This is a genomic window from Variovorax sp. TLI9-5A (assembly GCF_056867935.1).
Map to the genome: position 1 here is coordinate 5082396 of NZ_CP200310.1, position 890852 is coordinate 5973247.

Sequence of the window (890852 nt, forward strand, 5' to 3'; positions counted from 1 at the left end):
CACGATGGTGGGCCCAGTGCCGGCTTCCAGATAGCTCAGTTTGACGTCACCGTCCGCAGCGACGGTCTTGCGCACGATGCTTGTCCTTGTCTCCATATTTTCTTTCTCCTTGGGTTGATGATGCTGGGAACTTCAGAGGAATCCGATGGACAGCCACCAAATGGCCGCCACCCCAAAGCCGACCAACAGGGCCAGTCTGGGCCTGATGCGTGCATCGGGCCAAACGCATCCGATGGTGCTGGCCGCGTCGTAACCCACGCCTACGCACGATGGCCGGCATGCCCTCGAGCACCGAGCCCGGCACCACGAAGGCGGCGAGCGACACGCCGAATTGCCGGTACAGCGCCACCACCGCACCCAGCATCGTGAGCTTGCCGAAGCGTGTACGGCCCCAGCCGATGATGGACTGCAGCTTCGTCGTCGTCGGTTCCTTGGAGGTCCGGGCGGTGTGGGCAGTGCCGGCTCATGCCGTCGCTTTGGCGGCCTCGGCCTTGCGTCGGCGCAAGGTCGGCAGGCCCACGCCCGCCGCATCGAAGCCGCCGTCGACCGCCACGACCTGACCGTTGACGAAGCTCGCTTCCGGGCTGCACAAGAAGCCGACGATGTTGGCCATCTCCTCCGTGGTGCCGTAACGGCCCAGGGGAATCGCGTCGTGGTAGTCGGAGCGGATCGCAACACTGTGCACGAGCGTGGCCATGTCGGTTTCGACCGGTCCCGGCGCGATGACGTTCACGCGCACGCCGGCATCGCCGAGCTCGACGGCGTGCTGTTTGGTCATGTGGATGAGCGCAGCCTTGCTGGTGCCATAGGCCACGCGCAGCGTGCTGGCGCGAAGCCCGGAGATCGACGCAACATTGACGATGGCGCCGCCGTCGTTGCCGGCCATCACGGCGCCGAACGCCTGGGTGCAGAGAAAAGCCCCGTCGAGGTTGGTGGCCATCACCTTGCGCCATTCCTGAAAGGAGGTTTCCAGGGCCGGCTTGAAGACGGCAATGCCGGCATTGTTGACCAGCGCATCCACGCGGCCAAACGCCGCCACGACGGCGCCTACAGCCCGGTCGACCTGTGTCGCGTCGGACACATCGCAATGGATGCCGAGCAGGTCGCCGGAACGATCGATCTCCGCGATCGCGGCGTCGAGCGTCGCGCTGTCGCAGTCGAGCAGGGCGACCTTGTGGCCGTGGCGCAGGAACCATTCGCCGATGGCGCGGCCGATGCCGCGTGCACCTCCGGTGACGACGGCGACGTGAACGGGTGACGTGATGCTCATGATGTGTTGCGTTGATTGAGGGGAAACAAGAAGGGTCGGTCTGCGCGGGCCGGCAGCCATTCGTCGAGCGTCACTTCGAAGGTCACGCGCACGGAGCTGGCACCGGACACGACGGCGCCGCGCGCCAAGGCATTGCGAAATGCCTTGCGCCAGGCAGAACTTTTCTACGCTCTGCGCCAGATCCTCATTGGGGGCGATGCAGCCACAGGCCACGCGACCGATCCAGCCCGTTGCGGCCATCCGGATGCCAGGCATGCTCGACCTGCGGCCGAGGTCGCATGAGCGGCATGCAGGTTTCCTCGTCCTGGCCAATGCGCAGTTCGAAGTCACCGAGCGACGTTGCGAGGACCATGACAAGTTGCGCACCGATGTCTCGATACGCACGGCGCCAAAGGGCTCGGGCTGGACGAGGGTGCGAGGCCGGGGTGGACCCAGCATGCGATCGAGCATCTGTATTGTCTCCTGCCGCTACTTGTTGAAGCTGGCCCCGTCTACGTGCTTGGCGTCCCGGGATGCGCTGCAGTCTAGGCAGGCAGTTCGATCCAGGGAAATTTAGAATCTGGATCCATTGATACAAAGGGCATATCAATGGACATGCGTCACCTGCGTTGTTTTGTCGCCGTCTCCGAGGAATTGCATTTCGGTCGCGCCGCCGAGCGGCTGCACCTCACCCAGCCGCCTGTGAGCTTGGCGATCAAGGAATTGGAAGAAGAACTAGGCGTCACTCTTCTTGAGAGAACCTCCCGGCGCATCACGCTCACCCGCGCCGGTGAGGATGCGTTGCGCGACGCACGCGCCGTGCTGGCCGCCGCGGACACCATGCGCAAGCGTGCCCGAGAGGCTGCGCAGGGTTTGATGGGTTCCGTTTCGCTCGGCTTCATCAGCCTGCCTGCCTATTCGTTCCTGCCCGCCACGCTGCGCAGCTTCACGGAGGACTACCTGCATGTGAATGTCTCTCTCCTGGAAGGCACGACCGACCAGATCATCCGCGACGTCGAGAGCGGCCGGCTCGATATCGGCCTCGTGTTCAGGACGCCGGACCTTCCCTCGGCGCTAGACGCGAGGCTGGTGCATACGGAGCCGCTGCTCGTGGCATTGCCTACGTCGCACAGGCTGGCCGGCTGCACGCGCATCGCGCTGGACAAGCTGTCGAACGAGCGCTTCCTCGGATTCGAGCGTCATCAAGGGCCGATGATGTTCGATGCGATCGTCGCCACCTGCATGCGAAACGGCTTCAGTCCCAGGCTGTTTCCGGCTCGGCAGATGCACACCATCGTGAGCCTCGTGTCCGGCGGCATCGGCGTGGCGCTGGTGCCAGGCAGCGTGCAGGCCCTGCATCGCGAGGGGGTCGTCTACCGGAACATAAAAGGCGGAAATACCGTTGTCGAGACGGTCGCCGTCTGGCGCAAGTCCGACGATGCGCCGCAAGTGAAGGCACTACTGTCGCACCTACCTAAGCGCAGCGGTGCTGCTGCCGCGAAGGGGCCGAAGCCAGCCCACCGCGGCACGTCCTGATCGCTGCTATGCAGGGGCGGCGCCTCTGATGCCATGTCTGCATGCCCCCGGGTCGGGGAGGTTTCCGATGTGTGACGATGACCCCTTCACGTGTATGAATGCAGCCAGCCTCAGGCGGAAATCAAGGGTGCCAAGCCTGTTGAGCAACAACAGGGGCAGCCTCTCTGCCGCTTCCGGCAATGGCGTAGGAGAGTTTCTTGCCCGCCTCGATCACGTCGGGCACGAAGCTTTGAAGAATTGGGCCAGTCAACCGCGAAATCGGCCCCGAAACGCACAGCGCACCCAAGAACTTCCAGTTAACGCCAAACACCGGGGCGGACACGCTGGAAATTTCCGCATCACGCTCGCCTAGCGCAATCCGGTAGCCGTCTCGCCGGATGGTCTCGAAGGGTTCCCCTTGCTCGCCGGTAAAGGCCAAGATCACAAAGCCGGGCCCGCCGATATGCAGCGGCAGCGATGCCCCCATTCGGACATGGTGCCGAACGGCACGCGGCCCTTCGACCCGCACCACGCACGTCCGCTCCTCGCCTTCACGCACATAGAACGTCGCGCTCTCGCCCATCTTGATTGACAGCTCGCGCAGCACCGGCTCGATGACGTCGTGAACGCTGAACGTGGCTTGGTAGCAGGCGCCCAGCCATCCTGAGGCACGTCCCAGGCGCCAGCCTCCGTCGTCTTTCTGAACGAGGTAGTCGTCCATGGCCAGCGTGCGGGCCAGGCGCAACACGGTGGACCGGTGGTAGCCAGTCCTCCGGCTGAGTTCCGCAAGCGACAGGCTCACGTCGCCCACGCCGAACGCTTCCAGCACCTTCATTGCGCGCCGAACAGCGGCAACCCCGTCCGCTCCCGTGGCAGCGTTGTCGATGTCCACCTTCATCGTCCATCCTCTAGTTGTTCCGCACTTCGGAACATGTCGCGTCACGCGGAACTGCATTGTATTGGGCGGAACAGGCACGAACAATTGCGCCATCAAAAGCATGGAGACAACGATGCACCTGATCCAACGCAGCATGGCGCTCGCCGCTGCTTCACTTGCGCTTTCCGCACTTGCGCAGGACTACCCCAACAAGCCCATCCGCATCGTCGTGCCGTTCCCGGCCGGCGGAGGAACGGATGTGATCGCCCGGGACGTTACGAACCAGCTCACGACCGCCTTGGGCTGGACTTTTGTCGTCGAAAACAGGCCGGGATCCGGCGGGAACCTGGGCGTAGACGCTGTCGCCAAGTCGAAAGCCGACGGCTACACGCTGGCCCTTGGCCAGAGCAGCAACCTCGCCGTGAACCCGACCCTGTACAGCAAGATGCCCTACGACGTCATGAAGGACATCGCGCCGGTCGCGTTGGTCGCAAGCGCACCCATCCTGCTCGTCGTTGCAGCCGACTCGCCGTACAAGACGCTCGGCGAGCTCGTGGCCGCTGTGAAGGCGAAGCCCGGCTCACTGAACTTCGCTTCGCCTGGCAATGGGACCGTCACGCACCTCACTGGCGAGCTGTTCCAGCGCCGTGCTGGCGTCAAGTTCACGCACGTTCCCTACAAAGGGGCCTCGCAGGCCGTCACCGACCTGATCGGTGGTCAGGTCCAGCTCTACGGTTCGACCGTACCGACATTGCTGGGGCAAATCCGGAACGGAAGGATCCGCGCATTGGCCATCACGTCCAAGACGCGGTCTGCCGATCTGCCGGACGTGCCGACCGTCGCGGAGTCTGGCTACAAGGACTTCGAGTCGGTGACCTGGTTCGGCTTCGTCGGCCCGGCCGGCATACCCAAGCCAGTGGTGGCCAAACTCAACACCGAAATCAACAAGGCCCTCCAGTCGCCGGAGCTGAAGAAGCGCCTCAACGAGCAGGGTGCCACCGTCCTGGGTGGCTCGGCCGACGAGTTTGCCGAGCTCATCAAGACCGACATCGGCGTCTGGGCGCCCATCATCAAGCAGTCCGGCGCCAAGCTGGACTGACCCGAACCTTTTTCTCTCACCTCCCAACGACACAAGCAGGTAGCAACATGAGTAAGCCCAACATCATCAAAGACTTCGAGCGCGTTTCCCCGGAGCTCGTCAAGAAGGCCGCGGAGTTCCAGCCCGCCATCCTGTCCGACGTCAACGGTCGCCGCGGCGCCCTGCACGGGCGCATTAGGGCGCTCTCGCCGAAGATGAAGCTGGCCGGCCCCGCCTTCACCGTCGAGGTGCGTCCCGGCGACAACCTCATGATCCATGCGGCGCTGTCCCTGGCCAAGCCCGGCGACGTGCTGGTCATCGACGGCAAGGGCGACCAGACCTGCGCGCTGATGGGCACGATCATGATGCACGCCGCGCGCAAGCGCGGCCTGGTCGGCGTCGTGATGGACGCCGCCGTGCGCGATGCGGAAGACATCGAGGAGATGGACTTTCCGGTGTTCTCGGTGGGCACGAACCCCAACGGCCCCACGAAGGAAGTCGGCGGCCGCATCGGACATCCCATCTCCTGCGGCGGCGTGACCATCCACCCCGGCGACTTCATCACAGCCGACCGCGATGGCGTGATGTGCGTCGAGCGCGAGAAGCTCGAGTCGCTGCTCGGCAAAGCCGCGGGCAAGGTCGAAAGCGAAGCCAAGCGCATCGCCGGCATCAAGGAAGGCAAGCTCGCGGCGCCCTGGCTCAACCAGTCGCTCATCACTGCAGGAGTGCTCAAGGAAGGGGAGGAACTGTGAGCAGCAAGCCCGCCGTCCTGGTCACGGGCGCGGACCTGGCGCCCCAGGCACTGGCGCTGCTGGGCGACTACGAGGTCGTCTACGCCGGCAAGACGCCGCAGCCCGACGATCTCGCCACCCTGGCCAGGCAGCACAACCCGGTTGCGATCATCGTGCGCTACGGCGGCGTGACGCCGCAGATCATGGACGCGGCACCGGCGCTCAAGGTCATCTCCAAGCATGGCAGCGGCACCGACACCATCGACAAGGCCGCCGCCGCGGAGCGCAAGATCCAGGTGACCGCAGCTGTCGGTGCGAACGCGGCGGCCGTTGCCGAGCAGTCGCTGGCGCTGACGCTCGCGTGCGCCAAGTCGCTGGTCAAGCTCAACGAGCGGATGCACGCCGGTCATTGGGACAAGGCCACGCACAAGAGCATCGAGCTGAGCGGCCGCACCATCGGCCTGATCGGCCTGGGTGCCATCGGCCGCAAATTCGCACGCATGGTGGATGCGCTCGACATGCGCGTGCTGGGCTTCGATCCTTTTGCCAAAGACCTGCCGGGCTGCATCACGCCCGCGGACCTGGACACCATCTGGCGCGAGGCGGACGTCATTTCCTTGCACTGCCCGCTGACCGCGGACAACCGCAACCTGCTGAACGCGGAGACGCTTGCCAAATGCAAGAAGGGCGTCATCGTCGTCAACACTGCGCGCGGTGGCCTGATCGACGAGCCGGCTCTGCTGGCCGCGATCCAGTCCGGGCAGGTGGCGATGGCGGGTCTGGACAGTTTTGCCGTCGAGCCCTTCGTCGTGCCTCACATCTTCCAAGGCGAGCCGCGCATCGTCCTGAGCCCGCACATCGGCGGTGTGACCAGCGATGCCTACGTCAACATGGGTGTGGCCGCTGTTAGGAACACCCTGGCCGTGTTGAACGGCTGATCCGATGGGCAAGCCGCGCTGGATTCAGGCGCCAAACGGAACCAGTGGGGGCGAGTTCGGCCAGCCTGGTTGGGGTTGTTAGAGCCTGAGTCCGTACTTCGTCCGCCGCGTCGGCCTAGCAATGGTGCGCGATTGCGCATGCGGGCCTGCTGAGCCTCCGGGACCTCCGGGACCTCCGGCAGACGCTGCTCCAGCGGAGATACGCGCACGATGTATTGGCGCACTCTGGCAATGAGAAAAGAAACTCTCGATCTCAGACTGCTGCCAATTGTCGATAGACCAGGGTCGCTGCAGCGAGGTCCTCCAGTGCCGTTCCGACTGCCTTGAAGACGGTACGTTGTGAAGTATCCGTACGCCCGACAATCCGGCCCTGGCACAACCCGGCCAGGTCACCAGCGACACCGGCGCGCGTCAGGCAACCGTCGGCGATGGCGTTGAGCAGGTCGCCCGATTTGGCGAGCGCCTCCTCGGTATCGATCCACACGCCCGCGCCGGCAAAACAAGCGGGCTGCGCTTCAGTCATTCGAGGCGTGAAACTGCCGATCAGATCGAGGTGACTGCCCGGGGCGAGCCATTCGGCTTGCACAACCGGTGTGGTCGCCAACGTGGCGCAGCTCACTATGTCGGCCTTGCGCACCGCCGCCTCCAGGTTCGACACGGCCTGCGCGGGCAGGCCCTGCTGCTGCAGTGCGGCGGCACAGCGTTGCGCAACGTCAGAATCAATGTCCCAGATGGCCACCTCCGATAGCTGACGCACAGTGGCCATGGCCGGCGCCGTCAAGCTTCCCACGCGACCGGCTCCGACGACCAGGAGAATCGAGGCGTCATCTCGCGCCAGGAAAGAGGCCGCCAGCGCCGCAGCCGCAGCGGTGCGGCGCGAGGTGATCTCGTCACCGTCGAGCAATGCCAGCGGCACACCCGTACGCGCATCGTGCAGCACATAGGTCGAATGCAGGCCAGGGAGCCCCTTGGCGCGGTTCCCGGGAAAGATGTTGACGATCTTCACGCCGTAGAAGCCGTCGTCGTTCCACGCAGGCATCAGCAGCGAGGTGCCGGCTTCGTCGCCAGTGCCAACCTCATGGGTATGCCGCAGCGGCACGGTCGCGCCCGCCACGAAGGCCTCGTGCAAAGCCGGCACGAGACGGTCGAAACCGAGCAGTTCGCGCACACGGGATACAGGAGGCTGAAGCATGGGGGTCTCCGAAGGATGAATGGAACTGCGCCAAGAGGCGACGTGTCGCCCGACAAGGCCTGATTTTGTGACTTGCACCGAGGCTTGCGTTGATCGGAGCCATCGTCGTTCGCGCTGCTCGAATGGCGAACGACGCATGTACAGCCGGCTGCGCTGCCGCGAGCATCGCTGCCACGCTGTGAACATTCCCATGCCCGATATCCCCCTCTTTCCTGCCAATGCCCAGGCGCGGCCCACGACGCTTTTCGAAAAGATCTGGTCCTCGCATGCCGTGACCGTGCGAGACGACGGCCAGACCCTTCTCTACATCGATCGCCACTATCTCAGCGACGACCTGCCGACCGAGTCGTACCACGTGCTCGAGCGTCGAAGCCTGCCGGTGCGACGACCCGAGGCGACCTTCGCGATGCCCGACCACTATGTCTCCACGCAAGGCTCCTCGCTCGCCGATGTCGTGGATGACGAGCGCAGGGTCATGGTGCAGGAACTCGCGCGGCAGGCACGCGACCACGGCGTGGTCCATTTCGGCCTTGGCGATTCGCGACAGGGCATCGTCCATGTGGTCGGACCCGAACAGGGCTTGAGCCTGCCGGGCATGACGGTGGTCTGCGGCGACAGCCACACATCCACCCATGGCGCGCTGGGCGCGCTCGGCTTCGGCATCGGCGCCACCGAGGTCAGCCACGTGCTGGCGACGCAGACCCTGTGGCAACTGCGCCCTCGCACCATGGAAGTTCAGGTGAACGGCCGCACCGGCGCCGGGGTCACCGCGAAGGACATCGCCCTGGCCATCATCCGCGCCATCGGCGTGGCTGGCGCGGCGGGCCACGTCATAGAGTACCGGGGCGACGCGGTACGAGAGCTGTCGATGGAAGGCCGCATGACGCTGTGCAACCTGTCGATCGAGGCCGGCGCAAGAGCCGGCATGGTGGCCCCAGACGCAACCACGCTGGCTTACCTGCGCGGCCGGCCCCATACCCCCAGGGGCCTCGAATGGGACGACAGCAGCGCCGGGTGGCTGCGCCTGCGCACGGACCCCGGCGCGGCATTTGATCGCGTGGCGTTGCTGCGCGGCGATACCATCGCGCCGATGGTGAGTTGGGGCACGGATCCTTCGCAGTCATGTGCCATCGACGAGTGCATCCCTTTTCCGGAGGCCATCGGCAATGCTTCGCAGCAGGAGGGGTTGCGCCGCGCGCTTGACTACATGGGCCTCACATCTGGCCAGCCGTTGCAGGGCCTGCCAGTGGACCGGGTCTTCATCGGCTCTTGTACCAACGGCCGCATCGAGGACTTGCGGTTGGCCGCCAGCGCAGTGCAGGGACGCCGGGCTCGCATACCGACATTGGTCGTGCCCGGTTCGGGCACGGTCAAGGCGCAGGCCGAGGCCGAAGGACTGGACCGCATCTTCCGCGACGCCGGCATGACGTGGGGGGAGCCAGGATGCTCGATGTGTCTCGCGATCAACGGTGACCAGGGCCGGCCAGGGGAACGCTGCGTGTCCACAACCAACCGCAACTTCGTGGGCCGCCAGGGCCCGGGGGTACGCACCCACCTGGTCAACCCCGGCATGGCGGCGGCCGCCGCGGTGCACGGCCGGCTGGTGGACTACCGCGAGGAGTTGCGCCATGCAGCCGCTTGAGCGTATTCGCGCAGTTGCCGTGCCGATGCCCGAGTCGGACATCAACACGGACCAGATCGTGCCCGGTCGCTTCATGCACAAGCCGCGCGAAGACTACGGGCGCTACTGCTTCCATGACTTGCGCTTCGATCCGCAGGGCAAGCCGCGCCCGGCCTTTGTGCTCAACCGCCCCGCCTATGCAGGCGCACGCATCCTGGTCGCGGGCCCCAACTTCGGCTGCGGCTCCTCGCGCGAGCATGCCGTGTTCACGCTCAACGACTACGGATTCCGCGTGGTGCTCGCCCCTTCCTTTGGCGACATCTTCTTCAACAACTGCTTCCAGAACGGCGTCCTGCCGGCCGTCCTGCCTGCCGAATTCGCAGCCGCGTTGCAGGCACAGCTGCGGGCAACACCCGGCGCGGAGGTTGAAGTCGACCTGGCGGGCCAGGCGGTCGTCGCACCGGATGGCACCCGCTGCAGCTTTCCGATCGACACCTTCCGCAAGGAACGCCTGCTGCAGGGCCACGACGAACTTGACCTGACCCTGTCGCTGCGCCCCTATATCGACGCCTTCGAGGCTCGGCAGCGCCCTCTCCTTCCATCTACGGACACTCCTCGACACCCATGAAAATTGCAGTTCTCGCCGGTGACGGCATCGGCCCCGAAGTCACAGCCCAGTCGGTTCGAATCCTGCGCGCGCTGGAAAAAGAAGGCTTGCACTTCGAGTTGGCCGAAGGATTGGTCGGCGGCTGCGCCTATGACGCAACCGGCCATCCGCTGCCATCGGCGACCTTGGCGCTGGCGCGCCAAGCCGACGCGATCCTGTTCGGTGCAGAAGGCGGTTTCCAATACGAAGCATTGCCGCGCGGACTGCGCCCGGGCGACGCGCTGCTGTCGCTGCGAAAGGAGCTCGATCTTTTCGCCAATTACCGTCCCATCCTCGTGTTCGAGGAACTGGCAGGCGCCTCGCCGTTTCGTCCCGAGGCCATCGCCGGGATCGACCTGCTGATCGTGCGAGAACTGACCTCGGACCTGTATTTTGGCGAGCCTCGAGGCATCGCCATGGAGAACGGACGTCGCGTTGGCACCAACACCATGCGCTACACCGAGGATGAGATCGCCCGCGTGGTGCGAGCCGGCTTCGAAGCCGCGCGCGCTCGTCGCGGCCGCCTGTGCTCAGTGGACAAGGCCAACGTGCTGGAAGCGATGGAGCTGTGGCGCACCGTCGCCGACGAGGTAGCCGTGGGCTACCCCGACGTGGAATTCAGTCACCTCTATGTCGATGCGGCGGCGATGGCACTGGTGCGCGATCCGCGCCAGTTCGACGTGATCGTCACGGGCAACCTGTTCGGCGATATCCTCTCCGACGAGGCTTCCATGCTGACGGGCTCGATCGGCATGTTGCCTTCGTCTTCGCTCAACAGCCACGGTCAAGGCCTGTTCGAACCGGTTCATGGATGTGCACCTGACATTGCCGGCAAGGACGTTGCCAATCCCCTGGCGTCCATCCTCTCGGTCGCAATGCTGTTGCGACAGGGCTTCGGCCTGGCCGAAGCGGCAACGCGCGTGGAAGAGGCCGTACGCCGCGTGCTGGCTGAAGGCCTCCGAACCGCGGATATCCGCGAGCCGGGTTGTACCGTGGTCGGCACCGTTGCCATGGGCGATGCCGTGCTAGCGGCCTTGCGCGCCTGAATGCCGCCCATGTCTGCACGCTCTTCGCGCGAACAGACCACATGGTCAACGCGGGCGCCCGTGGCATCGCGACTCACGAATCGGCCATGCCCATCGGCGTCTGTACCGGAGCCGCCTGCAGGAACACCATAGGCAACCGCGCCATACCTTCCCTTCCATCCACCAGCCCATCGCACACGCCATGAAAAAGCCTCGTTCCCGCCCTTTGCGCCATCTTTGCGGCATGGCCGCCGGCATGCTTGCCGCCCTGGCGAGCCTGCTGGCTTCGCCCGCAGCGCTCGCACAGACCAAGGTCACCACCCTGACCGTGTACACCACGCTCGAGAAAGAGCAGCTCGCGCCGTACAAGCAGGCTTTCGAGAAGGACCATCCAGACATCAGGATTTCATGGCTGCGCGACAGCCCCGGCATCATCCTGGCCCGGCTGATCGCCGAGAAGGACGCGCCAAAAGCTGACCTGCTCTGGGGCGTACCCGCCATGCATATCCTGGCCCTCAACAAGCTGGGCGTGATCCAGCCCTACCAGCCTCAAGGCTACGCACAGCTCAAGCCCCGCTTTCGCGACAGCGCCAACAACCCGCCGGTCTACACCGGCAACGAAGCCTGGATGACCGTGATCTGCTTCAACACAGTCGAAGCCAAAAAGCGCAACCTGCCCGCTCCGACCAGTTGGGCCGACCTTGCCAAACCGGTCTACAAGGGCCAGATCACGATGCCCAATCCGATTTCCAGCCAGACCGGCTACCTCGGCGTGAATCGCTGGGTCCAGGGCATGGGCGAGGAGGCCGCCTGGAAATACATGGACAGCCTGCACGCCAACATCGCGCTCTACACGCACAGTGGCTCCAAGCCTTGCAAGATGGCGGCGACCGGCGAATACGCGGTCGGCATCTCCACCGACATCACCGGTCCTCAGCTCAAGACGAAGGGTGCCCCGATCGACATCATCTTGCCCACCGACAAGCTTGGCTGGGACCTGGAGTCCACTGCCATCATGAAGGGAACCCCGAATCTGGCGGCGGCCAAGGTGGTTGCCGACTGGACCACCACGCGCGCGGCCAACGAGCAGTTCAACAAGTTCACCGCCGTCGTTTCGCATCCGGAGGTCCATGCCGTACCGCCGAACTACCCCGAGAACGCCGAGGCCATGATGGCCGACGACGACGCGCGCAAGGCGGTCGACAACCAGGCCCGGCTCTCCGCCGAATGGGCACGTCGCTACGACGCCAAGTCCGAACCCAAGCCCAACTGAACCCAGCGCGCTCCCACCGCATCCGTCCCAATGAACAGTTCCCCGTCACAGGCATTCCTAGAGCTCGAGGGCATCTCCAAGCGCTTCGGCAAGACCGAGGTCTTGCGCAACATCGACCTTGCCGTGGCCGACGGCGAATTCATTTGCTTTCTCGGCCCCTCAGGCTGCGGCAAATCGACGCTGCTGCGCGTCATCGCAGGCCTGGAGGCGCAGAGCTCCGGCCGGATCTTGCATCGAGGCTCGGACATCTCGCATGCACCGCCGGCGCTGCGCGACGCGGGCATCCTGTTCCAGTCGTATGCGCTCTTTCCCAACCTGAGCGTGCACGACAACGTTGCGTATGGCCTGGTCAACCGCGGGATGGCGCGCGTGGACATCGCACGCCGGGTCGAGAGCCTGCTGGCGCTGGTCGGCCTGCCCGGCACCGGCATGCGGCTACCGGGCCAGTTGTCGGGTGGACAGCAGCAGCGCGTCGCGCTCGCACGCGCACTGGCGCCTTCGCCGGGCCTGCTGCTGCTCGACGAGCCGCTGTCCGCGCTCGACGCCAAGGTGCGCATCCACCTGCGCCAGCAGATTCGCGAGCTCCAAACCACGCTGCGCCTGACGACCATCATGGTCACGCACGACCAGGAAGAAGCGCTCACCATGGCCGACCGCATCGTGGTGATGAACCAGGGCGTGATCGAGCAGGTTGGCACGCCGCAGGAGATCTACCACCGCCCGGCATCGCTCTTCGTTGCGGACTTCGTCGGCAAGATGAACTTCTTTCCGGCGCGGGCACGCCCGGACGGCTCCCTTGCCGTCGGTCTTGCGGCCTTGCAGCGGATGCACGGCGCTTGCGCCCTGCCCGACGGGCCTCTGACGGTGTGCTTTCGTCCTGAGGAAGTCTGTTCAGTTCCCACCGGGCAGCAGGCGTTCAACGCGTTTCCCGCACAGGTTCGTGGCATCGAGTTCCTGGGGGCGGCCTGGCGCGCGCTGCTCGACTGCCCGTTGCTCGGCGAGCGGCCGGTGGTGGCCGATTTCTCCAGCGAAGATGCCCGCCGCATCGGTCTTCAATTGGGCTGCGCGCTGCAGGTCAGCATCGCCCCGGCGCATTTGCACGTCTTTCCCGCCCCCGAGCGGTCAGGAGCAGCCTGATGCAGGCCGCGTTCCCAGCCATCGGGCCACTCCCGCCGGTTCGTGCGCGCGCCCGGCGCTTTCCGGAGCGGACTGTCGCCGCATGCGTTCTCGCCCTGCTCTGCGCGATCGCTCTCCTGCTGATCGGGCTGCCGCTTTATGCCGTGCTTTCCAAAAGCATGCAAGACGCGGGGGGGCGCTTCATCGGCCTGGCCAACTTTCTGCAATATGCGCAGAACCCCGGCTTGCGCCAATCGGTGCTCCACAGCCTGGTGGTGTGCGCATTGACCACCGCCTGCACCGTGCCGCTGGCCTTTCTCTACGCGATGGCACTGGTTCGCAGCCGGCTTCCGTTCAAGGCGCTCTTCAAGGGCATCGCACTGCTGCCGATCCTTGCGCCCTCGCTGCTGTCGGCGATTGCGCTGACCTATATGTTCGGCAATCAGGGCTATCTGAAGTCGTGGACGGGAGACCAGCCGATCTACGGTCTTCGCGGCATCGTCATGGCACAGGTGTTCTATTGCTTCCCACATGCGGTGATGGTGCTGTCGACCGCGCTGGCGCTGTCGGATGCCCGGATGTACGAGGTCGCTCGCACCCTGGGTACGCGGCCGCTGCGCGCTTTTTTTACCATCACCTTGCCATCGGCACGCTACGGATTGATCAGCGCGGCATTCGTCGTCGTGACGCTCTCGATCACCGACTTCGGCATCGCCAAGGTGATCGGCGGGCAATACGGCGTGCTGGCCATCGACATCTACAAACAGATCATCGGCCAGCAGAACTTCCAGATGGGCGCCGTCGTCGGCGTGGTGCTCCTGATGCCGGCGCTGTTGTCCTTCGGCGTGGACCTTCTGGTGCGCCGCCGCCAGGCCTCGCTTCTGAACGCCCGGTCGGTGCTCTACAGGCCACGGCGCGAGCCGCTGTTCGATGCGGCGATGACCGGGTTCGCCGCGCTGGTCGCCGGCGTCATTCTGGTCATAGTTGGCACGGCGGTCTTCGCGTCGCTGGTCAAGCTATGGCCCTACGACCTGAGCCTGGCATGGGGCAGCTACGATTTCGCGGCCTACGACGCGCTGGGCTGGGGGGCTTACCGCAACAGCATCGTTCTGTCGCTCTGGGTGGCCGCGGCAGGTACGGTGCTCGTCTTCTGCGGAGCCTACCTGGTGGAGAAAATGCGGGGTCTGCGAGTCATGCGCGCGCTGTTGCATTTCCTGGCGATGTTGCCTCTGGCGGTGCCGGGTCTGGTGCTGGGGTTGGGCTACGTGTTCTTCTTCAATCATCCGTCCAATCCGCTGTCGGGCCTGTCCGGCAGCATCGCACTGATGGCCATGTGCTGCGTGGCGCATTACTACACGGTGCCCCACCTCACGGCGCTCACCGCGCTGCAGCAAATCGACAGCGAATTCGAGGCGGCCTCCGCATCGCTGGGCGTGCCATTCTGGCGTACGTTTCGCCGCGTGACCGTGCCCATTTGCCTCCCCGCCATCCTGGACATCGCGACATACTTCTTCGTCAACGCGATGACCACCGTTGCTGCGGTGATTTTTCTCTACGAACCGCTGACGATGGTGGCTTCGGTCGCTGTCGTGGCCATGGATGACACCGGCGACACCGCCGCCGCCTGCGCGATGGCGGTGATGGTGCTCCTGACTTCCGCTGCTGCAAAGCTGCTTCAGTCCATACTCTCGCGCTGGCTCGGAAGCGGCTCGCAGGCTTGGCGCCGCGCCACGTCCGAGTAGGAGGAAACGCGAGACGGGCCAGCGGTCAACCGCTCACGTCCTGCGAATGCGGCACCAAATGCTCGAACAGCAGTTGCGTGGCAACCAGCTGTTGTTCGAGACCGCGCACACACACCTTGTAGTGGCGATCCACCCAGTCCTCCTGCAGCGCCACCGCGGCGACGTTCATGGCGGAAGACAACCGTGCAGCGTAGCTGTGCGGCACGATGCCGATACCCATGCCGGCTTCCACCATGCGGCAGACCGCGTCGTAGCCAGCCACCCGGATGCGCGTCCTGGGCACAGCGCCCAACAGGGCGGCCTGTCGCGCAAGCAAGGCCTGGATCGCGCTGCCGGCCTCCTGCTCGATCAGTTCGTGCGCCAGCACCTCCGCAAAGCGCACGCTCTCACGCATGCCCAGAGGATGGGAACGCGCCGCCACGACCACCAGCCGATCCGAGTAACAGGGTTCGACGCGCAACGGCCCGGTCGGCACATCGCCCCAGAAAATCCCGATGTCGGTAGTGCCCTCGAGCACCGCCTGGACAACTGCCTGGCTCGTTTGCGCTGCAAGGTCGATGCGGATGTCGGGGTAGGTCCGCGCAAATGTGCTGAGAGCCTCCGGAAAATAACCGAACAACGCCGACTCGCTGGCCAAGAGTCGCACTTGCCCGCGCACGCCATCCGCATAGTCGACGATCTCGCTCTCCAGTTGAGCGAGGTTGCGCAAGATGATCCGCGCGTGATGCAGCAGCGCCTGCCCGGCCGGCGTAGGCTCCACCCCCTTCCGGTGCCGATGCAGCAACTGCGTCTGCGTCGCGTGCTCGAGGTCGGCAATGCGCTTGCTGACTGCAGAAGGCGCAATGAATTCGCGCTCGGCGGCCTTGGTGATGCTTTGCTCCTCGACGATGGCAACGAACAGGCGCAATGTGACCAGGTCGAGGCGCGACGCGAGCTGAACATGCAGGCGTCCCTGGCGCACGAATTGGCGTCGATCGATAGGCGGCAAGGATTCGGAGACGGGTGGCATCATCAGCTCAGAGGGGCAAACAGCGGCCAGACAGGGCAACGCTGCAATGATCGTGCCGACCGTCTCTCGCCGCCAAAGGGTTTTCTCTCCTTGATCTCGCCGCTCGCTCGCATCGTTGTTGCCGAGTCTCATTGCCGGCTTTCGGGCGGAGCACCCGGAGATTCGAGTCGACGCCATCGATGTGGCGCCGGAGCATTTCGTGATGACGCTCGCTTCGGGCACCGCACGGCGGTCCGAATGCCCCAGCTCCTCACTCAGATGCGCCATGTAGCGCTCGAATTCCTGCAAGTCTTCCATCAAGGTTCGCCCTTCACGCGTACTGCGCCAGCGCGCATGCAGGCCAAGACTTGCCCGCACCGGGTCGGGCCTGTGATCAACACACTGTGGCCCGAATCGATCCATCAGCCCAGCGCAAGGCTCGTCACAACCTCATGATCAACGCCGCCACCGGCACGAGAATTCATGTTTTCGATGGCCGCTTGCGGGTATCTCGGCCGAGCCTCCTTCAAGGGCCGTTCGCGTCGCTCGTCGCCGCGCCACTGCACTTCGCGCTCGACCAGCACGGCCGTGCGCTCCTCGAAGTTCAGCCACGCCCTGGCGCAGCTTTTCATCAAGGGGGTGTCTATTGCCAAGTCCGCGCTCACAAGCGCTCGACGTCGGCCGCTACTTCCTCCAGACATTTCAGCAGCGACGCCAACGCAGGATTCGAGGCCGGTCCCTTTGGCCACATGACCCCAACGGAGCGCATCAGACGTGTAAGCCTCAACGGCAACCTAGCTATCAGCCCCGCGTTGGCGAATCGCGCCGCTGCACTGCCAGGCATAGCGGCAAGGGAATCCGTCGAGCGCACATAGTGCAGCGAGATGTTCAACGACAAGGTTTCGATGTAGTTTTGCGGAGGATCGATCCCGTGTGCGTTGAAGGCCACGAGCAGCGGCTGGCGCAACAGGGAATCCGTAGGCGGCAGCACCCAAGGATAGGGAGCAACGTCAAGCCATGAAATGGCGCTCAGTTTGGCCAAGGGGTGGTCACAGCGTGCCACCAGCACGGTATCGTCTTCGAAAAGCGGGTGCTCTTCGAACTCCGGCTGGCTTCCTCGCCGGGCCGGCAATGTACCGACGATGGCATCCAGATTGCCCAGGCGCATCTCATTGCTCAGAAGGTCCATGGTGGCCTCGCGCACAAACACAGCGGCGTTCGGTTCCCGCTGCTTCAGGCGGACCAGGGCTTCGGGCAGCAGCCAGCTCGCGGACGCCGGCAAGGTCCCGATTCGGATGCGGCGCGAGATACCCGTGGCCACGGAATGCAGCTCATCGCCGGCCTCCGAGAGGTCCTGCAGCATCTTTCGTGCATGCCGAATGAGCACCAAGCCGACTTCGGTGGGCCGCAAGCCGCGGCCCGTGCGCTCGAAAAGCTTGGCGTCCAGACCGCCCTGCAGCTCAGCCAAGGTCTTGGACAGCGCCGGCTGGGTCACGTGCATCAGCGAGGCCACCTTCCCGAGGTGGCGATAGTCGTCGAGGGCAACCAGCAACTGCAGGTGACGCAGCTTGAGGTTGGCGCGTACATACCAGTCCAGTCTTGCCATGTGCTTTTCCTCAGGCCTCAGGATTCAATACGCAGATGTGCCCGAATGCCCATCAGAACGCATGTGTCATGCCGAGCGCTATGCCCGTCGCTCTGGTGCGGCCGTCGTCGTCGACGAACTTCCATCTCTCGCGCGCGACGGACGCGTTCACGGTAGTGCGCTTGGACAGCGGGTAGCTGTAGCCCAGGCTGTAGAAGTTGGTCGCTCCCGAATAGTTCGTGCCCGCCTTGATGAAACTGCTTCCGATGTAGTTGAAGTTGTTGGTGGCACCTTGGAAATCGCGGCCGAAACCCACCCGCACGGTCCCCGGGCCGACCGGATAAGTGGCGCCCAGCGTGAGGCTGGAGCGTTTGGTGGTCGGGTCGCTCGCGGCAGCCCAGTTGGTCCAGCCCGCGCCATAGACGCTTCCGTTCGGGTTGAGCTTAGTGTGGTTGTACGAGCCCATGATGCCCAGATCACCCAATTTGTACGAAGCCGCAACGAACACCAGTTTGTCGCGCTGGCTGTTCTGCTCGAAGTCCACGATGGCGCCGAAATCGCCTTGGTTGTACTTGAGCGCAACAGCACGTCCCTTCTGCAAATCACCCACGCCCTTCTCGATCGAACCGTTCAGCACGAATTGGAAGCCAGAGAACACGGGCGATTCGTAGAACACGGCGTTGGACAGCCGGGTGTAGTCCAGGTCTGCACCGGTGGGCGATGCGACATTTCCCGGGGAGATCAGAAAGTCGGGTCCGGTCATGCGGAACATGGGCGAGGCCACACGGTCGAACGCATACCAGGGATCGTAGAGCCAGTTGTTGTTGTTGAGCGGCGCGAGCGCTCGACCCAAGCGCACAGAGCCGAAGCTGCCTTTGAGCCCCACGGTGGATTCGTCCTGCCAGAACTGGCGCTGGCCCACTGGTGCAGTCTCCAGCTGGCCGGTGTCCATCTCAAAGCGCGTGCTCAAGCGGAAGGTTGCTTTCAGGCCCCCGCCCAGATCCTCTTCGCCCGCGAAAGCGATGTTGTTGCGGCCCAGCGACCCCAGCTTAGTGCTCTGACCACTCTTGCTGGAGACTGCAAGGTCCAGGAACCCGCTGATGCTGACGTTGGACTGCGCGTGCACGGCGCCGCTTGTCGCCAGGAGGGCGGCCACGGACGATGAAGCGATGATGTGTGTTTTCATGAAGTCTCCGTAAGTTGGGTTTCAAAAGGACAGGCAAAAGCAGGCCCGGCAAGGCTCCTCGGAAGAGGCCTCGTCAAGCGGTTGGGGAACAGGAGATGAAGGTTGTCGGGCGTGCAGGTACGCTGGCAATGGCCAACCTTCTCAGGCCGGCCGTCGGTCGGCGCAATCGGTCAAGCCGATCAGAGATGCGGGGCGATCAGGCCCAGGATGCCCCCGATCAGGGCCACGTGTTCGAAGAGGAAGAACTTGTGGATCACCTGTTCGTGAGGATCCGAATAGGTCCAGAAGCGGTGGAAGAGCAGATCGGCTCCTGCGGTGAAGCCGATCAACAGCACGCCGCCGAGCACGACGTGCCCGGGCCAAAGAAGCAGCGCGCTTCCGGCCAATTGCACCACCAATCCAACGGTGAGCGCGGCCGCCCCCTGCGAGATACCGATGCGGTTGAACTCCGCCACATGGTGGTTCCATGCCTTGTAGTTGAACCACGTCGCCCAGATGAAGTACGCTGCCACGAAGACGCGGCCAATGAGGTTGAGGTTCTCTGCGGTCATGAGGGGCTCCTGTTTCAGAACATGGTGTTGTTGTTAGCGGGGTCTTGCGGAATCGGCTGCATCACATCCCAGTGCTCAACGATGCGGCCGTTCTCCAAGCGGAAGATGTCCATCACCGCGCTGCCTCGGTCGCCCGGGTATTCGAACCACTGCAGATGTACGGTCACGAAGGTGCCCTCGCAGAACATGCGCTTGACCTCCAGCGACCCCTGGGGTCGGTCCAGGAAGGCCTGCTTGAAATGCCGACGAAAGCCCTCGACACCGTCGGGCACGCCGGGGTTGTGTTGGCGGTAGGTGGGACCCACGCACCGAGCCAAGCCCTCGTCCACTTCATGGCGATTGAAGACGGTGTGCAGGAAATCCATCACAACGACCTTGGGATCGCGCATGGGTGGATTGCTCGGGTTCATGGGGTACCCTGTAATCAGGTCAGCCACTTGAGGCGAAGTTGATCGGCCACCAGCGAGACGATGAGCACCGCGCCAAGCACGATCTGCTGTACGTACGACTCCACGCGCACGAGGTTCATGCCGTTGGTGAGAATCGTGATGAACAGCGCACCCAGCAACACGTCGCGCACGCGGCCCATGCCACCGAAGAGCGAGACCCCGCCGATCACACAGGCCGCGATCGCCTGCAGCGTGTAGGGCTGGCCGTTCATGGCCTCGGCCGAGCCGGTGCGGGCCACGAAGAGCACGCCGGCCACGGCCGCGAGCAGGCCCGCGAAAAGGTAGGCCAGGAACACGTGCTTGCGCGTGGAGATGCCGGAGAGTTGGGCCGCGCGGGCGTTGGAGCCGACGGCGTAGAAGTAGCGCCCGGTCGTAGTGCGGTTGAGCAGCACGAAGACCAGCACGAAGAGCCCGATGGTGATGAGGATGGGCGGCGTCATGCCCAGCACGCGGCCGTAGCCCAGCAGACGCATGAACTCGTCGGGCACGCCGGTCACCGGCAGCCCGTTGGTCAGGCTCAGGGTCACGCCTATCAGGCTGGTCATGGTGCCCAGTGTCATCATGAAAGGCGGCACGCCCAGCACCGACACCCCGAACCCGTTGATGGCTCCCACCAGCAGGCCCGCGCACAGGCCAGCGCCCACGGCCGCGGCAATGGACAGCCAAATGGCTTCGGGCGAGGTCCCGAGCACTTGGTTGAGCGCAAGCGCCGCCACCACGCCCGAGAAGCCGATGATGGAGCCGGCCGACAGGTCCAGGCCCGCCGTGACGATCACGATCATCTGGCCCATGGCGACGATGATCAGAAAGGTCGACTGGCGCGCAACGTTGAACAGGTTGTCGCCCGAGAGGAAACGCGGTTCGCTGCCCGCGAAGTAGAGAATGGATGCGGCCAGCAGGAAGGGCAGGATGCCCAACTTGACGAACCACGACTTGGCCGAGAAGGCGGCCGCCGGCGTGCTGGAGAGAGAGCTCAGTGGGGTGCTCATAGTGTTGCTCATGGGTGGTCTTGATACGAAAGGATGGGGTCACCGAAGAAGCCCAGCAGGGCGCGCGACTCTTCGACCTCGTCGCCCACCATGTGGTCGACGATGCGGCCGTCGCGCACCACGTAAAGGCGGTGGCTGAGGTTGAGCACCTCGGGGAGGTCGGAGCTGATCACGAGCACGGCATTGCCCGCATCTACCAGTTCCTTGATGAAGGCGTAGACCTCGCCCCGGGCCGAGACGTCAATGCCTACGGTGGGCTCATCGAAGATGAAGACGTTCGCGGGCCGAGCGAGCGACTTGGAGATCAGCACCTTCTGCTGGTTGCCGCCCGAGTACTTGCCCACGGCCTTGTCCTGGTCCAGGGGATGCACACGCAGCCGCGTGCCCAGTTGCTGGGCCATGGACCGTTCGCGCGCACGGCGCACCAGGCCCAGGCGCGACAGCGCCGCCGAGCCCAGGGCCGAGAGCGTGATGTTCTCCTGCGTAGAGCGCAGCATCATCAGCCCCTCGTTGCGGCGGTCGGAGGTGATGTAGCTCAGGCCCGCGGCCAGCATCCCGGCCGGCGTTGGTCTGGCGATGGTCTGATCCTTCACGCGTACCGTGCCCTCGGCGATCTCCTCGAGACCGAACGCGGCGCGGCCGATCTCCGACTTGCCGCAGCCCACCAGGCCTGCCAGGCCCACCACCTCGCCTGCGCGCACCTCGATGCTCGCGCCTTCGAGGCCAACGCGGCGCACACTCAGGCCGTCGATGCGCAGCAGCGGCTCACCTGCGCGGTGTTCGATGCGCGGGTACAGGTCCTGGAAGGTGCGGCCAGTCATAAGCTCCACCAGACGCTGGTGGTTGACCTCGCGCACCGGCACGGTCGCGATGTACTTTCCGTCGCGCAACACTGTCACCGTGTCGCCGATGGTCTCGATTTCCTTGATGCGGTGGGTGATGTAGATGATGCCCACGCCCTGCTCGCGCAGCTTGCGCACCAGATCGAACAGCGCCAAGGTTTCTTTCTCCGACAAGGAAGCTGTGGGCTCATCGAGGATCAGCACCTTGGGCTGGGTGAGCAAGGCCTTGGCCATTTCCACCATTTGCTGCTGGGCGCGGGACAGCGTGGCCACCATGGCCTGGGGGTCCAGCGAAAAGCCGCAGCGCTTCAGCACGCCGGCCACGCGTTCGCGGCGGGCCTTGCCGTCGATGAAGCCGTTTCTGCGCGGCTCGGCTCCGAGCATGACGTTCTCTTCCACGCTCAGGTGGGGCGCAAGACTGAACTCCTGGAACATCGCGGCGATGCCGAGTTTCCGCGCCTCGTGCACGTTGCGCAGCCGTACCGGATGGCCATGCATGTAGAGCTCGCCGCTGTCGGGCTGCACGGCGCCTGCGATGGTGCTGATCAGCGTGGATTTGCCGGCCCCGTTCTCGCCGAAGAGCACGTGCACCTCCCCCTCCTGGAGTTCGAAGCCCATGTCGGACAGCGCGTGCACATTACCGTAGCGCTTGCAAATGCTCCGGGCGCGCAGCAGCGGTTCGCCCGGCACGGCTTGCAGAGCCTGCTGCGCGGCGGGGCGTCGCAAGTTGTCGAAAGTGATGTAGGTCGCGTCCATGTGGGTGCCTTCTTGTGGGGAACCTTGGTCATTGATGGGCTTGGCCGTGCCAGCCGCAGCCGGCCAGGCACGCTTGGGCAAAGGCGCGTGGCTTGTCTTCCAGCCGCGTGTCCCAGATGCCGTTCCAGGTATTGAGGAAGGCATGCCAGGCGATCAGGCCGACGATGTGCACCAGTTGCTCATCGTCGAACCACGTGCGCAGGGCTGCCAGGTGGCCGTCCTTCACTTCGCTCGGGCAGCGCGCCGCCGCGCGGCACAGACGCAGCAGCGCGCGTTGCTGCTCGCTGTAGACCGGCGAGGTCTCGGCGTGGTGCACCTCGCGCAGCGCAGCCAGTGGCAGGGGCGTATCCGCCCCCGGCGCCGCGGTGTGCGCGGCGCTGTACATGGCGCCGTTGTAGAGGCTGAAGCCGAAGGCCACGAGCTGGCGCACCTCGGGGGCGATGCGCTGGCCATACCAGAGCGCCCGGGCGAGCGCGTGTTGGGCATTCAACAGCGCCGGGTCGCGCGCCAGCGTGAGAAAGCTGTTGGGCACATAGCCGTGGTCCTGCTCGATCTGGTCAAGCACCTCGGCCAACTCAGGCAGGTCGACGCGGTTCAAAGGGGCAAGGCGGGCCATGGCAGCAACAACTCCAGCGGCTTCTGCGGACTTCAGTCCGCCGGGCGCCAGCCCACGGGCTGCAGGTGCTCACGGGCCCAGGCGTCGGGCACGGGCTCCAGCTTGCTGCCGACGATGTCATTCCACTTGTTGAGGAAGGCCATGTAGCAGATGAGTGTCACGATGAACATCAGCTGCGGCGTGTCGAAGTGCTGCTTGAGCGCATTCACGTCGGCGTCCGTCACCTCGGACGGGATGCGCGCCGCATGGCGGCACAGGCGCAGGATGGCGCGCTCGGCCTCGTCATACACGGGCGATGCCTCGTAGTCGTGAATCGCGAGGATCTTTTCCATCGACAGGCCTAGCTCAGGCGCGCCGCAGGCGCAGTGAGCCGCGCTGTAGCCCACGCCAGAGAACTGGCTGAAGGCGAAGGTGACCAGCCGGCGCACCGGTTCGCTCACCGTCTTGGGGTACCAGGCGGCATCGCTGAGCGCACCTGCGGCCTTGATCAGCAACGGATCGCGAGCCATGGTGAGGAAACTGTTGGGCACGTAGCCGATGGAGTCGACCATGCCGTTGAAGATGTCTTCGTACTGGGGCAAGGCGCTGCGCGGGAGGGGGTCGATGCGGGGCATGCTAGGGTTCCTTGAATCAATAAGGAGTCGGGGCGGCGCACGCACTCGCGGCGCCGCCGATGTGGAATCAATCCACTTTCATTTGCGATTTCCAGTTTTGCGGGGCGAAGTTGTTCCCGCCGATCGTCCCGGCGTTCTCTTTCGTCACCAGCGTCACGTCCGGCACTGCGTCCCTGACGGTCAGCTTGTTCTCGAGCGAGCGCACGGCCATGTCCACGGCGAGGCGGTTGATCACTACGGAGTTTTCGACCACCGCACCGAGCACGTCGCCGTTTCGCAGCGGGGACATGAGGTCATTCGTGACGAAGCTCGCATACAGGCCCACCTGCCCTTGCTTGCCGCGCTCACGCAGCGTGTTCAGCGCCGCCTCCACCGAAGTTCCCATGCCCACCAGGTACTTGAGTTGTGGGTAGGTGACCAGGGCATCCTCTACCAGCGGCTGCTGGTCAAGACGGCCGGACTGCCCATAGATGACCTTCTCGAGCACGACATCGGATTCACTCAGGGCCTTCTTGAAGCCGATCACGGTGTCCTCGGCCCAAGGGATGCCGGCCGGACCGGGCATCAGCACGACCGAGACCTTGCCCGAGCCGTTGGGGTGCTTTTGCGCCAGGGTGCGGCCCAGCAACTGCCCCACGCTCTGGTAAGTGACCACGACGCGAGCATCGGCCTGTGCGCCCACGCCCACGTTGAGGTCGATCACCTTCACGCCCTTCGCTCGTGCTTCGCTGATCTTGGGGTTCAGGCCGTTGCTGGACACGGCGAACAGCAGGATGGCGTCGGCGCCCAGGGTCATGCAGTCGTCGAACTGCGCGAGTTGCTTGTCCACCTTGCCATAGCCACCGGCGTCGAGGATGGTGAGTTTCGCGCCCAGGCGTTTCACCTCTTCCACCGTGCCGTAGAGATAGGCGCGCACGATGTCATTGGTGGTGTGCGGAAACAGCGCGCAGATGTTCCATTTCTTGCTCACGTCCTTTCGGCTGAGCGCGGTATAGGTTTGCCGCTTGCCGTCGAAGGGCTCGATGCCGGTCTTGCGCGGCGGGTCCATCACCATCACCGGGAACTGCCAGGGATCACCCGCAGTTTGCGCGGAGACGCTGGTCAGAGCCGAGAAGGCCAGGCAGGCGAAAGCTGCCAAGCGCGTGGCGCGGCGTGTGAAAGTGGTTGCGTGGGTCATGGTCAGGTCCTCAACGAACAGGGAAGGAACAAGGGGGAACAGGCTGGCGTGCGGGAACGGGAATCTCAGGGAACAGGGGTCGACGCGCGCCCGGGCTCGAACACCAGGAACACGAAATCGGCGGCCTGCTGGCGCACGGCCCAGACGCCTCGATAGGCCTCGCTTGAGTACCAGGCCTTGCAGGCCGCGATGTCCGGGAATTCGAACAATGCGGTGCGTCCATGCGGGTGTTCGCCAAGCAGCACATGCGTGTCGTCGCTGGCGCCCATGAAGCGGCCACCGAAGGCCTCGACGATGGGCGAGGACGCCTCGATGTAGTGCGCAAGCAGTTCAGCGTTCTTGACGGTGCCGAAGGCGACGAAGTAGGCGGTCATGGTGTGATTCCTCTGGGCTCAACGGCCCAGGATGGCGTCGGCCGTCATGAGGGCGGCGGCCACGGTTGTGAAAGTCGGGTTGGCGCCGCTGGGCGTGCCCAGCACCGCATTGCCCGCAACGTAGACGTTGTCGCTGCGCCAGAGCCGGCCGCTTTGGTTGACCACGCTCTCGCCGTCGTCCTTGGGACCCATGCGGCAGGAGCCCATCAGGTGAGCCGAGCCGCCGGGCTTGTACATGACCGGGCTCCAGCCATGGCTCAGGTCGGCCACGGCCGCACTGATCAGGTAGTTCTCGGCCGTGGCATCGGCAATGCGGCGGTGGTCGGCCTCGCTGTGCGTCAGCGTGACCTTGACGCGCGGCAGGCCGAAGTTGTCGGTGGCGCCCGCGTCGAAAGCCAGGCGGTTGTCGGGGTTCAAGTCCATGGAGACGAAGGTGGTCACATCGGCGCCGTCTTCGTCGCGGGTGCCCGCGGGCGGGGTCTGCGGGAAACGGAAGACTTCGTTCTGCCAGGGATGGCTGGCCGAGTGCGGCACCCAAACCGAGAACAGCGGATCGCCCGCTGGCACGTCCATCAGAATCTCGGCCTTGAGCAGCACCCGCGTGGACACGATCGGGTGGTCGAGCAGATAGCGGCCGAGCGCAGGGCCTGCGTCCAGGCCCGAAGCCTGGATGATCTGGGCCGAGGCCAGGGTGCCGGCCGCGATCACCACGGTACCCGCTTCGATGCGCAGCTCCGCCCCACCCTGCCGCGGCACGGCGATGACGGCGCTCGCGCGCCCGTCGCGGTGTTCGATGCGGCGCACGATGTGGTCGGCCAGCACGCGCGGCGGGGTCTGCCCCTCGCTCACGGCCAGTAGGTCGTCGCTTCCGCTGTACTTCAGGCCGCCATTCACTCGGCGAACTGCGATCGGCATGGGCTGCACCTCGCGACCGGCCTCGAGCGGACCGACGGCTCGCGCTGTCGCCGCCTGGATGCGCGCGGCACGCACACCACCCTCGGCGATGTCGCGGTGAATGTGCATGACGCTTTCCGCGCGGCCCAGGTAGGTGTCCCACACGGAGGCGGGCATCCAGTCGGGCAGTTCACTGCGGTCGGGACGCGGGCAGTTGGAACACCAGATGCCGAGCATGCCGCCCACCCCATGCGAGACAGCCAAACCCGGCAGGCCTTCGATGGGCGCGCTCGCATTCGCGGGCAACACCCACTCCTGCAGGATTCGGCGGCCGAACTCGTGCAGCGCCGCCTCCGAAGTGTCCAGGTTGCGGGCGTGCAGGCCCGGCGTGCCGAAGCGCACCGGCCCAGCCTCCAGCACCAGCACTTCACGACCTGCGCGGGCCAGTTCACCCGCCACAGCGGCGCCACCGGCGCCGGAACCGATCACAACAACATCCACTTGCATTTTTTTTCCTCAGAATTCGAATCAGTGGGCGGGCATGAGCGCGACCGAGGCGAAGCGGCCGTCCACGTAGAGCAACGCATCACGGTCCTCACCGTTCGCGATGTGGCGGATCTCGCCGATCACCACCGCGTGAGTACGGGTGACGAACATCTCGGCCACTTCGCAGTCGAAGGCCACCAGCGCATCGGTGAGCAGGGGGGCGCCGGTCGCGGCGCGGGTCCACTCGCCTTCGCCGAAGGGATCGGCCTCTGGGCTTGCGAATCGCTTCGCCAAGCTCTCGTGGCGCGTGCCCAGCACGTTGATCGCCATACAGCGGCTTTCGGCAATGGCGCGGTAGCTGCGGCCCTGCACGTTCACGCAGGCCAGGATGCGCGGCGGGCTGGCCGACATCGAGCACACCGCGGTGGCCGTGAGGCCGAAGCGCTCATCGGCCAGGCGCGTGGTGACCAGGGTGACGGCGCCAGCCAGTGCCCGCATGCCGGTGCGGAAGGCCTGCAGGGCCTGCTCGGCGTTGAGGTAGGAAGACACCGGTGCGGCATCCTCGCCGCGCGGCATCCATGTCACTTGTGTGTTCATGGCGCGACTCAGGCCTTGGGCAGGGCAACACTGTCGAGAATGCCGTCCACCATCGCGGTCGAGGCGTTCCAGTCGTAGTTGCCGAAGCAGCGCATGTGCTGCACAAAGGGCGGACCCGAATAGAACATCTCGTACTGTGTGTGCCGCGAGGCGAACTCGGAGCCCAGCGCGTCCCAGGCCAGCTTCATGAGCTTCACGCGGCCCACGGGCGAGGTGGCGCCCGAGCGCTGGGTGGCCTCGATCATTCCCGCCATTTCGGGGTTGGCGAAGTCCTCCACCGAGGAGGGCAGCATGATTACGCCGCCGCCCACCAGGCCACGAATCTCTTGCACGAAGCTGGGGTAAAGCTCCTGGCCGATCGAAGTGGCGGAATAGACGCGCGAAGCGCGCGGCACGTAGACGCCGTTGCGCACCACTGGGTCGCCGGCGAGCGAGCGGAAAGCGCCCTCCACTGCCATTGCCTGCGCAGCCAGCTTGCCCAGCGTGTCCTGGATCGGCGGAAAGTTGATGACGCCGGTAGTCTCGGTGACGCGGCGCGCTACGCCCAGCAGGAACTGCAGTTTGACAGTGAGGCGGGCCTGGCTTTGCAGGTTCATCATCGCCTCGGCGGGCGTCTTGTGAAACAGCGCATTCACCAGCTCTGGGCGCTTGTAGATGAACACGCGGTCCCACGGCACCTTCACGTCGTCGAAATACACCAGGGCGTCGTTCTCGTCAAAGCGCGTGGCCAGCGGGTAGTCGAAGGCCGAACTCGCGGCCTGCTCGTACGAGCGGCGCGAAAGGGTGCGCACGCCCTTGGCGCCCATGGGAATGGCGAAAGAAAGCGCGTAGTCCTGGTCCTCGGGCTTGAGCGGGTTCTGCACGCCCACGAAACACTCCTGCGCCAGCGTCGCCGAAGTGCCCAGCATCTTGGCACCGCGCACCGTGATGCCTTGCGCGTCTTCATCGATCACGCACAGCGAATGGTATTTATTGCCCTGCGCGCCCACGTCCTTGGAACGGTCGCCCTGCGGATTCACGATGGTGTAGGTCATCGCGACGTCGTTGTCGCGAGCCCATTCGTAGTAGCCCTTGAGCGCGGCGGCGCGCTCGGCGTCGTACTCTTCGAGCACCTCGATACCCGCCATCATTCCGACCAGGGCCGAGGGTACGTGGTCGGGTGAGCGGCCGAGCCAGCCGCCGGTGTGGCGCGCGATGGCCAGGTGGCCTTCGGCCCGCTTCTTGAGCAGCTCGGGCGTGGTCGGTATCTCCCAGGCAAAGCTCACCTGGCGGCCATTGCCCGGCGAACGATAGCCCAGGGTTCCGGGATTGGCGGCTTGCAGGTCGTAGAGGCCGGCCACCGTGCGGATGGCGTTGTGGAACGCCGGGTGATCCACGTGGTTGTCCACGAGCCCGCCGTTGATGTAGACGGCGCGGCCGTCGCGCAAGCTGTTGATGTAGTCGGCGCCGGTTCTGCTTGTCATGTCGAAGTCTCCAATCGGATGTGGGTGGGATGGGGTTCGGGGTGAAATCAGTTCTGGAAGGCGTGCGTCATCGAACCGGTGTCGAAGAAATCGACGAGTTCGGCGATGCGCCCATCGCGCACGCGCCAAACCTGCACCCACGGCACGTCGAAGCGCTTGCCCGTGGACTTGACAGAAGAGCGCTCGTGACCGACCACGGCCACGGTGGCGCCGCCGTCGATGAACTCGAGGGCCTCGAACAGCTCCACCTGCACGTTCGCGGCCACGATGCCGAAGAAGCGCTGGATGCCGGCATGGCCCTCGTACACGCCGGAGAGCGGAATCTCGCGCGGCCCGTTGAACTGCACGCGTGCGTCCTCTGCGAACAAGCCCAGGGCTTCGTCGAAGCGGCCGCTGCCGGCCAGACCGTAGAACTGTTGAATCAAAGCAAGAGACATGGCTTCGCCTCGACCCCGGTGTTGACGGGGCCTGAAAAATTGAAGGAAATCGACGGTAGGGTGCGTTCAGCTCAATCGAGCTGAATCCGCTGATCCCAGGGAGACTCGCGGCTCCAGTTGATGCAGACACTTTGGCGGCGCATATAGCCTTGCCACGCGCTCGATCCAGCCGTGCGCCCGCCGCCCGTTTCTTTCTCCCCCCAAAAGCCGCGCCCACGTCGGCCCCGGTGGTGCCCATGTTCACCTTGGCGATCCCGCAGTCGCTGCCGGCGGCGGACAGGAAAAGTTCGATGTTCGAAATATCCTGGCTGTGGATGCCCGAGGCCAGGCCTTGCACCACACCGTTGTGCATCGCGATGGCTTCGTCGAGCTGGTCGTACTCGACGATGTACACGATGGGCGCGAAGGTCTCGTGCTGCACGCAAGGCCACTCGTTTTTCACGCCACTGATGATCGTGGGCTCGACGTAGTAACCGGGCCTGTCCATGCGCTTGCCCCCGAACACCAGCTTGCCGCCCAAGGCCACGGCCTGGGCCACGGCTTCTTCGAAATGGCCCACCGCGGCCTTGTCGATCAGCGGGCCGACCACAGCGTCTTTCTCACGCGGGTCGCCAACCTTGATCTGTGCGAAGGAAGCCGCCAGCAACTCGATGAGTCGCTGGGCGACGCCTTTCTGCACGATCACGCGGCGCGTGCTGGTGCAGCGTTGGCCGGTCGTTCCCACTACGCCGAAGGTGATGCTGCGTGCGGCAAGCTTGAGGTCCGCTGTTTCATCGACGATGCAGCCGTTGTTGCCAGAACATTCGAGCATGTAGCGACGCCCCAGCTGCTGGCCCACGAAATGCGCCACCTTGCGGCCCACGTTGCTCGAGCCGGTGAAGGACACCAGGGCGATGCGCGGGTCGGTCAGAAGCTGCTCGGCGAGCGCATTGTCTTCGGGCATGAAAAGCGAGAACACGCCTTCGTGGCCGAGTTCGGCCATCGCCTGGTTGCTCAGGTGCTGCAGTGCGATGGCCGTCAGAGGCACCTTGGGGCTGGGCTTCCAGATCACCGTGTTGCCCGCGATGGCCGAAAGGAAACCGTTCTGCGCCCAGACCGCAGCGGGAAAGTTGTAGGCACTGATCAGGCCGACCACGCCCAGCGGCAGCCACTGGTCGTACATGCGGTGCTTCGCACGCTGCGACTGCTGGGTGAACCCGTAGAGCATGCGTGACTGGCCGGCCGCGAGCGTTGCCATGTCGATCACTTCCTTGATCTCGCTCATGCCCTCCATGACCGATTTTCCGGTGTCGATGGACACGATCTGGCCCAGCAGCTTGTGGTGCTGCTTGACGAGTTCGCCGATGCGCAGCACCAACTCTCCACGCACCGGCGCGGGCACCATGCGCCAGCGCTGCTGCGCCGCCACGGCGACCCCGGCGATGCGCTCGTAGTCCGCGAGGGTGGACGCGCTCACTTGGGCGTTGGCCTCTCCGGTGGCAGGGTTGACCGCGGTAAAGGTCTTCTGCCCGTCGACGGGTGTCCAGCCGTTCTGGCTGCCCGCACAGGCACCCGCGTTCAAGGGCCCCAGGCCCAGAGCTTTCAAGACAGTTTCGATCTCAAACATTTTTTGTGCCTTCCGTGGACAGGAACTCGCCGATGGTTTCTTCAGTGTGGAAAACCGGCTTCTCGTAGTAATGCGGGCCGTCGTAGATCTCGATCAGCACGCTGCGCGCATGGGCCAGGGTGGGCCCGTGCGGATGGTCCTTGGGGTTCATGTAGAACGAACCCGGCTTCAGGCGCAAGCCGGTGTCCGTGTACTCGTAGTCGCCTTCCAGGCAATACATGAACTGGTTGGATGCATGCGTGTGCTTGACCGGGATGCGGCCGCCCTTTTCGTACTCGAGCAAGGCGATGCTGGCGCCAGTTTCCGGATGCTTCCAGAGAAAGTACTGGCGGAAACCGTACTCGGGAAAGTCCAGCCAGGCCGCAGGGTCCAGTTCGGTGGTCTGCAACAGAACTTCCAGCGTGGCGGGCAGTGAAGAGGTGTTCATGGTGTCTCTCGGGTTGGATCAGAGCGCGAAGTCGTCGGGTCGGCCCGCGGCCACCCAGCGCTCGAAATCTGCCTGGCTCTTTTCAGTGCCGGGGAACAGACCAAAGATCGGGCGGTTGCGCGGAATCTGTGTTTCCACGAACTGCTCATAGAGCATCTGTGCGTGCGCGGCTTTGGCCACGTCGGCGGCCAGGTGCGATGGAATGACGACCACGCCCTCGTCATCGCCCACGACGATGTCGCCGGGATACACCGCCACGCCCGCGCAACCCACGGGCTCGTTGAGGCTCAGCGGATGCAGTGCGATCGGCGTCGCCGGTGGCGCGTTCTCGCGCTGGAAGGCCGGCAGGCCGATGCGTGCGATCGAAGGCGTGTCGCGGAAACCGCCGTCGGTGACGATGCCTTTCACGCCGCGCTGCAACAGGCGCGCGACCATGATGTCGCCCGCCGACGAAGCGCGCACACTGCCGCCTGAGTCGATGACCAGCACCGCGCCGCTGGGGCACTCCTCGATCGCGCGGCGGTGCGGGTTGTCGTCACGCTGGTAGTTCAGCATGGTGTCGATGTCTTCGCGTGCCGGGATGAAGCGCAGCGTGTAGGCCTCGCCCACCATGCGGTCGCTGCCGGGCGTGACGCGACGGAGACCGAGAAGGAACACGTTGCGCAGGCCATGGCGCGAGAGCAGTGCGTTGGCGATCGTGGAGGTGCTGGTCTGCAGCAGCAAGGCGCGGGTCGCCTCGCTCAATGGCACGCGGTTGGGGTGATTCATGCGGCCGCCCCTTCGGCTTCGGACACCCGGACCCGCAGAGTCGCCAGGGTGCCGATACTGGCTTCCATGGTGTCGCCAGGAACTACCGGGCCAACACCTTCGGGCGTTCCGGTGAAGATCAGGTCACCTGCGCGCAGGGTGTACAGATTCGACAGGTCGGCGATGATTTCCGACACCGACCAGATGAGCTTGGACAGATTGCTCTTCTGACGCGGCTGTCCTTGGACGCGGAGTTCGATCTCACCGCTCTCGATGCGGCCGCACAGGTAGAGGGGACAGATTGCGCTCATCGGTGCGCAGCGCTCAAAGGTCTTGCCGATCTCCCAGGGTTTGCCGGTCTTGCGCATTGCGAGTTGCAGATCGCGCCGCGTCATGTCGATTCCCACGGCGTAGCCAAAGATATGTTCATGCGCTCGGCCCACCTCGATGTCGCGGCCGCCGTCGCCAATGGCCACCACCAGTTCCACTTCATGGTGCAGGTTTTCCGTGCGCGGCGGATACGGAACCACCAGCACTTCATCCTTGTCCTCGGGCGCAAACACAGTGTCGGCCGGCTTGCAGAAAAAGAACGGCGGATCGTCGCGCGGGTCGACCCCCATCTCGATGGCGTGGTCGGCATAGTTGCGGCCCACGCAGTAGACGCGGCGCACCGGGTAGCGCTCAGTCTGGCCCACGACGGGTACGGTGGTCACCGAGGGCAGATGTGTGTAACGTATCGCGCCCATGGTCATGCTCCTGCGATCTCAGCAGGTCTTCCACCATGGCCGACGTGGGCCGTCGCCTCGATCTCCACCAGTACGCCAGGCTGGAGCGAGCTGACCTCAACCAGGGTGGCCGCGGGGAAGCAACGCGAATCATCTGCGGCGTCGAAGAACTCGCGGCGCGCTTTCCAGACCTGCTCGCGCTGGTCGATGCGCGTCAGGAAAAGGTTCAAGCGCACCACATCGTTGGGATGGGCACCGGCAGCAACAAGAAGGTGGCCGATGCGCTCGAAAATGAGCTTTGCCTGCTCGTACTCGCTGTTGCCGACCACCTGGCCGGCGCTGTTGCGCGCGGTCAGGCCGGAGAGGTACAGCGCGTCACCCACCCGTAGTGCGTTTGACCACATGCCGGGTGCCGGCTCGGTAATCGCTTCGCTGATGATTCTTTCAATTGTCATGTTCTGCTCAAAGGAAGTGGGAGGCCGACGACTGATATCAGCCGAAAAATTCTTTGGAAGGGGCCATGCCCCACTGCGTCGTCTCGTCGGCGGTGCCGCAGAACACGCTGGGCTGATGCATCTGGTTCACGACGTCTCCGTCGGTGTAGTGCTCAACCCGAAAGCCTGCGGGATCCTTCCAGTAGTCATAGATCTGGCTGCCCAGCAGATGCCGGCCGACGCCGCAGTCGAGCTTGTGCTTTCGCGCCACGAGGAAGTCATGCGCTGCCATCACGTGATCCAGGTCCTGCATTTCGAAGGAGATGTGGTGCACGCCCACCGCCTCTGCTTGCAATACGAGCATGCAGTGATGGTCGACCAGTTCGGCCCCGCGATCGACGCGCAGGAACGTGCCGTAGGCCTCATCGATTTTTCCCGGCGGCGGACCAAAGTAGTCGGAGGGAACAAGGCCCAGGCGATCGCGCAACCAAGTCACGGATGCCGCGTGGTCACTGACGTGCAGAACGACATGGCCCAGCCGAAGCACCGGAGCGGGTTCGGCCCGTTGACGCACGCTTGCGTTGAAGCGACGCTTCAGCTGGCCGGCGTTGAAGGGGTTTGGGGCGCGCACGCCGAAGGCGTCGGGCATCTCGGTGCCCCAGACGGCGTCGATCTCGAATCCGTCCAACATCTGCATGCGCACGAACAGCCCCGAACCACCGTCGCATTCTTGAATCGCAGAGGAATCCGGCATGTCTGCCAGACGGTCCAACGCAGATCTGGAGCTTACGGAGAAGCCCAAACCCAGGAACCGATCCCGACTGCCCGCCGTAGCCTCGTACAAGAATGGGGAAGGCTGGACGCCGCGCATGCGAAGGCGCTGTTCGCTACGCGATACCGTCGCCAGACCAAAGTCCGACATGAAGGACTCGGCAGAGCCAAGATCCTTGAGTTGGTATCGGGCATAGAGGATGTCGTTAGCTGATGTCACGATATGCGTTAGTGGCGTTGTGTGACAGCAGTATGTTCAGAACAAACTTGCCTATCCAGTGACATTATTAGAATATGAGTTAACCAAATACTCATATCGTCTTCATGGCCCGCCTCGACTGGTTTGTCCGTGCGAACCTGAAGTTTCGGCACTTGCAACTTCTTGTCGCCATCGATGACTACCGTCATTTGGGGAAGGTCGCGTCGTTGCTCAATGTGACGGCGCCCGCGCTGTCAAAGGCTCTCTCCGAACTACAGGAGGGGCTGGGTGCCAAAGTTTTTGAACGCACGGGCAGAGGCCTGCGTCCCACGGAATTCGGTCAGGCACTGATTCGGCACGCTCGACGGATGCTCCACGATTTGGAAGAGGCTGGTGATGAGCTTCGGTCCATCACGAGCGGGGTGTCTCGTCGATTGCGCATCGGCGCACTACCCGCTTCGGCGTCGTGGCTGTTGCCCAATGCGCTGGCGCGCATGAAGTCGAAGACGCCAGCGGCCACCGTTTTCGTTCGTGAGGGCACCATGGACATGCTCATCAACGAGTTGAGCCTTGGAAACCTGGATGTGATCGTAGGCACGCTGCCACCAAGCCGCAGCATCAGGCCCGATGTCGAGCAACTGGCACTGTTTGACGACGACACCGTGCTGGTGTGTCGGACGGGTCATCCTTTGGCCCTCCAGCGTGTGGTGACCTGGGCTGATGTCGCTCCCTTTCCATGGGTATTGCCGCCGACGGACTCGTTGCTTCGGCAGCCCCTGATCGCCGCATTTCACGCCTACGGACTGGAAACTCCCACTGATCACATTGAGACGCTCTCGCTGAATGTGACGGCAACCTATGTACGGATCACTGACGCCATTGCGTCAATGCCGGACAGCTCCGCCACCCGCTTGGCAGCCGAAGATGTTCTTGCCAAACTGCCGCTTCGGCTTTCCAAGTTGATGCGCCCGGTTGGCGTGCTTTGGATACGCGAGAAAGCCCTCGGTGCCGTGTTTGAACAATTGATGGAATGTCTTCGTGAGAGCGCGGCAGAAATCACCTCGCAGCAATTCCGAGGTCGGGCTGCGGAAGACCAATGACCCGAGTGCATCGCTTCCTGTTCCAGGCAGGCCTCGATAGCCATCCGTCTTGGATGGCGAGATGCCTGAACCGTATGGACGCATGGGTGCGTCACTGCAGCCTCATGCCGTGTGGTCGAAGACGCCCTGAAGGCGGGCGAAGCGGGACGGCTGCGTCCGGGCCAGGCGGATCGCGTACAGCCAGCCCCATGCCGCTGCGGCCGCCAGAACCCAGGGCAGCGCGTAGATGGCGGACGACTCGGATCCGCTCAGGACGTTGAGGTTCTTGACCACCATGGCCAGCGCCGCGCACATGCCCACTGCGGCGATGGCCGGGGCGATCAGCCGGCTCCAGACCGAAGCATCCGCGCGAGGATTGCGTTTGAAGAAGGCCGCCACCGCCACCGACACGGTGGCTTGCAGCAGCAGGATGCCCATGGTGGCCAGCGCCGAGCACCAGGAGAAGACCACGGCCATCGGGTCTTGCCGCAGCAGCGCCACGATGGCGACAATGCACACCATCCCGAAGGCCTGCGCGATGCTGGCCACGTAGGGGGTGCGGTAGGTCGGGTGCACCTTGGAAAACGACTTCATGAGAAAGCCATCCCGGCTGATCGCGAACATGTACCGCGACATCGTGTTGTGAAACGCTTGGGCAGCGGCAAAAAGGCTGGTGATCAGCAGCACCGACATCAGCAGCAAGGCCTTGGGCCCCAGGGCCTGGGAGGCGATGTTGAACACGAAGTTGCCGGGGTCCTTGGCCGCCGCGGCCGCCACACCGTCCGCGCCGTGGAACTGCACGAAACACCAACTGGTGAGGCCGAAGAACAATGTGATCAGCGTTACCGAAACGAAGGTGGCCCGCGGAATCGTTCGCTTGGGATCGCGACACTCTTCCGAGTAGATCGCCGTGGCCTCGAAGCCGATGAAGGAACTGATGGCAAACACCATGGCAATGCCGACCGCCCCGCTCAACGCAACCGAGGGCTCGAAGGAACTCCACGCCCATGCATTGCCGGCGCTTGCGTGATGCATCAGAACGCCCGCATCGACGGCGAGGATGATGCCCACCTCCGCCAGCATCAGCAGGCCGAGCACCATGCCGCCGAGCTCCACCTTCAGGATCCCCAGCAGCAGCACGAGGAACTGCATCGCGATGCCGCAGGCCCACCAGGGAACGCTCAAACCGAAGTTTTCGGCGAGGAACATCTGCAAGAAGAAGCCGAACATGGCGATCACCGAGATCTGGATGGCGGTGTAGGTCAGCAGGGCGACATTGAGCCCCGCCATGCCCAGCCGGGGGCCCAGGCCAACCGCCACATACGAATAGAAAGCGCCTGCGTTGACCACATGGCGGCTCATGGCGACGAAGCCGAACGAGAAGATCCACAGCAGCAGGCCCGCAAGAACATAGACGCCGGGCAGGCCTGCGCCGTTGCCGTACATGAAGGCGATGGGCATGGCGCCGATCACGCCCGTGATCGGCGACGCGGCTGCCACTACGAAGAACACGATGGACCACAGGCCCAGGGTGTCTTTCTTGAGTTGTGTTTGAGTCATGCGATGTTCTTCCTGGTGAAATCGGCGTGCGTCAGAACATCTTTGTGGCCGACACGAAGACACGATGCTTTCCAACGTCCTTGGTATCGGACGAGTCACGATTCGACGGCGTGCCGTTGAAGAACGCCGTGTTGCTGTTCCACGCCATGCCCAGCGATACCGATAGCCCCTCGGGGAAGTTGCGGGTCACGCCGATGCGGTAGTCCTGGAAGTTCGGGTTGCGCGATCCGTTGGCGGTGGGCGCGACGAGCCTGGCGGTCACGTTCTGATGACCGGCGTGCAGATTCAGAACGTAGTTGTCGGAAATCGGAATATCGGCGCTCAGGTCGATGTAGCTGGAACCCCGTGTGCCGCCCGTGTAGCCGGTCTTCTCGTTGAATCCGAGCAAATCCGTGAGCGTGCGTGAGTACTTGAGACTGAGCCACTTGTACGAGACGAACAGATTGGCCTCTGCGAAGTCATAGCGCTGGGAGGGCAGACTGGTATATCGCACCTTGTTGTAGTTGCCGCTGGGGTAGTAGACCCACAGCAGGCCAGTGCCGACGGTCCAGTCGTCGCTCAGAGATTTCTTGTAGCCCACTGAAAGATCGATCTCGGTGCTGGCTCCGGCGTAGACCTTTGAGCTCACGTTGGATGCCCAGATGCTGGCGCTGAAGCCCATGTCCGTGGTCAGGTCGATGCTGCCTTGTGCGGCGGGCTTGCTCCAGGTCTGCGTCATGCCCTTGAACAGGTAGTCCGAGACCAAGGTCGCGGAGCCCGAGATACGAAACGGCGGTGCAGGTACGGCTTCCTCTGCGGCCAGGGCAGACGTGCTCAAGGCAGCAAGTGCAGTCATGGCTGTAATCGTGGCTTTCATGAGAGCTCTCCGGGGTGGTGAGGCACAACGGCGGTCCACTTGGGATGCTGGCCGTGCCGGTTACTTGGAAGGTTCGCAGTATCTGAACGGCCCCGGAAAACGCGTTATCGAGATTCGGCACATCTGGATGCGAGTCCGGCGTCGGGCCCGCGCTTGCCGTCAACTGTGCCGAATCTCGATAACGCCGGGATGCAAGTGCCCCGGATACTGCGGCCACCTTGGTGCAGCACAGGTGATTCATGTCTGCGCTGCCTGGACTGACCCTGACGACATCGGAGGTGCACGGTTGCGTGCATGACGTTCAAATGATTCACGTGGAAGCTGCGACCTACTACACCGCGACGAAGAAGTACGAACTCGGCTTTCCTAGCCTTGAACAGGACATCGACGTTGATGTCGTGGTCATAGGCGCGGGCTTCAGTGGCATCAACACCGCGTTGGAGCTTGCCGAAAAAGGCATCCGGAACGTTGCTGTGCTGGAAGCCAAGTACCTCGGATTCGGGGGTACCGGCCGCAATGGCGGCCAGATCATGGCCGGCATCGGACACGACCTGAGCAAGATCCGCAAGGATGTGGGCGAGGAAGGATTGCGTGCGATCTTCGAGATCAGCGATCTGGGCGCGGAGATCATTCAGGCCCGCGTGGACCGCTACGGCATCCAAGCCGACCTCTGCCGCGGCTACGGCTACCTAGGCTACAACGAACGTCAGGCCGCCACGCTGCGTCAGTGGGAGCGCGAGTTCAAGTCCCTCAACCCGCCGCACGAGATTCGCTATCTGGAAGGTTCCGAGGTCCGCGAGATCATAGGCTCGGAGGTCTATCGCAGCGCCCTGCTCCATATGGGAGGTGGCCACGTCCACTCACTGAACCTGCTGTTGGGCGAGGCACAAGCACTGGCCGGACATGGCGCGCGCATCTTCGAATTTTCGCCCGCGGTAGAGGTGACGTATGGCGAGACAGTCAAGGTGCGCACCCCGAAAGGTTCGGTCACCGCACGCAAGCTGCTCTGGGCTTGCGACAGCTTCCTCAACGGGCTCGAGCCCGAGTTGCATCGCTCGACCATCAACACCTATGCCTTCCAGTGCGTGACGGAACCGCTGCCTGACGCGCTGATTGAACGCATCAGCCCTATACGGGGCGCCTACAGCGACATCCGGCCGGTCATCGACTACTTTCGCGTCACACGCGAGAACAGGTTGCTGTTCGGCTCGGCCACGCCCTACATCGAGCACATTCCGAGCGACCTCAAGGCGTGGAACCGTGCGCTCATGCTCAAGGTGTTTCCGTACCTCCAGGACGTGAAGATCGACCTGGCCTGGGGCGGCCCCATGGCCTGCAGTCCCAACCTGTTTCCGCAGATCGGATCACTGCCGGGTCATGGCAACGTGTACTTCGTGCAGGGCTACACCGGCTTCGGTGTGACGCCCAGCCACATCATCTGCAAGATCCTGGCGGAGGGCATGGCCGAGGGCTCACCGCGCTACGACCTGATCAGTTCCATCCGCCGTTCTACCGTGATCGGCAAAGACCACGCTCGCCCATTGATCGTCAGCGCCGGGAAGATCTGGCACCAGGCATCCGGCTTTGCGAACGGGCGGCGCTGATTCCACTTTCGACCCTCCCTACTTCAAGGACCGACACCATGAGCCTGATCTCCATTGCCCCGCCCCGTTCCATCGACGACATGCACGCCATCGGGCCCGTAACCCAATTGGGATCCGAGATCCTGTCGGGTGAATGCTCGGCCTACGCCCTGAGCACGTTCGGCGGCCCCACGGACCCGATCTCGGCAGGGTACTTTGCCGTGACGCCCGGAAGCTTTCGCATGATCTACCCGTTCAACGAACAGGCAGTAGTTGTTCAAGGCAACGTGACGCTGACCGATGTGCAGACCGGTACTGCCACCCACTACGGCGTGGGCGACAGTTGGTTCGTCACCAAGGGCACCGAGGTGCTGTGGGAAGTGAGCGGCAGTGTGTTTATCAAGCACTTCTTCGCCGTCGTCGATTGAAGCTGATGGCGCGTTCCTGGACTTCCCGGAACGCAGCTACCTCGCCCGAGGCAGTGCAGGTCGGAGAGCGTCAGGACAGCTTGCGGTATCGCGCGTACTGGACAGTGTCCGATGGCGACTCACCGAACAGCCGTTTGTAGTCTACCGAGAACTGAGAGACATGCCAGAAACCCCAGTCGATGGCGATGTCGCCGATCATCCGGCCTGCCGGCGCATTAAGGATATCGCGCCGCACGCCGTTGAGTCGCTGGGCTTTCAGAAACTGGGCGGGACTTTCGCCGGTCACCTTCACAAAGGATTTCTGCAGATTGCGCCGTGAGGTGTAAGTAGCGCTGCACAGGCTGTCAATGGAGACCATTTCCCCCCGGCGCTCGTGCATGTAGTCCATTGCACGGTGGACTACTTGGATGGCGCGGCCGCGGCAGGCGTCCAATGGCGCCCCGCTTGCAACACGCAAGCAGTCGTCGGCCAAGTTTTGCATGTCCGCACAAAACAAGCGTCGCGCGCTCTCGCGACTGAAACGCAGGGGTTGCGTGAGCAGTTGGCCCAAGGCTTGGCCGATCTGCCGCCGCAGCACTTGCGCCAGTGCAGGGTGATGCACGAAATGGTGAAGTTCGCGACGCTCGGTCGATTCCGTGAATCGGGGATGGGGCAAACACAGCACCAGCAGGGTGCTGTGTTTGGGCGTGGACAACAGCAACTCTCCACCACTGTCGAGAAATATCACGTCGTCAATGGTGACGGGCTTTCCAAACCAGCGGGCCTCGCCGGAGAGGGATGCGAACACCCCCAAGCTGATGCACCCTTGGCGCATGGCACCCGTCTGAAAAACAGACTGGGCCAGTGTCTCCTGATAAAGGTGGACACCCTCGATCCATGCCTCGTTGAGGCTGCCCTGAAAGCGCCCGCGTGAGAGCTGCTCGTAGGTCAAGCCCCAGCCGTCGAGCAGCCTGGTGTGATCGGAGGCCTCCTGGATACCGGATGACTGCCGGATGCAGTACTGAGCCTCGGCGGTAGAACGGGGTGAAGCGGAGGTCATGGGGTGATCGTCCAGAAACGCATAAACGATGCCAAAGGCGGTTTACCGCCTGCCCACACATTAAGCAATGCGTATGCCAGAAAGCCATCCGTGAAAGCACCGGAGCATTCGGCCGAGGGGTGGGCTGGTCGCCGTCATGCGCTGGCCGACCGCGCTCGCGGCCCCTTTTACTTCCTGGTGCTGATCACCTGCTGGGTCGTGACCGACTTGAGGCCACCCAGGTCGAGGCGGTTTGCGCTGGCGATCGCCTCTGCCACCTTGCCGTAGCGGATGACGGGCAGCACGGGCCCGAATTGTTCCTCGTCCACGATGGCATCTCCGTCGCGCACGCCAGTGAGCGATTTGCTCGGAGTTCCAACTTATGTCCGTTCGTCAGTCCGAGACCTTGCGCTGCAGCCACCGGTCGATCAGCGCCGCCACTTCGTCGCTGTTCTTTTCGCTCATGACCATGTGTCCATTGCCGTGGATGCCGTGGTCCTCCAAGCGCAGCAGTTCGGCTGCCACGCCGGCCTGTGTCAGGAAGTCGACCGCACCGTGCTCGAACGGCGCCATGAACGAGGCCTCGCCGACCAGCACCGCCACGGGGATGCCCGCCAGGCGAGGCAGCTTGCGCGCCGGCTCGACCTGCACATTGCAATCGAGCAGCCCCGGTGCCGGTGCCTTCCGGCGCTCGACCCGGATATCGGACGCCTGCGCCGCCGCGGGTTCGAAGTGCAGGGGGATCGCCGTGAGCCCCCAGTCCAGCTTGCCCATGTTCGGCCCGATGGGGTCGAAGGCCGGACCCACCGGTTCGATGGCTACGATTCCCTTGACCAGATCAGGCCGTTCGTCCGCGACGATCCAGCCGAACGGGCCGCCCATCGAATGCGTCATCAGGATGGCCGGACCGATGCGGTCGAGCAGCGCGACGCCGCACTGCTTCATGCGCTCGTGGGTCTGAGCCAGATCGGGAATCATGGGGCCCAGCGCAGCCATGAGCTGGTCGAGCGCGGGGTCGCCCGGCTGGCCGCTCCCCGGCCACTGGGTGTGCAGGCGGGCCTGCGGCCAGTGCGCGGTCTCGGGGCTGGGCGCCGAGAACATCGCGCTGATCATCTCGTAGGGCGGCGGTGGACTCATCGGGCCGAGCGCATCGGGATGGAAGGGAGCGCGGCCGTGGCCGGGACGATCGACCACGTAGACCGCGTAGCCCTGGCGAAGGAACCAGGTCGCCCAGCCCGGCCGGCCGTCGGGTGTACCCAGGTAGTCGGTGCCTTGGCCGCCACCGCCGTGCACCATCACGATCGGGTAAGGGTGGCGCTTCTCCGCGGGAATCTGGTATTGGACGAACATCTGGCCCGAGGCCAGCGTACCCTGCGGCGTGGGCTTGCGCTCCACGTTGACCCAGAAGCAGCCCTGGTCGGCAATGGACAGCGGCGCATGGTGGTGAGTGGGCATGTGCGTTCTTTCCTATCAGACGTCGAGAAACCCAGAGGGCAGGCCCAGGCGCGCCCGGCCCACCATCGACGCGAAGTTCTGGTATTGCGAGGACATGTGTCCGCGGTACATCTGGGCGTCGCCGAAGTACCGCAGCATGCGCGAACCGCTGCGCGCCGCGGTCGACCCTGAACTGCGGAACAGCATCTCGATCGCTTCGCAGGCCAGCTTGCCGGCTTGTTGCTGCATGGTCCACAGGCGCAGCATCTCTTCGCCGGAGGGCGCAATCTTCTGCTCGGCCCAGCGCCGGCACAGCGCCATGTGCTGGTGCATCGCCTGCATCACGATGCCTTCGGCTGCATCGGTCATGGCGAGCGCGGCACCAAAGGGGCGCTGGAAGTCCGGACTCTCAAGGCGCTTCACGAAGGGAGGTACTTGCGTGTTCTGCGTCCGCAGGGTGTCCTGGAACTCGTCCAGTGCGGCGCGCGCGGCGCCGATCACCGGCGAAACCAGCGCCGCATGGTAGGGCGCCATCGTCAGGCCCAGGTACATCGGGTTGCCGTGCAGTCGCGTACCGTGAGTGCCGGCGTCCGGATCCTGCAGCCGGTATTGGTGATGGGCGTCCGCGGTCATGTGCTGCGGAACGAACAGCTTCTCGAGGCGCACGCTGTTGGAGCCGCTGGCGCGCATGCCCAGCGTGCGGTCGCCGCCCCAGTCGTCCAGCACCGTGTATTGGCCGGCAGGAACGGCGAAATTGAGCAGGCGGGGCGGACCGTCCGGGCCGGGTATCAATGTGGCGGCGACCAGATGGGTGCTGTGCGGGATGCCGGAGCAGTAGGGCCACACGCCGTCCAGGATGTAGCCGCCTTCGACGGGTTCGCAACGCCCGCCTGGCACCGCGCGATGCGGCGCGGCGAAGTGGCCGTCACCGAACAGCTCCGCCTGCGCGTCTTCGGACCAGTGCGCCGCGACCAACGGGCCATGCGAGGCCGCCAGGCCGAGGCACCAGCCGGTGGCTGGATGGCCGCTGGCGATCTCGATGATGACCTTGAAGTAAGTCGCATAGTCGAACTCGTAGCCGCCGAACATCCTGGGCTGCAGCAGGCGATAGAACCCCGCCTTGGTGAACTCGTCGTGCAAGGCTTGTGAATAGTGCCCGCGAGCGTCGGCCTCGTCCTGCTGGGCGCGCAGCAGAGGCTTCAGCGCGGTGGCGCGCGCGATGACGGTTTCAGGGGTCAGCCCCGGCTCGGGCGCCGCGATGCGCGGGCGTGACAGCGGCTCGGCGGTGGTTTGAAAAACTTGTTCGTCGCGTTTCATTGCGGTCGCTCCTGTTGGGCCTGTTTCCATGGCGACGGAGTGTGTCGGGTAACGCCGAATCGCCGCACCTATCTTTGTGCAGGTCTGCTGGCGTGCCGGGCCTTGGCAGTGCTCATCGATCTTCGGCGGCAGCGCCGTTGCCGCCACATACCTTTCGATAGGTGCGCGCCGCGCGCCGGCTGGCCACCATGCCTTGGCGACGACCTCCGTTGGACATCGAGGACGCCGTACCAACAAACAAGGAGACCGTTGTGATCAAACGCTGGCTGACCTATGAAAACGCCGTGCTGGGCATGCTGTCACTGACCTTCGGGCTGGTGTTCTTCGACCGCATGGCCCTCACGTTCCTGCTGCCGCAGGTGGTGCCCGAACTGGGCCTTTCCGACACCCAGGTGGGTCTTCTCGGTGCCGCGGTCGGACTGTGCTGGGCCATCTCGGGCTACGGCTTCGGCGCACTGGCCGACCGCTCCGGCGCCCGGAAACGCATCCTCGTGGCGATGGTGATCGGCTTCTCGCTGTGTACCTTTTTCACCGGTGCGGCCGCGGGCTTCCTGGCGCTGCTGCTCGTGCGTGCGCTGATGGGCCTGACCGAGGGGCCGGTGCTGCCCATCGCGCAATCCATCATGGCCGAAGAGTCCTCGCCCAAGCGCCTGGGCTTCAACATGGGCGTGCTGCAGAACGCCTCGGGCACGCTGCTGGCGGGCCTTGTCGCACCGGTGCTGATGGTGGCGCTGGCGGAGCGCTTCGGTTGGCGCCAGTCGATGTACATCGTCGCGGTGCCAGGCCTCGTCATGGCGCTCGTGCTCGCCCTTTTCCTGCGCGCGCGCCGCGCCCCGGGCCCGCAGGCATCGGCCGCCGCAGCGACACCGCCCGCCCGGCTGACCGTGCGCCAGTTGCTCGGCTACCGCAACATCTGGCTGGGCGTCCTGATCGCCAGCACGCAGATGGCGTGGCTGATGATGGTGCTGCTCTTCGCGCCGCTGTACCTGGTGCGCAACCGCGGCATGGCGCCGCCCGACATGGGTTTCGTGATGGCGATGCTCGGGCTCGGTGCGCTGCTGTGGGGGCTGGTCGTGCCCGCGTTGTCGGACCGCTTCGGACGCAAGCCCGTGTACGTGGCCTTCACGTTCCTGGCGGCCGGCCTGCCGCTGGTGCTGGTTCACTTCAACGGGCCGGTGGGCTGGTTCGCCGCCGCGGTGTTCTGCACCCATCTGGCCGCGGGCTCGGCCGCGATCCCGATCTCCATCGTTCCGGCGGAATCGGTGCCCCGGCATGCGGTGGCATCGGCGGTGGGCTTGATCATGGGCATTGCCGAAATCATCGGCGGCGTCATCGCACCGGTGCTGGCTGGCGCGGCGGCCGACCACTGGGGGCCGGCCATGCCTTTCTACATCGGGGCTGGCGCGGCGGCTCTGTCGGCGGCGCTGGCGCTGTTCCTCATCGAAACCGCGCCGTCGCGGCGGGGCCGGACAGCCGGCGCCGCGGTTGCGCTGAATCCGGCGATCGCAAACGAGAAAGCCCTGTGAAAGTCGAAGACCTGTTCAGTGTGAAGGACCAGGTGGCCGTGGTCACCGGCGCGGCCAGCGGCCTGGGCCTGGCCTTTACCGAAGCGCTGGCCGAGAACGGCGCGACAGTGGTGATGATGGACCGCGACACGGCCGCGCTCGAGGCCGAGTCGGCCCGGCTGCTGGCCCTGGGCTGGCGGGTCGAGCGCGTGCCGCTCGACGTGACCGACCGGCCGGGGATGGACCGCGCCTTCGACGGCGTGATGGCGCGCCACGGAAAGATCGACACGGTGTTCGCCAACGCCGGCATCGACCCGGGACCCGGCTACGTCGCCCCCGACCGCAGCCACCGGCCGCCCGAAAACGCGCTCGAAAACTACGAGGACGCGCGGTGGGACAAAGTCATCGACATCAATCTCAATGGCGTCTTCACCACGCTGAAGGCGGCGGCCCGGCACATGAAGGTGCGCCAGCGCGGGCAGATCGTCATCACCACCTCGATTGCCGCGATCGCCGTCGAAGGCGGTATCGGCATGGCCTACATGGCGGCCAAGGCCGGCGCGGCGCACCTGATGCGCTGCGCCGCGCTGGAGCTGGCGCGCTACAACATCCGCGTCAATGCCATCGCCCCCGGCATGTTCGTCACCAACATCGGCGGCGGCTGGATGCGCGACCCGCAGGCGCAGGCGGCAATGGGCCGCCATGTTCCGCTGGGCCGCGTGGCGCATCCCGATGAACTCAAAGGTCTGGCGCTGTTCCTGGCCTCGCAGGCCTCCACTTATGCGACAGGCGCCCAGTTCGTGATCGACGGCGCGCAGAGCATCGGCACTGCCGACTGACGGGCATTCACAGACAAACGACAGGAGAACACTCGATGAGTGCAGACACCAATGTGCTGGTGGTGGGAGCGGGACCGACAGGCTTGCTGGCCGCCCTGGGGCTGGCCCGCATGGGCATCGCGGTGACGGTGGTCGACCAGGAACCGTCGCCGTCGAAGGCACCGCGCGCCACCAACTACATGCCGCCCGTCGTGAAGGTGCTCGACAGCTTCGGGGTGCTGGATGACCTCTTGATGGTGGCACTGAAGAACGACACCTTCTGGCAGTACTACAAGCTGGAGGACCAGCGCGTACCGGTTTGCTTCGACGTGGTCAAAGACCTGACGCCGTACCACTACGGCGTGCAATGCGGCCAGCACACGCTGGCCAGCGTGATCCTCCAGCATCTGGCGAAGCTGCCCCATGTCAAGGTGCTGTGGGGCCATCAGGTGCTCGGAATCCAGCAGGACGCAACCGGCGTCACCACCACGCTACAGACCCCGCAGGGCACCGAGACGCTGCGCAGCGACTGGGTGCTGGGCGCGGACGGCGCGCGCTCCGCGGTGCGCCGGTCCATCGGCGCGACGTTCGAGGGCCACACCTGGCCGGAGCGCTTCGTCGCCACCAACGTCTGGCTCGACCTGGAGGAACACGGCTTCGGCAAGACCACGCTCGTTCACCATCCGGTCGACTGGGCCATCACTGTGAAGATCAACAAGGAAGGCCTGTGGCGCGTGACCTTCGGCGAAGACGCGAGCCTGCCCGAGGACGAAGTCCTGCGGCGCATTCCCGAGCGGTACGGACGTATCCTGCCGGCCAGCGCGCAGCGGGCGGCGTACGACGTCGAATCGGCCGCACCGTACCGGGTGCACCAGCGCTGCGCTGACCGCTTGCGCGTCGGCCGCGTGCTGCTGGCTGGCGACGCCGCGCACATCACCAACCCAGCGGGTGGCATGGGGCTGAACACCGGCGCGCTGGATGCTGCTCACGTCGTCACGGCTCTGGGCGCGGTGATCCAGGGCCGTTGCGACGACAAGGTGCTCGACTTCTACGACGCCGACCGTCGCCGTGTGTACTGGGAGGTGACCAATTCCACCTCCACGGAACACAAGCGTCGCCTGCGCGAGCCCAGCCCCGCGCGGCGCGCGCAGGACTTCGGGATGCTCGTCGCAGCCCGCGAGAACCCGCACATTGCACGGGCCATCGTCATGTCCTTCTTCGACGCGGAAGGACATCCCATGCCGGTGTGATGGCGGATTTGTCCTTGATGCAATGCAGGAAACAACCGGAAGCGCGTGCGTCGTTTCGAACCTGTCTTTCTATAGGTGCGCCGGCCCTCCGTCCTGACGAGGATTGCGATGTTCGCCCGAGCAAGTCGGGCTCACGCCCCTCCCCGTACAACCCAGGAGAAGACGCCGACATGACTGCCCGACCCGACACCCTGACCATGCGCCCCCGGCCAGCCGGCCGCTTCGGTCCACCTGCGGCCAGGCTTTTGAACCACAGGGAAATCTGATGAACACGCAAAGTATCGAAGGCCGCGTGAGCGCGGACGAATGGCGCATGCGGTGCGACCTGGCCGCGGCCTACCGGTTGGCCGCGCTGTATGGCTGGACCGACCTGGTGTTCACGCACATGAGCGCGCGCCTGCCTGGCCCGGAGCACCATTTCCTGATCAACCCCTACGGCCTGATGTTCGACGAGATCACCGCTTCGTCGCTGGTCAAGGTGGACCTGCAATGCAACAAGCTCGATGACTCGCCCTTCCCGGTCAACCCGGCAGGGTTCGTGATCCACAGCGCGGTACACGAGGTGCGCGAAGACGCGCAATGTGTCATTCACACGCATACACGCGCGGGCGTGGCCGTGGCGGCGCAGAAAAATGGCCTGTTGCCGATCTCGCAGCAGAGCAGCGTAGTGCTGGGGTCTCTGGCGTACCACGATTACGAAGGCATCGCCTTCCGGCCGGCCGAGAAGCCGCGCCTGCAGGCGGATCTCGGTGACAAGCGGCACCTGTGCCTGCGCAACCATGGGCTGCTGACGGCGGCTCCCACCATTGCCGATGCATTTCTGGACATGTACATCTTCGAGAGTGCCTGCCAGATCCAGATTGCCGCCCAATCGGGCGGCGCCGAGTTGATCCCGGTCGAGGCTTCGATCATTGAGGTGAATGCAGAGGCAACCCGGGTGCAGACGAGCGGCAAGGGCGGCGGTTTTGTCTGGCCGGCGCTGCTGCGCAAGCTCGAGCGCATCGACCCCGGCTATCGCAGCTGACCTGACCCAAGCCGCGCGGGCTAAGGCGATGTCAGGCCTCTTCGTCGCTCCAGGCCTCGGCCAGCAAGGCCTTGAGCTGTGCCACCTTTGCTGCCCCGAGTTTCGCGGCGATCGCGGCCTCGATGGAATCCAGGTCCCGCGCCGCTCTCGCGGACATCGCCCAGCCCGCTTCGGTGAAGCGCAGCATCACCACCCTCGCATCCTCGGTCGAGGCCACGAACTCGACCAGCCCGTGGCGCGCCGCCTCGCTCGCCAGCTTGTGCACCGCCTGCCGCGAGATGCCCAGTCGCCGCGAGAGCTCCGACAAGCCCACGGGCTGCCCCCACATGTGGGCGAACAGCCGATTCATCGCGGGCGTGATGAAGCCGTAGCCGCTCACCACGGCGTGCTCCAGCACGCGCTCTTCCATCCAGTCGAAACGCTGCAGCAGCAGGTTTCTCAGGTAAGTCTTTCTCGAAGCCATGGAGATATTTTCATTCATCGCCTGTTGCCAGTTACTTCTGCATCGCCGGGTAAACCCGGGATCGCAGCCTAACCCGGCAACAGAATAATCATCAACCATGGTTGACGTTATTTTTCTCCCGGTCGCTCCGGCAGCCTCCGCACCAACGCCAAGGCGCGCGCCATGACCGGCCCCGTTTCGTACGCTCGCCGCGGCGAGGTTGCCGTGCTGACGCTGAACCTTCCCCCGTCAACGTGCTGGCCATGCCGCTGCGCATCGCGTTGTCGGCTTGCCTGGAACAGGCATCGCGCGACCCTGCCGTGCGCGCGGTGGTGCTGATCGGCGCCGGCAAGGTCTTCTGCGCAGGCGCCGAGCTGGCGGACTTCGACACCGACGGCCTGGACGAGCCGTCGCTCCACGCCACGATCAGCGAGCAGATCGAATCGATGGACAAGCCTGTGGTCGCGGCCGTCCACGGCAGCGCCCTGGGCGGCGGGCTGGAACTGGCGCTGTCATGCCACTACCGCCTCTGCACGCCCGATGCGAAGCTCGGGCTGCCCGAGATCACGCTCGGCTTCTTTCCCGGCGCAGGCGGCACGCAGAAGCTGCCGCGCGCCATCGGGCTCGAAGCGGCCCTGGACCTCATCCTCAGCGGACGCACGGTGCCCGCTTCGGCCTGGGCTGGCACCGCGCTGGTGAGCGCACTCGCCGAGGGTGACCTGCTCGAATGCGCCGTGGCTTTCGCCCTCGAGCATGCCGAGGCGCGGCCGCTGCCGCGCCTGCGCGACCGCCGCGTCGAGCATCCGTCGGCGCAGGCGCTGCTGCAGCTCGCCCGCCGCAGCGCGGCCGCGGACCGGCGTGCCTGGCCCGGCACCGCATTGGCGATCGACGCCATCGAACACAGCCTCGCGGACTTCGAGGCCGGCATGCGCTTCGAGATCGAGCACTTCCGCGCCCAGGCCGCCACCGAGCCGGCGCGCGCACTGCGCTACGGTTTCCTCGCCCGCACACAGGCGCGCAAGCTGGCCGGCCTCGCTCCCGATGCCGCGGCGCGACCGATCAAGCGTGCGCTGGTCATCGGTGCCGGCCTGATGGGCACCGGCATCGCGATCTGCTTCGCGCAGGCAGGCATTCCGGTCACGCTCACCGACCGCGACGAGGCCGGCCTGGCCCGTGGCCGGGCCACCATCGACAGCTATTGCAGCGCGCAGGCCCGGCGCATCGGCGAGGCCGAAGCCATGGCCCTGCGCGAGCGCTTTGCCTTCACGCTCGACGAGCGCCCGTGGCGCGAAGCCGATGTGCTTGTCGAGGCCGCGTTCGAAGACTTCGATCTGAAACAGGCCCTGCTGCAACGCATGGCCGCGCTGGCGCATCCGGCAGCGCTGATCGCGAGCAACACTTCCACGCTCGACCTCGATGCCCTGGCTGCCGGCACCGCGCGCCCCGCCGACGTGGTGGGCCTGCATTTCTTCAGCCCCGCGCAGGCCATGCCGCTGCTGGAGGTCGTGCGCACGGCCCACACTGGCGACGCCGCATTGGCCACGGCGATGGCGCTTGCATCGCGCCTGCGCAAGACGCCGGTGGTAGCCGGCGTGTGCGATGGCTTCATCGGCAACCGCATCCTCGATGCCTACATCGCCCAGGCCTGCCGCCTCGTCGAGGAAGGCGCCTGGCCTGAGCAGGTCGATGCCGCGCTCGAGGCCTGGGGCTTTGCGATGGGTCCCTTCCGCATGCTCGACCTGGTAGGCAACGACGTGCCCTGGGCCGCACGCCGCCACCGCCGCGCACGCGGCGTGGCCGAGCGCCACGGCATTGCCGACGCCTTGTGCGAGCAGGGCTGGTTCGGCCAGAAGACGGGCCAGGGCTGGTACCTTCATGGCGAAGGCGCGAGACGCCCGCAGCCCGCGCCGCAAGTGCACGCGCTGATCGAGACCTTCGCGGCGGAGCGGGGCATCGTGCGCCGCAGCGTGGCTGCGCAGCAGATCGTCCAGCGCTGCCTGCTCGCGCTGATCAACGAAGGCGCGCGCGTGCTCGGCGAAGGCATCGCACAGCGCGGATCCGACATCGATGTCGTCTACGTGGCCGGCTACGGCTTCCCGGCCGCCAAAGGCGGCCCGATGTTCCAGGCCGACGAGATGGGCTTGGTGAACGTGCTGCGGCTGCTGAGCGAGCAGGCCAGCCAGGCGGGCGGCGATGCCTCGCAGGCCGGCTTCTGGCGCCCTGCTCCACTGATCGGCATCCTGGCCGCTTCCGGCCGCAGCCTGCGCGACACGCAGTCCCTTGATACGCAGGCCCTCGACACGCAGGAGATGGCCGCATGAGCGAGGTCGTGATCCTGTCCACGGCGCGGCCACCCCTGTGGCTGCTCACGCACGCGCATGGCCGGGCATGCGCTGCTCGATGGGTGGCGCTGCTGGAAATTGCCTGAGCCATGCCCATGGACATGCTGACGATCGCCACCCAGGACGACATCGCGCGCATCGAGCACGTGCCGCTGGCGCAACGGCTGCCCTGGCGCAGCGTGGGCGCGCTGCTGGAAGCCGCGGCCTCGGCCCATCCCGACGCGACCGCCTGGATCTACCTGCCACATCCGGGCCAGCCCAGCTTCGAACCGGCAAGCCGCCAGAGCCATGCCGAGTTCAACGCGACGCTGCGACGCGCCGCCGCGCTGTGGCGCCGGCTGGCCGCGCAGCACGGCAGGGCCACGCCCGTCGTGGCCTGCCTGCTGCACCATGGGCCACAAGCGCACCATGCAACCTGGAGCGCCGAATGCGCCGGCGTTGCGCTGCCGGTCAACCCGATGCTGGAGACCGAGCACATCGCCAGCCTGCTGCGCGCGGCGGATGCCCATGTGCTGGTGGCAAGCCGTGCCGATGCGCAGATCTGGGCGAAGGTGCCCGGGCTGCTCGAACTGGTGCCCGGGCTGCGTGCGGTGGTGGCGGTCCGCGACGAGCCCTGGGCGCCTGCGCAGCCGGCCGGCCCGATGCGCGTGCCCCTGCTCGACTGGGACGAGGCGCTGGCCCGTGAAGACGCGGACGTTCCCCTAGACGCCACGGCGCCGGACGACCCGCGGCAACTCTGCGCATGGTTCCACACCGGCGGAACCACCGGCCAGCCCAAGCTCGCCGCGCAGCACCATCTGGGGCAGGTCTTCGACAACGCGGTCTCGGCGGCGATGTACGGCCTGCGGCCGGGCCACCTCGTGCTGGGCGCGATGCCGCTGTTCCACGTTGCCGGCCTCACGCTCACCGGGCTGGCGCCGCTGTCGGCGGGTGCAGCCGTGCTGCTGGTGGGCGGCGGCTGGCGCAACAAGGCGCTGTACCCGCGCATCTGGCAGTTGCTGGCGCAGCACCGCGTGACGCACGTCTCGACGGTGCCGACCGTTCTGAGCTCGCTGCTGGACGTGCCCGTCGATGCCGACATCTCATCGCTCGAACTCGTGTGGTGCGGGGCGGCACCGCTGCCGCGCGCAACGCTCACGCGCTTCGAGGCCCACGCCGGCGTGCCGGTGATCGAGGGCTACGGCTGCACCGAGCTGCATTGCGTGGCAACGCAGAACCCGTTGCATGGCAGCCGCAAGCCGGGTTCCATCGGCCTGCGGCTGCCCTACACCCGGCTGCGCGTGGCGCTGCCCGGCACGCCGACGCGCGATTGCCCACCGGGCGAGGTCGGTCATCTGCTGTTCCAGGGGCCGAACGTCTTCGGCGGCTACCTCGGGATCCCATCCGGGCAGCAGCCCCTCGACGCCGAAGGCTGGTACGACAGCGGCGACCTCGGCTGGCAAGACGCCGACGGCTTCGTCTGGCTGATCGGACGGGCACGCGACCTGATCATCCGCGGCGGCCACAACATCGACCCGGCGCCGGTGGAGGAAGCCCTGCTGCGCCATCCGGCGGTCGAAGCGGCCGCCGTCGTCGCACGGCCCGACGCCCATGCCGGCGAGATCCCGGTGGCCTACGTCAAGCTGCGCCGAGGCGAAGCCTTCGACGCCGAAGCGCTGCAGGCGCACCTGCGGCGGCAGACGATCGAGCGGGCGGCCGTTCCCGATTGGATCGAGCCGCTGCCCGAACTGCCGGTCACGGCGGTCGGCAAGCTCGCCCGCAACCGGCTTCGCGCGCGCGCAGCCGACCGCGCCGTGCGCGCGTTGCTCGGCGCGGCCGGCATCGCGGTGCGCGATGTCAGTGCCCGCGACGAAGGCCGCGGCGTGCAGGTGGAGGTCGAGCTGGAGAGCCCGCAGGACCAGGCGGATGTCCAGGCCCTGCTGGGACGCCTGTCGCTGCAGGTGCGAGTGCACTGAACAGCCGCCGCGCATTCCGATGAACTGAAAAGCCCGGCGCTGCAACACAAGGAACATTCGAATGAAGGACGTGCAAGGGAAAGTGGCTTTCATCACCGGCGCGGCCAGCGGCATCGGCCTGGGGCTGGCGCAGGCCTTTCTGGAAGCCGGCATGAAAGTGGTGCTGGCCGACGTGCGCCGCGCAGCGCTGGAGGCCGCCGCAGCCGGCCTCGGTCCGGCCGCGGGGCGCTACCACCTGATGGAGGTGGACGTCACCGACCGGGCGCGGATGGCCCGTGCCGCCGATGAGGTCGTCGAGGTGTTCGGCAAGGTGCACGTGCTGTGCAACAACGCCGGCGTCAGCGGCGTCTCGCCCATGCACGAGGCCGGGTACGAAGAGTGGGACTGGGTTCTGGGCGTCAACCTGTTCGGCCTGATCAACGGCGTGAAGAGTTTCCTGCCGAAGCTGCGCGCGCATGGCGAGTGGGCGCACATCCTCAACACCTCGTCGATGGCCGGGCTGATTCCGATGCCCGCCCCCGGCGGCATCTATGCGACGAGCAAGTTCGCCGCGCGCGGCTTCAGCGAATCGTTGCGCATTGCGCTGGCCGGCAGCGGCGTGGGCGTGTCGGTGCTGTGCCCCGGCCTGGTGAAGACCGGCATGATGCAGACCGGCACCGAGCTGTCGCCGGTGCCGGCTGACGCGGACGGTCCTTCGCCGTTCGGGGCCGGAGTCAACATGCTCGACGCCGGGGTCGAGCCGATCGTGATCGGCCGGCGCGCCCTGCAAGGCATTGCCGCGAACGAGGCCTACATACTGACCCACGGCGAGTTCCGCGATGAACTCGCCGAAGTGTTCGAGGAGATCCTTGACGCATTCCCGCCCGCCCCCGGTCCCGAGGCTGCGGACCGGTTGGCCATGGAGAACGGCCGGCGCCAGGCCGTGGCGGCGGCAAAGGCCAGCCTGAAGCAGGCCGGCTGAGCCGGGCCCGCACTCATCGCCCATGAACTGCACGGCGAAGCGCATCGACCTGCTGGGTCCTGCATCGGCGCGTGGGGGCGGGATTACGCGCATGTGAGCTTGAGACAGGTACCCACAATAATTAGTCCAAATTGACGTCATCGCCGATGCGATAGACGTCACCGGCGACTCGCGACGCCTCTGGAGACAAATATGGATGTGCTGGAAACGCGACTTTTTCCGCCACGCCGCGAAGGCGAGTTGATCTCCCGAAGCGCCAGCCAGACGGTGCTGCGGGACATCGAGGCGCGGCGGCTGGTGCTGATCAAGGCGCCGGCGGGCTATGGCAAGTCCACGCTGATGGGCGAGTGCTATTGGAGCCTGAGACACCGTTCACGCACGGCGGTATGGCTCAGCCTGAACGAGTTCGACGGATCGGTCGCCGAATTGGTGGTTCACCTGCGCGCAGCCCTGATCGCCCGCGGCGTGGCCGTACCGGAATGGACCGGCTCCGGCGCCAAATCGATCGAAAGCCGTTGGTTGGGTCGTGTGGCAGCCATGTTCGACCATGCCTTGCTCGCGCAGGACGAACCGGTCTATGTCTTCCTCGACGATCTGCACGCCATTCACGGCTCGGCCGCCGAACGCCTGCTCGCGATGCTGGTGAAAGAGGCGCCCGACAACGTCCGCTGGATCGTCGGCAGCCGCGGCGCGCCGGGGTTCCCGCTGGCGCGGCTGAGAGCCCTGGGGCGGGTCTCGGAAGTCGACGTCAATACCATGCGTTTCACCCTGGAAGACGCGCGCAGGCTGCTCTCGCAGGACAGTGGCCGCGTGGTCTCGCAGCGCCTGGCCCAATTGACGCATGAGCGTACCGAAGGCTGGGCGGCGGGCCTGCAGATGGCGTCGATCGCGCTCCAGCGCGCGGCGGATGAGAACAGCTTCGCCGACCGGCTCACCGGCGATCAGCGCGACGTCGCCGCGTTCCTGTCCGAAGACGTGTTCAGCCGTCTTGAGCCGGCAGTGCAATCCTTCCTGCTGCGCATCTGCGTGCTCACCCGCTTCTGCCCGGCATTGTGCGATGCGCTGACGCAAGGCGACGATGGCCGCGCGATGGTCGATGAGCTGGAAGCGTCCAGCCTGTTCATCTTCTCGCTCGATGAAGAACGGCACTGGTACCGTTTTCATCACCTGTTCGCAGAATTCCTGCAGCGCCAGTTGCGCGAGCGCGAGCCGGGGCTCGAACGCGAGCTCCATCGGCGCGCCAGTATCTGGTATTCGGACAACGGACTGGTCGTCGAGGCCATCCGGCATGCGCTGAGCAGCGAGGACCACCATCTGGCGGCCGGCATGCTCGATCGCTGGTGGAGCACGATCGACCGCCGCGGTATCTACTCGGCAAGCGTGGCCTGGGCGGAGGAGTTGCCGGCCCAGGTGCTGAACGAATACCCGGGGCTGCAGCTTTGGCGCTCGCTCTATCTGCTGTGCGAGCGCCGTCTGGATGAGGCCCGGCTGCTGCTCGAAGGCGTGACGGCGCGGCTGTCGCGCATGGCGCAGGATCCGTCGGTCGAACCGCTGCGGCTGCGCCAGTGGCAGTACCTGTGTCTGCATCGCCAACTGATCCTGGCGAAATTCAGCGATGACATCGCGGGCGTCGAGAGGCTGGCCGCCGAGTTGCATCAGCGTGCGACCGAATCGGTGGACTACTACCTGGAAGGCACTGTGCAAATGGCCTTGCTCCTGGCCAGGCGGGAGCAATACCGCCTGGGCGACTGCGAGGCATTGAGCGTCAAGTCGCGCGCGATGTTCTTGCGTTCGGCGAACGAACCGACGCTGATCTGGCTCGGCTGCATCGTCGGCCCCGCGCTGCTCCAGCGCGGCGAGATCGACGCCGCTATCGAGCAGTATCGTGCTTCCCTCGCACTGGTCGCGCGCGTCACTGCGATGGGAGATCAGGATATGGCCGCCATGCCCTTGGCTCTGCTGGCGGAGGCGCTGATCGAGCGCTACGACCTGCCCGAGGCACGCGATTGCTATGAGCGGGCCGAGCCCATGGGCCATGGCGTGGGCTTGATCGACGACCTGGTGGCCGCGTATGTGAGCCGGGCGCGCCTGTGTGCCCACGATGGCGAGCATGCCAAGGCGCAGGCGCTGCTGCGCGAGGGCCTGGGGCAGGCACAGGCGGGCGGATACGAGCGCCTGCGCTGGCACGTCGTCCACGAGCGCATTCGCCAGGCCGTGCTGGCAGGCGACGTACTGGGCGCGCAGCGGGTCGCTTCGGATACGGGCCTGCCGCAAGACGACGCGCTGCTGCGTCCGGGCACAGCGGTGACCACAAAGCAGGAAGTAATGGCGATGGCGTGGGCACGGCTTGCCATGGCCTGCGGGCGCCACGCCGAGGCGCTGCGGCTCATGCGCGCCTGGCTGGGCTTCGCGGAATCGCGCGGCGCAGTGGCATCGCAAGTACGGCTGGGCATCCTGGCTGCGCGGGCCCAATACGCCGGCGGTGACGGGCGAGGGGCATTGCGCACCATCCGGCAGGCCCTGGGCCAGGCGGCCATCGGCGGCATGGTGTTCGCCTTCGTCATCGAAGGCGAACCGGTCCGCTCCCTGGTGCTGAAAGCGCTTGAAGTCGAGGACGAGCCTGATGCGGCCATCGGCATCTTGCGCCGTCGCCTGTGCGTGGCCCTGGGCGCGCCGCTGCCAAGTTCGCAGCCCAACCCGAAGTCGCTTGCCGCTTCGGCGAACGAGCTGTCGGGCCGAGACATCCGGGACAGCGCGGCACCGATCGAGCCGTTGACGGCACGCGAGGTGGACATCCTGCGCTTTGTCTCGCGCAACATGCTCAACAAGGAAATCGGAGACCGCATCGGACTGACCGAAGGCTCGGTCAAGTGGTACATGCAGCAGATCTACGACAAGCTCGGCGTGCGACGCCGCCTGGGCGCTCTGGAGAAGGCGCGGGCGCTGGGCTACGTCAACTGAGTCATGCCTGAGGCTCGGCTTCCTCCGCGTCCCAGGGGTGCGGCAGGCCGGGATTGGTCTGCACAATGAACTGCTTGAGCAGATTCTTCAGCGACACGCTTTCCCAGGGGCCCAACTGGCCGAGGCATTCCGACTCGATCGCTTTGGTCATCGCAAGGACCTGAAGAATCTCGTCGTGACCGGTTGGGGTGAGAAACAGCCGGCGAGTATCAGGCTCGATGCGAATCAGCCCGCGGGCAGCCAGGCGGTCGATGGCGGACGTTGCCGCGCCGAGTCCGAGGTCGGCCAGCGTTGAACAGAATGCGGCCGCGCCGCGGCCATCGTTGTGAAAGAGCGGCATCAGCACGAAAAATTCCTCTTGCGTCAACTCGCGGGCCGCCAGGGTGCGCTGCACGCGCAGATGAAACTGCTGGCTGGCGCGCCACAGGAGGTAGCCCAGGAACTCATCATCGAAGCGGCTGTCGATGGGCGCGCCTTCCGGGGGCGCCAGCGTGAGCGGCGGCGTCTTGCGGGTCGCCACCGCGTACTTGCCGCCATGAAAGACCAGCGGTGCCCGGTCGGAGCGATCGAAGGCGACGACCTGGCCGACGAAGATGATGTGGTCACCGCCTTCGTAGCGGAAGCTGGTGCGACACTGCAGCCGCGTCGTGCAGCGCGGAAGCAGAGGCATGTCCTGGATGCCGGACTCGAGTTCGATGCCCTCGAACTTGTTCTCGCCGGCCCGGGCAAAGCGCGTCGACAGCGCATCCTGCTCGGTAGACAGGATGTGCACGGCCCAGTGCTCGGCGCGCTGGAAGGCCTCAAGACTGCGCGATGTCTTGGCCAGGCTCCATAGCACCAGTGGCGGCTCGAGCGAGACGGAGTTGAAGCTGTTCACGGTCACGCCGAATGGCGCACCTTCGGCGTCGCGGGTGGTCACGATCGTGACGCCGGTGGTGAAGGTGGCGAGGGCATCGCGCAGGGCGCGCGGATCGCTCGTGGCGCGGACTTCGGTTGGCGATTCGGTATTCATCGGGCCACTATGGGCCCCCGCCTTGCCTGCGACAACTATCTTTGGGCAGGTTCCTCGGGTCGGTCGGCCGTGCCGAGCGTGGCGGCGCGGAATACCCGTGGCGCCGTTTCTTCATTCCGAGGTGCCGCCCTGCGCAGCGGGATCTGCCGCTCGCGCGGAACCCGGTACGTGCGATGGCAAGGGAACTCGCTCGCCCGTGGCGAGCATGCGTCGCACCATCGTCGAATAGCTTGCCGCGATCTGCTCGCCCTCGAGCGCACCTCCGGCCTCGTACCAATTGGTGATCCAGTTCTGGGCGCCGACGATGAAGAAGCTGACCATTTTCGGGTCGCATGGAACGATGCTGCCGTCCTCGACGCCGCTGCGGATCAACTCGCGCAAGTCGTACGCCAGCCAACGCCGCGCGGCGATGATCGGTTCGGAGTGCGCCTCGTCGAGGGTTCCGGGCTCCAAAAACGTAAAAGTCGAAGTGACCGACGAAGTCATTGCGATGACGACGTTGTGAACCAGACGCGTGATGCGGTCCAGACCATCCACGCCGTCGCGCACGGCGTCGTCCCGGGCCTGCCGCGCGGCCATCAGGGAGCGCACGTGCAGCTCGTAGAGCAGCTCCATCTTGTTTTTCGCGTAGTGGTAGATGGCGGGCTTGGTCACGCCGAGCTCGGAAGCAATGTCCGCAAGCGAGGCACCGTGGAATCCGTGCCTGTGAAACCAGCGCGCGGCGCATTCGAGCAGTGCCTCCTTCTTGAGGTCTCGCTGCTTCTGGACTGAAACCTGCGTGAGGCCCCACTTGGGCAACTCTTCAGGCGGTACTTCAAAGGTCATGCAAAAGACTCCGGATCACCCCTGTTGCGGGCGATTTGAATGAGCGTATACTGAATTTAACGATCGTTAAAATTCAACGCGAATGAACCAGATTGATCTGAAAGGGCAACGTGCCATTGTCACGGGCGGATCCCGGGGCATGGGCCATGCTATCGCACGACGCCTGCTCCAGTCGGGGGCCACCGTGACGGTGTGGGCACTCGACGATGCCGCACTTCGAGAGAGCGAGCATGAACTTTCTGCATTTGGCTCGATCCGCGCGAATGCGGTCGACGTGAGCGACGAGGCCGCAGTCGTCGACGCCATGAAGTCTGCAATGGCCACCATGCATGGCGTGGACATCCTGGTGAACAGCGCAGGCATCAGCGGGCCGCACCAGCACGCGTGGGAAATGGATCTGAAGGACTGGCGTCGGGTGATGGACGTGAACCTGACCAGCGCGTTCCTCTGCTGTCGCGCCGTCATTCCACACATGCTGGCCGCGCGATACGGGCGCATCGTCAACGTCGCATCCGTGGCGGGCAAGGAAGGTTCGCCGCTGCTCGGCGCCTACTCGGCTTCGAAGGCCGGGATGATCGGACTGACCAAGGTGTTGGGCAAGGAGCTCGCAACGTCCGGCATCCTGGTGAACGCCATCGCGCCCGGACCTACCCGCACCGAGATGACGGCCCACACGCCGCCCGAGCAGGTCAAGGCGATGATCTCGCGCGTTCCCATGCAGCGGATGATGGAGCCCGACGAGGTTGGCGCCGCCGTGGCCTGGCTCTCGAGCCGTGAATGCAGCTTCAGCACGGGGTCGGTGCTGGACCTGTCCGGCGGCCGGTCCGGGCACTGACATGACACAGCACCAAGCACTGCAGGGCCAGGTGGTCGTGGTCACGGGCGCAGCCTCCGGCATCGGTTTTGCCTGCGCATCGGAATTCGCCAGGTCCGGCGCAACGGTCGTCCTGCTGGACCGGGACGCACAGGCGCTCTCCTGCGCAGCCGCCAGCCTCGGCGGTCCTGCGCCGGCGCAGGCGTGGCCCTGCGACGTGACAGACAGCGATGCGCTGGCGCTCGGCATTGCCGCCCTCGAGAAAGCGCATGGCCGGATCGACGTGCTGGTGAACTGCGCCGGCATCAACTCACCGAACCGGCACTTCGCGCGAACCTCTGCAGCCGAATGGGACCGTGTCGTCGCCGTCAATCTCTCCGGCATGTTCTACGCGTGCCACGCGGTGCTCGCGGGCATGCGAAGTCGCGGCGGCGGCACGATCATCAACTTCGCCTCCTGGGCCGGACGGCACGCCGCCTTCTTTCCGGGCGTGGCCTACAGCGCCAGCAAGCGGGCGGTGCTCGCACTCACTGAGTCCATCAACATCGAAGAGGGACTCAACGGCATTCGCGCCACGGCCATCGTGCCTGAGGAGGTCGCCACGGCCATCGTCGACCAGCGCCCCGTTCCACCGACGCCCGAGGAGCGCGCCCGGATGCTCACTCCCGAGGACGTCGCATCTTGCGTGGTGTTCGCAGCGTGCATGCCGCCGCGCGCCTGCATCAACGAACTCGTCGTAAGCCCGACCTGGAACCGGGACTACCTCGGGTTGCACCGTACCGCCCTCTCGGCGCGGACGTGAGCCCGCTTCTCAGATCAACACAACACGGCCATGCCGAACTGGAGACGCAAATGACAAAAATCAACCGCCGACAAGTCCTCGCAGTCGCTGCTGCATCGGGCGCCGGCCTGATGGGATTCCGTGCGAGTGCTTCCGGGCAAATGCTCGACCAGGCACGCTTCGTCACGGGTTTCGCGGCGGGCGGCACCACCGATGCGATCGCGCGCCGCGTTGGAGAAGCGGTCACCGGCAGCTATGCGAAGGTGATCATCATCGAGAACAAGACGGGCGCGGCCACGCGCATCGGCATCGAATACGTGAAGCACGCCGCCCCTGACGGGGCCACGGCGCTCGTCTCGCCGGCGGGCATGATGTTCATGTATCCGCACATCTACGAGAAGCTCTCGTACGACCCGTTCAAGGACTTCGTTCCCGTCTCCGCGATTGCCACGACCGGCTTCGGTCTTGCCGTGGGCCCGGCGGTGCCGCCATCCGTGACCAACCTGGCCCAGTTCGTGGAATGGTGCAAGGCCAACCCGAAGCAGGCGAACTTCGGCTCGCCGGCCTCCGGTTCGATGCCCCACCTGATGATCGAGGCATGGAAGCGCAGGATCGACCTCGACCTCGTGCACACGGGATACCGGGGCGCCGGTCCCGCGGTGCTCGACCTCGTCGGCGGCCAGATTTCGGCCGTCACCTCGGGCCTCGGTGACTTCCTTCCTTATCTGCCGTCCGGCCGGATTCGCGTCCTGGCGACCGGCGGCACGCGCCGCACCAAGTACACGCCCAACGTTGCGACCTTCATCGAGCAAGGCGTGAAGGACTTCGTCTTCCAGGAAGACTACGCCGTGTTCATGCCTGCGCGCACCCCGGCGGAGCACGTCAATCGCCTGGCGGCCGACATCAAGACGGCCCTGCAGAAGCCGGCCGTGCTGGAGATGCTCGACAAGTTCGGCCTCGAGCCGCACGCCACGACGCCCGCCGAGCTCGGCCAGATCGTCAAGACCGAATACGACCGCTTCGGGCCCATCGTGAAGACGATCGGCTTCAAGGCGGACTGAAGCAACCCAATCAAAGGAGCAGTTCGATGGGGCAGATGAGCGCTGGACGCGCGATCGTGGAAGTACTGAAGGCCGAGGGCGTGCGCGCCGTCTTCGGAATGCCGGGCGGTCATACCCTGAGCATCTACGATGCGCTGTACGACACACCCGAGATCAGGCACGTGCTGGTTCGGCACGAGCAGGTGGCCGCCAGCATGGCGGCCGGGTACGCGCAGTTGACGGGGGAACCAGGGGTTTGCTGCGTGACCGCCGGGCCGGGCGCCACCAATCTGGTGACCGGCATTGCCGAAGCCTTCATCGGCGCGCTGCCGATCGTGATCCTGGCAGGACGGGCGGCCACATCGACCACCCACCGTGGTGCCAGCCAGGAGATTGCCCAGGATCAGGTGTTCCGTCCGATCACGAAATGGGCGGTGCGCGTGGACCGGCCGGATTCCATCATCGAGATCCTGCGCCAGGCCTTCGTGATCGCGCGCTCCGGAAAGCCGGGGCCGGTGCTCGTCGACCTTCCCCGAGACCTGCTCTCGCAGATGGTGGAATTCGATCGGTACCGTCCGGCCGGTCGCCCCGCACGGGTCCGGCCGGAGCGCGATCCCGTCCAGCGCGCTGCCAGCGCCTTGGTCGCGGCCGAGCGACCTCTCCTGGTCGCCGGTGGCGGCGTGATCGCCTCTGACGCCAGCGCGGTGCTCCGGCAACTGGCCGAACACCTGTCGATTCCGGTCCTCTCGACGCTGTCCGGCCGCGGCAGCCTCCCCGACGACCATCCCCTCGCTGCGGGCGGCATCGGCCACCATCGCACTTCACTCACCCGCGACCTCCTGCCCGGGGCAGATGTCGTGCTGGGAGTCGGCTGCCGCTTCGAAGAACAGGAAACGAATTGGCAGGAAAGCTATCTTCCCTCGTGCGAAGCCTGCTATATCCAGGTCGACATCGACGGCGCGGAACTCGGCCGCAGCGTGCAGCCGGAGATCGGGATCGTGGGGGATGCGAGGGAGGTTCTGCAGGATCTCCTCGACGCAGTGAAGGCGATGCAGCCTGCGCCTGCGGCCGCCCCTTCGACGCGGGACCGTCTGGCAACGATCGACGCCGAACGCGCGAAGTTGCGCGCCGACTCCATGGCAGCGGCCGCGTCCGAGCAGAAGCCCCTCCACCCGTTGCGCCCCATTCGCATGGCACGCGAAGTGTTTCCGCGCGACAGCGCCGTCGCCATCGACGTCGGCGTGCTGGCCCAGGGAATGGCCGGCGCGTTCCCCAACTTCGACCTCTACGAGCCGCGCACGACCATCGTGCCATCGAGCTTCTACGGCATGGGCTTCGCCGCGGCGGCGCTTCCGGTGGCAAAGCTCGTGTATCCCGACCGCCCTGCCCTGGGTTTCGTGGGTGACGGCTCCTTCCAGATGATCATGAACGTGCTGCCCACTGCGGCCGAGCACGGCCTCCCCGTCACCTGGTGCGTCCTGAACGACCAGGCCCTGGGGTCGATCTGGGATGGGCAGCGCAACGTGTTCAAGAGCCGGTTCATCGGGACCACCTTCGACGTCCAGCCGGACTTTGCCCAAGTGGCACGCGCGTGCGGCTGCCACGGCGAGCGGGTCGAGAACCCGGCTGACGTCGAGCCGGCGCTGCGCCGGGCCCTCGAAGCGAACCGAAGGGGGCAGCCGGCCGTCATCGATTTCCTCGTCGCGAAGGAACGCCTCGAGGCCAGCACCGAATTCTTCACCCGCAAGTAATCCGCTCCTCTTCTCCCAGGTCCTCACATGTCCCTCATCGATCTCTCTCGCTTCGAAGGCTGTCTCTTCGACGGAACGTGGACGCCAGCTGTAGAGCGTCAGCCCGTGCCGGAGCCGGCAACCGGCCATACCCTCTTCAACGTCGGCTCGGCCACGCCCAAGGAAGTCGCCACGGCGGCCGCAACCGCACGCGCGGCACAGCCCGCATGGGCGAAGAAGCCCCACAAGGAGCGGGCGGCCATCTTCCGCAAGGCCGCCGACCTGTTGGACGCGCATGCCGATGCGATCACGCCGACGCTGATGCGCGAATCCGGTTCCATCGCGCCGAAGATCGGCGTCGAACTGCAGATGGCCGCCGGTATCTGTCGCGAAGCCGCGGCGATGTGCAGCCAGCCGGCCGGCCTCATGCTGCCCGCCGACGACGGCCGTATCTCGCTTGCACGCCGGGTGCCGCACGGTGTGGTGGGTGTCATCTCCCCGTTCAACTTTCCGCTGATTCTCTCCATCCGCGCAGTCGCGCCGGCGCTCGCCGCAGGTAATGCGGTGGTTTTGAAGCCGGATCTCCGTACGCCAATCCTGGGCGGTTTCCTGATCGCGCGCATCTTCGAGGAAGCCGGCTTGCCGGCAGGCTGCCTGCACGTGCTCCCCGGGGGCGCGGGAGCGGGCGAGGCAATGTGCATCGACAGGAACATCGCCATGATCTCGTTCACCGGCTCGACTGCGGTCGGCAGCCGCGTCGGCGAGCTGGCCGGCAAGCACCTGAAGAAGGTGACCCTGGAGCTGGGCGGAAAGAATTCCCTGGTTGTCCTGGACGATGCCGACGTTGCAGTCGCGGCCTCGAACGCGGCCTGGGGCTGCTACCTGCACCAGGGCCAGATCTGCATGACCACGGGCCTGGTGTTCGTGCACGAAAAGGTCTACGAACCCTTCCTGCAGGCTCTGATTGCAAAGGCGAAGCACCTGCCTGTTGGCGATCCGGCGTCCGGACAGGTCGCTCTCGGACCCATCATCGACCAGCGTCAGGTCACGCGCATCGACGGCATCGTGCGCGATACCGTCGCCGCCGGAGCGGTGCTCGAGGCGGGCGGCACGCACGACGGGCCGTTCTTCCAGCCGACGGTCTTGACGGGTGTGAAGCCGGGCATGCGCAGCTTCGAGGAGGAAGTATTCGGCCCGGTGGCTTCGGTGGTCCGTTTCCATGACGAGGATGAACTCGTGGCCCTTGCGACGCGTACCGAATACGGCCTCACCCTTGGGGTCATTACAGCCAACGTCGCCCGCGGCCTGGCGCTCGCAGAGCGCATTCCCACGGGCATCGTGCACATCAACGACCAGACGGTGGGTGACGACCCCAGCGTGCCGTTCGGGGGGCGTGGCGCCTCCGGCAATGGCGGCCGCCACGGCGGCCCCGCCAACTGGGAAGAATTTGCCCAGTGGCAGTGGGTCACGATCGACGCCTCGGCGCACGCCTATCCCTTCTGATCCCGACTTCACCACCATAAAACCGAAGGAGACAGCAATGCAATTGACCCGCCGTCAGGTGCTGCAAGGCGCCGCAAGTTCCACGGTACTGGCCGTAGCGGGACCGGCCTTCGCCCAAGGCAGCGACATCGCCCGCGTGATCGTGGGCTTCCCGGCCGGTGGCACGGCTGACACCATGTGCCGCCGTCTGGCTGAGCGGCTGCAACCCGGCTATGCGAAGTCGGTCGTCGTGGACAACAAGCCGGGTGCGGGAGGCAAGATCGCCGTCCAGTCGATGAAGTCCCTGCCGGCGGACGGCAGCGTGATGTTGCTGACGCCGATGTCCATGCTCGGCATCTATCCGCATACGTACAAGAACGTCGGCTACAACCCTTTCACCGACCTCACACCCGTTTCGCTGTCGACGACTTTCGAGTTCGGCTTCTGCATCGGGCCGGCCGTGCCCGAATCCGTGCGTACGTTGAGCGATTTTCTGGCTTGGGCGAAAACCAATCCGGGCAAGGCGAACTTCGGCTCGCCTGCGCCAGGTTCCATCCCGCATTTCATCGGCGTGCTGCTGGGCCAGGCAGGCGGCGCACAGCTCACGCACATCGCCTACCGCGGTACCGGACCGGCGCTGCTCGATCTCATCGGCGGTCAAGTGGCGGCGGTGTCCGGCCTGATCGGTGACATCAACGCCCAGATGGCGAGCGGGAAGGTGCGCCTTCTCGGCGTATCGGGTGAGAAACGCAGCAAGTTCGCTCCGCAGGTGCCGACCTATGCCGAGCAGGGCTTCAAGGACCTGGTGTTCAGCGAGTGGTATGGCATCTATCTGCCTCCAGGGGCCAAACCCGACGTGGTGCAACGCCTCCATGCGGCGCTGGTGCCGGCGCTCGCGTCCCCTGAGCTGGCTCAAGGCATCGCGGCGATGGGGCTCGAGCCGGCATCTTCGACGCCTGCAGAACTCGAGGCCCGGCTGAAGGCGGACACCCAGCGCTGGGGGCCCATCGTGCGCTCCATCGGCTTCACGGCTGACAGCTGATCGCCAGAAAAGGAAGATTCGAATGATCGAAGAGATCGAAGGCGTCGTCGTCGCCGGAGCAGGGCCCGTGGGCCTCGTCACTGCGTTGATCCTGGCACGGTCCGGCATCCCGGTGACGCTGCTGGAGGCCGAGGCCGACATCATCCGCTCCCCGCGAGCGATCGTTTACCACTCACCGACCGTGGAGGCATTGGATCGGCTGGGATTGCTGGACGACGCGCGCAAGCAGGGCATGCTGAAGCAGGACTACCAGTTCCGGCAGGCCGACGGAACCGTGCTGGCCCGGTTCGACATGTCCGTGATCGCGCGGGACACGAAGTATCCGTACAACCTCCACCTGGGACAGGACCTCCTCGCGGACATCGCGCTGCGCCACCTCATGAGCACCGGTCAGGCGCAGGTGCGCTGGAACCACCGCGTGGTTGCGATCCGCCAGGAAGCAGACAAGGCAGATGTCGACGTGGAAACTCCCGCGGGTCGCTCCACGCTGCGCGCCCGCTGGGTCATCGGCGCCGATGGCGGCCGCAGCGGGGTGCGCGAAGCGCTGGGCCTGGAGTGCAAGGGGTTCACCTGGCCGGAGCGTTTTGTCGCCGTGAACCTGCACTACGACTTCGAGCAGCACGGTTATGCCCGTGCCAACTTCGTCCTGGACCCGGTGGACTGGTCGATCATCCCCATCCTGGACAAACGCAGCGGCTGGCGAGTCACTTACGGCGAAGACGCGGCGCTGTCGGAAGAAGAGGTCAGGAAGCGCGCGCCCGAGCGGCTTGCGCGGCTGTTGCCAGGTGACGGGAACTGCCGCATCGACCGCATCGCGCCGTATCGCGTCCACCAGCGGGTCATCGACCGATTCCGCGTGGGCCGCGTCCTTTTCGCAGGTGACGCGGCCCACATCACCAATCCTTGCGGAGGGCTGGGCCTCACCTCCGGCCTGCTCGACGCCGTGCACCTCGGGCACGCGTTGGCCGCGGTCGTCCACGGCCGGGCCCAGGAGAGCGTGCTGGATGCGTATGCGCAGGAGCGGCGCGACGTCTTCGTGAACGTGACCTCTCCCGCGGCGTCCGAGAACAAGCGCCGGCTGACGGAGTCCGACCCCAACCGCCGCGCGGCCGACATCTCCCGCCTGCGGCAGCTGAACCAAAGTCCGGCGATGCAGCGCGAGGCGCTATTGCTCGCGACGCGCCTTGTGACCGCGCCCGCCGGTGTCAAGACGCAGTGAGCAGCACGCACCGTATCGCTTGCTTCGCGACTTCTGAAAATGAAAATCAGCCGCTCATTTTCAGAGGCGCTCCAGCGCTCGCTTTCGCCTTTGCATAAGCCACACTCATCAGGTCCGCGTCGATGTGCACGCCCGCACGTCGGCGTGCATCTCGATGCCGCAGGATGTTCTTGTCGAGCACCGCAGGCCCTTCGCAGTACCTCGTGCAGCGCGCGGCTTCGCCGAACGGTCCGTTCATGACCCTCGCGCCTGTCACCGAACCGCGCACCCACACCGACGATCCCGGCCAGGGCACTTGGTACTACCGGATCGACGCGGTTACCGATGCCGGAGAGATGACCGGTGCGGATACCTTGCGCGCGGCGGTCCCCGGCGAGCTGTGGCTGCACCTGCTGCTCAGCGGTGATGCCAACGACGCCAGCAGCCGCGGGCTGCATGCGCAGTTGCTCGCCTTCGAAAGTCACGCGAATTCCCTCCTTCGTCGCTTCGGTGGCGAGCATGCCGATGCGTCGGCGCTCTTCGAGCGCCAGGATGGCGGCGACGTCACTCACCGATCATTCGTCGCGGATGCCGTTGCGCAGCACGCCGATGGCATCCACCTCGATCTCGCACACGTCGCCCGGCTTCATGAACACCTGGGGCGTGCGCTTGTTGCCCACGCCACCCGGTGTGCCGGTGACGATCACGTCGCCGGGCTCCAGCGGGACGAAGGCCGAGATGTAGGCGATCTGGCGCGGGATGCTGTGCACCATCATGTCGGTGGTGGCGCGCTGCATCTCCTGGCCGTTCAGGCGGGTGATCAGCGTCATCTTCTGGTCGGGCGCGATCTCGTCGGCCGTCACCATCCAGGGGCCGAAGGCGCCCGTCTTCCAGAAGTTCTTGCCGGGCGCCCATTGCGAGGTGTGCAGCTGCCAGTCGCGCACGCTGCCGTCGTTGTAGCAGCTGTAGCCGGCGATGTGCGACCACGATTCCGCCTCGCCGATGTGCCGGCCGCCCTTGCCGATGACGATGGCGATCTCGCCCTCGTAGTCCAGCCGCTCGGAGACGCGGGGGCGCACGATGTCCTCGCCGTGGGCCAGCTGCGAATCGGCCACGCGCAGGAAGATCACGGGCTTCTCGGTCACCTCCTTGCCGGTCTCGCGGATGTGCTCGCCGTAGTTCAGGCCGATGCAGAAGATCTTGCCGGGGTTGGGAATGACCGGCAGCAGACGCACCTCCGACAGCGGCAAGGTGGCATGCGCGGCATCGACATGCGCGGCCGCCGTGGCGGCCAGGCCCGCGGCGATGAAGGCCTTGAGGTCCGGCGCCTGCGCGCCGAAGGCTTCGCGCAGGTCGACCACGCGGTCGCCCACGACGGCACCGTAGCTGTCCTGGCCGTTGTACTGGTAGCTGATGAGTTTCATGGTGGTTCCTTTGGGATAGAGAAGGTGGAAGGTTGCAGGCCGGCCGACCCGGGCGCCGCGTCGCGGCCACCGTGGTCGGGCGGACTTTTTTCGGGGTCGAGGCTCGCCCGGCGCGAAAGATCGAACGCAAGGAAGACGGACCGGGCGGATCACGGCGGCGTGGATCGTCATGGCGCCACCGGCAGGTGCTGGGAGATGCGGTCGAGCTCGGCCTGTGTGCGCGCCACGCCGACGATGTAGCGGTCGGGCCGCAGGATCACGGCCTGCGCCTCGTGGCTGCGCAGCCACGCGTCGAGTTGGGCGTCGGGCCGGTCGATGACGAGGGCCTCGCTGCGGGCCCAGCGCTCGGCGGTGGCCGGGGCCGCGCGCGCGAGCAGCTCGCGCCGGCCGATGACGGCGCTTCGGCGGCCGAGCAGCTCGTCCAGCAGGCGGCCGTCGTCCAGGCGCGGCTGGGGAAAGGGGCGGCCGGCCAGTTCCTGCTGCTGCGCGTCGAAGGCGCCCTGGCCCAGCAGCTGCGGCGGCAGTTCGAAGACCTCGGGCTCGCCCTCGGCGAAGCGCGCATCGCGCTCGGCCGCTGCGGCCGGGTCGGTGGTCTGGATGATGCCGCCCAGGCGCACGGCCAGTTCGATCAGTGCGCGCACATGCGGCTTGCGCTCGGATTCGTAGGTGTCGAGCAGCGATTCGGGAGCGCGGCCGGCGATCACCGCGTCCAGCTTCCAGGCCAGGTTGGAGGCATCGCGGATGCCCGCGCACATGCCCTGGCCCAGGAAGGGCGGCGTCTGGTGGCAGGCATCGCCCGCCAGGAACAGCCGGCCCTGGCGCCAGCCGTCGGCGATCACCGAATGGAAGGTGTAGATGGCCGCGCGCTCCAGCCGCGCCTGCGCGGGGCTGACCCATGGGGCCACCAGCTTCCAGAGACTGTCGGGCTGCACCAGCGCCTCGCGGTCGTCGTCGGGCAGCACCATGATTTCCCAGCGGCGGCGATCGCCCACCACGTTGCAGTAGGTCATGGGCCGATGCGGATCGCAGTGCTGCACCGTGTGCAGCGGCAGGTCGAGCGCCTCGTTCAGCACCACGTCGAACACCAGCCAGGGCTGGCGCAGGCCGAGGTCGACCATCGGGCTGCCGATGTGCTCGCGCACCGGCGAGCGGGCGCCGTCGCAGCCGACCACCCAGCGCGCGCGGGCCTCGAACGCCGGGCCGCCATTGCCGTAGCTGTCGCCCTCGCGGCAGTGCAGCGTCGCGCCGTCGCCGTCCACTTCGATGGCGCTCAGCGTGGTCCGCAGCCGGACGTCCACCTGTGGAAAACGAGCCAGGCCTTCGCGCAGCACGGCTTCCAGCTCGGGCTGGTGGAAGTAGTAGTTGTTGGCGCAGCCGTGCGGCCCCAGCGCCGCGGTCCCGCCGCGGATCAGCAGGGTCTGCCCCGCGCCGTTGACGAAATGCATGCCCTGCGTGCCCGGCCGCGAGATCGCCAGCACCTGCTCGCGCAGTCCCGCCGCCTGGAAGATGCGCAGCACCTCGCCGTCGTAATGGATGGCCCGCGGCAGCGGAAAGATGCCGGCCTCCTTCTCGATCACCAGCACCGAGCGACCGGCCGCACCCAGCAGGTTGGCCAGCGTGGCGCCGGTGGGCCCCAGGCCCACGATGGCCACGTCGTACACGGGCGGCCGCTCAGACATGCTGGTCTTCCTGCATGCGGCGTGCGACCTCGGCCTGCCAGTCGGCACGGCTCATGAACCTGGGGAAGCGCTTCGCGATGGCTTCGGCCCGCGCCAGGATGGCCTCGTCGGACTGGGCCAGGTCGATCGGCTCGCGCAGTGGCTGGTCGCAGTACCAGGGCGTATCCATGAACAGCTCCAGGCGGTTGCCCTCCGGGTCGCGGCAGTAGACCGAGACCGCGTTGCCGTGCGTCACGGGTTGCATGTCCGTGACGCCTTCGTCCAGCAGCCGGCCATGGAAGGCACGCAGCGTCGCGAGGTCGGGCACCCGGAAGGACAGCTGGTTGACCACGTTGAAGGCCATGTCCGCGGGCCGGCCGGTGGCCAGCACCAGCTGGTGGTGCTCGTTCGGGTCGCGGCTGAGGAAGACCAGCTGCACCGGGCCCAGGTCGCCCGCGTCGGTCTGGGTGAATCGCAGGGCGCGCTTGTAGAAGCCGGCCATGCGGTCCAGGTCGGTGACATACAGGCCGATATGGCTGAACTGCAGCTGGAGGGGGGAGTTGGGTGGCATGGATTGTCGTCCTTCGATAACTGAGCGCAGCTTGTCTGGCTTCGAAGAACAAATAATATCTTAATTATCTTATTTTGATAATTTGAATGTTTTTCGTATGATCCGCCCGCGTGCAGCCTGCCCGCATTCGCAAACGGAGACATTCATGACCCCCATCCAAAAGATCGTCGCGGCGGCCGCGGCCTTCCCGCTGGCGGCAGCGCTGGCGCTGTCGGGCACCGCCGCCAGTGCCCAGCCCGACTACCCCACCAAGCCCGTGCGCATCATTGCCCCCTTCCCCGCGGGCAGCGGCCCCGACGCCAACGCCCGCGAGCTGGCGGCGGAGCTGACGAAGATCCTGGGCCAGTCCTTCTATGTGGAGAACCGTCCGGGCGCCTCGAACATCATCGGCACCGAGGTGGCGGCCAAGGCGCCCAACGACGGCTACTCGCTCTACATCGGCACCACGAGTTCGCTGTCGGTGGTGCCGCATCTCTACGGCAAGCTGCCCTTCAATGCCGAGCGCGACTTCGCGCCCATCAGCCTGCTGGGTGTGCTCAACACCGGACTGATCGCCACGCCCTCGGTGCAGGCCAAGGACGCGCGCGAGCTGATCGCGCAGCTCAAGGCCAAGCCCGAATCGATCAACGTGGCCACGCAGGGCATCGGCAGCTATTCGCACCTGTCGGCAGCGTGGTTCAACAGGGAGGCCGGCGTGAAGTCGAACCTGGTGCCCTACAACAGCAACAGCCCATATGCCGACCTGCTGGCCGGCCAGATCCAGCTCATGTTCGACGGCCTGCCAGCCGCAGCCACCAACGTGCAGGCAGGCAAGCTCAAGCTGCTGGCCATCACCGGCCGCGAGCGGCACCCGAGCTTCCCCAGCGTGCCCACCTTTGCAGAGCAGGGCCTGCCCGACTACACGCCCATTGCCTGGCAGGGCCTGCTGGCACCGGCCGGCACGGCACCGGCCATCCTGGAAAAGCTGAGCGCCGCGATGGCCAAGGTGTGCCAGTCGCCCGAGCTGGCAAAGAAGTGGCGCGATTACGGCGGCGAGCTGCGCTGCAACACGCCAGCAGAGTTCACCGCCTTCATCCAGGCCGACCGCGCCATGTGGGGCAAGGTGATCCGTGCCGCAGGCGTCAGGCTGGACTGAGAGGCCCGAGATGCCCGTGCCTCTCGGTATTTCCATCGGAGTCTGATGGATGGCATATCTCTCGACCAGCGACCTGCGGGCCGACGCCATCGTGATCACCGCACCTGGCGGGCCGGAGGTTCTGCAGTGGACCGAGGGCCTCCCTCTGGCCGAGCCGGCGCCAGACGAGGTGCTGATCGACGTCGCCTTCGCCGGGGTCAACCGGCACGACTGCAACCAGCGCCGGCGGGGGCCAACGCCCGCGCACAGCGATGTGCCCGGGCTGGAAGTGAGCGGCACCGTGCGCTGGGCCGGCGCGCGCGCCGAGGGTCTGTGCGTGGGCGATTCGGTATGCGCGCTCATCGACGGCGGCGGTTACGCCACACGGGTGGTGGCACATTCCGCGCTCACCTTCGCAGTACCGGCCGGACTCGATCTGCAGGCCGCCGCCGCGCTGCCCGAGGCACTCTTCACCGTGTGGCACAACTTCTTCGGCGTCGCCGCCCTGGGGCCGGACGAAACGGTGCTGATCCACGGCGGCACCAGCGGCGTGGGCAGTCTGGCCATCCAGCTGCTGCGCTGCCTGGGCCATCGCGTGGCCGTGACCTGCGGCACCGACGCCAAGGCGGCCGAAGCGCGGGCCCTGGGCGCAGAGGCCGCCTTCAACTACCGCACACAGGACTGGGCACAGGCCGCGATCGACTGGACCCAGCGCCGGGGCGTGGACGTTGTGTTGGACATGGCCGGCGCGGCGCATTCCGCGCGCAATGTGCAGGTGCTGGCACGCCGGGGCCGGCTGGTGCATCTGTCGCCCGGCGACGGCGCTGACTTTGTCGCACCGCTGCGCCCCATCCTCGCCAAGGAGTTGCGCATCACCGGATCGCTGTTGCGACCCTTGCCGCTGGCGGAAAAGGCGCTGCTCGCCGAGCGCCTGCGGGCGGTGGTGCTGCCCCTCGTTGCGGCCGGCCGGGTGCGCCCTTGGGTGAGCGAAGTCTTCGGTCTGGCGCAGGCGGCCCGAGCCCATGCGCACCTCGAATCGGGGCAGGCGATGGGCAAGCTGGTGCTGGCGGTGATGGCGCCCTGACGTCCGGCCGTCACAGGCCTGTGCCTGCCATCGTGCGCCAACGGGGCAACGCATGGCTCGCAACGCGACTCGGCATCCGTTGACACGGGTTGAACACTCGCGTTCAATTCTGGGCATTTCGCCCATTGAAGAGAACGTGAACCCTGCTCAAGAACGTATTCACCGCGCCGCACTGCAACTGTTCGCGGAAAAAGGTGACACCCGAATCACGGTGAGTGAACTCGCGCAAGCTGCGGGTATTGCCCGAGGCACGATCTACAACAACCTCGAGTCTCCGGACACTCTGTTCGAAAGCGTGGCCACGCAACTCACTGCCGAAATGCATCAGCGCGTGGCACTCAGCTCTGCCGGTATCTCGGACCCCGTGCTGCGGATGGCGTGTGGCTTGCGTTTTTTCGTGAGGAGGGCTCATGAAGAGCCGAGCTGGGGGCGTTTCCTCACGCGCTTTTCGTTCAGCCATGCATCGCTCAAGGGGATGTGGGGTGGACAACCCATGACGGATGTCATGGACGCGATGACGCGGGGCCGATATTCGATTCGGCCGGAACAAATCACATCCGCTATCGCGCTGCTCGCCGGCGCCGGCCTGGCGGCCATGTTCCTGGTGCAAGACGGCCACCGAACCTGGCGCGAAGCGGGTACGGATGCTGCCGAACTCGTCTTGCGGGCACTGGGCATTCCGCCAGATGAAGCGAGAAAACTCGCTGCCGCGGAGCTGCCTCCGCTGCTGCCGTTGCCGTAGCACCGGTCGACGAGCCCTCTTGCGCCACAAGGCGCCCCTTCCTGAAGCCTCTCGTGCGTCCTTTGTCCGCTGAGCGGACTTGGCGCGATGCGGGATCGGACGCCGCTGAACTGGTGCTGCGCGCACTCGGCGTTCCGCCCGACGAAGCGCGCCGACTCGCCACCATTGAGTTAGCTCCGTCGCAGCCATTGCCGTCGGAGTAGCGCGCCCTCCGCGCGGCGCATCCCCCCTGGGCCCCGCTTGCCTGCCTCGCTCGGTGCGGCATCGCCGCATTTATCCGACAGGCGATCAATCGCCAATCGATTGAACCCTATTGACTCAAATTGAACATTACTGTTCAATTGAGGCAGAGACAACCTCATCGCCTGCAGAACCAGCCATGTCGTCCATCGCTTCCCTTGCCGATGTGCTGCACATCGAATCCGTGCCACTGGCACAGCGTTCAGTGCCGCAAACACCGTACGAAATGCTTCGCCAAGGCGCGTTGAGTGCACCTGGGCAGCCCGCGCTTTCGTTCTTCTTCGATGCCGAGCACTTTGATCGGCCACACGTCTGGAATCATGAAGACCTCTTGCGCAGGATCACCCAGGCGGCCAACCTGTTTCGCAGCATCGGCATCGGGCGCGAGGATGTCCTGGCCTTCGTACTACCCAATCTGCCGGAAACTCATTTCGTCATCTGGGGCGGCGAAGCCGCAGGCATCGTCTTTGCCATCAACCCGCTCCTGGAGTCGGAGCAGATCGCGGAGTTGCTGAACGCAGCTCGGGCACGCTGGCTGGTCACACTGGAGCCCACACCAGGTACAGATCTTTGGGAGAAAGCCTCCTCGGCGGCCCGGAAGGTGAATGGCCTGCGCGGCATCCTCACCATCAGCATGGGCCCGTACGTGAGTGGCGGCCGCGGCCTTGCCCTGAGGGCGATGTCCCGGGTGCGGAGGCCGCGTGTACCGGGGCTCGATATACCGATCCTCGACTTCAAAAGCGCCCTGCGTACCGTCAGGGACGATCGGCTCGAATTCGAGCCTCCACGCCCCGATCAGATTGCCTCCTACTTCTGTACCGGTGGCACGACCGGCCTGCCGAAGATCGCCACGCGCACGCATTTCTCAGAAGCCTTCGACGCATGGGCGATGTCGATCTTCGTGGAAGGAGGCTTCGCTCCCGGACGCACCATCTTCTGCGGCCTTCCTCTCTTTCACGTCAACGGCCAGCTCGTCACCGGCCTGGCACCGCTGGGCAATGGCGCGCATGTCGTGATGGGCACGCCACAGGGCTATCGTGGGCCAGGCGTGCTCGCAAGGTTCTGGGCGATCGTCGCCCACTACAGGGTCAACGCCTTCTCGGGTGTCCCTACCGTGTTCTCTGCACTGCTGCAAACGCCGATCGAATCGCACGACGTGTCGAGCCTCGACTTCGCACTGTGCGGCGCAGCGCCGATGCCGCAGGCACTGTTCAGCACCTTCGTCGCACAAACCGGGACTCGCATCCTCGAGGCGTACGGGCTGACCGAAGGTGCCTGCGCTTCCAGTGCCAATCCACCTTTCGGCTCACCTCGCATCGGTTCGATCGGATTGCGTTTTCCATACCAGGACATGCGCGTGCTGATCGTCGACGACAACGGCACGTACCTGCGCGATGCGGCGTTCGATGAAGTGGGTGTCCTCGCGATCCACGGGCCCAACGTTTTCGCAGGCTATCTGGACCCTCGCCACAACCAAGGTATCTGGATCGAGCGGGATGGCGCGCGCTGGCTCCATACAGGAGACATGGCGCGTCAGGATTCGGACGGCTACTTCTGGCTCACCGGACGCAAGAAGGAACTGATCATCCGCGGCGGTCACAACATCGATCCCGCGCTGATCGAGGCACCGCTGCACACTCACCCCGCGGTTGCGCTCGCGGCGGCCATCGGTCGGCCGGATGCCCACGCAGGCGAAGTGCCGGTGGTCTACGTGCAGCTCAAACCCGGCGCAAGTGCCACTTCCGAGGAACTGATGGCGTTTGCCATGGAGAACGTTCGCGAGCGCGCAGCATGGCCGCGACACGTTCGAGTGCTCGAAGCGCTGCCGGTCACCGCCGTGGGCAAGATCTTCAAGCCTGCATTGTCGATGCGCGAGATCGAGGACGTGGTGCGCGGCCATGCCACTGACACGGACGCGGAACTGATCGCGCTCGACGTTTTCCAGCATCCGCAACGCGGGCTGCTCGCGAAGATCCAGGCCGGCCGAAATGCCGGCGCGCTCAAGCAGGCATTGGCGGCCTATGCCTTTGCCACGGAGCTCGCGTCATGACCGTATTCCAGCCGCGTGCCGAGAGGCCGGTGATCAAGGTCGAGGATATTGCGTGGCTGCGCTTCGGGCGTAGCGACCTGGATCAGGCCGAGCGCTACTTTGTCGACTTCGGACTGCAGGTGTCAGCGCGCACGGCCGATGCCATCTATTTGCGCGGGGTCCTGGCTGCTCACCACGTCGTGATCATCGAGCGCACCGGGCACGACGGCTTTCTGTCGCTGGGCCTGCGCGCCTCGAGTGCCGCCGATCTGGCCACGCTCGCGCAAACCCACGGTGAACAGGTCTGTGCGTCGACGGAGCCGGGCGGCGGCCAGATCGTAAGACTTGAAGATCCCTCGGGCATGCGAGTCGAAGTCGTGCACGGCCTGGCCGAACTGCCAGTGCTGCCCCATCGGCCGCCGCGCGCGTGGAACATGCCTGGTGACAAGCGACGCGTCAACGCGCCACAGCCTTGCATCGCGGCCCCGGCGGAAGTCTTCCGCCTTGGTCACCTCGTGATGCAGCGCCAGGAATTCGCACGCAACGCCAACTGGTACGTGCAGAACTTCGGACTGATCGCGAGCGACGTCGAAGTGCTTCCAGCAACCCGCGAAGCCGTCATTGCCTTTCTGCGCTGCGACCGCGGGAGCATTCCGAGCGACCACCACTCCCTGGTGATCGCCAGCGGTCCGCGCGATCAATACGATCACGCGGCATTCGAAACGCTGGACCTCGATGCTGTGGCACTGGGAGGCCAATGGCTGCAGCAGAAGGGTTGGGTACACAACTGGGGCATCGGACGCCATGTTCTCGGCTCCCAGGTTTTCAACTACCACTACGACCCCTCCGGCTTTCCCGTGGAGCACTACGCGGACGGCGATGTTTTCGACAGCCACTATCCCACCCGGTACCACGAGACAGGCAAGGGCTCCATGTACCAGTGGGGGCCGGACATGCCCGGTCATTTCATCGAGGCTCGTCCGTCGCTGTCGATGCTGGCCGATGTGATTCGCGGCCTGCGCACTCGCCCCGATTTCCGGCTTTCCCGGCTCGCCGCCATCAAGAAGGTCTTCTCCCTGCCTCCCCGTTCCTGGGCCGGTCGGCGTTTCCGCAAACCCCGCCCGCGCTGAGCAACTTTTTCCGGAACCGACTCTATGGCCATCAATCTCGTCCACTACCTGCATGACGACCAAGCCTGCTGGGGCGTGGCACATGTCCACGGCATTTCGCCCATGACAGGTTCATACGCCAGCACGGCCGAACTCATCGCATCGGGCGAAGCCGACTGGCGCGCCGCGCATGGGAAGTCCCCATCGCTGCCTTACGCCGACGTGCGGCTCCTGTCGCCCGTGACCGCGCCAGCAAGGCTCTTGTGTCAAGGGGCGAACTATCGCCAGCACATGATCGAATCGGGTCTGAACCCGGACGAGAAGAGCTTCAACATGTTCTTCGAGAAGTCCGATTGCTCGCTCAATGCGCCGACTGGCAAAGTACGTCGCCCCGCCCACGTTTCACTGCTCGACTACGAGATCGAGCTCGGCCTGGTGTTCAAGACCGCCATCACCGGGCCGGTGACTGTCACTGACGGCGACTTGCACAAATACGTGTTCGGCCTGGTCATCGCCAACGACATCTCCGCGCGCGATGTCCAGCTGCCACAGATGCAGTTCTTCAAGGGCAAGAGCTATCGCGGCTTCTGCCCGGTCGGGCCATATCTTGCGGTGCTGGAGCCCTCCGACTTCCGATACCTGGATCAACTGACGCTGACATTGACGGTCAACGGCGAGGTGCGCCAGCAGGACAGCACGGCGAACCTGGTCTACAAGCCCGCCGAAACCATCACGGAGCTCTCGACCTTCAGCGACGTGGCCCCGGGCGATCTGCTGCTGACCGGAACCCCCTCCGGCTGCGCGCTGCGCGTGCCTCCACCGTTCCTGCGTCGGGTGATGCAGCTGCTGTTGAACGAAAAGAAGCTCTGGGCAGTCTTCAAGCGGACGCAGGGCCGACGTCCTCAATACCTGAAGCCGGGCGACACCGTGGCCGCGACCATCGCGAGTGCCGACCGCGTCATCGACCTTGGGGAGCAGCGCGTTGGCATCGACGGATAAAGCCCCCTCTGCTTCACTGCCCGATGTGGACGTGCTGATTGTCGGCTACGGTCCCGTCGGCGCAGCACTTGCCTGCCTGCTTGGACGCTATGGCGTGCGCGCGCTGGCAATCGACAAAGCCGGCGAGATCTATCTCGCGCCTCGCGCCATCGCACTCGACAACGAAGCGCTTCGCATCCTGCAGCTCACCGGCCTCGAGGAAGGCGCGTTCCCGACGATCGCCATTCCGCACGTGCGCATGCACTGTCCGTACGTCGGCGAGTTTGCACGCGTCAATACCAGCGGCAGTGTCAATGGCCATCCCAAGCTGGTGACCTTCTACCAGCCCGATCTGGAGCGCGCCCTGCGCGACAAGGCCGCGGAATTCGCTCATGTGAAGTTCATGCCGGCAACGGAGCTGACCTCCTTCCATGAAACACAGAACGGGGTCGAAGCCACGCTCTCGTGTTCCGACGGAAGCACCGCCAGCGTACACGCTCGCTACCTCGTGGGCGCCGACGGTGCCGGATCGATCGTGCGCAGAGCCATCGCCCAGGACTTCGGCGGAAAAACCTACGCGCAGGACTGGCTCATCGTGGATGCGCTCGATGTGCCTCGGCCTATCGACCATGTCGAGTTTCTCTGCGACCATCGCCGGCCCACGCCGCACATGGTGGCACCGGGCGGTCGTGAACGTTGGGAGTTCATGCTGCGCCCAGGCGAAACGCGCGCGCAGATCGAAAGCCCCGAGTCCATTCGCGCCCTGCTCGCTCCCTGGAGCAAGGGCCGGGAGATGCGGATCGAGCGCCAGGCGGTGTATCGCTTCCATGCAAGGTCTTGCGAGCGCTTCTCGAAAGGTCGCGTGTTCCTGGCGGGAGATGCCGCACATATCACCCCACCTTTTGCAGGCCAAGGACTGGTTGCCGGCTTGCGCGATGCAGCCAACCTTTCCTGGAAGCTGGCGTGGGTCGTACGAGGCCATGCATCGCCAGCCATCCTGGAAAGCTACGACCAGGAACGCCGGCCCCACGCACGGGAAATGATCGGCCTCGCCAAATTCATGGGCCGTCTGGTGATGCCGCGCAACGCGCTCATGGCCATCGCGGTGCACGGCACCTCTCGCCTTTTGCGCTTCATCCCCGGCTTGCGCGGCTACCTCGAGGAACTGGAGATAAAGCCGCAGAACCGCTTCGCCAAAGGGCTCTTCGTACCAGCAAGAGGTACGAAGCTGGCCCATGGCGACCTGCTGCCGCAAGGCGTGGTGCGCAAGGCTGACGGCAAATACCTTTTGAGCGACGACGCCCTGGGCCAAGACCTCACGCTCGTCGGATTCGGGCTCGATCCCGCCGCCCATCTCGACGAAGGCGCACGTCGCAGATGGGTCGCTCGCGGCGGCAACATCGTCCACTTCTGCCTGCGCGGCGAAGCTCTGCACCGCGGCGAACACAGCTACGAGGACTTCAGCAACGCACTGATCCCGGACGCCGCCCCCTATGGGTGGGCCGCGGTAGTGCGTCCGGACAGGACGGTGCTGCACGACGGACCGGTGAATGAATCGCTTCGCCTTGTCGACGAAACACTCGCCCTGCTCGACGCCGCGACTTCTTGAACCTGAATGAGATAGCACTGTGCTGGCCTACGCAATTGCCGATCGCGCGCATTCCCGTCTCTCCGCCGTGCAGATTTTCCCGGCGTCCACGCTGGCGCCCACGGAAATCCGGGTGGAGATGGCAGCGAGCTCGATCAATCCGATCGACCGCCTTCTTGTCAAAGGCTACGGATCGGCGCTCGTGAATCCCCGCGGACACTTTCCGCGGATCCTGGGTCGCGACGGGGTCGGCATGATCACGGCGATCGGCTCCGCAGTACGGCATCTGCACGTGGGCCAGCGTGTTGTTCTTGCCGTCTCACCTCGCCGCGACGGCACCTACGCAGAACAGGTCACGATTCCGAGCTCTTGCGCCTGTGCCATCAGCGACGCCCTGGCGAACGATGCCGCGGCCGTCATCGGCTATGCGGGTTCGACCGCCGTACAGGCGCTGTGGGCCGCAGATCTGGACCCTGCAGGGTCGCAGGGGCGGCGACTCATGATCCACGGGGCCAGTGGAGGACTCGGAACAATCGCGGTGCAGATTGCCGCCCGCTGGGGCGCCCAGGTGACTGCAGTGTGTTCCAGACGCAATCACGCCTGGCTGAAGGAACTCGGTGCATCACAGACGATGGACTACGAGGAAGCGTTTGGCCTGCGGGTGTTGCCGGCCGACAGCGTGGTCAATTTCGCCACGCCGGACTCGGAAGGAAGCGACCGGCGAGCGGATCCATTGCTGGCGGCATTGCAACGCACTGATGGCCGACGCGCGTACGCCACGGTGATCACACCCACATTGGGCCTCGTCACACAGCATGGTGTCGTTCCGGGTTTGCTGCGTGCCGGTGTAGATCTCGCTCGGCGAAAGGCTGGCGCGTTGCTCAACAACGTCCGCTATAGCCAAGTGCTGTTTCGCGAGGACCCGAAGGCACTGGCGACGGTGGTCGATTTCTTTTCGACTCCTGGAGCGCAATCGGTTGTGCAACGCGCACTCCTTGCCGCAGCACTTCCCGCCGAGTTTTCGGACAACGCCGAGTTGCGCACTCCAGGCAAGACGCTGGTCCATCTTTTCCCCCGCAGTCCCGCCCCCCGGTAGGAACACCGAGCCGTCCGAAGACCCGTCGGACGGAACGATCCTGCCCTTCCTCAAAAAGCCAATCATCAGGAGACAAGACAATGAAGATGCAAAGAAAGAGCACCGTGGCACTCACGATGCTTTTGTGTTCGATGGGCTGGGCCCACGCCCAGTCCGCCGGACAGTGGAAGATTGGAACCGGCTGGTTCCATGTCGCGCCCCAGTCTTCGGGCAGCCCGTTGACAGTCACGGCGCTCGGGCAGTCGACGACGGTGCAAGGAAGCTCATCGAAAGTGGGCAATGCCGACACATTCGGCATCACGGCAACCTACTTCCTGACCGACAACTTCGCCCTCGAAACCGCAATCGCCAAGCCGCCTCGTCTTCGTCTGATCGGCAAAGGCACGCTGGAGCGACTGGGTGAAGTCGGCAGCGCGGAGATCGTCAGTCCATCACTGCTGTTGCAGTACCATTTTCTCGACTCATCGGCCAAACTCCGCCCGTTTGTCGGGGCCGGCCTTTCATACGTGAAACTGAGCAAGGTCGAGCTCGCGAACTCGATCTCCAGTGGGGCCTTTCTGCGCGATCCGACACGCGGATCGCTGCTCGAAGGACCGACCAGTGCATCGTTCACCAACTCGATCGCACCAGTGGTGAGTCTGGGCGTCAACTACAACATCGACGAACACTGGTCACTGGGCTTGTCTGTCTCGTACACCCGGCTGAGCACACGGGCAACCCTTACGACGAGGTCGAACGTGGGGGATGTGATTTCGACAACCAAGGCGAAGATCAACCCGATCGTGAGTTTTCTCTCCGTCGGGTACCGGTTCTAGTGAGTTGATGTTCCCTGGCCGAGTCCTGGACCAGGTCTCAGCCAGAGTTCGTCGTGCCGGTTTCGAAGAGACTGCGCAGGCCGACAACAGGTCGGCTGAACGCTGCGCCGTAGCTGATCTACGCCAGCCGGCCTCCGATACGCGACGCGCCCTCGGTGATCAGGTGAACGATCTTTTCGAGATCGACGATGGCCAGGCGCGAGGTGTCGAAAACCAGCGAGATCGCAGCCCATGCGCCACCGTCGGTTTTCAATATCGGCGCGGCCACCGCCGCAAGCTGCGGCTCGAGTTCACCGATCGATACGTAGTGGCCTGCCTTGCGGATCGCCGCAAAGCCACGCCGGAATTCGCTCCAATCCGCGGGCAATCCACTGCGAACGATCTCGTCGTGGCGAGCGTCGAAGACCTTGCGCAATTGAGCCGGCGTGAAATTGGCCAGCAAGACCTTTGGTGCCGCGCCTTGAAACAACGGACGGGGCCGTCCACGCCCATAGGCGAGGGTGGCCGGAGCCCCGCCCATCTCGCGATGCGTGTCGAGTACTTGCATCCCGAAGAGGCCGGAGATGACGCAGTCGAACCCGGTCGCTGCGACCAGTTCGCGCATCACCGGAATGCCCTCGCGCAACACCGGGTCCGCCTTGCGGATGTAGTGGTCGAGCAGGATGATGCGAGGTCCCAGTGCGTAGTGCGAATCCTCGACACGTTGCAGAAGACCGGCTTCGAGCAGCATCCGCACATAGCGATAGCCCGTTGGCAGCGACACGTCCAGTGCCGCCGAAATATCGTCCGCAGTGCGCGTCAGGTGCGTGTCGTCGAAAAGATCGAGAACTCCCAACATGCGTCCCAAGCTGGACATGGATTTTTCCGGCACGCAAATTTCTCCAGGATGTCATGGCGCGGCAGGGAGGTATTGCGAGATGCGATCCGGATCGTGCCCCATGCGCGCGCCGCCGACAATATGTCGGCCTAACCTGAGTATCGCCGCCTGCGCGTTGTCGGCACCTGGAAGACGCAATGGACGAGCTGAGAATGGCCGAACTCGGCAATAGCAGTCACCGAACCGCGCGGTTCGACTGACATTACCCGCTGCGAAGCAGTCGACCGAAGCTAGCATGCGCGGACTGGCTGGAAGCATTCTCAGCAGACGGCCCCTGCGGCAGCGTGAATCTGCGTAACGTGATGCACTTCTCGTCCGCATTGAACTCCACCTTGATGACTTCTTTCATTGCTGATTCACATCGTGCGGCCGAGAAGCGACCAGGGCATGCTGCCGACGATGGAGACGAGAGCGAACACTCCTGCTGCGATGACCAGGATCAGCAGCACGACACAGACTCGCTCGCCGGCACCCCCATGCTTCATGCCGGGTCGCCCACCTTCAATATGAGCTTGCCCGGCTTCTTGCCCGTGAAGACCGACATCAGGAGGGCTGGCGCTTTCTCGAAGCCTTCGTGCACGTCCTCCTCGACGCGCAGCTTGCCCTGTTGCACCCATTCGGCGAGCTGCTTCGCGCCCTGGTCCAGCCGGTCGGCGAAGTAGAACAGGTGCACGCCTTCGACACGCAGCAACTGCGTGACGATCCTGCCGTAGTTCTTCGGCCCCTGGAAATTCAGGTCCGCATAGCCCTGCGACATCGCACCGCAGACCACGATGCGCCCGCGTTGCTTCATGTGCAGGAACATTTCGTCGAGGATGTCGCCACCGACGTTGTCGTAGTAGGCATCGACGCCGTCCGGGCACACCTCGCGCAGCCGCGCGGGGATGTCGTCCGTCCTGTAGTTGATCGCTGCGTCGTAGTGGCCGCTCTCCACGATCCAGCGGCACTTGTCGGCATCGCCGGCAAAGCCGATCACCTTCTTCGCGCCCAAGGCCTTGGCGATGCCTCCCACCACGTGCCCGGTGGCCCCGGTGGCGGCCGAGACCACCACCGTGTCCCCCGGCTGCACGCGCAGTTGATCCACCGTGCCGAAGTAGGCCGTCAGGCCACCCACGCCAAACATGCCCAGATTCCACGACAGCGGGTAGTTCGCCTTGGGCAGCACCCGCAGCGGCATCGGGCCGCCCGGCCGCACCACGAAGTAATCCTCCCAGGTCATGAAGCCGTCGACCAGGTCGCCTTCCTTGTAGTCGGGGTGGCGCGATCTGACGACCTGGCCGATGCCCATCGTGCGCACCGGCGTGCCGGGGGCCTGCGGCGGCATGTAGCCGCCGTCCTCGGTCATCCAGAGCCGCTGGGTCGCGTCGAAGCCGAAGTACAGCGTGCGCAGCAGCACTTCGTCTTCGCCCGGTTCGGGCACCGGGCCTTCCTTGTACTGGAAGTCGTCCGGGGTCAGGTCGCCGACGGGGCGTCGGCTCATGAGCCATTGGCGGTTGATGGGTTGGGTCACGTCTATCTCCTTGGTGGTTGTCAGTGTCTGCTCGCCGTCACTCGGCATTCACGCCGGGCATCTTGAAAAGGGCCTTGTCGAAGGCGTCATCGGGCATCCAGCGCCCTATGTGCCACGCCTTGTCGAGCGGATAACGGACGCGCGGCCGTGCCGACTCAAGGGCGTGCCGCACGGCCTCCAGCACGACGGACATCGGCGCTTCGGCCCGGTGCCGCCGCGACGCGCGCCCAGCGCTGGCGGGAAGGCGCGGGTCACCGCCAGCAGCCCGAAGACGTTGACATCGAAGACCTTGCCCGCGTCGACCTGCGTCACCGCCTGGTTCAGCGCGTCCCGGTCGGTCATGTCGAACACCAGCGGCACGAAGGCCTCGCCCCAGCACCTCGCCAGCCCGTCGGCATCGGCGAGCCGGCGCACGGCCCCGCGGACGAGGTAGCCGCGCTGCATCAGGTCTTCGGCAATGGCAAGGCCGATGCCGGAGGAAACGCCCGTGATGACGACGACGGGACGCGTTTCTCGGGTCTTGTTCGTCCTCATACTTGTCGTCTGTTGGGGATCCGCCTGCCTCAGGAGCCGTGTGTCAACTCGATGCCGCCGTCCACCACGAGCCGTGTGCCGGTCAAGTAGCGCGCCTCATCGCTGGACAGGTACAGCACCGCGTGAGCGACGTCGTCGGCGGTGCCGAACTCGCGCATCGGGATGCGCGACAGGAAGGCCTCGCGCAGGGCTTCCGGCGGGGCCCCGACCTGGGGCGACAGCGTCGAGAACAGCCCGTCGAGCAGCCGCGTCTGCACCAGCCCGGGATGCACGGAGTTGCAGCGGATGCGGTAGCCCGACTGCAGGCAGTACGAAGCCACCGAACGCGTGTACTGCGCGACGCCGGCCTTCGAGAAGCCATACGGCGCCAGCTGCGGCACCGGCGTGAGCGCCGCGATCGAGGACATGTTGACGATCGCACCGCCGTGGGCCTTCATCGCCTCGATGCCGTAGCGGCAACCCAGGAACACCCCTTCGCCGTTGATGCGCAGCATCTCGCGCCATTCCGCGAGCGAGGTGTGCTCGGGATCGGCAAATCCGTTCAGGAAGCCGATGCCGGCGTTGTTGACGAGGATGTGCAGCGGCCCGGCAGCACCGATGGTGGCCATGACCTGCGCCCAGTCGCTCTCCTTCGTCACGTCATGATGGCAATAGCGGGCACCGGTGTCGCGCGCCAGCTGCTCGCCGCGGGCATCGTCGATGTCGGTGATGAACACCGACGCGCTCTGCGCGCACATCATGCGCACGATCGCTTCGCCGATGCCCGAAGCGCCGCCGGTGATGAGCGCCGTCTTCCCGACCACGCGGCCTGTATTTTCCGGGGTCTTTTTCATGTTCATCTCGTGAAGATCAAAAGTGAGTGGGAAGTCGGGCGGTGTGCCCGCCATCGACGATCAGCTCGGTGCCGGTGACCATTGCGCTGTCGTCGCTCGCGAGGAACACGACGGCGCGAGCGACGTCATCGGGCGTTGCCACGCGTCCCAGCGGGATGTCCTGTGCGAACGCGTTGAGCATGGTCTCGCGATCGCCGAACAGCGGCAGGGCCGGATCGAACATCGCGGTGTCGACATACGACGGATGGACGGCGTTGCAGCGGATCGGGTAGCCCTTCTGGGCGCAGTGCATGGCCACGGCCTGCGTCAGCGTCCTGACGCCGCCCTTGGTCGCGCAGTAGCCCGCCGTGCTCGGCACGCCGCGCAGCCCCGACACCGAGCCCAGGTTGACGATGGCGCCCGCCTGGGCACTGCGCCGGATGGCTCGCACGCCGTGCTGGCAGCCGAGGAACACGCCGGTGAGGTTTACCGCCAGCTCGCGGTTCCACTTCTCCAGCAACAGCTCCTCGAAGTCGACCGGCGACGTGATGCCGGCGATGTTGCAGACGATGTGGATCGCACCGAAGGCCTGCTCCGAACGCTCGATCGCACCGGCCCAGCCGGCGTCCTGGGCCACGTCGAACACTTCGACGCTGGCGCGCCCGCCCTGCTCGCGCAGCAATGCCGCGGTCTGCTCGGCGCTGCTGCGTTGCACGTCGGCGACGATGACGCTTGCGCCTTCGGCCGCCAGGCGCAGTGCCGTGGCGCGGCCGATGCCTGAGCCGGCACCGGTGACCAGTGCTACCTTGTTGTTCAACTTCACGCTTGTCTCCTTTCTGTCCGTCATCGAAATCTTCTTCACGCGTTCCTGAGAGGACTGCTATCTGCCGGATCAGCAGACCTCGAACAACCCCGCGGCGCCCACTGAGCTCACGGAGCTCACGACGCCTTGCTCAGGATGTTGACGGCCACGACGGCTTCTTCCACCCCCGCCAGGCCGCCGCCGTTTTCCTGCAGCGCGATGCGGGCGCCTTCCACCTGGCGTGCGCCGGCCTCGCCGCGCAGCTGCGTCACCAGTTCAAAGAGCTGGCCGATGCCGGTGGCACTGAGCGGGTGGCCCTTGGACTCGAGGCCGCCCGAGACGTTGACCGGCAGGCGGCCACCGTGCGTGAACTCGCCGCGTTCGGCCGCCGGACCGCCTTCGCCGGGGGCCACGAACTGCAGGTTTTCGACCTGGATGATTTCGCCCATCGCCGAGGCGTCGTGCACTTCGGCCACGTCGATGTCGTCAGGGCCGACGCCGGCGATCTCATAGGCCTGCTGCGCTGCCAGGCGCCCCGCGGCCAGTTCGACCTGGTCAATGCGGCGGTGCGTGAAGCTGCGCATCACGCTGGCGGCCACCTTGATGCAGCGGCTGCGGTCGGCACCGATGCGCTTGAGGCCTTCTCCGGTGCAGACGATGGCGGCCGAGGCGCCATCGGACACCGGCGCGCACATCGGCAGCGTCAGCGGGTAGGTGATCGGCGGCGCGGCCAGCACCTCGTCGATCGTGTAGGGCTTGCGGATCTGCGAGAACGGGTTGTGCACCGAATGGTTGTGGTTCTTCGCGCAGACGGCGGCCACCTGGCGCTGCGTGATGCCGTACGTCTTCATGTAGTAGCGGCACATCGATGCGTAGACCTGCATCACTTCGCTGTACGGCTTGTCCGACTCGGAGCCCGGCGGCACTTCCACGCCGGCGCCCAGCGACAGCATGTCGGCCAGGTTCTGCTCGGCGCGGCTCACGTCCCAGCCGCCCTGGAAGACGCTGAACATCTTGGCCTTGTCGGGGATGTTCAGCTTCTCGACGCCGAGCGCCAGCGCCACGTCGGTGCTGCCGGCGCGCAGCGATTGGATCGCCAAGTGGAAGGCCGAGCTGCCGGAGGCGCAGGCGGCCTCGACGTTGAAGGTCGGGATCCCCGTGATGCCGATCTTGCCGAACACGACCTGCCCGGGCACCAGGATCTGTCCCTGCAGATAACCGTTGGTCGCACCCGCGTAGAAGGCGGTGCCGATGTCGCTGGCCTGGCAGCCCGCGTCCTTCAGCGCGCCGTCCAGCGCCTCCTGGGCGAGGTTGTCCAGCGGACGTTCCAGGTGTCGCCCGAAGACGGTCATTGCGATGCCAGCGATGTAGATGTCGTTCATGTCGAGAGTTCCTTTGAATTTCAGGTCTTGCGTTGGGCCTGCTGCCAGAACTGCTGGGCGCAGCTCCTTCTCGAGCACCCCGGATCAGGGATTGCTCCAGCCCTCCGCATAGAGCTGCTGGCAAAGAAGCCCAAGGCGCATGGTCACCGTGTAGCTCTCGCCATCCCCGATAAGGGAGGGGCGTGCGTCGCGGAACAGCTTCTCGATGGGATATTCGCGTGTCGTGCCCACCCCGCCGAAAAGCTGGAGCGCCTCGTGGGCCACTTTCATCGCCTCTTCGGTGACCGTCACTTTGTTGGCTGCGGTGACGTAAGGGTGGGGCCGCTCCGAAAGGCGTGCAAACGCGAGTGAGCGCCGCGCCGTCGCGCGGGCCAGTTCAATCCGGCGCAGCATGTCGCCGAGACGATATCGGGTCAGCTGATGATCGATCAGCAGCCTTCCGCCCTGTTTACGTTCATGGCAGTACTGCAGCGCCATCTCGAACGCCGCGCGGGCGAGGCCCACGAATATCGGCGACGTGTGTGCTCCGGCGTAAGCCCACACCGAAGCAAAGTTGCCGCAGTACTCGTCTTTCAATGCGACGGCGAAGCGTTTCGGCACACGAACGTTGTCGAAATAGATTTCCCCTTGAGGAAGCGCGCGCAGGCCGATTTTCTCAAGCGGCTTGCCGCGCGACACGCCGGGAAGGTCGAGAGGGATGATCACCGCGACACCGTGCGGCCGGCCTTGCTTGTCGTGGCGCCCGTCGCCATAGTCAGCGCTCATGTAGGCGACGGCCACCTGCGCCACCGCGCCGTTGGAGACCCAGGCGGAGCTTTGGCCGTTGATGACGATCTCGTCCTCGCCGACCTTGCCCCACAGATTGCCCGTGTTGCCCGGCACGCCTGCAGGCCAGTCACGCTGCATGTCGAAGATCTGGAAGTCGCTGCCGAAGTCGGGCTTGGTGCCGATCCAGCACCCGATGCGGCCGGCACACAGCTCGGCGAGTTCCTGCTTTCCGGCGGCAAGCGCCAGTTGCATCGGGAAGTTGGCGATGCCCAGCGAAAGAGCGAGCCCGCTGTCGCCCCACCCCATCTCCTCGGCGATCATCGATTCCATGCGCAACGCCGTCTCTTGGGGGAGCGAAGCGAACTGTGCGGGATCTACGCCGAGCTTCGCGAACTCTGCAAAGACCGAGTAATAAGGCGATCCTGGGGCGATGGCCTGCTCCGCGGTCATCTTGTCCAGCGCCGTGCCCGTCGGGCGGAGGACTTCCTTGGCAAACCGATGAAGCACCTCCTGAACCGCGCGCTCCTCTTCGGACAGCGGCGTTTCGAAACCGGAGAGGCAAACGTCCGGCAAATTCAGTTCAGTTTTCAGTTCCAGCACGTTCGTCTCCTTTGGATTCAGATCTTGCGTTGGGCCTGCTGCCAGAACTGCTGGCGCAGGTCTTTCTTGAGCACCTTGCCGGCAAGACTGCGGGGCAACGATGCGATGAAGTCCACCGACTTCGGCGCCATCACGCTGCCCAGGCGCTCCTTGCAAAGCGCGATCAGTTCGTCGGCACTGGCGCTCTGGCCGGGGTTCAGCTCGACGACCGCCTTGACGGCCTCGCCCCACTTCTCGTCGGGCACGCCGATCACGGCGCAGTCCTGCACCGCGGGGTGCGACCACAGCACCTGCTCGACCTGGCTCGGGTAGACGTTGAAGCCGCCCGTGATGATCATGTCCTTCTTGCGGTCGGTGATGTGCAGCCGGTGCTCGCCATCGAAGTGGCCGATGTCGCCTGTGTGCAACCAGCCGTCGACGATGGTCTCGGCGGTCTTCTCGGGATCCTTGTAATAACCCTTCATCACGATGTCGCCGCGCACGCAGATCTCGCCTGTCTCGCCGTCAGGCAGGATCCGGCCATCGTCATCCATGATCTCGACCCGCACCAGCGGGTTGGTGTGACCCACCGACGACAGGCGCTCGTCGGACGCCAACTCCCCGCCCACCATGTGCTCGTCGGGCCGCAGGATGGAAATGCCGGCCGGCGCTTCGGTCTGGCCGTAGCCGCCCATCATGATCGGCCCGAAGATCTCGATGGCCTTCTTGAGTTTTTCCACCGACATCGGCGCCGCGCCATACATCAGGTACTTCATCGACGAGAAGTCGGCTTCGGCAATGCCGGGCATCTCCAGCAGCCGGTAGATCACCGTGGGGGGCAGGAAGAACTCCGTCACCCGGTGCCGGGCCACGTTCTCGATCAGCGCGGCGGGATCGGGCTTGGTGAGCACCACCACCGTGCCGCCTTGCGCGGTGCAGGGCACCGACAACATGCCGGCCGCATGCGTCATCGGCGCCATCGTCAGGTTCACCGGCCGCGTGCCGTCCCGGTAGGGGCACATGATCAGCGAGAAGCCGACGAAGGTCTGCAGGCTGCGGTGCGTGTTCATCACGCCCTTGGGCGTGCCGGTCGTGCCACCGGTCGGCGTCAGCATGACCACGTCGTCCATCTCGTAAGGGACGACCGGCATGGCCGCCGAGGCGTGCGCGAGCCATGAATCCAATGACGGCGCCCAAGGGAGATCGGCGTCGATGCAAACCCAGTGCTTGACCTTCTTCAGGACGCCGCGCAACGAGTCCACCATGGGCGCATAGGCGTTCTGAAAGAACAGGATCTCGCAGTCGAAGGTGTCGATGACGTAGCGGTTCTCCTCTGCCGAGCTGCGCGGATTCACCGGCAGCCACGCCTTGTTGGCGCGCCACAGGCCCAGCGTGCAGGTCCATGCGATGACGTCGTTGCCCGACCAGACCGCTCCCTTGGCTTCCTTCGGCAGGCCCAGTGCCAGGAGCTTGTTGGCTATGCGGCAGGACAGCGCGCCCACCTCGTTGTACGTGAAGACCCGCTCGCCCTGGATGTAGGCGGCGCCGGCCGGGTTCAGGCGCCAGCCGCGGTCGAAGAAGTCGATGACTGCCATGATGTTGATTCGTTCGAGTTCGGAAATGGGTGTCAGGGGTTGGACCAGCCCTCGGCGTACAGCTGCTGGGCCAGCAGGCCCAGGCGCATGGTCAAGGTGTAGTTCTCGCCGTCCTCGATGAGCGCCGATCGCGCGTCGCGGAACAGCTTCTCGATCGGGTATTCGCGCGTTGTGCCGACACCGCCGAAAAGCTGGAAGGCCTCGTGCACCACCTTCATCGCTTCCTCGGTCACCGTCACCTTGCCTGAGGCAGTGACGTAGGGATGACTGCGGGGCGACAGGCGCGCGAACGCCTGCACCCGCCGCGCCGTGGCACGCGACAGCTCGATGCGGCGCAGCATGTCGCCCAGGCGATAGCGAGTCAGCTGGTGGTCGATCAGCAGCCGACCCCCTTGCCTGCGTTCATGGCAGTACTGCAGCGCATGCTCGAACGCCGCGCGCGCGACGCCGGTGAAGATGTGCGCCATGTGCGTGCCGGCATTCGACCAGGCCGACGCGAAGTTGCCGTCGTAGTCGTCCTTCAGCGCGATCGCGAAGCGCTTGGGGATGCGCACGTTGTCGAAGTAGATCTCGCCCTGCGGCAGCGCGCGCTGGCCGATCTTCTCCAGGGGCTTGCCGCGCGACACGCCGGGCAGGTCGAGCGGAACGATCGCGGCCACGCCGTACGGCCGGCCTTGCTTGTCGTGCCGCCCGTCGCCATAGTCAGCGCTCATGTAGGCGACGGCCACCTGCGCCACCGCACCGTTGGAGACCCAGGCGGAGCTTTGGCCGTTGATGACGATCTCGTCCTCGCCGACCTTGCCCCACAGATTGCCCGTGTTGCCCGGCACGCCTGCCGGCCAGTCACGCTGCATGTCGAAGATCTGGAAGTCGCTGCCGAAGTCGGGCTTGGTGCCGATCCAGCACCCGATGCGACCGAGGGTCAGACCGAGCAACTCCTGGTTGCCCAAGGCGGACGCCACCTCGAGGGCCATGCTCCCGGCCCCGATCGAGACGGCCAGGCCGCTGTCTCCCCAGCCGAGCTCCTCGCTGATCATCGATTCGACGCGCAACGCCATCTCCGGGGGCAGCGAAGCCATCGCAGCGGAATCGAGGCCCAGCTTCGCGAACTCCGGCCAGAGCGAGTAGTACGGCGAGCCGGGCGCCACCACCTGTTCGGCCGTCATCTTGTCAAGCTCGGTGCCCAGCGGACGCAACACGTCCTTCGCGAAACGATGCATCGTCTGCTGGATGGCGCTCTCCTCTTCGGACAGCGGGGTCTCGAAGCCGGTCAAGCTGACAGCCGGGAGCGTCAGGTCTTTCTTCAGGTTCAGCATGTCGGTTCCTTCGTTCAGGTGTTCGGCGGACCCGCGGGGATGCCCTCGTCGAACTTGGCGAGGCGGTCGTCCAGCACGACCCACGGCTGGGCACGGCTGGTGAAGAGGTCCAGGGCGGGCGGATACAGGCTGGCGTCATCCAGCGTGCCGGCCGAGATCAGCGCGATCTCGGGCTTCTCGGCGATCCTGCCGAGCACCTGCGAGCCGCAGTTGGGGCAGAAGCCGCGCGACACGGCATGACCGGCGTTGCTGGTGGACGTGTGATAGCGCAGCTCGCCACGCACGAAGCGGAACGCCGCGGCGGGCACGATGCGCACCGACGAATACGCGGTGCCGGTGTAGCGCTGGCAGACGCTGCAATGGCAGTTCAGCGACACGACGGGCTCGGCCGTGCACTCGTAGCGCACGTCGCCACAGGCACAGCCGCCTTGCAGCTTCACAGGGCTTGATGGGTTGTTCATTTCGCGGTGGCCTCCAGTGATGAAACGAGTTCCGGCACGGCGGTGAACAGGTCGTCGACCAATCCGTAGTCGGCCACGCCGAAGATCGGCGCCTCCGCATCCTTGTTGATCGCGACGATCACCTTGGAGTCCTTCATGCCCGCCAGGTGCTGGATGGCGCCGGAAATGCCGCACGCCACATAGAGCTGGGGCGCGACGATCTTGCCGGTCTGGCCCACCTGCAGGTCGTTGGGCGCATAGCCCGCATCGACCGCCGCGCGGCTGGCGCCGATCGCAGCGCCCAGCTTGTCGGCCAGCGGCGTCATCACGTCGTGGAACTTCTCGCTCGAGCCGAGCGCGCGGCCGCCAGAGACGATGATCTTCGCGGCGGTCAGTTCGGGGCGGTCGCTCTTGGCGATCTCGCAGCTTTCGAACTTGCTCTTGCCCGTGTCGCCCACCGCGCCAGCCGTTTCGACACCAGCGCTGCCGCCGGTGGCAGCAGCCGGATCGAACGCGGTCGTGCGCACGGTGATCACCTTCACCGCATCGCTGCTCTGCACGGTGGCGATGGCGTTGCCGGCATAGATCGGGCGCTCGAACGTGTCGGCGCTGTCAACCTTCGTGATGTCGGAGATCTGAGCCACGTCCAGCTTCGCGGCCACGCGCGGCGCCACGTTCTTGCCGCTCGCGGTGGCGGGGAACAGGATGTGGCCGTAGTTGCCGGCGATGGCCAGCACCTGCGCCGCGACGTTCTCGGCCAGACCGTGCGCGAACTGCTCGCCGTCGGCGTGGATCACCTTCGCCACACCGGCGATCTGGCTCGCGGCCTTGGCGGCCTCACCGGCATTCGCGCCAGCAACCAGCACGTGAACGTCACCGCCGCAAGCAGCGGCGGCAGTCACGGTGTTCAGGGTCGCAGCCTTGATGGACGCGTTGTCGTGTTCTGCAATCACCAGGGCGGCCATATCAGATCACCTTCGCTTCGGTCTTGAGCTTTTGCAGCAACGTCGCGGCGTCCGGCACCTTGATGCCCGCGCTGCGCTTAGTCGGCTCGGTCACTTTCAGCGTCTTGAGGCGCGGCTTCACGTCCACGCCCAGGTCTTCAGGCTTCACCGTGTCCAGCTGCTTCTTCTTCGCTTTCATGATGTTGGGCAGCGTCACGTAGCGCGGCTCGTTCAGGCGCAGGTCGGTGGTGACCACCGCGGGCAGCGGCATGCTGATCGTCTCGAGGCCGCCGTCGACTTCGCGCGTGACCTTGGCCTTGCCGTCGGCCACTTCCAGCTTCGATGCGAAGGTGGCCTGTGGCAGGTCGGCCAGCGCGGCCAGCATCTGGCCCGTCTGGTTGGCGTCGTCGTCGATCGCCTGCTTGCCAAGGACCACCAGACCCGGCTGCTCCTTGTCGACCAGCGCCTTCAGCAGCCTGGCCACGGCCAGCGGCTGCAGCTCTTCATCCGTCTGCACGAGGATGGCGCGATCAGCGCCGATGGCCATCGCTGTGCGCAGGGTCTCCTGGCACTGCTGCACGCCGCAGGAGACGGCGATGACTTCCGTTGCCACGCCCTTCTCTTTCAGGCGCACGGCCTCTTCGACGGCGATCTCGTCAAAAGGGTTCATCGACATCTTCGCGTTCGCGATGTCCACGCCCGAGCCGTCGGACTTCACGCGCACCTTCACGTTGTGGTCCACGACCCGCTTGACTGAAACAAGAATCTTCATTCGTTGACTCCGATTGATCCGTCACGCCTGCAGCGCCCACTCGTCCAGCGTTGCGTCGCTGCCGTTCATCGCCGTCACGGCCAGCGCGCCGGCCTGCGGCAGCACATGCGTGGCATAGAAGCGGGCTGAGGCCAGCTTGGCCCGCAGGAAGGATTCGCTCTCGCCGGCGTCGCCCGCATCCAGCAGACGGCTCGCCGCCAGCGCAGCGCGGGTCATCAGCCATCCGCCGGCGACGATGCCCGCGAGCTTGAGGAACGGCACGGCCACGGCGAGCACATCGAGCGGTCGCTCGCGCTGCGCCTGGGCGATCCATTGCGCGACCATCCGCACGGAGGCGACGCCTTCCCCGAGCCGCGATGCGAGGTCCGCCAGTGTCGGCTGGGCCGTCGTCTCGGCCAGCGTGCGGTCCACTTGCGCCAGCCAGCGGTTCAGTGATGCCCCGCCGTCGCGCAAGACCTTGCGGGCGATCAGGTCGTTGGCCTGGATGCCGGTGGTGCCTTCGTAGATCGGGGCGATCAGCACGTCACGCAGCGGCTGCGACGCGCCGCTCTCGGTGACATACCCCATGCCGCCGTGGATCTGCACGGACGTGCGGGTCACCTCCACGGCCGTCTCCGTCGCCCAGCCCTTGAAGATCGGAATCATCAGGTCGACGAAGTCCTGGCGCTCCTGGCGCACCATCGGATCCGAATGGCCATCGGCCAGGTCCAGCGCCCCCGCGAGCATGTAGCCCAGCGCGCGCATCGCCTCGGTCTGGCTGCGCATCGACAACAGCATGCGCCGCACGTCGGGGTGGCGAATGATCGGCACGGGCAGTGCACTGCCTTCGGCAGCACGTCCCTGCACGCGCTCGCGGGCGTACGCCAGGGCCTGGCGATAGGCCCGCTCGCTGAGCGCCACCCCTTCCATGCCGACGAGGATCCGCGCCTGGTTCATCATCACGAACATGGTCTGCAAACCCATGTTCTCCCCGCCGAGGAGCCATGCCACCGCACCCTCGCCGGCGTCCCCGTAGACCATCGTGCAGGTCGGACTGCCATGGTTACCGACCTTGTGCTCGATGCCGGCGCACTGCACGTCGTTGCGCGCGCCCTGCCAGCCCTCCTGCGGCAGGAACTTCGGCACCACGAACAGCGAAATGCCCTTGGAGCCTTCCGGCGCACCGGCCACGCGAGCGAGCACGAGGTGGACGATGTTGTCCGTCAGGTCGTGGTCGCCGAAACTGATGAAGATCTTCTGGCCGAAAATGCGGTAGGTCCCGTCGCCGGCCGGCACCGCCCGCGTGCGCAGCGCGCCCACGTCCGAGCCCGCTTGCGGCTCGGTGAGGTTCATCGTCGCCGTCCACTCGCCGCTGACGAGCCGGGGCAGGTAGTACGCCTTCAGCGCGTCGTCGGCCCCCACCATCAGCGCGTGCACCGCGGCATCGGTCAGGCCGGGACACATGCAGAAGGCCTTGTTGGCCCCGATGAAAATCTCGCGCACTGCGGCAGACAGCAGCGTGGGCATGCCCTGGCCGCCGTATTCGATGGGCATCGCCAGGCGGTTCCAGCCGCCCTCGACGTACTGCCGGTACGCGTCCTTGAAACCCGGAGTCGCCTTCACGCCTTCGGCGCTCCAGCGTGCGCCATCGCGGTCCCCGGTCGCGTTCAGCGGCTCCAGCACGCCTTCGGCCAGACGCGACGCTTCGATCAGGATCGAGCCGGTGAGTTCGTCGTCGGCCAGGACCTCGGCGTTCGGCAGTTGCGCGACGCGGTCGAGGTCCGCCAGTTCGCGCAGCACGAAGCGCGACTCCTCAAGGGGTACGAGGTACGAGGTCACTGGGTCTGCATCGAAGCGAGGATGCGATCGATCGTGGCGGGCAGATCAATTTCGTTTTCACGCGTCTGGCCGGCCTGGATCAACGCCTCGTTCGCGCGCGGCATGAAACCCTGCCGGACCGCGGCGCGCATCGCGTCGTTCTCGGCCGCGAAGCCTTCGAACAGCGAATCGGCCATCGACGCGAACGTGCGCTTGATGACGTCGCGGTTGGACGCGATCGCGTGCGCCGGGCGCAGCGCGATGCGGCGCGCAAGCGTGTCGACATAGGCGCGCAGCTCGTCGTCCACCAGCGCGCGGTTGACGATGCCGTACTGCTGCGCCTCTTCGCCGCTGAAGTCGCGGCCACTCAGCGTCACCTCCAGCGCGCGCGCCGGGCCGCACATCATCGCCAGCCGCGTCATGCCGCCGCCGCAGGGCAGGAAGCCCAGGCTGGTCTCGGGAATGCAGAAGCGTGCCGACCGGCTGGCGAAGCGCATCGTCATGCCCAGGATCATCTCGAGGCCGCCACCGCGGCATACGCCGTTGACCTCGGCGATGGTGATCTGCGGCAGGTTGCCAATGCAGGTGGTCAGCGACTGCAGGATGTTGATCTCGTCGTAGCGGCCCTTCGCCGCCGGGTCGGTCGACGAAGTCGCGAACTCGGTGGCATCGAAGTGCGCGATGAAGAAATCGGGCACGGCGCTGTCGAACACCACCACCTTGATCGACGGGTCGACCGTCAGGCGCCCGACCAGGCCAAACAGTTCTCTGACCATGCCGACGTTCAGCAGGTTCACCGGGGGGTTCTTGATCGACACGCGCATCACCGCGCCATCGACACGGGTGGCAAGCAATGGGTCACTCATGTTCATCTCCTTCTGTTTCGGATGGCTGCGGCGTTCAGACGATGCGCTCGACCTTCAGGTTCGAGAGTCCGTGGGTGCGCAACGCGGCGTGCAGCTCGCGATGGCCGAACGCCTGGCAGGGCGAGCGGAAGCCGGCGACGTCGATGTGGCCGCGCGCCAGCCGCGTGGCCGCATAGGCCTGCAGGCAAGCCGTCTGCAAGTAGCCTCCGACACCGTAGATCGTGCATTTGGCGGCCACGTTGGTGCCGCGGCCGTGCGTCCAGTCCATCGTGCGATGCACGTGGCGCGACTCGCGCGGAGGCATGGCGGGCGTCATGTTCGCAGCCAGCTTGTCCATCAAGGGCACGAGCTGTTCTTCCGGAATCCATTGCAGCTGCACCTTGTAGGCCCGCTCCAGCTCCTGGACCCGCTTGTACAGCTGGGGGTTGGACATCGCCACGGTCATCTTGCAGTTGCGCACTCTCGGGTCGCCATGGAACCAGATCGGGTTCGACGTGCCGCCCCAATGCGTGCCGGTCACCACCGCACCGCTGGGCAGGAGGACGTTCTGCACGTCCAGGTCCTGGTACTCGACCAGCTCGTTGTCCACGAGGTAGCGCGCCTTGTCGCGCATCAGCGAATCGAAGATGCTCTCGGCAGAGTTCTGAGTCGGCACCGCCACGCCGTACATGAACATGTCGAGCGAATCGATCCCCTCGGTCTCCATGACGTAGCGCGCGGAGATTTCGCTGACGGAATACATGCACGCCATCGACGGCACGACCAGCAGGCCGGCCTTGCGGAAGTCGGCGTCCCAGCGCTCTCGCACCTTGGCGACGTGGATCTGTTCGCCCGCCGTGTCGAGGTAGTGGATGCCGGCCTTCAGTGCCGCCTCGATGACGGTGTTGGCGCGGCGCGCGAACGGCCCCACCGTGTTGCAGACCACGCGGCGGCCGCGGAACAGCTTGGCCAGCGCCTCGACATCGTGCTCGACCTCGACGATCTCGTACTGGCAATCCTCGATGCCCGGCACGGCCTTCATAGCCTCTTCAAGCCGGGCGCGGCTGCGACCGGCCGCGATGAAGGGAACTCGGTAGTCGCGCAGATACTCGGCGACCTGGCGGCCGGTGTACCCGCTTGCGCCGTAGATGACCACAGGGTAGTTGTTGCTCATGCTTTGTTCTCCATGAAACGGTGTTGAAGGCCGCATGCGGCGGGTCACAGATCGACGCGCGGAAAAGCGTCCAGGGGGTTGAAGCGGCCACGCAGCGGCATGTCGGTGCGCAACGGGTCGTGCGCGAGCCCCTGGGCCGCAAAGAGGCGATCAAGAGGCTGTTTGACGCGCGTGTCCGATGCCTCTTGCGGCGGTGACACGTTCGCAGCGTGCACTGCGGGGAAAGTGGCCAGGAGGCTGGCCGTGTCGATGGCCTGCGGCGCAGCCACAGGCTTCGTCGAAGTGAATAGCCCCATTGTTGTCTCCGTTTTGTGATTAATGGCTTATCGGGCAACGAATCCTCCCGCTTGCACCGAATGGCGTCACCAGTCGTTCGGTCAACAGTTTCGAAATAAATTGACCAAATGGCGTAATATCAAGCCATGTCGCAAACCACCGAACGCTCGATCCGGACGGCTGTGCGGCACGTGGCTATCGCGCTGTTGCCCGAACTGCACTCGATCGGCGAGGGCATGGTGGTTCACCTGGGCGAGGAGATGCCGGAGATGTCGCATCCGGGGACCTTGGGCCTTGCTCGCACCGCATGCCATGCCAACTCCAAGCTCTTGCTGGAAGCGCTGTCCTGTGGCGTCCCACCGGAGGAACTGACGCCATCGACGGAGGTGGTGCTAGCCACCCGCGCCAGCGTTCAATACGGGGTCAATCACGACAACGTCATGCGCGGATACCGCCTGGGAACCGCCTACTGGTGTAAACGGTGGGCGCAAGCCGTGGAGAAACATTGCACCGACGCATCGCTGGCGGTCCCGGTCACCAGCTATGGCATCACCTTCCTTTTCGCTTGGCTGGAAGTGGCCTCGACCCGCCTTGGCGCCGAGTTCCGTGACGAGACGGAGCGGCAAGCCCGCGAAGGCTCGCTCGCATGGGCGGCATACGTTCGAAGTGCTCTGACCAGCGAAGATCTCGATGCTCGCGAGGCAAGCCTGCGTCTTGGCTACGACCTTGGCGGTCACCATGTCGCGCTGGTGCTGAGCCATTACCGAAGCGGTGATCACACGGCGTTGGACTCGACCGCTTTCGAGATCGCCGCCGCGGCGTCGAGACTGAAGCCTCTGGTCGTTCGCGTGGACGTCGATACCACCTGGTGCTGGATACCTTCCCGGGCCGCCCTGGACTTGCCGGAATCGCGCGCAGCCATCCTGATCGGCCAAGGCCGTCCGGGCAGCGGCCTGTCTGGGTTCCGGCGCAGCCACCGCGAAGCGGTGGAGGCCCTTCGCGTGGCGCGCCTGGCAGGATCTCCAGTTGGAAGCGTCAGCCGCTTCGACCAGATCGAACTGGCCGCCCTGTGCAGCAATGACCCTGACTATTGCCGCGTCTTCATTGCCGAAACGCTTGGGCCCCTTGCAGCACAGACAAAAGAGGTGCGCCGATTGCGAGCCACGCTGGATGCGTACTTCAAGGCCAACTGCAGCCTTCGCGGGACAGCAGCTGAAATGGGTTTGCATCACAACACAGTCCGCTACCGGCTGGACCGGGCCACAGACTTGCTGGGGCGCTCACCCGATGAGGAGCGCTTGCAACTGGAACTCGCCTTGCATCTGGCGAGCAGGCTCGGCATTGGCAATTAGGTCGAGCGTTCGGAGAAGCAAGCGCGCGGCGCGGGTTAAAGAGAGAACGAGGATCGCGCCGGCCACGTCCTCACTTGCCGCAGGCCAGGGCGGGTCGCGCACGAAGCCACGAAGCCACGAAGCCGGCCTGGGAAAACGTCAATCTGACTTGACGGATTTTGATGCACCCTGAGGTTTGACCCTGTCTGTTGGATTCCACCGACCTCTGACCCTCCATTCAACAGTGGGGCAGTCCGAAGATCATGGCAACCGGGGAACAAATACCCCGAAAGTCTCAAATTCCGCCCTATGTTCCCCGGTCTGTTCCCCGCTTTTGGCTTCGCTGCCAATGGACCTTGTCGGATTTCATCGGACCACCAATAGGCGATCTCCCAATGAAAAAGGGCGTTCACCGGACTTCAGTGAACGCCCTCGGACGTTATGTTGGTGGGCTGGGGTCTATTGAAAGTTCAGATCTATTCGTTATGAATCCTAGATAGTAGACTCCCTCAGAGGGAATTTATACCCCCGTTTGTACCCCCACTTCCGGATCGATGCACATGCATCAAGAATTTCAGCCAGTGGCTCACCCAGAAAAAGAGCGACGAAATAACTGGCCAATCTGAAGCTTGGTGTGACCGACGGCTGTGCAGCGGATGCCGACATTCGACGGACTCGCGCGAATAGGTACTATCGGCCAGAACCAGACATTCAAAAGCAAGGCTCAGAAATCATGGATTCCGATGGTGCTATCCGGGACGCGGTCGAGCTTGGCGAGCGACATGGCCTTGCGTCGTTGGCCGGTGTTCAGAAGCTGGTGTTCGCAATCTCTGAGGCGGAGGTCTACTGTGACAAGGATGGCATCGACGGGTTGATTCATCGCTACGGAAGACCTGCCATGGGCACATTTGCCGAAGCCTTCGAAGCAGTCGGCGCGACCGAAATCGCGAGTGCCCTACTTGCCTTGACGAAAAATGGACCGATACCTGAGGCCCTGCTTGCGCGTGCGAACACGCTTATCACCGAGCGCCGGGGGTACGCCTACGAAAATCTCCAGGCCCTCGTCAGCCGTTCGGCCTGAGGTGCTCACCGGCCAATTGCGGCCAAGAGCAGCCCTTCAAACCCCAATCAGCACGCGTCCATAACCAGACCTTCCAGATGACGATGTCACCGCATGACCAGCTCCGACTGCGTAGGGAATATCTCCACGAGGTTTGGATCGATGAAGAAGGCCTTGAGACTTGTATCGCGCTCGGACCTGCCGGCGATGCAGCTAGACGCCTGCTCGGAAAGAGCACGTGTGTATGGGTGTTCTGGGCGAGATGTCACCTCGACGCGATGAACGTCTACTACGGATTTCTTGGCAGAGGAACGTACGAGAGCGACGAACCATGGGATCGAGAGGACTATCCGTCGGCGTGGTATGTCGAACAGCAAGCGCATCTCGCCACAATCTGCATGCTGCCAAGTGGCAAAGCCGACTAGCGATGTCGCGGCGAATTGTGCCGGGTGGCGCGCCGATATAGGTGTGGCAGGATCCGGCCACAACCAGACCTTCGCCATGACGCCAGAAAATTGCCCATTACCTTCGACAGTGGACTACGTCAAAGTCGGGCGTGAGTCGCACGAACTAGAGCTTCGCCACGGGCGGGATGCACACAGGTATGCACTGCGCCTGTTTGAGCGAGCCAGGGACGCGGGCGATGCCGAGGCAGCCGCTTTCTGGCATGAAGTCCATATGGCGCTGGTGCCGAGGGCATAGGGGACGCTTGCAAGACACGCTCTCGGGCCCTTCCGGACGGCAGTGCGACCAACTACAGTCGGCCAAGAGCGGAAGTCCGCCACAATCCTTCGGCGTGTTCTGCGGTACCGATTCGAAGCGTGTGGGCACTACCGTCTAGCCCAGCAAAGATCAGCAGATATTCAAGGGAAGTAGCGTGCTCGCCATGAAGACCAAGATTCCAAGCTCATTCCTTGCGTTGATTTCTCTGTTGGTTCTAGCTACTCTGGTTCGCGGGGCATTGGGCTCCATCGGAGCAGCCCTTCTCATCGCTTTGGTTGTGGTGGGAACGGCCTTCGCGGCACTTTCGAAGTCAAGAAAGTTCATGAATGGCTTCGCTATCGGCCTCGGAATCTACGGTGCAGCGTTCTTCCTTCAAGCACTACTCCTTCCCAGCTACGTGGGATCGAAGACTGTCGATGCAGTTTGGGGGGCAATTGTTGTTGTTGTCAGCGTCCTGCTGTTCCTGAGCAAGGGCTTGGACCGCTACTACGCGATACAAAATGCCGCCCCGAAGAACTCAGTTGAGCTGACAACTGGTGATTCCTAGAATTCGGCAGTTGACGGCCAACTTCGGACATTCAACGGCGGCGCCTAGTTTCGAGCTTTGAGGACGCGGCCAAGGCCAAAGGAGTCAGAATGCTGACGCCAACAGATCGGAGGACGGCACTTGCGACAAGACATCACTCTGAATATCCCGTACGACCTGTCCAAGCAAGAGTGGTTGAAGGTTTCGGCTGTATATGAGTCGTTGGATGGTTGGCTAGGCGATAAGGATGGGCCAGCTTGGTACGGTCAGGAGGGCGATGCACGATACATCTGGGCCTCAGTCGAACCCAGCGGTATCCAGTTCTGCGGCGAAGTCGAGACGCCCATTTGGATAGCTTGGCTCACGGTACTGTGCGCCAGGATGAGCCTGGCTCTCGGGCGTGAAGTTCGCGACGCCAGTGCTTGATCGAGGCATGACTCGTAGCGCAGCCTCCGGCCAGAAGCGTCCGGTCGGGCTCGCTGTCAAATTCATCCCATAGCGGTCATTCAGGGAAGCAAACTTCATGAACGCAATAACGCCGTGGCCTTTTGGAGACGCACCGAACGTCATGTGCTTCACCGTACGCTCCATCATCAGTGCAGCGAAACCGCTGCTCATGGTGCACCACGACGCAGAAGACGGGACTTGGTCATTTCTAACCGGGGAACCGATCGATATGTCCGAAGCGATGCTTGTTTCGCTGAAAAGCATGGTGGAGCGCGACGAGACTCTGCGAGAACTGGCTGATTTACCTCTGGGGTGGACTGCAGTGCGTCTGGCCACCGAGGCAAGTTGGATGCGAGCACCAGATGAACCTTCCGCTGATACGCAAGAAGGCTGAAGTCGGCCAAGAGCGGACGTTGAGCTGCATCCTCCAACCTTCCCGCAAACATGAACCCACGCATGCTTAGAACTCTCGCGTTTATCGCGGCCGCACTTTTTGTGGTCTCGTCAGTTTCAAGCGCTCAAACTCCGAATGCCGATGTGTCATTTTATGTTCGCGTCGCTGATGTGGAGGCGGCTAGTTTTTTGACCTCGGTGGCGGTACGCCGTGAAAGCAATCTTGTAGTTGGTCCTGCGCTGCACGGCATACGATTGAACATCGACCGTAGCTACTCATCGACGAACGAGCTTTTTGAAGACATTGCAAAGCGAGTCGACGGCGTGGTCGTGCAGCGCGGTGAAGTCACCGTGGTTAAAGGCAAATGCATTGCAGGCGGCGGTGGAAGCATCGAAAAGGATCTAGGAGCTCAGAAGGTTTCGCTGAACTTCCAGCACATCGAAGTACCCACTCTCCTCGCTGTGTTGCGCGACTTTCTTTCTAATAACTTCAAGGGGGACTCGAAAGTAGCCCGCGCCCCAACAGCCAATCTTGGAGTCGCCGTCAGAGATGTGCCCATCGCATCGCTTTTGGATGCCATTGCAATGGCCAGCGGTTCTGACCTGATCCGAGGTTCGAGTGGCGATATTGCAGTGAATGCGCGTCAACCAGCGGGAGACTGTTTGCCGCGGGCTTCACAGTTCGCAGCACGATCCAACGTACAGTCCTTTGCCCCTCGTTTAGAGAACGCTCAACCGGCTGGCGCTCCCTTGCGGCGAGTTGAGAAACTTGAGGGATACGCTCTGCAGTCCCTCGTGGCGAGGGGGTTCATGGACAGCCCGAGCGGCCGCACAGGCTTTGTGGAATCACCTGATGATCTCTTATTCACCGTGCTGAAGGGAAACTACGTAGGGCGCCAATTTGGGCGAATCGATCGCATTTCGGACGAAGGAATTGCACTGCGTGAGATCGTTCAAGACGATCACGGGGTGTGGCGGGAAAGCCAGAACTCGCTGGCATTCGTGCCGGTGAAGAGCACGGCCGAGCGGTGATCGTCGGAAGCATCCAACGCCCGCTCTATGGAAGTCTCAATGTCTCAATTGGGCCCGAAGCAGAAGTAGCCGTTTAGCGAAAGCCGACTTTCAGCTTGGGCGGGCTGAAAACGACCGAATCGACACCGACCTTGACTAAGGCCGTCGGGCGGTCACTCCGATTCCCCTCCAGTACGACCTATTGACTCAAGGATGTTGACGGTCTGCTGAAGTGCGCTCCACTCGGTTGGAAGCTCCGCAAACCACGAGAAGCTGCAAGAAAAAAATACCGAGGAAACCTCTAATTCAAACTTGGTGGCATGGATGTAGCCGTGCATTTCCTCGACAGCGGGACCTATCCTTGTCGCGCGAATCGAAGCCAAGATGGAAGCTGCAACATCTTCCGACAGCTGCCGACGAGGTTCAGCCCAGATTGCCGGGTCAGCCCTGTCCTCCACCCACCCCATGGGGTATGTGGTTCTTCTTCGATAGGTAGCGGACTTACATCCCGATTCGTCGAAAGAAATTTCGACGCGCACAGCAAACCCCTGCTCGTTGAGATGCTCGTCTGCGGGCGTAGTGGTCAGTTCGACGATGCAGATATTCATAGGCTCCCAGACGGGACGCAATACTTGGTCGATTCGTACGTCGGCTTCTGGCCGAATGTAGCTGGACAGGTCGCCTGTGCAAAGGGCCCGAAGGAGTCGGTCGACGGCTCCGGAAGGAGTCATTGAACGGGTGCACTCCAGATGCCCAGGCGGTCTCTCAAATGTCGGCAATGCGCGCGCTGCGAAAGCTGCCGCCCGAGCGGACGACTAGGTCAGCCAATAGCCCATTTCAACCATGTTCGCCTGTTCGCATGACGGGCAGACCAGTACAACTGGCACGGCTTGGACCATCGTTCCTGAGCTGCGGCACACCATGCAGCACATCGCTGAAACTTCCGCGGGCGCCGGTTCGTTCGCCTCAAGCCAAGGAAGCAGAGCATCCCCATGCTGGGGCTGAGCGTAATACTCGATCCTGTCGGGCTGTGACAGACCAAAGAATGGGTTTGGCGCCTGACCTGTGGTCTCTCGGTGCGCGCAAATATCGAGTAGTTCGAGTTCCTCCACGAGCCTCGAAGCGCCGTCGGGAGTAAGGGATTCGAGCAGTGTGAACGGCGCGGTTCTTGCGATTGCTAGCGCGTCGGGTAGTGTCGGCCTTGGCTTGTGGAACTTCTGAATGCGAACCACGACTCTATTCAACGCACTTGGGTCGAAAGAGTCAATAACGACCTTCTGAATGTCGAAGTGTTCGGGTCCGCTATCACGTATGCCATGCTTGATTAGATGTTGTGTGCCACATGCTCCACATGGCACAAGCGTCGCCCCAATGAACCCCTTACGTGGCTCGATGAAATATCCGCCAATCGATACCCGCAAGTCGCAATGAGGACACTTTAGGTCAGTTGGCATTTTGATGAGGGTTGTCTAGATCTGCTGTTGGCCGTCTGCGGTCTAGCCTGGACCGGCCCGAAAGAAATGCGGCGCGATTTCGACCTCGAACAATTTGCCGAACTCCACGATCTTTTTCTTCTTCAGAAAGCCCTCCGAAGTGATTCGGTATGGCAGATAGACGAAGCGCGAGAACCCTTCTGCCTCCAGATGCACACGTAGTCCGTCGGGGAACATTGGTGAATACTCGGCCGGAATGTTGACGTTCGCTGCCAGCGCCGCCGCAGACAGTTCCCTGGCGGCTGCGCCGGCAGCGAAGCTGCTGCCAAGTAGCGCATATATCTCCTGCGGATTTGGCCGCTCTTCTCCGTTATGGCCACCGACGGCACCGAGCGTTCCGTCCTTCGCGAGCGTCGCGCCGAACGGATAGAAGTCCCCGGCGTCCTCCAGCATGGTTCGAGCGAAGCCGGTGCAGTAAGTGACCAGTGCGCCTAGTTGTTCGGGAGATACTGTCATGCCCACTCCATCTCATTCGGGGTTGAATTCTGCACGAGGCTGCACTCACCGGCGTGTGCACGCCGCGAGCGTCCGCTATCAAGCGAATTTCGCGTCGGAGTTGACCGGCCGGTTCTGGCCGACTGTTGTCCTTTATGCCGAAGGCTCGAAAGGACCGAATCCCGAGGTGACCTCCCCTGCCCGAAGCGTACGCATCCACGTATCAAACATGTCTTCGCCAACGCCTCGCGCAAAAAATGTGACGCTCGAGAACGCTCGGGAGATCTCCCGAAGCATCTCGACCAAGGCTTCCGCCTCTATTCGGTTATACCCTTGATGCTCCAGGCCCTCGCCTGCAGCAGAAGCGCGCAAATCATCCAGTACATCCCGTCCCCATTCGTTCCGGGTGACGAAATCCACAGCCGCACTGGAGACCATCTCAGGCGTGATGGTCCCTAGCGTGTAGTCGGCGTCGTCCCACTCGAGTTCAAGGCGGGTGTAGTAGCTCATCTGTTTCGGTGCAGTACTTGTGCTGTATCGCCGATGACAACAGCGGGTTCTAGATGTCGGCTCCTGGCCGAATTTTGCCGGACATGCCGAATGGCTGTTGTTGCCTGTGATACCGCTCCGAACCTAGCGAAGCTTTGCCCCTGCGATCCTGGCTCGGCTTTCGTCGGACAGCATCGGCGCGATATTCATCAGTGCGTGCCACTCGCCCTCACCGAAATTCTCGACGCTCTCGGATGGTGACATGTTCATCTCACGGCACGCCTGTAGAGCTATCAGGCCAATCACCAGAAAAGCGGCGGTCATCGCGCGGCCCGCATCGCTGTTGGCCTCATATAGGGTCGACCGGAAGGGCAAGTTCGCCTCGCCATCGATGTATTCGCAAAGCAGACGAGGGTCAACGTCGCGCCCCTTCACCCATTCCCAAGAGAGTTTTAACCCCTGCACCAAAAGCACTCTGTCTTCGCCTGTCAGGTCGCTAGCGTCAAGGAGACGGTCTGCGATCAAAAGTCCAAGAGCCAGATTTTTTGGAAGGGTGAAATCGCAATCCATGGATTAATTCTTCTACGAACCAAGATTGAACGTCGGCTCTGGGGCGCATTGTCCCAACATGTCGAATAGCCGCTTGTGGCCGACTAGAGCCGCTCGATGGAGCGGGCCAGCACTTCGGCAGGGAACGCCGAAAAATGGCCGCACCCTCCGAGCGTTTCGTCGGGACCGAGCAAGGTGCCGAGCACCGTGACCCGTTTGCCATGCCATCGGCGAAGCTGCGCCTCGTTGAATTGCAAAGCACCTGAGCCAACGCTCAGCCACACGCTTGATGCCTCCAGCGGACCTTCATCTTGCGCGTTGCGACGCTCTGCCTTGGGGAAGTGGTCCAAAGCCGTTCCTTCGAACTCGAAGCGCAGGATGCCCTCCAAGGCGACGTCCTGACCTGCCAGGGTCGCTAGTTCATCAAGTGCGGCGTTGACGGAAAGCGCAGGTTTCATCGAATTCAGAGGCTTGGGTCGAATGTCTGGTTTTGGCCGCATTTTGCCGTAGACGCGCCGCCGTCAGTGGGCCCACAACAGATACTCCACCCGCTCTTAAGCGGGCTTACTGCTGACGGTCCTCTCATCTATATCGGCAAGGATGTCCTTCGCCAACTCCGCTATTTCCTGATTGGGGCCGGCGGTGTACCCGAACAGTCGCGGGCGCTGCGCGATGACCATACGCCGCAGTTCTTGAAAAGTTGCCGTCTCATCTGGTCGGTCGAAGTGAACGCAGCGCCAGACAAGCTCGAGGATTTCAGTCGTCAGTTCTTCATCGGCTTGAGGCAAGACGTCGAGAACAAACGGGAGCGCATAAATCGCTACTGACGGAGGGCCGATACCACTCGAAACCAAATCGCACCAGAGTTCGCGGCTTGCGGCGAGTGCGGCGGCCGAATCCGTACTTGCGAGGCGTTCCAGTACTTCCCCCATCTTGTCCGCTGGGCCGAGGCAGGTCTTGAAATCGCTCCAAGGAATCGCATCCAGTCGCGCCCGAAGCGAGGTTTGTGTGGGTTGGGTCATGGTTCAATCTCCACATCTCTCTAGCAGGTAAGCCAGAGATAGAGATAGCTTCAAAGTAACTGGCAAAAGGCCAAATGACTGGTTCTGGCCGAGTACAGCCTACCAGTACAAGGCCAGAACTGTGGCTTCCCCGATGAATCTTCCTTCCCAAATTCGCAACTCTTGACCCTCGGCGATGCGGGTCCTCACAAGATCCGGACTGAGGAATTTCACGGGCACGACACGCGAGTCTCCCGACCGCAGCGGCTCCATTTCGGAAAGGTCAAACCTTCCGTCAAAGAAATCACCATCGATGCTCAGCGGGCAGCCCCACGAGTCGGAGGAAGTCGGCCCCGCTCGGCCGCCTGCGTCCGAAGGGAACAACCGTAGCTCGACGAGGGCTTCAGGAGCCCAAAGCGCCATCACATTCCTTTCAAAGTGCGATCACTAGTCAAAGCGAATGACCGGAGCGAAGCAGGTTCAGCACATCTGGCGAACGTCTGCTGCTGAGCCGGATTCTGTCGATGCTCAGATCCTGCTTGATCTGCTCAGCGGATCGAACTCAGGTACGCATCCATCGCGCCCCCCCACAGGTGCTGCACGGCATAGGTGCCGTGTCCGTCCACCCCCTTGGGTGGCATGAGGACGTCGAAGGTCCCTTTTCCGCCGGCTGCCTTGAACACTTGGAAGTTCGTCCTGCTGCGCGAGATCGGGTAGTACGGGTCATCCTCGCCATACAGCCATAGCATTTGTCCTGGAAAGGCCGCTGCGCGCGTGAACAGCTCGCCGTTCACCTTGGCCGCGTCGGGGCATGCCGCGCCCAGCCAGCCGCCCACGAAGTTGATGACGCCCTTCATTTCTTTCGGATGCAGACCCGCGTAGGCGGCCGAGAGAATACCGCCGCGCGAAACACCGCCGATCACGATGTGTTTCGCGTCCACGTCGGCGCGCTTGAGCACGTGTGCCATCGCCACTTCGAGGTCGACGAGCGCGTGCTCCGCGCCGGGCAGCGAGAGCGAGGCATTGCAGGAATAGCGTGAGCGATCGGTCTCAAAGCCTTCGTCGTACAGACCGTCGGAGCGACCGCGCCCGCGGCGCTGCGGATAGATGACCTGCCAGCCGCGCGCGACGAAGAATGCGCTCAGCTCGGGGCTGACCCATGTCAGTTTGAACCACTCGGGGCGATTGCCCGTGCCGGTCGATCCGTGGTTCATGACGAGCGTGGGGAACGGCCCCTTGCCCTCGGGTCGGTGGATGACCATTTCGAGGTGCACGAGCTTGCCGTTCTCGATAAAGGGCGTGTCCAGCCATTCGACGTGCCGCGTGTAGGCGGGTGGGTGCCGCGACAACACGCCCGCGGACACGAATTGGTTCTGCGACCGCCAGAGGCCCAATTCCATGTCGCCGTCTTTGCGTAGGCGCAGAACTAGGCTGGCGCCGGTCTTCAGCGGAACATGGAGTTCGCCGTTCTCGAAACGGCCACGCGCCTCGTCGCTCACCGTCTGCTGCTGACTCGCGCCTACGTAGGTCACGGTCGCGCCGGCATCGGAGAGATCACGGATCGCGATCTTAATGTCGCAGCCCGCCGCGCGGCATGCCCATCCGTTCCAGATTCCCCCCCAAGCCGCCAAGTTGGCCGGCGCGGCTGGGCTTCCCTCAAGTGCAGCCACCTGTGGCGGCAACACGGCCGGCACGGGGCTTTCGGAAATCGCCCTCGGAAGATCGCCTATGTAGCTAGGCCATGCAGTCTGCGCTGAGGAGGCCACCCAGGCGCTGCACAGGAACGCACCAATCCAGATTTTCTTCAAGAGAACTCCCTTCTTTTTGTCAGCCGTTCTTATTAGCCAATATCGAGCATCGACGGAAACGACTTTGCATGAATGAGCGGTCTCGTGAGTATCAGCTCAAGATATCTCTACGGGCTGTCTCGCTTATCTATGGCGTTCAGCAAGCATCGATGACGCATGATGAGCAATGACCGGGTCACCCGATTGCTTGAGCTGCTGCAACTCGGACAACAGGCTGGCTGGGATGGCTACACGGAGTGGTCGTTCTAACATTCTGGCTTTTACGAAAGTGCATGTTTGGGCGACGCGATGAACGGCCGGTTCTGGCCGGTTTCTGTCCTAGCCATCGCTGGCCTTGCTGCGAAGCGCTCGGCCAACCAGCACCAACAGCATGCCGAGTCCAATCAACAATGCTTCCGTGAACCAACTGTGATCGGTCGAGACCACGCGGTAGTAATGATGTGTACCGCCAAACAGATCGACGGGCAGAAAATCGCCAAGCGGCAACAACAGGAGAATGCCTAGGACAATGAAGGCGTATCCCGTTCTCACAAGCCAGGTTAGACGTGTCTGCTTCATGTTCATGTTCATGGTCTTGGAGATCTGCTTCTGGTCGAATGTAGCTGGCTAGGTCATCGGCGCAGACGGCCCGAAACAGTCGTCGAAAGAGGAGCACCACAGCGGAATTTTCTGGCACGACGAGGTTGCCTGGTCGATCAACTGGTCGAATGAGTCAGCGCGGTCACGAGTTGACCGTCTCGAAGTATGGCCCACCCCAGCGAATAGCACCATCGCGGTCCGATCTTTTCGCGCCAGTTGAACTTCCATAGCTCATCACCCACGTGCATGCCGTCTACAAGGCGCTGGAACTGCCGTCGTAGCTGCTTTCCAGATCCCGCCAATGCGGCACCATAGGCAACAGGATCGTCTATGCGGGCAGTCAGACTGCGCAGAAGACGCTGCGTCCCTAGTTCTTCATCCATATAGCATCGCTTTCGTCGATTGCATCTGGCCGGACTTCGCAGGGGCGGCTAAAGACCGATCCTGGCCGTCTGCAGGCGATCAAGGCGTTTTGGGCAAGTATCCCTGCATAGTGGCGTTGAAGACGGCGCTTGCTGCTTGTCGGTCGGGCTTGGTCACCATCAAAGCGCTCTGAATTTTTCGTGGCGTGACGTGGCCGACGTACAGGAACATCGCTTCTCCCTGGACCTCGGCGACGTAGGACGTCTCCAGTGAGTTGCCTGCCGAATGCATTTGAACGGTCCGACGTAGTGTCTCAACCCGACCGGGATACTGCTTCTCATGAGCGGCGATTCGAGCATCCAAGTTGTTCGCCGCGACAGCCTCGGCCTTGTCATGGGAGATCACCAGAAACTGCACGCTGACGATGAGTGACGCGTCCAGTTCCTCGGAATGAAAGGCGACTGCAGCGGGGTCAGGGTTCTCATACTGCCTCCAATGATCCGCCAGTTGGAGCATGAACTCGTTATACGGATAGCGGTGAATCTGGCTCATGGTTTTTGTGTGAATGTGGCCACCGGGCGGACGCGCATGCCGGCTATGGGAAACAAAACTGGAAGGCCGTGGTGTACTTCCGCTTTTGGCCGGCTGTAGCCTTAGGGAGGCCGGCGCCAACGGGCCCCAAGCTGCTGTGCGGATTTCTCCGAAGCGGTCGTGCCAGATGCTATCTAACCACAAGGCTCCAGCTAGGCTATGAAACGCCGAGGCAGTCAACCCCCACATAGACTGCGCCAGGTAAAGCGGTGCGCGGCGCGAAGTCATCCCATTTGTTGAATCGGCGCTCTGGATGCATTGGGGTAGAGGAATAGAGCGTCGCATACTTTGGAACTCGTTCGGCGAGGTATGCGCGGACTTTGTAGCTTCTCGCAAGCGCAGCACTAACCTCCGCATCTGTCTCGCTCTCTTTTACATAGCCAGCAACACCGACCACTGCTGCATATGCCCTTGAACAATGCCGTTCTTCCATGAAGTTTAAAAGCGACTGAATGGCTTCGGCGTTCTCTCCATCAATGGGCACTACTGGAGATGGCAAGAGAAGGACGATGCTCTTCGATACGCCCTGTACATCGGCATGGGTAGGAAGAAAAAAGGTCGTCAAAAGTAGAGCCAACAACCGGTTCATGGCATTGATCGGCAAGATGGGAAGTCATGGAGCTTCATGATGGCTTTGAATGTCTGGTCATGGCCGAATTTTGCCGTAGCGACTTGTGGCCATACTTGGCCGGATCGGGCTTGAGATCACGGCGGTCTTTGAAACAGAAGTGCGCGCTTCACCTGCCGGTCACCGACGGTTGCACGAACAATCTCTACGGCGTTTCGGAGGCGACGGCGATTCCGTTCCTGCTGTTCATCACTCATGTCGCTCCCAATCCAGAAGATGGATCGCCATCCTTCTTCGGAGATCGGAGCGCTGTTTATGACAGACCAGAAAGCAAGATTTAGCGCCTTGTCCTGGCTCATCAGTTCTAGCACCCTTTGCACATTGAGCTCAGTCACATTTCCGAGCACAAATATGTCTACGAAGTAATGCTCTTCCCCGGAAGGAGGATGAGCAACCAGTGCCCTTTCGATTGCAGCCAACTCGGCATCCACTGTTTACTCCCCGTTAAGGTGAACTCCAATCGGCTCAACGACGTCAAAACACTCACCTTTTGAATCTCATCTTCGGCGCGAACGTCTATTGTTGGATGAATTTTGCGCCATGATCGATCGACCGGTCCTGGCCGATTCTGCGCAGTGAACGACACCGGCCGGGCCTTGAATGGGCATCAATGGAGCTCTCCGCCCTCCACCAAATGCGGGAAATTCTGTCCAACGAAGGAAACGACGAAATCGAAGGGCGAGGCCGGCCCCCCCTGTGCTTCGGCGGCTTTGATGTAGCCGAGCCAAAACGCTCGGACCTTGGCAGGAACAGTTGGCTGAAAGCCCATTTGCTCTTCAACCATCTTCCTCCATGTTCCTTCTGACTTCCAGGCCCTCTGCAACATCGGCTCCAGCCTGACAAGAGTCAGTAGCTGATCCTGACCCAACTCGCCTATCAAGTCCATCAGATAGCAGTCGAGAAGACGCAGCAGCGGATTGTTTTGGTATCTATCCATTCGCTCACCTTATCTCAGTGACCGCTTCTGACCGCATTGTGCCGACTCGGCGAACGGCCGGTTCTGGCCGACTGTAGCTGGTCGCAACACCCTCACGAAGGGCACTGAGACGACCCCGTGAACGTCAACAAATGGCCAACTCCTGCGCTTGATCGTGTAGCCGGACGCCGGATCGCTGGCCCTTGCGCACTACGTTCCATAGCCGTACGCCGTTTTGGCGTCTAGAAGCTTGGCGAGGATGGAGGACTTGATGTCGGAGTTCGGATTGATTTCACTCCAGGTTGCCGAAACTGTCGATCCGAAAACGCTGTCGACGAATCTACGCGGGCCGAGAATCATGGTGTACTGACCATTCACGTCGAGCAGAGAATAGTTTAGGCAGGGCGAAAAGAGGAAATGACTGCCGCTGTAGAGTCCAATCTGCCCGCCCCGCACTTTGGAGAAGTCGTCAATTGTGGGGTTGATGGCGCCGAGCAGAGGTGGTTCGAAATCGAGAATCTCCATGGCCGCATCGGGATCACGCACATATTCATAGCCGGTAGGAATCGCGTACAGCTTTTCAACGCGGGCCAGTGTCAGTTGTCTGAAAAATGATTCCAGCACGGAGTCATCCCACTCAGCTACATGCGCACTGTGATAAAGAAGACCAACTACGGCCCCCAACCGCATGACAGTACTCTCATCGAATCGCGCGCCATAGTTGCAATCAAAAAGACGGCGTGCGTTCATCACAAGGGTTGCGACGGAAGGCGACGCTCTGTAGATGTCTGAGTCGCCAGGGATGGTGGAGGGGTGTGCTTTGATCATTTGAGGATGGCCCTCCGGCAATTGAACCTCGGCGGCTTTGAGGCGAACTGGGAGTTGCGGGCGAACGACGGGTTGTGGCCGATTGCTGACGCCCTGGCCCAGCATCCTGATGTTCACCGCCGCGGTCTATCCAGACTACTGAAACCCGCGCACGGGCAGCAATTCCATACCGATACGTTGAAATTAGAGCAGCAATCTACAGCTCGCGGCAACCGAGCTGCGCAATCTTCTGCTCCAACTCGTAAGTCGCCGCTGCCAGAACCTGCTCGGCAACCTCAACTGTTGAAGCTCCGCTGATGGCTTGGACAAACGGGTGCGTACCCAACGCATCAATTGTGCTCAGGGACGCTTCAGCTGGGCGATCGCCGCCATGAGTTGCTTGTCCGTCGTGATCTCCCCAAGCTCTCCCTTCTCATACTGACCGGCACTCACCAGGACGTCCGGGACGATCCCTCGGCCTTGCCACGACATCCCGTTCGGGGAGGACATGCCCCCCATTGTGAGTTTCAATGCAGTATCGAATTCAAGGGGAATGATCGTCTCGATCGAAGCCAGCCCAGAAGTTGGCTGTCCCACCACCATGGCGTTGCGCGACTCCTGAAGCGCTTTGGCCAACGCCTCGGCGCCAGCACCCGTCTTGCCATTGACCAGCACAACCAGGCGCAGCGACTGCAGCGAGGAATGTGCTGGCGCGTCGATCTGTGCTGAGGTGTTGCCCGCGTAGTCCTCCGGCACTGCCCTGTAGATTCGGTTCATGCCAACATTCCGCCCAGACACCTGAACGACCACTGCGCCTGGCTTGACGAACAGTGCGGCGAGGCCCACCGTTGCCGTCAAAAGGCCACCAGGGGAATTGCGCAGATCGAGCACGAGACTGTTCAAGGGGCCACTGTTGTCTGCTTCCAGCTTCGAGACATCGGCAAGCACCTCGCTGCGCGTGCGATCCTGAAACTGGAGCAGCCGAAAATATCCGATGCCAGGCGAGAGCAGCTTTGCCGATGCGACGGTCATCATCTTTACTGGCTCTCGTGCCACCACGAACTTGAGCAGCCCAGTCACACCCGGCCTGCGAACCTGCAAGGTCGTCTTCGTCCCAGCTTCGCCCCGCAATGCCTTGACCGACTGGGCCAGCGAGAGAGAGCTGGTCGACGTACCGTCAATCGACACGATCAGGTCTCCCGCTCTCAGGTTTGCCCTGTCGGCAGGCGCACCCTTGATGGGTGAAACGACTTCGACAAGACCGTCGCCGCCGGCGTGAGTTTTCATTTCGAGGCCGATGCCGGCCAGCTTGTTCGGGGTGTCTCCTCGTAGAACGCTCCATTCGGCCGCATTGAAGTAGTGGGAGGTCGAGTCCAGGCCTGTGAGGGCTGCCTGGAAGCAGCGCTCGATCTTGCTCGCGTGATCCTGGCCGGATTGACTGGACACAGAGGCCTTGCAACTCGCTTCGAGTTCTCCTGCCTTGATCGGCCTGACATAGTTCTCCGAGACGATCCGGGAGAACGATCGCCATGAAGGTGACGCGACCACACGCTCATACGCGTCTTCGTCGCCATTTGCAGGCGCAGCGCTCACAAGGCCTGCCGTCGCCGGAAGGATGGCCACCCCCATCAACAGCGAGGCTCGCCATCTTTTCTGCGAACCAGGATTGCGCGAGACATCCATTGCTTTGACTTTCATCTCTACGTTGAAGGGAGCGCTGCGGCCCGCAGGCCGCTGGGGTTCCGGCGACTTTACGGAGTCTCGCCTTTGGGAGGGCATGGATAAAGCTCACGCATGTGCAGACGAAATGCCTTGTCCATCGACATCGAGCGCTGCTCGGGCGGCAGGCGCAGCAGGAAGGGAACCAGCGTATCGGTGGTCATCTTCACGCCACCGACTGGGCAGCTGTCGAGCGTCTTGCCCGCATTCTTGGCGTTCTCGTAGTCCACCCGATAGGATTCACCGATACGGGTCAAGCCGTGAAGGGCCGAGACATAGTCCGGGTCTTGCTCCGCACGCACGGGCCCGATCTTGCTCAGCACCTCCATGCCGCGCAGGAAATCCGCCACTGTCAGGGTCGCGCTCTTGTCCGGCGCGATGGCCAGGGGCAGGTCCCGCGAAGCGGCAAGAACAGGTGCGGTCGCGAGCACAGCGCCAAGAAACGCCGATCCGATGACGGGCCGAAGCAGGACCCGCCTCACGATTGCGATCCTCGTCAGAACCGCCACCACCGGCGCTGCGCTGCCGCACGCAGATCGAGCGGGCGCAGGTCTAGGATGTCGTAGTTCGTGCTGGGAGCACCGTAGCGCCGACGCATCTCCCTTTCCAGCTCGTGCGCGATACCGCGCGCGTGGAGCTCACCTTGCAGCGCTCTCGTGCGCCATTGATTCGCCTGGGCCTCCAGTTCCTCGTCGGACAACATCTCCTCCATGGTCATGCGAGTGATTGTGCCGTGTTCAGTGCGCCGTTCTCGACAGCAGTGACGACCGTCTCTCGATCGACCCTGGCAGTAGTCCTTGACAGAGAATCCGCTCATGAGCATCAAACATCAATTTGCCGCAGCCATCTTCGCCGCCGCCGTCCTCGCGACCTCGACGGCGGCGAACGCGATCAATCCTGGAGACGAGGTCGTGGTGGGCGTCGGGACGTATGACGATAGCTGCGAATCGTGGATCGCCGCGAGAGCCGCGTCTCAAGGCAACTCGCGCAAGGCCGATCAATATCTGCTCACCAGCTGGGTTCAGGGCTACCTGTCAGGCGCGAACCTGACAAGCATGCTCGTTGACCGGAAGCTGGTGACAGCGTTGCCATCGGTGGCCGGGATCTCTGCCTGGCTGGACAAGGCGTGCCAGAGTGAACCTCACATGCCGATCGTTTTGCTCATGGAAAAATTGCTGGAAGACGTGCGGAGCTCTTCTGTCCGGTGACTTATGCTCCGTGATTCTCATGGCGCACTTCTCGCCTTCGACCGATAGTAATCAAGGCAAGGTTCAAGTTGCGAGAAGTTCGCCGCGGTGATTTCTGCAACGCCTCTTGAAAGCAGATCGAATATGAGCCGCTGCCCACGGGTGCTCGTTTCTTGCACAGCTTTGGTGATCGCTTCTTCTCGAGGGACACCAGCATCAGAGTCTTGCTGCACCGCCCGCTGGATGAACCACATCGCCCCTGGGCCCATCCGATCAATCTGACTTCGTGTTGATTTCCATCCAGAAGTGACCCAGTGGGGGTGCGGATAAAAACTTGGACTGGTTTTACGCCGTAAGTCCAAGACTCTCTCGGTATTCGATGGGACTGAGAGAGCCCAGGGAGATCTTGATCCGCTGTTCGTTGTACCAACGGATGTAGGAGTCCACTGCCTGTATGAACTGCTCGATGGTTGTGGACTGCCAATTGCGAGGATAGAACAGCTCGTTCTTGAGCCGACCGAAGAAGCCTTCGCAAGCTGCGTTGTCAGGTGAGCATGCCTTGCGAGACATCGAGCGGGTGACCACGCCATCCTGCCGCGGGTAGAGCACCAAGGCATCGTCCGCAGCTGCGCTCATGGCGTGTTCCCTTTCGCGAACTACGGTAAGTGCAGGCGCACGACCTCGCCGTCGGTGCGCAGACCATGGCACCCACCCACGGGCGTGCCGCCGGATGCGGCGCCCGGCCCCGTGGCATCCAGCTCGGCCCAGAGCACCTGGAAGGCGGTGGTGGCCATGGCCGGTAGCAGCTCGGTGAGGTGGGTGCAGCCGGCTTCGCCGCGGAACAGGCGCTTGACCGTCTGCGTGAAACCCGCCTCGATACGCAGGCCGATGAGCTGGCGATAGGCGCCTTCGACCGCCGTGCATTCCCGGTAGGGCTGTGCTTCGCTGAAGGCCTGGGCGTCGACGATCCAGCGCTCCCGGTCCAGGGTCAGGCGCACGCGCATCTGGTGGATGGGTTCACCGGGCGCCACCTCGCGGCCGGTGAGCAGCGGCGTCGGCATGGGCCGCGTGTCGATGAGCACGGCTTCGATGTCGATCAGGCCATCCTCGCGCTCGAAGGCCTCGCAGCTGATACGGCGCAGGTGCACCGGACGGCGCGCCGCGTTGGATGAGGAGGAAGAGGTCGGCGGCGGCGCTTCGCGGGACGGCCCCATCCCTTCGCGTTTCATGCGTCGCCGGCCTCGAAGGCCACCCGGCCGGACAGAAGCGTGTCGATCTCCGCCGCCGCATAACCGGCCACTTCAAGCAGAGCACGCGTGTGAGCGCCAGCCCTCGGTGCACACGACGGTAGGGCCGAGGGCGTACGGTCGAAGCGCGGCGCCGGGGCAGGCTGCAGCACGCCGTCCGGCTGCACGAAGGTGCCACGCGCCGCATTGTGCGGATGTGCGGCCGCCTCCTCCAACGACAGCACGGGTGCGAAGCAGGCATCGCTGCCCTCGAACACCGCGCACCAGTCGTCGCGCGTGCGGGTGCGAAACACGGCTGCCAGCTTCTCGCGCAGCGACGTCCATTCGGCGCGCGCCCATTGGCGCTGGAATGCGGGGTCGGAGATTCCACAGAGTTCGAGCAGTTGCCGGTAAAAGGCCGGCTCGATGGCGCCGATGGCCACGTGCCGCATATCGCTGCATTCGTACGTGCCGTAGAAATGGGCCGCGCCGTCCAGAAAGTTGGATTGGCGCGCGTCTTCCCAGAAGCCCTTCGCCTTCATCCCGTAGATGGCCGCCATCAACAGCGCGGCGCCGTCGGTCATCGCGGCATCCACCACCTGGCCCTGGCCACTGGCCTGCACCTGGGCGTGTGCGGCCAGCAGGCCCAGCGCCAGGAGCATGCCGCCCCCGCCATAGTCGCCCACCAGGTTGAGCGGTGGCAACGGCTGCGGCCCGGTGCCGATGGCATGCAGCGCACCGGAAAGCGCCACATAGTTGATGTCGTGCCCGGCCGTCTGCGCCAGCGGGCCGGTCTGGCCCCAGCCGGTCATGCGGCCATAGACCAGCCGCGGGTTGCGCGCATGGCAGGTCGCCGGACCCAGGCCCAGGCGCTCGGCCACGCCGGGTCGGTAGCCCTCGACCAGGACGTCGGCCTGCGCCACCAGGCGCAGCACGGCCTCGACGGCGCGCGGATCCTTCATGTCCAGGGCCAGCGATTCGCGGCCGCGGTCGACCACGCTGTCGTTGCGCATCAACGCATCGAGATCGCTGCGCGCCGGTGTCGGCGGCCGGTCGATGCGGATGACGCGCGCCCCCATGTCCGCCAGCAGCATGCAGGCGAAGGGCCCCGGGCCGATGCCGGCGAGTTCGATGACGGTGAGATGGGCGAGCGGTCCGGGCATGGCCGTCCTTACATCCGCTTGGCGACTTCTTCCAGCATCACCTCGGTGGCGCCGCCGCCGATGGTCAGGATGCGGGCATCGCGCACCATGCGCTCGACCGGCGTGCCGGTGATGTAGCCGGTGCCGCCATGCAGCTGCAGGCAGGTATGGACCACCTCCTGCAGCGTTTCTGCGCCGAAGGCCTTAAGCATGGAGACCTCGCGCACGGTGTCCTTGCCCTGGTCGATCATCAGGGCGCACTGGTAGGTCAGCGCGCGCACGGCCGCCGCCTGCGAGGCTACCCAGGCCAACTTGTTGCGCACCACCTGCTGGTCCCACAGAGGCTTGCCGAAGGCCTGGCGCTGGCGCACGTAGTCGACCGTGAGCTCGATGGCGCGGGCGCAGGTGCCCGAGACCAAAGCACCGACCACTAGGCGCTCGTTCTGGAAGGTGCTCATGATGTAGTAGAAGCCCTTGCCCTCCTCACCCAGCAGTGCATCGGGTGCCAGGGCCAGGTCGTCGAAGAACAGCTCGGCTGTGTCCGACGAGCGCCAGCCGTGCTTGTCGAACTTGCGCGTGACCTTGAGGCCGGGGTTGTCCTTCTCGACGATGAACAGCGAGATGCCGCGGCTGCCCTTCGCCTCGGGGTCTGTGCGCGCGGCGACGATGTAGATGTCGCCGTGCACGCCGTTGGTGATGAAGGTCTTGGAGCCGTTCAGTACCCACCCTTCGGCCGTGCGCACGGCCCGCGTGCGCAGGCCGGCGACGTCGGAGCCGGCCCCCGGCTCAGTCACGCAGATGGCGCCCACCTTGCGGCCGGCACAGGCCTCAGGCAGGTAGCGCTGCTTCTGCGCCGCACTGCCGCGATGCGCAATGTGGCTGATCGACATGTCGCTGTGCACCGTCAGCGCCGTAGCCACACCGCCGAAGCCCGAGCGCGACAGCTCCTCCCCAAGCACAACGGAAGCCAGCGCGCCCATGCCGCCGCCGCCGTACTCCACCGGGTGGCGCATGCCGAGAAAGCCCATCTCTCCCAGCTCCAGAAACACCGAGCGCGGGATCTCGCCGGCCGCCTCCCATCCGTCGGCGAAAGGCACGATGCGCTCCTTGGAAAAGCGCCGCACCTGGTCGCGCACCATGCGCAGGTCCTCGTCCAGAAGGTCGGGCTCAAGGAATTCGAATTCGGTCATGGGTGAAAGATGATGCAGATCAAGAGCAACAGACCCGGACTCATTGATAGTCCGGCTTGTCGGTTTATTTTACTGATGCCGCCAGAGGTGCGCAACACCGCTTGATAAACTCGCGCCGCTCTTTTTCATCTCCGTTCCGCCCCGGGATGAAAGGCGCGCCCGCGGGGGCAGCAACCACACGGAGTGGGGAGCGTGGGGGCCATCCTTCAAGGAACGACATGCCGCGAATTCGCTCGGACGACTACGAAACCAAGGCCCAGGCGATCATGGATTCGGCAGCCGCCATGTTTGCCAAGGAAGGCTATCCGGCGGCCAAGATGCAGGACGTGGCCAAAGCCTGCGGCGCGACCAAGTCGATGCTCTACCACTACTTCCCGACCAAGGATGACCTGCTCTTCGCCATGCTGCAGGAGCACCTGCAGCGCCTGATCAGCGCGCTCGAAGAGGCGGTGGCAAGCCCGGCCGGCGCCCGCGCCAAGCTGCAGATGGTGGTGGAGGCCTACACGCAGAAGTCCGCCCAGTCACGGCGCCGACACATGGTGGCGATGAACGACGTGAAGTTTCTGCCCAAGCCCAAGCAGACGCCGCTGATAGCGCTGCAGCGGCAGCTGACCGAGCTGTTCGCGCAGTTGCTACGCGAGGTCAACAAAGGCCTGCCCGATGAGCTCTACAAGCCTTACGCCATGATGCTGGTGGGCATGCTGAACTGGACCGACTTCTGGTACAAGCCGAGCGGCGCCGTCAAGCCGCAGGAGCTGTGCGAGCGGCTGACGCGGCTCTTCCTGGACGGCTTCGTCGCGGTCAAGAAGTAGGGTCGACTGCAGAACAGCAAAAGGGGCACTCGCAGCGTTCCCCTTGTCATTGGCGACGACCCTATCCGTTCAGGGCACCGGCTTGGACGGGCTGCTAGCCGGATCGGCCTTGAGCAGGAAGAGCTTGGGCGTGGCCAGGTGGTTGGTGGCCGTGAAGCCGATGGGGGTCATGGCGCCGGTGTGCAGGTTGCTCAACTTGGCCAGTTCGGCGTTGGCGCAGTCCCGCCTCAGGGCTGGCCTTGCCGCAGTCCATGGCAGCGAACAGGGCACGGGCCGAGGCGTAACCGGTGAAGGTATAGCGGTTGACGCGGGCCCTCTCTTCGGCCGACAGGTACTTCGCCATCTTGTCCATGAAGCCCTTGCCCTCGGGCGCGCTCTCCAAGTAGGCGTAATCGACCGTGTACACGTTCAATGTGCAGCATCAGCATCTCGTTGCGATGAGCCCGGGCGCAGCGCTTGCGGGCTCGCGCAGCAGCGCCGCATGTCGTCGATCTGCCGACGGGGCGCCCTGCAAGACCTTGCAGGGCGGCTGGACCCCGAAGGCATCGCGATGTTTGTCGATGAAGTCCCTCAGCACTTGAGTCGGCGGTCGAACGCCGCTGGGCAAAAAACGCGCTGGCCAGCACGCCCTTAAGCTGCCCCGTGGTGCCGCTGGTGTAGATGGTGTCAGTGGAACCGAGCCAGGCACAGGGCACTTCGGAATGCGCGTACCTTTCCGCCAGCGTGCCCCAGTCGTGGTCGCGCTCAGGCTCCTTCTCCATGGGTGCGAAGCTGCGATCCACCATCAGCACCGCCCGCAGCTGTGGCTTGAAAGCCGGATTGCCTCGTCCAGTAAAGGCTTGTAGGGCATGACCTTCTCGCCGCGCGGGCCGACGTCGGCGCTGACGATCACCTTCGGCTCCGCGTCCTCGATGCAGCTGGCCAGTGAAACCGACGTAAGCCCGCAAACACCACCGAATGGATGGCGCCAATGCGCGCGCAGGCCAGCATGGCGAACACGGCCTCCGGGATCATCGGCATGTAGATCAGCACGCGATCACCCCGTCCGGCGCCGAGCGAAGTCAGTACGGCGGCCATCGTCTGAACCGCGCGTTGCAGTTCGCGGAAGCTGTAGACGCGTTCCCGATTGGTCTCCGTAGAGACATAGATCAAAGCCGACTGCTCCGCCCACTCCTTCAGGTGGTGGTCCATCGCGTTGTGGCACAGGTTGGTCTTGCCGCCCGGGAACCAGCGCACGAACGACGGCTTGCTAGCATCGCACACCTACGCCGGCGGCACCTCCCAGTCGATCAGGCAGGCCTGCTTGGCCAAGAACTCTCCTGGTCCTGGAGAGAGCGGCGGTAGAAATCGGCGTATGACATGGTGCTTGCTCTCGATTCTTCATTCCGCTTCCAGGAAGCGTTGGGCGTCTAAGGCGGCCATGCAGCCACTGCCCGCGCTCGTGATCGCCTGGCGGTACACGTGGTCCTGCACATCGCCGGCGGCGAACACGCCCGGAACGCTGGTCATGGTGGCGAAGCCGTTCAACCCGCCTTTGGTGATGATGTAGCCGTCCTTCATCTCCAGCTGGCTCCGAAAAATGTCGGAGTTGGGCTTGTGGCCGATTGCAATAAAGCACCCTTTCAGCGTCACGTCCTCGGTCTCGCCGCTCTTGGTGTCCTTCAGGCGAACGCCGGTGACACCGCTCTGGTCGCCCAGCACCTCATCCAGCACCTTGAACAGCTTCAACTCGATCTTGCCTTGCTGGACCTTTTCCATCAGCTTGTCCACCAGGATCGGCTCGGCGCGGAACTTGTCGCGACGGTGCACAAGGTAGATCTTGCTGGCGATTTTGGAAAGATACAGCGCCTCCTCGACGGCGGTGTTGCCGCCGCCGATGACGCAGGTGACATGGTCGCGGTAGAAGAAGCCGTCACAGGTGGCGCAGGCGCTCACGCCCTTGCCGGCGAACTCGGACTCTGAAGGCAGGCCCAGGTACTGCGCGGCCGCGCCAGTGGCCACGATCAATGCATCGGCGGTGTAAGTTCCGCTGTCGCCTGTCAACGTGAAGGGCCGCTTTGACAGATCCACCTTGTTGATATGGTCGAACACGATCTCGGTCTTGAAGCGCTCGGCGTGCTCCAAGAAACGCTCCATCAGCTCGGGCCCCTGCACGCCGTGCACGTCGGCCGGCCAATTGTCGACTTCCGTGGTCGTCATAAGCTGCCCGCCCTGGGCCAGGCCCGTTATCAGCAGCGGCTTCAGGTTGGCGCGGGCTGCGTAGACGGCGGCGGTATAACCCGCGGGACCAGAGCCGAGGATCAGGACTTTCGCGTGCCTCGTCCTCACGCTGCTTGCCGCCTTCCCTGCGTGCCAGACAGGCCTGCCAAGGCGCCCCCACCAACCGCGTCGAGGTAGGCCGGATGGGTGGCAGGCTCCACGTAACGCCGGAGGTAGCCTGAGAACGTGTCCGCATCACGGCTCGCCTTCACGTAGCTGCGAAGGTGCTCGTCGTCGCTACGGTAGAAGGCTGGCGACGCTGTCGGGTGCGCGCCGTATGGCAACTCCACTACCGCATCCACCATCACACGCGGCAACTTGGTCAGGTGGTTCGCACGCTGCAGCGTCGCGCTGGAAACGATGCGATCGACAGACACGACCACCTTGCGCGAGGCCTGCGCCAGCATCACGTCGAAAAACGGCGGCCCGAGGAACTGCACGTTGCCCAGTTCATCCGCCTGCTGCGCGTGCAGAAGGCACACATCGGGTCGGATTGCGGGCACGCCGTACAGCTTGCGTTCGCCGGGCAGCGCGGGCAGTTCCCGGTAAAAGTCGGGCGCGTGCCGCGGCAGGTCGGTGCCCAGATCGGGAATCGGCACGAAAGGCAAGTCACAGCTCGCGGCGCGCAGGCCGGCCGCGAAGGCAGGGCCGTCGAGGTCATGGACCTTCAGCGTCCCGGCCTCGGCCTGGCGGCGGAAGTGCGGCGCCAGCCCGAACTGCTCGAAGCTAATGAACACGCAGGTGGTGCTGCGCACGCAGCCTGCCCCGATCAGCAGGTCCGGCGCGATCGAGCCCGGCGCGGGCACAAGATCCAGGTCCTTTACACCCTTGCGCGCCAGTTCGCGCACCAGCCCCATAGGTTGCGAATTGAAGATCCAGCCGCCGATGGCAACGCGTGCACCATCGTGCACGCCCTGCAGCGCTTGGTCCAGCGACATCACCTTACTCATGCCCACGCTTTCTTCCTTCCGATTCATGTGATCCCCTTGCGCAACTTGCCTTCACGGTCCACGCGAGTGCGCAGCAAGGACAGCTCCTCCTCGCTGGGCATGGGTGTCGTGGGCGGAGTGCCTTCGACCACGAGTTCGAAGCCTGTCGCTTCCCGGACCTGCTGCACGGTGACTCCCGGGTGCAGGGACTGGATCCGCATCGCGCGGGATTGAGGATGGAAGTCGAAGACTCCCAGGGGCGACACCAGCAGCCGCGGGCCGCCAGCGGGCAAGCCGTGCCGTTCGCGCGAATCCCCGCCGTCCAGGTGGCCCGCGCCCGAGATGAAGTCGACCTTGCCGACGAAGGACTGGGGCGTGTGGTTGGCCATCGCGATATTGAAGCGCCGCGACAAGCCGCACAGCGCACTCAGGCCCACTGTGCCGGGTCCGCGCAGCTTCGGCTTCCTGGGGTCGCCAACCAGCGTGGTGTTGATGTTGCCAAAGCGGTCGACTTGCACGGCCGACAGGATGGCGAAGTCGAAGAAGTGGATGCGCCAGTCGATGAATTCGATCATGTCCGGCAGGTCCATCCACGCCTCGGCGGTGTCGATGTTGTCGTGGTCGGCGGTGGAGGCGAGATGGTCCCGGGTCGGGTTCACCATGCCTCCGGGGCCGGACACCCACCACAGGCGCGGTGCCTGGCGGAGTCGGGCAAGGTTGCATGCAGCCAGCTGCAAGTCCGAATTCGTGCCGATGATGGCCTTCTCGCCATCTGCGATGTCGCGCGCAAGCAGGACCGCCATGGTCTCCTGCGTACTCGGTGGAGCTGTTGTCGTCATTGATTTCCTTCAGGACCGGAGGGCGGCCGGCCGCGGCAAGCCCAGGCCTCGCTGGGCAATGAGGTTGCGCTGGATTTCATTGGTGCCGATGCTGATCACCCACATCAGCGAGTGGCGCAGGCTCTGCTCGATGCGGCCGTTCAGTAGGCTGGCCGGGCTACCCTGGCTCAATGTCCCCTGCAGCCCGAGGAGCTCGATGGCGCTTTCCAGGAAGCGTTCCATCAACTCGCCCGCATACACCTTGCCGACCGCTGCCTCCGCGAGGTCGAGGCGCCCTTCGTCAAGCGCCCGCGCGCAGGAAAGCATCATCAGTCGCGCGGCCTCCAACTGCGCCGCCAACTCGCCCAGTTTCTGCCGCACGACAGGGTCGGTGCGTGCGGTGCCTCGACGCAATTCGCCACAAACCAGCTCGAACAAGCGCACCACCTTCAAGGCAATGCCGCCGCCGACCAGGCCGCGCTCGGTGGCAAGGGCACCGGTCAGCACCTTCCAGCCTTCGCCCTCGGCGCCCAGCATCGCCTGCGCGGGCACCCGCACGTCGTCATAGAAGACGTTGGCGAATCTGCCGCCGTACATCGTGATCGACGGGCGCACCGTGATGCCCGGCGTCTCCATAGGCACGATGAACATGCTGATGCCGGCATGCGGCGGCTGGGCTGGCTCACGCGTGCGTGTGGCCAGCAGCATGTACTTGCCCCAATACGTCGTGGTCCAGATCTTCTGGCCGTTGATCACGTAGTGGTCGCCGTCGCGCACAGCACGGGTGCGCAGGGCCGCCAGGTCGGAGCCTGCCTGCGGCTCGCTGTAGCCCATGCCCATCATCGCTTCGCCGCGCAGGATCTCGGGAAGGTACCTCTCCTGCTGCTCCCTGGTGCCGAAGGCCTGGAGCATCGCTGCCTGAACGGGCGCGCCCACGCGCGGCGCGTCGGCGCGCTCCATCTCCTCGAGGAAGGCAACCTGCTCCAGAGCAGATCGTTGTTGCCCCCCGTGTTGACGCGGCCAAGCCAGCCCGATCCATCCGGTGGCACCCAAGTCCGCGGCGAAGCTACCATCGTATTCGCGCGCGTGGAAGGGCAGCGCATCGTTCGCACTCTTGCGCTCCCCGGACCAGTGGGTGGCCAGCCACTCGCGCACTTCCTCGCGGAAAGCGTTGCCAGCCGCACCCAGGTCATAGCGCGGAAAATCGAGCCCGCCGTCGAGGAAGCGGGAAGCGACCTGCTCGTTCCCCCACCGTGAACCGCCCAGCATCAGCGCATCGACGTGGATGCGCTTGAAATGACGCGGCGCCTCGTGTTCCTCGCTGTAGCCGATGGCCCCGAATGCATGGTGGATTTCGAGCGCCACCTGCCGCAGCGAGCTGGCGGCGAGCGCGGAGGCGGCGTCCGCGGACCAGCGCCAGTCCGCCGCCTGCAAGTCGAACTGCTCCGCCGCGTGATGCACCGAGAGTTCCACCGCATGCAGCGCGATGTGGCAATTCGCGAGCTTGTGCTGGATGGCCTGGAAGCTGCCGACCGCCTGTCCGAACTGGACCCGCTCCTTGACGTACTCGACCACCAATTCGAACGCGCGGCGGGCGGCACCGAGGGCGCGTGCGGAGCATGCCAGCCGCCCGAGTGCCACGAAGTCTTCCAGCCCGCGTCCCTCGCCATCAAGCAAGAGCAAGGGAGCGGCTTCGCAACGGACCTGGTCCAGTCCAGGCAAGTCCATGGCGGCCATAGACCGCAGCGTGACGGCTGGATCATCGAGTTGCAGCAGCGCGCAGCCTGCGCCCGGCAAGGGAAGCAGCAGATGGCTGGCTGCCGAGGCGCTTTCGACGAAGTTCAGGGTACCGCCGACTTTTCCTTCCGCGAGCATCGCTGTTCCTGCCTGCGCGCCCGGATCCAGGGCGCCGAAGGCGATGGCAGGGATGATCTCCCCCGCCTGCCAGGCCTCGGACCAGCGAGACCAGACCTGCTGCAACGGCGTCTCGCGCGCAAGATGCATATTCATCAGCATCGATGCGAGGACTGGCGCGGGGCAGGCGGCCCGCCCGAGCTCCTCCATCACCACGACGATTTCGGCCATGCCGCCCAGGCTCGGGTCGGCGCCGAGCGCCAGGACACCTTGCCCCGCCAAGCCACCGGAGATCCGGCGCAGCTGCGCGGCATCCGCCGCCCACGTCACGGCGGACTCCACGGGCCACTGGGAGGTCAGGAAGCCGCGCAATGCTTCCCTGAACTGTGCGCGGTCTTCCGCTGTCGGTCGTTCGATCATGTTCATGAAGCGGGTTCCACGACCGTGCCTTGCACGGCCTCGAGCAATCCGCGCGACTCCAGTTCTTCCAGACGCGCCGCGCCAAACCATGCCTCCAGCGATTCCAGCGCCTCTGCCCGACCGACCGTCCGCGGCAAGGCGCCCACGGCCCCCGGCGTCCCACTGAACCGGGGCGCAACGTTCGGCTGAATCACGCCAGCGTCTTCCACCAGGGCCCTGCGAGCGGCGATGTGCGGGTGACGCGCGCTCTCCGTCATGGATAGGACAGGGGCGAAGCAGCAGTCGGTGCCCTCGAGCAGGCGGCACCATTCTTCGCGGCCGCGCGAGCGAAAGCGATCCGCGAGCGTGGCACGCATGCGCGGCCAGCACGAACGATCGCGGCGGTCCGCAAAGGCGAGGCGTGGGATTTCCAGGCGGGCGAGCAGCTCGTCGAAGAAGCGGCTCTCGATGGCGCCGACCGCAACCCACTGGCCATCGGCGCACTCGTAGACGTCGTAGAAGGGCGCTCCCGAATCGATCACGTTGCTGGCGCGTTCCATGTTCCACAAGCCGGCCGCCGCCGAGCCGAAATGCATGGCCATGAGCGACAGCGTCCCGTCGAGGACCGATGCATCGACGACCTGCCCCTTGCCACTGCTTCGCGCATGCAGCAGGGCGCTCACCACGCCGAGTGCCAGGTAGAGCGCACCGCCGCCGAAGTCGCCGACGATGTTCAGCGGCACTGCGGGTGGCTCACCTGCGCGCCCGATGGCATGCAAGGCTCCTGTCAATGCGATGTAGTTGATGTCGTGTCCGGCCGCCTGTGCAAGCGGGCCGGCCTGGCCCCACCCGGTCATGCGCCCATACACCAGGCGCGGATTGCGCGCATGACAGTCCGACGGGCCGAGGCCGAGGCGCTCCATCACGCCGGGACGAAAGCCTTCGATCAGGGCGTCGCCCTCCGAGATTATCTCCAGTGCAGCCGCCTTTCCGGCTGCCGTCCTCAGGTCGAGGGCCAGCCGCTCGCGTCCCCGCAGCAATACCTCGTAGCGCAGCGGCCTGCCGCTGCCTAGCTCCACCTTCTCGACGCGCTCGATCCGCAGCACCGTGGCACCGAGATCCGCCATCAACATGCCGCACATGGGAGCGGGGCCGACGGCCTCGAACTCGACGACCTTCAGGCCGCGCAGCGGACCTTGACGTTCCATTCCCGCCGCCGTCATGCTGCCGCGGCCGCCTTGGCATCACGTTCGCGCGCGACCTGCGTCGCAAGCGCGGCGAGGGAGCGCTTGTCGACCTTACCGCCGGCATTGCGGGGCAGTTCCTGCACCTGCACCAGGAGTTCCGGCTGGTGCCACGCGGCCATCCCCCTGGCCAGCACCAATGACCTGAGCGATTCCAGAGCCAAGCCTTCGTCACTACTCACGACGCACGCGGCGATCCGTTCCCCGAACACCTCGTCTTCAAAGGGGACCACCGCCACCTCTATCACGGAGGGGTGGTCGAGCAGCACCTCCTCGATGGCGCCGGGATTGATGTTCTGGCCGCCGCGGATGATCATGTCCTTCTTGCGGCCGACGATCTGGAGGTAACCCTCCGGATCGATGCACCCCAGATCTCCGCTGTGCAGCCAACCTTCGGCGTCCCAGACTTTTGCGGTGGACTGCGCGTCGTGCAGAAAGCCATAGCTCTTGTTGGCACCGCGCCAGCAGACCTCACCCGGCTGGCCGTCAGTCATGACAGAGCCGTCCCCGGCCAGAATCCGCACTTCCTGCCCGAGGAGCGGCCGGCCCACGGTGGTCCGGCGCTTCACGTCCGAGTCGTGGATGCTGGTCATGCTGGTGGCGCCCGCTTCCGAGGTGCCGTAGACGCTCTGCACCTTGCAGCCGAAGATCTTCTCCGCCGCCTCGGCCACGCTCGGTGGCAACTTGGCGCCGGCGTTGGTGAACACGCGCAGTTGCGGTGCCGGCTGCCTGCTTTCCCTGGCGACGTTCACGAGCTTCGCCAGTTGCGTCGGAACAGCAACCGCGGTGGTGCAGCGGTGCTCCCGCATCAGCTGCAGCACCTGTTCGATCCGGCCGCCGTGCCAGTGCTCGAGGAGCACGGAGGTTGCGCCATGAAGCAGCATGGCCAGGATCGGATAGTTGTACCCCGTGGAGCCGGTGCCGGCCGGAGCGATCGCCGCCGCAATGTCATCGGCGGAGATGTCGGCGGCCAGGGCGTATTGCTGGACCAGCTTCACCGCGGTGTTGTTGTCGCTGAACAGGCTGCACCGCGGCATCCCCGAAGTGCCCGAGGACACCATGACGTGGGACGGATCGTCCGCCGTGCCGCGGGCAGCGGCCAAGCGTTCCTCGCCATCGGCGGTGCGCCAGCTTTCGTAGGAAGCCAGATTCTCGAAACTATAGGCCTGCGCACCGCCACGAACTGCAATCAGCTCCCGCAGCTCGGGGAGCTGCGGCCTCAGCGCCTCCACGAGCGCGAGGTGGTCCTCGCCATGCACGGTCGGGGCGCAGAAGAGAACGCGCACCCGCGCCTGCTGCAGGAGGTGTTGGAGTTCGGCCTTCCGAAAGCCCTCCGACAGGGGCACGAAGATGGCCCCGATGCGGTCGGTGGCCAGATGCACGACGGGCAGTTCCGCCCAATTCGGCAATTGCGCGGCAACGACGTCCCCCTTGCCGACGCCTAGGCGCAACAGCGAGGCAGCAACGTTGCGCGAAGCACGCTGCACCTCCTCATAGCTCCAGGTGCGATGCGCCTCGACGATCGCCGCCTTCTGCGGAGCAGCCGCCGCGTGCTGATCGAAGTAGTCCACCAGCAGGCAAGGAGACCAGAGACCGTTGTCGTAGTAACTACGGCCGACTTCCGGTCCGTACAGGCGAGGTTGGTTCATGTTTCAAAGTCGGATGTGGGAGAGCTTTGCGGCTCAATTGACGTCCTGAATCTGCGCGGCCTTGACCACGTTGCGCCAGCGTGCAGCCTCGGAATCGATCAGCTTCTGGAATTCGGCCGGAGTCGCATAACCAACTTCGTTGCCGAGCGCGAGGAATTTGCGCGCCAGGGCCGGATCCGCAAGCACCTTCTTCATCGCCGCGTCGATGCGTGCCACGGCAGCGTCGCTGACCTTTGCGGGGGCTACGATGCCGAACCAGTATTGCGATTCGAAGCCGGGGATCACCTGGGAGATGGGGGGCGCCCCAGGCACCAGGTCGGAAGCGTCCCTGGCAGAGACGCCCAGAAGGTGGACCTTGCCTTCGCGCACCAGGTCGAACATCTGGGCGGACGGCGAGGTCAGCGCCATCTTCACCTGCCCGGACAGAAGTGCCAAGGTCGCCGGCGCTTGTCCCTGATATGGGACATGCAGCAGGTGGATGCCCGCCGCTTGCGCGAAGAGCTCGGTGGAGAGGTGGCCGAACGAGCCGATGCCTGCCGACGAATACTCGATGGCGCCCGGCGTGGCCTTCGCAGCCGCGATTAGCTCCCGGATATCCTTGATGCCAGTATCGCTGCGCGCCACGAGCATCAGCGGCGCCCGCGATACCAGTGCCACGGCCCGGAAGTCCTTCACTGGATCGTAGCTGGGCGCCTTCGCCATCGCGGGCGCGATCGCACTCGGGCCCACGTTGGTGAAAAGCAGGGTTCTCCCATCCGGTTCCGCGTTCTTGACCAGCGCGGATCCGAGCGCGCCGGCTCCGCCTGGCTTGTTGTCGATGATGATGGGCTGCCCCAGCGATTCGCCGAGGGGCACGGCTACCTCACGGGCAAGCGTGTCGGCGATCCCACCGGGCGGATAGGGAACGACCAGGCGAATGGGTTTTTCCGAGCCCTGCGCCATAAGGGGCACGGCACATAGCGCAAGCAGCGCCGGGACCACGATTCTTGCGAGCCTCACGGTTTGTCTCCTGTGTGTTTTTTTGGGGCCGGGGCGGGTCAGGCGCGACGCAGGTCGAGCGGGTAGACAATTTGGAGTTCCGGCGCGGGCAGGCCTGCCTGCTGAATCTCGTCGGCGGCCATGCGGCGGAACAGCGACTTGGGAACGAGGCAGTCCTCGCACGCACCCTCCCGTGCACGCACCATCATGCGCAGCTTGCCGTCTGCGTCCTCCAGGTCGAGGTCGAAACCGGCGGCATCCAGTCCCTTGCGGGTCGGCTCCAGTGCGTTCGCGAAGGCAGGAACGTCTATGGTCATGCCCGCTCCTTGAGCTTCGCCGGGTCAGTCAGCAGCAGTTCGACCACTTGCGGCGCGATCTTTTCCGCGCGCTCCTGCAGCAGGTCGTCCGGCAGATTGGCGATGGGGTGTTCCATGATGAGGAATGGGTACCTCGGGTCACCCCACTGCTTGGCCATGGCCTTGCCGGTGTTCTCGAACAGATGCGTGATGATGCTGGCGGAGGGGATGTTGCGCATCTCCAGGAGAATTCCGTCGAGGACGGAGCCAGAGGAGCAGGAGCCGCAGTCGCCGATGCCCGCGATCATCACGTCGCAGTTCTTCGGGATGTCCACCAGGATCTCCTCGTGGGCCGGCACGCTGGAGTAGCGTTTCCGGTAGATCTTGTAGGAGGCAGCACCGTGGTCGCGGATCAGAATCTCGCCGATGCGCTTGAGGATATTGTCCGAGTTGAACTTGGTGTTCTCGATCAGTCCGATACGCAGGCCTTTCAACGATTTCGGGCGCTCGGCATAGGTCGGCTGGGCGCCTTCGGCTTCGCGGGTAGGGTCGAGCAGTTCGATCATTGCTTGATTTCCTTGGTGACGGCGCGGGACCAGCCGGCCTTGGCCCAGCCCGGGATGAAGGCGGAGAAGGCGCCGACGGCGCCCCCGGCGGGCAGGATAAAGAGCATCTCGGGTGACGAGACAAGGGGGCGCATGCGGTATTCATCCCCCGGCTTGATCGGCATCGGAAAGCGCTGCGTGCGGCGCAGGTGGGCGTAGTTGTTGTAGGTGTGCTCGAATAGGAATTTCTGAATCTTCCTGCGCGTCCACCCGTGGTCCGCCATGATCTTCATGTGCTCGCCCGCGAGGATCACCACGTAGTAGGTTTGTCCCACGACACCGCCGGAGATGCGCATGTTGTCGGCCATGGTCAGCAACATCTCTTCCGGCGTACTGGACAGCTGGTTGAAGATCTGGCACGGCCCGTCCGCGGCCATGACGGTGACGGCGCTTGTGCCGGCCTTGCAGCCACGCTGCTCCACGTGGAAGGGCTGCCAGGGGCTGTCCTCCTCGTTTTCGGCGATGACGTACGACAGCTTGCCCGGGTTGCCGATCGTCGACATGTCCAGCGTGCCGGGCAGCGTTCCGCACACGTTGCGCATGATGAGGCGGAGGGCGCGGCCGATGGTGAGATTGGCGCGCCAGCCTGGGCCGAACAGGTTCTCCCTGGAGTTGACGTTCAGCTTGCGAGCGATCGGGCCGTTCACGATCAGCAGTACTGCGGGCCCGGAGGTCGTGGTGCTGGGGCCGTGGAAAGCCCACTCGGGATCGCAGATGCCTTCGACCGCGGCCATCACCACCGGCATGTATTCCGGCTTGCACCCCGCCAACACCGCATTGATGGCCACCTTTTCCGCGGAGATGCTGATCTTGCGCTCGGGGATGTAGCCGATCTGCGTCTTGGGATCAAGCCGGGCGGCGTCGAGCATCGCCCGCACCCGGCCTTCGGTCGGTGGAACGACGGGCAATCCGTCAGTCCATCCCTGCTCGAAGCAATAGTCCATCGCGTCGGGGTCGGTCTCCACTTGGTGCCGGAGCGCCTGCAACTCTGTCATCGATCTCTCCAATGGGCCGTTCGGCCTAGCTATCGAAGGCCTTGGCCCTCTGGTTGACTGGTAGACTGGTTGAACCACGCAAATGGTAGGCTCGGGGCGTCGCGGCGTCAAGCGCCACCAACCAATCTATTTATTGCGAAGGTCCATGAACAAGTTGAATCCCGAAGAGATCGCCCTCATGCGCAACCAGACCCGCAAGCTGGTCGATGACCTGCTGGCACAGGAGCCCGGGTTTTCGCGCAGCAACAAGGTGCCGCCCGCTGTGCACAGCGCGTTCCAGGAACTCGGGTACTACGGCATGCGCATTCCCGAAGAATTCGGCGGCATGGGCCTGGGCATGCTGCCCACCGTAAATGTGGTGCGCGAGCTTGGCCGACTGCCGCCGCAGTTCTGGCCGCTCCTGAGAGTGGGACTCGGCCCCAGCAGCAAGACCATCGTGCGCCATGGCACGTCCGAACAGCAGAAAAGTTGGTTGCCGGCCATGGCACTCGGCGAGTGTGGGGTGGCTTTCGTGCTGACGGAATCGGAGGCGGGCTCCAACCTTGCCGCCATGCGCACGCGTGCCATGAAGACCCGTGATGGGTATGTCATCAACGGCGCCAAGACGTACATCTCCAACGCCGACAAGGCAAGCCTCTTCGTCGTATTCGCGAGAACCGCGCCCCATGCCAGCCTGAAGGAGGCAATCTCAGCCTTCCTCGTGCCGGCCGGCCAACGTGGCATGAAGGTGGGGCCGCCCATGCCGACCATGGGGACCACGATCGACGGCCTGTTCGAGGTAGCGTTCGAGGACTGCCTGGTGCCGGCCCACGCGCTACTTGGCAAGGAGGGCGGCGGTTTCAGGTATGCGATGGAGAGCCTGGACGAAGGTCGCCTCAACGTAGGCGCACTCGCAGTGGGAATGGGCAGCTTTGCGCTGGAACTTGCGCTGGAGCACGCTCGCACCCGCAAGGTCGCCGGCGGACAGCTCCTGGGCTCGCAACAGGCAGTGCAGCACATGCTGGCGAATGCCGCCACGGAACTGCATGCCGGCTGGACGATGGTCCTCGACGCGGCCTGCCGTCATGATGCCGGCGAGGACGCGTCGGCAGTCAGTGCGATGGTGAAGGTGTTCTGCTCGGAGGCGGCTGGCCGCGCCGCAGATATGGCCGTGCAGCTGCTGGGCGCCTCCGGCTACACACGCGGGTTCCAGGTTGAACGCATCTACAGGGACGTGCGCGTGCTGCGCATCTACGAGGGTGCCTCCGAGGTCCTGCGCAACGCAATCGCAAAGAAGCTGCTGGTCGACGGCACCGAGGCGTCGTGAACATGGCGCCAGCCGCTATCATCCCCCGATGGCCGCTGTCCCCGATTTCCACCGCGTCAAGGTACCGCGCGTCTCTGACGACATCGCTGCGCAGATCCGCGCGCAGATCGCCGCGGGCAAGCTGCAGGTTGACTCCCGGCTGCCTTCCGAGCGCGCATTGGCCGAACAGTTCGGCGTCTCGCGCAACACCTTGCGCGAAGCATTGCGATCGCTGGAGCACGCGGGACTGATTCGCCTCCAGGCCGGGGGCCAGGGCGGCGCCGTCATCCAGAACGGCGGCGGCAGCGCCATCGGTTCATCGCTCATGGACATGTACCATCTCGGTGGCATCAAGCCGCAGGACCTGACGCAGGCGCGCATTTTGATCGAGTCTGCGATCATCCGGCTCGCCTGCGAAAAGGCAACCCCTCAGGACATCGAGGCGCTGGCTGCCAACATCGATGCGGCCGACAGGGCTCGCAAGGAAGGCGATTTTGGGGCGCGAATCGAACTACATCTGGAGTTTCATCGAATGCTCGCCCGCATCGCGGGGAACCCCATCACAACTGCGATGATGAACGGGGTACTGGACATCATGGCGAAGTTCATCGCCAGTATCCCGCCTTACGACAACGGCTTTGTGACGCCTTCGCGCCGACGTTTTCTGAAGCACTTCGCAGCGCACGACGCGGGCGCTGCGGTAGCCGAGATGGAAACACTGCTGAAGCGGCTGGAAAAGACATATCTTTCGCAGACTCCTCTTTTGCGGTAGGGCGTTGTCATAGGAATCGCCTTTGCTGCCGACTGATGGCTCAATGCCAGCCTCGCCCAGTCGTTCCGTGTACCGGATGTTGACGTATTGCGAGCCGCGATCGGAGTGACATCCGCTGGGCCTCGCTGGTCGTCACGCCTTCACGCACGCCGTGTCGACCTCGTCACGCTTGACCCATTCGTTCAGCGTCTGCGGCACACACCCGATCTTCGGTGCAATCGATTCGATCGCAGCCCACAGCGACGGGTACTCCCCACGGTGCTCTTGCACCATCCTCACCGCGCGCTCACGCACCTCAGGTGAGAACTTGTTCGAATTCTTCATGGCTCAATCCTCTCAGAGTGCTGAGCCTCCACAATATCCGGGGCGATTCAACATGCTGGCGACCTTCCGTAGCCGCCTAGACAGGCCCATCACGCCGGTCATGCTGAGCGCAAGGGCGCGGCTGAGTGACGGCTTACCGAAGAACCTCAGGGCCTACTCGGCCGCAGTACTTTGAGTATTGGCATGCAGCTCGAAGAACTTACGTCGTGCGTTAGTAGCACAGCCCACCTCCGTCACGCCCTGCGCGAGGCTGGCCATGTAGCCGCTGAAGTCATCGCACCCCAGCTTGCCGCGTAATAGTCCGGCGAAGGCCCTCATTGCCGAGCGAGGTCGGCTTGCGCAGCATGTAACCTGAAGAGTGCCGCCCTGATGGTGTGCACCAACAGGAAATGGTGCACCATGAAGGATCAAGAGAGCAACGGACGACGCCCGCGCCGCAATCACGACCAAGCGTTGAAGGCGGAGTTGGTGGAGCGAAGCCTACGGCCTGGTGCGTCGGTGTCGGCCATCGCATTGGAGGCTGGCATCAACGCCAACCTGCTGTTCAAGTGGCGCCGTAACACGCGGCGCAGGCAGGTCACGGTGCAACTCCGGCCGTGCTGCTGCCGATGCACATCGTGTCGGACGCTGTTGGTCCGCGCTGCGATTCGTCGTACACAGCGGCGGCCACGACAACAGTGACGGCGCCTGCGACCCGCACCTCGCGCCCAGGCGTCATCGAGTTGGAGATTGCCGGCGCCCAACTGCGGCTGCGCGGCGCCGTCGACGAGAGCAGCCTGTGCAGTGTGCTGCGCGCGCTGCGCAACAGCGCATGATCGGGCCCGGCGAAGGGACGAAGGTCTGACTGGCCGCCGACGTGACGGACATGCGCTGCGGCATGGACACGCTGGCGGTGAAAGTGCAGGCCGCACTCACCGAGAACCCGTACTCGGGCCAGGTCTTCGTCTTCCGCAGTCGCCGCGGCGACCTCGTCAAGCTGCTGTGGAGCGACGGCGACGGCATGTCTATCCAAACGCCTGGAGCGCGGCCGCTTCGTCTGGCCGCAGGCAGACTCGGGCTCGATCTCGCTGAGCGCGGCGCAGCTGTCGATGCTGCTGGAAGGTATCGACTGGCGCCGGCCGGTACGCACCTAGCGGCCGCGCGCAGCGGTATAGGTAGACGCTTGGCGTTGACAGGAGAACTCCCGCTGTAGGAACGGCTGGCGGCAGGCACAGTCGCGCCCATGACCTCCGAGGAATTGCTCGTCGCCAACGCCGCTCTCAGTGGCGAGGTGCAGCGATCGCAAGAGGCATTGAAGATCGCGCTGCTGCTCGTCGAGAAGCTCAAGGTCGAGGTGGCCCACCTGCGGCGCATGAAGTTCGGCCGCTCGAGCAAGCAACTCGAGCACGCGCAGCTTGACCTGGTGGGCGGCCAGCTTGCGCAGCCAGCAGTGCACGCACAGACCACCGACGATGGCAGCGAGCAGCATTCCAACGTCGCGTCCCTCGATCAGGCCCGCAAGAAGCGCCAAGCAAAAGAACGCGCCGGCACCGGCGTGCGGGATCTGCCGGCGCACCTGCCAGGGCGCATCGTGGAGCACCTGCCGCAGGGCGACTGCGACTGCGAAGCCTGCGGTTGCAACGATCAAGCGCCTCAACCAGCGCACCGCCACCGTCCATTGCGACGGCCGCGCTTGGCGGGTTGGCTTCGGCCTGCTTCAGCACGTCGCAGACGTCACGCCTTAAACCGCCGGGCCCACAACGACGGCTTCGAGCGGACTATTACGGTTTGTCGCGAACTTAAGGCTGCACAGGTCTTCGGACGCACAGTGCAGAGGCACCGACTAAGCCCTGCTTCGCCAAAACGCGACGAGGTGCCCTGCGGGCCCATTCGATCATCAATAGGTCGTCCAAACCCGCATGGTTAAAGGACCTGGCTGTGATCGACATGGGTCTTTACCTTCGCTTTGACTGTCATGAGCGCAGATCTTTTGCTGCCGCGGGAGATGGAGCGATTTGCGGAGGAGCGACGTTTTCGACATCATCATCAATCAGGCCCAAGGATACCGAATTGCCCTCTGGAGATCAGCTAGCCGATCCACGGATCCACTGGTCTTTCCCCAGGCCCCCAAGACGAGCGCAGGTCGGGGTATCCCTTAGGAACGCGGTTCGACGCGCGATAGGTCTGAATCCAGCCTGGATACGACGCCTGAGACCGCGAGACGTCGTCCAGCTGCATCAGGTCGTCCTCGTCGAGTCGCAAATCGATCGCGGCGCGGGAACTGTCGAAATGGTCTGGCTTCGAGATGCCGCATATCACGCTGGTGACGCCGGTACGCGACAGCAGCCAGGCGAGCGCGACTGCAGGCACCGTCGTCTCGTGTTTCGCGGCGACGGCCTTGAGCACATCGATGGCATCGAGCGCCTTCGCCTCGTTCACGGGAGGAAACGACACGCGGCCCCGCCTCGTATCGGCAGCCGGTGCCGAGTTGCGATCCACCTTTCCCGACAGCAAGCCGCCGGCCAACGGGCTCCAGCACAGCATGCCTACTTTTTCCGAATGCGCCGCGGGCAGCAATTCCCGCTCCACATCCCGGCCGGCGATCGAGTAGAACGACTGCACGGTAGCGAAGCGATTAAGCCCGTGGCGCTCGGAGCAGCCGAGTGCCTTCACCAGTTGCCAGGCGGCGTAGTTCGAACATCCGATGTAGCGCACCTTCCCTGCCCGCACCACGTCGTCGAGCGCTCGTAAAGTCTCTTCCACCGGCGTGATCGGATCGAAGTTGTGCACCTGGTACAGATCGATGTGGTCGGTCCGAAGGCGGCGCAGGCTCGCGTTCAGGGCGCGGTGGAGGTTGAGCCGCGACTGGCCGGCGTCGTTGGCGCCAGGCCCCATGCGCCCGTTGAACTTCGTGGCGAGCACGATCTGCTCGCGACGCGCGCCAAGCACCTGTCCCAGCAGCGTCTCCGATGCCCCGCTACCGTAGACGTCGGCGGTGTCGATGAAGTTGATGCCGTCGTCCATCGCGCGGCCCAGGATGCGATCGGCGGCGTCGCGGTCCACACCGCCGATGGGTTGCGTCCGCGACACTTCGACCCCGAACGTCATGGTGCCCAGGCAAAGCCGCGAGACGATGGCTCCGGTATGGCCGAGGGTCGTGTATTGCATGCTCCCTCCTCAGGCCGCTGCAGGCTGGTAGTACTCGGCCACCAGGCCATCCGGGTTGCGCACGGTCGCATTGCGGCCCCCTGGCGCATCCTGCGGACCGTGCAACACCTCGGCGCCACGGTCGCGCGCCCAGGCAATCGTGGCGTCCAGGTCGTCCACCACGAGCAGCGCGCTGGCGGACCGGAAAGGCTGGAGCGCCTTATCCGTCCCCGCCAGCACAATGAACGCACCGCACACGGCCACTTCGATGCCAAGGTCCGGAAAGGGAATGCGACGCTCGCATGGCCTGCCCTGCAATTGCTCGTAGAAGGCGACCGACGCCTCGAGGCCGTCCGGCTCGACATAGAGGCGAAAGGCATGGTGAAGCAGCTTCACGGGCCGATCTCCGTATGGTCGACGACGATGCATTCGAGGCTGCCCGCAGTGCGCGCCGCGCGCATCGCGTCGCGAAGCTCGGACAAGGGATAGACGCGCGGCTCGATGGCGGAGGGATCCAGCAGCCCGGCACGGAAGAGGTCCAGAAGCCGGCGGTACGCATCGCGCGGATACATGAAATTGCCGATGATCTCCCAGCTGTGCAGCATCGTCTCGGTATAGGGGATGGGAAGGGGCACGGTCATGCTGCCCATCAATACCAGGCGGCCACCATCCACGAGGCTTCGCAGCGCGGCAAGCGTCATGTTCGGGTCCGACGCGCCGCCCACCATGTCGAACGCCAGGTCGACGCCGCCTCCAAGGGTGGCGCGGACACGCGCCGCGTCCTTGGCCGGGTCGCCCGTGACCGCCACCGGCGTCACGCGATCCCCGCCCAGCGAGCTCAACGCCGCCAGCTTGTCCGGATCGCGGCCGAGGACGGCGACCTGCGCCGCACCCATCGCCAGCGCGACGAACACGGCGGCCGACCCATACGCGCCCGTGGCACCGGAGATCACGACGTTCTCCCCCGCGGCCAGGCGGCCCCGCAGCAGGCCACCATACGGGACGAGGTAGCGCATGGAGACCGCGAGCACCGTGGCGCCGACCTCGTCCAGACCGTCGATGGGTGTGACCAGACTGGCCGGTAGCACCGCGTATTCCGCGAGCGTGCCATCGGCCCAGACGTCTTGCATCTGGGCAGCGATCGGCCCCTGCCCTGTCACCCCGAGAAGAATCTGTGCGGGGCCGCGAACGTTCTCCTGCGCCACCAGGTGCGACGAGATCGCAACCCGTTGGTCAGGCTGGAGATGCCACACGCCTTCCCCGATCGCATGGATCGTGCCGACACCGTTGCCTCCGGGAACGAAGGGTCGGCGCGGCGCCTGATAGATGGACAGCTTTCCGTCCACGTAGTCCTGCATGTACGACATCAGCGACGATGCCTCGACGCGCACGACGACACTGCCGGGCCGCGCTTCGGGGATCGGCAAATCGGTGTAGCGGAACGGACCGCCCAGTCCATCCAGTTGCCAGGCTTTCATTGGTTACTCCTGTCAGGTCGAAAGATCCACCGGTTCAAGCGGACAGGACGATCCTCGCGCCAATTGCCGTGTTTTTGTATAACCATACGGACTTAAATTCTTATGGATCGTACAAATGGACGCCCTGTCGGAAGCACTGTCGATGCTGCGGGTCAGTTCCGCCTTGTCCTCCCGGTTCGAAGGACGCGGGCGCTGGGCATTCCGCTTCCCTGCCTACCAACACATCAAGTTCGGCGGCGTTCTTCGCGGACGGTTTCACCTGTGGCTGGAGGGCTCGGACGAGGTTCTGACGCTCGAGGAGGGGGACTTCTACATGTTGACGACGGGCCGGCCGTTCTGCTCCGCGAGCGATCCCTCCTGCCCGCCGATCGAAGGCCCTGCGGCGTATCGCGCGATACGCGGCGCGGACGGTGTTGTTCGCTACAGTGGCGAGGCCAGCCCGATCGCTGAGGTCAGTCTGGCCAGCGGGCGCTTCGTCTTCGAGAACGACGTGAGCGAGCTCCTTCTTCGCCATCTGCCGCCACTGATTCACCTCAAGGCCAGCGACAGCGGCACGTCTTCCTTCTCGCACTTGCTTGCACTTCTCAACGGGGAGACCGGACGCGCCATGCCGGGCACGGACGTCGCGAGGAGCAGTCTCGCCGCCCTGGTGCTGGTGAGTGTGCTGCGCGCCTACGTCGACAGCACGCCCGCGCCCAGCGGGTGGCTCGGCGCGCTTTCAGACCCGCGGATAGGGCACGCGTTGACGCTCATGCATGGTCAGCCGCAAGAGCGCTGGACACTGGATAGCCTCGCGCACGCGGTGAACATGTCACGTACCGCGTTTGCGGCGCACTTCCGCCGCCTGGTGGGCGGCGCTCCCATGGACTATCTCAACCGTTGGCGAATGGCGGTCGCACGCACCGCATTGCGCAGCTCGGACGATCCGCTTGCGGACATTGCCGAGCGCATCGGGTACCTTTCGGACACGGCGTTCAGTATCGCCTTCAAGCGAGCCAACGGCCTCAGCCCCGGACGCTTCCGCAGCGAGAACAGGACGCGCTCCGCCGCAAGGTGACTTTACAATATGGTCTACTTCTGTATAGTCTGACCATGGAAAACGAACCCGCGAAAGCCGATCCTGTCCTTGACGCGGCAGCCGCCACCTTTGCCCGACTGGGCTATCGCCGCACGTCGATGGATGCCGTTGCGCACGCCGCGGGCTGCTCGCGGCAGTTGCTCTACCTCCGGTACGACTCGAAGGACCGCCTGTTCCAGGCCACGGTAAGCCACGCCCTCGCAAGCCAGCTTGCTGACGCATCGGTGGCGCTCAAGGCCCGAGGCAGCCAGGCGGCGCGCCTTGCGGGCGCCCTTGTAGCGTGGCTCGGCGCCCATGCCATCGCCAGCGCCCAGGACGCTGGTGAACTTACCCAGGTGACGAGGCAACTTGCAGCCGCCGTTGCCATGGAACTGGAAGACGAGTTCATCGCCTTGCTGGCAGCGGCCATCGGTTCGGAGAATCCAGCGCGGGCAAGAGCCCAGGCCCGGCTACTCCTTTATGCGAGCCACGAGGCCAAGCGTCGCAGCGCGTCCCTGCAGCAGATGCAAAGCCAGGTCCGAGCCTCCGTCCGCGCACTGCTCCCGACAACGCAGACCCATCATGAGTAAACGCACTGACACCGCCTCTTCCGTGCTGGAGGGCGAGTCGCTCGACGGGCAGCGCATGGTCATCACCGGCTGCGCTGGCGGCATCGGCCTTGCTGCGGCTCGAGCCCTTGCAGCGAAAGGCGCCCACATCATCGCGCTCGCCCGGAACGCAGATGCAGCCAGCCAGGCAGCCGCGGCGATCGGCCACGAGGCCTCCGGCGTACCGTGCGACCTTGCGGACCTGGCGTCAGTGGGTCGTGCCGCACGAGCGATTGCCAATAATGGCCATGGCCCTATCGATGTCGTCATTGCCAATGCCGGTATCGGCAATCTGCGCGAGCGCCAGGTGCGGCATGGCGTCGAAATGCAGTTCCTCGTGAATCACCTGGCCCACTTCCTTCTTGTCGACAGGCTGTCCCCTGCCCTTCGGGATGGCACGGGGCGCGTTGTCGTCACCAGCAGCAGTGCCAGTGTGGGCCAGGCGCCGCGGGAAGGCATCGAGTTCGAGAATCTCGACGGCGCCCACGGTTATCGCGCATCCGCTTTTTATGGACAGTCGAAGCTCGCCAACGCCCTGTTCGCGCGCTCGTTGGCAGGAAAGTTCGCGGCGAGAGGCATCGTGGCCAACTCGCTCCACCCTGGTGCCGTCGCCCATACCGGCTTCAACAAGTCGCTGAAGTTTCCCTTGAGCATGATCCTGCGTCTCGCGACGCCTTTCATGAAGACACCCGAACAAGGCGCGGCGACGATCGCCCTGCTTGCGGGCAGCAGCCGCGTGAAAGGCCAGACGGGCCTTTATTGGGTCGACGGCATGCCGGCGGAGGGAAGCCGATTCCTCAAGGACGACGCGCTCGCGCAGCGGCTCTGGGCAACCTCGCGAACTATTCTGGAACGCGAGGGCTTTGCGACGACGCTTTAGGCGGGATCGCAGCATCGACATGCCACACGGATATGCATGTTCGGTGAGATAGTTCGCCGGCGCGGCGTCTTCTTGTTAGGCCCGCAGAAGCAGCTTTCCTGTCGTCCTTCTCGACTCGATCGCCTCGTGAGCGACGGCGGCACCCGCCATGGCGTGACACGCCGAAACCTGGACGCGAAGCTGCCCTTCGCGCATCCATGAAAAAAGCTCTGCCGACGCCTCGCGGAGTTCCTCCACCGTGCGTAGCGAATCCGAGTAGATCGGAAAGCCGATCTTCACACTCCTGGGAAGTGTCGCGACGTTGATCGGCGCAGGGGCGCCCAGCACGGGACCGAAGTAAGCAAGCGTTCCGAGAGGAGCCAGCGACGCCAGGGAGTCCGCGAAGGTGACGGCCCCCGATCCGTCGAAGACAACATCGACGCCGCGGCCCTGCGTCAGTTCGAGAACCTGGGAAGCGAAGCCACCGTCGGAGGCGACCAGCACATGGTCCGCTCCGGCCGCTTCGGCGGCCGGCACCTTGCTGTCGCTGGACACCCGGGCGATGACGGTTCCGCCCCGCATCTTGACCAACTGCGTGATCAAGCTACCCACGCCGCCGGCGGCCGCGTGAACCAGCGCTACGTCACCTTGACGCGTGTGGTGGAAACGCAATGCGATGTGCCGAGCGGTCAACCCTTGAAGCATGGCTGCTGCCGCAGCTTCATTGGTGATGTCGTCCGGCACAGGAACCAATGCGTCCGCGTTTGCGACGAGGCGTTGCGTATAGCTTCCAGGCACGTAGGGCCACGCAACTCGCTGTCCTTCACGGAAGGAACTCACACCGGCGCCCACCTCGCTGACGACACCCACGCCTTCCACCCCGGGGACGAGCGGCAATGACTGCTCTCGCCAGAGCATGCCCTTCCTAACGCCGATGTCCATGAAATTGACACCGGCATACACGACGTCGACGGCTACCTGAGCGGCTCCAGGCATGGCAACCCTGGCCGGTTCCCATCGGAGTTCTGCGGGACCGCCATGGCGGTGAAGGGTGATTGCGTTCATCAAGCGTCCTTTTATATGGAACGATCGTTCCAGAAATGAGAAAAATAAAGCTACCTGAGCGCGCGCAAGGCCAGCGTGGCGATGCCACGCATCGAACGAATCGAGGCGCCGCCGCGCGCCGCCAGTCGGATGCTGGAGAGTGCTCCGACGAGATGGTGAGCGGCTTCCACAGGATCGATATCCCCTGCGAACTCTCCATCTCGCTGGCCGATCTCGACGACGCCCGCCAGACCCTTGACGAGCCTGGCAGCGGCGGACGCGTTGATGGCTAATACCTCAGCGTCCCGACATCCGAACTCCACAGTGGCTGCGACGCCCATGCAAGCACGGGCATCGGAAGCTTCCTGCACAAACTGCGTAAAGAGCTCCATCAACGCCTTCGTTGCGCGCTTCTGTGCTCTCAGAACGGCCAGATGGCGCGTCACGTTGGCGTCGGTGTATCGGCTCAGTGCAGCCAAGTAGAGGCCTCGCTTGTCGCCAAAGGTGTCATAGAGACTTTGACGACCGATACCCAATGCCTTGGTCAACATTTGTGCCGACGTGCCTTCATACCCATGCTCCGCAAAGGCGCGGATCGCCGCATCAAGAGCTGTGTCGGTGTCGAATGATCTGGGCCGTCCCATACGAGAATCGTAGCCGTTTTGGATCGATCGTTCAAGTTTCGTCTGAGGAGTGAAAAAATCCAGCGGATCACTTTGTCAAAAGCAAGAAGATGATTCAATGCCAATGAAGTCGCACAGCGCTTGGCTGCGGACGACAGGCCGAGGTAGAACTCGCGCACATCGGCATTGCGGCGCAGTTGCTCGCCGGTGCCGTAGAGCACCACGAGGCCGTTTTCCATGATGCAGGCGTAATCGCAGATCGCGAGGGCGCGGCTGTCCTTGTCGATCTCGCCATCCTCCGCGTCGAGCACGCCAGACACGGCCTTGAGCACCGTCGATTTGCCGGCGCCGTTGGAGCCCAGCAGTGCCACGATCTGGCCCGGCGCACTTCCATCGACACGTCGCGCACCGCCTTGATGGCGCCGCCGTAGACGACCTGCAGGCTGCTGATCGCCAGCGCGGGCGGCGCCGCGGTCGCCTGGTTGGGGTTGTTGGGGCCTGAGTCCGTACTTCGTCCGCCGCGTCGGCCTATCAATGGTGCACGATTGCGCATGTGGGCCTGCTGCACCACTTGGGGCGTACAACTAAGTCAAGGCTGCAGCAGCACCTTCAGTGGCTGCGACTCGTCGGCCAGGCGGGCCGCGTCCAAATGCAGCGGCTGGGCCATGGAGCGGCGCACGAGCATGAAATCGGCGGGCCGGTTCACGGCATCGATGGCCAGCACCTGGTCTCCTCGAAGGTAGAAGGCGCAGAAGCTGCGCGTGGTCGGATCGCCGCGCAGAACGCACTGATCATGCCCTTGCGAGAGGCCAGCCATCTGCAGCTTGAGGTCGTACTGGTCCGACCAGAACCAGGGGATGGCCGTGTACGGCTTGGGCTTGCCGCCCAGCCAGCCGGCGACGGCGCGGGCCTGCTCGAGGGCATTGGGCACCGACTCGATGCGCACGTCCCGGTCGTACGCCGGATGCACGTACCGCGTGCAGTCGCCGGCCGCGAACACGTCGAAGTCGGCTGTCTGGCCATGCGCGTCGACCGGGATCCCGTCGACACCGCTCAGGCCGGCCTCGAAGGCCAGGCTCACCTCGGGCTCCATGCCAATGCCGGCCACCACCACATCGGCTTCGATGCGCCCGCCATTGGCGCAGTCGAGCGTGGTGATGGCACTGTTCACGCACTGCACGGCCTTCACCTGCGTGGCAGTGCGGATGTCCACGCCGTGGCGGCGATGCTCGTCCTCGTAGAACTGCGACAACCGCGGACCGGCCACACGCGCCAGCACGCGCGGCTGCGATTCGAGCACCGTCACCTGCATGCCGGCCTTCGTGGCCGAGGCCGCCACCTCCAGCCCCACATAACCGCCGCCCACCACCACCAGCCGCGCGCCGGGCTTGACGAAGGCGCGCAGCCGGTCCGCGTCGGCGGCAGTGCGCAGGTACAGCAGGTTGGACGGCGGATGCGCCGGATCGATGCCCTCGCAGCGGTACAGGCGCGGCCGACCACCGGTGCACAGCGCCAACTTGCCGTAGCGCAGCCGTTCGCCGGTGCCGGCCAGCACCAGTTCGTGCCGGGCCCGGTCGATGGCAGCGACGCGCACGCCGCTGCGGCGCACCACGCCCGCCCGCTCGTAGGCCGCCTCGGGCCGCAACGCGAGGGCTTCGGCGTCCATCTCGCCGCTCAGGTAGGCCTTGGACAGCGGCGGCCGGTGGTAGGGCAGCCCGGGTTCGTCGCCGAGCAGCAGGATGCTGCCCGCCCAGCCCGCCTGGCGCGTGGCCACGGCCAGCTCGCTGCCGGCATGGCCGGCGCCGATCACGATCAGGTCCCAGTGCGCTTGTGCTGCTGTCTCCATGTTCATCCTGTGTGCCGCCTCGAACCGGACACATTATAGTCCGTCTTGACGGTCTAATATATCGACTGTGTCAACAAGTGGCAAGACAACCGGCGAAGGACACGCAACGTGACACGCACTCGGGCAGACGACTATGAGGACAAGAAGCGCGCCATCCTGGAGAAGGCGGCCGCGCTGATCGCACGCAAGGGCTTCGACCAAGCCACGATGATGGACGTGGCCAAGGCCTGCAATGCCTCCAAGTCCCACCTCTACCACTACTTTCCCAGCAAGGAGGACCTGCTCTTCGCCGTCGTGCACGAGCACATCGCGCAGCAGACCGCCGAGCTGCGCGCCATCGTGGCCATGCCGCTGCCGGCCGAAGAGCGCTTTGCGCGCTTCGTCGACAGCTTCGTGCAGGGCGCGGCCCGTTCGCGCAGCGAGCACCTCATCCTGATGGCCGACCTCAAGTTCCTGCCTCGCGCCGAGCGCGAGCAGATCCGCGTGATGGAGGTGGAGCTGGCCGACCTCCTGGAGCAACTTCTCGGTGAGATGAACCCCACCGTCATGCGCGATCCCAAGGCGCGCAAACCCTATTCGCTGCTGCTCTTTGGCATGATGATCTGGACCTTCACCTGGTACCGCAAGAGCGGCCAGATTCCGCCGCGCGAACTGGCCGCGCGGGTCTCGGCGCTATGGACGGCGGGCTTCGTTCAGCTCGACGTGGACGGACGGCCCGTCGGCGCCTGACGCACCACGCCCCGGTCGTGCAGGCGGCCGAAGCTGGCGGCATCGATACCCAGCAGCTCGGCCAGCACCGCTTCGGTATGGGCGCCCAACTGCGGTGCCGGCCGGGCCGACTGGCGCGGTGCGGCGCCGAAGTCCAACGGCAGGCCGGCCAGCAGCATCTCGCCGACGCCGGGCTGCTCGGCCCGGGTGAAGAGCGGATTGGCCGGCGAGCATTCGGGATCACGCGTCAAGGAGGCAACGTCCTGGTAGCGGCTCCAGCACACGCCATGCTGCTGGAAGGCCGCGGCCACCTCGGCCAAGGGCCGCGCCGCGATCCAAGGGCCGATCAAAGCGGCCAGTTCCTCGCGGGCGCGGAAGCGCTCGCCCTCGCGGTCCAGGTCCACGCCGCGTTGCTGCGCGAGCGCCGCCACCCCCTCGGCGCAGCCGGTGGCCTCGACCAGCGCACGCCACTGCTTGAGCGTAAGGCCGACCACCATCACCCGCTCGCCGTCGGCGGTCGCGAAGTCGCGGCCGAAAGCGCCGAACAACGCATTGCCGTGCCGTTCGCGCGGCTGGCCCTGCTGCGCCTCGGCGATGAAGCCCAGGTGCTGCATCACGGCCAGCGCGACGTCCTCCAGCGCCAGCTTCACATGCTGGCCATCGCCGGTGCGGCGGCGGTGGCGCTCGGCCGCCAGCAGGCCCACGGCCACCATCTGGCCGGTGATCAGGTCCCAGGCGGGCAGCACATGGTTGACCGCGCCCTCGGCGTCGACGGGTCCCGTCATGGAGGGCAGGCCCAGCCGGGCATTGACGGTGTAGTCCACCGCGGAGCCGCCGTGCCGGTCGCCGGTCAACGTGAGCTGGATCAGGTCGGGCCGGCGCGCGCGCAGCGCCTCGTGCGCCAGCCAGCCGCGGGCCGGGAAGTTGGTAAGGAAGAGCCCCGCGTCCTCGCCGGGCGCACAGGCCAGCGCCATCGCGATCTCGCGGCCCTCGGCCGAGGCCAGGTCCAGCGCCACCGAGCGCTTGGCCTTGTTCAGGCCGCACCAGAAGAGGCTGGTGTCGTCGGCCGTGACCGGCCAGCGGCGATGGTCCAGGCCGCCCCGCAGCGGATCGATGCGGATCACGTCGGCGCCCATCTGCGCCAGGGTCATGCCGCCCAGCGGCGCGGCCACGAAGGCCGCGGCCTCCACCACGCGCAGGCCGGCGAGGATGCCGTTGCTCATGTCAGCCCCCGGATGATCCGAGGCCCAGCGCGCGCTCCATCAGGCTGCGCGCCACCACCTTGAGCGCCAGGGTCTCTTCGGCGCCCTCGAAGATCGATAGCACGCGGGCGTCGACGAAGTAGCGGCTGACCGGCGTCTCCTCGGCATAGCCCATGCCGCCGTGCAGTTGCAGCGCCTCACGCGTGACCAGCTCGGCCGAGCGGCAGGCCAGCAGCTTGACCAGGCTGGCCTCCATGCGGCCTTCGCCCGTGTCCACGATGCGGGCGACCGCGTAGGCCAGGCGCCGGCAGGCGGCTAGCCGCGCGGCCATCCGCGCCAGCTTGGCCTGCGTGAGGGCCAGGTCGGCCAGCGGGGCACCGAAAACCTTGCGGTCCTGCGTATAGCGCACGGCCGCGCGCAGGGCGGCGCGCATCACGCCGCAGGCGCGGGCCGAGGTCTGCATGCGGCCACCGACCATGCCCGACAGCGTGTAGTAGAAGCCCTTGCCCAGGCCCGCCTCCCCGCCCACCACGTTGGCGTCGGGCACGAAGTAGTCCTCGAAGGCGAGATCGAAGGAATGCATGCCGCGGTAGCCGATGGTCGGGATCGCCCGGCCGCTGAGCTTGCCGCCGCCCGGCTGACGCACCTCGAAGCTGTGGCCATCGAAGGCCGGCTTTTCGGCCAGCAGCACCGACAGGCCCTTGTGCCCCAGGCTGCGGTCGGGGTCGGTGCGCGTGACGACCATCAGCACGCCGGCCTTGCCGGCGAAGGTGCACCAGGTCTTGGCACCGCTCAGCAGCCAGCCGCCATCGGTGCGCGTGCCCTTGAGCTGGCAGGCCGCCAGGTCCGAGCCGCAGTCGGGCTCGGTCATGGCGATGGCGCACAGCGGGTCGCCCGCCGCCAGCCGCGGCAGCCAGTGCGCCTTCTGCGCCTCGGTGCCGCCGGCCACGAGCGCGCGGGTCAGGATCTCGGGCCGGGTGATCAGGCTGCCGGCCGCGGCCAGCGAGCCTTCGGACAGCGCTTCGGTCACCACCACCATGAGCAGCGTGTCCTCGCGGTCATCCGGCGCGCTGCCGCCGTGCGACTCGGGAATGGCCAGGCCGAAGACGCCCATATCGCGCATCGGCTGCAGCAGCGATTCGGGCACCGTGAGGTCATGGCGGTGGATGGCCTCGGCCTGCGGCGCCACTACCTCGGCGGCGAAGCGGCGGAAGGCGTCCTGTGCCAGGGCATGCGGCTCGTCGAGGGTGATCTCGCCGACCAGGCCCTGGGCCTCGATCACGCCACGGCCAGCTGTGCGCAGGGCGGGGGCGCTGCCGGTGGCCGCGCGCAGGGCGCGCCAGGCGGGCAGGCTGCGCAGGGTGTCGACGGCCGTCGCGTCCATGCCGGTCTCGGCGGCGATCACGTCCAGCCGGTCCAGCAGGGCGACGATGGCATCGGTCGTGAAAACCAGCGCCAGTTGGGCTTCCAGCGGATCGGCCTGCGCGTGGAGCGAGGCGATGGCGGTTTCGGCGGCCAGGAGTTCAGCCCCGGCCCAGGCCATATCGAAGGCAGCAATCTGGTGGGCGTCGACGCGGGCGGCGCTCAGGCGGCCGGATTCCAGGCACTGCTCGGCGACGCTGCGGACGGACTGGTCGAAGACCTCGCGCAGGCGGGCGAGCATGGCGCGGGCTTGCGCCGCGTGCGGGTGCGGGGGCTGCGCGCCGGTCATGCGGACACGCCCACGCCCAGCACCGCAAGCGCCTTGTGCGCGGCCTCGCGGCCGGTTTCGACGCAGGCCTGGGTGCCGCCGCCGCCGTAGTCCTTCACGGCATCGCCCACGTTCCACAGATTGGGCACCGGCGTCTCCTGCGGCAAGTCGTAGCCGGCGCATGAACGCTGGGCCGGCCACTCGCCGCGCATCACGCGGATCGACAGCATCCTGGCGTCCTTGAAGCCCGGGAATTCATTGTGCAGGTCCTGCAGGCCCAGTTCGGTCTCGGCCTTCTCGTCGAAGTCGCCCAGCGCCGGCTTGGGCACCACGTAGGCCACGTACAGGTGCCAGCCCGGCGGCGCCATCTCGGGGCACATGGCCGTCAACTCGCCCATGTTGCACAGCCGCTCGGTGTTGGCAAAGGTGACCAGGCCGGGCTGGTCGATCAACCGCTCGCGGGTGGCGAAGTTGACGACGATGTTGGCGGCCGGACGCAGCACGCGGCGCACCTTGGCCACGTAGTCCGCGCCCAACGCATCTTCGCCGGCCAGCGGCACCGTGGCTGCGGGGCCGATGTTGCTGATGACGACCCGGGCGTCGATGCGCTGGGCCTGGCCATTGCGCAGCACGTCCACGCCGGTGGCGCGGCCGCCCTCGACATGGATGCGCGTGACCGGTGTGTCGAGCCAGATCTCGCCGCCCCGCGCACGGATGGCGTCGCCCAGGTCGTTCCACAGGCCGATCGTGCCGCGCGGGCAGAAGCCGAAGCGCTTGAAGGCGCCCTTGAAGGAAAAGTAGGTGAGGAAGGCACGGGCCGGCAGTTCGTCGGCGTTGGCGGCCCAGATGGCCGCGCACAGGTTGCGGAACAGCCGGTGCACCGTCTGGTTCTTGGTGAACTTGCGCAGCCATTCCTCGGTGCTCATCGCCTCTTCGGGCAACTCGGTGTTGCCCTTTCGGACGTCGCCGAAGGTGGCGCCGATCTTGGCGGCGGCCTTGGTCAGCCCGCCGATGATCAGGTTCCAGCCGCCGCCCTTGCTCGGGTCGATGATCTTGCCGTCGATGCGAAAGACGGTCGCCGGCTGAGGCTCGCGCACGTCCAGCGGCACGCCCAGGAGTTCGAAGGTCTGCTCGAAGCCGCTGCCGCGCTCGATGGCGATGGCACCGCGGTTGACGATGAAGCCGTCGATCTCTTCGCTGGAGGCGCGGCCGCCCAGGCGGTCCTGCGACTCCACGATCAGCACCTTGCGGCCGGCCGCCACCAGATGGGCCGCGGCGCTCATGCCGCCGGCGCCTGCGCCGATGACGATGGCGTCGAATTGGGGTTGGGTCATGGTCTCGTCTCCTCTGGATATTCGTTGGGAATAGGCGGGTGCCGCTTCGCGGATCGGTCAGCGATGCGCCTCGGGCGTGGGCAGGGGCAGACCCAGCGCGACACGGCGCTGCAGCCAGGCGCTGGGGCGGTAGCGCGGATCGCCCGTGGCCGCCAGCTGCGCCTGCAGCACCTGCAGCAGCCGGGCCGCGCCCAGGTCGTCGCCCCAGCCCAGCGGACCGCGCGGATAGCCCAGGCCCAGGCGCACCGCGTCCTCCAGGTCGGCCACGCTGGCGATGCCGCGCTGCGCGATGTTGGCCGCGATATTGACGATGGTCGCCATCACCCGCTGGGCGATGAAGCCGGGGCTGTCGTTGATCAGCGTGACGGCCGTGCCGTCCGCCGCCAGCAGTGCATGGGCGGCATCGCGCATCGCCGGCGCGGTGACGGCCGTGAGCATCAGCGTGCGGCGCAGGGCCAGCGGCGGCAGCGGGTCCACGGCCACGCAGCGCTCGGAATCCAGGCCCAGGCGCAGTGCGGCGGAGGTGGCGTCCTCGCCCCAGGGCTGCAGGAGCAGCAGGTCGGCGTCGGCCGCCTGCGCCAGCACGCGCGCGCCCGCGGCCGCGGCCAGTGCGCGCAGTCCTTCGGCACCGCTCGCCTGCGGGTCCACCCACACTGCCAGCCCGGCAGGCAAAGCGGGCACGGGGGGCGCCGCGGGCCGCTGCTGCTGCCCACCTTCGTAGCGGTACCAGCCCTCCCCGCTCTTGCGTCCGAACAGCCCGGCCGCCACGCGCGGCGGCACCAGCGACGACGGACGAAAGCGCGGCTCCTGCTGGAACTGCTCGTAGATCGAGGCCATGACCCGCGCCGACACGTCCAGGCCGGTGAGGTCCAGCAGCTCGAAGGGCCCCATGCGAAAGCCCAGCGCCTCGCGCAGCACGTCATCCACGTCGGCAGGGCTGGCGACCTGCTCTTCCACGATGCGCAGGCCCTCGGTGTAGAGGCCGCGGCCGGCATGGTTGATGAGGAAGCCCGGCTGGTCGGCCGTGACCACCGCACGGTGGCCGGCCGCTTCGGTGAGCGCGCACAGCCGCTGCACCACCGCCGGTGCCGTGCGCACCGCGGCGATGACCTCGGCCACCTTCATCAGCGGCACCGGGTTGAAGAAATGCAGGCCCGCCACGCGCTCGGGCCGGGCACAGGCGGCGGCGATCTCGGCCACGGTCAGCGAGGAGGTGTTGCTGGCCAGGATGGCGTCGTCGGCCACCTGCGCCTCCAGCTGGCGGAACAGGCTGCGCTTGGCCTCCAGGTCCTCGACGATGGCCTCGATGACCAGCGTGCAGTCGGCGAGTTCGTCGAGGGCGTTGCAGGCATGCAGCCGGCCGCGCGCGGCCTGGTGGTCGGCCGTCGTCATGCGGCCCTTCTCGACGGCACGGGCGAGCATGCTGTCGACGTATTCGACCGCCTTGGCGGCCGCGCCCGGCTGGGCGTCGTGGCAACGCACGGTGTGGCCGGCCTGCAGGAAGAGCTGCACGATGCCGCGGCCCATGGTGCCGGCGCCGACGACGCCGAGGGTGGTGGGAGTTGACGGAGTGGCCATTGGAGAGATGAACGCCGTGGGGTGATGTCCGCCGCTTTCAGCGGCCGTTGAACTGCGGCTTGCGCTTGTCGAGGAAGGCGCGCATGCCCTCGGTCTTGTCCTGGGTGTCGAAGAGCAGCAGGAACTCGCGGTTCTCCAGCGCCAGTGCGGCCTCCAGCGGCAGGTCGGCGCCCTGGCGCAGCACGCGCCGGGTGGCCTCCACCGCCTTGGGCGGCAGGCGCGAGGCCTTGCGCGCGAGTTCCATCGCCCGCGCCAGCGCCTGGCCCTCGGGGGCCAGCTCGGCCACCAGGCCCAGCTGGAAGGCGCGCTCGCCGCTCAAAGGCTCGGCTGTCAGCAGCATCAGGCTGGCGACCTGCTTGCCCACGCTTCGCATCAGCCGCTGCGTGCCGCCCGCGCCGGGCATGATGCCCACCGCCAGCTCGGGCTGGCCCAGCCGGGCCGTGGAATCGGCCACGATGAAGTCGCACATCAGCGCCAGCTCGCAGCCCGCGCCCAGCGCGAAGCCGCTGACGGCCGCGATCACCGGCTTGCGCGACTGCGCCACGGGCGCCCAGTACTGGCCCAGGTCCAGCCCGGCGACGTCCTGCGCGCCCTTGTCCACCAGCAGATTGAGGTCGGCGCCGGCAGCAAACACCTGCTCGCCGCCGGTGATGACGATGGCGCGCACCTCGGCATCGGCCTCCAGGGCGCGCATGGCCTCGGCGATCGCGGCGCGCATGGCCAGGTCCAGCGCATTGCGCTTGCCGGGCCGGTTGAGCACGAGCAGGCCCACGGAGCCTTCGCGACTGTGCAGGACCAGCTCGGCGCCGGCATCCACGGCGTTGGCATCGGTGCTCATCGGGCGGCTCCCGGGCGGCCGATGAAGTCGGCGCTGCGTTTGGTCATGAAGGCGTCGTAGCCCTCGCGGAAGTCCACGCCGGTCAGGCAGACGGCCTGGTCGGCCTCTTCGCGCTGCAGTTCATCGTCGAGGGTGGCGCAGGGATGGTGCAGCCGCTGCTTCATGCGGGCGAAGGCCTCGCCGGGCAGACGGGCCAGCGCCGCGGCCAGAGCCACGGCCTGGGCCATGACCTCGGCGTCGTCGTGCACCGCATCCGCCAGGCCCAGGCGCACGGCCTCTTCGCCGTCCACAGCCTGGCCGTCGCTGAGCAGGCGGCGGGCCACGGGAAGACCTACGCGGCGCGGCAGCGTCAGCAGTTGGCCCCAGTCGGGCGCCAAGCCCAGCTTGAGGAAGGGAAAGAGCACCCGCGCCTCGCGGCCGATGACGATGCGGTCGCCCAGCAGTGCCAGGCCGACGGCCGCGCCGGCCGTCACGCCTTCCATGGCGCTCACCACCGGGATGCGCGCATGGGCGACCAGGCGGCACAGGTCGTGGATGTGCTGCATGCGCTCGCGCGCCTGCGCTTCCGAGAGGCCCACCATGCTGGGGATGTCGCCGCCGGCGGAGAACACGCCCTCCACGCCGCCCAGCACCAGCGAACGCACCTGCGCATCGGCCAGCAGCACCGTGAGGTGGTCGATGAAGCCCTGGCGCACGGCATGGTCGATGGCGTTGCGCTTGTCGGGCCGGTTGATGCGCAGCCGCGCTACGTGCGGCGCTGGATGGTCGAGCAGGACGACCGACGTGCTCGCGTTGGCTTCCACGGTCACTGCGAACCTCCGGCTTCGCCTGCGGTGCGAGCCCCCTTCGGGACGGTCGGGCGGGCGCTCATACTCCTTCCAGCCCCACGATGGACACCGCGCAGACGTTCTGCGAAGGCTGCCCACCCAGGTTGTGGATCAGCCCGGTCTTGGGATCGGGCAGCTGGCGCGGTCCGGCCCGGCCCTGCAACTGGAGGTAGATCTCGTAGAGCATGCGGATGCCGCTGGCGCCCACCGGATGGCCGAAGCACTTGAGCCCGCCATCGATCTGGCAAGGCACGCGGCCGTCGGCATCGAAGGCGCCGTCGAGCACGTCGTAGACCGCGCGGCCTTCGTCCGACAGGCCCAGGTCCTCCATGGTCACCAGTTCGGTGATGGAGAAGCAGTCGTGCACCTCCGTCATGCTGATGCCGGTGCGCGGATCGGCGATGCCCGCCTCAGAATAGGCGCGGCGGGCCGCGATGCGGGCCGTGTGCACATAGCTGCCGTCCCACTCGCTGGACTGCAGCTCCCAGCCGTTGGAGGTGGCGATCTGCAGGGCCTTGAAGGTGACGAGGTCCGTCTTGCCCAGGCTGCGCGCCATCTCCGGCGTGGTCACGATCACGGCCGCGGCACCGTCCGAAACGCCGCAGCAGTCGAACAGCCCCAGCGGCGCCGCGATGGTCGGCGCCTTGAGGCACTGCTCCTCGGTGATCGGCTTCTGCAGGTGGGCCTTGGGGTTCTTGGCGCCGTTGGCATGGCTCTTGACCGACACATGCGAGATGGCGCGCTTGAGCAGCGCGGCATCCACGCCATGCTTGGCGCGGTAGGCGCTGGCCAGCTGCGCGAAGTTGGCCGGCGCCACCGCGTTGGGATACCACTGCGGGATATAGGTGCCGACGGTGGCCATGGGCAGGCCGCCGTAGCCCGTGTCCTTGAGCTTCTCGACGCCCAGGGCCAGAGCGATGTCGCAGGCCCCGGCCGCCACGGCATACACTGCCGCGCGCACCGCCTCGGAGCCGCCGGCGCAGAAGTTCTCCACGCGGGTGACGCCGATGTTGGGCAGGCGCAGCGCGATGCCCATGGGCGTGCCGCCGCGGCCGGTGCCCACATCGTCCATGTGGGTCGAGAACCAACCCGCGCCCAGCTGCTCGGGCGCGATGCCGGCGTCGGCCATGGCCTCGTTGTAGGCCTCCAGCATGAGGTCCTCCGGGCTGGCGTCCCAGCGCTCGCCGAACTTGCTGCAGCCCATGCCGAGAATGGCGACCTTGTCCTTGATGCCTTGTGCCATGGTGCCGTGCTCCTCAGTTACTTGTCTCGCCACGCACCGGCGTGGCCTTCCAGAAATACCGCGTGAAGCCGCGGCGCTCGTCGATGTCCTTGACGCGGAACACCATCTCCATCGCAGTGCCGGCATCGACCTCGCCCACCTCCAGGTCGGTGAAGTCCATCAGGATGCGGCCGCCGCCTTCGAAGTCGATCTGGCCGTAGTGGTGGGGCGGCGCCGGATGCCACGACAGGTACTCGGCCGACCAGCTCAGGATGCGCGCGGGCCGGTCCGCCAGCGGATGGGGCTTCTGCGTGTCCTGCCGCGGCGTGGCGTCGTAGCTCAGGCGCGAGGGGGAAAGTGCACGCTGCCCGTCATCTCGCAGCGGCCCGCCACCAGGGCCTGCAATGCCTGATGGTGGCGCCAGGCGGTGGACAGGGCCGTCTTGCGATCGGCCTCGCCGCGCATGCCGCGCTCCAGTTGCAGTTGGCCCTTGAACGAGAGAAAGCGCGTGTAGTGCCGCTCTTCCACGCCGCGCGCCAGCCAGCGCGAGACGCCGCGGGTCGGCGCGAAGCGGCGGATGGCCTCGGTCACGCGGAAGACCAGCGCCTGCGCGCCGCTGCCGAACTGCGCCAGCACGATGCACTGGCCGGGCGTGGCCTGCTCCAGCACGCGGGCCAGCAGCAGCAGGCCGTGCGGCACACCGCTGTCGCCAACGCTGTCGGCCAGGTTGTCGGCCACTGCCTCGGCACGGATGCCGCAGGCCTTGGCGAGCTGCTGGTCCATCTTGGCGAAGGTGGTGGGAAAGAGGAAGTGGTCCACCTCGGCCGCGGCCACGCCGGCCTGCGCCAGCGCGGCTTTTACGGCCGCGGGCACCAGCTTGGCGATGCCTTCGTCGCGCACCCAGCGCTCTTCCCAGTGGTAGTCCACTTCCTCGCCGCTGGCGCGGAAGTGGTCCACGAAGTCGGCCGTGACGGTGCCGGCGCCCAGGTACTCGGCCAGCACGTCCTCGGTGCCCACGAGCACCGCGGCGGCGGCGTCGCCGTAGTCCAGCTCCTGCGCGCTGGCGGCGCGGGTGCGGCGGTTGTCGGCGGCCAGCACCAGCGTGTCGCCGCCGCCCGCGCGCACCCGGGCCACGGCCTGGGTGAAGGCCGAGAGCGCGGCGCGCTGCGTACCGCCCAAGTCCAGGGCCTCGATGTTCTCACCCAGCGCCAACGCGCCCGCCACCACGCCGGCATTGAGCCGCTCGGCGAAGGGCAGCGTGTCCGACGCCAGCAGCAGCGCGCGCACGCGGCCGCGGTCGCGCTGCGTGGCGGGGCCCAGCGCATCGCGCGCGGCGGCCACGGCCAGCGTGATGCTGTCCTCGTCCCAGTTGGCAAAGGCGCGCGTGCCCTTGCGGCCGGCGAATTGTGGCGCGTACCAGGCATTGGCCTGGGCCGCGGCCTGGCGCGACAGGCGCAGCCGGGGGATGTAGCCGCCGTAGGCGGTGATTCCGATCATGGTCTTTCTCCTTTTTGGGGAACTCGGCGTGGCGTCTGGCCGCAGGGCGGCCGTGTCAGGTCAACCGGATGCCCGCTTCGCGGATGGCCCTCTCCCAGACCACCGCGTCGCTCGCCAGCGTCTTGGCGAAGTCTTCCGCGCTGCTGCCGATGGGGAAGAGGTCGCGGCTCTCGAACCACGCGACCACCTCGGGCCGGCGCATCGCCTCGACGAAATCGGCCGACAGCTTCTGCACGATGGGCGCCGGCGTGCCCGAACGCACGAACACGCCCCACCATCCATAGGGTTCGAAGCCCGCAAAGCCCAGCTCCTTGAGCGTCTGCACGCGGGGCAGGCTCTTCACACGGCGGGTTCCAGTCAGGGCCAGCGCCTTGAAGCGGCCGGATTCGAGCAGGGGCTTGGCCGTTCCGACATCGATGAAGGCCATGCTCACCTGCGCACCGAGGACGGCGTTCATCAGCGGCGTGGAGCCGTTGTAGGGCACGTGCACCATGTCCAGCCCGTTCTGGCGGCGGAAGGCCTCGCCCTGGATGTGCGAGGTCGAGCCGTTGCCGAAGGAGCCGTAGCTGAAGATGCGGGGCTGGGCGCGGACCATGTCGATGAAAGCCCGCACGGAATCGCCCTTCACGCTCGAAGGCACGACCAGCAGGTTGCTCGCCGCACCCAGCTGCGAGACGGGCACGAAGTCCTTCTTCAGGTCGTAGGACAGGCTGTCGTAGAGAAAGGGCCACTGCACCATGCTCGTGATGCCCAGCAGCAGCGTGTAGCCGTTGGCGGGGGCCTTGGCGACGAACTCGTTGCCGATCAGGCCGCCGGCGCCGGTGCGGTTGTCGATCACCACCGGCTGCTTCCACTGCGCGGACAGCGGCACCGACACCGTGCGCGCCGCCACGTCAGAGCCGCCACCGGGCGGATAGGGCACGACGAACTTGAGCGCATGCTCCGGAAAGGCATCGGTCGCCGCCGCGGCCCGGCCGAAGGGCAGGCCGGCCACCATCGCGGCACCGCCGAGGCCCAGCAGGCAAGTGCGGCGGCCGGATTGCACAGGGTTCATGCGTGTCGTCTCCAAGGGCTCGTGCTGCGCCGGAATGCCGCAGCCGTTGTGCTGACCCGTAGCGTGCCGCAGCCCCCCGCCCGCGTGCAATGGCGCATCTCGCCACGCCGTTGGCGAAATCTGCCACACGGCCCCGGCTGCGGTTTTCCGCCAGTGCAACGGCAATAAATGCCATCGCACCTGGCAGGACCCGGCGCTACGCTGGGTGCTTTCGTCCGTACCGACCGCCCCGCATGAACGCCTCCCTGCTGTATGGCACCGCCACGCTGGCCGAACTCCTGATTGTCGCCATGCGCCGGCATGCCCAGAGGATCGCCTTTCTCGACGAGCGCGGCGACCTCACCTACCAGGAGCTGGCAGCCCGGGTGTCGCAGACTGTCGCGCTGTTCGAGCAGTTGGGCCTGCGGCGCGGCGACGCGGTGGTGCAGCTGGCCGGCAACCGCGTCGAGACTTTCGTGGTGATGATGGCCTGCTATGTCTTCGGCGCGCGTTCGGTCGCATTGCATCCGCTGGGCGGCGACGACGACCACGTCTTCGTGCTCAACGACTCGCAGGCCCGGCTGGCCGTGGTGGACGGTGCCCACGTCAAGCGCCTGGCCGGGCTGCGCGAGCAGTGCCCGGGCGTGACGCACTGGTTCAGCCACGATGCGGACCAGCCCTTCGACGACTTCTGGGCGCGGGTCGGCCGCTTGCCGGTGGGCGAGCTGCAGGCACGAGGCGAGGCCGAGGACATCATCCGGCTTGCCTATACCGGCGGCACCACGGGGCGGCCCAAGGGCGTGATGCTTTCCAACCGGGCGCTGGTCAGCTACCTCATGCTCGCCCTCGGCGGGCTGGGCTGGCCGGACGACGTGCGCCTCCTGTGCACCACGCCGATCACCCACGCGGCGGGTTCGCTGATCCTGCCGACGCTGGTGCGGGGCGGCTCGGTACTGATGCACTCCGGCTTCGACCCGATCCGCTTCGGCGAGGCCATCGAGCGGCAGCGCTGCAACGTGACCTTCCTCGTGCCGACCCAGATCTATGCCCTGCTCGACCACCCGGACAGCCGTCGCATCGACTGGGGCGAACTGCAGGCGCTGGTCTATGGCGCCGCACCCATGGCCCCCGCGCGCATCCGCGAGGCGCTGCAGCTCTTCGGCCCCTGCCTGGTCCAGATCTATGGCCAGACCGAGTCGCCCAACCTGGTCCTCACGCTGACGCAGCGCGACCATCTGCTCGCCAACGACCAGCGCCTGGCGGCGGCCGGGCGACCCTCCCCCGGCCTGCGCGTGGCCCTGATCGATGAAGAAGGACGCGAACTGCACGCGGCCGGCGAGGTCGGCGAGCTGTGCGTGCGCGGGCCGCTGCTGATGTCCGGCTACTGGCAGCAGCCGGCGCTCACGGCCCAGGCCCTGGCCGGCGACTGGCTGCACACCGGCGACATGGCCTACCGCGACGAGCAGGGCTATTACTACCTGGTCGACCGCAAGAAGGACCTGATCATCTCGGGCGGCTTCAACGTCTACCCGACCGAGGTCGAGAGCATCCTCGGCACCCATCCCGAAGTGGCCGCCGTGGCGGTGGTGGGCGTGCCCGATCCGAAGTGGGGCGAAGCGGTGAAGGCCTTCGTGGTGCGCCGCGCCGGGGCCACGGTGGATGCGGCCGCGCTGATGGCCATGGTGCGCAAGTCGCGCGGTGTCGTGCACACGCCCAAGTCGGTCGAATTTACCGACCGCCTCCCCCTGACCAGCCTCGGCAAGGTCGACAAGAAGCGGCTGCGGGCGCCCTACTGGGCCGAAGTGCCGCGTGCCGTCCATTGACCCCCATGCCGCGGGCGGCGCCCGCTGTCGCCGCCCAGGTCGAAGGCGGTGCGACGGTACTCGCCCGGGGCCACGCCGGTCCAGCCCTTGAACGAGCGATGGAAGGTGCTGGCCTCGGAAAAGCCGAGGCGGTTGGCGATTTCCATCAGGCTGAGGTCGGAGCGCGTGAGGTAGTCGATGGCCACATCGCGCCGCAGGTCGTTCTTCAGCGCCTGGTAGGCACTGCCTTCGAGGCTCAGCCGGCGGTTGAGCGTCTGCGCGGAAACGCCGAGCTCGCGGGCCACCTCGACCAGGCTGGGCAGTTGCGCATGCAGCCGCGCGCGCAGAAGGCTGCGCACCCGGTCGGCCATCCGTACGGCCCCGCGGTAGTGGACGAGCAGCGGAAGCGGGGCCTCGTACAGGAAGGCCTGCAGCATGCCGGCCGTCGCCATGACCGGCAGGTCCAGCCAGCGGGCGTCGAAGCTGAAGCCCGCATGGGCGGCGCCGTATGCCAGCGGTGCGTGGAACATGCGCCCGATGTCCGCCCCACTGCGGGAGGGATCGTCGATGAAGCGCACGCCCTGCAGATCGATGCGCCGCGCGGCCAGCCAGCACATCAGGCCATAGCCCAGGAAGGTGAAGGTGCGCAGGGCGTAGCGCAGCGCGTCGTCGGGCTCGGCCCGGGTCGGCAGGACCACGTGGGCCATTCCCCCGCCGATGCGCAGGTGCGGGCAGAAGTCCTTGAGGACCAGACGGTAGACGCCGAAGCCGGCCTGGATCGCCTCGCCCAGGGTGGGTGCGGCCAGCGCGGCACGGCAGACTGCGGCGAAGGTGCCGATGGGCACGGGATGGGGGCACAGGCCCCACAGCTCGTCGCGCATGGCGTGCCGCAGCACGGCCAGCAGCGATGCGTACTGCGGCAGGGTCACGCGTGCATGACCCGACTGCAGCAGTGCGGCTGGGATGCGTGCGCGGCCCAGCAGCCGCTCCACGTCCAGGCCCCGGGCACGTGCGCCGAGCAGCGCCTGTCTCACCTGGAAGACCTCGATGGTGTGCCGCGTCGGAAAGTCGTCCATCGCGCCGGACGCCGCTGCGGGGCCTACATGCGTGTGGGGATTCGGGTTGCCGTCGAACATGGCCTGCGGCGCTCCCGGCTCAGTGCGGGCCCAGGTCCAGGTGCCCGGCCAGGAAGCGGCCGCCGCGCTCGACGGCCTCCCGGGCCTGCGGCAGCAGGTCAGGGAACTGCTGGAAGACATGAATCATCCCCGGCCAGACCTCGCACTTCGCGCTGCCGCCGGCGGCCTCGACCTTGCGGGCGAAGTCCTCGGAGTCGCTCAGCACGGTCTCGCGGTCGCCCACCTGCAGCAGCAGGGGCGGCAGCAGGGTGAGTTGCTCGGGCTGCGCATGCAACGGCGAGGCCAGGGGATGGCGCGCATCGCCATCGGGCCCGAGGGCATTGCGCGCCATGGCCTGGATCATGGCGCGCTGGTGGATCGGATCGCTGGCCGCACGGCTCTCGTAGCTGGCGCCCGCAGCCGTCAGGTCGGTCCAAGCCGACAGGGTGAAAGCCGCTGCGGGCACGCCCTGGCCCTGCAGGGCCAGCAGGGCCGTGATGGCCAGGCCGCCGCCTGCGGAGTCGCCGGCCAGCGCGATGTGGTGCGGGGCCAGGCCCTGCGTGCCCAGCCAGCGCATCACGGCGAGCGCATCCTCCAGCGGCGCGGGATAGCGATGTTCCGGCGCGAGCCGGTAGTCCACGCCCAGCACCCGCACGCCCGCGGCAGCGGAGAGTCGGCCCATCAGTTCGCGATGCGACTGCAGCGAGCCGACCTGGAAGCCGCCGCCATGGAAGTAGACGATCGCGCGGTCCTCGCGCACGCCGGGCGCAGCGATCCAGGCGCAGGGCACGCCGTCAGCCTGCATGGGCGTGAAGCTGGCCTCGCCGGTGGCACCGAAGAGCTGGTCCCAGTCCGCGCGCATCTGCGCCACGGGCGTGTCGCGGCGCCAGCGGCCATAGACGGCGCGGACCTTGGCGATGACGGCATCGACGGCGCTGTCGTCGGCGGTCGTGGGCGGATCGCCGCTCATGCCCCGCACCCCATACCGCCGGACACGCCCAACACCTCGCCAGTCACGTAGCTGGCCTGCTCCGACGCCAGGAAGGCCACGGCCGCCGCCACCTCCTCGGCGCTGCCCAGGCGGCCCAGCAGCGTGGCCTGCGTCATGGCGTCCCTCAGCTGGTCGCCGCCCGATGCCACGGCCTGCCTCAGCAAGGGCGTGTCGATGGGGCCCGGCGCCACCACGTTGGCGGTGATGCCCTTGCGGCCGTTCTCACGCGCGATCGAGCGGGTGAAGGCGATCACCCCGCCCTTGGCCGCCGCATAGACCGAGCCGCCGCGCGAGCCGAGGCGGCCGGCCTCGGAGGCCACGTTGACGATGCGGCCGTGGCCGCGGGCCTGCATGCCCGGCAGCACGGCATGCGTGGTGTTGAGCACGGCCTCCAGGTTCACGGCCAGCAGACGGCGCCAGTCGGCGGGCGTGGTCTGCGTGAAGAAGGCATGCTGGTCTACACCCGCGTTGTTGACCAGCACGTCGAGCGGGCCGATCCCGGCCAACGCGGCATGCACGCGGTCGAAGTCGCAGACGTCGAGGGCGCAGGCCGTGGCGCCGGTTTCATCGGCCAGGGCCTGGGCCGCCTCCGCATCCAGGTCCGCGCACCACACGTCGAGCCCATCGGCCGCCAGGCGCCGCACGATGGCCGCGCCGATGCCACGGGCACCGCCGGTCACCAGCGCGCGTCGCCGCGGCGCGGTTGCGCCTGGCATTCAGCGCCCCGTGAAGCGCGGGGCGCGCTTCTCGATCACGGCCGCCAGGCCCTCGCGCGCATCGGCCATGCCCGAGAGGAAGGACTGCGCATGGTTCTCTTCGGGCATGGCCGCCTCCACGCCCTGGCCGATGCCGTTCCACAGCAGGCGCTTGGTATTGGCGAGCGCGGCCGGCGCGCCAGCCGCCAGTTCGCGGGCCAGCGCCCAGGCGGCGTCCTGCAATTCGGCATCGGGCACCACGCGAGTGACGAGGCCGATCTCCTTCGCCTCTGCAGCACTGAGCGTCGGGTTGAGCATGAGGATCTCCATGGCGCGGCGAAAGCCCACCAGCTGCGTGAGCGTCACCGACACGCCGGCATCGGGCACCATGGCCACACGCGTGGCGCCGGCCAGGAACTTGGCCGACTCGGCTGCCAGCACGAAGTCGCTGGAACAGACCAGGCCCATGCCGCCACCGCCCGCCGCGAAGCCATGCACCGCGGCGACCACCGGCGGGTTGAGCCGCATGAGCGCAGCGGTGGCCAGCTGCAGCAGTGCGGTCGCCACGCGGATGTAGTCCGGCAGGGCCTCGCCCTTGGAGAGGAAGGTGTGGACATCACCGCCGGCGCAGAAGTGCTTGCCCTCGCCGGTCAGCAGCACGGCACGCACGCGGCCATCGCCATGGATGCGCAGCACGGCGTCATGCAGCGCACGCAGCAACTCCACGTTCAGGCCATTGGCCGCATCGGGCCGGTTCAGGTGCAGATGGGCCACGCCATCCGCATGCAGGCTCAGCAGCACCGGGCCGTCGGCCACCAATCGCTCGAGGCCGGGTTGGGTCGGGGTGTTCATGGGCTTGTCTCCGTGTGGGCCGTCGAGGCGCGGTTAGACCAGGAAGGCCATGGAATAGAGGGCGTCCTGGTTGTTCACCAGGTTCACCTTCTTGCGCACCATGCGCAGCGCGCCGTCCACGCGGCGCAGCCGGTATTCGGTGCGCGCGGCCCACAGCACGTCGCCGCGGGTCTGGTTCTCGAAGATCAGCATGTTGCAGCCCACCGACAGCTCCTGGCCGTCGTCTTCATTGACCTCGATGTTGGACACCAGGCGGCGCAGGCGCGACTGCGGCGTCTGGCTGAATCGCTTGCCGGTGTGGTACTGACGGATGCGCAGCGCGATGCGCGAGCGGTTGTCATAGATGATGGACATGACCTGCTCCGGATCGCCGCCGTCGCCGTTGGCCGGCACCCAGTACACGCCGTCGTCGGTCCACAGCGCCTCCCAGTCGTCATAGCGGTGCTCGTCCTGCAGGCGCGCCTCGCGGTAGATGAAGCGGGTGGCGTCTTCGAGCGCGGCACGCTCTTCGGGGCTCATCGGCATCACGCGGCCTCCATCATCTGCCGGTAGTGGCGCCAGATGCCGCGGCTGGGCACCTCGTCGGTGTTGTCGCCGATCAGGAAGCCGTCCTCGTCACGGCGCTCGCGATGCTTTCCGCGGCCCAGGAACAGCCACTCGGGCTTGCGCATCTGCACGCCCATCTGCGTGCGCTCGTACATCTCGGCATCGTCGGCCAGCAGGAAGCCCGCGGGCCCCACCGAGCCCATGGTCTGCTGGCGCATGCGGCGATTGAGGTCGGGCGCGCCCTTGAACTGCAATGCGGTCACGTGCTGCACGGTCTCGTTCACCGACAGCGGCTGCAGCACGAAGATCTGGATCTCCGCGATGAACAGGTTCGGGAAGATCATGATGTGCGGCGTGCCGTCGATCATGATCCGGCGTGCCCTCTCCTCGCCGTACGCGGCGTTCATCTTCGCGGTGTAGTCGGGCAGCCGGTCGGCCGTGGCGCCGAACCACGACATGGGCACGTCGCGCTTGCGGAACTCGGGCCGCAGGTCGTTCTCGGTGTGGCCGTTGCCGAAATCGCGCGACACGGCGGTGGACTCGGCGCTGTAGAGCGTGCCGATGCCGCTTTGCGCCACCTCGAAGATCGAGGCATGCACGAAGGACGGGTGGTAGCCGTCGGTCTCGTTCTCGACCAGGAACTTCCAGTTGGCCTTGACCTTGTGCTTGAGGAAGCCGGCCGTCACCTGCACCTCGCCCTCGGGCGAGGTCTCGCACAGCGCGTCGATGGACTTCATGGCCGCGCCCAGATGTTCCTCCAGGCTGGGGCCTTCGGCCGCCATGGAGCCGAAGACGAAGCCGCGGTAGCTGGCCACGCGCGCCACCTTGCCCAGACCGTGGTCCTTGCGGTCCACGCCCTCGTAGCCCGAGGGAAAGGGCCAGCCCTTGAGTGCGCCGTCGTTGGCGAAGGTCCAACCGTGATAAGGGCAGGTGAAGGAGCGCGCATTGCCCTGCTCCGTCATGCACACGCGGTTGCCGCGGTGCGGGCAGCGGTTGTGCAGCAGGTGGATCTGCCCGGTGCGGTCGCGCGTCATGAGCACCGGCTCGGGGCCGATGGACTTCATGACGTAGTCGTTGGCGTCGGGGATCTCGCTCTCGTGGCCGACGTAGACCCAGGTGCGGAACCAGATCTTCTCCAGCTCGGCCTGGTAAATGGCCGGGTTGGTGTAGAGCGAGCCGTGCACGTGGCCGTCGCCGACGAGTTGGTCCCAGCGCGGCGCTGCGGCAGCAGCGGTCGCGGGGGTGATGGGGATCACGTGGGCGCAGGGGTCCATGTCAGGGTCCTCCGTTCGATGTCAATGTGTGTTGTCTGGCGAGTGCGTTGATGGAATAATAGTCCGACGAGACGGACTATGTCAAACCCTATTTTTGCGACTTTCACGAAGGACGAAACTCCCATGCCCACCGTTGTTTTCATCGACCCCCAAGGTGCCGAACATGCCGTCGCGGCGCCGGTGGGACGCAGCCTGATGCAGTTGGCCGTCGACCACGGCGTGCCGGGCATCCTGGGCGACTGCGGCGGGGCCTGCAGCTGCGCCACCTGCCACGGCTACGTGGACCCGGCCTTCCTGCCCCTGCTGCCCGCGCGCTCCGAGACCGAGGCCTTCATGCTGGAGGGCGTGCCCGACCTGCGCGACACCAGCCGGCTCTGCTGCCAGATCCGGATGCAGGCCGAGCTGGAGGGCCTGCGGGTGCAGCTGCCCGACGAGCAGGTCTGACTCAGCGCCCCGCGAAGGCCATCAGGCAGCGCTTGGGGACGTCGATGGCGACAGCGCAGCCGCAGCCATAGCCGCCCCCATCCGGGCCAAGACCTCGCGAGTGGTGATGGGCACGTCGTCCAGCGTGGGCAGCGATGCCGGCTGCTCGCTCGGCGGCGCGGTGCCGGCTCCGGCGGCGCGCAGCCGGAGCCGGCCGGCGAGGTGGGGCGCGGTCGGGCCTGCGCTCATCGGCCCTGCCCCGCTGCGGGCCCAGATCCGGCGCGGCGATGGCCCGCCGTGCGCGGCTCGACCTCGGGCTTTAGCCGCCAATCGGGACCGAAGTCCGAGAGGGGATGCGTGGGCATGGGGCTTTCATGCTCGATGCCGCGAAGACGCCTTGCCCACGCCTCGAGGTGGGCCGCGCGCTGGGCCTCGTCGCTGTACTGGATGGCCCAGCCCACGAAGGGCGGCAGCACCTGCAGGCCGCTGTAGCCGAAGACGCCATGCTGAAGATGCCACAGGATCACGTCGCGCTCGCCCAATAGGCCGTCGCTGTCCATCATGGCCGGGAAGCAACCCGTGGTGAACGACAGCATGGCCCGCCGGCCCCGCAGCCCGCCCTGGTCGAAGCGCTTGCCGCCCGCGCCATAGACCAAGCCGTTGACGAAGACCCGGTCGATCCAGCCCTTGAGGATGGCGGGCACCGAGAACCACCAGAGCGGGAACTGCAGAATTAGCAGGTCGCAGGCGAGCAACTTGTCGATCTCCCGCTGGATGTCGGGCGCGAAGCTGCCGCGCTGCGACGCCTGCTTCTGCTCGCGGTCGTACTGCAAGGCATCGGGGAAGCGGCGCTCGCTGAAGTCCTCGGGTCCGGCCGCCGCGTTAAAGCCCATGGCATAGAGGTCGGACACCACGACATGGTGGCCCTGCTCACTTAGCGTGCGCACGGCGGTATCCAGCAATGCGCGGTTGAAGGAGCGCGGCTCAGGGTGGGCATGGATGATCAGCACATTCATGGAATGGGTCCTAGATTGGGATGCGGCGACGAGTGCAAACAGGCGCCAATGCGCGGCACTGGACGGCAACCTGCGGGATCGCGCGGCCCCGCCAGAGGCTTCGTCATTTATAACCCAACGCGTCGGTTTATCAAAGTGACGGGCCGAGCCTCCGGCTCACGACCGGTGGAACGAACCATAAACGTGCGACGGGATGGAATATCGTCGCATCAACGATCTCCGGGTTCTGAAGGTGTCGCGCCTTCCTGGCCGCCGGGGCGGAGGTCAGCCGGTGCCGGCCGCTTGATGCCTTACGCCTGCCTTGCAGGTCGGCGCACGCGCGCCAGCAGTCGGCGGGCCTGGAGCACCACGGGAAGATCGATCCTTCTACCGTCCACCTGCACGGCGGCGCCGCCCGATGCCGCGTCTGCAGCCACCACGCGGTGGCCCAGTCGACCTCGTTTTCGGTCGGCGCGAGGACCTCATGGACCACTGGCATCTGCCGCGGATGGATGCGCAGCTTGCCGCTGAAGCCGAGGCGCAATGCGCGTCGCGTGTCATGTCGCACGCGCTTGTCGTCTTGGAAAGCGGCGGTCACTCCGTCGACTGCCGGTGCCAGACGGTGCAGGCGCGTCGCCATTGCCGCCGCGAAGCGCAACAGCATCAGTTCGGCCTCGTCCTCACCGCATTGCATGTCGCGCAACCGGCGCTTGTACTGCAGATGTCGGCGCTCATGGAGGCCTACAGCGGCTTCGTGCTCGAGCGGCTGCAGTCCGGCCGGGTGGACATTGCGCTGCTCTACGGGGAAGAGCCCGAGACCGACGCGTGCAAGGAACTGCTGCTGGAGGACCGCCTGGCGCCGCTCGCGAGCATCGAGAACACTCGGGTCTCCAAGAGGCTTTCGACGGCATCGCTCGGGCGATGGCCCCTGGTGCTGCCGGGACGCGCGCACGGATTGCGCCGGCTGATCGACCAGGCCTGCGCGCCGCTGGGCATCCAGTTGGACGTCGTCGCCGAGATCGAGTCGCTCGGCGGCGTCAGGCGGGCAGCAGAAGCGGGCCTCGGCAGCACCATCCTTCCGCAGGGCGCGGTGGCGGAGGAGATCGCCGCTGGACACCTGCGCACGGCGCTGATCGACGACGCCAGCCTGAGGAGACGGGTGGTGCTCGCCACCCACGCGACAAGGCCCCAGCCGTTGGCGACACATGCGGTGCAGGCCCTCGTCCGGGACGTGCTAAGGCAGATGACCCGGGACGGGATCTGGCCGGCCCACGACGAAAACGACGACTCGCTCGACGGCACCTGCTGGATCGAGACCTGCCCGGGCGAGCCAATGGCGCGCCGCATCGCACGGGGGACTTCGAGCCGCACGGCAAGCGCTTCCATCCGCTAGCGCATCCAGCAAGCCCGACGACTTTCTCCCCAAAAAGCCCGATGCCAAGCTCTTCGAACAGAGGCTGAACATCGGATGCCAACGGCGGCGCCAACTCGCAATCGTGGCAATCGCGCACGAGTGTGTGAGTGGCCCCATGATTCACCGCAATCATGCCTCTTTTGGGCAGGGTGGACATTCATCGAACGGCATGGGCGCGAGCACGCATGAACGTCGGGTTGTTGTGCGCCGCCGCCATGCTCTGCGCGGCCTGTCCGCGCCTGAAATCGCTCTTGCCGATGGCGGCTGCTTCGCCCCGCGCGGTCTGAACCTCGGCTGCGGCATGCCGAACAGTCTGAGAGTCCTTATCGAGCACACGCCCGCGCACCGCCGTGGCGAGGTCCTGGGCCAGCGGCTGACGGTGATCATCAGCTCGAATACTTTGATGCCGGCCGTGGTAAGCACGGCTGGCGGCCAGTGTCGGTACGACCCCACTCTTCTGAGTCGCGGCTGGCGCTGCACGCTGGTGGTCCGCACACTCTGGCGCTTTCGAGGCACGCATCCACCCTTCAGTGGCGTGGACCAGGCCCCCGTCGGACTTGGGGCAGCAATGGGACGTCAAGTTTGCCGCCTACGTGCGGGGTGTTCGGAGATCTCACCGCGGCGCTGATCGTCGAACCTCGCGGCGCGCTCTGCAGGTCCCCACTCTCGCCCAAAGCGGTTGTCGCGAGGGCGGGTAAACCCCGTATCCTAAAAACTATTGGTCGTTAGAATCCCTCATAAATAGACCGACGAGACGGCCTATTTATGCTTCATATCCATCATTTTTTGAACCCACGGATCATGTTGTCCATCCGAAACTTGCAAGTCGTCTACGGCGGCGCGATTCAAGCGGTCCGTGACCTTTCACTGGAAGTCCGCAAAGGTCAGGTTGTCGCGCTCCTTGGGCCCAACGGAGCGGGAAAGAGCACCGTGCTGAAGGCAGTCTCCGGCGTGCTGGATGCGGAGGACGGTGAAATCGAAAAAGGATCGGTCCGGCTGGGCGGCGTGCCCGTCGAGCGCGAAGCCGCTAACGCCATCGTAGGGCGCGGGCTGGTTCAAGTGCCCGAAGGCCGGCGCCTTTTCCAGACATTGACGGTCGAGGAAAACCTTTTGGCCGGCGCGCATCTCCAGGGTCGCGCTGCAGTGAACCAGTCGCGCGAGTTCGTGTTCAATCTCTTTCCCCGCTTGGTCGATTTGAGGCGGACGGTGGCGGGATACCTGTCCGGCGGCGAGCAGCAAATGGTGGCAATCGGTCGTGCGTTGATGGCACGGCCGACGCTTCTCGCGCTCGATGAGCCCTCTCTGGGCCTCTCGCCAAAAATCGTCACGGAAATCTTCGGTGCCATCCAAAGGCTGCGAGATGCGGCGGGCCTGACCATTCTCCTGGTCGAGCAGAACGCCACGCGTGCACTTGCGATCGCGGACTACGCGTACATCATGGAAAACGGCCGGGTCGTGCTGGATGGCACGAGCGAGAAGCTGAGGGACAACGCCGACATCCGCGAGTTCTACCTGGGCATCAATGCTCATCAGGGCCGCACCAGCATGAGGGACGTCAAGCACTACAAGCGGCGCAAGAGGTGGCTCTCGTGAATGCGAACGCAACCCCGATTCTCGAGGCGCGTGGGATCTCCAAACGTTTCGGTGGCGTGAAGGCCGTCAACGAAGTCAGTCTGAAGGTCATGCCGCGGGAGATTGTGAGCCTCATCGGCCCCAACGGCGCCGGCAAGACCACCACCTTCAACCTGGTGAGCGGAGTGCTTCCACCGACCACTGGACAAATCCTATTCGAAGGGGATGACACGGCGGGATTGAGGTCGTATGACTTCGCGCGCCTCGGCATCGGCAGGACGTTCCAGAATCTGGCGCTGTTCCGCCAAGGCACGGTGGTGGAGAACCTTTTGGTGGGACGCCATATCCACTTCCGCAGCAACGTGCTGCAGTCACTCCTTTTCTGGGGTAGCAGCCGGCGCGAGGAAATTGAGGGCCGCGAGCGCGTGGAGGAAATCATCGAGTTCTTGGAAATCGAGGACCTGCGCGACAAGCCGGTGAGTCAACTTGCCTATGGGCAGCAGAAGCGAGTCGAGCTCGGACGCGCGCTCGCTTGCAATCCGAAAATTCTCCTGCTCGACGAGATTGTTGCGGGCATGAACCGCGAGGAGAAGGAAGATGTCGCACGGTTCACGCTGGACATTCGAGACGAATTCGGCGTGGCCATCCTCATGATCGAGCACGACATGCAGATTGTCATGGACCTGTCGGACCGGATCTACGTGCTGGATTTCGGCAGCCTGATCGCGCAGGGAACTCCCGACGAAGTTGCGGTGCATCCCGCAGTGGTTGCGGCGTACTTGGGTGAAGAGGGGCACGAATGAGCGAGCACAAACTGAACGATGGCAATGCGACGCTGCCTGGGCTCTTGCGTGCCCACGCCAAAGCGCATCCGAATGCGACAGCGCTCCGCGAGAAAGAGCACGGCATCTGGAAGACGGTCTCTTGGGCTCAGTACGAGAAGCGGGCGCAGATGGTGGCGCTTGGCCTGCGGCGACTGGGGCTGCGCCGAGGTGACCGCATCATTGTCGCCAGCGAGAACACACCCGAATGGGTTTGCGCCGACCTCGGCGCTCAGATGATCGGTGTCGAGGTGGTGGGCATCTACCCGACCAACCCTTGGCCGGAACTGCAGTACATCGCACGGCACTGTGGTGCGCGCGTGGCCATTTGCGGCGACCAGGAGCAGACCGACAAAGTCATCGACGCGCGCGACAACGGCGAAGGATTGCCTGCGCTGGAGCGCATCTTCTGCGTCGACATGAAGGGCATGCGCGGCTATCAGCAGGGCGAACCGGAGTCATTCGCGATGCTGCTGGACATGGGGCGCGCTCTGCAGGAGACCGAGCCGTCGGCACTGCAACAGCTCGAACAGGAGGTGGAGGCCCTGTCGCCAGACGACATCCCGGTCCTTGTGTACACGTCCGGAACCACCGGCCCCCCCAAGGGCGCCAGGCTATCCCATCGCAACCTGATCTATGCAGCGCATGGATTCGCGACTCGCTGCGCGATGCTTGGACATCCATACCACGCTGTTTCGTACCTGCCGCTTTGCCACGCAGCGGAGCGCGGCTTTGGCATGGCGCTCCATCTGGTCGTCGGCGGGACGATGAATTTCGCGGAGTCGATTGACACAGTAGCCGGAAACATCCGGGAGATTGCACCGACCTACTTTCTCGGTGTCCCTCGCATCTGGGAAAAACTCCAGCAAGGCTTCACGGTCCGGATCCGTGATGCGAAGTGGTGGAAACGCAAGGTTTTCGAATGGGGCATGACGAGAGGGCGGGCACTGTCCGACCGTCGCGCCGCCCGCCAAGGAGTGGCGACGCCCTTGGACAAGCTGGCGTTCGGCTTCCTCTACCTGCTGCTGTTCCGGAGCATGCAGATGCACATGGGTCTTGATCGAAGCCGTGTTCGACTATGCGCGGGGGCTGCGATCTCGCCCGAAACGCTGCGCTTCTTCGAAGTCATCGGCATCCCAGTGAGCCAGGGATACGGTCTGACTGAATCCGCCGGCCTGGCCTTTGTGCAACCCCCTGAGGCTGCCTGGAAAGTTGGTGGCTGCGGCCGCGCCTTCGATGGCACCGAATGGAAGCTCGGCACGGACGGCGAGTTGTTCCTGCGCTCCAAGGGCGTTTTCAGAGGCTACCTGAACGACGAAAAAGCCACGGCCGCAACGATCGACACCGATGGTTGGCTGGCGACCGGCGACATCGTCGCGGACGATGGCTCCGGTCAGATCTCGGTGGTCGACCGCAAGAAGGCCATCATCATCACGAGCGGCGGCAAGAACGTCGCTCCGTCGGAGCTCGAGAACGCCTTACGCGACAGCTTGTATGTTCACGAGGCGATCGTCGTGGGCGAGGGAAAGCCATTCGTCGGCGCCTTGATCCAGATCGATCTGGAGAACGTCGGGCGTTGGGCCAGCGATCGCGACATCCCGTATACGACCTTCAAATCGCTCGCCGCGCTTCCCGCCGTGCGGGAATTGATCGGCACCGTGGTCGACGAGGCGAACTCGCGCTTCTCCCGCGCTGAAAGTATCCGCAAGTTCGTCCTGCTGGAGAAGGAGCTCGACCACGATGACGGTGAGCTCACGGCGACGCAGAAGGTTCGCCGTTCGATCATTGACAAGAAGTTCGGCAACGAAATGAAGCAGATCTACGGGGGAGGCTGACCCATGCGCTACTTTTTTGAACTGGTCCTCTCGGGACTTTCCATCGGCGCCATCTACGGTCTGATTGCCATGGCCTATGCAGTCGTCTACCGGGCCACAGGTCTGGTGAACTTCGCGCAAGGCGAGATCGGCATGCTGACGGCCTACATCTCCTGGTCGATCGCAACGACGCTTGATCTCGGCACCTGGTCCACGCTTGTGATCGCCATGGGTGTCGGAGCCCTCGTTGGCCTGGTGGTGGAACGCTTCGTCATGCGGCCGATGCTCGGCGAGCCATTGTTCTCCGGAGTCCTTGTCACGGTTGGCGTGGCCGTAATGCTGCGTTCCCTCGTACTCCTGTTCTGGGACGCGACGCCGCACGAGCTGCAACACGGTGCCGACGACATGCTTTCGCTGGGCGGAATCAATGTTCGCGCGCCACAACTGGCCGTCATCGGCTTCCTGCTCGCCGCAGCGGCCGGATTCTGGGCATTTTTCACGTACAGCCGGTTCGGCATTGCGATGCGAGCCGCAGCTGCGGACGAGCGGACGGCCCGACTGATGGGAATTTCCACTGCACGGATGCAGACGGTCGCATGGGCCACGTCGTCCGCGCTCGCGGGGCTGGCCGGCATCTTCTTCGCCGCCATCTACAACTTGTCGCCAACGTTGTTCGCATTGGGGCTGAAGGCGTTTCCCGCGACGGTACTGGGTGGTTTTGACTCGGTCATCGGGTCCGGCATCAGCGGATTGCTGATCGGCGTGTACGAGAACTTGATCGGCGGTTATGTCTCATCGACGTTCAAGGACATCGCCGGCTTCATGCTGATCATCGTGGTGCTGATGGTCCGCCCTTTCGGTCTGTTCGGCGAGAAAAAAATCGAGCGAGTCTAAAAAATGCGAAGTGGCTTCTACAAAGAACGGTTCTCGGAACTCGTCGCGCTGACGGACTCCCGGGTGGTGAAGTGCTGGCTGGTCGTGTTGGCTGGCGGGATGCTGGCCGCGCCCTATGTACTCAGTCCCTACCTGCTATCTCACCTGACGATCATCCTGTTCACCTTGGTGGGCGCGCTGGGGCTCACGGTGCTAACAGGCTTCACAGGGCTGATCTCCTTGGGGCATGTCGCCTTCCTGCTTTTGGGGGCGTATGCGTACGGCATCGCGGTAACCAATTTCGGCTGGCATCCGCTCGTCGCGATCGTGCTCGCAGGCGCAACGCCAGCACTTGGAGGGCTGATCGTCGGGATTCCTTCGCTGCGGCTGAAGGATCTGTATCTCGCCATCACGACGCTGGCCTTCGCGTTCATCGCCAATCGCCTGGTGCTCGCTGGCGGGTCGTTCACCGGCGGCGGCCGTGGATTGTCCGTTCCCCGGCCCAAGGTGCTTGGATTCGATGCTTCCAGCGATGTCGGCTTCTACTGGCTATGTCTCGGCTTCACGGTCGTGGTGGCGGTAGCTTGCCTCAACTTGCGCCGCACAGCGCTTGGGCGAGCGTTCATGGCGATTCGTGACAACGACATCGCGGCGCAGACAATGGGAATCAACCTCGTGCGCTACAAGCTGATGGCGTTCGTCATCAGCGCCTTCATCACCGGCATCGCGGGTGCGCTGATGGCGATGTACTTGAGTTTCATCACGGTCGAGGCTTTTCCTTTCCTTCTGAGCATCGAAGCACTCGCCATCTTGGTCGTCGGCGGTCCCGGCTCCATCCTGGGTGCGGTGCTAGGCACGGTCTTCATCGTCTCCCTGCCGGAAGTGACCACGCTGGCCTTCTCGTTCTTCGGCACCCGGATAACCGACTTGTTCAGTTCACGAGCCCTTGAGATCAAGAGCGTGCTTTACGGGTTCGCGGTGGTCGCGTTCCTCCGATTCGATCCGCGCGGGCTTCGCGGGATGTGGCAGGACTTCCGCCACTCCTGGACTCATTGGCCCCTGGAGTATTGAGTCCGCTTTCATTCCATTCGCTTGATCCAAAGACAGGAGACAACATGCTTCGATTCCTTCGCAGTGCGGTGATCCCGCTCGCCGCCGCCGTCCTCGCCGGCCCTGCCTTTGCCCAACAGCAAGGGATCACCGACACCGAGATTGTCCTTGGCGAGGTGCTGCCTTTCACTGGCCCGCCCGCTCTGGTCGGCAGTGGCCACACGATCGGGACGCGAACCGCAATTGCCGAGGTGAATGCCGCGGGCGGCATCAATGGCCGCAAAGTCCGCCTCGTGTCCGAGGACGATGGCTACCAGCCCACCCGGACGATCCAGGCCATGCGCAAGCTGATCACGTCCGACAAGGTCTTCGGCATCGTCGCTACTTCCGGGGCGAGCCAAGGTCTCGCGGCCCTTCCGCTCATCGAGCAGTCGGGCATTGTGACTATCAGCGCTGCTGGATACGGAAAGCAGCTGTTCACGCCGGTGAAGAAGAACATATTCGTCCTGGGTCAGACGTACGACGTCCTGATCTATGAGCTTGTCAAGCAGATGGACGCTAAGAATCCCGGGAAGAAGTGGGGGATCGTGTCGCAGGACGACGAGTCCGGAGAACTGGTCCGGGAAGGCTTCGAGCGAGCGGCGAAGGAGTTCAAGCTGAACGTTGTTTCCAAGCAGATGTACACGCGTGGGCAGCAGGACTTTTCCTCGGAGATGGCGCGCTTCACCAAGGCTGGTGGAGAGGCGCTCATCGCAGGTGGCATCCTGAACGAGAACGTGGTGATGGTGAAGGAGCTGCAGCGGCTGGGCGCGAGGGTCCCGACGGGAATTTTCTTCATCGGCCGCTTCCCGACGACGTTGCAGCTGATGGGGCCCGCCGGTGACGGCATCTACGTGTCGGACTATGTTGAACCTGAGGAGGGCGCCCGCGGCGTGTCCTTCATAGAGAAGGTCAAGAAGTTCAACTCGGCCGACGAAGTCAAGAAGGTCAATCGCTTCACGCCAATTGGCTACGCGGCCACGGTGACGATGCTCGAGGCGATCCGTCGGTGTGGCAAGGCCGTCACTTGGGCATGTGCGAACGGTGAACTCGAGAAGATGAAGAACTTCGAGACGGGTGTCATGGGTCCGATCACGTTCTCCGCGGATTCCCATTTCTCGCAGATGAAGCCCATCATCATGCAAGGCAGTTACGCCTCGCAGAGCTACAAGCCAGTCGAGTAATCAGGTGGTTCCAGATAACTCTGTCGAGCGCCAGTGCGAGCTGGCATACGAGTGGTGGACCGGCATCTGCTCAGCGTTGGTGTTCACCACGCTGCGCAGGCATGGGCAGGAGACCATCGTCGAACTCGAGCGCCGTAGCGTCAATCGTCACCAGGCCAGCCATTTCCTTCAGGGAATGAAAAAGCTTGGCCTGGATGGCGAATTGCACGACGTCGTGCGGTGCGCCCGCTACCACTACTTCTCCAACACGTTGGGCGCATTGCCGATGCACTACGTGGAGGAATCCCCGACGAAGGTCTGGATTCGTTATCTAGCGCCATTCTGGATGGGCGACAGCCCGCTTCATCCCAGTGCCGGCCCAGCCGCGCTCGGTTCTGCATTCGGGCGCGCGCCTTATCTCGGCTGGCACGCAAACAACGGCGCGTTCCTTGGCAACGACCGCTTGGTGTTCGTGCAGACTCAAAGCCTTTGTGACGGCGACCCTTGGGACGCTGGCTATTTCACGCTGCACGACGAAGCAGTCCCTCCCGGTAAGGGCTATTTCCGCCGGATAGGGGAGTGGGGGCCACCATTCGTGCCGAGCGAAGCGCCGGCTTTGCCGCATGCGGTGTGGCCGGCTGAGCGTCGCGCTCGCGCTCTGCGCAACTACATCATCGACTTCACTGCGAGCAGGTGCGCCACGTTGTTTGAAATGGTCGGCGCTACCGAGACCGCCTCGATCATGGAGAGCGCTGTCCGGACCGTGCTGATTCAGAGATCGCATGCCATGGCGCGCGAGTTGCTCGGATCGCCGATCGGGTCGGTCAGTGACGCGGCGCGCTTCGTCGCAGCCGTCGCTCAGCTTTCCGGCGACTCCGTGCAGGTGGACGACTCGCCGGGCCGTACCGAACTGAGAATCTCAACCAACCGCTTCTGGCGAACCATAGAGACCTATGAGGCTGCCGTGGACGACGGCTTCGCGCGTGCTTGGTCAGATGCCTTGATGCTGCACACGTTCGGCATCGGGTGCCGCATCGAGCCCGGTGCCGGCCCCGACGGAAGGACATGGATCATCAAGGGGCGTCAACGTGGTTGAAATGAACTCCGCAAAAGTCAGCGCAGTGCTCTGGTCTTCAGTTTCAGCGGCCCTGGTGCTGTCGACCCTGCGGACGCACGGGCAGCAGGCTGCGGCTGAAGCCGAAATCCAGGCGCTGAAGCGCATGCACCGGCAACAGTTGGCTGTGTTCGAACCTGCACCTTCCGACGGCGCCCTCGCGCGCTGCATCGCCGCCCAGGCTTTCGCCGATCGACGCCAGGGATTCAACCCTCTTGTCATGGAAGTTGGTGGCAGGGCCTGGTTCGCATACGGTCCGCCGCATTGGATCGGTGATGGCCCCCTCTGCGCATCGACTGCCGTGGCAGCGTTGGGATCGGAGCTGGGCACAGCGAGGTTGCGGGCATCGCACGCCGGAACGGCAGTGGCGTTCGGCGAGCTGTGCTTTGTCCAGACACACGCCGTTTCGGACGGTGATCCTGTCGACGCCGGCTACTTCCGCGAAGCGGATGTCGGGGACGCAGCGTATCGCTATGACCGCAACGGCAGCCCGCTGCCGGAAGTCCTGCTCGACGCGATCGGCCCGCATCTTTTGAAGCCTAGCGACATTGAGCCTGAAACCCTGTCGTCAACTGCCATCGAGGCGGTCATGGAGAGAATGCTGGTGCTCGGCGAGCTTTTCGGGCCTGTGGCCGCTGCAGCCTTGATCGAGCACGCGTTCCGCATAGCGCTGACTGCGCGTTGGGGACAGCTGCCAGCTTCCTTGTCGCTTCCGGCAATCCAAACACCGCATGATGCCGCCGCGTTCTTCATCGATGTCGCGACACTGGCTGGGCAAAATTCCGAGCGGCAGGATTCGGGATCGACGGTCCGCGTTGCGCTGCTAGGCGACGGCCTGTTTGCCGGTCGCGCCGGAATGCCGATAGCATTTCAAGATGCGATCGTCCGGGCGTGGTCGGCGTCGATGACTCACCATGCGTTCCATCTGCGCGCGGTCGCGCAGCGAGGTGGTGTTCCCCATCGCCTCGCGGCGATCGTGTTCGACGAATCCGGACCAGAGTAGCCTGTACGCATGAACGCACCCCCGACGCAAGAAGTTCCCGCCGCCAGCAAGTCCGCCCAGACCCGCCAGCGGATCCTTGATGCGGCGGCGAACGTCTTCGTCGAACGCGGCTACAAGGCGGCGAGCCTCGCGGAGATCGCACAGGCCGCCTCCATAAAGGCGGGCAGCCTGTACTTCCATTTCGGCTCCAAGGACGAGTTGATCAGTGAAGTGCTCAAGGAAGGCGTGGTCCGCACGATGAAGGAAGTGGTTGACGCCGTCGATGCGCTGGCGCCAGAGGCGACGGCGGCTGAACGCCTGCGCACGGCGATGGACGCACACATCTCGGCACTGCGTGGCCACGAGAGTTACGGGTCTGCCATTATCCGCATCGTCGAGGAGGTTTCCCCGGCAGTTAAGGGCCAGTTTCTTAGCCAGAACAAGGCGTACACGGACTATTGGAACGGTTTGATTCGGGAAGCGCAGCGGGACGGTTTCATGGCGGCGAACTCGCAGGCTCGGGTCGTTCGTCGGATCCTGTTCGGTGCGCTGAATAGTTTCGACGTCCGAAGCATGTCGCCGGCCACTGCGACAGCCGCCAGAAGTGCCCTGTTCGCGGTGTTTGGCCTGGAATGAACGCTGGGGCCAGTGGGTAGAAGGCAGTCAGCGCACGACTCGACGAAAAACGAAATCTTGCGCCACGCCGCGGCGCATCTAGCGTCCGTGGGATTCGCGGCGTCGGCGCTCGAGGGCATCGCCTGGCAGTGCGGTGTCTCCAAACAGAAGGTGCTCTACTCCTTCGGCAGCAAGGAGGGCGTTTCAACGGCGGCACACGTCGTCGAATGACGGGCACTCCGAAGCCTGCGATGGATGGCGCTGGAGTACGCCCACACCCGACGCCGCCAGGGCGGCTTGCGGCACCCGATCGGGCATTAATCAAAGCGAAGCTGCAACAGCGCGATGCTAGAGAGGCGGGGGGTTTGAGCGATAACGGATCGGGTCAATCGCATTGCCTTTCGCATCGGATGGGCCACCGCAAACACAAGGTGTCGACCACCGTCAGAAGGTCGCGGCGTCAGGAAGGTCGCGCAGACAGGACCGCGGCCGCAGCCCCGTAAGGCGAGAAAGACCCGCTAGTCGATAGCCCGGCGGTAGGCACCGGGTGGAACGCCCATCCAGTTCTTGAAAGCTCGCTGGAAGGATGCCGCATCGGCAAAGCCCAACTCATCGGCTAGTTTGACGATGGAGACGTCACTACCGCGAAGGCGTTTCACCGCGATATCCCGCCGGAGATGGTCCTTGATAACTTTAAAAGATGCTCCCTCGAGGGCCAACCGGCGCTGTAGCGTACTTGCGGACATGCATAGCATCCTGGCCGTGACTTCGAGATCAGGCCATAGCGGCTGCGGTGTCATCAGCAGGTCAAGCACCCGGCGGCCGATGCGCTCGCTACCACCCTCGCGGCCTCGGTAGAGTGGCCCATCCGCAACAAACGACTGCAGCGCATCTCCGTCGCGGCAGACCGGCATGCGCAGCCCTTCAGAGTTGAAACGGATGGCGCTGGACGGCATACCAAAGCGCAGATCACCAGCGAACATGGGCGCTAGTCCTGCGCGTTCCGCCTGTGGTTCAAAGCTGAATTCGAAGGAAAGCTGCGGGAGACGCCCGCCGACCAGCCAGGCAAACAACTGTGAATAGGCACACAAGGTGTGCACATGAACATGAGGAATCGGCCGCAATTCCTCATTGATGAAATCCAGCCTAATGCCGACGGTGGATCCGTTGTTCTCAACTACGAAGCGCAGATCGTCATGCAACATGCCGAAGGCCTGCACAACATAGCGCAATGCTTCTTCGAGTGTCTTGGTAGTTACGGCCACCCGAGCCTGCAACGCAAAGGCACCGGGCTTCAAGGGGCGAGCCAGCAAGCACAAGGCTTCATCATTCAACTCGCGAATCAGCCCACGCAAGAGCTCCGTGTAGTCCTTTAAAGAAATCTGGCCACCTTCATGGCGCCAAGCCCCTTCGTCGACACGCACCTTGCGCATCAGCTCCGTCGAATTCAGGCCCCTCAGCGACAACCCAAGAGCCATCCACTGCACCAGCGCCGTGCTTACCATCGGTTCTGGGCTACCGGTTCTGGGCATGTTCGGTAGGCCCGACGCACCGGGCATCTGCCCCAAGGCGCCTAGAAAAAGACCGTTTTCCATGTGAGCAATACCGATTGCGTTGGATTCAGGCCCGGTAACGGAGCAGTGGACCGGCAGGCGGTTCACCGCATCGGCCTGTGCCCTTGGAGGGCGTTGTCCTCACGATTCACGGGCATGTGAGCAGACCTAAAAGCCCACCTTGTCGGACGTTTACCTTACCAGAACTCGATCGGGTCGAGAACGAGGTCAATCACGGTGTGGAACACACCCCTCATCGGCTGAGGGGTCGGTGGCACCCGTTGCGGGCCCTAGCCGAGAATCAGCAGCGCCGAGGTCGCCGAGGCCATCGGGCACTCCATGTCGCCCGTGGCGAGCAGGCGTGCACGCGCGTAGGCCACCGGGCGGCCCCGGCGTTCGGTTTCACCGAAGGCGACATGGGGCCCCGGCAGCGCCGCACGTAGGAAATTGACGTTCAGGTTGACCGTGGTGCACGACTGGCCCTGCGGCAGCGCAACCGGCACGCAGAAGGCCATCTGGAAGTCCACCATGACCGTCACCGCCCCACCCTGCAGCACACCGGCGCCCTGCAGGAACATGTCGCCGCGCTGGTACAGCAACTCGACCATGCCGGCCTGGGCGTCGGCGCGCCCAATCCGGGTGTTGAGCGCCCGGCCCATCGGGTTGTTGCTCACAGGGAGGGTGCTGCCGCCCTCGCGGGCATGCATGCCAGCCCAGGTACGGTGCGCGCCCGAAGGCCGCGCATCGCACGGCAGGCCCGGCCACGGGATGCGACGGGCTGTCGCCCATCCAGTACGACGCCAAGTAGCGGATCCACACCTTGGTGGGCGACTCCTCGACGTAGTGCATCGGCAGCGCGCCGAGCGTGTTCGAGAAGTAATGGTACTTGGCGCAGCGGCGCACCTCGTTGGCCTCGTCGTCCAGGCCGAGCTTGGTGATGCCCTGGCGGAAGTGCGCGGCCTGGCGGCGGTTCACGTAGCGCCGCTCCAGGTCGACGATCAGGTCCTGTTCGTGGCTGCGCAGGCAGGAGAGCACCAGCACCGAGCACAGGCCTGACCACAGCTTGTACGGCTCAATCACGTCCGGCCCCGCACTGTGCGGCCCGTTTCTCAGTTGATTTGGCGCTGCTTGTCCTTCCAATACGGTGCCCGCATGTCCTTCTTCAGGACCTTGCCGGTGGCGCTGCGTGGCAGGGCCTCGACGAAGTCGACGCTGGTTGGGCACTTGAAGCTGGCCAGCACCTGGCGGGCATGCTGCTGGATGGCCGCAGCATCCACCGTCGACCCGGGCTTGCGCACCACCACGGCCTTGACGGTCTCGCCCCACTTCTCGCTCGGCACGCCGATGACGGCCACATCGGCCACGTCGGGATGCGAGGAGATCGCCCGCTCCACCTCGACCGGGTAGACGTTCTCGCCGCCGGAGATGATCATGTCCTTAATGCGGTCGGTCAGGAAGATGAAGCCGTCCTGGTCGAAGTAGCCGGCATCGCCGGTACGCAACCAGCCGTCGGGCCCGTACAGCTTGGCCGTTTCGGCGTCGTTGCGCCAGTAGCCCGGACACGACTGTGCGGAGCGCGACCAGATCTCGCCAACCTCGCCCCTCGCGCATTCCTCGCCGCTGGCTGCATCGACGATCTTCACCTCGACCCACGCATACGGCTTGCCGGCCGACAACAGCCGGTACGAACGCTCGCCCTCGAGCACATGATCCTCTGGCTCCAGCTGCGAGAACGCCCCGGTGGTTTCGGACAGGCCATAGACCTGCACGAAGTCGCAACGGAAAGCGGCCATCGAGCGGACCAGGTTCTCGCGCGCGATCGGTGCACCCGCATAGAGGACGCGGCGCAGCGAGAACCGGCGGTCGGCCGCGCCGGGCACGGCACTCATCACCTGCAGCATCGCCGGGACGAAGAACGCGAAGGTGATCTTCTCCTTCTCGAGCAAGCCCACCACGGTGGCGGGATCGAACTCGCGCACGATAACGGAGCGGCAACCCGCTTCCATGCCCACCAACGCATAACCGATGCCGCCCATGTGGAACAGCGGCATGCACACCAAGCTGGTGTCATCGGCACGGTGCGACCAGGCCCCCAGCACCTTGTCGAATAGGCACGAGACATTGCGCTGGTCCACCAGCACGCCCTTTGGCGAGCCGGTGGTGCCGCTGGTGTACAGCTGCAACACCGTGGGGTTGTCGCCAGCATCGATCATCGGGTCGCCGGACGGGCCCTGGGCCCAGGTGCGCCATTGCGGCCAAGGCGATGCCTCGCTCTCATCCGCAAGCGAAACGAACACCGGCCGCTTCGGCAGCTCGCCGTCGAGCTGGCTGCAGACCTCGAGGAAATCGGGGCCGACGAAGATGACCTTGGCTTCGCTGTCGGCCAGCGTGGCCGAAAGCTCCGCGGCCGACAGCCGCCAGCTGATCGGTACCGGCACCGCGGCACTCAGCGCGCAGCCGAACAGCACCTCAAAGAACACACAGCCATTCTTGTCGATGATGGCTACCCGGTCGCCCGGCCCCACGCCGGCAGCGATCAGCGCCTTGGCCACCACACACGATCGCTCGTACAGGTGCGCCCAGGTCATGCTGGTGTCGGCTTCGACCAGCGCGATGTTGGACGGCTGGGCAACGGCTTGTCGCCGAACGATGTCAGCAACGCGGTTCGGCACACGAACTCCTCGAGGCTGCGTTCATCACTTCGTCGCGCCCTGGTACACGCCGATCTGCTTCATCAAGCCCAGCAGATCGTAGGACGCACGCAGCTCGGTAGCCAGCCCGTCGCGGAAGTCGAAGACCTCGACGCCGAAGAACTCGAAACTGCGGCCCGTGCCCTTGATGCCCGGTGGGTTCAGCACGCCGGAGAAGGTACCCCAGCCGCGCCAGGGGAAGCACACCGTCGGCTGATGTTTGGCGAACATCGGCTCACCGTGCGCTTCCCATCCCAAAACAGGGTACGCATCCATCACGTATTTCAAGTAGGCAACGGCGGCGTCCCGACCTTGGACGAACCAGCCGGTGTGGGCGGTGGTCGGGCTGCGGAGGATGAAGTCCTCGGAAATGATCGGCGCCAATGTCCGGGAATCATTCGAACTCCAGGCGTCAAGCCACGACTGGTACCACTTCTTGGCAAAAACCTCGTCAACCATATTCAAGCTCCTGTGCAACGCGCCGAGCCCTCCCGGGCCTTTCAGCATCACTTTGAAAAAACAAACCGACTTCTAAGTACCCTCTGACTCACAAGGTCAGCAGGTCCATCGGCAGTGTCATTCGCGCCGCAAACATAGGCAATGATCGAACGCGGCAACGCACTTGCATTCGGCCCCAAAGGCCGAATGTCTCCCAGGCACCCTTCTGCTTGAGATTCCCTGAGGTAAGCGTCCCGTGAACCCGTCTTCAATCGGCGTTAGGAGCAAAGGATGCTCGTGTCCACTAAGACTTGGTGGAAACGTGAACACTATCTCTCCTCAGCACACAGGCGATCGGCGGCGCCCCCTGCACGGCGGCGAGTTCAAGGCCAACGCCGTTGCGTTGGCTGCGCAGCCCGGCATGTCGATGGCGGCTGTGGCGATGTCTTTCGGTATCAATGCGAACTTGTTGCGTCGCTGGGTGCGTGACGCGGAGATCCAGCCGCGTAGGCCCGAGCCAATCGATGCACCGAAGGCACTGCCTAATGCCGCACCAAGCCTGGCAGTCAGCAGATTCGTGCCCGTGCAGCTGCCGATCAGGTTGACCGTGACGGCCTCGCCGAAGGCGGCCAGTGCGTGCGGGTCGTTCTTGCCCATGGTCTTCTCGGCCGGGGCGATGCCGGCAGAGCTGACGAGGCCGACCAGCTTGCCGAGCTTGAGGGCGGCCGCCACGGCGACCTGACCGTCGGCTTCCTGGCTCACGCCGCACTTGACGAACACGCCGCCGATTTCCTTGGCCCGCCTCTAGAATCTTTCTAATCGCAGATGCATACGAGTATGTGGTGAGACATCCCTTCCAATGAACGCTCCTAGCTTGTCGCCCCCTACTGACCAACAATCTGACGCGCCTAGTCGCTCCGGGCTGCAGGCTCGGATCGTCGATTTGCCCGACAAGGACTTCCTAACCTGCAGCGAGCTGACGTTTTCGATCGCCGATGCGCTGGTCGGTCGCATCGATGAGATGTTGCCTTCATCCGAGACGCGAGTAGCCTGGACAGATGAGTTCGTTTCCAGGCGTTTGTACCCACGCTCATATTCGGCGCGGCAAATGATCATGCAGCGTAGGCGAGAGGAAGTTGCAGCCCTCTCAAGTGAAGCTCTCAAGCCATTGATATCGCCCGAAAGAGAACGCTGGCTAGACGCATGTGCGCACCGTCTAAAGGACCTGCAGACCTGGGTGGCCCGGGAGAAGCTCCAGATCTTTACTGCGGCCCGGACACAAGCGCTCTCCCCCGCGCCAGGGACATATCTGCGCCGCGTGGATGCCGTCCGGTATTGCCTGGAATCCGGTTTCGAGATCAAAGAACGCGCGATCGCCAACAGCAACGCATCGCATGGCGCTCCTGCGGCAGCAGTGGTGGTGGCGCCGAGATCGCACTCAGAAACGCCGACTCCAGCAAAGTCCAGTTCGAGGCTCCTACGCGGCAAGGAAGCCATTTCCCGCACCGGCCTTTCCCGCTCGACCTTCTATGAACGACAAAACCCGAAGAGTCAGTATTTCGATGCGACTTTTCCGAAACCCGTGCAGATCGGCCCAAGTTCCATAGCCTATCGAGAAGACGAACTCGACGCGTGGATCGCCACTCGCCCTCCGAAGCAACGCTGACTGCTTTTCACGACGACCAGCAGACTTGCTTAACTCCGCGCCAGACCGGGCGACGCGTGCCAGCGTTTGGCAAGCTTGCGTTCGCCACCGGTCTCACCCCGCCCCTCGTCTCGCTTCCTGCTGCACACGGCGATCCGCAGTTCACCCGGTTCGCACTGCCTTCGGCTGTCCTTAGCTGATTGCCCGACCACTCCCAATGAAATCCAGATCGTGACTACCTCTGATTTTGATGACTACCCCCTCGACGGTTTAACCCCGACGATCAAAGTACTCGCGAAGTACATCCACGAAACGAACAAGTCCCCACTTCCAATGTGTGCGGTCTCGGCGCTGGCGGGCTGTACGTTGGCCACTCAGGGCTTGATCAAGGTCAAGTGGCGCGATGCCCCACCTTCGCCTGTGGGGATGATCTTCATCGTGGAGGCTCTCAGTGGGGAGCGCAAGACAGCGAACGATCAAATTGCCTTGCGTGAGCATCGTGTTTTCGACAAGCAGCAATTCAGATTTGAGGCAGGCGATGCCAAAGAGCACGCTCGCGAAAAATCGATATGGGACGCAAAAAGAAGATCTCTGCTGCGCTCAATTGGCCAAGGCGCGGTCAAAAATGTCGACACGAAAGAGCTAGAGGATCGACTTGAAGATCACGATAAGCTGCAACCAGTCCAGCGCAGGCGACCTCGGATGCTGATTTCCGATATCACGGCGCCTGCAGTTGCCAGGCATCTCCGAGAAACGTACCGATATGCGGGGCTGGTCTCGGACGAAGGCGGTGTAATCCTGAGTTCCGGGGCATTGAGCAATCCCGCGATGATCAACTCGATTTGGGATTCAGGAGACGGTGTCACTGATCGAATGGGGCGAGGGCGCACAGAAGTGTATGGAGCCAGCCTGACTGTTTACCTTCAGGTGCAGCCCGGCGTGTTAGAGCAATTCCTGAACCGGCAAGGTCAACTTACCCATGCCAGTGGAAATTCAAGCAGGTGGCTCTATACCAACCCTCCATCAAAACAGGGAACGCGCTTTATTAGCCAATTTGTCAACGCCTATCTGGACACCGCCGAATCCTATCACCTACGCATCCGGCAGCTGCTCGCAAAATATGTTAGCGATGAATATCCATCTCAAAAGATCAAAGAATTCTCATCTTCGGCACAGCAGCATCTCGATTGGTTTTCAAATGCGGTCGAAAAGGAATTGGCTGAGGGAGGCTGGTTTTATTTCATGCGGGGAGCCGCGGCTAAAGCGCCAGAGAACTGTGCGCGGCTGGCCGCCATCATGCATGAGTTCGAAGGTGACTCGGGGAAGATCGACGCATCAGTCGTCATGGGTGCCATAAAGATTGTTGCTTGGCACCTGAACCAGTACCGCATGCGCTTCGCGCCGTTGACTCAGATGGAGCGCGACATCCTGGATCTAGAGGAAAGCATCTTCAAGCACCACCACCGCTGGATGCAGACCAACGGTCAAGTGAAAGGCGCTGAGCTGGCCAGGTATGCGCCCAAACGCCTTCGGCAAGTCGACAAGCTTCTCAACATCGTCTTGGAGCTGGCGATCTTGGGAAGGCTACAAGTTTGGGATGAAAGCGGCGGCAGCTGGTACGTCAACCTGCATTACTGGATTCCCAATCACACTCCCGCTCCTCGGCCGGAAGAACTGGAGTCAGGTGTTCGTTTTCTATACCACCCGCAACGGGATCGGATGCTACGTCGGGTAGAGCAAGCCAAGGCCGCTAAAGGCCACCCTCAAGACGCGCGCGGCAAGTCTTGGCTCTGGCCTGGACGCGAACTGCCACGCTCGTGAGATCCTGCTATTTGGCTATTAAATAGCCAAATAGCAGGCCTCCACCCACATATGTCTCCTTGGTTCGGCCATCTCAAGTCAATTTCGCTCGAGAATGACCGGAGATGCACGGCGACCCATGCATCTCTTGCAAGGAACCGGGGTTGGAATCAGAGGCTGAGATCAGGACGGCGGTCTGGGGCTCTACAACGCGAACGGGGCTCCCATCGCGGGCGCCGTTCGCCCTGACTTGGTCGGCGACGCGCCTGACATTGGAGCCAACGCGTCTATGACAGACGCTGCCTAGACTGCTTGACCCCGGCGCGGTCGCCCCTGGACCTTTTTCTCTTCGGGTTTACTCAAGGCGAAGGACCGGTATTTGGGCCCGCTCTTGCGCGTCAGGTACTGATCGGCCTTGGCCATGTATCTCAGGATCTTGCGCAGCCCGGTCCGTGCCGCCAAGTCATCGTGATCGATCTTGCCCGTTCCCAACCCAGCACCGGCCTCTTTGGAACGCCGGATCCAGCCATCCCGATTTCCGTTCCAGTACTTGCCCATGCCATCGGTTGCATGGATCTTCCAATACTCACCTACTTCACGCGCTACCGCGATGCCGTTGTTGCGCTCGGTGTCATAGGAAAGCAGAAGGTGGGCATGCAACCCTGTACGCCTGCCCTCCTCGATCCTCCATGCATAGTCCCGAATGCCCTCAAGCACCGGATGTGAAGGCGCATCCAGCATGCGATCCAAATGAGTCTGGATCAGGCCCGGCGTCACTTGCTGGCGGTGTCGACGGTGATATCCGAGGTGCACCAAAATCATCAGATGGCGCGACCGACTGCGGAACAATTCGGCTTCCCACATGAGGAAACGCCCCTCAGGACGTTTGCAGTTGTGCCGGTGCTTTCTCAGGCGCGCACGGTACTTACTTGTTCCGCAATGCGCTCGAATGGCCTCGAGCAGCGCGTTAAAGAGGTCTGCGTAACGCCACCCCGACGCCGGACAGATCTGCAGAGGGAGACCCAGGTCAAACGTCCTTGGATCGATGGCCAGCGACGAAAAAGAATCAAAGAAGGCCTGCATCCTCGGGCTATAGAAATACGACTCATCGTGCACCTCCAAGACCGTCTTGGCATCGTAGTAATACCTCGAAAATGCTTTGTTCTCCAATGTCAAATTGCCTCGTTTCGTCAGCATGATGTTGAATGCCAGTTCGTCGGACAGCTGTAGCTCCTCCACCATTTTTTCGATTCGAGCGAAGGAGGTCAGCTTCTCATAGTCTTCATGGATCAGCAGTTTGGTCTTCTGATCCTTTTCTTCGAACTCAACATGATGAGTGAGATCCAGGGTGCTGTAGATTTCGTGCAACTCTGAATCATCAGAGCTCAAATGGCCCGATGAATGCTCTCGAAAAGGAAGTTGTTTGGACAACTTCTCCTGCCTCCAGTTCGACAGGGATGGATAGATTATTTTGGATTCCATAGGAAGCAATAGTCGATGCGTGATGTTCATTGAAATCCCACCTCGATACCGAAAGAATTCTTGAAATTTCAGCGGGGACTTTCATAGGAGTTATGAGTCGCATAAAAATTACTCCATCGACTTCGCTCACAGACTAAAATTTAACGCAACTCGTCGGTTTTCCTGGAATTTGCAATTGCTTGCCAATTTGTCGGAAGATGATCAGAGTCCTTGACACGTCCGGGCGGCGAGCGGGCGCCGGAAGAAAGTAGGCGCGTGCCATCGGAGTAGCGGGCCCCTCGCAGCGGCGGACGGATATTCCAGGCCCGGACAGAAGGGACCCGCCGCTGGTTGGCACGTGCTTAGCGCGCGAGTCGTAGAAGGTGGCGTCGCTGAGTCGGCCTCGCAGCACGGCTCCATGATGGACAACCTCAAGCTGCGTGACGAACCTGACGATCTGCTCGTTGGAGCATCTGCATTTTTCTCATGTCTGTCGTTCTCCAAACTGACAAACTTCATCGCCATTTACGCTGATGCGGCTGCCGCGAGCAGGTCATTGAGGCTTGGCAACCGCATTTTCTAGTTGTCTATCTGAGGCCGAATAGAAGAGGTGGGGAAATTCTTACCCGGTCTGCATATGGCATGACAGCGATCTCGCTGTTGAAGGAACCGATCGATTGCACATCCGAACCGAGCCATGGAGTATTTCTGTCAATACTAGAAAGTCGCAGGCATCGCCAGATTCTTACCCCAAATTGCATTGAGCGTCGCCTCGGGCCGATGACCAAACGAAATGCAATGAGGTTTTCTCGTGCGCAAAGTCGCAGTTCGTCGCTGAGCTCTTGTTCATCGAGCGGTTCTATCAAGCAGGAAGGCGGCAGGCCGCAGCGCTGACAACCACCATTGGTCCTTCGCGCAAAGGCCCCAGCCAATGAGCCCTCCTGCGCCGGTCGGTTCTCAGAACCTCAACTCCAGGAAAACAACATGTCCCCATATTGGCATAAAGTCCCTTCGAAGCACTGCTCGAACTGCGGAGCGCTCATCGGTCATATTCACGTGAACTTGCACCGCAATGAAGAACGCTTTCAGAAACCTGGCCCGCCAAGCACTTTGGAGGTGAGAAACGCCCGCGTGCTGAAGTCGTACTGCATGAAGTGCGGAGTCAACGCTGCCCGTAAGGATCTGGAAAAGCGTGGTTTCGCCTGCCATGACATAGAGGACTACGAGGGCGTTCGTCTATGCACAAGCTGCGGGCAGACTCACCTCAAAAGGAACAATTGGCAACCCGTGTACCTGATCGCTGTCAACCTGTTTGATGACGATGGCCTCGGCACCGTGGAGGAAACGGCGGTGGTGATTGCCTGCGCGAAGTGCGAGGCTGCACATGGAGGATTGCAGCCTGTGCCTCTCGCTATAAGCAAGCGGCGACTGGTGCGCCGATTCATTGACGCTTTTTGACCCGCGGATATAGGACCTTGAGGACCTCGCGCAACGCGCGCCGCAAGGATCCTGTGGATACTGGGTTCTTGCCCGCTCACCTCGCCGCGTGCTTCGCGTGGAACTCCTGCACCTTTTTCCGCCACGCTCACGCACGGGGCCCAACTGGGGTGTCGGCGCGTGCGATCATCCTGTACCGCATTCTGATGAGGCCAACTATTTCACCAGCAGCTCTTCGGCCGACTTGCCCGCCTCGAGTGCTGCTTTGAACCAAGCAGGGCGTGGGCCACGGCCGCTCCAGACATTGCCTTGATCGTCCTTGAATTTCGGTGCACCGCTGGCTGCAGCCAACTTCTTGGTCTTGCGCCCCTTCTTCGCGGTGACTTCTTTCACCACCGCACCTCTTCCGGTTGATCTGCCAAAGCCAAGATCAGCAGCGGTGAAACCGTACACCGCGATAGCTTCTTTGATGCGACTGAGAACGCCGCCGGCTTCCTTATTGCGCAATTGCTCAGCCTCCTTTTGCAATTGCTCAATCTGCTTCTGAACCTGAAGATAAGTCTTTGCCATAGGAGCTTTCAAACCGGAAAAGGCGCAAGCATACGCTGGGCAGAGGGACGGCTGTCGTCAGCGTTCTTCCTTATTTTTTCAACGACCCATACTGCTGCTGAACGACTGGTGGCAAGTGTCACACACACTGGCGCGCTATCACATCACCAAACCTCGATGCTCAAGCTTCTTGCACCCATGCAATCAAAAAAATGAAACCTGCGACGGAGTCCCCCGAGGCTCGCCGAGAAGGCGAAACCAAGGAGGACTTTTCAGGCGTCTCAATGCTTGTTCAGCATTGATTTGGTTCGAATATCCGTCAAGGTCGTATCGCGCATCAGACTCTACCGAGATCACCGCGGTGCTTCGCGTTGGACTCATGTTGAGCAGTAAGGTTGGCGATCCGCGTCTCCTCCGCTGCAGCACGATGGACCTGTTCCAATTGATACGGATCACATTGCTTGCGGGCCAGCATGACACGGTCCACGAGAAGAAGGAATTCTTCGTCAAGCGCTGGTGCGCCTTCCTGTCCCGCCGCTTCGCTGACGGCATGGGTCGCCTTCATTAGACCTGCCGCCCGAAGAAGATCGCCTGGACGTGCCTTGCGCCTCTCCCGTGCGCCGGGAATCCCATGATGGCGATCCGATCGCGTTGCTGGCAAATGCCGCAGTTCAGGCAATCGCTGCTGCCGAGGCTGGCGGGGCACACGACGACGTGACGACCTGCAGGCGTCCGAACAGCCTTGGTCATTCCGGCAGGCAGAAGGACTACGACGGGCGCGACTCCGAGCGCGGCATAAGCATCGGCCTGGGCAAGCGTCTCCGCGCTCAGGTTGACAGTGACGCCGATTTGGTTGGCCCTCTGGATAGCAACGCGGTTCGCCAGCGTGGGCAGGTAGTGGGTGTAGGTAAACCCGCGCCGCCCCATGTTCGCCAGCGCCAACTGGATGAGCAGCTTTTCGTCGATCACGCCCGGCCCGGGCCTTCCTTGGGCTTGGCGGCGAGAGCGGCTGGCGCGGCACCCTAGTGTGCGATGACTTCTCCGGCTACAAGGCGTGCTTCGAACTGGGCGTTACCGAGGCCGGCTGCCTGGCGCATGCCAGGCGCAAGTTCCATGAGCTGTGGGCCAACCACGGCAGCCCGATCGGTGAGCAGGCCTTGAAGTTCTTCGGCGAGCTCTACGAGGTTGAGCGGGTCGTGGCCGAACTGGGACCGGAAGACCGCAAGCGCGTGCGCCAGGAGCGCTCACGGAAGGTGGCCGATGCACTCCACCAATGGCTCACCACGCAGCGGCAGAAGGTGCCCGAGGGCTCGGCGACCGCCAAGGCCATCGACTACAGCCTGAAGCGCTGGCTGGCGCTCACACGCTATATCGACGATGCGAATCTGCCGGCCGACAACAACCGGGTGGAGAACCAGATCCGGCCGATTGCGCTTGGAAGACAGAACTGGCTGTTCGCCGGCAGCTTGCGCGCCGGCCGGCGAGCTGCGGCGTCATGAGCCTGGTGCACTCGGCGCGTCTGAACGGCCACGAGCCGCACGCGTACCTGAAGGATGTTCTTGAGCGGCTTCCTACGCACCCGGCCAAGCCGCATTACAGAGCTGCTGCCGCATCGCTGGTTGCCAACCACGGCTTCCTGATCCACGCCGTCGTCAAGACGGGTTCACCGCGCGCTTACCGTAGCTGAGCTCGCCGGCCTAATCGGGCTGCCAGGAGTGCTCCGATGGGCTCTCAGAGCTCGTCGAGCGGATAGATCGGACGCCGCACGCGTTCGAAGCGCAGCTTCGAATAGTCCGACGTCGTCACGCCGACACTGTCGCATTCGATGACGTCTTGCGCCAGGCTGCCGAAGCCGGCTCGCCAATGCACCCGGCTCTTCAATGCGAAGTACCTGGTTCGATCGAGGTCAATGCCGAGCGACATCAGGTACGCCAGGTCGTGTGGCTCAGTGGCAAGCGATGTCACCACGACCTGGACACCACCGACTTGAAGCACGACAGTCTTGCCCGCCGAGATGGCCACGCCGGCCATCATAGGGCCGCGCAGGCGGAACGAGCCATCGCTGATGGTGCGCACGCGCGCTGAGACGGTGATCGGTGCATTGACGTCCCCAGTGGACCTCAGCTCGCTCAGGCCGCCGAGAGAAAGCGTGAGTTCGTTTCCGACACCGGCGGCGATCGCCCGCTCCACCGCCTGCGGATCGCGAATGGCATAGAACACCGCGTCCTGAAGGTCTTGGCGTAGCACCTCGGCAAGCACACCCGTGGTGTCCATGGTGCCCCCCGATGCGCTGTTGTCGCAGTGATCGAGCAGGACGACCGGCCCCCCCGTCGAAGACTTCGCTCGGGCCACCGACTCCGCCAGCGGCTGCCCCTTGTACAGGAAGGCCGAACGATTTTCCCATGCCTGATCCAGCAGCGCATCGCGCATTTGCCGGGCCTGCTCTGCGTTCGCATTCGTGCACACCACAGCCGAGAGGCCGGCGTTGCGGATGTCTGCATGGGGGAAACCGGTAAACACGGAGGCGGCAAGCACAGTCCCGGACTGCTCGAGTTCGATGCAACGCGCTTGCAGCGACCGGTTGGGCTCCGCATGCGTGCCCTGGCGCATGACGTGCGGCAGCATCGGCCGGTTGTCCCATGCGAGGACGGGATGGATTTCTCCACGGATTGTGCGCACCAGCAGTTCTGCGGCTCGTCGGCCCGCCCCAGCCATGTCGATGTGCGGATAGGTGTGGTATCCGCTGAGAACCGTCAGCCGCTCGACCATCTCGGGGTAGAGATTGGCATGCATATCGAACGCAGCACCGATCGGAACTGTCGGCTGCAGTTCGCGAAGCCGGCGCAAGAGCTCCCCTTCGCCGTCTTCGTGTTCGGCCGTAACCATCGCCCCGTGCAGATCAAGCAATATCCCGTCGAAGATCTTGCCCCGGGCAGCGTCAAGGATCAGTCCCACGATCCGCTCGTAAGCCTCGCTTTCGACCAGCCCGCTCGGGCTCGCCTCCGCGACCACGGCGATGGTGATCTCGCAGCCCTCGCGATCGGTCACCTCAAGGAAGCCGCCCATTCCTGTGCCCGTACCTCGCCGGGCTGTCGCTGCCGCATCACCAACGAGTGGCGTGTCGCTGTCACGGAAGAATCGCCGCAGCGGCGTTGGCGCGGGCGAAAAGGTATTCGTTTCATGCTTGAAGCAAGCCAGAAGCAGGCGGAGGGGAGCTTCACGATTCATTGTTGTCCTGGGAGTCGGTTGCGCAATGGGGAGCAGACAGGTCGAAGTCGGGCGAGATTCGAGGCGGTCACAAGTCCACCGCTTGAAGAACCGCATCCCACGCCAGGTCCGATGCGGCTTCGGCCAGCACGAAAGGATCGACCGACGCAGTTCCCGTTCCTGTGGACAGAGCGAAAAGAATGTCGCCATCGTGCGGCGTGTGAAATGGCTGGATGGCGCGGGCCATCGATGAATGGACCTGCCTGCCGAGTTGTCGCAACAGCAACGACGGCATGGGTTGATCGGTCACGAGGACAGTGAGCGTGGTGTTCTCCGTCGTGGCGACTGTGTTCCCCGGTGTGACGGGCGCATCAGCTGCGGCCGGGGCCGGAGGCACCAGCACATCTCGCGGATGATGGCGCACGCCCGTGCGCCGGTGACGCAGGCCGCGCACCACCCGGCCTTGACGGTCGACGATCACGCCCAGCGCGTTGACCACGGTGGCCACGAAAACCCGTGTACCGCCGACCATCGCGAACGCGGCACCCTGGCCGCCGGCTTCCCGCTCATAGTCGAGATAGGCCGGGAACTTGCCCACAGCAGCCGAGCGCCCCGCGCCACGCGCCCCCAGGGGAAATGTCCCGGCCTGCGCCGACCGGTAGGCGGCTGCGCCGAGCGCCTTGTCCGGATAGATCGAATTGGTGCGTCCGCCGAAGTCGTAGATGATGGCACCGGACACCAGCGCGATCTTTCCCCACCCCACGGCACCATCGCGCTCGGCCAACATTGTCGATGTCACGCCCGTGGCCGCTTCCAGCCCGTACAGGGAGCCACCCGCAAGGCTGATCGCATCCACGCGCGGGTAGCCGCCCAGAAGGCCCGGCGCACCGCCGCGAACATCGACCTCGCAGTCGGCACCTCCTTCGACATGAAGGACCGTGCAACCGGTGGGCCCCTCTTCGTACTCCGCAATGCCGATCCTCAGTTGAGGAAAGTCAAAGGACAGCGCCCGGCCGTCCGACGGCCCTTGCCACAGCCGCGGAACCAGGTCTTGCTCAACTTTCACATCGTTCTTCATTTCTTGGGTCTTTCGTGTTTACGCCGCAGCCTGCCAAAGGGCCTGGCTGTATGCATGGTGCGGTTTCTCGTAGAAGCGCGCGGCATCGCCGATCTCGACCACTTCGCCCGAGCGCATCACCGCGATCCGGCTGCATACGTAGCGTGTGGCGGCCAGGTCGTGGGAGATGAAAAGCGCCGCAAAGCCGTGACGCTGCTGCAAGTCGCGGATCAGGTTGAGGATCTGCACCTGCACGGACACGTCAAGCGCACTGACTGCTTCATCGAATACCAGGAACCGGGGCTGCGTGATCAACGCCCGCGCGATCGCCACCCGTTGGCGCTGACCGCCAGAGAGCTCATGTGGGAAACGCTGCGCAAATCCCGGGTTGAGGCCGACCAGCGCTAGTGTTTGCGCCACGCGATCGCGGCGCTCCTGCGGCGTTCCCGCACGGGTTACCGCGAGCGGCTCTGCCACAGAAACGCCCAGGCGAAGTCGAGGGTTGAGGGCCCACTCCGGCTGCTGCAATACCACCGACATGCGTCCTGCGAGCAGAAGTTGCCGGGCTCGACGCGAGGCGGGAACGACATCACCGAGGAAGCGCACCGCGCCTCGCGTGGGAGCCTGCAAGCCCAGCAGCAGCCGGCCCATCGTTGTTTTCCCGGAGCCGCTTTCTCCGACGACGCCGAGTGTTTCGCCAGCGCGAATGCTCAAACTCACGTCACGCACCGCATCGACACAGCGTCGGTTCCAAACCGGCCCGGTCATGAACGTCACGCCCACGTCCTCAAGCGACACCACGGGCTCCGTCATGCGGCCTCCTTGAATTGAGCCAACTCGCCGGCGCGGTGACATGCGACCGAGCGCCCCTCGACCTCGCGCAGTTCGGGGCGCAGTGAGCGACAGTCAGCGCCTGCATACCCGCACCGATCGGCAAAGGCGCAATGCTCGCTGCGGCCGCTGAGCGTCGGCGGCGCGCCGGGAATTGAAGCCAGAACCTCGCCCAGTTTTTCCCTTCCAGGCGCCACGGCGAGCAGCGCCTGCGTGTAGGGATGTGCAGGCCGCCCGAAGACCACGGACGCCGGGCCATACTCGACCACACGGCCGGCATACATCACAGCGACCGTGTCGCAATGACGGGCCACGGCGCGCAGTTCATGGCTCAGCAGCACGACGCCTGTTTCCATTGAATCGCGCAACGACACGAGCAGCGCAAAGATCTGCTCGCGCAGGGTCGCGTCCAGGGAGGCCGTTGGCTCGTCGGCCACCAGCAACATCGGCCCGCGCGCAATGGCCATTGCGATCACGACGCGCTGCGCCATGCCGCCCGACAGCTGGTGCGGGAAGCTGCGCTCGACGCGCTCGATGTCGCGTAGACCGACACGTGTCAGCAGATCGCGCACCGGCGCCTTGCTGCCGGCCGCCAGCGCGACTTGCTTGCCGACGCGCATGGTCGGGTCCAGCGCGACCATGGGGTTCTGAAAAACGAAGCCGAGTGTGCGACGACGCAGTTCACGCATGGCGGCATCGTCCAGCGCGAAGACCGACTGGCCATTCACTTTCAGATCGCCGCCGGGCCGGCCGGCGTTGTCCGCCAGCAGCCGCCCCACCGCCAGGCCCAGCGTGCTTTTGCCCGAGCCGCTTTCCCCGACCAGCCCCAGTACTTCGCCGGTGCGCACCGACAGCGTCGCCCCGTCCAGCGCGCGATGTGCGGCCCCCGATGCGTCCCCGAACTCGATGACAAGGTCCGTGACTTCCAGCAACGGCGGTGTTGTCGTTCTGTTCATCAAAGCCGCCTCCCACGCAGAGGTTCGAGGGCATCGCGCAGTCCGTCGCCCAGAAGATTCACAGCCACGATGGACAGCGCCAGCACCACACCCGCCGACAGGGCGAGCCAGGGCGCGATCGTCAGGTACACCGAACCAAGACGCAGCAAAGCGCCGAGAGAAGACTCCGGCGGCTGTGAGCCGAGTCCCAGAAAACTCAACCCGCTTTCGATCAGGATGCCGATCGACACTGCGTAGGTGAACTGCACCAGCACCGCGCCCAGCACATTGGGCAGCAAATGCACGAGCATTACGCGCAGGCGCGAGGCGCCCGCCACCTCGGCGGCGGTCACGAAGCCGCGCCCGACCATGCCGAGCGTGACCGAGCGCACCACCCGCACGAAGAGAGGCAGCGTGGCGAACAGGATCACCGCGAGTGCAGAAATACTTCCCGGACCAATCACGGCAGCGACCAGGAGGCCGAGCATCAGCGCCGGAAAAGCGAACATGATGTCCATGGCCCGTGCAATCACGGTGTCGACCCAGCGACCCACATAGGCGGCGTACAGCCCGATGAGTGTTCCCAGAATGGCGGTCCCGCAGACCGATGCCAGCGCCAGAACGAAAGTCGCGCGGATGCCACGCACGATGCGTGGCAGCAGGTCGCGGCCCAGTTCATCCGTCCCGAAGGGCATCGCCCATGACGGTGCAGCGAAGCGCGGACCGGCACCGATCTGGTCCGGATCGCCCAACGGCAGCCAGGGACCGAGGCCTCCCAGGAACAGCAGTAAAAGGAGGACCAGCCCGCCGACAGCGGCCAGATGGTCGCGGCGGGCGAAACGCACGACGGTTTTCATGATTTGCATCATTTCGTCCCCTCACCCGTGGCGCCTGGCGTCGATGCGCGGATCGAGCACGGCATACCCCAGGTCGGCCAGGGTGTTCACGGCGATGAATACAGCGGCGGCCAGCAATACCCCCGCCTGCACGACCGCGTAGTCGCGGTTGCCCAGCGCGCTGTAGACATACAGACCGATCCCGGGCACGGAGAAGAGGATCTCGGCAATCAGTGCCCCACCGAGCAGGTAACCGATGTAGGTGGCCGTCACGGTCAGCACCGGGATCGAAGCGTTGCGCAGGACGTGATGGCGCACGATCTGCCAACGGCTTCGCCCCTGCGAGATCGCGGTGAGCACATGGCCATCGGTCAGCACGCGCTGAACCGAATCGCGGGTCGTGCGAACCAGCAGCGCAATGCCGAAGATGCCCAGGCTCATGCCCGGCAGGAGCGTGGCGCGCACACTGACTGCCGGATCTTCGGTGAACGGCACATAGCCACCCACCGTCGCGCCGAGGCTCCACCTGGAGAAGACGTACACCAGCACGCTGCCCAGAACGACCTCCGGCACGCTGGCGCCCAGGGCGCCCACCATGCGGCCGACGGATCGCCATCTGCCAACGCCCAAGCCTGCCAGCAAGCCCAGCGGCAACCCGACGACCAGGGCCGTGGCAGTCGCGATCAAGGCGACCTGGATCGTCGCAGGCGCACGACGCACCATTTCATCGGCCACCGGTTTGCTGGTCGCCATGGAAACCCCGAAATCGCCGGTCGCTGCGGCGCCCAGCCATTTCGCGTATTGCGCCGGCCCCGACCGATCGAGCCCGAACTTCGCGACCAGTTCGGCACGCGCTTCCACGGAAGCATCCGGACCGAGCACCATCTGCTCGAAGCCCCCGGGCAGCAAGCGCAGGCCGGCGAAAACGAGGATCGACACGCCCACCAGGGTCAACGTGGCAATTCCCAGGCGCAGGGCGAGGTAGTAGACGATTCGCATCTTCGGCCCTGTGACTCAACGGCGCTTGAAATCTGCGACGTACTTGAAGACGTCGAAGTTGCCTTCGAGCGTGCCGAAACGCGCATCGAGTTGGTCGCGTCGGAAGCCGATGTAGTCCGGCTTGCCCACCAGCGGGATCATGTTGGCCGAGCTCTCGATCAATCCGCATGCGCGCGCCATCAGCTTGTCGCGCTCAGGCCCATTGGGCGTCTGCCGGATCTGCGCCATCAGTTCGCCGTACTCAGGCACAGGCTCCAAGAATGTGGTGAAGACCGGCGAAAAGCCGGAGGTCCACCAGTTCAAGACGATGCCGGGATCCGAGAAACCCGCAAACCAAGTCAGCGACGCATCGAAATTAGAGTCCTTCGGGTTTGTCGTCAGAACGCGCTTGTACCAGTCGGCCACGGGTACTTGCTGCACTTGAACGCTGAACCCAGCTTCCTGCAGTTGGGGCTGCAGCACCTGGGCGATCAGCGGATAGGTCACCAGCACTGACGAAGCGATGAGATTGATGCGCGGATTGGGATTGCCCGCCTCTTTCAGCAAAGCCTTGGCCTTGGCCACCCGCTCCTTGCGCGGCAACGTGTAGCTCGGCAGTCCTTCGCAGAGCTTCTTCCCGAAGGCACTGGGAACGGCGTACTCCACGGCCGACTCATCGCCGAACACCGCGTTGACGATCGCAGGCCGATCGACAACCAACGCCGCCGCCTGACGTACACGGCGGTCCTTGAAGACCGAGTTGCCGCTCAGACCACTCAGGTCCAGGTGGAAGTAGTTGGGCGTTTTCTGAACCACCGGCTGCACGCTCGGGATGGCGGCCAGCAGGCGCGGGGTGTCCGGGTTCTCGAATGTGGCCACGTCGATGCTGCCATCACGCAAGCCGGCAAGGCGCGCCGCGTCGTCGGGCATGACCCGGATCGTCATCTTGTCCATGAGCGGCTTGCCGCTTTGCCAATAGTGCGGATTTCGCTCGAGCAACCAGGCCTCGTCCTGGCGGTGCTGGGCCACCTTGTAGGGGCCGGAGCCCAGCATGCCCTTGGCAGGATCGAAGCTGCCCGCCTCGATTTCCTTCATCGGCAGGATCGAGGTGGTTGCCACGGAAAGGATGGACAGCAGCGAGGTATTCGGCTTGGCCAGATCAATGCGCACGGTATGGGCGTCGATCGCGACCACATCGCTCACACCACCGATCTGCTTGCCCCAGCCGCGTGCCTTTTGCGGATCTGTCAGCCGTTTCAGGCTGCCCACCACATCGGCCGAGGTCAGCGGCCGACCGTTGGAAAACGCGGCGTTCTTGCGCAGCCTGAAGACATAGGACGTGGGCGAGACCTGCTCCCACGATTCGGCCAGCTTAGGCGTGATGTTGAGCTTGTCATCTGTGCTCAGCAACTGGTCATAGATCAGATAGAAGACCGTCCACGACGAGCCATCGCCCGACGAATGCGGATCGGTGGAGAGCACCTCCGACGGCTTGCCCCAAATGAGGGGCTTCTGGCCCTGCGCGAAGGCAAGACCTGGCAGGACCAGGAGGGACGCCGCCGCAACCACTGCCGGCAGCCAAGTCCGGCCACGCCCGAACACACACGAGATTCCAGTCACTTGAACTAACCGTCCTTCCGATTGATGACACACAAATGTTATTCGACTACCATTACACAGGTCAATGCAATATTAGTACCAACACATTGGAGTAATCCCTTGCCACATCCCACCGCACAGACAAGAGCAAGAGATCTCGGACTGCGCTTTTCCGGAAAGACAGGTCCTGCCAACGCGATCACCGACGTGCCCGGCGTTGAAATCGGGCAGACGACGCTTATTCATGGGGACGGCGCGCCGCATGTTGGTGCGCCCACCGTACGCACCGGAGTCACGATCGTTCTGCCACGAGGTCGATCCGGCGTGCTGCAACCGGTCAAGGCCGGCGTTCACGCACTCAATGGCAATGGCGAGATGACCGGCACGCATTGGATCGAAGAGGCCGGGATCTTCCGAGGCCCGATAGGTGTGACGAACACGCACAGCGTCGGCGTAGTCCATCACGCGCTGGTGCGGTGGCTCTCCCGCGTCGAGGGTGATCGCGGTGCCTACCCATGGCTGATGCCGGTGGTCGCGGAGACCTGTGATGCAGTGCTCAACGACATGGATGGGCTGCACGTCGAGGAGTCTGATGTTTTCGAAGCCATCGCCGCAGCCGCGCCCGGCGCCGTCGCGGAAGGCAACGTCGGTGGAGGCACCGGCATGGTCTGCTACGGCTTCAAGGGCGGAACCGGCACGGCGTCGCGCGTCGTGAGCGTCGCGGGGCAGGACTACCGCGTCGGCGTGCTGGTCCAGGCGAACATGGGCATCCGCCCATGGTTGAACGTGCTGGGCGTGCCCGTAGGTGAACTCCTGCCGGGTTCTGGCTGCCGACAAGGCGAGCCGGCCGCGCGCGAGCAAGGCTCGATCATCGTGATCGTGGGAACAGATGCCCCGCTTCTGTCCAGTCAGCTCAAGCGGCTTGCAAGGCGCGCCGCACTTGGCGTGGGCAGAACCGGCACGCCGGGAGGAGACGGCTCCGGCGACATCATGTTGGCATTCACCACCCACGCCGATCAGGCGCCCGGGGAGCTGGGCATCTGCCGGACCGAGTATCTGGCTCAGCACACCCTCGACCCGCTCTTCCTCGGCGTGGTGCAAGCCGTGGAGGAAAGCATCCTGAACGCACTGGTCGCCGCCCAGACCATGGTGGGCCGGAACAACACGCGCGTGGAGGCGCTGGATCACAGTATGCTGATCGACCTGATGCGCCGCCATGGCCGCATCGCCGACACCCGATGAAATCCTCCCTGTCCCTTTTTGAACGCATCGAAGCGGCATCGTCCGAGATGACACGCTCGGAGCGGCTTCTGGCGGCCTACCTGACCGCCAACGCGCGCGAGCTGACGTTGGAGAACGCGGCGTCCGTGGCACGAAAATCCGGCGTGAGCCCGATGACCGTCGGGCGCTTTCTGCGCACGCTCGGTTACGACAGCTTCGACGAGGTTCGTCGCGAAGCCAGTCGCCTGAACGCACCTGCGGAGCTTCGCATCGCCGGCCGCTTCGAGCAATTCAGTCGCAGCCACGGCTCCGTGTCCGACGTGCGCAGTGCGCAACTCACGCAGCAAATCGACGCGTTGGTGGCCGCGCACGATCTGGCGACCGGAGAGCACTGGAACGCAATGGTGCAGCAGGTTGCGACATCCCAGCGTGTTTTCGTCGCGGGCTACCAAACCGTGCGCGGTATTGCCTCCGACTTTGCAGCGCGCCTCGAATATGTGCGCGAAGGCGTGAAATTTCTCGATGGTGCGGACGGCACCTATGCCGAACTTCTAGGCGCCCTGAAGAGCCAGACACGCTGTCTGGTTCTTGTCGACATTCGTCGCTATGCGAAGCAAGCCGAAGCGTTAGCGTCGGCGGCCACGGAAGCCGGCATTCCGGTCTTTGTCATCACCGATGCCTACTGTCACTGGGCTCGAACCTACACCCCGCATGTTTTTCATATACAGACGGATGTCGGGTTTTTCTGGGACTCCACCGTTGCGATCGTGGGCTTCATCAACCTGCTGATGAACGGCGTGATCGAGCAACTCGGCAAAAAGGTGGGTGAACGTGTCAGCAGGCTTGAGAAGCTGCAAGACCGCTTCGGCGCATTCCTCGATTGAACATCATCGAGCACTACCCCGCCCTGCCTGGCAGCACGTGCGGGTGCGTGACCTCAGTTCGGCGCCGCGACCAATAGATTCGCAAGGGACAGTGAATTTTGTCAGTGTGAGCATCGACTGAAAGACCGACGAAGTTGCTATTTCGATTTACGCCGAGCGGCAGCAACCGGTCCTGAAGCGGACACTTAACTTCACCCGTTCAGAAGACCGCTTTTGGCCGGGTTCGGCCTCTTGGTCCTGATCATTGTGCCGCGGCATCGGGCCCGAAGCCCGTGATGCCCAAGCCCTGCAGTTTCAACCCTAGAAGGTGCATGGCTCGTCGGCGCATCTCACGAACCAGTGCCGTATGACCGAACGATCGGATGCTATGCATGCTTGCAATGAAAGGCGCGTCTCAGTGCACCTACGAGTTCTGGGCCATGCCCGAAGTGGTTGATGAACTCCGACACGCAAATTCGTCCAGGAGATGAGCCAGCATTGCGCCTGTGTAGTCATCTGATGAGACTTCGGGGGACTCAATAGAGAGCGCAAACAGAAACGAAAGAGCCGCTTGATCTCCGTGTGGCTCGCTCATTCCATCCGGGTCTCCCAAAGATGCCCTATAGGAAGCGACCTGATCCTGAACATCACGCCATTGAGCCATTGATAGCGCTTCATTTCTGCGCAGTCTGATGGCGTTGGCCCAAGCCAAAGCATCAATCGGCCAGCGTTCCCGCAGAAGCTCCAGCACTTCTTCCGCAAAGAGCAAAAAAGAGGCGATGTGATTTCCTTCAGGAAATTTGAGGCCACTTTTTTGCCTCACGTAGTCCTTCCATTGATGCGTAAATTCTTGGCCCGTCACTGTGTGTTCAATTTCAGATAGCGTTGCAGGGAACGGCTCGGACTAGCGCATGGACTCGCGGCCAAAGAAAAGGCGCCTTCGGATGGCTCGATTGCAACGCATAGCAGTCATTCAGCGGGCCGCACCGACTGACTGCAACCAGTCTGGAGCGGGCACACCTGAAGGGCGGCTACGCAGCGGCTGCAGTCATCCGAGTCACTTCCACGAACGTGCACTTTCCGCTGAGGAGCAGTCATTGCGACAGCGACCGGAGGCGCACGGCATGTCATCTCGATCACAACGGCGCCACCCATACTTGTATCTAAACTGGGGTAAATCAGCTCGTAAGAGGCAAACTGAAAGAGCAGCGAACGACGCTCTGAAGCATCGGGAAATGAAATGAGAACATAGGCCTGTTGAATTCAGGCCATGTCCTCCGACGCGACGGTGGGTACTTCAGCAGTCTGCTAAGGCTGCGGTCATCCAGCAAGTGCCATCGGTCACGTCACTGGATCGTGATGCCATACTGTTTGATCACCGGGCTCCACAACTTCAACTCACCGTCCAACACCCTGCGGAACTCGACCGACGTACCGCCCACGGCTTCCATGGTCTGGGTCCGAAGTTTCTCGCGCACGGCCGGTTCGGCCAGGACCTGCAGGATCTCGCCGCGCAGTCGCTCAGTGATAGCGTCGGACGTGCCAGCCGGCGCGATGACGCCGATCCAGGCATCGGCTGTCACGCTGCGCACACCAGCTTCCGTCAGGGTTGGCACATTCGGCAGGGCAGACATCCGCTTGGCGTCAGCGACGCCCAGGGCCTTCATCTTGCCGGCCTGAATGTGCGGCACTACGCTGGCCGCCGGCAGCAGCGCGAAATCCACTTCGCCGGACATCAGTGCCAACGAAGCCGCGGCGGACCCTGCGTAAGGCACGTGCACCACATCCGCCGGGTTGTTTGCGGTCAGCACATACATGCCCATCTGCGAGATCGTGCCGGCACCCATGGAAGCGAAGCTGTAGCGGCCTTCCTTGTGCCCGAGTAGTTCGAACAGTTCCTTTGAGGTCGAAGCCTTCAGCTTGTTCGACGCCACAAGCACCGAAGGCTGAGTCGCTGCGACAGTGATCAGCTTGATATCACGTGCAGGGTCGTAAGGCATAGATTTGAACAGCAGCGGGTTTATAGCCAGCGGTCCCGCTATGCTGACTCCCACGGTATAGCCGTCCGGTGCCGCCTTGGCTACGACATCGGTGCCGATGTTGCCGGCTGCCCCGCTGCGGTTGTCCACTACGAAAGGCTGGCCCAAGCGCGCCGAGAGGCGGTCCGTGAGGATGCGCGCCAGCAGGTCGGGCGTGGACCCAGCGGCAAAAGGCACGATCATCCGTACTGGTTTGGATGGCCAGGTCTGCGCGTGCAGTAGTCCGCAAGAGGCCGCCAGCGCTGTACTCGCAATGCATTGGAAGAGGGTACGTCGAAGCATGTTTTGTCTCCTTGTCGAAATTAAAGGCGTACGGCCCTCAGGCCGCGAACTTGTTGTCGAAACCCAATAACGCGCCCTGAGTCCGCAGACACGCTGCAGCTAGGGGACATCAGGGCTTGCAACCTTGGTGGCGCAGGGCAGCAAGCGTTGAAACGCTTGCGCCAAGCCGAAGCGCTTGTGCTTTAGACGATCGCGCCGTTGGCCCGCAATCGATTGGCAACCGTGCGCGCATTGCGCAGGTGATTGCTCTCTATATAGTCCACTGCTGAGACACCCGCGGCCTCTCCGGTAGCGAATGCAGTGCCCATCACTCGCACCGATGCATAAGCGTCGGGGTCTGCCCCAATCACTCGTCCTCCGTACCAGAGGTTCTCGATACCTGCGGCGCTGATTGCATCGTAGGGAACGTGGAAGTAGCCGGCACCGCCAAGCGGCGTGTATGTTGGCCGACCCGGTTGTGTATGCAATTCGATTGGCCAGGCGGCTCGGGCTACTGCATCGTCGGAAGTTTTGCCTTGCGTCGCATCTGCAAGCGTCATCTCATACCGTGCCGCAGGATGTCGCGTTTCACGCACGCCAATCTGGGGGCCCGTGGCAACAAGATATGCGTTGGCGAAGCCAGGCATGTGCGTTCGCAACATGTGGACATAGTCGTTTGCCATGGCTCGACCTTTCATCTCGAGCGCAGTGAAGCAACGCGAACTGACTTCCGCCAGCGGGAGATCCACGGCCATCCACCAGATGTCGTTGGACACAGGCAGCCGAAACATGATGCCGCCGTCGGATCGGCTTATCGGAAACTGACCACCTTCGTTGTAGCGGGCGACAGCGGCGCATAGGGCTGGACGATCTATCGATAGCTCAGGCAGCACACCTCCTATCCTCATTGGGAGAGTTGTCGCCTGAAGCAAGCCCTCGCGATCGCCGATGCGGAAAGGCACACCCGCAAGCATGGCGAGATTGGCGTCGCCGCTGGCATCCACGAACGCATCCGCAACAGCGTGCCACCGGCCTTCCATTCCTGCGAGCGTGACTGCTTCAATGCGTTCACCAGTACGCGTGGCAGCAGCGACGCGGGTGTGCAGCTGGACATCTACACCATGCCGCACCAGCAAATCATCCATGGTGAGCTTGAGTAGCTCCGGCTCAATTCGCACAATCCAGTTGCCCGTGGTTTCCGAGCAAAAGGGAGTCGTGTTTAATCCGTTTTTGCTTAGGCTGGCGAGCAGTTCAGCCCCAACGCCGCCGACTGCTGCCACCGGCTTTGCGCCTTGTTGATAGAACCCGCAGTACGCAAGGACCTGCGCCGTGGTCGCGGCTCCGCCCAGGAAGCCGTACTTCTCGACAAGGCACACCCTAGCACCTGCCCGGGCCGCGCCTACAGCAGCCCCGACACCCGCAGCTCCGCCGCCGCAGACAACCACATCGTAGTTCTGCTCATGTCGATGGGGTGAACGCCACATCATTTAGCCCTCCATCCGAGCAGCCGGCGCTCAGCCCATCCGATGAGTCCGCTAGCGCAGAGCCCGATAAGCGACAGGATCGCGACGCCAGCGATCAGTTGCTCCATCGAGAAAATTGCTCCCGCCATCAGGATGTAGGAGCCGATGCCAAATTCCGCGCCGATCATTTCAGCTGCCACCAACAAGATGATCCCGATAGACACAGAGATGCGGAAGCCCGACAGGATGGCCGGCATGGCGCCTGGGATGATGATCTTGCGAACGATGGAAGACCACGACAGTCCGAAGGACTGCCCCATGCGGATGAGGCTGCGATCGACGTTGTCGACTCCGCCATAGGTTGCAATCACCATCGGGAAAAAAGTGCCGAACAGGATCGTGGCGATCTTGGAGCCCTCTCCGATTCCAAACCAGATCACAAACAGCGGAAGCAGTGCGATCTTGGGAATCGGAAAAATTGCCGACACAAGAGGCAACAAGCCTGCGCGGGCTAGCGAGAACAGTCCGATCATCAAGCCAACCGTGACACCAAGCGCTGCGCCCAATGTCCACCCTACAACCAGACGGGAAAGACTGGCCAGCACGTGCTTACGTAGTAGGCCGGATTGGTATAGGTCCTGTAGCGCGCCCCACACTTTGCTGGGTGCCGGCAAGACGAGGCTACCGATGACTCCGGTGCGACATCCCAGTTCCCACAGAACCAGGAGCGCGAGAAACACGACGGGGCCGACCCAGCGCATAGGCTGCGGCCTGAACCCTCCACCACGAAACGGCACGGGCCTCGTGCGATTGGATTGCATGGGAATAGCGGTGGCAGGCTCAGCCCGTCCGCGCAGTGCTTCAGTTGTCATGGGCCAACTCCCGGTCGGCCGCCATGGCCTCGTCACGCATCAATGCCCAAAGATCGCGTTGGATCATTTCCATTTCCGTCATCCGTGCGGCGCGCTCCTCCAGCGGCATGTCAATCTGCACCACTTGGCGAATGCGGCCCGGACGACGGCTCAGGAGGATGATCTTGTGGCCCAGGCGTACCGCTTCCGCAAGGTTGTGGGTGACGTAGCACGCTGTGAAGCGCTCGCGTAGCCACAACTCCACCAAGTCGTCCATCAGCAACTCACGCGTCTGGCTGTCCAAGGCTGATAGCGGTTCGTCCATCAACATCACTGCAGGGCTGACGCTCAGTGCGCGTGCAATGGCGACCCGCTGCTTCATTCCCCCTGACAACTGGCGCGGATATGCTTTGCGGAAATCGGTAAGCTTCGTGCGCCCCAGTACGTCTGAGATGATCCCCCCAGCTTCCCGCCCCTTGATGCGGTGATCCTCTAGCACCACGCTAATGTTCTCCTCCACCGTGCGCCAGGGCAGCAATGCGAAGTCCTGGAAGATGTATGTGAGCGGGTTAAGACAGCCTGCAGGCCGCTCTCCCACGAGGTGGATCTGGCCTTCGTCGGGGCGTTCGAGCCCACCGATGAAGCGCAGCAAGGTTGATTTGCCGCACCCTGAAGGTCCGATGATGCAGACGATCTGTCCGGTTGGCAGGTCGAAGGTGATGTCGTCCAAAACCTGCATCTCTCCATAGCGATGGCGGACGCCCTTGAGCTGGATTTCCATAGTCAGCCTTTTATCGGGGCGAAGCCGCCATCCACCAGCATGTCGAAGGTCGCCGACGGTGGTACAAGCTTTTCAGACTTGAACCAGTCGAGCTGATCGCGGATGCTGCCGGCATGAAGTTGCGATCGCTCCGCTATCCGCATCGCGCCATTGCGGATCAGAGGCGCGGCGACCTCAAAAGGGCGGTCCGCCATCACGTATTTGTGGAGTAGCCTCAAGACACCCTCTGCAGACGTTTGGTCTGCGTTGGGACCAACCAGTGCCCCGTTGAAGTCGGCCACGGCACGTGCACGCGCCTTCATGAAGCGTTGCACGACATCCTTGCGCTCGCGGATCATCTTGGTCGCAGCGAAGACGGTGGTAACCTGATAGTCAGGGATGTACTCGGCAATTTCGCCGATCTTCTTCACCTCCGGCTTCGCAATCAGCGGTTTTCCGATATCTGGCACGATGGACCAAGCATCGATTTGCCCCGTACTGAGCGCCCCCACCAAGGCTCCGATCTGTTGCAGGGGCTTGAGTTGGATGTCGCTGAGACGAATTCCGACTTTGTCCGCTACTTTGTGGACCATGTAGTGGAATGACGAGCCATGGGTTGTGATGCCGAAGGACCGATTGCGTAGGTCTCTTGGCGATTTGAGACCCGCTTCCCAAGCCTGTCGCGAGGCCAAGATGATCTGTCCGTCGATACCTGGCTCTTCCTGCAGGGCTCCCCCGATCACCTTCAAGGCGCCCTTCTCGGCTAGGCTGATAAGTCCTGCCGTGACCGCTGTGACGCCGAAGTCCACATCGCCCGAAGCGATGGCCACGGCCATGGGTTGGGCAGCCTGGAAGAACTCGATCTTGGCATCCAGACCTTCGTCTTTGAAATAACCCCGCTCCAACGCCAGAAACGTTGGCCCTTCCGAAGTGAAGCGGAGCGCACCAACTGTGATCCGATCGGTGCTTGCCAGTGCGGTTGGGGCGAAAGTCGGCAATGCCGCAGCCCCGGCAGCAAGCCTGATGATGTTTCTGCGCGAGATAGACATGGGTAACCCTTCGTCAGTTGGCTTTCCAGCCGAAGATGATTTGGCGCAGTGCCTCATGCATGGCATTGGCATCACGTGCGAGCACCGCATTCACGAGGCGGGCATGCGCAGCTTGGGAGGTGCGCGGGTCGAAACCCTGGCCATGCAGGCGTGACAACCTGAAGCGAGCGCTCTGCTGATAGAGCTTCTGCATGATTTCAAGCAAACGAGGTGATCCACAAGCGCTAGCCAAAGTAGCGTGGAGGGCTCTGCCCGCTTCTTCCCACTCCACTGCGTGTTCTGCAGCGTCGTGCGCAACAAGGTCTTCGATTCGACTGAGGCGATGCTGGGCTGCGACCACTTCGCCTTCCCACCGCACGTCACCCGCCGCCATCGACCATCGAATGGCAAGGGATTCAACTTCGAAGAGCACCCGCGTGATGTCCTGCAAGTCCGCAGTCGTGGCCGATGCCACCCTGAACCCCTTTTGAGGCGTCGCCTCCACCAGTCCATCGTTGGCGAGCTGGGTCAAGGCCTCGCGAAACGAGTTCGCGCTTCCCCCGTAACGCTGCCTCAATTCGTCGATCTTCAACTTGGAATCGGGCGCCAACACACCGAATGAGATGTCCCGGCGTACTTGTTCGGCCAACAGGCGGACCACGGTGGACGAATCGTCATTTGATCGGAAGAACATTCAATCTTTCCCAAAATCTTCAATATTTTGGATATTATTTGAAAACTTTAATTTTTGTCAAGGATCTGCCATGTTTCTCACTGGCGCAGCTCAAGTCGTCTTCATGGCGGGGTATCCGGTCGCTCAGGTGCAGTTGCCTGCCCTTTTCAATGCGCGCTTCGAACACGCAGGCGCTGACCTAGCGCTTGTTCCTCTAGAGACGGCGCCAAGCGCGTTGGAGGCGCTGCTGTCGATGGTGCGCACCACCAGTAACTGCCTCGGATTGGTGCTCACGGCCCCGCACAAGCAGGCTGCCGCTCAGATGGCCACCACGCTCACATCCAGGGCACGAAGAATTGGCGCGGTGAACGTCTTTCGTAAGACAGAGCAAGGCCTCGAAGGTGACATGTTCGACGGCGATGGTTTCTGGAACGGAGCGAGTCTCAACGGTTTCGACCCGATGGCTCGGTCGCTTGCTTTAGTGGGCGCGGGTGCAGCCGCCCGCGCGATCGCTCTGGAGTTCATTCACCGAGGCGGGCGATCAATCGTCTTTCGGACCACTGACGCGTCAGAACGTGCAGGCATGCTCGCAATGTGTGCTGAAAGCGCACCTTGGGGGCCGGAACATGCTTTGGAGAATGTCGATATCGTGGTTAATGCCACGCCGATTGGCATGCACCACGCACCAGGACTGTCGGTAGATGAAGATGACCTGAAGCAGCTTCGCGCAGATGCATGGGTTGCAGACCTGGTAACGCAACCTATGCAGACGCCTTTGTTGAGGGCAGCCGCAGGTTTAGGACTGAGAACGCTGAACGGGGCATCGACGGCTCTGGGCCAACTCGACTCAGTCGCCTCATTTTTGGGCATCGACTTCGGAACGGAGGCGGTATGACTTCGACAACTGACCTGGCTCTTCAACTCAAACTCGCTGAAACCGCCAGCCATCGTCGGGACCGGTTGGTTATGTACCCACATCTCGATCCTGTACGCACGGCAGTGCTCATCATCGACATGCAAGATGCCTTCCTTCGGCAAGATTCGCCCGCCTGGGTGCCTGCAGCCAAGCTCATCGTCGACCGCATCAACGCTCTCACACATTGCCTCCGCTCGGCAGGTGCCACTATCTGCTTCACCCGACACACCGTCGTCGAGCACGACTGGTTGCGCTATGTAGAAATCGTTGCTGGCGGAGATCAAGTCCGGGCGAGTGCGCTGCTTGGGAAAGGGACGTGCGGCCATGCGATCTTCAGCGGTATCGACGTGCAGGATGGCGACCTCGTAGTGGACAAGATGCGCTTCGGCGCTCTCGGTGCCGAGCACTGCAGCCTGAGCCCAGAACTGGTCCGCAGGGGCATCGACACCGTGGTTATCGCTGGCACGCTGACGAATATCTGCTGCGAATCCACCGCACGACAAGCCATGGAGCTTGACTATCGAACTCTCTTGGTTGCCGACGCCACGGCGGCACGCAGCGAAGCGGCCCAGACTGCAGCATTGCTGAACGTGTTTGGGGCCTTTGGCGATGTCGCGACAACAGACCAAATCTGCGCCCGCCTGTGCGCTGTGAATTGATGCGCGTCTTTGGAAGTGAGTGGCACGACCACGTCAAGAGTTGTTGCTTGTAGAACGCTTTTCGAAGCGCTCCCGAGCTTCAATGAATGGTTCCTCGCGATGAGCGACTTTTCTTGGTCACAACAAATAGCGGCACTTCCATCAGGTCTAAGGCCGCTATTGGCAGATATCACGCATTGGCTGACGACCACTGGATGACTGCAACCAGTCTGAAGCGGCTGTTCGCTACCAGTCCTTAAAGGATCACTCCTGAGTGCTGGCGCAAAGCCAGCGCGTTGTTCTGCCGGCCCGTATGTGCTCATCGTGGCCCCTGCCTGCGGCATCCTGCACGACGGCTACTCGGCCATTCCGCTGGCCGAGGCCGGAGTCGCCAACTCTGAGACAGCATCAGATTCCAGGAATCTGTCGTACTTGATCGACCACGCAAGCATTGCGCGCAGCGTTGGGATCAGGTCCACCCCCGCTTGGGACAGTTCGTATTCAACGCGCGGCGTGCTCTCGGCGAACGCATGCCGTATTACGATGCCGTTGGCGGCCAGCTCCTTGAGTTGCGCGGTTAGCATGTGCTGCGTGATGCCGGGCAGCCCCCGTTTCAACGCACCGAACCGCATCGGTCCCTCGACGAGCATGCAGACGATCTCGATCTTCCAACGCCCGGTAATTGCACGGATGGTTCGTTGAAACCGCAGGATGTCGATGCGGGTCGGCCCTGTGCAGTTGTCACAGTCCTCTGCGTAGGTTCTGGGCAGGATCGGCTGAATGTTCATCGTCGCTTGAGTCTGGAAATTGAGACTGGTCAGAAAAATCATCCTACTTGTTGGACGTATCGCTTGTCAGCAACATCCCGCTCAGGAGGATCGATGACGAATACAGTTCTGGTGACAGGTGGATCGGGCTTTCTCGCAAGCCATTGCATTCTCAGCTTGCTGAGCCACGGCCACAGCGTGCGCGCCACTGTTCGATCGCTGCAAAGCGCCGAGCGAACCCGGCAGATGCTCGCCTCCACGAACGCGTCCTCCGCGGGAAGCGTCGAGTTCGTCACGGCCGATCTCATGAGCGACGACGGTTGGCAAGACGCGATGTCGGGCTGCGAGCATGTGCTGCACGTGGCTTCGCCGTTTCCAGCGACCGCTCCCAAGGACGCTGATGAGTTGATCCGCCCGGCCCGCGACGGCACCCTGCGTGTCCTTCGCGCGGCACGGGATGCGCAGGTGCGACGCGTGGTCGTCACCTCGTCGTTCGCTGCGGTGGGGTACGGCGGCAAACCGGCCTCCGGGGCTGTCTACACGGAATCGGACTGGACCCATCCGTCCTTGCCCAACCCGCCTTACATCCGTTCCAAAGTCATTGCAGAGCGAGCCGCATGGGATTTCGTAAAGGCCGAGGGCCGTGGCCTTGAAATGGCTGTCGTTAATCCGGTCGGCATCTTCGGCCCGGTGCTGAGCGCTGAAGTGTCGTCCTCCATCGCCATCGTCAAACGTTTGCTGGAAGGCGCGATGCCAGGTTTGCCGGACATCTCGTTCGGCGTCGTGGACGTCCGCGACGTGGCGGACCTGCAGATCAAGGCGATGCTGAGCCCCCACGCGAAAGGGGAGCGATTCATCGGCGTGGCGGGTGGTCTGGTGTCCCTCGAGGACATGGCAGCCATTCTGCGGCGCCATCTGGGCACCGCCGCGGCCAGGGTTCCCACGAAACGGTTGCCCAGCTGGCAGATTCGGCTGTCCGCCTTGTTCAGCCCCGCGGCGCGCCAACTTGTTCCCAGCCTCGGCAAGCGACGCGAATCCTCGAACCAGAAGGCACGCCATCTGCTTGCGTGGAGCCCACGGTCGAACGAAGAAACCATCGTGTCGACCGCGGAGAGCCTGCTGCGTCTAGGCCTGGTATCTCGTTGAGAGTTCAGGCCATTCAGAGACGGCTCCAAGACGACGTGCGTCAATCCTTGCTGAACGCCCGGGCCGCGGCAGCGGTGTCCAGGGCCTCGCGCAGCAGCTTGATCTTGCCGCCTTCCGCGATCAGCACGCCCGCATAGGTCTGCTGATACACCTTGCCGGTGTCGACCACCAGCGCCTCGACGGAGTATTCGCCGAAGACTCGGTCGGGGGTGTCGATCCAGACCTTGAAGTCCTTGAACCGGAAGTCGGGCACCTTGGCCAGCATCATCAAATACTTGATCGAAAAAGATGAGCTACTACACCCGCCTTGAACTGGATTGGGACGATGCGGACTACACGCTGGGGGCCATCACGCCTGAGATGGTCTCCAGTGCGGCCGTGGATTTCGTCACTCGAAACGAATGGGGACGAGATGTCCTGGATGACTTGCGCGCTTCTGCTGCAGGCGAAGGCTTGGAGCGTCAAGGATATAACCGAATAGAGGCGGAAGCGCTGATCGAGATGCTCCGTGAGATCTCTCGAGCGTTCTCGACCGTCACATTTCTTGCTCGAGGCGTCGGTGAAGACATGTTCGATACCTGGATGCGCACCATTCGTGCAGGGGAGGTCACTTCAGAGTTTGGTCCGTTCGAGCCCTCGGCGTAGAGGGCAATAGTCGGCCAGAAGCCGACGGTCAGCTTGCCGGTTCATCCATGCTGCGCCGTCATGTCTGCAAGGGTATGCTTTTTCAACCCGAAGTAGCTGAGGATGCCTCCCGCAGATAAGAGAACGACGGCCAAGGCAAGCGACACATGCATGCCGTGCAGAAAGATGCCCGGTTCAGTGTCTCGCACGAAGAACCCGCACACGGCCACCCCCAGCATTCCTCCAATCTGACGGGCCGAGTTGAGGACGCCGGACGCGATACCTGCATGCGCCGCGTCGACTGCTGACAAAGTCGCATTGGTCATGGTTGGAACCACCAACGCGATGCCGCTTGCTGCAAGCAGCATCGGTAGCACCAGTGTCAGATACGAGCGGTCGGCGTCGACCCGAAGCAGCAGCAGATAGCCAAACGAGGCGAGCGCCAGTCCGGCGACCATCAGGGCTCGCGTACCTACGCGGGTAACCAACCTTCCGGCGACGATGTTCATGACCATCAGGATGGCCGTCATAGGCAAGAAGGCCAACCCGGTCTGTTGTGGAGAGAGCTGCTGGACCGCTTGGAAGAACAGGCTGAAGACGAACACCAGCCCGTAGTAGGCAAAATTCACCACCACGCCCACCGCGGTCGCTATCGAAAAGGTCGTGCTACGGAATAACGAGAGTGGAAGCATCGGTTCCACACTGTGCTGCTCCAGCCAGTAGAACGCAGTTGCGCTGATGAGTGATATTGCTATCCCCCCACAGACCAGGGGATGAAACCACCCCAGCCGACTCGCTTCTGTCAAAGCGGTGGTCAGGGAGGCGAGCGCAAGCATGGCCGCGAGCTGACCTGGCAGGTCAAGTCCACGGCTTGGCTTCGCGGCTGCGGGGGGCGCATAGCGCAGCGTTAGCGCCAATCCGAGCGCACCAATCGGCAGGTTGATGAGAAAGATGCCACGCCATCCCACATGCGCAATGAGCAGTCCGCCCAGCACCGGTCCGGCTGCCAAGGCGATACCTCCGGCCGCTCCCCACCAACCTACCGCACGGCTGCGTTGAGCAGGATTGGGAAATGCCTGCTGCAGCAGCATCAGGGAGCTGGGAACCAGGAGAGCCGCCCCCATGCCCTGGACGACGCGCGAAACTACCAGCAACGCTAAGCTCGGCGCGAGACCGCAAGCGAGGGAGGCCAATGTAAAAACGGAGAAGCCCGCCACGAAGACCCGCTTGGCCCCCATCCGGTCACCAAGCGCTCCGGAGGTCAAGAGCAGTGCCGCGAAGACCAGCGTGTAGGCATTGACCACCCACTGCAGGCCGGCTACATCGGTGCCGAAGCTGACACGCAAGGTTTCGAGTGCGACGTTGACGACGCTGACATCAAGCAGCACCACGACGAATCCAAGGCCTGCTGCAACCAGGGTCCCGCGCTGGCGGTGGCTCAAGAAAATTGTTCCCATCAAACTGTCCCGCGAAATAGCACACCCGAATGCTAGGAATGAAAGTTCTGTGCGTAAACTCCACAAAAATGCAATCCATCTTGGAGAAAATGCACAGATGTTCGATTGGGAAGACCTGAGGCATTTCCTCGCTGTCGCCCGGGTGGGCACCCTGTCGGGCGCAGCCCGCGAACTGAAGGTTGACCACGCGACCATCAGCCGCCGATTGACCTCCCTGGAACGCGATTTGCAAGTGCGCCTCGTGGAGCGACTGCCGCGCGCCTGTCGTCTGACCGATGTGGGGTCGCACGTGTTCACGCTGGCACGGGCCCTGGAAGACGACGCGTTCGCCATCGAGCGGGCCGTCCGCGCCAACCAGTCGCCACTCACCGGTCAAGTTTCTGTCAGCGTGCCGCCGGTCTTGGTTGCAAGCTTCCTGGCGCAGCATCTGACCGAGTTCCGCAAACGGTTCCCTGGCATCCAGCTGTCCGTGTCCGGCCAAGCTCAGCAGGTGTCGCTGAGTCGGCGCGAGGCGGACATTGCGGTGCGGCTGGTGCGTCCAACGGAACCGGGCAGCGTCGTGCGGAAGTTGGGAACAATGCCCTTCGCTCTGTACGCGAGCCGGAGCTACGAGGCGCTCCCGCACCCGGAGCTTTGGGAGTTCATTGCCTACGATGCGCGATTCGAAGATATGCCGCAGCAAAAATGGCTTCGTAGCGTTGCGGGCAAGCGCCCTATAGCCTGCGAACTCAGCGAGATCAACGCCCACCACGCGGCAGTTCGTGCGGGCGCAGGTGTGGGCGGGCTTCCCTGCTTCTTGGGCGAAGCAGACGAGACATTGCTTCGCGTGGCCAACGACGGGCCGTCTTTTTCGCGCGACATCTGGCTGGTGGTCCATCGTGACGTGAAAAACGCGGGCCCGGTCCGGGCTGCGATGGACTTTCTCGTTGAGGTGACGGAGCGAAGCTCCGCGTTCAACGCAACCTCAACGCACGGCTGACCGGGACGTCCGCTATCGAGAAATGTGTACAGCCGCCTCGGGCCCGAAGCGCCTGGTCGCCGACAGGCTACAGTGGGCCATGAGGTGACGTTCGATGCCCCCCGCCCAGTTCGCCCGGCAATCGGCCAAGCTCCCAATCGAAGCTCATTCGCAGAGCTTGATCCAGCGTTCGAGTCGACTCACCACGCGAGAAGTGTTGAGTCGGCCGATCGAGCCTTCCATATGCTCGGTGCCTTCGCTTTGGCATAGCAGCACAACCTCTTCACGCGCCTCGCCGGTGCCGAAGAAACCTTCACGGTCGAGCTGTTCCATCGCGGCAATGCAAGCCTCGAAGAGGCCTGCGTGCAGGACGTCGAATTCAACATCGCAAGGCAAGTCGCTGCGGTGGCATGGCAGGATCATGCGGTAAGCGATATCGAGGAACTCACCGCCCTCCTCGTAGGGCCACTCGGCGAAGTGCCAGACCTCGCTTTCATCGTCCATGTCACCCAGAGCGCTCAAGGCGAGACTGCCGGCAGCGTGGACGATGGTCATTGCACCGTCATCGCTGCCAAGCGCGAAAAGGCGAATGGTCTCGTCAGGATGAGCCGCGCGGATGGTCAGGAAGGCGCGGCGAGCACCTTCGCGGATCTCAGTGGTGAGCAAAGGGAAGTCGATGCGAGCGGGATCGTGTATGCCTTCGCGCACCCGTTTGTAGCCCTGCGCCTCGATTTCTTTGCCGCGCTGCACGAGGGCATCCTTTGCGGCTTGGGGACTTGGGAACTCGGCGACCATGGAGTGCCCCATGGTTTTCACCTTCCCGTTTGCACTCCACAGCGAATTATCGAATTGGCGCAGTTCGTGAAAGTCCGTCGGCACCTCGTTTTCGAAGCGGTAGAACAGTGACCAGGTCATGGGCGGGGAACTCCTTCTGGGGGCGCAATGCCGCTATGAAGCTTTTTGTGGACGGCTTTTCAAACGGCTTCTTTCAGCCAAATTTTGCCGGAGCGGCGAACGACCGGTCGTGGCCGACTGTAGCCAAAGGTCCGTCGCGTCGCGGACCCGCAGCAGACGCTCATTCTGGTCGCTGGACTGGAGCGGAGCATTCCCATCGATTCGTTGCCTGGTCGTAAACAACGATGCCACACCTTCGCATCTCCTGTAGCCGCTCGTTGATCGTGACGTCCGCACTCCTACTCGGCGACGCGCCTGCCCGACGCCGAGTAGGAGTGCATTGTCACGGACTCTGCCTCCTGCCTGAATCTCAATGAGCCGAGCTGGGCGCGCAGCGAGGATATCCAAAATTGAAGCATCAAGAGTTGAGAAGTCAGTTTTCACACTCGAATGTCCGATCCTGGCCGAGGCTGTGTGGAAACGCCTTCGGCGCTCCAGCATGCCGAGCATACGCGTGGCGAGGGTCGCCGTCAGTGGGCCCACAACAGATACTCCACCCGCTCTTAAGCGGGCTTACTGCTGACGGTCCTCTCACCTATGTCGGCAAGGATGTCCTTCGCCAACTCCGCTATTTCCTGATTGGGGTCGGCGGCGTACTCGAACAGTTGCGGGCGGCTGCGCGATAACCATACGCCGCAGTTCTTGAAAAGTTGCCGTCTCATCTGGTCGAAGTGAACGCAGCGCCAGACAAGCTCGAGGAGTTCAGTCGTCAGTTCTTCATCGGCTTGAGGCAGGACGTCGAGAAAAAAGGGAGCGCGTGAATCGTTACTGGCGGAAGGCCGATACCACTCGAAACCAGATCGCATCAGAGTTCGCGGCTTGCGCCGCTTCTTCCTTCATGCCGCAATGCAATTCGAGACGGTGAGCCGGTCGATTTCGGAGAAACTCAAGCGGGCGACGCCGCACTGGATGCGACAGACGCATGCGCCCCACGCGTTGGAGCGCGGCATCGAACTGACTACGGTTCGGGACAACCTGCGGCCATGCGTCGGTGGCGACCACCTCGGTCTATCTGCACACCGACGACATAAAATGAGCGCGCCAGAGTGGGGTGGCTTTTCCTGCGAGGCCTGTCTGGAAATTGCAGAGGCTCCGACAACGCAAGCGGAGCGCCAATGAGATCCGGGTTTTGCGCTTCAACCTCTCCGGACCACATCTCTGTTCGTGGCTCTCGGCGGCTGCTTCAGTCCGCCGGGCCCAATAACTCGTCGATTCGACGCATTCCAGCTCGCATCGCGGCTGCGTGCGCGGTCTCCAAGTCTGGACACACCTGGTGAACTTCCACTCGAAAGATCTCATCACCGTCAATGCTGCGGACGATGCAGCTATGTGCGACGAACACACCATCAATTCTCGAAAGAGCGGTCGTGATGTTGAAGTCGCGGTAGCGTGTCGCGACAGGGGAATAGATCGGCTTATTGCGCATCGGGTTCCCTCCGACTTTGTGCGAAGTTTATCGCCGCTCTAGTCTTCAAGGCCGAAGGTGCCCTTGCAGCCAAAGACGTCCACGCGCTGGCGTGAGTAACTGGTTCTTCCAGTCGGTGAGCGGGCGGGAAGGATTGCGGCTGCGGCGAGGGGCCGGCCGCCGCTAACTGACGGTGGTGCGCCACCGCTGAGGTAAGTCGCTGAGAGGCATTTCTCGTGGGCAGCCCATGCAGGCCTCTGATCCTCGCCCTGGTAGTCTCGACCAACCGCCCAGACGCGGGGAACCCCTCACGACGCAACCGCTGTGTAAGCGGCCGGTCGTTCCATCTTGATCCGGCCCGGAGCCGGTGACCATCAAGGGGTGGTCATGGATCCAACGAAGGCGACGCACTCTGCGAGGTCGAAGGAGCTAGCAGCGGGTATTTCTCGGCGTCGGTGCGCAAGCGCCGAGGTATCCGACGCCCACTTGCGGCAGGTTGATCTGCAGATCGATTCCAACTATGCCGCCTTTGGGTGGCTTTTTCATGCCCGCCGTTTTCGTAGTCGCGCAAGCTCGGACCGCCCAAGGGGCGTGATACGTAGGATCAAGGCAGATCGCCTGATCGACTCGCCCGGCTCCGGAAGTCTGGCTTCAATGAAGTTCGCGGCAACCAGGACGGCTGCGCATTGAATGTCGGCCTCGTCGAGAACGGCCAAGGGGAAAGGCGCCTCTTCGATGCGCCGCAAAAAGTCCATCGGCATTCAAAATCCTCGTGATGCACTTTTGCGCACCGGCTATCCGTTACTCCCCAAGGTATATCTTTCGGGACTTTGACCAAGGACTCGTGTAGGCATATGCCTACGGCTAGGATCAGGCGATGACTACGGCAACAGCTACGCTACCCCCAGAGGTACGTACTGTCGCCAGCCCTGCGCGCAGCTGCACGCGCATCCGCTCAGGTCACTGCGACATTGATCCGCCTGGGCTTCGCATGCTCCGCCTTGAGAATCCGCAGCTTCAGGACACCCTGCGCGAGCTCCGCCGACACCTTTTCAGTGTCCAGTTCCTTGCTGAGCGTGAAGACGCGGCGGAATCGTCCCAACCCGACCTCCGTATGGCTGGTCTTCAGGCCATCAGGCACCGTCAGATTCGACTCGGCCTCGATGGTCAAGGTCGCAGCCTCGACGTGAAGGGGAAAGGTTCTCTCGCGCGACGCCAGGGAGATCCGCGTAGAGCGTGATACCGCCTGTGTCCTCGATCACGTCCACCGGCGGCGTCAACGCCGCACTGCCATAGCGCGAGGCCCTCACTTCACCGGCCTCGCCGATAAGGTCTACCGGGCTGTGGCTGCCCAGCCCACAGCCTTCCGGTGGCGAACGATCCCCGAGCGTGCACCCCCCAGCGTCTTGCGGATGGCCTTCGGCGGCACCATGAACGGCACGGACGCCAGCGTGTTGTGATGGCCGCCCGGTGCCTCAGCAGTCGCCAGCCTCGTCTGGCGCCAGAGACGCAGCGAGGTCTCCTGAGTCCCCGCAGACCACTGCACCGCAATGAGGTGCGGGTGTGGGGACGCTCTTCATGTCCGGTCGAATCGCTCGCGTTATCGCGTCATCGCAATTCGCCCGGCTCGCGCATCGCTTCGATAGCGCTGCCCGCCGGCGATCCGGAGAGAAGCTGAAAATCCAGCGCGCCGGAGCCGGCAGCGCGCTCGCGTTGTACGGCAAGGTGCAAAAGCGCAATCGTGGCGATCAGGACCGCCACGGCGACCAGGAGCCAGAACTCCCCGCGCGGCGGTTGTGGGTGCTGATGGCCTTGTGGATCTCGGCTGCTCATGTCTCTCTGTCCTCCAGTGGTGAAGCCATGAGTCTTGTTTCCTCCCGCGCGAGGCGCCGTCGGACAACGCTGAACTGTCCTGTATCCCCGCGTCTGACAACGCGTGGAGGCGCTGAGGCCTTCTGCGTCGAGCGGACAGTCGAAGGAACTGATCGAGGCGGCCGACAAGGCTCTCTACCAAGCCAAGATCGAAGGTCGTGATCGCGTTTGTGCTGCGGTTCATCCGCCAAATTCCTGAATGCTGCGCCTCCGGGCGGAATGCCTTCGCGCGAACCGAGCAGAGCCGATGATGGTTTTCCCAAGAGGATGGGCTTGGTGTTTGCATCGGGGTGCCAGCCTCACCGACTTTGAACTAATACTCAAGAGCCAAGAAGGCGACCACGGCGCTGGAGCTTTTCGGCGCCAGTCCGTACGTCGCGGACGCCGAGACGCTGGAGTCGCTGCGCGTCATCGCATTGCAGATCGTGCAGTACCGGCAGCGCAAGCAGGCCGAGAAGACCCTTCGCTTCATGGCCAGCCACGACGAGCTGACGGGGCTGCTCAACCGCGCGGCGCTGCAGCACGAGCTTGCCCGCGCCATCCGGCGCGCCAACCGGCAGGAGAAGCTGTTCGCCGTGATGTTCGTCGACCTGGACCGCTTCAAGCACATCAACGACACGCTGGGCCACGGCGTGGGCGACGAGATGATCAAGACCTGCGGCAAGCGCTTCACGGCGCTCTTGCGCGACACCGACGTGGTGGCGCGCTTCGGCGGCGACGAGTTCGTGCTGCTGATGGAGAACCTCGACAGCGCGAGCGAGGCCGCGGTGCTCGCCGAAAAGATCCTGGAGTGCTGCGCCGAGCCCTTCGTCATCGAGGGACGCGAGCTGCACGTCAGCGCCAGCGTGGGCGTGAGCGTCTATCCGGAGAACGGCGGCGATGCCGAGACGCTTTTGAAGAACGCCGACACCGCGATGTACCGCGCCAAGGAAAAGGGCCGCAACACCTACCGCTTCTACGCCGCGAAGATGAATGCGCAGAGCACCGAGCAGTTGATGCTGGAGAGCGCGCTGCGCCATGCGCTGGAGCGCGGCGAGCTGGAAATGCACTACCAGCCGAAGATGAACCTGCAGACGCAGCGCATCGTCGGCGTGGAGGCGCTGATGCTAGCCGCCGCGAACACCGATGGCGCTCCGCAGCCGGCCGAGGTCTAGCGCATCGGACTCGACGAAGATGAGGTCCTCGGTGACACCCGTGACGTTGTCGGCAATGCCGATGACGAAATCGCGGGCGAATGTCGAGTGCAGCTTCGCCAAGTACCCGGCAACGCGCTCAACATCTCCAAACCATCCCTCAGGCTCGGCGCCTGGGTCTGGCAGTGCCAAGTCGATGCCAAGGTCCCAGTCGGGTAAGTCGTCAGGGTGGCCGCCGGACACATCTGTCTTCTGATTCACCACGGTCGGCCTTGAAGTGACCCAGCCTGGCGCAACGGCAAGCTGGACAAGCCTTTCCTCGATGGGCACGGCGACGTCTTCTAGGTCAGAGCCGTCCACGTACGCATACAGGGTGTGTCGTTGCATGGTCTTACTGGAAAGTGGCCCGGAAAGTCTGGTTGTGGCCGACTATCGCCGGTCGTGCCAGCGTCGTGATGAAGCAAAAATCGAACATCGTAGCGAACGGCTATGGACGCCAGCCAAGGCTTCCAACTAGGAACTTGGCGTATCGCCCATTGGATAGGGTCTGGTATCGCGAATATCAGCAGCGCCTCGACTTGTCTTTGCGCTACGCAGGCCAGCATCGAGTCGGCTGGCGCGCGTCCTTTGCTTGTGAAACAACGTGCAGCCTATTCGCCCTGTATCCACATCTTCGGCGCCTACAAACTGCTGAAGTCCTCGCCGACATGGTGCGTATGCGATTCGCTCTACGTTGTGTACCGATTTGCAGACTCCAGGACATATCGAGCAGTCATGAGCGAAGTTGCCGATCTTTTTGGCCGTGAGTTTCCGGTATGGCACATGGTGGTGCGCGGCACGGTGGTGTACTGGTTTCTGCTTCTGGTGTTCCGCTTCGTGCTTCGGCGTGACATCGGCTCGATGGGTGTGGCCGACCTGCTCTTCGTGGTGCTGGTCGCCGACGCGTCGAGCAACGCGATGCAGGGCGAATACAAATCCGTCGATGACGGCCTCGTGCTGCTCGCAACGCTCGTCGCCTGGAACTTCGCGCTGGACTGGTTGAGCTTCCACTTCGAGCCGGTCGCGCGCTTCCTGGAGCCGCGCCCCGAGGTGCTCATCCGCAACGGCCGGCTGAACCGGCGGGCGCTCAGGCGCGAGATGATCAGGACGGACGAGCTGCTCGGCAAGCTGCGCGAGCAAGGCGTGGCGGATTTCTCGGAGGTGCGCGTCGCGCGACTGGAGAGCGACGGAACGCTCAGCGTGTTCAAGAAAGAGAAGAAGCAGGCTTGCGACGACAGCTATCAGGCCCCCAAGCCCTCCAAGCCTCCGGTGCAATAGCGACGACAGTGATGACGACGGCGATGCAGTTCATCGACTGGCTCTTCGGCGAAGGCTCGGAGCTCACTCCGTGGCAGATGGCCGCGCGGGCGCTGGTCGTCTTCTTCCTCGCGCTGGGGATGATCCGCGCCTCGGGCCGGCGGTCGTTCGGGCAGCAGAGCCCCTTCGACACCTGCATCACGGTGCTGCTGGGCGCGGTGCTGAGCCGCGCGGTAGTCGGCGCCTCGCCCTTCTGGAGCACCATGGCGGCTGGCGCGGCGCTGGTCGTCACGCACCGGCTGGTCGCTCTTGCCGGCATGCGGTGGCAGGGTTTTGAGGACCTGATCAACGGTCACAAGATCACACTGGTGCGCGACGGCCGAATGGACGAATACGCGATGCGCCACGCGCTGGTGTCGCGCAAGGACCTCAACGAAGCCCTGCGTCAGCAGGCCGGTGGCGTGCCGTTGGAGGAGGTCGAACGCGCGGTGCTGGAGCGCGACGGTAGGCTGAGCATCGTCAAGCGACGGTCTTGAGCCGTATGTAGCCCAGACCGCTCACGTAAGAAACCACCGACCCGCAGCGACGGCGATTCCTTCGCCCGCATGCGCAGGCGCTGCGAACACTGGTGCGCTGGATTCCCCTTCATCCCAGACAAGGAGCACGCCATGAGCAGTAGCAACAACATCCGCGTCACGGGCACCGGAGACGGCACCCGCCCCACCACCAGTGGCGGCGTGGACAACATCGGCGGCGCGGAGTACTTCACTGCACGCAAGACCAAAGCCGGAGAAGACGTCGGGGGCCCCGCGCCGCGCGAGCGCATGCAGGACAAGAAAAAGGACGTGGAGGGCACGAAGCACGACGACTCCGCGCCCTTCGGCCTGACCGAAGATCTCTCGCCTCAGACCATTCGCGACCCCGGCAAGGGTTGAGCGAGCGGCCTTTCCGGTTTGAGCATGGCCGCGCCTCGCCGTCTCTCCGCCAGTTCGTCGCCGCCGCGCGGCGCGCTGGCGGTCGAGGCGGCTAACGGTGAAACCGCCCTGCTCATCATCGACATGATCAGCTGCTGGGACTTTCCCGACGCCCACAGGCTGCTGCCCGCCGCCGCGGCGGTCGCGCCCGCCATCGCGGCCCTGAAGCGCCGGTGCAAGGCGCGGGGCGTGCCTGTGATCTACGCCAACGACAACCGCGGCCGCTGGCGTTCCGACTTCAGCGCGCTGGTGGACCTGTCGATGGCTGGCGGCGGCCTTGGGGCGACCGTCACTGCCGGCCTCGCGCCTGACCACGACGACTACTTCGTGCTGAAGCCGCAGCAATCCGCCTTCGTCGCCACGCCGCTCGAACAGCTGCTGGGCGTTCTGCAGGCGCGTCGCCTCATCGTGAGCGGCGTGGCCAGCGACCAGTGCGTGCTGAGCACGGCCTCCGACGCGCGCATGCGCGGCTTCGAGGTGGTGCTTCCGAAGGACTGCACCGCCACGCAGACGGACAGGCGCCACGCGATGCTGCTGGAGCAGTGCGACACGGTCTTCGGCATCGCGACCACCCCCGGCTCGCGCATCCGTCTGCCCGCCGGGCGAAAGCGCAAGCCATGAGACCCCTGTTTCATTCCGTCTGGAGAAAGTCATGACACATCCCATGCAATCCGGCCCGAAGCCTCCTTTCGACACGCCTCGCCAGGCGCCGCCCGGCCTTGAATCGCGGATGGAACCGCCGCCGGACTTCGGCGAGTCTTCATACGTCGGCTCCGGCAAGCTCATCGGAAAGGCCGCGCTCATCACCGGCGGCGACAGCGGCATAGGCCGCGCCGTGGCGCTCGCCTTCGCGCGCGAAGGTGCGGACGTGCTGATCTCCTACCTTGCCGAGGAAGAATCTGACGCCCGGCGCACCGCAGAACTCATCGAGAAGGAGGGCCGCACCTGCGTCGCCATGCCCGGCGACATCCGCGAGGAGTCCCATTGCAGGAAGCTGGTGGACACCGCCATGGAGCGCTTCGGCAAGCTCGACGTCCTGGTGAACAACGCGGCCTTCCAGATGGCGCACAAGGACCTGGCCGAGATCACGGCTGAGGAGCTGGACCGCACCTTCCGAACCAACGTCTACGCCAACTTCTTTCTCTGCAAGGCGGCGGCGGCCTGCATGAAGCCGGGCAGCGCCATCATCAGCACGGCATCGGTCAACGCCGACAAGCCCAACGCCACGCTGGTGGCCTACGCCGCGACCAAGGGCGCGATCCAGAACATGTCCGGCGGCATGGCCCAACTGCTGGCCGAAAAGGGCATCCGCGTGAACTGCGTGGCGCCGGGCCCGTTCTGGACGCCGCTGATTCCATCGACGCTGCCGCCCGACAGGGTGAAGAACTTCGGCATGCAGACGCCGATGAAGCGACCAGGCCAGCCAGCGGAGCTGCAGGCGGTGTACGTACTGCTTGCTTCCGACCAGGCGAGCTATATATCCGGGGCCACGGTGGCGGTGACCGGAGGCGTGCCCTTTATCTGAGCGCGAGGCCGCGCCAGCAAGGGAGCCAAGGCGTATGTACGCATACATCCAGCCAGGCGCACGGAACTTGGCGCTCATGCGGCCTGGACCGAATCGCGGCCCTGGAAAGCGTGGGGCCCGTCGGGCTGTACTGGCGTCGACCGGGAAAACGCCGGCCGCAGTTCGTCATCAACCACCCGTTCTATGCGCAATCCGCCTTCAGCATGGTCCGGTATGCAGTGCGCTCAGGCGCCACTTCGTACACCACTACGCTCGTGAATCCATCGCATGGCCTGCTGTTCGCCATGACGCAGCGCTTCGGCCTCCGTGGCGTAGGCGGCATTGTCCGTATCGGCGGGAAGCCGGATGTTCTCTTCATCCGAATTGCCTGAGCGGCAGAAAACTACGGGCTCGTAGACCCCGCGATCGGTACGCCGAGTGCCACAGGAAACGAGCCAACCGCGGTAGTCGAAGGTGAGAAGCGCGAAGACGAAGCCCTCGGGCGTCTGCTCCAGGCGCGATACGACTCTAGGCGCTGCAGCGAGTAGAAGGAGGCGTTGATCTCGATGGTCGAGAACATCCGCGACGCAAAGGCCAGTTCGTCCCACTGCGCCAAGCCCCGGATAGAAGCGGCCGCGCCAGGCGCATAGCGCCAGCCGGAAATTCCGATGCGCGTCACTTCAGGGCATTGCGCGGCTTGCTGTGCGGGGAGGAATCGGGCTTTGGCCTCTTCGTATCGCCGGGCAGCTCCACGGGGGTCCGGCCGTCCGGATTCGCAGCTTTCTTCGGCTCGGGCGTCTTCGATGGGCTGCCCGGTGAATGGATGCTTCTTCGTTGAGTCATGTGAACCCTCTGGGTGAGGTGCGTCAGGCCGCAGCCGTGTGTCGGCACTCGGCTTCGCATTGGCGGCAGGCCTGCGCACAACGCTGGCAATGCTCGGCATCGTGGCGACTGCATTCATCGCCGCAGGACTTGCAGATGTCGGCGCACAGGGCGCAGATGGAGCCCACGTTCTCGCTGTTGCGGGCCATGGCGCCAACCGCGAGCGTGCACACGGCCGCGCAGTCGACATCGAGTGCGATGCAGCGCTCCATGCCTTCCATTCTTTCCTGGATGCATCCAGCCGCACTGCGTTGGCACGCCAGTGCGCACACATTGCACAGCGTGATGCACCGGTCCAGATCGACCGCGTTCATCGCATGCCTCCGCCTCGACGGATCTGCGTCTGGTTGTCGCTGCCGATGTGGTTCTCGCAGTCGCGCCGGCTTTCTGTTGCGTGGCGCTTCACGTCTTCCGGTGCCGGCGTCGGTATGCGCTGCCGGTTATCTGCGTTGTCGCGATCGCCCGGCGCTGCGTCCTGGCGGGACGGGTTCTTGTCGTGAGACGGATTCGTGTCTTTCATCGTGGCTCCTTGAGGTGAGTTGCGGGAAGAGACATCTTTTTCTGTCCGATGGGGATGGCCGGGATGTGGGAGAACGGCTCATCTGTCCGCCGTCCATCCCTTGGCTCCGCCTACATGAGGCCGCAAGGCGATGCCGACCCCCGCGCGGTCGTACCTTGCAAGCGTCACCGGTGTTTCGGCTTGTTGCTCAGGAAGATGTGCGCCGCCGGTCACGTCCGATGCCTTCCTACGCCGGGCAGCAGTCGCGCGCTCCATCTTGCGGGCTCCTTCTTCTTTTGTCCCTCGATTCCCCTCAACCCACCTATGGAGCCCACGATGCCAACGACCCGCCGCGCCACGCCCGATGCCTGCAGCCTTCTCGATACCGACCACAAGAACGTGAAGAAGCTCTTCACTTCCTACGACGACCTCGCCCACTCGCGCTCCGCTAGCGCACCCGACAAGAAACGCGAGCTCGCGATGCAGATCTGCATGGAGCTGCAGGTGCACACGCAGATCGAGGAAGAGATCTTCTATCCCGCTCTGCGTGAAGCCATCAGCGAGACCGACCTGCTCGACGAAGCCGAGGTGGAGCACGCCAGCGCCAAGGAACTGATCGCGCAGATCCAGGACGCGACCGAGATCGACGAGAAGTTCGACGCCAAGGTGAAGGTGCTCGGCGAGTACATCGACCATCACGTGAAGGAAGAGCGCAACGAGATCTTCGTGAAGGCACGCGCGGCGCGTGGGATCGACCTCGTCGCCATGCGAGAGCTGCTTGCGCAGCGCAAGGAAGAACTGATGGCGGAGATGGAGGTAATGGCCTGACCAGATCAGGACCACGCCGTCGCAAGTGTCGCCACGGCCGCCATCAGCATCACGCCGGTGGCCACCCAGCCCACGATCTTTAGGCGGCGCGCAATCACCAGATCGCCCATCACCTTGCGGCTCGACGCTGCCAGCATCACGCCGATCATGATCGGCACCGAGGCCAGCGCGTTGATGATGGCGGCGTAGACCAGCGCCGTCATCGGGCTGATGCCCGACAGGCCGATGGCCAGCCCGATCAGCATCGCGGCGGCAAGGATGGCGTAGAACGCCGGGGCCTTGCCCGGCGCGCGGTCTAGCCCCTTGCGAACACCGAGCAGGCTCGCGAGCGCATACGCTGCCGACCCAGCCAGCACGGGCAGCGCGAGCAGGCCCGTGCCTGCTTGAGAATATCGATGCCTGTTTCAACAGAAATATCCGGACGGCACAGCACGAGTTTGCATCGGTGCCGGCCACTCAAAACAATTTCTCTCGTCGCGGAGAAATTGTCCTCGTCACTTTTCTGTCGATAGACCGTGCAGGTCCACAACCCTGATCGGCCTTTGTAGGCGTAAGTCTCTCCGTCCATGGCACACCTCCGTACTCAGTACAGGCGTGCTATCAGGATCGATGGATTGATGCGAGCAACAAGTGAACCCACCATACGCGCACCGCTCGCTCATGCCAATCGAATTCTCGGCGAAAAGGCTTCTCGATACTGTGCAGACGCCCGCGTCCCTCTGACGAGGCAACTGGATTCCCTCGGCTCCCTCAGCGCGAAGTGAAGTTGTCCGACACAAGCGCCTGCGGCTGCGACACAGATTGGATTTCTTTCGCCAACACGCAAAGGAAAGGAGTCTCCAATGATCCGAAAACTTGCTTCGGGGGAATACCGCCTCTATTCGCGCAAGACCGATCCAAGGACCGGCAAGCGCCGTAATCTGGGCACATTCAACTCGCGAGAAGAGGCGCAGCAGCACGAGCGCGAGATTCAGTATTTCAAGCGCCACAGCTGAACAATCGAAGAGGCACCGCGTGCATTGCTCTGGATCTCAAGCAAAGCGGAAAGCACCCAAAAATCAGCCCGTCCACCATGCCGGGACCTTGCTTGAAGTTCGTCGTCGTTGCCCTGATCTGTCTGGTTTCGAGTCAGGCGAGTGCGCAAGCACTCTTCCCTCTTCCGGCGGAAATCGATGCGACCAAGCCCAAGGGCGAAGGCAACTCAAGCAAGGCCGCCGAGGCAGCAAGGCTGGAAGCCATCTACCGCGCCGCCCTGAAGAAATGCGACGACCTGAAGGGCGCAACCGAAAGATCCGCCTGCGCGGCACAAGCCGAGGCGGACAAGGCCAGGGGCGGCGCGAACAGCGATGCGTCTCTTCCAGACAAACCGGTCGCGCCGGTCATCGCACCGAACGACCAGCCCCCGACCAGGAGCACCAGGTGAGCAGCTCCCCTGGCGCATGGGTCACCGGCCTCGCGTCAGCACGCACTGACGGCCGCATCGCCCAGCGTCCTATCGACGCATCCGTGGTGCTTTCTAGTCTGGACCTCATGCGCCGGACAACCAGAGCCGGGTGAGCTGCCAGCCTGATCGGCAACCCGATCCCTCCTCCCCGGTTCCATCCTGTGTGCAACGAGCGCCGGCGTTCCAAGGAGATGGACATGAAGAAACTCGTCTACAGCTGTATTGCCGCATCCTGTCTCACGGTGCTTTCGGCCCATGCGCAGATGAACGCGCCCACGGCACCCGCTGCCGATCCCGCAGTTGCCGAGCTGAAGGCGGGCCGCGACAAGATCGCCGCCGACTACAAGGCCGACCGCGCAGCCTGCGATGCGATGAAGGACAACGCCAAGGACGTCTGCGTGGAAGAGGCCAAGGGCAAGGAAAAGATCGCCAAGGCCGAACTCGACCAGAAGGTCCGGCCCAGCGACAGCGGCGCCCGCAAGCTGGCGGAAGCCAGGGTCGAGGTGGCCTACAGCATCGCCAAGGAAAAGTGCGACGACCAGAAGGGCGATGCCAAGTCCGCTTGCATGAAGCAGGCCAAGGCGCAAGAGGACAAGGGCAAGGCCGACATCAAGGCCATGAAGAAGTAAGGCCCGCAGATCACCCGAACACATGATCGTGAGGATCGATATGCAACGTTTCAAGGATCGCGTCGTCATCGTGACCGGCGCGGGCAGCGGCATTGGCGAAGCCACCGCGCATCGTTTTTCGCGGGAAGGCGCGAACGTGGTGCTCGCGGGGGACACGCTTGCCAAGCTGCAGCATGTGGCACGTGAGTTGCCGGACGAACGCACCCTGGTGAAGTTGACCGATGTGTCCAGCTTCAGCCAGGTGCAGGCACTGGTGGATGCGACCATCGAGCGCTTCGGCGCGCTGCACGTGCTCTTCAACAATGCCGGCATCGCGGTCGAAGGCACGGTCACGCAGCCGCCGCTGGAAGATTGGAACCGGATCATGGCAGTCAACGCCGGCGGCGTGTTCCACGGCTGCCGCGCGGCCATGCCGCATCTGGTGCGCAGCAGGGGCTGCATCGTGAACACCGCTTCGGTCTCCGGCCTGGGCGGCGACTGGGGCATGGGTTTCTACAACGCGTCAAAGGGCGCGATCGTCAACTTCACCAAGGCTCTCGCGCTGGACCACGGCAAGAGCGGCGTGCGGGTGAACGCCGTGTGCCCCAGCCTCACCTTCACGCCGATGACCGAGGACATGAAAGGCGACAACGCGCTGATGGCGAAGTTCGCCGAGCGCATCCCGCTCGGGCGCGGTGCCGATCCCTCGGAGATCGCGGCCGTGGTTGCCTTTCTGGCGAGTGACGATGCAAGTTTTGTCTCGGGCGTCGCGATGCCGGTGGATGGCGGGCTGATGGCGTCCAACGGCCAGCCCGACATGGGCTGAGGAGCGGCACCACCATGGCAACGAACACAGTCGGCGACTTCGTCGTCGAACGCATGCACCAATGGGGCGTGCGCCGCATCTACGGCTATCCGGGCGACGGCATCAACGGAATCGTGGGCGCGCTCGACCGTGCCGATGGCGCCATCGAATTCGTGCAGGCCCGCCACGAGGAACTGGCCGCGTTCATGGCCTGCGCGCACGCCAAGTTCTCTGGCGAGGTGGGCGTATGCCTCGCGACTTCGGGACCGGGCGCCATCCACCTGCTGAACGGTCTGTACGACGCCAAGCTCGACCACCAGCCGGTGGTGGCACTGGTCGGACAGCAGAAGCGCAGCGCGCTTGGCGGTGACTACCAGCAGGAAGTGGATCTCGTCTCGCTCTTCAAGGACGTTGCCCACGAGTTCGTGCAAATGGCCACCAGCGCCGAGCAGGTGCGGCACCTGATCGACCGCGCGATGCGCATCGCGCGCGACCGGCGCACAGTGACCTGCGTGATCTTTCCGAACGACCTTCAGGAGTTTCCCGCGGTGCCGGTGCCGCCACGCGAGCACGGCACGGTGCACAGCGGCATCGGCACCACGGTGCAGTCGGTGGTGCCGCCGCCCGATGCATTGCAATACGCAGCGGACATCCTGAACGCAGGGCGCAAGGTGGCGATCCTCGCCGGCGCGGGCGCGCTCCATGCGGGCGACGAACTCATCGCCGTGGCCGAGCGGCTGGGCGCGGGCATCGCCAAGGCGCTGCTCGGAAAGGCCGCGGTGCCCGACGACCTTCCCTTCGTGACAGGCGCCATCGGCGTGCTCGGTACACGGCCCAGCTCGTGGATGATGGAAGAGTGCGACACACTGCTGATCGTTGGCTCGTCATTTCCCTATGCCGAGTTCCTGCCTGAGGAAGGCCAGGCGCGCTGCGTGCAGATCGATACCGATGCGCGCGCCTTGGGCCTGCGTTACCCGGTGGAGCTGGGTCTGATGGGCGACAGCAGCGCCACGCTGGCGGCGCTTCTGCCGCTGCTGGAGCCCAAGGGCGAGGCGTCGTGGCGCGAATCCCTCAAAAGCCAAGTCGCGCACTGGTGGCGCGTGCTCGAGGCACGCGCGCACGTGCCGGCATCACCGATCAACCCGCAGCGGGTGTTCTGGGAGCTCTCGCCCCGCCTGCCCGACTACGCGGTGCTCACCTGCGACAGCGGCTCGGCCGCCAACTGGTATGCGCGCGACGTCAAGCTTCGCCGCGGCATGAAAGCCAGCCTCTCCGGCGGTCTGGCGACCATGGGGCCGGCAATACCGTATGCGATCGCGGCGAAGCACGTCCACACCGAGCGGCCCGTCATCGCGCTGCTGGGCGACGGCGCGATGCAGATGAACGGCATCAACGGCCTCATCACCATCGCGCGGCTGTGGCGCGACTGGGTCGATCCGCGGCTCGTGGTGATGGTCTTGAACAACCGCGACCTGAACCTCGTGAGCTGGGAGCAGCGCGTACTCGGCGGCGACCCGAAGTTCGAGGCGTCGCAGGAATTGCCCGACTTTCCGTATGCGCGCTTTGCGCAGATGCTGGGGCTGGGAGGCATCCGCGTAGACACGCCCGAAGCCATCGGCGGCGCATGGGACGCGGCCTTCGCGGCCGACAGGCCCGTGCTGCTCGAAATGGTGACCGACGCCGCGGTGCCGCCATTGCCACCAGACGTTTCCCTGGCGCAAGCCAAGGCGTATTTCTCCGCGCTGTGGCAGGGAGACCCCGAGGGCATGCGCACGCTGAAGGCGGTGATACGGGAATACTGGGCCAGCTTCACGGCCGGGCGGCTGGAAACGACTTCCTGAGCCGCCTCTTCAGGTCACCTTATTTCCTGGCCATGCCCGCTTCGAGGGTGTGCGCATGTTGCAGAGACTTCACAAGTTCGGTGGCCTGAAGGCAGGCAACTTCTTCAGCGACGCATTCCTGCCGCGCTGAAGCGACCCAGCGCGATGTGTCCGTGTCGCTGATCAGCCAGGCGATTCGCCGTCTGGAGGAACAGATGGGGGTCACGCTCCTGACAAGAACCACGCGCAGCGTCACCCCCACCGCTGCCGGGTTGGAGCTGCTCAGTGAGCTGGAGCCGGGCCTGGCGTTGATTCACAAGGCGGTGGAGCGGCTCAACCAGCATCGCGACTCCCCCTTTGGCACCCTCAGGATCAATGCACCCGCACCGGTCGCCCAGTTCCTGCTGGCCGGTCTGGCCGCTCGCTTCGTGGCGATGCACCGGGGCGTTTCCATGGAGATCACTGCGGACGCCGCAATAACCGATATCGTGCGCGATGGCTTTGACGCAGGCGTGCGCATCGACAAGGATCTGCAGCAGGACATGGTGGCCGTGCGCATCGTCGCTCGGGCATGCTCGGCCGGTCCGACATCTCCAGGCTCACCCTGGTCTATCTGCAGGAATGTCTGGCGGTGGCCCGCGCCGAGGGCGCCGAGCTTGGCGACGAGGTGCCGCAGGCGATCCTCGACAAGTTCCAGGCGTCTCCCGCCGACATGGGCACATCCATCCTCACGGATCGCGAAGCCGGCCGTCCGCTCGAATGGGACATTCGCAACGGCGTCGTCTCACGGCGCGGTCAGGCTCACAACATTCCAACACCCATCAGCGACGTCTTGGTGCCGCTGCTCGCGGCTGCGAGCGACGGTCCTGGCTGACTCCTTGTCTGCGCTATCCGTACTTCCACTGGGTCAGCGTCAAATCCTCGAACGCCCCGTTGAAAGGCGGGTCCGGTGCTTCATTTGGGCGGGGCCGATGCGCTCATCTGCCACGCAAGACGCGACTCTGCTTCCCCAAAAACAATTTGGCTGACCGAATGAGTGCCTCTTCAAGGATCAGATCCTTGAAGAGGCACTCAGACTCACGCTCAATCCCCTCGGCTGTGCAATCGGTCACTCAATCGATCCATGTCGTACTCATTCACCAACATGGCCAGATGAGTCTCTTGCTGCGTGGCCCGCTGGACTTCTTCTAGGCGATATGGATCACACTGCTTGCGCATAAGCATGACACGATCCACCTGTTGTAGGAATGCCTCGTCGAGCGCAACGTGTTGTTCTTCCCCCCTTCTTTTTTTACGTCGACGGGCCTCATAGGGGCGCTTCCCCGAAGAACACCGTTTGCACCCTCTTCGCTTCGGCCCCATGCGCTGGAAAGCCCACGATTGCGAGGCGATCGCGCTGCTGGCAGATCCCACAATTCAGGCAGTCGGTGTTCCCCAGGCTAGCTGGGCACACGATGACTGGACGGCCTGCGGGCGTGCGCACTGGCTTGGTGGTGTCCTTGGGCAGGACGACTACAACGGGCGCGACGCCGCGGTCCGCATACATGTCGGCCTGGCCCAACGTTTCGGCACTGAGGTTGACCGTGAAGCCAAGTCGGTTCGCGTTGAGGACGGCCGCCTCGTTTTTGGGTGTCGGCGGATAGTGGGTATATGTGAACCCGCGTCGCCCCCTATTGGCCATTGCCAGCCTGTTGAGCAACCTGGCGTCGATCACGCCCGGCGAGGATGGTGTCAGATCCCCCGCCTGGTTATGCCGCCACAGCGCGTGGCGCCGAAGCGTGGAGATATCCTGAAGCAACTCATCGAAGCTGCCACCGCGTTCTCCGTCAGAGACGGCCCGCCAGTGCAAGGCCAAGGGCCCGCTTTCGGCATAGCAGCCGTTGCGCTTGAGACTGCAGCCCGGGGGGCACGAGTTCGCGCTAGTCGTGGTGACGGGAATCGGGCCGGTCTTCGCATTGCGGCTGATCCGGGTGAAGTGGTACGTGAAAATGGATGGCGGCGTGGCCGCAGCGACGGATCGCTGCGGTCGACCGCACGAATGCATGGAGGCCAAGTTCAGCTCCTCTATATGGGGGAAGTACCCCGAGCGCGGCAAAGAAACGAACGCGCGCCCTCCCCTGCCCTTCAGGCGCGGAAGGATTCGGGGTCGCGCAGAAACAGAAAAAGGACCCGAAGGTCCAAAAAAGCCAGTGATGGCCCGGCGCGAGCGCCAGGGCGGCGCTCGGGTCAATCGACTGATCGCCAGTGATTGACTTCAGCTGGCAGAAGACGCAGAGGAATTCTCGGAAGCCGATCCCGGTGAGCCGGTGCTCCTCACCAAGCCTTCGCGCCAGCTTCGCGCGCACCTCGAGCGCGCAGCCATGCCAGGCATGGCCACTCACGAGCGTGGTGTCCAGGGCCTCGGGGGTGGCGGCCGCGACCCTCTGCGAGTACACGTCCAGCGCCTGCAACACAAAGACCTGGATCAACGCCCCGTGGGCGCTGAACTGCATCAGGTCCGTGACGAACTCGACATTGGTCGGAGGTGACGATCGCTTCATGCGCCACCGCCATCTGCTTCGCACGCCGAGTGCCGGATCTCGAAGCCGGCACCGGGGATCGAGCCCGGATCGAGCAGCATGATCAGGTCGCTCGCAATGCCTTGGTGCAGGGATGCCCAGCCCTCCTCGGTGAGCCCTTCCTTGGAGGCTTGCGCGCAGGCCGCACGGCGCAAGGCTTCTTCGTCGAAGACCTCGATGTCCGCCGTGAACACCAGGGACAGGCCACTCATGGCATCTTCTCCTTCGACGTGATAGGAGAGATCTCGGCGCCAAAGACCAGCGCTGAATTCTCGAGGCTGGGCGGTCCGTTCTGGCGCACCCACCAGGGCGGCGGGTCATGGGGCACGGACATCACGCCGAGGTAGCCGTCCAGCGTCGCGTAGCCCACCACCTTGGCGCGGCCGATGTCGTTGATGCGAATCAGAATGTCGGCGCCAGTCGCGGGCACCTCGAACTCGGCCGACCACTTGAGCTGGTCGGTCGCCGCGAGGTTGCGGGTGTAGGGCGGCACCGTTTCGCGCCGCTGGAAATCGTTGTTCATGGTCGGGATTCCAGAGATGGCAGCACCGTGGCGCGGCCGAGTTGTCGGGATTTGAGGCGGAAGACGAGGCCGTCGCTCTCCCGCGCGACGTCCCAGCCCCGGCGTCCGAGGCTGCGGCGCAGCACATAGGTGTGGTCGCCGTAAGCGACGCGCAGGCCTGGCCGGATCGCCGCCCGCCTGGCCATCCGGTTCGCGTGGAAGGCACGCACCTGCTCGCGCCAGGCGCCGGCATATCTGCTCATGGGCGCGTCCGCCTGCTCGAGGAAAGCGAGTGGGCAGTCGTAGTAGCAAGGCCCGACGGTCTCGTCCATGCTCCTGACGGCCGCCTCGCCATGCCGGCAGTCGATCAGCGTGAGGCCGATCCACTTGCGTCCGGCGTTGTCTCCGGTGCGGGTCTGGGCCAGGAACCACAATCGGTTGCCGATCACGCGGTGCGCCAACACCGTGCCACGGGTGCCGACGCTGGCCAGTTCGTCATGGACGGCCTGGTCCTTGGTAGCGCAGTAGACGATGGTGCCCATGTCAGGTCTCCACGTCGGACCGGGGCACCGGTGCGAAATCAGCGCCATTCAGATCGCGAGGTCGAGGGAAGACGACCTGGAGGAGGAAGATGGGCTGCGAGAGAAGGTGATGCATCGGTTGGACGTCAAAAAGCCCGCGCAAGGCGGGCTGGTGAAGAAGAAAGGAGCTGGGAGGAGAAGAAGAGCCACAGTGCCCTCCGGCACACGCAGCTGTATCTCTAGAAGTGAATCGACACGGCACAATCTCGGCATGACGACACAGCAGGAGCTACCCGACGAGGCGCTGAGCGCAATGGCGACCGAGTGGCGCAGGAAGGCCCTTGCGGGAGACCTTCATGCCCGCGGTATCGCGCACGAACTCGAGACGGAACTGCGTCGGCGTGCCGGGGCGCCGATTACGAACTACGACGCACTGGACCTTCGGCCGCTTGAGACGAGAACCCTGCGGCGCCGGCGCTGGTGGCCGTTCGGGCGGGCTCGCTGACGTCGCGGGGCGATCGCAGCGCTCATCCATCGCCATCCGACAGGGGAGGCGCCTGGTTGCGCTCGACATGTCGCCAGAACGCCCGCTCCTGCCGGATGAGCCGCGCGATCTCGAACTCGTGGCGTTCGATGCGGTAGACCTGCAGCTCCTGGCCGCCCAACAGCACGACCACATCGGCGGCCTGCGCGCCCGTGACCGCAAGCTGATGCAGGATGCGAAGCCGGATGTACTCGGGAACGCCCAGGGCCCACAGCGGGGCCATCTGCATGCCGACCGACAAACACTCGAGTAGTTGGACCTCGGAGGATGCGACGACTTCGCGAACGACGGTGGCGGACATCCAGGGATATTCTGGATGCCGCCACGTGGTGTTGACGCAGCGTACCTTGCGCCCCGTCCGCATCGTGTAGTGGGCCGCCACGATCGGCTCGAGCAACCGGCTCCAGTACGCGCTGCTGTCGTTATTCAGTCGCACGGGGTGCAGCAGGTCCCGCCGGCCGGTCTTTTCCATCCAGAGGCGGACCTGGGACTTGAAGGGATCCCGGTCGAGGGCAGCGGCCGCATCGAGGTCTCCGATTCCGGGCTCGCGCATGTCGGGCCATCGGTCGCAGCGCGAGTGTTGGGGCTGAGGCGGCTGGACCAGTTGGAGTTGCGGCCGCCCTGCGGGGTACGTCGCTCGCAGACGCTCCGCGCGTGTATTCACCATGCTTTTCTCCTTGAGAGGTTCTGATGTCCATCCGGCAAAAAGCCCCTCTCCTGTGAAGGAGAGAGGCCTCTTTTTGGGGGGACGGGGGGTTAAAACGCCCCTGTGAGAGGGCTTCAGGACGTGAGCTGAAGTGCGCGGTCAAGGGCGCGTTGCTTGATCGCCGCGCCTTGGCCGAACCAGGCGCTGTCGAGCCGGTATTCGGGGCTGCAGGCCCGGCGTTCGTGGTCGACGAACTCGGTCACCGCGTTGAGCAGACCCCAGGCCGTGCCCTTGGCGGCAGCGAGTTCGGCGCCTCGTCCCCTGCCCTCGTAGAGGGCTTGCACTGTCTTCAGGGCACGGTCATGCGGCAGGCCCGGCTGTCCGGTATTGCCCTGCTTGCGGATGGCCTCATGGGCGTTCGGTCCGCACAGCACGTGCAGGAAGTAGTCCAGCGATTCCTTCTCTTTGACCTTGCGTTCGGACAGCTGCTTCATGCGGTGCATGAAGTGGTCCCACTGGGAGACAGCAATCCCCAGCTTCTGCTTGATGGCGTCGGCATCGAAGCGGGTGTTGTGGGGCACCCGAATCGCGTTGCTCGTGCCGTCCAGCGCGATGGACAGGGTGTTGTTGCAGACCACCCGGACGGTGGTCGGGGTGACGGTGGTGGCGAGGGTGCCGTCGCAGGAGGTGGCGAGCAGCAGGTAGCCGTCGACGACGTCCGAGCCCTTGAGGACGGCCTGCTTGCCGGTGCGCGCCAGTGCCCAGAACTTGCGTCCGGCCTTGAGCACGCCGGCGGTTTCCATCTCGTAGCCACCGATCTCAGTAAGGTCGCGGTAGAACTCGAGCACCGCCCGGGGCTGCACGACCTGGTAGCGGCTGCTCACGACGGACAGGGGGGCCTGGGTGTCGCTGCGATAGAGGACCTTGTGGTCCTGGAAGGACTCCAGGGTCTGGAGGGACGGGTCTGTCTCCGGACCTTCGCTCATGTAGCGCACGGGGGTTTCTCGGATGGTCCAGTCCATGCCGGCACTGCGGGCCCAGACGTCGATCGGTTGCTTGGGCGGGAGTCGGTGGCCAAGCAGGTGCCAAGGGGTGTCACCTGCAAAGGCCATTTGTTCGATGAGATGTGCCATGGGGAATGGGAAGGGAATGAGGAAGAAAATGGGGAAGAAAAGAAGAACCGGGACCGCGAGTGCTGCGTTAGTCCAGGTCCAGGTCCGGGTCTTCGGGGTCGTCGTAGAACGGGCCCTCGGCTGGGGACGGCCCTGCTGGCCGGAACGGTGACGACGCCGGCGCTGGGTCCGGGGACGACCACGGTCCGTCGGACACGCCCCGTCGGCCGCTGAAGGTGTGGCCGCAGTTGGTGCACCTGCAGTTGTTCAGGACGCGGTCATCGACAACGCGCCCGAAGATGGCGCCGACCTCGGTGCCCAGGGCGCCGCCGCCCAGGCCACCGAGCACCACGCCGATGACAGTGCCGATCGTTCCGCCAGCCGGACCGGCGGCCATACCGACGGCAAAGCCGACGCGCGCGCCGCGAAGCGCACCGGCAACGCCGCCGGCGGCACCTGCCAGGCCGCCGAGCGTGCCGCCGGTTCGCTGGGCGATGTCGCGGGTTTCAATGCGGTCGCAGCCGCAGTTGGGACATTGAAGGGAAGACAAGGTGAAAGTGCTCCTTTGAAAGCAGGTGGAAGAAAGAAGAAGAGAAGAGCTGGAAAGGCCGGACCCAGACGGCAAAAAGCCCGGTCGACGGCGAGGCCGGACCGGGCTTTTCGAGGGGGTTGTTGAGTTCGGGGAGCGAAGGAGGAACAGGCGTCAGTCGACGATGCGGCCTGCAAGCCGTGCCAGGCGTGCGTATTCGCTCAGCGGCTTGTTGGCTTTCCAGTGCAGGTCGCGCTCAACACCGAGAGCACCGCCCATCAGCCGGATCGAGTACAGCTCGCGCACGGACACCACTCCGATCTCAGGGGTGCCCAGACCAAGATCACACAAGCCGTAGGCGAGGTCTTCGTCTCCGGTGTCCAGCTCGGTGATGAGCCAGGTCGCGGCCCCGCAGGGGTTGAACCACTTGACCACGGGAGGCGGATCGAAGCGAGGGTTATCGCGCGAGGCTTCGCCGTTGGCGAGCAGCAGCTGGCGCAACTCGGGGGTAATGAGTTCCATGGGTCTCCAAGTCTTGGCCCGATGGGTGGTCGGGCAAATGGGTATCTGGGAAGGCATCGGGCCGCGCTGCGCAAATGAGCAGACGGCATAGCGCCCGGCCACCACGGCCGGGTAGGGCCGGGCACGCCGGGCGCGGCCGGGTGAGATGGGATGCAGAAACGAAAAAGCCGCCCGAAGGCGGCTTGAGAAGGATTGGAAGATCGAGACGGAGGCATCAGCCTGGGCGTTTGCCGCTTCGGCACTCGGCCTCCCATTCACCAAGCTGATCAGCGGTGATCAACTCGTCCTCACCATGCTGGACGCGGAAGGCGACGATCTGCGTATCCACGCAGCCCTGCACATTGGAGGCAGTGCCCGGTGGCACCACCGTCACTGCCGACTTCGCTGTCGGTGCCAACGGCACTTCCACGCCGTTGTCGTATCTGGCCACGACCTGGAGTTCATCCGTTGGGTTCCTGTCGCTGTCCAGCGTGGCGACCACGACGTCACCATGGGGCTTGCCCATCTTCCATTCGCTGCGATCCCTGAGCTTGCCGGAGAAGACGTCGTAGTTTTCTTCGATACCGTCCTTGATCCCGTCGACCATCCTGACGCAGTACGTCAGCCGGTCGGTGCCGCGTGAATAGCGTACGAGCTCGCCGTCGACCAAGCCCTTGGAGTACGTGGTCCGGAAGACCAGCTTGCCGGTCTCGTCGTCGACGATTTCCTGTTTGCCGTGCACCTTCCCTTGTTTGAAGCTCATCTGCAGGATCTTGCGCCCCGACTCGGGCCCGTACATCGCCATGTCGCCGTCCAGGACGCCGTTGTCGAACTGTGCTTCTGCTGCGAGCTTGCTGCCGTTGCGAGGAAAGTAGGTCTTGATGCGTCCATCCAGCGCCCCCTTGTCGAAACTCATCTCGTCGGACAGCAGTTGGTCCGCAGTGGCGCGGCAGACTGCCTTGCCATCCAGAACACCTTGATCGACATCGACGTCGCAGACAGCGACAGCGGTGTAGATGTCCGCCTGGATGCCCAGCGACGTGTAGACGTTGGAAAGGGTCTGGTGGTAAGCCCCGTAGTCCCTGCGGCCCATGAGGGCTGTACGTGCGGGAATGTTGGTAAGGTGCCCTGAGTACGGCTTGTCGGCACCAGCCCGGAAGATCTTGCCGTTGACGACCTCGGCGTTGCGGAACTCCAGGGTCGAGGGGCCGCAGGCGGCCAGCAGAAGTGCGGCGGCCACGGACATGCACGGCGCGAGAAGCGCCTTGATGATGGTTTTCATGGTGTGTGGAGAGGAAGGAAGTGGTTGACCGGTCCGCTCACTTACGGATCGACAAGCCGATGGCGCCGCCGATGAGCAGCATGCCGGCGAAGCCCTGGAAGGCCTCGTCATCGCCCGCCAGGGCGATCAGCAGTACCGCCGTGATCACCGTCATGATGATCTTGGCGCTCTTTGGGAGGGTCTTGATGGTGGTGCCGACGAGGTAGTAGATCTCCCCGCTCCAGGCGATGACGACGGCAGCCGGCGGGAACACCAGGAACATGCAGACCAGGGCCCAGCGCTGGCGGAACCAGGGGATGGAACCGTAAGGACTGGGAGGCGAACTTCCTTGCGTCTGAATCGCTGACGGCATCTGTGCCGCAACGGCCTGAGGGGCTCCGCATTTGGGGCACGTTGGGGCGGTTTCGTGGATCTGGTGGCCGCAGCCGCGGCAGTGGACGAAGTTGGTCATGAATGTTCTCCTCGATTTATTGAACGGAATGGGAATGAGCTACATGTCTGCCGGGGCAACCGACCTACACGTAAAAGGCCGTAACGGCATTTCCTCAAGGGCCAGATCATAGATAAAAAAGGTCAAAACGGCCTTTTTTGAGATGGCGGCGAGCATCGAGAGATGCTTCCGTCCATCCATCACCGCCGTTACGACGTACTGCGCAAGCATTTGCGCGGAACTCGACGGACTGCGGGGCTGACGCAAGCGGAGCTCGGCTCGCGCATGAAGGTCGACCAGTCCTACATCTCAAAAATTGAGCGCGGTGAGCGATACGTGGACGTCTTGCTTTACTTGGACTGGTGTCGGGCTTGCAAAATGCCTCCGGAGGCTGTTCTGGTCGACCTCATTCGTGCAGGGGCCTGATCCGAACCAAGACAAGCCGCGTATATGAAGTCGGATTTGCGAAAGAGGCTTCCCGGATTGGCAAGCTGGTGATAGCGACTTTTGAAGCGCGCGGCGTACTGCTCACTTCAGTCATATAGGTCTGAAGATTTCTGGAATCGGGCCGCTCTACAGCCAAGGGCAGTTTGCAATGTCGATTCGGCCGGTGGAATCAAGAGATTGGCTCGATCCACAGACACTCGGACCATCGTGGCCTACAGGGGACAGCTTCTTGCGGCCGCGAAACCGTTCGATTCTTCCTCCTTCAGCGATACATGTTTGCCCTGGCCCGCCTGACGATCGACCGCGCCCGGAAAGAGCGCCTGCCACAAGTCGCCGGAAGCCTGGCGTTCACGACCTTGCTGTCCATAGTGCCCCTGCTGGCGGCGAGCTCCGCGCTGCTCACGCGATTCCATGCCTTCACGCGGTTCAAGGATGCGCTTCAGGAGTTCTTGCTCAGCAGGCTGCTTCCGGCGGACATTGCACGCACGGTGCTGAAGTACCTGAACCAGTTCGCCGCCAACGCCAATGGCTTTTACTTGCACCTAATGTCCTGTCCCGCTGATACGTGAGCAAAGTCGATGCAGCTTTTCAAGGATCGAGTCGGCGGTGGCGGTCCACTTGAAGGGCTGGCAATCGGCGTTGTAGGCGGTGACGAAGCGATCGATGCGTTGCACGAGTTGCCTGACGCTGGAGAATGAGCCGCGGCGGATGGTCTTGTCGGTGATGAGGGCGAAGAAGCGTTCGACCTGATTGAGCCAGGAGCTGTAGGTCGGAATGAAGTGCATGTGCCAGCGCGGCCGAGTCGCCAACCACGCCTTGATCTTCGGATGGCTGTGGGTGGCGTAGTTATCGACGATACAGTGGATGCCCAACCCAGGCGGCACGGCCTTGTCGATCTCGCGCAGGAACGACAGGAACTCCTGGTGCCGATGGCGCGGCTTGCACGCCGCAAGCACCGCACCGTTGAGCACGTTCAACGCCGCGAACAGCGTGGTCGTTCCATGGCGCTTGTAGTCGTGGGTGAAGCCCTCGACATAGCCGAACCCCATGGGCAGCATTGGCTGCGTGCGCTCCAGCGCCTGGCACTGACTCTTCTCGTCCACGCAGATGACCAGCGCGTTGTCCGGTGGGCTCAGATACAGGCCGACCACATCGCGCAGCTTCTCGATGAAGAACGGGTCGTTGGACAGCTTGAAGCTATCGGTGCGGTGCGGCTGCAGGCCAAAGAGTTGGAAGTAGCGCTGCACACTGGTCTTGGAGATGCCTGTCTCGGCGGCCACCGTGCGTACGCTCCAGTGCGTCGAGCCGTTGGCTGGCTTGGTGTGCAGAGTCGTCTTGATCAGGTGCGCCACTCGCTCGTCATCGATCGTGCGAGGCTTGCCCGGGCGCACGTCGTCGTACAGGCCTGCGATGCGCCGCTCGATGAACCGTGCCCGCCACTTGCCTACCGTCTGCTTGGTCATCTTCAGCCGTGCGGCGATCGCGTTGTTCGGCTCGCCGGCTGCGCTGGCCAATACGAGGCCCGCGCGATTGCACAGCGCGGCGGGCAGCGAGCGGCTGCGCACGAACGACTGCAACTGCGCTCGCTCGTCGTCACTCAACACCAGCTCTGCCTTCGGCCTTCCTGTTCTCATCGCGGTATCTCCGATCCCAAGATACCGCATCGACATGCAGAATTAATGCCAGTTATTTGCGGGACGGGACACTAATGGGTCTTTGCTGAAGTGCCGGGCAAGGCCGCCGGCTTCAGCTGGCATTCTTCATTAGGCCGAGCACATGCCATGCGGGTTCGGCTTTGGATCGCCAGAAGAGGGTCTTGTCGGTGCAGGCTAGATCGGGGATGAAGATCTCGAGGTTTCGACTGTCGTCCGCCGCGACCCGGGTCCCCGTGCATTTGTCGATATGGTCGCGGCCGCGCTCCGTGAACACCGTGATGATTGCCGGATTGGGATAGACCTCGGACCATACACCTGGCTTCACCTGAGTCCATTTCCGAAGGCCGGCGTATTCGCCATATTCATAGTTGAAGTTGAACTTGACCGGTCGTCCCAGCGCGGCTGATGACGCAATCGGGCCAACCTCCTCCGGGAGGACCTCCTTCGGAACCGTTGTCTTGTTGACGGCAAAGCCGCTTGGGGCAACGCCTTGGCAAGTGGCGTTACTAAATGCCCGATCTCCTCGGTCATTTCCGATCCCGGCCGGATCCAAGAGGTAGACGACCACGAATATTGCCAATCCTCCGCCCGCTTGGATCTTGCTCTTGTTGCCGGGAATCGCCAGTTGCAACTTGAGCATACCGGGGATGGCCGCCCCGAGTGCGGCAGCCGTAAGCGCGAAGAGGATCGTCTGATTGCGTTGCTGACCTGTCGTGGGGCATGGAAGAAAGATACCCACCGAAAAGGCAAGCACTACCCCAACAAGTCCGAAGAGAAAAAGCAGTCTGTCGCGAATAATGGCATGCTCCGAGGCCAACCGCTCAGTAGCTTTTGTGGTCATCTTTGCCGTCCTCTGACGTTGGCCTAGGTAAGCTGCTATTCGCCGGCTATTCGCTACGCAACTTCCGCAGTGTGGCCAAGACGGTTTCCCAGTCTTGACATGAGTTCTTTGAACGTCGCAACGCTGCTCGTGACACCAAGGCCGTTAGGGGCAATGTCGGTAAGTTTTTTACCGACAGCAATACAGCCCTTGAGTTGAAAGGGCCAGTTCGCATTGTGGATCTCGCACAAGCTACGACCTTTCTTGCCTTTGGGTATCAGATCCCTCGTCCCGAATATGTTCAGCAAAGGGTTGTGGAATACCACTGTTTTGCCGTGGGCGGGTGATTCGTAGGGAAGCAGTTCATAACTACCCAGTGGTATGCACGATGATCCGATCTTGTTGTCGTTCCAACGCTGCTCGCATGTAAAACAGAAGAACGTTCCATCCAAGTAGAGCTTCCCGAATTCGCCTTTGCTGCTCGAAAGACTGCGGTCTCGGATCACTTCCAGGTGCATGGCGTCTCCAGTTGGCGAAACCTCCGGAACCGAATTTTGGCGTACAAGCATCTAGCGCTGGCATCCCCAAATTTGGGGAGGCGCGGTCATCATGACGCACCTTCCCGCTCTTGTAGTAGTCATAGAGCAGCTGATGACTTCCTCTGCACTCAAAATGCCAAGCCCCGCTCAACTTTTGATCCGGTTCCGAATTAATAGGAACGACTCCGACGCTTGCAGCGAGCGCCCAGAACTTGTCTAAACCCATTTTCAGTCCGCCCAGGTCGACGTCGAAAGCACGCCCTGATTCGTGAAGACTGCTGCCGGGTCTCGGACTGTATGCCGACTTCTTTTTCGACTCATAGTCGAGGGCCGTCTGAAGTTGCATCTCGTAGCTCTAGAAGAGATCCGATAGAGCGAAGAGCCCCCTTTCTCCCGAACGGCTTCCCTCAACCTGAAGATCGCCAACTTCATGTCCGGTGTGGACAGTGCCATACGCTTCGGAAACCGCTCCGGCGTATCGCGTGTCTGGATGAAGTCCCTATCGCCTAAATATGGGATGGCGCACGAGTAACCAAAGATTACATTCGGCCGCATGAAACTGTTGCTCCGAACTCGATTCGTACTCGCTCTTTGCGCAATCGTGATGGTGTCCGCCTGCGGTAGAGCAACGCTTCCAGCACTTCCGTACCCTGCCGTCCAGAGTTCCAGCCTTTTGAATCAGTACGTGCTCGCGCTTCGTGCGATGGAGAAGCGACAGATTGCCTACCCTGACGAGCCGCTGTGGCTGCGCGATGAAGGTGGCAGGAGCGTTGATACGGTTCTGAATGCGGACAACGCGGCAATGATTTTCTATGGCCTTGCGCAAGCGGGTGTCGGCAGCGAAAAGGTCACGAACGAGATTCTCAACGGGCTGCCGCCGATCTTGCAGCGCTACGAAATGGCCTTCGAGAAGAGCCAGGGCAGGTGGTATCAGGACGAGTATGTCGAGACCATCGGCATCCAGCTTGCGATGCTGACTGTGCTTCAGCCGAAGCTTTCCGGCGTTCTGCCAGGTCCGGAGCGCATGGTCTATCGTGCAGCATCGAAAGCTGTCCCCACGCCTGTCTCCGACAACGCCCAGCAACTTCTTCAGTTCTACAAGACATCTCAAACCGAAGCGAAGAACAGCATCCTCGCCAAAGCCGGTGAGCTAGCGGGATCCGAACGGCTGAAGCCCGCAGCCAAGGATCGCCTGCAGACGATCCTTGCCAGATACCGCTGATTGACTCACGGCGCCTTGTGCTTCTGCAGACGAGGCCATAAGGCGAAGAGCATGCGAACTCAAAGCGGTCCCGAAGTATCTGTACCGTCTCGTGCTGAAACAGCGCGTAAATGAATCCCTCATCCGCGAATGGTGAGACGCGCGTCGCCGTCCTCGTTGACTGCGACAACGTCACCCCAGAGATTCTTGAGTATGCATTGCGCGTGATCGCTCAGTTCGGTCGTGTTGTCTTGCGTCGCGGCTACGGGAATCACGGCACTCTTGCGCACAAATGGCAGGATGCTCTGGTTCGGTTGGCATTCACCCCCTGCCTTCAGTATCAGTACGCGGCCGGCAAGAACACCGCAGACATCGCGCTGGCTCTCGATGCAATGGAGGCCATGTTTGATCATCGGGCCGAGACCTTTTGCCTGGTTACCAGTGATTCCGACTTTGCATACCTGTGCCGAAAGCTTCGCGAGCGCGGCGCGACGGTGTGTATCGTCGGCGAAGCCAAGACACCAGACGCATTGCGCAATGCCAGCGACCAATTCTTCGAGTGGGTGAGACCAGAAGCGTCTGAACTACCACCGGACACGCCCGAGAAAGCAATCGTGAAGGCAGCGATGGTAAAGCCGGAAGCGACGAAGCCGGCAGCCAAACGTAGGCCGCGTTTCCTCGTCGATGCAGTCAGCCTGCTCGCCAGCGATACCTCCGAAGGCAAAGTCGGTCTCGGGGCCCTCGGGCAATATCTGAAGCGCACCGATCCAGCCTTCTCACCGAAGCTCTATGGCCACTCAGGACTGCTCGACATGGTCCGGACCTATGATCTTTTGGTTCTGCAGCAGGAGGCCGAGGGACTGTGGTCTGTGAGCTTAGTGGCCCAAGATCCAGTGGGTACAGAGACGGGCTCTCCATTGACGAACTGATGTACTGCAGGAGTAGGTGTACGTGGCTACGAGAAGGGATTCGCCCAGCAGGCTAGACGAATGCAACGCTGCCGCCGAGTTGCAGGACCACAGCAATGAGAATACTGACTACGAGGGACATCGGCCATGCATATCGAAAGTGTCACGATCACTGGGCTCCGGTGTTTTGGCCTTCCCTCCGGCAGGCATCCCGCTAAGCGCGGGTCTCATCGCATTCGTCGGTTCGAACGCTTCGGGCAAGACCGAGATACTGCAGGCATTCGTGCAACTATTCGGAGCCCGAACCCCTTCGATTGCATAGTGCTCCCAGGAGGTTCATCTCCATGAGTCCAGCCCTTTCCGCTTTCGGCGCCGCCGGTTCGATGGCGGGCTATCTCTACCAGGTCCGGATCGCGCTGCTTTGGTCCATCCGACGCAGCCGCGTCGGCGACTTCACGGTCAGCATTGAGACGCTGGACGATGTGAGCTTCGAGGTCAGCGGCAAGGCCGACGCCGTGCTGCAGACCAAGCACTCTCTTAACGCAGTAGCCAACTTGACTGACTTGAGCTCAGAGGTGTGGAAGACCCTGCGAATCTGGCTTGTCGGATTGGCCAGCGGAGAGATTCCGCTCGAGACAGCCCGATTCTTGATCACCACTGCAGACGCCCCCGCGGGTAGCGCCTGCGCCGCATTAGGTGTGGAAGGGGCTGGACGCGACGTGGCCGAGGCGGCCAAGCTGCTCGAGCAGGCTGCAATCACATCGAGCAATACCGAGCTCAAGGAAGCGTTCGAAGCGTACCTAGGATTAGAGGAAGCTGAGCGCGAGGCCCTATTGGGCCGTGTCTACGTCTTGCCGTCCCAGCCCGACGTAGCCGCTATCGAAGCGCAATTGCAGTCTGAGCTCTACCATGTCTCCCTGCACCACCAGGACTTGTCAGTCCAAATGCTCGAAGGTTGGTGGTTCAGGCGTGTGCTCGACGAACTGGTCCAACCCGCCGGTGGCATCCCACGCGCGGAGATCGATGCCCAGATCACGGAGATCCAGGAGTCGCTAAAGCCCAATTCTCTGCCGATCGACGGCGAGCTTGACGCGTTGATGGTGGCACTGGAGCAGTTGCCAGAGTTCGCCAGCCGCCCTTTCTACAAGCAGGTGGAGCTAGTCGGAGGCAGCCAACTACGCATTCGCAACGCGATCACTAGCTACTTGCAGGCTTTCCGTCAGCGCTCGGCCTGGGCTCGCGACGACCTGCTGTTCGATGCCGACCTGCAGAAGTACGACCAGCGCCTACATACGGAGTGGGAACTGCAGTTCGCTCAGGCCTGCGACGAACTCGGCGCCGGCGCCTCTGAGGACGCCATGGCCCGGGCCGGCCGGGCCATCCTAAAGTGGGCCGAGGACGCACATGTGCCGATCCGATCGGGCGTCAATGTGCCCTGGGTCTGTCGAGGTTCGCTGCACATGCTGGCGGAGGATCTGCGCCTCGGCTGGCATCCCGAATTCCAGACGCGGCTGCAGGCGGTCTTAAGTGAGTCCGGTAAGGGTTGCGTGGCATGAGTGTCTGGCAAGACCGCACCATCGAGCAGCGCAACTTGCTCAATCCGGCCTTCTGCGCGATCGCCGTATGGCACCTCGCGCGGGGCTATCACACCGAGGCCATTGCGCTCGGCAGTGACACGGGCAGCCTGCCGTTCGCACTGGCGTTCGTCGGTACAAGCTTAGTGTTGCGTGGGCAGACGCGTGAACAATTGCCTCGCTCGATCGCCACCTCGCTGCCCACATGGGTAAATGACCACCCACTGGAACGTTCAGCTGTCGCCAAGGGCGTGGTCGTCTTGCGCGCGGCGGTGCGCGAGGCACTGCTGTTCGGGACACAGCATGAACTGCTGTCGCTCGATGGCTACCGACTCAAGGCCAACGCTGCATCTCTGAAGAAAATCAATGCCTACTTGCGTGATTCAAGCGCCGAGGTAAGGGACTGCATGCGGCAGGCGACGTTTGTCGGCCGCTGGCTGTGCAAAGCGGGCGCGCCGCAAACCGTACTGGCGCTGTTGGGAGTACAAGCATGATCCAGATTCGCGCCGTCGTAGTCTACAGTCACGATGGCCGGCACCGAGTGGTGCCCTTCAAGCCGGGCAGAGTCAACATCATCTCGGGCGATCCACGCACCGGTAAGTCGTCTCTTCTGGGCATCATCGACTACGCCTTGGGCGCTAAGGAAATCGACGTACCGGAAGGCAAGGTGCGACGCAATGTCGCGTGGTTCGGCCTGCTTCTTGAGACCGGTCGCGGTCAAGCATTCGTGGCGCGCCAGTTGCCAAAAGGCGACGGGAAGTCCAACGAAGTGATATATGTGCAAGCCGACGGTGAGGTACCGATCCCCACCGCCGATATGCTACGTGCGACCACCAATCGCGACGGTCTGCGCGCGTTGCTGGCGTCTTGGGCTGGCATCTCCGATTATTTGCACGAGCCCCCTCCAGGCCAGACTCGGGATCCGTTGGCCGCCACGATCAGTCACGCGCTCACCTTCTGTTTCCAATCGCAGTCCGAGATCGCGCAGCGCAAGTACCTGTTTCACGGATCAAATGATCGCTTCGTGGCGCAGTCGATCAAGGACACCCTCCCCTACTTCCTTGGTGCCGTCACCGACGAATACGTCGCTCAGCAGCAGGAACTCAAGCGCGTGCGCGCTGAGATCCGGCAGATCGAGCGCAAGCTCGCGGAGGCAGCAGCCATTCGCGGGGAGGGTCTGGGTCGCGCCGACACATTGCTAGCCGAGGCGAAGGCAATCGGCCTGAGCACGTTTGACGACAACGCCTCCTGGCAAGAGAAGATCGAGGCTCTGCGCGTAGTACAAAACACCCCCGTACCATCTGCCACATCGGAAGCTGGCGACGACGTCGAGTTCCGTCGCCTCTCCGACGTGCGTAGCGAACTTGTACGACAGCAGCGCACGCTCCAGTCGACGCTCGAGCGCGCCCGCAGCTTCGAAGGCAGTTCCAGGGGCTATGCCGCAGAGGCTCGCGAACATACGGCCCGGCTCCAGGCGGTGACGGTTTTTGAGCATGATGCGCCGGGGCATGCTTGCCCGCTGTGCCTGCAGGACCTGCCCGAAGCCTCACAGGTGCCGTCGATCGGTGATCTGCGCGCCGCGCAGGACTACATCGGTGAGCGCAGCGGCGCGATGGATGCCGCGACCCCGCGCATCGCAACCGCGATACAAGAAGTGGAGACCCAGCTCGCCGACGTACGCCGCCGCCTCGACGACAACCGAACGCTGCTCACGGCCGTCAAGCGCGGCAGCCAGCGCCTGCAGTTGGCCGCCGACACCGAAGCACGGCGCGCCATGGTTTTAGGACGCATCAGCTTGTACATGGAGAACATCCCTCAGATGCCGGACGTCAGCGAGCAACAGGCACGGCTGAAAGCGCTGCGGATGCAAGAGGTCCAGCTCGACGAGGCCGTTAGTACGGACACGATTCAGGCGAAGTTGGACTCTTGTCTGTCCAATGTCAACCGATACCTCTCCAACTATGCCAAGCAGATCGACTTGGAATACTCTGATTCGCCACTGCGCCTCGATTCGCGCAACTTGACCGTCGTGGCCGACACGCCGGAGCGGCCGGTGCCCATGCGCGAGATCGGCAGCGGGGAAAACCACGTTGGCTACCACATCGTCGCACACCTCGCCTTGCACACATGGTTCGCGAGCCGTGGCCGCCCGGTACCCTCCTTCCTGCTTCTGGACCAACTATCGCAGGCGCATTTCTCCCCCGACACCGTACCCGACAATGGCGTGACACAGGAGAAGATTGACACGGACCGCCGGGCCGTCAAAAGGCTCTTCGGCCTGATCTTCGATGTCGTCGAGACCTTGCAAGGCAAGTTCCAGGTGCTCATTACCGATCACCCAGACTTCAGTGACGACGCCCGGTTTCAAGAGGCGCTGCGCGAGCGCTGGCGCGACGGATTGAAGCTCGTGCCGGATGACTGGCCGCGCGCCGCGTAAATAGCACCGTGTCAGCGCAAAGGCGAACGGACTAGATCACCAGTATTGAGCAGAATTAAAAACCATGTCGATAAAAACCAGCTGGGTAACGCCTCCCCACACCATTGGAGGTCTGGACCATATTGGTACTCAAGGCCCATGCATCCAGATCTATTCTCAGCTGCTTCCCGGCATTACAAATGTCACAGACAGGGCACGGTACTACAGCTTTTATCCATGGTTGATCCGCTCGTATGAGGAGCGAGACATTCACCGCCAGGACTTCAACGCCTTCCTTGAGGCTTACAGAAGGGCCGACTGTCTTTTCACGATGATTGCCGAGCGCCATGCGCAAGTCATGGGTGACGACGCGGCACGCCACGGACCCGCGATGGTTGGGCGAGAAACGCTCAACGATGCTGTCAGGCTGGTCGGAGAAGGCAAGTCGATCCGGCTATCGACCTACACGACCCGAGAGCAATCGACCGAACGCTACTTTGCCAACAAGCTAGGCGGCCTCGGCCAGTACTACGCGGGAACACTGACGCAACTCGGCATCTTGGCCACGATCGAGAAGCCGTGGTTGAGCTACACGCGCGAGCGCGGCGAGCCGATCGCACAGGCGTTCAACATGGGCGTTGACGGCCGCTCGTTCTGGCAAGCTGTGGACGCGGATATCGTCTCGGCAAAGACGCTGGATGCGCTCCAAGATTTCTGCCCTTGTTGCCTGCCTCAGCGGCAGGGCGAACAAGCGGCTTTGCTCGACATTTTCTTCGACCGGAAGTCTGAGTTCGAGGCACAAGGCGCCCAACGACGCAAGAGCCTGGCGCTCTTACTGCATCTGGCCGGCGCATTGCAAGCCGCCGGACTCTCCGCACTTGACGAAGCGACCTTCCGCGCCGCCACCTACACAGAGTCCCTCGTGGACGGGACAGCATGGCGTCCTCCAGCATCCTTGGCCCACACCCGCCTGGCCTGGGCCTACTACGTCCGCAATGACCTGGTATCCGTTGCGATGCAGAAGGCATTTTCCATCTCGCTCACCGCGTTGGTAACGGAGCCAGTGCCGCCAAGCTCCATAGAGGAGTTCAGCCAGTCGCTGGCGAAGCGCCCAGAGCTTCTCAAAGCACTGGGCAAGTTGAAGGCAAAAACCTTCGGTGCGCTGTGCAGTTCCCTGGAGTCTGGCGCCCCTGCACTTGGCGACTTCATGGCGAATGAGCATGAGTTGTCCTGGGCTGCTGCTCGCATTTCCAGGGAGCGCTTGCAACTGGATCAGGAGCCTGCATTTCTGGCGTCTGTGGTGAACATGTTGGCACTTCTTCGCATGCGGGAGAACCAAGAAGCCCCAGCCTATGGCTCTCTGACCATGGACCAGGCGCAGCTTCAAGATTCCCCTATCAACTTGGGATCGTTTCGCGAGCGCTGCGTAAAGTGGAACGACATGACGTTGTCAGCCGTCGTCGCCGACCTTATTGCTTGGATCCTGGAAACTCATTTGCATGTCGCACTACGCAAGCTGCGACAAAGTTCGACTGCCACCTTTCGCGTCCATCCAACTGAGCGGGGAATCGAGGCGCGCGGCGACATTCCCGTGCCCGCGAAGACCAATCCCCGTATCCGCCAGGCGATCCGGATCTTGCGGGATGTCGGCGCCCTAGCTCGCGAGACCGACAGCAGCGGAGACCTACGGGCCACCACACTTGGCATCCAGCTCTTCGAGGCTGCCCATGAGTGAAACCGACGACGGCATCTCCCTACTGGCAGCTCTCAAAGGTGCGAAATTTGACGCTTCTCTGATAACGACCTTCAATGCAACGCTCCCGTTCTACGAGGAAGTTGTACTTCGGCGTCTTCAGGCGGCCGAGTCGAAGCACAACGTGGTGCTCATGGACAGTGTCCAGTGCGCTCGTTCATGGGCCACGCCATCTTTGAGGCCGCGCCTGGCCGGTTCGGCGTATGCGCTCATCCCCATGGCCGCGCCTGGTGCTTTCCACCCAAAGATCTGCCTGCTCGCCAGCAAGAAGCGCTGTGCCCTGTTCATTGGCAGCCACAACCTCACGCTTTCAGGCTTCGGCTTCAATCGGGAGGTCACGACGTACATCGACGTGGGGCCAGATGCCGATCCGGCGCACAAGCTAGTGCTTAGCCACGTCTGGAGCCTGATCCGCGAGTGGCTTCGGACCCAGGAGGACAAACTGGCGCCGTCCGTGCTGGAGGCCGCACACAGGATCGGCGAACTTGTTCCGCAAGCAACTGGCGTTGAATCGAAGCTTTCCGATATCCGCTTGCTCGGGCAATCCAGCAGCGGGCCTTCATTGCTCGAACAGCTCGACCGAGCGATGCCAGCGATGCCCGAGCGCGTGGTGGTCACTGGCGCATTCTTCGACACTCAGCATGCACTTTTGAAGTCGTTGGAGGCCCGTTGGCCTGGAGCCGCGATCAAAGTGATCATCGATCCCAAGACCGTAGCGCTCGGCGGTCGCCCCAAGGGACTTCGTTCGCAGTTCGTCGACGCGCGAGAGCTCTGGTCGGAGCAGGCTGCACACTATCTTCACGCCAAGGCACTCCTGCTCGACTTCGGCGACTCCCATATGCTCGTCGCAGGCAGTGCGAACCCAAGCCGACCAGCCTGGCTTGGAGGCGAGCGCGCAAACTTCGAGGCCATGCTCGTTCGGCCCAACCTCGAGCTTGCCAGTTCGCGCTTCGCCAGAGATCTTGCACTGGGTTTTTCAGCTCCTGCGATGGATGACTCGGAGTTGCGCGCAATACCAATCACGCACCAAGAAAGCGAGAACGACGACGAAACTCCGAGCGCTCCAGTGCGGATCGTTGCTCTCGCCGCGGGGACTTCAAAAGTCATTATCCCAAGGTCCGAGTCTGAAGAATTCGCTGAGTTCGTAGTGCACATGGAGGATGGTTCCCACACAGCCCCTGCGGCCCTTGAGCGTTCCGAGGATAGGGAGGCAATCGCAGAACTGGGCGAGAAGGCGCCTGCAGTGCGATGGCTAGAGCTCAGCGGCCGCAGTGGCAGGCTCCTGCGCATCATCGTGCACCATGATGATGCTCTGAGCCGTGGTGTAGCGCGCTCGTACAGAACAGCGCTTCGGGACGCGCTGGCCGGCTTGGACTTTAGCGGTGCCAACATTGAATCTCTTATCCAGCAGATAGAGAAGGCCATTTTTGACGATCCTGAACAGGTGGTATTGCCTCCCTCCAGCATCGGGCGGCCAGGCTCAAGCGAACAAACCACGACGGCTCCAGTGCGGCCAGCATCGCTCGCTGTTCACATCGGTGAAACCGCCAGCACAAGAAATAACAGAAGAAAGCGCCTTCTGCAATCAGGAAGCCTTCTTGAGGTGCTCGATGCACTCATCTACCGATTGGGCCAAGGGCTGCCAAAATCGGCGGCATCGATCACCGAGTCACAGCCGCTCTCGGAAGAAGAGCTTGTCGGCACAGAACACGAGGAGGCCAGCCAAGAACCTGTTGCTCCCTTGCCCCTGCAAGCGGTCGATGCAGTGAGAAAGCGACTAAAGCAAGTCGTCAGTCGCATGATCAAGCAGCTCAAAGCGGCGCAAAACGAGACCCGTCCTGACCTTCGAGCGGCCAAGACTCGTACCTGCGCGGTGCAACTCGTCGCGGTGCTCTCGTTGGTGAGGGAATTCCGGCGTCTTCGGCACCTCCCCCAATGGCGGCAGATGGGCGGATTCATCGACTCGGAAACCCGCCAGGATCTCCTGTCACAGTCGATGGTCATCCTTTTCGGGCGTTCCCAAGGCATCGCTTGCGATGTTCGCGCCGACGACAGCGAGGTCCAGGAGTTTGAAGAGCTCGGACAAGTGCGAGCACTGCTGGCATGGCTAGCCTGGGACATTGGCCACAGCCTTTTGAAACGCATTGAGCCCATGGCGCAGAAGGCAAAAAAAGACCACTTGGTTGCGGCCTACGCCTACCTTTACGAACTATTGCCAGCCATTGCCGTCGACGAAGAAGATGCAATGCAACTTTCCTCTAGCGTGCGAATGACCAATACGCCAACCGCTGACGAAGGTGCTAACGGCGAGAACTGGCTCAACTATCACATCAAGATCGGCTGGGAAGTCGCCACAGCCCCGGCTGCTGCCTACCCGGATCAAGAAGGAATCAAAGCCGGCGATCTGATGTATGTTCCCTATTCCACCCCCCCCCAGTTCAGCGTCGTCATTGATGTGACAGCCCAGGATATTTGCCTGAGTGAACTGGATAGAGAACGCAGGTTCACGCGCTTCGCCTGGCGGCCGGAAAGTCAGGATCGTGCGTTGTTACAAGCCAGCGGATAGTCAGGCCCAGATCTGCCGGTATCTGCATTTTTCGAACCGGATCCCAGTCAATTCGCACCTGCCGCGGCATCCACGTGTCTGCCATCGGTGTTGCCTTGCTGTTCATCGGCGCCATCTTCGGAGGCGTCGCACCGGAGCCACAGCAGCTTCTGCCGCCCTAGCTGTCCATTTCTGGACGAGGCAGTCCACCCTGGCCACGACGTTTGACTGATGCTCCATGTCCCTCGCCCCTGTCGGGGACGTCGCGCTCGGCGCATCAGCGCGAGCATGAGGTTTGAAGATTTATTGAAAGGCGCCGAAATCAATGTCTCCTGTACTCGATGATCTCCTCAATGACGACAGATTGGCACGTCTTTTCTCGCGAGAGGCCCTCCCGTGTGCCCTACAGTTGTGGGTCTTGCAGATCAAGACGGACCAGTCCATCGAGAACCGCGTGATTTATGGCCGCTTGCTGCCTTACACCTATGCAAACGAGCAATGGGCCGCAGGGCACAAGGACTATTTTGAGAAGTTCGAGGGCTTCCAAGCGCAAATTGCTCGGCTCACCCTCTATGTCAGCAGCACCCAATGTCCAGAACTCTTGCGGCAGCTGAGCGCTGGCCAGCCTGTCACCGCGATCAGCGAAGAACTCAAGCTCGAATTGTCCGATCAGCTTAAAAAACGGTTCGGAACGACTGCGCTCGAGGCCTCCGGACTGGTTTACCGACCGGTGGCATATTTGCTCAACAAAGACGCCTACAAACGGGGGGCGCCGTCGAGCCCGCATGGCGGATCGGGAGCCCTTAGCGCTTCAATCACTCAAACGACCAAGCAGGCGTTGTTTCGCATTGGCCAGGACTACGATGCCGCTCTGACGGCATTGGTGGCGAAGCAACTAGACACCGATACAGGCTTGGATTTTGGAGGAACCGACATTAGTCGACTCGGCGACCTTGAACTGCTGGTCTTCCCTGCCCTGGACGAAGAAGAGCGGCAACTGCTCGACGTGAGCTGGATTGATGTTCCGCCTACGCTGGTCGTGCGGTTCAACCCGGCGCAAGTGCCGAACTTCAAAGGCTTTCAATTCAAGCTGAGCATCACGAACGGCAACCAGCTCATTTACGCCAGCCTCACGTCGGCACAGCAAGATGCAGAAGGAGCGTTCGAAGGGCGGTTCGAACTGAGCGAACAAGTTCGAAGCAGGACAGACAGCACTGAGCTGGAGATCTTCGGCTTCAATGTCGAGAATCCACGCGAGAGTCTCTTGTGCTGTCGTTGGCGTGTTTCATACGTCCGGGAGATCCATATTCAAAGCCACGCGCTGGGGCATAGCAGGAATGCGGTGAAGTTCGACTGGCTCGAGAGAGCCGTTAGGCCTTCTGCCGCTGACCGTGTGAAGGCCGCCTTGACGATCAATCGCGGCAGCTTGGGATTCGCCAACCGTATCGGTGAACGCAAAGCGGACCCCTGGGTCCCAGTCAACCGCGATCTTGCATCGCTCTTTGCGCGACTCAGTCCCCCCAGGTCGGAAGGACAGTTCTTTCTGCGTCGGAATCAGGGTGACGGCGATGGAAAGTTGCAGTTCGTGGAGTGGTTCAAGGCACTGCTGCAGAAGTATCGAGAGCATCAGGTCGTGATCTTCGACCCCTATTTTGAAGCGGCCGGGCTGGGCTTGATCACGATATCTGCAGCACCGGACGCCGACTACATCGTCTTCACCTCCCTGCCCAAGGCATCCAAGGACAAAGAGGAGACCTCCGATGAGTCCAAAGATCGAGCTCTGGGACGGATCAACAACTTGATGATGGGTTGCGAGCAGAGCCGACCTTTGCTCAGAAGCATCAAGCTGCGCATCTTCGGCCTGAAGGCAGGCCGGCTGCATGATCGTTATATCCTGGTACTGGGGCAGGACGGGCTACCGGTCGCGGGTTTCAACCTGTCGAACTCACTCCAAAAGGCGACCGAAAACCATCCGTTGCTGGTAACTCCAATTCCCGCGGATGTTCTGCTCGAGGTCGAGCAATACAAGTCAGGATTGATGCGGGAAGCCCAGGCTAAGCAGTTCGACAGTGAAGCCGATGGCCCTTCCATACCTCTTCTCTTCGACTCAGCGCTGCCGCCTACTGCGATGCGGCGTTACGAACCTCTGCGCTTTCTCGAGATGCGCCAAGCAGGCGATGTGCTCGGCGCGTGGGCCGGCGAGCCGTCGCTCAAGGGTTTGAGCGGCGATCTCTTGAAGGAAAAGATGGATGCGCTGGGGCTGCTCAAGGAAAACTCGCTCGCACTTCCCCAGGCGGACGGTCTGCGCAACTGCTTGCGCCACGATGCCGGCGCCTTCGCAGATTTCTCTGCGAACTGGGGAGTTATCGGCGAGGTGCTCGCTCACTCACACGTAGAGGACTCGCGATTCCCCGAACTCGCGTTGGAGCATGAATTCCTGAACTTCCTGGCGCAATTCCTTGAGGCATCCTTCAATCGCACGCATGATGAAGTGGAAAAAGAACTGGCCGTGGCGAGAGCTTGGTTCTTTCGAGTACCCATCGAGTCCCTGCTATACAGCTCTTATCGCCCAAATAACTTGATCCATGCGACAAAGTATGCAGCTCTGACATGGGCGGAGTTCTACGCCATCAAATTTCTATGGTGGTTTGCTCCAGACGCACTGCTGGCGATCTTCGAGACCCAAGGCGTTGCTGTTCCAGCAGAGGCCGAAGCCGCGGACGTTGTAAGACTATCCCTTTTGGGCCAGATCGCCAGTGAAGTTTCGTTGTCGATTCAATTCGACATCAGTTCGGTGCAGCTGAATCACCTCACTCGCAGTAGCAGCGGCCTGCTGCAATGGATGGGTCTGAATGCGATCAAGCGGCAACTTGAAGCGCCGAATGGGACAGCCACCGTGGTTCAGTCCCTTGCCACCTTTCCGGCCTCCGAGAAGATACGGGCCTTGGGCTGGATGCTCAATCATGCCGCGGGAGATCCGGCGGAAGCTGAAACCTACAAGGACTTGGTCACTGCAGTGCACGAGGCGTTGCCGGCACAAATACTTGCCCCTGATCTGAGCCGTCTGGTCGACTCCATGCGCGGTCATATGAAGAGATTGGCATGGGCCGAACCCTGGCTCTTCCGGGATGTGATCTTACCTTTGCTCGAGGGTGAGCGCGCCAAGAACGACGACGCATGCGAGATCTGGATTCAGGAACTTGATGTCTTGCTGGAGCCGGATCCGAGGCACAGGCCTCGGCTGTTTGTTGCGGCACGCGAGGGTCAGACAACCAATGTCGCCGCATTCCTTTTTGCGTACAGCAGCCCCCCTCGACAGCGAGAGAGTCTCAGCTTGATGCGAGCACACTTGGCACGACAGAAGCGGATCTTGCATCAGCCCCTCGCAAGCACGTCAAACTGGGCTCGATGGGACGACGCCTTGACGGTTTCGATGTGGGTTCTGAGCTTCGCCCGATGGGGGCAGTATTACCTGCAAGGGCGTGGTCTGGTTGATCAGCAGTTGGAGAAGCTATCAGCTGATGCTCGCCAACTTGCGATGGTCAGACCGATTGACGAATGGCGGTCAACGAGTACGGGCAAACAGGGCGAACTGGCGATGTTCCTCGACCAAATCGATCAGCTCTTGGCCTGAAGCGACGGATCGCATCTGGATTCTGATCATCCGTCGAGCCGGTTAACAAATCTCTATGACCTGTTGGCGTCGACCGGAATCTGAGCCACTTTTACTTCGGCGCCGACAACTCTGCAGCGATCGCGGTCCGTCGTGCGTCTGCAATTGACGTCCGCTTCTTGCTAATGAACCGCCCTTCAACGCGGCTGCTCCGACTACCAGCGGGAAGAAAAGCTAGCCACAAAAGCCGGGGCGATTCAGTTCGCCCTGTGCTGTTAGCCTTACATGGTCGGCAGGGCCCCTGCCACGCCAACTCCGGCCATCGTGCCCAATTTTTGAAGTGAACTCACCATGACTAGCCCGCTGTACAACGCCTCCGTTCCCGTCATGCAGCAGATGCTGCGCGCCCTGTCCGACGTGCTCAAGAAGGCCGAAGGCCAGGCGACGCAAAGAAATATCGATCCAAATGCGCTGCTGCAGGCGCGGCTGTTCCCTGACATGTTTCCGCTGGTACGTCAGGTACAGATCGCCGCAGACTTCTCCAAGGGCATTGCCTCCCGCCTGGCTGGTGCCGAGGTGCCGTCCTGGCCCGACACCGAGGTCAGCTTCGCCGACCTGCAAGCGTTGATCGCCAAAGCTTTGGCCCATATCGGCTCCTTCAAGCCTGAGCAATTTGATTCCAGCGAAAGCCGCGAGATCGTATTGCGCCCCGGCACCCCCAAGGAAAAGAAGCTGACTGCAGGCGCATATCTTCTGCACTATGGACTGCCGCAGTTTTTCTTCCACGTGACCACCACCTATGCCATCTTGCGTCACAACGGTGTTGAGATCGGCAAGCGCGACTACATGGGTGCCTACTGACCCAAGACAGACAGGCGTTCGGCCACTCTGACCACTGCCGCTCGAAGTGCAAGCGTGCACGGCAACCCCAATGTGTTGACGCGCGACATCGGCACCTCATCGCTGGCGCAGGGTTGCGCGGGGCAACTCACTGCGGTGCAGGTCGCGCGCTACGACGGCGTGCTGCCACCGATTCGCGCCTTTGAGCCGCCAATGACGGTCCTCCGAGGGGCCGTCATCACCCGATGAAGGCCCCCTGAAGGCGCCGCCCTAGAGCCTGGGCCTGCCGGCACTCGAACGCGGTGTTCAACGGCCAGCGTACGGCAGCGACGAGTGATGCACGACGATGCGCAGCTTGCCGGCACCGTCCTTCACGAAAGTCCAGGTCTTGTCGACCGTGGTGACCTTGCCGTCCGGGTCAGTGAACAGCACGTTACCCAGCGTGCTGGCCACGTCGCCGTGGATGAGCACGGCACTGTTGGCAATCTCGCATTTAGTCCAGCCCTTCAGGGCGAAGCCGGTGTCGTTGGGAAAGGCAGGGTTGCCGCCCACGAAGTACGCCAGCGCACCGTCGCGAGCGGTGCGGAAGGTCTGCGGCGATGTCGTGAGCGTCGGCTTGAACAGCACTGCGCCCAGTTGGTAGGCGTAAGCGCTGTCGATGACCTTCTCGGCCAGCGCACTGGCGGCCGGCTGCCCTCCGCTGGAATTCGCAGCGCTGATGTCGACCAGCGCCTTGCACCAGGCCTGCTGGGCCCCCAGGACTTCCTCTTCCGTGATGCTCCGGTCGACGACTTTCTCCTTGGCGACGGCCGGCAAGATTGCCCCTGCGATCAGGAGGCTGGCGATGGCGCTGGGAATGAATTTTTTCATTTGGGTCTCCAATTGAAGTAGTTGGATACCGGAGCGGCCGGGTGGGTCGAGCCGAGACCCAAAGTGCATCAATACGACATGCACAAGGCATGATGCGCCGGCTGATTTGCTCTGAGTAAAAGATGCAAATGAAATGAATCGTTGTCCATTCGCGAGATAGCCAGGCGTGCAGGCCGGTCTCGCAACAGTCTGAAGCGGGCGCACACGAAGGACGGCCATGCAGCGAATGCTGCCGGTGGACGCCACGGGCGTACTCACGCAGTGTGCCAGCAGGCGGTCATCGGGCACTGCGGCCAGTGCTGACTCGGATGGCTTCCTTACGAGGTGCTGGGAGAGCTGGACTCCCTCGATCTGGCTAGCGCCGCGCCACCGACAGCTTTTCAGTCTGCTGGACTTGCAGCGCCGCTTCGCCGCGGACTGCACTATGAAAATAGATTTCCGGGCGCTAAGGTTGGTCCTTGCTGATGCCGTAGCGGTGCTTGCGCAGCGCTACACCCGCGTCGGCCCGTTGCCGCTCGCTGACGATCATCTGGTCGAGACTCTCCGTCAGCCAGACCCCGAAGGACTGTACGCGCGGGTGCTCATCACTCCTCCAGGCGGCAATTTCTTCGCGCTTTGTCTCGTAGGCGTGCACCATGCCGTACTCACCAGTCACGACGCCAGTGCTCTCGAGGGCAGTCGCCACCTCATTCCATGCGCTGGAACGTTCGGGGACGACCTTGATGATCTCCTTGCAGATGTCGAGGATCGGCGCCTCCCCACCATAGGTACGCACCACTCCGATCACAAAATCCATGTCCGTCGGATGCCCGGTCTTGCTGAACGACAACAGCGCAGCCTGCAGGGCGGGGGCGAACTCTGGGAACACGGCCTTGATGAGGCGTGCGCCGGCGTAGTACGGGAACATGCCGCTTTCTTCGGGCTTGAATTCCGCCCGCACAGCACGCAGCAGCTCGGTAGGCATTGGCGACAACAGCTTGTCGAGCGTGTTAAGGTTGTACGGGATCGCCTCGAAGCGATCCTCGTCATCGTCGCCGCCGTCGGCGTTCTGGCGACTCTCACGGTCGCGCTCGGCGCGGACACGGTCCATGAGGAAAGCAAGCACCGCCTGCGGATCGGTCTGGCCGATGGCTGCCAGGACTTCCTCAGCCTGGTAGCCGATCTTCCTCACAGACGCGATGCTCGTCAGCACCTCCGCCCGCTCCGCCTGGTTCATGGTCTCGACGAGCTTGCGGAAATCCTGGTTGAACCAGATCACATTGACCCAGCGCGCATCGTGGCGCCGCGCCACCATCCGCATGCCCTTCTGGAAGATCGCTTTGGCTTCGACGTGACCGAGACCGAACTGGCGTGCTGCGACGCCCATCGACTCGATGATCGCGGCCGCCCCTTCAGTGTCGTTTAAGCGATCGGCCTCGTCCATGATTTCGACCAGCAGATCGAAGCGCGGGCCCTGATCGACGTTCAGCGACTTCGCGATCGCCGCGAGCTTTGACCGGTCGGCCATCCATCGTTTTGCCAGGACCAGCGCATCAGCAGCGCGGTCGCTGGCCCACAGACCGCGCAGCAGCGCGATGATGAACGGCTGCATGCGTTCTTCATGGTCCTGCATCAGTTCCAACGCCATGGCGGGCAGCCGCTGAGCCAACGACTCCAGGAAGTCGTAGAAGATCGGGAACATCGCCAGATCGTCAGACCGGGCCTTGGCAAGCTCTAGGATACGGTTGCGCCACTCGTCGTACGTGTCGCCGTTGATCGCTTCGAGATATCTCTCGGCCGCCTCGCGCCGCGCCTTGTCCCGATCCTCCCAGGCCGCATGCGAGCTTTTCAATTCCTCCCAGACACCGTGGATACCTTCGAAGCCGATCAGGTCCTTATAGATCTGGTATTCGGCTCGCTGGGCGACGGCGTCGCGCACCTCCAATGCCGCCGCGGCGATCGGCACTGAAGCGGCGTGGTAGTAGTTCCAATACGCGTCGTGCTCGATGGCCTGGACCACCTGCAGCTCCTGCGTGGCGACCTGGTCTCGGAGGAAGTTCAAGACCTCGACTGCATTGCCGTCGAACATTGCCGATGTCTGGGCATCGCTACTCGGACGTTCGCGGCGCGTCGCCACTCCTAGCGTTTTCAGCACATGCACTCGGAGCAGCACGTCGGGGCTGAGCATGAATATGCGCTTGAGCAACGCGATGGCGGCGCTACGCATCTCGGCCACCCCGCCGGCCGCTGGGACGCCACCGCGACTGATGTTGATCGCGTTGTAGGTCCAGGCGTGGCCTTCTATAGACGGGGACAACGCGTGCCGAAGCATTGACAGAACGATGCTAGCGTGCTCGAGCAGCGGCTCATTCTCCATCTGGGCGAAGTAGTCGACGATCGCCCGCTGTGGTCGTGCGCCGACAGGGGGATCGCCATAGAACAGGTTGAGGTCGAACGTCGCCAATGACTCCAGCGCCCGTTCCGCCTTGTTGCTGGTGTCCTTGTCCTTGGAACACCAGATCTCCAGCAGGAAGCCTAGTAGCGCATCGATGTGGACGTAGCGGATCGACTGGGGCACATCCACCGCTTCGCGGATCAGCTGGTCGGCCGAGCGGTACCTTCGGTGGCTGGCAATGATCGTCTCGCCACCCCAGGTCAGCGCCCGTTCCGGCACCGATCGCACGAATGCCGTAAGCATGGGCACGACGCGGAAGCTGAAACGTGGCGCGAGTACCGTCAACACCTTTAACGCTGCGGCGAGGTCGTCATACTCATTGCTGGCATTAAGCACGCCCTCGACCCGATCCATTTCGGCCAACAGCTTGGCTTCGACCGCCGGGGAAGGGTCGGAAACGAGGTTGGACAGCGCGGCGAGGCGGAGATCGAGGTCCATCATCCGATCATCCTCAGCAGCAACGCGCGCACGACAGGTTCCGCGGCCATGCGCTCTGCCAGCGGCACATCCGTCGGGATGAGCCGGTTGCCGATCTCGTTGAGCACGCCCGCCGCCACCAGGGTGCTGGCCATCAGCTCGGCTTTGGCACGATCGATGTCCAGGCATTCCAGCGTCGCGAAGACGGTTTCCCTGTCCGGGTTTTCCAGCGCCTCGTTCATCCCCAGCACGATCACGTCTAAATCCTTGAACGCGTCGGCACGTAGTTTCTCAAGAGCAGACTGCGGCGAGATCGGGGTGGCTACCGCGTGCTCGGCTTCAGGAGCAGCTGCAGGTCCGGGCGCGCGGATAGGCACGACCACCGTCGCAGCCTCGATGACCTGGTCGAGGGGGTCGATTTCGCCGAAGACCTCGAAACCCGCTTCCTGCAGCGCCCACTGGAACCGTTCGTCCTTGACGAGCACGCAATGGCGTCCGGGCCGGGCCTTCATTTCCAGCGCCGCCTCGAAGATCCAGGAGTCAGGGATGTGCTTGCGTTCCGGTTCGCGCTTCTCCGCGGGCTTGAATGGCGGCTTGCCGTGCATATAGCGGTCCAGCGCTCGCGCCGCGTGCTCGGCCGTGAACGGGAGCACTTCGACCTTATTGTCGGCCAAGTACTTCAGGAACACAGCCCGCGAATTGCGGTCGACGTCGTCCCGGGACGGGAGATCGAGCGGCCCTGGCATGGGAATCCCCTCCAGAAGCATGCTCAGGGGTGACCGGCTCATCTTCAACAGCGCGCCGCGCGCATCCTCGGCGTACCTGTTGTAGTCGTAGAGCAGCTGTGTGCGCCTCTCCTCAAGCACAACTTCCGGGATGTAGAGCTTGACGACGCCTTGCCGCACGCGCCGCAGCAGCTTGTCAAATCGCCCCGAGCCGAACTGCGCCTGGTTAAGGACACTGGTGTCAACGATGACGTGGAACATTTCCATGGGCATGTGAAGCGCCTCACGCAGCCAGCGCCCTCGACGGTCTTTGAATCGTGATCGGAACAGTTCGTAACTCATCAATTCTAGCGAGGCTATGGGCCGCCTCCCTGCGGAGCCGGAAGTTCGTTCGCCGTCCGCGAACTCACACAGTCGGTCAGAAGCGGACGCCCGCCGCGGGCGGCTGTGGCCGGAACCCAGCAGCGCCACCCGAGAGTCGCATGCACAAGTGCCAAGCAAAAAATCGTTAACAATCGCCCGGCAACACGTTAGGCTCCACGGATGCAGATCACCCCTGAGCAAGGTAGCGAATGGCGGCAATGGTTGCTGACGACCAGTATTCCGCTTGTCCAAGTCGACGACGCAGGTGAAGCGTTGGCATTCGGCTCAGGCACGATGATCGATCACGAGGGCCGGCGCTTCCTTGTCACGGCGGGCCACGTGGCCAAGCTGGACTCGCGGGGATGGGCGATCGTCGTCCAGCAGCACCCGGACAAAGGCTTGGAGTACTACAAGCCGCGGGCATTTGTCCACGTTGGCGAGTTTAGCCGGATGAGTCCATCCCTTCGCTTGTTGGATCTGTGCATCGCGCAGGTCGCGCCTGACATGCAGTCTTGGTACGAGGACCTAACTCCACGTGGGCTATTCAATAGGAGGCCGCATCATGTCTTCGACGCAAGTGAGTTCGCGTCCCCCGAGCGGGAGCGAATCTACGGCTTCTCGGGTCGAGTCCGAACTGAGATGCATGGGCCGCAGGTCTTCGCGTCCGAAATGGCAGTGTTCCCCGGCCTCTCGTACGTGCGCACCGGAGCCGAGGAGCATCACTTTGCCTTGCCTGTTCCTCACCCCGGTCATGATGCATTTCGCGGCAGCAGCGGCTCGCCCATCTGCGAATTCTCACGACGGACTGTCGGTATCGTGACCGGCGGCAATACCGATACGAATACCGTGCGTGCCGTTGCAATTCAATACGTCCTTCCTGCCCTCAATTTCCTGAGAGCGCGAGATCCCGTCAAAGGCCCATGCCAGTGATGATTAACGAGTCGATCGACACGGAAACGCACCGGCAGGGCGCCACGGGACGCGCGGGGGATCGTGCATGTCTCGGCGCGCTGCCGGTCCGTACCCTCTACCTCCAACGTTAGGCTCGTCGACTACGCCATGGACGTCACGAAGCGCAACCATTACAACCCTTGCTTCTGGACCGCTCTTTGGAACATCACCTACTACGAGAAGTCCATCGCAGGCGTTGCCTCAGATGAACTTGCACGCAAGCAGGTCGTTCATTCGCTTAACGCCAAGTCGCAGAAGATCTACCCGGCAACCGTTGAGCGCGTTCACTTTGACAAGAACTTGGGGATCGCCGAGATATCCAAACAAGCTGCAGAGGATTTCGTGCGGCGTTACCACCCCGATCAGTATCAGCGGTTTGTCTCTGAGGGTGCGACGGCTTGTTATCCGATCTATATCGACTTCGAGAACATCCTTTCGGGGATCGAGGCAACGCCCGCATATCAAACCTTGCTCAAGGTCGCTACCACGCAGACGGTCGACAACTTGATCGAGAAGTCCTACCTCGCCTCATTCGTGGTGCTGCAAAATCTTCGTAGTCACTCGATGATGAATTCCATGATCGACTGGCACGAAGAGAATGGGTGCGAGAAGTTTGAGCACCTCGTGACACTCAAGTGGATGCTCGGCGATCCTCACTTCCTATTCCGCTTGGTTCACCCCTTGGTCTCCTCGCAATGGAACCTTTACACGTCTTCCGAGCACTGTCTTCCGCTCTGTGATTCTCCGATCCTCGTGCAACCTGAGAGCGTAATGGTCGCGCTCTCTCCTCGCTTACTGCTTGAAATACGCAGTGACACCCCTGCGCCGGAAGATGCGATGCCTTTTTCTCAGAAGATTGATAGCTATATGCTGGAGGAGCATCGTCTGCGAACTGTCGGTAACACGTTTCGAGAAATTATCGGTGAGCCAATGCAACTCGAGACGTGGAGAGTCAGTGCTGAGTTTCAAGCTCGCAGCGAGGTGATGAAAGACATCAAGCGGTACAACACAATGATTCGAGCGGCAGGCAACCGAGAACTATGGCATCTGAACGCATACGGAAACTGTCGGTAGCGGAGAGGCTAACCCCGCTCGAGCCGATTCGCGTCGGCAAGTCGCCACTCGAGGCTCAAACTCCGACGTTTGGCGTCAGCGAACACTCGGGCTCGCTAGCATAGGGTGCTTGTCAGACCTGCGTGCGGTTACGAAGCAATGACCGAATACCTGCCTTACAACGACCAACCAATCGCAAACCCAGGCGAAGATCGCTTCGGCGTTGACCCCTTCGCGCGCGCGCTCGCGGCGAGCATTCGCAAGATGCAATCGCCCCATGGATCGGTAATCGGTCTCAACGGTCCATGGGGCTCCGGCAAGAGCAGCGCGGTCAACCTTTGCAAGCATCACCTGGCCGATGCTGTCAAGGCGAACGAGCTTGTCATCATCGACTTTGCCTGCTGGTGGTTTAGAGGCGAGGACGCCCTTGCACTCGCCTTTTTCCGCGAGCTGTACATCGGTCTGGGTCCAAGCCTTGGCGACAAGGTCAAGAAGAAGCTGCCAAAGCTTGGGGCGCGACTGCTTCGAGCTGGCGCACTCGTCGGGAAGGTAGCGGAGGCCGCGGGTGCAGTCATCGCAGGCGGCATCGCTGAAAAGGGCATGGAGTGGCTCGCGGGCCTGATTGAGCAAGATGAAAGTGTCGAGGCACTTCACGCCGAGTTGGCGAAGGCCCTGCGGGAACAGAAGAAGCGTTTCCTCATCGTCATCGACGACATCGATCGACTCTCACCCGACGAGGCCCTGCTGATCTTCCGGTTGGTCAAGTCTGTTGGCCGCTTGCCGAACGTCATGTACATGCTGGTCTATGACCGTCCACTTGCCGAAAAGATCGTCAGCGAACGCTATCCTTCGGAAGGCCCGCACTATCTCGAAAAGATAGTGCAGGCTGCATTCGAGTTGCCTGACCCATCGGCGCTCGATGTTCAGCAACATCTGCTTTCGCTGATCGAGTCGATCTGCGGCGCGCCCCCGGACGCGGACTTGGTTCGCTTCATGAACATTTTCTACGAAGGGATTTCCCCGGCTATGCGCACGCCGCGGGATGTCACGCGCTTCACTAACTCACTGAGCGTGTCATGGCCAGCCGTCGCCGGTGAAGTGGACCGCGCTGATTTCCTCGCGCTGGAGATGCTCCGGCTCTTGCATCCGACCATCTATCGAGCCATTCGCCAAAACAAGGAACAACTGAGCGGCGGCGGGCGCGGGGACGGGCGTGACCGTGAAGCGGCAGCCACGCGTTTCAACGACCTCTTCTTCGGAACGGAGCCACACCCAGACCACGACAAGATGCGGCGACTGCTGATGCGGTTGTTCCCAGCACTGGAGTCCGTTTGGGCCAATATGAACTATGGAGATGGGTTCGCACGGCAATGGGCGATGGAGCGCCGTGTGTGCTCACCCGACCATTTCGATTCCTACTTCCGCTTCGCGATCGGCGACGAGGTGCTCACAAGCACCGAACTGGACGCATTTCTAGCCCGCGCGGATGACATCGACTATGTGAAGACCACGCTGAGCCACGCCGTGACCGTGACTCGCCGGTCGGGCGGGACCAAGGCTGCAGTGTGGCTCGACGAGTTGAATACGCATGCAGAGCGTGTGGATCGCTCCAAAGTTCAGCCGCTCCTGACTGCGCTATTCGAGATTGCCGACGAGATCAACGTTGAAGCTGATACAGCGAAAGCCTTTGGCATAGGTAGCAACGAGCTTCGTCTGCACTGGCTGCTGCGGACGCTGACGAAGGAGCATATGCCACTAGACGAACGCTCCGCGATTTTCCGACAGGCCTGCAATACGGCCTCCCTGGGCTGGCTTGCCGACTTCACGAGTTCAGCCTGGACCGACTATCACCCACGGGAAGGCAGGCAACGCGAACCGCCGGAGAATTGTTTGACTACGGAGGAGCACGCGGAGCAACTCCGCGTCCTCCTCCGGTCGCGAATCGAAGCTGCAGCAGCGAATGGCACGCTGCTCGTGCATCGGGATCTACATTCTCTCTTGCACTCGTGGGTGGACCTCGCGACTGACGACGGCGCCGCAGTTCGAGAATGGACCTCCGCAGCCTTGGCCACCGATGACGGCGTGCTGCAGTTCGCCAAAGCATTCACTTCATACGGCTGGACCCATTCGATGGGCTTCGCGGGCATGGGTGACGCGGTTGCAAAACGCGTCACGCGGGTCAGCCCCACAAGCATGGCTCGATTGACGGATCTGGATGCGTTCCGACTGCGCGTCGAAACCGTTGCTGCCGCAGGCGGAAACCCAGATGTCCAAGAATTCCTGGAGGCTTGGAGGCGCGCTGACCGCGGGGACGGAGACTGAGGACTGTAAACGGCCCGCGCTCTGAGCCACGGTAGTAATTCTTCCTCCGGGCCTTCGAAGCGCTCAGCGGGCTATCCGCCCGAAGCGGAGCGCAATGTCTGCTCGCGGCGACAGCGGTCGTCCAGCTGCCCAGATCGAATGTTAGCAACCAGTCTGATGCGGGCATACATGAAGGACGGCAATGCAGGGCGCTTACTGTCGGTCACCCGCGCCCATTCAATGACGACCGCGCCATATCGCCCGTCTGGCCCACGCGGTGCTGACGTACGAGCGCCCGGCACTTGCCGAAGCCCCGCGCGGGTCGCGCGCGTATCTGTCGCGCTCGGCCGCGCCGCGGGAAGCGCGGTGCACCTGCAGCCGCCGGCTGAGGCGGTAGATCAAGCCTCCTCGGCTTCTTCTGCCTAGAGCGCCCCGCCAGCGTCTCCGCCTCGACAGGCCTTGTCCAACACAAATAAAGCCGCGGTCTTGAACTGCGGCTTTATGTGGGACAAAACCTCAAAATCAACGTAAGTTATTGATTTTATTTACTCCCTGGCAGAGAGGGTGTCGGTCTCATGGACGTCGACCTAAGCTTTTTGAGCTTTCTCGAACTCTATCGGACTGATGTAGCCGTGGCACTACTGCACCACTAGCCCGCGATCCAAATCGACGATCTCCACCTATCAGGTTGGGGACGACTGGCAGTTGATGGGCCGAGTCAGCGGTCGCGACAAAGGGCCTCCTGCACACCCAGCCGCAGGCCCCTGCATTGCAGGGCTCTTGAGAGCTGCCCATGCCAGTATTCAGGCAGCACGCGATTTGAAGGGCACCACGACAGCTCCGTCGCGCAAGCCGTCCAGGTAGTCTGCCCAGTGTTGAATTTGCTGGAACCGCTTCGCCAAGTATTGCGTCCGGTTGTAGCTACGACCATTGGAATCCTTTACGGCGTGCGCGAGGTTCGCTTCAATCGCCAGAGGATCCAGGTCGAGCTGATCAACCATCATGGTTCGGGCGCTGGCTCTGAAGCCGTGCCAACTCTGCTCCTTACCGACGCCCAGGGCATAGAGAGCCGTGCGTACCGAGTTGTCGGACATGGGTCGGTCATGGTCGCGCTGGCCCGGAAAAACGTAGCGGCCGCGGCCGGTCAATGGCTGGAGTTGACGCAACAGATCAACAGCCTGTATCGGCATGGGCACGATGTGGGGCTCGCCTTGCTCTTTCTCCTTCACCCCGCGCTTCATCTTGGCGCTGGGGATAGTCCATATTGCCGTGTCCATGTCCAGCTCAGCCCATTCCATCGTGCGCAGGTTAATGGGGCGTTGATACAGAATCGGTGCCAACAATAGGGCCGTGCGCACCACCGGCCCGCCCTTGTAGGCGTACATGCCGCGTAGTAGTTCACCGAATCGCTGCGGCTCCACGATGGCCGGAAAGTGCGTGCCGCGGTATGGCGTGAGGCGCTTTTGGAGTCCTTCGGTGATATTGCGCTGCCGTTTGTCAGCCGTGGGTAACCAGTACGCGTATACCTGTCGCGCCAACATCAGCGCGCGGTCGGCCGTCTCGTTGGCCCCCCGCTCCTCGATCTTCTGCAATACGGCCAGCAATTCCATGGACTCGATCTCATCCATGCGCCGGTCCCCCAGCCAGGGAAAGAGGTCTCGCTCAAGCTGTCGCTTCATCCGCTCGGCGTGGCCCGGACTCCAATTGCCAACCTGCTTGTCGTGCCATTCCAGAGCGACGGCCTTGAACGTGTCCCCTCCTTCACGCCACCCCTTGAGCTTCTCGAGTTTGCGCGCCTGGATGGGATCCACGCCAGCAGCCCTCTGCATCTTGGCCGCATCTCGTGCTTGACGGGCAGCCGTCAGTGTGACAATCGGATAACTGCCGAGCGCCAATTGCTTTTCCTTCCCATCGACCCGGTACTTCAGAAACCAGCGCTTTGAGCCTTGCGGGCTAACTTGGAGGTACAGCCCGCCCGTATCGGCAAAGCGCGCCTGTTTACGGTCAGGCGGACACGTGGCGTTGCGGCATCGGACATCGGTCAACATGGGGTACAAAACTCCGGGACAAGCGGGGGTACGGACTGGGAACCAGTGGGCCAATCGTGCTCCCGGCGGGGATTGAGGCAATTCAAGGGGGTACAGAGAGGAAATTCTACGGTTTTTGCCTCGCCATACCCCCATCTGCCCCCCCACTTCCCTCTGGATGCAGTCGGACTGCATCACACTCATCTGGACAGTAAGTCGTTGATTTTCCAAAGAAAAAGGCGCCCATCGGATTCCGATGGACGCCTTTGGACAGTGTGATGGTGGAGCTGGGGGGATTTGAACCCCCGTCCGCAAGCCTTCATCGCGCAGTTCTACATGTTTAGTGATCTGATTTAAGTCTCGCTTCCGGAGTCGCGCAGTCACACGCTAAACCGGACGCCAGCACCCTATTTTCTCGCCCCGACCCAAGGTACCCGGATCGGAGCCAGCCCATGTAGTTATCCTTGCAGCCGGGAGGTCAGGATTGCTCCAGACCCCCTTGCCCAGCCCATCGGCCAACTGTTGCAAGGCTCACTGGCAATTAAGCAGCGAGTGCGAAACGTTCGTCGTTTGCAGTTAGTTTGTTTGAATCTGTTTTACGAGCGCATTCAGCTCGACATGCCCCGCTGCGACTCCGAACCCACGTCGAAACCAGTGCAGCCCCAAGGAAAGAGTATTTTAGGCGCTATTGAGCAACTTCAAGAGCTCGAGGGGTGAAGAGATAGAAGCATCTGCTTCCCAGAGCGTCGAATCGGCCTGTGGCCCCATGTAGCCGTAGGTTGCCGCAACTGTTCGCATGCCGGCGGCGCGGCCCGCAATGATGTCCCGCTCGTCGTCGCCAACGTAGATGCACGCCTCCGACGGCACGCCGAGCCGGCGCGCGGCCTCGTGCAGGGGCTCGGGATGCGGCTTGGCGAACGGCGTGGTGTCGCCGCTCACCACCGCTCCTGCACTGGCAAAGAGCGGAATGGCTTGCGTCAGCGGATCGGTGAAGCGCATCGACTTGTTGGTGACGACGCCCCACAGAAGTCCGCGCTCCTGCAGCGCCGCGATCAGCGCGTGGATGCCATCGAATACATGCGTGTTGAGCAGCATGCGGCGCTCGTAGGCCACGAAGAACTCTTCGCGCAACTCGGGAAACTCCGGCGATTCGGGCGTGATGCCGAATGCGATGCCAAGCATGCCGCGTGCGCCAGCCCCGGCCATGGGACGATAGCGCTCCAGCGGATACGAATCGAGGCCCCGATCGGTGCGCATCTTGTCGGCCGCGGCGCCGAGATCGGGCGCGCTGTCGATCAGCGTGCCGTCGAGATCGAACAGCACGGCTTTCGTTTCGACACCCATCATGCTTGTGGTCCCGGCTTCTGCGTGGCGAACATGTAGTTGACGCTGGTGTCGCCGCTGAGCCAGTAGCGCCGGGTCAGGGGGTTGTGCTCCATGCCGCGCGTGTGCCGCAGGTCCAGGCCAGCCGCCCGGCAGTAGCCGGCCAACTCGCTGGGCCGGATCAACTTTGCGTATTCGTGGGTCCCGCGCGGCAGCATGCCGAGGACGTACTCCGCGCCCACGATCGCCAGCATGAAGGACTTCAGGTTGCGGTTGATGGTCGAGAAGAACACCCAGCCGCCCGGCTTCACGAGCGTGGCGCAGGCCTGGATCACCGATGCCGGCTGTGGCACGTGCTCCAGCATTTCCATGCAGGTGACGGCGTCGAAGCTGCCGGGCTGCTCAGCAGCCAGCGCCTCCGCGCTGATCTCGCGGTACTTCACGCCCCGGGTTCCGGCCTCCAGCGCATGCAGTTGCGCGACTTTCAGCGCCTTGCCCGCGAGGTCGATGCCCAGAACTTCGGCGCCCTTGCGGGCCATCGAATCGGCCAGGATTCCTCCGCCGCAGCCGATATCCAGCACGCGCCGCTGCGAAATCGGGGCGATAGCGTCAATCCATTCCAAGCGCAATGGATTGATTTCATGCAACGGGCGAAATTCGCTTTCCAAATCCCACCAACGATGCGCGAGCTCTGAAAACTTGGCCAGTTCGGCCGGATCCGCATTCAGGTTTTCTGTCATGAAGCGATTATGAAACGGGCGATGTCCGTTAAACACCGCACAGCCTTTACCGAAGATCAATCGCGAATTCGGCAGCCATAAAAAAACCCCGCCGAGGCGGGGTTTCATTGTCGATGGAATCGATCGATTAGTTGGCGCGGGTGCCGACCACTTCGATTTCCACGCGACGGTTCTTGGCGCGGCCTTCCTTGGTGCGGTTGTCAGCCACAGGCTGCTTCTTGCCCTTGCCTTCGGTATAGACGCGGTTGCGTTCGATGCCCTTCGAGACCAGGAAGGCCTTGACGGCTTCGGCGCGACGCACCGACAGACGCTGGTTGTAGGCGTCCGTACCGATCGAGTCGGTGTGGCCGACAGCGATGATGACTTCCAGGTTCACACCACGGATCTTCTCGACCAGGTCGGTCAGCTTGGCGCGGCCTTCGGGCTTCAGAACCGACTTGTCGAAGTCGAAGAAGGCGTCAGCAGCGAAGGTCACCTTCGAAGCGGCGACTTGGGCAGCGGGCGGGGGGGTCGGGGCGCCGGGGGTCGGAGCCACGGCAGCAGGAGCTGCAGGAACCAGAGCACCGTCGCAACCAGCGGCAGCCGTAGCAGGCGTCCAGTTGGCATCGCGCCAGCACAGTTCATTCGTGCCGTTCTTCCAAACCAGTTCGCCGGTGCCGTTTTGCCAGTTGTCGATCGTAGGACCGCCGTCCGCAGCGGTGACACGGGTCTGCGCGCCGGCGGCAGTGGCGAGCGCAGCGACTGCAAACATCATCGCCACTTTATTCAGTTTCTTCATGGTTCTCCTCTTGGGGAAAAAGCCGCAGCCGCGCTGCGAATCAAGGACGCTTTAAGTGACCACCACCCAAAACGTTGAGGCGATTGTGCCATAGGGTCTTTGGCAAACAGGCCGCTGGACAGCCCGGAAGCGTAGGACGGAGGCGGAATAGGCGCCTTGTGTTGCGGCGGTGCGACACCCCTCACAGCGTAAAATTTCGCCTTCCTGCCGCCAGCCCCTTGCTCATGACCTCGTTCGCAAAAGAAACCCTGCCCATCAGTCTCGAAGAGGAAATGCGCAGCAGCTATCTCGATTACGCCATGAGCGTGATCGTGGGCCGAGCGCTCCCCGATGCCCGTGACGGCCTCAAGCCGGTGCACCGCCGCGTGCTCTACGCGATGCACGAACTCAACAACGACTGGAACCGTCCGTACAAGAAGTCGGCCCGTATCGTGGGCGACGTGATCGGTAAGTACCACCCGCACGGCGACCAGTCGGTCTACGACACCATCGTCCGCCTGGCCCAGGACTTCTCGATGCGCCACATGCTGGTCGACGGCCAGGGCAACTTCGGGTCCGTCGATGGAGACAACGCGGCCGCAATGCGGTATACGGAAATCCGGCTCGCAAAAATTGCGCACGAAATGCTGGCTGATATCGACAAGGAAACTGTCGACTTTCAGGACAATTACGACGGCTCCGAAAAAGAGCCCAAGGTGTTGCCGAGCCAGCTGCCGAATTTGCTGGTCAATGGCTCCGGCGGTATTGCGGTCGGCATGGCCACGAATATCCCGCCGCACAACCTGAACGAGGTCGTGGACGCCTGCCTGCACCTGCTGCGCAATCCTGAAGCCAGCATCGACGAGCTGATGGAGATCGTGCCGGCGCCCGACTTCCCCACCGCCGGCATCATCTACGGCATCAACGGCGTGAAGGACGGCTACCGCACCGGTCGCGGCAAGGTCGTGATGCGCGCCAAGTGCCACTTCGAGGACATCGACCGCGGCCAGCGCCAGGCGATCATCGTCGACGAGCTCCCCTACCAGGTCAACAAGAAGACGCTGCAGGAGCGCATGGCCGAGCTGGTGCACGAGAAGAAGATCGAGGGCATCAGCCACATCCAGGACGAGTCCGACAAGTCGGGCATGCGCCTGGTGATCGAGCTCAAGCGCGGCGAAGTGCCCGAGGTGGTGCTCAACAACCTCTACAAGCAGACGCAGCTGCAGGACACCTTCGGCATCAACATGGTGGCGCTGGTCGACGGCCAGCCGAAGCTGTGCAACCTGAAGGACCTGATCGAGGTCTTCCTGCAGCATCGCCGCGAGGTGGTCACCCGCCGCACGGTCTTCAACCTGCGCAAGGCCCGCGAGCGCGGCCACGTGCTCGAAGGCCTGGCGGTGGCGCTGGCGAACATCGACGAGTTCATCCGCATCATCCGCGAATCGCCCACGCCGCCGGTCGCAAAGGCCGAGCTCATGACGCGCAGCTGGGACAGCAAGCTGGTGCGCGAGATGCTCACGCGCACGCGCGCCGACGGCGGCGTGGTCAATGCCGACGACTACCGTCCCGAGGGCCTCGAGCGCGAGTTCGGCATGGGCAACGACGGCCTCTATCGCCTGTCGGAAACGCAGGCCCAGGAAATCCTGCAGATGCGCCTGCAGCGCCTGACCGGCCTCGAGCAGGACAAGATCGTCGCCGAGTACAAGGAAGTCATGGCCGAGATCGACGACCTGCTCGACATCCTGGCCCGCCCCGAGCGCGTCTCGACCATCATCGGCGAGGAACTCGGCACCCTCAAGCAGGAGTTCGGCCAGTCGAAGATCGGTGCGCGCCGCAGCCAGGTGGAGCACAGCGCCTACGACCTCTCGACCGAGGACCTGATCACGCCGACCGACATGGTGGTCACACTCTCGCACAGCGGCTACATCAAGAGCCAGCCGCTGGGCGAATACCGCGCGCAGAAGCGAGGCGGCCGCGGCAAGCAGGCCACCACGACCAAGGACGACGACTGGATCGACCAGCTCTTCATCGCCAACACGCACGACTACATCCTGTGCTTCTCCAACCGCGGCCGGCTCTACTGGCTCAAGGTGTGGGAAGTGCCGGCGGGTTCGCGCGGCTCGCGCGGGCGCCCCATCGTCAACATGTTCCCGCTGCAGGAAGGCGAGAAGATCAACGTCGCCCTCGCCCTCACCGGCGAGAAGCGTAACTTCCCGGCCGACCAGTACGTGTTCATGGCAACCTCGATGGGCACGGTCAAGAAGACCGCGCTCGACGAGTTCAGCAACCCGCGCAAGGGCGGCATCATCGCAGTGAACCTCGACGAGGGCGACTACCTGATCGGCGCCGCGCTGACCGACGGCAAGCACGACGTGATGCTCTTCAGCGACGGCGGCAAGGCCGTGCGCTTCGACGAGGAAGACGTGCGCCCGCTGGGCCGCAATGCGCGCGGCGTGCGCGGCATGTCGCTCGAGGCCGGACAGGGCGTGATCGCGATGCTGGTGGCCGAGGACGAACAGCAGAGCGTGCTCACCGCCACCGAAAATGGTTACGGAAAGCGAACAAGCATTACCGAATACACCCGTCACGGCCGGGGAACCAAGGGCATGATCGCGATTCAACAGAGTGAGCGCAACGGCAAGGTCGTTGCCGCCACTCTCGTGCATGCGGATGATGAGATCATGCTCATCACCGACAAGGGCGTGCTGGTGCGCACCCGGGTTGCCGAAATTCGTGAACTGGGTCGCGCGACGCAAGGCGTTACGCTGATCGGGCTCGACGAAGGCGCCAAACTCAGTGGGCTACAACGTATCGTCGAAAACGACGCGAACGGCGAAACCGAGCCTGAAGCGGACGATACTTCCTCATCTTCAACGGAGAATCCTCAGTGAAAACAATCAAACTCGCACTTCTGACGGTCGCACTGGCAAGCACCTCGATGGCCGCCCTGGCCCAGGACAAGGCCACGCTCATCAAGCAGTTCATCGACATCCAGCGTCCTGGCATCGAATCGCTGGCACGCGGCCTGGTCGAACAGTCGAGCGCTCCGATCGCCCAGGCGGGTTCGCAATACCTGCAGACGCAAGTGCCCGAAGCCAAGCGCGAAGCCGCCGCCAAGGCCGCCGACGCCGAGCTGAAGAAGTACTTCGACGAGACCTACCCCCTCGTGCGCGACAAGGCCGTGCAGCTCGCGCCGGGCGCCCTGACCCCGCTGATGGAGCAGAACTTCAACGAAGACGAGCTCAAGCAGCTGCTGGCCTGGATCAACTCGCCCCTGAGCAAGAAGTACCAGGAACTGAACCCCAAGATGCAGACCGCCCTGACGGAAAAGCTCGTGTCCGAGACCCGTTCCACGGTCGAGCCCAAGATGCAGGCGCTCGACACCGCAGTCGCCAAGGCGCTCGGCGCCCCGACCGACGGTGGCGCAGCCCCCGCCAAGGCACCTGCCAAGGCTCCCGCCAAGAAGTAAGAGCAGCGTGACCCAGCAGCAGACGCCGGCCGGCAAGCGCCCCTACAACTTCTCGGCCGGTCCGGCTGCCATGCCGGAGGCGGTGCTGCAGCGCGCCGCCGCCGAAATGCTCGACTGGCAGGGCAGCGGCATGAGCGTGATGGAGATGAGCCATCGCGGCAAGGAATTCGGTTCGATCTGCACGCAGGCCGAAGCCGACATCCGCACCCTGCTGGCCATTCCCTCGCACTTCCACATCCTGTTCATGCAGGGTGGCGGGCTCGGCGAGAACGCCATCGTTCCGCTGAACCTGTCGCGCGGCAAGACCGCCGACTTCATCATCACCGGCAGCTGGAGCACCAAGTCGCACAAGGAAGCGCAGCGCTACTGCACTGCGCGCGTTGCGGCCAGCAACGCCGACGACCAGCACACGAAGCTGCCCGATCCGTCGACCTGGCAGCTCTCCAAGGATGCCTCGTACGTGCACATGTGCTCGAACGAGACCATCAACGGCATCGAATTCCAGCAACTGCCCGACCTGGCCGCGCTCGGCAGCGATGCGCCGTTGGTCATCGACTTCTCCTCGCACGTCGCCTCGCGCAGCGTCGACTGGAGCCGCGTGGGCCTGGCCTTCGGGGGCGCCCAGAAGAACCTCGGCCCCGCCGGCCTGACCATCGTGGTCGTGCGCGACGACCTGCTGGGCCATGCGCTCGATATCTGCCCGAGCGCCTTCAACTACAAGACCGTGGCCGACAACCACTCCATGTACAACACCCCGCCGACCTGGGGCATCTACATGGCGGGGCTCACGTTCCAGTGGCTGCTGCAGCAGACCGAAGGCGCCCACACCGGCATCGCCGCCATGGAGCAGCGCAACATCGCCAAGGCGAAGCTGCTGTACGACTTCATCGACGGCTCCGACTTCTACGCCAACCGGATCGACCCAAGCTGCCGCTCGCGGATGAACGTGCCGTTCTTCCTGGCCGATGAAGGCCGCAACGAGGCCTTCCTGGCCGGCGCGCGCGAAGCCGGGCTGCTGCAGCTCAAGGGCCACAAGTCGGTCGGCGGCATGCGCGCGAGCATTTACAACGCCATGCCGCTGGCAGGGGTGCAGGCTCTCGTGGCCTACATGCGAGAATTCGAGCGATCGCATGCCTAGGCGCATGCCCAGCCGCTCGCACCGATGACCGCCTCCGCACCCACACCGCCCTCCTCCTCTCCCGACAATTCCGAAAGCCTGGCCGATCTGCGCGTGCAGATCGACTCGCTCGACCAGCGACTGCTGAGCCTGCTCAACGAGCGAGCCCACGTGGCCGAGCTGGTCGGCGAGGTCAAGAAGCGCGAGGGCACGCCGTACTTCCGCCCCGATCGCGTGGCGCAGGTCATCGACAAGATGCAGAAGAGCAATGGCGGCCCGCTCAAGGACATCCATGTCGCCGCCATCTGGCGCGAGATCATGTCGGCCTGCCTGGCGCTCGAATCGCCGCAGCGCGTGGCCGTGCTGGGCCCCGAGGGCACCTTCTGCGAACAGGCCGCCATCGAATACTTCGGCGGTGCCGCCGACCTGATCTACTGCGCCAGCTTCGACGAGGTGTTCCACGCCACCGCCGCGGGCAGCGCCCAGTACGGCGTGGTCGGCGTCGAGAACTCCACCGAAGGCGTGGTCACTCGCTCGCTCGACCTGTTCCTGCACTCGCCCACGCACGTCGTCGGCGAAGTCAGCCTGCTGGTGCGCCACCACCTGCTGCGCAGCAACAACTCGCTCGAAGGCATCGAGGCGGTGCTGGCCCATCCGCAGGCGCTGGCTCAGTGCCAGACCTGGCTGTCCAAGCACCTGCCCAACGCCGAGCGCCGCGCCGTGTCGAGCAACGCCGAGGGCGCGCGCCTTGCGGCCACCAACCCCAACTGGGCGGCGCTGGCCGGCGAACGCGCCGCCACGCGCTTCGGCCTGCACATCGTGGCGCACGCGATCCAGGACGACTCGTACAACCGCACCCGCTTCTCGGTGATCTGCCTGCCGCAGACGCTGGCCATGCCGCCGGCCTCCGGCCGCGACTGCACCAGCCTGATCGTCTCGGTACCCAACCGTCCCGGCGCGGTGCACGACCTGCTCGTGCCGCTGAAGGTCAACAACGTCTCGATGACGCGCTTCGAATCGCGCCCCGCGCGCACCGGCCAGTGGGAGTACTACTTCTACATCGACCTCGACGGCCACCCCTCGCAGCCCAACGTGGCCGCGGCGCTGGCCGAGTTGCGCGGGCTCTGCGCCTTCTACAAGGTGCTCGGCGCCTACCCCGTCAAGGCCTGAGCGGCAGGCAGACACACAGAGACAGCATGTTCGAACAACTGGGACTGATCGGCTGCGGCCTGATGGGCGGCTCCTTCGCGCTCGCACTCAAGCGCGCGAAGCTGGTGAAACGCGTGGTGGGCTACAGCAAATCTCCCTCCACCACCGAACGGGCGCGCCAGCTCGGCGTGATCGATGTTGCGGCGCCCTCGGCGCTGCTGGCGGTGTCGGGTGCCGACATCGTGCTGCTGGCGGTGCCGGTGGCAGCGTCTGAAGCAACCTTCAAGGCCATCCGCCACGGCATTTCGAGCGAAACGCTGGTGATGGATGTGGGCTCGACCAAGGGCGACGTGATCGAGGCGGCGCGCAACGGCCTGCAGCGCCAGTTCGCGAGCTTCGTTCCCGCGCACCCTATCGCCGGCAAGGAGCTTTCGGGCATCGAGCATGCCGAGGCATCGCTCTTCGCCGGCCGCCAGGTGGTGCTGACACCGGTGAAGACCACGCTGCGCTCCAACGTGCAGCGGGCCACCCAGGTGTGGAGCGGTATCGGCGCCAACGTCGTCACCATGACGCATGAGGAGCACGACGGAGCCTTCGCCGCCGTGAGCCACTTGCCGCACCTGCTGGCCTTCGCGTACATCAACGGCCTGGCCGCGCAGCCGCAGGGCGAGCGCTTCTTGAGCCTCGCGGGACCGGGCTTCCGCGATTTCTCTCGCATCGCCGCGAGCGATCCGGTCATGTGGCGCGACGTGCTGCTGGCCAACCGCGAGCACGTGCTCGAACAGTCGCGCGCCTTCCGCAAGGCCCTGGATGATTTCGAGACGATGATGACCGCAAGCGACCTGCAGGGCCTCGAACTTTCGATCGCCGCCGCCAGCAAGACGCGGGCAGCCTGGAAGCCGGCCACCGACACCTCGTCGCAGCAGCAGGACAACTGAGATGTTCTCGACGACTTTCCTCGACCTCCCGCCCCTCGCGGGCGCGGCCGGCACGGTCCGGCTGCCGGGTTCCAAGAGCATTTCCAACCGCGTGCTGCTGCTGGCCGCACTCGCCAGCGGCACCACCACCATCCACGACCTGCTGGATTCCGACGACACCCGCGTGATGCTCGACGCGCTGCGCGCCCTGGGCTGCGGCGTCGATCCGGCCGGCAGCACGCTGCGCATCACCGGCCTCGGCGGGCAGCTGAAGCCCAGCGAGGCGCTGCTGCCGCTGTTCCTGGGCAATGCAGGCACCGCGATGCGCCCGCTGACGGCCGCCCTGTCGCTGCTGGGCGGTGAGTTCGAGCTCAGCGGCGTGCCGCGCATGCACGAGCGCCCCATCGGCGACCTCGTCGATGCGCTGACCCAGCTCGGCTGCCGCATCGACTACCTCGGCAACCCCGGCTATCCGCCGCTGCGCATCCACCCGGTGCCGCACGGCGACCTGGCGCTCGACGCCTCGATCCGCGTGCGCGGCGACGTGTCGAGCCAGTTCCTCACCGCCCTGCTGCTGGCACTGCCGCTGGCTGCCGCCAACGACATCGTGATCGAGGTGGTCGGCGAGCTGATCTCCAAGCCGTACATCGAGATCACGCTGAACCTGCTGGCGCGCTTCGGCATCCAGGTTCACCGCGACGGCTGGGAGCGCTTCACCATTCCCGCCGGCAGCCGCTACAGCTCGCCGGGTGACATCCACGTCGAGGCGGATGCCTCCTCCGCCAGCTACTTCATCGCGCTCGGCGCCATCGCAACCGGCGTTTCGGGCAAGGACGGCATCCGCATCGAGGGCGTGGGTGCCGACTCGATCCAGGGCGACATTCGCTTCATCGACGCCGCCCGCCAGATGGGCGCGCTGGTCGACAGCGGGCCGAACTGGCTCGAGATCCGCCGGGGCGCCTGGCCGCTCAAGGCCATCGACCTCGACGCCAACCACATTCCGGACGCCGCGATGACGCTGGCCGTGATGGCGCTCTATGCCGACGGCCCCACCACGCTGCGCAACATCGCGAGCTGGCGCGTGAAGGAAACCGACCGCATCGACGCCATGGCCAATGAGCTGCGCAAGCTCGGCGCCACGGTCGAGGCGGGGCCCGATTTCATCCGGGTACATCCGCTGGCGCAGGCCGGCTGGCGCCCCGCGAGCATCCGCACCTACGACGACCATCGCGTGGCGATGTGCTTCTCGCTGGCGGCGTTCAATCCGGCGGGCGTGCCGGTGCGCATCCTCGATCCGCACTGCGTCGCCAAGACCTTCCCCGACTACTTCGAGACACTCTTCTGCGTGGCCGAGGCCGCCGAAGTGCCCGTGATCTGCATCGACGGCCCGACCGCCTCCGGCAAGGGCACGCTGGCCGCCGAGGTGGCGCGCCTGCTGGGCTACCACTATCTCGATTCAGGCTCGCTCTACCGCGTGACCGGCCTTGCCGTGCGCCGCGCCGGCCTGAGCGCCGACACGCAGCACGAGGCCGAAGTCGCAGCCCTCGCCGCCGCCCTGCCCCTGCAGTTCACCGAAGGCAAGGTGCTGCTGGACGGGGAAGACGTGAGCGACGAGATCCGCACCGAAGCCGCCGGCATGGACGCCTCCCGCGTTTCCGCGCTGCCGGCCGTGCGCGAGGCACTGCTGGCGCTGCAGCAGCGTTTTCGCCGGCTGCCGGGCCTGGTGGCCGACGGCCGCGACATGGGCACCGTGATCTTCCCCGACGCGGCGCTCAAGGTCTTCCTCACGGCCAGTGCCGCCCAGCGGGCCGAACGGCGCCATAAGCAGTTGATTTCAAAGGGAATTTCGACTACACTCGACAGTCTTCGCTCCGACTTGGAGGCCCGTGACGCCAGGGATTCGTCCCGCAGCGTCGCCCCCCTGAAGCCGGCGCAGGACGCCCGCCACCTCGACAACTCGCAGTTGTCCATCGAGCAATCGATCGACACGGTGTTGGACTGGTGGCAGCAAATTCAGCCGTTCAAGCCCGCTTGAGCGGCTTGAAGTGACAGCCTTTCAGGTCCGCTTGAAAAGCTGGCGCCCAACGGCATATCCGTAGGCGCATACCGCTCCAGCAGGCTCCTTCCGCGCGACAGCGCACCGGCCTGCTGGTTGTTCAACCAACCGGGCTCATGCCCACAAAACCGCCGTCTACAGACCCACAGCAGCCGCACGCAATTTCGCAAGAGCGCCTGCCAACCCTGCCTGACGGAAGGAAACATACATGTCTGAATCTTTTGCCGATCTGTTCGAAGAGTCCCTGAAGCGTTCCGAAATGCGCACGGGCGAGGTCATCACCGCCGAAGTCGTGCGCGTGGAACACAACCACGTCGTCGTCAACGCCGGCCTGAAGTCCGAAGCGTACGTGCCGATCGAAGAGTTCAAGAACGACAAGGGCGAACTCGAAGTGCAGGCCGGCGACTTCGTTTCCGTTGCCATCGGCAGCGTTGAAAACGGCTACGGCGACACCATCCTCTCGCGCGACACCGCCAAGCGTCTGGCTTCGTGGCTCGCCCTGGAGAAGGCCCTGGAATCGGGCGACTTCGTCACCGGCACCACCAGCGGCAAGGTCAAGGGCGGCCTCACGGTCCTGGTCAACGGCATCCGCGCATTCCTGCCGGGCTCGCTGATCGACACGCGTCCGATCAAGGACCTGACCCCGTACGAGAACAAGACCCTCGAATTCAAGGTCATCAAGCTCGACCGCAAGCGCAACAACGTCGTGCTGTCGCGCCGCGCCGTGGTCGAGGCCAGCATGGGCGAAGAACGCGCCAAGCTGATGGAAACGCTGAAGGAAGGCGCAGTGGTGCGCGGCGTGGTCAAGAACATCACCGAGTACGGTGCGTTCGTGGACCTCGGCGGCATCGACGGCCTGCTGCACATCACCGACATGGCATGGCGCCGTGTCCGCCACCCGAGCGAAGTCGTTCAGGCCGGCCAGGAAATCACCGCCAAGATTCTCAAGTTCGACACCGAGAAGAACCGCGTGTCGCTGGGTCTGAAGCAGATGGGCGACGACCCGTGGATGGGCGTTTCGCGCCGCTACCCGCAAGGCACCCGCCTGTTCGGCAAGGTCACGAACATCGCCGACTACGGCGCGTTCGTCGAACTCGAGCCCGGCATCGAAGGCCTGGTGCACGTCTCCGAAATGGACTGGACCAACAAGAACATCGCTCCGAACAAGATCGTCTCGCTGGGCGACGAAGTCGAAGTCATGGTCCTCGAAATCGACGAAGACAAGCGCCGCATCAGCCTGGGCATGAAGCAGTGCAAGGCCAACCCGTGGCAAGAGTTCGCGCAGAACACCAAGCGCGGCGACCGCGTCAAGGGCCCGATCAAGTCGATCACCGACTTCGGCGTGTTCGTGGGTCTGGCTGCCGGCATCGACGGCCTGGTTCACCTGTCCGACCTCTCGTGGAACGAAGCCGGCGAAACCGCCGTTCGCAACTACAAGAAGGGCCAGGAAGTCGAAGCGATCGTGCTGGCTGTCGACGTCGACCGCGAGCGCATCTCGCTGGGCATCAAGCAGCTCGACAGCGACCCGTTCACCACCTTCACCACGGTGAACGACAAGGGCCAGATCGTGACCGGCAAGGTCAAGACCGTGGACGCCCGCGGCGCTGAAATCGACCTCGGCGAAGACATCGTCGGCTACCTGCGTGCTTCGGAAATCTCGCGCGACCGCGTCGAAGATGCCCGCAACGTGCTGAAGGAAGGCGACGAAGTCACGGCCATCGTCGTGAACGTTGATCGCAAGACCCGCAACATCCAGCTGTCGATCAAGCAGAAGGACATGGTCGACGAACAAGGCGCCATGGCCAGCCTGAGCCAGCAGTCGGCACGCGAGAACGCGGGCACGACCAGCCTGGGCGCCCTGCTGCGCGCCAAGCTGGACAACAACGACAGCAAGTAAGCTGAGCCGGAAGACAGAGCAGGCCCTGGGGCCGCTCTGTCTTTTTTTCGCCCACGTTTTTCGTTTATGTTTGGCCTATGACACGCTCGGACCTCGTCGAAGAACTCGCAGCCCGCTTTGCACAGCTCACGCACCGCGATGCCGAATACGCCGTCAAGACCATCCTCGACGCCATGAGCGACGCGCTGGTACGCGGACACCGCATCGAGATCCGTGGCTTCGGCAGCTTCTCGGTCAACCGGCGCCCGCCGCGCATCGGCCGCAACCCGCGCTCGGGCGAAAGCGTGCAGATCCCCGAGAAGCGGGTACCGCACTTCAAGCCCGGCAAGGCGCTGCGCGAAGCCGTCGATGCACGCACCGCGGAGCTCGACGCCGGCGGCAAGGAAGCCAAGGGCCGCAAGGCCTGACGCACGTGGATGCAAACGTAGAATGCTCCCGGCAACGGGAACGGCTATGAAATACCTCCTGTGGCTGCTCAAGGCAGCCATTTTTTTTACGCTCTTCGCCTTCGCGCTGAACAACCAGCACGACGCGACCGTCTACTTCTTCTTCGGCACCTACTGGCGTGCGCCGCTGGTGCTGGTCGTGCTCGCGGCCTTTGCCGGCGGGCTCGTGGTGGGAGCACTGGGCATGCTGCCGGGCTGGTGGAAGCACCGTGCCGCGGCGGCTCAAGTGCCCGCCGCAGGCGACACCACCCAGTCATCCGCACCGCCGGCCGCCACGAGCGCAACACCTGCAGCCGCCGTGTCGGTCGCCGGTGTGCCAGCCATCACCACCACCGACCTTCCCGCCGCACGTCAACATGGACTTTGATCCCAGCTGGCTGCTGATCAGCCTGCCCGTCGCCTTCGTGCTGGGCTGGCTCGCATCGCGCTTCGACATCCGGCAACTCAAGCTCGAGAACCGCCAGGCACCCAAGGCCTACTTCCGCGGCCTCAACTTCCTGCTCAACGAGCAGCAGGACCAGGCCATCGACGCCTTCATCGAGGCGGTACAGAACGACCCCGACACGCAGGAGCTGCACTTCGCGCTCGGCAACCTGTTCCGCCGCCGCGGCGAGTACCAGCGCGCGGTGCGCGTGCACGAGCACCTGCTGGGCCGCGGCGACTTGAGCCGCAGCGACCGCGAACGCGCACAGCACGCACTCGCGCAAGACTTCCTGCGCGCCGGCCTGCTCGACCGCGCCGAAGCCGCGCTGCAGAAGCTCGAAGGCACGCGCTACGAGAACGAGGCCCGGCTCGCGCTGCTGGCCATCTACGAACGTTCGCGCGAATGGGCCCAGGCGGCCGACGTGGCGCAGAAGCTCGACGAGTCCGACCAGGCCAGCTACAGCACGCGCCGCGCGCATCACCTCTGCGAGCAGGCCACCGAGCGCGTGGCGGCGGGCGACCTGCCCGGCGCTGCCAAGCTGCTGGAACAGGCCGTCGAACTCGCGCCGCAGGCGCCGCGCCCGGCCATCGACACCGCCAACCTGCAACTGCGCAACGGCGAGGCGAACGCGGCCTTCGGCACCCTCGTGGCCCTGAGCGACACCGCACCGCTGGCGCTGCCGCTCTATGCCGCCACGCTGCAACAAGCCGCCGTGGCCGCGCACCGCGAAGCCGACGCGCTCGAACTGCTGCAGCGCCGCTATGTCGATTCGCCCTCCATCGACGTGCTCGAAGCACTGATGGCTCTTGGCGGCAAGCCGAGCGCCACGGCCGAAGAGCCGAACCCCACGCCGCGCGACGGCTACATCGCGCACCTTGCGCAGCAGCCCTCGCTGGTCGCGGCTTCGCGCTGGCTCGCGGGCGAGCGCTTCGAGCACGAGCAGTTCCATCCACAGGTGCAGCGCGCGCTCGACCAGGCCACGCGGCCGCTCATGCGCTACCGCTGCGCGGCCTGCGGCTTCGAGGCGCACCAGTACTTCTGGCATTGCCCCGGCTGCCAGGCCTGGGACAGCTATCCACCGCGCCGCGTCGAAGAACTCTGATCACGTTTCTGAACAATGGTCACATGGACGCCGGCACGGCCTCCATGCGTCAACGCCCTGCTTTCGTGCCTCGTTGAGCGCGGGCCGACGATCCCGTCGGCAGTTACTCATCAACAAGACCACAGGGAGTTTTCATCATCATGTTCAAGAAGATCCTGGCGACCACCGCCATGCTGTTCGCGGTTGCCGCATTCGCGGCCGTCGACGTCAACAAGGGAACGGAAGCCGATCTCGACGGCATCAAGGGCGTCGGCCCGTCGATGTCCAAGCGCATCCTCGAAGCACGCAAGGAAGGCGAGTTCAAGGACTGGCCCGACTTCATGCAGCGCGTGAAGGGCGTGAAGGAAAAGAACGCGGCCAAGCTCTCGGCCGAAGGCCTGACGGTCAACGGCAAGAGCTTCGGCGATGCGGCCCCCGCCGCATCGAAGGAAGCGAAGGCTCCGGCCAAGGCTGCCAAGCCCTGATTCTTGCTTCGATAGAAATATGCAAAGCCGCCTACGGGCGGCTTTTTCATGCGCGCCGTCGCGGGGGAATGACAGGGAAATGGCAGGGAAAAGCCTCAGGAAGTGGCCCGGAATTTGCACGTAAGCTTCCTTTCGTTTTGCTTTCACTACATTCCGGAGCGAGTCAATGAATCACAAGTTCGGCATTGCCCTCGCGGGCCTCACCCTCGGTGCCGCGGCATTCGCCCAGACCAAGTGGGACCTGCCCACGGCCTACCCGGCCACCAACTACCACACGGAAAACATCACGCAGTTCGCGAAGGACGTGGACGCGGCCACGGGCGGCAAGGTGAAGATCACGGTGCATGCCAACGCGTCGCTGTTCAAGGCGCCCGAGATCAAGCGCGCCGTGCAGAGCGGCCAGGCGCAGGCCGGCGAGATCCTGTTGGCCAACTTCGCCAACGAGAATCCTATCTACGCGCTCGACGGCGTGCCCTTTCTCGCCACCACCTACCCCGAGGCGCGAAAGCTCTACGACGCATCGAAGCCCGCCATGGAGAAGCTGCTCGCGGCCCAGGGCATCAAGGTGCTGTTCGTGGTGCCGTGGGCGCCGCAAGGCATCTACACCAAGAAGGAAATCGGCTCGGTGGCCGACCTGCGCGGCATCAAGTGGCGCGCCTACAGCCCGGCGACAGCCAAGATCGCCGAGCTCATCGGCGCGCAGCCGGTGCAGATCCAGCAGGCCGAACTCAGCGCGGCCATGGCCACGGGCGTGATCGAGAGCTACATGAGCTCGGGTTCCACCGGCTACGACACCAAGACCTACGAGCACATCAAGAACTTCTACGACACGCAGGCCTGGATTCCCAAGAACGCGATTTTGGTGAACGCCAAGGCTTTCGACGCGCTCGACGCCGCCGCCAAGGCGGCCGTCACCAAGGCCGCCGCCGACGCCGAGGCGCGCGGCTGGAAGGTGGCGCAGGAGAAGAACGAGGAGTACAAGCGCCTGCTCGCCGAGCGCGGCATGAAGATCCACAAGCCCTCGCCCAAGCTCGACGCCGACATGCGCCAGGTCGGCGGCATCATGCAGGCCGACTGGCTCAAGGTGGCCGGTGCCGACGGCGCCGCGATCGTCGACACGTACAAGAAGAAGTAGGCGATGCGCCGCTTCCTGGACCGCCTGTACGACGGTGCGGGCGCGCTGGGCGCGCTCTGCGTGTTCCTGATCTTCGTGCTGATGATCCTGGCCGGCGTGGGCCGGCAGATGAACTGGCACGTGAGCGGGCTCAACGACGTGGTGGCCTGGCTGTGCGCCGCCGCCGCGTTCTTCGCAATGGCTCATGCGTTCCGCCACGGCGACTTCGTGCGCGTGACGCTGCTGCTGGAAGCCGTGTCGCCGAAGATGCGGCGGGTGCTCGACGTGGGCTGCCTGCTGGTCGCCGCGGTGTCGGTGGCCTACCTCACCTACTGGGCCACCAGCTTCACCTACGAGAGCTACGAGTTCGCGGAGATGGCGACCGGCCTCGTGGTCATTCCGATCTGGATTCCGCAGTCGACCTTCGTGATCGGCTGCTGGCTGCTGCTGATCGCCATGATCGACGAGCTGGTCGGCGTGGTGCGCGGTGAGAAGCCCAGCTACCAGCGCGCCATCGAGGAGCGCCACGCGGCGGGCGACTTCTCCTCCGACGTCTGAACGAACCCGACAACGACAACAACAGCAAGGGCACCGATGTTCGAAAACCTCTGGATGGGCGCGCTGCTGCTCGCGATCATGCTGCTGCTCCTGGCGGGCGGCGTGTGGATCGCGATGACACTGGCCATCGTCGGCTGGGTCGGCCAGGCCTTCTTCACCAACACGCTGCCGGGCAAGAACCTGTTCTCCGCCTTCTGGGAAAGCAACGCGAGCTGGGAGCTGGCGGCGCTGCCGCTCTTCATATGGATGGGCGAGATCCTGTTCCGTACCAAGCTCAGCGAGGAGATGTTCGAGGGCCTGCGCCCCTGGCTCAATCGCGTGCCCGGCCGGCTGATGCACACCACCATCCTCGGCTGCGGCGTGTTCGGCTCGGTCTCGGGCTCGTCGGCCGCCACCTGCGCGACCATCGCCAAGGTGGCGCTGCCCGAGCTCAAGCGCCGCGGCTACAACGAGAAGCTGGCCATCGGCTCGCTGGCCACCGCCGGCACGCTGGGGATCCTGATTCCGCCGTCGATCACCATGGTGGTGTACGCGGTGGCGGCCGACGCGTCGATCATCCGCATCTTCCTGGCCGGCTTCCTGCCGGGCTTCCTGTTGATGCTGCTGTTCTCGGGCTACATCGGCTGGTGGAGCCTGCGCAATCCGGGCGAAGTGCCGCCGGCCGATCCGCCGACGAGCTTCATGGAGAAGATCCGGCTGTCGGGCAACCTCATTCCCTGTTCGCTGCTGATCGTCTTCATCGTCTGGGTGCTGGTGGCCGGCTGGGCTACGGCCACCGAGTGCGCGGCCTTCGGCGTGCTGGGCTCGCTGGCCATCGCGGCCTGGGGCCGCAGCCTCACCTGGAAGAACTTCAAGGACGGCATCATGGGCGCCACGCGCACCAGCTGCATGATCATGTTCATCCTGGCGGGTGCCGCCTTCCTCACCAAGACCATGGCCTTCACCGGAATCCCGCGCGAGCTGGCCGAGTGGGTCGACAGCATGCATCTGTCGCCCTACGCGCTGATCGGCGCGCTGGTGCTGGTGTACCTGGTGCTGGGCACAGCGCTGGACGGCATCTCGATGATCGTGCTCACCAGCGCGGTGGTGCTGCCAATGATCCAGAAAGCGGGCTTCGACCTGATCTGGTTCGGCATCTTCATCGTGCTCTTGGTCGAGATCGCCGAGGTCACGCCGCCGGTGGGCTTCAATCTCTTCGTGCTACAGAACATGACGGGCAAGGACAGCAACGTGATCGCGAAGGCGGCGATCCCGTTCTTCTTCTGCCTGGTGCTGTGCATCGTGCTGATTACGCTGTTCCCTAGCATCGTGACGATCCTGCCGGACCTCGTGATGGGCCGTGAGAAATAGGCCAGGACCGGCCCCACCGGGCCGTCCGGCGGCGTGCGGATAATCGTTGCCATGCTGCTGAACGTCATCGTCATCTGCCTCGCCGCCTGCGTCGGCGCCCTCATGCGCTGGGGCTTCGCCCTCTGGCTCAACCCCGGCGGCATCCTGCCCTGGGGCACGCTGGCGGTGAACCTGATCGGCGGCTATCTCATCGGCGTGGCCATCGCCGTCTTCAGCGCCCTGCCGGACATCAATCCGGCTTGGCGGCTGATGGTGATCACCGGCTTCCTCGGCACGCTCACCACCTTCTCCAGCTTCTCGGCCGAAGTGGTGGGCATGCTGACCACCGGCCGCTTCGGCCTCGCGATGGGCACGATCGCGCTGCATCTGGGCGGCTCTCTTTGCATGACCTGGCTAGGGCTGCGCACGGTGCAGTCGTTCTCATCCTGAACCAGATGAAAACTGCGCTAAATCAGCCTTATGTCTTGCGGTTATAGATAAGCCTTTCCATAGGGCCCGCCGATAGAATCGACCCCAATGCCCCTGGTCTTTCTCGTCGCCCTCCCCTTCATCGCCAGCGTGCTGGCCGCGTTGATGCCGTCCAACGCGCGCAACAGGGAGTCGACACTCGCGGGGCTGGTCGCGCTGGGCTGCGCGGTGCAGGCTGCATGGCTCTTCCCGCAGATCGCGCACGGCAACGTGCTGCGCCAGCAGATCGAATGGCTGCCGGCCCTGGGCCTCAACCTCGTGTTCCGCATGGACGGCTTCGCATGGCTGTTCTGCATGCTGGTGCTGGGCATCGGCGCACTGGTGGTGCTCTATGCGCGCTACTACATGTCGGCCTCCGACCCGGTGCCGCGCTTCTTCTCGTTCTTTCTCGCGTTCATGGGCGCGATGATGGGCGTGGTGCTCTCGGGCAACCTGATCCAGATGGTGCTGTTCTGGGAACTCACCAGCCTGTTCTCCTTCCTGCTGATCGGCTACTGGCACCACCGCCGCGACGCGCGGCGCGGCGCGCGCATGGCGCTCACCGTCACCGGCGCGGGCGGGCTGTGCCTGCTGGCCGGCGTGCTGGTGCTGGGCCGCATCACCGGCAGCTACGAGCTCGACGTGGTGCTGGCCTCTGGCGACCTCATCCGCGCGCACTCGCTTTACCCCGTCGCGCTCACGCTGGTATTGCTGGGCGCCTTCACCAAGAGCGCGCAGTTCCCCTTCCACTTCTGGCTGCCGCGTGCCATGGCCGCGCCCACGCCGGTGTCGGCCTACCTGCACTCGGCCACCATGGTGAAGCTGGGCGTGTTCCTGATGGCGCGGTTGTGGCCGGTGCTCTCGGGCACGGAGCAGTGGTTCTGGATGGTCGGCGGCGCCGGCGCCATCACGCTGCTGCTCGGCGGCTTCATCGCCATGTTCCAGCGCGACCTGAAGGCGCTGCTGGCCTACTCCACCATCTCGCACCTCGGGCTCATCACGCTGCTGCTGGGGCTGAACAGCCCGCTCGCGGCCGTGGCGGCGGTCTTCCACGTGATGAACCACGCCACCTTCAAGGCGTCGCTCTTCATGGCGGCAGGCATCATCGACCACGAGACCGGCACGCGGGACATCCGCAAGCTCAGCGGCCTGATGCGGCTCATGCCCATCACCGGCACGCTGGCCATCATCGCCAGCGCCTCGATGGCCGGCGTGCCGCTGCTCAACGGCTTTCTCTCGAAGGAGATGTTCTTCGCGGAGACGGTGTTCATCCAGGCGACGCCCTGGGTCGACTTCAGCCTGCCGCTGATCGCCACGCTCGCGGGCATCTTCAGCGTGGCCTATTCGGCGCGCTTCGTGTTCGACGTGTTCTTCGGCCCGCCCTGCGGCGACGAGGTGCCCAGGCATCCGCACGAGCCGCCGCACTGGATGCGCGTGCCGGTCGAGCTGCTGGTGCTGGTGTGCCTGGTGGTGGGCGTGGCGCCGGCCTGGTCGGTCGGCCCGATGCTCGCCGCTGCAGCCACCCCGGTGGTCGGCGGCACGCTGCCTGAGTACAGCCTGGCCGTGTGGCACGGCTTCAACCTGCCGCTGCTGATGAGCTTCGTGGCGCTGGCGGGTGGCGCCGCGCTGTACCTGCTGCATCGCCGCCAGCGCGCGAGCGGCGGGCTCGAACACACGCCGCTGCTGCACCGCTTCGATGGCCAGGTCATCTTCGAACACATCATGGCGCTGCTGAGCGAGGCCGGCCGGCGCAGCCGCCGCCTCTTCGGCACGAAGCGCATGCAGTGGCAGTTGCTGCTGCTGGTGGTGGTGGCCGTCGCCGGCGCGACCGCTTCGCTCTGGCTCACGCCTGCCGCGCCCGGCACGCGCGAGCGGCTGCCCTTCTCGCCGATGTTCGCCATGACCTGGATCATCGGCGGCACCTGCGCGGTCGCCGCCGCGTGGCAAGCCAAGTTCCACCGGCTGGCGGCGCTGATGCTGGCCGCGGGCGCGGGGCTGGTCTCGTGCGTCACCTACATCTGGTTCTCGGCGCCCGACCTCGCGCTGACGCAGCTGGTGGTCGAGGCCGTCACCACGGTTCTGATCCTGCTGGGGCTGCGCTGGCTGCCGATGCGCAGCAAGGACGTGGTGCAGCCCGCGCGCGCGCGGCTCAGGCCCTGGGGCCGGCGCGGGCGCGACCTGCTGATCGCGGCCATCGCCGGCAGCGGCATGGCCGCGCTGGCCTGGGCCATGATGACGCGAACCTTCCCGCAGAGCATCTCGCCCTTCTTCCTCGAACGCGCGCTCACCGAGGGCGGCGGCACCAATGTGGTCAACGTGATGCTGGTCGACTTCCGCGGCTTCGACACCTTCGGCGAGATCACGGTGCTGGGCATCGTGGCGCTCACGGTGTACGCACTGCTGCGGCGCTTCCGCCCCGCCATCGAGTCGATGGCGCTGCCGATCCAGCAGCGGCTGCAGGCCGACGACGGCAGCAGCGACCTGCTGAACCCGCGCCGCGCCAAGGACACCGCCGTCGGCTACCTGATGGTGCCGGCCGTGCTGGTGCGCCTGCTGCTGCCGGTCTCGGTGCTGGTGTCGGTCTATTTCTTCATGCGCGGCCACAACGCACCGGGCGGCGGCTTCGTCGCGGGGCTGGTGATGTCGGTCGCGCTGGTGCTGCAGTTCATCGTCTCGGGCACCGAATGGGTGGAGGAGCACCTGCGCATCTACCCGCGCCGCTGGATCGCCATCGGCCTGCTGCTGGCGCTGGCCACCGGCGCCGGCGCGGTGTTCTTCGGCTATCCCTTCCTCACCACGCACACCGCGCACCTGCACCTGCCGCTCCTGGGCGAGGTGCACGTGCCCAGCGCCCTCTTCTTCGACACCGGCGTGTTCGCGCTGGTGCTCGGCGCCACCATGCTGATCCTGACCGCGCTGGCCCACCAGTCGATACGAAGCCACCGCTGGGCCGACGAGCAAAAAGAAAAAGAGGCGGAGGCGACCGCCGCCGCCACCTCCGAGGGAGGGGCCGGCTGATGGAAATCGTGCTCGCACTCGCCATCGGCGTGCTCACCGGCTCGGGTGTCTACATGCTGCTGCGCCCCCGCACCTTCCAGGTCATCATGGGCCTGACGCTGATCTCGTACGCGGTCAACCTCTTCATCTTCAGCATGGGGCGGCTCAAGGTCGACAGCGAGCCGGTGCTCATCAAGGGCCTGACCGCCACGCTGGCCAACACGGCCGACCCGATGCCGCAGGCGCTGGTGCTCACCGCGATCGTGATCGGCTTCGCGATGACGGCGCTCTTCCTCGTCGTGATGCTCGCCTCGCGCGGCCTCACCGGCACCGACCATGTGGACGGTGAAGAACGGCAGGAGGCAGAGTGAAGGAGGTTTTTCATCTGCTCGACCAGCTGCTCGAGTTCAGCATGCCGCACCTGGTGGCGGTACCGATCCTCGTGCCCATGCTCACGGCCGCGCTCATGCTGCTGCTGGGCGAGAACCGCCGGCGCGCCAAGTCGGCCCTGAGCGTGGTCTCGGGCCTGGTCGGCCTGCTGGCCGCGCTGGCGCTGCTGCGCTGGGTGAATGCGCCCGACACCGGCGGCGGCCCCGGCTCCATCGGCGTGTACCTGCCGGGCAACTGGCGCGCGCCATTCGGCATCGTGCTGGTGGCCGACCGGCTCTCGACCATGATGGTGGCGCTCACCGGCGTGATCGCCTTCGCCGCGTCGATCTACTCCACCTCGCGCTGGGACCGCGCAGGCGTGCACTTCCACCCGCTGCTGCAGCTGCAGCTCATGGGCCTGAACGGCGCCTTCCTCACGGGCGACCTGTTCAACCTGTTCGTGTTCTTCGAAGTGATGCTCGCGGCCTCCTACGGCCTGCTGCTGCACGGTTCGGGCCGGCTGCGCGTGCAGGCGGGTCTGCACTACATCGCGATCAACCTCGCGGCCTCTTCGCTGTTCCTTATCGGCGCGGCCATCCTCTACGGCGTGACCGGCACGCTCAACATGGCCGACCTGGGCATGCGCATCGCAGAGCTCTCGCCGGGCGACCGCGGGCTGGTGCACGCGGCCACCGCCATCCTCTTCACCGCCTTCTTCGCTAAGGCGGGCGCGTGGCCGCTCAACTTCTGGCTGGTGCCGGCCTACAGCGCGGCCGTCTCGCCGGTGGGCGCGGTGTTCGCATTGCTCACCAAGCTGGGCGTCTACACCGTGCTGCGGCTGTGGACGGTGCTGTTCGCACCCGACACCGGCGCATCGGCCGCCTTCGGCCAGCCGGTGCTGGTGGGCGCGGGCATTGCCACGCTCTTCGTGGCGGCCTTGGGCATCCTCGGCACGCAGCGGCTTTCCAACCTCGCGGGCTTCAGCGTGCTGATGTCGGCCGGCACGCTGCTCGCCGCCGTGGGGCTGGGGCAGCCGGCCGTGTGGGCCGGCGCGCTCTTCTACCTGCTGAGCTCCACGCTGGCGGTGAGCGCCTTCTTCCTGCTGACCGACATGATCGAGCGCTGGCGCAATGCCGGCATGAGCGTGGCGCCGCACGAGGCCGCGGGCACGGCGCCCTTCCTGGCCGAAGACCTGAGCGCGCTGAGCGACGTGAACCTCGACGACGACGCGCAGGCGCTCTACGGCCGGGCCATTCCGGCGGGCGTCGCCTTCCTCGGCCTGAGCTTCATGATCTGCACGCTGCTGCTGACCGGCCTGCCGCCGCTGTCGGGCTTCGTCGGCAAGTTCGCGATGCTCTCGGGGCTGATGAACGGCAGCGGCGCCATCGGCACGGCCAGCTGGACCTTCCTGGTGCTGCTGATCGCCTCCGGTTTCCTCGCGCTGATCGCGCTGAGCCGCACCGGCATCCGCCATTTCTGGACCCAGCCGCACGCCAACCTGCCCTCGCTGCCCGCGCTCGAAGTGCTGCCGGTGGCAGGGCTGATCGCCGCCTGTGTCGCACTCACGGTCTGGGCCGAGCCGGTGCTGCGCCACGCGCAGGCCACCGCCGAAGGCCTGCGCACGCCCGCCGCCTATCGCGCGGCGGTGATGGAGGCGCGGCAAGTACCGAACCCGACGCCATCCGCCAAGGCCGAAGGAAAGGCAGGCGCGCAATGAGACGCCTGATTCCCTCCCCGCCGCTGTCCCTCGCGCTGTTCGTCATCTGGCTGCTGCTCAACCAGTCGCTCGAGGCGAGCACGCTGCTGTCGGGCGTGGTGCTCGCCATCGCCGTGCCGCTCCTGACCGAGGGCCTGCGCCCCGCCACGGTGCGCATGCGCCGGCCCGGCGTGGCGCTGCGGCTGTGCGGCGTCGTGCTCTACGACATGTCGGTGTCGGTGTTCGCGGTGTCGCGTGCGCTGCTCACGCGCCGCAGCGAGAAGATCCAGGCAAGCTTCCTGCGCATACCGCTGGACATGCGCGATCCCAACGGCCTCGCGGTGCTCGCGATGATCATGTGCCTCACGCCCGGCACCGCCTGGGGCGAGGTGGCCTTCGACCGCAGCACCCTGCTGATCCACGTGTTCGACCTCGAGGACGAGGCGGCCTTCATCGCGCAGATCAAGAGCCGCTACGAACGCCCGCTGATGGAGATCTTCGAATCATGACGCCCATCCTTTTCTGGTCGCTCAAGTTCGCGCTGTTCCTGCTGGCGGTGGCGATGCTGTGCGCCGTCGCGCGCCTGCTGATCGGCCCTTCCGCGCAAGACCGCGTGATGGCGCTGGACTGCCTCTACATCAACGGCATGCTGATGATGCTGGTGCTTGGCATCGTCTACGCGAGCGACGTGTACTTCGCCGCCGCGATGCTGATCGCGCTCTTCGGCTTCGTGAGCTCGACGGCGATGGCCAAGTTCCTGCTGCGCGGGGAGGTGATCGAATGAGCGCCGCGCCGGGCCGCCCCAAGCAAGCTCGCACCGCAGTGCGAAGCACGGAGGTATTCCGATGACCGATTTCATCGTGGGCCCGCTGCCGCTGTGGGCCGAGATCGTCACCGCCGTCTTCGCGGTGCTGGGCGCCGCCTTCGCCGCGATCGGCTCCTTCGGGCTGGTGCGGCTGCCGACCTTCTTCCGCCGCATCCACGCGCCGACGCTGGGCGCCACCGGCGGCGTGTGGTCGATGACGGTCGCCACCATCGTGTATTTCTCGGCGCAGGGCCACAGCCTCTTCATGCACGCGGTGCTGATCGTGCTGTTCGTGGCGCTCACCACGCCGGTCACCACCATCTTCCTGATGCGCGCCGCGTTGTTCCGCGAACGGCAGAAGAACGGCGACGTGCCGCCGCCGGCGCCTTCGGACCAGGGGCCGATCCCGCCCTACGAGGGCTGATCGACTAAGGAAGGCCGCGCCGCCGGCTCAGGCGGCCAGCAGCCGCTCCTTGGCCTGCGCCACTTCCATCTCGCGCGGCAGCGTCACCGCGTTCTTCACCGCGAGGATCTCCGCCATCACGCTCACCGCGATCTCCGGCGGCGTCTTGCTGCCGATGTAGATGCCGATGGGCCCGCGCAGCCGCGCGAGCGACTCCTCGGTCTGGTCGAAGTGCTCGATCATGCGCTCGCGCCGCGCGTCGGCATTGCGGCGCGAACCGATGGCGCCGACGTAGAAGGCGTCGCTTTGCAGCGCCTCCAGCAGCGCGAGGTCGTCGAGCTTGGGGTCGTGCGTGAGCGCGACCACGCAGCTGCGGCGGTCGGGACTGAAGGCGGTCACCGCGTCGTCGGGCATGTCGGTCGTGATGTGCACGCCGGGCAGCGACCACGCGGTGCGGTACTCGGCGCGCGGATCGCACAAGGTCACGGCGAAGCCGCTGAACTTGGCCATGGTGGCGAGGTACTCGGCGAGCTGGCCGGCGCCAATCAGCAGCATGCGGTATTCGGGGCCGAAGGTGTTCGTCAGCTCGGTGTCGTTCACCGTGAGCTCGTCGGGCGCCGTCGCCTCGGCGATGCGCACCGCGCCGGTGGCCAGCGTCACCGTGCGCTGCATGAGCTTGCCCTGCTCCAGTTGCGCCACCAGCAGTTCGAGCGAGCCGGCGTCGGGCGCGTATTCGAGCAGCAGTTCCAGCGTGCCGCCGCAGGGCAGTCCGAAGCGGTGCGCCTCGTCGGCGGTGATGCCGTATTTCACGAGTGCGGGCGGCGCGCCCAGCGGCACGTCTTCCGCCTTGCCATGGGCATGGCTGTAGCGCGCGATCAGGTCGTCTTCGATACAGCCGCCCGAGACCGAGCCGACCACCGCGCCGTCTTCGGCCAGGGCCATGATCGAGCCCACGGGCCGGGGCGACGAGCCCCAGGTGCGCACCACCGTCGCCAGCAGCGCGCGCTTGCCGGCACGCCGCCAGTCGCGCAGCGTGCGCAGCACCATGACGTCGAGGTTTTCCATGACGGTGCGGTCCGGGGTTTCAGGCGGCGTCGCCGCCGGGTGCGGCAGGCGCGTCCTTGTCGTCCTTCTTGCCCAGGCCGATCTTCTTCATGAGCCCGGACATCATGCCGGCCTTCTCCGCCGGCGCCTCGGCAGGCTCCGCGGCCGGCGCGGGCGGCGGGCCGTAGCGGCTCTGCATCTCGGCTTCGAAGCGCTTGAAGAAATCGTCGGCCGTGGACTTGGCCGCGCCATCGATCAGGCGCTGGCCGAGCTGGGCGATCTTGCCGCCGACCTGGGCCTGCACGGTGTAGTCGAGTTCGCAGCCTGCGGGGGCGGCGGGCGGTGTCGCGGCATCCGCCTCGTGCGCAATGGCGCCGCCATCGGCCGGGACATCAGGAGCAGTCACCGCTTCAGAAACGACTGGCTTGAGCGTGACGCTCGACGATCCCTTGGCGAAGCCGGCCACGCCGCCCTGCCCTTCGAAGGTGAGCTTGTAGCCATCGGGCGCCACGATGTCCGACAGCAGCACCTTGCCGTTGAACTTGGCCGACACCGGTCCGATCTTGACCGCGAGCGCGACGCTGTACTGGTTGTCGCCCACGAGCTCGAACTTGTCGCAGCCGGGGATGCACTTCTTCAGCGTTTCGGGGTCGTTGAGCGCCTCCCAGGCCTGTTGTTGAGTGACGCCCAATCGGCGGTTTCCGAGCATTTCCATGGTGGGTTCCTTTGTCTTCCTTCCCGGTGCCGCTAGCGGCCGGACCGCATCAGGGCGGCCAGGCTCGCTGCGAGCTGTTCGAGTGCGCTGAGATTGTGAACCGCCAGCATCGCATCCGCTTGCCGGTGCAGCACGGCGGCCCCACGCGCCAGAGGGGCGTAGCCCTCGAAGCGCAGCAGCGGGTTGAGCCACAGCAGGCGGCGCGAATGGCGCTTGAGCCACAGCAGTTCCTGCTCCAGCACGGAGGGCTCGCCGGTGTCCAGGCCGTCGCTGATCACCAGCACCAGCGTGCGGCGGCCGGTCAGCCGGCGGGCATGGGCGCGGCGCAGTTCGGCCAGCGAGGCGCCGAGCCGCGTGCCGCCCGCGAAGTCGTCGATGGCGAGGCTGGCGGCGCCCAGCATCGCGTCGGTGTCGGCCAGCCGGAAGGCCGGCGTCAGGTCGGTCAGCCGGGTGCCGAAGGCGAACACGTCGCGCCGGCCGGCCCGCCGGGTCGCGGCATGCAGGAAGGCCAGCAGCAGCCGCGCATAGCGCTCCATCGAGCCCGACACGTCGACCAGCACCAATAACGGCAACGGCTGCTCGCGCCGGGCCAGCCGGGACAGGCGCAGGATCTCTCCGCCCGTACGCGCCGCCTCGTGCAGCACGCCCGGCCAGTGCATGCGCGCATGCTGCCGGCCGGCGTCGCCGGCGGGGCGCAGGCGGCGCGAAGGCAGCTCGGGAATGGGCAGGCGGATGTCGCGCGCGAGCCGCTCGACCAGCCGGTATTCGGCGGCGCCGAGCGCGTTGAAGTCGGCGTGCTGCAGGCGCTGCCGGTCGCTCGACGTCATGGCGGCATCGAACTCGATCTCGCGGTCGGGCTTGGCCGGTTCCAGCGGCTTCGCGGCGTTGCGCGGCGCGCTGAGCGCTTCGCGCACGCGCGGGCGGCGCTTCGATGGCTCGGCCTTGCCTTCGGCGCTCGGCAGCATCTGGGCGAGCAGCTTGTTGGCCAGCTCCGGGTCGCGGAACCAGGCATCGAAGAGTTCGCGGAACACCATGCGGTCCTGCTCGCGGCTGACCATCACCGCTTCCATGGCGGCGCTCAGGTCGAGCTTGTCTTCCACGCCCACCAGCGAGGCTGCTTCGGCGGCCAGCGCGATGCGCATGGCATCGGTGCGAACGCCCGCGCGCCGCAGCGCCCGGCCGAAGGCGGCGATGTTGCCCGCGAGCTTGCCGCTGCGGACGTCGCCGAGTTGCTGGACGCCGGTGCTGGCCATCGGTCGGTCACGCCTCGGGCTTGAGCAGGTCCGACGCCAGCTCCTGCGTCAGCGCGGCCACGTCGTCGCGCTGCTTGAACAGGATGCCGGCGGTATCGACCACCACTTCGGGGTCGAGCTCCACGGTGTCGAGCGCGATCAGCGCCCTCGCCCATTCGACGCTCTCGGCGATGCCAGGCGCGCGCTGGAAGGCATTGGCGAAGGGCGTCTCACGCAGCCGCGCGACGAAGGCGGCCACCTGCGCCGAGAGCTTCTCTCCAGCCTCGGGCACCTGCGCGCGCACGATGGCCAGCTCGCGCTCGCGCTCGGGGTAGTCGAGCCAGTGATAGAGGCAGCGGCGCTTCACCGCGTCGTTGAGCTCGCGGGTGCGGTTGCTCGTGAGGATGGTGACTGGAGGCACCACCGCGCGCACCGTGCCCAGCTCGGGAATGCTCACCTGGTACTCGCCCAGGTATTCGAGCAGGAAGGCCTCGAAGGGCTCGTCGGCGCGGTCCACCTCGTCGATCAGCAGCACGGCGCCGGGCAGCGGCGTCTGCAGCGCCTGCAGCAGCGGGCGGCGGATCAGGTAGTGCGGCTGGTAGACCTCGGCTTCCACGTCGCGCGCCGCGCCAGTGGCCTCGGCCGCGCGCATGTGCAGCAATTGCGCCGCGTAGTTCCATTCGTAGAGCGCCTCGCGCTGCTCCAGGCCGTCGTAGCACTGCAGGCGCAGCAGCTCGCGGTTAAGAGCGGTCGACAGCGCCTTCGCCAGCTCGGTCTTGCCGACGCCGGGCTCGCCCTCGAGCAGCAGCGGACGCTGCAGCTTGAGCGCGAGGAACACGGCCGTGGCCAGGCGCCGGTCGGCGAAGTAGCCGGCCTGCATGAGTCCGGTGGAGAGGGAGTCGATGCTCGGGAAGATCATGGCGAAGCGTAGCGGAAGACGCGAGGCTGTCGCGTCTTCCGGTGAGCGGACAACGACCCCGGCTTCTTCAGCCCAGGGCCTTGGTGACTGCGCGTTGCGTCAGCACGCTGATCAGGTTCGCGCGGTAGGCGGCCGAGGCATGCAGGTCGCTGTTGAGATCGCTCGCGTCGATCTTCACGGCCGCGGCAGCGGCTGCGGTGAAGCTCTTGTTGAGCGCGTCTTCCAGGCCCGCATGGCGGAACACGCCGTTGCCCGCGCCGGTGACCGCCACGCGCACGCCGCTGTCGTACTGCGCAAGGAACACGCCGACCAGCGGGAAATTCGACGCCTTCTGGCGCAGCTTCTCGTACACGGCGCGCTTCGGGATCGGGAAGCGGATCGCAGTGATCAGCTCGCCGTCTTCCAGCGCCGTGGTGAAAAGGCCGAGGAAGAAGTCGTCGGCCGCGATCTCGCGCTTGGAGGTGACGATGGTTGCGCCCGAGGCCAGCACCGCGCTGGGGTAGCACGCGGCCGGGTCGTTGTTGGCCACCGAGCCGCCGATGGTGCCCATCGCGCGCACCTGCCGGTCGCCGATGCGCGAAGCCAGGTCGGCCAGCGCCGGATAGGCGGCCTTCACGTCGGCGTTGTTCGCCACCTCGAGGTGGCGCGACATGGCGCCGATGGTGATGGCGTTGCCGTTCTTCGTGATGCCGGTGAGCTCCTTGATGCCGCTCAGGTCCACGAGCTGTTCGGGTGCCGAAAGCCGCAGCTTCATCGAGGCCAGCAGGGTCTGTCCGCCGGCCAGCGGCTTGGCGCCGGCGGCCACGAGTCTTGCCGCGTCGGCCACCGAAGCGGGCCGTTCGAGTGTGAAGGCATACATGGTGTGATTCCTTCTTTGTTCTATTTCGTTCAGGGGTTGGCGGCTGCTGCCTGCATCGCCTCCCACACACGGGCGGGCGAAGCGGGCATGTCGAAATCCTTGACGCCCAGCGGCGCCAGCGCGTCGAGCACGGCGTTGATCACGGCCGGCGGCGAGCCGATGGCCCCCGCCTCGCCGCAGCCCTTGGTGCCCAGCGGGTTGTGTGTGCACGGCGTGCACACGGTGTCCAGCTTGAACTGCGGGAAGTCGCCGGCGCGCGGCATGGCGTAGTCCATGAAGCTGCCGGTAAGCAGCTGGCCGGTTTCGTTGTCGTAGACGCAGTTCTCCAGCAACGCCTGGCCGATGCCCTGCACCAGCCCGCCGTGCACCTGGCCCTCGACGATCATCGGGTTGATGATGGTGCCGAAGTCGTCCACCGCGGTGAAGCGGTCGACCCTGACCTCGCCGGTCTGCCTGTCGACCTCGACCTCGCAGATGTAGGTGCCGCCCGGGAAGGTGAAGTTGGTCGGGTCGTAGAAGGCGGTTTCGTTCAGGCCCGGCTCCAGCTTGTCGAGCGGGTAGTTGTGCGGCACGTAGGCCGTGAGCGCCACCTGGCCGAAGGGGATCCTCTTGTCGGTGCCCTTGACCGTGAACTCGCCGTTGGCGAACTCGATGTCGGCGTCGCTCGCCTCCATCAGGTGCGCGGCGATCTTCTTGGCCTTGGTCTCGATCTTGTCGAGCGCCTTCATGATGGCCGCACCGCCCACCGAGATGGAACGCGAGCCGTAGGTGCCCATGCCGAAGGGCACGCGGCCGGTGTCGCCGTGCACCACGTCGACGTTCTCGACCGGAATGCCCAGCCGGCCCGCCACCACCTGCGCGAAGGTGGTCTCGTGGCCCTGGCCGTGGCTGTGCGAGCCGGTGAACACCGTCACGCTGCCCGTGGGGTGCACGCGGATCTCGCCGCACTCGAACAGGCCCGCGCGCGCACCGAGCGCGCCCGCAATGTTCGACGGCGCGATGCCGCAGGCCTCGATGTAGCTCGAATACCCGATGCCGCGCAGCTTGCCCCTGCCCTCGCTGGCCGTCTTGCGGGCGGCATAGCCGTCGACCTCGGCGAGCACGCGGGCCTTGTCCATGCAGGCGTGGAAGTCGCCGGTGTCGTACTGCAGCGCCACCGGCGTCTGGTACGGGAAGGCGGTGATGAAGTTGCGCTTGCGGATCTCGTCCTGCCCCAGCTTCATTTCCCAGGCGCAGCGCGACACCAGCCGTTCAAGCAGGTAAGTGGCTTCGGGCCGCCCCGCCCCGCGGTAGGCATCGACCGGCGCGGTGTTGGTGAACCAGGCATCCACCTCGACGTAGATCTGCGGCGTGGTGTACTGGCCCGCCAGCAGCGTGGCGTAGAGGATGGTCGGTACCGCCGTCGAGAAGGTCGACAGGTAGGCGCCCAGGTTGGCGTCGGTATGCACACGCAGCGCGAGGAACTTGCCATCCTTGTCCATCGCCATTTCGGCGTGGCTCACGTGGTCGCGGCCATGCGCGTCGGACAGGAAGCATTCCGAACGGTCGGCCGTCCACTTGATGTTGCGGTTGAGCTGCCTGGCCGCCCAGGTCAGGCACACGTCCTCGGCATACAGGAAGATCTTGGAGCCGAAGCCGCCACCCACGTCGGGAGCGATCACGCGCACCTTGTGCTCGGGCAGGCCCAGCACGAAGGCCGTCATCAGCAGGCGCTCGACGTGCGGGTTCTGGTTGGAGACGTACAGCGTGTAGTCGTCGCCCGCGCGGTTGTAACTTCCGATGGCCACGCGCGGCTCGATGGGGTTGGGCACCAGCCGGTTGTTGACCAGGTCGAGCTTGGTCACGTGCGCTGCACCGGCGAACACCGCGTCGACCGCGGCCTTGTCGCCCAGCGCCCACTTGTAGCACTGGTTGTCGGGCGCCTCGTCGTGCAGCGTGACGCCGCCGGCCTTCTTCGCGGCGTCGGCCACGCTCACGAGCGCGGGCAGCACTTCATAGTCGACCACCACCGCCTCGGCGGCGTTCCTCGCCTGCTCGACCGTCTCGGCCACCACCATGGCCACGTGGTCGCCGACGTAGCGCACCTTCTTGATCGCGAGGATCGGGTGCATCGGCTCCTTCATCGGGGTGCCGTCGGGGTTGTTGATGAGCCAGCCGCAGGGCAGCCCGCCCATCTTTCCCTCGATGTCCTTGCCGCTGAAGATGCCGACCACGCCGGGCATCTTCAGCGCTTCGGCGGTGTCGACCGACTTGATGACGGCGTGGGCGTGCGGCGAGCGCACGAAGACCGCGTGGCTCTGGTTGGCCAGCGTGATGTCGTCGGTGTAGTTGCCGGCACCCGTCAGGAAGCGGTAGTCCTCCTTGCGCCGGAGAGCCTCGCCGATGTGGGGCAGGTTCGAGAAGTCGGAAGCACCCATGATGTCGCTCCCTTCACGCCGTGACGGTTGCCTTGACGGGGGTGCCCGAGGCCATCGCCTCGCCGCCCATCTTCACTGCCTTGACGATGTTCTGGTAGCCCGTGCAGCGGCACAGGTTGCCGTCGAGCAGCTCGCGGATCTCGGATTCGCTCGACTTGGGGTGGTGGGTGCACAGGTCGATGGCGCTCATGACCATGCCCGGGGTGCAGAAGCCGCACTGCAGGCCATGGCATTCCTTGAAGGCCGCCTGCATGGGGTGCATGGTGCCGTCGGCCTCGGCGATGCCCTCGATGGTGGTGATGTCGGCGCCGGCCGCCTGGGCCACCAGCACGTTGCATGACTTGACGGCCCTGCCGTTCACATGGACGGTGCAGGCGCCGCACTGGGCGGTGTCGCAGCCGACGTGGGTTCCGGTGAGGTGGAGATGCTCGCGCAGCGCGTGTACGAGGAAGGTGTTGGGAGGAGCGTCGACCGTGACCTGGCGGCCGTTGACCTTGAAAGCGACCTGCATTTGGCTGTCTCCGTAAAAGGTGATGGCTGTTTCAGCAAAGGCATCTTGGATGCCGACCTTTGGCACTATCCTAGGCAAAACCCTTGACACTTGCACAGAGCGCGCGAAATTCTCAAAATGAAACAGCTTGCCATCCGGCGGGCCGGGAAAAGCCTGCATACATGCGCGAAAAACCACGATGTCCGTATCAATCGTTTCGCCGCCTCCTGAGCGTTCCCTGGCAATCGCCCAAGCCCGCCGCGAACTGATCGAAGGCGAGTCGGCACCCCGCGCGCGCGGGGCCGCCTGCATCGATTCGTGGATCACCCGCTCCTGGCAGCGCTGCATCGAGGCCGGCCGCCGGCCCCAGCAGCGCGTCAGCTTCGACCCCGTGAGCCGCTCGGCCAGCATCGATATCGCCGAGCGCAACCGGGCACTGGTCGCCGCGGCCCGCCCGGTGATCGAGCAGCTCTCGCGCGCCATCGCCGACACCCGCTATTTCGCCGTTCTCACCGATGCCGAGGGCATCGTGGTCGACGTGGGCAACCTGCCCGACGGCACCGACGCCGCGAGCCGCTACGCGCGCGACATCGGGCGCATCGGCGTCGATCTCTCCGAGCGTGCCATCGGCACCAGCGCCATCGGCACCGCGCTGGCAGAGCAGGAATCGGTGTGGCTGCACCGCGGCGAGCATTTCTTCGATGACACCAGCGTCTACAGCTGCGCGGGCGCCCCGCTCTTCGGTCCCCGGGGCGACTGCATCGGCATGCTCGACCTGACCGGCGTGCAGGTGGTGGAGCGGCCCGAGCTGCGCCATCTGGCCACCCTCTCCGCGCGCAACATCGAGAACATGCTGGTGATGCGCGAGCCCTGCGAGCTGCTGCTGCACCTGGCATGGCCCGGCAGCTCGGGCAGCGAGGCCACCGAGGGGCTGCTGTGCATCGACGCCGCGGGCACCGTCACCGGAGCCAACGCGGCGGCCCGGCAGATGCTGCACCAGCCGCTGCCGCGCAGCGAGCACGCATTGAGCTTCAACGACCTGTTCGCGCTGCCGCTGCACATGATGTTCGACGCGGCCCGCCGCGGCGACGCGGTGCTCGAGGTGCCGCTGTGGTCCGGCCTGCGCGTGCAGGTGCGGCCGCAGCGCGGCGGCGCCGCCGGCACGTCTTCCGCAAACCTTTCCACCGACAGCCGGCCCCGGCTGCGCGACGTGGAAACCGCGCTGATCCGCAAGGCGGTGGCCGATGCGCGCGGCAACGTGGCGGAAGCCGCGCGGGCGCTGGGCATCAGCCGGGCGACGGTCTACCGCAAGCTGTGGCGCGGGCGGCCTGCCGGCACGGCGGACTGAAGCAGGCGCCGCACCGTTCAGCTTTCGTTCAGGCGCCGACAGGCACCTTGTCCAGGAAGCCCGTCACCGACCGCAGCTTGCCCGCATCGACCTGCGCGAAGTCGGTGCCCTGGATCAGGTCTTCCGCCCCGCTCGGCCCCAGCGTCCACGAGAAGCGCAGGTGGTCGCCGTGCGAATCGGCCTTGCCCAGCAGGTTGAAGCGGAAGCCCGGGTAGCGCTGGTGCACCGCGCCGACCAGCGCGCTGATCTGCTCGTGTCCGCTGGCCTGCGCGATCGGGTCGGCGTAGTGCGCGTCGGCGGTCCAGCCGGCTTCGATCAGCGCAGCGCGGCGGGCCGCGTCGGTTTCGTTCCAGACGGCGATGTAGCGTTGGGCGATCGTGGTGGCATCGTGTGCGGCGGTGTTCATGGTGACGATTCCTCTGGTGGGTTCAGGCCCGCAACATCGCGGGGTGAAGGAATGGTCGCGCCGCACGCGATCCGGGTCGATGACCTCTCAGGTCATGGAATGCGGCTGCCGGACCCGCCCTCCCTGACGGCCCTCGGCAATCACATTGCGTCGAGGGGAAAGACCGGCCGGCTCACCTTGCTGAACGGGAACAGGCTGTAGTCCGAGCTCGTAACGCCCGGGCTGTCGCACTCCACCAGCGCGGTCGACAGCGGCTCGAACACCGGCCGGCAATACATGCGCGACTTGAGCAGCAGAAAGCGCTCCTTGCGCGGATCGAGCCCCGCGCATTCGAAGACGCCGATGTCCCAAGGCTCCTGCGTGCGCTCGGTCACCACAATGCGCGCCGTGCCGATGTCGAACAGCACCGTGCGCCCCATGCTGCTGCGCTGGCCGGTGTAGGTGGGACCGGTAATGACGTACTCGCCGTCGCTGATGGTTCGCACGGTGCCCGTCAGGCGCACCGGCGTCTTCGAGAGACCGATGCCTTCGAGCGAGACCTTGTTGCCGAGCGCCACAGTCACCTGCGCGCCCTCGCCCGCCGCGACCAGTTGCGCCACCGCTTCGGGGTCGCACAGCGGCCCGACGCCGATGCCGTGCAGCCCCTGCGCCAGCGCCTCCTGCAGCACGTCCATGGTGTCGCAGCTTCCGCCCGACATGCAGTTGTCGCCATGGTCGAGCAGCAGCACCGGGCTTGTCGCGCCCTCGGCGATGAGCTTTGCGCGCGCGATCGACTGCGCCAGCGGTTCGCTGCGGTAGATGAAGGCCTCGCGCTCGCTCCACATCTGCGCGGCGATTCGGTCGGCCGTGGCCTGCGCGCGCTCGGGCGACTGCGCATCGACGACGATCACGCTCATGCACGGCGCCTCGATGTCCGACAGCGAGAAGCCCGCGAGGATCGACACCGCCAGCGACTCCGACTTCTCGGCCTCGCGCGCCGCCTCGATGGCGCGCTGCATCGCGCCGGTGAACGACGCGCTGCGCAGCGTGTGCGCCATCAGCGGCAGCCGGTGCCAGCGCATCGCCGGCTTGCTGCGTCCGGCCAGCATGTCGAGCAGCAGCCGGCCGGCGTGCTCGCCGGTTTCGTACATGTCGACGTGCGGATAGGTCTTGAAGCCGACGATCACGTCCGCGTTTTCCACCATCTCGGGCGTGACGTTGGCATGCAGGTCGAGCGCCACGCCGATGGGCACGCCCGGCGCCGCAGCGCGCAGGCGCACCAGCAGGTCGCCTTCGCCGTCGGCGCTGTTCTGCGCCACCATCGCGCCGTGCAGGTCGAGCAGGATGGCGTCGCAGCCCGGCGCCGCGTCGACGATGCATTGCGTCAGCAGCGTGTAGGCCTGCGCGTCGACCGGCCCGCTCGGGTTGGCCGAGGCCGACACCGGCGTGACCACCGTGGCGCCCGCCGCTTCGGCAAGGTCGATGAAGGCCGACATCGCGGTGCGCATGCCCTTGTTGTCGCGGTAGGCCTGCTCGCCGAAGGTCGGGCCGTCGGGGCCGAAGGCCGCAAGCGGCGTGGGCACGGGCGAGAAGGTGTTGGTCTCGTGGTTGAGACGCGCTATCAAGACTTTCATTGAGCAAACTTCCCGCCGCTTGCCAGCATCGTGATGTCGCCGAAATTCGAACCATTGCGGTTGTCGGCCTTGAACGTCAGCATGTAGCCACCCAGGTTCATGGGCGGCGAGGTCTCGATGGTTCGCCTGAGCGATTCGGTGGTAATCGGCCCCTTGACGCGCTGCAGCGCTTCCGCAAACGCCTTGGCCGTGATGTAACCCTCTAGGCCCAGGTAGGAGCCCTCGCCCTCGCTGCCTGCACTCTTGCGCGCGCGCTGGTACTCGTCGACGATCGGAAAGCGGGTCTTCCAGAACGGCGGCATCACCTGCGACAGCACGATGCCGCGGCTCTTCTCGCCGAGCTCCTTGTAGAGCAGGAAAGAGCTGGCCACCGAGTTCGTGTAGATCTGCGGATGAATCGACGCGGCGACCAGCGCCCGGATCATATTGATCGCCGGCATGCCCGCCGCAATGACGTATACGGCCTGCGCGCCGCTGGCAATGATCTGCTGCGCGGCGCGCGTCGGTTCCTTTTCCTGCGGGTCGAAGCGCAGCGCCAGCACCTGGGACAGCCCGTTCTTCTGGAGCGCGTCTATCGCGTCCTTCTCGATGCCCTTGCCGTACGCGTCGTCGCTGGAGACGATGGCGATGCGCGTCAGGCCCACCGTTGCCAGGTGGGTCATCACGCGGCGCACTTCGTCGGCGTACGACTCGCGCACGTGATAGATCGGCACCTTCGGCCCGCGCAGCACCGCGGCACCGGTCAGCCCGCCGAAGATGAAGCTGTCGTATTTCGCTGCCACGGGCGCCATGGCCGCACCAATGCCCGTGCCCATGGTGCCGAAGAGGCAGACCACGCGGTCGGTGCCCAGCAGCTTCTCGGCGTTGGCCGCGGCCTTGTCGGCCGCATAGACATCGTCGTACGTGATCATCTTGACGGGCCGCCCGCCGATGCCACCGGTCTTGTTCAGCTGGTCGAACAACAGCGTCTGGCCTTCCATGAACGCGAGGCTGTTGGGCGCCAGGGGGCCCGTCAGCACCGCCGACTGCCCCACCAGGATCGGATCGGCCGCCACGGCCGGCACCACGGCGCACGCAAGGGCCAGCGCCATCAGGGCGCGGCTCCACGCCTTCACGACGCGACTCCCGCGCTTTGCAGCATGGCCTGCAGCAGCACGTTGCAGCCGGCTTCGAGATGATCGGGCTGCGCGTCCTCGATCTCGTTGTGGCTGATGCCGTCGCGGCAGGGCACGAAGATCATGGCCGTGGGGCACACGCGCGCGAGGTACACGGCGTCGTGGCCCGCGCCGCTGATCACGTTCATCCAGCTCATGCCCTGCGCCTGCGCGGCCTCGCGCACTGCGGACACCAGCTTCGGTGTAAAGGGCTGCGGCTGGAAGTACACGACCTGCTCCACCGACATCTCGACCTTGCCCTTCGTGGCAATGCGCTGCACGGCTTCCTTCAGTTCAGCGTCCATGGCCGACAGCACCACGTCGTCGGCCGCGCGCAGGTCGACGCTGAGCTTCACGCGCCCCGGAATCACGTTGCGCGAATTGGGATAGTTGTCGATCCAGCCGACCGTGCCGCGCGCATGCGGCGCGTGGGCCAGCGCGATGCGGTTGACCTCGATCACGAGTTCGGAGGCGGCCAGCAGCGCGTCCTTGCGCAGCTCCATCGGCGTGGGGCCGGCGTGGGCTTCCATGCCCTGCACCACCACGTCGTACCAGCGCTGGCCCAGCGCGCCCTCGACCACGCCGATCACGCGCTCGTTGGCTTCGAGCACCGGGCCTTGTTCGATGTGAGCTTCGAAGTACGCGCCCACCGGCGATGCTTGCGCCGAGGCCGGCGTGCTGCCGGCATAGCCGATGGACGCCAGCGCGTCGGACACGCTGATGCCGTCGTTGTCGCGCTGCGCCAGCGCATGCTCCAGCGTGAAGGCGCCGGCGAAGACGCCCGAGCCCATCATCACCGGCACGAAGCGCGAGCCCTCCTCGTTGGTCCACACCGCCACTTCGAGCGGCGCCTCGGTCTCTACCCTGGCGTCGTTCAGCGTGCGGATCACTTCCAGCCCGGCGAGCACGCCGTAGTTGCCGTCGAACTTGCCGCCGGTGGGCTGCGTGTCGATGTGGCTGCCCGTGGAGACGGGCGGCAGCGCGTTGTTGCGCCCGGCGCGGCGCGCGAAGATGTTGCCGATGGCGTCCACACGCAGCTCGCAGCCCGCCTCGCGTGCCCAGCGCGAGAACAGGTCGCGCCCCTGGCGGTCGAGCTCGGTCAGCGCGATGCGGCAGACGCCGCCTTTCTCGGTGGCGCCAAGCTGCGCCAGTTCCATCAGCGAGTTCCAGAGCCGCCGGCCGTCGATGCGGAGTTCGTTGTGAGAGTTCTTCATGGCTTTGCGAAAAGGAATGGAGGGACTGCGGGAGGCCTCAAGCAAGGCCCACGCCCAGATAGCGGTCTTTCACTTCGTGGTCGGCCATGAAGGCCGCGTTGCCGGCCTCGTGCACGATCACGCCCTGCTCCACGATGTAGTGGCGGTCGGCCAGCTGCACGCAGACTTCGAGGTTCTGCTCGACCAGCAGGATCGCCACGCCGGCGGCCTTGATGGTCTTGAGCTGCGCGACGATCTCTTCCACGATCACCGGCGCCAGGCCCTCGACCGGCTCGTCGAGAATCAGCAGGCGCGGGTGGTTCATCAGCGCCCGGCCGATGGCCAGCATCTGCTGCTCGCCGCCCGAGAGCTGTCCGCCGCCGTTGCGCCGGCGCTCCTCCAGGCGCGGAAAGATGCGGTAGATGTCGGCCAGCTGCCAGGGCGACTGGCGGCGCAGGCCGAGCAGCAGGTTCTCTTCCACCGTCAGCAGCTTGAAGATGCCGCGGTGCTCCGGCACCAGGCACACGCCGCGCGTGGCGATGCGGTGCGCCGGCATGCCCGCGATGTCGGCGCCCTGGAAACGCACGCGTCCGCTGGTGGGCGTGACCGCGCCGGCAATGCTCTTGAGCGTGGTCGACTTGCCCGCGCCGTTGCGCCCCAGCAGCGTGACCAGCTCGGCCTCGCCCACGGTCATCGACACGCCCTGCAAAACGTGGCTCTTGCCGTAGTGGGCGTGCAGCTTCTCGACTTCGAGAATGTTCATGCCTTGCCTCCCGTGATCATGTTGCCCAAGTAGGCGGTGCGCACGCGCGCATCGGCCCGGATGTCGCCGGGAAGCCCCTCAGCCAGCACGCGGCCGAGCTGCATCACGGTGACGGTGTCGGAGATGTCCATCACGATGTTCATGTTGTGCTCGATGAGAACCACGGTGTGCGCGTCGCGCAGGCCGCGGATCAGCTGCTTCATGTCGTCGAGGTCGTCGATGCCCATGCCCGAGGTCGGCTCGTCGAGGAAGATCGCCTTCGGCCTCGCCGCAAGCGCCATGCCCACTTCGAGCCGGCGCTGCTGGCCGTGCGAGAGCTCGCCGGCCGGCGTGTTCGCCAGCCGCTCCAGCCCGATGCGCTGCAGCACCTCGTCGACGATCCGCGTGCAGGCCAGCTCGCCGACCGGCGCGCGCCAGCAGTTCATGGCCTGGCGGGGCGAGACCCCCTGCGCCGCCACGCGCAGGTTCTCGCGCACCGCGAGGCTCGCGAACAGCGCCGTGACCTGGAAGGAGCGCGCCATGCCGCGCTGCACGCGCTTGTGGTCGGGCTCGCGCGTCACGTCGTGGCCGTCGAACAGGATCCGCCCGCCGGTGGTCATGCCGGTGCCGGTGAGCATGTGGAACAGCGTGGTCTTGCCCGCGCCGTTGGGGCCGATCACCGAATGCACGGTGTTGCGCCGGATCTTCAGGTCGACCCCGCCGAGCGCCGCGAACTTGCCGTAGTGCTTGGTGACGCCGACGGCTTCGATGAGGACGTCGCTCATGCTTTTTCTCCCTGTGCGGGGGGTGCGACTGGAGCAGCGGCACCGGGGTCCGCCTTGCGGAAGATGCGCCGCCATGCGCTCTCGCCTAGCCCCCAGAGCCCGCGCTGCATGCCGATGCTCACGCCGATCAGCAGCAGGCCCAGCAACAGCAGCCAGCGCGGCCACAGCGTGGAGAGCCAGTCGGCCAGCAGCACGTAGAAGGCCGAGCCCAGCACGGAGGCGAACAGGTTGCCGGTGCCGCCGATCACGGTGATGACCAGGATCATCTCGCTCGTGTGGTACTCGGCGTTCGACAGCGGCGCAATGCCGGTCATCATGGCGTGCAGCCCGCCTGCGAGGCCGGTGACGGCACCCGAGATCACGAAGGCCAGCAGCTTGAAGCGCTTGAGGTCGTAGCCCACGGCGGCGGCGCGGTCCTCGTTGTCGCGGATGGCCAGCAGCGTGCGGCCGAAGACCGAATCGGTCACGCGCAGCAGCAGGCCGAACGCGACGAGGAACACCACGGCCACGAAGGCGTAGTACTTCCAGGGCGTGTCCATGAAGCCGGGGCGCGGCACGTCGAGCAGGCCGTTGTCGCCGCCGGTGAGGCCGGTGGCGGTGTAGGCGATGAAATAGAACATCTGCGCGAAGGCCAGCGTGAGCATCACGAAGTAGGTGCCGCGCTGGCGGATGGCGACCCAGCCCACCACCGCGGCGCCGAGCGCGCCCATCGCCACGGCGGCAAGCAGCGCTAGCGGCATCGGCAGGCTCAGCCGCGTGAGCAGGATGGCGATGGTGTAGCTGCCCAGCCCGAAGAAGATGCCCTGCCCGAAGGAGAGCAGCCCGGTGTAGCCCAGCAGCAGGTTGCAGCCCAGCGCGGCCAGCGCATAGATCAGCACCTCGCTCGCGAGCGAGCCCGAGCTAAGCACCAGCGGCAGGCCCAGCACCGCGACCAGCGCCAGGAGGAAAGTGATTTTTCTCGGCATGGCGTGTCCGTTCATGCTTTGCGGCCGAGCAGGCCATGGGGACGAAGCAGCAGCACTGCCGCCATCGCGATGTAGATCATCAGGCTCGCGCCCGGCGGCCAGACGGTGCTCATGAGGCTCTGCACGATGCCGATGAGCAGGCCGCCGACGAGCGCGCCGCCGAAGCTGCCGAGCCCGCCGATCACCACCACCACGAAGGCCACGGCCAGCGCCTCCACGCCCATGAAAGGCTCGGCGCCGCGGATAGGCGCGGCCAGCACGCCGGCCAGCGCCGCCGTGGCCGCGCCGAGCGCGAACACCAGGCTGAACACGCGGAAGACGTTGATGCCGAGCAGCGACACCATCTCGGTCGACTCGCTGCCCGCGCGCACCGCGCTGCCCAGGCGCGTGCCCTCGAGCACCCACCACAGGAGCACCGCGAGCACGGCGGTGAAGCCGATCACGAAAAGCCGGTACTTCGGATAGACGAAGGAGCCCCACATGACCACGCCCTGCAGCAGGTCGGGCGTGGACACGCTGTTGCCCAGCGGGCCCCAGAACACGATCACGATCTCCTGCACCGCGAGCGCGAGGCCCACGGTAACGAGGATGTGGAACTCGTGCGCCTTGGCGTAGACGCGGCGCAGCAGCAGCTTCTCGGCCAGCCAGCCCAGCGCGCCCACGAAGAGCGGCACAAGCACCAGCGCGAGCCAGAAGTCCAGGCCCCATTGCATGGCCTGGAAGCAGAGATAGGCGCCCAGCAGATAGAAGGCCCCGTGCGCGAAGTTCACGAAGCGCAGCAGGCCGAACACGATGGACAGGCCGACCGCCAGCAGGAAGTACAGCATGCCGATGCCGATCCCGTTGATGGTCTGGAGCAGGTAGACGGACATAGATGTAGGTAGTTGCAGAGTGCAGACCCGCACGCGCGGCCCCTTCCAGGAACACCGCGGAACCGGCTTTGCCGGGCCGCAGGTGTTGCCCCCGGCACGGGGGTTGGCGGCCACACGCAGTGGGCAAGCCTGGGGGTCAGCCCAATTTGCAGCCGGTCTTGTCCACCGGCAGGAAGGACTTGCCCGAGCTCACCACGTCGACGTAGTCCGCCGCGTTCGCCATCTTCGACTTGGCCTTGCCCTTGAGCAGGTAGTAGTCCTTCACGACCTGGTGGTCGGCCTTGCGGATTTCCTCGGTGCCGGTAAGGCCGTCGAACTTCATGCCTTCCAGCGCGGCGATCACCGCCTTCTGGTCGACCGAGCCGGCCTTCACGATGCCGTCGATCAGGATCTTGGTGCAGATGTACGAGCCGGCGAGGCTGTAGTTGGGCACGATCTTGAGCTTGTCGGCGGTGCGCTTCACAAGGTCCTTGTTGAGCGGGGTGTCGGCCGTGTGCCAGTACTGCGCGCCGAAGTACACGCCGTCGCACAGGTCCGCACCCAGTTCGTCGAACTGCTCCAGGCCCGAGGCCCAGGCCATCAGGATCGTCATGTTCTTGTGCATGCCGAAGCTCACCGCCTGGCGCAGCGCGGCCGACGACTGCGCGCCGAAGTTCAGCAGCAGCAGCACGTCGGGCTTGGCGGCCATGGCGTTGGTGAGGTAGCCGCTGAATTCCTTCTCGTTGAGCGAGTGGTAGCTGTTGCCCACGTGCTCGATGCCCTTCTCCTGGAAGATGGTCTTGGCGGCGCTCAGCAGGCCGTCGCCGAACACGTACTGCGGCGTGATGGTGTACCAGCGCTTGGCCTTGGGCATGCTGGCGATCAGCGGGCGCACCGTCTGCTCGATGGCGCCGAAGGTGGGCACCGACCAGCGGAAGGTGGCGGGGTTGCAGTCCTTGCCGGTGATCTCGTCGGCGCCCGCGGTGGTGATGAACAGGCCGCCGGCCTTCTCGGCCTCCTTGCCCATGGCGAGCGCTTCCGACGACAGGATGCCGCCGGCGAAGAACTTCGCGCCCTGCTGCTGCGAGGCTTCCTGCACCTTGCGCACGGCGGTGGCCGGCTTGCCTTCGGTGTCGAGCACCGTGTAGGCCAGCGGACGCTTCAGCACGCTGCCGTACTGTTCGATGGCCAGCTTCATGCCCAGGTCGGCGAACTTGCCGTTGGCCGCGAAGGCACCCGACATCGGGACCGGGCAGCCGAATCGGATCGCGTCCGCCGACTGGGCGAAGGCGGCGCGGCCGCCCAGGAGCGAGGCGGGGGCAGCCGACAGGGCGGCCAGCTGAAGAAGTTGTCTGCGTTGCATGAGTTCTCCGGTCGTGGTGGTGGGGAAGAAGGGAAGTAAGGAAAAGGGGTGCCTGCGATCGCTGGCGAATTTAAGCGGATAAATTGGATTAATATGCTGGTAAAAACCCGCTAGCAAGCCCTGTGCCCAAGACCAGACCGTTGCCACGCACCGCGCCGTTTAAGATCGCGCGCTGTTGCGCATTCCGCGCATCTCCCGATGTGCATGGAGCGTTTCAATGAGAGTGGGGCAGAACCGTCCTAAGCGGCAGAAGCTCTCGGACGTCATCGTCGAAGACGTCAAGCGCTGGATCGTGGCGGAGCGCAAGCAGCCCGGCGACCGGCTACCGAACGAGAAAGAACTGATCGAGCTCTTCGGCTATTCGAAGAGCACCGTGCGCGAGGCGCTGAAGGCGCTGGAGGTGCGCGGCCTGATCTCCATCCGCACCGGCCCCGGCGGCGGCGCCTACCTGCAGCAGGTGTCGGTGGAGCATGCGTCGGAGCCGCTGCGCAACTTCCTGCATTTCCATCATCTGGACGGCCACCATATCTACCAGCTGCGCAAGGCGCTGGAGCCCGAGCTGGCCGCGAGCGTGGTGGGCAAACTGACGCCCGAGCAGTTCGAGAAGCTGGAAGAGAACGTCCGGCTGTGCACGGTCGAACCGACCAGCGAGGACGAGCTCCGCATCCAGCGCGAGGCCGAACTCGCCTTCCACACCATGCTCGCGGAGAGCTGCCCCAATCCGGTGCTCTCCTTCATGTGCCGCTTTCTCAACGACCTGCTGCGCGACCTGGTGGTCTACAAGAAGGCGCTCGACCATCACCACTTCGGCGAGGCCAACGTCGACTACCACACGCAGCTGCTCGCGGCCTACCGCAAGGAAGACGCCGACGAGGTACGCCGGCTGATGACCGAGCACATGGTCGACGCCGAGCAGCACATGCACGAGATGGAGGCGCACATCGGCGCCAAGCATCTGCTGCTGCCCAGCGGGCAACGTTGAGGGCCAGCGCTGAAGTGCACTCCTAGCGCGCGTGCGCCTCTTCCAGGCACTCCTGGAACGCCAGCACCGCCCGCGACGGCTTCGGCGAGCGCCGCAGCAGGCTGACGAAGCGGCACGCATAGTTGAAGCGCGCCGGCAGCACCGCCTTCATGAGCCCGCGCTCCTCGAACACCTGCGCATAGTGGTCGGGCAGAAAGCCCAGGAAGCGCCCCGAGAGGATCAGCGTCGCGATCGCCTCCTGGTCGAAGCCCGTGGCCATGCGCGACAGCTTCGCGCGGTGACTCAGCTCCATGTTGGGCGAGTGGTAGCCCAGCCCCGCGAAATGGTGCTCGCGCAGCCGCGCCCAGGTGAGCTTGCCATGGCTCACGCCGAAGAGCGGATGCCCCGCCCCGCAGTACAGCAGCATGGTCTCGTCGAACAGGTCGGCGTACACCAGGCTCTTGGAAGCGCGGTGCGCCGGGATGATGCCGATCTGGAAGTTGCCCTCCAGCACGCCCTGCTCGATGGCGTTGATCGAGCCCACGTGCACGGCCAGCCGCACCTCGGGCGCGATCTCGGTGAAGCGCGCGATGGCATCGCCGATGCGCGCCTGCGGGTTGGTCGCCGTCTTGTCGAACAGCGCCACGTCGAGCTGCCCGCCCATGCGGTTGTGGATGTCGTCGATGCTGCCGCGGAAGGCGTCGACCGAGGCCAGCAGGCGCAGCGTCTCGTCGTACACCCGCTGCCCTTCGGCGGTGAGCGCGAAGCCCGCCCTGCCCCGCCGGCACAGCACCAGGCCGAGGCGCGTTTCCAGGTCCTTCACATGGCGGCTCACGGTGGAGGTGCCGATGTTCAGCTCCAGCTCGGCCGCCGCCATGCCGCCGCAGTCGACCACGCTCCTGAACACCTTGAGCAGGCGCAGGTCCATGTCGCTGAGCTGCCCCAGAACAGCGCGGCTGCGGGTGCCGGAGGCACCATTTCGGGCTTTCGCCTTTACTTGCATAGAACGTCAAGTGAACATTGATATTGCGCCATTCTCCACACTGAACGGCTTGCGAACAATCGGCGCATCCCTTCACCTCCGGAGCCCGCCACGCGCGGGAAACGCCATGACCATCGCCACGCCCGCCATCGAACCGACGTCCGCCGTGCGCACCGACGCCGCCTGGCTCGACGCGCACTGGATGCCCTACACCGGCAACCGCAACTTCAAGGCCGATCCGCGGATCGTCGTGGAAGCCAAGGGCGCCTACTTCACCGACGCCGACGGCCGCAAGATCTTCGACGGTCTCTCGGGCCTGTGGTGCTCGGGCCTGGGCCACGGCCGCCCCGAGATCACCGAGGCGGTGAGCCGCCAGATCGCCAAGCTCGACTATTCGCCCGCCTTCCAGTTCGGCCACCCGCTCTCTTTCGAGCTGGCCAACAAGATCAAGGAGATGACGCCCGCCGGCCTCGACTACGTGTTCTTCACCGGCTCGGGTTCGGAAGCCGCCGACACCTCGCTGAAACTGGCGCGCGCCTACTGGCGCACCAAGGGCCAGGCCAGCAAGACCCGCCTGATCGGCCGCGAGAAGGGCTACCACGGCGTGAACTACGGCGGCATCTCGGTCGGCGGCATCGCGGCCAACCGCAAGCTCTTCGGCCAGGGCGTGGAAGCCGACCACCTGCCGCACACGCAGCTCGCATCGAATGCCTTCACGCGCGGCATGGCCGACAACGGCGTCGAGCTGGCCGACCGCCTGCTCGACATCATCGCGCTGCACGACGCGTCGAACATCGCGGCCGTGATCGTCGAACCCTTCGCGGGCTCGGCCGGCGTCGTCATTCCGCCCAAGGGCTACCTCAAACGCCTGCGCGAGATCTGCACCGCCAACAACATCCTGCTGATCTTCGACGAGGTCATCACCGGTTTCGGCCGCTGCGGCGCGCTCACCGGCGCCGAGGCCTTCGGCGTGACGCCCGACATCATGAACATCGCCAAGCAGATCACCAACGGCGCGCAGCCCATGGGCGCGGTGGTGGCGAGCAAGGACATCTACGACACCTTCATGGCGGCAGGCGGCCCCGACTACATGCTCGAGTTCCCGCACGGCTACACCTACAGCGCACACCCCGTGGCCTGCGCCGCCGGCATCGCGGCGCTCGACGTGCTGCAGAAGGAAGACATGATCGGCCGCGTGCAGGCGCTGGCGCCGCACTTCGAGAACGCGGTGCACAGCCTGAAGGGCAGCAAGCACATCACCGACATCCGCAACTACGGCCTGGCCGCCGGCCTGACCATCGCCGCCCTGCCGGGCGAGCCCGCGCGCCGCCCGTACGAGATCGCGATGAATTGCTGGAAGAAGGGCTTCTACGTGCGCTACGGCGGCGACACCATCCAGCTGGCACCGCCCTTCATCGCGGAGAAGGCCGAGATCGACCGCATGGTCAACGCGCTGGCCGACGCCCTCGCCGAAACCAACTGAAGCAGATCAGGGCCGCGCGGGGCATCAGGCCTTGTCGGCCTTGCCCGCGGCGTTGGCCAGCTTGCTGAGCATGCGGTCCACCAGCCACGGCTGGCGGTTCTCGTCCTCGGCCAGTTCCTTGCGTCGGATCGCGTTGCGCACCACGATCGAGCCCACGTAGCGCACCGGCTCCGGCGGAAAGTGCCCCAGCGGCCCCTGCGTGATCGGACTGCGGGTCCATGCGTTGTCCTGGTCGAGCACCAGCGACGACAGGATCTGCCCTCCCATGTAGGTCGGCCCGACGCCGTTGCCCGAATAGCCGAAGCCGTAGTAGATGTGCGGCGCGCCATCGAGCCTGCCGAAGAACGGGAAGCCCGTCACCGAGCGGTCGGACGGACCGTTCCAGCTGGCGGTGATCGGCGTTTCGCTCAATGCCGGAAAGAAGGAACGCAGGGCCTGCGTCAGCTCGGCTTCGTACGGCGAGCGCTCGTCGAACACCTTGGCCATGCGGCCACCCCAGGCGAAGGTGTTGCCGCCCTTGCCAAGCATGATGCGGCCGTCGACCGTGCTGCGGTAGTAATAGACGAAGGTGCGCGAATCGAGCACCGACACGCCGTCGGTCAGGCCGATCTTTTGCAGCAGCTCGGGACACCGCTCGGTGATGACCATGTCGCTCGACACGATGGCGATGGTCCGCTCGAACTGCGGGAAGGTGCTGGCCATCCATGCGTTCATCGCGAGCACCAGCTTCTTCGCGCGAACGCTGCCGGTGGGCGTGCGCACCACGACCGGATGGCCGGTGCTGAAGTCCAGCATCGGCGTGCGCTCGTGGATGCGGATGCCCATGGCCAGCGCCACTCGCCGCAGCCCGCGCACCAGCTTGCCGGGGTGCACGGTCGCGGCAATCGGCGAATACACGCCCGCCAGGTTGCGCGCGGAGCCGGAGCGCCGCGCCACCTCTTCCGGCGGCAGCGTGCGGTAGGAATGGATGCCGCGCGCCTCCAGCGCCTGCATCATCGGGTCGAGCGTGCCGATCTGCGCCTGCGAGGTGGCGGTGTAGAGCGTGCCGTCCTGCCGCAGCTCGGCGTCGATGCCGTGCGCGGCGCAGAAGTCGGCGATGTGCTGCACCGCGGCCTCGGATGCCTTGACGAGGCGCACCACCTCGTCCTCGCCGAACAGCCGGCGCAGCGTGAGGAACTTGGCCGACCATGTGAGCAGACAGCCGCCGTTGCGGCCGCTCGCGCCTGCACCGCAGAGATCGCTCTCGAGGATGACGACATCGAGCGCGGGCGACTGCAGCTTGGCCTGGATGGCCGTCCAGAGGCCGGTGAAGCCGCCGCCGACGATGCAGACATCGGCGCTCTGCTCGCCCTGCAGCGCGGGCGCAAGGTCACCGTCGTTGAAGAGAGCCTGTTCGATCCAGAAGGGGCGCATGTCGGGCTCGCAGTTTTTTCAGGGCTTGCGCCGCATCTCGCAGGAAAACTCGGATTCGCGCTCGACGACGAACCCGAAGCGCTCATAGAGCGATTTCGCCGGATTCGCCTTCAGCACGCTGAGCGTGAGGTCGACGCCGGCGCTTGCAGCCTGGTCGATGACTTCGGCCAGCAGCCCGGTGCCGAGCCCGCCGCCCTGGTAGCCGGGCGCCAGCTGGATCTGGATGACGACCCATTCATGCGGATCGCGCGACACCTTGAGCAGGCCGACCGGCATCCCCTGGTGCAGCAGGACCTCGGCGCACTCGAAGCGATGCATCAACCGCTCCATGTGATGCGCGTCGCTGACCTCGGCCCCGGAAGCGATGACGTGGCCGTTCATCGTCTGCTGCCGCAGCGCGAGCAGAAAGGGGATGTCCTGTGCCGTGGCCTGGCGTCTGGTCAGATCGACCGATGGCGCGGCGCTCATGCCGGTGCCGTGGCAACGGGCTTGGACGCGATCGCCAGGTGACGAGCGTAGTACGCCAGGTCTGGCGTCTTCGCATCGGCACACTTGGCCGTGTCGTCCCAGCGCCGAAGGCGGACCGCATCCATTGCATACGGCAGGGCTTCGAAAGCACTGGCCTGTGCCGAGTCGAAGACACCGCCCTGTAGCTGCAGGCTACGCTTCGAGTCGGCTGATAGGGCATCGAGGTACCCGGGCTCCCTGGCGCAGAGGAAGCGCTTGGCATCCACATGCAGGCGGATAGGCTCCAACGTGGCCGGACCGAACAACGCGCGAAGAAATGGCAGGCAGCGGTACTGGTGCAGGTCGTCCAGGCCCTGCTGCGTCGGCGTACCGCCGAAGTCGTGCAGCAGATGGCCCAGGTCATGCAGCAGCGAGGCGGCGATCAGCTCGCTGCCGGCGCCAGCCTGCTCCGCCAGGTGCGCCGACTGCAGCGCATGCTCCAGTTGCGTGACCGGCTCGCCGTCGTACTGCGCGCCGCCCTTGGTTTCGAACAGGCCGACGATGTCGGGAATGCTCAGGCTCATCGTTGTCTACCAGGGCAGCGAATAGGTCTTGGTGTTGGTGAAGCTCTTCATGGCCTCGAGCACGCCTTCCTTGTAGCCCAGGCCGGAGTCCTTGATGCCGCCGAAGGGGGTGAGCTCGAGGCGGTAGCCCGGCACCTCCCGCACGTTGACGCTGCCCACGTTCAGCTCGCGGATGAAGCGCGTGATGTAGTCCATGCGGTTGGTGCACACCGCCGACGACAGGCCATAGGCCGTGCCGTTGGAGATGCGGATCGCCTCCTCGATGTTCCTGAAGCGGATCACCGGCGACACCGGCCCGAAGGTCTCGTGCTTCGCAACGGTCATCTGCGGGTCCACATGGTCGAGCACCGTGGGCGAGTACAGCGCACCGCGGCGCTCGTTGCCATAGAGCAGCCTCGCCCCCGCCTTGATGGCCTCGTTGACCACCGACTCGAACTGGATCGCCGCCGCCTCGTCGATCACCGTGCCCATGTCCGTGGCCGGGTCCATCGGATCGCCGTACTTCAGCGCCTTCGTCTTGGCCACCAGCAGCTCGACGAACCGGTCGGCCACCGACTCGTGCACCAGCATGCGCTTGATGGCCGTGCAGCGCTGGCCCGAGTTCTTGTACGAACCGCTGGCCGCCAGCGTCGCGGCCTCCTCGACGTCGGCATCCTCCATCACGATGATCGGGTCGTTGCCGCCCAGCTCCAGGATCTGGCGCTTGTACACCGCCTTGCCCGCGATGTACTTGCCGATGGCCACGCCGCCGGTGAAGGTGACCAGGTCCACGTCGGCGCTGGTGAGCATCTCGTCGGCGATCTCCTTCGGGTCGCCCGTGACCACCGACAGCATCTGCGGCGGCAGGCCCGCCTCGTACAGGATGTCGGCCAGGATGAAGGCCGTCAGCGGCGTCTTCTCGCTGGGCTTGAGCACCATGCGGTTGTTGGTGGCAATGGAGGGCGCCACCTTGTGGATCACCTGGTTCAGCGGATGGTTGAACGGGGTGATGGCGGTGATGGCGCCCTGCAGCGGCTCGCGCAGCGTGTAGACCTTGCGGCTCTTGCCGTGGTGGGTGAGGTCGCAGGAGAACACCTGGCCGTCGTCCACCAGCGCCTGGTTGGCGGCGAACAGCAGCACGTCGGAGGCTCGGCCCACTTCGTACAGCGAGTCCTTGCGGCACAGGCCCGACTCCATGGTGATGACGCGCGAGATCTCGTCCAGGCGCGAGGCGATGATCTCGCCCGCGCGCATCAGGATCTTGTAGCGCTCGTAGCGCGTGAGCGTGGGCTTGTAGTCGCGCGCGATCTTGTAGGCCACCCGCACGTCCTCCAGCGTGGCCTTGGGCACGGTGGCGATGACTTCGCCGGTGTAGGGGTAGGTGACGTCGATGGTGCGGTCGCGGTGCACGCGCTCGCCGGCAATGCGCAGGGCCTCGCGGTGGACGGTGCCTGGCTTCAGGATGGCTTGGCTCATGGGGAAGTGCTCCGGAAGTCGTTGTCGTTACTGGGCGTGGTTCAGCGCGATGTCCAGCGCATCGAAGTTGCGCAGCCGGCGCCCGGCGGCAATGCCGGTGACCGGGCGGTTGCAGATCAGCGGCACGCGCTGCTCGGAGACGCCGCCGTGCGAGCGCAGCGGCACTTCGAGCGCCGAGAGGTCGTGGCGGCTGGCCGAGGTGCCGATGACGGTGCTCTGCTCGCTGACCACCACGATGTCGCCGATGCGATCGGGCGGCAGCTCAAAGCGTTCGGCGGCGTCCTTGCGCGAGAGCACCAGCTCCATGCCGGGGATGCCCTTGATGCGCTCGATCCAGCCGGGCACGCTGGCTTCAGCGGGCGCGTACACGGTGGCGAAGGAGCCGAGCGCGCCGTGGTGCACCACGTAGGGGTCGGTGATCGGCAGGATGACCCGTGCCTCGTCCTGGCCGTACCAGCCGTCGAGCACGTCCTGCAGGTAGATGACCTTGGGCGCGCCGGCTGCGTCGTGCTTGTCGTTCATGCCGTGGTCGGCGGTGACGACGATGGTGGCGCCCAGGGCGTCGAGCTGCGCGAGGTAGCCGTCCATCATGGCGTAGAAGGCGTTGGCGGCGGGGCTGCCGGGGGCGGCCTTGTGCTGCACATAGTCGGTGGTCGACAGGTACATGAGGTCGGGGCGGCGCGACTCCATGAGCTTGACGCCGGCGGCGAAGACGAACTCCGACAGTTCGGCGCTGTACACCGAGGGCACGGGCATGCCGACCATGTCGAGCACGTTGTCGATGCCGTTCTCCTCCATCGTCACCTGGTCGGACTTCTCCGACGAGAAGCAGATGCCCTTCATGCGGTGGCCCAGGAGCTTGCGCAGCTTGTCCTTGGCGGTCACCACCGCGACCTTGGCGCCGGCATCCGCGAAGGCGGCCAGCACGGTGCCGGCGCGCAGGTACTTGGGGTCGTTCATCATGACTTCCTGGCCGAGCTCGCGGTCGAAGAAGTAGTTGCCGCAGATGCCGTGCACGGCCGGCGGCACGCCGGTCACGATGGACAGGTTGTTGGGGTTGGTGAACGAGGGCACCACGCAATCGGCCAGCAGGTCGGCGCCGGACTTCCTCATGCGGTCGAAGTACGGGGCCACGCCGGCGGCAATTGCCGCGTCGAGGTACGCGGGCTCGCAGCCGTCGACGCACACGACCACGACAGGGCGACTCATCCAGCGGTAGCTGCGGGCGTTGACTTCGAGTGTCTCCTGTGTCATTTCAGACTTCCTTTTGGGGTGGGTTGTTCGGGGCTTCAATGGGAGCGGAATCGGCGCGGCCGAAGGCCTTGTGCATGCGGGCACGGCTGTCGGCGACGTGCTTGCGCAGCGCCTGCCCCGCGATGTCGGGATTGCCGCTGGCAATGGCATCGACGATCTCGCGGTGCTCGTCGGCCGAGACCCGCAGGCCGCCGCCGCTGTCGAGCGCGCGCATTCTGAAAAGGTGCAGTTCCTTGACCAGGCGCTTGTAGGTTTCGGTCAGCTTCTTGCTGCCTGCGGTGTCGAGCAGGATTTCGTGGAACTGCAGGTTGAGCTGCGCGTATTGCTCCACGTCCTGCGCCTGGGCTGCCGAACGCATCGCGTCGAGCATGGCGCGCAGGCGCTCGATGGCGTCGGGCTTGATGGCAACAGCCACGCGCCGACCGATGACTTCTTCCAGCGCCTCGCGCAGTTCGTAGATTTCGTCGGCTTCCTCGAACGCGATCTCGCGCACGAAGACGCCGCGGTTCTTTTCGTTGCGCACGAGGCCGGCCTCTTCCAGCGCACGCAGCGCTTCCCGGATGGGGCCGCGGCTGGTGTTGAAGCGCTGCGAAAGCTCGCTCTCGTTGATGCGGCTACCGACGGGAAGCTCGCCCGTCATGATCAAACGCTCGATTTCTTCCTGCATCAGCATCGGCAGCGAGCTGGACTGAAGGAATGCGAGGGCGGCGGAGTGATTGCTGGTGACCATGGGGGCGTATTTTCCCGATGAATTGAAAACTGTCAACAATTTTTTATTGACAGTCTTCAATCACCAATCTACATTTTGCTCACCGGAGCTTGGTACAGCCATTGCCGGAGCCCGCCACTCACCTCTTCCAGTGACAGCAAGCCCTCTCAGGAGAAACAGATGACGATGAAACAAAGCACGCGCCGTCTCACGGCGGTTCTGTGTGCGGCGGCGCTAGGCCTTGCGGCCAGCGGCGCCGCATGGGCGCAAAAGACCTCGCTCCTGGTCTACACGGCGCTCGAAACCGACGCCATGAAGCTCTACAAGGACGCCTTCGAAAAAGCCAACCCCGACATCGAAGTGAAGTGGGTGCGCGACTCCACCGGCATCGTCACCGCCAAGCTGCTGGCCGAAAAAGCCAACCCGCAGGCCGACGTGGTGGCCGGCCTGGCCGCCAGCAGCCTCGCGCTGCTGCAGCAGGAAGGCATGCTCCTGCCCTACGAGCCCAAGGGCTTCAAGGAGCTGAACCCGGCCTACTCCGATGCCGCGCGCCCGCCGGCCTGGGTGGGCATGGACGTGTGGGCCGCCACCATCTGCTTCAACCGCGTCGAGGCCAAGAAGCTGAACCTGCCCAAGCCGGAAACCTGGCAGGACCTGGCCAAGCCGGTCTACAAGGGCACGATCACCATGCCCCACCCGGCCTCCAGCGGCACTGGCTACCTCGACGTGTCTTCCTGGCTGCAGAACATGGGCGACGTCGAAGGCTGGAAGTACATGGACGCGCTGCACCAGAACATCGCGCAGTACGTGCACTCGGGCTCCAAGCCCTGCAAGCAGGCCGGCGCGGGTGAGTTCCCGATCGGCATCTCGTTCGAGTTCCGCGCGCACCAGGTCAAGAAGTCGGGTGCGCCGGTCGACCTGATCTTCCCGAAGGAAGGCCTGGGCTGGGACATCGAGGCCACCAGCGTCATGAAGACGAGCAAGAAGCTGGACCAGGCCAAGCGCTTCGCCGACTGGATGGCCAGCAAGGAAGCCAACCAGATCACTTCCACCTGGTGGGCGGTGGTGGCCTACCCCGGCGTGGCCTCGAAGCTGGAAGGCATTCCGGACAACTACGAAAAGCTGCTGGCCAAGAACGACATCAACTGGGCTGCAAAGAACCGCGAACGCATCCTGGCCGAGTGGAGCAAGCGCTACGAAGGCAAGGCTGAACCGAAATAAGGTAAGGCTCGCCCCCCAGGCTGCGCGCACTTCGTGTCGCTTCGCCACCCCCTGCCGGGGGCGACACCTGCGGCCCGGCAAAGCCGGTTCCGCGGTGTCCCACGAATCGGCTCGACAGGCCTGCAACCCTTCTCACAACCCGCGACGCCCATCCTTGCGGCGTGCGCCAACGACGAGTGCGAAAAATGGATATGACCGACACCAAGTTCATTGCCAGCCCGGTGCCTGCGAGCGCTCCCGCAGCGCTAGAGATCATCGGCGTGCGCAAGGACTTCGAATCCTTCAGTGCGCTGCGCGACGTGCACCTGCGGGTGAATCCGGGCGAGATGCTGTGCTTTCTCGGCCCCTCGGGCTGCGGCAAGACCACGCTGCTGCGCATCATCGCGGGGCTGGAGACGCAGACCTCCGGGCAGATCCTGCAGAACGGCAAGGACGTCTCGTGGCTGCCGCCCGACCGGCGCGACTACGGCATCGTGTTCCAGTCGTATGCGCTGTTTCCCAACCTGTCGATCGCCGAGAACATCGGCTATGGCCTGGTCAACAGCCGTGCCCGGCGCGGCGGGATCAAGGCCCGCGTCGAAGAGCTGCTGAAGCTGGTCGGCCTGCCGACCTCGGGCAGCAAATACCCCAGCCAGCTCTCCGGCGGGCAGCAGCAGCGCGTGGCGCTGGCGCGCGCCCTTGCCACGCGTCCCGGCCTGCTGCTGCTCGACGAGCCGCTGTCGGCGCTCGATGCGCTGGAGCGCATACGGCTGCGCGGCGAAATCCGCCGGCTGCAGAAGCAGGTCGGCATCACGACCATCATGGTCACGCACGACCAGGAAGAAGCGTTGTCGATGGCGGACCGCATCGTGGTCATGAACCACGGCGTGATCGAGCAGGTCGGCACGCCGATGGAAGTCTATGAACAGCCGGCCACACCCTTCGTTGCAGATTTCGTCGGCAAGGTCAACGTGCTGCGCGCGGTGGCGCTGGGCAACCAGCGCTTCAAGGTGGGCGACATGGAACTGCAGTGCGATGCCTGCGACGGCGCCTTCGAGCCCGGCGAAGCCGTCAATCTTTACCTGCGCCCTGAAGACCGTGCGGTCGAGCACCTGGGCGACGGCACAGCCAACCGCCTGCAGGCGCTGGTCACCAAGGTCGAGTTCCTCGGCGGCCTCTGCATTGCCGAGGTCACCGCCGATGCGCTGCACGGACAGGCGCTCGGCCTGCACTTCTCGCTCAACCAGTTGCACGACCTGGACATCCGCGAAGGCAACACCATCGACATCGCGCTGCGAGCGAACCGCATCCGCGCCTTCTCCGCCCGCGCACCGAAGCCATGAACACGCTGGCCCGCCCTCTTCCCGCACTCGCTGCATTCAACGCACGCCCCGTCATGCGCTGGAGCCGAGACGAAACCATTGCCCGGGCGATCCTGCTCGTGGTGATGGTGATGCTGTTCGTGTTCCTGATCGCGCCGCTGCTGACCATCCTGGCACATGCGGTGCAGGACAGAGAGGGCCGCTTCGTCGGCCTCACCCACTTCATCACCTACTTCCAGACGCCCAGCCTGCTGCGCGCGGCATGGAACTCGATCTGGGTGTCGGCGGCCGTGGTGATGATCTCGGTGCCCACTGCCTTCGTCTTCGCGTACGCACTCACGCGCAGCCGCATGCCGACGCCGCTCAAGGCGGTGTTCCGCCTCATCGCGCTGATTCCGCTGCTGGCGCCCTCGCTGCTCTCGGCCATTTCCTTCGTGCAGTGGTTCGGCAACCAGGGCGCGCTCAAGTTCCTGCTGGGCGGCGCGTCGATCTACGGCGCGCCGGGGATCATCATGGCGGAGGTCTACAACACCTTTCCGCATGCGCTGATGATCCTGGTCACCGCGCTGTCGCTCGCCGACGGCCGGCTGTACGAGGCGGCCACCGCGCTGCGCACGCGGCCGTTTCGCCAGTTCATGACCATCACGCTGCCGTCGTGCAAGTACGGCCTGATCAGCGCGGCCACCGTGGTCTTCACCTACGTGGTGAGCGACTTCGGCGCACCCAAGGTGATCGGCGGCAACTTCAACGTGCTGTCGGTCGATGTGTTCAAGCAGGTGGTGGGGCAGCACAACTTCTCCATCGGAGCGGTGGTGGGCATGCTGCTGCTCGTTCCGTCGATCATTTCCTTCGTCATCGACTACGTGGTGCGGCGCAAGTTGAAGGCGCAGCTCACGGCGCGCTCGGTGCCCTACAGCCCCAAGCGCCGCAAGCTCGCCGATCCGCTGCTGACGCTGTTCTGCACGGTGGTGTGCGGCCTGCTGCTGGCCACCATCGGCATGGCGATCTACACCTCGCTGATCTCGCTGTGGCCTTATGACCTGTCGCTCACGCTCAAGCACTACCACTTCGTGCTGGTCGAAAGCGACATGGCCGACGCCTACACCAACAGCCTGATCGTCGCCATGGCCACCGCCGTGGCCGGCTCGCTCATCGTGTTCGTGGGCGCCTACCTGATCGAGAAGACGCGCAACCTGGGCCTGATGCGCAAGGGCATGCACCTGATGGCGGTGCTGTCGATGGCGGTGCCCGGCCTGGTGCTCGGCCTGGGCTACGTGATGTTCTTCAACCATCCGGCCAACCCGCTGAACTTTTTGTACCAGACGATGGCGATCCTGATCATCTCGATGGTGGTGCACTACTACACCTCGAGCCATCTCACGGCCGTGACGGCGCTCAAGCAGATCGACAACGAGTTCGAGGCCGTGTCGGCCTCGCTCAAGGTGCCGTTCTTCAAGACCTTCCTGCGGGTGACGGTGCCGGTGTGCCTGCCGGCCATCCTGGACATCGGGCGCTATTTCTTCGTGGTGTCGATGGCCAGCCTGTCTTGCGCCATCTTCCTCTACACGCCCGAGACCATCCTGGCCTCGGTTGCGATCATGCATCTGGACGACGCCGGCGACATCGGCCCGGCGGCGGCGCTGGCCAGCCTGATCGTCGTCACCTCGACCGTCGTGTGCATCGCCTATTCGCTGCTCACGCGCGTGCTGCTGTCGCGCACGCAGGCCTGGCGCAACCTGAGCCGCGGCTGAAGCCAAGACAACCCTTGCCCCCGTTCCCTTCCTTGCCTGGAGACATCATGAGTCAAGCCGACTACCCCATCCTGCTCACCCCCGGCCCCCTGACCACTTCGGACCGCACACGCAACGCGATGCTGCGCGACTGGGGATCGTGGGACGCAGACTTCAACCAGATCACCGCACGCATCCGCAAGGAAGTGTTGAACATCGTGCACGGCACTGGCACGCATGAATGCGTTCCGCTGCAGGGCAGCGGCACCTTCTCGGTGGAAGCGGCCATCGGCACCGTGGTTCCGCGCGACGGCCATGTGCTGGTGCCGAGCAACGGCGCCTACTGCCAGCGCCTGGCAAAGATCTGCAAGGTGCTCGGGCGCAAGCTGAGCACCATCGACTACACGGAAGAAAAGCAGGTCTCGCCCGCTGACGTCGACCGCGCGCTCGCGGCCGACCCGAGCATCACCCATGTCGCGGTGGTGCATTGCGAGACCGGCGCCGGCGTGCTCAACCCGCTGCACGAGATCGCGATGGTCGTCGCGAAGCACGGCTGCGGGCTGATCATCGACGCCATGAGTTCCTTCGGCGCCATCGAGATCGATGCTCGCAAGACGCCTTTCGACGCGGTCGTCGCCGCTTCGGGCAAGTGCCTCGAAGGCGTGCCGGGCATGGGCTTCGTGGTCATCAAGCGCAGCACGCTCGAAAAATGCGAAGGCAACTGCCACTCGCTGAGCATGGACCTGTACGACCAGTGGGTGTACATGGAGAAGACCACGCAATGGCGCTTCACGCCGCCCACGCACGTGGTCGCAGCGCTCGACACCGCCATTGCGCAGTACATCGAGGAAGGCGGCCTGAAGGCGCGCGGCGCACGCTACGCGCGCAACTGCAAGGGGCTCATCGACGGGCTGGCCGCGCTGGGCTTCCGCAGCTTCCTCGACCCGGCCATCCAGGCGCCGATCATCATCACCTTCCACGCGCCCGACGACGCCAACTACAACTTCAAGACCTTCTACCAGGAGGTCAAGAAGCGCGGCTACATCCTCTACCCCGGCAAGCTGACGCAGGTGGAGACCTTCCGCGTCGGCTGCATGGGGCACTTCGGCGAGGCGGGCATTCCGGGCGCGGTGGCGGCGATTGCCGACACGCTCGAGGCCATGGGCATCCGACAGGTGTCGGTGCCAGTCGCGGCCTGAACGCCGGGACCTGAACGCCGGAGCCATTTGACCGGCGCATTGCAGCGCCGGTCCTACAACCGTGGAGGCGGCGCGCTTCACATAATTTCGCGCATGACGGCTCTGCGCAGCGACATCCCCGCCCGCCTGGACCGCCTGCCGTGGTCGCGCTGGCATTGGCGCGTGGTGATCGCACTTGGCGTGGCCTGGGTGCTCGACGGGCTCGAAGTCACGCTGGTGGGCTCCATCGGCGCGGTGCTGGAGCGGCCCGATACGCTGGGCCTCACTGCCGGCGAGATCGGGCTGTCGGGCTCGGTGTACGTGGCGGGCGCGGTGGTCGGCGCCCTGCTCTTCGGCCGGATGACCGACCGGCTCGGGCGCAAGAAGCTCTTTCTCATCACGCTGGCGGTCTACACGGTGGGCACGCTGGCCACGGCCTTCTCGCCGAACTTCGCCTTCTTCGCGCTGTGCCGCTTCGTCACCGGCCTGGGCATCGGCGGCGAGTACGCGGCCATCAACTCGGCCATCGACGAGCTGATTCCGGCGCGGGTGCGCGGGCGCGTGAACCTCGCGATCAACGGCAGCTTCTGGATCGGCGCGGCGCTGGGCGCGGCGCTCAGCCTGGTACTGCTCGACGCGCGCGTGATCGGCCCGGTGTGGGGCTGGCGCGCCGGCTTCGCGCTGGGCGCGGTGCTGGCGGTGGCGATCCTGCTGGTGCGGCGCCATGTGCCCGAGAGCCCGCGCTGGCTGGTGGCGCACGGGCGGGCCGACGAGGCGAGGCGCATCGTCGAGCGCATAGAAGCCGAGGTCGAGGCGCAGCACGGCCCTTTGCCCGCGCCGCAGGGCTTCGTCGTGAACTACACGGCAGCTCGCCCCAACAGCCCGCCGATGCGCCAGGTGGCCCGCGTGCTGTTCAAGCGCTATCCGCAGCGCAGTGTGGTCGCGCTGGCGCTGATGATTTCGCAGGCCTTCTTCTACAACGCGATCTTCTTCACCTACGCGCTGGTGCTTACCCGCTTCTACGGCGTGCCCGAAGGCAACGTGGCGCTCTACATCTTTCCGTTCGCGCTGGGCAACGTGCTGGGGCCGCTGCTGCTGGGTCCGCTGTTCGACAGCGTGGGCCGGCGCCGCATGATCGCGCTGACCTATGTGCTCGCGGGCGTCGGCCTCGCGCTCACCGGCTGGGCCTTCATGCAGGGCTGGCTCGACGCGCGCGGGCAGGCGCTGTGCTGGTCGGCGGTGTTCTTCCTGGCGTCGGCGGCGGCGAGTTCGGCGTATCTCACCGTGAGCGAGGTGTTTCCGCTGGAGATGCGCGCGATCGCCATCGCGATCTTCTATGCGGTCGGCATGGGCGCGGGCGGCTTCGCGGCGCCGCTGCTGTTCGGCCTGCTGATAGAGACCGGCAGCCGTGGCGCGGTGATGGTGGGCTACTGCATCGGCGCCGGGCTGGTCATCGTGGCGGGGCTGCTGGCGCTGCGCCATGCGGCCGATGCGGAACGCAAGCCGCTGGAGGAAGTGGCACCGCCGCTGTCTTCCGAGGCCGGCGGCGAGCGCTGAGTGTCCTGGCCAATTAATCAGAGCGCACAAGTCCGGAAGCCGAAGAAGCCGTCGTCGCGCTCCGGCAGCGCGAAGCCGCGGCGGCGCGGCGAGCGCAGACGGGCTCGTGTCGCGAACGAGGCGCCGCGCAGCACGCGTGCCCGGCCGAAGGCAGCCGCCGGATCGAACTCGGTGCCCGCGCTCCACGGATCGGCCCGGTAGCCGGGCCAGGGCTGCAGGGTGCCTGCGGTCCACTCGTGCACATCGGCCCAGCGGAAGCCGCGCCGCGCGGCGGTGTGGGCGGCGATCTCCCATTCGACCTCGGTGGCCACGCGGCGGCCGGCCCAGCGCGCCCAGGCGTCGGCCTCCCACCAGCTCAGGTGCACGGCGCTGTGGTGGCCGGCCGCGCGCACGGTGGCGCCGAAGCGCTGCTGCAGCACCGAGCCGCCCGTGCCATTGCGCGCCGCGCCGATCTGCTCGACGTGACGCGGCCCGCGCCGGCCCTCGATCTGCGCGCAGAGCCAGCGCCAGCCTTCGCCATGCCACAGCTCCTCGCGGTCGTAGCCGCCGTCCTCGACGAACTCGATGTACTGGTTCCAGGTGACGGGCTGCGCGTCGATCTCGAATTCGGGCACGTCCACCCGGTGCGCGGCGCGCTCCTGCGCGAAGGCGAAGCCGCTCTCGGGCATGCCCAGTTCCCAGCGCGTGGCGGGCAGCAGCAGCGGTTCGCGCGTGACGGCGATGGGCGCCTGCTCGACGCCCAGCGGCAGCCCCAGCGTCTGCGCCATCACCACGAACTGCTCGCCGCGCATGTCCTCGTGGAACAGCGCGAGGCGGTAGAAATAGAGGCCGGCGTCGGTCTCGGCCGCGTTGTCGAGCAGTTCGAGCGTGCTCTCCAGCGTTTCGAGCAGGTAGGCCTTTGTCTGGGCGAGGTCCGGCAGGTCGGCCGGCCAGTGGTGGCCGGGCCCGGCCTGCACCGGGTTCCACCAGCCGTCGGCGCCGGGGTCGATGGCCGCCAGCCGCGTGGGCCGCACGGGGCAGTCGGCGCCGAAGGCCCGCTGGGTGTTGCGCCCTATCCACCATTCGGCGAACCAGCCGATGTGGCCGGCCAGCCAGGCCGGCGGCACCACGCCGTCCTCCCCGGGTGCCGGCGGCAGGGCCAGGGCTTCGGCGCCCAGCGCCTGCTCATAGAGCGACAGCAGGTGCAGCGTGTGGTTGCGCGCGTCGATCAGCGCCAGCGACAGCAACTCCCGCCCGGCCCGGCACATGTCGGGCGAATCGATCGAATGAGGCTGGCCAGCGGCGCCCGAGGGCGTGGAAGGCGGAAGGCGCGAGGACATGGACGATTATGGCGACCGGCTTCCTGCCCCGCCCGGCAGGCCGGCCTGCATTCCGGGTAAACCCCTCCCCCGGTTGCAAGGCAATACAAAGGTTCACCGGGGTAACATCGCGGGCTTTGCGCAGCCCCCACCAGGGGCCGGCGCTCCACCATCGGGATTCGTGGGAGACACCCCCTTGTCTGCATTCCTCAAGTTCGCGACCGGCATGGACTGGATCAGCGAAAAACTCGGCAAGATCGCCGGCTACGCCGTCCTCGCGGCATCGCTCATCTCGGCCGGCAACGCACTCATCCGCTACGGCCTCGACTTCAGCAGCAACTCCTGGCTCGAAATCCAGTGGTACCTGTTCGCCGCCACCGTGATGCTGGGCGCGCCGGTGGTGCTGCGCTTCAACGAGCACGTGCGCGTGGACATCATCTACGGCAAGCTCAAGGGCTACGGGCCGGTCTACGTCGACCTGTTCGGCCTCATCTTCTTCCTGCTGCCGGTGATGGGCCTCTTCACCTACCTCACCTGGCCCTTCTTCTGGAACATGTGGGTCACGGGCGAGATGTCGGGCAACATCGGCGGCCTCATCCGCTGGCCCGCCGCGCTGCTGATGCCCGTGGGCTTCGCGGCGATGTTCCTGCAGGGCGTCGCGGAAATCATCAAGCGCATCGCCTACCTGCGCGGCCTGATCGAGATGGACACGCACTACGAGAAGCCGGTGCAGTGACGGACGCGGTTCCACGCGCTCCCTTCGCCATCGCCCTCTCCCGCACCGCAGGATAAGTAGAAATGCACATGGAAAATTTCGCCCCGATCATGTTCGCGGGGCTCGTGGTGATCATGCTGATCGGCTTCCCGGTCGCGTTTTCGCTCTCGGCCCTCGGCCTGATCTGCGGCTTCTTCGCCATCGAGATGGGCTGGTTCCCGGCCGGCTTCATGGCCAACCTGCCGCTGAACGTCTTCGGCATCCTCTCGAACGAGACACTGCTCGCCATACCGTTCTTCACGCTGATGGGGGCGGTGCTCGAGAAATGCGGGCTGGCCGAGGACATGCTCGACTCCATGGGCCAGCTCTTCGGTCCGGTGCGCGGCGGCCTCGGCTACTCGGTGATCATCGTGGGCTTCATCCTCGGCGCCATCACCGGCACGGTGGCCGGGCAGGTGATCGCCATGGCCATGATCTCGCTGCCGATCATGATGCGCTACGGCTACGACATGCGCTATTCGACCGGCGTGCTGGCGGCCTCGGGCACCATCACGCAGCTGGTGCCGCCCTCGCTGGTGCTGATCGTCATGGCCGACCAGCTCGGCACCGACGTGGGCCAGATGTACAAGGGCGCCTGGGGCCCGTCGATCCTGCAGGTGCTGATCTTCGCGATCTACACCTTCATGGTCGGGCGCATCCGCCCGCACTTCGTGCCGGGCCTGCCGGCCAGCGCGCGCACGCTGAACGGCTGGGCGCTGTGGGGCAAGTGCCTGCGCGGCATCATTCCCTCGGCCATCCTGATCTTCGCGGTGCTCGGCTCGATGGGCGGCCTGCCCTTCATGGACAAGGCCATCGCCACCCCGACCGAAGCCGGCGCCATGGGCGCGGTGGGTTCGCTGGTGCTGGCGCTGATCCACCGCCGCCTGAACTGGCAGCTGCTGAAGGACGCCATGGAAGGCACGATGCGCCTGACGGCCATGGTGGTGTTCATCCTGATCGGCTCGCGCGTGTTCTCGCTGGTGTTCCAGGGCGTGGACGGCGCCAAGTGGATCGAGCACATGCTCTCGGGCCTGCCCGGCGGCCAGGTCGGCTTCCTGATCGCGGTCAACATCTTCGTCTTCTTCCTCGCGTTCTTCCTCGACTTCTTCGAGATCGCGTTCATCATCCTGCCGCTGCTGGGCCCGGTGGCCCACAAGCTGGGCATCGACATGGTGTGGTTCGGCGTGCTGCTGTGCGTGAACATGCAGACCTCGTTCATGCACCCGCCATTCGGCTTCGCGCTGTTCTATCTGCGGGGCATAGCGGACACACTCTTCAAGAACGGCGCGCTGCCCAAGAAGGTGGAGTCGCGCGACATCTACCTGGGCGCCGTGCCGTGGGTGGCGATGCAGCTGCTGCTGGTGGCCATCGTGATCTTCTTCCCGCAGACGGTCACCGTGTTCCTCGAGAAGGAAAAGGTCGTCGACATCGACAAGGTCAACCTCGACATGCCGGCGGAAGAGCAGCCCGGCTCGCCCGACAACAACGGCGTGAACATGGAAGATCCCTTCGGCAACGAGAAGAAGGACGAAACCCCGGCACCGCCGGCCGCCGACACCCCGCCACCGGCTTCGGGTGAAGCCACCAAGCCGTGAGCGAGCACCAGGCACACGGCCCCGCTGAACAACAACTGCAAGACAACGACAACCCCGGCGGCGGCGCAGAGACCGAAAGGATCGAAAGCCCCGCCTTCCCGCCGCTGCTGCGCACGCTGGCGGTGGTGCTGGTCATCGATCTCTTCGCCTTCGCTATCTGGAGCCTGCCCTCGCTGCGTTCCGCCGACTGGTCGGCGACCGCGCTGGTGGTGATGGGCATCGCCGCGCTGTGCGTGGTGTGGGTCGGCTACTGGATCGTCTACAGCCGGACCCGGCTCGAAGGCGACGTGCTGGTGCAGACCTGGCTCTGGGACAAGCGCGTGAGCGCGCAGGAAGTGGCGCAGCTCAAGCTGGTGCACATCCGCATGCTGGAACGCGTGATCGCGCCACGGCTGCTGGTGCGCCGGCGTTTCGGCGGCATGACCTGGTTCCATTCGGCCGACGCGGCCGTGCTCGTCGCCTTCGGCGAGCAGGTGGCGAAGCGGAGCATTGCGCCTGCCCCGCCGCAGGAATAACAGAGCTTCTTATCGGCGGAGCAGCCGCTCCATCGCCTCGCCGATGGCCTGCGGCTTTTCTACGCCATTGCCGCCGGCCGGGCAGCTGCCGGCCTGCTCCCGCTCCCTGCCCTTCGACCCCACCTTGGCGTGCAGCCGCTCGCAATCGCAGCGCAGCCGAGCCTTCAGCGCCCTGGTGCGCGCATTGCGCAGCTCGGCCACCCAGCATGCATCGCCGCAGCCGCACGAGCGGTATTCGAGCACCTCGCCCGGCTTGCTCCACGGCAGCGTGTAGCTGCCCGTGCCGCCGGCGGCCTGGGCGGCCGAAGCGAGCGTGGCCAGGAGCAGCACAGCGGCGGAAGACAAGGTTCGGGACATCGGGCGAGGGCTGAAGAGTGAAGAGCGGTGCATCGACGAAAAAAAGCCCCGCCGGGACCGGCAGGGCTTCCTGTTCGAGGAGACGAGGCCTCTTACAGCTTCTGCTGCTGCATGAAGCGGTCGAAGGTGCCTTCGGTGTAGCGGAACCAGGCGTTCTGGTCGGCCAGGAATTTCGACCAGTCGCCGTAGATCTTCTTCCACTCGGGGTTGGTGTTGTTCAGGTCCGAGTAGATCTGCTGGGCCGACTTGAAGGCCGCGTTCATCACGTCCTGCGAGAACGGACGCAGCTTGGTGCCCGAGCCCACGAGCTGCTTGAGCGCGATCGGGTTCTTGGAGTCGTACTTGGCCGTCATCGTGATGTTGGCGTGTGCGGCAGCTGCCTCGACGATGGCCTTGTACTCGGCCGACAGGCCTTCCCATGCCTTGGTGTTGATGTAGAAGTCGAGCTCGGGGCCGCCTTCCCACCAGCCGGGGTAGTAGTAGAACGGGGCGATCTTGTTGAAGCCCAGCTTCTGGTCGTCGTAGGGGCCAACCCATTCCAGGCCGTCCAGCGTGCCCTTTTCGAGCGCGGGGTACAGGTCGGCGCCGGGGATGGACTGCGGGATCACGCCGAAGGGCTCGAGCACCTTGCCGGCGAACGGGTTGGTGCGGAACTTCAGGCCCTTCAGGTCGGCGACCGACTTGATCTCCTTGCGGAACCAGCCGCCCATCTGCGCGCCCGTGTTGCCGCCCGGCAGGTTGATGATGTTGTACTTGGCGTAGAAGGCGCGCATCAGCTTCAGGCCGTTGCCTTCGTACATCCAGGCGTTCTGCTGGCGGGTGTTCATGCCGAAGGGCACCGCGCAGCCCAGGCAGAAGGTCGGGTCCTTGCCGTAGAAGTAGTACGGGGCCGTGTGGGCCATTTCGACCGAGGCGTTCTGCACGCCGTCGACCACGCCGAACGCGGGCATCAACTCGCCGCCGGCATGCACGGAAATCTGGAACTTGCCGCCCGTCATGTCGCTGACGCTCTTGGAGAACACTTCGGCCGTGCCGAAGATGGTGTCCAGCGACTTGGGAAAACTCGACGCCAGGCGCCAGCGGACGGTGGCTTGCGCGTGAACCGCGGGGGCGATGCCGGCAGCCAGAACGCCCGCGATGCCGGCGTTTTTGATGAGGGAACGACGATCCATTAGATAGCTCTCCGAGTTCTTTGAAAAAACGAAACGCGGCTTGTGACCGCGTTGGGGACTTTTGTGTAAGTCCCGGGGATTGTAAAAACGCGCTTACACGCCCCGGGGCGGGTTTACCCTGCGCTGTTGGAAACGAAGCGCTCGCGGATCGACGCCTCGATGCCGATGGCATCGAGCCCGATGGAAGCGAGCAGCTTCGCCGGATCGCCATGCTCGATGAAACGGTCGGGCAGGCCCAGCTGCAGCACCGGCTTCTGCACGTTCGCTGCCTGCAGTGCTTCGAGCACCGCGCTGCCCGCGCCGCCCATGATCGCGCCCTCTTCCAGCGTGACGATGGCATCGTGCGTGCCCGCCACCTTCAGCAGCAGCTCGACATCGAGCGGCTTGGCCCAGCGCATGTTGACCACCGTGGCGTCGAGCGACTCGGCCACGGTGAGCGCCGGATAAAGCAGCGTGCCGAAGGCCAGGATGGCGATGCGCTGGCCTTCGCGGCGGATCTCGCCCTTGCCGAAGGGCAGTGCGTCGAGCGTGAGGTGCGGCGCCACGCCGGCCCCCGCGCCGCGCGGATAGCGCACCGCCACCGGGTGGTTCTGCTCGTAGGCACTGGTCAGCAGCTCGCGGCACTCGCGCTCGTCGGCCGGGCAGGCGATGCTCATGTTCGGAATGCAGCGCAGGAACGGGATGTCGTAGGCGCCCGCGTGCGTCGCGCCGTCGGCGCCCACGAGGCCCGCGCGGTCGAGCGCGAACACCACCGGCAGGTTCTGGATGGCGACGTCGTGGATCAGTTGGTCGTAGGCGCGCTGCAGGAAGGTCGAGTAGATCGCGACCACCGGCTTCAGGCCCTCGCAGGCCAGGCCGGCGGCGAAGGTCACGGCATGCTGCTCGGCGATGCCGACGTCGTAGTAGCGGTCGGGGAAGCGCTTCTCGAACTCCACGAGCCCCGAGCCCTCGCGCATCGCGGGCGTGATGCCCACGAGCCGGCCGTCGGCGGCCGCCGTGTCGCACAGCCACTGGCCGAACACCTGCGTGAAGGTCTGCTTGGCAACGGCGGTGGACTTGACCAGCCCCACCTGCGGATCGAACTTGCCCGGGCCGTGGTAGGCCACCGGATCGGCCTCGGCCAGCTTGTAGCCCTGCCCCTTCTTCGTGACCACGTGCAGGAACTGCGGGCCGTCGAGGTGCTTGAGGTTCTCGAGCGTGGGCACCAGCGAGTCGATGTCGTGGCCGTCGATCGGGCCCACGTAGTTGAAGCCGAACTGCTCGAACAGCGTGGCCGGCACCACCATGCCCTTGGCATGCTGCTCCAGCCGCTTGGCCAGCTCGAACAGCGGCGGCGCATTGCGCAGCACGCTCTTGCCGACGTTCTTGGCGGCGGCGTAGAAGTTGCCGCTCATCAGCTGCGCGAGGTAGCGGTTGAGCGCGCCCACCGGCGGGCTGATCGACATGTCGTTGTCGTTCAGGATCACCAGCAGCTTGCAGTCGCACACGCCCGCGTTGTTCAGCGCCTCGAAGGCCATGCCGGCCGTGAGCGCGCCGTCGCCGATGATGGCCACGGTGTAGCGGTCCTCGCCCTTCTGCTTGGCGGCCATGGCCATGCCGAGCGCGGCCGAGATGCTGGTCGACGAGTGAGCGGTACCGAAGGTGTCGTACTCGCTCTCGGTGCGCTGTGGAAAGCCCGAGATGCCGCCGATCTGCCGCAGCGTGGGCATGCGCTCGCGCCGGCCCGTGAGGATCTTGTGCGGATAGGTCTGGTGGCCCACGTCCCACACCAGCCGGTCGTGCGGCGTGTTGAACACGTGGTGCAGCGCGACCGTGAGTTCGACCGTGCCGAGGTTGGAACTCAGGTGGCCGCCGGTGCGCGAGACGTTGTCGAGCACGCAGGCGCGAACCTCGTCGGACAGCTGGCGCAGCTGGGCCCGGTCGTATTTGCGGATGGGCGAGGGGTCGTGGAGTGTGGGAAGCAGCGGAGCAGCCATGGGGGAGGTTTGTTCTTTTCTCTCAGCGATCGCGATCGACCACCATGTGGGCCAAGGCGCGAAGAGCCGCGGTATCGGCCAGGCCGCTGCGCTCCAGCGCGGCGAGCGCGTCGGCCAGCAGCTGGCGGGCCTGGGCGCGGGCGCCGTCGAGGCCGAGCAGCGACACATAGGTGGGCTTGTCGGCCGCGGCGTCCTTGCCGGCGGTCTTGCCCAGGGTCTGCGAGTCGGCCGTGACGTCGAGGATGTCGTCGACCACCTGGAACGCGAGGCCGATGGCCGCGCCGTAGTCGCGCAGCGCGGCCAGAGCAGCAGCGCTCACCGTGCCGCAGGCGGCGCCCATCTCGACGCTGCCCTGCAGCAGCGCGCCGGTCTTCAGGCGGTGCATTTCGCGCAGTTGCGCTTCGTTCAACGCGATGCCGACGCTGGCCAGGTCGATGGCCTGGCCGCCGGCCATGCCCTGGCTGCCCGCGGCGCGCGCGAGCAGGCGGCACAGCAGGGCCTGGGTGGCGGCGGGAACCTCGTCACCCTCGGGCGTGAGCAGCTCGAAGGCCAGGGCCTGCAGGGCGTCGCCGGCCAGCAGGGCGTCGGCCTCGCCGAACTTCACATGCACCGTGGGCTTGCCGCGGCGCAGCACGTCGTTGTCCATGCACGGCAGGTCGTCGTGCACCAGCGAATAGGCGTGGATCAGTTCGGTGGCGCAGGCCGCGCGCAGTGCGGCGGCCGCGTTGCCGCCGACGGCCTCGCTGGCGGCCAGCACCAGCAGGGGCCGCAGGCGCTTGCCGCCGTCGAGCACGGCATAACGCATGGCATCGCCCAGCAGCACCGGGGCATCGACACCAACCCAGCGCGACAGCGCCGATTCGACATTCGCCAGATGGGGTTCGCTCCAGCCGGCGAGCGTGCGGGCGTCCCAGTGGGCGGAATTCAGCGTGACGGCGCTCATTCAGGCGTCCAGACCTTCAGGCTGCCCGAATCGAGCACCTTGATCTGGTCTTCGACCGCCTGCAGCTTGTCGCGGCAGAAGGCGAGCAGCGCCGCGCCGCGCTGGTAACTGACTAGCAGCTGGTCCAGCGGCAGCTGGCCCGATTCGAGTTCCGCAACCAGTTGTTCCAGTTCCTGGAGCCCGGCTTCGTAACTGGCTGGCAGCGGACCCGTGTCGGGCGTTGCCGCCGGGCTGGACGAGGAAGGGGGAGGCACCTTGGGCATGCAAGCGAAACGTGGGTGAAACGAGGCATTTTAGGACCGGGACCGGCACAAATGGCGGCCGGCTCCGGACCACCCTCCCCGGGGTCGGCCGGAGCCCATCGCGCGCTTCCCGTGGCGGAAGGCCCATCGCACATGGCGAAATGGCATGGAAAGCCCCGGGGGACGAAAAAATGGCCCCGGGTACAATGCGAACTTCTCTCGTTGACGGCGTTCAACACTGCTTCGGGCCGCCCGGCCAACTCTTGCGGCGGCGCCCTCCGTTCTTCGTTCTTTTTTCTTCCTTTCCTCCCTGTGGGGAGCTTGGTCAGGTCCTCCATGTCTGATTTAAGTCTTCAACTGCAGCAGGCCGCGAGCCAACTTCCAGTTTCCGCGTATTTCGACGAGGCGCTCTACGCCCGCGAGATGCAGAACCTTTTCTCGCGAGGGCCCCGCTATGTCGGCCATCGCCTGGCCGTGCCCGAAATGGGCGACTTCCACACCCTGCCCCAGGAGCACCAGGGCCGTGCGCTCGTCCACACGCCCAAGGGCGTGGAACTGATCTCCAATGTCTGCCGCCATCGCCAGGCCCTGATCCTGCAGGGCCGGGGCCAGCTCGAGAGCCAGTCGGGCGGCAACATCGTCTGCCCGCTGCACCGCTGGACCTACGCCGCAAGCGACCCGCGCACCACCGGCACGCTGATCGGCGCCCCCCACTTCGAGCAGGACCCCTGCCTGAACCTGCACAACTACCCGCTCACCGAGTGGAACGGCCTGCTGTTCGAGAAGAACCCCGACGGCTCGGGCCCCGACGTGGCGGCCGACATGGCCGGCCTCGGCCCGCAGGCCGACCTGGACTTCAGCGGCTATGCGCTCGACCGCGTCGAGCTGCACGAGTGCAACTACAACTGGAAGACCTTCATCGAGGTGTATCTCGAGGACTACCACGTCGGCCCCTTCCACCCCGGGCTGGGCAGCTTCGTCACCTGCGACGACCTGCGCTGGGAGTTCAAGCCACGCTATTCGGTGCAGACGGTGGGCGTGGCCAACCGCCTGGGCCGCGCGGGCAGCCCGGTCTACCAGAAGTGGCAGGAGCAGCTGCTCAAGTACCGCGAGGGCAAGCCTCCGAAGTACGGCGCCATCTGGCTGACCTACTACCCGCACGTGATGGTCGAGTGGTATCCGCACGTGCTCACGGTGTCGACCCTGCACCCCGTGAGCCCGACGAAGACGCTCAACATGGTCGAGTTCTTCTACCCCGAGGAAATCGTCGCCTTCGAGCGCGAGTTCGTCGAGGCCCAGCAGGCCGCCTACATGGAAACCTGCGTGGAAGACGACGAGATCGCCGAGCGCATGGATGCCGGCCGCCGCGCGCTCATGCTGCGCGGCGACAACGAGACCGGCCCCTACCAGAGCCCGATGGAAGACGGCATGCAGCAGTTCCACGAGTGGTACCGCAGCGCGATGCAGAACGCCTGAGTCGATGACTGACGCATCGACGGGTGTTCCAGGAACACCACGGAACCGGCTTTGCCGGGCCGTTGGTGTTGCCCCCGGTGAGGGGGTAGGAGAAGCGACACGAAGTGCGCGAAGCCTGGGGGAGAGCCAATAGTGCAAGCACTGTGGATGGTGCTGGGTGCCTTCCTGTTCGCCACGATGAGCGTGGTCGTGAAAGTCGCCTCGGCGTGGTTCAACAGCGGCGAGATGGTGCTCGGGCGCGGCCTGATCGGCATCGTCTTCCTCTGGCTGCTGGCGCGCAACCGCGGCGTGTCGCTGGCCACCCGCTACCCCGGCATGCACGCCTGGCGCAGCACCATCGGCGTGGTGTCGCTGGGCGCGTGGTTCTATGCCATCGCCCACATGCCGCTGGCCACCGCCGTCACGCTCAACTACATGAGCAGCGTGTGGGTCGCGGCCTTCCTGGTCGGCGGCGCGCTGCTGGCCTGGGTGCCGGTGCCCGGGCGCGACGGCCGCGTGGAGCGCCCGCCGCTGCAGGGCGCGCTGGCGATGACGGTGCTCGCCGGCTTCGTGGGCGTGGTGCTCATGCTCAAGCCCAGCGTGAACGGCAACGAAGGCTTCGCCGGCCTGCTGGGCCTGCTGTCGGGGCTGACGGCCGCCTTCGCCTACATGCAGGTGGTGGCGCTGTCGCGCATCGGCGAGCCCGAACTGCGTACCGTCTTCTACTTCGCGGTCGGCTCGGCCGTGGCCGGTGGCATCGCCACCACGGTCACCGGCTTTTCGGACGGCGGCGCCTGGACGTGGCAGCATGCGCTGTGGCTGCTGCCCATCGGCCTGCTCGCCGCGCTCGGCCAGCTCTGCATGACGCGCGCCTACGCCACCGCCAAGACGCAGGCCGGCACGCTGGTGGTGGCCAACCTGCAGTATTCGGGCATCGTCTTCGCGGCGTTCTACAGCGTGGTGCTGTTCGACGACCGCATCGACGCGGCCGGCTGGGCCGGCATGGCACTTATCATCGCCAGCGGCATTGCTGCAACCGTGTTGCGACAACGAGCGGTGCCCAAGGCACCCGCCGAGGAACACTGAGCGAACCACGCAACGGCATCGCCGGATTTTCAGATTTCGAAGGAGCAGACGCCATGTACACCACCCTCATCTCCGTCGAACAGCTCCAGCGGCTGCAGGCCGGCAGCCAGCCCTTCATGGTGTTCGACTGCAGCTTCGACCTCATGAAGCCGGAAGCCGGCGCGCAGCTTTACGCCGGCGCCCACATCCCGGGCGCGCTCTACGCCAACCTCGACACCGACCTCAGCGCGAAGCACGGTGCCCCTGGCGCGCACGGCGAGGTGGTCGTGGCGCAGGAAGACGGCGTGCCCGCCTCGGGCGGACGCCACCCGCTGCCCAGCCGCGAGAAGTTTGCCGCGTGGCTCTCCAGCATCGGCTTCGCCAACGACATGCAGGCCGTGGTGTACGACCGCAACGGCGCCAACTACTGCGGCCGCCTGTGGTGGATGCTCAAGTGGATGGGCCACGATGCCGTGGCCGTGCTCGACGGCGGATTGCAGGCCTGGCAGGCCGCTGGCGGCGAGGTCACCGGCCGCGAGGAGCCCGCGCGCTTCCAGTCGAACTTCGTGCCGGGCGAGCCCATCGCGAAGCTCGTGACCACTGAAACAGTGCTGCGCCGGCTCGGCCAGCCTGACCAGAACCTGATCGACGCACGCGCCGGTGCACGTTACCGCGGCGAGGTGGAACCTCTGGACCCGATCGCCGGTCACATCCCCGGGGCCCTCAACCGGCCTTTCGCCGACAACCTCGGCCCCGACGGCAAGTTCAAGCCGGCATCGCAATTGCGTGCCGAGTTCGAAGCACTGCTCGCGGGACGCGATGCGGCGACCGTCGTCCACCAGTGCGGCAGCGGCGTGAGCGCCGTGCCCAACCTGCTCGCCATGCAGATCGCGGGATTCGGGACGACCGCGCTCTATGCCGGCAGCTGGAGCGAATGGAGCAACACGCCGGGGCTGCCGACCCGGCAAGGCGCTGAACCATGAAACACATCCGACTCCGACGCACCACCGGTCTCGCCATCGCAGCTGCTCTTTTCGCGGCAGCCCCGTTCCTCTCCGCCCAGGCGCAGCAGCAGCACGCCCACGTGCACGGCCAGCTCAAGCTCGACGTGGCGGTCGACGGCCCCACGGTGGTGATCGACATGGAATCCCCGCTTGACAACATCGTGGGCTTCGAGCGCGCACCCAAGACCGACGCCGAGAAGAAGATCGTCGAAGACGCCGTCGCCCAGCTGCGCGCGGCCGACAAGCTCTTCATCGTCGACCCCGCCGCCAACTGCAAGCTGGGCCCGGTCGACCTGCGCTCCGGCGCGCTGGGCCTCGGCAACCCCGACCCCAACGAGCCCGTCGGCCATGCCGACCTCGACGCCACCTTCTCCTTCAACTGCACCAACGCGGCCGCCGCGAAGTTCATCGACCTGAACCTGTTCGGTGCGTTCAAGGGCCTGCGCCAGATCGACTCGCAGATCGCCACCGCGCAGGGCCAGTTCAAGCGCCAGCTCAAGCGCCCCGCCGGCGCGCAGGCGGCACAGCCCGCACGCCTGAGCTGGGGCAAGTGACGCCGTGAGCGCCCATCCCCAGGCGGAGGCCTCCTCGGCCCTGCGCGTCGTGCTCGCGGCCGAGGCGCTGCGCTTCACATGGCCCAGCGGCAAGGCGCCCTGCATCGACATCGAGGCCTTTCGCATCACGGCCGGCGAATCGGTGTTCCTGCATGGGCCCAGCGGCTGCGGCAAGAGCACGCTGCTCTCGCTGCTGGCCGGCGTGCTGGTGGCCGACGAAGGCCGCGTCACGCTGCTGGGCCACGACTGGTCGAAGCTCTCGGGCACCCAGCGCGACCGCAGCCGCGTGGCGCACGTGGGCTACATCTTCCAGCAGTTCAATCTTCTGCCGTACCTGAGCGTGATCGACAACGTGCTGCTGCCCTGCCGCTTCTCGCAGCGACGCGAGACCAATGCATCGCGCAGCGGCAGCTCGCGCGGCGAGGCCGAGCACCTGCTCGACCAGATGGGCCTGGACCGCAACCTGTGGAAGCGCCAGGCGCTGCAGCTCTCCGTGGGCCAGCAGCAGCGCGTGGCCGCCGCGCGCGCGCTCATCGGCCAGCCCGAGGTAGTGATCGCCGACGAACCCACTTCCGCTCTCGACGAGGACCGGCGCGAAGCTTTCCTCGACGTGCTGCTGACGGCCTGCGCCGAGCATCACAGCGCGCTCGTGTTCGTGAGCCACGACCAGCGCATCGCACAACGCTTCGCGCGGCATGTGCTGCTGCCCGAGATCAACCGCGCCGCCACCAGCGCGATGGCGGTGGACGCATGAAGGCACTTTTCTCCATTGCATGGCGCAGCGCATGGAACCGGCGCTTCACGCTCGCGCTGACCGTGTTCTCCATCGCGCTCTCCACATTCCTGCTGCTGGGCGTGGAACGCATCCGCACCGAGCTGCGCGAGAACTTCGCATCCTCCGTCTCGGGCACCGACCTGATCGTTGGCGCGCGCACCGGCTCCACGCAGCTGCTGCTGTACTCGGTGTTCCGCATCGGCGCGGCCACCAACAACATCTCGTGGAAGAGCGTGCAGGCGCTCGCGGCGCATCCTGGCGTCGACTGGGTGGTGCCGCTGTCGCTGGGCGATTCGCATCGCGGCTTCGCGGTGCTGGCCACCTCCACCGACTACTTCACGCACTTTCGCTACGGCGACAGGCAGACGCTGAAGCTGCGTGAGGGCAAGCCCTTCAGCGAGCTGTTCGACGCGGTGGTGGGCGCCGAGGTGGCCGACAAGCTCGGCTACCACGTGGGCCAGAAGATCACGCTCGCGCACGGCAGCGGCGAGCTCAACGTGGCAGAGCATGCGGACAAGCCCTTCACCGTGGTCGGGGTGCTCGCGCGCACCGGCACGCCGGTCGACCGCACGGTGCACATCGGCCTCGCGGCCATGGAAGCGATCCACCTCGAATGGGTGGGCGGCGCGCCGATGCCGGGCGTGCACATCTCGCCCGAGCAGGTGCGCAAGTTCGACCTCACGCCCAAGAACGTGACGGCCGTGCTGGTAGGCCTGAAGAACCGTGCGGCCGTGTTCGGCGTGCAGCGCTGGATCTCGACCTACACCGGCGAGCCGCTGATGGCCATCCTGCCCGGCGTGGCGCTCGACGAACTCTGGAGCGTGATCGGCGTCGGCGAGAACGCGCTGCTGCTGATGTCGGCGCTGGTGGCGCTCGTGAGCCTCGCGGGGCTGGTGTCGGTGGTGATGGCGGGGCTCAACGAACGCCGCCGCGAGCTCGCGGTGCTGCGTGCCGTGGGTGCAGGCCTGCGCCATGTGCTGGCGCTGCTCGCGCTCGAAGGCGCGATGGTCACCGTGCTGGGCGTGGCCTTCGGCCTTGTGATGGCGGTACTGGGCATCGCCCTGCTCTCGCCATGGCTGCAGTCGCAGTTCGGGCTGACACTGAGCCTCTCAGAACCTACACTGAACGAATGGCTGCTGATGGCAAGCCTGCTGGTCGCCGGATGGCTGGCAAGCCTCCTGCCCGGCATTCGCGCCTATCGACTCTCCCTTGCAGACGGCCTCTCGCCGAGGATTTGAACCATGCCCTTCACACACGCGACCTCCACGAGCAAAGCTTTCATGCGGCTTTCAATGCTGATCGCCGGTGCCGGCCTTGCCGCCGCCGCATGGGCCGCGGAGCCCGCGCCCAAGGACACCACCGCCACCAACCCGCTTGGCGGCAAGGCGGCGGCACCGGCAGCCGCCAAGGCCACGCCGGGCCAGCCGCGCCAGATCACCTGGGAAGAGCTGGTGCCCAAGGACTGGGACCCGGCCAAGGAGTTCAAGGGCATGGACCTGAGCGCGCTCGACGACGGCGACCCGCGCGCCAACGAGCTGCTCATGAAGATGCAGGAGGTGTCGAACAACGCACCGACCAACCCCGCGATGAACGGCACCGAGATCAAGATCCCGGGCTTCATCGTGCCGCTGGAAGAAGCCAAGGGCGAGGTCACCGAGTTCCTGCTGGTGCCCTACTTCGGCGCCTGCATCCACACGCCGCCGCCGCCGGCCAACCAGATCCTGCACGTGGTGCCGCAGAAGGGCGCCAAGTTCCGCGCGATGGACACCGTGTGGGTCACCGGCAAGCTGCAGACGCTGCGCAACGACTCGATGATGGGCGTGAGCGGCTACCACGTGAGCGCGGCCACCGTCACCAAGTACACCGGCGGCTCGAAGTAGAAGGCCGCGGCCTCCGCGCCGTGTGGTTCTGCGCCGACAGGCTTGACGGCACGGAACCGACACAGACCGTTGCATCCGCGGCGCAAGCTCTGTCATCGCTTGATGCCGAGTTCCGTTGAAGAAGTCCGGGTATGCCCCCGGGCGTCTTCATGGAAATCCAGATGACAAAAAACTTCTCTACCGCCCCGCGGCTGTTGACGATCTCGCTGTGCATCGGTGCCCTCGTCCTCGCAGGCTGCGACAAGGCTCCCACCAATACCCCCGCCCCTCTCGCTTCGACGCAGGACCCGGCGGGCTCCATCCCGCCGCCGTCGGTACCGCAGACGCAGCAGCAGCCTCCAGCCGCCGCTCCCGTGCAGGCCTCCTACACGCCGCCCAGCGCCGAGCAGCTCTACCAGATGGTCGCGCCCATCGCGCTGTACCCCGACAAGCTGGTCGCGCAGATTCTTGCCGGCGCCACCTATCCCGACCAGATCACCGCGGCGCACGAATGGCTCGCGCAGAACCGCAACCTCAAGGCCGGTCCGCTGGCCGACGCGGCCAACCAGCAGCCCTGGGACCCGAGTGTGAAGTCGCTCACCGCATTCCGCCCCGTCATCGACCAGATGGCCGGCAACATCCCGTGGACCCAGGCGCTGGGGCAGGCCTACTACAACGACCCGGCCGACGTGATGAACGCGATCCAGGTCATGCGCCAGCGCGCCGCGAAGGCCGGCCGCCTCAAGAACAACGACAAGATGCGCGTGGTCACCGCCGCGCCGCCGCCGAACTACGCACCCGCGCCCGACGTGCAGCCCGTGTACGCCGGCCCGGCCGTGATCGAGGCGCCGCAGGAGTTCATCACCATCGAGCCCGTGCAGCCCGACGTGGTGTACGTGCCCGCCTACGATCCGCAGGTGATCTACGGCGAGCCACAGCCGGTGTATCCGGGCTATGCCTACGCACCGCCAGTCCAGGTGGTGTCGTCGCCGGGCTACAGCGGCGGCCAAGTGCTGGCCGCTGGTGCGCTCGCCTTCGGCGCGGGCGTGATCGTGGGCGCCGCGCTCGAGCGCCACGACTGGGGCTGGCATTCGTGGAACATGAACTGGGGCGCACCGCGCTGGCGCGACCGGGGCCCCGCCCCGCAGCCGGCCTTCGCGCGGCCCGCCGTGGTCTACAACAACAGCACCTACATCTCGCGCTCGACCACGGTGGTCAACAACGTGCGCAACGTCAACGTCTACAACAACAATGCGGGACCGCGCGGCGTGCTGCCGCCGGGAGCGCCGCCCAACTTCGCGGCGGGCCCGGCCGCCGCGCAGCAGTTGCAGCAACAGCAGCAACAACAGCAGCGGGCCCTCTTCGCCCAACAACAGGCGCAACAACAGCAGCAACAGCAGCAACAGCAACGCCTTCAGCAGCAGGCCGCGCTCGCGCAACAGCAGCAACAGCAACAGGCACGCGCTCAACAGCAAGCCCAGCAGCGGCAACAGGAGCAGGTGCAGCGCCAGCAGGTCATGCAGCAACAGCAGGCCCAGAACCAGGCCCGCCAGCAGCAGCAACAACAGACGGCGCAGCAGGAGCAGATGCGGCGCCAACAACAGGCTCAACAGCAAGCCCAGCAGCAGCAGCAGGCGCGCGAGCAACAGGCACGTCAGGCTCGCGGCCTGATCCAGCCTCAACAGCAACAACAAGCCCAGCAACAGGCACAGCTCGCGCAGCAGCGCCAGCAACAGCAGGCCGCACAGGAGCAACGGCGCCAGCAGCAGGCCCAGCTGGAACAATCACGCAGCCAGCAGAACCAGCAGGAACAGATGCGCCGCCAGCAGCAGGCCGATCAGCAAGCACGCGCGCAGCAGCAGGCGCAGCGGCAACAGGAGCAGGTCCAGCGCCAGCAGGCAATGCAGCAACAGCAGGCTCAGAACCAGGCCCGCCAACAGCAGATGGCGCAGCAGGAGCAGATGCACCGTCAGCAACAGGCCCAGCAGCAGGCTCAGCAGCAACAGGCCGCGCGCATGCAGCAACAGCAGCAACAACAACTGCAGGCCATGCAACAGCAGCGTCAGCAGCAGATGCAACAACAGCAAGCCCGCGCACAGCAACAGGCGCAGCAGCAGCAACAACAGGCCCAACAGCAACAGCAACAGCAACAGCAACAGCAGCGCATGGCTGCAGCGGCGGCCGCCGCGCGGCAGCACCAGCCACGCCGCCCCGGCGAACCCGACCGGCCGCAGTAGCGCGCCCGCGCCGCCGCGTGCCGGCGGCGCTTTCCCTCACCCTCAGTTCTTGCCGATCTCGGTCAGCAGCCGCGTCACGAGATAGATGCGCGGCACGATCGAGTCGACTTCGATGTACTCGTCTCGCGCGTGGTAGCCGAAGCCCGCGAGGCCGAAGCTCTCCACCACCGTGGCCTTGCCCGAGCGGCCAGCGTAGCCCGCGTCGGTGCCGCCGCCGGTCATGGGCGTCAACACGAGCTCGCGGTCGATTTCCTTGTAGATGGCCTGCGCCTTCTCGGCCAGCGCGCGGCCCTTGTCGCCCGCGATGAAGGCCGGGCGGCCCACTTCCACCTTCACCGTGGCCTCGGTGTCGGGAATCAGCTTGCCCGACGCGATCTTCGCCTGCAGCGCCTCGGCAAGCTTCTTCTCGGCGCCGGGCTGCGTGATGCGGATGTCGCCCTGCGCCTGCGCCTTCTCGGTGATCTGGTTGAGCGGCCCGGTGGCGCGCGCCACGGTCCAGTTGAGCGTGGCGCCAGGAATGTCCTTGGCGAGGTCCTTGGTCTGCAGCATCTGGTACGAGAGCTCGTACAGCGCATTGCGACCCAGCTCTGGCGCGGCGCCCGCGTGCGACGCGCGGCCCTTCACCTCGAGCGTGGCGGTGGCGATGCCGGCCGCGCCGAGCAGCAGCGACTCGCCCTTGACCACCGACTTCGCCGCCGTCGGCTCGAAGGACAACACCGTGTCGTGCTGGTCGGCCGTGGTCGCGATCAGCTCGCCGGAGCCGAGCGAGCCCACCTCCTCGTCGGGGTTCATCAGCACGGTCAGCGTGTCGTAGTCGCGCCAGCCGGCGTCGGCCAGGATCTTCAGCGAAGCCAGCATGACCGCGAGGCCGCCCTTGTCGTCGGCGATGCCGGGACCGTAGATGCGGTTGCCGTCGACTTTGTAGGGCTGGCTGCCGAGGATGCCCGGCGCGTACACCGTGTCCATGTGGCCCTGCAGCATGATCTTGCGCTTGCCCGTGCCCTTGAGCGTGCCGATCACGATGTCGGCGCCCGCGCCGGCCGTCGCCTTGCGGCGTTCGGTCTTGAAGCCGGCCGCCTTCAGGCGCCCTTCCACCACGTCGGCCATCTTGAGCAGGCCATCGACATTGAGGCTGCCCGATTCGATCAACACCATCTCCTTGAGGTTGTCGATCACCGCGGGCTGTGCCTTCTCGGCGGCGGCGAGCAGCTTCGCGTCGGGCGCGGCATGGGCGGCAGCGGCGCCGAGCACGAGGCCGCAGGCCAGTGCAACGCAACGCAGGGGAAGAACGGACGAGGACAAGGAGCGCAGGCGCATGGTCATGAGGGTTCTCTTTTCATGTAGTGATTCGCGGGCGCCAGCATAGCGGCGCGGCGCACTCCGGAAAACCCAACCCGCTCATCGCCTGCGGGCTGCGATGAAGGCCCGCTTCACTGCCCTTTCCCCTATGGGCGCGGCTGTCGGCGGCAAGAACCTCGAAGCCAGCGCCATCGACATGCCCGCCCGGCCCTGTCGCGCAGAAGACAGCTGAAGGGCGCCAAGCGGATCGCTTGCCGCCGCCAGTCAAACCTTGCCGCCGCGCCCAACCTTCTTCGCGACGGCAGCCGGCTTGCGTGCAGGCTTCAGCGCAGGCGCCTCGCGCGCCGACTGCATGTGCCCGCTCTCGCCGATGGTCATGCCCACGATGCGCGCAAGCTGGCGGCTCACGCTGATGTAGGCGTGGCCCAGGCGGCTGTCGAAGTACAGCGAATCGCCCTTGGCCATGTGCACCACCTCGCCGTTGTCGAAGTGCACCTCGATCTCGCCCGACAGCACATAGGCGAACTCCTCGCCGCCGTGCCGCACGAAGTCTTCCGGGCCGTGGATCCTGCGCGCATGCACCGTGCCGACGATGGGGCTCATCTGCTTGCCCGCCGCGGTGGTGCCGAGGAACTCGTAGGCGATGGAAAGCCCCTTGTAGACCACGCCCTTGCCCGCGCGCGTGACCACCGGCCCGTCGAGCTGCGCGGGCTTGACGCCGGCGCCCGCGAACATGGCGTTCATGTCCATGTCCAGCGCGCGGCCCAGCGCCGTGAAGTTCTCGTAGCCCAGCGCGAGCTGGCCGCGCTCGGCGCGCGAGATGGTGGTGATCGACACGCCCGAGCGCTCGGCCAGCTGCGCCAGCGTCCAGCCGAAGCGCTTGCGCGCGGTGCGCAGGCGGTTGCCGAAGGTGGCGCGGTCCAGCGTGGGCGGCTCGTCCCTGGGCTTCGTGCCCGTCTTGGTCCCTGTGTGTGGATTCACGCTTGGCTTTCTCTTGTGGTGCCGGAGATTCTGCCAGCCGGGGCGCGCGCCATCCATGCCGACCCGCGTGACTCAGGCGCGGAAGTTGCGTATACGCAAATTGCGTGAACGCAAATTTCACCAGCACGGTGCATCATGGTTTCCCCTTGGCACCTCTGAATCAATTTGCGTATCCGCAAATTTCTTCCTACACTTTTCGCCGATGACTTCCAGCACTGCAGAGCCCGTCGTGGCTGACTTCCTCGTGATCGGCGGCGGCATCGCCGGGGCCTCGGTGGCCCATTGGCTCGCGCCGCACGCCCGCGTGATCCTTCTCGAACGCGAATCGCAGCCGGGCTACCACTCCACCGGCCGATCCGCCGCCCTCTTCATGGAAAGCTACGGCACCGCGCAGGTGCGCGCCCTCACCATGGCGAGCCGCGCCTTCCTCGAACATCCGCCCGAAGGCTTCAGCGAGCACCCGCTACTCACGCCGCGCGGCGCGATGATGGTCGCGGGCGCCGACCACATGGCCGAGCTCGAAGCCCACTGGCAGGTGCTGCGCGACATGAACACCGGCGCCTCGCGCCTGAGCGGCGAAGAGGCGCGCGAGATGGTGCCGGCCTTGCGCCCCGAGCAGGTGCAAGGCGCCGTCTACGAGCCTGATGCGTCCGACATGGACGTGCATGCCATCCACCAGGGCTATCTGCGCGGCATGCGGCGCGCGGGCGGCAAGCTGGTGTGCGATGCGGGCGTGACGGCCATTCAACGTGTGGGCGACCGCTGGCGAGTGGAAGCCGGCGGCGCGGTCTACGAAGCGCCCGTGGTTCTCAACGCCGCCGGCGCATGGGTCGACACCATCGCGCGCATGGCCGGCGTGCCGCCGCTGGGCATCGAGCCGCGCCGGCGCTCGGCGTTCATCTTCGCGCCACCCGATGGCCAGAGCGTGGCGCACTGGCCCATGGTGTTCGGCGCCGACGAGGGCTGGTACATCAAGCCCGACGCCGGCATGCTGCTCGGCTCTCCGGCCAATGCCGATCCGGTCGAGCCGCAGGACGTGCAGCCCGAGGAGATGGACATCGCCATCGCCATGCACCGCATCGAGGAGGCGACCACGCTCGCCATCCGCCGCCCCACGCGCACCTGGGCCGGCCTGCGTTCCTTCGTGGCCGACGGCGATCTCGTCGGCGGCTTCGAGCCCGGCGTGCCCGGCTTCTTCTGGGTGGCCGCGCAGGGCGGCTACGGCATCCAGACATCGGCCGCCATGGGCGAGGCCTGCGCCGCGCTGGCGCGCGGGCTGCCGCTGCCGGAGCGCATCGCCTCCTTCGGGCTCACGGCGGAAATGCTGGGCCCGCAGCGGCTGCGCGCGGCCGCGGGCTGAGGCCGCCCCGCCCCCGACAACAAACACAAACCCACCCCACGAGGTCCGACCATGCGCGTCTTCAGTGCTTCCCTTGCCACCGAAACCAACACCTTCGGCCCGATGCCGACGGGCCTCGCCTCCTTCAAGGACCGCGGCTACTTCCCCGCCGGCAAGCACCCCGAGGCGATGACGCTGTTCTCGGGCCCGCTGTGGGCCGCACGCATGCGCGGCGCCGACAAGGGCTGGACGCTGTTCGAAGGCATGGTGGCCGGCGCGCAGCCCAGCGGCACGACCACGCGCCACGCCTACGAGACGCTGCGCGACGAGTTGCTCGACGACCTGCGCGCGGTGCTGCCGGTCGACATGGTGCTGCTCGGCCTGCATGGCGCGATGGTGGCCGACGGCTACGACGACTGCGAGGGCGACCTGCTGGCGCGCGTGCGGCAGATCGTCGGGCCCGACGTGGTGATCGGCGCGGAGCTCGACCCGCACAACCACCTCACGCCGGAGATGATCTCCAACGCGAACGTGATGATCTCCTTCAAGGAGTACCCGCACACCGACGTGCTCGAGCGCGGGCTGGAGCTGGTCGACATCTGCGCCGCCACGGTCGAGGGCAAGGTGCGGCCGGTGCCCGCGGTGGTCGACTGCGACATGATCGTCACCGTCCATACTTCGCGCCAGCCGGCGCGCGGCTTCGTCGAGCGCATGCAGTCGCTCGAGGGCAAGGACGGCGTGCTCTCGATCTCGCTCACGCACGGCTTCTCGTGGGGCGACGTGCCCGAGATGGGCACCAAGGTGCTGGTCTACACCGACGGCGACAAGGCCCAGGCCGACCTGCTGGCGCGCCAGCTCGCCGACGAGGTCATCGCCATGCGCGACGGTCTCACCGTCAACTACCCAGGCATCGATGCATCGCTGGACGAGGCCCTGGCCTTCGACGGCGGGCCAGTGGTGATCTCCGACGGCGCCGACAACCCCGGCGGCGGCGCGGCCAGCGACTCCACCTTCATCCTGCGCCGCATGGTCGAGCGCGGCATCACCAATGCGGCGCTGGGCCCGCTGTGGGACCCGATCGCGGTGCGCATCGCCTTCGACGCGGGCGTGGGCGCGAAGCTGCCGATGCGCCTCGGCGGCAAGATCAGCCCGCTGTCGGGCGACCCGCTCGACCTCGAATGCACCGTGAAGGCGCTCAAGCACGACCTGGTGATGACCGGCCTGGCCGGCACGCCCACGCTGATGGGCGACAGCGCGCTGGTCGAGGCCAACGGCATCGAGATCGTGCTGATCACGCTGCGCAACCAGGCGATGGGCACCGACCTTTTCACGCAGCTGGGCTGCGACCTGGCGGCGAAGAAGATCATCGTCGTGAAGTCGTCGCAGCACTTCTACGCGTCGTACTCCAAGGTGGCGAAGCACGTCATCTACGCGGGCGCGCCGGGCGCCGTGACGCTCGACCTGAACACGCTGCCCTACCGCAAGGCCCGCCTGCCCAAGTGGCCGATCGGCGTCGCGGCCTGAGCCTTTCCTTCTCTCTCCTTTCTCTTTTTTCTGCTGCCTGCCCTCACCGGAGAACCGACGATGAAACGACGGACGCTTGGCGCTCTCGCCGCCCTGGCCCTTTCCACCGCCTTCGCGGCGAGCCTTCCCGCGCATGCCCAGACGCCGCAGCCCAAGACGCTGAAGGTGGTGGCGCATGCCGACCTGAAGATCCTCGACCCGACCTTCACCACCGCCTACATCTCGCGCAACTTCGGCTACATGGTCTACGACACGCTCTTCGCGCAGGACGCGAACGGCAAGCCGCAGCCGCAGATGGTGGAGAAGTACACCGCCTCGAAGGACGGCAAGCAGTGGAGCTTCACGCTGCGCCCCAACCTCAAGTTCTCCGACGGCAGCGCCGTCACCTCGGCCGACGCGGTCGCCTCGCTGCAGCGCTGGGCCGCACGCGACAGCCTGGGCCGCGCCATGACGGCCAGCGGCGCCGAGTGGAAGGCCGCCGACGCGCGCAGCTTCACGCTCACGCTCAACGAACCCTTCGGCATGGTTCTCGACGCGCTGGCCAAGCCCTCGGGCTTTCCGCCGGTGGTGCTGCCCGAGCGGCTGGCGAAGATGCCGGCCACCGCGCCGCTGACCGAGGTGCTGGGCTCCGGCCCCTTCATCTTCAAGCGCGACGAATGGGTGCCGGGCAACAAGGCGGTGTTCGTGCGCAACCCCAACTACGTGGCGCGCAGCGAGCCGCCCAGCGGCCTGGCCGGCAGCAAGAAGAGCAGCTTCGAGCGCGTCGAGTGGCTCTACCTGCCCGACGCCAACAGCGCGGTGGCGGCCCTCAAGCGCGGCGAAGTCGACATCATCGAGCAGCTGCCGCCCGACTACATCGCGCCGTTGCGCACCGACACGGGCGTGAAGATCGGCTCCGGCGGCGCCTACCAGGGCTTCCTGGTGATGAACCAGCTGCATCCGCCCTTCAACAACCCGAAGGTGCGCCAGGCGCTGCTGCAGGCCGTGAGCCAGGAGCGCTTCATGGCGGCCATGGGCTTCCCGCTCGACATGCGCATGGCCTACTGCGCCACCTATTTCATCTGCGGCAGCCCCAACGACACCGCGGCCGGCGCCGAGCCCTACCGCAAGGCCGACGTCGCCAAGGCCAAGAAGATGCTCGCCGACGCCGGCTACAAGGGCGAGAAGGTGGTGCTGCTGGTGCCCAGCGACGTGCCCTACCTGAACGCCGAGGCGCTGATGGCCGCGCAGACGATGAAGAGCATCGGCCTGAACGTCGACGCCCAGACCATGGACTGGGCTTCCATCGGCGCGCGCCGCGCCAAGCGCGATGCTGGCGATGCCGGCGGCTGGAACATGTACGTCACCGTGGCCGGCGAGTTCGACGCCAACTCGCCCATCAGCAACGCCTACCTGAGCGCGGCCTGCGGCAACACCCTGCCCGGCTGGCCCTGCGACAAGCAGCTCGACGAGCTGCGCACCGCGTGGCTGAAGGAAACCGTGCCCGCCAAGCGCAAGGAACTGCTCGACGCGTTCCAGGCCCGTGCGTATGAAGCAGTGCCGTACATCAATGCGGGCCAGTACTCGGCCGCCTTCGCCGCGCGCACCAGCCTGAAGGGGCTGGACAAGCTCTGGTCCGGCATGCCGACGGTCTGGGCGCTCGACAGGCAATAGGGATTCGGAGGCACCGCCATGGGCTACCTCATTCGACGCTTCATCGCGACCCTGCCCGTCATGGCGGTGGTGGCCGTGGTGGTGTTCCTGCTGATCCACCTGTCGCCGGGCGACCCGGCCGCGCTCATCGCGGGCGACCTCGCCACCACGGAAGACATCGAGAAGCTGCGCGCCGCGCTCGGCCTGAACCTGCCGCTGTGGCAGCAGTTCGGGCTGTGGATCGGCAAGCTCTTCACCGGCGACCTGGGCACCTCGATCTTCACGCAGATGCCGGTCACGCAGCTGCTGGGGCAGCGCCTGGAGCCCACGGTGTCGATCGCGGCGCTGACCATGCTCATCACGCTGGTGGTGTCGGTGCCTCTGGGCACGCTCGCGGCCTACCGCGCGGGCAGCTGGATCGACCGGCTGGTGATGCTGTTTGCGGTTCTGGCCTTCTCGGTGCCGGTGTTCCTCGTGGGCTACCTGCTGGTCTACAGCTTCGCGATCCAGCTACCGTGGTTTCCGGTGCAGGGCTACGTGCGCTTCGCCGAAGGCCCGGGCGATTGGCTGCGCTCGCTGGTGCTGCCCTGCGTGAACCTTGCGCTGGTCTACATCGCGCTGGTGACGCGCATGACGCGCGCCACCGTGCTCGAGGTGCTGCACGAGGACTACATCCGCACCGCCCGCGCCAAGGGCCTGGGCGTACTGCCGGTGCTGGGGCATGCGCTGCGCAACGCGGCCATTCCCATCGCCACCACCGTGGGCGCGGGCATCGCGCTGCTGATCGGCGGCGTGGTGGTCACCGAGACGGTGTTCGCCATTCCCGGCGTGGGCCGGCTGGTGATCGACTCGGTGCAGCGCCACGACTACCCGGTGATCCAGAGCGTGCTGCTGCTGTCGGCGGGCGTGTACGTGCTGATCAACCTGCTGATCGACCTGAGCTACCGCCTGTTCGATCCGCGAATCCAGTACTGAAACCGCTCCATGTCCACCGTACTACCCATGAGCGACATCGACGTGCCCGCGACGCCCGCCACCGCTGAAGTCGCGCCGCCGGTCGAGGCGCCTTTCGTTGCGCCGCGCTTGCGCTGGCTGCGCAAGCACCCGACGCTGATCGTCGGCGCGCTGCTGCTGATCGCGGTGGCGGCCCTTTCCATCGCCGCGCCGTGGATCGCCACGCACGACCCGCAGGACATCGATCCGCTCGCGCGCATGCAGCTGCCCTCGGCCGAGCACTGGTTCGGCACCGACGCGCTGGGCCGCGACGTGTTCAGCCGCGCCGTGTGGGGCGGGCGGGTGTCGATGATCGTGGGCGCCTCGGTGGCGCTGCTGGCCACCTTCTTCGGCGTCACGCTCGGGCTGGTGGCGGGCTTCGTGCGCTGGGCGGACGGGCCGATCATGCGGGTGATGGACGGGCTCATGGCCATCCCGGGCATCCTGCTGGCCATCGCGCTGATGGCGGTCACGCGCGCCAGCCTGACTACGGTGATCATCGCCATCACGGTGCCGGAGATTCCGCGCGTGGTGCGGCTGGTGCGCTCGCTGGCGTTGACGCTGCGCGAGCAGCTCTTCGTGGAGGCCGCGCACGCGGTGGGCACGCGCCTTCCGGTGATCCTGGTGCGCCACGTGCTGCCGAACACCGTGGCGCCGCTGATCGTGCAGGCCACCTTCGTTGCGGCCGCCGCCGTGCTGACGGAGGCGGCCCTGTCCTTCCTCGGCGTGGGCGTGCCTTCGCAGACGCCGAGCTGGGGAAACATGATGGCCGAGGGCCGCAACTTCGTGGCGGTGGCGTTCCACATCATCCTGTACCCGGGCCTGCTGCTGGCGGCCACGGTGCTGGCCATCAACCTGCTGGGCGACGGCCTGCGCGACGCGCTGGACCCGCGCCTGGCACGGCAACTGTGAAGGACGGCAGGCCATGACGATCCCCATGTCCCACACCGCGCTCGCACCCGGCGAGCCGCTGCTCGAAGTCGACAACCTGCGCACGCACTTCCACACGCTGGCGGGCGTGGTGCGGTCGGTCGACGGTGTTTCCTACACGGTGCGCGCTGGCCGCACGCTCGGCGTGGTCGGCGAGTCGGGCTGCGGCAAGAGCGTCACCGCGCTGTCGATCCTGCGGCTGGTGCCCACGCCGCCGGGCCGGCACATGGGCGCCGTTCGCCTGCGCGGCACCGATCTGATGCGGCTGAGCGAGCGCGAGATGCGGCAGATCCGCGGCAACCGCATCTCGATGATCTTCCAGGAGCCGATGACGTCGCTGAACCCGGTGCTCACCGTGGGTCGGCAGATCGCCGAGACGGTGCAGCTGCACCAGAAGGCCAGCCGCGCCGACGCGATGAAGCGCGCGGTCGAGATGCTGCGCGTGGTGCAGATCCCCGAGCCCGAGCGCCGCGTGAACGAGTACCCGCACCAGCTCTCGGGCGGCATGCGCCAGCGCGTGATGATCGCGCTGGCCCTGGCCTGCAACCCCGAGGTGCTGATCGCCGACGAGCCGACGACCGCGCTGGACGTGACCATCCAGGCGCAGATCCTCGACCTCATCAAGCGGCTGCAGAAGGAGCTGGGCATGGGCGTGGTGATGATCACGCACGACCTTGGCGTGGTGGCCGAGAGCTGCGACCGCGTGGTGGTCATGTATGCCGGCAAGAAAGTGGAAGAAGCCGACGTGATCGACCTGTTCGACCGTCCGCTGCATCCCTACACCCGCGCGCTGATGGCCTCGATGCCCGCGATGAACACCGCGAGCACGCGGCTCACCGAGATTCCGGGGCTGGTGCCGGCCGCGCACGAGCTGGGCCGGGGCTGCGCCTTCGCCGCGCGCTGCAGCCATGCGCGCGAACGCTGCCGGGTCGAGACGCCGAAGCTCGTGGCGCAGGGCGGCGACCACGTGGCGGCCTGCTTCGCGGTCGAGGAACACTGGAACCAACACGCCGGCGCCGAGGAGATGGCCACATGACGACCGCTGCTGCAACGCCACTGCTGCAGGTGCGCAACCTGCGCAAGCACTACACCACGCCCAAACGCTGGCTGCGGCCGGCCCGGCCGGCGATCCAGGCGGTGGACGGCGTTTCCTTCTCGGTCGCGCGCGGCGAGACGCTATCGCTGGTGGGCGAATCAGGCTGCGGCAAGACGACCACGGCCAAGTCGGTGATGCGGCTGGTCGAGCCGACCTCGGGCTCGGTGCAGCTCGAAGGCCGGGAGCTGCTGTCGCTCTCGGCCGAGGACATGCGCATGCGCCGGCGCGACCTGCAGATCATCTTCCAGGACCCGTATGCGTCGCTGAACCCGCGCCTGACGGCCGGAGACATCGTGGCGGAACCGCTGCGCAACTTCGGCATGGGCGCGGCCGCCGAGCGGCGCGAACGCGTGCAGTGGCTGTTCTCGCGCGTGGGGCTGCGACCGGAGGCGGCGAAGAAGTTTCCGCACGAGTTCTCGGGCGGGCAGCGCCAGCGCCTGGGCATCGCGCGGGCGCTGGCGCTGAACCCGAAGCTGATCGTGTGCGACGAGCCCGTGTCGGCGCTCGACGTGTCGGTTCAGGCGCAGGTGGTCAACCTGCTGATGGACCTGCAGGCCGAATTCGGCATCGCCTACCTCTTCGTGGCACACGACCTCGCGGTGGTTCGGCACATCAGCCATCGGGTGGCGGTGATGTACCTCGGCCACATCGTGGAGATCGCCGACCGCGACACGCTGTTCTCGGTGCCGCTGCATCCGTACACCGAAATTCTGCTGTCGGCCGTGCCGGTGCCCAACCCGCGCACGCCGGCGCGGCGCATGCTGCTGCAGGGCGATCCGCCGAGCCCGGCGAACCCGCCTTCGGGCTGCCGCTTCCACACCCGCTGCCCGATGGCGCAGGCCGTGTGCAAGGAGAAGGCGCCCGAGCTGGGCGAGCGGCCGTCGTCGTCCGCGAACGGAAGCCATCTGGTCGCCTGCCATTTCCGCTGAAGAAAGGATTTCTCCCGTGTCCGAAAAGCCACCTCACTACGAACTTCTGATCCGCGGCGGCACCGTGATCGACGGCACCAAGGCGCCGCGATTCGATGCCGACATCGGCATCGTGGGCGATCGCATCGTCGCCATCGGCAAGCTCGCGGGCCATACGGCGGACCAGACGATCGACGCCACCGGCCGCATCGTCGCGCCGGGCTTCATCGACTCGCACACGCACGACGACCAGGCTGTGCTGTCGCAGGCGCAGATGCCCTTCAAGGTGTCGCAGGGCGTGACCACGGTGGTGGCGGGCAACTGCGGCATCAGCGCCGCACCGCTGCGCGCCGACATGGACCTGCCCATGCCGCTGAGCCTGCTCGATTCGCCCGCCGAGGGCCGCTTCACCAGCTTCGCCGCGTACCTCGACGCGCTGCGCGCGACGCCATCGTCGGTCAACGTCGCTGCGATGGTGGGCCATTCGACCCTGCGCGCCGTGGCCATGGCCGACCTCGACCGGCCCGCGAACGAGGCCGAGATCAAGGCCATGCAGGCGATGGTCGAGGAAGCGATGCAGGCCGGCGCCATCGGCCTTTCGACCGGCACCTTCTACCCGCCCGCGGTGAAGGCGACGACCGAGGAGATCATCGAGGTCGGCCGCCCGCTCAGCGCGCGCAAGGCGCTGTACGTGACGCACATGCGCGACGAAAGCGATCACGTGATCGAGTCGCTGGAGGAAACCTTCCACATCGGCCGCGCGCTGGGCATTCCGGTGGTGGTGTCGCACCACAAGGTGCAGAACACGCGCAACTTCGGCAAGACGAAGGTGACGCTGCCCTTCATCCAGGAGGCGATGAAGCACCAGTGCATCGGGCTCGACTGCTACCCGTACACCGCAGGCTCCACCATGATCCGCACCGACCGCGGGATGATGGAAGGCCGCGTGCTCATCGCCTCGAGCGTGCCGCACCCCGAATGCGCGGGCCGCGACCTGAAGGACATCGCGGCCGGATGGGGCGTGTCTGGCGAGGAGGCGGCCAGGCGGCTGCAGCCCGGCAGCGCCATCTATTTCATGATGGACGAGGACGACGTGCAGCGCATCCTCGCCTTCGACGAGACCATGATCGGCTCCGACGGCATTCCGCTGGGCGACAAGCCGCATCCTCGCCTGTGGGGCACCTTCCCGCGCGTGCTGGGGCACTACAGCCGCGACGTGGGGCTTTTCCCGCTGGAGACGGCGGTATGGAAGATGACTGGGCTGACGGCGCGCAACTTCGGCCTGCACGAACGCGGCACGCTGAAGCCGGGCCACCACGCCGACGTGGTGATCTTCGATGCCGCGACGGTGCGCGACACCGCGAACTACGAATCGCCGATGCAGCCGGCCGAAGGCATCGACGCAGTGATCGTGAATGGAGCCCTCACGTGGCGCAACGGGGCGCACTGCGGGGTGCGCAACGGGCAGGTGATCACGCGGCGCCAGACGACTGCGTGAGGGCGGCCTGAGCGGGGCTCAGTCGGGCGCGTTCATGACCCGGTCGAATTCTTCGTCGGCCGGCACATTGTCCGCGTCGAGTTCGCTCGCATCGGAAAGATCGATCCCCGTTTCCTCCGAAAGATCGTCACCCACGTCGGCATCGGGCTCCTCGAAATCGTCGGCGGGCAGGTTGTCCTCGTCGTCTTCGACGGGCGAAGCGGATCGCACGGTGGCGTTCATGATCTGTTCCTCGGCTGATTTCTGACTGGCCCCCTATGGTGCGCCTGTTTCCGCCGTTGCGGTTCATCCTGCGCGAGGCTTCGGTGTCGGAAAGTTTCGCGCCGGGCCGGAGGATCAGTCCTTGTGCACGTGTCCATGCTCCCCGTGGCCGGGGTCGTCATGGCCGTGATCGTGCCCGTGTTCGCCGTGCGCCAGGCGGCTCACCAGCGTGACGAGCACGATGCCTGCCGCCAGCCACAGGATCTGCGCGGCCGTCTGGCGGGCCGGCAGGCGCTTCTGCAGCTGCGGAATCAGGTCGGCCAGCGCCACGTAGACGAAACTGCTGCCGGCCAGCACCAGGAAATACGGCAGCAGGCCGTGCAGCTGGTCGACCAGCCACCAGCCCGCGATGCCGCCCAGCGCGGTCATGGTGCCGGCGAGCGACACCTTCACCAGCGCCGCGCGCTGGTTGGCCGAGCTCTGGCGCAGCACGACGAGGTCGCCGATGTGGTGCGGAATTTCGTGCGCCAGCACCGCCAGCGCGGCCACCAGGCCCAGGCGGATGTCGGCGGTGAAGGCGGAGGCGATCAGGATGCCGTCGCCGAAGCAGTGCACGCTGTCACCGGTGAGCACGGCCCAGCCGCCAGTGCGGGGGGCGTGGTCGTGGTCGTGGCCATGCGCGTGGGAAGAGCCATGGGCGTGGTCATGTCCGTGGTGATCGTGGCCGTCCGCCCCGTTTTTCTCTTCGCCGTGATGGTGCTCGTGCCCGTGGTGCCACAGCTCCGCCTTGTCGAGCAGGAAGAAGAACACCAGCCCGAACAGCAGTACACCGAACAGCAGCGCGGGCTCGATGCGGCTTTCGAAGGCCTCGGGCAGCAGGTGCATGAACGCGGTGGCGAGCAGCGCGCCGGCCGCCAGGCTCAGCAGCTGCTGCGGGTTCACGCCGCCCGAGCCGCTGCGCACGCCCACCTTCAACAGCAGGGCCGCGACCCAGACGCTTCCGATACCGGCAACCAGGGTCGCCGCGATGATGACTATCAAATTCATAGCTGCTTGCGCAAGAAAGACGGCCGCCGGAACTGTTTCAGGGGCCGCATACCGTTCATAAAAGAGAAAGGCCGTCACGGGGACGGCCTTCGGCGGGGTTGGCTGACGGGCGCCGTCTTCAGGCGACGCCGTTGGCTTTGAACCAGGCCGTGGCGCGCTGCCAGCCGTCGTCCGCCGCGCTCTTGACGTAGCTGGGGCGGTAGTCGGCATGGAACGCGTGGCCCGCTTCGGGATACACAACGAAGTTCGAGGCCTTGGCCGCCGGAGTTCCGGTTGCCAGAGCTGCTTTCATCTTATCAACCGTGTCAAGGGGGATGCCCTGGTCTTTTCCGCCGTAGAGACCGAGCACCGGCGCCTGCAGGCCGGCGGCGATGTCGACGGGGTGTTTCGGCGTGAGTTCGCTGGCCTGGCCGACCAGCCGGCCGTACCAGGCGACGCCCGCCTTGACCTTGCCCGTGGCCGCATAGAGCCAGACGATGCGCCCGCCCCAGCAGAAGCCGGTGATGCCGGCCTTGCTGGTGTCGCCGCCATTGGCCCTGGCATAGGCCAGGGCACCGTCGAGGTCGGCCATGACCTGCGCGTCGGGCACCTTGGAGACGATGTCGGCCTGCAGCTTCGGAATGTCGGTGTAGCCGCGCGGATCACCCTGGCGGGCATAGAGCTCTGGCGCGATGGCCAGGTAGCCGAGCCTGGCGAAGCGGCGGCAGGTGTCGGCGATGTATTCGTGCACGCCGAAGATCTCCTGGATCACGAGGATCACCGGCAGGCCGGTCTTGCCGGCGGGCGCCGCCGCATAGGCGGGCACCTCGAAGTCACCGACGGCGTACTTGATGGGGCCGGCCTTCAGGCCGTCGGCCGGGGTGCTGATGGCGGTCTGCGCCATCACGGGCATCACGGCTGCGGCATAGCCGACGCCGATGGCGGCCTTGAGGGCGGTGCGGCGCGTGGCGCCCTGCTCGGTGCTGTCGCCGGGGCGAAGCGAATCGAAGTCGGAACGGCTGTCGTCGTCGAGAGGCATGTATCGGGCTCCGGTTGGATCGTCGGACAAGGGACGTGGCGCTGTGAAAAAACGCACGCCGCAATGTAGGCGAAATCGGCCGGTGCCTCCATGTCCCCCCAGCTTCAGCGGGGTTGGTTCGTTCCGTAGGCGCGCCGGGCCAGTGCCGACGCCAGCACCTGAGCGGGATCGACCAGATCGAGCCCTGCCACCGCAGCCGAGCCCTGCAGGCCCAACGGCACCTCGGTGCAGCCCATGATGATGGTGACCGGGCCATGCCGCTCGGCCAGCCTCAGCGCCACATCGGAAAAGCACTGTTCGGCGAGCTGCATGTTGCCCGCCTTCACGCCTTCGAAGATGCCGCGCGTGATTGTCTGGCGCTCCTCGGGCAGCGGCACGTGGCAGCCCAGCCCGGCTTCGGCCAGAGCCTGTTCGTAGAGGCGCACCCGGTAGGTGCCCTCGGTGGCCATCAGCGCCACGCCGGTCGCGCCCTGCCCTGCAAGGTGCCGCGCCGTCTCGCGCGCCATGTGCAGCAGTTCGATCTGCGGAAAGCGCTCCTGCAGGTTGGCGTGCCAGGCATGGGCGGTGTTGCAGGCGATGGCCACGGCCCGGCTGCCGAGCGCGGCGAGGCGCCCCATGGCCTGAAGCATCGGCTCCAGCGGCTGGTGCGCGCCCTGCTCGGTGGAAGCCAGCGCGTCGGTGCGGTCGGGCACCGGCACCTGCGCCAGCCAGTGCTCGGGAAAGGACTGGTCGCGCACCGGCTCGCCGCGCGCACGCAGCTGCTGCGCGCAGGCCTGCACGAAGAGCCGCACGAAGTCGGCGCCCGCCGCCGGGCCCATGCCGCCAAGAATGCCAACGACGTTGGTCGAACTCATGATCTCTCTGTCTCTTTTTCAGGAATACCGCGGAACCGGCTTCGCCGGGCCGCTGGTATTGCCCCCCGGAAGGGGGTTGGCGCAGCGACACGAAATGCGCGCAGCCTGGGGGGTGAACTTAAGTTGCCGGTTTGTCGCTGAGAGCCTTCAGGTTCTCTTTCAGCTGCGGGCTCATCGGCAGGTTGAGCGGCACGTTCTTCGGCGGGATCGGCTGCATGAACCACTTGTTGTAGAGCTTCTCGAACTCGCCGCTCTTCATCATTCCGGCGAAGGTGTCGTCCACCAGCTTCTTGAAGGCGGGGTCGTCCTTGGGCAGCATGCAGGCGTAGGGCTCGACCTGCAGCGAGTCGCCCACCACCTCGTAGTCGGCCGGCGACTTGGAGTTGGCGATCAGGCCATACAGCAGGATGTCGTCCATGGCGAAGGCCACGGCGCGGTCGCTCTCTACCAGCAGGAAGGCATCGGCATGGTCCTTGCCGAGCACGATGTCCATGCCGAGGTTCTTCTCGGTGTTGTACTTTCGCATGACCAGCACGTTGGTGGTGCCGGTGGTGCTGGTCACGGTCTTCTTCGCGAGATCGGCGTAGTTCCTGATCTTCGAAGACTTCTTCACCAGCAGGCGCGTGCCGGTATAGAAGTGGTTGATGGCGAAGGCCACGTCCTTGCCGCGCGCGGTGTTGTTGGTGGTGGAGCCGCACTCCAGGTCGATGGTGCCGTTGGTGATCAGCGGAATGCGGTTCTGCGAGGTCACGGGCATCAGCGCCACCTGCAGGTTGGGCTTGTTCAGCTTCTTCTTCACCGCCTCGACCACGGCGTTGGAGAGATCGACCGCCATCCCGATCGGCTTGTTGGGACCGTCGAGATAACTGAAGGGCACCGACGATTCACGGTATGCCAGCGTGATCTTGCCGGACTCGGCGATCTTGGCGAGCGTGTCGGCGGCCTGCGCGCCCGTGGCGCTGAAGAGCAACGAGGCGGCCATGGAAGCCATCAGGACGGAGAGTTTCATTCGAGCCTTCATTCGGTTGAACTGAACAGGCGGCCAGTGTAGGAACGGGAGAAACAAAACCACAAATTCCAATAGAAAGCTGATCCATGCCCAAAGGTTATGGGCGGGGGTTCTTTTGGCATTTCCGCACCGGGCCGCGCACGCCTACAGTCACGGCACCGTTCTCCCGAACATTCGATCAATCCATCTCTGCGGAAAGCTGCCTCCATGCATGTATGTGTGCTCGGCGCCGGCATCGTGGGCCTGGCGACCGCCTGGCAGCTCGAGCGCCAGGGCCATCAGGTCACCGTGATCGACCGCGCCGCCCCCGGCTCGGGTGCGAGCGGCGGCAACGGCGCGCAACTCAGCTACTCGTACGTGCAGCCGCTGGCCGATCCGTCGATCTGGAAGCAGCTGCCCAAGCTGCTGCTGTCGCCCACCTCGCCGCTGAAGCTGCGCCCGCAGCTCGATCCGCTGCAATGGCGCTGGGGCATGGAATTTCTCGCGGCCTGCAACGCGCGCACCTCGCGCGACACCACCGCACGGCTGCTGGAACTGGCCGCGTCGAGCCGCGTCGAGTTCGAGGCCATGCGCGCCGAGCTTTCGCCCGACTGCGATTTCTCCGCCACCGGCAAGCTGGTGCTGTACGCCAGCACCGCCTCGCTCGAAGGTGCGCGCGCGCAGCTCGAACTGCAGCGCACCATGGGCAGCGAGCAGCGGCTGGTGACGCCCGAGGAATGCATCGCCATCGAACCCGCGCTGGCCAGCTACCGCGACCGGATGGCGGGCGCCGTCTACACGCCGAGCGAATGCGCGGCCGACTGCCTCAAGGTGTGCATCGAGCTGACGAAGGCACTGGGCGCGCGCGGCGTGCGCTTCATGCCCGGCACCGACGTGCACGGCTTCGTGCGCAGCGGAAGCCGCATCGCCGCCGCTCGCACCAGCAGCGGCGACGTGCAGGCCGATGCCTTCGTGATGGCGCTGGGCTCGGCCTCGCACGAGCTGGGGCGTGCGCTTGGCGCCTACTTGCCGGTGTATCCGCTCAAGGGCTACAGCATCACGGTGGATGTCGACCCCGCGCCCGGTGCCGCACCGCGCGTGAACGTGACCGACAGCGCGCGCAAGGTGGTGTTCGCGCGCATCGGCTCGCGGCTGCGCGTAGCGGGCATGGCCGAGCTGGTGGGGCACGACGCGAGCATTCCGGCCGCGCGCATCGAGACACTGGCGGCCGCCACGCGCGCTGTCTTCCCGCACGCGAGCCGGCTCGAGGAGCTGCATCCATGGACCGGCATGCGCCCCGCCACGCCCAAGGGGCTGCCGATCATCGGCCGGCTGGCGAGCGCGCCGCCGAACATGCTGTTCAATACCGGCCACGGCGCGCTGGGCTTCACGCTGGCCTTTGGTTCGGCGCTGCGCGTTGCACAGGCTCTTAGACCCTAGATCGTGTCCTGGATCGCCTGCTGCATGCAGCGGGTGATTTCGCGCACTGCCACCGAGTCGGGCCGCGCCGCGAAGCGCAGCGCGCGGATCGGCACCGGGATGTGCGGCTCCAGCGTCAACACATCCACCTTCTCGCGGTCGGCCGAGCGCGCGGTGCAGCCGTCGACCAGTGCGATGCCGATGCCGTGGTGCGCCATGGCCAGCGCCGCGTGGTAAGTCTGCACCGTGACCACCGCCTGCTGGAAGCCGACGCCCGCCTGCCGGCAGGCCTGGCTCAGGCTGGTGCCCACGGGGTCGCGGCTGTCCAGGCCGATCACCGGCCGGTCGACGAGGTCGTGCAGCGCCACCGAGCCGTTGCGCACCAGCGCGCGCGGCAGCATGCCCTTGGGTGCGATGCAGACCATGCGGCTGTCGGCCAACGTCTCCTGCGTGAGCGAGGGGTGCACCGCCGGGCTGAAGGCGAAGCCCACGTCGGCTTCCTGCAGCAGCAGCGCCGACATGATCTGCGGCGAATGCAGCGACTCCACCGTGATCGCGTAGCCCGGGTGCTTCTCGCGGAAGGCCTTGAGCGCGCGCGGCAGGATGTCGTAGCTCAACGCCAGCACGCTCAGGATGCGCAGCTCGCCCGTGTCGCCCGCCGTGCGCAGGTTGGCGGCGAGCCGCTGCACCTCGTCGAGCTGCGCGAACAGCCGCTCGATGTGCGGATACAGCGTGAGCGCCTCGGTGGTCGGCGTGAGCCGCCCCTTGGCGCGCTGGAAGAGCGGAAAGCCCAGCTGCAGCTCGGCATGCTGCAGCGTGCGACTCACCGCCGGCTGCGTGATGTTGATGAGCCGCGCCGCCGCGCTCACGCTGCCCGTGAGCATGATCGCGTTGAAGACCTCGATGTGGCGCAGGCGCATCGCGAGCGGCGGTTCAGTCGGTCAGCCGATCAGTTGCCCGAGGCGGCCTTCCCCCGCGCCAGGTCCATGACCATGCGGGTGCCGAGGTACAGACGCGGCTCGATCGAGTTGACCAGCACGTACTCGGCGTCGGCCGAATGCGCGCCGAAGCCTTGCAGGCCGAAGCGCTCGACCACCGGCGCCTTGGTCTTCAGCGCCGCGAAGGCCGCGTCGGTGCCGCCACCGGCCGCCTTGTCGTCGGCACCCAGTGGCAGGCCGAGCTCGTCCTTGTAGATCTGCTGCGCATGGCGGGCCATGGCGACCGAGGCTTCGGATGACTCCAGCGGCGGACGGCGGCGCTCGAACTTCAGCTCGACCTTGGCTTCGGGAATGAGCTGCTTCTTCACGCGCTCGTTCACCTGCTGCTCGATGCGGTCGTAGTCACTCACCTTCAGCACGCGCACGTCGGCCGCGGCGGTGGCGCTGGCCGGAATCACGTTGCGGTTGGTTCCCGACTTGGAGATGGTCCAGTTCATCTTCAGGCCCGTGGCGGGGTCCGAGAGGTCGCGCATCTGCAGGATCTGGTGCGAGAGCTCATAGAGCGCATTCACGCCCAGCTCGGGCGCCGAACCCGCGTGCGAGGCCTTGCCCGTGACGTTCAGCGTGACAGAGGCGATGCCCGCGGTGGCGAGCGAGAGCTTGTCGTCCTTGATGGAGGCGCCTTCGAAGGACAGCACCGCATCGTGCTCGCTGCCCATGCGCGTGATGAGGGAGCGCGCGCCCGGCGAACTGATTTCCTCGTCGCCGTTGATGAGCACGGTGAGCGTGCCGTATTCCTTGAACTTCATCGCCTGCAGCATCGACACGATGTGCGTGATGACGGCCACGCCCTGCTTGTCGTCGGCGATGCCCAGGCCGTAGGCCTTGTCGCCGTCGATGCGGAAGGGCTGCCTGTTGATCATGCCCACGGTGTAGACCGTGTCCATGTGCGCGATCAGCAGGATCTTCTTCTTGCCGGTGCCCTTGAAGGTGGCGCGCATCACGCGGCCGATTTTCTCGGGCGTGTCTTCCATGCGGTAGGCATCGGCGCTCGGGTCGATGAGCTCGACTTCGCCGCCCAGCGCCTTGAACTTCGCGGCGATGAGGTCGGAGATCTTCTCGAGGCCGTCGAGGTCGCGGCTGCCGGACTCGATGGAGACCAGCTCCTTCAGCGTGTCGAGCAGGGCCGGCTTTTCCTTGGCGGCGAGCGCGGCGATCTTGGCGTCGGGCGCCGCGAAGGCGGTGCCGAGGAAGGCCGCGCAGACGGCGGCGAGCAGGAATTTGCGATGAGGGAATCGGTTGTTCTTCATGTTCTCTGGTTTCTTTCTTCTCTGGCTGGCTGGTTGTCTCGTCCTTGATCCCTGCTGTCTTCTTGTTCTTGCTTGCCCGTTCTCAGGGTCAATGCGCCTTGTCCCAGTTGGGGCCGATGCCGATCTCGGCCAGGAGAGGCACCTTCAGCGAGGCGACGCCGGCCATGATGCGCGGGATCTCGGTGCGCACCCACTCGATCTCGGCCTCGGGCACTTCGAACACCAGCTCGTCGTGCACCTGCATGATCATCTTCGTGGCGCGTTTCTCCTCGTCAAGCACGTTCTGTACCTTCACCATGCTGAGCTTGATGAGGTCGGCCGCCGTGCCCTGCATCGGCGCATTGATGGCCGCGCGCTCGGCGCCGCCGCGGCGCGGGCCGTTGGGCGAGTTGATCTCGGGCAGGTACAGGCGCCGGCCGAACACGGTTTCGACGTAGCCCTGCTCCTTGGCGAGCGCCTTGGTCTCGTCCATGTAGGCCTTCACGCCCGGATAGCGCGCGAAGTAGCGCTCGATGTACGAGGCCGCGGCCTTGTTCTCGATGCCCAGGTTCTTCGCGAGGCCGAAGCTGCTCATGCCGTAGATCAGGCCGAAATTGATGACCTTGGCGTAGCGGCGCTGCTCGCTCGAAACCTGGTCGGGCGTGGAGCCGAACACCTCGGCGGCCGTGGCGCGGTGCACGTCGATGCCGTCGGTGAAGGCGCGCAGCAGCGATTCGTCGCCACTGATGTGGGCCATGATGCGCAGCTCGATCTGCGAGTAGTCGGCGCTGGCGATCACGCTGCCGGCAGGCGCCACGAAGGCCTCGCGCACGCGTCGGCCTTCGGGCGTGCGGATCGGGATGTTCTGCAGGTTGGGATCGTTGCTGCTCAGCCGGCCAGTGACGGCCACCGCCTGCGCATAGTGCGTATGCACGCGGCCGGTGCGCGGATTGGCGAGCTGGCCGAGCTTGTCGGTGTAGGTGCCCTTGAGCTTCGACAGGCTGCGGTGCTCGAGGATCTTGGCCGGCAGCGGGTAGTCTTCGGCCAGCTTCTCCAGCACCTCTTCGTCGGTGCTGGGCGCACCACTCGGCGTCTTCTTGACCACGGGCAGGCCCAGCTTGGTGAAGAAGATCTCGCCGATCTGCTTGGGCGAGCCGAGGTTGAAGGGCTGGCCCGCGATGTCGTAGGCCTCCTGCTCCAGCTCCATGATGCGCTTGCCGAGCTCGTGGCTCTGCCCGGCCAGCGTGGGAGCGTCGATCAGCACGCCGTTGCGCTCCACGCGATAGAGCGCCTCGCTCGAATCCATCTCGAGCTGGTAGATGAAGCCCAGCTTCTCGTCGGCCTGCAGGCGCGGCCACAGCGTGTTGTGCACGTCCAGCGTCTGGTCGCTGTCCTCGCACGAGTACTCGGCGGCCTTGGCGATGTCGACCTGGCTGAACGGGATCTGGTGCGCGCCCTTGCCGCACAGGTCTTCGTACGAGATGCCGCTGCGGCCCAGGTGGCGCTCGGCCAGGCTGGAGAGGCCGTGCGGCTTGTGCACTTCGAGCACGTAGCTCTGCAGCATGGTGTCGTGCGCGTAGCCCTGCACCTCGATGCCGTGGTTGGCGAACACGTGCCGGTCGTACTTGATGTGCTGGCCGAGCTTCTTCTTGGCGCCGTTCTCCAGCCAGGGCCTGAGCTTTGCCAGCACTTCGTCGAGCGGCAACTGCTCGGGCGCGTCGGGGTAGTTGTGCGTGAGCGGGATGTAGGCCGCCTCGCCTGGCGTGACGCTGAAGCTGATGCCGACGATCTGCGCGACCATCTCGTCGAGCGAGGTGGTCTCGGTGTCGATGGCCGCAAGCTCCGCCGCCTCGAGCTTCGCAAGCCAGCCGTCGAGCTGCTCCCAGGTGGTGATGGTGTCGTACTTCAGGTTGCTGGCGGGAGAAGCCGCCTCCAGCGCCTGCATGTCGGAGGGCTCGTCGAACAGGCCGCCCTGGTCGGAGCCGGCCGCGGCGGAAGCCGCCTTCTTCTTGTTGTTTTCCTCGATCAGCTCGGGCGGCACGGCCTGCGTCTCGAGCGCCTTGACCAGGCTCTTGAAGCCGAACTTCTCGTAGAACGGCTTCAGCTCGGCCGTCTGCGGCGCGCCCACCGGCAGGCCTTCGAGCGAGGGCAGGCCCGTGACGTGGCCGTCGAGGTCGCAGTCGGTGCGGATGGTCACGAGGCGCCTGCTCAGCGGCAGCTGGTCCATGGCCTGGCGCAGGTTCTCGCCCGCCGCGCCCTTCACTTCGGCGGCGCGTTCGATCAGCGCGTCGAGCGAGCCGTATTCGAGCAGCCACTTGGCGGCCGTCTTGGGGCCCACCTTGGGAACGCCGGGCACGTTGTCGACCGAGTCGCCCACCAGCGTCTGGTAGTCGATCATCAGGTTGGGCGGCACGCCGAACTCGGCCGTGACGCCGGCCACGTCGCGCCTCTTGCCGTTCATCGTGTCGATGATGGTGATGTGCTCGTCGACCAGCTGGCTCAGGTCCTTGTCGCCGCTGGATACGATGACTTCGATGCCCTGCGAGGCGGCGACCCTGGCGAGCGTGCCGATGACGTCGTCGGCCTCCACGTCGGGCACGCTGAGCACGGGCCAGCCGAGCAGCTTCACCACTTCGTGGATGGGTTCGATCTGGCTGCGCAGGTCGTCAGGCATCGGCGAGCGGTTGGCCTTGTACTCGGGGTACCAGTCGTCGCGGAAAGTCTTGCCGGGAGCGTCGAAGATGCAGGCCGCGTAGTCCGCGCGCACCTCGCGGCGCAGCGCGGTCATCATGTTGATCATTCCGCGGATGGCGCCGGTCGCCGGGCTCTTGGGGTCGCCGGGCACGGCCCGCAGGTCGGGCATGGCGTGGAAGGCGCGGTAAAGGTAGCTCGAGCCATCGACGAGCAGCAGCGTTTTCTTGTCGGTCATCGGACCATTTTGCCGTGCCCGCAGCGGCGCCCGGAACCACGACGGCGTGAGGTGTCAACCGACGCCCCGCAACCGGGCGCAAGCCTACAATGCATGCATGCCTAGCTCCACACTCCTGGTCGCCCGCCGCATCCTGCTGGCGCTGGCCTTCGCAACCCCCTTTGCCGCCGTGCAGGCGCAGCAGGCCACGCCCGCCCCCGCGGCGGCTCCGGCCGAGGCGCTCCCAAATCAGGAGCAGGCCAAGGCAGAGGGCCGGCGCAACCAGAAGGTGGAAAACATCCACACCGAGGACAGCGGCGCCTCTGTCGACGAAGTCCGCTACGGCGGCCGCACCCAGAGCATCAACGTCAAGCCCAAATCGAACATGCCCGGCTACGAAGTGCTGCCGGCAGACGCCGCCACGGGCCGCCAGGGTTCGAGCGAAACGGGCGCCAACGGCCCTCGCGTCTGGAACGTGATGAAGTTCTGACCGCAATGAGGTCTTCCGTTCTGGTTTTCGCGGCAGCAATGCGGCGCTGAGTACCGCCATGGCAGTTTTTACCGAAGTCGGCTTCGGCGAGGCAGACGCGCTCGTCCAGAGCCTGGGTCTGGGCCCGCTGCGCGAGTTGCGCGGCATCGAGGGCGGCATCGAGAACACCAACTACTTCGCGACCACCGAGTCCGGCGAGTTCGTGCTGACGCTGTTCGAGCGCCTGAGCGCCGAACAGCTGCCTTACTACCTTTGCCTGATGAAGCACCTGGCGGACGCCGGCCTGCCGGTGCCCGCGCCGGTCGCGCTGCCCCGGCCGGAGCATGAAGCCGCCGGCAAGCCCCGCAAGGGCCAGCAGCCGCCGGTGCCGGCCGAGGCTGCGTGCGACCTGCTGCACCTCGTCGCCGGCAAGCCGGCCGCCGTCGTGCAGAAGCTCTCGGGCCGCAGCGAACTGGCTCCGACCGCCGCGCACTGCACCGAACTGGGCGCGATGCTGGCGCGCATGCACCTCGCGGGGCGCGACTACCCGCGCATCCAGCCCAACCTGCGCGGCCTGCCCTGGTGGAACGAGACGGTGCCGGTCGTGCTGCCGTACATCGAGGAGCATCAGGCCGCCCTGCTGCGTGCCGAGCTGGCCTACCAGAACCACGTCGCCGAGTCGTCGGCCTATGCGGCGTTGCCGCGCGGCCCGGTGCACGCCGACATGTTCCGCGACAACGTGATGTTCGCGACCGACGGCCAAGCCGATGCCGCCCCGCGCCTGACCGGCGTGTTCGACTTCTATTTCGCCGGAACCGACACCTGGCTGTTCGACCTGGCCGTGTGCCTGAACGACTGGGCCATCGACCTGCTGACCGGCCGCCACGACGCCGAGCGCGCCGACGCGCTGCTGTCGGCCTATGAATCCGTGCGCGCGCTGAACGCGGCCGAGCGCGCCCTGCTGCCCGCGATGCTGCGCGCCGCCGCGCTGCGCTTCTGGATTTCCCGCCTCTGGGACTTCCATCTGCCGCGCGAGGCGAGCATGCTCAAGCCCCATGACCCCACGCACTTCGAGCGCGTGCTGCGCGAGCGCGCCACCCATCCGCATGCCGTGGCGCAGGCCCTCGAGCCGCTGCTGGCTGCCTGACCTTCACACATGAAACTCAACCTCGTGCCGGCGCGAACCGGTGTGGAATGGGTCCGCCTCGGGCTCAGGAACTTCTGGCGGCAGCCGCTCGCCTTCGTGTCGCTGTTCATGCTGTTCATGGCGCTGATCTCGACGATCTCCCTGCTGCCGGTGATCGGCAGGTTCCTTCCATTCGTGCTCCTGCCCTTCTCCACGCTGGGCTTCATGGTCGCAGCGTCGGTGGCCGATGCCTCCGCCAGCGACAAGGCCGCGGCGGATGACGGCACGGCCGGCCCGAGGAAGCCCACCGGCGCGCTCATGTTCCTGTCGGTGGCGCAGGCCATGCGGACGGAATGGCGCTCGCTGGCTGTGCTGGGCGTGATCTCGGCGGTGTACTGCCTGCTGACGGTGTTCGTGACCGCGGTGGTCGACGGCGGCCAGTTCATGCGCAGCTACTTCGCCGGCGAGGCTCCCGCCAAGGAAGTGATGGAAAGCAGCCGCTTCCAGCTGGCCAACCTGCTCCAGATGTGCCTCACGCTGCCGCTGATCGCGGCCATCTGGCATGCGCCCGCGCTGGTTCACTGGCACCGGGTGGAGCCGGTGAAGAGCATCTTCTTCAGCCTGGTCGCGATGTTCCGCAACTTCGGCGCCTACGCGCTGTACTGGCTGGCGTGGTGCGGCGTGCTGCTGCTCGGCCTGCTGGCGGCGGCGCTGGTGGGCACCATCGTGATCGGCGTGGGCTCGCTGGGCTCGGACACCGGCGCGATGACCGCCGGCAACCTCCTGATGCTCGGCACGGTGCTGACGCTCGCGGCGATGACGCAGGCGTCGAACTGGTTCACCTTCCGCGACACCTTCAATCCCGACTGAGCGCCGCCGACGCGGCAGGCGCCCGCCGGGCGCCGGATCAGATCGGCGTCAGCTTGGCCACCGACAGCGCCAGCCACTTCACGCCATGACGCGCGAACTTGACCTGCGCGCGCGCATCGTCCCCGGTGCCCTCCAGAGCGGTCACCGTGCCTTCGCCGAACTTGTTGTGGAACACCTGCATGCCAGAGCGCAGGCCGTGCGAGGGTGCCGCCTTCTGCGGCGGCACGGGCGGGCTGGCGAAGGTGTCCTTGTCGCCGCGGCTGCTTCCGCCTCCTGAACCGCCGCCATAGCCGCCACTGTAGCCGCCGGCGCCGCCGCGCGTGCTTCCGTAGCCGCCGCCGTAGCCGAAGGCCGAGGGCGTGAATCCCTGGTTCTTGGGCGTGAGCCACTTGAGGGCGCCTTCGGGCAGCTCGTCGAAGAAGCGGCTCTTGACGTTGTAGCGGGTCTGGCCGTGCAGCATGCGGGTCTGCGAGTGGCTCAGGTACAGGCGCTTGCGGGCACGCGTGATCGCCACGTACATCAGGCGGCGCTCTTCCTCGAGGCTCTCGAAGTCGCTCATCGAGTTCTCGTGCGGGAACAGGCCCTCTTCCATGCCGGTGATGAACACGCAGTCGAACTCCAGGCCCTTGGCGGCGTGCACGGTCATGAGCTGCACCGCGTCCTGCCCCGCCTGCGCCTGGTTGTCGCCGGATTCGAGCGCGGCGTGCGTGAGGAAGGCCGCCAACGGGCTCAGCGTTTCGCCGGTTTCCGCGTCAGGCGCGAGGGGCTCATCGAGCACCGGCCGGTTCGGGTCCAGCCCCTGGCTCGCGGGCGACTGCCGCAGCTCGTCGACCGGCAGCGCCACGGCGTCGCGGCCGAAGCCTTCCTGCGTGACGAAGCTCTCGGCCGCGTTCACCAGTTCTTCCAGGTTCTCGATACGGTCGGCGCCTTCGCGGTCGGCCCTGTAGTGCTCCACCAGCCCGCTGTGGTCGAGCACCAGCTCGATGATCTCGCGCAGGCTCACGCCCTGGGTCTGCTCGCGCAGCACGTCGATCTTGGCGACGAAGCCGGTGAGGTTCGCGCCCGCCTTGCCGCCGACCACGCTCACCGCGTCGTGCAGCGAGCGGTTGGCCGCGCGCGCGGCGTCCTGAAGGGTTTCGAGCGTGCGCGCGCCGATGCCGCGCGGCGGGAAGTTGACGACGCGCAGAAAGCTGGTGTCGTCGTCCTTGTTCTCCAGCAGGCGCAGGTAGGCCAGCGCATGCTTGATTTCGGCGCGCTCGAAGAAGCGCAGGCCGCCGTACACGCGGTACGGCACGGAGGCATTGAAGAGCGCTGTTTCGATCACACGGCTCTGCGCATTGCTGCGGTAGAGCACGGCCATTTCCTTGCGCTCGTAGCCGTCGCGCACGAGCTGGCGCATTTCCTCGACCATCCATTGCGCCTCGGCGAGGTCGGTGGGCGACTCGTACACGCGCACGGGCTCGCCGGGGCCCTGGTCGGTGCGCAGGTTCTTGCCCAGGCGCTTCTTGTTGTGGCCGATGAGCTCATTGGCCGAGTCGAGGATGTTGCTGTAGCTGCGGTAGTTCTGCTCCAGCTTGATCTGGTGGCGCACGTCGAACTCGCGCACGAAGTCGGTCATGTTGCCCACGCGCGCACCGCGGAAGGCGTAGATGCTCTGGTCGTCGTCGCCCACTGCGATCACGCTGTTGTGCTGGCCGGGCACGAAACGGCCTTCGACGGTATTGCCCGCGAGCATCTTGATCCACGCGTACTGCAGGCGGTTGGTGTCCTGGAACTCGTCGATCAGGATGTGGCGGAAGCGCCGCTGGTAGTGCTCGCGCACGGGTTCGTTGTCGCGCAGCAGTTCGTAGCTGCGCAGCATGAGCTCGCCGAAATCGACCACGCCTTCGCGCTGGCACTGCTCCTCGTACAGGCGGTAGAGCTCGACCTTCTTGCGGTCGTCGTCGCTGCGAACCTCGATGGCGTCGGGGCGCAGGCCGTCTTCCTTGGCTCCGGCGATGAACCACTGGGTCTGCTTGGCGGGAAAGCGCTCGTCGTCGACGTTGAACTGCTTCATCAGGCGCTTGATGGCCGAGAGCTGGTCCTGCGTGTCGAGGATCTGGAAGGTGGAAGGCAGGTTGGCCAGCTTCCAGTGCGCGCGCAGCAGGCGGTTGCACAGGCCGTGGAAAGTGCCGATCCACATGCCGCGCACGTTGACGGGCAGCATGGCCGTCAGGCGCGTCATCATTTCCTTGGCGGCCTTGTTCGTGAAGGTCACGGCGAGGATGCCGCCAGCGGAGACCTGGCCCGTCTGCAGCAGCCAGGCGATGCGGGTGGTGAGCACCCGCGTCTTGCCGGAGCCGGCGCCTGCCAGGATGAGAGCGTTGCCTTCAGGCAACGTGACCGCGGCGAGTTGCTCCGCGTTCAGGTTCTGGAGCAGCGGCAGCGCTGGAGGGTGGGCGTCGGCCGCAGGATCGTTAAACAACATCCTCCGATTGTAGAAACCACGGCGTATGCGGGTTATATGAAGAAGCAGAAGACCTGCCTTCGTGAGTCCGCGTAAAATCAATCACCGGGCCCAAGTTTCTTGCGCCCGGTTTTTTGTGGGCGTTTCCTTTGCGACACGTACTGCAGGAACCGGCCGGACCAAGCGCTCATTCGTTTCTTTCAACGATTCCTTTCAGGAGCCTGGTCATGCAAATTTTCGATTACGACAACATCCTCCTCCTCCCGCGCAAGTGCCGCGTGGAGAGCCGTTCCGAGTGCGACACCAGCGTCACGCTGGGCGAACGCAGCTTCCGCCTGCCGGTGGTCCCCGCCAACATGAAGACGGTGGTCGACGAGTCGATCTGCCTGTGGCTGGCGCAGAACGGCTACTTCTACGTGATGCACCGCTTCGACCTCGACAACGTGAAGTTCGTCAAGGACATGCAGGGCAAGGGCGTGTTCGCCTCGATCTCGCTGGGCGTGAAGAAGGCCGACTACGACACCGTCGACCAGCTGGTGGCCCAGGGCCTCGTGCCCGAGTACGTGACGATCGACATCGCGCACGGCCACGCCGACAGCGTGAAGAACATGATCGGCTACCTCAAGCAGAAGCTGCCCAAGACCTTCGTGATTGCCGGCAATGTCGGCACGCCCGAAGCGGTGATCGACCTCGAGAACTGGGGCGCCGACGCGACCAAGGTCGGCATCGGCCCGGGCAAGGTCTGCATCACCAAGCTCAAGACCGGCTTCGGCACGGGCGGCTGGCAGCTGTCGGCGCTGAAGTGGTGCGCGCGCGTGGCGACCAAGCCGATCATTGCCGACGGCGGCATCCGCGACCACGGCGACATTGCCAAGAGCGTGCGCTTCGGCGCGTCGATGGTGATGATCGGCTCGCTGTTCGCAGGGCACGAGGAGTCGCCCGGCAAGACTGTCGAGGTCGATGGCAAGCTGTTCAAGGAGTACTACGGCTCCGCCAGCGACTTCAACAAGGGCGAGTACAAGCACGTCGAGGGCAAGCGCATTCTCGAGCCCATCAAGGGCAAGCTGGCCGACACGCTGGTCGAGATGGAGCAGGACGTGCAGAGTTCGATCAGCTACGCGGGCGGCCGCGCGCTGATGGACATCCGCAAGGTCAACTACGTGACGCTCGGCGGCGACAACGCCGGTGAGCACCTGCTGATGTAACTGCCCTCAGGCTTCCAGGAGCTGCACCGCATGCCGGTGCAGCGCATGCGCCGGATCGGCGAGCGCGTCCACCACGTCGAAGTGGTTGAGCCCTGGAAGCACCTCGCACACCGGCACGGTGTTGCGGCCCCACGCGTCGCGGATCATGGCGTTGTGGCGGATGAACTCTTCGCTTTCACTGCCGCCCGCGACCGCGTACAACTGGCCGCGCTTCGGCACCGGCCACAAGGCGGGGCTGGCGCGCAGGACGTCGGCGTCGGTCAGCTTCAGCGTGTTTTCCAGAAACGGCGTGCGCTGCAGCGGGCGCAGATCGTAGAGGCCCGAAATCGACAGCGCGTTGCGCACCAGGTGCGCGGGCAGATCGGGCGCGACTGCTTTCCAGTCGCAGGCCAGCAGTGCTGCCGCCATGTGCCCACCGACTGAGTGGCCAGCGACGGTGATCCGAGTCGGATCACCACCATGGGCTGCGATGTGGCGCCATGTCCATTCGAGCGCACGCACCATCTGCAGCATGATGCCGGGGACAGTGACCGGCTGCCCGGGCGTGCCGGGGCAGAGCGCATAGTTGGGCTGGACCACGCAGATGCCGCGATCATTGAAGGCGGGGGCGATGAAGGAATGGTCTTTCTTGTCCATCGCGCGCCAGTAGCCGCCGTGGATGAAGACCAGCACCGGCGCATCTGGCACCGGCGCGGGAAAGATGTCGAGCGTCTCATTCACGCCCTGGCCGTAGGGCACATCGATGCGGGCCGGCAGAGCCTCGCGCGCCGCGGCGGATTCCTTCGCCCAGCGCGCGAAATAGGCAGGGTGGTTCTTGACCCGCGCAAGGTTGTTGTACATGCCTTCCAGCCAGGCGGGATCGAACGAGGCCATGCGGTCTTTGCTCCGTGTTTCACAAGGGGCGCATCTTGGCACGCAGACATGCGCAGGAAGGGGGTTTTGGTTAAACTTCGCCTTGCGTTGGGGGGGTAGCTCAGCTGGGAGAGCGCCGCGTTCGCAATGCGGAGGTCGGGAGTTCGATCCTCCTCCTCTCCACCAACCGACATGGAAAAGGCCTTGGCATCCGCCAGGGCCTTTTCTTTTTCGCTCAGGTATCGAGCGTCAGATGCTGCCCGTGCAGAGCGGCGGCGGCCGGCGACGCGAGGAACGCAATGGTCTGCGCGGCGACCGAGGTGGACACCCAGTCGGCGGGGTTTGCATCGGGCATCGCCTGCCGGTTGGCGGGCGTGTCGAGCACGCTCGGAGCCACGCTGTTGATGTTGACGCCATGCGGTGCTGCCTCGGCCGCCATGGCTTCCACCAGGCGCTGCAGCGCGCTCTTCGATGCGATGTAGGCGGCCATGGCAGGCACGCCGCGCGCCGCAACCTTCGCCGTGACGGCGATGACGCGGCCGGAACGCCGCTCGATCATCGAGGGCAGCACCGCCTGCGTCACCGCGACGAACGACCAGGCGTTGAGATTCATCATCCGGTCCCAGCTTGCACGCGTGAGCGCATGCGTCGCCTCGCCCATCTCGAAGCCACCTGCGATGTGCACCAGGGTGTCGATGCGGCCGAAGGACTTGAGCGTCTGCTCCGCAAGAGCCGCCATCTCGGTCGTGGAAGTCACGTCGCCCGACAGCAGGAGGTGCTGCGAGTTGTCGAGCCCCGGGAACACTTCGGCCAGGCGACCCGCGTGATGGTCGACCAGCGCAAGGCGCGCGCCCTGGTCGATGAAGTGCTGGGCCATCGCGCGGCCCAGTGCGCCTGCGGCGCCGGTGATCAAGACATGGGGCGTGGTGCTGGCGTCACTCATCGAAGTTCTCCTGGTTGAGGGGCCCTGCCCCATCGGTGATGACGAATCCTAACGCTGCAAGTCACAAATTTTTTGGACGAGTGCGAAATCTGGGATATACTCGTGGTCTTGCCAGAAAACACTGAACGTTTTCAAAGCAAGGGCTCTTAGCTCAGTTGGTAGAGCAGCGGACTCTTAATCCGTAGGTCGAGTGTTCGAGTCACTCAGGGCCCACCACCAACACCAAAATAGCGCGGTTTCCGCGCTATTTTTTTGTCGAAGCCTCCTCAAGATCTTCCTGAGGAGGCTTTTTCTTTGCTGGCTCGCGACCAGTCACGAACCAGAGTTGGAAGCAGACCCCTGCCGCGCGATCCAATCGTCGACGCGGCGCTCCAGCAAATCCTGCCGCTCGCTCATCTCAGCGGCCACAAACTGACGCGCATGCGCCTGCGCCAGTTCGCTGGACAGGAACCACTGCTCGCGATCAGGACTGCCCTGCGCCGGCGGCGCTCCCCACGCAGCGGTGCCCAGAAAGGCTTCGGTGACAGGTAATCGCCCATCGGTCTTGCCAAGCTCCGACAACGCATCTCGCGCGCCGCCAAGGACGATGCGCACCTGCACAACCTCGTCGTCCGCCTCGATCAGCGCACCGAGACCGCCAGCCTGATGCACCTGCCAGAGCTGTGCTGCAGAAGCATTACGAATCCAGCTCTCTAGTGCACGCGTCAAACTTTCGAGGACGATTTTCTTGTTCATAAGGGAATATTTCACGGTTTGCTCCATCAGCTACAGGCCGCTCGCTCCAAAGCAACAATTGGTGCCCATCCGGCATGGCATCTTGCACCTGCTGTCACGCAGCGCAACAACAAAGAAAGACACAGGGACATCAACTTCGAAGCCAAAAGGCTCGTTCGGCCCGCTCATGCGGGTATTTTTTTGTCCGCTCGCCGTTGCGCCCGACGACGATGCGCAACGGCCACAGAATGCGCCCCGCCCCGGATCGTGCTTTCGGGCGTGAGCTATATTTCCTCCCATGGAAAAGGCGTCCGACATAGGCAAACCCACAGTCCCCATCGACCTGATCGGGCCGGACCACTGGCCCCGCTCGAAGCGCGGCTCGGGTCGCGCGACCAAAGTCATCCTGGCGATCGTGGGCGGCTTGACTGCAGCAGGCGTGATTGCTTACCGCTTCTTCGGCATCGGGCGCTGAGCTGCAATCTCCCGCACGAACAAAAGCCCGCCGTCCGAAAGACCGCGGGCTTTTTGCATGAGCGCGGGACAGGAAGATCACTACCCGGCCCCCTACTGGAGCCGCGAACCCTTTGGCAGCCGCTTCGCCAGCCATTCGTGCACGTCCGCACGGATGTTGCGGCCTTCCAGCAGGAAGTTCTCGTAGCGGCTCGGCACGTAGGGCAGGTAGACCAGCGGCATGCCCGCCTCCTCAGGCGTGCGCGCGGCCTTGCGGTTGTTGCAGACTGGGCATGCGCTCACGAGGTTGGTCCAGGTCCACGGGCCTCCGCGCGATTCGGGCAGCACGTGCTCGCATTGCAGGTCGCGCTCGTGGAAGACGCCCGCGCAGTAGGCGCAGGTGTAGCGGTCGCGGCGCAGCAGCTTGCTCTTGGTGACGCTCGGAATCACGTCGAAGAGGTTGATCTTCGATGCGCCACGCAGCGCGATGATCGGCGCCACCTCGATGCGCGACTGCGCACCGCGCGCCACGTTGAAGCCGCCGCGCAGCGTGGCCAGCGGCAGACCGCCGTCTTCCCAGGCGACCGAGCCGGTCGCGTAGTGCAACACCGCCTGCTCCAGCGAGATCCAGGCCTGCGGCGTGCCCTGAATGTCGAGTTGCAGGACGTGAGGGTGCATGGATCGCCTCCTTTCGCGGCGATGGGTGCAGGGTTGATGAACGAAAGAACGAAGCCATGGGGTACACGAACGGAATCGAACCGTCGTCAGCGGGACCACAACCCGCGGCTCTGCCATTGAGCTACGCGCACCATGAAGTAGAAGAGTGAGTAGTGGCCGCCAGATCACCACTCGCCGACCGCGCGAACGCGTTGGTCGAGATCGAGCCCGTCGGCCTGCGGTTCGCGACCCGGTTCGCACTCATTCGCGCGACGTGCATCGGCGATGAAACCGAAGCGCCGGGCCAAGGCCAGCATCGTGGTGCGCTCGCGCGACTGTGCCGGGCGCACGGAGATCATCCGGATCGGGGTATTGCGCTTGCGCATGGTGACTCCTCGGTTGTGTGACAGCAGGACAAAGAAACTGGCCCCACGTGCACGACTCGAACGTGCAACCCCTTGCTTCGTAGGCAAGTGCTCTGATCCATTGAGCTAACGCGGGTGATAAACAAAAAGTGTCCGGTTACGAGTTCCGGCGCCGCCCAATCTTTGCGGCCGGTTTCCGCGGGAGGGCCATCTGCATGGCCCTGTCCCGCTCGGGTTCGTTGATGTCGTCGTTCGGGAAAACGGCTGCCCGCCTTCCATTTCGGTTGTGTCCTCACGCGACGGACAGCGCGCTGGGCGCTGTCCCGTACGACGTCGCTGCACAGGAGTGATCAATTCCTGCACATCCCGCCAGACCGTCTACGCGGTGGGCTCTGGCGGTGTGGTGAAGGCACACCCGGAATGGCAAACAGAAAACTGCACGACAAAACAAAAAGGCCCGGAACCTTGCGGTTTCCGGGCCTCTGAACGAGAGAGCTTGGAAGGTGTGCGCCTATGCGCAACCTCCACCCGGTAGCACCTGATCCTCGGTTTTTCCCGAAAAACGCAGGCTGGCTGCGGCATTCGTGGAATACACGTGGCTCTGGTGCTGATTCGGTCGGACCGACGACATGCCGTCGAAACCACCGCACGCCCAGACGCGCACGAGCGATCGGCCCGATGCGGGACGAATGCTGGTGAGGATCAGTGCGGTGTTCACGATGGTTCCTGAGTCAAAAATTGCCGCTGTCGGCCGTTAGGGGTTGGAAAAATGGTACGGCTTGGGGCCGCGATTGAGGGCAACTGTAAATAGTGTTTACGACTGCGTCAACAACCGGGACAATCTTTTTTTGTCTTGTTGTTGTTTTTGAACAGTGCCCAATATCACCGTCGCGCGCCGCCGCAATGCGCTTGCGCTGCACCGCCGCTTTCTCGAAGAGGCCGTTGCCGCAGGCTTGCCAGCCAAGGGGCTGGACCAGGCGTTCGCGAAGAAGATCGAGATTTCCCCCAGCATGTGGAGCCAGATCAAGAGCTCCCGCCCCATCGGCGACAACCTGGCGCGGCAGATCGAAAGGCATTGCAACGTCGAGTCCGGCTGGCTCGACAAAGAAGACCGGCCCAGCGAAGTGCCGGACGCGGCGGAAGAGCGCTTCATCGCGGCCGCGCGCGAGGCATGGCGCTCAGCCAACGCCAAGGGAAAGAAGGAACTCACCGGCTGGCTGAAGAAGCGTGCGCAGGACGCCGCAGCCGGCGGCGAGCCCGCGCCCTGAGAGCGTTCAGCCCAGTGCTGGTGCGTCGCGCACGATGGCCGCGCGCATGTCGTCCGGAATGGCGACGGCCCGATGGGTCTCGAGCGAGGTGGTCACCAGCACCTGCTGCATCTGCATGCGCACTTCGCCGCTCACCGGCTCGAAGCAGCGCACCCGCAAGGTCAACGAGCGCGAGCCCAGGCGCTCCACGGTCAGCCCCAGCATCACCTGATCGCCCATGCGGCTCACCGCTCGGAAGTCGACCTCGAGCTTCACCGTGGGCAGGCCGATGCGCCGCTGCGCCACCAGCCCGTGGTAGCTGAGCCCGAGGCCCTCGTTCACCCAGTCCTCCACAAGACCGTTGAGCATCACGAAGTACTGCGGATAGAAGACGATGCCCGCCGGATCGCAGTCCGAGAAGCGAATCAGCCGCGGCCTGCAGAACTCGCTGCCCTCGCCCATGCTCAGTTCTCCTCGCCCGCCGGCTCGCCGCGCATCACATGCACGCGCAGCAGGCCGAGCTGCGTGTGCAGCTGCTTGACCGTCTTCATGTCGAGCCCCGAGAACATCTCGAGGATCCACTGCTCGTGCTCGCTCGCCATCGTTTCGAAGGTGCGGCGTCCGGTGGGCGTGAGGCTCACGATCCACGCGCGGCGGTCGTCGGGGCTCGGCGCGCGGGCCACCATGCCTTCGCGCTCCAACTCGTCCGTCAGGCCGGTGACGTTGCCGCCGGTCACCATCAGGTAGCGCGACAGCACGCGCATCTTCAGGCCGTCCTTGTAGCGGTAGAGCTGCGCCATGTAGTCGAAGCGCGCCAGCGAGATGCCGAAGCGGTCGCGCAGCCGGCGGCGGATTTCGGCTTCGATCTGCGTGGTGCTGGCCAGCATGCGCAGCCACAGCTTGAGCATCGCGTGGTCCTCGTGGCCCGCGCGCGCCTCGTGGCCCAGTTCTTCAGCATCACTCAGCACCGCGTGCGATGCATCGTTGCGTGTCATGTCACTTCTCCCCCTGAAACCGAAATCGACTGCCCGGTGACCGATGCAGCACCTTCGCCGCACAGCCAGCGCACGGCGTCGGCCACTTCGGCAGGCTGCACGATGCGCTTCTGCGGATTCACGCTGGAGAACTCCGCCAGCGCATCGGCCTCGCTGCGCCCGGTCTTGCCGACCACGTTGGCGACGCTGTTGCGCAGGATGTCCGTGTCGGTATAGCCCGGGCACACGGCGTTCACGGTAATGCCCTTGCGCGCGACCTCCAGCGCCAGCGAGCGCGTGAGCCCGACCACGCCGTGCTTGGCCGCGGTGTAGGCCGCCACGTAGGCATAGCCCTTCTGCCCCGCCGTGCTGGCGATGTTGACGATGCGCCCCCAGCCGGCATCGAGCATGTCCGGCAACGCGGCCTGAGCGCACAGAAAGCTGCCCGTGAGGTTGACCGACAGCATCCGCTGCCAGAGTTCGAAGGAAGTCTTGAGAAACGGCGCGCTCTCGGCCGCCCCCGCGTTGTTGACGAGCACGGCGACGGGCCCGCGCGCGGCACGGGCTTCGGCGAACGCCGCCTGCACGGCCTCCGGGTTCGCCACGTCTGCGGCGACGACGCCGTGCCCGCTGCCCGGCAGCGAATCGGCCACCCGCTGCAGCGCCTCGCGGTCACGTCCCAGCAAGGTCAGCGTGGCGCCTTCAGCAGCCAGCGTGCGGGCGATCTCCGCCCCGATACCGCGCGCCGCGCCCGTGACGAGTGCGTGCCGGCCAGTCAGTGAATTTGATTGCATACCTGAATGATTTAGTTCTGAACCATTTTAACCGGACGGCCCGGCAAGGCTTGTCAGCGCATGAAACGGCCGCCGTTGAGGTCCAGCGTTGCGCCCGTCATGAAGGCCGCAGCAGGAGAAGCCAGATAGACGACGGCCGCAGCCACCTCCTCGGCCAGCCCGAAGCGGCCGAGCGGAATGCCCGCCTGCAGCGCCTGCTGCCGCGCAGGCTCCATCGCATAGAGCGCGGGGCTGCGGATCGCCGCTGGCGCCAGCGCATTCACCGTCACGCCATGGGGCGCCAGCTCCTGCGCGAACGACCGCGTCAGCGCCAGCAGCCCGGCCTTGCTCGCCGCGTAGTGCACGCCAGTCGCGCTGCTGGCCTGCTGCCCGGCCATCGAGCTCAGGTTGACGATGCGCCCCTCGCCCCGCTCGCGCATGTGACGCCCGGCGATGCGGCAGCCGAAGAAGCTGCCTCGCAGATTGATCGCCAGCACGTCGTCCCACTCGTCGGGCGTGATATCCCAGAGCGAAGTCGACGGCGTGCGTGCCGCGTTGTTGACCATGATGTCGACGCAGCCGTAGTGCGCGACGGTGCTGTCGAAGCTCTCGCGGAATGCGGCCTCGTCGCGCACGTCGAGCCGCAGCGCGAGCCCACTGATCTCGCCCGCCGCAGCCTCGACCGCCGAGAGCTCGATGTCGGCCAGCGCCACCCGCGCGCCGGCCTGCGCCAGCCCTCTCGCGATGGCCGCGCCCAGGCCCTGCCCCGCCCCCGTCACGAACGCCACGCGCCCGGAAAGAGGAAGCTGCGGCGCACCGTTCGTCATGCTCGTCAGGCCTTCGCGGGCCGGCCATCCCAGGTCTGCGGCCCCACGCCGCGTTCCCGCAGCTTGAACTTCTGGACCTTGCCGTTCTCGGTGCGCGGCAGGTCGGCCAGCACGTCGATGTAGCGCGGTACGGCGAAGTACGGCAGCCGGCCCTCGCAGAAGCGGGCAAGCTCGGCCGGGTCGAGCGCCGCGCCTTCGCGCGCCACCAGCGCGGCCATCACCTCGTCCTCGGCAAGCTCGGAGCGCACCGGATACACCGCGCATGAAGCCACGGCCGGATGGCTCAGCAGCACCTGCTCCACCTCGAAGGAGGAAATGTTCTCCCCGCGGCGGCGGATCGCGTCCTTGATGCGGTCGACGAAGCGAAAGGCCCCGTCCGCATCGCGCACCACACGGTCGCCGGTGTGGAACCAGAGATTGCGCCAGGCCTCGACCGTCTTCTCCGGCATGTTGAAGTAGCCGCTGGCGAAGGCGTACGGCTCATCCGCACGAAGCAGCAGCTCGCCCGCCTCGCCGGCCGGCAGCGCCACATCGTCTTCATCGGCCACGAGCGCCTGGAAGCCCGGGCGCAGCCAACCCATCACGCCGCCGCGCGGCGAATCGGGCGCCGTGGCGATGGCGAAGTTGGTCTCGGTCGAGCCGTAGCCCTCCAGGAGCGAAACGCCTGTGCGCGCCTTGAACGCGGCGCCGGCGGCGGCCGGTACGCCGGGCCCCAGTCCGATGCGGACGCGATGGTCGCGCTCCCCGGCCTCTTCAGGCTGGGCTAGCAGGATCGGCACCATCGCCCCCAGCAGATAGACCACCGTCGCCCCGCTCGCGCGCATCGTCGGCCAGAAGCCCGATGCCGAGAAGCGCGTCTCGAACACCACCTGCGCCCCCGTCAGCGCGGCCTGTGCGAAGGTGTTGAGCGCGTTGATGTGGAAGAGTGGCAGCGTGGTGCACAGCACGTCGTCGGCGCCCACGCCAAGCACTTCCGCGCTGTTCACGCCCCACCAGAAATACTGCGCGTGCGGGCAGATGACGCCCTTGGCGGGTCCCGTCGTGCCCGAGGTGTAGAGAATCGCGAGCGCATCGCCGGGCTGCACCGGCGCCGCGGCAACAGGCTCTCCCTCGGCGGGGTACGGGACAACGCGCACATCGGCGGGCACCTGGCATACACCCGCAGCCATCTCGCCGACAACCCAGATCTCGCGCAGCGCAGTCCGTCCCAGGTCCGCCGTCGCGAGCCGCTCGAGAAAGCCCGCCTCGATCACCAGCAGCTTTGCCTCGCTGTTCGCAAGGAAGTATTCGATCTGCGGCCCCATCGACGCCGTATTGACCGGCACCGTCGCCGCACCCAGCCATCCCGCGCCCAGGAAGCTTTCGAGAAACTCGATCCGGCTGCCGCACATCACCGCGATTCGGTCGCCGCGCACCACGCCGGCCACCGTCAGTGCCCCGGCCCGCACGGCCGCGGCCTGCGCCGCATCGCGATGCGTCCACTCGCCTCCCGCGATCTTCAGCAGCGCGCGCGAGCCGAACAGTCCGGCCTGCCGCTGCAGCATCGCCGGCAGCGTGCGCTGCGCGGGCGGCACGGCGCGGGGCTCAGTCGTCATCGTGCGTGCCTCCGCCGAGGTAGGTGGCCTGCACTCGCGAATCGCTCGCCAGCTCGGCCGAGGCACCGGACAGCGCGATCTCGCCCGTTTCCAGCACATAGCCGTGGTCCGAGCTTTCGAGCGCCGCGCGCGCGTTCTGCTCCACCAGCAGGATCGACACGCCGTCTTCCCGCAGCTTGCGCACGATGGCCAGGATGTCTCGCACGATCAGCGGCGCCAACCCGAGACTGGGTTCGTCGAGCATCAACAGCCGGGGCGCCGACATCAGCGCGCGGCCCACGGCCAGCATCTGTCGCTCGCCGCCAGAGAGCGTGTCGGCGCGCTGCGAGCGGCGCTCGGCCAGGCGCGGAAAGCGGTCGTACACCGACTGCAGCCGCTTCTTCATCGCGTCGCCGCGCAGCCGCTTGGCGTACGCGCCGAGCTGCAGGTTGTCGAGCACGGTGAGCTCACCGAACAGCTCGCGCTTCTCGGGCACGAGGCACAGGCCGCGCTCCACGCGCGCTTCCACGTCGAGTCCCTGCAGGTCCTCGCCCTCGAAGCGCAGCGTGCCCTTGCATGGCAGCAGGCCCATGGCGGCGGCCAGCAGTGTGGTCTTGCCCGCGCCGTTCGGGCCGATCACCGAGATGATCTGGCCCGGCTGCAGGTCGAGCGAGACGCCGCGCACGGCCTCGACCTGCCCGTAGGACACGTGCAGGTCGCCAATCTCCAGCATCGCGGTCATACCAACACCCCCAGGCTCGTCACTTCGTGTACTTCGCGCACCCCCTGAAGGGGGCCCGCGCCTTCGGGCGGCCGTGCGGCGCTCATACGACGCTCCCCAGGTAAGCCGCCTGCACACGCTCGTCTGCGCGCACCGCCGACGGTACGCCCTCCACGAGCTTGGAGCCGAAATTCATCACCACCAGCCGGTCCACCAGTTTCATCACGAAGTCCATGTCGTGTTCCACGATGAGGATGGTCACGCCCTCCTCGCGCAGCTTGCGCAGCAGGTCGCCGAGCGCCATCTTCTCCTTGCGGCGCAAGCCCGCTGCGGGCTCGTCGAGCACCAGCAGCACCGGGTCGGCGGCCAGCGCGCGGGCGATCTCCAGGATGCGCTGCGTGCCCAGCGGCAGGCTGCCCGCCTGCTCGTGCGCGCGGTCGCCCAGGCCGATGCGGTCGAGCTGGCGCTGCGCCTCCTGCAGGATCTGGCTTTCCTCCGTGCGATCGAGCCGCAGGCCCGCCTTCAGGATGCCCGAGCGCGTGCGCGAATGCGCGCCCAGCGCCACGTTGTCGAGCAGGCTCATGTGCGGGCGCAGCTTCACATGCTGGAAGGTGCGCGCCAGCCCCAGCCGCGCCACCTCGCGCTGCGGCATGCCGGCGATGTCGTGCTCGATAAAGCGCACCTGGCCCGCGCTCATCGGCAGCGTGCAGGTCAGCAGGTTGAACATGGTCGACTTGCCCGCGCCGTTCGGCCCGATCAGCCCGACGATCTCGCCGGCCTTCACGTCAAAGCTCACGTCGTTTACCGCCACCAGTCCGCCGAAGCGCTTGACCGCGCCGTTCACCGACAGCACCGGCGAGCCGCGCGCAGGCAGCGTGCGGTGCGGCAGCGGCTCGACCGCAGGCCCCTCGTGGCGCGAAGGCCCGCGCGCGCCGGCGCGGCGGCGCGTCCAGCGGCGCAGCAGGCCCATCACACCGCCCCGCGCGAAGTGCAGCAGCAGGATGAAGAGCGCGGCAAAGGCCACGGCCTCCAGCTGACCCGCGCGCTGCGTGAGCATCGGCAGTACGTCCTGCAGGCCGTTCTTCAGCACCAGAACCAGTGCGGCGCCCACCAGCGCGCCACCCAACTGGCCAAGCCCGCCGGCCACCGCCATCAGCAGGTACTCGATGCTGGCGCGCACGTCGAAGGGCGACGGGCTCACGAAGCGGTTCATGTGCGCATAGAGCCAGCCCGCCAGCCCCGCGAGCAGGGCCGCGGTGACGAACAGCGAAAGCCGCACGCGGTACGCATCTGCCCCAACGCTCGCCAGCAGGGTGGCGCCGCCGCGCAGCCCGCGAATAGCACGCCCCGGCCGCGACTGCAGCAGGTTGTGGCTGAACAGGCAGGCCAGCCCCACCACCATCCAGATCAGGCAGTACATCGCGCGCGGGTCGGCCAGCGACCAGCCCGCGATCTGCAGCGGCGGAATATTCGACAGGCCCGTGTGCCGCCCCAGCGCATCGACGTTGCCGAACAGCATCGCGATGGAGAGCCCCCACGCGATGGTGCTCAGCGGCAGGAAGTGCCCGCCCAGCCGCAGCGTCAGCATGCCGATGGCGAGCGCCGACAGCCCCGTGAGCAGCAGCGCGAACAACAGCCCCAGCCAGGGCGACATGCCCTGCGTGGTGGTGAGCCACGCCGTCGCATAGGCGGCGATGCCCACGAAGGCGGCCTGCCCGAACGAGGTCGCGCCGCCCACGCCGGTCAGCAGCACGAGGCCCAGCGCCACGAGCGCGCCGATGCCGATGTCGTTGAGCAGCGAGACCGTGAAGCTGCCCGCGAACACCGGCACCAGCGCCAGCAGCACGACGAGCCCGGCGATCCACGCCATGCGTTTGCGATTGCCGTTCATTCGTCCACCTCGTCTTCTTCCTCTTCGGCATGCGCGGCCATGAAGGAGCGCAGCATCAGCACCGGGATCAGCAGGCTGAACACGATCACGTCCTTCAGCGCGCCGCTCCAGAACGAGGCGAAGCTCTCCACCACGCCGACCGCGAGCGCGCCCACGGCCGTCATCGGGTAGCTCACCAGGCCGCCGATGATCGCGGCCACGAAGGCCTTCAGGCCGATGATGAAGCCCGAGTCGTAGTACATCGTCGTCACCGGTGCGATCAGCACACCAATGAGCCCCGCCAGCAGCGAAGCGCAGCCGTACGCCAGCAGCGCAGTGCGCACCGGCCGTATGCCGACCAGCCGCGCGCCCACCCGGTTGACCGCCGTGGCGCGCAGCGCCTTGCCGGCCACCGTGCGCTCGAACACCAGGAAGAAGAGGCCACTCAGCACGATGGCCGCACCCACCATCAGCACCACCTGCCCGCTGACGGTGAAGCCGTCGCCCAGCGTGAACACGGCGCTGGTCAGCGGCGTGGTGCGCGAGCCCTCGGGCCCGAAGAACAGCAGGCCCAGGCCCGACAGCAGGAAGTGCAGGGCGAGCGACACGATCAGCAGCACCAGCACCGAAGCGTCGGCGATCGGCTGGAACACCACGCGCGCCAGCAGCGGCGCGATGGGCACCACCAGCAGCACAGCCACCGCGATGTGCACCGCCACCGGCACGCCGGGCCGCGCCGCCAGCCATGCCAGCACGCACGGAATGGCGGGCAGCACGCCCCATGTCAGCACCGCCTTCGGAATGCGCGCGGCCTCGCCGCGCCGCACGAGGCTGCCGACCTCGGTGGCCAGCGCCAGCGCCGCCAGCACCGCGACCATGCCGATGGTCGGCGGCACGCGGCCGGTCTCGAAGGCCGCGAGCGACAGTGCCGCGAAGGCCGCGATGTCGCCGAAGGGCACGAACACCACCCGCGTGACCGAGAAGATCAGCACCAGCCCGAGGCCGGCCAGCAGGTAGATGGCACCGTTGGCAAGGCCGTCGGTGAGGAGGATGAGCGCAACGTCCCACGTCATCGCGCGGTCCTCCGGAAAGTCGATGGCAAGAGGTTCAAGGTGCGAGCTTCCATTGGCCGTTGTCGAGCTTGACGATCACCCGTGCGCGTTCGTCCACGCCGTAGAGACTGCCGGGCTTGAAGGTGTAGACGCCATGCGTGCCCACCACTTCCTTGGTGCTGAAGATGGCGTCGCGCAGCGCCACGCGGAACTCGGGCGTGCCCGGCTCGGCCTTCTTCATCGCGCGCGACGCGGCATCGGCGAACACCAGCCAGCCGTCGAAGGAATAGGCCGAGAAGGCGTCGCTGGTCGGCGCGTTGTTGACCTTCTGGAAAGCCGCGCGGAAGTCGGTTGCGATCTTCTTGGTCGGGTAGTTGTCGGGCAGCTGCTCGGCCACGATCACCGGGCCGGTGGGCATCAGCGCGTTCTGGCCTGCAGTTCCGACCACGCGCACGAAGTCGGGGTTGATCAGTCCGTGCTGGCCGTACACGCCGCCCTTGAAGCCGCGCTCCTGCAGCGCGAGGAAGGGCAGCGCTCCGGGCGTGCCGGCGCCGCCGGTCATCACCGCGTCGGGGCGCAGTGCCACGATCTTCAGCACCTGGCCCGTCACCGAGGCGTCGGCGCGCGCATAGCGCTCGTTGCTAACCACCTTGATTCCGGCGGCGGGCGCGGCCTTCATGAGCGCCTCGTACACCAGGTCGCCCCAGGCGTCGGAGAAGCCGATGTAGCCCACGGTCTTCACGTTGTTGCGCTTCATGCGCTCGACCACCGCATCGATCATCAGCTGCGTGGGCTGCGCCACCGTCATCACCCAGGGGTTCTCGTTCGGGTCGAGCAGGATGGGCGTGAGGCCGATCATCGGCGTCTTCGCCTCCTTGCCCACCTGCGCCATCGCAATGGCCGCGGGTACGCCCGAGGTGCCCATGAGCACGTCCACCTTCTCCTCCTCGATCAGCTTGCGCGCGTTGCGCCCGGCCGTCGTCGGGTCGGAGCCGTCGTCGAGCACGACGAGCTGGATCTTGCGGCCGTTCACTTCCGGCTTGTAGGCCAGCGCAGCCTGCATGCCCTTGGCGTAGGGCACGCCCAGCGAGGAGTTCGGCCCCGACAGCGACACGCTCAGTCCGACCTTCAGGTCGGCCGCGAATGCGCTGGCAACGCCACAGGCGGTCAGCGCGGCGGCGAGGGCACCGCGCGTCAATGTCTGCATCAGGCTCTTCATGTCGTAGCTCCGGTGAGGATGGTTGGAATGGACAACAGGTAACTCGGATGGATCAGATGAACAACTGGATCGCCGGCAACGCGCGCGGGGCGTTGAGCAGGTCGATGCGCTTCTCGCGGATGCGCCAGCCCTCCGGCGTGCGCACGAGGTGGTGGCGGGCGGTGCCGCTCAGCAATATCTGGCCCTCGCCGCGCGCCTCGACGTAGAGGAAGGGCGTGCGCAGCCAGGCCTCATCGCCCTCCTCGCGCTCGAGCCGGGATGGCTGCAGCACATGCTGGCTGTGGCTGGCCGGATGCTGCGAATGCGCGCGCGGGTTCTTCAGGCGCCCGACCCGCAGCTGCAGCAGCAGCCGGTCTTCGTAGGCCAGCGAGTTGTGCGAGAACGGATCGGCCTGCGCCGCGCCGAGCAGTGGCACCCAGTAGTGGCCGTCCTCCGCGAAGAGGGTCAGCCAGTCGTCGAAACGCCGTTCGTCGAGCAGCGCCGCCTCGTGGGCGACGAAATCACGCGGGTCGCTCAAGGCCGTCATGCCGGGGCCCCCATGCTCGCCGTCATGGCCTTCGCCCATGCGCGGAACTGGTTGCGCATCAGCAGCTCGTTGGTGCCGTTGGTGGTGACCGTGGCTTGCTGCGTCTCGGCCGCGTCGAAGTTGCGGTGCAGGCTCACCCATTCGTTGCCGCCCGCGCGCAGGCCCTGCTGAATGCTCTCGAACAGGTGCACGTCGTCGTGCGCGACCACCGACATCGGCGAGAACACCAGCCGGTTGTAGCTCATGGCCCGCTCGAAGAGCAGCGCGGGCGCGCCTGCGGCACTGAAGCTCCAGGCCTCGATCAACGTGCGGTTCGCCGCCAACGGGCGGATCACGCGGATGGCCAGGGGCGAGCCCTTGACCGACAGGCTGGGGAAGAAAACCGAATTCTGCGGCGAGCGCTGCAATATCTCCGCCGCGCGCGCCTCGCCGTGCGCAGCGCGCATGGCGGCTTCGTACTCGGGCAGCTGCGCGTAGTTGGAATGGATGCTGAAGTTCACCCCCAGCACGCTGTGGCCGTTGGCGAACACGCGCCCGCCCATCCTGTCGAAGAACTCGTAGCCCGAGCCGAAGGGCAGGATCTGCTCCATCGCCATCGGCTTGGGGTCCGTTGGCGCATGGCCCTCCCACAGCGCCTCGGCTGCCTTGGTGGCCGACTCGTGCGTGGACATCGGGTGTACCGTGTCGTTGATGTTCTCCAGGTACATCTTCCAGTTGCAGTGGACGATGTTGCGCAGCACGCCACCGCCGACCATGAGCTTGCCTTCGGGCGAGCGGTCGACCATGTTGTCGATGGCGCCCAGCACCTCGCCGAAGTAGTCATCGAACGAGGGGCCGGTGTCGGAGAGCCGCACGAACACGAAGTCGCGGTACACCTTCACGTTCCTCACCGCCGAGAGCCCTTGCCCCGACTCGCAGGCCTTGAGCTGCGTGCCTTCGTAGCCGTTCTTCAGCGGCAGCCCGAGCGGCGCGCCGTCGAGCTTGTAGGTCCAGGCGTGGTACGGGCAGCGGAAGAAGCGGCCAGTGTTGCCGCACTCATCGGTCACCAACTGCGTGCCCTTGTGGGCGCAGCGGTTGTAGAGCACGTGCACGTCGCCATCGGGCTGTCGCACCATCAGCAGCGGCCGCCCCGCGATCTCCTGCGTCACGAAGTCGCCGGCCTGCGGCACCTGGCTCGCATGGCCCAGGAAGACCCAGGTGCTGGCGAACAGGTGCTCCTGCTCCAGCGCGAAAAGCTCCTCGCTGAGGTACAGGTCGCGGTGCACCCGGTCGTCCTGCACCAGCGCCGCGACGAGATCGGGGCGATTGCGATAAAGGTTCATAGGCGTACTCCTGACTCGGGTCGCGCCGCGCTACTTCGCGGAACACCGTGGAACCGGCTTCGCCGGGCCACCGGTGTTGCCCCCGGTAAGGGGTTGGCGAAGCGACACGAAGTGCGCGCAGCCTGGGGGCGAGCTCATTGCGGCACCAGCTTCCACTGGCCTTTTGTCATCTGCACGATGACCACGCCACGCTGGTCGGAGCCGTAGCGGTCGTCGGGCTTGAAGGTGTAGACGCCATGCGTGCCCACCAGCTCCTTGGTGCTCACGATGGCATCGCGCAGCGCGGTGCGGTAGGCCGGCGTGCCCGGTTCCCCCTTGGTACGCGAGGCCGCGTCGGCCAGCAGCAGGTAGGCGTCATAGGTGTACGACGAGAAGGCATCGGTCGGCACCACGCCGTTGAGCTTCTGGTACGCGTTGCGAAAGCCCATCGACACCTTCTTGATCGGGTTGGCATCGGGCAGCTGGTCGGCCACCAGCACCGGGCCGCTGGGCACCTGCAGGCCCTCGATGGAAGCGCCGCCCACGCGCACGAAGTCGGCGTTGATGAGGCCGTGCGTGCCGTAGATCCTGCCCTTGTAGCCGCGCTCGGCCAGCGCGATGTAGGGCAGCGCGCCGGGCGTGCCCGAGTTGCCGGCGAACACCGCGTCGGGCCGCGCCGCGACGATCTTCAGCACCTGCCCGGCCACCGACGAATCGCTGCGCGCATAGCGCTCGTTCGCCACCACCTTGATGTCGGCGGCATCGGCGCTCTTCATCAGCGAGTCATAGGCCAGGTCGCCCAGCGCGTCGGAAAAGCCGATGAAGGCCACCGTCTTCACGCCCGACTTCTTCATGCGATCGACCACACCCGCCACCATGAGCGGGAAGGGCTGCGACACCGTCACCGTCCACGCACCCTCGGGGCCCGGAATGGTCACCGGCGTGGGCGAGATCAGCGGCGTGTTGAGCTCGCGCGCCACCGAGGCGATGGCCATCGCGCCCGGCACGCCCGAGGTGCCGATGAGCACGTCGACCTTGTCCTCGGTCACCAGCTTGCGCGCGTTGCGCCCTGCCGTGGTCGGGTCGGAGGCATCGTCGAGCACGATGAGCTGGACCTTGCGCCCGGCGATCTCCGGACGCTCGGCGATGGCGGCGCGGATACCCTTCTCGTAGGGCACGCCCAGCGCGGCCACCGGGCCCGAGAGAGAGCTGATGAAGCCGATCTTCAGGTCGGCGGCCATGGCCTGCGCAGCAGCCAGCGCGACGGCCGTGGTGGCGAGGATGCGGGCGATCTTTTTCATTTGCGATTTCACGTCGGGGATTTCAGGGAACCAGCTTCCATTGGCCCTTGTCGAGCCTCACGACGACGCGCGAACGGTCGTCCGAGCCGTAGCGGTCGGTCGGCTTGAAGTTGTAGACACTGTGCGTGCCCACCAGCTCCTTGGTGCTCACGATGGCGTCGCGCAGCGCCACGCGGAACTGCGGCGTGCCAGGCTCGGCCTTGCCGGCCAGCGCGCGCTGGGCCGCATCGAGGTAGATCAGCCAGGCATCGAAGCTGTAGGCCGAGAAGGTGTCGGTGGGCGGCGCGCCGTTGGCCTTCTGGTAGGCGGAGCGGAAGTCCATCGCGATCTTCTTCATCGGGTTGGCGTCAGGCAGTTGCTCGGCCACCACCACCGGGCCCGTGGGCGCCAGCAGGCCTTCGACCGACGGGCCGCCGACGCGGATGAAGTCGGGGTTGATCAGCGAGTGCATGCCGTAGATCTTTCCCTTGTAGCCGCGCTCGGTGAGCGCGAGGTAGGGCAGCGCGCCTGGGGTGCCCGACGCACCGGTGATCACCGCGTCGGGCCGCAGCGCCACGATCTTCAGCACCTGGCCGGCCACCGACGAATCGCTGCGCGCATAGCGCTCGTTGCTCACCACCTTGATGCCGGCGCCGGGCGCCGACTTCATGAGCGCGTCGTACACCAGGTCGCCCCAGGCATCGGAGTAGCCGATGTAGGCCACCGTCTTCACGCCCGACTGCTTCATCTTCTCGACCATCGCGCCCATCATCAGCGGCGCGGGTTGCGGCAGCGTCACCATCCATGCGCCCTCCTCGCCGGGCAGGTCGGCGTTGGCGATGGAGATCAGCGGCGTCTTCGTCTCGCGCGCCACGCCGGCGATGGCCAGCGAACCCGGCGCGCCGGCCGTGCCGATGATGACGTCGACCTTGTCTTCCTCGATCAGCTTGCGCGCGTTGCGCGCCGCGGTCGACGGATCGGACGCATCGTCGAGCTGGATCACCTGGACCTTGCGGCCGCCGACTTCCGACTTGTAGGCCACCGCCGCCTTCATGCCCTTGTCGTACGGAATGCCCAGCGAAGACACCGGCCCCGACATCGAAGTGATGAAGCCGACCTTGAGATCGGCGGCCCACGCGCCCGCGGCGCCCGTCAGCGCGCCGAGGCCCGCGGCGATGGCCGCGAATGTGCGAATTCGGTTCAGTACTTTCATGGCGGTGCTCCAGAGGTGGTTTTTTTGATGGACGAGAGAAAGCAGGAAGAGAGGAAGAGGTTCAGAGGGCCAGGCTGCCGACGCTGGTGCCGCCGCACACGTAGAGCACCTGTCCGGTGACGAAGCTGTTGTCGGCATCGGCGAAGAAACGCACGGCGCGTGCCACGTCGGCCGATTCGCCGAGCCGCTTGACCGGCACCGAGGCGGCGAGCGCGCGTTCCTTCTCGCTGCCGGCCTCGACCACGTCGTAGAACATGTCGGTGCGGATGGGCCCCGGCGCCACCACGTTCACCGTGATGCCGTCGGCCGCCAGCTCCAGCGCCCAGGTCCGCGCCATACCCAGCATGCCGGCCTTGGTCGCCGAATAGCTGGTGCGCGTGGCCAGCCCCAGCGCGGCGCGCGACGAGAGCAGCACCACGCGACCGAAACGCTGCGCACGCATCGCGGGCAATGCACCTTGCACGAGCTGGATCGCACAGCCCAGGTGCAGGTCGACCAGCGCGTCGAGGTCGTCGAGCTTCACCTCGGGCAGCAGCGCGGCGCGGATCACGCCCGCGTTGTGCACGATGGTGGTCGGCGAGAAGCGCCCGACCAGTTCGCGCACCGCCTCGCCCGTGGCGGCGCGGTCGCTCAGGTCGACTTCGATGCTGTGCAGCTTCGGGTGGTCGATCTCCGCCTTGCGGCGCGCGAGCGACACCACCTCGTAGCCCTGCGCGAGCAGGTCTTCGCAGATGGCCTTGCCGATGCCGGCGCTGCCGCCTGTGACCGCCGCGACCTTTGGTGCCAGGGTGCTCATGCGCGATCTCCCTGTCTTGCTCCCTCTCCCGCGTGCGGGAGAGGGTTGGGGTGAGGGCGCGCACCGAACAGAGAGCCCTCATCCCCCGCCTTCTCCCGCAAGCGGGAGAAGGAGCCAAAACCGATGCGGGTGCGAAAGCTCATGCCGATGCCCCCACGAGTGCCAGCACGCGCAGCGGACTGCCGCTGCCCTTCTCGATCTTCAGCGGCGGGCAGATCAGCACCGCGCCGGACGGCGGCAGCAGGTCGAGGTTGCTCAGGCACTGCAGGCCGTAGCGGCCCGCGCCGTGCATGTAGTAGTGGCAGGGGTATGGCGGGCGCAGGTGGTAGCCCTGCCCGGCATCGGTGCCGATGGCTTCGGAGCCGAAGCCCAGCACGTCGCGCTCCTCGACCAGGAAGCGCACGGCGGCCGTGCTCGGGCCGGGCGTGTGCTGGCCGGTCTCGTCGAAGTTCTGGTAGGCCTCCGGGTCGGTGCGCTTCGACCAGTCGGTGCGCATCAGCACCCAGGCGCCCTTCGGGATGCGGCCGTGCGCAGCCTCGTAGGCCTCGATGTCTTCGAGGGTGAGCAGGTAGTCCGGGTCGTCCTTCACCTGCGGCGAGCAATCGATCACGCAGGCCGGCGCCACGAAGTGCTGCACGGGGATGGTGTCGACCGAGTTGTTCGGCAGGTCGCGGCCCGAGATCCAGTGGATCGGCGCGTCGAAGTGGGTGCCCGTGTGCTCTCCGCAGGAAAAGTTGTTCCAGTACCAGCCCGGGCCGCGCTCGTCGTACTTCGACACTTCCTCGATGCGGAAGGGCCAGCACTGGCCCATCTCGGGCGGCAGCGCGATCTGCGGGAATTCGGGCGTCAGCGTCTGCGTGAGGTCGATCACGCGGATGCGGCCGCTGGCCATGGCGGTCACCAGGCCGCCGAGGATTTCGGCGGCAGACATCAGTTCGGTTGTCGTGGTCATTCGTGTGGCTCCTGTCTCAACCACCTGCAGCGAGTTCGCGCTCGAGCACCTTCGGGTTGTCGCGCCAGCGCTCCAGCCATTCCTGCGCCACGTCGCCGGGGTACACGTCTTCCACGCCGTCGCGCAGCGCCTTCACGATGGCGTTGGCCAGCGCCGATGGCGCGAGCTTGGGCGGCGGCGTGTGCTGGTTCCATTCGTCGTCGATGGGGCCGGGGAACACATTGATCACGCGGATGCCGGCCGGCCGCATCTCTGCGCGCAGGCACTGCGCGAGCGAATGCGCAGCGGCCTTCGAGGCGCTGAAGGTGCCGTGCGGCGGGAAGTTGCTCAGCGCGTAGATCGACAGCAGGTTGACCCAGGCGGTCGCGCCCGTCACACCATCGGCCGAGCGGCCCTTGAGCGCGGGGCCGAACTCCTGCGCAAGGCGCAGCAGGCCGAAGTAGTTGATGTCCATCTCGGCCTTGGCCACGTCGGTGCCGCGCCGCGCACCGATACCGAAGGTGCGGTGCACCTCGGCGTTGTTGATGACGATGTCGACCTTGCCGCCGATGGAGCCCGCGAGCTCCGTCACCTGCCGGCCGTTGGTCAGGTCCAGCGGCACCAGCGTGACCTGCGGCAGCGCGGAGATGTCGTCGAGGCCGTCGCCCATCTTCTTCCAGGGCTCGGCGTGGCCGACCCAGACGATGTCGGCGCCGGCCTTCACCAGCGCGCGTACGATGGCCTGACCGGTCTCGGTCTTGCCGTCGGTCACCAGCACCTTGCGGAACTTGGGGTCGCTGGTCATCTCGCGCAGCATCTTGTCGTCGGCCATGTGGGAACTCCCTTCATTCGGAAAACCAATGAGAACGGCCTGTCCCGCGCGGTCGAGCCGGGCACCCACGCGCACGCGTTGCGGCGCGTCGCCGACCTCGCCGTGCAGGTGGACCATGAGCGTGGGGCCGGCATCCAGGTGCACAAGGCCCAGCCGCCAGGGCAGCCGCTCGCGGAAGAACAGGTCGTTGCTGTGGTGCAGCGTGGTGCTGCCGAGCAGCTCGCCCTCGCCGCTTTGCTGCCGCCAGCGAAGCGCGGCCGACAGGCACTTGCGGCAGACCTCGCGCGGCGGGTACTGCACAGTGCCGCAGTCGTCGCAGGTCTGGAGTTCGAAGCGGCCTTCGGCTGCTGCGGCCGTGAGGCCCAGCGCCACGCGGCCGCGTGCGCCGGGCGGCAGGTTCATCTGCCGGGTGCGCAGCACCGGGTTCTTGCGCGGGGGGCGCATCATCGGCATGGTCATAGCGCCTCCGCCGGGCCGCCCCAAGGCAGGCGCGCGGCCCCCTCGGGGGGCAGTGCAGCCGCGAAGCGGCAAACGTGGGGGTACATCATTCCGGTCTCCCCAGGATCACCGCGCCTGTGCACAGGCAGCGGTCGTAGGTCACCATGCCGAAGCCGGCGACGAGACCCAATCGCGCATCGGGCACCGTGCGTGCGCCGGCCTCGTCCGTCAGCTGGCGGATCGTCTCGACCATGCCGAGGAATCCACCCGCCGCGCCGGCCTGTCCCGCCGAGAGCTGCCCGCCGCTCGTGTTGTTCGGAAAGCTGCCGTCGAAGGTCATGGTGTTGGCCTGCACGAAGGCCGGGCCCTCGCCCTTCTCGCAGAAGCCCAGGTCTTCGAACTGCATCATCACGATGACGGGGTAGTCGTCGTAGGTCTGCACGAAGTCGAGTTCCGCAGGCTGGATGCCGGCCTGCGCATAGAGGTCGTCGCGGTCCTTGCGCCAGCCGCCCTGCACCATCACCGGGTCTTCGGCATAGGCGTTGTGGCGCTCGATGGCGCCTCGGATCACCACGTGCGCCAGGCCCAGGTCGCGCGCACGCTCCTCGCTCATCACGAGGAAGGCATCGGCGCCGGCGCAGGGCATCACGCAGTCGAAAAGATGGATCGGGTCGGAGATGGGCCGCGCGGCCATGTACTCGTCGAGCGTGAGCGCCTTCTTGAACATGGCGTTCGGGTTGCCGAGCGCGTTGGTGCGCTGGTCGACGCAGATGCGGCCGAAGTCCTCGCGCTTCGCGCCGTAGGTGCGCATGTAGTTGGCGGTGATGAAGGCGAAGATCGAGTTCGGCCCGCCCGAGCCGTAGGGGTAGCTCGCGTCGCGCGCGAAATTGCTGAAGCTGCCCAGCGTCTGGCGGAAGGAATCGACGTGGTTGGTGTCCGCCCCCACGCAGGCCACGATGTCGGCATCGCCCGCCTGCACCGCGCGCGCCGCACGGCGCAGGCACATCACGCCCGATGCGCCGCCGGTGGGCACGTGGTCGAGCCAGCGCGGAGACAGGCCCAGGTGCTGGGTGACGCCCACTGCCGTGTCGGGCGCGAGCGAGAAGCTGCTGAGGCACAGGCCGTCGATCTGCTCCTTGGGCACGCCGCTGGCCTTCACCAGCGCCTCGACCGCCTGGCCGATGAACCAGTGCGCGGTGCGCGTGGAGTAGCGCACGTAGGGCACGGTGACGGGTACCGCCACCGCCACGCCTTCGTAGGAAAGCCGCTTGCCCGTCATGCCTGCCTCTTCTTCATCGAACGGGTGTCGATGCAGTGGCCCTGGCCGGGCAGCGACTGCGCCATCTCGCGCAGCTGCCCGCGCTGGATCTTCTGCGAGGGCGTGAGCGGCAGCGCGTCGACGAAGGCCACGTAGCCGGGTGCTTTGTAATAGGCGAGCTGTGCCAGCGCATGCTGGACGATGCTGGCCGCAGTCTGTTCGAGCTTAGAGGCATCGGCGCCTTCGCGCATCACGATGCAGGCCAGCACCTCGTCGCCGCGCACTTCGTCGGGCGTGGCCGCCACGGCCGAGGCCTTCACCGCCGGATGCTGGTTGAGCACGCTCTCGACCTCGACGGCGGAGATGTTCTCGCCGCTGCGGCGGATCACGTTCTTCTTGCGGTCGACGAAGAAGAAGTTGCCCTCGGCGTCGCGGCGCACCAGGTCGCCGGTGTGGAACCAGCCATCGGCCCAGGCTTCGCGCGTGGCTTCCTCGTCCTTGAGGTAGCCGGAGAAGAAATAGCGCCTCGGGTCGGGGCCGGCCGAGCGCACCAGCAGTTCGCCCGGCGCGTCGACGCCGACCTCGCTGCCGTCGTCGCCCACGAGGCGGATCTCGACGAAGCTCTCCTGCCGACCGAAGCAGCTGGTACCTACCAGGCGCGGCTCGCGGTTGGCCATGATGCAGGCGGCCGCGCCGGTCTCGGTCATGGCCCATGCCTCGACCAGCGGGAAGCCGAAGCGCTCCTCGAAGGGCGCGTGGTTCTTGCGGTCCACGCCGGCGCCGAAGCCCCAGCGGATGGCATGGTCGCGGTCGGCCGCCGACGCAGGCGCCGACAGCAGCATCGCAGGCATCACGCCCAGATAGTGGACGATGGTCGCGCCGCTCTCCTTCGCGCTCGCCAGCCATGTCTTCGGATGGAAGCGGTCGAGCTGCACCAGGCAACCGCCCGCGACCAGCACCACCATGGTGGAGAAGGCCATCGCGTTCATGTGGTTGAGCGGCAGCGGCGTGATGACGCGCTCCCTGTCAGGCCGGATGCTGCACACGCCGTCGAGCGCCGCATACCACTCGCCCGCGCGCAGGAAGTAGGCATTGCTCAGGATGCAGCCCTTGGGGCGCCCCGTGGTGCCCGAGGTGTAGAGCAGGCCGCATTCGGTATCGGTGCTCACGGGCTCGTTGGCACGTGGCGCGGCTGTCTTCGCGGGGGGTACCGCGTCGTCGGTGCCCATGGTCTCGAAGGCAATGCCTGCCTGCGCGGCCGCGGCGCGCAGGTCGGCCGCGCGCTCCGGCAACGTCACGGCAAGGCCGATCTCGCTGTGGCCGATCAGGTAGACCAGCTCGGCCGAGCGCATCTCCGAGTTGATAGGCACCACGCTCACACCCAGTGCGTTCAGCGCGAGCCAATGAAAGATGAAAGCCGGCCGGTTCTCCAGCAGCAGGCCGACGCGATGACCGTGGCCGTAGCCGGCTCGTGCATAGGCTGCGCGCAGCCGCTCGATGCGCTCTGCGGCATCGCCCCAGCGGATGGCGCCCGCTTCGATGCCGTAGGCAGCGGCGGTCACCGATTCGGTGAAAAGGAATTCGGCCTGCGGCGTGCGGGCCGCGGTGGCTGCGAAAACGTCGTGGACGGTGGCGTGCGGCATCTCGTCCCTGTCAGATGAAGAGCTGCACGGCCGGCAGGGCCGCGTCGCAGTTGAGAAGGTTGACGCGCTTGAGCGTCATGCGCAGCGCGGCGTCCTGCACCGTGAGGTGGTGGAAGAAGGTGCCCACGTAGAACTGGATCTCGTCGCCCTGCGACTCCGTGTAGTGGAACGAGGTGCGCACCACGTAGCGGTTGGCTTCCGCATCGAACTGCTCGACCACCGGCACCTGCAGCAGGTGGTGGCAGCGGCTCGGCGGCTGCTGCGAGAAGGCGCGCGGGCTCTTCAGGCGCTCGATGCGCAGCTCGCGCAGCAGCTTGTCCTCGTAGAGATGCGAGGTGTGGTTGAGGCCGTCTTCCTGGTCGGGAATCAGTGGCACCCAGTAGAAGGCATCGTCGGTGAAGAGTGCGTTCCACTCCTCGTAGCGGCGGGTGTCGAGCAGGTGAGCTTCGTTCACGACGAAATCGATCAAATCCTGGCGGGTGATTTCTGCGGTGCCGGCCATCACATCGTCTCTGTCATGCGCTGGACCCAGCTGCGGTACTGGTTGCGCATCGGCAGCTCGTTGGTGCCGCCGGTGGTGATCTCGCCGCCCTTCAGCTCCGCGGGGTCATAGTCGCGATGAAGGCTCACCCACTCATTGCCGCTCGCATGCAGGCCGGCCTGCATGCCGCGATAGGCCTGCAGATCGTCGTGGCCCACCACCGAGAACGGCGAGTTGATGAGACGGTTGTACATGGCGGTGCGCTGCAGCAACTCCGGCGGCGCGCCCTTGAGGCGGAAGGTCCAGCTCTCGATCAGCGTCCTGTCGGCCGAAATCGGCTTGACCACACGGATCGCCTGGATCGCGCCCTTGATCGTGAGGTTCGGGTAGTACACCGTGTTGTGCCGCGCCATGCCGAGGATCTGCGCCGTCTTCTCCTCGCCATAGCGCGCCTTCATGGCGTTGTCGTACTCGGGGATCGCCTTGTACTTGCTGTGGATGCTGAAGTGCACGCCGGTGAAGCTGTGGCCGTTGTCGTAGGTGCGGATGCCCATGTCCTCGAAGAACTTGTAGTCGGACATGAAGGGCGCGAACTGCTCCACCGCCATGGGCTTGGGCTCGCTCTCGGGCTTGTCGGCCCACATACGCTTGGCGGTGCCGGCGGAAGATTCGTGCGCCACCATGGGGTGCATGGTGTCGTTGAGGTTCTCCACGAACATCTTCCAGTTGCACTGGTGCATGAAGCGCAGGCAGCCGCCTGCTATTTCAAGCTCGCCTTCGGGCGAACGATCGGCCATGTTGTCGATGGAGCTCAGCGAGTCGCCGAAGTACTCGTCGAAATCGGGGCCGGCATCGTTGATCTTCACGAAGATGAAGCCGCGATGGCTGCGCACGTGCTTCACGGTGGTCAGGCCCTTGCCCGATTCGCACTCGTGCAGCTGGGTGTTCTCGTAGCCGGTCTTCAGCGGGATCGCCAACGGCGCGCCGTCGGTCTTGAAGGTCCAGGCGTGGTAGGGGCAGCGGAAGAACTTGCCGGTGTTGCCGCAGGGGCCATTGACGAGGCGCGAGCCCTTGTGGGCGCAGCGGTTCATCATCACGCGCACGCTGCCGTCGGAGTGGCGCACCACGATCAGCGGACGCCCGGCGATCTCGTTGCTGATCCAGTCGCCGGGCTTGGGCAGCTGGCTCTCGTGGCCGACATAGTTCCAGGTGTTGGCGAAGAAGTGCTCCTGCTCCAGCTCGAAGAGTTCCTGGCTTGTGTACAGATCGCGGTGCACCCGGTCGTTCTGAACCAGCGCGCGGACGGCGTCGGGGTTGTCTCTGTACGAGGTCATGGGGTTCATGTCTCCTTGCTTCAGATGTCCAGCACCAGGCGCGCACCCTTGGCGCGCGAGATGCAGATCTGCATGACGTTTCCTTCCGCCTTCTCGCGGGCGGTGAGCACGTAGTCGCGATGGTCGATCTCGCCTTCGAGCACCGGCACGGCGCACACACCGCATTCGCCGCGCTTGCAATCGAACATCGGGTCGCAGCCGTGCTCGACGAGGCAGTCGAGGATGCTCTGGTCTGCCGGCACGGTGAAGCGCTGCCCGGACTGGGCCAGCTCCACCTCGAAGGGCTGGTCGCCCTCTTCCGCGACAGGCTCGGTGAAGAGCTCGAAGTGCACGCGGTCGTGTTCCCAACCACGCGCCTGCGTGCGTTCGAGCACCGCGTCGAGCATGACCTTGGGGCCGCAGACATAGAGCCGGTCGCCGGCGGGAATGCTGTCGAGCAGCGCATCGATGGCGAGCGGTGCGCCGGCCTCGGCATCGGCGTGCACGCGCAGGTCGTCGCCCAGCAGCGCCTGCAGCTCGGGCAGGAAGGCCATCAGCTCGCGGCTGCGGCCGGCGTAGTGCATGCGCACGGCTACGCCCTCGGCACGGCGGCGCGCGGCCATGGTGGCCAGCGGAGTGACGCCGATGCCGCCGGCCACAAGCACAGTGCCGCCGGGGCCGGTGTGCAGGGGAAAGTCGTTCTTCGGCGGCTCGATGGCGATGGTGTCGCCCTCTTTCAGCCCTTCGTGCATGAAGCGCGAACCGCCCCGGCCTTCGGCTTCCTTGCGCACGGCGATCACGTATTCGGCCGGTGCGTTGGTGGCGTTGCGCGCCGTGTCGAAGTTGATGAGCGAGTAGTGGCGCCAGTCGGTCTTGCCGTCGGGCAGGGACACCTGCACACGGATGTGGGCGCCCGCCGTGAAGCCTGGCAGCGCGCGGCCGTCGTCGGCGCGCAAGCGCAGCATGCGGATCAGCGGATTCAGTTCGCGCGCCTCTGTGACGCGCAGCGAGAGAGTGGCTGAGGGAGTGCTCATCGTCGTTCTCGTCTCTTCAGGCCAGCGCGTGCTGCGCGAGCGCGGCCTGCAGCTTGTGGCCATGCTCGTCGGCCAATGCGGCGTCGCGCAATTCGCGCAGCGTGGCCGGCGCCAGGGCGTTGCCTGCGCGCTCGAAGGCGCGCATGACGGTGTCGTAGTTGCGGATGCCGCGCTCGTGCGTGTCGCTGTAGCCCTTGACGAGGCGCTGGCACTGGGCGAGCTCGACGGCAAGCTCCGGATTGCGCTGCGCGGTGGCGGCGATGCGTTGCAGCCATTCCTCGATGCGGCGGTTTTCCTCGGCGTAGCGCATGGTGGAGAGGCGCCAGCGCTTGCAGGCAACCACCATGCGCAGCATGAGGTAGCCGCGCAGGGAGCTGGTCTGGATCACGCGGCCGTGCTGCGTGAAGCGCTCGACGATCTTCTTCGGCAGCGTGGAGTTCATCAGCCAGCGGCCGATGCCGCCGGGCAGGGTCTCGCAGATTTCCTGCAGGCGCGGGTGCATGTATTCATTGATGGCGAGCACCTGGCCGGGCTGCACGCGGGCCTCGCCGCGCACGCGCTCGAAGCGGGTGGCGCGGGTCTTCAGCGCCGCGACGCGGGCGGTGTCTTCGTAGGACATCCAGAGTGCGAGGTGGCGTGCGGTCTCGCGCTGCAGGCGGTGGTCGCCCGCCGGCAAGGCCGCGATGGATGCCATGCGGTCGAGGTAGAGGCTGGCGTAGGCCGGATCCTGGTAGTCGATGAGGCGGCGCACGCCTTCGAGCAGCAGGTCCTGTGCCGTGGCCGGGAAGTCGCGCTGCACGCGCTCTACGAGTGCGCGCACGGCAGGGTGACGCGGCTGTGGCGCGGGTGCGGCGATCGGCGCTTCCTTCGCAGGCTCGCCATCGTCGCCGCCTTGCGCACGGTCGAACGCCGCGCCGAAGGCCTTGAGGCTCGGCTTCACGCCCACGCCGCCGCGCTCGATGGTGGCCTCGAATTGCGCCCGGCTGAATGGCAGCACGCCCGATCCCGCCAGCGCGCCGAAGAGCACCGCACTGATCACGCTGCCCGAAGCCTCGGCGGCCTGAGCCATGTCGAAGCGGATGAAACGCTTGGCCGCGTCTGCGGTATGCGCGAGGAGCTGGTCGCTGTCGACGCGGCCGTCGCCCATCGCGCTCTTTTCAGCGATGGAGAACACGCGGTGCGTGGACGCGATGAGCGTGGTGCGCTCGCGCGTGACGAGGCCGCGCTGCACGGCCCGGCCGGCTTCCATCAGCTCGGACGCGAGCACCACGTCGACGTCGCCCGGCAGCGGCATCAGCGCAAGCACGGGCGTGCCGCCGTCTGCATCGGCTTGCGCGGCGGGGTAGAGCTCGACGTAGTAGATGGTCGCGCCGGTGCGCTGGGCCACGCCCGGCACGGAGGTGGTCTGGGCGACGTAGCCGTTGGCCTCGCCCATGTCGACGATCCAGTCGGCAAGCACGCCGCCGCCCTCACCGCCCATGGCGAGGATCGCGATCTTGATCGGGCTCATGACTCGCCCCCAGTCTTGCTCACTTCGTGTAGCCGCCACCCCCCTACCGGGGGCGATACCTGCGGCCCGGCAAAGCCGGTTCCGCGGTATCCCTGGCGATTCGACACAGTGTTTTCGCTTTGCATGAAGGGACTCATTCAGAAGGCATAGGCTTCACGGCGGCGGGCCTCGCCGCGCTGCAGCCAACCGATGACGGCGGCGCGCACGCGCTCGCGCAGCTGGTCCCAGCGGCTGGGGTTGCTCACGATCTGGGCCTTGTAGAAGGAGGGGCACAGCACGGCGGCGTGCGAGACCTCGCCGCACACGCCGCAGCCCACGCAGCTGTCGAGCACGGTTGCAACCGGGTCGGTGCGCAGCGGATCGGGATTGGGCTTGATCGACAGCGACGGGCAGCCCGAGAGGCGGATGCAGGAGTGGTCGCCGGTGCAGGTGTCGGAGTCGACGCCGAATTTCTCGCGCACCATGCGCTTGCCGTCGGCGATGGCCTTGCGCACCAGCGGCTTCTCGCGGCGCTGCTTGTTGAGCATGCACTCCGACTGCGCGATGAGCACCTTGGGGCCCTTCTCCCTGGTGGTCAGGGCCTCCTTGAGCGCATCGCGCATGCCGGCGATGTCGTAGGTGCGGCGCATCGTCTTCACCCACTTCACGCCCACGCCGCGCACGGCGCTTTCGATCTCGTGTCCGGTGCTGCGCGTCTTGTTGACTGCGTTCGACGAGAGGATGTCCTGCCCGCCGGTGGCCGAGGTGTAGTTGTTGTCGACGACGATGGTGAGGTTGTCGCTCTTGTTGAAGACTGCGTTCGCTACGCCGCTGGTCAGGCCGTTGTGCCAGAAGCCGCCGTCGCCCATCATCGAGATCGCGCGCTTGCCCGCCGGTGCGTTGAGCGCAGCGGCGCCTGCCCCGCCCAGGCCATAGCCCATGGTGGTGTTGCCGATGTTGAAGGGCGGGAGGATGGAGAACAGGTGGCAGCCGATGTCGGCGCTCACGTGGTGCGGGCCGAGTTCGCGCTCGACCAGCTTCATCGCGCTGAAGATGGGGCGCTCGGGACAGCCGGTGCAGAAGCCCGGCGGGCGGGCGTGGACCACCTCGGCGAGCGGCGCTGCAGACTGCACAGGCTCGGAAGCGACCTCCTTCAGCGGAATCACCTTGCGCACGGGCACGGGTACCGGCAAGGGCTCCAGGCGCTCGTAGCGTTCGCAGAAGCTGCGTGCACCCTTGAGCAGCTCGGAGGCTGTGTATTCGCCTGCCACGGGGAGCATGTCCTTGCCGTGGAGCATCGTCGACGAGCCGGCCTGGCGCAGGATGGTCGCGAGGTTCTGCTCGACGAAGTTGGGCTGGCCCTCTTCCACGACGAGCACTGCGCGCTTGCCTTCGCAGAAGCGGATCACTTCGCTCTCGATGACGGGGTAGGCCACGTTCATCACGTACAGCGGCACCTTCGTGTTGCCGTACACGTCGGCGAGGCCGAGGCGCTCGAGGGCGCGCAGCAGGGTGTTGTAGCTGCCGCCCTGGACGATGATGCCGATGTCGTCGGCGTCTTCGGAGAAGAACTCGTTGAGCTTGCGCTCCTCGATGAAGCGCACGGCGGCGGGCCAGCGGTCCTTGATCTTCTCCTGCTCGTGCACGAAGCTCGCGGGTGGCAGCACGATGCGGCCTACATCGCGCCGGGGGTTCTCCAGGGCATCCTTGAGCGTGAACTTCGCGCGCTTGTTGTCGCCCGCGACGAAGTGGCCGTGCACGTGGCAGGCGCGGATGCGCAGCTGCAGCATCACCGGTGTATTGCTGGCTTCGGAGAGATCGAAGCCCTGCTTCACAGCGTCGACGATGCTGGGCAGGTTGGGTCGCGGATCGAGCAGCCAGATCTGCGACTTCATCGCGAAGGCGTGGCTGCGCTCCTGCATGATGGAGGAGCCCTCGCCGTAGTCTTCGCCCACGATGATGAGCGCGCCGCCGGTCACGCCGCCAGAGGCCAGGTTGGCCAAGGCATCGGAAGCCACATTGGTGCCGACGGTGGCCTTGAAGGTGACGGCGCCGCGCAGCGGGTAGTTGACGGAGGCAGCCAGCGTGGCAGCCGCGGTGGCTTCGCTTGCGCTGTTCTCGAAGCGGATGCCCTGCTCGGCGAGGATGTCCTGGGCGTCGGCCAGCACATCCATCAGGTGCGAGATGGGTGCGCCCTGGTAGCCGGCCACGTAGGAAACTCCCGACTCCAGAAGGGCCTTGGTGACCGCGAGAATGCCTTCGCCACGAAAGACTTCCCCACCAGAAAGCCGCAGTTTCTTGACTTCTTCAACGAATGAACGCTCGGCCATCTCTGTCCTTGTTGTCTGTCGTGGGACGATGCACTTCGGGAGCTGCATCGCGGTTCATATAATGTTGACAAATGAATGTATCCACAATCATGAATTACCCTAGACATGCAAGCAGCGTGCCCGTGGCGACTGTGAGGTGCCTTCATGGCTGATCAACCCGTCGAATCGCATCGCTTCGTCGATGACTACCTGCCCGCGCTGCTGGCGCAGGCCAGCCAGCTGATCTCTTCGGAGTTCCACGAGGTGGCGCGACAGCAGGGCTTCTCCATCTCGGAGTGGCGCGTGATGGCCTCGCTCGCGGGCAGCGAGCCGATCAGCATCGGCCAGCTCGCGCAGGTCACCGTGACCAAGCAGCCCACGGTGACGCGGCTGCTGGACCGCATGGAAGCACGCGGACAGGTCGAACGCCTGCCCCACGAGAGTGATCGCCGCATCACGCTGGTGCGCATCACGCGCAAGGGGCTCAAGGCAGTCGAGCATCTGATGGAGCTGGCGCGCGAGCATGAACGGCGCGTGCTCGAACCCTTCGGGCTGCGGCGCGCGGAAGAGCTCAAGCAGACGCTGCGGCAGATGATCGACCTGCACGTGCGAGTGCCGGTCGAAGAGCCGGAGGAAGACTGAGCGGCTCCGCCGCTCAGAGGCGGGGCACGAGCACGGCGCGGCCGCGATGGCCGCGCTGCGCGATCCAGTCGAGTGCCGCAGCAGCATCCGCAAGCGCGAAAGGTCGCACTTCAAGATGCAGGCGGCCATCCGCCAGCCTCGCGAGCAATTCAGGGGCCGCAGCACGGCCTTCGGCTTCGCGCCGGAACATGTTGAGGGGCAGCAGCGCCACGTCGCGCTGGAGAAAGTGCGCGATGTCGAGCGACAGTGCCGGGCCAGCCGTATAGCCGATCAGCACAGCCCGCCCACCCGGCCGCACTGCGGGCAGCGTGCGAGCGAGCACATTCCCACCGACGGTATCGATCAGCAGATCGGCGCTGGCAACTGGCGGTGACTCGGCATCCGGTGCGATCGCAACCGCGACGCAACCGGCATCGCGCGCAAGCTGCATCACGAGCGAACCGACAGCACCGCTCGCACCAGTCACGAGTACGCGTTCACCGGCTTGCAGCTTTGCGACTTCATGCAGTGCCACCCACGCGGAGGTCGTGGGAGAGAAGAATGCTGCGCCCAATGGCATCGGCACCGCATCTGGCAGCAAGCCGAGCGCTTCATCGGGCGCTTCGATCTGCTCGCACCAGGTGCCATCGAAGAGCGTGCCCAGGCCGCTGCCGCGCAGCCATACGCGCTGCCCCGCTTGGTAGCGCTCACTCGAGACGATGACGCCCGCGGCCTCGACGCCCGGCGTATAGGGCAAGGGTGGATGGCGCAGGAAACTCCCGCGCCACACGGTGCGATCGATGTGCCCGACCGTCGCAGCCTCCATGCGCACGATGGTGCGGCCGGGTCGCGCCACGGGGTCGGCGACCTCTTCAAGCACAGGAGTCGCATTGAAGCCGTGGATGCGAACGGCCTTCACGGCAGCGTCTCCAGAAAGTCGTGCACCGTGCGCGCGAAGGCTTCGGGCATCTGCTCGGGCAGCGGCACCATGCCCCCTTCGATGTCGATGATGCGTGCCTGCGGCAGGTGATGCTGCAGCTCCGCCGCGTGAGGTGCGGCAAAGGGATCTTCGGTAGCACGCACGATAAGCACGGGCTGCTCTATCAAGCCGATGCGCTCCTCCATGCGGTAAGACGCAACGGCGCGATGCCCCTCTTCCACGCGATGCCCCACCTTCAATGCATCGAGCACGAAAGCCTTGAGCAGATCGGGGCGGCCGGCCGGATAGAAGCCCTGGCGCTTCTGCCACAGTGCAGCGAGATGCGTGCCGTCTTCACTCGGCGCGACTTCATCGATGGGCGGGCGCTCCGCGCGCGCCTTGCGAAAGGATTCATCGGTGTACGGCGTGGATGACAGCACCAGGCTGCGAACGCGCAGCGGAAACGCCGCGGCAAGCTCGACCGCGATAACGCCGCCGGTGTGATGCCCCACCACGTCGACCTTCTCGATGCCCAATGCATCGAGCAACTCGCAAGCCACACGCGCCCACTGCTCGATGCTCGCCGGCACACCTCCGTCGGCGGAGTCACCGAAGCCCGCCGTATCCATTGCGATGGCCCTGCAGCGCTCGCCGATCAACGGCAGCACCGCGCGGTACTCTGTCCAACTGCGCGGCGACTGGTGCAGCAACAACACAGCCGGCGCCGCAGGGTCGCCGCAAGCCGCGTAGTGCACCTGCCCCACCGAAAGATCGGCAAATGCGCGGCGGATGTTCATGACAGGGTTCGATCGGCAGGTGCGCGCCAGAGGCCCGCGTGGCGCAGCTCGCCGAGCGTGCGCGAGAGCACATCGCGCCGGTAGGCCGCGACGTCGCGCCCCTCGTACTCGTAGAAGCCGCTGCCGCTCTTGAGACCGAGTCGGCCCTGTTCGACCATCTGCCCGACGATCGCCGGCGCGGTATAGCGGCCGGCATCGAGCGAAGCCGACATCTCGCGGCTCGCGTGATGCAGGATGTCGCAACCGCCGAAGTCGATGAACTCGACCACGCCCAGTGCCGCGAAACGCAGGCCCAGGCCGTAGCGCGTGGCCTTGTCGATTTCTTCCGCGGTGGCGGCGCCCTCCTCGATCATCCGCGCGGCCTCGTTCATCACCAGCGCCTGCAGCCGAGGCACGATGTAGCCGGGCGAGGCGCCGCAGACCACTGGCAGCTTGCCGATCTCTTCCATCAGCGCCTTGGTGCGCACGAGCACCGCGGCATCGGTGCCCGGGTGGCAGCTGAGCTCGACCACGGGGATCACGTAGGCCGGGTTGAGCCAGTGCATGTTGAGGAAGCGGCCGGGCAGCCGCACCAGCGATGCGAGCTGCGTCACCAGAATGCTGCTGGTGGTCGAGGTGAGGATCGCGTCGTCACGGCAATGGCGGTTGAGCTGCTCGAAGGCTTCGCGCTTGGCCTCCATGGTTTCGGGCACGCCCTCGAATACGAGCTCGGCTGCGGCCAATGCCTGCGGGGCGGCAGCGGCATTGACGAAGTCGACGCGTGCCGAGATGGCAGCGATCTTCGACTCGTCGATCACGCCGAGCTGCGCGAGACCCGAGAGGCTGGCGTCGATCTCGGCCTTCGCTTCGTCGCGCAGCCGTTGCCACGCTTCGTCGGTGCGCTGGCGCAGGTCGATCAGCGAGATGCGGTGGCCCGCATAGGCGAACGCGATGGCGATGCCGCGCCCCATGCGGCCCGCGCCTACGGCCGCGAAGCGGGGCAACGAGGCCGTTTCATTCGCCATCGTGAAGCCTCTGCTTGAGCTGCGCGGTGCTCAGGCCGGCGAAGCCCAGGCTCTCGAAGGTGCGAGGGCCTCGCCGCAGGTCGCGTCCGAGAAAACCACCGACGATGGCCAGCAGGCCGTGCGCGATCGGCGCGTCCACGCCCGCATGGCGAGCGGCGGAGGCGAGAAAGGCGAGGCCGAGCTCGCTGTCCTCGGTGATGTAGCGGTGCGTGTGCAGGTCGATGTTCTCGCGCCAGTCGCCCGACTTGACGAGCTGCTTGTGCGCATCGCCGTACATCCATTGGTCGTTGTTGTAGTGATCGGCCAGCGGATAGTGCGGCGCGCCCTGCCCGAAGGCTTCGCGCACGGCGATGCGCTCCTGGTCGAGCCGGTCGGTTACGTCGCGCACGGCACGCTGCGTGCCTTCGTTGTGGATGTCCCAGCGCTCGAAGTGCTGCAGCGGCGCGGCGTTCATCACCATCAGCGGCGGGTGGATGACAGGGCCTGCGTTCATCAGCGCGCCCGAGAGAGCGTCGCCGCAGCCATGTACAGCTGGATAGGCCCTGCGGATCACCTCGATGGCCTGCGCCTCCTTGCGGGCCGGATAGACGCCGGTCGGCAGGCGGATGGCGCGGATGGTGACGTTGACTTCGCGCTCGCCGTGCTTGCGCGCCAGATAGGGCAAGGTGCCGGTTTCGGCCCAGGCTACGTCGGCGCGGCTGCCGGCGTCCTTCACGGTGCGCGCCATCACGTAGCTGCCGAAGGTCCCCGGCGGCAGGAAGACGACCTGGCCGTCGACCAGGTGCGGCGCCATCGCAAGTGCGATGTCGTGCTGGGCGATGGCGGGCGTGGGAATGACGATCAGCTCGGCGCCTTGCATGGCGACACCGATGTCGGCAGTAACGAGCGAGATGGGTACTTCGCGCGAACCGTCGGCGTCTTTCAGCGTGATCGCGCCCGCGCGCAGCAGCGGCTCGAGCGCTGCGGCATCCCGACGCCAGAGGCGCACTTCATGGCCGGTTTCAGACAGGTCCGCAGCAGCCGCGTAGGCGCCATGACCACCCCCAAGAATCGCAATTTTCATGTCGAAAGTCGAAAAGCAGGTGTCGATGAACCGGCAGCCGCGAGACGGCTCCGGGGAAGTGATGCGCCATTACATTACTTTTCATCGATTCAGATGTCAATCAAACTCGGCGACATCGGCGTGCTCGGAAACCCGGAACGCACCCGAAATGAAAAAGCCCGCGCTCGTGAGAACGCGGGCTTTCGCAAGGATGGGATGGTGCAGCCCTCAGGCTGCGTTCCCCAAAAGATCAGCGGCCGGGCTTGAAGGCGCGCTTTTGCGCATCGCGGGGCACGAACACCTTGCCCGGGCCGCCATGGCCGGCGCCATTGCCGCGGGGCGCGAAGCCGCCGTCGCCGCGGCCGCCGCCGTGACCGTGGCCGCCGCGCGGGGCGCTGTCGCCCCAGCCCGGCTTGCGGCCATAGCCGCCGCCGTTGCCGCCTTCGTCACGGCCGCTGCCGAAACCGGCGTTCTGGCCCTGGAAGCCACGCGGGCCAGGTGCCGCGCCCGGGCCGCGCGAGTTGCGGTCATTGAAGCCGCTGGCGCCGGCGTAACCGCCGCCGTTGCCGCCACGATAGCCACCGCCGCCACCGAACTTGCGGTCGCGCGAATGGCCTTCACGGCCGCGGCCGCCGAAGTCGGGGCGCGATTGCGGCATGCGCTGCTGCGGCTCCATGCCGGGGATCACCTCGGCCTTGAATTGCTGGCGGCTGTAGTGCTCGATGTCCATGATCCGGCGGCGATCGCGGAATTCGGCGAAGGTGACGGCGATGCCGTCGCGGCCCGCGCGACCGGTACGGCCAATGCGGTGGGTGTAGTCCTCCGCCTTCATCGGCAGGCCGAAGTTGAAGACGTGGGTGATGGTCGGCACGTCGATGCCGCGGGCAGCGACGTCGGTGGCCACCAGGATCTGCACCTGGCCACTGCGCAGCGCCATCAGGCGGCGGTTGCGCAGGCCCTGGCTCAGGGCGCCGTGCAGGGCGACAGCGCTGAAACCGTCCTGCTGCAGGTCGTTGGCGAGGCCGTCGCACTCGACCTGCGTGCTCGCGAACACGATGGCCTGGTTGATGCTGGTGTCGCGCAGCCAGTGGTCGAGCAGCTTGCGCTTGTGCTGGGCGTTGTCGGCCCAGAACAGCGCCTGCTTGATGTTGGCGTGCTTTTCCTGCGGGCTGTCGATGGTCACGCGCTGCGGCTCGCGCATCACGCGGGCGGCCAGTTGCTGGATGCGCGGCGCGAAGGTGGCGCTGAACATCATGGTCTGCTGGCGTTCGATGGTGAGCTGGTTGATCTCGGCCAGGTCGTCGGCAAAGCCCAGGTCGAGCATCCGGTCGGCTTCGTCGACCACCAGGAACTTGACCTGGTCGAGCTTGATCTGCATCGAGCGCTGCAGGTCGAGCAGGCGGCCCGGCGTGGCGACCACGAGGTCGGCGTTCTGCAGGCGGGCGATCTGGAGCTGGTAGGGCATGCCACCCACCACGTTCGCGATGCGCAGGCCGCGGCAGTGGCGCACCAGTTCGATGGCGTCGTGCGCGACCTGTTGCGCGAGTTCGCGCGTCGGGCACAGCACCAGGGCGCCGGGGGTGGCGGCCTTGAAATGTCGGGCGTTGGTCGGATCCTTGCGCTTCGCCTTCTTGGGCGGAGCTTCGCCGCGGGCGGCAGCTTCGGCGGCCAGGCGCTGGAATTCGGCCTTGGCTTCGGCTTCGGCTTCGGCCTGGCGCTTGATCAGCGTGTGCAGCACGGGCAGCAGGAAGGCTGCGGTCTTGCCCGAACCGGTCTGGCTGGACACCATCAGGTCGACGAAGCGGGCCGACTGGGCGGCGCCAGGCTGTTCGCCCATGGCGATCGGAATGACCTTTTCCTGGACGGTCGTGGGCTGGGTGAAGCCCATGTCGGCCACGGCGGCGATCAGCTCGGGCGCGAGACCCAGCTTGATGAAGCCATTGGGCTTGGCGGGTTCTTCGGCCGCAGCCGCTTCGGGGGCGGCTGCATCCAGCGCCTCGAGGATGGGCGCCTCGGACACGGTGTCCGTGGCGGCGGTGAATTCGTTGTGGGTAGCGGATTGCACAGGCGCGAACTCGCCCTGCGCTTCAAAAGCGTCGGTCATGAATTTCAATCTCAAACGCGAGCGCCGCCGTGGACGGCGCCCCGTTGGGTGGTTAAAAACATCAACCATCCAACGACATTCAACTTCAGGCGAATGCCCGAGGCTGCGGCCCTTTTTGATCAGCAAATGCGATCGGGCGCGGTGTGCAAGATAGGGAGATGCGAGAAACGCTCACCGGGCTAAAAATGCCTGCCCGGCCAGCGAAGCCTGCGATTATGGCACGGATTCGGGTTTTTACCTAATCCTTGGCCTTGTTCAATCTACCAGACGCAGGAAAGTCTCTCGATAGTGCGCCAGCTCCTCGATGGACTCGTGCACGTCCGCCAGCGCCGTATGCGCCTGCTGCTTCTTGAAACTGTTGTAGGCCGCCGGCTTCCAGCGCTTGGCCAGTTCCTTCAGCGTGCTCACATCCAGATTGCGGTAGTGGAAGTACGCCTCCAGCTTGGGCATGAACTTGACGAGAAAGCGCCGGTCCTGCCCGATCGTGTTGCCGCACATGGGCGAACCGCTGCGCGGAATGTACTTGGCGATGAATTCCAGCAGCTGCTGCTCGGCCGCGGCTTCGTCGAGCGTGGATGCCTTGACCTTGTCGATCAGCCCGCTGCGGCCATGGGTGCCCTTGTTCCAGGCGTCCATGCCGTCGAGCACGGCGTCGCTCTGGTGGATGACGAGCACGGGGCCGTCGATGCGGGGCGTGAGGTCGGGGCCGGTCACGACCACGGCGATTTCGAGCAGGCGCTCTTTCTCGGGGTCGAGACCGCTCATTTCGCAGTCCAGCCAGACCAGGTTCTGGTCGCTTTTCTTCAGGGTTGGCGTGGCTGCGGGGGGCGTCGGGTCGAGGGATTCGGGCATCGCAGGATTGTCGTCGAAGGGCTGCGGCCCCGGATAGCGAGGGCTAAACTCGCCGGTCCATGTCCCATTCGCTCATCTTCACCATCGCCTTCGCGGCTGCGATCGTCGCGGGCCTGCTCGTGAAGTTCTGGCTGGCCACGCGGCAGGTCCGTCATGTGGCGCAGCACCGCGGCACCGTACCGGCCGCTTTCGCGCAGACCATCACCCTCGCCGCGCACCAGAAGGCCGCCGACTACACCATCGCCAAGGCGCGATTCGGCCTGGTCGAGATGGCATGGAGCGCGGCCCTGCTGCTCGGCTGGACCCTGCTCGGCGGCCTCGACCTTCTCAATAAGCTCCTGCTGGGTTGGATCGGCGGCGGCATGGTGCAGCAACTGGTGCTGCTGGCAGCCTTCGCCACCATCGGCGGCCTGCTCGAACTGCCCTTCACGCTCTGGCAGACCTTCAGGCTAGAGGAGCGCTTCGGCTTCAACAAGATGACCTGGAAGCTCTGGCTGGCCGACACGCTCAAGTCCACGCTTCTGGGCGCCGTGATCGGGCTGCCGATTGCCGCGCTGATCCTCTGGCTCATGGGCGCGGCCGGCCAGCTGTGGTGGCTGTGGGCCTGGGGCGCATGGATGGGCTTCAACCTGCTGTTGATGCTGATCTTCCCGACCTTCATCGCCCCGCTGTTCAACAAGTTCCAGCCGCTCGACGACCCCACGCTCAAGGAGCGCGTCACGGCCCTCATGAAGCGCTGCGGCTTCGCGGCCAAGGGTCTGTTCGTGATGGACGGCAGCACTCGCAGCGCCCATGCGAACGCCTACTTCACTGGCTTCGGCGCCAGCAAGCGCGTGGTGTTCTACGACACGCTGCTGCGCCAGCTCAATGCGGGCGAGGTCGAAGCCGTACTCGCGCACGAGCTGGGCCACTTCAAGCACCGCCACATCGTGAAGCGGCTGATCGCGATGTTCGCGCTGAGCCTGGCCGGCTTTGCCCTGCTGGGCTGGGTGTCGACGCAAGTCTGGTTCTACGCCGGCCTGGGCGTGCAGCCCAACATGACGGCGCCCAACAGCGCGCTGGCGCTGCTGCTGTTCATGCTCGCCGTGCCGGTGTTCGGCTTCTTCGTCGCACCGCTGTCCGCCCGGCTCTCGCGCAAGCACGAGTTCGAGGCCGACGCCTACGCGGTGGCCCAGACCAGCGGTGCCGACCTGTCGGCCGCTCTGCTCAAGCTCTACCAGGACAACGCGTCGACGCTCACGCCCGACCCGGTGTTCGTCAAGTTTTATTACTCGCATCCCCCGGCTTCCGAGCGCCTTGCGCGCATGGCGGCGGCGGCCTGATCCGACTGACTCCCCTCACCCCGAAGAAGCCCATCATGAGCAGCATGTTCAAGCCCAAGGACTGGAAGAACCTCCCTCCCCGCAAGGCGCTGAGCGCCACCGAGATCGTGTCCGGCCTGGCGCGCCTCGACGGCTGGAAGCTCACGGGCGACGGCGCCAATGTCGCCATCGAGAAGACCTTCAGCTTCGCCAACTACTTCGAGACCATCGCCTTCGTGAACGCCCTCGCCTTCGTGGCGCACACGCAGGACCACCACCCCGACCTGTCGGTGCACTACAACCGCTGCGTGGTGCGCTTCAACACGCACGACGTCAACGGCCTGTCGGTCACCGATTTCGACTGCGCCCGCCAGGCCGACACGCTGGTCGGTGCCACTCCCGCCGCCTGATGGAATGCGCCCTTGGCTAAGCCCGGCCGCGCCGCGCCCGCAGCAGCAGCCGCTGCGAAGGCACTCCACGAAGGACTCGTCGTCGCCAGCCATGGGCGCCACTGCCTCGTCGAAACGTCCACAGGCGAACGGCTGATCTGCCATCCGCGCGGCAAGAAGAGCCAGGCCGTGGTCGGCGACCGCGTGCACTGGCAGGCCAGCGAGGACGAAGGCACCATCGAGCAGGTGCTGCCGCGGCGCAATCTCTTCTACCGCCAGGACGAGATCCGCACCAAGTCATTTGCAGCCAATCTCGACCATGTGCTGATCCTGATCGCAGCCGAGCCGGAGTTTTCCGAACACCAGCTGGCCCGCGCATTGATTGCCGCCGAAGCCGAGCGCATTGCACCGATCATCGCGCTCAACAAGAGCGACCTGGTCGAACCCTTCGAGCGCGCATGGGCCAGGCTCGCGCCCTATCGCCGCATGCACCACGGCGTGCTGCCCCTTTCGCTGAAGGCCTCCGCGGAAGCTGACTACGCCTCGCTGATGAAGCTGCTCGCCGGCAAGTCCACCCTGGTGCTGGGCCCCTCCGGATCGGGCAAGAGCACTCTGACCAACCTGCTTGTGCCCGGCGCGGCCGTGCTGACGCAGGAAATTTCACAGGCGCTCAACTCGGGCAAGCACACGACCACGAGCACCACCTGGTACTGGATCGACGAGGCCCGCACCACCGGCCTGATCGACTCACCGGGCTTCCAGGAATTCGGCCTGAACCACATCGCGCCGATGCAGCTCGCCAGCCTCATGCCCGACATCGCCGAACATGCCGGCGACTGCAAGTTCTACAACTGCACGCACCTGCACGAGCCGGGCTGCGGCGTGATCGCAAACGTGGAAACCGCCGATGCGCCAGGTGCCATCAGCGCGAGCCGCTACAGAATCTACGGCGAGCTGTTCGCCGAATTGAGCCAGAAACGGTACTGAACAGGGCCGGCAACGGCCTCAGCCGAGCCAGACCCGGTAGGACTGCCAGGTCGGGTCGAAGACCAGCTCCATCGTCGCCGCCAGATCCATGTCGTCTTGCAGCGATTGCGCGTGCGAGATCGCGGAATCCGGATCGGCCACCTGGAAGTGGATGGTGCGCACGCCCTCCTCCAGTACCACGTGCGTGCAGCAGCCGGCTTCATGCACCTGCAGCCGCGCCGTCAGACGGTCTTCATAGCCGCGAGCCTCTTCCAGCTCCTCGCCCGATTCGACCGAAATGGCCACGGACAGGCGATGGCACAGGTCGGCGCGCCCCACCAGCGCAGTGGCCGAGTCGTTGCGCATCACGATCATCTCGATCTCGCGGCCGTCCTCGGTCGTGCGCGTCGCGCTCACACCCGACCAGGCATGCTCGCCCGGGGAAACACCCCGGTATGGCCGAGCCCGTCCCGCCAGCAGGCGTCGAACAGGGGCACGAAGTCGTCGAGCGACACGCCCTTGAAATCCGCCTGCGCGTCGGCCTCCACGTAGTCGACCGCGCCGACCTTCACCGCGAAGTCGTACTCGCCCAGGATGTGGTCGAGCATGATGAGGCTCATGTGGCGCGCGTGGTCCTGCATGTCCATCGGGATCGGCTTGGCGAAGCCTATCTCCAGCGCCACCCGCCCGCGGTAAGGCTCGTGCTTCACCAGCACCTCGGAGCTCGCCAGCTCGAAGTTGTTCATGCGCATGCCGAAGCCATCGCTCGCCCGCTGGCGAAAGGCTTCCACCTCGACCCGCGGCAGCCTGGGGCTCGCTTGCACCAGCATCATCAGGTCCTCGAAGTCATCCACCGATCCATGCGCGGTCAGCACGAGCTTGAAGACGGGCGGATCGCCGGCCACCTCGGCCGCCAGCCTCGGAAAGTGAGGCTCCAGCAGTTCGTTCAGCCCTTCCATCAGCTCGCGGGCTGGCAAGGCGCGAAGGCTCTCGAGCCGGGTGCTCACGGCCTCCCAGAAGCCTGCGCAAGCCTCGGCGCGCGGATCGGAGTCTTGAATCGGCATTGCCTGGGAGTCTTTCATGAAGATGAGTCGAGAATTTCCTGCAGACGCTGCACGAGCATGCTGCATTGCTCCCGCGTGCCGATGCTGATGCGCAGGTACTGCGCGATGCGCGGTTGCCTGAAGTGCCGTACCAGCACCGCGCGCTCGCGCAGCAAGGCGGCCAGCTCGGCCGCGTCGCGCTGCGGGTGACGCGCGAAGACGAAATTGGTCTGCGACGGCAGCACCTCGAAGCCCAGGTCCTCGAGCTGGAGGGTCAGGCCCTCGCGGGTGTCGACGATCTTGCCGCAGGCGTCGCGGAACCAGTCTTCGTCCTCGAGCGCAGCGACAGCACCGGCCGAGGCCAGCCGGTCGAGCGGGTATGAATTGAAGCTGTCCTTGACGCGAACCAGCGCGTCGATCAGGTGCGCCTGGCCGCAGGCAAAGCCCACGCGCAGGCCGGCCAGCGCGCGCGACTTGGACAGGGTCTGCACCACGAGCAGGTTCGGATACTTGCGGATCAAGGGCAGCGCGCTTTCGCCGCCGAAATCGATGTAGGCCTCGTCGACCAGCACCACGCGATCGGGGCAGGCGTCGAGCAGCTGCTCGATGCGCGACAGCGGCAGGCCGATACCGGTCGGCGCGTTCGGATTCGCGATGACGATGCCGGCGCAACCTTGGCGCGCACGGGCAGCGAAGGCATCGACGTCGATGCGCAGGCTCTCGTCCACGGGCTGCTGCTCGCAGGCGATGCCGTAGAGCTGCGCGTAGACCTTGTAGAAGCTGTAGCTCACGTCCGGCATCAGCAGCGGCTCGGCCTGCTGGAAGAACGCGAAGAAGGCGTGCGCGAGCACCTCGTCGGAGCCATTGCCGGCGAATACCTCGCCGGGCTGCAGGCCGTGCCGGCGGGCCACTGCCTCGCGCAACGCGAGCGAGGTGGGGTCGGGATAGCGCTCCAGGCCTTCTTCGGCAGCGCGGCGGATGGCCTCCACCGCAATCGGCGACGGCGGATACGGATTCTCGTTGGTGTTGAGCTTGACGAGGTTCGCGATGCGCGGCTGCTCGCCTGGCACATAGGGCTCGAGAGCGGCGATCCGCGGGCTCCAGAAGGCCGGCACCGGCTGCTGTTGCTGGGTCATGGCTTCAGCATCCCGCTCAGCCGAGCAGGCGAGCCAAGGTCAGCAAGGCCAGCAGCACCATCCACATCACGACCGAGCGCCAGACCAAGCCGACGACGCTGCGCAGATGGCCCGGCTCGGGCTCGCGGCCGGGAGTGCTGCCGCTGTCGGTGCGGCGGCCGTCGGCCAGTGATTCACCGGCCTGGGCACGCGGCAGCGGGTCGGCGACCGGGATCGGGCGCAGCGAACCGCCGCCCAAACGCACATTGACCGCGCCCGAGGTGGCCGCGAGGATCACGCCGTCGTTCTCGTTGGGAAAGCGCTGCGCGTCATTGCGCCAGCAGTCGATCGCCTCCTCGAAGCTGCCGACCACCGCAAAGCCCAGCGCGGTGATGCGCGCGGGCAGCCAGTCGATGGCGTGCCAGGCGCGGTCCGCAGCCTCTTGTACCGAAACACTGGAAGGCTGAACCGCGGCGCCGTTCTTGTGCGCCCAGTAGCGCGAGACGAACTCGCTCATGCGATAGAACACCGCGCCAGCCGGACCGAGGCCGATGGCCGCGATGATCGAGAACCACGCGAGCACGCCGAACACATGGCGGTGCGCTGCAATCACCGAATGCTCGATGACGTGGCGCACGATCTCGCTGCGCGGCAGGTCGGCCGCGTCGACGCCCTGCCAGTGCGCGAGCAGCGAGCGCGCCAGAGGTTCGTCGCCTTCGTCGAGCGCGTCGCGGATGTCAGTGAAGTGGTGGCTGAACTGCCTGAAGCCCAGCGTGACGTAAAGCACGGCAATGCTCCAGAGCACCGCGAAAGGCAGGCCGAGCGTGAGCACCAGAAGCCAGTGAACGCCCAGTGCGCCGAGCGTGGGAACGAACACCGCGAGCCCCCAGGCAATCCATCCGTGATGCGGCTTGCCCGCGTCGAAATTGCGGCTGGTCCAGCGTGTCCACGCAAGCACCGCGCCGTACACGGGGTTGTGCGGGCCCAGCGGCCGCACCTGCTCGATCAGCAGCGCGCACAGGATGGCAAAAAAGCTCATCCTTCGATGATAGCGAGAGCGCCTGAAGGTTCAGGCCGTATTCAGGCTCGCCTCAGGCCGCCAGGAAGCGGTAGAGATTGCGCAGCATGCCCGCGGTCGCGCCCCACACGAAGCGCTCGTCCGCGCCGTCCTGGTAAGGCATCGAGTACCACTGGCGCCGGGTGCCGTCGGGTGCGGGCACGGTGTGGTGGCGATGGTTGGCCGGGTCCATCAGCCAGGCGAGCGGCACCTCGAAGGCGTCAGCGACCTCGTAGGGATTGATGGTGAGCTCGAAGTCGGGCTGCACCAGCGCGACCACCGGCGTCACGATGAACGAAGTGATCGTCGTGTAGGTCGGCAGGCTGCCGAGCACCTCGATGTATCGGGCCGAAAGGCCGACTTCTTCCCAGGCCTCGCGCAAGGCGGCGGCGGCGATGTTGGCGTCTTCCGGGTCGACACGGCCACCGGGAAAGGCCACCTGTCCCGAATGGGTCGACAGGTTCGATGTGCGCTCGGTCAACAGCACGGTCGCACCCTGGGGGCGCTGCACGATAGGCACCAGCACCGCGGCCTGAGCGGGAATACGGTCGCTCATCCGCGGCTCCCGGCGCAGCTCGGGCGTCCAGACAGGCGGCGTCGCGAAGCGCGCCCGCAGTGCCTGCGCCGTCAGCTGCGCGGCCGGCACCGGCGGCAATCCCTCGACTCCTCCGGCCACGAAAGGCACCTCGCGCGGGTCGAACTGCAGCAGCGTGGGCGGCGCCACGGCATTGACGATTTCGGCGGAGGCGGCCTGCGGGGATGTGGAGGAGTTGGTCAAGAGATGAAAGGCGCCGGAGTCGGGTGGGTGAAACAGAGCGGCAACAAATCGGAAGTAGAGCGGAAAAACGGAAAGTTGTCGCTGAGCGGGGGCAACAAAGCAAAAAGCCGCCAGAGCGGCGGCTTTTCTTGCACGACAGGGAGGCTGCTATTACGCGGCCGTCGCAGCCGTCGACTTGCTCGGCAGCTTTTCCTTGATACGTGCCGAACGGCCGCTGCGGTCGCGCAGGTAGTACAGCTTGGCGCGGCGCACATCGCCACGGCGCTTGACTTCGATGCCGGCGATCAGCGGGCTGTAGGTCTGGAAGGTACGTTCCACGCCTTCGCCGCTGGAGATCTTGCGCACGGTGAAGCCGCTGTTGAGGCCACGGTTGCGCTTGGCGATCACGACGCCTTCGTAGGCCTGCACGCGCTTGCGGGTGCCTTCGACGACGTTCACGCTGACGATGACCGTGTCACCGGGCATGAATTCGGGGATGGTCTTGCCGAGACGGGCGATTTCTTCCTGCTCGAGGGTCTGGATGAGGTTCATGATTTCCTGATATTCGATCTTGCCGGGCTGCACAAAAGGCGCCTTTGGCTTTCACGGGAAGACCGCAAAAAGACCGGGCGCGGCCGGACAGAGGATCGGGGAACCCGGGATTATAGCTTTTTTTTCAGCGCGGCCTCATCGGCCTTGCCAAGACGCCCCGCCGCCCGGGCCGCATCGATCAGCTCGGGGCGCCGTTCGGCCGTGACGGCAAGGCGCTGGTCGCGCCGCCAGCGCTCGATCTGTGCATGGTGGCCCGAGAGCAGCGGTGCCGGAACGCCCTGCCCGTTCCACTGCTCGGGCCGCGTGTAGTGCGGGCAGTCGAGCAGGCCGTCGAGCGCCGGATTGAAGCTGTCCTGCACATGGCTGGCCTCGTCGCCAAGCACACCCGGCTGCAGCCGTGCCACGGCATCGAGCAGCGCCATGGCCGCGATCTCGCCGCCGGAAAGCACGAAGTCGCCGAGGCTGATCTGGTGGGTGACGCGCGCGTCGATGAAGCGCTGGTCGACGCCTTCGTAGCGGCCGCAGACCAGCACCGCGCCTTCGCTCCCGGACCAGCGCTCGACCACCTCGTGCCGCAGCACCTCGCCGATGGGGGAAAAAAGAATGACGGGCGCTTCGGCTCCACGCGCGGCAAGCGCTGCATCGAGACAGTCGGACAGAGGCTCGGCCATCATGACCATGCCGGGGCCGCCGCCGAACGGCCGGTCGTCCACGCGCTTGTAGTTGCCCTGCGCGAAGTCGCGCGGATTCCACAACGCCACTTCGACCTGTTTCGACTCGTAGGCGCGGCGCGTCACGCCGCTGGCCATGAAGGGCGCGAACAGTTCGGGAAAGAGCGTGAGAACGTCGAAGCGCATGCCTCGCGGGGCGCCGGTCAGTAGTCCGGCTGCCAGTCGACCGTGATGAGCCGCCCGGGCAGGTCGACCTTGTCGACGAAGGCCGAGACGAAGGGCACCATGCGCTCGATGGCCTTGCCATCTTCTTCGGCGGCAAGCACCAGCGTGGTCTGCGGGCCGGTCGCGAGCAGTTCGCGCACGGCGCCAAGAGAGACGCCTTCGCGGTTGACCACCGACAGGCCGATCAGGTCGACCCAGTAGTACTCGTCGTCGCCGGCCGTGGGAAAGCTCGAGCGCGGAACGAACACGCGCGCGCCGCGCAGCGCCTCGGCGGCGTTGCGGTCAGGCACGTCTTCGGACGTGGCGACGATGCAGTCGGAATGTTCCTTGGCTTCGCGGATCGCGAGCCGGAAGGCTGTGCTCGCCGAGGCTCCGGGAGCCTGCAGGAACCAGCGCTTCGATGAGAAGAGCGCCTCCGGTTGGGCGCTGTGGGGCAGGACCTTGAACCAGCCCTTGATGCCCCAGGCATCGGCGATGCGCCCTACTTCGATCGCATCCGCCGGCAATTCGGCGGCTTCGAGTGCGGGCAGCATCGCCGTGCGGGCGGCTTAGGCCGCCGCCTTGGGAGCTGCCGCGGCAGCTTGCTTGATCAGGCGCAGAACGGTGGGCGAAGCTTGTGCGCCGACGCTCTTCCAGTACGCCAGACGGTCCTGGGCGATACGGATGCTTTCTTCGTTTTCCTTGGCGGTCGGGTTGTAGAAGCCCAGACGCTCGATGAAACGGCCATCGCGGCGAACGCGCTTGTCCGACACGACGATGTTGAAGAACGGACGGCCTTTGGAGCCGCCGCGGGAGAGTCGAATGACGACCATGATTTATCCTTGGGTGGTCAGCAGGCCTCGTGGATTGAAAAAGGCCCGCTCACAATGTTCTTCCAGCGTCGAGACACGCGACTGGCCACCCGGCCAGCGACACGCTGAAAAGCCCACGATTATAGCCCGACCCGCGTTTTTGTCCGAATTCCGGCCTCGCGCCACCCGTTTCACCCGCATGCCCCTCGCCATCCGCCCCTGCCGCGAAGAAGACGTCGCAGCCATCACGGCCATCTACGCCCACCACGTGCTGCACGGCACCGGCACCTTCGAGACCGAGCCTCCCTCCCCCGCCGAAATGGCCACCCGCCGCGCCGACGTGCTCGCCAGGAACCTGCCCTACCTGGTCGCCGAGGAAGACGGCGAAGTGTTGGGTTTTGCCTACTGCAACTGGTTCAAGCCGCGCCCGGCCTACCGGTTTTCGGCCGAAGATTCGATCTACGTGTCGGAGTCAGCACGCGGCAAGGGTCTGGGTGCCAAGCTGCTGGCGGCGCTGTCGCAGGCGGCTGAATCAGCGGGCGTGCGCAAGCTGATCGCGGTCATCGGCGACTCCGCCAACGCGGGCTCCATCGGCGTGCATCGCAGCCAGGGCTTCTCGCACGTCGGCGTGCTGAAGGACTGCGGCTGGAAGTTCGGCGAATGGCGCGACGTCGTATTGATGGAAAAGGTGCTCGGCGAAGGCAGCACCACCAGACCCGAATGAAAAACAAGACCGTTGCCGCCTGGCTTTCCTTTCTCGGCGGCCCCCTGGGGCTGCACCGTTTCTACCTGCGCGGCATGGGCGACTGGCTCGGCTGGCTGCTGCCCGTTCCCACCGCCCTGGGCGTCTACGGCATCGAGCGCGTGCGCATGTACGGCGTGGACGACGGCCTGAGCTGGGCGCTGATCCCGCTCCTGGGCTTCACCATCGCCGGCTGCGCGCTGATGGCCATCGTCTACGGCCTCATGACGCCCGAGAAGTGGAACGCCCGCTTCAACGCCAGCGCCCCGGTCGACGCCGAACCCGGCCGCACCAACTGGTTCACCATCGGCGCCGTCGTGCTGGCCCTCTTCTTCGGCAGCACGATCCTGATGGCCAGCATCGTGTTCAGCTTCCAGCGCTACTTCGAGCACCAGATCGAAGAGGGGCGGAAGATTTCGCAGTAGCCGTCAGAAGATCTGCCAGCTCACCCAGTAAGCAATAGCTGCCACGAACGCCGAAGCCGGGATCGTGAAGATCCACGCCCACACGATGTTCCCCGCCACGCCCCAGCGCACCGCGCTTGCGCGCTGCGCCGAGCCCACGCCGACGATGGCGCCCGTGATGGTGTGGGTGGTCGACACCGGAATGCCCAGCGCGGTGGCCAGGAACAGCGTCAGCGCCCCGCCCGTCTCGGCGCAGAAGCCGCCCACGGGCTTGAGCTTGGTGATCTTCTGACCCATCGTCTTCACAATGCGCCAGCCGCCGAACATGGTGCCCAGCGCAATCGCGGTGTAGCAGCTCACGATGACCCAGTTCGGGGGCGCCGACTCGCCGGCGGAGGCGTAGCCCGTGGCGATCAGCAGCATCCAGATGATGCCGATGGTCTTCTGCGCGTCGTTGCCGCCGTGGCCCAGGCTGTAGGCGCCGGCCGAGACCAGCTGCAGCCGTCGGAACCAGCGGTCGATGCGCGACGGGGTGGCGCGGCGGAAACCCCAGGCCACGACGACCATCATCAGCGAGCCCAGCAGGAAGCCCAGCAGCGGCGAGACAAAAATGAACGCCACCGTCTTCCAGATGCCCGAGGCAACGAGGCCGCCGGTGCCGGTCTTGGCGATCACGGCGCCCACGATGCCGCCGATCAGCGCGTGCGACGAGCTGCTCGGAATGCCGTAGTACCAGGTCACGAGGTTCCAGCTGATGGCGCCGATGAGCGCGCCGAACACCACGTGCACGTCGACCACCCCGGGCTGGGCGATGCCCTTGCCCACCGTGGCGGCCACGCTCAGATGAAAGATGAAGATCGCGATCAGGTTGAAGAAGGCCGCGAAGACCACCGCCTGCCCCGGCCGGAGCACCCCGGTGGAAACCACCGTCGCAATCGAATTGGCGGCGTCGTGGAATCCGTTCATGAAGTCGAACAGGATCGCCAGCGCGACCAGCACCACAACCACCCAGAGGGCGACCTGTACCGTTGCCATCGGTCGCTGCCCGCTTACGAATTCTCGAGGACGATGCCCTCGATCACGTTGGCCACGTCCTCGCACTTGTCGGTGATCGTCTCCAGCAGCTCGTAGATCGCCTTGAGCTTGATCACTTCGCGTACGTCGGGCTCCTCGCGGAACAGCTTGCTCATGGCGCTGCGCATCACGCGGTCGGCGTCCGACTCGAGGCGGTCGATTTCCTCGCAGGTCTTCAGCGTGGCCTCGGCCACGGCCGGGTCGGCGATGCGGCCGAGGAACTTGACGGCGTCCTTCAGCCGGTCGCAGCACTTCACGCTCAGCGTGGTGAGGCGCACGATTTCTTCCGTCATGTGGCGCACGTCGTACAGCGCCATGGTCTCGGCCGAGTCCTGGATGAGGTCGGCCACGTCGTCCATCGTGTTGATGAGCTTGTGGATCTGCTCGCGATCGATGGGCGTGATGAAGGTCTTGTGGATCAGCCGGTTGACGTCGTGCGTCACGCGGTCGGCGGCGCGCTCGGCGTTGTCGACGTCGCGGTTGTACTGCTCGCGCAGGTGCACGTCGTTGTAGTTGGTCACCAGTTGCTCGAACGCCCGCGCCGCCTCGACGATGCGCTCGGCGTGCTGGTTGAACATCTCAAAAAAATTCCCCTCGCGGGGCAGCAGCTTGCCGAACATGGGTGGCGCTCTCCTGGGATCTCGGAACTTGCCTGCCACAAACGCGTGACAGTGTGATGAAAAACCGCGCAAGTGTACCGGGAGGGCGGCACCGGGCCGGCCGGGCGGGTTACCGCCCGGCGCCCGATCAGCCGCGAATGCGCTCGATGACCTGGCCCGAAACCCGCGCCAACGCCGCGCGCGGCACCTTGTCGGGTGCGATCTCGGCCAGCGGCTTGAGCACGAAGGCGCGGTCCCGCATGCGGGGATGCGGCAGGCTCAGCTTGGGCGTGTCCTTGACCGAATTGCCGTGCATCAGCAGGTCGAGGTCGAGCGTGCGCGGCGCGTTGGGAAAGGGCCGCTCGCGCCCGGCCTGCTCTTCGAGCAGCTGAAGTTCGGAGAGAAATGCCTCGGCCGTCAGCCCGGTGCGCACCGCCACGACGGCATTGATGTAGTCGGGCCCCGAGGATTCGATGGGCGCGCTGCGGTACAGCGACGAACGCGCCGTGACCACGGTGCGCTCGATGGTGCCGATGGCATCCATGGCCGCCTTCACCGACGCCTGGGCGTCGCCCAGGTTGGCGCCGATGGCGACGAAGGCCTGCACGGTCGGGTAGTCCTCCTTCGAGCGGCGCACTGCGGGGCCGCCGCCGGAAGGCCTGGCCTGGGCACGCCTCGCTGGCGGTGCCGCGCGCTTGCCTGCGGGAGCACGCGGCGCGGCGCCCCTCTTGCCGTCGCCCTTGGGCCGATCAGGTTTGTTCATCACTCGCCTGCGGCGCTCCCGCCGCCCTCGCCACCACCGCCACCTCCGGTGCGCGGCTTGCGCCGGCGACGACGCTTGCGCGGCGCCAGGGCTTCGCCATCGGGTGGCACGGCCACGGTCTCGACCTCGTCGCCTTCGTCATTCCGGCCCGCATCGGCGGCGCGGCGCCCCGCCGGCTCGCCGCGCGGCTTCAGGGGCTGCTGGGGCGTCTCGCGCACGCGAACGCGCTGGCGCACCTTCTGTTCCTCGCGCACCTGGTCCAGCAGGTCCTGGCGGCGCATGTCGTCGGCGGTGCTGAATTCCTGCCACCACTCGGCAATGGCTTCACTCACCTCGCCCACGTCGGCGCGCAGGCGCATGAAGTCGAAAGCGGCGCGGAAGCGGGCCTGCTCGACCAGGCTGTAGGGGGTGGAGCCGGTGCGCTTGTCGAAGCGCGGCTGCATCATCCAGATCTCGCGCATGTCGGCGGCCAGCTTGCCGCGGCCCGACACGTCGCCGATGCGGGCATTGAACACGTCGTCGATTGCGTCCTGCAGCGCCGGGAACGGCGCCTGCGCGCGCTGGCCGTTGCGGCCTTCCTGACGCTGGGCCCAGCCGTCGCGCACGTCGGCCCACAGCACGCATGCCAGCAGGAAGCTTGGCGCCACGGGCTTGCCCTCGCTCACGCGGCGGTCGGTGTCCTGCAGGGCGGCCTTCACGAAGGGCTGGTCGGCGCGCTCCACCACCACGTCGAGCAGCGGATAGATGCCGCGGGCCAAGCCGAGCTTGTTGAGTTGCTCGACGGTGGCGATGGCGTGCCCGGTCTGCAGCAGCTTGAGCATCTCGTCGAACAGGCGGCTCTGCGGCACGTCGGCCAGCAGCTTGCTCGACTCGACCAGCGGGGCGGCCGTCTTGGCTTCCATCTTGAAGCCCAGGGCCGCGAGCTTGGCCGAGAAGCGGATGGCGCGGATAATGCGCACCGGGTCCTCGCGGTAGCGCGTGGCCGGGTCGCCGATCATGCGCAGCGTGAGCTTCTGGGCGTCCTTGATGCCGTTGTGATAGTCCACCACCACCTGGTTGGCCGGGTCGTAGTACATGGCGTTCACGGTGAAGTCGCGGCGCGCCGCGTCTTCTTCCTGCGGGCCCCAGACGTTGTCGCGCAGCACCCGGCCACTGGCGTCCACGGCGTGCTTCATGCTGGCAAGCTCGCCCTTGCTGGTGCGCTCGTTGCCCGCCACCTGCTCGGCCGCGGCGTTGTCCATGTAGGCGCGGAAGGTCGAGACCTCGATCACCTCGTGCTCGCGCCCCCGGCCGTACACCACGTGCACGATGCGGAAGCGCCGCCCGATGATGAAGGCGCGCCTGAAGAGCGACTTGACCTGCTCGGGCGTGGCGTTGGTGGCCACGTCGAAGTCCTTGGGGCGCAGCCCCAGCAGCAGGTCGCGCACCGCGCCGCCGACCACATAGGCCTCATAGCCGGCCTGCTGCAGCGTGGTGACCACGTTCTTCGCGCGTTCGTCGACCAGGGCCGGATCGATTCCGTGGACTTCGGCCGGCACCTCCTGGCGCTTGCCGAAGCGGCTCTTGCCCTGCGTGCCGCCGGCACCCTTGCCCAGCAGCTTGTCGATGAATTTCTTGATCATTGTTTGTTGGAAGCCTTGTTCGCTCTTCTATTCGTTTTCGAGCATGGAGCGGATCAGCGGAATGGTGATCGCGCGTTGCGTCTGCAGGGCGTAGCCGTCGAGCTGCGTGAGCAACTCCATCAGGCTGCCGAGGTCGCGGCTGAAGCGGTGCAGCATGTAATCGAGCACGTCGTCCGACAGCATCACGCCGCGCGCGTCGGCGGCCTGGCGCAGCACGGCGCGGCGTTCGCTTTCGCTGAGCACCTGCATGTGGAACACATGGCCCCAGCCGAGACGGGTGCGCAGGTCCTCGCGCAGCGGCAGGTCGGCCGGCGGCAATGCGCCGGCGGCGACCACGCCGCGCTGCAGCGTCTGGGCGTTGACGAACCAGTTGAAGGCCGCGTGCTGCTGCACGGCGGTGTAGAGGTGCACGTCGTCGAGCAGGACGGCGCCCCAGCGCTCGTCGAACTCGGGCGGCTCCAGCAGGCCAGCGTGCAGCCAGCCCACGCTGGCGCCCTGCTCGCGCAGTGCGACACGCACCGATTCGAGCAGATGGGTCTTGCCGCTGCCGCCGTCGCCCCAAAGGTAGGTGGGCACCGGCGAGTGCAGCGCGGGGCTGCCGGCGCCGCCCACCCACACTTGGAGGTGGCGCAGCGCCGCCTCGTTGGGGCCGGCAAAAAAGGCGTCGAAGCTGGGGCCCGTCGCAATGCCGATATCGAGCGCGAGCTGTTTCATCCCGGGAAGGTTCATGGAGGGGGCCGCGAGGGCCCTTAAAATCATCGGGAATTCTATCGGCCCGGCCAACATGGTTACCGGAGCCGCCTTCCGCTTCCACTCTTCACGCCCTTTCGCGTCTTTTCGCGTCCTTTCCGACCCCGACCACCCATGACCTCCTCCACGCCCACCCCGCTCAGCTACAAGGACGCCGGTGTCGACATCGATGCAGGCGACGCCCTGGTCGACCGCATCAAGCCGCTGGCGAAGAAAACCCTGCGCGAAGGCGTGCTGGCCGGCATCGGCGGCTTCGGCGCCCTGTTCGAGGTGCCCAAGCGCTACAAGGAGCCGGTGCTCGTGAGCGGCACCGACGGCGTGGGCACCAAGCTCAAGCTGGCCTTCGAATGGAACATGCACGACACCGTCGGCATCGACCTGGTGGCAATGAGCGTCAACGACGTGCTGGTGCAGGGCGCCGAGCCCCTCTTCTTCCTCGACTACTTCGCCTGCGGCAAGCTCGACGTGGACACGGCCGCTGCCGTGGTCGGCGGCATCGCCCGCGGCTGCGAGCTCTCGGGCTGTGCGCTGATCGGCGGCGAAACCGCCGAAATGCCCGGCATGTACCCGGCCGGCGAATACGACCTGGCGGGCTTCGCGGTCGGCGCGGTCGAGAAGTCGAAGATCCTCACGGGCCAGAACGTCAAGCCCGGCGACGTGGTGCTGGGCCTGGCTTCGGCCGGCGTGCATTCCAACGGCTTCAGCCTGGTGCGCAAGGTGATCGAGCGCGCCGGAGCCGACCTGCCCGCCAACCTCGACGGCAAGCCCTTCCGCGAAGCCGTGATGGAACCCACCCACCTCTACGTGAAGCCCGTGCTCGAAGCGCTGGGCAAGCACCCGATCAAGGCGCTGGCCCACATCACCGGCGGCGGCCTGCTCGAGAACATCCCGCGCGTGCTGCCCGAAGGCACCGCCGCCCATCTCAAGAAGGGCAGCTGGCCTCAGACCGAGCTGTTCGCCTGGCTGCAGAAGGTGGCCGGCATCGACGACATCGAGATGAACCGCACCTTCAACAACGGCATCGGCATGGTGGTGGTGATCGATGCCGCCGAAGCCGCGGCCTGCGCCGCCACGCTGCGCGCAGCCGGTGAAACGGTGTTCGAGATCGGCACGATCGCCGAGCGCGGCGAAGGCGCGGCCGTGGTCGTCGGCTGATCGCCGGCTGCTGCGTCCACTTTTCCGAAGCACAGAGCAAGCACCCGCCCCGGATGGCCAACAAGCCGCAGCCCGCCCCCATCGCCGCAAAGACGGCCCCCGCCTTCCTCCCCGCCGCCTCGCGCGGCGTGACCATCGCCAGCTACCTGCTGATGCTGGGAGCCCTGTTGCTGGTGATGTGGGAGCACCTGCTGCCGGGGCTGCTGTGCGTGTGCATCGGCTTCCTCGTCACGCGCTGGCTCTCGCGCCTGCTGGCCTCGGGGCTGCGGCGCATTCCGGCGCTGGCCAAGCGGCCCGGGAGCGCCGAAGGCTGGGCCGGCGTGCTGGCCGTCACCCTGGTGCTGCTGGCGCCCATCGCCCTGATCACCCTGGCGCTGTCGCAGGCCCGCGAATACATCGTCGACGCGCCCGACCAGTACCGGGAGCTGCTCGACTACACGGCGCGCACCGTGCTGGAGCTGCGCTCCAAGCTGCCGGTCGAGATCGCGGTCTACCTGCCCGAGGGCGCGGCCGAGGTGCAGCGCGTGATCGCCAACTACCTGCGCGCGCAGGCCGGCTCGCTGGCCGTGGCCGGGCGCGCGTGGCTGCACGGCATTCTTTTCTCGTACGTGGGCCTGATCATCGGCAGCCTGGCCGCCGTGGCGCACTCGCCGATGCGGCGTCTGCCGCTGGCCGAACAGCTGCACCAGCGCGTGCAGACCTTCGGCGAAGCCTTCGCCCAGATCGTGGCGGCCCAGTTCTGGATCGCGGCCTTCAACACACTGCTGACGGCCATCTTCCTGCTCTTCGTCATGCCGCTGTGGGACGCGCACCTGCCGTACACGCCGGCGCTCATCACTCTCACCTTCCTGGCCGGGCTGGTGCCGATCGTGGGCAACCTGGTCTGCAACTCGGTGATCACGCTGGTGGGGCTGTCGGTGTCGCCGGTCACGGCTGCCGCCTGCCTGATCTTCCTGATCGTGATCCACAAGGCCGAGTACGTCATCAACGCCAAGGTGGTGGGCGCGCGCACGCAGATGAGCGTGTGGGAGCTGCTGGCCGTGATGTTCGTGGCCGAGGCGGTCTTCGGGCCGGCCGGGCTGGTGGCGGCGCCGTTGTACTACGCGTACCTGAAGAAAGAGCTGCAGGCAGCGGCGCTGGTCTGAGGGGGCTTTCACCCTTCTCGATGTCCTGATCTGATCGATTCTGGTCCGCGCCTGAGCGGAACGGCGGCTGGCGCCCCGGAAGAATAGGCGGCATCATCCACTCCGCTCCCGCCCCGGACGCCCGCCATGAAAACCTGTCTGATAGTGATCGACGCCCAGGAGTCGTTCCGCCAGCGCGCCTACTGGAACGAAAGCCAGGCCGCCCCCTACTTCGCCGCGCAGAACGCGCTGATCGAAGGCTGCGCCGCCGCCGGCCTGCCTGTCGTGCGGGTCTTCCACACCGACGAGCCCTCCGACGTCAGCAACCCCTTCGCGGTCGAATCGGGCCATGTGCGCCCCATCGGCGGGCTGGCCGCCTTCGATGCCGCCGCCACCTTCACCAAGCATCGCCACAGCGCGCTGGTCAACAGCGGGCTGGATGTGTGGCTCACGCAGAACGGCATCGGCCGGCTGATCGTGAGCGGCATCCGTACCGAGCAGTGCTGCGAGACCACCACCCGCCACGCCTCCGACCTGGGCTGGGAGGTCGACTATGTGACCGACGCCACCCTCACCTTCGACATGAAGCACCCCGACGGCAGCCCGCTCGCCGCCGCCGACATCAAGGCCCGCACGGCCGCAGTGCTGCATGGCCGCTTCGCCACCGTCTGCACCGTGGCGCAGGCGCTGGAACGGGCGGTGGCATGAGCGACAGCGCCAGCCTGCGCGTGCTGATCCTCGCCTTCGACGGCGTGGAGGCCCTGGACTTCGCCGGCCCCTTCGAGGTTTTCACCACCGCGAGCCGGGTCAGCCAGCGGATGCGGCCGGGCTCGGCAGCGCCATTCGAGGTCGCCTCGGTGGCACATGTCGCCGCCGGCCAGCCCGTGCAGGCCCGCGCCGGCCTTCAGTTGCTGGCGAACCACGCACTGGCCGGCAGCCCGCCAGCCGACGTGCTGATCGTCCCCGGCGGCGTGGTCGATGCGCCGATGGCCAGCCCCGAGACGCTGCGCTGGATCGCCCGCACCGCAGCCGAAGCGAAGATCGTCGCCTCGGTCTGCACCGGCGCCTTCCTGCTCGCTGCGAGCGGCGTGGTCGCAAACGACGCCGTCACCACCCACTGGGAAGACATCGCTGAACTGCGCGAGCGCTTCCCCTCGCTCAACGTGCGCGAGGACGTGCGCTGGGTTGACAACGGCCGCGTCGTCAGCTCGGCAGGCATCAGCGCCGGCATCGACATGAGCCTGCACCTCGTCGAACGGCTGGCCGGGCGCGAGTTGGCCGAGCGCACCGCGCGCCAGATGGACTACGCATGGAACAGGAACCCGGCGTCCAGCCCATCCGCGTAGTCTTCGTGCTCCTGCCCGGCAGCCTGGTGCTCGACTGGGCTGGGCCGGCCGAGGCGCTGCGCATCGCCAACCAGCGGCTGCGCGCGGCGGGGCGGCCGGAGCGCTTCGTCATCGAGTTCGCCAGCCCCCGGCCGACGGCCATGGGCTCGGTCGGCGTCGCGCTGGCCGGGCTATCGCCCCTGCCGGCGGCGTGGGACGGCCCCGGCTGGGTCGTGCTGGTCGGCCTGCCCGGCGAGCGCATCGCCATCGACAACCCCGAGACGCAGGATCTGCTGCACTGGCTGCGCGGACTGCGCTTCGAGCGCGGCCGGCTGGAACTGGTGACCGTCTGCGCCGGTGCGGTGCTGGCGGCGCACGCAGGCGCCCTGGCCGGCCGTCGCGCCACCACGCATCACCATCACCTGGGCGAGCTGCGCGAAGTGGAGCCGCGCTGCGAGGTGGTGAGCAACCGCGTGTTCGTGATCGACCCGCCGCTCTACAGCAGCGCGGGCGTGACCACCGGCATCGACCTGATCCTGCACCGCATCGGCGAGCTGTGCGGCGAGGCGCTCGCGGCGCAGGTCGCGCAGTCGATGGTGGTGGCGCTGCGCCGGGGCCCGCACGATCCGGAGCTCTCGCCCTTTCTCGCCTACCGCAACCACCTGCACGCCGCGCTGCACCGCGTGCAGGATGCCGTCAGCGAGCAGCCGCAGGCCGACTGGAACGTGCCGCGCATGGCCGAGGTGGCGCACACCTCGGCGCGGCATCTCACGCGGCTCTTCGTCGAGCACGCGGGCGTTGCGCCGCTGGCCTACCTGCGGCGGCTGCGGCTCGCGACGGCGCAGCTGGCGCTGGCCTCGGGCGCGAGCGTGACGCGGGCGGCGGAGCAGTCGGGCTTCGGCTCCGACACGCAGTTGCGCCGCGCGTGGCACCAGTTCGGGCTGCCCGGTTCGCCTTCGGAAGCGGGCTCGTCCTCTCGGGCCTGAGCCGGCTGGCCGCTCAGTGCCAGACGCCGGCGGGCGCCGGCCCCGGCACGCGCAGCAGCCTGTCGTCGCCGATCTCCAGCAGCCGGTTGGCCGCATAACTGTTCTGCGAATCGGGCTCCAGCGCCGCGCTGACCAGCGGCGACAGCGGCTGCGCCAGCGACACGTAGAAGCTGCCCGGCTGCACGACCGCGCGGCCGTGGCGCAGCCGCACGCGGAAGGCGCGGATCGCCTCGCCGTCCTCGATGGCGCCGCGCGCATCCTGCCGCTGGCCGTCGGTCTGCGAGAGGATTTCGTAGCGCTCCACCGACCACGGCGCGGCGTTGTCGATGCGCTCCACGCGCACGCCCAGCATCTGCAGGCGCTGCACGGCCACGGTTTCGCTCGAAGCGAGCAGGTAGCCGCAGGGGCGCGGGCGCGCATTGACGATCTTCAGCGGCTCGGCGGCGCGCCATTCGACGTCGACAGCCTTGTCCTCGCCGGTCCTGGCATCGAGGAATTCGAGGCGCTGACGCGTCGGCGTCTGCCAGGCCTCGACCACCACGTCGCCCTGGCAGGCTTCGGCCTTCGCGCGCTGGCCGGCCTGGGCGGTGAGCTGCATCAGCGCCGGCCCCTGCCGCGCCGCCGTCTCGATGACGGTGGTGGCCGCCAGCACCTGCGTGTGCACGCGGCGCGCGAAATGCGCGCGGCCGAGTCCCACGCCGCGCACCTCGAGCAGCAGGCTCACGGCCTGGTGCAGCGCGCTCACGTTGCGGCCGGTGTCGGGCTGCACGCCGCCCATCGACACGGTGCGGTCGTCGGACTTGCCGCCGGAAGTGGTGTGGTACTTGAAGCCCTGCAGCCCGGCGCGCGCGAAGGCGGCCTGGATGGCGTCGACGTAGTCGCGTTGCGCGCTGGTGGCGATGGCGGCGTCGAGGTTGCCCACGGTGGCGGGCTGCAGCAGGCCGTCGTACTTCATGACGGCGCCGAACTTGTCGATCCAGCGGCCGCCGACGGTGAACTCGTGCAGGTCTAGCACCACCTGCGGCGCGTAGCGCAGTGTGGCCGCCGCGATCACGCGGGCCTCGGGCGTGCGCAGCAGCAAATGGTCGCGATTCACGTCGATGCCGTTGGCGGTGACGCGGGTGAAGCGCTCGGCGCCATCGGGGTTGCCGCGCGGAACCAGAACCAGGTTGACCTTCTTCAGCATCGCGGAGCCCGGCTCGGAGGCGAACTGCTGCGCCAGCGCCAGCACCGCCTCGCCGCCGGCCGGCTCGTTGCCGTGCTGCTGGCCGATCACCATCACCGTGGGCCGGGCCGGATCGACGCGGCCTTGTTCGGCCAGCACCACCAGCGGCATCTCGCGGCCCTGCTGCGACGCCCCGATGCGCTCGATGCGCACGTTGGGCGACTGGCGCGCCAGCTCGTCCAGGAAGGCCAGCATCTCGGCATGCGAGGGGAAGTCGGTGCGGCCCGGGCGAAAGCCGGGCGTGGCGTAGCTCACCGGCGGATCGGGAAAGCGCGCGGCAATGGCCGGCGGCTCGGTCCACACCTTGGCGGGATCGAACTGGGCCAGGGCCGAGGCGGTCGGCAGCAGGGCCAGGCCGGAAACGCACAGGAAGCGGAGGGAGGGGGTGCGCAGCATGGCGCGCATTGTCCTCCGGCGCGACTCGCAGCAGATTCAGATGTGGTTCAGTTCAACCTGTGCCGGCATCCGAAAGCCGCAGGCGCGCCGTCTTCTTCCAGAGATACCGCGGAACCGGCTCCGCCGGGCCGCAGGTATCGCCCCCGGAAGGGGGTTGGCGCAGCGACACGAAGTGCGCGAAGCCTGGGGGCGAGTCAAGTACAAGCCCGGGCGCGTGCCAGCAGCAGCGCACGCTCGCGGGTGTTGCGCGTGAGTGTCGCGGCGCGGTCGAACTCCCGGCGCGCCTCGTCGTGGCGGCCCAGCTTGAAGAGCAGGTCGCCGCGCACGGTCGGCAGCAGGTGGTAGCCCTTGAGCGCGGGCTCGTCCAGCAGCGCGTCGGCCACCTCCAGCCCGGCCGCCGGGCCGAAGGCCATCGACAGCGCGACCGCGCGGTTGAGCTCGACGATGGGCGACGGCGTGAGTTCGGCCAGCGCGTCGTAGAGCGCGGCAATGCGGCCCCAGTCGGTTTCGCCGGCGGTGCGTGCGCGGCCGTGGCAGGCGGCGATGGCGGCCTGCAGCGCATAGGGGCCGAGCGCGCCGCCCTGCGACTCGGCACGCGCCAGCGCCGCGAGGCCGCGACGGATCAACATCTGGTCCCAGCGCGCTCGGTTCTGCTCCAGCAGCAGCACTGGCTCACCCGAAGGTCCCATGCGCGCAGCGGTGCGCGAGGCCTGGATTTCCATCAGCGCCACCAGCCCGTGCACTTCGGACTCCTTCGGCACCAGCTCGGCCACGATGCGGCCCAGTCGCAGCGCCTCTTCGCACAGCGTGGGGCGCATCCAGTCGTCGCCGGCGGTGGCCGAGTAGCCCTCGTTGAAGACCAGGTAGATCACCTCCAGCACCGAGGCCAGCCGCGCCTCGAGCTCGTGCCGGCGCGGCACCTCGAAGGGCACGCGCGCCTCGGCCAGGGTGCGCTTGGCGCGCACGATGCGCTGCGCCACGGTGGCTTCGGGCACGAGGAAGGCGCGCGCGATCTCGTCGGTGGTCAGGCCGCCCATCACCCGCAGCGTGAGCGCCACCCGCGCCTCGGTCGACAGCACCGGGTGGCAGGCGGTGAACACCAGCCGCAGCAGGTCGTCGCCGATGTCGTCGTCCAGCGCGGCATCGACCGCCTCGGCGAAGTCGTCCTGCGCCATCTCGTGCTGCGCGTCGAGCTCGCGGCCGATCTCGCCGGACTTGTGCTCGGCCAGCTGCAGGTGGCGCAAGCGGTCGAGGGCGCGGCGCTTGGCCACGGCCGTGAGCCAGGCGGCGGGATTGTCTGGCACGCCCGATTCGCTCCACTGCTCCAAGGCCAAGACCAGCGCGTCCTGGGCCAGTTCCTCGGCCAGGCCCACGTCGCGCACCATGCGCGCGACGGTGGCGATGATCTTCGCGGACTCGATGCGCCATACCGCCTCGATGGTGCGGTGGATGGCGGCGCTGTCCGCGTGGCCCGCGCGCCCCCCGGCCTGGCTCATGCGCCGGTCTTTTTCTTCACCGTCTGCATCGACGTGAATTCGCTGGCCACTGCCTGCACGTCGGCCGGGAAGTCTTCCATCTCCTGGATCTGGCGCACCTCTATGACCTCGTTGTCGCCGCCGGGGCAGCGGCTGGCCCATTCGATGGCGGCGGCGCGCGAGGGCACGTCGATGATCCAGAAGCCGCCCAGCACTTCCTTCGCCTCGGCGAAGGGGCCGTCGACAACCTTGGGCTTGCGGTTCTTGAAGCTCACGCGCGCGCCCATCGAGGGCGGGTGCAGGCCGTCGCAGCTGACAAGCACGCCGGCCTTCTGCAGCGACTCGTTGTAGGCCATCATGGCCGACACCGCCTCGACGTCGTCGGGAATGGTGCCGGGCGCGGCGGTCTCGTAGCCGTGGGGAATCATCAGCAGCATGAATCGCATGGTGCGTCTCCTTCGGTTCGGTTGCGTTGCACGGGCGGCCGGATCAGGCGCCCGCCTTGGTGCGGGCCTCGGTCTCGGCGCGCAGGCGGTCTTCCTGGGCGAGCAGTTCGGGCGTCATGGCATCGCCGAAGTCGGTGGCCTCGAACACCTGGCGGATCTCGATCTCGCCCTCCTGGAAGGGGCTGCGCTTGATCCACTCGATGGCCTCTTCCTTCGACTTGCACTGGAACAGCCAGAAGCCGGCCAGCAGCTCCTTGGTTTCGGCGAAGGGGCCGTCGATGACCGTGCGCCTGGTGGGACCCTCGCAGCGCACGCGCACGCCCTTGGAGCTGGGGTGCAGGCCCTCGCCCGCCAGCAATACGCCGGCCTTGACCAGCTCCTCGTTGAACTTGCCCATGGCGGTGAGGATTTCGGTGCTGGGCATCACGCCGGCTTCGGAATCGGCGTTGGCCTTGACCAGAATCATGAATCGCATGTCGTTTCTCCTGAAGGTTGATGGTGGTGAAGCGGCTGGGAATCTGCCTGCTCCTGTTCACACGTCGGACGAGCGGAAGCCGGATCGACACGCACACATCGATCCATTTGTAATTTTGTGCTTCCGAAATTGAGGTTTCAGGGCAGATAGCCGCAGAAGCGCAGCACATGGCCATCCGGCTCCCGGATCGCGAATTCGCGCAGCCCCCAGGGCTGGGAGGTGGGTGGCTCGATGACCGTCACGCCGCGCTTCACGTAGGCGGCATGCAGGCCGTCGATGTCCTTGCCGACGTGGATCACGATCTCGCCGCGCCAGGGTTTCGCCTCGCGCGCGTTGCACTGCCACAACCGCAGGTAGACCGGGTCGCCGTAGCTGCGGTCGCCTTTTTTCACCCGGGCGTAGCTGGGCGGCTCGCCGGCGATGAAGTCGAGCTCGAAGCCCAGCACGTCGCGGAACCAGCGCGCGGCGCGCGTGACGTCCGACACCGGCAGCACGGGCTGCACGCCGTGGAATTCATGCAGGGTGCCCAGGTCGGGCGCCGGGCTGACGCCGGCCTGGGTGGTCATTTCTTCAGCTCGCCATGCGGCGCAGCGCGGCGACGCGCTCGGCGATCGCGTCGATGTCCAGGGCGTCCTCGGCCTTAGCCAGGTAGGTTTCGAGGTCGCGCACGGCAGATGCCGTGTTGCCCTGCTCCGCATGCGCGATGCCGCGGTCGCGGTACTCGCCCCAGGCGCTGGGCAGCAGCGCGATCAGGCGGTCCTGCACGGCGATGACGCGCTGCCAGTCTTCCTGCGCGTGGTGCACTTCCTTCAGGTTGCGCAGCATGCGGGCGATGATCTCGCGCGAGCTGGCGGGCTGCAGGTAGAGGCCCAGCGGCACGTCGAAGTCGCCGACCAGGCCGTTGCTGCGCTTGTAAGGCTCCAGCCGCTCGCCGAGTTCTTCGCGCGACAACGACTTGCCGGTGAACGGATCGATCACCACCTGCCCCTTCGGCAGCGTCACCTTGAGCATGAAGTGGCCGGGAAACCCGATGCCCCGCGCCTGCAGGCCCAGCCCCTGCGCCAGCTCCATCCACAGCACGGCCAGCGAGATCGGGATGCCGCGGCGGGTGCGCAGCACGGCGTTCAGGTAGCTGTTGTCGGGGTCGTAGTAGTCGTTGACGTTGCCGCCGAAGTTCAGGTCGTTGAAGAAGAACTGGTTCAGGGCGCGCAAACGGGCCAGCGGCGCGGCGTCGGCGGGCAGGCGGCGGCGCAGGCGGGCAAGGAGCTGGTCGACGTCGCCCAGCACCTGCTGCACGTCGAGATCGGGGTATTCGTCCTGCGCCAGGCTGGCGGCGGCTTCGAGCAGCGGAAACTGTTCGTCGCTGCGGACCAGCGACTCGAAATACTCCAGGGCGGTTGGAACCTGAAAGCTGAACGTCATGTGGCTTTGTAGAGGAGCATTTCCGGAGCGTCAAGGCAGGGACTACTTGGTTCACCCCCAGGCTTGCCCACTTCGTGTGGCCGCCAACCCCCTTCAGGGGGCCGCACCAGCGGCCCTGCAAAGCAGGTTCCGCGGTGCGCGCGAAGAAAAGAGGGTTCGTCAGCGGCGGATGAAGCTTCGCAGCCGCACGCCGACCGCCGCCAGTACGCCGAAATACAGCAGCGCCGAGCCGGCGATCAGAGCGGCCAGCAGGCCGATGCGCAGCAGGCGCTGCTCGCGCAAGGCGACCCAGTCGAAATGCGCCGAGCCCCAGACCAGCAGGCCCGCGAGCACCGCCGTGCCGGCGACGACCTGCAGCGCGAACCTGCCCCAGCCCGGCTCGGGCTTGTAGCTGCCGCGGCGGATCAGGCCGACCAGCAGCCAGGCCGAATTCACCAGCGCGCCGATGGCGATGGTCAGCGTGAGCGCCGCGTGCTGCAGCACCGGCACCAGGAAGACGTTGAGGATCTGCGTCAGCACCAGCACGCCCACTGCGATGAGCATGGGCGTGCGCGTGTCGTGCTTGGCGTAGTAGCCCGGAGCGAGCACCTTCACGGCCACGATGCCGACGAGGCCGACGCCGTAGCCCATCAGCGCCAGGGTGGTGCGGCCCACGTCCTCGCCCGAATAGGCGCCGTTGTGGAAGAGCACCGCCACCAGCGGCTTCGCGAAGAGCAGCAAGGCGATGGCGCACGGCGCCGACAGCAGCACCACGAGGCGCAGGCCCCAGTCGAGCAGCGAGGAATAGCGCGCGTCGTCCTTGGCGGCGCGGGCGCCGGCCAGCTGCGGCATCAGCACCACGCCGAGCGCCACGCCGAGCATGGCGGTGGGGAATTCCATCAGCCGGTCGGCATTGGTGATCCAGGTGACGCTGCCCACCGCCAGATGGGAGGCGATCTGCGTGTTGATGAGCAGCGAGATCTGCGCCACGCTCACGCCCAGAAGCGCGGGCAGCATCAGCTTGAGCACCTTGCGCGTGTTCGGGTCGGTCCAGGCGGTGCGCAGGGCCCGAAGGCTCAGGCCCAGGCGCGGCAGCAGCCCGAGCCTGCGCAATGCCGGAATCTGCATGGCCAGCTGCAGCACGCCGCCGGCCATGACGCCCACGCACTGGGCGTAGATCGGCTCGATGCCCCAGTGCCTGAAAAGCGGCGCGCCGACCAGGATCGACAAAATCAGCGCCACGTTGAGCAGCACCGGCGACGCCGCCGGCACCGCGAATTTGCGCCAGGTGTTGAGAATGCCGCCCGCCAGCGCCACCAGCGACATGAAGCCGATGTACGGGAACATCCAGCGCGTCATGACCACGGCGGCATCGAAGCCGGGCAGTCCGCTGGCCATGGCCCAGACCAGCAGCGGCGCGCCGGCCACGCCAGCCACGCAGACGATCACCAGCGTCCAGGTCAGCAAAGTGGCGACGTGGTCGATGAGCTGGCGGGCGCCCTCGTCCCCCGCTTCGGTCTTGCGGGCGGCCAGCACGGGCACGAAGGCCTGACTGAAGGCGCCTTCGCCGAAGACCCGCCGGAACAGGTTCGGGATGCGGAATGCGACGTTGAAGGCGTCGGTCAGCGCGCTGACGCCGAAAACCGAGGCGAAAAGCACGTCGCGCACGAGGCCCGTGATCCGCGAGGCGAGGGTCAGCAGGGAGACGGTGGAGGCGGATTTGAGCAGGGACACGGGGGCCGAGTTTAGGCCCCGCCGGGGTGCCGAAACGCCCGGATTCGCCGGAAAAGCCAACCCGGCCTATAATGGAGGGCTTTGCTGCATCATCCTCAGACACCTAAGGACATAAATCATGGCATCCGCCAAGCCCAAGAAAAAGAACCCGCGCCTCGCCTCCGGCCGTAAGCGCGTCCGCCAGGACACCAAGCTGAACGCTGCGAACACCTCGCTGCGCTCCAAGTACCGTACCGCTGTCAAGAACGTCGAAAAGGCTGTTCTGGCTGGCGACAAGACCAAGGCAAGCGAACTGTTCGCGAAGGCCCAGAGCATCGTCGACACCGTCGCCGACAAGGGCATCTTCCACAAGAACAAGGCAGCCCGCGACAAGAGCCGCCTGTCGGCCAAGGTCAAGGCCCTCGCCCTCGCGCCTGCAAAGGCCGCCGCCTGACACCTGTCAGGCAAGCCCGGACCGGAATCCTCCGGTCCGCCGTTTGATCGGGGTGCGCTGCAGCAAAGTGTAAAAAACCGCCTTCGGGCGGTTTTTTCATGCCCGTTCGATTTGCGCCCCCAGGGCGACGGGCAAGAAAAAAGGCCGCTCAGGCCTTCTTGGGGGGGATGGGCGTGTCGGGCACCAGACAGGCTTCGGCTACCTGCAGGTCGTTGTCTCTCGCGAAGTTCACGCAGAAATCCCAGGCCATCGGCTCGGCATCGCGCAATTCGCGGTTCACGATCACGCACTTCACGCCGTTGATGGTCGTCGGAATGCACCAGGGCGAGTAGCTCAGGTGGCTGCCCGGATAGGCGCCACCGGGGCGAAAAGAGCACATGACACCGGCCAGACGCTCGGCCCAATCGCTCGGACGGAAGGTCCGGCCATCCTTGGTGATGCCCTGGATGAAGATTTCTTTGGCTGTGGGGGAAATCATCGTTGAATGAAGCGACCGGAGCAGGTGCTGCGGTGCAGCAAGCGATTCTATCCGCGCCCCTTTTTGCATCCTGAACATGGGGCATTGCTGTGATGCGCAATCCTCAACGAAGCCGTCAAACCACGCGCCTAGAATCCGCCTTCCCTATCTGGAGAACCCGAATGAGCGCTACCGCCCAGCCCACCTCGCCCCACGTCATGAACACCTACGGTCGCCTGCCGATCGCACTGTCGCACGGTCAGGGCTGCCGAGTCTGGGACACCGCGGGCAAGGCCTACCTCGACGGCCTCGGCGGCATCGCGGTGAACACGCTGGGCCACAACCACCCCGAGCTGGTGCCCGCCCTGCAGGACCAGCTGACCAAGCTGATCCACAGCTCCAACTACTACCACGTGACCGGCCAGGAACAGCTCGCCACCAAGCTGACCGAAATCTCCGGCCTCACCAACGCCTTCTTCTGCTGTACCGGCCTCGAAGCCAACGAAGCCGCCCTGAAGCTGGCGCGCAAGTTCGGCCACGACAAGGGCATCGAGCGCCCCGAGATCGTCGTCTACGAAGCCGCCTTCCACGGCCGCAGCATCGCCACCCTCTCGGCCACCGGCAATCCCAAGGTGCAGGCCGGCTTCGGCCCGCTGGTCGAGGGCTTCATCCGCGTGCCGCTGAACGACATCGAGGCGCTGAAGAAGGCCACCGAAGGCAACCCGAACGTGGTCGCCGTGTTCTTCGAAACCATCCAGGGCGAAGGCGGCATCAACCCGATGCGCTGGGAATACCTGAAGCAGGTGCGCCAGCTGTGCGACGAGCGCGACTGGCTCATGATGATCGACGAGGTGCAGTGCGGCATGGGCCGCACCGGCAAGTGGTTCGCCCACCAGTGGGCGGGCATCAAGCCCGACGTCATGCCGCTGGCCAAGGGCCTGGGCTCGGGCGTGCCGATCGGCGCCGTGGTGGCCGGCCCCAAGGCCGCCAACATCTTCGGCCCGGGCAATCACGGCACCACCTTCGGCGGCAACCCGCTCGCCATGCGTGCCGGCGTCGAGACCATCCGCATCATGGAAGAGCACAAGCTGCTCGAAAACGCCGCCACCGTGGGCGCCCACCTGAAGGCCGCGCTGGAGCGCGAACTCGGCGACCTGCCCGGCGTGAAGGAAGTGCGCGGCCAGGGCCTGATGATCGGCATCGAGCTCGACCGCCCCTGCGGCGTGATCCTCAACCGCGCCTGCGACGCCGGCCTGTTGCTGAGCGTCACGGCCGACAAGGTGATCCGCCTCGTGCCGCCGCTCATCCTGAGCATCGCCGAGGCCGACGAGATCGTCGCGATCCTGGCGCCCATCGTCAAAAACTTCCTCTCGGAGCCTGCAGCCCAATGACGACGACCGCGCCCGCAGCCATCCGGCACTACCTGCAGTTCTCGGACTTCACCGCCGAGGAGTACGCCTACCTCTTCGATCGCATGGCGATCATCAAGAAGAAGTTCAAGACCTACGAAAAGCACCAGCCGCTGGTCGACCGCACGCTGGCCATGATCTTCGAGAAGGCCAGCACGCGCACCCGCGTGAGCTTCGAGGCCGGCATGTACCAGCTCGGCGGCAGCGTCGTGCACCTGACCACCGGCGACAGCCAGCTCGGCCGCGCCGAGCCCATCGAGGACAGCGCCAAGGTCATCAGCCGCATGGTCGACATCGTGATGATCCGCACCTATGAGCAGACCAAGATCGACGCCTTCGCCGCGCACTCGCGCGTGCCCGTCATCAACGGCCTGACCAACGAGTTCCACCCCTGCCAGATCCTGGCGGACATCTTCACCTACATCGAGCACCGCGGATCCCACGGCACCGGAGGCGACGTGCTTTCCTGCCTCAAGGGCAAGACGGTGGCGTGGGTGGGCGACGGCAACAACATGGCCAACACCTGGCTGCAGGCAGCCGAAATTTTGGGCTTCACGGTGCACGTGAGCACGCCCAGCGGCTACGAGGTGGACCAGTCGATCGCCGGTATCCGCTCGGGCGACAGCTACAAGGTCTTCAAGGACCCGATGGAAGCCTGCCGCGGCGCCGACCTCGTCACCACCGACGTCTGGACCAGCATGGGCTACGAAGCCGAGAACGAGGCCCGCCGCAAGGCTTTTGCCGACTGGTGCGTCGACGAGGAAATGATGCGCGCGGCCCAGCCCGACGCCCTCTTCATGCACTGCCTGCCCGCCCACCGCGGCGAGGAAGTGCAGGCCGAGGTCATCGACGGCCCGCAGTCGGTGGTGTGGGACGAGGCCGAGAACCGCCTTCACGCCCAGAAGGCGCTGATGGAGTTCCTGCTGCTCGGCAAGTTATAGACAGACCCCCAGGCTCCACGCACTTCGTGTCGCTTCGCCGCCCCCTCGCCGGGGGCAACACCAGCGGCCCGGCAGAGCCGGTTCCGCGGTGTTCCTGGAACAGACCGTCAACTTGACCTCGCCATGAATGATTGCCAGCAATGCGGCGCCTGCTGCGCCAGCTACCGCGTCGACTTCAGCGTGTACGAGCTCGACGACAATGGCGGCAAGGTGCCTTCGGGCCTCACCGTCGAGGTGAATGACACCATCTGCCGCATGCGCGGCACCGACCATGCGTCGCCGCGATGCGCCGCGCTCACCGGAAAGATCGGCCAGTCGGTGGGCTGCGGCATCTACGAATGGCGGCCCAATCCGTGCCACGAGCTGGAGGCCGGCAGCGATGCCTGCGAGCGGGCGCGAGCCCGGCATGGCCTCCCGGCGCTGTCGTCGCTGCACTGACTGACTGCTCCGGCTTCAACTCGTCACGCATGGTGTTGGAAATAACCGACACCACGCCCCCTCGCCCGGCGCTACCTTCGCGCCATGCGTTCACAGCAACCCCGCCCCCGCATCTGGGACATCTCACCGCCCGTGCATGAAGGCGCGCCAGTGTTTCCCGGCGACACGCCCTACCAGCAGCGTTGGGCCGCGACCATTTCGCCGGGCTGCCCGGTCAACGTCAGCGAGATCAAGCTCTCGCCCCATGTCGGCGCCCATGCCGACGCGCCGCTGCACTACGACCCCGAAGGCCAGACCATCGGCGATGTCGACCTCACGCCCTTCCTCGGCCCCTGCCGGGTGATCCACGCCATCGACAAGGGCCCGCTGATCGAGTGGGAGCACATCTCCCATGCCGTCGACAGCACCCTGCCGCAGCGCGTGCTGCTGCGCACCTACGCCGCCATGCCCGTCGGCCGCTGGGACCCCGAACTCGCCGCCTACGCCCCCGCCACCGTCGAGCGCCTGGCCGCCATGGGCGTGAAGCTCATCGGCATCGACACCGCCAGCATCGACCCGGCCGACAGCAAGACGCTGGAAAGCCACCAACGCATCCGCCGCCTCGACCTGCGCGTGCTCGAGAACCTCGTGCTCGACGACGTTCCCGAAGGCGACTACGAACTCATCGCGCTGCCGCTGAAGCTGGTGAGCGCCGATGCCTCCCCCGTTCGCGCCGTGCTGCGCGAACTCCCTCGCTGAAACCTCCACCATGACGACTCTTGCAGACTGCCGCGCGCTAGACGCGCAAGACCCGCTGCGCGCCTTGCGCGACCAATTCACCATTCCCGAGGGCGTGCTCTACCTCGACGGCAACTCGCTCGGCGTGATGCCCAAGGCCGCTCCCGCACGCATCGCCGAGGTCGTGACCAAGGAATGGGGCGAAGGCCTCATCCGATCGTGGAACACCGCGAGCTGGTTCGACCTGCCCCAGCGCCTGGGCGACAAGGTGGCCCGCCTGATCGGCGCCGCGCCCGGCGAGGTGGTGTGCACCGACAGCACCTCGGTCAATCTCTACAAGGTGCTGTTCGCGGCGCTCTCGCAGCAAAAGGACAGCGGCCGCAAGCTGGTCGTCAGCGAGCGCAGCAACTTTCCGACCGACCTCTACATCGCCGAATCGCTGTGCCGCGAGCGAGGCTTCACGCTCAAGCTGATCGACGCGAGCGAATTGCCCGGCGTGCTGACAGAGGATGTGGCCGTGCTGATGCTCACGCACGTCAACTACCGCACCGGCGCCATGCACGACATGAAGGCCGTCACCGCCGCAGCGCACGCCGTGGGCGCGCTCACGGTGTGGGACCTCGCGCACAGCGCGGGCGCCGTGCCCGTGGCGCTGAACGACAGCGATGCCGACTACGCCATCGGCTGCGGCTACAAGTACCTCAATGGCGGCCCCGGCGCCCCGGCCTTCGCCTGGGTGCACACGAAGCATGCGGGCCAGTTCGAGCAGCCGCTGTCCGGCTGGTGGGGCCACGCGGCGCCCTTCGAGTTCACGCCGCACTACCGCCCTGCCCCGGGCGTGGGCCGCTATCTCTGCGGCACGCAGCCGATCATCGCGCTGGCCGGGCTCGAATGCGGGCTCGACACGGTGCTCGCGGCCGAGTCCTTCAACGGCGACTTCGGTGCGATGTCCGCTCTGCGCGCCAAGTCTCTCGCGCTGACCGACATGTTCATCAGGCTGGTCGAGGAGCGCTGCGCCGGCCAGGGCCTCTCGCTGGTCACGCCGCGAGAGCATGCGCAGCGCGGCTCGCAGGTGTGCCTGAGCAGGGAGGAAGGGGCATACGCCATCGTGCAGGCGCTGATCGCGCGCGGCGTGATCGGCGACTACCGCGCCGGCGACTCGCAGATGCCCGACATCCTGCGCTTCGGCTTCACGCCGCTGTACATCGGCTTCGAGGACGTGTGGAACTCGGTCGAGCACCTCGTGCAGGTGCTCGAGACCGGCGAGTGGCGACGCCCTGAATTCAACCGCAAGAACGCAGTGACATGAGCGCCGATCAGAGCACCGACAAGAACCCCGCGACGAGCCCCGAGAGCATCGTCCACGAAGAGAAGGCCCAGCTGGACTTCAGCAAGTCCATGAGCTACGGCGACTACCTGCACCTCGACGAGATCCTCAGCGCGCAGCATCCGCTCTCGCCCGCGCACGACGAGCTGCTGTTCATCGTGCAGCACCAGACCAGCGAACTCTGGATGAAGCTGATGCTTCACGAGCTGCACGCCGCCATCGCCTGCATTGCCGAAGAGAAGCTGCCCGACGCCTTCAAGATGCTCGCGCGCGTGAGCCGCATCATGGAACAGCTGGTCAACGCGTGGACCGTGCTGTCGACCATGACGCCGCCCGAATACACGGCGATGCGGCCCTACCTCGCCAACTCCAGCGGCTTCCAGAGCGCGCAGTACCGCTGCATCGAGTTCGCGCTCGGCAACAAGAACGCCGCGATGCTCAAGCCGCACGCGCACCGCACCGACCTGCTGGCGCAGGTCGATGCCGCGTACCGCGCGCCGTCGCTGTACGACGAGTCGCTGCGCCTGCTGGCGCGCCACGGCCTGCCCGTGCCCGCCGACCGGCTGGACCGCGACTGGACCCAGCCTTACGAATCCAGCGACGGCGTGGAAGCGGCCTGGCTCACGGTCTATCGCAACCCGCACGACCACTGGGACCTCTACCAGCTCGGCGAGAAGCTCACCGACCTGGAAGACGCCTTCCGCCTCTGGCGCTTCCGCCATGTGACCACGGTCGAACGCGTGATCGGCTTCAAGCGCGGCACCGGCGGCACCGGCGGCGTGAGCTACCTGCGCAAGATGCTCGACGTGGTGCTGTTTCCCGAGATCTGGAAGCTGCGCACCGATCTGTAGCCGTAGCCGTGCCGCAAGGCCGGCTCCTACAATCCGCCCGGCACCGGCACTTCAAGACTCGACAAGGCCCTGCGATCCGTCGCCCGGTCTTGTGCTGCGGGGTAACCCCGTGGCGGATGGATGGCTTCGCATTCCGGCGCGCAAGCGGAACTGCGCATTCGCGCAGCACAGCTGGCGCCTCACCGGCTGGTTGAAGGGCCTGGTGCCACCACCTTCACCGGCTTCGCCGCCTCGGGATTCATGACGCGTGAACTGAGCTACAGGGAGTGGATCGCACGCAGCCTCGCACGCGCATTGCTCGCCGACGCGAGGCAGCCCGGCGGCACCGAACCGGGCGCGCTGCGGGCGCGGGCCGCAGCGACTCTGGGCGCCGACGCGCCATGGCTCAAACCGCTGGCGCAGGCCCTGGGCAACAGATCGCAGGCCACCTGGCGGCGCACCGACCTGCCCGCGCTGGCCAGGGCGATCCACGACATGCCCGAGTTAGATGCGGCCTTCGAGCAGAACGAGCCGCCGCGCGTGCGGCGCATCATCCTGCGGCCCGCGCAGATGCTCCCGCGCCCGATGGGGCTGGACCATTTCGCGCTGCCGCACATCCCCACGCTGGCCGAGCTTGCGCAATGGCTGGAGCTCGATGCAGACCGGCTGGCGTGGCTCACCTCCGCTGCGCAGGCCTTCCGCGCTCCGACCGATCCGGACACCCGGCAGCCCGCGTCGCACTACCGCTACCAGCTCCAGCCCAAGCGCCTCGGCGGCCTGCGCCTGCTCGAGATTCCAAAGGCCGACCTGAAACGCGCGCAACGCCGCATCCTCGACGACCTGCTGCGGCACGTACCCGCACACGAGGCGGTGCACGGCTTCGTGCCAGGTCGCTCGGTCGCAAGCCATGCGGCGGCGCACGCGGGCAAGGAAGTGGTGATCGGCTTCGATCTGCGCGACTTCTTCCCCGGCATCCGCGCCTCGCGCGTGCACGCGACGTGGCGCACGCTGGGCTATCCCGAGGGCGTGGCGCGCGCCCTCACCGCCCTGTGCACGCACCGCACCGACGACGCGGTGATCGAGCGGCTGCGCGACGACGGCGGGCTCGACTGGATCGGTGCCAAGCGCCTTGCCGCCCCGCACCTGCCGCAGGGCTCGCCCTGCTCGCCCGCGCTGGCCAACCTGTGCGCCTTCAGGCTCGACCTTCGGCTCGAAGGCCTGGCGTGGGTCTTCGGCGCCAGCTACACGCGCTATGCCGACGATCTGGTGTTCTCTGGGCCGGCCTCGCTGCGCGCGCAGTTCAACGCCCTGCGCGCCTGGGTGAGCGGCATCGCGGCCGACGAGGGATTCGAGCTTCATCCGCGCAAGATTCGCTGCATGCCGCGGCACCGCCAGCAGCGCGTGACCGGCGTGGTGGTCAACGACAAGGCCAACACGCCGCGCGAGGACTTCGACCGGCTCAAGGCGGTGCTCCATCGCTGCGCAACGCAAGGCCCGGCCAGCCAGAACCGCGCGAAGGTCGACGACTTTCGCGGCCACCTGCTGGGCCGCATCGCATGGATCGGCCAGTTCAGCGCGACGCGCAAGACAAGGCTGATGCGACTGTTCGATCGCATCGACTGGACGGACGCCACGCAAACGCCCTCATGAAGCTGGGGTGGACCGGATTGCCCCGCGAGCGCAAAGCGCTACATTTTTGAAAACAACGGAGGCCCCTGCAATGAACGACATCCGGTTCACACCCGACGAGCTCTCCACCCTGCGCGAACACGGCATCGTGCTGTTTGCCGACCGCGTGATATTCGACGCGCAGCCGCCGATGCCGCAGCAGCAGATCGATGCGGTGCAAGCCCTTTGCTCAGGCCCTCTTCCCGAAGCACTGGTCGCGCTCTGGCGGGAAACCGCCGGTGGGCGCCTCGACTACGACCTGTCGCTGGAGATGAACGGCAACCTCGAGGGCATCAGCTGGAGCGAGCTCTTCTGGAACGGCAGCGACGGCTACAACGACCTGCAGGGCTGGATAGAGCACGAGCAGGAACTGGCCCAGGAGGCCGCCGAGGAAAGCGGTACGCCCTGGAGCGGCAAGCTCACGCACCTGCCCTTCGGCGGATTCGAGTACACCGACCGCGTCTACGCCGTGGTCGAGCCCGGCGCCGGGCACGGGCAGATCGTCGCCTGGAAGAAAGGCCTGCCGCCGGCCTGGACGCACGCGCTGCACGAAGACACCGTGAACACCATCGCGCCCGACCTGCTCGGCGCCTTTGCGGCGCTGCGCCTGGACGAGGACCCGCTCGCGCCCACCAGCGACTACTTCTCGGGCCAGACGCTGCTCGGCTACCTCGACGACCGGCACGAGGACCACGGGCTCGACCTCGACCTGATGGACAAGCTGGTGACCTTCTACTGCCGCGCCGTCGTCGACTGGCGCACGCCGCTGGCCGAGGGCACGCTGCGCCACAAGCCGCAGTTGGCGCGCGTGGCCCTGCGCCATGCGATCGGAACGGACGATCCCCGGCTGGTCGCCGAACTCGCCGCGGCGGGCGTGGACTTCGGCGGGCCGCACCAGGGCAGCGCGCTGGCCACCGACGTCGCGGTGGGCCACGGCGCCTTCGCCGCCGCAGCCGCGCTGGTGCGCGCGGGCGCGCCGGTGGCGGCCGATGCGCTGCGCAACATCGACGGGCAGATCGCGCCCGAACTCACGGCCGCGCTGCTGGAAAACGGCGCGGAGCCCAACGTGGCGGCCATCGTCAAGTGCGCGGCCTGCGGCGCGCCCGCGAGCGCGCACCTGATCGCGGATGCATGCGCGAAGGCGGGCATCGACGTGCCGCCCGCGTTCGTCGCGGAGCGCGACGCGATGCTGCTCGAACTGGAAACCGCGCTCGCGAAGATGCAGGACGGCAAGTACGGGCACTACCTCGGGCAGGAAGGGCTGGCCGAGCGCATCGAGCATCTGCAGACCTTCAGGTTATAGACCGGATCTCCCCCAGCTTCGCGCACTTCGTGTCGCTGCGCCAACCCCCTCACCGGGGGCAACACCTGCGGCCCGGCAAAGCCGGTTCCGCGGCGTTCCTGGCACCGGTGCCCGTTCCACGGGCACCGACAGGCATCTCAGCCGCCGTACAGCCAGGGTTGGTCCAGCAGCTTCGCGCCGAGCAGGCGCATCGCCATGTCGCGGCCCAGCCGCACCGGTCCGGTGGCGTGGAAGATCTCGCCGTTGCGGCGCGCGCGTGCCTGCACCTGCGCGTTGCGCGCCCAGCGTGCCTCGGCGTAGCGGGCGAAGGCGGCGGGCACGTCGGCCGCATCCGCATCGGCCATCGCATCGGCCAGCGCCACCGCGTCCTCGATGGCCATGCCCGCGCCCTGCGCGAGGTACGGCACCATCGGATGCGCCGCGTCGCCCACCAGCGCGACGCGTTCGTGCGCCATGTCGGCCGGGCCGGTCATCGGGGCGCGGTCGCCCAGCGACCATGCGCGCCAGGCGGGCATGGCATCGAGCAGCGACTGCAGGCTGGCGCAGCTGCGGCCCATGGCCTGCTTCAGGGCGGTGATGCTGGTGGATTGGTCCCAGTCGCGCGCGTCGCCGGCGGGGGCCGATTCGGCGATCACGACCACGTTGAGCCACTCGCCTCCGCGTACCGGGTATGCCACCGCATGCAGGCGCGGACCAAGCCACACGTCGACCCGGCCACGTCGCAATGCCGCAGGCAGGATCGACTGCTCGATCAGTGCGCGCCAGGCCGTGTGGCCGGTGACGCGCGGCGGCTGCGCCGCGCAGGCGCTGTCGAGCTGCCGCCGCACCATGCTCCAGAGGCCGTCGGCCCCGACGACGGCTTCGCCTTCCCAGGCGCGCGCATCGGTGCTCGACAGGCAGACGAGGTCGTCGCTGGTCTCGACCTGCCGGATCTGCGCGCCGGTCACCAGCGCACCGGTGCCGCGCGTGCGCACGGCTTCGAGCAGCAGGCCGTGCAGATCGGCGCGATGAACGCAGAAGTAGGGAGCGCCGTATCGCTGCTGCATGGCGTCGCCGAGCGGCATGCGGGCCAGCTCGGAGCCGCTTTCGGCGCTGTGAACCACCAGCGCCTCGGGCCGCGCCGCGATGGCCGCGAGCCCGGTGCCCAGGTCGAGTTTCTGAAGACGCCGCGTGGCGTTGGGCCCCAGCTGTACGCCGGCGCCGATTTCACCGAAGGCCAGAGCCTGTTCGAAAACGTCGGCCCGATGCCGACCTTGTGCGAGTGCCAGCGCGGTGGCCAGCCCCCCGATGCCGCCCCCGGCGACGAGGATGTGCGCGGGCATCAGTCTCAGCGGCCGTGCATGGACGGGCTGCTGGCGACCTGTTCGGCTTCCGGTTGTTTAAGGGGTGCCTTGGGAGCGCAGCTGCCGCAGCTGTCGCACGAGCCGCAGCCCGAGGTCTTGGCCAGAGAGGCCGCCAGCTCCTTGGCGCGTTCTTCGTCGACCAGGCCCGCGCGGTGCGTGCCGGCCGCGAGCTTCTGCGCCGCGCCTCGGCGCCATCCTGCGGGCATCCAGCGCCAGACCGCGTAGAACGCGGCGGCCGCGACGATCAATCCGACGATCAGTTGCTGTGCCATTTCTTCTTCAAACCTTTCAGCGTCAGCGGCGGTTTTACCCTGCCCCGAGTGCCACCGCAACGTGGTAGGTCACGAAGCAGGCCATGTAGGCCAGCGCGAAGAGGTAGCCCGCCATGATCCAGACGTACTTCCACGAGCCGGTCTCGCGCTTCACGGCCGCCAGCGTCGAGATGCACTGCGGCGCGAACACGTACCACACCAGCAGCGACAGCGCGGTGGCCAGCGTCCAGCTGCCGGCGATGAGCGGCTCCAGCGCGCCCGCCACGTCGTCTCCGGTGGCCGACAGCGCATACACCGTGCCCAGCGCGCCCACGGCCACCTCGCGCGCCGCCATGCCCGGCACCAGCGCGATCGAGATCTGCCAGTTGAAGCCGATGGGCGCGAAGATGTGCTCCAGCCCGCGGCCGATCATGCCGGCCAGGCTGTACTGGATGGCCGGGCCGGTCGCGCCTTCGGGCGGCGACGGGAAGGTCGAGAGGAACCACAGCAGGATCGTCAGCGTCAGGATGATCGTGCCCACGCGCTGGATGAATATCCACGCGCGCTCGTACAGGCCCAGCGCCAGATTGCGCAGGTTGGGCCAGCGGTAGGCCGGCAGTTCCATCAGCAGCGGCGAGTGCTGCGTGCTGTCGCGGAAACGCTTCATGACCCAGGCCACGGCCATGGCCGAGACGATGCCGAACACGTACAGCGCGAACAGCACCACGCCCTGCAGGTTGAAGACGCCGCCCACGGTGCGCGCCGGAATGAAGGCCGCGATGAGCAGCGCATACACCGGCAGCCGCGCCGAGCAGGTCATGAGCGGCGCGATCATGATGGTCGTGATGCGGTCGCGCCAGTTGCTGATGGTGCGCGTGGCCATCACGCCCGGAATGGCGCAGGCGAAGCTCGACAGCAGCGGAATGAAGGAGCGGCCCGACAGCCCCACGGTGCCCATCACGCGGTCGAGCAGGAAGGCCGCGCGCGGCAGGTAGCCGGAGTCTTCCAGCGCGAGGATGAAGAGGAAAAGAATCAGGATCTGCGGCAGGAACACGATCACGCCGCCCACGCCCGCGATCACGCCGTCGACCAGCAGGCTCTGCAGCATGCCCTCGGGCATGTAGGTCTTGAGCAGGTTGCCCAGCCCCTCGGTACCGGCCTTGATGGCATCCATCGGCACGTTGGCCCAGCTGAACACCGCCTGGAACATCAGGAACATGGTGACGGCCAGCACCAGCATGCCCCACACAGGGTGCAGCACCACGCGGTCGATGCGGTCGCTGGTGGCGAGGCTGCCGACCGGCTCCTTCACCGCGAGGCCAAGAATGCGGCGCACCTCGCGCTGCGTGGCAAGCACGTCGTCCAGGCCCGGCGCCTTCCAGGGCTGCGGCGTGGCGGCGGCCACGGGGGTGTCCAAGGCTTCGAGCAGGCCCTGCGCGCCGCCGGAGCTCACGCCGACAGTCTCGACGACGGGCACGCCCAGTTCGCGCGAAAGCACCGCGGTGTCGACCACGATGCCCTGCTTCTTCGCCATATCGGTCATGTTGAGCGCCACCACCATCGGCAGGCCGAGCCGCCGTGCTTCGAGCACCAGCCGCAGGTTCAGGCGCAGGTTGGTGGCGTCGGTGACGCACACCAGCAGGTCAGGCAGGGCTTCCTTGCTCTGGCCGGTGACGATGTCGCGCGTGACGGCCTCGTCGGCGCTCAGCGCATTCAGGCTGTAGGCGCCCGGCAGGTCGAGCACGAAGACGCGGCGGCCCGAGGGCGTGCGCAGCGAGCCCTCTTTGCGCTCGACGGTCACGCCCGCGTAGTTGGCCACCTTCTGGCGGCTACCGGTGAGCAGGTTGAAGAGCGCGGTCTTGCCGCAGTTGGGGTTGCCCAGCAGCGCGATGCGCCCCGGCTGGGCAGTAGGTGCGAGGCGGCCCGGGCCCTGGATGACGGCTTCAACCATGGTTGGCGGCTCCCGGCGTGACGTGGATCAGCGCGGCCTCGTGGCGGCGCAGCGCGAAGGTGGTGTGCCCCAGGCGCACCGCCAGCGGCTCGCGCCCCGGAATGCCGCTGGCGACGATGCGCACCGCCTCGCCCGGCACGAAGCCGATTTCGGTCAGGCGCAGCACGAGTTCCCGATCGTCGGCGTTGTCGGGGCGCGCCACCTCGAGTACGGTGGCCCACTGGTTGTTCGGAAGCTGGTCGAGGCGCAGGGCGACGGCTGTGGTCGGCGCTGCGCCGAAATCGTTGGTTCGCACGGTGAGAGGACGCCCGGGATATCGGGCGCGCCGGTAAGCAAAACCTAGATGCTAGCAATTCTCACTCACAAATACCTGACCAACCCCTCGAAATCAGGCTCTATCGGCCCAGAAACACCAAGAAACCGGCTCAAGGCCGGGTCTCAGGCGCCTCCCCGGTAGAGGGAAGACCACCCTGCGGGTCGATCGAGACGACGCGCGCAGTTACTGACGCACCGTCGACAACGAGTTCGGCGACGGAAATCGGCAGCTTGAACCGTCGCGGGCCCGCACTGCCCGGATTGACATAGAGCACTCCATCGCGCTCTTCGACTTTCGGCTTGTGCGAATGGCCCGAGACGACCACGCGCACGCCGGCCGCGGATGGGTCGATGTCGAGCTGCGCAAGATCGTGAATGGCATAGAGGCGCACGCTGCCGAACTTCACAAGTTCGGTTTCCGCGATGGCATCTGCCCAGGGTTCGCGGTCGTTGTTGCCTCGCACGACCGTCAACGGCGCGATGGCCGCGAGCGCTTCGAGGATGCCGGCGTTGCCGATGTCACCGCCGTGCACGATGAAGTCGCTGCCCTTCAAGAAGGAAACAGCCTCGGGCCGCAGGAGCCCGTGCGTGTCGGAGATCAGACCGATGCGAAGCATGGGCAGGAGAAGAAAGTTATTAAGGCAAACCCGGGGCGACAGCCGGCAGGAAGCACGGCCCCCAAGGGCATGATCGACGGCATGCCCGAAGACATCATCGCACCGCAGCAGCCTCCCGAGAACACCGAAGGAGCATCCGCTTCGCCTCCGCCCACGCAGGACACTCCGCCGCGCGCAAGCCTGTGGCGCTGGATCGCCGGCGGCCTGCGCGCCTCGCTGCTGCTGCAGCCGCGCGTCGACGCACGGCCCGTGCCCTGGCAGTTGCTGCTGCTCGTGCTGCTGCCCGAGTTCGTCTGGATCGGACTCTCGCGGCTCGAGATCGCCGGCCCCGCCACGCTGTATGCCAGCGTCGGCCTCAACACGCTCTGGGTGATGGCAGTGCTCGCCTGGCTGGGCTGGTTCGCGCTCTCCGGCCGGGCGCAGGGCGGCGGTCTGGCGCGCTGGTTCGCACTGGCCACCTGGACGATGTTCCCGGCCAACCTGGCGCTCTCGCTGCTGGCACTGGGCTACACGCGCGGCTGGCTGCCGGCCCCGATTTCGGGCTCGCCCGGCTACTGGATCGCCTTCGGGCTCGGGTGCGCCTGGATGATCGTCGCGCTGGTTCGCTTCACCGCGCGCGAAGCTGGCGCGCGCTGGCGGCTCGCGCTCTTCGCGCCCGCCTTCGTGGCCCTGCTGGCGCTGACCTTCTGGCAGTCGCTCTACACGCAGGAGCGCATGTGGCTGCCCGATGCCAGCGCGTCCGCCGAGCCCGAGCGCCCGAGGATGCAGCTCACGCAGGAACTCTTCGAGCAGCAGCAGGCACTGTGGGAGCACACGGTCGAGGCACTGCCCGCCGGCAAGCCGGGGCAGACCAACGTCTTCGGGCTGGTGTTCGCGCCCTATGCCGCCGAAGACGTATTCCTGCGCGAAAGCAACATGGTCACCCAGGTGCTGGAGGAACGCTTCGACGCCAAGGGCCGCGTGATCCACCTGCTGAACAACCCGGCCACCGCCGAGACGCTGCCCTGGGCCACCCCGCTCAACCTGCGCCGCGCCATCGCCGCGCTGGCCGCGCGCATGGACCGCGAGAACGACGTGCTGGTGGTCTACCTCACCTCGCACGGCGCACGCGACCACCGGCTGGCCGCCGCGCACTGGCCGCTCACCGTGCCCTGGCTCACGCCGGAAGAGCTGCGCGAGGAGCTCGACGGCGCCGGCATCCGCCATCGCGTGGTGGCGGTTTCGGCCTGCTACTCGGGTGGCTGGATCGAACCGCTGGCCAGCGAGGACACGCTGGTGATGACGGCCGCCGACGCCACGCACACCTCGTACGGATGCGGCCGCCTGTCGGAGCTGACCTTCTTCGGCCGCGCGATGTTCGACGAGGAACTGCGCAAGACGCGCTCCTTCGAAACCGCCTTCGCCGCGGCCGTGCCGGTGATCAGGCAGCGCGAGATCGACGGCGGCAAGGACGACGGCTTCTCGAACCCGCAGATCAGCATGGGCGAGAAGATCCGCCCCGTGCTCGAGCGCCTTGCGCAGCGGCTCGACGCCGCCGGCAAGTAGGCCCGGAGGCCCGGAGGCCCGCTCCAGCTATCGGCCGCTGACGCTCAACCTCAACCGGCCAGCAGCTGCCGCAGCACGAACGGCAGGATGCCGCCGTGCTTGTAATAGTCGACCTCGATCGGCGTGTCGATGCGCAGGCGCACCGTCACCTCCTGGTGCGAGCCGTCGGCGCGGTGCACCACCAGCTTCACGTCCATCTGCGGCTTCAACTCGCTGCCGATCACCACGTCGATCTGCTCGTCGCCGGTGAGGCCCAGCGTCTGCCATGAATCGGCGCCGCGGAATTGCAGCGGCAGCACGCCCATGCCGACCAGGTTGGCGCGGTGGATGCGCTCGAAGCTGCGCGCCACCACGGCCTTGATGCCCAGCAGCTGCGTGCCCTTGGCGGCCCAGTCGCGCGACGAGCCGGTGCCGTATTCCTCGCCGCCGAACACCACCGTCGGCACGCCTTGCTCCATGTACTTCATGGCGGCGTCGTAGATGAACATCTTCTGGTTGCCCGGCTGGAACAGCGTGACGCCGCCCTCTTCCTGCGTGCCGTTGGCGTCCGGCGGAATCATCAGGTTCTTGATGCGCACGTTGGCGAAGGTGCCGCGCATCATCACGTCGTGGTTGCCGCGGCGCGAGCCATAACTGTTGAAGTCGGCCTTGGACACGCCGTGCGCCTTCAGCCAGATGCCCGCGGGCGAGCTTTCCTTGATGGAGCCGGCCGGCGAAATGTGGTCGGTGGTGATCGAATCGCCGAAGAGCGCCATGATGCGCGCGCCCTTGAAACCGGCGTCCGCAGCGTGCGGCTTCATCTTGAAGCCCTCGAAGAACGGCGGCTCGGCGATGTAGGTCGACTTCGGCCAGTCGTACACCTGCCCGTTGGTGCCCTTGATGCTGCTCCAGAACTTGCCCGGATCGGTCTTGACCTTGTCGTAGTTCGCACGGAACGACTTGGCGTTCATCGCATAGCGCAGGTTCTGGTCGATCTCCTTCGGCGTGGGCCAGATGTCGCCGAGGTACACGTCCTTGCCGCCCTTGCCCTTGCCCACGGGCTGGGTCATCAGGTCGGTCATCACGTTGCCGGCGATGGCGAAGGCCACCACCAGCGGCGGCGAGGCCAGGAAGTTGGCCTTCAGGTTCGGATGGATGCGCGCCTCGAAGTTGCGGTTGCCCGAGAGCACGGCCGCGCCGATCAGGTCGTTCTTGGTGATGGCCTCGTTGATCTCCGGCGTGAGGTCGCCGGCGTTGCCGATGCAGGTGGTGCAGCCGTAGCCGGCGAGGTAGAAGCCCAGCTTCTCGAGGTATGGCAGCAGGCCGGCCTTCTCCAGGTACTCGGTGACGATGCGCGAGCCCGGGGCCAGCGAGGTCTTCACGTGCGGCTTGACCGTGAGGCCGGCTTCCACCGCCTTCTTCGCCAGCAGGCCTGCCGCCAGCATCACGCTCGGATTGGAGGTGTTGGTGCACGAGGTGATGGCGGCGATCAGCACGTCGCCGTTGCCGATGGTGACTTCGCCCTTGGGCGCCGAAGGCGCGGTGGCGCTCACGTGCGCGGCCGCCTTGGTCGAGCGGTTGGCCACCATCTCGACCACGTCCAGCGGCGCGCCCGCGGGCGGCGCGGCGGCTTCATCGTCGCCGGTCTTGCCGGCCGCGACCAGCGGATAGCGCAGCTTGAGCTTGTCGGCCGGCTGGTTGAAGCCGTTGGCGTCGTTGGGCTTGCTGTAGAGCTCCGAGAACTTGGTGGAAAGATCGCCGAGGTTGATGCGGTCCTGCGGGCGCTTCGGGCCGGCCAGGCTGGGCGACACGGTGCCGAGGTCGAGCTTGACGACCTTGGTGTAGTCGATGTCGCCGGGGTTGGGCATGCCGAACAGGCCCTGCGCCTTGTAGTAGGCCTCGAAGCGCTCGACCTCTTCCTTGGTGCGGCCGGTGCCCTCGAAGTACGCCACCGTCATCTCGTCGACCGGGAAGAAGCCCATGGTCGCGCCGTACTCGGGCGCCATGTTGCCGATGGTCGCGCGGTCGGGCACCGCGATGGAAGCGGCGCCAGGGCCGAAGAACTCGACGAACTTGCCCACCACCTTCTCGGCGCGCAGGATGGACGTGACGTACAGCACCAGGTCGGTCGCGGTGACGCCTTCGCGCAGCTGGCCGGTGAGCTCGAAGCCCACCACGTCGGGCGTGAGCATGTAGACCGGCTGGCCCAGCATGGCCGCCTCGGCCTCGATGCCGCCCACGCCCCAGCCGACCACGCCGATGCCGTTGATCATGGTGGTGTGGCTGTCGGTGCCGACCAGCGAGTCGGGGTAATACGTTGGTTTGTCGCCCTTGTCGTTCGGGCTCTTGTAGACGCCGCGCGCGAAGTATTCGAGGTTGACCTGGTGCACGATGCCGAAACCCGGCGGCACCACGCGGAAGGTGTCGAAGGCCTGCATGCCCCACTTCATGAACTGGTAGCGCTCGTTGTTGCGCTGGAATTCCAGCTTCATGTTCAGGTCGAGCGCCTTGGGCGTGCCGTAGTAGTCGACCATCACCGAGTGGTCGACCACCAGGTCGACTGGCACCAGCGGCTCGATGGTCTTGGGCGACTTGCCCAGCTTGGCGGCCACGCTGCGCATGGCGGCCAGGTCGGCCAGCAGCGGCACGCCGGTGAAGTCCTGCAGCACCACACGGGTGACGACGAAGGGAATTTCGTCGACGCGCTCGGCATTCGGCGCCCAGTGGGCCAGCTCTTCGACGTGCTTGGCCGTGACTTTCTGCCCATCGCAATTGCGCAGCACCGATTCGAGCACGATGCGGATGGAGACGGGCAGGCGGTCGACGGAGGGGTATTGCTTGGCCAGCTCCTTCAGCGACCAGTATTTGCCGGACTTGCCCGACGGGGTCTTGAAGGTCTTGAGGGTGGACGCAAAGGCATGCGCCGGGGCTTTGGCCATGGAGAGACTCCTGTTTGTTCGTGGAAGCCTCTCAAGGATAGCTGGGATGAATGTCAACCGTTGTAGTCGGGAAACTTGGCCCGCCCCCGGGCTTCGCGCACTTCGTGTCGCTTCGCCCCCCCGACCGGGGGCAACACCTGAGGCCCGGCGGAGCCGGATCCTCGGTGTTTCTCGAACAGAACACGGGTCTTTCAGGCCATGACCATGTTCGCGCCACCCCGGCTGCGGCGCAGTCCAGTCCACTGCAGCTCGGCCAGCACGATCACGCACACGGCCTGCGCCAGCACCCAGGCCACCCCCACGGCGGTGACCGGGAAGATGCCGCTCACCAGCAGCGAGATGCAGGCCACGGCCCAGCCGAGGTTGCCGGCGATGACGAGCCCGATCAGCGTGCGCGGCGGCGTGCCGCGGCTGGCCATGAAGGCCGCCATGGCCGCGTAAGCCAAAAGGAACACACCGGTACCCATGAGCAGCGGCGCCGGCAGCCCGGTCAGCCCGGCGAGCGCGCCGGTGAACGCCACCTGCAGCGCGCCGGTGGCGGCGCAGGAGGCTGCGTCGGCCCACATCACGTTGGGCAGGAAGCGGGGGGATGCGAAGACGGACATGGAATCTCTCCTTGGTGGTTGACTACGCCGCAAGCCAGTCCTGCCGCGTTGGGGTCGATGATTCCGGCCCGGCTGCACCGGGTCGATGACCTGGGAGGTCATGGCGCCGCGCCACCGCCGCGCCAGAATGCAGGCCCATGAACACCTCCCGCTCCCACACGACCAAGGCCAGCCAGCCCGGCGCGCGCGATCCGTTCGGCGCGCACCTGCGGCACTGGCGCACCCACCGCCGCCTGAGCCAGCTCGACCTGGCGCAGGAGGCCGAGGTCTCGACCCGCCACCTGAGCTACGTCGAAACCGGCCGCGCCGCGCCCAGCCGCGAAATGGTGCTGCGCCTGGCCGAGCGGCTGGAAGTGCCGCTGCGCGAGCGCAACGCGCTGCTGGTGGCCGCCGGCTTCGCGCCGATGTACAGGCAGCGCTCGCTCGACGACCCCGCGATGGCCGCCGCGCGCCGCGCTGTCGACCTGGTACTGAAAGGCCACGAGCCCTTTCCGGCGCTGGCGGTGGACCGCCACTGGAACCTGGTCGCGCACAACGCGCTGGTGCCGCTGCTGATGGAAGGCGCCTCGCCCGAGTTGCTGAAGCCGCCGATCAACGTGCTGCGCCTGAGCCTGCACCCCGAGGGCGTGGCGCCGCGCATCGCCAACCTCTCGCAATGGCGCGTGCATCTGCTGGAGCGCCTGCAGCAGCAGATCGCCGCGACGGGCGACGCGGTGCTGCAGTCATTGCATGACGAACTCGAAGCCTATCCCGCGCCCGCGGTGAGCCATGACGCGCCCGTCATCGACACCGCGCTGTCTGCGGTGGCCGTGCCCTTCCAGGTGGTGATGCCCAGCGGCGTGCTGAGCTTCCTCAGCACCATCACGATCTTCGGCACGCCGGTTGACGTCACGCTGCAGGAACTCGCGGTGGAGTCGTTCTTTCCGGCGGACGAGCAGACGGCGGCTGCGCTGACGGCGCTGGCGGCGCAACAGCAGCAGGCGGGCTGAAGTCCGCCCTGCCCTGCGCATCGCGCGGCGGGCCTTCGAAATCGTCCACCTGGATGACCTTGTCGGCCGCCTTCAGATAAGCCAGCGCCAGCCCGGGGTCGGGCGCCGAGCGCGCCGCCTCTTCCAGCGAGTTCGTGCGGCGCAGCACCTTGTTGAGCGCGGCCGTGCCGTCGCCGAGCTTCGCGCCCAGTTCCATCGCATGCATCAGGTCGAGCAGGCCGCCCGCGGCGGGCTCGCTCAGGTCGGGCGCCAGCCGCTCGACGATGCGCCGGTCCTTGCGCAACAGCTCAGCCAGTTCGAGCAGTTGCACGTCACGCAACGGCGCCAGGTGCGCGGTGCGGCGCAGCACCATTGCGCCGATCACGCGCCGCCCCGGCGCCGGCAGGTTCGCGTAGAGGTCGCGCAGGATGCTGCCGGCCTCATCGATCTGCAGCCGGATCGCCGCCTTCGCGAAGGGCAGCATCTCCGGTGCCCGCTCCACGCCGTAGCGCCACACGCAGGCGCTGGCCAGATAGAGATGCGCGAGCACGTCGCCCAGGCGCGCCGAGAGCAGCTCCATGCGCTTGAGCTTGCCGCCGAGCATGCCCATCGCGAGGTCGGCCGTGAGCGCGTACTTGGCGCTCATGCGCGCGATGAGCCGGGCCTCGTGCATCAGGTCGTCGGGCGGCGAGCCGAGCACCGGCGCGCCGAACAGGCTGCGCCACAGGTTCACCGCCACGTGCCTGCCGTGCGCCATCAGCGCCTTGCCGAGCGCGGTCTCGTCCTTCGCCTGCACGGCCGCCATCTCGTCGAGCACATGCGGATGGCATCGCACCGCGCCCTGCCCGAACACGATCAGCGCGCGGGTGAGGATGTTCGCGCCCTCCACCGTGATCGCGATGGGTGCCTGCCGGTAAGCCACGCCCAGCAGGTTCGAAGGGCCCGAGATGATGCCCTTGCCGCCGAGGATGTCCATGCCGTGGTTCACCGCGCGCCGGCCCGCTTCCGTCAGCTGCACCTTGAGGATCGCGCTCGCCACGCTGGGCCGCTCGCCCTTGTCGAGCGCGGCGGCCGTGAAGCGGCGTGCCGCGTCGCTCGCATACAGCTCGGCCGACATCTGCGCGACCAGCCCCGCAACCGCGTGAAACTTGCCCACCGGCATGCCGAACTGCTCGCGGATCTGGCCGTAGCCGTTGGCCACGTACAGCGCGGTCTGCTGCATCGCCGAGCCCAGCGCAGGCAGCGATATCGCGCGGCCCGCCGCCAGGCATTCCATCAGCATGCGCCAGCCCTGTCCGACCTGCTGCTCGCCGCCGATGATCCAGTCCATCGGCACGAACACCTTCCGGCCGTGGATCGGGCCGTTCATGAAGGCGCTGTCCATCGGCCGGTGGCGGCGGCCGATGTCCATGCCCGCCTGCGGCACGGGAATCAGCGCGCAGGTGATGCCCAGCTCGCGCTCGCCTTCGGGCCGGCTTTCGTCGACGGCATGGAAGGCCAGCCCGACCACGGTGGCGACCGGCGCGAGCGTGATGTAGCGCTTGTCGAAATCGACGAGGAAGCCGCGCCGCATGCGCCCGCCGATCTCGCGTTCGACCAGCACGCCGCGGTCGGGGATCGACGCGGCATCGGAGCCCGCATACGGCGAGGTCAGCCCGAAGCACGGCAGCTCGCGGCCATCGGCCAGGCGCGGCAGGTAGTGGGCCTTCTGGGTGTCGGTGCCGTAGCGCAGCAGCAGCTCGGCCGGGCCCAGCGAGTTGGGCACCATCACCGTGACGGCCGTGGCCACGTTGACTGTGGCGATGCGCGCCACCACCGTGGCGTGCGCGTGGTGGCCAAAGCCGAGGCCGCCGAACTCCTCGGGAATGATCATTCCGAAGAAGCGCTTCTCGCGCAGATAGCGCCACACCTCGGGCGGCAGGTCGCGCGCCTGGTCGATGGCGTGGTCGTCGAGCATGCGGCACAGCTCGCGTACCTCGTTGTCGAGAAAGGCCTGCTCGCGCTCGGTGAGCCGGTTCGGGCCCATGGCCGCGAGCGCGTCGAAGTCCGGCCGGCCCGCGAAGAGTTGCCCCTCGAAGCCGACGGTGCCGGCCTCCAGCGCTGCGCGCTCGGTGTCGCCCAGCGGCGGCAGCGCCTTCGAGAAGGGCTGCATGGCCCATCGGCCGATCATTGAAGCCAGTGGCATGGTGCGTGTCCTTCCTTCGGATCTGCACCATTCTTCGGGCTCGCAGCCGGCCTCGGGGGCCGGCCGAGGGCGTCCCCGCTTGTCGGAGACGGACGCCTGTTGGCTCGCGCCTGCGTACTGCCGGCTTACTTCTTCTTCGCGGGCTGGGCCGTACCGGCGGGCGCCGCGGCGGGAGCGGCCGCCGGGTCGCGCCAGCCGTATTCCACGTAGCGCCGGATGATCAGGCAGCCCGGCGGCGAATCGATCAGCGAGACGGACGAGGTCGGCTCCTTCTCGTCGGTGTAGACCGCGTAGTTGGGCAGCAGCCGGGTCATCTTGTAGGTGCCCAGTTCCTGCTGGCCGACGCTCGCGCAGGTGAAGGGCGCCACCGAGATTCGCTCGGCCGACACGGTGCAGGCGCCGCTGTCGTCGGGAATGGCGGTGATCGACGCCGCCACGCCCGCGTTCGGAAACTCCATGCCGATCAGCGAGAACATCGGGCCGGCGTCGGGGCGCTTGCGGTCCCAGTCGAGCAGCACGTCGTGGCTGCGGCTGCCCTGCACGGTGAGCGTGGAAAGCCGCGTGATCGCCGGCAGGCAGCGCTTGACGCCGACGCTGGCGGCGGCGCGCGTGAGCGTGTCCTGCGGTGCGGCGGGCGGCGCCTGAGGCACCAGCACGCCCTGGGCGAGCGCGCTGCCGGCGAAGGCCCAGGCAAGGGCGGCCAGCGGCAGACGGGGGAATCGGTGGGTCGGCTTCATCCCGGTCCTCATGCGTAAAGGTTTTCGATGGCGGCGGTGTAGATGCGCACGTTTTCCTCGCCCTCGGGGTCGAGGTTGGCGATGAAGCGGCGCGCGCGCTCGCGGTAGGCCGGCAGGTCGGCGTCGTGCTCGGCGAAGGCGCGCCGCAGGGCGAGACCGCCCTCCTCGCAGTCGAAGCCGTGATAGCGGTAGCCGCAGTCGCCGATGAGGTGCGAGTTGTGGATCAGCGGATAGCCGCCGTACAGCGCCTCGTAATAGAGATAGTTCTGCGCGTTCTCCCAGTGGTGCGCGAACACGGCGTCGATCTTGCCGGGCATCACCTGGAACATCGGAAAGCGCCCCTCGAAGGTGGCCAGGCCATGCTGCACGATGTCCAGGCTCTGCGCGAAGCCGATGAACAGCGGCTTGTCCTTGAGGTGGAAGCTGTTGTAGACCCACATCTTCTCGATGAGCCTGGGCTGCGCACGGTGCGCGGCCTCGCAGCCGAGCATGGGGATGAAGCTGGTCTTCACCATGCAGATGTTGGGCTCGAAGATGGCCACGCGCCAGCGGCTGCGCCCGGGCTCGTAGGCAAAAGGAGCACTCTGCGGCGCACGGGCCATGGCGCGCTCCAGCACCATCGGGCTCCACAGGTGCGGCATGAGGCGCACCGGCGCGCGGAAGGTGCTCTCGAAATACGGCTTGCACGACACCTCGTACTCGGGAATCGTCCACACCTCGTCGTAGGGCGCGCCCGAGATCAGCAGGCCGTGCGGCTTGTCGAAGATCATGCGCTCGATGTCGATCACGTAGTCGTTGCCCACGCGCATCGAGACGATCTTGCCGCCGCGCTCGCGGAATGCCACCGACCACGGCACGGCGAGCTGGGCGCTCATCTCGAACATGACGTCGAGCTGCTGCCCCGCCGTGGCCATGTCGATGATAGGCACGGGCGAGTCGGCGAGGAAGTTGGTGGCGTCCGCCGGGCCGCCGTCGCCGCCGCCGGCCACCAGCACCGCGCTTTCCACGCGCGGCGAGCGCAGCAGCAGCATGATGAGGAACAGGCAGTTCTGGTAGACGCCGTTCTCCCACAGGCTCTGCTCGCCCTTGCGGATGAAGATGGAGACGCCGACCTTCAGCTTCGCCGGCATCATGCGGCGGCCCTCGCGGCCCTCGCTGCGTCTGCGCGGAAGCCGGCATTGCCGCCCACGAGGTGCAGCAGGCGCTGCGCGTAGCCCTCGACGTTCGCGGGGTTGAGCGGGTCGACCGACTGGAACACGCGCTGCGCGCGGTCGCGGTAGTCGTCCAGCCGCAGGTCGTGGGAGCGCACGGCCTCGCGCAGTTGCGCCGCGCCGGCGGCGATGTCGAAGTCGGGGTAGTAGTAGCCCGCGTCGCGCAGCCAGGGCGAGTTGTGCACCAGCGGATAGTTGCCGTAGAGCGCGTCGAGATAGCCGTAGTTCTGGTCGTTCTGCCACTGGTGCGAGACCACCGCGTCGGCGAACTGCACCATGAAGCCCGCGAAGTCGTTGCGGCCGTGGAAGGTCGCCTTGTGCTGGCGCACGATGTCCAGCGAATTCGCCAGGTACAGCATGGTCGGGTGGTCCTTCAGGTGCAGGGTGTTGAGCACCTGCATCGAGGTCACCGTCGAAGGGTCGGCGCGGTAGGCGCCGTCGCAGATCAGCATCGGCACGCTGCAGGTCTTCACCACCGAGATGTTGGGCTCGAAGATCGCCACGCGGAAGCCCGGCTGTTCGGCGGTGCGCCGCTTGTATCCGAAGGGATAGCCCGCCGCTTCGACCTCGGCGACGCGCTGGGCCAGGAACTGCGGCGACCAGAGGTACGGCACCTCATGCACCGGGCAGCGGTGGATGGTGCGCATCATGGGCGCAAACACCTCGTCCTTGGGCAGCAGCCACACCTCGTCGCAGCGGTCGGGCTTGCTGAAGTGGCCCTTGTCGGTGAAGACGATGGGCTCGGCCAGCGCCGCGAAGGGCTGGCCCACGCAATGGAACACCACGCGGCCGCCGCATGCGCGGAAGTAGGAGAGCCATTGCACGTCGAGCGCGCCGGCCATCTCGATGACCACGTCCAGCGCGTCGGTGAGTTCGCGGGCCCGGCCGAAGCCCAGGCCCATGGCGGCCATGTCGACCTGGGGGGGCATGGCCTGCTGGTCGCCCGCATCGATGAGGGTCACGGATTCGACGAAGTCGATGCGTTGCAGCAGCCGGGCCAGGAACAGGACGTTCTGCCCCATTCCGTTCTCCCAGATGTTCTGCCCCGCATGGGTAAGGACTGAAATACCTATGCGCATGAGGCGGAGTGTGTACCAAAAAGAACGGCTCCCACGCCGTGAAGCGAGGGAGCCGCCCGTTCGAGGGCCGGTTCGGCGGCCTTTCAGTGCCTTATTTCCACTTCCAGCCGATACCGGCGTTGATGCCCCACTCCTTGCCCGTGGTCGTCAGGCCCGCGCCCCAGGACATCTTGCCGTCGTCCGACAGCGCCTTGAAGGTCAGCGCCACCGCGCTGTAACCCTTGTAGCTGCCCAGGCCCACGCCCACCGTCTTCTCGCCCGGATACAGCGTCGGCAGGTAGGTGCCCGACATCGCGAACGCCATGGCCGTGCCCGAGTAGGCGATGCGCGCCACGTCGCCGAGCTGGCCCTGCACCTGGTTGAGCTGCTGCACGTTGACCGCGTCGCCCGGCAGAATGCCCGGCGCCACGTTGCTGATGCGCGTGCCGCCCGGCGCTTGGCCGTTGCCCAGCGTGATCTGGTTGTAGTTGACCGAGCCGTCCGGGTTGGTCGCGTACTGCACGCTGCTGGCCTTCGATGCCGCCGAGGCCGCCTTCAGCTGCGCCACGTTGGTCGCGTCGCTGTCGGCCGTGCCCGCCGCCACGCCGGTGATCTGGCGGAACTGGCCGTTGGCCGCATCGCCCACCGACACCGCTGCCTGCGTGCTGGTTGTCGCCTTGATCGCGGCCTCCTGCTGCGCCGTCGCGCCGCCCGGCACGTAGCCGGCCATGCCCGCCGCGGTGGAAGCCACCGAGCCGGAGCCCAGCGCCACGCCGCCGCTTTGCTGAACGATCGCGCCGAAGCCGATGGCCGTGCCCTTCGAGATGTTCTGCGCCTGGCTCAGCGGCGTACCGCCGGCATCCGCGTTGTCGCCCAGGGCCACGCCGCCGCCGCCCGCGCGGGCATTGGCGCCGATGGCCTGCGAGCCGGTGGCCAGGGCGCCCGTGCCGATGGCGATCGCGTTGGCCCCCGTGGCCTGCGCGCCGAAGCCCACCGCCACCGCGCCGTCGGCCGTCGCCTTCGCACCGTTGCCGGCGGCGAAGGAGTTGGCGCCGCTGGCCACCGACTGCGGCCCGATCGCCACGGCTTCCTGGCCGCTGGCCACCGAGTCGCCTGCCGTCGAGTTGGCGTGGAAGTACTTGGTGCCGGTGTTGTAGATGTTGTTGACCGAGGTGCTCAGGCTGTTGAGGTTGACGTTCGTCGTGCTCAGGCTCGTCGACAGGCTGCCGATGCCGCTGATCGCCGTGCTCAGGCCGGTCGAGGTGGAGGTCGAGAGGCTGTTGATGCTGCTCGTCGCCGTGCTCAATCCGCTCGACGTGGAGGTCGACAGGCTGCTGATGCTGCTGGTGGCGGTGCTCAGGCCCGTGGAGGTCGAGGTCGACAGGCTTTCGATGCTGCTCGTGGCAGTGCTCAGGCCGGTCGAGGTCGACGTGGACAGGCTCGCAAGACCGCTGCCGGCCGAGGACAGGCTGGTGGACAGGCTGTCGACGGTGCTGTTGGTCGTGCTCAGGCCGGTCGACAGGCTGTTGATGCTGCTCGTGGCAGTGCTCAGACCGGTCGACGTGGAAGTCGAGAGGCTGTTGATGTTGCTCGTCGCAGTGCTCAGGCCCGTCGAGGTCGACGTGGACAGGCTGTCGATGCTGCTCGTTGCAGTGCTCAAACCCGTGGACGTCGAGGTCGACAGACTGTTGATGCTGCTCGTAGCGGTGCTCAGACCGGTCGAAGTCGAGGTCGACAGGCTGTCGATGCTGCTCGTGGCGGTGCTCAGACCGGTCGACGTGGAAGTCGAGAGGCTGTTGATGCTGCTCGTCGCAGTACTCAGACCCGTCGAAGTCGAGGTCGACAGACTGCTGACGGTGCTGTTCGTCGTGCTCAGGCCGGTCGACAGGCTGTTGATGCCGCTCGTGGCGGTGCTCAGGCCCGTCGAGGTCGACGTGGACAGGCTGTCGATGCTGCTCGTCGCAGTGCTCAGGCCGGTCGAAGTCGAAGTAGACAGGCTGTTGATGCTGCTGGTAGCGGTGCTCAGACCGGTCGACGTGGAAGTCGACAGGCTGCTGACAGTGCTGTTGGTCGTGCTCAGGCCGGTCGACAGGCTGTTGATGCCGCTCGTCGCAGTGCTCAAACCAGTCGAGGTCGAAGTCGACAGGCTATCGATGCTGCTGGTCGCAGTGCTCAGGCCGGTCGAGGTGGAGGTCGACAGGCTGTTGATGCTGCTCGTGGCGGTGCTCAGGCCCGTCGAAGTCGAGGTCGAGAGGCTATTGATGCTGCTCGTGGCAGTGCTCAAGCCGGTCGAAGTCGAGGTCGAGAGGCTGTTGATGCTGCTCGTGGCAGTGCTCAGGCCGGTCGAAGTCGAGGTCGACAGGCTGCTGATGCTGCTGGTCGCCGTGCTCAGGCCCGTCGAAGTCGACGTGGACAGGCTATTGATGCTGCTCGTGGCCGTGCTCAAGCCGGTGGAGGTCGAAGTCGACAGACTGCTGATGCTGCTGGTTGCCGTGCTCAGGCCAGTCGACGTGGACGTGGACAGGCTGTCGATGCTGCTCGTGGCGGTACTCAGACCTGTCGAGGTCGAGGTCGACAGACTGCTGATGCTGCTCGTGGCCGTGCTCAGGCCAGTCGACGTGGAGGTCGACAGGCTGTTGATACTGCTCGTCGCGGTGCTCAGGCCCGTGGAAGTCGACGTCGACAGGCTGCTGATGCTGCTGGTAGCCGTGCTCAAGCCAGTCGAAGTCGAGGTCGACAGGCTGTTGATGCTGCTTGTCGCGGTGCTCAGGCCCGTCGAGGTCGAGGTCGACAGGCTGCCGATGCTGCTGGTGGCCGTGCTCAAACCCGTCGAGGTGGACGTGGACAGGCTATCGATGCGGCTGTTTGCCGTGCTCAGGCCGGTCGACGTGGAGGTCGACAAGCTGCTGATGCCGGTCGAAGCCGAAGTGGACAGGCTGCCGATGCTGCTGGTTGCGGTGCTCAGACCGGTCGAGGTCGAGGTCGACAAGCTGTCGATGCTGCTCGTTGCGGTGCTCAGGCCCGTCGAGGTGGAGGTCGACAGACTGCCGATGCTGCTCGTCGCAGTGCTCAAGCCGCTCGAGAGCGAAGCCGTGACGGTCTTCACCTGGGAGACGTTGACGGCGTCAGTGTCCGCGCTGCCCGGAGCCACGCCGGTGATCACGCGATTGCCGACGTTCAGTTCGCCCGACGCGTTCTGCTTGCTGGTCAGGCCGAAGGCGTCGTAGTTCGTCATCTCCGCGGCGGTGCGGCTGGCCGTGGAGTTAGCACCCAACGCCACGCTGTTGTCGCCGTTGGCGACGGCGTTCTGGCCGATGGCCACGCTGTTGGCGCCGATGGCCTGGCTGTCCGCGCCGGTGCTGTTGGCGTGGAAGTACTTCGTGCCGGTGTTGTAGATCGAACTGACCGACGAGCTCAGCGTGCTCAGGTTGCTGTTGGTCGTGCTCAGGCCGGTCGACAGGCTGCCGATGCCGCTGGTCGCCGTACTCAGGCCCGTGGAGGTCGAGGTCGACAGGCTCGCGAGGGAGCTGTTCGTGGTGCTCAGGCCAGTCGACGTGGAAGTCGACAGGCTGCTGATGCCGGTCGAGGCCGACGTGGACAGGCTGTTGATGCTGCTCGTTGCAGTGCTCAAACCCGTGGAGGTCGAAGTCGACAGGCTGCTGATCCCGGTCGACGTCGAGGTCGACAGGCTCGCAACTGAGCTGTTCGTGGTGCTCAGGCCCGTCGAGGTCGAGGTCGAGAGGCTGCTGATACCGGTCGAAGCCGAGGTCGAAAGGCTCGCAACAGAGCTGTTCGTGGTGCTCAGGCCGGTCGACGTCGAAGTCGACAAGCTGGCGACCGAGCTGTTGGTGGTACTCAGGCCCGTCGAAGTCGAGGTCGACAGGCTGCTGATGCCGGTCGAAGCCGATGTGGACAGGCTGCCGATGCTGCTGGTTGCAGTGCTCAGACCAGAGGAAGTCGAGGTCGAGAGGCTCGCAACGGAGCTGTTCGTGGTGCTCAGGCCCGTCGACGTCGAAGTCGACAGGCTGCTGATACCAGTCGAAGCCGATGTGGACAGGCTGCCGATGCTGCTGGTTGCAGTGCTCAGACCAGTGGAAGTCGAGGTCGAGAGGCTCGCAACGGAGCTGTTCGTGGTGCTCAGGCCCGTCGAAGTCGACGTCGACAGGCTGCTGATGCCAGTCGAAGCCGACGTGGACAGGCTGCCGATGCTGCTGGTTGCAGTGCTCAGACCGGTGGAAGTCGAGGTCGAGAGGCTCGCAACGGAGCTGTTCGTGGTGCTCAGGCCGGTCGAAGTCGAGGTCGACAGGCTGGCAACCGAGCTGTTCGTGGTGCTCAGCGCAGTCGAGAGGCTGCCGATGCTGCTCGCCGAGGTGCTCAGGCCTGTCGACAGGCTGCTGACGGTGCTGTTGGTCGTGCTCAGGCCAGTCGACAGGCTGTTGATGCTGCTGGTGGCGGTGCTCAGGCCAGTCGAGGCGGAAGTCGACAGGCTGCTGATGCCTGTGGAAGTGGACGTGGACAGACTGCCGATGCTGCTTGATGCGGTGCTCAGACCGGTGGAGGTCGAGGTCGACAGGCTGCCGATGCTGCTCGTTGCGGTGCTCAGGCCCGTCGAGGTGGAGGTCGACAGGCTGTTGATCCGGCTCGTTGCGGTGCTGAGCCCGGTGGAAGTCGAAGTCGACAGGCTTGCAACGGAGCTGTTCGTGGTGCTCAGGCCGGTCGACGTCGAGGTCGAGAGGCTGGACAGGCTGCTGTTGGTCGTGCTCAGCCCGGTGGAAAGGCTCCCGATGCTGCTCGCGGTGGTGCTCATGCCGGTGCTCAACTGGGCCACGGTCACGGCGTCCTGGGGGGCGGAGCCGTCGGCCACGTTCGTGACTCGACGCAGCGCGGAAGACGAGCCCACCGAGACTTCGGAAGCAGGCGCGGCGGTGCCGGTGAGGAAGCCCGTGCCGGTCGGCGCCGCCGTGCCGGTCAGGCTGCCCGCGCCGATCGCGACGCTGTTGGCGTACGTCGCATTGGCCTGCGTGCCGATGGCCACCGTGTTCGACGCGGCGCCGGTCGCGTTGGCGCCCAGTGCGATCGCGGCATCGACCACCGTCGCGCCTGGCGGCTTGACCGTCGCGCCATTGCCGATCGCGATGCTGCGGGTCGTCCGGTCATCGGTCGTGGCGTTGCCGCCGATGGCAATGCCGGCGTTCTGGGCCGCGACGCCGATCTGGTCGGCGGATGCGCCGGTACCCAGCGCGATGCTCCCGCCCCAGCTGTTCGCGTTCGTGCCGATGGCGATCGTGTTGACGTCCGTGGTGGAGCCGATCGCCGAGTTCTTGCCGATGGCGATGGAGCCGTCGGCGGCCGCACGCGCGTTGGTGCCCAGCGCGAGCGAATCGGCACCGGTGGCAATGGAAGTGACGCCGACGGCCACGGCATTGGCGGCCACTGCGTTGGCGAGATTGCCGACGGCGATGCCGCCGGTGTTGTTGGCCACGGCGGTGCGGCCGACGGCCACGCTCCTGTCGCCCACCGCGTTGGCAGCCGCGCCCAGGGCCGTCGACGAAGCGCCGGTCGCCTGCGCGAAAGTACCCACGGCGGTGCCCGAGTTCTGGTTGGCTTGCGCCGCGGCACCGGCGGCCACGCTGTTGATGCCGATGGCGTTCGCGCTGTTGCCCATGGCCAGCGAGAAATCGCCGGAGGCGTTGGAGCTCTCGCCGAAGGCCGTGCTCGAGGCGCCGGATGCCGTGCTCTTGAAGCCCACGGCGGTCGAGTTCAGGCCCTGCGCGCTCGCCGCCTGGCCATAGGCGGAGGAGCTGAGGCCGTAGGCGTTGGAGCTGATGCCGATGGCGGTGCCGAAGGTGTTGGCGCGCGCGCCCGTGCCGATGGCGACGGCATCAGAAGCGTAGGCATTCGCCGCGCTGCCGATCGCCACCGCGCCGCCGGCGGTCGCGTTGGAAGCATTGCCGAGCGCGACGGCCGCATTGCCGGTCGCGTTGTTCAGGTTGCCGAGCGCGATGGCGCCGGTTCCGTTGGCCGTGTTGTCGGCGCCCACGGTGACCGCGCCGGTGCCGGTGGAGGTGTTCGGATCGCCGATGGCAACGGCGCCGTTGCCAGTGGCCTTCTGGCCACGGCCGATCGCCACCGCGCCGCCGGCGGCGGTGCTGCTGTTCGCGGTGGTGCCGCTGGAACCGATCGCCACGTTCTGGCCCGTGGCGCCGCTGGTCACGCCATCGCCCTGGGCGATGCCGAAGGCGCCGTTCACCACGGCACCGCGGCCAAGGGCGATGCCCGAGGTGGCTGCCGCCACCACCGACGACTGGCCGCCGATGGCGATGCCGTCGGCGGCCGCCGAGTTGGCGACGCCGTTCAGGTTGCTGCCGACGGCGATCGAGCCCGTGTTCGATGCCACGGTGCCGTTGCCGGCCGCCAGCGAGTTCTTGCCGGACGCGACCGCGCCCACGCCGAAGGCCGTTGCACCGTCCTGGGAAGCGGTCGTGCCGTTGTTGCCGATCGCAAGCGTGTTCTTGCCGCTGGCGGTGGTCTGGCCGCCGACGGCGGTCGAATCCTGGCCGGTGGCCTTGGCGCTCGAGCCGAGGGCGGTGGAGTCTCCCTGCCCTGCATTCGTACCCGTGGCCTGCGCGCCCCAGCCGATCGCCAGGTTCGAGGAGCCGGTGGCTGCCGCATTGGCATTCGTGCCAATGGCAATGCCGTTGACGCCGGCCGCGTTGGCGCCGTCGCCCATCGCGATCGCGCTCACGCCGCTGACGCTGGAGCCGCGCCCGATCGACACGCCGGACGTGGCTGCGGAACTGACGAAGGCTTGGCCGCCGATGGCGATGGAATCGGTTGCGGTCGCCTGGGCTCCCTTGGTCGCGTTGCTGCCGATGGCGACGGAGCCGCTGCCGGAAGCAGTGGTCGAGTTGGCGACGCTCAAGGGCGTGGTGCCGTTGCCGCCCGCGCCACCGATGGCCACGGCATTGAGCGCAGCGGCATTGCTGCCGAAGCCCATCGCGATGCTGGATATGCCGCTCGCGGTCGATTCGAGGCCATAGGCGCTGCTCCAGGCGCCGCTCGCGTTGCTCAGGAAGCCGAAGGCGGAGGCGCCGTTCGCCCTGGCCTGTGCAAATGCACCGTACACGCTGACACCGGTCGAACCGTTGCCGGACGCGTTGCATCCAGCCACCACGGAGTAGGTGCCCGAGCCGTCCTGCGCCGGCGCACCGGTCCCCGCGCTGCCGTTGGCGGTCCCCCCGGGATTCACCCGCCCTACGGTGCCGCTCGAACCGGTCGCACAGGTGCCGTCCGTGAAGATGAGGTTGGCGTACGCCACCCCTGAGGTCCCCTGCAGCGCCGCATAAAGGGAGGCGACGGCCAGGAGACGGAACGTCGAGCGCTTCGCGCCGCTGCTGCGCTTGCCCCTCGCCGACGTGAGTTCGGACGCTGCCACCCAGGCTCCAAGGGCCTCGTTCCAGATGCTTCTGTATGACTTGTTCATTCTCTATTGGGCTCGCGGTGATCGGATGGACTGACTTCGTATCGACATGAATTGCGATGCGTCCCACGTCAGGATCCATCGCTGGAGCGCCGGTCGCGGCAGCACTCAATTACAGGAATGCTGGAATGTACGGAGTTGTTTACATTTCCAACACACCGCAGCGACTTTCAAAATCCCCTCTGATGATTTAGTTCACAAAAGTTTAAAAAAGCATCCACCTCCGAAGCCTCACAATTCCTGAAAGTGGATGGAACAGGGTTTCGGCTTGGCGCCAGAGAAGCCAGAACCAACTCGATCTGCAGCGAACTTCGTCCATCGAACGCTCTTTCAGCACTCTTCCTTGAGCATCCATAAGGCGTCCCGCTTTTTGCCAAAAAATTCACGGGCGTATTTAGAATCGTGAAATTGATCACACTGCCGCAAATCCCGGTTGGTGATTTTTTTCACACAAATACGGATATCGGCCAATTAACATTTGGGAAACAATTCAATGCTTTCAGCATCCAGGCTCCGCATTGGAATCACCATCGGCCTTCATCACGAGGCCGAAACGCTCTGGAACAACGGCATCAAGCAGAACGCCGTTTTCCTGGCGGAGGCGCTGAAGCACTGTCCGACCGTGGCGTCGGTGGTGCTTGTTAACACCACGGCCATCCCGATCACGCCGGCCCTGCCCTGGGACCAGGCGCGCTGGCCCACCGTGAACTTCGAGGCGGCCAAGGACAACGTGGACGTGCTGATCGAACTCGGGGGCCAGATCGACGCGGCGCAGACCGACTACCTGAAGCAGCGCGGCGCGCGGCTGGTGTCGTACTGCTGCGGCTTCGAGTACGTGCACGCCATGGAGGCGATGCTGTTCAGCAAGCCGCTCTGGGGACAGAACCTGTTCGTCAACCAGCGCTACGACGACATCTGGATGGTTCCGCAGGTGGCCAACATCAGCCAGCCGTACTTCGAGGTGCTGCGCCGGGCCGATGCACGCCCGGTGCCCTTCGTCTGGAGCCCGGTGTTCCTGGACGAACGCACGCGCGCGCTGCCCGATGCCGGCGTCTACCAGCCGAAGGCCGGCCCACGCCGGCTCAGCGTGATGGAGCCGAACATCAACGTGGTGAAGTTCTGCCTCTACCCGGTGCTGATCGCCGAGCTGGCCTACCGGTCGCGGCCGGAGGCCATCGCCCTGCTGCAGGTCACCAACGCCGAGCGGCTGGCGAAGGAGAACATGGAGTTCATCACGCTGATGAACCAGCTCGACCTGGTGCGCCAGCACAAGGCCGTCTTCCTGGGCCGGCACGAGACGCCCGTGTTCCTCGCGCAGAACACCGACATCGTGATCTCCCACCAGTGGGAGAACCCGCTCAACTACTTCTACCTGGAGACCTGCTGGCAGGGCTACCCGCTGGTGCACAACGCACACCTGTGCGCGGACCTGGGCTACTACTACCAGGGCAACGACGTGGCCGGCGCCAGCGCCCGTGTGATCGAGGCCATCGACACGCACGAAGCGCAGGCCGGCGCGTACCGCGAACGCCAGCGCAGCCTGATCGGCCGCTACCTCCCTGGCAACGCCGCGGCCACGGAGGTCTACGACACCCTGCTGCTCGGCCTGATGCGGCGCGCCGCCCGATAAGCTCGGCAGTCACAGCCAACGACAAGCAAACGGAACCGACATGCTCGACCCATCCGAACTCCGGCAGTTCTTCCCCGTGATCATGACGCCGAGCCACGACGGCAAGGTCTTCCTGAACTACGTCAACTCGATGCTGAACTTCACCGTGCAGGCCGAACGCGCCGGCATGCGACTGCAGGTGCTCACGCACCAGGGCGAGAGCCTGGTGACGCGCGCGCGGAACAACTGCGTGGCCCAGTTCCTGGCCAATCCGCAATGGACGCACCTGTTCTGGATCGATGCCGACATCGGCTTCTCGGCGCAGGCGGCCTTCCGCCTCCTGCTGTCGGGCTACGACGTCGCGGCGGGCGTCTATCCGCTGAAGCGGGAGAACTGGCCCGAGGGCGGCGTGGCCGCGGGCACGACGCAGCAGCAGTTCGAGTCCACCTTCACCCGCTACACGGTCAACGCCAAGGCGTCGGAAACCACCTTGCGGGTCGAACTCGAAGTGCAGCCCGACGGCTTCATGAAGATGACCGAGGCTCCGACCGGCTTCATGGTGATCAAGCGCTCGGTGTTCGAGCGGCTCATGGCGGGCTACCCCGATCTCAGCTACGTGCCCGACAGCATCGGCGAGGCCGACCTGGGCCTGCACTACCGCTTCTTCGACGTGATGGTCGATCCGCAGACGCGGCGCTACCTGTCGGAGGACTACGGCTTCTGCCGCCTGTGGACGGGGCTGGGCGAATCGATCTACATCGATGCCAATTCCAACCTGTCGCACCAGGGCGCGAAGCTGTATCGCGGCGACTTCGCCAACTCGCTGCTCAACGCACTGCCCCATGCGGTCGGCGGCCCGGCCGGCGCGGCGATGGTGCTTTCGGGCCAGGAATACCTGCAGCCCAACCAGCCGCCGCTCTGAGCCGATCATCGAGCGACTGAAACGACAAAGCCCCGCCGAAGCGGGGCTTTGTCATTGGATCAGCCGCGAAGCTGATCCGGAGGCTGTAGCTCAGGCCGCGACCGTATCCGCCACGCCCTTGTAGTCCTCGATCTTGTCGAAGTTCAGGTACTGGTAGATCTTGTCGCCGTTGCTGTTGATCACGCCGATGTCGGCCATGTACTCCTCGCGCGTCGGGATGCGGCCGAGCTTCGAGCAGATGGAGGCCAGTTCCGCCGAGCCCAGGTACACGTTGGTGTTCTTGCCCAGGCGGTTCGGGAAGTTGCGGGTGCTGGTCGACATGACGGTGGCGCCTTCGCGCACCTGGGCCTGGTTGCCCATGCACAGCGAGCAGCCCGGCATTTCGGTGCGGGCACCGGCATTGCCGAACACGCCGTAGTGGCCTTCCTCGGTCAGCTGCTGCGCGTCCATCTTGGTCGGCGGCGCGATCCACAGCTTGACCGGGATGTCGCGCTTGCCTTCGAGCAGCTTCGACGCGGCGCGGAAGTGGCCGATGTTGGTCATGCACGAGCCGATGAACACTTCGTCGATCTTGGCGCCGGCCACGTCCGACAGCGTCTTCACGTCGTCGGGGTCGTTCGGGCAGGCCACGATCGGCTCGTGGATGTCGGCCAGGTCGATCTCGATGACGGCCGCGTAGTCGGCGTCGGCGTCGCCCTTGAGCAGCTGCGGGTCCTTCAGCCAGGCTTCCTGGGCGGCGATGCGGCGCTGCAGCGTGCGTGCGTCGGCATAGCCCTCGGCGATCATCCACTTCATCAGCGTGATGTTGCTGTTGATGTACTCGATGATCGGTTCCTTGTTCAGGTGCACCGTGCAGCCGGCGGCCGAGCGTTCGGCCGAGGCGTCGCTCAGTTCGAAGGCCTGTTCCACCTTCAGGTCGGGCAGGCCCTCGATTTCGAGGATGCGGCCCGAGAAGATGTTCTTCTTGCCCTTCTTCTCGACCGTCAGCAGGCCGGACTTGATGGCGTAGAGCGGAATCGCGTTGACCAGATCGCGCAGCGTGACGCCGGGCTGCATCTTGCCCTTGAAGCGCACGAGCACCGATTCAGGCATGTCCAGCGGCATCACGCCGGTGGCGGCTGCGAAGGCCACGAGGCCCGAACCGGCCGGGAAGCTGATGCCGATGGGGAAGCGGGTGTGGCTGTCGCCGCCGGTGCCCACGGTGTCGGGCGTCAGCAGGCGGTTGAGCCACGAGTGGATCACACCGTCGCCCGGGCGCAGCGAGACGCCGCCGCGGGTGCTGATGAAGTCGGGCAGCTCGTGGTGCATCTTCACGTCCACCTTCTTCGGGTAGGCGGCGGTGTGGCAGAACGACTGCATCACGAGGTCGGCCGAGAAGCCCAGGCAGGCCAGGTCCTTCAGCTCGTCGCGCGTCATCGGGCCGGTGGTGTCCTGCGAGCCGACCGAGGTCATCTTGGGTTCGCAGTACGTGCCCGGGCGCACGCCCTGGCCTTCGGGCAGGCCGCAGGCGCGGCCGACCATCTTCTGTGCCAGCGAGAAGCCCTTCTTGGTGTCGACCGGGCTTTGCGGCAGGCGGAACAGCGTCGATGCGGGCAGGCCCAGCGCTTCGCGCGCCTTGGTGGTCAGGCCACGGCCGATGATCAGCGGAATGCGGCCGCCGGCGCGCACTTCGTCGAACAGCACGTCGCTCTTGACCGTGAACTCGGCGATGAGCTTGCCGTCCTTGAAGGCCTTGCCTTCGTAGGGGCGCAGCTCGACGACGTCGCCGGTGTCCATCTGGCTCACGTCGAGCTCGATGGGCAGCGCGCCGGCGTCTTCCATGGTGTTGTAGAAGATCGGGGCGATCTTCGTGCCCAGGCACACGCCGCCGAAGCGCTTGTTGGGGATGAAGGGAATGTCTTCGCCGGTGAACCACAGCACCGAGTTGGTGGCCGACTTGCGGCTGGAGCCCGTGCCGACCACGTCGCCCACGTAGGCGACCTGGTGGCCCTTTTCCTTGAGCGACTCGATGAACTTGACCGGGCCGCGCTTGCCGTCTTCCTCGGGCTGGAACGCGGTGCCTTCACGCTTGTTCTTGAGCATGGCCAGCGCGTGCATCGGGATGTCGGGACGCGTGGTGGCGTCGGGCGCGGGCGAGAGGTCGTCGGTGTTGGTTTCGCCGGGAACCTTGAAGACCGTGATGGTCAGGCTCTGCGGCACCTCGGGGCGACTGGTGAACCACTCGGCATCGGCCCAGCTCTGCAGCACGCCCTTGGCGTTGGCGTTGCCCTTGTCGGCCTTTTCCTTGACGTCGTGGAACTGGTCGAACATCAGCAGGGTTTTCTTCAGGCCTTCTGCCGCCACGGTGCCGACTTCGGCATCGTCGAGCAGGTCGATCAGGGGGCTGATGTTGTAGCCGCCGAGCATGGTGCCGAGCAGTTCGGTGGCGCGGGCGCGCGAAATGAACTCGCTCTTCTCGGTGCCGTGAGCCACGGCCGCGAGGTAGCTCGCCTTGACCTTGGCGGCGTCGTCGACGCCGGCAGGCACGCGGTGGGTGAGCAGATCGAGCAGGAAGGCGCCGTCCTTGGGCGTAGCGCTCTTGAGGAGCTCGATCGCTTCAGAGGTCTGCTTCGCGCTCAGGGGCAGCGGCGGGATACCGAGCGCGGCGCGTTCGGCAACATGGTCAACGTAGGCTTGCAACATCTTCTTTTCTCCGGAAACTGGGCTGGCGGGCATGCGGGGCGGCTCCGGCGGTCAAGCAAGAGCCGCGCCGCACCCCACCGGGGTAGGGACGCTTACTTCTTCTCGCCGTCGGCGCCGTCGAACAGGGCCTTGGGCGGGTTCTTCTTCATTTCTGCGGCAAACGCGATCTGGGCTTCGGTCTGGCATTCGTCGGCGATGCGCAGGCCGGCCTTCTGGTTCATCAGCATCGACTTGTTGCCGAGCTGGAGCCACATGGCACCGGCACGCGGGTCTTCGAGGCGGATGGCGCCGGTGCGGCTTTCGACCGGGTGCATGCGGTACTTCTGGCCCTTGGTGCTGACGGTGAAGAAGCCGGGCTTCTTCTCGTCAGGCGTGACGGTCACGTCGGCGCCGAGTTCGCACTGGGCCTTGCCGATCGACACGCGCTTGGCGACTTCGAGGTCGGCGTCGCTGAGGACGATGTTGGTGTCATCGCTGATCGGCGTGACCTCTTCCACCGCCTTGGCGGCCTTGCGGGTGACCTGGCGCTTCGGCGGTGCCTTCTTCGTCGTCTCGGCCTTGGCCGCGGGCTTGGCCGGCGTCGTGCTCTGTGCCACGGCCGCAAGCGGCAGGGCCAGGGCGACGGCGGCGATCAGGGCAATTTTCTTCATGTGTGGGTTTCCTTGAGGCTGGGTTCGAAGGTTTCGTTTCAGGAGGCCGCGAATGCAAACCAGGCTTTCGCCTCGGAGGGCAACGCGCGCCCTGTTGCGTGGGCACGCGTCAGTACCTGCCAGAAATGGCGGTAGCTCGCGCGGTCGTGCAATGTGCCATCAATTTGTGTCGGAGCCCAATCCGCATCGGCCGCCTTTACAAGGATTTTTGTGGCAATTTGAATCTGGGCATCGTCCGGCGCGAAGGCTTCCAGGATCGGCCGGATCTGGTTCGGGTGGATGCTCCACATGCGCGTGTAACCGAATTCGGTGGCCGCCTTGCGGGCCGCCGTGCGCATGGCGCCGGTGTCGTTGAACTCGGTGACCACACAGTGAGATGGCACCTTGCCGTAGGCATGTGCCGCCGACGCGATGGCCAGCTTGGCGCGCACCACCAGCGGATGGCTGAACTGCCCCGCCGCGCCCATGCCGTCGGCCGGGATGGCGCCGGCATGCGCCGAAACGAAATCCATCAAGCCGAAACTCAGCGACTGCACGCGCGGATGGGCGGCAATCTCGAAGGCGTTGTGCACCGCCAGCGGCGATTCGATCAGCACGTGCAGAGGCAGCGCGCCGGCATCGGCCGCATCGAGCGCTGCAACAGCCTGATGCACATCGGCCACCGATTCGACCTTCGGCACCATCAGGTGGCTCAGGCGCGAACCGGCGCGGCCGGCGATGGTGACCACGTCGCCCGCGAAGGCCGGATGGTCGACGGGATGCACGCGCACGCCGACGCGCATGCCGGGCTTCGAGGCCAGCGCGAGCTCGGTGACGAGCGCGGCATGGTCGGCTTCGCCGCCCACGGGGGCGCCGTCCTCGCAGTCGAGGGTGACGTCGAACACGCAGGCGCCGAACTCCTCGGCCATCTCGGCCTGGAGCGCAAGGCTCTTCTTCATGCGCGCCTCGACGCCGCTGTAGTGGTCGCAAACGGGCAGCGCCACCGCGCCGGCCTGCGCGCCGAGCAGCACTTCAGCGGGGTGGGCCGACTTCGTCATGCCTTGTCGCTCTTTCCGCTCTTCTGCGCGACGATGAACATGCGCGGGAAGGCCAGCAGCCGCTTGCCGTCGGTACGGACGGGATAGGCCTCGTCCACGCGGCGCTGGTATTCGGCGAGGTAGCTCGCCTGCAGATCGGGCGGCAAGCGGTCGACGAAGGGCTTCAGGCCGGTGCCGCGCACCCATTCGACGATGGAAGCCGCGTCGGCCATGCGATGCTGGTAGATGGTGTGCCAGACATCGACGTGCGGCGCGAGCGGCGCCAGCAGGTCGTAGTAGCCGCGCAGGTCGAGCAGCAGCGTGCGCAGCCTGTCGGCGTCGCCGATGGGCTCGGCCCACGGCGCCTCGGCCGCGAGCGCGCGCATCAGGCGGTGCGTGGGCTCCTGGCGGTTGTCGGGCATCTGGATGGCGAGCACGCCACCCGGCGCCAGCGCGTCGAACAGGCGCGGGATCAGCTTCTCGTGATCGGGCACCCACTGCAGGGACGCGTTGGCATAGATGAGGTCGGGCGCTTCTTCTTTCGATCGGGGCGCCCAGGTCGCGATGTCGCTCAACTCGAAGCGCGCCTGCGGCAGCCGCTCGCGCGCGCTGACCAGCATGGCTTCGGAGTTGTCGGTCCCGACGACTTGCGCCTTCGGGAACCGGTTGACCAGCAGCTCGGTGGAGTTGCCCGGGCCGCAACCGAGGTCGACCACGCGGGCCGCCTCGGTCAGCGGCACCCGCGCCAGAAGTTCCTGCGCGGGACGGGTGCGCTCGTCCTCGTAGCGACGGTAGAGCGCGGGGTTCCAGTCGAGCATGCTGATCGGCAGTGGCTTACAGCAGGTGGGCGACGCCGGCCTGCTCGTCCTGCAGTTCCTTCAGCGTCTTGTTGATGCGTTCCTGGCTGAATGCGTCGATCTCGAGGCCTTCGACCAGCTTGTATTCGCCGTTCTCGGTGGTGACCGGGAAGCCGAAGATCACGTCCTTCGGAATGCCGTACTGGCCGTCCGACGGGATGCCCATCGTGACCCACTTGCCGTTGGAGCCCAGGGCCCAGTCGCGCATGTGGTCGATGGCGGCGTTGGCAGCCGAGGCGGCCGACGACAGGCCGCGTGCTTCGATGATGGCCGCGCCGCGCTTGCCGACGGTGGGCAGGAAGGTGTCGGCGTTCCAGACCTGGTCGTTGATCAGGTCCTTGACGCTCTTGCCGCCGACGGTGGCGAAGCGGTAGTCGGCATACATCGTGGGCGAGTGGTTGCCCCAGACGGTGAGCTTCTCGATGTCGCCCACGGCCGTGCCGGTCTTGGCGGCGATCTGGCTGGCGGCGCGGTTGTGGTCCAGGCGCAGCATGGCGGTGAAGTTCTTGCGCGGCAGGCTGGGCGCGCTCTTCATGGCGATGTAGGCGTTGGTATTGGCGGGGTTGCCGACCACGAGCACCTTGACGTTGCGGCTGGCGACCTGGTCGAGCGCCTTGCCCTGTGCCGTGAAGATCTGCGCGTTGGCGGCCAGCAGGTCGGCGCGTTCCATGCCGGGGCCGCGGGGACGGGCACCGACCAGAAGGGCGTAGTCGGCGTCCTTGAAGGCCACCAGCGGGTCGCCGGTGGGAATCACGCCGGCCAGCAGCGGGAAGGCGCAGTCCTCGAGCTCCATGATCACGCCCTTGAGCGCCTTCTGGGCCTTCTCGTCGGGGATCTCGAGCAGTTGCAGGATGACCGGCTGGTCTTTGCCGAGCATTTCACCGGAGGCGATACGGAACAGCAGGGCGTAACCGATTTGACCGGCGGCACCGGTGACGGCAACGCGGACGGGCTTTTTGCTCATGGGAGGACTCCAGAAGGTAATGAAACGGTGTCGGCGCTCTCGTGGGGCGCCAGGGGTTCTGCGGGATGAAACACCTTCCCGCAGCGCGAGACCGGCCGCATTTTAAGCCGATTCAATGAGCCTCGTCTTATGTCTTATATAAGATATCCTCAGGGGGTCCGCCAAGGCGCACCCCACCGCTGCCATGAACACGCCCACCCCATTCGACGAGCCCGCGACGCCGTCCTTCAGCCCGCTCTACCAGCAGATCAAGACCCTGATCCTGCAGAGCCTGCAGGCGGGCGAGTGGAAGCCGGGCGAGCCCATCCCGAGCGAGATGGACCTGGCCGTGCGCTACCGCGTGAGCCAGGGCACGGTGCGCAAGGCCATCGACGAGCTCTCGGCCGAGAACCTCGTGGTGCGCCGCCAGGGCAAGGGCACCTTCGTCGCCACGCATGCCGAGCAGCATGTGCAGTACCGCTTCCTCAAGCTCGTGCCCGACGAGGGCGACCCGAGCACCGAAGGCCCGGCCGTGCGCACCATCGTCGACTGCAAGCGCCTGCGCGCATCGGCCGATGTGGCGCGCGCACTCGGGCTGCGCACCGCCGACGCCGTGCTGCAGGTGCGCCGCGTACTTGCCTATGGCGGCGTACCCACCATCCTCGAAGACCTCTGGCTGCCCGGCGCGCCTTTCAAGGGACTCACCGCGGAGCGGCTGCGCGCGTGGCCCGGCCCGATGTACGCGCTCTTCGAAACCGAGTTCGGCGTGCGCATGGTGCGTGCCGAAGAAAAGATCCGCGCCGTGCTGCCCGATGCCGAACAGGCCGCGCTGCTCGACGTGCCTCCGCAGATGCCCCTGCTGAGCGTGGAACGCGTGGCGCACACCTACCATGACACGCCGATGGAACTGCGCCGCGGTCTCTATCGCACCGACACGCACCACTACAGGAACCAGCTGGGCTGACCGCGATGCAGATGAAGGCCGAACACCGGTGCGCCAGCGCGCGCATGCAACCTGCGCATTGCGCTACGAAGTCAATAGCATCCGACTGCAATGGTGCAGTGACTCGCACGTGTCCGCAGCGCGATGGTGCATTGCAATAGAATTTTGCGTTGTTTGCACTTCCCATAAGAAACAAAAGCGTTCGCTCTCAGAACAAGCAACAAGCCAACAGTCACAAAAAGCCACGAAAGCCATCCCCCAATGACAGAGCTTGCAACTCCTCCCCGGCCCAAGCGTCGCGAATTCCGCAACATCAACGCCTTCACCGACCTCACGACCTACCGGCTTCCGCCGGCCGGCATCGTGTCGATCCTGCACCGCGTCAGCGGTGTGCTGATGTTCCTGCTGATGCCGTTCATCATCTGGATGTTCGACACCTCGCTGTCCTCCGACTATTCGTTCGCCCGCTTCAAGGCCGCCTTCAACAGCGGCCTTGGCTTTGTTCCGGGGTGGTTCTTCAAGCTGGTCGCTCTCGCGCTCATCTGGGCCTACCTGCATCACTTCATCGCCGGCCTGCGCCACCTCTGGATGGACGTGAGCCACTCCGCAGTGAACAAGGAGTTCGGCAACAGCTCCGCCATCTTCACGCTGGCCGCGAGCATCATCCTCACGCTGGTGCTCGGCGCCAAGCTGTTCGGCCTGTACTGAGAAGGAGCCAACCATGTCTGTGAATTACGGCTCCAAGCGCGTCGTCGTCGGCGCCCACTACGGTCTGCGCGACTGGCTCAGCCAGCGCATCACGGGTTGCCTGATGGCGCTCTTCACGATCATCCTGCTCGCGCAGCTGGTCTTCACCCGCGGCCCCATCGGCTACGACCTGTGGGCCGGCATCTTCGCCGCGCAGTGGATGAAGGTCCTGACCTTCTCCGTGATCGTCGCCCTGCTCTACCACGTCTGGGTCGGCATGCGCGACGTTTGGATGGACTACGTCCAGCCCGTCGCCATCCGTCTCGTGCTGCAAGTTTTCACCATCGTCTGGCTTGTCGGTTGTGCGGGTTGGGCCATTCAAGTGCTTTGGAAGATCTGACCCACCATGACCTACACAAAAGAAAAAATCACCAAGCGCAAGTTCGACGTCGTGATCGTCGGTGCCGGCGGTTCCGGCATGCGCGCCTCGCTGCAACTCGCCCGTGCCGGCCTCAACGTGGCCGTGCTCTCCAAGGTGTTCCCGACCCGCTCGCACACCGTCGCCGCGCAAGGCGGCGTGGGCGCATCGCTCGGCAACATGAGCGAGGACAACTGGCACTACCACTTCTACGACACGATCAAGGGCTCCGACTGGCTCGGTGACCAGGACGCGATCGAGTTCATGTGCCGTGAAGCCCCGAAGGTCGTGTACGAGCTCGAGCACTTCGGCATGCCCTTCGACCGCAACCCCGACGGCACCATCTACCAGCGCCCGTTCGGCGGCCACACGGCCAACTATGGCGAGAAGCCCGTGCAGCGCGCCTGCGCCGCGGCCGACCGCACCGGCCACGCAATGCTGCACACGCTCTACCAGAAGAACGTCGAGGCCCGCACCCAGTTCTTCGTCGAATGGATGGCGCTCGACCTCATCCGCGACGAGGAAGGCGACGTGGTCGGCGTGACCGCGCTCGAAATGGAAACCGGCGACCTGCACATCCTGCAGGCCAAGACCGTGCTGCTGGCCACCGGTGGCGCGGGCCGCATCTTCCAGGCTTCCACCAACGCGTTCATCAACACCGGCGACGGCCTCGGCATGGCTGCGCGCTCGGGCATTCCGCTGCAGGACATGGAGTTCTGGCAGTTCCACCCCACCGGCGTGGCCGGCGCAGGCGTGCTGCTGACCGAAGGCTGCCGCGGCGAAGGCGCGATCCTGCTGAACAGCAACGGCGAACGCTTCATGGAGCGCTATGCGCCCACGCTGAAGGACCTGGCACCGCGCGACTTCGTCTCGCGCTCGATGGACCAGGAAATCAAGGAAGGCCGTGGCTGCGGTCCCAACAAGGACTACGTGCTGCTCAAGCTCGACCACCTGGGCGCGGACACCATCCACAAGCGCCTGCCTTCGGTGTACGAGATCGGCGTCAACTTCGCCAACGTCGACATCACGAAGGAACCCATTCCCGTCGTGCCGACCATCCACTACCAGATGGGCGGCATCCCCACCAACATCCACGGCCAGGTCGTGGTGCAGAAGGGCGAGGACAACAGCGCGGTGGTGAACGGCCTCTACGCCGTGGGCGAATGCTCCTGCGTGAGCGTGCACGGCGCCAACCGCCTGGGCACCAACTCGCTGCTCGACCTGCTGGTGTTCGGCCGCGCGGCCGGCAACCACATCGTCGAGTTCAACGACAAGCTCAAGGAACACAAGCCCCTGCCCAACGACGCGGCAGACCGCACGCTGGAGCGCCTGAACCGCCTCGAAGCCACCACCGGCGGCGAGTACGCGCAGGACGTGGCCGGCGAGATCCGCGCCGTCATGCAGCAGCATGCCGCCGTGTTCCGCAAGCAGGCCTCGATGGACGAAGGCGTGGTCAAGATCGCCGCCGTGCGCGAGCGCGTCAAGGCCATCGGCCTGAAGGACAAGTCGAAGGTGTTCAACACCGCCCGCATCGAAGCGCTAGAGGTCGACAACCTGATCGAAGTGGCGCAGGCCACCATGGTTTCCGCAGCAGCCCGCAAGGAATGCCGCGGCGCCCACACCGTGGAAGACTACGAGCGTCCGGCCGACGATCCGGTCGCGCCGCTCGGCCGCGACGACGCCAACTGGATGAAGCACACGCTCTGGTACAGCGCCGACAACCGCCTCTCGTACAAGCCGGTCAAGCTGCAGCCGCTCACAGTGGCCTCGGTTCCGCCGAAGGTCCGCACGTTCTAAGAACGGCTCACAGTCAGCTCACACAAAGCATTCACAAGGTCACTACGATGAAGCGCACATTCCAGATTTACCGCTACGACCCGGACAAGGACGCCAAGCCCTACATGCAGACGGTCGAGATCGAACTCGACGGCCACGAGCGCATGCTGCTCGACGCGCTGATGAAGCTCAAGGCGCAGGACCCGACGCTGTCGTTCCGCCGCTCGTGCCGCGAAGGCGTCTGCGGCTCCGACGCGATGAACATCAACGGCAAGAACGGTCTGGCCTGCCTGACCAACATGAACACGCTCAAGGGCACCGTCGTGCTCAAGCCGCTGCCGGGCCTGCCCGTCATCCGCGACCTGATCGTGGACATGACGCAGTTCTTCAAGCAGTACAACTCGATCAAGCCCTACCTGCAGAACGACAGCGTGCCGCCCGAGAAGGAACGCCTGCAGTCGCCCGAGGAGCGCGAGGAGCTCAACGGCCTGTACGAGTGCATCCTGTGCGCGAGCTGCTCCACGAGCTGCCCGAGCTTCTGGTGGAACCCCGACAAGTTCGTGGGCCCCGCCGGCCTGCTGCAGGCCTACCGCTTCATCGCCGACAGCCGCGACGAAGCCACCGCCGAGCGCCTGGACAACCTGGAAGACCCGTACCGCCTCTTCCGCTGCCACACGATCATGAACTGCGTGGACGTGTGCCCCAAGAGCCTGAACCCGACCAAGGCTATCGGCAAGATCAAGGAATTGATGGTGCGCCGCGCCATCTGAGCCCCTCGGTCCAGCAGTTCTTCAGAAAGCAAACATGCAACCCGTCGCCGACTCCCAGGAGCTGCTCAGCGAACGCGCGCTGAGCAAGCTCAAGTGGCGCTGCCGGCGCGGGCTGCTCGAGAACGACCTGTTCATCGCCCGCTTCTTCGAGCGGCACGAATCCCGCATGACCGTGGGTCAGGCGGGAGCGATGGAGACATTGATGGACCTGTCGGACAACGATCTCCTCGACCTCCTTCTGCGCAGAAAGGAGCCCGAGCCCGCATGGGCCGGGGCCGAGGTGGTCGCATTGCTGCAGCTCATGCGCACCGACGGCGCGCAGCGCCCTGCAATTTCTCCTTCGTCCTGAATCCACCTCTGAAAGTAAACCGAAATGAAAGCATCCGATACCAAGGCCACGCTGTCGTTCAGCAATGGCGGCGACAGCGTCGAACTGCCGATCTACAAGGGCACCGTCGGCCCCGACGTGATCGACATCCGCAAGCTGTATGCGCAGACCGGCATGTTCACGTACGACCCGGGCTTCATGTCGACCGCCGCCTGCCAATCGGCCATCACGTACATCGATGGCGACAAGGGCGAGCTGCTGTACCGCGGCTACCCCATCGAGCAGCTCGCGACCAACTGCGACTTCCTCGAGACCTGCCACCTGCTGCTGTACGGTGAACTGCCGGACACGGCCAAGAAGGCCAACTTCACCAAGCTCGTGACCAACCACACGATGGTCAACGAGCAGATGCAGTTCTTCCTGCGCGGCTTCCGCCGCGACGCGCACCCGATGGCCATCATGACCGGCCTGGTGGGCGCCCTGTCGGCCTTCTATCACGACAGCACGGACATCAACAATCCCGAGCACCGCGAGATCGCCGCGATCCGCCTGATCGCGAAGATGCCCACGCTCGTGGCCATGGCCTACAAGTACACGATCGGCCAGCCGTACATGTACCCGAAGAACGACCTGAGCTACGCCGGCAACTTCCTGCACATGATGTTCGCCACGCCGTGCGAGGAGTACAAGGTGAACCCGGTGCTCGAGCGCGCGCTCGACCGCATCTTCATCCTGCACGCGGACCACGAGCAGAACGCCTCGACCTCGACGGTGCGCCTGTGCGGCTCGTCGGGCACGAACCCCTTCGCCGCCATCGCGGCCGGCGTGGCCTGCCTGTGGGGCCCCGCCCACGGCGGCGCCAACGAAGCGGCACTCAACATGCTGTACGACATCCAGAAGGAAGGCGGCGTCGAGAAGATTGGCGAGTTCATCAAGAAGGTCAAGGACAAGAACTCGAACGTCAAGCTGATGGGCTTCGGCCACCGCGTGTACAAGAACTACGACCCGCGCGCCAAGCTGATGCAGGAAACCTGCAACGAAGTGCTGACCGAGCTGGGCCTGGAAAACGACCCGCTGTTCAAGCTGGCCAAGGAACTGGAAAAGATCGCCCTGGAAGACGAGTACTTCGTGTCGCGCAAGCTCTACCCGAACGTCGACTTCTACTCGGGCATCGTGCAGCGCGCCATCGGCATTCCGGTGCCGCTGTTCACCGCGATCTTCGCGCTGGCCCGCACGGTCGGCTGGATCGCCCAGCTGAACGAAATGATCGGCGACCCCGAGTACAAGATCGGCCGCCCGCGCCAGCTGTTTGAAGGCTCGCCGAAGCGCGACGTGAAGCCGATCTCGGCTCGCTGACTCGCGCCATCCGGCCCGGCCATGAAATGAAAGCTGCCTTCGGGCAGCTTTTTTTAGGCCTGTAAATTGCGGTCTCCTTCTTGTTGTTCGACGAAAAAAGGAGAAAGCAGATGGCAGCTTCCAGGCGCGTAGCCAGTTTGTATTCAAGGGCGGCATGCATTGCCCTCGCCGCGGCAGCCCTCTTCGGCTGCGCGAGCGACCCGAACCGGTCCACCGCACCGTCGGCGCCGTCCGGCGGGCAGCAGCAGATCCCCGTGAAGGTGCTCATCATCAGCATGTTCAAGCCCGAGGCGCAGGTCTGGCACGAGCCGCTGAAGCTGACCCGGGAAATCAAGGTGCCGGGCCTGTCCGCCGACGATCCGCTGGTGCGCTGCAACGCCGACTCGGTCTGCCAGGTCACCACCGGCATGGGCCACACCAATGCGGCCGCATCGATCGCCGCGCTGGTGTTCAGCGGCAAGTTCGATCTTTCGAAGACCTACTTCCTCGTGGCCGGCATCGCGGGCGTCGACCCCAACGTCTCGACCATCGGCTCCGCCACCTGGGCCCGCTACCTGGTCGACTTCAGCATCGCCCACGAGATCGACGCGCGCGAGATGCCGCCGACCTGGCGCACCGGCTACTTCGGCATCGGCGCCAAGGACCCGGACAGCAAGCCCAAGTTCGAATACCGCACCGAAGTCTTCCGCCTCGACGAGAAGCTGCTGCAGAAGGCCCTGAAGCTCTCCGCCAACGCGGCACTGGCGGACAACGACAACGCCCGCGCCTACCGCGCCAGGTATCCGCAGCAGACAGCCAGGGCCCGTCCCTCGGTCCTGCAGTGCGACACCGCTGCCGGAGACACCTACTGGCACGGCAAGTACCTTGGCGAGACGGCCGCGCGCTGGGTCTCGCTCGTGACCGATGGGCAGGGCAAGTACTGCACCACCCAGCAGGAAGACAACGCCACCTACGAGGCCTTGAAGCGCGGCAGCGCCGCCGGGCTGCTCGACCTGCGGCGCGTGGCGGTGCTTCGTACCGCATCGAACTTCGACCGGCCCCATCCCGGGCAGACCGCTTACGCCTCGCTGAGCGCCGAGTCGGGCGGATTCCCGATCTCCACCGGCAACCTGCTGATCGCAGGCCGTCCGCTGGTCGATGCGATCGTGGGCAACTGGGCGGCGTGGAGCGCCGGGGTTCCGGCGGACTGAGAGCCGCCGCCCTTCACTTCACCACTTCACGCGCACGCCGATCGAGCCGTTTACCGAACTCTTGACCCTGGCGTTGCCTCCGCTCGACCAGAGCTTGCCGATTTCGCCGTACAGGCTCGTCGACTCGCCCAGCGCCAGCGTGAAGCCGCCAGCGAGCTCGGTGCTGGTGCCGCCGGTGGGCGCCGCGATGTCGGTGGTGGTCGCCCCGTTCACGAAGCGCGCGATGTCCGCGCCGCTGGAAGTCCGGTAGACGTTGAAGCGGCCGTAGGGCTGGAGCGCGCCGATGCCGGTGTCGATCCGGCCCTTGAGCCGCACGCCCGCGCGGGCGATCCAGCCGCTGTCGGCCTGCGGCTGGACGACCGCGCCGACGATGGCGGAGTTGTTCAGGTCCATGTGCTGGTGAATCAGCTGCAGCTGCGGCTCGATGCTCCAGCCGCTGCCGCCCAGCGCGAAGGTCTGCCCCACCTCGATGGAGCCCAGCAGGCTGTTGCCCTTGCCGCTCGTGCCCTGGCTCAGCAGCGGCTCGACCGTGTAGCGGTGGCGGCCCGACTGCACCACCACGTCGGCATAGAAACCGCTGTCATTGCTGTAGGTGCCGTATACGCCCAGGTACTGGCTGCGCAGGTCGTTGCGGCCCACGGCCAGGTTCTGGATGCCGCTGGCAAAGCCCCTCACGCTGGCATCGCCATCGAGCTGGCCGACGTAGAGGCCCGCGCGCCAGTCCGGCATGGCCAGCAGGTCGGTGCCGGCCTGGAAGCCGGTGAGGCGCCCCTTGCTGCCCGGGGCGACCGCGCCGCCCTGCTGGATGTCGATGTCGGTGGAGAGCACGCGAGCCCAGGCGCGGCGGTTCGAGGCACCCGGTGTGGCCGCGCCGCCCTTCACGTCGTCGTCGCCCACGCGCTTGCGCAGGTCGCCCAGCATCGCGAGGTTGCCCTGGCGCAGCTGGCTCGGCAGCGCGCCATAGAGAGACGCTTCGGCGCGGTAGGTGACGATCGGCACGGGCGCGCCGGTCGCTCCGATGGCGCTCGAGCGCAGGTACCAGTTCTCGCCAGCGCCATTGGCGTCGGCGGCGTACAGGCGGTATTCGTAGGCGCCGGCATCCACATGGCCGTTGGTCAGGCTGAAGGCGTCCTTGGTGGTCTGCGCGGTCGTGGTGGCGCCGTTCTGCGCCGTGACCACCTCGATGCCGCTGCCGCTGGTGAGCGCACCCAGGCCGCCGAGGTTGGCTATCTGCACAGTGGTCTTGCCGCTGGCCGTGCCGCCGTCGATCACCAGGCGATCCGAAGGTCCGGTGCCGTTGAGCGCGGTTCCCAGCCGGAGCACGCCGCCGTTGCCGACGTAGGCGCCCGTCACCGTCAGCGTGGTGCCCGCTGTCGTGCCTGCGAGCGAGACGGTGCCGCTGTTGGCGAGCGAGGCCACGGTCTGGCTGAAGCCCGCGAGGTCCAGCGTGGCACCCGAGGCCACGCTGTGGGCGGAAGCCGCGCTGAAGGTGTTGGCCGCGCCCGCCTTGAGCGTGCCCTGCGCGACGTTGGTGGCGCCCGTGTAGTTGTTGGCGCCCGACAGCGTCAGCGTGCCCGTGCCCTGCTTCGTGATGAAGCCGCCGCCGCTGATCGCGCCGCTCAGGGTCGCGTTGAAGGCGCCGGTGTCGATGACCGGATCGGTGCTGCCAGTGAGCTGGATCGCGTTGGCGATCGTCAGCCCGTCGGCGCTGAAGCCCAGGGTGGTGTCGTCGTCCATCGACAGCGTGCCGGTGCCCAGCGCCTGGCTGTTGCCGAGGTTCAGGCGCCCCTGGCGCAGCGAGGTGCCGCCGGTGTAGGTGTTCGCGCCCAAAAGCGTGAGCGTGCCGGTGCCCACCTTCACCAGCGAGCCGCCGGCGCCCGAGATCACGCCCGAGACTTCGGTGCTGGCGTTCAGCCCGCCCGTGGTCAGCGCCTTGGCGCCGAGGATCACGTCACCCGCGCCGGACAGCGAACCGATGGAGATTCCCGCGGCGGTCAGCGAGCGGATGCGCAGGCGCCCGCCCGCGTTGTTGACCACCGTGGCCTGGCCGGCGCTCGCGCGGTCGAAGATGTCGATCAGGCCGCCGCTTTCGTTGACGAAGGTCGCCTGGCCCGCGCTGGCGTCGTCCAGCAGGTTGATCTGGCCGCCCGAGAAGTTGGTGATGCGCGCGTTGCCGGCCGTCGCGTTGGACCAGATGTTGGTCAGCCCGCCATGGTTCTCGATGACGGCGTTGCCCGCGGAGGCGTTGTCGCGAAACTCGGCCGCCGCACCGTTGTTCATGACGAGACGGGCATTGCCTGCCGAGGTGGTGTCGCCGAAGCGGACGAAGCCCGCATTGCCGACGGCGCCGCGCTCGGCGGCGGTGATGGTCAGCCCGCTCGCATCCGTGGTGCCGCTGAAGAGCAGCGAGGCATTGGCCGCCACCGAGACAGGGCCGCTGCCCAGCGCGCCTGTGGCGGCTGCATTGAGGCTGCCCGCCTCCACGGCCGTCCCGCCGACGTAGTTGTTGGCCGCACCGAGCACCAGCGTGCCGGCGCCGGTCTTGCGCAGGCTGCCCGGACCGGAGAGCGTGCCGTTGAGGGTCAACGTGCGCACCAGGTCGACTTCGAAGGTCGCACCGCCCGCTCCGAGGGTGATGGCGCGCGTGCCGGTGGTCGTGCCGGTGGAGCGCAAGGTGCCGGCGTCGAGCGTGAGCCTGCCGGAGGAATTGCCGAGCGCGCCGTCGTCGGCAATGGCGAGCGTGCCGCCAAGCACCGTCCAGGGCGTCAGTTCGGCGGTGGTGCCGGTCAGCGTCCAGGTGTTGGCGCCGATCTTCTCGTAGCGCTCGAAGCCGCGGTAGGTCGCTGCGCCGAGCGAGGTGGTGCCGTCGGTCGCCGCGCCCGCCAGGCGCAGCACGTTGCCGGTGCCGAATGCCGACAGGGTCCCGTCGATCACCGAACCGTTCTGCAGCTCGACCGAGTTGTCGCTGCCGGTGACGCGCACCGCGTCGCCGCGCGTGACGCCGTCACCGCCCATGCCACCTGTCAGGGTGCCGCTGTTGACGATGCTGTTCGCATTGCCGCGGATGCGCAGGCCTGCGCCTCCGATGCCGTTGGCGGCGCTGCTTCCGCCGGCACCACCCGCGCCTCCCACCAGTGCCCCGGTATTGAGCATCGAGTTGCCGCTGGACTCCAGCGCCAGGCCGGCGCCGCCCTCGCCGCCGCCGCCCACCATGCCGCCGATGGTCGCCACGCCGCCATTCCCGCCGTTCCCGCCAATGGCCGTGCCGGTGTTGGTGACGGTGGCGCTGCCGCCTTGCAGCACGATGCCGTCTCCGCCGCCGCCGCCACCGCCGGCCCATTGGCCGATGCCGCCGTTGCCGCCATTACCGCCGACGATGGCCAGGCCCGAGTTATTGACTACCACCGCATTGGCGGCGACACCCTGAAGGCCCGCGCCACCACCACCGCCGCCGCCGGCCAGTCGCCCGCTTCCACCATCGCCGCCACCGCCCCCCACGAGCGTGGTTGCGCCCGTCACGGTGATGGAGGTGCCGGAGGTGTACACGGCGGCACCACCGCCACCGCCGCCGCCTGCGCCATAGGTCGGATCGGGGTCGGGAATGCCGCCGCTTCCCGGCGATCCTCCGACGGAGGCAGTAACGCCGGACGCGCCCACCGCCCCTCCGATCCCGCCGGCACCAGCCGCGCCGTTGCCGCCGGCTCCGCCACTGCCTCCCGACGGAGACGATCCGTTGCTGGTGGGGTACATGCCGATGTTGCCGCCGCCGCCGCCAGTGCCATTTCCAGCACCGCCCCGGCCGCCAGTACCCCCGCCCGCGACGAATGCAGTACCGCCACTGGCCTGCGCCCAGGCGGCCGCCGGAAGGCCAGCCAGGGCCAGCAGGCACACGGCCGCGGTGACCGAAGAAGCTTGCCGCCCGCGCCGATGCGACACCTCCGAAACGGCCACCCAGGTTCCCAGTGCAGCGTTCCATACGCTGCGATAAATCGTGTTCATGCCCCCGCCTCAGTAATGAATTGCAACCAAAATAGGCCGAAATGTAACCAAACATCCAAAAGCGGGGCGAGGGTATCGTTTTCGTCCGCGCGTAGAAATCACCGGAACAGGTGATAGCCAAATCACTGACACGGCAACGTTGCAGGTCGATTCCGAGGCGTCCATCCCGGTCCACGCGTTGCCCGTCGCCACTTGGCACCAAGGCCATCTCGCATCACGATGCCTGACACATGAAAACGGGGAGAAAATGGCCGCCTCATCGCCGAATGCGATGCCCGCAACCCCCATGAGCACGTCAGAACGCAACTTCGCCCGCCGCATCGACCTCACGTCGCTGCAGCTGTTCGTCGCCGTGTGCGAGCTGGGCAGCATCGGCCGCGCGGCGGAGCGCGAGTTCATCGCGGCCTCGGCCATCAGCAAGCGGCTGTCGGACCTCGAGGCCACGCTCGGCACCACCCTGCTCTACCGCCATGCGCGCGGCGTCGACCTCACGCCCGCCGGCGAAAGCCTGCTGCACCACGCCCGCTCGGTGCTCTACAGCCTGGAGAAGATGCAGGGCGAGCTCAGCGAATATGCCGACGGAGTGCGCGGCCATGTGCGGGTGCACGCCAACATCTCGGCGATCGTGCAGTTCCTGCCGGAAGACCTGGGCGTGTTCACTCGCGCCCACGAAGCCATCAAGATCGACCTCGAAGAGCACCTCAGCAGCGAAGTGATCCGCGCAGTGCAGGAAGGCGCGGCCGACCTCGGCGTGTGCCACGTGGCCGGCGGCGCGGGCGAGCTTCAGAGCCTGCCGTACCGGCATGACCGGTTGGCGCTGATCGTGCCCACGGGGCATGCGCTGGCGGCGCAGGGCGCTATCGACTTCGTGGATTCGCTCGACTTCGACCACGTCGGCCTGCACACCAACAGCTCGATCTACGTCGCGATGCACGAGGCCGCGCTCGACGCCGGCCGCAGCATCAAGCTGCGCATCCACGTGACGGGCCTCGACGCCATGTGCCGGATGATCGAGAACGGCCTGGGCATCGGCGTGATGCCGCAGCGCGCCTTCGAACTCATGCGCAACGGCATCGGCCACGGCCTGGTGAGCGTGGCGCTCAACGACGCCTGGGCGGCACGCGAGATCCGGCTGGTGGCGCGCGACTTCTCCACCCTGCCGGTGGCGGCGCGCTCGCTGGTGAATCACCTGCACGCGGCTGCGGACGCCGCAGAACAGATCGCGGCCTGAACCTCGAATTCACGCCCGCAACGACAGACAATCCATTTCCCCACGAAAGACAAGAGACCGACATGGCACGCACGCTCTACGACAAGATCTGGGACGAACACGTCGTCCATACCGAGGAAGACGGCACCGCGATCCTCTACATCGACCGCCACCTGGTGCATGAAGTGACCAGCCCCCAGGCCTTCGAAGGCCTGCGCGAAGCGGGCCGCAAGCTGTGGCGCATCAGCTCGGTCGTGGCCACCGCCGACCACAACACGCCCACCACCGGCTGGGAGCGTGGCTACGAAGGCATTGCCGATCCGACCAGCAAGGAACAGGTCACCACGCTCGACCACAACATCGCCGAATTCGGCGCGGCGGCGTTCTTCCCTTTCCTGAGCAAGCGCCAGGGCATCGTGCACGTGATCGGCCCCGAGTCGGGCGCGACGCTGCCGGGCATGACTGTCGTCTGCGGCGACTCGCACACCTCCACGCACGGCGCCTTCGGCGCGCTGGCGCACGGCATCGGCACCAGCGAGGTCGAGCACGTCATGGCCACGCAGACGCTGCTGGGCAAGAAGGCGAAGAACATGCTCGTGAAGGTCGAAGGCAAGCTGCCTCTGGGCTGCACGGCCAAGGACATCGTGCTGGCCATCATCGGCAAGATCGGCACGGCGGGCGGTACGGGCTACACCATCGAATTCGCCGGCTCGGCCATTCGCGACCTGAGCATGGAAGGCCGCATGACGGTGTGCAACATGGCCATCGAGGCCGGCGCGCGCGCCGGGCTGGTGGCGGTCGACGAGAAGACCATCAGCTACGTGAAGGGCCGCCCGCTCGCGCCCACCGGCGTCGAATGGGACCAGGCCGTGACCTACTGGCGCACGCTGCAGTCCGACCCGGGCGCGAAGTTCGATGCGGTGGTGGAGCTCGACGCCATGCAGATCCAGCCGCAGGTGACCTGGGGCACCTCGCCTGAGATGGTGGTCGAGATCAACGGCCGCGTGCCCGACCCCGACAAGGAAAAAGACGCCAACAAGCGCGGCGCCATCGAGCGCGCGCTGGTCTACATGGGCCTGGAGCCGAACAAGGCCATGAACGACATCTTCATCGACAAGGTGTTCATCGGCTCTTGCACCAACAGCCGCATCGAAGACATGCGCGAAGCCGCCGCCGTGGTGAAGAAGCTGGGCCAGAAGGTCGCGAAGAACGTGAAGCTCGCGATGGTCGTGCCCGGCTCGGGCGTGGTGAAGGAACAGGCCGAGCGCGAAGGGCTCGACCAGATCTTCAAGGCCGCCGGCTTCGAATGGCGCGAGCCCGGCTGCTCGATGTGCCTGGCGATGAACGCCGACCGTCTGGAGCCCGGCGAGCGCTGCGCCTCCACCAGCAACCGCAACTTCGAAGGCCGCCAGGGCGCGGGCGGGCGCACCCACCTCGTGAGCCCGGCCATGGCCGCCGCTGCCGCCGTGCACGGCCATTTCGTCGACGTGCGCACTTTTGCCTGATCTGGCCTGACCTGGAGACATCACATGCAGAAATTCACCGTGCACAAGGGCCTCGTGGCTCCCATGGACCGCGAGAACGTCGACACCGACGCGATCATTCCCAAACAGTTCCTCAAGTCGATCAAGAAGACCGGCTTCGGCGTGAACCTGTTCGACGAGTGGCGCTACCTCGACCCGGGCCTGCCCGGCCAGGATCCGGCCAGCCGCAAGCCGAACCCCGACTTCGTGCTGAACAAGCCGCGCTACGCGGGCGCGTCGATCCTGCTGGCGCGCCAGAACTTCGGCTGCGGCTCGTCGCGCGAACATGCGCCGTGGGCGCTCGACCAGTACGGCTTCCGCGCGATCATCGCGCCGAGCTACGCCGACATCTTCTTCAACAACAGCTTCAAGAACGGCCTGCTGCCGATCGTGCTGCCCGAGTCGCAGGTGGCGCAGCTCTTCGACGAGACCTTCGCCTTCCCCGGCTACACGCTGACCATCGACCTGGAGCGCCAGGTGGTCGTGAAGCCCGACGGCCAGGAGTTCGCGTTCGACGTGCAGGCCTTCCGCAAGTACTGCCTGCTCAATGGACTGGACGACATCGGCCTCACCCTGCGCCACAAGGACAAGATCAAGGCCTTCGAGGCCGAGCGCCTGGCGCAGAAGCCGTGGCTTGCGCATACGATGCTCGCCAACAGCTGAGTCGCCTGAGACCGCTCGCTCCCATTCATTCCTTCAACAGACGACAAAATGAAAATCGCAGTTCTCCCGGGTGACGGCATCGGCACCGAAATCGTGGCGGAAGCCGTCAAGGTGCTCGACGTGCTCGACCTGAAGTTCGAGATGGAATCGGCACTGGTCGGCGGCGCGGCCTACGAGGCGCACGGCCATCCGCTGCCCGAATCGACGCTCAAGCTCGCGAAGGAAGCCGACGCGGTGCTCTTCGGCGCCGTCGGCGACTGGAAGTACGACAAGCTCGACCGCCCGATGCGGCCAGAGCAGGCCATCCTGGGGCTGCGCAAGAACCTGGGCCTGTTCGCCAACTTCCGCCCCGCCATCTGCTACGAGGAGCTGGTGGGCGCCTCGAGCCTGAAGCCCGAACTGATCGCGGGCCTCGACATCCTCATCATCCGCGAGCTGACCGGCGACATCTACTTCGGCCAGCCGCGCGGCCGCCGCATCGCGACGGACGGGCACTTCCCGGGCGCCGAAGAGGCGTTCGACACGATGCGCTACTCGCGCCCCGAGATCGAACGCATCGCCCGCGTGGCCTTCGAGGCCGCCCGCAAGCGCAGCAAGCGCGTGACCAGCGTCGACAAGAACAACGTGCTGGAAACCTCGCAGCTGTGGAAAGACGTGATGCTCGACATCGCGAAGGAATATCCGGACGTCGAACTCGACCACATGCTGGTCGACAACGCGGCCATGCAGCTCGTGAAGGCGCCCAAGAAATTCGACGTGGTGGTCACCGGCAACATGTTCGGCGACATCCTCTCGGACGAGGCCGCGATGCTCACCGGCTCCATCGGCATGCTGCCCTCGGCATCGCTCAATTCGAGCAACCAGGGCCTGTACGAGCCCAGCCACGGCAGCGCGCCCGACATTGCTGGCAAAGGGGTTGCCAATCCTTTGGCTACAATCCTGTCCGCTGCCATGATGCTCCGCTTCTCCCTCAACCAGCCCGAAGCTGCCGACCGTATCGAGTCGGCGGTCAAGGCCGTGCTCGCCTCCGGGCTGCGTACGGGCGACATCTGGTCTGAAGGCACCAAGCGCGTCGGCACCCGCGAGATGGGCGACGCGGTCGTTGCAGCAATCACCAAAAAGACGATTACCGGCTAACCGCAGCCCGCTTCGTCACGCCCCTCCCCGGCTCGACGAGTCGGGCGCAAAAAAGACAACTTTTCTTTTTTTCATAAGGGCAAACTGAAATGGCGAACGCATCTCAACCTCTGGTCGGCCTCGTGGGCTGGCGCGGCATGGTCGGCTCGGTCCTGATGGACCGCATGCAGGCCGAAGGCGACTTCGGTCTCATCGAGCCGGTCTTCTTCTCGACCTCCAACGCCGGCGGCAAGGCCCCGGCGATGGCCAAGAACGAAACCGCGCTGAAGGATGCGAACGACATCGAGGCACTGAAGAAGTGCGACATCGTCATCACCTGCCAGGGCGGCGACTACACCAGCGAGGTGTTCCCCAAGCTGCGCGCCGCCGGCTGGAACGGACACTGGATCGACGCCGCCTCCACGCTGCGCATGAAGGACGACGCGATCATCGTGCTCGACCCCGTCAACCTGCCGGTGATCGAGAACGCGCTCGCCAAGGGCGGCAAGAACTGGATCGGCGGCAATTGCACCGTGAGCTGCATGCTCATGGGCGTCGGCGCCCTCTACAAGGCCGGCCTGGTCGAGTGGATGACCAGCATGACCTATCAGGCGGCCTCGGGCGGCGGCGCGCAGCACATGCGCGAGCTGCTGACGCAGTTCGGCACCCTCAACGCCGAAGTGCGCGCGCTGCTGGACGACCCGAAGTCGGCCATCCTCGAAATCGACCGCAAGGTGCTGCACAAGCAGCAGACCCTCAGCGCCGCCGAGACGGCCAACTTCGGCGCGCCGCTGGGCGGCTCGCTGATCCCCTGGATCGACAAGGACCTGGGCGACGGCATGTCCAAGGAAGAATGGAAGGGCGGCGCCGAGACCAACAAGATCCTCGGCCAGGGCGCGGGCTTCGGCACCGCCGCCGTGCCGGTCGACGGCTTCTGCGTTCGCATCGGTGCGATGCGCTGCCACAGCCAAGCCCTGACCTTCAAGCTCAAGAAGGACGTGCCGGTGGCCGACATCGAGGCGATGATCGCCGCCGACAACCCCTGGGCCAAGGTCGTGCCGAACACGCGCGAAGCCACGGTGAAGGACCTGACGCCGGTGGCCGTGACGGGCACCATGAACATCCCGGTCGGCCGCATCCGCAAGCTGGCGATGGGCCCGGAGTACGTGGGCGCCTTCACCATCGGCGACCAGCTGCTGTGGGGTGCCGCAGAACCGCTGCGCCGCATGCTGCGCATCCTGCTCGAAGCCTGATGAGGGCTGCTCAGGCTTTTGAAACACGAATTGTTGCCACGAAGCAACGCAAGATGTGTGCGTAAGTATGCGCGCACTGGGTAGAACAAGCGCATTGCCTTGTCAGTGCCCGGTGATGATGCTAACGTCCTCTTACAAATTCCGGGCCTGAGCCGCCCCCTATCAGCATGACAAGACATCTGTTGCCTGCGGCCAGCCCATCGGCCGCTCGCCCGCCTCTGCCGTCGAACGGTTGGCGCCTTTCCATTCTTGGCGCGGCGGCAGCCGTGGCCATGGGCATCGCCAGCGTCGACGCCAGCGCCTTCACGCTGGGGCAGCTGAAGGTGCAGTCGGCCCTCGGCGAACCCTTGCGTGCCGAGATCGACGTCACCGAGATCGCGGCCAACGAGGCGGACGGCCTGAAAATCAACATCGCCACGGCCGAGGCATTCAAGAACGCCGGGGTGCCGTACAACTCGGCACTCAGCGACGTCAAGGCGACGCTGCAGCGCCGAGCCGGCGGCCAATACGTGGTGCGCCTGAGCGGCAGCCGCCCGCTGAACGACCCGTTCATCGACCTGCTGCTCGAAGCCAACGGCGCATCCGGCCGCATCGTGCGCGACTACACCGTGCTGCTCGATCCGCCGGCCGCGCGCCAGCCCGCTGCCAGTACGCAGGCCACGCCCATTTCCCCCCAGATCAGCGCTCCCGTCGAGCGTGCAGCCCCTGCGGCACGCGCGCGCCGCGAACGTCCGCCCGTGGTGGCCGCTGCACCTTCCGCGGCGCCCGCGCCTGCAGCAGCGGCTCCCGCCGCGGCAGCTCCGGCGCCTGCCACCTCGGCTGCGCCGGCTCGTAGCGGCGGCGGTGGCGAACAGGTCACGGTGCAGCGCGGCGACACCGCCGGCAAGATCGCCGCCACCTACAAGCCTGCCGACGTCTCGCTCGACCAGATGCTGGTCGCGCTGCTGATGGCCAACCCCGACGCCTTCGTCGGCGGCAACGTCAACCGCATGCGCGCAGGCGCCGTGCTCGACCTGCCGAGCGCAGCCGAAGCAACCGCCGTCCCGCCGGCCGAAGCCCGCCGCACGGTCACGGCACAAAGCCGCGACTTCGGCGCCTACCGCCAGCGCCTGGCCGACAACGCGCCCACTACGAACGTGGCCGCCGCGGGCCGCAAGGCTTCGGGCAAGGTTCAGGCCAATGTCGAGGACCGCAATGCAGCGGCCAGCTCGCCCGACAAGCTCACGATCTCTCAAGGCAATGCCGCCACCCGCGCTGCCGACGAGAAGGTCGCGCAGAACCGCCAGGCACAGGACAGCAGCAACCGCGTCGCGGAACTGTCGAAGAACATCAACGAGCTGAACAAGCTCAAGGCGGCGACCGGCACCGGTTCAGCCGCCGCAGCAGCACCAGCCGCCGCTGCACCGGCACCGGCGACGCCGGGCATTCCGGTTCCAGCCCCCAACACCAGCGCCACGGTTGCGCCTCCGGTTGCCAGCCCCGCGCCTGCTCCGGTCGCCGCAGCGCCGGTCGCAGCTCCCGCACCGGCACCCGCTGCAGCGCCAGCGGCCGCCCCAAGCCCCGCACCTACGCCAGAAGCCACGACTCAGGCCGCAGCACCTGCTGCCCCGGCCGCCGCTCCAGCTGAAGCAGCACCGGCCGCCACGCCGCCAGTGGCAGCCGATGGCACCGCGACTCCCGCAACGGCAGCCGCGAGCGCAGCTGTGGCCGCCGCGCCGAAGCCGGCCGTGAAGAAGCCGGCTCCGCCGCCCCCGCCGCCGGAACCCACCTTCTTCGAAGAGCTGATGGACAACCCGCTGATGCTGGCGGGCGCCGCGCTGATCGCGCTGCTGATCGGCTTCCTGCTGTATCGCGTGCTGGGCCGCCGTCGCGAGGAAATGAGCGAAAGCGTGTTCCTCGAAAGCCGCATTCCGAAGGATTCGTTCTTCGGTGCCAGCGGTGGCGAATCGGTGGACACCAAGCACCGCGGCGACTCCACCGTCTCGTCGCTGTCGTACTCGCCGAGCCAGCTCGATGCGGGCGACGTCGACCCGGTCGCCGAAGCCGACGTGTACCTGGCCTACGGCCGCGACCTGCAGGCCGAGGAAATCCTGCGCGAGGCGCTGCGCCTGAACCCGGACCGCACCGCCATCCACCTGAAGCTGCTCGAAATCCACGCCAAGCGCCGCGACGTCCGTGCCTACGAAAGCCTCGCCACCGAAGTCCACAAGCTGACGAACGGCCTGGGCTCCGACTGGAACCGCGTGGTCGACATGGGCAAGGACCTCGATCCGGGCAACCCGCTGTACGAATCGGGCTCCCCGCGCAGCGGCGGCAGCGGCGGAGCCAGCGCCGCCGAAACGGCAGCCTTCGCAGGCGCCCTGGCGGCTGCAGCCAAGCCGGCAACGCCCGCACCGGTGGTGTCTCCTCCGGTGGCAGTGGCGCCGCCCGCTTTCGTGCCCTCGGTCGCACCGCTGGACTTCGATCTCGACCTGACCACCCCGCCGGCACCCGCTCCCGCCCCGGCCGCCCAGCAGCACGCACCGGTGGGCGCCAGCCTGCCGAAGTCGGCCTACGCACCCGCTCCGACGACGGCACGCCCCGCGCCGCCCCTGTCGAACGGCCATGCCCCGACGACGCCGGTCGACCTCGAGAACGACTTCGACACCGCCCCTGGCGCGCTGTCGGCCGACACGCTGCCCGGTTCGCTGAACCTGAGCGACGCCGACAACACCCGCCCCGCCATGCTGCGCAATGCGCTGCCGGCCGACTCGGGCTTCATCGAGTTCGACATGAGCGCGCTGGCTGGCCTGCCGGCCTCCCGCCCGGTCGAAACCGCCAAGCCCGCATCGGCTCCCGCCGCCGCGCACAACGACGAAGGCGACGACAGCCCGCACGCCGTCAAGCTGTCGCTGGCCCGTGAGCTGCAAGCCATCGGTGACGTCGAAGGCGCCCGCTCGCTGGTCGAGGAAGTCGAAGCCGAAAGTGCTGGCGACCTCAAGTCGCAAGCCCGTCAACTGCTCGCGGAACTGCGCTGATCGGGCTTCGCCGGCCCGCTCTTCTTCGGTCCCCTGAATTCGTGAGGCTGGCGCTCGGCATCCGGTACAACGGCCAGGCGTACGACGGCTGGCAGAGCCAGCCCTCGGGCCGCACCGTGCAGGACAAGCTCGAAGCGGCTCTCACGAAGTTCGCCGCGCAGCCCATCAGGACGCTGTGCGCCGGGCGCACCGACTCGGGCGTCCATGCGCTGATGCAGGTGGTGCATTTCGACACCCCCGTTCAGCGCGAACCCTTCTCCTGGATGCGCGGCACCAACCGCTTCCTGCCCGACGACATTGCGGTGCAGTGGGCGCACCCGGTGCCTGACGAGTTCCACTGCCGCGCCAGTGCTCTTGCCCGTCGCTATGTCTACGTGCTTTCGCAATCCCCTGTGCGGCCCAGCCTCGACACCGGCCGGGTCGGCTGGTCGATGCATCCGCTAGATGGCGACGCGATGCGCGCGGCAGCGGCACTGCTCGTCGGCCAGCACGATTTCAGCTCGTTCCGCGCCTCGGCCTGCCAGGCACGCTCGCCGGTCAAAGACCTGCGGCGCATCGAGATCACGCGCGTCGGCGACGGTGAACGCTGCCGCTGGCACTTCGAGTTCGAGGCCGATGCATTCCTGCACCACATGATCCGCAACCTGATGGGTTGCCTCGTGCGCGTCGGCCGCGGCGATGAACGGCCGGAATGGATCTCGCAAGTGCTCGAGGCACGCAGCCGCGACGCGGCGGCCCCCACCTTCTCCGCCGACGGCCTGTATTTCATGGGTCCGTTGTACGACGCCAAGTGGGGTCTGCCGGCCGAGGCCACGCTGCAGGCCGGCGGGGCTCCGTATGATGGCCCGCCATGAGCGCGCCTTCCCTGCCCCGAACCCGCATCAAGATCTGCGGCCTGACCCGTGAGGCCGATGTCGACGCGGCAATCGAAGCCGGCGCAGACGCCATCGGCTTCGTCCTGTACCCGAAGAGCCCTCGCGCAGTGACGCTCGACCGTGCCGCCGAACTGGCCTCGCGCCTGCCTCCGTTCATCACACCCGTTCTGCTGTTCGTGAACGAGGACGCTCCCAAAGTCATAGCATCGCTCGCCCAAGTGAAGGGCTCCATCGCGCAGTTCCACGGCGAAGAGACGCCCCAGCAGTGCGAGGAAGCCACCGGTCCGGGCCGCTTCCGCTACATGCGCGCCGCCCGTATTCCGCTGGGGGCTGCCGGGGCCGGCTTCGACCTCGTAAAATACGCGTCCGATTACTCCCACGCCCAGGCCATCCTGCTCGACGCGCACGTCGAAGGTTATGGCGGTGGCGGCAAGGCATTCGATTGGTCACTTCTTCCACCCGCCGTCGACGCTCACCTCGTCTTGAGTGGTGGGCTCACACCTGCAAACGTGAGCGATGGCATTCACAGCCTGCGGACGCGCTGCAAGACGCTGTCCGTTGATGTGAGCTCGGGCGTCGAAATCGACGGCCCCGGGAACAAGGGCCTCAAGGACGCCGGAAAGATCCGGCAATTCGTCGCAGCCGTCAGGGCTGCCGACGCGTCCTTTTCAAGTTAGCCGTCGCAGCCGATCGTTCGTCGGGCTGCGGCCCACCGATCGAGAACCATGCAAAGCCAATTTCAGGACTACCAGCAACCCGACGCCACCGGCCACTTCGGCAACTACGGCGGCACCTTCGCGAGCGAAACGCTCACCCACGCGATCAACGAACTGCGCGATGCGTATGCGAAGTTCAAGGACGATCCGGCCTTCCTCGCGGAATTCCACTACGAGCTGAAGCACTTCGTCGGCCGCCCCTCGCCGATCTACCACGCGGCGCGCACCAGCCGCGAAATGGGCGGCGCGCAGATCTACCTGAAGCGCGAAGACCTGAATCACACCGGCGCGCACAAGATCAACAACGTGATCGGCCAGGCGATGCTCGCCCGGCGCATGGGCAAGCCCCGCGTCATCGCCGAGACCGGCGCCGGCCAGCACGGCGTGGCCACCGCCACCATCTGCGCGCGCTACGGCCTCGAATGCGTGGTCTACATGGGCAGCCAGGACGTGAAGCGCCAGAGCCCCAACGTCTACCGCATGAACCTGCTCGGCGCCACCGTGGTGCCCGTCGAATCCGGCAGCAAGACGCTGAAGGACGCACTCAACGAGGCCATGCGCGACTGGGTCACCAACGTGGAAAACACCTTCTACATCATCGGCACCGTCGCCGGCCCGCACCCCTATCCGACCATGGTGCGCGACTTCCAGAGCGTGATCGGCACGGAATGCATCGAGCAGATGCCGGCCATGCTGGCGGCACAGCACGGCACCGACGCAAGCGTCGGGGGCATCACCGGCGAGGCCGAGGGCAGGCAACCCGACGTGGTCGTCGCCTGCGTGGGCGGCGGCAGCAACGCGATGGGCATCTTCCATCCCTACATCCCGTTCGCCGGCACGCGCCTGATCGGCGTGGAGGCGGCGGGCGAAGGGCTCGACAGCGGCAAGCACTCGGCCTCCATCCTGCGCGGCAGCCCCGGCGTGCTGCACGGCAACCGCACCTACCTGCTGCAGAACGACGACGGCCAGATCACCGAGACCCACAGCATCAGCGCGGGCCTCGACTACCCGGGCGTGGGCCCCGAACACGCCTACCTGGCGGACATCGGCCGTGCCGAGTACGTCGGCGTCACCGACAAGGAAGCGCTCGACGCCTTCCACTACCTGTGCCGCACGGAAGGCATCATCCCCGCGCTCGAATCCAGCCACGCCGTGGCCCACGCGCTGAAGCTCGCGAAGACCATGCGCCCCGACCAATCCATCCTGGTGAACCTCTCAGGCCGCGGCGACAAGGACATCGGCACGGTGGCCGACCTGTCGGGCGTCGATTTCTACGACCGCCCCTCGATGCGCGGTCTGAGCGTGAAGGGAGGCAAGTGATGAGCCGCATTGCAGCCACCTTCGAGGCCCTGAAGAAGCAAGGCCGCCGCGCCCTCGTGCCGTACGTGACCGCGGGCTTTCCCTTCGCCGACATTACGCCCGAACTGATGCACGGCATGGTCAAAGCCGGTGCCGACGTGATCGAACTCGGCGTGCCCTTCTCCGATCCGATGGCCGACGGCCCCGTGATCCAGAAGGCCGGCGAAGCCGCGCTGGCGCTGGGCGTGGGCATGAAGCAGGTGCTCGCCATCGTCGCCGACTTCCGCAAGACCGACACGACCACCCCGGTGGTGCTGATGGGCTACGCCAACCCGGTCGAGCGCTACGACCTGGTGCACGGCAAGAAGTCCTTCATCCGCGACGCGGCCGCGGCCGGCGTCGACGGCCTGCTGGTCGTCGACTACCCGCCCGAGGAATGCGAAGCCTTTGCCGCCGAGCTGAAGGCCGCCGGCATCGACCTGATCTTCCTGCTCGCCCCCACCAGCACCGACGAGCGCATGGCCCAGGTCGCGCGCATCGCCAGCGGCTATGTCTACTACGTGTCGCTCAAGGGCGTGACGGGCGCCGGCCACCTCGACGCCGAAGCTGTCGGCCAGATGATTCCGCGCATCCGCCAGCACGTGGGCATTCCGGTCGGCGTGGGCTTCGGCATCCGCGACGCGCGCACCGCACAGGCGGTCGGATCGGCCGCCGACGCGGTCATCATCGGCACCAGGATCATTCAACTCATCGAAGACCAGCCCCGCGACAAGGTCGTGCCGGCCGTGCGTGAATTCCTCGCGGGCATCCGCGAGGCGCTCGACGCCCTGCCCGCCGCGACGGCCAAGAACGCGGCTGGTCGATAATCACCGCCAACACAAGGAGCCCCTTATGAGCTGGCTTGAAAAACTGCTACCCGCCAAGATCGCGCAAACCGACCCGTCCGAGCGCCGCCAGGTGCCCGAGGGCCTGTGGATCAAGTGCCCCGCCTGCGAGACCGTTCTGTACAAGACCGACCTCGAGCACAACCAGAACGTCTGCCCCAGCTGCAGCCACCACCACCGCATCGGCGCCCGCGCGCGGCTCGACGCCTTCCTCGACGCCGAGGGCCGCTACGAAGTCGGCCAGGAAGTGCTGCCGGTCGATGCCCTGAAGTTCAAGGACAGCCGCAAGTACCCCGAGCGCCTGAAGGAAGCCCTGGAAAACACCGGCGAAACCGATGCGCTGGTGGTCATGGGCGGCTCGGTGCACAGCATCAGCGTGGTCGTGGCCTGCTTCGAGTTCGAGTTCATGGGCGGCTCCATGGGCAGCGTGGTCGGCGAGCGCTTCGTGCGCGGCGTCGAGACCGCCATCGAGCAGAAGGTGCCCTTCATCTGCTTCACCGCCACCGGCGGCGCGCGCATGCAGGAAGGCCTGCTCTCGCTGATGCAGATGGCCAAGACCAACGCCGCGCTCACGCGCCTCGCGAAGAAGGGCCTGCCCTACATCAGCGTGCTGACCGACCCGACCATGGGAGGCGTGTCGGCCGGCTTCGCCTTCGTGGGCGACGTGGTCATTGCCGAGCCCAAGGCGCTGATCGGCTTCGCCGGCCCGCGCGTGATCGAATCGACCGTGCGCGTGACGCTGCCCGAAGGCTTCCAGCGCGCCGAGTTCCTGCAGACCAAGGGCGCCATCGACTTCATCAGCGACCGCCGCGAGCTGCGCAAGACGATCGCCAACACGCTGGCGATGCTGCTGCGGCAGCCGGCCGATGCGGTGAGCTGAGCGAAGAAGCTCTGAAGCAATAACAAAAGGGCGCGGATGCCGATGCATCCGGGCCCTTTTGCTTTGGAATTCAGGTGCTCAGAAGGTCAGCTGGTAAGCAAACACCAGCAGGTTGCCCAGCACGATCGCGATCACCTGCAGCACGACGATCGCGGCCAGCGGCGAAAGGTCGACCCCGCCGATCAGCGGAATGAAGCGGCGAAAGGGCCGCACCAGCGGCTCGGCCAAGCGGGAGATCAGGTCGAGCAGCATCGGCGAAGCACCCGGAATCCACGACAGCACCGCGTAGACCACCAGCAGCGCCGTCAGGCCCGAGATGGCCAGCTGCATCAGCCCCACCAGCGACACCAGCGGCAGCGTCGCGATGCGCCCCAGGTTGCCGACCAGCAGCCACAGCAGCAGGAACTTCAGCATCACCAGCAGCCATGCGGCGATCAGGCTTGCCAGGTCCCAGCGCTTCACGGAAGGCACGATGCGCCGCAGCGGCAGCACGATCCAGTCGGTGATCGCGAACACGAAGCGCCCGAGCGGGTTGCCGAAAGGCACGCGGTGGTACTGCATGTACAGGCGCAGCAGGCAGGCGCCGCCGAGCAGACCGACGATCACGTCGAGAAGGAACGAGGGAATCTGGTAGAGCATGAGACGCGGCCGTGAGGGGAATGCGATGATAGCCACGCAAGGCTCTTCGATGACGACACAACCCCTTTTGCATTCACTGCCATTGTTTCCGCTCGGTACGGTGCTCTTTCCCGGCGGTCTTCTTCCATTGCGCATCTTCGAGGTGCGCTACCTCGACATGATCGGCAAGTGCCGCAAGGCCGACGCGCCCTTCGGCGTGGTGAGCCTCACCAGCGGCAGCGAGGTGCGCAAGGCCGGTGCCGACGCCGAGAGCTTCGCCGCCATCGGCACGCTGGCCATGATCCGCGAGTTCGAGTCTCCTCAAAGCGGCCTGCTGCAAATCGAATGCGTGGGCACTCAGCGCTTTCGCGTCCGCAGCAACGAACTGCAGAAGCACGGCCTCTGGGTCGCCGAGGTCGAGGCGGTGAACGACGACGTCGCGCTCGAGATTCCCGACGACCTCCTGCACACGTCCACAGCGTTGCAGCGTCTTGTAGGCACGCTCGAAGAGCGGCGCCGCGCGCAAGGCGGATCGGTGCGCCTGCCCATCGCCGAGCCCTATCGCTTCGACGATTGCGGCTGGGTGGCCAACCGCTGGTGCGAACTGGTGCCGATGCAGCTCGAGCTGCGCCAGCGGCTGATGGAGCTCGACAGCCCGCTGATGCGGCTGGAGCTGGTCAGCGATCTGCTCGCACGCACCGGTATCACTGAATAGGCCGCTCTACTTTTCATAGCGCATGGCGCAGGATTGACGGGCGCTCTGGGCAGGTTTTCTTCAAACCCGATCGGCTAAAATGCCGGGCCCGCGCACGCTCCCGGTTGCGCGCCATCCGCCTCCCATGTCCGATCAAAAGAACCCCTCGCCTCCTTCCGCCCCCGCCGACGAAAACCAGCTCATCGCAGAACGCCGCGAAAAGCTCACGCAGCTGCGCGCAGTGCAGGCCGAGGGCAAAGGCGTTGCGTTCCCGAACGACTTCAAGCCCGGCCATCGCGCCGCGGCGCTCGTCGAGGCCCATGCAGCCACCGAGGGCGAAGCCCTCGAAGCGCAAGCCGTTTCGGTGAGCGTGGCCGGCCGGATGATGCTCAAGCGCGTGATGGGCAAGGCCAGCTTCGCCACGCTGCAGGACGCCACCGACCGCATCCAGCTCTACGTGACGCGCGATGCCGTCGGCGAAGACGTGTACGCCGACTTCAAGCGCTGGGACCTGGGCGACATCCTCGGTGCCGAGGGCACGTTGATGAAGACCAAGACGGGCGAGCTCTCGATCAAGGTCACCAAGCTGCGCCTGCTCACCAAGAGCCTGCGCCCGCTGCCGGACAAGTTCCACGGCATGGCCGACCAGGAGCAGAAGTACCGCCAGCGCTACGTCGACCTGATCACCGACGAGTCCGCCCGCAAGCGCTTCACCGCGCGCAGCAAGGCGGTGAGCGCGCTGCGCGAGTTCATGGTGTCCAACGACTTCCTCGAAGTCGAGACGCCCATGCTCCACCCGATTCCGGGCGGCGCCAACGCCAAGCCCTTCAAGACGCACCACAACGCGCTCGACCAAGAGATGTTCCTGCGCATCGCGCCCGAGCTGTACCTCAAGCGCCTGATCGTCGGCGGCTTCGAGCGCGTGTTCGAAATCAACCGGAGCTACCGCAACGAGGGCATCTCGGTGCGGCACAACCCCGAGTTCACGATGATGGAGTTCTACGCGGCCTACTGGAACTACCGCGACCTGATGGACTTCACCGAGACGCTGATCCGCACCATCGCCGACAAGGCCGTGGGCACGCAGCAGCTCACCTATCAGGGCAAGCCGGTCGACCTGACGCAGCCCTTCGAGCGGCTGACGATCCGCGAGGCGATCCTCAAGTACACCGACGCCGAAGGCGTGGCGCAGGGTGTCGACGACAGCGCCTGGCTCATCGCCGCCCTGCGCAAGCTCGGCATGAGCGAGGAGAAGGACAAGCTCTCGCAGCGCAGCCTCGCCAGCCTGCAGGTGCTGTACTTCGAGGAAACCGTCGAAGAAAAGCTCTGGCAGCCGACCTTCATCATGGAGCACCCGACCGAGATCTCGCCGCTGGCGCGCGCCAACGACGAGCGCCCCGAGGTCACGGAGCGCTTCGAGCTGTACATCACCGGCCGCGAGTTCGGCAACGGCTTCAGCGAGCTGAACGACGCCGAGGACCAGGCCGCGCGCTTCAACGCACAGGTGGCCGCCAAGGACAGCGGCGACGACGAAGCCATGTACTACGACCACGACTTCGTGCGCGCGCTCGAATACGGCATGCCGCCCACCGGCGGCTGCGGCATCGGCATCGACCGGCTGATGATGCTGCTGACCGACTCGCCGAGCATCCGCGACGTGATCCTGTTCCCGGCGCTGCGCAGGGAATCTTGAGCGTGTCTTCACCGTCGTCGCTGCCGACGATCGGCATCGACTTCGGCACATCCAACTCCGCCGTGGCATGCCGGGTCGGCGGAGAAGCCCGCCTTCTGCCCATCGAAGGCGCGGCCACCACCCTGCCCACCGCGATCTTCTTCAACGCCGAAGACCGCACGACCCATTTCGGCCGCGACGCCATCGGCCAGTACCTCTCGGGCACCGAGGGCCGGCTGATGCGCTCGCTCAAGAGCCTGCTCGGCAGTGCGCTGATGCAGGAGAAGACGGCGATCTACGACGGCCTCGTGAGCTTCGAGGACATCATCGCGCGCTTCCTGCGCGAGCTGGCCACGCGCGCCAGCCGCGAACTCGGCCAGATGCCCGAGCGCGTGGTGATCGGGCGCCCCGTGCATTTCGTGGACGACGACTCCAAGCGCGACGAGCGCGCGGAAGAAAGCCTGCGCGTCGCGGCGCGCGCAGCGGGCTTCCGGGAAATCTCGTTCCAGCTCGAGCCCATCGCGGCCGCCTTCGACTACGAGCAGCGGATCACCAAGGAGTCGATCGTGCTGATCGTCGACATCGGCGGCGGCACCTCCGACTTCACCGTCGTGCGCGTCGGCCCCGAGCGCGCCGCGCGCGAGGACCGCAGCGACGACGTGCTGGCCACCAGCGGCGTTCACATCGGCGGCACCGATTTCGACCAGCGGCTGAACCTCGAGCGCGTGATGCCGCAGTTCGGCTTTCGCCATCACGGCCCGCAGGGACGCGAGGTGCCGAGCAAGGTGTTCTTCGAACTGTCGTCCTGGCACCTGATCAACTGGCTCTACGCCGCCAAGGCGCTGCGGCAGGCCAAGGACTTGCGCACCAGCTACGCGGACACGCGCCTGCACGACCGGCTGATGACCGTGCTCGAGGAGCGGCACGGCCACCGCATCGCGAGCGCGGTGGAAGCGGCCAAGATCGACGTGTCGCTAAGCGATGCCCCGACCGCCATCGACCTAGATTGCGCCGAGCGCGGCCTTGCGGCCTCCCTCACGCCGGACGACATGGCCCGGCAACTGGCCACGCCGCTGGAAAGCGTGATCGCCTGCGCCCACGCCTGCGTCAAGCGCGCGGGCCTGCGCAGCAACGACCTTGACGCAATCTACCTCACCGGTGGCTCCTCCGCGCTGCGCCCGTTCCAGCACGCCCTGCGCAGGAGCTTCGCGGGCGTGAACCTGGTCGAAGGCGATCTCTTCGGCGGCGTCGCCACCGGGCTGGCCTGCGCGGCCAGCACGCAGCGCCGGGCCTGAACTCGGTCATTCCATGAAGTACCTGGCGGGCTACCCGGCACCCTTGCTGGAGCAGGTCCGCCAGCTCATCGCCGAAGACAAGCTCGGCGCCCTCCTCGGCCAGCGCTACCCGGGCGGCGTGCACGACATCCAGACCGACCGGGCGCTCTATGGGTACGTGAGCGAGCTCAAGAGCGAGTTCATGCGCAAGGCCGAGCCGCTGTCGAAGGTGATGTTCGACAACAAGCTGCACGTGATCCGCAACGCGCTGGGCACCCACACCACCGTGTCGCGTGTGCAGGGCGGCAAGCTCAAGGCCAAGAGGGAAATCCGGGTGGCCAGCCTCTTCAAGGAGGTTCCGCTGGCGTGGCTGAGGATGATTGTTGTGCACGAGTTGGCACATATGAAGGAGCGTGAGCATGACAAGGCGTTTTATGCGCTGTGCATGCACATGGAGCCGGACTATCATCGCCTCGAGTTCGATCTCCGGCTGTACCTGGAGCACTTGGGCATGGGAGGAAAACGCTTGTGGACAAATGCCGCAGCCTCCGCATCCGGCGAGGGATGACTTCGCGCAGCGGGTGTTCCATTACTCTCTGAGAGCTTCAGCCGCAACGCCAATCCAACGCAGCCAGGCTCATGTCACATCCCCAACAACGATTCTTCGTCGCCGGCGTGAAGCAGTTCCTGCCGTCCTACTTCACCGGGCGGTCGGTGATCGAGATCGGCAGCCTCAATCTCAACGGTTCGGTCCGCGAGTTCTTCCAGGACTGCAACTATCTGGGCCTCGACGTAGGTGAAGGCCCGGACGTCGACCTCGTCTGCCACGGCGAAAACCATGGCGGCACCGCGAACGGCACGGACGTCATCGTCTCGTGCGAGGCCATGGAGCACAACCCGCAGTGGAAGAAGACCTGGCTCAACATGCTGCGCCTGGTGAAGGAAGACGGCCTCGTCGTCATGACCTGCGCCACACAGGGCCGACGCCAGCACGGCACCGTGGAGTTCAACCCTTCCGATTCGCCACTGACCATCGGCAAGAGCCAGAACTACTACCGCAACCTCGCAGCCTCGGATTTCACGGACCTGCTGCAACACGACGCCTGGTTCTCGGTCTGGGGCTTCTTCGAAGACCGCAGCAGCCATGACCTGTACTTCTTCGGCGTAGGCAAGGAGGCCGATGAAGAAACCCGCGCACAGGCACAGCAGCTGCATGCCGCGCTGAAGGACCACTACCACAAGGTCAACGTACTGGGCCATTACTGAAGCGAACGGACATCCCCCGCGCGCCGCCCCATGACGACACTGCCCCGGCTCAACTTCACATCGCTGTCCTCGCACGAGACCTGCGGCGACATCGTCGAAGCCTTCAGGCTGGCGGCGGAACGCCTCGGCTACCCGACCCGCTTCACCCACTGCTACATCGAACCGGGTGAAATCAACATCCTGTTCTTCTTCTGGGATGTGCCGTGGGAACACATCGAGCAGCACCATCCCGATTGCATCGTCGTCAACTTCGAGCCGATGGTGCACGGCACCCATGCGTGGAACGATCGCTATCTCGAGGTCCTCAAGCGCTGCTATCTCTGGGAATACAGCAAGACGAACTTCCAGCGGCATCGCCAGCTCGGCTACCGCAACGCGGACTATGTCGCGCTCGGCTGGGAGCCCGACGCCGCAGAAATCATGCCGCTGGAAGACATCCTGCCCGACGAGCAGCAGGACATCGACGTCGTCTTCTTCGGCTCGCTGACTCGCCGACGCATCGACATCCTCGAAGGGCTGATGGCGCGCGGGCTGCGGGTCGAAGTCAACCGGGGGCGCGCCTGGACGCTGGAAGAGCGCAACAGCTTCATGCGCCGCGCGAAGATCGTGCTCAACCTCCACAACTGGGAAGAGTCGCGCATCGTCGAGGTGCCGCGGCTGTCGATCCTGCTGCGGCACCGCAAGGCGGTGGTCTGCGAGCTGTATCCCGACAGCGAGATCGAGGCGTCGATCCGCAAGGCGGTGGTTGGCGCCCCCTACGAGAAGCTCATTGAGACGATTGAGCAGCTTCTTGCCGATGCACCTCGGCGCGCGAGACTCGAGCGCGAAGGCCTGTCGATCTTCACCAGCGCGTTCGCTGCGCCTCTGGTGGGGCCGGCCATCGAGCGCTTCCTGAATTGGCGTGCACAGCAACCCGACCGCTTCGCCGAGCCGGCAACACCACCGCGCGTCACCCTTTGCCTGACAGCCGGGGATTCGCCCGAAAGCCTGGAGCAGAGCCTTCGGACCTGGGCGGCCCAGACTGCGGTGGAAATTCACCTGGTGCTGGTTGGGCAGACAGGCACCGCCGGTCTTGAGGCCATCCTGGCGGGATCGGGCATCGCCAGTTCGCAGCTGGTATCCCTGCCCTTCGCGTTCGACCGCGCCACCGCCCGCAACCTTGCGCTCGCGCACGCTCAAGGCGACTACATCGTCTTCGCCGACGTCGGCGACGTTCCAGCACCGCAACGCCTGCAACGCCAGACCGCGCTGCTCCAGGCTTGTCCCGATATCGACATCGTCGGCTCCTGGTGCGAGACGCAGGAAGGCCCCTTCGAGTTCTCCGAGCGGCATCAGGACATCCTCGTGGAGTTCTTCGGCCCGCGCCCGCTGTTGCTGTCGGCCTGCATGGTGCGCCGCAGCTTCATGGAGCGCAGCGGCGTGCGCCACGACCCCGAGTTCACGGTGCACGACGACTTCCACATGCTTTGCAAGAGCGCAGTCGCCGGTGCGCGCTTTGCAGTGATCCCCGAGCTTCTCCACAAGCCGGCTACGCCGACCAGCTCCGTCGATGCAGCCCGCGCGGCAACGCTCGCCTCGCGGGCGCGCGCGCGGGTTCTGGCCCATCTGCTTCCCCAATCGAGCGTCGAGCATGTGAACGAGATCGCCAAGCTGTACGACCTCTACTGGCCGCCGGTGCTCGACTTCGCGGAGAAGCTGCTGCTGATCCTCGCGCGCGCGAGCTTCAGGCCGGCTGCGGCACCGGCGCTGCAGTTGGTCGAGCAGGAAACGCTGACGCGCGCGCTACGGCACGAGGCCTTGCGGCTGCTTCAGATCTTTTTCAATGCAGGCCTGGCGGACAAGGAATGGCTGGAGCGCCAGTTCACGGTGCCCGAGATCGCCCAGTTCCTCGCACCCGCATCCAGCCAGTTGCCGGTGCGTGTTTTCAGGTTGGCGTCGGCGGTGGCCCCTACCGAGCCGCATGCTGCGAACGGCTAACTGGCCCGGTCAGCGCAGACGCTGCGAGAGCGCATCCATCGAGGCCATGTAGGCCGAACGATAGGGCTCGTCCAGATTGATGAAGTGCACCAGCAGGGTTTCGTCGGAAGCCAGGTGCGGTGGCGTGTTGATGCTCAGGTTGTCGACGATGCCCTGCTCGTTCACCAGCCCCGCTCCGGACAGCACTTCGTTGGTGTAGTACTGATCGCCCTGGCTGCTGTAGACCGCCGATTTGTCGTCGACCTCGCCGATGCGCTGCCAGATGCGCGCCAGCAGCTCGGCGTTGCCCTGGGTGTTCAGGAAACCCATCACGCCCGAATTGAAGGACCAGCCGCCCACGTCCTTGGCGAGCAGCAGTTCGCGCCCTTCGAGCAAGGCGTCGATCCGGCGGCTCTGGTTGAGGAAGAGCACGTCGGCATCGATCCAGATCACCCACTTGTGATGCGCGATGTGCTGCTGCAGCAGCCAGCTGCGCACCCATGATCCACCAATGCTGGCGTCGACGGCTTCGGGGATCGCACGGTACACGTGGTACGCATAGCCGTGCCTGTCGCAATAGCGCTTCACGTTGTGCTCGGACACCCGCGCGTAGCTTCCGACGTGGTGCGTGTAGAGCGTAACGAAGGCGATGTCGGCGCTGGCGTTGTAGCTCGACACCCGCTCTTCCGACAGCGCCGGATAAGCTGCGGGCTGCAGCACGGGCTGGCCGTGGATCAGCGCATTGTTGACCTGCGCCACAAGCATGTCTTGCAGGTTCTGGTCGTGGAGCAGCATCTCGCGCCATCCACCCTCCGGCGCCACGATGGGCAGCGGCCCGAGGTTGACAACGAAGATGCGCGCCAGGAACCACTGCGGAATGCGCCACGACACGTTGACGTAGATGTCGCCGACCGTCGCGTTGCAGCCGAGCAGGCCTGCCGGACGCAGTCGGGCGGCTTCATCGACGGCGCGATTCACCAGTGCGATGACATAGCCCGCATCGTCCATCAGCCCGAGCAGCATGGCGCGGTTGGCTGGCGTATTGCGCAGCACCATCATGTTGGTCATCGCCGGACCGGGGCGGTCGCCACTGGGAGGCCCTTCGACGACCAGCGAATCCCGCCCCTGCATCAGTGTTTCGACGGCAACCGGATGGAACACCACCGAGTCGCCATCGAGAAACAGAAGCCAGTCGTTCTCCGGCAGCGCGCGCAGGTGGCGCAGGATCTGGCTGTATTTCGCGCTGTCGCGCAATGCCGGGTGACGGATGCGATCGGCCTCGATCCACTGGTGCGGATAGCCGAACCGCCGGCAATAGTGCGCGTGATTGCGCAACACGGCCTCGTCCTTGCGCGGGAAGAAACTGAGGCACAGCGGCATGAGCGACTACTCCGTCAGGCGATCGCGCGAGAGGGTGCGCCTGGCGCCGCGGTACAGTGCCGAGCCTGCAAGCGCAGTCCATGAAAGCGCCGAAGCGTCGGCAAGCAAGGCCCTGCGACGCGCTTCGCTGTCCGGATTGCCCACCCAGCGCCCCGCATCCCGCGCCGCAGCGAAACCCTGCAGCATTCCGTCGAGCGGCACCCCATCACCGATGCTCTGGTTGCAAAGCATCGCCATGTCGCACCCGGCCTCCAGCGCAGCAAGCGCCGCATCGGCAAAGCTGAGCAGCTCGCCGTCGATGTAGCGTCCTGCCTCCATGCTCAAGTCATCGCTGAATACCGCGCCCTCGAATGCAAAACGCTGGCGCAGCACATCCTTCAGCCACTTCTGCGAAAACCCCGCCGGCCGCTTGTCCACCTTCGGATAGATCACATGCGCCGGCATCACCGCCGCGAGCGAGCCCGACAGCCAGTCGTACGGTTTCGCATCGTCGGCCAGGATGGCCTTGAGGCCACGCTTGTCCACCGGGATCTCGACGTGCGAGTCGGCATGCACGAAGCCGTGCCCCGGAAAGTGCTTGCCGCAGTTGCGCATGCCCATCTGCAGCATGCCGTGCATCACGCTCTTGGCCAGCAGCGCGACCACGCGCGGGTCGCGGTGGAAGCTGCGGTTGCCGATGACGCTGCTGCCGCCGTAGTCGAGGTCGAGCACGGGCGCGAAGCTGAAGTCGACGCCGCAGGCGCGCAACTCGCCCGCCAGCACCTGCCCGACCGCCGTCGCGGCCTGGGTGGCGCGCATGGCGTCGTGCACCCAGAGTTCGCCGAGCGCGCGCATCGACGGCAGGTGGGTGAAACCGTCGGTGCGGAAACGCTGCACGCGGCCGCCCTCGTGATCGACGCAGATCAGCAGGTCGGGCCGGATCGACTTGATCTCGGCGTTGAGCGCGGTCATCTGCGCGCGGTCCTGCCAGTTGCGGGCGAAATGGATCACGCCACCCACGAGCGGGTTGGCAACGCGCCGGCGGTCGGCATCGGTGAGTTCGGTGCCGGCAACGTCGATGATCAGCGGCGCGTGGGGGCGTTCTTCGGCAAGCCCGGCGGTCGTCATGTTTTCTCCACCACCACGAAGCTCGCGGCGTATTCGGTTTCGTCGGTCACGGTCACGTGGGCGGTGAGGCCCTGGGCCTCGAACCAGTCTTTCAGGCCGCCATGCAGCACGATGACGGGCTTGCCGCTACGCAGGTTGGCGATCTCGCACAGCCGCCAGCTCATGGGCGAGCGCATGCCCAGCCCGATGGCCTTGCTGAAGGCCTCCTTGGCGGAAAAACGGGTGGCGAGATAACTCAGGCCGCGCTTGGGCCAGCGCGCGCGGCGGGCTTCCCAGACCTTGAATTCGGCGTCGCTCAGCACCTTGCGGGCAAAGCGCTCGCCCTGGCGCTCGAAGGTCGCGGCGATGCGACGCAGGTCGCAGATGTCGGTGCCAATGCCGTAGATCATGCGGCGCCAGCGCTCATTGCTGTTGCTGCTCTTGTTGTTGCCGCTGCGCCTCGCGGATGCAGCGCAGGTAGTCGCGCGTGGCGGCCGTGTAGCCAAGCTCGAGCGCGTCGGCGACGAAGGCGTGGCCGATGGAAACCTCCTGCACGCCCGGCACGGCGCGCAGGAAGGCCGTGAGGTTGTCGCGGCTCAGGTCGTGTCCGGCATTGACGCCGAGGCCTGCCGCAATGGCCGCGCGCGCCGTTTCGGCATAGCGCGCGAGCACGGCCTGCTCGTTCGACGTGCCGCGCGAGGCCGCGTAGCCTTCGGTGTAGAGCTCGACCCGGTCGGCGCCCACGGCCTTGACGGCGGCCATCATCTCGGGAATCGGATCCATGAACAGGCTGACGCGCACGCCCAGCGCCTTGGCTTCGGCGATCAGCGGACGCAGGCGCTCGGCGTCGTCGGGGAAGGTCCAGCCATGGTCGCTGGTCGACTGGGTTTCGCTGTCGGGAACGAAGGTGGCCTGGTGCGGCTTGAGGGTGCGCACGAAGTCCATCAGGTTCTGGAAGGGGTTGCCCTCGATGTTGAACTCGATGGCCGGCCAGTCCTTGGCGAGCAGCGCGGAAAGATCGCTCACGTCGTGAGCGCGGATGTGTCGGGCGTCCGGCCTCGGATGCACCGTGATGCCGTGCGCGCCGGCGGCCAGGCAGGCCTGCGCGGCCTTCACCACGCTCGGAATGCCCAGATGGCGCGTGTTGCGCACCAGGGCGACCTTGTTGAGGTTGACGGACAGCGAGGTGGCGGCGTTGGCGCCGGCTTGGCCCGGAGTGCTCATAGTGCTTGCAGGTCTCTCATCATTTGCCGCGTTCGCAGCGTGGACACGCCGCAATGGTAGTTGAGCAAGGCGCGCAACTGGTTTCGCAGGGCACTGTTGCTGCCGGCGTTCATGGTGGCAATTTCACGCAAGGTGGCGGTAAATGGCGCGCGGTCGTCCAGCACGGCCTGCAGGGCCTGCCAGTCGGCACCGGTCAGCGCGGCCTCGTCGTCGCCGGCCTCGCGCAGGCCGGCCTCGGGAACGAGGCTGTAGCGCAGTCCGCCGGCGAGCGGCTCCAGCGTCAGGGTCTGGACGTCGAGCGACGGCAGCAGGCCGACTGCGCGCAGCAGCAGCAGCTCGAAGGCGCGCAGCGCGGCCGCCTGAGCCGCGGCTTGGGCGCCGGCATGGTCGCCCGCCAGCACCTGCACGACGCCGGCATAGGCGTCGAACAGCGCCTCGTGGGCGTCGTCGCGCGCCAGCAGACGCAGCAGCAGCTCGTTGACGTAGTAGCCCGACAGCAGCGCCTCGCCGGTCGGCATCACATGGCCGCCCATCCATTCGGCGCCCTTGAGCGTACGGATCTCGGCGTCGCCACCATAGTTGAGCTGCAGCGGCTGCAGCGGCAGCAGCACCGGACGGAAGTTGGAACTCGGCCGCTTCGCCCCCTTGGCCACGAGCGCGATGCGCCCGTGGTGCCGGGTGAAGACTTCTAGGATCAGGCTCGACTCGCTCCAGTCGTAGCGGTGGAGCACATAAGCCGGCTCGTGCGAAACGCGGTGGGTGGCCATGTCAGTGCGCTATGGAGCATCGAGGCTTGAAGGCGGCAAACGCCGTGGAGCCGGCTTCGCCGGGCCACTGGCATTGCCCCCTGCAAGGGGGTTGGCAGCTACGCGAAGCGAGCAAGCCTGGGAGTTTGCCTACTCATAGCCGAAGGAGCGCACGCGGGCCTCGTCGTCGGCCCAGCCGGAGCGCACCTTCACCCACAGCTCGAGGAACACCTTGGCGTCGGCCAGCTTCTCGAGCTCGACGCGGGTTTCCATGCCGATGCGCTTGATGCGCTCGCCCTTGTCGCCGATCACCATGGCCTTGTGGCCGTCGCGCTCGACCACGATGGTGGCGGCGATGCGCAGCAGGCGCTTCTGGCCCTTCTTCTGGGGCGGCTCCTCGTCGAACTTGTCGATGACGACGGTGGAGGTGTAGGGCAGCTCGTCGCCGGTCAGGCGGAACAGCTTCTCGCGCACCAGCTCGCCGGCGAGGAATTTCTCGCTGCGGTCGGTCAGCTCGTCCTCGTCGTAGAACCAGGGCTGCTCGGGCAGGTACTTTTCGCAGATGCCGAACAGGCGCTCGACGTCCTTCGGGTTCTTGGCCGACATCGGCACGTACTCGGCGAACTCGTGCTTCTCCTGCATGCTCTTCAGCCAGGGAGCGATGTCGCCGCGACGGTGCACGTTGTCCAGCTTGTTGGCCAGCAGCACCGTCGGAATGCCCTTGCCGAGCAGCTTGAGCACGCGCTCGTCGGCCTGGGTGAAGCTGCCGGCCTCGACCACGAACAGGATCAGGTCCACGTCGCCGACCGCGCCCTGCACGGTCTTGTTGAGCGACTTGTTCAGCGCGTTGGCGTGCAGGGTCTGGAAGCCCGGCGTGTCGACGAACACGAACTGCGTGGCGCCCAGCGTGCGCATGCCGGTGATGCGGTGGCGCGTGGTCTGCGCCTTGCGCGAGGTAATGCTGATCTTCTGGCCGACCAGGGCGTTGAGCAGCGTCGACTTGCCCACGTTGGGCTTGCCGACGATGGCGATGAGGCCGCAGTGCTGGGGACCTTGGGGACCAGCGGCACCCTCGCCGCCTTCGGCGTCTTCGGGTTCCGCTACGGGATTGATAGCATCGTTCATTCTGGGATTCACGCGGCGCCGCGTGCCTTGAGCCGGATCAACATGGCCGCCGCGGCAGCCTGCTCGCCGGCGCGGCGCGAGCCGCCGATGCCGCGTTCGCGAAGGCCCAGCTCGGGCACCTCGCACTCGACATCGAAAGTCTGCTTGTGCGCCGCGCCCAGTGTGGCGGCAACGCGGTACACCGGCAGCTTCATTTTGTGACCCTGCAGCCATTCCTGCAATTCGGTCTTCGGGTCCTTGGCCGCGGCTTCCATGCGCGGGTTGATCTCGACCGACTCATAGAGACGGTGCACCAGCGCCTGGGCGGCGGCAAAGCCGGCGTCGAGGTAAACCGCGCCGATCAGCGCCTCCAGCGCGTCGGCCAGGATCGACGGCCGGTTCGGGCCGCCTGAGCGTGCTTCGCCTTCGCCGAGCCGCAGCAGCGGCGACAGCGCCAGCCCCACGGCCAGGCGATGCAGGGTGTCTTGTTTGACGAGGTTGGCCCGCACGCGCGAGAGATCGCCCTCGGGCAGCGCCGACAGGCGCTGGTAGAGCAGGTGCGAGACCGCGAGGTTCAGCACCGAGTCGCCGAGGAATTCGAGGCGCTCGTTGTGATCGGCCGAGAAGCTGCGGTGCGTGAGCGCGAGCTGCAGCAGCCGCGGGTCGGAGAAGGTGTGCTGCAGGCGCGCCTGCAACGCGGCCAGGCTGCCGTCCACCTTTTTAGGCGCCGTGTTCAGCGGGTTTCGCCCTTGTACTTGAGCGTGAGGTAGGCCGGGCCGAAGAGCGGAATCTCGCGCTCGTACGAGTACGAAACGACCACCTTGTCGCCGACCTTCTTGATGTCGAGGTCCTTGCCGCTGACCGACTTGAAGTCGTCGATGGCCTGGGCGCGATCGAAGATGGCGCGCACCTCGGGCACGGTCGTGCCTTCCTTGGCCTTGTTGGCGGCCTTGTCGATGGCCTGCCACTCGATCAGCGTCGGGATGACCTGCGCGATGACCACGCCCAGGCACCCGAGCACGGCCGCGACGAACACCAAGCCGATGAACGAAATGCCACGTTGCTGCGCAGCGCTGCTGCGAACGGACCGATGTGCTCTCATGCCCTCATACCCCTCGAACTGTGCTTGCAGATGAATGCTTGTTTATTGAAACGGACCGATGCGTCCCAGGTCGCCGAAGTTCATCCAGACAAAGAAGGCCCTGCCCACGATGTTCTTGTCCGGCACGAAGCCCCAGAAACGCGAGTCGGCCGAATTATCGCGGTTGTCGCCCATCATGAAATAGTTGCCCGGCGGGACCTTGCAGACCACGCCTTCGGCCGAGTATCGGCAGTTCTCGATGCCAGGGAAGTTGAAACCGCTGGCTCCGGGGATGAAGGACGGCGTGGTTTCGTCGTTGAGGATCTTGTGCTGCTTGCCGCCCAGGTCCTCGTCGAACTGCTTGAGCAGGCGCATCGATTCGCCGTCGAGGTAGTCGGCGGCCGCCACCTTGGACACCGGCTGGCCGTTGATCGTGAGCTTCTTGTTCAGGTAGGCCACCTCGTCGCCGGGAATGCCGACCACGCGCTTGATGTAGTCCATGCTCGGCTTGGGCGGGTAGCGGAACACCACCACGTCGCCGCGCGCCAGGGGCGTGCCCTCGGTGATCTTGGCGTTGATGACGGGCAGGCGCAGGCCGTAGGTGAACTTGTTGACCAGGATCAGGTCGCCGGTCAGCAGCGTGGGCATCATCGAGCCCGACGGAATCTTGAAGGGCTCGTAAAGGAAAGAGCGCAGCAGGAACACCACCAGGATCACCGGGAACAGGCCGGCGGTCCAGTCGAGCCACCAGGGCTGCATCAGCAGCCGCTCGCTTGCCTTGGCATCGACCGTGTCGACCTGGTTGATGCCCTGCCCCGCCAGGCGCGCATTGCGCTCGGCCAGCGAGGCGTCGAGCTTCGCGGCCGCCTGCTCGCGCCGCGGCAGGAAGTAGAAGCGCTCGGCCAGCCAATAGAGGCCGGTGACCACCGTGGCCAGGAACAGCAGCAAGGCGAAGTTGCCTTCGATCGCGTTGAAGTACCAGGCGCCGACATAGGCGGCGAAGGCCGCGAGGACCAAGGAGGTGATGAATGCCATTTTTTGATCAGTCTTCGACTTGCAGAATGGCGAGGAAGGCCTCTTGCGGGACCTCGACGGAGCCGATCTGCTTCATTCTTTTCTTGCCCGCCTTCTGCTTCTCGAGCAGCTTCTTCTTGCGGGTGATGTCGCCGCCGTAGCACTTCGCCAGAACGTTCTTGCGAAGTGCCTTGATTGTCTCACGCGCAATGATGTTCACCCCGATGGCGGCCTGGATCGCCACGTCGAACATCTGGCGCGAAATGATCTCGCGCATCTTCGAGGCCACCGCCCGGCCGCGGTACTGCGACTGGGAGCGGTGCACGATGATCGAGAGCGCGTCGACCTTCTCGCCGTTGAGCAGGATGTCGACCTTCACCACGTCGGAGGCGCGGTACTCCTTGAACTCGTAGTCCATCGAGGCGTAGCCGCGGCTCACCGATTTGAGCTTGTCGAAGAAGTCGAGCACGATCTCGCCGAGCGGCATCTCGTAGGTCAGCATGACCTGGCGGCCGTGGTAGGCCATGTTCATCTGCACGCCGCGCTTCTGGTTGGCCAGCGTCATGACGGCGCCGACGTATTCCTGCGGCATGTACAGGTGCACGGTGACGATCGGCTCGCGGATTTCCGCCATCTTGCCCACGTCGGGCATCTTGGACGGGTTCTCGACCATGATCACTTCGCCATCGTTCTTGACCACCTGATAGACCACGCTCGGCGCGGTCGTGATCAGGTCCTGGTCGAACTCGCGCTCCAGGCGCTCCTGCACGATTTCCATGTGCAGCAGGCCGAGGAAGCCGCAGCGAAAGCCGAAGCCGAGCGCCTGGCTCACCTCGGGCTCGTAGTGCAGCGAGGAGTCGTTGAGCTTGAGCTTTTCCAGCGCGTCGCGCAGCGAGTCGTACTCGCTGGCTTCGGTCGGGTAGAGGCCCGCGAACACCTGCGGCTGGATTTCCTTGAAGCCCGGCAGCGGCTCGCTGGCGGTGGCGGCTGCGCCACCGGTACCCGTGCGGATCAGCGTGACGGTGTCGCCGACCTTCGCTGCCTGCAGCTCCTTGATGCCGGCGATGATGAAGCCCACCTCGCCCGCTTCGAGCGACTGGCGTGGCTCGGTGTGGGGCGTGAACACGCCGAGGTTGTCGGCGTTGTAGGTGGCGCCCGAGGCCATCATCTTGATGCGCTCGCCCTTGGCGAGGCGGCCGTCGACAACGCGCACCAGCATCACGACGCCGACGTAGGGGTCGAACCAGCTGTCGATGATCATCGCGCGCAGCGCTGCATCGGGATTGCCGCGCGGCGGCGGCACCTTGGCGACGATCGCCTCGAGGATCTCGTCGATGCCCATGCCGGTCTTCGCGGAACAGGGAATCGCATCGGACGCGTCGATGCCGATCACGTCCTCGATCTCCGCCTTCGCGTTGTCGGGGTCGGCCTGCGGCAGGTCCATCTTGTTGAGCACCGGCACGACCTCGACGCCGAGGTCGAGTGCGGTGTAGCAGTTGGCCACCGTCTGCGCTTCGACGCCTTGCGATGCATCGACGACGAGCAGTGCGCCTTCGCACGCGGACAGCGAGCGGCTCACTTCATACGAGAAGTCGACGTGGCCCGGCGTGTCGATCAGATTGAGGTTGTAGACCTTCCCGTCGAGCGCCTTGTAGTGCAGCGCAGCCGTCTGCGCCTTGATGGTTATCCCACGCTCTTTTTCGATGTCCATCGAGTCGAGAACCTGCGCTTCCATCTCGCGCTCCGCGAGACCGCCGCAACGTTGGATCAAACGGTCTGCGAGCGTCGACTTGCCATGGTCGATGTGCGCAATGATCGAAAAATTTCTGATGTGATTCATCAACGGGAACGCTTAAGTACTTGAATTGGCTCGTACGCAGAGTGCTACAGGCAAGAAAAAGGGCGCGTCTTCTGGAGACGCGCCCTGAACCAACAAGCAATGGCAACTGCAGTAGTTGGAGCTTCATTGTAGGCAAAAAGGGAAGCGCGTACATCCGGGAACAGGGTCCAAAAGGGTCGTTGCAGGTCCACAACATCAAAGATACGAACAGGTTATCCACAGGATCGGTGAAGTAGTTACTGAACAACTTGTGGGCGATCTGTGGAGCACCGGTGGACTGCCATCTGACATCTCGCATGGTGAAGGTCGAGGCATTCCTTATGCGCCGACCGGCCACCGAGAGTGCCCTATTCTACCGAAATCCGTCCTTAGCCCTTTTGAAAGTTAGTAGGCGCCAACCGAAATCACCTTTTTCGGGTCGCCCGATTTTTTTAGAGGCCGGCGCCGGAACGTCGTAAACACCTCAAAAAAACGGCCCCAAACCCGACTACCGGGTGGGGCCACTTGACGCCAGACCCGGATCAGCGTGTCTGCCGGATCAGCGCGTACTGCGCCCAGTCGCCACGGCGGAACAGCACACTGAGCGCCTTGCTCTTGTCGGACTTGGCCACGGCGGACTCGAACTCCCGCGCATTCGACACGTCGGTGTTGCCGACCGCCATGATGATGTCGCCCTCGCGCAGGCCCGCACGGGCCGCGGCATCGGTGGCGGCATCGACCTTCACGCCGCCCTTCACCTTCAGCTCCTTCTTCTGCGCATCGGTGAGATCGCTCACGGCCAGGCCCAGCGACTTGGCGGCGGCGGATGCCGGCGGCTTCTGCGCCGGCTCGTCGCGATCGCTCGCGCGCTTGCTGGGCTTGTCGGGCTCGATCTCGGCGATGGTCACGCTCAGGTCGCGCGAGGCACCGCGGCGGAACACGGTGAGCGTGCTCTTCGTGCCCGGCTTGGTGTTGCCCACCAGGCGCGGCAGGTCGCTCGGCTTCTCGATGGGCTTGCCGTCGAACTTGGTGATGACATCGCCCGGTTCCACGCCGGCCTTCTCGCCCGGCGAGCCCGCTTCGACGCCGCGCACCAGCGCGCCCTGCGGCTTGCCCAGGCCGATGGCCTCCGCCACGTCCTTCGTGACCTGGTCGATCTGCACCCCGATGCGACCACGCGAAACGCGGCCCGAGGTGCGCAGCTGATCGCTCACGCGGATCGCCTCGTCGATCGGAATCGAGAACGAGATGCCCATGAAGCCGCCCGAGCGCGAATAGATCTGGCTGTTGATGCCGACCACCTCGCCGCGCATGTTGATCAGCGGGCCACCCGAGTTGCCCGGGTTGATGGCCACGTCGGTCTGGATGAACGGCAGGTATTCGCCGGTGTCGCGCTGCTTGGCGCTCACGATGCCGGCGGTGACGGTGTTCTCGAGGCCGAAGGGAGAGCCGATGGCCATCACCCACTCGCCCACGCGCAGCTTGGAGATGTCGCCGACCTTCACGGCTGGCAGGCCTGTCGCCTCGATCTTCACGACGGCGACGTCGGTGCGCTTGTCGGCACCGACGATCTTGGCCTTGAACTCGCGCTTGTCGGGCAGCGTGACCAGCACTTCGGAGGCGTCCTCGACCACGTGTGCGTTGGTCATCACGTAGCCGTCGGGAGTCAGGATGAAGCCGGAGCCGACGCCGCGCGGACGCTCTTCTTCCTGCGGCTGCTGCGGACGATTCTGGCGCGGCCCCTGGCGCGGCTGGCCCGGCAGAGGCTGGCCGAAGAAGCGGCGGAAGAACTCCTGCATTTCCTCGTCCATCTCGCCATTGCCGCCGCGCTGCACGACCTTCTCGACAGTGCGGATGTTGACGACGGAGGGGCCGACCTGATCGACCAGGTCGGTGAAATCGGGCAGCGTGCGCGTCTGCGCGTGGACCGGCTCGACCGGAAGGAATGTGGCGCTTGCGGTCAGCGCGAGTGCGCAGGCCAGCAGGCCGGAACGAAACTTGTGTCCCTCGACTTTGAAGATCATCGGCTTTCTTTCAAAAGAACAGAGCGGCGAAAAACAGGTCTATGAGTCTGCTCTGCAGGCTTGGTTCAGCGCAATCGGCGCTTCTCAGGCCCGTCAGCGCGTGCGCGCGAGGCTTTGTGCGAATGCGTTCAGCGTCTGCTGCGGCACTTCGCCGACCGCGGTCAGCCACCAGTCGCTGGCCGGCTCAGGCAGGCGGCGGCGGATCGCGTTGGTCGCGCCGATGGTCAGCACGCCATCGCGCGGCGAGCGCGCCGGGTCGTAGCGTTCGATGAAGAGCGACACGGAAGCAAGGCCGTCGGAGAAAGTCCACTGGACCGTGGCTGCATCCTGCTGTTTTGCCTTGCCGCCGCTGTCGTCACCCGATGTCGGGCGGCGGAAGAAGCTTCGGGGCTTGAATCCGGCCACGGGCGTGCGCAGAGTCCAGCCTTCGTCCTGCGCGTTGCTGCGTTCGAGTTCGAGCTTCTCGACCCGGTAGCCTGCGGTGTTGGACATCATCTGCGCGAGCGCCTGCGCCTTCACCGGCGCATCGAGCTGAAGCTCGGAGAAGGCCGACTGCTCCACCACGCGGGAGTCGCTGTCGACGGTCTGCAGCTTCACCACGAGGCCCGAGCGGCGCTCGCTCCAAATGCGATAGCCGAAGCGCAGCCCGTCGTGCGGCACCAGCTGCACCACGTCGGCGTCGAAGCCGGCGACGCGATCCTTGCCGATCGCGCGCACGTCGTAGAAATCGCCGATCGAGGAATCGGGCTTGTCCGGCAGATTCGGGAAGAGATCGAGGTTCTCGCGCTTCTCGACCTTCACCACCTTCGCCTCCGGCAGGAAGGTCATGACGTTGCGGTTGCGCCGGAAGGTGGAGCGCGGCGGCCCCGTCAAGGCCTCGATGCGCTCGATCTGGTGTTCGCCGTCACGCACATGCCAGATGCGCGCGCTCGACAGGTCGCCGCCCGGCGCAGACACCACGAAGGTGCCCACGTAGTTGCGCTGCCGGGCACCGGTGTGCATGCGCTGCAGCCACTCGGTCACGTTCATGGCCGGCGGCTCGTCCGTCTGCGCGGTTGCCGCACTCTTCGCATTCGCGGTGCCCGAGCGGGTCTGCGCGGTGGCGGCCTGCGCGAGGCAGAAAGCAGCAAACACAAGCACGAAGGCGCGTGCGGAGATCGGCATCGGAACGGTCATTACGGGCGGCTAGGGGTGCGCGCGCTCATCAGCGCGTCGGGCCCTCGAAAGTGGCATTGCGCAGGAAACCGGAAGGCATTTGCGAAGCGCCGCCGGCCTGCTGGTGCGCCTCGAGGAGTTGATCGAGACGCGGATCGCGCAGCATGACCTGGGGATTGCCGTTGCCCACGATCACGCGGGTCGGGGTCAACGTGTTGCTGACAGCCTGCGGGCCGTTGCCGTTGTTGGCAGCGGCCGCCGCCAGCACCGAGTTGACGGCCGGCTGCTGTTGCTGCTGCACGGAAGCCAGCTGCGCACCGCCTTGCGGCACCGGCGAGCCATTGCCGACCAGCGTCCAGCTGATGGCGGCAACGGCCATCAGCGACGCGGCGCCAGCCACCAGCTTCCAGCGGAACACCGGCTCGTTGGCCGCTTCCGCCCTGCGCCGCACAGGGACCGCCACCGGCACGGCGACGGGCTCCTGCACCGGAGCCATCATCACCGGTTCAGCCGCCAGTCGCTGCTGGAAGCGCGCCAGGAACGCCGATGTATCGCTGCACGGCGAATGGGAACCGGAACGCAGCACGTCGCCCACCACGTGGTAGGCCTGCCATGCCGCACGCGACTCGCCTTCGGCGCCGATCGCTTCAATGGCTTGCGCGAACGCCTCGCCCTGCAAATGACCATCCGCAAGTGCGGACACCTGTTCCCGAACCGTCATCGTCTGATTCATTTCATTCACCTGCTTACTTACCAACGCTTGCCGGACTGGTTGTCCAGCAAGGGCTTGACCCTGGCCGAAATGGCCTCGCGCGCCCGAAAAATCCGCGAACGCACCGTGCCGATAGGGCAATCCATGACCTCGGCAATCTCTTCGTAACTCATGCCCTCGATTTCGCGCAGCGTGACCGCCTGGCGCAACTCGGCGGGGAGCGCTTCCATGGCGGCTTCGACGGCGGCGGCGATTTCGTTCGCCGCCAGGACCGATTCGGGGGTTTCGTCGGTGGTTGGTTCGTTTCCGGGACGGTAAGTTTCATCCTCGTCCTCGGAAGAAGGCCTCAGGGCCGCCTCGGAGATGGTCGGATCGCGCTTCATGTCCACCAACGCCTTCTTGGCGGTGTTGACGGCGATCCGGTAGAGCCAGGTATAGAACTGCGCCTCGCCGCGGAACTGATGCAGCGCGCGGTAGGCTCGGATGAAGGTTTCCTGCGCGATGTCCTCGATCAGATCGACGTCGCGCACCATCCGCCCGATCAGGCGCTCGATGCGGCGCTGGTACTTGATGACCAGCAGTTCGAAGGCCTTCTGGTCCCCCGCGACGGTGCGCTGGACCAGCTGGAAGTCGACCTCACCCGGACGCGCCGCCACGGCGGGCGCGTCTGTCAGGCCGGAATCCGGCGGCACGGGCGGGGAAGTGGTCATCGACGAAGGTTCAGGGCGCGTCGGCCGGAGCTGTCGCGCGCCAGGGGTCGGCCGCGGGTGCGGCGGCCGGGGGGCGCGAATATACCGCGCGGCGCAGGTCGCGCCAGCGCTCGGGCATGGCCCGCTGCTCGATCCAGATCCAGCGCCCCGCACGGCCCGGCTCGCTGAGCCGCAGCAGCATCAGCGACTGGAAATCGAGCGCCACGGATGCCCGTGCGGCGTGCACGTCGCGGGAAGCTTGGTTGCCCGTCAGCGACCAATAGAGGCCGTCGAAGTGAAGCACGCCAGCGCCCTCCTGCCGCAGGCCGAAGCCCGCCGCGACGCCCGCGAAGACGACACTGAGAACCAGCAGTAGATGGCGCCACCCGACGCTATCGAAGAGATAGCAGGACGCGCCAGCGCAAAGAGCGCCCAGCGCCCAGAGAACGACAAGAATCCGGGTTGCGCCACGCGAGCGCCCCACCGGATAGGTCACCGACGGCGCGCTGTGCATGACAGAGCGACGCTCAAGCGCGCTTGAACACCAGCGTGCCGTTGGTGCCGCCGAAGCCGAAGTTGTTCTTGACCGCGACGTCGATCTTCAGATCGCGCGCCTCGTTGGCGCAGTAGTCGAGATCGCACTCCGGATCCTGGTTGAAGATATTGATGGTCGGCGGGCTCTTCTGCTCGTGCAGCGCCATCACGGTGAACACCGACTCAATGCCGCCCGCGCCGCCCAGCAGGTGGCCGGTCATGGACTTGGTCGAATTGACGACCAGCTTCTTCGCGTGATCGCCGAAAGCCAGCTTGACCGCATTGGTCTCGTTGACGTCGCCGATCTGCGTGGAAGTACCGTGCGCATTGAGGTATTGCACCTGATCGGCGTTGACGCCCGCGTTCGACAGCGCCATGGCCATCGAGCGGCGGGGGCCGTCGACGTCAGGCGCGGTCATGTGATACGCGTCGCCCGTCAGGCCGAAGCCTGCGACCTCTGCATAGATCTTGGCGCCGCGAGCCTTGGCGTGTTCGTACTCCTCGAGCACCAGCACGCCGGCACCCTCGCCCAGCACGAAGCCGTCACGGTCCTTGTCCCACGGGCGCGAGGCCGTAGCCGGATCATCGTTGCGGGTGCTCAGTGCGCGAGGTGCTGTGAAGCCGCCGATGCCGAGCGGGGAAATGGTCGACTCCGCACCGCCAGCGATCATGACGTCGGCGTCGCCGTACTCGATCATGCGAGCCGACGTACCGATGGCATGCAGGCCGGTGGTGCAGGCGGTCACGACCGCGATGTTCGGGCCCTTGAAGCCGTACTTGATCGAGACGTGGCCGGAGATCATGTTGATGATCGAAGCCGGCACGAAGAACGGCGACACGCGGCGTGGGCCGCGGTTCATTAGCTCGCCATGCGTTTCCTCGATCATCGGCAGGCCGCCGATGCCCGAGCCGATGTTGCATCCGATGCGCACGGCCTGTTCATAGGAGAGCGCTTCGCCGGTCGGCAGTCCGCTGTCCTGCACCGCCTGGACTGCGGCGGCAAGCCCCAGATGAATGAAGCGGTCCATGTGACGCGCTTCTTTCTCCGAGATGTATTGGGTGATGTCGAAACCCTTGACCTCACCTGCGAACTTGCAGGCGAAGGCGCTTGCATCGAACGCGGTGATGTTCGCAATGCCCGACTTCCCGGCCAACAGGTTGGCCCAGGATTCGGCAACGGTGTTTCCGACAGGAGCGATGCAACCGAGTCCGGTAACGACGACGCGGCGTTTGGTCATGCCGGCAAACCTTTCTGAAAGCGCTGAACAGTTGCCTGTCGGCGCGTGCGGTTCAAGAAAAAGCCGCCGGCCGCAGTCGCAATGTTGTTGTCAGCTGGCCGATCAGGCCTTTTGATTCTTGGTGGCGTAGTCGACGGCGTTTTGCACCGTGGTGATCTTCTCGGCATCTTCGTCGGGAATTTCGATGCCGAATTCGTCTTCGAGTGCCATCACGAGTTCGACCGTGTCGAGAGAGTCGGCGCCGAGGTCAGCCACGAAAGCCTTTTCGTTCGTCACCTGGGACTCTTCCACGCCGAGTTGCTCGGCGATGATTTTCTTGACACGTGCTTCGATATCGCTCATTTGGTTCCCTCTGAGGGTTGTAGGTAATCGGTGGATTTTAGCCGGGCGCATTGTGGCATTTGCCGTGCCCCCGGTGCGGAGAAAACTTGCGCCTTGCGGCTACATGTGCATGCCGCCGTTGACGTGCAGCTCCTGCCCCGTGACGTAGGACGCCTGGGGCGATGCGAGGTACGCCACCGCGTGCGCGATGTCGGCCGGCTTTCCCAGGTGGCCCAGCGGGATCTGCTGGAGCAGCGCCTGTTGCTGGGCTTCGGGAAGGCTGGCCGTCATGTCGGTCTCGATGAAACCGGGTGCGACGCAGTTGACGGTGATGTTGCGGCTGCCCAGTTCGCGGGCCAGCGCACGGGTCATGCCCGCGACGCCGGCCTTGGCGGCCGCGTAGTTGGCCTGGCCGGCGTTGCCGGAAGCGCCCACCACGCTGGTGATGCTGATGATGCGGCCGTAGCGCTGCTTCATCATCGGACGGATCACCGCGCGCGACAGGGAGAAGACGGCCTTGAGATTGGTGTCGAGCACCGCGTCCCAGTCGCTGTCCTTCATGCGCATGGCGAGCGTGTCGCGCGTGATGCCGGCGTTGTTGACCAGCACGTGGATGGCGCCGTAGGCCTGCACGATCTCGTCGATCAGCGCCTCGACAGCGGCGCCGTCATTGACGTCGAGCGCACGGCCGCGGCCGCCGTACGCGCTCAGGGCAGCAGTGATCTTGGCCGCGCCGTCGTCGGTGGTGCCGGTGCCCACGACCTTGAGGCCGCGCTGGGCCAGCTCCAGCGCGATCGCCGCGCCGATGCCGCGCGTCGCGCCGGTGACCAGGGCTACCTGCCCTTCGAATTTGGGAATGCTCATAGAAAAAGTATGGGAGCCTTGCGCCGGTCAGCCGGCGAGCGATTGTCGGGTGTCCGCGAGCGTTGCCGGGTCGTACACCGACGCGGCTTCCAGATCGGGGGCGATGCGCTTCACCATGCCGGCCAGCACCTTGCCGGGGCCGCACTCGATGATGGCGGCTACACCGCGCAGTTTCAAGGCCTGCACGCTCTCGACCCAGCGCACCGGGCCTGCAGCCTGGCGCACCAGGGCGTCGCGGATACGGTCGGCGTCGGTCTCGACGGCGACGTCGATGTTGTTCAGCACCGGAATCTGCGGCGCGGCCAGCGTGATCGAAGCCAGTTTCTCGCGCAGCGCTTCCGCCGCGGGCTTCATCAGGCTCGAATGGAACGGCGCCGAAACCGGCAGCAGCAGCGCGCGCTTGGCGCCGTTGGCCTTCAGCAGCTCGCAGGCCTTGTCCACGGCGGCCTTGCTGCCGGCGATCACCGTCTGCGTGGGGTCGTTGAAGTTCACCGCCTCGACGATTTCCTCGCTGCCGGCGCCGAAGCTGGCCGTGGCTTCCGCGCAGCCCGCGACCACCTTGCCCGACTCCATGCCGAGCACCGCAGCCATCGCACCGACGCCGACAGGCACTGCCTGCTGCATCGCCTGCGCGCGAAAACGCACGAGCGGCGCGGCCTGCGCGAGCGTCAGCACGCCCGAAGCCACCAGCGCCGAATATTCGCCGAGCGAATGGCCGGCCACGACGGAGGGCGTTGCGCCGCCTTCCGCCAGCCAGGCTCGCCAAGCGGCGACACCCGCCACCAGCATCACCGGCTGGGTGTTCGTGGTGAGCGCCAGTTCTTCCTTCGGACCGTTCTTGATCAGCGCGCCGACGTCCTCGCCGAGTGCCTCGGAGGCCTCGCGCAGCGTTTCGGCCACGGCCGGATGTTCACCCCAAGCGTCGAGCATGCCGACTGCCTGCGAGCCCTGACCCGGAAAGACAAATGCAAAGGATTTCATTGTTTTATGCGTCGTCTCGCATTGCGGGCGCCCTCAGGGGCACCGCAACGCACTCACTAACTACAGATTCAATAGCACCGCGCCCCAGGTGAAGCCGCCGCCCACACCTTCGAGCATGAGCGTTTCGCCTTTCTTCACCTTGCCGGAGCGCACAGCCTCGTCGAGCGCCAGCGGAATCGAGGCGGCGGAGGTGTTGCCGTGCTCGTTGACCGTGACGATCAGCTTCTCGCGCGGAAGCCTCAGCTTCTTCGCGGTGCCTTCCATGATGCGGATGTTTGCCTGGTGCGGAATGAGCCAGTCGATGTCGGTGTCGACCTTGCCGGCCTTGGCCAGCGTGGCGCGCGCCGCTTCCTCGAGCACGCGGACCGCGAGCTTGAAGACGGCCTGGCCGTCCATGTGCAGCAGCGGCGTGCCCAGCACATTGCCGCCCGACACATGACCCGGCACGCAAAGAATGCCGACGTGCTTGCCGTCCGCATGCAGGTCGCTGGCCAGAATGCCGGGCTCCTCGCTGGCTTCGAGCACCACGGCACCCGCGCCGTCGCCGAACAGCACACAGGTGGTGCGGTCGTTGAAATCGAGGATGCGGGAGAACACTTCGGCACCGACCACCAGCGCGCACCGCGCTGTGCCAGTGCGGATCATCGCGTCGGCGACGGTGAGCGCGTAGACGAAGCCGCTGCAGACCGCCTGCACATCGAACGCAGGGCAGCCGGCAATGCCGAGCTTGTTCTGGAGGATGGCGGCCGACGACGGGAACACCATGTCGGGCGTGGAAGTGGCGACGATGATCAGGTCGACGTCGCTGGCCTTGCGGCCGGCGGCTTCCAGCGCGTGCCGGGCCGCCTCGAGCCCGAGATCGCTGCTCGTGACATCGGGCGCGGCGAAATGCCGGGCATGAATGCCGGTGCGCTCGACGATCCACTGGTCGGAGGTTTCGATGCCTCGCGTAGCCAGATCCTTGGCGAGATCGTCATTGGTCACGCGGCGTGGAGGCAGGTAGCTGCCAGTGCCGGTAATGCGTGAATAAGGGGTCATCAAACGTGAAGGGTCGTCGCGTCGACCGGCGCCGCCGGCTCCTGCCGCGCGAGCAAAGGCGCGGCGTGGGCGATGCGGGCCCGCACGCGATCGAGCAGGTTGTTGCGAGCGGCATCATAAGCGCGATCCAGCGCATGACCGAAAGCCACCTCGTCAGCCGAGCCATGGCTCTTGAAAACCAGCCCGCGCAGCCCCAACAGGGCCGCACCGTTGTACCGACGATGATCCAAGCGACTTTTGAACGCTTTTAGGACCGGATAAGCAACAATTGCTGCAATCTTGGTAAAAAGACTCCGCGAGAATTCGACGCGAATGAACTCGCCGATCATCGACGCCACGCCCTCGCTGGCCTTCAGCGCCACATTTCCGACGAAACCGTCACAAACGACGATGTCGGTCGTCCCCTTGAAGATATCGTTGCCTTCCACGTTGCCGTAGAAATTCAGATCCTTGGAGTTGGCAGCCGTACGCAGCAGTTGGCTTGCCTTTTTGATCGTTTCGCTGCCCTTGATGGCTTCTTCGCCAATGTTGAGCAGACCGACCGAAGGCGCTTCGTTGCCGGTGAGCGCCGACACCAGAGCCGAGCCGAGCACGGCGAACTGGAGCAGGTCTTCAGCGTCGCAATCGACATTTGCGCCCAGGTCGAGCACGGTCGTCGCCCCGCCCTTGGCGTTGGGAAGCTGCGGCGCGATCGCGGGGCGATCAATGCCTTCGAGCGTCTTGAGCAGGTAGCGCGCGATCGCCATCAGGGCGCCGGTATTGCCGGCGGAGACGGCCGCTTGTGCGGCGCCGTCCTTGACCTGCTGGATCGCGACGCGCATCGAAGAATCCTTCTTCTTGCGCAGGGCGATTTCAATCGGATCGTCCATGCCCACGACTTCGCTGGCGGCAACGATGCGGGCACGCGGGTGGGCGGCAAACCCGGCCAGCGCGGCCGGTGCGCCGACGAGCAGCAGCGAGGCGTCGCTGTGCCGCTCGAGAAACGCGCGGCAGGCCGCGAGCGTGACGCGCGGCCCATGGTCACCCCCCATGCAATCCACGGCGAGCGTGATTGCGGAAGGCGCAGCGGTGTTTTCGGGAAAAGAAGGCGTAGCCATCAAAACAAAGGCCCGACGCTACGGCAAAAGTAGCTTCGGGCCTTGGCCTTGGGATGCGGGATCAGGCTTCGGACTTGTTCTTGAGCACCTGGCGGCCACGGTAGAAACCGTTGGGGCTGATGTGGTGGCGCAGGTGGGTTTCACCGGTGGTCGGCTCCACGGCGATGCCGGGCACGACCAGTGCATTGTGGGAACGGTGCATGCCGCGCTTGGAAGGCGACTTCTTGTTTTGCTGGACGGCCATGATGGCTCCTGGACTGTTAGGTTGGTGACTGGATGCGGGCTCAAGCGGTGGCAATACAAAAAACTTGGCAGCATGTATGGAATGCCCCTGTTGTTGTTTCGTGTATCGCTGCTCACGGTGGCGCGCGCGAAGCCCATGATTATAGCCCAGCCTGAGGCAAAGGGCTACTTCCCCTCTTCCGGCTTGCGCGAACGCAACGCGCCGAGCACTGCGAAGGGGTTCGGCTTGGCCTCTTCTGCTGCCTGGAAGTCCTCGTCGCTGGACGAAAGCTGAACCGGCGTGGGGCAGACGTCGTGGGCCGGCATGACGGGGATTTCCATCAGAAGCTCGTCCTCGATCAGGGCATGCAGATCGAAATCCCGGCTCACGACGAGCAGGTCTTCCTCGGATTCCTCGTCTTCCGCCTCGGCAACCTCCTCGTTGGCCACGAAACGGAACCAGCGGTCCACGGTAAGCGATGTATCTACCGGCGACAGGCAACGCTGGCAAACCAGCGGCACGATGGCCTCCGCTTCCAGATGCAGCCAGGGCACGGGCTTTCCGTCAGCGCCGGGGCGGTCTTCGCCGTGGGCCGTCCAGTTCACCACCGCATCGGGAGCGGGAGCAGCCAGTTCGGCGACCAGGCGTACGTATTTCGGAACCGGATCTGCGGCTTCCATCGTGGCGCCAGCGGCGGCGAAGCCGGGCACATTGAGCCGTTCGGGGGCGAATTCTCTCTTCATCCGCGCCAGTCTAGCGCGCCGGCCGCCCTGCCGGCATGGGGCATGCCTGAGGGTTTTGGGCACCTCACGCACAATCGTCGCCATGCAACGCACCGTGATCCTTGCCTCTACCTCGCGCTATCGCCGCGAATTGCTCACCCGCCTGCGCCTGCCCTTCGACGTGCACTCGCCGGAAGTAGACGAAACACCCCTGCCCGGCGAAACGCCGCACGACCTCGCCGTCCGCCTCGCGCTCGAAAAGGCCAATGCCGTGGCCGCCAGCTTCCCCGAAGCCGTGGTCATCGGCTCGGACCAGGTGGCCGACCTCGCCGGCGAAGCGCTGGGCAAGCCCGGCGACCACGAACGGGCCACCGCCCAGTTGCGCCGCATGCGCGGCCAGACGCTGATCTTCCAGACCGCCGTGGCCGTCGTCTGCAAGGCCACGGGCTTCGTCCAGCGCGACATCGCGCCCGTGCGCGTGGTGTTCCGTGACCTCGGCGACGCCGCCATCGAGCACTACCTGCGGGCCGAACAGCCCTACGACTGCGCCGGCAGTGCAAAAAGCGAAGGCCTGGGCATCGCGCTGCTGGATGCCATCGACAGCGACGACCCGACCGCGCTGGTCGGCCTGCCGCTGATAAGAACCTGCCAGATGCTGCGCGCCGCGGGGGTCGACCTCCTATGACGATGACGCAGAAGGAAAAGGGCAGGCTCTATCTCGTTCCCGCGCCGCTCGATTTCGGCTGCGAGACGCAAGCCCCGCTGCAGGACGCCCTGCCGCTGGGCACCCTGCAGACAGCCGCCGGCATCACGCACTGGATCTGCGAGAACGCCAAATCCGCTCGCGCCTACCTGAAGCGCATCGACGCCGTCGCGCCGCTGGCCGCGCCCCTGCAGGCGCAGAACATTCAGGAGCTGCCGCGCGAAGTGCACAAGAAGGGCGATCACGCGGGCCAGTTCGACGCCCGCCCCCTGCTTGCCGCCGCGCTCGAAGGCCACGATGTCGGCTTGCTGAGCGAAGCCGGCATGCCGGCCGTGGCCGATCCAGGCTCGTCGGTGGCGCGCGCCGCGCACGACCTCGGCCTCACCGTGGTGCCGCTTACCGGCCCCGTCTCGCTGCTGCTCGCGCTGGCCGCGAGCGGGCTCAACGGCCAGAACTTCGCCTTCGTCGGCTACCTGCCGCAGGACGCCGGCGAGCGCCAGGCCCGCATCCGCGAGCTCGAGGCACTGGCGCTCAAGTCGGGCCAGACGCAACTCTTCATCGAGACGCCCTACCGCAACGCCGCGCTGCTGCAGGCGCTGATCCAGACGCTGCAGCACAACACCCGCCTCGCCGTGGCGCGCGGCCTGACGCTCGCCACCGCCAACGTGCGCAGCGAGACGGTCAAGTCCTGGCGCGCCGCGACGCCCCAACCCGCCACAGACGAACGCCTGCCGGCCGTGTTCGCGATCGGTCGCTGAGCATGGTGCTGGCCATTACCGCAGCCACGCGCTGGGCTTCGCGCGCGCAGTTCTTCGCCGCCGGCTTCATCTTCGCGACCTGGGGCGTGCACGTGCCCACGGTCAAGGCGCACTACGGCATCGACGAGGCCCAGCTCGGCCTGGCCATGCTCGCAGCCGGGGCCGGCGCCATGTTCGGCCTGACCAGCGCGGGCCGCTGGATCGGCCGCCACGGCCCGCGCCGCGTGGCCGGCATCTGCGGCGTGGTCTACGCGCTGCTGCTGGCCGGCCTGATCGCCATGCCGGGCTACCCCGCGCTGCTGGTGCTGCTGGCTGCCTTCGGCCTCGTGACCAGCGTGTTCGACGTGTCCATCAACACCGAAGCCGCACAACTCGAGCTGCATGGCGGCACGCCGCTGATGAGCGGTATGCACGGCATGTTCAGCCTGGGCGGCATGGCCGGCGCAGCGAGCGGCAGCGCCGCGCTGGCGGCCGGGCTCGGCGCCCAGGCGCACCTGCTGGTGGTCGCGGCCGGGATGACGGTGCTCGTCGCACTGGCGTCCACGCGCATGCTGCCCCGCCCCGCCACCAGCGGCGCGACCGAAGTCGACCACGGATTCCTGCTGCCCCGCGGCACGCTCGCCGTGCTGGGCGTGCTCGCCGCGCTGGGCCTGATCGCCGAAGGCGCGATCTACGACTGGAGCGTGCTCTACATGCAGCAGGAAATCGGCAGCCCGCAGCAACAGGCCGCACTGGCCTATGCGAGCTTCTCGGCAGCGATGGCGGCGGCGCGCTTCGGCGGCGATGCCCTGCGCGCCCGCTTCTCGCCGCGCGCATTGCTGCTCGGCAGCGGCCTGCTTGCCGCGGGCGCCATGGCGCTGGTGCTCATCACCGACCTGCCCTGGCTGGCGCTTGTCGGCTTCGCGGGCGTGGGGGTGGGTTTCGCGAACGTGGTGCCGATCCTGTTCTCGGCCTCCGCGAAGGTGCCGGGCATCGAGCCCGCGCGCGGTATCGGGTCGGTCTCGGCTGTGGCCTATCTGGGATTCATGGCAGGCCCCGCGGTGATCGGGCTGCTGGCGCGCGCGACCTCGCTGACGGCGGCGCTCTACGTCGTGGTGGTCTTCGCCGCGGCGCTGGCGGCATCGGCGCGCTACACGGCCGGCGGCGAAGGCAAGTAAGAAACGATCAGCGCAGCGCCGGGGTGGTGTGCATCAGGCGCACCGTGGTCTCGGCCATTGCAGCGCCGAACTTCTTGGCCAGCTTCTCGGCCACGTTGTCGCGCCGGGTGTAGTCGATCACCTCTTCAGCCTTGATGACCTCGCGCGCCACGTAGTCGACGTTGCCGAGCTGGTCGGCCAGGCCGTACTCGACGGCCTGCTCGCCGCTCCAGAAGAGGCCGCTGAACAGGCCCGGGGTATCGAGCTTCAGGCGGTCGCCGCGGCCGGCCTTCACCACATTGATGAACTGCGTGTGGATCTGGTTGAGCATGGTCTGCGCATGCGCGCGCTGCGCATCGCTCATCGGGCTGAACGGATCGAGGAAGCCCTTGTTCTCGCCGGCCGTCAGCAGTCGGCGCTCGACACCCACCTTTTCCATCACGCCGGTGAAGCCGAAGCCGTCCATCAGCACGCCGATGCTGCCGACGATGCTGGCCTTGTCGACGTAGATCTTGTCCGCCGCGGCGGCGATGTAATAGGCCGCCGAGGCGCAGGTTTCCTCGACCACGGCATAGACCGGCTTCTTGTACTTGGCCTTCAGGCGCTTGATCTCGTCGTTGATGATGCCGGCCTGCACCGGGCTGCCGCCGGGCGAGTTGATCAGCAGGACCACGCCCTTGGCGCCTTCGTCCTCGAAGGCCGTCTTCATCGCGGCGACCACGAACTCCGCGCTCGCGTCGCCGCCGTTGGCGATTTCGCCCTTGATCTCGACGACGGCCGTGTGGGCAGAAGTCTTGGCCGTGCTCGGCGTGCTGCGCGAGAACGCGGCCCAAGCCAGGAAAACGAAGAAGGCCAGCCAGGCCAGGCGCGTGAAGGTCTTCCAGCGGCGCGCGGCCTTCTGCTCGTTCAGCGAGGCGAAAGCGAGCTTTTCGAGGGTGGCGCGCTCCCAACCGGGGCGCTGCGTGGGATCTTTGGCCATGTTCGTGGAAGGGGCCGGCTCAAAGGGCTCGAACCCCGCGGGTTCGGTTCGGTTCGGGTCGGTCATGTCAGAAAGTCAGGGGGTGAAGGTTCCAGTCAGTATGCCAGTGCACCACGCCGTCATGCTCGCTCAGCGCGATCTTCACGAGGCCGCCGCGGCACGGGCCGCCCGCGCACTCGCCGGTGTCGGGCCTGTAGACCGCGCCGTGCGTCGCGCACAGCAGCCACTGGCCGGTGTCGTCGAAGAAGCGGTCGGGCTGGAAGTCGAGTTCCATCGCGACGTGGCTGCAGCGGTTGAGAAACGCATGCGGCCGGCCCTCGAACCGTATCGCGAAGGCGCGACAGGTCTCGCCGCCATAGATCACATCGAAGGGCACCGCCAGGCCGCCTTCGGCCAGGTCGGAGGCATTGCACAGCGGAATGCGTTCTTGATCGCTCATGGCGGCATCTTGATTGATTCGGTTCAGGCGTTTTCGAGAAGCCAGGCTTCCAGGTCGGCCACCGAGTGCGCGACGTGCAGCGGCTTGAATTCGTCGAAGCTCGCGGGCTCGTGCGCACCGTAGCTCACGCCCACGCTGGCGCAACCTGCGTTCTGCGCGAGCTGCAGGTCGTGCGTGGTGTCGCCGATCATCAGGATGCGCTCGGGCGGCACGTCGAGTTCTTCCATCAGCTCCAGCAGCATGCGCGGATGCGGCTTGCCGAAGGTTTCGTCGGCGGTGCGCGAGGCGTCGAAGCGATCGCGCAGCGCAACCGACTTGAGCGCCTCGTTGAGGCCGCGGCGCGACTTGCCCGTGGCCACGGCCAGCTTGTGGCCCCGCTCGCGCAGCGCGTCGAGCATCTGCAGCACGCCGTCGAAGAGCACGATGTCGTCCTGGTGCTGCAGGTAGTGGTAGCGGTAGCGCGCGCCGAGCTCGGGATATTTTTCCTTCGGCACGTCGGGCGCCGCGCGCGCGAGCGCCTCGGCCAGGCCGAGGCCGATCACCCAGGCGGCGTCGTTCTCGCTCGGCTTGGCGCCGCCCACGTCGATCACCGCGGCCTGGATGCAGCGCACGATCAGGCGAGTGGAGTCATAGAGCGTGCCGTCCCAGTCGAAGGCGATCAGGTCGAAGCGAAGAGGTCTGGTGGATTCAGTCATGAGCCGTGGGAGTGGGGTGTTGGGCCATCGCCTCGAGGGCGGCTGGCGGCATCAGCGAGAGCAGTTCGGTCGGCAGGCCAGCCTGCAGCGCCACGCGCTCACCGCTGGCCGGGTGATTGAACTGCAGCCGCCATGCATGGAGAAACATGCGCCGAAGGCCAAGCTTCTGCAGCGCGCGCTGGCGGTCTGATTCGCCGTACTTGTCGTCGCCCGCGATCGGATGGCCGGCCGAGGCGAGGTGAACGCGGATCTGGTGCGTGCGGCCGGTCTTGATCGTCACCGCCAACAGCGACATCGGCGCCGCGTCGCGCGGCAGCGAGAACTTTGCGAGCACGCGCACCAGCGTGACGGCGTGCATGGCGTCCGGATGGTCCTTGGCGACCACGCGCACGCGGCGCTCGCCGGCACCGGCCGAGCCGTCGGGCAGCAGGAATCTGGCGAGCGGCGCGTCGAGCACCTTCTTGTTGGCCGGCCAGGCGCCTTCGACCAGCGCCAGATAGGTCTTTCCGGTCTCGCGCTCGCGGAACTGGTCCTGCAATGCGACCAGCGCGCTGCGCTTCTTGGCCACCAGCAAGATGCCGGAGGTCTCGCGGTCCAGCCGGTGCACCAGCTCCAGGAATTTCGCCCCGGGCCGCGCCGTGCGCAGCTGCTCGATCACGCCGAAGCTCACGCCGCTGCCGCCATGGACGGCCGTGCCGGCCGGCTTGTCGACGGCCAGGACAGACTCGTCTTCCAGCAGGACCGGAAATTCGCGCGCCGGCGCGGGCGGGGCGGCGCCCTCTTCCGCGCGCTGCGAAATGCGCATCGGCGGCAGCCGCAGCACATCGCCGGCCTCGATGCGGGTTTCGGCCTGCACCCGGCCCTTGTTGATGCGCACCTCGCCCGACCGGATGATCCGGTAGACGTGCGTCTTCGGAACGCCTTTCAGATGGCGGAAAAGGAAGTTGTCCAGCCGCTGCCCGGCGGATTCGGCATCGACCGTGAGGAACCTGATGGCCGAATGCGGCGCCCCGGCTTCGCCCGGGGTCTCGGGGCCTGCGGGATTTCGAGCAGCCCCGGGGCCTTGCTTCGCACCTATAATGTTTTTCACCAGCGCGGTCGTGTAAGTGCTTGATTAGACAGAAGTTTAGTCCACTGCCATCAAATACCCAGGGCGGCGCTGGGAGGTCGATGCCGCTTTGGCGCCGAGCTGCAAACCCCGCGCAACCGCGCAAAGTGGCAGACCAGGCGCCCAAGTCAAGCCGACACCCACGAAACACCGATACGGAATACCCAGCCTGCAGCTTCCAAGCTGCCGGCGGATCGAAGCGAGTCCCTTGTTGTGTTGATGCTGCTGATTCGAATGTGCCTGCACTGGCTTGCGCCGGTGGTTTCGGCCATTCATCCGTCCGCAGCGCGCGTCATCATTGCGCAACCGGCTATCAAAAAGATAGCTACCCAACACCGAATCTGGCTCGCGCCCATCCACGCGCCCCCACCCCGGCTGTCTTCTTGAGCTAACGCTCGAGAAGCCTGCTCGCGCCCTGCGCGGCAGTGACAGCATCCGGGGCCCAAGCGGCAATTCCCTGGTTTCGCGGGCGTCGTCCGTGCATCGTTGGCTCATCAAGGGCCTGTAGAACGATACATATAAGGACAACGCATCATGAAGCGGATGCTGATCAATGCCACGCAGGCCGAAGAACGCCGCCTGGCCATCGTCGACGGGCAGAAACTGCTCGACTACGAAATCGAAATCGAAGGGCGCGAACAGCGCAAGGGCAACATCTACAAGGCGGTCGTGACCCGCGTCGAGCCCTCGCTCGAAGCCTGTTTCGTCGACTACGGCGAAGACCGCCACGGCTTCCTGCCGTTCAAGGAAATCTCCAAGCAGTATTTCGCCGAAGGCGTGTCTGCAAGCCAGGCGCGCATCCAGGACGCGATCCGCGAAGGCCAGGAACTGACCGTCCAGGTCGAGAAGGAAGAGCGCGGCAACAAGGGCGCGGCCCTCACCACCTTCATCTCGCTGGCCGGCCGCTACGTCGTGCTGATGCCGAACAACCCCCGTGGCGGCGGCGTCTCGCGCCGCATCGAGGGCGACGACCGCGCCGAGCTCAAGGAGGCGATGGACCAGCTCGAGTACCCGAAGGGCATGAGCATCATCGCGCGCACCGCCGGCATCGGCCGCTCGGCGCCCGAACTCCAGTGGGACCTGAACTACCTGCTCAAGCTCTGGAGCGCCATCGACGGCGCTGCCAAGGGCGGCAAGGGCGCCTTCCTGATCTACCAGGAATCGTCGCTCGTCATCCGCGCCATCCGTGACTATTTCAATCACGACATCGGCGACATCCTGATCGACACCGACGACATCTACGACCAGGCGCAGCAGTTCATGGCGCACGTCATGCCCGAGCATGCCGCCCGCGTGAAGCGCTACCGCGACGACGCGGCGCTGTTCAGCCGCTTCCAGATCGAACACCAGATCGAGTCGGCCTACGCCCGCACCGTGCAGCTGCCCTCGGGCGGCGCCATCGTGATCGACCACACCGAAGCACTGGTTTCGGTCGACGTGAACTCGGCCCGCGCCATCAAGGGTGGCGACATCGAAGAGACCGCCACCCGCACCAACCTCGAAGCCGCCGACGAAGTGGCCCGCCAGATGCGCCTGCGCGACCTGGGCGGCCTGATCGTCATCGACTTCATCGACATGGACGAGTCGAAGAACCGCCGCGAAGTCGAAAGCCGCCTGCGCGACGCGCTCCGGCAAGACCGCGCCCGCGTGCAGTTCGGCTCGATCAGCAAGTTCGGCCTGATGGAAATGAGCCGCCAGCGCCTGAAGCCGGCACTGAGCGAAGGCTCGTCGATCCCCTGCCCCCGCTGCGGCGGCTCGGGCCACATCCGCGATACCGAATCGAGCGCGCTGCAGATCCTGCGCATCATTCAGGAAGAGTCCATGAAGGACAACACCGCCGCCGTGCACGTGCAGGTGCCGGTGGAAGTGGCTTCGTTCCTGCTGAACGAGAAGCGCACCGAGATCGCCAAGATCGAACTCAAGCAGCGCGTGAGCGTGCTGATGGTGCCCAACAAGACGCTCGAAACGCCCAACTACAAGCTCGAGCGCCTGAAGCACGACGACCCGCGCCTCGACCACATCGAAGCCAGCTACAAGATGGCCGACGAGATCGAGGACCCGACCTCGGTCACCCGCCGCTCGCAGGAGCCCACCAACAAGCAGACGCCGGTCATCAAGGGCGTGCTGCCCGACGCGCCCGCGCCCGTGGTGCAGCCCAAGCCCGAAGCGGTGCGCGCACCTGCTGCACCGGCACCGGTCGATCCGCCCGTGGTGAGCGCGCCCGTTCCGGCGCAGACCGGCTTCTTCGCCTGGATCAAGAACCTGTTCGGCGGCACGTCGGCTCCGGCAGCCGCACCCGCGCCGGCCGCCATTCCGGTCGAGGCACCGAAGCCCCGCCGCGACGGCCGCCCCGGCCGTGACGGCGAAGCACGCGGCGGCGCGCGCGATGGCGAACAGCGCCGTGGTGGTCGTGGCGGCGAAGGCCGCGGCGAGAACGGCGGACGCCAGGGCGGTCGCGACGGCGAACAACGCCGCGGCGGCCGTGGCGGCGAGCGCCGCGAAGGTCGCAATGAAGGCCGCAACGGCGAACAGCGCAGCGAGCAACGCAACGAAGGTGCCGGCAGCCAGCCGCGCGAACAACGCGAGCCCCGTGAGGCACGCGCACCGCGCGACGGCGAACAGCGCCGCAACGGGCGTGGCGAGCGCCGTGAAGGCGAAGGCCGCGAAGGCCGCAGCAGCGTACTGCCGGCCGACGCACTAGCAGGCACCAACCTCGAAGCGCAGCAACTGGCAGGCGCAGTCGCAGGCGACGAAGGCAACGCAGCGGAACGCGCACCGCGCGCCCGCGGCGAGCGTCGTGAACGCGGCGAGCGCAATGAGCGCGGCGAACGTGGCGAACGCAACGGCGACCGCGAACGCAACGCAGTCGAAGCCGGCGAAGGCGAGCAGCGCCAGCCCCGCAACGGCCGCGACGAGCAGCGCGGCCCCCGTGGCGAGCGCAATGATCGCAACGACGGCCGCCGCGAACGCCGCAACGGCGATGCGGCGCAGGCCGAAGCGGATGCACGCGGCGCCGAAGCCGCTGCAGCCGACGTCGAGCAAGGCAGCGAAGCCGCCATCAACGGCAACGACGAGCAGGCACCGCGCCGCGACGGCGAAGAGCGCCGCGGCCGTTCGCGTGACCGCTACGGCCGCGACCGCCGCGAACGTGGTCCGCGCGAGGAAGCCGAAACCGGCGCCCCGGTGGCTTCCGCCGAAGGCTTCTCACAGCAGGGGCAGCAACAGGAACCCCAGCAGCAACTGCCGCTGGCGTCCGAGCGCATCGAAGCCGTGGAAGCCGTTGCCGTGGCAACGGAAGTTCGCGAGGCACCGCAGCAACAGCAGCCCCGCGCCGAGCGCCCCGCGCCGGTCGTCGCCGTTGCTGCTGAAGCAGCAGCAGCAGCAGCAGCAGCCGAGCAGATCGTGATCGAAAGCGCTTCCGCCAAGGCACCCGCAGCCGCCAACGGCCGCGCGCTGCCCAAGGTCCAGCACTTCGAGCTGCCGCTGGCCGAGCTCGCGCAGATCGCCGAGAGCTCGGGCCTGCAGTGGGTCAATTCGGACGCCGAGCGCATCGCCCAGGCGCGCGCCGCAATCGAAGCCGAGCCGAAGCCGGTGCACGTGCCGCGTGAACGCCCGCCGCTGGTGGTGCTCGACGAAGGCCCGCTGGTGCTGGTCGAAACCCGCCGCGACCTCGGTTCGATGTCGCTGCCGTTCGAACAAGAGCAGCAACGCAGCCTCTGAGCCGGAAGACCACCGGCTCGAAAACAGGAACGGCGCCTCTGGCGCCGTTTTTTATGCCTGCCTGCATCAGGATGGTTCGGGCATCTCCAGGACCAACTGACCGAACCGGCAAGCGCATTCGGTTTTGCCCGCCTCGCTCCAGATCAGCGAGAAATCCACGCTCGGCAAAGCCGGCAGGCCGTAGCGCCCGTCGACGATCTTCATGCCCCGCTCCACGTCGGCTTCGGGCTGGTGATGCTCTACGGAGGCGTCGGCGTGTGGCTGCTGGCCGGCGTCAGCTGGCTGGTCTTCGGCAGCGGCAGCGGCAGGAAGAGGCCGTCGGTGCGGCCCGCGTGCCCTTGAGCCGACTTCAGGAGTTCTCGACCTGTGCCGCGCGCTTCCAGGCCTCGGCGGCCTGCTCGGCGTCGTCGCGGTCTTCGGCCAGCTGGGCAAGTGCGAGCCAGGCGCGGCGATAGAGCTCGGTGTCCTGCAGGCCCATGCCGGCCTGCATCAGAAGCTGCTGCGCCTTGCCCCAGAGCTGGCGCTTCATGCAGGCCATGCCCGCGAGGTACTGCAGGTTCGCGTCGCGCGGGTTGTTGCGCTGTGCGCTCTCGATGCGCGCCAGCCATTCGGCATCCACCGAGTCGAGCCCCGCTTCGAGCGCGCGCGCCAGCTTGACGCGCAGCCCGTCGCCCAGCCCGCGCGGATTGGCCACCATGCGCTCCCAGGCCGGCAGCAGCCAGCCGCGCGCCAGTGCGAGATCGCCGCGCAGCGCAACCATGCGCTGGGCCGCGTGGATCGCCACCTCGGGCATCTCGCGTTCGTTGGCATCGAGTTCGGTCCAGGCGCGCAGCAGTTGGGCCGGGTCATGCGCGCCCGACAGCAGCTCGGTCGCAAGGCCGCGCACGATGCTCTGCGCAGCCGCTTCCGAGAAGGCGCGGTGCTTGGCCAGCAGGCGCGCGGTTTCGAGCGCTTCGAGCGTGCGGCGATCCTGGCGCGCCGCCTTGAGGCGCAGGCGCAGCGCGAGCGTGCGGCGCTGCGCGCCCTGCGGCAGTTCTTCGAGCCGGGCGAGCGCGGCGGCCGCGTCGCGGTCTTCGAGCGCCCAGCGCGCCGCTCGCAGCTGCACGCCTTCGCGCGTCTCCGGGCTGGCGAGCACGGTGCGGTCGGCGCTTTCGTTGAGAGCCTGCTGCAGGTGCGCGTCGCGCGCCGCCTTGTCCTGCAGCGCCTGGGCGCTTTCGGCGGCGAGCAGGTGCGAGAGCACGCGAACCTGCTGCGCCTGCGGCAGGCTGGCGCCGAGCGCGGCCAGCGTTTTCTCCTGCGTGAGCGCGGCCTGCGCGGCCTTGCGTGCGCGCGAGAAGCGGCCGGAGATCAGCTGCACCATCGCGTCGAGCAGGGCTGCGTACAGCGTGCGCTCCTTCTGCTGCAGCCGCCACTGGCGCGCCTGCTTCGGCAGCGAGAACAGCGCGGCGAGCGCGCGCAGCGCCGCATGCAGCAACACAAAGGCCACCAGCAGGATCACAAGAACGAGGTTCAGCGAAAGATCGACGCGCCACGGCGGCCAGAACACGGTGATCGTGCCCTGGTTGTTGCCTGCGAAGAGAGCGACTGCCGCCGCGACGGCGAAGAGGGCAAGAAGCCAGATTGCTGCGCGCATGGATGTCCGATCAGCGCCCTGCTGCGGCAGTGGCCAAGGCCGCCAGCGTGTCGTCGATGCGGACCGGCTCGGTCGTCTTCACCAGCGACTGCAGCTGCTGCAGCAGCGTGGCGGCGGCCTGGGTGCGGCGCGATGCGGGGTCGAAGTAACGGTTGAGCGATGCGGTCACCTGCGACAGCTCGCTGCGCGTGGCTTCCATCTGCCGCGACAGCAGCGACAGGCGCGCGTTGAGCAGCTTGAGCTTGAGGTTCTCGCGCAGGAAATACGACTGCTCGGGCGCCAGCAGGATCGCCTCCGGGCTCTGGATGCGGCCCACGCGCACCAGCGAGCGGGCCTCGCCACGCACGGTGAGCAGCACACGGCGCCACCACGGCGCATCGGCGGGAATGGGCTCGGGCTGCCAGGCATTGGTTCCGGTGCCGCGCACGGCCACCGCGTTGAGCGTGGGTAGGTCGTCGACGTTGCGCATCAGCTCGTCGAGCTTCTGCAGCGCCTCGGCGCCGTCGTTGCTGGCGCTGCTGCGCAGGCGGTCGGCGTCGCGCTGCATGGCGCGCTGCAGCGGCGTGAGCCGTGGCTGCGCGGCGCGGCCGATGCGCACGTCGCCGGCCTTCAGCGCGGCGAGCAGCGGCTCGACGCTGCCGGTGACCTGCGCCTGCTGCAGGGCAAGGCGCACGGCCGACTCGATGTCGACGACGAGGTTCTCGTCGCGCGAACGCGAGAGGCTCTGGATGAGTTCCTCGAGCTGCGAGCGCTGCAGCGCGACTTCGGCCACGCGGGTCTCGACCAGCGCCACGCGGGCCGAGGCATCGCGCACCGTGTCGCTGGCCTGGCGGGCCAGCGTGCGCGCCTCCATCGACTGCGCGATGGCGTCGGCGCTCTGGCGCGCCAGCTGCTCCTTCATGCCGCCGACCTTCTGCCACAGCGCGATGGACATCAGCAGCGCGACGAGCGCCACCAGGGCCACGAGGGCGAATCCGATGCGGGAGAGGAGCAGTGCTCCAGCGGCCTGCGCGGCCGGCGTCTGGTGGGGTGCCAGCGGGGCGGGCACCGGCGCCGTGGCAGCGGATGGGGAAGGAGAAAGATCGTCTGTGGGGGACGCGGCGCTCATGCCAAGGATTCTATAGACGCGACCAGCGCATCCAGCAGGGGCGTGCATACACGCAACGCCCCGAAACCCGCGCCACGCGCGGCTTCGCCGATGCGCGCATGCGTGGCCACCGCGCTTGCGGCATGCCATTGCACGCCGGGCATCGCGCGCTGCAGATTGCCAATGGCCTCCGAACTGCTGAAGAGCCAGATCGCGCGGCCTTCGGCACCGTCCATCGCGAGCCGGTGTTGTACGACGTCCAGCGACGGCGGCAGCCTGCGATAGGCCACCACGGTGTCGCGGTGGCCGCCTGCGGCATCGATCTCCCTGGCCAGCCAGTCGCGCCCGGCCGGTCGCCCGGCTTCGTCGCCGCCGCGCACGATCAGCACGCGCACGCCCTTCGAGACCTGTGCGTGGACGCGCTCCCACAGCGCCTCGGAATCGAAGCGCGTGGCCTCGGGAGGCGGTGCGTCGATGGACTCGGGCGGCACGCCTGCGCGCAGCAGGGCGCGCGTGGTACCGGGGCCGGTAGCCCAGAAGCGGCACCCTGCCAGCGAACCGGCGGTGCCCCTGTGCTGGAAGAAATGCTCGACGGCCGTGGCGCTCACGAACATCAGCGCAGCGTAGTCTGCGAGTTGCCGCCATGCGGTGCGCAGCGGCTCGATGTCCGTCGCAGGCTCGATCACGATCAGCGGCAGCGCCACCGCGTCGATCCCCGCGGCGCGCAGATCGCTCACCCATTGCGCCGCTTCGCGCGCCGGCCGCGTGACGATGACGGGGCGGCCGGTCATACGATGACCACCGGTATCAGTGGGCTCCACCGACGCGCAGCAGCGCCGCGGCATGCACGCCGAGCGCGTCGGCCTGGGCGAAGTCGCCGGCGGGTGCCAGCGCATGCACCTTCACCAGCGGCGCGTTGCCTTCGGGGTCGCCCCAGGCGGCATCGATGCGCAGTGCGCCGTCGGCCTGCCAGCGTGCGTGGGCCGCGAGAGGCATGGAGCAGCTGCCGCCCATCGCGCGGCTCACGGCGCGCTCGGCGGCGGTGGAGAGCCAGTCGCCCCTGTGGGTCAGCGAGCCCAACAGTTCGATGAGCTCCTTGCGGTCGGCGCGCACCTCGATGCCGAGTGCGCCCTGCCCCGCGGCGGGCAGCATGGTGTCGGCGTCGAAGGCCACGCGGATGCGGCTTTCCAGCCCCAGCCGCTTGAGCCCGGCCGCGGCCAGCACGATGGCGTCGTACTGCCCCTCGTCGAGCTTGCGCAGGCGGGTGTCGAGGTTGCCGCGCAGCGGTTCGATGCGCAGGTCGGGCCGCAGGGCGCGCAGCAGCGCCATGCGGCGCAGGCTGGAAGTGCCGACGACGGCGCCCTGCGGCAGTGCGTCCAGTGATTCGTAACGGGGGGAGACGAGCGCGTCGCGCGGGTCTTCGCGCTCCAGCACGCAGGCCAGCACGAAGCCTTCGGGCAGGTCCATCGGCACGTCCTTCAGCGAATGGACGGCGATGTCGGCGCGCCCTTCTTCGAGCGCGAGTTCGAGCTCCTTCACGAAGAGCCCCTTGCCGCCCACCTTGCTGAGCGTGCGGTCGAGGATCTGGTCGCCGGTGGTGGTCAGGCCCAGCAGGCTGACCGTGTGGCCTCTTTCTTGCAGAAGCGCCTGCACGTGTTCGGCTTGCCACAGTGCCAGGCGGCTTTCGCGCGTGGCGATGACGATATTGCTCAAGACCGGCCTCAAAAGTACGTGTTCAAAACCGCGGGAATGCTAGCATGTTGCGCCGCAACAACGCAGACGGCACTCCATTCAAGAAGTCCAGGACAAACATCGAATGAAAGCCAGCAAGACACCTGCTCCGCCCAAGCGCCGCCAGGCCGAAGACCAGCCTCTGATCGACGACATCCGGCTGTTGGGCCGAATCCTCGGCGACGTGATCCGGGAGCAGGAGGGAGAAGAGACATACGCATTGGTCGAGAAGATCCGCACCCTCTCCGTGGCTTTCCGCCGCGATGCGGACCATGCGGCCGACCGGGCGCTGAAGAACCTGCTCAAGGGACTGAGCGCAGTCGAGACGGTGCGCGTGATCCGCGCCTTCACCTACTTCAGCCACCTGGCCAATCTTGCTGAAGACCGCCACCAGATCCGCCGCCGCACCGAGGCCGAACGCGCCGGCGAAAGCGCCGACGGCGACCTGCAGACCGCCCTCGCGCGCATCCGCAAGGCCGGCGTGAAGCCCGACGACATCGTCGCCTCTCTGGCCCACAGCTATGTCTCGCCGGTGCTCACCGCGCACCCCACCGAAGTGCAGCGCAAGAGCATCCTAGATGCCGAGCGCGCCATCGCGCAGCTGCTGACGGTGCGCGACGAGATCAGGCTGCGACAGAGCGCCTACGCTGCGGCCAAGGACGCGCTCACGCCGATCGAGTTCGCCGAGAACGAAACGCAGATGCGCATCCGCGTCACGCAGATCTGGCAGACGCGCATCCTGCGCTTTTCCAAGCTCACCGTGGCCGACGAGATCGAGAACGCGCTGAGCTACTACGAAGCCACCTTCCTGCGCGAGATTCCGCGCGTGTACGCCGACCTCGAGAAGGCGCTGGCCCAGGGCGGCCAGGCCCCCTCGGTCGCGCCCTTCCTGCGCATGGGCCAGTGGATCGGCGGCGACCGCGACGGCAACCCCAACGTCACGGCCGAGACGCTCGAATACGCGTTGAGCCGCCAGTGCGAGCTGGCGCTGCGCCATTACCTCACCGAGGTGCACTACCTCGGCGGCGAGTTGTCGCTGTCGGCCACGCTGGTCGACGTGTCGGTGGAAATGCAGGCGCTGGCCGAGCGTTCGCCCGACACCAGCGAACACCGCAAGGACGAGCCCTACCGCCGGGCGCTGACCGGCGTGTATGCGCGCCTGGCGGCCACGCTGCGCGAGCTGACCGGCGGCGAAGCCGCTCGCCACGCCGTCGCGCCGCAGAACCCGTACACGAGCGCCGAGGAGTTCCTGGCCGACCTGCGCACCATCGCCGAATCGCTGGAGGAAAAGCACGGCAGCGTGCTCGCCGCGCCGCGCCTGCTGCCGCTGATCCGCGCGGTGGAGGTGTTCGGCTTCCACCTGGCCACGGTCGACCTGCGCCAGAGTTCCGACAAGCACGAGGCCGTGATCGCCGAGCTGCTGGCCACCGCGCGCATCGAGCCCTCGTATGCCTCGCTGGCCGAAGAGGCCAAGCAGACGTTGCTGCTGAAGCTGCTCGACGACGCCCGCCCGCTGCGCGTGCCCGACGCCGACTACTCGCCGCTCGCCAGGAGCGAACTGGCCATCTTCTCGGCCGCGCGCACCGCGCGTGCGCGCTACGGCGCCGCCGCCATCCGCCACTACATCATCAGCCACACCGAGACGGTGAGCGACCTGCTCGAAGCCCTTCTGCTGCAGAAGGAAGCCGGCCTGCTGCGCGGCGCGATGGACGGCAAGGCCACCTGCGACCTGATCGTGGTGCCGCTGTTCGAAACCATCGAGGACCTGCGCAACGCCGCGCCCATCGTGCGCGCCTTCTACGCGCTGCCGAACATCCAGGCGCTCATCGAGCGCTCGGGCGCCGAGCAGGACGTGATGCTGGGCTACTCCGACAGCAACAAGGACGGCGGCATCTTCACCAGCAACTGGGAGCTGTACCGCGCGGGCATCGCGCTGGTGTCGCTCTTCGACGAGCTGAACAGGAAGAAGGCCAATCCCATCCGCCTGCGCATGTTCCACGGCCGCGGCGGCACGGTGGGGCGTGGCGGCGGTCCGAGCTACCAGGCCATCCTCGCGCAGCCGCCGGGTACGGTGCGCGGCCAGATCCGGCTGACCGAGCAGGGCGAGGTCATCGGCTCGAAGTACGCCAACCGCGAGATCGGCCGGCGCAACCTCGAGACGCTGGTGGCCGCCACGCTCGAAGCCACGCTGCTGCCGCAGGGCAAGTCGGCACCCGCCAATTTCCTCTCGGCCGCGAGCGAGCTTTCGGCGGCGAGCATGGCAGCCTACCGCAAGCTGGTCTACGAGACCCCGGGCTTCGGCGACTACTTCTTCGGCTCCACGCCGATCCGCGAGATCGCCGAGCTCAACATCGGCTCGCGCCCCGCATCGCGAAACCCCAGCCACAAGATCGACGACCTGCGCGCGGTGCCGTGGAGCTTCAGCTGGGGGCAGTGCCGCCTCACCATTCCGGGCTGGTTCGGCTTCGGCTCGGGCGTGGAGCAGTTCCTGGCCGCAGCGGGCAACGCGGCCGGCCGCAAGGAGCGCCAGGCGCTGCTGCAGCGCATGTACGCGCAGTGGCCCTTCTTCCGCACGCTGCTGTCGAACATGGACATGGTGCTCGCCAAGAGCGACCTCGCGCTGGCCTCGCGCTACGCCGAGTTGGTCACCGACCGCAAGCTTCGCCAGAAGGTGTTCTCGATGATCGAGGCCGAGTGGCACCGCACCTCCGACGCGCTCTCGCTCATCACCGGCGCGAAGCAGCGGCTCGAAGGCAATGCCGAGATGCAGCGCTCGGTGCGCCACCGCTTCCCGTACATCGACCCGCTGCATCACCTGCAGGTCGAGCTGATGCGGCGATACCGCGCGGGCGACGGCGGCGAGCGGCTGCAGCGCGGCATCCACATCTCGATCAACGGGGTGGCAGCGGGCCTGCGCAACACGGGCTGATGCGCTTCGCCGCGCCATGAACGAAGACGGGCCCGGCGGGCCCGTCTTTCTTTTTGCGGCGGGGCATAGACTCGCAGCCCCACTCACCCATCGCGACCAAAAGGAAAAGCCATGAAGGGCTCCTGCCTGTGCGGCACCGTCCGGTACGAGGCCGCGCGCCTCGCCGGCCCCATCCTCCATTGCCACTGCGCGACGTGCCGCAAGGCGCACAGCGCCTCCGGCGAAGGCATGAACGCATGAGCACGAAGATCGGCTTTCGCCGCAGGCTCATCGTCGCCATCCTGCTGTGCGTGGCGGTGGGCGGCGCGGTGGTGCGGCACTACGCGGCGCCGGGCTCGACCACGCGCGACATCGCGACGCTGCTGATGGTGCTGTGGGTGCCGATCATCGGCAACGTGATCGCATGGCTGATCGGCAAGTGGCCGCGTCGCACGCCGCCTGCCGCGCCGCCGGGCTTCGATGCGCTGGGCGCCTTCACGCCTGGCGCGCTGGCGGAGATCACATTCCGCAAGCCCGCCCTGCCCTCGCAGGACACGCCCATCGCGCCGGGCGAATACCGCTGCGCACTGGTGCTCGACAAGGAAGGCTTCTCGGCGCGCTGGATGGTGCCGGCGGGCGATGCGCTGGAGCGCGGCAAACCGGCCGCGCTCGAAGTCGAGTTCCTCTCGCCTGCCGTCGCGCTGCCTCGCTTTCAGCCCGGTACAACCTTTCGCGTACTGATCGGCGATTCCTTCGTCGCCGATGGCCGGATATTGCAATTGCGACCTGCGCTCAGCTAGGCCGCCGCAGAGGCCCCGTGGATGGCGATAGCCATCAAAAGGGCCCATTGTTCATTCCCGGGAAACTGACTACTGCCGCACGGCACCTTTGTCGCAAGCGCGACGGCTCGCACACTCCATGCCTCTTCAACAGCATCGGTGCGCGCGCCAATGCCGACGCTTCCAAGGACAGCTCCCCATCATGATGAATTCACCCAGCAGCAACCCGTGCATCGACGAGCTCGGGGCACCGGTGCAGGCCGCGGCAACGCCTGTCCCGGCCTCGCGCTCCGCGTGGCTCGCCGTCGGCTCCATCGCCGTCGGCACCTTCGCGATGGTCTCGACCGAGTTCATGCCCATCGGCCTTCTCACCGACATCGCGCGCGGCCTCAACGTGTCCGACGGCACGGCCGGCCTGATGGTCACCATGCCCGGCGTGCTCGCCGCATTCGCGGGTCCGGCGCTGATCGTCGCTTCGGGCAAGCTCGATCGCCGCACGGTGCTGATCGCACTCACCACCTTGCTGATCGCATCGAACCTGCTCGCGGCCTTCGCGCCCAACTTCGCCACCATGCTGGTGGCGCGCCTGCTGCTCGGCCTGTGCGTGGGCGGCTTCTGGACCTTCGCGCCCGCCGCCGCCACGCAGCTGGTGCCGCATGCCGCGCAGGCTCGCGCGATGTCGATCGTGCTGGCCGGCGTATCGGCTGCCACGGTGCTCGGCGTGCCGGCCGGCTCCTTCCTCGGCACGCTGTTCGGCTGGCGCGCTTCGTTCGCCGTGACCGGCGCGCTCGCAGCCGCCGTGCTGCTGGTGCAGCTTTGGCTGCTGCCTTCGATCCCGCCTGTGCGCGCCATCGGCGCACGCGACCTGCTCACGCCGCTCACGCGCCGCATGGCGCAGGTCGGCCTGCTCGCGGTGCTGTTCTTCATTGCCGGCCACTTCGCCGCCTACACCTACCTGAAGCCGCTGCTGCAGCAGGTGTTCGGCCTCGCGCCCAACTCGGTGTCGACGCTGCTGCTCGTGTACGGCGCGGTGGGCTTCGTCGGCACCTTCCTCGGCGGCAGCCTGGTGGCGCGCAGCGTGCGCGGCACCACCCTGCTGGCGGCGCTGATGCTCGCCACCGCGCTGCTGCTGACGACGGTGATCGGCTCCGGCTTCGTGCCCGGCGCGGTGGTGGTCGTGATCTGGGGCGTGGCCTTCGGCCTGATCCCGGTGGCGCTCACCGGCTGGATGATGGAAGCGGTGCCCGACGCCCCCGAGGCCGGCCAGGCCCTGCTGGTGAGCGGCTTCCAGGTGGCGATCGCCTCCGGCGCGCTGATCGGCGGCGTGACGGTCGACAGCTTCGGCATCTCCAGCGCGATGGTGCTCAGCGGCGTGCTGGTGCTGATCGCTGCGCTGATCGTCGGCACGCTGGGCCGTGCGCGCGGCGGTGCCTCGCTGGCGGCCGTGCCCGAGTAAGCACGAGCGGCAACTCCGCAATCGATCCAACCAATCAGTGGCGGCCGGGCTTCCCGGCCGCCACGATCGCATCCAGCACCACGCGCAGGGCCTTGCTGACGGGCTTGTCGCGCCGGACCACGATGGCCAGCCCGCGATGCATGCGGGGGTTCAGCCGGCTGGTCTTCAGCTCCGGGTGCGCGCCGCGCCCCGCCATCGCCATGCCGGGCACGATGGCATAGCCCAGCCCCGCGGCCACCATCTCCTTCATCGCCTCCACGCTGCCCAGCTCCATCACCGGCTGCGGCTGCAGGCCCTCTGCGGCGAACCAGCGGTCGACCAGCTTGCGCGTGTTGGCCGCGGGCTCGAACAGCACCAGCGGCAAGCTGGCCAGGTCGCCCGGCGAGACCCTGGCCTTCAGCGGCGCGATGTCCTGCCGGCCGATGGCCACGAATTCGTCGTCGAGCACCGGCATCACCGCCAGCGAGCGCCCGGCCACGGGCAGCGTGACCAGCGCGAGATCGAGGCTGTTTTCTTCCACCTTGCGCGCCTGGTCCTCGGTGTTGCCGGTGCTGACCACCACGCCGAGTTCGGGAAAGCGCTCGCGCAGCCCGCGCAACACGGCAGGCAGGAAATGCAGGCAGGCCGTGGCGCCCGTGCCCAGCCGCACGCGGCCCGCGATGCCGCTGGCGTGGTCGGCGAGCGCGTCGATGGCGTTTTCCACCGCGGCCTCGATGTTCTGCGCGTGGCGCAGCAGCTCCATGCCGGCCGGCGTGGCCTGCGCGCGCTTGCCGACACGCTCCACGAGGCGCACCGCCAGCCGGCGTTCGAGCTGGCGTATCTGCAGGCTCACGGCCGGCTGGGAGAGGCCCAGCCTGTCGGCCGCGGCCGAGAAGCTGCCGGTTTCGATGACGAGCGCGAAGGACCGGAGCTGGTCGAGGTTGAACGATTTATCCAAAGTTTTTCTCATGCCTTGCATAGGCTGGCGAAGCTTCACTTATCGAAGGTGCATCGTCAAGATCGGGGCCATGTCATCGCCATCCCCTGCTCCGCTCGCTTCCGCCACGGTCGAAATCCTCGACGCCATGCCGCATCACATGGCCGCCGTGCAGTCCATCTACAGCCATTACGTGCTGCACGACCTGTGCTCCTTCGAGGAAGAAGTGCCATCCGTCGACCAGATGCAGCAGCGCCGCGCCGACGTGCTCGCGCGCGGCATGCCCTACCTGGCGGCGATGCTCGACGGCGAGGTCGCCGGCTATGCCTACGCCACCGCCTACCGCGCCCGCTCCGCATACCGGCACTCGGTGGAAGACTCGGTCTACGTCGCTCCGGGCATGCACGGCCACGGCATCGGCAAGGCGTTGCTGCGCGAGGTGATACGGCGCTGCACCGAGGCCGGCTTCACGCAGATGGTCGCCTGCGTGGGCAACAGCGCCAACGCGGGCTCGCTGCGGCTGCATGAAAGCCTGGGCTTCGAACAGGTTGGCGTGCTGCGCGACATCGGATTCAAGTTCGGGCGCTGGGTGGACACGGTGCTGATGCAGCGCGCGCTGCGCTGAGCCTTCGCCGCTCGCTCGGCGGAGGAATTCGGGAAGGATGCGTCCGGCACCGGCGTGCTCCGCCTCGCGCGGGACCGAGACAGGCCGTCATCCGCATCGGCCACACGCCTGCACGCATGGGTAGGGGCACGAAGCGTCGGGCGGCCAGGCAGGCGCTTCTCTCTGGGTTTTAAAATAAAACCGACCGCGGTCATTGCCGCCCCGGTCCGACGAACCCGAAGGAAAGCTCCCATGGCCCAACGAAAAAGCCTCAAGGCCGACGCATGCCCGATGGCACGCGCGCTCGACATCGTCGGCGACCAGTGGTCGCTGCTCGTGATCCGCGATGCCTTCGACGGCATGAAGCGCTTCGGCGAGTTCCAGCAGAGCCTGGGCGTCGCGAAGAACATCCTGTCTGACCGGCTGAAGAACCTGGTGCAGGAAGGCGTGCTCGAGCTCGTGCCCGCCTCCGACGGATCGGCCTACCAGGAATACGTGCTGACGGCCAAGGGCAAGGGCCTGTTCCCCGTGGTGGTCGGCCTGCGGCACTGGGGCGAGGCGCACCTGTATGCCAGGGGCGAGCCGCATTCGGTGCTGGTCGAGCGCGACAGCGGCAAGCCGGTGCCGAAGATCGAGCTGCGCGCGCGCAACGGCAAGCCGCTCGATCCGGCCGCGACCTTCGTGAAGAAGCTGCCCGCGGCCGCCGGGGCGAGGAAGTCGCGAGGCGCAAGCTCGTAGAGCGGCCCGCGCGGGCTACTCGCCCAGCAGCTCCCCGATGGGCTGCAGGTCTTCCACGCGGTCGCAGATCGACTTGATCACCATCGTGATCGGAATGCCCAGCAGCAGGCCCCAGATGCCCCAGAGCCAGCCCCAGAAGATCACGCCAACGAACACCGCCACCGGGTTCATGCGGCTGGTACGGCTGGTGAGCCAAGGCATCAGCAGGTTGCCCACGATGGTGTGGATGCCCAGCGACATGCCGGCCACCACGACGCCCATCTGCAGGCTGTTGAACTGCAGGAAGGCCACCAGCCCCGCGGCGGCCAGCACGATCACCGAGCCGATGTAGGGAATGAGGTTGGTGACGGCCGCGATGATTCCCCACACGGCCGCGTTCTCCATGCCGATGGCCCAGAACGCGAGGCCGGTGGTCACGCCGACGATGGCGCTCACCAGTATCTGCACCAGCAGGTAGCGCTCGATGTTGCGCGTGATGTCGTCGAGCACGTGCACCGTGACCTTCTTCTTCTGCAGGCTCGACCCGGTGATCTTGATGAGCTTGCGCCTGAAGGTGTCGCCCGAGCACAGCGCGAAGTAGGTGAGGAAGGCCACCAGCGTGAGCTGTCCCATCGCGCTGAGCAGCCCGACGGTGCCGCTGAGCAGGTAGTCGCGCACGTTGAAGCTGGGCCGCTCGATGATGACGCGCGCCACGCCCTTGCGCGACGCGACGCGGGCGGAGTTTTCTTCGGCCGCCTTCTCGAGCTGCGCCGCCGCCTGCTGCACGTTGTCCAGCGGCGTGGCGCTGGCGCCCTTGTCGCGGCGCATGGCCTGCCCCAGCTTCTGCGCGGCCACCGGCAGCGAGTCGAGCAGCTGCGTGGTGCTGCCCGAGAGCGAATAGCCGGTATAGCCCAGTCCGCCGAAGAGCCCCATGAGGATCAGCCCCGCGCCGATCCAGCGCGGCAGCTTCCAGCGATGAAGCAGCTCGACCAGCGGCGACAGCGCATAGGTCAGCAGCAGGCTCAGCATCAGCGGAATGAAGACGGCCTGCCCCCACTGCAACGCGAACACGCTGGCCAGCACCGCGAGCACCACCAGCGAGGCGCTGCGCACGTCGACAGGCATGTGCAGCAGCAGGCGCTCGCGCGCCGGGGCGGGCGGCTCGGGTGCGGGTGTGGGCGGTTCCGGTTCCGGCTCGGGGGCCGGTTCGGCCGCCGCCGGCTGCGGAGGTTCGGCAACCGGCTCGGTCGGCGGCGGAGCTTCCACCGCCTTGGGCGTGTCGTCGCTCATCGCGTTTCCTTCAGCACCTCGCGCACCGCCGCGAGCTGCCGGCGCGACACGGCCACCGGCTCGGGAATGGCGTCCAGCCGCAGGGCCCAGCCCTCGGCATCCTCGCCGTCGTCGTATTTCTCCAGCGCGCGGATCGCCGAGCGCGCCACCAGCGCGTTGCGGTGCACGCGCAGGAAGCGCTGCGGATAGCGCTCCTCGAACTCGTTGAGCGAGCCGTCGAGGATGTGGCTGCGCGTGGCGGTGCGCACCGTGAGGTACTTGTATTCGGACTTGAGGTAGAGCACCTCCGACAGCGGCACCCGCTCGGCGCGGCCCCGGTCCTGGATCAGCACCGTCTCGGGCGCGGCCTCGGCCTGCTGCAGCGCACGGCGCTCCTTCAGGAAGCGCTCCACCTTCTGCAGCGCCTGCTGCAGCCGCTCGGCGCGCACGGGCTTGGTGAGGTAGTCGATCGCCTCGAGGTCGAAGGCCGTCACAGCATGGGCGGCGTGCGCGGTCACGAACACCACTGCCGGCGCGTCGCAGCGGCTGCGCAGCGCGCGCGCCACCTCGATGCCGTCCACGCCGGGCATGTGCACGTCGAGCAGCACCAGGTCGAGCGCCAGCGTGCCCAGCTGCTGCAGCGCCTCGGCGCCTTGCGAGGCTTCGGCCACCACTTCGGCGCCGGGCGATGTGCAGTCGCGCAGCAGCGTGCGCATGCGCGAGCGCGCCAGGGCTTCGTCGTCGACGATCAGGGTCTTCAGGGTCATGATTCGGCGGGAATGGCTATCCGTACTCTGTAGCTTTTCTGGTCCATGCCGGCGCTGAACTGCATCTGCATATCGTGCAGCAGCCGCAGCCGGTCGCGCACGTTGGCCAGCGCGATGCCGTGGCCGCGCGGCAGCGGCTCGTCGGCCCAGCGCAGCGGCGGGAGGCTGTTGACCACCTCGATCACCACCATGTTGCCGCGCCGCTCGGTGCGGATGCGCAGCTTGGCACCCTCGGGGCTGGGCTCCACGCCGTGCTTGATGGCGTTCTCGACCAACGGCTGCAGCAGCAGCGGCGGCAGGCGCGCGTTGCTGGCGGCGGCGTCCAGGTCCCAGCGGATGCGCAGGCGGTCGCCGAAGCGCACCTGCTCGATGGCCAGGTAGCGCTCGGCCAGCGCGATCTCGTCGGCCAGCGTGCCCGATTCGCCGGGGTCGGCCAGCGCCTGGCGGAACAGCTCGGCCAGGTCTTCGAGCATGGTCTCGGCCTTGGCCGGCTCCTCGCGCACCAGCGCGATGGCGCTGTTGAGCGTGTTGAACAGAAAGTGCGGGCGGATGCGCGACTGCAGCTCCTCCAGCCGCGCGGTGGTGGCCGCCGGCGTCTGGCCCCGGGCGCGCAGCACCATCGCCGCCATCACCAGCCCCGCGAACAGGGCGCCCGCGAGCGCGCTGGCCAACCACGGCGCGCTGGAGAGCACGTCCGTCAGCCGCAGCAGCCCGCAGCCGTACAGCGCCGACAGCGCGCCGAGCAGCGCCCCGGCCGTGTACTGCCATTGCTTCGGCAACCGCCGCAGCGGCTTCTTGAGCCCGCAGGCGCTCACCAGCCACAGCAGCGTGGCCGGCAGCGCCCCGCCGGTGACGGTGGCGGTCTGCACCAACCATTCGCCGGGCGTGGAAACCACGAAAAGCGCGGCGATGGCGACCACCGCCTCGACGAAGATCACCGTGCGCAGCACCACCCCGATCTGGCAGGCGTCGAAGATCGACGGGCCGCCGCGCACGGACGCGCGGGCGCGCTCCGAAGACGGCGGGGGCGTGGGTGAAGAGCTGGCCGATAAAATCGCCGGGTTGCGCATCGCAGACATCTGATCCATCGGGTAACCAACCCATTATTGCCTCCAGGACGGCTCCCATGACCCAAAACCAACTCGACAAGAAATCCGAAGCCTGGTCGGCCCTGTTCTCCGAACCGATGAGCGACCTCGTGAAGCGCTACACCTCCAGCGTCTTCTTCGACAAGCGCCTGTGGCAGGCCGACATCCAGGGCTCGCTGGCGCATGCCGGCATGCTGGCCGCGCAGGGCATCATCAGCGTGCAGGACCACGCCGCCATCGAACGCGGGATGACGCAGATCCGTGGCGAGATCGAATCCGGCGCCTTCGAATGGAAGCTCGACCTCGAAGACGTGCACCTGAACATCGAGGCCCGCCTGACCCAGCTGGTCGGCGACGCCGGCAAGCGCCTGCACACCGGCCGCAGCCGCAACGACCAGGTCGCCACCGACGTGCGCCTGTGGCTGCGCGGCGAAATCGACCTCGTGGGCGACCTGCTGGTCGAGCTCCAGAAGGCGCTGGTGGACATCGCCGAGAAGAACGTCGACGTGATCCTGCCCGGCTTCACCCACCTGCAGGTGGCGCAGCCGGTGAGCTTCGGCCACCACATGCTCGCGTATGTCGAGATGTTCAGCCGCGATGCGGAACGCATGGCCGAGGTGCGCCGGCGCGTCAACCGCCTGCCGCTGGGCGCCGCCGCGCTGGCCGGCACCAGCTACCCGCTGGACCGCGAACTGGTAGCCAGGACCCTGGGCATGGACGGCGTCTGCCAGAACAGCCTGGACGCGGTGAGCGACCGCGACTTCGCCATCGAATTCACCTCGGCCGCCAGCCTGTGCATGGTGCACGTGAGCCGCATGAGCGAAGAACTCATTCTGTGGATGAGCCAGAACTTCGGCTTCATCCAGATCGCCGACCGCTTCACCACCGGCTCGTCGATCATGCCGCAGAAGAAGAACCCCGACGTGCCCGAGCTGGCGCGCGGCAAGACCGGCCGCGTGGTCGGCCACCTGATGGCGCTCATCACGCTCATGAAGGGCCAGCCGCTGGCCTACAACAAGGACAACCAGGAAGACAAGGAGCCGCTGTTCGACACCGTCGACACGCTCAAGGACACCCTGCGCATCTTCGCCGAGATGATCGGCGGCATCACCGTGAAGCCCGAGGCCATGGAAGCCGCCGCGCTGCGCGGCTACGCCACCGCCACCGACCTGGCCGACTACCTCGTGAAGAAGGGCCTGCCCTTCCGCGACGCGCACGAGACCGTGGCGCACGCCGTGAAGGCCGCCACCTCGCACAAGGTCGACCTGGCCGAGCTGCCGCTGGCCGTGCTGCAGCAATTCAACCCCAGCATCGAGAAGGACGTGTACGACGTGCTGAGCCTGCGCGGCTCGCTGAACGCGCGCAACATCCTGGGCGGCACCGCCCCGGCGCAGGTGAAGGCGCAGGTCGCCCGCCACCGCGCCCGCCTGGGCTAGAAATGTCCGCCCCCGGCTTTTCACTCGCTGCGCTCGTGTAACTCCACCCCCCAAGGGGGAGGCGCGGCCCGCCTTGGGGCGGCCCGGCGGCGGCCGCCCGTAAACGGCAAACCCGACAGCTGGAAAACACACTGTGTTCTACGCCATCCCGCTCGAGAACAGGCCGAGCTGGCGCAATCCGCCGTGGATGACGGTGCTGCTGATCCTCCTGAACATGATCGTGTTCTGGGGACCGCAGCGCAGCGAGGAAAAAGGGCAGGAGCGCGCCGCCAGCTACTACGTGAAGAGCGCGCTGCCCGCGCTGGAGCTGCCAGCCTTCGTGGAGTGGCTCGAAAAGACCGACCCGAAGCGCGGCAAGCTCGCGCGCCGCATGCTGCCGCACGAGGAGGCCTATCCCCAGCTGCTGGAAGGCCTGCAGAACGACAGGAAGTTCTTGCAGAAGCTGCGCTCCGACCAGGTCATCACGCCGTCGAACCCGCAGTACGGCGAATGGAAGCAGGCTCGCCAGCAGTACGAGGCCCTGCTGCCCGCGCCCTTCACCGAACGCTGGGCGCAGAGCTACGCGACGGATGCCGAATTCAGGCCCTGGACCTGGATCACCAACGCCTTCCTGCACGGCAGCACCGGCCACCTGCTGGGCAACATGCTGTTCCTGTTCCTCTTCGGCTTCTCGGTCGAGCTGGCGCTGGGGCGCGGCACCTACCTGGCGTTCTACCTGCTGGGCGCGGTCGGTGCGTCGGTGCTGGCCGGCTGGGCCTATGCCGGCGGCACCTACGGGCTGGGCGCCTCGGGCGCGGTCTCGGCGCTGATGGGCATGTACGCGGTGATGTACCGCCTGCGGCGCATCCGCTTCTTCTACCAGCTGTTCTTCTATTTCAACTACGTCACCGCGCCGGCCCTGCTGCTGCTGCCGGCCTGGATCGCCAATGAGCTGATGCAGCACTGGCTGGGCGGCCAGGGCATCGCCTACATGGCCCACCTCGGCGGCCTGCTGACGGGTGCCGCGCTGATGTACGGCGCCATGCTGCTGGGCCGGGTGAAGACGCCCGAGACCGTCAAGTCGGAAATGGTGAACGACGACGACCGCTTCGACGAGCACGTGGCCGCCGCCCGCAAGTACGGTGCCGCGATGAAGTTCGACCGCGCCTGCGCCGAATGGCGCGCCGCCGCCGCCCTGCGCCCCGGCGACGCCGAGACGCTGCGCGCGTGGTTCAACACCGCGCGCCTGCAGCCCGCGAGCGACGATTTCCACCAGGCCGCGCGCCGCATCTTCCGCCTGCCCGCCACCGACGAGGACACGCTGGCGCTGCAGCACACGAGCTTTCAGATCTACCTCGACCAGGCCCGTCCCGGCGTGCGGCTCAAGCCCGAGGACATGGCGCGGCTGGCGCGCCGCTTCTCCCGCATCCGCCAGTTCGAGGACGCCGAGCGGCTGTGCCGCATCCTGCTGAAGACCGCGCCCGACCACCCCGAGCTGGCCGACACTCTCTCGACCTGCGCCAACGGCCTGCTGCACGCGGGCCTGCGCGACAAGGCGATCGGCCTGCTGCCCCACCTGCTGCGGCTGGCACCGAACGACATGGTGACGCGCGCGCTGCAGCGGGCCTGAGCAAGACAAGAGGAAAGATGCTGTCGCCGGACCAGCGGAAGTGGCAGCGCCACTGGCACGAAGTCTTCGACGCGGCGCTGGGCCCCGACGGTCCGCCCGGTCGGCCGCTGCCGGAAGACATCGACACCGACTTCAGGCTGCAGTTCGAACTCTGGGACCTGTCCGCCGAAGCCCGCGCGCAGGCCTTCTCCGTCTTTCCGCGCGCCGGCGAAATGCTCGCGCGCATCGACGCGCACCGGTCCGCCCCGCCCCAGGCCATCGATGCCGACGAGGCGATCCGCATCCTGCGCAATGGGCTGAAGCTGCTGCATCAGCTCGGCATCGAGGCCCCCGAGCCCGATGCCGCCATCGCCGTGCTCGACCCCGGCAAGCTTTCCCCGCAAGACGCCTTCTCCAAGGCCGACAGCCCCTTCATCGAGTTCCACGACGTGCTGCACGACATGGCGCTGCGCGAGACCGGCGAAGCCGGAAAGGACGCGTATTTCTTTCTGTCGGAGCCGCTCTACCGCCTCGCGGCCTCCTACCCCGTCGCCCACTGGATCTGCTGGCCGCTGTGCGCACCGGCCGGAGCAGCGGACGCCAGCGAAGCCGAGTACAGGCTGTGGCAGGGAGGCTGGTCGTCGGGGTGGAGCGAGGAAGGCGTGTTCCTCTTCGACCGCCGCGAAGAATTCGGCCTGCCGGGCTGATCAGGCCGTCTGGGCCGACGGCGCGGCCGGCCGCAGCAGCCAGCGCACTTCCTGCGTCTGCTCGCTGTCCGGGTAGCGCGCTTCCATTGTCGTCAAAATGGGCTGCGCCATGTCGACGCGCCCCAGCCCCTGCACCAGCGCGCGCGCCGCGAGTTCGTAGGCCTGCGGGATCGCCTCGTTGCCGCGGAAGCGCTTGTCGAAGCCCGACAGCAGCGCCAGCGTGGCGTGCGCGTCGCCGTTGCGCCATTCGGCGCGCGCCATGGCGATGACCATGGCCGGGTCGTCGAGTGCGAAGGCCTTGTCGCGCTCCTTGCAGGCCTTGAAGACCTTCAGCGCCTCGGAGGCCAGGTCGCGCCGCATCAGGAGCGGAATGAAGCGCTTCGCCTGGTCGGACATGGTGTCTTTCTTCTCGGGCATCAGCGCCAGCACGCGGTGGTAGCGGCGCTGCGCCGAGAGGTCGTCGAAGTCCGCCGTGCGCTGTGCCTCGTAGGCCGTGCCCAGCGCGGCGGCGAGGTCGCCGTCGGTGATGAGCTGCGCCACCTCCGCGTCGATGCGCTGCGAAGCGATCTGCGCGGGCGTGCGGCGGTCGGCCGGCGCGCCGTCGGGCAGCTCGCTGCCCGGCACGGCGTCGAAGCCGAAGGCGTCGTGGTGCTGGAACATCACGTAGCCCAGCAGGCTGGCCATCACCCAGCCGAAGTAGATGAAGACGAAGTTGATGACCGGCAGCACGATGCGCCCGTCGAACATCGGCAGCACGATCGACAGCGCCACCTGCGCACCCGTGCTCAGCAGAAACAGGAAGAAGCACAGCAGCGCGTACGGCCAGCCGATGGTGCGCATCGCGTCCATCACGTGGCCGGGGTTCATCGCCTGGAAGAAACTGCCCGACTGCACCAGCACGATCACCGCCGCCGGGAAGGTGAAGGACATGACGAAGAGGCCCACCGTGCCCAGGATGGGCGCGTACCAGGCGAGCCAGCCGATCAGGAAGGCCTGCACCAGCGAGATCGCGAAGAGCTTCCACGGCAGGTAGGTCCACTCGTCGCTCGATTCGCGGCCGAAGTCGGCCGAGTCGCGGATGCCGCGCGCGCCCAGCGCGATGACCTTGAAGCCGTAGCGGCTGGCCGCCAGCATGATGCCGACCTCGATGACGAAGAGGGCCAGCGCCTGGGGCAGGAAGAAGATGGCGTCGAAGAGCAGGCTGCAGAACGCCAGCAGCAGGCCGTAGGCCAGCGGCCGCATCTGGAACGGAAAGGCGAAGAAGCTGTTGAGCCGGTGCCAGAAAGGCGGTGGCGGCGGCAGCGCATCCTTGACGGCGATCATGGCAACTCCCCTGTTCATTGTTTTCTTGCTTACTTGCGGAAGAAATCGCTCTGGCTCATGGCGCCGGCGCCGCCAATGCGCATCACTGTGACCTCGTCAGCATGCACGAGCCGCATCTGACCGAGTTCGCGCTCCAGCCGCTGGGTGAAGTTGGTCTTGTACTGCAGCACCGTCTCGCCCATCTTCAGCACGTTGGTGCCCTTGACGATCGCGCTCTTGCGGTCGCTGGCCATCTCGATGCTGTCCAGGTTGTATTCGTACTCGATGGTGAGGATGCCGCCCATCCGGTCGCCGACCCTGCTGAAGGTCTCGAAGGCTTCGCGATTCGCCTTGCAGGCCTCGTCGCGGTCGTGCGAGGTCTCGACCGTCTTGCCCATCATCGTGGTCTTGCTGTCGATCCGGGCCTTGCGGCTGAGCTGCTTGCACAGCGCGTCAGCATCGCGCGAGTAGATGGAGTGGGCTTCCTTCTGGTAGTAGTCACGCACCATCGGTTCGTCGATCTTGCGACCGCCGATGAAGAAATACCACGCGCCCACGCAGAGCGCGATCACGATCGCAATTTGCTTCATTCTTCTCCGTCCGCGTGCGCGCGGTCCCTCGATTTATGCGCGGCAGTATACGTTCACAAATGTTTCCAAAAGACTTCATTCGGGCGACGCGCTGAATCCGCCCGCCGGGTTGCCCCGTACACCGGTCATGCGCATCGATGCCCCACAATTCCCGGATGCCTGCACCCAGCCCCGACGCCGAACTGATGGCGCTGATCGACCGGATCGGCCATCGCGACGAAGCCGCCCTGCGGCAGCTCTACGACCGAACCTCACCCCGTCTGATGGGCCTGGCGATGCGGGTGGTGCGCCAGCGCGAATGGGCGGAAGACGTGCTTCAGGAGAGCTTCCTGACCGTCTGGCGGGTCGCCAGCGACTACCGCGCCTCGCTCAGCCCGCCGCTGGCCTGGCTGGGGCTCATCGTGCGCAGCCGCTCGCTCGACCTGCTGCGCCGCCGTGCCGCCGACCGGGCCCAGCTGACGCAGGAATTCGACGAGCAGATGGCCGACCAGCTCGAATCCGATTCGCCCGACCCGGCCGCCAGTGCCGATGCCAGCGAGCAGGCCTGGGCGCTGCACCAGTGCCTGAGCCAGCTCGAAGGCCGCCAGCGCGAGGTGGTGAGCCTGGCCTACCTGCGCGACATGAGCCACGGCGAACTGGCCGAGCAGCTCAGGCTGCCGCTGGGCACGGTCAAGACATGGATACGGCGCGGGCTGGAAAAGCTGCGCGTGTGCATGGGGCGCTTTGCGTGATAGCGGTGACGACGAAGAAGAAGGCGGCTTCCCCATCATGAATCTCATCGCACACCCCGAACTCCTGGAGCTGCTGGCCGCCAGCCATGCGCTCGGCACCCTGCGCGGCGGCGCCCGCCGCCGCTTCGAGGCACTGGCCCGCGAACAGGCGCCAGTGCGCGCCGCGGCGCTGGTCTGGCAGGGCCGGCTTGCGAGCATGACCGAGCTGCAGTCGCCGGTCGCGCCCGATGAAGCCGTGTGGACGCGCATCCGCAACATCATCGACGCCGAGCAGTCCGCGCTCGCGCTGGAACGCCAGCGCGAGACGGCCAAGGCTGCCGGCGAGCCCCGCCAGGGCGGCTGGCTGCGCAGCCTCGCGCTGTGGCGCGGTGCCGCCGCGGCCGGCGCGCTGGCCACCGTGGTGGCCGTGACGGTCGGGCTGAACCTGCGCGACCAGTTGCAGAACGCCCCAGCGGTGCAGTACGTGGCCGTGCTCAACGACGACCAGGCGGCCGCCTCGATGCTCGTGACCTTCGATCCGAAGAAGAAGCAGCTCGTGCTGCAGCGCGTGGGCAGCTTCAAGGAAGGCGACGACAAGTCGCTGCAGCTCTGGGCACTGCCTCCGGGCGGCGCGCCGCGTTCGCTGGGCGTGCTCGGCAATGCGCCGGCCCTGAAGCTGACGGCGTCGGAGTCCGACGTGCAGGCCGTTCCCGCGCTGGCCATCTCGCTCGAAGCCAAGGGCGGCGTGCCTGCGGGCAGCGGGCCGAAGGGACCGATTCTGTTCAAGGGCGCGCTCATCGAGAAAACCATCTAGCCGGGGCCAGCCTCTGTCAACGATCGCCTGCCTTGGGGCGTCGTGGTAGAAAACCCGCCTGCCCCTCGCCTTCCGCCCTTCCTCCGTCCTTCCAATGTCTTCGATGAAAACCGCGCTGGCCGCGGTCGCCCTGCTGACCGCCGCGCTGGCCGCGCAAGCCCAGTCCAGCTTCTTCCCCCAGGAATCCGAAACGGCCGCCGCCGAGGCCGCCGCCGCGCGCGACTACCTGGCCGCCAAGGACCGCTGGCACAACGAGCTTGCGGCCTTCGCGCGCGCCGACCAGGAGCGCTTTCCGGCCCCCGGCGGCGTGGTGTTCGTGGGCAGTTCCACGGTGCGCATGTGGACGCGCCTCTCGCAGGACTTCGCGCGCGTGCCCGGCGGGGTAATCAACCGGGGCTTCGGCGGCTCCACGCTGGCCGACTGCGCCCTCTTCGCGCGCGACCTGGTGGTGCGCTACAAGCCTCGCCAGGTGATGGTCTACGCGGGCGACAACGACCTGGCCGAGGGCCGCACGCCGCTGCAGGTGCTCGACAGCTTCGCGCGCTTCGCCAACGCGGTGCGCGCCGAATTGCCGGAGGCGCGCATCAGCTTCATCTCGGTCAAGCCCAGCCCCTCGCGCGAGCAGCTGCTGCCGCAGATCCGCGAGACCAACCACGTGATTTCGGCCTACCTGAACCTGCTGCCCAACAGCGAGTTCATCGACATCTACACGCCGATGCTGGGTGCGGACGGACGGCCGCGCATGGAATTGTTCAGGGGCGACAGGCTGCACATGACCGATGAGGGCTATAGGCTCTGGCACTCGGTGATCGCGCCGCACCTGCCAAACCCTTGACTCACCCCCAGGCTTCGCGCACTTCGTGTCGCGCGCGCCTTCCGCTGCCCGGGGGCAACACCTGTGGCCCGGCAGAGCCGGTTTCACGGTGTTCCTGGAAAAGACGTCAAGCCCGCGCAGGCTCCGACGGCACGTCGTCCGCCGGCGGCGGCACGTCCGCCCCGCGCGTGAAGCGCGCCACGAAGTACATCCCCGAGAACACCGCCGCCAGCAGCAGACCGTCGCCCCACCAGGGCCGCGCCGTCTGGCTGTCGCCGTAGAAGGCCAGCACCAGCAGCACCGCGATGAGGTGCGCGCAGAACACCGGCAGCGAGGCCGAGCCCATCGCCTCCAGCCAGCGCAGCCGCGGGATGCGGCGCATCAGCCAGGGCCCGAAGCGCACCGCCAGGATGCCCAGCGCCACCAGGTTCACCAGCCGCAGCGGGCCGAGCTGCCATTTGTCGAACAGCAGATTCAGCTCCACATCGCCGCCGAACGGCGCCTGCCCGTTGATGCCGGTGTGGCGCCAGTACAGCCCGTAAAGCGCGATGCCCGCCGCCAGCGCCAGCAGCCACGCCGGAAAGCGCAGCGGCTGCGCATCCGGATCGTTGCGGGTCGCGCCGATGCACAGCCCCGCGAACCACAGGAACTGCCACGCATAGGTGTTGAACGCGCCCATCTCGTGGAAGGGCACCGGCACGCCCAGGTAGCGCACCGCCAGCCCGTAGACCCATTCGCTGATGCCGAACTGCGCCGCCGCCCACACGGTGGCGCTCGCCACCATCACCCAGGTCCAGCCGTGGCGCATGGCGAAGGCCAGCACCCAGGGGCTCATGAGCATGAAAAAGATGTACATCGGCAGGATGTCGAGCAGCGCCGGCTCGTAGATGAGCAGCAGCCCGTAGATGAAGCCCTCGCGCGGCTCCGCCAGGTAGTACGACACCAGGTTCTTCACCGCAGGCTGGTCGATGTGCAGGCCCACGGCCGTGATCACGGTGAACAGGAACAGCAGGGTCGCCGCCTGCGCCAGGTAGACCTTCAGCACGCGCCGCCAGAAGGCCTGGCGCATCGAGTCGACCCCGCGCACGTGGCCGATGCGGCTGTAGACCAGGCCGGCCACGAAGGCCGACAGCAACACGAAGCCCTCGGCGGCCGAGACGAAACCGAAGGGCTGGCCCAGCGGATCGGTCAACCGGGTGGGCAGGTGGGTGACGGTCATCAGCACGAGCATCAGCCCGCGCAAGGCGTCTATTTCCCAGTAGCGTTTCATCGGTCGGCGGCGAGGTCTTGGTGGCGGTCCGCGCGGCGCACGCACGACGGCCCCGATTGTAAGAAGACCGGCGTAAAGCCCGCCCAAGGCCCGCCGCGCCCGGCGATCAAGCCAACGGCCTATGACTGTTGGCACTCCCGAACCGTCGCGCAAATCGGCTACGCTGCGCGCTGCCTCTCAGGTGGAGATACAAAAAAGTGAACCGTTTCCTTCCAACATTGCTCCTGGCCGGCGGCGTTCTTGCGTCCGGCCCGGGCTTTGCCCTCCAGATCGTCAGCCTCTCGCCGCAGGGCGAAGTGGCGCGCGTGCGCCAGGTGGTCGCCAAGTTCGACCAGCCGGCCGTCAACTTCGGCGACCCCAAGGCCCCCGCCCCGCTCACCGTGAGCTGCAACGACGCCCAGGCCGCCAAGGGCACCGGCCGCTGGACCGACGCCAAGGCCTGGGTCTACGACTTCGAGAACGACCTGCCGCCCGGCGTGCGCTGCACGGTCACCCGCATTCCCACCTTCAAGCCCGCCTCGGGCGAACTCACCGGCCCCGAGCGCTACCAGTTCAACACCGGCGGCCCCTTCGTGCGCAACTACATGCCGGGCAGCTACGGCCGCATCGACGAGCAGCAGATGTTCATGCTGGAGCTCAACGGCGCGGCCACGCTGGAGAGCGTGCGCCAGAACGTCTGGTGCACGGCCGACGGCGTGGGCGAGCGCATTCCCGTCAAGCTGCTCGACGGCGAACAGCGCGCCGGCCTGCTCAAGGCCTTCGGCCGCGAGAAGTCGGCCGAGAAAGACCCGCTGCGCTTCATCACGATGCAATGCAACCGCACGCTGACGCCGGGCGCCAAGGTGCAGGTCGTCTACGGCAAGGGCGTGGCCACGCCCTCGGGTGTGGCCAACAACGTGGAGCGCCGCCTCGAATTCCAGGTGCGCGAACCCTTCGCGGCTTCGTTCACCTGCGAGCGCGAGAACGCGCAGGCCGCCTGCCTGCCGCTGCGCCCGATGCAGCTGACGTTCAACGCGCCGGTCACGCGCAAGCTGGCTTCGCAGATCGAACTCAAGGGCAACGGGCAAACCGTCAAGGCCCAGATCGAAGGCGGCGCGCAGAGCGACGACGACGTGGTCAACGGCGTGTACTTCGGCCCGCCGCTGGCCGAGAGCGCGCAGTACAGCATCGAGCTGCCCTCGAAGTTCGAGGACGCCTCGGGCCGCCCGCTGGCCACGCCCGGCAACTTCCCGATGAAGGTGGCGACCGGCGCGATGCCGCCGCTGGCCAAGTTCGCCGCCTCGCCCTTCGGCGTGGTCGAGCGCCTGGCCGAGCCCGACACGCCGGCCATGATGCCGGTCACCGTGCGCCGCGTGGAGCCGAAGCTGATGGTGAACGCGCTCACGCCCGGCAAGGTGAGCGACATGAACCCGAAGACCGACGCGGAAATCATCGCGTGGTTCCGCAAGGTGCGCCGCTACGACAACTTCACCGTCTCGCGCGAACAGGCGCGCAAGGACGTGAAGGGCCCGCTGCCCCCGGTCATCGACAAGGACGACCGCACCACGCTGCAGACCCGCATGCTGTCGCTGCTGGCCGGCCAGCCCGGCGTGAAGGCGCTCGACATGCCCAAGGCCGACTCGGGCGACCCGCGCCCCTTCGAAGTCATCGGCATCCCGCTGACGCCGGGCTTCCACGTGCTTGAAATCGCCTCGCAGAAGCTGGGCGAGGCGCTGCTCGACGAGCGCTACAACGCCGGGCGCACGATGTACGTGCGCACCACCGCGCTGGCCACCAACCTGGCGGTGCACTTCAAGCTGGGCCGCGAGAACTCGATGGCCTGGGTCACCACGCTGGACAAGGGCAAGGTCGTGGCCGGTGCCGAGGTGCGCGTGTCCAGCTGCGACGGCAAGGCCGTGGCCAGCGGCACCACCGACGCCAACGGCGTGGTCATGCTCAGCGGCGTGTCGCCGCAGGCGCCCTCGTGCAACGGCCCGAACGAATACGACAGCGGCGCCTGGTTCGTCAGCGCCCGCGCCAAGGACGAGAAGGGCGTGGAAGACCTCGCCTTCACCTGGAGCGACTGGCAGCGCGGCATCGAGCCCTGGCGCTTCAACGTGCCCACCAGCCTGCAGGCCGAGGCCGACCGCGTCGCCCACACCATCTTCGACCGCACGCTGCTGCGCGCCGGCGAAACGGTGTCGATGAAGAGCCTGATCCGCACGCAGACCAGCAAGGGCTTCGGGCTGCCCGAGAACCGCCCCGACACGCTGGTCATCACCCACGTGGGCAGCGGCCAGCGCTTCACGCAGCCGCTGAACTGGCGCAAGACCGCCACCGGCGGCCTGAGCGCCGAGAACAGCTTCGCCATTCCGCCGGCCGCCAAGCTCGGCGTGTACGAGGTGATGCTGCGCAGCGGCAAGGGCAAGGACGCCAACGGCGAGGGCGAAGGCGAAAGTGAAGGCGATGGCGACGACGGCTACGGCCGCAGCTTCTCCACCGGCAGCTTCCGCGTCGAGGAATTCCGCCTGCCCGTGCTCGAGGGCCGCATCGCGCCCACCGACAAGAAGCCACTGGTGGCGGCCACCAGCGTGCCCGCCGACGTGCAGATCAACTACGTCTCGGGTGGCGGCGCGGCCAACCTGCCGGTGCGCGTGTCGGCCATGGTTCGCGGCAAGAGCCTGAGCTTCTCCGACTACGACGCCTTCAGCTTCAACCCGCCGCGCGCCTCGCAGGGCGACGGCAGCGAGGCCGCCACGGCGGTCTCCGCCGCAGCCGAGGCCGGTTCGGGCGAGGAAGACCTCAACAGCGTGAACGACACCCGCGTGATCGCAGACAAGCTGCCGCTCACGCTGAACAAGGACGGGGCCGGCAAGGTCACCATCGACAAGGTGCCGAAGGTCAAGGCCGCGCGCGAGCTGCTGCTGGAGGCCACTTACGCCGACCCGAACGGCGAGGTGCAGACCATCCGCAGCACGCAGACGCTGTGGCCGGCTTCCGTCATCGCCGGCATCAAGACCGAGGGCTGGGTCTCCACTGCCCAGAAGCTGAAGTTCCAGGCGCTGGCGCTCGACCTCTCGGGCAAGCCCCAGGCCAACGTCACGCTCAACGTGCGCGCCGTGGCGCGTATCACCACCACCAGCCGCAAGCGCATGGTGGGCGGCTTCTACACCTACGACAACAAGACCGAGACCAAGGACATCGGCACCGTCTGCAGCGGCAAGAGCGACGCGCGCGGCCTGCTGCTGTGCGAATCGGAGCTGAAGGAGGCCGGCGAGGTCGAACTCATCGCCAGCGCCACCGACGGCGACGGCCGCGACGCCAAGGCCGTGAGCTCGGTCTACGTGACCAAGCAGGGCGAACTCTGGTTCGGCGGCGAGGACAACGACCGCATCGACGTGCTGCCCGAGAAGAAGAGCTACCAGCCCGGAGAGATCGCCAAGTTCCAGGTGCGCAGCCCCTTCCGATTCGCGACCGCGCTGGTCGCGGTGGAACGCGAGGGCATCATCGAGACGCACGTGGTCAAGCTCGACGGCAAGGACCCGACCGTCACCCTCGAGGTCAAGCCCGAGTGGGGCCCGAACGCCTACGTGAGCGTGCTCGCGCTGCGCGGCCGCCTGCGCGAGGTGCCGTGGTACAGCTTCTTCACCTGGGGCTTCAAGTCGCCGCGCGAGTGGTGGACGGCCTTCTGGTACGAAGGCAAGGAATACGTGGCGCCGACCGCCATGGTCGACCTGAGCAAGCCCGCCTACCGCCTCGGCATGGCCGAGATCCGTGTCGGCACGCGAGCGCACCAGCTCGACGTGAGCGTCACCAGCGACAAGCCCAGCTACCCGATCCGCAGCAAGGCGCAGATCACCATCAGCGCCAAGCTGCCCGACGGCAAGCCGGCCGCCGGCGCCGAAGTGGCGCTGGCCGCGGTCGACCAGGCCCTGCTGGAGCTGATGCCCAACGACAGCTGGAACCTGCTCAACGCCATGCTGCAGCGCCGCAGCTGGGGCGTGAGCACCTCCACCGCGCAGATGGAAATCGTCGGCCGGCGCCACTACGGGCGCAAGGCCGTGCCCGCAGGCGGCGGCGGCGGCAAGGGCCAGACGCGCGAACTGCTCGACACTCTGCTGGTGTGGAACCCGAAGGTGGTGCTCGACGCCAACGGCCAGGCCGTGGTGACGGTGCCGTTGAACGACGCGCTGACCACCTTCAAGATCGTGGCCGTGGCCGACTCGGGCACCAACCTGTTCGGCACCGGCCAGGCCAGCATCCAGGCCACGCAGGACCTGCAGATCATCAGTGGCCTGCCACCGCTGGTGCGCGAGGACGACCAGTTCCGCGCCCAGGTCACGCTGCGCAACACCACGCAGAAGCCGATGAAGGTCGAGGCCACGCCGCGCGCCACCCTGCTCACGCTGGAGCCGCAGACGGTCGACATCCCGGCCGGCGAGGCGCGCGAAGTGGCATGGACCGTGACCGCGCCCGCCCAGCTCGCGCAGACGCGCGCCGAAGCCATCATCTGGGAGATCGAGGCGAAGGACACCATCGGCGGTGCACGCGACGCACTCAAGGTGCGCCAGCGCATCGTGCCCTCGGTGCCGCTCACGGTGCAGCAGGGCACGCTGGTGCAGGTTGACGGGCCGTTCACGCTCGACGTGGCGCCGCCCGCCGACGCCCTGCCCGGCCGCGGTGGCCTCAAGCTGTCTCTGCAGCCCAAGCTGGCCGAAGGCCTGCCGGGCGTGCGCGACTGGTTCGCCAACTACCCCTTCATCTGCCTCGAACAGAAGACCAGCAAGTCGGTCGGCCTGCGCGACGCGAAGATGTGGCAGGGCGTGCTCGCGACGCTGCAGACCTACCTCGACAGCGACGGCCTGGCCAACTACTTCCCGCCTCGCGATGGCGAGGCCAACCGCGGCAGCGACATCCTCACCTCGTACCTGCTCGCGGCGACGAATGAAGCGGCCCAGCTCAACCCCGCCTTCGCGCTGGCCGACGACGTGCGCGCGCCGATGGAGTCGGGCCTGATCGCCTTCGTCGAAGGCCGCATCACGCGCGAGTTCTGGAGCCCGCGCAAGGACCTCGACGTGCGCAAGCTCGCCGCGCTCGAAGCGCTCTCGCGCTACGGCAAGGCCCGTGGGGCAATGGTCGGCAGCATCACCATCGCGCCGAACCAGTGGCCCACCAGCGCGGTGATCGACTGGCTCAACATCCTCAAGCGCGTGAACGACGTGCCGCAGCGCCAGCAGCGCCTGGACGAGGCCAACAACGTGCTGAAGGCGCGCCTGTCGTACCAGGGCACCAAGCTGATCTTCAGCACCGAGCAGGACGACTACTGGTGGTGGCTGATGACCAACGGCGACGTCAACACCGCCCGCCTGCTGCTCAGCGTGATGGACGACCCGGCCTGGAAGGACGACATCGGCAAGCTGGCCAACGGCTTCATCGGCCGCCAGCAGAACGGCGCATGGCACACCACCACCGCCAACCTGTGGGGCGGACTGGCGCTGGAGAAGTTCAGCAAGGTGTTCGAGAGCACGCCGGTGGCCGGCGTCACCGCCGCCACGCTCGGCGCGGTGAAGGCGCAGGTCGACTGGAGCAAGGTCGAGCGCGTGAAAACCAGCGACGCCACCGGCGCGCCGAACCAGACCACCTTCTTCGGCGCACCCGCCTCGCCGGGCAACCTGAAGAACAACACGATGTTCCTGCCGTGGGCCGCGTCGCCCTCGGGTACTCCAGTGCGCGACACCCTGCTCGTCACCCAGCAGGGCACCGGCAAGCCGTGGCTCACGCTGCAGTCGATCGCCGCAGTGCAGCTGAAGGCGCCGTTCGCCGCCGGCTACGCCATCAAGAAGACCATCACCCCGGTCGAGCAGGCCACAGCCGGCAAGTACACCCGCGGCGACGTGCTGCGCGTGACGCTGGAGGTGAACGCCAGCGCCGACATGACCTGGGTGGTCATCAGCGACCCGATCCCGGGCGGCGCCACCATCCTCGGCGGCGGCCTGGGCCGCGACTCGCAGATCGCCACGCAGGGCGAGAAGAAGAGCGGCGCCGGCTGGCCGGCGTTCGAGGAACGCAGCTTCGAGGCCTTCCGCAGCTACTACGAATACCTGCCCAAGGGCGTGGTGAAGATGGAATACACCGTGCGCCTGAACAACGTCGGCGACTTCGCCCTGCCGCCCAGCCGCGTCGAGGCGATGTACGCGCCCGAGATGTTCGGCGAGGCGCCGAACGCGCGGGTGAAGGTGGAGGCGGCGAAGTAGATGCTTTCCAGGACAGCCTGGCGCGCATACCGAGATACAGGTACAGATGAATAACCTTCGCCTCGCACTCGCGGGATTTCTGCTTCCCTGGTCCGCATTGGCCGCGTCGGGCGATTCGCCGGTGTCCGTCGACTACCGCTGCCTGACGGAATCCGCCGCGCAATCGATCCGCCTGGAATGGCGGGTGTTTTCCGATCCGAACAGCAACTGGTCCGGCGGCTACGTCAGGTACAAGGGATCGCCGCGCGTGATCACCATCGTGCCGGTGAAGACCGAAGTCGGGGACAAGCCCGAAGGCCGTCCTTGGGAATACACCACCACCTGGGCCGAGATCGTCGACGGCCGCATCGCGGGCCAGTACGTGGTGACGACCCAGGGCGCGAACATCTACGGTTTCGACTACAAGAACCTGCGCAATGGCAAGCAGTATTCGTTCTCGCAGGACATCGGCTCCGACGACGGCAAGAAGTGCACCTGGTAACCGCCAGCACCGATTTGCCGCATTGCGCCCGCAGGCGGACCTTCGGTTGCGCTGAGGGGGCCGCGCCGGTCATCGCTCCTTCACCGGCTACCGTCACCATCGCGGCGAACCAACAACCTGGAGGAAAACACCATGGGCCTGGCTGTCTGCGTCGGCATGCTCGCCGAACTGCTCGAGGACGATCCTGAAAGCGCCGAGGGCTTCGAGGAAGAACTGGCCGAAGTCAACCGCGTGCTGGCCGCCGCGGGACTTCCCCCGCACATCGAGCCGCACGGACCGCTCGAACTCGACTCCCGCGCGTCGATCGACGGCTTTCCGTACTCCTTCATCCACTACCTGCGCCGCGCCTATGCCCACCGCGTGCTGGCGCCCGACTGGGTGGCCACGCCGCTGGCGGACGATGTCGATCCCACGGCCGACCCCAAGATCCAGGCGCTGCTCGACGGCTCCGAGAGCCATCTGCTGTGCCATTCCGACGCCGAGGGCTTCTACGTTCCCATCGACTTCAAGGAAGTGCTGTTCGACGGGGATGGCGAGGAAGAAGACGATGAAGACGATGAAGAGGCCGACCACGACGCCGAAGGCGACGCGGACATCGAGGAGCTGAACGGCCTGCCTGGCGGCATGCTCGGCTCTTCCCACCGCCTGCTCGAAGAACTCGTGTTCGTCGCCCCCGCCCTGGGCATCCGTCTCGAGAACGGCAAGCTCTCCGACGAGGAAGCCGAACGTATCGATGCACTCATCGACGACGACAACGGCCTGTACCGCGAATACGTGTCCTGGCTGCTGCTGTACGAATCGGCGCGGTTGAGCATCGAGCACAAGACGGCGATCGTTTTCTGCTGAATCGGCTGAAAATGCGCGGCTTGGAGGCTCTCCGACATTCCGCATGAGTTTCGCCACCGCCCTGCGCAGCTATTTCTCCCTGGCCTTCCGCTGGCAGCGCGGCCGCCAGGGCACGGGCTACGACAAGATGCTTCTGCTCACGGCGCGCCGGCCGCTGCCGTTCGACAGCTACCTCGTCCGCTACCCCGAGGGCTCGGAGATCCCGCCGCATACCGACCCGGTGCAGGCCGGGCGGCACTACCGGCTGAACATCGTGCTGAAGTCCCCGCGCTCGGGCGGCGAGTTCGTGTGCGCCGACCCGATCTTCGCGACGCGGCGCGTCAAGCTGTTCCGCCCCGATGCCTGCGAGCACAGCGTGACGCGGGTGGTGGGCGGCAGCCGCTATGTCTTCTCGCTGGGCTGGGTGCTCGCCGGCAAGCCCCGCTGACGCACACGCCCGAAACCGTCGACCCCAAGGAGGCTCGCCCGCCATGACCCGGCTGATCGAAATCCGCACCTACAGGCTCAAGCCCGGCACGCTCGCCGCGTTCCACGAAGCCATGCATACGCGCGCCGTACCGATGCTGCGCAGCAAGGGCATGGACGTCGTCACCTACGGCCGCTCGGACCACGAGGAAGAGAGCTATCACCTCGTGCGTGCGTATGCCGACCGGCAGGCGCTGGAGGCGCAGCAATCCGCCTTCTACGGCTCGGCCGAGTGGCGCGAAGGCCCGCGCGGCGCGCTGGTCGAGCGCATCGAGACCTACCTCAACACGCTGCTGTGGGTTTCGGACGAAACCGTCGCCAGCATGCGCTCGCTGAATCCGCCCGGCGAACCAGGAGCCTCTTGAGATGCACCTCTCTACGGCCGGAACCTGCCAGCCTGACCGCGATGCGGGCAGACTGCCCTCCCTCCCCTTCACCCTTTCATCAGGAGACCACCCATGAACACGCTGGCAATCGCAAACAAGCTCGTCGCGCTGTGCAAAGAAGGAAAGTTCGATGAGGCCGAGTCGCTCTACACGCCCGACGCCGTGAGCGTCGAGGCCAGTGCCCCGCCCGGGCAGGCGCGCGAGGCGGTGGGCCTCGCGGCCATCAGGGCAAAAGGCGAGTGGTGGGTCGCCAACCACGAAGTGCATTCGATGCAGGTTGCCGGCCCTTGGCCGCACGACGACCGCTTCATCGTCGGCTTCCGCTTCGACGTGACGATGAAGGCCACCGGCCACCGCTTCACGATGGAAGAAATGGCGCTCTACACCACGAAGGACGGAAAGATCGTGAAGGAAGAGTTCTTCTACGACACCGGCGAATAAGCCCCACACCCGCGGCCGGTGTCGCGTGACGGCCGTTACGGCCGTGACGTAGCGCCCGGCCGCCGCGCTTGCCGCCATGGCGGGCGACCCCGGATCATCCGCGGCCTTTGCACTTCACCAAGCAAGGAGCCGACCGGATGATTCTTCGCCTCTCATACACAACATTTCATCGACTGCCCAGCCGCCTGCTCACGGGCTGCTGCATTGCAGTTCTTTCCGCCATCACCCACGCCGAACCCATCGGCTTCGCCACCGCGCCAGCCGCCATCGTGGCGCGGGTGATGAACGGCGCGCCGGGCAGCATCGTGGTCGGCATCTCGCGCGAGGGCCGCACGCAATTCGCGATGCAGCGCAACGCCGTCGGGCAGCCGGGGCAGATCGTCGAGACCACGCAGACGAATGCGCAGCCGCTCTTCGAGATCGGCTCCATCAGCAAGGTATTCACCGGCGTGCTGCTGGCGCAGGCGGTGGAGCGCGGCGATCTCTCGCTCGACGACACGCTGGGCAAGCTGCTGGCCGGCCAGACCACGATGCCGCCGCAGGTGGCGGCCATCACGCTGCGCCAACTCGTCACCCACACCGCCTGCCTGCCGGGAATGCTGCCGGATGCGCCGGGCCTGGCCAGTAGCCAGCCTTTCGCACGGCCCGACCGGCCGCAGTTGCTCGCCGGGCTTTCGACGCTCCGGCTGGAACACGCCCCGCCCTGCAAGGGCCCCTACAGCAGTCTGGGTCTGGGCCTGCTCGGCCAGTTGCTGGCCGACCGCTACGGCAAGCCATGGGACCTGCTGGTGCAGGAGAACATCGCCGTGCCGCTGGGCATGAAGGACACGCTGCAGCACCTCGGCGACGAAACCGGCCGGCTCGCACCAGGCTACGAACGGGACACGCCGCGCACGCCCTGGGACTTCGACGCGCTCGCAGGCGCCGGCGCGCTGCGCTCGACGGCTGCCGACCTGCTGGTGTTCGCGCGCGCTCTCATGGCCGGGCGCAACGGTCCGCTGGGCGCGGCAGCCGAACGCGCGCTCGCGCCGCTCGGCAACGACGGCACCTACGAGGTGGGCTACGCCATCCGCATGCGCGGCGACGCCGGCCACCGGACCTGGTTCCACACCGGCCAGACCGGCGGCTACCGCGCGCTGCTGGTGTTCGACCCCGCGAAGCAGCAGGCGGCCGTGATGCTCGCGAGCAATTCGTCGGCGGCGGCCGCGCGGATGGTGGACGACATCACGCGCCCGCCTCCACCGCCCGCGCGCCATCAGCCTTGCGCCCCCAGGCACAAGCACAAGTAGGAAGCAAGTTCTCTCCCGGGCGCGATGCGGGCAGAATGCCCCGCAGGTGCCCTCATGAACACAAGATTTGTAGAAGCCTTCCTCTGGGCCGCGCGGCTGGGCAGCTTCCGCGCGGCGAGCGACCGGCTCCACATCACGCAGGCGGCGGTGTCCAACCGCGTCGCCTCCCTCGAAGAAGACATCGGCGCGCGCCTGTTCGAACGCGACGCGCGCGAGCTGCGGCTCACGCCCGTGGGCGTGCGGCTGATGGACTACGGTGAACGCCTGCTCGAGCTGCGCCGCGAGATCGTCTCGCTCGGCCGGCCGCGCGAAGACATCCTCGGGCTGGTGCGCATCGGCGCCATCGAGACCGTGGTCCACACCTGGCTGCTGGGCTTTCTCACCAACCTGCGCTCCACCTATCCGGGCATCGAGGTGCAGCTCACCTCCGAGACCACGCTGGCGCTGCACCGGGGCCTGCGCGAGGGCGCGCTCGACATCGCGCTGCAGACCGACCACATCGCCGGCGCTGGCATCGTGAGCACGCCCTGCCTGCCGATGCCCATGGGCTGGGTCGGCGCGCCCGGCGCGGAGCCGGTGCAGACGGTCGAGCAGCTGCTGCGCCAGCCCGTGCTGACGATGAGCCCGGGTTCGCAGCCGCACGAGGCGCTGAAGAACCTGTTCCGCGCGGCGGGCATTCCGCTGGGCAAGGTGCACTGCGTGAGCTCGATCTCGGCGCTGGCGCGGCTGGTGAAGGCGGGGTTCGGCAACGCGCTGGTGCCGCTGCCGCCCTGCTACGAGTACGTGGCCATCGGCGACGTGAAGATCATCGAGTGCGACGCGCTCATCTCGCCGCAGCGCATCGTGGTGAGTCATCTGGAAGCCGCCGACTCCGACGCCATCCGGCTCGTGGCCGAACTGGCCTGCCGGGCCTCCGACCAGTTCACCACCTCGGCCGTCGCACCAACCTGGAGCACGACCGCAGAGGGTTAACCCTCGGATTGGCGCATCCGGGCCCCGAAAAGGGGCCAGTAATTCTTGTGGCTGTCGCCCAGAAAAACTCGTTTGTGACAGTTCGACCCTGCGACGGAAGATCGCGCCTTCATTTTTCGAAGGCCCGCCTCCTCTTCCGCCGCCATGAACACACCTGACTCCTCTTCTTCCGCAGCAGCAGTGAACGGCCTGCTGTTCGTCGCCTCCGACGTCGACCCCGCCGACGAAGCCGACTTCAACCGCTGGTACGACCAGGAGCACGTGGAAGAGCGCGTGCGCATTCCCGGCTTTCTCTCGGGCGCGCGCTATTTCTCGCTCGAAGGCGGCCGCAAATACCTGGGGCTGTACCGCACCGAATCGCTGGCGGTGTTCGGCTCGCCCGGCTACCGCGCCGCGTTCGAGAAGCAGACGCCATGGTCCGTCGCCAACCTCGACCGCATGCGCCAGCCGATGCGCCGCGTGTGCGCGGTGCGCGCCGTCACCGGCTTCGGCAGCGGCAGCCACGTGGTCGTGCTCCCGCTGACCGCAGCAGCCGACGCCGAGGCCCAGGTGACAGCCGCCGCCAACGTCGGCGCGCAGCTGCGCAAGGAACAGGCAGGCTTCGTGCAGTCGTACCTGCTCGTGCCCGACGTTGCGCTCAGCTCGCCGCTGCCGCGCGAATCCACCGAAGGCCGCGTGCTGCAGCCACTGCTGGTGATCGAGACCGGCAGCGAAGCCGCCGCCCGCGCGGCGCGCGCCACGGCCGCAGCCGCATTCGACGCCGATCCCGCCAGCGGCTGGCTGCTCGCGCTCGGCTGGAAGCTGAACGCGGCCGAGCTGGCCTGACACGGCGAGCGTCCGTCCCCTCTTCTCCTCTCTCCCACCTCCCCACCGAACAAAGGCATTCCAATGACCGAACATGTTCTCCCCGCCGCAGGCTCCACGGCACCCGGGCAGGCCGCGCCGGCCTCCGCCAAGATGGGCCGGCTGGCCATGGCCAGCTCCATCGGCACCACGCTGGAGTGGTACGACTTCACCGTCTACAACATCATGGCGGCGCTGGTCTTCAACGCGGTGTTCTTCCCCTCGTTCGATCCGCTGACCGGCACCATCCTCGCGTTCTCGACCTACGCGGTCGGCTACATCTCGCGCCCGCTGGGCGGCGTGGTGTTCGGCCACCTCGGCGACCGGCTGGGCCGGCGCTTCGTGCTGGTGGCCACGCTGGTCATCATGGGCGTCTCAACCGGCCTGATGGGCCTGCTGCCCACCTACGCGAGCTGGGGCATCTGGGCGCCCGCCGCGCTGGTGGCGCTGCGCTTCGTGCAGGGCGTGGCGCTCGGCGGCGAATGGGCCGGCGCGGTGCTGCTGTCGATGGAGCACGGCAAGCCCGACGAGCGCGGCCGCAACGCCTCCTTCACGCAGGTGGGCCCCTCGTGCGGCACGCTGATCGGCACCGGCTTCATCGCCGCGGTGTCGGCATGGCTGAGCCCTGAAGACTTCCAGAGCTGGGGCTGGCGCATCCCCTTCATCTCCAGCGTGGCGCTGGTGCTGTTCGGCCTGTGGCTGCGCCGGGGCGTGGACGAAACGCCCGTCTTCCGCGAAATGGAAGAGAAGAAGGCCACCGCCAAGACGCCCATCAAGGAAGTGCTCACGCAACACTGGCGCCGCCTGCTGGTGGCCGGCGGCTCGCGCATCGGCTCCGACGTGCTGTATGCGCTGGTGGTGGTGTTCACGCTGACCTACGTGACCACCGTGCTGCACCTGTCGCGCCCGCTGGCGCTCACCGCCACGATGATCGGCGCCGCCTGCAATGCGATCGCGGTGCCGTGGTTCGGCAGCCTGTCCGACCGCATCGGCCGCCGGCCGGTCTACATCGCCGGCGCGCTGCTGGGCATGGTCTGGGCCTTCGTTTTCTTCGTGCTGATGGACAGCGCGCACCCGGTCGCCATCTGCGCGGCGGTGGTGGTGGGCCTCCTGATCCACGCGATGATGTACGGCCCGCAGGCCGCCTTCGTCACCGAGCAGTTCCCCGGCCGCGTGCGCTACGCGGGCGCCTCGCTGGCCTACACGCTGGCCGGCATCGTGGGCGGCGGCTTCGCGCCGCTGATCATCGCGAGCCTGTTCAAGTCGTGGGGCAGCACGGTGGCGGTGTCGTTCTACGTGGTGGCCGCGCTGGGCGTGACGCTGATCGCCCTGCTGGTGGCGCGCGAAACCGCCAAGCGCCCGCTGGAGAGCTGATCGATGACGACGAGCAACACGAATTCGCGGCTGCGTTTCGCCTGCGAAAGCATCGCCGATGACGGCACGCGCTCCACCGCCGTGCACCTGGTCGCGCCGCGCGCGCTGGTGGTGGCGGGCTGGACCGGACGCGACATCGCCGCCATCGAACACCACATCGAGGAACTGGCCGAGCTCGGCGTGCCGCGCCCTTCGAGCGTGCCGCTGTACTACCGCGTGGCGGCCCAGCTGCTGACGCAATCGAGCGCCATCGAGGCGCTGGGCGACCAGAGCTCCGGCGAGGCCGAGCCGGTGCTGTTCTTCTCGCAAGGCGAGTGGTGGCTGAGCGTGGCTTCGGACCACACCGACCGGCAAGTCGAGAGCTACTCAGTCGCGGTGTCGAAGCAGATGTGCGCCAAGCCCGTGGCCGAGACCGCATGGCGCTGGCGCGACGTGCAGGCGCACCAGGACACGCTGGAACTGCGCTCGCGCATCCTGGAGGACGGCCGCTGGGTCGACTACCAACGCGGCACGCTCGCATCGATCCGACCGCTGGCCGGCCTGCGCGACGGCATGCCCGGCGCGAGCGCCGCGCCCGAAGGACTCTTCATGACCTGTGGCACGCTGGGCGCGCTGCCCAACGCCAAGGGCGAAGGCATCCGGCCCGCGACGCAGATGGAAATCGAACTGCACGACCCGAAGCTGCAACGCCGCATCGTGCATCGCTATGCGGTGGAAGCACTGCCGGTGGTGGCATGACGATGGCGATGAAGAACGGCAACACCATCGCGGCGCTGCGCGGGCGCATCGCGCGCGGCGAGCTCTCGCACGAAGCGCTGATCGACGAAGTGCTCACGGCGGCCGGACAGCCTGCCGCGCGGCACGTCTTCACGCGCACCTACGCCGACGCGGCCCGCGCCGCCGCGCGCCATGCCGATGCGGCGCGCAAGGCCGGCATCGAGACGGCACCGCTCGCCGGCCTGCCGGTGTCGGTGAAGGACCTCTACGACGTGGCCGGCGAAACCACCATGGCGGGCTCCGCCGTCTGCGCGGGCGAAGCGCCTGCCGGGCACGACGCGACCGCCGTGGCGCGGCTGCGCGCGCAAGGCGCGGCCATCGTCGGCAAGACCAACATGACCGAGTTCGCGTTCTCCGGCGTGGGTATCAACCCGCACTACGGCACGCCGCACAACCCGGCCGATGCGCAGACTGCGCGCATTCCGGGCGGCTCGTCGTCCGGCGCAGCGGTGTCGGTGGCGCTCGGGCTCGCGGTGGCGGGGCTGGGCTCGGACACGGGCGGCTCCATCCGCATTCCCGCCGCGCTGTGCGGGCTGGTGGGCTTCAAGAGCACGCAGTCGCGCGTGCCGCGCACAGGAGCCTTCGAGCTGGCGCGCTCGCTCGACACGGTGTGCGCCATGGCGCGCAGCGTGGAAGACTGCCTGATCGCTGATGCCGCCATTGCCGACGCGCCGCTCGCGGTGCGCCGCCGTCCGCTGCAGGGCATGCGCCTGGCCGTGCCACGCACGCTGATGTTCGACGACATCGAGCCCGCCGTGGCGCGCGCCTTCGACCGCGCGCTGCAGGCGCTTTCGGCAGCGGGCGCGCAAGTCGTGGACATCACCCTGGCCGAGCTCGCCGAGATCGCGACCGTCAACGCACCCGGCGGTTTCTCGCCGGTGGAGGCCGCCGCCGTGCACCGCGAGCGCTTCGCCACGAAACGCGACGGATTCGACTCGCGCGTGGCCGCCCGCATCGCGCTGGGCACCGAAGTGCGCGCCGCCGACTACATCGCCATGCAGGACCGCCGCCGCGACTGGATCGGCCGAGTCGGCCGCGCCATCGAAGGCTTCGACGCGCTGGTGTGCCCGACCGTGCCCATCGTCGCGCCGCCCATCGACGCACTGGCGGAAGACGCGGCCTTCTTCAGGGCCAACGGCCTGCTGCTGCGCAACACCTTCGCGATCAACCTGCTCGACGGCTGCGCCTTCAGCCTGCCCTGCCATGAGGCGGGCGAACTGCCGGTGGGGCTCATGCTGGCGTCGGTGCGCGGCGACGATGCGCGGCTGGCGGCGGTGGCGCTGGCGGCGGAGGCCGCGCTGCAGCGGTGAACGGTGGGCGGCGGCCTCAGGCCGTGGCGGTGGTCACCGGCTTGGTGAGGGTGGCCGTCGCCTTGGCGCCGAGCGTCATCTCGGTGATCCACGACACCAGCAACGCGCCGTAGGCCTGGCGCCACTCCTGCTTCGAGAGCGCGTGGTCCGCGTCGGAGAGCACGCGGTAGGTCACCGACTTCACGCGCTTGAAGGCGCCGAGGTAGTTCTCGACCACCGGGTGCGGCACGATCTGGTCGTGCTCCGACTCCACGATGAGCACGTCGCCGGCGAAGTCCGCGCAGGCCGCGAGCGCGCGGTTGTCCTTGGGCCCGACCAGCGATCGGCGGTAGGCGACCAGGTCGGAGCGGCTGAGCTGGCCCTTGGGCGTGTCCCACTCGCCGTCGCGGTAGAGCGCGGGCGCACGCAGCGCCAGCCAGCGCACCGGCCGCATGGCGCTGACCAGCGCGGCCAGGTAGCCGCCGTAGCTGCTGCCGACGATGGCGATGGCCGCCGGATCGACTGCCGGGTGGCCGACCAGCGCGTCGTAGGCCGCGAGCACGTCGCGCAGGTTGTCCTCGCGCGTCACCTCCATGCGCTGCGCGGCGTGGCGCGCGTGGCCGCGCAGGTCGAAGGTCAGGCACACGCAGCCCAGCGCGGCGAGTTCGTGCGCGCGCTTGGCGTACTGCTCCTGGCTGCCGTCCCAGCCATGCACCAGCAGCACCCCCGGCACGGTCGTCGAGGCCGCGAACAACGTGCCCTCGATGTGCTGGCCGTCGACCGGAATGTCGATGGTGCTATGGCGCGTCGGCATGGCGGTCTCCGGGGAGGATCGTGTACTTCGCGAGCGGGCCGACGCGGCTGTCCGTCCCCTGATAGGCCACGATGGCATCGGCAGGCACCAGCACCGAGGGGCCGTAGACCTCGAAGCACGAGGCGCGTACCTCGCGCCGCCCGGGGTCGGCATGCAACGCTTCGAGCCCCGCTATCTCGGCGCCGGTGGCGCCGCCCACGCGCCACGACTGCTCCAGCACGCCAGAGCGCCATTCGCCGCTGCCATCGACGCCCTGCGCCACGTCGTAGTTGACGCGCGAGGCGAAGAAGCCGGGGTAGCAGTCGATCACCGCGCGGTGATAGCGCCGCGCCTGCTCGATGGCGCGGCGCAGCGAGGGCGACGCAACGCCGGCGATCAGCGCGTCGAAGTCGCCGCTCACCATCACCAGATCGGAGCCGCCATAGACCTCTTCGCCGGCGTTGTCGCTGGTGGTGCGCTGCACGCCGCAGTAGCTGACGGTCATGCCGGCCACCAGCAACTGCCCGACGCTCCAGGTGACCGGGTCTTCCAGGTTCGCCTCGAGGACGAGGCCGCTTCGCGCGAGGCCCGCCTGGTCCATCTCGCCGATGCAGCTGCCGAGTGCCTCGGCGCTCTCGACGACGATCTGCCCGCGCCCGCCGGTGGCCGTCACCGGCTTGAGGCGCACGGGGCCCGCATCGAGCATCGCGCGCCCGGCCCTCAGCGCCTCGTCGGCCGAGAAGCACGAGAAGCCCGGCAGGGCCGCATCGCCGACCTCGCGGGCGAAGCGCGTCGACCAGCCGTCCGGCCTCGCGGCGCTGTTCTCGTCGATCAGCGGATGGCTGATGACCTTGGTGGCGACGAAGGCATGCGGCACCACGCCGCCGAACAGGTCGTCCACGCCGGCGATGCCCATGGCGTGCACCCGGACCGGGTCGGAAAGGGTGTCGCTGGGCACGAAATAGTGCCGCGAGCCTGAGGGCGCCGGGCAGGCGTACTCGCCTTCGAAAGCGCAGCCGATCAGCACCGCCAGCCGCCGCCCGTAGTTGGCGCGGGTGGCATGCTCGTGCTCGGTGCAGTAGCCGCGCGGGTCCACGTCCAGCGTGACGACGCTGCACGGGCCGGGCACTGTGTCGGCCACCCTGGCCTTTTCGGGGGAAAGCGCTTGCACGGCGGTGTGTCTGGCTTCAGCCCTTGCCGGCCTTCGCCTTCTCTTCGGCGTCCTTCTTCTTTTCCGAGGAAGGCAGCTTCACCTTCGTCACAGTGACGGACACCGGATCGCTGGCCGGAAAGGACTCTTCCACACCGCTGTCTAGCGCCTCCTCGCTGGCAGGCTGCTCCGTGGGCTTGGCCTTCTCGACCTTGCCCTGCTCAGGGTTGCCGGACGTGGGAAAGTGGAATTTCCCCGGCGATTTCTCTTCTTTCTCTTCTGGCTGTTGCTGCTTCGAAGTCATGGATGATGGCCTCCTGGCTTGTTCACCGCTCCATGTTGTGCGGGCGCAGCCCGCGGCTGGTGGGAGGGAGGTGCGGATGCGTGTGGGAACAGTCCGGCGCGGAGCCGTCGGTGGGCTTCGTCGGCTATCGCGCGGCTCATGTCCTCGATCGTGCAGGCCGCGGTCGCCCCCTCCTCCCCGGCGCGCGGCGACGGTGCGCCGCCCTACCTGTTCTCGGGGATCGACGGCGCTGCATCGCGGGTGCTATCTTGCCGCCCGCCCAAGCCGGGCAGCCGATGACTCAACACCAGGGGACGGACCATGCCGACGCTCGATCAGGTGCTGCAACAGGCCTTGTGGAAAGACAAGACGATCGCTCGGGAAACCTTGCTGCGCGCCGGCGCCGACGTGGACACGGCACCGACCGCGGACGAAGTCGAGCGGTACAGCCGCCGCCTGCTGAGAAACAAGCGCTGGGTTCCCAGTGCCGAGGCTGCCGCCGCGCTGGAACTCGTGATCGGCGTGCGCCCCGACCCGGAGAACCAACCGAACACCTACCACGGCGGCTTCCTGCGCGGAAACGCCGCGCTCCCCTGGAGGCATTTTTCGCGCGAGCGGATCGCGTTGCAGCTGATCGTGCGGATCGCGGACTACAAGTACATCGAGCAGCAGCACCATTCGCTGTGCGGGCCGGTCACGTTCATGCACGACATCGCAAAGCGAGCCCCTCAGCACTACGCGGCCTACGTGATCGGGCTGGCGGAAAACCGCCGCGGCACCCTCGGGCAGATGACCGTGAAGGTCAAGTCAGGCTCCTCGCTGCTGGGCAAGCGCATCAACAGCGCCCCCGGCTCGCCGAGGATCTGCGAGGCCGACTACATCGCGCTGGCCAGCCTGCGCGACGGCAGCAACATCCTGGCCTACCGCTCGCCCTTCACTCACACGATGCTCGAAGGCGCGACCTCGCCGGCCGACATGGTCCGGTGGATGCGCGACACCGGCTACCAGCATGTGGAGGACCACAGTCACATGGGCAGCTGGCGCCTGCGTGGCCTGCTCATCAAGGCGCACCGCACCAGCGTCGGCCAAAACACCGTGGGCCCGCACCTGAACCAGATGCGCCACAAGCGCAACGCTGGCCACACCGTCATGATGTGTGCCGCGGGCAGCCTCGCCAACATGGCGCTGGGCCGTCACCTGCGCGACGACATGACGATGCGTGTATTCGGCGGCCACTTCATGCTGGTGAATTCCGTCGATGTGACGGCCAACGGCGCCATCTTCGACCTCGTCACCTGGGGCCGCGACAGCAGCGAGAACCGGATCGAGATTCCATGGAGCAAGCTCGCGAGCTGGTACGGCGGCTTCGTCAGCGGGCTCCCCTGAATTCCGGCCGCTAGACTGGCGCCACGTCGCCATCGAACGGAGAGCGCCCATGTGCCGCAGCATCAAGACCCTCTATAACTTCGAGCCGCCCGCCACCGAGCAGGAGATCCGCGCCGCCGCGCTGCAGTTCGTGCGCAAGCTCAGCGGCTTCAACGTGCCCTCGAAGGCCAACGAGGCAGCATTCAATCGCGCGGTCGATGAAGTGGCGGCCACGGCGGCGCGGCTGATCGACTCGCTGGTGACGACGGCGGAGCCGCGCGATCGCGCCATCGAAGCCGAGCGCGCCAAGGCCCGCTCGGCGCTGCGCTTCGGAAGCGGCTCCACCGCCTGACCGCGCCTTGCCCCCGGGGCCGATGGCCGAGGACCCGCATGCCAACATCTTCGGATGAGCAACACACGCCTGAACCGGCGACGAACGGCGGGTCATGACCACAGCGCAGCGCCGCCGCCCGGCCTTTGATATGGTGCTCGCCAGCACCACCATGCGAAGTCCGAGCACATGAAAAAGACCTACACAGGCGGCTGCCACTGCGGCGCCGTGAGATTCGAGGCCGACATCGACCTCAGCCTCGGCACGCTGCGCTGCAACTGCTCGATCTGCACCCAAACCCGCTTCTGGCCCGCCATCGTCGCAACCGATGCCTTCCGGCTGATCGAAGGCGAGTCCGAACTCAGCGAGCAGATGCTCGACACCCGCAACAGCCACTACATCGTCTGCAGGCATTGCAGCGTGCGCGCCTTCGGCGTGGGCCATTCGCCCAAGACCGGCGAGAGCGCGTATGGCGTGAACGTGACCTGCCTGGACGACGTGGATCTCGACGACCTCGCCAGCTCGCCGATCAGCTATGTCGACGGACACCGCGGCAACTGGCACGTCGCGCGCACGGCCATCGGCAACTGACGAAGAAAATCGCTTCCCGCAAGCCCCCTCTTCACCTTCTTCTGGAGACAAGTACATGTCCATCGAACTCTGGCTCGCCTTCGTCGCGGCCTCCGCCCTCATGCTGGTCATTCCCGGGCCGACCATCCTGACGGTGATCAGCTATTCGATGTCGCACGGCAGGCGTGCCAACCTGCCGCTGGTGGCGGCCGTGGCGCTGGGCGACTCCACCGCGCTGGTGGTGTCGCTGCTGGGGCTGGGCGCGCTGCTCGCCACCTCGGCCTTCTGGTTCACGGTGGTGAAGTGGGTGGGCGGGCTGTACCTGCTGTACCTGGGCATCAAGCTGCTGCGCGCGGGCATCACATCGGCCGCGATCGCCACGCCGGCCGCGCCCGCCTCGCGCCTGCGCCTGTTCGCCAACACCTACCTGGTGACCGCGCTGAACCCCAAGGGCATCGTGTTCTTCGTGGCCTTCCTGCCGCAGTTCATCAATCCGGCGGCGGACGTGACGCGACAGCTGTGGGTGCTGGCCGTCACCTTCGTGGTGCTGGCATCGACCAATGCCACGCTCTACGCGGTGTTCGCGGGATCGGCGCGCAGGCTGCTGTCTTCGCAGCGCGCGCAGCGGCGCTTCAACCTCGCGGGCGGCTCGCTGCTGGGCGCGGCGGGCATCTGGGCGCTGATGGCGCGCCGGCCGGGCTGAGCGAGCCTTCCTTCAAGACGCAAAAAGGCCGCGAAGCACGGAGCTTCGCGGCCTTTTCTTTTCGTCGCAGCGCTATGGATCAGTTGCGGTACGGATTGTTGGGATTGCGGTCGTACCGGTTCGGAACGCCGTCGCCGTCACGGTCCCTGTCGTAACGGTTGGGCACGCCGTCACGGTCCCGGTCGCCGTAGTGCGGGCGCGGCGGCGGCGGGCGGTCGTAGGGTGCGACCACGCAGCCGGCCAGGATGGCCGATGCGGCCAGCAGGATCGCCAATGTCTTCGTCATGCGAGTTCTCCTTGGAGTGTTTGTGAAACCGGGGTTCGCCTCCTGCGAGCCGGTAGTGCATTGAAGGCCACGCCGGTACGCGCCGGGTTTCCGTATTGAAGCCCTCGCGTGAAGTTCGTTACCGGATGTGGAACACGATCCTGACTCTGCCCCGGGACGCAGAAGCCGCAAGGCAGCGCGCAGCCCATTGCGCGGTAGGCGCGGTTCCCGTGGTGCATCGGCGAGAGAGAATGTCGGCGCCCACGCTTTTGCTTTTGGATACCGGTTCTTTCTACGCCCGATGCAGTCCACGTCCTTCGTTTTCTCCCGCAAGACCCTCGCAGCCCTGCTGATCGCCGCGGCGTGGGCGCATCCGGCCGGGGCCGTGGTGAGCTTCGAGGAAGTGAAGCGCGATTTCCGCTCGTCCGACACCGCCGTGCTCGACCGCAACGGCGAGCTGCTGCAGCGCGTGCGCACCGACCCCACGGTGCGGCGCGGCCAGTGGACCGCGCTGGCCGACGTGTCGCCCGCGCTGCGCACGGCCATGGTGCTGAGCGAGGACAAGCGCTTCTACGAGCACAGCGGCATCGACTGGCGCGCGGTCTCGGCCGCCGCCTGGGGCAATCTCTGGAACACGCGCACGCGCGGAGCCTCGACCATCACGATGCAGCTCTCGGGCCTGCTCGACGAGGACCTGCGCCGCAATTCGGGCGGGCGCAGCTTCACGCAGAAGATCGGGCAGACGGTGGCGGCCGCGCAGCTGGAGCGCAACTGGCGCAAGGACCAGATCCTGGAGGCGTACCTCAACACCGTGCCGTTCCGCGGCGAGATCGTGGGCATCGACGCGCTCTCGCGCACGCTCTTCGGCAAGGCGCCCAGCGGGCTCGACGCGCGCGAGGCCAGCGTGGCGGCGGCGCTCGTGCGCGCGCCGAACGCCAAGCCCGCCGTGGTGGCGCAGCGCGCCTGCGAAGTGCTGCGCACCATGGAGCCGCAACAGAAGACCGACTGCGAGGCGCTGGACATGTTCACCAGCGCGGCGGTGCAGCGGCGGGCCTTCGAGCCGAACGAAGGGATCGCGCCGCATGCCGCTCGGCGCGTGCTGCGCGAGATGCGAGACGCGAACGCGGCGGCTGCGCCCGTTGCAACCGCCGCCGTGCCCGCACCCAAAGGCAAGGACAAGGAAACCGGCGTGCGCACCACCCTGCGCGCGCCGCTGCAGCGCTTCGCGCTCGACACGCTGCAGCGCCACCTGCGCGAACTGCGCGACCGGCACGTGGAAGACGGCGCGCTCGTCGTGCTCGACAACGCGACCGGCGAAGTGCTCGCCTGGGTCGGCTCCTCCGGTCCGCTGAGCCAGGCCGCGGAGGTCGACGGCGTCACCGCGCTGCGGCAGCCGGGCTCCACCCTCAAGCCGCTGCTCTACGGCCAGGCGATCGCCGAGAAGCGGATCACGGCGGCCTCGCTGATCGAGGACTCGTCGGCGCAGATCAGCACAGCCAGCGGCCTCTACATTCCGCAGAACTACGACCGCCGCTTCAAGGGGCCGGTGTCGGCGCGCACCGCGCTGGCTGCATCGCTCAACGTGCCGGCGGTGCGCACGCTCGTGATGGTGTCGCCCGAGGCCTTCGCGCGCGAACTGCGCGCCGCAGGACTGCCGCTGCGCGAGAGCGGCGACTACTACGGCTACAGCCTCGCGCTCGGTAGCGCCGAGGTGTCGCTGTTGTCGCTCACCAACGCCTACCGCATGCTGGCCAACGGCGGTCGCTACGCAACGACGACGCTGACCGTGCGGCCCGTGGAAAAACCGAAAGCCGCTGCTGCCTCGCAGCCGCCGGTACTCGACCCGCGCGCGGCCTTCATCGTCGGCGACATCCTTTCCGACCCGAATGCGCGCACCCGCACCTTCGGGCTCGACAGCATTCTTTCCACCCGCTTCTGGACAGCCGTGAAGACCGGCACCAGCAAGGACATGCGCGACAACTGGGCCGTGGGCTGGTCGCAGCGCTACACGGTGGGCGTATGGGTGGGCAACGCCAGCGGCGAGTCGATGTGGGACGTGAGCGGCACCAGCGGCGCGGCGCCTGTGTGGGCCGAGGTGATGCGCTTCCTGCACTCGCGCGAGCCGAGCCGCGCGCCGTCGCCGCCCGCGGGCCTGGTCGAGGCGCAGGTGAGCTTCGGCCCCGGCGCCGATGGCAATCCGCTGGAGGCGGCGCGCAGCGAGTGGTTCCTGCAGGGCACGGAGCAGCCGCTCTTCGCGCTCGACACCGGCATGGCGAGCGATGCCTCCGCCACGGCGCGCATCACCGCGCCGGCCGACGGCACGATCATCGCGCTGGACCCCGACATTCCGCCGCAACGCCAGCGCGTGCGCTTCGACTCCGAAGGCCGCGGGGTGCAATGGCGCGTCGATGGCAAGCCGCTGGCGCGCGGCAACAGCGTGCAGTGGTTTCCATGGCCGGGGCGCCATGTGATCGAGCTGGTGGATGCCAGCGGCAAGGTGGTCGACCAGCGCCGGCTCGAGGTGCGCGGCGCGGGCGTGGTGGCGAAGAACGGCAACGGCGGCGGCAACAGCGCGCGGCGCTGACTCAGGGCGCCCTGAACACGTCGAGGAAGTAGTCGACGAAGGTCCGGATCTTCGGCGTGTTGCGGCGTGCGGGCAGGTAGCTCAGGTGGATGTCGTGCGGCTTCAGCGCAAGCGAGGGCAGCACCGGCACCAGCGTCTCGCCGTCGATCTGCGGCCGCGCGAGAGACTGCGGCACGAGTGCGATGCCGCGCGCCGACAGCGCGAGGCGCAGAACCATTTCGGGGTCGTCCGACTGGAACACGCTTTCCACGCGCACGCGGTGCGTCTTCTCGGCGGTCGCGAGGCTGATCTCGCGTTTGCGCAGGTCGGCGTCGGTGGTCAGGAAGCGATGCGCGGACAGGTCGGACAGGCCCAGCACAGGAGGATGGCGCGCCAGGTAAGCCGGCGCGGCGCACAGCATCAGCGGCTCCTGCTTCAGGTGGCGCACCACCAGTTCGTCGCTGCCCTCGCGCCCGCAACGGATGGCCACGTCGGCCGCGTCGCGCAGCAGGTCGGCATGGTCCTTTCCAGTCTCGACCGTCACCTCCAGCCGCGGGTAGGCGGTCATGAAAGCCGGCAGGTGGTTCATCAGCAGTTCGCGGCCGTAGTAGTGCGGCACGGCGATGCGCAACCGCCCGGTGACCGCGCCGCCGTCGGACGAGAGATTGAGCATGACGTCGTCGAGGATCGTCAGCGCATGCTGGGCCGCCGCGAGGAACTCGCGGCCTTCCTCTGTCAGCGCGAAGCGGGTGGCGCCGCGATACAGCAGCAGGTGGCCGACGGTGGCTTCCAGTCTCTGGAGCTGGCGCGACGCGGAGGCCTTGGGCACGTTGAGCACTTCGGCGGCGGGAGTCAGTCCCCCGAGTTGCGCGGCCTTGGTGAACAGCCGCACGTCCGACAAAGAAAAGTCCTTCATATCGCTTCAACGCGGTCCGTTTTTTCTGCGCTCCCCTGAACGCTCCGCGTGACGGTCGGGAAGGGAGAGCCGGACCACGGAGCAGGACAACTTGCGGATTCACAAGCTACCTTTGGTTTCATTCTCTGACAGGACGCTCCGGACGAACAATACTTTCGGCAACAGCTGCCCAAGGCCGGGAAAAATTCACTCAATGCGGACAAATCCGCGAAATCGCCTTGCGCAACTTTCGAACAGGGTTGCAGTTTTTGTAAAGGCGCTATCCGGATCAATCACCGCGTGTAGAGTCCGGTTTCTGTTTGGGGGCAGAATTCATCCGATCATTGAACGACCAGACTCACTCGATGCTTGCCCAAGCCCCCCGCACTTCCCTTGCAGACACCGCAGCCGACAGCATCCGCGCCGAGATTTCCGCCGGCCGCTGGGCTGTCGGTTCGCGCATCCCGATCGAGCCGCAGCTCGCGCAGCTGCTGGGCGTGAGCCGGGGCACGGTGCGCGAGGCAGTCAAGACGCTGGTGTCGCGCGGCCTGCTCGAAGTGCGCCAGGGCTCGGGCACCTATGTGCGCTCGGGCTTCGATCCGTCGTCCAGCCTGCAGAAGATGCGGCTCGCCAGCCTGCGCGACCAGTTCGAGGTGCGCCGCGCGCTTGAAGTGGAAGCCGCCCGGCTCGCGGCGGTGCGCCACACGCCGCGCGACCTGCGCCGCCTGCACGTGCTGCTCGACAAGCGCGGCAGCTTCGACCCGGCCGACAACGGCGCCGCCTTCATCGAGCGCGACCTCGCCTTCCATCTCGCCATCGTCGACGTGTCGGGCAACCTCGCGCTGGCCGAAACCTGCCGCTTCGTCACGGGCTACATCAAGGAAACCATCGCGAGCTCGGTGGGCAGCGCCCTGCCCGAGCCCGACGAGGCCGCGCACCGCGCCATCATCGAGGGCATTGCCAGCCGCGACCCCGACGTGGCCGCCGCGGCGGTGCGCGCCTTCATGGCGCCGATGATCAACGCGCTGGCGCTGGGTTCGTGATGAACTCGGCCACCCTCGCACGCGGCAATGCCGCCTCCTCCTCCTCTTATTCCGCTTCCGCTTCCGCTTCCGCCCACCGCGCCGGCGACGAACTGCTGATCGACGCCGAGGCCGACAGCCTGCCCGCGCCGCGCCCCACGCCCGCTCCTACTCTCGCGCGCCGCATCCTGCTCGGCGCCAGCGTGGTGCTGATCGCCTTCAACCTGCGCCCGGTGTTCGCCAGCCTCTCGGTGGTGCTGCCGGAAATCATCAAGGCCACCGGCCTCTCGGCCACCGCCGCGAGCCTGCTGACCACGCTGCCGATCGTCTGCCTCGGCGTGTTCGCGCCGCTCGCGCCGGGCCTGGGCCGGCGCTTCGGCACCGAGCGCACGCTGCTCGGCTGCATGGTGCTCATCCTGGTCGGCACGGTGCTGCGCGGCACCGGCAACATCCCGCTGCTGTTCCTGGCCTCGGCCATCGCGGGCAGCGGCATTGCGGTATCGAACGTGCTGCTGTCGGGCCTGGTGAAGCGCGACTTCGCCTCGCAGGCGGCGCTGATGATGGGCCTCTACACCATGGCCGTGTGCGGCGGCGCGGCCAGCGCGGCCGGCCTCACGGTGCCCATCGAGCACGCGCTGGGCGGCGGCTGGACCATGGCGCTGGCGATGTGGGCGCTGCCGGCCGCGCTGGTCACGCTGATCTGGGCGCCGCAGGCGCTGCCGGTGAAGCCGGTGGCGAGCGAATCGGGCTTCACCGTGCGCGGCCTCTGGAGCGACAGGCTGGCCTGGCAGGTCACGTTCTTCATGGGCCTGCAGTCCGCCCTCGCCTACATCGTGATGGGCTGGCTCGCCCCGATCCTGCGCGAGCGCGGGCTGGGCAGCGAAACGGCCGGCTACGTGGTGTCGCTGTCGGTCATGACGCAGGTGGTGACCTGCCTCGTGGTGCCGGCGCTGGCGGTGCGGCTGCGCAACCAGCGCGGCCTGGCGGTCGCGCTGGCGCTGCTCACGGTGGGCGCGATGCTGGCGATGCTGTTCGCACCGCTGGGCGGCGTGTTCGGCGTGTGGGCCTGGGCCGTGCTGCTGGGCATTGCGCAGGGCGGCACCTTCGCGCTGGCGCTCACGATGATCGTGCTGCGCTCGCCCGACTCGCACGTGGCCGCGCATCTCTCTGGCATGGCGCAGGGCGTGGGCTACATGGTGGCGGCCTTCGGGCCGCTGGTAGCCGGGCTGCTGCACGGCTGGACGGGCAGCTTCCGCGCCTCGTCGTGGCTCTTCATCGGGCTGGGCATCGCGCTCGTGATCGCAGGCCTGGGGGCCGGACGCACGATGCACGTGGGCACGACGACCGTGCCGCGCCACTGAGGCGCGGGTCTGCTGCCTACTGCGGCCCGCCGCAGAAGCCCGCGCGCTCGGTGGTCTTCGCGGTGAAGAGCACGCGCGTGGTGGTCGCCGCGCTGCGCGGCTCGTTCTGCGGCCACTCGGTCTGAACCCAGGTGTATTGCCAGTCGTACGGGGCGCCGGGTTTGAAAGTCTCGCCATAGGCGATGCGCAGGCTGCCGAAGCTCTCGTCGTGGCAGTGCTTCGAGGTCTTGTATTCCTTCTCGCTGAAGCAGGCGCGGATCATCTTGGAGCACGAGAACGGAATGCCCTCCTGCACCGCCTTGCCACCTTCGAGCGGCACGAAGTCGGCGGTGTCGAACGAGGCGCCGCCGCCCGAATACCCTTCCGACACCGTCTGCAGCACCGCCGCTGCCCACTTGCCCTCGGCCACCGGATAGAGCGCCGGCGCGAGCGAGAGACGCGCCTCGGACCGGCTGGCGTCGCTGTCTTTCTTCAGGGCCTGCGCGTAGTCGGAGAAATCGTGGAGGCGAGTGAGCTGCCAGCCCTTCGCGTCGCCGGCGTCCCGCCTGACACGCGCCATGGCCAGCGGTTCGGCGGAGAGCACCACGTAGTCGCCGGGCGCGGCGCCGCGCGGACGGTAAAGGCCCAGTTGCTGCGCGTTGCAGGGCTGCGGCAGCAGTGCGCACAGGCGCGCGCGCCATTGCGCATCGAGCGAATCGGGCTTCTTCACCGCATCGAACACCTGCGCCGACGGCGCGGAAAGATCGGGAGCGGCAAGCACCGGGGCGGCGAACGGCAGCAGGGCGAGCAGGAGCGGCAGTTTTCTCATGGAGCCGGATGGTAGCCACCGCCGGGGCGCCTGATTGATAAAGTCGCACGCGACCATGAATCCTTCTTCTCCCGCCCTCCTCCAGATCGACGCGCTGCGCTTCGCCTACCCCGACCAACCCGCGCTGGTGTCCGGCTGGAACGCATCCGTCGGCCCGGGTGTCACGCTGCTCTATGGCGATACCGGCACGGGCAAGTCGGCCCTGCTGCAGGTGATCGCCGGCGCGCTGCCTGCCTCCGCCGGTCGGCTGACCGTGGCGGACGTGAGCCTCGACGCCGCGCCCGAGGCCTACCGCCGCCAGGTGTTCTTCGTCGACCCGGTGACCGATCGCTTCGACCAGCTCAGCGCGCGCGAATGCACGGCTTCGCTCGTCGAGGGCGACGCGGGCTTCGACGAAGCGAAGTGGCAAGCCATCGCCGACGGCTTCTCGCTGGCGCCGCACCTGGACAAGAAGATGTTCATGCTCTCGACCGGCTCGAAGCGCAAGGTGTGGATGGCCGCCGGGCTCGCGTCGGGCCGGCCGCTCATACTGCTCGACGAGCCGACCGCCGGCCTGGACATGCCCTCGACGCGCTGCCTGTGGGCCACGCTCTCGGGCTTCGCGGCGCAGGCGAGGCAGGCGGTGATCGTGGCCAGCGCGGCGCGCATCGACACCGTTCCGCTGGCGGCCACCATCGAACTGCCGCTGGCCTGACGCCTGCCTGCCTTCAGGCCGCAGCGTCGAAGTCGGTGCTGCGGCTCAGGGCTTCCCAGGCTTCCATATCCTTGAGCAGCGCCTGCGCATGGGCGCGCACCGCGTCGACCGAGTCGCCGCCCAGCTGCAGGCGCAGGGGCGTGTGCCCGGCTTCCAGCGCCTTCGCGATGGCCACCGCCGCCTTGCGCGGATCGCCTGCCTGCGTGTTGTGCATGCTGTGCGCGAACTCGCGCGTGGCACCTACCACCGGCTGATAGGCCTCGATCACCGGCATGTGGCGCATGCCGCTGCCTGCGAGCTGGGTACGAAACTGGCCCGGTTCGACGATCAGCACCTTGATGCCGAAGGGTGCGACCTCCTGCGCCAGCGCTTCCGAGGCGCCTTCCAGCGCGAACTTGGAGGCCGAATACGCGCTGAAGCCCGCGAACGACAGCTGCCCGCCGAGGCTGGAGATGTTCACGATGGCGCCCGACTTCTGCGCGCGCAGCACCGGCAGCGCGGCGCGGGTGACGGCCATGGCCCCGAAGAAGTTGGTGTTCATCAGCGCACGCAGATCGGCGTCGGAGGTTTCCTCCAGCGCGCCGACCACGCCGTAGCCCGCGTTGTTCACGAGTACGTCGATGCGGCCGAAGCGCGCCACCGCGGCCTCGACGGCGGCTTCGGCGGCGCCGGCCGCGTCCACGTCGAGCGGCGTGGCCAGCACGCGGTCGGGTGCCAGCGCCACGAGGTCGGCGAGGCGCCCGGCATCGCGGGCGGTGGCGACCACGTTGTAGCCCAGGGCCAGCGCGTGCTCGGCGAAGGCGTGGCCGAAGCCGGAGGCGGCGCCAGTGATGAACCAGGTCTGGCGGGTCTGCGAGGCGCTGCTGCTGGAGATGTTGGCGGTGGTGGACATGACGTTGGCTCCTTGGGGTGTTGAGGGTTGCCGTGAAGGCATGGCGTGACTGTTCCAGCAAACACACTCAACGACTAGACGGTTCAAATCGAATGCACTGTGCGATACAGTGCATGAATGGACCGCACTCTGCTCCCACATCTCGCCATCGTGCTGGCGGTGCACCGGCGCGGCGGGTTCGCCGCGGCGGCGGCCGAGCTGGGCATGAGCGCCTCGGCCGTGAGCCACGCGGTGCGCGCGGTCGAGGACCACCTGGGCCAGCCGATCTTCGCGCGCACCACCCGCAGCGTGCGGCTGACCGAGGCCGGCGCCAGCTTCATCGGCATGCTGGCCCCGGCCATGGGCGAGATCGCCGACGCGGTGGACCGCTTCGGCGAGTCGCTGGGGCGGGTGAGCGGCGTGCTGCGCATCAACGCGCCCCACGTGGCACTGCCGCTGGTCATGACGCCGCTGGTGGCCGAAATGTCGCGCCGCCACCCGGAACTGGTGATCGAGATCAGCTGCGACGACGGCCTGGCCGACATCGTCGCCAGCGGCCACGACGCCGGCGTGCGGCTGGGCCACACCGTCGCGCAGGACATGGTGGCGGTGCGGCTCACCCCGCCCTTCGAGGCCATCATGGTGGCCACGCCGCGCTATCTGGCCACGGCCGGCGAGCCCCGCAGCATCGAGGCGCTGCAGCAGCACAACTGCATCGGCTTCCGCTTCGTGACCTCGGGCGGCGTGTACGCCTGGGATCTGCGCGACAAAGCTGGCGCCCACGTTTCGGTCGAGGTGCCGGGCACGGTGCGGGTCACCGACGCGCTCTACGCCCGCGACCTGGCGCTGGCCGACGTGGGCATCGCCTACATCTTCGAGCCGCTGGTGCGCGCCGAGCTGCGCGACGGCCGGCTGCGCCAGCTGCTGCCGCGCTCGGCCTTCGGGGAGCCGGGCCTGTTCCTGTACTTTCCCCGCCGCGCGGCGCAGGCGCCCAAGCTGCGCGCCTTCGTCGACCTGGCCCGGGAAATGCTCGAAAAGACTGTTTCCGGCCAGCCGGGAGCCCTTTAAGACTCGCTTCCGGCCGGGGCTTGGTAACCCGCATGGCGAAACCCGCTCCCGGCGGGCGACAATCGGGGGCTCCGGCAAAAAACGGGCTACCCCCCGGACAGCCGGAAGTTCCAGCCAACCCGACAACCAGGATCTACGGAAGCAAGCGCATGAGCTCGAAGCAACCCACCATCGTCTACACCCTCACCGACGAGGCGCCCCTGCTGGCGACCTACGCGTTTCTGCCCATCATTCGCGCCTTCACGAATCCGGCCGGGATCAACGTCGAGACCAGCGACATCTCCGTGGCAGCCCGCATCCTGGGCGAATTCCCCGACTACCTGAGCGACGAGCAGAAGGTGCCCGACAACCTCGCCGAGCTGGGCAAGCTCACGCTCAAGCCCGAGGCCAACATCATCAAGCTGCCCAACATCAGCGCCTCTGTGGCCCAGCTCAAGGCCGCCATCAAGGAACTGCAGGGCAAGGGCTACAAGATCCCCGACTACCCCGAGAACCCGACCACGGACGAGGACAAGGACATTCGCGCGCGCTACAACAAGTGCACCGGCAGCGCCGTGAACCCCGTGCTGCGCGAAGGCAACTCCGACCGCCGCGCGCCCAAGGCCGTGAAGGAATACGCGCGCAAGAACCCGCACAGCATGGCCGAGTGGAGCCAGGCCTCGCGCTCGCACGTCTCGCACATGCACGGCGGCGACTTCTATCACGGCGAAAAGTCCATGACCCTGGACCGCGCCCGCAACGTCAAGATGGAACTGCTGACCAAGAGCGGCAAGACCATCGTGCTCAAGCCCAAGGTCGCGCTGCTCGACCGCGAGGTCATCGACTCCATGTTCATGAGCAAGAAGGCGCTGCTGGCCTTCTATGAAAAGGAAATCGAAGACGCGCGCAAGACCGGCGTGATGTTCTCGCTGCACGTCAAGGCGACCATGATGAAGGTCTCGCACCCCATTGTGTTCGGCCACTGCGTGAAGATCTTCTACAAGGAAGCCTTCGAGAAACACGGCAAGCTGTTCGACGAGCTGGGCATCAACGTCAACAACGGCATGGTCGACCTCTACAACAAGATCGCCACGCTGCCGCAGAGCACGCAGGACGAGATCAAGCGCGACCTGCACGCCTGCCACGAGAACCGCCCCGAGCTGGCGATGGTCGACTCGGCCAAGGGCATCACCAACTTCCACTCGCCCAACGACGTGATCGTGGACGCCTCGATGCCCGCCATGATCCGCAACGGCGGCAAGATGTGGGGCGCCGACGGCCGCCTGAAGGACGTGAAGGCCGTGATGCCCGAGTCGACCTTCGCCCGCATCTACCAGGAGATCATCAACTTCTGCAAGTGGCACGGCGCCTTCGACCCCAAGACCATGGGCACCGTGCCCAACGTGGGCCTGATGGCGCAGAAGGCCGAGGAATACGGCTCGCACGACAAGACCTTCGAGATCCCCGAAGACGGCGTCGCCAACATCACCGACCTGGACACCGGCGAAGTGCTGATGAGCGAAGACGTGGAGCAAGGCGACATCTGGCGCATGTGCCAGGTCAAGGACGCCGCGATCCGCGACTGGGTCAAGCTGGCCGTCAACCGCGCGCGCAACTCCGGCATGCCGGTGGTGTTCTGGCTCGACGCCTACCGTCCGCACGAGGCGCAGCTGATCACCAAGGTCAAGATGTACCTGCACGAGCACAACACCACGGGCCTGGACATCCAGATCATGAGCCAGGTGCGCGCCATGCGCTACACGCTGGAGCGCGTGGTCCGCGGCCTGGACACCATCAGCGCCACCGGCAACATCCTGCGCGACTACCTGACCGACCTGTTCCCCATCATGGAACTGGGCACCTCGGCCAAGATGCTGTCCATCGTTCCGCTGATGGCCGGCGGCGGCATGTACGAGACCGGCGCGGGCGGCTCGGCTCCCAAGCACGTGCAGCAGCTGGTGGAAGAGAACCACCTGCGCTGGGACTCGCTGGGTGAATTCCTCGCGCTGGCCGTGAGCCTGGAAGACCTGGGCCTGAAGACGAACAACAAGAAGGCCGCCATCCTGGCCAAGACGCTGGACACCGCCACCGGCAAGCTGCTCGACAACAACAAGAACCCCTCGCCCAAGACCGGCCAGCTCGACAACCGCGGCAGCCAGTTCTACCTGGCGATGTACTGGGCCCAGGAACTGGCCGCGCAGACCGAGGACAAGGAACTGCAGGCAGCCTTCGTGAAGCTGGCCGAGACCCTCACCGCCAACGAGAAGAAGATCGTCGACGAACTCGCGGCCGTGCAGGGCAAGCCGGTGGACATCGGCGGCTACTACCTGGCCGACCCCGCCAAGTTCGAAGCCATCATGCGTCCGAGCGCCACGCTGAACGCGGCGCTGGCTTCGGCGTAAGAAGGCCGATCGACATCGTGCGGGCGGCAGCCATGAAGCCCTTCAGGCTCGCGATGCTTCCTGCCGTGCTGGCCCTGGCCGGCGTGGCGGGCAGCGCATACGCGGCCGAGGACTGCGAGGCACTGCGCACCCGCATCGAACAGAAGATCGCCGCGAGCGGCGTGGCGCGCTTCACCGTCACCGTCGTCGATGCCAACGCGTCGGCCGACGGGCAGGTGGTGGGCAGCTGCGAGCTCGGCACGAAGAAAGTCGTCTATCTGAAGGACGCGGGGGCTGCACCGGCTCCTGCTCCCGCATCTATCCCTGCATCTGCCCCGAAGCCGGCCCCGGCGCAGGGCACGGGCGAACCCATGCTCACCGAGTGCAAGGACGGCACCGTGACCATGGGCGACTGCAGAAAGCAGTAGCAGCAACCCGGCGGCACCTGCCGCCCGGCCCTGCCCCATTCTTGCGGCCGGATTCTCCGGCTCTTCAGCCCTTCGCCACCACCCGCGCGATCCACGCGAGCAGCATCGCCTCGACCTCGTCGCGGTTGATCTCGTTCAGCGCCTCGTGGCGCGCGCCGCCGAACACATGGCAAGACACGTCGCGCAGCCCCGCCTCACGGTAGCGCTCCACCAGCGGATAGAACCATTGGGCCTTGTTGCTCACAGGGTCTTCGCCGCCGATGAACAGGTACAGGGGCAGCTCGGGGCGGATGGTCTTGCGCATCGCCTCGGGCGTCAGGGCGTCCAGTTTCGCGAACATCGAACCCAGCCCTTCGGACGACACCGTGAAGCCGCACAGCGGATCGGCGATGTACGCATCGACCTGTGCCGGATCGCGGCTGAGCCAGTCGAAGGGCGTGCGCACGTCGGGCAGCGCGGCGTTCATGTCTTCCAGCTTGAAGCCCGACTGCAGCGCGGTTCCCAGCAGGTCAAGCGCCGAGGTGCCCGACAGCGCCGCGCCCGCGAGCAGCGAGCCGTGCTCGACGAGGTAGTACTGCAGCGCGAACGAACCCATGCTGTGGCCCAGCAGGATCAGCGGCAGCCCGGGGTGCACACCGCGCACATGGCGGCTCAGCAGCGCCATGTCGTCCACCAGCCCGGCGAACGCACGCGGCCCGAACTCGCCCAGCTCGCCGCGCGCCTGCGCACCCTTGCCATGGCCGCGATGTTCGTTCGCATAGACCACGTACCCGGCGCGCACCAGTGATTCAGCCAGGTGCCGGTAGCGCAGCGAATGCTCGCCCATGCCGTGCGCGAGCTGGACGATGGCGCGTGGCGTCATCGCCTCAGCGCTGCTCATCCATCGATGAGCCTCCACCGTGACGCCGTCGTTGGCGATCAGTTCGAAGTGGGTCTCGGTAGTCGGCATGCGGGCTCCATTCATTTTTTTCGACACTGGAAGGCAGAGCGTTGCTCACGCTGATGAGGTTTCAACGAGTTCCCGAGATCATGACCGCAGTGCGAAGCGCATGGGGATCGCGCCAAACGCGCATGAGCAAAACCCCAGAACCTTGACCGTCTTTCAATGTTCTGCGGCGATCCGGGCTTGCGCTTCGGCTAGAGATACCTGCGCGCGGAGAACTTGGCTGTTGGCATTTGTCACGAGATCGTTCTGGCGATCCCATTCTGCCGATGCTTTCCGGTGCTTGTCGCGCTCTTTCATCGCCATCTCTCGAAGCATGATCGCAGACTTCAGCAACTCCTCACATGCCACGAGAACATCGGTATTGGCTTGATGTTGTTGCTCGGCAGTGGACATTTTCTGCTCCGTTCACAGCATTGCTTGCTGACGTCAACCAGCGGCAGCAAGCAGAGCAGCCATTCTTTGCAACGCCGCCTCCGGCGTCGGCTCGATGTGTATCGAGCAGGCCAGCATCAGGTTCAACTGCTGCCCAAAATCTTCGACAGCAATGCCGGTGCCACGCTCGCGCAGAACGCCGTCCGCATCCACTTCGCACGGCAGCGCCGCACGTACGCGCCCGGCGTAGCTGCCTTCGGGCACGCCATAGGCCACCACCGGAATCCCCAGCGCGACTGCCGCGCCGACCTCGAACACCGTGCCCGAATCGGGCTCCATTCCCCTGAAGCTGGCGAGATTGGCGACCACGCCGTCGGCGCTGCGAAGGCGCTGCATGTTGGCTTCGTAGATCTGCTTCTCCGGCGCTTCCGTGGTCTGGTCTTCGTTGCCGTCCGCGGGCAACAGGGCAGCGAGGCCCTCGGCTTCGCAGGCGACCTTGAGCCGGACGAAGTGCTCTCTCGCGTCGGGACGAAAGACGTCGGGCCCTGCCAAGTAGATCCGCGGGCGGTTGAAGCCATCGGGGTTGTCCATCGACGCAGCATCTCCCTTTTTGGCGGCGGGCGCCAGTGCATGCGCCGGGAACACCGATGGCGCATGTTCGGCAGCCATCGCGCTTCGGGGAATCAGGCAGAAAACTCGCACGAAGCGACTAACGCCTTGGTCGCCGCCTTTTCAAGAATGGACGCTCCATTCACCAACAAGGCGCACCATGAACACCGCACGTCGCAACAGCGCACTTACCGCGCTCTCGCTCTCCCTTTTCATGGCTTCGGGATCAACGCAGGCTCAATCCCGACAGCCGCGATTGTTCGAAGACCCGGATCGCTTTGTGGGCATGTGGGTGACACAAGATGGTCACATCCGCCACGAACTGCTCCCTAACGGCCGCTACGACGAAGCTCGCGGCACGCGCCGCAGCGCCTACCGGGGCAACTACAGGCTGAAGGGCAATCACATCGACTACATCGACGACACCGGCTTCACGGCCGATGGCGAATTCCGCGATGGCGTGCTGTATCACGGAGGCATGGTGTTCTACCGCGAAAGCACTACGCGGCGCTGATCGCGAAACGCGGCCAGTCTCGCGTTTTGCAGGATCAGGCAAAAACCGCGTTCGATTCGTCTACCGCTTCCGGGTTGCGAAAACGCACACTTCTCTGCATGCCCGGCACACCCTCATTCCAGTGTGCGCCCCACGGCAGCCAGATCAGCAAGAGGAGTTCACCATGACCGCAATCCAGGAAAAAGTCGTACTCATCACCGGCGCGAGCAGCGGCATCGGCGAAGCGACCGCCAGGCTGCTTGCGCGGCGCGGCGCCAAGGTGGTGCTCGGTGCGCGCCGCACCGACAGGCTGGAGGCGCTCGCAGCCGAGATCGTGGCCACGGGCGGCAGCGCGAGCTTCTGCAAGCTCGACGTGACGCACCGGCCCGATATGGAAGCCTTCGCCGAATTTGCGCTTGAGACGCACGAGCAGATCGACGTGCTCGTCAACGCCGCGGGCGTGATGCCGATGTCGCCGCTGTGGAACCGCAAGATCGAGGAGTGGGAGCTCATGATCGACGTGAACCTGCGCGGCGTGCTGCTGGGCATCGCGGCGGTGCTGCCGACGATGCAGGAGCAGGGCTGGGGCCACATCGTGAACGTGGCGCCGGTGGCGATGCACGGGCTGTCGCCGGGCTCGGCGGTGTACCACGGCACGCAGTACGCGGTGAACGCGATCTCCGAAGGCCTGCGGCAGGAGCATGCCGGCCGGCTGCACGTGACGGTGGTGAGCCCCGACGTACACGGCCCCATCGATCCGCTGGCGGAGCGCATCGCGGCCAGCTACGCGCGCGAGCGCTTGCGCACCAACCGGCGCATCGCGGTGCCGGTGGATGCGGTGGCACGCTCCATCGCGGGGGCCATCGAGGGCTACGGCATCACGGCCGGTGCGATGCGCCCGCCCGCCAGGCAGCATCAGCAGCAGAGGCCGCGCCCGGCCGAATACGCTCAGTAGGTCTTGTAGGGCAGGAACTTGCCCGACAGCACCACGTTGACGCGGTCGCCCTTCGGGTCGGCCTCGCGCTGGATGTCCATGCTGAAGTCGATGGCGCTCATGATGCCGTCGCCGAATTCTTCATGGATCAGTTCCTTGATGGTGGTGCCGTACACGCTCACCACTTCGTACCAGCGGTAGATGAGCGGATCGGTGGGAACCGGCGTGGGCAACGAGCCCTTGTAGGGCACGACCTTCAGCCACTTCTGCTCCTCGGCGGTGAGGCCGAAGATCTTGCCGATGATCTTCGCCTGCCTGTCGTCGAGCGTCATCTGGCCAAGGCAGGCGGCGGTGGTCCACTCTTTCGAGAGGCCGACCTTCGTGGCCACGTCGGCCCATTGGATGCCCTTGCTGACCTTGGTGGCGATGATCTTCTCGGTGACGTCGTTGCGGTTCATGGGGTTTGCTCCTGATTGAAATGAACGTGATGAGGGGTAAAGACGAGGTCACGCAGCCTTCGCGCGCGTGACGAGGAAATCGACGATGTGGTTGCGCAGCGCGTAGTAGCCGTCGAGGTGATGCAGCGACGCGCGCGTGCGCTCGCGCGGCAGCGGGTTGACCACCGTCTCGACGATGTTCCCCGCGCGCCAGCCGCCCTGCGGCAGGTCGGCGCCGTTGCTCATGAGCAGGATGCGGTCGGCCAGCAGGATGGCCTCGTCCACGTCGTGCGTGATCATGAAGACGGTCTGCTGCGTCTGGCGCACGATGGCCATCAGCTCGTCCTGGATGGTGCCGCGCGTGAGCGCATCGAGCGCGCCGAAGGGCTCGTCGAGCAGCAGCATCTTGGGACTGATGGCGAAGGCGCGCGCGATGCCCACGCGCTGCTTCATGCCGCCCGAGAGCTGCGAGGGCTTCTTGTCGATGGCCGCCTGCAGGCCGACCATGGCGACGAAGCGCTCCACCTGCGCATCGACCTGCGCCGCCGACCACCCGGGCCAGCGCGAGACCACGGCGAAGGCAATGTTCCTGCGCACGGTGAGCCACGGCATGAGCGCGTGGCTCTGGAACACCACGCCACGCTCCAGGCTGGGGCCGGCCACCTCGCGCCCGTCCATGAAGACATGGCCCGCGCTGGCCTGGTCGAGGCCCGCCAGCACGTTGAGGATGGTGGTCTTGCCGCAGCCCGAGTGGCCGATGATGCAGACGAACTCGCCGCGCTCGAGCGTGAACGACACGTCCGCGAACACTGGCCGTGTTGGCACAAAGGCCTTGGCGAGCCCTTCGATGCGCAGGAAGCCGCGGGCGCCTGGCGCCTCCACGGCGGCAGTGGGTGCAACGGGTTGAGTCATGACTTCGCCTTGGGTCGCAAGATCGGTGCGCTCACTCCACATACGTCACCTTCCGCTGCAGGCCCGCGAAGACCTGGTCGAGCAGCATGCCCACCACACCGATCAGCAGGATCGCGAAGATCACGTTGGTGAGCGACAGGTTGTTCCACTCGTTCCACACGAAGTAGCCGATGCCCGTGCCACCCACCAGCATCTCGGCCGCCACGATGACCAGCCACGCGATGCTCATGCTGATGCGCATGCCGGTGAGGATGGTGGGCGCCGCCGCCGGCAGGATGACGCGGAACGCGCGGCGCAGCGGCTTCACCTCGAGCGTGCTGGCCACGTTGAGCCACTCGCGCTTGACCGAGGCCACGCCGAAGGCCGTGTTCAGCAGCATCGGCCACACCGAGCAGATGAAGATCACGAAGATGCCACTGACCGACGAGTCCTTGATGGTGTAGAGCGCCAGCGGCATCCACGCCAGCGGTGAGATCGGCTTGAGCACCTGTATGAACGGATCGAATGCCTTGTGCAGCAACGGCGACATGCCGATAACGAAGCCCAGCGGCACCGCCACCGCGCACGCCAGCGCAAAGCCCAGGCCCACGCGCGCCAGCGACCAGGCCAGCTGGATGGCAATGCCCTTGTCGTTGGGTCCGTTGTCGTAGAACGGATTCGACAGGTGCTTCCACGCGGTGGCGGCCATCTCGGCGGGCGTGGGAAAGCCCGAGCTCTTCACCTGGCCCTGCGTCGGGTCCTTGCCGAGCATCTTCTGGTATTCGATCTGCTCGGCCGTCATGCCAGTCGCGGCGGAGGCACCGGTGGTCGGTGCGGTCGCCAGCTGCCACACGCCGACGAGCAGCAGGAACATCAGCAGCGACACCAGCGGCGCCTTGAACGAGAGAGCCTTCTTCGGCATGGCTCAGGCCATCTTCGCAATGGCGAAGCTCTTGACGTAGTCGTCGGGCTTCGCGGGGTCGAACACCTTGCCCATGACGGTGAACTTGGGGTAGGCGCCATCGGGCGCGGCCTGGCCCAGGTCCTTCATGCGCTTCTTCGCGTCGGTGAGCAGGAAGACTTTTTCGGCGATCTGCTTGTAGTTGATGTCGCCCTTCACGTAGCCCCAGCGCTTCATCTGCGTGAGCATCCACACGGCCATCGACTGCCAGGGGATCGGGTCGAAGTCGGCGCGGTCGGGCACGGTGCGGATGCTGCCCAGCCCGTCGGCGAACTTGCCGGTGAGCACCTGCATGAGCACGGTCTCGGGCTGGTTCAGGTACTGCGCGGGCGCGATCACCTTGGCGATGAGCTCGCGGTTCTTCGGATCGCGCGCCATGGCCGAGGCGGTGAGCACCGAGCGCACCAGCGCGGCGAAGGTGTTGGGGTTCTTCTCGATGAACTCGGTCGACGTGCCGAAGGCGCAGCAGGGGTGGCCGTTCCACAGGTCCTTGGTGAGCAGGTGGATGAAGCCGATCTCCTCGAACACCGCGCGCTGGTTGAACGGATCGGGGCCGAGGTAGCCGTCGATATTGCCGGCGCGCAGATTGGCCACCATCTCGGGCGGCGGCACCACGCGGATCTGGATGTCGGTGTCGGGGTTCAGGCCCGCTTCCGCAACGTAGTAGCGCAGCAGGAAGTTGTGCATGCTGTACTCGAAGGGCACGGCGAACTTGAGGCCCTTCCAGGTCTTGGGGTCGCGCCTGTCCTTGTGCTTGTTGGCCAGCGTGATGGCCTGGCCGTTGGTGTTCTGGATGGTCGCGACGTTCATGGGCACCGCGTTGGAGCCCGCGCCCATCGAGATGGCCAGCGGCATCGGCGAAAGGAAGTGCGTGGCGTCGTACTCCTTGTTGAGCATCTTGTCGCGGATGAGCGCCCAGCCCGCCGTCTTCACCACCTCCACGTCGAGGCCCTGCTTCTGATAGAAGCCCAGCGGGTGCGCCATGATGAGCGGGGTGGCGCAGGTGATGGGAATGAAGCCGATCTTGAGCTTCGTCTTCTCCAGCGGCGCCTTCTCCTGCGCCATGGCCTGCAGCGCGCCGAGCGGAAACACCGAGGCGATGGCGGCGCGCGCGGTGCCCGCGCCCACTGCGCGCAGGAAGCCGCGCCGCACGCTGTCGACGGGGAACAGCGCCTTCATGAGGCTGGCCTCGAGCTTGTCCTCCGGCAGCACGCCTGCCCGGTCTGCGCCATGCACGCGCCCGCAGGCGCAGCGCATGTTCAGTGGCCGGTCGGCATCGTAGGGATCGCAGGCGGTCGGTTCGTGCGGGCTGGACATGGTGGTGCACCTCGTTGGAAAGATGCAGCCGCCGTTGCAAGCGCCGGGCCGGAAAGGCCTTGCGGGAGCCGTTGCGCAGCCTCCGGCATCAGATCGTGCCGCCGATGTCGAGGCTTTGTAGGGCTGGCACTACAAGCCGGTACACACCAGTGGCGTGTTCGGGCTTTTTCAGCCGGGAGAGCCCTGCTTGCCGTGGCGTTCGGCATACAGGGCCAGCTCCACGTCGTTCTTGGTGCCGGTCTTCTCGAGGATGCGTGCGCGATACGTGCTCACGGTATTGGGCGCCAGGCCCAGCTGCGCACCGATTTCGCTCACGCTGTGCCCCGCGCTGAGCAGCCGGTACACCTGGTGCTCGCGGTGCGAGAGCATCTCGGCGCCCTGCCCGGCGCCTCGCCCCACGGCCGTGGCCAATGCCTCGGCCGTGGCCGCCGACACATAGAGCCCGCCGGCCGCCACCTTGCGCACCGCGCCGACCATGTCGTCGGCGTCGGCGCTCTTGTTGAGATAGCCCGATGCGCCCAGCTTGATGCAGCGTACGGCGTACTGCTTCTCGGGGTAGGTGCTGAGCATCAGCACCGGGAGCGTGGGCCACTGCTTGCGCAGGGCCTGCAGCACGTCGAGGCCGTCGCGGCCCGGGAGCGCGATGTCGAGCAGGACCACGTCGAGTCCTTCCTGGCCTCCGAGCGCCTGTACCGTTTCCAGCACTTCGGGGCCTGTTTGCGCCTCGGCACGGACGGTCATTGCGGGCAGGCCGTTGGAGAGGTCGCCGAGCATCTGCTTGAGGCCCTCTCGCACGATGCGGTGGTCGTCGGCTATCAGTACGCGGATGTCGGTCATCTCATTGGTCCGTGCTTGTTCTTCTTGTTCGGGGTGCGTGCGAATGACACCGGGTACTCCCCTCCGCGAATGTCCCCCGGCCTGCGGCCTCCTCCTTTATTTCGCTGCGGGGAGCACCCGATGCCATTCGCACATGGACGCGGCTGTAGTGCCGGCCGATCAACCGTTGCGCTGAACGATCACGTCGATGGGGTGCCTTGCGCAGCGAAATAAAGGAGGAGGCCGCAGGCCGGGGGACATTCGCGGAGCAAGGTACCCCGTCGGCGTGATCGCGCCCCAAACCGACGCAGCAAATCGAAAGACAGGGCTTCATGGCAGCGGCAGGTGCAAACAGAAGGTGCTTCCCTCCCCCACGTGGCTTTCGATATCTATGCGCCCGCCGAAGTGGCGCGCACGCTCTCGCATGCCGAGCACGCCATAGGAAGTCGTGGCCTCAAAAGCCTGCGCCGGTGCACCGACACCGTCGTCGCGCACGCTGATGCTCAGTTGCTCTTGTTCGACACCGATGCGAATGTCAAGGCTGTGCGCCCGCGCATGCCGGCCGACGTTGCTCAGCATCTCCTGGAAGATACGGAACACTGCAATAGCCGCGGGCTCGGGCAGCTCCACGCCGGGCGGCACGTCGAAGCGCCAGTCAAGCTCGAGCTCGGCCGCCTGCACGAACTCGTGCGCCTGCCATTCGAGCGCGGCCCACAGGCCCTGGTGGTCGAGGATGCTGGGGCGCAGGTCGGTGATGATGCGCCCCACGTTGTCGACCGCGCGCTCGATGAGCTGGCTCATGTTCGTGCACTTGCAGCGCATCTGCTCGCGCATGGCCTGCGCCGCGTCGGGCGTGCGCTCCTGCTGTTCGCCCAGGCGCTTGCCGATCCAGTTGACGTCCATCTTCAGCGCCACCAGCAGGCTGCCGAGTTCGTCGTGCACCTCCCGTGCGATGCGGGTTCGCTCCTCCTCGCGCACCTTGTCGAGCCACGCGGAAAGCTCGCGCAGCTGTGCCAGCGCGTCGCTGAGCTCGCGGGTTCGCTCCTGCACGCGCAGGCCGAGCTCGTCCTTGGCCTGCTGGAGTGCCTCGGCCTGGCGGCGGCGCTCGGTGATGTCGACGAAGGTGATGACGGCACCACGCACCTGCGCGCCGTCCATGATCGGGTGGCTCGAATACTCGACCGCGAAGGCGCTGCCGTCGCGGCGCCAGAACACCTCGGTGTCGATGCGGCAAGGCAGGCCGCGCCGGAAGGCGTTGAAGATGGGGCAGTCGGTGTCGGCGTAATGCGAGCCGTCGGGGTGCGAATGGTGCGTGAGCTCGTGCATGTTGGAGCCGAGCACGTCGCCCACCTCATGGCCGAGCATCTGCGCGCCGGCCCGGTTGATGAACATGCAGTGGCCGTCGAGGTCGATGCCGAAGATGCCCTCCCCCGTCGACTCCAGCAGCAGGCCGAGCTGGTGCTGCCACAGCGGGTGGCTGGCGGCAGGGTTCAGCAAGGGCGTCTCCATGCACCAAAAGCAAGCAACAGCCGTGCCCGGAGCCGCCCGCCCCGCCGAGACTCAGGTACGCGCCCAGTGGAACTTGCGGTCCGATTCCTTGATGGGCTGGTCGTTGATGCTCGCATAGCGCCTCTGCATGAGGCCGTTCTCCGCGAACTCCCAGTTCTCGTTGCCATGGCTGCGATACCACTGGCCCGAGTCGTCGTGCCATTCGTACTCGAAGCGCACCGCGATGCGGTTGCCCATGAAGGCCCAGAGCTGCTTCTTGAGGCGGTAGTCGAGTTCGCGCGTCCACTTGCGCGACAGGAACTCGACCACCTGCTCGCGGCCGTTGACGAAATCGGCGCGGTTGCGCCATTCGGTGTCGGGCGTGTAGGCCAGGCTCACGCGGACGGGGTCGCGCGAGTTCCAGGCGTCTTCGGCGGCCTGCACTTTCTGCGTGGCGGATTCGAGGGTGAAGGGCGGCAGCGGCGGGCGTGATTCCATGGCGGTTCTTTCGATTGACGTTGAAGGGGAATGCGCCGCAATGTGCCACATGTAGACAGACCTGTCTACATGCCTACAATCGCACCATGGACATCCCTTCCATCTCCGACAAGCCCGCGCGCGAGCGCATCCTGCTCACCGCCCACGACCTCTTCTACGCCGACGGCATCCGCGCCACCGGCATCGACCGCGTCATCGCCGCATCGGGCGTCACCAAGGTCACGTTCTACCGGCACTTCCCGTCGAAGGACGACCTGGTGCGCGCCTTTCTCGACCATCGGCACGGCCTGTGGATGGCCTGGTTCGTCGATGCGCTGGGCCGGCTCGGCGCGCAGCAGCGCATCGGCGGCGGCCATGCGCTCGAAGTGCTGGCCGACGCGATGGCCGAGTGGTTCGCCGACCCGGCCTTCCGAGGCTGCGCCTTCATCAACTCGGTGGTCGAGGTCGGCGGCAGCGTGAGCGGCGCGAGCGACATCTCGCGCGAGCACAAGCGCGAGATGGTCGAAGTGATCGCCGGCCTGCTGCCGGAAACGCTGGAAGCGCCTCAGCGCACGGCCCTCGCGCAGGCGGCCGCGCTGGGCATCGACGGCGCCATCGTCAAGGCGCAGATGGGGGGCGCCGCGTCGGCGCGTGAAGCGGTCGACGACCTGCGCCGACTGCTTCGGGCGCTGACGGCCACGCTGCCCGCCTCTGCAGCCGCTACTTCACGACCATCAGCGTGAACGGCCACACATAGGCCTGCAAGGTCACGTAGAAGCCCACGAGACAGGCCAGCGCGATGGAGTGGAAGAACACGTAGCGCAGGATCTCGCCCTCATGGTTGAACCAGCGCGTGGCGGTGGAAGCCACCACGATCGACTGCGCATCGATCATCTTGCCCATCACGCCGCCCGAGCTGTTGGCCGCGCCCATGAGGTTCGGGCTCAGGCCGAGCTGATCGGCCGCCACCTTCTGCATGCCGCCGAAGAGCACGTTCGATGCGGTGTCGGAGCCGGTGAGCGCCACGCCCAGCCAGCCCATCAGCGTGCCGAAGAAGGGATAGAACACGCCGGTGTTGGCAAAGGCCAGGCCCAGCGTGGTGTCCAGCCCCGAGTAGCGCGTGAGCGTGCCCAGCGCGAGCATCAGCACGATGGTGAGCAGCGAGAACTTCACCAGCCACAGCGTGCGGCCGTAGGCGGCCACGAGCTGGATCGGGTTGTACTTCATCACCAGCCCGCCCACGATGGCCGACACCAGGATGCCGGTGCCCGTGGCCGAGAGCAGCAGCAGCTGGTACACGGCGCCCTCCTTCGTCGGCTTGGGCACCACGGGCGCCACCTTCTCGACCATGTTGTGCAGCCCGTCGATGGGAAAGCTCGGCGCGAAGATGCCGTTGAGCCAGGTCTTCACCGAGGGCAGGCCCCAGATGAACACGAACACGGTGAGGATGAGCCACGGCGTCCAGGCGCGGATCACGGCGGCGTTCGAATGCTTCGTGGGCGCGACGGGCATCGAGGCCTCGCCGCCATCGGCCTCGTGCCCCTTGAGCGACACCGAAGTCCACACCTTCTTCGGCTTCCACACGCGCAGGAAGAGCACCAGGCACACCATCGAAACGATGGCCGCGATGATGTCCACCAGCTCGGGCCCGATGTAGTTCGACACCAGGAACTGCGGAATGGCGAAGGACACGCCCGTCACCAGGATCGCCGGCCACACTTCCATCATTCCCTTGCGCCCCGCGAAGGCCCAGATGAGCCAGAACGGCACCAGCAGCGAGAAGAACGGCAGCTGCCGTCCGATCATCGCAGTGACCGCCATCAGGTCGTAGCCATGCACCTTGGCCAGCGTGATGACCGGCGTGCCCAATGCGCCGAAGGCCACCGGCGCGGTGTTGGCGATGAGCGAGAGCCCCGATGCCGCCAGCGGCGAGAAGCCCAGCCCGATGAGGATGGCCGCGGTGACGGCCACCGGCGTGCCGAAGCCCGCCGCGCCCTCGAAGAAGGCGCCGAAGGCGAAGGCGATGAGCAGCAGCTGCAGGCGCCTGTCCTCGGTGATGCCGGCGATGGAATCCTGCAGGATCTGGAAGCTGCCGTTCTGCTGCGTGAGCTGCTGCAGGAAGATGATGTTCAGCACGATCCAGCCGATGGGCAGCAGCCCCGAGATGCCGCCGAGAAAGGCGGCCTTGCCGGCCATCTCGGCCGGCATGCCGAAGGCGAACACCGCGATGAGCACCGCGCTCAGCAGGCCAAGCCCCGCCGCGTAGTGCGCCTTGACGTGAAGCAACCCCAGGCACACCAGCATCACCACCACCGGTATCGCGGCCAGCGCCGTCGATACGATCATGTTGCCGAAGGGGTTGTAAACCTGTTGCCAGACCATGTGCTCGTCTCCTGTTGTTTTGGGAATTCTTCTGAGCCGGTGCTTCGGCCGGGGGCAGGACCGGAAGCGTTCGATACCATCCTACCCCGCTACCCCCTCTGACAAAAGATGGTTTCTCCGCGTCTTCCCTCGACACAGGGCCTGCAGGCCTTCGAAGCCGTCGCGCGGCTGCGCAGCGTGAACCTCGCGGCCGAGGAGCTCGCCGTGACACCCAGCGCGGTGAGCCACCGCATCCGCCAGCTCGAGCTGCTGCTGGGGCTCAAGTTCTTCACGGGCAGCGATTTCAGCCTCACCACCGACGGCATGGCCTACCTGGCGCGCGTGCGCGAGGCCATCGCGGCACTGCGGCAGGTGCCGGGGCGCGAGCCCGAGTCGCAGGTGCGGCGGCTGCGGGTGGCGGTCACGCCGACCTTCTCGCGCCAGATGCTGCTACCCAGGCTGGCGCGCTTTCGCGATGCGTACCCGAACATCGAGCTGATGCTGCAGGTGACCATGCCGGTGCGCAACACCACGGCGGAAGAAGCCGACATCGAGCTGCGCTTCGGCACTGGGCCCTTTCACGATCGCGAGTTCGTCCAGCTGCTGGCCGACGACGTGTCGCCGGTGTGCAGCCCCGCCTACCTCGAACGCCACGGCCCCTTCGACGGTTTCGCCACCGATGCGGAGGTGTCGCGCGCGCAGCTGCTGCGCACGCCGCTGGAATCGTGGCGCACCTGGTTCAAGGCCTGCGGCGTGGGCCTGCCGGAGCCCGCCACGGGCCACCAGTTCAACGACCTCGGGCTGGCGCTCGACGCGGCCGCCGAAGACTTCGGCGTGGTGCTGATGCACCTGCGGCTGGGCAGCGCCTGGCTGGACGCCGGCCGGCTGGTGCGGCTGTCGCAGCGCAGCGTGCCCTCGCCCAACGCCTACTTCCTGTGCTGGAAGCCGGGCGCGATGGAGCGCTGGGAATGCGCGACCTTCGTCGAGTGGCTGCGCGAGGCGCTGCGCGAACGGGCGGCCTGAGCCGGTCGGCCGGTCTGCCGGCTGAATTCTTTTCAGCAGCGGCCCCGGCTTTTTTCAGATGACGCCCCTGGGCGCCTGCAGATAATGGCTGGTTAGCTTTCGCCGATCCACCACAAGAACCTGCCAGGAGACCGCCCGTGTCCGACCTTTCCAAGATCACCAACATCGAAGACCTGCGGGTGATCGCCAAGCGGCGCGTGCCGAAGATGTTCTACGACTACGCCGACTCCGGCGCGTGGACCGAAGGCACCTACCGCGCCAACGAAAGCGACTTCCAGAAGATCAAGCTGCGCCAGCGCGTGGCCGTGAACATGGAAGGCCGGTCGCTGCGCACCACCATGGTCGGCCAGGAAACCGCGATGCCCGTGGCCATCGCGCCCACCGGCCTCACCGGCATGCAGCACGCCGACGGCGAGATCCTCGGCGCGCGCGCGGCCAAGGCCTTCGGCATTCCGTTCACGCTGTCGACCATGAGCATCTGCTCGCTGGAGGACATCGCCGAGAACACCGGCCGCCATCCCTTCTGGTTCCAGCTCTACGTGATGAAGGACCGCGACTTCATCGAGCGCCTGATCGAGCGCGCCAAGGCCGCCAACGTGACCGCGCTGCAGCTCACGCTCGACCTGCAGATCCTCGGCCAGCGCCACAAGGACATCAAGAACGGCCTCACCGCCCCGCCCAAGCCCACCATCAAGAACCTGATCAACCTGGCCACCAAGCCGCGCTGGTGCATGGGCATGCTGGGCACCAGGCGCCGCACCTTCGGCAACATCGCAGGCCATGCCAAGGGCGTGAAGGACCTGTCTTCGCTGTCGTCGTGGACCGCTGAGCAATTCGACCCCGCGCTGAGCTGGGCCGACGTGGAGTGGATCAAGAAGCTCTGGGGCGGCAAGCTCATCCTCAAGGGCATCATGGACGTGGAGGACGCGCGCCTGGCGGCCTCCAGCGGCGCCGACGCGCTCATCGTGTCGAACCACGGCGGGCGCCAGCTCGACGGCGCGCCCTCTTCAATCGCGGCGCTGCCCGCCATCGTCGACGCCGTGGGCAACGAGATCGAGGTGTGGATGGACGGCGGCATCCGCAGCGGGCAGGACGTGCTCAAGGCCCGCGCGCTCGGCGCGCGCGGCACCATGATCGGCCGCAGCTTCCTCTACGGCCTGGGCGCCTTCGGGCAAGAGGGCGTGACGCGCGCGCTGCAGATCATCCAGAAGGAACTCGACATCACGATGGCCTTCTGCGGCCGCACGAACATCGACGAGGTCGATTCGAGCATCCTGCTGCCGGGCACCTTCTGAGCTTCTGATTTCTTCGGGCCTTGCCTGAGCGCTTTCGGAAGGCCACTCCGGAGGTAGGCCGATGCGGCATAGGCCGACACGCGGCAGCCTTGTGCCGGCGCAGAATGTTTTGGAAACAACAACATTGCCTGCACGGCAGAAGAAGCCATCATGAGCGCAGTCACGCCTACCACGGGAGGCCCAGCGGCCTCTTCTTCATCCCTCCCCCACTACACGGCCGAAGAAAAGCGCCACCGCGTCTTCGCGATCATGGCGGCCTCCTCCGGCAACCTGGTCGAGTGGTTCGACTTCTACGTGTACGCCTTCTCGGCGCTGTACTTCGCGCCGGCCTTCTTCCCCAAGTCCGACCCCACTGCACAGTTGCTGAACACCGCCGGCGTGTTCGCGGCCGGCTTTCTCATGCGGCCCATCGGCGGCTGGCTCTTCGGGCGGCTGGCCGACCGGCTGGGGCGAAAGACGTCGATGCTGATCTCGGTGACGATGATGTGCGGCGGCTCGCTCGTCATCGCCTGCCTGCCCACCTATGCGCAGATCGGCGCGTGGGCGCCCTTCCTGCTGCTGGTCTGCCGGCTGTTCCAGGGGCTCTCGGTGGGCGGCGAATACGGCACCACCGCCACCTACATGAGCGAGGTGGCGCTGCGCGGCCAGCGCGGCTTCTTCTCCTCGTTCCAGTACGTCACGCTGATCGGCGGGCAACTGCTCGCGGTGCTGGTGATCGTGGTGCTCGAACAGCTGCTGACCGAGGCCGAGCTCAAGGCATGGGGCTGGCGCATTCCCTTCGTGATCGGCGCCATCGCGGCGGTGGTCGCGCTGCTGCTGCGCCGCACGCTGCACGAGACGCAGACCGACGAAGCGAAGAAGAACAAGGAAGCCGGCAGCATCGCGGGCCTCTTCAGACACCACACGCCGGCCTTTCTCACGGTGCTCGGCTACACGGCCGGCGGCTCGCTGATCTTCTACACCTTCACCACCTACATGCAGAAGTACCTGGTGAACACGGTGCACCTGCCGATCAAGACGGCGAGCTACGTGATGACGGGAGCCCTGTTCGTCTACATGTGCATGCAGCCGGTGTTCGGCGCTCTGTCCGACCGCATCGGGCGGCGCAACAACATGCTGCTGTTCGGCGGCCTCGGCGCGCTGACGACCGTGCCCGTCCTCACTGCCCTGCAGCACACGACGAGCCCTGTGCTGGCCTTCGTGCTCATCATCGCGGCGCTGGCCATCGTGAGCTTCTACACCTCGATCAGCGGCATCGTGAAGGCGGAGATGTTCCCGCCCGAAGTGCGCGCCCTGGGCGTGGGGCTGGCCTACGCGGTCGCGAACGCGATCTTCGGCGGCTCGGCGGAATACGTGGCGCTGGGGCTCAAGTCACTGGGACACGAGTCGGCCTTCTTCTGGTACGTGAGCGCCATGATGGTGGTCGCCTTCCTCGTGAGCCTGAGGCTGCCAAGGCAGGCGAGCTACCTGCACCACGATCACTGAAGCGGGCAAGAAAAAGGGGCTACTCCGCCCCTTCCAGCCGCTCGGCCACCTGCTGCTTGCCGAGCCCGCGCACGGCCGCGAGGCTCTGCAGCTGCGCGGCCCTGGGCCTGGCCTTGCCCTGCTCCCAGTGATAGATCGTCTGGCCGGAAACGCCCACCAGCTTTCCATAGGAAGCCGCGGAGATACCCAGCTTCGCGCGATGCGCAGCCAGGCGGCCGGCACTGAACCTGCGCTTGGGACCTTCATCGCCGGAATCGTCCGGTTCGCTCGCCCGTACGCCGCGGGACGTGCCCCTGGCGACGTTGCGCAGTTCCTTTTCCAGCGAACTGATCTGGCGGCGCAGTGCCGCAATGGCCGCACGATGGTGAACCGATGCCTTCTTGAGGGTTTCCATTTCCGCGCGAACTTCCTTGCGGGCGACGCGCGAGATCTCGGATTTAAGAATGGATGCAATGTTTGGCATGGCCGGCATTGTGCCCAGTAAATGTAAACCCGGGCAAAAAACCGAACCTCGATCAAACTTGAATCTTTTGATTACAAGCAGAAGATCCGTTGCATCGCGGTCCATTTCTCGCCTTCCGGCGTCCATGGCGTGGGCGCCTGGAATTTCCACATCAGCTCTTCCCACTGCCTGATCTTCGGGTCGCTGCGCGTAGCGAGCGCCATTGCCTGGGCGTCGTAGCGGGCGTCGTCGGTTTCCATCAGCATCACCATGCGCGTGCCCAGCCGATGGATTTCCATGGCCGTCACGCCATGCGCCTTCAGGTGTTCGCGCACCTCGGGCCATATATCGCGGTGATAAGCCTCGTATTCGGCGATCAGCGACGGGTCGTCTTTCAAATCGAGGGCCAGGAAATGGCGCATGCACAACTCCAGAAAAAGCTGAAGACGATCAGGTCAGCGCCCGGTCCAGATGCGTGTACCCGCCATCCACGAACACCCATTGCCCCGTGGTGTGCGAGGCGCGCTCCGACAGCAGGAACACGACGTTGTCCGCAATCTCCTCGGGCGTGGTCATGCGGCGGCCCAGCGGAATCTTGCCGGTGATGTCGGCGAGCTTGCGGTCGGGCTCGTCGAAGGCGGATATCCATCGCTGGTAGAGCGGCGTCATCACCTCCGCCGGAATCACCGCGTTCACGCGCACGCCGTCTTCCAGCAGCGAGGCCGCCCATTCGCGCGTGAGCGACAACTGCGCGCCTTTGGCCGCCGTGTAGCCGCTGGTGTTGCCCTGCCCCGTCACCGCCGTCTTCGAGGAGATGTTGACGATGGCGCCCCTGCTCGCCTTCAGGTGCGGCAGGCAGTGGTGCGCCATCACGTAGCAGTGGATCAGGTTGCGTTCGAGCGAGGCGACGAAGGCGTCGCGCCCCGCCTCCAGCCCCACGCTGTCGTTCACGCCCGCGTTGTTGACCAGCCCGTCGATGCGGCCGAACTCGGCTGCCGTGTCGGCAATGGCCTTGACGCAGGCGGCCTCTTCCATCAGTTCGAGCTGGAAGAAACGCGCGCGCGGCTGAAGCCTGCGCAGCGCCTCTTCGAAAGGCGCATCGAGCGGGTTCTTGCCGAGGATCACCGGCACCGCGCCCTCCTGCGCCAGCGTCATCGAGATGGCCGCGCCGATGCCGCTGCCGCCGCCGGTGACGATCACTACCTTGTCCTTCAGATGCAGGTCCATGCCTGGCGATGCCTTTCCTTGCCGTCTATCCCTTGAAGCGGTACTGCTCGAGCGACTGCGGCTTCATCGTGATCGAGAAGCCCGCGCCCTTCGGCGGCATGTACGCCGCGTTGCGAACCTCGCAGGGCTCCGCGAAATGCTCGTGCAGATGGTCGACATACTCGGCCACGCGGCCCTCGCGCGTGCCCGAGATGCAGAGGTAGTCGATCATCGACAGGTGCTGCACGTACTCGCACAGCCCCACGCCGCCTGCGTGCGGGCACACGGGCAGCTTGTACTTCGCGGCCATCAGCATCACCGCCAGGATCTCGTTCACGCCCCCCAGCCGGCAGGCGTCGATCTGCACCACGTCGATGCCGCCGCGCATGATGAACTGCTTGAACATGATGCGGTTCTGGCACATCTCGCCGGTAGCCACCTTCACCGGCGCGATGCCCTCGCGGATCTTGCGGTGGCCTTCCACGTCGTCGGGGCTGGTGGGCTCCTCGATGAACCACGGCTTGGCGAAGGCGAGCTGCCGCACCCAATCGATGGCCTGGCCCACTTCCCACACCTGGTTGGCGTCGATCATCAGGTGCCGGCCGGGCCCGAGCACCTCGCGCGCCACCGTCAGGCGGCGGATGTCGTCCTGCAGGTCGCGCCCCACCTTGAGCTTGATGTGGCTGAAGCCCGCGTCGACCGCCTCCTGCGCGAGGCGTCGCAGCTTCTCGTCGGAGTAGCCGAGCCAGCCGGCAGAAGTGGTGTAGCAAGGGTAGCCCTCGGCCTTGAGCGTGGCGATGCGTTCTTCCTTGCCCTTCGATGCCTCCCGCAGCAGCGCGAGCGCTTCGTCGGGCGCGATGCAATCGGTGATGTAGCGGAAGTCGATGCAGCGCACCAGCTCCTCGGGCGACATGTCGGCCACGAGCTGCCACACGGGCTTGCCCTCGGACTTGGCCCACAGGTCCCACATCGCATTGACCACAGCCCCCGTCGCGAGATGGATCGCGCCCTTGTCGGGCCCGATCCAGCGCAGCTGGCTGTCGGAAGTGACATGCCGCCAGAAGCGCCCCATGTCCTGCGCTACCCATGCGAGATCGAGCCCCACCACTAGGTGGCGCATCGCCTCGATGGCCGCGCAGCAGATTTCGTTGCCGCGCCCGATGGTGAAGGTGAGCCCATGGCCCTCCAGCCCCGGCTGGTCGGTCTCGAGCACGACATACGCCGCCGAGTAGTCCGGATCGGGGTTCATCGCATCGGAGCCGTCGAGCTGCTGCGAGGTGGGAAAGCGCACGTCGAGCACGCGCATGGAGCGGACGATGGTCATGGGACTTTGCTGGCGAGCGATCAGTCGTACAGCACCGCCGCGATCTTCGGATCGGCGATGTTGGTCTTGTCGTACCAGTAGAAGCCGGTGTCCACGATCTTCGGCAGCTTCTCGCCCTTGACGGCCTTCACAGCCATCTCGACGGTCTTGTAGCCCATGCCCACCGGGTTCTGCGTGATGGCACCGGCCATGCTGCCGTCCATGATCGCGTTCTTCTGCTGCTTGCCGGAGTCGTAGCCGATGACCACCACCTTGCCGGTGCGCTTCATCTCGCGCACGCCGTTGACCACGCCGATGGCCGAGCCCTCGTTGGCGCCGAAGATGCCCTTGAGGTTGGGCGATGCCTGCAGGATCGACTTGGTGATCTCGGTCGACTTCAGCTGGTCGCCGCCGCCGTACTGCACGCTCACGATCTTGATGTTCGGGTAGGTCGACTTGATGCGGTTGACGAAGCCGTCGCGCCGGTCGACGCCCGTGCGGCTGGTCTGGTCGTGCACCACCAGCGCCACCTCGCCGCTCTTGCCGATGAGTTCGGCCATCTTGTCGGCGGCCAGCGCGGCGGCGGCCTTGTTGTCGGTGGTGGTCGTGGTCACCGGGATGTCGCTGTCCACGCCCGAGTCGAAGGCCACCACCGGGATCTTCGCGGCCTGCGCCTTCTTCAGCAGAGGAATGGCGGCCTGGCTGTCGAGCGCGGCGAAGCCGATGGCCTGCGGCTTCTTGGCGAGCGCGGCCGAGAGCATGTCGATCTGCTTGTCGACCATGGCCTCGGTCTCCGGGCCCTCGAAGCTCACCTTCACCTTCAGGTCCTTGCCGGCCTGCTCGGCGCCCGACTTCACCGCCTGCCAGAACTGGTGCTGGAAGCCCTTGGACACGAGCGGGATGTAGATCTCCTGCGTCTGCTGTGCCTGCGCGAAGCCGGCAAGGCCGACAAGGGCCGCGCCCAGCGTGCAAGCGACGACTGTTCTTCTCTGGATCATGCGGAGTCTCCTGTGGTTATGGAACAAACGGATCGGAAGACGGAATTCAGTGCACCTTGCTGCCGCTGCGGCGGCGCAGGATGTCGGCGTACACGGCCAGGATGATGATCACGCCCGTGACCACCGTCTGCCATTCCTGCGCCACCGAGAGAATGCGCAGGCCGTTGGTGAGCACGCTCATGATGAAGGCGCCGATGATCGTGCCCACGATGGTGCCGGTGCCCCCGCTGAGCGAGGTGCCGCCGATGACCACCGCCGCAATGGCGTCGAGCTCGTAGCCCTGCCCCAGCGCCGGCTGCGCCGAGTTCAGGCGCGATGCAATCAGCAGGCCCGCGATGCCGCAGATGCCGCCGCTCACCGTGTAGACAACGATCTTCCAGAAGTCGGTGTTCACGCCCGACAGGCGCACCGCCTCCTCGTTGCTGCCAAGCGCGAAGGTGTAGCGCCCGAGGATGGTCCTGTTGAGCACGATGCTCGCGGCCACCGCCACCAGGAACAGGATCAGCACCGCATTGGGAATGGGCAGCGAGGGCACGATGTCGCCGATCAGCGAGTCCTGCGAGATCGCGGTGAAGCCCGGCGTGTCGTTGAAATAGATCGGCTTGGTGCCCGAGATCACCAGCGATAGGCCCTTGAGCAGCATCATCATGCCCAGCGTGGCGATGAAGGGCGGGATCTTGAGCTTGGCGATCAGCAGGCCCGAGACGAAGCCGCTGAGCGCCCCGAAGAAGATCGCCGCGCAGATGCCCAGCCACAGCGGCATGCCCATGTAGGTGAGCACCACGCCGGTCATGACGGCGCAGAAGGTCATCAGCGTGCCCACCGAGAGATCGATGCCCGAGGTGATGATGACGAAGGTGCAGGCGATGGCGAGCACGCCGTTCACCGCGGTCGACTGCAGGATGCCCACGAGGTTGTCGGCCTGCAGGAACTGCGGCGACGCGAAGCTGAAGAACACCATCAGCGCGACGAGGCTGGCGAAGGCCAGCAGCTTCTGCCGCGTGGCGGGGCGAAAGAGCCGGTCCTTCAGCGTCTTCGGCGAAAAGCCCGCTGCAGGGGCGGCGGTGGTCACGGTGGGGGTCGTCAAGGGGAGTCTCCAGTCGTGTCGTGCGGGGTCAAGGGGCGGCGTCGGCGGTCTCGCGGCGGGTGGCGAGCTGCATGATCTTTTCCTGCGAGGCCTCGCGCGCGGCCAGCTCGCCGGTGATGCGGCCCTCGCACATCACGAGCACGCGGTGACTCATGCGCAATACCTCGGGCAGCTCCGAGGAAATGATGACGATGGCCTTGCCCTGCGCGGCCAGCTCGTTGAGCAGCCGGTAGATCTCGGCCTTGGCGCCCACGTCGATGCCGCGCGTGGGCTCGTCGAAGAAGAGCACCTGGCAGTCGCGCAACAGCCACTTGGCGATGACGATCTTCTGCTGGTTGCCGCCCGACAGCAGCCGCACCTGCTGGCGCACCGAGGGCGTCTTGATGCCGAGCTGCCGCACGTAGCGCTCGCCGGCCGACTCCACGGCCGCCCGGTCGATGAAGAAACCCATCGACAGGAAGCTCTTCATGCTCGCGAGCGCGATGTTGGTTTCGACGTCCATGCCGGTGGCCAGGCCGAAGTGCTTGCGGTCTTCGGATAGATATCCGATGCCGTTGGCCACCGCGTCTTCCGGCGAGCCGATGACCACCTTCTGGCCGTTCACGAAGACCTCGCCCGCGTCGATGCGGTCGGCGCCGAACACGGCGCGCGCCAGCTCGGTGCGGCCCGCGCCCATCAGCCCCGCGAAGCCGAGGATCTCGCCGCGCCGCAGCACGAAGCTCGCGTCACGCACCATCGTGCCCCGGCAGATGCCCCTGGCCTCCAGCACCACTTCGTTGGCCGAGGTGTCGGGCATCTCGTGCTCGGCCTCGGCGAGCTGGCGGCCCACCATCATGGCGATGAGCGTGTCCATCGGCGTCGTCGCCATCGGCACGGTGGCGATGTACTGGCCGTCGCGCATCACGGTCACGCGGTCGGCGATGCGCTTGAGCTCATCCATCTTGTGCGAGATGTAGACGACGGCCACGCCGCGCGAGCGCAGGCGCGCGATGATGCGGAACAGGTCGGCCACCTCCTCGTTGTTCAGCGCGGCGGTGGGCTCGTCCATGATGAGCACGCGCGACTCGAACGAAAGCGCCTTGGCGATCTCCACCATCTGCTGCCTGGCCACGGTGAGTTCGCCCACCGGCGTGCGCGGGTCGAGCTTCAGGTTCATCCGGTCGAAGATGAGCTGCGCCTCGCAGCACATGGCCTCCTCGTCGATGAAGAGGCCGAAGCGCCCGCGCGGCTCGCGGCCGATGAAGATGTTCTGCGCGGCGCTCAGGTGGTTCATCAGGTTGAGCTCCTGATGGATGATGCCGATGCCAAGCGCCTGCGCGGCGCGCGGGCTCTCGATGTCCACGGGCTGCCCGTCGAGCAGCACCTCGCCGGAGTCCTTGCGGTAGACGCCCGCGAGCACCTTCATCAGCGTGGACTTGCCGGCCCCGTTCTCGCCCATGAGCGCATGCACCTCGCCGGGCAGCAGTTCGAACTGCGCCCGGTCGAGCGCGCGCACGCCGGCGAAGGACTTGCTCAGGTCGCGGATGGTGACGATGGGTTGCATGGGATGTTCAGTCCGCCGCCAGGCCGTAGAAGCGTTGCGCAGTGCCGTGCCACACGTCGGCCTGCTCGTGCGGGGAAAGACCGCCGATGCAGGCCTCGCTCACGGCGATCCAGCCCGCGTAGTCGCCGGCCAGCGTGAGCACGGGCCAGTCGCTGCCCCACATGAGGCGCGCGGGGCCGAAGACTTCGAGCAGGTGATTCCACACGGGACGCACCACGCGCACCGCCACGTCGACGTCGCGATGCGTGGATGCCGCAGCCTCGGTCCACAGCCCCGAGAACTTGCAGCAGACCTGGGGCAATGCCGCCAGGGCCGCGATGTCTTCGCGCCAGCGGGCGAAGTCTTCGCTGCCGTGCGCGCCCACCGGCGGCTTGGCGCCGTGGTCGATCACCATCGGCAGCTGCGGCCACCGCTTCGCGAATTGCAGGAGCCAAGGAAGATGGCGTGGGTTCACGAGCGCGTCGAAGCGCAGGCCGAGCTTCAGCATGGCCTTCACCGTATCGGGTTGCGGGCGGCGCGCGATCCAGTCGTCGTCGGGCAGGTCCTGCAGCATCGGCCGCACACCCTTGAACTTGGGGTGCCGCGCCATCCGCTCCAGCGAAGCGGCGGCGTCGGCGCGGCCCAGGTCGACCCAGCCGACCACGCCGCCGACCTCGTCGCGGCTGGCCGCGAGATCGAGCATGAAGTCGGTCTCGGCATGGGAATCGGCCGCCTGCACGAGCACGGTCCGGCTCACGCCGTGTGCGCGCAGCAGCGGCTGCAGGTCTTCGGGCATGAAGTCGCGAAGCAGCGGAGCCAACGCGGGCACGTCGGCGCGCAGCCACGTGTAGTCGCCGCGCGCGGGCCGCCAGAAGTGCTGATGCGAGTCGATGCGCTGGATCATTTTCGGGTCGCCACAGCAGGTCTGCCGGTCGCCTTGTCTCTCTAGTCCATTCGTGAACAGAGTATTTACATACGAACTTTCAGCGTCAAGCGCGCTCCATGGGTGCTTTCCCGTAAAACGAAACTTGCAAACAGCGGAACTTGCTGCTGAAATTCATTGGTGAACAAATCGATTCAACCAGACATCCTCGGCAAGCCCGCCGAGGAGCAGGAACAGCAGGATCGCTACCGCGCTCCCGCGCTCGACAAGGGCCTGGACATCCTCGAACTGCTCGCCGACCAGCCCGAAGGCCTGACGCGCGGCGAGATCGTGAAGGCGCTCGAGCGCGGCCCGAGCGAGATCTACCGGATGCTCGAGAGGCTGGTGGCGCGGCAGTACGTGCTGCGATCGCTCGCCGGCGACCGCTACAGCCTGAGCCTGAAGATGTTCGACCTCGCGCACCGCTACCCGCCGAACCACAGGCTGGTGACGCAGGCGCTGCCGGTGATGGACCGCTACGTGAAGGAAGCCGAGCAGTCGTGCCACCTGGGCGTGTACGACCGGGGCAACGTGCAGATCGTGGCGCAGGTCAACAGCCCCGCGGCGAGCAGCATGACGGTGCGCCCCGGCACGCGCGTGAACCTGCTCGACACCGGCTCGGGCCAGGTGCTGCTGGCCTGCGAGTCGGACGAGCGGCGCCGGCAGATGCTGGCCGAGCACGTCGCGCTGGACGGCGAGGTGCAGATTCCTCCCGACGAGCTGGAGCACATGCTCGAAGCGGTGCGCGCCACAGGCTACCGGCAGCGCGAGAGCATGCAGTACTTCGGCGTGATCGACATCTCCTGCCCCATCCTCGGTCCGCACGGGCATGCGCTGGCGGTGCTCACCACGCCGTACATCCGGCGCATCGACCGGCATGCGATCCCGTCGCTGGACCGCGCGCGCGAGCTGATGCTGCAGGCCGCGCGCGATCTCTCGCTGCTTGCGAACGCCTGATCAGCTCTGCGCCAGTTCCGGTGGCTTCGGCGCTTTCTTCTTTTTCTCCTTGCGCCCACCGATCGCGCCCGACGCGGCGGCGCCAAGAATGCGGCGGAACGTCGGGCACTCCATGTGGCTTGGCGCACGGCAGACGGCCGCATGGCGCAGGCCGTCGCGCATCGCGCTCAAGTTGCGGATCGTGCGGTCGAGTTCGTCCGCCTTGGCGCTGAGCATCAGCCGGTCGATGCGCGGCTGGCCGTTGGGGCCGAACATGCGCGCGATCTCGTCGAGCGAAAAACCGGCCGCGCGGCCCAGCGCGATCAGCGCCAGCCGCTCCAGCACGTTGTCGTCGAAGGTGCGGCGCAGGCCCTGCCGCCCTGTGGAGGCGATCAGCCCCTTCTCGTCGTAGTAGCGCAGCGTGGACGCGGGCAGGCCGGAGCGTTTGGCCACTTCGGCGATATCCATGTGCTTCCTCCTCTTGACTTCAAGCCGGCTTGAATTTGCATAGTGCTGCTTTCGCCTCGTGAAGGCAAGCAAGAGGAAACGATCATGGAGAAAACCATGCACCCCACCACGCAAGCGGCCGGCGACGAACAGGCCCGGCTCTGGAACGGCCCGGCCGGCAACGCCTGGGTCGACGCGCAGCAAACGCTGGACCAGCTTTTCAGCCCGCTGGAGAAACTGCTCGTCGAGATGGCCTGCGCCGCTCCCGCGGGCCGCGTGCTCGACGTCGGCTGCGGCACCGGCGGCACCACGCTGGCCATCGCGCGGGCGCTGGGCGCCGGCGCGGAATGCACCGGCATCGACATCTCGGAGCCGATGATCGCCGCCGCCCGCAGCCGCGCAGCGCGCGAAGGCCTGCCCACTCACTTCATCTGCGCGAACGCACAGACCCACGCGTTCGAGCCCGCGAGCTTCGACGGCATCGTCTCGCGCCTTGGCGTGATGTTCTTCGACGACCCCGTGCGAGCCTTCGCCAACCTGCGGCACGCGGCGAAGGACGGCGCCGGGCTCAGCTTCATCGCATGGCGAAGCGCGGCCGAGAACCCGTTCATGACGACCGCCGAGCGTGCAGCCTCGCCGCTGCTGCCGAACCTGCCGCCCCGGGTGCCGGGCGCGCCGGGGCAGTTCGCCTTCGCGGACCGGCAGCGGGTGCAGGCCATCCTCGAGGAAAGCGGCTGGTCCGGCATCGACATCCAGCCCGTCGACCTGCCCTGCACGATGCCCGAGAAGGATCTGCTCGGCTACCTGAGCCGCCTCGGCCCCGTGGGCATTGCGCTGCTGCAGGTGGACGAAGAAACGCGCGCCCGGGTCATCGACACGGTCCGCGCCGCCTTCGAGCCCTATGTGTATGGCGACGAGGTCCGGCTGACCGCCGCCTGTTGGCTGGTCAGGGGGCGTGCCGATGCCTGATCCGACAAAGCTGCTTGCCAGTGCGGTGTTGATCGGCACCGGCGCCATCGCGCGGCTGCACAGCCTGGTCACGCACGCGTTTTTCGGGCTGGGGCTCTACGCGACCGGCCGGGCCCTGGCCTGAGCGAAGCTCAGGCGAAGAGCTTCCCGTTGAGCGCGATCCGCACCGTCTTCACCGTGAGCACCGCCAGCGCCACATTCAGTGCGACCAGCAGCACGATGGCGATCGCCCAGAGCGGCTCGCTCGCGCGCGACTCGGCGTACTTCAGCGCGGCGTTGGCCAGCGCAGCCATCGGGAAGCCGATCGCCCACCACCCCGGCGCGAAGCTGGCGCCACGGCGGAACACCTTCGGCGCGACCACCGCGAACATGAAGAGGCCGAAATAGAAGAGCAGCGAGGCGAAGCGGTCGATCTCGCCGACGATGTTGGTGTAGGCCAGGAAGCCCACCGCGAAGGGCGCCACCAGGATCATCAGCGACGGCTCCATGGCGGGAGCGAGCGGGTCTCGGTGCACAAGCCGGCCGATGATCATCGTGAAGAGCACCAGCGCCAGCACCACGCCGATCGCGCTCGCAGCCAGGTTGGCTTCGGCCGCCCACGCCATCGGCATGTGCGCGCCGGTGACGGGGATGTCGAGCGTGGCCACGCCGGGGATGATCCAGGCTGGCACCGCCAGCGAAGCATCCACCTGCCCCTTCAGCAGCCGCGACAGGCCGACGAAGCTCAGCGCGAAGGTCGCGAACAGCCCCACGGTCCACGCGAGGTGCGCAAGCGGCGCGCTGTACGGCGCGATGACGGCCGACAGCAGCAGGATGGAGATCGCGATGGTGCCGAAGAAATTGCCCGCCACCGGATGATGGAACTCCGCCTGCACCGCCTGCGGATGCCTCACCAGCTTCGCCAGGTAGCCCGCCGCGATCAGCACGAACACGCCCAGCGCGAAGGCCCCGATGGCTTCGCCGACGATGGCCGGTGCGCCCAGGCTCTCATGCGCGAGTCGCCATGCGAGGGCCAGCCCGGAAAAGCCCATCACGGAGGCGAAGAGATTGACCGGGAGGTTGCGCACGGAGGCCTGCGCGCGCGGCGCAGCCTGCACAACGGATGAAATCACCGGGGAAGAAGGGTTCAGAGCCTGGTCTTGCATGTTGTCGTCCTTGGCTGGATTTGCATTAGTGTGTATTTTCCGCCAAACTCCCGAAGCCATTTCCGCCAACTCACGGCGTTTTCAGCCAATCCCCGGACCTTGTCTGCCATGCGCGTCGCCATCCTCGCCTTCCCCCGTTTCCAGCTGCTCGACGTGGCCGGCCCCGCCGACGTCTTCGCCGAGGCATCGCAGCAGCTGGGCGACCGGCGCGCCTATCGCGTCCAGGTGATCTCCAGCGGCGAAGGCATGCTCAAGAGCAGCGGCGGGCTGCGGCTGGGCGTTGATTCCACGGTGGCCACGCATCGCGGCGCCATCGACACCCTGCTGGTCGCCGGCAGCCCCCGCGTGGAGGACATGGCGGCCGACACCCAGCTGCAGGACTGGCTCAGGCGCCAGGCGCGCACGGTGCGCCGCTACGGCTCGGTGTGCAGCGGCGCCTTCGTGCTGGCCGCCAGCGGGCTGCTCGACGGCAAGCGCGTGGCCACGCACTGGAAGCTCGCCGGCCAGCTCGCCTCCGACTACCCGCTCGCCAGCGTCGAGTCGGACGCCATCTACGTGCGGGACGGCCAGCTCTTCACCTCCGCCGGCGTCACGGCCGGCATGGACCTCGCACTGGCCATGGTGGAGGAAGACCACGGCCGCGACCTCGCGCTGAGCGTGGCGCGCCAGCTGGTGATGTTCCTCAAGCGCCCAGGCGGCCAGAGCCAGTTCAGCGCCCACCTGGCGGCCCAGACCTCCGAGCGCTCCAGCATGCGCGAAGTGCAGGATCACGTGCTCGCGAACCTCAAGGCAGACCTCTCTGTGCCCGCCCTCGCCCAGCGCGCCGGCATGAGCGAGCGCAACTTCGCGCGCATCTTCCGCAGCGAGACGGGCACCACGCCGGCCGAGTTTGTCGAGAATGCGAGGATCGACGCCGCCCGCCGCATGGCCGAGGAATCCGACCTTCCGGCCAAGCGGCTGGCCGACGCGGTGGGCTATGCGAACGTGGACGGCTTCAGGCGCGCATTCGGCCGCCGCCTGGGCGTGAGCCTCGTGGAGTACCGCAGGCGCTTCGCCAGTTGATGACCGAACAACCGGAACCAACCATGCAGATCGAGGCATTCGACGAAGGACTGGACCAGCGCAACATCGTCGCCTACGACCCGGTGTACGCCGAAGTCTTCGCCGCAGCGCGCGAATACGTGCAGGCAAGGCTGCCCGGCGTGGAGCTGGTGCACATCGGAAGCACGGCCATCGCCGGCCTGCGCGGCAAGCCCATGATCGACACGGCCGCCATCACCGCCCGCGAAAACCTGCGCGAAGAGCAGGCGCAGTTTGAAGGCATCGGTTTCCACCGCCGCCCCGTCTGGGTCGACCGCGACGAGAGGCCGTATGTCTGCGGCTCGGTGCTGCACGAGGGGCGGCGCTTCAACCTCAACATCCACATCTGCCACCGCGGCGATCCGGTTCACAAGGATTCGCTGGCCTTCATCGGCATCCTCGAGCGCCGCCCCGACCTGCGCCGGAAATACGAGGAAGCCAAGGACCGCGCCCACGCGGTCGATCCGGCCAATCCCCAGATATACAACCGCGAAAAAGAGGCTGTAATCAAGGAAATCGAAGCCCAGATTCCCAGGGAGTAGCCGTTCCAGCGCCGCAGGAGGCCCGAAGAGGCCCATGCACGGAGGTGAATCGAGATGTCCGCTGCCATGTTTGCCGCCCTGTTCTTCACGGTGGCGCTGCTCGTCACGACGGCCTACTTCATCATGGGCTCGATCCCGCTCCTGGTGCTGAAGCACGACACGCCGCTGGACGCGCGCTTCGTGCGCGGCTTCTTCAACCTCTACTACGTGGCGGCCTTCTTCACCGCGAGCGCGACGGCGGTGAGCTTCGCCTCCGCGGGCCGGCTGGGCATCGCGGCCGGCGCGGCGGCACTGGCGGTGATCGCAGTCGTGCTGCGCAGGAAGGTCATTCCGAAGATGGACGCGCTGGGCACGCAGATCCAGTCGAACTACATGGACGCGATCCCGGGGTTCCGCAGAACCCACGTGGTGGCGATCCTGATCAACATCGCCCAGCTGGTCGCGATCGTCTGGACGCTGATCGTCGTGGGGCGGTAGCTCAGGCTCTCAATCGGCGTAGACGCCAGCGGCCTTGATCACCGGCGTCCACTTCGCGATCTCGTCGATCACGAACTTCTTGTGGCCTGCCGGCTCCACGCGGCCGTCGGTGGCCACCACGGCGCCCAGCTGTTCCTCGCGGTGGATGAAGTCCGGATCCTTCAGCGCGACCTTGAGCGCGTCGTTGAGCTTCTTCAGCACCGGCGCAGGCGTGCCCTTGGGCGCGTACAGGCCGTGCCAGATCGTGACCTGAAAATTCTTCAGGCCGGCCTCGTCGAGCGTGGGCAGGTCCTTCAGCATCGGCAGCGCGAGCCGCTTCGAGGTGGTGACGGCGAAGGCCTTCACCTTGCCCGCCTGGATCTGCGGCGTGGTGTTGGTGGTCTGGTCGCACAGCAGGTCGATCTGGCCGCCGATCAGGTCGGTGATGGCGGGTGCCGTGCCCTTGTAGGGCACGGGCGTCATCTCGGTCCTGGTCGCGCTCTGGAACAGCAGCCCGCACAGGTGCGAGGCCGAGCCCACGCCGGCGTTGCCGAGGTTGATCTTGCCCTTGTTGGCGGCGATCCAGCCGCTGAGTTCCTTGTAGTTGGCGGCCGGGATGCTCGGCTTGGAGATGAGCGTCATCGGCACGTCGTTGACGATGCCCAGGTACTCGAAGTCGGTCTCGACCTTGAACGGCACGTTGCGCACCAGGCTGGGCACGGTGGCCATCGCGATGTGGTTGAGCAGCAGCGTGTAGCCGTCGGGCGTGGCGCGCGCCACCTTGGCCGCGCCGATGGAACTGCCCGCGCCGGGCACGTTGTCGATGATGACGGTGCTGCCGCCCAGCGGCTTGCGCAGCGCCTCGGCGAGGTCGCGCGCGACGCGGTCGGTCGGGCCGCCCGCCGCGAAGGGCACGACGATGGTGACGGGCTTGCCGCCCGGAAAGTCCTGCGCGTGGGCAGCGACTGCGGCGGCGGCGATCACCGCGAGGGCGAACAGTTTCTTCATGATGTCTCCGTGAGGTTGGCTTGAAAAATGGTTCAGGGCGCACGGGCCGGCACGCGGCTTTCGAGCGTGGGCGGCTGCCACGCGGGCTGGATGTGGCAGCCGTTCTTCCCGTCGGTGTCGTAGCGCGGCATCAGCGCCTTGCAGCGCTGCGCGAGGCCTTCGGGCGTGGGCTTCTCGCCTTCGATCCAGTCGAGCAGCGCGGCGAAGAGCGCGGGGTATTCCGAGTCGCTCAGGTAGCTGTGCTCGCGCTCGCTGCTGAAGCTCTGCACCAGCAGATTGCCGGTGCCCGCCGCATCGCGGATGCGGCGGTAGGAGTTCTCCAGCTCGACGAAGGCGGTCGGGTCGTCGATGGCATGCAGGCCCACGGTGGGCAGCGAGGTGCGGCCGGTGGGCTGGCTGTCGGCCGCCAGCGCGCCCTTGGCCTGCGGATCGGCGGCGTAGCGCAGCACGCCGGCATTGAGCGCCGCGTCGTCGGCCGAGCCGCTGTAGACCACGCCGATGTTGCCGAAGGGGTTGCGGCCTTCGAGGCGCTTCTGCACCAGGTCCTGGAACAGCCAGGTCGCCCAGGTGAGGTGGCCCGGCAGCGAACGCTCCTGGATCTTCACGACCGAAAGAATCGTCTTCAGCCGCGCCGCCTGTTCCGGCGTGCGCTGTGCGGCGGGCAGGCCGACGCCGGTGCACTCCTTCACGCGCGCGGCGAGGTCGGCGCGCGTGAGCTTCGAATCGAGCGGCAGTCCCATCCACAGCGGGTACTGCGGCTCGTCGGGGCGCGGATGGTTGCGGCAGACGTACTGGTACACCACGCGCAGGTCCAGCCTGAAGTCGTAGGCGCTGTTGCCGCCGCCGAGCACGCCGCTGGTGAGCAGCAGGCCGTCGTAAGGCGACTTGGCGCTGCCGGCCGGCGCATAGAGCTCCGCCGCCTTCGCCGCCACGCCCGCGCCGTAGCTCTGACCGTGCAGCAGCGTGCGGTGCGGCTGGCCGAAATGGCGCACGAAGATCCGGCGCAAGCGCTCGGTGTCTTCCGCCGCCATGGTCACGCCGTAGCCGCCGCGCCTGTAGGTGGAAGCAGCCCATGCATAGCCGGCCTTCACGGTGACGGCCCAGCGCTTCAGGTCTTCCTCGCTGCGCTCCAGCCTGGGCGGGCCGGTCTCGGGGCCGCCGTGGGCGTGCATCACGAGAACGCGGCCGGCGTCCTTGGCCCAGTCCTTCGGAATGGCGATCCAGTAGAACGAGCCGGCGCCGTCCTCACCGGTGTAGCAGCGCGCCGACTCGGGCACCGGCGAGGGGCAGGTGGCAGCCTTCGGGCCGGAAGGCGCGGCATGCGCATACATGCCCGATGCCGCGCCGAGCAGCGCGAAGGCAGTGGAAGCCGCGAGGCTGGAGAGTCGTTTTTTCAATGGCGTACTCCGAATTCGAGCGCCGCCTTCGCCGCGTCGGTGGAGACGAATGCGAGGACGCCGCTGTTGAAGATGAAATTGCCTGGCCGGCCGGCATCGGCCTGCGCCACGCCGAGCACGGGGGTGTCGTAGTTCAGCGTGGCCGCCGCACCTGCGAGATTGAAACCGCTGCCGCTCACCGTGGCATCGTGGTTCTCGCCCTTGACGCTGAGCAGCGCATAGCTGCCGTCCGCCGTGCCGCTGACCAGGCTCTGCTGCAGGCCGAAGAGGCGCATGCCCGCGTTCGCTGCCGACTCGCGCACCAGGTGCATCGGCACCGCCGCGCCGTTGACGAGCCCGATGACCATCGAGCCGGTGAGCGTGCCGCCCGTGGTCACGGCGCTGCCCGCCGGCGAGGTCGTGAACAGGTCGAAGGCGCCGCGCGCGCCGTTGTAGGCGATGTAGCCCTTCTCGGTCAGCGCGCAGGTCGTGTCGTAGATCATGAAGCCGTTGGCGGCATCGCGGCAGTACTGGAAGGTGCCGGCATTGCGCAGACGCACCGTCAGCGCCTGCGCGGTCGTGCCGCCGGTGCCCTGCTGCACGCCCACCGCATTGAAGATGTTCGAGACGGGGTTGAACACCGTCGGCGTCGCCGCGTTCTGGAAGGTGTTCTGGAACGCCAGCAGCGGAGCGAAGCCGCCGCCGCTCGGCGCATTCACGCCGCCCGACAGCACGCCGCCCGCGCCGAAGCTGAACACTGCCCCACTCTCCGCGCTGGCGTAGCTGCAGTTGCCCTCGGACACCAGCGTACCGGCGCGCACCGTACCGACCGTGCGCTGCAGGCTCGCATCGATGGTCACCGTGTAGGCCATCGTGGCCGGGTCGATCTGCACGCGCAGTTCCTCGCCGAAGCTGTCGCCGCCCTTGTAGGTGGTAGCAGTCGCGGGCAGGTTCGGGCAGGCCAGCGGGTCGCCGACCTCGGTCACGCAGCTGTAGTTGACGGCCGCGTCCAGGCTGCCGCTGCCGCGGTACTTGGGCCAGGCCGGGAACTGGCACAGCGGGCGCGTGCGGCCGTAGGTGCCGGCCACGGCGTCCACCGCCACGCCGGTGGCGGGCGCGAGGCCGTTCTCCACCCAGCCTTCGAGCGCGGCGAGCGAATCCCAGTTGGGAATGAAGCTGCCGGTGCCGTGGCCCATGCCGGGCACGGTGTAGAAGCGCACGCTCTGGTCGACCGCCGCCTGGCCCACCGTGGCGATGAGCTGCTTGTAGTAGTCGATGGTGGAGTTCGGGCTGATGACCTCGTCGGCCAGGCCGTGCAGCATGATGAGCCGCCCACCATGCGCGAAGAACGGCGCGAGGTTCGGGTTGGTGGCGTCGGTGAGGTTCGACACCTCCGTGACGCGCGCGGTGTAGCTGCCTGGGTTCAATGGATCGAAGCCCAGCGTGTCGAAGTTCGCGATGCGCGTGACGAAGTACTTCACCCACTGGTCGCCGGTGACGTACATGTTGGCGTCGGCCGAGCTGGCGGGGTTGGCCGGCACATTGCGCGTGCCGAGGTCGCGCGTGGTGAAGGGGCCGGCCACCAGCGCGCCCTCGAGCAGGTTGTAGCCGCCCGCGCGCTTCACGCCGTTGGCCAGCGAGTAGGTGCTGAAGTCCAGCGGCGATTCGATTGCGCGCACGGTTGCGAGCTGCGCGTCCGACAGGCAGGTGTCGCCCGTGTCCGCGCCGCCGCTGCAGCGCAGCGAGGCCAGGATCTGGCTGTTCAGAAGGCGGCAGCTCTCGACATTGCTCACGATGCTGTCGGCCGCGCCGTCGAGCTTGTCGCAGGCCTGCATCGCGGCCTTCTGCACCAGCAGTGTCTTCGCCACGTTCATCCAGCCGGCGCCGCCGTTGTTGTAGAGCGCGCGGCCCACGGCCACGTTCGACAGGCGCGTGCCGGTGTAGTTGAGCGCGGGCTCGTTGGCGATCACGCCGTCGTAGTCCAGCGGCCAGCGCTGGATGTAGCTCAGCGCGTCGCGCCCGCCGGTGGATGTGCCCAGGAAGTAGGCGTGCTTCGGCGCCATCCCGTAGCGCACGAGCACCAGCGCCTGCGCCACGTCGCGTGTCTTCTTGAGCGAGTTGCCGCCGTAGTTGGCGAGCTGCTCGTCGTTGGCCGCGAACTTGCCATCGGTGATGCTGCCCGACTGGTGGCCCGAGTCGTCGCCGTAGGTGGCGTAGCCCAGCGCGAGCGGCGCGGGCTTGCCGGCGGGGCCGAAGCGAATGACCTCGGTGCCGTCGATCAGCACGCCGTCGAAGCCGCCGCCGCCGAAGTGGATGGTCTTCCGGTTCCACTTCTCGGGCAGGTTGATCGCGAAGTTGATGGACTGCGAATTGGGGTCCACCGGCTGGATCGTGCCGCGCACGCGGCAGTAGTCGCCCAGCGTGTTGCCGGCGTCGCTCGCGGCGACGGGCGTGGCGCTGGTGACGGTGGCGCCCTGCGTGGGCAGGCTGATGAGCGAGGCCGGCAGGCTCCTGCCCGCGAGGTCGGCGCAGGAGACGACGGGCTGCACCGGCGGGGGCGGCGGGGGCGGCGGGTTGTTGGGCGGGTTGTCGCCGCCGCTGGCGGGCGGCATGGTCGGCGTTGTGGCGGTCGGCAGGAAGCCGAAGCCGCCTCCTCCCCCGCCGCCTCCGCCACCGCAGGCGGCAAGGACGAGCGAAATGCCGATCGCGCTGGCGACGGCGAGAAACTTCGATGCAGGGCGCTGCTGGCGCATGGACTTGTCTCCGGCATGCGGCCTCGGTGGACCGCTTGTTCTTGAATGGGCGGCCGGAAGATAGATTCGGGGTGACTTAGGGTCAAATAAAATAACAAGGCACTTTTCATACGAAAAAAATATGGACATACGGGCACTGCGCTACTTCGCCGCCGTCGCCGAGACCGGCCACATGACGCGCGCGGCCGAGCAACTGGGCATCCAGCAGCCGCCGCTGAGCCAGCAGATCAAGGCGCTGGAGCGCGAGCTGGGCGTGCTGCTGTTCCGGCGCCATCCGCGCGGCGTGGCGCTCACCGACGCGGGCCGGCTGTTCCAGGCCGAGGCGCTGCGCATGCTTCAGGACATGGAATCGATGAAGCAGCGCATGACGCGCGTGGCCAAGGGCCAGGCCGGCACGCTCGCGGTGGGCTTCACCAGCTCGGCGGCCGCGCACCGCTTCATGCCCGAGGCGCTGCGCGAGTTCCGCCGCGCCTACCCTGATGTCGAGCTGCAGCTGCGCGAGGACAACGCGGCCGAGCTCACCGAGGCGCTGGCCGCCAACCGCCTGCACTGCGGCCTCTTGCGCGTGCCGGTCGCGCGGCCCGAGGGGCTGCTCTTCGAGACGCTGCTGCGCGAGCCGGTGCTGGTCGCCATGCCCAGCGACCATCGCCTTGCCCGCGGCCGCGACAAGGACTCGCGCCCGCTGCCGCTCGCGAAGCTCTGCGAGGAAGGCATCATCCTCGTGCGGCGCCCGGGCGCGCCGGGCCTGTATGCCGACCTGCTCGCGCTGTGCCACGCCAAGGGGCTGCGCCCGCGCGTGGTGGCCGAAGTCGATCGAATGATGACCAACCTGAATCTCGTGGCCGCGGGTGTCGGCCTCTCCGTGGTGCCGGCCTCGATGCACGGCGTGCACGCGCACGCCATCGCCTACACGCGGCTCGCGGACGGCGGCCAGCTCGATGCGCCGCTCACGCTGGTCTCGCGCGCGGACGAAGACAACCTGCCCGCGCTGAATTTCGCTGCGCTGCTGCGCAGGCTGGCGCAGGAGAACCCCGGCTCATGACCCGGCTTCGCCGCCGCCACCTGCTGCAGCGCGCCGGCACCCTGCTCGCAGCGGCCTGCGCATTGCCACGCATGCTGCATGCGGCGCCCGCGCTGTGGCCGAACCGGCCGTTGCGCCTGATCGTGGTCTACCCGCCCGGCGGTGTGAGCGACGGCATGGCCCGCGTGCTCGCCGAGCCGCTCGCACGTTCGCTCGGCGTGCCGGTGCTCATCGAAAACCGCCCCGGCGCGGGCGGCAGCCTCGGCATGGATGCACTCGCCCGCGCCACGCCCGATGGCAGCACGCTGGCCTTCTCCGCCATCAGCCCGCTCACGCTGCACCCGCTGCTGGCGCGCGTGCCCTACGACCCGATACGCGCCTTCGTGCCCGTGGCCAGCGTCATGCGCACCCCGGTGCTGGTGGTGGGTACGCCCGCCTTCACCGGCCGAGGCTTCGGCGAGCTGATCGCGCAGGCGCGCAGGCAGCCGGGAGAAGTGCGATGGGCCACGTCTGGCGTGGCCACCATCGGCCACCTGGTGCTCGCGCAGGTGCGCGTGCAGAGCGGCACCGACATCACGCACATCCCCTACCAGGGCGGCGGTCCGCAGCTCAACGACGCGCTGAGCGGCCAGTTCGAAGTGCTCTCCACCAACGTCGCAGCGCAGCAGCTTCAATACATCGAAGGCGGCCGCTTCCAGGCGCTGGCCGTGGGCGCGCCGGCGCGCATCGAGGCGCTGCCTGTCGTGCCGACGCTCGCGGAACTGGGCTTCGAGAAGGCGAACCGCGATTCGCTCTTCGGCATCTTCGCGCCGGCACGCACGCCTGGCGCGGTGGTGCAGGCGCTCAACGCGGAGATCAACCGCGTGCTGGAAAGCGACGCGGTGCGCGCACGGCTGCGCGCGGCCTACAACCTGCCGGCCGGCGGCGGCAGCGACGCCTTCGCGCACGAGATCGCACTGGACCGGCGGCGCAACCAGGAGCTGGTGACGGGGGATCGGGCGCAGTTCGACTGAGTCTTCGGTCTCAGCCCTCGGCCACCCAGAGCCGGGGGTAGTCGCGCACGAAGCTGTCGGCCGTGACGCCCAGCGTGGCCGCGTAGTCGAAGCGCTTCGCCTCGTACGCATACTCGTTCTCGCCGCGCCGCTCGTAGCGCTGCATCAGCTCGCTGAGCCCGCCGCCGCCATCGATATCGAGCCATGCGGCAGGCGCATCCGCGCCCTCGCCCTTCGCGAGGCCCAGTCGGCGCAGTTGCAGCAGATTGGTGGCGGGCGTGAAGCCCAGATCGAGGTCGATGCAGTGCGACAGGTCGGGCACGGCTTCGTCGTTGAGCTTCCAGTGGCCGCGCGCGTCGCGGGCGATGGAGAGGTCGATTGCAGAGTCGCCGAGCCAGCCGCGCACGGTGCCCCACTGGGTGTGCCATAGCAGGTCGCAGCGCACGCGGTAGTGCAGCTGGCCGATGCGGCCGTCTTCCAGGCGGAACACGGCGGCTCCGTCGAGTTGCCAGGCCGAGGCATTGCGTTCGAGGCGGCAGGCATCGTGGCCCGGTACGTCGAGCCTGCGCCAGAGGATGGAGGCGACCGTTTGCATGGCGCGCATGATGGCACCGGCATGCTGCGGTGCGCAAGCAATGACCCGCCGTGCCGCAGGTGGCAGTCAGGTTCGGGGGTGACGATTTCTCCGCATGACGCCACCGGCAGACACCCAGCATCCCACAGAGCCCCCCGGCCCCTCCACACCGCCCGCCCCGCGCTGGCTCGACTGGATCGACCGCGCGGCGATGCCCTTTGCCATCGCGATCGCGCTGCTGCTCTTCGCCCAATGGCCGCTGCGCGACCTGGCCGGTTCGGGCAACGGGCCGACGCAGGCCAATGACCTGGCGCAGTGGCTGTTCGCGCTGTACGTGGCGGTGGCGCTGCGGCATGCCGGGCGACGAGGCGCGCATCTGGTGGCCCGCCCCGACCTGGCCGCCGACACCGCCGGGCGCCACGCGCGGTTGCGCCGCATCGGCGCCGCGCTGTGCGTGCTGCCGTGGTCGCTGTTCCTGCTCGTGACGGCGGCGGCGCCGGTAATGCGCTCGGTGGCGGCGCTCGAGCTCTTTCCCGATACCTTCAACCCCGGCTACTTCATGATCAAGGTGGCGCTGCTGCTGCTCGCCGCGCTGCTGGCGGTGCAGAGCGCGCTCGACCTGTGGCATGAGCTGCGTCCGACCGAGCCGCCGGAAAGCAGCGGACAAATCGGGTCCTAGACAAACCGATGCCCTGGCTCGGACTCGCCCTCCTCGCGCTGGCCCTGGCGCTGATGATGACCAGTGGCTGGCCCACGTATGCCGTGCTGCTGGGCACATGCACCATCGGCGCGCTGGCCGGCCTCGCGCTGGGCGCCTTCGACCTTGCGCTGCTGCAGAACCTGCCGTGGCGCATCGTCGGCCTGCTGGAGCACGACCTGCTGCAGGCGCTCGCGCTCTACGCGCTGGTGGGGGCGCTGCTCAACCGGCTGGCGCTGGCCGGCCACCTGTACAACGGCCTGCGCAAGGTGCTGGCCTTCGCCGCGCCGCGTGCCGCGCCCGAGCTGGCCGGCATGGTGCTGGGGCTGCTGCTCGCGCCGATGAACGGCTCGGTGGGCGCCAGCCTTCTCACGCTGGCGCGCACCGCCGGCCGGGGCTGGGCGCGCGAGGGTCTGCCAGAGGCGCAGCGCACCGCGCTGGTGGCGGTGACCAGCACGCTCGGCGTGATCGTGCCCCCCTCGCTGGTGCTTCTGCTGCTCGGCGACGCGATGCTGCGCGCCCACACCGAGGGCGTGAACATGGCGCGCGAGCTGGCACTGCCTTCGGCCAGCGCGGCCAACCGCATCGTCAACACGCAGGACATCCTGCAGGCCGCGCTGATGCCGGCGGCGGCGCTGCTGGCCGGATGGCTCGCCGTGGCCTGGTTCGGCGCGCGCGGCAAGCCCCCGAGCACCACGCCGCGCGAACCGCTGAGCCGGCGCGAGGGCTGGACGCTGCTGCTCGTGCCGCTGCTGATCGGCGCGCTGCTGGTGCTGGTCACGCTCGGCAAGGTGCGCGCGGTCGAAGGCGCGGCGGCCGCCTGCGTGCTGCTGCTGGGCTGGGGCTTGGTGTCGCGCCAGCTCACGCGCGCGGTGCTCTGGCAGGTGCTGGACGACGCGATGGCACTCACCGGCGCGCTCTATGCGCTGCTGGTGGCGGCCACCACTTTCTCGCTGCTGCTGCGCGGCTTCGGCACCGACGGGCTGATCGCACGGCTCATGCTGTCGCTGCAGGACCATCCGACCATCGGGCTCGCGGTGGTGCTGGCCGTGCTGCTCGCCTTCGCCTTCGTGCTCGACGCCTTCGAGCTGATCTTCCTGATCGTGCCCATCGTCATGCCGCCGGTGCTCGCACAGCTCGACGACGCGGCCTGGATCGCCACGCTCACGCTGCTGGTGCTGCAGGCCGGCTTTCTGCTGCCGCCCTTCGGCTACGCACTGGTGCTGGCGCGCGGGCAGGTGAAGCCGCGCCCGCCGGCGGCCGCCGTCGCGCTGGTGCTGGCGCCGTACCTCGCCGTCCTCGCCACGGTCACCGCGCTGGTGATGGCGCTGCCCGTGACCACGCGCTGGCTGCGCACCTCACCCACCGCGCTCGCGCCCGCCCAACCGATGAACGACGAGGCGGTGGAGCGCCTGATGCGCGAGATGGCACCGCCCGATACGGGCGACAGCGCACCGCCGCCCGAGGAGAAATAGCCGCGCGCGACGTGCCGCACAATGCGCGTCCATGACCTCCAAGCTCCTCGCGGCCCTCGCGCTGGCACTGTCCGCGCTCCTGACCGGCCCAGCCCATGCGGCCGCCACCGCGCTGAAGGACGGCGACATCATCTTCCACACCTCGCGCTCGGCCCAGAGCCTCGCGGTGCAACGCGCCACCGGCTCGCGCTTCAGCCACATGGGCATCGTGCTGATGCGCGGCGGCAAGCCCTACGTGTTCGAGGCCGTCTCCACCGTGCGCTACACGCCGCTCGCGCAATGGACGGCGCGCGGCAATGGCGGGCACTACGTGGTGAAGCGGCTGCGAGACGCCGACGCGCTGCTGACACCCGGCGCCGTGGCCAAGCTGCGCGCGCGCACCTCCGACTTCGAGGGCCGGCCCTACGACCTGACCTTCGAATGGTCGGACCAGCGCATCTACTGCTCCGAGCTCGTGTGGAAGCTCTACCAGCGCGCGCTGGGCGTGCGCATCGGCGAGCTGCAGAAGATCCGCGAGTTCAACCTGAAGGACCCGGCGGTGCGCGCCAAGATGCGCGAGCGCTACGGCGACAAGGTTCCGATGGACGAGCCGGTGATCTCCCCGGTGGCGATGTTCGACTCGCCCCTGCTCGTGACCGTGGAAACACGCTGATCGAATCGCCCCCGGCGCGCACGCCGCGCCGAGCCGCGAGACAATCGTTTCCGTGAGCTCCCAGACCCCATCGGCCCCACCGGTCCCACCCATCCGCCGCATCGCGCACCTCGACATGGACGCCTTCTACGCGTCCGTCGAGCTGCTGCGCTATCCGCAGCTCAAGGGCCTGCCGGTGGTGATCGGCGGCGGGCGCAGGCGCGTGGACGAGGCCATCCGCAACCTGCCCGAGGGCGGCACGCTGGCCGACATCCCGGTGGAGGCCTTTCCGCTGCTGAAGGACTACACCGGCCGCGGCGTGATCACCACCGCCACCTACCCGGCGCGGCAGTTCGGCGTGGGCTCGGCGATGGGGCTCATGAAGGCCGCCAAGCTGTGCCCGCAGGCCATCATCCTGCCGGTGGACTTCGACGAATACCGGCGCTATTCGCGCGCCTTCAAGAAGATCATCCTGGAGGTCGCGCCGCTCATGGAAGACCGGGGCGTGGACGAGGTCTACATCGACTTCACCGACGTGCCCGGCGGCCAGCGCGATGGCGGGCGCTCGCTCGCGCGGCTGCTGCAGAAGGCCATCTTCGACGCCACCGGCCTCACCTGCTCCATCGGCGTGGCGCCCAACAAGCTCATCGCCAAGATGGCGAGCGAGTTCAACAAGCCCAACGGCATCTCGGTCGTCTACGAGGACGACCTGGAGAAGCTCATCTGGCCGCTGCCCTGCCGCAAGGTGAACGGCATCGGCCCCAAGGCCGACGAGAAGCTCAAGCGCTTCGGCATCGAGACCGTGGGCCAGCTCGCGGCGCGCGACCGCGACTGGCTCGTCGCCAACTTCGGCAAGGCCACCGGCGCGTGGATGCACGAGGTGTCATGGGGCCGCGACAGCCGCCCGGTGGTGACCGAGAGCGAGCCCGTGTCGATGAGCCGCGAGACCACATTCGACCGCGACCTGCACGCGGTGCGCGACCGCGCCGAGCTGGGCGCGATCTTCACGCAGCTGTGCGAGCAGCTCGCCGCCGACCTGCAGCGCAAGGGCTACGTGGGCAAGACCATCGGCATCAAGCTGCGCTACGACGATTTCAAGATCGCCACGCGCGACCAGACCATCGACCGCTTCACCTCCGACGCCAAGACCATCCGCCACACCGGCGGCCTGTGCCTGAAGCGCGTGCCGCTGGAGCGCCCGCTGCGGCTGCTGGGCGTGCGCGTGGGCGCGCTGGCCAAGGCCGGCAGTCCCGAGGCGCTGGCCCCCGCCGGCTCCGGCGCGCACCGCGCGGCGTCGGAACCGGTGGCGACCACCGCCTCGCTGTTCTGAACGCACGATGGCCAAACGCTGGCTGCGACGCATGGCCTTCACCCTGCTGGGCTTCGTCGCGCTCGTGGGCCTGTACGTGGCCACGGCCTGCGCGCTGGTGCTCTGGCCCGCCAATGCCGAGTCACCGAAGAATGCCGGCGCCGAAGTGCAGGCCTGGGTGCTGAGCAACGGCGTGCACACCGACTACGTGTTCCCGGTGCGCTCCGCCGCCATCGACTGGCCGCAGCTGTTTCCGCTGAAGGACTTCAAGGCGCCGCCGCCCGATGCCGAGTTCATCGCCATCGGCTGGGGCGACCGCGAGTTCTACCTGAACACGCCCACCTGGGCCGACCTGACCGCATCGCGCGCCTTCGGAGCGCTCGCCGGCGGCAACCGCGCGCTGCTGCACGTGAGCTACCTGCGCCGCAACCAGCTCGGACAAGGCGCCTACAGCCTGCCGCTCACCCAGGCGCAGTACGCGCAGCTCGCCGCCTACGTGCGCGCCGCCCTGCCATCGGGCAAGGCCACGCCCATCGCGGGCGCCCACTACGACGCGCAGGACGCGTTCTACGAAGCCGAAGGCGGCTACAACCTCTTCGAGACCTGCAACACCTGGACCGGCCGGGGCCTGCGCCAGGCGGGCGTCACCGTCAGCCGCTGGACGCCCTTCGACTTCACGGTGACGTGGCACATGCAGCCGGCGCGGCCCGGCGCGATCCGGTAGAAGTCAGTAGAGGTGCGGCTCCTCGCCGAGTGCACGCACCGGCAGCGTGCTCGCGAAGACATCGAGCGAATGCGTGCGGTCCACGCACATCAGATTGGTCACGCGCCTTTCCCAGGCCCAGTAGTCCCAGCCGTTCGCGCGCCGATGGGTCACCACGCGCAGCCACTGGCCGGGCCGAAGGATGCCCAGCGCTTGCGGCTGGCCGGTGTGGTGCGCAGCGCTGTCGTGCCACCAGCCGATTGCCATGCCGCCGCCCGGCTGCGCCCGCCATTCATAGCCCTGCTCGCGCAATTGCTGCGCGTTCCATGACTTCCAGGTTGCCGCTGCGGCAGGCGTGCTTTCGAAGGCGCCGCCGTCGGAACGCAGCACGATCTCCTGCCACAGCACCCCGCCCACTACGGGTGAGTCCGGCAGGCACGCCTCGAGCCCGGCGAGGGGCAGGCGCATCGGCGCCTGGTTGCGCAACCGGCCCTGCTCCGCATCGCGCCCGGCCTTCGTCCAGCGACAGCGGATGCTCTGCACGGCCAGCCACATGGCGGAATCGTCCATCACGCTCAGGGCTTGGGCACCCCACCCGACCACTTCGACCAGTTCGCGACGATGTGATCCACCACGCGGCTGCCCACCAGCTCGATGTTCTCCACCGTCTCGGCGAAGCCGCCTGCGGTCTCGCCCGGTGCCGGGTCCAGGTGCTGCAGCGTGCTTTCCTTCGGGTTGCCCTGGTCGAAGTTGACGGCGCCGCGCAGGCTCATCACGCGGTCGGTGCCGTGGGTGCGCTTGATGACGAGGGTGATGGCGGCGGCCTCCATCTCGGTGATGACGTAATCGTCGGCGCCGTAGAGCTTGGCGATGTACTGGGCCTGCTTCGACATGCCGGGGCCGTGGAAGAAGGTGTCGCCCGTCATGTGGGTGCCGGTGCCGACGAAGGGGGCGCGGCGCGCCGCCGCGTCGGGGTAGCGCAGGCGGTACTTGCGGGCCGATTCGGAGTCTTTCAGCGGGGTGTCGGCCGAGAGCTTCATGGCCCAGCTCACGAGGTCGGGGTTGAGCCTGAAGCGGCGGTATTCCTCGTAGCCCTTGCGCGGCATGAAGGTGGGCTCGCCGGGCTTGTTCTCCTCGGGCGCCCAGCGGTGGCCGAGGTCGTAGTCGACCAGCCAGGTGGCCCAGCTCACCTCGCCGATGGTGCCGCGCGAGGGCGGCGTGCCGGCCACGCCGGAGATGACGTAGTAGCTCTGCGAGAAGTCGAACTGCGGGTTCAGCAGGATGGCCTGCATCGACGAGGACGAATTGACCTTGCCCATGCCGAGCACCGAGCCGCAGACGCCGTCGGCGTTGCAGTACACGGGCTGCAGCGCACCGGGCACGGCGATGGGCCTGGCGTCCTTCCAGTAGCGCTCGTACCAGTGCTGGAACTCGCCGGCGCGGTCGCCGGTGTTCTTGCCGATCTCGAACATGGCGGCGACGAAGACCTTGACCTTCACGGGCGCGGCTGCAGCGGAGGCCGTTACCGTGGTCGGGGAAGTGGATGCACAGGCCGTGAAGAGCAGCGCCGCTGCGGGCACGGCCAGCCAGCGGGCGGCGAAAAGGGAAGACTTGAACGAACTCATTCTGGGACCCGGTAAGAAAGAAAAACGGCAGGACTTGCGCCGCAAGCGCACCCGGCGCACCGCTGGCGCCTGCGGCGTCCTACAACCGGCGATTGTCGGTGCTGGCAAAAGCGCGATGTAACGCAACCACGCAAGCCCCATGCCGGCCCCTTCATCTTTATCTTCCTCCTCGCCCGCCAGGCCTCCGTCGAAGCCGACGCCCATCGCCAACGGCCTGGTCTACGTGAACCCCGACATGCCCGGCATCCGCCGCCTGAAGCACGGAAAACGCTTCCGCTACCGCGATGCCCGGGGCATGTGGGTGCGCGACGCGGACGAGCTCTCGCGCATCCGCATGCTGGCCATTCCACCGGCCTACACGCAGGTATGGATCTGCCCGCTGCCCAACGGCCACCTGCAGGCCACCGGCCTCGACGCGCGCGGGCGCAAGCAGTACCGCTATCACGCCGACTGGCGCTCGATGCAGGACGAGACCAAGTTCGACCGCCTCGAAGCCTTCGCGCTCGCGCTGCCGGGCATCCGCGCCCGCGTGGCGCGCGACCTGCGGCTGCCCACCAGCCGCAAGGCGCCCGGCCGCGCCCAGGTGCTCGCGGCGCTGGTGCGCCTGCTCGACACCACGCTGCTGCGCGTGGGCAACGAGGAGTACGCGAGCAGCAACGGCTCCTTCGGCCTCACCACGCTGCGCAACCGGCACGCGGCGGTGAAGGGGCAGGCGCTCAGGCTGCGCTTTCGCGGCAAGAGCGGCGTGATGCACGAGGCGCAGCTCGACGATCCGCGCGTCGCCAAGGTCGTGCGGCAGTGCCAGCAACTGCCGGGCCAGGCGCTCTTCCAGTACGTGGATGCCGGCGATGAGGGCGACGGCAACGGCGATGCGGGCGGCGAGCTGCGCGGCGTCTCCTCCACCGACGTGAACGACTACCTTGCCGAAGCCGCCGGCGGCGAGCGCTTCACCGCCAAGGACTTCCGCACCTGGCACGGTACGGTGCAGGCGCTGGAACTCACCCGGCTGGCCTGCGAGCCAGGCCGCACCGCCGCCAACGGCAGCCGCTACAGCGCCAAGGACATCCTCGGCGCAGTGGCCAAGCAGTTGGGCAACACGCCGGCGGTCTGCAAGAAGGCCTACGTGCACCCGGCCGTTCTGGCGCTGGGCAGCGCGCTGTCGGACGGCGACGAGGCCACCGCAGCACTCTTCGAGAAGATCGGCGGCAGCCGCACCGCGAGGCCCTCGCGCGGACTGCATGCGGCGGAACGCCGGCTGCTGTCGTTCCTGAAGGCGCACCGGCGCGAACAGCGACGCAGCAGCACAGCTGCCGGCAAGAAGGGAAAGGCTCAGGTCCGCGTGGCGAGCACCAGGCGCACGCTGTCGGCTTCGAGCGCCACCGCGTAACCCAGGTCTTCCGCCAGGTTCTGCAGCGCCACGGCGTCGATGGCCAGCGCGCGCGGTGCACGGTGCGCGTCGAGCACGGCTTCGGTGGCGCCCGGCTCGCGCGGCAGTGCCGTGAGGCGCAGCGCGTTCGCCCCATCGGCCTCGATGCGGATGGTGCCGGCCTCGTCCGTGCCGTCGTGCAGGTAGCCCATCGCGCCGAGAAACAGGTAGCGCAGGGCCGCGGCCGCGGGCCAGCGGTGTTCGTCGTCGGAGGGGGTCAGCGAAGCGTCGGTTTCCAGCGCCACGCCGTGCAGGTCGAAGGCGGCGCGCATCAGCGTCACGCATTGCGCCACCAGCGCGCTGCGGGTGATGCCGTCGTCGACGGTGGCGAGCTCCCAGTCGCGCAGCGAGCGGATGGCATCCACCAGCTCGGAAACCTGGCTGTCGATCAGCCCCACCCGCTCCTCGCAGGCCGCGGCATCGACGGTCGCGGCGCCGATCTGCCGCTTGAGCATCAGCAGCGCCATGCGGATCACCGAGACCGGGGCCGCCATGTCGTGCCGCAGCGCGGGCAGCGCACGGGTGAGAAGTTCGTGGCGCACGCCGGCGGCGATCCAGCTGCGAGCACTGGGCGAGGATTTCATTGGGCGGCGGCCACGGGCTTCGGGTTCATCATCGGCAGGATCAAGAGCTGCTTGCCTCCAGAAACGTTCTGGTAACAAGTATGAAGTATGGCGCCCGCCCGCAGATGTAGGAGGGTGCCTACCATGACGCCACTACCGCCCGGCCGGGCATCCGGCCACCGCCCGCCCGATCAGGGCTTGCCGAGGTAGGCGCGCACTTCTTTCACCTCGACGCCCGCCGCGGCGACCGCCGAGCGCAGCTGCGCCTCGGTCACGCCCAGCGTCTGGGTCCAGTAGCGCACCTCGTGCGCCTCGTTCACATTGATGCGGGCGGCATCCTGCGGCCCGCGCTTGTTCAGGTCATCGGCCATGGTGTGTTTCCTTTGCAGAAGAACCCACCATGCGACGCCCATACGGTCCGTGCTGGCGGACGGGGGCGCGCCCGTTTGCAGGAGAAATCCGAGGCGGCTGCCCGGTTGGAGATGTCCGGAAGCGGCGCGCCGCTTCCGGCCCTCGCCCCTACCTTCGGGCCACACCAACAGCCGATCTGCACAAGATGACCCCGGAACAGAACAAGCGCGCAGTCACCGACGCCTGGAAGTCCTTCGCGAGCCGAGACCGGCAGCGCATCGAGGCCGTCTTCACCGAAGACGCCGAATGGCTCGCGCCCCGGGGCAACGCGACGGCGGTGGCGCTCGGCGTGCCCGACCACATGATCGGCCCGGAGGCCATCGCACGCTTCCTGGTCGACGACTTTCCCCGGCTCTTCGTCGCCGACGTGGCCGTGAGCTTCTCGCACCTGCATTGCGACGGCGACACCGTGATCCTCGAGGAGCGCATGCGGGCCACGCTGGCCGGCGGCAGGCACTACGACAACGACTACTGCTTCGTCTTCGAGCTGCGCGAAGGCCGCATTGCCCGCGTGCGCGAGTACATGGACACGCGCAAGGGGCACGCCGCGATCTTCGGCTGACCCGATCAGCCCGTGGCCGGCATGCAGCGCGCCTTCAGCTCCCGCTTGAGCAGCTTTCCGTTGGCCGTGGTCGGCATCGCATCGATCAGCTCGATGCGCGTCGGGCGCTTGTAGGGCGAGAGGTTCTCGGCAAGGTGTGCGCGCAGCGCCGCCTCGTCGAGCGCCGCGCCGGGCTTCAGCTCGATGAAGGCGACGACCTGCTCGTTGCCGTCGGCCTCGGGCACGCCGATCACCGCGCACAGGTGCACGCCCTCGAATCGGCCGATGACCGCCTCGATCTCCGCCGGGTACACGTTGAAGCCCGAGCGGATGATCATTTCCTTCAGCCGCCCGACCACGAAGAGCGCGCCGTCCTCGCCGAAGCGCCCGAGGTCTCCGGTGGCATACCAGCCGCCGGGGCGCATCACCTGCGCGGTGGCGGCTGAGTCGCGGAAGTAGCCGAGCATCAGGCCGGGGCCGCGCAGCCAGATCTCGCCGGTGCCGCCCTGTGCCACCTCATTGCCGTCGGGGCCGACGATGCGGGCCTCGCCGCCTTCAACCGCATGACCGGCGGAGGTGTCGGTGCGCGGCGATTCGGTACGCGTGAGAAACACCGAGCCCGCGTACTCCGACAGGCCGTAGCCGTAGTGCAGCGGCTGCCCGAAGAGCCGCTCCACGCGCTGCTTGAGCGCAGGATCGAGCGGCGCCGAGCCGGTGTAGACATAGCGCAGATCCGGAAAGCGAGGCGTCGCACGCTCGGCCTCAATATGCGCGATCAAGCGCGCATACATCGTCGGCGGGCCGAGCAGGTTCGACACCTGCTCCTGCGCCAGCGCCTGCAGCACGTCGGCCGGCGAGAAGCTGCCGCGCAGCACGAGCGCCGCGCCGCCCGTGAGCGCAGCCATCAGCACCGTGCCGATGCCGAAGATGTGCGTCATCGGCAGGAAGGCGTAGACGCGATCGCGCTCGCCCAGCGCGCGCACCTGCGCCGACACGCGCCCGAAATGCAGCAGCCCCCGGTGCGACACCATCACGCCCTTGGGCGTACCCGAGGTGCCGGAGGTGAAGATGATGGCGGCGGTGTCGGCCAGCGCCGGGTCGGGCTCGGTGCGAGCGTCCGCGCGGGCGGCCGAGCGCATCACGCCTTCGAGCGCGCAAGGCTGCGCACCGGCCCTGCGCGCATGCTGCGCTGCTGCTTCGGAAGCTGCCGTCGTGTAGCAGCACAGCCGCGCATCGGCACGCTCGGCGATGGCCGCGATCTCGCCCGGCGACATTCGCGCATTCACGCCACACGACCACGCGCCCACGCGGCTGCAGGCCATCAGCAGCGCGATGTGCGCGGCACAGTTCTCGGCCACCAGCAGCACGCGGTCGGTCGGCCGAACGCCGGCGGCCAGCAGGTCCTGCGCGGCAACGTCGGCCATGGACTGCAGCTGCGCATAGGTCGTCGTGCCGCCGGGCTCATGGAGAAACACCGCATCGGGCGTGCGCGCCGCGCGCTCTTCAAGCAGATGGTGGATTCGGTGGATTCTCTGCATGCTCACTCGGCCTCGATGCCCTTGGACGCCGTCGCCCACAGTTGCCGGTCGGCCTTGCCCTTGGTCGCCAGCACCTCCGGCGCGCCCGACCACACGTCGTAGCCCTGCTCTCGCAGCCGGTTCGCGATGTCCTCGCGCGCCAGCATCCTGCGCGCGGCGGCGTTCATGCGCGCGACCATTGCCGGATCCAGGCGCGCCGGCCCGTAGAGGCCGAACCAGCCACCCACGTCGTAGCCGGCCACGCCCGACTCGACCATGGTCGGCACCTCCGGCAGCATGCGGTTGCGCTGGCGCGAGGTGACGGCCAGCGCGCGCACCTTGCCCGACTGGATGAAGGGCTTGGAGGTGGCGATGATGTCGAACATCATGGTCACGGTGCCAGCCATCACGTCGGCGAGCGCGGGCGCGCTGCCCTTGTAGGGCACGTGCGTGAGCTGCACGCCGGTCATCTTCTCCAGCAGCGCGCCGCTCAGGTGGTTGGATGCTCCCACCCCCGCCGAGCCGTAGAACACCTTGCCCGGCCGCGCCTTCGCATAGGCCAGCAGCTCGGCCACGCTGCGCACCGGCACCTCGTTGTTGATGACCAGCACGTTGGTGTAGTCCACCAGCGGCGCGATCGGCGCCAGGTCCTTCATCGGGTCGAAGGCCATGTGGCGCTGCACATTGGGGTTGATGGTGATGGTCGGGCTCGCGCCGAAGAAGAGCATGGCGCCGTCGGGCGCGGCCTTGGCCACCGCGTCGCCGCCCAGCGAGCCGCTGGCGCCGGGGCGGTTGTCCACGATCACCTGAGTGCCCAGCTCCTGGCTCAGCGCGGGCGCGAGCAGCCGCGCCGCGCCGTCCACCGGGCCGCCGGCCGAATAGCCGACCACCAGCTTGATGAGCGATGGCAGAGGCTGCTGCGCGAACACGCGCGAAGGCAGTGCAGCCAATGCAGCCCCGCTCGCCATGGCGGCCACGAGTTGCCGGCGCGAGAAATGAGTCGATGTCATGAGCGTTGTCTCCTGTTTTGAATTTCCTCGACGCCCTCGCTCACGCCGGCAGGTCCAGAACCTGGCGCGCGAGGATGTTGCGCTGTATCTCGTTGGTGCCGCCGTAGATCATTGCGGCGGTGGATCCGATGAGTGGCGAGAGCACGTTGAAGGTCTGGCCGTCGAGCACCTGGTCGCCGGCCACGGCCCCCTGCTCCTCGCCCGCCTCGACCAGCAGCGCGCCGATGCGGTGATAGGTCTCGCTCGCCCAGATCTTCAGCAACGACACCGAAGCCGGCAGCGGCTTTCCCGCGCGCACGATGTTCGCGAAGCCGGTGTAGGCGGCCGACAGGTCGAGCACGTCGAGCCGCAGCGCCGCGAAGCGCTGTGCGAACACCGGGTCGGCAAAGAGCCGCCGCGCCTGCGCCAGCCTCGCAAGCTGCCCCAGCGCGTACTGCGACTGCTTGGGGCTGCCGAGGAAGATGCGCTCGAAACCCAGCAGCGCCTTCGCGATCGTCCAGCCGCCATGCAGCTTGCCCACGAGGTTCTCCGCCGGCACGCGCACGTTGTCGAAGAACACTTCGCAGAACTCCGGCTCGCCCGCCAGCGTGTGGATCGGCCGGATGGTGATGCCCGGCGTGCGCAGGTCGCACAGCAGGAAGCTGATGCCCTCCTGCTTGCGCGCGTCCTTGTCGGTGCGCACCAGCATGAAGATGTGGTTGGCGTCCTGCGCGAGCGTGGTCCAGATCTTCTGGCCGTTGACGATGAAATGTTCGCCCTGCGCGTCGCGCGCCGGCATGGCCTCGGTGCGCAGGCCCGCGAGGTCGGAGCCGGCGTTGGGCTCCGAATAGCCCTGGCACCACACATGCTCGCCGCTCAGGATGCGCGGCAGAAAGCGCTGCTGCTGTTCGGTCGTGCCGTGCTGGATGAGCAGCGGCCCGATCATCACGATGCCCTGGTCGGGTGCGCGCGCCACGCCGTATTGCTCCAGCTCCTCGATCCACGCGATGAGCTTGTCGGCCGGCAGCCCCATGCCGCCGTGCGCCTGCGGCCATGCTGGCGCGATCCAGCCCTGCGCCGAGAGCGTGAGGTACCAATCGCGCATCTCGCTCCAGCGGGCGCGGTGCGAGAGGTAGCGCAGCTGCTGCGGATAGCGCTGCTGCAGGAAGGCGCGCACCATGCGGCGGAAATCGGACTCGGGCATCGAAGACCAGTCGGCGATGCGCGGAAACCCGCCTTCCCATGTGACCGCAGCAGTCGCCGCCGTCTCGGCCTCGCCGCTGAGCGCCGCATGCCGGCGCTGATGCGCGCTCGCGTTGCCCAGCCATGCCGACATGCACAGCACGCGCTTGTAGTACAGGCTCAGGTCGCACTCCTGCGTGTAGCCGATGGCACCGTGCAGCTGCACCGAGGCGCGCGAAGCCTGCAGCGCGGCGGCGGTGCAGCGCGCGTTGACGCGGCTGGCCTCGGCTTCGAGCCGCTGCGCCGGCAGGCCCTGTGCAGCGAGCGCCAGCACGTCGTCGAGCGTGGCCTTCGCCACTTCGAGGTGGATGAACATGTCGACGCAGCGGTGCTGCAGCGCCTGGAAGCTGCCGATGGGCTTGCCGAACTGCGAGCGGGTGCGCAGGTAGGCCAGCGTCTGCGCCAGCATGGCCTGCCCCGCGCCCAGCAGTTCGGCCGACTGCAATATCTGGCCGGCCGCGAGCGCATAGCGCAGTGCCTCCTGCGCGGCCGGTCCTTCGGCAAGCACCGCGCCGGCCGGCAGCGCGACCTGCTCGAAGCGCAGGTTCGAGGCCTGGCTGCCGTCGACCAGCGGCACGGGCGTCTCGCTCACGCCTTCGGTGCCGCGCGGCACCCACAGCAGCACCGCGTCGTCCTCGCCGCGCGCCGACACCAGCCAGCCGCTGGCGGCTGCGCCGGGCAGCACCATGAGCTTCTCGCCCTGCAGCAGCACACCGCCGCCAGGGCGACGCTCGCAGCCGCAGGCCAACGGCACCGCGCTCAGATCGCCCGCGCTCTCCTGCCAGGCCAGCGCGGGCAGGTTGCGGCCCGCGACCAGTTCGGCGAGCAAGGCGTCGGCGCCGGGCGTTCCCAGCCGTGCCAGCAGCAGCGCACCGAGCCCGGCCACGGCAAGCAGCGGCTCGGGGGCCGCATGCTCGCCCGCCGCGCGGAAGATTTCCGCCGCGCCGTCGAGCCCCAGCGCGAGCCCGCCGGCCGATTCGGGCGCCAGCATGCCGGGCCAGCCGAGCGCGGCGATGTCCACCCAGCCCTCGGCCTCGTCGGTGCCGGGGCGCTCCATGCGGGCGCGCCGGCGCTGCAGGGCACGGCTGCGATTGAAGTAGTCCAGCGCCGATTCGCGCACTGCGGCAAGTGATTCGAGATCCATCGCCGCAGCGTGACAGAAGGCCCCGCAAAGCGGCATTTGCATTTGCCGAAGGGAGGGTTTCGCATTCAGAGAGCCGCCCCGCGCGTGCGCGGGCTAGATTCGCCCCATGACCACCAAGATCAAGAAATCCCTGCACACCGAGCTGGGCCACAGCACGCCCGACAGGATCACCGTGCGCGGGCGCGACCTGCCCTCGGAGATCCTCGGCCACCTCAACCTCGGCGACATGGCCTTCCTGGAGCTGACCGGGCGCATCCCCACGCCGCAGGAGTCGGTGACCTTCAACGCCATCGTCGTCACGCTGGTGGAGCACGGCGTCACGCCCAGCGCGCTGGCCGCTCGCCTCACCTACGCAGGCGCGCCCGAGGCGCTGCAGGCGGCCGTGGCGGCCGGCCTGTGCGGACTGGGCACGGTGTTCGTCGGCAGCACCGAGGGCGCGGCGAAGATGCTCTACGAGGCCATTCCCTTCGGCGAGAAGCCCACGCGCCCGCTGGCCGACATGGCCAGGGACATCGTGGCCGACCACCGCGCGCGCAAGCTGATCGTGCCGGGGCTGGGCCATCCGCTGCACAAGCCGATCGACCCGCGCACGCCGCGCCTCTTCCAGATCGCGGCCGAGAACGGGCTTTCCACGCACTACGTCGCGCTGATGCAGGCGGTGCAGGAAGAAGCCGAGCGCGTCTCGGGCAAGTCGCTGCCGATCAACGCCACCGGCGCCATCGGTGCGATCGCGGCCGAGTTCGGCTTTCCCTGGAAGATCATCCGCGGCTTCGGCGTGATGGCGCGCGCCATCGGCCTCGTGGGCCACATCCTGGAGGAGATCGACGACCCGATGGCCATCGAGATCTGGCAGCGCGTGGAAAAGGAAGCGGGCGGCCCCCGCCAGGATTGAGCAGAAATCGATGAACAACGCCAACGACAAGAACTTTCCCGACATCCGCGACGCGGTGCGCGACCTGTGCGCGCAGTTTCCCGACGCCTACTTCCGCAAGGTCGACGAAGCGCGCGGCTACCCCGCCGAATTCGTCGACGCGCTCACCAGGGCCGGCTGGATGGCCGCGCTCATTCCGCAGGAGTACGGCGGCTCGGGCCTGGGCCTGACCGAGGCCTCGGTGATCATGGAAGAGATCAACCGCTGCGGCGGCAACTCCGGCGCCTGCCACGGCCAGATGTACAACATGGGCACGCTGCTGCGCCACGGCAGCAAGGCCCAGAAGCGCGCCTACCTGCCGAAGATCGCCAACGGCGAGCTGCGCCTGCAGTCCATGGGCGTGACCGAGCCCACCACCGGCACCGACACCACGAAGATCAAGACCACTGCCGTGAAGAAGGGCGACCGCTACGTGGTCAACGGCCAGAAGGTGTGGATCTCGCGCATCCAGCACTCCGACCTGATGATCCTGCTGGCGCGCACCACGCCGCTTTCGGAGGTGAAGAAGAAGTCGGAAGGCATGTCGATCTTCATCGTCGACCTGCGCGAGGCCATCGGCAAGGGGCTCGAGGTGCGGCCCATCCTCAACATGGTCAACCACGAGACCAACGAGCTGTTCTTCGAGAACCTGGAGATCCCGGCCGAGAACCTGATCGGCGAGGAAGGCCAGGGCTTCAAGTACATCCTCGACGGGCTGAACGCCGAGCGCACGCTGATCGCGGCCGAGTGCATCGGCGACGGCTACTGGTTCATCGACCGGGTCACGAAGTACACGAAGGAACGCGTGGTGTTCGGCCGGCCGATCGGGCAGAACCAGGGCGTGCAGTTCCCCATCGCCGAGTCCTTCATCGAGGTGGAGGCGGCCAACCTCATGCGCTACGAGGCCTGCCGCCTCTTCGACGCGCACCAGCCCTGCGGCGCGCAGGCCAACATGGCGAAGTACCTCGCGGCCAAGGCGAGCTGGGAGGCGGCCAACGCCTGCCTGCAGTTCCACGGCGGCTTCGGCTTCGCCTGTGAATACGACATCGAGCGCAAGTTCAGGGAGACGCGGCTTTACCAGGTGGCGCCGATCTCGACGAACCTGATCCTGAGCTACGTGGCGGAGCACATGCTCGGCCTCCCCCGTTCGTTCTGAAGGAGCGCATCGCATGAATACAGTCGATCACCCGAGCAAGGTGCTCGCGACTTTCGCCGCCGAACTGCGGTTCGCCGCCATCCCCGCCCCCGTGCTTCGCCGCACCGAGGACCTGATGCTCGACTGGCTGGGCTCCGTGCTCGCCGCGCGCACCGCACGGCCGGTGCGCAGCATCGAACGATTCGCGCAGATGATGGGCCCCACCGAGGGGCCCAGCGAGCTGCTGACCTCGCGCCGCACCAGCTCGCCGTTGTTCGCGGCGCTCGTCAACGCGGCGGCCTCGCACTTCGTGGAGCAGGACGACGTGCACAACGGCTCGGTGTTCCACCCGGCCGCCGTCGTCATCGCGCCCGCGCTGGCCGTGGCGCAGAGCATCGGCGCGAGCGGCGCGCAGCTGCTCACCGCGGTGGTCGCGGGCTATGAGGTCGGCATCCGAGTCGGCGAATTCCTCGGCCGCTCGCACTACAAGACCTTCCACACGACCGCGACGGCCGGCACGCTCGCCGCAGCCGCAGCGGTGGGCCGGCTGCTGGAGCTAACGCCGCAGCAGATGCTGCATGCCTTCGGCTCGGCCGGCACGCAGTCGGCTGGCGTGTGGGAGTTCCTGCGCGACGCGGCCGATTCCAAGCAGCTGCATTGCGCGCACGCCGCCGCCAGCGGTCTGATGTCGGCTTACCTCGCGCAGGACGGCTTCACCGGCGCAGCGAAGATCCTCGAAGGCGCGCAGGGCCTGGGCGTGGGCATGTCCAGCGACGCCGACCCGGCCAGGCTCACCGACGGCCTCGGCACGCGCTGGACACTGGCCGAGACCTCCTTCAAGTACCACGCCTCCTGCCGCCACACCCATCCCGCCGCCGACGCGCTGCTGCAGGTAATGACGCAGAACAAGCTGAAGCCTGCCGACGTGTCGGGCGTGACCACGCACGTGCACCAGGGCGCCATCGACGTGCTGGGCCGTGTGGACGTGCCCGCCACGGTTCACCAGGGCAAGTTCTCGATGGGCACGGTGCTGGGCCTGATCGCGGTGCACGGCCGCGCGGGCCTGGGCGAGTTCGACCGCAACTTCCTCGCGCCCGAGGTCTCGGCCTTCCGCGAGAAGGTGACGATGCAGCTCGACGAGGAGGTGGACACCGCCTACCCCGCACGCTGGATCGGCAAGGTCAGCGTGCGGACCGCCGACGGCCGCACGTTGCAGGGCCGCGTCGACGAGCCCAAGGGCGACCCCGGCAACAGCCTGAGCCGCGCCGAGATCGAGGACAAGATGCAGCGCCTCGCGCACTACGGCGAAGGCGCGACGGCCGAGGAAGCCAAGGCGCTGTGCCAGCGCGTCTGGCAGCTGGCCGACACGCCGCGCGTGGGACTCTGGCTGGCCTGAAACCGTTCAGGCCGGCGCGGTCCAGGCGAAGAGCCGGCCGCAGCCCGGCGAGCGCGCATCGAGCCCCGCGGTGCGCGCCAGGTCCCAGAAGCCGGCGGGCGAGCTGGACACCACGGGCACCTGCAGGCGCTCCTCGACCTCGCGCACCGCATCGAGCGTGACCAGTCCGCCGCAGGAGATCAGGATGCCGTCGGCGCCCGGCTTGGCCTCGAACACCTTCACGCAAAGGTCCACCAGCGCCTTGGTCGGCACCTTGCCCACGGCCTGCACGTCGGAGATCGACAGGCCTTCGAGCGCCAGCGGCTCGAAGCCGCTGTGCTCCAGGTAGCGGCGCAGCTGCGCGTTGACCTCGTCGATGTAGGCCGTGGCCACCGCCACGCGCCGCACCTTCAGGTGCCGCAGTCCGTTGACGATGGCGTTGCTCATAGTGGTGCAAGGCAGGCCGGTGGCGCGCGCCATCTTGATCTCGAGCTGGCGGTTGAAGTCGGCGCCGCGAAAGAAGCTCAGCGAGGTTCCCATGAGCGAGACCGCGGAAACGCCCTCCTCCTTGAGCGCCACGGCCTTCCCGACCACGGAATCGATCACGTCCAGGTAGCCGCGCGTGGAGATCTCGCCCAGGCCCAGCCCGAGCGCGCTGAAGCGGATGCGCTCGCCGTACAGCAGCGGCCCGTCCACCGGCACCGCGCCCGCCGCCGGAGGCACGATCAGGCCCAGATGAGGCTGCGCCATGCTCAGCTCCCCTCGGCCACGATGTTCTGCTCGGCGATGATCTTCTTCCACCGCGAGGTTTCCGCCGCCATGTCCTTGCCGAGCTGGGCCGGCGTGGCATAGGCGCGCAGCGTGCCCTGCGCGGCAGCCGCGGCGCCGGTCTCGGGCGTGTCGAGCACCGACTTCACCGCGGCCGATAGCTTGTCGACGATGTCGTTGGGCGTGCCGGCCGGCGCCAGCACGAAGATGCGCGGCGCCACGTCGAAGCCCGGCAGGGCATCGGCCAGCGGCGGCACGCTTTCCGCGCCTTCGAGCTTGGCGGTGTTCATCATCGCCAGCGCGCGCAGCTTGCCCGCCTTGGCCTGCGCCATGCCGGCCGTGGCACTCACCACGCCGAGGGGAATCTGGCCGCCGATCACGTCGGGCACGATCTGCGCGGCGCCACGGTACGGCACGTGCACCACCGGGCTGCCGGTGGCCTGCTTGAGCATCTCGAAGCCCAGGTGCTGCACCGTGCCCACGCCCGAGGTGGCGTACGAGTAGCGCGAGGCGTTGGCCTTGAGCTCCTTCACCAGCTCGGCCGGCGTCTTCGCGGGGAAATCGTTGCCGGCCACGATCATCAGCGGCGAGATGAAGGCCCCCGCCACCGGCTTGAAGCTGGTGAGCGGGTCCAGCGGTATCTTCGGTTGCAGCAGCTTGGCGGCGAGCAAGGCGCTGTCGCCCATCATCAGCGTGTAGCCGTCGGGCGGCGCCTTGGCGACGAAATCGGCCGCGATGAGGCCGGTGGCGCCGGTGCGGTTCTCCACCAGCACCTGCTGGCCCAGCACATTCGACAGCCGCGTGCCGAGCAGGCGGGCTACCGCGTCGACGCCACCGCCGGCCGAATAGCCGACGATGAGGCGGATGGGCTTGTCGGGGTACTTCTGTGCCTGGGCCCAGGCCATGGGCGCCGCGAGGGCACCCATGAATCCGAGGGCGGCCATCGCGCGCAATGCATGGCGGCGCGCGGGCGGTCGAATCGCTTGTCTGGCTTTCATCATGTCTCCGTTGTCTGTGTCGGACGCCGGCCGTCTGTCGCGGCGCGGTCGTGTGGGAAGAAAGTGTGGCTCAGGCCTTGCCCTTGCCGTGCGAGGTCGGCAGCTTCGCCAGCTCGCGCACGCGATCCGCGTTCGGCGCGAAGCCCAGGCCCGGCGTCTCGGGCAGCGCGAGCCAGCCTTGGTCGGGTACCGGCAGGCCGTCGAAGATCTGCTTGAGCATCTGCACCGCCACGTAGTGGTACTCGACCAGCCCGCCGTTCGACACGCCCGCGTGCAGGTGCATGTTGTGGAAGGGCCAGGCGCCGCCGTTGTCGATGGGCACGTTGAAGGCCTGCGCCATGCCGGCGATCTTCAGCACCTGCGAGTAGCCGCCCGAGATGGTCACGTTGGGCTGCAGCACGTCGGCCGCCTGGTTCACCAGCAGGTCGCGGAAGCGGAAAGCCAGGCCCTCGTTCTGGCCGCAGGCCAGCGGAATACGGGTGCGCGAGCGCAGCTGGGCCATCTGGCGCACGTCGTTCTGCGTGAGCGGCTCCTCGAAGAAGCTGATGCCGTAGGGCTCGATGCGGTGCGCGAGTTCGGTGGCGTGGAACAGGTCGAGGCCGCAGTTGGCGTCGACGTACAGCTTGACGTCGGGGCCCACGGCCTCCCGCACGGCGGCGACGCGGCGCACGTCCTCGGCGATGACTTCGTCGAGCGGGCGCGGCTCGTCGCGGCGCGCGAGCGCGTGGTTGCCGACCGTCATCTTCAGCCGCTGGAAGCCCTGCGAAACCCACAGCTTGGCCGCAGCCGCGAGCTGGTCGCGCTCGAAGAAGCCGAAGCCGAAGGTGGCGTACACCGGCACCTTCGCGCGTGCGCCGCCCAGCAGGCGCCACAGCGGCTGGCCGAGCGCACGGGCCTTGATGTCCCACAGCGCGATGTCGAGCGCGGCGATGGTGTGGCTGGCGTAGCCGGTCTGACCGCGCGGCGAGAGCAGCCAATAGAGCTTTTCCCACAGGCGCTCGGTGGCCATCGGGTCTTCGCCGACCAGCGCGGGGCCGGCCACCTCGCGCACGGCGGCGGCGATGATTTCCTCCTCGGTGATGGCCGTCATGCCGTGGCCGACGAGGCCGGTGTCGGTCTCGATCTCGGTGAGGCACAGCGACAGCGAGGTCTGCTTGTTCATACCGACCACGTCGATGGTGACGGGAATGTTCAGCGGCGTGGCACTGACGCGAACGATCTTCAAGTTTGTCTCCTTTGTTGGAGCGCGCATCTTTGCGCGCGCGCCGCCGGAGAACAATTCGTTTTTGGCGGGAGCGAGGCTTCGCGCGGCGCGAAGCCTCGACGGAGCCGGCAGCTCAGTCGGGCAAACCCAGGTGCTCCAGCACCGAGCGCGCGGCCACCGTCAGGTCCTGCTGCCTGCGCACGCACAGCAGGTGCCGGCGCAGCGCCCACGGCGCGTCGAGCTTCAGGCAGCGCAGCTTCAGTATCTGCAGCTGCGGCAGGATGGCCGCATAGGGCAGCACGCCGATGCCCACGCCCTGCTCCACCATGCGGCAGACCATGTCGAAGCTGCCCACCTGCATGCGCACCTTCAGCGGCACGCCGGCCTCCAGAGCGGTGGCCAGCAGCACTCGGTGCAGGGCCGTGCCTTCGCGCACCACGATGTGGTCGTGGCGCAGCACCTCGTCCACGCCGATGCGCCTGCGCCGCGCCAGCGGATGGTCGCGCGCCACCACCACGGCCAGCTCGTCGGTGCGGTAAGGCAGGCATTCGAGGCCCTCGGCGGGCGTGTTGCCCTCGATCACGCCGATGTCGGCGAGGCCCGCCTGCACCGCCTTCACCACCTCGGTGCTGGCGCGCTCCTGCAGGTCGATCTTCAGCACAGGGTGCAGGCGCAGGAAGGAGCCGATCTGCGCCGGCAGGAACTGCGCGATGGTCGACGCGTTGGCCGTGATGCTGACCACGCCAGCCACGCCGTTCTGGAAGTCGTCGAGCTCGGCGCCCAGCCGGTCCATGGCCGAGAGCACGGCGCGCGCATGCAGCAGCAGCCCGTGGCCCGCCGAGGTGAGCGTGACGCCGCGCGCATGGCGCACCAGCAGCGGCAGCCGCGCGCGGGCTTCGAGGTCGGAGATTCGTTTGCTGGCCGCCGCGAGCGCGATGTGGCAGCGCTTGGCGCCCTCGCTGATGCTGCCGTGATCGGCCACGGCCACGAACAGGCGCAGCGACTTCAGGTCGGCGGACATGGTGCGTGCGCTTTCAGTGCGCGACGAGGTGGTCGAACAGTTCGCGTGCGGAGGCTGGCAGCTGCTCGCGGTTGCGCGCGATCAGCTTCAGCTCGCGCTCGGCCCAGGCATCGCTGAGCGCCACGGTCGAGATGCGCATCGCCATCGACAGACGCTGCGCCGACGACGCCGGCAGCACGCCGACGCCAACACCCGCCTCGATCATCAGGCAGATGGCCTCGAAGCTGCTGACCTGGATGCGCGGGTTGAAGCCGCGCCCCGCGAGTTCGGCACGGCGCTGCAGGAAGCGGTGGATGGCGCTGCCGTGGTGCAGGCCCACGTGCTGTTCTTCGAGCGTGTCGGCAAAGGCCACCGAGGGCGCGCCCGCGAGGCGGTGCGTGGTAGGCACCACCAGCACGAGCTGGTTGCTGCCGAAGGGCCGCGCGTCGAAGTCGCCCGTGTGCACGTCGCCCGCGAGGATGCCGATGTCGGCTTCGCCGTCTGCCACCGCTCGCACGATCTCCTCGCTGAGGTATTCGCGCAGGTCCACCTGCACGGCCGGATGCTGGGTGAGGAAGCCCGCCAGCTTCTGCGGCAGGTATTCGGTGATGGAAGTGGTGTTGGCGAACACCCGCACGTGGCCCTTGATGCCCTTGCCGAAGTCCTGCATGTCGCAGCGCAGGTGCTCCATCTGCTGCATCACGCGCTTGGCGTGGTAGAGCACCGCCTGCCCCGCCGCCGTGAGGCTCACGCCCTGCGCACTGCGGTGCAGCAGCTTGCCGCCCACGGCTTCTTCCATCTGTTTGATGCGCGCGGAGGCGGCGGCCAGCGAGATGCAGGCCTTCTCCGCGCCGCGCGTGAGGCTGTGTGCGTCCGCCACGTAGACGAACAGTTTCAGGTCGAACAGGTCGAAGTGCAGATTCACCGGGCGCCGGTATCAAGGGGAAACGGAACGCGCATTGTCCGGCGAATGAGCCCGCTCGCCGCCCCGTGCGGGTTTGTCCTCAGACCGGGTCCCAGCTGAACACGTCCGCCGAGCGGTCGAGCTCGAAGAAGCTGGCGCGCATCGCGGGCATGGCGTGCTCGGCGATGCTCTGCGGCGTCCAGCCCTCCGAACGGTGGATGGAGCGCACCGGCCGCGGCTGGCTGATGAGCGAGATCTCGTTGTTGCGCACCGAGAAGATCTGGCCGTTGACCGCCGCCGCGGCGTCGCTCGCGAGGTAGACCGCCAGCGGCGCGACCTTGGCGGGCGTCATCTGCTTGATCTTGTCGACACGGGCGCGCTGCTCGTCGGTGTCGGTGGGAATGGCGCCGATCATGCGGCTCCAAGCGAAGGGCGCGATGCAGTTGGAGCGCACGTTGAATTTCTGCATGTCCAGCGCGATCGACTTCGACAGCGCCACGATGCCGAGCTTGGCCGCCGCGTAGTTGGCCTGCCCGAAGTTGCCGATGAGGCCCGAGGTGGAAGTCATGTGCACCAGCGCGCCCGAGTTCTGCTCCTTGAAGTGCGTGGCGGCCGCGCGGCTCGTGAAGTACGCGCCGTACAGGTGCACCTTGAGCACCGAGTCCCATTCGTCGACCGACATCTTGTGGAAGAAGCGGTCGCGCAGGATGCCGGCGTTGTTCACCACCACGTCGATGCGCCCGAAGCTGTCGATGGCGCACTGCACGATGCGCGCCGCGCTCGCGGCGTCGGCCACGCTGTCGGTGTTGGGCACCGCCTGCCCGCCCGCCGCGCGGATCTCGTCGACCACCTGCTGCGCGGGGCCTGCACTGCTGGTTGCGCCGCCGCCTTCGGCGTCGAGTGCACCATCGAGCGCCGCGCCGATGTCGTTGACCACCACCTTCGCGCCATGCGCCGCCATCGCCAGCGCGATGTCGCGCCCGATGCCGCCGCCCGCGCCGGTGACGACGACCACTTTTCCTTCAACCATGCTTGCCTCTGCTTCGGATGTTCGTTCGCCCACGGGGTCGCGGGCGAAATCCAGAATGCCACAGGGAGGGTTGGAGCGGGTTTGGGGTTTCCGAAGAGGGGCTTCGGCGGCCGGCCCGCCGGGCTTTACTGCCTTGCTGTCCGGATGTTCGGCGGCAGCGCCTGCGGCCAGCTCGTGCGGAACGGGTTGATGTCCAGCCCTCCGCGCCGCGTGTAGCGCGCGTACACCGCGAGCTTGTTCGGTTTGCAGCGGGTCCAGATATCCGTGAACATGCGCTCGGCGCAGGGTTCGTGGAACTCGTTGTGGTTGCGGAAGCTGATGATGTACGCGAGCAGGCCGGCCTGGTCGATGGGCGGGCCGCTGTAGCGGATCTGCACGCTGCCCCAGTCGGGCTGGCCGGTGACGAGGCAGTTGCTTTTCAGCAGGCGGCTGGTGAGGGTCTCGTTGACGGGGGCCTGCGTGGCGTCGCTGCTCAGCAGCTCGGGCGTGGGCTGGTAGTGGCTGCACTCGATGTCGAGGCGGTCGAGGTCGAGGCCGTCGAGCTCGTGCACCGGCTCGCGGTCGAACATGTCGGGCGCCAGCAGGGTCACGCCGATGGTGGCCTGCTGGTCGCTGCCGCGCCACGCGGCCTCCGACAGGTCGGCGCGCAGGCGCTCGCGCACCGCGTCGACGCTGGCGAACTGGCTGTTGTTGAAGCTGTTGAGGTAGAGCTTGAAGCTCTTGCTCTCGATGATGTTGGGCGTCTCGCAGGGGATGGTGAAGTGCGCGATGGCCAGCTGCGGCTTGCCGCGCAGGTTGAGCCAGCTCACCTCGAAGGCGGTCCATAGGTCGGCGCCGAAGAACGGCAGCGCACCGGTCTTGATGCCCATGGCTTCGCGCTGTGTGGCGCGCGCGATGGGAAAGAGCAGCGTGGGGTCGTAGTGGTCGGCGTAGGCCGAGGCGCGGCCCAGCTGCGACTGCTCGGGGGTGTTGGGGTTCGAGTCGTGGCTCATGATGTTCTTGTCGGGGCGGCATCCGCCGCATGGGCGAAGGACGCGATGTGATTGGCGAGGATGTTGCACACCTCGGGCGGCAGGTCGTGGCCCATGCCGGGAACGGAAACGAATTTCGAGCCCGGAATGCGCCGGGCCGTGTCTTCGCCGCAGGCGATGGGCACGAGCGCATCGGCATCGCCGTGCAGCACCAGCGTGGGCGACTGGATGCTCGGCAGCAGCCTGGGGCGCTCGTCGTCGGCGCCGATGGCCAGCATCTGCCGCATCAGGCCAGCCGGATGGTAGGAGCGGCGCATGCTGAAGACGAGCCGCTCGGCAAGCTCCTCGTCGGTCTGCGGATAGGCCGGGCTCTGGATGAGCCGCAGCAGCCGGATACTGTGCGCGACCAGCGCGGCCTCGTCGCGGCCCGCCGGGCGGCGCATGAGCATGGAGGTGACCTCGCGGCGCGGGCCGGGCAGGCCGCGCGCGCCGCTGGAGCTCATGATGCTCACCAGGCTGGTCGAGCGCCGAGGCGCGAAAGCGGCGATGCGCTGGGCGATCATGCCGCCCATGGAGGCGCCGACGATGTGGGCCTTGCCGATGCCCAGCGCGTCGAGCACGCCGAGCGAATCGAGCGCCATGTCCTGCAGGGTGTAGGCCGATCGCACCTTCAGGCCGAGGCGGTGGCGGATGGTTTCCCACACGATGTTGCCCACGCCCGCGTGGTCGAAGCCCTGGCTCAGGCCGATGTCGCGGTTGTCGTGGCGCACCACGCGAAAGCCCGCGTCCACCAGCTGCTGCACGAAGGCCGTCGGCCACGCGACGAGCTGCATGCCCAGACCCATGATGAGCAGGATGACGGGGCGCCCTTCGCCTCCGCTGTCGTCGACCTCGATCTGCAGCCCGTTGGCGGTGACTTTCATCGATTGCTTCGTTGTGCCTGCGCTTACTTGAACTCGCGCTCGCGCAGCCACTTGGTAGCGACCCATTTCTCGCCCGCCAGCACCGGCGCGCCGCCGTGCAGGGTGCGGGTGACGGGGTCGGGCCGGTCGTAGCTGAAGAACACGCCGCAGCCGCGCGCCGGGGCCACTTCGAGGCCCACGTCGGGAAAGGTGGTGGCGCCGCCGCCCTCGGGCTCCTGCAGGTACATCACCAGCGTGGCGACGCGCTGGCCGCCGCGCTTGAGGATGGTGGGCGTGCCGGGCTCGCTGGGGTCGAAGTAGTCGTAGTGCGGGCGGTACTGCGCACCGGGGGCGTAACGCAGGATCTGCAGGCCCTCGCCGAATTCGAGCGGCCAGCGCAGCAGCGCGGCGATGCGCTGCTCGAGGCGCGCGACGATCTCGTTCTCGCCGCGCTCGAAGAACATGCCGTCGCTGGTACGGTCGACGTTGAGCACCTCGCCGCCGGTGCGCGTCTCGACCGTGAGCGAGCGCGCGAGCCGCACGCGCGCGGCGGCGATCAGGCCTTCGCACTCCTCGGCCGACAGCAGGTTGCCGAAGACCACCACGCGCGGATGCCGCATGGTCTGCAGCACCTGCACGCGGCGATCGCCCGCGTCGATGTAAAGCGGCGCGCCGTCGAGGTCGGGCCCGGGCATCTTCGCCTGCACGGGCGGCAGCGCGACTTCCACGTTCGGGAAGCCGGCTTCCAGCTGTGCCAGCGCCCTATCGGCGGCGGCATCGTGCCAGCCCGCCGCGCGCATGGAAGCGCGCAGCGCCGGCACCGAATGCCCGGCTGCGAGCTGGGCAACCAGCCATTCGCGCAGTTCCGGACTGATAGCTTGCGACATCTCAGTATTCCTCCAAGTTGCGCCAAGACTCAAGACGCATGAAACCACCGCTGCTCGCGCCAGGAACACCGCGGAACCGGCTTTGCCGGGCCGCCGGTGTTGCCCCTGGAAGGGGGTTGGCGAAGCGACACGAAGTGCGTGAAGACCGGGGGTCATCCCAGCCTTCTCCTGAACACCAGCCTTTCGGCTGTCGATACCTGAGCGTCGAAACCATAACCCTCGAGGTCGAACTTTTCCAGTGCCTTGGGCGTGGCCGCCTTGTGCTGCACGGCCCAGCGCGCCATCAGGCCCCGGGCACGCTTGGCGAAGAAGCTCACGATCTTGTACCTGTCGCCCTTCCACTCCTCGAACACGCATTCGACCACACGGGCCTTGAGCACCTTGCGGTCCACCGACTTGAAGTACTCGTTCGACGCGACGTTGATGACCACCGGCGAACTGTCGGCCGCGAGGCGCTGGTTCAGGTGCTCGGCGATGCGCGAGCCCCAGAAGGCGTAGAGGTCCTTGCCGTGGCGGTTGGCGAGCTGGGTGCCCATCTCCAGGCGATAGGGCTGCAGCAGGTCGAGCGGGCGCAGCAGGCCGTAGAGGCCGCTGAGGATGCAGACGTGGTCCTGCGCCCAGGCCAGTTGGGCCTTCGTGAGGGTGCGGGCATCGAGCCCGCCGTAGACGTCGCCGTCGAAGGCGAAGGCGGCCTGGCGGGCGTTCTTCGGGCTGCTCTTGCTGGACCAGGCTTCGTAGCGGGCCACGTTCAGGGCAGAGAGCTTGTCCGACAGGCTCATGAGCTCGGAGATCTGCTGGGGCGACTTCTCGCGCAGCAGCTTGATGAGTTCGACCGAGGGGCCGCGGGGCGATTCGAAATGGGGCTGGGTGGCGGGGATTTCGGAGGGGACGGGGGTTTCGTAGTCGAGCGACTTCGCAGGGGAAAGCAGGAACAGCATGCCGGAATTATCAGTGGCGGCCGTGACGGGGAGCCGCCCCGGTAAAATCGCGGGCTACCTCACCTGTGTCCCCCAACGGCTCCCCAAGGGCCGTTCTGCATTTCCCCATGAGCGAACCCACCACCCCTCCCGCCCAGCCTGGTCTGGACAGCCTTTCCAAATCGTTCGAGCCCGCCGCCATCGAGGCGCACTGGGGACCCGAATGGGAGAAGCGCGGCTATGCCAAGGCCGGCTTCAGAGGCACGCAGCAACCCAAGGAAGGCGCCGAATCGTTCGCGATCCAGCTGCCGCCGCCCAACGTGACGGGCACGCTGCACATGGGCCATGCGTTCAACCAGACGATCATGGACAGCCTCACGCGGTATCACCGCATGAAGGGCGACAACACGCTGTGGGTGCCCGGCACCGACCATGCGGGCATCGCAACGCAGATCGTGGTGGAACGCCAGCTGCAGGAGCAGAAGGTCAGCCGCCACGACCTGGGCCGCAAGAACTTCGTGGCGCGCGTGTGGGAATGGAAGGAAAAGTCGGGCAACACCATCACCGAGCAGATGCGCCGCATGGGCGACACGGTGGACTGGAGCCGCGAATACTTCACCATGGACGACGACCTCTCCAAGGTCGTCACCCACACCTTCGTGAAGCTGTACGAGGAAGGCCTGATCTACCGCGGCAAGCGCCTGGGCAACTGGGACCCGGTGCTCAAGACCTCGGTGAGCGACCTCGAAGTGGAAAGCGAAGAGGAAGACGGCTCGCTCTGGCACATCGCCTACCCGCTCGAAGACGGCAGCGGCGCGCTGACCGTGGCCACCACCCGGCCCGAGACCATGCTCGGCGACACGGCCGTGATGGTCCACCCCGAAGACGAGCGCTACAAGCATCTCATCGGCCAGCGCGTGAAGCTGCCGCTGGTGGACCGGCTGATCCCGATCATTGCCGACGACTATGTCGACAAGGAGTTCGGCACCGGCGTCGTGAAGGTCACGCCCGCGCACGACTACAACGACTACGCCGTCGGCCAGCGCCACAAGCTGGACATGATCGGCGTGCTCACGCTCGACGCGACCATCAACGACAACGCCCCCGAGAAGTACCGCGGCCTCGACCGATTCGTGGCGCGCAAGGCCATCGTGGCCGACCTCGACGCGCTGGGCCTGCTGGTCGAGGTGAAGAAGCACAAGCTGATGGTGCCGCGGTGCGCGCGCTCGGGCGCCATCGTCGAGCCGATGCTCACCGACCAGTGGTACGTGGCCATGACGCGCCCTGGCGCCGACGGCCAGTCGATCGCGCAGAAGGCCATCGACGTGGTGAAGTCGGGCGAAGTACGCTTCGTGCCCGAGAACTGGGTCAACACCTACAACCACTGGATGGAGAACATCCAGGACTGGACTATCTCGCGCCAGCTGTGGTGGGGCCACCAGATTCCCGCCTGGTACGACGAGGAAGGCAACGTGTACGTGGCGGAAGACGAAGCCGCCGCGCAGGCCAAGGCGCCCGGCAGGAAGCTGGTGCGCGACGAGGACGTGCTCGACACCTGGTATTCGTCGGCGCTGGTGCCCTTCTCCTCGCTGGGCTGGCCCGGGAAGACACAGGACCTCGACCTGTACCTGCCCTCGACCGTGCTGGTGACGGGCTACGACATCATCTTCTTCTGGGTCGCCCGGATGATCATGATGACCAAGCACTTCATCGGCAAGGTGCCGTTCAAGCACGTGTACATCCACGGCCTGGTGCGCGACGCTCAGGGCAAGAAGATGAGCAAGTCCGAAGGCAACGTGCTCGACCCGGTGGACCTGATCGACGGCATCGAGCTGCCCGCGCTCCTGGACAAGCGCACGCAGGGCCTGCGCAAGCCAGAGACGGCGCCGGCCGTTCGCAAGAACACGCAAAAAGAGTTTCCCGACGGCATCCCGGCCTTCGGCGCCGACGCGCTGCGCTTCACCTTCGCCTCGCTGGCCTCATTGGGCCGCAGCATCAACTTCGACTCGAAGCGCTGCGAGGGCTATCGCAACTTCTGCAACAAGCTGTGGAACGCCACGCGCTTCGTGCTGATGAACTGCGAGGGCCAGGACTGCGGCCTGCTGGAGCACAGCAAGGAGGACTGCAAGGTCGGCGGCAAGGCGCACGGCTACCTGAAGTTCAGCCGCGCCGACTACTGGATCGTGTCGAAGCTGCAGCGCGTGGAGGCCGAGGTGGCCCAGGGCTTCGAGGAATACCGCCTCGACAACGTCGCTACCGCGATCTACCAGTTCGCATGGGACGAGTTTTGCGACTGGTACCTGGAAATCGCCAAGGTGCAGATCCAGACCGGCGACGACGCGCAGAAGCGCGCCACGCGCCGCACGCTGATCCGCGTGCTCGAGACGCTGCTGCGCCTGGCGCACCCGGTGATTCCGTTCATCACGGAAGAGCTGTGGCAGAAGGTTTCGAAGGTTGCAGGACGTGAGGGCGAGTCGATCATGGTCGCCGCCTATCCGAAGAGCCAGCCCGAGAAGATCGACGAGGTGGCCGAGGCGCATGCGGCGCGGCTGAAGGCGCTGGTGGATGCATGCCGCACGCTGCGTGGCGAGATGAACGTGTCGCCCGCCACGCGCCTGCCGCTCTACGCGGTGGCCGACGATGCCGAGGGCGCGGCCTTCCTGCGCGAATCCGCGCCGGTGCTGCAGGCGCTCGCCAAGCTCAAGGAAGTGAAGGTCTTCGACGACGAGGCCTCGTGGTCGGCTGCCGCCGAAGCCGCGCCGGTCGCGGTGGTGGGTGCCGCGCGCCTGTGCCTGCACATGGAGATCGACAAGGCCGCGGAGAAGGTTCGCATCGGCAAGGAAGTCGCGCGCGTCGAGGGCGAGATCGCCAAGGTGCACTCCAAGCTGGGTAACGAAGCGTTCGTCGCGAAGGCCCCGCCGGCCGTGATCGAGCAGGAACGTAAACGTCTGACTGACTTCACAGCCACTCTGGAACGTTTGCGCGACCAGCTTGTACGCCTCGGCTGACAGACTCCGGGTTTCGAAGGCGTTTAGGATGCTTGGAGCGGCTGCGCGCCGTTTCGCATCCTGCCATCCCCCTCTTTGACGAAAGACGCTGAACCGCCCATGTCCACATCCGCGACCCGCATCCGCAAGGCCGTATTCCCCGTTGCCGGCTTCGGTACCCGCTTCCTGCCGGCCACCAAGGCGCAGCCCAAGGAAATGCTGCCGGTGGTCGACAAGCCGCTGATCCAGTACGCCGTCGAAGAGGCGTACGCAGCCGGCATCCGCGACATGATCTTCGTGACCGGGCGCAACAAGCGCGCCATCGAAGACCACTACGACACCGCCTACGAACTCGAGAGCCAGCTCGAGGCCAGCGGCAAGACCGCCCTGCTGAACATCGCCCGCTCGGTCATGCCCGACGACATGACCTGCTCCTACGTTCGCCAGCCGCGCATGCTGGGCCTGGGCCACGCGGTGCTGTGCGCCGAGCACCTGGTCGGCAACGAGCCTTTCGCCGTGCTGCTGGCGGACGACCTGATGGTCGGTCCCGACGGCGGCCAGCCGGTGCTGGCGCAGATGACCGAAGCCTTCGCCCGCCTCGGCGGCTCGCTGCTCGCGGTGCAGGAGGTGCCGCTGGCGCACGTCAAGCGCTACGGCATCGTGGCCGGCGACGCGATCGAAGAAGGCCTGGTGAAGGTCAACCGCATGGTCGAGAAGCCGAAGCCCGAAGATGCGCCCTCGCGCCTCGGCGTGGCAGGCCGCTACATCCTCACGCCGGGCGTGTTCGACGAGATCCGCAACCAGCCCAAGGGCGCGGGCGGCGAGATCCAGCTGACCGACGGCATCGCGGCGCTGATGAAGAAGGAATCGGTCTACGCGTACTCGTACAAGGGCATCCGCTACGACTGCGGCAGCAAGGAAGGCTTCCTGCAGGCATCGGTGGAACTGGCGCTGGCGCACCCCGAAGTGGGCGCGGATTTCCGCGAGTACCTCAAGAGCCTGAAGCTGTAATCCGCAGCTTCGAGCACACGCAGAAAGGGCCGCAAAAGCGGCCCTTTTTCTTCTCGGCTCGTCGAGCTCAGCGGCGCTTCAGCACATGGATGAAGTCGGTGCCGACGGTCTCCTGCTCCATCAGCTCGTTGCCGGTCTGGCGCGCGAAGGCCTGGAAGTCGCGGATCGAGCCGGGGTCGGTCGACACCACCTTCAGCAGTTGGCCGCTCGTCATCTCGTTGAGCGACTTCTTCGCCTTGAGGATGGGCAGCGGGCAGTTCAGGCCGCGCGTGTCGAGTTCGCGATCAACTTGCATTGCCGGGCTCCGGGGGCAAGTTGAGGCCGCGGCGGCGCTCCTCATTCTCGGCGGCGGTGAAGAACACCGGCTCATGGCCGCGCGTGCGCAGCCAGTCGGCCAGCGCATAGCCTGTGCCGGCGGGCCAGCACTTGAGATCGGGCAGGTCGTAGAGGCGGTAGTCGACCAGCTCGGGCGAGAGCTTCACCTCGCCGTCGGCCACCACGTGGTAGGCGATGATGACCTGGTTCATGCGCTGGAAGTCGTAGGCGCCGACGATCTTCGTGGCGCTCACGTCGAGGTTGGTTTCTTCCTTCACCTCGCGCGCGATGCCTTCCTCGGGCGTTTCGCCGGCTTCCATGAAGCCGGTGATGAGCGCGAACATCTTGCCGGGCCACGCCGCGTTGCGCGCCAGCAGCACCTGTCCGCGGTACTCGACGATGGCGGCGAGCACCGGCGTCGGGTTGTTCCAGTGCGTGTGGCCGCAGTTGGTGCAGCGCAGGCGCTCCTTGGGGCCGCCGTCTTCCATCAGCGCGATCCACTCGAGCGGCGTGGCACAGACCTGGCAGAACTTGGGATGGGGCATGGGGTTCTCAGCCTTCTTGTTGTTGAGTAGTGGCCCCTTCCAGGAACACCGCAGAACCGGCTTTGCCGGGCTGCAGGTGTTGCCCCCGGAGGGGGTTGGCGAAGCGACACGAAGTGCGCATAGCCTGGGGGCGGGCCTTGTCAGGCGGGGAAGACGCCGGTGGAGAGATAACGGTCGCCGCGGTCGCAGACCACGAACACGATGGTGGCGTTCTCCACCGTCTTCGACACTTCGAGCGCGGCCCACAGCGCGCCTGCGGCAGAGATGCCGCCGAAGATGCCTTCCTCGCGCGCGAGGCGGCGGCACATCTCTTCGGCATCGCTCTGGCTCACGCTGATTTCCTCGTCGACGCGGCTGGGATCGAAGATCTTCGGCAGGTACTCGGCGGGCCACTTGCGGATGCCCGGAATGCGCGAGCCTTCGGCCGGCTGCGCGCCGATGATGCGCACGGCCGGGTTCTTCTCTTTCAGGAAGCGCGAGACGCCGGTGATGGTGCCGGTGGTGCCCATGGCGCTCACGAAGTGCGTGACCTTGCCCTTGGTGTCGGCCCATATCTCGGGGCCGGTGGTCTCGTAGTGGATGCGCGGGTTGTCGGGGTTGGCGAACTGGTCGAGCACGCGGCCCTTGCCCTGGGCCACCATCTGCTCGGCAAGATCGCGCGCGTATTCCATGCCGCCGCTCTTGGGCGTGAGCACCAGTTCGGCGCCGAAGGCCTTCATGGTCTGTGCGCGCTCCACGGAGAGGTCCTCCGGCATGATGAGCACCATGCGGTAGCCCTTGATGGCCGCGGCCATCGCAAGCGCGATGCCGGTGTTGCCGGAGGTGGCTTCGATGAGCGTGTCGCCGGGCTTGATTTCGCCGCGCTCCTCTGCGCGCCGGATCATCGAGAGGGCCGGCCTGTCCTTGACGGAACCGGCGGGATTGTTGCCTTCGAGCTTGCCGAGAATCACGTTGCCGCGCCTGGCGTTTTCTGCGGCATCGATGCGTTGCAGTGCGACCAGAGGGGTCTTGCCGATGGCGTCTTCGATCGTCGGATAGTTCATGCCAGCCACTGTGCCATAATTTTGGGCTTCATTCAGAACCCTGCCCGGGTGGTGAAATTGGTAGACGCAGGGGACTCAAAATCCCCCGCCGCAAGGCGTGCCGGTTCGATTCCGGCCCCGGGCACCAGCTTGGCTCTCCCCCAGGCTTCGCGCACTTCGTGTCGCTGCGCCAACCCCTTCCGGGGGCGACACCGGTGGCCCGGCGGAGCCGGTTCCACGGTGTCCTTGTAAAAGACTCCTTCTCCCCCGTTTTTCTTATGCTGTTTCGCGCAGGCCGGTGTGTACCGTCGGATGCGCAAGCCGCACCCTCAGTTCGCGCTTCAGCCTTGTGTTGTCCAGCCGGCGCGATTCCCCCATGAAGCTCAGCAGCTGCAGCGGAAGCTGCCGCTCGGCCTCGCCTCGGGCCACGCGGGGCGGGCGGGGCATGCCGTAGAGATCGGCGGCCAGGTCGATGTAGTCGCCCATGCGCAGTTCGGTGTCGTCGGCGGCGTGCACGACGCGCTGCGGCTTGCCGCGGTAGAGCGCGGCGATGCAGGCTCGGGCGAGGTCGTCGGCGTGGATGTGGCTGGTGTAGACGTCGTCCTCGCGCCGCAGCACGGGCGTGCCGCGCTGCAGACGGGCGCGGGGGGTGCCGTTCTCGCGGTCGGGGGCGTAGATGCCCGGAATGCGCAGGATGCTGGCGCGCACGCCCGCGCTGCGGCCGAGCCAGCGCACTGCGCGTTCGGCGTCGACGCGGCGGTGGGAGCGTGGGGTGTCGGGGCGCACGGCGCGGGTTTCGTCGATGCGGGCGCCGCCGCAGTCGCCATAGACGCCGCTGGTGGAGCCGTAGACGAAAGCCGAGGGCACGGAGCGCAGCCGCAGGGCCCGCGCCAGCGTGGTGGTGCGCTGGTCGCGCCACCAGGCGGGGCCGCCGTCGCGCGCGGGGGGCGCCAGGTGCAGCACGCGGGTGGCGATGCCGGCGAGGCGGCGAAGGGTGGCCGGATCGTCCAGGTTGCCCACCAGGGGGCGTATTCCGGCAGCGCGCAAGGTGGCCACGCGGTCGGCCGATGAAGTGAGCGCCACCAGCTGCGTGCGGCCGCGCAGGTCGCGCGCCACGCGCTGGCCGACGTCGCCGCAACCGACGATCAGCAGGCGTTCGCGCCGGAACCGCGCTGGCAGCGCGCCGGAGGGGCTATTGATTGAAGGCAAAATCCTGTTCCCGTCTTCCCAATTCAGTTGCTGCTCTCCTGGCCGCAGGCGGCCCGGAAAGAGCGTTACCCCTCGAAGAATACCGATGACTGTCACGGCGCCGCACGAAGCGGGCTTTTCCATCACCGTCGAACCCAGCGGGCGCCATTTCGTGGTCCAGGGCGACGAAACCATCCTGGCCGCGGGCATCCGCCAGGGCATCGGCCTGCCCTACGGCTGCAAGGACGGCGCCTGCGGCTCGTGCAAGTGCAAGAAGCTCTCGGGCGAGGTCACCCTTGGCCCTCACCAGAGCAAAGCCCTGAGCGCCGAGGAGCAGCTGGCCGGCTACGTGCTCACCTGCTGCGCCCATCCCACGAGCGACGTGGTGCTCGAATCTCGCCAGGTCACCGAGGCCGGCGCGCTGCCGATCCGCAAGATGCCGGTGCGGGTGATGGCTCTCACGCGCCAGTCGCACGACGTGATGCTGGTGCGCCTGCAGCTGCCGGCCGGCGAGCCGCTGCAGTTCTACGCAGGCCAGTACGTCGAATTCATCCTGCGCGACGGCGCGCGCCGCAGCTACTCGATGGCCAATGCGCCGCACACGCTGGCCCAGCCCGGCACGGGCATCGAGCTGCACCTGCGGCACCTGCCCGGCGGCAAGTTCACCGACCACGTCTTCGGCACGATGAAGGAAAAGGAGATCCTGCGCATCGAAGGCCCCTTCGGCAGCTTCTTCCTGCGCGAGGACTCCGACAAGCCGATGATCCTGCTGGCCTCCGGCACCGGCTTCGCGCCGATCAAGGCGCTGCTGGAGCACATGCAGTTCAAGGGTATCGACCGGCCCGCCACGCTCTACTGGGGTGGCCGCCGCCCCGAGGACCTGTACATGGACGGCTGGCTGCGCGAGCAGATGGCACAGATGCCGAACCTGCGCTACGTGCCCGTCGTCTCCAACGCCACGCCCGAGGACAACTGGACCGGCCGCACCGGCTTCGTCCACAAGGCCGTGCTCGAAGACTTCGCCGACCTTTCCGGCCACCAGGTGTATGCCTGCGGCGCGCCCATCGTGGTCGACTCGGCCAAGCGCGACTATGTGGCGCTGGCGGGACTGCCGGAAGAAGAGTTCTTCGCCGATGCGTTCACCACGGAGGCGGACAAGGCCCTCCCCTGAGATTTCCCCGACCTCTCGGTATCCCGAGAACAGACCCAAGAACAAAATGAAGACGAGACACTTCCTCCTCACCCTGATCGCAAGCGCCACCGCCCTGCTGGGCACCGGCCAGGCCATGGCGCAGCAATCGCAGCGCCCCATCCGCCTGGTGGTTCCCTATGCGGCCGGCGGTCCGATCGACAACACGGCGCGCATCCTGGCCGAGCGCGTGAAGGACTCTCTGGGCACGGTCATCATCGACAACAAGCCCGGCGCGGGCGGCAACATCGGCGCCGACGCGGTGGCGAAGGCGCCGGCCGACGGCCTGACGATCGGCATCGCGGCCACCGCCACCAATGCGGTGAACCCGTGGCTCTACAGCAAGATGCCGTTCAACGCCGCGACCGACTTCGCGCCGATCACGCAGATGGTCCGCGTGCCCAACGTGCTGGTGATGAACGCCGACACCGCCAGGCGCCTGAACATCAACAGCGTGGCCGACCTGATCCGCTACGCCAAGGCCAACCCCGCCAAGCTCAACTACGGCAGCGGCGGCAACGGCAGCGCGGGGCACCTCGCGGGCGAGCTGTTCAAGAAGGAAGCAGGCATCTTCGCGCTGCACATTCCGTACAACGGCGGCAATCCGGCGCAACTGGCGCTGATCTCGGGCCAGGTCGACTTCAACTTCGACAACCTCGCCACCGCCGCGCCGAACATCCGCTCGGGCAAGCTCAAGGCGCTCGCGGTGACGACGCTGCAGCGCAGCAGCTCGCTGCCCGAGGTGCCGCCCGTGGCCGACACGCTCAAGGGCTTCTCGATCGACACCTGGTGGGGCCTGGTCGCGCCGGCCGGCACGCCGCACGACGTGGTCGTGAAGCTCAACCAGGCCTTCGTGGCGGCGCTGAATGCGCCGGAGACGAAGACCCGCTTCGCCTCTCTGCTGGCCGAGCCGGTGGGCAGTTCGCCCGAGCAGTTCGGCGCCTTCATGAAGAGCGAGCTCGCCAAGTACGAGAAGGTCGTCAAGGCCACCGGCGCGAAGGTGGACTGACGAGGTCCTCGGGCAAGGCCTCCTCGCGGCGCAACGCCACCGAGGAGTCATCGCCCGAATAGCTGCGCAGCCCCGCGAGGTCGAGCACCTCGACACCGCCATGCTCCACGCGCAGCAGACCGTCGCGCTGCAGGGCGTGCAGCGCGCGGTTGGCGCGCTGTCGCGACACCGCCGAAAGCAGGCCGATCTCGTCCTGGCTCAATCGCACGAAGCGGTCGGCGCGCGGATAGAGGATCGGATCGAACAGGCTGGCGAGGCAGCGCGCCACGCGCGCGTCGGGCCCCAGCAGCCGGTCGAATTCCATGAGCCCGATGAACAGGCTCAGCCGCGCATTGATGTGTAACAACAGAAACCGATTGAATTCGATGTTGGAGGCCAAGAGCCGCTCGAAGCTGTGCTTCGGGATGCATGCGACGCGGGTGGGCCGCAGCGCCACGCCGTCGTAGCGCCAAGGGCCGGGGGTGAGCAGGGAGCCCTCCCGCTCCAGCCTCCGGCGGTGACGCCGGTGAAGGTGGAAACGCGGCCGTCCGGCAGCGACACGGACATCTTCAGCAAGCCGTCCATCACGCCGACCCAGTGATCGGCGGGCTCGCCGCGCCGCACGACGAAGCCGCCGGCTGGAACGGTGCGCTCATGGGACTCCTGCACGACACGATCGAGTTCCTCGCTCGTGAGGGCTCGCGCCCACAGACTCTCGCGGAGCATGTTCTCCAGCGCGCTCGTCGACATCGTCGGGTCTCCTCCCAGGACACGGCCGGCTCGTCGCAAGAGCCGGTCCATCGCGGGCCGTAAGGAATGTCGTTCCAACGACATCCCGGGCGCGGGGATGATGCCACAGTCGCCCGCGTTCGCCACCACGACAAGGAGACAACGATGAAGCGTTCGAACGATAGGCCGCGCCCCCCACGCGGACCGGACGACGGTGATTCGCCGGGCCTGCGCCGGCGCGACGTGCTGGGCTATGCGACGGCCGCGCCGCTGCTGTCGGCGACCGCCGGACTGGGCGGCCTCACCGCCTCCTCCCGCGCAGTCGCCGCGCTGCTGCCGATGACGCCTCCCGACACCACCGACCTCTTCGACATCGGCGATGCGGTGACGCTGACTTCGCTGCCGACCATGCCCCTCGTGAAAGTGACGAACGGCGAGAACGGCCGCGTGCGGCTCGCGCTGCCGCGGCTGGAAGTGGGCCAGGGCATCGCCACGGCCACCGCGATGATGCTGGCCGACAAGCTGCGGCTGCCGCTGAGCGCGATCGAGGTGACCTCGGCCGACGCCAGCCCCGAGCTGATCTGGAACCAGCTCACCGGCGGCTCGTCGAGCGTGCGTTCGCTGCATGCCGGGATGCCGCTGCTGGGAGGCCTCGGCGGCGTGCTCTCGGGCTCCACGCCATCGGTGGTGGGGCAGCGCGTCACGCGGCTCGACGCGCTGGACATCGTCACCGGGCGCAAGAAGTTCACGCTCGACCAGGCGGTGCCCGGCGCGATGCCGACGATGGTGCGGCGCCCGCCGACCATCAACGGCAAGTTCGTGAGCATCAACAACATGAACACGGTGATGGCCATGCCGGGCGTGATCGGCGTGGTGCCCATACCCTCGACCAACGGCATCACGCCGACGCCGCCCGGCGTGGCCGTGATGGCCGAGACCTTCGGGCAGGCATGGGCCGCGGTGAACGCGCTCGACGTGACATGGGGCGCCGGCCCGATCGACGGCGAGTCGAACGCGACCATCATGCGCAAGCTGAAGTCGGCGCTGCTGCCCTTCGCGCTGCCGCCGCTGGGCGCGCTGACCGTGGAGGGCGAATTCGAGTTCGCGCCGGCCGCGCACTGCCCGATGGAAGTGGAGTGCGCGATCGCCGACGTACGCCCTGATCGCGCCGAGATCTGGGCCGGGCTGCAGAGCCCCATCGTCACGCAGCAGGCGGTGGCGGCCGAGCTGGGCCTGCCGCTGGCCAAGGTGACCGTGCATGTAGTGCCCTCGGGCGGCTCCTTCGGCCGGCGCCTCTTCTGGGACCCGGTGCTGCAGGCGATCCAGGTGTCGAAGGCGCTCGGGCGCCCCTGCCGCCTGATGTACCACCGCACCGACGACATGCGCCACACGCGCATGCGCCCGCCGATGTTCCACAAGGCGCGCGCCACGATGCTGCTGGGCCAGGTGATCGCCTTCGAGCAGCGCATCGCCGGCGTGCGGCTCGACACACGCCACGGCTTCGGCAACATGCTGGAGGCCGCGGCCATCGCGCTGCCCAACGCCTTTCCGCAGACGGTGGGCAACTTCGCGATCGAGCAGATCATGTTCAAGACCATGGTCTCCTCGCCCTACAACTTCGGCGTGACGACCAAGCTGCTGACGCCGGTGGCGATGGACATGAACACCTGCTCGTACCGCTCGGTGCACATCCAGCCCTCGCGGCTGGTGGAGGAGATCCTGGTCGACGAGATGGCCAAGGCGGCGGGCAAGGACCCGGTCGCATTCCGGCTTGAGTACCTGCGCCTGCCGCGCGCCCGCGCGGTGCTCAAGGCGGTGGCCGAGGCGGCGCAGTGGGGCAAGGCGATGCCCGCGGGCTTCGCGCAGGGCGTGGGCGTGCACCAGGAGACGAAGTCGTTCACGGCCTGCATCGTGGAGATCGACGCGCGGGTGCCGTCGGCCGCGAAGGTGGTGCGCGCCACGATCGCGATCGACGTCGGCACGCCCGTCAATCCCTCGGGCATCGAGGCGCAGATGCAGGGCGGCCTGTGCGAATCGATCGCGCTGGTGCTCACCGCGGGCCTGCACATCCAGAACGGGCTGCCGCTGGAAGGCAGCTATTCGCAGTACCACTTCTCGCGCATGAAGAACTACCCGAAGGACGTGAAGGTCATCATCATGCCGCCCAGCGGCGAGGCCATCGGCGGCCTGGGCGAAGTGGGCCTGTCGGCGAGCTCGGGCGCGATCGCCAATGCGTACGCGCGCGCCACCGGCACCAAGCCGCGCAGCTTTCCGCTGAACTTCCCGGTGGACTTCACGCCGATCCCGCCGGGCAAGCTGCCCACGCCCGTCAACGTTCCGATCCCGACCTGAGGAGGCCCCCCATGCCAGTGCAATCTTTCAAGGTGAACGGCCAGAACGTCGACGTCGAGGCGCCCGACGACATGGCCCTGCTCTGGGTGCTGCGCGACAAGCTCGGCATCACCGGGCCGAAGTACGGCTGCGGCATCAACGTGTGCAAGGCCTGCACCTGCCACGTGGACGGCAAGGCCGTCACCACCTGCTCGACGCGGGTGTCCGACGTGCGCGGCCGGCAGGTGACGACCATCGAGGGGCTGGCCAACGGCAACACGCTGCACCCGGTGCAGCAGGCCTGGCTGAACCTCGACGTGCCGCAGTGCGGCTTCTGCCAGCCGGGACAGATCATGGCCGCGGTGGACCTGCTGCGCCGCACGCGCAACCCGACGGACGCCGACATCGACGCCATCGAGAACGTGTGCCGCTGCGGCACCTACGGCCGCATCCGCGAGGCCATCAAGGCTGCGGCTGCGGCGATGGGGTAGGAAGAGAGAAAGAGCTTATTCGCCAAGGTAGGCGGCCCGCACGCGCGGGTCGCTCAGCAGTTCCTTGGCGTCGCCGTTCATGGTGATGAGCCCCGACTCCATCACGTAGCCGCGGTCGGCCAGCTGCAGCGCGCGGTTGGCGTTCTGCTCCACCAGCAGGATGGTCACGCCCTGCGAGGCCACGGTCTGCACCACCTCGAAGATCTTGTCGCACATGATGGGCGAAAGGCCCATGGTGGGTTCGTCCAGCAGCAGCACCTTGGGGCGCGCCATGAGCGCGCGGCCCATGGCCAGCATCTGCTGCTCGCCGCCCGACATGGTGCCGGCCAGCTGGTCCTTGCGCTCGCGCAGACGCGGGAAGGTGACGAACACGCGCTCCATGTCGCTCGCGATGGCTGCCTTGTCCTTGCGGATGTAGGCGCCGATCTGCAGGTTCTCGGTGATGGTCATGCGCGTGAACACGCCACGGCCTTCCGGCACCATCACGAGGCCCTCTTCCACCAGGTCCCAGGCGCCGCGGCCCTTGATGCTGCGGCCCAGGAACTCGATGTTGCCGGCCCCGGCCGGCAGCGTGCCTGTGATGGCCTTCATGGTGGTGGTCTTGCCGGCGCCGTTGGAGCCGATCAGCGAGACCAGCTCGCCCTCGCGCACCTCGAAGTCCACGCCCTTGACGGCCTGGATGCCGCCGTAGCCCACCTTCAGGCCGTTGACCTTCAGCAGCACCTTGCCCGCCGTCTTCGTCGCGGTGTCTTGTTCGCTCGTCATCGTTGCTGCGCTCATCTCAATGTCCTCCGGTGCCGAGGTAGGCCTCGATCACCTTCTCGTTCTTCTGCACGTCCACCGGGGTGCCCTCGGCGATCTGCTTGCCGTAGTCCAGCACGGTGACCCGGTCGCACAGGCCCATGATGAGCTTGACGTCGTGCTCGATGATCAGGATGGTGCGGTTGTCGCGGCGGATGCGGTCGATCAGCTCGCGCAGCGCCACCTTCTCGGTGGAGTTCATGCCGGCGGCAGGCTCGTCCAGCGCGATGAGCTGCGGGTCGGTGGCCAGGGCGCGTGCGATTTCCAGGCGGCGCTGGTCGCCGTACGACAACGTGCGCGCCTTGTAGTCGGCGAACTTGCCGATGCCCACGTAGTCGAGCAGTTCGTGCGCGCGGTCGGCGATGGCCTTTTCCTCGGCCTTGAAGCCGCCGGTGCGGAACATCGCGCCGAGCACGCCCGAATGCGTGCGGATGTGGCGCCCGACCATCACGTTCTCGAGCGCCGTCATTTCGGCGAAGAGGCGGATGTTCTGGAAGGTGCGCGCGATGCCGGCTTTCGCCACTTCATGCACCGCCGTCGGCTGGTAGGGCTTGCCCGCGAGCTCGAAGGTGCCGCTGTCGGGCGTGTAGAGCCCCGTGATCACGTTGAAGAAGGTGGTCTTGCCGGCACCGTTGGGGCCGATCAGTCCGTAGACCTGGCCGCGCTTGATGGTGATGCCCACGTCGGAGAGGGCCTGCAGCCCGCCGAAACGCTTGGAGATGCCCCGGACGTCGAGGATGGTGTCTGTCGTCATGTTGATTCTTCCTCGGGCGTTCAGGGATTGATCGACATGGGACGGGAAGCCGCGCCCGGCAGTTCGTCTGCGGGCGTGTCGACGCCCGGCGCGTGGGTCTGCAGCGATCCGGGCGCCACGGCCGCATGGGCCGGGTCGACGGGCGCCACGCCCTTCCTGGCGAGCGTCTTGCCATGCTCGGGCGAGGGCCACAGGCCGCGCGGACGCACCAGCATGATGACGATCATGGCCAGGGCGATGAACAGCTGGCGCAGGATGGACGCGTCGAGGCGGCCGTCGGTCAGCGACTGCAGCGGGCCCGCCACGTAGCGCAGCACTTCGGGCAGCGCGGCCAGCAGGATGGCGCCCAGGATCACGCCGGGCAGGTGGCCGATGCCGCCGAGCACGACCATGGCCACGATCATCACCGACTCCATCAGGCTGAAGGACTCGGGCGACACGAAGCCCTGGAAGGCCGCGAACATCGCGCCCGAAACGCCGCCGAAGCTCGCGCCCATGCCGAAGGCCAGCAGCTTCATGTTGCGGGTGTTGATGCCCATGGCCTTGGCGGCGATCTCGTCCTCGCGGATGGCCATCCATGCGCGGCCGATGCGCGAGAGCTGCAGGCGGTGCGAGATCAGGATAGTGACCAGCACCAGCACCAGGAACAGGTAGTAGTAGAGCGTGACCGAGGAGATGGTGAAGCCGTCGAACTTCAGCGCCTTGCCCAGGTCGAGCCCCCAGAACTTGATCGAGTCGATCGAGGTGATGCCCTTCGGACCGTTGGTGATGTTCACCGGCTGGTCGAGGTTGTTCAGGAACACGCGGATGATTTCGCCGAAGCCGAGCGTGACGATGGCGAGGTAGTCGCCACGCAGCTTCAGCGTGGGCGCGCCCAGCAGCACGCCGAGCACCGCCGCCAGCACGAAGGCTGCCGGTATCACGATCAGCAGCGAGGTGTGCATGCCGTTCGGGAAGGTGATCTTGAACCACTCGAAGGTCTCGGACAGGTGCGACGAGCCCATCAGCGCGAAGAGGTAGGCCCCCACCGCGAAGAAGGCGACGTAGCCCAGGTCGAGCAGGCCGGCGTAGCCGACCACGATGTTCAGGCCCAGGGCCAGCAGCACGTAGAGCAGTGCGATGTCGGCGATGCGCACCCATGCGTTGCCCTGCATCTGCAGCAGCAGCGGCAGCGCGAGCACGGCGATGGCGCCGATGATCCAGAGGGCGAAGTTCTTGCTGTTCTTCATGATGGCAAGCTCCTCAGGCGCGGTCGGCCACGCGTTCGCCGAGCAGACCGGACGGACGCAGCGTGAGCATGACGATCAGCACGATGAACGCGAAGATGTCGCTGTAGTTGCTGCCCAGCACGCCGCCGGTGATCGTTCCGATGTAGCCGGAGCCGATGGCTTCGATGAGGCCGAGCAGGATGCCGCCGACCACCGCGCCGGCCAGGTTGCCGATGCCGCCGAACACGGCCGCGGTGAAGGCCTTGAGGCCGGGCAGGAAGCCCATGGCGTGCTGCGCGATGCCGTAGTTGGACGCATACATCACGCCGGCGATGGCCGCGAGCACGGCACCGATGATGAAGGTGGCCGAGATGACCATGTCGGGTCGGATGCCCATGAGCGCGGCGACGCGCGGGTTCTCGGCGGTGGCGCGCATCGCGCGGCCGAGCTTGGTGTAGTTGACCAGCCACATGAGCACCACGAGCGAGAACGCCGTGACGCTGAGGATCATGACCTGGGTGGGCGAGATGACCGCGCCGCCGAGGTGGATCGGGTCGGAAGGCAGGAGCGTGGGATACGCCTTGTTGGTCGGCTTCCAGATGATCATTGCCAGCGTCTGCAGCAGGATCGACATGCCGATGGCGGTGATGAGCGGCGCGAGCTTGGGGCTGTTGCGCAGCGGCCGGTAGGCCACCTTCTCGATCACGAAGTTGAGGGTTGCCGCGACGACGCAGGCAATGATCAGCGCGATGAAGAGGATCAGCCAGCCCGGTGTGTTGGGCATGCCGTCCTTCATGAGCCCGATGATGGTCCAGCTCGTGAGCGCCCCCACCATCAGCACTTCACCGTGCGCAAAGTTGATCAGATTGATGATGCCGTACACCATTGTGTAGCCCAAGGCTATCAAGGCGTACATGCTGCCGAGAACCAGACCGTTGATGATCTGCTGCAGCAAAATGTCCATAACGCGATTTCCTATGTGTTGCACCGTTGGGGTGCCATTCACCCACCGGGTCACCGGTTTGGCGCCCCTGGCTTGACAAGCAAAAAACCAGCCAACATGTGTCGCCGGCGGATTTGTGGGCGGGATTGTAGTCACGCACCAGCGCTGATTTGGTGCGCGCGGACCGGGGTTTACCCGCTCACGTCATGCTGTATGCGCGTGGGGTCATGCACGCTTTGCGCACATGGTGCAACAGGGTATAGACAGCTGTATCAGCCCTTGGCTTCGTCGTTGCGACGACGCAGTTCGCGCAGCTTTTCCGCGATGCGGATTTCGAGTCCACGCTCCACCGGTTCGTAGAAGACCTGACCCTGCAAGCCATCTGGAAGGTAGCGCTCGCCGGCGGCGAAACCGCCCTCCTCGTCGTGCGCATAGCGGTAACCCTTGCCGTAGTCGAGCTCCTTCATGAGCCTGGTCGGCGCATTGCGCAGGTGCATGGGCACCGGGCGCGTGCTGTCGGTCTTCACGAGGGCGCGCACCGCGTTGTAGGCCTTGTAGACGGCGTTCGACTTGGGCGCGATCGCGAGGTAGACCACGCACTCGGCCAGCGCCAGTTCGCCCTCCGGGGTACCCAGTCGCTCATAGACCTCTGCCGCGTCGAGCGCGAGGCGCAATGCACGCGGATCGGCCAGGCCGATGTCTTCGCTGGCCATGCGCACCAACCGGCGCGCCATGTAGCGCGGATCGGCACCGCCATCGAGCATGCGCACGAACCAGTAGAGCGCAGCATCGGGGTCGCTGCCGCGCACCGACTTGTGCAGTGCGCTGATGGTGTCGTAGAACTGCTCGCCGCCCTTGTCGTAGCGGCGCATGCGCTCGCCAAGCACGCGCAGCAGCCATTCGTCGGTGATGTGGTCGAGCTTCTCGGCGCGCGCCGCGACCGCCAGGGTCTCGAGCGTGTTGAGCAGCCTTCGGGCATCGCCGTCGGCATAGGCCACGAGGCGGTCGACCGCGGTGTCGTCGATGGCGGGCACCGCCTGTATCGCCTGCGCCCGCGCCACGATCTGCTTGAGGTTGCCCTCGTCGAGCGACTGCAGCACGTAGACGGCCGCACGCGACAGCAACGCGGAGTTGACCTCGAACGAGGGGTTCTCGGTGGTCGCGCCAATGAAGGTGAAGAGGCCCGACTCGACATGCGGCAGGAAGGCGTCCTGCTGGCTCTTGTTGAAGCGGTGCACCTCGTCGACGAAGACGATGGTGCGCTGCTGCGTCAGCCCGTCGCGCGCGGCGGTGGCGCGCTCGACCGCCTCGCGGATGTCCTTCACGCCGCCGAGCACCGCGCTGATGCTCAGGAACTGCGCATCGAAGGCATCGGCCATCAGGCGCGCGATGGTGGTCTTGCCCGTGCCAGGCGGCCCCCAGAGGATGCAGGAATGCGGCTGGCCCGATTCGAAGGCGATGCGCAACGGCATGCCCGGGCCGAGCAGGTGCTGCTGGCCGATCACCTCGCCCAATGTCTTGGGACGCAGGCGCTCGGCGAGGGGCTGGTGGGCGGTGGAGGCCAATCCGGTGAGCTTGCTTGCTGCTTGCTTATTGCTTGACGACGTCCGCGCCGGCCGGCGGCTTGAAGTCGAACACGCTGGCCGGCAGCGAAGGATTCACTTCGACCTTGCTGAACTTGAGCACAGAGCGCTGGCCGAAGCTGTCGAGGATCTCGAGCGCAGCCAGCGCATCGCCCTGAAAGCCGACCTGCACGCTCTGCAGCTGGCCGTCCTTGTTCTTCGGCGTGGCCTTGACCCACTGCAGGCCGTCGCGGTCGGACGCGGACTCGAGCGTGAAGTCGGCCTGCAGCGCCTTCAGGTCGGGCGCCGCGGCGATCAGCGCCGCGGGCGTGGAGCCCAGCGCCTGTGCCTGCGCGCGCTGCGTGACCTGGTTCAGGTCGGCGTCGTAAAGCCACAGCGTCTTGCCGTCGGCCACGATGCTCTGCGCAAAGGGCTTCTGGTAGTCGAACTTGAATTTGCCGGGGCGCTGGAATTCGAAGGTGCCGGTCGAAGTCTTGCTGCGGCCGGGTTGCCCCTCGCGTGCGGGGGCTGTGACGGTCTGGGTGAAGTCGGCGCGGCCGGACTTCACCGTCTTCACGAAGCTCTCAAGGCTGTCGAGCCCGCCGGCCCAGGCGTTGGCGGAACTCAGCAGGCCGATCAGTAGCCAATGACGCAATTTCAATTTGGATTCCTCTGAATGGCTGTGGCATCAGGCTTTCGACCCTACCCGCCGCGAATTGCGGCAGGTGTAGGCCTTGATGAAGATTTGCAATGCCGCGAGGCGCTTTTGCAAATTGCCTTTCAGCACGTAACGCGGATGCCCCGGCTGCGGATGATCATTCGGCCGCGCGCGCCGGCACCAGGATCTCGCGCTGGCCGCTGCCGCTCATGGCGCTGACCAGGCCGGCCTTTTCCATGTCCTCGACGAGGCGCGCGGCGCGGTTGTAGCCGATCTTCAGATGGCGCTGCACCAGCGAGATGCTGGCCTTGCGGTTCTTGAGCACCACCTCGACCGCCTGGTCGTACATCGGGTCTTTCTCGCCGTCGCCACCGCCGCCGAGCAGGTCGCCATCACCGTCGCCATCGACCGTGCCGCCTTCGAGCACGCCTTCGATGTAGTCGGGCTCGCCCTGGCTCTTGAGGTAGGCCACCACGCGGTGCACCTCGTCATCGCTGACGAAGGCGCCGTGCACGCGGATCGGCAGGCCGGTACCGCTGGGCATGTAGAGCATGTCGCCCATGCCGAGCAGCGCCTCGGCGCCCATCTGGTCGAGGATGGTGCGGCTGTCGATCTTGCTCGACACCTGGAAGGCGATGCGGGTCGGGATGTTGGCCTTGATCAGGCCGGTGATCACGTCGACGCTTGGGCGCTGCGTGGCCAGAATCAGGTGGATGCCGGCGGCGCGCGCCTTCTGCGCGAGGCGGGCGATCAGCTCTTCGATCTTCTTGCCGACCACCATCATCAGGTCGGCCAGCTCGTCGATGACCACGACGATGTGCGGCTCGCGCTTGAGCGGCTCGGGGTCGTCGGGCGTGAGGCTGAAGGGGTTGTAGATGAACTCCTCGCGCGCCTTGGCTTCGTCGATCTTGGTGTTGTAGCCGGCCAGGTTGCGCACGCCGAGCTTGCTCATGAGCTTGTAGCGGCGCTCCATCTCGGCCACGCACCAGTTCAGGCCGTGCGCGGCCTGGCGCATGTCGGTGACCACGGGCGCCAGCAGGTGCGGGATGCCCTCGTAGACCGACATTTCGAGCATCTTCGGGTCGATCATGAGCAGGCGCACGTCGCGCGCCTCGGCCTTGTAGAGCAGCGACAGGATCATCGCGTTGATACCCACCGACTTGCCCGAGCCGGTGGTACCGGCCACCAGCACGTGCGGCATCTTCGCGAGGTCGGCCACCACCGGGTTGCCGATGATGTCCTTGCCGAGGCCCATGGTGAGCATCGACTTGCCTTCGTTGTAGACCTGCGAGCCCAGGATTTCGCTGAGCTTGATCGACTGGCGCTTGGCGTTCGGCAGTTCGAGCGCCATGTAGTTCTTGCCCGGGATGGTCTCGACCACGCGGATCGACACCAGCGAGAGCGAGCGCGCCAGGTCCTTCGCGAGGTTGACGATCTGCGAGCCCTTGACGCCGGTGGCGGGCTCGATTTCGTAGCGCGTGATGACGGGGCCCGGCGAGGCCAGCACCACGCGCACCTCGACGCCGAAGTCCTTCAGCTTCTTCTCGATCATGCGCGAGGTCATCTCGAGCGTGTCGGCCGACACCGTTTCCTGGCGCGCCTGCGCGGGATCGAGCAGGTCGACCTGCGGCAGCTTGCTGTCGGGCAGTTCCTTGAAGAGCGGCTTCTGGCGTTCCTTGACGACGCGGTCGCTGCGGGGCACCTCGGTCATCGCGGGCTCGATCTGCACCGGCGGCGATGGCGGGCGGCGCTTGGGACGCGGCTCGATGTGGAGTTCGTCGTCGTCGCCGCCGCCCGAAAAGGCACCGGACGATGGCGCCAGCGAGGGCTCGGAGCGGCCGGAGTCGGTGTCGCCGCGCGTGAAGGCGGGCTCATCGGCTTCGGCGCGCTCGCGGGCGGCCTGCTTGCCCATGGCGATGTCGGCAGCGAGTTCGCGCTTTTCGCGGCGCGACTCGAAGAGCGAATAGAAGCGTGCGCCGATGCGCTCGGCGATCAGGCTCCAGGAGAAGCGGAACACGAGCGCGGAGCCGATCACGCCGCCGGCGATGGCAACCAGCGCCGATCCGGTGAAACCCATCCAGCGCACGCTGGCCGGCCCGACCAGATAACCCAGCGCGCCGCCGCCGGAGCCGGGCAGGTGGGCTTCGAGCCGGTACAGGCGCGACCACTCGAGCACGGTGCTTGCGCAGAGCAGCAGGATCAGGCCGAGCCAGAACGCAAGGCGGCTGCGGTTGAAGCGCCCGCGCGGCGCGGCCTGCTCGGCGGCCGAATGCTCGCCGCCGCGCAGCCAGTTGGCGAGCGACGAGAGCCAGGCGCGCAGCCCGGCGAAGAGGCACCACCAGACGGAGTAGCCGGCGGCGTAGTAGCTGCCGTCAGCGAGCCAGGCGCCGATGCGGCCGCCCCAGTTCTTGATTTCGCCCCCGGTGCCCGATGTGGACCAGGCGGCGTCGGAGGGCGTGAAGCTCAGCATCGAGAGCAGCCAGAACAGCAGCGCTGCGAATCCTGCGATCAGCGTGATCTCGTGGGCGAAGCGCATGGCGCGCACGCGCACCGGTTGCCCTTCGACGGCAGAAGAAGATTGAAGCGTATTCAGCGAATAGGTCATGAAAAACACGGCTCCCGGCCTCGAAGAACAGGGGCCGGATGCACGAACACTACAACAAAAGGCCGGGGCCGCCGGTAACGGCGGCCCCGGCCCTGGAGGCTCAGGCCAGCGACAGGAGCCGTTCCTTGACGATCATCGATCCGTCTTCCTGCGTCTGGACGAAACCGCGCTCTTCGAGATCCTTCATCACGCGGCTCACCATTTCGCGCGAGGCTCCGACCATCTTGGCCAGGTCCTGGCGGGATATCTTGTCGCGCACCTTGAGATTGCCGGCGCCGTCCTCTATGGCGAATTCGAGCAGCGAGCGGGCCACGCGCCCGTAGACGTCCATCAGCGCCAGCGACTCGATCTTGCGGTCGGCATGGCGCAGGCGCTGCACGAGGCCTCGCATGATGTTGTAGGCCATCGAAGAGTTCTCGGGCAGGCAGCGCGCGAAGGCGTCGCGGCCCAGCATGAGCACGTCGCACTGGATCTCGGTGCGCACGGTGGCCGAATGCGGTTCGTCGTCGATCAGGCTCATCTCGCCCAGGTAGTCGCCGGGGTGCAGGGTGGCGAGGATGACCTCGCGCCCGCGGCTGTCGGCGCTGGTGACGCGCGCACGCCCGGTCAGGATGATGTAGAGCGCATCGGACTTCTTGCCCTGCTCCACAACGACTTCCGCGCGCTTGAAGCGCTTTTTTATGATCGCATCCGCGATGCTAGCGGACTGCGTGGCCGTCAACGACGCGAACAATGGAACGCGCCGAAGCAATTCGAGGTTGGACAGCATCGACATTTATCAATCCCTGAGACAGCGGGCGGAGCAATCCAGAAAGCAGCAAGCCGATGGATTACTACAATCGCGCGCATTGAAAACACCGTTTACCCGGTGTTGAACCGGGCAGTGATACTCCATATATATCGCTACCACCCTGAAAATGTACACGCTGAAGCAGCGTCCATCCTAGGTTTTCTACTCATGTCCGCTCCCCAACACGCCAAGGTTTTGATTCTGGGCTCAGGCCCCGCCGGCTATACCGCCGCCGTCTATGCGGCACGCGCAAATCTGCAGCCCCTGCTCATCACCGGCATCGCCCAGGGCGGACAGTTGATGACCACCACCGAGGTCGACAACTGGCCGGCCGACGTCCACGGCGTGCAAGGCCCCGACCTCATGCAGCGCTTCCTCGAGCATGCGGAACGCTTCAAGACGCAGATCGTGTTCGACCACATCAACAAGGTCGACCTGAGCAAGCGCCCCTTCACCCTCACCGGCGACAGCGGCACCTACACCTGCGACTCGCTGATCATCGCCACCGGCGCTTCCGCGAAGTACCTGGGCCTCGACTCCGAACAGAAGTTCATGGGCCGCGGCGTTTCCGCATGCGCGACCTGCGACGGCTTCTTCTACCGCGAGCAGGAAGTCTGCGTGATCGGCGGCGGCAACACGGCCGTCGAGGAAGCGCTCTATCTCGCGAACATCGCGAACAAGGTCACGCTGGTTCATCGCCGCGACAAGTTCCGCGCCGAGCCGATCCTGATCGACAAGGTCAAGGAGAAGGTCGCCGAGGGCAAGATCGTGCTGAAGCTGCACAACGAACTCGACCAGGTGCTGGGCGACGACACGGGCGTGACGGGCATCCGCATCAAGAACACGCAGACCGGCGCCACCGAGCAGATCGACCTCAAGGGCTGCTTCATCGCCATCGGGCATCACCCCAACACCGACATCTTCCAGGGCCAGCTGGAGATGAAGGACAACTACATCCTGACCCGCTCCGGACTGCAGGGCTTCGCCACGATGACCAGCATTCCGGGCGTTTTCGCCGCCGGCGACGTGCAGGACAACGTCTACCGCCAGGCCATCACCAGCGCCGGCACCGGCTGCATGGCTGCACTCGACGCACAGCGCTTCCTGGAGCAGGACGGCACGCTGTAACCGGCGGGCGCTCAAAAGGGCTATAATCCGAGGCTTTGCCGAAACACGGCCCTCTCACGGGTCGCGGCGAAGCCGGGGTACCGCCACCCGTTTTCTGGCGAGGTCAAGCTGCAAAACACCTGCGATCGCCCTGATTACACCGGTGCCAGCTGTTCAAGAAAGAGTGTCCTCATGGCACGCGTATGCGACGTAACGGGCAAGGGCCCGATGGTCGGAAACAACGTTTCCCACGCCAACAACAAAACCAAGCGCCGGTTCCTGCCGAACCTGCAATACCGCCGTTTCTGGGTCGAAAGTGAAAACCGCTGGGTTCGCCTGCGTGTTTCGAGCGCCGCGCTGCGCCTGATCGACAAGAACGGTATCGACTCCGTGCTCGCAGACCTGCGTGCACGCGGCCAAGCCTAAGGAGCTGAATCATGGCAACGAGCAAAGGCGGACGCGAAAAGATCAAGCTGGAATCCACCGCGGGTACCGGCCACTTCTACACGACCAGCAAGAACAAGAAGACGATGCCTGAAAAGATGTCGATCATGAAGTTCGACCCCAAGGCGCGCAAGCACGTCGAATACAAGGAAATCAAGCTGAAGTAATTCGGCCCGGTTTCTCCAAATAAAAAACCCGCTGCAAACACAGCGGGTTTTTTATTGCCCATCCCATCTATTTCGCTTCGCGTTCTTATTGAGCATTTGGCACCATGCGAAAACGACGGGCATAAAAAAGCCGGCCCCAGGCCGGCTTTCATTCAGGGACAAGCCCTTTTTTCTCGTCAGGCGCGGGCAGCGCGCAGGCGGGTCGAGAAGTCGCGCAAGCCAGCAATGCCGCTGGCTTCCGCACGATGGCACCAAGCCGCCAGATCGGCCGCCAGTTGCTCGCGCGACTGCGAGGTGTTGAGCCACAGCTGGCGCAGTTCTTCGCGCATCGTGACCATCTTGTCGAGCACCGGATGCGCGGCACGGGCCTGCACCACGTGCGAGCGGGCCGAGGCAGGCACCTTGTCGTCGTCGCGATGCAGCCAGCGCTTGGCGGCCTTGAGCACAGACAGGTCTGCACCCTTGGTCTTCAGCGTCTCCAGTTCCTGGCTGGTGGCACGGCGCATTTCGCGCGCATAACCGGCCATGACTTCGTAGCGATTGGCGATGACGGCCTCGAGCGTCTTCTCGTTGGCCACGGGCTGGATGTCGCCCATCAGCATCTTCGGCGGCACCTTCTTGACCTTGGCCCAGCCCAGCTTCTGCAGCGCCTGGATATAGATCCAGCCGATGTCGAACTCGTACTTCTTGACCGAGAACTTGGCCGAGGTCGGGTACGTGTGGTGGTTGTTGTGCAACTCTTCGCCGCCGATGATCAGCCCCCAGGGCATGATGTTGCGGCTGGCGTCGGGCGCCTCGAAGTTGCGATAGCCCCAGTAGTGGCCGATACCGTTGATCACACCGGCGGCGGTGATCGGGATCCAGAGCATCTGCACAGCCCACACGGCCATGCCGAGCGTGCCGAACAGCGCCAGGTTCAGAACCAGCATCAGGCCGACGCCCTGCCAGCTGTAGCGCGAATACAGGTTGCGCTCGATCCAGTCATCGGGCGTGCCGTGACCGTAGCGCTCCATCGTTTCCTTGTTCTTCGATTCGGCGCGATACAGCTCGGCGCCGCGCCAGAGCACTTCTTCGATGCCCTTGACCTGCGGGCTATGCGGGTCGTCCTGGGTTTCGCACTTGGCGTGGTGCTTGCGGTGGATCGCGACCCACTCCTTCGTCACCATGCCGGTGCCGATCCAGAGCCAGAAGCGGAAGAAATGCGACGGGATCGGGCCCAGATCCATGGCCCGGTGCGTTTGCGTGCGGTGCAGGAAGATCGTGACCGCGGCAATCGTGATGTGCGTGGTGGCGAGCGTGTACAGCACGACTTGCCACCATGCGAGGTCCCACAGGCCGTGTCCGAGCCATTGGATGGCCGCATTCAGAACGGCGGAGTCAGGAAGCAACATTGAGTCAGGTACTCCATCATGGCCGCACGAAGGTGCGGTCTTCAGATAACCCCCGATTTTAAGGTCCGAGGGCCTAAAACAACCCCTTTAAACCTTCACGAAAATCGCAGATTAACCCTAGTTTGGAGTCCGTCCTCTATTTCCGGTTCCAGGCCGCGGCAAAGAAACCGTCGGTCGAATGGAGGTGCGGCCACAGCCGCAGATAGCGCCTGGCGCCCTCCCCGCCGGCACACAGCGCCTCGAATCCCTCGATCTTGAGCCCCTGCAGCAATTCCGCCACATCCACCGGCACGAAATCAGGATTGGCGGCGCTGAAAGCCTCGGCGATCACCTCGTTTTCCTCCGGCAGCACGCTGCAGGTGGCGTAAACCAGACGCCCGCCCGACTTCACCAGCCGCGCGGCGCTCTGCAGGATGGCCGTCTGCTTGACCGTCAATTCCTCCACCGACTTGGGCGACTGCCGCCATTTCAGATCCGGATTGCGCCGCAGCGTACCCAGCCCCGAACAGGGCGCGTCGACCAGCACGCGGTCGATCTTGCCCGCCAGACGCTTGATCCGGTCGTCGCGCTCGTGGGCGATGGCGGCCGGATGCACGTTCGACAGCTTGCTGCGCGCCAGACGCGGCTTGAGCGCGTCCAGCCGGTGCGCAGAGGTGTCGAAGGCATAGAGCCGGCCGGTGTTGCGCATCGTGGCGCCGATGGCCAGCGTCTTGCCGCCGGCGCCGGCGCAGAAATCGACCACCATCTCGCCGCGCTTGGCATCCAGCAGCAGAGCCAGCAGTTGCGAGCCCTCGTCCTGCACCTCGATGGCGCCGCGGGCAAAGGCATCCAGCTTGGTCAGCGCAGGCTTGCCGTCGATGCGCAGGCCCCAGGGCGAAAACGGCGTCGCTTCCGATTTGATAGCAGCCAGCGCAAGCTCCGCCTTCACATCCGCGCGCTTGTCGGTCAGCGCATTGACGCGCAGATCGAGCGGCGCGGGCTGCTGCAGGGCCTCGACCAGCGGCCAGAAGCCGTCGCCGAGCTGCGCCTTCAGCGGCGCCGCCAGCCACTCGGGGAGGTTGTGGCGATGGCGCTCCAGCAGGTCGTCGGGCTTCACGGCGTCGCAGTTGTCGAGCCAGCGCTTCTCGGTGTCGTTGAGCGCGCTTTTCAGGAAATCGCGCGGGCCATGGAAGCCCAGGATCGCCATCCGGCGCTCCTTCGAGCCGCTGCCAGAGGGCGAGAGGTGGTCGAAAAGCAGCTTCTTGCGAAGCACGGTGTAGACGGTTTCGGCAAGCGTCGCACGCTCGCGCGGGCCGAACTCGCGGTGGTCGCGGAAGAACCGCGACACGACCTGGTCGGCAGGATGATCGAACTTCAGGACGAGGCCGACCAGATCGGCGGTCGCCTCCAACAGGGCTTTGGGATGCATCCCCCGATTGTCTCAGCCGCGGGGAACCCGGCCCGAAAACCTAAGCGTCGCGCACCCAGACCGCTCCGAAAGCCTCGCGCTCGATGTCTTCCAGCTTCGGCGAATGGCCGGCCCACAGCACCAGCGCGGCGCCTGGCAGCGTGAGCGTCTGCTCCAGCTGGCGGCAGAGATTCCAGCGATCCTCGTCGTCGAGCCCCGGCAGCTCGACGAACACGATGTAGGCCCGCCGCCACGGAAATTCGCGCAGGATCTTGCGCACCAGCCAGGCCCGGGACGCGGGCAGGCAGCGCACGAGGTCGGCCCGCAGCTCGCCCAGTTCGTAGTCGTTGAGGTCGTGACGCGAAATCTGGCTGAAGAACGGCGTGCCGGTGATCTCCTCCCAGGCACGCGCCTCCGCCTCCTCCGCCTCCTTGAGACGGCCGCGCCACAGCTTCAGGGCCTCTTCGTCGTGCGGCCCCGAGTCCGGGTCCTCGAGCGAGGCGACGGCGCTCTTGGCCGCCCACCACCGGCTGGCCGCGCCGGAGCCATGCAGGCGCTCGAGCACCGCAAGCCGCGCTTCGCGGTCGCTTGCCGGCAGCATCTGGGCCAGTCCGCGCAGTGCGCCGGGATGCTCGGGAGCAATCTGCAGCGCGCTCTCGTAGCGCACGCGCACGGGAGCCGATGGGTCGAGCCGCCGCTCGGAGTCGGCCCACTCGACCATTTCGTCCGGCGTGTTGCGCTCGCCGCGCGCCGCCAGCACCGCAATGCGCTCGCGGATGCGCGAACGGTGCGCGTGGTGCTGCTTCCAGTCTGCGGCATGGGCGCGGCGCCACTGGCTGTCGAAATGCGCGATCCATTTCTTGCGGTCGACCAGCATTTCGAGCGCCGGGCGCATCGACCACTCGGGCATGACCGCCTTCTGCTCCAGCGCCTCCAGCCGATCGCGCAGCACCGGATGGGTGTCTTCCAGGTCGCTCACACGGCGCATCGCCTCGCGCAGCGCCTGGCGCGCGAAATCGTCGTCGGGAGGCGTGCGCACCCGCTTGCGCAACGCCTCGAAGGGACCCGGCGGCATCGGCTCGTGCTCGGCGCGAGCCCAGTGCCAGGGCCAGAACTCGTTGGCGTACCAGTTACCCTTGATCGCGATCTCGGTCAGCGCGGCCGCAGCCACGGATGCGCCCAGCAGCCGGCCCGAGATGCGATCGGCCTCGTATTCGTCCTGGCGGGCCAGCGCGAAGGTCTTGGCCGCGAAGCGCGGAAAGTACCAGCGGAAGAAAGCCTGCGAGAACAGCGCCATCACGCCCTCGTTTCGCTGCAGGCTGGCGTCCAGCTTGAGCCAGGACAGGCGGGTGCGGTAGATCCACGCGCTCAGCTGGCCGTGGTTGCCACGCAGGTGGCCGTATTCGTGGGCCAGCACCGACAGCAGCCGCCGCCGGTCGAGCATCATCAGCAACGGCAGTCCGATGCTCAGCGAATTGACGGCGCCGCCGAACAGGCCGAAGCGCGGCACCTGCCGGATGCTGGCGTTGAAGTCGTCATCGAGGTAGACGTGGTGGACCGGCGGTCCCTTGATCCGGGCGCGGATGCGGTCGAGCGCCTCGAAGAGCGCCGGAGCGTCTTCCCGGCGGAGCTCGACACCCTCGGGCTCGTCGAAGCGCACCCACAGCGCGCGCAGCGTGGCCCACAGGAGCCCCAGGCCGAACAGCAGCAGCCAGCCGCGCGTGAAGTTGAAGCGCTCTTCCCCGATCGAGGAAAGCACCCAGGCGATGATGCCCACCGACAGCCCGAGGCAGCCCAGCACCCACAGGTAGCCGAGCGCGGCAAAGGCCGCGACGCTGCGCCGGTAGCGCGCGCTGTCGTCCGCACTGGCATGCTCGCTCAGTCGAACCAGGTGAACAAAATCAGCGCGATCCATCCGACTCCAGTCAAATCAAGCCCGCCAGTTTTTTGAAGAAAGGCAAGCCGCCGTTGAACGACGAAGACCTCCCTCCCCTGATCGAAACGCCCCCCGGGCGCTACCGCCACTACAAGGGCGGTGAATACGAAGTGCTCGGCACCGTGCGCCACAGCGAGACGCTGGAGCCGATGACGCTGTACCGGGCCCTGTACGGCGCACACGGCCTCTGGGTCCGGCCGGCCGCCATGTTCGGCGAAACCATCGAGATAGACGGCACGGTCCGCAGAAGATTCACACCGATCTAGCCAGTCAGGCTGCGCAAGCCCGTCCTGCCTGGGTGGGTTGCTACCTTTTTCGCAGCAACCCGAATGAGGTCAGCCGCAGCGGACTTCCGTCACGCGGTTGCGGGCATCGACATCGAGATTGAGCCGCCCGCCATTGAGTTCCATCGTCGTCACCTCGCCCGGCTTCAGCACGCGCACAGTGCCGGCGCCCGAACGCACGCGGGCCGCGGCTTCGAGCTGGGGCGTCAACGGCTGGCCGACGGCAAAACGGGCGCCGTCCGCATTGCACTGATACACCGGCTCCGGCGGCGCAGCAGGAGGCGCGGCGGGGGCTGGCGCGGGCGCCGGAGCAGCACAGCCCGCCACCAGGGCGGCGCCGGCAAGCGCCAGCAACAACGATTGGTTCTTCACTTTCTGGACTCCCGAAAACCCGCGAATATAAACAACTTTACTCATTGTGACGCGATGTATCCGACAGCCAGCCGGCGATGGCACGCGGATACAACAGATGCTCCTGCGCGAGCACCCGTCCGGCCAGCGTGGCGGCCGTGTCGTCCGGCAGCACCGGCACGACGGCCTGCGCCAGGATCGGCCCGTGATCCAGTTCAGTTGTTACCTGGTGCACCGTCACGCCCGCCACTTTGCAGCCCGCCTCGATGGCGCGCTGGTGCGTGTTCAGCCCCGGAAATGCCGGCAGCAGCGAAGGATGGATGTTCACCAGCCGGCCGGCATAGCGGTTGACGAAACCCGGCGTCAGGATGCGCATGAACCCCGCCAGCACCACCAGCGCCGGCGCATGGCCGTCGACCACCTTCGCCAGCGCCTCGTCGAAGGCCTCGCGGGTGGCGAAATCCTTGTGCGGAACTACCGCGGTGTCGATGCCCTGGGCCCTGGCAATCGCCAGCCCGCCGGCCTCGGCCTTGTTGCTCACCACGGCGGCGATGCGCGCGCCGAAGCGCTCGGCCCAGCGGTCGCGCCCGGCGGCGCGCACGATGGCCTCCATGTTGGAGCCGCCGCCGGAGATCAGGATCACGATGTTCTTCATGGGAGGCGGGATTATCCGTGCCCGGCATCCGGCGTCCGCCACGGGCACTGCACCCCGTGCTTGTCGCGGCGCGGACACCGCATCACAGCACGACCGTGCTAAAACTCGTGGCTCCGGAGACAAACCGCGTCTGCGGTGAACCGATCAACACAGCGAGGCACGCATGGATTTGAGCTTCACACCCGAAGAACAGAAGTTCCGCGAAGAGGTTCGCGCCTGGGTCAAGGAAAACCTCCCCAAGGAGATTTCGAACAAGGTACACAACGCGCTCGAACTGACGCGCGACGATCTGCAAGGCTGGGCCAAGATCCTCGGCAAGAAAGGCTGGCTGGGCTACGGCTGGCCGAAGGAATTCGGCGGCCCGGGCTGGACCGCCGTCCAGCGCCACCTGTTCGAGGAAGAAACCGCGCTGGCCGGCGCGCCGCGCATCGTGCCCTTCGGCCCCGTGATGGTCGCACCGGTCATCATGGCCTTCGGCAACGCCGAGCAGCAAAAGCGCTTCCTCCCCGGCATCGCCAGCGGCGAAGTCTGGTGGAGCCAGGGCTACAGCGAACCGGGTTCGGGCTCCGACCTCGCATCGCTGAAGACCAAGGCAGAGCGCAAGGGCGACAAGTACATCGTCAACGGCCAGAAGACCTGGACCACCCTCGGCCAGTATGGCGACTGGATGTTCAACCTCGTTCGCACCAGCAGCGACGGCAAGCCCCAGACCGGCATCAGCTTCCTGCTGCTGGACATGAAGTCGCCCGGCGTCACCGTGCGCCCGATCAAGCTGCTCGATGGCGGCCATGAAGTCAACGAAGTGTTCTTCGACAACGTCGAGGTGCCCGCCGAGAACCTGATCGGCGAGGAGAACAAGGGCTGGACCTACGCCAAGCACCTGCTCTCGCACGAGCGCACCAACATCGCCGACGTGAACCGCGCCAAGCGCGAGCTCGAGCGTCTCAAGCGCATCGCGAAGTCCGAAGGCGTGTACGAAGACCAGCGCTTCCGCGACGAGATCGCCAAGCTCGAAGTCGACATCGTCGCGCTCGAGATGATGGTGCTGCGCGTGCTGTCGGCCGCCACCTCGGGCAAGAACTCGCTGGACGTGGCGGGCCTGCTCAAGATCCGCGGCAGCGAGATCCAGCAGCGCTACAGCGAACTGATGATGCTGGCCGGCGGTGCCTACTCGCTGCCGCTGATCCGCGAGGCGATGGAAGCCGGCTGGCAAGGCAATTTTCCTGGCGGCAACCCGGCGCTCGCGCCGCTGGCGTCGACCTTCTTCAACATGCGTAAGACCACCATCTACGGTGGCAGCAACGAAGTGCAACGCAACATCGTCGCGCAGACGGTTCTGGGCTGAGGAGACACGAACATGGATTTCAATTTCACCGACGACCAGGAACAGCTGCGCGACGCCGTGCGCAAATGGGTCGACAAGGGCTATGACTTCGAGCGCCGCCGCGGCATCGAGGCCAAGGGCGGCTTCTCGCGCGAGGCCTGGGACGAACTGGCCGAACTCGGCCTGGGCGGCCTGTACATCAGCGAGGACGACGGCGGCCTGGGCATGGGCCCGGTGGCCGGCATGGTCGTCATGGAAGAGCTGGGCCGCGGCATCGTGCTGGAGCCCTTCGCGCAGACGCTGATCGCCGGCGCGGTGCTCAGCGGCTATGCCGGTGCCGACACCAAGGAAAGCTGGCTGCCGCGCATCGCGGGCGGCCAGGCCATCGTGGTGCTGGCCTACCAGGAGCGCAAGGCGCGCTATCGCCTCGACGTGTGCGAGGCCCATGCCGCCAAGGCTGGCGATGGCTGGTCGCTGACCGGCGCCAAGAGCGTGGTGCCCGTGGGCGACGAAGCCGATGCCTTCCTGGTGCCGGCCAAGGCCGACGGCAAGATCGCCCTCTTCCTGGTCGAGCGCAGCGCCAGCGGCGTGGAAGCGCGCGGCTACGGCACGCAGGACGGCTCCCGCGCCGCCGAGGTCGTGTTCGACAAGGCCGACGCCACGCTGGTGACGCTCGACGGCCTCGCCGCGCTCGAATACGCGGTGGATGTCGGCATCGCCGCCACCTGCGCCGAGGGCGTGGGCGTGATGGACAAGACCGTGGACCTCACCGTCGAGTACCTGAACCAGCGCAAGCAGTTCGGCGTGGTCATCGCCAGCTTCCAGGCGCTGCGCCACCGCGTCGCCGACATGAAGATGCAGCTCGAGCTGGCCCGCTCGATGAGCTACTACGCCACGCTCAAGCTCAACGCCCCGGCCGACGAGCGCCGCCAGGCGCTGGCGCGTGCCAAGTACCAGCTCGGCGTGTCGATGCGCTACATCGCCGCCAACTCGGTGCAGCTGCACGGCGGCATCGGCGTGACCGACGAATACATCGGCAGCCACTACTTCCGCAAGCTCACGCAGATGGAAATGGTCTTCGGCGATACGCTGCACCACCTGGGCGAAGTGTCGGCCCGCATGCAGGACACCGCCGGCGTCTTCGCCTAGGACAAGGCTCGCCCCCAGGCTGCGCGCACTTCGTGTCGCTTCGCCAACCCCCTACCGGGGGCAACACCAGCGGCCCGGCAAAGCCGGTTCCGCGGTGTTCCGCTAGCATCCAACGCCCGCCCGCTTCGCGCTGGCGGGCGTTTTCACTTGGACTCTCATACAGGACCCCAGGAACGAAACATGCAGACTCGCCGCTCCCTTCTGGTCGCCATGGCCGCAGGAACCACCACCGCGATGCTGACCGCCTGCGCCACCTCCCCCACGCCTTCCTACACCGAGCGCCCGCCCATCGTGTTCATGCACGGCAACGGCGACTCGGCCGCGCTCTGGCAGACGACGATCTGGCGCTTCGAGTCGAACGGCTGGCCGCGCGACCGGCTGTTCGCCATCGACCAGCCCAACCCGGTCGCGCGCGACGACGACGCGGTGGCCCAGCCCGGGCGCAGCTCGACCGGCGAATCGGCGGTGTTCCTCAAGGCCGAGGTCGAGAAGGTGCTGAAGGCCACCGGCGCGAGCAAGGTGGTGCTGCTCGGCAACTCGCGCGGCGGCAACACCATCCGCAACTACGTGCAGAACGGCGGCGGCGCGGCGGTAGTGAGCCACGTGGTGCTGGGCGGCAACCCGGCGCACGGCATCTGGGCGGTGAAGGGCCTGCGCGAGAACAACGAGTTCTCGGGGCTCTCGGGCTTCATGCAGCAGCTCAACGAGCCGAAGGGGCCGAACGGCGAGGAGGTCACGCCCGGCGTGAAATGGCTGACCCTGCGCTCCGACAACAACGACAAGTACGCGCAGCCCGACGGCGTGTGGATCGGCTCGCCGGGCAAGCCGACCAACATCGGCTTCGACGGTCCGGCGCTCAAGGGCGCGACCAACGTCGTGCTGCCGCGCGTCGACCACCGCGAGACCTCGTTCTCGCCCGCCGCCTTCGCCGCAACCTGGCAGTTCCTGACCGGGCAGGCGCCGCGCAGCACCGAAGTCGCGCCGGAGGAGAACGTCGTGCTCAACGGCCGCGCGATCGGCACCGAGAATCTCCCGCTGAACGGCGCCACGGTGACTGTCTATGCGGTCAACCCCGCCACCGGCGCGCGGCTCGGCGAAGCGGTCTTCACCAAGTCCGTCGGCGCCGACGGCCGCTGGGGGCCCTTCAAGGCACGCGGCGACGCAGCCTACGAATTCGTGCTGGCCACGCCCAGCTACGGCACCACCCACATCTACCGCAGCCCGTTCCCGCGCAGCAGCAGCGTGGTGAACCTGCGCCCCGAGCGCGTGACGCCGGCCGACGGAAGCGCCAACGCGGTCGTCGTCTTCACGCGGCCGCGCGGCTACTTCGACGCCCAGCGCGACACCATGCGCTTCGACGGCCAGACCCCGCCGGCTGGCGTACCGCCCAAGGGCTCGGGCGTGTCGAGTTCGCGGCTGCGCCTGGCGACCGCCGAGCCGCAGCGCGCGGTAACGGGCGAATTCAACGGCGAGCGCATCACCGGCCTGACCTGGCCGGCGGTGAAAGAGCACGTCACGGTGCTCGAACTGACTTACTAAAGCGAAGGTGGAGCAGGCCATGACCGACAGCACCGACTCCCCCTTCGTCCTGCAATCGCGCGACGCGCGCGGCGTGGTCACGCTGACGCTGAACCGGCCGGCCGCGTTCAACGCGCTCTCCGAAGGCATGCTCGGCGCGCTGGAGCAGGCGCTGGGCGAGGTCGCTGCCGACGGCAGCGCGCGCGCGGTGGTCATCGCCGGGGCCGGCAAGGCCTTCTGCGCCGGCCACGACCTGAAGGAAATGCGCGTTGCCCCCTCGCTCGACTACTACGAGCAATTGTTCGAGCGCTGCGGCGCGATGATGCTGTCGATCCAGAAGCTGCCCGTGCCGGTGATCGCTCGCGTGCACGGCATCGCGACGGCGGCTGGCTGCCAGTTGGTCGCCGTCTGCGACCTTGCGGTCGCGTCGAGCGAAGCCCGCTTCGCGGTCAGTGGCGTGAACGTGGGCCTCTTCTGCGCCACCCCGAGCGTCACGCTCTCGCGCAACCTCGGGCGCAAGGAAGCCTTCGAGATGCTGGTGACGGGCGAATTCATCAGCGCGCAGGAGGCGCGCGAGAAGGGGCTGGTCAACCGCGTGGCACCGCCTGAAGAGCTGGATGCGGCGGTCGAATCATTGGTCGCCAGCATCGTCGCCAAGCCCCGCACGGCGCTGGCGCTGGGCAAGGCCCTGTTCTACCGCCAGCTCGAAACCGGCATCGAAGCCGCGCTGGCCGACGCCAGCCAGACCATGGCCTGCAACATGATGGACGAGAGCGCACTGGAAGGCGTGCAGGCCTTCATCGAGAAGCGCCCACCGGCCTGGAAACGCTGAGAGCGCCGGTCAGCTAGCTGTCGTGCAGCCGCGAACTCTGCGGCAGATGCGCCATCAGGAACTCCATCTGGTCCGCCAGGATGCGGCGGTTGCGCAGGATGAAGTCTTCCCAGAGGCTGGGCACGTAGGGCGCGTACAGCAGGGGCATGCCGGCCTGCTCGGGCGTGCGGCTGCTCTTGCGGTGGTTGCAGGGCCGGCAGGCCGTGACCACGTTCATCCAGGTGTCGATGCCCTTCTGGGCGAACGGGATGATGTGCTCGCGAGTGAGCTCGTCTTCGTGGAAGTGGCCGCCGCAATAGGCGCAGACGTTGCGGTCGCGCGCGAAGAGCTTGCTGTTGGTGAGGCCGGGGCGCAGCGCGAAGGGGTTGATGCGCGGCACGCCCTTGGTGCCGATGATGCTGTTGATCGCGATCTGCGACTGCTCGCCGGTGATCGCGTTGTGGCCGCCACGGAACACCGCCACCTGCGCGCCCACTTCCCAGCGGACTTCGTCCGCCGCGTAGTGGATCACCGCCTGTTCCAGCGAAATCCATGACTGGGGCAGCCCTTGGGCCGACAGCTTCAAGACCTTCACACACGCCTCCTCGAAAAGGGAGAGAACACGGAAAGACCAGGGACACGGAGCGCGTTGCAGACCCACGCCGATCAACGCACTGCGTCACAATATACCGGCTTTGTGACAAATCGGCCTGATTCGCCCATTTGACGGGCGAAAGGCGCTATCAAAAAGATACTCACCGATGCAGGTTTTTCGTGGCTTCCGGCACCCTGGCGTCGCTCCCGCCTGCGCCCTCACCATTGGCAATTTCGACGGCGTGCACCGGGGGCACCAGGCCATGCTCGCCCTGCTGCAGACCGAGGCCCGCCAGCGCGGGCTGCCGAGCTGCGTGCTCACCTTCGAGCCCCATCCGCGCGACTATTTCGCCGCCGTCACCAAGAAGCCCGACCTGGCGCCGGCGCGCATCGGCACGCTGCGCGACAAGCTCAGTGAGCTGGCCGCCTGCGGCGTGGCGCAGACCGTCGTGCTGCCCTTCGACGGCCGCCTGGCCTCGCAGTCGCCCGAGGAATTCATCCAGAACGTGCTGATCGACGGCCTGGGCGCGCGCTACGTGCTGGTGGGCGACGACTTCCGCTTCGGCGCCAAGCGTGCCGGCGACTACGCCATGCTCGACGCGGCTGGCGACGCCCACGGCTTCGACGTGGCGCGCATGAACAGCTATGAGGTTCACGGCCTGCGGGTTTCAAGTTCCGCCGTACGCGAGGCGCTGGCCGAAGGCCGCATGGCCGACGCCCACACCCTGCTGGGCCGCCCCTACGCCATCTCGGGCCACGTGGTCCATGGCCGCAAGCTCGGCCGGGCACTGGGCGCCTCGGCGCCGGGCAAGGACGACGGCTTCCGTACCCTCAACCTGCGCTTCAAGCACTGGAAGCCGGCCGCCAGCGGCATCTTCGCGGTGCTGGTGCACGGCCTGTCCGAGCAACCGCTGCCGGGCGTGGCCAACCTCGGCGTGCGCCCCTCGCTGGACGCCAACGACGTCAACGCCGGGCGGGTGCTGCTCGAAACCCATTGCCTGGAGTGGCCCTCCCATCTGGGCGCCGAAGGGGCCTACGGTAAAATCGTCCGCGTGGAACTCCTGCACAAACTGCACGACGAATTGCGCTACACCAGCCTCGAAGCCCTCACTGCGGGCATCGCGAAGGATGGCCGCGACGCTCGCGCGTTCTTTGCATCGACCCACGCCGAAACCCATCGCCAGACCACGCGCGATCGAATTTAGCCCTGCACGCACCGTGCTGCCGCCCTTCGACAAGCTCAGGGCGAACGGCTTTACCTTCCGCACCGACGCGCTCCTTTTTTACCGGGCAGTTCGGGCCGAGCCTGTCGAAGCCCTCTGTTTCGTACCCCAACATGTCTGACGCTGCTTCTCCCAAAGACTACCGTTCCACGCTGAACCTGCCCGACACTCCCTTCCCGATGCGCGGCGACCTGCCCAAGCGCGAGCCGGGCTGGGTGAAGGAATGGAACGACGAAGGCCGCTACCACCGCCTGCGCGACGCCCGCCACGGCGCGCCCAAGTTCATCCTGCACGACGGCCCGCCGTACGCCAACGGCCAGATCCACATGGGCCACGCGGTGAACAAGATCCTCAAGGACATGATCACCAAGGCGCGCCAGCTCGAAGGCTACGACGCCCTGTATGTGCCCGGCTGGGACTGCCACGGCCTGCCGATCGAGAACGCCATCGAAAAGCAGTACGGCCGCAACCTGAGCCGCGACGAGATGCAGGCCAAGAGCCGCGCCTTCGCCACCGGCCAGATCGCCCAGCAGATGGCCGACTTCCAGCGCCTGGGCGTGCTGGGCGAATGGGACCATCCCTACAAGACCATGGACTTCGCCAACGAGGCCGGCGAGCTGCGCGCGTTCAAGCGCGTGATCGAGCGCGGCTTCGTCTATCGCGGCCTGAAGCCGGTGTACTGGTGCTTCGACTGCGGCTCCTCGCTGGCCGAGTTCGAAATCGAGTACGCCGACAAGAAAAGCCAGACCATCGACGTCGCCTTCAAGGCGCACGAGCGCGAGAAGGTGCTCAAGGCCTTCGGCACCGACCACACGATCCTCGGCGACATCTTCGCCGTGATCTGGACCACCACCGCGTGGACCATCCCGGCCAACCAGGCCATCAATCTCAACCCCGACCTCGAATACTCGCTGGTCGACACCGAGCGCGGCCTGCTGATCCTGGCCAACTCGCTGGTCGAGATGTGCATGACGCGCTATGCGCTGGACGGCAAGGTGCTGGCCACGGTCAAGGGCGAGAAGCTCGGCGGCCTGGAGTTCGAGCATCCGCTGTACGACGCGGACGCCGGCTACCGGCGCCTGTCGCCCGTGTACCTGGCCGACTACGCCACCGCCACCGACGGCACGGGCCTGGTGCACTCCTCGCCCGCCTACGGCCTGGACGACTTCAACTCATGCATCGCCCACGGCGTGGCCTACGACGACATCCTGAACCCGGTTCAGGGCAACGGCAGCTACGCGCCCGACTTCCCGCTCTTCGGCGGCCAGAACATCTGGAAGGCCGTGCCGGAAATCATCGCCGCGCTGCGCGATGCCAACCGCCTGCTGACCACCGAGACCATCACCCACAGCTATCCGCACTGCTGGCGCCACAAGACGCCGGTGATCTACCGTGCCGCGGCGCAGTGGTTCGTGCGCATGGACGAGGGCGAAGGCGTGTTCACCAAGGACAAGGCGCCCAAGACGCTGCGCCAGACCGCGCTCGATGCCATCGAGCAGACCAGCTTCTATCCCGAGAACGGCCGCGCGCGCCTGCACGACATGATCGCCGGCCGGCCCGACTGGTGCATCAGCCGCCAGCGCAGCTGGGGCGTGCCCATCCCGTTCTTCCTGCACAAGGATTCGGGCGAGCTGCATCCGCGCACCATGGAGATCCTGGACCAGGCCGCCGACATCGTCGAGAAGGGCGGCATCGAGGCCTGGAGCCGCGTGACGGCAGAGGAAATCCTGGGCGCCGAAGACGCGCCGCACTACACCAAGAGCACCGACATCCTCGAGGTGTGGTTCGACTCGGGCTCGACCTTCTCCCACGTGCTGCGCGGCACGCACCCCACGGTGCACCACGAGACGGGCCCCGAGGCCGACCTGTACCTCGAAGGCCACGACCAGCATCGCGGCTGGTTCCATTCGTCGCTGCTCATCGCCTGCATGCTGGAAGACCGCGCGCCGTACAAGGGCCTGCTGACGCACGGCTTCACGGTCGATGCCAAGGGCATCAAGATGAGCAAGTCGCTCAAGAACGGCATCGACCCACAGGAAATCAGCAACAAGCTGGGCTCGGAAATCATCCGCCTGTGGGTGGCCGCGAGCGACTACTCGGGCGACATCGCGGGCGACGACAAGATCCTGGCGCGCGTGGTCGACGCCTACCGCCGCATCCGCAACACGCTGCGCTTCCTGCTCGCGAATACGAGCGACTTCGACATCGAGAAGCACGGCGTTCCGCTCGACCAGCTGTTCGAGATCGACCGCTACGCACTCGCGCGCGCCGCGCAGTTCCAGGCCGAGGTCCTCGCGCACTACAAGGTGTACGAGTTCCACCCGGTGGTGGCCAAGCTGCAGATCTACTGCTCGGAAGACCTGGGCGGCTTCTACCTCGACATCCTGAAGGACCGCCTCTACACGACGGCCCCGGGCTCGCTGGCACGCCGCAGCGCGCAGACGGCGCTGTGGCACATCTCGCAGGCGATGCTGCGCTGGATGGCGCCCTTCCTGAGCTTCACCGCCGAGGAAGCCTGGAAGATCGTGGGCACGGGCAAGCCGGGCGACTCGATCTTCACGCAGACCTACAGCAAGTTCGAAGCGCCCGACGAGGCCCTGCTCGCCAAGTGGAACCGCATCCGCGAAATCCGCGACGTGGTCAACAAGGACATCGAGGCCGTGCGCGCCGAAGGCAAGGTCGGCTCCTCGCTGCAGGCCGACCTGCAGCTGACGGCACCGGCCGACGACTTCGCGCTGCTGGGCTCGCTGGGCGATGACCTGAAGTTCGTCTTCATCACCTCGGCGATCGCGCTGGCCGCCGGCGAGGCGCTCGCCACGGTGGTGACGCCGAGCACCGCGCAGAAGTGCGAACGCTGCTGGCACTACCGCGACGACGTGGGCCACGACGCGGCCCACCCGACGCTGTGCGGACGCTGCACGAGCAACCTGTTCGGCGCCGGCGAATCGCGGAGCGTTGCCTGATGGCCGCCGCCCGCTCCATGTCCTCGGCCTCGCGTTCGCGCGGCGGCAGCATCTGGCCGTGGCTGGGGCTGGCGGTGATCATCGTGATCATCGACCAGTTCACCAAGACGCTGATCCTGGGCTACTACAAGCTCGGCGACGCCACCTACGTCACCAGCTTCTTCAACGTGGTGCGCGCCCACAACACGGGCGCCGCCTTCTCGTTCCTCGCCGACCACTCGGGCTGGCAGCGCTGGCTGTTCACCGCCATCGGCGTGGGCGCGGCGGTGTTCATCGTATGGATGCTGAAGTCGCACGCTGGGCAGAAGCTGTTTTCGTTCTCCATGGCCTGCATCCTGGGCGGCGCCATCGGCAACGTGGTCGACCGGATGATGCACGGCTACGTGGTGGACTTCCTGAGCTTCCACGCGGGCAACTGGTACTTCCCGGCCTTCAACGCGGCGGACAGTGCCATCACGCTCGGGGCGATCTGCCTGGTCGTGGACGAGATCCGGCGGGTTCGCCGGGGCAAGTAGAGCTCTGCGCAATCCAGAAAAAGGGGCCTGACGGGCCCCTTTTCTTTGGGCCGCCTTCCCCGCCGGGGCCGAGGGTTTTTCCCGCTTTCTCCCGATGTCATAACAAAGTCATACTGCCGCGGTTCAATGTAATCGATTACATGAACACCGCACGATGAGCATCCAAGCCGTTGCAGCCAAAGCCGGGGTCTCGGTGGCCACCGTCTCGCGCGCCTTCAACTTTCCGGACAAGGTGACGCCCGCCACGCGCGAGCTGGTGGAACGCGTGGCACGCGAGCTCAACTACGTGCCCAACGCCAGCGCGCGCACCCTGCGCACCCAGCGCAGCCGCGTGCTCGGCGTGGTGCTTCCCACCCTGCTGAACCCGACCTTCGCCGAATGCCTGCAGGGCATCGCCCGCGCGGCCATCGCCGGGGGCTACGCGATCATCCCGGTCACCACCGGCTACCGGATCGACGAAGAAGAGCGTGCGGTGCACCTGCTGCTGGCCGGCAACGTCGACGGCCTGATCCTCGTGGTGTCGAACCCCTCGACCTCCGCCGCCCTGCCCCGCCTGCAGGCGGCTGGCGTACCCTACGTGCTGGCCTACAACCGCCATTCCGAGCACCCCTGCGTGTCGGTCGACAGCGAAAGCGCGGTGGCCGACGCGGTGGCGCGGCTCGTGCTGCTGGGCCACCGACGCATCGCGATGGTCAGCGGCACGCTCTCCGCCTCCGACCGCGCGCAGCAGCGCTATCGCGGCTACCGCAAGGGCATGGCCGAGGCCGGCCTGCCGGCGCCCGCGCTCATCGAGGTGCCCTTCGTCGAAACGGCCGTCGATGCGCTCTCGAAGCAGCTGCAGGCGCGCAACCGGCCCACCGCGCTGATCTGCTCCAACGACCTGCTGGCCATCCGCAGCATCCGCGCCGCGTACCTCTGCGGCCTGTCGGTGCCCGGCGACCTCAGCGTGGTCGGCTTCGACGGCATCGCGCTCGGCGAAGACCTCACGCCCGCGCTCACAACCATCGCCCAGCCCAACAGCGACATCGGCCGCCACAGCGTCGAATTGCTGATCCAGGCCATGGCCAGCGGCGCCGCGCTGCAGGCCGACGCGAGCCTGCTGCTTGCCCATTCATTCCGAGACGGCGAGTCGTGCGCCTCGGTGCACGAGAGCCAAAACAACAGACACGACAACAACACCGCGATTCCCTGACCCTCATAACCCCTCGTTGACTGCCTACATCCATCCAAGGAGCTTCCTCATCATGTCTCTCAGCTTTCATCGCCTGGCCCGGCTCGGCCTGATCGCCACCGCGCTCGCCGCCGGCAGCGCCATGGCCCAGACCGCCATCTGCTACAACTGCCCGACCGAATGGGCCGACTGGGGCACGCAGCTCAAGGCCATCAAGGCCAAGACCGGCATCACCGTGCCGCCCGACAACAAGAACTCGGGCCAGTCGCTCGCGCAGCTGTCGGCCGAGAAGGCCAGCCCCGTGGCCGACGTCACCTACCTCGGCGTGACCTTCGCGGTGCAGGCCGCCAAGGACGGCCTGGTCGAGCCCTACAAGCCCGCCGCCTGGAAAGACATTCCCGATGGCCTGAAGGACCCGGCCGGCAACTGGTTCACCATCCACTCGGGCACGCTGGGCTTCATGGTCAACGTCGACGCGCTCAAGGGCAAGCCGGTGCCGAAGTCGTGGGCCGACCTGCTCAAGCCCGAATACAAGGGCCTGATCGGCTACCTCGACCCGGCCTCGGCCTTCGTCGGCTACGTGGGCGCGGTCGCGGTGAACGAGGCGCGCGGCGGCACGCTCGACAACTTCAAGCCGGCCATCGACTACTTCAAGGCGCTGCAGAAGAACGAGCCGATCGTGCCGAAGCAGACGTCGTATGCGCGCGTGCTCTCGGGCGAGATCGCGATCCTGCTCGACTACGACTTCAACGCCTATCGCGCCAAGTACAAGGACAAGGCCAACGTCGCCTTCGTGATCCCGAGCGAGGGCACTCTCGCCGTGCCCTACGTGATGAGCCTGGTCGCCAAGGCCCCGCACGCGGCCGACGCGAAGAAGGTGCTCGACTTCACCCTGTCCGACGAAGGCCAGGCGATCTGGGCCAAGGCCTACCTCCGTCCGGTGCGCGCCAACGCCATGCCCAAGGACATCGAAGCGCAGTTCCTGCCCGCCAGCGAATACGCCCGCGCCAAGAGCGTGGACTACGGCCGCATGGCCGCCGCTCAGAAGGCCTTCTCCGACGAGTACCTGAAGGAAGTCCGCTGAGCGGACCCCGCGCGCGATGACGCAAGCCACATCCTCCAAGACCGCCAGTGCCTGGAACCCGCGCTGGCGCCTGCTGGCCTGCGTCGCGCCCGCGGCCATCTTCTTCGCGGCCTTCTGGCTGCTGCCGGTGGCGCGGCTGCTCGCGCTGCCCGCCGGCAAGGGCTGGGCCACCTACTTCGCGGTGCTGACCGACGCTCGCTACCTCGCGAGCATGGTCAACACCGTCGTGCTCTCGGTCGCCGTGACGCTGGCCACGCTGGTGCTGGGCGCGGCCGTGGGCATCTATCTCGCGCGCCGCGCCTTCGTCGGCAAGCGCATGCTGCTGTCGCTGCTCACGCTGCCGCTGTCGTTCCCGGGCGTGATCATCGGCTTCTTCGTGATCCTGCTCGGCGGGCGACAGGGCGTGGTGGCCGACATCGGCGACAGCCTCTTCGGCGAGCGCATCACCTTCGCCTACGGCTTGCTCGGGCTGTTCCTGGCGTACCTGTATTTCTCGCTGCCGCGCGCCATTGCCACCTACGCCGCGGCGGCCGGATCGATGAACACACAGCTGGAGGAAGCCGCGCGTTCGCTGGGCGCCTCGCGGCTGCGCGTGGCGCGCGACGTGTGGATGCCCGAGCTGGCGCCCACCACGCTGGCCTGCGGCGCGATCCTCTTCGCCACCTCGATGGGCGCCTTCGGCACCGCCTTCACGCTGGCCAGCAAGTTCGAGGTGATACCGATCACCATCTACAACGAGTTCACCAACTACGCCAACTTCGCGCTCGCCGCATCGCTGTCGATCGCGCTGGGCGTCGTGACCTGGCTGGTGCTGTTCGTGGCGCGCCGCTTCGGCGCGAATCCCGTCGCACGCTGAGGCCCGCACCATGCGCAAGAACACTCAACCGAAGGCTCCGTTCCTGTTCGCAGTGACGGTGATCGTGAGCCTCTTCATGATCGCGCCCATGCTGCTGTCGGTGATGGCCGGGCTGGTCAACAACTACAGCGCCGGACTGAAAAGCGGCCTCACGCTGCGCTGGCTGTCCGAGGTGTGGGAGAACTACGGCGGCACCGTGGGCTGGTCACTCGCGCTGGCCGTGGCCTGCGTCGCCGGCACCGTGCTGCTGGGCGTGCCCTGCGCCTACGCGCTGGCGCGCAGCCGTTCGCGCGCGGCACGCATCTTCGAGGAGCTGCTGACGCTGCCGGTCGCGGTGCCGGGGCTGGCCACGGCGCTCGCGCTGATACTCGCCTACGGCCAGCTCACGGCCTTCCGCCAGAGCTTCGCCTTCATCCTCGTGGGCCACATCGTCTTCACGCTGCCGTTCATGGTGCGTACCGTGGGCTCGGCCTTCCAGCGCGACGAGCTGCTCGCGCTCGAAGAGGCCGCGCGCTCGCTGGGCGCGAACTTCCGCCAGCGCTTCATGGGCATCCTGGTGCCCGCGGTGTTCCCGGCCATCGTGGCCGGCAGCCTGATGGTGTTCACGCTCTCGGTGGGCGAGTTCAACCTCACCTGGATGCTGCACACGCCGCTCACCCGCACGCTGCCCGTGGGCCTGGCCGACAGCTATGCCTCGATGCGCATCGAGATCGGATCGGCCTACACGCTGGTCTTCTTCGCCGTCATCCTTCCGGTGCTGTGGGGCCTGCAGTACCTTGCCAATCTCATTCAGAAGCGCCATGGAACTTGAACGAATCCCCATCGACATCGCCAACTGCGCGAAGACCTACGCCGACGGCACGCGCGGCCTGCAGCCCACCAGCCTGCGCGTGGAGGCCGGCGAGGTGCTGGCGCTGCTCGGTCCCTCGGGCTGCGGCAAGACCACGCTGCTGCGGCTGATCGCCGGGCTGGAATCTCCCGACGCGGGCAGCCGCATCGTGTTCGGCGACCAGGACGTCACGCAGCGTCCGGTGGAGCAGCGCGGCGTGGGCATGGTGTTCCAGAGCTATGCGCTCTTTCCGCAGATGACCGTGGCGGCCAACATCGGCTACGGCCTGCGCATCCGGGGCGTTTCGCCCGAGGAAGAAAAGCGCAGCGTCGGCGAGCTGGTCGACCTGGTGCGGCTGGGCGGCCTTGAGAACAAGCGCCCGTCCGAACTCTCCGGCGGCCAGCGCCAGCGCGTGGCCCTGGCGCGCGCGGTGGCCGTGCGCCCACGCGTGTTGCTGCTCGACGAGCCGCTGGCCGCGCTCGATGCCAAGCTCAAGGAATCGCTGCGCGACGAGCTGGCCGAGCTGCTGCGCCGCCTTCACATCACGGCCATCCACGTCACGCACGACCAGCAGGAAGCGCTGGCCATCGCCGACCGCCTCGCGGTGATGCGCGCGGGCCGCATCGTGCAGGTAGGCCGCGGCGAAGACCTGTATCGCGCGCCCTCGCATCCCTTCGTGGCCGAGTTCCTGGGCCGGGTCAACCGGCTGGAGCGTGGACAGGACGCCATCGCGCAGGGCGTTGTCCGACTCGGAGGAACGACCCTGCCCTGCCCGCAGGCGTGGCGCAGCCATGCAACCCTGCTGGTGCGGCCCGAGGACATCGAGGTCGGCACGCCCCAACTCGACTGGGGCGCCGCCGTTGTCGAGCGCCGCACCTTCCTCGGCGACCGGGTGCAGCTGCACCTGCGCGCGCAAGACCAGCCCATGCTGGTGGCCGACGTGGGGCGCGACAATCCTTTCGGGCCCGGCGACACGGTGGGGCTTCGCATCCAGCCCGAACGCCTGATGACGTCGCAGGAAGAAACCATCGCATGACGACAGCAGAAACCCGCAACACCATCCTGGTCCAGCTCACCGACCTGCACATCCGCGAACCGGGCAGGCTGGCCTATGGCCGCATAGACACGGCCCCGTACCTGGAGCGCGCGGTGCAGTCGGTGCTAGCCCTGCGCCAGCAGCCCGACGCGGTGGTCGTCACCGGCGACCTGACCGACTTCGGTCGCGCCGCCGAGTACGAGCACCTCGCCCGCCTGCTGGCCCCGCTGACCATGCCGGTCTACCTGATGCCCGGCAACCACGACGACCGCGACCAGCTGCGCCGCAGCTTCCCGGGCCATGCCTACCTGGGCACGGATGACGGCGGCTTCATCCAGTACTCGGTGCGCATCGGCGCCCTGCGGCTGCTCACGCTCGACACCTGCGTGCCCCGCGCCAGCCACGGCTCGCTGTGCGAGAAGCGCCTGGCCTGGCTCGAAGCGCAGCTCGACGCCTGCCGCGGCGAGCCGGTCGTCATCGCCATGCACCATCCGCCCTTCGAGACGCTGATCGGCCACATGGACGAGATCGGCCTGCTGGAGGGCGCCGAGGCGCTCGAAGCGCTGGTCTCGCGCCATCCGAACGTCGAGCGCATCATCTGCGGTCACCTGCACCGGGCCATCGACGTGCGTTTCGGCGGCACCATCGCCTCGACCTCGCCGGCGCAGGCCCACCAGGTCTGCCTCGATCTGGCGCCCAATGCCGACTCGGCCTGGACGCTGGAGCCGCCCTCGTTCCGGGTGCATGCCTGGTCCGCGCGCGGGCGCCGGCTCGTCACCCATCTGGCTGCATCGGGCAGCTTCGAGGGGCCCTACCCGTTTCACGACAACGGAGCGCTCATCGACTAGCCCTGAGCGCTCACTTGTGGAAAATGGGGTCGAAAACGAACCATAACGAAAAGAAAGGATAGAACCCGACCTCCATGAAGCACCTCCTGAATCTGCTGGCGGCAGTGGCCCTGCTGGTCTGGGGCACGCACCTGGTCCGAACCGGTGTTCTTCGCGTGTTCGGCGCCAACCTGCGCAAGATCCTCGTGCAAAGCATGCGCAACCGCTTCACGGCCGCCCTCTCGGGCATCGGCGTGACGGCGCTGGTGCAGTCGAGCACCGCCACCTCGCTCATGACCTCGTCCTTCGTCGGGCAGGGCCTGGTCACATTGCCGGCGGCACTGGCGGTGATGCGGGGCGCCGACGTGGGCACGGCGCTGATCTCGGTGCTGTTCTCGGCAGACCTTTCATGGCTCTCGCCGATGTTCATCTTCGTGGGGGTGGTGCTCTTCATCACGCGCTCGGCCACCGTGGCGGGGCGCGTCGGCCGGGTGCTGATCGGGCTGGGCCTGATGCTGCTGGCGCTGCAGCTGGTGGTGGAAGCCACCGAGCCCCTCTTCTCCTCGCCGGCCATCCGCGCGCTGCTGGCGTCGATCAACAGCGACGTGCTGCTGGAGATCACCATCGGCTCGGTGCTGGCCATCGTGGCCTATTCGAGCCTGGCGGTGGTGCTGCTGGTGGCGGCCATGGCCACCTCGAACGTGGTGCCGCTGGACGTGGCCCTCGGGCTGGTGCTCGGCGCCAACCTGGGCAGCGGCCTGCTGGCGGTGCTGACCACGGCCAAGTCGGCGGTGGCGGTACGGCAGGTGACTATCGGCAACCTGCTCTTCAAGGCGCTGGGCGTGGCCATCGTGGCGCCCTTCGTCGGCCTGTGGATCCGCTACGTGCAGCCCCAGCTGCCGAACCAGACGCACGGCGTGGTGCTGTTCCACCTGGCCTTCAACATCGTGATCAGCGTGGGCTTCATCGGCCTCACCCAGCTGGTCGCCAGGCTGGTGACGCACCTGCTGCCGCAACCTCAGCAGCCGGCCGGCACCATGCGGCCGCACCACCTGGACCCCTCGGCGCTGTCGACGCCCTCGCTCGCGATCTCGAATGCCGCGCGCGAGGCGCTGCACCAGGCCGACGTGGTCGAAACCATGCTGATCGGCACGCTGGACGTGATCCGCCACAACGACCTGCGGCTAGCACAGGAGCTGCGCCAGCTCGACGACACGGTGGACGAGCTCTACTCGGCCATCAAGTACTACATGACGCGCATCTCGCGCGAGGCGCTGGGCGAGGAGGAAAGCCGCCGCTGGACCGACATCATCAGCTTCACGATCAACATGGAGCAGATCGGCGACATCATCGAACGGGTGATCATCGACGTCGAGGACAAGAAGATCAAACCACAGCGCAACTTCTCCGAAGCCGGCATGGCCGAGATCGTCGAGCTGCACGGGCGGCTGGTGGCCAACCTGCGGCTGAGCATGAGCGTGTTCCTCAACGGCAACGTGCGCGACGCGCAGAAGCTGCTGGAGGAGAAGGCGCGCTTCCGCGACCTGGAGCGCGCCTACGCCACCACCCACCTCGACCGCCTGTCGGACCGCACCACGCTGAGCATCGAGACCAGCTCGCTGCACATCGACCTGATCAGCGACCTGAAGCGCATCAACTCGCACATCTGCTCGATCGCGTATCCGATCCTGGAGTCGGCCGGGGCGCTGGCGCCCAGCCGGCTGAGGGAATCGCGGCTGGGGAAGATCGAGGGCTGAGCGTCCTCCTGGTCGTTACTTGGCCTGCCCGGCCGTCTTCAGCACCGAAGTCCCGTCACGCCCGCGCCGCGCATAGCGCTGCGCCAGCACCGCGCAGACCATCAGCTGCATCTGGTGGAACAGCATCAGCGGCAGCACGATCGCGCCCACCGCATGCGAGGCGAAAAGCACCTTCGCCATCGGGATGCCGCTGGCCAGGCTCTTCTTGGAGCCGCAGAAGACGATGGTGATCTCGTCTTCGGTGTCGAAGCCCAGCTTGCGCGCCAGCAGGGTCGTGAGGCTCAGCGCAAGGCCGAGCACCACCGCGCACACCACCAAGAGGCCGACCAGCGCATGCGCCGGCACCTGCTTCCACAGCCCCTCGATCACGGCCGCGCTGAAGGCGGTGTACACCACCAGCAGGATCGAGCCCTGGTCCACGAACTTCAGCACCGCGGCGCGGCGCTGGATCCACTTGCCGACCAGCGGCCGCAGCAGGTGGCCCGCCGCGAAGGGCACCATCAGCTGCAGCAGGATGCGGCCGATGGAATCCAGCGAGGAGGAAGCCGCATGGCCGCCGCTGGGCAGCACCACCAGATTGACCAGCACCGGCGTGATGAACACGCCCAGCAAGGTGGAGGCCGAGGCGCTGCAGATGGCGGCGGGCATGTTGCCCCGGGCCATCGCGGTGAAGGCTATGGCCGACTGCACGGTGGCCGGCAGCACGCACAGGTACAGCACGCCGGTGTAGAGCTCCGGCGTCACCAGCGGCAGCAGGAGTGGCTTGAGCACCAGCCCGAGCACCGGGAACAGCACGAAGGTGCTGCCGAACACCAGCAGGTGCAGCCGCCAGTGCATGAGCCCGTTGACGATCGCCTCGCGCGACAGCTTGGCCCCGTGCAGGAAGAACAGCAGGCCGATGGCGACCGTGGTCAGTCCCTCGAAGAAGTGCGCGATGCGCCCGTTGGCCGGCAGCAGGCTGGCCAGCGTCACGACCGAGAGAAGCGCAAGGGTGAAGTTGTCGGGAAGAAAACGGGGGCGGGACATGTTGCAACTTGGGACGAACGCCACGCGCGTTGCAGGCGCGCAAGCCGACTCAGCAGGGGAATGTGTGATTTCCGCGCATGAATCTGGTCGCCAATTTGCGGAGCCCGGCGCGTGCTCCTCGCGCCTTCGGGGGAGATTTTCGGCCAATTCCGGTATTTGCCGCCGGAGGGCCGGCAAATGACCCGCCACAGCGCCTCACCACACGTCTTCAGTGTGCCGCGGTCGAACTGAACTGCGCCTGACGGTGGCGCAGGCAATATTCGATCAGGTCCTCGATCTCGGTGGCTTTGTCGAACACGGCATCGGCGCCCAGATGGGTGCACTTGCGCCGCATGTCGGGCGTGGCGTAGTTGCTCAGCACCACGATCTTCTGCGAGGGGCTGCGGTTGCGGCAGGCCTCCAGCACGCGAAAGCCGGTGCCGTCCTTCAGGAACAGGTCGACGATGGCCAGGTCCCACTGCGAGAGATTGCCCGCAAGCCAGCGCGACCCTTCGGCCTCGGTTTCCGCCTCGCCGACGGGCTCGACCCTCGCCACCTCTCGCAGGGTGCCCGCGAGGTTGCGGCGGATTGTGGGATTGTCTTCGACGATGAAGGTGCGAACGGGAGTCATCGGATGTTGCCTCTGAACTGTGTGCCTGCGCCTTATGCCGCCTTTGGCCTTTGCGCTGTGTTTCCACAGGCTACAAATTGCGCGTGGCACAAGTCGAAGGCATGACACCCCTGCGCCGGTAGGACAAGACCGGCGCGGCCTGCCCGCTCGGAGTCAGAGCGTGAGGATCGTGCAGCCCGTGGTCTTGCGCGCTTCCAGGTCGCGGTGCGCCTGCTGCACGTCGGCAAGCGGGTAGCGCTGGTCGATCGGGATCTTCACCGCGCCGCTGCGCACCACCGCGAACAGGTCGTCGGCCATCGCCTGCGTGCTCTCGCGCGTGGCCATGTGGGTGAAAAGCGTGGGCCGGGTGATGTAGAGCGAGCCCTTGGAGGCGAGCACGCCGAGGTTGACCGGCGGCACCGGGCCCGAGCCGTTGCCGAAGATGGCCAGCAGGCCGAACGGGCGCAGGCAGTCGATGGAGCCCTCGAAGGTGTCCTTGCCCACCGAGTCGTACACCACCTTCACACCCTTGCCGCCGGTGATCTCCTTCACGCGGGCCGCGAAGTTCTCGGTGCTGTAGTTGATGGCGTGGGCCGCGCCATGCTCCAGCGCGAGCTTGCACTTGGCGTCGCTGCCGGCCGTGCCGATCAGCTGCAGGCCCAACGCCTTGGCCCATTGGCAGGCGATGAGCCCGACGCCACCGGCCGCGGCATGGAACACGATGAAGTCGCCGGCCTGCAGGCCTTCGGCCGGCAGCGTCTTCTTCAGCAGGTACTGCGTGGTCAGGCCCTTGAGCATCATGGCCGCGCCGGTCTCGAAGGAGATGTCGTCGGGCAGCTTGCAGACGTTCTTCGCCGGCATCACGCGCAGCTCGCTGTAGGCACCGGGAGGCTGGCTGGCATAGGCGGCGCGGTCGCCGGCCTTCAGGTGAGTGACGCCCTCGCCCACCGCCTCGACCACGCCCGAGGCCTCCATGCCGAGCTGCAGCGGCATCTGGAACGGGTAGAGCCCGCTGCGCTGGTAGGTGTCGATGAAGTTCAGGCCCACGGCCTTGTGGCGGATGCGGATCTCGCCGGGGCCGGGCTCGCCGACTTCCACCTCGACGATCTTGAGTTCTTCGGGACCGCCATTGCGGTCGATACGGACGGCTTTGCTCTTCATCGTTGCGGTCTCCACGCTCTGGAAAGGAAAGAAGGGAAAACAGGAAGGGAAAGGCATCCTGCCATGTTTGAGCTTCCGGTGACGGCGCGGGGAATCATCGCCCGGTAGAGTCGGCGGCCATGCAGACACAGCCGCAGCGCCTCGCTCCCCTCACCGTTTTCCTCCTCGTCGTTCCTCCGCTGCTCTGGGCCGGCAATGCCGTGGTCGGCCGGCTGGTGCGGGAGCTGGTCTCGCCGCTCACGCTGAACTTCGTGCGCTGGGGCATCGCCTTCGTGCTGCTGCTGCCGCTGGCCGCGCAGGTGCTGCGCCGCGACAGCCCGCTGTGGGCGCACTGGAAGCACTACGCAGTGCTCGGGCTTCTGGGCATCGGCCTGTACAACGCCTTCCAGTACCTGGCGCTGCAGACCTCCACGCCCATCAACGTGACGCTGGTCGGCTCGAGCCTGCCGCTGTGGATGCTGGCGGTAGGCGCCCTCTTCTTTCGCGCGCGCGTCAGCGGCCGCGAGATCGGCGGCGCGCTGCTGTCGATGGCGGGCGTGCTGCTGGTGCTCAGCCGCGGCGAATGGCGGCAGCTGCTCGGGCTGCGGCTGGTGCCGGGCGATCTCTACATGATTTTGGGCACCATCGCCTGGGCCTTCTACAGCTGGCTGCTGGCGCGCACGCACGAGCCCACCGCCGTGCGCAAGGACTGGGCCTCGTTCCTGATGGCGCAGCTGGTGTTCGGCCTCGCGTGGTCGGGGGCGCTGGCCGCCGGCGAATGGACACTGACGCCCGCGCACATCGAGCTCGGCTGGCCGCTGATCGCTGCGATGCTGTTCATCGGCATCGGCCCGGCCGTGGTGGCGTACCGCTGCTGGGGCACCGGCGTGCAGCGCGCGGGGCCGCAGGCGGCGAGCATCTTCATGAACCTCACGCCGCTGTTCGCGGCGGTGCTGTCGGCAGCCTTCCTGCGGGAGCCGCCGCACTGGTATCACGGCGCGGCGTTCCTGCTGATCGTGGGCGGGATCGTGGTCGCTTCGCGCCGCTGAAGGGGCTCTCAGGCGAAGAGCCGCGCCAGCCCGGGCTGCTCGCGCATCCAGCGCGGCGCCTCGGCCTTGTCCACCACGCGCCAGGCATAGCCCGGGCGGTCGTAGAGATCGCGCCCCGAAGCCAGCAGCGCGGGGATGTCGATGGCATCGAGAAAGGCCTGCGAGTTGTATTCCTGGTGCGCGAAGCCCCGGATCTTGGCGCGCACCGCGTCCTCGCTCATCGCAAGGTACGAGAAGTGCCAGCCGGCATCCACCAGGATCAGCGCGGGCTGCGCGCCGCTGCGCACGCGCATGCGCAGCTGGTCGGGCGTGAGCCTGTCGAGCGATGCGCGCGTGGCCGCCACCGTCCACACCGAAGATGCCTCGGGCCCCTCGACGTTGCGGTAGTTGGCGTAGAAGTAATAGAAGGCCAGGCACAGGCCGAACACCTCGCGCCGCCGGTCGTCGCGCATCGCGCGGACGATCTCGGCGCGCGGAATCTCGTCGGCGTCCGAGATCATCACCAGGTCGTGCGGCGCTGCATCGTGCAGGCCGCGCATGACCTGGTTGCGCTGGAATTTCTCGCGTATCCAGAAGCCGGACTTCGGCGTGTCGGAATGCCAGTCGCCCACCACCGCCGTCGCATCGGCCGCCTCGTCGACCACCGGCATGTCGTGCACCGCGACGTAGCGGATGCGCGGCAGGAAGGCCGCGATGCGCGGGTCGGCGGGGTCGAAGCGCAGCGCCTTCGGCTCGCCGCTGAAGGTGCGGTCGGCCTCGACGATGACGAAGCAATCGACCACATCCGACAGCTCGTGCAGCCGCGCCGCGAGGATGTCGGCCTCGCCGTTGTAGGTGATGCAGTCGTAGACCTTGCGCGTGGACATCGCCGCCGTCGTCGCCTCGGGCTCCGGCGCGAACTCGATGCGGTAGCCGTTGCGCTCGAACATCTGCAGGATGTCGCGCTCGCCATACCAGCCATCGAGCTGAGACAGCGGAATCAGCGAACGCAGAGTGAGCGGCGACAGGCTTGCAAGCTGCCGCACCTTCGCGTGATGCCCGAAGAGCAGCATCGCGTTGTAGCCATGGTGCAGCTGCGGCCCCGCGTGCTCGATCGCGAAGCCGCGCGCCAGCTCCAGCGGCGCGAAGCGCATGCCCACGGCTTCGAGCGCGGGGCGCAGCACGCCGCTGAGCTGCACGTCCTCCAGCAGCGCGTTGTGGTCCCAGTGCATCCTGAGCGGCTCGCCGCCGACCGCATCGGGCGGCGGAATCTCCACGCGGATGTGCGGATGGTCGACCAGCGCGCGCATGAAGCGCCGGCTGCGCAGGCTGAAGCCGCCGTTCTGTATCGGCGTGACGACGTGGCCGGGCTTGCCGAGTTCGTCGGCCCATTCGAAGCGGTTGCGCCAGTAGGTGCCCTGTGGCGCGTCGATCTTCGCGAGATGGATGGGCGCGCCGATGTAGTCGCAGCCCAGGAACTCGTCGCTCCAGTTGGCGGCGTTGACGACCCAGCCGTCTTCCTGCACGACGAGCGCGAACTCGGTCTGCACCACGCGCCAGAGCGCGAACATCATGAACCAGCTGTACTCGTGGTAGTTCAGCGGCGCGATCGGCAGATGTTCGACGCCGGGCGCAAGGTCGTCCGGCGCCTTCGGACTGCACAGCAGCGCGCGGGCACCGGGCATCTGCGCCTGGCTGTGCTGCAGCGCCAGCGCCGCGCCGCGCGCGTCGGGCAGGCCGGTGACCGAGACCAGCGTTATTTTTTCGAATGATTCCCTGCTCACGATGCGCCTCCCGTCGCTCTCGTGAATCGCGCTCAGTAGGTGCCGGGGTAGGCGCCGCCGTCGGCCAGGATGTTCTGGCCGGTCATGTAGCCGGCCTGCATGCTGCACAGGAACGCGCAGATGGCACCGAACTCGGCGGGCGTGCCGAAGCGCTTGGCCGGGATGTTCTTCTTGCGGGCTTCCCACACGGTGTCGAAGTCCTGGCCCGACTTCTGCGCGGCGCCGGCCATGGTGCCCTTGAGGCGGTCGGTGTCGAAGGAGCCCGGCAGCAGGTTGTTGATGGTCACGCCCTGCGCCGCCACCGCCGTGCGGGCCACGCCGGCCACGAAGCCGGTGAGGCCGCTGCGCGCGCCGTTCGACAGGCCCAGGATGTCGATGGGCGACTTCACCGAGCTGGAAGTGATGTTCACGATGCGGCCGTAGCCGCGCCTGGCCATGCCGTCCACCGTGGCCTTGATGAGCTCGATGGGCGTGAGCATGTTGGCATCGACCGCCTTGATCCAGGCCTCGCGGTCCCAGTTGCGGAAGTCGCCGGGAGGCGGGCCGCCTGCATTGGTGACGACGATGTCGAAGTCATGGCCCAGCGCGAACACCGCGGCGCGGCCGGCCTCGGTGGTGATGTCGGCCGCCACGTGCTTGACGAAGGGGCCCGAAGCGCCAGCCGCCTCGGCCAGCTTCTTCGCGGCCGCTTCCAGCGCCTCGGCGCCGCGTGCCACGATCACCACGTTGACGCCCTCGCGCACCAGCGCCTCGGCGCAGCCGTAGCCCAGCCCCTTGCTCGCGCCGCACACCAGCGCGGTCTTGCCTGCAATACCCAGATCCATGTTCTTGCTCCAGTGAAAACAAAAGCGCCAGGGGCTTCAGCGCCCCTTGCGCGTGAAAACGAAAATGCCCGCAATCACGAGCACGGTACCCGCCGCGATCCATGGCGTGAACGGCTCGCCGAGTATGACCACCCCCATGAGGATGGTCGACAGCGGCCCGATCATGCCGGTCTGCGCCGCCATCGCGGGGCCGATGCGTTCGATGGCCATCATCACCATCAGCACCGGCACCGCCGTGCACAGTGTGGCATTGAGCACCGACAGCCAGACCACCTCCGGCGCCACCGCCATCGCCACGCTCATCGGCCGCGTCAGCACGAACTGCAATATGCACAGCACGCAGGCCACGGTGGTCGCCAGCCCCACAAGCCGCAGCGACCCCAGCCGCTTGACGAACTCGCCGCTGTAGACGAGGTAGCCCGCGTAGCTCACCGCGCTCAGGAACACCAGGAAGGCGCCCCAGGCCGCCGCGCCGCCGCCCTTGCCGCCGCCACCGGTCCAGAGTTCGTGGCCGAACACCAGCAGCACGCCGGCATAGCTCACCACCATGCCCAGCACCTGCGGGCGCGTCGGGTGGCGCCGGTAGAGCAGCCAGCCGAAGAACAGCACCAGCGTGGGGTTGAGGTAAAGAATCAGCCGCTCGAAGCTGGCCGAGATGTAGGCCAGCCCCGCAAAGTCCAGGAAGCTCGCGAGGTAGTAGCCCGAGAAGCCCAGGCCGATCACGCCGATCCAGTCGCGCCCGGTGAGCGCTGGCTTGCCGCGCCCGGCCCACCACGCCATCAGCGCGAAGAGCGGCAGCGCGAACAGCATGCGCAGCATGATGAGCGTGACCGCGTCCACGCCGTAGCGGTACGCGAGCTTGACGATGATGGCCTTGCCGCTGAACGCGATGGCGCCCAGCGTGGCCAGCACGAGGCCGGTGGCGATGCCTTTTCTGGCGGCATCGCGGGAAGATGGAGGGGAGATGCCTGCCGACGCGGCTGTCTTGTTCATCCCCCGATCATCGCGGCAAGCGCAAACCCCTGGCTTGCGCTCAGTACCCCGCGGCCACGCCGTCGCGGCGCGGGTCGCTGGCGGCCACGTAGCCTTCCACCGAGGGCTCGCCCGCGCGCCAGATGAACTGGCCGGCGCCGAAGTCCTGGTACGAGTCATTGATCACTTCCAGGTGATGGCCCAGGTCGCGCAGGCCCTGCACCGTGGCCGGGTTCATCGCGGCCTCGACATTGATCTCCAGCCCCGCGTTGAAGCGCCAGCGCGGCGCATCGCAGGCGGCCTGCGGGTTCTGCTTGTAGTCGAGCATGCGCACCAGCGTCTGCATGTGGCCCTGCGGCTGCATGTTGCCGCCCATCACGCCGAAGCTCATGACCGGCTGGCCGTCCTTGGTGAGGAAGGCCGGGATGATGGTGTGGAACGGGCGCTTGCCCGGCGCCACCACGTTAGGGCTCCCGGCCTTCAGGCTGAAACCGTGGCCGCGGTTCTGCAGGCTGATGCCGTATTCGGGCTCCACGCAGCCCGAGCCGAAGCCCATGTAGTTGCTCTGGATGAAGCTCACCATCATGCCGCTCTCGTCGGCGGCCGTGAGGTAGATGGTTCCGCCCTTCACCGGGTTGCCGGCCTTGAAGTCCTGCGCCTTCTTCAGGTCGATGAGGCGCGCGCGCGAGGCAAGGTAGGCGTCGTCGAGCATCTGCTCGGTCGTCACCTCCATGGTCTTTCGCTCCGACACGTAGCGGTACACGTCGGCAAAGGCCAGCTTCATGGCCTCGATCTGCAGATGCTGCGACTGCACCGAGTCGACCGGCAGAGAGGCGATGTCGAACTTCTCCAGGATGCCCAGCGCGATCAGCGCCGCGATGCCCTGGCCGTTCGGCGGGATCTCGTGCAGCGTGTGGCCGCGGTAGTCGCGCGAGATCGGCTTGACCCACTCGGGCTGGTAGGCCGCGAGGTCGGCCACGGTGAGCGCACCGCCGTGCGCGGCGGAGAACTTCGCGAGCGCCTCGGCGATCTCGCCGTTGTAGTAGGCCTCGCCCTTGGTGCGGGCGATGGCCTTGAGAGCGCGCGCAGCGGCCGTGAAGCGGAACATGTCGCCCACCTCGGGCGCACGGCCCCAGGGCAGGAAGGTCTGTGCGAAGCCGGGCTGCGACTGCAGGATCGGCGTGGCCGCGGCCCACTTGCCCTGCACCACCGGCGGCACCAGGTAGCCGCGCTCGGCGATGTCGATGGCCGGCGCCAGCAGGTCGGCGAAGGGCAGCTTGCCGAAACGCTCGCTCAGAGCCACCCAGCCGCGCACCGCGCCCGGCACGGTGACCGAGTCGATGCCGCGCATGGGCGGATTGGCGGCATCGGCACCGTACTTGGCCTTGAAGTACTCGGGCGTCCAGGCCTTGGGCGCCGGGCCCGAGGCGTTGAGGCCGTGCAGTTCCTTGCCGTCCCACAGGATGCAGAAGGCGTCGCTGCCCAGGCCGTTGCTCACCGGCTCGACCAGGGTCATCACGGCAGCGGTGGCGATGGCCGCGTCGACCGCGTTGCCGCCCTGCTGCAGGATGCGCAACCCGGCCTGCGAGGCCAGCGGGTGCGAGGTCGAGACCACGTTGCGCGCGAAAATCGGGATGCGTGTGGAGAGGTACGGGTTGGTGTAGTCAAACTTCATGACGTGCCTTCAAAGATGACTTGAACAATCGGGAACACCGCGGAACCAGCTTCGCCGGGCCGCAGGTGTTGCCCCCGGAAGGGGGTTGGCGAAGCGAACGAAGTTCGCGCAGCCTGGGGGAGAGCCATCACTCGTTGGTGATCTTGCGGTCGATGACGATCTTTTTCCATTTGGCTGCATCGGTGGCGACCATCTTCGCGAACTGGTCCGGCGTGCCCGGCACGGCGGGCTCGATGCCCAGGCGCGCGAGCTTTTCCTTGACCTCGGGGTCGGCCAGCGCGTCGTTGGCGGCCTTGTTGATCTTCGCGACGATGTCCGCCGGCAGGTTCTTCGGGCCGTAGAAGCCGAACCAGGTGTTCGACTCGTAGCCGGGCAGCGTGTCGGCGATGGGCGGCAGTTCGGGCGCCAGCGGGCTGCGCTTGAGCGAAGTGACGCCCAGCGCGCGCAGGCGGCCGTCGCGCACGTGCGGCATGCCGGTGGGCAGCGAGTCGAACAGCACGTCGACCTTGCCGCTGATCAGGTCGGGAATGGCCAGCGCCGTGCCCTTGTACGGAATGTGCGTGACGAACACGCCGGCCTGCGCCTTGAAGAGCTCCGCCGTGAGCTGCACGATGGTGCCGTTGCCGCTCGATGCGTAGTTGAGCTTGCCGGGGTTCTTCTTCGCGTAGTCGATCCACTCGCGCACCGTCTTCGCGGGCGAATTGACCGGCACCAGCATGATGCTGGCGGCATCGCCAACGTGCGCGATGGGCGTGAAGTCGCGCACCGTGTCGTAGGGCAGCTTGCTGATGGCGGGGCCGATGGAGTGCGTGCTGGTGGTGGCCAGCAGGATGGTGTAGCCGTCGGGCGCGGCCTTGGCGGCCTGGTCGGAGCCGATCGCGCCGCCAGCGCCCGGTTTGTTGTCGACCACCAGCGTGGTACCCAGCTTGTCGCCCATCTTCTGCCCCAGCGTGCGGGCGAAAAGGTCGGTGGCACCCGCCGCCGGGAACGGAACGATCAGCCGGATCGGCTTGTTCGGATAGCCCTGCGCCAGGCTGGCGGACGAGGCGGCCATGCCGAGCAGCGCGACGGCGAACACCTGGAGGAACTGGAGGCGTTTCATTTGCGGGAAAGAATTCTGTGCCAGTGGATGGGACAAGCATGCTATGCAGCGCTGGCGCATCAAGCCAGATAATTCGGCTTATTCAACTATCAACACGGTTTATGACACGAGCCCCCGCCGAAGAAATCTCGCTGCAGCAGCTGCGGGCGCTGGCGGCGGTGGCCGAAACCGGCAGCTTCACGCTGGCCGCCGAGGCCCTGCAGCTCACACAGCCCGCAATCAGCCACCTGATCAAGCGGCTCGAGGAAGAACTGGCGCAGCCGCTGGTGGTGCGCGGGCGCCGCATCCGCATGACCAACGCGGGCCAGATGATGGTCGACACCGCCGTGCGCGCGCTGCGGCTCATCGACGATTCGGTCGGCGCCTGCCGCTCGCAGTCGCAGCTGCGCGAGGGTCGCATCGTGCTCGCGGTGGGCCACCTGACCGCGGGCGCCCTGCTGCCGCCGCTGCTGGGCCGCTTCTCGCAGAAGCACCCGACGCTCGCGGCCACGCTGCTCGACAGCACGGCCGAGCAGATGATCTCGCGCGTGCTCTCGCAGGAGGCCGACCTGGGCTTCGGCTCGGACATCGGCCAGAAGCATTCCGAGCTGGCGACCGAGCCTCTCTTCACCGAGCGGATGGCCCTCTTCGTGCGCGACGACCATCCGCTGGCGCAGCATGAATCGGTCGAGGCCAGGCACCTGGAAAACCAGCCCTTCATCCACGTCAACCCCGACGCCAACGTGTGGCGCGCCGTGAGCCGCCAACTGGCGAGCGTGGCCAACGTGTATCCGCAGGTGGTGCATCACGTCTCGATGCTGTCGACCGCCTTCGGCCTCATTCAGGCCGGCGCGGGCGTGGCGCTGGCGCCGCGCTATGTGGAAGTGCTGATGCCCGGCAACCTGCGCGCCGTGGGCGTGACGCGCCCTGTGCTGGAGTACCCGGTGGTCGCCATCCGCCTCGCCAAGCATCCGCTGAGCCCGGCCGCGATGGCCTTCCTGGCGATGGCGCGGCAGCACATGAAGCCGCCGCGCGCGCAGAAGCCCTGAAAAAGAAACGGCGCCCGAAGGGGCGCCGTCTTCGTGAAACACCGCGGAACCGGCTTCGCCGGGCCGCAGGTGTTGCCCCCGGAAGGGGGTTGGCGCAGCGACACGAAGTGCGCGAAGCCTGGGGGCGAATCTGGTCTCCGCGGAACCGGCTTCGCCGGGCCGCAGGTGTTGCCCCCGGAAGGGGGAAGGCGCGCGCGCGACACGAAGTGCGCGCAGCCTGGGGGCGAACTCAATCCTCGACGAAGGCTTCCTCGCGCTTCGACTTCACGGCCGGCAACAACACGATGATCAGCAGCAATGCAGCTGCAGCCAGCAGGCTCGCCGAGATCGGGCGCGTGACGAACACGCTCCAGTCGCCACGCGACAGCAGCAGCGAGCGGCGCAGGTTCTCTTCCATCATCGGGCCCAGGATGAAGCCCAGCAGCAGCGGCGCAGGCTCGCAACCCAGCTTGAAGAAGGTGTAGCCCACCAGACCGAAGATGCCCACCATCCAGATGTCGAAGGTGTTGTTGTTGGTCGAGTAGACGCCGATCGCACAGAACAGCACGATCGCCGGGAACAGGTACTTGTAGGGCACCGACAGCAGCTTGATCCACATGCCGATCAGCGGCAGGTTCAGGATGATCAGCATCGCGTTGCCCAGCCACATCGAGGCGATCAGGCCCCAGAACAGCTCGGGGTTGCTGGTCATCACCTGCGGGCCCGGCTGGATGTTGTGGATGGTCATCGCGCCCACCATCAGCGCCATCACCGCGTTGGGAGGAATACCCAGCGTCAGCAGCGGGATGAAGGAGGTCTGCGCACCGGCGTTGTTGGCCGACTCGGGAGCCGCCACGCCGCGGATGTTGCCCTTGCCGAAGGGCACTTCGCCCGGCTTCAGCTTGGTCTTCTTCTCGATCGTGTAGGCAGCGAAGGCAGCCAGCAGCGCGCCGCCGCCCGGCAGGATACCCAGCGCCGAACCCAGCGCGGTGCCACGCAGTACGGCGGGAACCATGCGCTTGAAGTCCTCCTTGGTCGGGAACAGGCCCGAGACCTTGGCGGTGAACACTTCACGCTCGTCGTCGGGGCGCGAGAGGTTGGCGATGATTTCGCCATAGCCGAACACGCCCATGGCGATGGCCACGAAACCGATGCCGTCGGTCAGTTCGGGAATGTCGAAGCTGTAGCGCGCCACGCCCGAATTCACGTCGGTGCCGACCAGACCCATCAGCAGGCCCAGCACGATCATCGCGATGGCCTTGAGCAGCGAGCCCGAAGCCAGCACCACGGCGCCGATCAGGCCCAGGATCATCAGCGAGAAGTACTCGGCAGGGCCGAACTTGAAGGCCAGCTCGGTCAGCGGCGGAGCGAAGGCGGCCAGGATCAGCGTACCGACGCAGCCCGCGAAGAACGAGCCCAGGCCGGCAGCGGCGAGCGCCGGGCCCGCACGGCCCTTGCGCGCCATCTGGTAGCCGTCGATCACTGTCACCACCGATGAAGACTCACCGGGCAGGTTGACCAGAATCGCGGTGGTCGAGCCGCCGTACTGGGCGCCGTAATAGATACCGGCCAGCATGATCAGCGCCGACACGGGCGGCAGCGCGTAGGTGGCGGGCAGCAGCATCGCGATGGTCGCGACCGGGCCGATGCCGGGCAGCACGCCGATCAGCGTGCCCAGGATGCAGCCGATCAGGCAATACAGCAGGTTGGTGAAGGTAAAGGCGACGCCAAAACCGACGGAAAGGTTGTGGATCAGGTCCATGGTGGTATCGGCTTTCGTCTCAACCGGTGATGAAGGTCGGCCAGACCTGGATCTGGAGCTTGAGCGCCCAGATGAAGGCGACGTAGCTGCCGACGGCCAGCACGGTGGCCAGAGCCAGCACGCTGGGCAGCTTGAACTCGTGGCCCGCGAGGCTGGAGATGATCACCAGCGCGTAGATGGCGATGATCATGCCCATGGCCGGAATGCCAAGGCTGGGCAGGCCGCCGAGCAGGATGCCGAAGGCGAGGTTGGCGCCGAGGATGAACACCACCTGCTTCCAGGCCCACTTGCCGATCTTCTCGCCGTCGGTGGTCTCGACGCTGAGCCCGGTGAACATGATCCCGAGGCCGATGAGGGCCATCAGGATGCCGAGCATCAACGGGAAGTAACCCGGTCCCATCCGGGCTCCGGTGCCCACGGTGTAGGTGGTGGCGCCCCATGCGAACGCCACACCCACCACCGTGAACATCAGACCCGAGAAAAAGTCTTTCTGACTCTTGATCTTCACGAACAGTCTCCTCGAACAAATTTCGATGCGGGATTGTCCAGTCAGCTTCCGGTCAGGCCGATGTGGATTCCACTAACCAAAGTCTTAGGGATAACCCGGGAGTATTCATCGCCTCCCGGGTGGCTGGGAACAGGCCCTACTCCAGCGGCGGCGTGGCGCTCAGCACCTCTTCGATGGTCGTCACGCCCTCGGCCACGCGCAGCGCGCCGGCCAGCCGCAGCGGCCGCATGCCGTCGATCACGGCCTGGCGGCGCAGCCCGGCGAGGTTGGGCTCCTTCGTGACCTGGCTCTTGAACGGCTCGCTGACACTCAGCAGTTCGTAGAGCCCCATGCGGCCCATGTAGCCGGTCATGCGGCAGTCGACGCAGCCCACCGGCTTGTAGGCGCGCACCGAGCCCGTGATCTGCCAGGGCTTGACGATGGCCTCCAGCTTCTCGCGGTTGACGGTGTCGTCCGGCTGCTTGCAGTTGGGGCACAGCGTGCGCACGAGGCGCTGGGCGAGCACGCCCAGCATCACGGCGTTGATGAGGTACGAGGGCACGCCCAGCTCCATCAGCCGCGTGATGGCGCTCGGCGCGTCGTTGGTGTGCAGCGTGCTGAACACGAGGTGCCCGGTGAGCGCGGCCTGCACCGCCATCTCGGCGGTGGCCAGGTCGCGGATTTCGCCGACCATGATGATGTCCGGGTCCTGCCGCATCAGTGCGCGCAGGCCCTCGGTGAAGCCGAAGTCGAGCTGCGGCTGCACCTGCGTCTGGTTGAAGGAGGTCTCGATCATTTCGATCGGGTCCTCCACCGTGCTCACGTTGACCTCCTCGGTCGCCACGCGCTTGAGCGTGGAGTACAGCGTGGTGGTCTTGCCCGAGCCCGTGGGCCCGGTCACCAGGATGATGCCGTTGGGCCGCGTGACCAGCTGCTCCCAGCGCTGCGCGTCGTGCTGCGCGAAGCCCAGCGCGTCGAGGTCCTTCACCGCGGTGTCGGGGTCGAAGATGCGCATCACCATCTTCTCGCCGAAGGCGGTCGGCAGGGTCGACAGGCGCATTTCGACTTCGTCGCCGCGCATGTTGCGGGTCTTGATGCGGCCATCGAGCGGACGGCGCTTCTCGACCACGTCCATGCGGCCCAGCAGCTTGATGCGCGCGACCATCGCGTTCATCACGCCCATGGGCATCTGGTAGGCGGGATGCAGGATGCCGTCGATGCGGAAGCGGATCACGCCCTGCTCGCGGCGCGGCTCCAGGTGGATGTCGCTGGCGCGCTGGTCGAAGGCGTACTGCCACAGCCAGTCGACCACCTGCACCACGCTCTGGTCGTTGGCATCGAGCTGCTTGTTGCTCTTGCCGAGCTCCACCAGCTGCTCGAAGCTCGCGCTGGCGGTGTTGCCGCCGGCCTTCTGCGCGGCGCGCACCGACTTCGCGAGCGCGAAGAACTCGGCCGTGTAGCGCTGGATGTCGGCCGGGTTGGCGACCACGCGCCGCACCGAGCGCCGCGCCTGCCGCTCCACTTCGGCGATCCAGTCGGTGAGGAAGGGCTCGGCCGTGGCCACCACCACCTCGTTGGGCAGCACCTGTACCGGCAGCACCTTGTGGCGCTCGGCGTATGCCGCGCTCATGGTGTCGGCCACCTTGCCCACGTCGACCTTGAGCGGATCGATGCGCAGATAGGAGAGCCCCGCGCGGCCCGCAAGCCATTGCGTGAGCATTTCGAGGTCGAGCGGCTTGTTGTCGCTCTCGCGCGTCATCGCGACGTTGGCCAGGCGCACCAGCGGGGCCTGGCGGCTCTCGGCCTGCGCGCAGCGGGCGATGGTGCGCTTGGCCTCGACCGGGGAAATCACGCCGTCGGAGGCGAGCCATTCGATCAGGCGCCGCAGGTCGAGAGGGCCTTCGTGGCGCGCGGCCAGCGGGGCGGGGGCGGAAGCAGCGGGTACAGCGCTCATGTGCCGTCTGTTGTTCGGGTTCAGGTTCGGGTGAGTGTCGGATTCTGCGGCTTGAAGACCCGCTGCCATTTCGGCGCGGGCAAACCCCAGCGAGTCTGGATCGTTTGGGCGCGCTCGGCAAGCGCCTCGCGCTTCGGGCGGCTCGGCGTGCGCTGCGCGAGCACCACCGTGTTGCCTTCGCGCGTCGGCTTGAAGGCCCAGACGGCGTCGGCACCGAAGGCGGCGGAGATTTTCTCGAGGCTGCGCTCGTAGCTCGACGAGCGGCCGAAGAGGTTGACCGTCATGCAGCCGTCCTCCGTGAGCAGCGCGCGGCAGTCGGCATAGAAGTCTTCGCTGTCGAGCACGGGCGCGGCGGCCTCGTGGTCGTACAGGTCGACCTGCAGCGCGTCGACCGTGCCGTGCCACTCGGGCTTGCGGATCTCGGCGGCGGCATCGGCGATCACCACGCGCAGCTTCGGGTCGTCCGGCGGGAGCTTGAACCATCCGCGGCACGCCGACACCACCTGCGGATTGAGCTCGATCGCGGTGGTGCGCATGCGCAGGATCTTGCGGCTGAACTTGGTGAGCGTGGCCGCGCCCAGGCCGAGCTGCATGGCATGGCGGCCGGCCACGGTCTTGCCGTCGACGAAGAGCAGCCAGGCCATCATGCGCTGCACGTACTCGAGCTCGATCTCGAAGGGCGCATCGAGCTTCATGGAGCCCTGGACCCATTCGGTGCCGAGGTGCAGGTAGCGGATGTCGCCCCAGTCGGAGAAATTGACTTCAGGGAGGGAAACAGGAGTTTTGCTCGATGCCATCGATGCGGCCGGTCAGGCGACTAGTTGGTGGGCGGCCAGGACCTCGCGCCAGGCCGCGAGCTTGCGCTCGAAGCTCCACGACGCATTGGCGGGGCTGGTGGAAGGCAGCTGGTAGACCGGCACGCCCAGCGTGCGCGTGTGGCGCGCATGCTTGAAGCTCTCGCCGCCGTTGTGCGCGATGGCCGCAAGCTTCGGCAGGTGCAGCCCGGCGATGTCGTTCGCCACGGGCGCGCGGATCGCCGAGTCGAGGCTGCCCTCGCGCTCGCAGGACGCATACACGTCCCACACGCCCAAGCCGCGGTCGAGCAGCCACTGGCAGCGCGGCCCATAGCTGTCGGCGCCCGAAGGCTGGGGAATGTCGGGCCACACGGCTTGCAGGATCTTCCAGAACTGGTTTTGGGGGTGTGCATAGTACTGCTGCCGCTCGAGCGACTTCACTCCCGGAAAGCTGCCGAGGATCAGCACGGCGGTGGCCGGCGACACGATGGGCGCGAGCCCCGTGAGCAGCGGGCTCGCGGCGGCCATGGATGCGGCGGGAGGATTCATGGGCGGCAATCGTGCCACTGTCGCGCGCGTGCTTTCGCCGCCCATGAAAAAACCCGCCGAAGCGGGTTCTTTCGCGAAGCCCGGAAGGGCTGCGCAACAGGTCCGGAACCAGTCCGGAACTGTTTACTTCTTGGCGGCTTCGTTCTCGGCCGTGCCGGGAATCTTCTCGCCGATGGCCTTGCCGGTGGAGCGCATGCCGTCGGCCGTCTTGTGGCCGGCATTCTCGACGGCCTCGCCAGTCTTGGAGGCTGCGTTCTTGGTGGCGTTGGTCGCCTTCTTGGTGGTGCGCTTGGTCGCGTTCCAGGCCTTCTTGGAGCCGCGCTCGGTCGCGTTCACGGCCTTCTTGGTGGTGCTCTTGGTGGCGTCCCACGCCTTCTCCGCGCCGCGCTCGGTGGCGTTCACCGCATCCTTGCCGGCTTCCTTCACCTTTTCGGTGGTGGATGGCTCGGTGGTGGCGGCGGTCTGCGCGACGGCCGACAGGCCGATGGATGCCAGCGCCAGGGCGACGACGACGGGAACGGTACGAACAAAGGACTTGGTCATGGATAGGCTCCTTTTTTGAGTGAAATATTTGAGTGACGGATGTGCCACTGCACAACCAACGCCACTTCGAACTTCAAGGATGACAGCAAAAAGGGGCCCTTGGCGCGCCTGGACGCAACTCGGGGCATCGGCCTACGCGAGGGGTTTCCGGCCATCCGACACGGACAGCAGACTTTGGAGCTTCGGCAGCGCCGCGACCGCGTTGCGAGTGGTCGCTTCGGCCAGCGCGTCGATGCCGATGCCCTGCAGCTGTGCCACCACTTCGGCGATGCGCGGCAGCTCTGCCGGCTCGTTGCGCCCCTGCGGCTCGCCGGCATCGCGCTGGGCCTGCGTGCGGTAGATCCAGTGCGGCTGGATGTCTGGCGCGTCGGTCTCCATCACGATCGACTCCATCGGCAGCGTCGATGCCAGGCGCCGGAGCTGCAGGGCGCGCTCGAAGGTCACCGCGCCGCCGAAGCCGAGCTTGAGCCCGAGCTCGATGCACGCGCCGGCCTGCTGCTCGCTGCCGTTGAACGCATGGGCGATGCCCTGCCACGGCCGGCCGCCCGCCGTCTGCCGCAGATGCTTGAGCACCTTGTCGACCGAGCGCCGCACGTGGATGAGCACGGGTAACCCATGTTTGCGTGCCAGTTGCAACTGAGTGTGAAAAAAACGCTCCTGCTTTTCACCGTCCAGCCCCTCGACGAAGTAATCCAGGCCGATCTCGCCGACCGCCACCAGCCTCGGGTCGTCACGCCGCGCGCCCAGTTCGGCATCGAGGGCCTGGAGGTCTTCGTCCTTCGCCTCTCCGGTGCACAGCGGGTGTATTCCGAGCGCGTAGGCATCGCCCTGCGCGTGGGCCAGCTCGCGCACAGTGGCGAAGTTGAAGGCGGCCACCGCCGGGATCACGCACATCGTCACCCCCCGCTCGGCGGCGCGGGCGCGCAGCGCCGGCATCTCCGCACCGAATTCGGGCGCGTCCAGATGACAGTGGGTATCGACGAAGGTAGGCATCGCGCGATGATGCCCGATGGGATGCGCCGGCGCGGAAAGCGTGCTACTGTGAACTCCTCTACACGCGATCGCGATTTTTTAAGCCGGAGGTACTCCGATGCGCAGGCCCGCTTTCTACAGCCGCTCGCCCCGCACGCTGCCACCGGCCGCAGACGAGGCGGCCGAACGGGCGGATGCGCCGCCATCGCCCGAGACGGCCGGCGCCGGCTCCATACCTCCTGAGGGCCCCGTGAAGAAATCCGGCTGGCAGCCCGGCCGCCGCAGCTTCGCGCTGCTCGTCATGCTCTCGGCCGCGCTGGTCACCGGCGCCGTGCTGTGGACACCGCGCCCTGGCACCAAGGTTCTCACCCAGAAAGACATCGACGCGGCCGTACTGCGCACGCTGCAGACCAACACCCTGCCCTCGCCCGCGGCCAAGGCGGCCGACATCATCCGGCCCTCGGTGGTGCGGGTGGTGAGCTACGGCGAGGAAAAGAACACGCCCGAGGCCAAGACCCAGAAGCGCGGGCGCAACATGGCCAAGGGCAAGCCGCCCGAGGCGCCCAACGACGGCGGCGCGCCGGGCGAGTACGAACGCGGCGTGGGCACGGGCGTGGTGATCGTCGACAAGGGCGTGATCCTCACCAACCTGCACGTGGTCGCCGGTGCCGACAAGATCAAGGTCACCTTCTACGACGGCCTGGAGGCGCCCGCCACCATCACCGGCGTGCAGCCCGAGAACGACCTCGCGGTGCTGCAGGCGCAGAAGATTCCCGACGACCTGATCCCCGCCACCATGCGCTCCACCGCCGACCTGCGCCCCGGCGATCAGGTCGCGGCGGTAGGTTTTCCCTTCGGCATCGGGCCTTCGGTGTCGGCCGGCGTGGTGTCAGGCCTGAAGCGCTCGTTCCGCTCGCCCGAGGGCAAGCAGGAGCTGGGCAACCTGATCCAGTTCGACGCGGCCGCCAACCCCGGCAACTCGGGCGGCCCGCTCATCAACATGGACGGCGAGGTGCTCGGTATCGTCACCGCCATCCTCAACCCGACGCAGCAGCGCACCTTCATCGGCATCGGCTTCGCGGTGCCCATCGAGAACGCGGCATCGGCCGCGGGTTCGCCGCCTTTCTGATCCTCTTTTCTTCCTTTCCTCTCGAAAGCCCTTCGCATGAGCACAGCAGAGACCACCGCCAACCCCACGCCAGCCGGCACGGCCGAACTGATGGAGCAGATCCTCTACGAGGTGAAGCGCGTGGTCGTGGGCCAGGACCGCTTCCTGGAGCGCGTGATGGTCGCCATGCTCGCGGGCGGACACCTGCTGGTAGAAGGCGTGCCGGGGCTGGCGAAGACGCTCACGGTGAAGACGCTGGCCGACACCGTGCGCGGCCAGTTCAAGCGCATCCAGTTCACGCCCGACCTCGTGCCCGCCGACCTGGTGGGCACGCGTATCTACAACCAGAAGACCGGCGACTTCAGCACCTCGCTGGGCCCGGTGTTCGCCAACCTGCTGCTGGCCGACGAAATCAACCGCGCGCCGGCCAAGGTGCAGAGCGCGCTGCTTGAAGTGATGCAGGAGCGCCAGGTCACCATCGCGGGCGAGACGCACAAGGTACCGCGCCCCTTTCTCGTGATGGCCACGCAGAACCCCATCGAGACCGAGGGCACCTACCCACTGCCCGAGGCGCAGGTCGACCGCTTCATGATGAAGGTGCTGGTCGACTACCCGAGCGACGAGGAAGAGTTCGTCATCGTCCAGCGCGTGATCGGCCCGCCGGTCAGCGCCACGCCGGTCGCCACCACCGAGCAACTCGCGGCGCTGCAGGCCGAGGCGCGGCGCGTGTACGTCGACCCGTCGCTGATTCAATATGCGGTGAAGCTGGTGTCCGCCACGCGCACGCCCGAGAAGCACGGCCTGAAGGACCTGCGCCGCTTCATCACCTTCGGCGCCAGCCCGCGCGCCAGCATCAGCCTGACCGAAGGCGCGCGCGCCCTTGCCCTGCTGCGCGGTCGCAGCTATGCGCTGCCGGAAGACATGACGGCGCTGGTGCCCGACGTGCTTCGCCATCGCGTGACGCTTTCCTACGAAGGCCTGTCCGAAGGCCTGACGCCGGACAGCCTGGTCGAGAAGATCATGCGCGCAGTCCCCGCTCCTCCAAAGCCTCTGGAACATGAAAAGCTGGTGGCGTAAGGCCCCCGCGGCCGCCAACGACGACCGGCTCGCCATCGAAGCCGGCGGGGCCGAACGCGCGCTGCGCCGGCTCGAATGGACCGTGATCCGCCGCCTCGACGGCTTGCTGCAGGGCGACTACCGCACGCTGATGCGCGGCACCGGGCTCGACCTAGCCGACCTGCGCGAATATCAGCACCACGACGACGTACGCCACATCGACTGGAATGTCACTGCACGGCTGCAGACGCCGCACGTGCGCGTGTTCACCGAAGACCGCGAGATGGCCGCGTGGTTCGTGCTCGACCTGAGCCGCTCGGTCGATTTCGGCTCTGGCCTGAAGGCCAAGCGCGAGATCTCCGCGGGCTTCGTCGGCGTGCTGGCGCGGCTGCTCACGCGGCACGGCAACCGGGTGGGCGCGCTGGTCTACGGCAGCGACCTGGAGGCGGTGATCCCGCCGCGCACCGGGCGGCGCCATGTGCTGCACCTGCTGCACGCGATGGAAAAGCGCGCCGGCAAGGCCGAGCCCCTGCAGAAAGGCATGACGCGGCTGGCAGACCTGCTCAAGTCGGCCGCCACGCTGATGCCGCGCCGCTCCACGGTGTTCGTGGTGTCCGACTTCCTCAGCGAGCCCGGCTGGGAACGCCCGCTGGGCCAACTGGTGCAGCGCCACGAGGTGGTCGCTGTGCGCCTCTTCGATCCGCTCGAGCTGGAGCTGCCCGACCTCGGCCTGGTACCGCTGCGCGACGCCGAGACCGGCGAGCAGCTGTGGGTCGACACCCACGACGCGGGCTTCCGCAAGCGCTTCGCCAGGCTGGCGGCCGAGCGCGAAGCCGCATTGCGCGAGGCACTGGCCCGGTCCGGCGTCGACGCGCTCGAACTCTCGACCAATGACGACCTGGTGGAAGCCATCGTCCGTTTCGCCGATCTGCGCAAGCGCCGCGCGCGCATCGGCCAGGCTGGCATGAAGGCGGTGGCAGCATGACTTTTCTCTGGCCTCAATTCCTCTGGCTGCTGGCGGCGCTGCCGCTGCTGATCCTGCTTTATCTCTGGCTGTTGCGGCGCAAGAAGAAGCTGGCGGTGCGCTATGCCAGCCTGTCGATCGTGCGCGAGGCCATGGGCGCCGGGCAGAGCTTCCGGCGGCACCTGCCGCCCCTCCTGTTCCTGCTGGCGATGGCCGCGATGCTGGTGGCCGCGGCGCGGCCGATGGCGGTGGTGGTGCTGCCGTCGAACCAGCAGACCATCATCCTGGCGATGGACGTCTCGGGCAGCATGCGCGCGGCCGACGTGCAGCCCAACCGGCTGGTGGCGGCGCAGGAAGCGGCCAAGAGCTTCATCAAGGACCTGCCGCGCAGCGTGAAGGTTGGCATCGTCGCCTTTGCGGGCAGCGCGCAGGTGGCGCAATTGCCCACCACCAACCATGAAGACCTGGTGACCGCCATCGACAGCTTCCAGCTGCAGCGCGCCACCGCCACCGGCAATGCCATCGTGGTGTCGCTGGCCACGCTCTTCCCCGACGCGGGCATCGACGTCGAGCAGTTCAGCGCGCCGAGCCGCCAGCGCGGTGCGGCGATCGACCAGAACGAGAAGAAGCTCAAGGAATTCACGCCCGTGGCGCCGGGCTCCTTCACCTCGGCCGCGATCATCATGCTGACCGACGGCCAGCGCACCACCGGCGTCGATCCGCTGGACGCGGCCAAGGCCGCGGCCGACCGCGGCGTGCGCATCTACACGGTGGGCGTGGGCACGGTCGACGGCGAGACCATCGGCTTCGAAGGCTGGTCGATGCGCGTGCGGCTCGACGAGGACACGCTCAAGGCCATCGCCAACAAGACCAACGCCGAATATTTCTACGCGGGCACCGCGAACGACCTGAAGAAGGTCTACGAGACGCTGAGCTCCAAGCTCACGGTGGAGAAGAAGGAAACCGAGATCTCGGCACTGTTCGCGATGTGCGCGGCGGTGCTGACGCTGCTGTCGGCCGGGCTGTCGCTGCTCTGGTTCAACCGGATTCTCTAGCGCCTCGCGGGGCGGCGGCCTCGGGCGACTTCACAGCCCCGATGCCGCCCAGGAACAGGTCGGCCACGATCGGCGCGATGGCCGCGTGGTCGAGCCGGCCGTCGGGCTTCATCCAGGTGAACATCCAGTTGATCATGCCGAAGAGCAGCATGGTCAGCGGCTTGGCGAGGTCGTCGCTGGGCGCGCCGGGGCGCAAGGCCGACACCGCGCGCGCGAAGCCCGCGACCACCTCGCGCTCCTTGTCGAGCACGCGCTCGCGGTCGGCCTCTTCCAGGAAGCGCACGTCGTCGGTCAGCACGCGGTGCGCATCCTGCGCGCCGGCGTATTCCTCGACGATGCGGTAGATGAAGCGGCGCAGGCGCTGCTCGTCGGTGTGCGTCGAGGCCTCTTCCTCGGCCACCAGCGCCGCGAGCTTGGACACATGCGTCTCGGCGATGCTGATGAGCAGGCTGCTCTTGTCCTTGTAATAGTGATAGAGCGTGGCCTTCGAGAGGCCGCAGGCCTCGGCCACCTGGTTCATCGAGGTGGCGGGATAGCCGCTGCGCGCGAACAGCTGGGCGGCCTGCGCGAGGATGAATTCACGCTGGTCCTCATAGGTGGCGGATCTTCCACGCGGCATCGGTTGCTGTTCCTCGGTTGTCGTTCGGTTGTAGGAAACGCGCGATCTTGCACCAAGCGCGAACGGGCTCCTCAGCCCCGCCTGGTGGCGATGAGCGAACGCACGTCGGTGGCCGGCAGGCGCGGGCGGTTCTTCTCCACGCCGGTCAGCGGCTCCACCTCGTGCAGGCTCGCGAGGCTGCGCACCGTGAGCGCCTGGTAGGTCTGAGTGCCTTCGAGCTTCCAGGCGATCTCGTCCTCGGTCAGCTCGCGCTTCACCTTGGCCGGGATGCCCGCGCTCAGCGTGCGCGCCGGCACTTTCATGCCGGCCGGCACGAAGGCGCAGGCGGCGACGATGGCCTTCTCGCCGATCTCGGCCTCGTCCATCACCACCGCGTTCATGCCCACCAGCGCGTCGCGCCGCACGATGCAGCTGTGCAGGATCGCGCCGTGGCCGATGTGGCCGTTGACCTCCACCACCGTGTCATTGTCCGGAAAGCCGTGGATGCAGCAGTGGTCCTGCACGTTGGAGCCCTCCTCCAGCACGATGCGGCCGAAGTCGCCGCGCAGGCTGGCGCAGGGGCCCACGTAGCAGTTGGGGCCGACGATCACGTCGCCGATCAGCACTGCCGTGGGGTGCACGTAGGCGCTCGGATCGACGACCGGGATCACGCCGTCGATGGAATAGCTGGGCATTCGGTCTGTCTCCTTGTCTTGGCTGGGCCTGGCTTTTTGCGGCTCTCAGGGTTTGCCCTGATCGAGCCGCCTTGTGCCGCCGCCGGGGTCGATCCTAAAATCAACCGAACGGTCGGTCAATAGTGTTTGCACGCCGGCCCATACCCATAAAGGACGAAAGAGACACGCGATGACTGAGCCTTTGGTACTCACCGCCAACGCCGGCGCCGTGCGCACGCTGAGCCTGAACCGGCCCGCGGCGCTCAACAGCTTCACCACCCAGTTGCACGAAGCACTGATGGCCGAGCTGGAAGCCGCGGCAAGCGATGCGAGCGTGCGCTGCGTGGTGCTCACCGGTGCAGGCCGCGCCTTCTGCGCGGGGCAGGACCTGGCCGACCCGTCCGTCGCGCCCGACCCCACGCCCGGCGCCGCGCCCAAGGACCTGGGCCACGTCATCTCCACCTGGTACGCCCCGCTGGTCGCGCGCCTGCGCTCGATGCCCGTGCCGGTGATCGCCGCCGTCAACGGCGTGGCAGCCGGCGCTGGCGCCAACCTCGCGCTGTGCTGCGACCTCGTGGTGGCCGCGCGCTCGGCCAGCTTCATCCAGGCCTTCACCAAGATCGGCCTCGTGCCCGACACCGGCGGCACCTGGCTGCTGCCGCGCCTCGTCGGCTCGGCGCGCGCGCTGGGCATCGCGATGCTCGGCGACAAGCTGTCCGCCGAGGAAGCCGCGCGCATCGGCCTGATCTGGCAGTGCGTGGACGACACGGAACTCGCCGGCACCGCAGCCGCGCTCGCATCGAAGCTGGCCGGCATGCCCACGCGCGCCCTCGTCGCCACCCGCGAGGCCATGGCCGCCGCACAGCACATGGACCTGGGCGCGGCGCTTGCCGAAGAAGCCCGCATCCAGCGCGAGATGGGCAACGCCAACGACTACCGCGAAGGTGTCGAAGCCTTCCGCGCCAAGCGCGCGCCCGTCTTCAAGGATCGCTGAGCCATGACCGACATCCAACGCACGCCCCAGCAGACGGCCGAGTACGTCCGCGACGGCATGTTCGCCAACGACAACGCCAGCAAGGGCCTGGGCATGCGCATCGTGGAGGTCGGCCCCGGCCAGGCCACCATCGAGATGCGCGTGCGCCCGGACATGCTCAACGGCCACGCCATCTGCCACGGCGGCTTCATGGCCACGCTGGCCGATTCCACCTTCGCCTTCGCCTGCAACTCGTACGACGAGCTGACCGTGGCCTCGGGCTTCGCCATCGACTTCATCGCCCCCGCGCGCGAGGGCGACGTGCTCACCGCGCGCTGCCACGAGGTGTCGAAGGCCGGGCGCACCGGCGTGTACGACACCGAAATCACCAACCAGCGCGGCGAGCGCGTCGCGATCTTCCGCGGCCGCTCCTACACCGCCAAGGGCCGCCCGGCCGTTCCGCCTGCCGCCGCAGCCGCCTGAGGAGACAACACACATGACAGTCAAACGCCCCGCCCCCGGCGAGCTCGAGCCCATCGAGACTGCCAGCCGCGACGAGATCGCGGCGCTGCAGCTCGCCCGCCTGCGCACCACGCTGCAGCGCGCCTACGAGCACGTGCCCCACTACCGCCGTGCCTTCGACGACAAGGGCGTTCACCCTGACGACCTGAAGTCGCTGGCCGACCTGTCGAAGTTCCCGTTCACGGTGAAGAGCGACCTGCGCGACAACTACCCCTTCGGCATGTTCGCCGTGCCGCGCGAGAAGGTCGCGCGCATCCACGCCTCCTCGGGCACCACCGGCAAGCCGACCGTGGTGGGCTACACGCTGCAGGACATCGACACCTGGGCCGACCTCGTCGCCCGCTCCATCCGCGCTGCGGGCGGCCGCCCCGGCGACATGGTGCACGTGTCGTACGGCTACGGCCTGTTCACCGGCGGCCTGGGCGCGCACTACGGCGCCGAGCGCGCGGGCTGCACCGTCATCCCGATGTCGGGCGGCCAGACCGAGAAGCAGGTGCAGCTCATCCAGGACTTCAGGCCCGACATCATCATGGTCACGCCCAGCTACATGCAGGTGATTATCGAGCAGTTCGAGCGGCAGGGGCTGGACGCGAAAGACAGCTCGCTGAAGGTCGGCATCTTCGGCGCCGAGCCGTGGACCGAGGCGATGCGCCGCGACATCGAGGCCAGGGCCGGCATCGACGCGGTCGACATCTACGGCCTCTCTGAAGTGATGGGCCCGGGCGTGGCCAGCGAATGCGTGGAGAGCAAGGACGGCCCCGTCATCTGGGAAGACCACTTCTATCCCGAGATCATCGACCCCGAGACCGGCGAGCTGAAGGCCGACGGCGAGGAAGGCGAGCTCGTCTTCACCTCGCTGAGCAAGGAGGCCATGCCCATCGTGCGCTACCGCACGCGCGACCTCACGCGCCTCTTGCCACCCACCTCGCGCTCGTTCCGCCGCATGGGCAAGATCGTCGGGCGCAGCGACGACATGATGATCATCCGCGGCGTGAACGTCTTCCCCACGCAGGTGGAAGAGATCGTGCTCGCGCACCAGGCGCTCTCGGGCCTCTACCAGGTGCACGTGAGCCGCGCCGACAAGCTCGACCAGGTCGAGATCCACTGCGAGCTCAAGCCCGCCGACGCCGCCTCGGCCGACCGCGCTGCCATCGGCGACTGGCTGCAGCACCGCGTGAAGACGCTCATCGGCATTTCCACCCGCGTGGTGGTCCACGGCCCCGACGAGATGGAACGCACGCAGACCGGCAAGGCACGCCGCGTGATCGACACGCGCCCGCGCTGAAGAAAGCCACTTTCCACATCCACCGAAAGGACACGCACATGTACACCCAGGCAATGGACACCATGGGCAAGGACTCGGGCGACGGCAAGCAGAAGGCCGTGCGCTCCGCCGAGGAGATGCAGCTCGAGCAACGCTTCGACGCGCACATCGACGCCGGCGACTTCATCGAGGCGAAGGACTGGATGCCCGAGCACTATCGCAAGACGCTGGTGCGCCAGATCAGCCAGCACGCGCACTCGGAAATCGTCGGCATGCTGCCCGAGGGCAACTGGATCAGCCGCGCGCCCACGCTCAAGCGCAAGGCCATCCTGCTGGCCAAGGTGCAGGACGAGGGTGGCCACGGCCTCTACCTGTATGCCGCCGCCGAGACACTGGGCACTTCGCGCGACCAGATGTTCGAGGCGCTGCACAGCGGCAAGGCCAAGTACAGCTCGATCTTCAACTACCCCACGCTGACCTGGGCCGACATGGGCACCATCGGCTGGCTGGTGGACGGCGCGGCCATCATGAACCAGGTGCCGATCTGCCGCTGCTCGTACGCGCCGTATGCGCGCGCCATGATCCGCATCTGCCGCGAGGAGAGCTTCCACCAGCGCCAGGGCTACGAATCGCTGCTGACCATGATGACCCACGGCACCGATGCGCAGAAGGCCATGGTGCAGGACGCGGTCAACCGCTGGTGGTGGCCCTCGATCATGATGTTCGGCCCGCCGGACGACCAGTCGCCCAACAGTGCGCAGTCGATGCGCTGGGGCATCAAGCGCTTCAGCAACGACGAGCTGCGCCAGAAGTTCGTCGACGCCACGGTGGAGCAGGCCCGCATCCTCGGCGTGACCCTGCCCGACCCCGACCTCAAGTGGAACGAGGAGCGCCAGGCGCACGACTTCGGCGCCATCGACTGGAGCGAGTTCTGGCGCGTGATCGGCGGCGACGGCCCCTGCAACCGCGAACGCCTGCAGGCCCGCGTCGACGCCTGGGAAGACGGCGCATGGGTGCGCGAAGCCGCGCTGGCCCACGCCAACAAACAACCTATGAAGGAGGCGGCATGACCGTCGAACAGAAGCAAGAGTGGCCCCTGTGGGAAGTGTTCGTGCGCAGCAAGGCCGGCCTCGACCACAAGCACTGCGGCAGCCTGCACGCGGCCGACCCGAAGATGGCGATCCAGATGGCGCGCGACGTCTACACGCGCCGCCAGGAAGGCAGCAGCATCTGGGTGGTGCGCTCCGACCAGATCGTGGCCAGCGACCCGGGCGACAAGGACATGTTCTTCGACCCGGCCGAGGACAAGGTGTATCGCCACCCGACTTTCTATGCCTTGCCCAAATCGGTCGATCACATGTGAGGTCTTGCCCCCTCTCCCGCTTGCGGGAGAGGGTTGGGGTGAGGGCTTCGGCCCTCGCCATCACCGGACCTCATCCACCGCCCGCGCCCTCACCTCAACCCTCTCCCCAAGGGGAGAGGGAGCAAGACAGAGCCAATGAAATGCAAGCATCGATCGAACTGAACCGCACGCCCGCCGTGCAATACCTGCTGCGCATCGGCGACACATGCCTCGTGCTCGCGCAGCGCCTGGGCGAATGGTGCGGCCACGCGCCCGTGCTGGAGGAAGACATCGCGATGGCAAACATCGCGCTCGACCTCGTCGGCCAGGCCCGCGCGCTGCTCACGCACGCGGGCAAGCTCGAAGGCGCCGGCCGCGAGCACGACGAGGACCAGCTCGCCTACCTGCGCGACGAGCGCGACTACTTCAACCTCACCATCGCCGAACTGCCGCGCGGCGACTTCGCCTTCGCCGTGGTGCGCAACACGATGGTCTCGACGCTGCTCAAGCTGCTGTGGCAGCGCCTGGCCGCGTCGAACGATCCCGAGGTGGCCGCCATCGCCGGCAAGGCGCTGAAGGAAGCGCGCTACCACCAGCAGCACTCGGGCGACTGGGTGGTGCGCCTGGGCGACGGCACCGAGGAATCGCGCCGCCGCACCGAGAAGGCGCTGAAGCAGCTGTGGCTCTACATGCCCGAGCTCTTCTTCAGCGACGAGGTGGATGCCGCCGCAAGCGCCAGCGGCCTCGGCCCGGCATGGAGCGAGCTGCGCGAACCCTGGCTCGCCGAGATGCAGCAGGTGCTGGACGCCGCCGGCCTCGCCATGCCCAGGGAAGCCGCCTTCCGCAGCACCGGCAAGCACGGCGTGCACAGCGAGCACATGGGCTACATCCTCGCGGAGATGCAGCACCTGCAGCGCACCTTCCCCGGAGGCGTGTGGTGAACGCACTGGCCTCGCGCGTCGACGCCGCATGGGCCGTGCTGCGCACCGTGCCCGACCCCGAGGTGCCGGCCGTGTCGGTCTGCGACCTCGGCATCGTGCGCGACGTGATCGAGCACGACGACGGCCTGGAGATCGTGCTCACGCCCACCTATTCCGGCTGCCCCGCCACCGAGGCCATCGAGCACGACGTGCTCGCCGCCGTCGAGCAGGCCGGCCTGGGCCGTGCACGCGCCACGCTACGCCGCGCGCCCGCCTGGACCAGCGACTGGATCAGCGACGAAGGCCGCGCAAAGCTCAGGGCCTACGGCATCGCGCCGCCGGCGCATCTCACGCCCGAAGTCGCGGCCAACACCGCGATGCCGATCAAGCTCTTCGGCCGCATCGCAGGCGAACGCATCGCCTGCCCACGCTGCGCAAGCGAGCGCACCGAGCGCCTTTCCGCATTCGGCTCCACGGCCTGCAAGGCCCTGTACCGCTGCATGGCCTGCCGCGAGCCCTTCGAACATTTCAAGCCGATCTGAGGCAACACAACACGATGAGCACCCTCTTCCACCCCTTGCGCGTGAAGGCCATCGAGCCCGACACGCACGAGGCCGTCATCGTCTCCTTCGAGGTGCCGGCCGACCTGCAGCAGGTCTTCGGCTTCACGCAGGGCCAGTACCTCACGCTGCGCCACGACATCGACGGCCAGGACCTGCGCCGCTCCTATTCGATCTGCGCCGGCCTCGACGACGGCGAACTGCGCGTGGGCGTGCGCAAGGTGCGCGGCGGCGTGTTCTCCAACTGGATCAACGCCAGCCTGAAGCCCGGCGACACCCTCCAGGTGATGGCGCCGCAGGGCCGCTTCTTCGTGCCCATCGAGCCCGGCTCGGCGCGCCACCACGTCGGCATTGCCGGCGGCAGCGGCATCACGCCCATCCTGTCGATCATGAAGACGGTGCTCGCGCGCGAGCCGCACAGCCGCTTCACGCTGATCTACGGCAACCGCCAGCTGCAGTCCACGATGTTCAAGGAAGAAATCGAGGACCTGAAGAACCGCTACATGACGCGCCTCGTGCTGCAGCACGTGTTCTCCGACGAACACACCGATTCGCCGCTGGGCTTCGGCGTGATGAACCGCGAGAAGATCGGCGAGTTCCTGCAGAGCGTGGTGCCGGCGGCGCAGATCGACCACGTGTACGTGTGCGGCCCCTTCCAGATGAACGACGAGGCCGAGGCCGCGCTGCTGGCCGCCGGCGTGCCGGAAGACCGCATCCACATCGAACGCTTCGGCGTCGCACTGCCCTCGGCCACGCAGGTGGGCGCGGTGGTGCACGAGGCGCAGCCCGGCGATGCCAAGCAGGCGCGCATCATCATCGTGCGCGACGGGCTGCAACGCGAGATCACCTTCACCGAAGGCCAGCCCAGCATCCTCGACGCAGCCTCGGCCGCGGGGCTCGAGGTGCCGTTCTCGTGCACCTCCGGCGTGTGCGGCACCTGCCGCGCCAAGTGCGTGGACGGGGAAGTCCGCATGGAAAGAAACTTCGCGCTCGACAAGAATGAAGTGGCCGCGGGTTTCGTACTGACCTGCCAGGCACACCCGCTGACCGAACGCGTCACGCTTTCCTTCGACGAGCGCTGAGATACTTCAGGCCTCAACTTTCATTTCAAACGGAGACAAACCAACCATGAAATTCTTCAAGCCCCTGCTGACCGCCGCCCTGTGCGCCACGGCCCTCGCGGCCTGGGCCGACGTCAACGTCGGCGTGACCATTTCGGCCACCGGCCCGGCAGCCTCGCTGGGCATCCCCGAGAAGAACACCATCTCGCTGATGCCCAAGACGATCGGCGGGCAGAAGATCAACTACATCGTGCTGGACGATGCCTCCGACACCACCGCGGCCGTCAACAACACGCGCAAGCTCATCGCCGAGAACAAGGTCGACGTGATCCTGGGCTCGACCACCACGCCGGCCTCGCTCGCCATGATCGACGTGGCCAGCGAGGCGCAGACACCGATGATCTCGGTGGCCGCGTCGGCGCGCATCATCGAGCCGATGGATGCCAAGAAGAAGTGGGTGTTCAAGACGCCGCAGAACGACATCATGATGTCGCTGGCCATCGCCGAGCACATGGCCGCCAATGGCGTGAAGACCGTCGCCTTCATCGGCTTCTCCGACGCGTACGGCGAAGGCTGGTCGCAGGAGTTCGCCAAGGCCGCCGACCTGAAGAAGATCAAGGTCGTGGCCAACGAGCGCTATGCCCGCACCGACACCTCGGTGACCGGCCAGGCCCTGAAGATCATGGCCGCCAAGCCCGACGCAGTGCTGGTCGCCGGCTCCGGCACGCCGGCAGCTCTGCCGCAGAAGACGCTGAAGGAACGCGGCTACACCGGCAAGATGTACCAGACCCACGGCGTGGCCAACGCCGACTTCCTGCGCGTGGGCGGCAAGGACGTGGAAGGCACCTTCCTGCCCGCCGGCCCCGTGCTCGTGGCCGACCAGCTGCCCGCCAGCAATCCGGTGAAGAAGTCCGCCCTCGCCTACGTGTCCGCCTACGAAGCCGCCTACGGCAAGGGCTCGGTCTCGACCTTCGGCGGCCACGCCTGGGACGCCGGCCTGCTGATGAGCTCGGCCGTGCCCGTCGCGCTGAAGAAGGCCCAGCCCGGCACGCCCGAGTTCCGCGCCGCGCTGCGCGACGCGCTGGAGCAGACCAAGGAAGTGGCCGGCGCGCACGGCGTGTTCAACATGACCGCGCAGGACCACCTGGGCCTCGACCAGCGCGCCCGCGTGATGGTGAAGATCGAAAACGGCGCCTGGAAATACCAGCCCTGATATCTCTGGGCTTGCCCCCAGGCTCCGCGCACTTCGTTTCCCTTCTCCCACCCCCTGCCGGGGGCAACACCTGAGGCCCGGCAAAGCCGGTTCCTCGGTGTTCCTGAACTGAGTCACGGGCGACGCCCGAAGGTTGTTTTATGGATTTGCAGATCGCCCTGCTGCTCGGGCAGGACGGCATCGTGAACGGCGCGGTCTACGGACTGATGGCGCTCGCGCTGGTGCTGGTGTTTTCGGTCACGCGCGTGATCTTCATCCCGCAGGGCGAGTTCGTCGCCTTCGGCGCGCTCTCGATGGCTGCGCTGCAGGGCGGGCGCGCACCCTCCACGCTGTGGCTGCTGCTGGCGCTGGCGGTGATCGTGCTGGTGGTGGAGGCCTGGCGCTGGAAGCGCGGCGCCACCGTCGACTGGCGCTCGGCGCTGACCTGGTGCGTGGCCTTCCCGGCCGTGGCCGCGGTGCTGGTGCTCGGCTTCAAGCCCACTTCTCTTGCGATGCAGTCGCTCGCCACGCTGGTGCTGATCGCGCCGCTGGGTCCGCTGCTGTACCGCGTCGCGTATCGCCCGCTGGCCGACGCCAGCGTGCTGATGCTGCTGATCGTGTCGGTGGCGCTGCACGGCGTGCTGGTGGGCCTGGGCCTCTTCTTCTTTGGCGCCGAGGGTTCGCGCACCAGCGCGTTTTCCGAAATGCGCTTCGACCTCGGCGGCATTCCGGTCAACGGCCAGTCGCTGGTGGTGGTGGGCGTCACACTGGTGCTGGTGATCGCGATGTTCTGGTTCTTCGGCCGCTCGATGATCGGCAAGGCGCTGCGCGCTACCGCCATCAACCGCGTGGGTGCACGGCTGTCGGGCATTCCCACCGAGCTCTCGGGCGACCTGAGCTTCGCGCTGGCGGCCGTCATCGGCGCCATCTCGGGCCTGCTGATCGCGCCGATCACCACGGTCTACTACGACACCGGCTTCCTCATCGGCCTCAAGGGCTTCGTGGCCGCCATCGTCGGCGGGCTCGCGAGCTATCCGCTGGCGCTCGCGGGCGCGCTGCTGGTCGGCCTGCTGGAGGCTTTCTCTTCCTTCTGGGCCAGCGCATACAAGGAAGTGCTGGTCTTCACCCTGATCATCCCGGTGCTGCTGTGGCGCTCGCTGCACAGCCATCACGTGGAGGACGAGGAATGAACCCGTCTTCACCGACCACCGCTCCCGCCGCCGCGAACGCGGTGCCCGAGGGCCGCCCGCTCGTGACGCCGCGCGTGCTCACCCTCGTCTTCATCGTCGCGCTCGCGCTGGCCTGGGGCTGGCTGCCCGAGTTCACCGTCAGCGTGCTCAGCAACATCGGCCTGTACGCGCTGGTGGCCGTGGGCCTGGTGCTGCTGACCGGCGTGGGCGGCATGACCTCCTTCGGCCAGGCCGCCTTCGTCGGCATGGGCGCATACGCCACCGCTTGGATCTGCACCTCGCCCACGGCCGCCGGCTGGCTCGGCGGCCTCGCGGGCTCCGCGCTGGTGCCGTGGCTGGGCCTGCTGCTCGGGCTGGTGCTGACCTTCGCACTGGCGTGGACGCTCGGCGCTGTCACGCTCAAGCTCTCCGGCCACTACCTGCCGCTGTGCACCATCGCCTGGGGCCTGAGCCTGTACTTCCTGCTGGGCAACATGGAATTCCTCGGCGGCCAGACCGGCATCACCGGCGTTCCGCCGCTGGTGATGGCGGGCGTGTCGTTCGCCACGCCGCGCATGCTGGGCGTGGTGATCTGGGCGGTGCTGCTGCTCGCGCTGTGGGCCATGCACAACCTGCTCGACTCGCGCGAAGGCCGCGCGATCCGCGCGCTCAAGGGCGGCCGGCTGATGGCCGAGTCGATGGGCGTGGACACCGCGCGCCACCGCATCAAGCTGTTCGTGCTGGCGGCCCTGCTCGCGGCCATCTCGGGCTGGCTCTATGCGCACATGCAGCGCTTCGTGAACCCCACGCCCTTCAACCTGAACATCGGCATCGAGATGCTGTTCATGGCGGTGGTCGGCGGCGCAGGCCACCTCTGGGGCGCGGTGCTGGGCGCCACGCTGATCACGCTGCTGAAGGAAAAGCTGCAGGACGTGTTGCCCGCGCTGCTGGGCACCAGCGGCAACTTCGAAGTGGTGGTGTTCGGCCTGCTGATGCTGTTCGTGCTGCAGCGTTTCGCCGACGGCCTGTGGCCCACGCTCGCGCGGCTCTCGCGCCGCTGGGTGCGCGAAGTGCCGCGCGCGGCCGGTGCCGGCCCCGCCGCATCGACCACGGTGCAGCTCGCGCAGCGCGCGGTGCCTGCCGCCGGCACGCTGCTGCTGCAGGCCGACGGCGTGAGCAAGCGCTTCGGCGGCCTGGTGGCCAACAACGACATCTCGATGACGCTGAAGGCCGGCGAGGTGCATGCGCTGATCGGCCCCAACGGGGCGGGCAAGAGCACCTTCTTCAACATGATCTCGGGCGTGGACGACCCGACCACGGGCGAGGTTCGCCTGGTGGGCCAACCCATGTCGGGCAAGCCCTCGCGCGCCTTCGCCTCGCTGGGCCTGGGCCGCACCTTCCAGCACGTACGCCTGCTCGGCCAGCGCAGCGTGGTCGAGAACGTGGCGCTCGGCGCCCACCTGCGCGCCAGGCGCGGCTGGCTCTCGGCAATGCTGCGGCTCGACCGCGCGGAAGAGGCCGCGCTGATGGCCGAAGCGCGCAGGCAGATCGAACGCTGCGGCCTCGGTGCGCATGCCGAGACACCCGCCGCATCGCTCTCGCTGGGCCAGCAGCGCGTGGTGGAAATCGCCCGCGCGCTCGCCGGCCAGCCTTCGGTGCTGCTGTTGGACGAACCCGCCGCCGGCCTGCGCCACCTGGAGAAGCGCGCACTCTCGGAACTGCTCGCCCAGCTGCGCGCCGAAGGCCTCGGCATCCTGGTGGTGGAGCACGACATGGAATTCGTGATGAACCTCGCCGACCGCATCACGGTGCTCGAGTTCGGCACCGTCATCGCCACCGGCACGCCCGCCGAAGTGCAGGCCAACCCGCGCGTGCTCGAAGCCTATCTGGGCGGCGCCGACGACGAACTGCTGGAGGACGCACGATGAGCCATCCCATTCTTCGGCTGGAGGATTTCTGCGTCGCCTACCGCACGGTGGAAGCGGTGCACAGCGTGCGCCTGCAGGTGAACGAAGGCGAAATTGTCACCGTCATCGGCCCCAACGGCGCCGGCAAGACCACGCTGCTGTGCGCGGCGATGGGCCTGCTGCCTTCCACCGGTCAGCTGCTGCTCGACGGCGAACGCGTCTCGCGCCCCAGCGTCGAGACCATGGTGGCGCGCGGTGTCGCGCTGGTGCCCGAGCGGCGAGAGCTGTTCGGCGAGATGTCCGTCGAAGACAACCTGCTGCTCGGCGGCTTCTACCAGTGGCGCAAGGGCAAGCGCGACCAGCGTGCCCGCATGGACGAGATCTTCGAGATCTTCCCGCGCCTGAAGGAACGACGCCCGCAGATGGCCTCCACACTGTCGGGCGGCGAACGCCAGATGCTGGCCATCGGCCGAGCGCTGATGGCGCGCCCGCGCCTGCTGATGCTCGACGAACCCTCGCTGGGTTTGGCGCCGCTGGTGGTGCGCGAAGTGCTGCGCGTGGTGTCTCAGTTGCGCAGCCACGGCGTGTCGGTACTGCTGGTGGAGCAGAACGCACGCGCCGCGCTGCAGGTGGCCGATCGCGCCTATGTGCTGGAGATGGGCGCCGTGGCGCTCCAAGGCAAGGCGCGCGATTTGCTGCATGACCAGCGGATCATCGATACCTACCTGGGTATCGGCAAGAAGGAGTGACTTGACTTTCACCCTCCCCCGCTGGGGGAGGGCAGGGGTGGGGGCACGGCGGCCTCCACCGCCGCGCAGCCTTCGAGGACGGGGCTGCCCCCATCCCAGCCTTCCCCCAGCGGGGGAAGGAGCAACACGCAAAGGACTCGCACCATGACCACCACCCTCCAAAGCTACATCGCCGGCCGCTGGATCGGCCAGCAGGCCGCGCAGCAGCTGCGCAGCGCCGTCAACGGCAAGCCCGTGGCAAGCACCCACGCCGAGGCCATCGACTTCGCGGAAGCCCTGCAGTACGCGCGTCGCACCGGCATTCCGGCGCTCATGAAGCTCGACTTCCAGCAGCGCGCCGAGCGCCTGAAGGCACTGGCCAAGTACCTCGCCGCGAACAAGGAAACGCTCTACGCCATCTCCGCCCACACCGGCGCCACGCGCGCCGACAGCTGGATCGACATCGAAGGCGGCGCCGGCACGCTGAGCGCCTACGCCGGCATCGGCACCAACGAGCTGCCGTCGGGCAACCTGGTGCACGAGGGCCCGGCCTTCCCGCTGGGCAAGAAGGGCGGCTTCGCGGGCACGCACATCCTGGTGCCGCGCGGCGGCGTGGCGGTGCACATCGACGCCTTCAACTTCCCGGTGTGGGGCCTGCTGGAGAAATTCGCGCCCAGCTTCCTCGCGGGCATGCCCTGCATCGGCAAGCCCGCCACGGCCACCAGCTACCTCACCGAGGCGCTGGTGCGGCTGATCGTGCAGTCGGGCATCCTGCCGGAGGGCGCGCTGCAGTTGGTCATCGGCAGCACGGGCGACCTGCTCGACCGGCTCGAAGGGCCCGACGTGGTCACCTTCACCGGCTCGGCCGACACGGCCGCCAAGCTGCGCGTGCACCCGAATATCGTGCGCCAGTCGATCCCGTTCAATGCCGAGGCCGATTCGCTGAACTGCGCGATCCTCGCGCCCGACGTGACGCCCGACGACGAGGAGTTCGATCTCTTCGTGAAGGAAGTCGCGCGCGAGATGACCATCAAGGCCGGCCAGAAGTGCACGGCCATCCGCCGCGCGATCGTGCCGCGCCAGCATCTCGACGCAGTGGCCGAACGCCTGCGCGCGCGGCTCGCCAAGACGGTGGTGGGCGACCCCTCGCGCGAGGAAGTGCGCATGGGGGCGCTGGCCTCCCGCGACCAGCAGGCCGACGTGGCCGAGCGCGTGGCCACGCTGCTGAAGGGCGCCGAGCTGGTCTACGGCGAACGCGACGGCTTCTCGCCCGTGGGCGACGGCGTGGACGAAGGCGCCTTCTTTGCGCCCACGCTGCTGCTGAGCCGCAAGCCGCTCGAACACGACGCCGCGCACGACGTGGAAGCCTTCGGCCCCGTCAGCACGCTGATGCCCTACGACGGCATCGACGAGGCGCTGGCGCTGGCCGCGCGCGGCCGGGGCAGCCTGGTCGGCACACTGGTCACGCGCGACCCGGCCACCGCCGCCAAGGCCATTCCGGTGGCCGCCGCATGGCACGGCCGCCTGCTGGTGCTGGACCGCGAGGCCGCCGCCGAATCGACCGGCCACGGCTCGCCGCTGCCGCAGCTCAAGCACGGCGGCCCCGGCCGCGCGGGCGGCGGCGAGGAGCTCGGCGGCCTGCGCGCGGTGAAGCACTACCTGCAGCGCACCGCAGTACAGGGCTCGCCCACCATGCTGGCCGCCATCACCGGCGAGCACGTGCGCGGCGCGGCCGTGCGCGAGAGCGAAGTGCACCCCTTCCGCCGCTACTTCGAGGACCTGCGCATCGGCGACTCGCTGCTCACGCACCGCCGCACGGTGGGCGAGGCCGACATCGTGGCCTTCGGCGGCATCTCGGGCGACTACTTCTACATGCACTTCGACGAGGTGGCGGCGAAGGAATCGCCCTTCGGCAAGCGCATCGCGCACGGCTATTTCGTGCTGTCGGCGGCGGCGGGCCTGTTCGTGTCGCCCTCGCCGGGGCCGGTGCTGGCCAACTACGGCCTGGACACGCTGCGCTTCACCAAGCCCGTGGGCATCGGCGACACCATCCAGGCGCGCCTGACCTGCAAGCGCAAGATCGACCGCAACAAGAAGGACGCGAGCGGCCAGGGCCAGGGCGTGGTGGCATGGGACGTGGAGGTGACGAACCAGGACGGCGAGCTGGTCGCGAGCTACGATATCCTGACCCTCGTTTCCAAGAAGCCCGAAGCGCCCGCCGCCTCGGCCACCGCCTGATGTCTTCTTCCCCGTCCTCCATGTTCGACCTCACCGGCAAAGTCGCGCTCGTCACGGGCGGCAACGGAGGCATCGGCCTCGGCATGGCGCAAGGGCTGGCCAAGGCCGGCGCCCGCGTCATCGTTGCCGCGCGCAACGCGCAGAAATCGGCTGCCGCGGTCGAAGCATTGAAGGCGCTGGGCAGCGACAGCTTCGCGCTGGAGGCCGACGTGAGCGACGAGGCCTCGGTAGCCAGGCTCTTCGACGATGCCGCCGCGCGCTGCGGCCGGCTCGACATCCTCATCAACAACGCAGGCACCACGGTGCGCAAGCCGGTCGACCAGCTCTCGCTGGACGAGTGGCACAAGGTGATGGACACCAACCTCACCAGCGCCTTCCTGTGCAGCCGCGCCGCGCACCCGCACCTGAAGGCCGCGGGCGGCGGCAAGATCATCAACATCGGCTCGATGATGTCGATCTTCGGTGCGCCCTATGCGCCGGCCTACGCCGCCAGCAAGGCCGGCATCGTGCAGCTCACCAAGTCGACGGCGCTCTCCTGGGCGGCGGACAACATCCAGGTCAACGCGATCCTGCCGGGCTGGTTCGAGACCGAGCTGACCGACGGCGCGCGCAGCCAGATTCCCGGCCTCTACGAGCGCGTCAAGGCCCGCGCCGCCGCCGGCCGCTGGGGCCAGCCGGGCGACATCGCCGGCACCGCCGTGTTCCTGGCGAGCGCCGCGTCGGACTACGTGACGGGAACCGCAATTCCCGTTGACGGCGGCTTCTCCATTTCGGGCTGAAGCCCGCAGGCCGTGTAAATTCGCCGGCCATGCTCTTCTGGATCCAGATATTCCTTTTCGTCGCCGGCACGGCCGCGCTGCTCTACGTGTCGCGCGGCCCGCTGAGCCAGCCGGGCTCGCATGGCTTCTACCGCTTCTTCGCCTGGGAATGCATGCTGGTGCTGATCGTGCTGAACCTGCCCGTGTGGCATGACGATCCGTTCTCAGCCAGGCAGATCATCTCGTCGCTCTTCTTCGTGCTGTCGATCTGGCTGCCGATCCACGCGGTGCGGCTGCTCAAGGCGCAGGGCAAGCCCAGCGACGCGCGCAACGACGATCCGGCCCTGTACGGCTTCGAGAAGACATCGGCCATCGTCAGCAGCGGCGCCTTCCGCTACATCCGCCACCCCATGTACACCGCGCTGATGCTGCTGGCCTGGGGCGCATTCCTCAAGCAGTTCAGCTGGCTCACGCTGGCGCTGGTGCTCGCGGCCACGGTGCTGCTGTTCATGACGGCGCTGCGCGACGAGCAGGAATGCATCGCGCACTTCGGCGACGACTACCGCGCGTACATGCGCGGCACGCGGCGGTTCATTCCGTTCGTGTTCTAGGGCCCGCCGCGCCGCTCTGGAGGGCGCAAGGCCTTTCGCTGCGCCAAATAGAAAGCGCCCCTGACGGGGCGCTATTCACATGACTTCGATGCTCAGCACGCCTTGCCGTGGGCGGCGTGCGCGCCCTTGGCCTTCGCATCGGCTTCGGACATGTACGAGCCGCGCTTGGTCTTGCCGAAGTACTTGTCGTTGGCGCAGTGATAGACCTTGCCGTTGACCCATACCTGGCCGGCGGCGGGTGCCGCTGCAGGCGTGGAGGCGGCAGGAGCGGCTGCGGGCTTGGCCGCTGCGGGAGCGGGTGCAGCGGCGGCAGGCGCAGCAGCGGGCTTCGTCGCCGCTGGAGCAGGTGCCGTGGCAGCAGCCGGTGCCGTGGCAGGGCTGGTCGCCGCGGGAGCGGCTGGTTGCTGTGCAAAGGCAGAGACGGCAAACACGGAACTGGCCGCCAGCAGGAAAAGGGTCTTCTTCAAGATCGCTCCTTGTGAATCGCACGAAAGCACGTGCATGTTGCGACCAACGCCCTCGCGACAAAGCAGTTGACGAATGTTTACCCCGATGTGTGACTAGCCGTACGGCGCGAGACCTATTTCACGCCGGCAAGCAACGAATGAGGATTCACGAGCTCGGCAGGCGCTTCTCTGTCGGCGCGAGCGTGCATGCATGAGTTGTTCCCTTCGGATCGAGCGCCGACGCGGCAGACGCGGACGTTGCCGATCCGGATCCGAAACATCGAAAAGGGAAGACCATGAAAACCAGAATGACATCGCTCGCCATCGTCGCCGCACTCCTCGCGGGCTGCGCGTCCGAGCAAGCAACCCATACGGCCGTAGGCACCGGCGCAGGCGCGGCAGTCGGCGCAGGTGTGGGCAACCTCATCGGTCGCGACAGGAAAAGCACGGCCATCGGTGCTGCGGTCGGTGCCGCCGTCGGTGCAGGCGTCGGCTACAACTGGACCGCCATCCGCAACAAGCTCAGCAACCAGACCGCCGACACCGGCACGCAGATCGTCGATCAGCCCGACGGCTCGCTGAAGCTCAACATCCCCAGCCAGGTGACCTTCGACACCGACAGCGCCACCATCAAGCCATCTTTCCGCAATGTCCTCGATGGCGTAGCCCAGACGATCGCGCAGGAGCCCAACATCAACGCGCGCGTCGTCGGCCACACGGACAGCACCGGCAATGCCGAGCACAACATGACGCTGTCGCAGCGCCGCGCGCAGAGCGTGGGTGCCTACCTGGTCGACCATGGCGTGAAAAGCGCGCGCCTCACGACCGAAGGACGAGGCCAGACCCAGCCCGTGGCGAGCAACGCCACCGAGGACGGGCGCACGCAGAACCGCCGCGTCGAGATCTACCTGAAGCCCGTCTCGCAGTAAGCGAAGACGGCAAGCACCCGGCCGCAGCCAGCAGGGTGCGGCCCTGCTCAGGGAAGGCCGCCGACACGAGGTCGGCGCCCTCTCCCGAAAAGACCCCTTCATACGCGCGTCATCTTCAACCTTGCGGGATGCTGACCCGCACGATCAGGTTCGGTTCACACGAAGCTCCTAGCATTCGTTCATGCTGCTGCTCGCGCGCGTCCGCCGTTTTGCCGAAGCGCACCACAAGGGGTGGTGCGTCGCGGGCATCCTGCTGATTTTTCTGCAGCCCTTCATCGCGGCCCATTTCCGCTGCGACGGGCTGGAAGACGAGCCGATGCTGCGCGTGCGCGGCGCCAGCGAAACCACCCAGTTCGAGGCCGACGACCGCGCGGACCATCCGTCCGACCGCGAGACCACGCTGTTCGCACAGGCTGCCGCGAGCATCGACCACCCCGATGCCTTCGACCTCGCATTGAGCACGCTGATGGCGATGGTGCTGGCGCTGTTGCCGCTGGCCCTGGCCATCGCCCGGCTCGTCGTTCCCATCGTGCGCGAAGCACCCGAACACGTGCCGCCGCACGGCGGCGCGCCACCTCCAGCGCAACCCTGGCGGCGCCTGCCGCCGACTGTCGCTCCACCTTCCGCAATCTGAGACACGACGCCTCGCGCGTCGGGCGGTCTGCTGCGCCACGCAGCGGGCTTTCTCTTCCCTGCCGAAAGGTTTGACCATGTCCGGTTTCTCTTGCTGCGCCCGTCGCGCAGCGGGGCGTCGTTCGCCCCGTGTTTTCCAGATCACGCCCAAAAAGGTGGCGTCATGAATGCGCTGAATCTCGCGCTCTTCCAATGGCTCACGGCCGGCAGCCAGCCGCTGCCGTGGGTGCTCTCCGTCGCATCCGCCTTCGCGCTCTGGGGCAGCTGGCTGTGCGCGGGCGTGCTCGTCTTCGCGCTGTGGCGGCATCGCGCCGAGCGCGCCTACCTGTTCGTCGTCGCGGCCTTCGCGGGCCTGGCTTCGATGGCCTCCCATGCGATCGCGCTGGCGCTCAACACGCCGCGCCCCTTCGTGCTGGGGCTGGCACCTGCCTACATCGAGCATGCCGGCCGCGGCTCGCTGCCGAGCACGCATGCAACCGTGATGTTCATGGTGGCACTGGCCTTCCTGCTGCGTCCCAATCTGCGCAAGCTGGGCGTGCCGCTGCTGGCACTCGCAGCCATTACGGGTTGGGCGCGCGTTTATGTCGGCGTGCATTTCCCGTTCGACATCGTCGCCGGCCTGCTGCTCGGGGGTGCCATCGCGGCCCTGCTCGTCGTCGCGCAACGGCTGGCGCACCGATTTCTTTCTTTTCCAACGTCGCCAGCGGGCCGCACTCGCGACGACACGACGGCGGCCGCTTCATCCTGGAGGCATCCATGATTTCTTCGACCGACAACAGCAGGCACGCACGCGCACCTGTCCGCCTTCCGCAGGCCAGCGATGCTCCCGTGCAGACCGCTGACACCGACACCAGCGTGCAGCCCACGGCGCAGAACGAAGCGCGCAGCATTTCCTGCGTGATCCCCTGCTACAACGAGGGGCCGAACCTGCGGCGCCTGCTGCCGCTGCTGGAGGACATCCTCTGGGCCACGCGCATGCGCTGGGAGATCATCGTGGTGGACGACGGCAGCACCGACGACACGGTCGCGGTTGCCGAGGCATGGTGCGAGCTCTCGGGCTTTCGCTGCATCTCGCTGTCGCGCAACTTCGGCAAGGAAGCCGCGCTCACCGCCGGCCTCGCCGCCGCCACGGGCGACGCTGTGGTGCTGCTCGACGGCGACCTGCAGCACTCGCCCGAACTCATCCACACCATGATCGCGCAGTGGGTGGCCGGCGCCGAGGTGGTGTACGCGGTGCGCGAGCAGCGCAGCGACGAAAGCCGCTTCAAGCAGTTCGGCAGCAGGCTCTTCTACAGCCTCGTCAATGCATCCGACCGCTTCGCCGTGCCCAAGGACGCTGGCGACTTCCGCCTGATGGACCGCAAGGTGGTCGACGCGCTCATGAGCCTGCCCGAGCGCAGCCGCTTCATGAAGGGCCTGTACGCCTGGGTGGGCTTTCGCGCCGTGGCGCTGCCCTACACGCCCGCGCCGCGCGCGGAAGGCACCAGCACCTTCAACGTGCGCCGGCTGGTGCGCCTGGCCATCGACGGGCTCACGGCCTTCACCACCTGGCCGCTGCGCGTGGTCAGCGTGGTGGGCCTGATGCTGGCGGTGCCGGCCTTCGGGTACGGCACCTTCGTGGCAATCGACTACCTGCTGTTCGGCAACGAAGTGTCGGGCTGGACCACCATCGTCGCGAGCCTGATGTTCTTCATCGGCATCCAGATGATTTCCACCGGCATCCTGGGCGAATACATCGCGCGCATCTACGAGGAGGTGAAGGGACGGCCGCTGTACGTGGTGAGCCGCGAACGCGGGACGGGACTCGAGACCGGGAAGACATGAAACGAACCACTTCCGCATGGTGGACCTCTCCTCAACCGCTATGGCTCATCGTCGCCCTCTTCGCCTGGCTGCTGGCCACCGCCTGGATGCGCCCGCTGATGGCGCCCGACGAGGGCCGCTACGGCGGCGTCGCGCTCGCAATGCTGCATTCGGGCGACTGGCTGGTGCCCCGTCTCGACGGCCTGCCCTTCTTTCACAAACCGCCGCTCTTCTACTGGATAGGCGCGGCCGCGATGTCGGTCACCGGCCCGGTCGAATGGGCGGCGCGGCTGCCGTCCGTGCTGGGCGCGGGCGCGGCGGCGGCGGCGCTCTTTCTCTTCCTGCGCCGCTGGTCGACGGTGCGGCTGGCACTGCTGTCCACCGTGGTGCTGGTGACCACGCCCTTCTTCTTCCTGGGCGCGCAGTTCGCCAACCTCGACATGCTGGTGGCGGGCTGCATATCGGGCACCGTGCTGCTGGCGGCCAGCGCAATGCTGGCCCGGGAGCGCGAGGAGCCGTGGCGCGCGCTGCTGGCCGGCGCCTGGCTGTTCGCCGCGGCCGGCCTGCTCGCCAAGGGGCTGATCGGCCTGGTGCTGCCCGCGATGGTGATCGTGATCTGGTGCGCGGCAACGCGCAGGCTCGCGGCGCTGCGGCTCGCGCTGTGGCTGCCCGGCTGGGCCGTGCTGCTGGTCGTGGCCGGGCCGTGGTTCGTCGCGATGCAGCTGAGGTACCCGGAATTCTTCGACTACTTCGTCGTCACCCAGCACTTCCGGCGCTTCGCGTCATCGGGCTTCAACAACGAGCACGGCTTCTGGTTCTATCTGCCGGTGCTGGCGGGCCTGACGCTGCCGTGGTTCGCATGGGTGTTCGTGCCCCGCGGATCGAACGAGGACGCAGCACGCCCGCGCCAGCCGGACATCGACCGCCTGATGTGGATCTGGCTAACGGTGATCGTGGCGTTCTTCTCGCTGCCGCGCTCCAAGCTGGTGGGCTACGTGCTGCCGGCACTGCCGCCCCTGGCGTACCTGATCGCGCGGCGGGTGCTGGCGGGCCGCCCGCTCGAAGCCCTGCTGCCGAAGGTGCGCGCGACGACGCTGGCGGCGGCAACGGTGTGCATCGGCTGCGTGGTCGCCGTCATGGTGTACTCGTCGCCGCCAGGTACGCGCCTGCGCCTGCCGGCTGGGCAAGCGGTGGCACCGGGTGACCAGGTGCTGATGCTCGACAGCTACCACTACGAGATTCCCTTCTACTGGAACCTGCGCGAGCCGGTGCTGGTGTCGGACGACTGGAAGGCGGCGGCCGAGGACACGCGCGACAACTGGCGCAAGGAAATCTTCGACGCCAGCCGCTTCGATCCGGCGCACGCCGCGCGCACGCTGGTCGACCGCACGCAGCTCGCGGACACGCTGTGCATACCGCGCACCACCTGGCTCATCGGCTCGAACACGGCGCACCTCGCGAACCCCTGGTTGCACAATGCGCAGCTCGTGGCGGTGAACGACGGACTGGCGGCCTGGCGCTTCCCGGGCAGCGCCACGGGCGACCCGCACTGCCTGGATACCGCCCCCTTCCCCGCCGCAGCTCCGGCCGCGGCCCCAGCCACCGCCCCGCATTCGGGCACGAACGGCAATGACTGAATCGCCCCGCTACCTCTGCATCTGCGCCGACGACTTCGGCATGAGCGCGGGCATCAACTCGGCCGTGTTCGACCTTGCCGAGCAGCGAAAGATTTCCGCGACCAGCGGCATGGTGCGGCGCGAGGCCTGGCTGACCGGCGCCAAGGTGCTGCGGCGCCTGGAACCGGCGGACTTCGACACCGGCCTGCACCTGGACCTCACGCGGCCCGCTCATGCCGGCGGCCCCGAGCCGGGGCTGGGCGGCCTGCTCGCGCGCACTTACACGCGCACCATCTTCGCGCCGGGCCTGCAGGCCGACATCCGCGACCAGTTCAGCCGCTTCGAGGACGCCATGGGCCGCGCCCCCGCCTTCGTGGACGGGCACCGGCACGTGCACCAGTTTCCGGTGGTGCGAGATCTGCTGGTGGAAGAGATCGCTCGGCGCTATCCCTCGTCGCCGCCCTGGGTCCGCAACACGGCGCCGGGCTGGCGCCACGGCCCCGACAGCCTGAAGGCCCGCGTCATCCATGCGCTCGGCGGAGCGCGGCTCGCTGCACTGGCAGCCCGGCGCGGCATTCCCACCAGCAGCCGGCTGCTGGGCGTCTACGACTTCTCGGGCGACATGGAGCGCCACCAGCAGCGTTTGTCCGAATGGCTCTCGGCCTGCCGTACCGGCGATGTGCTCATGTGCCACCCGTCCGCCGGCATCATGCCCGGCGACCCACATGGCGGCGCGCGGCTACACGAATACACGGCGCTGCTCGCGCTGGCGCTCGGGGCCGGTCAAAACAGCGGGATCACGCTCGCGCCAATCTCGCGGTGCCTGCAGCGGGGCTGAGCAGGCCGGTCGCGTAACATGCGCGCCACCGCCCCCAGCCTCTCCCTCCCCGTCCCATGCCCTCCCGGAAAAGCGCCGCCTTCCCCTCGGTGGCGCAAGCCGTCCTCCTGTTCGTCGCGCTGTTCCTCTGCGAACTCGTCATCGGCGCCGCGCTGCGTGACGCGAACAGGTGGCTGGGCCTCGGCAGCATGCAGATAGGCGTGCTCGCGGCCGTGCTGGGCAACGGCTGCGTGTTCGCGGTGGTGATGCACTTCCAGCAGCTCAGCTACCGCACGCTATTCCACCAGTCGCGCGCATCCGCCGGGGCAATGCTGATGCTCGTGGTACCGCCCGTGCTGCTGCTGGTGCCCGCGCTGCTGCTCACGCTCACGTCGGCGCTCAACATCATGATGCGCATCGCGCCGCCTTCCGCGTGGGAAGAAGCGATGTTCAGCCGCATGGCCGACGGCAGCGTGGCGGCCGTGCTCGCGGTATGCGTGGTGGCGCCGCTCCTGGAGGAGATGCTCTTTCGCGGCATCGTGCTGCGCGGCTTCTTGATGCGCTATCCGCGCTGGCAGGCGATCTTCATCTCGGCGCTCTTCTTCGGCGCGGCGCACATGAACATCTACCAGTTCATCGTCGGCCTCGTCATCGGCACCGTGCTCGGCTGGCTCTATGAGCGCACGCGCTCGCTCATTCCGTGCATCGCGCTGCATGCGGCCTACAACACCACCACGCTGCTGCTGGGCGACTGGCTCGATGCGGCATCGCCTTCGCGCCTGCTGTGGGCCGTGCTGATGGCGCTGGCGGCGGCAGTATGCGGCGTGCTGGTGTTGCGGGCGATGCTGGTAACGCGCGCGGCGGACGGCGGCTCCTCGGCCTGAGCTCCGCTAGCGGGCGGCGGACGGAAGCGGCTGCAGCGGCCGCGCGTCGACCGCCTCCCCGTCGATGATGAAGTGCCCGCCCGCCACATGGTGCAGCGTGCGCAGCTCGTCGTGCCCGTCGAAATGCCAGCGCCCGTTGGAGAACACCCGCTCGTCGGCCTGCGCGGCAATCACCTCGCCGAGGAACAGGTCGTAGCGCTGCTGGATGGACGGCTCGGGCAGCAGCCTGCATTCGAGCCAGGCGGCGCAGCCTTCGATCAGGGGCGCGTCGGTGGCCGTGCCCGCGAAGGTCGAGAGGCCGTAGGTGGCGAACTTGTCCTGCCCCGACTGCTCGACGATCTCGCGGCCGGAGCTGTTGCCCAGTGTCTCCGTCAGGTCGAGCTGTGCGCGCACCGGCACCTGCAGCGCGAAGCTGCCGGCGCCTTCGAGCAGTTCGCGCGTCCAGGTGCTCTTGTCGAGCACCACCGCCACCTTGGGCGGATCGAAGTCCAGCGGCATGGCCCAGGCCGCGGCCATGATGTTGCGCTTGCCGCCATGCGCGGCGCTCACGAGCACGGTGGGGCCGTGGTTCAGCAGGCGGTAGGCCCTGTTCAGCGCGACGGGCTGGCGGTGGTCGGCGGTCATGGTGGTCGGTGCGGGTCAGGTTTCGGGGTCGTCCACGGGCGACTGGGGAGGCTGAAGGCGGAAGACGGCTGCGCAGGGGTCGGTCGCAGCCCCGCTTTGCGGGAGGGTGCTGGCGCAGGCCAGCGGCCTACTGGGAGGCTCGGAGGAAGAGTTCACGCCCACAGTCTAGCGAACGGCCCCTCACGACCCGGCCATTTCCGCTTGCATCGGTACGGTCAATACCGTAGGCTGACCCGGCGTCCGCGCGCAGCACCCGAGCCCAAGCGGGCCGCCGGGCCTGTTTGCAGGCGTGAAGGAGCCACGCATGCCAAGCCGATCGAACGGCCTCGCGGCCGAAATGGAAGCGGTGCGAACCATTGCGCTCGTCGGCGCCTCCGCGTCCGGCAAGACCTCCCTTGCAGAGGCCCTGCTGCACGAGGCCGGTGCCATCGGCGCACGCGGCAGCGTGGAGCGCGGCACCACCGTCAGCGACCATGACCCGCTCGAGAAGCGGATGCAGCATTCCCTCAATGCGTCGCTGATGCACCTCGTGCACGACGGCACGCGCATTCATCTCATCGACACCCCCGGCGGCGCCGACTTCCTGGGCCAGAGCCTGCCCGCGCTGGAAGCCGTTGAAACCGCTGCCGTCGTCGTCAACGCAAGCACAGGCATCGAGCCGATGGCGCTGCGCATGATGGACTACGCGGCCTCGCGCCACCTCGCGCGCCTGATCGTCGTCAACAGGATCGACGACCCCGGTGCCGACCTCGCCGGCCTGCTCGAGCAGATCCAGTCCACCTTCGGCCGCGAATGCCTGCCGCTGAACCTGCCCGCGGCCGGCGGCACGCGCGTGATCGACTGCTTCTACAACCGCGAAGGCGAGTCCGACATCGGCGCCGTCGACGCGGCGCATCGCGCGCTGGTCGAGCAGGTCGTCGAGGTCGACGCGGCCTTCGTCGAGCGCTACCTGACGGAGGGCGACATGGAAGCCGGCGAGCTGCATGCGCCGCTCGAACAGGCGCTGCGCGAAGGCCACCTGATTCCCGTCTGCTTCGTCTCGGCGCGCAGCGGCGCGGGTGCGGCGGAGCTGCTCGACATCATCGTCAAGCTGCTGCCCGACCCGAGCGAAGCGAATCCACCGGACTTCCTGCTCGGCGAAGGCGCGGATGCCAAGCCGATGCAGGCCAGGCCTGATGCGTCGCTGCATGTGCTGGCGCACGTGTTCAAGGTCACGAGCGACCCTTACGTCGGCAAGCTCGGCATCATGCGCGTGCACCAGGGCACCGTCGCGAGCGACAGCCAGCTCTACATCGGCGACGGCCGCAAGCCCTTCAAGGTGGGGCACCTGTTCATGCTCCAGGGCAAGGACCATGTGGAAGTATCGCGCGCCGTGCCGGGCGACATCGTGGCGGTGGCGAAGGTGGAAGAGATCCAGTTCGACGCCGTGCTGCACGACGCGGCGGAAGACAGCCACGTGCATCTCGCGCCGCTGGAGTTTCCGGTGCCCGTGCACGGACTGGCCGTCGAGCCCAAGCGCCACGGCGACGAACAGCGCGCATGGGAGATCCTCGGCAAGCTTGCGGCCGAAGACCCTTGTTTGCGCATCGAGCACGTCGTCGCGACCAACGAGACCGTTCTCTACGGATTGGGCGAACTACACCTGCGCATGGTGCTCGACCGCCTGCGCGAGGTGTACCGATTCGAAGTGCAGACGCGCCCGCCGCGCATTGCCTATCGCGAGACCGTGACCGCGAAGGCCGAAGGCCACCACCGCCACAAGAAGCAGACCGGCGGCGCAGGCCAGTTCGGCGAAGTCTTTCTGCGCATCGAACCGCTCGCGCGCGGCGATGGATTTGAGTTCGCCGACGAAGTCAGGGGCGGCGCGATTCCGGGCCAGTTCATTCCCGCCGTCGAGAAAGGCGTGCGAGAAGTGCTGGCGTGCGGCGCCATCGCGGGCTACCCCGTGGTGGACGTGCGCGTGGTGGTGCACGACGGAAAGCACCACAGCGTGGACAGCAAGGACATTGCGTTTGCCACTGCCGGCCGAAAGGCATTCATGGCCGCCATCCGCGAGGCCAGGCCGGTGGTGCTGGAGCCGATCGTGCTGATCGAGATCGTGGCGCCTGAGCATGCCGTGGGCGATGTGACGAGCGATCTGTCGTCACGGCGTGGGCTGGTCACCGGCACTTCGACTCTTGGGGCTGGTGCTGCGGCTGTGCGGGGACAGGTGCCCATGGCGGAACTGGCGAGCTATCAGTCGCGGCTCAATGCGATGACGAGTGGGCAGGGGCGGTACACGATCGCGCTGTCGCACTACGAGGCGGTGCCGCCTAATGTGCAGCAGGTGTTGATGGGGCAGTATCGGGGGCGGGAAGAAGATCAGTGAGGGAGCAGTGAGGGATCAGTGAGGCCGCGCTGCGTGGCTATACTGCGCCGGTCACGTCACACACAGGCGTGATCGGGATTGGCGTCCCGCTGAAATCACTGCGACGTAAAGCCGCAGTCACCGCGCAGGGTCTGCGGCTTCGTCGTTCGTGTCTCCAGTTTTGGCGGCTCGACGTGCGGGCGCGAGCCCGGCCGGTTTCACGCAAGTGGTTTCCCGGTACGCCAACTCGTCGAGCCGCCGCCCTCAATTGGCGTTGGGTGCGGCGGTTTCAGCAAATCGAAACCACTGGAGGCTATTCATGGCTGCATCTGCTCGCGCGTCTGCGCACGTCTCTTCATTTCCCGGGTCTTCTGAGGCCACCAGCGTTGAATCGCTTGCGCTGCAGGCTTGCGATGACCTCGATGGCCTGCAGGCCGTTCAGCGCGCATATGCGTGCCTTGAAAAGCTCATCGTGCCGCAGGGCATGAACGATACGGAAGAAATCTATCCGACCCGCACCGAGCTTGGTGCGCTGATGCGGGTGGTCAATGAGGAGTTGCAGAGGCGCCTCGAAGCGGCCGATGCGACGATGCAGTCGCTGCGCATCCACTTGAGTGAGCGCGTTGCACAATGAGAGCGCGGCGTCCGCTGCCTCGTAAGCAGAGCCGGCCCGCTTGCAGGCCGAGGTGACATCCTCTTCCACCGCCTGACGCCCCGTCACCTTTAACTCACGCGCCCGGTACTCAGTCAGCCCGAGCGCGGCTGCGTCTATAGGTGAAACGCCGCCAACCCACCCACAGCAAGCCCCGCCACAGCCACCCCAAACATCGCCCTCTCCAGCCACTTCCGCCTGGTCAACAACGCAATAGCAGCCAGCGCAATAGAAACCTGCAGCACAGTAGTAGCCTGAGCCCACCGATGATGCTGATGCATCTGCTCATCCGACTTCGAATCCCACTGGCTCGCCTCCGCCTCCAGCTTCTTCGCCTCGGTCTGGATGTCGGTCTTCTCCTGCTCGTAGCGCGTCACCTTGGCCTGCCAGCCCTGCCGGCGCGCATCGTCGGTCGCGGTGTCGCGGGCGAACTCGGCGAGGGCCTGCTTGGTGCTCTTCGACTGGAAGTAATTCCACTGGTTGGAGGCTTCGGTCTTCTTGATGGCGGCGTTGTTCTTGTAGATGCCGGCGTTGGCCTGGGTGGCGCCGCCCATGTACGCGAAGATGGCGCCGAAGGTGGCGATGACGGCGGTGCACATCGCGATCTTGCTCGTCGTGCTCATGCCGCCGGATTGCTCGTGCGCTGTTGTTGTTGTCTCCGTCGCATGGTGACCGTGGCTGCCTCCGTGGGCGCCCGATGCGGCGTGTTCCAGTTCGTGGTCGTGCGGGCCGTGTACGTGAAAGCCGTGTCCTGACATGGGGTCCTTGTTGTAGAAGAAGTATGGTTTTCGGGGCGCGCGCGAGTATGCCCTGCCGATGAGTCAGCTTCCGGTCTGCAAGCCATTGCCAGCATGAGACGACAACATCACACTTGCCTGCCCATGGCCGCCGAAACCTCGCCGACACCGACAGCCAACGCCCGCCGACCCGGCTTCGCCGACATCGTGGCGGGTATTTCAATCGCAGGCCTGTTGCTTCCCGAGGCTGTGGCCTATTCGGGCATCGCGGGGCTGCCGCCGCAGGCCGGAGTGATCGCACTCTTCGCGGGGCTGCTGGTGTATGGCCTATTCGGCAGCAGCCGCTTCGCAATCGTTTCCGCCACATCTTCCTCGGCCGCCGTGCTGTTCGCGGCCACCACTTCGATCGTTGGCGTGGACACCGCCACGCGGCTGGCGATGGGCATGGGCATCGTTCTTCTCGCTGGTGTGTTCTTCGTCATCGCGGGTGCCGCCCGGCTTGGCGCGGTGTCCAGCCTGATCGCCAAGCCGGTGCTGCGCGGCTTCGCGCTGGGGCTGGCGCTCACCATCGTGGTCAAGCAGCTGCCCAAGGTGCTCGACGTGCATCCGGCGCACAGCGATTTCTTCAGGCTCTTCGCCGGGCTGGTGGCCGAATGGCGACACTGGAACATCGCGGGCGCAGCGATGGCGCTGGTGGCACTGGTGCTGCTGCGTGGCCTTGCGCGCTGGCGCGCGGTGCCTGCCGCGCTGCTGGTGATCGTGGCCGGCATCGTGCTCGACGTGTACGGCCTGTGCCATGCATGGGGCGTGGCGGCGGTGGGGCCGATCTCGCTCGACTTCTCTCATCCGACGGTGCCGCAACTCGACCGCGCGCAGTGGCAGAACCTCGGCGGGCTGGCCTTCGCGATGGCGCTGATCCTCTATGCCGAGTCCTACGGCTCCATCCGCACCTTCGCGATGCGCCATGGCGACAACGTGTCGGCCAACCGCGACCTGCTGGCGCTGGGCGGCGCGAACCTGCTGTCGGCGCTGTTCCAGGGCATGCCGGTGGGCGCGGGCTACTCGGCCACCTCGGCCAACGAATCGGCCGGCGCAAGGAGCCGCGCGGCGGGCATCGTGGCGGGGCTGGTTGTGCTGGTGGCGGTGCTCACGCTGCTGCCGTGGATCGCGCACACGCCCGAGCCGCTGCTGGCGGCCATCGTGATCCACGCGGTGAGCCACACGCTGAACCCTGCTGCACTGCGGCCCTACTTCCACTGGCGGCGCGATCGGCTGGTGGCGCTGGTGGCGGTCGCGGCGGTGCTGGTGCTGGGCGTGCTCAACGGCCTGCTGGCAGCCATCGGCGTGAGCCTGCTGCTGCTGCTGCGCGGCTTCTCGCGCACCACGGTGAGCTGGCTCGGGCGGCTGGGCCAGAGCCACGACTTCGTCGACACCGCGCGCCACCCCGAAGCGGTGGTGCCGCCGGGCGTGCTCATCGCGCGGCCCGAGGTGCCGCTTTTCTTCGGCAACGCGGATGCAGTGTTCGCATCGATCCGCGCGCGCATCGACGCCACGCCGGGCCTGCAGCGCATGGTGCTGAGCCTGGAGGAGTCGCCCGACCTCGACGCGACCAGCATCGAGGCGCTGTGCGACTTCGCCGCCTACGTGCGCGTGCGCGGCGTGCGCCTGTCGCTGGCACGCGTGAAGGACGACGTGCGCGACCTGCTGGCCAAGGTGAATTCGCCCGACCTTCACGCCGAGGTGTATGCGCCGTGGAGCGTCGACGACGCGGTGCAGCCAGAAAACAGGACGCCACGGTCTTCTTGATCACCTGCCGTCGGAGGCAGCGTGCCCGACCGTGTGGATTTCAGTTCTTGGGGCTGGTTTGGGCTCGCGGCTCTCCCGCAGAGCTTTGAGCCGTTGTTCCGCCTGACCTGGTGGAATCTGACCTTCCGCCTCCAGCCGCTTGAGGCGCCGTTCATCTGCCCGATTCAGGGCATCTTTGAGCTGTGCCATCTTGCGATCGTTGCAGGGTTGGCAGTCGTAGTAGCTTCCGGGGTCAGTCGTGGGCCCAAGCGCCTCGTCCAACTCCGCGGTACTGATTCTCCCCGTGGGCTCGATGCCGACAGCGAGGATTTTTCCGTTCTTGAAGGTAACGAGCGCACTGCCCTCGCATCCGGTTTCCTGCACCTGCGGCACGAGATACGACTTCTTTGAAACCCTCCGCATATGACGTAGTGCGTAGAACACATCTTCGACGGTCAAGACAACATCCTGACAATCCAGAAAATCCTTGTTCTCCCACGCCGTTTTCCCCGAGGGGTTGTCGATCTTGATCGGCTTCACGAAGGCTGCCGGATAGCGCTTGTCTGCCGCGTGAACCGACAGGGCCATAGCGAGGGTAGCCAGCGCTACCGCAAGAACGATGACTTTTCTCATGGCGTCGGGAGCAGCAGATTCCAATTCGCACCTTGTGCCTCGACAAGAAAGTGCGCGCCATTGGCCTTTGGGCGTTTGTAGCTGTTCAGCGAGGATGCCGAAGTTTTCGCATCGGTCTGGTGCACAACGATGCCTGTGATCGTGCTTGTACGTCTACCGCGTTCGATCGCAGGACTGCGCGCATTGCGGACTTTCGCGTGAATGATCATTCCATCCGTGTCAATTTGAATTGCCATACGGCCTCCCTGGGTCGCGGTGCAGACCACGCCGCGCCGCCAACCGTTCTGACCGACCCCGCTCAGCCCGCCAGAAAATCCGGCTGGCGGAATTTCTTCTCGAGGAACTGCCCGTTGGCCACCAGCGCGGCGGCATCGCTCGAAGCCACGTTGGCGACGATCTCGCGCAGCTTGGCGTCGAGCAGGCCGAGCTGCTCGCCGAGCAGCTGGCGCGCGGTCTTGCCGTCCTTCACCGCGTGCGTGATGCGAAAGGCCGGCGGCAGCGCGACGTAGTTGGCCAGCGTCTCGGGCAGGTAGCGCAGCACGGTCTCGCGCACGGTGAACAGGTCGTCGCCGTGCGAGCCCGCGCCCACGAGGCGCGGCAGCACCTCGCCCACCGAGCCGCGCACGTTGTCCAGGCTCTTGCGCATGTCCTCGGTGAGGTGCGGCTGCGCCTGCGCGACCACGCGGTCGAGGCGCTCCAGCGTCTGCTCGACACTGAGGCTGTCCTCGATGCGGCGCTCCAGCTCGGGCGCCTTGCGGCCCAGCAGGCAGCCGGCCACGTAGAGGCCGGCGGTGATGAGCAGCCAGCCCCGATCGATGACGCCGGCGAAGAGCAGCGCCGGCCCCAGCAGCGCCAGCGCGCAGCCCAGGATGTTGCCGTTGCCGTAGAGGAACAACAACGCGCGCAGCTTCAGCGAACGCTGCGGCATCACTGGTAGCCCCGGATTTCCTTGAACACCTGCCCCAGCTGCAGCTTGCGGCCGTCGAACTCGCGGCCGCCCGAGAGCTGCGCGATTTCCTGCATCTCGCTCACGCTGGCCTCGCCGAACAGGATCGGGAAGATGCGCGCCGGAAAACCGCCCGCCGCGTAGCGCTCGCGGAAGTCGCGCAGCTTCAGGCCCGAGTTGCTCTCGCCGTCGGTCAAGAGCACGATGCTCACGAAACGGTCGGGCTCGCGCTGCTGTTCCTTGCGTGCCAGATCTTCTGCGGCGGCCAGCGCCGAGTAGATGGCGGTGCCGCCGTTGGCCGACATCGAATCGGCCAGCCGGCGAAGCTCTTCGCGCGCGGCCCCGATGTGGTCGGCGTCGAAGCGCACCCAAACCGGTTCCTGCACATCGGTGGAGAAGGTGATGAGCACCACGCGCTCGCGGCTCTGGAAGGCGCTGTAGCGCGCGCTCGCGCTGGCCGCTTCCTCGGCGCCCGAGAGCAGCTTGAGCGCCTCGCGCATCGATGCCAGCCGCTTGCCGGCCATGGAACCGCTGAGGTCGAGCACGAAGATCGAGGTGGCGGGCTTGCGCCATTGCGACTGGTAGGTGCCGAGCACCGCGTCGATCACCTCCAGCCGGTTGGGAAAGCCCAGCTCGGCCACGGCGGCGGTGGGCAGCGCGGCGGCGGCTGCCACTTCGGGATTGGCGGGGCGCAGGAAGGCGGCGGAGAGTGCATCGCGCTGGAAGGGCGCGGCCTTGAGCGTCGCGACAAGCTTGGTGTACGCATCGCGCTTGTCGGCGTTGAGCAGCATCAGCGGATAGTCGGCCGAGATCATGCCGTCGCGCGGGTAGATCAGCGTGAGCTTGTCGGCGGTGGGCAGCTTCTCGTTGGCACGCAGGATCACTGCCTCGTAGTTGACCATCGCGTCGATGGCGGACGGGTCCTTCACGTAGGAGTCGGCGAGCCAGCCCGAGCTGCCTGCCGTGAGCTTCTGGCCCGAGAGAAAGGCCTTCAGCGTCTTCTCGTCCACGTCCTGCGCGGTCAGGTCCTCGGTCTTGCCCGCGAGCGCGGAGGCCACGGCGAAGAGCGCGCTCATGCCGGTGTTGGAGCTGGTGGCATTGGTCATGCCGTAGCGCAGCTGGCCGGCGCCGGCCGCCCTGGCGATCTCGGCCCAGCCCGGCGGGCGCTTGTTCCAGCCGAGCTGCGCGGCCTTGGCGCTCTTCACGCCAAGAGCTATGCGCGAATAGAAGAGCTTGTCGCGCGCCAGCGGCTTGGCCTGCAGCGCCAGCGCTGGGTAGGCGCCGTTGGGCGGCAGGATGGCGTCGAAGCGCTCGCCGGCGTTGATGCGCTCGACGATGTCGAGCGTGCCGGCGTAGGAGAGCTTCAGCTCCACGCCGGCCGATTGCGCGGCGGCGACGATGGGTGCTTCGAGATCCTTGAGCTCGGAGCCGGCCAGGATGGTGAAGGCCGAGCCGGCCGCCACGGCCGGCGCAGCGCTCGTGGCCTGCCTGGTGTCCTCCTTGCCGCAGGCCGCGAGCCCCAAGGCCATGGCCGCAAGGGCCGCGAGCGCGAACAGACGCTTCAACAGGCTCACAGCGCGACCTCGCCGCGCGGCTGGCTCATCGCCTCGGTGGCTTCCTGGCGGCGCACGCGGTCGAGGTAGGTGCGGCTCTTGGCGACTTCGTTGGTCAGCGTGTCCACCGTGGTCTGCATGGAGTCGAGCGCGCGGCTCTTGAAGTCGGCGATGGTGTCCATGGTCTGGTAGATGTTGGCGAAGGCCTGATGCAGCTTGGCGATCTCGATGGTGCTGGAGGCCGCCTGCTGGTGGATGGCGCTGCTCTGGTCGCGCAGCATTTCGCTGGTGCTGGCGATGAGGTTGCCGGTGGTGGCGTTGAGCGCGCTGATCTGGTCGAGCACCAGCTTCTGGTTGGACAGCGCCTGCGCCACGATCACGGCGGTGCGCAGCGCCGCCACGGTGGTGGTGGTGGCGCGGTCCACGCCCTTCATGAGCTCCAGGTTGTTCTTGCGGATCATGTCCAGCGCCAGGTAGCCCTGGATGTTCACCGCCAGCTGCGTCAGGAGGTCGGTGACCTTCTGGCGCGAGTAGAAGAGCATTTCCTCGCGGATCACGCGGGCCTTCTCGGGGTCGGTGGCGTCGAGCTCGCGCGCCTTGGCATCGAGCTTGCCGTCGAGGGCCTTGCCGATGTGCACGTATTTCTCGAGCCGCTCCATCAGCGTCCAGAGGTTGACTTTTTCCTGCTCGATGGCGGTGTTGTCGCGCAGCAGCTCGTCCTTGCCGCGCTTGAGCGACTCGATGATGGCGTTGAGGTGCGTCTGCGACGACTGGTAGCGCTCGAAGTACGCGATGAGCTTGTTGCCCAGCGGAATGAGGCCCAGCAGCTTGCGCGCCGAGAACAGGTCGCCTTGCTTCGACGGGTCGAGGTCTTCCACCTGGTGGCGCAGGTCGATGAGCGACTGCCCGATCTGCGCGCCCTTGTCGAAGAGGCCATTGCGCAGCGACCCCACGGGCCGGTCGAGCATGCGGTTGGAGACCGACGCCGAGGCCTCGATGTCCTTGCTGCCCATGGAGTGGATGCGCTCCACCGCTTCCTTGAACTGCGGATGCTGGCTGTCGTGCGCGGTGATGTCCTCGATGAAGCGGTCCACCTGCGCGTCGAGCTCGGCCACGTCCTCGGCCTTCAGGCGCACCTTGCCGCTGGCCGACTCCACCGGCACCGCCGCGACGGGCGCGGGCGGCTCGAGGGTGAAGGACTGCGGGGGCTGGAGGTCGATCGAAGCGGGTGCGGTGGTGGTGGACGTGACGGGTGCGTTCATGGCGTTCCTGTGTTCTTTCTTCACTTGAAGCGGGCTTCGATGCCCGTGGTCATTCGTTCGAGCCACTCGAAGCTCGGCGGATCGATCACGTCGACCAGCACCTCGGGCACCTTCACGCCGCGAGCGGCCCAGGTCTCGGGGCCCTTGGTGTCGCCGCCGGTGCGGTAGCCGTATTCGTGCGCGAGTTCGCGCAGGGCCGGGTCGTTCTCCAGCGCCGCGCCCAGGCGCGCGCCGCCGGGCGTGTAGGGCACGAGCACGTGCTTCGAGTAGACGGTGGGCCTGGGGTAGAGCAGCACCATGTCGCTCTTGAGGCGGTCGGGGTTCTTGAGCCAGAACTCGACCATCTGCGATTCGTAGGCCACCAGCAGCGGCGCCTTGCCCATGCCGAGCGCGAGGTAGTCCTCGAAGGGGCCTGCCGATGACTGCTCCTGGAAGCCCTGGCGCAGGAAGAGCGGCGCCACGACGGGCATGACGCGGTCCACGTCTTCCTGGCTCTGCACGATCTGCTGGCTGTTGGCCAGGTAGCTCGCGAGCGCAAGGTACATGGTCGCCGAGTTGGAAGTGCGCACGTCGGTCGAGTTGATGAGCAGCGACTTGCTGGTGGAAAAGGCGCTGCTCGCCTTGAGCTCCTTCCAGCGCGTGCCCTTCTCGATCATGGCCATGAGGCCCGGCAGGTCGACCACGTAGTAGAAATCGCCCTGCTTCTGCGCGATGCCGTTGGCCACCAGGATCTCGGCGATCGGCCGCCAGCTCGCCAGCACGATCGGTGTGTAGAACGGATTGAAGACGTTCGGCGCCTTGGCCAGCGTCTTGAGCTGCGCCGCGGCGGGCGCGCCCGAAGGGAAGCCGAAGTCGAACTTGCTGGCGTCGTAGCGGCTGGCGATGGCGCGCGAGCCGGCCTTCTCGACTGTGACGGTGATGCCCTGCGCGGCCAGCGCCTTCTGGACGCGCGGATCGGCGAAGAAGGTTTCTTTCTCGGAGCCGATCAGGCCGCGCAGCGTGACCTGTTTCTCCTGTTCGATGCGGGCTGCCGTGGCGGTGGCCGAGTCATCGTGCAGCCGGGTGTTCGAATACCAGACGCCGGCTCCGACCGCGGCCAGCAGGACGACGGCCAGCGCTGGTGCGATCAGCTTGCGGATTTCCAAATCTCATGCTCCTCTCCCCCTGTGAGCGGGGGTAGAGAAACATGCTAACTATCGAATATGACGGTTTATGACAGTCAGATGTCGGTGGCGATTTCCTGCGTGATGCGCAGGAACTTCTCGATGTCGGCCATCGAGTGGCAATGCAGCGGCGACACCCGCACCGTGCCGGTCAGCCCGAAGGACTCGAGCATGCGCTTCGAGTAGATGCTGCTGGCCACGCGCTCGTAGACCGTCACGCCGCGCCTGGCGTACTCGACCACGGCCTGCGTGCAGTCGATGCGGTCGAAGCCGATGCCCAGGATCAGGTCGCGCTTGCTCAGGTCTTCGTAGTCGAGGAAGACGTTGACGCCTTCCAGCTTGCGCATGCCGGTCGCGTTCGCGTTGCCGTCGAGCAGCGCTGACAGCAGCGCCCGCTCGTGGAGCTCGATGTGCGTGATGCCCGCGACGAACAGCGCGCGGCGGTCGGTGGCATCGGTGAAATGCCCGCCCAGCCAGCACACGTAGTCGACGATTTCCGTGAGCACCGCGAACTGCCACGGCGCGGAGCTGCCCAGGTCCCAGTAGTCGGGCTTCTTGCCCGCGAGCTTGTGGTGCGGCAGCACGGCCGCGCGGTCGGACACCCACGACAGCCCCGAGCCCCGGCAACCGAAGAACTTGTAGGGCGCGAGGTTGATGCCGTCCACCGGCGTCTTCTGCAGGTCGATGAGGCCGTGCGGCGCATGCTGCACGGCATCGACCAGGATGTAGAGGTCGGGCTTGATCTCGCGCGCGCGGCGCACGATGGCTTCCATGTCGAGCTTGGCGCCCGAGATGTTCGACGCATGGATCACGTTGAGCAGGCAGGTGTTCTCGTCGACCAGCCGCACGATCTCGTCCACGTCCACGCCGCCGGTGACGGGGTTGCTCTTCGCCACGCGCAGCTCACGGCCCAGGCGCTGGGCGTAGAGGCTCATCGCATCGAAGGCGGAGGGGTGCTCCAGCACGGTGGTGACCATGTTCGTGCCCGGCACGTTCTCGGCCACCGCGCGCACCATGTCGAACATCGCGCCCGAGGCGGTGAGCGAGGCGTACACGCTGCCGCCGGTGGCGTTGAGGATGGTGCGCAGGTCGGCGCAGCCCTTGGCCTGGATCTGCTGCAGCTCGACGGCCGTGGCATGGATGCGCTCGGCGTTGTCGGGAATGGCATCGACCTGAGCGAAGCGCTCGGCCGCGGCCTTCAGGCGGAAGGAGCCGCCGGCGTTGTCGAAGTACAGGCGCTCGCGGCCGTTATGGTCGTGGTCGACCTGCAGGAAGCGGCTCTTCACCTCGCGCATCAGCGCGTCAGAGAAGGCCAGCCCGTTCGGATGGCTCGAGGACAGCTTGGAATCCATCGCTCAGACGCCCTTGTTGTTCGGGTTCTTGTAGATCTCGCGCACCGCGTCCGTCATCGGGAAGTTGAGATTCGCGTTCTTCGGCGGGATCGGCGAGAGGAACCACTTGGTGTAGAGCTGCTCGATGGCGCCCGACTTCATCAGGCCTGCGACGGTCTCGTCCACCAGCGCCTTGAACTGCGGGTCGTCCTTGCGCAGCATGATCCCGTAGGGCTCCTGGCGCAGCGATTCCTTGAGGATCTTGTATTCGCCCGGGTTGGTCGCGCTGGCGATCATGCCGGCGAGCTGCACGTCGTCGAGCACGTAGGCGTCGGCGCGGCCGGTGGACAGCAGCAGGAAGCCGTCGGAGGTGTCCTTGCCCGCGATCTCGTTGACTTCGATGGTGCCGCTCTTGCGCGCGCCGCGCAGCAGCTGGATGGAGGTGCTGCCCGAAACGGTGGCCACGTTCTTGCCGTTGAGGTCGGCAAAGGTGTTGATGCCCGAGTTCTTGCGCACGGCGGCGGTGATGTTGGTCACGAAGTGGCTGGGCGCGAAGTCGACCTGCTGCTGGCGCTGCGTGGTGTTGGTGGTGGTCGCGCAGTCGAGGTCGACGGTGCCGTTCTGCAGCAGCGGAATGCGGTTGGTCGAGTTGAGCATGGTGTAGCGCACATCGATCTTCGCGAGGCCCAGTTTGGCCTTCACGGCGTCGACGATCTTCAGGCAGATGTCGGTGGTGAAGCCGATGGGGGCGCTGTCGGCGCTGAGCTTGTACGAGAACGGGATCTGGCTGTCGCGCGCGCCGATCTGGATCGTGCCGCTGTCCTTGATCTTCTGCAGCGTGCCGCCGTCCTGGGCGCTGGCGGCGCCCCAGGCGAAGGCGAGGGCCAGTCCGAGCGCGAGGGGGAGTTTCCTGAAGTCCATGGCGGGTTCCTTGAAGAAGAGTCGATGACGTGGATCGGGCGAATCTTCTGCCTCGCCATCAATTTCCAAAAGCGATTTTTTGTGATCGAATTGCATGAGAAAAAGCGTTCTTTCGGAGCCCGATCCACCGTGATGACCTTCAAGCAGCTCGAAGCCCTGTACTGGATCGCCCGCCTTGGCGGCTTCGCGCAGGCGGCCAACCAGCTGCACACCTCACAGTCGGCCATCTCCAAGCGGGTGCACGAGCTGGAGCAGCTGTTCGAGACCGAACTCTTCGACCGAAGCCAGCGCACCGCCCGCCTCACCGAGAAGGGCGAGGAAATGTTCGTGCTCGCCCGCAAGCTGCTGGATCAGCGCGACGCGGCCATCGAGCAGTTCGGCAAGCCCGGCGTGGTGGAGCGGCGCATCCGCCTCGGCGTGACCGAGCTCACGGCGATGACATGGCTGCCGCGCCTTGTCGGCCTGATCCAGCAGCACTACCCGAAGGTGATCCTCGAGCCCGACGTGGACGACAGCCTGCAGCTGCGCGACAAGCTGCAGGCCGACGAGCTCGACCTTGTCATCGTGCCCGACACCTTCGCCGACTCGCGCATGCCGCACAAGGTCATCGGGCAGGTGAAGAGCGCGTGGATGTGCAAGCCCGGTGTGGTTCCGGCCAACGGCAGCGCCATGCGGCTGCACGAGCTGGCACGCCATCGCATGCTGGTGCAGGGCAACAACTCCGGCACCGGCCGCGCCTACGACGCGTGGATGAAGGAACAGGGCGTGCAGCCCGCCAACGTGATCGTGGTGAGCAACCTGGTGGCGCTGACCGGGCTCACCGTGTCAGGGCTGGGCGTGAGCTACCTGCCGCGCGAATGCCTCCAGCCGCTGGTGGCGGCCGGCATGCTTTCGGTGATCGAGGTGGCGCCTGCCCTGCCGGTGGTGCGCTACGTGGCGATGCACAAGGGCGAGCACCGCAGCGCGCTCACCTCATCCATCGTGATGCTGGCGCAGGAATGCTGCGACTTCACGCGCATGTTCCAGGCGCAGGGAGAAGAAGAGAAAGAGGAACTCGGGGATCAGACCCGACCTGAGCGCGCCGCCGGGACGCCCATCCTGAGGCCGCGTCAACCGCCGTCGCCGACAGGAGAAAGATCCGGGTGCAATTGCTGCAGCGCCCGCGACAGCCGGACCACCCGCTCTCGCGCGCCCGGCTCGCCCCGGGCGAGTGCGCCCAAGGCGGCTTCGTAGTCGTCAGTGAGCTGTTGCCACAACTCGAAGTCGGCGCCAAGGCCTTCGGCGTCCTTGTCCATCTTTGCTCCAGTAGGAATTTCGACGGCCGGTGTCAATGCGCCAGTTTGACTGATTTTTGCCAAAAATGTTAGAACTTTAGAGGTCATGGGGTTATAGCCGCCTCGGATACTTCGAGGCGGTACCCCGGCTCCGGGCGGCCTCCGGCCAACTACTGGCCGGGCGCCCCTGTTCAGCTCGCGCTGCCCCGCGTGAGCATCCGCCCCGCGCGCGCGAGCACGCGGGCCTCGGCCTCCCCGCCGCGATAGGCCAGCACGCCGTTCACGAACACGCGCTCCACGCCCAGGCTCACGCCGTGCGGCTTGTCGTAGGTGGCGGTGTCGGCGATGGTCTCGGGGTCGAACACCACCACGTCGGCCATGGTGCCGGCGCGCAGCAGGCCGCGGTCGGCGATGCGCAGGTTGCGCGCAGTCATGCCGGTCATCTTGTGCACCGCCTGCTCCAGCGTGAACAGCCGGCGCTGGCGCCAGTAGCGCGCGAACACGCGCGGAAAGGCACCCCACAGGCGCGGATGCGGATGGCGGTCGTGCGGCAGGCCGTCGCTGCCGATCATGGTGAGCGGGTGCGAGATGACGCGCTCCACGTCTTCCTCCTGCATCTGGAAATAGCAGGCCCCGCCGGGCTTCAGCCGCAGGCAGGCATCCTGCTCGCTCACGCCCCACTCGCGCGCGATGTCGGACACCAGCCGGCCCGTCATCTCCGGATGCGGGTCGGACCAGGTCAGCAGCACGTCGATCACGCCGTCCACCAGGTCCTCGCGCAGCACGGTGGAGCCGGCCACGTAGGGGTACACGTCCATCGCGATCTTCTGGCGCTGCGCGAGCGATTCGATCAGCGGCAGCGTCTCCTTCGTGCGGCCCCAGTTGGCGGGGCCCGCGCACTTGTGGTGCGAGATCACCAGCGGCACGCCGGCGTCGAAGGCGCAGTCGCCGGCCTCGTGCAGCGCCTCGATGATCTGCTGCATCTCGCTGCGCAGGTGCGTGGCGTAGACGCCGCCGTGGCGGCTCACCACGCGCGCCAGCGCGGTCACCTCCTCGGCGGGTGCCGCGAAGGCCTCTTCGTAGAACAGGCCCGAGGACATGCCGTGCGCGCCGTCGGCCATGCAGCCGTCGAGCAGCGCCTCCATGCGTGCCAGTTCATCGGCGCTGGCCGGGCGGTCCAGTGCCTGCATGGCGGCGAAGCGCAGCGTGGTGTGCCCGACCAGTGCGGCCACATTCAGCGCGGGCTGTGTCGCGTCGACGGCTGCGCGGTACTCGGCCATGGTCGCGTGCTTGAACGAATCGGCGCCCAGCAGCGTGAGCGGCGGCAGCGACTGCGGCGTGCGGTACGGCGCGAGCGAGATGCCGCAGTTGCCCGTCACCACCGTGGTGATGCCCTGCGACACCTTCGGCAGGCACAGCGGGTCGCGCAGCACGATGGCGTCGTCGTGCGTATGCGCGTCGATGAAGCCGGGGGCGATGACCTTCGCGCGGCAGTCGACGACGACGACGTCGGCCAGAGACAGCCCCTGCGGCAGCCGCTCGCGCAGGCCCTCGCCGAGCGCGACGATGCGGTCGCCCTGCAGCAGCACGTCGCCCGGCCACGAAGGGCCGCCCGAGCCGTCGACCACCAGGCCGGCCTCGAGCAGGATGGCCTTGCCGTTGTCTTCGCTCACGATGCGCTTCCTCCGTCGTTCACGCCGCCGCCGTCCCAGCTCTGCAGCGGATGGGTGGTGGCGTCGATGCCGTGGCGCTGGAAGGCCTCGCGCGCGCGCTGCAGTCGCTGCACCGCGGGCTCGCCGCGACGCTGGGCCACCAGCACGGTAAGGATCTCGATGACCGTGAGATGCGTGAGGTAGGCATCGATGCCCACGTGCATCACCGCGTCGTCGGGCACCGACAGGCCCAGCAGGAAGTCGGCCCTGGCCGCCAGCGCCGTGCCCGGCCGCGTGAGCGCCACCACCTTGGCGCCCTGCCCGCGCGCGATGTCCACCGCGTCGAGCAGCGAGGGCATGCCGCCCACGTGCGAAATGGCGATGACCACGCCGCCCGGGCGCTGCGCGGCGCCGGCCACCTGCTGCAGGTGGTAGTCGGCCCATGCGTTGGCCGAGAGGCCCAGGCGGAAGAGCCGCGCCTGCAGGTCGTTGGCCATGAACCACGAGGTTGCGCCCGCGCCGTACAGGTCGACGTGCGGCGCGGCAGCGATGGCAGCCACGGCGCCGTCGAGCACCTGCATGTCGAGCTGGCCGCGCACGCCCGAGACGGAGGCCGCGGCGCTGCGCGCGATCTTGCCGACCACTTCGTCGGCCGCATCCTCGATGTTCACGCGGCGGTGCAGCGGCGAGCCGCCGAGCGCCAGCTCCTGCGCCAGCGCGAGCTTGAATTCGCGCAGGCCCGCGAAGCCGAGGTCGCGACAGGTGCGCATGATGGTGGGCACCGAGCTGCGCGAGCGCTCGGCCAGTTGCTCGAAGCTTTCTTCGAGCACGCGATCGGGGTCTTCGAGGATCAGGTCGAGAATCGCGCGCCGCGTCGCCGGGGCGTCGCTGCGGATGTCCGCGATCTTCTGGAGCAGTGATGGGGTCATCGCAACGCAATCAGAAGTGCATGGCCACCGCGTCGCTCACGCGGTAGTCCTGCTCGACAACCGGCATCCAGTGCCACTTGTCGAAGGTGGTGCAGGGGTGCGAGATGCCCAGGCCGACGCGGTCGCCGACCTTGGGGGCCTCGGCTTCCTCGTTCGCCTCCCAGCGCAGGTAGGCGTGCTGGTCATTCAGCGCGGTGATCTTCCAGCCCGCGGGCACGCCCTGCGGCTGCAGCGCGCCGCGCGCCGCGCGCGCGATGGGCACGGGCAGCGAGAGGTCGAAGGAGATGTCGCGCTTGCCCACCGCCAGGATCGCCAGGCCCGGTTCGGGGCGCGACTGCACCGTGGCCCAGACCTCCATCGCCGGCACCAGGCTCTCGCCGCAGTTGCAGCCCAGGCGCTCGTCCACCGCGCTCACCATGCGCTTGTAGAAGCCGTGGTCGTGCGTCACGTAGCAGCCCGAGCGCAGCAGGCCGCGCACCGGCGCACCCAGCGCGGGCTTGAGCCGGCCGGCCACGAGGTCGAAGATGGCCGAGCCGCCGGCCGAGACCAGCACCTCGTCGGTCTCGAAGAGCTTCTCGGTGTCGCAGTGGCGGGCCACGGCTTCGACACGGTCCATCAGCGCCTTGGCGTAGGCCGTGTCGGGCTCGCTCTGGCCGGTGGCGCCCTGCCCTTCGTAGCACTCAATGCCCACCAGCCGCACGGCCTCGCTCGCGCGCAGCCGCGTGGCCAGCGCCACGGCTTCCTCGTGCGTGCGGCAGCCGGTGCGTGCGCCGTCCACGCCGATCTCGATCATCACGTCGAAGAGCACGCTCGCCGGGTGACGCGCCGACCAGTCCTCGATGAGCGCGAGCTGCGCCAGCGAATCGACCAGGAACACGATGCGCAGGTCTGCATGCTCGCTCAGCAGCATCTGGATGCCGGCCAGGTCCTCGTCGCTCACCACCTGGTTGGCAATGAGCGTGCGGCGCGCGCCGGCCGCCACGCCCACGGCCAGCTGCGTGACGGTGGCGAAGGTCAGTCCCCAGGCGCCGGCGTCGAGCTGGCGCCGGAAAAGCTGCGGCGACATGGTGGTCTTGCCGTGCGGCGCGAGGTCGATGCCCCATTCGCGCACGCGCGACTGCATCCACGCCAGGTTGTGTTCCAGCGCCTCGCGCTTGAGCACGGCCAGCGGCAGCGGCAGGTCGCCGGCCAGCACGTTCCAGCCGGCGGCGCCAATCTCGCTGCGGCGGCGCGGTGCCTGGGTGCGCGGGTAGCCCTTGAAGTTGCTGCCCAGCAGCGGGTCGTTGAAATCGTTGGCGGCTACGGCTTTGTCGGTCATGGTCATGCGGCAATGTTGGATAGCAATTCTTTGCGGATGCAGGCGCTGTAGTGTCCTGCCGAAATTTCTTCGAGCGGCGGCACAGTCTGCGCGCAGGCTTGCGTGGCGTGCGGGCAGCGCGTGCGGAACACGCAGCCCGAGGGCGGCGCGATGGGGCTCGGGATGTCGCCCTTGAGCGCGATGCGCTCGGTCGCCATCTCCGGGTCGGGTTTGGGGCTCGCGGCCAGCAGCGCGCGGGTGTAGGGGTGCGAGGGGCGCGCGAACAGCTCCTCGGTGGTGGCGACTTCCATCACCTTTCCCAGGTAGAGCACCACCACGCGGTCGCACAGGTACTCGACCACGTCGAGGTCGTGCGAGATGAAGAGCATCGTCAGTCCGAGCCGCTCGCGCAGGTCCGCCAGCAGGTTGATGACCTGCGACTGGATAGAAACGTCGAGCGCCGACAGCGGCTCGTCGGCCACGATGAATTCGGGCTCCACGGCCAGCGCGCGCGCCACGCCGATGCGCTGGCGCTGCCCGCCCGAGAACTCGTGCGGAAAGCGGTTGGCATGCTCGGCGCGCAGGCCCACGGTTTCGAGCAGCTCTGCGATGCGCCTGTCGCGCGCCGCCGCGCCCTTGTGCAGGCCGTGCGTGGACAGCGCCTCGCCGAGGATCGCGCTGATGCGCATCTTGGGGTTCAGGCTGGCGTACGGGTCCTGGAAGATGATCTGCAGCTTGCTGCGCAGCCTGCGCATGCGCTCGGCCGAGAGCTCGCCGATGTCGTCGCCCCGGTAGAACACCTGGCCGCTGGTGCGTTCGACGAGGCGCAGCACGGTGCGGCCGATGGTGCTCTTGCCCGAGCCCGATTCGCCCACCAGGCCCAGCGTTTCACCGGGCTGGATCGCGAAGGACACGTCGTCGACGGCTCGCACCGGGCGGTCGCTGCTGCCGAAGTATTTCTTGAGTCCGCGGACTTCGATGAGGGGAGCTGCGGTGTTCATGGAGATGTTGTATTGGCTCCTTCTCCCGCTTGCGGGAGAAGGCGGGGGATGAGGGTGCGCGCCAGGGCTGCGGGGGTCACCCTCACCCCAGCCCTCTCCCGCAAGCGGGAGAGGGAGCAAGACGGGAACGGCGCGCGACTCATGCGGCTCTTGCCAGTGGTTGATCCGGCTGCACGCGAATACAGCGCGCCTGGCGGCCCGGCCGGATGTCGACCAGCGGCGGCATCGCGTCCCTGCAGCCCGCCAGCGCGAGATCGCAGCGCGGCTCGAAGGCGCAGCCGGGCGGCGGCGCCAGCGGGCTCGACACCTGCCCGCGAATCGCGAAAAGCCGCTTGGGCTTGGGCTGGCCGGGCTGGCGCGCCTTGCCCGGCAGGCAGGCCAGGAGGCCCTGCGTGTACGGATGCTCGGGCTGCGCGAACAGCGGCCGAACCGGTGCGCTTTCGACCACGCGGCCCGCGTAGAGCACTACCACGTCGTCCGCATGGTGCGCGACCACGCCGAGGTTGTGGGTGATGAAGAGAATGCTCATGCCCGTCTCGGCCTGCAGCCGGCGCATGAGCTCGAGGATCTGCGCCTGGATGGTCACGTCGAGCGCGGTGGTGGGCTCGTCGGCAATCAGCAGCGTCGGGTCGCAGGCCATGGCCAGCGCGATCATCACGCGCTGGCGCATGCCGCCCGAGAGCTGGTGCGGATACTCGTGAATGCGCTGCGCGGCGGCCGGTATCTCGACCAACTCCAGCATGCGCAGCGCATGCGCCAGCGCCGCCTTGCGGTCGAGCCCCTTGTGCAGGCGCACGCTTTCCGCGATCTGCTCGCCGATGGTGAACACCGGGTTCAGGCTGGTCATCGGCTCCTGGAAGATCATCGACAGCTGGTTGCCGCGCAGCGAGCGCATCTCGCGTTCGCCGATCTGCAGCAGGTCGAGCGTCTTGCCTTCGCGCGTCACGAAAGAGGCGCTGCCGCTGACCTGCGCGTTCGCGGTCTTGGGCAGCAGGCGCATCAGCGTGAGGCTGGTGACCGACTTGCCCGAGCCCGATTCGCCGACCAGCGCGGTCGTCTTGCCGGGCTGTATGGAGAAGCTCACGTCGGCCACCGAACGCACGAGGCCGTCTTCGGTGGGGAAGCTGGTGCTCAGGTTGCTGACCGTGAGACGTGGTGTTTGATTGGCGTTCGTCATCACGATGTCTTCTTGAGCTTCGGGTCGAGCAGGTCGCGCACACCGTCGCCCAGCAGTTGCAGCGACAGCGCCGTGAAGATGATCGCGAGCCCCGGGAACAGCACGACCCAGAAGGCCTGGTGCGCGTACTGCTGGCTGCCCGCGACCATGGTGCCCCAGGTCGGGATCTCGGGCGGCACGCCCACGCCGAGGAACGACAAGCCCGCCTCGGCCAGGATGGCATAGGCGAAGATGAAGGACACCTGCACCAGGATCGGCGACATCAGGTTCGGCAATATGTGCCGCCACAGGATGCGCGAGGTGCGCACGCCAAGAGCGCGCACGGCCTCCACGAACAGCAGCTCGCGCACCACCAGCGTCGAGGCCCGCACCACCCGCGCCACGCGCGGCGTGTAGACCAGCACCAGCGCCAGCACGGTGTTCATCAGCGAGGGGCCGAGGATGGCCACCAGCGCGATGGCCAGCAGGATGTCGGGGAAGGACATCATCGCGTCGACCACGCGCATCAGCGGCGCGTCGAGCCGGCGGAAGAAGCCCGCCATCAGGCCCAGCACGGTGCCGGCGACCACGGCGCCCAGCGCGGTGAGCGCGGCGATGGCCAGCGAGTAGCGCGCGCCGTGCACGATGCGCGAATAGAGATCGCGGCCGAGCTCGTCGGTGCCGAGCAGATGTTCGGCGCTGGGCGCCTTCAGGCGCTCCAGCACGGCCGTGTCGTTGGGGTCGATGGAGGCGAACAGCGGTGCGCCGATCGCGAGCACCGCGATCACCAGCAGCACCAAGGCGGAAACCATCACGATGCGGCGATGCATCAGCTGACGGAGCATTCGGGGCATACGCATCGCTCAGACCTTCACACGCGGATCGACCACCGCGTACAGCAGGTCGATCGAGAAATTGATGAGCACATAGATCGCGGCGATCACGAGCAGCGCACCTTGAATGACGGGGTAGTCGCGCCGCAGCACGGCACTGACCACAAGGTTGCCCACGCCGGGCAGGCCGAACACGGTCTCGGTGATGACGGCGCCGCCGATCATCAGCGCGACCGTCAGGCCGATCACCGTGACGATGGGCACCAGCGCGTTGCGCAGCGCGTGCTTGAGCACCACCGTGCTTTCGCTCAGGCCCTTGGAGCGCGCGGTGCGCACATAGTCTTCACCGAGCACGTCGAGCATGGAGGCGCGCGTGAAGCGGATGATGAGCGCGGAGTTCAGCAGGCCCAGCACCGTGGCGGGCAGCACCAGCGAATGCAGCCGCTCGGCCAGCGCCGCATCGGGCGCGCCGTAGCCCGACACCGGGAACCAGCCGAAGGACACGGCGAAGATCTGGATCAGCACGATGCCCAGCCAGAAGCTCGGGATGCTCGCGCCCAGCATCGCGATGCCGGTGAAGAGCTGGTCGACCACGCGCCCCCGGAACACGGCGGAGACGATGCCGCAGGGCACGCCGATCAACGCCGCGATGGCCACTGCCATCAGCGCGAGCAGCGTGGTGGGTTCGGAGCGCTCCCACAGTGCCTGCGTCACCGGCCGCTGCAGGAAGATGGACTGGCCGAGGTTGCCCTGGAGCACCTCGCGCAGCCAGTAGCCGAACTGCACGGGCAGCGGCTTGTCGAGGCCGTACTCCTTCTGCACGCGGGCGATGTCGGCCGCGGTGGCCTGGTCGCCCAGCAGCACCGAGACCGGATCGCCCGAGGCCGCGCGCGTGAGCACGAAGACCAGCACCGCCACGATGGCGAGCACGATCAGCATGCCCGCGGCGCGGGAGGCGATGTAGCGGAACAGCGATTTCTTCATCACGCGGAAAACTCGATGGCCGCGGCGGAACCGACCGCGACGTACTGGCCGGTGAAGCGCACGTCGCCGCCCCGCACGCGGAAGACGGTCACGTTGTCGCCCTGCTTGTTGTGGCACACGTAGAGGAACCTGCCGCTCGGGTCGAGCGTGCAGCTGCGCGGATAGTTGCCGCGCGACCATTCCTCGCGCACCAGCGTGGGAGCGCCGGTGCGGGCGTCGACCTTGAAGATGGAGATCGAGTCGTGCAGGCGGTTGAGCGACACGAAGTGCTGGCCGTCGGGCAGCATGCGGATGCCCGATGCGTAGCTGGTGCCCTTGAAGCCCTTGGGCAGTGCCGAGGTCTCGCTCACCAGCGTGAGCACGCCGGTGGCGTTGTCGTAGCGCATGAATGCGATGGTCGATGCTTCTTCGTTCACCAGGTAGAGCCACTTGCCGTTCGGGTGGAACACGAAGTGGCGCGCGCCGGAGCTTTCCGACACGGCCACCGTGCTGGGCTGGCTCAGCACGCCGGTGATGCGGTCGAATCGGTAGGAAATGACGCGGTCGAGCCCCAGATCGGCCACCAGCACGAAGTTGCCCTTCGGGTCGGCATGCACCATGTGCGCGTGCGGGCCGTCGTGGTCGCTTGTGGCGAAGCCTTCGTGCGAACGCGCGGCTGCCGGCACCACGTCGGCGCCGGGCTTGCAGGGCGTGGATGCGCCGCAAGCCTCGACATCCTTGTAGACGACTGCGGGGGTGCCGGCATCGGGCGTGCCGTCGGCGCGCAGCGCGATCACGCTGACGTCGCCGCTGGCGTAGTTGGCCGTGAACAGGAAGCGGCCGTCGGGGTGCACGCTGATGTAGGCCGGGTCCTTGCCGCCGCAGGCCGTCTCGGACACGAACGACAGCGCGCCATCTGCACCGATGCGAAAGGCCGAGACCGAGCCGGCCTCGAACTCGTTGGCCGCATAGAGCATCGGCAGCTTCGGGTGGCGCGCGAGCGACGCGGGGTTGCGCAGCTTCGCGCTCTCGCCCGTGCTCGCAACCGCAGCAGGCGCGCCGGGGATGGGCTTGAGCGCGCCGGTGGCGCCGTCGAGCACGAACTGGTGCACGCCGAGGCCACGGCCGCCGCGCCACGGCTTGCCGCCGTCGCTGTAGGTGCCGACGTAGGCGTAGACAGGGCCGGAGGTTGCGGCCTGAGCCGTGGAGGCGGTAAGCCCCAGGGCTCCGAGGCCGGAGGCCAGTGCGCTGGCTTGCAGAAGTTGGCGACGCGATGGCATGGCTGTGTTCCTTGCTTGCTTGCTGCGTGCCTGCTTACTTGATCTTCGCGTTCCAGAAGAACGGCCAGGTCGCGGGTTGGTAGTTGTCCAGCGCCGGGCTCTTGGCCGAGAGGCCGTTGAACTTGCCGACGTTGATGTACGGCACCTCGTCGTACACCACCTGCTGCACCTTGCCCCACAGCGCGCCACGCTTGGCCGGGTCGCTCTCGACATTGAAGGCCTGCAACGCCGACTTCTTCGCGGGCGTGTCCCACCAGCCGGGCGCGCCGTCGCCGAGTTGCGGCGGCGAGAGCATCGGCTCGGGGAACTGGCCCGAGTGGGTGACGTAGATGTCCCACAGCTTGGCGTCGTTGCGGCGCTGCACCAGCGTGGCCCAGTCGACCACGTTGAGGTCGACCTTGAAGCCGGCGCGCTTGAGCTGCTCGGCCATCAGCAGCGCCATGTTGTAGTGGAAGTCGTACTGGCGGCTGGTGAGCACGCGGATCGGCTCGCCCTTGTAGCCGGCCTTGGCGGCGGCTTCCTTGGCCTTGGCGGCGTTGCGCTGGTTGTACTGGTCGGCACCGGCGGTCGAGTAGAACGGCGAGCCCTTCGGGAAATGGTTGGCCTCGGCCGTGAAGAAGCGCGTGTCGCCGAAGCCGGCCGCGAGCATCTCGCCCTCGCCCAGCGCGGTCTGGATCGCCTGGCGCACCGGCTGGCTGGCCGCCACGCCTTCCTTGGTGTTGAGCACGAGGTACGGGAAGCCGAACGAGGGCGTCATGATCGGCACCGTCTTGCCGCCGGACTTCTCCAGGCGCGGCAGCGCCTCCACCGGCAGCAGGTCGGCGAAGTCGTACTGGCCGGCCAGCGCGCCCTCGACGCGGGTGCTGGCGTTGGGCACGGGCACGAAGCGCAGTTCCTCGATGGCCGCCTCGCGCTTGCCGCCGTAGCCGCTGGCGGCTTCCTTGCGCGCGCTGTACTTGTCGAAGCGCGTGAGCAGCACGAACTGGTCGGGGCGGCGCTCCTTGAACTTGTAGGGGCCGGTGCCGACGAACTCCTTCAGCGGCGAGGCGATCGAGTCCTTGGCCATGATGGCGGCCATGCCGCTGGGCAGCGCGAACTGCGAGAGCAGCGGCGCATAAGGCTCCTTCAGCACCACCTCCACCGCCAGCGGACCCTTGGCCTTGAGGCTCTCGACTTCCTTGCCCACGGCCTTGCCGCGCGGCGACTGGTCCATCCAGCGCTGCAGGCTGGCCACCACGTCGTCAGCCGTGAGTTCGCGGCCGTTGTGCAGCATCACGCCGCGGCGCAATGTGATGGCGTAGGTCTTGCCGTCGGCCGAGATTTTCGGCATGCCCTCGGCCAGCATCGGCACCACGTTCCACTTGGCGTCGAAGGTGTAGAGCGTCTCGTACACGTGCTGCATGATGGTTCCGACCAGGTCGGCGGTCGAGGCCATCGGGTCGAGCGTCTGCGGCTCCGCCACCATCGCCAGCGTGGCGAAGTTGCGCGGGCCCTGGGCATGAGCGCTCTGGTGGGGCAGCGCGGCGCACAGCATCGCGAGCAGGGAGGCTCCCAGCAGGCTGCGCTTCGACAGCATGGGCAGGCGCTGGACAAGATCGACGTGGGGCATGGGGAACTCCTTCATGGGGCGGGCCAGTTTGTGAAAGAAATTTTCTCGTTGGCCCGGACTTTGAAGCAGTATTCATGCCCAATCATCCGTGTTAACCCTTGTTCAGGGGTTATTTTGAAATAGATTTTCAAATCGGAGGGATACTCGCGGCTCGTTTTCCCTCTTCTCGTTCTGTTTCTTCTTTCACTAACCAGGAGTTCCCATGCCCCTCGAATACCTCGGCGCCCCTCCCCTGGCCTCCGACCGCCAGGTCCGCCCCTTCTCCCCGGCCGTGCGCGCCGGCGACTTCATCTACGTCTCGGGCCAGGTGCCCGTGAACAAGGAAGGCGAGATCGTGGCCGGCGGCATCGAGGCCCAGACGCGCCAGGTGATGGAGAACATCAAGACCGTGCTCGCACTGGCCGGCGCCACCTTCGACGACGTGTGCAAAAGCACCTGCTGGCTGCAGGATGCGCGCGACTTTGGTGCCTTCAACCGCATCTACATGAGCTATTTCGGTGAAAACAAGCCGGCGCGCTCGACCACCGAGGCGCGGCTGATGATCGACGCGCGCGTGGAGATCGACGTGGTGGCCTACAAGCCCAAGGCCTGATCAGCCATGCAGCTCGGTCTTGCGCTGGATGATGCGCGAGACCAGCCCGTACTCCACCGCCTCCTCGGCCGAGAGCCAGCGGTCGCGCTCGATGTCGGCCAGCACCACGTCGATGGGCTTGCCGGTCTCACGTGCGATCTCGTGCGCGATGCGCTGGCGGGCCTTGATGATTTCCTGCGCCTGGATCGCGATGTCGGTCGCCTGCCCGCCCGCTCCGCCGCTGGGCTGGTGGATCAGGAAGCGGGTGTTCGGCAGGCACACGCGGCGTTCGCGCGGTGCCGCGAGGAACAGGTGGGTGGCGGCGCTGCCCACCCAGCCGGTGCCGATCATGTTCACCGGCGCGCTGATGAAGCGCACGATGTCGTGGATGGCATCGCCCGACTCCAGGTGCCCGCCAGGCGAGCTCACGAGGATGTCGATGGGCTTTTCGGTGCTGTCGGCATCCAGCGCGATGAGCCGGCGCGTGACGTCGGCGGCCACCGAATCGCTGATGGCGCCGAAGATCAGCAGCGTGCGCGACTTGAACGCTTTCTCTTCCAGGTACGAATTGCGCGGCTCGGCAGTGGCCGCGGGCTTGGTGTCGTCGTCGGATTCCATTGAGAACATGGGCAGCATGAAACGGGCTCCTGTGGTTTTGGACTGTCGGGCTGTTTGACGGACTGGCTCCCAGTTTCGCGACATTTCAAGCAATGGCAAGCTGCTCAGGTACTCTGCAAGCACCGCTTCTCTCCATGGCCGGTCCAGTGCGCTCCGGGGCAGAATCCGGCGATGAACAAAAGCTTGCGGGGGATGTCCGGTGCGCTGTATGTCGGGGTCGTTGTTGCCATGCTGCTCGCCGCTCTCAGCACTTTGGCACTCATCCCGGAAACGAAGAAAGAAGATCTTTCGCGCACTGCGGGACTGTTCGTGGGCATGGAGCCGGGGAAGGGGCGTGCGCGATCCATCAACTACGCGGTCATCGAGTCCGATGGCAATTCCCGGCAGTTCGCCATCGATGCATGCGAACAACAGATCGCCCGGCTGTCGAAAGGCACTGCCGTCACCACGCTGCACGATGACCACACGCTCTTCGAGATCGCAGCGAATGGCCAGTTGCAATGCACCTATGCGGCCACAGTCAAAGCCAGGGCAGAAAAACGAAACGGCAACCTTCGCTGGACGCTCTCAGGCGCAGCAGGTGGCATCCTGCTCGCACTGCTGTCCATCTGGTCACGCTGGCGAACCAACCGCCATCTGACCCAGTTGCGGGCCGTCATGCAGCGCCGCGAAGCCAGCAGCGCAGACCAGTAACGGCTCAGCCCGCCAACCGCCCCGCCACCAACTGCAGCACCCGATCACACCGCTTGGCCAGGTCCTGGTCGTGCGTGACCATCACGAAGGCGGTGCCGTGCCTGTGCGCAAGATCGAGCATCAGCTCGAAGACCGTGTCGGCCGTGCTCCGGTCGAGGTTGCCGGTGGGCTCGTCGGCCAGCACGCAGGCGGGCTGCGTGACCAGCGCGCGCGCGATCGCCACGCGCTGGCGCTCGCCGCCCGAGAGCTCGGCCGGGCGGTGGTGCAGGCGCTGGCCCAGGCCCACGCTCTCGAGGATCTTCGCCGCCGACTGCGCGGCCTCATGCGGCTCCGTGCGGCGGATCTTCAGCGGCATGGCCACGTTGTCCAGCGCGCTGAACTCGGGCAGCAGGTGGTGGAACTGGTAGACGAAGCCCAGGTGCTGGTTGCGCAGCCGCCCCTGCTCGGCCGGGTCGGCATGGGCAATGTCCTTGCCCAGCAGCTCGACCTTGCCGGCGGTGGGCTCGTCGAGCCCGCCCATCAGGTGCAGCAGCGTGCTCTTGCCGGAGCCCGAGGCGCCGACGATGGCCAGCGTTTCGCCGGCGTGCACGTCGAGGTCCACGCCATGCAGCACGGTCAGGTCGAGCCTGCCCTCGTGGAACCGTTTTGTCAGTCCACGGGCTTTCAGAACAACTTCACTCATAGCGCAGGGCTTCGGCAGGGTTCACGCGGCTGGCGCGCCAGCTCGGATACAGCGTGGCGACGAAGGCCAGCACCAGGGAAATGATCGCGATGGGCACGATGTCGCTTTGCTGCGGATCGCTGGGCATCTTGCTGATCAGGTAGATGTCCTTCGGCAGGAAGCTCGCGTGGAAGAGCTGCTCCAGGAAGGGCACGATCACGTCGATGTTGTAGGCGATGCCCAGGCCCAGCAGCAGGCCGGCCACGGTGCCGATCACGCCCACCATCGCGCCCTGCACCACGAAGATGCCCATGATGCTGCGCGGCGAGCTGCCCAGCGTGCGCAATATTGCGATGTCGGCGCGCTTGTCGGTCACGGTCATGACGAGCGTGGACACCAGGTTGAAGGCCGCCACCGCCACGATCAGCGTGAGGATGATGAACATCATGCGTTTCTCAACCTGCACGGCCGCGAACCAGGTCTTGTTCTGGCGCGTCCAGTCGCGGATGAGGAACTCGCCCGGCAGGGTCACGGCGAGCTGGTCGGCCACGTCGCGCGCTTCGTTGAGGTTCTTGAGCTTCAGGCGGATGCCGGTGGGGCCTTCGAGGCGGAACACCTTGGCGGCGTCCTGCTCGTGCACCATGGCCAGCGCGGAGTCGTATTCGTAGTGGCCCGAGTCGAAGGTGCCGACCACGGTGAACTGCTTGAGCCGGGGCACCACGCCCGCCGGCGTGACCTGCCCGCCCGGCGCCACCAGCGTGACCTGATCGCCCGGCTGCACGAAGAGCGAACGTGCCAGCTCCGCGCCGAGCACGATGCCGAACTGGCCCGGCACCAGCTTGTCGAAGGTGCCCTTCGATGCGATGCCGTTGATGTCGGTGACCTCGGGTTCGAGCTTGGGATCGATGCCGCGCACCAGCGTGCCCTTCATGTCCTCGCCGCGCGCGATGAGCGCCTGCGTATTGATGAAGGGCGCCGCGCCGACCACCTCGGGGTGCTTGCGCGCCGCCGCCATGATCTGGTCGAGCTGCTGCAGGGCCTGCCCGTCGCGCGAGAAGATCTCGATGTGCGACACCACGCCGAGCATGCGGTCGCGCACTTCCTTCTGGAAGCCGTTCATCACACTGAGCACAATGATCAGCGCCGCCACGCCCAGCGCGATGCCGAGCATCGAGACACCGGAGATGAAGGAGATGAAGCCGTTGCGCCGCGTCGCCCGGCCTGCGCGCGTATAGCGCCAGCCGAGCTGCAGTTCGTAGGGAAGTCGCATAGGGTCGGAATTGTGGCATCCCGGATGGCCCCGAGCCTTCCCGGACAATAGGGGGATGGCCGAAACCTCCCCACGCCGATTACTGATTCCCTTCGCCGGCCGCGGTTCCCCGTCATGCCGAGCGGCGCTGCCCACGCTTCAGCTTCCCAATCTCGAAAGCCTGCTCTCGCGGCTGAGCCTCGCGGACACCGACACGCAGGACGAAAGCACGCGCTCGCCTCCGCATGAACGCGCGCTGGCGCAGGCGCTGGGCATCGCCGCGCCCGACGGCGGCATTCCCTGGGCCGCGCTCGAGGCGCGCCGGCTGGGCATCGCCGCGCCGGGCGACACCGAAGGCTGGGGCATGGTCACGCTGTGCAACTGGCAGGTAGGCATCGACGACGTGGTGCTGGGCGACCCGGCCGCCATCGAGATCGACGCCGCCGAGTCGGCCGCCCTGCTCGAAGCCGCCCGCCCCTTCTTCGAGGAGGACGGCATCGCGCTGCACGCCTCGCCCGTGCCCGGCCGCTGGCTGGCGCGCGCCGGCATCTTCGACGGGCTGGCCACCGCCTCCATCGACCGCGCGGTGGGCCACCCCGTCTCGCAGTGGTCGCCGCTGGCCGACAGCGCCCGGCCGCTACGCCGGCTGCAGAACGAAATGCAGATGCTGCTGTACACCCAGCGCGTGAACGACGATCGCGCCGCGCGCGGCGTGCCGACCATCAATTCCTTCTGGCTCGCCGGCACCGGCGCACTCAAGAAGGAAGAAACCGGAACGGCCACTGCGCCCACCGTGAACGACACCCTGCGCATCGCCGCCCTGCGCGACGACGGCATCGGCTGGGCCGCCGCCTGGCAGGCGCTCGACGCCGGCCCGCTCGCCGCCCTGCTGGCCGAGTACACGCGCGGCGCCAGCGACATCTCGCTGACGCTGTGCGGCGACCGCGCCTCGCAGCGCTACACCGTGCAGCCGCGCGGTCTGGCCCGCTGGGCGAAGAGCCTGTTCGAGCGCAAGCAGGCGGCCACCGTGCTGGAGGCGCTATGAAAATCATAGCCAGAGAGATACCGCCGCGCACCGTCTGGGCGCTGGAACAGGCTGGCGTGCATCCGCTGCTGGCCCGCCTCTTCGCCGCGCGCGGCGTGCGCGCCAAGGAAGAGCTGGACGACGGCCTCGCGCTGCTGCTGCCCCCCGACACCCTGCACGGCACGCGCGAAGCCGCCGCGCTCCTGGCCGACGCCATCGCGCAGGACAAGCGCCTGTGCATCGTCGCCGACTACGACTGCGACGGCGCCACCGCCTGCGCGGTCGGCGTGCGCGGCCTGCGCCTGCTGGGCGCGAAGAACGTGAGCTACCTCGTGCCCGATCGCGTGGTCGACGGCTACGGCCTCACGCCGCCCATTGCCGAGCGCGTGGCCGCGAGCGGCGCCGACATGCTCATCACCGTCGACAACGGCATCGCCAGCGTCGAGGGCGTGGCCACCGCCAAGGCGCGCGGCCTGCAGGTGCTGGTGACCGACCACCACCTGCCCGGACCCGAGCTGCCTTCGGCCGACGTGCTGGTCAACCCCAACCAGCCCGGCTGCGGCTTCGAGAGCAAGAGCATCGCCGGCGTCGGCGTGATGTTCTATGTGCTGCTCGCGCTGCGCTCCGAATTGCGCAGGCGCGGCGTGTTCGATACGCCTGCGCCCGCCGCCGGGCCGCCCCAAGGCGGGCCAGCCTCCCCCTCGGGGGGTGGCGAAGCACACGAAGTGGCAAGCCGGGGGGCAAGCAAACCCCAGCCCAAGCTCGACGCGCTGCTGCCGCTGGTGGCGCTGGGCACCGTCGCCGACGTGGTGCGGCTCGACGCCAACAACCGCCGCCTGGTGGCGCAGGGCCTGCGCCGCATCCGCGCGGGCGCGATGCCGGCGGGCGTCGCGGCGCTCTTCAAGGCGGCCGGGCGCAATGCGTCCGTGGCCACCACCTTCGACTTCGGCTTTGCACTCGGCCCGCGCATCAACGCCGCGGGCCGGCTGTCCGACATGACGCTGGGCATCGAATGCCTGCTGACCGACGACGCGGGCCGTGCCGAAGAACTCGCGCGCATGCTCGACGGCATCAACCGCGAGCGGCGCGACATCGAAGGCGGCATGCGCGACCAGGCGCTGCTGCTGGCCGAGTCGCTGTTCGCGGCCGACGGCGAGGGCATCGAAGCGCCGCCACCGGCCATCAGCGTGTTCGACGCGGGCTTCCACGAAGGCGTGGTGGGCATCGTGGCCTCGCGCATCAAGGACCGCTTCCACCGCCCCACTTTCGTCTTCGCCGCGAGCGGCGCGCCGGGCAAGGAGCAGGAGCTGAAGGGCTCGGGCCGCTCGATTCCGGGCTTCCACCTGCGCGATGCGCTCGACCTCGTGGCCAAGCGCCATCCGGGCGTGCTGCTGCGCTTCGGCGGCCACGCGATGGCCGCCGGCTGCACCGTGGCACGCGAGCACTTCGAGACTTTCGAGAAAGGCTTCGCGCAGGTCGCGCGCGAGCTGCTGGCCGAATCGGCGCTCACGCGCCAGATCGAGACCGACGGCCCCATCGCGCGCGAGTACATGCGCATCGACCTCGTCGACACGCTGCACCGCGAGGTGTGGGGCCAGGGCTTCGCGCCGCCCACCTTCAGCGAGGAGGTGGAAGTGGTGTCGCAGCGGCTGGTGGGCGAGAAGCACCTGTCGCTGAAACTCAGGCACCAGGGCCAGCCCATCGACGCGATCTGGTTCAGCCACACCGAGCCGCTGCCGCCGAAGGTCAAGCTGGCGTTCCGGCTCGACGCGGACGAGTGGCAGGGTGTGCGGCGGCTGCGCTTCCTGGTCGAGGGCGCGGAGTTCTAGGCAGGCCGCGCGCCGCTTCAGTCCCTGTTGCCGTGCGCGGCCTCGGCCGCCACGATCTGGTGCAGCACCTTGCCGGGGTCGGTGCGCTCGGCCAGCGCCCTCACCTCGTCGTGCGATTCGGGCGGCAGGTCCATCTTCTGCGCCATGCGCATCGCCAGGCGCAGCAGCGAGGTCATCTCGCGCTCGTTGAGCAGGTTGATCTGCAGGTCCAGGTGGTGGCGGCGCTCGCTCTCCTCGGCCGACATGTTCTGCGCGATGAGGATCATGATCGCCAGCACGATGGCCTCGATGGACACCAGGAACAGCAGGAAGGTGAAGGGATACGGGTCCACCTTCCACACCCACTGGTTGAGCACGATCCACAGCGCGAAGAAGCCCAGGTTCCACCACAGGAAGGCCACGGTGCCGCAGAAGCGCGAGATGCGCGCCACCAGCCGGTAGAGCGCGGGCTTCGAGCGGCGGTTCTCCTCCTCGAGATGGAGGATGGCCTCGATGTTGCGGTGGGTCAGTTCCTCGATGGAGGGATGCTGCTTGCGGTGCTGCTCGCTCATGTCGGAGTGCTTTGTGCCTCGTTCACGCACACGGCTGCGTAGGCTGGCGTCGTTACCCCTTGAAAGAAAAGCCTGCAATCGCATGCCGTGGCGGGCGCGCGGTCGGGACAGATTCCTACGCACGCGGCGGACATGCGTTCTACGGTGGGTTTTCCGCCGCGATGCATCGCCACCGGCGCATGCGGCACGGCGCGATCGATTGAATGAATGAATGACCGAGTGAAACCCCACCATCGTCTTCAAGGAGACCGCCATGCAGACCACAGACATCCGCCCCCTTGCCGTGGTGACCGGAGCCTCTTCCGGCATCGGCTTCCAGCTCGCGCTGCTCGCGGCGCGCAAAGGCTACGACCTGCTGATCGGCGCCGACGAGCCGCTCTCGCAGGCGGAGACCGAGCTGCGCATGCTCGGCGCCAACGTGTTCTCGGTGCGCGCCGACTTCGCCACCCGCGACGGCGTGGACACGCTGCTGGCCGCCACCGAAGGCCGCCGCGTGGATGCGCTGTTCGCCAACGCCGGGCACGGGCTGGGCCACGGCTTCCTGGACCAGGACTTCCATGATGTGCAGCACGTCATCAACACCAACATCACCGGCACCATCTACCTCGTGCAGTGCGTGGGCCGCAACATGCGCGAGGCGGGCTGGGGGCGCATCCTCATCACCGGCTCCATCGCGGGCTTCCAGCCCGGCAGCTTCCAGGCGGTCTACAACGGCAGCAAGGCCTTCATCGATTCCTTCGCGATGGCGCTGCGCAACGAGCTCAAGGGCACGGGCGTGTCCGTCACCTGCCTGATGCCGGGCGTGACGGACACCCACTTCTTCGCGCGCGCCGACATGCTCGACACGCGCGTCGGCCGGCAAAGCGACAAGGCCGACCCCGCGGAGGTCGCGCGCATCGGCTTCGACGCGATGATGCGCGGCGAAAGCGGCGTGATCGCGGGCTGGCGCAACAAGATGCAGGTGGCGCTGTCGCGCGTGATGCCGGCGCCCCGGCTGGCCGAGCGGCACCGGCGGATCGCCGAGCCCGGCAGCGGTGAAGTGCACCGGCAACAACAGCACGCCCGGCCCTTCGTCTGAGATTTCCGGCGCTCGCGGGCACGCCCCCGCCCCTTGCGGCTTCGAGGCTACGATCGGCAACCCTCTTCCTGAAGCCGACCGGATGCCGCCCCGCCACCGCCCCGTTCCCGCCAACCGCCGCCACGCATGGACGCCGGCATGAGCCTCGGCCTGCTGGCCGGCCTGATGGTCTGCGGCTTCGTGCTGCTGCTGGTGTCCGGCAGCGCGCGAATGCATGGCTGGTACGTGCTGGCCTGCGGCTTCGCGCTGGCGGCCTTCGCGGGGCTCGACCGCCTCGCGCCTGACGGCTCGTTCGCACACTGGGCTGCATTGGCGCTGCTGCTGTGGGCCGCCTGCCGGCTGGAGTTCGCGCGGCAGTTGCTGCGGCTGTCGCGGCTCGCGCCGCGCCTCGACCGCGTCGCGCTCGGGCTTCTTGCCGCGCTGGCCCTTGCGGCGCTCTACGCTGCCATCGAGACCCGGCTGCCCTGGATATTTCGTGGGCTGCAGGCACTGGTCGCGGCTTCGACGGTGATCCTCGTGGTGGGTGCGCTGGCGGTGCGCCGCCGCACGCCATGGCCGGCCCTGCTCTTCTGCACGGGCGCCGTGCTGATGCTGGCGGGCGTCTCGGCCGCGCATCTTCCCGCCTGGGGCGACGAGTTCTGGACGCCCGGCCGCGCGAGCCTCGCGCAGGCCGCCGTGATCGCCGAACTCGCGCTGCTGGCGCTGGCCGCCGCCGCGCGCATCCGCGACGAACGAGCGCTGGAGGCACGCGCGCAGGCCCTGATGGCCGCCCCGGGCATCGATGCGCTCACGGGAGCAGCCAGCGAGGCCAGCTTCGAGCTGCGCGGCGCGGAATGGCTGCGCGAGGACCGCAACTTCTCGCTGATGCTGATCGGACTGAACGGCTTCGATGCCGTGTACGAACGGCACGGCCAGGCGGGCGGCGACGCGGTCCTGGCGGCCATTGCGCAGCGGCTGCGCGAGCAGGTGCGCGCGGACGACATGGTGGCCCGGCTCGGCCCCGACAGCTTCGCGATCCTGCTGGTCGGCAGCCCGCCACGGCAGAAGCTCGCGGAGATGGCCATCCGCATCGAGACAGCCGGCGCGAGACCGGTGACCTACGAAGGCCGCCTGCTCGCGGGCGGAGAACTCAGCATGGGCATCGCCTGCCACCCCGGCGACGGCGACACGCTGACCAGCCTGCTCGAAGCGGCCGAACGCGCGCTGGCGCACTGCAACCGGCAGCGCATGGGGCCGACCTATGCCTTCGCGGGCGAGCTCGGGCAACGGCGGCGTGCCGGCGGCGCGGCCGCGTGAATGATTTCTTCGTACCCCTCCCGCGCCGACAGGTGCGGGAAGCGAAATCTTCTTGCCGCCAGGCGCCCCGCGAGGGCCGAGCCTTCACGCCGGCCCCTTATCCTCGGCGGCGAACCCAGCGGAAGGAATGAGCTGCGCGCCCATGCACAAGGACCCGTGGCCATCGTCGCCGACCGCACTTCATCGATTCACAGGAGGACGTTTTTTCCATGCGCCGTTTTGAACTGATCGAAGGAACCGCCAGCAAATTCTGGGAGATCGAGCAGGCAGACACCGAACTCAACATCCGCTGGGGCCGCATCGGCACCGCGGGCCAGAGCCAGACCAAGTCGTTCGCGGATGCCCCCAAGGCCGCAACCGCGCTGACCAAGCTGGTGAACGAGAAGACCGGCAAGGGCTACAGCGAAGTCGGCGTGGCCGTCGACGCGGCCATCGGCAAGACCGAGGCGAAGCCGAAGGCCGAGGCGGCACCGAAAGCGGAAGCAGCACCGGCAGCGACGGCAAAAGCGGCGCCGGCGACGCAGGAAGCGGCCGCTCCCGCAGAGAGCATCGACGCGCAGGCCGACCGCGCCTTCGAGGCCGTGCGCGCGCAGCTCGAAGCCGACCAGCTCAAGCCGACCGACGCGCTGTCGGCGGCGATGCTCAAGCGCCAGCACGGCGTGAGCGAACAGGGCGCGGCGCTCGCCTTCAAGCGGCTCAAGGACCAGGGCCTGCTCTCCGGCTGGGGCACCACCGCCACGCCGGGCAAGCGCGCCAAGGAAATCGCCCGCCAGCTCGCAGCCGCGGCCGCATCCGGCGGCGCCGAGGCACCGGCCGCCCTGCCCTCCGATGCAGCTGCCGGCACCGACACCCCGCCCTGGCTGGCCGCCGGCACGCCGATCCGCTTCACGCCCGAGATGCGGCGCGTGGCCTTCGCGTCGCGCCGCTTCCCCCAGCCGGTGGAAAACCGTGGCGCGACGGCCGCGTGGTTCCTGGCGCAGCGCAAGATCGAAGGCTCGATCGACGTCGACGGCAGCGACGCCGCGCTGCGCCCCGCCGCACAGCGCATGGTCGAGCGCGTGGGCGCGCCGGCCACCGGCTCGGCGCCCGGCGCCGACCCCGAAGCCGACGCGCTGATGCTCGCGCTCGCACTGAGCACCTCGGGCTACTACGGCGAGAGCGAGCCGGCCGAGGCCATCGTCGATTACCTGGTGGCGCAGTACGGCCTGGCCGATGCCACCGGCGTCATGCTCGACGCGCAGCACGTGCAGGTCGAGACCGACTACAGCCACAGCACCAAGACCCGCAAGAGCCGCTTCACCAGCACCGTGACCCGCCCGATGAGCAACGGCTGGCGCGGCCCGCTGGGCCAGGGCGAGCAGGCCATGCGGCGCCACCTGGCCGCGGCTCCGCAGGAGGCCTGGCAGGAAGCCCGCGACCGGATCGAGAAGGCTTTGCCGCAGCTGCACGCGTGCCGCCGTCCGATCATCGCGATGCTGCTGCCCGATGCGCCCGAGATCTCGAACGCGCTGGCGCACTCCCTCGCGGCCGAGAAGGACACGCCCGAGACGCTGCACTGGCTGGCGCTCACCGCCACCGACCCCGCCGCCATCGCGCTGGCCGCGAAGGCGCGGGTGGGCTATTCCACCGGCTTCTGGGGCCACGACAACATGGTCGCCACGCTGATCCAGGAGCGCGGCGTCGACGCGGTCGAAGGCCTGGAGCGCGGAGCAGCCACCGATGAAGCCGGCGACGGACTCGCCGCCATCGGCACGCCCGAGGCGGTGCAGGCGCTGGCGCGCGTGGCTGGCAGCTCGAAGGCTGCGCTCGCGCGCTTCTTCTCGCGGTGGACCGCTGGCCGCAGGCTGCGCTGGTGGCGCTGTCGCGGCTGGTCGCCGCCGGCGGCAAGGACGCCAACCTCGTCACGCCCAGCCTCACGCGACTGCTGCGCGCGCACGCGGGCTCGGTCGATGCCCTGCGCCCCTGGATCGATGCGGGCGGGCAAGCCGTGATCGACCGGCAGCTCGCGCTGCTGGCAGGCCCGTCCGAAGTGGCCGGCGCCGACGAGCTGCCGGGCGTGCTGGCCTCGCCGCCGTGGCTGGCCAAGGTGCAGAAGAAGGCGGCCGGCGTCCTGGCGCTGGAGCCGATGGCGGTGACGCCGGTGGAGCAATGGGCCGAAGGCAAGCGCGAAAGCGCGCTGCGCATGAACTCGTGGCAGACCGGCCGGCACGATGCAGCGAGCAAGAACATCGGCACTCTGCTCGACGAGCTGGGCTTCGACAAGGGCCGCCAGAGCCTCGCGCCATTCGCCAAGACCGCCGCCGCCGCCATCGCTGCTGGCAACGCCGAAGGGCTCATCACGAGCTGGCGCGAGATGGTGGCCGAGCGCAAGAAGGACCGCTACTACTGGTTCAACTTCCACGCGAGCTTCGTGCCGCTGCTGCCGGCACCGATCGGCATCGCGTTCTGGAACGCCGTGGCGGGCGAGGCCGAGAGCGACGACATCGGCCGCCTCCTCGCCACCCACGGCCTCGCCGTGCTGCCCGGCCTGGTGGCGATGGTGCGCTCCAAGCCCGCCGACAATCTTTCGTACGCTTTGAACTACGGCGCCGCCGAACTGGCCATGCCCGCCGCGCGCGCCTTCGCCAAGCTCAAGACGCTGCGCGCCGAAGGCCGCGAGTGGCTGCTCAAGTACCCCGAGCACACCGCCTGCGGCCTGATCGCGCCGGCGCTTGGCAAGGCCGGCGAGGCCCGCGACTGCGCGGGTTCGGCGCTGCGCCTGCTGCAGGCCAACGGCCACGAGGCGCTGCTGCTCGAAGTCGCCGGCCGCTACGGCAAGCCCGAGGTGGTGGAGGCGCTGCGTGCCGTGCTCGACGAGAGCCCGCTCGACCGCTTCCCCACCAAGCGCGCGAAGCTGCCCGAGTTCTGGCAGCCGCGCGGCTGGCGCAGGCCGGTGCTGAAGAACGGCAAGGCGCTGCCCGACGATGCACTCGACCATCTGGGCCAGATGCTGACCTTTCCGACCAACGAGGAAATCTACGGCGGCATCGCCGTGGTCAAGGAAGCCTGCGACCCCGTCTCGCTCGCCGACTTCGCCTGGGACGCCTTCACCGCCTGGCTCGAGGCCAGCGGCCCGAGCAAGGAAGGCTGGGCCCTCACCAGCCTGGGCCAGCTGGGCAACGACGACACCGCCCGCAAGCTCACGCCCTTCATCCGCGCATGGCCGGGAGAAGCGGCGCACGCGCGCGCCGTCACCGGCCTGGACGTACTCGCCAACATCGGCAGCGACGTGGCGCTGATGCTGCTCAACGGCATCGCGCAGAAGGTCAAGTTCAAGGGCCTGCAGGACAAGGCCCGCGAGAAGATCGACGCCATCGCCGAGGCGCGCGGCCTGAGCACGGAAGAACTCGAAGACCGCCTCGCGCCCGACCTCGGCCTCGACGAGCAGGGCACCATGCGGCTCGATTTCGGCCCGCGCGCCTTCAAGGTGGGTTTCGACGAAACGCTCAAGCCCTACGTGCGCGAGATCGGCGCCGACGGCGTCGACGGCGCCCGCCTGCCCGACCTGCCCAAGCCCAAGAAGACCGACGACGCCGAGCTGAGCAAGGAAGCCGTCGAGCGCTTCAAGCTACTCAAGAAGGACGCGCGCACCATCGCGAGCCAGCAGCTGCTGCGCCTCGAAGTCGCGATGTGCACCCGCCGCCGCTGGACGCCCGAGGTGTTCCGAATCTTCCTGGTCGAGCATCCGCTGGTGCGCCATCTGGTGCAGCGGCTGATCTGGGGCGTGTACGAGGTGGCGGCCGGCGGCAGCTACGGCGGCACGCTGAAGGCCTGCTTCCGCGTGGCGGAGGACGGCAGCTACACCACGGCGGAGGACGACGCGTTCGAACTGCCCACGGGCGAAAACGTCCGCATCGGCGTACCCCACGCACTCGATCTCTCGGCCGCCGACGCCGCGGCCTTCGGCCAGGTGTTCGCCGACTACGAGCTGCTGCAGCCCTTCGCGCAGATCGGCCGCGACGTCTACACGCTTACCGAGGAAGAGAAGAACAACAACAAGCTCGAACGCTGGAAGAAGGCCAAGGTGCCCACCGGCCGCGTGCTCGGCCTGGTCAACAAGGGCTGGCGCCGCGGCGAAGCGCAGGACGGCGGCGGCATCTGGTACTTCACCAAGCCGCTGGGCACCGACCGCGTGATCGAGCTGTACCTCGACCCCGGCATCATCGTCGGCATGGTCGACGAGTACCCCGAGCAGGAACTCGGCGAAGTGCAGGTCGGCAAGCCTTCGGGCTGGGGCAACATGCAGGACGCGGAGACGCTGAGCCAGCTCGATCCGATCTCGGCGAGCGAGCTCATTCGCGACATGGAAGGCCTTCGGGCATGAGCGGCGTGCCTGCGCTGCCTCCCGAACTCCAGAACGCCCTGCCGCCCGGCGAACCCGGCGCCAAGCCACCGCCCAAGGCGGCATCGCTGCCGACGCTGCGCAAGAAGGTGCTCGACAAGGGCGCCGAATACTGGATCAGCGCGCTGCTGCCCGAGCCGCTGGAACTGCGGCGCCCCGCCACGCGGCCCTGGCTCGAGGCCGCGATGGATGCCGCCGACACGCGGCTGCTGGGCCTGATGCTCGCGCGCAGCCGCCAGCAGGCCTACAGCGGACACGACGAGCTGGGCGACGCGCTGGTGCATTGGCTGGCGCTGCAGCACGGCGTGGGCGCGGCATTCGACGCTCTGCTGCATATGGCGCGCTGGCGCGGCGAACGTGGCGGCGTCAACACGCTGCGGCAGGACCTTCCCCTCGATGCCGACGACCGCACCGACAGCCGCGCGTTCTGGGGCCAGCCGCACAGCCCGCTGTGGCAGCTGCGCGGCCACTGGATGCTCGCGGACGCGGACACACGCGCCGCGTGCCTCGATCGGCTGCGCGAACTGGAGCCGCAACTGCCGCTGATGGCACGCGCCCGTCTCGCCATCGTGCTGCCCGAAATGAGCGCCGTCGCACGCGAGCTGCTCGACAACGCCACGCCCGGGCAACTGGAACGCCGCGGCCCCTGGCTGCCGTGGGCGGCGGGCCGTCCGGTGGCCGAGGTGACCGCCGCGACCGGCAACGGCGAGCCGCTGCTCGACCGGCCCGCGCTGCTGGCCGTGCTGCTGCGCGCGCACGGCGACGCGCTGCTGGCGATCCTGCTGGACCTCGGCTCGCGTCACCCGAACGCGGCCGTGGCCTGGGCGCTGGCCGCCTTCGACACGCCCGAGGCCACCGAAGCGCTGGCCCGCATGACCGCCGCCGATGCGCCGTGCATCAAGGCGCTGGGCTGGGCCGTGGGCGAACGCCCGGAACGCGGCTTTCTCGCGCTGGCGCGGGTGCTCGAAGACGGCGGACTGCCCAAGGCCGGCGCCGCGCGCCTCACGCCGCTGCTCAAGACCCTGGCCGGCTCGCTCGGCGAACGTCTGCCCGCGCTGCTGCCTTCGCTGTCGCCCGCAGTACGGCGGCTGATCGGCGCGGTCGTCGAGCAGGCCGGCTCGGCGCCCACGGCGTTCGCCCCGCGCGAGCGCTGGCCCGCGGTGCTGGCCGCGCCGCCGTGGATGCGGCCGTCCGCGCAGGCGCAGGCGCTGGTGATCGAAGGCCTGCCGATGCTGGAGGTCGCGCCCGAGGAAGACTGGGGCGACGAGATCCGCGAACACTGGGTCATGCGCGACCGCCCCTACACCATGGGCAAGCCGATGGAGGCCGCGCAGGCCGTCAGCGAGCGGCTGCAGGGCTGGACGCCCGACGAGATCGCCGCCCTGCACACCCGGCCGCCGGAGGAGCTTCAGCGCTTCATCGCCGATTGGCGGCGTGCGCGCGACCAATCGGTGCCCGACAGGCGCGAGTACGGCCATTACGTGGCGGTGGCGACCGCGTGGTTCCTGCCGCCCGCCACCGGGCTGGCCTTCTGGAACGCCGTCGGCAGCGGCAATCCCGAGTCGCGCACCGGCGGCTTCGTCGCGCGCTTCGGCGCGGCCGCGTTGCCGGGCTTGCTGCAGGCGCTGGCCGCCGACGGCGACGAGCATTTCGTGGCGCGCTTCATCGGCGCAGCCCAGGTCGCGCCCTTCATGGCGCAGGCCCTCGCGCGCCGGCCGACGCGGCGCAAGGACGCGCTGCGATGGCTGACGCGCTTTCCGCTGCACGCGGTCGCCGGCCTGCTGCCCGCCGCGCTGGGCAAGCCCGGCGAGGAACGGCAGCAGGCCCGCGCCGCGCTGCGCACCATGGCGGCACAGGGGCAGGCCGAGGCCGTGCGCACCATCGCCGGCCGCCATGCCGACGCCGCCGTGCAGGCAGCCGCGGAAGCACTGCTGGCCGAAGACCCGCTGCAGGACTTTCCCTCGCGCATCCACGCGCGCAGCAAGCTGCCCGCCTTCTGGCAGCCCGCCGGCTGGCGCAAGCCGAAGTTGCGCGAAGACGGCCTCGCATTGCCCGACGAGGCACTGCACCCCCTGGGCCTGATGCTGGGCTTCGCGCCCGATTCGCCCCAGGGCTACGCCGGGCTCGACGCCGTGCGCGACGCCTGCGATCCGCAGAGCCTGGCCGACTTCGCCTGGGACGTCTGCGAATCGTGGGAGGCGGCCGGCGCCGGCTCGCCCGGCAACTGGGCGCTGCGCGCGCTCGGCCTGGTCGGCACGGACGACACGGCACGCCGGCTCGGCGCCCTGGCGCGGCGCTGGAGCGCACCGGGCTCGGGCGGAACCGCCACGCGCATCGGCTGGGTGATCGAAACGCTCGCCCGCCTGGGAAGCGACGTCGCGCTGATGCAGCTCGACGCGATCGCGCGCAAGAACCGCATCGCTTCCGTGCGGCTGATCGCGAAGGAGAAGCTCGCGCAGGCTGCCGCCGAGCGTGGACTGCGCGGCGACGAACTGGAAGACCGGCTCGCGCCCGACCTCGGCCTGGACGAACGCGGCAGCCTTCTGCTGGACTTCGGTCCGCGCCAGTTCCATGTCGGCTTCGACGAGTCGCTGGTGCCCTTCGTGCGCGAGTCGGTCGACGGACGGCCCGGCGCACGGCTGGCGGTGGCTCCGCGACCGCGCGCCAGCGACGATGCCGAACTCGCGGCCGCCGCCGCGGCGCGCTTCAAGGCGCTCAAGCAGGACGCCGCCACCGTCGCGGCCCAGCAGCCGCTGCGGCTCGAACGCGCGATGAGCACCGGCCGCGGCTGGCCGGTCGCCGACTTCCGCCGCTTCATCGCCGAGCACCCGCTGATGCGCCACCTGGCCGCGCGGCTGATCTGGGGCGTGGCGGGCGATGGCCGCGACGCGCGTGGCGTGCCGCTGCTGCGCGCCGCCTTCCGCGTGAGCGCCGAGGGCGAATGGGTGGATGCCGACGAAGCACTGCTACCGCCGGACGAGGCCGCTCACATCGTCGTCGCCCATCCGCTGCAGCTGGGCGACGCGCAGATCGCCGCCTTCTCGCAGCAGTTCGCCGACTACGAGCTGATCCAGCCCTTCGACCAGCTGCACCGCGCCGTGCACCCGCCGGGCGACGACGAGCGTGCGCAGGAGGCGCTCTCGCGCTGGTCGGGACGCGTCGCGCGGCCCGGTCCGCTGTGGTCGCTGGAATCGCGCGGCTGGCAGCGCGGACGCGACGGCAACGGCGCCTATGACCACGCCTGGCGCTCGCTGCCCGGCGGCCGCGCGCTCGCGCTGCGCTTCGGGCCCGGCCTGCACAACGCGGGCGCGGGCGAAGACCAGACGCTGGGCGTGCTGCACTACGGGCACCCCATCGGCGATCTCGACCCCATCGTCTTCAGCGAGGCAGTGCGCGACATCGACGCGCTGGGCGCGCGCTGAGGAGCATCGACAGCGAGACGCCGCCCGGACTCTCTCTGCTATGTTCTCGCCGGACGCGTGCCGCCGCGCCGTCCGGCGCCATCATCCGATTCGACATCCACACAGATCCCGACCCATGGCCACATCACGCAAGCCGACCGACACACAGCAAGGCGGCGGCGCTGCCGCGCTGCAACGCCCACCGGCGGAAATCCTCTATGCCGACCAGCTCGCCCGCCTGCGCGCGCAGGACAAGGACCCGCGCCCGCCCGGATGGGCGCTGAGCCTGAAGGCCGCGCGCTCGTTCATCCTGGGCGACGCCGCGCTCGACATCGCGCCCAAGATCGTCGCGCCCGTGGCCAGCATCGAGCGCATGCTGGTCACGCTGGCGACAGGGCGCGGGCTGATGCTGGTGGGCGAGCCGGGCACGGCGAAGTCGATGCTGTCGGAGCTGCTGGCCACGGCCATCTCTGGCATCTCGACGCTCACCATCCAGGGCGGCGCCTCGATCACCGAGGACCAGATCAAGTACGGCTGGAACTACGCGCTGCTCATCAACGAGGGTCCGAGCCCGCGCGCGATGGTGCCGGCGCCGCTTTACCTCGGCATGCAGCAGGGCCAGGTGGTGCGCTTCGAGGAAATCACGCGCGCCCCGCTGGAGGTGCAGGACTGCCTGCTCGGCATGCTGTCGGACCGCGTGATGGCGGTGCCCGAGCTCTCGGGCGAGCACGGCATGCTGTATGCGCGCGAGGGCTTCAACATCATCGCCACCGCCAACACGCGCGACCGCGGCGTGAACGAGATGAGCGCGGCGCTGAAGCGGCGCTTCGACTTCGAGACCGTGTTCCCCATCCTCGACTTCGACCGCGAGCTGGCACTGGTGCAGGAATCGTCGGCGCGGCTTCTTGCGCAGAGCGGCATTCCGAAGACGGTGCCCGCGCCCGTGCTGGAGCTTCTGGTATCCACCTTCCGCGACCTGCGCGGCGCGCCCGCGAAGGGCGATGGCGGCAATGGCGGCAATGGCGGAGGAGAGGCGGCCATGGACCGCCTCACCGCCGTGATGTCAACCGCCGAGGCGGTGAACGTGGCACACGCGGTGGGTGTGCGCGCATGGTTCCTCGAACAGCGCGAAGGCTCGCCGGCCGACCTGGTCGACTGCATCGCCGGCACGGTGGTGAAGGACAACGCGGACGACCGCGCGAAGCTGCGACGCTACTTCGAGCAGAAGGCGGCGAAGCGCAGCGGCAACCACTGGCGCGCCTACTACGAAGCACGCCATCGCCTACCCTGACGCCCCGCTGATGACACAGCCCCACATCGTCGGCGTGCGCCACCACAGCCCGGCCTGCGCGCGGCTGGTGGCCGAGCGCATCCGCGCACTGCGCCCCATGTACGTGCTCATCGAAGGCCCGGCCGACTTCAACGAGCGGCTCGACGAGCTGTACCTGCAGCACAGCCCGCCGCTGGCGATCTACAGCTATCTGTCGAGCGACCGCACGCACCGCGGCTCGTGGTCGCCGTTCGCCGAGCACTCGCCCGAATGGCAGGCGCTGCAGGTGGCGCGCGAGGTCGGCTCCACCGTGCGCTTCATCGACCTGCCGGCCTGGCACGACGCCTTCTCGCGCATGGAGAACCGCTATGCCGACGTGGCCGACCACGAGCACGAGGAGCGCGCCGAAGCCTACGAGCGCGCGCTGACCGAGAAGCTCTCGGTGCAGGGCCGCGACGCGCTGTGGGACCACCTGTTCGAGGACGGCTGCGACGTGGCCGAGCTCTCGCAGCGCCTTTCCACCTATTTCGACCACCTGCGCGGCCAGGACCCCGGCTCGCAGGGCAACCAGGCGCGCGAGGACATGATGGCGCGCTGGATCGCCTGGGCGATGGCGCAGCCGGGCGAGCCCGGCCGCGCGCAGGCGCTGGTGGTGTGCGGCGGCTATCACGCGCCCGCCCTCGCGCGGCTGTGGCAGGGCCTGCCCGCCACGCTGCCCGGGACGCCGCAGCCCTCTCCTGAAACCACCGACGACGAAGAGCCGGCAAGCCAGGCAGGCGGCCCGCAGGCGCCGCTGCGCTTCGGCTCCTATCTCGTGCCCTACACCTTCAAGCGCCTCGACGCCTTCGCGGGCTATGCCTCGGGCATGCCCTCGCCGGCCTACTACCAGTGGGTGTGGGACCACGGCCCCGAGGGCGCCGCGCACCGCGCGCTGCAGCTGGTGATGCAGCGCCTGCGCGACAAGAAGCTGCCCGCCTCCACCGCCGACCTGATGGCCGTGCACCTGCGCGCCCAGGGGCTCGCGCGGCTGCGCGGACACGAGAAGCCGCTGCGCTCCGACTGGCTCGATGCGCTGGCCGGCGCGCTGGTGAAGGATGCGCTCGACGCGCCGCTGCCCTGGACGTATCGCGGCACGATCCGCCCCGGCACCGACCCCGTGCTGGTGCAGGCCATGGACGTGCTGGCCGGCGACACCGTCGGCCGCCTCGCGCCCGGCACGCCGCAGCCGCCGCTGGTGGCCGCCGTGCAGGCCGAGCTCGCGGCGCACGGCATCGCGCTGCGCGGCCAGCTCAAGCTCGACCTGCTCACCGAAGCCGATCGCGCGAAGAGCCGCGTGCTGCATCGCCTCGCGATCCTGCGGCTGCCCGGCGTGCGGCGCACGCAGGGGCCGAAGCTCGCGATGTCGGGCGAGCGCACCGAGCTGTGGACGCTCTCCGAGCCGCTGGAGCAGCAGGCCGCGCTGATCGAGGCCGGCGCCTGGGGCGCGAGCCTGCACGACGCGGCGCGCGCCCGGCTCGAGGACGACCTGCGCCAGGCCCAGGGCCGCATCGGCCCGCTGGCCGACGGGCTCAACCAGGCCGCGTGGGCGGGGCTCTCCGCATTGAGCGACACGCTGCTGCGCGAGCTGCGCGGCGCGGTCGCCGCCGAGCCGCGCTTCGAGGCGCTGGGCCCTGCCCTCTCGGTGTTGCACACATTGCTGCGCCACGGCCAGATGCTCGGCATGGCAGACGCGCCGGTGCTGCGCGTGGTGATCGAGTCGGGCTTCGACCGCGCGCTGTGGCTGCTGGAGCCGCCAGCAGCCATCACGCCGGCCGACATGCAGTCGCACCTCGAAGGCCATCTGGCGCTGCGCCGCATCGTGGCCGACGTGCTGGCCCACGCACAGGATCATTCACACGCTCAGCCGCTGCTCGACCTGGAGCCGGCCCGCGCGCTCGCCGTGTGGCAGCGCAAGGCCACCGACCCCGCCGCCGCGCCCCTGAGCCGAGGCGCCGCGCTCGGCGCCACGCTGAGCCTGGCCGGCCGCACCGACGATGCGCATGCGCATGCGCAGGGCGAGAGCGGCGTGGCCGAGGCCATGCAGCTGCTGCACTCGCTGCCCGCCCCTGTGCTCGGCGACGCTCTCACCGGCCTGCTGGCGCTCGCGCGCGAGCAGCTCGCCTCCGAGCCCGCCTTCGTCGCCGGCATGGACCGCACCGTGCAGGCCCTGGACAACGCCGATTTCGTGCGCGCCATGCCCAGCCTGCGCGCCGCCTTCGCCTGGCTGCCGCCGCAGGAGCGCGGCCTGCTGGCCGACCAGGTGCTCACGCTGCACGACGCCACGCACCTGTCGCGCCGCGCCCTCACCGCCCACCGCAACGGCGAGGCCCCGCCCGAGCAGCTGGCCGAAGCCCGCCGGGTGGAGGACGCGGTGTTCGCGCGCCTGGCCGCCTGGGGCGTGACGCTGGAAGAAGAAGAAAACACCGAGAAAGCCCCCCGCCCATGAGCCTGGACATTCCCGATCCGCTGCAGCGCTGGCGCCTGCTGCTGGGCGATCCGGCCGAAGCGGCCTGCGGCGGCCTGAGCGCAGAGGCGCAGGCCGCCGATGCGGCGCTCGACTGGCTCTACGGCCGCGATTCCGACCGCGCGAGCCGCGGCGAACGTAGCGCGGGCCTCGGCCCCTCGGCGCTGAGCACGCCGGACTGGATCAACACCATCCACACGCTCTTTCCGAAGGAAGTGATCGAGCGGCTGGAGCAGGACGCCGTCGAGCGCTACGGCATCGACGAGGTGGTGACCAACCTCGAAGTGCTGGAGCGCATCGAGCCATCGGAATCGCTGCTGCGCGCGGTGCTGCACACCAAGCACCTGATGAACCCCGAAGTGCTCGCGGCCGCGCGCAAGCTGGTGGCCGAGGTGGTGCGGCGCATCATGGAAAAGCTGGCCACCGAGGTGCGCCAGGCCTTCAGCGGCAGCCGCGACCGGCGCCGCCGCTCGCGCATGAAGGTGGCGCGCAACTTCGACTTCAGGCAGACGCTGGCCGCCAACCTGCACCGCTACGACCCGCAGCGGCGCAAGCTCTACGTGGAGCGGCCGGTGTTCATCAGCCGCACGAAACGGCATGCGGAGCCGTGGGACATCGTCTTGCTGATCGACCAGAGCGGCTCGATGGTCGACTCGGTGATCCACAGCGCGGTGATGGCCGCCTGCCTGTGGCAGCTGCCCGGCATGCGCACACGGCTCGTGGCCTTCGACACGGCGGTGATCGACCTGACGGCCGACGTCTCCGACCCGGTGGAGCTGCTGATGAAGGTGCAGCTCGGGGGCGGCACCGATATCGCGAAGGCGGTGGCGTATGCCCAGTCGCTCATCGCCAATCCTTCGAAGAGCATCGTGGTGCTGGTGAGCGACTTCTACGAAGGCGGCAGCGAGCACGAGCTGGTGCGGCGCGTGAAGGCGCTGGTCGAATCCGGCGCCAAGGTGCTTGGCCTGGCCGCGCTCGACTCGAACGCCGAGCCCAACTACGACCGCGAGATGGCGGCCCGGCTGGTGCGCGAAGGCGCGCAGATCGGCGCGATGACGCCAGGCCAGCTCGCAGGCTGGCTGGCCGAGAAGGTGCAGGGATGAGCGGCGACAACATCGCATCGTCGCGCGCCGACCTGCTCGAGCTCACGCCCGAGGCGCTCACGGCACTGGCCAACGCCGGCTTCGTCAAGCGCGCGCAGAAGGACGTGGCGGCCGGCCTGCTGCCCAGGCTGGAAACCAGCGCCGACGGCACGGTGCAGGCGCAGTTCGACGACGGCGTGCGCACCAGCCTGCCGCCGGGACGCACGCTGCGCGATGCGCAATGCAGTTGCCCCGCGAGCGGCATGTGCAGGCACCGGGTGATGCTGGTGCTGGCTTATCAGGCGCAGGCAAAGACAGCTCCGGCAGAGGCCGGTGCATCGATCGCATCCGTCGAAGCTTCACCGTCCGAACCCGAAGCCGCCTGGAGCCCCGCGCAGTTCGACGATGCCGCCCTGGCCGCGAGCTTCGCACCCTCCGTGCTCGATCAGGCCGGCAAGCTCGCGGCCGCGCGGCCCGTGGTCGGCGTGCAGGCCTGGCGCAGCGCGAGCGCACCGCCCGTCGCGCGCCTGCCGATGTGCAGCGTTCGGTTCTTCTCGCGCAGCTCGCTGGTTCATGCGCGCTGCGACTGCAAGCAGGGCGGCGGCTGCGCGCATGTAGTCGTCGCGCTGTGGGCGTTCCGGCAGGCCGGGGCGCTGGAGCCGGGGTCGGCGGAGGTGATGGTCGAGGTGCAGCCGGCCGTGTCGACGGACGTGGACACCGCGTCGCCAATGCCCTCCGTGATGCAGGGCGAGGCCGCCGTCGCGCTGCGCGCGGGCATCGACGCCCTGCTGCTATCGCTTTGGCTCGACGGATCGAGCCAACCGGCGATGGCGCTGGCGGCCCGCTTCGAGTCGGTGCGCGAACAGGCCCGCACGCTCAGCTGGAGCTGGGTGGACGACGCGCTCGACGAACTCTGGCAGCTCCTGCAGGCGCAACAGGCGCGCAGCAGCCGCTTCGACCCGCTGCGGCTGCTGCGCGTGATGACCGAGCTGTGGGCGCGGCTGCGGGCAGCCGCGCACGCCGGCCGGCCGACGGAAGGCCCGGCCCGGCCCGCGCTGCCGGCCAGCCAGATCCTCGGTGTCGGCGTGAAGGGCGAAGTCGCGCTCGACCATCTGCGGCTGGTTTCGCTCGGGGCCGAACTCTGGTCCGACGAGACGGCCGAAGGCGCGAGCATCCTCTTTGCCGACCCCGACACCCAGAACGTGACCGTGCTGGAGCGCCAGTGGTCGCGCACGGCGGACGCCGCCGCCGGCGGCGCAGCGCCCAGCCTCATGAACCGGCGCGTCGCTGGCTTTCCGTTGCGGCAGCTGGCGAGCGGCCAAGTCATCACCAAGACCGCCACCCGGCGCGCCAACGGGCTGGTCGACATCACGGCCGGCGCGCGACAGACCGGCGTGCTGCCGCTGTCGCCCAAGTCGTGGGACGACCTCGTCGCGCCGCTGCGGCAGCACAGCGTGGCCGCGCTGGTGGCGCACCTGCGCGAGGCGCAGCCGGATTTCGTGCGGCCTCGGCAGGCGGCGAGTGGCGCCTCCGCCGGCGCGCCGGGCCAGCTGCACGTGGTGGCTTTCGAGCGCATGGAAATGGCGTCGTGCCACTGGGATGCTGCGGCGCAGGTGCTTCATGCGCGGCTGGGGCAGGCGGCGCAGGGCGATGAAGACACGAATGCGGACGACGCATCGTGGCTGCACCTGTCATTGCCGCATCGCGCCGTCACGCCCGGCGCCGTCGACGCGCTGGCCCGCACGCTGGCCGGCGAGCACGGCGCGCTGCGCGCGGTGGCAGGCACGGTGCACCTGCACGGCGACCGGGCCGTCATGCAGCCATTGACCGTGCTCACCGAGCAGCGCGCCATCGTGCTGCAGGTGGAAACCGCCGCGCCGCAGCCGCTGGGCCTGCGCAGCGACACCGAAGAAGCGCCCGCGCTGAACGCACTGGCCGGCGATACGCTGGAGCTGCTGGCTTTGTGGCTGCGCCAGGGCCTGCGCCACCAGAGCGGCGGCGCGCTGTCGCGGGCGCATGCGCAGGTGCTGCGGCTGAAGCAGGCTGGACTGGGACGCAGCGCGGTGCTGCTGGAATCGGTACTGGAAAACGTCCGCTCGGCGCAACGGCCGGCGCTGGTGGCGCAGTTGGCGATGCTGGGGTTGGTGATGCAGGGGGTGGCGCAGTCGGCCTCTGCATGAAGAAAAACCCCTGAGCCGGTTCAGGACTCAGGGGTTTCTTGCTTGGTGCCGCTTGTCGGAATCGAACTGACGACCTTCCGCTTACAAGGCGGGTGCTCTACCAATTGAGCTAAAGCGGCTGAATTCCAGTGCGTGATTCTAGTGGCGGCGCAGACCGGTCCGGCCGGGCGCAGCCTGCATCACTCGCTGCTGCTTACTTGATGCGCTTGAGCGACGGCCGGCTGCCGCCGCCGGACGGCGGGCGCGGCGGCTCGTCGACCGGGTCTGCGGGAGCGCCCGCATCGACTGTCTCGCCGCCCTCTTCGCCCGTCACCAGATGAACGATCTTGCCTGCATCGCCCTCGGAGCCGCTGCTGCTGCCGCGCGAGGCGTCGCGCAGCGGCGCACGAGCGGGTGCCTGGGTGAGCGCCGGAGCGTCGTCGGCATCGCCATCCGAAGAAACGGCCGGAGCCGGCGCCGGAAACGCCATGCCCTGACCGTTCTCGCGCGCGTAGATGGCGATCACGCGCCCCACCGGCACGCTGATTTCACGCGCCGTGCCCGCAAAGCGGGCCTTGAACTCGATGAAGTCGTTGCCGAGCTTGAGCGAGCTGGTCGCGTCGAAGCTGATGTTGAGCACGATCTCGCCGTTCTTCACGTACTCGCGCGGGACCTGGACGGTTTCGTCGACCTGCACCGCGACGTAGGGCGTGAAGCCGTTGTCGGTGCACCATTCGTACAGCGCCCGGATGAGGTACGGGCGGGTGGAGGACGACTCGAGCGCGTTGATCATGAAATTAGTACCGTGCAGTCGCGAAAACGCGGCCTCGAATCGGCCACCGTCTCTTCGCGAAACACCGCGGAACCGGCTCTGCCGGGCCGCAGGTGTTGCCCCCGGAAGGGGGTTGGCGAAGCGACACGAAGTGCGCGAAGCCTGGGGGCGATCTTAATTACTTTCGCATGACCTTTTCGGAGGGGGTCAGTGCTTCGATGTAGGCCGGGCGCGAGAAGATGCGCTCGGCGTACTTCAGCAGCGGCGCGGCGTTCTTGCTCAGGTCGATGCCGTAGTAGTCGAGGCGCCACAGCAGCGGCGCGATGGCCACGTCGAGCATCGAGAAGTTGTCGCCCAGCATGTACTTGTTCTTGAGGAACACGGGTGCCAGCTGCGTGAGGCGGTCGCGGATGTGCGAGCGGGCCTTTTCGAGCGCCTTCTCGTTGCCCTTGGTGGTGCGGTTCTCGAGGGTGGAGACGTGCACGAAGAGTTCCTTCTCGAAGTTGAGCAGGAACAGGCGCACGCGGGCGCGATCGACCGGGTCGCCGGGCATCAGCTGGGGATGCGGGAAGCGCTCGTCGATGTACTCGTTGATGATGTTCGACTCGTACAGGATCAGGTCGCGTTCGACCAGGATCGGCACCTGGCCGTACGGGTTCATCACGCTGATGTCTTCGGGCTTGTTGTAGAGATCGACGTCGCGGATCTCGAAGTCCATGCCCTTTTCGAACAACACGAAGCGGCAGCGGTGGGAAAAGGGGCAGGTCGTTCCTGAATACAAGACCATCATGGCGAGAGACTCCTAAAAATCAAAAAGAGTGGGTCGCGTTGGCAACCCACTCTGTGGGACCGGATGCCCGAGGGTATCCGGTCGGCGTGCACGGAACTACTTGACGTCTTTCCAGTACGAGGCGTTCAGCCGCCACACGAACACCACCGACATGGCCAGGAACAGCAGCACCCACACGCCGATGCGCACGCGGGTGTTCTGTGCCGGTTCGGCCATCCATTGCAGGTAACTCACAAGGTCGCCGACCGCATTGTCGAATTGCACGGGTGTCATGGTGCCGGGAGTGACTTGCTCCCAGCCCTTGAACACTTCGGCTTCGTGGCCGTGCTGTTCGACCTTGGTGTAGACCGGGCGGCGCTCGCCTTGCAGTTCCCACAGGGGGTTCGGCATGGCGACGCTCGGGAACAGGAGGTTGTTCCAGCCGGTGGCCTTGGTTTCGTCGCGGTAGTAGGTGCGCAGGTAAGTGTAGAGGTAGTCGGCGCCGGTGCCGCCGTGGCCGGCACGCGAGCGGGCGACCAGGGTCAGGTCGGGCGGCGTGGTGCCGAACCAGTCCTTGGCCTGGCGCGCGTCGATGTTGGCCTTCATGGTCTCGCCGACCTTGTCGGTCGTGAACAGAAGGTTGTCCTTGATCTGCTGCTCGGTGATGCCGATGTCCTGCAGGCGGTTGTAGCGCATGAAGGCGGCCGAGTGGCAGTTCAGGCAGTAGTTGACGAAGAGCTTGGCGCCGTTCTGCAGGGCGCTCACGTCGTTCGTCTTGTTGGGGGCCTTGTCCCACGCGATGCCCCCGGACTCGGCCGATGCCGCCGCGGAGAAGGTCAGGCCCAGCGCGAGACCCAGGACCGCGAGCCAGCCGGAAATGCTTTTCTTCATCGTGTTTCTCTCAGCTCTCTTGGCTTCTGGTTCTCATCAATGGGCGGCGAAGACCACGCGCTCGGGCACGGTCTTGAATTCGCCCTTGCGGCTCCACCATGGCATCAGCAGGAAGAAGCCGAAGTACACGAGCGTGCCGATCTGCGAGATGGTCTGCGCGATGTCCAGCTTGAACGAACCGATGGCCAGTTCGCCCCAGACGCCGGGAGGCTGGATGCCCAGGTAGCCCAGGATCAGGAAGAAGAACACGAAGAGGCCGTACACGTACTTGTGCCAGCCCGGACGGTAGCGGATCGACTTGACTTCGCTGTGGTCGAGCCACGGCAGGAAGAACAGGATGATGACCGAGCCGCCCATGACGACAACGCCCCAGAACTTGGCGTCGAAGGTCTTGAGCAGGAAGACCACCACGATCGCGACGACGACGGCCGCGATCTTCAGGCCCATGCCCGACTTGCCCTTGACGAAGTTCCAGGCCGCGGCCACGACGATGATCAGCGAGAACACGTTGACCATGTCGTCGGTGGTCGCGCGCAGCATCGAATAGAACGGCGTGAAGTACCACACCGGGGCGATGTGGTTCGGCGTCTTCAGCGAGTCGGCCGGAATGAAGTTGTTGTATTCGAGGAAGTAGCCGCCTGCCTCGGGCGCGAAGAAGATCACCGCCGAGAAGATCGTGAGGAACACCACCACGCCGAAGATGTCGTGCACGGTGTAGTACGGATGCGACGGAATGCCGTCCAGCGGATGGCCGTCGGGGCCGCGCTTGGCCTTGATCTCGATGCCGTCGGGATTGTTCGAACCCACTTCGTGCAGCGCGATCAGGTGGGCCACCACCAGGCCGAGCAGCACCAGCGGCACGGCGATCACGTGGAAGCTGAAGAAGCGGTTCAGCGTGGCGTCGCTCACCACGTAGTCGCCGCGGATCAGCAGGGCCAGGTCGGGACCGACGAAGGGGATGGCGGCGAACAGGTTCACGATCACCTGGGCGCCCCAGTAGGACATCTGGCCCCAGGGCAGCAGGTAGCCCATGAACGCCTCGGCCATCAGGCACAGGAAGATCGCGCAGCCGAACACCCAGATCAGCTCGCGCGGCTTGCGGTAGCTGCCGTACATCAGGCCGCGGAACATGTGCAGGTACACCACGATGAAGAACGCCGAGGCGCCCGTCGAGTGGATGTAGCGGATCAGCCAGCCCCACGGCACGTCGCGCATGATGTACTCGACCGATGCGAACGCCTGGTTCGCATCGGGCTTGTAGTGCATGACGAGGAAGATGCCGGTGACGATCTGGATCACCAGCACCAGCATCGCCAGCGAGCCGAAGATGTACCAGAAGTTGAAGTTCTTCGGCGCGTAGTACTTGCCCCACTGGTCGTTCCACAGCTTGCTCAGCGGGAAACGGTTGTCGACCCAGTTCAGCAGCTTGGCGCCGGCGGGAGCGTTGGGGGAAATCTCGTGGAATTCAGCCATGTTCTTCTTCCGCCTCAGGCCTTCTTGGAGTCTTCACCGATCAGGAGCTTGGTGTCCGACAGGTACATGTGCGGCGGCACCGGCAGGTTGTCGGGCGCAGGCTTGTTCTTGAAGACCCGGCCTGCCAGGTCGAAAGTGGAACCGTGGCATGGGCAGAGGAAGCCGCCTTCCCAGTCGTTCGGCAGCGAAGGCTGCGGGCCGGCCTGGAAGCGGTCGGTCGGCGAGCAGCCCAGGTGGGTGCAGATGCCGACCACGACGAGCACGTCGGGCTTGATGGAGCGGTGCTCGTTCTGTGCGTACTTGGGAGTGAATTCGTCGGGGTGACGCTTGGAGAGAGGATCGGCCAGCTGGCCGTCGAGCTTGGGGAGTTCCGCGACCTGCTCGGGGGTGCGCTTGAGGATCCAGACCGGCTTGCCCCGCCATTCGACGGTGATCTTCTCGCCGACCTTGAGGCCCGAGATATCGACCTCGACCGCGGCACCCGCAGCCTTGGCCTTCTCGGAAGGCTGGAAAGTGCTCACAAAGGGGATGGCGGTGGCCACGCCGCCCGCCACGCCAGCGCAGCTGGATGCAATCAACCACGTGCGCTTGCTGGTGTCGATCCGGTGCGAGCCGGAGGTCATGTCACTCATGGGGATCCTCTTGTCTTCTTCGCTGGAGCAGGAGTCAACCCGCGATTGTAGCGGGGCGCTGAAAGGATATTCAATGGCCGCCACGCGCGTGGCCGGCCGCCGCAAGCCCCGCGCGCAGCCTCCTCCGGGCCTGCGCGAGGGATCGCGCCGGGCGGCGGAGATGGCGCACGGACAGGGAAAGTACTACGGGCAAAAAACCGACAGCCGGCCAGCAGGAGGCCGGGACGGCGCGGCCGGATGCTGTCGCCGTGGGGACTTCAGTTCAGAAGACCGTGCTGCATCGCCTCGTGGACCGCCTGGGTCCGCGACTTGACCGAGAGCTTGCGATAGATGCTCTTCGCGTGGAACTCGATGGTGTTGACCGACAGGTACACCGCCTCGGCGATCTGCCTGTTGCTCCAGCCCTGCGCGATCAGGCGCAGCACCTTGAGCTCGCGCGGCGACAGCAGGCCCTGCGGCAGCCTGGAGTCGGGAGCTTCTTCTTGCGACTGCTGCTTCTGCTGTTGTTGATGTTGCGGTGGCTGGCCCTGCACGCGAATGGCCTCGATCGTGCGCGCCTTCGCGGACGCGGCGATCGAACCGAGGATGCGCCGCGCGATGCGCGAATCCATCGGCGAGCCCCCGCGTTCGATCGAGCGCAGCAGATAGGCGAGTTCCGCATCGTCGGTTTCGGTAAGCAGATACCCGATGGCGCCGGCGGCGATCGCGGCATTCACAAGCTGCTGGTCGTCGGTTGCCGACATGCCGATGCACTCGATGCGCGGATAGGTCTGGCGCACATGATGAAGAACGGCGGCGCCGTCATTGCCCTGCAGCCCCATGTCGACCAGCACGAGGTCATAGGGCAACGCAGCCAGCAGATTGAACGCCTCGGCCCGGCCCGACGCGACCACCACGCGGCGATGCGGCGCGAGCTCGCAGAGGATGCGTCGCATGCGATCGGCGCAGGCGGTGTCGTCCGCGACGATCAGCGCTGCATGAAAGACGCCGCCGTACAACTGCGCTGCCGTAGGTGCCGGCGTCGAAGCGGCCGAAGAGGTGTAGTGGATGTTCATTTCCATGTCCGCTCTCCTGCGTCGTCTCCTGCCTTGCGGCAGCGGACGTGGTCCGTACTGCGCGCACCGATGCCATTGCTGATGTCCAAGAAAAAATTGATCACGCGACGTCCTCTGGCTCTTTCGCCACCCTTGGGTAGCTTCGAAATGTTGTCTTTCGTTTCAGATATCGCAGGAACGATGCCCGCTCGGACGAGCGTCGGCGCCCACCGCGCGAGGACGCGTGTAGTACTTTGATTTCGTTGAAGAAATTGCCCGGAACGGGCTGAAGAACGAGGTCGCGCGAAGGCCTTGAGGAGGCCGTTTTCAGGCCGCTGTTACGTGCGAGTTACCGCGCGTGTTACGTAGCACCGCGACACACGAAACGCGTGCGGGACCGCATCTTCAAACGTCAATACGCGATTCATGCGATGCCCGCAAAGCCGCATGCGCATTGGCTTTGCGGGCCATGTATGCATTCGTCGATAGCGCGTCATCGACATGCATACATCCATAACTACGGATACCGGTGATGTTCAGCGAAGACCTCGATTCCTAGCATCGGTTGCATTGGGTAACTCGATGAAACCCAACCCTGCTTTCACGCGACGAGGGCGTGTGAAAGACCAGAAATGGCAACTGATTTCTTCAAGGAAGAAAGTCCAAATGACTACATCCCAGCGCTCCAGTGTTCGCTCTTTCATTGTTCGCCGTCCGGGCGTTAGCAAGCTTCTCGCTTCAGTGCTTTTGAGCGCTGGTTATGTACTGACTTTGCCGGTGGTACATGCCCAGGTTCGCGTCGGTGGCAACAATGTCAACGTGACCGGGGGCCCCAACAACGGGGTACTGACTTCCGACGATGGCATCTCCACGCCCAACCTGACGGCAACGGACCTCACCGCAGGCACCATCACCTCGACCAACGGCACGATCAATACCCTGAGTTCGGGCAGCATCACTTCTGGCACGGTTGCGGCAGGCAGCATCACCTCCGGCACCGTGTCGTCGGCCAACGTCACGTCGACGAACCTCTCCGCCACCAACGGCACGGTCACAAACCTGACCTCCTCCAGCATCAGCACCGGCACGATCACCGCGGGCACCGTATCTGCAGGCAGCATCACCTCCGGCACCGTGTCCTCGGCCAACGTCACGTCGACGAACCTCTCCGCCACCAACGGCACGGTCACCAACCTGACCTCCTCCAGCATCAGCACCGGCACGATCACCGCGGGCACCGTATCTGCAGGCAGCATCACCTCCGGCACCGTGTCCTCGGCCAACGTCACGGCGACGAACCTTTCTGCCACCGACGGCACGGTCACCAACCTGACCTCCTCCAGCATCAGCACCGGCACGATCACCGCGGGCACCGTGTCTGCAGGCAGCGTCAGCGCCGCGAACGTCTCGGCCACCAACGGCACGGTCAACACGCTGAGCTCCACCAGCATCACGGCCAACACCGTGAGCGCGGGCAGCGTGACCACCGGCAGTGTGTCCTCGAGCAACGGCACGATCCAGTCGCTGACCTCGACCAACATCCTGGCGACCGGCGTCACCTCGACGAATGTGCTGGCGACCGGCATCACCTCGACCAACATCGACGCCACCAACCTGACGTCGAATACTGGCAGCATCGCCACGCTGACCTCCACCAACGTCAGCGCCACCAACGTGACGGCCTCGAACGGCACGATCAACACGGTGAGCTCGACGAACGTCAGCACCACCAACCTGACCGCATCGAACGGCACCATCAACACGTTGAGTTCAGCCAACGTGAGCACGACGAGCCTGACGGCCAGCAACGGCACGATCAACACGCTGAGCTCGGCGAACGTCAGCACCACCAACCTGACGGCGTCGAACGGCACCATCAACACGCTGAGTGCCACCAGCGTCAGCGCGACGGACCTCACCGCCAACACCGGCACCATCAACACGCTGAGCGCAACCAACGTCAGTACCACGGACCTGACCGCCGCCAACGGCACGATCAACACGCTGAGCGCCACCAACGTCAGCACCACGGACCTGACCGCTGCCAACGGCACGATCAACACGCTGAGCGCCACCAACGTCAGCACTACGGACCTGACCGCCGCCAACGGTACGATCAACACGCTGAGCGCCACCAACGTCAGCACCACGGACCTGACCGCCGCCAACGGTACGATCAACACGCTGAGCGCCACCAACGTCAGCACCACGGACCTGACCGCCGCCAACGGTACGATCAACACGCTGAGCGCCACCAACGTCAGCACCACGGACCTGACCGCCGCCAACGGCACGATCAACACGCTGAGCGCCACCAACGTCAGCACCACGGACCTGACCGCCGCCAACGGCACGATCAACACGCTGAGCTCCACCAACGTCAGCACCACGGACCTGACCGCCGCCAACGGCACGATCAACACGCTGAGCGCCACCAACGTCAGCACCACGGACCTGACCGCTGCCAACGGCACGATCAACACGCTAAGCGCCACCAACGTCAGCACCACGAACCTGACGGCCAACGCCGGCACGATCAACACGCTGAGTGCCACCAACGTCAGCACCACCAACCTGACGGCGAGCCGCGGCACGATCAACACGCTGAGCGCTACGAACGTCAGCACCACAAACCTGTCGGCCGCCAGCGCCACCATCAATGCACTGACCGCCGGCACGGTCAGCGCCACGACGGTGAACGCCAGCACGGTGAATGCCACCACCGGCAACTTCCAGACGATCACCGCGGCCAACGGCAACATCACGGTGCTGAACACGCAGACCGGCAACATCACCACGATCAACGCCGTGACCGGCAATGTCACGACGCTGAATGCGGGCACGGTCAACGTCACCGGCAACGTGACGGCGGGCGGCACCATCACGGCGGGCAACGGCGTGGTCGCCAACGGCCGCGTGCAGAACGTGGCCCCTGGCGTGCTGCCGACGGATGCCGCGAACATCTCGCAGTTGAACCAGGTCCGCAACGAGGTGCAGGACATGCGCAAGACCAGCAGCACCGGCGCGGCCATCGCGCTGGCCGCGGCCTCGGTGCCGGCGCTCGAAGCGGGCAAGAGCTTCGGCATCGGCGTGGGTGTGGGCTCCTACGACGGCCGCTCGGCCATCGCGGCGGCTGCCAGCTTCCGCATCGGCGAAGGCGCCCAGATCAAGGTGAACTTCGGCAGCGGCAGCAGCGGCAAGATCGGCGGCGGCATCGGCGCCTCCTGGTCCTGGTAATCCGGGCCGGCACTCCCGTGGCGCCCGTGCGCCGCGGGATTGCCAGCGGATGAAAACGAAAGGCCGGCCCCTATACTGGGTGACCGGCCTTTTTCACTGGCATTGCCTGCACGAAACAGCCGGCTTCGCAGCAGCGGCTTCCCTCTTCTGACCCGTTCATCACACGGCTTCATGAACTCACCTTCTCTCGCTCCCGCTCCTTCCACTCCGGCCACGGATGCGGGCCAACTTCTGGAGCAGGGACTGGCGCTGCACCGGGTAGGCCGTTTCGCGGAAGCCCTGCAGGTCTATGAAGCGCTGCTGTCGCACTTTCCCGAACACGCCGACGCGCTGCACCTGAGCGGCGAGGCGCTGTACCGCCAAGGCCGCCCGAAGCTGGCGCTGAACTACGTGAACCGCGCGATCGCACGATCGCCGCATCACTTCTACTTCAACACCCGCGCGACGATCTTCATGCACATGGGCCTGCCGGCCGAGGCGCAGCAGGATCTTCGCCGCGCGATCAAGGCGCAGCCCAACTACCCCGAGGCTTATGTGAACCTGTCGGCGGTCTACCGCCAGCAGAAGAAATTCCGCCAGGCGCGCGAAGCCGCCGCCGAGGCCACGCGGCTCGCGCCGCAGGCGCCCGCGGCATGGAACAACGCCGGCGCCATCGACATGGAGCAGGACCGCTTCGACGAGGCGATCGCGCAATTCAGCCAGGCGCTGGTGCTCGACCCCGGCTATGCCGCTGCGCACAAGAACATCGGCAAGATCCGCGCGCACCAGAAGGACTGGGCCGCCGCGCTCGGCTCGTACGAGCAGGCCGCCGCCGATCCGCTGGACTGCGAGGCCGCCTTCATGCTTTCCAGGGCGCTGCAGGCATGCGGCCGCATCGAGGAAGCGATCGCGCCCATGCAGCGCGCCATGCGCAACTGGCCGGCCGAGGAGCGCCACAAGGCGCTGTCCGACCCCGAGGGCGTGGCCGCGCTCTACGGCGTGTGCGGCGCGCTCGAGGGCGTGTCGATGCGCTTCGACGAATCGGCCGAGCTCTACAGACTCGCGCTCGAAAGCCTGCCCGAGCACGAGTTGCTGCTGAACAACCTGGGCACGGTGAACTTCCGCCTGGGCCGCTTCGACACCGCCATCGAGGTACTCAAGAAGGCGCTCGAGGTGCACCCGCGCCAGGTGCTCGCGCGCTGCAACCTGGGCGTGACCTATGTGATGGCCGGCCAGTCGAAGGAAGCCATCGCGGAGTTCGAGCAGTGCCTGCGCGACGACCCTGACTTCATGCCGGCCATGGTGTGGATGCTGGGCGAGAAGGCGCACATCGCCGACTGGAACGGCGTGCCCGAACTGCGCGATCGCATCGCGGCGCTGCTGGACAACCCGAACAACGACCAGACGGTTTCGTCGTTCATCCTGATGTCGAACTACGACGACGCGCGCCGCCTCATGAACTGGACGCAGCGCTCCGCCACGCTGGCCGACCGCAACGCGGCCATCCGGCCCTTTGCCGACGCAGGCGCGCGCCGCACTTCGCCGCGCATCCGCGTGGGCTACTACTCCTTCGACTTCCGCAACCACCCGGTCGCGCACCTGACGGCCGAGCTCTACGGCCAGCATGACCGCAAGGATTTCGAAGTCTTCGTCTACTCCTACGGCCCCGACGACGGCCACCCGGCGCGGGCGCGCATCGCTTCGTCGGTCGAGCATTTCGTCGACCTGCAGGGCCAGTCGATCCAGCAGATGGCCGAGCGCATCCGCGAGGACGAGATCGACATCCTGGTCGACCTCTCGGGCGACACGCGCGGCGCCAAGCCGCAGGTGATGGCCTACCACGCGGCGCCCGCGCAGCTCATGTGGCTGGGCTACATGGGCACCAGCGGCACGCCGAACTACGACTACCTGGTGTCCGACAACTTCCTCTCGCCGCCGGGCACGGAAAACTGCTACTCCGAGAAGCTGCTGCGGCTGCCCGAGACCTTTCAGGTCATCGACACCAAGCGTCCCACCAACCCGCACAGGCCCACGCGCGCCGAGCACGGCCTGCCGGATGACGCCTTCGTGCTGTGCAACTTCTCGCAGTCCTTCAAGATCCAGCCCGAGACCTTCGAGGCATGGGTGCGCATCGTGCACGGCATCCCGAACTCGGTACTGTGGCTGGCGCAGGGCCCGAACGGCTTCGAGCAGAACCTGCGCGCGCAATGGGAGAAAGCGGGCCTGCCGGCCCAGCGGCTGATCGTGTCGCCGCGCATGCCGGTCGACCAGCACCTGGCGCGCATCGGCCTGGCCGACCTGTTCATCGACACCTTCCCCTACAGCAGCGGCGCCACCGCGAACGACGTGCTGTGGTCGGGCGTACCGCTGCTGGCGCTCACGGGCACGACGATGGTGTCGCGCATGGCGGGCAGCCTGCTGCACGCCATCGGGCTGCCGGAGCTGGTGGCCGCGAACCACGCGGAGTACGTGAGCAAGGCCATCCACTACGCCACGCACCCCGAGGAGCTGGCCTCGCTGCGCTCGCGGCTCGCGCAGGCCAAGGACACGCGCAGCGGCTACTTCGACACGCCGCGCTTCGTGCTCCACCTTGAAGACGGCTACAGGCAAATTGCCTCGCGCAGTCGTGAAGGGTTGCCGGCCGCGCACGTCGACGTTGCACCTCGCGCGCTGGAGAAGTGAGCAATCGCGGGCATACTCGGCTCTCCTTCAACAGCAGAGCTCCAGCAGCCTTTTGAATCATGAGCATCCTCAGTGAATTCAAGGAATTTGCCGTCAAGGGCAACGTCATCGACCTCGCGGTGGGCGTGATCATCGGCGCCGCCTTCGGCAAGATCGTCGACTCGCTCGTGGCCGACATCATCATGCCGCTGGTGGGCGTGGTGTTCGGCAAGCTCGATTTCTCCAATCTCTACGTGGTGCTGGGAACCGTGCCCGCCGGTGTGGCGAACACGCTGGCCGACCTGAAGAAGGCCGGGGTGCCGGTGCTGGCGTACGGCAACTTCATCACCATCGCCGTCAACTTCGTGATCCTCGCCTTCATCATCTTCATGATGGTCAAGCAGATCAACCGCCTGAAGCGCAGCGAAGAGCCGGCACCCGCCGCAGCTCCCGAGACGCCTGAAGACGTGGTGCTGCTGCGCGAGATCCGCGACAGCCTCAAGCAGCGCTGAACTTGTTGCTCGCCCCCAGGCTACGCGCACTTCGTGTCGCGCACGCCTTCCCCTACCGGGGGCAACACCGACGGCCCGGCAAAGCCGGTTCCGTGGTGTTCCCGAAGAACTCCGTTCAGCTCAGCGTGCGAGCCATGCGCAGCGCCTCGACAAGGCTCGAGGCATCGGCCAGCCCCGTTCCAGCGATGTCGAACGCGGTGCCGTGATCGGGGCTGGTGCGCACCAGCGGCAGCCCCAGCGTCACGTTCACGCCTTTCTCCACGCCCAGGTACTTGACGGGAATCAGACCCTGGTCGTGGTACATCGCGACCACCACGTCGAACTCGCCGCTGGACGGCACGCCGGCCTTGGCGCGCGCGCGCATGAAGACCGTGTCGGGCGCGTGAGGCCCGCTGGCGTCGATGCCCTCGGCCCGCGCAGCCTCGACGGCCGGCGCGATGATTTCCCGCTCCTCCGAACCGAACAGCCCGCCCTCGCCCGCATGCGGATTGAGGCCCGCCACGCCGATGCGCGGCACGCGGCCCAGCGCGTGGCTCAGCGCGCGGTGCGTGATGCGCAGCGTCTCGAGCACGCCCTCGAAGCGCACTGCCTCGATGGCCTTGCGCAGCGACATGTGGATGCTGACGAGTACGGTGCGCAGCTCGTCGTTGGCCAGCATCATGCGCACCGGCACGTCGGCCACGGTGCGCCCCAGGTGCGCGGCCGCCTCGGCCTGCAGCAGCTCTGTGTGGCCGGGGTACGGAAAGCCGGCGGCCGACAGCGCCTCCTTGTGCAGCGGCGCGGTCACGATGGCGCCAATCTCGCCGCGCAGTGCAGCCCGCGCGGCCCACACCACGCATTCGCCGGCCACCCGGCCGGCCTCGGCGCTGATGCGGCCGGTTTCGATGCCCGAGGGCGGCGCGATCACCTGCAGCACCGGGATGCAGCCCGGCGGCACGGTCGCGGCCTCGGCGACGGATTCGATCTCCAGCACCGGCCAGCCCGGCCGGCCATCGGCGGCCAGGGCCTGCGATGCCTTGCGCAGCGTGCCCACGTCGCCGGCGACGAAGGCGCCACGGGTGGCATCGGGCGCGTCGCGGAAGGCCTTGACGATGATTTCCGGCCCGATGCCCGCGGGGTCACCCAAGGTGATGGCAATGGGGGTGCTCATGCCGGGTTGTCGATGTCGATGAACTCGTGCTTCAGCCCGAGCTGCGCAGCCACATGCCCGGCCACCGCAGGCGCGCCGTAGCGCTCGGTGGCGTGATGCCCGCAGGCGAGAAAAGCCACACCCATCTCGCGCGCGTAGTGGGCCTGCGGCTCCGATATCTCGCCGGTGATGAAGGCATCGGCGCCGGCCGCGATGGCGGCCTCGAAGTAGCCCTGCGCGCCACCGGTGCACCACGCTATGTTCCGGATAGCTCGATGCGCCGTATCGACCAGCGTCACCGGCCGCTTCAGGACACTCTCGACGTGCGTTGCGAGCGCCTTGGCGTTGTCGAAGCTGCCGCCGCTTTCCTGCGTGCCGATGAAGCCCAGTTCCTGTTCTCCGAAGCGGCCGCCCGGGCCGGCGTGGGCCGCGAGCCCCAGCTTCAGGCCGAGCTGTGCGTTGTTGCCGAGTTCGGGATGCGCGTCGAGCGGCAGGTGGTAGGCGAAAAGGTTGATGTCGTGGCCCAGCAGCAGGCCGAGGCGCTGCTTCATCCAGCCGGTGACGCAGCCGCTCTGGCCGCGCCAGAACAAGCCGTGGTGGACGAAGATGGCGTCGGCCTCGGCGCTGACCGCGGCCTCGATCAGCGCGCGGCTGGCGGTCACGCCCGAGACGATCTTGCGCACCACGGTGCGCCCTTCGACCTGCAGGCCGTTGGGTCCGTAGTCCTTGAAGCGCCCGGGGGCCAGCAGCAGGTCGAATGCGTGAAGCAGTTCGTGGCGGGTGGTGCTCATCGCGCCATTGTCGCGCCGCGCGCGGGGGCCACGCCACCGTCGCGCATCGCATGGCCGCGCGCCGCCAGCGGCAGCAGCGCCAGCAGGAAGCCCAGCCCGGCCAGCGCCGCCACGTAGTGCGCGGGCGCCATCGAGTCGTGCTGCAGCCAGAGCGTCAGGATCACCGGCGTGAGCCCGCCGAACACCGCATACGACATGTTGTAGGCAAAGGAAAGTCCGGTGAAACGCACCGGCGCCGGGAAGGCGCGCACGCCCGCGATCGGCACGGTAGCGATCGTGCCCACGAACAGGCCCACCAGGCCGTAGTGCCAGAACAGCGTGGCCGGCGTGCCGGGCAGGCCGCTGTAGAACAGGTAGGCCGTGACGAGCAGGCCGCCCCAGCCGATCAGCATCACGGTGCGGGTGCCGATGCGGTCGCTGGCCCAGCCGGCCAGCACGCAGCCCAGCGTGAGAGTCAGCGTGGCCAATGCGTTGGCCTCCAGCGCCATGGCGGCCGGGATGTGGTGCACCTTCTGCAGATAGGTGGGCGTGTAGAGCACCACCACCACGATGGCGGCCGACAGCACCCAGGTCAGCAGCCCGACGTACACGCAGGCCAGGCGGTGCTCGCGCAGCACGGTGCGCAGCGGCAGTTCGCGCGCCGCGCTGCGGCGGCCGGCCAGCTCCTTGAACACCGGCGTCTCGTGCAGGAAGCGGCGCAGGTACACCGACACCAGCCCGAACACGCCGCCCAGGATGAACGGGATGCGCCAGGCGAAGTCGCTCACCTGCTCGGGCGAGTAGTGACGGTTGATGGCCACCGCGATCAGCGAGCCCAGCAGGATGCCGCCGGTAATGCCCGAGGTCAGCACGCCGATGCCCAGGCCGTAGCGCCTGGCGGGCACGTGCTCGCCCACGAACACCCAGGCGCCGGGCATCTCGCCGCCGATGGCCGCGCCCTGCAGCACGCGCATCGCCAGCAGCAGCAGGGGCGCCGCGACGCCGATGCTCGCGTAGGTCGGCAGCAGGCCGATCACCAGAGTGGGCGCCGCCATCAGGAAGATCGACAACGTGAACATGCGCTTGCGGCCGAAGATGTCGCCGAAATGCGCGATGACGATGCCGCCCACCGGGCGCGCGAGGTAGCCGGCCGCGAAGATGCCGAAGGTCTGCAGCTGGCGCAGCCAGTCGGGCATGTCGGCAGGGAAGAACAGCGCCCCCAGCACGGTGGCGAAGAACACGTAGATGACGAAATCGTAGAACTCCAGCGTGCCGCCGAGTGCGGACAGGCCGAGGGTCTTGTAATCGCTCGAACCGAGCGTGCGCGCCGGTGCCGGCTGCGCGCCGTCCGGGAGGGTTGCTTCTGAGGTCATGGCTGGCAGGAAGGTCTTGGCCGCGCGCCAGCCCGCAGGACCGGGTGAGAAAACGGAAAGAATGGCGCGCCGACGGAAGGCCTGGCCGCATCCGCCGGATAGGCAGCGCGAGAGGCCGGAAAACTGACGGACCGGGTGGGGCCGACCCGTAATCGTAAGTGTTAACCCGGATTCACGCACCCTATGAGCCCGAATCTCGACCCGCCGGGGCGGTTTCTGGGCCGCGCGGTTGAGGGACAATTGACAACATTGCCGCGCTGCATGCGGCTTTCCAACGTCTTTTTCACCAATCTTTCATGAAACGCACCTGGCTGCTATTTGCCCAAGCCGTGACCGTCCTGCTCGCGGCGTACTTCGTCGTCGCGACGCTCAAGCCGGAGTGGATCAACAAGCGCGCGACCTCGCTGGGCGGCGTGGTCTCTATCGTCGAAGCGCCCGCGGGCAGCCCGAACATCCCTGCACCCGGCAGCCTGAGCGCGCCGGCCAAGAAGGCCTCGCCGGCGGTGGTGAGCATCAACACCAGCAAGGCCGCGCAGCGCCACCCGCGCAGCAACGACCCGTGGTTCCGCTTCTTCTTCGGCGACCAGGACGACCAGCCCCAGGTGGGCCTGGGCAGCGGCGTGATCGTCAGCCCCGACGGCTACATCCTCACCAACAACCACGTGGTGGAAGGCGCCGACGAGATCGAGGTGACGCTCAACGACAGCCGCCACGCGCGCGGCAAGGTGATCGGCACCGACCCCGACACCGACCTGGCGGTGCTGAAGATCGAGCTCGACAAGCTGCCGGTGATCGTGCTGGGCGACTCCGACGGTCTGCAGGTCGGCGACCAGGTGCTGGCCATCGGCAACCCCTTCGGCGTGGGCCAGACCGTGACCAGCGGCATCGTCTCGGCGCTGGGCCGCAACCAGCTCGGCATCAACAACTTCGAGAACTTCATCCAGACCGACGCGGCCATCAACCCCGGCAACTCGGGCGGCGCGCTGATCGACGTGAACGGCAACCTGCAGGGCATCAATACCGCGATCTACTCCCGCTCGGGCGGCAGCATGGGCATCGGCTTCGCCATTCCGGTGTCGATGGCCAAGATCGTGCTCGAAGGGATCGTCAAGGAAGGCCAGGTGCGCCGCGGCTGGATCGGCGTGGAGCCCAGCGACCTGTCGCCCGAACTGGCCGAGACCTTCGGCGTGAAAGCCGACGCGGGCGTGATCATCACCGGCGTGCTGCAAAACGGACCCGCCGCCAAGGCCGGCATCCGTCCGGGCGACGTGATCACCTCGGTCGGCGAGAAGAAGACGGACAACGTGCAGGCGCTGCTGACCGCGGTGGCAGGCCTGAAGCCCGGCAGCACCTCGCGCTTCGCGCTGCAGCGCGGCAGCGACAAGATGGAACTGGACGTGACGCCGGGCCTGCGACCGAAGAGCCCGGTGCGGCAAGTGCCCAATCAACAACAGCCGGAGTAAGCAGGAATCTGCCCCAGGTGGGGCTGCATCCGAGGCCCGGCAAAGCCGGTTCCTCGGTGTTTCTGGCTTGTTTCCCCGGGTAAGTCAGCGACTGCGGCGTGCAGTGAGCCCTGCCGCAGGGCTCCAGGGAGCTAGCTGGAGGCCGAGTCGGCGCTCTGCTCTTCTTCGGGCTTCTTGCCGGTGCTGGCGAAGTACTTGGCCCCGATGATGCCCACCTCGTACAGCAGGCACATCGGCACCGCCAGCGCCAGCTGAGACACCACGTCGGGCGGCGTGAGCACCGCGGCCACGACGAACGCGACCACGATGAAGTAGCCGCGGAAGGACTTCAGCTTCTCGATGGTCACCATCTCGAAACGCACCAGCAGCATCACGACGATAGGCACCTGGAACGCCACGCCGAAGGCGATGTAGAGCGACAGGATCGCCTCGACGTAGGAGGAAATGTCGGGCGTCGCCTGCACCGCGGCGGGTGCGAAGCGCTGGATGAAGCTGAACATCTTGTCCAGCACGAAGAGCTGCACGAAGGCGATGCCCGCATAGGCCAGCAGGCTGCCGAAGAAGATCAGCGGCAGCGCGAAGCGCTTTTCGTGGCTGTAGAGGCCCGGTGCGATGAACATCCACGCCTGGTACATGAGCCAGGGCAGCGCCAGCAGCACGGCCGCCATCATCAGCACCTTGAGCGGCACGAAGAAGGGCGAGAACACGCCGATGGCGATCAGCTTCGCGTCGTGCGGCATGTGCGCCTTGATCGGCATCGCGATCAGGTCAATCAGGCCGCCGGGGCCGGGCCAGATGGCCAGCAGGATGCCCGCGACCACGAGGCCGTAGACGCAGTAGAGCAGTCGGTCGCGAAGCTCGACCAGGTGCGCCACGAACGGCTGTTCGGTGCCCGCGAGCTCGTCTTCTTTGTCTTTGCTCTTGCTGTCGGAATCGGCCATTGGGGAAGAAGAGGAGATAGCGTGACGCCGGCCGGCTCCCGGGGAGCGCGGTGGTGGGAGCCCGGCCCTTAGTTGATCTTGTGCGGACGGAAGCGCGCGACGCGCGCCGCGCCCGAGAGCGCCTTGGTGCGCACGCCGTTGCGCGCCTTGTACCACTGCGGCGTGGCGCCCTGCTTCAGGCGCCAGTTCTTGCGCGGATGCTTGTACACGGGCGGCGGTGGCGGCTCGGGTTCGGCCAGCGCCGAGAGGGTTTCGCCCGAACCGCTGAACTGCTTTTCGAACTCGCTCGCGCCCGTGTGGATGCTGTGCTCGACATCGCGCGCCGCATCCTCGACGGTGGTCTTCATCTTGCGGAGCTCGTCGAGCTCCATCGAGCGGTTGACTTCGGCCTTGACGTCGTTCACGTAGCGCTGGGCCTTGCCGAGCAGCGTGCCGACGGTGCGGGCCACGCGCGGCAGCTTTTCAGGGCCGATGACGATCAGCGCCACGACGCCGATCAGCGCCAGCTTCTCAATGCCGAGGTCGAGCACGTGCTGCTGCCCGCGCTCAGGACTTCTGACGCGCTTCGACGTCGATCGCCGACTTGTCGCTGTTGGCCGATTGACCGGTCACCTGCTGGGCGGGAGCCGACGAGGCTGCCGGGGCATCGGAGGACGCGCCGTCCTTCATGCCGTCCTTGAAGCCCTTGACGGCGCCTCCAAGATCCGAACCCATGTTCCGCAGCTTCTTGGTGCCGAAGATCATGACCACGACGAGCAGCACGATCAGCCAGTGCCAGATGGAAAAAGAACCCATGGAGAACTCCTAAGAATGTGTCCGATTTTAGTCGGGCGGAATGTGACAGTTTGTCCTAATGCCCGTCAGCCGCGAAGCCATGGCCGGGGGCCACCCATGACATGGACATGGAGATGGTGAACCTCCTGCCCGCCCTCCGCGCCGGTATTGACCACGACCCGGTAGCCGCCCTCCGGATAGGGCCTGCAGCCCTGCTCCAGCGCCAGCTTGGGCGCCAAGGTCATGATCTTGCCCATCAGCGCCGAATCTTCGGGCGTCAGCTGGGCCATCGAGGCGATGTGCTTCTTGGGCACAAGCATGAAATGCACCGGCGCCCAGGGCGCGATGTCGTGGAAGCCGAACAGGTCCTCGTCTTCGTAGACCTTGCGGGAGGGAATCTTGCCCTCGATGATTTTGCAGAAGATGCAGTTCGGATCAGATGACATCTTTGGGTTCCATGGGACGGCTGTCGTTCATCCGGATCATGCCTTTCACGATCCGGTAGAGGAACCACAGCGAGATCAGGCTCCAGGCAATCCAGCCCGGCACCAGAAACAGCAGCCAGAGCCACGAGGTGACGATATACAGCAGCCCCGCCCACAGCACCGAGCGGATGCGCCAGCTGAAGTGCGAGGCCTGCCAGGTGCCGGCCGCGTCGTCGCGCTTCACGAAGTCGATCACCAGCGCGATCAGCAAGAGCAGCACGGACGCCTGCGCCCCCGGAACCACGGCGCCGATGGCCACGATCAGGTGCAGGATGTAGCTGACCCAGCCCCAGGTCTTGAGCGAGTCGTCGGGTTCCACTTTCACGATGTCGTTGGCCATGGCGGATGTCCTTTCAATCGTTGGGTGCTTCGGATTCCCGCGCCTTCACCTTGCGAAGCGCCTTTTCCTCGATGCCGCTGGTGCCCTCTCGGCGCTCCAGCTCCGCGGTGACGTCGGAAGGGGAAAAACCGTAGTGCGCCAGCGCCACCATGGTGTGGAACCACAGGTCGGCCACTTCGTTCACGATTTTCGAGCGGTCGCCGCCGTGGTCGGCGTCCTTGGCGGCCATCACGACCTCGGTGGCTTCCTCGCCGATCTTCTTGAGGAAGGCGTCGGGGCCCTTGTGCAGCAGGCGGGCGACGTAGCTCTTCTCGGGGTCGCCGCCACGCGCCGGCAGGCGGCTTTCGATGACCGCGGCCAGGCGTGCGAGGGCGTCGGAGGTGCTGGCGGCGTTGTCGTTGTTCACTGTGCCGGTCATTTGTAGATCGATTCCGGGTCTTTCAAGACGGGTTCGACCGCGGTCCAGCCGCCGTTGTCGTACTTGTTGAAGAAGCAGCTGTGGCGGCCGGTGTGGCAGGCGATGCCGGGCTCGTGGCCGAGCTGGGTGACCTTCAGCAGCACCACGTCGTTGTCGCAGTCCAGGCGGATCTCGTGCACGGTCTGCACGTGGCCCGACTCCTCGCCCTTGAACCACAGCTTGTTGCGCGAGCGGCTGAAATACACCGCACGGCCCAGCTCGGCGGTCTTTTCGAGCGCCTCGCGGTTCATCCAGGCGAACATCAGCACGTCGTTGCTGCCTTGTTCCTGCGCGATCACGGGCACCAGGCCGTTCGCGTCCCACTTCACTTCATCGAGCCAGTTCATGGACGGTATTGTCGGGGATGGCAAAAGACCCTCGAACAGCCGTCCGGCGGGCCTTCAGGAGGGTCATTCAGCGGTCGATGCGCACGGGAATGCCCCGCGCGGCCATGCGGGCCTTGGCCTCGCCCACTGTGTGCTCGCCGTAGTGGAAGATGCTCGCGGCCAGCACGGCGTCGGCGCCGCCGGTCTGGATGCCGTCGGCCAGGTCGTCCAGGCTGCCCACGCCGCCCGAGGCGATCACGGGCACGTTCACGGCGTTGCTCACCGCGCGGGTCAGCTCCAGGTCGAAGCCGCTCTTGGTGCCGTCGCGGTCCATGCTGGTCAAGAGGATCTCACCGGCACCGCGGCGCGCCATCTCGGTCGCCCATTCGACGGCGTCCAGGCCGGTGTTCTTGCGCCCGCCGTGGCTGTAGACGTCCCAGCCCGCGCCGCGCGTGGCGGCCTCTTCGGGGCTGCGGCGCTTGGCGTCGATGGCGACCACGATGCACTGCGAGCCGTATTTCTGGGACGCGTCGCTGATCACCTGCGGATCGGCGATGGCGGCCGAGTTGAAGCTGGTCTTGTCGGCGCCCGCATTGAGCAGCCGCCGCACGTCGGCCACGGTGCGTACGCCGCCGCCCACGGTCAGCGGAATGAAGACCTGGGAAGCCACTGCCTCGATGATCGGCAGGATCAGGTCGCGGCCGTCGCTGGTGGCGGTGATGTCGAGGAAGGTGAGCTCGTCGGCGCCCTGGGCGTTGTAGCGCGCGGCGATCTCGACCGGATCGCCGGCATCGCGCAGTTCGACGAAATTGACGCCCTTGACGACACGGCCGCCGGTGACGTCGAGGCAGGGAATGATGCGTTTGGCGAGCATGAGGTGATGGACAACCGGTAGGAAATCAGAGAACGCAAAGCTGTTGCCAGCCCTGCCATTGGGCGCCGGGCGCCAGGAACACGGGCTCGTCGATGCGGGCCGCCTCCACGCACAGCATGTGGCGAAAGCCGTCGGCGGGCATGTCGGCGAGTTTCGCACCGAGCACCGCGCCGGGGTTCCAGACCACGGTTTCGCTGCAGGTCGCGCTTTGGGAAATCTCGAGCGTGCCGCCCGGCTGAACCAGCCTCAGCGGATGGGCGGGCGCGGCATAGACGCTGTCGAACTCTGCATCGAAATGCAACGCCGCCGCGGTTTCCGCGCGGCGGTCGTCGCGCAGCGAATCCCAGCGGTTGGCGCCTTGCAGGCCCTCGAGCCGCACGCCGGAGATGTCGTCGACGCGCAGGTAGGTGTGCAGCGCGGCGGCAAAGGTCCAGGGCGTGGTGTCGATGTTGACCAGCGTGAGCGTCGTGCGCAGACCGCCGGCGGACAGGGTGGCTTCCAGCCGCGCCTCAAAAGCGTGCGGCCAGAGCTTTCGGGTGGCTTCGGAATCGCGAAGCGTCAGCTGCAGCGTCTCGGGCGCATCCGAAACCTCGTGCACCCAAGGCAAATTGCGCATGAATCCATGCTTGGGCAACATGCCGCGCTGGTTGAATTGGGGGCAGCAAATGGGCACGCCGCCGCGAATGGCCGTCTGCCCGTCGAACACCGCGGAAGGGCTCAGGTAAAGCCTTTCCACTCCGTCGGCCGCGGTCCACGAGAGCACTTGCGCACCATGCAAAGCCACCGTGAGGGCGCTGCCATCGCTGCCGGTGGCACGCAATGCGGGCTGGCCGCGAAACTCGATCGGGGTGATTTCCATGGCGAGAATTGTAGGCAGCGCCCGTACCGTGGCACGGAATTGGCATCAAGGGCCATTGCGTGCCCGGGGCCTTCTTGGATACCCTGTGATCGCTTGCATCGAGGGACAACGTGCAAGTCGGTCCCGTGCACTCGAAAAACTACTCTCACACGACAAAAAGGGGATACGCATGAAGAAGCTGCCCATGGCCGCCTGGATCCTGATCGCGATGGTGCTCGGCATCATCGTCGGCTACATGATCTTCTCGAGCTTTCCGGACAAGAAAGCCGCAAAGGAAATCGCGGACTACGTCTCCATCGTCTCGGACGTGTTCCTGCGCCTGATCAAGATGCTGATCGGCCCGCTGGTGTTCTCCACGCTGGTAGTGGGCATCGCGCACATGGGCGACGCCAAGTCGGTCGGCCGCGTGTTCGGCAAGGCCATCGGCTGGTTCCTCACCGCTTCGCTGATCTCGCTGGTCATCGGCCTGGTCATGGCCAACCTGCTCAAGCCCGGCGAGAACCTCGGCCTGCCGCTGCCCGACATCGGCGCCTCGGCCAACCTGGCCACTTCGAAATTCACGCTGAAGGACTTCGTGAGCCACACGGTGCCGAAGTCCTTCGTCGAGGCCATGGCCAACAACGAGATCCTTCAGATCGTGGTGTTCTCGATGTTCTTCGGCGTGGCGCTGGCCTCGCTGGGCGACAAGGCAAAGACGCTGGTCGCCGCCATCGAGGAGCTCTCGCACGCGATGCTCAAGATCACCGGCTATGTGATGAAGCTCGCACCGCTGGCCGTGCTGGCCGCCATGGCCGCGACGGTGGCGGTCAACGGCCTGGGCATCCTGCTGAAGTTCGCGGTGTTCATGGGCGACTTCTACCTGGGTCTCTTCGTGCTGTGGAGCGTGCTGATCCTGGCGGGCTTCCTGTTCCTGGGCCCGCGCGTCTTCAAGCTGCTGGTGCTCATCAAGGAAGCCTTCCTGCTGTCGTTTGCCACGGCCAGTTCCGAAGCCGCCTATCCGAAGATCCTGCAGGCGCTCGACCGTTTCGGCGTGAAGCGCAAGATCTCCAGTTTCGTGATGCCGATGGGCTACTCGTTCAACCTCGACGGCTCGATGATGTACTGCACCTTCGCCGTGCTCTTCATCGCGCAGGCCTACAACATCCACATGCCGATCAGCACGCAGATCACGATGCTGCTGATCCTGATGCTCACCTCCAAGGGCATGGCCGGCGTGCCGCGCGCCTCGCTGGTGGTGATCGCCGCCACGCTGAACCACTTCGACATTCCCGAGGCCGGCCTGCTGCTGATCCTGGGCGTGGACACCTTCCTCGACATGGGCCGCTCGGCCACCAACGCGGTGGGCAACTCCATCGCCACGGCGGTGGTCGCCAAGTGGGAAGGCGAGCTGCTCTCCGAGAGCGATGCCGAGGTCAATGCCAAGGCGCTCGACGAAGAGGCCAACGCCACCCTCGCCCACCCGGCGCACGCCTGAGCCGAAGCACCATGAAGCGCATCGGCACACTGCCATCCGCTTTCGCCGCGCTGCTGGCGGCCGTGGTCCTTGCTGCCGTCCTGCCCGCGACTCCCGCGCGGGCGCAGGAACAGCTCAGCGGCACGCTGGCCAAGGCCCGCGAGACCGGCGCCATCACCATCGGCTACCGCGAGTCGTCGGTGCCGTTCTCGTACCTCAATGCGCGCGGCGAGCCCATCGGCTATTCGATCGAGCTGTGCCGCGCGCTGGTGACGGCCATCGAGGACGCGGTCAACAAGAGTCTCGCCATCAAGTGGGTGCCCGTGACCTCCGACTCGCGCATCGACGCGGTCGCAAGCGGCAAGGTCGACCTGGAGTGCGGCTCCACCACCAACAACCTCGAACGCCAGAAGCGCGTGAGCTTCTCGCCGACGATGTTCGTCTCGGGCACCAAGGTGCTGGTGAAGAAGGGCTCGCCGATCAAGTCGTTCCGCGACCTCGCGGGCAGGAAGGTGGCCGTCACTGCCGGCACTACCAACGAGAAGACGCTGCGCGAGCTGTCGGAGAAGTTCAAGCTGAACATCAACCTGCAGGTGACGCGCGACCACGCCGAATCGTTCGGGCTGGTGAAGAGCGGCCAGGCCGATGCCTTCGCGACCGACGACGTGCTGCTCTACGGCCTGATCGCGCAGGACGCCGCCAAGGCCGACTACGAAGTGGTCGGCGACTTCCTCTCCTACGACCCCTACGGGATCATGTACCGCAAGGGCGACCCGCAGCTGAACAAGGTGGTCGTCGACACCTTCCAGGTGCTGGCGGAAGACGGCGAGATCGAGCGGCAGTACAAGCGCTGGTTCCTGCGCAAGCTGCCCTCGGGGGAAAGCATCAACCTGCCGATGAGCGCGCAGCTGGAAACGATCATCCAGACGATGTCGGTGAAGGCCGAATAGACAGGCTTCCTATCTTGCAGGCCATTCCCATCGCGGGATCTCGCTCATGTCGAGATTCGCGATGCGCGTTTCGCCGAACTGCTTTTCGAGCACCACCGGCTGCAGGCCTTCGCTGTCGTCCAGCGCGGCGATCAGCCGGGCGGCGTGCGACACCACGATCACCTGCGACTGCCGCGCGGCCTGCGCAATCAACCGCCCCAGGGCCGGCAGCAGATCGGGATGCAGGCTGGTCTCGGGCTCGTTGAGCACCAGCAGCGCGGGCGGACGGGGCGTGAGCAGCGCCGCGATCCACAACAGGTAGCGCAGGGTGCCGTCGGACAGTTCGGCGGCTGTAAGGGGCCGCAGCAGGCCGTGCTGGCGCATCAGCGTCTCGAAGCGGTCGCCTGTCACCTGAACCTCGATGCTTGCGCCGGGGAAGGCGTCGTCCACCGCGCGGTCGAGCGCTTCGCCGTCGCCGATCTCGCGGATGGTCTGCAACGCCGCGGCCAGGTCAGCGCCGTCGTTGGACAGCACAGGCGTGTACGTGCCCAGTTGAGGCTGGCGAGCGGGCGCATCGGCGTCGGAGCGGAAGTGGTCGTAGAAGCGCCAGGAGCGCATCTGCTCGCGCAGCGCGAGCATCTCGGGCGCGTCGCGCGGGTCGGCGTGCTCGGTCATCATGCTGGCGAAGGCGGGAATCGGCCGGCCGACGGCCTGCCAGCCCTTGCCGTCGCGCAGCCGCAGCGCGGCGCCCTTGCGGTCGACCAGGTGCGTCGAGGGGCGCAGCAGCGGGCCGCTCCAGATGGCTTCGTGCTTGATCTGCGGGTCGTGCGAGAACGCGGTGGACGGAATCGGCGGCGGCAGGCCGATGTCGATGGCGTAGCCGAAGTCTTCCGCCTCGACGCCGGCGAAGCCCAGCTTCAGGGCCACGGGCTCGCTGCGCCCGGTGCCCTGCACCGGCACGTCGCCCCGCAGCATGGCCGCCGAGAAACGCTCGGGCCCTGCCCACAAAGTCGATGAAAGCCCGCCCTCGCGCACCAGCGAGCGGATCACGCCGCCGTTGGCGATGTCGGCCAGAAGCCGCATCGCGCGGTATACGCTCGACTTTCCGCTGCCGTTGGCTCCGGTCACCACCGTGAGCCGGCCCAGCGGCACGGTCAGCTGCCGCAGCGATCGGTAGTTGGCGATGGCGAGCGCGGAGAGCACGCGCTGCGCGGCAGGAAGGTCAGGCGGCCAGTTCGTCCGCGCGGGCCTGCGCGGCGGCGAAGTCGAGGTCGCCCGAATAGATGGCGCGGCCGCAGATCACGCCCTCGACGCCGTCGGATTCGACCGCGCAGAGCTTGTCGATGTCGGCCATGTTCGACAGGCCGCCCGATGCGATCACCGGAATGGTCAGCGCCTGCGCCAGCTTGACGGTGGCCTCGATGTTGATGCCCGAGAGCATGCCGTCGCGGCCGATGTCGGTGTAGATGATCGATTCGACGCCGTAGTCCTCGAACTTCTTGCCCAGGTCGGCCACCTCGTGGCCCGTGAGCTTGCTCCAGCCGTCGGTGGCGACCTTGCCGTCCTTCGCGTCCAGGCCCACGATGATGTGGCCGCCGAAGGCGCTGCAGGCGTCCTTCAGGAAGCCGGGGTTCTTGACCGCGGCGGTGCCGATGATCACGTAGCGCAGGCCGTCGTCGATGTAGCGCTCGATGGTGTCGAGGTCGCGGATGCCGCCGCCGAGCTGCACCGGGATGTCGTCGCCAACCTCCTTCAGGATCGCCTTGATCGCCGCGTGGTTCTGCGGCTTGCCGGCGAAGGCGCCGTTCAGATCGACCAGGTGCAGCCGCCGAGCTCCGGCCTCGACCCACTTGCGGGCCATGGCAGCGGGGTCTTCGCTGAAGATGGTGGACTGGTCCATGTCGCCCTGCTTGAGGCGAACGCAGTGGCCGTCTTTGAGATCAATGGCGGGAATGAGGAGCATGGAAGTGACGCGAGTGTGCGAAATCCGGGCTGTCGAAGCTTGGGCCCGGCCGGAAAAATAGGTTCAGGGATTCCAGTGGAGGAAATTGCGATATAGCTGCAGCCCATGGTCCGCACTCTTCTCCGGGTGGAACTGGGTTGCAAAAATGTTATCGCGTGCGATGGCCGCGGTAAAGCTCGCGCCATATTCCGCCTCGCCCACACTGTGTCTGGGGTCGGCCGGGCGGGCATAGAAGCTGTGCACGAAATAGAAATAGCTGAGGTCAGGCACCCCGGCCCACACCGCGTGCGGCTGGGCCTGGCGCACCTGGTTCCAGCCCATCTGCGGCACCTTGAAGCGGCTGCCGTCGGGCTGCAGGCGGCCGGCCAGGTCGAACTTGACCACCTCGCCGGGAATGAGGCCCAGGCCGTCGGTCGGGCCCTCGTCGCTGCGCGACAGCATCATCTGCATGCCCACGCACACGCCGAAGAGCGGCTTGCTGGCCGCCGCCTCGAGCACCGATTCCTGCAGGCCCGAGTCGCGCAGCTCGCGCATGCAGTCGGGCATGGCGCCCTGCCCCGGCAGCACCACGCGGGTGGCCTTGCGGACCACGTCGGGGTCGGAGGTGACGAACACTTCCACGCCCACCTGGTCGGCCGCATGGCGCACGGCCTGCGACACGGAGTGCAGGTTGCCCATGCCGTAGTCGACGACCGCGACGGTGTTGGCTGCTACAGATTTCATAGCTGATTGACAAACGCGTTCAGAGCGAGCCCTTGGTCGAGGGAATGACACCGGCGGAACGGGGATCGAGTTCGAGCGCGCCGCGCATGGCGCGCGCGAAGGCCTTGAACACCGTCTCGCACTGGTGGTGCGCGTTGACGCCCTTGAGGTTGTCGATGTGCAGCGTGACGAAGGCGTGGTTCACGAAGCCTTGGAAGAACTCGTAGGTGAGCTGGCTGTCGAAGGCGCCGATCATCCCGCTGGTGAAGGGCACGTGCATCACGAGGCCCGGACGGCCCGAGAAGTCGATGACGACGCGGCTCAGGGCTTCGTCCAGCGGCACGTATGCGTGGCCGTAGCGGCGGATGCCCTTCTTGTCGCCGATGGCCTTGGCCACGGCCTGGCCCAGCGTGATGCCGACGTCTTCCACCGTGTGATGACCGTCGATGTGCAGGTCGCCCTGGCAGTCGATGTCGAGGTCGATCAGCCCGTGGCGGGCGATCTGGTCGAGCATGTGGTCGAAGAAGCCGATACCGGTAGCAAGCTTGGCCTTGCCAGTGCCGTCGAGGTTGACGCTGACGGTGATCTTCGTCTCGGCGGTGTTGCGGGTGACCGTCGCTGTGCGATCGGCGCTGCCCGGGTTGGTGGGGGTGGTCATAGTGAGGCTTCGAGTGCCGCGAGCATCCGCGCATTCTCGTCGGCCGTTCCGACGGTGAGGCGCAGGCAGTTTGCGAGCAGTTCGTGCATTTTAGAAACGTTCTTGATCAGAACCCCGTGTGCCTTCATGCCCTCGAAGGTCTTGGCGGCATCGGGCACGCGCAAAAGAATCATGTTGGCGTCGCTGGGCCAGGTCTTCACGCCGGGCAGGCGGCCGAGGCCCATCATCAGGCGCTCGCGCTCCTCGCGGATCTGCCGGGCCTGCGCCTCGAACACGTCGGCGTGCTCCAGCGCGAAGAGCGCGCACTCGCAGTTCAGCACGCTGATGTTGTAGGGCGGGCGCACCTTGTCGATCTGGGCGACCAGCGCGGCCGGGCCCATGAGGTAGCCCAGGCGGATGCCGGCCAGGCCGAACTTGCTGAGCGTGCGCATCAGCAGCACGTGGCTGTGCCTGGCCAGCCGGTCGATGTAGCTGCGCGCGGCGAAGGGCTGGTAGGCCTCGTCGATTGCCACCAGGCCGCCCTGCGCGCCCTGGGCCTCGACGATCCGCTCCAGCACCGCGTCGTCCCAGAGGTTGGCCGTCGGGTTGTTCGGGTACGCGAGGTACACGATGGCAGGCTTCTCGCGCTCGATGGCGGCCAGCATGGCGGCCTCGTCGAGTTCGAAGTCGGCCGTGAGCGGCACGCCGACGAAGCGCAGCCCCTGCAACTTCGCGCTCATGGCGTACATGACGAAGCCGGGCACCGGCGCCAGCACGGTGGCGCCGGGCTTGTCGCAGGCGATGGCCAGCAGCGAGATCAGCTCGTCCGAGCCGTTGCCCAGCATCAGCTCGAAGCCCTCGGGCATCTGCGCGTGCGCGGCCAGCGCGCGGCGCAGATCGGCGCCACGCTCACCCGGGTAGCGGTTGAGCGCCAGCGCGCCAAGCCGCGCGCCGAGTTCGGCCTGCAGCGCGGGCGGCAGGCCGAAGGGGTTTTCCATGGCGTCGAGCTTGATGAAGCCGGTGGCGTCCTGCACCGCGTAGGCGTGCATGGCCCGCACATCCTCGCGGATGCGGTCGAGCGGAAGGCGGGCGGGTTCGGAAGGAGCAGCGGTCATCGGGTGCAGCGGTAGCTGTTTCGGAGGGCGCCGGCCATGACCAGTTGCACTGGCATGTCGGCTTCGTAACTGTCGGCGTTGCGGCTCAGCTCCGTCTGATAGAGCGAGCGCGCCATGGAAGGCTCGAGGCGGCGGCCCTCGACGCAGAAGATGGGCTTCTGCCCGTTGCGCTGCGAAGACTCGACGCCTTCGCGCAGGCCCTCGAGCACGCCGACGAGGTAGTAGCTGGCGTAGGCCTTGCCGTCCTTCTCGCCGGCTTCGAGCGTGCGCAGTTCGCGGATGCTCATGGCCTGCGCGCCGGTTGCGGCCGCCGCCAGTACGAGCAGCAGGAAGGCGGCACGCTTCATGGGGCTCACTTGCGGTAGCGCGGCGGCGGCGCGTAGGCGCCGTCGGCCGGGAAGGCGCTGGGCTGCGCCGGGGCTGCGTCGCGGCGCTGGCGGCGGGGCGCGTCGCGCTCCTCCAGCTCGAACAGCGCGGCGCCGATCACGCCGATATTGCGCACGTCGCCGGCCTCGGTGTTGGCGGCATAGGCGCGGCCGGGCGCGGAAAAGCGGAAGGCCGCCACCTCGTTCTGGCTCTTGCGGAAGCCCTCGATGGTCAGCGACTGCAGCGGACGCAGCACGTAGCCGCCGTTGCGCAGGCTGCCGGGCTTGCCGTTGAGCACGTCCAGGCCGTCGACCGTGGCGATCACCTCGTAGCTGCGCTCGCTCAGGTTGCGAAAGCGCAGCGTGTAGCGCGAGCCTTCGACGCCGGCAAGGCGGAACATGTCGTCGCCACCGGCACCGCGGCGGGCGCGCTGCAGCGGCAGCGGACGGCCGTCCTCGTCGAGCACCGACCATTCGATGTCGCCATCGGCCAGCAGCAGGTTCAGCCGGCGCTCGGGATTGCCGCCCACCGCGCGGCGCACGGCGGAGGCTTCGTTGTAGCCCAGCGAGGCCACGTCGTCCGGCCGGCTGGAGAGGCGCTTGGCTTCGACCGTGCGGGTCTTCGACTCGATGCCCTCGCCCCACTGCGTGCCGAGTTGCGGCGCGGGCGCCGCCGGCGCGGCGGCGCTGGGCGTGGCTGTTGCGGCCACCGATTCGCGCGGCGCCTGCGGCATCTGGCTGCAGGCGGCCAGGAGCGCGGCGCCCGCGATGGCAGTGGCGGCGAGCCTGAACAGGCGCGAACCCGAACGCAAACTGAAATGCAAACCGAAAAGACGATCGATCATCAGGCGTGCTCCCCCCGCATGCGGGTTGTTGTTGGACTTCAGATCTTACGCAGCCGCATCCGGGCGGCCTCGGCGTGCGCCTGCAGGCCTTCGCCCTCGGCCAGCGTCACGGCGATGGGGCCCAGCACCTGCGCGCCGGCCTCGCTGACCTCGATCAGGCTGGAGCGCTTCTGGAAGTCGTACACGCCCAGCGGGCTCGAGAAGCGCGCCGTGCCGCTGGTGGGCAGCACGTGGTTCGGCCCGGCGCAGTAGTCGCCCAGGCTCTCGCTGGTGAAGGCGCCGAGGAAGATCGCACCGGCGTGGCGCAAGAGCGGCTCCCAGCGGTTCGGCTCGCCGCTGCTCACTTCCAGGTGCTCGGGGGCGATGCGGTTGCTGATCTCGCAGGCCTCTTCCATGCTCTTCGTGTGGATCAGCGCGCCGCGGCCGTTGAGCGAGGCGGCGATGATCTCCGCGCGCGGCATCGTGGGCAGCAGGCGGTCGATCTCGGCCTGCACGCGGTCGATGTAGGCCGCATCGGGGCACAGCAGGATGCTCTGGGCCAGCTCGTCGTGCTCGGCCTGGCTGAACAGGTCCATCGCCACCCACTCGGGCGGCGTGGTGCCGTCGGCCAGCACCAGGATCTCGCTGGGGCCCGCGATCATGTCGATGCCCACCGTGCCGAACACGCGGCGCTTGGCGGCGGCCACGTAGGCGTTGCCGGGGCCGGTGATCTTGTCGACGGCGGGGATGGTGGCGGTGCCGTAGGCCAGCGCCGCGACGGCCTGCGCGCCGCCGATGGTGAACGCGCGGGTCACGCCGGCCACGTAGGCCGCAGCGAGCACCAGCACGTTGCGCTCGCCCTTCGTGGACGACTGCCCGCCTGCGCCGCCGGTTGCCACGCTGCCTTTCACGGGCGTCGGGACCACCATGATGATTTCGCCGACGCCTGCCACGTGGGCCGGGATCGCATTCATCAGCAGGCTCGACGGATAGGCCGCCTTGCCGCCCGGCACGTAGATGCCCACGCGGTCGAGCGGCGTGACCTTCTGGCCCAGCAGCGTGCCGTCCGCGTCGCGGTAGCTCCAGCTCTCGCCGCTGGCCTTCTTCTGGGCCTCGTGATAGCTGCGCACGCGGTCGGCGGCAGCCTGCAGCGCATCGCGCTGTGCGGCGGGTAGCGAATCGAAGGCCTCCTTGAAATCGGCCTGCGTCAGTTCGAGCTCGGACATGGTGGTTGCGCCGAGACCGTCGAAGCGGCGCGTGTACTCGAGCACCGCCTCGTCGCCGCGCTTGCGCACATCGGCCAGGATGTCGGCCACCACCTTCTCGATGGCCGCGTCGGCGTCCGCCGACCAATGCAGCCGCGCCTTGAATTCAGCGTCGAAGGAGGCGGATGTGGTTGTGAGGCGAGAAGGTGTAGCTTTCATGATCTTTTCGGGGAACACCGCGGAACCGGCTTCGCCGGGCCGCAGGTGTTGCCCCCGGCGAGGGGGTTGGCGGACCACACGAAGTGGGGAAGCCTGGGGGAGAGCCTCATATCGCGGAAGCGAAGGCGTCGATGATGTGGCGCATCGGCTCGCGCTTGAGCTTCAGCGCGGCCTGGTTGACGACGAGGCGCGCGCTGATGTCCATGATGCGCTCCACCTCGACGAGGTGATTGGCCTTGAGCGTGTTGCCGGTGGAGACCAGGTCGACGATGGCGTCGGCCAGGCCCGTGAGCGGCGCCAGCTCCATGCTGCCGTAGAGCTTGATCAGGTCGACGTGCACGCCCTTGCTGGCGAAGAAGTCGCGCGCGAGACCCACGTACTTGGTGGCCACGCGCAGGCGCGAGCCCTGCTTCACGGCCGAGGCGTAGTCGTAGTCGGCGCGCACGGCCACGCTCAGGCGGCAGGCTGCGATGCGCAGATCGAGCGGCTGGTACAGGCCCTGGTTGCCGTGCTCCAGCAGCACGTCGAGGCCGGTCACGCCGAGGTCGGCGCCGCCGTACTGCACGTAGGTGGGCACGTCGGAGGCGCGCACCAGCACCACGCGCACGTCGGGGCGGGTGGTTTCGAGAATGAGCTTGCGCGACTTCTCGGGGTCTTCTGTGACCTCGATGCCGGCGGCGGCCAGCAGGGGCATCGTCTCCTCGAAGATGCGGCCTTTGGAAAGCGCCAAAGTAATCATGCGGCTGCGGCTCCGGTCAGTCGTTCGATGTCGGCGCCGAGGCCGCGCAGCTTGGCTTCCATGCGGTCGTAGCCCCGGTCGAGGTGGTAGATGCGGTCGACCAGCGTCTCGCCCTCGGCCACGAGGCCGGCGATGACGAGGCTGGCGGACGCGCGCAGGTCGGTGGCCATCACGGTGGCGCCCGAGAGCTGCTGCACGCCCTCGACCATCGCCACCTTGCCTTCGACGTGGATGTGGGCGCCCAGGCGCACCATCTCGTTCACGTGCATGAAGCGGTTCTCGAAGATGGTCTCGGTGACCATCGAGGCGCCGCGCGCGATCACGTTCAGGGCCATGAACTGGGCCTGCATGTCGGTCGGGAAGCCGGGGTATTCGGTGGTGCTGAAACTCTGCGCCTTCAGGTGCTCGTAGGCCGGGCCTTTGGAGCTGATGCGCACGCCGTCTTTTTCGGGCTTGACGGTGCAGCCGGCGTCGCGCAGCTTGTCGATCACGGCATCGAGGTGGTCGCCGCGCGCATGGCGCAGGAAGGCCTCGCCGCCCGTGGCTGCGACGGCGCACATGAAGGTGCCTGCCTCGATGCGGTCGGCCACCACGGCATGTTCGCAGCCGTGCAGCTTCTCGACGCCCTGGATGCGGATGTGGCTGGTGCCGTGGCCCTCGATCTTCGCGCCCATGCGGATCAGCATTTCGGCCAGGTCGACGATCTCGGGCTCCTGCGCGGCGTTCTCCAGCAGCGTCTCGCCTTCGGCCAGCGCGGCCGCCATGAGGAAATTCTCGGTGCCGGTGACGGTGACCATGTCGGTCAGGATGCGCGCGCCCTTCAGCCGCGTGCGCCCGGCCGGCAGGCGCGCGACCATGTAGCCGTGGTCGACCACGATCTCGGCGCCCATGGCCTGCAGGCCCTTGATGTGCTGGTCGACCGGACGCGAGCCGATGGCGCAGCCGCCCGGCAGCGACACCTTGGCATGGCCGAAGCGCGCCAGCAGCGGGCCCAGGGCCAGCACGGAGGCGCGCATGGTCTTCACGAGTTCGTAAGGCGCCTCGGGCTTGCTCAGGTCGCCCGCGTCGAGACGGACGGTGCCGCTGTCATCGCGCTCGGCCGACACGCCCATGTTGCGCACCAGCTTGAGCATGGTCGACACGTCCTGCAGGCGCGGCACGTTGTGCAGCACCACGGGCTGGTCGGTCAGCAGGGCCGCGCACAACTCGGGCAGCGCTGCGTTCTTGGCGCCGGAAATGAGTACTTCGCCGCGGAGCTCTCGCCCGCCGCGAATCAGAAGTTTGTCCATCGAAGTTCCAGCGAAATCAGGAGGCCACGAGGGGCCGGGGAGTTATTTTTCCACCGCCGCCCATTCGGCCGGCGTGTATGTCTTCATCGAAAGCGCATGCACCTCGTCGGTGTGCATTTTCGCACCCAGGGTGGCGTAGACCCGCTGGTGGCGCTGGATCGAGCGCTTGCCCTCGAATTCGGCCGAGACGATGGTCGCGTACCAATGTCGGCCATCGCCCTCCAGCGAGATGTGCTCGCACGGCAGGTGGGCAGTGATGATGGCTTGGAGCTGGTCAGCGGTCATGGGAGTCGTGAAATGAGGCGTTCAGCCTCTGATTTTGTAGCCGATACGCAGGAGATGGATGGCGATGGCGCTCACCACCAGCCAGGCGGTGCCGACAATGCCCAGGCTGAGCCAGGGCGAGGCGTCGCTCACGCCGAAGAAGCCATAACGGAAGCCGTCGATCATGTAGAAGAACGGGTTCAGGTGGCTGACGTTCTGCCAGAATGGCGGCAGCGAGCTGATCGAATAGAACACGCCCGACAGGAAGGTCATGGGCATGATCAGGAAATTCTGGAACACCGCCATCTGGTCGAACTTCTCGGCCCAGAGGCCGGCGATGAGCCCCAGCGTACCCAGCATGGCCGAGCCCAGCAGCGCGAACACCAGGATCCACACCGGCGCCACGAAGCCCGGCATCGCGAAGAAGATGGTGATGGCGAACACGCCCAGTCCCACGGCCAGCCCGCGGATGATCGACGAGCCCACGTAGGCGAAGAACCAGCCCCAGTGCGACAGCGGCGTGAGCAGCACGAAGACCAGGTTGCCCATGATCTTGCTCTGGATGATCGACGACGAACTGTTGGCGAAGGCGTTCTGCAGCACGCTCATCATCACCAGGCCCGGAATGAGGAAGGCGGTGTAGCCGACCGTGCCGTAGACCTTCACGTGGTCTTCGAGCACGTGGCCGAACACCATCAGGTACAGCAGCGCGGTGAGTACCGGCGCGCCCACGGTCTGGAAGCCGACCTTCCAGAAGCGCAGCGTCTCCTTGTAGAGCAGCGCCCGCCAGCCTGTGACCGCCATCATCTTGCGACCTCCAGCGGGGTCTGCTCGCCGGCCATCAGGTCGATGAACACGTCTTCCAGGTCGGCCTTGCGCATTTCCACGTCTTCCACAGCGACGCCGGCTTCGCGAATGGCGGCCAGCAGTTGTTCGACTTCATGCGCGTTCTGCGCCGGCAGCTGCACGATGCGCCCGGTGATGCGCGCATGCTGAGCGATGGCCCAGGGCAGCATCGCGTCGGTCTTGAAGCGCAGCACGTTGCTCGCGGCCGACTTCAGCAGCTCGCTGGTGCGGTCGAGCGCGATCACCTTGCCCAGCTTGAGCATCGCGATGCGGCTGCACAGCGCCTCGGCCTCTTCGAGATAGTGGGTGGTGAGCAGCACGGTGCTGCCCTGCTTGTTGAGCCTGGCGACGAACTGCCACAGCGTCTGGCGCAGCTCGACGTCGACGCCGGCGGTGGGCTCGTCGAGCACGATCACCGGCGGCTTGTGCACCAGCGCCTGCGCCACCAGCACGCGGCGCTTCATGCCGCCCGAAAGCTGGCGCATGTTGGCCGTGGCCTTGTCGGCGAGGCCCAGGCTCTGCAGCAGCTCGTCGATCCAGGCCTCGTTGTTCTTGATGCCGAAGTAGCCCGACTGGATGCGCAGCGATTCGCGCACGTTGAAGAAGGGGTCGAACACCAGCTCCTGCGGCACGATGCCGAGCTGGCGGCGCGCCTGCGCGTAGTCGCGCTGCACATCGAAACCATGGACGCTGATGGCACCGGCCGTGGGCCTCGACAGGCCCGCGAGCATGCTGATCAGGGTGGTCTTGCCCGCGCCGTTCGGGCCGAGCAGGCCGAAGAACTCGCCCTCCTCGATCTGGAAGCTGACCTCGTCGACCGCCTTGAGCCCGGACTTGCCCTGGGCTTTCTGCTGTCTGGAAGGGGGATAGGTCTTGGAGACCGACTGGAATGAGATCGCGGGCATGGGAGCCCGCGATTTTAAGGTGCCGTTACTTTTTCAGGGCGCGGCGGGTAAAAGGCCCGCAATGCCGTACAGCGCGGCCAGTTCACGTAGCCGGGGAGACAGGCCCTTGACCGAGAAACCACGGCCCAGCGCACTCGACTCGCGCCGACATTCGAGCAGCACGGCCAGTGCCGACGAATCGAACTGGGTCAGCGCCGTCGCATCGACCACGGTGGACGACGAGTCGGCCTGGCCCTTCAGCCCCTGCTGCAGCATGCGCATGCAGGCGGGGGCCTCGTCATGGGTGAGTCGGGCGGGCAGGACCAGCATCGCGCGCAGCTCCGTCTCAGCCCTTGCCGTTGCCCTTGTTGCGCGCGGCGAGCGCGGCGATCAGGCCGTCGATGCCGCTCTTGTTGATTTCCTGCGCGAACTGGGTGCGATAGGTATCGACCAGCCAGACGCCCAGCACGTTCAGGTTGTAGACCTTCCAGCCGGCGCCCTGGCCGGGGGTCTTCTCGAGACGGTAATCGAGCTGGACCGGATCGCCGCGGCCGCGGACCTCGGTGCGCACCAGCACGTCCTTGTCCTCGGGCGAACCACGGAACGGACGGATGGTGACGGTCTGGTCGGTCACCTGGTCGAGCGCGCCGGCATAGGTGCGGACCAGCAGGGCCTTGAACTCGTCCTGCAGGCGCTTCTGCTGCTCGGGGGTGGCGGTGCGCCAGGCCGGACCGACAGCCGATGCGGTCATGCGCTGGAAGTTGACGTTCGGCATGATCTTGCTGTCGACCAGCACCATGATCTTGTTCACGTCGCCCGACTTGATGGACGAGTCGGCCTTGATGGTTTCGAGCACGTCGGTCGACAGGCGCTTGACGAGCGCGTCGGGCGCTTCGTCGGCGGCACGGGCGGGCTGGACGAAGGCGACAGCGGCACCGAACAGCAGTGCGCCGGCCAGCACCAGGCGGCCGAGATCGCGACGTTGCAGGGTCTTGTTGTTCATGGGGAGTCCCTCATTCAAGTTTGAAGATCCGCAGGCATCCGGAACATCCGGCTGCTGAGACAGGAACGGTTTCGAGCCCCATGGGGCCGACCGGGTTCCTGTCCGGGAAGTGAAGCCTTGCAACCGGATGCAAGCGCTTTCCCTCCCGGCGGTACTTTTTCTCTGGTTACTTATCGGTGCCCTTGTCGGTACCACCGCCGTCGTCGGGCGGGTTGCCGTCGTAGACCTGGCTGCGGCGGCGCTGCAGGAAGGCATCGCGCGTGAACGAATACTTGTCGAGCGCCGCGTCGCCGAGCAGGCGGCTCGCGCGCAGGTACTGCGAGCGCGTGTCGACGACGCGCAGCACCGTCAGCGAATTGCGCCAGGGGATGTCTTCCACGTAGCCCAGAGGGTCGCCCCACATGTCGACCGGCTTGGCCGCGGTGTCGCGCAGCGTGGAGGAGCCCAGAAGCGGCAGCACCACGTACGGGCCAGCGCCCACACCCCAATAGCCCAGGGTCTGGCCGAAGTCCTCCTCGTGGCGGGGAATGCCCGCCTCGGTCGCCACGTCCAGTACGCCGCCCAGGCCGAAGAAGGTGTTGACGTTCAGCCGCATGAAGGTCTCGGCGCTGTTCTGCAGCTTGAGCTGGGCCACGTTGTTGGCCAGGCTCCAGACGTCGCCGATGTTGCCGAAGAAGTTGTTCACGCCGGTGCGCACCATCGAGGGCAGCACGTTCTGGTAGGCCGTTGCCACGGGCACGAGCACCGCGTCGTCGACCGCGTCGTTGAAGCGCGAGACGCCCCGGTTGAACGGCTCGAAGGGGTCCGCGGGGTTGGCGTTGGGGCCGGTCGCGCAACCGGCGACCAGCGCGAGAACCGCACCGGCGCCAATCCAGCGGGCTCGATTTGCTACGTTATTCATAGCAAAAGACAAAGAAGATCGTGTTTTCATTTCTTATTGGCTGTTCCAGGCGTCGAATTTCCCTCTGCCGCCTTGCTGTACAGGAACTGGCTGATCAGATTTTCCAGCACCACGGCCGACTGGGTCGCGGTGATGGTGTCGCCGGCTTGCAAGTTCTTGTCCTCGGCGCCCGCCTCGATCCCGATGTACTGCTCGCCGAGCAGGCCACTGGTCAGGATCTTGAGCGAGCTGTCCTTGGGAAAACTGTAGCGGTTTTGCAAAGCCAGTGTGACGTCTGCCTGAAAGGTCTTGTCGTTGAAGGAGATGGATTCCACGCGGCCGACCACCACCCCCGCGCTCTTCACCGCGGTCTGCGGCTTGAGGCCGCCGATGTTGTCGAAGCGCGCAGTGACCGCATAGGTCTTCTGGAAGTTCAGGCTCAGCAGGTTGGCCGACTGCAGCGCGAGGAACAGCAGCGCAGCAGCGCCGATCAGGACGAACAGGCCGACCCAGATGTCGTTGTTGGAACGTTGCATATCGACTCTTCCTAAATTCCAGCGGTTTGGCTCATTCGGGGAACACTGCGGAACCGGCTTTGCCGGGCTGCAGGTGTTGCCCCCTGCAAGGGGGTTGGCGGCCACACGAAGTGGGCGAGCCTGGGGGTTTGCTCATTCATATGCTGAACATCATGGCGGTGAGCAGGAAGTCCAGCCCGAGGACCGCCAGCGATGCGGTCACCACCGTGCGCGTGGTCGCGCGCGACACGCCTTCGGGCGTGGGCTGGGCCTCGTAGCCCTGCAGCAGTGCGATGAAGGTCACTGTGAAGCCGAAGACGATGCTCTTGATGACGCCGTTGCCGACGTCGCGCCACACGTCGACGCCGCCCTGCATCTGGCCCCAGAACGCGCCTGGGTCCACGCCCAGCATCAGCACGCCCACCACGTATCCGCCCATGATGCCGACCGCACTGAACACCGCCGCCAGCAGCGGCATGGTGATGACCCCGGCCCAGAAGCGCGGCGCGAGCACGCGCTGCACCGGGTCGATGGCCATCATCTCCATGGCGCTCAACTGCTCGTCGGCCTTCATGAGGCCGATCTCGGCTGTCAGCGACGTGCCGGCGCGGCCGGTGAACAGCAGCGCCGCCACCACGGGTCCGAGCTCGCGCACAAGACTCAGCGCAACCAGCAGGCCGAGCGCTTCGGAAGAGCCGTAGCGCTGCAGCGCGTAGTACATCTGCAGCCCGAGCACGAAGCCCACGAACAGGCCCGACACGCCGATGATCGCCAGCGAGTAGTTGCCCAGGAAATGGATCTGGTCGCGCACCAGCCCGAAGCGGCGCATGATCTGCGCGCCCGGTCCGACCAGGCGCATGAAGAGCTTCGCGCCATAGCCCAGGTTGGCCAGATGGCTACGCGTGGCAAAGCCGGCGTCGGCGGGCTTCCACCAAGTCATGAGCGTCCCCCTTCGACGTTGCCGAAGTCGTCTTCGATGCTGACGCCCGGGTAATGGAAATGCACCGGCCCGTCGGGCAGCGCATTCACGAACTGATGAACCAGCGGATCGGCGCTTTCGCGCACTTCGGCGGGCGCGCCCTGCGCGGCGATGCCGCCGTTGGCCAGGATGATCACGTGATCGGCGATGCGGAAGGTTTCCTCCAGATCGTGCGACACGATGATGCTGGTGAGCCCCAGCGCGTCGTTCAGTTGGCGGATCAGGCGCGCGGCCGTGCCGAGCGAGATCGGGTCGAGGCCGGCGAAGGGCTCGTCGTACATCACGAGATCGGGGTCGAGCGCAATGGCCCGCGCCAGCGCCACGCGCCGCGCCATGCCGCCCGACACCTCGCTGGGCATCAGGTCGCGCGCACCGCGCAGGCCGACGGCGTCGAGCTTCATGAGCACCACGTCGCGCACCAGCGCTTCGGACAGCTGGGTGTGCTCGCGCAGCGGAAACGCCACGTTGTCGAACACGCTCATGTCGGTGAAGAGCGCGCCGAACTGGAACAGCATGCCCATGCGCCGCCGCGCAGCGTAGAGGGCGACCGCATCGAGCTTGCCGACGTCGCTGCCGTCGAAGAGCACCTCGCCGCGTTGCGCCTTCTGCTGTCCGCCGATAAGGCGCAGCACGGTGGTCTTGCCGCCGCCCGATGCTCCCATCAGCGCCGTCACCTTGCCGCGCGGTACGGCGAACGAGACGCCGTCGAGGATGGTGCGGGCACCATAGCCGAACTTGACGTCGCGAAACTCTACGAAGGGATGTGGCAGCGGTGTGGCGGTGTCCATCTCAATAAAAAAGCCGGGGCGCTCTTTCAAGCATCCCGGCATGCGGTTTGACGCGGATGATAACGGGGCCGTGGCCGGCCCCGCGAAACTGAAACAAAATTCAGCGAGGCGACCGTCAGACCCTCGTCAGGAAGCCGTGGACAACGGCCTTGCGCGACGAGAACCTTCTTGAACCCTCTCCTCAGCGAGGCAGGTCGCTGAAGCCCATCAGGAACTCGTCCACGGAGCGAGCTGCCTGGCGGCCCTCGCGAATCGCCCACACCACCAGCGACTGTCCGCGGCGGATGTCGCCGGCCGCAAAGACCTTCGGAACGTTGGTGGCATAGCCGCCGATGAAATCGACCGTCGCCTTGGCGTTGCCGCGCGCATCCTTTTCCACGCCGAAGGCGTCGAGCACGGTGGCCACGGGGCTCACGAAGCCCATGGCCAGCAGCACGAGGTCGGCCTTGAGCACCTGCTCGCTGCCGGCGACTTCCTGCATCTTGCCGTCCTTCCATTCGACGCGAACGGTCTTCAGGCCAGTGACTTTTCCCTTCTCGCCGATGAATTCCTTGGTGGAGATCGCGAACTCGCGTTCGCAGCCTTCTTCATGGCTGGAGCTGGTGCGCAGCTTGATCGGCCAGTACGGCCAGGTCAGCGGACGGTTTTCTTCCTCGGGCGGCTGCGGCATCAGTTCGAACTGCGTGACGCTGGCCGCGCCGTGGCGGTTGCTGGTGCCCACGCAGTCGGAGCCGGTGTCGCCGCCACCGATGACGATGACGTGCTTGCCATCGGCGCGCAGCTGGCCCTTGACCTTGTCGCCCGCGTTGACGCGGTTCTGCTGCGGCAGGAACTCCATCGCGAAGTGGATGCCGTCGAGATCGCGGCCCGGCACGGGCAGGTCGCGCGACTGCTCGGCGCCGCCGGTCAGCAGCACTGCGTCGAACTCCTTCTGCAGCTGTTCGGGCGTGACGGTTTCCTTGGCCAGGTTCGTGACCTTGGAACCCTTGCCCAGCGGGTCCTTCGCGGCGCCGACCATCACGCCGGTGCGGAACACCACGCCTTCGGCCTTCATCTGCTCGACGCGGCGGTCGATGTGCGACTTCTCCATCTTGAAGTCGGGGATGCCGTAGCGCAGCAGGCCGCCGATGCGGTCGTTCTTCTCGAAGAGCGTCACGTCGTGGCCGGCGCGCGCCAGCTGCTGGGCCGCCGCCATGCCGGCCGGACCCGAACCCACCACCGCAACCTTCTTGCCGGTCTTGTGCTTGGCGGCGCGCGGCGCCACCCAGCCTTCGTCCCAGGCGCGGTCGATGATTGCGTGTTCCAGCGACTTGATGCCGACCGCGTCGTCGTTCACGTTCAGCACGCAGGCAGCCTCGCAGGGCGCGGGGCAGATGCGGCCGGTGAACTCGGGGAAGTTGTTGGTCGACTCCAGCACCGCGAAGGCGTTCTGCCAGTCGTTGCGGTACACGAGGTCGTTGAAGTCCGGAATGATGTTGTTGACCGGGCAGCCGCTGTTGCAGAACGGCGTGCCGCAGTCCATGCAGCGCGCGCCCTGCACCTTGGCCTGTTCGGCATTCAGGCCGACGACGAATTCCTTGTAGTGCTTGAGGCGGTCGGAGACAGGCTTGTAGCCCTCTTCGATGCGCTCATGCTCCATGAAGCCGGTGATCTTTCCCATCGTGCTTTCCTTTGTTCTCTGTACTCGTGGGCGCTCAGACCGAAGCCGGGGCCGTTTGCGGTGCGGGGGCCGTCAGCGCATGCGGCTCGAGGCCGATGTGCGCGTTGTTGCCGCTGCTCGTGAGCTCGACCTTGCGGTCGTGCAGCTCGGCGAGTGCGCGCTTGTATTCGTTCGGGAACACCTTCACGAACTTCGTGCGCGCCACGGCCCAGTTGTCCAGCAGCTCGCGCGCGCGCTTGCTGCCGGTCCAGCGGTGGTGCTCCTCGAGCAGCTTCTTCAGCTGGGCCTCGTCGGTCTCGCCGCCGTGCCAGATCTTGCGGTGCACGCTGGCGGTCTGCTCGGCCGAGGTCAGCACCTTCTCGAGGGAGACCATCGAGAGGTTGCAGCGCGTGGCGAACTGGCCGTCCTCGTCGTAGACGAAGGCGACGCCGCCGCTCATGCCGGCCGCGAAGTTGCGGCCCGTCTTGCCGAGCACGGCCACCGTGCCGCCGGTCATGTATTCGCAGCCGTGGTCGCCGGTGCCTTCGATGACCGCCGTGGCGCCCGACAGGCGCACCGCGAAGCGCTCGCCGGCCACGCCGCACAGGTAGGCCTCGCCGGTGGTCGCGCCGTACAGCGCGGTGTTGCCGACGATGGTGTTGCGCGCGGCCTCGCCGCGGAAGTCGAGGCTGGGACGCACCACCACGCGGCCGCCCGAGAGGCCCTTGCCGGTGTAGTCGTTGGCGTCGCCGATCAGGTACAGCGTGATGCCGCGTGCCAGGAAGGCGCCGAACGACTGGCCGCCCGTGCCTTCGAGCTGGATGCGGATCGAGTCGTCGGGCAGGCCCTGCGGGTGCACCTTGGTCAGCGCGCCCGAGAGCATCGCGCCCACCGAGCGGTTGACGTTGCGCGCCACCTCGATGAACTGCACCTTCTCGCCCTTTTCGATGGCGGGACGCGACTTCTCGATGAGCTTGACATCCAGCGCCTTGTCCAGGCCGTGGTCCTGGTTCTCGACGTGAAAGCGCGGCACGTCGGCCGGCACGTTCGGCAGCGCGAAGAGACGGCTGAAATCAAGGCCCGAGGCCTTCCAGTGCTCGATGCCCTTGCGCATGTCGAGCAGGTCGGCGCGGCCGATCAGGTCGTCGAACTTGCGGATGCCGAGCTGGGCCATGATCTGGCGCACTTCTTCGGCAACGAAGAAGAAGTAGTTGACGACGTGCTCGGGCTTGCCCGAGAACTTCTTGCGCAGCACCGGGTCCTGCGTGGCCACGCCCACCGGGCAGGTGTTCAGGTGGCACTTGCGCATCATGATGCAGCCCTCGACCACCAGCGGCGCGGTGGCGAAGCCGAACTCGTCGGCGCCCAGCAGCGCGCCGATGGCGACGTCGCGGCCGGTCTTCATCTGGCCGTCGGCCTGCACGCGGATGCGGCTGCGCAGGCGGTTGAGCACCAGCGTCTGCTGCGTCTCGGCCAGGCCGATTTCCCACGGGCTGCCCGCGTGCTTGATCGACGACCAGGGCGAGGCGCCCGTGCCGCCGTCATGGCCGGCGATCACGACGTGGTCGCTCTTGCACTTGGCGACGCCCGCGGCGATGGTGCCCACGCCGATCTCGCTCACCAGCTTCACGCTGATGCTGGCGTGCGGCGCGGTGTTCTTCAGGTCGTGAATCAGCTGCGCCAGGTCTTCGATCGAGTAGATGTCATGGTGCGGCGGCGGAGAGATGAGGCCCACGCCCGGCACGGCATAGCGCTGCTTGCCGATGTATTGCGTGACCTTGCCGCCCGGCAGCTGGCCGCCCTCGCCCGGCTTGGCGCCCTGGGCCATCTTGATCTGGATCTGGTCGGCCGAGTGCAGGTACTCGGCCGTGACGCCGAAGCGGCCCGACGCGACCTGCTTGATGCGCGAGCGCAGCGAGTCGCCGTCCTTCAGCGGCAGGTCGACCTCGACGTTCTCGGCGCCGACGATGCTGCGCAGCGTGTCGCCCTGCTTGATCGGGATGCCCTTGAGCTCGTTGCGATAACGCGCCGGGTCTTCACCGCCTTCGCCGGTGTTGCTCTTGCCGCCGATGCGGTTCATGGCCACGGCCAGCACCGAGTGCGCCTCGGTGCTGATGGAGCCCAGCGACATCGCGCCGGTGGCGAAGCGCTTGACGATCTCGGCAGCGGGCTCGACCTCGTCGACCGGAATGGCCTTGGCCGGGTCGATCCTGAACTCGAACAGGCCGCGCAGCGTGAGGTGGCGGCGGTTCTGGTCGTTGATGAGCTGCGCGTATTCCTTGTACGTGTTCCAGTTGTTGGAGCGCGTGCTGTGCTGCAGCTTGGCGATGGCGTCGGGCGTCCACATGTGCTCCTCGCCGCGCGTGCGCCAGGCGTATTCGCCGCCGGCGTCGAGCATGTTGGCGAGCACCGGGTCGTCACCGAAGGCGGCCTTGTGCATGCGGATGGCTTCCTCGGCGATCTCGAAGACGCCGATGCCTTCCACGCGGCTGGCGGTGCCGGTGAAGTACTTGCTCACCGTCTCGCTGTTCAGGCCGATGGCTTCGAACAGCTGCGCGCCGCAGTAGCTCATGTAGGTGCTGACACCCATCTTCGACATGATCTTCGACAGGCCCTTGCCGATGGCCTTGACGTAGTTGTAGACCGCCTTGTCGGCGCTCAGCTCGCCCGGCAGGTCGGCGTGCATGGCCGTCAGCGTTTCCATGGCGAGGTAGGGGTGCACGGCTTCCGCGCCGTAACCCGCGAGCACGCCGAAGTGATGCACTTCGCGCGCCGAACCGGTCTCCACCACCAGGCCGGCCGTGGTGCGCAGGCCTTCGCGAACGAGGTACTGGTGCACGGCCGACAGGGCCAGCACGGCGGGAATGGCCACCTGCGTCGGACTCACGCCGCGGTCGCTGATGATCAGGATGTTGTGGCCGCCCTTGATGGCATCCACCGCTTCCGCGCACAGCGAGGCCAGCTTGGCTTCGACGCCCTCGTCGCCCCAGGCGAGCGGGTAGGTGATGTCGAGCACGTAGCTCTTGAACTTGCCCTGCGTGTACTTGCCGATGTCGCGCAGCTTCGCCATGTCGGCGAAGTCGAGGATCGGCTGGCTCACTTCGAGCCGCATCGGCGGGTTGACCTGGTTGATGTCCAGCAGATTCGGCTTGGGGCCGATGAAGGACACCAGTGACATCACGATCGCTTCGCGGATCGGGTCGATCGGCGGGTTGGTCACCTGCGCGAACAGCTGCTTGAAGTAGTTGTACAGCGGCTTGTTCTTGCTGGAGAGCACGGCCAGCGGGCTGTCGTTGCCCATGGAGCCGATGCCTTCTTCGCCGGCCTGTGCCATCGGGCTCATCAGGAACTTGATGTCTTCCTGGGTGTAGCCGAAGGCCTGCTGGCGGTCGAGCAGCGCGACCTGCGAGAGCGGCGCGGAGACCGGCTCGGCCTTCACGCTGTCGAGCTTGATGCGCAGGTTCTCGATCCACTGCTTATAGGGCTTGCTGTTGGCGAGGTTGGCCTTGACCTCCTCGTCGTCGATCATGCGGCCCTGCTCCAGGTCGATCAGGAACATCTTGCCGGGCTGCAGGCGCCACTTGCGCACGATCTTCTGCTCGGGCACGGGCAGCACGCCCGACTCCGACGCCATGATGACCAGGTCGTCGTCGGTCACGCAGTAGCGCGAGGGACGCAGGCCGTTGCGGTCGAGCGTGGCGCCGATCTGGCGGCCGTCGGTGAAGACGATGGAGGCCGGGCCGTCCCACGGCTCGAGCATGGCGGCGTGGTACTCATAGAACGCGCGGCGGCGCGGGTCCATGGTGGCGTGCTGTTCCCAGGGCTCGGGAATCATCATCATCACGGCTTGGCTGATCGGGTAGCCGGCCATTGTCAGCAGCTCGAGGCAGTTGTCGAAGGTGGCGGTGTCGGACTGGCCGGCGAAGCTGATCGGGTAGAGCTTCTGCAGGTCGGCACCCAGAACCGGCGACGACATCACGCCTTCGCGGGCCTTCATCCAGTTGTAGTTGCCCTTGACCGTGTTGATTTCGCCGTTGTGGGCGACATAGCGGTACGGGTGGGCCAGCGGCCACTCGGGGAAGGTGTTGGTCGAGAAGCGCTGGTGCACCAGGCCCAGGGCCGAGACGCAACGCTTGTCCTGCAGGTCGAGATAGTAGGTACCGACCTGGTCGGCCAGCAGCAGGCCCTTGTAGACCACGGTGCGGCTGGACATGCTGGGAACATAGTATTCCTTGCTGTGCTTGAGCTTCAGGCGCTGGATGTTGGCGCTGGCGGTCTTGCGGATCACGTAGAGCTTGCGCTCCAGCGCGTCCTGCACGATCACGTCGTTGCCGCGGCCGATGAACACCTGGCGCAGCAGCGGTTCCTTTTCGCGCACGGTGGGCGACATGGGCATGTCGCGGTTGACCGGCACGTCGCGCCAGCCCAGCAGCACCTGGCCTTCGGCCTTGATGGCCCGTTCCATTTCCTGTTCGCAGGCTTCGCGCGAGGCGTGCTCCTTCGGCAGGAAGATCATGCCGACGCCGTATTCGCCCGGCGGGGGCAGCGTGACGCCCTGCTTTGCCATCTCTTCGCGGTACAGGTGGTCGGGCAGCTGGATCAGGATGCCTGCGCCGTCGCCCATCAGCTTGTCAGCGCCCACTGCGCCGCGATGGTCGAGGTTTTCAAGAATCTTCAAGCCCTGCAGCACGATGGCATGGCTCTTTTCGCCCTTGATGTGTGCAACGAAGCCGACGCCGCAGGCATCGTGCTCGTCGGCACCGGAATACAGACCGTGTTCTTGGAGATGCTTGATCTCGGCAGCCGTCGTCATGGGCGCGCTCCTTCAGTTTTCGCAGGGAAAGGGAGCATATTGCGTTGCACAAAGAATGCCAAACACTTTAATAGGGGTCAGATTCCATTTAAATGTTGAGCTTTTCGATAGGAATTAAATTAGGGACACATCAAAAACAGGAGCAAAAGAGCTAATCCAGACAATGGATTGAAGAGGCTTTTCAAGTCAGGATTGAGACGTCGAAGGCGGCCGCCCAGCCTTGGCTTTGACCACGCGGCGGTCGGTCGACTTTTGGAGGCTGTCGAGAAAGTCCTCGTCGCCCGCCGCCCAGCCCCGCAACGTGGCTTCGGTCAGCGCCGTCTGGTCGGCCGCGCGCACGCCGGCACGCACCAACTCGACATACGCGGCCTCCCGCGCGAACGGCGTGTTGCCGAGCTGCCAGTACAGCGGGTGCGGCGTCAGCAGCTTGTCGTGCCGCAGGCCGGCGTAGTGGCCGTGGCTGGACCACGGGAAGTCGCGCGCATCGGCCACCATGCCCGCCCGCACCGGGTTGAGGTCGATATAGGCCATGCAGGTGAGCAGGTAGCGCTCGGTCTGGATCAGCGTCGACCTGTAGCGCCCTTCCCACAGCGTGCCGCTGCGGCCGTGCCGGTCGTTGAAGTAACGCACATAGGCCCGGCCCACCGACTGCATGAACTGCGGCAGCCCGGTGACGCTGGCGGGCGTGGCCAGCAAGTGGAAATGGTTGTCCATCAGCACGTAGGCGTGCACCGCGATGCCGAAGCGCGTGGCGTTCTCGGCCAGCAGGGCGAGCAGTTTCTCGTGGTCGGCGCGATCCGTGAAGATCGGCTGGCGGTTGTTGCCGCGCTGGATCACGTGGTGCGGCACGTCGGCCAGCGTGAGACGGGGAAGACGGGCCATGGAGAGCCAGGCGGCCTGCGAGCCGGCGTCAGGCGAGGCTGAAGCGCGTGTCGCCCAGCCTGTCGAGCCCGAATTGCGCCAGCAGCTCGCGCAGCCGCGCGGCCGCGCTCGCCTTTCGCTGCCCGGTGTATCGCGCCAGGATCAGCTCGTTCTTCATGCTGTGCTCCCAGCCGACCAGCTCGGTGACGGTGACGCTGTAGCCGTTGGCCTCCAGATACAGGCAGCGCAGCACGTTGGTGACCTGGCTGCCGATCTCGCGCGTGTGCAGCGGATGGCGCCACAGCTCGGCCAGCGGCGTGCGCGAGAGCGCGAGCGCCTTGGTCTCGCGCAGGCAGGCGGCCACCTCGGCCTGGCAGCAGGGCACCAGCACCATGCAGCGCGCCTTCTTGGACAGGCCGAAGGCGATGGCGTCGTCGGTGGCGGTGTCGCAGGCATGCAGCGCGGTGACCACGTCGATCTGCGACGGCAACTCGCCCGACTGCGCGGATTCGGCCACCGTGAGGTTCAGGAACGACATGCGCTCGAAGCCCAGTCGCTTCGCCAGCTCGCGCGAGCGTTCGACCAGCTCGCCGCGCGTCTCGATGCCGTAGACATGGCCGTTGCCGCCCTGCCGCGCCCGGAAGAACAGGTCGTAGATGATGAAGCCCAGGTACGACTTGCCCGCTCCATGATCCGCCAGCGTGGCGCCCGCGCCCTCCTCCGGCAGCTCCCGCAGCAGCTGCTCGATGAACTGGAACAGGTGGTAGACCTGCTTGAGCTTGCGCCGCGAATCCTGGTTGAGCCGGCCCTCGCGGGTCAGGATGTGCAGTTCCTTGAGCAGCTCGACCGACTGGCCGGGGCGCAGGACCTCGGCCAGTTCGGCATCGGCCTTGGCGGCCTTGTTCGTCTTGGGTGCGGTCTTCGTGTTCATGGCCTTGCGCTCCCCGGCCCGACGTCCAGTTCGGCCCAGCCTTGCGTCCCAAGCTCTTCGAGCGTGTCGATGTTGCGCTCGAAGATCGCCTCCGCCTCGGGAAAGGCCTCGACCGCGCGGCTCACGCTGTCCTCGCGCAGAAGATGCAGCGTGGGGTACGGCGCGCGGTTGGTCGCGTTGCCGATGTCGTCGGCCTCGGTGCCGGCGAACTGGAATCGCGGATGGAAGCTCGCGAGTTGCAGCACGCCGTCGAAACCGGCGCGCGCGAGCCGGCGCTCGGCGCGTGCCGTGAAGTCGTTGAAATCCAGAAAGTCAGGCAAGGCGTTCGGTGCAATCAGAAGGGTTGTGTCGCGCACGGCGGCGTCGAGCGCCACGAGATCCCGAGCCTGGGCCAGCAGCGCGTCCATCAGGTCGGCCTCCTCGGCGGACTCGTACACCGCGTAGTGGATCTGCCCCTTCACGTGCACGGCCTTCGCGAAGGGGCACAGGTTGAGACCGATCACCGCGCGCTCGAGCCAGCGCCGCGTGTCGGCTTCGGCCTGGAGGGTTGCAATTGTCGCCGGGAGCGTCATGCCATCTCCGCAGCGGGGCGAATGCGCCCCAGGCGCCGCGCGATCGCCATGCCGACCAGCGAGCAGGCCAGCGTGGCCGTCCAGGTCCAGTGCCAGCCGCCGACGCGGTGCGCCAGCCATGCGACCGCGGGCGGCGCCAGGAACTGGCCCAGCGAGGATGCCTGCTGCATCAGCCCGACGGTGGTCGACACGGTGGACGGCCCGGGCGCGAGCCGCACGCCCAGCAGGAACAGCGTGGCCGGCACCATGCCGCCGCCCAGCGAGAAGGCACACACGGCGATGTAGCGCAGCGCGGGCGGCAAACCCAGCGCATCGGCGCCCTGCCCCATCTGCGCAAAGGCAGCCACGCCGCCGAGCGCCATCGTCAGGAAACCGAGCTGCAACAGGCGCTCGGGCGCCACCCCGCGCTGCAGCCAGCGCCCACCGGCGACGTTGCCGACGATGTTCATCGCAGCCGCGAGCGCGGTGAGCACCGCATTCCAGGCGGCCGGCACGCCTGCACCCGCGTAGATGGCGGGCAGGAAGCCGATCACCGCCATCCATTGCGACGAGTACACGGCAAAGGTCAGCGCGACCAGCCAGGGTGCGCGCGCGCCGACGGTGGCGCGCAGCCGCGACGCCCATCCGCCGGCCGCCGGGCCCGCCGCGGACGGACGGAGCCGGTCGGCGGGCACCACCATCCAGAGCCAGAGCGCCGCACCGGCCGACACGGCCGACAGCGCCCACCACCAGTCCACCCAGCCGCCCCAGGCGATCAGGGCCGGTCCGAGCAGCAGAGCGAGGGCCACGCCGAGCGGCATGTAGGCGCCCCAAAGGCCCAGCGCAGCCTTGTCGGCGCCCGGAGGCGTCAAAGCGCGGATCAGCCCGGGCCCCGGCATCACCGCCAGCAGGAAGCCGACACCTTCCATGGCGCGCAGCACCAGCAGCCATCGCACGGCATGTTCCCCGCCGCCACCCAGCCCGGTGCCGGCCGCGCCGCCGAGCAGGCTGGCGACCGTCAGAACGATCAGCCCCGTCAGCATGCTGCGGCGAAGGCCGATAGTGTCGGCCGCCAGTCCGACCAGCAACCCCAGCGTCATGCTCGCAACCTGCACCAGCGAGAGCAGGAACCCGGCCTCGACCAGGTCGATGCCCAGCGATGCCTGCAGCGCCGGTACCGCCGGCGGCAGCTTGCCCAGGTGCAAGGCCCCGCTGACGCCACCCAGCAGGACAGCCAGCGCGGCAGCGGGAATGCGGGGGCGCCCGGCCTGGCCGCTCATGCGATGCCCCGGCGGCCGGTGAGCCGCTCATGCTCGCGCACGGCGAAACGGTCGGTCATGCCGGCGATGTAGTCGGCGACGGCGCGATGCCTGTCCTGCCGCTCGGCGTAAGAGGCCGGCATCTCGGAGCCGCGCTCCAGATACGCCTCGAACAGTTCCCGCACCACCTGCCTCGCCTGGTCAGTGGTCTGCGTGACCTGGGGATGCCGGTAGAGGTTGTGAAAGAGAAAGCGTTTCAGGTCTTCCGACTGGGCCTGCATGACCTCGCTGAACGCGACGACCGGCGGGGCCTTGCGTATGGCGTCGGCATCGGCCGGCGCGAGCGCTTCGAGCGCCGCGCGAGTCGCATCGATCACGTCGTAGACCTGCGCACTCAGCATGCGGCGGATGGTTTCGTAGAGAACGCGGCGGCCTTGGAGCTGCGGATGCTCGGCCAGCGCCTCGCGGCGATGGCGCTCGAACAGCTCCACCTCGGACAGCTGCTCGACGGTGATGAGCCCCGAACGCACGCCGTCGTCGATGTCATGGGCGTTGTAGGCGATGGCATCGGCCAGGTTGCACAGCTGGGCCTCCAGCCCCGGCTGGGTGCGGTCGAGAAAACGCCGGGCGACGCCGTTGGGCTCGGCCGCCTCCAGCCGCTCGGCATTCGCGCGCGAGCAGTGCTTGAGGATTCCCTCGCGGGTCTCGAAGCTGAGATTCAGGCCGTCGTACTGCGGATAGCGGTGCTCAAGCGCATCGACCACGCGCAGGCTCTGCAGGTTGTGCTCGAAGCCGCCGTGACCGGTCATGCAATCGTTGAGCGCATCCTGCCCGGCGTGGCCGAAGGGCGTGTGGCCAAGGTCGTGCGCCAGGGCGATCGCCTCGACCAGGTCCTCGTTGATCCGCAGGGCCCGCGCGATCGACCGCCCCAGCTGGGCCACTTCTAGCGAATGCGTGAGCCGGGTGCGGAACAGGTCGCCCTCGTGGTTCAGGAACACCTGCGTCTTGTAGACCAGCCGGCGGAAGGCGGTGGAATGCACGATCCGGTCGCGATCGCGCTGGAAAGCATCGCGCGTGGGCGCGGGCGGCTCCGCATGCCGACGGCCGCGCGAACGCGCGGGCTGGCAGGCGTAGGCCGCGAGGCTCATTGCGCCGCGCAGCTCTGCGCAAGCACTTCGCGCACGAGCGCGTCGGGCGCGCTGCGGACCACCGCGGAGCCGGGACGGTCGATCACCACGAAGCGGATTTCGCCGGCTTCCGATTTCTTGTCGACGCGCATCAGCTCCAGGTAGCGGTCGGCGCCCAGCGCCGGGCCGACGATCGGCAGGCCGGCCCGCTCGATCAGCCGGGTAAGCCGCTTGACGAAGGCGGCATCGACGCCGCCGAGCCGCTGCGACAGCCGCGCCGCCATGACCATGCCGCAGCCCACCGCCTCGCCATGCAGCCATTCGCCATAGCCAAGGCCCGATTCGATCGCGTGGCCGAAGGTGTGGCCGAAATTGAGGATCGCGCGCAGGCCCGTCTCTCGCTCGTCCTGCCCGACCACCAGTGCCTTGATCTCGCAACTGCGCTTGACGGCGTGGGCCAGCGCGGCCGGCTCCCTCACGACGAGGGCTTCGATGTTCGCCTCGATCCAGTCGAGGAAGGCCATGTCGTAGATCGGGCCGTACTTGATGACTTCGGCCAGGCCGGCGCTGAGTTCGCGCGGAGGCAGGGTCTGGAGCGTCGCCAGGTCGCAGACCACGAGCTGCGGCTGATAGAACGCACCGATCATGTTCTTGCCGAGCGGGTGGTTGATGGCCGTCTTGCCGCCCACCGAAGAATCCACCTGGGCCAGCAGCGTGGTCGGCACCTGCACGAAGGGCACGCCACGCATGTAACTGGCGGCTGCGAAGCCGGTCATGTCGCCGACCACCCCGCCGCCCAGCGCGAACAGCATGGTCTTGCGGTCGCTGCCCCGGCCGAGGAGCTCGTCGAAGATCAGGTTCAGCGTCTGCAGGTTCTTGTAGGCCTCGCCGTCAGGCAGTTCGAGCAGGTGAACCGCCCGGAAACGGCCCGCCAGGGCTGATTGCAACGCCTTGGCGTAGAGCGGCGCCACCGTGGTGTTGCTGACGATCAGGGCCGTGGCCGATGCAGGCGTGGCATCGAAGCTCCGCGGGTCGTCCAGCAGGCCGGCGCCGATCAAAATCGGATAGCTGCGATCGCCGAGCTGGATGTCGACGCGTTCTGGCGGAGCGGAGAGTTCGGACAGGGACATGGGCAGCGAGTTTAGGCGCTGCGGCTGGGCAGGCTCAGGCCGGGGGCTCTTCGGGGTGGGCGCCCGGCTCGACGATGCCCGCCAGCTCCAGCTGCATCACGATGATGTTCACCAGCATCGCGATCGTCGGCCGGCCGGTATCGACCACGTCGTGGGCGGTCTCCCGGTAGAACGGATCGCGCGCGTCGTGCAGTTCCCGAAGCCGCCCCAGCGGGTCGGCCACCTGCAGCAGGGGCCGCTTGACATCATGGCGCAGGCGCCGGAAAAGGTCTTCAGGGGAGGAGCGCAGGTAGATCACATGGAAGTGATCGCGCAACTGCTTGCGGTTGGCCTCCCGAAGCACCGCACCGCCGCCGGTAGCCAGAATTCCGTGGGCATTGGCGGCCAGGTCGGCGATCACCGTCTGCTCGAGGTCGCGGAAGGCGATTTCGCCCTCGCGCTCGAAATAATCGCGGATCGAGCAGCCGATGCGCTGCTCGATCACGTGGTCGGTATCTACGAAAGGAAGGTCCAGCCGCATCCCCAGGCGCCGGCCCACTGCGGATTTTCCGGCGCCGGGCAAGCCGACGAGTGCGACCGCCACGCGGTGGCTGCTACGCCCGCGCGTCAGCGCGCGGCGTTGCGGTCCGTAATCATCTTCGGGGTGATAAAGACGAGCATTTCAGTCTTGTTGGCAACGCGTTCGCGCTTGCGGAACAGTGCCCCAAGGTAGGGCACTTCACCCAGCACCGGCACGCGCGATTCGTCATTGGTTTCGGTGAGCTCGAAGATACCACCGATGACAACCGTGCCGCCGTTCTCGACCAGCACCTCGGTCTGCACGTGCTTGGTGTTGATCGCCGGACCCGCCGAAGTATTCACGCCGCGGGCGTCCTTGCTCACGTCCAGCGTCAGGATGATGTTGCCTTCGGGCGTGATCTGGGGCGTGACTTCGAGCTTCAGCACCGCCTTGCGGAATGAGATCGAGGTCGCACCGCTGGACGTGGCCTGCTGGTACGGGATTTCCTCGCCCTGCTCGATCAGCGCCTTGGTCTGGTCCGCCGTGATCACGCGGGGGCTGGACACCAGCTTGCCCTTGCCGTCGGCCTCGAGCGCCGAGATTTCGAGGTTCAGCATGCGCGAGAAGCTCGAGTTGAAGAGCGAGATCGCGAACGTGCCTGCTGCGTTGCCGGTGCCACCCGCATCGCCTGCGGGGAGGTTGATGAAGTTGGAGTTGGTCCAGGTGGTGTTGGCGGTACTCCGGCCACCGTTGGTGCCCGGCGTCACCACCGGCATCACACCGAGATTGGCGAAGGCCGAATTGCCGCCGGAGGATGCGACACGCTCACCGGCAATACCGCCGCCCAACCGCACGCCCAGCGACTTGCCGAAGGTATCGGACGCTTCCACGATCCGTGCTTCGATCAGCACCTGACGCACCGGCACGTCCAGCTTCTGAATCAGCTCGGTCACCTGGGCCAGACGCGACGGAATATCCGACACGAAAAGCTGATTGGTGCGCGACTCGGCGATGACGCTGCCGCGCGGGCTCAGGATTCGAGTCGTCGTACCGCTACCGCCGCCACCGCCAGAGGAAGCCCCCGTGCCGGTCAACCCCTGCGCGATGGCGATCGCCTTGGTGTAGTTGAGCTGGAACGACTGGGTCCGCAGCGGCTCCAGATTCTCGATCGCTGCCTTGGCCTCGAACTCGAGCTTTTCCTTGGCATTGATTTCATCCTTGGGCGCGATCCACAGCACGCTGCCGTTCTTGCGCATGCCCAGGTTCTTCGCCTGCATGATGATGTCGAGAGCCTGATCCCAGGGAACGTCCTTCAGCCGCAGCGTCAGCGCACCGGTCACCGAATCCGAGGTCACGATGTTGAAATTCGTGAAGTCGGCGATCACCTGCAGCAGCGAGCGGATCTCGATGTTCTGGAAGTTGAGCGACAGCTTCTCGCCGTTGTAGCCCACGCCTTGCGTCAGCTTGGTCGGGTCGACCTTGCGGGCACGGACTTCGACCACGAACTGGTTTTCGCTCTGGTAGGCGCTGTGCTCCCAGTCGCCCTTGGCGTCGATCGTCATGCGGACGCGGTCGCCCGATTGCTGCGAGGTGATCAACTGGACCGGGGTGCCGAAGTCGGCCACGTCGAGACGACGACGCAGCCCCTCGGGAAGCGTCGACTTCGTGAACTCCACAACAAGGCTCTTGCCTTGCTGCTTGACATCCACGCCCACCTGGTTGTTCGGAAGATCGACGATGACCCGGCCCGTGCTGTCGGCACCGAGGCGGAAATCGACGTCGCGCAACGGCAGCGTGTCGCGATTGCGGTTTTCCGCGAAGGTCGTGGAAGCTGGCGCGACGAGCGCCGAGCCAGCTACCGGTTCGAGAATCACCAGCAGAGACTTGCCCTGGATCTCGGCCTTGTATGCAGTCGCCTGCTTCAGGTTCAGCACCACGCGACTGCGTTCACCGGCCTGGACAACGTTCACGGAGCGCAGGTTGCCCTGGTTCACTTCAATGGCGGAGCGGCCGATGGCATTCGTGACGCCCGGGAAGTCGAGCGCGATGCGTGCCGGCGTCTGCACGGCGAATCCGGCGGGGACCGCGGTGAGCGGCTGTGCAAGATCGATGCGGATGACTTCCGCACCCGACTGCGTGGAGCTCGTCACGGCCTCGATGGCGTTTTGCGCATGAGCCACGGCCAATGCGCCGAAGGCCAGCAGACCCAGGCCGGCAGCGCGCAGCCACTGTGCCATCTTTGATTTCTTTTGGTTCATTTCGCACTCTCTTGCAGCTGCAGCGTCGCTACGCGTTCGATCCATTCACCGGCGGCGTCTTGCACGATTTCACGCAAGGCGATTTCGGTTTCGTTGATACGGGTGATACGCCCGTAGTTGAGTCCCAGGTATTCGCCGACACGCACCTTGTAGAGCAGCTTGTCGACACGCAGCAGCGCCACCGGCTGGCCGTTGCGGTTCATGCTGCCGACCATGGCCATCGAGTCGAGCGGGAAGGCTTCGAGCGCTTCCTTGCGCCGAGCCAACTCGGGAGCGATCAGCTCCGAGGTGCTCGGTTGATTCGATTCGCGGCGCAGCGCCTGGGTCAGCTTCAGGATGTTGAAGGGCTCGAAGGCCGAGGCCTCGGTATAGGCCTGCGGGGTGAATTTCTTGGGCTCGGAAATGGGCGGCACCGAGGGCTTCACCTGGGCGCGCTGCTCGGCCATCCAGCGTTGCAGGTCTTCCTGGCCCGAATCGCAGGCGCTCAGTGCCGACGCTGCCAGCGTCAGCCAAAGTACTTTGGCGACGATCTTCATTTCTTCGCCTTCGGTGCGGAGGCACGCTTCTGCGCGGCCCGCTCTTCGTCATCGAGGTAGCGATAAGTGCGCGCGGTGGCGTCCATCGTCAGCACGTCTTTGTCCTTCTGCGGGGTGACGGAGATGTTGTTCAGCGTCACGATCCGCGACAGGCCTGCCACGTCGGCCGCGAAGGCACCCATGTCGTGGTATCGGCCGGTCACGCGAACGGCAATCGGGAGTTCGGCGTAGTAGTCCTTGACCGACACCTGCCCCGGTCGGAACAGTTCGAACTGGAGACTGCGGCCAAGGCCCGCCTGGTTGATGTCCGACAGCAGGGCATCCATTTCGGCCTTGCTGGGCAGTTGCTTCTCGAGCAGGGTCACATACTGCTGCACCTGCTCGCGCTGCTTCTTCAGCAACTCGAGGTTGGCGGCTTGGGCCACCTTCTTCTGGTAGTCGGCCTTGAGCGTGACTTCTTTTGCGCGTTCGCTTTCGAGCTCGTCGTTCGAGTTGGTCAGCCAGACGAACCAGAGGGCGACCAGCACCAGCGCCGTGACGGCCAGGCAGAGCGCATAGCGGGGCACCGGCGGCCATCCCGCAGGATCGTTCGGATTGAGTCCGCGGAACTGGTCGCCGAAGCGCTGCAGCGCGGCGGCGACGTCGATTTTCTGGGAGGGGCGATTGCTTGCCATGATCGGTTACCCCTTTGACTGCGCCGTTGCGGCCAAGGCCTTTTCGGCAGCGGCCTTCTGAGCATCGGTGGGGCGTTTCAGGCCAATGCGCATCGTGAAGTTGGCCACGCGGCGCTGGTCGCGAGGATTCAGGTTCACGTTCGCCGACGTGATTTCGACCAGTTCCGGCTTCACCAGCCAGGGGCTGTTGTTGCCGAGGTTGCGCAGCAGTTCCGAGACCCGCTCGTTCGACTGCGCCATGCCTTGCAGCGTGACCGTCTGGTTGTCCTGCTTCATGTTGGTCAGGTAGACGCCGTCGGGCAGTTGCCGGACCAGTTCGTTGAGCAGGTGGACGGGCAGGTTGCGGTCGCCCTGCAAGTCTTCGACTGCCTGCTGGCGAGCACGCAGTGCGGCGATTTCTTCCTGCAGCGTCGAGATTTCCTTGATCTCGACTTCGAGCTTCTTGATCTCGGCCTGCAGAAAGCTGTTCGTCGATCGCTGCGCCGAGATCTGGGCCTCGAACCATAGGTAACCCAAGCCGGCGATCAGGACGCCCAGGATCGCCGCGGCACCCAAGGTGCCATAGAACGCCTCGCGCCTGCGCTTGCGCGCAGCTTCGCGGTGCGGAAGCAGATTGATGAGGATCACTGCAGGAACCTCCGCATCGCCAGGCCGCACGAGGTCAGATAGGACGGGGCCTCGCGGCGGACCTTCTTCTCGCGGACGTTCGAACTGATTTCCATGCCCTCGAAGGGATTCAGCAGCGAGCAGGCGAACGAGGTCTGCCGCGTCACCGCGTTGGTCAGGCCCGGCAGCGAAGCCGATCCGCCAGCCAGCAACACGTAGTCGACGCGGTTGTGCGGCGTGCTGGTGAAGAAGAACTGGAGCGCGCGGGCGATTTCCTGCGCGATGCTTTCCACGAAGGGCTTGAGTACGCCGGAGCCGTAGTCGTCGGGCAGGTCGCCGCTGCGCTTCTTCGCCTCGGCTTCCTCGGCGGAAAAGCCGTACTGGCGCACGATCATCTGCGTGAGCTGGGCGCCGCCGAACGCCTGGTCGCGGTCGTACAGCACTTCCTGGTTGCGCAGCACCTGCATGCTGGTGGTGAAGGCGCCCACTTCAAAGAGCGCCACGATCGAATCGACACCCTTGCCAGGCAATTGCTCGATCAGGCGGGCAGTTGCCAGGCGCGAGGCATAGGACTCGACGTCGAGGATCATCGCCTTCAGCCCGGCGGCTTCCGCCAGGCCTTCGCGGTCCTGAACCTTTTCCTTGCGCGATGCGGCGATCAGCACTTCCACGTCGCCGGCGGAGGTGGTGCTCGGCCCCGTCACGCAGAAGTCCAGGCTGACTTCGTCCAGCGAGAACGGGATGTACTGGTTGGCTTCGGATTCGACCTGGATCTCGAGCTCCTGCTCACTCATGCCGCCCGGAAGAATGATCTTCTTGGTGATCACGGCCGATGGCGGCAGCGCCAGCGCCACGTTGCGGGTTCGCGTGCCGCTCTTGCGGATGACGCGACGGACGGCTTCCGCCACCTCGTCGAACTTCTCGACGTTGCCGTCGGTGATCCAGCCGCGTTCCAGGGGCTCGATGGCGCAGCGCTCCAGGACCAGCTTGCCGCTGGCCTCACGGCCGAGCTCGACCAGCTTGACGCTGGACGAACTTACGTCCAGCCCCAGCAGGGGAGCGTTCTGACGACGAAACAATGATCCAAGAGCAGCCAAGTTAGGTTCCTCTTCCCCTGTATTTGTAACCAATAGAAAAAATTGAATTCGGTTGCATGCTAGCAGCAGGCGTAGCAGCAACCAAGCAACGCCGCAGGGCAAATTCCTCAAGCGTTGTCAAAACCTGACGGCAAAACCGCATTTTGTAACTTTTGAATTAGGGCAATGCAAGCCCCGTAAAGATCGGATCGTTCGGAAGGGGCGGCTTTTTATAATGTCGGGTGACTCTGTGCGGCCCCTCATGCAAGAAACTTCCAGCCCCAAAGGGCCAGCCAAGAAATCCTCCTCCACGCGCCCGACCTGGCTGAAATGGCTGTTGCGCCTTTTCTTCTGGGGCTTCGGCATTGCGCTTGCCGGCGTGCTGGCGGTGCTTTGCGTGGTGGCCGTGGCCCTCGCGGTCGCGTACCCGAACCTGCCTGACATCAGCGAGCTCTCCGACTACCGGCCCAAGCTGCCGCTGCGGGTGTTCTCGGCCGAAGGCATCCTCATCGGCGAGTTCGGCGAGGAGCGCCGCAACCTCACCCCGATCTCGGCCATTCCAAAGGTCGTGAAGGACGCGGTCCTGGCAGCCGAAGACGCGCGCTTCTACGACCACGGCGGGGTCGACTACAAGGGCATGGTGCGCGCCGGCCTGGCCAACATGAACCGCGTGAAGAGCCAGGGTGCATCGACCATCACGATGCAGGTGGCGCGCAACGTCTACCTGAGCTCCGAGAAAACGCTCACCCGCAAGATCTACGAGGTGCTGCTCACCTTCAAGCTGGAGCACCTGCTCACCAAGGACCAGATCTTCGAGATCTACCTGAACCAGATCTACCTCGGCAACCGCGCCTACGGCTTCGCCGCCGCTTCCGAGGCCTATTTCGGCAAACCCTTGCAGGAACTCACGATCGCGCAGGCCGCGATGCTGGCAGGCCTTCCCAAGGCGCCGGGCGCGAACAACCCGGTCAACAACCCGCAGCGCGCGCGCGGCCGCCAGTTCTACGTGATCGACCGCATGCAGGAAGCCGGCTTCATCACCGCCGAACAGGCTGCGGAAGCCAAGAAGGAAGAGCTGCACCTGCGCGACGCCGCCGACCCGAACCGCCTGCACGCCGAATACGTGGCCGAAACCGTGCGCCAGCTGATGTACGCCCAGTACGGCGACAGCACCTACACGCGCGGCCTCAAGGTCTACACCTCGCTGGTCGCGGCCGACCAGGCGGCGGCCTACAAGGCGCTGCGCAAGGGCATCATGGATTACGAGCGCCGCCAGATCTATCGCGGCCCCGAGAAGTTCGTCGACCTGCCGAACGACCCCAAGGACCTCGATGAAGCGGTCGACGACGCGCTCAGCGACCACCCCGACAACGGCGACGTGATGGCGGCGGTCGTGCTCAAGGCCACGGCCAAGCAGATCGACGCGGTGCGCGGCAACGGCGACCCGGTGCAGATCACGGGAGACGGCCTCAAGCCCGCGCAGTCCGGCCTCTCCGACAAGGCTCCGCCGAACATCAAGATCCGCCGCGGCGCAGTCATCCGCGTGGTGAAGACGCCCAAGAACACCTGGGAAATCACGCAGCTGCCCGAGGTCGAAGGCGCCTTCGTCGCCATGGACCCGCGCGACGGCGCGATCAAGGCGCTGGTCGGCGGTTTCGACTTCGGCAAGAACAAGTTCAACCACGTGACACAGGCCTGGCGCCAGCCGGGCTCGAGTTTCAAGCCCTTCATCTATTCCGCGGCGCTTGAAAAGGGGTTCACCCCCGCCACTGTCATCAACGACGGCCCGCTCTTCTTCGACGCCGGCACCACCGGCGGACAGCCTTGGGAGCCGAAGAACTACGGCGGCGGCTATGACGGCCCGATGTCGATGCGCACCGCGCTGATGAAGTCGAAGAACCTCGTGTCGATCCGCATCCTGCAGTCCATCGGCACGCGCTATGCGCAGGAGTGGATCACCAACTTCGGCTTCGACAAGGAAAAGCACCCGGCCTACCTGCCGATGGCACTGGGCGCAGGCTCGGTCACCCCGATGCAGATGGCGGTGGGCTACTCGGTGTTCGCCAATGGCGGCTACCGCGTCAATCCGTACCTCGTCACGCGCATCACCGATCACAAGGACAAGGTGCTGGTCGACAAGCAGCCGCCGCTCCTGAGCGATTCGCTGCGCGTCATTCCGCAGCGCAACGCCTTCATCATGGACACGCTGCTGAATTCCGTCGCCCGCGGCGGCACCGCGGCCAAGGCGCAGGCCATGCTCAAGCGCCCCGACCTTTACGGCAAGACCGGCACCACCAACGACTCGCTCGACGCCTGGTTCGCCGGCTTCCAGCCCACCATGACGGCCATCTCGTGGATCGGCTACGACACGCCGCGCAACCTGGGCGACCGCGAGACCGGCGGCGGCCTGAGCCTGCCGATCTGGATCACCTACATGGAGACTGCGATCAAGGGCGTGCCGGTGACCGAACTCTCGGCCAACCCGCCGCCGGGCATCGTGAACGTCGGCGGCGAGTGGTACTACGACGACTATGCGCCGGGACGCGGCGTTGCGAGCCTGGGCGTCGAGTCCGCACCGGCAGCGCCGGTCGAAGTCCCGGCGGGCGGTCCGATCGGCGCCCCCCCACCACCCGAGGAGCGCAACCGCATCCTCGACCTGTTCCGCAACTGAGCGTCGCCGGCAGAGGAGTTCAGGGAGCCGCGAAGTTCAGCGGCTGCCCCGCCTGCAGCGTCGCCTCGCGCGACAGGTTGCCGAAGAATTCCTCGCCCGTCTTGGTGTCCACCCAGGCCTTGCCGTCGTGGCGGTAGTGATAGCCGCCCGAACGCGCGGCAAGCCAGATCTCCTGCAAGGGTTTCTGCAGGTTCACGATCAGCTGGCTGCCGTTGCGGAATGAAATCGTGATCATCCCGCCCACCCTCTGGTTGTCGATGTCCGCGTCGGTCGCTTCGTTGATGCGGTCGCAGCCCAGCTCGATGGCTGCAAGAGCAGCCTCGGCGCGATCCATGTATTCGGTGTCGGTCATTACAATTTCGCCATGTTGAACGTTCACCAAATTCTAGTGAGCACCCGCGTCCGCGCCGCGCTCATGGTCTGCCTCGCCGTGGGCACTGCAGGGCTCGTCGCCGCCTGCGGACAGCGCGGCGCGCTGTACCTGCCCACCGATCCGGCCGCCGCCGGGCGCGCCACCCTGCCGGAGCTCATGACGCCCGACAGCCTGCGCTCCTCTTCATCGTCGTCCTCCAGCCAGGCGGCGCCCGCACCGGCTGCCGCCGCCAGCGCACCGGCAGGCAGCAGCAATAGCAGCACGGAGCAACGCAAGTGAGTTCCGGCACCAACATCTCCCTGCCCGGCCAACCGCACGTCGCCGAACGCGACGGCACGCTGCACGTCGAAGGCGTCGCGCTCGACGCGCTGGCCCGCGAACATGGCACTCCCCTCTTCGTCTACTCGAGGCAATGGATGCTGGACGCCCTGGCCGCTTACCAGCGCGGCTTCGAGGGTCGCGACGCCCTCATCTGCTACGCGATGAAGGCCAATTCCTCGCTCGGCGTGCTGCGCGTGTTCGCCGAGGCCGGCTGCGGCTTCGACATCGTCTCGGGCGGCGAACTGTCGCGCGTGCTGGCCGTGGGCGCCGATCCGAAGAAGATCATCTTCTCGGGCGTCGGCAAGACCCGCGCCGAAATGCGCCAGGCGCTCGCTGCGAACATCGCCTGCTTCAACGTCGAGAGCGAAGCCGAGCTCGACGTGCTCAACGAAGTGGCGGTGGCCGAAGGCAAGCGCGCACCGATCAGCATCCGCATCAATCCGAACGTCGATCCGAAGACGCATCCCTACATTTCCACCGGCCTCAAGGGCAACAAGTTCGGCATCGCGCACGACCGCGCTGTCGAGGCCTACAAGCATGCCGCGCGGCTGCCGGGGCTGGAAGTGGTGGGTATCGACTGCCACATCGGCTCGCAGATCACCGAAGCCTCGCCCTACCTCGACGCCTGCGACCGCGTGCTCGACCTGGTGGAAGCCATCGAAGCGGCCGGCGTGCCGATCCATCACCTGGACTTCGGCGGTGGCCTGGGCATCGACTACAACGGTGAGGTGCCGCCCACGGCCGATGCGCTCTGGCAGCAGCTGCTCGCCAAGCTCGACGCGCGCGGCTTCGGCCGGCGCAAGCTGGTGATCGAGCCGGGCCGCTCGCTGGTCGGCAACGCCGGCGTGTGCATCACCGAGGTGCTCTACACCAAGCCGGGCGAGGACAAGAACTTCTGCATCGTCGACGCAGCCATGAACGACCTGCCGCGCCCCGCGATGTACCAGGCCTTCCAGCGCATCGTGCCGGTGCGCACCCGCGCGGGCAATGCCACGACCTACGACGTGGTCGGCCCGGTCTGCGAGAGCGGCGACTGGCTCGGCCGCGACCGAGCGCTCAATGTGCTGTCCGGCGACCTGCTGGCCGTGCTGTCGGCGGGCGCGTACTGCATGAGCATGTCCAGCAACTACAACACGCGCGGCCGCGCCGCCGAGGTGCTGGTGAGCGGCGCGAGCGCGAAGCTGATCCGCCGTCGCGAGACGATGGAAGACCAGCTGCGCAGCGAAATCGACGGCTGATCGCTGATCGATCTTCCTGGCGTCAACCGGTGCGCACCGCGCCGGCCGACGCCGGCTTTCCCTTGCCGCGCTTGCTCGCGAAGTTCCACACGCGCCACGCGAGCAGCACCGCGATGATCGCGGCGTAGACGAACACTTCCGCGAAATTGTTCTTGCCCGCGCGCATCCAGAAGAAGTGCAGCAGGCCGAGCCCCGCGATCAGGTAGACCAGCTTGTGCAGCATCTGCCAGCGCTTCGCGCCCATCGCCTTGATCGCGCGATTGAACGACGTGGCCGCCAGCGGCGTGAGCAGCACGAAGGCCGAGAAGCCCACCAGGATGAACGGCCGCTTCGCGATGTCCTTGGCGATGTCGGCCCACTCGAAGCCCATGTCGAACCAGCTGTAGCACAGCAGGTGCAGCACCACGTAGAAATACGCGAACAGACCCAGCATGCGGCGGTAGCGCGCGAGCGCGTTCCACTTGCTCATCACGCGCAGCGGCGTCACCGCCAGCGCGATGCAGATGAAGCGCAGCGTCCAGTCGCCGGTGGCGCGGATCAGGAACTCGGCGGGGTTGGCGCCCAGCCCGTCCGTGAACGCGCCGTAGGCCAGCCGTGCGAAGGGCAGCAGGCACAGCAGGAAGATGACCGGCTTGGTCGCCGGATGCATGAGCAGCTTGTTCATGGGGCGATGGCCGCGCGCCGGAGCCGGTTCAATAGTTTTTCTTCAGGTCCATGCCCGCGTAGAGCTGGCCGACCTGTGCTTCGTAGCCGTTGAACATCTCGGTCTTGCGCCGCTTGGCGAACAGGCCGCCGCCGTCGCCGATGCGGCGCTCGGTCGCCTGGCTCCAGCGCGGGTGGTCGACGTTGGGGTTCACGTTCGAATAGAAGCCGTACTCGTTGGCCGCGGCCTTGTTCCAGGCGGTGCTCGGCTCCTTCTCGACGAAGCGGATCTTCACGATCGACTTGGCCGACTTGAAGCCGTACTTCCACGGCACCACCAGCCGCACGGGCGCGCCGTTCTGATTGGGCAGCACCTCGCCGTACATGCCGAAGGCCAGCAGCGTGAGCGGGTGCATCGCCTCGTCCATGCGCAGGCCCTCGGTGTAGGGCCAGTCCAGCACGCGCGAGCCCACGAAGGGCATGGTCTTGGGGTCAGCCAGCGTCACGAACTCGACGAACCTGGCGTTGCCCTGCGGCTCGACCTTCCTGATGAGCTCGGCCAGCGAGTAGCCGACCCACGGAATCACCATCGACCAGCCTTCGACGCAGCGCAGGCGGTAGATGCGCTCTTCCTGCGCGCTGAGCTTGAGCAGGTCCTCGATGCCGTACTTGCCCGGCTTCTTGACCAGCCCTTCCACCTCCACGGTCCAGGGCCGCGTCTTCAGCGTGCCGGCGTTCTTGGCCGGGTCGGCCTTGTCGGTGCCGAACTCGTAGAAGTTGTTGTAGGTGGAGGCGTCCTTGTAGTCGGTGACTTTCTCCATCGACATGGCGCCAGGCACCGCCGACTTCGCGCCAGGCAGCGGCGCGAGCTTGTTGGGGCGCTCGGTCTGCGCCAGGGCCTCGCGCGAGGCGAAGGCCGCCAGCGCGGCGCCCGCTGCGCCGCCGGCCATGAGCTTGAGCATGTCGCGGCGGCCCTCGTAGACCTCGCGGGGCGTGATTTCGCTGGACAGCGGATGGATGAAGCCGTTGCCGCCGCTGTTGTTACTGCTGCTGCGGCGGATCGGACGGGATTGGAACGACATGACGGGCCTTTCGCGGAATCGTTGTGCTCAGGGTAGTTCGTGGCAAACCCTGATCTGGTTACGCGCCGCCGGAGCGCGCGGTTTCAATAATTCTTCGCGAAAGCCCGCAGGCCTGCACTCACAGGGTGCCGTAGCTGTGCAACCCGCTCAGGAACATGTTCACGCCCAGGAAGGCGAAGGTCGTCACCGCCAGCCCGCCCAGCGCCCACCAGGCCGCCACGGTGCCGCGCAGGCCCTTGACGAGCCGCATGTGCAGCCAGGCCGCGTAGTTGAGCCACACGATCAGCGCCCAGGTTTCCTTCGGGTCCCAGCTCCAGTAGCCGCCCCAGGCGTCGGCCGCCCACAGGGCGCCCAGCACAGTGGCGATGGTGAAGAAGGCGAAGCCGACGGTGATCGACTTGTACATGACATCGTCGAGCACCTCGTTGGCCGGCAGCCGCGCAGCGATGCGCTTGCGACCGAGCAGGATGCCCGCGGCGATCAGCGCCGAGATGCCGGCGTAGATCACCCAGTAGCTGCCGCCGGCTTCCTGCACGCGCTGGCGGAACGCCACCGGCACGAAGCACAGCGCCACGCCCAAGAGCCAGATCGGCGTGAGCTTGTACCAGCGTGTCTCGTCGGCCTGTTCCTTGATGAGGTAGGCGAAGGCGACCATGGCCGCGAGCGCGAAGGTGCCGTAGCCGATGAAGTTGGCCGGCACGTGCAGCTTCATCCACCAGCTCTGCAGGGCCGGCACCAGCGGCTGGATTTCATGCGCCTCGCGCACGATCGTGTACCAGAGCAGGAAACCCACCGCCGCGCTGACCACCAGCATCACGAAGGCGCCGAGCGCGCGCGTGCCGTAGCGCTCCTCGAAGTACAGGTAGAAGGCGGCCGTCAGCCAGCAGAACAGCACGAACACTTCGTACAGGTTGCTCACCGGGATGTGGCCGATGTCCGGGCCGAGCTGGTGGCTTTCATACCAGCGCACCATGGTGCCGATCAGCGCCATGGTTACCGCCGCCCACGCGAGGCGCGAGCCGATCGCGTCGAAGGTGTCCGACTGCCTGCCGCCGAAGAAGCCGAGCCAGTAGAACAGCGTACTCATGAAGAACAGCACGCTCATCCAGAGGATGGCCGACTGGCTCGACAGGAAGTACTTGAGCCAGAACACCGAGTCGGCGCGCGACAGGTCGCCCTGGTACGACGCGATGGCCAGCAGCGAGGCCGCAGCCACCACGATGGCCAGCCCCCGCAGCGGCCGCCAGAACCAGCAGATGCCGATCAGCGAGACCATCGCGGCCACGAGGATCGGCTTCTCGTAGTAGTCCATCGACCCTGCGTAGCGCGCGAAGGCGAACAGGCCGCCGGCCAGCACCAGCGCCGCGAACACCCAGTCGAACAGGTTGCGGCGCGAGAGCCAGCTTTCATTGAGCGTGAGGGTCGTGGTGTTCATGTTGTCCCGGGGTCTTATTTGTTCAGGGCGAGCAGCTTGCGTTTGAGATGCTCGAATTCGCGGTCGCTGTCGATGGTCTTGCGATTGACCGAGAAGGCCATCGTGGCGGCCGTCGACGCGGCCGCATCGCCTTCGGAAGCCTTGCCATCGGGCGTCAGCCACACCCACAGGCGGCGCTCGCGCACGTACAGCATGGCAAAAATGCCGACGATCAGCAACAGGCAGCCCAGATAGACGATGTTCTTGCCAGGAGCGCGCGCCACCTGGAACACGCTGGCCTGCACCTGGGTGAAGTCGGTCATCATCATCGCGACCGGGGCCGGGTAGAAGTGCGCGTCGCTGATGGCGAGCACGGCCTGCGTCAGGTAGGCCTGCGATTTCTCGTCGTTGGGCAATGCGGCGAGTCCGGCGCCTTCGCGGCTCAGGTTGAGCACCTCGAACAGCACGTCGTTGAGGATGCGCACCAGCACCCCGCCGGCGCGCTCGCGCTCGGCCTCGGGCACGTTGGCTTCCATGAACTCGGCAATCGCCTGCCAGCCGCCCACGGTGGCGGCGTCGGCCTTGGCGCGCTCGCTGCCCGCGAAGAGCGCCAGCGCGCGGGTGGCCGACACGCGCAGCTGCTCGGCCATTTCGGGGCGCTTGGGATCGGTGGCCTTGGCGATGTAGCGCTCGATGGCGCGCTCGCGCGTGGCGGCGTCGCCCAAGGCGGCGCGCATGCGCACGAAGCCGTCCATCGAGCCCTGATCGTCGGCCGGCACGCGCAGGTAGCGGAAGGGCTCCTCGGGCTTCTCGCGCATGCCCAGCAGGAACACCGGCTGGCCGTCGCCGGTGTCGACCGGCACCATGTAGTTCTGGTACTCGCGCGCCTGGCCGGAAGCGTCGCGCAGCTTGTAGCCGATGCTCGGGCCGATGTTGCGCAGCACCTTCGGCTTGTTGGTCTTGTTGGCGGCGCCCAGGCGCGATTCGATGTCGTGGCGCAGGTCGACCTTGCGCACGTCGGCGCCGCTGCCCATGGCATTCGCGTCGGCGAAGTTCTCGACGTTGATCACGCGCAGCGCGGCGTACTCGAGCGTGAGCTTGTCCTTGCCGTTGGTGATCTCGGTGCTCGGCCCGCCGATGACGCCCTCCACCTCGAAGGGCTTGGCTGCGGCAGCCATCGGCACAGCCTTGAGCTTCACCTTGGAGCCACCGTCGTCGAAGCTCGACTGGTAGATCTCCACGCCCTTGTAGCTGGCCGGGTGGTTGACCTCGATGCGCGCGGGCACCTGCTCGCCGGTCTCGCGGTCGTGCAGCACCACCTCGCTCGCGAAGAGCTTGGGCATGCCGGTCGAGTAGTAGTCGACGATGAACTTCTTCAGTTCGATGGAGAACGGCAGCTCCTGCAGCAGCACGCCGTCGGACTGGTTCAGGATGGCCACGCTGCCCTGCCCGCCCTCGGGCACGAGGATGTTGCCGCGGAAGGTCGGGTTGCTGGCCGACAGCCGGTGCTGGGGCGGCACGTCGGCGATCATGCCGCCGCCGGTGAACACGCTCTTGCCGTTGAACCAGGTCTGCGCGCGCACCACCAGGTCGCCGTCGAACAGGCCGCCGATGCACACCAGCACGATGGCGCTGTGGGCCGCGATGTAGCCCAGCTTGTGGGCGCCGCCCGCGCGCGCCGCGACCATCCAGCCCGCCGCGGTGGCACGGCTGCCGTCGGTGGCCTCGCGCTGCTGCAGCTTGACCTTCCAGCCGCCGCTCACCAGCAGCTGGCCGATGCGGTTGGCCGCCGCCTCGGGCGTTTCACCCAGCCGGCTCTCCGCTCGCTGGCCGAAGGCCTTCAGGCTCTGTGCGCGGATGTCTTCCTTGAAGGTCTTGAGGTCGATCAGGATGCGCGGCGTGTTGCGCACGATGCACAGCGTGGTGCTGATCACCAGGAACAGCAGGATCAGCAGGAACCACCAGGCGCTGTAGATCGAGTCGAGCCGCGCAGCGCGGAACAGCTCTGCCCAGAACGGCCCGAACTGATTGATGTAGTTGTTGATCGGCTCATGCTGCTTGAGCACCGTGCCGATGATCGACGCGATGCAGATGATGGTGAGCAGCGCGATCGCGAAGCGCATCGACGACAGCAGCTCCACCGCGGCGCGAAGCACCTGCGGGCCGCGGTGAACGCGAAGGCCATGGGTGGAGACGGACATCGGGCGAAAGTAGGAAGGAAGAGAAGGAGAAAAAACAAAAAAGGCGGGCCATCCTGCTGGATCGGCCCGCCCTTTGTCTGGGTTTGTTATCGGCGGCTGGTCACGCTCCAGGGAGCGCCATCATCAACGCAAACCGGCAATGTAGTCGGCGACCGCCTTGATTTCCCTGTCGTTGAGCTTGGCTGCAACACCGGTCATGGGGAGGCTGTTCAGGCGCACGTTGTCACGGAAGGCCGTGAGCTGGGCCACGGTGTAGTCGGCGTTCTGGCCGCCCAGGCGCGGGTACTGGGCCGGAATGCCGGCGCCGTTGGGGCTGTGGCAGCCGGCGCAGGCCGGGATCTGGCGGTCCCCGATGCCGCCGCGGTAGATCTTCTCACCCAGCGCGATGGTGTCCTTGTCCTTCGAGAAGCCCGGCTTGACCTTCTTCGAGCCGACGAACCAGGCGATGTTGCGCATGTCTTCTTCCGACAGCGCCGAGGCCAGCGGCTTCATGATCGCGCTCTTGCGGGCGCCGGACTTGAAGTCCTGCAGCTGCTTGAGTATGTATTCGGGATGTTGTTGCGCCAGCTTCGGGTTGGCGGCGATGGCGGAGTTGCCGTCGGCGTTGTGGCAGGAAGCGCAGCTCTGGCTGTTGGCCGGCGTTGCGTTGAACAACGTGTCCCCCTTGGCGGGGTCCGGCTTGGCCGGTTTGGCCGGTGCTGCGGCTGCCGCACTCGGATTGGCCGCGTGTTCATCGGCTGCAAAACTCACGCTGGATGCGATGCCCACGAGGGCCGCAAGCACAATATTGGCAAACAACTTCATATCGGGGGCTTCGAATTTATGGCGCAAAACCTCACGATTCTACAATGTGGGCCCTGTTTCGAAAGTCCGTAGATGCCCTCCCCGCGCGCCAAGCCCGCTGCCTATCCTCCCCGCGCGGCGCCCGCCGCAGACCCCCAGGTCGCAGAACGCGAGCGCATGGCGCTGGGCTGGCTGCACACCGCCCACTTCCTCACCAGCGCGCCCCAGCTGGAGCATCTGCCCCCCTTCGAACTGCCCGAGATCGCCTTCGTCGGCCGCTCCAACGCGGGCAAGTCGACCGCCATCAACACCCTCACCCAGCAGACACGCCTGGCCTTCGCCTCCAAGACGCCGGGCCGCACGCAGCACATCAACCTGTTCGGCATCGGCAAGCAAAAAGTCGACGACGCGGTGCTCGCCGACCTGCCTGGCTACGGCTACGCGGCCGTGCCGCGCGAGGCCAAGCTGCGCTGGCAGCGCGTGATGGGCAACTACCTGATGACGCGCGAAAACCTGCGCGGCGTGGTGCTCATGTGCGATCCGCGCCACGGTCTGACCGAGCTCGACGAAATCCTGCTCGACGTGATCCGCCCGCGCGTGCAGCAGGGCCTGAAGTTCCTCGTGCTGCTGACCAAGGCCGACAAGCTCACCCGCAGTGAGGGCGCAAAGGTGCTGTCCATTACGCGACTGAACGCCGGCGGCGGCGAGGTGAAACTGTTCTCGGCCCTGAAGAAGCAGGGCGTGGGCGAGGCAGCGGCGCTGCTGTGGCGCTGGGTGCACCCCGATGGCACCGACGCACCGGCTGTCGAGCCCGAGCCGCCGCCGGGAGACGCCTGAGGCAAGAACAGGCTGCACCGGCCGTCCATCTGCGCAGGTCACTATCAAAACAATAGCGACGACAGTCAACCCGAAGGAGACAAGAAGCATGATCGAGACATTCCAACGCAGCCTGCCCAACGGCACGACCCTGAGCTGCCGCGCTGCCGGCAAGCCGGGCCGGCCGCTGATGGTGTTCCTCCACGGATTCCCCGAGGCCGCGTTCATCTGGGACGAACTGCTCGAGTATTTCTCCGACCCTGCCCATGGCGGCTACCGCTGCGTGGCGCCCAACCTGCGCGGCTTCGAAAAGTCGAGTTCGCCGACCGACGTGGCGGCCTACAAGCCGCACCTGCTGATCCAGGACGTCCAGCAGCTCGCCGCCACCGAAAGCGCCGACGGCACCATGGCCGCGCTGGTCGCCCACGACTGGGGCGGCGCCTTCGGCTGGGGCTACGCCAACGCCTTCCCGCAGCAGGTCGGCAGGCTGGTCATCATCAATTCGCCGCACCCCGGCACCTTCACCCGCGAGCTGCGCAACAGCCCGGCGCAGCAGCAGGCGAGCGCCTACATGAACTTCCTCGCGCGCCCCGACGCCGAGGCGCTGCTCGCGGCAGACGACTTCAAGCGCATGTGGCCCTTCTTCCTGCTGATGAAGGCCGGCCCCGATGGCCACGGCTGGCTCACCGAGGAAGTGAAGCAGCAGTACCGCGAGGTCTGGAGCGCGGGCCTCACCGGCGCCTGCAATCTCTACCGCGTGACGCCGATGAAGCCTCCGCTGCCGGGCCAGACCGTCGACGGCATTCCCGTGCTGCCGCGCGAGCGGCTGATGGTGGAAGTGCCCACCTTCGTGTTCTGGGCGCTCGACGACGCGGCGCTGCTGCCGGGCCTGCTCGAAGGGCTCGACGAATACGTGCCGAGGCTCGAGATCAGGAAGGTGCCGAACGCGACCCACTGGATCGTGCACGAGCAGCCGCAGCTGGTAGCGCGCGAGATCGAGGGATTCCTGCAGCGGAATCAGTAGATAGGTGGTTCGCCTTCCGGGCGGGTCTTGAACCGGCGGTGCACCCAGTAATACTGGGACGGCATCGTGTCGATGTAGCCCTGCAGCCGCTCGTTCATGAGCGCGGTGTCGGCCTCCACGTCGTCGGTCGGAAAGTTCTGCCAGGTCGGCAGGATCTCGATTTCATAGCCGTCGCGCGTGAGCTTCGACACCACCGGCACCACCTTGGCCTTGCCCAGCCGTGCGAAGCGCGACAGCGACGGCACGGTGGCCGCCTGCACGCCGTAGAAGGGCACGAAGATGGTCTGGTCGCGGCCGAAGTCCATGTCGGGCAGCAGGTACAGCAGGCCGCCCTTGCGCAGCCCCTGCAGGACCGGCTTGATGCCGTCCACCCGGTTGAGCGCCGCCACGTCGCCGAAGCGGGTGCGGCCCTCGCGGATCCAGGCATCGATCATCGGATCTCGCTGGGTCGTGTAGATGGTGGCCGAGGGGCGCGACGTGTGCATCGTGAGCGCGGTCGCCGCGGCGTCGAGGCCGTAGAAGTGCGGCGCGAACAGGATCATCGGCGCGTCGCCATCGGCGATCTCGCGGATCTCCGAGGCCGCGCCCACCACCTTGAGCCGGCTCGCCACCAGCTTCTCGGGCGCATGCCAGAGCCAGCCGCGGTCGAGCCAGGACTGCGCCACGTAGACGAAGGTCTCGCGCGCGATGGCGCGGCGCTCGGCCTCCGACTTCTCGGGGAAGCACACCGCCAGGTTGGTGTCGACCACGCGCCGCCGGGGCACCGCGACGGTGTGCAGGATGCGGCCGAGGAACGCGCCGAAACCGCGCACCACGGGCAGCGGCAGCGGCGCGATCACGCGCATGAAGCCGATGCCGAGTCGGGAACCCAGGCTCATGCAGCTTCCCCTGCAGCGGCGACCACGCGCTCGGCGCGCGGCTCCTTGTAGCGGGCGTAGTCCCACACGTACTGGCCCGGCAGGCTGTGGATCAGCCGGCCGATGCCGTCGTTCATGGCGGCGGCGGCGTCCTCGATGGAAGCCGATGGGTCCGTCAGCGCAGTGCCGACGATGGGTTCGAAGCGGATCACATAGCCCGCGCCGCGCGGCAGCCGTTCGCACACGCTGAGAAAGCAGGCCGCGCCGGTCTGCTGCGCAAGTCGGGGAAGAAGGGTCATGGTGTAGGCCGGCCGGCCGAGGAAGGGCGCCCACACGCCCTGCCCCAGCGGCGGCACCTGGTCGGGCAGGATGCCGGTGTAGCCGCCGCCGCGCAGCGTGCGGATCAGGCCGCGCACGCCGGTGTTGTTGGTGGGCAGGGTCTGCAGGCCGGGCCGGTCGCGCGAACCGGCTGCGATCAGGTCAGCCATCCATTTCTTGCGGGCCGGGCGGAACAGCGCGGTGATCGGCCCGTAGGTCGACAGAAAGCGCTCGCCGATGGCCTGGCCGCACATCTCCCAGCTGCCGAGATGCGGCGCGACCAGGATCACGCCCTTCTTCGCCTGCATGGCCGCCTCGAAGGCCTCCACACCCTCCCAGCGCACCACGCGGTTCAGCACGGTCTGCCCATGCGGGCGCAGCCAGAGCCAGGGCAGTTCGGAAGCCATCTTGCCGGCGGCGGCGATGGCGGGACGGTATTGATCGGGCGCGAAGCCCGCGCTCTCGGCATTGGCCTTGAAGCGGCGGCGATAGCCGGGCGCGCTCCACCAGACCAGCCAGCCCAGCAATGCACCGAACCGATGCATCAGCGGCATCGGCACGCGGGCGAGCAGGCGGAACAGGGTGATCATCGAATACGGGAGGGAGTCAAAACACGGACGCGCGCGCATGGTATTGCGCGGCTCGAATAGAATGCAAATTGTCGCCGAGTTACGGAACAACTTGCAGGGCGACAAACACAAGCGCAGCAATGCAATTGTGCCGGGTCGAGAAATCGGCATCTGCTAAAGCGTTCGCCAGAGCTCCGCAGAGTTGGCAACGCGCCAAGTCAATTCAAGGAGTTTTGAACAAATGGCGAACGACTTCCTCTTCACGTCCGAATCCGTCTCCGAAGGCCATCCCGACAAGGTCGCAGACCAGATCTCGGACGCCATCCTCGACGCGATCTTCGAGCAGGACCCCCGCAGCCGCGTGGCCGCCGAGACGCTGACCAACACCGGCCTGGTCGTGCTCGCTGGCGAAATCACGACCAACGCGCACGTCGACTACATCCAGGTCGCGCGCGACACCATCAAGCGCATCGGCTACGACAACACCGAGTACGGCATCGACTACAAGGGCTGCGCCGTGATGGTCTGCTACGACAAGCAGTCCAACGACATCGCCCAGGGCGTGGACCATGCCAGCGACGACCACCTGAACACCGGCGCCGGCGACCAGGGCCTGATGTTCGGCTACGCCTGCGACGAAACGCCCGAGCTGATGCCCGCGCCCATCTACTACGCGCACCGCCTCGTCGAGCGCCAGGCCCAGCTGCGCAAGGACGGCCGCCTGCCCTTCCTGCGCCCCGACGCCAAGAGCCAGGTGACGATGCGCTACGTGGACGGCAAGCCCCACAGCATCGACACCGTGGTGCTCTCCACCCAGCACAGCCCCGACCAGAGCGAGACGCCCACCAAGATGAAGGCTTCGTTCAACGAAGCCATCATCGAAGAGATCATCAAGCCGGTGCTGCCCAAGGAGTGGCTCAAGGACACGCGCTACCTGATCAACCCGACCGGCCGCTTCGTCATCGGCGGCCCGCAGGGTGACTGCGGCCTCACCGGCCGCAAGATCATCGTCGACACCTACGGCGGCGCATGCCCGCACGGCGGCGGCGCGTTCTCGGGCAAGGACCCGTCGAAGGTCGACCGCTCGGCCGCCTACGCCGCGCGCTACGTGGCCAAGAACATCGTGGCCGCCGGCATTGCGCGCCAATGCCAGATCCAGGTGGCCTACGCCATCGGCGTGGCCGAGCCGATGAACATCACGGTCTACACCGAAGGCACCGGCGTGATCCCCGACGAGAAGATCGCGGCCCTGGTGCGCGAGCACTTCGACCTGCGTCCGAAGGGCATCATCCAGATGCTCGACCTGCTGCGCCCGATCTACCAGAAGACCGCCGCCTACGGCCACTTCGGCCGCGAGGAGCCCGAGTTCACCTGGGAAGCGACGACGCAGGCGCCAGCGCTGCGCGCAGCTGCCGGCCTCAAGTAAGCAGCAAGAAGCGGCGGTGGGTCAGAAGCGGTAAGCGCCGCTCAAACCCACCGTCCAGTTACGGCCCGGCGCAGGCTCGTAATAGCGCGCATTGCCCTCGTTGACGATGACCGAGCCCACGTAGCGCCGGTCGAACAGGTTGTCGACACGCGCGAAGGCGTTGAACTCCCAACGCTCCCATTTCTTCAGATAGCCGGCGTACACCGCCGCGACGGCATAGCCCGGCGCGCTCGCGGTGTTGACGTCGTTGGCCTGCATTCGGCCCAGCGCGCGCATCTCGACGCCGGCGCGCCAGCCCTCGGGCGGCACCCAGCCCAGCGATACAAACAACGATTGCCGCGCAATGCCCGGAATGCGATTACCCGCCGCCACGGTGTTCGCAGCCGCGCATGGCGACGGTGAACAGAAGGCATCGCGATACGTCGCGTCCAGCCATGTGTAGGCCAGCTGTGTGCGCCAGTGGTTCGCAGTCTCGTGCTGCCAGCCCAGCTCGAAGCCGTTGCGCCTGGTGCGGCCCGCGTTCTGGAAGGTCGCGCGGCCGCCGAGGTTGGTGTCCGTCACGATCTCGTCGCGCGTACGGGTCTGGAACAGCGCGGCCGTCAGCAGGCCGCCGGAAAACCGCGCCTTGGCGCCGATCTCGATGCTGTCGTTCACCGAGGGGCGCAGAGCGAAGTTGAGGCCGCTGGCGCCGTTGGCGCGGTAGGAAAGCTCGTTCAGCGTCGGCGTCTCGAAGCCGCGGCCGATCGAGCCGTACAGCGCGAGGTCCGCCGTGGCCTGGTAGCGCAGCGAGGCCACGGGCAGGGTCTTGCTGTAGCGCGCGCTGCCGCTGTCGTCGCGGTTGGTGCCGACGATGTAGCGGTCTTGTGAATTGAAGTGCACGCTGCTGCGGCGCACGCCGGCTTCGAGCGTCCAGCGGTCGGTGAGGCGCCAGGTGGCCTGCGCGTAGGGATCGAGGTTCCCGGCCTCGTTGAGCTCGTTGCGCCGCAGCCGCCCCTGCACGCCGAGCACCGGCGCCGACACCGGCCCGAGGTAGTTTTCATAACCCCGGCGCTTTTCGCGCAGGCTGTCGTAGCCCAGGCCCGCGACGATGTCGAAGGGCCGGCCGGCCAGCGTGAGCGCGGCTTTCCAGCGCAGGTCGACGCCGCCGTACTGGCGCGAGAGATCGATCACGCCGCCCGCGTGCAGCGGGTTCTGCTGCGCCGACGGCGGGATCGACTGGAACTGCGTGGTCTTGCGCTGGCCGCCGTAGACCATGAGCCGCACCCCCTGCGTGGCGTCGATGCGGTGCTCGTAGAGCAGGCCGGCCTGCGTCTGCTCGACCGTCTTGCGGGTGTCGTACTGCGTGGCCAGCGGCGCGTTGCGCGGCGCCAGGGCGTACTGGTCGGCGGTGAGACCCAGCGGGTCCTGCGCAGCTATGCGCACGCTGTTGAACACCAGCGTGAGCTTGTCGCCGTTGTCCAGCGCGATGCCGAGCTTGCCGTTGGCGATGTCGCGCTTCGCGGCGCTGTGCTCGCGCCAGCCGTCGGTGTGGAAGCGGCTCGCGTCGAGCAGGTAGTCCACCGCTGCCTGCGATCCGCTGACCTGCAGCGACTGCCGCCAGGTGCCGAAGCTGCCGCCCGCAAGCGAATAGGACAGGCGCGGCGGCCCCTCGCCCGAGGCGGTGAAGGCCTGCACCACGCCGCCGGAGGAGTTGCCGTAGAGCGCGGAGAACGGCCCGCGCAGCACCTCGATGCGGTCCAGCGAGCCGATGTCGATGTTCGAAGTCTGGCCCTGGCCGTCGGGCAGCGTCGCGGGAATGCCGTCGACGTAGAGCCGAACGCCGCGCACGCCGAAGGTGGAGCGGGCGCCGAAGCCACGGATGGAAAGCTGCAGGTCCTGCGCGTAGTTCAGCCGGTTCTGCACCTGCAGTCCCGGCACCGCGCCGAGGCCTTCGGACAGGTTGACCTGCAGGCGGCTGTCGCGCATCTCGTCGCCGTCGACGCGGTCGACCGAGCCGGGCACGTTGAACGGCGCCACCTCGCCACGGGGCACGGACACGGTGATCTCGCGCAGGCTCGCACCATTGCCGCTGCCCGCGCCCGGATCAGCTGGGGGTATCTGCTGAGCCTGAGCAGCCGTCGGCGTGGCGAACAGAAGCAGGCCGGCGGCGGTGAAGGCAACGGGCGCGAGGTTCTTCATCGCGCCGATTCTGCTTTGGCGCACCGGCCGCGCGTGTCGCTGTGGCGCGACTCTCAGGGAAAACTACGACTTGCCGTTGCCGGCCGGTGTCTTGCGCCAGCCATACCAGGCGCCGACCACGACCGGAATGCCCAGCGCGATCCAGGCCAGGATGTCGCCCAGCCCGCCGTCGCTGAAGAGCGCCGAGATCAGGCCGAAGGTGGTGAGCAGGCCCAGCACGATGGGCCAGCCCCACATGCGCCAGAAGCCCTGATGGTGGCCGTGGTGATGCTGTTGCTGATGGTGCTTCATGCCTGCGCCTTCATCGCCGGTGCGGGCTCGGGCTGCACTGCGCCGCCGCCGGGCACGTGCTGCGGCTGCGGCACCTCGGCATGCGCCTCGGCCTTCTTCGAGGCCGCCGGCACGGTGTTGCCGCGCTTGAGCCACAAGTAGAGGCCGCTGCCCAGCACGATGATGGTCGCGATGTCGAGCAGCGCCCAGATGATCTGCATCGGCATGCCGCCGTAGTCGCCGAAGTGCAGCGGCTGCGATACCAGCAGCGCCCACAGATACCAGGGCAGCTTGGGCGACGCAGTCACCTCGGCCGTCTTGGCGTCGACCAGCACCGGCTGGAAGAGCTTGGAAGAGAAGGGCTCGTTGCCGCGCAGGAAGAAGGTCGTGTGATGCGGGCTCGAGAACGACGTGCCCGGGAACGCGATGAACGACAGCTTCATGCCGGGCGTCGCCTGAATCGCGGCTTCCATCGAACGCTGCACCGAGGCGCGCTCGTGCACCGCCACGACGGGCTCGTTCTTGTAGGGCGTCATGAGCGCGCTGAGCTGGTCGTACTGCCAGTACTTGATGACCAGATCGGCCCAAGTGTTGATCATGCCGGTGGCCCCCACCACGAACACCCACACCAGCGTGACGATGCCCAGCAGGTTGTGCAGGTCGAGCCACTTCAGGCGCGGACGCTTCTCGCGCCGCACCGTGCCGAAGTCGAGCTTGCGCATGAAGGGCGAATAGAGCACCACGCCCGAGACGATGGCCACCAGCAGCAGCAGGCCCATGAAGCCCAGGAACAGCTTGCCCGGCAGCCCCGCGAAGAGGTCGACGTGCAGCTTGAACATCACGTACATGAAGCCCTCGTCGAACTTCGGCTGCGCAAGCACCTCGCCCGTGCGCGCGTCGACAGCGACCGACTTGAAGTCCTCGGTGGGCTCTGGCGTGGGGGTGAGCGTGACGAACCACAGGCCGTCGTCGTCCTCGGGCTGCGAGGCGAACTGCACCACGCGGTCGGGGTGTTTGGCCTTCGCCACCTCGAGCACGCGATCGAGGCTGATGTGCGGCGTGCCCGCCGGCATCTTCGGCGCCTCGACCTCGGTGCCGAGCAGGTGGCCGATCTCGTGATGGAAGATCAGCGGCAGGCCGGTGATGCACAGCAGCAGCATGAAGACGGTGCACACAAGGCTGCTCCACTTGTGCACCCAGGCCCAGGTCTTGATCTTTCTGCTGTTCATGTCGTGGCTGTTCTGTCGAGGGAGAGGGTTCTAGAAACGGTAGGTGGCGCTGGCGACGATGTTGCGGCGTGCGCCGTACCAGCAGTCGCCTCGCGCGAGGCAGGTGCTGAAGTAGGTCTTGTCGGTGGCGTTGTTGATGTTCAGGGCATAGCGCCACTTGGCCGACTCGTAGGCGAGCATCAGGTCGAGCAGTGCGACCGAAGACACGTACGGCCCTGCGCCAGTGCTCTCGACGTCGCGAAAGCCGCTCATGTAGCGCACGCCGGCGCCGGCCGAGAAGCCCGGCACGCCGGCAATGGAGAAGCGGTACTTGCCCCACACCGAAACCTGGTTGCGCGGCGTGTCGGTGAGCTTGTGGTCGACGTCGATGTAGGTGTAGTTGGCGATCAGGTCCAGATCGCGCGCCAGGGTGGTCTTGAGCTCGAACTCCACGCCCTTGTTCTTCGTCGCGTCGACCTGGCGGCCGTAGTTCGGGTTGGTGCTATCGAAGACGGTGCGGTTCTTTTCCTTGAGCGAATACACCGAGGCCGTGAAGCTCGTCGCCGACCCATTGGGCTGGTACTTGACGCCGGCTTCCACCTGCTCGCCGCGCAACGGCTTGAAGAGCCTGCCGTCGACGTCGGTGCCCGCCTGCGGGGTGAAGGATTCGGTGTAGCTCAGGTAGGGCGACCAGCCGGAGGGCAGCGTGTACATCACGCCCAGGCGGCGCGAGGTGGCGCTGGTCGTCTCCGACGCGCTGCCCGCCGTGCCGGCCGTGCTGCGGTCATGGCGCAGCCCGGCAACGAAGATCCAGTTGTTCCACTTCATCTGGTCCTGCACGTAGATGCCGGCATTGCGCTGGGTGGTGCGGGGCTTGCGCGCCAGCTCGGTGACCGGCACGTAGCCGAGGCCGTAGACCGGCGCATAGGCGTCGATGGTGCTGTAGACCGAGCCTTCGGTCTTGTCCTGGCGCTGGCGGGAGTATTCGGCCCCCACGAGCAGCGTGTGGCGCACCGCGCCGGTGTCGAAATGACCTTCGATGTGGTTGTCGATGCCGGCCATGCTGGTCCAGGCCAGCGACTTGTCGTTGTAGCGGCCGAGCAGGCGCTGGCCGACGGGGTCGAGCGACCAGCCGCCGGGCTCGGAGAACGAATCGGCGTAGTGGTAGTGCGAGTCGTTGAAGGTGCGCGACGCGCGGAAGTTCTGCCGGAAGGTCCACTGGTCGCCGAACTTGTGCTCGAACAGCCAGCCGAAGGTCTTGCGCTCGGTGTCGTAGCCATCGCCCGGCTCGCCGATGAAGCGGCTGGACCGCAGCGGGCCGTTGACGTTCGGCAGGATCGTGCCCTGCCACGGGAAGAACTGGGCGGTGCTGCCGGTCTTGTCCTTTTGCCACAGGGCCTGCAGCGTCAGCGAAGTCGCGGCATTCGGCCGCCAGGTGAGCGACGGCATGATGAGCGAGCGGTCGTCCGGGACGTAGTCCACCTGCGTGTCGGACTTGCGTTGCAGCGCCACCAGCCGGTAAGACCATTCGCCGTTCGCCGTCAGCGGGCCGGTGAGATCGGCCTGGATCTGCTTGCGGCCGAAGGAGCCGAGCTGCACGCCCACCTCGCGGTACGCCTCCTGCTGGGGCCGCTTGCTGACCATGTTGACCACCCCGCCCGCCGTGCCCGCGCCGAAGAGCATGCCCGAGGGGCCGCGCAGCACCTCGAGGCGCTCCAGGGTGTAGGGGTCGGGCCGCGCGGTGGCGGTGTACCAGCCGGAGGAGTAGGTCTGCAGTCCATCGAGGTAGATGGTCGGGTCGCTGCCGCGCACCGAGAAGCTGTCCGAGCGGGAGTCGATGCCGTAGGCATCGGAACGCACGCCGGCGGCGTAGGTGAGTGCGTCCTGCAGGTTGGTCGCGCCCTGGTCGACCATCTGGTCGCGGGTGACCACTGTCACGGACTGGGGCGTTTCCGACAGCGGCGTATCCGTCTTGGTGGCGGTGACCGCATTCTTCGCGCGGTAGCCGATCACCTGCGATGTCGCCGTCTCGGCTTCGGCCCCTGCATCGACCCGCACTTCCGGCAGCGACGCTGCATTCGTCGTCTGGGCCAGCACCTGATGCTGTGTGTAGATCGCCAGGCATCCCGCCAGCACCGATGCGACCTTGCGCCGCGCCACCAACCTCTTCATTCCCGCTCCGCTCCTCGATATGGATTAATAAGAACGATTCGCATTTTAGGCGTGACAAATTTCCGCTTCCCGGAATCACCGCCCTCGATGAAGGGCGTTACGTTGCGAAATTGCGTCTTCTGGCCGAAGGCGAACCGGCTACGATGCCGCCCGCACTCTCTCCCCGTGCGTTGACAGCCTTCATGCTCAAGCTCATTGCCTTTTTGTTTCCCGCGTTGCGCGGTCCGGCTCTGCGGCTGATGGCGCTCGTGGCTGCCGCGGCGCTCACCGGCTGCGCCGGCCTTCCGCCGCGCACGCCCGAGCCGCCCACGCTGGCCATTGCGGCCTCGCCGGCCACCGAACTCGGCCGCGCAGCCATCAGCCTGAACTCCCCGCCCGACGGCCTGAGCAGCATGCGCCCGCTGATCGAGGCCTCTTTCGCGCTCGACGCGCGGCTGGAGCTGATGAGGCGCGCCAGATCGTCGCTAGATATCCAGACCTACCAGCTCGGAAACGACAAGACCGGCCGCCTCCTGTTGCGAGAGATGCGCAACGCCGCGCGCCGCGGCGTGCGCGTGCGGCTGCTGCTCGACGACTTCTACACGGCCGGCATGGACCGCCTCCTGCTCGGCCTGGCCGCCGAGCCCAATGCCGAGGTGCGCCTCTTCAACCCCTTCGTGAATGCGCGCGACCACTCGTCGGGGCGCTGGCTGGAGTTCTTCTCCGACTTCCGCCGGCTCAACCACCGCATGCACAACAAGCTGTTCGTGGCCGACGGCGCCATGGCCATCGCGGGCGGGCGCAATCTCGCCGACGAGTACTTCCTGCGCAGCGAAAGCGCGAACTTCATCGACTTCGAGCTGCTGCTGGCCGGCCCCGTTGTGCCCGAATCCGCCGCAATCTTCGACACCTACTGGAACAGCGACGTGGTCTATCCCCTGCTGCGGGTGGCCAGCACCAGCCGCACGCCGCAGGCGCTGAAGGACGACTTTGAGGAAGCCACCTCCCCCGCCCACGCACCGCCGCCCGACCCGCTGCCCGTCACCGACCTGCTCGGTGACCCGCCGCTGGCCACCCAGCTCGCCGACATCGACGAAGCCAAGTGGATGCGCGCCGAAGCCCACGCCTCCGCCGACAGCCCCAACAAGGCGCTGGGCGTCATGGCCCACCCCACCGAGCCGCTGGCCCAGCGCTTCCACGAGATGCTGGCCACGGCGCGCTCGAACGTGGTGGTGATCTCGCCCTACTTCATTCCCGGCGACGAGGGCATGGAGCGCATCCGCATGGGGCGTGAACTGGGCGTGAGCATCACCGTCATCACCAACTCGCTGGCCGACAGCGACGAGCCGCTGGTCAACATCAACTACAACCGCTACCGCGTCGACATGCTCAAGCTGGGCGTGAACCTGTACGAGGTGAGCACGCAGCAGCTCAAGCGCAGCGACCAGTTCCGCACCCTGCTCAAGAAAGCGCGCGGGCGGCTGCATGCCAAGCTGGCGCTGGTCGACCGCCAATGGGTGCTGCTCGGCTCCATGAACCTCGACCCGCGCTCCGCCCGGCTGAACACCGAATTCGGCGTTCGCGTGCGCAGCTTCGACCTGACACAGGCGCTGCTCTTCGCCTACCAGCTCGACGACATCGAGGGCGTGTACCGCGTCACGCTCAAGCCCGACGGACAGAACGTGCAGTGGGTCGGCACCGGCGATGTCAACAACGAGGTGCTCGACAGCGAGCCCGATTCGAGCATGCTGACCCGGCTGCAGCTGCTGCTGTTTTCCTGGTTCGTGCCCACGGACCAGCTTTAGCAGCGGCGAAGCCCGCGCCCTAGCCCGGAGCACCCTCGCCGTAGAGCCCGATGATCAGCGAGCGCAGCCATGCGATCGCCGGGTCCTTGTGAAAGCGGCCGTGCCAGAACAGATTGATCGCGATCTCCGGCAGCTTCGCCGGATGGCGCACGTATGACAGGTCGAAGGGCCCAGCCAATGCCTGCGCGAGTCTCTCGGGCACGGTCGCTACGAGGTCCGAGTCATGGAGGATGTGCCCCACGGCCACATAGTGCGGCACGGTCAGCACCACCTTGCGCGTGATCTTCTTGCGGTCGAGGAATTCGTCGGCCTTGCCGTGGCCCGTTCCGTCCGACACCACCACGACGTGGTCGGCGGCGGAGAAGTCGTCGAGTGACACCTTCTTGCGGTTGTCGAGCGGATGGCCGCGCCTGAACATGCACACATAGTGCTGCCTGAACAGCCTGCGCTGGAAGTAGCCCGCCTTCAATTGCGGCAGCAGGCCGATCGCGAGGCTGACGTGGCCGGCCTCCATCTCGTCCTGCAGGTTGACCGCCGTGTTGCGCACGGTGCTGAGCGACACGTTGGGCGCGACGCGCGCGATCTCCTTCATCAGCCTTGGCAGGAAGTAGATCTCGCCGATGTCCGTCATGCCGACGGTGAAGGCGCGCTTCGACGTGGCCGGGTCGAACGAAGACTTCTGGTTCATCGCCTCATGGATGACCTGCAGCGCGCGCGCCGTCGGCTCCGCGAGCTGCTGCGCATAGGGCGTGGGCTCCATGCCGTTGGGCGTGCGCAGGAAGAGCGGGTCGTCGGTGAGCTTGCGCAGGCGCGCCAGCGCGTTGCTCACGCCCGGCTGCGAGAGGCCGAGGCTGCTCGCCACCTTGGAGACCCTGCGGTCGACGAGCAGCTGCTGGAAGACGACCAGGAGGTTGAGATCGATGTCCTTCAGCTCCATGGGCGGCGTCTCACATTCTTGAAATCAATATGAACTATTGATCACATTCTATTGAGCGATGGCGCCCGGATGAGGATCATCGACTCACCCACGAGAGACGAAGCCGCCTTTCCCACGGCAGCAAGAAGGAGACACAGACATGGACGACACCGCATCGGCAGTCTTCCCCCAGAAGATCCACTGGGAAAGCCAGGGCACCAGCCGCATTCCCTTCATGGCCTACACCGAGGCCGACCTGCATCGCCAGGAGCTGGAGCGCTTCTTCTATCGCAACCACTGGAGCTACGTCGGCCTCGAGGCCGAGATTCCGGCGGTAGGCGACTTCAAGCGCACGGTGGTGGGCGAGCGCTCGGTGATCATGGTGCGCGACGCCGAAGACTCGATCAGCGTGGTCGAGAACGTGTGCGCCCATCGCGGCATGCAGTTCTGCCGCGAGCGCCACGGCAACCGCAAGGACGGCGGCTTCACCTGCCCCTATCACCAGTGGAACTACACGCTCGCAGGCGACCTGCAGGGCGTGCCCTTTCGCCGTGGCGTGAAGCAGGACGGCAAGGTCAACGGCGGCATGCCGGCCGACTTCAAGCCCGCCGAGCACGGCCTCAACAAGCTGAAGGTGGCAAGGCGCGGCGGCGTGGTCTTCGCGGCCTTCGATCCCGACATCGAATCG

The 890852-nt window shown here is 66.5% G+C and carries 848 protein-coding genes, 6 tRNA genes, 1 other RNA gene, 18 pseudogenes and 1 other annotated feature (2 of these 874 cut by a window edge); of the genes and pseudogenes, 366 read left to right on the forward strand and 507 right to left on the reverse strand.

Annotation, left to right across the window (positions count from 1 at the left end; all coding sequences use genetic code 11):
* From AC1VNX_RS24070 to AC1VNX_RS24080, 3 genes are all read right to left on the reverse strand, one after another.
* On the reverse strand, positions 1–96 hold the 5' portion of the coding sequence (locus AC1VNX_RS24070) for an alpha/beta fold hydrolase (protein ID WP_483160161.1). Its footprint begins 750 nt before the window's first position; the window shows 96 of its 846 coding nt (coding positions 1–96); its start codon is at positions 94–96; its stop codon lies off the left edge, out of view.
* A gap of 367 nt (positions 97–463) precedes the next feature.
* Positions 464–1270: an SDR family NAD(P)-dependent oxidoreductase gene (locus AC1VNX_RS24075; RefSeq protein WP_483160162.1), complete on the reverse strand. Its 807-nt coding sequence runs from the start codon at positions 1268–1270 to the stop codon at positions 464–466.
* 184 nt (positions 1271–1454) lie between these two features.
* Positions 1455–1622, reverse strand: a complete 168-nt coding sequence (locus AC1VNX_RS24080; RefSeq protein ID WP_483160163.1) for a hypothetical protein — start codon at positions 1620–1622, stop codon at positions 1455–1457.
* Positions 1623–1858: 236 nt separating this feature from the next.
* Between AC1VNX_RS24080 and AC1VNX_RS24085 the strand changes: the two genes are divergently transcribed.
* Positions 1859–2785 (forward strand): LysR family transcriptional regulator, encoded by a 927-nt coding sequence (locus AC1VNX_RS24085; protein ID WP_483160164.1) that lies wholly within the window; start codon positions 1859–1861, stop codon positions 2783–2785.
* A gap of 121 nt (positions 2786–2906) precedes the next feature.
* On the opposite strand, the gene AC1VNX_RS24090 is transcribed toward AC1VNX_RS24085, so the two are convergent.
* The gene (locus tag AC1VNX_RS24090; RefSeq protein ID WP_483160165.1) at positions 2907–3662 is read right to left on the reverse strand and encodes an IclR family transcriptional regulator; all 756 of its coding nucleotides are present in this window, start codon (positions 3660–3662) and stop codon (positions 2907–2909) included.
* A gap of 112 nt (positions 3663–3774) precedes the next feature.
* Between AC1VNX_RS24090 and AC1VNX_RS24095 the strand changes: the two genes are divergently transcribed.
* Genes AC1VNX_RS24095 through AC1VNX_RS24105 form a run of 3 tightly spaced genes read left to right on the forward strand, consistent with a single transcriptional unit; the run spans position 3775 to position 6388 of the window.
* Positions 3775–4740, forward strand: coding sequence for a Bug family tripartite tricarboxylate transporter substrate binding protein (locus AC1VNX_RS24095; RefSeq protein WP_483160166.1), 966 nt, complete (start codon positions 3775–3777; stop codon positions 4738–4740).
* A 47-nt stretch (positions 4741–4787) separates the two neighbouring features.
* Positions 4788–5471, forward strand: coding sequence for an RraA family protein (locus AC1VNX_RS24100; RefSeq protein WP_307692669.1), 684 nt, complete (start codon positions 4788–4790; stop codon positions 5469–5471).
* Positions 5468–6388, forward strand: a complete 921-nt coding sequence (locus tag AC1VNX_RS24105; RefSeq protein ID WP_483160167.1) for a hydroxyacid dehydrogenase — start codon at positions 5468–5470, stop codon at positions 6386–6388. The genes AC1VNX_RS24100 and AC1VNX_RS24105 overlap by 4 nt, the downstream gene beginning before the upstream one ends.
* A 253-nt stretch (positions 6389–6641) precedes the next feature.
* On the opposite strand, the gene lhpI is transcribed toward AC1VNX_RS24105, so the two are convergent.
* Positions 6642–7580 carry a bifunctional Delta(1)-pyrroline-2-carboxylate/Delta(1)-piperideine-2-carboxylate reductase gene (gene lhpI, locus AC1VNX_RS24110; RefSeq protein WP_483160168.1) on the reverse strand — a complete coding sequence of 313 codons (939 nt, stop codon included), beginning with the start codon at positions 7578–7580 and terminating at the stop codon, positions 6642–6644.
* A 190-nt stretch (positions 7581–7770) separates the two neighbouring features.
* Between lhpI and leuC (AC1VNX_RS24115) the strand changes: the two genes are divergently transcribed.
* The 6 genes from leuC (AC1VNX_RS24115) (at position 7771) to AC1VNX_RS24140 (ending at position 15003) form a co-directional block, all read left to right on the forward strand.
* A complete protein-coding gene (leuC, locus tag AC1VNX_RS24115) occupies positions 7771–9222 on the forward strand; it encodes a 3-isopropylmalate dehydratase large subunit (protein ID WP_483162007.1) in 1452 nt (483 codons plus the stop codon).
* Positions 9209–9829, forward strand: a complete 621-nt coding sequence (gene leuD, locus AC1VNX_RS24120; RefSeq protein WP_483160169.1) for a 3-isopropylmalate dehydratase small subunit — start codon at positions 9209–9211, stop codon at positions 9827–9829. Before leuC (AC1VNX_RS24115) ends, leuD (AC1VNX_RS24120) begins: the two co-directional genes overlap by 14 nt.
* Entirely contained in the window at positions 9826–10893 is a 1068-nt protein-coding gene (gene leuB, locus AC1VNX_RS24125; RefSeq protein ID WP_483160170.1) for a 3-isopropylmalate dehydrogenase, read from the forward strand. Before leuD (AC1VNX_RS24120) ends, leuB (AC1VNX_RS24125) begins: the two co-directional genes overlap by 4 nt.
* A 223-nt stretch (positions 10894–11116) precedes the next feature.
* Positions 11117–12145, forward strand: coding sequence for a putative 2-aminoethylphosphonate ABC transporter substrate-binding protein (locus tag AC1VNX_RS24130; protein ID WP_483160171.1), 1029 nt, complete (start codon positions 11117–11119; stop codon positions 12143–12145).
* A 30-nt stretch (positions 12146–12175) separates the two neighbouring features.
* Entirely contained in the window at positions 12176–13282 is a 1107-nt protein-coding gene (locus AC1VNX_RS24135) for a putative 2-aminoethylphosphonate ABC transporter ATP-binding protein (protein ID WP_483160172.1), read from the forward strand.
* Positions 13282–15003 carry a putative 2-aminoethylphosphonate ABC transporter permease subunit gene (locus AC1VNX_RS24140; RefSeq protein WP_483160173.1) on the forward strand — a complete coding sequence of 574 codons (1722 nt, stop codon included), beginning with the start codon at positions 13282–13284 and terminating at the stop codon, positions 15001–15003. Before AC1VNX_RS24135 ends, AC1VNX_RS24140 begins: the two co-directional genes overlap by 1 nt.
* Before the next feature lie 25 nt (positions 15004–15028).
* Here AC1VNX_RS24140 and AC1VNX_RS24145 read toward each other — a convergent pair whose 3' ends face one another.
* The 22 genes and pseudogenes from AC1VNX_RS24145 to AC1VNX_RS24250 form a co-directional block, all read right to left on the reverse strand.
* Positions 15029–16309, reverse strand: coding sequence for a LysR family transcriptional regulator (locus AC1VNX_RS24145; RefSeq protein WP_483160174.1), 1281 nt, complete (start codon positions 16307–16309; stop codon positions 15029–15031).
* A gap of 104 nt (positions 16310–16413) precedes the next feature.
* Positions 16414–16623 carry a hypothetical protein gene (locus AC1VNX_RS24150; RefSeq protein ID WP_483160175.1) on the reverse strand — a complete coding sequence of 70 codons (210 nt, stop codon included), beginning with the start codon at positions 16621–16623 and terminating at the stop codon, positions 16414–16416.
* A gap of 29 nt (positions 16624–16652) precedes the next feature.
* The gene (locus AC1VNX_RS24155) at positions 16653–17597 is read right to left on the reverse strand and encodes a LysR family transcriptional regulator (protein WP_483160176.1); all 945 of its coding nucleotides are present in this window, start codon (positions 17595–17597) and stop codon (positions 16653–16655) included.
* A 52-nt stretch (positions 17598–17649) separates the two neighbouring features.
* Positions 17650–18762 carry a porin gene (locus AC1VNX_RS24160; RefSeq protein ID WP_483160177.1) on the reverse strand — a complete coding sequence of 371 codons (1113 nt, stop codon included), beginning with the start codon at positions 18760–18762 and terminating at the stop codon, positions 17650–17652.
* Between the two features lie 179 nt (positions 18763–18941).
* Positions 18942–19313, reverse strand: coding sequence for a hypothetical protein (locus AC1VNX_RS24165; RefSeq protein ID WP_483160178.1), 372 nt, complete (start codon positions 19311–19313; stop codon positions 18942–18944).
* A 14-nt stretch (positions 19314–19327) separates the two neighbouring features.
* Positions 19328–19702, reverse strand: coding sequence for a nuclear transport factor 2 family protein (locus AC1VNX_RS24170; protein ID WP_483160179.1), 375 nt, complete (start codon positions 19700–19702; stop codon positions 19328–19330).
* A gap of 35 nt (positions 19703–19737) precedes the next feature.
* Positions 19738–20751 carry an ABC transporter permease gene (locus AC1VNX_RS24175; RefSeq protein ID WP_483160180.1) on the reverse strand — a complete coding sequence of 338 codons (1014 nt, stop codon included), beginning with the start codon at positions 20749–20751 and terminating at the stop codon, positions 19738–19740.
* Between the two features lie 8 nt (positions 20752–20759).
* Positions 20760–22349, reverse strand: a complete 1590-nt coding sequence (locus AC1VNX_RS24180) for a sugar ABC transporter ATP-binding protein (RefSeq protein WP_483160181.1) — start codon at positions 22347–22349, stop codon at positions 20760–20762.
* Between the two features lie 28 nt (positions 22350–22377).
* Positions 22378–22965, reverse strand: a complete 588-nt coding sequence (locus AC1VNX_RS24185; RefSeq protein ID WP_483160182.1) for a carboxymuconolactone decarboxylase family protein — start codon at positions 22963–22965, stop codon at positions 22378–22380.
* Between the two features lie 32 nt (positions 22966–22997).
* Positions 22998–23579 (reverse strand): carboxymuconolactone decarboxylase family protein, encoded by a 582-nt coding sequence (locus AC1VNX_RS24190; protein ID WP_483160183.1) that lies wholly within the window; start codon positions 23577–23579, stop codon positions 22998–23000.
* 67 nt (positions 23580–23646) lie between these two features.
* Positions 23647–24756 (reverse strand): TMAO reductase system periplasmic protein TorT, encoded by a 1110-nt coding sequence (gene torT, locus AC1VNX_RS24195; protein ID WP_483160184.1) that lies wholly within the window; start codon positions 24754–24756, stop codon positions 23647–23649.
* Positions 24757–24821: 65 nt separating this feature from the next.
* The gene (locus tag AC1VNX_RS24200; RefSeq protein WP_483160185.1) at positions 24822–25130 is read right to left on the reverse strand and encodes a DUF1330 domain-containing protein; all 309 of its coding nucleotides are present in this window, start codon (positions 25128–25130) and stop codon (positions 24822–24824) included.
* A gap of 18 nt (positions 25131–25148) precedes the next feature.
* On the reverse strand, positions 25149–26531 hold the full coding sequence (locus tag AC1VNX_RS24205) for a GMC oxidoreductase (protein ID WP_483160186.1): 1383 nt from the start codon (positions 26529–26531) through the stop codon (positions 25149–25151).
* 21 nt (positions 26532–26552) lie between these two features.
* On the reverse strand, positions 26553–27107 hold the full coding sequence (locus AC1VNX_RS24210) for a flavin reductase family protein (protein ID WP_483160187.1): 555 nt from the start codon (positions 27105–27107) through the stop codon (positions 26553–26555).
* 8 nt (positions 27108–27115) lie between these two features.
* The gene (locus AC1VNX_RS24215; RefSeq protein WP_483162008.1) at positions 27116–28570 is read right to left on the reverse strand and encodes a 4-hydroxyphenylacetate 3-hydroxylase family protein; all 1455 of its coding nucleotides are present in this window, start codon (positions 28568–28570) and stop codon (positions 27116–27118) included.
* 47 nt (positions 28571–28617) lie between these two features.
* Complete coding sequence (locus AC1VNX_RS24220; protein ID WP_483162009.1) at positions 28618–29007, reverse strand: nuclear transport factor 2 family protein; 390 nt, start codon at positions 29005–29007, stop codon at positions 28618–28620.
* A 229-nt stretch (positions 29008–29236) separates the two neighbouring features.
* A pseudogene (locus AC1VNX_RS24225) lies at positions 29237–30613 on the reverse strand (aldehyde dehydrogenase family protein); the annotation flags it as partial.
* On the reverse strand, positions 30606–31040 hold the full coding sequence (locus AC1VNX_RS24230; RefSeq protein ID WP_483160188.1) for a cupin domain-containing protein: 435 nt from the start codon (positions 31038–31040) through the stop codon (positions 30606–30608). The gene AC1VNX_RS24230 and the pseudogene AC1VNX_RS24225, both read right to left, overlap by 8 nt.
* An 18-nt stretch (positions 31041–31058) precedes the next feature.
* On the reverse strand, positions 31059–31808 hold the full coding sequence (locus AC1VNX_RS24235; protein WP_483160189.1) for an RraA family protein: 750 nt from the start codon (positions 31806–31808) through the stop codon (positions 31059–31061).
* Complete coding sequence (locus AC1VNX_RS24240; RefSeq protein WP_483160190.1) at positions 31805–32533, reverse strand: fumarylacetoacetate hydrolase family protein; 729 nt, start codon at positions 32531–32533, stop codon at positions 31805–31807. Before AC1VNX_RS24240 ends, AC1VNX_RS24235 begins: the two co-directional genes overlap by 4 nt.
* 2 nt (positions 32534–32535) lie before the next feature.
* Positions 32536–32967 (reverse strand): RidA family protein, encoded by a 432-nt coding sequence (locus tag AC1VNX_RS24245; protein WP_483160191.1) that lies wholly within the window; start codon positions 32965–32967, stop codon positions 32536–32538.
* 37 nt (positions 32968–33004) lie between these two features.
* Positions 33005–33700: a VOC family protein gene (locus AC1VNX_RS24250; RefSeq protein ID WP_483160192.1), complete on the reverse strand. Its 696-nt coding sequence runs from the start codon at positions 33698–33700 to the stop codon at positions 33005–33007.
* A gap of 341 nt (positions 33701–34041) precedes the next feature.
* On the opposite strand from AC1VNX_RS24250, the gene AC1VNX_RS24255 reads away from it, so the two are divergent.
* Complete coding sequence (locus AC1VNX_RS24255; RefSeq protein WP_483160193.1) at positions 34042–35016, forward strand: LysR family transcriptional regulator; 975 nt, start codon at positions 34042–34044, stop codon at positions 35014–35016.
* Positions 35017–35118: 102 nt separating this feature from the next.
* Here AC1VNX_RS24255 and AC1VNX_RS24260 read toward each other — a convergent pair whose 3' ends face one another.
* The gene (locus tag AC1VNX_RS24260; RefSeq protein WP_483160194.1) at positions 35119–36630 is read right to left on the reverse strand and encodes an APC family permease; all 1512 of its coding nucleotides are present in this window, start codon (positions 36628–36630) and stop codon (positions 35119–35121) included.
* Complete coding sequence (locus AC1VNX_RS24265) at positions 36587–37411, reverse strand: TorF family putative porin (protein ID WP_483160195.1); 825 nt, start codon at positions 37409–37411, stop codon at positions 36587–36589. The genes AC1VNX_RS24260 and AC1VNX_RS24265 overlap by 44 nt, the downstream gene beginning before the upstream one ends.
* Before the next feature lie 239 nt (positions 37412–37650).
* Here AC1VNX_RS24265 and AC1VNX_RS24270 point away from each other — a divergent pair, with 239 nt between their 5' ends.
* On the forward strand, positions 37651–39015 hold the full coding sequence (locus AC1VNX_RS24270) for an NAD(P)/FAD-dependent oxidoreductase (protein WP_483160196.1): 1365 nt from the start codon (positions 37651–37653) through the stop codon (positions 39013–39015).
* A gap of 38 nt (positions 39016–39053) precedes the next feature.
* Positions 39054–39422 (forward strand): cupin domain-containing protein, encoded by a 369-nt coding sequence (locus AC1VNX_RS24275; RefSeq protein ID WP_307636325.1) that lies wholly within the window; start codon positions 39054–39056, stop codon positions 39420–39422.
* Positions 39423–39492: 70 nt separating this feature from the next.
* Here AC1VNX_RS24275 and AC1VNX_RS24280 read toward each other — a convergent pair whose 3' ends face one another.
* From AC1VNX_RS24280 to AC1VNX_RS24295, 4 genes are all read right to left on the reverse strand, one after another.
* On the reverse strand, positions 39493–40461 hold the full coding sequence (locus AC1VNX_RS24280; RefSeq protein WP_307636324.1) for a helix-turn-helix domain-containing protein: 969 nt from the start codon (positions 40459–40461) through the stop codon (positions 39493–39495).
* A gap of 167 nt (positions 40462–40628) precedes the next feature.
* Complete coding sequence (locus tag AC1VNX_RS24285) at positions 40629–40790, reverse strand: aldehyde dehydrogenase family protein (RefSeq protein ID WP_483160197.1); 162 nt, start codon at positions 40788–40790, stop codon at positions 40629–40631.
* Positions 40791–40833: 43 nt separating this feature from the next.
* Positions 40834–41895 (reverse strand): alpha/beta hydrolase, encoded by a 1062-nt coding sequence (locus AC1VNX_RS24290; RefSeq protein WP_483160198.1) that lies wholly within the window; start codon positions 41893–41895, stop codon positions 40834–40836.
* Positions 41896–41910: 15 nt separating this feature from the next.
* Complete coding sequence (locus AC1VNX_RS24295; RefSeq protein WP_483160199.1) at positions 41911–43191, reverse strand: acyl-CoA dehydrogenase family protein; 1281 nt, start codon at positions 43189–43191, stop codon at positions 41911–41913.
* A 251-nt stretch (positions 43192–43442) separates the two neighbouring features.
* On the opposite strand from AC1VNX_RS24295, the gene AC1VNX_RS24300 reads away from it, so the two are divergent.
* The 4 genes from AC1VNX_RS24300 to AC1VNX_RS24315 all read left to right on the forward strand — a co-directional run bounded on the left by AC1VNX_RS24300 (position 43443) and on the right by AC1VNX_RS24315 (position 47788).
* A complete protein-coding gene (locus AC1VNX_RS24300; protein ID WP_483160200.1) occupies positions 43443–44717 on the forward strand; it encodes an MFS transporter in 1275 nt (424 codons plus the stop codon).
* The gene (locus tag AC1VNX_RS24305) at positions 44714–45535 is read left to right on the forward strand and encodes an SDR family NAD(P)-dependent oxidoreductase (protein ID WP_483160201.1); all 822 of its coding nucleotides are present in this window, start codon (positions 44714–44716) and stop codon (positions 45533–45535) included. The genes AC1VNX_RS24300 and AC1VNX_RS24305 overlap by 4 nt, the downstream gene beginning before the upstream one ends.
* Before the next feature lie 35 nt (positions 45536–45570).
* Entirely contained in the window at positions 45571–46764 is a 1194-nt protein-coding gene (locus AC1VNX_RS24310; protein WP_483160202.1) for an FAD-dependent oxidoreductase, read from the forward strand.
* A 265-nt stretch (positions 46765–47029) separates the two neighbouring features.
* Positions 47030–47788, forward strand: a complete 759-nt coding sequence (locus AC1VNX_RS24315) for a class II aldolase/adducin family protein (protein ID WP_483160203.1) — start codon at positions 47030–47032, stop codon at positions 47786–47788.
* A gap of 31 nt (positions 47789–47819) precedes the next feature.
* Here AC1VNX_RS24315 and AC1VNX_RS24320 read toward each other — a convergent pair whose 3' ends face one another.
* Positions 47820–48251 (reverse strand): MarR family winged helix-turn-helix transcriptional regulator, encoded by a 432-nt coding sequence (locus tag AC1VNX_RS24320; protein WP_307615703.1) that lies wholly within the window; start codon positions 48249–48251, stop codon positions 47820–47822.
* A gap of 101 nt (positions 48252–48352) precedes the next feature.
* Here AC1VNX_RS24320 and AC1VNX_RS24325 point away from each other — a divergent pair, with 101 nt between their 5' ends.
* The 4 genes from AC1VNX_RS24325 to AC1VNX_RS24340 all read left to right on the forward strand — a co-directional run bounded on the left by AC1VNX_RS24325 (position 48353) and on the right by AC1VNX_RS24340 (position 56449).
* Positions 48353–50551, forward strand: a complete 2199-nt coding sequence (locus AC1VNX_RS24325; RefSeq protein ID WP_483160204.1) for a 3-hydroxyacyl-CoA dehydrogenase NAD-binding domain-containing protein — start codon at positions 48353–48355, stop codon at positions 50549–50551.
* 116 nt (positions 50552–50667) lie between these two features.
* On the forward strand, positions 50668–52527 hold the full coding sequence (locus AC1VNX_RS24330; protein WP_483160205.1) for an AMP-binding protein: 1860 nt from the start codon (positions 50668–50670) through the stop codon (positions 52525–52527).
* Positions 52528–52588: 61 nt separating this feature from the next.
* Positions 52589–53488 carry an SDR family NAD(P)-dependent oxidoreductase gene (locus tag AC1VNX_RS24335; protein WP_483160206.1) on the forward strand — a complete coding sequence of 300 codons (900 nt, stop codon included), beginning with the start codon at positions 52589–52591 and terminating at the stop codon, positions 53486–53488.
* 192 nt (positions 53489–53680) lie between these two features.
* Positions 53681–56449: a winged helix-turn-helix domain-containing protein gene (locus AC1VNX_RS24340; RefSeq protein ID WP_483160207.1), complete on the forward strand. Its 2769-nt coding sequence runs from the start codon at positions 53681–53683 to the stop codon at positions 56447–56449.
* A gap of 1 nt (position 56450) precedes the next feature.
* Here the strand turns inward: AC1VNX_RS24340 and AC1VNX_RS24345 are convergent, their stop codons facing one another.
* Together AC1VNX_RS24345 and AC1VNX_RS24350 are read right to left on the reverse strand one after the other, a co-directional pair.
* Positions 56451–57461 carry a flavin reductase gene (locus tag AC1VNX_RS24345; protein ID WP_483160208.1) on the reverse strand — a complete coding sequence of 337 codons (1011 nt, stop codon included), beginning with the start codon at positions 57459–57461 and terminating at the stop codon, positions 56451–56453.
* 111 nt (positions 57462–57572) lie between these two features.
* The gene (locus AC1VNX_RS24350) at positions 57573–58286 is read right to left on the reverse strand and encodes a TetR/AcrR family transcriptional regulator (RefSeq protein WP_307615709.1); all 714 of its coding nucleotides are present in this window, start codon (positions 58284–58286) and stop codon (positions 57573–57575) included.
* A gap of 82 nt (positions 58287–58368) precedes the next feature.
* On the opposite strand from AC1VNX_RS24350, the gene AC1VNX_RS24355 reads away from it, so the two are divergent.
* Genes AC1VNX_RS24355 through AC1VNX_RS24385 form a run of 7 tightly spaced genes read left to right on the forward strand, consistent with a single transcriptional unit; the run spans position 58369 to position 66394 of the window.
* Positions 58369–59121 (forward strand): SDR family NAD(P)-dependent oxidoreductase, encoded by a 753-nt coding sequence (locus AC1VNX_RS24355; RefSeq protein ID WP_483160209.1) that lies wholly within the window; start codon positions 58369–58371, stop codon positions 59119–59121.
* A gap of 1 nt (position 59122) precedes the next feature.
* Positions 59123–59902 (forward strand): SDR family oxidoreductase, encoded by a 780-nt coding sequence (locus AC1VNX_RS24360; RefSeq protein WP_483160210.1) that lies wholly within the window; start codon positions 59123–59125, stop codon positions 59900–59902.
* A 50-nt stretch (positions 59903–59952) separates the two neighbouring features.
* Complete coding sequence (locus AC1VNX_RS24365; protein ID WP_483160211.1) at positions 59953–60942, forward strand: tripartite tricarboxylate transporter substrate-binding protein; 990 nt, start codon at positions 59953–59955, stop codon at positions 60940–60942.
* A 26-nt stretch (positions 60943–60968) separates the two neighbouring features.
* Positions 60969–62672 (forward strand): thiamine pyrophosphate-binding protein, encoded by a 1704-nt coding sequence (locus tag AC1VNX_RS24370; RefSeq protein WP_483160212.1) that lies wholly within the window; start codon positions 60969–60971, stop codon positions 62670–62672.
* A 27-nt stretch (positions 62673–62699) separates the two neighbouring features.
* Positions 62700–64154, forward strand: coding sequence for a benzaldehyde dehydrogenase (locus tag AC1VNX_RS24375; RefSeq protein ID WP_483160213.1), 1455 nt, complete (start codon positions 62700–62702; stop codon positions 64152–64154).
* A 37-nt stretch (positions 64155–64191) separates the two neighbouring features.
* Positions 64192–65175, forward strand: coding sequence for a Bug family tripartite tricarboxylate transporter substrate binding protein (locus AC1VNX_RS24380; protein WP_483160214.1), 984 nt, complete (start codon positions 64192–64194; stop codon positions 65173–65175).
* 22 nt (positions 65176–65197) lie between these two features.
* A complete protein-coding gene (locus AC1VNX_RS24385; protein WP_483160215.1) occupies positions 65198–66394 on the forward strand; it encodes an FAD-dependent monooxygenase in 1197 nt (398 codons plus the stop codon).
* Positions 66395–66440: 46 nt separating this feature from the next.
* Here the strand turns inward: AC1VNX_RS24385 and AC1VNX_RS24390 are convergent, their stop codons facing one another.
* From AC1VNX_RS24390 to AC1VNX_RS24405, 4 genes are all read right to left on the reverse strand, one after another.
* Positions 66441–66632: a hypothetical protein gene (locus tag AC1VNX_RS24390; RefSeq protein WP_483160216.1), complete on the reverse strand. Its 192-nt coding sequence runs from the start codon at positions 66630–66632 to the stop codon at positions 66441–66443.
* 316 nt (positions 66633–66948) lie between these two features.
* Positions 66949–67797, reverse strand: coding sequence for a fumarylacetoacetate hydrolase family protein (locus AC1VNX_RS24395; protein WP_483160217.1), 849 nt, complete (start codon positions 67795–67797; stop codon positions 66949–66951).
* 167 nt (positions 67798–67964) lie between these two features.
* A complete protein-coding gene (mhpA, locus tag AC1VNX_RS24400; RefSeq protein WP_483160218.1) occupies positions 67965–69476 on the reverse strand; it encodes a bifunctional 3-(3-hydroxy-phenyl)propionate/3-hydroxycinnamic acid hydroxylase MhpA in 1512 nt (503 codons plus the stop codon).
* Positions 69469–70026: a VOC family protein gene (locus AC1VNX_RS24405; RefSeq protein WP_483160219.1), complete on the reverse strand. Its 558-nt coding sequence runs from the start codon at positions 70024–70026 to the stop codon at positions 69469–69471. Before AC1VNX_RS24405 ends, mhpA begins: the two co-directional genes overlap by 8 nt.
* A gap of 145 nt (positions 70027–70171) precedes the next feature.
* Here AC1VNX_RS24405 and AC1VNX_RS24410 point away from each other — a divergent pair, with 145 nt between their 5' ends.
* The 9 genes from AC1VNX_RS24410 (at position 70172) to AC1VNX_RS24450 (ending at position 80821) form a co-directional block, all read left to right on the forward strand.
* Complete coding sequence (locus AC1VNX_RS24410) at positions 70172–71161, forward strand: Bug family tripartite tricarboxylate transporter substrate binding protein (RefSeq protein ID WP_483160220.1); 990 nt, start codon at positions 70172–70174, stop codon at positions 71159–71161.
* A 49-nt stretch (positions 71162–71210) separates the two neighbouring features.
* Complete coding sequence (locus tag AC1VNX_RS24415) at positions 71211–72224, forward strand: NAD(P)H-quinone oxidoreductase (RefSeq protein WP_483160221.1); 1014 nt, start codon at positions 71211–71213, stop codon at positions 72222–72224.
* A 52-nt stretch (positions 72225–72276) separates the two neighbouring features.
* Positions 72277–72966: a TetR/AcrR family transcriptional regulator gene (locus AC1VNX_RS24420; RefSeq protein WP_483160222.1), complete on the forward strand. Its 690-nt coding sequence runs from the start codon at positions 72277–72279 to the stop codon at positions 72964–72966.
* A gap of 379 nt (positions 72967–73345) precedes the next feature.
* Positions 73346–75256 carry an acyl-CoA synthetase gene (locus tag AC1VNX_RS24425; RefSeq protein ID WP_483160223.1) on the forward strand — a complete coding sequence of 637 codons (1911 nt, stop codon included), beginning with the start codon at positions 73346–73348 and terminating at the stop codon, positions 75254–75256.
* Complete coding sequence (locus tag AC1VNX_RS24430; protein WP_483160224.1) at positions 75253–76365, forward strand: VOC family protein; 1113 nt, start codon at positions 75253–75255, stop codon at positions 76363–76365. Before AC1VNX_RS24425 ends, AC1VNX_RS24430 begins: the two co-directional genes overlap by 4 nt.
* 24 nt (positions 76366–76389) lie before the next feature.
* Entirely contained in the window at positions 76390–77343 is a 954-nt protein-coding gene (locus AC1VNX_RS24435; protein ID WP_483160225.1) for a fumarylacetoacetate hydrolase family protein, read from the forward strand.
* Positions 77327–78931, forward strand: coding sequence for a bifunctional 3-(3-hydroxy-phenyl)propionate/3-hydroxycinnamic acid hydroxylase (locus AC1VNX_RS24440; RefSeq protein WP_483160226.1), 1605 nt, complete (start codon positions 77327–77329; stop codon positions 78929–78931). The genes AC1VNX_RS24435 and AC1VNX_RS24440 overlap by 17 nt, the downstream gene beginning before the upstream one ends.
* Positions 78932–78950: 19 nt before the next feature.
* Positions 78951–80006 carry an alcohol dehydrogenase catalytic domain-containing protein gene (locus AC1VNX_RS24445; RefSeq protein ID WP_483160227.1) on the forward strand — a complete coding sequence of 352 codons (1056 nt, stop codon included), beginning with the start codon at positions 78951–78953 and terminating at the stop codon, positions 80004–80006.
* Between the two features lie 80 nt (positions 80007–80086).
* The gene (locus AC1VNX_RS24450; protein ID WP_483160228.1) at positions 80087–80821 is read left to right on the forward strand and encodes an OmpW/AlkL family protein; all 735 of its coding nucleotides are present in this window, start codon (positions 80087–80089) and stop codon (positions 80819–80821) included.
* Between the two features lie 118 nt (positions 80822–80939).
* On the opposite strand, the gene AC1VNX_RS24455 is transcribed toward AC1VNX_RS24450, so the two are convergent.
* The 17 genes from AC1VNX_RS24455 to AC1VNX_RS24535 form a co-directional block, all read right to left on the reverse strand.
* Complete coding sequence (locus AC1VNX_RS24455) at positions 80940–81692, reverse strand: IclR family transcriptional regulator (protein ID WP_483160229.1); 753 nt, start codon at positions 81690–81692, stop codon at positions 80940–80942.
* Between the two features lie 362 nt (positions 81693–82054).
* Positions 82055–82183 (reverse strand): hypothetical protein, encoded by a 129-nt coding sequence (locus tag AC1VNX_RS24460; protein ID WP_483160230.1) that lies wholly within the window; start codon positions 82181–82183, stop codon positions 82055–82057.
* The gene (locus AC1VNX_RS24465) at positions 82180–83208 is read right to left on the reverse strand and encodes an NADP-dependent oxidoreductase (RefSeq protein WP_483160231.1); all 1029 of its coding nucleotides are present in this window, start codon (positions 83206–83208) and stop codon (positions 82180–82182) included. The genes AC1VNX_RS24460 and AC1VNX_RS24465 overlap by 4 nt, the downstream gene beginning before the upstream one ends.
* A gap of 105 nt (positions 83209–83313) precedes the next feature.
* Positions 83314–83742, reverse strand: a complete 429-nt coding sequence (locus tag AC1VNX_RS24470; RefSeq protein ID WP_483160232.1) for an SDR family oxidoreductase — start codon at positions 83740–83742, stop codon at positions 83314–83316.
* Positions 83743–83771: 29 nt separating this feature from the next.
* Entirely contained in the window at positions 83772–84575 is an 804-nt protein-coding gene (locus AC1VNX_RS24475) for an SDR family oxidoreductase (RefSeq protein ID WP_483160233.1), read from the reverse strand.
* A gap of 16 nt (positions 84576–84591) precedes the next feature.
* The gene (locus AC1VNX_RS24480; RefSeq protein WP_483160234.1) at positions 84592–85377 is read right to left on the reverse strand and encodes an SDR family NAD(P)-dependent oxidoreductase; all 786 of its coding nucleotides are present in this window, start codon (positions 85375–85377) and stop codon (positions 84592–84594) included.
* Positions 85378–85493: 116 nt separating this feature from the next.
* Complete coding sequence (locus AC1VNX_RS24485; RefSeq protein ID WP_483160235.1) at positions 85494–86738, reverse strand: thiolase family protein; 1245 nt, start codon at positions 86736–86738, stop codon at positions 85494–85496.
* Between the two features lie 84 nt (positions 86739–86822).
* A complete protein-coding gene (locus tag AC1VNX_RS24490) occupies positions 86823–88106 on the reverse strand; it encodes an acyl-CoA dehydrogenase family protein (protein WP_483160236.1) in 1284 nt (427 codons plus the stop codon).
* A 17-nt stretch (positions 88107–88123) separates the two neighbouring features.
* Positions 88124–89680: an AMP-binding protein gene (locus AC1VNX_RS24495; protein ID WP_483160237.1), complete on the reverse strand. Its 1557-nt coding sequence runs from the start codon at positions 89678–89680 to the stop codon at positions 88124–88126.
* Between the two features lie 32 nt (positions 89681–89712).
* Positions 89713–90996, reverse strand: coding sequence for an acyl-CoA dehydrogenase family protein (locus AC1VNX_RS24500; RefSeq protein ID WP_483160238.1), 1284 nt, complete (start codon positions 90994–90996; stop codon positions 89713–89715).
* Between the two features lie 14 nt (positions 90997–91010).
* A complete protein-coding gene (locus tag AC1VNX_RS24505; protein ID WP_307636270.1) occupies positions 91011–91457 on the reverse strand; it encodes a GFA family protein in 447 nt (148 codons plus the stop codon).
* Positions 91454–92401: an electron transfer flavoprotein subunit alpha/FixB family protein gene (locus AC1VNX_RS24510; protein WP_483160239.1), complete on the reverse strand. Its 948-nt coding sequence runs from the start codon at positions 92399–92401 to the stop codon at positions 91454–91456. The genes AC1VNX_RS24505 and AC1VNX_RS24510 overlap by 4 nt, the downstream gene beginning before the upstream one ends.
* 1 nt (position 92402) lies before the next feature.
* A complete protein-coding gene (locus tag AC1VNX_RS24515) occupies positions 92403–93152 on the reverse strand; it encodes an electron transfer flavoprotein subunit beta/FixA family protein (protein WP_483160240.1) in 750 nt (249 codons plus the stop codon).
* A gap of 21 nt (positions 93153–93173) precedes the next feature.
* A complete protein-coding gene (locus AC1VNX_RS24520) occupies positions 93174–94931 on the reverse strand; it encodes an acyl-CoA dehydrogenase family protein (protein WP_483160241.1) in 1758 nt (585 codons plus the stop codon).
* A gap of 35 nt (positions 94932–94966) precedes the next feature.
* Entirely contained in the window at positions 94967–95815 is an 849-nt protein-coding gene (locus AC1VNX_RS24525; RefSeq protein ID WP_483160242.1) for an enoyl-CoA hydratase/isomerase family protein, read from the reverse strand.
* Between the two features lie 34 nt (positions 95816–95849).
* Positions 95850–96968 carry a saccharopine dehydrogenase family protein gene (locus AC1VNX_RS24530; protein WP_483160243.1) on the reverse strand — a complete coding sequence of 373 codons (1119 nt, stop codon included), beginning with the start codon at positions 96966–96968 and terminating at the stop codon, positions 95850–95852.
* A 44-nt stretch (positions 96969–97012) separates the two neighbouring features.
* The gene (locus AC1VNX_RS24535) at positions 97013–97264 is read right to left on the reverse strand and encodes a hypothetical protein (protein WP_483160244.1); all 252 of its coding nucleotides are present in this window, start codon (positions 97262–97264) and stop codon (positions 97013–97015) included.
* 126 nt (positions 97265–97390) lie between these two features.
* Between AC1VNX_RS24535 and AC1VNX_RS24540 the strand changes: the two genes are divergently transcribed.
* The 3 genes from AC1VNX_RS24540 to AC1VNX_RS24550 all read left to right on the forward strand — a co-directional run bounded on the left by AC1VNX_RS24540 (position 97391) and on the right by AC1VNX_RS24550 (position 100905).
* A complete protein-coding gene (locus tag AC1VNX_RS24540) occupies positions 97391–98596 on the forward strand; it encodes a PucR family transcriptional regulator (RefSeq protein ID WP_483160245.1) in 1206 nt (401 codons plus the stop codon).
* A 712-nt stretch (positions 98597–99308) separates the two neighbouring features.
* Complete coding sequence (locus tag AC1VNX_RS24545) at positions 99309–99656, forward strand: hypothetical protein (protein WP_483156694.1); 348 nt, start codon at positions 99309–99311, stop codon at positions 99654–99656.
* Positions 99657–100521: 865 nt separating this feature from the next.
* Positions 100522–100905, forward strand: a complete 384-nt coding sequence (locus AC1VNX_RS24550; protein WP_483160246.1) for a hypothetical protein — start codon at positions 100522–100524, stop codon at positions 100903–100905.
* Between the two features lie 276 nt (positions 100906–101181).
* On the opposite strand, the gene AC1VNX_RS24555 is transcribed toward AC1VNX_RS24550, so the two are convergent.
* Positions 101182–101502: a hypothetical protein gene (locus AC1VNX_RS24555; protein WP_483160247.1), complete on the reverse strand. Its 321-nt coding sequence runs from the start codon at positions 101500–101502 to the stop codon at positions 101182–101184.
* On the opposite strand from AC1VNX_RS24555, the gene AC1VNX_RS24560 reads away from it, so the two are divergent.
* Entirely contained in the window at positions 101501–101725 is a 225-nt protein-coding gene (locus AC1VNX_RS24560; protein WP_483160248.1) for a hypothetical protein, read from the forward strand. The genes AC1VNX_RS24555 and AC1VNX_RS24560 overlap by 2 nt on opposite strands.
* Positions 101726–101775: 50 nt before the next feature.
* The gene (locus AC1VNX_RS24565; protein ID WP_483160249.1) at positions 101776–102756 is read left to right on the forward strand and encodes a pilus assembly protein PilP; all 981 of its coding nucleotides are present in this window, start codon (positions 101776–101778) and stop codon (positions 102754–102756) included.
* Between the two features lie 152 nt (positions 102757–102908).
* Here AC1VNX_RS24565 and AC1VNX_RS24570 read toward each other — a convergent pair whose 3' ends face one another.
* The 16 genes from AC1VNX_RS24570 to AC1VNX_RS24645 all read right to left on the reverse strand — a co-directional run bounded on the left by AC1VNX_RS24570 (position 102909) and on the right by AC1VNX_RS24645 (position 114831).
* The gene (locus AC1VNX_RS24570; RefSeq protein ID WP_483160250.1) at positions 102909–103343 is read right to left on the reverse strand and encodes a hypothetical protein; all 435 of its coding nucleotides are present in this window, start codon (positions 103341–103343) and stop codon (positions 102909–102911) included.
* Positions 103344–104231: 888 nt separating this feature from the next.
* Positions 104232–104684, reverse strand: coding sequence for a hypothetical protein (locus AC1VNX_RS24575; protein ID WP_483160251.1), 453 nt, complete (start codon positions 104682–104684; stop codon positions 104232–104234).
* 132 nt (positions 104685–104816) lie between these two features.
* Positions 104817–105173, reverse strand: coding sequence for a hypothetical protein (locus AC1VNX_RS24580; RefSeq protein WP_483160252.1), 357 nt, complete (start codon positions 105171–105173; stop codon positions 104817–104819).
* Positions 105174–105296: 123 nt separating this feature from the next.
* Complete coding sequence (locus tag AC1VNX_RS24585; RefSeq protein WP_483160253.1) at positions 105297–105722, reverse strand: hypothetical protein; 426 nt, start codon at positions 105720–105722, stop codon at positions 105297–105299.
* A gap of 83 nt (positions 105723–105805) precedes the next feature.
* Complete coding sequence (locus AC1VNX_RS24590; protein WP_483160254.1) at positions 105806–106159, reverse strand: hypothetical protein; 354 nt, start codon at positions 106157–106159, stop codon at positions 105806–105808.
* Between the two features lie 96 nt (positions 106160–106255).
* The gene (locus AC1VNX_RS24595) at positions 106256–106723 is read right to left on the reverse strand and encodes a hypothetical protein (RefSeq protein ID WP_483160255.1); all 468 of its coding nucleotides are present in this window, start codon (positions 106721–106723) and stop codon (positions 106256–106258) included.
* 527 nt (positions 106724–107250) lie between these two features.
* Positions 107251–108510 (reverse strand): alpha/beta hydrolase family protein, encoded by a 1260-nt coding sequence (locus AC1VNX_RS24600; RefSeq protein ID WP_483160256.1) that lies wholly within the window; start codon positions 108508–108510, stop codon positions 107251–107253.
* A gap of 318 nt (positions 108511–108828) precedes the next feature.
* Entirely contained in the window at positions 108829–109080 is a 252-nt protein-coding gene (locus AC1VNX_RS24605) for a hypothetical protein (protein ID WP_483160257.1), read from the reverse strand.
* Between the two features lie 471 nt (positions 109081–109551).
* Positions 109552–110004: a hypothetical protein gene (locus tag AC1VNX_RS24610; protein ID WP_483160258.1), complete on the reverse strand. Its 453-nt coding sequence runs from the start codon at positions 110002–110004 to the stop codon at positions 109552–109554.
* 196 nt (positions 110005–110200) lie between these two features.
* Positions 110201–110647: a hypothetical protein gene (locus tag AC1VNX_RS24615; protein WP_483160259.1), complete on the reverse strand. Its 447-nt coding sequence runs from the start codon at positions 110645–110647 to the stop codon at positions 110201–110203.
* 101 nt (positions 110648–110748) lie between these two features.
* A complete protein-coding gene (locus tag AC1VNX_RS24620; protein ID WP_483160260.1) occupies positions 110749–111102 on the reverse strand; it encodes a hypothetical protein in 354 nt (117 codons plus the stop codon).
* A 176-nt stretch (positions 111103–111278) separates the two neighbouring features.
* The gene (locus AC1VNX_RS24625; protein ID WP_483160261.1) at positions 111279–111608 is read right to left on the reverse strand and encodes a hypothetical protein; all 330 of its coding nucleotides are present in this window, start codon (positions 111606–111608) and stop codon (positions 111279–111281) included.
* A 189-nt stretch (positions 111609–111797) separates the two neighbouring features.
* Positions 111798–112532, reverse strand: coding sequence for a hypothetical protein (locus AC1VNX_RS24630; protein WP_483160262.1), 735 nt, complete (start codon positions 112530–112532; stop codon positions 111798–111800).
* Between the two features lie 222 nt (positions 112533–112754).
* Positions 112755–114092, reverse strand: a complete 1338-nt coding sequence (locus AC1VNX_RS24635; RefSeq protein WP_483160263.1) for a S41 family peptidase — start codon at positions 114090–114092, stop codon at positions 112755–112757.
* A gap of 53 nt (positions 114093–114145) precedes the next feature.
* Entirely contained in the window at positions 114146–114595 is a 450-nt protein-coding gene (locus AC1VNX_RS24640) for a hypothetical protein (protein ID WP_483160264.1), read from the reverse strand.
* A gap of 14 nt (positions 114596–114609) precedes the next feature.
* Positions 114610–114831, reverse strand: coding sequence for a hypothetical protein (locus AC1VNX_RS24645; protein ID WP_483160265.1), 222 nt, complete (start codon positions 114829–114831; stop codon positions 114610–114612).
* A 97-nt stretch (positions 114832–114928) separates the two neighbouring features.
* Here AC1VNX_RS24645 and AC1VNX_RS24650 point away from each other — a divergent pair, with 97 nt between their 5' ends.
* Positions 114929–115321, forward strand: a complete 393-nt coding sequence (locus AC1VNX_RS24650) for a hypothetical protein (protein WP_483160266.1) — start codon at positions 114929–114931, stop codon at positions 115319–115321.
* Positions 115322–115645: 324 nt separating this feature from the next.
* Here AC1VNX_RS24650 and AC1VNX_RS24655 read toward each other — a convergent pair.
* From AC1VNX_RS24655 to AC1VNX_RS24670, 4 genes and pseudogenes are all read right to left on the reverse strand, one after another.
* A pseudogene (locus tag AC1VNX_RS24655) lies at positions 115646–115882 on the reverse strand (IS3 family transposase); the annotation flags it as partial.
* 74 nt (positions 115883–115956) lie between these two features.
* Positions 115957–116529 (reverse strand): DUF2889 domain-containing protein, encoded by a 573-nt coding sequence (locus tag AC1VNX_RS24660; RefSeq protein ID WP_483160267.1) that lies wholly within the window; start codon positions 116527–116529, stop codon positions 115957–115959.
* Entirely contained in the window at positions 116526–117689 is a 1164-nt protein-coding gene (locus AC1VNX_RS24665; protein WP_483160268.1) for a CaiB/BaiF CoA transferase family protein, read from the reverse strand. Before AC1VNX_RS24665 ends, AC1VNX_RS24660 begins: the two co-directional genes overlap by 4 nt.
* An 8-nt stretch (positions 117690–117697) precedes the next feature.
* Positions 117698–118858: an acyl-CoA dehydrogenase family protein gene (locus AC1VNX_RS24670; protein ID WP_483160269.1), complete on the reverse strand. Its 1161-nt coding sequence runs from the start codon at positions 118856–118858 to the stop codon at positions 117698–117700.
* 218 nt (positions 118859–119076) lie between these two features.
* Here AC1VNX_RS24670 and AC1VNX_RS24675 point away from each other — a divergent pair, with 218 nt between their 5' ends.
* A complete protein-coding gene (locus AC1VNX_RS24675) occupies positions 119077–119670 on the forward strand; it encodes a TetR/AcrR family transcriptional regulator (RefSeq protein WP_483160270.1) in 594 nt (197 codons plus the stop codon).
* A gap of 69 nt (positions 119671–119739) precedes the next feature.
* Here AC1VNX_RS24675 and AC1VNX_RS24680 read toward each other — a convergent pair whose 3' ends face one another.
* The 13 genes and pseudogenes from AC1VNX_RS24680 to AC1VNX_RS24740 form a co-directional block, all read right to left on the reverse strand.
* Positions 119740–119865, reverse strand: coding sequence for a hypothetical protein (locus tag AC1VNX_RS24680; protein WP_483160271.1), 126 nt, complete (start codon positions 119863–119865; stop codon positions 119740–119742).
* A 206-nt stretch (positions 119866–120071) separates the two neighbouring features.
* Positions 120072–120286: pseudogene (locus AC1VNX_RS24685) on the reverse strand (IS3 family transposase); the annotation flags it as partial.
* Positions 120170–120285 (reverse strand) — a sequence feature (AL1L pseudoknot). Its footprint overlaps the pseudogene before it by 116 nt.
* A gap of 7 nt (positions 120287–120293) precedes the next feature.
* Positions 120294–121031: pseudogene (locus AC1VNX_RS24690) on the reverse strand (AMP-binding protein); the annotation flags it as partial.
* Between the two features lie 19 nt (positions 121032–121050).
* Entirely contained in the window at positions 121051–121998 is a 948-nt protein-coding gene (gene trxB / locus AC1VNX_RS24695) for a thioredoxin-disulfide reductase (RefSeq protein ID WP_483160272.1), read from the reverse strand.
* Complete coding sequence (locus AC1VNX_RS24700) at positions 121995–122906, reverse strand: CoA transferase subunit A (RefSeq protein WP_483160273.1); 912 nt, start codon at positions 122904–122906, stop codon at positions 121995–121997. Before AC1VNX_RS24700 ends, trxB (AC1VNX_RS24695) begins: the two co-directional genes overlap by 4 nt.
* On the reverse strand, positions 122903–123661 hold the full coding sequence (locus AC1VNX_RS24705) for a CoA-transferase subunit beta (RefSeq protein WP_483160274.1): 759 nt from the start codon (positions 123659–123661) through the stop codon (positions 122903–122905). Before AC1VNX_RS24705 ends, AC1VNX_RS24700 begins: the two co-directional genes overlap by 4 nt.
* Positions 123662–123706: 45 nt before the next feature.
* Entirely contained in the window at positions 123707–125956 is a 2250-nt protein-coding gene (locus tag AC1VNX_RS24710; RefSeq protein ID WP_483160275.1) for an acyl-CoA dehydrogenase family protein, read from the reverse strand.
* Complete coding sequence (locus AC1VNX_RS24715; protein WP_483160276.1) at positions 125953–127137, reverse strand: CaiB/BaiF CoA transferase family protein; 1185 nt, start codon at positions 127135–127137, stop codon at positions 125953–125955. The genes AC1VNX_RS24710 and AC1VNX_RS24715 overlap by 4 nt, the downstream gene beginning before the upstream one ends.
* An 11-nt stretch (positions 127138–127148) precedes the next feature.
* The gene (locus AC1VNX_RS24720; protein ID WP_483160277.1) at positions 127149–128822 is read right to left on the reverse strand and encodes an AMP-binding protein; all 1674 of its coding nucleotides are present in this window, start codon (positions 128820–128822) and stop codon (positions 127149–127151) included.
* A 33-nt stretch (positions 128823–128855) separates the two neighbouring features.
* A complete protein-coding gene (locus AC1VNX_RS24725) occupies positions 128856–129821 on the reverse strand; it encodes a Bug family tripartite tricarboxylate transporter substrate binding protein (RefSeq protein ID WP_483160278.1) in 966 nt (321 codons plus the stop codon).
* A gap of 38 nt (positions 129822–129859) precedes the next feature.
* A complete protein-coding gene (locus AC1VNX_RS24730; protein WP_483160279.1) occupies positions 129860–130117 on the reverse strand; it encodes a hypothetical protein in 258 nt (85 codons plus the stop codon).
* On the reverse strand, positions 130114–130662 hold the full coding sequence (locus AC1VNX_RS24735; RefSeq protein ID WP_483160280.1) for a UGSC family (seleno)protein: 549 nt from the start codon (positions 130660–130662) through the stop codon (positions 130114–130116). The genes AC1VNX_RS24730 and AC1VNX_RS24735 overlap by 4 nt, the downstream gene beginning before the upstream one ends.
* Positions 130659–131696 carry a hypothetical protein gene (locus AC1VNX_RS24740; RefSeq protein ID WP_483160281.1) on the reverse strand — a complete coding sequence of 346 codons (1038 nt, stop codon included), beginning with the start codon at positions 131694–131696 and terminating at the stop codon, positions 130659–130661. Before AC1VNX_RS24740 ends, AC1VNX_RS24735 begins: the two co-directional genes overlap by 4 nt.
* Before the next feature lie 145 nt (positions 131697–131841).
* Here AC1VNX_RS24740 and AC1VNX_RS24745 point away from each other — a divergent pair, with 145 nt between their 5' ends.
* Together AC1VNX_RS24745 and AC1VNX_RS24750 are read left to right on the forward strand one after the other, a co-directional pair.
* Positions 131842–133002 carry an acyl-CoA dehydrogenase family protein gene (locus AC1VNX_RS24745; protein ID WP_483160282.1) on the forward strand — a complete coding sequence of 387 codons (1161 nt, stop codon included), beginning with the start codon at positions 131842–131844 and terminating at the stop codon, positions 133000–133002.
* A gap of 28 nt (positions 133003–133030) precedes the next feature.
* Positions 133031–133753 carry a FadR/GntR family transcriptional regulator gene (locus AC1VNX_RS24750; protein WP_483160283.1) on the forward strand — a complete coding sequence of 241 codons (723 nt, stop codon included), beginning with the start codon at positions 133031–133033 and terminating at the stop codon, positions 133751–133753.
* 109 nt (positions 133754–133862) lie between these two features.
* Here the strand turns inward: AC1VNX_RS24750 and AC1VNX_RS24755 are convergent.
* Positions 133863–134077, reverse strand: a pseudogene (locus tag AC1VNX_RS24755) (IS3 family transposase); the annotation flags it as partial.
* A gap of 159 nt (positions 134078–134236) precedes the next feature.
* Positions 134237–134521 (reverse strand): annotated as a pseudogene (locus AC1VNX_RS24760) (IS66 family transposase); the annotation flags it as partial.
* On the opposite strand from AC1VNX_RS24760, the gene AC1VNX_RS24765 reads away from it, so the two are divergent.
* The 4 genes from AC1VNX_RS24765 to AC1VNX_RS24780 are packed head-to-tail and all read left to right on the forward strand — an operon-like array spanning position 134477 to position 135983.
* Positions 134477–134758, forward strand: a complete 282-nt coding sequence (locus AC1VNX_RS24765; protein WP_483160284.1) for a transposase — start codon at positions 134477–134479, stop codon at positions 134756–134758. The pseudogene AC1VNX_RS24760 and the gene AC1VNX_RS24765 sit on opposite strands and share 45 nt — an antisense overlap.
* Positions 134695–134892 (forward strand): hypothetical protein, encoded by a 198-nt coding sequence (locus AC1VNX_RS24770; RefSeq protein WP_483162067.1) that lies wholly within the window; start codon positions 134695–134697, stop codon positions 134890–134892. Before AC1VNX_RS24765 ends, AC1VNX_RS24770 begins: the two co-directional genes overlap by 64 nt.
* 41 nt (positions 134893–134933) lie before the next feature.
* Entirely contained in the window at positions 134934–135269 is a 336-nt protein-coding gene (gene tnpB, locus AC1VNX_RS24775; RefSeq protein ID WP_483160285.1) for an IS66 family insertion sequence element accessory protein TnpB, read from the forward strand.
* Positions 135270–135299: 30 nt separating this feature from the next.
* A complete protein-coding gene (locus AC1VNX_RS24780; RefSeq protein WP_483160286.1) occupies positions 135300–135983 on the forward strand; it encodes a transposase domain-containing protein in 684 nt (227 codons plus the stop codon).
* Between the two features lie 161 nt (positions 135984–136144).
* Here the strand turns inward: AC1VNX_RS24780 and AC1VNX_RS24785 are convergent, their stop codons facing one another.
* Genes AC1VNX_RS24785 through AC1VNX_RS24795 form a run of 3 tightly spaced genes read right to left on the reverse strand, consistent with a single transcriptional unit; the run spans position 136145 to position 138681 of the window.
* Entirely contained in the window at positions 136145–137224 is a 1080-nt protein-coding gene (locus AC1VNX_RS24785; protein ID WP_483160287.1) for an aldo/keto reductase, read from the reverse strand.
* 9 nt (positions 137225–137233) lie between these two features.
* On the reverse strand, positions 137234–137599 hold the full coding sequence (locus AC1VNX_RS24790) for a VOC family protein (protein WP_483160288.1): 366 nt from the start codon (positions 137597–137599) through the stop codon (positions 137234–137236).
* Positions 137596–138681, reverse strand: a complete 1086-nt coding sequence (locus AC1VNX_RS24795; protein ID WP_483160289.1) for a quinone oxidoreductase family protein — start codon at positions 138679–138681, stop codon at positions 137596–137598. The genes AC1VNX_RS24790 and AC1VNX_RS24795 overlap by 4 nt, the downstream gene beginning before the upstream one ends.
* 115 nt (positions 138682–138796) lie before the next feature.
* On the opposite strand from AC1VNX_RS24795, the gene AC1VNX_RS24800 reads away from it, so the two are divergent.
* The 3 genes from AC1VNX_RS24800 to AC1VNX_RS24810 are packed head-to-tail and all read left to right on the forward strand — an operon-like array spanning position 138797 to position 141226.
* Positions 138797–139738, forward strand: a complete 942-nt coding sequence (locus tag AC1VNX_RS24800) for an AraC family transcriptional regulator (protein ID WP_483160290.1) — start codon at positions 138797–138799, stop codon at positions 139736–139738.
* A gap of 35 nt (positions 139739–139773) precedes the next feature.
* Positions 139774–140328 carry a TetR/AcrR family transcriptional regulator gene (locus tag AC1VNX_RS24805; RefSeq protein WP_307616179.1) on the forward strand — a complete coding sequence of 185 codons (555 nt, stop codon included), beginning with the start codon at positions 139774–139776 and terminating at the stop codon, positions 140326–140328.
* Positions 140321–141226 carry an SDR family NAD(P)-dependent oxidoreductase gene (locus AC1VNX_RS24810; RefSeq protein ID WP_483160291.1) on the forward strand — a complete coding sequence of 302 codons (906 nt, stop codon included), beginning with the start codon at positions 140321–140323 and terminating at the stop codon, positions 141224–141226. The genes AC1VNX_RS24805 and AC1VNX_RS24810 overlap by 8 nt, the downstream gene beginning before the upstream one ends.
* Positions 141227–141301: 75 nt before the next feature.
* Here AC1VNX_RS24810 and AC1VNX_RS24815 read toward each other — a convergent pair whose 3' ends face one another.
* The 4 genes from AC1VNX_RS24815 to AC1VNX_RS24830 form a co-directional block, all read right to left on the reverse strand.
* Complete coding sequence (locus AC1VNX_RS24815; protein ID WP_483160292.1) at positions 141302–142270, reverse strand: quinone oxidoreductase family protein; 969 nt, start codon at positions 142268–142270, stop codon at positions 141302–141304.
* 50 nt (positions 142271–142320) lie between these two features.
* On the reverse strand, positions 142321–142800 hold the full coding sequence (locus AC1VNX_RS24820) for a TetR family transcriptional regulator C-terminal domain-containing protein (protein ID WP_483160293.1): 480 nt from the start codon (positions 142798–142800) through the stop codon (positions 142321–142323).
* Positions 142794–143243, reverse strand: a complete 450-nt coding sequence (locus AC1VNX_RS24825) for an ATP-binding cassette domain-containing protein (protein ID WP_483160294.1) — start codon at positions 143241–143243, stop codon at positions 142794–142796. Before AC1VNX_RS24825 ends, AC1VNX_RS24820 begins: the two co-directional genes overlap by 7 nt.
* A 218-nt stretch (positions 143244–143461) precedes the next feature.
* Entirely contained in the window at positions 143462–144718 is a 1257-nt protein-coding gene (locus tag AC1VNX_RS24830; protein ID WP_483160295.1) for an NAD(P)/FAD-dependent oxidoreductase, read from the reverse strand.
* A gap of 108 nt (positions 144719–144826) precedes the next feature.
* Here AC1VNX_RS24830 and AC1VNX_RS24835 point away from each other — a divergent pair, with 108 nt between their 5' ends.
* Positions 144827–145447: a TetR/AcrR family transcriptional regulator gene (locus AC1VNX_RS24835; protein WP_483160296.1), complete on the forward strand. Its 621-nt coding sequence runs from the start codon at positions 144827–144829 to the stop codon at positions 145445–145447.
* On the opposite strand, the gene AC1VNX_RS24840 is transcribed toward AC1VNX_RS24835, so the two are convergent.
* The 10 genes from AC1VNX_RS24840 to AC1VNX_RS24885 form a co-directional block, all read right to left on the reverse strand.
* Entirely contained in the window at positions 145411–146649 is a 1239-nt protein-coding gene (locus AC1VNX_RS24840) for a CoA transferase (protein ID WP_483160297.1), read from the reverse strand. The genes AC1VNX_RS24835 and AC1VNX_RS24840 overlap by 37 nt on opposite strands.
* Position 146650: 1 nt before the next feature.
* A complete protein-coding gene (locus AC1VNX_RS24845; RefSeq protein WP_483160298.1) occupies positions 146651–148339 on the reverse strand; it encodes an acyl-CoA dehydrogenase family protein in 1689 nt (562 codons plus the stop codon).
* Positions 148336–149652, reverse strand: coding sequence for a phytoene desaturase family protein (locus AC1VNX_RS24850; protein ID WP_483160299.1), 1317 nt, complete (start codon positions 149650–149652; stop codon positions 148336–148338). Before AC1VNX_RS24850 ends, AC1VNX_RS24845 begins: the two co-directional genes overlap by 4 nt.
* A gap of 57 nt (positions 149653–149709) precedes the next feature.
* On the reverse strand, positions 149710–151230 hold the full coding sequence (locus AC1VNX_RS24855; protein ID WP_483160300.1) for a 3-hydroxyacyl-CoA dehydrogenase: 1521 nt from the start codon (positions 151228–151230) through the stop codon (positions 149710–149712).
* Positions 151231–151267: 37 nt separating this feature from the next.
* A complete protein-coding gene (locus tag AC1VNX_RS24860; protein ID WP_483160301.1) occupies positions 151268–152068 on the reverse strand; it encodes an enoyl-CoA hydratase-related protein in 801 nt (266 codons plus the stop codon).
* Positions 152065–152877: an enoyl-CoA hydratase/isomerase family protein gene (locus AC1VNX_RS24865; RefSeq protein WP_483160302.1), complete on the reverse strand. Its 813-nt coding sequence runs from the start codon at positions 152875–152877 to the stop codon at positions 152065–152067. The genes AC1VNX_RS24860 and AC1VNX_RS24865 overlap by 4 nt, the downstream gene beginning before the upstream one ends.
* A gap of 58 nt (positions 152878–152935) precedes the next feature.
* The gene (locus AC1VNX_RS24870) at positions 152936–154138 is read right to left on the reverse strand and encodes an acetyl-CoA acetyltransferase (RefSeq protein ID WP_483160303.1); all 1203 of its coding nucleotides are present in this window, start codon (positions 154136–154138) and stop codon (positions 152936–152938) included.
* A 13-nt stretch (positions 154139–154151) separates the two neighbouring features.
* Positions 154152–154298: a hypothetical protein gene (locus AC1VNX_RS24875; RefSeq protein WP_483160304.1), complete on the reverse strand. Its 147-nt coding sequence runs from the start codon at positions 154296–154298 to the stop codon at positions 154152–154154.
* Between the two features lie 158 nt (positions 154299–154456).
* Positions 154457–155614, reverse strand: coding sequence for a hydroxymethylglutaryl-CoA synthase family protein (locus AC1VNX_RS24880; RefSeq protein ID WP_483160305.1), 1158 nt, complete (start codon positions 155612–155614; stop codon positions 154457–154459).
* A gap of 55 nt (positions 155615–155669) precedes the next feature.
* The gene (locus AC1VNX_RS24885; protein ID WP_483160306.1) at positions 155670–156668 is read right to left on the reverse strand and encodes a Bug family tripartite tricarboxylate transporter substrate binding protein; all 999 of its coding nucleotides are present in this window, start codon (positions 156666–156668) and stop codon (positions 155670–155672) included.
* Positions 156669–156901: 233 nt separating this feature from the next.
* Here AC1VNX_RS24885 and AC1VNX_RS24890 point away from each other — a divergent pair, with 233 nt between their 5' ends.
* The gene (locus AC1VNX_RS24890; RefSeq protein WP_483160307.1) at positions 156902–158470 is read left to right on the forward strand and encodes an AMP-binding protein; all 1569 of its coding nucleotides are present in this window, start codon (positions 156902–156904) and stop codon (positions 158468–158470) included.
* Here AC1VNX_RS24890 and AC1VNX_RS24895 read toward each other — a convergent pair.
* The 6 genes from AC1VNX_RS24895 to AC1VNX_RS24920 are packed head-to-tail and all read right to left on the reverse strand — an operon-like array spanning position 158437 to position 163922.
* Positions 158437–159585: an AraC family transcriptional regulator gene (locus AC1VNX_RS24895; RefSeq protein ID WP_483160308.1), complete on the reverse strand. Its 1149-nt coding sequence runs from the start codon at positions 159583–159585 to the stop codon at positions 158437–158439. The two genes, AC1VNX_RS24890 and AC1VNX_RS24895, sit on opposite strands and share 34 nt — an antisense overlap.
* Before the next feature lie 19 nt (positions 159586–159604).
* Complete coding sequence (locus AC1VNX_RS24900; protein WP_483160309.1) at positions 159605–160534, reverse strand: alpha/beta hydrolase; 930 nt, start codon at positions 160532–160534, stop codon at positions 159605–159607.
* The gene (locus AC1VNX_RS24905; RefSeq protein ID WP_483160310.1) at positions 160531–161271 is read right to left on the reverse strand and encodes an SDR family NAD(P)-dependent oxidoreductase; all 741 of its coding nucleotides are present in this window, start codon (positions 161269–161271) and stop codon (positions 160531–160533) included. The genes AC1VNX_RS24900 and AC1VNX_RS24905 overlap by 4 nt, the downstream gene beginning before the upstream one ends.
* Positions 161272–162102: an enoyl-CoA hydratase/isomerase family protein gene (locus AC1VNX_RS24910; RefSeq protein WP_483160311.1), complete on the reverse strand. Its 831-nt coding sequence runs from the start codon at positions 162100–162102 to the stop codon at positions 161272–161274. It lies immediately after the preceding gene.
* Positions 162103–162135: 33 nt separating this feature from the next.
* Positions 162136–162627 carry an aromatic-ring-hydroxylating dioxygenase subunit beta gene (locus AC1VNX_RS24915; RefSeq protein WP_483160312.1) on the reverse strand — a complete coding sequence of 164 codons (492 nt, stop codon included), beginning with the start codon at positions 162625–162627 and terminating at the stop codon, positions 162136–162138.
* Positions 162627–163922, reverse strand: coding sequence for an aromatic ring-hydroxylating oxygenase subunit alpha (locus AC1VNX_RS24920; RefSeq protein ID WP_483160313.1), 1296 nt, complete (start codon positions 163920–163922; stop codon positions 162627–162629). Before AC1VNX_RS24920 ends, AC1VNX_RS24915 begins: the two co-directional genes overlap by 1 nt.
* A gap of 123 nt (positions 163923–164045) precedes the next feature.
* Here AC1VNX_RS24920 and AC1VNX_RS24925 point away from each other — a divergent pair, with 123 nt between their 5' ends.
* The gene (locus AC1VNX_RS24925; RefSeq protein WP_483160314.1) at positions 164046–164366 is read left to right on the forward strand and encodes a 2Fe-2S iron-sulfur cluster-binding protein; all 321 of its coding nucleotides are present in this window, start codon (positions 164046–164048) and stop codon (positions 164364–164366) included.
* Positions 164367–164590: 224 nt separating this feature from the next.
* Here the strand turns inward: AC1VNX_RS24925 and AC1VNX_RS24930 are convergent, their stop codons facing one another.
* Positions 164591–165361 (reverse strand): NAD(P)H-dependent oxidoreductase, encoded by a 771-nt coding sequence (locus AC1VNX_RS24930; protein ID WP_483160315.1) that lies wholly within the window; start codon positions 165359–165361, stop codon positions 164591–164593.
* Between the two features lie 463 nt (positions 165362–165824).
* On the opposite strand from AC1VNX_RS24930, the gene AC1VNX_RS24935 reads away from it, so the two are divergent.
* The 11 genes from AC1VNX_RS24935 to AC1VNX_RS24985 all read left to right on the forward strand — a co-directional run bounded on the left by AC1VNX_RS24935 (position 165825) and on the right by AC1VNX_RS24985 (position 177028).
* Positions 165825–166733 (forward strand): LysR substrate-binding domain-containing protein, encoded by a 909-nt coding sequence (locus AC1VNX_RS24935; protein ID WP_483160316.1) that lies wholly within the window; start codon positions 165825–165827, stop codon positions 166731–166733.
* An 822-nt stretch (positions 166734–167555) separates the two neighbouring features.
* Positions 167556–168347 (forward strand): ABC transporter ATP-binding protein, encoded by a 792-nt coding sequence (locus tag AC1VNX_RS24940; protein ID WP_483160317.1) that lies wholly within the window; start codon positions 167556–167558, stop codon positions 168345–168347.
* A complete protein-coding gene (locus tag AC1VNX_RS24945) occupies positions 168344–169129 on the forward strand; it encodes an ABC transporter ATP-binding protein (RefSeq protein WP_483160318.1) in 786 nt (261 codons plus the stop codon). The genes AC1VNX_RS24940 and AC1VNX_RS24945 overlap by 4 nt, the downstream gene beginning before the upstream one ends.
* The gene (locus AC1VNX_RS24950; protein ID WP_483160319.1) at positions 169126–170982 is read left to right on the forward strand and encodes an AMP-dependent synthetase/ligase; all 1857 of its coding nucleotides are present in this window, start codon (positions 169126–169128) and stop codon (positions 170980–170982) included. The genes AC1VNX_RS24945 and AC1VNX_RS24950 overlap by 4 nt, the downstream gene beginning before the upstream one ends.
* A 3-nt stretch (positions 170983–170985) precedes the next feature.
* Complete coding sequence (locus AC1VNX_RS24955; protein WP_483160320.1) at positions 170986–171855, forward strand: branched-chain amino acid ABC transporter permease; 870 nt, start codon at positions 170986–170988, stop codon at positions 171853–171855.
* Between the two features lie 3 nt (positions 171856–171858).
* Complete coding sequence (locus AC1VNX_RS24960; RefSeq protein ID WP_483160321.1) at positions 171859–172905, forward strand: branched-chain amino acid ABC transporter permease; 1047 nt, start codon at positions 171859–171861, stop codon at positions 172903–172905.
* A 44-nt stretch (positions 172906–172949) separates the two neighbouring features.
* The gene (locus tag AC1VNX_RS24965; RefSeq protein WP_483160322.1) at positions 172950–174107 is read left to right on the forward strand and encodes an ABC transporter substrate-binding protein; all 1158 of its coding nucleotides are present in this window, start codon (positions 172950–172952) and stop codon (positions 174105–174107) included.
* 79 nt (positions 174108–174186) lie between these two features.
* A complete protein-coding gene (locus tag AC1VNX_RS24970) occupies positions 174187–175182 on the forward strand; it encodes a hypothetical protein (RefSeq protein ID WP_483160323.1) in 996 nt (331 codons plus the stop codon).
* A gap of 1 nt (position 175183) precedes the next feature.
* The gene (locus AC1VNX_RS24975; protein WP_483160324.1) at positions 175184–176203 is read left to right on the forward strand and encodes a hypothetical protein; all 1020 of its coding nucleotides are present in this window, start codon (positions 175184–175186) and stop codon (positions 176201–176203) included.
* Between the two features lie 9 nt (positions 176204–176212).
* On the forward strand, positions 176213–176818 hold the full coding sequence (locus tag AC1VNX_RS24980) for a TetR/AcrR family transcriptional regulator (protein ID WP_483160325.1): 606 nt from the start codon (positions 176213–176215) through the stop codon (positions 176816–176818).
* A 57-nt stretch (positions 176819–176875) separates the two neighbouring features.
* Positions 176876–177028 (forward strand): TetR family transcriptional regulator, encoded by a 153-nt coding sequence (locus tag AC1VNX_RS24985; protein WP_483160326.1) that lies wholly within the window; start codon positions 176876–176878, stop codon positions 177026–177028.
* A 287-nt stretch (positions 177029–177315) separates the two neighbouring features.
* Here AC1VNX_RS24985 and AC1VNX_RS24990 read toward each other — a convergent pair whose 3' ends face one another.
* The 4 genes from AC1VNX_RS24990 to AC1VNX_RS25005 all read right to left on the reverse strand — a co-directional run bounded on the left by AC1VNX_RS24990 (position 177316) and on the right by AC1VNX_RS25005 (position 181499).
* Positions 177316–178458 (reverse strand): AraC family transcriptional regulator, encoded by a 1143-nt coding sequence (locus AC1VNX_RS24990; RefSeq protein WP_483160327.1) that lies wholly within the window; start codon positions 178456–178458, stop codon positions 177316–177318.
* A gap of 182 nt (positions 178459–178640) precedes the next feature.
* Positions 178641–179057 carry a PaaI family thioesterase gene (locus AC1VNX_RS24995; protein WP_483160328.1) on the reverse strand — a complete coding sequence of 139 codons (417 nt, stop codon included), beginning with the start codon at positions 179055–179057 and terminating at the stop codon, positions 178641–178643.
* Between the two features lie 402 nt (positions 179058–179459).
* Positions 179460–181022 carry a long-chain-fatty-acid--CoA ligase gene (locus AC1VNX_RS25000; protein ID WP_483160329.1) on the reverse strand — a complete coding sequence of 521 codons (1563 nt, stop codon included), beginning with the start codon at positions 181020–181022 and terminating at the stop codon, positions 179460–179462.
* 24 nt (positions 181023–181046) lie between these two features.
* On the reverse strand, positions 181047–181499 hold the full coding sequence (locus AC1VNX_RS25005; protein WP_483160330.1) for an ester cyclase: 453 nt from the start codon (positions 181497–181499) through the stop codon (positions 181047–181049).
* Between the two features lie 406 nt (positions 181500–181905).
* Here AC1VNX_RS25005 and AC1VNX_RS25010 point away from each other — a divergent pair.
* Positions 181906–181956, forward strand: a pseudogene (locus AC1VNX_RS25010) (hypothetical protein); the annotation flags it as partial.
* A 110-nt stretch (positions 181957–182066) separates the two neighbouring features.
* On the opposite strand, the pseudogene AC1VNX_RS25015 reads toward AC1VNX_RS25010, so the two are convergent.
* Positions 182067–182276: pseudogene (locus AC1VNX_RS25015) on the reverse strand (3-hydroxyacyl-CoA dehydrogenase); the annotation flags it as partial.
* Positions 182277–182421: 145 nt separating this feature from the next.
* On the opposite strand from AC1VNX_RS25015, the gene AC1VNX_RS25020 reads away from it, so the two are divergent.
* Together AC1VNX_RS25020 and AC1VNX_RS25025 are read left to right on the forward strand one after the other, a co-directional pair.
* On the forward strand, positions 182422–183144 hold the full coding sequence (locus AC1VNX_RS25020; protein ID WP_483160331.1) for a helix-turn-helix transcriptional regulator: 723 nt from the start codon (positions 182422–182424) through the stop codon (positions 183142–183144).
* 210 nt (positions 183145–183354) lie between these two features.
* Entirely contained in the window at positions 183355–184944 is a 1590-nt protein-coding gene (locus AC1VNX_RS25025; RefSeq protein ID WP_483160332.1) for a YfjI family protein, read from the forward strand.
* A 282-nt stretch (positions 184945–185226) separates the two neighbouring features.
* Here the strand turns inward: AC1VNX_RS25025 and AC1VNX_RS25030 are convergent, their stop codons facing one another.
* On the reverse strand, positions 185227–186435 hold the full coding sequence (locus AC1VNX_RS25030) for a hypothetical protein (protein ID WP_483160333.1): 1209 nt from the start codon (positions 186433–186435) through the stop codon (positions 185227–185229).
* A 367-nt stretch (positions 186436–186802) separates the two neighbouring features.
* On the opposite strand from AC1VNX_RS25030, the gene AC1VNX_RS25035 reads away from it, so the two are divergent.
* The gene (locus tag AC1VNX_RS25035) at positions 186803–186967 is read left to right on the forward strand and encodes a hypothetical protein (protein WP_483160334.1); all 165 of its coding nucleotides are present in this window, start codon (positions 186803–186805) and stop codon (positions 186965–186967) included.
* 473 nt (positions 186968–187440) lie between these two features.
* Positions 187441–187842, forward strand: a complete 402-nt coding sequence (locus tag AC1VNX_RS25040; protein WP_483160335.1) for a hypothetical protein — start codon at positions 187441–187443, stop codon at positions 187840–187842.
* A gap of 195 nt (positions 187843–188037) precedes the next feature.
* On the opposite strand, the gene AC1VNX_RS25045 is transcribed toward AC1VNX_RS25040, so the two are convergent.
* The 3 genes from AC1VNX_RS25045 to AC1VNX_RS25055 form a co-directional block, all read right to left on the reverse strand.
* On the reverse strand, positions 188038–188391 hold the full coding sequence (locus tag AC1VNX_RS25045; protein WP_483160336.1) for an H-NS histone family protein: 354 nt from the start codon (positions 188389–188391) through the stop codon (positions 188038–188040).
* A gap of 316 nt (positions 188392–188707) precedes the next feature.
* Entirely contained in the window at positions 188708–188935 is a 228-nt protein-coding gene (locus AC1VNX_RS25050; protein ID WP_354425581.1) for a hypothetical protein, read from the reverse strand.
* Complete coding sequence (locus tag AC1VNX_RS25055) at positions 188935–189297, reverse strand: DUF7227 family protein (protein WP_483162010.1); 363 nt, start codon at positions 189295–189297, stop codon at positions 188935–188937. The genes AC1VNX_RS25050 and AC1VNX_RS25055 overlap by 1 nt, the downstream gene beginning before the upstream one ends.
* 32 nt (positions 189298–189329) lie before the next feature.
* Here AC1VNX_RS25055 and tnpC point away from each other — a divergent pair.
* A pseudogene (gene tnpC / locus AC1VNX_RS25060) lies at positions 189330–190010 on the forward strand (IS66 family transposase); the annotation flags it as partial.
* 91 nt (positions 190011–190101) lie between these two features.
* Here the strand turns inward: tnpC and AC1VNX_RS25065 are convergent.
* The 7 genes from AC1VNX_RS25065 to AC1VNX_RS25095 form a co-directional block, all read right to left on the reverse strand.
* Positions 190102–191598: a M81 family metallopeptidase gene (locus tag AC1VNX_RS25065; protein WP_483160337.1), complete on the reverse strand. Its 1497-nt coding sequence runs from the start codon at positions 191596–191598 to the stop codon at positions 190102–190104.
* 67 nt (positions 191599–191665) lie between these two features.
* The gene (locus AC1VNX_RS25070) at positions 191666–192655 is read right to left on the reverse strand and encodes a P1 family peptidase (protein WP_483160338.1); all 990 of its coding nucleotides are present in this window, start codon (positions 192653–192655) and stop codon (positions 191666–191668) included.
* A gap of 18 nt (positions 192656–192673) precedes the next feature.
* Complete coding sequence (locus AC1VNX_RS25075) at positions 192674–193447, reverse strand: ATP-binding cassette domain-containing protein (protein WP_483160339.1); 774 nt, start codon at positions 193445–193447, stop codon at positions 192674–192676.
* Positions 193444–194421 carry an ABC transporter ATP-binding protein gene (locus tag AC1VNX_RS25080; protein ID WP_483160340.1) on the reverse strand — a complete coding sequence of 326 codons (978 nt, stop codon included), beginning with the start codon at positions 194419–194421 and terminating at the stop codon, positions 193444–193446. The genes AC1VNX_RS25075 and AC1VNX_RS25080 overlap by 4 nt, the downstream gene beginning before the upstream one ends.
* Positions 194421–195257, reverse strand: coding sequence for an ABC transporter permease (locus tag AC1VNX_RS25085; protein ID WP_483160341.1), 837 nt, complete (start codon positions 195255–195257; stop codon positions 194421–194423). The genes AC1VNX_RS25080 and AC1VNX_RS25085 overlap by 1 nt, the downstream gene beginning before the upstream one ends.
* Positions 195258–195278: 21 nt before the next feature.
* Entirely contained in the window at positions 195279–196235 is a 957-nt protein-coding gene (locus AC1VNX_RS25090; protein WP_483160342.1) for an ABC transporter permease, read from the reverse strand.
* A 15-nt stretch (positions 196236–196250) separates the two neighbouring features.
* Positions 196251–197834, reverse strand: a complete 1584-nt coding sequence (locus AC1VNX_RS25095; RefSeq protein WP_483160343.1) for an ABC transporter substrate-binding protein — start codon at positions 197832–197834, stop codon at positions 196251–196253.
* 99 nt (positions 197835–197933) lie between these two features.
* Between AC1VNX_RS25095 and AC1VNX_RS25100 the strand changes: the two genes are divergently transcribed.
* Complete coding sequence (locus tag AC1VNX_RS25100; protein WP_483160344.1) at positions 197934–199055, forward strand: DmpA family aminopeptidase; 1122 nt, start codon at positions 197934–197936, stop codon at positions 199053–199055.
* Positions 199052–199918, forward strand: a complete 867-nt coding sequence (locus tag AC1VNX_RS25105; RefSeq protein WP_483160345.1) for a MurR/RpiR family transcriptional regulator — start codon at positions 199052–199054, stop codon at positions 199916–199918. The genes AC1VNX_RS25100 and AC1VNX_RS25105 overlap by 4 nt, the downstream gene beginning before the upstream one ends.
* Positions 199919–200321: 403 nt before the next feature.
* Here AC1VNX_RS25105 and AC1VNX_RS25110 read toward each other — a convergent pair whose 3' ends face one another.
* From AC1VNX_RS25110 to AC1VNX_RS25140, 7 genes are all read right to left on the reverse strand, one after another.
* A complete protein-coding gene (locus tag AC1VNX_RS25110) occupies positions 200322–200759 on the reverse strand; it encodes a hypothetical protein (RefSeq protein ID WP_483160346.1) in 438 nt (145 codons plus the stop codon).
* 484 nt (positions 200760–201243) lie between these two features.
* Complete coding sequence (locus tag AC1VNX_RS25115) at positions 201244–202119, reverse strand: Bug family tripartite tricarboxylate transporter substrate binding protein (RefSeq protein ID WP_483160347.1); 876 nt, start codon at positions 202117–202119, stop codon at positions 201244–201246.
* A 281-nt stretch (positions 202120–202400) separates the two neighbouring features.
* Complete coding sequence (locus AC1VNX_RS25120) at positions 202401–203684, reverse strand: FAD-dependent oxidoreductase (RefSeq protein WP_483160348.1); 1284 nt, start codon at positions 203682–203684, stop codon at positions 202401–202403.
* Positions 203681–204532, reverse strand: a complete 852-nt coding sequence (locus AC1VNX_RS25125) for an ABC transporter permease (protein WP_483160349.1) — start codon at positions 204530–204532, stop codon at positions 203681–203683. Before AC1VNX_RS25125 ends, AC1VNX_RS25120 begins: the two co-directional genes overlap by 4 nt.
* Positions 204522–205292, reverse strand: a complete 771-nt coding sequence (locus AC1VNX_RS25130; RefSeq protein ID WP_483160350.1) for an ABC transporter ATP-binding protein — start codon at positions 205290–205292, stop codon at positions 204522–204524. The genes AC1VNX_RS25125 and AC1VNX_RS25130 overlap by 11 nt, the downstream gene beginning before the upstream one ends.
* Positions 205293–205294: 2 nt before the next feature.
* The gene (locus AC1VNX_RS25135) at positions 205295–206320 is read right to left on the reverse strand and encodes an ABC transporter substrate-binding protein (protein ID WP_483160351.1); all 1026 of its coding nucleotides are present in this window, start codon (positions 206318–206320) and stop codon (positions 205295–205297) included.
* A 13-nt stretch (positions 206321–206333) separates the two neighbouring features.
* Positions 206334–206960: an FCD domain-containing protein gene (locus AC1VNX_RS25140; RefSeq protein ID WP_483160352.1), complete on the reverse strand. Its 627-nt coding sequence runs from the start codon at positions 206958–206960 to the stop codon at positions 206334–206336.
* Position 206961: 1 nt separating this feature from the next.
* Between AC1VNX_RS25140 and AC1VNX_RS25145 the strand changes: the two genes are divergently transcribed.
* Together AC1VNX_RS25145 and AC1VNX_RS25150 are read left to right on the forward strand one after the other, a co-directional pair.
* The gene (locus AC1VNX_RS25145) at positions 206962–207867 is read left to right on the forward strand and encodes a shikimate dehydrogenase family protein (RefSeq protein ID WP_483160353.1); all 906 of its coding nucleotides are present in this window, start codon (positions 206962–206964) and stop codon (positions 207865–207867) included.
* Positions 207864–208547 carry a cysteine hydrolase family protein gene (locus tag AC1VNX_RS25150; protein WP_483160354.1) on the forward strand — a complete coding sequence of 228 codons (684 nt, stop codon included), beginning with the start codon at positions 207864–207866 and terminating at the stop codon, positions 208545–208547. The genes AC1VNX_RS25145 and AC1VNX_RS25150 overlap by 4 nt, the downstream gene beginning before the upstream one ends.
* Positions 208548–208882: 335 nt before the next feature.
* Here AC1VNX_RS25150 and AC1VNX_RS25155 read toward each other — a convergent pair whose 3' ends face one another.
* Positions 208883–209356, reverse strand: coding sequence for a winged helix-turn-helix transcriptional regulator (locus tag AC1VNX_RS25155; protein WP_483160355.1), 474 nt, complete (start codon positions 209354–209356; stop codon positions 208883–208885).
* Between the two features lie 51 nt (positions 209357–209407).
* On the opposite strand from AC1VNX_RS25155, the gene AC1VNX_RS25160 reads away from it, so the two are divergent.
* The gene (locus AC1VNX_RS25160; protein WP_483160356.1) at positions 209408–210439 is read left to right on the forward strand and encodes an SDR family oxidoreductase; all 1032 of its coding nucleotides are present in this window, start codon (positions 209408–209410) and stop codon (positions 210437–210439) included.
* A 40-nt stretch (positions 210440–210479) separates the two neighbouring features.
* Here AC1VNX_RS25160 and AC1VNX_RS25165 read toward each other — a convergent pair whose 3' ends face one another.
* Complete coding sequence (locus AC1VNX_RS25165) at positions 210480–210707, reverse strand: nuclear transport factor 2 family protein (protein ID WP_483160357.1); 228 nt, start codon at positions 210705–210707, stop codon at positions 210480–210482.
* A gap of 20 nt (positions 210708–210727) precedes the next feature.
* On the opposite strand from AC1VNX_RS25165, the gene AC1VNX_RS25170 reads away from it, so the two are divergent.
* Positions 210728–211084, forward strand: coding sequence for a hypothetical protein (locus AC1VNX_RS25170; protein ID WP_483160358.1), 357 nt, complete (start codon positions 210728–210730; stop codon positions 211082–211084).
* A 41-nt stretch (positions 211085–211125) separates the two neighbouring features.
* Here AC1VNX_RS25170 and AC1VNX_RS25175 read toward each other — a convergent pair whose 3' ends face one another.
* The gene (locus tag AC1VNX_RS25175; protein WP_483160359.1) at positions 211126–212520 is read right to left on the reverse strand and encodes an MFS transporter; all 1395 of its coding nucleotides are present in this window, start codon (positions 212518–212520) and stop codon (positions 211126–211128) included.
* Between the two features lie 97 nt (positions 212521–212617).
* On the opposite strand from AC1VNX_RS25175, the gene AC1VNX_RS25180 reads away from it, so the two are divergent.
* Positions 212618–213499 (forward strand): LysR family transcriptional regulator, encoded by an 882-nt coding sequence (locus tag AC1VNX_RS25180; protein ID WP_483160360.1) that lies wholly within the window; start codon positions 212618–212620, stop codon positions 213497–213499.
* A gap of 144 nt (positions 213500–213643) precedes the next feature.
* Here the strand turns inward: AC1VNX_RS25180 and AC1VNX_RS25185 are convergent, their stop codons facing one another.
* Together AC1VNX_RS25185 and AC1VNX_RS25190 are read right to left on the reverse strand one after the other, a co-directional pair.
* Positions 213644–214393, reverse strand: a complete 750-nt coding sequence (locus tag AC1VNX_RS25185) for a DUF4303 domain-containing protein (protein ID WP_483160361.1) — start codon at positions 214391–214393, stop codon at positions 213644–213646.
* Between the two features lie 542 nt (positions 214394–214935).
* Positions 214936–215238 (reverse strand): hypothetical protein, encoded by a 303-nt coding sequence (locus AC1VNX_RS25190; RefSeq protein ID WP_483160362.1) that lies wholly within the window; start codon positions 215236–215238, stop codon positions 214936–214938.
* Between the two features lie 13 nt (positions 215239–215251).
* Between AC1VNX_RS25190 and AC1VNX_RS25195 the strand changes: the two are divergent.
* Positions 215252–215468, forward strand: a pseudogene (locus tag AC1VNX_RS25195) (tyrosine-type recombinase/integrase); the annotation flags it as partial.
* 1324 nt (positions 215469–216792) lie between these two features.
* Here AC1VNX_RS25195 and AC1VNX_RS25200 read toward each other — a convergent pair.
* Positions 216793–217165 (reverse strand): annotated as a pseudogene (locus tag AC1VNX_RS25200) (Hsp20/alpha crystallin family protein).
* Positions 217166–217445: 280 nt separating this feature from the next.
* Positions 217446–217670, reverse strand: coding sequence for a hypothetical protein (locus tag AC1VNX_RS25205; RefSeq protein ID WP_483160363.1), 225 nt, complete (start codon positions 217668–217670; stop codon positions 217446–217448).
* Between the two features lie 464 nt (positions 217671–218134).
* Between AC1VNX_RS25205 and AC1VNX_RS25210 the strand changes: the two genes are divergently transcribed.
* Positions 218135–218863, forward strand: a complete 729-nt coding sequence (locus tag AC1VNX_RS25210) for a putative bifunctional diguanylate cyclase/phosphodiesterase (protein WP_483162011.1) — start codon at positions 218135–218137, stop codon at positions 218861–218863.
* Here AC1VNX_RS25210 and AC1VNX_RS25215 read toward each other — a convergent pair.
* Positions 218816–219229 (reverse strand): hypothetical protein, encoded by a 414-nt coding sequence (locus AC1VNX_RS25215; RefSeq protein ID WP_483160364.1) that lies wholly within the window; start codon positions 219227–219229, stop codon positions 218816–218818. The two genes, AC1VNX_RS25210 and AC1VNX_RS25215, sit on opposite strands and share 48 nt — an antisense overlap.
* A 387-nt stretch (positions 219230–219616) precedes the next feature.
* On the opposite strand from AC1VNX_RS25215, the gene AC1VNX_RS25220 reads away from it, so the two are divergent.
* From AC1VNX_RS25220 to AC1VNX_RS25240, 5 genes are all read left to right on the forward strand, one after another.
* Complete coding sequence (locus AC1VNX_RS25220; RefSeq protein ID WP_483160365.1) at positions 219617–220159, forward strand: DUF421 domain-containing protein; 543 nt, start codon at positions 219617–219619, stop codon at positions 220157–220159.
* 11 nt (positions 220160–220170) lie between these two features.
* A complete protein-coding gene (locus AC1VNX_RS25225; RefSeq protein WP_483160366.1) occupies positions 220171–220674 on the forward strand; it encodes a DUF421 domain-containing protein in 504 nt (167 codons plus the stop codon).
* Positions 220675–220806: 132 nt separating this feature from the next.
* Complete coding sequence (locus AC1VNX_RS25230; protein ID WP_483160367.1) at positions 220807–221073, forward strand: hypothetical protein; 267 nt, start codon at positions 220807–220809, stop codon at positions 221071–221073.
* Between the two features lie 24 nt (positions 221074–221097).
* Positions 221098–221733, forward strand: a complete 636-nt coding sequence (locus AC1VNX_RS25235; RefSeq protein ID WP_483160368.1) for a cysteine hydrolase family protein — start codon at positions 221098–221100, stop codon at positions 221731–221733.
* 31 nt (positions 221734–221764) lie between these two features.
* Positions 221765–222637, forward strand: coding sequence for an SDR family oxidoreductase (locus AC1VNX_RS25240; RefSeq protein ID WP_483160369.1), 873 nt, complete (start codon positions 221765–221767; stop codon positions 222635–222637).
* 458 nt (positions 222638–223095) lie between these two features.
* Here AC1VNX_RS25240 and AC1VNX_RS25245 read toward each other — a convergent pair.
* The 3 genes and pseudogenes from AC1VNX_RS25245 to AC1VNX_RS25255 all read right to left on the reverse strand — a co-directional run.
* Positions 223096–223295 (reverse strand): annotated as a pseudogene (locus AC1VNX_RS25245) (DUF72 domain-containing protein); the annotation flags it as partial.
* Positions 223296–223482: 187 nt separating this feature from the next.
* Positions 223483–223812 carry a four-helix bundle copper-binding protein gene (locus AC1VNX_RS25250; RefSeq protein ID WP_483160370.1) on the reverse strand — a complete coding sequence of 110 codons (330 nt, stop codon included), beginning with the start codon at positions 223810–223812 and terminating at the stop codon, positions 223483–223485.
* On the reverse strand, positions 223809–224018 hold the full coding sequence (locus tag AC1VNX_RS25255) for a hypothetical protein (protein WP_483160371.1): 210 nt from the start codon (positions 224016–224018) through the stop codon (positions 223809–223811). The genes AC1VNX_RS25250 and AC1VNX_RS25255 overlap by 4 nt, the downstream gene beginning before the upstream one ends.
* A 315-nt stretch (positions 224019–224333) precedes the next feature.
* On the opposite strand from AC1VNX_RS25255, the gene AC1VNX_RS25260 reads away from it, so the two are divergent.
* Complete coding sequence (locus AC1VNX_RS25260) at positions 224334–224825, forward strand: hemerythrin domain-containing protein (RefSeq protein WP_483160372.1); 492 nt, start codon at positions 224334–224336, stop codon at positions 224823–224825.
* A 5-nt stretch (positions 224826–224830) separates the two neighbouring features.
* Here the strand turns inward: AC1VNX_RS25260 and AC1VNX_RS25265 are convergent, their stop codons facing one another.
* Positions 224831–225196: a divalent metal cation transporter gene (locus AC1VNX_RS25265; RefSeq protein WP_483162012.1), complete on the reverse strand. Its 366-nt coding sequence runs from the start codon at positions 225194–225196 to the stop codon at positions 224831–224833.
* 471 nt (positions 225197–225667) lie between these two features.
* On the opposite strand from AC1VNX_RS25265, the gene AC1VNX_RS25270 reads away from it, so the two are divergent.
* The 7 genes and pseudogenes from AC1VNX_RS25270 to AC1VNX_RS25300 form a co-directional block, all read left to right on the forward strand.
* Positions 225668–225820, forward strand: a complete 153-nt coding sequence (locus AC1VNX_RS25270) for a hypothetical protein (protein ID WP_483160373.1) — start codon at positions 225668–225670, stop codon at positions 225818–225820.
* A 92-nt stretch (positions 225821–225912) separates the two neighbouring features.
* A complete protein-coding gene (locus tag AC1VNX_RS25275) occupies positions 225913–226248 on the forward strand; it encodes a hypothetical protein (protein ID WP_483160374.1) in 336 nt (111 codons plus the stop codon).
* Between the two features lie 218 nt (positions 226249–226466).
* Positions 226467–226898 (forward strand): hypothetical protein, encoded by a 432-nt coding sequence (locus AC1VNX_RS25280; protein WP_483156549.1) that lies wholly within the window; start codon positions 226467–226469, stop codon positions 226896–226898.
* A gap of 40 nt (positions 226899–226938) precedes the next feature.
* Complete coding sequence (gene budC / locus AC1VNX_RS25285) at positions 226939–227703, forward strand: meso-2,3-butanediol dehydrogenase (protein WP_483160375.1); 765 nt, start codon at positions 226939–226941, stop codon at positions 227701–227703.
* A 14-nt stretch (positions 227704–227717) separates the two neighbouring features.
* Positions 227718–229523 carry a thiamine pyrophosphate-requiring protein gene (locus AC1VNX_RS25290; protein ID WP_483160376.1) on the forward strand — a complete coding sequence of 602 codons (1806 nt, stop codon included), beginning with the start codon at positions 227718–227720 and terminating at the stop codon, positions 229521–229523.
* Between the two features lie 143 nt (positions 229524–229666).
* Positions 229667–230002 (forward strand): annotated as a pseudogene (locus AC1VNX_RS25295) (LysR family transcriptional regulator); the annotation flags it as partial.
* Positions 230003–230055: 53 nt separating this feature from the next.
* Positions 230056–230376: pseudogene (locus tag AC1VNX_RS25300) on the forward strand (ketopantoate reductase C-terminal domain-containing protein); the annotation flags it as partial.
* 432 nt (positions 230377–230808) lie between these two features.
* On the opposite strand, the gene AC1VNX_RS25305 reads toward AC1VNX_RS25300, so the two are convergent.
* From AC1VNX_RS25305 to AC1VNX_RS25325, 5 genes are read right to left on the reverse strand one after another with little or no spacing between them, the layout of a single operon-like run.
* Positions 230809–231492, reverse strand: a complete 684-nt coding sequence (locus tag AC1VNX_RS25305) for a DUF7227 family protein (protein WP_483162013.1) — start codon at positions 231490–231492, stop codon at positions 230809–230811.
* Positions 231422–232042: a hypothetical protein gene (locus tag AC1VNX_RS25310; protein ID WP_483160377.1), complete on the reverse strand. Its 621-nt coding sequence runs from the start codon at positions 232040–232042 to the stop codon at positions 231422–231424. The genes AC1VNX_RS25305 and AC1VNX_RS25310 overlap by 71 nt, the downstream gene beginning before the upstream one ends.
* Positions 232039–232272, reverse strand: coding sequence for a hypothetical protein (locus AC1VNX_RS25315; RefSeq protein ID WP_483160378.1), 234 nt, complete (start codon positions 232270–232272; stop codon positions 232039–232041). Before AC1VNX_RS25315 ends, AC1VNX_RS25310 begins: the two co-directional genes overlap by 4 nt.
* On the reverse strand, positions 232269–232583 hold the full coding sequence (locus tag AC1VNX_RS25320) for a hypothetical protein (protein ID WP_483160379.1): 315 nt from the start codon (positions 232581–232583) through the stop codon (positions 232269–232271). The genes AC1VNX_RS25315 and AC1VNX_RS25320 overlap by 4 nt, the downstream gene beginning before the upstream one ends.
* Positions 232580–233104, reverse strand: a complete 525-nt coding sequence (locus tag AC1VNX_RS25325) for a hypothetical protein (protein ID WP_483160380.1) — start codon at positions 233102–233104, stop codon at positions 232580–232582. The genes AC1VNX_RS25320 and AC1VNX_RS25325 overlap by 4 nt, the downstream gene beginning before the upstream one ends.
* Before the next feature lie 250 nt (positions 233105–233354).
* Here AC1VNX_RS25325 and AC1VNX_RS25330 point away from each other — a divergent pair, with 250 nt between their 5' ends.
* Positions 233355–233588 (forward strand): hypothetical protein, encoded by a 234-nt coding sequence (locus AC1VNX_RS25330; protein ID WP_483160381.1) that lies wholly within the window; start codon positions 233355–233357, stop codon positions 233586–233588.
* Between the two features lie 22 nt (positions 233589–233610).
* Here the strand turns inward: AC1VNX_RS25330 and AC1VNX_RS25335 are convergent, their stop codons facing one another.
* The 6 genes from AC1VNX_RS25335 to AC1VNX_RS25360 all read right to left on the reverse strand — a co-directional run bounded on the left by AC1VNX_RS25335 (position 233611) and on the right by AC1VNX_RS25360 (position 238148).
* Entirely contained in the window at positions 233611–234294 is a 684-nt protein-coding gene (locus AC1VNX_RS25335) for a YqaJ viral recombinase family nuclease (protein ID WP_483160382.1), read from the reverse strand.
* A 113-nt stretch (positions 234295–234407) separates the two neighbouring features.
* Positions 234408–235406 carry a DUF932 domain-containing protein gene (locus AC1VNX_RS25340; protein ID WP_483160383.1) on the reverse strand — a complete coding sequence of 333 codons (999 nt, stop codon included), beginning with the start codon at positions 235404–235406 and terminating at the stop codon, positions 234408–234410.
* 67 nt (positions 235407–235473) lie between these two features.
* Entirely contained in the window at positions 235474–235935 is a 462-nt protein-coding gene (locus tag AC1VNX_RS25345; protein ID WP_483160384.1) for a hypothetical protein, read from the reverse strand.
* A gap of 153 nt (positions 235936–236088) precedes the next feature.
* Entirely contained in the window at positions 236089–236436 is a 348-nt protein-coding gene (locus tag AC1VNX_RS25350) for a DUF2958 domain-containing protein (protein WP_483160385.1), read from the reverse strand.
* Between the two features lie 214 nt (positions 236437–236650).
* Entirely contained in the window at positions 236651–237697 is a 1047-nt protein-coding gene (locus tag AC1VNX_RS25355) for a toxin-antitoxin system YwqK family antitoxin (protein ID WP_483160386.1), read from the reverse strand.
* 37 nt (positions 237698–237734) lie between these two features.
* On the reverse strand, positions 237735–238148 hold the full coding sequence (locus tag AC1VNX_RS25360; protein WP_483160387.1) for a hypothetical protein: 414 nt from the start codon (positions 238146–238148) through the stop codon (positions 237735–237737).
* Positions 238149–238310: 162 nt separating this feature from the next.
* Here AC1VNX_RS25360 and AC1VNX_RS25365 point away from each other — a divergent pair, with 162 nt between their 5' ends.
* Both AC1VNX_RS25365 and AC1VNX_RS25370 read left to right on the forward strand, forming a co-directional pair.
* A complete protein-coding gene (locus tag AC1VNX_RS25365) occupies positions 238311–238553 on the forward strand; it encodes a helix-turn-helix domain-containing protein (protein WP_354425558.1) in 243 nt (80 codons plus the stop codon).
* A 293-nt stretch (positions 238554–238846) separates the two neighbouring features.
* Positions 238847–239143: a YhjD/YihY/BrkB family envelope integrity protein gene (locus AC1VNX_RS25370; protein ID WP_483160388.1), complete on the forward strand. Its 297-nt coding sequence runs from the start codon at positions 238847–238849 to the stop codon at positions 239141–239143.
* On the opposite strand, the gene AC1VNX_RS25375 is transcribed toward AC1VNX_RS25370, so the two are convergent.
* From AC1VNX_RS25375 to AC1VNX_RS25385, 3 genes are all read right to left on the reverse strand, one after another.
* Positions 239117–240208 carry an IS630 family transposase gene (locus AC1VNX_RS25375; protein WP_483160389.1) on the reverse strand — a complete coding sequence of 364 codons (1092 nt, stop codon included), beginning with the start codon at positions 240206–240208 and terminating at the stop codon, positions 239117–239119. The two genes, AC1VNX_RS25370 and AC1VNX_RS25375, sit on opposite strands and share 27 nt — an antisense overlap.
* A 112-nt stretch (positions 240209–240320) precedes the next feature.
* Positions 240321–241070 carry a hypothetical protein gene (locus AC1VNX_RS25380; RefSeq protein ID WP_483160390.1) on the reverse strand — a complete coding sequence of 250 codons (750 nt, stop codon included), beginning with the start codon at positions 241068–241070 and terminating at the stop codon, positions 240321–240323.
* Positions 241071–241123: 53 nt separating this feature from the next.
* On the reverse strand, positions 241124–241567 hold the full coding sequence (locus AC1VNX_RS25385; RefSeq protein WP_483160391.1) for a DUF5675 family protein: 444 nt from the start codon (positions 241565–241567) through the stop codon (positions 241124–241126).
* Between the two features lie 574 nt (positions 241568–242141).
* Here AC1VNX_RS25385 and AC1VNX_RS25390 point away from each other — a divergent pair.
* The 10 genes from AC1VNX_RS25390 (at position 242142) to AC1VNX_RS25435 (ending at position 256687) form a co-directional block, all read left to right on the forward strand.
* Positions 242142–242810 (forward strand): hypothetical protein, encoded by a 669-nt coding sequence (locus AC1VNX_RS25390; RefSeq protein ID WP_483160392.1) that lies wholly within the window; start codon positions 242142–242144, stop codon positions 242808–242810.
* A gap of 110 nt (positions 242811–242920) precedes the next feature.
* A complete protein-coding gene (locus tag AC1VNX_RS25395) occupies positions 242921–243718 on the forward strand; it encodes an NYN domain-containing protein (RefSeq protein ID WP_483160393.1) in 798 nt (265 codons plus the stop codon).
* A 323-nt stretch (positions 243719–244041) separates the two neighbouring features.
* Positions 244042–245253, forward strand: a complete 1212-nt coding sequence (locus tag AC1VNX_RS25400; RefSeq protein ID WP_483160394.1) for an ABC-three component system protein — start codon at positions 244042–244044, stop codon at positions 245251–245253.
* Positions 245250–245765 carry a three component ABC system middle component gene (locus tag AC1VNX_RS25405; RefSeq protein ID WP_184605504.1) on the forward strand — a complete coding sequence of 172 codons (516 nt, stop codon included), beginning with the start codon at positions 245250–245252 and terminating at the stop codon, positions 245763–245765. The genes AC1VNX_RS25400 and AC1VNX_RS25405 overlap by 4 nt, the downstream gene beginning before the upstream one ends.
* Positions 245762–247708 carry a DUF3732 domain-containing protein gene (locus AC1VNX_RS25410; RefSeq protein WP_483160395.1) on the forward strand — a complete coding sequence of 649 codons (1947 nt, stop codon included), beginning with the start codon at positions 245762–245764 and terminating at the stop codon, positions 247706–247708. The genes AC1VNX_RS25405 and AC1VNX_RS25410 overlap by 4 nt, the downstream gene beginning before the upstream one ends.
* A 64-nt stretch (positions 247709–247772) precedes the next feature.
* Positions 247773–249422, forward strand: a complete 1650-nt coding sequence (locus AC1VNX_RS25415) for a hypothetical protein (protein WP_483160396.1) — start codon at positions 247773–247775, stop codon at positions 249420–249422.
* A complete protein-coding gene (locus AC1VNX_RS25420; protein ID WP_483160397.1) occupies positions 249415–252006 on the forward strand; it encodes a phospholipase D-like domain-containing protein in 2592 nt (863 codons plus the stop codon). Before AC1VNX_RS25415 ends, AC1VNX_RS25420 begins: the two co-directional genes overlap by 8 nt.
* Positions 252007–252310: 304 nt before the next feature.
* Positions 252311–255619 carry a VPA1262 family protein gene (locus AC1VNX_RS25425; protein ID WP_483160398.1) on the forward strand — a complete coding sequence of 1103 codons (3309 nt, stop codon included), beginning with the start codon at positions 252311–252313 and terminating at the stop codon, positions 255617–255619.
* A 330-nt stretch (positions 255620–255949) separates the two neighbouring features.
* Complete coding sequence (locus tag AC1VNX_RS25430; protein ID WP_301507686.1) at positions 255950–256459, forward strand: DUF1993 domain-containing protein; 510 nt, start codon at positions 255950–255952, stop codon at positions 256457–256459.
* 54 nt (positions 256460–256513) lie between these two features.
* Positions 256514–256687 carry a hypothetical protein gene (locus AC1VNX_RS25435; RefSeq protein WP_440870996.1) on the forward strand — a complete coding sequence of 58 codons (174 nt, stop codon included), beginning with the start codon at positions 256514–256516 and terminating at the stop codon, positions 256685–256687.
* Positions 256688–256744: 57 nt separating this feature from the next.
* Here the strand turns inward: AC1VNX_RS25435 and AC1VNX_RS25440 are convergent, their stop codons facing one another.
* The 3 genes from AC1VNX_RS25440 to AC1VNX_RS25450 form a co-directional block, all read right to left on the reverse strand.
* On the reverse strand, positions 256745–257308 hold the full coding sequence (locus AC1VNX_RS25440) for a hypothetical protein (RefSeq protein WP_483160399.1): 564 nt from the start codon (positions 257306–257308) through the stop codon (positions 256745–256747).
* Positions 257309–257753: 445 nt separating this feature from the next.
* Entirely contained in the window at positions 257754–260183 is a 2430-nt protein-coding gene (locus AC1VNX_RS25445) for a hypothetical protein (protein ID WP_483160400.1), read from the reverse strand.
* Entirely contained in the window at positions 260180–261226 is a 1047-nt protein-coding gene (locus AC1VNX_RS25450; RefSeq protein ID WP_483160401.1) for a PIN domain-containing protein, read from the reverse strand. Before AC1VNX_RS25450 ends, AC1VNX_RS25445 begins: the two co-directional genes overlap by 4 nt.
* 201 nt (positions 261227–261427) lie before the next feature.
* Here AC1VNX_RS25450 and AC1VNX_RS25455 point away from each other — a divergent pair, with 201 nt between their 5' ends.
* The 3 genes from AC1VNX_RS25455 (at position 261428) to AC1VNX_RS25465 (ending at position 265573) form a co-directional block, all read left to right on the forward strand.
* Positions 261428–262177 (forward strand): hypothetical protein, encoded by a 750-nt coding sequence (locus tag AC1VNX_RS25455; protein WP_483160402.1) that lies wholly within the window; start codon positions 261428–261430, stop codon positions 262175–262177.
* A 129-nt stretch (positions 262178–262306) separates the two neighbouring features.
* A complete protein-coding gene (locus tag AC1VNX_RS25460; RefSeq protein ID WP_483160403.1) occupies positions 262307–263272 on the forward strand; it encodes a hypothetical protein in 966 nt (321 codons plus the stop codon).
* Positions 263273–263410: 138 nt separating this feature from the next.
* Positions 263411–265573: a KAP family P-loop NTPase fold protein gene (locus AC1VNX_RS25465; protein WP_483160404.1), complete on the forward strand. Its 2163-nt coding sequence runs from the start codon at positions 263411–263413 to the stop codon at positions 265571–265573.
* Positions 265574–266355: 782 nt separating this feature from the next.
* Here the strand turns inward: AC1VNX_RS25465 and AC1VNX_RS25470 are convergent.
* The 5 genes from AC1VNX_RS25470 to ompA form a co-directional block, all read right to left on the reverse strand.
* Positions 266356–267600, reverse strand: coding sequence for a tyrosine-type recombinase/integrase (locus AC1VNX_RS25470; protein WP_483160405.1), 1245 nt, complete (start codon positions 267598–267600; stop codon positions 266356–266358).
* Positions 267601–267858: 258 nt separating this feature from the next.
* Positions 267859–268243, reverse strand: a transfer-messenger RNA (tmRNA) gene (ssrA, locus tag AC1VNX_RS25475).
* A 14-nt stretch (positions 268244–268257) separates the two neighbouring features.
* Entirely contained in the window at positions 268258–268926 is a 669-nt protein-coding gene (locus AC1VNX_RS25480; RefSeq protein WP_483160406.1) for an HAD family hydrolase, read from the reverse strand.
* Entirely contained in the window at positions 268923–269642 is a 720-nt protein-coding gene (gene ubiG, locus AC1VNX_RS25485; protein ID WP_483162014.1) for a bifunctional 2-polyprenyl-6-hydroxyphenol methylase/3-demethylubiquinol 3-O-methyltransferase UbiG, read from the reverse strand. Before ubiG ends, AC1VNX_RS25480 begins: the two co-directional genes overlap by 4 nt.
* Positions 269643–269769: 127 nt before the next feature.
* Positions 269770–270420: an outer membrane protein OmpA gene (ompA, locus tag AC1VNX_RS25490; protein ID WP_126022922.1), complete on the reverse strand. Its 651-nt coding sequence runs from the start codon at positions 270418–270420 to the stop codon at positions 269770–269772.
* A 224-nt stretch (positions 270421–270644) separates the two neighbouring features.
* Here ompA and gyrA point away from each other — a divergent pair, with 224 nt between their 5' ends.
* From gyrA to mnhG, 21 genes are all read left to right on the forward strand, one after another.
* A complete protein-coding gene (gyrA, locus tag AC1VNX_RS25495) occupies positions 270645–273290 on the forward strand; it encodes a DNA gyrase subunit A (RefSeq protein WP_483160407.1) in 2646 nt (881 codons plus the stop codon).
* Positions 273287–273868 carry a DUF2059 domain-containing protein gene (locus tag AC1VNX_RS25500; protein WP_483160408.1) on the forward strand — a complete coding sequence of 194 codons (582 nt, stop codon included), beginning with the start codon at positions 273287–273289 and terminating at the stop codon, positions 273866–273868. The genes gyrA and AC1VNX_RS25500 overlap by 4 nt, the downstream gene beginning before the upstream one ends.
* A 70-nt stretch (positions 273869–273938) precedes the next feature.
* Entirely contained in the window at positions 273939–275006 is a 1068-nt protein-coding gene (serC, locus tag AC1VNX_RS25505; protein ID WP_483162015.1) for a 3-phosphoserine/phosphohydroxythreonine transaminase, read from the forward strand.
* A gap of 24 nt (positions 275007–275030) precedes the next feature.
* Positions 275031–276155, forward strand: coding sequence for a prephenate dehydratase (gene pheA / locus AC1VNX_RS25510; RefSeq protein ID WP_483160409.1), 1125 nt, complete (start codon positions 275031–275033; stop codon positions 276153–276155).
* Between the two features lie 26 nt (positions 276156–276181).
* Entirely contained in the window at positions 276182–277072 is an 891-nt protein-coding gene (locus AC1VNX_RS25515) for a prephenate dehydrogenase (RefSeq protein WP_483160410.1), read from the forward strand.
* Position 277073: 1 nt separating this feature from the next.
* Positions 277074–279086 carry a bifunctional 3-phosphoshikimate 1-carboxyvinyltransferase/cytidylate kinase gene (locus AC1VNX_RS25520; protein WP_483160411.1) on the forward strand — a complete coding sequence of 671 codons (2013 nt, stop codon included), beginning with the start codon at positions 277074–277076 and terminating at the stop codon, positions 279084–279086.
* 229 nt (positions 279087–279315) lie between these two features.
* Complete coding sequence (gene rpsA / locus AC1VNX_RS25525) at positions 279316–281004, forward strand: 30S ribosomal protein S1 (protein ID WP_019654767.1); 1689 nt, start codon at positions 279316–279318, stop codon at positions 281002–281004.
* Between the two features lie 77 nt (positions 281005–281081).
* On the forward strand, positions 281082–281411 hold the full coding sequence (locus AC1VNX_RS25530) for an integration host factor subunit beta (RefSeq protein WP_093050102.1): 330 nt from the start codon (positions 281082–281084) through the stop codon (positions 281409–281411).
* Positions 281412–281457: 46 nt separating this feature from the next.
* A complete protein-coding gene (locus AC1VNX_RS25535) occupies positions 281458–281817 on the forward strand; it encodes a LapA family protein (protein ID WP_483160412.1) in 360 nt (119 codons plus the stop codon).
* Positions 281807–282976: a lipopolysaccharide assembly protein LapB gene (gene lapB / locus AC1VNX_RS25540; protein WP_483160413.1), complete on the forward strand. Its 1170-nt coding sequence runs from the start codon at positions 281807–281809 to the stop codon at positions 282974–282976. Before AC1VNX_RS25535 ends, lapB begins: the two co-directional genes overlap by 11 nt.
* 140 nt (positions 282977–283116) lie before the next feature.
* A complete protein-coding gene (locus AC1VNX_RS25545) occupies positions 283117–283440 on the forward strand; it encodes a ComEA family DNA-binding protein (RefSeq protein WP_483160414.1) in 324 nt (107 codons plus the stop codon).
* A gap of 166 nt (positions 283441–283606) precedes the next feature.
* Positions 283607–284575 carry a TRAP transporter substrate-binding protein gene (locus tag AC1VNX_RS25550; protein ID WP_483160415.1) on the forward strand — a complete coding sequence of 323 codons (969 nt, stop codon included), beginning with the start codon at positions 283607–283609 and terminating at the stop codon, positions 284573–284575.
* 3 nt (positions 284576–284578) lie between these two features.
* A complete protein-coding gene (locus AC1VNX_RS25555; protein ID WP_483160416.1) occupies positions 284579–285112 on the forward strand; it encodes a TRAP transporter small permease in 534 nt (177 codons plus the stop codon).
* Between the two features lie 36 nt (positions 285113–285148).
* The gene (locus AC1VNX_RS25560) at positions 285149–286462 is read left to right on the forward strand and encodes a TRAP transporter large permease (RefSeq protein WP_483160417.1); all 1314 of its coding nucleotides are present in this window, start codon (positions 285149–285151) and stop codon (positions 286460–286462) included.
* Positions 286463–286513: 51 nt separating this feature from the next.
* Entirely contained in the window at positions 286514–286891 is a 378-nt protein-coding gene (gene crcB, locus AC1VNX_RS25565; RefSeq protein WP_483160418.1) for a fluoride efflux transporter CrcB, read from the forward strand.
* Positions 286892–286978: 87 nt separating this feature from the next.
* Positions 286979–289927, forward strand: coding sequence for a monovalent cation/H+ antiporter subunit A (locus tag AC1VNX_RS25570; protein ID WP_483160419.1), 2949 nt, complete (start codon positions 286979–286981; stop codon positions 289925–289927).
* A complete protein-coding gene (locus tag AC1VNX_RS25575; protein WP_093236787.1) occupies positions 289927–290277 on the forward strand; it encodes a Na+/H+ antiporter subunit C in 351 nt (116 codons plus the stop codon). Before AC1VNX_RS25570 ends, AC1VNX_RS25575 begins: the two co-directional genes overlap by 1 nt.
* Positions 290278–290318: 41 nt before the next feature.
* Positions 290319–291992, forward strand: coding sequence for a monovalent cation/H+ antiporter subunit D (locus tag AC1VNX_RS25580; RefSeq protein ID WP_483162016.1), 1674 nt, complete (start codon positions 290319–290321; stop codon positions 291990–291992).
* On the forward strand, positions 291989–292480 hold the full coding sequence (locus AC1VNX_RS25585) for a Na+/H+ antiporter subunit E (protein WP_483160420.1): 492 nt from the start codon (positions 291989–291991) through the stop codon (positions 292478–292480). The genes AC1VNX_RS25580 and AC1VNX_RS25585 overlap by 4 nt, the downstream gene beginning before the upstream one ends.
* Positions 292477–292755 (forward strand): K+/H+ antiporter subunit F, encoded by a 279-nt coding sequence (locus tag AC1VNX_RS25590; protein ID WP_019654754.1) that lies wholly within the window; start codon positions 292477–292479, stop codon positions 292753–292755. The genes AC1VNX_RS25585 and AC1VNX_RS25590 overlap by 4 nt, the downstream gene beginning before the upstream one ends.
* A 61-nt stretch (positions 292756–292816) precedes the next feature.
* The gene (gene mnhG, locus AC1VNX_RS25595) at positions 292817–293200 is read left to right on the forward strand and encodes a monovalent cation/H(+) antiporter subunit G (protein ID WP_483160421.1); all 384 of its coding nucleotides are present in this window, start codon (positions 292817–292819) and stop codon (positions 293198–293200) included.
* 27 nt (positions 293201–293227) lie between these two features.
* On the opposite strand, the gene AC1VNX_RS25600 is transcribed toward mnhG, so the two are convergent.
* From AC1VNX_RS25600 to AC1VNX_RS25630, 7 genes are all read right to left on the reverse strand, one after another.
* Positions 293228–294244: an XdhC family protein gene (locus AC1VNX_RS25600; RefSeq protein WP_483160422.1), complete on the reverse strand. Its 1017-nt coding sequence runs from the start codon at positions 294242–294244 to the stop codon at positions 293228–293230.
* A gap of 19 nt (positions 294245–294263) precedes the next feature.
* Positions 294264–294938 (reverse strand): SRPBCC family protein, encoded by a 675-nt coding sequence (locus AC1VNX_RS25605; RefSeq protein ID WP_483160423.1) that lies wholly within the window; start codon positions 294936–294938, stop codon positions 294264–294266.
* 32 nt (positions 294939–294970) lie between these two features.
* Entirely contained in the window at positions 294971–296191 is a 1221-nt protein-coding gene (locus AC1VNX_RS25610) for a vWA domain-containing protein (RefSeq protein WP_483160424.1), read from the reverse strand.
* A 7-nt stretch (positions 296192–296198) separates the two neighbouring features.
* Positions 296199–297089, reverse strand: a complete 891-nt coding sequence (locus AC1VNX_RS25615) for an AAA family ATPase (RefSeq protein WP_483160425.1) — start codon at positions 297087–297089, stop codon at positions 296199–296201.
* Positions 297090–297156: 67 nt separating this feature from the next.
* Complete coding sequence (locus tag AC1VNX_RS25620) at positions 297157–297948, reverse strand: FAD binding domain-containing protein (protein ID WP_483160426.1); 792 nt, start codon at positions 297946–297948, stop codon at positions 297157–297159.
* A gap of 29 nt (positions 297949–297977) precedes the next feature.
* Entirely contained in the window at positions 297978–300365 is a 2388-nt protein-coding gene (locus tag AC1VNX_RS25625; RefSeq protein WP_483160427.1) for a xanthine dehydrogenase family protein molybdopterin-binding subunit, read from the reverse strand.
* A gap of 13 nt (positions 300366–300378) precedes the next feature.
* A complete protein-coding gene (locus tag AC1VNX_RS25630) occupies positions 300379–300876 on the reverse strand; it encodes a (2Fe-2S)-binding protein (protein WP_483160428.1) in 498 nt (165 codons plus the stop codon).
* A gap of 178 nt (positions 300877–301054) precedes the next feature.
* On the opposite strand from AC1VNX_RS25630, the gene AC1VNX_RS25635 reads away from it, so the two are divergent.
* Positions 301055–302203 (forward strand): helix-turn-helix domain-containing protein, encoded by a 1149-nt coding sequence (locus AC1VNX_RS25635; RefSeq protein WP_483160429.1) that lies wholly within the window; start codon positions 301055–301057, stop codon positions 302201–302203.
* Positions 302204–302231: 28 nt separating this feature from the next.
* On the opposite strand, the gene AC1VNX_RS25640 is transcribed toward AC1VNX_RS25635, so the two are convergent.
* From AC1VNX_RS25640 to AC1VNX_RS25680, 9 genes are all read right to left on the reverse strand, one after another.
* Complete coding sequence (locus AC1VNX_RS25640) at positions 302232–302609, reverse strand: nuclear transport factor 2 family protein (RefSeq protein ID WP_483160430.1); 378 nt, start codon at positions 302607–302609, stop codon at positions 302232–302234.
* 140 nt (positions 302610–302749) lie between these two features.
* On the reverse strand, positions 302750–304222 hold the full coding sequence (locus AC1VNX_RS25645; RefSeq protein WP_483160431.1) for a M81 family metallopeptidase: 1473 nt from the start codon (positions 304220–304222) through the stop codon (positions 302750–302752).
* Positions 304219–305337 carry an ABC transporter substrate-binding protein gene (locus AC1VNX_RS25650; RefSeq protein WP_483160432.1) on the reverse strand — a complete coding sequence of 373 codons (1119 nt, stop codon included), beginning with the start codon at positions 305335–305337 and terminating at the stop codon, positions 304219–304221. The genes AC1VNX_RS25645 and AC1VNX_RS25650 overlap by 4 nt, the downstream gene beginning before the upstream one ends.
* On the reverse strand, positions 305334–306590 hold the full coding sequence (locus AC1VNX_RS25655; RefSeq protein ID WP_483160433.1) for a Zn-dependent hydrolase: 1257 nt from the start codon (positions 306588–306590) through the stop codon (positions 305334–305336). Before AC1VNX_RS25655 ends, AC1VNX_RS25650 begins: the two co-directional genes overlap by 4 nt.
* Positions 306591–306627: 37 nt before the next feature.
* Positions 306628–307332 carry an ABC transporter ATP-binding protein gene (locus AC1VNX_RS25660; protein ID WP_483160434.1) on the reverse strand — a complete coding sequence of 235 codons (705 nt, stop codon included), beginning with the start codon at positions 307330–307332 and terminating at the stop codon, positions 306628–306630.
* Entirely contained in the window at positions 307329–308096 is a 768-nt protein-coding gene (locus AC1VNX_RS25665) for an ABC transporter ATP-binding protein (protein ID WP_483160435.1), read from the reverse strand. Before AC1VNX_RS25665 ends, AC1VNX_RS25660 begins: the two co-directional genes overlap by 4 nt.
* A complete protein-coding gene (locus tag AC1VNX_RS25670; protein WP_483160436.1) occupies positions 308093–309061 on the reverse strand; it encodes a branched-chain amino acid ABC transporter permease in 969 nt (322 codons plus the stop codon). The genes AC1VNX_RS25665 and AC1VNX_RS25670 overlap by 4 nt, the downstream gene beginning before the upstream one ends.
* 11 nt (positions 309062–309072) lie before the next feature.
* Entirely contained in the window at positions 309073–309933 is an 861-nt protein-coding gene (locus AC1VNX_RS25675) for a branched-chain amino acid ABC transporter permease (RefSeq protein WP_483160437.1), read from the reverse strand.
* A gap of 136 nt (positions 309934–310069) precedes the next feature.
* Complete coding sequence (locus AC1VNX_RS25680; RefSeq protein ID WP_483160438.1) at positions 310070–311275, reverse strand: ABC transporter substrate-binding protein; 1206 nt, start codon at positions 311273–311275, stop codon at positions 310070–310072.
* 217 nt (positions 311276–311492) lie between these two features.
* On the opposite strand from AC1VNX_RS25680, the gene AC1VNX_RS25685 reads away from it, so the two are divergent.
* Entirely contained in the window at positions 311493–312257 is a 765-nt protein-coding gene (locus AC1VNX_RS25685) for a FadR/GntR family transcriptional regulator (protein ID WP_301505244.1), read from the forward strand.
* Positions 312258–312279: 22 nt separating this feature from the next.
* On the opposite strand, the gene AC1VNX_RS25690 is transcribed toward AC1VNX_RS25685, so the two are convergent.
* On the reverse strand, positions 312280–313239 hold the full coding sequence (locus tag AC1VNX_RS25690; protein ID WP_483160439.1) for a LysR family transcriptional regulator: 960 nt from the start codon (positions 313237–313239) through the stop codon (positions 312280–312282).
* A gap of 106 nt (positions 313240–313345) precedes the next feature.
* Between AC1VNX_RS25690 and aptA the strand changes: the two genes are divergently transcribed.
* On the forward strand, positions 313346–314701 hold the full coding sequence (gene aptA / locus AC1VNX_RS25695; protein ID WP_483160440.1) for an omega-aminotransferase AptA: 1356 nt from the start codon (positions 313346–313348) through the stop codon (positions 314699–314701).
* A gap of 24 nt (positions 314702–314725) precedes the next feature.
* On the opposite strand, the gene AC1VNX_RS25700 is transcribed toward aptA, so the two are convergent.
* Genes AC1VNX_RS25700 through AC1VNX_RS25725 form a run of 6 tightly spaced genes read right to left on the reverse strand, consistent with a single transcriptional unit; the run spans position 314726 to position 320584 of the window.
* Positions 314726–316114 (reverse strand): FAD-dependent oxidoreductase, encoded by a 1389-nt coding sequence (locus AC1VNX_RS25700; RefSeq protein WP_483160441.1) that lies wholly within the window; start codon positions 316112–316114, stop codon positions 314726–314728.
* 18 nt (positions 316115–316132) lie between these two features.
* Positions 316133–316582, reverse strand: coding sequence for a GNAT family N-acetyltransferase (locus AC1VNX_RS25705; RefSeq protein WP_483160442.1), 450 nt, complete (start codon positions 316580–316582; stop codon positions 316133–316135).
* On the reverse strand, positions 316579–317145 hold the full coding sequence (locus AC1VNX_RS25710; RefSeq protein ID WP_483160443.1) for a phosphonate degradation HD-domain oxygenase: 567 nt from the start codon (positions 317143–317145) through the stop codon (positions 316579–316581). The genes AC1VNX_RS25705 and AC1VNX_RS25710 overlap by 4 nt, the downstream gene beginning before the upstream one ends.
* A gap of 6 nt (positions 317146–317151) precedes the next feature.
* The gene (phnY, locus tag AC1VNX_RS25715) at positions 317152–318600 is read right to left on the reverse strand and encodes a phosphonoacetaldehyde dehydrogenase (protein ID WP_483160444.1); all 1449 of its coding nucleotides are present in this window, start codon (positions 318598–318600) and stop codon (positions 317152–317154) included.
* Between the two features lie 27 nt (positions 318601–318627).
* Positions 318628–319854, reverse strand: a complete 1227-nt coding sequence (gene phnA, locus AC1VNX_RS25720; RefSeq protein WP_369662563.1) for a phosphonoacetate hydrolase — start codon at positions 319852–319854, stop codon at positions 318628–318630.
* A gap of 1 nt (position 319855) precedes the next feature.
* Positions 319856–320584 carry a phosphonate utilization associated transcriptional regulator gene (locus tag AC1VNX_RS25725; protein ID WP_483160445.1) on the reverse strand — a complete coding sequence of 243 codons (729 nt, stop codon included), beginning with the start codon at positions 320582–320584 and terminating at the stop codon, positions 319856–319858.
* A gap of 159 nt (positions 320585–320743) precedes the next feature.
* On the opposite strand from AC1VNX_RS25725, the gene AC1VNX_RS25730 reads away from it, so the two are divergent.
* From AC1VNX_RS25730 to AC1VNX_RS25750, 5 genes are all read left to right on the forward strand, one after another.
* Positions 320744–321784 (forward strand): putative 2-aminoethylphosphonate ABC transporter substrate-binding protein, encoded by a 1041-nt coding sequence (locus AC1VNX_RS25730; protein ID WP_483160446.1) that lies wholly within the window; start codon positions 320744–320746, stop codon positions 321782–321784.
* A gap of 185 nt (positions 321785–321969) precedes the next feature.
* Positions 321970–323106, forward strand: a complete 1137-nt coding sequence (locus AC1VNX_RS25735; protein ID WP_483160447.1) for a putative 2-aminoethylphosphonate ABC transporter ATP-binding protein — start codon at positions 321970–321972, stop codon at positions 323104–323106.
* On the forward strand, positions 323103–324836 hold the full coding sequence (locus AC1VNX_RS25740; protein WP_483160448.1) for a putative 2-aminoethylphosphonate ABC transporter permease subunit: 1734 nt from the start codon (positions 323103–323105) through the stop codon (positions 324834–324836). Before AC1VNX_RS25735 ends, AC1VNX_RS25740 begins: the two co-directional genes overlap by 4 nt.
* Before the next feature lie 47 nt (positions 324837–324883).
* Complete coding sequence (locus AC1VNX_RS25745) at positions 324884–326014, forward strand: 2-aminoethylphosphonate--pyruvate transaminase (protein WP_483160449.1); 1131 nt, start codon at positions 324884–324886, stop codon at positions 326012–326014.
* Between the two features lie 93 nt (positions 326015–326107).
* Positions 326108–327550, forward strand: a complete 1443-nt coding sequence (locus tag AC1VNX_RS25750) for an MFS transporter (protein WP_483160450.1) — start codon at positions 326108–326110, stop codon at positions 327548–327550.
* Between the two features lie 17 nt (positions 327551–327567).
* On the opposite strand, the gene AC1VNX_RS25755 is transcribed toward AC1VNX_RS25750, so the two are convergent.
* On the reverse strand, positions 327568–328869 hold the full coding sequence (locus AC1VNX_RS25755; RefSeq protein ID WP_483160451.1) for an SUMF1/EgtB/PvdO family nonheme iron enzyme: 1302 nt from the start codon (positions 328867–328869) through the stop codon (positions 327568–327570).
* 175 nt (positions 328870–329044) lie between these two features.
* Between AC1VNX_RS25755 and AC1VNX_RS25760 the strand changes: the two genes are divergently transcribed.
* The 3 genes from AC1VNX_RS25760 (at position 329045) to AC1VNX_RS25770 (ending at position 331712) form a co-directional block, all read left to right on the forward strand.
* Positions 329045–329584 (forward strand): TRAP transporter small permease subunit, encoded by a 540-nt coding sequence (locus AC1VNX_RS25760; RefSeq protein WP_483160452.1) that lies wholly within the window; start codon positions 329045–329047, stop codon positions 329582–329584.
* Between the two features lie 62 nt (positions 329585–329646).
* A complete protein-coding gene (locus tag AC1VNX_RS25765) occupies positions 329647–331197 on the forward strand; it encodes a TRAP transporter large permease (protein WP_483160453.1) in 1551 nt (516 codons plus the stop codon).
* Positions 331194–331712, forward strand: coding sequence for a hypothetical protein (locus AC1VNX_RS25770; RefSeq protein ID WP_483160454.1), 519 nt, complete (start codon positions 331194–331196; stop codon positions 331710–331712). Before AC1VNX_RS25765 ends, AC1VNX_RS25770 begins: the two co-directional genes overlap by 4 nt.
* Before the next feature lie 9 nt (positions 331713–331721).
* On the opposite strand, the gene AC1VNX_RS25775 is transcribed toward AC1VNX_RS25770, so the two are convergent.
* The 5 genes from AC1VNX_RS25775 to xseB form a co-directional block, all read right to left on the reverse strand.
* On the reverse strand, positions 331722–332057 hold the full coding sequence (locus AC1VNX_RS25775) for a hypothetical protein (protein WP_483160455.1): 336 nt from the start codon (positions 332055–332057) through the stop codon (positions 331722–331724).
* A gap of 104 nt (positions 332058–332161) precedes the next feature.
* On the reverse strand, positions 332162–333241 hold the full coding sequence (locus tag AC1VNX_RS25780) for a TRAP transporter substrate-binding protein (protein ID WP_093049979.1): 1080 nt from the start codon (positions 333239–333241) through the stop codon (positions 332162–332164).
* Between the two features lie 113 nt (positions 333242–333354).
* Positions 333355–335217, reverse strand: a complete 1863-nt coding sequence (dxs, locus tag AC1VNX_RS25785) for a 1-deoxy-D-xylulose-5-phosphate synthase (RefSeq protein WP_483160456.1) — start codon at positions 335215–335217, stop codon at positions 333355–333357.
* 22 nt (positions 335218–335239) lie between these two features.
* Positions 335240–336160, reverse strand: coding sequence for a polyprenyl synthetase family protein (locus AC1VNX_RS25790; RefSeq protein ID WP_483160457.1), 921 nt, complete (start codon positions 336158–336160; stop codon positions 335240–335242).
* Positions 336157–336423 carry an exodeoxyribonuclease VII small subunit gene (gene xseB / locus AC1VNX_RS25795; protein ID WP_007829283.1) on the reverse strand — a complete coding sequence of 89 codons (267 nt, stop codon included), beginning with the start codon at positions 336421–336423 and terminating at the stop codon, positions 336157–336159. The genes AC1VNX_RS25790 and xseB overlap by 4 nt, the downstream gene beginning before the upstream one ends.
* Before the next feature lie 315 nt (positions 336424–336738).
* On the opposite strand from xseB, the gene AC1VNX_RS25800 reads away from it, so the two are divergent.
* From AC1VNX_RS25800 to AC1VNX_RS25835, 8 genes are all read left to right on the forward strand, one after another.
* Complete coding sequence (locus AC1VNX_RS25800; protein WP_483160458.1) at positions 336739–337878, forward strand: aromatic ring-hydroxylating oxygenase subunit alpha; 1140 nt, start codon at positions 336739–336741, stop codon at positions 337876–337878.
* A gap of 147 nt (positions 337879–338025) precedes the next feature.
* The gene (locus AC1VNX_RS25805) at positions 338026–338943 is read left to right on the forward strand and encodes a DMT family transporter (RefSeq protein WP_483162017.1); all 918 of its coding nucleotides are present in this window, start codon (positions 338026–338028) and stop codon (positions 338941–338943) included.
* Between the two features lie 53 nt (positions 338944–338996).
* Positions 338997–339905 (forward strand): sulfurtransferase, encoded by a 909-nt coding sequence (locus tag AC1VNX_RS25810; protein ID WP_483160459.1) that lies wholly within the window; start codon positions 338997–338999, stop codon positions 339903–339905.
* A complete protein-coding gene (locus AC1VNX_RS25815) occupies positions 339902–340480 on the forward strand; it encodes a DUF2796 domain-containing protein (protein ID WP_483160460.1) in 579 nt (192 codons plus the stop codon). Before AC1VNX_RS25810 ends, AC1VNX_RS25815 begins: the two co-directional genes overlap by 4 nt.
* Before the next feature lie 4 nt (positions 340481–340484).
* Complete coding sequence (locus AC1VNX_RS25820) at positions 340485–341234, forward strand: ABC transporter ATP-binding protein (RefSeq protein WP_483160461.1); 750 nt, start codon at positions 340485–340487, stop codon at positions 341232–341234.
* On the forward strand, positions 341231–342493 hold the full coding sequence (locus AC1VNX_RS25825; RefSeq protein ID WP_483160462.1) for an ABC transporter permease: 1263 nt from the start codon (positions 341231–341233) through the stop codon (positions 342491–342493). Before AC1VNX_RS25820 ends, AC1VNX_RS25825 begins: the two co-directional genes overlap by 4 nt.
* A 3-nt stretch (positions 342494–342496) precedes the next feature.
* A complete protein-coding gene (locus tag AC1VNX_RS25830; RefSeq protein WP_483160463.1) occupies positions 342497–343135 on the forward strand; it encodes a DUF3299 domain-containing protein in 639 nt (212 codons plus the stop codon).
* 161 nt (positions 343136–343296) lie between these two features.
* A complete protein-coding gene (locus AC1VNX_RS25835; protein ID WP_483160464.1) occupies positions 343297–345351 on the forward strand; it encodes a DUF3300 domain-containing protein in 2055 nt (684 codons plus the stop codon).
* Positions 345352–345393: 42 nt separating this feature from the next.
* Here AC1VNX_RS25835 and AC1VNX_RS25840 read toward each other — a convergent pair whose 3' ends face one another.
* Both AC1VNX_RS25840 and AC1VNX_RS25845 read right to left on the reverse strand, forming a co-directional pair.
* On the reverse strand, positions 345394–346674 hold the full coding sequence (locus tag AC1VNX_RS25840; protein ID WP_483160465.1) for a M20/M25/M40 family metallo-hydrolase: 1281 nt from the start codon (positions 346672–346674) through the stop codon (positions 345394–345396).
* A 240-nt stretch (positions 346675–346914) separates the two neighbouring features.
* A complete protein-coding gene (locus tag AC1VNX_RS25845; protein ID WP_483160466.1) occupies positions 346915–347631 on the reverse strand; it encodes a helix-turn-helix domain-containing protein in 717 nt (238 codons plus the stop codon).
* 202 nt (positions 347632–347833) lie between these two features.
* Here AC1VNX_RS25845 and AC1VNX_RS25850 point away from each other — a divergent pair, with 202 nt between their 5' ends.
* The 8 genes from AC1VNX_RS25850 to AC1VNX_RS25885 are packed head-to-tail and all read left to right on the forward strand — an operon-like array spanning position 347834 to position 357551.
* Positions 347834–348991, forward strand: a complete 1158-nt coding sequence (locus AC1VNX_RS25850) for an NAD(P)/FAD-dependent oxidoreductase (RefSeq protein ID WP_483160467.1) — start codon at positions 347834–347836, stop codon at positions 348989–348991.
* Between the two features lie 51 nt (positions 348992–349042).
* Entirely contained in the window at positions 349043–350494 is a 1452-nt protein-coding gene (locus AC1VNX_RS25855; protein ID WP_483160468.1) for a M81 family metallopeptidase, read from the forward strand.
* A gap of 60 nt (positions 350495–350554) precedes the next feature.
* Complete coding sequence (locus AC1VNX_RS25860) at positions 350555–352147, forward strand: ABC transporter substrate-binding protein (protein ID WP_483160469.1); 1593 nt, start codon at positions 350555–350557, stop codon at positions 352145–352147.
* A gap of 18 nt (positions 352148–352165) precedes the next feature.
* Complete coding sequence (locus AC1VNX_RS25865) at positions 352166–353101, forward strand: ABC transporter permease (protein WP_483160470.1); 936 nt, start codon at positions 352166–352168, stop codon at positions 353099–353101.
* 9 nt (positions 353102–353110) lie between these two features.
* Positions 353111–354031: an ABC transporter permease gene (locus AC1VNX_RS25870; protein WP_483160471.1), complete on the forward strand. Its 921-nt coding sequence runs from the start codon at positions 353111–353113 to the stop codon at positions 354029–354031.
* Between the two features lie 13 nt (positions 354032–354044).
* Positions 354045–355085 carry an ABC transporter ATP-binding protein gene (locus AC1VNX_RS25875; protein ID WP_483160472.1) on the forward strand — a complete coding sequence of 347 codons (1041 nt, stop codon included), beginning with the start codon at positions 354045–354047 and terminating at the stop codon, positions 355083–355085.
* Positions 355082–356074: an ABC transporter ATP-binding protein gene (locus AC1VNX_RS25880; RefSeq protein ID WP_483160473.1), complete on the forward strand. Its 993-nt coding sequence runs from the start codon at positions 355082–355084 to the stop codon at positions 356072–356074. The genes AC1VNX_RS25875 and AC1VNX_RS25880 overlap by 4 nt, the downstream gene beginning before the upstream one ends.
* Before the next feature lie 16 nt (positions 356075–356090).
* Entirely contained in the window at positions 356091–357551 is a 1461-nt protein-coding gene (locus tag AC1VNX_RS25885) for an N-acyl-D-amino-acid deacylase family protein (protein WP_483160474.1), read from the forward strand.
* An 18-nt stretch (positions 357552–357569) separates the two neighbouring features.
* On the opposite strand, the gene AC1VNX_RS25890 is transcribed toward AC1VNX_RS25885, so the two are convergent.
* From AC1VNX_RS25890 to AC1VNX_RS25910, 5 genes are all read right to left on the reverse strand, one after another.
* Entirely contained in the window at positions 357570–357773 is a 204-nt protein-coding gene (locus AC1VNX_RS25890; RefSeq protein WP_483160475.1) for a hypothetical protein, read from the reverse strand.
* Between the two features lie 114 nt (positions 357774–357887).
* Positions 357888–358799: a ZIP family metal transporter gene (locus AC1VNX_RS25895; protein WP_483160476.1), complete on the reverse strand. Its 912-nt coding sequence runs from the start codon at positions 358797–358799 to the stop codon at positions 357888–357890.
* A gap of 118 nt (positions 358800–358917) precedes the next feature.
* Entirely contained in the window at positions 358918–359817 is a 900-nt protein-coding gene (locus AC1VNX_RS25900; protein WP_483160477.1) for a dienelactone hydrolase family protein, read from the reverse strand.
* Between the two features lie 104 nt (positions 359818–359921).
* A complete protein-coding gene (locus tag AC1VNX_RS25905) occupies positions 359922–360671 on the reverse strand; it encodes an aspartate/glutamate racemase family protein (RefSeq protein ID WP_483160478.1) in 750 nt (249 codons plus the stop codon).
* A 118-nt stretch (positions 360672–360789) separates the two neighbouring features.
* Positions 360790–361680 (reverse strand): transporter substrate-binding domain-containing protein, encoded by an 891-nt coding sequence (locus AC1VNX_RS25910; RefSeq protein ID WP_483160479.1) that lies wholly within the window; start codon positions 361678–361680, stop codon positions 360790–360792.
* A 207-nt stretch (positions 361681–361887) separates the two neighbouring features.
* On the opposite strand from AC1VNX_RS25910, the gene AC1VNX_RS25915 reads away from it, so the two are divergent.
* On the forward strand, positions 361888–363099 hold the full coding sequence (locus AC1VNX_RS25915; protein WP_483160480.1) for a D-amino acid dehydrogenase: 1212 nt from the start codon (positions 361888–361890) through the stop codon (positions 363097–363099).
* Here AC1VNX_RS25915 and AC1VNX_RS25920 read toward each other — a convergent pair.
* The 3 genes from AC1VNX_RS25920 to polA form a co-directional block, all read right to left on the reverse strand.
* Positions 363096–363998, reverse strand: a complete 903-nt coding sequence (locus AC1VNX_RS25920; RefSeq protein ID WP_483160481.1) for a LysR family transcriptional regulator — start codon at positions 363996–363998, stop codon at positions 363096–363098. The two genes, AC1VNX_RS25915 and AC1VNX_RS25920, sit on opposite strands and share 4 nt — an antisense overlap.
* Before the next feature lie 29 nt (positions 363999–364027).
* Positions 364028–365326, reverse strand: coding sequence for a M20/M25/M40 family metallo-hydrolase (locus tag AC1VNX_RS25925; protein ID WP_483160482.1), 1299 nt, complete (start codon positions 365324–365326; stop codon positions 364028–364030).
* A gap of 88 nt (positions 365327–365414) precedes the next feature.
* Positions 365415–368234 (reverse strand): DNA polymerase I, encoded by a 2820-nt coding sequence (gene polA / locus AC1VNX_RS25930; RefSeq protein WP_483160483.1) that lies wholly within the window; start codon positions 368232–368234, stop codon positions 365415–365417.
* A gap of 97 nt (positions 368235–368331) precedes the next feature.
* Between polA and AC1VNX_RS25935 the strand changes: the two genes are divergently transcribed.
* Genes AC1VNX_RS25935 through AC1VNX_RS25945 form a run of 3 tightly spaced genes read left to right on the forward strand, consistent with a single transcriptional unit; the run spans position 368332 to position 370678 of the window.
* Positions 368332–368703, forward strand: a complete 372-nt coding sequence (locus AC1VNX_RS25935; RefSeq protein WP_483160484.1) for a hypothetical protein — start codon at positions 368332–368334, stop codon at positions 368701–368703.
* A 58-nt stretch (positions 368704–368761) separates the two neighbouring features.
* A complete protein-coding gene (locus AC1VNX_RS25940) occupies positions 368762–369829 on the forward strand; it encodes a homoserine kinase (protein ID WP_483160485.1) in 1068 nt (355 codons plus the stop codon).
* Positions 369830–369838: 9 nt separating this feature from the next.
* Positions 369839–370678, forward strand: coding sequence for a BPSS1780 family membrane protein (locus AC1VNX_RS25945; protein WP_483160486.1), 840 nt, complete (start codon positions 369839–369841; stop codon positions 370676–370678).
* Between the two features lie 37 nt (positions 370679–370715).
* Here the strand turns inward: AC1VNX_RS25945 and AC1VNX_RS25950 are convergent, their stop codons facing one another.
* Positions 370716–373145 carry a UvrD-helicase domain-containing protein gene (locus AC1VNX_RS25950; protein ID WP_483160487.1) on the reverse strand — a complete coding sequence of 810 codons (2430 nt, stop codon included), beginning with the start codon at positions 373143–373145 and terminating at the stop codon, positions 370716–370718.
* A 206-nt stretch (positions 373146–373351) separates the two neighbouring features.
* On the opposite strand from AC1VNX_RS25950, the gene AC1VNX_RS25955 reads away from it, so the two are divergent.
* Complete coding sequence (locus AC1VNX_RS25955; protein WP_483160488.1) at positions 373352–374329, forward strand: GMP reductase; 978 nt, start codon at positions 373352–373354, stop codon at positions 374327–374329.
* A 6-nt stretch (positions 374330–374335) separates the two neighbouring features.
* Here AC1VNX_RS25955 and AC1VNX_RS25960 read toward each other — a convergent pair whose 3' ends face one another.
* On the reverse strand, positions 374336–375202 hold the full coding sequence (locus AC1VNX_RS25960) for an alpha/beta hydrolase (protein WP_483160489.1): 867 nt from the start codon (positions 375200–375202) through the stop codon (positions 374336–374338).
* Positions 375203–375291: 89 nt separating this feature from the next.
* Between AC1VNX_RS25960 and AC1VNX_RS25965 the strand changes: the two genes are divergently transcribed.
* Positions 375292–375367: transfer RNA gene (locus tag AC1VNX_RS25965), tRNA-Ala, on the forward strand.
* A gap of 49 nt (positions 375368–375416) precedes the next feature.
* Here the strand turns inward: AC1VNX_RS25965 and AC1VNX_RS25970 are convergent.
* Positions 375417–376124, reverse strand: a complete 708-nt coding sequence (locus AC1VNX_RS25970; protein WP_483160490.1) for an SDR family NAD(P)-dependent oxidoreductase — start codon at positions 376122–376124, stop codon at positions 375417–375419.
* 140 nt (positions 376125–376264) lie between these two features.
* Between AC1VNX_RS25970 and AC1VNX_RS25975 the strand changes: the two genes are divergently transcribed.
* Positions 376265–376340, forward strand: a tRNA-Lys gene (locus AC1VNX_RS25975).
* A gap of 96 nt (positions 376341–376436) precedes the next feature.
* Here AC1VNX_RS25975 and AC1VNX_RS25980 read toward each other — a convergent pair.
* Complete coding sequence (locus tag AC1VNX_RS25980) at positions 376437–376874, reverse strand: hypothetical protein (protein WP_483160491.1); 438 nt, start codon at positions 376872–376874, stop codon at positions 376437–376439.
* A gap of 262 nt (positions 376875–377136) precedes the next feature.
* On the opposite strand from AC1VNX_RS25980, the gene AC1VNX_RS25985 reads away from it, so the two are divergent.
* Positions 377137–377313 carry a hypothetical protein gene (locus tag AC1VNX_RS25985; RefSeq protein ID WP_164546769.1) on the forward strand — a complete coding sequence of 59 codons (177 nt, stop codon included), beginning with the start codon at positions 377137–377139 and terminating at the stop codon, positions 377311–377313.
* A 92-nt stretch (positions 377314–377405) separates the two neighbouring features.
* Here AC1VNX_RS25985 and AC1VNX_RS25990 read toward each other — a convergent pair whose 3' ends face one another.
* The 5 genes from AC1VNX_RS25990 to AC1VNX_RS26010 all read right to left on the reverse strand — a co-directional run bounded on the left by AC1VNX_RS25990 (position 377406) and on the right by AC1VNX_RS26010 (position 379031).
* Positions 377406–377969, reverse strand: coding sequence for an HNH endonuclease (locus AC1VNX_RS25990; protein ID WP_483160492.1), 564 nt, complete (start codon positions 377967–377969; stop codon positions 377406–377408).
* Between the two features lie 57 nt (positions 377970–378026).
* A tRNA-His gene (locus AC1VNX_RS25995) sits at positions 378027–378100 on the reverse strand.
* Positions 378101–378133: 33 nt separating this feature from the next.
* Complete coding sequence (locus AC1VNX_RS26000) at positions 378134–378334, reverse strand: short-chain dehydrogenase (RefSeq protein ID WP_483160493.1); 201 nt, start codon at positions 378332–378334, stop codon at positions 378134–378136.
* A gap of 38 nt (positions 378335–378372) precedes the next feature.
* A tRNA-Arg gene (locus tag AC1VNX_RS26005) sits at positions 378373–378449 on the reverse strand.
* Between the two features lie 375 nt (positions 378450–378824).
* On the reverse strand, positions 378825–379031 hold the full coding sequence (locus AC1VNX_RS26010; protein WP_483160494.1) for a hypothetical protein: 207 nt from the start codon (positions 379029–379031) through the stop codon (positions 378825–378827).
* A gap of 154 nt (positions 379032–379185) precedes the next feature.
* Here AC1VNX_RS26010 and AC1VNX_RS26015 point away from each other — a divergent pair, with 154 nt between their 5' ends.
* Positions 379186–379581 (forward strand): hypothetical protein, encoded by a 396-nt coding sequence (locus AC1VNX_RS26015; protein WP_483160495.1) that lies wholly within the window; start codon positions 379186–379188, stop codon positions 379579–379581.
* 6 nt (positions 379582–379587) lie between these two features.
* Here AC1VNX_RS26015 and AC1VNX_RS26020 read toward each other — a convergent pair whose 3' ends face one another.
* The 23 genes from AC1VNX_RS26020 to AC1VNX_RS26130 form a co-directional block, all read right to left on the reverse strand.
* Positions 379588–380022, reverse strand: coding sequence for an acyl-CoA thioesterase (locus AC1VNX_RS26020; protein ID WP_483160496.1), 435 nt, complete (start codon positions 380020–380022; stop codon positions 379588–379590).
* 2 nt (positions 380023–380024) lie between these two features.
* Entirely contained in the window at positions 380025–380555 is a 531-nt protein-coding gene (locus tag AC1VNX_RS26025; RefSeq protein WP_483160497.1) for a MarR family winged helix-turn-helix transcriptional regulator, read from the reverse strand.
* Positions 380552–381328: an SDR family NAD(P)-dependent oxidoreductase gene (locus tag AC1VNX_RS26030; protein ID WP_483160498.1), complete on the reverse strand. Its 777-nt coding sequence runs from the start codon at positions 381326–381328 to the stop codon at positions 380552–380554. Before AC1VNX_RS26030 ends, AC1VNX_RS26025 begins: the two co-directional genes overlap by 4 nt.
* A gap of 53 nt (positions 381329–381381) precedes the next feature.
* Positions 381382–382134 (reverse strand): SDR family NAD(P)-dependent oxidoreductase, encoded by a 753-nt coding sequence (locus AC1VNX_RS26035; RefSeq protein ID WP_483160499.1) that lies wholly within the window; start codon positions 382132–382134, stop codon positions 381382–381384.
* A gap of 5 nt (positions 382135–382139) precedes the next feature.
* Positions 382140–383729 (reverse strand): ATP-dependent acyl-CoA ligase, encoded by a 1590-nt coding sequence (locus AC1VNX_RS26040; RefSeq protein ID WP_483160500.1) that lies wholly within the window; start codon positions 383727–383729, stop codon positions 382140–382142.
* Complete coding sequence (locus tag AC1VNX_RS26045; RefSeq protein WP_126022780.1) at positions 383719–384450, reverse strand: ABC transporter ATP-binding protein; 732 nt, start codon at positions 384448–384450, stop codon at positions 383719–383721. Before AC1VNX_RS26045 ends, AC1VNX_RS26040 begins: the two co-directional genes overlap by 11 nt.
* 82 nt (positions 384451–384532) lie before the next feature.
* Positions 384533–386320 carry a branched-chain amino acid ABC transporter ATP-binding protein/permease gene (locus AC1VNX_RS26050; protein ID WP_483160501.1) on the reverse strand — a complete coding sequence of 596 codons (1788 nt, stop codon included), beginning with the start codon at positions 386318–386320 and terminating at the stop codon, positions 384533–384535.
* A complete protein-coding gene (locus AC1VNX_RS26055; RefSeq protein ID WP_483160502.1) occupies positions 386317–387372 on the reverse strand; it encodes a branched-chain amino acid ABC transporter permease in 1056 nt (351 codons plus the stop codon). Before AC1VNX_RS26055 ends, AC1VNX_RS26050 begins: the two co-directional genes overlap by 4 nt.
* A gap of 34 nt (positions 387373–387406) precedes the next feature.
* Positions 387407–388570, reverse strand: coding sequence for an ABC transporter substrate-binding protein (locus tag AC1VNX_RS26060; protein ID WP_483160503.1), 1164 nt, complete (start codon positions 388568–388570; stop codon positions 387407–387409).
* 52 nt (positions 388571–388622) lie between these two features.
* A complete protein-coding gene (locus AC1VNX_RS26065) occupies positions 388623–389087 on the reverse strand; it encodes an aromatic-ring-hydroxylating dioxygenase subunit beta (RefSeq protein ID WP_483162018.1) in 465 nt (154 codons plus the stop codon).
* 5 nt (positions 389088–389092) lie between these two features.
* Positions 389093–390418, reverse strand: coding sequence for an aromatic ring-hydroxylating dioxygenase subunit alpha (locus tag AC1VNX_RS26070; RefSeq protein WP_483160504.1), 1326 nt, complete (start codon positions 390416–390418; stop codon positions 389093–389095).
* 134 nt (positions 390419–390552) lie between these two features.
* Positions 390553–391698: an ABC transporter substrate-binding protein gene (locus tag AC1VNX_RS26075; protein WP_483160505.1), complete on the reverse strand. Its 1146-nt coding sequence runs from the start codon at positions 391696–391698 to the stop codon at positions 390553–390555.
* 22 nt (positions 391699–391720) lie between these two features.
* Positions 391721–392890 (reverse strand): ABC transporter substrate-binding protein, encoded by a 1170-nt coding sequence (locus AC1VNX_RS26080; protein WP_483160506.1) that lies wholly within the window; start codon positions 392888–392890, stop codon positions 391721–391723.
* A gap of 61 nt (positions 392891–392951) precedes the next feature.
* A complete protein-coding gene (locus tag AC1VNX_RS26085) occupies positions 392952–393686 on the reverse strand; it encodes an SDR family NAD(P)-dependent oxidoreductase (RefSeq protein WP_483160507.1) in 735 nt (244 codons plus the stop codon).
* A gap of 139 nt (positions 393687–393825) precedes the next feature.
* Entirely contained in the window at positions 393826–394638 is an 813-nt protein-coding gene (locus tag AC1VNX_RS26090; protein WP_369659189.1) for a cyclase family protein, read from the reverse strand.
* 16 nt (positions 394639–394654) lie between these two features.
* Positions 394655–395908, reverse strand: a complete 1254-nt coding sequence (locus AC1VNX_RS26095; protein ID WP_483160508.1) for an SDR family NAD(P)-dependent oxidoreductase — start codon at positions 395906–395908, stop codon at positions 394655–394657.
* 85 nt (positions 395909–395993) lie between these two features.
* Positions 395994–397166 carry a thiolase family protein gene (locus AC1VNX_RS26100; protein ID WP_483160509.1) on the reverse strand — a complete coding sequence of 391 codons (1173 nt, stop codon included), beginning with the start codon at positions 397164–397166 and terminating at the stop codon, positions 395994–395996.
* Positions 397163–398788 carry an AMP-binding protein gene (locus AC1VNX_RS26105; protein WP_483160510.1) on the reverse strand — a complete coding sequence of 542 codons (1626 nt, stop codon included), beginning with the start codon at positions 398786–398788 and terminating at the stop codon, positions 397163–397165. The genes AC1VNX_RS26100 and AC1VNX_RS26105 overlap by 4 nt, the downstream gene beginning before the upstream one ends.
* Positions 398789–398798: 10 nt before the next feature.
* Positions 398799–399290, reverse strand: a complete 492-nt coding sequence (locus tag AC1VNX_RS26110) for an aromatic-ring-hydroxylating dioxygenase subunit beta (protein ID WP_483160511.1) — start codon at positions 399288–399290, stop codon at positions 398799–398801.
* Positions 399290–400603 carry an aromatic ring-hydroxylating dioxygenase subunit alpha gene (locus AC1VNX_RS26115; RefSeq protein ID WP_483160512.1) on the reverse strand — a complete coding sequence of 438 codons (1314 nt, stop codon included), beginning with the start codon at positions 400601–400603 and terminating at the stop codon, positions 399290–399292. Before AC1VNX_RS26115 ends, AC1VNX_RS26110 begins: the two co-directional genes overlap by 1 nt.
* Positions 400604–400623: 20 nt before the next feature.
* Positions 400624–401616 (reverse strand): PDR/VanB family oxidoreductase, encoded by a 993-nt coding sequence (locus AC1VNX_RS26120; protein WP_483160513.1) that lies wholly within the window; start codon positions 401614–401616, stop codon positions 400624–400626.
* A gap of 16 nt (positions 401617–401632) precedes the next feature.
* On the reverse strand, positions 401633–403126 hold the full coding sequence (locus tag AC1VNX_RS26125; protein ID WP_483160514.1) for an indolepyruvate oxidoreductase subunit beta family protein: 1494 nt from the start codon (positions 403124–403126) through the stop codon (positions 401633–401635).
* A gap of 137 nt (positions 403127–403263) precedes the next feature.
* Positions 403264–405435, reverse strand: a complete 2172-nt coding sequence (locus AC1VNX_RS26130) for a thiamine pyrophosphate-dependent enzyme (RefSeq protein WP_483160515.1) — start codon at positions 405433–405435, stop codon at positions 403264–403266.
* A gap of 144 nt (positions 405436–405579) precedes the next feature.
* On the opposite strand from AC1VNX_RS26130, the gene AC1VNX_RS26135 reads away from it, so the two are divergent.
* Positions 405580–406056, forward strand: coding sequence for a MarR family winged helix-turn-helix transcriptional regulator (locus AC1VNX_RS26135; protein WP_483160516.1), 477 nt, complete (start codon positions 405580–405582; stop codon positions 406054–406056).
* Positions 406057–406069: 13 nt separating this feature from the next.
* Here the strand turns inward: AC1VNX_RS26135 and AC1VNX_RS26140 are convergent, their stop codons facing one another.
* Genes AC1VNX_RS26140 through AC1VNX_RS26155 form a run of 4 tightly spaced genes read right to left on the reverse strand, consistent with a single transcriptional unit; the run spans position 406070 to position 409818 of the window.
* Entirely contained in the window at positions 406070–406954 is an 885-nt protein-coding gene (locus AC1VNX_RS26140; protein WP_483160517.1) for a quinone oxidoreductase family protein, read from the reverse strand.
* Positions 406951–407751, reverse strand: a complete 801-nt coding sequence (locus AC1VNX_RS26145) for an alpha/beta fold hydrolase (protein ID WP_483160518.1) — start codon at positions 407749–407751, stop codon at positions 406951–406953. Before AC1VNX_RS26145 ends, AC1VNX_RS26140 begins: the two co-directional genes overlap by 4 nt.
* Positions 407748–408755, reverse strand: a complete 1008-nt coding sequence (locus tag AC1VNX_RS26150; protein WP_483160519.1) for a 3-hydroxybutyryl-CoA dehydrogenase — start codon at positions 408753–408755, stop codon at positions 407748–407750. Before AC1VNX_RS26150 ends, AC1VNX_RS26145 begins: the two co-directional genes overlap by 4 nt.
* Positions 408745–409818: an NAD/NADP octopine/nopaline dehydrogenase family protein gene (locus AC1VNX_RS26155; protein WP_483160520.1), complete on the reverse strand. Its 1074-nt coding sequence runs from the start codon at positions 409816–409818 to the stop codon at positions 408745–408747. Before AC1VNX_RS26155 ends, AC1VNX_RS26150 begins: the two co-directional genes overlap by 11 nt.
* Between AC1VNX_RS26155 and AC1VNX_RS26160 the strand changes: the two genes are divergently transcribed.
* A complete protein-coding gene (locus AC1VNX_RS26160) occupies positions 409789–410064 on the forward strand; it encodes a hypothetical protein (RefSeq protein WP_483160521.1) in 276 nt (91 codons plus the stop codon). The two genes, AC1VNX_RS26155 and AC1VNX_RS26160, sit on opposite strands and share 30 nt — an antisense overlap.
* On the opposite strand, the gene AC1VNX_RS26165 is transcribed toward AC1VNX_RS26160, so the two are convergent.
* A complete protein-coding gene (locus AC1VNX_RS26165) occupies positions 410048–411901 on the reverse strand; it encodes a DEAD/DEAH box helicase (protein WP_483160522.1) in 1854 nt (617 codons plus the stop codon). The genes AC1VNX_RS26160 and AC1VNX_RS26165 overlap by 17 nt on opposite strands.
* Before the next feature lie 255 nt (positions 411902–412156).
* Positions 412157–412753, reverse strand: coding sequence for an oligoribonuclease (gene orn, locus AC1VNX_RS26170; protein ID WP_483160523.1), 597 nt, complete (start codon positions 412751–412753; stop codon positions 412157–412159).
* Positions 412754–412812: 59 nt separating this feature from the next.
* Between orn and AC1VNX_RS26175 the strand changes: the two genes are divergently transcribed.
* Genes AC1VNX_RS26175 through rsgA form a run of 3 tightly spaced genes read left to right on the forward strand, consistent with a single transcriptional unit; the run spans position 412813 to position 415430 of the window.
* The gene (locus tag AC1VNX_RS26175) at positions 412813–414075 is read left to right on the forward strand and encodes a M48 family metallopeptidase (RefSeq protein WP_483160524.1); all 1263 of its coding nucleotides are present in this window, start codon (positions 412813–412815) and stop codon (positions 414073–414075) included.
* A 35-nt stretch (positions 414076–414110) separates the two neighbouring features.
* Positions 414111–414464: a 4a-hydroxytetrahydrobiopterin dehydratase gene (locus tag AC1VNX_RS26180; protein ID WP_483160525.1), complete on the forward strand. Its 354-nt coding sequence runs from the start codon at positions 414111–414113 to the stop codon at positions 414462–414464.
* A gap of 12 nt (positions 414465–414476) precedes the next feature.
* The gene (gene rsgA, locus AC1VNX_RS26185) at positions 414477–415430 is read left to right on the forward strand and encodes a ribosome small subunit-dependent GTPase A (RefSeq protein ID WP_483160526.1); all 954 of its coding nucleotides are present in this window, start codon (positions 414477–414479) and stop codon (positions 415428–415430) included.
* Between the two features lie 18 nt (positions 415431–415448).
* On the opposite strand, the gene AC1VNX_RS26190 is transcribed toward rsgA, so the two are convergent.
* From AC1VNX_RS26190 to rpsP, 9 genes are all read right to left on the reverse strand, one after another.
* Positions 415449–415826, reverse strand: coding sequence for a hypothetical protein (locus tag AC1VNX_RS26190; protein ID WP_483160527.1), 378 nt, complete (start codon positions 415824–415826; stop codon positions 415449–415451).
* Complete coding sequence (locus tag AC1VNX_RS26195; RefSeq protein WP_483160528.1) at positions 415823–416473, reverse strand: hypothetical protein; 651 nt, start codon at positions 416471–416473, stop codon at positions 415823–415825. The genes AC1VNX_RS26190 and AC1VNX_RS26195 overlap by 4 nt, the downstream gene beginning before the upstream one ends.
* 14 nt (positions 416474–416487) lie before the next feature.
* Positions 416488–417588 carry a histidinol-phosphate transaminase gene (gene hisC, locus AC1VNX_RS26200; RefSeq protein WP_483160529.1) on the reverse strand — a complete coding sequence of 367 codons (1101 nt, stop codon included), beginning with the start codon at positions 417586–417588 and terminating at the stop codon, positions 416488–416490.
* Between the two features lie 16 nt (positions 417589–417604).
* On the reverse strand, positions 417605–418606 hold the full coding sequence (locus AC1VNX_RS26205) for a CobD/CbiB family protein (protein ID WP_483160530.1): 1002 nt from the start codon (positions 418604–418606) through the stop codon (positions 417605–417607).
* 52 nt (positions 418607–418658) lie between these two features.
* Positions 418659–419402, reverse strand: a complete 744-nt coding sequence (locus AC1VNX_RS26210) for a CoA pyrophosphatase (protein ID WP_483160531.1) — start codon at positions 419400–419402, stop codon at positions 418659–418661.
* A 150-nt stretch (positions 419403–419552) separates the two neighbouring features.
* Complete coding sequence (gene rplS, locus AC1VNX_RS26215; RefSeq protein ID WP_026346370.1) at positions 419553–419933, reverse strand: 50S ribosomal protein L19; 381 nt, start codon at positions 419931–419933, stop codon at positions 419553–419555.
* A gap of 110 nt (positions 419934–420043) precedes the next feature.
* A complete protein-coding gene (gene trmD / locus AC1VNX_RS26220; protein WP_483160532.1) occupies positions 420044–420790 on the reverse strand; it encodes a tRNA (guanosine(37)-N1)-methyltransferase TrmD in 747 nt (248 codons plus the stop codon).
* A gap of 17 nt (positions 420791–420807) precedes the next feature.
* Positions 420808–421362, reverse strand: a complete 555-nt coding sequence (gene rimM / locus AC1VNX_RS26225; RefSeq protein ID WP_301506671.1) for a ribosome maturation factor RimM — start codon at positions 421360–421362, stop codon at positions 420808–420810.
* Positions 421363–421377: 15 nt separating this feature from the next.
* Entirely contained in the window at positions 421378–421641 is a 264-nt protein-coding gene (rpsP, locus tag AC1VNX_RS26230; protein WP_007831311.1) for a 30S ribosomal protein S16, read from the reverse strand.
* Positions 421642–421819: 178 nt separating this feature from the next.
* Here rpsP and AC1VNX_RS26235 point away from each other — a divergent pair, with 178 nt between their 5' ends.
* Both AC1VNX_RS26235 and AC1VNX_RS26240 read left to right on the forward strand, forming a co-directional pair.
* The gene (locus tag AC1VNX_RS26235; protein ID WP_483160533.1) at positions 421820–422344 is read left to right on the forward strand and encodes a GNAT family N-acetyltransferase; all 525 of its coding nucleotides are present in this window, start codon (positions 421820–421822) and stop codon (positions 422342–422344) included.
* Positions 422341–422787 (forward strand): TM2 domain-containing protein, encoded by a 447-nt coding sequence (locus tag AC1VNX_RS26240; RefSeq protein WP_483160534.1) that lies wholly within the window; start codon positions 422341–422343, stop codon positions 422785–422787. Before AC1VNX_RS26235 ends, AC1VNX_RS26240 begins: the two co-directional genes overlap by 4 nt.
* A gap of 3 nt (positions 422788–422790) precedes the next feature.
* Here the strand turns inward: AC1VNX_RS26240 and AC1VNX_RS26245 are convergent, their stop codons facing one another.
* The 5 genes from AC1VNX_RS26245 to hda all read right to left on the reverse strand — a co-directional run bounded on the left by AC1VNX_RS26245 (position 422791) and on the right by hda (position 427538).
* Positions 422791–423801, reverse strand: coding sequence for an inorganic phosphate transporter (locus tag AC1VNX_RS26245; protein WP_483160535.1), 1011 nt, complete (start codon positions 423799–423801; stop codon positions 422791–422793).
* Between the two features lie 14 nt (positions 423802–423815).
* Positions 423816–424460 (reverse strand): DUF47 domain-containing protein, encoded by a 645-nt coding sequence (locus AC1VNX_RS26250; protein WP_483160536.1) that lies wholly within the window; start codon positions 424458–424460, stop codon positions 423816–423818.
* 127 nt (positions 424461–424587) lie between these two features.
* Entirely contained in the window at positions 424588–425202 is a 615-nt protein-coding gene (folK, locus tag AC1VNX_RS26255; protein ID WP_483160537.1) for a 2-amino-4-hydroxy-6-hydroxymethyldihydropteridine diphosphokinase, read from the reverse strand.
* Complete coding sequence (gene pcnB, locus AC1VNX_RS26260; RefSeq protein ID WP_483160538.1) at positions 425202–426824, reverse strand: polynucleotide adenylyltransferase PcnB; 1623 nt, start codon at positions 426822–426824, stop codon at positions 425202–425204. The genes folK and pcnB overlap by 1 nt, the downstream gene beginning before the upstream one ends.
* Before the next feature lie 27 nt (positions 426825–426851).
* Positions 426852–427538, reverse strand: coding sequence for a DnaA regulatory inactivator Hda (gene hda, locus AC1VNX_RS26265; RefSeq protein ID WP_301506698.1), 687 nt, complete (start codon positions 427536–427538; stop codon positions 426852–426854).
* 150 nt (positions 427539–427688) lie between these two features.
* On the opposite strand from hda, the gene purM reads away from it, so the two are divergent.
* From purM to AC1VNX_RS26290, 5 genes are all read left to right on the forward strand, one after another.
* On the forward strand, positions 427689–428729 hold the full coding sequence (purM, locus tag AC1VNX_RS26270) for a phosphoribosylformylglycinamidine cyclo-ligase (RefSeq protein ID WP_483160539.1): 1041 nt from the start codon (positions 427689–427691) through the stop codon (positions 428727–428729).
* 53 nt (positions 428730–428782) lie between these two features.
* Positions 428783–429874 (forward strand): AI-2E family transporter, encoded by a 1092-nt coding sequence (locus tag AC1VNX_RS26275; protein WP_483160540.1) that lies wholly within the window; start codon positions 428783–428785, stop codon positions 429872–429874.
* Between the two features lie 126 nt (positions 429875–430000).
* Positions 430001–430561, forward strand: a complete 561-nt coding sequence (locus tag AC1VNX_RS26280) for a cysteine hydrolase family protein (RefSeq protein WP_483160541.1) — start codon at positions 430001–430003, stop codon at positions 430559–430561.
* A complete protein-coding gene (locus tag AC1VNX_RS26285) occupies positions 430558–431199 on the forward strand; it encodes a DJ-1/PfpI family protein (RefSeq protein ID WP_483160542.1) in 642 nt (213 codons plus the stop codon). Before AC1VNX_RS26280 ends, AC1VNX_RS26285 begins: the two co-directional genes overlap by 4 nt.
* Positions 431163–432164, forward strand: a complete 1002-nt coding sequence (locus AC1VNX_RS26290) for a GlxA family transcriptional regulator (protein ID WP_483160543.1) — start codon at positions 431163–431165, stop codon at positions 432162–432164. Before AC1VNX_RS26285 ends, AC1VNX_RS26290 begins: the two co-directional genes overlap by 37 nt.
* A 13-nt stretch (positions 432165–432177) precedes the next feature.
* On the opposite strand, the gene AC1VNX_RS26295 is transcribed toward AC1VNX_RS26290, so the two are convergent.
* The 7 genes from AC1VNX_RS26295 to murJ form a co-directional block, all read right to left on the reverse strand.
* The gene (locus AC1VNX_RS26295) at positions 432178–433785 is read right to left on the reverse strand and encodes a M14 family zinc carboxypeptidase (protein ID WP_483160544.1); all 1608 of its coding nucleotides are present in this window, start codon (positions 433783–433785) and stop codon (positions 432178–432180) included.
* Positions 433786–433979: 194 nt separating this feature from the next.
* A complete protein-coding gene (locus AC1VNX_RS26300) occupies positions 433980–435281 on the reverse strand; it encodes an RNA polymerase sigma factor (RefSeq protein WP_483160545.1) in 1302 nt (433 codons plus the stop codon).
* Positions 435278–435706: a YciI family protein gene (locus AC1VNX_RS26305; RefSeq protein WP_483160546.1), complete on the reverse strand. Its 429-nt coding sequence runs from the start codon at positions 435704–435706 to the stop codon at positions 435278–435280. Before AC1VNX_RS26305 ends, AC1VNX_RS26300 begins: the two co-directional genes overlap by 4 nt.
* A gap of 43 nt (positions 435707–435749) precedes the next feature.
* Complete coding sequence (locus tag AC1VNX_RS26310; protein ID WP_483160547.1) at positions 435750–436181, reverse strand: YciI family protein; 432 nt, start codon at positions 436179–436181, stop codon at positions 435750–435752.
* Between the two features lie 137 nt (positions 436182–436318).
* On the reverse strand, positions 436319–436747 hold the full coding sequence (locus AC1VNX_RS26315; RefSeq protein WP_418125034.1) for a bleomycin resistance protein: 429 nt from the start codon (positions 436745–436747) through the stop codon (positions 436319–436321).
* A gap of 4 nt (positions 436748–436751) precedes the next feature.
* Positions 436752–437603 carry a SirB1 family protein gene (locus tag AC1VNX_RS26320; protein ID WP_418125033.1) on the reverse strand — a complete coding sequence of 284 codons (852 nt, stop codon included), beginning with the start codon at positions 437601–437603 and terminating at the stop codon, positions 436752–436754.
* 159 nt (positions 437604–437762) lie between these two features.
* Positions 437763–439316 carry a murein biosynthesis integral membrane protein MurJ gene (murJ, locus tag AC1VNX_RS26325; RefSeq protein ID WP_483160548.1) on the reverse strand — a complete coding sequence of 518 codons (1554 nt, stop codon included), beginning with the start codon at positions 439314–439316 and terminating at the stop codon, positions 437763–437765.
* A 118-nt stretch (positions 439317–439434) separates the two neighbouring features.
* Between murJ and rpsT the strand changes: the two genes are divergently transcribed.
* On the forward strand, positions 439435–439749 hold the full coding sequence (rpsT, locus tag AC1VNX_RS26330) for a 30S ribosomal protein S20 (RefSeq protein ID WP_125947882.1): 315 nt from the start codon (positions 439435–439437) through the stop codon (positions 439747–439749).
* Positions 439750–439897: 148 nt separating this feature from the next.
* Here rpsT and AC1VNX_RS26335 read toward each other — a convergent pair whose 3' ends face one another.
* A complete protein-coding gene (locus AC1VNX_RS26335) occupies positions 439898–440227 on the reverse strand; it encodes a DUF3579 domain-containing protein (RefSeq protein ID WP_093049621.1) in 330 nt (109 codons plus the stop codon).
* Positions 440228–440388: 161 nt separating this feature from the next.
* Between AC1VNX_RS26335 and AC1VNX_RS26340 the strand changes: the two genes are divergently transcribed.
* From AC1VNX_RS26340 to AC1VNX_RS26375, 8 genes are all read left to right on the forward strand, one after another.
* Positions 440389–441597 carry an acetylornithine/succinylornithine family transaminase gene (locus AC1VNX_RS26340; protein ID WP_483160549.1) on the forward strand — a complete coding sequence of 403 codons (1209 nt, stop codon included), beginning with the start codon at positions 440389–440391 and terminating at the stop codon, positions 441595–441597.
* Positions 441594–442556 (forward strand): ornithine carbamoyltransferase, encoded by a 963-nt coding sequence (gene argF, locus AC1VNX_RS26345; RefSeq protein ID WP_483160550.1) that lies wholly within the window; start codon positions 441594–441596, stop codon positions 442554–442556. The genes AC1VNX_RS26340 and argF overlap by 4 nt, the downstream gene beginning before the upstream one ends.
* 123 nt (positions 442557–442679) lie before the next feature.
* A complete protein-coding gene (locus AC1VNX_RS26350) occupies positions 442680–442994 on the forward strand; it encodes a YkgJ family cysteine cluster protein (protein WP_483160551.1) in 315 nt (104 codons plus the stop codon).
* Between the two features lie 84 nt (positions 442995–443078).
* Complete coding sequence (gene kynB / locus AC1VNX_RS26355; RefSeq protein WP_483160552.1) at positions 443079–443732, forward strand: arylformamidase; 654 nt, start codon at positions 443079–443081, stop codon at positions 443730–443732.
* A 10-nt stretch (positions 443733–443742) separates the two neighbouring features.
* The gene (gene kynU / locus AC1VNX_RS26360; protein WP_483160553.1) at positions 443743–445020 is read left to right on the forward strand and encodes a kynureninase; all 1278 of its coding nucleotides are present in this window, start codon (positions 443743–443745) and stop codon (positions 445018–445020) included.
* Positions 445017–445889 carry a tryptophan 2,3-dioxygenase gene (gene kynA / locus AC1VNX_RS26365; protein ID WP_483160554.1) on the forward strand — a complete coding sequence of 291 codons (873 nt, stop codon included), beginning with the start codon at positions 445017–445019 and terminating at the stop codon, positions 445887–445889. Before kynU ends, kynA begins: the two co-directional genes overlap by 4 nt.
* A 120-nt stretch (positions 445890–446009) precedes the next feature.
* Positions 446010–447518, forward strand: coding sequence for a reverse transcriptase family protein (locus tag AC1VNX_RS26370; protein ID WP_483160555.1), 1509 nt, complete (start codon positions 446010–446012; stop codon positions 447516–447518).
* 70 nt (positions 447519–447588) lie between these two features.
* Positions 447589–448839 (forward strand): SMI1/KNR4 family protein, encoded by a 1251-nt coding sequence (locus tag AC1VNX_RS26375; protein WP_483160556.1) that lies wholly within the window; start codon positions 447589–447591, stop codon positions 448837–448839.
* A gap of 137 nt (positions 448840–448976) precedes the next feature.
* Here the strand turns inward: AC1VNX_RS26375 and AC1VNX_RS26380 are convergent, their stop codons facing one another.
* From AC1VNX_RS26380 to AC1VNX_RS26400, 5 genes are all read right to left on the reverse strand, one after another.
* A complete protein-coding gene (locus AC1VNX_RS26380; RefSeq protein WP_483160557.1) occupies positions 448977–450161 on the reverse strand; it encodes an FAD-dependent monooxygenase in 1185 nt (394 codons plus the stop codon).
* Between the two features lie 5 nt (positions 450162–450166).
* On the reverse strand, positions 450167–450454 hold the full coding sequence (locus tag AC1VNX_RS26385) for a DUF6587 family protein (protein ID WP_301506744.1): 288 nt from the start codon (positions 450452–450454) through the stop codon (positions 450167–450169).
* Positions 450455–450488: 34 nt separating this feature from the next.
* Entirely contained in the window at positions 450489–452384 is a 1896-nt protein-coding gene (gene feoB / locus AC1VNX_RS26390; protein WP_483160558.1) for a ferrous iron transporter B, read from the reverse strand.
* Positions 452377–452679, reverse strand: a complete 303-nt coding sequence (locus tag AC1VNX_RS26395) for a FeoA family protein (protein ID WP_483160559.1) — start codon at positions 452677–452679, stop codon at positions 452377–452379. The genes feoB and AC1VNX_RS26395 overlap by 8 nt, the downstream gene beginning before the upstream one ends.
* A 130-nt stretch (positions 452680–452809) precedes the next feature.
* On the reverse strand, positions 452810–453316 hold the full coding sequence (locus AC1VNX_RS26400) for a metallophosphoesterase family protein (protein ID WP_483160560.1): 507 nt from the start codon (positions 453314–453316) through the stop codon (positions 452810–452812).
* An 81-nt stretch (positions 453317–453397) separates the two neighbouring features.
* On the opposite strand from AC1VNX_RS26400, the gene AC1VNX_RS26405 reads away from it, so the two are divergent.
* Positions 453398–454861, forward strand: coding sequence for a C13 family peptidase (locus tag AC1VNX_RS26405; RefSeq protein ID WP_483160561.1), 1464 nt, complete (start codon positions 453398–453400; stop codon positions 454859–454861).
* A gap of 50 nt (positions 454862–454911) precedes the next feature.
* Here the strand turns inward: AC1VNX_RS26405 and AC1VNX_RS26410 are convergent, their stop codons facing one another.
* Together AC1VNX_RS26410 and AC1VNX_RS26415 are read right to left on the reverse strand one after the other, a co-directional pair.
* Positions 454912–457779, reverse strand: coding sequence for an aconitate hydratase (locus AC1VNX_RS26410; protein ID WP_483160562.1), 2868 nt, complete (start codon positions 457777–457779; stop codon positions 454912–454914).
* Between the two features lie 191 nt (positions 457780–457970).
* Complete coding sequence (locus AC1VNX_RS26415; RefSeq protein ID WP_483160563.1) at positions 457971–458384, reverse strand: hypothetical protein; 414 nt, start codon at positions 458382–458384, stop codon at positions 457971–457973.
* A 137-nt stretch (positions 458385–458521) separates the two neighbouring features.
* On the opposite strand from AC1VNX_RS26415, the gene AC1VNX_RS26420 reads away from it, so the two are divergent.
* Positions 458522–459373, forward strand: a complete 852-nt coding sequence (locus AC1VNX_RS26420; RefSeq protein WP_483160564.1) for a helix-turn-helix domain-containing protein — start codon at positions 458522–458524, stop codon at positions 459371–459373.
* On the opposite strand, the gene AC1VNX_RS26425 is transcribed toward AC1VNX_RS26420, so the two are convergent.
* From AC1VNX_RS26425 to AC1VNX_RS26450, 6 genes and pseudogenes are all read right to left on the reverse strand, one after another.
* A complete protein-coding gene (locus tag AC1VNX_RS26425) occupies positions 459273–461537 on the reverse strand; it encodes an acyl-CoA dehydrogenase (RefSeq protein WP_483160565.1) in 2265 nt (754 codons plus the stop codon). The two genes, AC1VNX_RS26420 and AC1VNX_RS26425, sit on opposite strands and share 101 nt — an antisense overlap.
* Before the next feature lie 125 nt (positions 461538–461662).
* A complete protein-coding gene (locus AC1VNX_RS26430; RefSeq protein WP_301506762.1) occupies positions 461663–462274 on the reverse strand; it encodes a hypothetical protein in 612 nt (203 codons plus the stop codon).
* 8 nt (positions 462275–462282) lie between these two features.
* Positions 462283–463407, reverse strand: a complete 1125-nt coding sequence (locus AC1VNX_RS26435; protein WP_483160566.1) for a DUF2827 domain-containing protein — start codon at positions 463405–463407, stop codon at positions 462283–462285.
* A complete protein-coding gene (locus tag AC1VNX_RS26440) occupies positions 463404–464564 on the reverse strand; it encodes a DUF2827 domain-containing protein (protein ID WP_483160567.1) in 1161 nt (386 codons plus the stop codon). Before AC1VNX_RS26440 ends, AC1VNX_RS26435 begins: the two co-directional genes overlap by 4 nt.
* Positions 464565–464655: 91 nt before the next feature.
* Positions 464656–465849, reverse strand: a complete 1194-nt coding sequence (locus AC1VNX_RS26445; protein ID WP_483162019.1) for a YadA-like family protein — start codon at positions 465847–465849, stop codon at positions 464656–464658.
* A gap of 1791 nt (positions 465850–467640) precedes the next feature.
* A pseudogene (locus tag AC1VNX_RS26450) lies at positions 467641–467865 on the reverse strand (hypothetical protein); the annotation flags it as partial.
* Here AC1VNX_RS26450 and AC1VNX_RS26455 point away from each other — a divergent pair.
* A complete protein-coding gene (locus tag AC1VNX_RS26455) occupies positions 467801–467938 on the forward strand; it encodes a hypothetical protein (protein WP_483162068.1) in 138 nt (45 codons plus the stop codon). The pseudogene AC1VNX_RS26450 and the gene AC1VNX_RS26455 overlap by 65 nt on opposite strands.
* Positions 467939–469353: 1415 nt before the next feature.
* Here AC1VNX_RS26455 and AC1VNX_RS26460 read toward each other — a convergent pair.
* A pseudogene (locus tag AC1VNX_RS26460) lies at positions 469354–472026 on the reverse strand (ESPR-type extended signal peptide-containing protein); the annotation flags it as partial.
* Between the two features lie 490 nt (positions 472027–472516).
* Between AC1VNX_RS26460 and AC1VNX_RS26465 the strand changes: the two are divergent.
* Both AC1VNX_RS26465 and AC1VNX_RS26470 read left to right on the forward strand, forming a co-directional pair.
* Positions 472517–473653 (forward strand): DUF2827 domain-containing protein, encoded by a 1137-nt coding sequence (locus tag AC1VNX_RS26465; RefSeq protein ID WP_483160568.1) that lies wholly within the window; start codon positions 472517–472519, stop codon positions 473651–473653.
* Between the two features lie 40 nt (positions 473654–473693).
* Positions 473694–474554, forward strand: coding sequence for a hypothetical protein (locus AC1VNX_RS26470; RefSeq protein ID WP_483160569.1), 861 nt, complete (start codon positions 473694–473696; stop codon positions 474552–474554).
* A 90-nt stretch (positions 474555–474644) separates the two neighbouring features.
* On the opposite strand, the gene AC1VNX_RS26475 is transcribed toward AC1VNX_RS26470, so the two are convergent.
* From AC1VNX_RS26475 to AC1VNX_RS26495, 5 genes are all read right to left on the reverse strand, one after another.
* Positions 474645–477236 carry a bifunctional aconitate hydratase 2/2-methylisocitrate dehydratase gene (locus AC1VNX_RS26475; RefSeq protein ID WP_483160570.1) on the reverse strand — a complete coding sequence of 864 codons (2592 nt, stop codon included), beginning with the start codon at positions 477234–477236 and terminating at the stop codon, positions 474645–474647.
* A 92-nt stretch (positions 477237–477328) separates the two neighbouring features.
* The gene (locus tag AC1VNX_RS26480) at positions 477329–477886 is read right to left on the reverse strand and encodes a hypothetical protein (protein WP_483160571.1); all 558 of its coding nucleotides are present in this window, start codon (positions 477884–477886) and stop codon (positions 477329–477331) included.
* A gap of 38 nt (positions 477887–477924) precedes the next feature.
* Complete coding sequence (locus AC1VNX_RS26485) at positions 477925–478923, reverse strand: HpcH/HpaI aldolase/citrate lyase family protein (protein WP_483160572.1); 999 nt, start codon at positions 478921–478923, stop codon at positions 477925–477927.
* Positions 478920–479720 carry a trans-aconitate 2-methyltransferase gene (gene tam, locus AC1VNX_RS26490; RefSeq protein ID WP_483160573.1) on the reverse strand — a complete coding sequence of 267 codons (801 nt, stop codon included), beginning with the start codon at positions 479718–479720 and terminating at the stop codon, positions 478920–478922. Before tam ends, AC1VNX_RS26485 begins: the two co-directional genes overlap by 4 nt.
* 16 nt (positions 479721–479736) lie before the next feature.
* Positions 479737–480723 (reverse strand): malate dehydrogenase, encoded by a 987-nt coding sequence (locus AC1VNX_RS26495; protein WP_483160574.1) that lies wholly within the window; start codon positions 480721–480723, stop codon positions 479737–479739.
* A gap of 184 nt (positions 480724–480907) precedes the next feature.
* Between AC1VNX_RS26495 and AC1VNX_RS26500 the strand changes: the two genes are divergently transcribed.
* The 8 genes from AC1VNX_RS26500 (at position 480908) to AC1VNX_RS26535 (ending at position 488170) form a co-directional block, all read left to right on the forward strand.
* Positions 480908–481666: a GntR family transcriptional regulator gene (locus AC1VNX_RS26500; protein WP_126022680.1), complete on the forward strand. Its 759-nt coding sequence runs from the start codon at positions 480908–480910 to the stop codon at positions 481664–481666.
* 240 nt (positions 481667–481906) lie between these two features.
* Positions 481907–482353 carry a succinate dehydrogenase, cytochrome b556 subunit gene (gene sdhC / locus AC1VNX_RS26505; protein WP_301506783.1) on the forward strand — a complete coding sequence of 149 codons (447 nt, stop codon included), beginning with the start codon at positions 481907–481909 and terminating at the stop codon, positions 482351–482353.
* 13 nt (positions 482354–482366) lie between these two features.
* Entirely contained in the window at positions 482367–482732 is a 366-nt protein-coding gene (gene sdhD / locus AC1VNX_RS26510; protein WP_483160575.1) for a succinate dehydrogenase, hydrophobic membrane anchor protein, read from the forward strand.
* A 6-nt stretch (positions 482733–482738) separates the two neighbouring features.
* Positions 482739–484547, forward strand: coding sequence for a succinate dehydrogenase flavoprotein subunit (gene sdhA / locus AC1VNX_RS26515; RefSeq protein WP_093198521.1), 1809 nt, complete (start codon positions 482739–482741; stop codon positions 484545–484547).
* A 47-nt stretch (positions 484548–484594) separates the two neighbouring features.
* Complete coding sequence (locus AC1VNX_RS26520) at positions 484595–485296, forward strand: succinate dehydrogenase iron-sulfur subunit (RefSeq protein WP_081270662.1); 702 nt, start codon at positions 484595–484597, stop codon at positions 485294–485296.
* 34 nt (positions 485297–485330) lie between these two features.
* The gene (locus AC1VNX_RS26525) at positions 485331–485645 is read left to right on the forward strand and encodes an FAD assembly factor SdhE (protein ID WP_483160576.1); all 315 of its coding nucleotides are present in this window, start codon (positions 485331–485333) and stop codon (positions 485643–485645) included.
* 24 nt (positions 485646–485669) lie between these two features.
* Positions 485670–486980: a citrate synthase gene (gltA, locus tag AC1VNX_RS26530; protein ID WP_301506794.1), complete on the forward strand. Its 1311-nt coding sequence runs from the start codon at positions 485670–485672 to the stop codon at positions 486978–486980.
* A 110-nt stretch (positions 486981–487090) separates the two neighbouring features.
* Positions 487091–488170, forward strand: a complete 1080-nt coding sequence (locus AC1VNX_RS26535; protein ID WP_483160577.1) for a purine-nucleoside phosphorylase — start codon at positions 487091–487093, stop codon at positions 488168–488170.
* 18 nt (positions 488171–488188) lie between these two features.
* Here AC1VNX_RS26535 and AC1VNX_RS26540 read toward each other — a convergent pair whose 3' ends face one another.
* Entirely contained in the window at positions 488189–492169 is a 3981-nt protein-coding gene (locus tag AC1VNX_RS26540) for an autotransporter outer membrane beta-barrel domain-containing protein (RefSeq protein ID WP_483160578.1), read from the reverse strand.
* Between the two features lie 286 nt (positions 492170–492455).
* On the opposite strand from AC1VNX_RS26540, the gene AC1VNX_RS26545 reads away from it, so the two are divergent.
* From AC1VNX_RS26545 to accD, 11 genes are all read left to right on the forward strand, one after another.
* Positions 492456–493400 carry a LysR substrate-binding domain-containing protein gene (locus AC1VNX_RS26545; protein WP_483160579.1) on the forward strand — a complete coding sequence of 315 codons (945 nt, stop codon included), beginning with the start codon at positions 492456–492458 and terminating at the stop codon, positions 493398–493400.
* Between the two features lie 62 nt (positions 493401–493462).
* Entirely contained in the window at positions 493463–494884 is a 1422-nt protein-coding gene (leuC, locus tag AC1VNX_RS26550; RefSeq protein ID WP_483160580.1) for a 3-isopropylmalate dehydratase large subunit, read from the forward strand.
* Between the two features lie 24 nt (positions 494885–494908).
* Complete coding sequence (gene leuD / locus AC1VNX_RS26555; protein WP_301512271.1) at positions 494909–495565, forward strand: 3-isopropylmalate dehydratase small subunit; 657 nt, start codon at positions 494909–494911, stop codon at positions 495563–495565.
* A gap of 48 nt (positions 495566–495613) precedes the next feature.
* Positions 495614–496702, forward strand: coding sequence for a 3-isopropylmalate dehydrogenase (leuB, locus tag AC1VNX_RS26560; RefSeq protein WP_483160581.1), 1089 nt, complete (start codon positions 495614–495616; stop codon positions 496700–496702).
* Positions 496703–496791: 89 nt separating this feature from the next.
* Positions 496792–497934 (forward strand): aspartate-semialdehyde dehydrogenase, encoded by a 1143-nt coding sequence (asd, locus tag AC1VNX_RS26565; protein WP_126022670.1) that lies wholly within the window; start codon positions 496792–496794, stop codon positions 497932–497934.
* A 167-nt stretch (positions 497935–498101) separates the two neighbouring features.
* Positions 498102–500951 carry a FimV/HubP family polar landmark protein gene (locus tag AC1VNX_RS26570; protein WP_483160582.1) on the forward strand — a complete coding sequence of 950 codons (2850 nt, stop codon included), beginning with the start codon at positions 498102–498104 and terminating at the stop codon, positions 500949–500951.
* A 41-nt stretch (positions 500952–500992) separates the two neighbouring features.
* Positions 500993–501805: a tRNA pseudouridine(38-40) synthase TruA gene (truA, locus tag AC1VNX_RS26575; RefSeq protein WP_483160583.1), complete on the forward strand. Its 813-nt coding sequence runs from the start codon at positions 500993–500995 to the stop codon at positions 501803–501805.
* Positions 501802–502503 (forward strand): phosphoribosylanthranilate isomerase, encoded by a 702-nt coding sequence (locus AC1VNX_RS26580; RefSeq protein WP_483160584.1) that lies wholly within the window; start codon positions 501802–501804, stop codon positions 502501–502503. The genes truA and AC1VNX_RS26580 overlap by 4 nt, the downstream gene beginning before the upstream one ends.
* Before the next feature lie 48 nt (positions 502504–502551).
* Positions 502552–503862 carry a tryptophan synthase subunit beta gene (gene trpB / locus AC1VNX_RS26585; RefSeq protein ID WP_483160585.1) on the forward strand — a complete coding sequence of 437 codons (1311 nt, stop codon included), beginning with the start codon at positions 502552–502554 and terminating at the stop codon, positions 503860–503862.
* On the forward strand, positions 503862–504707 hold the full coding sequence (gene trpA, locus AC1VNX_RS26590; RefSeq protein WP_483160586.1) for a tryptophan synthase subunit alpha: 846 nt from the start codon (positions 503862–503864) through the stop codon (positions 504705–504707). The genes trpB and trpA overlap by 1 nt, the downstream gene beginning before the upstream one ends.
* A gap of 25 nt (positions 504708–504732) precedes the next feature.
* Positions 504733–505605 (forward strand): acetyl-CoA carboxylase, carboxyltransferase subunit beta, encoded by an 873-nt coding sequence (accD, locus tag AC1VNX_RS26595; protein WP_019654097.1) that lies wholly within the window; start codon positions 504733–504735, stop codon positions 505603–505605.
* Between the two features lie 78 nt (positions 505606–505683).
* Here the strand turns inward: accD and AC1VNX_RS26600 are convergent, their stop codons facing one another.
* The gene (locus tag AC1VNX_RS26600) at positions 505684–506244 is read right to left on the reverse strand and encodes a YggT family protein (RefSeq protein WP_301507874.1); all 561 of its coding nucleotides are present in this window, start codon (positions 506242–506244) and stop codon (positions 505684–505686) included.
* A gap of 49 nt (positions 506245–506293) precedes the next feature.
* Here AC1VNX_RS26600 and AC1VNX_RS26605 point away from each other — a divergent pair, with 49 nt between their 5' ends.
* The 6 genes from AC1VNX_RS26605 to AC1VNX_RS26630 all read left to right on the forward strand — a co-directional run bounded on the left by AC1VNX_RS26605 (position 506294) and on the right by AC1VNX_RS26630 (position 513106).
* A complete protein-coding gene (locus AC1VNX_RS26605; RefSeq protein WP_483160587.1) occupies positions 506294–506938 on the forward strand; it encodes an LON peptidase substrate-binding domain-containing protein in 645 nt (214 codons plus the stop codon).
* A gap of 124 nt (positions 506939–507062) precedes the next feature.
* The gene (gene lysS / locus AC1VNX_RS26610; protein ID WP_483160588.1) at positions 507063–508610 is read left to right on the forward strand and encodes a lysine--tRNA ligase; all 1548 of its coding nucleotides are present in this window, start codon (positions 507063–507065) and stop codon (positions 508608–508610) included.
* A 2-nt stretch (positions 508611–508612) separates the two neighbouring features.
* Complete coding sequence (locus AC1VNX_RS26615) at positions 508613–509884, forward strand: Hsp70 family protein (RefSeq protein WP_483160589.1); 1272 nt, start codon at positions 508613–508615, stop codon at positions 509882–509884.
* A 13-nt stretch (positions 509885–509897) separates the two neighbouring features.
* Entirely contained in the window at positions 509898–510431 is a 534-nt protein-coding gene (locus AC1VNX_RS26620) for a YgjP-like metallopeptidase domain-containing protein (protein ID WP_483160590.1), read from the forward strand.
* A 71-nt stretch (positions 510432–510502) separates the two neighbouring features.
* Complete coding sequence (locus AC1VNX_RS26625; RefSeq protein WP_483160591.1) at positions 510503–511129, forward strand: hypothetical protein; 627 nt, start codon at positions 510503–510505, stop codon at positions 511127–511129.
* 30 nt (positions 511130–511159) lie between these two features.
* Positions 511160–513106, forward strand: coding sequence for a glycosyltransferase (locus AC1VNX_RS26630; RefSeq protein WP_483160592.1), 1947 nt, complete (start codon positions 511160–511162; stop codon positions 513104–513106).
* Positions 513107–513115: 9 nt separating this feature from the next.
* Here the strand turns inward: AC1VNX_RS26630 and AC1VNX_RS26635 are convergent, their stop codons facing one another.
* From AC1VNX_RS26635 to AC1VNX_RS26745, 23 genes are all read right to left on the reverse strand, one after another.
* Complete coding sequence (locus tag AC1VNX_RS26635; protein ID WP_483160593.1) at positions 513116–514465, reverse strand: galactosyl transferase GMA12/MNN10 family protein; 1350 nt, start codon at positions 514463–514465, stop codon at positions 513116–513118.
* Positions 514466–514471: 6 nt separating this feature from the next.
* On the reverse strand, positions 514472–515572 hold the full coding sequence (gene nagZ, locus AC1VNX_RS26640) for a beta-N-acetylhexosaminidase (protein ID WP_483160594.1): 1101 nt from the start codon (positions 515570–515572) through the stop codon (positions 514472–514474).
* Positions 515569–515961 (reverse strand): holo-ACP synthase, encoded by a 393-nt coding sequence (gene acpS / locus AC1VNX_RS26645; protein ID WP_301507853.1) that lies wholly within the window; start codon positions 515959–515961, stop codon positions 515569–515571. The genes nagZ and acpS overlap by 4 nt, the downstream gene beginning before the upstream one ends.
* Positions 515962–515974: 13 nt before the next feature.
* A complete protein-coding gene (locus tag AC1VNX_RS26650; RefSeq protein WP_483160595.1) occupies positions 515975–516775 on the reverse strand; it encodes a pyridoxine 5'-phosphate synthase in 801 nt (266 codons plus the stop codon).
* A complete protein-coding gene (gene recO, locus AC1VNX_RS26655) occupies positions 516772–517542 on the reverse strand; it encodes a DNA repair protein RecO (RefSeq protein WP_483160596.1) in 771 nt (256 codons plus the stop codon). The genes AC1VNX_RS26650 and recO overlap by 4 nt, the downstream gene beginning before the upstream one ends.
* A gap of 129 nt (positions 517543–517671) precedes the next feature.
* Positions 517672–518646 carry a GTPase Era gene (gene era / locus AC1VNX_RS26660; RefSeq protein WP_301507850.1) on the reverse strand — a complete coding sequence of 325 codons (975 nt, stop codon included), beginning with the start codon at positions 518644–518646 and terminating at the stop codon, positions 517672–517674.
* Positions 518647–518654: 8 nt separating this feature from the next.
* Positions 518655–519341 (reverse strand): ribonuclease III, encoded by a 687-nt coding sequence (gene rnc, locus AC1VNX_RS26665; protein ID WP_301507849.1) that lies wholly within the window; start codon positions 519339–519341, stop codon positions 518655–518657.
* Between the two features lie 17 nt (positions 519342–519358).
* Positions 519359–519727: a DUF4845 domain-containing protein gene (locus AC1VNX_RS26670; protein WP_301507848.1), complete on the reverse strand. Its 369-nt coding sequence runs from the start codon at positions 519725–519727 to the stop codon at positions 519359–519361.
* Between the two features lie 42 nt (positions 519728–519769).
* Positions 519770–520741 (reverse strand): signal peptidase I, encoded by a 972-nt coding sequence (lepB, locus tag AC1VNX_RS26675; RefSeq protein ID WP_483160597.1) that lies wholly within the window; start codon positions 520739–520741, stop codon positions 519770–519772.
* Positions 520742–520748: 7 nt separating this feature from the next.
* Positions 520749–522560 carry a translation elongation factor 4 gene (gene lepA / locus AC1VNX_RS26680; RefSeq protein WP_483160598.1) on the reverse strand — a complete coding sequence of 604 codons (1812 nt, stop codon included), beginning with the start codon at positions 522558–522560 and terminating at the stop codon, positions 520749–520751.
* Between the two features lie 521 nt (positions 522561–523081).
* Positions 523082–524563: a DegQ family serine endoprotease gene (locus AC1VNX_RS26685; protein ID WP_483160599.1), complete on the reverse strand. Its 1482-nt coding sequence runs from the start codon at positions 524561–524563 to the stop codon at positions 523082–523084.
* Positions 524564–524656: 93 nt separating this feature from the next.
* Positions 524657–525739 carry a MucB/RseB C-terminal domain-containing protein gene (locus AC1VNX_RS26690; protein WP_483160600.1) on the reverse strand — a complete coding sequence of 361 codons (1083 nt, stop codon included), beginning with the start codon at positions 525737–525739 and terminating at the stop codon, positions 524657–524659.
* A 28-nt stretch (positions 525740–525767) separates the two neighbouring features.
* Positions 525768–526451 (reverse strand): sigma-E factor negative regulatory protein, encoded by a 684-nt coding sequence (locus tag AC1VNX_RS26695; protein WP_483160601.1) that lies wholly within the window; start codon positions 526449–526451, stop codon positions 525768–525770.
* 17 nt (positions 526452–526468) lie between these two features.
* Positions 526469–527140 carry an RNA polymerase sigma factor RpoE gene (rpoE, locus tag AC1VNX_RS26700; RefSeq protein WP_483160602.1) on the reverse strand — a complete coding sequence of 224 codons (672 nt, stop codon included), beginning with the start codon at positions 527138–527140 and terminating at the stop codon, positions 526469–526471.
* A gap of 10 nt (positions 527141–527150) precedes the next feature.
* Positions 527151–527423: a hypothetical protein gene (locus AC1VNX_RS26705; RefSeq protein WP_483160603.1), complete on the reverse strand. Its 273-nt coding sequence runs from the start codon at positions 527421–527423 to the stop codon at positions 527151–527153.
* A 223-nt stretch (positions 527424–527646) separates the two neighbouring features.
* Positions 527647–528891, reverse strand: coding sequence for a beta-ketoacyl-ACP synthase II (fabF, locus tag AC1VNX_RS26710; RefSeq protein ID WP_301507840.1), 1245 nt, complete (start codon positions 528889–528891; stop codon positions 527647–527649).
* Positions 528892–528993: 102 nt separating this feature from the next.
* Positions 528994–529233 carry an acyl carrier protein gene (gene acpP / locus AC1VNX_RS26715; RefSeq protein ID WP_007830471.1) on the reverse strand — a complete coding sequence of 80 codons (240 nt, stop codon included), beginning with the start codon at positions 529231–529233 and terminating at the stop codon, positions 528994–528996.
* Positions 529234–529332: 99 nt separating this feature from the next.
* Positions 529333–530076 carry a 3-oxoacyl-ACP reductase FabG gene (fabG, locus tag AC1VNX_RS26720; RefSeq protein ID WP_483160604.1) on the reverse strand — a complete coding sequence of 248 codons (744 nt, stop codon included), beginning with the start codon at positions 530074–530076 and terminating at the stop codon, positions 529333–529335.
* Between the two features lie 27 nt (positions 530077–530103).
* The gene (gene fabD / locus AC1VNX_RS26725; RefSeq protein WP_483160605.1) at positions 530104–531057 is read right to left on the reverse strand and encodes an ACP S-malonyltransferase; all 954 of its coding nucleotides are present in this window, start codon (positions 531055–531057) and stop codon (positions 530104–530106) included.
* A gap of 60 nt (positions 531058–531117) precedes the next feature.
* Positions 531118–532095: a beta-ketoacyl-ACP synthase III gene (locus AC1VNX_RS26730; RefSeq protein ID WP_483160606.1), complete on the reverse strand. Its 978-nt coding sequence runs from the start codon at positions 532093–532095 to the stop codon at positions 531118–531120.
* Positions 532095–533192 (reverse strand): phosphate acyltransferase PlsX, encoded by a 1098-nt coding sequence (gene plsX, locus AC1VNX_RS26735; protein ID WP_483160607.1) that lies wholly within the window; start codon positions 533190–533192, stop codon positions 532095–532097. The genes AC1VNX_RS26730 and plsX overlap by 1 nt, the downstream gene beginning before the upstream one ends.
* A 61-nt stretch (positions 533193–533253) precedes the next feature.
* Complete coding sequence (gene rpmF, locus AC1VNX_RS26740; protein WP_007830466.1) at positions 533254–533436, reverse strand: 50S ribosomal protein L32; 183 nt, start codon at positions 533434–533436, stop codon at positions 533254–533256.
* Positions 533437–533600: 164 nt separating this feature from the next.
* Positions 533601–534158 carry a YceD family protein gene (locus tag AC1VNX_RS26745; protein ID WP_483162020.1) on the reverse strand — a complete coding sequence of 186 codons (558 nt, stop codon included), beginning with the start codon at positions 534156–534158 and terminating at the stop codon, positions 533601–533603.
* Between the two features lie 82 nt (positions 534159–534240).
* On the opposite strand from AC1VNX_RS26745, the gene AC1VNX_RS26750 reads away from it, so the two are divergent.
* From AC1VNX_RS26750 to AC1VNX_RS26760, 3 genes are read left to right on the forward strand one after another with little or no spacing between them, the layout of a single operon-like run.
* Entirely contained in the window at positions 534241–534822 is a 582-nt protein-coding gene (locus AC1VNX_RS26750) for a Maf family nucleotide pyrophosphatase (protein ID WP_483160608.1), read from the forward strand.
* A gap of 2 nt (positions 534823–534824) precedes the next feature.
* Positions 534825–535598 carry an SAM-dependent methyltransferase gene (locus AC1VNX_RS26755; RefSeq protein ID WP_483160609.1) on the forward strand — a complete coding sequence of 258 codons (774 nt, stop codon included), beginning with the start codon at positions 534825–534827 and terminating at the stop codon, positions 535596–535598.
* 2 nt (positions 535599–535600) lie between these two features.
* Positions 535601–536755, forward strand: a complete 1155-nt coding sequence (locus tag AC1VNX_RS26760; protein ID WP_483160610.1) for an MFS transporter — start codon at positions 535601–535603, stop codon at positions 536753–536755.
* A gap of 7 nt (positions 536756–536762) precedes the next feature.
* Here the strand turns inward: AC1VNX_RS26760 and AC1VNX_RS26765 are convergent, their stop codons facing one another.
* Genes AC1VNX_RS26765 through AC1VNX_RS26780 form a run of 4 tightly spaced genes read right to left on the reverse strand, consistent with a single transcriptional unit; the run spans position 536763 to position 539937 of the window.
* Positions 536763–537779, reverse strand: coding sequence for a S49 family peptidase (locus AC1VNX_RS26765; protein ID WP_432730380.1), 1017 nt, complete (start codon positions 537777–537779; stop codon positions 536763–536765).
* 1 nt (position 537780) lies between these two features.
* On the reverse strand, positions 537781–538152 hold the full coding sequence (locus AC1VNX_RS26770; RefSeq protein ID WP_301507833.1) for a Rieske (2Fe-2S) protein: 372 nt from the start codon (positions 538150–538152) through the stop codon (positions 537781–537783).
* Positions 538153–538175: 23 nt separating this feature from the next.
* A complete protein-coding gene (locus tag AC1VNX_RS26775) occupies positions 538176–538847 on the reverse strand; it encodes an HAD family hydrolase (protein ID WP_483160611.1) in 672 nt (223 codons plus the stop codon).
* Positions 538840–539937, reverse strand: coding sequence for an RluA family pseudouridine synthase (locus tag AC1VNX_RS26780; RefSeq protein WP_483160612.1), 1098 nt, complete (start codon positions 539935–539937; stop codon positions 538840–538842). The genes AC1VNX_RS26775 and AC1VNX_RS26780 overlap by 8 nt, the downstream gene beginning before the upstream one ends.
* A 552-nt stretch (positions 539938–540489) precedes the next feature.
* On the opposite strand from AC1VNX_RS26780, the gene AC1VNX_RS26785 reads away from it, so the two are divergent.
* Positions 540490–543675, forward strand: a complete 3186-nt coding sequence (locus tag AC1VNX_RS26785) for an Rne/Rng family ribonuclease (protein WP_483160613.1) — start codon at positions 540490–540492, stop codon at positions 543673–543675.
* A 66-nt stretch (positions 543676–543741) separates the two neighbouring features.
* Here AC1VNX_RS26785 and AC1VNX_RS26790 read toward each other — a convergent pair whose 3' ends face one another.
* The 5 genes from AC1VNX_RS26790 to hemC all read right to left on the reverse strand — a co-directional run bounded on the left by AC1VNX_RS26790 (position 543742) and on the right by hemC (position 548120).
* Positions 543742–543879: a hypothetical protein gene (locus tag AC1VNX_RS26790; protein WP_483160614.1), complete on the reverse strand. Its 138-nt coding sequence runs from the start codon at positions 543877–543879 to the stop codon at positions 543742–543744.
* A gap of 145 nt (positions 543880–544024) precedes the next feature.
* A complete protein-coding gene (locus tag AC1VNX_RS26795) occupies positions 544025–545308 on the reverse strand; it encodes a heme biosynthesis HemY N-terminal domain-containing protein (protein ID WP_483160615.1) in 1284 nt (427 codons plus the stop codon).
* 10 nt (positions 545309–545318) lie between these two features.
* Entirely contained in the window at positions 545319–546416 is a 1098-nt protein-coding gene (locus AC1VNX_RS26800; protein ID WP_483160616.1) for a uroporphyrinogen-III C-methyltransferase, read from the reverse strand.
* Entirely contained in the window at positions 546413–547186 is a 774-nt protein-coding gene (locus tag AC1VNX_RS26805; RefSeq protein WP_483160617.1) for a uroporphyrinogen-III synthase, read from the reverse strand. Before AC1VNX_RS26805 ends, AC1VNX_RS26800 begins: the two co-directional genes overlap by 4 nt.
* Positions 547187–547202: 16 nt before the next feature.
* Positions 547203–548120, reverse strand: coding sequence for a hydroxymethylbilane synthase (gene hemC / locus AC1VNX_RS26810; protein ID WP_483160618.1), 918 nt, complete (start codon positions 548118–548120; stop codon positions 547203–547205).
* Positions 548121–548211: 91 nt separating this feature from the next.
* On the opposite strand from hemC, the gene ppc reads away from it, so the two are divergent.
* The 4 genes from ppc (at position 548212) to AC1VNX_RS26830 (ending at position 553269) form a co-directional block, all read left to right on the forward strand.
* Complete coding sequence (gene ppc / locus AC1VNX_RS26815) at positions 548212–551055, forward strand: phosphoenolpyruvate carboxylase (protein ID WP_483160619.1); 2844 nt, start codon at positions 548212–548214, stop codon at positions 551053–551055.
* A 111-nt stretch (positions 551056–551166) separates the two neighbouring features.
* Entirely contained in the window at positions 551167–551295 is a 129-nt protein-coding gene (locus AC1VNX_RS26820; protein WP_483160620.1) for a GFA family protein, read from the forward strand.
* Positions 551292–551834: a hypothetical protein gene (locus AC1VNX_RS26825; RefSeq protein WP_483160621.1), complete on the forward strand. Its 543-nt coding sequence runs from the start codon at positions 551292–551294 to the stop codon at positions 551832–551834. The genes AC1VNX_RS26820 and AC1VNX_RS26825 overlap by 4 nt, the downstream gene beginning before the upstream one ends.
* A 181-nt stretch (positions 551835–552015) precedes the next feature.
* Positions 552016–553269 carry an MFS transporter gene (locus AC1VNX_RS26830; protein ID WP_483160622.1) on the forward strand — a complete coding sequence of 418 codons (1254 nt, stop codon included), beginning with the start codon at positions 552016–552018 and terminating at the stop codon, positions 553267–553269.
* Between the two features lie 34 nt (positions 553270–553303).
* Here the strand turns inward: AC1VNX_RS26830 and AC1VNX_RS26835 are convergent, their stop codons facing one another.
* Positions 553304–554227 (reverse strand): LysR family transcriptional regulator, encoded by a 924-nt coding sequence (locus AC1VNX_RS26835; RefSeq protein ID WP_483160623.1) that lies wholly within the window; start codon positions 554225–554227, stop codon positions 553304–553306.
* A 49-nt stretch (positions 554228–554276) separates the two neighbouring features.
* Between AC1VNX_RS26835 and AC1VNX_RS26840 the strand changes: the two genes are divergently transcribed.
* Positions 554277–554810 (forward strand): GNAT family N-acetyltransferase, encoded by a 534-nt coding sequence (locus AC1VNX_RS26840; RefSeq protein WP_483160624.1) that lies wholly within the window; start codon positions 554277–554279, stop codon positions 554808–554810.
* A 231-nt stretch (positions 554811–555041) separates the two neighbouring features.
* Positions 555042–555527, forward strand: a complete 486-nt coding sequence (locus tag AC1VNX_RS26845) for a winged helix-turn-helix transcriptional regulator (RefSeq protein ID WP_483160625.1) — start codon at positions 555042–555044, stop codon at positions 555525–555527.
* Between the two features lie 15 nt (positions 555528–555542).
* On the opposite strand, the gene AC1VNX_RS26850 is transcribed toward AC1VNX_RS26845, so the two are convergent.
* From AC1VNX_RS26850 to AC1VNX_RS26860, 3 genes are read right to left on the reverse strand one after another with little or no spacing between them, the layout of a single operon-like run.
* Complete coding sequence (locus AC1VNX_RS26850) at positions 555543–556796, reverse strand: AI-2E family transporter (RefSeq protein WP_483160626.1); 1254 nt, start codon at positions 556794–556796, stop codon at positions 555543–555545.
* On the reverse strand, positions 556793–557542 hold the full coding sequence (locus AC1VNX_RS26855) for a LytR/AlgR family response regulator transcription factor (RefSeq protein WP_483160627.1): 750 nt from the start codon (positions 557540–557542) through the stop codon (positions 556793–556795). The genes AC1VNX_RS26850 and AC1VNX_RS26855 overlap by 4 nt, the downstream gene beginning before the upstream one ends.
* Positions 557539–558612, reverse strand: coding sequence for a sensor histidine kinase (locus AC1VNX_RS26860; RefSeq protein WP_483162021.1), 1074 nt, complete (start codon positions 558610–558612; stop codon positions 557539–557541). Before AC1VNX_RS26860 ends, AC1VNX_RS26855 begins: the two co-directional genes overlap by 4 nt.
* 56 nt (positions 558613–558668) lie before the next feature.
* Here AC1VNX_RS26860 and argH point away from each other — a divergent pair, with 56 nt between their 5' ends.
* The 3 genes from argH to AC1VNX_RS26875 all read left to right on the forward strand — a co-directional run bounded on the left by argH (position 558669) and on the right by AC1VNX_RS26875 (position 562361).
* Entirely contained in the window at positions 558669–560066 is a 1398-nt protein-coding gene (gene argH / locus AC1VNX_RS26865; protein WP_301507813.1) for an argininosuccinate lyase, read from the forward strand.
* A gap of 133 nt (positions 560067–560199) precedes the next feature.
* Entirely contained in the window at positions 560200–561675 is a 1476-nt protein-coding gene (locus tag AC1VNX_RS26870; RefSeq protein ID WP_483160628.1) for a rhomboid family intramembrane serine protease, read from the forward strand.
* A 17-nt stretch (positions 561676–561692) separates the two neighbouring features.
* Entirely contained in the window at positions 561693–562361 is a 669-nt protein-coding gene (locus AC1VNX_RS26875) for a hypothetical protein (protein ID WP_483160629.1), read from the forward strand.
* Here AC1VNX_RS26875 and AC1VNX_RS26880 read toward each other — a convergent pair whose 3' ends face one another.
* Together AC1VNX_RS26880 and AC1VNX_RS26885 are read right to left on the reverse strand one after the other, a co-directional pair.
* Positions 562362–563684, reverse strand: coding sequence for a hypothetical protein (locus AC1VNX_RS26880; RefSeq protein ID WP_483160630.1), 1323 nt, complete (start codon positions 563682–563684; stop codon positions 562362–562364).
* A 29-nt stretch (positions 563685–563713) separates the two neighbouring features.
* Positions 563714–564253 carry a hypothetical protein gene (locus AC1VNX_RS26885; RefSeq protein ID WP_483160631.1) on the reverse strand — a complete coding sequence of 180 codons (540 nt, stop codon included), beginning with the start codon at positions 564251–564253 and terminating at the stop codon, positions 563714–563716.
* A gap of 155 nt (positions 564254–564408) precedes the next feature.
* Here AC1VNX_RS26885 and AC1VNX_RS26890 point away from each other — a divergent pair, with 155 nt between their 5' ends.
* The 3 genes from AC1VNX_RS26890 (at position 564409) to AC1VNX_RS26900 (ending at position 566612) form a co-directional block, all read left to right on the forward strand.
* Positions 564409–564984 carry an RNA polymerase sigma factor gene (locus AC1VNX_RS26890; protein ID WP_483160632.1) on the forward strand — a complete coding sequence of 192 codons (576 nt, stop codon included), beginning with the start codon at positions 564409–564411 and terminating at the stop codon, positions 564982–564984.
* Between the two features lie 37 nt (positions 564985–565021).
* Positions 565022–565777 (forward strand): anti-sigma factor, encoded by a 756-nt coding sequence (locus AC1VNX_RS26895; protein ID WP_483160633.1) that lies wholly within the window; start codon positions 565022–565024, stop codon positions 565775–565777.
* 103 nt (positions 565778–565880) lie between these two features.
* Positions 565881–566612 (forward strand): SGNH/GDSL hydrolase family protein, encoded by a 732-nt coding sequence (locus tag AC1VNX_RS26900; protein WP_483160634.1) that lies wholly within the window; start codon positions 565881–565883, stop codon positions 566610–566612.
* A gap of 106 nt (positions 566613–566718) precedes the next feature.
* On the opposite strand, the gene opgC is transcribed toward AC1VNX_RS26900, so the two are convergent.
* The gene (opgC, locus tag AC1VNX_RS26905) at positions 566719–567861 is read right to left on the reverse strand and encodes an OpgC domain-containing protein (RefSeq protein WP_483160635.1); all 1143 of its coding nucleotides are present in this window, start codon (positions 567859–567861) and stop codon (positions 566719–566721) included.
* A gap of 197 nt (positions 567862–568058) precedes the next feature.
* Between opgC and AC1VNX_RS26910 the strand changes: the two genes are divergently transcribed.
* From AC1VNX_RS26910 to AC1VNX_RS26965, 12 genes are all read left to right on the forward strand, one after another.
* Positions 568059–574094 carry an alpha-2-macroglobulin family protein gene (locus AC1VNX_RS26910; RefSeq protein ID WP_483160636.1) on the forward strand — a complete coding sequence of 2012 codons (6036 nt, stop codon included), beginning with the start codon at positions 568059–568061 and terminating at the stop codon, positions 574092–574094.
* A gap of 46 nt (positions 574095–574140) precedes the next feature.
* Positions 574141–574575 carry a hypothetical protein gene (locus AC1VNX_RS26915; RefSeq protein WP_483160637.1) on the forward strand — a complete coding sequence of 145 codons (435 nt, stop codon included), beginning with the start codon at positions 574141–574143 and terminating at the stop codon, positions 574573–574575.
* A gap of 132 nt (positions 574576–574707) precedes the next feature.
* Complete coding sequence (locus AC1VNX_RS26920) at positions 574708–575421, forward strand: hypothetical protein (RefSeq protein WP_483160638.1); 714 nt, start codon at positions 574708–574710, stop codon at positions 575419–575421.
* Between the two features lie 43 nt (positions 575422–575464).
* Positions 575465–575848: a 2OG-Fe(II) oxygenase family protein gene (locus AC1VNX_RS26925; RefSeq protein WP_483160639.1), complete on the forward strand. Its 384-nt coding sequence runs from the start codon at positions 575465–575467 to the stop codon at positions 575846–575848.
* 43 nt (positions 575849–575891) lie between these two features.
* On the forward strand, positions 575892–576251 hold the full coding sequence (locus tag AC1VNX_RS26930; protein ID WP_483160640.1) for an NIPSNAP family protein: 360 nt from the start codon (positions 575892–575894) through the stop codon (positions 576249–576251).
* 93 nt (positions 576252–576344) lie between these two features.
* On the forward strand, positions 576345–576713 hold the full coding sequence (locus AC1VNX_RS26935) for a nuclear transport factor 2 family protein (protein ID WP_301507802.1): 369 nt from the start codon (positions 576345–576347) through the stop codon (positions 576711–576713).
* A gap of 137 nt (positions 576714–576850) precedes the next feature.
* The gene (locus tag AC1VNX_RS26940) at positions 576851–578002 is read left to right on the forward strand and encodes a serine hydrolase domain-containing protein (protein WP_483160641.1); all 1152 of its coding nucleotides are present in this window, start codon (positions 576851–576853) and stop codon (positions 578000–578002) included.
* 54 nt (positions 578003–578056) lie between these two features.
* On the forward strand, positions 578057–578974 hold the full coding sequence (locus tag AC1VNX_RS26945; protein WP_483160642.1) for a LysR family transcriptional regulator: 918 nt from the start codon (positions 578057–578059) through the stop codon (positions 578972–578974).
* Positions 578975–579118: 144 nt separating this feature from the next.
* Complete coding sequence (locus AC1VNX_RS26950; protein WP_483160643.1) at positions 579119–579799, forward strand: hypothetical protein; 681 nt, start codon at positions 579119–579121, stop codon at positions 579797–579799.
* A gap of 63 nt (positions 579800–579862) precedes the next feature.
* Positions 579863–581191, forward strand: coding sequence for an MFS transporter (locus AC1VNX_RS26955; protein WP_483160644.1), 1329 nt, complete (start codon positions 579863–579865; stop codon positions 581189–581191).
* A gap of 3 nt (positions 581192–581194) precedes the next feature.
* Positions 581195–581929 carry a DUF2848 domain-containing protein gene (locus AC1VNX_RS26960; RefSeq protein WP_483160645.1) on the forward strand — a complete coding sequence of 245 codons (735 nt, stop codon included), beginning with the start codon at positions 581195–581197 and terminating at the stop codon, positions 581927–581929.
* A gap of 2 nt (positions 581930–581931) precedes the next feature.
* A complete protein-coding gene (locus AC1VNX_RS26965) occupies positions 581932–583278 on the forward strand; it encodes an amidase (protein ID WP_483162022.1) in 1347 nt (448 codons plus the stop codon).
* A 16-nt stretch (positions 583279–583294) separates the two neighbouring features.
* On the opposite strand, the gene AC1VNX_RS26970 is transcribed toward AC1VNX_RS26965, so the two are convergent.
* The 3 genes from AC1VNX_RS26970 to AC1VNX_RS26980 are packed head-to-tail and all read right to left on the reverse strand — an operon-like array spanning position 583295 to position 585504.
* Positions 583295–584071: an alpha/beta hydrolase family protein gene (locus tag AC1VNX_RS26970; RefSeq protein WP_483160646.1), complete on the reverse strand. Its 777-nt coding sequence runs from the start codon at positions 584069–584071 to the stop codon at positions 583295–583297.
* Entirely contained in the window at positions 584055–585221 is a 1167-nt protein-coding gene (locus AC1VNX_RS26975) for a DUF3182 family protein (protein WP_483160647.1), read from the reverse strand. The genes AC1VNX_RS26970 and AC1VNX_RS26975 overlap by 17 nt, the downstream gene beginning before the upstream one ends.
* Positions 585222–585237: 16 nt before the next feature.
* Entirely contained in the window at positions 585238–585504 is a 267-nt protein-coding gene (locus AC1VNX_RS26980) for a hypothetical protein (protein ID WP_483160648.1), read from the reverse strand.
* A gap of 300 nt (positions 585505–585804) precedes the next feature.
* Between AC1VNX_RS26980 and AC1VNX_RS26985 the strand changes: the two genes are divergently transcribed.
* The 4 genes from AC1VNX_RS26985 (at position 585805) to AC1VNX_RS27000 (ending at position 588452) form a co-directional block, all read left to right on the forward strand.
* The gene (locus tag AC1VNX_RS26985; RefSeq protein WP_483160649.1) at positions 585805–586869 is read left to right on the forward strand and encodes a hypothetical protein; all 1065 of its coding nucleotides are present in this window, start codon (positions 585805–585807) and stop codon (positions 586867–586869) included.
* Between the two features lie 49 nt (positions 586870–586918).
* On the forward strand, positions 586919–587200 hold the full coding sequence (locus tag AC1VNX_RS26990) for a DUF2277 domain-containing protein (RefSeq protein ID WP_483160650.1): 282 nt from the start codon (positions 586919–586921) through the stop codon (positions 587198–587200).
* Positions 587201–587368: 168 nt separating this feature from the next.
* The gene (locus tag AC1VNX_RS26995) at positions 587369–587770 is read left to right on the forward strand and encodes a GFA family protein (RefSeq protein WP_483160651.1); all 402 of its coding nucleotides are present in this window, start codon (positions 587369–587371) and stop codon (positions 587768–587770) included.
* Between the two features lie 55 nt (positions 587771–587825).
* Positions 587826–588452: a LysE family translocator gene (locus AC1VNX_RS27000; protein WP_483160652.1), complete on the forward strand. Its 627-nt coding sequence runs from the start codon at positions 587826–587828 to the stop codon at positions 588450–588452.
* A gap of 79 nt (positions 588453–588531) precedes the next feature.
* Here the strand turns inward: AC1VNX_RS27000 and AC1VNX_RS27005 are convergent, their stop codons facing one another.
* Complete coding sequence (locus AC1VNX_RS27005; RefSeq protein ID WP_019654179.1) at positions 588532–588738, reverse strand: hypothetical protein; 207 nt, start codon at positions 588736–588738, stop codon at positions 588532–588534.
* Positions 588739–589018: 280 nt separating this feature from the next.
* Here AC1VNX_RS27005 and pbpC point away from each other — a divergent pair, with 280 nt between their 5' ends.
* Positions 589019–591301, forward strand: a complete 2283-nt coding sequence (pbpC, locus tag AC1VNX_RS27010) for a penicillin-binding protein 1C (RefSeq protein WP_483160653.1) — start codon at positions 589019–589021, stop codon at positions 591299–591301.
* 1 nt (position 591302) lies between these two features.
* Here pbpC and AC1VNX_RS27015 read toward each other — a convergent pair whose 3' ends face one another.
* Complete coding sequence (locus AC1VNX_RS27015; protein ID WP_483160654.1) at positions 591303–592196, reverse strand: LysR family transcriptional regulator; 894 nt, start codon at positions 592194–592196, stop codon at positions 591303–591305.
* Between the two features lie 344 nt (positions 592197–592540).
* Here AC1VNX_RS27015 and AC1VNX_RS27020 point away from each other — a divergent pair, with 344 nt between their 5' ends.
* Both AC1VNX_RS27020 and AC1VNX_RS27025 read left to right on the forward strand, forming a co-directional pair.
* Positions 592541–593218, forward strand: a complete 678-nt coding sequence (locus AC1VNX_RS27020) for a FadR/GntR family transcriptional regulator (protein ID WP_483160655.1) — start codon at positions 592541–592543, stop codon at positions 593216–593218.
* Positions 593218–594558: a CynX/NimT family MFS transporter gene (locus tag AC1VNX_RS27025; RefSeq protein ID WP_483160656.1), complete on the forward strand. Its 1341-nt coding sequence runs from the start codon at positions 593218–593220 to the stop codon at positions 594556–594558. Before AC1VNX_RS27020 ends, AC1VNX_RS27025 begins: the two co-directional genes overlap by 1 nt.
* Before the next feature lie 16 nt (positions 594559–594574).
* On the opposite strand, the gene AC1VNX_RS27030 is transcribed toward AC1VNX_RS27025, so the two are convergent.
* Complete coding sequence (locus tag AC1VNX_RS27030) at positions 594575–595366, reverse strand: hypothetical protein (protein ID WP_483160657.1); 792 nt, start codon at positions 595364–595366, stop codon at positions 594575–594577.
* Positions 595367–595421: 55 nt separating this feature from the next.
* Here AC1VNX_RS27030 and AC1VNX_RS27035 point away from each other — a divergent pair, with 55 nt between their 5' ends.
* Positions 595422–596060, forward strand: a complete 639-nt coding sequence (locus AC1VNX_RS27035; protein WP_483160658.1) for an ABC transporter ATP-binding protein — start codon at positions 595422–595424, stop codon at positions 596058–596060.
* Between the two features lie 13 nt (positions 596061–596073).
* Here AC1VNX_RS27035 and AC1VNX_RS27040 read toward each other — a convergent pair whose 3' ends face one another.
* Positions 596074–596952, reverse strand: coding sequence for an oxidoreductase (locus AC1VNX_RS27040; RefSeq protein WP_483160659.1), 879 nt, complete (start codon positions 596950–596952; stop codon positions 596074–596076).
* Positions 596953–597069: 117 nt separating this feature from the next.
* Between AC1VNX_RS27040 and AC1VNX_RS27045 the strand changes: the two genes are divergently transcribed.
* The 3 genes from AC1VNX_RS27045 to AC1VNX_RS27055 all read left to right on the forward strand — a co-directional run bounded on the left by AC1VNX_RS27045 (position 597070) and on the right by AC1VNX_RS27055 (position 600787).
* On the forward strand, positions 597070–597999 hold the full coding sequence (locus tag AC1VNX_RS27045) for a LysR family transcriptional regulator (RefSeq protein WP_483160660.1): 930 nt from the start codon (positions 597070–597072) through the stop codon (positions 597997–597999).
* 149 nt (positions 598000–598148) lie between these two features.
* Complete coding sequence (locus AC1VNX_RS27050; RefSeq protein WP_483160661.1) at positions 598149–600380, forward strand: NADP-dependent isocitrate dehydrogenase; 2232 nt, start codon at positions 598149–598151, stop codon at positions 600378–600380.
* 32 nt (positions 600381–600412) lie between these two features.
* Positions 600413–600787 carry a DUF1161 domain-containing protein gene (locus AC1VNX_RS27055; protein ID WP_483160662.1) on the forward strand — a complete coding sequence of 125 codons (375 nt, stop codon included), beginning with the start codon at positions 600413–600415 and terminating at the stop codon, positions 600785–600787.
* Between the two features lie 64 nt (positions 600788–600851).
* Here AC1VNX_RS27055 and AC1VNX_RS27060 read toward each other — a convergent pair whose 3' ends face one another.
* The 3 genes from AC1VNX_RS27060 to AC1VNX_RS27070 all read right to left on the reverse strand — a co-directional run bounded on the left by AC1VNX_RS27060 (position 600852) and on the right by AC1VNX_RS27070 (position 602696).
* On the reverse strand, positions 600852–601736 hold the full coding sequence (locus AC1VNX_RS27060; protein WP_483160663.1) for an alpha/beta fold hydrolase: 885 nt from the start codon (positions 601734–601736) through the stop codon (positions 600852–600854).
* A gap of 153 nt (positions 601737–601889) precedes the next feature.
* Positions 601890–602126, reverse strand: coding sequence for a hypothetical protein (locus tag AC1VNX_RS27065; RefSeq protein ID WP_483160664.1), 237 nt, complete (start codon positions 602124–602126; stop codon positions 601890–601892).
* 33 nt (positions 602127–602159) lie between these two features.
* Positions 602160–602696 carry a nucleoside 2-deoxyribosyltransferase gene (locus tag AC1VNX_RS27070; protein ID WP_483162023.1) on the reverse strand — a complete coding sequence of 179 codons (537 nt, stop codon included), beginning with the start codon at positions 602694–602696 and terminating at the stop codon, positions 602160–602162.
* 178 nt (positions 602697–602874) lie between these two features.
* On the opposite strand from AC1VNX_RS27070, the gene AC1VNX_RS27075 reads away from it, so the two are divergent.
* Entirely contained in the window at positions 602875–603228 is a 354-nt protein-coding gene (locus AC1VNX_RS27075) for an Atu4866 domain-containing protein (protein ID WP_483160665.1), read from the forward strand.
* Between the two features lie 163 nt (positions 603229–603391).
* Entirely contained in the window at positions 603392–604162 is a 771-nt protein-coding gene (locus AC1VNX_RS27080) for an SDR family oxidoreductase (protein ID WP_483160666.1), read from the forward strand.
* Here the strand turns inward: AC1VNX_RS27080 and cynS are convergent.
* From cynS to AC1VNX_RS27115, 7 genes are all read right to left on the reverse strand, one after another.
* Positions 604156–604599: a cyanase gene (gene cynS, locus AC1VNX_RS27085; protein WP_483160667.1), complete on the reverse strand. Its 444-nt coding sequence runs from the start codon at positions 604597–604599 to the stop codon at positions 604156–604158. The two genes, AC1VNX_RS27080 and cynS, sit on opposite strands and share 7 nt — an antisense overlap.
* 48 nt (positions 604600–604647) lie before the next feature.
* Positions 604648–605490: an ABC transporter ATP-binding protein gene (locus AC1VNX_RS27090; protein WP_483160668.1), complete on the reverse strand. Its 843-nt coding sequence runs from the start codon at positions 605488–605490 to the stop codon at positions 604648–604650.
* 31 nt (positions 605491–605521) lie between these two features.
* A complete protein-coding gene (gene ntrB / locus AC1VNX_RS27095) occupies positions 605522–606391 on the reverse strand; it encodes a nitrate ABC transporter permease (protein ID WP_483160669.1) in 870 nt (289 codons plus the stop codon).
* A gap of 3 nt (positions 606392–606394) precedes the next feature.
* On the reverse strand, positions 606395–607747 hold the full coding sequence (locus AC1VNX_RS27100) for a CmpA/NrtA family ABC transporter substrate-binding protein (protein ID WP_483160670.1): 1353 nt from the start codon (positions 607745–607747) through the stop codon (positions 606395–606397).
* 168 nt (positions 607748–607915) lie between these two features.
* Positions 607916–608584, reverse strand: a complete 669-nt coding sequence (locus tag AC1VNX_RS27105; RefSeq protein ID WP_483160671.1) for a response regulator transcription factor — start codon at positions 608582–608584, stop codon at positions 607916–607918.
* Between the two features lie 309 nt (positions 608585–608893).
* The gene (locus AC1VNX_RS27110; protein ID WP_483160672.1) at positions 608894–610072 is read right to left on the reverse strand and encodes a sensor histidine kinase; all 1179 of its coding nucleotides are present in this window, start codon (positions 610070–610072) and stop codon (positions 608894–608896) included.
* Positions 610073–610123: 51 nt separating this feature from the next.
* Positions 610124–610549 carry a nuclear transport factor 2 family protein gene (locus AC1VNX_RS27115; RefSeq protein WP_301510274.1) on the reverse strand — a complete coding sequence of 142 codons (426 nt, stop codon included), beginning with the start codon at positions 610547–610549 and terminating at the stop codon, positions 610124–610126.
* Between the two features lie 86 nt (positions 610550–610635).
* On the opposite strand from AC1VNX_RS27115, the gene AC1VNX_RS27120 reads away from it, so the two are divergent.
* A complete protein-coding gene (locus AC1VNX_RS27120; RefSeq protein ID WP_483160673.1) occupies positions 610636–611271 on the forward strand; it encodes a TetR/AcrR family transcriptional regulator in 636 nt (211 codons plus the stop codon).
* On the opposite strand, the gene AC1VNX_RS27125 is transcribed toward AC1VNX_RS27120, so the two are convergent.
* Positions 611249–612910 carry an L-lactate permease gene (locus AC1VNX_RS27125; RefSeq protein ID WP_483160674.1) on the reverse strand — a complete coding sequence of 554 codons (1662 nt, stop codon included), beginning with the start codon at positions 612908–612910 and terminating at the stop codon, positions 611249–611251. The two genes, AC1VNX_RS27120 and AC1VNX_RS27125, sit on opposite strands and share 23 nt — an antisense overlap.
* Positions 612911–613018: 108 nt before the next feature.
* Between AC1VNX_RS27125 and AC1VNX_RS27130 the strand changes: the two genes are divergently transcribed.
* The 3 genes from AC1VNX_RS27130 (at position 613019) to AC1VNX_RS27140 (ending at position 616692) form a co-directional block, all read left to right on the forward strand.
* Complete coding sequence (locus tag AC1VNX_RS27130; RefSeq protein ID WP_483160675.1) at positions 613019–613912, forward strand: LysR substrate-binding domain-containing protein; 894 nt, start codon at positions 613019–613021, stop codon at positions 613910–613912.
* Positions 613913–614049: 137 nt separating this feature from the next.
* Positions 614050–615207: an alpha-hydroxy acid oxidase gene (locus AC1VNX_RS27135; protein WP_483160676.1), complete on the forward strand. Its 1158-nt coding sequence runs from the start codon at positions 614050–614052 to the stop codon at positions 615205–615207.
* A gap of 150 nt (positions 615208–615357) precedes the next feature.
* Positions 615358–616692: an MFS family transporter gene (locus AC1VNX_RS27140; protein WP_483160677.1), complete on the forward strand. Its 1335-nt coding sequence runs from the start codon at positions 615358–615360 to the stop codon at positions 616690–616692.
* Between the two features lie 19 nt (positions 616693–616711).
* Here the strand turns inward: AC1VNX_RS27140 and AC1VNX_RS27145 are convergent, their stop codons facing one another.
* From AC1VNX_RS27145 to AC1VNX_RS27180, 8 genes are all read right to left on the reverse strand, one after another.
* Entirely contained in the window at positions 616712–617155 is a 444-nt protein-coding gene (locus AC1VNX_RS27145; protein ID WP_483160678.1) for a helix-turn-helix domain-containing protein, read from the reverse strand.
* A gap of 71 nt (positions 617156–617226) precedes the next feature.
* Positions 617227–617556, reverse strand: coding sequence for an L-rhamnose mutarotase (locus AC1VNX_RS27150; RefSeq protein WP_483160679.1), 330 nt, complete (start codon positions 617554–617556; stop codon positions 617227–617229).
* Between the two features lie 28 nt (positions 617557–617584).
* A complete protein-coding gene (locus AC1VNX_RS27155; RefSeq protein WP_483160680.1) occupies positions 617585–618361 on the reverse strand; it encodes an SDR family oxidoreductase in 777 nt (258 codons plus the stop codon).
* A gap of 25 nt (positions 618362–618386) precedes the next feature.
* Positions 618387–619664 carry an L-fuconate dehydratase gene (locus AC1VNX_RS27160; protein WP_483160681.1) on the reverse strand — a complete coding sequence of 426 codons (1278 nt, stop codon included), beginning with the start codon at positions 619662–619664 and terminating at the stop codon, positions 618387–618389.
* Between the two features lie 20 nt (positions 619665–619684).
* Complete coding sequence (locus AC1VNX_RS27165; RefSeq protein WP_483160682.1) at positions 619685–620641, reverse strand: substrate-binding domain-containing protein; 957 nt, start codon at positions 620639–620641, stop codon at positions 619685–619687.
* Between the two features lie 46 nt (positions 620642–620687).
* The gene (locus tag AC1VNX_RS27170; RefSeq protein WP_483160683.1) at positions 620688–621728 is read right to left on the reverse strand and encodes an ABC transporter permease; all 1041 of its coding nucleotides are present in this window, start codon (positions 621726–621728) and stop codon (positions 620688–620690) included.
* A gap of 28 nt (positions 621729–621756) precedes the next feature.
* A complete protein-coding gene (locus tag AC1VNX_RS27175; protein WP_483160684.1) occupies positions 621757–623271 on the reverse strand; it encodes a sugar ABC transporter ATP-binding protein in 1515 nt (504 codons plus the stop codon).
* A gap of 7 nt (positions 623272–623278) precedes the next feature.
* A complete protein-coding gene (locus AC1VNX_RS27180) occupies positions 623279–624154 on the reverse strand; it encodes an amidohydrolase family protein (RefSeq protein ID WP_483160685.1) in 876 nt (291 codons plus the stop codon).
* A 159-nt stretch (positions 624155–624313) separates the two neighbouring features.
* On the opposite strand from AC1VNX_RS27180, the gene AC1VNX_RS27185 reads away from it, so the two are divergent.
* Positions 624314–625129 (forward strand): IclR family transcriptional regulator, encoded by an 816-nt coding sequence (locus AC1VNX_RS27185; RefSeq protein WP_483160686.1) that lies wholly within the window; start codon positions 624314–624316, stop codon positions 625127–625129.
* On the opposite strand, the gene AC1VNX_RS27190 is transcribed toward AC1VNX_RS27185, so the two are convergent.
* Positions 625130–625576 (reverse strand): helix-turn-helix domain-containing protein, encoded by a 447-nt coding sequence (locus AC1VNX_RS27190; RefSeq protein WP_483160687.1) that lies wholly within the window; start codon positions 625574–625576, stop codon positions 625130–625132.
* 84 nt (positions 625577–625660) lie between these two features.
* Between AC1VNX_RS27190 and AC1VNX_RS27195 the strand changes: the two genes are divergently transcribed.
* On the forward strand, positions 625661–626524 hold the full coding sequence (locus AC1VNX_RS27195; RefSeq protein WP_483160688.1) for a class I SAM-dependent methyltransferase: 864 nt from the start codon (positions 625661–625663) through the stop codon (positions 626522–626524).
* Positions 626517–626648: a hypothetical protein gene (locus tag AC1VNX_RS27200; protein ID WP_483160689.1), complete on the forward strand. Its 132-nt coding sequence runs from the start codon at positions 626517–626519 to the stop codon at positions 626646–626648. The genes AC1VNX_RS27195 and AC1VNX_RS27200 overlap by 8 nt, the downstream gene beginning before the upstream one ends.
* A 7-nt stretch (positions 626649–626655) precedes the next feature.
* Here the strand turns inward: AC1VNX_RS27200 and AC1VNX_RS27205 are convergent, their stop codons facing one another.
* The gene (locus tag AC1VNX_RS27205; RefSeq protein WP_483160690.1) at positions 626656–627669 is read right to left on the reverse strand and encodes an SLAC1 anion channel family protein; all 1014 of its coding nucleotides are present in this window, start codon (positions 627667–627669) and stop codon (positions 626656–626658) included.
* 108 nt (positions 627670–627777) lie between these two features.
* Between AC1VNX_RS27205 and AC1VNX_RS27210 the strand changes: the two genes are divergently transcribed.
* From AC1VNX_RS27210 to AC1VNX_RS27220, 3 genes are read left to right on the forward strand one after another with little or no spacing between them, the layout of a single operon-like run.
* Positions 627778–628731, forward strand: coding sequence for a GlxA family transcriptional regulator (locus tag AC1VNX_RS27210; RefSeq protein ID WP_483160691.1), 954 nt, complete (start codon positions 627778–627780; stop codon positions 628729–628731).
* Between the two features lie 23 nt (positions 628732–628754).
* On the forward strand, positions 628755–629291 hold the full coding sequence (locus tag AC1VNX_RS27215) for a GrpB family protein (RefSeq protein WP_483160692.1): 537 nt from the start codon (positions 628755–628757) through the stop codon (positions 629289–629291).
* A gap of 54 nt (positions 629292–629345) precedes the next feature.
* A complete protein-coding gene (locus AC1VNX_RS27220) occupies positions 629346–629768 on the forward strand; it encodes a hypothetical protein (protein WP_483160693.1) in 423 nt (140 codons plus the stop codon).
* A gap of 9 nt (positions 629769–629777) precedes the next feature.
* Here the strand turns inward: AC1VNX_RS27220 and AC1VNX_RS27225 are convergent, their stop codons facing one another.
* The 3 genes from AC1VNX_RS27225 to AC1VNX_RS27235 are packed head-to-tail and all read right to left on the reverse strand — an operon-like array spanning position 629778 to position 634884.
* Positions 629778–630755 (reverse strand): tripartite tricarboxylate transporter substrate-binding protein, encoded by a 978-nt coding sequence (locus tag AC1VNX_RS27225; protein WP_483160694.1) that lies wholly within the window; start codon positions 630753–630755, stop codon positions 629778–629780.
* Between the two features lie 32 nt (positions 630756–630787).
* Complete coding sequence (locus AC1VNX_RS27230) at positions 630788–632152, reverse strand: alpha/beta hydrolase (RefSeq protein WP_483160695.1); 1365 nt, start codon at positions 632150–632152, stop codon at positions 630788–630790.
* Positions 632149–634884 carry a tannase/feruloyl esterase family alpha/beta hydrolase gene (locus tag AC1VNX_RS27235; RefSeq protein WP_483160696.1) on the reverse strand — a complete coding sequence of 912 codons (2736 nt, stop codon included), beginning with the start codon at positions 634882–634884 and terminating at the stop codon, positions 632149–632151. Before AC1VNX_RS27235 ends, AC1VNX_RS27230 begins: the two co-directional genes overlap by 4 nt.
* Positions 634885–635005: 121 nt before the next feature.
* Between AC1VNX_RS27235 and AC1VNX_RS27240 the strand changes: the two genes are divergently transcribed.
* Complete coding sequence (locus AC1VNX_RS27240) at positions 635006–635926, forward strand: LysR family transcriptional regulator (RefSeq protein WP_483160697.1); 921 nt, start codon at positions 635006–635008, stop codon at positions 635924–635926.
* Positions 635923–636918 (forward strand): Bug family tripartite tricarboxylate transporter substrate binding protein, encoded by a 996-nt coding sequence (locus AC1VNX_RS27245; protein ID WP_483160698.1) that lies wholly within the window; start codon positions 635923–635925, stop codon positions 636916–636918. Before AC1VNX_RS27240 ends, AC1VNX_RS27245 begins: the two co-directional genes overlap by 4 nt.
* A 10-nt stretch (positions 636919–636928) precedes the next feature.
* Here AC1VNX_RS27245 and AC1VNX_RS27250 read toward each other — a convergent pair whose 3' ends face one another.
* Positions 636929–637492, reverse strand: a complete 564-nt coding sequence (locus AC1VNX_RS27250) for a putative glycolipid-binding domain-containing protein (RefSeq protein WP_483160699.1) — start codon at positions 637490–637492, stop codon at positions 636929–636931.
* Positions 637493–637586: 94 nt separating this feature from the next.
* Between AC1VNX_RS27250 and AC1VNX_RS27255 the strand changes: the two genes are divergently transcribed.
* The 5 genes from AC1VNX_RS27255 (at position 637587) to AC1VNX_RS27275 (ending at position 642307) form a co-directional block, all read left to right on the forward strand.
* The gene (locus AC1VNX_RS27255; RefSeq protein WP_483160700.1) at positions 637587–638150 is read left to right on the forward strand and encodes a C4-dicarboxylate ABC transporter substrate-binding protein; all 564 of its coding nucleotides are present in this window, start codon (positions 637587–637589) and stop codon (positions 638148–638150) included.
* Positions 638151–638158: 8 nt separating this feature from the next.
* Complete coding sequence (locus AC1VNX_RS27260) at positions 638159–639643, forward strand: TRAP transporter large permease subunit (RefSeq protein ID WP_483160701.1); 1485 nt, start codon at positions 638159–638161, stop codon at positions 639641–639643.
* Between the two features lie 31 nt (positions 639644–639674).
* Positions 639675–640295, forward strand: coding sequence for a YiiX family permuted papain-like enzyme (locus AC1VNX_RS27265; protein ID WP_483160702.1), 621 nt, complete (start codon positions 639675–639677; stop codon positions 640293–640295).
* Between the two features lie 115 nt (positions 640296–640410).
* Complete coding sequence (gene dinB, locus AC1VNX_RS27270; RefSeq protein WP_483162024.1) at positions 640411–641604, forward strand: DNA polymerase IV; 1194 nt, start codon at positions 640411–640413, stop codon at positions 641602–641604.
* A gap of 7 nt (positions 641605–641611) precedes the next feature.
* Positions 641612–642307 carry a TIGR02117 family protein gene (locus AC1VNX_RS27275; protein WP_483160703.1) on the forward strand — a complete coding sequence of 232 codons (696 nt, stop codon included), beginning with the start codon at positions 641612–641614 and terminating at the stop codon, positions 642305–642307.
* 3 nt (positions 642308–642310) lie between these two features.
* Here the strand turns inward: AC1VNX_RS27275 and AC1VNX_RS27280 are convergent, their stop codons facing one another.
* On the reverse strand, positions 642311–642859 hold the full coding sequence (locus tag AC1VNX_RS27280) for a hypothetical protein (RefSeq protein ID WP_483160704.1): 549 nt from the start codon (positions 642857–642859) through the stop codon (positions 642311–642313).
* Positions 642860–642861: 2 nt separating this feature from the next.
* Complete coding sequence (locus AC1VNX_RS27285; protein WP_483160705.1) at positions 642862–643911, reverse strand: purine-nucleoside phosphorylase; 1050 nt, start codon at positions 643909–643911, stop codon at positions 642862–642864.
* Positions 643912–644050: 139 nt separating this feature from the next.
* Here AC1VNX_RS27285 and AC1VNX_RS27290 point away from each other — a divergent pair, with 139 nt between their 5' ends.
* Positions 644051–645298, forward strand: coding sequence for a DNA topoisomerase IB (locus tag AC1VNX_RS27290; RefSeq protein WP_483160706.1), 1248 nt, complete (start codon positions 644051–644053; stop codon positions 645296–645298).
* Here AC1VNX_RS27290 and AC1VNX_RS27295 read toward each other — a convergent pair.
* A complete protein-coding gene (locus AC1VNX_RS27295) occupies positions 645241–645921 on the reverse strand; it encodes a hypothetical protein (RefSeq protein WP_483160707.1) in 681 nt (226 codons plus the stop codon). The two genes, AC1VNX_RS27290 and AC1VNX_RS27295, sit on opposite strands and share 58 nt — an antisense overlap.
* 170 nt (positions 645922–646091) lie before the next feature.
* Positions 646092–646271 carry a DUF3606 domain-containing protein gene (locus AC1VNX_RS27300; protein WP_483160708.1) on the reverse strand — a complete coding sequence of 60 codons (180 nt, stop codon included), beginning with the start codon at positions 646269–646271 and terminating at the stop codon, positions 646092–646094.
* 185 nt (positions 646272–646456) lie between these two features.
* Between AC1VNX_RS27300 and AC1VNX_RS27305 the strand changes: the two genes are divergently transcribed.
* On the forward strand, positions 646457–646873 hold the full coding sequence (locus tag AC1VNX_RS27305) for a nuclear transport factor 2 family protein (protein WP_483160709.1): 417 nt from the start codon (positions 646457–646459) through the stop codon (positions 646871–646873).
* A gap of 5 nt (positions 646874–646878) precedes the next feature.
* Here the strand turns inward: AC1VNX_RS27305 and AC1VNX_RS27310 are convergent, their stop codons facing one another.
* The 3 genes from AC1VNX_RS27310 to AC1VNX_RS27320 are packed head-to-tail and all read right to left on the reverse strand — an operon-like array spanning position 646879 to position 651744.
* On the reverse strand, positions 646879–648390 hold the full coding sequence (locus tag AC1VNX_RS27310; RefSeq protein ID WP_483160710.1) for a class I adenylate-forming enzyme family protein: 1512 nt from the start codon (positions 648388–648390) through the stop codon (positions 646879–646881).
* 2 nt (positions 648391–648392) lie between these two features.
* Entirely contained in the window at positions 648393–649379 is a 987-nt protein-coding gene (locus AC1VNX_RS27315) for a Bug family tripartite tricarboxylate transporter substrate binding protein (protein ID WP_483160711.1), read from the reverse strand.
* A gap of 40 nt (positions 649380–649419) precedes the next feature.
* Positions 649420–651744, reverse strand: coding sequence for an acyl-CoA dehydrogenase family protein (locus AC1VNX_RS27320; protein ID WP_483160712.1), 2325 nt, complete (start codon positions 651742–651744; stop codon positions 649420–649422).
* A 106-nt stretch (positions 651745–651850) separates the two neighbouring features.
* On the opposite strand from AC1VNX_RS27320, the gene AC1VNX_RS27325 reads away from it, so the two are divergent.
* From AC1VNX_RS27325 to AC1VNX_RS27335, 3 genes are read left to right on the forward strand one after another with little or no spacing between them, the layout of a single operon-like run.
* Positions 651851–652636: a citryl-CoA lyase gene (locus AC1VNX_RS27325; RefSeq protein WP_483160713.1), complete on the forward strand. Its 786-nt coding sequence runs from the start codon at positions 651851–651853 to the stop codon at positions 652634–652636.
* A 10-nt stretch (positions 652637–652646) separates the two neighbouring features.
* The gene (locus AC1VNX_RS27330) at positions 652647–653810 is read left to right on the forward strand and encodes an acyl-CoA dehydrogenase family protein (protein ID WP_483160714.1); all 1164 of its coding nucleotides are present in this window, start codon (positions 652647–652649) and stop codon (positions 653808–653810) included.
* A gap of 13 nt (positions 653811–653823) precedes the next feature.
* A complete protein-coding gene (locus AC1VNX_RS27335) occupies positions 653824–655185 on the forward strand; it encodes an MmgE/PrpD family protein (protein WP_483160715.1) in 1362 nt (453 codons plus the stop codon).
* A 6-nt stretch (positions 655186–655191) separates the two neighbouring features.
* Here the strand turns inward: AC1VNX_RS27335 and AC1VNX_RS27340 are convergent, their stop codons facing one another.
* From AC1VNX_RS27340 to yaaA, 10 genes are all read right to left on the reverse strand, one after another.
* Positions 655192–655914, reverse strand: coding sequence for an arylmalonate decarboxylase (locus tag AC1VNX_RS27340; RefSeq protein WP_483160716.1), 723 nt, complete (start codon positions 655912–655914; stop codon positions 655192–655194).
* Positions 655915–655916: 2 nt separating this feature from the next.
* A complete protein-coding gene (locus AC1VNX_RS27345) occupies positions 655917–656930 on the reverse strand; it encodes a Bug family tripartite tricarboxylate transporter substrate binding protein (RefSeq protein WP_483160717.1) in 1014 nt (337 codons plus the stop codon).
* A gap of 70 nt (positions 656931–657000) precedes the next feature.
* Positions 657001–658155, reverse strand: a complete 1155-nt coding sequence (locus AC1VNX_RS27350) for a mandelate racemase/muconate lactonizing enzyme family protein (RefSeq protein ID WP_483160718.1) — start codon at positions 658153–658155, stop codon at positions 657001–657003.
* Positions 658156–658267: 112 nt separating this feature from the next.
* The gene (locus tag AC1VNX_RS27355; protein WP_483160719.1) at positions 658268–659155 is read right to left on the reverse strand and encodes a LysR family transcriptional regulator; all 888 of its coding nucleotides are present in this window, start codon (positions 659153–659155) and stop codon (positions 658268–658270) included.
* A 13-nt stretch (positions 659156–659168) separates the two neighbouring features.
* Positions 659169–660059 carry a LysR family transcriptional regulator gene (locus tag AC1VNX_RS27360; protein ID WP_483160720.1) on the reverse strand — a complete coding sequence of 297 codons (891 nt, stop codon included), beginning with the start codon at positions 660057–660059 and terminating at the stop codon, positions 659169–659171.
* A gap of 79 nt (positions 660060–660138) precedes the next feature.
* The gene (locus tag AC1VNX_RS27365; RefSeq protein ID WP_483160721.1) at positions 660139–661068 is read right to left on the reverse strand and encodes an SDR family NAD(P)-dependent oxidoreductase; all 930 of its coding nucleotides are present in this window, start codon (positions 661066–661068) and stop codon (positions 660139–660141) included.
* 125 nt (positions 661069–661193) lie between these two features.
* The gene (queF, locus tag AC1VNX_RS27370; RefSeq protein WP_483160722.1) at positions 661194–662060 is read right to left on the reverse strand and encodes an NADPH-dependent 7-cyano-7-deazaguanine reductase QueF; all 867 of its coding nucleotides are present in this window, start codon (positions 662058–662060) and stop codon (positions 661194–661196) included.
* On the reverse strand, positions 662057–662962 hold the full coding sequence (locus AC1VNX_RS27375) for an alpha/beta fold hydrolase (protein WP_483160723.1): 906 nt from the start codon (positions 662960–662962) through the stop codon (positions 662057–662059). Before AC1VNX_RS27375 ends, queF begins: the two co-directional genes overlap by 4 nt.
* A gap of 23 nt (positions 662963–662985) precedes the next feature.
* Positions 662986–663828: a 2OG-Fe(II) oxygenase gene (locus AC1VNX_RS27380; RefSeq protein ID WP_483160724.1), complete on the reverse strand. Its 843-nt coding sequence runs from the start codon at positions 663826–663828 to the stop codon at positions 662986–662988.
* A 152-nt stretch (positions 663829–663980) separates the two neighbouring features.
* A complete protein-coding gene (yaaA, locus tag AC1VNX_RS27385) occupies positions 663981–664766 on the reverse strand; it encodes a peroxide stress protein YaaA (RefSeq protein ID WP_301507153.1) in 786 nt (261 codons plus the stop codon).
* Positions 664767–664873: 107 nt separating this feature from the next.
* Here yaaA and AC1VNX_RS27390 point away from each other — a divergent pair, with 107 nt between their 5' ends.
* Together AC1VNX_RS27390 and galU are read left to right on the forward strand one after the other, a co-directional pair.
* Positions 664874–667753 carry a valine--tRNA ligase gene (locus AC1VNX_RS27390; protein ID WP_483160725.1) on the forward strand — a complete coding sequence of 960 codons (2880 nt, stop codon included), beginning with the start codon at positions 664874–664876 and terminating at the stop codon, positions 667751–667753.
* A 99-nt stretch (positions 667754–667852) separates the two neighbouring features.
* Positions 667853–668743 carry a UTP--glucose-1-phosphate uridylyltransferase GalU gene (gene galU / locus AC1VNX_RS27395; RefSeq protein WP_483160726.1) on the forward strand — a complete coding sequence of 297 codons (891 nt, stop codon included), beginning with the start codon at positions 667853–667855 and terminating at the stop codon, positions 668741–668743.
* Positions 668744–668810: 67 nt separating this feature from the next.
* Here galU and AC1VNX_RS27400 read toward each other — a convergent pair whose 3' ends face one another.
* The 3 genes from AC1VNX_RS27400 to cysM form a co-directional block, all read right to left on the reverse strand.
* On the reverse strand, positions 668811–669038 hold the full coding sequence (locus AC1VNX_RS27400; RefSeq protein ID WP_081265854.1) for a sulfurtransferase TusA family protein: 228 nt from the start codon (positions 669036–669038) through the stop codon (positions 668811–668813).
* Positions 669028–669603: an NUDIX domain-containing protein gene (locus AC1VNX_RS27405; protein ID WP_301507167.1), complete on the reverse strand. Its 576-nt coding sequence runs from the start codon at positions 669601–669603 to the stop codon at positions 669028–669030. Before AC1VNX_RS27405 ends, AC1VNX_RS27400 begins: the two co-directional genes overlap by 11 nt.
* Positions 669604–669743: 140 nt before the next feature.
* Complete coding sequence (gene cysM / locus AC1VNX_RS27410) at positions 669744–670646, reverse strand: cysteine synthase CysM (RefSeq protein ID WP_483160727.1); 903 nt, start codon at positions 670644–670646, stop codon at positions 669744–669746.
* A gap of 42 nt (positions 670647–670688) precedes the next feature.
* Between cysM and AC1VNX_RS27415 the strand changes: the two genes are divergently transcribed.
* Positions 670689–670773 (forward strand) — tRNA-Leu (locus AC1VNX_RS27415).
* A gap of 128 nt (positions 670774–670901) precedes the next feature.
* Here the strand turns inward: AC1VNX_RS27415 and AC1VNX_RS27420 are convergent.
* Positions 670902–671834 carry an NAD-dependent epimerase/dehydratase family protein gene (locus tag AC1VNX_RS27420; RefSeq protein WP_483160728.1) on the reverse strand — a complete coding sequence of 311 codons (933 nt, stop codon included), beginning with the start codon at positions 671832–671834 and terminating at the stop codon, positions 670902–670904.
* Positions 671835–671919: 85 nt separating this feature from the next.
* Here AC1VNX_RS27420 and AC1VNX_RS27425 point away from each other — a divergent pair, with 85 nt between their 5' ends.
* Positions 671920–672984: a CDP-6-deoxy-delta-3,4-glucoseen reductase gene (locus AC1VNX_RS27425; protein ID WP_483160729.1), complete on the forward strand. Its 1065-nt coding sequence runs from the start codon at positions 671920–671922 to the stop codon at positions 672982–672984.
* Between the two features lie 46 nt (positions 672985–673030).
* Entirely contained in the window at positions 673031–674011 is a 981-nt protein-coding gene (locus AC1VNX_RS27430) for a Bug family tripartite tricarboxylate transporter substrate binding protein (RefSeq protein WP_483160730.1), read from the forward strand.
* On the opposite strand, the pseudogene AC1VNX_RS27435 reads toward AC1VNX_RS27430, so the two are convergent.
* Positions 673983–674740 (reverse strand): annotated as a pseudogene (locus AC1VNX_RS27435) (Crp/Fnr family transcriptional regulator). The gene AC1VNX_RS27430 and the pseudogene AC1VNX_RS27435 sit on opposite strands and share 29 nt — an antisense overlap.
* A gap of 144 nt (positions 674741–674884) precedes the next feature.
* Here AC1VNX_RS27435 and AC1VNX_RS27440 point away from each other — a divergent pair.
* The gene (locus AC1VNX_RS27440) at positions 674885–677071 is read left to right on the forward strand and encodes a xanthine dehydrogenase family protein molybdopterin-binding subunit (protein ID WP_483160731.1); all 2187 of its coding nucleotides are present in this window, start codon (positions 674885–674887) and stop codon (positions 677069–677071) included.
* Between the two features lie 11 nt (positions 677072–677082).
* The gene (locus AC1VNX_RS27445; RefSeq protein ID WP_184635311.1) at positions 677083–677541 is read left to right on the forward strand and encodes a (2Fe-2S)-binding protein; all 459 of its coding nucleotides are present in this window, start codon (positions 677083–677085) and stop codon (positions 677539–677541) included.
* Between the two features lie 15 nt (positions 677542–677556).
* Here AC1VNX_RS27445 and AC1VNX_RS27450 read toward each other — a convergent pair whose 3' ends face one another.
* The 8 genes from AC1VNX_RS27450 to AC1VNX_RS27485 form a co-directional block, all read right to left on the reverse strand.
* Complete coding sequence (locus tag AC1VNX_RS27450) at positions 677557–678321, reverse strand: ABC transporter ATP-binding protein (protein ID WP_483160732.1); 765 nt, start codon at positions 678319–678321, stop codon at positions 677557–677559.
* Between the two features lies 1 nt (position 678322).
* Positions 678323–679096: an ABC transporter ATP-binding protein gene (locus tag AC1VNX_RS27455; RefSeq protein ID WP_007830307.1), complete on the reverse strand. Its 774-nt coding sequence runs from the start codon at positions 679094–679096 to the stop codon at positions 678323–678325.
* 20 nt (positions 679097–679116) lie between these two features.
* Positions 679117–680325: a branched-chain amino acid ABC transporter permease gene (locus tag AC1VNX_RS27460; protein WP_483160733.1), complete on the reverse strand. Its 1209-nt coding sequence runs from the start codon at positions 680323–680325 to the stop codon at positions 679117–679119.
* 13 nt (positions 680326–680338) lie between these two features.
* Positions 680339–681268, reverse strand: a complete 930-nt coding sequence (locus AC1VNX_RS27465) for a branched-chain amino acid ABC transporter permease (protein ID WP_483160734.1) — start codon at positions 681266–681268, stop codon at positions 680339–680341.
* A gap of 251 nt (positions 681269–681519) precedes the next feature.
* Positions 681520–682812 carry a replication-associated recombination protein A gene (locus AC1VNX_RS27470; RefSeq protein WP_483160735.1) on the reverse strand — a complete coding sequence of 431 codons (1293 nt, stop codon included), beginning with the start codon at positions 682810–682812 and terminating at the stop codon, positions 681520–681522.
* 25 nt (positions 682813–682837) lie between these two features.
* Entirely contained in the window at positions 682838–683470 is a 633-nt protein-coding gene (gene lolA / locus AC1VNX_RS27475) for an outer membrane lipoprotein periplasmic chaperone LolA (RefSeq protein WP_483160736.1), read from the reverse strand.
* A gap of 154 nt (positions 683471–683624) precedes the next feature.
* Positions 683625–686072, reverse strand: coding sequence for a DNA translocase FtsK (locus AC1VNX_RS27480; RefSeq protein WP_483160737.1), 2448 nt, complete (start codon positions 686070–686072; stop codon positions 683625–683627).
* Between the two features lie 100 nt (positions 686073–686172).
* Positions 686173–686847, reverse strand: coding sequence for a Crp/Fnr family transcriptional regulator (locus tag AC1VNX_RS27485; RefSeq protein WP_093123707.1), 675 nt, complete (start codon positions 686845–686847; stop codon positions 686173–686175).
* Between the two features lie 183 nt (positions 686848–687030).
* On the opposite strand from AC1VNX_RS27485, the gene trxB (AC1VNX_RS27490) reads away from it, so the two are divergent.
* The 3 genes from trxB (AC1VNX_RS27490) to rpmG all read left to right on the forward strand — a co-directional run bounded on the left by trxB (AC1VNX_RS27490) (position 687031) and on the right by rpmG (position 688580).
* The gene (gene trxB, locus AC1VNX_RS27490) at positions 687031–687990 is read left to right on the forward strand and encodes a thioredoxin-disulfide reductase (protein ID WP_301507192.1); all 960 of its coding nucleotides are present in this window, start codon (positions 687031–687033) and stop codon (positions 687988–687990) included.
* A gap of 171 nt (positions 687991–688161) precedes the next feature.
* Complete coding sequence (gene rpmB, locus AC1VNX_RS27495) at positions 688162–688395, forward strand: 50S ribosomal protein L28 (protein ID WP_019654270.1); 234 nt, start codon at positions 688162–688164, stop codon at positions 688393–688395.
* An 11-nt stretch (positions 688396–688406) separates the two neighbouring features.
* The gene (gene rpmG, locus AC1VNX_RS27500; protein WP_007830291.1) at positions 688407–688580 is read left to right on the forward strand and encodes a 50S ribosomal protein L33; all 174 of its coding nucleotides are present in this window, start codon (positions 688407–688409) and stop codon (positions 688578–688580) included.
* Positions 688581–688756: 176 nt separating this feature from the next.
* On the opposite strand, the gene AC1VNX_RS27505 is transcribed toward rpmG, so the two are convergent.
* The 3 genes from AC1VNX_RS27505 to AC1VNX_RS27515 form a co-directional block, all read right to left on the reverse strand.
* Positions 688757–689971: a DesA family fatty acid desaturase gene (locus tag AC1VNX_RS27505; RefSeq protein WP_301507236.1), complete on the reverse strand. Its 1215-nt coding sequence runs from the start codon at positions 689969–689971 to the stop codon at positions 688757–688759.
* Positions 689972–690107: 136 nt separating this feature from the next.
* Positions 690108–691379, reverse strand: a complete 1272-nt coding sequence (locus AC1VNX_RS27510; protein ID WP_483160738.1) for an RsmB/NOP family class I SAM-dependent RNA methyltransferase — start codon at positions 691377–691379, stop codon at positions 690108–690110.
* 40 nt (positions 691380–691419) lie between these two features.
* On the reverse strand, positions 691420–693273 hold the full coding sequence (locus AC1VNX_RS27515) for a M48 family metallopeptidase (protein WP_483160739.1): 1854 nt from the start codon (positions 693271–693273) through the stop codon (positions 691420–691422).
* A gap of 53 nt (positions 693274–693326) precedes the next feature.
* On the opposite strand from AC1VNX_RS27515, the gene AC1VNX_RS27520 reads away from it, so the two are divergent.
* Positions 693327–693560: a DUF1653 domain-containing protein gene (locus AC1VNX_RS27520; protein ID WP_483160740.1), complete on the forward strand. Its 234-nt coding sequence runs from the start codon at positions 693327–693329 to the stop codon at positions 693558–693560.
* Between the two features lie 69 nt (positions 693561–693629).
* On the opposite strand, the gene AC1VNX_RS27525 is transcribed toward AC1VNX_RS27520, so the two are convergent.
* On the reverse strand, positions 693630–693950 hold the full coding sequence (locus tag AC1VNX_RS27525; RefSeq protein ID WP_483160741.1) for an I78 family peptidase inhibitor: 321 nt from the start codon (positions 693948–693950) through the stop codon (positions 693630–693632).
* A 37-nt stretch (positions 693951–693987) separates the two neighbouring features.
* Positions 693988–694584 carry a phosphoribosylglycinamide formyltransferase gene (gene purN / locus AC1VNX_RS27530; protein WP_483160742.1) on the reverse strand — a complete coding sequence of 199 codons (597 nt, stop codon included), beginning with the start codon at positions 694582–694584 and terminating at the stop codon, positions 693988–693990.
* Between the two features lie 163 nt (positions 694585–694747).
* Between purN and AC1VNX_RS27535 the strand changes: the two genes are divergently transcribed.
* From AC1VNX_RS27535 to AC1VNX_RS27550, 4 genes are all read left to right on the forward strand, one after another.
* A complete protein-coding gene (locus AC1VNX_RS27535) occupies positions 694748–695929 on the forward strand; it encodes an acyl-CoA dehydrogenase family protein (protein ID WP_483160743.1) in 1182 nt (393 codons plus the stop codon).
* Positions 695930–695941: 12 nt separating this feature from the next.
* Positions 695942–697057: an acyl-CoA dehydrogenase family protein gene (locus AC1VNX_RS27540; RefSeq protein ID WP_483160744.1), complete on the forward strand. Its 1116-nt coding sequence runs from the start codon at positions 695942–695944 to the stop codon at positions 697055–697057.
* Positions 697058–697237: 180 nt separating this feature from the next.
* The gene (locus AC1VNX_RS27545) at positions 697238–698596 is read left to right on the forward strand and encodes an alpha/beta fold hydrolase (RefSeq protein ID WP_483160745.1); all 1359 of its coding nucleotides are present in this window, start codon (positions 697238–697240) and stop codon (positions 698594–698596) included.
* A gap of 19 nt (positions 698597–698615) precedes the next feature.
* On the forward strand, positions 698616–699407 hold the full coding sequence (locus AC1VNX_RS27550) for an enoyl-CoA hydratase (RefSeq protein WP_483160746.1): 792 nt from the start codon (positions 698616–698618) through the stop codon (positions 699405–699407).
* A gap of 13 nt (positions 699408–699420) precedes the next feature.
* Here the strand turns inward: AC1VNX_RS27550 and AC1VNX_RS27555 are convergent, their stop codons facing one another.
* Positions 699421–699981: an HNH endonuclease gene (locus AC1VNX_RS27555; RefSeq protein WP_126023119.1), complete on the reverse strand. Its 561-nt coding sequence runs from the start codon at positions 699979–699981 to the stop codon at positions 699421–699423.
* Positions 699982–700147: 166 nt separating this feature from the next.
* On the opposite strand from AC1VNX_RS27555, the gene AC1VNX_RS27560 reads away from it, so the two are divergent.
* The 10 genes from AC1VNX_RS27560 to AC1VNX_RS27605 all read left to right on the forward strand — a co-directional run bounded on the left by AC1VNX_RS27560 (position 700148) and on the right by AC1VNX_RS27605 (position 712241).
* A complete protein-coding gene (locus tag AC1VNX_RS27560; RefSeq protein ID WP_483160747.1) occupies positions 700148–701185 on the forward strand; it encodes a bifunctional riboflavin kinase/FAD synthetase in 1038 nt (345 codons plus the stop codon).
* A 131-nt stretch (positions 701186–701316) separates the two neighbouring features.
* Positions 701317–704166: an isoleucine--tRNA ligase gene (ileS, locus tag AC1VNX_RS27565; protein ID WP_483160748.1), complete on the forward strand. Its 2850-nt coding sequence runs from the start codon at positions 701317–701319 to the stop codon at positions 704164–704166.
* Positions 704166–704681 carry a signal peptidase II gene (lspA, locus tag AC1VNX_RS27570; protein ID WP_483160749.1) on the forward strand — a complete coding sequence of 172 codons (516 nt, stop codon included), beginning with the start codon at positions 704166–704168 and terminating at the stop codon, positions 704679–704681. Before ileS ends, lspA begins: the two co-directional genes overlap by 1 nt.
* 154 nt (positions 704682–704835) lie before the next feature.
* Positions 704836–705873 (forward strand): LacI family DNA-binding transcriptional regulator, encoded by a 1038-nt coding sequence (locus AC1VNX_RS27575; protein WP_483160750.1) that lies wholly within the window; start codon positions 704836–704838, stop codon positions 705871–705873.
* Between the two features lie 52 nt (positions 705874–705925).
* Positions 705926–706936 carry an ABC transporter substrate-binding protein gene (locus AC1VNX_RS27580; protein ID WP_483160751.1) on the forward strand — a complete coding sequence of 337 codons (1011 nt, stop codon included), beginning with the start codon at positions 705926–705928 and terminating at the stop codon, positions 706934–706936.
* Positions 706937–706952: 16 nt separating this feature from the next.
* Positions 706953–707792 (forward strand): ABC transporter permease, encoded by an 840-nt coding sequence (locus tag AC1VNX_RS27585; RefSeq protein ID WP_483160752.1) that lies wholly within the window; start codon positions 706953–706955, stop codon positions 707790–707792.
* Between the two features lie 10 nt (positions 707793–707802).
* Entirely contained in the window at positions 707803–708603 is an 801-nt protein-coding gene (locus tag AC1VNX_RS27590; protein ID WP_483160753.1) for an ABC transporter permease, read from the forward strand.
* Positions 708593–709657, forward strand: a complete 1065-nt coding sequence (locus AC1VNX_RS27595; RefSeq protein WP_483160754.1) for an ABC transporter ATP-binding protein — start codon at positions 708593–708595, stop codon at positions 709655–709657. The genes AC1VNX_RS27590 and AC1VNX_RS27595 overlap by 11 nt, the downstream gene beginning before the upstream one ends.
* Positions 709654–710505: a phosphodiesterase gene (locus tag AC1VNX_RS27600; RefSeq protein WP_483160755.1), complete on the forward strand. Its 852-nt coding sequence runs from the start codon at positions 709654–709656 to the stop codon at positions 710503–710505. The genes AC1VNX_RS27595 and AC1VNX_RS27600 overlap by 4 nt, the downstream gene beginning before the upstream one ends.
* A gap of 74 nt (positions 710506–710579) precedes the next feature.
* Complete coding sequence (locus AC1VNX_RS27605; RefSeq protein ID WP_483160756.1) at positions 710580–712241, forward strand: Na/Pi cotransporter family protein; 1662 nt, start codon at positions 710580–710582, stop codon at positions 712239–712241.
* A gap of 15 nt (positions 712242–712256) precedes the next feature.
* On the opposite strand, the gene AC1VNX_RS27610 is transcribed toward AC1VNX_RS27605, so the two are convergent.
* The 3 genes from AC1VNX_RS27610 to AC1VNX_RS27620 form a co-directional block, all read right to left on the reverse strand.
* Positions 712257–713267 carry a bile acid:sodium symporter family protein gene (locus AC1VNX_RS27610; protein WP_483160757.1) on the reverse strand — a complete coding sequence of 337 codons (1011 nt, stop codon included), beginning with the start codon at positions 713265–713267 and terminating at the stop codon, positions 712257–712259.
* A gap of 208 nt (positions 713268–713475) precedes the next feature.
* Positions 713476–713877, reverse strand: coding sequence for a response regulator (locus AC1VNX_RS27615; RefSeq protein ID WP_483160758.1), 402 nt, complete (start codon positions 713875–713877; stop codon positions 713476–713478).
* Between the two features lie 153 nt (positions 713878–714030).
* The gene (locus AC1VNX_RS27620; protein ID WP_483160759.1) at positions 714031–715017 is read right to left on the reverse strand and encodes a quinone oxidoreductase family protein; all 987 of its coding nucleotides are present in this window, start codon (positions 715015–715017) and stop codon (positions 714031–714033) included.
* A 119-nt stretch (positions 715018–715136) separates the two neighbouring features.
* On the opposite strand from AC1VNX_RS27620, the gene AC1VNX_RS27625 reads away from it, so the two are divergent.
* On the forward strand, positions 715137–716045 hold the full coding sequence (locus tag AC1VNX_RS27625; protein WP_483160760.1) for a DMT family transporter: 909 nt from the start codon (positions 715137–715139) through the stop codon (positions 716043–716045).
* Positions 716046–716053: 8 nt separating this feature from the next.
* Here the strand turns inward: AC1VNX_RS27625 and AC1VNX_RS27630 are convergent, their stop codons facing one another.
* From AC1VNX_RS27630 to AC1VNX_RS27650, 5 genes are all read right to left on the reverse strand, one after another.
* Positions 716054–717808: a DUF5672 family protein gene (locus AC1VNX_RS27630; protein WP_483160761.1), complete on the reverse strand. Its 1755-nt coding sequence runs from the start codon at positions 717806–717808 to the stop codon at positions 716054–716056.
* A gap of 32 nt (positions 717809–717840) precedes the next feature.
* Positions 717841–718632 (reverse strand): SDR family oxidoreductase, encoded by a 792-nt coding sequence (locus AC1VNX_RS27635; RefSeq protein WP_126023105.1) that lies wholly within the window; start codon positions 718630–718632, stop codon positions 717841–717843.
* 36 nt (positions 718633–718668) lie between these two features.
* The gene (locus AC1VNX_RS27640) at positions 718669–719625 is read right to left on the reverse strand and encodes a DMT family transporter (protein WP_483160762.1); all 957 of its coding nucleotides are present in this window, start codon (positions 719623–719625) and stop codon (positions 718669–718671) included.
* Positions 719626–719665: 40 nt separating this feature from the next.
* On the reverse strand, positions 719666–721279 hold the full coding sequence (locus AC1VNX_RS27645) for a gamma-glutamyltransferase family protein (protein ID WP_483160763.1): 1614 nt from the start codon (positions 721277–721279) through the stop codon (positions 719666–719668).
* A gap of 127 nt (positions 721280–721406) precedes the next feature.
* Positions 721407–722381, reverse strand: a complete 975-nt coding sequence (locus AC1VNX_RS27650; protein WP_483160764.1) for a Bug family tripartite tricarboxylate transporter substrate binding protein — start codon at positions 722379–722381, stop codon at positions 721407–721409.
* A gap of 101 nt (positions 722382–722482) precedes the next feature.
* Here AC1VNX_RS27650 and AC1VNX_RS27655 point away from each other — a divergent pair, with 101 nt between their 5' ends.
* Positions 722483–723409 carry a LysR family transcriptional regulator gene (locus tag AC1VNX_RS27655; protein ID WP_483160765.1) on the forward strand — a complete coding sequence of 309 codons (927 nt, stop codon included), beginning with the start codon at positions 722483–722485 and terminating at the stop codon, positions 723407–723409.
* Positions 723410–723638: 229 nt separating this feature from the next.
* On the opposite strand, the gene AC1VNX_RS27660 is transcribed toward AC1VNX_RS27655, so the two are convergent.
* The 7 genes from AC1VNX_RS27660 to AC1VNX_RS27690 all read right to left on the reverse strand — a co-directional run bounded on the left by AC1VNX_RS27660 (position 723639) and on the right by AC1VNX_RS27690 (position 730470).
* Complete coding sequence (locus AC1VNX_RS27660) at positions 723639–725150, reverse strand: tripartite tricarboxylate transporter permease (RefSeq protein ID WP_483160766.1); 1512 nt, start codon at positions 725148–725150, stop codon at positions 723639–723641.
* A 19-nt stretch (positions 725151–725169) separates the two neighbouring features.
* Positions 725170–725658 carry a tripartite tricarboxylate transporter TctB family protein gene (locus tag AC1VNX_RS27665; protein WP_483160767.1) on the reverse strand — a complete coding sequence of 163 codons (489 nt, stop codon included), beginning with the start codon at positions 725656–725658 and terminating at the stop codon, positions 725170–725172.
* Between the two features lie 136 nt (positions 725659–725794).
* A complete protein-coding gene (gene tfpB, locus AC1VNX_RS27670) occupies positions 725795–727591 on the reverse strand; it encodes a type IV pilus assembly ATPase TfpB (RefSeq protein ID WP_483160768.1) in 1797 nt (598 codons plus the stop codon).
* A gap of 20 nt (positions 727592–727611) precedes the next feature.
* On the reverse strand, positions 727612–728388 hold the full coding sequence (locus tag AC1VNX_RS27675) for a class I SAM-dependent methyltransferase (RefSeq protein WP_483160769.1): 777 nt from the start codon (positions 728386–728388) through the stop codon (positions 727612–727614).
* A gap of 12 nt (positions 728389–728400) precedes the next feature.
* Positions 728401–728934: a DNA-deoxyinosine glycosylase gene (locus tag AC1VNX_RS27680; protein WP_301507306.1), complete on the reverse strand. Its 534-nt coding sequence runs from the start codon at positions 728932–728934 to the stop codon at positions 728401–728403.
* A gap of 123 nt (positions 728935–729057) precedes the next feature.
* Positions 729058–729477, reverse strand: a complete 420-nt coding sequence (locus tag AC1VNX_RS27685) for a hypothetical protein (protein WP_483160770.1) — start codon at positions 729475–729477, stop codon at positions 729058–729060.
* Between the two features lie 132 nt (positions 729478–729609).
* Positions 729610–730470, reverse strand: a complete 861-nt coding sequence (locus tag AC1VNX_RS27690; RefSeq protein WP_483160771.1) for a TatD family hydrolase — start codon at positions 730468–730470, stop codon at positions 729610–729612.
* A gap of 97 nt (positions 730471–730567) precedes the next feature.
* On the opposite strand from AC1VNX_RS27690, the gene AC1VNX_RS27695 reads away from it, so the two are divergent.
* Genes AC1VNX_RS27695 through AC1VNX_RS27710 form a run of 4 tightly spaced genes read left to right on the forward strand, consistent with a single transcriptional unit; the run spans position 730568 to position 734632 of the window.
* Positions 730568–731578, forward strand: a complete 1011-nt coding sequence (locus tag AC1VNX_RS27695) for a S1C family serine protease (RefSeq protein WP_483160772.1) — start codon at positions 730568–730570, stop codon at positions 731576–731578.
* Between the two features lie 36 nt (positions 731579–731614).
* On the forward strand, positions 731615–732634 hold the full coding sequence (locus AC1VNX_RS27700) for an AAA family ATPase (RefSeq protein ID WP_483160773.1): 1020 nt from the start codon (positions 731615–731617) through the stop codon (positions 732632–732634).
* Entirely contained in the window at positions 732615–733598 is a 984-nt protein-coding gene (locus AC1VNX_RS27705; RefSeq protein WP_483160774.1) for a DUF58 domain-containing protein, read from the forward strand. The genes AC1VNX_RS27700 and AC1VNX_RS27705 overlap by 20 nt, the downstream gene beginning before the upstream one ends.
* Positions 733595–734632 carry a VWA domain-containing protein gene (locus AC1VNX_RS27710; RefSeq protein ID WP_483160775.1) on the forward strand — a complete coding sequence of 346 codons (1038 nt, stop codon included), beginning with the start codon at positions 733595–733597 and terminating at the stop codon, positions 734630–734632. The genes AC1VNX_RS27705 and AC1VNX_RS27710 overlap by 4 nt, the downstream gene beginning before the upstream one ends.
* Here AC1VNX_RS27710 and AC1VNX_RS27715 read toward each other — a convergent pair.
* Entirely contained in the window at positions 734616–735251 is a 636-nt protein-coding gene (locus AC1VNX_RS27715) for a TetR/AcrR family transcriptional regulator (protein ID WP_483160776.1), read from the reverse strand. The genes AC1VNX_RS27710 and AC1VNX_RS27715 overlap by 17 nt on opposite strands.
* 71 nt (positions 735252–735322) lie before the next feature.
* Positions 735323–735925, reverse strand: a complete 603-nt coding sequence (locus AC1VNX_RS27720; protein ID WP_483160777.1) for a phenylacetic acid degradation protein PaaY — start codon at positions 735923–735925, stop codon at positions 735323–735325.
* A gap of 169 nt (positions 735926–736094) precedes the next feature.
* Here AC1VNX_RS27720 and AC1VNX_RS27725 point away from each other — a divergent pair, with 169 nt between their 5' ends.
* The 15 genes from AC1VNX_RS27725 to AC1VNX_RS27795 all read left to right on the forward strand — a co-directional run bounded on the left by AC1VNX_RS27725 (position 736095) and on the right by AC1VNX_RS27795 (position 751149).
* Entirely contained in the window at positions 736095–736898 is an 804-nt protein-coding gene (locus tag AC1VNX_RS27725) for an enoyl-CoA hydratase-related protein (RefSeq protein WP_483160778.1), read from the forward strand.
* 3 nt (positions 736899–736901) lie between these two features.
* Complete coding sequence (gene paaI, locus AC1VNX_RS27730; protein ID WP_483160779.1) at positions 736902–737360, forward strand: hydroxyphenylacetyl-CoA thioesterase PaaI; 459 nt, start codon at positions 736902–736904, stop codon at positions 737358–737360.
* Positions 737361–737373: 13 nt separating this feature from the next.
* Complete coding sequence (gene paaK, locus AC1VNX_RS27735; protein WP_483160780.1) at positions 737374–738684, forward strand: phenylacetate--CoA ligase PaaK; 1311 nt, start codon at positions 737374–737376, stop codon at positions 738682–738684.
* 38 nt (positions 738685–738722) lie between these two features.
* Positions 738723–739733, forward strand: a complete 1011-nt coding sequence (gene paaA / locus AC1VNX_RS27740) for a 1,2-phenylacetyl-CoA epoxidase subunit PaaA (protein WP_483160781.1) — start codon at positions 738723–738725, stop codon at positions 739731–739733.
* Positions 739730–740026 carry a 1,2-phenylacetyl-CoA epoxidase subunit PaaB gene (paaB, locus tag AC1VNX_RS27745; RefSeq protein WP_126023084.1) on the forward strand — a complete coding sequence of 99 codons (297 nt, stop codon included), beginning with the start codon at positions 739730–739732 and terminating at the stop codon, positions 740024–740026. The genes paaA and paaB overlap by 4 nt, the downstream gene beginning before the upstream one ends.
* A 140-nt stretch (positions 740027–740166) precedes the next feature.
* The gene (paaC, locus tag AC1VNX_RS27750; RefSeq protein WP_126023083.1) at positions 740167–740946 is read left to right on the forward strand and encodes a 1,2-phenylacetyl-CoA epoxidase subunit PaaC; all 780 of its coding nucleotides are present in this window, start codon (positions 740167–740169) and stop codon (positions 740944–740946) included.
* Entirely contained in the window at positions 740943–741467 is a 525-nt protein-coding gene (paaD, locus tag AC1VNX_RS27755) for a 1,2-phenylacetyl-CoA epoxidase subunit PaaD (protein ID WP_483160782.1), read from the forward strand. Before paaC ends, paaD begins: the two co-directional genes overlap by 4 nt.
* 14 nt (positions 741468–741481) lie before the next feature.
* The gene (gene paaE, locus AC1VNX_RS27760; RefSeq protein ID WP_483160783.1) at positions 741482–742567 is read left to right on the forward strand and encodes a 1,2-phenylacetyl-CoA epoxidase subunit PaaE; all 1086 of its coding nucleotides are present in this window, start codon (positions 741482–741484) and stop codon (positions 742565–742567) included.
* Positions 742568–742613: 46 nt separating this feature from the next.
* Positions 742614–743759 carry an ABC transporter substrate-binding protein gene (locus AC1VNX_RS27765; RefSeq protein WP_483160784.1) on the forward strand — a complete coding sequence of 382 codons (1146 nt, stop codon included), beginning with the start codon at positions 742614–742616 and terminating at the stop codon, positions 743757–743759.
* Positions 743760–743899: 140 nt separating this feature from the next.
* Positions 743900–744928 (forward strand): branched-chain amino acid ABC transporter permease, encoded by a 1029-nt coding sequence (locus tag AC1VNX_RS27770; protein WP_483160785.1) that lies wholly within the window; start codon positions 743900–743902, stop codon positions 744926–744928.
* Positions 744925–746835 (forward strand): branched-chain amino acid ABC transporter ATP-binding protein/permease, encoded by a 1911-nt coding sequence (locus AC1VNX_RS27775; RefSeq protein WP_483160786.1) that lies wholly within the window; start codon positions 744925–744927, stop codon positions 746833–746835. Before AC1VNX_RS27770 ends, AC1VNX_RS27775 begins: the two co-directional genes overlap by 4 nt.
* Positions 746832–747563 carry an ABC transporter ATP-binding protein gene (locus tag AC1VNX_RS27780; protein ID WP_483160787.1) on the forward strand — a complete coding sequence of 244 codons (732 nt, stop codon included), beginning with the start codon at positions 746832–746834 and terminating at the stop codon, positions 747561–747563. The genes AC1VNX_RS27775 and AC1VNX_RS27780 overlap by 4 nt, the downstream gene beginning before the upstream one ends.
* A gap of 144 nt (positions 747564–747707) precedes the next feature.
* Positions 747708–749780 (forward strand): phenylacetic acid degradation bifunctional protein PaaZ, encoded by a 2073-nt coding sequence (gene paaZ, locus AC1VNX_RS27785; RefSeq protein ID WP_483160788.1) that lies wholly within the window; start codon positions 747708–747710, stop codon positions 749778–749780.
* A complete protein-coding gene (locus AC1VNX_RS27790) occupies positions 749780–750559 on the forward strand; it encodes an SDR family NAD(P)-dependent oxidoreductase (RefSeq protein WP_483160789.1) in 780 nt (259 codons plus the stop codon). Before paaZ ends, AC1VNX_RS27790 begins: the two co-directional genes overlap by 1 nt.
* Positions 750560–750588: 29 nt before the next feature.
* Complete coding sequence (locus AC1VNX_RS27795; RefSeq protein WP_483160790.1) at positions 750589–751149, forward strand: methyltransferase family protein; 561 nt, start codon at positions 750589–750591, stop codon at positions 751147–751149.
* 92 nt (positions 751150–751241) lie between these two features.
* Here AC1VNX_RS27795 and AC1VNX_RS27800 read toward each other — a convergent pair whose 3' ends face one another.
* Entirely contained in the window at positions 751242–751616 is a 375-nt protein-coding gene (locus AC1VNX_RS27800; protein WP_483160791.1) for a DUF3761 domain-containing protein, read from the reverse strand.
* A gap of 275 nt (positions 751617–751891) precedes the next feature.
* Here AC1VNX_RS27800 and AC1VNX_RS27805 point away from each other — a divergent pair, with 275 nt between their 5' ends.
* The 7 genes from AC1VNX_RS27805 (at position 751892) to AC1VNX_RS27835 (ending at position 758277) form a co-directional block, all read left to right on the forward strand.
* Positions 751892–752524: a YiaD family glycine zipper/OmpA-like lipoprotein gene (locus AC1VNX_RS27805; RefSeq protein ID WP_483160792.1), complete on the forward strand. Its 633-nt coding sequence runs from the start codon at positions 751892–751894 to the stop codon at positions 752522–752524.
* A gap of 181 nt (positions 752525–752705) precedes the next feature.
* Positions 752706–753158: a hypothetical protein gene (locus AC1VNX_RS27810; RefSeq protein ID WP_483160793.1), complete on the forward strand. Its 453-nt coding sequence runs from the start codon at positions 752706–752708 to the stop codon at positions 753156–753158.
* Positions 753159–753320: 162 nt separating this feature from the next.
* The gene (locus AC1VNX_RS27815) at positions 753321–753917 is read left to right on the forward strand and encodes a phosphatase PAP2 family protein (protein WP_483160794.1); all 597 of its coding nucleotides are present in this window, start codon (positions 753321–753323) and stop codon (positions 753915–753917) included.
* Positions 753914–754981 carry a glycosyltransferase family 2 protein gene (locus AC1VNX_RS27820; RefSeq protein ID WP_483160795.1) on the forward strand — a complete coding sequence of 356 codons (1068 nt, stop codon included), beginning with the start codon at positions 753914–753916 and terminating at the stop codon, positions 754979–754981. The genes AC1VNX_RS27815 and AC1VNX_RS27820 overlap by 4 nt, the downstream gene beginning before the upstream one ends.
* The gene (locus tag AC1VNX_RS27825) at positions 754978–756597 is read left to right on the forward strand and encodes an ArnT family glycosyltransferase (protein ID WP_483160796.1); all 1620 of its coding nucleotides are present in this window, start codon (positions 754978–754980) and stop codon (positions 756595–756597) included. The genes AC1VNX_RS27820 and AC1VNX_RS27825 overlap by 4 nt, the downstream gene beginning before the upstream one ends.
* Entirely contained in the window at positions 756590–757414 is an 825-nt protein-coding gene (locus AC1VNX_RS27830) for a ChbG/HpnK family deacetylase (RefSeq protein WP_483160797.1), read from the forward strand. Before AC1VNX_RS27825 ends, AC1VNX_RS27830 begins: the two co-directional genes overlap by 8 nt.
* Positions 757415–757470: 56 nt before the next feature.
* On the forward strand, positions 757471–758277 hold the full coding sequence (locus AC1VNX_RS27835; RefSeq protein WP_483160798.1) for a CPBP family intramembrane glutamic endopeptidase: 807 nt from the start codon (positions 757471–757473) through the stop codon (positions 758275–758277).
* Positions 758278–758283: 6 nt separating this feature from the next.
* On the opposite strand, the gene AC1VNX_RS27840 is transcribed toward AC1VNX_RS27835, so the two are convergent.
* Entirely contained in the window at positions 758284–758901 is a 618-nt protein-coding gene (locus AC1VNX_RS27840) for a flavin reductase family protein (RefSeq protein ID WP_483160799.1), read from the reverse strand.
* 304 nt (positions 758902–759205) lie between these two features.
* On the opposite strand from AC1VNX_RS27840, the gene fusA reads away from it, so the two are divergent.
* A complete protein-coding gene (fusA, locus tag AC1VNX_RS27845; RefSeq protein WP_483160800.1) occupies positions 759206–761269 on the forward strand; it encodes an elongation factor G in 2064 nt (687 codons plus the stop codon).
* 298 nt (positions 761270–761567) lie between these two features.
* A complete protein-coding gene (locus AC1VNX_RS27850; RefSeq protein WP_483160801.1) occupies positions 761568–761882 on the forward strand; it encodes a hypothetical protein in 315 nt (104 codons plus the stop codon).
* 134 nt (positions 761883–762016) lie between these two features.
* Here AC1VNX_RS27850 and AC1VNX_RS27855 read toward each other — a convergent pair whose 3' ends face one another.
* The gene (locus tag AC1VNX_RS27855; RefSeq protein ID WP_483160802.1) at positions 762017–762658 is read right to left on the reverse strand and encodes a DUF4337 domain-containing protein; all 642 of its coding nucleotides are present in this window, start codon (positions 762656–762658) and stop codon (positions 762017–762019) included.
* A gap of 123 nt (positions 762659–762781) precedes the next feature.
* On the opposite strand from AC1VNX_RS27855, the gene AC1VNX_RS27860 reads away from it, so the two are divergent.
* Positions 762782–764443 carry a SulP family inorganic anion transporter gene (locus AC1VNX_RS27860; protein WP_483160803.1) on the forward strand — a complete coding sequence of 554 codons (1662 nt, stop codon included), beginning with the start codon at positions 762782–762784 and terminating at the stop codon, positions 764441–764443.
* Here AC1VNX_RS27860 and AC1VNX_RS27865 read toward each other — a convergent pair whose 3' ends face one another.
* The 8 genes from AC1VNX_RS27865 to AC1VNX_RS27900 all read right to left on the reverse strand — a co-directional run bounded on the left by AC1VNX_RS27865 (position 764444) and on the right by AC1VNX_RS27900 (position 772231).
* Complete coding sequence (locus AC1VNX_RS27865) at positions 764444–765055, reverse strand: hypothetical protein (RefSeq protein ID WP_483160804.1); 612 nt, start codon at positions 765053–765055, stop codon at positions 764444–764446.
* Complete coding sequence (locus tag AC1VNX_RS27870; protein WP_483160805.1) at positions 765052–765291, reverse strand: hypothetical protein; 240 nt, start codon at positions 765289–765291, stop codon at positions 765052–765054. The genes AC1VNX_RS27865 and AC1VNX_RS27870 overlap by 4 nt, the downstream gene beginning before the upstream one ends.
* Before the next feature lie 62 nt (positions 765292–765353).
* The gene (locus AC1VNX_RS27875) at positions 765354–765983 is read right to left on the reverse strand and encodes a hypothetical protein (protein WP_301507370.1); all 630 of its coding nucleotides are present in this window, start codon (positions 765981–765983) and stop codon (positions 765354–765356) included.
* On the reverse strand, positions 765983–767575 hold the full coding sequence (locus tag AC1VNX_RS27880) for a vWA domain-containing protein (protein WP_483160806.1): 1593 nt from the start codon (positions 767573–767575) through the stop codon (positions 765983–765985). Before AC1VNX_RS27880 ends, AC1VNX_RS27875 begins: the two co-directional genes overlap by 1 nt.
* Positions 767572–768816, reverse strand: a complete 1245-nt coding sequence (locus AC1VNX_RS27885) for a toxic anion resistance protein (RefSeq protein WP_483160807.1) — start codon at positions 768814–768816, stop codon at positions 767572–767574. Before AC1VNX_RS27885 ends, AC1VNX_RS27880 begins: the two co-directional genes overlap by 4 nt.
* Before the next feature lie 20 nt (positions 768817–768836).
* Positions 768837–769961, reverse strand: a complete 1125-nt coding sequence (locus AC1VNX_RS27890; protein WP_483160808.1) for a hypothetical protein — start codon at positions 769959–769961, stop codon at positions 768837–768839.
* Between the two features lie 74 nt (positions 769962–770035).
* Positions 770036–771331, reverse strand: coding sequence for an aminotransferase class V-fold PLP-dependent enzyme (locus tag AC1VNX_RS27895; protein ID WP_483160809.1), 1296 nt, complete (start codon positions 771329–771331; stop codon positions 770036–770038).
* Between the two features lie 3 nt (positions 771332–771334).
* The gene (locus tag AC1VNX_RS27900) at positions 771335–772231 is read right to left on the reverse strand and encodes an amino acid ABC transporter substrate-binding protein (RefSeq protein WP_483160810.1); all 897 of its coding nucleotides are present in this window, start codon (positions 772229–772231) and stop codon (positions 771335–771337) included.
* 132 nt (positions 772232–772363) lie between these two features.
* Between AC1VNX_RS27900 and AC1VNX_RS27905 the strand changes: the two are divergent.
* Positions 772364–773281: pseudogene (locus AC1VNX_RS27905) on the forward strand (LysR family transcriptional regulator); the annotation flags it as partial.
* Positions 773282–773696: 415 nt separating this feature from the next.
* Here AC1VNX_RS27905 and AC1VNX_RS27910 read toward each other — a convergent pair.
* The 9 genes from AC1VNX_RS27910 to AC1VNX_RS27950 form a co-directional block, all read right to left on the reverse strand.
* Positions 773697–775178: an N-acyl-D-amino-acid deacylase family protein gene (locus AC1VNX_RS27910; protein WP_483160811.1), complete on the reverse strand. Its 1482-nt coding sequence runs from the start codon at positions 775176–775178 to the stop codon at positions 773697–773699.
* Positions 775175–776086, reverse strand: a complete 912-nt coding sequence (locus tag AC1VNX_RS27915) for a MurR/RpiR family transcriptional regulator (protein WP_126023046.1) — start codon at positions 776084–776086, stop codon at positions 775175–775177. Before AC1VNX_RS27915 ends, AC1VNX_RS27910 begins: the two co-directional genes overlap by 4 nt.
* A 10-nt stretch (positions 776087–776096) precedes the next feature.
* Positions 776097–777410 (reverse strand): amino acid deaminase, encoded by a 1314-nt coding sequence (locus tag AC1VNX_RS27920; protein ID WP_483160812.1) that lies wholly within the window; start codon positions 777408–777410, stop codon positions 776097–776099.
* On the reverse strand, positions 777407–778384 hold the full coding sequence (locus AC1VNX_RS27925; RefSeq protein ID WP_483160813.1) for an ABC transporter ATP-binding protein: 978 nt from the start codon (positions 778382–778384) through the stop codon (positions 777407–777409). The genes AC1VNX_RS27920 and AC1VNX_RS27925 overlap by 4 nt, the downstream gene beginning before the upstream one ends.
* Positions 778385–778523: 139 nt before the next feature.
* A complete protein-coding gene (locus AC1VNX_RS27930) occupies positions 778524–779561 on the reverse strand; it encodes an ABC transporter ATP-binding protein (protein WP_483160814.1) in 1038 nt (345 codons plus the stop codon).
* Positions 779561–780400: an ABC transporter permease gene (locus AC1VNX_RS27935; protein ID WP_483160815.1), complete on the reverse strand. Its 840-nt coding sequence runs from the start codon at positions 780398–780400 to the stop codon at positions 779561–779563. The genes AC1VNX_RS27930 and AC1VNX_RS27935 overlap by 1 nt, the downstream gene beginning before the upstream one ends.
* A gap of 3 nt (positions 780401–780403) precedes the next feature.
* On the reverse strand, positions 780404–781345 hold the full coding sequence (locus AC1VNX_RS27940; RefSeq protein ID WP_483162025.1) for an ABC transporter permease: 942 nt from the start codon (positions 781343–781345) through the stop codon (positions 780404–780406).
* An 11-nt stretch (positions 781346–781356) separates the two neighbouring features.
* Positions 781357–782616: a lactonase family protein gene (locus tag AC1VNX_RS27945; protein WP_483160816.1), complete on the reverse strand. Its 1260-nt coding sequence runs from the start codon at positions 782614–782616 to the stop codon at positions 781357–781359.
* Positions 782617–782650: 34 nt separating this feature from the next.
* Positions 782651–784225, reverse strand: a complete 1575-nt coding sequence (locus AC1VNX_RS27950) for an ABC transporter substrate-binding protein (RefSeq protein ID WP_483160817.1) — start codon at positions 784223–784225, stop codon at positions 782651–782653.
* 202 nt (positions 784226–784427) lie between these two features.
* Here AC1VNX_RS27950 and AC1VNX_RS27955 point away from each other — a divergent pair, with 202 nt between their 5' ends.
* Positions 784428–784817 carry a RidA family protein gene (locus tag AC1VNX_RS27955; protein ID WP_483160818.1) on the forward strand — a complete coding sequence of 130 codons (390 nt, stop codon included), beginning with the start codon at positions 784428–784430 and terminating at the stop codon, positions 784815–784817.
* On the opposite strand, the gene AC1VNX_RS27960 is transcribed toward AC1VNX_RS27955, so the two are convergent.
* On the reverse strand, positions 784818–785432 hold the full coding sequence (locus tag AC1VNX_RS27960) for an ATP-dependent Clp protease proteolytic subunit (protein WP_483160819.1): 615 nt from the start codon (positions 785430–785432) through the stop codon (positions 784818–784820).
* Between the two features lie 153 nt (positions 785433–785585).
* Between AC1VNX_RS27960 and AC1VNX_RS27965 the strand changes: the two genes are divergently transcribed.
* On the forward strand, positions 785586–786107 hold the full coding sequence (locus tag AC1VNX_RS27965; RefSeq protein WP_483160820.1) for a hypothetical protein: 522 nt from the start codon (positions 785586–785588) through the stop codon (positions 786105–786107).
* Between the two features lie 4 nt (positions 786108–786111).
* On the opposite strand, the gene lolD is transcribed toward AC1VNX_RS27965, so the two are convergent.
* On the reverse strand, positions 786112–786789 hold the full coding sequence (gene lolD, locus AC1VNX_RS27970; RefSeq protein WP_483160821.1) for a lipoprotein-releasing ABC transporter ATP-binding protein LolD: 678 nt from the start codon (positions 786787–786789) through the stop codon (positions 786112–786114).
* Positions 786782–788038, reverse strand: coding sequence for a lipoprotein-releasing ABC transporter permease subunit (locus tag AC1VNX_RS27975; protein WP_483160822.1), 1257 nt, complete (start codon positions 788036–788038; stop codon positions 786782–786784). Before AC1VNX_RS27975 ends, lolD begins: the two co-directional genes overlap by 8 nt.
* Before the next feature lie 55 nt (positions 788039–788093).
* Between AC1VNX_RS27975 and AC1VNX_RS27980 the strand changes: the two genes are divergently transcribed.
* Together AC1VNX_RS27980 and recJ are read left to right on the forward strand one after the other, a co-directional pair.
* A complete protein-coding gene (locus AC1VNX_RS27980) occupies positions 788094–789062 on the forward strand; it encodes a hypothetical protein (RefSeq protein ID WP_483160823.1) in 969 nt (322 codons plus the stop codon).
* On the forward strand, positions 789059–790870 hold the full coding sequence (recJ, locus tag AC1VNX_RS27985; protein ID WP_301509991.1) for a single-stranded-DNA-specific exonuclease RecJ: 1812 nt from the start codon (positions 789059–789061) through the stop codon (positions 790868–790870). The genes AC1VNX_RS27980 and recJ overlap by 4 nt, the downstream gene beginning before the upstream one ends.
* Positions 790871–790887: 17 nt before the next feature.
* On the opposite strand, the gene AC1VNX_RS27990 is transcribed toward recJ, so the two are convergent.
* Positions 790888–791421, reverse strand: coding sequence for a DUF1003 domain-containing protein (locus AC1VNX_RS27990; RefSeq protein ID WP_483160824.1), 534 nt, complete (start codon positions 791419–791421; stop codon positions 790888–790890).
* A gap of 253 nt (positions 791422–791674) precedes the next feature.
* Between AC1VNX_RS27990 and AC1VNX_RS27995 the strand changes: the two genes are divergently transcribed.
* From AC1VNX_RS27995 to AC1VNX_RS28035, 9 genes are all read left to right on the forward strand, one after another.
* Positions 791675–792499 (forward strand): SDR family NAD(P)-dependent oxidoreductase, encoded by an 825-nt coding sequence (locus AC1VNX_RS27995; RefSeq protein ID WP_483160825.1) that lies wholly within the window; start codon positions 791675–791677, stop codon positions 792497–792499.
* Between the two features lie 138 nt (positions 792500–792637).
* On the forward strand, positions 792638–793795 hold the full coding sequence (locus AC1VNX_RS28000) for a GGDEF domain-containing protein (RefSeq protein ID WP_483160826.1): 1158 nt from the start codon (positions 792638–792640) through the stop codon (positions 793793–793795).
* 209 nt (positions 793796–794004) lie between these two features.
* Positions 794005–795786 carry a WGR domain-containing protein gene (locus AC1VNX_RS28005; RefSeq protein ID WP_483160827.1) on the forward strand — a complete coding sequence of 594 codons (1782 nt, stop codon included), beginning with the start codon at positions 794005–794007 and terminating at the stop codon, positions 795784–795786.
* Between the two features lie 1442 nt (positions 795787–797228).
* A complete protein-coding gene (locus tag AC1VNX_RS28010) occupies positions 797229–798158 on the forward strand; it encodes a DUF4132 domain-containing protein (protein ID WP_483162026.1) in 930 nt (309 codons plus the stop codon).
* Positions 798155–801598, forward strand: coding sequence for a DUF4132 domain-containing protein (locus tag AC1VNX_RS28015; RefSeq protein WP_483160828.1), 3444 nt, complete (start codon positions 798155–798157; stop codon positions 801596–801598). Before AC1VNX_RS28010 ends, AC1VNX_RS28015 begins: the two co-directional genes overlap by 4 nt.
* 115 nt (positions 801599–801713) lie before the next feature.
* Positions 801714–802868 (forward strand): ATP-binding protein, encoded by a 1155-nt coding sequence (locus AC1VNX_RS28020; RefSeq protein WP_483160829.1) that lies wholly within the window; start codon positions 801714–801716, stop codon positions 802866–802868.
* 10 nt (positions 802869–802878) lie between these two features.
* Positions 802879–805332: a DUF5682 family protein gene (locus AC1VNX_RS28025; protein ID WP_483160830.1), complete on the forward strand. Its 2454-nt coding sequence runs from the start codon at positions 802879–802881 to the stop codon at positions 805330–805332.
* Complete coding sequence (locus tag AC1VNX_RS28030) at positions 805329–806453, forward strand: VWA domain-containing protein (RefSeq protein WP_483160831.1); 1125 nt, start codon at positions 805329–805331, stop codon at positions 806451–806453. Before AC1VNX_RS28025 ends, AC1VNX_RS28030 begins: the two co-directional genes overlap by 4 nt.
* Positions 806450–808612, forward strand: a complete 2163-nt coding sequence (locus tag AC1VNX_RS28035; RefSeq protein WP_483160832.1) for an SWIM zinc finger family protein — start codon at positions 806450–806452, stop codon at positions 808610–808612. The genes AC1VNX_RS28030 and AC1VNX_RS28035 overlap by 4 nt, the downstream gene beginning before the upstream one ends.
* A gap of 43 nt (positions 808613–808655) precedes the next feature.
* On the opposite strand, the gene AC1VNX_RS28040 is transcribed toward AC1VNX_RS28035, so the two are convergent.
* From AC1VNX_RS28040 to AC1VNX_RS28070, 7 genes are all read right to left on the reverse strand, one after another.
* Positions 808656–808731, reverse strand: a tRNA-Thr gene (locus AC1VNX_RS28040).
* Positions 808732–808805: 74 nt separating this feature from the next.
* Positions 808806–809384: a ClpXP protease specificity-enhancing factor gene (locus AC1VNX_RS28045; RefSeq protein ID WP_483160833.1), complete on the reverse strand. Its 579-nt coding sequence runs from the start codon at positions 809382–809384 to the stop codon at positions 808806–808808.
* Positions 809385–809541: 157 nt separating this feature from the next.
* Positions 809542–810153, reverse strand: coding sequence for a glutathione S-transferase N-terminal domain-containing protein (locus AC1VNX_RS28050; RefSeq protein ID WP_007835362.1), 612 nt, complete (start codon positions 810151–810153; stop codon positions 809542–809544).
* A gap of 96 nt (positions 810154–810249) precedes the next feature.
* Complete coding sequence (locus tag AC1VNX_RS28055; RefSeq protein ID WP_483160834.1) at positions 810250–811023, reverse strand: cytochrome c1; 774 nt, start codon at positions 811021–811023, stop codon at positions 810250–810252.
* A 36-nt stretch (positions 811024–811059) separates the two neighbouring features.
* The gene (locus AC1VNX_RS28060; RefSeq protein WP_483160835.1) at positions 811060–812496 is read right to left on the reverse strand and encodes a cytochrome b; all 1437 of its coding nucleotides are present in this window, start codon (positions 812494–812496) and stop codon (positions 811060–811062) included.
* A gap of 14 nt (positions 812497–812510) precedes the next feature.
* Positions 812511–813128 (reverse strand): ubiquinol-cytochrome c reductase iron-sulfur subunit, encoded by a 618-nt coding sequence (gene petA / locus AC1VNX_RS28065; protein WP_483160836.1) that lies wholly within the window; start codon positions 813126–813128, stop codon positions 812511–812513.
* A gap of 257 nt (positions 813129–813385) precedes the next feature.
* Complete coding sequence (locus AC1VNX_RS28070) at positions 813386–814189, reverse strand: response regulator transcription factor (RefSeq protein ID WP_483160837.1); 804 nt, start codon at positions 814187–814189, stop codon at positions 813386–813388.
* 792 nt (positions 814190–814981) lie between these two features.
* On the opposite strand from AC1VNX_RS28070, the gene AC1VNX_RS28075 reads away from it, so the two are divergent.
* The 3 genes from AC1VNX_RS28075 (at position 814982) to mscL (ending at position 820551) form a co-directional block, all read left to right on the forward strand.
* Positions 814982–817399, forward strand: a complete 2418-nt coding sequence (locus AC1VNX_RS28075) for a beta strand repeat-containing protein (RefSeq protein ID WP_483160838.1) — start codon at positions 814982–814984, stop codon at positions 817397–817399.
* Between the two features lie 171 nt (positions 817400–817570).
* Complete coding sequence (locus tag AC1VNX_RS28080; RefSeq protein WP_483160839.1) at positions 817571–820060, forward strand: tetratricopeptide repeat protein; 2490 nt, start codon at positions 817571–817573, stop codon at positions 820058–820060.
* 59 nt (positions 820061–820119) lie between these two features.
* Positions 820120–820551 carry a large conductance mechanosensitive channel protein MscL gene (mscL, locus tag AC1VNX_RS28085; RefSeq protein WP_093196323.1) on the forward strand — a complete coding sequence of 144 codons (432 nt, stop codon included), beginning with the start codon at positions 820120–820122 and terminating at the stop codon, positions 820549–820551.
* A 115-nt stretch (positions 820552–820666) separates the two neighbouring features.
* Here the strand turns inward: mscL and pdxA are convergent, their stop codons facing one another.
* Genes pdxA through AC1VNX_RS28100 form a run of 3 tightly spaced genes read right to left on the reverse strand, consistent with a single transcriptional unit; the run spans position 820667 to position 823823 of the window.
* The gene (pdxA, locus tag AC1VNX_RS28090) at positions 820667–821701 is read right to left on the reverse strand and encodes a 4-hydroxythreonine-4-phosphate dehydrogenase PdxA (protein ID WP_483160840.1); all 1035 of its coding nucleotides are present in this window, start codon (positions 821699–821701) and stop codon (positions 820667–820669) included.
* Positions 821698–822471, reverse strand: a complete 774-nt coding sequence (locus AC1VNX_RS28095; RefSeq protein ID WP_483160841.1) for a Nif3-like dinuclear metal center hexameric protein — start codon at positions 822469–822471, stop codon at positions 821698–821700. Before AC1VNX_RS28095 ends, pdxA begins: the two co-directional genes overlap by 4 nt.
* Positions 822468–823823 carry an MFS transporter gene (locus AC1VNX_RS28100; RefSeq protein WP_483160842.1) on the reverse strand — a complete coding sequence of 452 codons (1356 nt, stop codon included), beginning with the start codon at positions 823821–823823 and terminating at the stop codon, positions 822468–822470. The genes AC1VNX_RS28095 and AC1VNX_RS28100 overlap by 4 nt, the downstream gene beginning before the upstream one ends.
* A gap of 296 nt (positions 823824–824119) precedes the next feature.
* On the opposite strand from AC1VNX_RS28100, the gene AC1VNX_RS28105 reads away from it, so the two are divergent.
* Complete coding sequence (locus tag AC1VNX_RS28105; protein ID WP_483160843.1) at positions 824120–825286, forward strand: trypsin-like peptidase domain-containing protein; 1167 nt, start codon at positions 824120–824122, stop codon at positions 825284–825286.
* 131 nt (positions 825287–825417) lie between these two features.
* Here AC1VNX_RS28105 and tatC read toward each other — a convergent pair whose 3' ends face one another.
* The 9 genes from tatC to AC1VNX_RS28150 all read right to left on the reverse strand — a co-directional run bounded on the left by tatC (position 825418) and on the right by AC1VNX_RS28150 (position 830342).
* Positions 825418–826227, reverse strand: coding sequence for a twin-arginine translocase subunit TatC (gene tatC, locus AC1VNX_RS28110; protein WP_483160844.1), 810 nt, complete (start codon positions 826225–826227; stop codon positions 825418–825420).
* 68 nt (positions 826228–826295) lie between these two features.
* A complete protein-coding gene (gene tatB, locus AC1VNX_RS28115; protein ID WP_019654392.1) occupies positions 826296–826757 on the reverse strand; it encodes a Sec-independent protein translocase protein TatB in 462 nt (153 codons plus the stop codon).
* Between the two features lie 16 nt (positions 826758–826773).
* Positions 826774–827022 (reverse strand): Sec-independent protein translocase subunit TatA, encoded by a 249-nt coding sequence (tatA, locus tag AC1VNX_RS28120; protein ID WP_483160845.1) that lies wholly within the window; start codon positions 827020–827022, stop codon positions 826774–826776.
* 65 nt (positions 827023–827087) lie between these two features.
* Positions 827088–827447 carry a histidine triad nucleotide-binding protein gene (locus AC1VNX_RS28125; protein WP_483160846.1) on the reverse strand — a complete coding sequence of 120 codons (360 nt, stop codon included), beginning with the start codon at positions 827445–827447 and terminating at the stop codon, positions 827088–827090.
* The gene (locus tag AC1VNX_RS28130) at positions 827437–827826 is read right to left on the reverse strand and encodes a DUF4870 family protein (RefSeq protein WP_483160847.1); all 390 of its coding nucleotides are present in this window, start codon (positions 827824–827826) and stop codon (positions 827437–827439) included. Before AC1VNX_RS28130 ends, AC1VNX_RS28125 begins: the two co-directional genes overlap by 11 nt.
* A 13-nt stretch (positions 827827–827839) precedes the next feature.
* A complete protein-coding gene (locus AC1VNX_RS28135; protein ID WP_483160848.1) occupies positions 827840–828244 on the reverse strand; it encodes a phosphoribosyl-ATP diphosphatase in 405 nt (134 codons plus the stop codon).
* Positions 828241–828639, reverse strand: a complete 399-nt coding sequence (gene hisI, locus AC1VNX_RS28140; RefSeq protein ID WP_483162027.1) for a phosphoribosyl-AMP cyclohydrolase — start codon at positions 828637–828639, stop codon at positions 828241–828243. Before hisI ends, AC1VNX_RS28135 begins: the two co-directional genes overlap by 4 nt.
* A gap of 58 nt (positions 828640–828697) precedes the next feature.
* A complete protein-coding gene (hisF, locus tag AC1VNX_RS28145) occupies positions 828698–829483 on the reverse strand; it encodes an imidazole glycerol phosphate synthase subunit HisF (RefSeq protein ID WP_126023015.1) in 786 nt (261 codons plus the stop codon).
* Positions 829484–829508: 25 nt separating this feature from the next.
* The gene (locus tag AC1VNX_RS28150; protein ID WP_483160849.1) at positions 829509–830342 is read right to left on the reverse strand and encodes a D-hexose-6-phosphate mutarotase; all 834 of its coding nucleotides are present in this window, start codon (positions 830340–830342) and stop codon (positions 829509–829511) included.
* Between the two features lie 169 nt (positions 830343–830511).
* Between AC1VNX_RS28150 and AC1VNX_RS28155 the strand changes: the two genes are divergently transcribed.
* Together AC1VNX_RS28155 and AC1VNX_RS28160 are read left to right on the forward strand one after the other, a co-directional pair.
* Entirely contained in the window at positions 830512–831816 is a 1305-nt protein-coding gene (locus AC1VNX_RS28155; protein WP_483160850.1) for a dicarboxylate/amino acid:cation symporter, read from the forward strand.
* A gap of 11 nt (positions 831817–831827) precedes the next feature.
* On the forward strand, positions 831828–832745 hold the full coding sequence (locus AC1VNX_RS28160; RefSeq protein ID WP_483160851.1) for an amino acid ABC transporter substrate-binding protein: 918 nt from the start codon (positions 831828–831830) through the stop codon (positions 832743–832745).
* 9 nt (positions 832746–832754) lie between these two features.
* Here the strand turns inward: AC1VNX_RS28160 and AC1VNX_RS28165 are convergent, their stop codons facing one another.
* The 33 genes from AC1VNX_RS28165 to AC1VNX_RS28325 form a co-directional block, all read right to left on the reverse strand.
* Positions 832755–833927 (reverse strand): AAA family ATPase, encoded by a 1173-nt coding sequence (locus AC1VNX_RS28165; protein ID WP_483160852.1) that lies wholly within the window; start codon positions 833925–833927, stop codon positions 832755–832757.
* Positions 833928–833946: 19 nt separating this feature from the next.
* The gene (gene hisA, locus AC1VNX_RS28170; RefSeq protein ID WP_106935539.1) at positions 833947–834687 is read right to left on the reverse strand and encodes a 1-(5-phosphoribosyl)-5-[(5-phosphoribosylamino)methylideneamino]imidazole-4-carboxamide isomerase; all 741 of its coding nucleotides are present in this window, start codon (positions 834685–834687) and stop codon (positions 833947–833949) included.
* 63 nt (positions 834688–834750) lie between these two features.
* Positions 834751–835410, reverse strand: a complete 660-nt coding sequence (gene hisH / locus AC1VNX_RS28175; RefSeq protein WP_483160853.1) for an imidazole glycerol phosphate synthase subunit HisH — start codon at positions 835408–835410, stop codon at positions 834751–834753.
* Positions 835411–835429: 19 nt separating this feature from the next.
* Entirely contained in the window at positions 835430–836047 is a 618-nt protein-coding gene (gene hisB, locus AC1VNX_RS28180) for an imidazoleglycerol-phosphate dehydratase HisB (RefSeq protein ID WP_483160854.1), read from the reverse strand.
* Positions 836044–837141: a histidinol-phosphate transaminase gene (gene hisC / locus AC1VNX_RS28185; RefSeq protein ID WP_483160855.1), complete on the reverse strand. Its 1098-nt coding sequence runs from the start codon at positions 837139–837141 to the stop codon at positions 836044–836046. The genes hisB and hisC (AC1VNX_RS28185) overlap by 4 nt, the downstream gene beginning before the upstream one ends.
* Positions 837138–837488, reverse strand: coding sequence for a hypothetical protein (locus AC1VNX_RS28190; RefSeq protein ID WP_483160856.1), 351 nt, complete (start codon positions 837486–837488; stop codon positions 837138–837140). Before AC1VNX_RS28190 ends, hisC (AC1VNX_RS28185) begins: the two co-directional genes overlap by 4 nt.
* Positions 837489–837493: 5 nt before the next feature.
* Entirely contained in the window at positions 837494–838351 is an 858-nt protein-coding gene (locus tag AC1VNX_RS28195) for a hypothetical protein (RefSeq protein ID WP_483160857.1), read from the reverse strand.
* Positions 838352–838389: 38 nt separating this feature from the next.
* Entirely contained in the window at positions 838390–839754 is a 1365-nt protein-coding gene (gene hisD, locus AC1VNX_RS28200) for a histidinol dehydrogenase (RefSeq protein ID WP_483160858.1), read from the reverse strand.
* A gap of 106 nt (positions 839755–839860) precedes the next feature.
* Positions 839861–840493, reverse strand: coding sequence for an ATP phosphoribosyltransferase (gene hisG, locus AC1VNX_RS28205; RefSeq protein ID WP_301507725.1), 633 nt, complete (start codon positions 840491–840493; stop codon positions 839861–839863).
* Positions 840490–841782: a UDP-N-acetylglucosamine 1-carboxyvinyltransferase gene (gene murA / locus AC1VNX_RS28210; RefSeq protein WP_483160859.1), complete on the reverse strand. Its 1293-nt coding sequence runs from the start codon at positions 841780–841782 to the stop codon at positions 840490–840492. Before murA ends, hisG begins: the two co-directional genes overlap by 4 nt.
* Before the next feature lie 42 nt (positions 841783–841824).
* Positions 841825–842067 carry a BolA family protein gene (locus AC1VNX_RS28215; RefSeq protein ID WP_019654412.1) on the reverse strand — a complete coding sequence of 81 codons (243 nt, stop codon included), beginning with the start codon at positions 842065–842067 and terminating at the stop codon, positions 841825–841827.
* Between the two features lie 21 nt (positions 842068–842088).
* Positions 842089–842853, reverse strand: coding sequence for an ABC transporter permease (locus AC1VNX_RS28220; RefSeq protein ID WP_483160860.1), 765 nt, complete (start codon positions 842851–842853; stop codon positions 842089–842091).
* Positions 842850–843797: an ABC transporter ATP-binding protein gene (locus AC1VNX_RS28225; protein ID WP_483160861.1), complete on the reverse strand. Its 948-nt coding sequence runs from the start codon at positions 843795–843797 to the stop codon at positions 842850–842852. Before AC1VNX_RS28225 ends, AC1VNX_RS28220 begins: the two co-directional genes overlap by 4 nt.
* Before the next feature lie 33 nt (positions 843798–843830).
* Complete coding sequence (locus tag AC1VNX_RS28230) at positions 843831–844106, reverse strand: STAS domain-containing protein (protein ID WP_093196373.1); 276 nt, start codon at positions 844104–844106, stop codon at positions 843831–843833.
* Between the two features lie 16 nt (positions 844107–844122).
* Complete coding sequence (locus tag AC1VNX_RS28235) at positions 844123–844779, reverse strand: MlaC/ttg2D family ABC transporter substrate-binding protein (protein WP_483160862.1); 657 nt, start codon at positions 844777–844779, stop codon at positions 844123–844125.
* Between the two features lie 166 nt (positions 844780–844945).
* Entirely contained in the window at positions 844946–845680 is a 735-nt protein-coding gene (locus AC1VNX_RS28240; RefSeq protein WP_483160863.1) for an MlaA family lipoprotein, read from the reverse strand.
* Between the two features lie 26 nt (positions 845681–845706).
* Positions 845707–846195: an outer membrane lipid asymmetry maintenance protein MlaD gene (gene mlaD / locus AC1VNX_RS28245; RefSeq protein ID WP_483160864.1), complete on the reverse strand. Its 489-nt coding sequence runs from the start codon at positions 846193–846195 to the stop codon at positions 845707–845709.
* Between the two features lie 136 nt (positions 846196–846331).
* The gene (mlaE, locus tag AC1VNX_RS28250; protein WP_483160865.1) at positions 846332–847114 is read right to left on the reverse strand and encodes a lipid asymmetry maintenance ABC transporter permease subunit MlaE; all 783 of its coding nucleotides are present in this window, start codon (positions 847112–847114) and stop codon (positions 846332–846334) included.
* Positions 847111–847941 (reverse strand): ABC transporter ATP-binding protein, encoded by an 831-nt coding sequence (locus tag AC1VNX_RS28255; RefSeq protein ID WP_483160866.1) that lies wholly within the window; start codon positions 847939–847941, stop codon positions 847111–847113. The genes mlaE and AC1VNX_RS28255 overlap by 4 nt, the downstream gene beginning before the upstream one ends.
* A gap of 181 nt (positions 847942–848122) precedes the next feature.
* Entirely contained in the window at positions 848123–849601 is a 1479-nt protein-coding gene (locus AC1VNX_RS28260) for a glutamate synthase subunit beta (RefSeq protein ID WP_483160867.1), read from the reverse strand.
* Positions 849602–849635: 34 nt separating this feature from the next.
* Complete coding sequence (locus tag AC1VNX_RS28265) at positions 849636–854393, reverse strand: glutamate synthase-related protein (RefSeq protein WP_483160868.1); 4758 nt, start codon at positions 854391–854393, stop codon at positions 849636–849638.
* Positions 854394–854579: 186 nt separating this feature from the next.
* Positions 854580–855275, reverse strand: coding sequence for a transposase (locus AC1VNX_RS28270; protein ID WP_483160869.1), 696 nt, complete (start codon positions 855273–855275; stop codon positions 854580–854582).
* 28 nt (positions 855276–855303) lie between these two features.
* The gene (locus AC1VNX_RS28275) at positions 855304–856185 is read right to left on the reverse strand and encodes a class I SAM-dependent methyltransferase (RefSeq protein ID WP_483160870.1); all 882 of its coding nucleotides are present in this window, start codon (positions 856183–856185) and stop codon (positions 855304–855306) included.
* A complete protein-coding gene (locus tag AC1VNX_RS28280) occupies positions 856182–856757 on the reverse strand; it encodes a DUF1415 domain-containing protein (RefSeq protein WP_483160871.1) in 576 nt (191 codons plus the stop codon). The genes AC1VNX_RS28275 and AC1VNX_RS28280 overlap by 4 nt, the downstream gene beginning before the upstream one ends.
* Entirely contained in the window at positions 856754–858016 is a 1263-nt protein-coding gene (locus AC1VNX_RS28285; RefSeq protein ID WP_483160872.1) for an MFS transporter, read from the reverse strand. Before AC1VNX_RS28285 ends, AC1VNX_RS28280 begins: the two co-directional genes overlap by 4 nt.
* Entirely contained in the window at positions 858013–859143 is a 1131-nt protein-coding gene (locus tag AC1VNX_RS28290) for a deoxyguanosinetriphosphate triphosphohydrolase (RefSeq protein ID WP_483160873.1), read from the reverse strand. Before AC1VNX_RS28290 ends, AC1VNX_RS28285 begins: the two co-directional genes overlap by 4 nt.
* The gene (gene aroB / locus AC1VNX_RS28295) at positions 859140–860252 is read right to left on the reverse strand and encodes a 3-dehydroquinate synthase (RefSeq protein ID WP_483160874.1); all 1113 of its coding nucleotides are present in this window, start codon (positions 860250–860252) and stop codon (positions 859140–859142) included. Before aroB ends, AC1VNX_RS28290 begins: the two co-directional genes overlap by 4 nt.
* Positions 860253–860286: 34 nt before the next feature.
* On the reverse strand, positions 860287–860835 hold the full coding sequence (locus AC1VNX_RS28300) for a shikimate kinase (RefSeq protein ID WP_483160875.1): 549 nt from the start codon (positions 860833–860835) through the stop codon (positions 860287–860289).
* A 23-nt stretch (positions 860836–860858) separates the two neighbouring features.
* Entirely contained in the window at positions 860859–863009 is a 2151-nt protein-coding gene (locus tag AC1VNX_RS28305) for a type IV pilus secretin PilQ (RefSeq protein WP_483160876.1), read from the reverse strand.
* Entirely contained in the window at positions 863006–863545 is a 540-nt protein-coding gene (locus tag AC1VNX_RS28310; RefSeq protein WP_483160877.1) for a pilus assembly protein PilP, read from the reverse strand. Before AC1VNX_RS28310 ends, AC1VNX_RS28305 begins: the two co-directional genes overlap by 4 nt.
* Positions 863542–864219, reverse strand: coding sequence for a type IV pilus inner membrane component PilO (locus AC1VNX_RS28315; RefSeq protein WP_483160878.1), 678 nt, complete (start codon positions 864217–864219; stop codon positions 863542–863544). The genes AC1VNX_RS28310 and AC1VNX_RS28315 overlap by 4 nt, the downstream gene beginning before the upstream one ends.
* Positions 864220–864225: 6 nt before the next feature.
* Positions 864226–864846, reverse strand: a complete 621-nt coding sequence (locus tag AC1VNX_RS28320) for a PilN domain-containing protein (protein WP_483162028.1) — start codon at positions 864844–864846, stop codon at positions 864226–864228.
* The gene (locus tag AC1VNX_RS28325; RefSeq protein WP_483160879.1) at positions 864843–865922 is read right to left on the reverse strand and encodes a pilus assembly protein PilM; all 1080 of its coding nucleotides are present in this window, start codon (positions 865920–865922) and stop codon (positions 864843–864845) included. The genes AC1VNX_RS28320 and AC1VNX_RS28325 overlap by 4 nt, the downstream gene beginning before the upstream one ends.
* Positions 865923–866163: 241 nt before the next feature.
* On the opposite strand from AC1VNX_RS28325, the gene AC1VNX_RS28330 reads away from it, so the two are divergent.
* Positions 866164–868572, forward strand: a complete 2409-nt coding sequence (locus AC1VNX_RS28330) for a penicillin-binding protein 1A (RefSeq protein ID WP_483160880.1) — start codon at positions 866164–866166, stop codon at positions 868570–868572.
* 19 nt (positions 868573–868591) lie between these two features.
* Here the strand turns inward: AC1VNX_RS28330 and cyaY are convergent, their stop codons facing one another.
* Positions 868592–868924 (reverse strand): iron donor protein CyaY, encoded by a 333-nt coding sequence (gene cyaY / locus AC1VNX_RS28335; protein ID WP_483160881.1) that lies wholly within the window; start codon positions 868922–868924, stop codon positions 868592–868594.
* Between the two features lie 36 nt (positions 868925–868960).
* Here cyaY and lptM point away from each other — a divergent pair, with 36 nt between their 5' ends.
* Together lptM and lysA are read left to right on the forward strand one after the other, a co-directional pair.
* A complete protein-coding gene (gene lptM, locus AC1VNX_RS28340) occupies positions 868961–869224 on the forward strand; it encodes an LPS translocon maturation chaperone LptM (protein ID WP_483160882.1) in 264 nt (87 codons plus the stop codon).
* Complete coding sequence (lysA, locus tag AC1VNX_RS28345) at positions 869221–870504, forward strand: diaminopimelate decarboxylase (protein ID WP_483160883.1); 1284 nt, start codon at positions 869221–869223, stop codon at positions 870502–870504. Before lptM ends, lysA begins: the two co-directional genes overlap by 4 nt.
* A 22-nt stretch (positions 870505–870526) precedes the next feature.
* Here lysA and AC1VNX_RS28350 read toward each other — a convergent pair whose 3' ends face one another.
* From AC1VNX_RS28350 to AC1VNX_RS28370, 5 genes are all read right to left on the reverse strand, one after another.
* Positions 870527–871168, reverse strand: coding sequence for a protein-methionine-sulfoxide reductase heme-binding subunit MsrQ (locus tag AC1VNX_RS28350; protein WP_483160884.1), 642 nt, complete (start codon positions 871166–871168; stop codon positions 870527–870529).
* A gap of 28 nt (positions 871169–871196) precedes the next feature.
* The gene (gene msrP, locus AC1VNX_RS28355) at positions 871197–872228 is read right to left on the reverse strand and encodes a protein-methionine-sulfoxide reductase catalytic subunit MsrP (protein WP_483160885.1); all 1032 of its coding nucleotides are present in this window, start codon (positions 872226–872228) and stop codon (positions 871197–871199) included.
* A 118-nt stretch (positions 872229–872346) separates the two neighbouring features.
* Positions 872347–873663: a c-type cytochrome biogenesis protein CcsB gene (gene ccsB / locus AC1VNX_RS28360; RefSeq protein ID WP_483160886.1), complete on the reverse strand. Its 1317-nt coding sequence runs from the start codon at positions 873661–873663 to the stop codon at positions 872347–872349.
* A gap of 14 nt (positions 873664–873677) precedes the next feature.
* Entirely contained in the window at positions 873678–875843 is a 2166-nt protein-coding gene (locus tag AC1VNX_RS28365; RefSeq protein WP_483160887.1) for a cytochrome c biogenesis protein ResB, read from the reverse strand.
* Positions 875844–875966: 123 nt separating this feature from the next.
* On the reverse strand, positions 875967–876647 hold the full coding sequence (locus AC1VNX_RS28370; RefSeq protein ID WP_483160888.1) for a c-type cytochrome: 681 nt from the start codon (positions 876645–876647) through the stop codon (positions 875967–875969).
* A 72-nt stretch (positions 876648–876719) separates the two neighbouring features.
* Here AC1VNX_RS28370 and yihA point away from each other — a divergent pair, with 72 nt between their 5' ends.
* Both yihA and AC1VNX_RS28380 read left to right on the forward strand, forming a co-directional pair.
* The gene (yihA, locus tag AC1VNX_RS28375) at positions 876720–877463 is read left to right on the forward strand and encodes a ribosome biogenesis GTP-binding protein YihA/YsxC (RefSeq protein WP_483160889.1); all 744 of its coding nucleotides are present in this window, start codon (positions 876720–876722) and stop codon (positions 877461–877463) included.
* 88 nt (positions 877464–877551) lie between these two features.
* Positions 877552–878466, forward strand: a complete 915-nt coding sequence (locus AC1VNX_RS28380; RefSeq protein ID WP_483160890.1) for an alpha/beta fold hydrolase — start codon at positions 877552–877554, stop codon at positions 878464–878466.
* Here the strand turns inward: AC1VNX_RS28380 and AC1VNX_RS28385 are convergent.
* Both AC1VNX_RS28385 and AC1VNX_RS28390 read right to left on the reverse strand, forming a co-directional pair.
* Positions 878460–879344 (reverse strand): LpxL/LpxP family acyltransferase, encoded by an 885-nt coding sequence (locus AC1VNX_RS28385; RefSeq protein ID WP_483160891.1) that lies wholly within the window; start codon positions 879342–879344, stop codon positions 878460–878462. The genes AC1VNX_RS28380 and AC1VNX_RS28385 overlap by 7 nt on opposite strands.
* Positions 879341–880231: a lysophospholipid acyltransferase family protein gene (locus AC1VNX_RS28390; RefSeq protein WP_483160892.1), complete on the reverse strand. Its 891-nt coding sequence runs from the start codon at positions 880229–880231 to the stop codon at positions 879341–879343. The genes AC1VNX_RS28385 and AC1VNX_RS28390 overlap by 4 nt, the downstream gene beginning before the upstream one ends.
* 220 nt (positions 880232–880451) lie before the next feature.
* Between AC1VNX_RS28390 and metK the strand changes: the two genes are divergently transcribed.
* Complete coding sequence (metK, locus tag AC1VNX_RS28395) at positions 880452–881636, forward strand: methionine adenosyltransferase (protein WP_483160893.1); 1185 nt, start codon at positions 880452–880454, stop codon at positions 881634–881636.
* Positions 881637–881657: 21 nt separating this feature from the next.
* Here metK and AC1VNX_RS28400 read toward each other — a convergent pair whose 3' ends face one another.
* The 4 genes from AC1VNX_RS28400 to AC1VNX_RS28415 form a co-directional block, all read right to left on the reverse strand.
* A complete protein-coding gene (locus AC1VNX_RS28400; protein WP_483160894.1) occupies positions 881658–883814 on the reverse strand; it encodes a TonB-dependent receptor family protein in 2157 nt (718 codons plus the stop codon).
* Positions 883815–883877: 63 nt separating this feature from the next.
* Complete coding sequence (locus AC1VNX_RS28405; RefSeq protein WP_483160896.1) at positions 883878–884105, reverse strand: hypothetical protein; 228 nt, start codon at positions 884103–884105, stop codon at positions 883878–883880.
* Entirely contained in the window at positions 884102–885313 is a 1212-nt protein-coding gene (locus tag AC1VNX_RS28410; protein WP_483160897.1) for a PepSY-associated TM helix domain-containing protein, read from the reverse strand. The genes AC1VNX_RS28405 and AC1VNX_RS28410 overlap by 4 nt, the downstream gene beginning before the upstream one ends.
* A 30-nt stretch (positions 885314–885343) precedes the next feature.
* Positions 885344–887464 (reverse strand): TonB-dependent siderophore receptor, encoded by a 2121-nt coding sequence (locus tag AC1VNX_RS28415; RefSeq protein ID WP_483160898.1) that lies wholly within the window; start codon positions 887462–887464, stop codon positions 885344–885346.
* A 182-nt stretch (positions 887465–887646) separates the two neighbouring features.
* Here AC1VNX_RS28415 and AC1VNX_RS28420 point away from each other — a divergent pair, with 182 nt between their 5' ends.
* On the forward strand, positions 887647–889248 hold the full coding sequence (locus tag AC1VNX_RS28420) for a phospholipase D family protein (protein WP_483160899.1): 1602 nt from the start codon (positions 887647–887649) through the stop codon (positions 889246–889248).
* A gap of 19 nt (positions 889249–889267) precedes the next feature.
* On the opposite strand, the gene AC1VNX_RS28425 is transcribed toward AC1VNX_RS28420, so the two are convergent.
* Positions 889268–890185 (reverse strand): LysR family transcriptional regulator, encoded by a 918-nt coding sequence (locus AC1VNX_RS28425; protein ID WP_483160900.1) that lies wholly within the window; start codon positions 890183–890185, stop codon positions 889268–889270.
* Positions 890186–890324: 139 nt separating this feature from the next.
* On the opposite strand from AC1VNX_RS28425, the gene AC1VNX_RS28430 reads away from it, so the two are divergent.
* Positions 890325–890852, forward strand: partial view of an aromatic ring-hydroxylating dioxygenase subunit alpha gene (locus AC1VNX_RS28430; protein WP_483160901.1) — the 5' portion only. Its footprint extends 741 nt past the window's final position; 528 of the gene's 1269 nt are visible here — the first part of the coding sequence; its start codon is at positions 890325–890327; its stop codon lies off the right edge, out of view.

Coding starts and splice junctions, on each gene's coding strand:
- AC1VNX_RS24075 (WP_483160162.1), bottom strand. CDS start 1,270: ATGAGCATCACGTCACCCGTTCACGTCGCCGTCGTCACCGGAGGTGCA.
- AC1VNX_RS24080 (WP_483160163.1), bottom strand. CDS start 1,622: ATGGTCCTCGCAACGTCGCTCGGTGACTTCGAACTGCGCATTGGCCAG.
- AC1VNX_RS24085 (WP_483160164.1), top strand. CDS start 1,859: ATGGACATGCGTCACCTGCGTTGTTTTGTCGCCGTCTCCGAGGAATTG.
- AC1VNX_RS24090 (WP_483160165.1), bottom strand. CDS start 3,662: ATGAAGGTGGACATCGACAACGCTGCCACGGGAGCGGACGGGGTTGCC.
- AC1VNX_RS24095 (WP_483160166.1), top strand. CDS start 3,775: ATGCACCTGATCCAACGCAGCATGGCGCTCGCCGCTGCTTCACTTGCG.
- AC1VNX_RS24100 (WP_307692669.1), top strand. CDS start 4,788: ATGAGTAAGCCCAACATCATCAAAGACTTCGAGCGCGTTTCCCCGGAG.
- lhpI (WP_483160168.1), bottom strand. CDS start 7,580: ATGCTTCAGCCTCCTGTATCCCGTGTGCGCGAACTGCTCGGTTTCGAC.
- leuC (WP_483162007.1), top strand. CDS start 7,771: ATGCCCGATATCCCCCTCTTTCCTGCCAATGCCCAGGCGCGGCCCACG.
- leuD (WP_483160169.1), top strand. CDS start 9,209: ATGCAGCCGCTTGAGCGTATTCGCGCAGTTGCCGTGCCGATGCCCGAG.
- leuB (WP_483160170.1), top strand. CDS start 9,826: ATGAAAATTGCAGTTCTCGCCGGTGACGGCATCGGCCCCGAAGTCACA.
- AC1VNX_RS24130 (WP_483160171.1), top strand. CDS start 11,117: ATGGCCGCCGGCATGCTTGCCGCCCTGGCGAGCCTGCTGGCTTCGCCC.
- AC1VNX_RS24135 (WP_483160172.1), top strand. CDS start 12,176: ATGAACAGTTCCCCGTCACAGGCATTCCTAGAGCTCGAGGGCATCTCC.
- AC1VNX_RS24140 (WP_483160173.1), top strand. CDS start 13,282: ATGCAGGCCGCGTTCCCAGCCATCGGGCCACTCCCGCCGGTTCGTGCG.
- AC1VNX_RS24145 (WP_483160174.1), bottom strand. CDS start 16,309: ATGGAAGACTTGCAGGAATTCGAGCGCTACATGGCGCATCTGAGTGAG.
- AC1VNX_RS24150 (WP_483160175.1), bottom strand. CDS start 16,623: ATGAAAAGCTGCGCCAGGGCGTGGCTGAACTTCGAGGAGCGCACGGCC.
- AC1VNX_RS24155 (WP_483160176.1), bottom strand. CDS start 17,597: ATGGCAAGACTGGACTGGTATGTACGCGCCAACCTCAAGCTGCGTCAC.
- AC1VNX_RS24160 (WP_483160177.1), bottom strand. CDS start 18,762: ATGAAAACACACATCATCGCTTCATCGTCCGTGGCCGCCCTCCTGGCG.
- AC1VNX_RS24165 (WP_483160178.1), bottom strand. CDS start 19,313: ATGACCGCAGAGAACCTCAACCTCATTGGCCGCGTCTTCGTGGCAGCG.
- AC1VNX_RS24170 (WP_483160179.1), bottom strand. CDS start 19,702: ATGCGCGATCCCAAGGTCGTTGTGATGGATTTCCTGCACACCGTCTTC.
- AC1VNX_RS24175 (WP_483160180.1), bottom strand. CDS start 20,751: ATGAGCACCCCACTGAGCTCTCTCTCCAGCACGCCGGCGGCCGCCTTC.
- AC1VNX_RS24180 (WP_483160181.1), bottom strand. CDS start 22,349: ATGGACGCGACCTACATCACTTTCGACAACTTGCGACGCCCCGCCGCG.
- AC1VNX_RS24185 (WP_483160182.1), bottom strand. CDS start 22,965: ATGGCCCGCCTTGCCCCTTTGAACCGCGTCGACCTGCCTGAGTTGGCC.
- AC1VNX_RS24190 (WP_483160183.1), bottom strand. CDS start 23,579: ATGCCCCGCATCGACCCCCTCCCGCGCAGCGCCTTGCCCCAGTACGAA.
- torT (WP_483160184.1), bottom strand. CDS start 24,756: ATGACCCACGCAACCACTTTCACACGCCGCGCCACGCGCTTGGCAGCT.
- AC1VNX_RS24200 (WP_483160185.1), bottom strand. CDS start 25,130: ATGACCGCCTACTTCGTCGCCTTCGGCACCGTCAAGAACGCTGAACTG.
- AC1VNX_RS24205 (WP_483160186.1), bottom strand. CDS start 26,531: ATGCAAGTGGATGTTGTTGTGATCGGTTCCGGCGCCGGTGGCGCCGCT.
- AC1VNX_RS24210 (WP_483160187.1), bottom strand. CDS start 27,107: ATGAACACACAAGTGACATGGATGCCGCGCGGCGAGGATGCCGCACCG.
- AC1VNX_RS24215 (WP_483162008.1), bottom strand. CDS start 28,570: ATGACAAGCAGAACCGGCGCCGACTACATCAACAGCTTGCGCGACGGC.
- AC1VNX_RS24220 (WP_483162009.1), bottom strand. CDS start 29,007: ATGTCTCTTGCTTTGATTCAACAGTTCTACGGTCTGGCCGGCAGCGGC.
- AC1VNX_RS24230 (WP_483160188.1), bottom strand. CDS start 31,040: ATGAACACCTCTTCACTGCCCGCCACGCTGGAAGTTCTGTTGCAGACC.
- AC1VNX_RS24235 (WP_483160189.1), bottom strand. CDS start 31,808: ATGAATCACCCCAACCGCGTGCCATTGAGCGAGGCGACCCGCGCCTTG.
- AC1VNX_RS24240 (WP_483160190.1), bottom strand. CDS start 32,533: ATGGGCGCGATACGTTACACACATCTGCCCTCGGTGACCACCGTACCC.
- AC1VNX_RS24245 (WP_483160191.1), bottom strand. CDS start 32,967: ATGACAATTGAAAGAATCATCAGCGAAGCGATTACCGAGCCGGCACCC.
- AC1VNX_RS24250 (WP_483160192.1), bottom strand. CDS start 33,700: ATGCCGGATTCCTCTGCGATTCAAGAATGCGACGGTGGTTCGGGGCTG.
- AC1VNX_RS24255 (WP_483160193.1), top strand. CDS start 34,042: ATGGCCCGCCTCGACTGGTTTGTCCGTGCGAACCTGAAGTTTCGGCAC.
- AC1VNX_RS24265 (WP_483160195.1), bottom strand. CDS start 37,411: ATGAAAGCCACGATTACAGCCATGACTGCACTTGCTGCCTTGAGCACG.
- AC1VNX_RS24270 (WP_483160196.1), top strand. CDS start 37,651: ATGTCTGCGCTGCCTGGACTGACCCTGACGACATCGGAGGTGCACGGT.
- AC1VNX_RS24275 (WP_307636325.1), top strand. CDS start 39,054: ATGAGCCTGATCTCCATTGCCCCGCCCCGTTCCATCGACGACATGCAC.
- AC1VNX_RS24280 (WP_307636324.1), bottom strand. CDS start 40,461: ATGACCTCCGCTTCACCCCGTTCTACCGCCGAGGCTCAGTACTGCATC.
- AC1VNX_RS24290 (WP_483160198.1), bottom strand. CDS start 41,895: ATGCCCACTCACCACCATGCGCCGCTGTCCATTGCCGACCAGGGCTGC.
- AC1VNX_RS24295 (WP_483160199.1), bottom strand. CDS start 43,191: ATGAAACGCGACGAACAAGTTTTTCAAACCACCGCCGAGCCGCTGTCA.
- AC1VNX_RS24310 (WP_483160202.1), top strand. CDS start 45,571: ATGAGTGCAGACACCAATGTGCTGGTGGTGGGAGCGGGACCGACAGGC.
- AC1VNX_RS24315 (WP_483160203.1), top strand. CDS start 47,030: ATGAACACGCAAAGTATCGAAGGCCGCGTGAGCGCGGACGAATGGCGC.
- AC1VNX_RS24320 (WP_307615703.1), bottom strand. CDS start 48,251: ATGGCTTCGAGAAAGACTTACCTGAGAAACCTGCTGCTGCAGCGTTTC.
- AC1VNX_RS24330 (WP_483160205.1), top strand. CDS start 50,668: ATGGACATGCTGACGATCGCCACCCAGGACGACATCGCGCGCATCGAG.
- AC1VNX_RS24335 (WP_483160206.1), top strand. CDS start 52,589: ATGAAGGACGTGCAAGGGAAAGTGGCTTTCATCACCGGCGCGGCCAGC.
- AC1VNX_RS24340 (WP_483160207.1), top strand. CDS start 53,681: ATGGATGTGCTGGAAACGCGACTTTTTCCGCCACGCCGCGAAGGCGAG.
- AC1VNX_RS24345 (WP_483160208.1), bottom strand. CDS start 57,461: ATGAATACCGAATCGCCAACCGAAGTCCGCGCCACGAGCGATCCGCGC.
- AC1VNX_RS24350 (WP_307615709.1), bottom strand. CDS start 58,286: ATGACCTTTGAAGTACCGCCTGAAGAGTTGCCCAAGTGGGGCCTCACG.
- AC1VNX_RS24355 (WP_483160209.1), top strand. CDS start 58,369: ATGAACCAGATTGATCTGAAAGGGCAACGTGCCATTGTCACGGGCGGA.
- AC1VNX_RS24360 (WP_483160210.1), top strand. CDS start 59,123: ATGACACAGCACCAAGCACTGCAGGGCCAGGTGGTCGTGGTCACGGGC.
- AC1VNX_RS24365 (WP_483160211.1), top strand. CDS start 59,953: ATGACAAAAATCAACCGCCGACAAGTCCTCGCAGTCGCTGCTGCATCG.
- AC1VNX_RS24370 (WP_483160212.1), top strand. CDS start 60,969: ATGGGGCAGATGAGCGCTGGACGCGCGATCGTGGAAGTACTGAAGGCC.
- AC1VNX_RS24375 (WP_483160213.1), top strand. CDS start 62,700: ATGTCCCTCATCGATCTCTCTCGCTTCGAAGGCTGTCTCTTCGACGGA.
- AC1VNX_RS24380 (WP_483160214.1), top strand. CDS start 64,192: ATGCAATTGACCCGCCGTCAGGTGCTGCAAGGCGCCGCAAGTTCCACG.
- AC1VNX_RS24385 (WP_483160215.1), top strand. CDS start 65,198: ATGATCGAAGAGATCGAAGGCGTCGTCGTCGCCGGAGCAGGGCCCGTG.
- AC1VNX_RS24390 (WP_483160216.1), bottom strand. CDS start 66,632: ATGAACGGACCGTTCGGCGAAGCCGCGCGCTGCACGAGGTACTGCGAA.
- AC1VNX_RS24395 (WP_483160217.1), bottom strand. CDS start 67,797: ATGAAACTCATCAGCTACCAGTACAACGGCCAGGACAGCTACGGTGCC.
- mhpA (WP_483160218.1), bottom strand. CDS start 69,476: ATGTCTGAGCGGCCGCCCGTGTACGACGTGGCCATCGTGGGCCTGGGG.
- AC1VNX_RS24405 (WP_483160219.1), bottom strand. CDS start 70,026: ATGCCACCCAACTCCCCCCTCCAGCTGCAGTTCAGCCATATCGGCCTG.
- AC1VNX_RS24410 (WP_483160220.1), top strand. CDS start 70,172: ATGACCCCCATCCAAAAGATCGTCGCGGCGGCCGCGGCCTTCCCGCTG.
- AC1VNX_RS24415 (WP_483160221.1), top strand. CDS start 71,211: ATGGCATATCTCTCGACCAGCGACCTGCGGGCCGACGCCATCGTGATC.
- AC1VNX_RS24420 (WP_483160222.1), top strand. CDS start 72,277: ATGGCTCGCAACGCGACTCGGCATCCGTTGACACGGGTTGAACACTCG.
- AC1VNX_RS24425 (WP_483160223.1), top strand. CDS start 73,346: ATGTCGTCCATCGCTTCCCTTGCCGATGTGCTGCACATCGAATCCGTG.
- AC1VNX_RS24430 (WP_483160224.1), top strand. CDS start 75,253: ATGACCGTATTCCAGCCGCGTGCCGAGAGGCCGGTGATCAAGGTCGAG.
- AC1VNX_RS24435 (WP_483160225.1), top strand. CDS start 76,390: ATGGCCATCAATCTCGTCCACTACCTGCATGACGACCAAGCCTGCTGG.
- AC1VNX_RS24450 (WP_483160228.1), top strand. CDS start 80,087: ATGAAGATGCAAAGAAAGAGCACCGTGGCACTCACGATGCTTTTGTGT.
- AC1VNX_RS24460 (WP_483160230.1), bottom strand. CDS start 82,183: ATGAAGCATGGGGGTGCCGGCGAGCGAGTCTGTGTCGTGCTGCTGATC.
- AC1VNX_RS24470 (WP_483160232.1), bottom strand. CDS start 83,742: ATGAGGACGAACAAGACCCGAGAAACGCGTCCCGTCGTCGTCATCACG.
- AC1VNX_RS24475 (WP_483160233.1), bottom strand. CDS start 84,575: ATGAAAAAGACCCCGGAAAATACAGGCCGCGTGGTCGGGAAGACGGCG.
- AC1VNX_RS24485 (WP_483160235.1), bottom strand. CDS start 86,738: ATGAACGACATCTACATCGCTGGCATCGCAATGACCGTCTTCGGGCGA.
- AC1VNX_RS24495 (WP_483160237.1), bottom strand. CDS start 89,680: ATGGCAGTCATCGACTTCTTCGACCGCGGCTGGCGCCTGAACCCGGCC.
- AC1VNX_RS24500 (WP_483160238.1), bottom strand. CDS start 90,996: ATGCTGAACCTGAAGAAAGACCTGACGCTCCCGGCTGTCAGCTTGACC.
- AC1VNX_RS24505 (WP_307636270.1), bottom strand. CDS start 91,457: ATGAACAACCCATCAAGCCCTGTGAAGCTGCAAGGCGGCTGTGCCTGT.
- AC1VNX_RS24510 (WP_483160239.1), bottom strand. CDS start 92,401: ATGGCCGCCCTGGTGATTGCAGAACACGACAACGCGTCCATCAAGGCT.
- AC1VNX_RS24515 (WP_483160240.1), bottom strand. CDS start 93,152: ATGAAGATTCTTGTTTCAGTCAAGCGGGTCGTGGACCACAACGTGAAG.
- AC1VNX_RS24525 (WP_483160242.1), bottom strand. CDS start 95,815: ATGAGTGACCCATTGCTTGCCACCCGTGTCGATGGCGCGGTGATGCGC.
- AC1VNX_RS24530 (WP_483160243.1), bottom strand. CDS start 96,968: ATGAGCAACAACTACCCTGTGGTCATCTACGGCGCAAGCGGGTACACC.
- AC1VNX_RS24535 (WP_483160244.1), bottom strand. CDS start 97,264: ATGGGGCTATTCACTTCGACGAAGCCTGTGGCTGCGCCGCAGGCCATC.
- AC1VNX_RS24540 (WP_483160245.1), top strand. CDS start 97,391: ATGTCGCAAACCACCGAACGCTCGATCCGGACGGCTGTGCGGCACGTG.
- AC1VNX_RS24545 (WP_483156694.1), top strand. CDS start 99,309: ATGGATTCCGATGGTGCTATCCGGGACGCGGTCGAGCTTGGCGAGCGA.
- AC1VNX_RS24550 (WP_483160246.1), top strand. CDS start 100,522: ATGAAGACCAAGATTCCAAGCTCATTCCTTGCGTTGATTTCTCTGTTG.
- AC1VNX_RS24560 (WP_483160248.1), top strand. CDS start 101,501: ATGGTGCACCACGACGCAGAAGACGGGACTTGGTCATTTCTAACCGGG.
- AC1VNX_RS24555 (WP_483160247.1), bottom strand. CDS start 101,502: ATGAGCAGCGGTTTCGCTGCACTGATGATGGAGCGTACGGTGAAGCAC.
- AC1VNX_RS24565 (WP_483160249.1), top strand. CDS start 101,776: ATGAACCCACGCATGCTTAGAACTCTCGCGTTTATCGCGGCCGCACTT.
- AC1VNX_RS24570 (WP_483160250.1), bottom strand. CDS start 103,343: ATGAATATCTGCATCGTCGAACTGACCACTACGCCCGCAGACGAGCAT.
- AC1VNX_RS24575 (WP_483160251.1), bottom strand. CDS start 104,684: ATGACAGTATCTCCCGAACAACTAGGCGCACTGGTCACTTACTGCACC.
- AC1VNX_RS24580 (WP_483160252.1), bottom strand. CDS start 105,173: ATGAGCTACTACACCCGCCTTGAACTCGAGTGGGACGACGCCGACTAC.
- AC1VNX_RS24585 (WP_483160253.1), bottom strand. CDS start 105,722: ATGGATTGCGATTTCACCCTTCCAAAAAATCTGGCTCTTGGACTTTTG.
- AC1VNX_RS24590 (WP_483160254.1), bottom strand. CDS start 106,159: ATGAAACCTGCGCTTTCCGTCAACGCCGCACTTGATGAACTAGCGACC.
- AC1VNX_RS24595 (WP_483160255.1), bottom strand. CDS start 106,723: ATGACCCAACCCACACAAACCTCGCTTCGGGCGCGACTGGATGCGATT.
- AC1VNX_RS24605 (WP_483160257.1), bottom strand. CDS start 109,080: ATGAACATGAACATGAAGCAGACACGTCTAACCTGGCTTGTGAGAACG.
- AC1VNX_RS24610 (WP_483160258.1), bottom strand. CDS start 110,004: ATGAGCCAGATTCACCGCTATCCGTATAACGAGTTCATGCTCCAACTG.
- AC1VNX_RS24625 (WP_483160261.1), bottom strand. CDS start 111,608: ATGGATAGATACCAAAACAATCCGCTGCTGCGTCTTCTCGACTGCTAT.
- AC1VNX_RS24635 (WP_483160263.1), bottom strand. CDS start 114,092: ATGAAAGTCAAAGCAATGGATGTCTCGCGCAATCCTGGTTCGCAGAAA.
- AC1VNX_RS24645 (WP_483160265.1), bottom strand. CDS start 114,831: ATGACCATGGAGGAGATGTTGTCCGACGAGGAACTGGAGGCCCAGGCG.
- AC1VNX_RS24650 (WP_483160266.1), top strand. CDS start 114,929: ATGAGCATCAAACATCAATTTGCCGCAGCCATCTTCGCCGCCGCCGTC.
- AC1VNX_RS24660 (WP_483160267.1), bottom strand. CDS start 116,529: ATGAAACGCGAAGGGATGGGGCCGTCCCGCGAAGCGCCGCCGCCGACC.
- AC1VNX_RS24665 (WP_483160268.1), bottom strand. CDS start 117,689: ATGCCCGGACCGCTCGCCCATCTCACCGTCATCGAACTCGCCGGCATC.
- AC1VNX_RS24670 (WP_483160269.1), bottom strand. CDS start 118,858: ATGACCGAATTCGAATTCCTTGAGCCCGACCTTCTGGACGAGGACCTG.
- AC1VNX_RS24675 (WP_483160270.1), top strand. CDS start 119,077: ATGCCGCGAATTCGCTCGGACGACTACGAAACCAAGGCCCAGGCGATC.
- AC1VNX_RS24700 (WP_483160273.1), bottom strand. CDS start 122,906: ATGAATCGGAAGGAAGAAAGCGTGGGCATGAGTAAGGTGATGTCGCTG.
- AC1VNX_RS24705 (WP_483160274.1), bottom strand. CDS start 123,661: ATGGCGGTCCTGCTTGCGCGCGACATCGCAGATGGCGAGAAGGCCATC.
- AC1VNX_RS24710 (WP_483160275.1), bottom strand. CDS start 125,956: ATGAACATGATCGAACGACCGACAGCGGAAGACCGCGCACAGTTCAGG.
- AC1VNX_RS24715 (WP_483160276.1), bottom strand. CDS start 127,137: ATGGAACGTCAAGGTCCGCTGCGCGGCCTGAAGGTCGTCGAGTTCGAG.
- AC1VNX_RS24720 (WP_483160277.1), bottom strand. CDS start 128,822: ATGAACCAACCTCGCCTGTACGGACCGGAAGTCGGCCGTAGTTACTAC.
- AC1VNX_RS24730 (WP_483160279.1), bottom strand. CDS start 130,117: ATGACCATAGACGTTCCTGCCTTCGCGAACGCACTGGAGCCGACCCGC.
- AC1VNX_RS24735 (WP_483160280.1), bottom strand. CDS start 130,662: ATGATCGAACTGCTCGACCCTACCCGCGAAGCCGAAGGCGCCCAGCCG.
- AC1VNX_RS24740 (WP_483160281.1), bottom strand. CDS start 131,696: ATGACAGAGTTGCAGGCGCTCCGGCACCAAGTGGAGACCGACCCCGAC.
- AC1VNX_RS24745 (WP_483160282.1), top strand. CDS start 131,842: ATGAACAAGTTGAATCCCGAAGAGATCGCCCTCATGCGCAACCAGACC.
- AC1VNX_RS24750 (WP_483160283.1), top strand. CDS start 133,031: ATGGCCGCTGTCCCCGATTTCCACCGCGTCAAGGTACCGCGCGTCTCT.
- AC1VNX_RS24765 (WP_483160284.1), top strand. CDS start 134,477: ATGAAGGATCAAGAGAGCAACGGACGACGCCCGCGCCGCAATCACGAC.
- AC1VNX_RS24780 (WP_483160286.1), top strand. CDS start 135,300: ATGACCTCCGAGGAATTGCTCGTCGCCAACGCCGCTCTCAGTGGCGAG.
- AC1VNX_RS24785 (WP_483160287.1), bottom strand. CDS start 137,224: ATGCAATACACGACCCTCGGCCATACCGGAGCCATCGTCTCGCGGCTT.
- AC1VNX_RS24795 (WP_483160289.1), bottom strand. CDS start 138,681: ATGAAAGCCTGGCAACTGGATGGACTGGGCGGTCCGTTCCGCTACACC.
- AC1VNX_RS24800 (WP_483160290.1), top strand. CDS start 138,797: ATGGACGCCCTGTCGGAAGCACTGTCGATGCTGCGGGTCAGTTCCGCC.
- AC1VNX_RS24805 (WP_307616179.1), top strand. CDS start 139,774: ATGGAAAACGAACCCGCGAAAGCCGATCCTGTCCTTGACGCGGCAGCC.
- AC1VNX_RS24810 (WP_483160291.1), top strand. CDS start 140,321: ATGAGTAAACGCACTGACACCGCCTCTTCCGTGCTGGAGGGCGAGTCG.
- AC1VNX_RS24815 (WP_483160292.1), bottom strand. CDS start 142,270: ATGAACGCAATCACCCTTCACCGCCATGGCGGTCCCGCAGAACTCCGA.
- AC1VNX_RS24820 (WP_483160293.1), bottom strand. CDS start 142,800: ATGTTGACCAAGGCATTGGGTATCGGTCGTCAAAGTCTCTATGACACC.
- AC1VNX_RS24830 (WP_483160295.1), bottom strand. CDS start 144,718: ATGGAGACAGCAGCACAAGCGCACTGGGACCTGATCGTGATCGGCGCC.
- AC1VNX_RS24840 (WP_483160297.1), bottom strand. CDS start 146,649: ATGAGCAACGGCATCCTCGCCGGCCTGCGCGTGGTGGAGGCCGCGGCC.
- AC1VNX_RS24845 (WP_483160298.1), bottom strand. CDS start 148,339: ATGACCGGCGCGCAGCCCCCGCACCCGCACGCGGCGCAAGCCCGCGCC.
- AC1VNX_RS24850 (WP_483160299.1), bottom strand. CDS start 149,652: ATGACCCAACCCCAATTCGACGCCATCGTCATCGGCGCAGGCGCCGGC.
- AC1VNX_RS24855 (WP_483160300.1), bottom strand. CDS start 151,230: ATGGCCACTCCGTCAACTCCCACCACCCTCGGCGTCGTCGGCGCCGGC.
- AC1VNX_RS24860 (WP_483160301.1), bottom strand. CDS start 152,068: ATGAGCACCGATGCCAACGCCGTGGATGCCGGCGCCGAGCTGGTCCTG.
- AC1VNX_RS24870 (WP_483160303.1), bottom strand. CDS start 154,138: ATGGCACAAGGCATCAAGGACAAGGTCGCCATTCTCGGCATGGGCTGC.
- AC1VNX_RS24875 (WP_483160304.1), bottom strand. CDS start 154,298: ATGGACTTCACCGACCTGGAGGTGGGCGAGGTCGATGCCGGCACTGCG.
- AC1VNX_RS24880 (WP_483160305.1), bottom strand. CDS start 155,614: ATGATCGGAATCACCGCCTACGGCGGCTACATCCCCCGGCTGCGCCTG.
- AC1VNX_RS24885 (WP_483160306.1), bottom strand. CDS start 156,668: ATGAACCCTGTGCAATCCGGCCGCCGCACTTGCCTGCTGGGCCTCGGC.
- AC1VNX_RS24890 (WP_483160307.1), top strand. CDS start 156,902: ATGAACGCCTCCCTGCTGTATGGCACCGCCACGCTGGCCGAACTCCTG.
- AC1VNX_RS24895 (WP_483160308.1), bottom strand. CDS start 159,585: ATGTTCGACGGCAACCCGAATCCCCACACGCATGTAGGCCCCGCAGCG.
- AC1VNX_RS24900 (WP_483160309.1), bottom strand. CDS start 160,534: ATGAGCGGCGATCCGCCCACGACCGCCGACGACAGCGCCGTCGATGCC.
- AC1VNX_RS24905 (WP_483160310.1), bottom strand. CDS start 161,271: ATGCCAGGCGCAACCGCGCCGCGGCGACGCGCGCTGGTGACCGGCGGT.
- AC1VNX_RS24910 (WP_483160311.1), bottom strand. CDS start 162,102: ATGAACACCCCGACCCAACCCGGCCTCGAGCGATTGGTGGCCGACGGC.
- AC1VNX_RS24915 (WP_483160312.1), bottom strand. CDS start 162,627: ATGCCGATGAGCCCCGAAGAGCGTGCCGCGCTCGAAGACGCCACCCGC.
- AC1VNX_RS24920 (WP_483160313.1), bottom strand. CDS start 163,922: ATGGACCCCTGCGCCCACGTGATCCCCATCACCCCCGCGACCGCTGCT.
- AC1VNX_RS24925 (WP_483160314.1), top strand. CDS start 164,046: ATGCCCACCGTTGTTTTCATCGACCCCCAAGGTGCCGAACATGCCGTC.
- AC1VNX_RS24930 (WP_483160315.1), bottom strand. CDS start 165,361: ATGAATGTGCTGATCATCCATGCCCACCCTGAGCCGCGCTCCTTCAAC.
- AC1VNX_RS24935 (WP_483160316.1), top strand. CDS start 165,825: ATGGACCACTGGCATCTGCCGCGGATGGATGCGCAGCTTGCCGCTGAA.
- AC1VNX_RS24940 (WP_483160317.1), top strand. CDS start 167,556: ATGTTGTCCATCCGAAACTTGCAAGTCGTCTACGGCGGCGCGATTCAA.
- AC1VNX_RS24950 (WP_483160319.1), top strand. CDS start 169,126: ATGAGCGAGCACAAACTGAACGATGGCAATGCGACGCTGCCTGGGCTC.
- AC1VNX_RS24955 (WP_483160320.1), top strand. CDS start 170,986: ATGCGCTACTTTTTTGAACTGGTCCTCTCGGGACTTTCCATCGGCGCC.
- AC1VNX_RS24960 (WP_483160321.1), top strand. CDS start 171,859: ATGCGAAGTGGCTTCTACAAAGAACGGTTCTCGGAACTCGTCGCGCTG.
- AC1VNX_RS24965 (WP_483160322.1), top strand. CDS start 172,950: ATGCTTCGATTCCTTCGCAGTGCGGTGATCCCGCTCGCCGCCGCCGTC.
- AC1VNX_RS24975 (WP_483160324.1), top strand. CDS start 175,184: ATGAACTCCGCAAAAGTCAGCGCAGTGCTCTGGTCTTCAGTTTCAGCG.
- AC1VNX_RS24980 (WP_483160325.1), top strand. CDS start 176,213: ATGAACGCACCCCCGACGCAAGAAGTTCCCGCCGCCAGCAAGTCCGCC.
- AC1VNX_RS24995 (WP_483160328.1), bottom strand. CDS start 179,057: ATGCATGCCCGCGAGGGCGGCAGCACCCTCCCTGTGAGCAACAACCCG.
- AC1VNX_RS25005 (WP_483160330.1), bottom strand. CDS start 181,499: ATGGTTGACGAGGTTTTTGCCAAGAAGTGGTACCAGTCGTGGCTTGAC.
- AC1VNX_RS25030 (WP_483160333.1), bottom strand. CDS start 186,435: ATGAACATCACGCATCGACTATTGCTTCCTATGGAATCCAAAATAATC.
- AC1VNX_RS25035 (WP_483160334.1), top strand. CDS start 186,803: ATGATGGACAACCTCAAGCTGCGTGACGAACCTGACGATCTGCTCGTT.
- AC1VNX_RS25045 (WP_483160336.1), bottom strand. CDS start 188,391: ATGGCAAAGACTTATCTTCAGGTTCAGAAGCAGATTGAGCAATTGCAA.
- AC1VNX_RS25050 (WP_354425581.1), bottom strand. CDS start 188,935: ATGAAGGCGACCCATGCCGTCAGCGAAGCGGCGGGACAGGAAGGCGCA.
- AC1VNX_RS25055 (WP_483162010.1), bottom strand. CDS start 189,297: ATGGGGCGGCGCGGGTTTACCTACACCCACTACCTGCCCACGCTGGCG.
- AC1VNX_RS25065 (WP_483160337.1), bottom strand. CDS start 191,598: ATGAATCGTGAAGCTCCCCTCCGCCTGCTTCTGGCTTGCTTCAAGCAT.
- AC1VNX_RS25070 (WP_483160338.1), bottom strand. CDS start 192,655: ATGAAGAACGATGTGAAAGTTGAGCAAGACCTGGTTCCGCGGCTGTGG.
- AC1VNX_RS25075 (WP_483160339.1), bottom strand. CDS start 193,447: ATGACGGAGCCCGTGGTGTCGCTTGAGGACGTGGGCGTGACGTTCATG.
- AC1VNX_RS25080 (WP_483160340.1), bottom strand. CDS start 194,421: ATGAACAGAACGACAACACCGCCGTTGCTGGAAGTCACGGACCTTGTC.
- AC1VNX_RS25085 (WP_483160341.1), bottom strand. CDS start 195,257: ATGAAAACCGTCGTGCGTTTCGCCCGCCGCGACCATCTGGCCGCTGTC.
- AC1VNX_RS25090 (WP_483160342.1), bottom strand. CDS start 196,235: ATGCGAATCGTCTACTACCTCGCCCTGCGCCTGGGAATTGCCACGTTG.
- AC1VNX_RS25105 (WP_483160345.1), top strand. CDS start 199,052: ATGAAATCCTCCCTGTCCCTTTTTGAACGCATCGAAGCGGCATCGTCC.
- AC1VNX_RS25115 (WP_483160347.1), bottom strand. CDS start 202,119: ATGATCGTGCCTTTTGCCGCTGGGTCCACGCCCGACCTGCTGGCGCGC.
- AC1VNX_RS25120 (WP_483160348.1), bottom strand. CDS start 203,684: ATGATGTGGCGTTCACCCCATCGACATGAGCAGAACTACGATGTGGTT.
- AC1VNX_RS25125 (WP_483160349.1), bottom strand. CDS start 204,532: ATGACAACTGAAGCACTGCGCGGACGGGCTGAGCCTGCCACCGCTATT.
- AC1VNX_RS25130 (WP_483160350.1), bottom strand. CDS start 205,292: ATGGAAATCCAGCTCAAGGGCGTCCGCCATCGCTATGGAGAGATGCAG.
- AC1VNX_RS25135 (WP_483160351.1), bottom strand. CDS start 206,320: ATGTCTATCTCGCGCAGAAACATCATCAGGCTTGCTGCCGGGGCTGCG.
- AC1VNX_RS25150 (WP_483160354.1), top strand. CDS start 207,864: ATGACTTCGACAACTGACCTGGCTCTTCAACTCAAACTCGCTGAAACC.
- AC1VNX_RS25155 (WP_483160355.1), bottom strand. CDS start 209,356: ATGATTTTTCTGACCAGTCTCAATTTCCAGACTCAAGCGACGATGAAC.
- AC1VNX_RS25160 (WP_483160356.1), top strand. CDS start 209,408: ATGACGAATACAGTTCTGGTGACAGGTGGATCGGGCTTTCTCGCAAGC.
- AC1VNX_RS25165 (WP_483160357.1), bottom strand. CDS start 210,707: ATGATGCTGGCCAAGGTGCCCGACTTCCGGTTCAAGGACTTCAAGGTC.
- AC1VNX_RS25170 (WP_483160358.1), top strand. CDS start 210,728: ATGAGCTACTACACCCGCCTTGAACTGGATTGGGACGATGCGGACTAC.
- AC1VNX_RS25175 (WP_483160359.1), bottom strand. CDS start 212,520: ATGGGAACAATTTTCTTGAGCCACCGCCAGCGCGGGACCCTGGTTGCA.
- AC1VNX_RS25180 (WP_483160360.1), top strand. CDS start 212,618: ATGTTCGATTGGGAAGACCTGAGGCATTTCCTCGCTGTCGCCCGGGTG.
- AC1VNX_RS25185 (WP_483160361.1), bottom strand. CDS start 214,393: ATGACCTGGTCACTGTTCTACCGCTTCGAAAACGAGGTGCCGACGGAC.
- AC1VNX_RS25190 (WP_483160362.1), bottom strand. CDS start 215,238: ATGCGATCTGGTTTCGAGTGGTATCGGCCTTCCGCCAGTAACGATTCA.
- AC1VNX_RS25205 (WP_483160363.1), bottom strand. CDS start 217,670: ATGAGCAGCCGAGATCCACAAGGCCATCAGCACCCACAACCGCCGCGC.
- AC1VNX_RS25215 (WP_483160364.1), bottom strand. CDS start 219,229: ATGCAACGACACACCCTGTATGCGTACGTGGACGGCTCTGACCTAGAA.
- AC1VNX_RS25220 (WP_483160365.1), top strand. CDS start 219,617: ATGAGCGAAGTTGCCGATCTTTTTGGCCGTGAGTTTCCGGTATGGCAC.
- AC1VNX_RS25225 (WP_483160366.1), top strand. CDS start 220,171: ATGACGACGGCGATGCAGTTCATCGACTGGCTCTTCGGCGAAGGCTCG.
- AC1VNX_RS25230 (WP_483160367.1), top strand. CDS start 220,807: ATGAGCAGTAGCAACAACATCCGCGTCACGGGCACCGGAGACGGCACC.
- AC1VNX_RS25235 (WP_483160368.1), top strand. CDS start 221,098: ATGGCCGCGCCTCGCCGTCTCTCCGCCAGTTCGTCGCCGCCGCGCGGC.
- AC1VNX_RS25240 (WP_483160369.1), top strand. CDS start 221,765: ATGACACATCCCATGCAATCCGGCCCGAAGCCTCCTTTCGACACGCCT.
- AC1VNX_RS25250 (WP_483160370.1), bottom strand. CDS start 223,812: ATGAACGCGGTCGATCTGGACCGGTGCATCACGCTGTGCAATGTGTGC.
- AC1VNX_RS25255 (WP_483160371.1), bottom strand. CDS start 224,018: ATGAAAGACACGAATCCGTCTCACGACAAGAACCCGTCCCGCCAGGAC.
- AC1VNX_RS25260 (WP_483160372.1), top strand. CDS start 224,334: ATGCCAACGACCCGCCGCGCCACGCCCGATGCCTGCAGCCTTCTCGAT.
- AC1VNX_RS25270 (WP_483160373.1), top strand. CDS start 225,668: ATGATCCGAAAACTTGCTTCGGGGGAATACCGCCTCTATTCGCGCAAG.
- AC1VNX_RS25280 (WP_483156549.1), top strand. CDS start 226,467: ATGAAGAAACTCGTCTACAGCTGTATTGCCGCATCCTGTCTCACGGTG.
- budC (WP_483160375.1), top strand. CDS start 226,939: ATGCAACGTTTCAAGGATCGCGTCGTCATCGTGACCGGCGCGGGCAGC.
- AC1VNX_RS25290 (WP_483160376.1), top strand. CDS start 227,718: ATGGCAACGAACACAGTCGGCGACTTCGTCGTCGAACGCATGCACCAA.
- AC1VNX_RS25310 (WP_483160377.1), bottom strand. CDS start 232,042: ATGAAGCGATCGTCACCTCCGACCAATGTCGAGTTCGTCACGGACCTG.
- AC1VNX_RS25315 (WP_483160378.1), bottom strand. CDS start 232,272: ATGAGTGGCCTGTCCCTGGTGTTCACGGCGGACATCGAGGTCTTCGAC.
- AC1VNX_RS25320 (WP_483160379.1), bottom strand. CDS start 232,583: ATGAACAACGATTTCCAGCGGCGCGAAACGGTGCCGCCCTACACCCGC.
- AC1VNX_RS25325 (WP_483160380.1), bottom strand. CDS start 233,104: ATGGGCACCATCGTCTACTGCGCTACCAAGGACCAGGCCGTCCATGAC.
- AC1VNX_RS25330 (WP_483160381.1), top strand. CDS start 233,355: ATGACGACACAGCAGGAGCTACCCGACGAGGCGCTGAGCGCAATGGCG.
- AC1VNX_RS25335 (WP_483160382.1), bottom strand. CDS start 234,294: ATGGTGAATACACGCGCGGAGCGTCTGCGAGCGACGTACCCCGCAGGG.
- AC1VNX_RS25340 (WP_483160383.1), bottom strand. CDS start 235,406: ATGGCACATCTCATCGAACAAATGGCCTTTGCAGGTGACACCCCTTGG.
- AC1VNX_RS25350 (WP_483160385.1), bottom strand. CDS start 236,436: ATGGAACTCATTACCCCCGAGTTGCGCCAGCTGCTGCTCGCCAACGGC.
- AC1VNX_RS25355 (WP_483160386.1), bottom strand. CDS start 237,697: ATGAAAACCATCATCAAGGCGCTTCTCGCGCCGTGCATGTCCGTGGCC.
- AC1VNX_RS25360 (WP_483160387.1), bottom strand. CDS start 238,148: ATGACCAACTTCGTCCACTGCCGCGGCTGCGGCCACCAGATCCACGAA.
- AC1VNX_RS25365 (WP_354425558.1), top strand. CDS start 238,311: ATGCTTCCGTCCATCCATCACCGCCGTTACGACGTACTGCGCAAGCAT.
- AC1VNX_RS25370 (WP_483160388.1), top strand. CDS start 238,847: ATGTTTGCCCTGGCCCGCCTGACGATCGACCGCGCCCGGAAAGAGCGC.
- AC1VNX_RS25375 (WP_483160389.1), bottom strand. CDS start 240,208: ATGAGAACAGGAAGGCCGAAGGCAGAGCTGGTGTTGAGTGACGACGAG.
- AC1VNX_RS25380 (WP_483160390.1), bottom strand. CDS start 241,070: ATGACCACAAAAGCTACTGAGCGGTTGGCCTCGGAGCATGCCATTATT.
- AC1VNX_RS25385 (WP_483160391.1), bottom strand. CDS start 241,567: ATGCACCTGGAAGTGATCCGAGACCGCAGTCTTTCGAGCAGCAAAGGC.
- AC1VNX_RS25390 (WP_483160392.1), top strand. CDS start 242,142: ATGAAACTGTTGCTCCGAACTCGATTCGTACTCGCTCTTTGCGCAATC.
- AC1VNX_RS25395 (WP_483160393.1), top strand. CDS start 242,921: ATGAATCCCTCATCCGCGAATGGTGAGACGCGCGTCGCCGTCCTCGTT.
- AC1VNX_RS25400 (WP_483160394.1), top strand. CDS start 244,042: ATGAGTCCAGCCCTTTCCGCTTTCGGCGCCGCCGGTTCGATGGCGGGC.
- AC1VNX_RS25405 (WP_184605504.1), top strand. CDS start 245,250: ATGAGTGTCTGGCAAGACCGCACCATCGAGCAGCGCAACTTGCTCAAT.
- AC1VNX_RS25410 (WP_483160395.1), top strand. CDS start 245,762: ATGATCCAGATTCGCGCCGTCGTAGTCTACAGTCACGATGGCCGGCAC.
- AC1VNX_RS25415 (WP_483160396.1), top strand. CDS start 247,773: ATGTCGATAAAAACCAGCTGGGTAACGCCTCCCCACACCATTGGAGGT.
- AC1VNX_RS25420 (WP_483160397.1), top strand. CDS start 249,415: ATGAGTGAAACCGACGACGGCATCTCCCTACTGGCAGCTCTCAAAGGT.
- AC1VNX_RS25425 (WP_483160398.1), top strand. CDS start 252,311: ATGTCTCCTGTACTCGATGATCTCCTCAATGACGACAGATTGGCACGT.
- AC1VNX_RS25430 (WP_301507686.1), top strand. CDS start 255,950: ATGACTAGCCCGCTGTACAACGCCTCCGTTCCCGTCATGCAGCAGATG.
- AC1VNX_RS25440 (WP_483160399.1), bottom strand. CDS start 257,308: ATGAAAAAATTCATTCCCAGCGCCATCGCCAGCCTCCTGATCGCAGGG.
- AC1VNX_RS25445 (WP_483160400.1), bottom strand. CDS start 260,183: ATGATGGACCTCGATCTCCGCCTCGCCGCGCTGTCCAACCTCGTTTCC.
- AC1VNX_RS25450 (WP_483160401.1), bottom strand. CDS start 261,226: ATGAGTTACGAACTGTTCCGATCACGATTCAAAGACCGTCGAGGGCGC.
- AC1VNX_RS25455 (WP_483160402.1), top strand. CDS start 261,428: ATGCAGATCACCCCTGAGCAAGGTAGCGAATGGCGGCAATGGTTGCTG.
- AC1VNX_RS25460 (WP_483160403.1), top strand. CDS start 262,307: ATGGACGTCACGAAGCGCAACCATTACAACCCTTGCTTCTGGACCGCT.
- AC1VNX_RS25465 (WP_483160404.1), top strand. CDS start 263,411: ATGACCGAATACCTGCCTTACAACGACCAACCAATCGCAAACCCAGGC.
- AC1VNX_RS25470 (WP_483160405.1), bottom strand. CDS start 267,600: ATGTTGACCGATGTCCGATGCCGCAACGCCACGTGTCCGCCTGACCGT.
- AC1VNX_RS25480 (WP_483160406.1), bottom strand. CDS start 268,926: ATGATGGGTGTCGAAACGAAAGCCGTGCTGTTCGATCTCGACGGCACG.
- ubiG (WP_483162014.1), bottom strand. CDS start 269,642: ATGACAGAAAACCTGAATGCGGATCCGGCCGAACTGGCCAAGTTTTCA.
- ompA (WP_126022922.1), bottom strand. CDS start 270,420: ATGAAGAAACTGAATAAAGTGGCGATGATGTTTGCAGTCGCTGCGCTC.
- gyrA (WP_483160407.1), top strand. CDS start 270,645: ATGACCTCGTTCGCAAAAGAAACCCTGCCCATCAGTCTCGAAGAGGAA.
- serC (WP_483162015.1), top strand. CDS start 273,939: ATGCCGGAGGCGGTGCTGCAGCGCGCCGCCGCCGAAATGCTCGACTGG.
- pheA (WP_483160409.1), top strand. CDS start 275,031: ATGACCGCCTCCGCACCCACACCGCCCTCCTCCTCTCCCGACAATTCC.
- AC1VNX_RS25515 (WP_483160410.1), top strand. CDS start 276,182: ATGTTCGAACAACTGGGACTGATCGGCTGCGGCCTGATGGGCGGCTCC.
- AC1VNX_RS25520 (WP_483160411.1), top strand. CDS start 277,074: ATGTTCTCGACGACTTTCCTCGACCTCCCGCCCCTCGCGGGCGCGGCC.
- rpsA (WP_019654767.1), top strand. CDS start 279,316: ATGTCTGAATCTTTTGCCGATCTGTTCGAAGAGTCCCTGAAGCGTTCC.
- AC1VNX_RS25530 (WP_093050102.1), top strand. CDS start 281,082: ATGACACGCTCGGACCTCGTCGAAGAACTCGCAGCCCGCTTTGCACAG.
- AC1VNX_RS25535 (WP_483160412.1), top strand. CDS start 281,458: ATGAAATACCTCCTGTGGCTGCTCAAGGCAGCCATTTTTTTTACGCTC.
- lapB (WP_483160413.1), top strand. CDS start 281,807: ATGGACTTTGATCCCAGCTGGCTGCTGATCAGCCTGCCCGTCGCCTTC.
- AC1VNX_RS25545 (WP_483160414.1), top strand. CDS start 283,117: ATGTTCAAGAAGATCCTGGCGACCACCGCCATGCTGTTCGCGGTTGCC.
- AC1VNX_RS25550 (WP_483160415.1), top strand. CDS start 283,607: ATGAATCACAAGTTCGGCATTGCCCTCGCGGGCCTCACCCTCGGTGCC.
- AC1VNX_RS25555 (WP_483160416.1), top strand. CDS start 284,579: ATGCGCCGCTTCCTGGACCGCCTGTACGACGGTGCGGGCGCGCTGGGC.
- AC1VNX_RS25560 (WP_483160417.1), top strand. CDS start 285,149: ATGTTCGAAAACCTCTGGATGGGCGCGCTGCTGCTCGCGATCATGCTG.
- crcB (WP_483160418.1), top strand. CDS start 286,514: ATGCTGCTGAACGTCATCGTCATCTGCCTCGCCGCCTGCGTCGGCGCC.
- AC1VNX_RS25570 (WP_483160419.1), top strand. CDS start 286,979: ATGCCCCTGGTCTTTCTCGTCGCCCTCCCCTTCATCGCCAGCGTGCTG.
- AC1VNX_RS25575 (WP_093236787.1), top strand. CDS start 289,927: ATGGAAATCGTGCTCGCACTCGCCATCGGCGTGCTCACCGGCTCGGGT.
- AC1VNX_RS25580 (WP_483162016.1), top strand. CDS start 290,319: ATGCCGCACCTGGTGGCGGTACCGATCCTCGTGCCCATGCTCACGGCC.
- AC1VNX_RS25585 (WP_483160420.1), top strand. CDS start 291,989: ATGAGACGCCTGATTCCCTCCCCGCCGCTGTCCCTCGCGCTGTTCGTC.
- AC1VNX_RS25590 (WP_019654754.1), top strand. CDS start 292,477: ATGACGCCCATCCTTTTCTGGTCGCTCAAGTTCGCGCTGTTCCTGCTG.
- mnhG (WP_483160421.1), top strand. CDS start 292,817: ATGACCGATTTCATCGTGGGCCCGCTGCCGCTGTGGGCCGAGATCGTC.
- AC1VNX_RS25600 (WP_483160422.1), bottom strand. CDS start 294,244: ATGGAAAACCTCGACGTCATGGTGCTGCGCACGCTGCGCGACTGGCGG.
- AC1VNX_RS25605 (WP_483160423.1), bottom strand. CDS start 294,938: ATGGAAATGCTCGGAAACCGCCGATTGGGCGTCACTCAACAACAGGCC.
- AC1VNX_RS25610 (WP_483160424.1), bottom strand. CDS start 296,191: ATGGCCAGCACCGGCGTCCAGCAACTCGGCGACGTCCGCAGCGGCAAG.
- AC1VNX_RS25615 (WP_483160425.1), bottom strand. CDS start 297,089: ATGATCTTCCCGAGCATCGACTCCCTCTCCACCGGACTCATGCAGGCC.
- AC1VNX_RS25620 (WP_483160426.1), bottom strand. CDS start 297,948: ATGTATGCCTTCACACTCGAACGGCCCGCTTCGGTGGCCGACGCGGCA.
- AC1VNX_RS25625 (WP_483160427.1), bottom strand. CDS start 300,365: ATGGGTGCTTCCGACTTCTCGAACCTGCCCCACATCGGCGAGGCTCTC.
- AC1VNX_RS25630 (WP_483160428.1), bottom strand. CDS start 300,876: ATGCAGGTCGCTTTCAAGGTCAACGGCCGCCAGGTCACGGTCGACGCT.
- AC1VNX_RS25635 (WP_483160429.1), top strand. CDS start 301,055: ATGTCCGTATCAATCGTTTCGCCGCCTCCTGAGCGTTCCCTGGCAATC.
- AC1VNX_RS25640 (WP_483160430.1), bottom strand. CDS start 302,609: ATGAACACCGCCGCACACGATGCCACCACGATCGCCCAACGCTACATC.
- AC1VNX_RS25645 (WP_483160431.1), bottom strand. CDS start 304,222: ATGAAAGTCTTGATAGCGCGTCTCAACCACGAGACCAACACCTTCTCG.
- AC1VNX_RS25655 (WP_483160433.1), bottom strand. CDS start 306,590: ATGAAGAACTCTCACAACGAACTCCGCATCGACGGCCGGCGGCTCTGG.
- AC1VNX_RS25660 (WP_483160434.1), bottom strand. CDS start 307,332: ATGAACATTCTCGAAGTCGAGAAGCTGCACGCCCACTACGGCAAGAGC.
- AC1VNX_RS25665 (WP_483160435.1), bottom strand. CDS start 308,096: ATGAGCGACGTCCTCATCGAAGCCGTCGGCGTCACCAAGCACTACGGC.
- AC1VNX_RS25670 (WP_483160436.1), bottom strand. CDS start 309,061: ATGCCGAGAAAAATCACTTTCCTCCTGGCGCTGGTCGCGGTGCTGGGC.
- AC1VNX_RS25675 (WP_483160437.1), bottom strand. CDS start 309,933: ATGTCCGTCTACCTGCTCCAGACCATCAACGGGATCGGCATCGGCATG.
- AC1VNX_RS25680 (WP_483160438.1), bottom strand. CDS start 311,275: ATGCAACGCAGACAACTTCTTCAGCTGGCCGCCCTGTCGGCTGCCCCC.
- AC1VNX_RS25685 (WP_301505244.1), top strand. CDS start 311,493: ATGAGAGTGGGGCAGAACCGTCCTAAGCGGCAGAAGCTCTCGGACGTC.
- AC1VNX_RS25690 (WP_483160439.1), bottom strand. CDS start 313,239: ATGCAAGTAAAGGCGAAAGCCCGAAATGGTGCCTCCGGCACCCGCAGC.
- aptA (WP_483160440.1), top strand. CDS start 313,346: ATGACCATCGCCACGCCCGCCATCGAACCGACGTCCGCCGTGCGCACC.
- AC1VNX_RS25700 (WP_483160441.1), bottom strand. CDS start 316,114: ATGCGCCCCTTCTGGATCGAACAGGCTCTCTTCAACGACGGTGACCTT.
- AC1VNX_RS25705 (WP_483160442.1), bottom strand. CDS start 316,582: ATGAGCGCCGCGCCATCGGTCGATCTGACCAGACGCCAGGCCACGGCA.
- AC1VNX_RS25710 (WP_483160443.1), bottom strand. CDS start 317,145: ATGAGCCTGAGCATTCCCGACATCGTCGGCCTGTTCGAAACCAAGGGC.
- phnY (WP_483160444.1), bottom strand. CDS start 318,600: ATGAGCCAAGCCATCCTGAAGCCAGGCACCGTCCACCGCGAGGCCCTG.
- phnA (WP_369662563.1), bottom strand. CDS start 319,854: ATGACACAGGAGACACTCGAAGTCAACGCCCGCAGCTACCGCTGGATG.
- AC1VNX_RS25725 (WP_483160445.1), bottom strand. CDS start 320,584: ATGGTCACCAGCAATCACTCCGCCGCCCTCGCATTCCTTCAGTCCAGC.
- AC1VNX_RS25730 (WP_483160446.1), top strand. CDS start 320,744: ATGACGATGAAACAAAGCACGCGCCGTCTCACGGCGGTTCTGTGTGCG.
- AC1VNX_RS25735 (WP_483160447.1), top strand. CDS start 321,970: ATGGATATGACCGACACCAAGTTCATTGCCAGCCCGGTGCCTGCGAGC.
- AC1VNX_RS25740 (WP_483160448.1), top strand. CDS start 323,103: ATGAACACGCTGGCCCGCCCTCTTCCCGCACTCGCTGCATTCAACGCA.
- AC1VNX_RS25745 (WP_483160449.1), top strand. CDS start 324,884: ATGAGTCAAGCCGACTACCCCATCCTGCTCACCCCCGGCCCCCTGACC.
- AC1VNX_RS25750 (WP_483160450.1), top strand. CDS start 326,108: ATGACGGCTCTGCGCAGCGACATCCCCGCCCGCCTGGACCGCCTGCCG.
- AC1VNX_RS25755 (WP_483160451.1), bottom strand. CDS start 328,869: ATGTCCTCGCGCCTTCCGCCTTCCACGCCCTCGGGCGCCGCTGGCCAG.
- AC1VNX_RS25765 (WP_483160453.1), top strand. CDS start 329,647: ATGCACATGGAAAATTTCGCCCCGATCATGTTCGCGGGGCTCGTGGTG.
- AC1VNX_RS25780 (WP_093049979.1), bottom strand. CDS start 333,241: ATGGATCGTCGTTCCCTCATCAAAAACGCCGGCATCGCGGGCGTTCTG.
- dxs (WP_483160456.1), bottom strand. CDS start 335,217: ATGGCTGCTCCGCTGCTTCCCACACTCCACGACCCCTCGCCCATCCGC.
- AC1VNX_RS25790 (WP_483160457.1), bottom strand. CDS start 336,160: ATGAGCGCCGTCACGCTGAATTCCGCCCACTGGGACGCCCGCACGCTC.
- xseB (WP_007829283.1), bottom strand. CDS start 336,423: ATGCCCAAGGTGCCTCCCCCTTCCTCGTCCAGCCCGGCGGCAACGCCC.
- AC1VNX_RS25800 (WP_483160458.1), top strand. CDS start 336,739: ATGTCTGATTTAAGTCTTCAACTGCAGCAGGCCGCGAGCCAACTTCCA.
- AC1VNX_RS25805 (WP_483162017.1), top strand. CDS start 338,026: ATGGTGCTGGGTGCCTTCCTGTTCGCCACGATGAGCGTGGTCGTGAAA.
- AC1VNX_RS25810 (WP_483160459.1), top strand. CDS start 338,997: ATGTACACCACCCTCATCTCCGTCGAACAGCTCCAGCGGCTGCAGGCC.
- AC1VNX_RS25815 (WP_483160460.1), top strand. CDS start 339,902: ATGAAACACATCCGACTCCGACGCACCACCGGTCTCGCCATCGCAGCT.
- AC1VNX_RS25825 (WP_483160462.1), top strand. CDS start 341,231: ATGAAGGCACTTTTCTCCATTGCATGGCGCAGCGCATGGAACCGGCGC.
- AC1VNX_RS25830 (WP_483160463.1), top strand. CDS start 342,497: ATGCCCTTCACACACGCGACCTCCACGAGCAAAGCTTTCATGCGGCTT.
- AC1VNX_RS25835 (WP_483160464.1), top strand. CDS start 343,297: ATGACAAAAAACTTCTCTACCGCCCCGCGGCTGTTGACGATCTCGCTG.
- AC1VNX_RS25840 (WP_483160465.1), bottom strand. CDS start 346,674: ATGACCATGCGCCTGCGCTCCTTGTCCTCGTCCGTTCTTCCCCTGCGT.
- AC1VNX_RS25850 (WP_483160467.1), top strand. CDS start 347,834: ATGACTTCCAGCACTGCAGAGCCCGTCGTGGCTGACTTCCTCGTGATC.
- AC1VNX_RS25855 (WP_483160468.1), top strand. CDS start 349,043: ATGCGCGTCTTCAGTGCTTCCCTTGCCACCGAAACCAACACCTTCGGC.
- AC1VNX_RS25860 (WP_483160469.1), top strand. CDS start 350,555: ATGAAACGACGGACGCTTGGCGCTCTCGCCGCCCTGGCCCTTTCCACC.
- AC1VNX_RS25865 (WP_483160470.1), top strand. CDS start 352,166: ATGGGCTACCTCATTCGACGCTTCATCGCGACCCTGCCCGTCATGGCG.
- AC1VNX_RS25870 (WP_483160471.1), top strand. CDS start 353,111: ATGTCCACCGTACTACCCATGAGCGACATCGACGTGCCCGCGACGCCC.
- AC1VNX_RS25875 (WP_483160472.1), top strand. CDS start 354,045: ATGACGATCCCCATGTCCCACACCGCGCTCGCACCCGGCGAGCCGCTG.
- AC1VNX_RS25880 (WP_483160473.1), top strand. CDS start 355,082: ATGACGACCGCTGCTGCAACGCCACTGCTGCAGGTGCGCAACCTGCGC.
- AC1VNX_RS25890 (WP_483160475.1), bottom strand. CDS start 357,773: ATGAACGCCACCGTGCGATCCGCTTCGCCCGTCGAAGACGACGAGGAC.
- AC1VNX_RS25895 (WP_483160476.1), bottom strand. CDS start 358,799: ATGAATTTGATAGTCATCATCGCGGCGACCCTGGTTGCCGGTATCGGA.
- AC1VNX_RS25900 (WP_483160477.1), bottom strand. CDS start 359,817: ATGCCTCTCGACGACGACAGCCGTTCCGACTTCGATTCGCTTCGCCCC.
- AC1VNX_RS25905 (WP_483160478.1), bottom strand. CDS start 360,671: ATGAGTTCGACCAACGTCGTTGGCATTCTTGGCGGCATGGGCCCGGCG.
- AC1VNX_RS25910 (WP_483160479.1), bottom strand. CDS start 361,680: ATGAAACTCTCCGTCCTGATGGCTTCCATGGCCGCCTCGTTGCTCTTC.
- AC1VNX_RS25915 (WP_483160480.1), top strand. CDS start 361,888: ATGCATGTATGTGTGCTCGGCGCCGGCATCGTGGGCCTGGCGACCGCC.
- AC1VNX_RS25920 (WP_483160481.1), bottom strand. CDS start 363,998: ATGCGCCTGCGCCACATCGAGGTCTTCAACGCGATCATGCTCACGGGC.
- AC1VNX_RS25925 (WP_483160482.1), bottom strand. CDS start 365,326: ATGAAGAACAACCGATTCCCTCATCGCAAATTCCTGCTCGCCGCCGTC.
- polA (WP_483160483.1), bottom strand. CDS start 368,234: ATGACCGACAAGAAAACGCTGCTGCTCGTCGATGGCTCGAGCTACCTT.
- AC1VNX_RS25935 (WP_483160484.1), top strand. CDS start 368,332: ATGCCTAGCTCCACACTCCTGGTCGCCCGCCGCATCCTGCTGGCGCTG.
- AC1VNX_RS25940 (WP_483160485.1), top strand. CDS start 368,762: ATGGCAGTTTTTACCGAAGTCGGCTTCGGCGAGGCAGACGCGCTCGTC.
- AC1VNX_RS25945 (WP_483160486.1), top strand. CDS start 369,839: ATGAAACTCAACCTCGTGCCGGCGCGAACCGGTGTGGAATGGGTCCGC.
- AC1VNX_RS25950 (WP_483160487.1), bottom strand. CDS start 373,145: ATGTTGTTTAACGATCCTGCGGCCGACGCCCACCCTCCAGCGCTGCCG.
- AC1VNX_RS25955 (WP_483160488.1), top strand. CDS start 373,352: ATGCAAATTTTCGATTACGACAACATCCTCCTCCTCCCGCGCAAGTGC.
- AC1VNX_RS25960 (WP_483160489.1), bottom strand. CDS start 375,202: ATGGCCTCGTTCGATCCCGCCTGGCTGGAAGGCATGTACAACAACCTT.
- AC1VNX_RS25970 (WP_483160490.1), bottom strand. CDS start 376,124: ATGAGTGACGCCAGCACCACGCCCCATGTCTTGATCACCGGCGCCGCA.
- AC1VNX_RS25985 (WP_164546769.1), top strand. CDS start 377,137: ATGGAAAAGGCGTCCGACATAGGCAAACCCACAGTCCCCATCGACCTG.
- AC1VNX_RS25990 (WP_483160492.1), bottom strand. CDS start 377,969: ATGCACCCTCACGTCCTGCAACTCGACATTCAGGGCACGCCGCAGGCC.
- AC1VNX_RS26000 (WP_483160493.1), bottom strand. CDS start 378,334: ATGCGCAAGCGCAATACCCCGATCCGGATGATCTCCGTGCGCCCGGCA.
- AC1VNX_RS26020 (WP_483160496.1), bottom strand. CDS start 380,022: ATGGGCGAGGGCAGCGAGTTCTGCAGGCCGCGGCTGATTCGCTTCTCG.
- AC1VNX_RS26025 (WP_483160497.1), bottom strand. CDS start 380,555: ATGACACGCAACGATGCATCGCACGCGGTGCTGAGTGATGCTGAAGAA.
- AC1VNX_RS26030 (WP_483160498.1), bottom strand. CDS start 381,328: ATGCAATCAAATTCACTGACTGGCCGGCACGCACTCGTCACGGGCGCG.
- AC1VNX_RS26035 (WP_483160499.1), bottom strand. CDS start 382,134: ATGACGAACGGTGCGCCGCAGCTTCCTCTTTCCGGGCGCGTGGCGTTC.
- AC1VNX_RS26040 (WP_483160500.1), bottom strand. CDS start 383,729: ATGACGACTGAGCCCCGCGCCGTGCCGCCCGCGCAGCGCACGCTGCCG.
- AC1VNX_RS26045 (WP_126022780.1), bottom strand. CDS start 384,450: ATGACCGCGATGCTGGAGATTGGCGACCTGCACGTGTCCTACGGGCAG.
- AC1VNX_RS26050 (WP_483160501.1), bottom strand. CDS start 386,320: ATGAACGGCAATCGCAAACGCATGGCGTGGATCGCCGGGCTCGTCGTG.
- AC1VNX_RS26055 (WP_483160502.1), bottom strand. CDS start 387,372: ATGACGTGGGACGTTGCGCTCATCCTCCTCACCGACGGCCTTGCCAAC.
- AC1VNX_RS26060 (WP_483160503.1), bottom strand. CDS start 388,570: ATGAAGAGCCTGATGCAGACATTGACGCGCGGTGCCCTCGCCGCCGCG.
- AC1VNX_RS26070 (WP_483160504.1), bottom strand. CDS start 390,418: ATGAACCTTTATCGCAATCGCCCCGATCTCGTCGCGGCGCTGGTGCAG.
- AC1VNX_RS26075 (WP_483160505.1), bottom strand. CDS start 391,698: ATGAAAAAGATCGCCCGCATCCTCGCCACCACGGCCGTCGCGCTGGCT.
- AC1VNX_RS26080 (WP_483160506.1), bottom strand. CDS start 392,890: ATGAAAGTACTGAACCGAATTCGCACATTCGCGGCCATCGCCGCGGGC.
- AC1VNX_RS26085 (WP_483160507.1), bottom strand. CDS start 393,686: ATGAGCACCCTGGCACCAAAGGTCGCGGCGGTCACAGGCGGCAGCGCC.
- AC1VNX_RS26090 (WP_369659189.1), bottom strand. CDS start 394,638: ATGACCACGACAACCGAACTGATGTCTGCCGCCGAAATCCTCGGCGGC.
- AC1VNX_RS26095 (WP_483160508.1), bottom strand. CDS start 395,908: ATGACCATGCCGATGATGCGCCCCCCGCGCAAGAACCCGGTGCTGCGC.
- AC1VNX_RS26100 (WP_483160509.1), bottom strand. CDS start 397,166: ATGACGGGCAAGCGGCTTTCCTACGAAGGCGTGGCGGTGGCGGTACCC.
- AC1VNX_RS26105 (WP_483160510.1), bottom strand. CDS start 398,788: ATGCCGCACGCCACCGTCCACGACGTTTTCGCAGCCACCGCGGCCCGC.
- AC1VNX_RS26110 (WP_483160511.1), bottom strand. CDS start 399,290: ATGGCCGGCACCGCAGAAATCACCCGCCAGGATTTGATCGATTTCGTC.
- AC1VNX_RS26115 (WP_483160512.1), bottom strand. CDS start 400,603: ATGACCTCGTACAGAGACAACCCCGACGCCGTCCGCGCGCTGGTTCAG.
- AC1VNX_RS26120 (WP_483160513.1), bottom strand. CDS start 401,616: ATGAGCACTCCCTCAGCCACTCTCTCGCTGCGCGTCACAGAGGCGCGC.
- AC1VNX_RS26125 (WP_483160514.1), bottom strand. CDS start 403,126: ATGAGCCCGATCAAGATCGCGATCCTCGCCATGGGCGGTGAGGGCGGC.
- AC1VNX_RS26130 (WP_483160515.1), bottom strand. CDS start 405,435: ATGGCCGAGCGTTCATTCGTTGAAGAAGTCAAGAAACTGCGGCTTTCT.
- AC1VNX_RS26135 (WP_483160516.1), top strand. CDS start 405,580: ATGGCTGATCAACCCGTCGAATCGCATCGCTTCGTCGATGACTACCTG.
- AC1VNX_RS26145 (WP_483160518.1), bottom strand. CDS start 407,751: ATGAACATCCGCCGCGCATTTGCCGATCTTTCGGTGGGGCAGGTGCAC.
- AC1VNX_RS26150 (WP_483160519.1), bottom strand. CDS start 408,755: ATGGCGAATGAAACGGCCTCGTTGCCCCGCTTCGCGGCCGTAGGCGCG.
- AC1VNX_RS26160 (WP_483160521.1), top strand. CDS start 409,789: ATGACCACCCCCAAGAATCGCAATTTTCATGTCGAAAGTCGAAAAGCA.
- AC1VNX_RS26155 (WP_483160520.1), bottom strand. CDS start 409,818: ATGAAAATTGCGATTCTTGGGGGTGGTCATGGCGCCTACGCGGCTGCT.
- AC1VNX_RS26165 (WP_483160522.1), bottom strand. CDS start 411,901: ATGACCGACGCTTTTGAAGCGCAGGGCGAGTTCGCGCCTGTGCAATCC.
- orn (WP_483160523.1), bottom strand. CDS start 412,753: ATGCCCGAATCCCTCGACCCGACGCCCCCCGCAGCCACGCCAACCCTG.
- AC1VNX_RS26175 (WP_483160524.1), top strand. CDS start 412,813: ATGTCCCATTCGCTCATCTTCACCATCGCCTTCGCGGCTGCGATCGTC.
- AC1VNX_RS26180 (WP_483160525.1), top strand. CDS start 414,111: ATGAGCAGCATGTTCAAGCCCAAGGACTGGAAGAACCTCCCTCCCCGC.
- AC1VNX_RS26195 (WP_483160528.1), bottom strand. CDS start 416,473: ATGCCGATTCAAGACTCCGATCCGCGCGCCGAGGCTTGCGCAGGCTTC.
- hisC (WP_483160529.1), bottom strand. CDS start 417,588: ATGACCCAGCAACAGCAGCCGGTGCCGGCCTTCTGGAGCCCGCGGATC.
- AC1VNX_RS26205 (WP_483160530.1), bottom strand. CDS start 418,606: ATGAGCTTTTTTGCCATCCTGTGCGCGCTGCTGATCGAGCAGGTGCGG.
- rplS (WP_026346370.1), bottom strand. CDS start 419,933: ATGAACCTCATCCAGACCCTCGAGCAGGAAGAAATCGCCCGTCTCGGC.
- trmD (WP_483160532.1), bottom strand. CDS start 420,790: ATGCGCTTCGACGTTCTCACGCTCTTTCCCGAACTGTTCGCGCCCTTC.
- rimM (WP_301506671.1), bottom strand. CDS start 421,362: ATGCTGCCCGCACTCGAAGCCGCCGAATTGCCGGCGGATGCGATCGAA.
- rpsP (WP_007831311.1), bottom strand. CDS start 421,641: ATGGTCGTCATTCGACTCTCCCGCGGCGGCTCCAAAGGCCGTCCGTTC.
- AC1VNX_RS26235 (WP_483160533.1), top strand. CDS start 421,820: ATGCCCCTCGCCATCCGCCCCTGCCGCGAAGAAGACGTCGCAGCCATC.
- AC1VNX_RS26240 (WP_483160534.1), top strand. CDS start 422,341: ATGAAAAACAAGACCGTTGCCGCCTGGCTTTCCTTTCTCGGCGGCCCC.
- AC1VNX_RS26245 (WP_483160535.1), bottom strand. CDS start 423,801: ATGGCAACGGTACAGGTCGCCCTCTGGGTGGTTGTGGTGCTGGTCGCG.
- AC1VNX_RS26250 (WP_483160536.1), bottom strand. CDS start 424,460: ATGTTCGGCAAGCTGCTGCCCCGCGAGGGGAATTTTTTTGAGATGTTC.
- folK (WP_483160537.1), bottom strand. CDS start 425,202: ATGAACAAACCTGATCGGCCCAAGGGCGACGGCAAGAGGGGCGCCGCG.
- pcnB (WP_483160538.1), bottom strand. CDS start 426,824: ATGATCAAGAAATTCATCGACAAGCTGCTGGGCAAGGGTGCCGGCGGC.
- hda (WP_301506698.1), bottom strand. CDS start 427,538: ATGAAACAGCTCGCGCTCGATATCGGCATTGCGACGGGCCCCAGCTTC.
- purM (WP_483160539.1), top strand. CDS start 427,689: ATGACCTCCTCCACGCCCACCCCGCTCAGCTACAAGGACGCCGGTGTC.
- AC1VNX_RS26275 (WP_483160540.1), top strand. CDS start 428,783: ATGGCCAACAAGCCGCAGCCCGCCCCCATCGCCGCAAAGACGGCCCCC.
- AC1VNX_RS26280 (WP_483160541.1), top strand. CDS start 430,001: ATGAAAACCTGTCTGATAGTGATCGACGCCCAGGAGTCGTTCCGCCAG.
- AC1VNX_RS26285 (WP_483160542.1), top strand. CDS start 430,558: ATGAGCGACAGCGCCAGCCTGCGCGTGCTGATCCTCGCCTTCGACGGC.
- AC1VNX_RS26290 (WP_483160543.1), top strand. CDS start 431,163: ATGGAACAGGAACCCGGCGTCCAGCCCATCCGCGTAGTCTTCGTGCTC.
- AC1VNX_RS26295 (WP_483160544.1), bottom strand. CDS start 433,785: ATGCTGCGCACCCCCTCCCTCCGCTTCCTGTGCGTTTCCGGCCTGGCC.
- AC1VNX_RS26300 (WP_483160545.1), bottom strand. CDS start 435,281: ATGAGCCAGGCCGGGGGGCGCGCGGGCCACGCGGACAGCGCCGCCATC.
- AC1VNX_RS26305 (WP_483160546.1), bottom strand. CDS start 435,706: ATGCGATTCATGCTGCTGATGATTCCCCACGGCTACGAGACCGCCGCG.
- AC1VNX_RS26310 (WP_483160547.1), bottom strand. CDS start 436,181: ATGCGATTCATGATTCTGGTCAAGGCCAACGCCGATTCCGAAGCCGGC.
- AC1VNX_RS26315 (WP_418125034.1), bottom strand. CDS start 436,747: ATGACCACCCAGGCCGGCGTCAGCCCGGCGCCCGACCTGGGCACCCTG.
- AC1VNX_RS26320 (WP_418125033.1), bottom strand. CDS start 437,603: ATGACGTTCAGCTTTCAGGTTCCAACCGCCCTGGAGTATTTCGAGTCG.
- rpsT (WP_125947882.1), top strand. CDS start 439,435: ATGGCATCCGCCAAGCCCAAGAAAAAGAACCCGCGCCTCGCCTCCGGC.
- AC1VNX_RS26335 (WP_093049621.1), bottom strand. CDS start 440,227: ATGATTTCCCCCACAGCCAAAGAAATCTTCATCCAGGGCATCACCAAG.
- AC1VNX_RS26340 (WP_483160549.1), top strand. CDS start 440,389: ATGAGCGCTACCGCCCAGCCCACCTCGCCCCACGTCATGAACACCTAC.
- argF (WP_483160550.1), top strand. CDS start 441,594: ATGACGACGACCGCGCCCGCAGCCATCCGGCACTACCTGCAGTTCTCG.
- AC1VNX_RS26350 (WP_483160551.1), top strand. CDS start 442,680: ATGAATGATTGCCAGCAATGCGGCGCCTGCTGCGCCAGCTACCGCGTC.
- kynB (WP_483160552.1), top strand. CDS start 443,079: ATGCGTTCACAGCAACCCCGCCCCCGCATCTGGGACATCTCACCGCCC.
- kynU (WP_483160553.1), top strand. CDS start 443,743: ATGACGACTCTTGCAGACTGCCGCGCGCTAGACGCGCAAGACCCGCTG.
- kynA (WP_483160554.1), top strand. CDS start 445,017: ATGAGCGCCGATCAGAGCACCGACAAGAACCCCGCGACGAGCCCCGAG.
- AC1VNX_RS26370 (WP_483160555.1), top strand. CDS start 446,010: ATGGCTTCGCATTCCGGCGCGCAAGCGGAACTGCGCATTCGCGCAGCA.
- AC1VNX_RS26375 (WP_483160556.1), top strand. CDS start 447,589: ATGAACGACATCCGGTTCACACCCGACGAGCTCTCCACCCTGCGCGAA.
- AC1VNX_RS26380 (WP_483160557.1), bottom strand. CDS start 450,161: ATGCCCGCGCACATCCTCGTCGCCGGGGGCGGCATCGGGGGGCTGGCC.
- AC1VNX_RS26385 (WP_301506744.1), bottom strand. CDS start 450,454: ATGGCACAGCAACTGATCGTCGGATTGATCGTCGCGGCCGCCGCGTTC.
- feoB (WP_483160558.1), bottom strand. CDS start 452,384: ATGGTTGAAGCCGTCATCCAGGGCCCGGGCCGCCTCGCACCTACTGCC.
- AC1VNX_RS26400 (WP_483160560.1), bottom strand. CDS start 453,316: ATGCTTCGCATCGGTCTGATCTCCGACACGCACGGGCTCCTGCGGCCC.
- AC1VNX_RS26405 (WP_483160561.1), top strand. CDS start 453,398: ATGCCCGAAGACATCATCGCACCGCAGCAGCCTCCCGAGAACACCGAA.
- AC1VNX_RS26410 (WP_483160562.1), bottom strand. CDS start 457,779: ATGGCCAAAGCCCCGGCGCATGCCTTTGCGTCCACCCTCAAGACCTTC.
- AC1VNX_RS26415 (WP_483160563.1), bottom strand. CDS start 458,384: ATGTCCGTCTTCGCATCCCCCCGCTTCCTGCCCAACGTGATGTGGGCC.
- AC1VNX_RS26420 (WP_483160564.1), top strand. CDS start 458,522: ATGAACACCTCCCGCTCCCACACGACCAAGGCCAGCCAGCCCGGCGCG.
- AC1VNX_RS26425 (WP_483160565.1), bottom strand. CDS start 461,537: ATGCCACTGGCTTCAATGATCGGCCGATGGGCCATGCAGCCCTTCTCG.
- AC1VNX_RS26430 (WP_301506762.1), bottom strand. CDS start 462,274: ATGAAGCCGACCCACCGATTCCCCCGTCTGCCGCTGGCCGCCCTTGCC.
- AC1VNX_RS26435 (WP_483160566.1), bottom strand. CDS start 463,407: ATGATGCCGGCGAAGCTGAAGGTCGGCGTCTCCATCTTCATCCGCAAG.
- AC1VNX_RS26440 (WP_483160567.1), bottom strand. CDS start 464,564: ATGCGCATAGGTATTTCAGTCCTTACCCATGCGGGGCAGAACATCTGG.
- AC1VNX_RS26465 (WP_483160568.1), top strand. CDS start 472,517: ATGCTTTCAGCATCCAGGCTCCGCATTGGAATCACCATCGGCCTTCAT.
- AC1VNX_RS26470 (WP_483160569.1), top strand. CDS start 473,694: ATGCTCGACCCATCCGAACTCCGGCAGTTCTTCCCCGTGATCATGACG.
- AC1VNX_RS26475 (WP_483160570.1), bottom strand. CDS start 477,236: ATGTTGCAAGCCTACGTTGACCATGTTGCCGAACGCGCCGCGCTCGGT.
- AC1VNX_RS26480 (WP_483160571.1), bottom strand. CDS start 477,886: ATGAAGAAAATTGCCCTGATCGCCGCCGTCGCCCTGGCCCTGCCGCTT.
- AC1VNX_RS26485 (WP_483160572.1), bottom strand. CDS start 478,923: ATGACGAAGTCGGCCCACCCCGCTGAAGTGCTGCTCGGCGCGCAGGCC.
- tam (WP_483160573.1), bottom strand. CDS start 479,720: ATGCTCGACTGGAACCCCGCGCTCTACCGTCGCTACGAGGACGAGCGC.
- AC1VNX_RS26495 (WP_483160574.1), bottom strand. CDS start 480,723: ATGAGCAAAAAGCCCGTCCGCGTTGCCGTCACCGGTGCCGCCGGTCAA.
- AC1VNX_RS26500 (WP_126022680.1), top strand. CDS start 480,908: ATGAACACGCCCACCCCATTCGACGAGCCCGCGACGCCGTCCTTCAGC.
- sdhC (WP_301506783.1), top strand. CDS start 481,907: ATGACAGAGCTTGCAACTCCTCCCCGGCCCAAGCGTCGCGAATTCCGC.
- sdhD (WP_483160575.1), top strand. CDS start 482,367: ATGTCTGTGAATTACGGCTCCAAGCGCGTCGTCGTCGGCGCCCACTAC.
- sdhA (WP_093198521.1), top strand. CDS start 482,739: ATGACCTACACAAAAGAAAAAATCACCAAGCGCAAGTTCGACGTCGTG.
- AC1VNX_RS26520 (WP_081270662.1), top strand. CDS start 484,595: ATGAAGCGCACATTCCAGATTTACCGCTACGACCCGGACAAGGACGCC.
- AC1VNX_RS26525 (WP_483160576.1), top strand. CDS start 485,331: ATGCAACCCGTCGCCGACTCCCAGGAGCTGCTCAGCGAACGCGCGCTG.
- gltA (WP_301506794.1), top strand. CDS start 485,670: ATGAAAGCATCCGATACCAAGGCCACGCTGTCGTTCAGCAATGGCGGC.
- AC1VNX_RS26535 (WP_483160577.1), top strand. CDS start 487,091: ATGGCAGCTTCCAGGCGCGTAGCCAGTTTGTATTCAAGGGCGGCATGC.
- AC1VNX_RS26540 (WP_483160578.1), bottom strand. CDS start 492,169: ATGAACACGATTTATCGCAGCGTATGGAACGCTGCACTGGGAACCTGG.
- AC1VNX_RS26545 (WP_483160579.1), top strand. CDS start 492,456: ATGAGCACGTCAGAACGCAACTTCGCCCGCCGCATCGACCTCACGTCG.
- leuC (WP_483160580.1), top strand. CDS start 493,463: ATGGCACGCACGCTCTACGACAAGATCTGGGACGAACACGTCGTCCAT.
- leuD (WP_301512271.1), top strand. CDS start 494,909: ATGCAGAAATTCACCGTGCACAAGGGCCTCGTGGCTCCCATGGACCGC.
- leuB (WP_483160581.1), top strand. CDS start 495,614: ATGAAAATCGCAGTTCTCCCGGGTGACGGCATCGGCACCGAAATCGTG.
- asd (WP_126022670.1), top strand. CDS start 496,792: ATGGCGAACGCATCTCAACCTCTGGTCGGCCTCGTGGGCTGGCGCGGC.
- AC1VNX_RS26570 (WP_483160582.1), top strand. CDS start 498,102: ATGACAAGACATCTGTTGCCTGCGGCCAGCCCATCGGCCGCTCGCCCG.
- AC1VNX_RS26580 (WP_483160584.1), top strand. CDS start 501,802: ATGAGCGCGCCTTCCCTGCCCCGAACCCGCATCAAGATCTGCGGCCTG.
- trpB (WP_483160585.1), top strand. CDS start 502,552: ATGCAAAGCCAATTTCAGGACTACCAGCAACCCGACGCCACCGGCCAC.
- trpA (WP_483160586.1), top strand. CDS start 503,862: ATGAGCCGCATTGCAGCCACCTTCGAGGCCCTGAAGAAGCAAGGCCGC.
- accD (WP_019654097.1), top strand. CDS start 504,733: ATGAGCTGGCTTGAAAAACTGCTACCCGCCAAGATCGCGCAAACCGAC.
- AC1VNX_RS26600 (WP_301507874.1), bottom strand. CDS start 506,244: ATGCTCTACCAGATTCCCTCGTTCCTTCTCGACGTGATCGTCGGTCTG.
- AC1VNX_RS26605 (WP_483160587.1), top strand. CDS start 506,294: ATGACGACACAACCCCTTTTGCATTCACTGCCATTGTTTCCGCTCGGT.
- lysS (WP_483160588.1), top strand. CDS start 507,063: ATGTCCGATCAAAAGAACCCCTCGCCTCCTTCCGCCCCCGCCGACGAA.
- AC1VNX_RS26620 (WP_483160590.1), top strand. CDS start 509,898: ATGAAGTACCTGGCGGGCTACCCGGCACCCTTGCTGGAGCAGGTCCGC.
- AC1VNX_RS26625 (WP_483160591.1), top strand. CDS start 510,503: ATGTCACATCCCCAACAACGATTCTTCGTCGCCGGCGTGAAGCAGTTC.
- AC1VNX_RS26630 (WP_483160592.1), top strand. CDS start 511,160: ATGACGACACTGCCCCGGCTCAACTTCACATCGCTGTCCTCGCACGAG.
- AC1VNX_RS26635 (WP_483160593.1), bottom strand. CDS start 514,465: ATGCCGCTGTGCCTCAGTTTCTTCCCGCGCAAGGACGAGGCCGTGTTG.
- nagZ (WP_483160594.1), bottom strand. CDS start 515,572: ATGACGACCGCCGGGCTTGCCGAAGAACGCCCCCACGCGCCGCTGATC.
- acpS (WP_301507853.1), bottom strand. CDS start 515,961: ATGATCTACGGCATTGGCACCGACATCTGCGACCTGCGTCGCATCGCC.
- AC1VNX_RS26650 (WP_483160595.1), bottom strand. CDS start 516,775: ATGAGCACTCCGGGCCAAGCCGGCGCCAACGCCGCCACCTCGCTGTCC.
- recO (WP_483160596.1), bottom strand. CDS start 517,542: ATGGCCACCCACCGCGTTTCGCACGAGCCGGCTTATGTGCTCCACCGC.
- era (WP_301507850.1), bottom strand. CDS start 518,646: ATGAACGATGCTATCAATCCCGTAGCGGAACCCGAAGACGCCGAAGGC.
- AC1VNX_RS26670 (WP_301507848.1), bottom strand. CDS start 519,727: ATGAGAGCACATCGGTCCGTTCGCAGCAGCGCTGCGCAGCAACGTGGC.
- lepB (WP_483160597.1), bottom strand. CDS start 520,741: ATGGCATTCATCACCTCCTTGGTCCTCGCGGCCTTCGCCGCCTATGTC.
- lepA (WP_483160598.1), bottom strand. CDS start 522,560: ATGAATCACATCAGAAATTTTTCGATCATTGCGCACATCGACCATGGC.
- AC1VNX_RS26685 (WP_483160599.1), bottom strand. CDS start 524,563: ATGATCTTCAAAGTCGAGGGACACAAGTTTCGTTCCGGCCTGCTGGCC.
- AC1VNX_RS26690 (WP_483160600.1), bottom strand. CDS start 525,739: ATGACCGTTCCGATGCCGATCTCCGCACGCGCCTTCGTGCTTGTGTTT.
- AC1VNX_RS26695 (WP_483160601.1), bottom strand. CDS start 526,451: ATGAATCAGACGATGACGGTTCGGGAACAGGTGTCCGCACTTGCGGAT.
- rpoE (WP_483160602.1), bottom strand. CDS start 527,140: ATGACCACTTCCCCGCCCGTGCCGCCGGATTCCGGCCTGACAGACGCG.
- fabF (WP_301507840.1), bottom strand. CDS start 528,891: ATGACCAAACGCCGCGTCGTCGTTACCGGACTCGGTTGCATCGCTCCT.
- acpP (WP_007830471.1), bottom strand. CDS start 529,233: ATGAGCGATATCGAAGCACGTGTCAAGAAAATCATCGCCGAGCAACTC.
- fabG (WP_483160604.1), bottom strand. CDS start 530,076: ATGAGCATTCCCAAATTCGAAGGGCAGGTAGCCCTGGTCACCGGCGCG.
- fabD (WP_483160605.1), bottom strand. CDS start 531,057: ATGAAATCCTTTGCATTTGTCTTTCCGGGTCAGGGCTCGCAGGCAGTC.
- AC1VNX_RS26730 (WP_483160606.1), bottom strand. CDS start 532,095: ATGACCCCTTATTCACGCATTACCGGCACTGGCAGCTACCTGCCTCCA.
- plsX (WP_483160607.1), bottom strand. CDS start 533,192: ATGGCTACGCCTTCTTTTCCCGAAAACACCGCTGCGCCTTCCGCAATC.
- rpmF (WP_007830466.1), bottom strand. CDS start 533,436: ATGGCCGTCCAGCAAAACAAGAAGTCGCCTTCCAAGCGCGGCATGCAC.
- AC1VNX_RS26745 (WP_483162020.1), bottom strand. CDS start 534,158: ATGAAGAGAGAATTCGCCCCCGAACGGCTCAATGTGCCCGGCTTCGCC.
- AC1VNX_RS26750 (WP_483160608.1), top strand. CDS start 534,241: ATGCAACGCACCGTGATCCTTGCCTCTACCTCGCGCTATCGCCGCGAA.
- AC1VNX_RS26755 (WP_483160609.1), top strand. CDS start 534,825: ATGACGCAGAAGGAAAAGGGCAGGCTCTATCTCGTTCCCGCGCCGCTC.
- AC1VNX_RS26760 (WP_483160610.1), top strand. CDS start 535,601: ATGGTGCTGGCCATTACCGCAGCCACGCGCTGGGCTTCGCGCGCGCAG.
- AC1VNX_RS26765 (WP_432730380.1), bottom strand. CDS start 537,779: ATGACCGACCCGAACCGAACCGAACCCGCGGGGTTCGAGCCCTTTGAG.
- AC1VNX_RS26770 (WP_301507833.1), bottom strand. CDS start 538,152: ATGAGCGATCAAGAACGCATTCCGCTGTGCAATGCCTCCGACCTGGCC.
- AC1VNX_RS26775 (WP_483160611.1), bottom strand. CDS start 538,847: ATGACTGAATCCACCAGACCTCTTCGCTTCGACCTGATCGCCTTCGAC.
- AC1VNX_RS26785 (WP_483160613.1), top strand. CDS start 540,490: ATGAAGCGGATGCTGATCAATGCCACGCAGGCCGAAGAACGCCGCCTG.
- AC1VNX_RS26790 (WP_483160614.1), bottom strand. CDS start 543,879: ATGAAGATCGTCGACGGGCGCTACGGCCTGCCGGCTTTGCCGAGCGTG.
- AC1VNX_RS26795 (WP_483160615.1), bottom strand. CDS start 545,308: ATGCGCGCAGCAATCTGGCTTCTTGCCCTCTTCGCCGTCGCGGCGGCA.
- AC1VNX_RS26800 (WP_483160616.1), bottom strand. CDS start 546,416: ATGAGCGCCGCGTCCCCCACAGACGATCTTTCTCCTTCCCCATCCGCT.
- AC1VNX_RS26805 (WP_483160617.1), bottom strand. CDS start 547,186: ATGACCGGCCGCCCCGTCATCGTCACGCGGCCGGCGCGCGAAGCGGCG.
- ppc (WP_483160619.1), top strand. CDS start 548,212: ATGAAAGCCAGCAAGACACCTGCTCCGCCCAAGCGCCGCCAGGCCGAA.
- AC1VNX_RS26820 (WP_483160620.1), top strand. CDS start 551,167: ATGAAGGGCTCCTGCCTGTGCGGCACCGTCCGGTACGAGGCCGCGCGC.
- AC1VNX_RS26825 (WP_483160621.1), top strand. CDS start 551,292: ATGAGCACGAAGATCGGCTTTCGCCGCAGGCTCATCGTCGCCATCCTG.
- AC1VNX_RS26830 (WP_483160622.1), top strand. CDS start 552,016: ATGATGAATTCACCCAGCAGCAACCCGTGCATCGACGAGCTCGGGGCA.
- AC1VNX_RS26835 (WP_483160623.1), bottom strand. CDS start 554,227: ATGCAAGGCATGAGAAAAACTTTGGATAAATCGTTCAACCTCGACCAG.
- AC1VNX_RS26840 (WP_483160624.1), top strand. CDS start 554,277: ATGTCATCGCCATCCCCTGCTCCGCTCGCTTCCGCCACGGTCGAAATC.
- AC1VNX_RS26845 (WP_483160625.1), top strand. CDS start 555,042: ATGGCCCAACGAAAAAGCCTCAAGGCCGACGCATGCCCGATGGCACGC.
- AC1VNX_RS26850 (WP_483160626.1), bottom strand. CDS start 556,796: ATGAGCGACGACACGCCCAAGGCGGTGGAAGCTCCGCCGCCGACCGAG.
- AC1VNX_RS26855 (WP_483160627.1), bottom strand. CDS start 557,542: ATGACCCTGAAGACCCTGATCGTCGACGACGAAGCCCTGGCGCGCTCG.
- AC1VNX_RS26860 (WP_483162021.1), bottom strand. CDS start 558,612: ATGCGCAACCCGGCGATTTTATCGGCCAGCTCTTCACCCACGCCCCCG.
- argH (WP_301507813.1), top strand. CDS start 558,669: ATGACCCAAAACCAACTCGACAAGAAATCCGAAGCCTGGTCGGCCCTG.
- AC1VNX_RS26875 (WP_483160629.1), top strand. CDS start 561,693: ATGCTGTCGCCGGACCAGCGGAAGTGGCAGCGCCACTGGCACGAAGTC.
- AC1VNX_RS26880 (WP_483160630.1), bottom strand. CDS start 563,684: ATGATCGCCGTCAAGGATGCGCTGCCGCCGCCACCGCCTTTCTGGCAC.
- AC1VNX_RS26885 (WP_483160631.1), bottom strand. CDS start 564,253: ATGAAGCAAATTGCGATCGTGATCGCGCTCTGCGTGGGCGCGTGGTAT.
- AC1VNX_RS26890 (WP_483160632.1), top strand. CDS start 564,409: ATGCCTGCACCCAGCCCCGACGCCGAACTGATGGCGCTGATCGACCGG.
- AC1VNX_RS26895 (WP_483160633.1), top strand. CDS start 565,022: ATGAATCTCATCGCACACCCCGAACTCCTGGAGCTGCTGGCCGCCAGC.
- AC1VNX_RS26900 (WP_483160634.1), top strand. CDS start 565,881: ATGAAAACCGCGCTGGCCGCGGTCGCCCTGCTGACCGCCGCGCTGGCC.
- opgC (WP_483160635.1), bottom strand. CDS start 567,861: ATGAAACGCTACTGGGAAATAGACGCCTTGCGCGGGCTGATGCTCGTG.
- AC1VNX_RS26915 (WP_483160637.1), top strand. CDS start 574,141: ATGAATAACCTTCGCCTCGCACTCGCGGGATTTCTGCTTCCCTGGTCC.
- AC1VNX_RS26920 (WP_483160638.1), top strand. CDS start 574,708: ATGGGCCTGGCTGTCTGCGTCGGCATGCTCGCCGAACTGCTCGAGGAC.
- AC1VNX_RS26925 (WP_483160639.1), top strand. CDS start 575,465: ATGAGTTTCGCCACCGCCCTGCGCAGCTATTTCTCCCTGGCCTTCCGC.
- AC1VNX_RS26930 (WP_483160640.1), top strand. CDS start 575,892: ATGACCCGGCTGATCGAAATCCGCACCTACAGGCTCAAGCCCGGCACG.
- AC1VNX_RS26935 (WP_301507802.1), top strand. CDS start 576,345: ATGAACACGCTGGCAATCGCAAACAAGCTCGTCGCGCTGTGCAAAGAA.
- AC1VNX_RS26940 (WP_483160641.1), top strand. CDS start 576,851: ATGATTCTTCGCCTCTCATACACAACATTTCATCGACTGCCCAGCCGC.
- AC1VNX_RS26945 (WP_483160642.1), top strand. CDS start 578,057: ATGAACACAAGATTTGTAGAAGCCTTCCTCTGGGCCGCGCGGCTGGGC.
- AC1VNX_RS26950 (WP_483160643.1), top strand. CDS start 579,119: ATGAACACACCTGACTCCTCTTCTTCCGCAGCAGCAGTGAACGGCCTG.
- AC1VNX_RS26955 (WP_483160644.1), top strand. CDS start 579,863: ATGACCGAACATGTTCTCCCCGCCGCAGGCTCCACGGCACCCGGGCAG.
- AC1VNX_RS26960 (WP_483160645.1), top strand. CDS start 581,195: ATGACGACGAGCAACACGAATTCGCGGCTGCGTTTCGCCTGCGAAAGC.
- AC1VNX_RS26965 (WP_483162022.1), top strand. CDS start 581,932: ATGGCGATGAAGAACGGCAACACCATCGCGGCGCTGCGCGGGCGCATC.
- AC1VNX_RS26970 (WP_483160646.1), bottom strand. CDS start 584,071: ATGCCGACGCGCCATAGCACCATCGACATTCCGGTCGACGGCCAGCAC.
- AC1VNX_RS26980 (WP_483160648.1), bottom strand. CDS start 585,504: ATGACTTCGAAGCAGCAACAGCCAGAAGAGAAAGAAGAGAAATCGCCG.
- AC1VNX_RS26985 (WP_483160649.1), top strand. CDS start 585,805: ATGCCGACGCTCGATCAGGTGCTGCAACAGGCCTTGTGGAAAGACAAG.
- AC1VNX_RS26990 (WP_483160650.1), top strand. CDS start 586,919: ATGTGCCGCAGCATCAAGACCCTCTATAACTTCGAGCCGCCCGCCACC.
- AC1VNX_RS26995 (WP_483160651.1), top strand. CDS start 587,369: ATGAAAAAGACCTACACAGGCGGCTGCCACTGCGGCGCCGTGAGATTC.
- AC1VNX_RS27000 (WP_483160652.1), top strand. CDS start 587,826: ATGTCCATCGAACTCTGGCTCGCCTTCGTCGCGGCCTCCGCCCTCATG.
- AC1VNX_RS27005 (WP_019654179.1), bottom strand. CDS start 588,738: ATGACGAAGACATTGGCGATCCTGCTGGCCGCATCGGCCATCCTGGCC.
- pbpC (WP_483160653.1), top strand. CDS start 589,019: ATGCAGTCCACGTCCTTCGTTTTCTCCCGCAAGACCCTCGCAGCCCTG.
- AC1VNX_RS27015 (WP_483160654.1), bottom strand. CDS start 592,196: ATGAAGGACTTTTCTTTGTCGGACGTGCGGCTGTTCACCAAGGCCGCG.
- AC1VNX_RS27020 (WP_483160655.1), top strand. CDS start 592,541: ATGCTTGCCCAAGCCCCCCGCACTTCCCTTGCAGACACCGCAGCCGAC.
- AC1VNX_RS27025 (WP_483160656.1), top strand. CDS start 593,218: ATGAACTCGGCCACCCTCGCACGCGGCAATGCCGCCTCCTCCTCCTCT.
- AC1VNX_RS27030 (WP_483160657.1), bottom strand. CDS start 595,366: ATGAGAAAACTGCCGCTCCTGCTCGCCCTGCTGCCGTTCGCCGCCCCG.
- AC1VNX_RS27035 (WP_483160658.1), top strand. CDS start 595,422: ATGAATCCTTCTTCTCCCGCCCTCCTCCAGATCGACGCGCTGCGCTTC.
- AC1VNX_RS27040 (WP_483160659.1), bottom strand. CDS start 596,952: ATGTCCACCACCGCCAACATCTCCAGCAGCAGCGCCTCGCAGACCCGC.
- AC1VNX_RS27045 (WP_483160660.1), top strand. CDS start 597,070: ATGGACCGCACTCTGCTCCCACATCTCGCCATCGTGCTGGCGGTGCAC.
- AC1VNX_RS27050 (WP_483160661.1), top strand. CDS start 598,149: ATGAGCTCGAAGCAACCCACCATCGTCTACACCCTCACCGACGAGGCG.
- AC1VNX_RS27055 (WP_483160662.1), top strand. CDS start 600,413: ATGAAGCCCTTCAGGCTCGCGATGCTTCCTGCCGTGCTGGCCCTGGCC.
- AC1VNX_RS27060 (WP_483160663.1), bottom strand. CDS start 601,736: ATGCCGACTACCGAGACCCACTTCGAACTGATCGCCAACGACGGCGTC.
- AC1VNX_RS27065 (WP_483160664.1), bottom strand. CDS start 602,126: ATGTCCACTGCCGAGCAACAACATCAAGCCAATACCGATGTTCTCGTG.
- AC1VNX_RS27070 (WP_483162023.1), bottom strand. CDS start 602,696: ATGGACAACCCCGATGGCTTCAACCGCCCGCGGATCTACTTGGCAGGG.
- AC1VNX_RS27075 (WP_483160665.1), top strand. CDS start 602,875: ATGAACACCGCACGTCGCAACAGCGCACTTACCGCGCTCTCGCTCTCC.
- AC1VNX_RS27080 (WP_483160666.1), top strand. CDS start 603,392: ATGACCGCAATCCAGGAAAAAGTCGTACTCATCACCGGCGCGAGCAGC.
- cynS (WP_483160667.1), bottom strand. CDS start 604,599: ATGAACCGCAACGACGTCACCGAGAAGATCATCGCCACCAAGGTCAGC.
- AC1VNX_RS27090 (WP_483160668.1), bottom strand. CDS start 605,490: ATGACTCAACCCGTTGCACCCACTGCCGCCGTGGAGGCGCCAGGCGCC.
- ntrB (WP_483160669.1), bottom strand. CDS start 606,391: ATGCCGAAGAAGGCTCTCTCGTTCAAGGCGCCGCTGGTGTCGCTGCTG.
- AC1VNX_RS27100 (WP_483160670.1), bottom strand. CDS start 607,747: ATGTCCAGCCCGCACGAACCGACCGCCTGCGATCCCTACGATGCCGAC.
- AC1VNX_RS27105 (WP_483160671.1), bottom strand. CDS start 608,584: ATGACCGACATCCGCGTACTGATAGCCGACGACCACCGCATCGTGCGA.
- AC1VNX_RS27110 (WP_483160672.1), bottom strand. CDS start 610,072: ATGGAGACGCCCTTGCTGAACCCTGCCGCCAGCCACCCGCTGTGGCAG.
- AC1VNX_RS27115 (WP_301510274.1), bottom strand. CDS start 610,549: ATGGAATCACGCCCGCCGCTGCCGCCCTTCACCCTCGAATCCGCCACG.
- AC1VNX_RS27120 (WP_483160673.1), top strand. CDS start 610,636: ATGGACATCCCTTCCATCTCCGACAAGCCCGCGCGCGAGCGCATCCTG.
- AC1VNX_RS27125 (WP_483160674.1), bottom strand. CDS start 612,910: ATGGTCTGGCAACAGGTTTACAACCCCTTCGGCAACATGATCGTATCG.
- AC1VNX_RS27130 (WP_483160675.1), top strand. CDS start 613,019: ATGGTTTCTCCGCGTCTTCCCTCGACACAGGGCCTGCAGGCCTTCGAA.
- AC1VNX_RS27140 (WP_483160677.1), top strand. CDS start 615,358: ATGAGCGCAGTCACGCCTACCACGGGAGGCCCAGCGGCCTCTTCTTCA.
- AC1VNX_RS27145 (WP_483160678.1), bottom strand. CDS start 617,155: ATGCCAAACATTGCATCCATTCTTAAATCCGAGATCTCGCGCGTCGCC.
- AC1VNX_RS27150 (WP_483160679.1), bottom strand. CDS start 617,556: ATGCGCCATTTCCTGGCCCTCGATTTGAAAGACGACCCGTCGCTGATC.
- AC1VNX_RS27155 (WP_483160680.1), bottom strand. CDS start 618,361: ATGGACCTGCATCTGAAGGACAAGGTAGTGATCGTCACCGGCGGCGGC.
- AC1VNX_RS27160 (WP_483160681.1), bottom strand. CDS start 619,664: ATGACCATCGTCCGCTCCATGCGCGTGCTCGACGTGCGCTTTCCCACC.
- AC1VNX_RS27165 (WP_483160682.1), bottom strand. CDS start 620,641: ATGATCCAGAGAAGAACAGTCGTCGCTTGCACGCTGGGCGCGGCCCTT.
- AC1VNX_RS27175 (WP_483160684.1), bottom strand. CDS start 623,271: ATGCAACCCATCGTCACCATCCGCGACCTGAGCAAGTCCTTCGCCGGC.
- AC1VNX_RS27180 (WP_483160685.1), bottom strand. CDS start 624,154: ATGATCCAGCGCATCGACTCGCATCAGCACTTCTGGCGGCCCGCGCGC.
- AC1VNX_RS27190 (WP_483160687.1), bottom strand. CDS start 625,576: ATGGATATCGCCGAAGTGGCCAAACGCTCCGGCCTGCCCGCGTCCACG.
- AC1VNX_RS27195 (WP_483160688.1), top strand. CDS start 625,661: ATGGAGAAAACCATGCACCCCACCACGCAAGCGGCCGGCGACGAACAG.
- AC1VNX_RS27200 (WP_483160689.1), top strand. CDS start 626,517: ATGCCTGATCCGACAAAGCTGCTTGCCAGTGCGGTGTTGATCGGCACC.
- AC1VNX_RS27205 (WP_483160690.1), bottom strand. CDS start 627,669: ATGCAAGACCAGGCTCTGAACCCTTCTTCCCCGGTGATTTCATCCGTT.
- AC1VNX_RS27210 (WP_483160691.1), top strand. CDS start 627,778: ATGCGCGTCGCCATCCTCGCCTTCCCCCGTTTCCAGCTGCTCGACGTG.
- AC1VNX_RS27215 (WP_483160692.1), top strand. CDS start 628,755: ATGCAGATCGAGGCATTCGACGAAGGACTGGACCAGCGCAACATCGTC.
- AC1VNX_RS27220 (WP_483160693.1), top strand. CDS start 629,346: ATGTCCGCTGCCATGTTTGCCGCCCTGTTCTTCACGGTGGCGCTGCTC.
- AC1VNX_RS27225 (WP_483160694.1), bottom strand. CDS start 630,755: ATGAAGAAACTGTTCGCCCTCGCGGTGATCGCCGCCGCCGCAGTCGCT.
- AC1VNX_RS27235 (WP_483160696.1), bottom strand. CDS start 634,884: ATGCGCCAGCAGCGCCCTGCATCGAAGTTTCTCGCCGTCGCCAGCGCG.
- AC1VNX_RS27240 (WP_483160697.1), top strand. CDS start 635,006: ATGGACATACGGGCACTGCGCTACTTCGCCGCCGTCGCCGAGACCGGC.
- AC1VNX_RS27245 (WP_483160698.1), top strand. CDS start 635,923: ATGACCCGGCTTCGCCGCCGCCACCTGCTGCAGCGCGCCGGCACCCTG.
- AC1VNX_RS27250 (WP_483160699.1), bottom strand. CDS start 637,492: ATGCAAACGGTCGCCTCCATCCTCTGGCGCAGGCTCGACGTACCGGGC.
- AC1VNX_RS27255 (WP_483160700.1), top strand. CDS start 637,587: ATGACGCCACCGGCAGACACCCAGCATCCCACAGAGCCCCCCGGCCCC.
- AC1VNX_RS27260 (WP_483160701.1), top strand. CDS start 638,159: ATGCCCTGGCTCGGACTCGCCCTCCTCGCGCTGGCCCTGGCGCTGATG.
- AC1VNX_RS27265 (WP_483160702.1), top strand. CDS start 639,675: ATGACCTCCAAGCTCCTCGCGGCCCTCGCGCTGGCACTGTCCGCGCTC.
- dinB (WP_483162024.1), top strand. CDS start 640,411: ATGGACGCCTTCTACGCGTCCGTCGAGCTGCTGCGCTATCCGCAGCTC.
- AC1VNX_RS27275 (WP_483160703.1), top strand. CDS start 641,612: ATGGCCAAACGCTGGCTGCGACGCATGGCCTTCACCCTGCTGGGCTTC.
- AC1VNX_RS27285 (WP_483160705.1), bottom strand. CDS start 643,911: ATGAGTTCGTTCAAGTCTTCCCTTTTCGCCGCCCGCTGGCTGGCCGTG.
- AC1VNX_RS27290 (WP_483160706.1), top strand. CDS start 644,051: ATGCCGGCCCCTTCATCTTTATCTTCCTCCTCGCCCGCCAGGCCTCCG.
- AC1VNX_RS27295 (WP_483160707.1), bottom strand. CDS start 645,921: ATGAAATCCTCGCCCAGTGCTCGCAGCTGGATCGCCGCCGGCGTGCGC.
- AC1VNX_RS27300 (WP_483160708.1), bottom strand. CDS start 646,271: ATGGCCGATGACCTGAACAAGCGCGGGCCGCAGGATGCCGCCCGCATC.
- AC1VNX_RS27305 (WP_483160709.1), top strand. CDS start 646,457: ATGACCCCGGAACAGAACAAGCGCGCAGTCACCGACGCCTGGAAGTCC.
- AC1VNX_RS27310 (WP_483160710.1), bottom strand. CDS start 648,390: ATGCAGAGAATCCACCGAATCCACCATCTGCTTGAAGAGCGCGCGGCG.
- AC1VNX_RS27315 (WP_483160711.1), bottom strand. CDS start 649,379: ATGACATCGACTCATTTCTCGCGCCGGCAACTCGTGGCCGCCATGGCG.
- AC1VNX_RS27320 (WP_483160712.1), bottom strand. CDS start 651,744: ATGGATCTCGAATCACTTGCCGCAGTGCGCGAATCGGCGCTGGACTAC.
- AC1VNX_RS27325 (WP_483160713.1), top strand. CDS start 651,851: ATGACCACCAAGATCAAGAAATCCCTGCACACCGAGCTGGGCCACAGC.
- AC1VNX_RS27330 (WP_483160714.1), top strand. CDS start 652,647: ATGAACAACGCCAACGACAAGAACTTTCCCGACATCCGCGACGCGGTG.
- AC1VNX_RS27335 (WP_483160715.1), top strand. CDS start 653,824: ATGAATACAGTCGATCACCCGAGCAAGGTGCTCGCGACTTTCGCCGCC.
- AC1VNX_RS27340 (WP_483160716.1), bottom strand. CDS start 655,914: ATGGCGCAGCCTCATCTGGGCCTGATCGTGCCTCCGGCGGCGGGCGCG.
- AC1VNX_RS27345 (WP_483160717.1), bottom strand. CDS start 656,930: ATGAAAGCCAGACAAGCGATTCGACCGCCCGCGCGCCGCCATGCATTG.
- AC1VNX_RS27355 (WP_483160719.1), bottom strand. CDS start 659,155: ATGTCCGCCGACCTGAAGTCGCTGCGCCTGTTCGTGGCCGTGGCCGAT.
- AC1VNX_RS27365 (WP_483160721.1), bottom strand. CDS start 661,068: ATGGTTGAAGGAAAAGTGGTCGTCGTCACCGGCGCGGGCGGCGGCATC.
- queF (WP_483160722.1), bottom strand. CDS start 662,060: ATGAGCCACGACTCGAACCCCAACACCCCCGAGCAGTCGCAGCTGGGC.
- AC1VNX_RS27375 (WP_483160723.1), bottom strand. CDS start 662,962: ATGAAAGTCACCGCCAACGGGCTGCAGATCGAGGTCGACGACAGCGGA.
- AC1VNX_RS27380 (WP_483160724.1), bottom strand. CDS start 663,828: ATGTCGCAAGCTATCAGTCCGGAACTGCGCGAATGGCTGGTTGCCCAG.
- yaaA (WP_301507153.1), bottom strand. CDS start 664,766: ATGCTGTTCCTGCTTTCCCCTGCGAAGTCGCTCGACTACGAAACCCCC.
- AC1VNX_RS27390 (WP_483160725.1), top strand. CDS start 664,874: ATGAGCGAACCCACCACCCCTCCCGCCCAGCCTGGTCTGGACAGCCTT.
- galU (WP_483160726.1), top strand. CDS start 667,853: ATGTCCACATCCGCGACCCGCATCCGCAAGGCCGTATTCCCCGTTGCC.
- AC1VNX_RS27400 (WP_081265854.1), bottom strand. CDS start 669,038: ATGCAAGTTGATCGCGAACTCGACACGCGCGGCCTGAACTGCCCGCTG.
- AC1VNX_RS27405 (WP_301507167.1), bottom strand. CDS start 669,603: ATGCCCCATCCCAAGTTCTGCCAGGTCTGTGCCACGCCGCTCGAGTGG.
- cysM (WP_483160727.1), bottom strand. CDS start 670,646: ATGAACTATCCGACGATCGAAGACGCCATCGGCAAGACCCCTCTGGTC.
- AC1VNX_RS27425 (WP_483160729.1), top strand. CDS start 671,920: ATGACTGTCACGGCGCCGCACGAAGCGGGCTTTTCCATCACCGTCGAA.
- AC1VNX_RS27430 (WP_483160730.1), top strand. CDS start 673,031: ATGAAGACGAGACACTTCCTCCTCACCCTGATCGCAAGCGCCACCGCC.
- AC1VNX_RS27440 (WP_483160731.1), top strand. CDS start 674,885: ATGAAGCGTTCGAACGATAGGCCGCGCCCCCCACGCGGACCGGACGAC.
- AC1VNX_RS27445 (WP_184635311.1), top strand. CDS start 677,083: ATGCCAGTGCAATCTTTCAAGGTGAACGGCCAGAACGTCGACGTCGAG.
- AC1VNX_RS27450 (WP_483160732.1), bottom strand. CDS start 678,321: ATGAGCGCAGCAACGATGACGAGCGAACAAGACACCGCGACGAAGACG.
- AC1VNX_RS27455 (WP_007830307.1), bottom strand. CDS start 679,096: ATGACGACAGACACCATCCTCGACGTCCGGGGCATCTCCAAGCGTTTC.
- AC1VNX_RS27460 (WP_483160733.1), bottom strand. CDS start 680,325: ATGAAGAACAGCAAGAACTTCGCCCTCTGGATCATCGGCGCCATCGCC.
- AC1VNX_RS27465 (WP_483160734.1), bottom strand. CDS start 681,268: ATGGACATTTTGCTGCAGCAGATCATCAACGGTCTGGTTCTCGGCAGC.
- AC1VNX_RS27480 (WP_483160737.1), bottom strand. CDS start 686,072: ATGACCTATTCGCTGAATACGCTTCAATCTTCTTCTGCCGTCGAAGGG.
- AC1VNX_RS27485 (WP_093123707.1), bottom strand. CDS start 686,847: ATGTCGATGCTGTCCAACCTCGAATTGCTTCGGCGCGTTCCATTGTTC.
- trxB (WP_301507192.1), top strand. CDS start 687,031: ATGTCCGCTCCCCAACACGCCAAGGTTTTGATTCTGGGCTCAGGCCCC.
- rpmB (WP_019654270.1), top strand. CDS start 688,162: ATGGCACGCGTATGCGACGTAACGGGCAAGGGCCCGATGGTCGGAAAC.
- rpmG (WP_007830291.1), top strand. CDS start 688,407: ATGGCAACGAGCAAAGGCGGACGCGAAAAGATCAAGCTGGAATCCACC.
- AC1VNX_RS27505 (WP_301507236.1), bottom strand. CDS start 689,971: ATGTTGCTTCCTGACTCCGCCGTTCTGAATGCGGCCATCCAATGGCTC.
- AC1VNX_RS27510 (WP_483160738.1), bottom strand. CDS start 691,379: ATGCATCCCAAAGCCCTGTTGGAGGCGACCGCCGATCTGGTCGGCCTC.
- AC1VNX_RS27515 (WP_483160739.1), bottom strand. CDS start 693,273: ATGGATCGCGCTGATTTTGTTCACCTGGTTCGACTGAGCGAGCATGCC.
- purN (WP_483160742.1), bottom strand. CDS start 694,584: ATGAAGAACATCGTGATCCTGATCTCCGGCGGCGGCTCCAACATGGAG.
- AC1VNX_RS27535 (WP_483160743.1), top strand. CDS start 694,748: ATGGATTTGAGCTTCACACCCGAAGAACAGAAGTTCCGCGAAGAGGTT.
- AC1VNX_RS27540 (WP_483160744.1), top strand. CDS start 695,942: ATGGATTTCAATTTCACCGACGACCAGGAACAGCTGCGCGACGCCGTG.
- AC1VNX_RS27545 (WP_483160745.1), top strand. CDS start 697,238: ATGCAGACTCGCCGCTCCCTTCTGGTCGCCATGGCCGCAGGAACCACC.
- AC1VNX_RS27550 (WP_483160746.1), top strand. CDS start 698,616: ATGACCGACAGCACCGACTCCCCCTTCGTCCTGCAATCGCGCGACGCG.
- AC1VNX_RS27560 (WP_483160747.1), top strand. CDS start 700,148: ATGCAGGTTTTTCGTGGCTTCCGGCACCCTGGCGTCGCTCCCGCCTGC.
- ileS (WP_483160748.1), top strand. CDS start 701,317: ATGTCTGACGCTGCTTCTCCCAAAGACTACCGTTCCACGCTGAACCTG.
- lspA (WP_483160749.1), top strand. CDS start 704,166: ATGGCCGCCGCCCGCTCCATGTCCTCGGCCTCGCGTTCGCGCGGCGGC.
- AC1VNX_RS27575 (WP_483160750.1), top strand. CDS start 704,836: ATGAGCATCCAAGCCGTTGCAGCCAAAGCCGGGGTCTCGGTGGCCACC.
- AC1VNX_RS27580 (WP_483160751.1), top strand. CDS start 705,926: ATGTCTCTCAGCTTTCATCGCCTGGCCCGGCTCGGCCTGATCGCCACC.
- AC1VNX_RS27585 (WP_483160752.1), top strand. CDS start 706,953: ATGACGCAAGCCACATCCTCCAAGACCGCCAGTGCCTGGAACCCGCGC.
- AC1VNX_RS27590 (WP_483160753.1), top strand. CDS start 707,803: ATGCGCAAGAACACTCAACCGAAGGCTCCGTTCCTGTTCGCAGTGACG.
- AC1VNX_RS27595 (WP_483160754.1), top strand. CDS start 708,593: ATGGAACTTGAACGAATCCCCATCGACATCGCCAACTGCGCGAAGACC.
- AC1VNX_RS27600 (WP_483160755.1), top strand. CDS start 709,654: ATGACGACAGCAGAAACCCGCAACACCATCCTGGTCCAGCTCACCGAC.
- AC1VNX_RS27605 (WP_483160756.1), top strand. CDS start 710,580: ATGAAGCACCTCCTGAATCTGCTGGCGGCAGTGGCCCTGCTGGTCTGG.
- AC1VNX_RS27610 (WP_483160757.1), bottom strand. CDS start 713,267: ATGTCCCGCCCCCGTTTTCTTCCCGACAACTTCACCCTTGCGCTTCTC.
- AC1VNX_RS27615 (WP_483160758.1), bottom strand. CDS start 713,877: ATGACTCCCGTTCGCACCTTCATCGTCGAAGACAATCCCACAATCCGC.
- AC1VNX_RS27620 (WP_483160759.1), bottom strand. CDS start 715,017: ATGAAGAGCAAAGCCGTCCGTATCGACCGCAATGGCGGTCCCGAAGAA.
- AC1VNX_RS27625 (WP_483160760.1), top strand. CDS start 715,137: ATGCAGACACAGCCGCAGCGCCTCGCTCCCCTCACCGTTTTCCTCCTC.
- AC1VNX_RS27635 (WP_126023105.1), bottom strand. CDS start 718,632: ATGGATCTGGGTATTGCAGGCAAGACCGCGCTGGTGTGCGGCGCGAGC.
- AC1VNX_RS27640 (WP_483160762.1), bottom strand. CDS start 719,625: ATGAACAAGACAGCCGCGTCGGCAGGCATCTCCCCTCCATCTTCCCGC.
- AC1VNX_RS27645 (WP_483160763.1), bottom strand. CDS start 721,279: ATGAAGTTTGACTACACCAACCCGTACCTCTCCACACGCATCCCGATT.
- AC1VNX_RS27650 (WP_483160764.1), bottom strand. CDS start 722,381: ATGAAACGCCTCCAGTTCCTCCAGGTGTTCGCCGTCGCGCTGCTCGGC.
- AC1VNX_RS27655 (WP_483160765.1), top strand. CDS start 722,483: ATGACACGAGCCCCCGCCGAAGAAATCTCGCTGCAGCAGCTGCGGGCG.
- AC1VNX_RS27660 (WP_483160766.1), bottom strand. CDS start 725,150: ATGGACCTGATCCACAACCTTTCCGTCGGTTTTGGCGTCGCCTTTACC.
- tfpB (WP_483160768.1), bottom strand. CDS start 727,591: ATGAGCGCTGTACCCGCTGCTTCCGCCCCCGCCCCGCTGGCCGCGCGC.
- AC1VNX_RS27675 (WP_483160769.1), bottom strand. CDS start 728,388: ATGGCATCGAGCAAAACTCCTGTTTCCCTCCCTGAAGTCAATTTCTCC.
- AC1VNX_RS27680 (WP_301507306.1), bottom strand. CDS start 728,934: ATGAATCCTCCCGCCGCATCCATGGCCGCCGCGAGCCCGCTGCTCACG.
- AC1VNX_RS27685 (WP_483160770.1), bottom strand. CDS start 729,477: ATGACCAAGTCCTTTGTTCGTACCGTTCCCGTCGTCGTCGCCCTGGCG.
- AC1VNX_RS27690 (WP_483160771.1), bottom strand. CDS start 730,470: ATGCCTACCTTCGTCGATACCCACTGTCATCTGGACGCGCCCGAATTC.
- AC1VNX_RS27695 (WP_483160772.1), top strand. CDS start 730,568: ATGCGCAGGCCCGCTTTCTACAGCCGCTCGCCCCGCACGCTGCCACCG.
- AC1VNX_RS27700 (WP_483160773.1), top strand. CDS start 731,615: ATGAGCACAGCAGAGACCACCGCCAACCCCACGCCAGCCGGCACGGCC.
- AC1VNX_RS27705 (WP_483160774.1), top strand. CDS start 732,615: ATGAAAAGCTGGTGGCGTAAGGCCCCCGCGGCCGCCAACGACGACCGG.
- AC1VNX_RS27710 (WP_483160775.1), top strand. CDS start 733,595: ATGACTTTTCTCTGGCCTCAATTCCTCTGGCTGCTGGCGGCGCTGCCG.
- AC1VNX_RS27715 (WP_483160776.1), bottom strand. CDS start 735,251: ATGCCGCGTGGAAGATCCGCCACCTATGAGGACCAGCGTGAATTCATC.
- AC1VNX_RS27720 (WP_483160777.1), bottom strand. CDS start 735,925: ATGCCCAGCTATTCCATCGACGGCGTGATCCCGGTCGTCGATCCGAGC.
- AC1VNX_RS27725 (WP_483160778.1), top strand. CDS start 736,095: ATGACTGAGCCTTTGGTACTCACCGCCAACGCCGGCGCCGTGCGCACG.
- paaI (WP_483160779.1), top strand. CDS start 736,902: ATGACCGACATCCAACGCACGCCCCAGCAGACGGCCGAGTACGTCCGC.
- paaK (WP_483160780.1), top strand. CDS start 737,374: ATGACAGTCAAACGCCCCGCCCCCGGCGAGCTCGAGCCCATCGAGACT.
- paaA (WP_483160781.1), top strand. CDS start 738,723: ATGTACACCCAGGCAATGGACACCATGGGCAAGGACTCGGGCGACGGC.
- paaB (WP_126023084.1), top strand. CDS start 739,730: ATGACCGTCGAACAGAAGCAAGAGTGGCCCCTGTGGGAAGTGTTCGTG.
- paaC (WP_126023083.1), top strand. CDS start 740,167: ATGCAAGCATCGATCGAACTGAACCGCACGCCCGCCGTGCAATACCTG.
- paaE (WP_483160783.1), top strand. CDS start 741,482: ATGAGCACCCTCTTCCACCCCTTGCGCGTGAAGGCCATCGAGCCCGAC.
- AC1VNX_RS27765 (WP_483160784.1), top strand. CDS start 742,614: ATGAAATTCTTCAAGCCCCTGCTGACCGCCGCCCTGTGCGCCACGGCC.
- AC1VNX_RS27770 (WP_483160785.1), top strand. CDS start 743,900: ATGGATTTGCAGATCGCCCTGCTGCTCGGGCAGGACGGCATCGTGAAC.
- AC1VNX_RS27775 (WP_483160786.1), top strand. CDS start 744,925: ATGAACCCGTCTTCACCGACCACCGCTCCCGCCGCCGCGAACGCGGTG.
- AC1VNX_RS27780 (WP_483160787.1), top strand. CDS start 746,832: ATGAGCCATCCCATTCTTCGGCTGGAGGATTTCTGCGTCGCCTACCGC.
- paaZ (WP_483160788.1), top strand. CDS start 747,708: ATGACCACCACCCTCCAAAGCTACATCGCCGGCCGCTGGATCGGCCAG.
- AC1VNX_RS27790 (WP_483160789.1), top strand. CDS start 749,780: ATGTCTTCTTCCCCGTCCTCCATGTTCGACCTCACCGGCAAAGTCGCG.
- AC1VNX_RS27795 (WP_483160790.1), top strand. CDS start 750,589: ATGCTCTTCTGGATCCAGATATTCCTTTTCGTCGCCGGCACGGCCGCG.
- AC1VNX_RS27805 (WP_483160792.1), top strand. CDS start 751,892: ATGAAAACCAGAATGACATCGCTCGCCATCGTCGCCGCACTCCTCGCG.
- AC1VNX_RS27810 (WP_483160793.1), top strand. CDS start 752,706: ATGCTGCTGCTCGCGCGCGTCCGCCGTTTTGCCGAAGCGCACCACAAG.
- AC1VNX_RS27815 (WP_483160794.1), top strand. CDS start 753,321: ATGAATGCGCTGAATCTCGCGCTCTTCCAATGGCTCACGGCCGGCAGC.
- AC1VNX_RS27820 (WP_483160795.1), top strand. CDS start 753,914: ATGATTTCTTCGACCGACAACAGCAGGCACGCACGCGCACCTGTCCGC.
- AC1VNX_RS27825 (WP_483160796.1), top strand. CDS start 754,978: ATGAAACGAACCACTTCCGCATGGTGGACCTCTCCTCAACCGCTATGG.
- AC1VNX_RS27830 (WP_483160797.1), top strand. CDS start 756,590: ATGACTGAATCGCCCCGCTACCTCTGCATCTGCGCCGACGACTTCGGC.
- AC1VNX_RS27835 (WP_483160798.1), top strand. CDS start 757,471: ATGCCCTCCCGGAAAAGCGCCGCCTTCCCCTCGGTGGCGCAAGCCGTC.
- AC1VNX_RS27840 (WP_483160799.1), bottom strand. CDS start 758,901: ATGACCGCCGACCACCGCCAGCCCGTCGCGCTGAACAGGGCCTACCGC.
- fusA (WP_483160800.1), top strand. CDS start 759,206: ATGCCAAGCCGATCGAACGGCCTCGCGGCCGAAATGGAAGCGGTGCGA.
- AC1VNX_RS27850 (WP_483160801.1), top strand. CDS start 761,568: ATGGCTGCATCTGCTCGCGCGTCTGCGCACGTCTCTTCATTTCCCGGG.
- AC1VNX_RS27855 (WP_483160802.1), bottom strand. CDS start 762,658: ATGTCAGGACACGGCTTTCACGTACACGGCCCGCACGACCACGAACTG.
- AC1VNX_RS27860 (WP_483160803.1), top strand. CDS start 762,782: ATGGCCGCCGAAACCTCGCCGACACCGACAGCCAACGCCCGCCGACCC.
- AC1VNX_RS27865 (WP_483160804.1), bottom strand. CDS start 765,055: ATGAGAAAAGTCATCGTTCTTGCGGTAGCGCTGGCTACCCTCGCTATG.
- AC1VNX_RS27870 (WP_483160805.1), bottom strand. CDS start 765,291: ATGGCAATTCAAATTGACACGGATGGAATGATCATTCACGCGAAAGTC.
- AC1VNX_RS27875 (WP_301507370.1), bottom strand. CDS start 765,983: ATGCCGCAGCGTTCGCTGAAGCTGCGCGCGTTGTTGTTCCTCTACGGC.
- AC1VNX_RS27885 (WP_483160807.1), bottom strand. CDS start 768,816: ATGAACGCACCCGTCACGTCCACCACCACCGCACCCGCTTCGATCGAC.
- AC1VNX_RS27895 (WP_483160809.1), bottom strand. CDS start 771,331: ATGGATTCCAAGCTGTCCTCGAGCCATCCGAACGGGCTGGCCTTCTCT.
- AC1VNX_RS27900 (WP_483160810.1), bottom strand. CDS start 772,231: ATGGACTTCAGGAAACTCCCCCTCGCGCTCGGACTGGCCCTCGCCTTC.
- AC1VNX_RS27915 (WP_126023046.1), bottom strand. CDS start 776,086: ATGACCCCATCACTGCTCCAGAAGATCGCGGACATCCGCAGCGACGCC.
- AC1VNX_RS27920 (WP_483160812.1), bottom strand. CDS start 777,410: ATGACCATGACCGACAAAGCCGTAGCCGCCAACGATTTCAACGACCCG.
- AC1VNX_RS27925 (WP_483160813.1), bottom strand. CDS start 778,384: ATGAACACCGCAGCTCCCCTCATCGAAGTCCGCGGACTCAAGAAATAC.
- AC1VNX_RS27930 (WP_483160814.1), bottom strand. CDS start 779,561: ATGACGAACGCCAATCAAACACCACGTCTCACGGTCAGCAACCTGAGC.
- AC1VNX_RS27935 (WP_483160815.1), bottom strand. CDS start 780,400: ATGCGTATGCCCCGAATGCTCCGTCAGCTGATGCATCGCCGCATCGTG.
- AC1VNX_RS27945 (WP_483160816.1), bottom strand. CDS start 782,616: ATGCCATCGCGTCGCCAACTTCTGCAAGCCAGCGCACTGGCCTCCGGC.
- AC1VNX_RS27950 (WP_483160817.1), bottom strand. CDS start 784,225: ATGCCCCACGTCGATCTTGTCCAGCGCCTGCCCATGCTGTCGAAGCGC.
- AC1VNX_RS27955 (WP_483160818.1), top strand. CDS start 784,428: ATGCCCCTCGAATACCTCGGCGCCCCTCCCCTGGCCTCCGACCGCCAG.
- AC1VNX_RS27960 (WP_483160819.1), bottom strand. CDS start 785,432: ATGCTGCCCATGTTCTCAATGGAATCCGACGACGACACCAAGCCCGCG.
- AC1VNX_RS27965 (WP_483160820.1), top strand. CDS start 785,586: ATGAACAAAAGCTTGCGGGGGATGTCCGGTGCGCTGTATGTCGGGGTC.
- lolD (WP_483160821.1), bottom strand. CDS start 786,789: ATGAGTGAAGTTGTTCTGAAAGCCCGTGGACTGACAAAACGGTTCCAC.
- AC1VNX_RS27975 (WP_483160822.1), bottom strand. CDS start 788,038: ATGCGACTTCCCTACGAACTGCAGCTCGGCTGGCGCTATACGCGCGCA.
- AC1VNX_RS27980 (WP_483160823.1), top strand. CDS start 788,094: ATGGCCGAAACCTCCCCACGCCGATTACTGATTCCCTTCGCCGGCCGC.
- recJ (WP_301509991.1), top strand. CDS start 789,059: ATGAAAATCATAGCCAGAGAGATACCGCCGCGCACCGTCTGGGCGCTG.
- AC1VNX_RS27990 (WP_483160824.1), bottom strand. CDS start 791,421: ATGAGCGAGCAGCACCGCAAGCAGCATCCCTCCATCGAGGAACTGACC.
- AC1VNX_RS27995 (WP_483160825.1), top strand. CDS start 791,675: ATGCAGACCACAGACATCCGCCCCCTTGCCGTGGTGACCGGAGCCTCT.
- AC1VNX_RS28000 (WP_483160826.1), top strand. CDS start 792,638: ATGAGCCTCGGCCTGCTGGCCGGCCTGATGGTCTGCGGCTTCGTGCTG.
- AC1VNX_RS28005 (WP_483160827.1), top strand. CDS start 794,005: ATGCGCCGTTTTGAACTGATCGAAGGAACCGCCAGCAAATTCTGGGAG.
- AC1VNX_RS28010 (WP_483162026.1), top strand. CDS start 797,229: ATGCGGCTCGATTTCGGCCCGCGCGCCTTCAAGGTGGGTTTCGACGAA.
- AC1VNX_RS28015 (WP_483160828.1), top strand. CDS start 798,155: ATGAGCGGCGTGCCTGCGCTGCCTCCCGAACTCCAGAACGCCCTGCCG.
- AC1VNX_RS28020 (WP_483160829.1), top strand. CDS start 801,714: ATGGCCACATCACGCAAGCCGACCGACACACAGCAAGGCGGCGGCGCT.
- AC1VNX_RS28025 (WP_483160830.1), top strand. CDS start 802,879: ATGACACAGCCCCACATCGTCGGCGTGCGCCACCACAGCCCGGCCTGC.
- AC1VNX_RS28030 (WP_483160831.1), top strand. CDS start 805,329: ATGAGCCTGGACATTCCCGATCCGCTGCAGCGCTGGCGCCTGCTGCTG.
- AC1VNX_RS28035 (WP_483160832.1), top strand. CDS start 806,450: ATGAGCGGCGACAACATCGCATCGTCGCGCGCCGACCTGCTCGAGCTC.
- AC1VNX_RS28045 (WP_483160833.1), bottom strand. CDS start 809,384: ATGATCAACGCGCTCGAGTCGTCCTCCACCCGCCCGTACCTCATCCGG.
- AC1VNX_RS28050 (WP_007835362.1), bottom strand. CDS start 810,153: ATGATGGTCTTGTATTCAGGAACGACCTGCCCCTTTTCCCACCGCTGC.
- AC1VNX_RS28055 (WP_483160834.1), bottom strand. CDS start 811,023: ATGAAGAAAAGCATTTCCGGCTGGCTCGCGGTCCTGGGTCTCGCGCTG.
- AC1VNX_RS28060 (WP_483160835.1), bottom strand. CDS start 812,496: ATGGCTGAATTCCACGAGATTTCCCCCAACGCTCCCGCCGGCGCCAAG.
- petA (WP_483160836.1), bottom strand. CDS start 813,128: ATGAGTGACATGACCTCCGGCTCGCACCGGATCGACACCAGCAAGCGC.
- AC1VNX_RS28070 (WP_483160837.1), bottom strand. CDS start 814,189: ATGGAAATGAACATCCACTACACCTCTTCGGCCGCTTCGACGCCGGCA.
- AC1VNX_RS28080 (WP_483160839.1), top strand. CDS start 817,571: ATGAACTCACCTTCTCTCGCTCCCGCTCCTTCCACTCCGGCCACGGAT.
- mscL (WP_093196323.1), top strand. CDS start 820,120: ATGAGCATCCTCAGTGAATTCAAGGAATTTGCCGTCAAGGGCAACGTC.
- pdxA (WP_483160840.1), bottom strand. CDS start 821,701: ATGAGCACCCCCATTGCCATCACCTTGGGTGACCCCGCGGGCATCGGG.
- AC1VNX_RS28095 (WP_483160841.1), bottom strand. CDS start 822,471: ATGAGCACCACCCGCCACGAACTGCTTCACGCATTCGACCTGCTGCTG.
- AC1VNX_RS28100 (WP_483160842.1), bottom strand. CDS start 823,823: ATGACCTCAGAAGCAACCCTCCCGGACGGCGCGCAGCCGGCACCGGCG.
- AC1VNX_RS28105 (WP_483160843.1), top strand. CDS start 824,120: ATGAAACGCACCTGGCTGCTATTTGCCCAAGCCGTGACCGTCCTGCTC.
- tatC (WP_483160844.1), bottom strand. CDS start 826,227: ATGGCCGATTCCGACAGCAAGAGCAAAGACAAAGAAGACGAGCTCGCG.
- tatA (WP_483160845.1), bottom strand. CDS start 827,022: ATGGGTTCTTTTTCCATCTGGCACTGGCTGATCGTGCTGCTCGTCGTG.
- AC1VNX_RS28125 (WP_483160846.1), bottom strand. CDS start 827,447: ATGTCATCTGATCCGAACTGCATCTTCTGCAAAATCATCGAGGGCAAG.
- AC1VNX_RS28130 (WP_483160847.1), bottom strand. CDS start 827,826: ATGGCCAACGACATCGTGAAAGTGGAACCCGACGACTCGCTCAAGACC.
- AC1VNX_RS28135 (WP_483160848.1), bottom strand. CDS start 828,244: ATGACCGGCACAGTGAACAACGACAACGCCGCCAGCACCTCCGACGCC.
- hisF (WP_126023015.1), bottom strand. CDS start 829,483: ATGCTCGCCAAACGCATCATTCCCTGCCTCGACGTCACCGGCGGCCGT.
- AC1VNX_RS28150 (WP_483160849.1), bottom strand. CDS start 830,342: ATGGAAATCACCCCGATCGAGTTTCGCGGCCAGCCCGCATTGCGTGCC.
- AC1VNX_RS28155 (WP_483160850.1), top strand. CDS start 830,512: ATGAAGAAGCTGCCCATGGCCGCCTGGATCCTGATCGCGATGGTGCTC.
- AC1VNX_RS28160 (WP_483160851.1), top strand. CDS start 831,828: ATGAAGCGCATCGGCACACTGCCATCCGCTTTCGCCGCGCTGCTGGCG.
- hisA (WP_106935539.1), bottom strand. CDS start 834,687: ATGCTCCTCATTCCCGCCATTGATCTCAAAGACGGCCACTGCGTTCGC.
- hisH (WP_483160853.1), bottom strand. CDS start 835,410: ATGAAATCTGTAGCAGCCAACACCGTCGCGGTCGTCGACTACGGCATG.
- hisB (WP_483160854.1), bottom strand. CDS start 836,047: ATGACCACCCCCACCAACCCGGGCAGCGCCGATCGCACAGCGACGGTC.
- hisC (WP_483160855.1), bottom strand. CDS start 837,141: ATGACCGCTGCTCCTTCCGAACCCGCCCGCCTTCCGCTCGACCGCATC.
- AC1VNX_RS28190 (WP_483160856.1), bottom strand. CDS start 837,488: ATGAAGCGTGCCGCCTTCCTGCTGCTCGTACTGGCGGCGGCCGCAACC.
- AC1VNX_RS28195 (WP_483160857.1), bottom strand. CDS start 838,351: ATGATCGATCGTCTTTTCGGTTTGCATTTCAGTTTGCGTTCGGGTTCG.
- hisD (WP_483160858.1), bottom strand. CDS start 839,754: ATGAAAGCTACACCTTCTCGCCTCACAACCACATCCGCCTCCTTCGAC.
- hisG (WP_301507725.1), bottom strand. CDS start 840,493: ATGATTACTTTGGCGCTTTCCAAAGGCCGCATCTTCGAGGAGACGATG.
- murA (WP_483160859.1), bottom strand. CDS start 841,782: ATGGACAAACTTCTGATTCGCGGCGGGCGAGAGCTCCGCGGCGAAGTA.
- AC1VNX_RS28215 (WP_019654412.1), bottom strand. CDS start 842,067: ATGACCGCTGACCAGCTCCAAGCCATCATCACTGCCCACCTGCCGTGC.
- AC1VNX_RS28220 (WP_483160860.1), bottom strand. CDS start 842,853: ATGATGGCGGTCACAGGCTGGCGGGCGCTGCTCTACAAGGAGACGCTG.
- AC1VNX_RS28225 (WP_483160861.1), bottom strand. CDS start 843,797: ATGCCCGCGATCTCATTCCAGTCGGTCTCCAAGACCTATCCCCCTTCC.
- AC1VNX_RS28230 (WP_093196373.1), bottom strand. CDS start 844,106: ATGCTGGTCCTGCCCGCCCGACTCACCCATGACGAGGCCCCCGCCTGC.
- AC1VNX_RS28235 (WP_483160862.1), bottom strand. CDS start 844,779: ATGAACAACAAGACCCTGCAACGTCGCGATCTCGGCCGCCTGGTGCTG.
- AC1VNX_RS28240 (WP_483160863.1), bottom strand. CDS start 845,680: ATGAATAACGTAGCAAATCGAGCCCGCTGGATTGGCGCCGGTGCGGTT.
- mlaD (WP_483160864.1), bottom strand. CDS start 846,195: ATGCAACGTTCCAACAACGACATCTGGGTCGGCCTGTTCGTCCTGATC.
- mlaE (WP_483160865.1), bottom strand. CDS start 847,114: ATGACTTGGTGGAAGCCCGCCGACGCCGGCTTTGCCACGCGTAGCCAT.
- AC1VNX_RS28255 (WP_483160866.1), bottom strand. CDS start 847,941: ATGGACACCGCCACACCGCTGCCACATCCCTTCGTAGAGTTTCGCGAC.
- AC1VNX_RS28260 (WP_483160867.1), bottom strand. CDS start 849,601: ATGGGAAAGATCACCGGCTTCATGGAGCATGAGCGCATCGAAGAGGGC.
- AC1VNX_RS28265 (WP_483160868.1), bottom strand. CDS start 854,393: ATGACGACGGCTGCCGAGATCAAGCATCTCCAAGAACACGGTCTGTAT.
- AC1VNX_RS28270 (WP_483160869.1), bottom strand. CDS start 855,275: ATGGCCCGTCTTCCCCGTCTCACGCTGGCCGACGTGCCGCACCACGTG.
- AC1VNX_RS28275 (WP_483160870.1), bottom strand. CDS start 856,185: ATGAACACGAAGACCGCACCCAAGACGAACAAGGCCGCCAAGGCCGAT.
- AC1VNX_RS28280 (WP_483160871.1), bottom strand. CDS start 856,757: ATGACGCTCCCGGCGACAATTGCAACCCTCCAGGCCGAAGCCGACACG.
- AC1VNX_RS28285 (WP_483160872.1), bottom strand. CDS start 858,016: ATGAGCGGCCAGGCCGGGCGCCCCCGCATTCCCGCTGCCGCGCTGGCT.
- AC1VNX_RS28290 (WP_483160873.1), bottom strand. CDS start 859,143: ATGAGCCTCGCGGCCTACGCCTGCCAGCCCGCGCGTTCGCGCGGCCGT.
- aroB (WP_483160874.1), bottom strand. CDS start 860,252: ATGTCCCTGTCCGAACTCTCCGCTCCGCCAGAACGCGTCGACATCCAG.
- AC1VNX_RS28305 (WP_483160876.1), bottom strand. CDS start 863,009: ATGAACCAAAAGAAATCAAAGATGGCACAGTGGCTGCGCGCTGCCGGC.
- AC1VNX_RS28310 (WP_483160877.1), bottom strand. CDS start 863,545: ATGAAGATCGTCGCCAAAGTACTTTGGCTGACGCTGGCAGCGTCGGCA.
- AC1VNX_RS28315 (WP_483160878.1), bottom strand. CDS start 864,219: ATGGCAAGCAATCGCCCCTCCCAGAAAATCGACGTCGCCGCCGCGCTG.
- AC1VNX_RS28330 (WP_483160880.1), top strand. CDS start 866,164: ATGCAAGAAACTTCCAGCCCCAAAGGGCCAGCCAAGAAATCCTCCTCC.
- cyaY (WP_483160881.1), bottom strand. CDS start 868,924: ATGACCGACACCGAATACATGGATCGCGCCGAGGCTGCTCTTGCAGCC.
- AC1VNX_RS28350 (WP_483160884.1), bottom strand. CDS start 871,168: ATGAACAAGCTGCTCATGCATCCGGCGACCAAGCCGGTCATCTTCCTG.
- msrP (WP_483160885.1), bottom strand. CDS start 872,228: ATGTCGTTCCAATCCCGTCCGATCCGCCGCAGCAGCAGTAACAACAGC.
- ccsB (WP_483160886.1), bottom strand. CDS start 873,663: ATGAACACCACGACCCTCACGCTCAATGAAAGCTGGCTCTCGCGCCGC.
- AC1VNX_RS28365 (WP_483160887.1), bottom strand. CDS start 875,843: ATGTCCGTCTCCACCCATGGCCTTCGCGTTCACCGCGGCCCGCAGGTG.
- AC1VNX_RS28370 (WP_483160888.1), bottom strand. CDS start 876,647: ATGAAGTTGTTTGCCAATATTGTGCTTGCGGCCCTCGTGGGCATCGCA.
- yihA (WP_483160889.1), top strand. CDS start 876,720: ATGCCCTCCCCGCGCGCCAAGCCCGCTGCCTATCCTCCCCGCGCGGCG.
- AC1VNX_RS28380 (WP_483160890.1), top strand. CDS start 877,552: ATGATCGAGACATTCCAACGCAGCCTGCCCAACGGCACGACCCTGAGC.
- AC1VNX_RS28385 (WP_483160891.1), bottom strand. CDS start 879,344: ATGAGCCTGGGTTCCCGACTCGGCATCGGCTTCATGCGCGTGATCGCG.
- AC1VNX_RS28390 (WP_483160892.1), bottom strand. CDS start 880,231: ATGATCACCCTGTTCCGCCTGCTCGCCCGCGTGCCGATGCCGCTGATG.
- metK (WP_483160893.1), top strand. CDS start 880,452: ATGGCGAACGACTTCCTCTTCACGTCCGAATCCGTCTCCGAAGGCCAT.
- AC1VNX_RS28400 (WP_483160894.1), bottom strand. CDS start 883,814: ATGAAGAACCTCGCGCCCGTTGCCTTCACCGCCGCCGGCCTGCTTCTG.
- AC1VNX_RS28405 (WP_483160896.1), bottom strand. CDS start 884,105: ATGAAGCACCATCAGCAACAGCATCACCACGGCCACCATCAGGGCTTC.
- AC1VNX_RS28410 (WP_483160897.1), bottom strand. CDS start 885,313: ATGAACAGCAGAAAGATCAAGACCTGGGCCTGGGTGCACAAGTGGAGC.
- AC1VNX_RS28415 (WP_483160898.1), bottom strand. CDS start 887,464: ATGAAGAGGTTGGTGGCGCGGCGCAAGGTCGCATCGGTGCTGGCGGGA.
- AC1VNX_RS28420 (WP_483160899.1), top strand. CDS start 887,647: ATGCTCAAGCTCATTGCCTTTTTGTTTCCCGCGTTGCGCGGTCCGGCT.
- AC1VNX_RS28425 (WP_483160900.1), bottom strand. CDS start 890,185: ATGGAGCTGAAGGACATCGATCTCAACCTCCTGGTCGTCTTCCAGCAG.